The organism is Bradyrhizobium sp. 62B (genome assembly GCF_030272265.2).
Lineage (GTDB): Bacteria > Pseudomonadota > Alphaproteobacteria > Rhizobiales > Xanthobacteraceae > Bradyrhizobium.
Map to the genome: position 1 here is coordinate 3,816,919 of NZ_CP092841.2, position 897,454 is coordinate 4,714,372.

Consider the following 897,454-nt stretch of genomic DNA (forward strand, 5'->3'; position numbering starts at 1 on the left):
GCGTTCACTCTCCGACAATGCGATTGGAGGAGGAATCCATGGGACGCGGAATTCTACTGTGGCTGCTGGGCGTGCCGATCCCGGTGATCATTCTGTTGTGGCTGTTCTTCGGCCGCTGAGCACAAGGTTCGACTTTGCAATGAAAGCTCCGCCGCGTGCGGAGCTTTTTGCATGAGAGGCGCGCGGCAATCGCGCGTCGCGCGCTTCAGGAAATTCCGCTATCAACCCGCCAGCGAGAACGCCGCGGGAGACGCTTTCATGCCTGACACCAAGCTGACAATCTGGGGCCGCGCCAATTCGGTCAACGTGCAGAAAGTGCTGTGGTGCCTCACCGAGCTCGGCCTCGCTTACGAGCGCATCGACGCCGGCATGAGCTATGGCAGGACGCGCGAGGCCGACTATCTCGCCATGAACCCCAATGCGCGGATCCCGACGCTGGTCGAGGGCGACTTCGTGCTGTGGGAGTCCAATTCGATCATGCGCTATCTCTGCCTCGCGCATGGACGCGGCACGCCGCTCTATCCCGAAGCGCCGAAGCAGCGCGCCTCGGTCGACCGCTGGCTCGACTGGACGCTGTCGACCGTGCAGCCGGTCGACCGCCCGGTGTTCTGGGGCATCGTGCGCACGGCGCCCGCCGAGCGTGACATGATCCAGGTGCAGCGCGATGCCGATATCGCTGCCGAGGTCTGGGCGATCGCCGACCGCCTGCTCTCCTCGCGCCGGTTCATGGAGGGCGAGGCGTTCACGCTGGCCGACATCGCACTCGGCTCCTATGCGCGGCGCTGGCTCGGCGTCGAGGGCATCTCCCGGCCGGCGCAGCCGCACCTGACGCGCTGGCTCGCCGAGCTCGGCAAACGGCCCGGATTTGCACAACATGTCGCACCGCCGATGTCGTGAGCCGGCGGCGCGGCGTAAGCCGCTGTGACAATGCGATGAATCCGCATTTCGGTGCGTGCGAGGAGCGTCAACCCGGCACTTGACGGCTACTGTGCATGGGGTTGTTTTCGCGTTTTCGTTTTGGCCTAGCGCCAGCCGCGCTCGACCAGCAGCACGCAGGCGATCAGCACCAAGGTCACTGCCGCGATGGCCAGCCGCGCCGTCCAGCTGAAACCGCGGCCGATCCACCACAGCAGCGCGCAATACATCAGGACGGGAACGAGGATGTCGAGGCGCAGCAGATCCGCCGGCATGGCCTTAGCGCCTGACGGTGGTGTCGATGCTGATCGAGCCGCCGATCTTCACGCAGGTGCCGGTGCCCTCGACCATGACGAAGCGCGGGCCATAAGAGGCGCAGGAGCCCGCCCTCGCCTTGCCGGCCGCGCCCTTCAGCGGTGCGGTGGTCGTGCCCGCTTGGGGCCGCTCGGCAGGCGGCAGACGCAGGGCCTCCGCAGCCGCGGCGGACGTGACGAGCAGCGAGATCAGGATGAGGAGCGGCGCGCGCATGGCGGCGTTCTAACCCGACCAGGCGCGGCGCGCCATCGGGGCGGCGATGCCAGCGATCAGATGAACTTGATGCCTGCCGATTTGCCGCGGCGCCAGACCACCTGGCAGCTCCGCCCGGTGCGCGCATCGCGTGCGAAGGCGAGCCGGATCACGCCCGGGAGCTGGCTCGCATCGTCGTCCAGGGTGATCTTGGCACCCGAATCGGAAATGTCCTGGACCAGGCAATGCCGCGCGGCGAAGCCGCCGTCGAGCGTGATCCAGGCGTGCTGCGACAGCAGCTTGCGGGCTGCGCGCTTTTTCGGCGGTGGCATCGGCGAGAGATCTCCCCTTCCAGCGCTACTCACGGAACCCTAAGAAACCGTTGAAATCGCCTCCTGATCATCCCCCGGCCGAGGCTATCCACCGGAGCCAAAAGAGCGGCCCGAACGGCTTGCCCGGAGGCAGAAAGGCCACTATACGTTCGCCCGCTGCAAACTGCCGGGCCTTGTTCGGCCGGCCAGCGGCCCTGCCGGGAACAACGGCAAGGCCCTGAGTTTGCTCCCTTCGTCTATCGGTTAGGACGCCACCCTTTCACGGTGGAGAGAGCGGTTCGATTCCGCTAGGGAGCGCCATTGCGCAAGGCGGCGGCCGTTAGCCGTCGGCATTTCGCCGCTCCCCATGAACCTGTCCGCCGCTCGCCAGCGACCAATGTCCGTTTGAACCGGTCTGGCCCATGGCACAGCGCTACCCCCAGATTGAAGCTTCGTCCGGCGTGTCCGCAATGACGCCGGGCCTTCCGCCGTGGCTTAGCCATCCCCGCCCGCACCCATCGGACCGGCGCGCCAAGATGCTGGAGCACATGGCGCGCGCCAGATCGCTTCCGCAGCGCCAGGCCGGAGTCGCATCAGTGCCGCTGCCATCTGGCGATGGCATTGCGAACGTTTTCGGCGATGTCCTCGGCCATGCGATCCTGTTCGGCGTCATCGCTCTGCTCGTCCAGTCGCGCATTCCTCTTTATCTCGGGGCGTTCATCTTCCTGAACGACGATGGGCGCATCGAGCGCACGCTGGCAGCGCTCGGTATCCGGCTCGAGCCCGAAACGATCGGCGCAGACATCATCAAGCGCTTCCCATTCTGGTTCGGTTTTTTTGCGTTGCTTGGCATTTTGAAAGGCGCCGGCCCCGCCTGGCTCGCGCCATGGATGCCTCGAGCGGAGCCGTGGTCTTCCCTCGCAGCGATTGGTCTGCTGCTTGCGGTCGTCGAAGCATCTTCGGCGCTCGCGATGCGGCGTGCTTTGCCGCTTGTGGGATTGGAGATCAGCCCGAGCGGCTTGACCTGGACGACGATTCAGTTCGCCCTCGCAGTCGTCGCGCTGGCCTTGCTGGTGCAGTCGGGATTTCTGTAGTCGCCGCGCTGCGCGGTAACAACGTACTCAATGACGACGTTGTGAGCGGAGCTTGCGGCAAAACGGGTCGTTATGCCGCGCTTTCCGCTGCATGGAGCCGGCGCGCGTTAACCGGAAATTTACCCCCGCTTTTGAGCGCCGGTATCATTTGCTTAGAATTTGATCGCTACCGTGGAATTACGGAATCGATCCCGAACATCATTGGTCCCCCATGTCCGTCGCAGAGTTCCTCAGGCAGCGTGCAGTGGACGTCACCGTGAACGGCAGCTACTCGCTGCCGCGCTGGTATGATTGCGAGGGCAAGCTGCGCAGCTTCGCCTGCCGCACCAAGCGCGTCTCGCCCTTCCGCATGATCGTGGACGTGCCTGTTGTCGGCAAGGTCGGCGAGCGCCTGACCTCCTACTTCCAGGATTTCGGCGAATTCCAGTGCACGATCAGCGCGACGCTGAAATCAGGCTTCCTGATGGAGCTCGACATGACGCGGGCGCGGCGCGCCTGGATGTCGGAAAAGCTCACCTGGCTCGAGAAGAAGCAGAAGGACGAGAGCGTCCAGGAGTTGCGGCGCGACGCCCGCTTCGTCCCCCAGGTCTCCCACACCTTCCTGACGCTCGCCGACGGCAGCACCCATCCGTGCTTCATCATCGACGTCTCGACGGCGGGGGTTGCGATCTCCTGCGAGTACGACCCACCGGTCGGAACCCCGCTTGCCGTCGGCGCCTGCGTGGGCCGGGTCATCCGCAAATTCGACCACGGCTTCGCGGTCAAATTCGCCGAGAAGCAGCCGCGGGAGGACCTGGTCCGCCTCGTTGTGCGCTCGCCGCTGAAGCAATCGGCCTGAACCGGACCGGCCAATCTTAACTCTTTCTTAACTAAGCACTGGAGGCGGCGCCCCTCGCGCGATAGGGTGTGCCCCAGTACGTCCGCAATCACTGCGGGCCCTCGAGTTACCGGAAGTCCTGGAATGTCCATCGCTGACGCCGAGTTCGTCCCGGCAGAGACCACGCAGACCGCACCCACCGCGGCCAAGCCGCAGCTTCCACCGGGCGTCGTCACTGAGGGACCGCTCGTGCAAGCCAAGCTGCGCGAGAGCTATCTCCTCCTCGGCATCCTCTATGTCGGCGCCGTCGCCGGCATCGTCTGGGCCATCACGCAAGGCATCGGCAAGGTCGAGCTCTTTACGTTCGCCTGGATGTTCGCGCTGACGACGTTCGGCATCGGCGCCGGCATGCATCGCCTGTTCGTCCATCGCAGCTTCCGCACCGGCCCGATCATGCGCGTGTTCTTCTGCGCCATCGCCCAGATGGCGGTGCAGGGCTCGATCGCCAAATGGGTCGCCAACCACCGCCGCCATCATCTCTATGCCGACGATGTCGGCGATCCCCACAGCCCGCAATTCGACGGCTTCGGCAATCGCTATGTCAGCGCGCTCAAAGGCTTCCTGCACGCCCAGGGCAGCTGGGTGTTCGACCAGGCGACCACCGACAACGAATACTATGCCAAGGACATCCTCGCCGACCCGATCGCGATGTTCTTCGTGCGCACGCGCTGGGTCTGGTACGGGATGTCGGCGGTCTTCATCCCCGGCGTGATCGGCTACACCTTCGGCGGCGTGCACACCATGATCGGCTGCGTGCTGTTCTCCGGCCTGCTCCGCGCTTATCTGCTGATCCTCACCAGCCAGCTCACCGGCTCGGTCTGCCACGCCTATGGCTATCGCCGCTTCGAAGTCGACGATGCCTCGACCAACGAGTTCGTCACCACGATCCTCACCTTCGGCGAAGGCCTGCACAACAACCATCACCGCTTCCCGCGGGACGCCTACATCTCGCACGCCTGGTGGGAGATCGATCTCAACGGCCTGATCATCCTGGGCCTGGAAAAGATCGGCCTCGTCCACGACGTCTTCCACGCCTCGCATCGTCAACTGGAGCGGGCGGCGGAAGCAGAGGCGGCCTCGACGGCGCGCTGAACCGGCAGGCGGCCGGCCATCCTCTGGCCGTCCCGCCTCCGCATCGCCGCCCTATCGCGGCCCCATTGCGGGATCAGCTTTTGACGGTCCGCGCCACGCGCCGGACGTCATGTGCGGACTTGCGATCGGGGGACCGGATGGCAGTCGACAAGATCACCGTTGATAAGACCACGGTCGATAAGATCACGGTTGATAAGATCACTTGGGACAGGGTCGGCCGGGTTACCGAGCCCGGACGCTACATGTACACCTTCGGCTGGCTCACCATCACCGCCGGCGATCTGGAGATCTGGAAGCTCTACCCCCAGGCCGCGTTCACGCTGCTGGCGCAACCGGGAGGCCCGGACGCAACCCTGGGCGAGGAATTCCATCTCGGCGCCTTCGACGTCGCCCCGGGCGCGCCGCCGCCGTTCACCACCCACTGACGACGAAAAGCGCCGCTCGTTGCGGGAACGCAGGGCGTGGCCGTTGCTTTATCACCGCGATGATACACATCCCCGCCGTCGATCAGGCCTTCCTGCTGTTGCTCATCGTGCTCTGCCTCGGCACGTGCCTCGTGCGCGTCTTCTGGGAGCTGGAACAGGCGCGGACGCGCCGGATCGCCTCGCCGCCCCGCGGGGACTCACGACGCCACTAGCCGACCTGCCCGGCCATGCCCTCCTGATGACCCCTCCAGCCGGGCGCTCCACCAGGAGTGGCGGAGACAGCTGCGCAGTGAATCAAAGAATTCTGCGCATATCATTGATCCGACTTATCAATCACGCTCCATCCCGGTCGGCGAAGCCGTTGCCATGGCTGACGAACTGGTTCTGTGATGCAATTGATTACGCTTGTATTCTACAGCCCGGCGGGCGACGGCAGATGAACGGAAGCTGTCGCGCGCGTTAAGTGAGCCGACAGCGAGCGCATGACACATGGTCGCATCGGTGAATGTAGATAAGCGGACCAAGGGAACCTATTTTCGGCGCCGATGTACCTGATTGAAGCATTGCCCACCGTCATCGGAACTGCTGCCATCGCCCCGGCGCTGCTGATGCTGTGGCTTGTCATCGCGGCCGAAGAGCGCCCCGGCCCGCCCGCTCAGGTCTGGACCGCATTCCTGTTGGGTGCGGCCAGCATCTCGCTGCTGGGCCTCGCCCGCGCCCCCTTCGCCAAGATGGTCGCGGCGCCCGACGACCCCTGGGCGGCGCTCGCCATGCATTCGATCTTCGGCGTCGCGCTCCCCGAGGAAGCCGTCAAGGTGATCGCCATCGTGGTGATCTCCTCGACCAAGCGGCGGACCTTTGCCAACCCGATGGACACCGTGGTCTATGGCGCCGCGGTCGGCCTCGGCTTCGCGGCTTACGAGAACCTGGCCTATCTGGTCCAGCACGCCGAGATGTGGCGCTCGCTGGCCGCCTTGCGCAGCGTGCTGACCGTGCCGTTCCACGGCGCGCTCGGCATCATCGCGGGCGCCTACCTGACGATCGCGCGCGCCGGCACGGCGCTGGGCGCGAACCGCCATCATCGTGACTGGGCTCGCCTCTCCAGCCGCCTTCTGATGCTCGCCGGCCCGCTCGCGCTGCATTCGGCCTTCGACTTTCCGCTGCTGACCTTGCAACGAATGCCCGACCTCGATCCGACGATGCGGATGTGGCTGGGCGCCGCGAGCCTGCTGATCGGCTTCAGCTCGATCGCCTTCGCGATCCGCCTGGTCCGGCGCGTCGCCCGCCACCATGCACCTCGGACCGACATAGCGCGGGAGCGGCTCAGCCAGCTCCGCCGGATGTGGGCGCTGCTGCTGGCCGGCGGCGGCGTCGGGTTCCTCGGGCTCGCCTTCGTGCTGACCTCGATCCATCACTGGCTGATTAACCCCGAACGAAACCTGACGCTGGCCCTGATCCCGATCGGCTTCGTCTCGATCCTGCTCGGCCTCGCGCTTCTGGTTGTCACAAGCGCGATCTACATTCTCGGCCGCAACCGCATCCGCACCAGCGCGGAAGGCTTTTCGTCGGCGCCCGGGGGCGGTTGATCCACCGCATGGCGAGCGCGCCGCGCGCGTACTACATTGAGCACAGCCCATACGATCTGGAGCCTGCCGATGACATCGCCCGAGGATTTTTCACGGCTGCAATCCGCCATGAACCGGACGGTCAAGGCGCATTGGAAGGCCTTCCTGTTCGAAGGCATCCTGCTCGCCGTTCTCGGCGTCGCGGCACTGATCCTGCCGCCGCTCGCCAGCCTTGCGATCGCGATCTTCCTGGGCTGGATGTTCCTGATCAGCGGCATCGGCGGGCTGATCGTGACCTATTGGGCACGCAGCACGCCGGGCTTCTGGTGGTCGCTGATCTCCGCTGCGCTCGCCGTGCTCGCCGGCCTGCTGCTGCTGGCCCGGCCGATGCAAGCCGTGCTGACGCTCACCATCGTGCTTGGCGCCTATTTCCTCGCCGAGGGCGTCGCCACGATCATGTATGCGCTGGAGCACCGCCGCGAGCCGGGCAGCCGCTGGTCGTGGCTGCTGATCTCGGGCCTCATCGACATCGCGATCTCGTTCATGGTGATCACGGGGCTGCCGAGCTCCGCGGAATGGGCCATCGGCATCCTCGTCGGTATCAATTTGCTGTTCGGCGGCGCCAGCCTGATCGGCATGGCGATGGCGGCACGCAATAGCAACACCTGAGGCGCCTGGTCGCTTGCTGCTCCGATTGGGGGGTGACAAGGTGGCAATGACGCGCTATATGGCCCGGCATGATCACCGTCGCCACCAGCTATTTTTGGTACTTTAGCTACGACAGCTCGCTGGCGGCAGGAGGATCGCGCTCAATCTGAAATATTGCAGCAAACGTCCGAACAAGCCGCCAGACCTGGCGGCTTTTTTATTGGCCGGCAGGTTCGAAACAAACAGGAGCCCGCCGTGCTGAGCACGACCGACGATCTTCGCATCCGCGAACTGAAAGAACTGAGCACCCCGGACGAGGTGATGCGGGAGGTCCCGCGCACGCTCACCGCCACCCGTGTGGTGATGGCCGCGCGCAACGCCATCCACGCCATCCTGAGCAACCAGGACGACCGCCTTCTGGTCGTCGTCGGCCCCTGCTCGGTGCATGATCCCAGGGCCGCGCTCGATTACGCCGAGCGCCTTGCAAAGCTGCGCGAGGATCTCGCCGATCAGCTCGAGATCGTGATGCGGGTCTATTTCGAGAAGCCGCGCACCACGGTCGGCTGGAAGGGCCTGATCAACGATCCCGATCTCGACGGCAGCTTCGACATCAACAAGGGCCTGCGGCTGGCGCGCAACGTGCTGTCGGCCGTGAACAATCTCGGCCTGCCCGCCGGCGCAGAGTTTCTGGACATGACGACGCCGCAATACATCGCCGACCTCGTGTCCTGGGCCGCAATCGGCGCGCGCACGACCGAGAGCCAGATTCATCGCGAGCTGGCTTCCGGCCTGTCGTGCCCGGTCGGCTTCAAGAACGGCACCGACGGCAACGTACGGATCGCAGCGGACGCGGTGAAGTCGGCCTCGCATCCGCATCATTTCATGGCCGTGACAAAACTCGGCCGCTCCGCGATCGCCTCGACCGCGGGCAACGAGGATTGCCACATCATCCTGCGCGGCGGCAGCAAGCCGAATTACGACGCGGCAAGCGTCGCAGCGGCCGGCAACGAGCTGGCGAAATCGGGCGTCGCACCGCTGGTGATGGTGGATGCGAGCCACGCCAATTCGAGCAAGAAGCCGGAGAACCAGCCGTTGGTCATGGCCGACATTGCCGGCCAGATCGCCGGCGGTGAGAACCGCATCATGGGCGTGATGATCGAGAGCAATCTCGTTGCCGGCCGCCAGGACGTCGTGCCGGGCAAGCCGCTCGTCTACGGCCAGAGCATCACCGACGGCTGCATCGACTGGCCGACCACGGCGACTGTCCTCGAGCAACTCGCCGACGCGGTCGAGGTCCGCCGCAACACCCGCCGCGCCGGATTGCACGAGCGGTCGGCGTAAGGTCCGCGCAAATGCGGGCGGGGCGAGTCGTGGCGCCCTGCCCGCAAATATTATGGATCAGCAGCCGCGGCAGATGCTCTTGATCTTCTTGTCGAGCGCCTGGTTTTCCTTGCTGAGCGGATCGTTCGGATCGGTCACATTCTTCTCGCTCGGCACGTCCGAGACGCGCGGCTGGCGATGGCCCACGGGAGCCTGCGGCAGAGATCCGGAGCTCGCACCGCCCGACGTCGATCCCTTGGTGCCGGTCTGTGCAACCGCTGCGCCGCCGAGCAAGACCACGAGCGATGCTGCCAGCATGATCTTCTTCATGTCCGATCCTCCATTCTCAAGCCGGCGCTTCTCACCGCTCAGGCGGATAGAGATGAACGTCGCCGCAATAGTCCACGATACGATAGCGCGTTTCGGCTCCCGCTTCACCCGCGCCGGGTGCGGTATTTTGTGCCGCCGATATGTAGCTCGGCCCCACCGGCGATTTGCCGGCGCCGCCGGGAATGTCGATGACATAGTCCGGCTGACACAGTCCTGACACCCGACCACGCAACTGCCGCATCAAATCCTGTCCCGCCGCCAGCGTCGTGCGCAGATGCGCGGTGCCCGGCGCGAGATCGCCGTGATGCAGATAATAGGGCTTGATCCGGCACTCGACGAAAGCGCGCATCAAATCCGACAGGGCGGCAATGTCGTCATTGACCCCGCGCAACAGCACGGACTGGCTCACCAGCGGAATTCCGGCATCGACGAGCCGCGCGCAGGCGGCACGCGCCGGCCCCGCCAGTTCGCGCGCGTGATTGGCATGCACGGCCAGCCAGGTGGTCGCGCCGTCGACCTTGAGCGCCGCAACCAGCTCGTCGCTGATGCGGGCGGGATCGGCCACGGGCACGCGGGTGTGAAGGCGGATGACCTTGACGTGATCGATGGCCGCGAGGTCGGCCATGATCTCGCCCATCCGGCGCGGCGACAGCATCAGGGGATCGCCGCCGGTCAAGATCACTTCCCAGATCTCGCCATGAGACCGGATGTATTCGATCGCCGCGCGATAGGCGTCATCCGAGAGCGCGCTTTCCTTGCCGGGCCCCACCATCTCGCGGCGGAAGCAGAAGCGGCAATAGACCGCGCAGACGTGAACGAGCTTGAACAACACGCGATCGGGATAGCGATGCACGATGCCGGGAACCGGCGAGTGCGGATGATCGCCGATCGGATCGGCGTTTTCGCCCGGCTGCATCTCGAGTTCGGCAGCGGTCGGCACGAATTGGCGGGCGATGGGGTCGTCCGGATCGGATGTGTCGATCAGTTCGACCAGCGCCGGCGTGATCGCGACCGCATAGCGCGCGGCCACGCGCTCGAGCGCGAGCAGCTCTGCGGCCGGAGCAAGATGCTCGGCCACGAGTTCGGCCGGCTCACGCAAGGTTCGGGCAAGATTGCTGTTCGTCATCTCTCGCTTGACGTTTCATTTGCAGGCGGCGTCCAAACCACCTGATCAATTCGCGATGCGCCGCTCGCCAGCATCACCAGCCGGTCGAAGCCGAGCGCAACACCGCTCGCCTCCGGCATGGCCGCAAGCGCGGCCAGAAAGTCCTCATCCAGCGGATAGGCTTCGCCGTAGCGGCGCTGCTTCTCAATCATCGACTCCGTGAAGCGATTGCGCTGCTCCTCGGCATCGGTCAGTTCCCCAAAGCCGTTGGCGAGCTCGACACCGCACGCATAGACCTCGAAGCGCTCGGCAACCCTGGGATCCCCAGCCTTCACCCGCGCCAGCGCCGCCTCTGGAGATGGGTATTCGAACAGGATGGTCAAACGGCCCTGTCCCAGCTGCGGCTCGACATGCTCGACCAGAACCTTGCTGAAGATGTCGGACCAGGTGTCGTCCCCGGCGATTCGAACCTTCCCGGCGGCCGCCCCGGCGAGCGCGGCACGGTTACTCTCGCTGCCCGAAATTGTCGACAGCAGATCGATGCCGGCGAACCGCTCGAAGGCCCCTGCAACCGTCAGAAGCTCCGGCTCGGCGAAGGGATCGGCGGTCCTGCCCCGGAACGCGAAAGTCCCGATCCCGGTCGCCTGCGCGGCGCGGGCGATGACCACCACGGTGTCGGCCATGATGGCGTCATAGGGAGCGCCTGCCCGATACCATTCCAGCATGGTGAATTCGGGCAGATGCAGATCGCCGCGCTCGCGGTCCCGGAACACCCGGGCGAGCTCGAAGATCCGGCTCTCGCCCGCCGCCAGCAGCTTCTTGCAGGCGAATTCGGGCGAGGTCCGCAGGTAACGGGTGGCGCGGCGGCCATCCGGCCGCATCAGCTCGGTTCGGGGGGCGTGCAGATGGGTCTCATTGCCCGGAGAGACCTGGAGAACCGAGGTTTCGACCTCGACGAAGCCCTGCTCGGCGAAAAAGTCCCGTATTGCGCCGGTAATGGCCCCCCTTGCCCTCAGGAAGGGCCGCCGGTCGAGGTGACGGTCGGGCGACCAGAACGGTGAGATGGGCTTGTCCCCAGTCATTAACCGACCACCCCGCGCGCGAGCAAAACGCTGGCATCTAACGGCAAAATCAGTATGTTGCGGCCCGAAACGGGCGCTGAGGTCCGATTTGAGGCCCCAAGTCCCCCATCGATTTGACCATGTCCTGGCCGGTGCCGGGCCAAGCAAGCAGGAAATATAGCTTTGAGAGTCATCGCCAGTTCTATTCGCAAAGGCAACGTGATCGAGCAAGACGGCAAGCTCTATGTCGTCGTGAGCGCCGAAAACATCCACCCCGGCAAGGGCACCCCGGTCAGCCAGATCGAAATGCGGCGAATCTCGGACGGGGTAAAGATCTCCGAGCGCTACAAGACCACCGACCAGGTCGAAAAGGCCACCATCGAAGAGCGCAACTACACGTTCCTGTATGAAGATGGCGACGGCTACCACTTCATGAACCCGGAAACCTACGACCAGGTCCAGGTCTCCAAGGACGTCGTCGGCGACGCGGCCGCGTATCTTCAACCGGACATGACTGTCAAGCTGTCGACCCACGACGTCAACGTGGTCTCGCTCGCGCTGCCGCAGCGCGTGACGCTGGAAGTGGTCGAGACCGAGCCGGTGACCAAGGGCCAGACCGCCTCCTCTTCCTACAAGCCCGCGGTGCTCTCCAACGGCATCCGCACTGCCGTGCCGCCGCACATCTCGGTCGGCACCCGCATCGTGGTGATGACCGAAGACGGCTCCTATTCCGAGCGCGCCAAGGACTGACGGGGAACAGAAGGGTCGCAACAGGTGGCGCCGGGGGGCGAGACAGTGGTTGGGAAGGGTTTCCGCTTCGTCTCGCACCTTCTGGCGTCGCTTTCGCTCCTCATGGCCACCCCGCTCGCTGCGGATGAATTCCGCAGCCCCTCGCTCACGGCTCTGCGCGTCGACTGGCGCGCAGCGCTCGACCAACTCCGCACCGAGATCAACAGCCGCCCACGGGTCGCGGACGACTTCATCTTCGCGCCTCGCCGTTCGGTACCGCGCTACGATCCGCGCGCGACGCCCGCATTGGTGCAGCTCAACGCGGTCTCCTCGCGCTTCTTCACTGGCATCACCCGCAGTCCCGTGCCCGTGCTGCTGCCGTTCGACGCCGCCACCTACCTCGAGGCGCAGCGCAGCGGCGCGCCGGCGATGCTCGCGCTCTCGCGCTACCAGGCGGACTTCAATCCCGTCGACATGTTCGATGCAGGCCCCGCCGGCTACAGCGCGACCTTCTCGCTGGAGCCCGGCGCCGGTGACGGCATGCCGGCGCGCGTGTTCGCAAGGCCGGTCGAAGTGCAGATCACGGGCTCGGCGCTGGTCTACGACATAGCCGATCCCTCGGGCGGCAAAGGCGAGCCGGTCAAGCCGCTCGCGACGCTCTACCCGGACCTGCGCAGGTTCATCCGGGAGGGCTATTTGCGCTACGCCTTCACCCGTTTCGGCGTCGCCTATGTCGTGTCGATCCAGTGCCTCGACAGCGTGGCCAAGCCGCGGCGGCTCGCCTGCAAGGAGGCCTATCCCGTTGCCGAACGATTCCTGAAAGCCCTGCGCGTCGCCGGCGGCCAGCGGATGCGGCCATTGACGGATATTGCCTCCAACATCCTCGATCGTCCCGCGGAGCGTTCACTGGACTTCAGCTACCGGCCGAGCGGCGACATCATCCCGAACACCGGTTATCGCAAGCAGGGCGGCCACCCCGACGCGATGGCCTATGCCCAGATCCGCTTTCCCCTCGAAAAGGCGCCCGCCTTCGTGCGCTCGCAATCCTACGGCAAGCGCGACAAGAGCGATGGCCCGACCGCCTATCCCTGGCGCGACAATTTCTGCGAGTCACGCAGTTTCGAGGTGTGGCAATGTGGCGGAGGCTACGGCCATCAGGGCGAGGACATCCGCGCCGCGGACTGCCCGCCCCCCGGCGACGGCCGAGAACCCTGCGATCCCAAGCAGCGCGGCGTCGTCGCCGTGCGCGACGCCATCGTGATCCGCGCAGCCAAGGACCAGGCCGCGACGCTTCAAGTCAACAGCCGCACCGAGCACATCCGCTTCCGCTACATGCACATGAACCCGCACGCGATGAACGCCGACGGCGTGCTCAACGGCCGCATCGTCACCGAAGGCGAGAAGATCGGCGTGATCTCCAACTATCTCGACCATCCCGCCGGAACGTCGATGCATCTGCATTTCGACGTGCAGGTGTTCACACGCGACGGCTGGATCTGGGTCAGCCCCTACGTCACCCTGGTCTCCGCCTATGAACGCCTGATCCATGCCCGCGGCCGCGAGGTTGGCCCTGAGATCGCGGTCACGGCACAGCCGGTCGCCCATGCGCTGCCCGAGGATGTGCTCAAGCCGGACCTGCGCGAGGGATCGAGCGGCGAGGAGAACTGACGGCGTGCTCGTTCGTTGCCGGAGCGTGCAAGAGCATCTTGTCGCGCGCTCCGCCCGCTCGAACGAAGAAGGACAGGTTGATGAGTGTCGGACTGATCGGTCTTCTCGATGATATCGTAGCGATTGCAAAGGTTGCAGCAGCTTCGCTCGACGATGTGGCGAGCCAGGCTGCCAAGGCAGGCACCAAGGCGGCCGGCGTGGTGATCGACGACACGGCCGTCACCCCGAATTACGTGATCGGCTTCGCCTCGAAGCGCGAACTCCCGATCGTCGGCAAGATCGCGGTCGGGTCGCTGCGCAACAAGCTGCTGATCCTGCTCCCCATCGCCCTGTTGCTCGGCTATTTCCTTCCCGCCGCGGTCACGCCGCTGCTCATGCTCGGCGGAGCCTTTCTCTGCTACGAGGGCGCCGAAAAGGTGCTCGAAGCCGTGATGCCGCATCATGCGCACGACCACGAAGCCCAACTCCAGCCGATCGCGCTCAATGCCCGGTCGGTCGAGGATGAGAAGGTCGCGAGCGCCATCAAGACCGACTTCATCCTGTCGGCGGAGATCATGGCGATCACGCTGGCGGCCCTTCCGGCGGGCAACCTCTGGACGCAGGCGCTGGTCCTGGCGCTGGTCGGCTTCGCGATCACGGTCGGGGTCTACGGCGTGGTGGCCCTGATCGTGAAGGCCGACGATGCCGGCCTGGCTCTTGCGCGCTATGAGGGCGCCCCAGTGCCTGGCGGCGCGATCCGCTTGCTTGGACGCGCGCTCGTTCGCGGCATGCCCACCTTCCTGACGGTGCTGAGCACCATCGGCACGGCCGCGATGATCTGGGTCGGCGGCGGCATCATCCTGCACGGCATCGAAAAATACGGCCCGCCCGCGGTCGGCCACATGGTCCATGCCGCAACCGAGGCTGCCGCGCACACTCTTCCATCGGTCGCCGGCATCGTCGAATGGTCGGTCGAAGCCGCCATTTCAGGCGTGCTCGGACTGCTTGTGGGCGCACTTGCGATTCCGGCAGTCCAATACGCTCTCTCACCTGCTTGGAAGCGGTTGAGGCGATCGCGGCCGGCCTGACTGGTCACTCCAAGAACGTCGTGAGCTGCGCACCCTCATCCGCGACGAACACCGCGATCAATTCCGCCGGCTCGGTCAAGCTGGCATTGGCGGAGACCAGGTGCGTCGCGCCCGGCGGCTCGAAGAAGGACTGGCCGACGCCGAAGGTCTCGACCGGGCCGCCGCCGAGCTGGGAGCGGATCTCGCCCTTGGTGATGTAAGCCGTCACCGAGCCTGCGTGGCGGTGCGGCCGCGAAAACCCGCCGGGCCCGTAGGAGACGCGCACGATGGTGACGCGCTTGCCCGGAACGTTAGGCAGCGCGTATGAGCCGATCGGCTCGACCTTGTCGAGCGGCGAGCCCTCCGCGGCGCTGGCGCACAGTGGGGCCAATGCGCCCGAGACCGCGTCCATTGTCACCGGAAGCGCTTTGCCGATCGCCAGCGCACAGGCGAGCCCCGCGACGACGGCGAACATTGTTGAGCGTGACGGCGCCGGGCGTTGAACGGCAGAGAAACTCAGGGCTGTCATAATGACCTCCTCGCGTGCTGTTCAGGATGCCGCAGCATTCGCGGCCACCGGCCGCGACGCCGGCGTCCAACGGAATGCGGCACCAAAACGGTTCCAGACGTTGATCGAGGCGATTGCCGAGGTCAGGTACATCAGCTCGGTCTGTGAGAACTCACGGGCAGCATCCGTGTAGACCTCCTCGCTGACGCCCTCGGGCAGCAAGGTCAACGCCTCCGCCCAGGCCAGCGCTGCACGCTCGCGCGCGGAGAAGATCGGCGCCTCGCGCCAGACCGCGACCAGATGAAGCTTGTCGACGGGAACGCCAATCCGCTCCGACAGCAGGACGTGGTGCTGCACGCAGAAGGCGCAGCCGTTGATCTGAGAGGCGCGCAGCTTGACGAGTTCGACGAGCTGCTTGTCCAGGCCGGCCTTGGTTGCGAGCTGACCGAGCGCGAGCACCACATCGTAGACGTCGGGCGCGATCTGCTTGAAATCCTCGTATTCGCTGCGGGCATGTGACATTTGCGATTCACCTCGTCTTATTGTAAGTGTCCTTATATCTTATAAGAGCTCTGATATGTCGCGCAAGACTGCCGCCGCCACAAGATCGAAAATTGCCCGCAAGCTGCCCGAGCCCGCCGACGACGGCGCGATACGTGTCCCCGCGCCCGGCGAAGGCAAGCGCGGGGAGCAAGGCTATCTCGGCTATCTCTTGCGCCAGGCCCACGCCGCGGTTCGGCTGAAGATGGAACGGACCCTCGCCGATCTCGGCGTGACCTCGCCGCAATTCGCGGTGCTGACGATGCTGAACGCTTATCCTGGGCTGTCAGGCGCCGACGTCGCGCGCCTCACCTTCCTGACGCCGCAGACCGTCGGCGTCATCATCCGCAATCTCGAACGTGACGGCGCGATCGTGATGACGCCACATCCCGTTCACGGGCGCATCCAGCAATGGACGCTGACGCCGCGCGGTGCGACGCTTTTGAAGGCGTGCCGGGAGCGTGTGATCGAATTGGAGAAGCGTCTTGCTCGGGGCCTGGATATAAAGACGGAGACTGCAATCCGGCGCTGGCTCACCGGCATCGCGACCGAGCTGCAAGGGGATTAGGCGCCCTGAATCCCGCCGCTTGCGACCGCATGACTCTACCCGCCTTTCAGCACATCCTTCACCTCGCCGTCGGGCCAGGCTTCGCCTGCGGCGATCACCCGCACGCGGGTGTTATCGGCAGCACTGACCAGCACATGCGAACTCACCCGGTCGCCGCTCGGCTCCAGGTGCAGCTCCGTTTCGGGCTTCCAGCTCAGCGTCGTCGCGAGATCGCCGGGAAAGATCTGCCATTGCGATCCGTCGTCGAGCTCGACGACGTGGCTTTCCGCATGGGCGCGTATCTTCATTCCACCCCGAATTGCCATTGAGCGGCTAGCGTGCGGAAGGCGGGCCCCGGACCTACCGGGGCCCTGCTCCGTCAGTCGTTGTCGTGATGGATCACGGTCTTGCTGCGATTGCCGAATTCATCCTGCTTCTTGATCACCGTGGTGCGTTCAGAGGGCTCGCGCTCCCTGATGACGGTGGTGCGGTCGCGATCACGGTCTCGCTCGCGGTACTCATGGGACTGACCAACCGTCACGCCCGCGCCGACCGGGCCGACATGAACGCCGACTTCATCAGCGAACACGGGCGTCGCAACGGCGGTGACCAGGGCGGCGGCAAACAGATATTTCCTCATATTCTCCTCCTTATCTCGTGCGGAAGGAATGCGGGACTGCGACAGTTTGTTCCGACGGAACGAGCATCGAGGCGACACCGAATCGTGCATCGCTGTTCCAGGAACCGACTCACACGGGCCGTGTTTCCGGCTAGAATGTGCCAATGCAACACGCTGATTCCTCGCCCCATCAAACGCGCCGCGCGCTTCTGAAATCCACGCTGGGCGCGGCCGCCCTGCTCGCATTGCCCGCGAGCGTTCGCGCTGCGCCTCCGGGATTCGAGGAATGGCGCGAGAGCTTTCGCGCACGCGCCATGGCGAAGGGCATTTCCGCCGCGACCTGGCAGCGCGCGATGGGGCGGGTCGAGCCCGACATGAGCGTGTTCAAGCAGATGCGCAACCAGCCCGAATTCCACGAGCAGGTCTGGCAATACATCAATCGCCGCGTCTCCGATTGGCGCATCATCAACGGCAAGATCGCGCTGAAGAACAACGAGGCGCTGCTCGCCCGCGTCGAGCGCGATTTCGGCGTCGAGCGTGGCACATTGCTGGCACTGTGGGGCGTCGAGTCCGCCTATGGCGATCCCCTCGTGCAGCAGAACCACATGACCCCGGTGTTTCCCTCGCTCGCCGCGCTCGCCTGGAACGAGCCGCGCCGCAAAGCCTATTGGGAGACCGAGCTGATCAACGCGCTGCGCATCGTCGAGAAGGGCTGGAGCACGCCCGAGGAGATGAAGGGTTCATGGGCCGGCGCGATGGGGCATTCGCAATGGATGCCGGAGGTCTGGCTCAATGTCGGCATCGACTATGACGGCGATGGCAAGGTGTCGCCCTTCGGCAAGCCCGACGACGCGCTGGGCTCCACCGCAAAATATCTCGTCAATCGCGGCAAATGGCATCGCGGCGAACATTGGGGCTATGAGGTGCGCGCGGCCGGCAATATGAGCGGAAGCCGAACCTATGCGGCTTGGCAGGCGGCCGGCGTCACCCGTGCCGACGGCCAGCCTTTCCCGCAGCCGAACGCATCCGCGCAGATGTGGACGCCCGTTGCGGGCGGGCCGACGTTCCTGCTTGGACCGAATTTCTACTCGGTGAAGAGCTACAACCCTTCCATGAACTATGCGCTCGCGATCTGCCATCTCGGCGACCGCTGCCTCGGCGCGCCGCCCTTCATCCAACCCTTCCCCGGCTCCGAGCGCGCACTGACGCTTGCCGAGGTGCAGGAGATGCAGACGCGCCTGACCAAAGCCGGATTCGACACCGGCGGCACCGACGGCCGCGTCGGCAACGACACCATGAAGGCTATCAAGGATTTCCAGCAGCGCGCGGGGATCACGCCGGCGGATGGCTATGGCGGACTGAAGGTGCTCGCGAAGCTGCGGCAGGGGTCGTAGGCCGACGCCCTCTCCCGCGTCATTCCGGGCTCGGGCTTCGCGCGCCCCGGAATGACAGCTTGCCTCAATGCCGGTACTGCGGCTCCTCGGCATCCAGCTGCCGGCGGATCGCAGCGAGATGCAGCCGCGCGGATTCGCTGTCGCCCTCGCGCATCTGCCTGTAGGTTTCCGCAGCGATCGCCGGGTCCACCGGCAGCACTTTCCGTCCCGTCGACATTGCCAGCACCTGCACTTCGGCGGCGCGTTCGAGGTAGTAGAGATCGTCCCAGGCTTCCGCGATGGTCGGGGCCAGCACCATCACGCCGTGATGCTTCATGAAGACGATGTCGGCGTCACCCACGGCCGACGCGATCCGCGCACCCTCTCGCTTGTCGAGTGCCAGGCCGTTATATTCGCGGTCCACGGCCGTCCGGCCATAGAATTTCAGCGCGGTCTGGCCGGCCCAGATCAAGGGATCGCCCTCGGTCATCGACAGCGCCGTGGCATAGGGCATGTGAGTATGGAACGCGACTTTCGCGCGCGGGAGCAACCTGTGCATCTCGGCATGGATGAAGAACGCGGTCGCCTCGGGCACGCCCTCGCCATCGAGCACGTTGCCGTGAAAGTCGCAGATCAGGAGCTTCGACGCGGTCAACTCGCGAAAGGCGTAGCCATAGGGGTTGACGAGGAACAGATCATCATGACCGGGCACCACGGCCGAGAAGTGGTTGCAGATGCCCTCCTCAAAACCGTTGCGCGCCGCCATGCGGAAGCAGGCAGCCAGATCCTCGCGCGCGGTGCGGATCGCATCGGTGGCGAGGTCCGGCCGGTTGGAGCGGAACGGCGCGGGTGAGGACGCGTGAAGACTGTGCGCCATGGCGAAGGACCTCTGTCGGACGGGAGCTATCCGCGTTGTACAGCGGCCGCGCCGGCGCGTCAGCCCCTGCGCGTGCCACCCTGCCCTGCGCGGCTCAGGCTCGCCGCGGCACGCCCCCGGCGTTCATGCCGCCGTCGATCACGAGCTCGCTGCCGGTGACGTAGCGCGAGGCATCGGAGGCCAGATACAGCACGCCGGAGGCGATCTCCGCGGCCTGCCCGGCGCGGCCGAGCGGCGTTGCGACCTTGGCCCGCTCGTCTGGATCGATCGGCGCGTTCTGCCCGGCCCCGGTCGCCCCCGTCGGGATCTTGCCCCAGATCGGGGTGTCGATGATCCCTGGATGAACCGAGTTGACGCGGATGCCGTCGCCCGCCGCCGCGCATTCCATCGCGATCGACTTGGCGAACAGCCGCACGCCACCCTTGGTCGCCGAATAGGCCGACAACCCGGGCGCGCCGCGCAGGCCCGCTAGCGAAGACATCATGACGATCGAGCCGCCGCCATGCTTGCGCATGAGGGGCAGGCAGTGCTTCACCGAGAGAAAGACACCGTCGAGATTGATCGCGTTCTGCTTGCGCCAGTCGGCGAGCGTCATGTCGACGATCGAGGGCACGGCAATGCCGATGCCGGCATTGGAGACCATGATATCGAGCCGGCCGTAGCGCGTGGCGACCTCGTTGACGATTTCGATCCAGCGCTCCTCGCTGGTGACGTCCTGCTCCAGGAAGACCGCCTTGCCGCCGGCTTTCGTCACGCGCTTGGCGAGGTCGGGCCCGCGCAGCTCGTCGATGTCGGTGATAACGACGGTGGCGCCCTCGCGCGCGAACAACTCGACGATGGCTTCACCGATGCCCGAGGCCCCGCCCGTCACCAGCGCGACCTTGCCCTCAACCTGCCCTGCCATGTTCACTCCCTTTTTTGTTGTTTGAGCGATCTGGTTTTAGCGCATGATCTCGTCGGATCTTGCGTCATCTGATCACGGATGGCCCCTGGTCCGGTAGCGCGACGTCGACGACGCGGAATTGCACCCGCTCGGCACCCTGGTAGCGATCGACCGAGAGCGAGCCCGCGACATGCAGTTGCTGGCCGCGATTGGCGAGCAGCGCGTTGCCGAGCTTCTGGCCGATCGAACGGAACGCGATGCCGTTGACGATGGCGCCGTCGCCCGACTTGAAGCGCAGCCGCAGATGCGCCTGGCCGACCTCGTCGGCAAAGACGAGCTGATGTGCCGGCAGCGCCAGCACGGGTTCTGGATTGCCGCTGCCGAAGGGACCGGCGCGGTTGAGCGTCGCCGCAAGCTCGGTCGTCACGGCGCGCGCGGAGACGGCACCGTCGATATAGAGCTCGTTGACGTGCCGCGCCTCGGCGACGTCCTGCGCCAGCGCGTTCTCGAGATAGGCGCGAAATTCGGCGAGCTTCTCCTTCCGCAGCGTCACGCCCGCGGCCATCGCGTGGCCGCCGCCCTTGAGCAGGATGCCGTCGGCCACCGCCTGCCTTACCGCCTTGCCGAGATCGACCCCGGCGATCGAGCGGCCCGAGCCGGTGCCGATGCCACCGGGCTCCAAGGCAATGGCGAAGGCCGGCCGCGCAAACTTCTCCTTCAGGCGGGAGGCGACGAGGCCGACGACGCCGGGGTGCCAGCCTTCGGAGGCCGTGACGATCACGCCGAGCTTGTCCTCCAACCCGATCGAGGCCAGCGCCTCGGCTTCGGCTTGCGCTTCGGCCGCCTGCTCGATGACGCGGCGCTCGCTGTTGAGGCGGTCGAGCTCGGCGGCGATCCGCGCGGCCTCGACGCTGTCGCCTTCGAGCAGCAGCCGCACGCCGAGATCGGCGCGGCCGATCCGGCCGCCGGCGTTGACGCGCGGCCCCAGCATGAAGCCGAGATGCCAGGCCTCCGGCGGCCCGTTCAGCCGCGCCACGTCCATCAGCGCGGTATGGCCGACATGGTCGCGCCGGCGCATCGCGATCAGGCCCTTGGCGACGAAGGCCCGGTTGAGGCCGATCAGCGGCGCCACATCCGCAACCGTGCCGAGCGCGACGTGATGCAGCATGCCGAGCAGATCCGGCTCGGGCATCTCCGCGCTCCAGAAACCGCGCTGGCGCAGTTCGCGATTGACTGCGACCAGCGTCACCAGCACGAGGCCGACGGCGGCGAGATGGCCGAGCCCTGAGAGATCGTCGAGCCGGTTCGGGTTGACCAGCGCGTCGACCTCCGGCAGCTCCGTGCCGGCCTGGTGATGGTCGATCACGACCACGGACATGCCGAGGCGCTTGGCTTCGGCGAGCGGCTCGATGCTGGTGGTGCCGCAATCGACGGTCACGAGCAGCGTGGCGCCCCTCGCCGCCAGCCCGCGCACGGCCTCGACGTTGGGGCCGTAGCCCTCGAAGATGCGATCGGGAATGTGGATCAGCGGATCGAGGCCGCAATGGCGCAGATGCCAGGCGAGCAGCGCCGCCGAGGTTGCGCCGTCGACATCGTAATCGCCGAAGATCGCGACCGTTTCGCCCTTCGCTGCGGCATCCGCGATCCGCTTGGCGGCTGCCTCCATCTCCGTCACCGTGAACGGGTCCGGCATGAGCTTGCGGATGGTCGGATCGAGGAAATCTGCGACCGCATCGATATCGACTCCGCGGCCCGCCAGCACCCGGGCCAGCAGCTCCGGCAATTGATGCTGCTGCACGATGGCGAGCGCCTTGGCCGCCCCGCGCGCGTCCAGCCGGTCGCGCCAGAGCTTGTCGGTGAGCGAGCGCGCCACGCCCAGGAACGCCTGCGGCGCTTCGACGGGTAAGGCAGTGGCGGGCGGCGTCATGAGTCGCAGTCGGTTTGAGGAACCTGCAGCCGACGATGTCGCGTCGGTCCGGCTTGCAGGACGATTGGACCCGGAATCCCCAGGGATTTGCAATCTCCGCGGCGCACAAAGCGGTGGATTGCCGTTTTGCTGCGCTGACTGACTATCATTTGAGCAGCCCGCAAAACAGCAAATTAAGCAGGCGTTAGGCGGAATCTTCGAAAAAGACGTGTATTCGATCTGTAATTTCTAGTTCCGGGTTCGTTGCAGATCAGACCTCATTGCCAAGGGAAATCCCCCGATGTCTGCTGCGCTGGGTCTGAAAGCCAAGCCGCTCGCCACCGAACCCGCTGACGACGATTCCGACATTTCCGCGCTGATCAACCGCCTCACCGCGGAGGTCAACCAGATCGCGGTCGACAAGACTAAATCGATCCAGCAGATCACCAACCAGATGAAGATGCTGGCGCTGAACGCGCTGATCGAGAGCTCGCGCGCCGGCGCGCAAGGCGCAGGCTTTGCCGTGGTGGCGCAGGAGGTACGCGGCGTCGGCCAGCAGGTCGAGACCATCGCACGCGAGCTCGAGACACAGCTGACGAAACGGACGGGCGACCTCGTCTCCTCGATCGAGCGGATGAGCCAGCGATCGCGCGGCGAGCGCATGATGGATCTGTCGCTGAACGCCATCGAGCTGATCGACCGCAACCTCTATGAACGCACCTGCGACGTGCGCTGGTGGGCGACCGATTCCGCCGTGGTCGATTGTGCGGCCTCCCCCGGCGCTGCAGCCGTCTCGCATGCCTCGCAGCGCCTCGGCGTGATCCTCGGGGCCTACACGGTTTATCTCGACCTCTGGCTCTGCGACCTCGACGGCAACGTCATCGCCAACGGCCGGGCTGACCGCTTTCGCGTCGTCGGCCAGAACGTCGCCCACACCAAATGGTTTCGCGAGGCGCGAACCTTGCGCTCCGGTGACGACTACGTTGCCGGCGACGTCGAGAACCAGCCGCTGCTCGCCAACGCGCAGGTGGCGACCTATTGCGCCAGCGTCCGCGCCGGCGGCCAGGCCAATGGCGCCCCGATCGGCGTGCTCGCCATCCATTTCGACTGGGAGCCGCAGGCCCGCGCCATCGTCCAGGGCGTCCGCGTCGGCGACAGCGACAAGGCCCGCGTGCTGCTGGTCGATTCGAATCTGCGCGTCATCGCGGCGTCCGACGGACAGGGCATCCTCAGCGAGCGCATCTCGATCTCGCTGAACGGCCAGCGCTCCGGCGTCTATCTCGACCGCGGCGGCTCGCTGGTCGCCTTCCATGCGACGCCGGGCTACGAGACCTATCGGGGGCTCGGCTGGTACGGCGTGATCATCTGCGGGGCCTGAGGGGCCGCTCAATTCAAAAACGCGAAAACAACCCCATGCACAGTAGGCTGGAGGTTGTTTTCGTTGGCGTTTTCCGCTGGCCAAAATGCCTCACAAGATCGCTTTGACGCGTCGGGCAAAACAGCGGCGTTTATGGCATCGGGCATGACCATTCCCGCAACGCCATCGCGAGGCAGGCCGCTTCCAGGCAAAAGCTCGCCTTATTGCTCGGATAGGCTGCGCGCAGCATCACGCTGATCGACGGACCGTGAGTGCTCACGTCGTCCTATGCCCAGGAGATCTTCATGAAGATTGTGGTGATCGGGGGAACCGGATTGATCGGATCCAAGCTGGTGGCGAAGCTCAAGCAGCAAGGCCACGAGGCCGTGGCAGCCTCACCGAAATCAGGCGTGAATGCCGTGACCGGCGAAGGCCTCGCTGCGGCATTGGCGGGCGCGGATGTCGTCGTCGACGTCGCCAACGCGCCGTCCTGGGAGCCCGCCGCCGTGCTCGAATTCTTCGAGCGTTCGAGCAAGAACCTCGTCGCGACGGAGGCTGCCGCGGCCGTGAAGCACCACGTGGCCCTGTCGATCGTCGGAACCGAGCGGTCGCCCGACAACGCCTATTTCCGGGCCAAGCTCGCCCAGGAGACGATCATCAAGTCGGCCCGGGTCCCCTACTCGATCGTGCGCGCCACCCAGTTCTTCGAATTCCTCGGCGCCATTGCCGAAATGGGTGCGATTGACGGCAAGATCGTCGTTCCCTCGGCATTGTTTCAACCGATCGCCGCGGACGACGTCGCAGCTCGCCTCGCGGAGGTCGCAACGGACAAGCCGCTCAACGGCACGATCGACATCGCAGGGCTCGAGAAGGCCCCTTTCAACGAATTCATCGCGCGCCGCCTGAAGGCGTCCGGCGACCCCCGGACGGTGATCGGAGACCCGAAGGCGCCCTATTACGGCGGCCCTATCGACGATACATCGCTGAACCCGCTCGGCGAGGCGCGGCTGGGGAAGACGCCGCTGGCGGCGTGGCTCGCGAGCCTCTGACAGCCCTGCTGACGTTCAACCCCGGCGCTTTCCAACCGTTGCCATCTCAGCCGCGAGCAGCACCGCGGCACGGCTGGCGCCGATCGAAGCAATGCCCTGGCCTGCGATGTCGTAGGCGGTGCCGTGCGCGGGCGTGCAGATCGGGAATGGAAAGCCGCCGAGCATGGTCACGCCGCGATCGAAACCCATCAGCTTCATCGCGATCTGGCCCTGGTCGTGATACATCGTCAGCACCGCATCGAAGGCGCCGGCCTTGGCGCGCAGAAACACGGTATCGGCCGGGAACGGTCCCTCCGCGGCAATGCCCTCGGCCTGCCCGGCTGCGACGACCGGCGCGATGACGTCGATCTCCTCGCGGCCGAAATTGCCGCCGTCGCCGGCGTGAGGATTGAGGCCGGCGACCGCGATCCGCGGCCGCGCGAAGCCGGCGTTGCGCATGCAGGCATCGGTCAGCTTGAGCGCACGATGGATGCGCTCGCTGGACAGCTTTGCAGCGACGTCCCTCAGCGGGATATGGGAGGTGACCCGCGCGTTCCAGAGCCGATCGAGCACATTGAATTCGCTGGCGGGAGTCTCGAGGCCGACCACCTCCGCGGAGAATGCGATCTCGTCGTCGTACTCGGCGCGCGCCAGCCGCATCGCCTGCTTGTTGAAGGGGGTGAAGCAGACCGCGTCGACGCGGCCGTCCCGGCCGAGCTCGAGCGCGTGCTTGTAATTGGTCAGTGCGAATTTGCCGCCGGCAAGAGTGGCAGTCTTCGGCTCGACCTCGCGGGGAGCGAGATGGCCGAGATCAACGAACAGCGCTTCGCCTTCTGCCGCGTGAAGATCGGCGTCCGGCTCCGCCGTCGACAGAGCCGGCTTGACGCCGGCAATGCGCGCGCCCGCGTCGAAGATGCGGCGGTCGCCGATGACGACGAGCCGGTTTTGGGCGCGGATGTCGTCCTGCGCCACCAGCCTGGCCGTCAGCTCGGGGCTGATGCCGGCGGGATCTCCCATGGCCAGCGCAATCAGCGGCTTTGCGGTCATATGATCACTTTCTCCTGGCTCGTCGCCTCAGTGGCGGGGGATGCGGGTTTGCGCCAAAGGCGCGCCAGCTGCAGCACGAGCGGCAGCAGCAGAAGCGCGATGCCGGCCACGATCAGGCATGTCACCAGCTTGTTGGCAAAGAAGATGCCGAGGGATCCCTTGGACATCAGCATCGACTGCCGGAACGCGTCCTCGGCCTTGTCGCCGATGACGATGGCGAGCACGAGCGGTGCCAGCGGATAGAACAGCTTCTTGAAGAGATAGCCGACGATTCCGAAGCCCAGCATCATCACGACGTCGAGATAGGAGTTCGACACCGAATAGGCGCCGACGACGCAGATGATCACGATCAGCGGTGCGATCACCACGAAGGGAATCCGCATCAAGGCGGCGAACACCGGAACGGTGAGCAGCACCAGCGCGACGGCGACGATGTTGCCGACATACATCGAGGCGATCAGGCCCCAGACGAAATCCTTCTGGTCGACGAACAGCATCGGCCCGGGATTGAGGCCCCAGATCATCAGGCCGCCCATCATGACCGCCGCGGTCGCCGAGCCTGGAATGCCGAGCGAGAGCATCGGCAGCAGCGCGCTGGTGCCGGCGGCATGATCGGCGGTCTCCGGCGAGATGATGCCTTCGACCTCTCCGGTGCCGAAATAGCGGCCGCGGCGCGAGAAGCGGCGGGCGATGCCGTAGCTCATGAACGATGCGGCGGTCGGGCCGCCCGGCGTGATCCCCATCCAGCAGCCGATCGCAGCGCTGCGCAACAGCGCGACGCTGTGGCGCGGCAGCCGGCCGACCGCGCGGAACACTTCGCGCCAATCGATCTTCGAGGAGACGGCGCGGGCATGAAACTCTTCCTCGACCGCGACCAGGAGTTCGCCGATGCCGAACAGGCCCATCACCGCGACAACGAAGCTGACGCCCTTGACAAGCTCGTCGACGCCCATGGTGAGGCGCACGCTGCCGGACACCGTGTCGATGCCGATCGCGGCGATGGCAAAGCCGATCGCGAGCGCCACGACCGTCTTGACCGGCGCGGCGCCGCCCATGCCGACGAAGCTGGCAAAGGCCAGGAAATAGACCGCGAAATATTCCGCCGGCCCGAAAGCGAGCGCGACCTGCGCCACCCAGGACGCGAGGAACGTGATCAGGACGACGCCGATCAGGGCGCCGAACGCGGCCGAGCCGAAGGCGGTCGCGAGCGCCGTGGTCGGCCTTCCGTCCCGCGCCATCGGATAGCCGTCGAAGGTGGTCGCGACCGACGACGGCTCGCCCGGAATGTTGAACAGGATCGAGGTCACGGAGCCGCCGAACAGCGCGCCCCAATACATGCTGGAGAGCAGGATGATCGCCGACACCGGCTGCATGCCGAAGGTCAGCGGCAACAGCAGCGATACGCCGTTCGGTGCACCCAGTCCCGGCAGCACGCCGACGAGAATGCCGAGCAGCACGCCGACGACCATCAGCACCAGATGCGGCACGGTGACCGCGATGCTGAAGCCGTGCAGGAGCTCCGCGAGATTATCCATCGACTTCTCCGTCAGAGCCCGAACGCGGCGGCGAGCGCACCGTGCGGCAGGCTGACCTGGAACATGCGCTCGAACACGACATAGAGCGCGAGCGCAGTTGCCCCCGCCATGGCGAGCGTACGCGGCACGGATTGGTGGCGCGGGATGGCCAGCACCGTGAAGACGTAGAGCGCGGAGGCGACGTACATCCCCGCGAGCGGGATCGCGGCGACGAAGATCGCGGCCGGCACGAACAGGCCGGCAAGCCGGCGTAACTCGACCGGCGTGATGGCGATCGGAACATTGGCCAGGGATGCCACCGGCAGCACGCCCCGTGCCAGATTGTAGAGGCTGCCGAGCACGATGATGATGCCCGTCAGGAACGGGAATGTCCCGGCATCGACGCCCGCGCTCGACCAGCCGATGCCGTTGTCGAGGCTTTGGATCACGACAGCGACACCAAAGCCGCCGGTGAGGACGGCAGTCGCAAGTTCAAGCGCGCGGCGGGAGATCATGGAGGACTCCGCTTCGGCGGCGTATTGTGGCCGAGTGTGACCCAAGCAGTTTTCCAGCGCTCGGTGTCGTCCCTGCCCAGTGCGCAATTGCGCACGGAGGCGCAGGGACCCATAACCCCGGGAGCAGATTGACGAAGATACGAAGCCAAGTCGGTATGACGATCAATGCACATCGAGAGATCACGCGGTAGGGGTCCCTGCGCCACCGTGCGCAATTGCGCACTTGGCAGGGACGACAGCGGAGGTGTTGGGCAAGCCCGGCGCATATCCAAGCTGGCGCCCCGTCTCACTTCACCAGCCAGCCCTGCTCGCCCGCGACCTGCTTGACGTGCTCGAGGTCCTCCTTGATGAACTTGTCGAATTCGGCGCCGGTCAGGAACGTGTCCACCTGGGAGGTCTTCTCGATGTAATCCTTCCACTCCGGCGTCGCCTGTACCTTCTTCATGAGGTCGACATAGAACGCGGCCTGGTCCGGCGTGACCTTGCCGGGCAGCCACACGGTGCGCGGCTGCTCATATTGCTTGATGTCGAGGCCCTGCTCGACGCAGGTGGGAACGTCGCCCCAGCCTTCGGTCGCCGTGATCTTGGCACCCTGCGGCAACCGCTTCGGGCTGAACACACAAAGCGGGCGCTGCGTGCCGCCGCGCCATTGCCCGAGGCTCTCGCTGGGATTGTTGACGTGGGAGTCGAGATGTCCGCCAGCGAGCTGCACGGCGGTCTCGGCGCCGCTCTTGAAGGGGATGTAGGTCAGCTTGACCTTGCCGGCTTTCTCGATCATGCGCGTCAAGACCTCGTCGGTGTCCTTGGACTGCGCGCCGCCCATCTTGAATTCGCCGGATGCGGCGGCTTTCAAATAATCGCCCGCATTCTTGAATGGCGCGTCCTGCTTGACCCAGAGTAAAAACTCGTCCTGCGCCATCGCCGCGATCGGGGTGAGATCGGTGTAATTGAAGGCGACCTTGGAGACGAGCGGCTGCTGCCAGGCATTCGAGGTGCCGAAGATCACCTTGTAGGGATCGCCGGCCGACGCCTTGCCGTAGACATAGCCTTCGGCGCCGCTGCCGCCGCCCTTGTTGACGACGACGATCGGCTGCTCCGTCAGCTTGTGCTTGGTGATGATGTTCTGCACTGCGCGGGCGAGATTGTCGGTGCCGCCGCCGGGGCCGGCGGTCGCCACGAACTCGATCGGCTTTTGCGGTTGCCAGGCACTGAGCGCGGGCATGGTGCCGGCGAGCACTGTTAAGGCTGCGGAGAGCAGAAATATTGACGTCCGACCCATGATTTCCTCCAGCTGATTTTTGTCTTTTCTAATTTTTGTCTTTGGCCTTGTCGTATTCACGTCAAATCAGGCGACGCGTTCCGCCTGTCTTCCCGAGGCCAGGACGATTGCGCCTTCTTTTGCGAGCGCTTCGATCTGCTTGTGGTCGAACCCGTGCTCGGCCAGCACGTCTCTCGTGTGCTCACCATAGACCGGTGCGCCTGACAGCACTTTGCCTGGGGTCTCCGAAAACTTCACGGGCAGCCCGATCGTCTTCACGGGACCGAGCGTGGAATGCTCGACTTCGACCACCATCTCGCGCGCCAGCGTCTGGGGATCACTGAGCGCCTCCAGCATGTCGTGCACGGGGCCGCACGGCACGCCCTTCTCGTCCAGCGCGGCAAGCCAGTGCGCCCGCGTTCGAGTGCGGAAGCGCTCGCTGAGGACCGCCTCGAGCTCCTTGAGATTGGCCATGCGGTCGGCGCCGTTGACGAAGCGCGGATCGGCGGCGAGTTCGCTCGCACCGAGCGCCTCCAGCATCAACAGCCAGTGCTTCTTGTTGGCGCCGCCGACCACGAGCCAGCCGTCCGAGGCCTCGAACGCCTGATACGGCGCGTTGAGCGGATGCGCCGAGCCCATCGCGCGCGGCGCGGTGCCTGCGGCGAGCGCGATGGTCGACTGCCAATAGGTCTGCACCAGCGCGGCCTCGTAGAGCGAGGTCTCGACCCACTGCCCCTCCCCGGTCTTGAGACGGTGCGTGTAGGCCGCCAGGATGCCCATGCTCGCGAGCAGGCCGGCGGTGATGTCGGACAGCGGCGGGCCGCATTTCACGGGCGGACCGTCGGGGCGTTCGCCCGTAAAGCTCATGATGCCGCTCATGGCCTGCGCGACGAGATCGAAGCCGCGGCGGTGCTTATAGGGACCGGTGCGGCCGAAGCCCGACAGCGAGCAATAGATCAGCGATGGATATTGCTTGTGAAGCTCCTCGTAACCGAAGCCGAGGCGCTCCATGGCGCCGGGCGCGAAATTCTCGACCAGCACATCGGCATTCGCGATCAGCCGGCGCAGCACCTGTTTGCCGCCCTCGGTCTTGAGGTCCAGCACGATGCCGCGCTTGTTGCGGTTCATCATCAGGAACGAGGCCGCCTCATCGCCGATCTTCGGCGGTACCGAATGACGAGTGTCGTCGCCGTTCGGCGATTTCTCGATCTTGATGACGTCGGCGCCCATGTCGGCGAGCATCAGGGTGCAGGTCGGGCCGGCCATGACATGGGTGAGATCGACGACCTTGAGCCCGGCAAGCGGTCCTGATCGGCGGGAGGTAGATTGCGAACTTGGCATCGGGGCGTCCTATTGGCCGCGCCATTGCGGCGCGCGCTTGTTGAGGAAAGCATCGAGCCCTTCGCGAAAATCCTGGCTCGTGTAGCACATCAGGATGAGGTCTTCGCCCTCGTCCCGGGTCAGCCGCCTCTGCAGGCGGGCGACCGCCTGCTTGGTCGCATTGAGCGTCAGCGGCGCATGACCGGCGACCAGCCGGGCGACCTCATCGGCCCGCTTGTCCAGCGCGGCAAGATCCGCGACGACCTCGCCGAGCAGCCCGACGGTTGCGGCTTCCGCGGCATCGACCAGGCGCGCGGTGAAGATCAGGTCCTTGACGCGCGCGGCGCCAATCAGCGCGGTGAGACGGCTGACATTGGACATCGACAGGCAATTGCCGAGCGTCCGGGCGATCGGAAATCCGATCTTCGCGCTTGCCGTGCCGATGCGCAGGTCGCAGGCCGCGGCAATGCCCGCACCACCGCCCGTGCAGAAGCCGTTGATCGCCGCGATGGTCGGCACGCGGCACGCTTCCAGCGTGGTCAGCACCCGATCGATGCGGTTCTCGTAGTCGATCGCGTCCTGCGGCGTCTTGAACTCGCGGAACTGGTTGATGTCGGTGCCCGAGGCAAACGCCTTGTCGCCGGCCCCGCGCAGCACCAGCACCTTGATCGAGGGGTCGCCGTTCGCCTGCTCGCAGATCGCGGCGAGCCGTTCATACATGGCGAAGGTGAAGGCGTTACGGGCCTGCGGGCGGTTGAAGGTGATCAGCCCGATGCCGTCATTGCATTCAAAAACGAGGTCGTCCGCCTCCACAGCCCGGTTCATTTCCTCATGTCCTCTTGTTTTTTACATTTTTGAATGCAAAATCTGCGATAAGCAAGCTGAAACTTGCAGATTCCGATCGATTTCTGCATTTTTGAATTCAAATGGAGCGCAGGTGCCATGCTTCATGAAGACGTGGTCGGACGCATCCGCGCCATCCTGCTCGACGGCGAAATCCCGCCGGGCGCCCGGATTCCCGAGCGCGAGCTGTGTGAGCGGCTCGGGATCTCGCGCACACCGCTGCGCGAGGCGCTCAAGGTGCTCGCCGCCGAAGGCCTCGTGCAGCTCTTGCCGCATCGCGGCTCGCGCGCGGCAAAGCTGACCGACAAGGACATGCGCGACCTGTTCGAGGTCTGCCAGGGCCTCGAGGCCCTCGCGGGCGAGCTCGCCTGCGAGCGCATCACGGATGCCGAGATCGACGCGATCGCCGCCGCGCATGCACAGATGGTGCAGCACTATCGCGACGGCGATCTGATCCAGTACTACCGCGGCAACCGCGCCATTCACGAAGCCATCGTCAGCGCAGCCGGAAACCCCGTGCTCGCGGGGCTTTACACATCCGTGACTGCACGCATCCGCCGCGCGCGTTATGTCACGCCGATGACGCCGCAGCGCTGGGCCCTCGCCGTGAAGGAGCATGAGGCCATCCTGAACGCCTTGCAGAGGCGCGACGGCGCCGGCCTCTCCCATATCCTGCGTGCGCATCTGCGTCACAAGCGCGAAGAGGTGCTGCAGGCGGGCTTTGCCGAGACGGAAGCAAGCGAACTCGCGCTGAGAATTGCGTAAGGCGCAATTCTTGTTGTGCTGGATCGCGGACAGCGCGTCCACACGCGGCCTTCCCGCTCCGCCGCCCCTTCCCGCTCCGCGCGAATTGGCGCACTAATTCCACTTGCTAGCTTGTCGCCCCCGGCGCAGCATACTTTTCTGCCGGCCCGCGGCTACATCGCCGCTCAGGCCGGCCCCAACGCGCGAACAATCGCGCAAGACAAAAGACAAAAGCGGAGGAAACGCATGACAATCGATGTCTCACGTCGATCCCTACTTGCACTTGGAGCCAGCCTTGGAGCCGGCCTTGGTGCCAGCGCGATGCTCGGCAGCAGCGCGTTGGCGAAGGCTCCCAAGCTCGGCACCCAGACGCCGTACTGGCACCGCTTCGTTCTCGGCGATGCCGAAGTGACCGTCGTGTCCGACGGACCGCTGCCGCTCGGCGACCCCTCCGGGACCTTCACCGGCGTTCCCAAGGAAGAGGTCAAGAAGATGCTGACGGACAATTTCCTGTCGCCGGACAACGTCGTGCTCGAACAGAACTCGCCGATCGTGAACACCGGCGACAAGCTCATCCTGTTCGACACCGGCATGGGCTCATCGAAGATGTTCGGCGCCAGCACCGGTCGGCAGCAGAAGAGCATGATGGAGGCCGGCATCAAGCCTGAGGACATCGACGCCGTGGTCTGCTCGCATGCCCATATCGACCACATCGGCGGCATCGTCGATGCCAACGACAAGCCGCTGTTCCCGAATGCGCAGATCTACATCTCTCAGACCGATTTCGACTTCTGGACCGACGAGGGCAAGCTCGGCAGCCCTGCCAAGGACTTCGTCGTTCACGCCCGCAAGAACCTGCTGCCGGTCCGGGACCGGATCAAGTTCTTCAAGGACGGCGAGGAATTCCTGCCCGGCGTGCAGGCGATCTCGGCGCCCGGCCACACCGTCGGCCACACCATCTTCATGGTGTCGTCGGCCGGCAAGTCCTTCGCCTTCCTCGGCGATCTCTCGCACCATTCCGTGCTGCTGCTGGAACGCCCGCGGATGGAGTTCTCGTACGACACCGATCCGAAGCAGGCGGCGGAGTCGCGCGTCAAACTGCTGACGATGCTGGCGGCCAACAAGACGCCGGTGATGTCCTATCACTTCGCCTGGCCGGGCTACGGCCATGTCGCCAAGGCCGGTGAAGGCTTCCACTATTATCCCGAACCGATGAAGATGGCGTTGTAGCTCGTCACACCAGGTCCGGGCGGCGCGTGCGCTGCCCGGACCCGTCTGATCAAGTCGGACGCAATTTCCGCTTTTCGTAATATCTATAAATCCGATTGTAACCGTCCATATTATTCGTTTGTCAAAACCCTTCTCCTGCGTAGCGTAAGCCGCGTGGCATCGCCGGCCGGCCGCAACGGCCGCGTCGGCAGACGCCCTCACGCACCAGGAGCGACCATGACCACGACGTCACAGAGCGAAGCGTCATTCTCCCAACTGCTGCTCCGTTGGATCGCCTACCGGCTGTTACTGACGATGGCGGCGATCAGGCCGGTTTATCGCGCCGGCGACATCGCCGCCGCCGCCGCGGCGAGCAACAGTCCCTCCGGCGCGTAAAGCCGATCCTCAGCGTCGCTTGCGCCCGCGGTTCAGCGGAGTTTCCGTTGCGCGACGGGCCTGCTCGGCTGCGAGGTCACGCATGGTCGCGATCGCGCTCGAGACGTGGGCGTCCGGCTGGTCGACCGAATAGACGACATAGGCCGGCATCGAAAATTTCGGCGCGCCGCCAACGAGGTGCAGCCGCCGCGCCCTCAGCAGCGGCTCGACGATCCGCTGCGCGAAGTAGCCCGAACCGCCGTTGGCCAGGACATGCTGCAGCCCGAGCCAACCGATATTCGCCGTCAGCGCGGGGCCTGCGAAATTCGGGAAGACGGCGCTGTGGCGGGCGTAGAACTCCGGGCCCCAATCGACGTAGACGTAGCCGTCCTCCGGCTCCGGCCCGCTCCTCGGGTTGGTCGAGACGAGCACGAGCTGCTCCTCGAACAGCAGCTCGACCTTGAGGCCGGGGCGACTTTGCGGCGTGTACATGACGCCGATGTCGATACGTCCTTCGACCAGCCCTTGCATCAGCTCCGGCTCGAGCGCGCTTTCGGCGCGGATCGAGATCTGCGGATTGGCCTCCTGCATGCGCGGCACCCAGAGCAGCAGGAATTCCTCCCACAGGCCGATGCGCCCGCCGACCACGAGCGCGCCGCTAAAACCTTTGGGGATTCCGACGTCGTGCCGGGCCTGTTCGACAGTGCGCACCAGCGTGGAGGCGTGCCGCTGAAACTGGCGGCCCGCCGCCGTCAACGCAGCACCGGCCTTGTTGCGAACGAACAGCGTGCAGCCGAGCAGCTCTTCGAGGGAATGGATGCGCGTGCTGACGGTGGACTGGCTGACGTGAAGCCGCTCGGCGGCCGTGATGAAATTGCCGGTCGCAACCACGGTCAGGAATGTCCGCGCCAGCTCGGTATCCATGACCCCCTCACATCGATCTTTTCGATATGAAAGGCGCTCTCTTCAGCAATGTCAAACGGACGGCCCTGAAAGCTAACAGCCGAGCTTGTCGGCGATCCCGCCAAAATCCTTGGCAACGAGGTCCCATTTGCCGGTCGCTTCGAAATCGACCTTCTGAAGCGGACCATACTCCGTCGGACGTGCCACGAACGCGGTCTTCAGCCCGTTCTTCTGCGCGGCCGCGAGATCGCCGTTGTGAGCGGCGACCATCATCACCTCGCCCGGATCAAGGCAAAGCAGACGCGCGGCACCGAGATAGGTCTCGGGATCCGGCTTGTAATGCTCGAACAGCTCGGCCGACATGATGAGGTCCCACGGCAGGCCAGCGAACTTCGCCATGTTGGTGAGCAGCGCAACGTTGCCGTTCGAGAGCGGCGAGATCACGAATTTCGACTTCAGCCGCGTCAGGCCGGCGACGCTGTCCGGCCAGGGATTGAGGCGGTGCCAGCCCTTGGTGAGATAGTCGAGATCGGCTTCGGTGAGGCCCTTGATCGCGAACTGCGCGACCAGCTTCTCCAGCGAGCGGCGGTGCAGATCATCGAGCATGACATAGCCGCGCTCGGGATGTTGGCGCACGTCGTCCATCGAGGCCATGTACATGCCGCGCCAGCCGTCGACCAAGGCGGTCCAGTCGGCGCTGATGCCGCGCTGCTTGCTCCACCACATGAAGTCGGTGATCAGGCTGGTGCGCCAGTCCACGACCGTACCGAACACATCGAAGACCAGGGCTTTGACGGCGGAGAGATCGGACATGGCGCCTCCTGATTGTTCTTTTTGTCATTCCGGGGCGATGCGCTGCATCGAACCCGGAATCCATTGAGCGTCAGAGTCTGCCGCCCGATGGATTCCGGGCTCTCCGGGCCGCGCCTGGCGCGGTCCCGTCGCCCCGGAACGACGGCAGCTGTTATTGCCTGGCTTAGTCCAGATGGAACTTCGCCAGCTCGCGATGCTCGGCCTTGATGTAGCGCACGGTGCCGGTGACGGAGCGCATCACGACGGTCTCGGTCTCGATCACGCCGTCCTTGCGGAATTTGACGCCGGACAACAGCGACCCCGTGGTGACGCCGGTGGCGGCGAACAGGCAGTCGCCGCGCGCCATGTCCTCGATGCCGTAGATCATCTTGGGATCGTTGACGCCCATCTTGCCGGCACGCTCGATTTTCTCGGCGGAATCGAGGATCAGGCGGCACTGCATCTGGCCGCCGATGCAGCGCAGGGCTACGGCGGCGAGCACGCCTTCCGGCGCGCCGCCCGTGCCGAGATACATGTCGACGCCGGTATTGTCAGGATCGGCGCAATGGATCACGCCGGCGACGTCGCCGTCCGTGATCAGGCGCACGGCGGCGCCGGTCGAGCGCACGCTCGTGATGATGTCGGCATGGCGCGGACGGTCGAGCACGAGAACGGTGATGCCCTCCGGCTTGACGCCCTTGGCCTTGGCGAGGCGGCGGACGTTGTCGGCCGGGCTCGCATCGAGATCGACGACGCCCTTGTCGTAGCCGGGGCCGATCGCGAGCTTCTGCATGTAGACGTCGGGCGCGTGCAGCAGCGTGCCGCCGTCGGCCATCGCCATGGTGGCGATCGAGCCCGGCATGTTCTTGGCGCACAGCGTGGTGCCTTCGAGCGGATCGACCGCGATGTCGACTTCGGGACCCGCCTTGAGGCCGACCTGCTCGCCGATGTACAGCATCGGGGCCTCGTCGCGCTCGCCCTCGCCGATCACGATGGTGCCCTGGATCGGCAGCTTGTTGAGCTCGCGCCGCATCGCATCGACGGCGGCCTGGTCGGCCGCCTTCTCGTTGCCGTGCCCGCGCAGCCGCGCCGACGACACCGCCGCCCGCTCTGTCACCCGCACGATCTCCAGCGTCAGGATGCGCTCGAGCAATGCCTGCGGCGGGACTGAAATATGGGTCGACATCGGCTAACTCCTTCAAACGGTTCTGGGCAGACTCTCTCTGCCCACATCAATTCGCAACGCCCACGATTCGTTCGAACGAACCGCCTCAGTTCTTCTCGATCCGGATCACCTGCGGCCGTCCGCTGATCACCTTGTCCTTCTGCACGGCGGCGAGCGCACGGCGCACGGCGTCCTCATGCGTCGCGTAGGTGATCAGGATGACGGGCACGGGGACCGCCTTGCCGTTCTCGGGCGCAACGCCGCCATTGGGATGACGCTGCACGATCGACTCGATCGAAATCTTCTGTTCTGCGAGCCGCGTCGCGATCGCGGCCGCGGTGCCGGGGAAATCGCGCGCCAGCAAGCGGATGTAATAGCCGCCCTCGTGGCGCTCCATCGGCGCCTTCTTGGTGTCGCGCAATTGGGTAATGGGCCGGCCGAACGGATTGGCGCGGATGCCGCGCGCGACATCGGCGATGTCGGCGACCACGGCGGATGCGGTGGCCGCGCCGCCGGCGCCAGGGCCGACCAGCGTGATCGGCGGAATGCCCTCGCCGTCGATCGTGACCGCATTGGTGACACCCATCACCTGCGCGATCGAGGAGGATTTTGGAACCATGGTCGGATGCACGCGCTGCTCGATGCCCTTGGCGGTGCGCACCGCAACGCCGAGCAGCTTGACGCGATAGCCGAGATCGGACGCCGCGCGCAGATCTTCCGGCGCAATGGATGAGATGCCTTCGACATATACCGCGCTTTGAGCAACTTTCGTGCCGAAGGCGAGGCTGGCGAGGATCGCGAGCTTTTGCGCGGTGTCGTGACCATCGACGTCGAACGACGGGTTGGCCTCGGCATAGCCGAGCCGCTGCGCGTCTTTGAGGCATTCCGCGAAGGACAGGCCCTCCTGCTCCATCCGGGTCAGGATGTAATTGCAGGTGCCGTTGAGGATGCCGTAGACGCGGTTGATGCCGGTGCCGGCAAGCCCCTCGCGCAAGGTCTTGATGACGGGGATCGCGGCGCCGACGGCTGCCTCGAAATTCAGCGCACCGCCGTGCTTTTCGGCCGCCTTGGCGAGCTTGAGGCCGTGCTTGGCCAGCAGCGCCTTGTTGGCGGTGACGACCGACTTGCCGGCATTGAGGGCAGCCTCCACCGCCGACAGCGCGGGATCGCCGGCGCCGCCCATCAACTCGACGAAGCAGTCGATGCCGGGATGCGTGGCCAGCGCCAGGGGATCCCGGACCCATTCGACACCGCGCAGATCGACGCCGCGCTTCTTCGCCTTCGAGCGCGCGGTGACGGCGACGACACGGATGCCGCGGCCGCTGCGGCCCGCGAGCACGCGGGCCTGCGTTTCGATCAAACGGACCACTTCGGCGCCCACGGTGCCGAGCCCCGCTATGCCCACTTTCAGGGGTGCAACCATGATGACTTAGAAAACCTGCCGAAGAGAACTCAACGCCGATTGGCGAGCGGAACGACGTTGTGCAACGTTTCGATGCCGCTTTCAAGGAAGCGTCGCACGCCGCGCGCGGCCTGCCGGATCCGTTGCTCGTTTTCCACCATGGCGATGCGGACATATCCTTCACCATGCTCGCCGAAGCCGACGCCGGGCGAGACCGCGACGCCGGATTTCTCCACCATCAGGGTGGCGAACTGCATGCTGCCGACGCTGCGGAAGGCTTCCGGCAGCGGTACCCAGGCGAACATCGAGGCTTCCGGCGGCGGAATCTCCCAGCCGGCGCGGCCGAACGATTCCACCAGCGCATCGCGGCGCTTGCGATAGGTGTCGCGCATCTCCTTGATGCAATCGTCCGGGCCGTTCAGCGCCGCGGTCGCCGCGACCTGCACCGGTGTGAACGCACCGTAGTCCAGATAGGATTTGACGCGGGCGAGCGCGGCGATGACGCGCTCATTGCCGACCGCAAAGCCCATGCGCCAGCCGGCCATCGAATAGGTCTTCGACATCGAGGTGAACTCGACGGCGACGTCCATCGCGCCCGGCACCTGCAGCACCGAGGGCGGCGGATTGTTCTCGTCGAAATAGACCTCGGCATAGGCGAGATCGGACAGGATCAGGATCTCGTGCTTCTTCGCGAAGGCGACGAGGTCCTTGTAGAAGTCGAGGCTCGCGACATAGGCCGTCGGGTTCGACGGATAGCAGACGACGAGCGCGAGCGGCTTCGGGATCGAATGCACGATCGCCCGCTCCACCGCCTCGAAGAACTGCGGCGTCGGCTCGGAGGGCACCGAGCGGATCACGCCGCCCGCCATCAAAAAGCCGAAGGCGTGAATCGGATAGCTCGGGTTCGGGCACAGGATGACGTCGCCGGGCGCCGTGATCGCCTGCGCCACGTTGGCAAAGCCTTCCTTCGAGCCAAGCGTCGCCACGATCTGGGTGTCGGGGTTGAGCTTCACGCCGAAGCGGCGGGCGTAGTAGCCGGCCTGGGCGCGGCGCAGGCCGGGGATGCCGCGGGAGGCCGAGTAGCGGTCGGTGCGCGGCTTGCCCAGCGTCTCCTTCAGCTTCTCCAGCACATGCGCCGGGGCCGGCAGATCCGGGTTGCCCATGCCGAGGTCGATGATGTCGGCGCCGGCATTCCGCGCGGCCGCCTTGGCCCGGTTGACCTGCTCGAACACGTAGGGCGGAAGGCGGCGGATGCGGTAAAATTCTTCCATGGCTCTCTGGGCTCCGGGCAACCGGTCAGGACAGAATCGACGGAACAGGACGGCGACTCGAAAAGGGGTTCCGTCTCGTCGCGAAAATTACTCAAAATCAAATACTTAGAGCAATCATCGACGACGCGGACTGAAGTCGTTCGCCCTGACTGTCGGCTGAACCGGGGTCTTTTAGCACGGCAAGGCGGGGGCGCCAGCGATTACCTTGCAGCGCCTCACTTGGCATCCTTGCTGGCGGCGGCCTGGCGATCGCGCGCAGCGGCGAGCTCGGCCTCGATCTTGGCGCGCTGCTCTGGCGGAATGACAGCTTGATTGCGATCCGGCGGCAGGTCGTGCACCGGCAGATAGTTCCCGGGCTCCTTGGGATGCGCCTGTGCGTCCGCGGGCGTCATATCCGCGAACTGACTCGAACAACCGCCCAGCACAAATGCCACGCTCAGAAGCGCGCCACCGATCAGCAGCGACCTTTGCAGGACCCTCAACGCCAACACTTGGGAAATCCCCTACTCGTCCCAATGCAAGCTGCCGCACACTAACCCGACAACCTGCCTAAGCTCAAACCATTGCTGCCCACAAATGGTACGAGCGAGAAAAACATCAAAGGCCCACGACCGGAGGGTTGCACCGCGATTGTGACAAAACCAAGAAAAATTTGTCGCAGTGCAGCACATCTTGGAGCGTGTTTAACGTCAAACATGCGAGCTTCGCGGTGACGAATACGGAATGACTCGTTACTGTTCTGCTCATGAGTATGGCCACGACCGATACGCCCAAACCCGAGACGAAGTTCGATGCGGAAGCCTTCGCGATGAATGTCGCGCGGGCGATGGAGAGCGGCGGCAAGGCGCTCGCGGCCTATCTCAAGCCGCGCGAGAGCGGCGAGGTGCAGGATCGCCCGCCGGCCGAGCTGGCCGAGGTCGTCAGGACCTTCACATCGGTTGCCGAATACTGGTTGTCGGACACGTCCCGCTCGTCCGATCTACAGACCAAGCTGGCCAAGGATTATCTCGACCTCTGGGGCTCGGCGGTGCGCCGCATGGCCGGCCAGGACGTTCCGCCCGCGATCGCGCCCTCGCCGCGCGACAAGCGTTTTGCCGATCCGGAATGGAAGTCGAACCAGTTCTTCGAATTCGTCATGCAGCTCTATCTGCTCACGACCAAATGGGCGCAGGAGCTGGTGCGCGATGCCGAAGGGCTCGATCCGCAGACCCGCCGCAAGGCGGAGTTCTACGTCCAGCAGGTCACCAACGCGCTGTCACCGTCCAACTTCGTGCTGACCAATCCGGAGGTGCTGCGCGAGACCGTGGCGAGCAGCGGCGAGAACCTGGCGCGTGGCCTGAAGATGCTGGCGGAGGACATCGCGGCCGGCAAGGGCATGCTGAAGATCCGCCAGTCCAACCCGGACAACCTCATCGTCGGCGTCAACATGGCGACGACGCCGGGCAAGGTGATCTATCAGAACGAGATGATGCAGCTGATCCAATATTCGCCGACCACGGAGACGGTGCTGCGCACCCCGCTCCTGATCGTGCCGCCCTGGATCAACAAGTTCTACATCCTCGATCTCAAGCCGGAGAAGTCCTACATCAAGTGGTGCGTCGACCAGGGCATCACCGTGTTCGTGATCTCATGGGTCAATCCCGACAAGCGGCTCGGCAACAAGAGCTGGGAAGACTACATGAAGGAAGGCCCGCTCACGGCGATGGACGTGATCGAGAAGGTCACCGGCGAGATGAAGGTGCACACCGCCGGCTATTGCGTCGGCGGCACCATGCTCGCGACCACGCTGGCCTGGCTGGCCGAGAAGCGCCGCCAGCGCGTCTCGTCGGCGACGTTCTTCGCGGCGCAGGTCGACTTCACCCATGCCGGCGACCTCCTGGTGTTCGTCGACGAGGACCAGATCGCGGCGCTCGAGCAGGACATGAAGGCGGCGGGCGTGCTCGAAGGCTCGAAGATGGCGATGGCCTTCAACATGCTGCGCTCCAACGACCTGATCTGGTCCTACGTCGTCAGCAACTATCTGAAGGGCCAGCAGCCCAGCGCGTTCGACCTGCTGCACTGGAATTCCGACGCAACCCGCATGACCGCGTCAAACCATTCCTATTATTTGCGCAACTGCTATCTGGAGAACCGGCTCTCCACCGGCACGATGGTGCTCGACAACACGCTGCTCGATCTCTCCAAGGTCAAGGTGCCCGTCTACAACCTCGCCACCCGCGAGGATCACATCGCGCCGGCGGAATCGGTGCTGTACGGCTCGCAGTTCTTCGGCGGTCCGGTGAAATATGTGCTGTCGGGCTCGGGCCATATCGCGGGCGTCGTCAACCCGCCGGCCTCGAACAAGTATCAGTACTGGACCAACGACAACATCAAGGACGCCAACGTCGCGCAATGGATGAAGGGCGCCGTCGAGCACAAGGGTTCGTGGTGGCCGGACTGGCGGCAATGGCTCGGCGAGCTCGATCCGGAGCAGGTTCCCGCGCGCGTGCCGGGAAGCGAAGCATTCCCGGCGATCGAGGACGCGCCCGGCAGCTATGTCAGGGTCCGCGCATAGCGGAATCTTCCGCGCTTTTGTATAGACTCACTCTCAACACAGCTGCGACGACAGAGGGGATCGAACCATGACGCGCGAATTGTTCTGGCTGACACTGACGGTGATCCTGACCGGGATCCTCTGGATTCCCTACACCATCAACCGGTGTCAGGTCCGCGGTCTCAGTGGCGCGATGGCCAACCCCTCGCGCGGCGACAAGCCGCAATCGGAATGGGCCAACCGGTTGATGTTCGCGCATGACAACGCGGTCGAGAACCTCGTGCTCTTTGCGCCGCTGGTGCTGATCCTCAACGCGATCGACTATTCCACCAAATGGACCGTGCTGGCTTGCGCCGTCTATTTCTGGTCCCGCGTCGCGCATCTGATCGTCTACGCACTCGGAATCCCGGTATTCCGCACCCTCGCCTTCACCGTCGGCTTCCTCGCCCAGGCCGTGCTGGCGCTGGCGATCTTCAAGGTGCTGTGAGCGCGAGCCGCGCCTCACGTCAGGGGAACAGCGCGATCTGCTCCAGCCCGGCCGTCTCGGGCAACCCGAACATCAGGTTCATGTTCTGGATCGCCTGGCCGGCCGAGCCCTTCACGAGATTATCGAGCGTGGAGATGACGATTGCCCGGTTCTTGATGCGGTCGGCGACGACACCGATCTGCACATAGTTGGAACCGCGTACATTCTGCGTCTGCGGCAGCACGCCCTTTTTCGCGACATGCACGAAGGGCTCGTTGACATAGGCCTGCTCGAGTGCGGCCCGCAAATCGTCGGGCGTCGCGCCATTGAGTTTTACATAGGACGTGCACAGTTCGCCGCGCGCCATCGGGATCAGATGCGGCGTAAAGTTCACCGTCACCGTCGAGCCGGCGGCAAGGCCGATCTCCTGCTCGATCTCCGGCGCGTGCCGGTGGGTACCGACCGAATAGGGCGAAAGCCCCTCGCCCGCCTCGCTGAACAGCGTGTTCTGTTTCAGCCCGCGTCCGGCACCGGTAACGCCCGATTTCCCGTCGATGACAATGTCGTCGACGTCAATTAGCTTGGCCTTCGCAAGCGGTACCAGCGCGAGCAGCGCCGCCGTCGGATAGCAGCCGGGACAGGCAACCAGCCGCGCCGCCGCGATTTTCTCGCGATAGAATTCGGTAAGACCGTAGACCGCCTCGCCCTGCAGTTCGAGCGCCCGGTGCTCATGGCCGTACCATTGCGCATAGGTATTCTTGTCCCGCAGCCTGAAATCGGCGGACATGTCGAGGACCTTGATCCCGGGATTCGCCTTGAGGACCGCGGCGATGATTTCCTGCGTGGTCCCGTGGGGCAGTCCGCAGAACACCGCATCGAGCTTGCTCCAATCGACCTTTTCCCATTCCACAAGCTTGGGCAGGTCCAGCATGAAAAAATGCGGAAACACCTCGCTCATGGCTTTGCCGGCATGGGTATTGGCAGTGAGTGCGGTGATCTCGGCATTCGGATGTCGCGCCAACAGGCGCACCGCGTCGGCGCCGGTGTAGCCGGAGGCGCCGAGAATGCCGATCTTCTTCGTGCTCATCACACGCTCCTCTGACATGGATCGGTTACGCCTCTGGCAGGCCCAGCATCAGCCGCATGTTCTGGACGGCTGCGCCGGAAGCTCCCTTGCCGAGATTGTCGAGCCGGGCGACCAGCACCGCCTGGTGATATTTGTCGTTGGCGAAGACGTAGAGCTCGAGCTGATTGGTCTCGTTCAGCGCTTCCGGCTCGAGCCGGCCGCCCTTTGACGCTTCGTTCTGCAGCGGCATCACCGAGACGTATTTCGAACCGGCATAGCGCTTGGCGAGCGCGGCCTGCAGGTCGGCACCGCCAGGCTTGCCGGGCAGCGTGTCGAGTTGCAGCGGCACCGAGACCAACATGCCCTGGCGATAGTTGCCGACCGAGGGAATGAAGATCGGCCGCCGCGTCAGGTTCGAATAGAGCTGCATCTCCGGCAGATGCTTGTGCTCGAAGCCGAGACCGTAGAGCTCGAAGGACGGCGCGCTGCCGTCCTCGAAGCTCGCGATCATCGACTTGCCGCCGCCGGAATAGCCGCTCACCGCGTTGACGGTGACGGGGTAATCGGCCGGCAGCAGGCCGGCATCGACGATCGGCCGCAAGAGCGCGATCGCGCCGGTCGGATAGCAGCCGGGGTTGGAGACCTTCTTGGCGGCCTTGATCTTGCCGGCCTGGTCAGCCGTCAGCTCGGGAAAACCATAGGCCCAGTCCGGCGCGACCCGGTAGGCGGTCGAGGCGTCCAGCACCTTCGGCCCCGAGGCACCCATGCTGTCGACGAGAGCCACCGTCTCCTTGGCGGCATCGTCAGGCAGGCAGAGAATGACGAGGTCCACCTCCGCCATCAGCGCCTTCTTGGCCGCGGGGTCCTTGCGCTTGTCGTCGGCAATGGTCTTCACGACGACGTCGTTCTGGAGCTTCAGCCGCTCGTTGATGCCGAGCCCGGTGGTGCCGGAGCCGCCGTCGACGAAAACGGTGGCCGGCTTCTTGGCCGCGCTGGTGGTCGGGGCTTTGGTGGTGTCAGCGAGGCTCATGATGCGCTTCCTTCGAGCATGTTCGTGTCATCAGCGAAAACCTGCGGCCTTGCCTGCCGCATCAATTGTGAGATCTGTTTCGCGTCGGCATCGCCGGCGCCGAGCGCATTGGCGATCGCCACATAGTCGGCGTCGGATTTGTGCTGGTTGAGCTTGAAGCTGCCTTCGACCTCTTCAACATTCATGACCAGACCCACGATCGCCTTCTTCATCGCCTCGAGCCGGCCCGCCGTCATCTTGCCCGACTTCCACGGCTTCTTCGGCAGCAGCCAGGTCTCGAACTTCTCGCTGAGCGTGTCGATCTGCACCGACAGCTCGTCATCCGTCAGAAGGCGCACAGGCCCGCTCAGATGCACCGACTGGTAGAGCCAGGTCGGCACCTGGTCCGGCGAGACGTACCAGTCGGGCGATACATAGGCATCGGGACCGTTGACCGCGAGCAGCCAGGACGCATCGCCGCCCGCAAGCTTTAGCAGCGGATTGTGACGGGCGACGTGAAACGCGGCCTGCGGCGTGCCGTCGGCGGCGTAGGTCAGATAGAACGGCAACGGCGAGGCGATCGGCCTCTTGCCGTCAAAGGCGCACATGGTGCCGAAGCCGCGCTCTTCGGCGAATTTCAGGCTCGCAGCGCGGTCCTGCTTGAAAAAGGGTGGCGTGTACATCGTGGTCTCCTGCTGGGCCTTCTTGGGGGCCGCCGGATCAGATCGCGCTGACAGGAGAGAGAATGCCGCGGATCGGATCCAGCGGCAAAGACGATGATCTCAAACGCGATCGAGCGCCCAAACCGCAAGACTGCGGCGGCGGCGACGGGCGAACAGAATGGTCGCGGCGTTGATCATGGCGCGCGGCTATAGAGCGAGATCCGGTTCCCGTCAAGGTTCGGGCGTCAGATCACCCGCCAGATCCATTCCATGATCTTGGCGAGCACGTCGCCGAACACTAGGAGCACGGCGGACCACACCAGTGCCGAGACGAAATTGGCGGCCTGGAAGCTCCAATAGGGCATCTCGAAGATGCCGGCCGCGAGCGGCACCGAGGCGCGCAAGGGGCCGAAGAACCGGCCGATGAAGATGCTGGGGATGCCCCAGCTGCGCACGAAAGCCTCGCCCCGGGGCAGCAGTCCCGGATAGCGCGAGAGCGGCCACATCTCGGCGACCTTCTCCTTATAGCGATAGCCGAACCAGTAAGAGACCCAGTCCCCCAGCGCCGCCCCGAGGCCGCCGGCAATCCAGACCGGATAGAAGCTGATGCCGCTCGCCCCGATCAGCGCCCCGATCGCGACCAGCGCGCCCCAGGCCGGGATCAAGAGCGAGATGAAGGCGAGCGACTCTCCGAAGGCGAGCAGAAATACGATCGGAGCTGCCCAAGCCTGATGAACGCGCACGAAATCGGCCAGGGCGTGCGCATATTGCTCCATCAAAAATAGCCTTCCCGCCCCGTCTCAAGGTGCTGCTCGATGAAAAAGACTGGTAAGCCAAGCACTTGTGTGACATCAAGTCACAAACCTCAGCTCGCCGTAGACCGACGGGTCAAATTGCCGGGAATTGGAGCACCTGCGGCGTAAAATCGCCGGTATTGGTCCGCAACCACACCGCCCGGCCCACCCTGCGATAACCTTTCCCAGACAGAAGTGGCATAGTCCGCCCAATCGATTCGCCGCTCATGCGGCCCTCAAAGCGCATCAAGATATATGTCCAAGCAGTTGAAACCCAAAGCAAAAGACGACTTTTTCGGTGGCGACGAGCCGAAACCTCGCGCCGCCAAGGCGGCGCCGCGCGGGAGCGGCGGGGAAGCCGACTACACAGCGGCCGACATCGAGGTGCTCGAAGGCCTGGAACCGGTCCGGCGCCGGCCAGGCATGTATATCGGCGGCACCGACGAGAAGGCGCTGCATCATCTGTTCGCCGAAGTCATCGACAACTCGATGGACGAGGCGCTGGCCGGACATGCGACCTTCATCGGAGTCGAACTGACTGCGGATGGGTTCCTGACCGTCACCGACAACGGCCGCGGCATCCCGATCGATCCGCATCCGAAGTTCCCGAAGAAGTCGGCGCTCGAAGTCATCATGTGTACGCTGCATTCGGGCGGCAAGTTCGACTCCAAGGTCTACGAGACCTCCGGCGGCTTGCACGGCGTCGGCATCTCCGTGGTGAACGCTCTCTCCTCGCGGCTCGAGGTGGAGGTCGCGCGCGGCCAGAAGCTGCATCGCATGATTTTCGAGCGCGGCCACCCCAAGGGCAAGCTCGAGGACCTCGGCAAGGTCAACAACCGTCGCGGCACGCGCGTGCGCTTCAAGCCCGACACCGACATCTTCGGGCCCAAGGCCGCCTTCAAGCCGCAGCGCCTGTTCAAGATGACGCGCTCGAAGGCCTATCTGTTCGGCGGCGTCGAGATCCGCTGGAACTGCGCGCCCGAGTTGCTCAAGGGCGTCGAGGACGTGCCGGAAGAGGCCACGTTCCACTTCCCCGGCGGTCTCAAGGACTATCTGGCGGCGGCGATCCACGCCGATACGCTGGTGCATCCCGACATCTTCTCGGGCAAGTCGGGCCGCAACGGCGCGCATGGTGCCTGCGAATGGGCGGTGGCCTGGACCGCGGATGCAGACGGCTTCCTTTCGTCGTACACGAACACCGTCCCCACGCCCGATGGCGGCACGCATGAATCCGGCTTGCGCAGCGCGCTGCTGCGCGGCCTGAAGGATCACGCCGAGCGCGTCGGCCAGGGCAAGCGCGCCTCGTCCATCACCTCGGAAGACGTGATGGTGGGCGCGGCCGTGATGCTGTCGGTGTTCGTGCGCGAGCCTGAATTCCAGGGCCAGACCAAGGATCGTCTCGCCACCGCCGAAGCACAGCGCATCGTCGAGCAGGCGATGAAGGATCCGTTCGACCATTGGCTGTCGGGCAATCCGAACATGGCCAACCGGCTGCTCGACTTCGTGATCGACCGCGCCGAGGAGCGGCTGCGGCGGCGGCAGGAGAAAGAGACTGCGCGGAAAACCGCGGGCAAGAAGCTGCGCCTGCCCGGCAAGCTCGCCGACTGCACCGATGCCGGCACCGAAGGCTCCGAACTCTTCATCGTCGAGGGCGACTCGGCCGGCGGCAGCGCCAAGCAGGCGCGCGACCGCAAGACGCAAGCCGTGCTGCCGCTGCGCGGAAAAATCCTCAACGTCGCCTCCGCCGGCAAGGACAAGCTGACGGCGAACGCGCAGCTCTCGGATCTCGTGCAGGCGATCGGCTGCGGCCAGCTCCTGCACTATCGCGAAGAGGACCTGCGCTATCAGCGCATCATCATCATGACCGACGCCGACGTCGACGGCGCGCACATCGCTTCGCTTTTGATCACCTTCTTCTACCGGCAGATGCCGAAGCTGATCGACGAAGGGCATCTCTTCCTCGCGGTGCCGCCGCTCTACAAGCTGACGCACGGCCAGAAATCGGTCTACGCGCGCGACGACAAGCACAAGGAAGAGCTGATCAAGAGCGCGTTCAACGCCAATGCCAAGGTCGAGGTGAACCGCTTCAAAGGCCTCGGCGAGATGATGCCTGCGCAGCTCAAGGAGACCACCATGGATCCGCGCAAGCGGACGCTGCTCAAGGTGGTCCTGCTGCCCGACGACCGCGACACCACCGCAGATTCGGTGGAGCGGTTGATGGGCACCAAGGCCGAGGCCCGCTTTGCCTTCATCTCGGACAAGGCCGAGTTCGCCAGCGAAGAGCTGCTGGACGTCTGAGCCTCGGCGGCGCCCGCATTCCGCTCGAGAGCCCCGGCAAAGCCGGGGCTCTTTTGTTTTGCGGGGAAGCCACCCTTTGCCGCGATAGTGGCTGCCTGCAGTCCGCCCCGCATCAGGCGATTCCCGGTCCCGTTGCCGCGACTCGGCCAACGACTCACGGCGTTCGGGCGAGGCTGGACTGCCTCCATTTCGGAGACGGCCGAATTTCCTAACGAAACCCTACCAAAAACCGGGCCGGCGAAATTCTTGCAAGCTATTGAAATTGTACGCGCATTCCTGATTTTGGCGCTGCAGCCCCAAATGCGCGCGCCCCGGCGTTTTCCGGCAACTGTGCCTGCCCGGCAACAGCATTTCGGCGCGAAACGTCTATAGTCCGGGACATCAGATGACACGAACTTCAGTGCGCTCGCGCCTGCTACGACAGACCAAGGTTGGGGATTTTGAAAATGAAGAAGGTTTTGCTCGCTCTGACCGCGGTTGCCGCGATGACCGCTTCGGCCTCCGCGGCCGACCTCGGCGCCCGCCCCTATGTGAAGGCTCCGATGCCGGCGCCCGTCGCTAACTGGACCGGCTTCTACATCTTCGGTGGCGCCGGCGGCGGCATCTGGGATGCGGACTCCCACACCAACTTCGTTGGCGTTCCCGTGACGATCGATCAGCGCGTCGGCGGCGACGGCTGGTTCGGAACGGTCGGCGCCGGTTACGACTGGCAGTTCAGCGGCACCTGGGTCGCCGGCGTGTTCGCCGATGGCCAGTTCGGCAGCCTGCGCGGCAGCCTGAACGATGAGTTCGCCGCCCTGACCGGCCGCATCAAGATGGAAAGCGCTTGGGCCGCGGGCGTTCGCCTCGGCTACCTGGTTGCTCCGAATGTTCTCTCCTACGTCAATGGCGGTTACACCGGATCACATTGGTCGGGCACCGGCCTGACCAATCTGGCCGGAACGCCTGCGGGCTTCCACACCGACTCGTTCAACCGCAACGGCTGGTTCGTCGGCGGTGGCGTCGAGAACAACCTGAACATCTTCGGCATCTCGGCGCCGGGCTGGTTCATGAAGACCGAATACCGCGCTGCCTACTACGATCGCAAGGACATCGCCGTCCGCACCGACGTCGGCAACCTCGTGACCACCGACTCGATCAGCTTCAAGCCCTGGGTCCAGACCATCAGCACCTCGCTGGTCTACCGCTTCAACTGGACCGGTCCGGTCGTCGCCAAGTACTGATCCGATCTCACGATCGAACGTCAAAGCCCCGGCATCGCCCGGGGCTTTTTCGTTGCGCGGTGCGCGGCGGCAGCCACAGGCCCCGCTCTCGGTGGCGCGAAGCTGGCCGCTCAGCTGCGGCCAACCACACGCTATCGGTCATCGCCCTACCCCACGCGTCGCAGCCAGCGCTGGATTTCGCCGCGACGGCATCTGCCGGCGCTGCCATTGTATCCGACGCAGACCTACGGGTACTGTGGGCTCAAGCTTTCGCGGCCGCGGCTATGGTTCATGTCGAGGCTCGCGGCAGCAGCGGACCGATGGGAGGACATGCATGCGCAGATTTCTGCTGGTCGCAGGCCTGTTTGCGACTGCCGTCGGGCTGCTCTGGATCGGACAGGGCACCGGCACGGTCCCCTGGCCGCGATCGAGCTTCATGGTCAACCAGCTGCAATGGGCCGGCTATGGCGCCGCCATGGCCGGCTTCGGGCTGGTGCTGATCTGGCAGAGCAACCAATAGAAGAAACCAGGGAATACAAGCATGACATCCAGCCGGTTCGATCTCCGCGGCAAGGTCGCGATCGTCACGGGAGGCAATGGCGGCATCGGCCTCGGCATGGCGCGCGGACTTGCCGACGCAGGCGCCGACATCGCCGTGGTCGGACGCAACGAGGCGAAGTCCAAGGCAGCCGTCGAAGATCTCAGGCAGCGCGGCGTCAAGGCGATCGCAATTGCCACCGACGTCACCGACAGGGCCGCGATCGAAGCCATGGTCGCCCGCGTCGCGAAGGATCTCGGCCGCATCGATATCCTGATCAACAATGCCGGCATGAGCATCCGCAAGCCGCCGCACGAGCTCGAGCTCGACGAGTGGAACAAGGTGATCGACACCAACCTCACCAGCGCCTTCCTGTGCTCGAAGCTCGCTTATCCGCACCTGAAGGCCTCCGGCAACGGCAAGGTGATCAACATTGGCTCGATGATGTCGATCTTCGGTGCGAGCTTCGCCACGGCCTATGCGGCGAGCAAGGGCGGCATCGTGCAGTACACGCGCGCCTGCGCCAACGCCTGGGCGCCCGATAACATCCAGGTCAATGCCATCCTGCCGGGCTGGATCGATACCGACCTCACCCGCGGCGCGCGGCAGCAGGTGTCGGGGTTGCACGAGCGGGTGCTGGCGCGCACGCCTGCGGGACGCTGGGGCGACATCGACGACTTCGCGGGCATTGCCGTATTCCTGGCATCGCCCGCGTCGAACTTCGTCACGGGCACCGCGATCCCCGTCGACGGCGGCTTCTCAGTGATGGCCTAAGGCGCCGCACGAAAAAAGCCCCGGCATCCCTGCCGGGGCTTCTGCGTCCAAGGGGCCTGAGTCCAAGGGGCCTGGCGCGATCAGTACTTCGCCATCACGGGACCGCCGAACTTGTAGCTGATGCCGACCGTGACGGTCTGGTACTGGCTGACGACGCTGTAGGGAACATTGCCGTTGGGCGTGACCAGCGGCGCGCCGCCGCGGCGGTAGCGCTCGAAATCGTAATAGCGATACTCGACCTTGCCGAGCCAGTTCGGAGCAAACGCGTATTCCACGCCCGCACCCGCCGTCCAGCCGCTGGTGTTCGAGGAGAAGGCGTCGACGCCGACCCCGAGATTCGTGTTCACGTGGCGCTGCTCGCCATAGGCCCAGCCGCCCGTTGCAAAGAGCAGCCATTTGTCGAACGCAACACCGGCACGGCCGCGAATGGTGCCGACCCAGCGCAGCGTCGTCTCGTCCCGGGTGCCGCCCACGAAATTGTCGTCGCCCTTGATGTCGGCCCAGGCCAGATCGCCTTCGACGCCGAGCACGAAATTCCTGATCTGCCAGTTGTAGCCGGCGAGGCCGCCGGCGATGGCGCCGCTCGAGCTGTAGCTGTTCGCAAAACCGGCGTCATTGAGCCGATCGTGATCGCCCCAACCATATCCGCCGAAGCCGCCGATGTAGAAGCCGGTCCAGTTGTAGACCGCCACCGGCGGCGCGATCGGCGCGGCCTTGACTGCCATGTCGGCTGCCGTCGCAATGCCCGGCGCGCCGACGAGAAGAGACATCATTCCTGCGAAAGCCAAAGCCTTTTTCATCGGTATTGCTCCAGAAAAAGTTGCAACAAATCGAAATGGTCTATTGCCGAATTTATACGTCGCGCCGGTTGCGCCGCGAGGCTGAATCGGCCCCGCCCGTCGCTTCCCGTGCGCTATTCGGGAAAAAGTGACATTTGGACCACGCAAGGGTCTGCAATGCTGACGTTTCCCGCCACGCAAAAAAGAGCCCCGGACGAAGCCGGGGCTCTCAGAGTTGGCAGTGCTTTTTGATCGTTGGTCGCGTTGCGTCGACGTGCTCAGTAACGGGCGATGGTCGGGGCGTCGAACTTGTAGCTCGCACGCACCACGGCCCATTGGATGTCGCGCGGCTTGGTGTCGAAGGTGTAGTTACCCGAGGTGCCGCCGAGCTGATAGGTCTGGCTGCCGAAGGCAGCGTAGTTGTATTCGAGGCCCACGATCCAGTTGCGGGTGATGCCGTATTCCCAGCCGGCGCCGACGGTCCAGCCGTTGTGCCAATGGGTCTGGCCGCCCGAGCCCGTGGACGGGTTCGCAACGTTGTCGACCACCGAGAGACGGTTGTTCACGCCGGCATAGCCGCCCTTGATGTAGAACAGGTTGTTCTGCACAGCGAAGCCCGCACGGCCGACGATTGTCGCGAGCACGTTGGCGCGCCAGCTGAACTGGTCGTCGAGGCCGATGCCGAACACGTTGTTCGTGAACGAGCCCTTGTTGTCGAGGCCGGAGATCGTGCCTTCCATGCCGAACACGTAGTTGTTGGCCTGCCAGTTGTAGCCGATCTGGGCGCCGCCCATGATGCCCGATTTGCGTTGGCGGAAGCTATCACCTACCGAAAGATCGCCGAACGGCGCGCCGGTCCCGTTGTTGATGAACTGCTCGTTGGTCCATGCGCCGCCGATGTGGCCGCCGACATAGAAGCCGGTCCAGTTGAACAGCGGCTCGGCGTAAGCGGGCGCCTTGGTGTAGCGCGCGCCGAGATCGGCGGCGGAGGCCGCGCCCGTCGAAACCAGAGCGGTCGTGCAGGCGAAGGCGGCAATCAATTTGGTACGCATGGTAACACCCCGTGTCCTTTGATGGGTGCACGGTCACAGACGGGTGTTACTAAAATTGGAATCAACAGAGTTAACGCGCCGCGTGGGCACGCGCGGCTCCGCAAATCCGCCTGCGCTGTTGCACACCCGCAACGCTCTGCGCGCGGTTTAACGCGACATTATCCCTACCGATGTCCTGCGCTACGATGCCGGCGCGGCCTTCGAGTGCACATGCTCGGGCCGCACGCCGAGCGCAATCAGGCGCGCCGGAATGCCTTGGAGCCAGGGCAATGCGGTGACGAGGCGCACGATCAGCGGCACCTTCAGCGGGCGGTCGCCGCCCTGCAGGGCGCCGCTGATGATGTTGTTCTGCACCACCACCTGCATGCGTTGCGTCATCTTCACCGGGAACTCGCGGCGACGCCTGACGGCATCGAGCTCACTCTCGGAGGGGCAGCCGTGCTGCAGCTTGTCCGCCAAGAGGTTGGCGGTCGCGACCGCGTCCTGCACGGCGAGATTGACGCCGACGCCGCCGACCGGCGACATCGCATGCGCGGCATCGCCGATGCAAAGCAGGCCCGGCTGCGTCCAGCGCGGCAGGCGGTTGATCGCAACGGTCAGCAGCTTGACGTCGTCAAAGCTCTTCACGTCGGCAATGCCGGATTTGAGGATCGGCGCCATGCGCACGACGTCGTCGAGCAGCGCCTGCAGCCCCCTCGCCTTCACCGCCTCGTGCTGTCCCTTGGCGATGACATAGGCGCATTGCCAATAGTCGCCGCGATCGAAGGTGATCATCATCTTGCCGGGCTTGACGCGCGCGAACACGTTCTCCGTCTCGTCAGCCCTGCGGCCGGCGCGAAACCACAGAACGTCCATCGGCGCACCGATCTCCTCGACGGCAAGGCCCGCGCGCTCGCGCACGGTCGAATGCCGGCCGTCGCAGGCGATGGTGAGATCGGCTTCGATGTCGATGATTCCGTCAGGCGTTTTCGCCCGCACGCCGGCGATCGTCTCGCCGCGGCGGATCAGATCGACCGCCTCGGTGCTCATCATCACCTCGAGCGAGGCAAAGCGCCGGCCCGCCTCGCGCAGGAAGTTCAAAAAGTCCCATTGCGGCATGAAGGCGATGAACGGGTATTTGGTGTGAAGCCGGGAAAGATCGGCGATGCGCACCGGCGTGCCGCCGAACAGGCCATCCATCTTCTGCAGCCGCTGATGCGGCAGCTTCAGGAAGCCGTCGATCAGGCCGAGCTCATCCATCACCTGGAGCGTCGAGGGATGCACGGTGTCGCCGCGGAAGTCGCGGAAGAAATCCGCATGTTTCTCCAGCACCACGACCTCGATGCCGGCCCTCCCCAGGAGATAGCCGAGCATCATGCCGGCAGGTCCCCCGCCGACGACGCAGCAACGGACCTTTTTCGTCCGGTTTGATGGTTGGTCGGATGTCATTGCAGCCGCGATCCGCGCGTAACGAGCAAGATGTCGCAGTCAATGTAGCGCCGATTCCGGGCGTTGGCGCCTGAATCTGGATGCGGAACGCGGCCTCCAATACCGGCCGGCAGCTTGGATCAGGCTTGCGCGTCAGCCGCCGGGAATAGATCGACCTGCCGGTTGTTGTTACAAGGGAACACGACCCAAAAGGGCATCCCGAGGAAACGTTCAACGTGGCATGGTTGCTTGCAGGCGTGGCAGCCTGGCTGGCCGTCAACGTCGTGCTCGTCTATCTGCGCACGCGGCGAGCCCGTGAGGCTGAAGAGAGCGAGCCGCGGGCCTAGCTTCTTGCGTGCCGCGCGGGTTTCAGACGCTCGCGTCAAAACGGCTGCCCGCCCTTGATGCGCCGAGAAAGGGCGCGCGCGACGCAGGCCCACGATGGTGCAGCGAGATTACTTCTGATCCTCGTTGCTAGTCCCGGTGCCCGGACTACCGATCGGCAACCCGTTGGGCGCATGACCAACACCGGCGTTCCGTTCGGCTTGCGCTGCCGTCGGTGTCTTACCGTTCGCGGTCGGCGGCTGGACGTTCGGATTGTTCAGGCTGTTGTTGCTGTTGACGTTGGCCCCAGTGGTGGTGCTGTGCGTTCCCATTCCCGAGGGAGCCGACGGCCCTGAATTCGCGCTGCTGGACGAGGTGCCCATTCCGGCACCCGAGCTGGCCGCAGATCCCGCGCCTCCAGTCCCCGTCCCGGCAGCAGCCCCTGCACTGGCGCCGCCGCCCGCACCACCGCCGCCTGCCCCTCCTCCTCCTCCTCCGCCACCGCCGCCTCCCTGAGCGAGCACGGTCGTCGAAAGCGCAGCGCATGCGAAGGCTACGAGGATGGTTTTGCGGATCATGATGGTCTCCCTGGTTTGGCAGACAATCCAGCGACCTAAGAGTTGTTCCTGGGCCGAACGTCTTCGACCTCAGTCGTTGAGCGCCGAAGACCTCAGCTCTCGTCGCTCTGCCAGAAGCTCAGTGACGGTTGGACGACGACAGCAAACGCGGCAAGAGCGAGGATGGCGATGGCGACGAATGCAATTGCGAACTCTTCCATGAAGTCTCCCGGCGCCACAGCCCTCTTCCGGCATGCATGCCAGACCGTTGCGGCGGCATGGTGGCTCCAAGGTGGATTTAACATGCCTCTTGAGACGAGTTCCTCGTTACTCCAGCTCGCTCAGGCACGATCAGATCGCTCTCTTCAGCACATAAGCCTCGTCAGGACATAAGCCTCGCCATGACGATCACCGCTCTCGCGACTTGCGAGAGCGGTCCGAAACATAATCCAAAGTCAGACGGCTTTCTCCTTCAGCTCGAAATCCATCTGCCAGGTCGACTGTCCGGGCTGCTTTCGAAATATCCAAATGGTAAGCGTGGAACCGGCGGGAATTACGATGCTATCGCCTTCATGCATCGTGAATTGCCGAATATTGTTCTCGGTTGCCCAGATTGAATGAGAGTAAACGTCCTTATCGCTGGCCTTGGTGCAGCTCAGGACTCCCCCACCGATTACTGCGCGGGTGACAGTCTGGCTAATCGACGAGTCCATGTGAATGGTAGTCATCTCGGCATCTCCAAAAATATGAATAAAACGCCAGATGCTCCCTCAGGTTGCGCCGCTCTGTCAACAACTCGCTCTCGAATGTCGACTATTGTTTCAGGCGCAGGACGCAATCAACATTCGCCGCGACGCATTCGACAAAGATCAATCATCAATTGCTACCCCGGTTCGCGCTCCGAAAGCTCTTGATCTCCGACACGCTGCCGTCGCGATAGGTCAGCTCCACCGACACGGACTGCGTCGCTGGGGCGAGCTTCATGTAGAGCGGCATGCCGGCGGTGATGGCGCTGGGGTCGCGCATGTCGCAGGGCGGCATCTTGAGCACCTGGTTGGGCACGGCGGTGTCGATGCCGATGCGCACCTCGCGGATGGCGCAGCGGTAGGACACGAGGTGTGTGTAGTAGACCAGGAGCCCGTTGAACTCGCGGAACGACAGCCAGCTCGTCGACGTCATGTCGAGGATCTTGCGCTGGTCGCGGATCAGCGCGGCCTCGGGATCGAAGCGGATCGGGAACGGTCCCTGCATGTCGCCGGACTGGTCGACATAGCGGACCTCGATGGTGCCGGCCTGCGCATCCGGCGGCAGCTCGATCGACGGGTTCGGCATGCGCTTGCGCGTGCGCGGATCGAGCGTGTCGATGAATCCGGTCTCGCGGAAATCGCCCTTGCCGGCCATGCGCCAGGAAATGCCGAGCGTCGGGTCGGCGAAGGAGAACACCACGCTCCAGCCGCCATTGTGCCGCGAGAAGCTCGCGATCGGCGCATTCAGCGTCTCCTCCTTCGGCAGCTGCGGCACCGACACCGGCGGCAGCGCGGCGAGCTTCTGCGGCGGCGGGTCGGCCGGACGCGCAGCGGCATCCTTCGCCATGCCGCTCAGGAAGACGTCGTCGACCATCTGGTCGAAATAGACCGGCACCTGCCTGTGCTTGACGGTGTCGGCCATCTCGCTGACGGCGCGGCGGGTGCGCTGCGCCACTTGCACGAGGTTCTCGCCGGGCTGCAGCAGCTCCCTGGCGAAGGTGCGCGTGAACACCGAATTGGGATTGGTGTCGTCGTTGGACAGACGATCGAGCGCGGTCTGGCGAGGACCTGCCGAGAACACCGAGAACACGCCTTCAGGCAGCAGCGTCATCGGCGCGAGGCCCCCGGCACCGGCGACCGCGCGGGTGCCCTTGCGCTCGAACGGATTGTTGCGGCAGGCGTCGAAAACCAGGATCGAGGTCCGCGCCTTCTTGTTCTGCAGACGCTCGATGATGCGGTCGGCGAGGATCGAGGCGTCGCGCACCAGCTCTTCCTGGCCTTCCGTCGCCGCCGGCACGTCGGTCGGCAGAAGATAGTTCTGGCCCGCGATCTCGAAGCCGTGGCCGGCGTAGAAGAAGAACGCGGTATCGCCGGGCTCGATCGCCTTGTCGAAGGCGAGCAGCGTCTCTGAGAATTGCTGCCGGTTCTGGTTCTCGGCGACCATCACCGAGAAGCCGAGCTGCTTCAGCGTGTCGCCCATGGTGCGGGCGTCGTTGACCGCCTTGAGCAGCTTCGGCACGTTCCTGTAATCGTTGTTGCCGACGACCAGCGCAACACGCTTCTCGGCATGAGCGGGAAGCGCAAAGCCGCTGAGCCCCGCCGCAAGGCCAAGGGCCGCCAGAATTCGCAAAAGCCGACGCGTCATCGCAAGTTTCCCGTTGCAGATCGGCGCAGAGGCCGCTTCCTTCGAACAGCAGTTCATTGGACCCCCCTGCCGCTGTGTGATAGTCGGCCCAGACGTAACGACGGTTCAAGGGACGCCGCGCTCCGGTTCCCCGATCTCGCTATGGCAGATTCCCGCGGAATCTGCTCTTTCTAGGCGATTGCGTGCAAGCGGGGGCTGCCGTGTATTGCTGGTGTACCGACGAGGTCGAGCCGAATGAGCGGTTCGACTATTGGCGCGAGGTGCGCTCCAAGGGATTGTTCGGCGTCACCGCCGAGCTCGCGCGCGAACAGCGCGCGGACTTCTTCGGCGAATTCTCGCTGCGCCAGCTGGGCGGCGCCGGCCTCGTCGAGCTGAAGGCCTCCCCCTACACGGTCGAACGCAGCAGCTCCGACATCGCCCACGCGCCGGGCGACGCCATCTGCGTCTACCAGCAACTCGGCGGCGGCGGCTGGTTCGGCGGCCTGCGCGGAAGCGACTTTGCGATCGCCAACGGGCGCTTCGCGACCAGCCATACCGACCTGCCCTACCGCACCGCGCCGCTGGGCGCCGAGGGCTTCCATCTGCGGATCCTCAAGATCCCGCTCGGCACCATCCCGGTCCAGGACAAGCGCATGCGCGAGCTTGCACCCCGCACGTTCGACGATCCCACTCTGGCGCCCCTGTTAGGGGCCTGCTTTGCCGAACTCGGCGAAGCCTCTACGGAGCAAGGCGCCGACGATGCGACCTCCCTTGTCCAGGCGTTGGCCCATCTTGCGCTGATCGAGCGCGGCATCGTCAGACCCGGCAGCCGGCGCGGACAGGCCGCGCTGCGGACCGCCCGCCTCTCGCAGGCCCGGCGCCTGATCGCGCGCCATCTGCAAGATCCCAATCTCACGCCGATCATGGTGGCTGACCTGCTCGGCGTGTCCGTGCGCCACCTGCATATGCTGTTCGAGGCCGCGGAAAGGAGCTTCTCGCAGACCGTGACGGAGGAACGGCTGAAACAAAGCCGCCGCCTGATGCGTGAGGCGCCCGAACGGCTGATCGCCGACATCGCGGCCTCCTGCGGCTTCGAGAGCCTGGCGACCTACTACCGGGTCTTCAACGCCGCCTACGGCATGGCTCCCGGAGATTTCCGGGCCCACGGCTCGGATCGGCGTTAGCCGCCCGGCCCGGGAGCTCGCTCGGTCGATGCGCGGGCCGGAAAACCCCAACCGCGCCCGTGATTTGGGCAAAAACCTCAGGTTTTTTAGGGCCTTCCCGCGTCCGCTCCATTGACTTTGGCCGATTCCCGCCTATGTTCCGGGGCGACGCGGCTCAGATCGAAGAGCGATTCCTGAGCCTTGCGCTTTGTTCGCGTGAGTCAGCACCCCCAGCTTCTTTGAGAGCGCGCCGTTTCGGGGTGGAACGCGACAGCCTTATTACCCTCGATTCCGAACGGCGGTTTCGACCAGAGGCTCAATGTCCTTTACAGATCTCGGACTGTCCGAAAAAGTCCTCGCCGCAGTGGCGGCCACCGGTTACACCACCCCCACCCCCATCCAGGAACAGGCGATCCCCCACGTCCTCGCACGCAAGGACGTGCTCGGCATCGCCCAGACCGGCACCGGCAAGACCGCGGCCTTCGTGCTGCCGATGCTCACCATCCTCGAAAAGGGTCGCGCCCGGGCACGCATGCCGCGCACGCTGATCCTCGAGCCGACCCGCGAGCTCGCGGCCCAGGTCAAGGAAAACTTCGACCGCTACGGCGCCGGCCAGAAACTCAACGTCGCCCTCCTGATCGGCGGCGTCTCCTTCGGCGACCAGGATGCCAAGCTGACGCGCGGCGTCGACGTGCTGATCGCAACCCCCGGCCGACTGCTCGACCACACCGAGCGCGGCGGCCTCCTGCTCACCGGCGTCGAACTGCTCGTCATCGACGAAGCCGACCGTATGCTGGACATGGGCTTCATCCCCGACATCGAGCGCGTCTGCAAGCTCGTCCCGTTCACGCGGCAGACCCTGTTCTTCACCGCGACCATGCCGCCGGAAATCCGGCGCATCACCGAAGCCTTCCTGCACAATCCGCAGAAGGTGGAAGTCTCCAAGCCCGCCACCACCGCCGTCACCGTCACGCAGGTCCAGGTGCCCGCCGGGCGCGAGGCGCACGAGAAGCGCGAGCTGCTGCGCCGGCTGCTGCGCGAGGCCAAGGACCTCAAGAACGCGATCATCTTCTGCAATCGCAAGCGCGAAGTCGCGATCGTTCACAAGTCGCTCCAAAAGCATGGCTTCAGCGTCGGCGCCCTGCACGGCGACATGGACCAGTCGGCCCGCACGGCCGCACTCGAACAATTCCGCAAGGGTGAGCTGCCGCTCCTGGTCGCCTCCGACGTCGCCGCCCGCGGCCTCGACATTCCCGAGGTCAGCCACGTCTACAATTTCGACGTTCCCCATCACGCCGACGATTACGTCCATCGCATCGGCCGCACCGGCCGCGCCGGCCGCACCGGCACCGCGATCTCGATCGTCACGCCGCTCGACCAGAAGTCGATGGTGGCGATCGAAAAGCTGATCGGCCAGAGCATTCCGCGCGCCGAGGGCGATTACGAAATCCAGGCTGAATCCTCCGACGGGACCGAGCGTCCGCGCGAGTCGCGTGGCCGCGAGCGTTCACGCGGCGGACGCGGCAAGCCGCAGCGCGGCCGCGACCGCGAACGCAGCCACGAGCCGCGCGATGCCCGCGGCGAGGCAAGGCACGCTTCTGAGACTAGGCCTTCAGCCGAAGCACGGCCCGCTGCCGATGCACGGCCCGCACGCGAGGCAAGGCCGGCACGCGAGGCAAGGCAGCCGCGTGAAGCCAGACCGTCATCCGAGCCGCGTCATGGTGCCCGCCCGCAGGCCAATAATTCGCATGTGCCGTCGATCGGCCGTCCCGAGCCGCGCCGCCAACGCGAGGCCGACAGCGAGCCGGGCGATCACTCGCATCTGCCGGCATTCCTGCTGCGGCCGGTCCGCTCTCCCGCGGGCGCCTGAAGGGAGAGAACTGGCGATTCTGCTTGCAACCAAGCCGACGCCAGGATCGGGAATCCGCCGGTGCGTGATTACCAACACCAGCTTAAGTTTCAGGCGGCCTAGTTTGCGATGCGCCCGCGCACTACATAATAGGGATCACCGCCCGCTCTCGGCAAATATCGGTGACTGAGAGTGTTGTGCTCCCGCCAAGCGCGAGCGAGCCACGTGCCAGACTCTCAACACCGTCCAATTTGCCCAACTTGTAATCGCCCCATGACGTTGGAATTACAGCCCGGTGGCGAGCCACCGCGCACCTTTCAATGCCTGAAGTGCGACCGGCCAGATCCTTTGACCTCGACGGAAGTAGAGAAAACAATCAAGGCTCTTCGACCGCCAGATTGAGGTCGCCTCTCTTTGCAGCATCTTGCCATCGCTAAAGCCCCGGCTTCTTCAGCCCTGTGACGGGAGCGTCGGCTGTCTTGAAGGGAGTGGACGGGGATCGAGGGACGCGGGATGAGGCAGCGACCAGAGCCTTGAAGGAGCGGCTAGCCCTCAGGGGAGCGAATGAATACCGCCTCAAGTGAGCAAAATTGACCATCCCGAAAGGTGGTCATCTGCCACATTTTCCCGATGCCGCATAGGGTAAGGGAGATTGCATGCCAGAGCGCGTTCGTACCAAGTTAGTTTACACCTCAGAAGTTCGTCTCCTGGCGACTGCGCAGTCAATTCAGACGAAAAGTCTATCGGGCGATCAGCGCCAACGCCGGCTATTGCGGCGCGATACGCAGTATATGACATCTGCGGAGCTCCACGAATTGAAAGAACGCATAATGGAGGCGATTAAACGAAAGCGCACGCACTCCTAAAGCGCGCGAGCGCGCTCCAGGTTTCGGTTGCGAAAACAGGAAGTGCACGTTTTTAGACGTTTCGTGAACGTATATTTACGGGGTGTTCACGATCGTCCGTTAGCCTACGAACATAATTTAAGCATTGCTGCGGTCGTCGGCGCACCGACCGCTGTGGAGTATGTTCCGTGGTCAAGGTGCTCGACGAACACGAACGCACGATGGCGTTCGCCGAAGTAGCGCTCGGTCAGATCCGATCGCTTCGGCAGACGGCGATTCCTCGCAATTACGAGATCTGGTACGTCTACGCCACCGGCTACAACGCGCCGCTCAACAAGATCGTCAACGAGACGCTGGCGCGCAGCGGCAAGCTGACCGAAGCCGATCTCGAGCAAATCTACGAGACCTATCTCTCCCACATCAAGACCACCGACCGCATCGACAAGGTCGGCGCCCGCGTCATCGGCGAGATCGACGACGTGATGAAGGTCCTGAGCGACGCGCTCGGCATGACCGGCTCCTACGATGCCAGCCTGTCGGGCGCGGCCGCGAAACTGTCGTCGGCCAAGAGCCGCGACCAGATCAAGGCGATCGTCGAAACGCTGCTGCGCTCGACCAGCGAGATGCGCGAGACCAACAAGGCGCTGGAAGACCGCCTGACGCTGTCGAAGAACGAGATCAGCAATCTTCAGCAGAGCCTGGAGGCGATCCGCGCCGAGAGCCTGACCGATCCGCTCACCGGCCTCGGCAACCGCAAATATTTCGACCGCATGATCGGCATGGCCGTGCAGAGCGCGCTCGCCTCGGGCGAGCCGCTGTCGCTGCTGCTGTTCGACATCGATCACTTCAAGTCGTTCAACGATTCCTACGGTCATCTCACCGGCGACCAGGTGTTGCGGCTCGTCGGCCTGTCGCTGAAGCAGACCATCAAGGGCCAGGACATCACCGCGCGCTATGGCGGCGAGGAATTCGCGGTCGTGCTGCCCAACACTGCGCTGCGGCAGGCCCTCACGGTTGCCGACCACATCCGCCGCGCGGTGATGGCGAAGGAATTGAAGAAGAAGTCCACCGGCGAGATCCTCGGCCGCGTCACGATTTCGGTCGGCGTCTCCATGCTCAAGCCGGGCGACGACACCGACGCGCTGATCGAGCGCGCGGACGCCTGCCTCTACGCCGCCAAGCGCAACGGCCGCAACCGCGTGATCTGCGAAGCCGATCCGGAATACGCGGTCGAGAGCCATAGCCGGGTGGCGTGAGTTTCCGTCGACTGCCTTAGGATGGACCAAGCGGAGCGTGCCTACGGACTTTCGGTGGGCACGGCGCTATGCGGCTTTGCCCCGTCTACGCGCCGTCTTCTTGACTGCCTTCTTCGTCGTCTTCTTGGCAGCAGGCTTCTTTGGCTCGGTTTTCTTGCTGGCCGCCGTCTTCCCCTTCGGCCGCTTCTTCACCTTGGCCCGCTGGGCGGCGGCGAGTGCCGCCCTCGCCCATTGCACGAAATCCTCGGAATCATCGAACAGGCGCGCCGGCAACTCCCAATAGGAGTTGACCACCACGGTCTTGGCGCGGGTCGAATATTGGAACGGCTTCGAGCCCTCGGCCTCGAAGTCCGGAATGGTCACCTCGTCGGCGCGGAAGAACAGGCCCGCGCGCAAAGCGAGCGCGAAGTTGACGCCGTCGACGGAGATGCCGTGGCCGGAGAACATCTTGCGGATGGCGACGGGGCCGAAATCGGAAAACAGGTCGATCAGGAATTCGCGGTCCATGCTCACGCTCTCTCGCGCCGCGGACGCAGCGCGCCGTGCAACGGTGCGCTGCTGAGCCGGGGCCCATGCCCTTTGCGACAGGAAGTATAGCGTGGGTCCCGGCTCTGCGCAGCAGCGCAAGGGCGCTGCAGCGCGTCCGGGACACGAGAGCGATGCGTTGGCTGATTACCCGTCGATCTTGGCCGGCCGCAGCTCGACCGACTCGCCGCAGCCGCAGGCGGAGATCTGGTTGGGGTTGTTGAAGACGAACTGGGCCTGCATTTTGTCGGCCTTGTAGTCCATCTCGGTGCCGAGCAGGAACAGCACGGCCTTGGGGTCGACCAGGATCTTGACGCCCTTGTCCTCGACGACTTCGTCGGTCGGCCGGACGTCGTGGGCGTATTCGACCGTGTAGGACTGGCCGGCGCAGCCGCCGTTCTTCACGCCGACGCGCAGGCCCACGATCTCGGAATCGGCGCGCTGGGTCAGCTCGGTGATCCGCTGGGCGGCAGCGTCCGTCAGCCGCATCACCTGCGGGCGCGGCCGCCGGGGCTTCGGAGTGGATGCTGGTGTTGCCTGGGTCATGTTATCTATGTGGTCCGTTGCGGAGCGAATTCAATGCGAGCTGTGACCGTCACCACATGTTGAGCACGAGGCGAGCCTCGTCGCTCATGCGCTCGGGCGACCACGGTGGCTCCCAGACCACCTTGACGTCGACCACGCCGACCCCGGGAACGCTGGCGACCGCGTTCTCGACCATGGTCGGCAGTTCGCCGGCGGCCGGGCAGTTCGGCGTCGTCAGCGTCATCTGGACGTCGACGGAGCGATCGTCCTTGATCTCGACCTTGTAGATCAGGCCGAGCTCGTAAATGTCGGCCGGAATTTCCGGATCGAACACGGTCTTGAGGCCCGCGATGATCTCGGTGGTCAGACGCTCGGTTTCCTCCGGCGGCAGCGCCGAATGGGTCTCCATTGGACTAGCTTTGATTTCGGCCGTGTCACTCATGCGAACAAATCCCGCGCCTTCAACAGCGCCTGTGCCAGATGATCGACTTCTTCCCGCGTATTATACATGCCGAACGAGGCCCGGCAGGTGGCCGTCACGTTGAACCGCTCTAAAAGCGGCATCACGCAATGGGTGCCGGCGCGCACGGCGATGCCCTGGCGATCGATCACCGTCGCGACATCGTGGGCATGTGCGCCCTTCAGCTCGAACGAGATCACCGGACCCTTGCCCCGCGCCGTGCCGATCAGCCGCAGCGAGTTGATCTCGCGCAGGCGATCCTGGGCGTAAGTCGTGAGGTCGGCCTCGTGCGCGGCAATGCGTTCCTTGCCGATCGAATTGACGTAGTCGATGGCCGCGCCAAGGCCGACGGCCTCGACGATCGCCGGCGTGCCCGCTTCGAATTTGTGCGGGGGATCGCCATAGGTGACGATATCGCGCGAGACCTCGCGGATCATCTCGCCGCCGCCGTTGAAGGGGCGCATCGCGACGAGGTGGTCATATTTGGCCCAGAGCACGCCGATGCCGGTCGGACCGTACACCTTGTGACCTGTGAACACGTAGAAGTCGCAGCCGAGGTCCTGGACGTCGACCGGCAGATGCACCGCGCCCTGGCTGCCGTCGACCAGCACGGGAATGCCGCGGGCGTGGGCGATCTTCACCACGTCCTTGACCGGCACGATGGTGCCGAGCGCGTTCGACATCTGGGTGATCGCGACCAGCTTGGTCTTCGATGTCAGCAGCTTCTCGAACTCGTCGATGAGGAAATTGCCCTCGTCGTCGACCGGCGCCCATTTGATCACCGCGCCCTGACGTTCCCTCAGGAAATGCCAGGGCACGATGTTGGAGTGGTGCTCCATGATCGAGATGACGATCTCGTCGCCCTCACCGATTTTCGGCGCGCCCCAGGACGACGCGACCAGGTTGATCGCCTCCGTCGCGTTGCGGGTGAAGATCACTTCCTCGGTTCGGGCAGCGTTGATGAACTGCGCGACCTTGGTGCGACCGCCCTCATAGGCTTCGGTCGCCGCGTTGGCGAGGTAATGCAGGCCGCGATGCACGTTGGCGTATTCGCTGGTGTAGGCCTGCGTCATGCGATCGAGCACGGCGCTCGGCTTCTGCGCCGAGGCGGCGTTGTCGAGATAGACGAGGTTCTTGCCGTAGACCTGCATGGCGAGCGCCGGAAAGTCCTGGCGCACGCGCGTCACGTCATAGGTGCCGTTCTTGACCGCCGGATGCGTGCTCATTGGCGGCGCTCCAGCCAGCGCTCGGCAACGCCGATCACGTGCTCGCGCAGATCGTCAGCGGCGATCTGCTCGATCGCCTCACCGACGAAAGCCTGGATCAGCAGCGCCTGGGCCTGCTTCTCCGGCAGGCCGCGCGCCTTCAGGTAGAACAAGAGGCTGTCATCGAGCGCGCCGGCGGTGGCACCGTGGCCGCAGGAGACGTCGTCGGCGAAGATTTCCAGCTCGGGCTTGTTGTCCGCCTCGGCTTCGTCCGAGAGCAGCAGCGCGCGAGTCATCATCTTGCCGTCAGTCTTTTGCGCGTCGGGACGGACGATGATGCGGCCCTGGAACACCGAGTGGCCGCGGTCGTCGATCACGGCGCGGAAGACCTCGCGGCTGACGCAATTCGGCACGGCGTGGTCGACCACCAGCGTGGTGTCGCCATGCTCGGTCTTCTTCAACAGATTGACGCCGTTGGCCGAGAGTTCGCTGCCTTCGCCCGCCAGCGTGATGAAGCCCTGCAGACGGCTCACCGCGGCGCCGGTGGTCATGTTGAAGAAATTGAATTTTACGTTGGCACCGATGGTGACGAAGTGCGAGGTCACGTTCACCGCGTCAGGCGCATCGTCCATCAGGCGGATATGAGCCACGTCGGATTCATCGGCCGCGGTGATGATCACGGCGTCGTTGACCTGGTAGCCCTTGGCATCCGCCGCGACGAAGGTCTCGACGATGGTGGCGCGAGCGCCCTTCCCGACCGCGACCTGCGAGCGGGTGAACGCCGAGGCCGACGAAGCGGTCGCGATGTGAATGATCTGGATCGGCGCTGACAGTTTTGCGCCGTCGGCGATCTCCAACACGACGCCGTCGGTCGCCATCGCCGCGTTCAGCGCGATCATGGCGTCGGTGGACGCGGTCTTCAGCAGACCCGCGTCCTTCTCCAGCACCTCACGCAGCGTCTTGAAGCCGGCCTCGGCGACGAGCGCCTTCACGTCGGACAGATCGGCCGCAAACACGCCATCGACCAGCACCAGCTTGCGGGCGCCGCCGATCGCATTCGCCTTCACCGCGTCCGCAGCGCGCTTGAACGCGGCCGCATCGGGCGCGGCTGCCAGCGGCAGCACCTCGCCGACCAAGGCGCGCAAATCGGTGTATTTCCATTCCTCGATCCGGCGGTGCGGCAGGCCGAGACGCTCATAGGTCTCGAATGCCTCGCGGCGCACGGCGGTGATCGCGGGCGACCCCGGCAGTCGGCCTTCGGCGCTGGTGAAGAGATCGCTCACCGCGCGGCCCTTTCCGGTCTTTGCCACAGCAACGTTCATCGCAAAATTCCTTACGCGGCATCCTCGAACTGGGCGTAGCCGGACGCTTCCAGCTCCAGCGCCAGTTCCTTGCCGCCGCTCTTCACGACACGGCCCTTCGACATCACGTGCACGACGTCGGGCACGATGTAGTTGAGCAGCCGCTGATAGTGGGTGATGACGACCATCGACCGCTTGGGCGAGCGCAGCGCGTTGACGCCGTCCGCCGCGATGCGCAACGCATCGATGTCGAGACCGGAATCCATCTCGTCGAGGATGCACAGGCTCGGCTCGAACAGCGCCATCTGCAGCACCTCGTTGCGCTTCTTCTCGCCGCCGGAGAAGCCGACATTGACGCCGCGCTTGAGCATGTCCTGCGGGATGTTCAGCGACTTCGAGACCTCGCGGACCTTCTTGAGGAAGTCCGGCGTCGAGTATTCATCCTCGCCACGCGCCTTGCGCTGCGCGTTCAGCGCGGTGCGCAGGAAGTTCATGGTGGCAACGCCGGGAATCTCGACCGGGTACTGGAACGCCAGGAACACGCCCTTGGCGGCGCGCTCGTCCGGCGACATCTCCAGGAGGTCCTCGCCCTTGAACAGGATCTGGCCGTCGGTGACCTCATAGCCGGGCTTGCCGGCGATGACGTGGGAGAGCGTCGACTTGCCGGAGCCGTTCGGCCCCATGATGGCGTGGATCTCGCCTTCGTTCACGGTCAGCGTCAGCCCGTGGAGGATCTCACGCTCCTCGACACGAACCTTGAGGTCTTTCACTTCAAGCAAAGCCATCTTGGTATCCAGTCTATTCAATTGATGTTGGAGCGCCGAAGCGCGCCGCGAGGGTCGGTGCTTAGCCGACCGACCCTTCGAGCGAGATCGAGATCAGCTTCTGCGCTTCCACCGCGAATTCCATCGGCAGTTGCTGCAGCACGTCCTTGACGAAGCCGTTGACGACGAGGCCGACCGCCTCCTCCTGCGAGAGACCGCGCTGGATGCAGTAGAACAGCACGTCCTCGGAGATCTTCGAGGTCGTCGCTTCGTGCTCGAACGTCGCCGAGGAGTTCTTGGCCTCGATATACGGCACGGTGTGCGCGCCGCATTTGTCGCCGATCAGCAGCGAATCGCAGGCGGTGAAGTTGCGTGCGCCGGTCGCCTTCCGGTGAGCCGTCACAAGACCACGATAGGTGTTCTGCGATTTGCCGGCCGCGATGCCCTTCGAGATGATGCGGCTCGACGTGTTCTTGCCGAGGTGGATCATCTTGGTGCCCGAGTCGACCTGCTGGAAGCCGTTCGAGATCGCGATCGAGTAGAACTCGCCGCGCGAATTGTCGCCGCGGAGAATGCAGCTCGGATATTTCCAGGTGATCGCCGAACCCGTCTCGACCTGGGTCCAGGAGATCTTGGAATTGTTGCCGCGGCAGTCGCCACGCTTGGTGACGAAATTGTAGATGCCGCCCTTGCCTTCCGAATTGCCGGGATACCAGTTCTGCACCGTCGAATATTTGATCTCGGCATCGTCATGCGCGACGAGTTCGACCACGGCGGCGTGCAGCTGGTTCTCGTCGCGCTGCGGCGCGGTGCAGCCTTCGAGATAGGAGACGTAGGAGCCCTTGTCCGCGATGATCAGCGTGCGTTCGAACTGGCCGGTGTTGCGCTCGTTGATGCGGAAATAGGTCGACAGCTCCATCGGGCAACGCACGCCCGGCGGCACGTAGACGAACGAGCCGTCGGAGAACACCGCCGAGTTCAGCGTCGCATAGAAATTGTCCGAGGTCGGAACCACCGATCCCAGATATTTCTGCACCAGCTCGGGATGCTCGCGGATCGCTTCCGAGATCGGCATGAAGATCACGCCGGCCTTCTTCAGCTCCGCCTTGAACGTGGTCGCAACCGAGACCGAATCGAAGACCGCATCGACCGCGATCTTGCGGCGCGCCGGATCTTCCTCGCCGGGCTTGGGCTCGACGCCCTCGAGCATGGCGACTTCCCGCAAGGGAATGCCGAGCTTCTCGTAGGTCTTCAGGATCTCCGGATCGATCTCGTCGAGCGAGGTGACCGTCTTCTTCGGCTTCGGCGCGGCGTAATAATACAGGTCCTGGAAGTCGATCTTGGGATAGTCGACGCGCGCCCAGGTCGGCTCCTGCATCGTCAGCCAGCGCCGATAGGCCTCAAGCCGCCACTGGAGCATCCAGGCGGGCTCGTTCTTCTTCTCGGAGATGAACTTGACGGTCTCTTCCGACAGCCCCTTCGGGGCCTTGTCGGACTCGATCAGGGTTTCAAACCCATAACGATACTGGTCGACGTCGATGCGCTTCACGCGCTCGACCGTCTCTTGCACGGCTGGCATTCTATCCTCCGCTCGCGGTTTCAAGGACCGCGGTGGATCAAACTCGAACGAGTATTACGATGTTTCTGTGCGGAAAGCACGGCTTAGAACCGTTCAAGCCGTGTTTCATCGCTTAAGTCTTAAGTAGGCTATTACCGAGCTTTCGCCAAGCCTCTAACGCCCTCTTGATGTCCTCTGGTTCCGTGGACCAGCCCAGACTGAGACGCACCGCTCCCTGGGCCACCGCCGGGTCACATCCCATGGCCGAAAGAACGTGCGACGGCTGAACCTTGCCCGAGGAACAGGCGGAACCGGAGGAAACGGCGACGCCTTCGAGGTCAAAGCCAATCACAGCGGTCTCGGCCTTGAGGCCCGGCGCCGTGAACAAAACGGTATTTGGCAACCGCTCGACGTCCCCAGAGAAGATGGTTGCGCCCGCAACACTCCGGATGCCATTTTCCAAGCGATTTCTGAAGTTTACTATCCGCTCCGCATCCTCCGGCAGAGCCTGAAGCGCGACCTTCGCCGCTGCACCGAAGCCGGCGATGCCTGCGACGTTCTCGGTTCCCGCGCGACGGTTCAGCTCCTGTCCCCCGCCCCGCAGCACCGGCTCCAGTCCGGCGATCCCCTCGGCCACGACCAGCGCACCGACCCCCTTGGGGCCGCCGATCTTGTGTGCAGAAAAGGTCGCAAGGTCGGCGCCTATAGCTTTGATATTGAACGGGATCTTGCCGAGCGCCTGGATCGCGTCGACGTGCAGCAGGCTCCCCGCCTCGTGGACGATGCCCGCGGCGTCGGCGATCGGCTGCAGCGCGCCCGTCTCGTTGTTTGCGGCCATGATCGACACCAGCGCCGGCGGGCCGTCGTTGAGCTGCGCCCTGAGATGCTCGAGGTCGACGACGCCGGAACGCGTGACGCGGATCAGGCCGATGGCGGCCCCCGGAAACCGGCCACCTGCCAGCACCGAGGCGTGCTCAACCGCCGAGACCAGCAGCCGTTCGACGGGTCCACCGGACGGCCCCCGCAAACCCGGCGACAGGGCCAGCGAATTTGCCTCGGTTCCAGACGAGGTGAAGACGACGTTCCGCGGCAACGCGCCGACTGCCGCGGCAAGCGCAGCACGGGCGTCCTCGATCAGCCGTCGCGCTTCCCGCCCCTCGGCATGGACCGACGACGGATTGCCGACGAGGTCATAGGCCGCAACCATCGCCGCCCGCGCCTCGGGGCGCAGCGGCGTGGTCGCATTCCAGTCGAGATAGACACGGGTCGGCATCTCGCCCTCTTAGCACCTTTTGCCATCCGTCCAATCGGAGGGCGGCATGCATCAGGCCGGCTGGTGTTGCTCCATTCGGGCAACCATCCGCGGCGCCGCCCGCAGCCCGAACAGAGGCCGCAGCCAGGCGATGCGCCGGACCACTTCATAGGTCACCACACAGGTGAGCGCGGTGCCGATGATGACATTGGAGGCCTCAATCCCGACCGGCAGGCCGCTGTCGCGCAATGCGTGCGCGATCACGATGATCGCGGTCTGATGCACGATGTAGTACGGGAAGATCGCGTCGGTCAGATAGCGCCGCACGGGGCTGTCGGCCGTGAGGTGGCGCCGCGCAAAGCCCAGTACGGCGGCGATCGCGAGCCATTGGTAGCAGCCGTAGGCCGAGGCGGCGGTCCACTTCAGGGCGGGCGACGGTGCAAACAGACCGGCGCGAAGCAGGATGAAGGCCAGGAAGCAGACGGCTGCGGCCGCCAGAGCGGCCCAGCGCTGGCGCTCGACATTGCGCCAGATCCCCTCCTGCTTCGCCAGCAGGAAACCGGTCAGGAAGGCCGTCGCGTGGTCGGCGTGGTTGTACCAATCGCCGAACAGCGCATGCGTCGACGGGAAGGTCGGGAACAACACCAGGCGCCAGGCCGCGTACAGCACGCAGGGCACGATCAGGAGCCATGGCCCGGCGAGCATGACGGCCAGCTTCCGGCCCAGCCAGTCAGCGCCGGCGGGCCACAATGCGAGCACGCCGATCAAGGCCATCGTGTAGACCCACAGATAGACCACGAACCAGAGATGGTTCCAGGTCGGCAGCACGATGCAGGGATTCGGACAGAACTGCGCACCGAAGGCAAAGTAGTGCCTGGTGTAGAAATCGAAAAAGCCCGCGGGATAGCCGAGACTTTCGACGATCTGGAGATAGGATTGCGGCGGCACGATCGCGAGCATGCCGAAGATCAGGGGGATCAAGAGCCGCACAGACCGCGCCCCGGCGAGCGAAGCGAGAGTGGACTTGCCGAGCATGAAGCTGGTGGCAACCCCCGACACCAGGAACAGCAGCGACAGCCGCCAGGGGTTGAGGAACAGCATCACCGGTTCCAGCCAGGTCAGCCGGTGCACGCTCTTGATGTGAAATCCCCAGGACACGTAGAGCATGCCGACGTGGTAGAAGATCAAGAGCCCGAAGGCTAAAATCCGCACCCAATCCAGATCGATACGCCTGTCCGTGCTCGGGAATTGCTGTGGTGTTGTCATGGTTTTCTGCTCCTTGAGGGGACGACGAACGCGGTTTTCGGGCCAGGTTGACACTGAAAATGGCTGACATCGAAAATGCCCCACTGACGGAGCGCGTCGAGCCGGTTTGGGGTCAGAATCGGACGCGAGGGGATGAGCCGCCGGTGGCTGGGACGAGCGGCGGGCCGTTTGGGATCAGCGGAAGCGACCGGACGATGTTCGCTGCGATCGCAGCCGTCGCGCTCGCGACCGGAATCGTCAATGCATTCTCGGGCGCCCAGGACGCGGCCTGGCGCGGCGACAGCTACGACATCGGCCGGCGGCTGTTTTGGGAGATGTCGAGCATCGCCGTCATCCTGCTGCTGCTGCCGATCCTGGTGCTGGCGGTTCGCCGCATGCGCCGGAGCGCCGGCCTCGCCACGCGGGCCGGAATCGGGGCGATCGCCCTGCTCGGCTTCTCAGCGCTCCACATCACCGGCATGGTCTGGCTGCGGAAGCTCGCGCTCTGGCTCGCGGGAGGCACCTACGATTTCCGCTTCTCGCTTGCGACGGTCCTTTACGAATTCCGCAAGGACGCCGTCGCCGTCGTCCTGATCGCCGGCACGATCTGGCTGCTCGAAAGCCGGCGCGAACTGAAGAGCGCCGCCCTCGCTCCGTCGGCGCCCCCCGCCCCGCAGCAGCCGTCGTCCCCGAATCTGATCTGGCTGCGCGACGGGACGAGCCGCATTCGCGTGGTGCCGCACGACATCCTCTGGGTCGCTTCCGCCGGCAACTACATCGAATACAGCCTTGCCGACGGCACGCAGCACCTGATCCGGGGCACGCTGGCCGCGGCGGAAAGCGAGCTGGCGCGCTTTTCCATCGTTCGCGTTCATCGCACCAAGCTTGCCAATCTCGACCGGGTGAGCGGCGTGGACCTCAAGGCCTCCGGCGATTTCGAGCTCGTCTTCGACAACGGGCAGACGCTTGGAGGCAGCCGGCGTTACCGGCCGGCAGTCGTCTCCCTCGGCAGCCGGACCGCCGCGGCTGGAATCGCCACCACCGATCAACCGACGATCCATAAACAGCCGTGATTCCAATCGGTTGAGCGGCACTCTCCAGCACCGCGGCCCGCCTCCGTCGTGGCCCGGTTGATCCACGCGGCGACACATCACCGGCAGCCGGCCGGCGATGACGCTGCGATGACGCGCTAAGCTCTTGAGTCGATTGAGAGATGTCGAAGAAGCTTGCTTTTTGACCCTTGCCTCGTGTTAGAAGCGCGCATCAGTTCACCTGCGCGCCACTCGCGCATCATCCGAGGGCGCGCCTCTCCACCTTTCATCCGTGCTCCCGTCGGCGGCAACGCCGGAAGAGCCACAATCGGACGATTGCGCAGGGATCACCTCCAAGGGACTCAATCAGAGACATCCATGCCTGAAGTCATTTTCACCGGCCCTGCCGGCCGCCTCGAGGGTCGCTATCATCCGGCAAAGCAGAAGAACGCGCCGATCGCGATGATCCTGCATCCGCATCCGCAGTTTCACGGCACGATGAACCATCAGATCGTGTACCAGTGCTACTACGCCTTCGCGCATCGCGGCTTCTCGGTGCTGCGCTTCAACTTCCGCGGCGTCGGCCGCAGCCAGGGCTCGTTCGACCACGGCACCGGCGAATTGTCCGATGCCGCCGCAGCTCTCGACTGGGCGCAGACCATCAATCCCGAAGCGCGCGCCTGCTGGGTCGCCGGCTTCTCCTTCGGCGCCTGGATCGGGATGCAGCTCCTGATGCGCCGCCCCGAGGTCGAGGGCTTCATCTCGATCGCACCGCCCGCCAACCTCTACGACTTCTCGTTCCTCGCGCCCTGCCCGTCCTCGGGCCTGATCGTGCACGGCGAGAAGGATGCGGTGGTGCCGCCCAAGGACGTCAACACGCTGGTCGAGAAGCTGAAGACGCAGAAGGGCATCGTGATCGACCAGCAGGTCATCCCCGGCGCCAACCATTTCTTCGACGCCAAGCTCGAGCCGCTGATGGAGACCATCACGGCGTATCTGGATATGCGCCTGGCAAACGTTCGCTAAGCCAACTTCAGCGCCACGACCTTGTAGCCCGGATGGAGCGCAGCGAAATCCGGGACACCTCTCGCGATAGAAGCACTGTCCCGGATTGCGCTGCGCTCCATCCGGGCTACGGGCACCCAGCTCACGCGAGCTTCAACGCCACGATTCCCATCAAGACGAGCGCGATGCCCGCAAGCTTCATCGCGCTCAGGGTCTCGCCGAACAGCACCACGCCCATCACGAACGTGCCGGCAGCGCCGATGCCGGTCCACACCGAATAGGCGACGCCGACTTCGAGCACCTTCAAGGCGCGTCCGAGCAGGACAACGAACGCTGCGAGCAGCACGACCGAAACGATGCTCCAGCACAAGCGCGTGTAGCCTTCGGCATATTTCATCGAGATCGCCCAGCCGACGTCGAGCGCGCCGGCGACCACCAGCATCAGCCAGGCCATGGATTGCGACATCGACGTTGCGCTCAAGCCGCGAGCTTGAGCAGATGCGCGTCGTGGCGAACGAGGAAGGCGCGCAGCAATTGCAGATAGTCGGCGCCGACCGCCGTGCGCACGCTCGGGCGTTTCGCAAGCTCAGCGCGCCAGGCGCGGACCTTCGGCACATCGCGGAAGATGCCGTGCTCGGTTAGCTCGTCGAACAGGTCGAAATAGCGGAAGATGGGCGCGAACACCGCATCGACGAGGCTGAACGCGGTGCCTGCGAAGAAGGGACCCGCACCAAGTGTCGCCTCGACGCGTGCGAACTTTGCGACGAGCGCCTGCCGCTTGCTTTCGAACGTCGCAGGATCGGCTGTCGTCTCCAGCCCCCAGAGATCGCCGAGGATCGCCGAACCGAACTCCATCCAGGCGCGGTGCTCGGCACGCTTCAGCGCATCCGTCGGATGCAGCCTGGCGCCGCCTTGCGTCTCCTCGATGTACTCGCAGATCACATTGCTCTCGAACAGTGCGACCTCGCCCTTGTCAGTCGTCACAACCAGCACCGGCACCTTGCCGAGCGGCGACAGCTTCAAGAACCATTCGGGCTTGTTGGCGAGATCGATGTCGACCCGCTCGAACGGAACGCCCTTCTCCTTCAACGCGATCACGGCGCGCTGCACGTAGGGGCAAAGCTTGTGGCTGATGAGTTTTAATGAAGCAGGCATGAAGCGATCCTGGCGGTTCGATGCAACTGCATTCAATGTAGATGCATCTGCATGCATCTGTCAAGATACATGCGGCTGCATTAATCCATCGCCTCAGGGCCGCGCGATCACCCCACCCGTCATCGGCATCGGCACGCCCGTGGTGGACGGATAGGACAGCGGCAGGCCCTTCAGGCCGCGGGCGGCCAGGAAGCCGAAGGCCTGGGCCTCGATGGCGTCGGAGGCCCAGCCGAGCGTCTCGGCGACCTCGACGGTGGCCGAGCCCACGCGCTCCCGCAGCATCCGCAGCATCGTGAGGTTGCGGGCGCCGCCGCCGCAGACGATCCAGCTCCGCGGCCGCCGCGGCAGCAGCGGAATGATTCGGGTGATCGCCGCTGCGGTGAAGGCGGTCAGCGTCGCGGCGCCGTCGGCCGGCGCGACGTCGCCGAGCCGGAGCGCCGCGAAGTCGTTGCGGTCCAGCGATTTCGGCGGCGGCAACGCAAAGAAGGGCAACTCCAGCGCGCGGGCGATCCAGGCCTCGTCGGCCTTGCCGAGAGCTGCGAACTTTCCTTCCGTATCGAACGCCTGGTTCATGGTGCGGTACATGAAATCGTCCAGCAGCGCGTTGCCGGGGCCGGTATCGCAGGCGATCAGCGTGTCGTTGCCGTCGATATAGGTGATGTTGGAGACGCCGCCGATATTGACCACGACGATCGGCCCCTCGCGGTTCAGCGAGTTGGCGAGCGCCCGGTGGTAGACGGGTACGAACGGCGCGCCCTGCCCGCCGGCCTCGACATCGGCGGCGCGGAAATCGTGCATCACGGGGATATGGATCGCCCTGGCCAGTGCCGGCGCGTCGCCGATCTGCACCGTCAGCCGCCGCTCGGGGCGGTGCAGCACGGTCTGGCCGTGGAAGCCGACGATGTCGATATCCTCGGGCTTCATCCGGTTCTGGGCGACGAAGGCGGCAACCGCCTCGGCGTGAGCCTGGGTCACCGCGCGCTCGGCCTCGGCCAGGATGCCCGGCCGGGCGTCTCGTTGCGGCAGGTGCACGGCCTCGGCGAGCGCCTGCCGCAGAAGATTGCGCTCCGCCGGGCTATAGGCCCGGTAGCCGGACGGCCCGAATGCCTTCACCTGTTTTCCATCGGTTTCGATCAACGCGACATCCACCCCGTCCAGCGAGGTGCCGCTCATCAAACCGAGTGCCGTCAACATCATGGATCAGCGTCCTCGAGACCCTCTCCGGCATGCCGATCTTGTGCCAGAGGGACACATCTTATAATGCCACAGCGCCAAGTGGCGGGTGGCCATCGGGTTCCCACGCAAGACCCTTAAATTGGCCCCAAAACAGTAAACCAAGAATTGTTGGGCATGCCGACAGATGACTGCATTTAAATCGGATTTCCTCAATACCCTGCAGGAACGTGGCTTCATCCACCAGTGCTCCGATTTCGAGGGGCTGGACGCGCTCGCCGCCAAGGGCGAGGCGACCGCCTATGTCGGCTACGATTGCACCGCCCGCTCGCTGCACATCGGCAACTATCTGACCATGATGATGCTGCACTGGCTGCAGCAGTCCGGCAACAAGCCGATCACGCTGATGGGCGGCGGCACCACCATGGTGGGCGATCCCTCCGGCAAGGACGAGACGCGCGCGATGCGCACCGTCGCCGAGATCGAGGACAACAAGGCCTCGATCCGCGGCGTGTTCGCCAAGGTGCTGCGCTATGGCGATGGCAAGAGCGACGCCATCATGCTCGACAATGCGGAATGGCTGACCAAGCTGAACTGGATCGAGATGCTGCGCGACGTCGGCCGGCATTTCTCGGTCAACCGCATGCTGACGATGGACTCCGTGCGGCTGCGCCTCGAGCGCGAGCAGGAGATGAGCTTCATCGAGTTCAACTACATGGTCTGTCAGGCCTACGACTTCGTCGAGCTCGCCAAGCGCACCGGCTGCAAACTGCAGATGGGCGGTTCGGACCAGTGGGGCAACATCATCATGGGTGTCGATCTCGGCCGCCGCATGGGCACCCACCAGTTGTTCGCTCTCACCACCCCGCTGCTCACGACGGCCTCGGGCGCCAAGATGGGCAAGACCGCGCAAGGCGCGGTGTGGCTCAACGCCGACGCGTTCTCGCCCTATGATTTCTGGCAGTACTGGCGCAACACCGAGGATGCCGACGTCGGCAAATTCCTGAAACTGTTCACGACGCTGCCGATCGCCGAGATCAGGAAGCTCGAAGCGCTCGGCGGCTCGGAGATCAACGAGGCCAAGAAGGTGCTCGCCACCGAAGCAACGGCGCTGCTGCACGGCCGCGATGCCGCGAACGAAGCGGCGGAGACCGCGCGCCGCACCTTCGAGGAAGGCGCGCTCGCCGAGAGCCTGCCCACGGTGGAAATTCCGCGCGGCGAACTGGACGCCGGCCTCGGCGTGCTCAGCGCCTTCGTCAAGGCAGGCCTCGTTGCCTCCAACGGCGAGGCGCGGCGGCAGATCAAGGGCGGCGGCCTGCGTGTGAACGACGAGCCCGTCACCGACGAGAAGATGACGCTTTCTGCGGCCAATCTGACGCCGGAAGGCGTGATCAAGCTGTCCTTCGGCAAGAAGAAGCACATCCTGATCAAGCCTGCATAGGCGTATGAGCTTTTCGCTGCTTGTCAGGGTGCGCGGATGCGCGCTCCCTGACCGGTAATGGATCAGAACACGCCCGGCAGGGAAACGAGCAAGGACGGCGTCGCGGCGGCGCCGCAAGCTGCCGTGCGGATCGCGCTCACCGTGCTCGCGCTCTGCTTCACGCTGGCCGTGCTCGGCCGCGGGCTCGGCGACAGCTTCACGGTGTTCCTGAAGCCGATCTCGGAAAGTTTTGGCTGGGACCGCGCGCAGATCGTCTCGGTCTATTCCCTCACCTGGCTTGCGAGCGGCCTCACCGCGCCCTTCGTCGGACGGCTGTTCGACCATTCCGGACCGCGCATCGTCTATGCCCTCGGACTGGCGCTGCTCGGCGCGGCGTTCCTGACCGCGGCCCACGCGCAACATCTCTGGCAATTCCAGCTTACGATCGGCCTCTGCGTCGGCATCGGCGTCGCCTTCATCGGCATCGTGCCGAACTCGATCCTGCTCGGCCGCTGGTTCGGGCCTCGCCTGCCGACCGCGATGTCGGTGGTGTATTCGGCAATGGGCGGCGGCGTGCTGGCGCTGCTCCCGGCGTCGCAGCTCCTGATCGACCACATCGGTTGGCGCGGGACCTACCAGCTGTTCGGCGTCGCGGCCCTGGGCCTTCTGGTGCCGCTGATGCTGCTGCCGTGGCGGCTGTTCGCCGCGGGCTCGCCGCATGTGGTGAAGAAGACCGATCCGGACTTCGTCGACAATGGCTGGACGCTTCTCGGCGCGATGCGCCACCACGCTTTCTGGGCGCTGTTCTCGACCTTCTTCTTCACCGCCGTCGGCATGTACGCGATCGCCGCGCAGATCGTGGCCTATCTGATCGATGCCGGCTTCCCACCGCTGCAGGCCGCGACGGCCTGGGGCTTTTCCGGTGTCGTGCTGGTATTCGGAATGCTCGGCGTGTCCGCGCTCGACGGGCTGATCGGACGGCGGCCGTCGGTGCTGCTCAGCTACGCGATCTCGATCCTCGGCATCGTGCTGCTATGGCTGCTGCAATATTCGCCGAACATCCTCCTGCTCGCCGGTTTCGTCATCTGCTTCGGCAGCATGATGGGCTCGCGCGGCCCGCTGATCAGCGCTACGGCGATGCGGATCTTCCAGGGCAAGCGCGTGGGAACCATCTACGGCACGATCTCGATCGGCAGTGGCCTCGGCTCGGCGTTCGGCTCCTGGAGCGGCGGCCTGATCCATGATGCGACCCACGGCTACAACGCGCTGCTTGCCTTCGCACTTGCGAGCGTCGTGCTCGGCATGATCCCGTTCCTGATCGTGCCCGCCCTGCGACGGTAGGTGTCCCAGAGGTAACCTGCACGCATACGCGTCACCGCACAATTACGGATCGGCGCGGCGCGAACACGCACAAAAAATCGGGACCTCGCGCGGCTGAACGCCGGGCGCGCGGTGTTTTGTCCGTCATGACAAAAATGTCAGCGCAAATTGACGCGGACCCGCTTGCGAGACAGAACTGAATGCGGTCCAAGTCGCAGCATTGGATGGAGGGCAAACCAATGAACTTTCCCTATCTCACGCGCTTTCAACCGGTTCTCTTGAGCCTGTTTCGCTTCATCACCGGCCTCTTGCTGTTTCAGTACGGCATCGCCAAGATTTTCAAGTTTCCGGTGCTTCCCTACTTCGCCAACATCCCGCCGCTGATCTGGACGGCCGGTGCGCTCGAGCTCGTGCTCGGCGCGCTGCTGATGCTCGGCCTGTTCACCCGCCTCGCCGCTTTCATCCTCGCCGGTGAAATGGCCTTCGCCTACTTCATGGGCCACATGTTCAAGGGCGAGACGCCGGTGTTCCTGCCGCTGCTCAACGGCGGCACCGCGGCGATCCTGTTCTGCTTCGCCTGCCTCTATTTGTCGGCAGCGGGTGGCGGCTCGGTCAGCGCCGACGCCGCGATGGGCAAGGACTAGCGCGTCCGCGCGCGGGCGCTACGGCGTCCGTCTTCGACCCCGCAAACGGACGGCTCCGGCAGATCCGCCGGCGCCGTCTCAGCGCGCCCCCAGCACGTTCCAGATCAGAACGAGGGCCGCGACGAGCAGCACGGACATGATGATACGGTGAGCGAATCGGTTCACTGCAGTTTCAGCCGGGCTCGATCACCAGCAAAATCTGACAACGATACACTCCCGCAAGAATACGGGTGAGCGTCGATGCATGCGCTTCTGCCTGCACGCTTGCGCATATGTCGCCCGAGCGTCTTCAGCACGGTGGGCGCCCATAGCCTATGTTCATGATTGGTAAGAACTTCATGCTACCGGTGCGAGCAATAACAACCATTCCCTAGGGGCTGTGATGAAGCTGCTGAGTCATCTGACGATCCGCACCAAGCTTGCCAGCATGGTCTGCCTTGCGGCTTTCACAGTCACGGCCATTATCGGCGTGTCGTCCGTCCTCAGCAAGAGCCGCATGATGGAGGATCGCGTCCAGCAGATGCGGACCGCCGTCGAGCTGCTCTACAACTACGCGCAATCGCTGCAGGACGAAGTCACCGCCGGCAAGCTGACACTGGCCGATGCCAAGGCCCAGTTCCACCAGCGCGGACGCCGCATGAATTTCAACGGCAACCAGGGCTACCCCGTCGTCTACAACTCCGACACGTCGATCCTGGTGAACGGCGCCAATCAGCAGCTCGAAGGCAAGATCACCGGCGCCAAGGACTCCAACGGCGTCCTGATCGCCGACGCCATCCTCAAAGCGGGTGACCAGACCGCACAGGGCGGCGTCACCTCCTATCTCTACCCCCGCCCCGGTCAGACCGAACCCGTCCGCAAGACCGTCTTTGCGCGCAAATTCGCGCCCTGGAACGCGACCATCAGCTACGGCCTCTATGTCGACGACATCGATGCCGACGTGCGCGCGTTGACGCTGGAGCTCGCCGCGATCGGTATCGGCCTAATGCTGCTGATGGCGGCGCTGTCCTGGCTGATCGCCCGCGACGTGCTCAGCGCGCTCGATCGCCAGAAGAACCGCATGCAGGAGATTTCCGAAGGCGCCATCGACAAGCCGGTCGAGGAAACCGACCGCGGCGACGAGATCGGCCGCATGGCCGAGACCCTCGAAGTGCTCAGGCAGACCGCTTTGACGGCGCGCGCGCTGGAAGCCGAACAGGCCGCCACCAAGACGCGGACCGAGCAGGAAAAGCGCGACGCCCTGATCGCGCTTGCCGACCGCTTCGATGCCTCGGTCGGCCAGCTCGTCGGCCTGATGGCCTCCGGCTCCGGCGAGCTCGAGCATACCGCCAAGTCGATGTCCTCGACCGCCGAAGGCACCAACCGCCGCGCCGCCGTCGTCGGCTCGGCCGCTACCGAAGCCAGTCAGCGCGTCCAGACCGTCGCGGCGGCCGCCGAGGAGCTCTCCTCCTCCATCACCGAGATCAGCCGCCAGGTCGCCCAATCGGCGGAAGTCACCGGACGCGCGGTCGACAGCGCGCGCCGCACCGACACGATCGTGCGTGCGCTTTCGGACGGCGCCCAGCAGATCGAGCACGTCGCCGAGCTGATCTCCAGCATCGCCGCCCAGACCAATCTGCTCGCGCTCAACGCCACCATCGAGGCCGCGCGCGCCGGTGAAGCGGGCCGCGGTTTTGCCGTGGTCGCCTCCGAGGTGAAATCGCTCGCGAGCCAGACCGCAGAAGCTACCCGCGAGATCGGCGACAAGATCGCCCAGATCCAGGGCGCGACCAAGGAGGCCGTGGACGCCATCGGCGGCATCACCGCCACCATCGAGGAGGTCAGCCGCATCGCCACCTCGATCGGGGCCGCGATCGAGGAGCAAGGCGCCGCCACCGCGGAGATCGCCCGCAGCGTCTCGCAGACCGCGGAGGCGACCAAGGAAGTCACCACCAATATCAGCGGCGTCTCGACCGCGGCGAACGAGACCGGCAACGCCGCCGGCATGGTGCTCGCCGCAGCCTCGAGCCTCTCCAAGCAGGCTGAACAGCTTTCGGGCGAAGTCGGGACGTTCCTGGCCGGCGTGCGCGCGGCGTAGGCGGTGCAGAAGATATAATGCAATCGTCGTCATGCCCGGGCTTGTCCCGGGCATTCACGTTCTCCGCGCCGCGTGGCAAGGCGTGGATGGCCGGGACAAGCCCGGCATGACGACAGAGACAGTCCGTCCCGCGACTACCGCCGCGTCAGGCTGCAGCCGCTGGAGAGCTGACGCGTCGTGCCGGTCGACCCGTCGTTCGACTGCGACGGGAATTCCTCGAACGGCGAGTTCTGCTTGCCGGTGTTGAATTCGAAGATCTTGCGGAACAGGCCGGGCGCCATCGCCGAGATCGGATTGACGCGCATCACGGGCGCCGCCGGCGTACCCACCACCTCATAGGTCACGCCGATCAGCCCTTCATTGTTGCCGCCGCCGAGGAAGATGCCGAACAGCGGGATCTGGCCGAAGATGTTGTTGACGCCATACATCGGCACGAAGGTCCCGCTCATGCAGACCTGATTGCCGGGATAGTCGATCGAGCCCTCGATGGTGGCGCCGATCATGGGACCCTTGACGACGCCGTCGCGGATCGTCAGCGCACCGTTCTGCCGCGTGAACTCGGCGCGCAGCGCGCTGAAGGAGACGCCGTTGCCGGTGCCATTGGGGGCGCCCGCGGCAACGCGCTCGAGCTGCGCCTCGCCCTTCACCGTGAAGTCGCGGACGTTGATGAGACCCTCGCGCGAGGTGTTCGGCTCCGATGTCGGCGGCTCCATCGCCACCACCATCTGGCCGCCGACCGCCTTGGTGTAGGTGTCGGTGAAGCGCAGCAGCGCGCCGGCATCGTTGGTCTGGAGGTAAATGACCTCGCGGCTGCCCTGCGCGCGCCCGCCGCGCAAGTCCGCCGCCACCGGCGTGTCTTTGCCGACCTTGCCGCTCAGCGTGAACGCCTTGATGGCGCCGTTGCGCTTCGACATCTTGGCATCGACGCTGCGCATCGCCTCGCCGTTGAAACCCGCGACGGCACCGAGCTTCACGTCGATGTCGAAATCGACGTTCTTCATCTTGCTCTTGTCGTCCTTGGAATTGCCTGAGATCGCCGACTTCAGGAAGCCGCGCCCGTCGAACACGTCGCCGCGCATCGTGCCCTTGACCACGCCGTCCTGGCTGCGCTCCACCTTCAGTGAAGCCTTGTCGCCGTCGGACGGTGAGTAGACCGGGAAGTTCGCATTCATGAGGTCGCCGTTCGCGTCGACCTCGAGCGAGCCCTTGATCGAGGCGCCGCCGCCCTCGATGACGATGTCCTCGAAGCGCGTCGATTGTGCCGTCGGCACGACCTTGAAGCTGGCCTTGCCTGATTTGCCCGGCAGCTTGACCCAACCCGGCAGGATATTGTCGAGCTTGACCGATGTCAGGTCGGCCTCGACACCGAGCTTCGTCGTCTGGTCGGGGCCGCCGGCGATCTTGCCCGACAGCTTGATCGGCAGCGATCCGCTGACGGCGGGACTCAGATCGAATCCGAGGCGCGCGCGGCTGGCATCGTCCAACGTTGCCTGCAGCCTGACATCCGCATCGCCTTCGTTGGGCTTGCGATAGTCGAGCGAGGCCGCCTGCCCGTTGATCTTGACGTCGCCCTTGACCTGATAGCCCTGGTTGTTGGCGACGATCTTGAGGTTGTTGGCTTCCAGCTTCTGGTTCATCACCAGCTTGTCGGCCGAGAAGCCGTTAAGGTCGGCAGTGACGGCGTAGGTCGTGTCAGCCTTCGTCAGCTCGCCCTTGACCGGCAGGCCGAGCTGGATATTGGCCGCGAACGTCCCCTTGCTGGTGTTGGGATCGATGACTGTCGACGACAGATCGCTCAGGCGATCATTGGCGAGCATTTCGGCTGCGGCCGGCACCGGCCCCTCCACCCGAAACCTGGTCCGCGACGGCGACGGCTTGGGCGCCATGTCGGGCACCTCGAAGACGAAGTCGGAAATCGTGACCTTGCGGCCGGCGGGTGTATCGGCAATGCCCTGCCCGATATTCACGGTCGCGGTGCGCCCGGTCACGCGCGCCTTCAGATCGGCATCGTGCACGACGGGCATGCCGTCCACGGGACGGACCGCGACGCCGCTCGCGACGATGTTGACCGACAGGCCGTCGTCGGGAATGGGCGGGCCCTTGCGCGGCAGGTTCTTCGTCGGCGAATTGATGCCGATCTCGATGCGCTGGAGCGTGCCGCGCTCGATCCGCTCGATCACCCATTCGCGCAACTCGGGAACGACGAGCGTCGGCCACATCCGCTTCAGCGCGGAGGCCGACATCGGCGTTCCCGCAAAGCCCAGCGTCAGCCGCGGCTCGCCCGAATAGTCGATCGCGCCCGTGCCGGCGACGCCGATCTCGCCATTGCTGATGTCCGCCTGCGTCAGCAGGAAGCGTTTGTGGTCGGTGTCGAAGCGGAAGCCGATCGCGATGCGGTTGAAGACGAGCGGCGGCTCGTTGTCGATGCCGCCGAGCAGGATCGACCCGCCGCTGAAGCCAAGCTGCCAGTCGTTGACGGTGCCGTTGGGCGGCTCGAGATGGGCCAAAAGCGTCAGCCGGTTCGCGCCCGACAGGACCTTGAACGGCGCGACCAGCACCCGCCGATTGGCATCCCACTCGACATTGATCTCGGCTTGGTCGATCGCCATCGGATAGTCGGGCGTGTCCGTGTCGATAATACTGCCCGCGCCGACCGCGATCTTGCCGCGGAAGAAGGTCGGCACGCCGTCGCGGCCGAGCTCGCCCTTGAGCTCGCCGGTCAGCGGCAAATCGGCGGTATAGGTGAGGTCCTTGACCCGCAGCGCCAGGAGGATGTTGGAGGTCGAGACCTTGTCGGCTTTGATGTCGATCGAGCGCACGCCGTTCTCGGCCGGACCGATCGTGGCCCGCAGCATCCAGGGCCGCGCGCCCTCCTCGCCGAGGCTGAGCGTGACGCCACCGCGGCTCGGCCGGCGCAGGCTGAGCGTGATGTTCTCAAACGACCATTTGCTGCCGCGCTGCTGGTCGTCGACGATCAGATTGCCGTTCTTCAGACCAATCTCGTTGAGGTTCTGGCCGTCGAGACCTGTCATGCTCAGGCTGTCGAGCCAGTCGAGGCCCTGAAGAATGCCGCTCTGTGCGGTCGCCTGAGGGGCAGCCTGCGAGCCGGCCTGAGGATCTTGGCCGGCGGGCGCCGTGGCGAATGGCGGCGGCGGGACCCCGTTGCGCGGGAATGTCGGCGGCAGGCCCGCATCCTTCTTCGAGGCGACGCCGGTTGCCAGCGGCTTTGCGGTATCGCCGGCGGACACGGTGACCGTTCCGTCGGGCGCGATGCGGATCGCGAGCTCGGCGTCGACGAGATTGAGGCTTTCGGCGCGCAAATGCCCCATCAGGAGGCCAGCCCCCGACAGCTTCACCTCGGCCTTCGGCGCGCTGGCGACGATGGCGTGATCGCGATCGCGGACGACGATGTCGCGGATACGGACGGCGATGCGGATCCGCCCGGCCCGCTCGATCTGGGTGCCCCCGATCTCGACCGTGTTGCCGTGACCGATATTGTCCTCGATCGCGGCGGCCAGCCACGGCGTTGCGATGTCGAGATTGATGGGACCGGCACCGAGCCGCCACCACAGCGCCGCGAAACAGCCGACGAAGATGACGGCGAGCGTCCCGACGACAAGGACGAGACGCTTCAGCCAGCGATCGGCGGCCAGCCAGCGGCGCAGCGCGCCAAACCCGTCACCGAAGCGATGAAGGCCCGAGTTGGAACGCGACAACAGCCGGCGCGCGCGATGGCCCGCGGCCGCCTCCTGATCCGGATCCCAATCGGCGTCGTCCCATTCCTGCGGCTGCTCTTGACCGCCGCGCCGATCGAAGTCCCGATTGTAATCCTGGGGCGACTTATTCCTTGCCATTGCCTCTCGATACAGGCGCCCGTCACGAGATTGAGCGCCGCCGGGACCGCAGCCGCCCTCGGGAAGCGGAGCTCCCTGCGCCGGCACTGCAGCCATACCTCGAATATTCCTGCTGTTCGTCATTTCGCCCCGGGAGCGCGTTCAACGAGCAGTGGGGTGGTGCGTGGAATTCCTTGTAACCATACTCCGGCGTCGTCAGACTTGCCCAGCCGAGGGCGCGATTCCGGCACGCCGGACGAGGACTGCAATAGCGTTTCGGTTGACCCGCCGAAAGCGTCGAAAGGAAGGCGTATGTCCAAGAAATCCCGAAAGAAATCGTCCAAAGCGCCCTCCGGCAGTCCGACGGCTAAAAAGAAGACCCTGAAAACGCGGGCATCGACTCAAACTAAATCCGCGAAGACGCAGCGGGCACCGGCGAGCAAATCAGCCGGGACTTTAGCAAAAGCAGGATCACATAGGGCCGCATCGAAACAGTTAAATTCCTCCAAATCGGCATCGGCGCCCGTGACGGCGAAGTCCGGCCTGGCTGAAGGCCAAAAGGCACCCGCCTTCCGCCTGCCCCGCGACGGCGGCGACGTGGTCACATTGGCGGACTATACCGGCCAAAAGCTCGTCCTGTTCTTCTACCCCCGCGCCGACACGCCCGGCTGCACCCGGGAAGCCATCGACTTCACCCGCCTCGCTGGCGCCTTCGCGGCCGCCGGCACCGCCGTGCTGGGGATCTCCGCCGATCCGTTAAAGGCTCAGGAGAAGTTCCGCGACAAGCATAGTCTCAAGGTCCCCCTGATCTCGGACGAGCAGCACGAGATGCTGGAAGCCTATGGGGCCTGGGGCGAAAAGTCCATGTATGGCAAGAGCTTCCTCGGAATTCTTCGCACTACGGTGCTGGTCGGAGCCGACGGTAAAGTCGCCAGGGTCTGGCGCAATGTCCGGGTCGACGGGCATGCCGACGCGGTGCTCGAAGCGGCAAGAGGCCTTTAACCAATCCCTGGAATTCGCCTGTTCCTGTTTCCGGAAAATTAACCATGACCAGCCCAGATTGCTGCGGCAATTAGGGCCGTACGGACTCATCCGACCGGCGCGGGAGTGCCGATGTCGAAAAGTTCTGCCCAATATTCGCAGTGCCCCCCACATCATCCTCACGACCACGGACGGGCCTTCCAACGCCGCGCTGCCGTCGCGGCAGCCGCAGCGATCCCCCTTCCCGCGACTGACGACGCCTACACCATCGTCCATGCCGGCAAGCAGGTCCGTTTCGGGCCCGTGATGTTCTGGATCGTGGTCGGAACGGTGGTGCTGCTCGGTCTCTGGTCGGCGGCGACCGCCACCTATTTCGCTTTCCGCGACGACGTCCTGACCCGGCTGATCGCCCGCCAGGCCGAGATGCAATATGCCTATGAGGACCGCATCGCCGAGCTGCGCGCCAAGGTCGACCGCACCACCAGCCGGCAGTTGCTCGACCAGGAGCAGTTCGACCAGAAGCTCGACCAGATCATGAAGCGCCAGACGGCGCTGGAGTCCCGGGCCACGGCGCTCGGGGCCATGCCCGACGTAACAGGTTCGATTCCCCGCGCAGCCCCGCAGCGCGGCGAGGCGAGCCAGAGCACTCCGAAGCCCTCGCCGATCAGCGACACCGTGATCTTCGTGGCGCCGCCGGACCGTGAGGCACGGCTCGAATCGCGCGCGCCGACTGTGGCGGCACCTCCGACCCACCAATTCGCCAAGAACCATGGTTTCGACAACGTCCTGGTCCGGCTCACGACCTCGCTCGACCAGGTCGAGCGTCGCCAGATGGCGGCGCTCAGCGCCGTTGAGGAAGGCATGGATTCACGCATGCGCCGGATGCGCGGCGTGGTCAGTGATCTCGGCCTGAATCTCGCCAGTCTCGAAGCCGCCGTGCCGCGCACCGCGATGGGCGGGCCTTTCGTGCCCGTCAAGCTGACCGCCAATGCCGGGCCGTTCGAGAAGCAGCTCTCTCGCATCAACACCACGCGCGCCGAGATGGACCGTCTCAATCGCACGCTGGCCCTGGTGCCCTACCGCAAGCCCGTCATCGGCGAGGTCGAGTTCACGTCCGGCTTCGGCGTCCGCAGCGATCCCTTCCTCGGCCGGCCCGCGATGCATACCGGGCTCGACTTCCGCGCCGCCACCGGCGATCCGGTTCGCGTCACCGCCAATGGCAAGGTGGTTTCCGCCGGCTGGTCCGGCGGTTACGGCCGCATGGTCGAGGTCGATCACGGCAACGGGCTTTCGACCCGCTACGGCCATCTCTCCGAGATCAACGTGAAGGTCGGCGAGACCGTGAAGATCGGCCAGGTCGTCGGCCTGGTCGGCTCGACCGGTCGCTCCACCGGTCCGCATCTGCATTACGAGACCCGCATCGAGGGCGAAGCGGTCGATCCGCAGAAATTCCTGCGTGCTGGCGTGCGCCTCAGCGCGAGCTAGGCCCAGCTCCTCTGTTTCGGCCGCGCAGCCTTATCGCCGGCCACCGCCCATCCCGCCTCCGGGACCGCCGAATCCGCCGCCACCCATTCCACCACCGGGGCCCATGGGCCCGCCGGGCGAGCCCATGCCGCCCGGGCCCGACGGCCCGCCAGGTCCCGTCGGTGCGGAGCCTGGGTTGGGACCGGGGCTCGATCCAGGTGGAGATACCCCCGGTGCGCCGGGCCGACTGCCGCCCGGATGGGGCGTGCTGCGATCCGGGTGCATGATCGAGCCACCGGGCGACCGGTTCGGATTGCTGCCGCCGGGTGTGGCTGCTCCGGGTCCCTGACCGATGGCCTGCACCGAATCCACCTGGAAGCCGCGGGAACGGTCGAATGCACCATTGACCACCATGCGCGCTTCACCGGCTGCCGGCCCGAAACGCGAGCCGTCGCGGGCCACGAGGCCGGAGCCGAGCTGGAGGTTCGCGCCGGCGCGCTGCACATAGGCCTCGACCGACAGACGGCTTGCGCCGACGAGATCCGAGAAATCGTCGATCCGCGTGCGCGTCGCCTGCATCGCGCCCTGGCTCGCGCTGCCTTCGATCTGGACGCGCTGGCCGACCAGCAGCGGATCGACACCGTTCAGTTTCAGCCCGCCAATTCGCAGGCCGTCGGGTCCGCGCTCGACCAGGCCGGTCACGCGCTCGGTCGACGCGCGCCGCGGCTCGACCAGGCTTGCGACGACCACGCCGTCGGTCCGGCGCAGACCATAGACGGCCACTTGCGTGCCCGGGCGGAGCTTGCTCTCCTTGTCGCCCGCGACGATTTTCTGGCCGAGCACCGTCAGCTCGTTGCCCTTCACCCGCTCGACCGGACCTGCAACCTCGCTCGCGATCGTGATGTTGCGCGTGACGAGCGTACCATCGGCCTGACGGACCGCGACCACGCGCGCAAGCTGGCCGATGCGGAGCGCCTTGGCGCTTGCCGCCTCGCCGTCGATCCGGACCGGCACATCGCTGGCATAAGTGATCCGCTCGCCGTTGACGTAGATGCTGCCGAAGCGCTGGATGACGCCCACGATGCCGGTACCGCCGATGCCGTGGTCATCCCCGCGGGTGATCCCGGTGCCGCCGATGCCTTGATCGGTGCCGCGCTTGACCTGCGCATGGGCCATCGCGGTGCCGGCGAGCCAAAATCCTGTCAGCAGCAGACGGCGGGAGATCAGCGGCGGCCGGCTCATGCAGAACCGCCTTCCTTGCCGTCTTCCTTGCCGCTTTCCTTACTGTTTTCCTTACTGTTTTCCTTGACCCCGCTCTGCTCGTCGGCGTCCTCGCTGTAGATGTAGATGCCGAAATTCCAGCGGGCGTCACCGCCCTTGTCCTTGGCGAGCGCGCGGTTGGCCTCGCGGTTGGCGGTCTTCAGCGCGTCCATGGCGAGCTCGCGCGAGCGCGCCTCGAGCTTTCGCGCCAGCTTCGGCGAGATGTTGTTGTAGTGCACCGCGCGTTCGAGGAAGCGCGGCCCGTCGGAGACGTTCTGCGCGGCAGCCGCGATGTGGTCATGCAGATTGCGGCCGAGATAGTGCCACTTGCTGTCGTCCTCACCGCTCGGAACAAAGGCCGCCTCGACCAGCTCGATCTCGTCGTCCGCGTTGATGATGACGAGCTTTCGGTCGATCCATTCGTCGAGCACAGCGCGCGGGCGCACGTCCTTGGTGACGGACGCAACCAGCTGCTCGAACGACGGCGCATCGGCCTCCGCCGTGCGCGGCAACGGCAGCGGCTCGCCCCTGGCATCGGTGAATTCGGGCGCGGCCAGCCAGCGCGCGATCACCGCGCTGGTCAGCGACACCGCCGCCGGCGCCTCGTGCACGGGCGCACCCGCGCCGCGCAGCCGCGCCACCTCCTTGCGATGGATGCCGGTGAGCAGGCTGACGCGGCTGTCGGTCTGCTCCTTGCCCTCCAGCGCGAAATCGTGCTCGGCGACATTCACGAAAAGCTCGCGAAGCAATTGCGCCAGCGCCGGAAAAGTCATCCCGCTACGGATGCAGAGCCGCACGAGCGGGCGCAGCAGCCGCGCCAATGGCGCGTGCAGCTTCGCGGCGGCATTCGGCTGCGGAGCCGCTGCTTTGGACCCGGGCTTGGCGTTCATGTCTGAATTGTATCACGCCTCATGTGGGACACAATCCCACATTTTTCGCCTCGGCGATTGACGTGGTAAATTTTCCCACATATACGAGACGCCATTGAGGGGCGCGACGTAAAGGGACAACACCCATGGCTGACCGCTTGGTCCGCATTTCCGGTTCACCGCGTTCCGTGCCGGCTTCCGGCCGGGAGCGCGGCACGATCGACCCGATGCTGCCGGGGCTGCTGCGCGGCGTGATCTTCATCTCGGTGCTGGCCGCACCGTTCGTCGCAGCCATCCTGGCAGGCTGACCGCCATCATGCATCACACTCAAGGAACCTTGCACGACACTCCGCGCCGCCCGTCGGTGCTGCACATCTTCAAGATCTATTATCCCGACCTGTTCGGCGGCACGCTCACGGTGATCCGCGACATCTGCGCGAACCTGAAGGATGCCTTCGCCTCCGCGGTGCTGGTCTGCTCGCAAGCGCCCGAAAAGCGCCAGATCGTCGTCGACGACGTGCCGGTCGAACGCGTTCGCTCGTTCGGCAATCTGTTGTCGCTGCCCGCCGCCCCGACCTATCCCTGGCGTCTCTGGCGGAAGATCGCCGAGCACGATTTGGTCGCGCTCCACGCACCCTTCCCGCTCGCCGATCTGGTTTTCGCGTTCGGTTTCGGCCGGAAGCGGCCGCTCGTGGTGCACTGGCACGCCGACATCGTCACCCATGCCGGCCTGCGCTGGTTCATCGAACCCCTGATGCGGCGGACCTTGCGGCGCGCCAAGGCGATCATCGTCTCCGACCACGTGCTGGTCGACAACACGCCGCTGCTCCGCGAATTCGAGGACAAATGCCACGTCGTGCCATTTGGCATCGACATCTCGGGTTACGACTGGCCGAAGATCGAGCCGCACCACGTCAATGATCGCGGCCGGCTGGTGCTCGCGTGCGGCCGGCTCGTGCCTTACAAGGGCTTCGACGTGCTGATCCGCGCCGCGGCCGCATACAATTTCGAAGTCTGGATCGTTGGCGAAGGCACCGAGCGACCGCGGCTGGTGCAGCTGATCGAGGAGCTCGGGCTCGCAGAGCGCGTCCGCCTGCTCGGCTCGGTCAACGATTGCGAGCGCATCAAGCTGATGTGCCTCGCCGACGTCTTCGTGATGCCCTCCGTCACCACCGCCGAGACATTCGGCCTTGTCCAGCTGGAGGCCATGGCCGCAGGCCGCCCGGTCGTGAACACGGCGCTCGACACCGCGGTGCCGCGGGTCGCCCGCCATGGCATGGAGGCGATCACCGTGCCGCCCGGCGACGCCGAAAAGCTTGGCGAAGCCATCGACACGCTGATCCACGACCCCGAACGCCGCCGGCGCATGGGACTTGCGGCGCGCAACCGCGCCCTCACCCGATACTCGGCCACGGCTTTCAAGCAGGGCATGGAAACAATCTACCGCGACGCAATTGCCGCGCCATGCCAGCAGCGTTCGGCGAGCGCCGAGCCGGCCACGGGCTGGCTGGACAGCATCCGGATCGCGGCGACGCTGGCCTGGTCGGACATGCGCCATCGCTACGTGCGTTCGCTGCTCGGCCCGTTCTGGATGTCGCTCCAGATGGCGATCGTGGTCGCAGTGCTCGGCTCGGTGATCGGGCAGATGTCGAACGCCGACGTGCTGTCGCGTCTGCCCATGCTCGCGCTCTCGATGACGGCGTGGACCTTTCTCAACAGCGTGGTGCTCGATGCGACCACGGCGTTGCAGAACTCCGCGAGCCTGATCCGCGACCGCGCGCTGCCGCCGGTCATCTTCCTCCTGCAATGCACGTTCCGCCAGGGACTGTTCGCGCTTCATAACGCCTGCGTGCCGCTGCTGCTGTGGCTCATCCTGTCGCGCCACGACCTCTCTCACGCGCCGGCGGCGCTCCCCGGCCTGCTGCTGTTCGTGGTCTGCACCTTCGCCTTGAGCCTCGTTCTCGGCGCGATGGCAACGCGCTATCGCGACCTCAAGCCGATCGTCGAATCGACGCTGATGCTGGCATTTCTTGCCTCACCCGTGATCTGGTCGTCGGACATGATCAACCATCGCTCGACGGTGATGCGGCTCAATCCGCTGACCCATCTGTTCGCGGTGTGGCGCGAGCCGCTCGTGGGCGGCCACGTCGATCCCGTCAGCATCGTCTATGTTCTGGTCGCGCTGGCACTGCTGGTCTTTGCGAGCATGCTGACGCTGATCCACCTGCGCAAAGCCGCATTCTGGATCTGACGCATGGTCTCGATCAGCCTGCGCAACGTCTGTCTCGATTATCCGCTCTACGGCGCCTACGACTATTCGCTGAAGCGGCGGCTGCTCGGCCATCTCATCCGCGAGCCGGGCGAGACGCGGATCATCCGCGCCGTGGATAACGTCACGATCGAGGCCGAAACCGGCGCCCGCATCGGGCTTGCCGGCCCCAACGGTTCCGGCAAATCGACGCTGTTGCGATTGATCGCCGGCGTTTATCCGCCGAGCAGCGGCAGCATGACGGTTCGGGGCAATGTCGTGCCCCTGCTCGGCCTCAACGCCGGCGTCAACCTCGACTTCGTCGCCGAGGACAACATCGCCCTGCTGCTGCGGATCAGCGGCCGCAAGCCCACCCGCGCGATGATCGACGAGATCTGGGCCTTCACCGAGCTCGAGACGCGCATGCAGCGACTGCCGCTGCGGATGTTCTCCTCGGGCATGCTGATGCGGGTGCTGTTTGCGACCGCCACCGCGTTTCCGGCCGACATCCTCCTGCTCGACGAATGGCTCAGCGTGGTCGACGAGCATTTTGCGGAGAAGGCCCAGGAGCGGCTCCTGAACCTCGTGTCGCAGGCGGCGATCGTGATCATCGCCTCGCACGATCAGCCGCTGCTGCGCCGGACCTGCACCCGCATCATCAACCTCGATCACGGCCGCGTCGCCTCGACCGTCACGGTCGCCCCGCCGGCCACCCACGCCCTCGATCTCCACGAGAAACGCGCATGAAGCAGAACATCCTCGTCATATCCGAAGCGCTGGGCGAGCCCAACCACAAGCGCGGCATCTTCCACTTCACCCGCGAGCTGATGCGCTCGCTCGCGGCAGAGGGGCACGAGCTGACGCTGCTGGTGGAGACCACGCGGCGCTATCGGAAGCTGCAGCGGCGCGAGCGGCGCACCAAGCTGTTTCCGGCAGAGGCGCGCAACATCGAGCTGCTCGCCCTCTATCGCTTCCTCGACGAGGTCAACATGGCCGAGCCGGTCGTGCGTGGCGGCCTGCGCCGCACGCTCGACTGGATCCGCCACAAGGCCACCATGTCCGTGTCGTGGGACTACATCGTCTGTTTCCTGCGCGCGATCGGCCTGCGGGCCTTGCGCGCCCGGCTGATCGAGAACAGGACCGCCGCGCTCGAATACGTGCCGCCCGACCTGCGCCATCTCGAGCTGTTCCGCGAGTTTCAGCTCGAGCCCGGCTTCTACAGCTACCAGGACTCCTCGGCCTTCTTCCTGCTGCCGCCGCCGCGGGTCGATGCCCGCGGCTACGACGTCATCGTCGTGGATACCCCGACCCGGGTCGCGATCACGCGCAGGCCCGGCGCCAAGGTGATCTGCGTCGTCCACGATCTGTTGCCGCTCACCGACCTCAAGCTCAGCGATATCGCAACGCGGCTGTTCCTGTCGCGGCTCCTGACGAGCCTGCGCCAGGCCGACGAGCTCGCCTTCGTTTCAAACTACAGCATGATGCGGTTCAGGGAGCTGCTGCCGCAATTTGCGCACCTGCCGGCGCGGGTCGTGTATCCCCGCACCCGGTTCGACGCCCCGGATGTCCTGCACCTCCCAGCCCCGTCGGGGCGTCCGGGGCGGCCGAGCTTCGTCGTCATCGTCTCGAACGAGCCGCGCAAGAACGTCGCCACCGTCGTTCGCGCCTTCCGTGGCGTGCCCCAGGCCGATCTCGTCGTGATCGGCTATGCCGGTGAGATCGGGCGGATGCGCAATCTGCCGCCAAATGTCCGCTTCGCCGGCTATGTCGACGAGCACGAAAAGGCCGCCCTGATCGCTGAGGCACACGGTCTGATCATGCCGAGTTTCGCCGAAGGTTTCGGCGTGCCGATCATCGAGGCACTGGCCGCGAACACACCGGTGCTGTGCTCCGACATCGCCGTGTTTCGCGAGGTTGCGGGCGAGCTCGCCGACTATTTCGACCCGTTCTCGACCGACTCGATCGCGGCCTCCGTCACCCGTGTGCTGACCCGGCAGGAGGAGTGGCGCGGCAAGATCCGCGCAAGGCGCCACGAGCTCGCCGAGCGCTTCGGTTACGAGACACAGGCCCGCGATTTCCTTGGGCATCATGCGCCCGCGGCAAGCCTTGTCGGCGCGCAACTCGCTTCATACGGATGACCGCCGAATCCGCGTTGTGGTCCGGTCCTGCCGATCGGCAAGGCAGGACCAGCCGATGGCAGAGTTGGCGCAGCTCGGCCGCGCTGATCCGGGCCGCAGACGTCCTTGCCGCCTTGATCGCGGCGTCCCTGCCCTGGTCCACGACAGTGCCGTCGATCTTCGTCGGGCTCTGGCTCCTGGTGGTGACGCCAACCATCGATTGGCGCGACTATGGACACAAGGTCGCGCGGCCGGCGTTTGCCCTGCCCTTCGCAATCCTGCTGCTCGCACTGCTCGGCCTGCTGTGGTCGGACGGCGCGTGGGCGGATCGGCTGCATGCGATCAAGCCGGTCGCAAAGCTCGTGCTGATTCCGCCGCTGCTCTACCATTTCAGCCGGTCGGAGCGCGGTCTTTGGGTTGGCCACGCCTTCGTCGTCTCCTGCGCCTTGCTTGCCGTCTTCTCCTGGATCGTGTGGCTCGATCCCGCCTGGAAGATCACGGCGACGGCGTCATCAGGCGTGCCCGTCAAGAACTACATCGACCAGAGCCAGGAGTTCACGCTGTGCGCCTTCGCGCTTGCCCTGCCCGCGCTGACCTTCTGGCGTCGCGGAAACGCGGTCGCGACGGCGGCCTGTCTGGCGCTGATCCTGCTGTTCGCGGCCAACATGGTGTTCGTCGCCTCCGCTCGCACGGCGCTGCTCTGCATTGCGGTCCTGCTGGCTCTGTTCGCCTGGAAGCATCTCAACCGGCGCGCAACACTGGTCCTGCTCGCGGGCACGGTCGCCGTAACCGCGCTGGCCTGGGCGACGTCGCCCTATCTGCGCCAGCGTATCACCGACATTGCCGTCGAATATCGCCACGGCTATGAGGACATCAGCCGTGCCTCGACCGCGCAGCGGCTGACCTATTGGCGCAAGGCGATCCACAGCTTTGCCGAGGCGCCCTTGACCGGGCACGGCACCGGCTCGATCAGGCGGCAGTTCGAACGCGCCGCCACGGGCGGAAGCAGCCTCGATGCGGAGGTCGTCAACAATCCGCACAACCAGACCCTCAACGTCGCCATGCAATGGGGCCTCCTGGGCGTCGTTTTGCTCTACGCCATGTGGATCGTCCATCTCCGCCTGTTCCTCGGCGGAGGGCTCGCAGCCTGGATCGGGCTGGTGGTGGTCGTGCAGAACATCACGAGTTCGCTGTTGAACTCGCATCTGTTCGATTTTCACGAGGGCTGGATGTATGTGCTCGGTGTCGGGGTCGCCGGCGGCACGGTGTTGAAGGCCAAAGCCCGCAGCCAGCCGTGATTACTGGCTGCGCTCGTGGCCGACCTCGCCGGTAATGACGTCGCCGAACAGCTCCCAGGCCTGCCCGTTGAAACGCATCAGCTGCATCTGCTCGATCGGAAAATAGTCATCTGGCGACGTGTTGACCATGATGCCCGGCAGCATCAGGTCCGTGTGGAAGTCCTTCAGGCTGGACGCCTGCTTCATGACGTTCTCGCGCGTGAGGTTGTCGCCGCACTGCTTCAGCACCTGCGCCATCGCCTCGGCCTGCACGTAGCCGTAGATGTTGTTGGAGTTGGTCTTGTCGCCATCGGGGTAATATTTGTCCATGAACTCGCGCCATTTCACCACGGCCGGATCCTTGTCCCAGGTCGGATCTGTGGGGTCCTTCAGGTAGACGGTCGAGATGATGTCCTTGGCGTAGTCGAGCCCGGCGGGCTTGAGCACCGAGGCGACCGAGGTCGCGGTGTTGGCCAGGAAGAACTTCGGGTTCCAGCCGAGCTCGCCTACTTTCCGGATCGCCTGCGCCGATCCTTTCGGCGCGGCCCATGAGAAGAAGATATCGGCACCTGAATCGTGAAGGGCGACGATCTGCGAGTCGATCGAGGGATCGCTGACCTCGTAGGATTTGTCGGCGATGATCATGTTCGCCTTGTCGCCGAGCCCGTCTTTCAGGCCCTTGAACTGGTCCTTGCCGGCATCGTCATTCTGCCAGAACACCGCGATCTTGCTGTTGGGAAAATGATCGCGAATGTATTTTGCGTAGATCCGCCCCTCGCTCTGGTAGTTCGGCTGAAAGCCCATGGTCCACGGGAAATTCTTGGGGTCGCCGAACTTGGTGCCGCCGGAGGCGACGAACAGCTGCGGCACCTTCTTGGCGTTCATGTATTTCATGATCGCGGAGTTCGAGGGCGTGCCGAGCGCCTGGAAGATCAAGAGCACCTCGTCGCTCTCGACCAGCTTGCGTGCCTGCTCAATCGCCTTCGGCGGCGAATAGGCATCGTCATAACTGATGAAGTTGATCTTGCGGCCGTTGATGCCGCCCTGATCGTTGATCATCTTGAAATAGGCGGCCTCGGTCTTGCCGATCACGCCATAGGACGACGCCGGCCCGCTATAGGGCATGATGTTGCCGATCTTGATGTCGGTGTCGCTGGCGCCGGGGTCGTATTTCTTCTGCGCCAAAGCCGGTGTCGTGACGAGCACGCCGGCAACAAGCATGGCGAGGGCAAGGTTTTTGCGACGACCCGGCATCGTTCTCTCCCCTATGTTTTGTAGTCTTGTTTTGCTGGGAGTGTCGCAAGGCGGATTGCGCCTGGCAAGCGCCGCGATTTTCCGCAAGGTGAAACAGCGGATGTGGAACTACGCGCTGCGCCGCAGCAGGCGCAAAGCGCGCCCGTCAATGACCAGCAACGCGCTGCCGATGACGATGGCGCCCGCGATCTCACGCGCGGAGATCGGCTCCCCCAACACCAGCCTTCCCAGCAGAATGGCGGTGACGGGAATGAGCAGCGTCACCAGCATGACATTGCTCGCGCCCGAGCGCCGCACGATCTGAAAGAACACGATATAGGCGAGCGCTGTCGACAGCGCGGCAAGGCCTAGCACCGCGGACCACGTCGCGACGCCCGGTACTGCGAGGCGCCATGGCTGCTCGACGACGCCGGCGACAATCGCCATCATCATCGTCGACACCATCAGCTGAAACGTCGCGGTGCCGAGCGGCGGGGAGTCCTTGAGCAATCGCCGCGCTGCCAGTGCGGCGAATCCATAGCTGAGCGCGCCGCCCAGGAAGAGCAGAATGCCGACCCCCTGCCCTGGCCTCGTCTCGAGGCCCCATCCACGCAGGATGACGACGCCGACGAGGCCCAGCGCCACGCCTGCGACGCGGTGGATATGCAAGGTCTCTTCGCCTGCCGCAGCCATCACCAGCACCGTGAACAGCGGCGTCGTCGCGTTCAGGATCGATGCCAGACCGCTCGGGATGAAAGTCTGGCCGATCACGATCAGCGAGAACGGGATGACATTGTTGAGCAGCCCGATCGCAACGAACGGCGTCCACCCCCTCATGCCCCTGGGCCAGCAGATCCTCTGCATGCGCAGCAGCGGCAGCAGAATGGCCGCCCCGAGCGCGACGCGCAGGAACACCAGCGTCAACGGCGGCAATTCCCGCAACGCCGCGCCATTGAAGACGAACGAGCCGCCCCAGAGCACCGAGAGCACAGCAAGCAGCGACCAGTCTCGCGCGTCGATCCGGCTATCGTTCGGCGACATGAGTTCTCGCATCGGCGGCCAAGCCGTTGGCCTAGAGCAACGCGGCGAACAGCGCCACCCGATTTCCGATGAAAGGCCGATCGCTAGAAGCGAATGCCGAGACGAGTGGAACGATCGAAATTGCCTGTGACGATACAGCCGCCTAGGACGGCTTCTTCGACCGCGACACCAGCTCGATCATCCTGCCTTCGTCGTCATCCGGCATCGCGGCCTTGGCCTGCGCGTACGCCTCGACCGCGGCACGTGAGACCAGCGGCTTGTCGGCCAGCAGGCTCTCGGCGAGCTTCACGGCATAGGCGGCATCCTTGTGCCGCAGCGCGGCCGTGAAGGTTGCACCGGAAAAATCGCGGGCGACCATGCGCTTGGAATGACGCTGGACCTGCGGACTGGCGGCGACGCCCGCCTGGATCGACTCCAGCACCAGGTTCATGTCGAGCCCGGCCTGCTCGGCGATCGCAAGCCCCTCGGCGAGGCCGGCGATCTGGATCGCGCCCATGAGATTGTTGATGAGCTTGTAGACGGTGCCGGAGCCGACCGCGCCGAAATGGCGGATGGTCGAACCGATCGGCTCGAGGAACGGGCGTGCGCGTTCGAGATCGGCGGCGTCGGCACCGACCAGCAGCGTCAGTTTTCCGGCCGCCGCCGCGTCCGGCAAGCCAGTCACGGGGCAATCGATATAGATCAGCCCGCGTGCATTCAGCTCGCGGCCCATCTCGCGGGCGTGGTCATAGGAGACGGTCGAGCATTCGATCGCGATGGTGCCGGCCTTGGCGGTCTTGGCCGCGCCCTTCGGCCCTAGCCAGACCGCGCGCGAGGCCTCGTCGTCGGCCACCATGGTCACGACGGCGTCGGCATCGATCGCCGCATCCTCCGGCGAGGTCGCCCAATGCGCGCCGCGCGCGATCAGGTCCTCTGCCTTGGCCTTGCTGCGATTCCACAAGCTGACCGTGTAGCCGGCATCGAGATAGCGGCCAGCCATCCCGTGCCCCATCCGCCCCAATCCGATGAAGGCGACGCGGGGCATGATCAGTCCACGTCCTCGACGTCGCCGGCGGTGGTGCCGAAGGCGCGCTGCGCCAGCGTCGCGGCCATGAAGTCGTCGAGCTCGCCGTTGAGCACGCCCGATGTGTCCGAGGTCTGCACGCCCGTGCGCAAATCCTTCACCATCTGATAGGGCTGCAGCACGTAGGAGCGGATCTGGTGGCCCCAGCCGATATCGGTCTTGGCGGCCTGGTCGGCGGCGGCCTTCTCCTCGCGCTTCTTCAGCTCGATTTCATAAAGGCGCGCGCGCAGCATGTCCCAGGCCTGGGCCCGGTTCTTGTGCTGGGAGCGGCCGGCCTGGCAGACCACGGCGACGCCGGTCGGAATATGCGTGAGGCGCACCGCGGATTCGGTCTTGTTGACGTGCTGGCCGCCGGCGCCGCCCGACCGCATCGTGTCGACGCGGACGTCGGATTCCTTGATGTCGATCTTGATGCTGTCGTCGATGACGGGAAACACCTGCACGCTCGAAAACGAGGTGTGCCGCCGCGCGTTGGAATCGAACGGCGAGATGCGGACGAGGCGATGCACGCCGGCTTCCGTCTTCAACCAGCCGTAAGCATTGTGGCCGGAGACCTGGATCGTCGCCGACTTGATGCCGGCTTCTTCGCCCTCGGACTCTTCGAGATATTCGACCTTGAAGCCGTGCGTCTCGGCCCAGCGCGTGTACATGCGCAGCAGCATCTGCGCCCAGTCTTGGCTCTCGGTGCCGCCGGCGCCGGCATGGACTTCGAGATAGGAATCGAAGCGGTCGGCTTCGCCCGACAGCAGCGCCTCGAGCTCGCGCCGCGCCACTTCCTTCTTGAGGTTCTTCAGGGCAGCTTCGGCCTCGGCGACGACGCCGTCATCGCCCTCGGCTTCGCCGAGCTCGATCATGCCGATATCGTCTTCGAGCTCCTGCTCGACCTTGCCGATGCCCGAGAGCGAATCCTCCAGCGAGGTCCGCTCCTGCATCAGCTTCTGGGCCTTCTGGGGATCGTTCCAGAGATTGGGATCTTCAGCGAGCTTGTTCAGCTCAGCAAGGCGCGCCGTCGATTTCTCGACGTCAAAGATGCCTCCTCAGCAGCCCGACTGACTGCTTGATCTCTTCTACCAACCGTTCGATTTCGGCGCGCATGTCGTTCTCTGGTCTCGCGGAATCCCGCGTGCAATTGAGAGTGGGATGTAGCGGCGGCGGCTGCAAAGCGCAACCGCCGGAACCGCGATCGTCCGTGTTATCCGGCCTTAGTAGAGCCCGCCGGTGCCGGGCCGCATGAAGAAGCCCGAATCCGGCTGTTGCTGCTGCGAGGCCGGCATGCCGCCGCCGCGCCCGTCCGCGTCGGCAACACCGATGACGGAGTAATTATCCGGCGGCGCCGTGCCCGGCTTGAAGGCTTCGAGGATGGTTCCACCGGTCTCGCCGGGACCTGCGCGCATGCCGGTCTTCGAGACGACGCGCACGAGCTTGATGCCGGCCGGCACCTTGAACGGAACCGCGGGCTTGTCGGCGAGCGCGAGCTTGAGGAAATCGCGCGCGATGGGTGCCGCGAGATGACCGCCGGTCGCAGCATTGCCCTTACCCAGCGGACGCGGCTTGTCGTAGCCCATATAGATGGCGACGGCGACGTCGGGCGAGAAGCCGACGAACCAGGCGTCCTTGGCCTCGTTGGTGGTACCGGTCTTGCCGGCGACCGGCTTGCCGACCTCCTTGACCACGGTCGCGGTACCGGCCTGGACCACGCCTTCCATCAGCTCGGTGATCTGATAGGCGGTCATGGAATCCAGCACCTGTTCGCGGCGGTCGATCAGCTGCGGCTCGGCTTGGTTCTTCCAGCCGCCCGGTGCGTCACAGCCGCGGCATTCGCGCTGGTCGTGCTTGAAGATGGTGCGGCCGTAACGGTCCTGGATACGATCGATCAGCGTCGGCTTCACGCGGCGGCCGCCATTGGCCAGCATCGAGTACGCCGTGACCATGCGCATCGCCGTGGTTTCGCCGGCACCGAGCGCGTAGGACAGGTAGTTCGGCAGCTCGTCATAGACACCGAAGCGGCGGGCATATTCGCCGATCAGCGGCATGCCGATGTCCTGCGCGAGGCGCACCGTCACCGTGTTGAGCGATTGCCGCAACGCGTTGCGCAGCGTCACCGGTCCCTGGAATTTGCCGGACGAGAAGTTTTCCGGCCGCCACACGCCGGCGCCCTGCCCCTGATCGATTTCGATGGGAGCATCGAGCACGACGGTCGAGGGCGTATAGCCGTTGTCTAGCGCCGCCGAATACACGATCGGCTTGAAGGACGAGCCCGGCTGCCGATAGGCCTGCGTGGCGCGGTTGAACTGGCTCTGGTCGAACGAGAAGCCGCCGACCATCGCAAGCACGCGGCCGGTCCAGGGATCCATCGCCACCATCGCGCCCGACACTTCGGGGATTTGCCGCAGCCGGTACTGGCCTTCGACCGGATGTCCCTCTTTGCTATAGAGTGGATCGGCATAGATCACGTCGCCGGGGGCAAGCACCTGCGCCACGGACGTCGGCGTCTTGCCCTTGGCATTGCCCTGAACCGCGCGTGCCCAGCGCACGCCATCGAGCGTGACAATGCCGGTCTCGCGCTGCTTGCTGACGGCGCCGCCGAGTTCGCGGCTCGGCTGGAAGCCGATGCGCGCCGACTGGTCGCTGGTCTCCAGCACCACCGCCATGCGCCACGGCGAGATGTCGGAGAGCGATTTGATCTCGGCGAGCTTGACGCCCCAGTCGCCCGAAATATCGAGCTTGCTCATGGCGCCGCGATAGCCCTGCTGCTCGTCATAATTCACGAGGCCGGTGACCATCGCCTTGCGCGCCATGACCTGAATCTTCGGATCCAGCGTGGTGCGGACGGACAGACCACCTTCGTACAACTTCTTCTCGCCGTAGCGCTCGAAGATGTCGCGGCGAACTTCCTCGGCGAAATATTCGCCGGCGAAGGTGTGGGCCCCGTTGGAGCGGCTGGTGACGGCCAGCGGCTCCTTGCGCGCCTTGTCAGCGTCGGCCTGCTTGATCCAGCCGTTCTCCAGCAGGCGATCGACGACATAGTTGCGACGCTCGATGGCGCGGTCACGGTTGCGCACCGGATGCAGGGTCGCCGGCATCTTCGGCAGCGCCGCCAGGTAGGACGCCTCCGCCACCGTCAGCTCGTTCACCGACTTGTCGAAATAGACCAGCGAAGCGGCTGCGATGCCGTAGGCGCCGAGGCCGAGATAGATCTCGTTGAGATACAGTTCGAGGATCTTGTCCTTCGAATAGGTCTTCTCGATACGCATCGCCAGCAAGGCTTCCTTGATCTTGCGCGCGAAGGAGACCTCGTTGGTGAGAAGGAAGTTCTTGGCGACCTGCTGGGTGATGGTGGAGGCACCCTGCGGACGGCGGTTCGAGCCGTAGTTCTGGATATAGACCAGACCTGCGCGCGCCATGCCGGTGTAGTCGATGCCGCCGTGCTCGTAGAAGTTCTTGTCCTCGGCCGCGAGAAACGCGTTGATCACGAGCTTGGGTACCGCCTGGATCGGCAGGTACAGCCGCCGCTCCTTGGCGTATTCACCGACCAGCGAACCATCGACCGCGTGCACGCGGGTCATCACCGGCGGCTCGTAATCCTGAAGCTGAGAGTAGTCCGGCAAGTCCTTGGAGAAATGCCAGATCAGGCCTGCCACGGCCCCGACACCAACAAGGAACACCACTGTTCCCGCGGCGAACAGGAAGCCCATGAACCGCACCAGCAAGCGCATTATCTGTTTATCCGTTCAAACTCTGGATCAGCCCAGTATCAGCCCAGTATCGGTGCCTTGGCACCCCAAACTGGCGCCAACCTCACGTCGCGAATTCGCCGGCTTACACAATACCATCTGTGCCGGACTTAAGACGCTTGCCGAACGGGATTCTCGCCGATTCCGGAACCCCCTGCGGCGTTTTTATAAAGCGCCCGCTGTGGCCAAACTAGGGCTTTTGCGGCGGGACGCAAAAACCCTTTCAGTTTGAAGGCCTTTTGGGGCCGTCAATTGCGCGATCTCCGGATCGTCAGTTCGACGATCCCCGGGTCGTCAGTTCGACGATCCCGCCGTGGCCATCCGTTTGGTCAAAAACCCGTCGATCGCCTGCGCCATCGAGCCCACGGCCTTGGACCGCCAGCCCTCCGAGACCAGGTGCTCCAGGTCGCCCTTGTTGGAGACATAACCGATCTCGACCAGCACCGATGGCACGTCAGGGGCCTTCAGGACGCGGAAACCGGCCGACTTCAGGGGATGCTTGTGCATCCGCACCGTCGACTTCATTTCCCCCATCAAAAGGCGGGCGAAACGGTTTGAAAAGGTGCGGGTTTCTCGCTGCGTGAGGTCGATCAGGATGTCGGCGACATCGGTCGGCTCCTCCGCGAGGTTGAAGCCGGCAATCGCATCTGCCCGGTTTTCCGCATCCGCCAGCCGCTGGGCCTCGGCGTCGGACGCCTTGTCGGACAGCGTGTAGATGGTCGCGCCCTGCGCATCACCCTCGGCACGCGGCAGCGCATCGGCATGGATCGAGACGAACAAGGCGGCCTTGAGATTGCGGGCGATCTTGGTCCGGTCGTTGAGCGGAATGAAGGTGTCGTCGTCCCGCGTCATGACCACGCGGTACTTGCCAGCCTTTTCCAGTCTGTCGCGGAGCGCCACCCCGAACGCCAGCACCAGGTTCTTCTCGCTCTCGCCGCTCGACTGCGTGCCATTGTCGATGCCGCCATGGCCGGGATCGATCACCACCACCGGGCGGCCATCGGCCTTCTGCTGCGCCGTGTCGGGGGCCGCGGTCCCGGGAGTCGCTGCGGGCGGCGCCTCGGCGATCGTGGGCCGCAACTCGGGCCGATTTTCGGGCGCGAGCGCCTGCACGAAGGCGGCGCGATCGACCTCCTCGAGCTCCAGCACGAGCCGGGCGGGCTGGCCGTTGGCCGCCTCCACCACGTAGGACTTGGCGATCTTGGCCGGTCCGGTCAGGTCGAACACGATTCGCGAGCCGCCGGGCATGACCAGCCCATAGCGGAAGGCCTTGACCAATCCGCGCCCCCCGGCCCCCGTCCCCGCCGGCAGCTGAAAATTGACCTGCGGCACGTCGACGACGACCCGGTACGGGTCGGCCAGCGTGACGGCGCGGAAGGTGACGGCCTTGTCGATGTCGAGAATGAAGCGGGTCTGCTTGCCGTCGCCGGCCAGCCGGGCGGCCGAGGCGATTGGAAAATTTGCCGCTGCAGCAGCGGGTTGCGGCTGGCTCTCCGCCGCTCTCAGGCGCGAGGAATCGGCATACGGCAACGCTGCAGCGCACAGCAATGCGCATCCCAGCAAAACCCGTTGATTTGTGCGGCTCGCCACCGATTCCGTGCCTCCGAGCAGCCCTCTTTAACGCAATAGAACCACAGGGTTAATCGATCCTTAATGACAGAAACGCGAAACTCGGCGACTGTGACCGCCGTGCGACGCTCCCTTGCACGGATGGCTCATTCCTCGTATGTACGGAATGCTGACGGCCGATATTTCAGGTTGTGTCGCATTCAGCCTCCCGGTGCACCGCCGGAACTCTCAAGGTTTGGGAATTCCAGCGTTTTCCGTTTCCCTCTAAGACCAGCGCGGTGCGCGGCAGCGAGTGGAACGGGTCAAGCGCCGGCGGCGGAACGGTCCCGGGTTACCACTTTCGTTGCCGGGGCGGTTCTGACAGCGATGTAACCCATTACCCGATCCCTTGATCCCAAGGGAGCGGTTCGTGATCCCCAAGGCGAGCGCGCTCGCGCCATGCCTGGCCAGCAGCAACTGATTGAAGGGCGGCCTCGCCGCCCAGTGTTTCATACGGGCCGACGCTTGATGCGCCAGACTGTGCCGACGAATTCTGAAGGACCATTCGCGACGCTGCGGAGTGACAATCCCGCGCGCCGCCTTGGTCCTGAAGCTTCCGGTCCGGCAAGGCGCGAGAGACGGCGTTTCGGCCTTCCCCTCACCCCCGAATCAGGTGGACCGTCGCGTCACCCGGCGGCGCGATACGCGCCCACGGTGAATCGCGCCCGCCGCCGCCAAGAGTTAAGACATGCCCAACAAGATGTTGATCGATGCCACCCACCCGGAAGAGACCCGGGTCGTCGTGGTCCGCGGCAATCGCGTCGAAGAGTTTGATTTCGAGACCGCGCAACGCAAGCAACTGCGCGGGAATATCTACCTCGCCAAGGTCACAAGGGTCGAACCCTCGCTCCAAGCCGCCTTCGTCGAATATGGCGGCAACCGCCACGGTTTCCTCGCCTTCAGTGAAATCCATCCCGACTACTATCAGATCCCGGTCGCCGACCGGCAGGCGCTGATCGAGGCCGAGGAACAGGCCCATCGTGAGGCCGAAGAGGAAAGCGAGAACCGCTCCCACGGACGCCGCCGTTCGCGCCACCGCAACGCCCGCCGCCGTGGTCATGGCGAGCGCGTGCGCAGCGACATCGTCGAAGGCCTCGACGCCGGCGCTGATCCCGCCGCCCAGCCGATCGAGGGCGCGGCGCAGCCGGAGCATGCCGAGGGCGCCTTGCACGACGGCGAGCATTCGCACGCCGATGCAGAGCACCGTGGCGAGCACGAAGGCCACGATCACCACGACGACGATCAGGGCGAACCTGCTCATGGCGAGCATGATCACGACGATCATCATGCCCATGATGACCAGCACGCCCATGACCACGACCATGGCCACGACCACGACCATGGTCACGATCACGACCATGGTCACGATCACCAGCACGATCATCACGACCATGATCATGCCGGCGAGACGCCCGCGCCTGTCGCGGCCGTCGGCGCCGAGCCCGTGGTCGCGACCGAGATTGCTGCCGAGCCGCAGGAGGCCCAGACCTTCGAATCTCACGCTTCCGAGGCGCATGCGGAAGCTCTGGCCGAGGCCGTGACGTCGGCCGATGAGCCCGCTGATGCGGTGTACGGCGGCGGAGAGAATGCCGAGACGTCGCTTGCCGAGGCTGCGGAAGCAACTGGCGAAGAAGACGACGAAGATGAGGACGACGAGGAAGCCGAAGAGGAAGTCGTCGAATCCGTCGGCGGCGACGACGTGCTGGAGGAAGTGCCGGAGCGTACGTTCCGTCCGCGCCGCCAGTACAAGATCCAGGAAGTCATCAAGCGCCGCCAGGTGATGCTGGTGCAGGTGGTCAAGGAAGAGCGTGGCAACAAGGGCGCCGCGCTGACGACCTATCTGTCGCTGGCCGGCCGCTATGCCGTCTTGATGCCGAACACCGCGCGCGGCGGCGGCATCAGCCGCAAGATCACCAGTGCCCAGGACCGTTCCCGCCTGAAGGAAGTGGTGCAGGATCTCGACGTGCCGGAAGGCATGGGCATCATCCTGCGCACCGCCGGCGCCGCCCGGACCAAGCCCGAGATCAAGCGCGACTTCGAATATCTGATCCGGATGTGGGAGACGGTGCGCGACCTCACGCTGAAGTCGCAGGCCCCGACCCTCGTCTACGAGGAAGGCTCGCTGATCAAGCGTTCGCTGCGCGACCTCTACAACAAGGAGATCGATGAAATCTCGGTTGCCGGTGAATCCGGCTACCGCGAAGCGCGCGACTTCATGAAGATGCTGATGCCCGCCAATGTCAGCGCGGTGAAGCAGTATCGCGACGGCCAGCCGTTGTTCTCGCGCATGGGCGTCGAGAGCCAGCTGGATGCGATGTTCTCGCCGACCGTGCAGCTGCGCTCCGGCGGCTACATCGTGATCAACCAGACCGAGGCGCTGGTCTCGATCGACGTCAACTCCGGACGATCGACGCGCGAGCACCATATCGAGGATACCGCGCTCAAGACCAATCTGGAGGCGGCCGAAGAGGTCGCCCGCCAGCTTCGCTTGCGCGACCTCGCCGGCCTGATCGTCATCGACTTCATCGACATGGACGAGAAGCGCAACAACCGTGCGGTCGAGCGCAAGCTGTCCGACTGCCTGAGGCAGGATCGCGCGCGCATCCAGGTCGGACGCATCTCGCATTTCGGCCTGCTCGAAATGTCGCGCCAGCGCATCCGCGCCAGCGTGCTCGAGAGTTCGACCGATCCCTGCCCGCATTGCGGCGGCACCGGCCACGTCCGCTCGGTGTCCTCGGTGGCGCTGCAGCTGCTGCGCGGCCTCGAAGAAATCCTGATGAAGGGCGCGACCCACAATCTCGTGGTACGCACCCGCACCGACGTTGCGCTCTATGTGCTCAACCACAAGCGTGGCCACCTGCGCGATCTCGAGAACGGCTTCAAGGTCACCCTCTCGGTGATCGCGGATCCCAGCGTCAGCGGGCCGCAAGCCTACCTCATCGACCGCGGCGAACAGGTGCATACGCTGGAAGCCGCCAAGGCGCTGCTGGCGGCGCAGGCGGCCGCAAGCCCGCCGCCCCTGGTCGAAGAAGCTTATGACGACGAGGAGTTCGATCCGGAGACCGAATCCGAGGTCGAGACCGAGGAGACCGAAGGTCTCGCCGAGGAGCAGTCCGCGGGCGAGGCCGGGTCCGAGCAGGACGGCCAGCGCCGCAAGCGCCGCCGTCGCCGGCGCGGCCGCGGTGGCCCGCGCGAGGGCGAATTGCGCGAGGATGGCGCCCCCACCCTTCCCGAGGCGGCCGTAGCGGCCGGCGAAGGCGAGGACGATGCCGAACCCGAGCAGGACGGCGAGGAAGGCGAGGAACAGGCAGCCCGTAGCGAACAGCAGGGCAGCAGTGATCGCCGGCGCCGGCGTGGTCGCCGCGGCGGACGCCGTCGTCGCGGTGGCGGCGAGGAAGGTCTCGCCGGCTCCATCGGTGACGAACTCGGCACCAATCAGCCATCGGAAGCAGCCGAGGCGGTTGCCGATTTCGACGGCCTCGGCAGTGAGGCTGCGCCCTCGATTGCGCAAGCCGAGCACAGCGCCGCCGAGCCGAAAGTCTCGCAGCCTGAGCCGCGCGCCGAAGTGCAGACCGAGGCTCCGGCCCAGCCCGAGCCCGTCGCCGCCGAGGAAGAGCCCGCCGACGACAAGGCCGCGCGGCGCCGCTCCACGGTGCGCGAAAAGGTGAGCTTCATGTCGAGCAGCCCGAGCGAGCCGGCAGCCCCGGTTGCCCAGGCAGCCGAGCCCGTCACCCCGCCCGCACCGGCAGCTGAGCCTGCGCCGGAAGCGACGAGCGAAACGCCCGCCGCCCCGCGCCGCGCCGGCTGGTGGTCCCGCCGCTTTGGCGGCGGCGAATAAGGCCCGACAACCTATGCAAGACACGACGCCCGGCACTGCCGGGCGTTTTTGTTTCGTCGATGTCCCGATGTGCTAAGCCGTTTGCGCAATCTGAGAGGGGACCGGCATTGTCAGAGCTTTGCGATTCCAGCGCCGTCGAGTTGCGCCGCCTGTTGGCCGCCCGGGCGATCTCACCTGTCGAGTTGCTCGACGCCTGCCTGTCCCGCATCGCCGCCATCAATCCCGCCGTCAACGCCGTCGTGACGCTGGACGAGCCGGGCGCGCGTGCCGCTGCCAAGGCGGCCGAAGCCGCCATCCTGCGCGGCGAGGATCGCGGTGCCCTGCACGGGCTTCCCGTTCTCATCAAGGATACCCAGGACACCGCGGGGATGCGCTCCACCTATGGCAGCCCGCTGCTGAAGGATAACGTCCCGGCGGCCGACCAGGGCTCGGTCGCGCGCCTGCGCGCCGCCGGCGCCATCATCTTCGGCAAGACCAACACGCCGGAATGGGCGGCGGGCGGCAACACCCGCAATCCCGTGTTCGGCGCGACCGGCAATCCCTTCGATCCCATGCGCTCGGGGGCCGGCTCCTCCGGCGGCTCGGCGGTGGCGCTCGCCTGCGGCATGGCACCGCTCGCCTCGGGTTCCGACACCGGCGGCTCTCTGCGCAATCCGGCAGGCTTCGCCGGCATCGTCGGCATGCGTCCGTCCTACGGCCTCGTGGCCAGCGAAAAGCGGGCGTTCGGCTGGTCCAATCTGTCGACCGACGGGCCGATGGCGCGCAACGTCGCCGACACCGCCTTGATGCTGTCGGTGATGGCGAGCGATGATGCCCGCGATCCGCTCGCCTATACGCTGCCCGGCGAGGCCGTGCGCGCGCGCGCCGAGCGCTGGGCCGCTCCGCGCCCCGCAGAGCTCGGCAAGCTCCGCCTCGCCTTCACAGAGGATTTCGGCTTCGCTCCGACCGAGCAGGCAATCCGGCGCGTGTTCCGCGCACGCGTGAAGCGGCTCGCACCGCTGTTCGCAGAATCCCGCGAAGCAACGCCGGATTGCGCCGGCGCCGACGACGCTTTTGCAGTGCTGCGCGCAGGCATGTTCCTGGCGACCCACGGCAAGAACTACAAGGAACGTCCCGAGATGCTCGGCCCGAATGTCCGCGCCAATGTCGAGGAAGGGCTCGGCTACACGCTCGAAGACCATGCGCGGGCCTCGACGACGCAGACCAAGATTTATCGCGCCTATCAAAGCTTCTTCGAAACCTGCGACGTACTGATCAGCCCGACCATCACGCTGAGCCCGCGGCCATGGTCGGAGCCTCATCCGGCGGAGATCGATGGCGCTCCGACCAGATCCTACTTCCATTGGCTCGCGCTCGCCTACGCCGTCACGCTTGCAGGCCATCCCGCCATCAGCCTTCCGCTCGGCCTCGACGAAGCCGGACTGCCGTTCGGCCTCCAGGTCGTCGGTCCGCGCGGCGGCGACGCCATCGTGCTCTCGGTTGCCGCAGGCATTGAGGCCGCCTTTGCGAGCGACGCGCAATTGTGCCGGCCGGTCCCCGACCTCGCGAGGCTTGCCGCGACGCCGCCGCTGTCCGCCGCCCCCGGCTTCCTCACTTGGGAATGATGCGGTCCGACAGGAGAAGTCTTCCGATGCAAAGCGCAATGGTTCTCGGCGGCGGCATGATCGGCGTGAGCGCGGCGCTGCACCTGCAGCAGCGCGGCTGGGCCGTGACGCTCGTCGATCGCAGGGAGCCGGGCCGTGAGACCAGCTACGGCAATGCCGGCATGATCCAGGCCGAAGCGGTCCGCCCCTATCCGATGCCGCGCGATCTCGCGACGCTGCTCAAGATCGCGACCGGCCGCACCAACGACGTGCGCTATAGCCTGTCGTCGCTTCACCTCCATGTCGAGCCCCTGCTCCGCTACTGGTGGCACTCGGCGCCGAAACGGCATCGCGAGGCGATCGAGGCTTGGGCGCGGCTGATCGCCTACGCGACCTCGGAGCACGACATCCTCATTCGGGAAGCCCATGCCGACAATCTGATCCGCCGCGCCGGCTATCGCGCGCTGTACCGCGACGCCGCGGACCTCGATCTTTCGATCAAGGCCGCAGAACAAGACCAGCGCGAATTCGGCGTGAAGTTTCGCGTGCTGTCCGGCAGCGAGCTTGCCAAGGCCGAGCCGATCCTGCGCCACGATCTTCCCGGCGCGATCCACTGGCTCGACACCTGGACCGTGTCCGATCCCGGCGCGCTCGTCACGGCCTATGCCGAACTGTTCGAGCGTCGCGGCGGCACCATCGTGCTTGGCGATGCGCAGTCGCTGCAGCAGACCGCGACCGGATGGTCGGTCAACACGGACCAGGGCCGCCTCGACGCCGCTCACGCCGTCGTGACGCTGGGGCCGTGGTCGCCCGACCTCCTCCATAAATTCGGCTATCGCATTCCGCTGGTGCGCAAGCGCGGCTACCACATGCATTACAGCGGCGGCGCTTCGCTCGACCTGCCGCTCGTCGACAAGGGCGGCGGCTACGCCATGGGCCCGATGGCGAAGGGAATCCGCATCACCACCGGCGCGGAATTGACCGGCATGGACGCGCTCGCCACGCCCGTCCAGCTCGCCAGCGCGGAAGGCTCCGCGCGCGAGCTGATCGACCTCGGCAAGCGCGTCGAGCCGGATCCGTGGTTCGGCACCCGCCCCTGCACACCCGACATGCTGCCGGTGCTCGGGCAAGCTCCGCGGCATCCCGGCCTCTGGATGAATTTCGGCCACGGCCACCAGGGCTTTACCCTGGGACCCGCGAGCGGACGCCTGCTTGCCGAGATCATGAGCGACGAGACGCCGGCGATTGATCCGCTGCCATATCGGCCCGAGCGGTTCTAGGCCCAAACAAAAGGGCTGATCGAGGATCTCGACCAGCCCTTCCCAATTCGAAGCCCGAGGGCGCGATCAGTCCGTGGTGATCGCCGTCTCCATGTCGGTCGGGTCGATCCGCTTGGCGAGGTTGGCGTTGAGCTTGTCGCGGTCGAGCTCACCTTCCCACCAGGCGACGATCACGCAGGCGACGCCGTTGCCGCACAGATTGGTCAGCGCGCGGCACTCGCTCATGAACTTGTCGATGCCGAGCACGATCGCCATGCCCGGCACGAGGCGCGGATCGACCACGGCAAGCGTCGCCGCCAGCGTGATGAAGCCCGCGCCGGTGATGCCGGAAGCGCCCTTCGAGGTCAGCATCGCCACGACCAGGATGGTCAGCTGCTGGCTGAAGCTGAGATCGTAGCCGAGCGCCTGCGCGATGAAGAGCGTCGCCAGCGTCATGTAGATGTTGGTGCCGTCGAGATTGAACGAGTAACCCGTGGGCACCACGAGGCCGACCACCGACTTGGAGCAGCCGAGCCGCTCCAGCTTCTCCATCAGGGACGGCAGCGCGCTTTCCGAAGACGAGGTGCCGAGCACGATCAGCAGCTCGTCCTTGATGTAGGCCAGGAACTTGAAGATCGAGAACCCGGCCAGGCGCGCGATGATGCCGAGCACGACGAACACGAACAGCGCCGCGGTGACGTAGAACGTGGCGATCAGCCCGACCAGATTGAGGATCGCGCCGGTGCCGAACTTGCCGATCGTATAGGCCATGGCGCCGAACGCGCCGATCGGCGCTGCGCGCATCACGATGGAGATGACGCCGAACACGGCATGGGCGGCGTCGTCGATGAAGCTGCGGATGGTGTGGCCGCGCTCACCCAGGCTCATGATCGCGAAGCCGAACAGCACCGAGAACAGCAGCACCTGGAGGATTTCGCCTTGCGCGAAGGCCCCGACCACCGTGTCGGGAATGATGTGCAGCACGAAGTCGACGGACTTCTGGCCGGCAGCCTGCTTGGCGTAATTGGCAACGGCCGCCTCGTTGGCCGCCCCACTGCCGAAGCCCGCGCCCGGCTTCACGAGATTGCCGATGATCAGTCCGATCACCAGGGCGAAGGTCGAGACGACCTCGAAATAGACCAGCGCCTTGACGCCGATACGGCCGACCTTCTTGGCATCCTGGATGTGGGCGATGCCGGAGACGACGGTGCAGAAGATGATCGGGGCGATCACCATCTTGATCAGCTTGATGAAGCCGTCGCCGAGCGCCTTGATCCATTCGTTGGTGGCAACCGTCGGCCACAGCCAGCCGACGATGGCGCCGAGCACGATGGCGATCAGCACCTGGACGTAGAGAACCTTGTACCACGGCTTTGCTGCGGGCGGCGCGATCGGCGCCCCCGCCATCGTTGTCGTCGTCATCGTTTCACTCCCCCTCAAACGCTGGGCCAGCCAAGATCAACTTGGCCGGCCCTGTCAATTGGAACCGCGAATTTTGCGCGCTTTACCGGCGACGCTCGATCAGTCTTCGCGCAGCCGGCATCAACGTCGCGCCAAGCGCGTTCTTGACCAGCGAAGCCGCGACGAACGGCATGATGCCGACCTGCCAGGCCTTCGCAGCGCCGAGCCCGAGGCCGAACGCCAGCCAGCCGAACCCGGCGGCCAGAATGACGATATGGCCTATCGCCATCGCTGCAAACAGCAGCGCCACATTACGGTCCCAGCCGCGCTCGGCGAGCCAGCCGGTCACGAAAGCGGCCGCAATGAAACCGAACAGATAGCCCGCGGTCGGGCCAACCAGCGGCGCAATTCCACCCACCGGTCCAGCAAATACCGGCGCGCCAAGCGCACCCTCGGCGAGGTAGGCGATCATGGTTGCGCTGCCAAGACGCCAGCCATAGGCCGCGCCGATCATCAGCACCACCAGCGTCTGCAACGTCATGGGGACGTAGGGCAGCGGCAGGCTGACCTTGGCTGATAGCGCCATCAATGCGGTGCCGAGCACAACCAGCACGACGGCACGCACCGCACCGACCGTTTCACCCGGCCGGGTCGGCCACATCAATGCAGCGAGAGAAAAATGTGGCGCAGCAGCAGTCGGGACAGATCGGTGGTCAGACAAGATGAGCTCCGGATGTGGTCGAAAACTGGCGGCTATTTAAGCCAGTGAGCGATCCGGTCAACTGCCTCGCGCATTTCCCCGGGCGAGCGTGCATAGGAAAACCGAATGAACGATCGGCCATGAACGGGATCGAAATCGAGGCCCGGCGTCGCCGCAACACGTGCCTGTTCCAGCATCTGCTTGGCAAATTCGAAACTGTCCGAGGTGAAGTCCGAGACGTCGGCATAGAGATAAAATGCACCATCGGCCGGCAGGAATTTGGCGAGGCCGGCTTTCGGCAATCCCTCGATCAAGATCCGCCGGTTTTCCTGATAGCCATGCTTGATCGCCTCCATCTCCGCCGCGCCGTCGAAGGCAGCCTCTGCCGCGATCTGCGACAGCGACGGCACCGAGATCGACAGGTTCTGCTGCAGCCGCTCGATCGGCCGCACGAGGATTTCGGGCACGACCATCCAGCCGACGCGCCAGCCCGTCATGCAAAAATATTTCGAGAACGAGTTGATCACGAGGGCGTGCTCGGAGAGCGCGGCCGCGGTGACGGCCGGAAACGCATAATCGAGCCGGTGATAGATCTCGTCCGAGATGAAACGGATGCCGGCGTCTTCCGCCGCCGCGATCAGGCTGGCGAGCGCCTCGCGCGACATCATCGTCCCCGTCGGATTGGCGGGGCTGCCGACCAGCACGCCCTTCAGCGGCGCCTTGCGATGGGCGGCGAGCAACGCCTCGCCGGTGAGAGCATGGCGTGTCTCGTTCGTGGTCTCGATCAGCACCGGCTCGCAGCCGAGCGCGGTGAGGATATGACGGTAGGGCGGATAGCCCGGCACCGTCACGGCGACGCGGTCGCCCGGCTCGAACATCGACAGGAAGGCCAGGATGAACCCGCCGGAAGAGCCGGTCGTCACTACGATCCTGTCAGGGCTGACGTCGCAGCCATAGGCATCGCGGTAATGGCGCGCGATGCGCTCGCGCAAGGAGGGAATGCCGAGGGCGGAGGTATAATCGATCCGCCCGGTCTCGAGCGCGGTGTGGGCAGCCGCAATCGCGGTCCTGGGCGCCGCGGCCGCGGGCTGGCCGACCTCCATATGGATGACATGGCCCCCGGCGGCCTCGATTCGAGCCGCCGCGGCCATGACGTCCATCACCATGAACGGGGGAACATCGCTTCGGCGGGAGGGCTCGAGCCACTGCCCCAACCGGTTCCTTAAAGTCGCATCGTGCATTGATTTCTGCTATTTCGCTGGCGGGCCGGTGCGGCCGGTCCGGAAAACGGGGCGCTTGCGCCCCAGACTGGCCGCATTGTACGGCTCATAAGGGGAACGGCTGATAAGGGCATATCGCGTATCCGGCCCGCCGCCAATCGCCAAAACCAATCACGAAACTGCTGTCCAGACCGTTTGACCAAGACCGTTTGATGTCGCTCCAGATCGCATTGCGCAAGAAGGCTTCCGCCCTCACCGCCCTCGTTACGGCTGCGGCGATCGCGCTGACGCCGTTCTCCGCGGCGCACGCGCAAGCCAAAGGGCCGCCGGTCCTGCGCGACACCGAGACCGAGCAGCTGCTGCGCGAATATACGCGCCCGATCCTGCGTGCCGCGGGTCTGGAGAAGCAGAACATCCAGATGGTGATCCTCAACGACAACTCGTTCAACGCGTTCGTCGCCGATGGCCGCCGCATCTTCGTCAATTACGGCGCGATCCTTCAGTCGGAGACGCCGAACCAGATCATCGGCGTGCTCGCGCATGAGACCGGGCATCTGGCCGGCGGCCATCTGTCCAAGCTGCGTGAGCAGCTCGCCGCGGCACAGACCCAGATGATCATCGCGATGTTGCTCGGCGCCGGCGCGATCGCCGCCGGCAGCACGCGCAACAGCAGCGGCGGCAACAACGGGCTCGCCAATGCCGGCGCCGCTGCGATCTCGGCGCCGCAGGAGGTGATCCGCCGGTCGCTGCTGTCCTACCAGCGCCAGCAGGAGGAGAACGCCGACCGCGCCGGCGTGAAATTCCTGACCGCGACCCAGCAATCGCCGAAGGGCATGTACGAGACCTTCAAGCGCTTCACCAGCGAGAGCCTGTTCGCTGCGCGCGGCGCCGACCCCTATCTCCAGTCGCATCCGATGCCCGCCGAGCGCGTTGCCGCGCTGCAGGAGTTCGCGAGCTCCAGCCCCTATTGGAACAAGAAGGACGATGCCGCGCTCCAGCTCCGCCACGACATGGTGCGCGCCAAGATCTCCGCCTTCATGGAGCGGCCCGAGACGGTGTACCGCCGCTATCCCCAGACCAATGACAGCATGCCGGCGCGCTATGCCCGCGCCATCAGCACCTATCTGCACGGCGATTTGCGCAGCGCGCTCACCCAGATCGACGCGCTGATCCAGGTTCAGCCGAACAACCCGTACTTCTACGAGGTGCGCGGCCAGGCCCTCCTGGAAAGCGGCAAGCCGGCCGACGCCATCCCTGCCCTGCGCAAGGCTGTCGCACTCTCGAACAATTCACCCCTCATCGAGATGTTACTTGGGCAGGCTCTGGTTGGAACCGATAATAAGGCCTACACCGACGACGCCGTTCGGATTCTCCGCGCCGCGGTGGCGCGGGAGCCCGAGGCCATCCTCGGTTATAGCCAGCTCGCGATGGCCTATGGCCGGAAGGGAGATTATGCCGAGGCGGATCTCGCATCGGCCCAGGCCGCTTACTTGCGCGGCGACAACAAGACCGCCCGCGAGCTCGCCACGCGCGCGAAAACCCGTTTTGCCGTCGGTACGCCCGGATGGGTCAAGGCCGACGACATCGTGGCGGCCAAGCCGCCGCGCAACTGACACCACGACGCCTGACACCACGACGTCACGACCGTAGCTTTAAGTCCGCCGGGACGTATTCCGAAACCTGCTTTGGATAAGAGGATTTGCCTATGCCTTCGCTGCGCCTGCTTGCTCCCGCGTTGTTTGCGCTCGCCATGTTCGGCGCAGCCGTGCCTGCATCGGCAGACAGCTTCTCCGATACCCAGCGCACCGACATCGAGACGATCATCAAGAACTATCTCGTCAGCCATCCCGAGGTGCTCGAGGAGGCCATGGCCGAGCTCAGCAAGCGTCAGGCCGCGGCCGAGACGCAGAAGCACGAGGCCAGCATCGCGCAGAACGCCGACGCGATCTTCAACTCGCCGCGCCAGGTCGTGCTCGGCAACAAGGACGGTGACGTCACCTTCGTCGAGTTCTTCGATTACAATTGCGGCTACTGCAAGCGCGCGATGGACGACATGCTCACCATCATGAAAGGCGATTCGAAGCTGAAGGTCGTGCTGAAGGAGTTTCCGGTGCTCAGCCAGGGCTCTGTCGAAGCGGCGCAGGTCGCGGTTGCCGTGCGCATGCAGGATCCCACCGGCAAGAAATATCTCGACTTTCACCAGAAGCTGCTCGGTGGCCGCGGCGCCGCCGACAAGGCACGCGCGCTTCAAGCGGCCAAGGAAGCCGGCCTCGACACCGCGAGGATCGAGAAGGACATCGCCAGCCCCGAGGTGCGCGCCACCATCGAGGAGAATTTCAAGCTCGCTGAAGCGATGGGCATGAACGGCACGCCGAGCTACGTCATCGGCAAGCAGATCGTGATCGGCGCCGTCGGCGCCGAAGGCCTCAAGGAAAAGATCGGCATCGCCCGCTGCGGCAAGGCGACTTGTTGATCGCACGTATTGCGATCGTGAAACACGAAGAGGCCGGCTGGAAAGCCGGCCTTTTTTCTTGCGCGAAGCTTGGCGTCTTCGTGCAAGTTCATTCATCTGGCGTTCAACAAACAAATGCCGCGGAACAGCCGAAGTTCCGGAACAACTGAAACCTCCTTTCGTTGTTGGCGCGGGCAATGACGCAAAGAAACACGTGAGGAGAATTCGATGTTGAACCGCTTTATGATCTCAGTTGCCGCAGTCGCCCTCGTTGCGGGCGCCGGTCTGGCGAACGCACAGGACAAGGGTCGCGATAGCGGCGCTGGTTCGCAGCAGATGCAGCACTCCCAGCCCTCCGGCGGCGCCGCTGAGCGCGGCGGCTCGATGGGCCGCGATTCCGTGAGCCATGACAAGGGTACCGTTGGCCAGGCCGGCGGCGCCATGAAGCCCGGCGACGACAAGTCGTCCGGCGCGATGCAGAAATCCGGCGCCACGGAAAAGTCCGGCGGGATGGAAAAGTCCGGCACGATGAACAAGAACGCGGCTGACGAGAAGGCCGGCATGAAGGGCGAGCACGCCCAGGGCACGCAGGATAAGTCTGCGCAGGACAAGTCGAAGAGCATGAGCTCGGACTCGACGACCAAGTCCGATTCCACCAAGTCCGGTGCCAAGGACATGAAGGCCGAGGACAACAAGGCCGGCGACGCTGCCAAGAGCAACAATGCCGAGAACCGCCCGGCCTCCACCGACACCAAGTCGCAGACCACGACCGGCAACGCTCCGGCCACCGCCGCCGCGCCGCCGCCCGAGAAGCGGACGGAAATCTCGACCGCGATCAAGTCGACCAAGATCGAGGAGACCACGAACGTCAACTTCAACATCTCGGTCGGCACCGCGGTCCCGGCGTCCGTCCACTTCCACCCGCTGCCGCCCCGGATCGTCGAGATCTACCCGCAGTGGCGTGGCTATGAAGTGATCTTCGTCCGCGGCCAGTACGTCATCGTCCGTCCGCAGACGCGCGAGATCGTGTACATCATCGAGGGCTAAGCCGCTCGCTGACCGCCAAACGAGCCCCTGCCGAAAGATCGGCAGGGGCTTTTGGCCTATGGACCCGCGCGTCTCGGCCGCCAGCCATCCTTTGGACTGGTTAACAAGCAATTTCCGTGGTTTCCACACAGGTTTTTGCGCACTGGATGAGGTACTTGACCCCCTCCGGGAGGCCTTCAAGGCTTCCCCTCACGCGCTTTGTTACCTATAACCCCCGCCACGCCGAGCACCTCTTTGCGGGATTGGAATGGCCGAACCAGCAACCGACACGATCCTCGTCCTGAACGGGCCGAACCTCAACATGTTGGGGACGCGCGAGCCGGAGAAGTATGGCCACGCGACGCTGGCTGACGTCGAGGCGCTGTGCCGGGAGACGGCGGCGACGTTCGGTCTCAAGGCGGATTGCCGGCAGTCCAACCGCGAGGGCGAGCTGATCGACTTCATCCACGAGGCGCATCGCCGCAAGATGAAGGGCATCATCATCAATGCCGGCGGCTATTCGCACACCTCGATCGCGCTGCACGACGCATTGCTTGCGGTTCAGATCCCGACGGTCGAAGTGCACGTGACCAACATCCACGCCCGCGAGAGCTTTCGTCACCACTCCTATACGGCACGCGCGGCCTTCGCCTCGCTCTGCGGTTTCGGCATCGAGGGCTACCGCCTCGCCATCCAGGGCCTTGCCGCCGGGCTTGCCATCAAGCCCAAAGCCTGAAGCTCCCTCATCAATCAGAACATTCGGATCAAACAACATGGCGCGCCAGCCAGACGACAAAGCAGCCGCAAAGTTTTCCAGCGAGGATTCCGCGCTCGTCCGCGAGCTCGCGCTTCTGCTCGATGAGACCAGCCTCACCGAGATCGAGATCGAACGTGCCGGCCTGCGCCTGCGCGTCGCCCGTAACATCAGCGTTGCCGCGACCATGCCTGTGCCGATGGCTGCGGCTCCCGCCGCCCTGCCGGCAGCCTCCGCCTCGCCTGCTGCCGCCACCGGCCCCGACCTGTCCAAGCATCCTGGCGCGGTCAGCTCGCCGATGGTCGGCACCGCCTATTGGGCGCCGGAGCCCGGTGCCAAGCCGTTCATCGAGGTCGGCAGCAAGGTCTCGGTCGGACAGACGCTGCTGATCATCGAAGCCATGAAGACCATGAACCAGATCCCCTCGCCGCGCGCCGGCACGGTGACGCAGATCCTGGTCGAGGACGGCCAGCCGGTCGAGTACGGCGAGCCGCTCGTCATCATTGAGTGAGGGATCGGCGAACAGCGGGGGAGCGAATAGTTACTCCTGCCTGTTCGCCATTCGCTATTTCCCGTTCGCCCCCGAGGCACCATGTTCGACAAGATCCTCATAGCCAATCGCGGCGAGATCGCCCTTCGCATCCTCAGGGCCTGCAAGGAGCTCGGGATCGCAACGGTCGCCGTGCACTCCACCGCCGACGCCGATGCCATGCATGTGCGCCTGTCGGACGAGAGCGTGTGCATCGGCCCGCCCGCCTCCAAGGACAGCTATCTCAACGTCCCCGCGCTGCTCGCCGCCTGCGAGATCACCGGCGCCGACGCCGTGCATCCCGGCTACGGCTTCCTGTCGGAGAATGCGCGCTTCGCGGAAATCCTGTCCGAGCACAATCTGCATTTTATCGGCCCCAAGGCCGAGCACATCCGCCTGATGGGCGACAAGATCGAGGCGAAGAAGACCGCCAAGCGCCTCGGCATCCCCGTGGTGCCCGGCTCCGACGGTGCGGTCGGTCCCGACGACGATGCCCTGGCGATCGCAAGGAAGATCGGCTTTCCCGTGCTGGTGAAGGCGGCGGCCGGCGGCGGCGGCCGCGGCATGAAGGTCGCGCACAGCGAGGCCGATCTGCAGGTGGCGCTGTCGACGGCGGCCAACGAGGCCAAATCCGCCTTCGGCGATGCCTCCGTCTACCTGGAAAAATACCTCCAGAAGCCGCGCCACATCGAGATCCAGATTCTCGGCGACGGCCGCGGCGGCGCGATCCATCTCGGCGAGCGCGACTGCTCGCTGCAACGCCGCCACCAGAAGGTCTGGGAGGAAGGCCCCTCGCCCGTCCTTTCCGCCGCCGCGCGGGCCAAGATCGGCGAGACCTGTGCGAAGGCCATGCGCGAGATGAAATATCTCGGCGTCGGCACCATCGAATTCCTGTTCGAGGACGGCGAGTTCTACTTCATCGAGATGAACACCCGCATCCAGGTCGAGCATCCCGTCACCGAGAGCATCACCGACATCGACCTTGTGCTGGAGCAGATCCGCATCGCCGCCGGCGGCGACCTGCCCGCCAAGCAGGACGAGATCCAGGTCATCGGCCACGCCATCGAGTGCCGCATCAATGCCGAGAACCCCGAGACCTTCCGCCCCTCGCCCGGCCGCATACTGCAATACCATCCACCGGGCGGCCTCGGCGTCCGCATCGATTCCGCCGTCTACCAGGGCTACATGATCCCGCCCTATTACGATTCCCTGGTCGGCAAGCTGATCGTGCACGGCAAGACCCGCGCCGAATGCCTGATGCGGCTCCGCCGGGCGCTGGACGAGATGGTGGTGGAAGGCATCGAGACCACGCTGCCGCTGTTCCGCGCGCTGGTGCGCGAAGACGACATCATCAACGGCGACTACCACATCCACTGGCTGGAACAGTACCTGGCCGGCAAGGCGGTACCCGCCCCGCGATAATATTCGCCGCCTTCGGGAACCCTTTGGCCTCAATCGCGTTCTGGACGGTTGGGGCTAGTTCCAAGGGGGCGTTTTGAAATCCACTGCACGTAAACAGGTGAACCGTCGTGACGGCTGAAGCCCAACGACGGCGGGCGTTCTGGCAGATCCTGCTGATCGCGGCGGGTCTCGTGGTGCTGACTGTGATCAGCGCCGGCTCGGTCTACCTCGTCAACAAGGCGCGGGAAGACAGCAAATGGGTGGTCCATACCATCGAGGCGGAGAGCCAGATCAACGCCCTGCTGCTGGAGATCCGCCGTGCGGAGAGCAGCGCCCGCGGCTTTCTCCTGACGCAAGGACCGGATTTCCAGTCGGACCACGAGAAAGCCGTGGCGGCGATCATTCCGGCGCTCGACAAGCTCACGCGCCAGATCGGCGACAATCCGGCACAACGCGACAGCATCGAGAAGCTGAGCGCGGCGATCGAGACCCGGCTCGACCAGTTCTCGCGCGAGATGAAGTTCGTCAGGGAGGGCCAACCCGACCGCGCCATTGCGCTGATCCGCGAGGCCGTGGCGGCCAATACCACGACCACGATCAGCAACCAGGCCAACGCGATGATCCGCGAGGAGGAACGGCTGTTCCGGCTCCGAACGGAAAACTCCGACCGCAGTCAGACCCTCGCTGCGTCGATGACCGGCATCGGCTCCGGCCTCGTCGTCCTGCTGGCCCTGATCTCGACCTGGCTGGTGCGGCGCTCGGCGCGGGCCCGTGACGAGGCCGAAGCGCGCCTGCGCGACTCCAACGTCAATCTGGAATCCGTCGTCGACGAACGCACGGCGGATTTGCGCGAGGCCAACGACGAGATCCAGCGCTTCGCCTATATCGTCAGCCACGATCTGCGCTCGCCGCTCGTCAACATCATGGGCTTCACCAGCGAGCTCGAAGAGCTCGGCGGCGATATCTTCCGCCGCATCGGCAGCCTCGCCCAGGTTTCTGCGAACGGGGCGCCCCTCGCCCCCGCCGGACCGGGCGAGATGGTGCTCGATGGCGCCGACAAGCAGCTGTCGGAAGATTTTTCCGAAGCCCTCGGCTTCATCAAATCGTCGATCGCCAAGATGGACCGGCTGATCTCGGCAATCCTCAACCTCACCCGCGAGGGCCGGCGCGAATTCCAGCCGGTGAAGATCGACACAGGCGAGCTGATCGAGGCCATCGTGTCGACGCTGGCGCACCAGGCGGCCGAGGCGCAGGCCGAGATCCATCTCGAGCCGCTGCCTGACATCGTGAGCGACCGGCTCGCGCTCGAGCAGATCTTCTCCAACCTGATCGACAACGCGATCAAATATCTGAAGCGCGGGGTACCCGGAGACATCAGAATCCGCGGGCGAACCAAGCTCGGTTACGCTATCTTCGAGATCAGCGACAACGGCCGGGGGATCGATCCGAAGGATCACCAGCGGATATTCGACCTGTTCCGCCGCGCGGGAACCCAGGACAAGCCCGGCCAGGGCATTGGTCTTGCGCATGTGCGTGCACTTGTGCGTCGCCTCGGCGGCACCATGTCGGTATCATCGGAACTGAACGCGGGCAGCACCTTCACGATCACGCTGCCGATCGCCTGGAACGTGAACAACCGGAACAGAGATCGATGACCCAGCCTGTCACCATCATCATGATCGAGGACGACGAGGGCCACGCCCGCCTGATCGAGCGCAACATCCGCCGCTCGGGGGTCAACAACGAGATCGTCTCCTTCCAGAACGGCACGGATGCGATGCTGCATTTGTTCGGCGCCGACGGCAGCGGCCTCGTGCAGAAGGGCAATGCGCTTCTGATCCTGCTCGACCTCAACCTGCCCGACATGACCGGGATCGACATCCTCCGGCAGATCAAGGAAAACAAATATCTGAAGGCTTCGCCCGTGGTGGTGCTGACCACCACCGACGATTCCCAGGAAATCAAGCGTTGCTACGAGCTCGGCTGCAACGTCTACATCACCAAGCCCGTCAATTACGAGAATTTCGCCAATGCCATCCGGCAGCTCGGCCTGTTCTTCTCGGTCATCCAGGTCCCGCCCGCCGCCCCATGAACCAGCGCACGCCGACACTGCTCTACATCGACGACGACGGTGCGCTGGCGCGCCTGGTCGAACGCGGCCTGACGCGGCGCGGCTACAGGGTCGTCCACGCCGCGAGCGGCGAGGAAGGCCTGGAGCGCATCCGCCGCGCGGGTGTCCAAGGCAATATCGATGGCGGCATCGACGTGGTCGCGCTCGACCAGTACATGCCCGGCCTCGACGGGCTGGAGACGCTCGAGCAGATCATGGCGATCCCGGACGCGCCGCCGGTCGTGTTCGTCACGGCCTCGCAGGATTCCAGCATCGCCGTCACCGCGCTGAAGGCGGGTGCGGCCGATTATCTCGTCAAGGACGTCACCGGCGATTTCATCCCCCTGCTCCACGTCGCCGCCGAAGGCGCGCTGCGCCAGGCCGAACTGCAGCGGGCGCGCGAGGAGGCCGAAGCCGAGATCCACGCCTCGCGCGACCGCTACGCGGCCCTTGCTGCCGAGCGCGAGCTGCTGCTGCGCGAGGTCAACCACCGCGTCGGCAATTCGCTCCAGATCATCGCCTCGCTGCTGCACCTTCAGGCAAGCTCCGCCGCCCAGGACGAGGTCAAGGCGGCGCTGACCAATGCGATGGGCCGCGTCGCCGCGGTCGCGCAAGTGCACCGCCGCCTCTACACCTCGCAGGATCTGAAGAGCGTGGTGCTGAACCAGTATCTGGATTCCCTGCTCGAGGATCTGCGCCGTTCGGCCGAAGGCAACCGGATGTCGCGCCTGACGCTGAAGGCCGAGCCGATCGAGATCGATCCGGACCGCGCGGTTGCCGTCGGCATCATCGTCAACGAGCTGGTGATGAACGCAGTGAAATACGCCTATCCCGACGGCGCCGGCCCGATCCATGTCGAGCTGAACGCGAAAGGAGACGATCTCCTGCTGTCGATCACCGACAACGGCGTCGGCGACGCCGTCAAGGCCGATCCGCGCTCCACCGGCATGGGCCAGCGCATCGTCGCGGCGATGGCCGCCAAGCTCGACGCCACGGTCGAGCGCGATCCCAGCCATTCCGGAACCCGGATCGTGCTGAAGTTCGGCCGCCTGCCCGCAGTTCCCGGCAAGACCAGCACCGCCGCCGCAAGCTGAACGCGCGCCCTGCTGTGCACCCCATCGCAACGGCATCGCGATCCTGCTATGGTCGCGAACCATGACTTCGCGCGACTCCGCTCCGTCTGAAATCACCCCGGCCGTGCTGCTGCGCGCCTATGCCTGCGGCATCTTCCCGATGGCGGAAAGCGCCGACGATCCGACCCTGTTCTGGGTCGAGCCGGAATTGCGCGGCGTCATCCCCCTCGACGGATTTCGCGTCGCCTCGCGGCTCGCGCGCACCGTGCGCTCGGACGTCTTTCGCGTCACCGTCAACACCGCGTTCAAGGCGACGATCGCGGGCTGCGCCGCGCCGCAGGAAGGGCGCGAGGACACCTGGATCAACAAGCGCATCCGCGACCTCTATGGCGGCCTGTATCAGCTCGGCCATTGCCACAGCGTCGAGGCCTGGCAGGGTGAGGATCTCGTCGGCGGCCTGTACGGCGTCAGCCTGGGCCGCGCCTTCTTCGGCGAGAGCATGTTTCACACCGCGCGCGATGCCTCGAAGGTCGCGCTGGTGCATCTGGTCGCGCGGCTGATCCATGGCGGGTTCGAGCTGCTCGACACGCAATATGTCACGGAGCATTTGAAAAGCTTCGGCGCGGTCGAGATCTCGCGGCGGCGCTATACCGCCTTGCTCGACAAGGCGCTGGCGGGCGAGCCCGGCGATTTCCTCAGGCTCTCACCCGGTGACGCGATCCCGGGCGCGCGTGCGCTCGAGATCATCGCTTCGCGGCAATAATCCAGATTTACCGGCTACCAAACCCGGGGATACCGAACAGACCCGGCCGCTGCTCCGGCGGCGGGGGCGGCGGTGGTGCCGGCTGCTGCTGCTGGATCGGCGGCAGAGGCTGCGGCGGACGCTGCTGCACCTGCTTCGGCGCGGCCTTCTTCTGCGCGGGCGGCGGTGGCGGTGCCGGCTTGGTCGCGGGATCCGGCGCGGCGGTCGCGATGGTCTGCTGCGGCTCTTTGCAGTCGGTAAGCCAGATGTCGTAGATCGGGTGCTCGACGCCATGCAGGCCGGGGCTTGCCGCGTACATCCAGCCCGAGAAGATGCGCTTCACCTCGCCCTGCAAGGTGATCTCGTCGACCTCGACGAAGGCGTCGGTGTTGGTGGCCTCCGTTGCCGGCCGCGTGTAGCAGGCGTCGGTCTTGACCCTGAGCGCGCCGAACTGGACGGTCTCGCCGATCTCCTCGTCGAAATTGATGATGCGTCCGGTGATCTTGTCGAGGCCGGAGAAGGTCGCCTTCTTGTTCACGATCTTCTGCGCCGGCGGCTCGGTGACGACCTCGTCGCCCGGCTGCAGGCTTGCCGGGGTCTGCGGCACGGCGCCGGGAGCGCCCTTCTGCTGCGGCTGGCGCTGGCCGGGCGCACCTGGCTGGGCACCGCCCGGCGGCGCGACCGCCACGGGCGGCTGGTTCGGCGGAGCGACGGTGGAGCCCGGCGGCGGCGCCAGCGGCTGGCTCTCGACCGGTCCCGGCATCACATTGCCCTGCCGGCCCGGCGGCGGAGGCATCGGGCGCGACGGCAGCACGCGGCCCTGCGGCGGCAGCTCCGGCACCTCTTCGTCGTCGTCGGGAATCTGCTGCGGCTGCGGCTGGCCGCGCGGAATTGTGCCGGGCGGCCGCATCGGCGGCGGGTCGGAAAAGATCGTGCCGATTTGCGCCTGAGCCGGCGTCGCAACCGTCAGCGCGGTGGCGGCCAAAAGCGCCGCAAGACCTGTCAGGGTAATGGTTCGAAACATCTCGCGCGGCTTCAACAGCGAATCGGGCTTGTTGGACATTCTACAGGGGTTACCGCCGCTCGCAGGCCATCCGGTTAACACGGCGAATACGGCGGGGGAAGGGCGGCAACCCTGCCCTTCCCGGCCCCATCTGGCCAGACCGGCACCTGAATGGGATAGTCGCGGAGCCCCTCCCGGGGGCGCAGAGGCGGGCATCTCCCGAAAATGCAGCCAACCATAACCAGAAACCTCCCGAGGTCGCTCCCATGCCCGTCGTGCTCGATCCCGATGCCGCCGCCGTCTACAAGGCCTTCCAGGAGGCCGGCCGCCCCGCCTACGAGACCCTGACCGCACCGGAGGCCCGCGCGTATTACGCGCAGGCGCGCTTTGCCACCAATCCTGACGCGCCCGAGCTCGCCCGCGTTGAGCCGCTCTCGATCCCGGCCCCGCACGGCGCCATTCCCGCCCGCCTTTATGTTCCCAAGGAGCCGCGCCGGCACGACGGCCTGTCGCCCGCGCTGGTGTTCTTCCATGGCGGCGGCTGGGTGATCGGCGATCTCGACTCCCACGATGTCGTCTGCCGACAGCTCGCGGTCGAAGGCGCGCTGGTCGTGATCTCGGTCGATTACCGTCTCGCGCCTGAGCACAAATTTCCCGCCGCCGCCGACGACGCGATCGCCGCAACCAGATGGGTTGCCGCCAACGCGCGCGAGCTCGGCATCGACGCGTCCCGGCTGTCGATCGGGGGCGACAGCGCCGGCGGCAATCTCACCGCAGTCGTCGCGCTCGCCGCGCGCGACGCCGGCGGGCCTGCCCTCGCGGGCCAGGTGCTGATCTATCCCGCCACCGATTTCGCCCTCACCCATGGCTCCCACAGCGAGCCCGAGACCAGCGTGCTGCTGACGCATTCGGTGATCCGCTGGTTTCGCGACCATTATCTGAACGGCGCCGCCGACATCCACGATTGGCGCGCCTCGCCGGCGCGGGCGCAAAGCCTGGCGGGCCTGCCGCCGGCCTATGTGCTGACCGCGGGCGCCGATCCCTTGCGCGACGAAGGCAACGAATACGCCGCGCGCCTCAAGCAAGCCGGCGTCCCCGTGACGACCAGCCATTATCCCGGCCAATTCCATGGCTTCTTCACGATGGGCAAGCTGTTGCGAGAGGCCAATGTCGCCGTCGGCGAGATCGGCGCATGGCTGAAGGGATTGGGCTGAAACGCCGTCCCGCATGGCCTCTCCGCTCCAATCCATCTCCGCTCTCCCGCTGCGCGTCCTGACCTGGCTCGGCAGCCAGGGCACGCGCGGCGTCGCCGCCATCGTGTTCATCGCGGCCGCGGTGCCGCCGCTCGGCGCATTGCTGCGTCCCTATCTCACCGAGGCCATTCTCTGCCTGCTCTGCATCTCCTTCATGCGGGTCGACCTGGCCGCGCTGTACAGCCATCTGCGCCGGCCGGCGCTGGTTGCGACAGCGACCGCCTGGACCACGATCGGCGTGCCGCTGATCGTCGGTCTGATCGCGCACGCAACCGGCCTTACGGCGCGCGCGCCCGGACTGTCGCTCGCACTGATGCTGCAGAGCATGGCCTCGCCGATGATGGCCTCCCCAGCCCTCGCCGCACTGATGGGTCTCGATGCCACGCTCGTGCTAATCACGCTGGTGACCTCGACCGCGCTGGTGCCCTTTACCGCCTCGGTCTTCGCCGGCCTCTTCCTCGGCGACATGCTGAGCATCACCCCGCTGACGCTGGGCCTGAAGCTGCTGGGCATCCTCGCCGCGTCTTTACTGGCCGCCACGATCATCCGATGGATGTTCGGCGCGGAGGCGATCCGGCGTCACAAGACGCCGATCGACGGCCTCAACATCATCATCCTCTTCATCTTCGCCGCCGCGATCATGGGCGACGTCGTGAGCGACCTCCTCGCACAGCCGCTCTTCACCCTCAGCCTCGCAGCTCTGTCCTTCGCGATCTATTTCACCCTTCTCGCGATCACCACGCTGCTGTTCCGCCACATCGGCACCGAGCGCGCGCTGGCGCTCGGACTGATGGTGTCACAGCGCAATCTCGGCCTGATGCTGGCGGCAACCGCCGGCGCCTTGCCGCCCACCACCTGGCTCTATTTCGCGATGACGCAGTTTCCGATCCACCTTGCGCCGTACCTGCTGATGCCGATCGCGCGGCGGCTGACCGGGGGCGCGAATGCGTCCGACGGTGCGGCAGCTGACCGAAAGCTGGAGGCTCGGCCGTAACCTTGTCTCAGCGCGTGAAATAAAACAGTCCAAAAAGCACGGCTGCGAGCAATATCAGTTCGAGAGACGACAGGGCTTTATCGATCGTGGTGTAGGTTCTCGGAAACCGCCGTCGCGCGATCTGCCCGACGTAGAATGCCGTGCCTGCGAGGGTGACGAACAAGACCAAGCCGATCGATTTCGTCCACATGATCCTCTGCCCTATCCCGCCCGCGCAGCGCGCCGTAGCGCCTGCGGCGGCTGGCCGAAGGCGCGGATGAAGGCGCGTCGCATGCGCTCGGGATCACGGAAGCCCGTGGCTTCCGCAACCAGCTCGATCCCCTCGCGCGAGGACTGCACGCGCTCGCGCGCGACCTCGAGCCGGAGCCGCTCGATCGCCTTCGACGGGGTCGTGCCGGTCTCGGCGGCGAAGGCTCGGGCGAAATGCCGCGCGCTCATGCCGGCGCGATCGGCGAGGTCCTCCACCGTCAGCGGTGCGTCGAGATTTTCACGCGCCCAGGACAACAGCGCGCCGAAGCGGCCGTTCGGCGTCTTCAGCTCCAGCAGCGAGGAGAACTGCGACTGGCCGCCGCTGCGGCGATGATACAGCACGAGGTGGCGCGCCGCCTCCTGCGCGATTTCCTCGCCGAGATCTTCGGTCACCATGGCGAGCGCAAGGTCGATGCCTGCGGTGATGCCCGCCGATGTCCACACATTGCCGTCGCGGGTGAAGATCTGGTCCGGCTCGAACTTCACCTTCGGATAGCGCGCGACGAAATCGCGCGTGCGTCCCCAATGCGTGGTGGCGCGGCGGCCGTCGAGCAGGCCCGCCTCGGCGAGCACATAGGCGCCCGAGCAGACGCTCGCGACGCGCACGCCGCGCTTTGCCAGCCGCTGCAGGAAGGCGCGCGTGACCTCGCAGCGCGCAGCCTCTGTCACGCCTGCACCGCCCGCGATGACCAGCGTCGTGATGGCATTCGCCGACTTGAAATCGCGCGCCATCATCTCGACGCCGGAGGAGCTGCGCACAGGCCCCGCATTCAGCGCCAGCACCCGGAGCTCCAGCGGCTTGCCGGCGCAGCGCGCCGCGACCTCGAACACCGAGATCGGGCCGGCCGCATCGAGCAATTGGAAATCCGGGAAGATCAGAATGCCGATCATGGGCCATGTCCGAAATAGTGGGAATTATGCCATTTCGGACGCAAAGGCAGCATGCCAATCTGCGCGCGTCAAGCTCATCTTTGGAGAACTCGCCGATGTCGTCACCGCTCCAGATCGGTCTTCTGATATTTCCGCGCGTCACCCAGCTCGACTTCACCGGTCCCCTGCAGGTGTTCGCCATGGTGCCCGGCGCGAAGCTGCATTTGATCTGGAAGCGGATCGAGCCGGTGCCGAGCGATTCCGTGCTGACGCTGACGCCGACCACGACGTTCGCCGAGTGCCCGCAGCTCGACGTGATCTGCGTGCCGGGCGGCGGCGGCACCAACGACCTGCTGGGCGACGAGGAAGTGCTCGACTTCCTGCGCAAGCAGGCCGAGGGCGCGAAATATGTCACCTCCGTCTGCACGGGATCGCTGGCGCTAGGCGCCGCCGGCCTGCTCAAGGGCTACCGCGCCGCGACCCATTGGAGCGCGATGGAGATGCTCAGCCAGTTCGGTGCCACGCCGACCAAGTCGCGCGTCTGCATCGACCGCAATCGCATCACCGGCGGCGGCGTCACCGCCGGAATCGATTTCGCGCTGACGCTGGTGTCGATCCTGATCGACCGCACCACGGCGGAAGCGATCCAGCTCCAGATGGAATACAACCCGGCCCCGCCGTTCAATTCGGGCTCACCCGATACGGCACCGGCCGAAGTGATGGCCCTGCTGCGGGAGCGCGGCGCGCAAAATCAGGCGCGGCGGCTGGAGGCGGTGAAGCGCGCGGCCGAGCGCGTGACGTAGTCACGTATCCCGGACGCGATGCAGCGTGCAACGCTGCTCCGCAGAACCCAGGAGCCACACGGCGCACCGCGAGATGGGCCCCGGCTCTGCAGCGCATCACTTCGTGCTGCGCAGCGTCCGGGGGGCAGATCTGGCACAAGCCCCCAACAGAAAAAGGCCGCTCGGTTTCCCAAGCGGCCTTTCCTGTCTTACGGCGGCTGCACATTCACATCGGGCGATGTCGGAGCTTCCAGACCGGGGGCCTATCTCCCGATCGAGTCCTTCCTCGGCGGCCGCTGCATCTCGGGACAGTCGCGAACTGTTGCCCGAACCGAACGCAATGGTCTCCCATCTCCGTAAGATGGGATCATTGAGCCGCACGGCTTGCGCTGTGGCAATGTCGGCGCAGACGCCTTCCCCGCTGTTCCCGTTGTCCACAGCAAGCGGCAGCGGATGCGCATGCATCCAGTTTGACGATGGAGATCGCGCCGGCTGGGAAGCCTAGCCAGGCGTCCAGGGCTGATAGTCGCCGGTCGCCTTCGGACGCTTGCCGCTGGCGAGGGTCGATCCCGAGGGACGGTAGGCCATCGCCGTGCCGGTGAGATTCGGCTGGTGCGGCTTCTCCCACTCGCGCGGCTGATAATTGGCCTCGGTCGGCGGCACGTCGACCACGTGATGGATCCAGCCGTGCCAGGACGGTGGGATCCGGCTCGCTTCGGCATAGCCGTTATAGACCACCCAGCGCCGCTCGAAGCCAAGGGTCGGATCGACCACCCCGCCGCGGGTGCGATAGTAGAGATTGCCTTGCTCGTCCTGGCCGACCAGCTCCCCGTACCGCTTGGTCCAGAGTTGAGTGCCAAAAGTCTGGCCATTCCACCAGGTGAAGAGCTTGAGGAAGAACTGTTTCATGCGGCAAGGGCCCTGCTTCGTCGGGCCCTGATGCCATCCGGGCGGCGAAATGTCCAGTTCGACGGGCGGCGGTGCCTGCCTCAAATGCGGGGCCTCGACACCTGCGCCGCCGCAAATCGGACGCGATCCGTTCATGCCCGGTACAGCGGTCGCGAGAGAGGCTCCCATTCACGCGCAAACCGGCGTGATCCCAGGAACCCCAGCCCCTTCATAGGGTTTGCTTCCGGGAAAGGAGTTTATCATGAACAGTCTGAGAGTTTTGAGTGCCGCCGCAACGCTGGCCCTCGTTCTACCCATGAGCTCACCGAGCTTCGCGCAGAGCCCTGGCCCCCGTAGTGTCGGTGGTATCTCAGCCGGCGGTGGCGGCGGCGGCGGCGCTCACTTCGGTGGTGGCGGCGGTGCACGCATGGGCGGCGGCGCAGCGATCCACGGCGGCGGCGGCAATTTCGCGGCCGGCCCGGCGGCGCGTCCGAGCGGCGGCAATTTCATAGCGAGCCCGGGGCCCCGCACCGCCGTCTCGCCGTCGTTCGGCGGCAGCCGCAGCGTCGCGACGGCCGGCAACTGGCAAGGCGGAAGCAACTGGAGCGGTCGCCACTGGCACCATCGTCATGGCGGCGGTTTCTGGCCCGGCTTCGCGGCAGGCGCGGCGATCGGCGGCGTAGGCTCGTACGCCTATTATGGCGGCGGCTATTACGATGATCCCTACTACTATGGCGACAGCTACTACGACGAGCCATCAGTGGCAGTGGTTCCCGACAGCGGGGGTGACTCCTCGGCCTATTGCGCGCAGCGCTACAAATCGTATGACCCGGCTTCGGGCACCTATCTCGGTTATGACGGTCAACGGCATCCCTGCCCGTAACCATTCCGACCGTGCGTGAAGGAAGGCGTCGCAGCGATGCGACGCCTTTTTCGCGCAGCACGTGCATATCGACGCTGTAGCCCGCGGCGAGCCCGACGCCCGCGATGATACGTACATAAGAATCTAAATGGACCTGTATGCACCGCACCGTGCATATCTACGTTGATCCAATCCAAAATTGACCCGGCACACGATTCGCGGATATCACCAATCCCAGTGGGGACTTCGATTACTGGGAAGTGTCATGCCGCGTATTCTCGTGGTTGATGACGATCCGATGGTCGGCGCGACCATCGAGGTCCTCCTCCAACGTCAGGGCTTCGACGTCACGCTGGCCGACGGTGGTGAAACAGGACTGGCCGCGCTGGAAGCGCAGGCCTTCGAGGTGATGCTGGTTGACATCTTCATGCCGCACATGCGCGGCTTCGAGTCGATCCGCATCTTCCACGAGCGCGCACCAGCTACTCCGCTGATTGCGATGTCCGGTTACGCCTTCGCATCATCCGCCTCGCCTTCTCCCGACTTCCTCCGCATGGCGCTGGAGCTCGGCGCAACGCGCTGCCTGCGCAAGCCGTTCACGCCGGAAGCGTTGCTGACCACGATCCGGGAATGCCTCGCGGGCGAGAGCGCACAGCCGAAGGACAAGAAAGAAGCCCCTTGATTCCAACGCAGCGCGTCATTCTGGGTGCCGGACTTGCCATCCTCCTGATCATCACCGCGGCCTCGATCGCCCTCGACGTCAAGTCGCGGTCCGATGCGGCGTGGGTCCATCAGACCGTCCAGGTGCAGAAGAAGATTTCCGATCTGCGCGTGCTGCTGCGTCGCGCCGAGAGCGCCGCGCGCGGCTTTGAGCTCTATCGCAATCCAGCCTTCAGCAGCGAATTCGACTCCGTTCACGCCCAGATCGCGCCGGCCCTCGCCGAGCTCAAGCGCGGCGTGCGCGACAACCCTGATCAGGTCGCGCTGCTGGAGGGTACCGAGCCGCTGGCGCTGCGCCGCGTCGAGATCGCCGCGACCGCGATGCGTCTGCGCGCCGCGAACGACGAGGCCGGCATAGCCGCGCTCAACGGCAAGGCCGAGGGCCGCGGCCTGATGGACACGGTGATGGGCAATCTCGACCGTCTGAGCGCGGAGGAAGAACGTCTGCTCGCCGTGCGCTCCCAGGATTCGCGTCGCAACGGCATCGTGCTGCTCGGCGTCGACGTCGCCGGCGCGATGGTGATCCTTCTGCTGGTCGTGATGGTGATGCGTGAGGGCCGACGCACGGAGGTCGCGCTCAAGAGCACGCTGATGGAGACCACAGCAGCCAAGGAAGCGCTTGCCGCGGCGGTGGCCGAGCGCACCGAGCATCTGGTCACCGCGCATGACGAGCTGCGCCTGTCGGTCAACGTGCTGCAGAGCACGTTCCACAGCATGGCGGAGGCGGTGCTGGTCATCGATACCGAAGGCAATGTCCTGCTGTCCAATCCGGCCGCCGAGCGCATGCTGCTGCATCGGACCGGCATGAACCTGCGCAATCTGCGTGCGATGTCGGACGTGTTTCACGGCGACGGCGTCACGCCGATGAAGGCCGGCGAGCTGCCTTCGGTGCGCGTGCTGCGCGGCGAGAAGTTCGAGGACCTGGAGATGATCGTCCGCCCGCACAGCGGCAATCCTCCCCGCCATCTCATGGTCAGCGGCCGGCCGATGCTGGACGGGCAAGGCGAGATTTCCGGCGCGGTGCTGGTCTATCACGACGCGACCATGTCGCGCGAGACCGAGCGGCAGCTGTACCAGTCGCAGAAGCTGGACGCCATCGGCAAGCTGACAGGCGGCGTCGCGCACGACTTCAACAACATGCTGACCGTGATCTCCGGCAACACCGAGACACTGGTGCAAAGCCTGAAGCAGCAGCCCGAGCTGCAGCGCGTGGCGCGGCTGATCGACGATGCCGCCGAGCGCTGCGCCGAGCTGATCCAGCATCTGCTCGCCTTTGCGCGCCGGCAGCCGCTGCAGCCGCGCAACGTCGAGATCAACGCCGCGATCGCCGACATCGCAAAGCTCTTGCGTCCCACCCTCGGCGAGCAGATCCAGATCGAGACCGTGCTGGAACAGGGACCGATGACCGCGCATATCGACCCGTCCCGGCTCACCAATGCCGTGCTCAACATGGCGATCAACGCGCGCGACGCCATGCCGAACGGCGGCAAGCTGCTGCTGGAGACCCACCGCGTCGTGCTGGACGAGGCCTATGCGCAGGCCCATGCGGACGTGGCGGCCGGCCCCTACATCATGCTCGCCGTCAGCGACACCGGCACCGGCATGACCATCGAGACCCAGCACAAGGCGTTCGAGCCGTTCTTCACCACCAAGGAGGTCGGCAAGGGATCGGGCCTCGGCCTCTCCATGGTCTATGGCTTCGTCAAGCAGTCCGGCGGCCACATCAAGATCTACAGCGAGGAAGGCCACGGCACCACGATCAAGCTCTATCTGCCGCCGGGCGAAGGCACGACGGAGATCGCCGCCGCCGCCGCGCCGCAGGCCGAAGGCGGCGCCGAGACCATCCTCGTCGTCGAGGACGACAATCTCGTGCGCAACTTCGTCACCGGGCAGTTGCAGAGTCTCGGCTACAAGACCGTGGCCGCGCCCGACGGCAAGGCCGCGCTGGACTTGATCGCGGCCGGCCAGACGTTCGATCTGCTCTTCACCGACGTCGTCATGCCCGGCGGCATGAGCGGACGCGAGCTCGCCGACGAAGTGGTCAAGCTGCGGCCGGGCGTGAAGGTGCTCTACACCTCCGGCTACACCGACAACGCCATCGTCCATCACGGCAAGCTCGACGACGGCGTGCTGCTGCTGACCAAGCCGTACCGGAGAAACCAGCTCGCGGAGATGATCCGGAAGGCGCTGGGCCCCTAACGCGTCGCCAGCACCACCGCCGCCAGCGTGAACACCAGCGCGGCGATCTGCCCTGCCCCGAGCGGCTCGCCCAGCGCGATCGCGGAGGCGACGACGCCGATCACCGGCACCGCCATGGTGCCGATCGCGGCGACCGAGGCCGGCAGCCGGGCAAGGGCCGCGAACCAGCTGACATAGGCGATGCAGAACTGCACCACCGTCGAATAGACCAGCAACCACCATCCGGCCGGCGTCACCTTCTCGAGATGCGTGGTCTCGACCAGCAGGCCGATGATCGAGATCGGCAGGCAGCCGATGCCGATCTGCCAGGCCGCGGCCGTGATCGGCGGCAGGTGGATCGGGTACTTCTTGGAGAAGACGGTGCCGACGGCAAAGCCCAGCGCGCCGGCGAGCGCCATGACGATCCCAGGCAGCTTCTCGACGCTGGCGGCGATGCCGTTGCCGCCCATGATCGAGGCGAGGCCGACGAAGGCCATCACCAGCCCGAGCGTACGGAGCAGCGTCGGCCGCTCACCCAGCACCGGCCAGGCGATGATCGAGGCCCAGACCGGCATGGTGTAGGCGATCAGCGCCGCCTCGCTGGCCGGCAGCCAGAGCAGAGCCAGCCCCATCAGCACCATCCAGCCGGTGACGTTGAGCACGGCGGCGGTGAGCAGGCGCGGCCAGATCCCAGGGTCCACACGCAGGCTCTGCCGGCGCAGAATCGCCAGCACAGCGAGCAGGAGCGCGCCCAGCACCCCGGTCACCCCGCGCAACGTCAGCGGCGGCAGCTCCGAGAGCAGGAATTTCGTGACCGGCCAGTTGAAACCCCAGCCGATCGAGGTGATGGCGAGGAACATCAGGCCGGCCGGAGCGATGCGCGGTCGCGACACCGGCCTGGTCGAATCAAGCATTGAGGGTATCCGGCAAAATCGAGCGTCAGCTTGGCGCGGATTCGCACGCCAAACCACCACCTCGGCGGGCATGCCTGCCCTCACCTTCCGTAGGGCTACGTGAGTCCTGCTGACGCAATCCCTTTGCCCAAAAATATACCTGCCCTGTGAACAGCGGGATGAAGGTCCCGCATCACCACGGGATGCAAATTTTTTCGGTTGGGAATCTCTGAGGACTCACTGATACTTGCCTCCACAACAGGCGCGGCGCAGACCCCTGTTATCCCCCGCAATCCACCATATTTAGTATTTGATTCAGGAACCCGCACTAGTTCTTGACGGGCGCAACGGAGAGTCCTAGCTTTCGGTCCGTTCGGCGCGAGTGAGTTTGCGTCCCGCCGGCACTCCCCCAAAGGGTCTCGCAAATCTTCAACTCCGCCGGCCAGCCAAAGGCAGCGGATGAGGGCTTGTCTGCCCGCGAAAGGCAGACTCTTCGGGCGCCGAACGGGCCGGCAACAGGCTCGGATGGCAGATTTCACGCTGGTGCAAACCGGCACCTGCGTGAAGTGAGAGACGTTGTGACGGTGGGGCGTTGAACGCGTGTCGGGCTCATCCCTTGGGGGCGGATGGGTCTGGACATGCCGGCGGGTGATCGGTGCGCGCATCGAACCATCGCGTCGGGAGAACAAGGGCCGGGTCCACCGGCTGAACTGCGGTTGCCAAAGGCCGAACGGGCCGAAGGCGCCGCGAAACGAAATGTCGACCGGCAGGCCTGAACGGAGGCTCGACCGGTCAAAACTTAAGGACGGGGCAAGACGATGCGGATTGAGCGGCGCCACACCACGGTAGGACAGTCACCTTACGCCGGGATCGATTTCCGGCTGACCACGTCGGAGATCAGGAATCCCGACGGCTCGGTCGTGTTCAAATTGGACGGCGTCGAGGTCCCGACCGAGTGGTCGCAGGTCGCCTCCGACGTGCTCGCCCAGAAGTATTTCCGCAAAGCGGGCGTTGCCGCGCGCCTGAAGAAGGTCGAGGAGGAATCCGTCCCCTCCTTCCTGTGGCGCTCCGTGCCCGACACCGACGCCCTCGCAGCCCTGCCCGAGAAAGAGCGCTATGTCAGCGAGCTCTCGGCCAAGCAGGTGTTCGACCGCCTCGCCGGCTGCTGGACCTATTGGGGCTGGAAGGGCAAGTATTTCTCGACCGACGAGGACGCCCAGGCCTTCTACGACGAGCTGCGCTACATGCTCGCGATGCAGATGGTCGCGCCGAACTCGCCGCAATGGTTCAACACCGGCCTGCACTGGGCCTATGGCATCGACGGCCCCGGCCAGGGCCATTATTACGTCGACCCCTTCACCGGCAAGCTGACCAAGTCCAAGTCGGCCTATGAGCACCCGCAGCCGCACGCCTGCTTCATCCAGGGCGTCGGTGACGACCTCGTCAACGAGGGCGGCATCATGGACCTCTGGGTCCGCGAGGCCCGCCTGTTCAAATACGGCTCCGGCACCGGCTCCAACTTCTCGCGCCTGCGCGGCGAAGGCGAAAAGCTCTCCGGCGGCGGCCGCTCGAGCGGCCTGATGAGCTTCCTCAAGATCGGCGACCGCGCCGCGGGCGCGATCAAGTCGGGCGGCACCACGCGCCGCGCCGCAAAGATGGTCGTCGTCGACGTCGACCACCCCGACATCGAGACCTATATCGACTGGAAGGTGAAGGAGGAGCAGAAGGTCGCCGCCCTCGTCACGGGATCCAAGATCAACCAGAAGCACCTCAAGGCGGTGCTGAAGGCCTGCGTGAACTGCGAAGGCTCGGGCGACGACTGCTTCGACCCCGAGAAGAACCCGGCGCTCCGCCGCGAGATCAAGCTCGCGCGCCGCAGCCTCGTGCCTGACAATTACATCAAGCGCGTCATCCAGTTTGCCAAGCAGGGCTACAAGGACATCGCGTTCGACACCTACGACACCGACTGGGACAGCGAAGCCTATCTCACGGTCTCCGGCCAGAATTCCAACAACTCGGTCTCGCTGAAGGACGACTTCCTGCGCGCTGTCGAGACCGATGGCGACTGGAATCTGAACGCCCGCACCTCCAAGAAGGTGACGAAGACGCTGAAGGCGCGCGACCTCTGGGAAAAGATCGGCTACGCCGCCTGGGCCTCGGCCGACCCGGGCCTGCACTTCAACACCACCATGAACGACTGGCACACCTGCAAGGCGTCCGGCGACATCCGCGCATCGAACCCGTGCTCGGAATACATGTTCCTGGACGACACCGCCTGTAACCTGGCGTCCGCGAACCTGCTGACGTTCTACAACACCGAGACCAAGCGCTTCGACGTCGAGAGCTATGAGCATCTCTGCCGGCTCTGGACCATCGTGCTCGAAATCTCGGTGATGATGGCGCAATTCCCGTCGAAGGCGATCGCCGAGCTCTCCTACGAGTTCCGCACGCTCGGCCTCGGCTACGCCAATATCGGCGGCCTCCTGATGGCCATGGGCCTGCCCTATGACAGCAAGGAAGGCCGTGCGATCGCCGGCGCGCTGACCGCCGTGATGACCGGCATCACCTACAAGACCTCGGCTGAGATGGCGGCCGAGCTCGGCACCTTCCCGGGCTACAAGAAGAACGCCGCGCACATGCTGCGCGTCATCCGCAACCACCGCCGCGCCGCGCACGGCCAGTCCAACGGCTATGAGGCACTGTCCGTCAACCCGGTGCCGATGGACCTCGTCTCCTGCCCGCAGGCCGACCTCGTCAGCCACGCGCAGGCGGCCTGGGATGCGGCGCTCGAGCTCGGCGAGCAGCACGGCTATCGCAACGCCCAGACCACGGTGATCGCGCCCACCGGCACGATCGGCCTCGTGATGGACTGCGACACCACCGGCATCGAGCCCGACTTCGCCCTGGTGAAGTTCAAGAAGCTCGCCGGCGGCGGCTACTTCAAGATCATCAACCGCGCGGTCCCCGCGGCGCTGCGCGCGCTCGGCTATCGCGAAGCTGATATCGCGGAGATCGAGGCCTACGCCGTCGGCCACGGCTCGCTCTCCAACGCGCCCGGCATCAACGCCTCGACCCTCAAGGCCAAGGGCTTCACCGATGAAGCCATCGCCAAGGTCGAGAAGGCGCTGCCGACCGCCTTCGACATCAAGTTCGCGTTCAACAAGTGGACCTTTGGCGAGGATTTCATCCGCGACCAGCTCGGAATCGGCGCTGAAGCCATTGCGGCTCCGGGCTTCGACCTCCTCCAGGCCGTCGGCTTCACCAAGCGCGAGATCGAGGCGGCCAACGTCCACATCTGCGGCGCAATGACGGTGGAAGGTGCCCCGCACCTCAAGGCCGAGCACTATCCGGTGTTCGACTGCGCCAATCCCTGCGGCAAGATCGGCAAGCGCTATCTGTCGGTCGAGAGCCACATCCGCATGATGGCGGCGGCGCAGCCCTTCATCTCGGGTGCAATCTCCAAGACCATCAACATGCCGAACGATGCAACCGTGGAGGACTGCAAGTCCGCCTACATGCTGTCGTGGAAGCTGGCGCTGAAGGCCAACGCACTCTATCGCGACGGCTCCAAGCTCTCCCAGCCGCTCAACTCGCAGCTCATCAGCGACGATGAGGACGAGGACGATGCGGTCGAGAGCCTCTACGAGAAGCCGATGGCGGCGCGTGCCACGCAGGTCTCGGAGAAGATCGTCGAGAAGCTGGTCGAGCGCATCATCGTGATGCGCGAGCGCGAGAAGATGCCGGACCGCCGCAAGGGCTACACCCAGAAAGCGGTCGTCGGCGGCCACAAGGTGTACTTGCGCACCGGCGAATATGACGACGGCCGTCTCGGCGAGATCTTCATCGACATGCACAAGGAAGGCGCGGCGCTCCGCTCCTTCATCAACAACTTCGCCATCGCGGTGTCGCTCGGCCTGCAATACGGCGTGCCGCTGGACGAATATGTCGACGCCTTCACCTTCACCCGCTTCGAGCCGGCGGGCCCCGTGCAGGGCAACGACAGCATCAAGTACGCGACCTCGATCCTCGACTACGTCTTCCGCGAGCTCGCGGTGAGCTACATGTCGCGCTTCGACCTCGCCCATGTCGATCCCAACGAAACCGGCTTCGACGCGCTCGGCAAGGGCGTCGAGGAAGGCAAGGAGCCGGACGAGGACGGCGGCCACCACGCCACCCGCCTGGTCTCGCGCGGCCTCACCCGCTCGCGGACCGACAACCTCGTCGTGATGCGCGGCGGCTCAGCCGCGGTCACCCAAGGCAACGACAGCGCGCCCTCCGGCGGCAGCAAGGTCACGGCGATGGCGGCCCACGCCACCAGCGCCCGTGTCGGCGATGCCCTCGAAGGCGCCGTCGCCCTGAAGCAGGAAGTCCAGCACGACCTCTCCCCGACGGAGAAGCTGGAAGCCCTGCAATGGAGCAAGGCCGGCAGCGCCGCGACCGCCGTCCCCAGCAAGGCCGAGCGCCGCGCTGAGGCGAAGGCCAAGGGCTACGAGGGCGAGATGTGCAGCGAGTGCGGCAACTTCACGCTGGTGCGGAATGGGACCTGCATGAAGTGCGATACGTGCGGCAGCACAACGGGGTGTTCGTGAGGGGTGGCTTATCATAATCATAGTGTCGCCTGGGCTGTCCCAGGCACTAAGGGCGGCCGAAAGGCCGCCCTTAGTCTTTCCAGCTGCACATGTTAGGGTAGTGTCACTGACAAACATCGACCATCGATTTATTCACTTGGTATAGTTTATTCGAAGCAACGGCTGCGAACCATTGATGCCCATACACCTCACTCCAACTCCCGACCATTCCGCTCTTTCGCGTCCGAAAATTCGGCTTGAAGCAGTAAAGCTTCGCATTGGTCAAAGTCTCGAATTGTCTGACGATGAGACGCTCGTTGTCGTCGGGCCCAACAACTCAGGAAAAAGCCTGTTACTTCGAGAGATATTTGCAATGCTAATCAATGGACCAACTGCAATGACCTGGCAGTTAGTCCAAGACCTTGACATTCACACGAACTGCGACGCTGCTTCTGCAGCCAAGTGGGCAGAAGAGATAACAGGTCCGACCGATCTCGGCGCCCCAGATCCGCAATTGGTAATGCCGTTCGGAAAGATAGCCAGATCGGCGCTATTTGACTCCTGGAGAAGCGGCCTTGACGGCAGCGGCTTTCATCAAATGGCAAACTTATTCGCGACGTATCTTGGCACCGACAGCCGCCTCAATCTCGCTCAGCCAGTTGGGGCGCTAAACTTCGTAGTCGAGCCACCCACTCATCCTATTCATCACCTTCACGAAGATGACGAGATAGAAGCCCGAATTAGTGCGATGGTGCGGCGCGCCTTTGGCCAAGAGTTGATTGTCAACCGAGCGGCAGGATCGCAAATTCCAATTCACCTGGCGAACGTTAGACCACAGCCGCCTGCGGGCAAAGATAGATTCTCAAAGGAGTATAGACAGGCTGTCCACGCCATTCCGCAAGTGCAACAGCAAGGCGATGGTGTCAAAGCATTTGTCGGGCTACTGTTGAACACTCTTGTACTCAAATACGACATCACACTCGTCGATGAACCCGAGGCGTTTCTTCACCCGCCACAGGCCAAATTCTTGGGCAGCATCCTAGCCTCAGAACGTCCTCATCCGAGCCAAATGATTGTCGCAACCCACAGTAGCGATTTCCTGAAGGGGCTTCTTGATGGCGAAGCATCATCAATCCGCGTAATTCGTATACACCGAAAGAACGGCAAATCGTCAATTTCAGAGCTTCAGCCCGAGCTTGTAAAGGAAGTTTGGCGTGATCCGCTGCTGAGATATTCTGGAATCTTCGACGGTTTGTTCCATGAAGGGGTGATCGTTTGCGAGAGCGATAGCGACTGCAGGTTCTATGGCGCGATGATGGATGCAGTGTCCGGATCCAGCAAGTCACATGATCTTCTTCTAGTTCACGGAGGCGGCAAAGCTCGTACACCAAGCATCGTCCGGGCCCTTACCGCCATTCGAGTTCCTGTAAAAGCCGTTTTCGACTTCGACGTGTTATCTGATGAATTGATTTTGGAGCGTAGTGTCGAAGCGTTGGGAAGTTCTTGGAACGAGTTCAAAGGTGATTGGAATACGGTGAGAGCTTCGATTGAAGGAAAAAGACCCGAGCTTGCGACTAAGGATGTGCAAGAGAAAGTCATGAATGCACTCTCAAAGGTGAAGAGCGCCTCTCTTCCCCGAGACACATCTAAACACGACAGACCCGAATCTGGACGCCTTGAAGCAGGAGCTTGCGGCACTCCACTCGACTATGGACCAGATAGAGAAAGGGCAGTCTACCCTCGGACTGCGCCCAGTAATCAGAACAAATAATGGCGCAGTTATCACCCTCGAAGACATCTCTCCGACGAAGCTTTTGCAAATTGCGAACGGCGCCCGATTGTCGAATGACGCTACGATCAAGTTGACTGATCAACAATGGGCCTCATATCAGCAAGGTAAAGCCGTGATAACTGTGCTTTACGTTGCCAGATTTGAAGACGCAGGCCATTCAACCGACAGGTTTTGGGAGACTAGCCATTGCATGTATTTCATCGGAGCGGTGCAGTTCTGGCACCAATGCAGCGGCACTACGACTGAATTGAAGCACGGCGCTCGCAATGTTCGCGCGGTGCGATAACCTCGCAGGATCGGTAGAGCCCTTGCGAAACCCATCATTCTGCGACGGCCATTGATCGGTTTCGCTTAGCTCTACACATCTGCGAGCTATATCGGCCTTAGTCGCAGATTGGCTCCACTTCGATGCTCATCAACACTCCGCCGCCGAAATTTGCCTTTGCGGTCGAGCCCTTCCCTCCTAAACTCCCAACCCAACGGGCATGGGTTCCGACCGCCCCGGTAGAAGCGGAGTCAATTTATGCCCAAACCGGAAAGCTTCCCGATCGAGAAGATCTTCGTTCCCACGAAGCTGAAAAAGACCCTCAAGCCCGAGACCGTCGCCGAGATTGCGGAAAGCATGCTGGACATCGGGCAGCAGACCCCCATTTCCGTGCGGCAGGAGGGAGACCGCATCGTTCTGGTGGAAGGACTGCATCGGTTAGAGGCCTGCAAGGCGCTCGGCGAGACCACCATTCTCGGCGTCCTGGTCCCCGCCGAGCTTGCTCAGCCCAAGCCGCTTCTCGCCGAGCGACCCGAGGTCGAGGCCGAGCGCATCAAGATGGCGCGATTGAAGCAGCTGCGCCTGGAGAAGGAAGCCGCGGAGGCATCGGCGGCGGCCTCGAGAGGCAACGCAACGCAAGCGCCGCGCGCAGGTTCGACGAAAGGCCCGCGCGACAATCCGAAGGCATCACCCGTCCGGATGGTGAAAGCGAAACCGAAATCACTGTCGGACTGGATCACGCAGCAGAAGGGCAGCGGCAGCCGCTATTGATGGCGGGCTTCGGTTGAGGCCGTCATTCCCGGGCGCGCCCGCTTCGGCGCGAGCCCGGACTCCATCGGGCGGCTCGACGAATGGCGCAATGGATTCCGAGCTCGCGCTTCGCGCCCCGGCATGACGGTGGGCTATGCTGCGCGCTACTTTCTCCTGGCTGCCACAGCATGACGGCCGCAACCTTTTCGATCGCGGCCATCTCGCCTCACCTTCAACCCGTTCCTCTCACGCCGCCTTCGCCTGCTCCGGCGAGGCCGTCTCCATCGCGCGCATGTAGAGGTCGAGCAGGCTTTCGCGCTCGTCGCGCTCGTTCTTGTCTTCCTTGCGCAGCTTGATGATCTCCTTGAGGATCTTGACGTCAAAACCCTCGCCCTTGGCTTCCGCGAAGACTTCCTTCTTCTGTTCGCTCAACTCCTGCATCTCCGTGTCGAGGTTCTCGATCCGCTCGACGAAGGAACGGATCTTGCCGCCGGGAATGGTGATGTCGGACATGGTGCCTCCTCGCTGACTGAGGTCGCGAAAATGCCCGCAAAGAAATAACCAATGTGTTAACCTCGCGCGCCTGCGCATTGCCCTGTGGAAAAGCCGAGGGAGCCATTCCATGGCCGAGCTTCGCTTCGATGACGGTGCCGCCTATGAAGAGATGATGGGCGTCTGGAGCCGATCGGTCGGCGAGATCTTTCTCGACTGGCTAAAGCCGGGACAAGGCCTGCGCTGGATCGATGTCGGCTGCGGCAGCGGCGCCTTCACCGAGCTCATCGTGGCGCGCTACGCCCCCAGCGACGTTCAGGGCATCGATCCGTCGGAGGGACAACTGGCCTTTGCCCGCGCGCGCCCCGGCGCGCGCGGCGCCGTGTTTCAGACCGGCGATGCCATGGCGCTGCCGTTTCCGGACGCAAGCTTCGATGTCGCGGTGATGGCTTTGGTTCTGGTGTTCGTGCCGGATGCGGCGAAGAGCGTTGCGGAATTGGCGCGGGTCGTTCGTCCCGGCGGCCTCGTTGCGACCTACATGTGGGACATGCTGGGCGGCGGCTTTCCGCTCGACCCGATCCTCGACGAGATGCGCGCGATGGGGCTGCAACTGACGCGCCCGCCGCATATGGAGGTGTCTAGCCTTGCGGCGCTTCAGGGTTTTTGGAGCACGGCCGGCCTCCAGCAGATCGAGACCCGCGAGATCACAGTGCAGCGGACCTTTGCCGATTTCGACGAGTTCTGGAGCGTGGAGACCAAGGCCCCCTCCACCGCGCCTGTGATCGCGGCGATGCCCGTGGCCGATGTCACCGCGCTCAAGCAGCGCGTGCGGGCGTGCCTTCCCGCTGATGCCGAGGGCCGCATCACCTACAGCGCCCGCGCGCACGCGATCAGCGGACGCAAGCCGGGGTGACGAAGTTGCGAGCGTGCTACGAACTCAAATCAACGCATTGCGCCAACCTCGCGCTTTCGCCAACGCCCCTCCCGCCCTACACTCCCGTCAAACAAACACCGGGAGGACTGCCTGATGACCGACGCCCCGCTTTTCCAGGACGTCATTCGCAAGCGCCGCAGCGTGCGCAAGTTCGAGCCGGGCCGCAGCGTCGGGCGCGACGTGCTGGAGCGGATCGTCGATTGCGGGCGCTGGGCGCCGTCGGGGGCGAACGTGCAGTGCTGGGACTTCATCGTCGTCGACGATCCCGCGATGCGCGAGAAAGTGCTCGCGGTGTTCCTGCGCCAGGCGCAGCGGCTGGTCGACCACGCCAAGGGCTTTCCGGCCGTGAAGAAGACCTACCTCGCCAACACGGTCGCGATCATCCTCGTGCTCGGCGATCCCCGCTGGAAGGTCTGCTTTCCGCAGGCGACCTCGCCCCAATTCGACGCCGAGTATCGCGACAACAACGAGGCGATCTTCTACTGCTCGCTGGGCGCGGCCATCCAGAACATCCAGCTCGGCGTCACCGCCGAAGGGCTGACCTCGGCCTGGCTCTCCGGCGGCGGCGAGGCCGAGACCAATCGCGAGCTCGCGGAGGTCCTGGGCTATCCGTCATGGATGACGGCCTATGGAACGATCCCGATCGGCTATCCTGCAATCGACCAGGACCGCCGCTACCGCCGGCCGCTCGGCCAGCTCGTGCACTGGAACGGCTACCAGCCACAGCAGTACCGCACACATGCGCAGGTCGACTTCTACGAGAGCACGCTGCGTCCCTTTGCGATGTACCGCGACCAGGAATCCATGGACGCCTGGCCGGATCGCGACGAGATGCTGGGAGAGTGGACGAACGCCTTCACCGGCCCCGTCAGCAACCCCGCGCAAACGCTCGAAAGCGAAGCCGACTTCTCTCATCCCAGGGTGATTGGCCAGGCGACCAAGCGGCGCCGGAGCTGAAGCGCGTCAGCCGGCCCCTACCACCAATACGGCCAGCGCCATCCCTGATAGCGCACATAGGACGGCACGATCGGCGGGCCGTAGGGATCGACCTTGTCGTCCTCGGGGCGGTAGCGATAGCGCGGAACGACGTTGTAATCCCACGGCGTCGGCCGCAGCACGGGCGCGGTGACGATGAGGCGCTCTTGCGGCGCGCGGACGACGACGGCCTTGCGTGCGCGGGCCTCGGCGCCTGACGTTGCAAGGCTGCACAGCACCAGGGTGGTTCCGAGCGCGCAGGCGGCGGTTGTTCTTGTCATGCACGGGTCTCCTTCGCGCGAAGAGTGCAAAAGGATGTGGGGCAAGGCAAGCAAATTTCGCGCGAGATTTTTCGCGACCATCCTTCGAGGCGCGCGCTCAGGCGTTTCCGCGAGCCTGGCCCTACGCCTCCACCTCCTCAGGCACCGGCCCCGCAACCAGCCCGTCGAGACCGACCATCAGCAGATCGGCGATGTGCATCAGCTGGTACAACGGAATGTCAACGTCGCCCCGCTCGGCCTGAGCCACGAACGCCGGCGCGACACCCAGGTGCTCGGCGAGCTGGCTTTCCGTGTAGCCGCGGGCCTCGCGCGCGGCCTTGACGCGCGCGCCGATGCCGAGGCGGTGCCGGGACTGCTCGTCCGCGGTCATCATCGCCGCTTGCTCGGTGGCGCTCGCATAACCCGCGGTGAACGCGCCGCCGATCAGGCGTTCCCTGCGCCAGGCGAGCCGGCAGTCCTTGCGCAGGCCGCCCCTGAAGATCAGCGAGAATTGCTCCGCGATCCATGCCGAGCTGTTGAGCTGCAGCCGCGCGCCGGTCGCCGAGACGTCGCGGATCGTGCAGGGCACGCTGACGATGCTGCCGCTGCCATTGTCGAATTCGACAAGGCCGGTCCGCAAGGTGTGATGCCTGAGGGCGGCGCGAAGATCGCTCATGACAGCTCCGAAAGATCCTGCGGCGGCGTCGAAACGGATCGAGGCCGCCGTGATCGGAGCACGCTAGCGCAGAATTTTTCCGCGAGCCCTAAACTTGTCGCAGTTCGGCCGGGACAAGCTTCTATGGTAAAGGATACGTCACCTATTTCTTCAATGCGCCCACGGCATCGAGCAGCAGCATGTCGCGATTCTGCTCGCAGAAGCGGGACAGCTTGCTCGAATTCCGCTCCAATTGTTGGGTATCGAGCACCGGGTCGTTGCGCCGCCCGGCGTAGAAGCCGCTTATCCAGATGTTAACGCTGCGAGCGTGGGTGATGCGCTGGGTGATGTATTGGTCGCACGTGATCTTCGACACGTCGACCGTCACCTGGGCCTCGGCCTGCGAGACCGTCAGCATGGCAGCAAACAGTGCGGCAGCTGCCGCCTTCAACGGGATCATGAAATTTCCTCCGAACGATGCGGCCAACGTCCGATGATCGCGCGCGGGGCCGTTGATCCAGATCAACGAGCTGCCCAAGTGTCGCGGCGGCTGTCGCGGCGGCCCGCGCGGCGACGACGGAAAAGATCAGCCACCGCGTTCGCCGTTCAGCAGCTTGAGCGCCCGCGGCACCTGGTCGCCGTCCGCGACCAGCACATATTCCTGCCGCGCCAGGCTCGTGCCGCTGGCGAGCACGATCGCCTTCTTCGGGCACAGGCCGAAGCATCCGGTCATGATCAGCTTGGCCGGCTTGCTGCCGTCATACTTGCGCGCCTTCAGTCCGGACTTCAGCGCACGCCTGACGTCGCGGCCGTCATCGCTGCGCTTGAGGCATTTGCGGCAGACCAGCACCGGCGCTGCGCGGCGCGGCCGCACGATCATCGGGCTTGCGGACTTATGTTTGTTTTCGGGCATGAAGAACCTGTATGAGACCGCAGCTCATATAGGCATGGAACCGCGCCTTCGCCGCTGCGACGGGGAGCGGACGCCATGGTAAGGAAACACTGCCGGGCAACCGCTCCCGGTGCGTCGCGCTGGCGCGTTGACTTGCTGAAGGCAACAAACAGGATCCCCCATGACAACAGTCCTTCGTATCGCGGCGTTTTCCGACGGCAACATGGGCGGCAATCCCGCCGGCGTCTGGATCGGCGACGCCCTGCCGGATGCGGCCAGGATGCAGGCGATCGCCGCGGACGTCGGCTTCTCGGAAACGGCCTTTGCCGCGCCCGAGGGCGAGGCCTGGCGCGTCCGCTATTTCTCACCCGCCATGGAAGTGCCGTTCTGCGGCCATGCGACGATTGCCCTGGGCGCGGCGCTCGCCCACCAGCACGGCGACCGGCGTTTCCAGCTGCATCTGAACGAGGCCGCCATCTCGGTGTCGGGACGCCGCGACGGCAACACCATCGCGGCGGCGCTGCAATCGCCGCCGACCCGCAGCGCGCCGCTCGATCCATCGCTGCGGCATCAACTGCTGGATCTGTTCGGCTATGCGGCCTCCGATCTCGATCCCGGACTCCCGCCGGCGAAAATTCATGCGGGGGCCGATCACGCCCTCCTCGGCCTCAAATCCCGCGAGGCGCTCGCGCGCATGACCTATGATTTCGCGCGCGGCCGCGCCCTGATGGAGCAGGCCGGGCTCGTCACCATCGCGCTCGTCAATGTGGAGAGCGCGCAACTCTTTCACGTGCGCAACGCGTTCGCCGCCGGTGGCGTCGTCGAAGATCCCGCCACGGGCGCGGCGGCCGCCGCGTTTGCAGGCTATCTGCGCGACATCGGCTGGCCCCATGGCGGCGCCATCGACATCGTCCAGGGCCAAGACATGGGCGCGAGGTCGCTGATCCGCGCGGAGATCGGCGAGGCCCGCGGCAGCTCAATCCGGGTCTCGGGGACGGCACGTTTCATGGATGCGTGAACGGGAGCGCCGCGCTACTCCCGCGCGCGGCGCAACGCCTCCTGCAGCTTCATCCGCTGCTTGTCCCAGCGGGTCTGTTCGGCCTCGGCGCGGTCGTCGAGCGCGGCGCGCGCGGCCTCGATCTCCTCCGCCTTCGCCTCGTGTTCCTGTCTCGCTCTGTCCAGCGCCGCTTCGGCTGCGGCGACCGCCTTGTCGCGCCGCGCGCGCTCTTTGGCGCGGGCGGCCTCCTCCTTGCGCCGCTCGGCCTCGCGCCGCCGCTCCTGCTTCTCGAACGCCGCGGCGGCCTTGCGGGCCGCCTGGTCGTCGAGCTTGCTGGGAGGTTTCTTGGCGGTCTTGGCGCTCTTGGCCGGACGCTTACCGGATTTGCGTCTGGGTTTGTGATCATCATTGGCGAGATCGGTGGGCAGCTCGGCGCTCTCGGTGAACGCCCCGTCCGATCCGACCGGGCGCCTGAGCACGACCCCCGGCTTCGCCAGCGTGGCCGCGACAATATCAGGATCGTCAGTCTCCTTCGCGGCGCCCTGATGGAACAGGTTGGAGCTGGCGCCCCAGGCCTCGAGCGCCGCCTTCATCGAGGGCGCGGCGATGGCCTGGTCGTAGAAGCCGAGCGAGGTCTGGTAGGTCTTCAGTTTCCGTGTCGGTTTGCTTTTCGCGCGTTTCGGCATGTCGCCCCGATATTGGATTCGTAGCCCGGATGGAGCGTAGCGCAATCCGGGGTCCTGTGTCCGCGGGGCAAGCGTCCCGGATTACGCTTGCGCTCCATCCGGGCTACGGACTAGTCCGCTTGCAAAAGCGCATCGTATCCCTTCTCGCTGAACGCCAGCAGGCAGAACCCGTGCCCGAACGGATCGGCCAGCATCGCGATCCGGCCATAAGGCGCATCGCTCGCCGGCACCTCCAGGATCGCGCCGGCGCGCAGCGCGCGTTCGACCGCCGCATCGACATCGTCGACGACGACGTCGACATGCACCGGCGTCCAGTGCCGTTCGTAGCGGCGGCGATCGCCGCCGGCCCCGATCGTGCCGGCCTGCTTGGTCAAGAGATAGACCGGTGCCGGCCAGCCGAGCAGCTCGACGAAGCCGGTGCCGAAGCGGCGGCCGACTTCGAGGCCGAAGGCTTCGGTGTAGAACGTCGTGGCTTGCTCGATATCGGGGACGTCGATGTTGAGGAGAAAGCTCATCTCGGACTCGCTGCGCAGTTGCGCGGCGAGCGTAGCCCGGATGGAGCGCAGCGCAATCCGGGATGTTGCCGCACGCGGGCCCCCGGATTCCGCTCGCGCTCCATCCGGGCTACGCAGCGACCGTCTCACCCGACGGGTGGCACCATGTCATTCTGCCCCTGTTTTGCCCGACGCCGCAAACACTCTTCGCCCTTACCGAAAACATGAGGAGTTTCAAGGCCGTTCCTACTGTGCATGGGGTTGTTTTCGAAAAATCGAGTCGGCCGCCCTCATTTGGCTCGCAAGCTCAGGATATAGGCCGACAGCACATCCGCCTGCCCCTGCGCGATCACGAGGTTCGGCATGTCCTGGTGGCTGGTCCGCCAGAACACCTTGAGCGACAGCGCGGTGGTGCCGCTCCGGTCGGCGATGGACTGAAAGCTCGGCGCCTCGTCGAAGAAGCCGGCCATACCCGGCTCGACCGCGTGACAGCTCTGGCACCACGCTTGCGCCAGGCGATGGCCTTCGGCAACCGCGCGCGGGCCCGACCGCGGAGCCCCGGCAGCAGTGTGGACGACGCTGAACAGAAACAGCACCGACAATACGACCAGGAGAGCGAGACCGAGATAGATTCGGGCACTGTGCGACATGGCGCTTCCCTCGCTGTTGCTTCGCCGGCACACGAAGCGTAAGTCGGCGCAGGCCGATCAAATTGATCTGCGTCAAGGGCCTGACGCGAGGCCCGTAGCAAGAGCTGAAGCGACGTGTCCGCCGCTTCGAGAAAGCGACGCCGGCAGCACATGAAGCGAGACGAGAAGTATGACCGACACGATGAAATGCCCCGCCTGCAGCTCCGAGCATGCCTATCAGGACCGCGATCTCTGGGTCTGCCCGGAATGCGGCCATGAATGGAGCGGTGCGGCGGAGGCGGCCGCGGAGTCGGCGCAGGATGCCGGCGTGCGAGATGCCAATGGCAATGCGCTCGCTGACGGCGACAGCGTCATCGTGATCAAGGATCTCAAGATCAAGGGCTCCTCCTCGGTGGTGAAGGGCGGCACCAAGGTGCGCAACATCCGCCTGCAGGACGCAACCGATGGTCACAACATCGCCTGCAAGATCGACGGCATCGGCGCGATGAACCTGAAGTCGGAGTTCGTGAGGAAGGCGTAGCCGCGAGCTGGCTACCGCTGCCGCTGCGCCAGGTAAAACCCGCACAGCACCGTCACGAGGCCCGCGGTCTGCAACATCGTCGGCGGTTCGCCGAGCAGCAGCCAGCCGGTGAGCAGCGTCAGCGCTGGCACGCAGGCCGGAAACACCGCGGCGCGGGCAACGCCGAGGCGCTGCACCGAGACGGCGAACAGATAGAGCGCGGCGGGGCCGGCCAGCACGCCCTGCGCCAGCGCCTGGATGGCATTTTCGGCGACGCCGATCGCCGCGACGTGAGCAAGCCCGACGGTCGCGACGTAGATTGGCAACAAGAGCAGCGAAAGCACGTTGATGACCAGCGCGGCCGACACGGCGGAGACGCGCCAGTGCCGCAGCGCCGTGCCGAAGCCGGCGAACATCAGTCCGGTGAGCACGAAGATCAAATCCCCGAGCACGCCGTCGGCCCCGATATGGCCGATCGATTCCGCGCCGATCACGCCGAGACCGCCGACGATGACGAGCGCACCGACGAGGCGCGAGGCGGAGACGTGCTCTTTCAGGAACAGTGAAGCCAGCAAGAGGCCGCCGAGCGTGGCACAGGAGGGCTGGATCACGCTGCCGTGGCCGAGCGGCACGAACAGGAAGCCGGTGTAGGAGATCAGCGACATCACGGGGCCGCCAAGCACCATCAGCACGAGACCCCTGCCCCAGCCGATGCCGCAGAGATCCCCAATGCCGGCGCGCAGGACCAGCGGCAGGAATGCGATCCCCGACCAGACGTAGCGATGCACCAGCAGATCGACCGGCGTGAAGCCGACCTTGAGCCCGTGCCGTGTCCCGGCGAAGCCGAGCGCCCAGAACAGCGCCGCGGCCAGGCCGCAGGTAACGCCGAGCAGTGCCGGCGCCGCATCGTGCTTCTGAGAAAGAGCGTCGGCGCCGCTCGTCCGCTGATCCATGGATCAAGCCTTATGTCAGCGCCTCCATCGGCTCAACCCACGCAGGTGCAGGGCTGACACGCGGCGGGATTCGTGGCCCGAACGGCCCGTCACGCCCGCTCTTCGAACACCATCCGCCATCCCTTGCGCGTATCCATGTATTCGCGCACTTCGCGGATCCTGTCGCCCGCCACCGTGAACACGAAGCAATAGTCGTTCTCGTAAGGCTTGCCGCCGGGCAGCGTGGCGCGCATCCGCTCCTCCACGATCACGACGTCGCCGTCTGCATACACGCCGCGAAACGCGATATCGATGTTCGAGAACATCTTGTGCATCTCCTGGGCGATGAAGCGCGCGATCTGGCCCGCGCCGACCATGTGGTCGGTGTGATCGAGCGCGACGGCGGTGGCGTTGCCCTTCGGCGCGATCCATTCGGCGTCGTCGGTGAACAATGCGGCGATACGCAGCGCATCCCGCGACGAAAAGGTTTTCCAGGCGTTCAGGACAATCTCTCTCGGGCTGGACATGATGCGCTCCCTGGCTTGCATTGCGGCCACCTTCTAGGCCGCGGTGGGCGTTGCAACTCGCCACAATCGGACTCGGTCATCCCGCAGCCCTTCCGGCCCCATCGCCATGCGCTATGATCCGGCCATGCTGAGCTTCGAGACCTGCAACGCCGCCCGCCTGCGCCGCGATCCCCGTTACGACGGCCGCTTCTTCACCGCGGTGAGAACCACCGGCATCTATTGCCGCCCGGTCTGTCCGGCCAAGCAGCCGCTGACGCGCAACGTAACCTATCATCCGACGGCGGCGGCGGCCGAGGCCGCCGGCTTCCGGCCATGCCTGCGCTGCCGCCCCGAGACTGCGCCGTTCTGCCCGGCCTGGAACGGCACGCGCTCCACGGTGGCGCGCGCCATGAAGCTGATCGATGGCGGCGCGCTCGACGAAGGCTCGGTGGTCGATCTGGCGATGCGGCTCGGCATCTCGTCGCGTCATCTGGCGCGTCTGTTCGAGCGCCACGTTGGCGCCACGCCGCAGCAGCTCGCCAAGACGCTGCGCGTCCAGCGCGCCAAGCGCCTGCTCGATGCCGGGGAGAACAGCATGACAGATATCGCGTTCCAGTCCGGCTTCGGCAGCCTGCGCAGGTTCAACGCCGCCTTCTCCGAACTCTACGGCCGCTCGCCGTCGAGTTTGCGCGCGGTGCGCGTGCGGCGGGCTTCGCGCGGCTTGAAGACCTCTCAGAAAAATCCAGGGCTGAGATCGAGGCCGTATGTCAGGCTCAGCACGGACACGAACAACACGGCGGCGGCGAACAAGGCGGCATGCCTGACAATGAACGCACGCGGCGAGGTGGGAGCAGCAACGACTTTCTGCGCAACCGGCATGATGGCCTCCATTATGATTTCAAAAACTGGCCGCGACGATGCGGCCGCCGCATCAGGCAATGCGGTCTGCAAAACAAATGTTAAGAGGATCACGCTCGTTATGAACGGGGATACATAACCGGCATAGTCACGCGAACTTGTTCGCGGCCGGAGTCTCAATCAGCGCATCGATGTCAATTGATCGCGCCGAGACATTGCGCAACGCGCGCTGGCGCGAGATCGCGCACGGGACAGTTTCAACGATCGCTGCGCACACGATACGCAAGCAGCACCGGCGTCGAGGACGTCAAATGAAACGGCGGGCTCCGCCTCTCCGCGGAACCCGCCAATCTCTCAGCGATGAAGCTTAGCGGGCCGAGCCCGTGGTGACGTCAGCGGTCTTCAGCTTGCGGGGGCTGAGCACTTTCGTCTGGTGGGCCGAGGCGACGGTGGTCGGCGCAGCGACCTGCTGCTCGACATGCGCGGCACCGAGGACGCGAACCTGCAAGGGCGAGACCGGAAATCCATTGGTCTCGTAAGTCGGCAGCTCGGCGGCGAAAGCCGCGGTGCTGCCTGCGATCGTCAGGATGGCGGCGGCGATCGATAAAGTCTTCTTGTTCATTGGTGATGCTCCGGAAGTGGAAGAGTCGGAGCATATTTAGGTCCGCTTTGCTGCATTGCGACACGCTTTGTTGCAATGCAACAGCGCGTCCGGCGCATAGCGATATGTTTAACATGTCCAAGGCCTTGGCCGAATCACGCCGGGTCCGACATGGCGCCTTTATGGGCGGTGCTCAGCCACCGAGCACGTTGCCCCAGCCGTCAAAGATATAGGCCTTCCAGGCCACGGTTCCGTCGCCGCCCGGTCGGCTGGCCCGTCGATAATCGTCGGCCTGGTCGGCGGTCCAGGTGATGATCGTGTCCGTGAGGCGATCGTGCAGGATGGCGGGTTCGGTGGGATCGAAAGCGTCCATGGGACGAAGCGTGGCATGCGTCATGAGCGACCGAACGCGCTACCCGCAACAAGGTTGCGACGACACGGCGATCAAGACACTTTTGTGGAACCCGCGTTGCACCTCGGCAACAGTGCCGCGAAAAGCCCGTTTTCGCCGATTTGCGCCATTGCGCTGCCACATGGTCCTCCGAACAATCGACGCACTGCGTGCATTTCCGTGCAAGACTGTTTGCGTCAGACTGTTTGCATCATCACTGTCCGGGCAAGACGGGTTCGGGCAGAACCGTTTGGAGGCAGGGATCATGGACGATCGGCGGTCTCTTCTGGTGGCGGTCACATGCCCCTCGGCTGTGCTCGCCGGCTGGCTGGCGCTCTCCCTCTCCGCCTATGCCCCTGCCCTCATCGAGAACAGCGGTGCCAACGCGGCCGCCGTCTCGCGCGCCAAGGACCACGCTAAGGATCACGCCAACGACCAAGCTAAGGATCTCGGCCGGCTCGACCTCGCCGACGTGCCGCGCGCTGCGACGATCGAGGACGGCATCGCCTTGACCGCCGATATCGCCGCTGCCCTGGCTGCGGCACCGGCCCTGACAATCGTTGAAGCGGCACCCGAGACGCCCGCTCCCGCAATCAAGCTCGCCTCGGCCGATCCGGCGCTGATCCTGCCGGTGGACGCACCGCCCGCGCCGCAGATAACACCCGAACCAGAATCCATCGTCAGCGAGGCCGCCCCGGTCGCACCGCCGGAGCCAATCAAGCTCGCATCTGCCGATCCCACCGAGATCGTGACGACGGACGCGCTGTCTCCCGCGGCGATCGCCAGCGGCCCGGTCACCCCTGCGAGCAAGGCATCGCCGCCGGCCGATACCGTCGCCGTGCTCGACGAATGCTTCGTCATGGATGCCTGCATCGACCGCTATCTCTGGACGCTCTATCAGCGCACCGCAAAGGAAGACTCGATCAAGGTCCAGGAGCGCCGCGCCGTCACCATCAAGCGCAAGGGCAAGACGGTCACGGTGATGCGCAGCTTCACCAAGCTGGTCGATGAGGATTTCGGCTGGAAGGATCCGAAGGCCGCCGAGCACGCCGGCATGTCGATGATGGATTATGTCATCGGCGGCATGGACAAGAGCTTCAAGCGGAAGCTGTTCCGTACGCTGCTCGCGGCGGAAGCTGCCGGCCTTTCGCCCGGCATCACCAGCGCGTTCCGCGACGATTATAGACAGTCAATCGCGAGCGGCCTGAAGGCCGCCTCCGACCGTTCCTATCACGGCGGCAGCACGCGCGGCGGCTACGGCCACGGCATGGCGGCGGACATCGTCAGCACGCAAGGCAACAACCGCGCGCAGCGCTGGGTCTCGACCGAAATCCTGTGGAAGTGGGTCGACGCCAACGGCAAGGCCTACGGCATCGGCCGGCCGTATCTCGGCCGTGACCCGCCGCATGTCGGCCCCGTCGATGGCCCGGAATACATCTCGCGCCGCGGCACGGGAGACGGAAAGCAAGTCGCCAGCGTGAAGTCCAAGAAAGTGGTGCGCGCCGCGGCCCATGCCAAGCCGCCGAAGGCCCAGGCCGCGCGCGAGCAGAAGAGCCCGGCCAAGCCGCAAAAATCAGCGCAATCGACCGGCAAGCGCGCGACCTGACCCCCGTTACGCCTTACGCGTCGGGATCGGCAACGGCACCAGCCGCATCTCGGCCGTGCCGGCGTCCTGCGTTCGCACCAGCACGGCAAAGATGGTGTCGACCGCAAGGCGCACCGCGGCCTCAATCGCTTCGCCCTTGGCCAGATGAGCTGCGATGAGACCGGTGAGGAGATCGCCGGTGCCGTAAGGGCGGATCGGCAAACGCGGCGTTGCAAAGCGCGACACCTGCCCGTCGGCGCACAGGATCGTCTCCACCTGCCCTTCTGCCGTATCGCTGAGCGTGCAGCCGGTCGCGACGACGTCGATGCGGTCGGTCCCCGCCAGCGCCGCGCACGCCGCGCGCAGGCCCTGCGTATCCGCGATCGCGAGACCTGAGAGCAGCTCGAGCTCGAACTGGTTCGGCGTCGTCAACCTGGCCGCCGGCAGCAGCCGGTGCCGGACCACGTCCAAAATGCCGTCGGCGACATAGACGCGGCCGTCATCGCCGATCACGGGATCGCAGAGATAGACGAGCTCAGCATTCCGCGTCAGCGCCCGCTCGACGAAATCGGCGATCACGGCGGCATTGCCCGGCGAGCCGAGATAGCCGGTCACGAGCACGGCCGCCTCGTCGACGAGCCCGCGCTCCTCAACACCCTTCAGAAGATCGGCGACCAGCTCGGTCTCCAGCATCCGCCCATGCAGGCTCGGATAGCGCGGATGATTGGACAGCAGCGTCGTCGGCACCGCCGCAACGTTCACGCCCTCCGCCTGCATGGCGTAGGCCGCCGCGCTGTTGCCGACATGGCCATGGACCACCTGGCTTTGAATGGAGATGACGAGCATGAGAGAGGTCCGTAGAGTCAAACGCCGGATGTGGCAAGCGTAGCCCGGGTGGAGCGTAGCGAAATCCGGGGCCTGATGTCGCGGCAAGAGTCCCGGATTACGCTACGCTCCATCCGGGCTGCAGGCCTGCCACGCGTCAGCGCCTCGCCAGCTCACCGAGATAAGCACAAAACATGTCGGCCAGCCCGTCGGCATGACGCGCGATGTCGGCCTCGCTGCGCGGCACTTCCGAAAATCGCTTGCCGACCTCACTCAGCGTCGTCTTGATGAGTTCGCCGGCAAGCGCGCGTGGCGCAGCGGAGGCTTTGGGCAGCGCCTCCCGCATGAACGCCGCGATGATCCCCTCGCCGGCGGCCCGCGCGTCGTGGGCCTCGGGCGCGTCGCGATAGAGCGGCGCGGCATCGCTAAGCGCGATGCGGATTGCAGCCTCCTCGCACTCGGAGCGGATGAAGGCATGGACCAGCGCGCGCAGCCGCACCAATGGCGGCTTCGTCCGGTCCGCAAGGATGCCGCGCAGCAGATCGCTGGTGCGCCGCCACTCGTCGCTCTGGAGACGGAACAGGATCGCGGCCTTGTTGGGAAAATATTGATAGAGCGAGCCGACGCTCACGCCGGCCCGCTCCGCCACCCGTGCCGTGGTGAAACGCTGCGCGCCTTCCTTCGCCAGAACCTGAACAGCGGCATCCAGGATCGCCGCCACCAGCTCGTTGGAGCGGACCTGTTGCGGCTGTTTTCGTGAGGAAACTGAACGGCTTCGACGATCGGCCATGGCGCGCCCGGTGAATGCGAATAGGAAATGCGACGAATTAGTCGTATTTCACTCCGCACGCAAGCACCCAACTCATCGCCACATCTGGAGACCTCGAATGACCACCCCAACCATCACATCGCTTGCGCCGCTGCTGGATCGCCTGTTCGACGAGGCCGAGGCGGCAAACGGTGCAATGCGAGCCGCCGTCGCCGATTTGTCCGATGCGGACCGGGCGCGGATGATGCGGAGCAAGACCGATTATCGCGACCTCTACGGACGCCTGAAGGAGATACCGCTCGCGGTCTCGCGCGAGACCGGATCACTGCTCTACATGCTGGCACGCAGCTCCCGCGCGAGGACGATCGTGGAGTTCGGCACGTCGTTCGGCATCTCGACCCTGCACCTTGCCGCAGGCTTGCGCGACAATGGCGGCGGCCGCCTCATCACCAGCGAGTTCGAGCCGTCCAAGGCGGCGCGGGCGCGGGAAAACCTCATCGCCGGCGGCCTGATCGATCTCGTCGAAATCCGTGAAGGCGACGCGCTGAAGACGCTTCAGGCCGATCTGCCTGTTACGATCGATCTCGTGCTGCTCGATGGGGCCAAGGCGCTCTACCCGGAGATCCTCGACCTGCTCGAAAACCATCTCGGACCGGGTGCGATCATCGTCGCCGACAACGCCGACGACAGCCCGGACTATCTGGCGCGCGTGCGCAGGCCCGGCAGCGGCTACATGTCGACGCCGTTCGCCGAAGACGTCGAGCTCACCGTGCGGATCAACTGACGCCGCTCTGACCGCCACGAAATCCTGGAGCCGCTGCGCAACCACCGCGCGGCGGCTTCATGCCGCGTTCCGGCACCGTCGCAGGCTCGTCACTCAGACGTGATACCTGCTGCCGGGCAAAGCCAAGCGCCGCGTGCTAAACATACCTACCGCGCGGTATCTTTTTTTGCCTCGAGCTGACCATGACCCCCGCCTTCAACGCCTACGCAATGCTCGCCCTCGCCATCATGCTCGAGGTCACGGCATCGGCCTTCCTGCAGCAATCCGCGCAGTTCACCCGCCCGTGGCCGACGCTGGCCATGGTGCTGTGCTATGTCGCCTCGTTCTACGCGCTGTCGGTCGCGATCCGCGTCATCCCCTTGAGCATCGCCTATGCGATCTGGGGCGGGGTCGGCATCATCCTGACCGCCGCCGTCTCCTTCGTGCTGTTTCGTCAGATGCTGGACGCCGCGGCCTTCGTCGGCATCGCACTGATCGTCTCAGGGGTCGTGGTCATCAACCTGTTCTCGCAGACCACGGCACATTGATGCCGGAAAGCCGCTACACCCGCGCCAAGCAGCCGGAGCAGGTCCGGCGCGCCCTGCTCGACCATGCCGCTGCGATCGCCATGGACCATGGCGTCGCCGGCATCACGGTGCAGGCAGTCGCCGCAGCAGCCGGCGTCACCAAGGGCGGGCTGTTCCACCACTTCGGCAGCAAGCAGGCGTTGATCGAAGGCCTGTTCGCCGATCTGCTTGCCCGCGTCGACGCCGAGATCGACGCTGCGATCGAGAACGATCCCAAGCCGCGCGGCAGTTTTACACGCGCCTATGTGAATGCGGTATTCACCGGCAGAACCTTCGGCTTTACGACCCCATGGGCGGCGCTGAGCATGGTCGTCGTCACCGATCCGCCGCTGCGCCGGCTCTGGAACGACTGGATCAAGGCCCGCCTGAAGCGTCATCGCACCACCGACGGCTCGCCCGATCTGCAAATGGTGCGCCTGGCCGCCGATGGCGCCTGGCTTTCCTATGTCACTACGGGACAGACGCGCATGAACGCCGAGCTACGCGCCGTGCACGCACGTCTGCTCGCGCAGACCTACCGGCGCGGATAGCCGCCCCGCACGCCCTACTGGCTATGCACCGGCTTGGGCTGACGCGGGGTGGATCGTGCGGGCTTCTTCGCGGGCTTGGCCGCGGCGCGTGGCGAGGGCTCGTCGACCGATTCCAGATAGGCGGCGAGTACCTTGGCGGAGTCCGAGCTGGTCGCGTAATGGTCCTTCAGGAACCAGGACAGCGTCAGGCTGAAGCGCCCCTTGGCAAGGCCGCGCGGACTGCGATGGCAGGTCGCACAGCCGTCAGCGAAGAGCTTGGCAGGCGGCTTGCCGGCATCGAGATTTTGTGCGGCCGCAACCGTCGCCGTCACAACGGCGGCGGCTGCAAGACTCATCACGGGCACGATCCGCTCGCGCCCCAGTCCAAACAGCGATATCAAATGTCGGCCCCAGAGCGTTTTCGAGCGAAGCCCGTCGGTCACGCCGCCGACAGATGATCGAATTCGGGCGGCGCATAGGCCTTGCCGTCCTGGTCGGTGACGACGACCCGCCACCCTTCGCTCGCCCACACCTTTGCCTTCGCCACGATGAGCAACCGGCTCTCGCGGGCGAAACTGTATTTCTCGTTGTCGCGTTCTGCGATCATCTTGTAGGCCAATTCGCATCCCCTTGCGTCGCCCTGCACCCGACCTCCTCGTGGCAGCGGGCTGCGGCGGCAATTCGCCGGGAGCGTGGCAATTTGGTGCCATCCGCAGGCATGGCGCCGGCGTTCGGCATCGCGCGTGCCCACGGGAACGCGATTCCACCCGTCGCAGGCTGGCCGCCTGCGACGGCACGGCGCCGTCTTCATGTCGTGCTGAATCGGCGGCCGGAAGCCGGTCCGTCGCATCAGCGACGGAACCGATCGTCCCATGTCCGAGCTCCGCTAATGCACGCGGATGATGTGGGGGCGACCGAGATCGATCAGTCCCTGCACCGCCGAGAGGCGGTCATCGAGGGCTGCAATGGTGAGCAGCAGATTATTACGGCGCTCGTCGAGCATGCCCATCTCGGCGCCGGTGAGCTTCGCACTCGTCCGCTCCTTGTGGATCCCTTCGAGGGATTCACGCAACCCCGCAATCAGACCGGCCAGCTGCTTGGCCTCTTTGGTCATCGACCGCTTCGCGACATTCTGGCGGCGCGTCTCCGCCTGGCTCTGTCTCATCATCATCCTCCCGTGCCCCGCTGCCCCGAGTGGATGCTTACATCTTTGGGTACACATCTTACGATCGATGAAATCTGCCCGCGAAGAACTTTCTTAAATTGTACGCGCACGGAACCCGGATCAACCCAGCAGAAAGCCCGGCGCGAGAGCCGGGCTTTCCTTGGAGCTTTGTTTGACGCTTTCCTTGGGACTTCTCAGTGCTTCTGGTGACCGCCGCCGGGGCCGCCGGCCGGGGCACCGCCGCCGCGAGGCGCGGCGTTGACGTGCGGAGCGCCGCCACCGCCGTGCGGCATTGCAGGCGCAGCGGCACGGGGCGCCGGCATCTGCGCACGGGCATTCATGGGCGAGCCGTGGCTCACATTCGGCTGCGCGCCATGCGGCATCGCGGCTCGCGCAGCCGGTGCGGCGGACACACGCGGTGTTTCATGCGCGCGCGCCATCGGCTGGGCACGCACCGCAGCGCGGCTCGCGGCCCGTTCATGCATCACGCGCGCCTGGACATCGCGCGGATTGCGCGTCTGCGTCTGCTCTCGGGTCCGCTCTTGGGTCCGCGCTTGGATCCGCTCATGCGCGATGCGCTCGCTCCGTCCGGCACGCGTCCGGTCGGCGGCAACAGCGGCATCGCGTTTCGCAGCGTCGCGCGTCGCGATCGCAGCGTCAGGCCGCGCATTCGCGGCGTTACGTCCGGAGATCGCGGCGCTGCCCCTGCCCCGCACGCCTTCCCGTTCCAAAGCAACCGCCGCATCGCGTGTCGCCGCGCGGCCGATCCGGGCGGCACGCGGATCAAGCGTCATTCGCGTCGCGACACTCTGGTGCGAGCTCCAGTAATTATTCCAGTAGGCGTGGCGGTGGTACCAGGGACGCCCCGCATAGTAGCTCGACCAGTACGATGTCAGCACGAACGGGACGACGGGCACGTCGATCTCCTCGACATAGTCGGGCAGATAGACGTAGTGGTTGCGATAGAGATATTCGAGATATTGCGACGACACCCAGCCGCGATCGTCGGAGAAGCTGACGTCGCACCAGGCGTTGCCGCGCAGGCAGCCATGGATGTTGACGCGGGCGCCCTCGGGGACACGGTCGACGAGTGGAAAACCCGGCCCCGGTCCGGCGCGCAAGCCGGTCGAGACGGTGACGATGCCCGGCGCGGCCAGTGCGGCTGTTGGCGCGAGCAGCAATGCGGCAATCAAAACGCTCCTGAACTTCATGGCGTATTCCTCCTCTTTCGAGTCGGAACGCGCTGGCGGAACGGGCGTTCCGTCAGCGAGGGCCGCCCGCATAGAAAGATTGAAGCGCGGGCGGCTCGCGGTTCAATATTCATCCGTTGTTCATCGGCGCAACGCGCCATCTGCGCTGCCGGACCGTCAGTCGACCTGCAGCATGAACGCGTCGAAATACGATGCAAGCCGGGCAAAGTCGTCGAGCGGAAGCACGTTCGCGACATACTGGTCAGGCCGCACCACGACCATGCAGCCGGCCTTGCGATCGATGCCGCGCATGGCGAAGATATCGTGGCCACTCTTGAGGTCCGGGCAGAACATCTTCTCGTAGTCGACCAAGCCGTAGCGCCCTTTACGCGGGAGCAGCAGCGGCGGCATCGCCTCGACGGCGAGCTCGCGATGATCCTGCTGAAACACCGCGCGAAGATCGATCACACTGTCGATGTCGGCGCCACCTTGCGTATAGCGCGTGACCGGCGAATCCCTGGCCTCGGTGAGGAAATTGCAGAGCGCGCGAATGGCCGAGCCTGCGGCGGCAGGATCTTCCGCGGGCGAAAACGCGTAGATCCGGAAGCGGCCATCGGCCTGCCCGGCATGGCCGAGATGCACCGGCTTTGCGTCAGCCAGCCGGATCACCGGGGCGGAATGGAAGCGCTTGCCGATGACGAGGCCTTGCGCGAGGTGTTGATGCGACGCCGCACCGGTGAGGAGTGACGGCCTGTAGTGCGTCGCCGTGCCCGCGGTGTAGCGGCCGTGCCGGACGAAATAGTCCTGGGTCCTGGCGGCATCGGCGCCGCCGGCCTTGGCGGCGGAGGCAAGAATGCCCGCCCATTCGCGGTCGAAATCGATCAGCTCCTTGGCGACCGCTTGACGCTCCGCCGAATAGGAATGCAACAGCTGTGGGGCACACTGCTTCCGCAGCACGGCGGCGAGCTTCCAGCCGAGATTGAAGGCGTCCTGCATCGAGACGTTCATGCCCTGCCCCGCCTTCGGGCTGTGGGTGTGGCATGCATCGCCGGCGATGAAAATGCGCGGCAGGCGCGTTGCGATCTCCGCGTCCGGCACGTCGTCGAACTTGTCGGTCAGACGCTGACCGATCTCGTACACCGACCACCAGGCGATCTCCTTCACCTCGAGCGTGTGCGGCTTCAGGATCCGCTGCGCCTTGGCGATCACGTCGTCGGCAGTGATGTTGCGGTTCGCGACGCGCTCGCCGACCTCGAGCTTGGCGATCTCGACATAGATGCGGACCATGTAACCGCCCTCGCGCGGAATGATCAGCAGGCTGCCGTCCTTCGCCGACTGGATCAGCGACTTGAAGCGGATGTCCGGAAAATCCGTCACCGCCAGCACGTCCATCACGCCCCAGGCGTGGTTGGCGGAATCGCCGTGCAGCTCGCGCCCGATCGACCTGCGCACCGTGCTGCGCGCGCCGTCGCAGCCGACCACATAGCGCGCCTTGACCGTCTCGACGTTGCCCTCGTTCCCGGCATCGACGCGTTCGAGGCGCACGGTCACGGCATGATCGCCAGGGCCCGTGGCCGGATCGACATGGAGGTCGAGAAGACGGCGGCCGTAATGGGGCTCGAGCTTGGCCGGCGATTTGCGCATGACGTCGAGAAAGCCGTCATGGATGCGCGCCTGGTTGAGGATGACGTGCGGGAATTCAGACAGCCCGTCCTCGACGTCCTGCACCCGGCCGCTGCGGATGATGGTCTCGGGCAGCCGTTCGTCCGGCTTCCAGAACGTCGTCTCGTTGACCCAATAGGCCTCCTTCAGCACGCGCTCGCTGAAGCCGTAGGCATGAAACATCTCCATGGTGCGGCAGGCGATGCCGTCGGCCTGCCCGACCAGCAGCCGGCCCGGCTTCTGCTCGACGATGCAGGTTTTGATGTCGGGGAATTGCGCGAGCTGGGCGGCGAGCGTGAGGCCGGCCGGCCCGCAGCCGACGATGAGGACATCGACCTCGTCAGGCACGGCGCCCGCAGCACCCGACGCCTGAACACGCTCGGCGGGATCGGCGATTTCAGGGTCGCCCGGCCGGAATCCATTGAGATGGAATTGCATGAGCACCTCTCCCCGCGAACGTTCTGTTTGGATATTGCTCAGTATGCTGACTATCAGTATACTTGTCAACGATCCGACCGTCCCTGTCCGAGGAGGAGAATTCGGTGAAAGACAACAACGAGATGCCCGGGCATCTGGCGCGCCGGTTCCAGCAGATTGCGGTCGCCGTGTTCCTGGCCGAGGTCGAGGATGCGGGCTTCGACCTGACGCCGGTGCAATACGCCGCGCTCGCGACCATCAAGGCCAATCCGGGGCTCGACCAGGTGACGCTCGCAGGATTGATCGCCTATGACCGCACCACCATCACCGGCGTGATCGACCGCCTCGTGCAGAAGGGGCTTGCCGAGCGTCGCGCCTCCAGCCGCGACCGCCGCGCCCGCGAGCTCGAGATCACCGACGAGGGCCGGCGCACGCTGCGCAAGATCACTCCGGCCGTGGAATCGGCCCAGCGCATCATGCTGCGTGGCCTCAGCGCGAAAGAGGGCGAAGAGTTGATGCGGCTGCTGCGCAAGGCGATCGCCGCCGGCAACGATTTGAGCCGCGCACCGCTCCGCGATAGTCCGGTATGATACGGACCCCTATTTGCAATTGTCCGAGGTCCGCGAAACCTGGAACTAACCTTCGCCTGCTAGGGTCCGCAACATTCTGCGATTAACGCGCGATTAACTTTGCAGGGCGGGGGTTCGGATGTTCAGGTGTCTCATTGCGGCCGCGGCCATCGCGCTCTCGACCGGCCATGCGCTCGCGAACGGCCATGGCGGCGGCGAACCTCCGCCGCCGAAGCCGGAGGCGACGACTGCGCCCGCGAAGGTGGTCATCACCAAGCAGGGTCCCAAGCTCGTCGATCTCAAGGGCATGACGCTCTATTATTACGAGCGCGACACCACCGGAAAGACCTCGAACTGCAACGGCAAGTGCACCGAGAGCTGGGTGCCGCTGCCGGCAACGGCCGACGCCAAGGCCATCGGCGATTTCACCGTGATCAGCCGCAACGACGGCAGCAGGATGTGGGCGTACCGCTACCGTCCGCTCTACACCTCGCCCGCCGACAAGGCGCCGGGCGACGCCAATGGCAACGCCACGACGCTGCAATGGCGGATCGCGCGGCCTGAGAACTAGCGCGAGATCGGCCACCCACGTAACGTCGGAACGCGCGTAAGCTCTGCTTACCCGCGCCAGCTTCCGCCCGTCTCGGCCCGCGCGCTCTGTCCGGGCGGCAGCACCACGACCGTCGAATTGAGCTTCACCCGGTCGTACAGATCGATCACGTCCTCGTTGCGCATCCGGATGCAGCCGGACGAGATCGCCTGCCCGATATATTCGGGCTGGTTGGTGCCGTGGATGCGATAGAGCGTGTCCTTGTTGCCGGCATAGAGATAGATGCCGCGCGCACCCAGCGGATTGGCGGGTCCACCGGGAACGCGCGCCGGATACGGTCCGAGCCGCGCCTGGATATCCGCCGTCGGAACCCAGTCCGGCCATTCCGCCAGCCGGCCGACCCGTGCCACGCCCGAGAACGCCATGGCTTCTTCGCCGACCGCAACGCCGTAGCGGATCGCCTTGCCGTCAGGCAGCACGTAATAGAGATAGCGCGCATCGGTATCCACGAGGATGGTACCGGGCTGCTCCTTGCGGTGATAATCGACGATGTGACGGAGATATTGCTCGGGCACGTTCGCCTGCGCGTACGGCGTATGCGCGAGCAACTGCCGGTCGCGCGGCGTCATGCTCGCGTCGGTCGATGGTGAAAGTGTCGTCTGCATGCAGCCGCCCAGCAGCGGCAGCATGGCGATAGCGAATAAAGCGATGAGAGATCTTGGCACCGCCGGCCCCTGTAGCGGATAGCAGCACCCCCAGCATCGCCAGATGTTGCCAAAATCGTGCTGAAAACAAGGCAACGGGAAACACGTGCTTGTGTTCGAAAAATTGGGTTCCATCACCACAAACGGCGGAAGAGCGTCGCATCATCTCCATCCCCTCGCCTTGCTTTGGTCAAATCCGGCTGGACTCGTGGGGTCATCGGGCCGGGCGCATCGGATTGATGGGCTCACCTCAACAGATCGGCTCGCGCCAATGCGGACGACCAGGACTTAACACCCGGGCTTCAACGCCTGTGCTTCAAAGGAGCGGCGATGCTCGCGACGCTGAACCCCAAGCAAATCGTCGATGAGATCGTGAAGGACACGGTCAAGGACAACGATCCGCACGACGCGATTCAGATTTCGCCCGACATTGTACTGGCCTCGCGCCCCGTCAGCGTTGCGCCCACGCTGGCGCCTGACGTCACGCCCCGTCCGGAGCCGAAATTCGCGCCGCCGCCCAAAATCTCACTGGAGCCCAGGCTCTCGCTGGAGCCGAGGTTCGCGCCCGTCTCGGAGCCGCAGACGGCGGCACCGCCGTCGGTCGACACGGCCGTACGCGTCGCAGCGAGCGATGACCATGTTCGGCCGAAGCGATCCGCGGTGCGCAAATGGCTGCGCGGTGCGTTCGTCACGTTTCTGTTCGCGGGAGGCAGCGCGGCCGCCACCATCGCCTGGGAGCAGCACGGCGATACGGCCAAACAGATGCTCGCGGAATGGACGCCTGCCCTAGCGTCGTTGAGGTCGCTGCTGCCTTCCACGTCGCAGACCGCGCCGGTCGCGCCCGCGCAGGCCGCAGCGCCTGCGGAGCAAGCCGTGCCGCCCGCAAGCCAAGTGGCGACCGATCAAACCACCACCGATCAATCGACCGCGACGGCGCCCGTGGCACAGGTCGCCACAGCCATGCCCGCGGCAACGCCGCCCGATGCAGTGCAGTCGGTGCAATCGATGACGCGCGACCTTGCTGCAATGGCGCAGCAGATCGAGCAGCTCAAGGCCAACATCGCCGAGTTGAAGGCCGGACAGGAGCAGATGGCGCGCGAGATGGCGAAGCCGCCCGCGCCAAAACCGGTCGCTGAGGTCAAGCCGGTCGATCCGCGCGGACGCGCTGCTGCGCTGCCGCCGAAGCCTCCGGCGCCGCCGGCAGTTCATAAACCGAAACCAGTGGTGTCGCGGACCTACATGCCCGCCTATTCGCCCGCGCCGCTCGCGCCTCCCCCGCCGCCTTCGCAGGCCGCCGCAATGCCGCCGCCGGCCGCACCTGTCACTACGACGCAAGCCGTTGCCGATGACGACGGACCGGTCGTGCGTCCGCCGATGCCGCTGCGCTAGACGCGCGCAACAAACAGCACGGTGCGCAGCCGCGACATCGCATACGCTGTCCGAGTCGACGTGATGCGTTGAGTCCGGGCGATTACGGAAAGCGCTATTTTTCGCTCAAGAGAAAAGGCCGTCGGGAGCTATGCCGGCGGCCTTCTCTTGCAGCTGCCGGTTCCCGGAGCCCGGTTCTGCTGCAATTCCATGCCTTATGATTGCGCCACGTATTTAATAAACTCTTAACGGCCCCGCATGCTGCACATCATTTCTGCGCCATAAGCACAGAGATTGCGCGACCTGTTCATTCGATAGATATCGACTCAGTGGTACCATCCCGGATGTGTCGAGATTTCCATTGAAGACTTGTTTTTGAAGCTGGGTCGTCACATCGGGGAATTCGGATGCCTTACTACTCCTTCGATCTCGTGGTTGGTGAAGAATTCAGAAACCAGGGCGGAATCATTCTCGAAGATATCGAGGTTGCCTCCGATCGCGCCGATCAACTCGCATGCGAGCTGTCGCAAGTGAAGCCGGAGCTGCAGCAGAAGGGTTGCGCGGTGCGCGTCACCGATCGTGACGACAACGAGCTTTATCGCACGCCGCTCGATCCGGTGCCGGCCTGGCAGCGCTGACTATTCGTCGAATGCCGGCGGCTCGAACCAGTTGGTCAGCGACAAGCCGCCGTCGACGACAAAGGCAGCGCCGGTGACGTAGCCGGAAAGTTTGTTCGACAGCACCGCGAGCGCCATGGGTGCGAGGTCGCCGGCCTCGCCGAGACGCCCGAGCGGAATGTGCCGCGCCAGCGCGGGATCCGCCACGAACCCGCCGGCCGCGATCGCACCGGGCACCAGCGCGTTGACGCGGATGCCGTGGCGGCCGAACGTCTTGGCCAGCTCCTTCACCAGCATCGCCATCCCCGCCTTCGCCGTCGAATAATGCGGAAGGTTGCGCGGCGTGCCCGCATGCAGCGAGGTGAGAAACAGGAACGAGCCCGGCCGCTTCGCCGCGATCAGCCGCTTTGCGAGCTCGCGCGCGAGGTGAAAGCCGGCATCGAGATTGACGGCATGCATCTGCTGCCAGGTCCTGCGATCGACCGCGAGCGCATGATCGGCCTCCCGCCGCGGCGGCGATGCACTGTGGACGAAATGCGTGATCTCGCCCAAGGCAGCATGCGCGACGGCAAGCAGTGCGTCGCACGCCTCCAGCTCGGCGAGATCGCCGACCCAGGGTACCGCCAGTTCAGGCTTCTCGCTGGCGCTGATCGCGGTTCTCACCCGCTCGGCGTTCACATCGGCGAACACGGTCCGGACGCCCTCGCCGACCAAGGCCTGCGCGATCGCGCGGCCGATGCCATTGCCCGCGCCGGTCACGAGCGCCGTGTCACGAATGGGATCGAACGGCGTGCTGAACAGGCTCATGTCGCTCTCCGAGGCCGGGATACAGGCCACGATAGCGCACCGCAGCGGGAAGCCACAAATTCGCACCCGGCGCCATTGCGGAGCAGCCCGCCGGACGCTAGCCTCCCCAAAAAATGGAGGAGATACCTAGGATGCGCTACGGTTTCCTGATGGCCGGCCTGTTGCTGATCGCCGCTCCGGCCCAAGCCGAGGACCATCCACGCTCGACCTATGTGACCCTGGTGCTGCAGGCCTTCGCCGCCAAGGTCGAATGCCCGGGCACGGACGTGGTCTACCAGGACCTGGTCCAGAAGGCGGAGCAGATGCACCTGCCCGATGGCACCACCGAGAAAGTGCGCAAGGCGATCGCCTGGATGCACACCGGCGGCAAGATGGGCGAGAAGCAGGATGACGATTTGATGGCTGAGGTTGCGGTGGCGACCCAGGCGACCGATCTCAACCAGCGCCGCCTCGGCATGCCCACCTGGTGCGAGGCCCAGAAGACCAACCTCGCCGGCCTGATCCGCGCCAAGGGCGGCTAACAGGCTGGCGCTCGCAACGTTAAGCACACCGCGACGGAACCTGCGTTTCGGCCAACAATCGTCACATTCCCGGCCAGCATGCGGGCTTCTTCACACAGGAGAACCCCCATGCGGTTGACGCATCTCATTGTCGCCGGCGTGCTCGCGGTGAGCGCAGCGCTGGCCGGCCCGGCACAGGCAAGGAATTCAGACGCCCAAAAGGCCGAAGACAAAACGGCCTCGTCGTCATCGTGCAGCGCCTATCAGTAGGCGCCGGACGGATCGTGGGAACAGCTCCCGTGCAAGGAGACAGGCGAGCGCGGCCAGCCGCAAACGCAGCATCGATCCCGCTCACCGGGATCGGACCGCGAGGAACGCTGAACCGCTTCCTGTCCGGCGATCAGCTATGGTGAGGCCCGCGCATGATCTTCATGGCGTCGGCGATGTGACGCCATTCCTTGGCCTCGTCGGCCTCGCCGCGGCCCTCGCAGGCCTGGGCCTGCTCGGCGGCCTTCGCGATCGCAGCAAAACCGTGCTGTTCGAGCATCTGCCGCGCAACGGTGTGGACCTGGACCTCGGACATCATGGGCGCTCTCCGTCTGATGAGGCCGCGGGGTCTGGCTCGACGCTCCCGCGGTCTTCGACAACGATTTCGCCTCTGATGGCGTTCCGCTTACCGTCGATCACATCGGCGGCCCTGAGAATGTGAGTGGCCCAAACGACAAAGGCGGCCCGCCATGCCCGGCGGACCGCCTTCACCCACCCCAAAGCTGGGAGTCGTCGGCCGCGTGCCCCTACGCGACCGCCACTTTTTTGCGCTCGAAATCGTTGGGCACCTCGATATCGACCTCGAGGGTCGAGACCTCGTCGCCGCGCTCGAGCCGGACGATGACCTTGGTCGGGTCCAGCATCACGTGCTTGGACACGACGGCGAGAATTTCCTCACGCAGCACGCCGAGCAGATCGGGCTGGCCACGCATTCCGCGTTCATGGGCAAGCAGGATCTGCAGCCGTTCGCGAGCGACGGGTGCAGAGGCCTTGTTGCCGCGGAGAAGCCGAAGCAGACCCATGCTCATGCAGCCCTCCGTCGCAGCAGGCGATCCATGAAGCCCTTGCGCTCGGTCGGCACCTGCATCGGCACGGTGTCGCCGCACAGCCGGCGCGCCGCGTCGATATAGGCCCGCGCCGGAGCACCTTCCGCATTCGACAGCGTCACCGGCGTGCCGACGTTGGAGGCGCGCAGCACGTCCTGGCTCTCGGGGATGATGCCGAGCAAGGGTGTTGCGAGGATCTCAAGGATGTCCTCGATGGTCAGCATCTCGCCGCGCGCGGCGCGAGAGGGATCATAGCGCGTGATGAGAATATGCTTCTCGACGCGCTCGCCCTTCTCGGCCCGCACGGTCTTGGAATCGAGCATGCCGATGATGCGGTCGGAATCGCGTACCGAGGAGACTTCCGGATTGGTCACGATCACGGCCTCGTCGGCGAAGCGCATCGCCATGGAGGCGCCGCGCTCGATGCCGGCCGGGCTGTCGCAGATCACCCAGTCGAAACGGGCACGCAGATCGTCGATGACCTTGCCGACGCCCTCTTCCGTCAGCGCATCCTTGTCGCGGGTCTGCGAGGCCGGAAGCAGCCAGAGGTTCTCCAGCCGCTTGTCCTTGATCAGCGCCTGCGGGAGTTTCGCAACGCCCTGCACCACGTTGATGAGGTCGAACACGACGCGGCGTTCAGCCCCCATCACGAGGTCGAGGTTGCGCAGGCCGACGTCGAAATCGACGACGACGACCTTGTCGCCGCGTTGCGCCAGCGCCGCTCCCAGTGCGGCGGTCGTCGTAGTCTTGCCGACGCCCCCCTTGCCTGATGTCACGACCAGTACCTTGGCCATCTCTGAAATCTCCTTCTGGTCAGTTCAGCGCGGTAATTCGCATTGTGTTGCCTTGCAGGAAGGCTTGGGCAGGCCGGCCGCGGAGCGCGGCGTCGATATCGTCGGCGGTCTGATAAAATCCATCGATCGCAAGCAGTTCAGCTTCGATCTTCTGACAATAGATGCGCGCGCTGGTGTGACCGTTCACGCCCGCCATGGCGCGGCCGCGCAGCGCGCCGTAGACGTGGATCGAGCCGCCGGCGACCACCTCCGCGCCGGAGCCGACCGACCCCAGGATGGTGACGTCGCCTTCCGGGAAGATCACGGTCTGCCCCGAACGCACCGGGTTTTCCAGCAGCAGCGAGGTCGGCTTGGCCTCGGCCTTGGTCTCGGGTTTCTTCGGCGCGCTCGGCTCGACCACGCAGCTGCGTCCGCCCGACAGCAGCGGCGGCATCATCGGGGTCAGCCTTGCCTCTTCAACGCCCTCGATGCCGAGCACGCGGATGTTGCGGTCCTGCAGGCTGGTGAGCAGATGACCGATGCCGGACTGGCTGAGATCGACCGAGGACAGGTCGATCACCACGGGCCGGCCGGCAAAGAAGCCCGGCGAGCGCGCGATGGTGGTGTCGATCTCCTGCAGCCAGTCCTGGACCGGAACCGTCGGCGTAAACACGAAAGCCACGTAGGAGCGCCCGCGCAGGCGCACCATTTGGCGTTGAGGTTTGACTGCAGCCTCCATCACGGCCGACTCGTTCCCTATTATTGAATGGTTAACGATGCGGCGGATATGGTTAACGGCCGGTTAATTCTCCGTGGGAATACGTGGGGGATTGGGCAGGTTGGAGCCGCTTTCGTGTCCCGGACGCGCTGCAGCGTGCAATGCTGCTGCGCAGAGCCGCCCCCCTCCCGGATCATGCTCTCGGCAAAATGGGCCCCGGCCCTGCAGCGCACCGTCTAGGGGACGCTGCGCTGCGTCCGGAGCACGTGCGGAGAACGGGGCAAGTGCTGCTCCCTACTTCTTCACCTTGCTCGCATCCATCTTGATGTTCGGATCCAGCATCTTCGTCGTGAACACCGTGGTCACGTCGAACGGCTTCTCCATGCCGAGATAGGTCTGGACCAGCTCGTAATCCTTCTTCATCCGCTCGCCGTCGATCCAGCCGAGGCCCTTGGTGGTGGTGAACTCGTCCGTCATCAGGAATTTGATGCGCTCCCACTGGCGCTCCTGGTTCTCCTTGTCGAGACCGGAGACCTGGTCGAGCAGCGCCTTCAGGCACGGCGTAGCGTCGGCAACACAGGCGGCAAAGGCCTTCTGCGTGACGCGCACGAAGTCTTCGACGACCTTCGGGTTCTTCTGCAAATACGCGCCATTGACGATCAGCGAATTGCCGTAGGGATTGAGCCCGATGTCCTTCCAGTTGACGTAGCCGAGGTCGGGCCCGAACTCGATCACCTTCAGGTCGTGCTCGTTGTAGAAGTCGCTGATGATGTCGACGGTGTGGCTCTTCAGGGCCGCGATCTTCGCGGTCGGCCCGACATTGACGAAACCGACCGAGTCCGGCGCGAGCCCTGCGGCTTTGGCGAAGGCCGGCCACATCACGCGCGAGGCATCGCCGGGCGGATTGCCGATCTTGTGGCCGGCAAAATCCTTCACCCCGTTCACGCCATAGCTTTTCAGCCAGTAGAAGGTCTGCCCGGTATTGGCGTAGACGCTCATCACGGCAACGGTGTCGGCGCCCTTGCTCTTGGCCACCAGCATGGTGGCGAGATCGGCGACGCCGAAGGGCGAGCCGCCCGAGCCCACCTTGGCGGCGGAGACGCCGGAGCCCTTGCCGACCTCGATGGAGAGGTCGATGCCTGCTTTCTCGTACCAGCCCTGCGCCTTGGCGTAATAATACGGCGAGTGGTCGGCCGTCGGCGTCCAGTTGAGGATCAGGTTGACCGCCTCGCCAGCGCTCGCCGGCAGCGCCGGCAAACCAAGCATCAGGGCCACAACAGCCGCCTGCAAACGCTTCATCGCATCTCTCCTCATGCCAGCGACCCGGCTTGTCGCTCTCCCCTCGTGAGGATACCAATGCAACAAGCCCGCCCTCCACTTGTCAACTGTTTGGTTGGAAATGCCCGCAAAACGATCTGGCGACACCGTGCCGCAGCGCCGCGACCCCGTCGCCACCCGCAAGAAGCTGCTCACCGCGGCCCGCCTGGAATTCGCCCGGCACGGCTTTGCGGGCGCCCGCGTCGACGAGATCGCGATGCGCGCTGGCGTCAATAAGCAGCTCGTCTACCACTATTTCGGCGACAAGGACGCGCTCTACCTCGCCGTGCTCGAATGGGTATATGAAGACATCCGCGAGCAGGAGCGCAAGCTCAACCTCGAAGGCCTGCCGCCGGAAAAGGCGATCCGCAAGCTGATCGAGGCCTCGTTCGACCATCTGGCCGCAAATCCGGATTTTATCGTGCTTTTGAACGACGAGAACCGCGGCGGCGCCCGCCACGTCCGCGGCTCGACGCGGCTGGAAGCGATGCACTCCCCGCTCGTGAAGAGCGTTTCGCATATCCTCAACGAAGGGGTACGCGCGGGCGTGTTCCGCAAGGGGATCGACCCGGTCCAGCTCTATATCTCCATTGCGGGCCTTAGCTATTTCTTCTTCTCCAACACACCGACATTGTCGGCGATCTTCGGCAAGGACCTGTCGAGCCGCAGCCAGCGCAGCGCCCGCCGCCGCCATGTCGCTGATCTGGTGCTGCAGTCGCTCCGGCCCTAATCAACCAATTGGTTGAAACTTTCCCCGAAGGCGGCTAGGCTCGTGACTGCTTAGGCTGAAGATTTGCGGCATCGGCGCCGCGCCAACAGGGAGCAAGCGGTGACGGCAGACGGGGCACGTACCTCGCGCAGCTTTGCGATCATCCTGATCGTGCACCTCGCCGTGCTCGTGCTCTGGCAGGTCGCGGTCGACGCCTTCCACGTGCCGAAATTCATCCTGCCCTCGCCGCTCGCGACGGTGCAGACCCTGGGCACCACCGGCTATGCCTGGGGCGCCAACACGCTGGTGACGGCGGTCGAGATCCTCGGCGGCTTCGCGCTCGGCGCCTTCGTCGGCGTCGCGCTCGCGGTGATCTTCAGCTGGGCACCGCTGCTCAGCCTCGTGCTGCTGCCGCTGTTCGTGACGCTGAACATGATCCCGAAGGTCGCGCTCGGCCCGCTATTCATCGTCTGGTTCTCCTACGGCATCGTGCCGAACATCCTGATCGCATTCAGCATCTGCTTCTTCCCGATCCTGCTCACCACCGCGCGCGGCCTGCGCGAGGTCGAGCCGGATCTGCTCGATCTCGTCAAATCGCTGCGCGGCTCGCGCTGGACGCTATTCCGCAAGATCCAGCTGCCGGGATCGCTGCCTTACATCTTCTCCGGCATGAAGGTCGGCGCCATCCTGGCGGTGGCCGGCGCCATCGTCGGCGAGTTCATCGCCTCCGAGCGCGGGCTCGGCTACCTCATGATCCAGGTGCAGTCCTCGCTCGACACGCCCGCGATGGTGATGGCGGTCGTGCTGCTGACGCTGCTCGGCGTCGCGCTTTACGGCCTCGTCCTCGCCCTCGAACGCATGTTCGTGGTCGGCGACGCCAGGCAGACTTAGCAACGGCAGACCTAAAGGACAGAACCATGCTGCTCACCCGCCAGACGCTGCCGAAGACCATCCCCGATATCGCAGCACTCGACGATCTCTTGTGCCGGCCGACGCAGGCCCTGATCGACGACCTCAAGAAGGTCGAGGGCGACATCATGATCCTCGGTGTCGGCGGCAAGATGGGGCCGACGCTGGCGGGGCTCGCAAAAGCGGCCGCCCCAGATCGCCGCGTCATCGGCGTCGCCCGCTTCAGCGAGGCCGGCGTGAAGGACTGGCTGCACGCGCGCGGCGTCGAAACCATCAACTGCGACCTGATGGACGAGAAAGCGATCGCGGCGCTGCCGAAGGCGCCGAACATCGTCTTCATGGCCGGCCGCAAGTTCGGGGCCGAGGGCGATCTGGCGCTGACCTGGGCGATGAACGCGCATGTGCCGGCGCTGGTCGCACAGGCCTTCCCCTCCTCGCGCATCGTGGCGTTCTCGACCGGCTGCGTCTATCCGTTCGTGCCCGTCGACGGCAAAGGCTCGACCGAGGAGATGGCCCCGAACCCACCCGGCGAATACGCGCAATCCTGCGTCGGCCGCGAGCGGATGTTCGAATATTTCTCGCACAAATTCGCAACGCCCGGGCGCCTGTTCCGCCTCAATTACGCGATCGACATGCGCTACGGCGTGCTGCACGACATCGCAACGAAGGTGCTCGCGGGCACGCCGATCGACGTCAGCCTCGGTCACGTCAATTTCATCTGGCAGGGCGATGCCTCCGCGCAGGCGCTGCGCTGCCTTGCGCACTGCACCACACCGACCTCGCCGATCAATGTCAGCGGCCACGAGATCCTGGCGGTGCGCGATCTCGCGCAGAAATTCGGCGCGAGGTTCGGCCGCGCCCCGGTGCTGACGGGCAAGGAGGAGCCGACCGCATGGCTGACCGACACCTCCAAGGCGGTCGAGCTGTTCGGCCTTCCCGTCGTCGACACCGAGCAGCTGATCGCCTGGACCGCGGATTGGGTCTCGCGCGCCATGCCGAGCCTCGGCAAGCCGACCAAATACGAGGTACGCGATGGCCGTTACTGACGCCCCGCCCATCATCAAGCTCGGCATCGACGACGCGATCGCAGGCCTGGCGTTGTCGACGGAAGCGCGGTGGAACCAGACCGAGGAGGACTGGCGCATTTTCCTGCGCGACGGCATCGTCTTCGGCATTCGCGACGGCATGCGGCTGGTCGCAACCGCAGCCTTGCTGCCCTATTCCGGCAACAATGCCTGGATCAGCATGGTGCTGGTCTCAGCAACGCATCGCCGCCGCGGCCTTGCCACCCGTCTCGTCGACGCCTGCCTGGAAACGGCACGAAAGAACGGCCTGACCAGCTGGCTCGACGCGACGCCCGACGGCGCTGCCGTCTACGGACCGCTGGGGTTCATGCCGACCCTGCAATTGCGTCGCCTGAAGCTGGCGAAGCCCGCGCGGGCCGAAGCACCGCCAATATCATCCGCAACGCTCGATACGCTTCGTGCGCGGGATTGGCGCGCCACCGGTTTCGACCGGACCGCACTCCTCTCCGCCTTCGTGCAGCGCTCCGGCTCGCGTATCGTCGCCGCGAGCGGCGCCATCGCGCTGGTGCGCGACGGCCGGACCGCCCGCCATATCGGTCCCTTGCTTGCCGACAATGCCGCGGCAGCGCTGGCTCTGGTTGACGCGATCGTGCGATCCGAGACAGGCCCGCTGCTGCTCGACGCCGTCGCGTCGCAAGCCCCGTTCCTCGAAGGCTTGACGGCCACCGGCTGGAGTGTCGAGCGCCCGTTCCAGCGCATGCGGTTCGGGCCCGCCACCGTCACGGGTGAGGAAACCCCATTTGCCGTCGCCGGGCCCGAATTCGGATAGTACATCATGCACCACAGCCAGATCGACGCCGACATCCGCAAGCTGATCGCCGACGGCACCGTGCTGCCGGCGCACCCCCTCGCGCTCACCGCCGAGCGCCAGCTCGACAAGACGCATCAGCGCGCGCTGACGCGCTATTACATCGACGCAGGCTCGGGCGGCCTTGCGGTCGGCGTGCACACCACGCAATTCGCGATCCGCGATGTCGGCCTCTACCGCCCCGTGCTCGAGCTTGCCGCCGAGACAGCGGCCAACTGGACCAAGCGTCCGCTGGCGATGGTCGCGGGGCTTGCAGGTCCGACCGCGCAGGCGGTCGCCGAAGCCCGCACCGCCGGTGACATCGGCTATCACGCCGGCCTTCTCAGCCTTGCCGCGATGAAGAGCGCCTCCGAGGACGAAATCATCGCGCATTGCACGGCGGTCGCCGCGGAAATCCCGCTGGTCGGCTTCTATCTCCAACCGGCTGTCGGCGGCGTGATCCTATCGAGCCGGTTCTGGCAGCGCTTTGCCTCGATCGACAACGTCATCGCCATCAAGATCGCGCCGTTCAACCGCTACCGGACGCTCGACGTGCTGCGCGGTGTCGCAGCGGCCGGCGCGCTCGACCGCGTCGCGCTCTACACCGGCAATGACGATCACATCCTGCTCGACCTGATGCTGCCGTTCGACCTGCGCGACAAGGGCGTCACCACGCGCACCTATTTCAAGGGCGGCCTGCTCGGCCATTGGTCGGTGTGGACCGCGAGCGCCATCAAGCAGTTCGAGCGTTGCAAGGCGGCGCGGCACAGGGACAGCGTCCCGGCCGACCTGCTCGCCCTCGATGCCCGCGTCACCGATTGCAACAGCGCCTTCTTCGACGTCGCCAACAATTTTCACGGCTGCATCGCCGGCTGCCACGAAATCCTGCGCCGCCAGGGCCTATTGCAGGGCCTGTGGTGCCTCGATCCGAACGAGGGCCTCAGTCCCGGCCAGAAGGAGGAGATCGACCGCGTCACGCGCGAGCACGCCGACCTCAGCGACGATACTTTTGTCGCCGCGAACCTGAACAAATGGCTGGCATGAGTCCACCTCCCTTCATCAGCCTGCAGGGCGTCCGCAAGGTCTATCGCAGCGGCGGCGCCGAATTCCTGGCGGTGTCCGACGTCACGATGGACGTGCAGGAGGGCGAGCTCGTCTCGCTGGTCGGCCCGTCCGGCTGCGGCAAGACGACGGTGATGAAGATTCTGGCCGGCCTGCACGGCGCCGACGGCGGCGCCGTCAGGATCGGCAATGCCGGTAGCCCGTTCGATCCGAGCCGCGACATCGGCATGGTGTTCCAGCAGGCGCTGCTGCTGAAATGGCGCAACATCCTGGACAACGTGCTGCTGCCGGCCGAGATCGTCGGCCTGCCGATGAAGGCCGCGCGCGAGCGGGCGCGCGACCTGCTCAACCTCGTCGGGCTCGCCGGCTATGAGCAGAAATATCCGCGAGAGCTCTCCGGCGGCATGCAGCAGCGCACCGCGATCGCGCGCGCCTTCATCCACGATCCCAAGCTGATCCTGATGGACGAGCCGTTCGGCGCGCTCGATGCGCTGACGCGCGAGCAGATGAATCTGGAGATGCAGCGGATCTGGCGCGAGAGCGGCAAGACCATCATCTTCGTCACGCATTCGATCCAGGAGGCCGTGTTCCTGTCCTCGCATTGCGCCGTGCTGACGGCGGGACCTGCGAAGATGGCCGACTATTTCCCGATCGACCTGCCCTTCCCGCGCGATCTGCCGTTGAAGACGACGGATGCGTTCGGCGCCTATGCGCGAAGGATCTACGCGAAGCTGGGGCTGGGCGCGGCCTGACAAGCCACCTCTCCGCTGTCATTCCGGGGCGCGACGAAGTCGCGAACCCGGAAATCCATTGGGCAGCAGGACACGCGGTGACATGAATTCTCAGATGCGCAATTGCGCATCACAGCTCGCGCCCGAGAGGCGCGCCCCGGAATGATGGCGTCTATCAGCTCTTGTTGCGCATCTTGCTGAGCAAATAGTTGTCGTAAAAGTTTTCCGCGATCTGCGTATAGAACAACAGCTCCTTCATATACGCGTCGTGGCTCTCCTTGGTCCGCTTGAACAGATCGCTCTTGGCGGCGAGCTCGTTCAGATGGTCCTGGGCCGCGCTGTAGCAGGCTTCCATCACCGGCTGCGGGAACGCCTTCAGCTCCGCGCCATTGGCGATCAGCCGCTTCAGCGCCGCCGGATTCACGCTGTCGTATTTCTCGAGCATCCAGGCACCGGCCGCCGAGGCTGCCTGATTGACGATCGCCTGGTACTGCTTGGGGAGCGAGGCCCATTTCTCGTCGTTGACGACCATGTGCAGCATGGCGCCGCCTTCCCACCAGCCGGGGAAGTAATAGTACTTGGCGACCTTGTGGAAGCCGAGCTTCTCGTCGTCATAGGGACCGACGAACTCGACCGCGTCGATCGTGCCCTTCTCCAGCGCCGGATAGATGTCGCCGCCCGCGATCTGCTGCGGCACGACGCCGAGCTTGGCCAGCACATGGCCGCCCATGCCGGCGATGCGGAATTTGAGGCCCTTGAGGTCGTCGACGGTCTTGATCTCCTTGCGGAACCAGCCGCCCATCTGGGTGCCGGAATTGCCGCACAGGATCGCGTGCGCCTTGAACGGTTTCAGCGCCTCATTGGTGAGGTCGGCACCGCCGCCGAAATGCCACCACGATTCCTGATGGCGATGGTTCATGCCGAACGGCGCGCCGGTGGCATAGGCCAGCGCCGGCTCCTTGCCGATGTAGAAATAGAGCGGGGTCTGCGCGATCTCCACCGAGGCGGTGCTGACGGCGTCGAGCGCCTGCAAGCCCGGCACGATTTCGCCGGCGCCAAAGGTCTGGATCTGGAATTTGTTGTCGGTGGCCTCGGCAACATATTTCGCGAAGATCTGCGCCGTGCCGTAGATGGTGTCGAGCGACTTCGGGAAGCTCGAGGTCAGGCGCCATTTGATCTCGGGCGCGCTCTGCGCGATCGCAGGGGCAGCAACCAGCGTCGTCGCGCCGGCAACCGCGCCGCCCTTGAGGAACGTACGGCGTTTCATCATGGCAATCTCCGTTGAATTCAGTTTTCAAACATATGGGTTTTGCGGCGACGGTCTTCGCGGACCGTTTGCCCGTTCCCAAAGCAGAGTTCAAGATGCGACAGAACGGCCGGTAGCCGGGAGCTGAAAAGCCCTCAGAGCAGCTTGGCGCTGACGAACAGCGCGCGCACGGCGTTGGTCGCCTGCACCGCCAGCATCGCATTACCGGCAGCGCCTTCCAGGGCCGCGACGGCATCCTCGTGCAGGGAACGGAATTCCATCCACTCGACCGACTTGAAGTTGGTGAGGAATTGATAGGCCTGGCCGACCGTCGCAATCGCCAGCGTGTCACCGTTCAACTTGATCTTGAACGTCGTACGCAGCGGGGTCTCGGAATTTGATGGATCACTCATGGGCTGCTTCTGGACGATGACGGCTTAACGAAGGGGAAACGGCAGCCCCACAGCAAGCAGGCAAATATCAGGAGTCGGTGCTCGCGCGCTGCGAGGCAGTCGCCGATCCACTCAGGCTCGGCACCACGACAAGGCGGTTGAACTCGCCATTGTCCCAGGCCTTGAGGAAACGATCATAGTCCTTGATCGAAACGCAGCCGTTGGAATCGCCGCGCGGCCCGAGCATGTAGCTGTGGGTGAGAAGGCCGACGCGGCCGAGCGCACTGGTGCCTTCGGTCGGCGTCAAGCGCAGGGCGCGGATGCCGTGGAACAGTTTTTCGCGTGGCTTTAAATCGTAGATCGCGGGCGGGGTCGCCCCCACCATGCGCTGGTCGACATGATCGGGGTCGTCCATCAGCGCGCCCATGCCGGAATGGGCTTCCAGCGCGACGCCGCTCGGCAGGTAAAGCGCCTTGGCCTTGATGTCATAGACCGCCGTGCGCGAATCGTAGCCGAGGGCCTGGAGATCGGGCGCCTTGCCGAACAGACCGTCGCCCGGCGTCAGCGAGGCCAGCCTGATCTTGTCGGTGAATTTCTCGAAGAAGTTGCGGTTGTCGACCCTGGGGTTGGTCTCGGCATAGGCCTGGCTGGACGCGATCTGGGCGGAGAAATCCGCCTGCGTCGGGCGCGAGCGCGGCATGGGAACCGCGTCGGCGCGCTGCGTGGCGGGCCTGGTCTCGTCAACCGTCTGCCGGTCGTCTTCGGTCAGGGTCGAGCGCCACTCGTCGCCCTGGAGCTTCTGGGCCAGCATCGCCTTGGCATCGCGCAGCTTGAGCTGGACTGCGTTCAACGCGGAACGCTCCACCGTTCGCAGGCCAAGCTCGCGAGCGGACGGATTGCCCGACGCCGAGGCAAAACGGTCTTCGAAAGACGGGCCATTGGTGGCCGGCGGCAGAGCCGCAGTGACCAGCGAACGGGAATCGCCGATGTCCGCGACCCAGGCGGCCGCGCCCAGCGCCAGCGCCACGGCCGCCAGAGACAGCAAAACGCGCTCCGCCCGCCCCATACGGCGGCGCGACAACAGCCTGTCGGCGCTTGCGCGGTCGGAAACCATCAGATCCCCAAATCGACCCCCGGGGGGCCCAACCCCCGCCCGGAGACTCTATACCAGCTACCACATTGGGAGCCAAAAGTTAGGCATAATCGCGGCCGGCAAGGGCTCCACAGGGCATCCCCAAGGTATCCAATGACCGATCCTTTCGATCTAGAGCGCTTTGTCAGGGCCCAGGACCCGGTTTTTCGCGCCGTCGAAGGGGAGCTGGCGAGGGGCCGGAAGCAGACTCACTGGATGTGGTTCGTCTTCCCGCAAATCGCCGGTCTCGGCTTCAGCGCCATGTCGCAGCGCTACGCCATCGGCTCCCGTGCCGAGGCCGAGGCCTACCTCGCCCATCCGGTGCTCGGGGCGCGGCTGGTCGAATGCACCGGCCTCATCCTCGCCGTCGAGGGCCGGAGCATCAACGCGATCCTCGGCGCGCCGGATGATGCCAAATTCCGCTCGTCGATGACGCTGTTCGGCGCGGTGTCCGATCAGCCCATTTTCGGTGATGCACTCGCCCGGTATTTCGCAGGCGAACGCGACAGCGCCACGCTGGAGATCCTCGCCAGGCTCGACCGCGCATCCGGCTAGGCTGAGGGTGGACAGCGTAAACCCGAGATTAACACGGGCAAACTATCGTCCGGGCAAAATAATTCTCCGTTATTTGCCGGACAGATCATGAAAATCGGTACGCTCCTGACCACCGCCATCGTCTCGCTCTCGACCGTGGGCGGCGGCCTCGCCGTCTACGTCGCCGTGACGAAGTACCAGACGATGGACCGGATCAGCGAGGCTCAGGGCAGGCTCGCGATCGCACGCGCTGCCAGCGACATCCCGCGCTATCTCAACCCCGAGCGCGGCTTTTCGACCAACATCCTCTACGGGCCTGCGACCATCGACCCGGCGCTGCTCACTGAACAGAACAAGCTGCGCAAGCAGACCGACGGCGCCCGCGACAAGATGAATGCGCTGCGCAAGGAGCTGCCCGGCGCGTTCGACGACGGCGCGACCATCGGCAGCAATATCGACGGCATCAACGCGAAATTCACCGCGCTGCGCGAGGCCATCGACAAGGCGCTCACCGGACCGGCCGAGGCGCGCAAGGACGCCGCCAAGAAGATCGTCGCCGACAATGCCGTGCTCAACAGCGGCGTGACCGCGCTGCTGAACGAGCAGGTCCGCCGCATGGCGATCCTGAACGGCGACGCCTACCGGCAGGCGAGCTACGCCAACACGGCCATGACGTTGCGCGACGTCGGCGGCTTCAACTCCAGCCTGCACAAGAATCTCGTCGGCGGCAAGAAACCGGCGACCGACACCGAGAAGGCCGACATCGGTCGCTCGCAGGGCCGCAACGACCAGCTCGTGATGGCGCTGCTCGAACTGCGCGGCAATCCGGCAACGCCTGCGAACGTCGCCGCAGCGCTGGAGAAGTTCAATTCGATCTATGTCGAGGAGTTCGGCCGCGAGCTCAAGCTCGTCAAGGACGGCGCCGTCAGCGGCAAGTACGAACACGATATGGAGACCTATTACGCCGCCACGCAGCGCGGCCTCAGCACCATCATCGAGGTCCGCGACGCGTTCTATGACAATTCCGAGCAGATCCTCGCCGGGGCTTCCTCCGCCGCGCGCACCAGCTTCACCATCGCCCTTGCAGGCCTTGCCGCCGTGCTGATCGCAAGCGTCGGCCTGATCGTGATGGTCCGCCGCCGCGTCTGCGCTCCGATCGTCAACCTGACGGGCCGGATGTCGCGACTTGCCGAGGGCGAGGTTGCGGACGCCATCCCCGGCGCCGAGCGCTCCGACGAGATCGGGGCGATGGCCGCGGCCGTTCAGGTCTTCAAGGACAACATGATCCGGGCCGACCGGCTCGCCGCCGAGAAGCAGGCCGAGAACGACGGCAAGATGCGCCGCGCGCAGGCACTCGACGAGCTCACCCGCGCATTCGAAGCCAAGGTCACCGAGCTCGTCGGTGGCCTGTCCCGGGCCTCCTCGACCATGGAGAGCACCGCGCAGTCGATGACCTCGACGGCGGCCCAGACCAACAGCCAGGCCGCGGTCGTCGCCGCCGCCTCCGAGCAGACCTCGACCAACGTCCAGACGGTCGCGAGTGCCACCGAAGAGCTGACCTCCTCGATCTCCGAGATCGGCCGTCAGGTCGCGCAGAGCACCGAGATCGCTGCCCGCGCCGTCGACAACGCCCGCCGCACCGGCGACACCGCGCGCATGCTCGCCGAGGGCGCCCAGAAGATCGGCGACGTCGTCACGCTGATCCAGAGCATCGCCGAGCAGACCAATCTTCTCGCGCTCAACGCCACGATCGAGGCCGCCCGCGCCGGCGATGCCGGCCGCGGCTTTGCCGTGGTTGCCTCCGAGGTGAAGTCGCTGGCGGGCCAGACCGCCAAGGCGACGACCGAAATCTCCGAGCAGATCACGGCGATCCAGAGCGCGAGCGACGAGACCGTGGCCGCGATCCGCAACGTCGCCGACGTCATCGGCGAGATCGACCAGATCGGCACCGCGATTGCCGCGGCGATCGAGGAACAGGGCTCGGCCACCAAGGAGATCGCCCGCAGCGTCCAGGAGGCTGCGCGCGGCACCCAGGAGGTCAACACCAACATATCCGGTGTGCAGCGCGCCGCCGACGACACCGGCGCCGCCGCGCGGGAAGTGCTGGTCGCCGCCGAGCAGCTCTCGACCCAGTCGCGCGATCTCGCGGGACAATTCGACCGCTTCCTCGGCGAGGTCAGGGCGGCGTAAGCCGATTACGTAGCGCGGATGGAGCCAGCGGGGCTACACAGCAGGGCCTAATAAGGCGGCGCTTTCCTGGCCCGCTGCGCCTTGGCCGCCTCGATCCACCACGTCAGATCGTCGGCAAAGCGCGGGAATGAGCGCTCCAACGCCTTGCCACCCTCGCCGATTGGCTCCCCCTCGGCCGACAAGGTCTGCGCGATCGGGCCGACGCCGATGGTGCTCGACACCACCACCATGCCCATCTCCGACAGCGTGCCGTGCCAAGCGGTCGCCGCGCGCGCTCCGGACAGGCGGCCGGCCGAATAGCTCACGATCGCGGCCGGACGCCAGAACCACTCTTCGAGGAAGTGGTCGGTGAGATTCTTCAGGCCGGGCTGGATGCCCCAATTGTACTCACCGGTGACGAACACGAAGCCGTCGGCGCCGAGGATCTGTCCGGCCAGCTTTTCCAGCGCCTCGGGCGCCGTGCCGTCAGGGTATTCCTTGTACATGCGGTCGAGCATCGGCAGGCCGACCGCCTTGGCGTCGATGAATTCGACGTCCTCGCCGCGGCCACGCAGACGATTGATGACGAAATTCGCAAGGCGAATGCCCATGCGGTCGGAACGATAGGAACCGTAGAGGACGAGAATGCGATTGCTCATGGTTGGACGGTAGCACGAAACCGGCGGCCGCCCAACGCGATCTGTCAAACTATCGCCGGCGCCCGTGCTCCAACGTTTGCGACGGTGTCTCGCCAAACTGGTCGCGGTAACTTCGGGAGAAATCGCTGAGATGCCAGAAGCCGAAGGCGAGCGCCACGGCCTTGACGCTGTCGGCGCCGGCGAGCAGGCGCTGGCGCACCAGCCACAACCGGCGCAGCCGCAGGTAACGGTGCAGGCTCATGCCGCGATAGCGGCGGACGACGTCGTGCATGGTGCGGACGGACAATCCGAGCTTGTGCGCCATCTCCTCGCTGTAGATCGGTTGGGAGAGATCACCGGACAGGAGCGCGCGGATATCCTGGAATATCCTGAAATTCCGCTCGTCGTTGGGACGCTGGGTCCAGCGGGCCGAAACGACGTCTTCCAGCGCATGGTCGACCGCCCCGAGCAGGGATTCTTTCATTGCTCTTGCCTTGAGCGGAATGTCCGACGCCTCGACCGGCTCTGAAGCCGCGGTCAGCACCTCGCGCACCATGCCGCGCAACCGGTTCAGGCCAGCTGCGCTGGTCTCGAAAATCTTGAAGCTCTTGGCTGCTCGTGGCCAGCCACGATCCGTCACCTCCGGCCTGAAAATCACCGAGGCGATTTGCCGCTGCACTTCCTCGATGATGGTGTAGGCCGCGCCGCCACCGCCAATGACAACGGCCGGACGGGCACGCTGCGAGCCATTGAAGCGTATGGGCTCATCAAGATCATCCATGGTGAACCCGACCGCAGTGCAATTCTCGACGAGCTGCGCATCGACCGCGCGGGGAAATGCCGTCGTCAAATTCACGTCGCAGCCTGGCAGCGAGAGAATGATCTGCTCGGCCGAAATCCTCCGTACGAACGGCGTGAATTCGAAGTTCAGGCCTCGGATGGAATTCCGAAATTCATCGACGTCTGAAAAACGAAATATCTTGGGTGCCAACCTGGGCACGTCATCAATACTGTTCATGGTAACAGGAAATGCTGCGCCACCGACACGGGGTCCGGCAGTGCCGGGTCCATTCCCGCTTCGGTTTTTGCGTCGGACCGAGAAAATCAATCTCAACGTGTCTTGGCAAGTTGGCGACGGCAAGGCCAAAAGAACAACGCGGGACTTCATATCTCGCCGAATTTCGATAGCGTTTTTAGAGATTCGGCGATTTAGCCCGTATCGGGATACTCCTCGCTTAAAATGCCATTAACGCGCTTAAGGCGCAATGAAGCTCGTTAGATCGTCAAGTCATTTTCAAATTCAGGCTCCTGCCATGACGGCAAATTCGCCTGCCGATATTTTGGGTGAGTTGGAGGATGCGGTCGCAACCTGCCCGCTGGACCGTTGCGGTCGCATCCTCGACGGCATTGTGCAACTGCTCACCGGCAGCGGTGACCGGTCTCAGGAATTGCTCGCCGACGTGGTCGATGGCGTCCTGCTGCGATTGGCGGAGCGGGTCGAGGCCAGCGCATTGGTTCGACTCGGTGTGGCGCTCGCCGAACTCAATGTGGCTCCGCCGAAGACGTTGCGGCACCTCGCCGCGCACGACGATCCCGACGTGGCCTGCCCCGTTCTGCTCAAGTCACAGGCGCTGTCCACGTCCGATCTCGATACCATCGCGATTTCGAGCAGCGAACGGCAACAACTCGCGATCGCAGCCCGGGAGCGCATCGAGCCGGCGTTGGCCGAGACGCTCATCAGGCGCGGAGGCCGTGCCGTTCACCTTGCGCTGATTCACAATATAGGGACACGGTTCTCCGATACCGCCCATGATGCGCTTGTCGAGAAGTGCACGAGGGATGAAGAGCTAACCAAGGCCCTGGCCCTCAGGCCCGGCACGCCCGACCCCGTCTTGCGAAAGTTGCTGTCGCCCACAACGAAGCCCGGCGCTCGCGCAGAGCCAATGACTCCCTCCGTCTCGCCTGCTCAAGCGGCGATGCCGATTGTGCCCAAGCTGCCTGGACCGGCCGCTTATGCAAGCGCGCGGCCAGAGATCGTCGCGCTCAATCGCATCGGCAAGCTCAACGATTCCACCGTGAACCGCTTCGCGATCCGCGGCGAGACTGCCAATTTGGTGACGGCCTTGTCGGTGCTTTCGGGCGCTCCCATCGAGATTGTCGAACACGTCATGACCGACGGCGATTGCGAAGGCCTGGTCATGGCCTGCCGGGCTTCGCGGCTGAACTGGCAGACCACGCTTGCCATCCTGAGCAACCGGAGCGGGACCAGGCTATCCTTTGCTGAGCGCGAGCGCGCGCAGCATGTTTTCGAGACACTGCTCCTGTCGACCAGTCAGTGGACGGTCCGATGGGGGGAAATCGCCGCGGGTGCCCAGGGGAACGGTCGCGGAAGACACGGCGCGAGAGTGGGGGGCAACCGATGAAGTTCGATGGCCGCAAGGCATCTCGCGTGAAGATGGACCACCGCCAGCCCGTCAACCTGATGGGCTCGGACGGCACATGGCGGCGCAGCTGCGTTCTGCTCGACGTGTCGCAGACAGGCGCGAAGGTCGAGGTCGAGGGCACGCTGGACGTGCTCCAGGCCAAGGAATTTTTCCTGGTGTTGTCCTCGACCGGACTCGCCTATCGGCGCTGCGAGTTGGTCTGGATCGACGGCACCACCGCCGGCGTTCACTTCGTCACAGCAGATGGCAAGAAGAAGTCCGAGAGCGCACCGCCGGCAAAGACGAAAACCGCCGCAGGATGATTTAGCCGATCGTTCATACGACAATCAGAGACATCGCAGGTCACGCCGTGCAGAACGCGCGAACCATCCTCAGCTCCGCCGACCCGGGCGGTATGCGAGAAAAGGAAAGGGCCCGCACCTTCGTGCATGTGCTGGCCGACACTTCCGACAAGCTGACCGGCCTCTGCTCGATCCTGGAGGAGCGGTTCGCCGTCGCGGGCGAGCGGCTGGACGCCCAAGCCAAGCTGTCGCAGGTGCCCTCCGCCGTCGTCATCCGCGCCGACCTCCGCGACGTCGGCAATATTGCCGCGATCAAGAAACGCGCTGGCAAGCTCGCCAAGGCAAAGAAGCGGATATTTCTCCTCGAGCACAGCTCTCACGTCGGCATCTCGCAAGCCTACGCGCTCGGGGCGACGCTCGTCCTGCCCGGCACGATCAATCGTCCCAGACTGCTGGCGGCCCTGTCCGATCCGGCGGACCTGTCTTCTGTCTCATCGAGCGAGACCGCACAGTCGGACAACGCGGTCGAGACCGCGGCCACCGCGATCGCCTCGATGTTCACAGCCGTCACCCTCGGTCAGTCCCTAGACGTCGACGGCACCAAGGAGGCCGGCCGCCAGATTGCCGATCGCATCACCGAACGGGGCCTTTCGGAATGGCTCACGACGGTGCGGCGCCACCACGAGGGAACCTACCAGCACTGCCTGCTCGTGACCGGCGTCGCCATCGACTTCGGCTTGAGCCTCGGCGTCGGAAGAGCCGATCTGGAGCGCCTCTACTCCGCGGCCATGTTCCACGACATCGGCAAGGCGCAGATCCCGCCCGCCATTCTCGACAAGCCGGGCCGCCTCGACGACGAGGAACGCGCCCTGATCAAGACCCATCCGACCGCGGGCTACGAGTTTCTGCGGGGACACGACGGGATTTCCCCGGAAATTCTCGATGCCGTTCGCCATCATCACGAATATCTCGACGGCAGCGGCTATCCCGATGCGCTCTGCGCCGAGAGTATCGGCGATATCGTGAGGATTCTCACGATCTCCGACATCTTCGCAGCTCTGATCGAGCACCGGCACTACAAGCCGACCATGCCTCGTGCGGAAGCCTACGACATCCTGCGCGGGATGAGCGGAAAACTGGAGAAAGCCCTGGTGAACTCGTTCAAGCCGGTCGCGCTCACGCGTTGAGACGCCGGGCCCTGGCAATCGCGGCGCAGCAAATCCGCCTAGTGCGTGGCGCGATAACTGGCGCGGCGCGGGATGGACCGGCAGGCCAGCCCGTCGGCCAGCAGCTTCATGTCCTCATGCCGGCCGCTGCGAATCAGCCGGCCGAACTCTTCGGGAGTGAAAGGAAGACTTGGATCTTCATCGATCGGGCGCCGCAGTCGCGGGCCGAAGAACCGCCGAACCAGGCTAGCCAGCCGCCGCATGTCAATTCCCTCGCGCCAGCAACAAACCTCTCACGAGGCTTATTGTTCCTGCTAGCGCGGCGAGATTGCAAGAGCCAACTGAATGGTCGGCACCGAAATTTGCGCCCGAGCGGACTCTGCGTCCTAGCCGATCCGCTTCAACGTCTCGATGTCGTCCATCGCGCTCGTCAATGCCCCGTTGCGGTCGCGCACGAAGCTTTCGAGATCCGACAGCACCGTGTTGATCATCTGAAGATTCTTGAACATGTCCTCGATCTGGGTCACGATGCTGTTGTAGCCGTCCTGGGTCTGGATCAGCTGGCCCCGGGTTTCATTGATGTTGGCTCCAAGCGACTCGATCGAGCTTTCCATGCCTTCGATCGAGGCATGGGTGCGCGTGAGGCTGCTCTTGGTGTCATTGGCGAGCTTCTTCACTTCGGTTGCAACCACCGAGAAGCCCCGTCCCGCCTCGCCGGCGCGCGCCGATTCAATGGTCGCGTTGAGCGCGAGCAGGTTGGTCTGGCCCGCGATGGTGTCGATGATCTTCAAGATATCGCGCAATCCGTTCATGGCCTGAGTGAGGCCGGCAAACTCCTGCGACAGCGCCGTGGTGTCGGTCGCCTTCGCCGCCGATTGCGCGCTCGCCATGATGACCGAACGGATATCCTCCACGATCGCGTTGATCGACGCCGTCTGCTGCAGCGCGCCCTCCACCTTGCCGCTCAGCGTGGCACTGGCGCTCAGATACTCCGTCAGACGCTGGACGATGCCGTCCTTGATGCGGTTCAGCAGCACCATGCGGTTCAGATGGGTGCGCGTGAAATACTCGACGAAATGCGCATAGTGGATCGGGAACAGGTCGATGAACGGATCGCTCAGCGACTTCTTCGTGACGTCGAAGAACACGATCGCCGTCAGCGTCTGGTTGATGTTGATTCCGAACAGCTCGCCGAAAGTCGAAAATCCCGCAACCGGCATCGGCCACATTCCGCTCATGTTGCGGAGCTGGCTCTCGTTGTTGAGACGACGCAGGATGCAGTCGTTGAGAATCGCGCCGATCGCCGGCGGCTTGTCGCGCAGAAAGGCTTCGAGGTCGCGCCGCGTCTGGTCGACGAAATCGGTCGCCTCCAGGAGTTCGAGCCTGTCGCCCGAATTGACGTCGCAGAAGAAGGAGATGACGCCAGTCTCCGCATCGATGCCGGCGACCGAGCGCACGAACAGGTCACCGCCGACCTCGATGCCGAAGGAGTGCTTCGTCATCATCGACATCACGTTCGCCGGTGTCGTGTTCAGTGCCTTCGCCACCGCAGACGCGAACGGCTTGATCTCGCTCCCCTCCAGGACGCCCGAGGCAGTGCGCCGGTCCGGATCGGCCCCCATGACGACGAAGGACTTGCCGGTCTTCTTGAAGTTTTGGGTCTTGAAGATGCTGTAGGCCCGGCCCGGCGCCAGCTTCATGAAGGCGACGAGAGCATGGTTCTCGAGGATCTGCCTGCCGTCATAGAGATAGGTGTTCTTGAAGTCGAGCTTGCCGCCGGCGGAGCCCCCGACGAAGGCGCACGGAAACTTGCCGCTCCTGTACACCGCCTCCATGAAATAGTTCTCCGACGCGGAGACGCCGTCGACCAGCGCGAAGGCGATGGTGTCGCGTACGTCGATCACGAAGGGCGTGCGGATCGTTCCGAGTTCTCGGGCGATCGCATCGATCCGCGCGTCATGCGCCTTGGACGGTGCTCCCTTGCGGATGTCCTCGTTGTGGAGGCCAACGCTGTGGATGCTGATCGACTGAAAGAGGTCAGCGGGGAAGACCTGCACGACGACCGAGGACCAACTCGCCCCCGTCGCCTTGTAGAGCGATTGGCTTGCCGAGCACAATTCGCCGGCGGTCGAGATCGCGATCACCGGCGTCGAGCCCGCGAGCCTCTGCAACAACGACACCACGCGGGCGAAGTCGCAATGCGGCGAGATGAACGCGATGGCGAGCGACGCGCGCGCACCGGCGACGACGAAGTCGCTCTCGGAAATATTTTGCAGACGGTCGTCACTCTCCAGCACCCGGATCGCGCAAGGCTCGGGGGAAGCCGGCGTCTCATGGTGAGGGTCCGGAACGATCGACGGCGCGGCTTGCTTATGACTTGCCTGGGAAAAGAACGAGAGCATGGCAATATCCTTGTTCGACGCGAGCAGCGTCTCGAAGGAATCAATTACGGATTCGAAATTGCCATTCGGTTATGAGGCGCGCCGCACGGCTGCGTTTGTGCAACGGATTTCCACCGTAGGACTACGGCACGACGCGGTATTGCGGGCTCATGATACCGATCGCGCCAGCACATTTAATCTGAATCAAATTCGCGGGCTGCAGATAATCAACGCGATGCCGAAGCACGATTCTAAGGCCGGCTTCGATTGATGCGCGCGTGTTTGCGCATCAATCGGCGAAGCCGACGAAGCGCACGAAGTCGTCGTTCGCCTCGCGATCCGAGCGCACCGCGTTCGCGGCAAAGCCGTCATCCGGATAGCCCATCGCAACGCATGTCATGATGACCTCGTCCTCCGGAATCTCCGCGACCTCGCGCACAATATCGGAACGCATGATGCCCTGCCCGTTGATGACGGAGCCGAGACCGCGGTCCCACGCTGCGAGCACGATGCCGTAGCAGAGCGCGCCGAGGTCGAAATGGCAGACCGCGCCGGGATCGAGCACGCGGTCGTAGGTCAGGACCAGCGAGACCGGCGCGTCGAACTGCCGGAAGCCGCGCAGCACCCAGTCCTGCCGCATCGGCTTGTCGTCGCGCGCGATGCCCATCGCGCCGAACAGCTTCTTGGCGATGTCGACCTGCCGCGTGCGATGCACGCCCTGGTACTCGCCGTGACTGATGATGTCGCGCTTGACCTTGGCCCCGCCGACCATCTCCTCCATGTTGCGGCGGCGGACCTCTTCGAGCGGGCCGCCTGTGAGCACGTGCACATGCCAGGGCTGGGTGTTCATCGACGACGGCGCGCGCTTGGCACTCTCGATGATCGCCTCGATCACCGCGCGCGGTACCGGCTTGTTCTTGAAGCCGCGCACGCTGCGGCGCGACTGGACCAGCGTTTCGAATTCCACCTCGAAGAACCTCCCTGCCCATTCATCCGCCGGCCCGACATGAGGCCGGTTGCCGATGCGGCGCGCGAAATCTATGCTAACCCGCAAGCAAGACCAAGAACCCTGCAAGAAACTTGGAGGACTCGAAAATGGCTGCGCCGCTCGACCCCGTCATCGCCCAGATCATTCCGCTCATGCCGATGCGCGACCTCGCTGTCATGACGCCACAGAGCGCCCGCGATTCCTTGCGCGCACTGGCTGCCTCCCGCGCCGCCATCCCGCCCCCGCCCGTCGATCACGTCGAGGATATCAAGGTGAAGGGCGGCGCCGGCCCGCTTCCTGCGCGTGTCTACCGGGTCGGCACCACGCCCGCTCCGACCGTGGTGTTCTTCCACGGCGGCGGCTGGGTTGCGGGCGACATCGAGACTCACGACCGGCAGGCCCGCAACATCGCAATCGAGACCGGCGCCGTCGTTGTCTCCGTCGACTATCGGCGCCCGCCGGAAACGCGCTTTCCCGGCGCCTTCGAGGACGCCTTCGCCGCCGTGAGCGATGTGTTTGACCGCGTCGCGGAATTTGGCGGCGATGCGAACCGCGTCGGCGTTGCCGGCGACAGTGCCGGCGGCAATCTCGCGGCAACCACCGCAATCGCCTGCCGCGATGCCGGCCTCAAGCTCGCCGCGCAATTGCTGGTCTACCCTGTCACCGACGTCCTCGGCGGCTACGCCGACGCGCGCGAGAACGCGCGCTATCCCTCGCGCGCTGAAAATGCCGACGGTTACTTCCTGACGCGTGCCACGATGGAATGGTTTTGCGGCCATTATCTCGCCGATCCCGGCCATGCTTCGGACTGGCGCGTCTCGCCGCTGCGTGCGGCATCCCTCGCCGGTGTCGCACCGGCGGTCGTCACCACCGCCTGGTTCGATCCCCTGCGCGACGAGGGCGCGGCCTATGCGCAGGCGCTGGAAGCCGCCGGCGTGCGGGTCAAGCACCATGAGGGTCCCGGCCTGATCCACGGCTATTTCGGCATGGGCGATGCCTCGGACGTCGCGCGCGCCGAGGCGCAGCGCGCCCGGGCCGACTTCAAGGCGCTGCTGATGCGAGGCGCATAGCTTGCTACGAAGTCGGTAGCCCGTAGCCCGGATGAAGCGCAGCGTAATCCGGGGTCAGACCAACCGCATCGCTCGATCGCTCACGTGGCCACCAATCCCGGATTGCACTGCGCTCCATCCGGGCTACAGGACTCACTCAACGCTGCACGCCAGTGTGGCCCCACGTCTCGTCCCAATCCTGACCGGCGGCGTCCACGACGCGGCCGTCGGCTTCGAAGAACTTGTTCGGCACCTGGAAGATCGCGAGGATAAGCGCGCCCTCCGGACACCAGGCGGCGTGCCGGCTCCCCGCCTCGCGCCAGATGAATTCACCGGCCTTGCAGGCGATGCCCTGAGCAGGCCCCTCCTTGTCGACGAGCGCGCCCTCGATCACCCAGCTCTGCTCGATGCCGACATGCTCGTGGTCCGGCAGCACCGCCCCCGGCGCAAACCGCATCAAGGCGGTCATCAGGCCGGTGCGCCGGTCGAACAGCAGCGTCTTGGCCTCGCACCCCGGAAAGCGGGTTCTCTGCCAGTCCATGTCTTGCGGCCGAACCAGGTGAGAATGCTGATCGGCGGCGTCCTGGTGTTTCGGGATCATTGCGTCCATCACGATGCTCCGTCCGGCTCGGCTGGCCAAGCCTAGCAGGATCGCCCACCGCCGTCAGCGAGCAGTGCAGCAGGCCGGCCAACGCGCGCCAAAAATCGCGGGCTGACCGGACGACAGGGCGTCATCCAGCTTGATTGCGCCACGATTCCCGGCTCCAATCTCTCCGCCATTTCTGGTTTAGGGAGACACCCATGATGAAACGGATTTTCCTCGCTGCGATCGTTGCCACCTTTGCAGCCGGCTCGGCCCTCGCGGACGACACCTGCGAGAGCAAGGCCGTCGGCAAGGACGGCAAGGCGCTCGCCGGCGCCGCCAAGACCTCGTTCCTGAAGAAGTGCAAGCAGGAGGCCTGCACACCCAAGGCCGTCAGCGCCGACGGCAAGCCGCTCGCCGGCGCCGCCAAGAACAGCTTCATGAAAAAGTGCGAGGTCAGCGCGTAAGAGCTGTGGCACTCCGGTGCCCCGGACGCAGCGCAGCGCTACCCTGGCGATGCGAAGCATCGTCCAGTAGCGATGCGCTGCAGAGCCGGGGCCCATGCCGCCGCGAGTATCGCCCGAGAGATGGGTCCCGGCTCAGCGGAGCGGCACTGCGCGGCGCACCGCGTCCGGGACACGAGCCTGGCGATTAGCTCGCTGCTTCACTCCCGCCTGAACTGATAATCGAACGCCCCCTCCCGCGGCCTGATCCACCCCGCCGTCGGCGCCGGAAAATGCACCGGCAGGATCAGCGTGTCGGTATCCGCGACGGACGCAAAGAACTTTCGCCGCGACGCCGCCGACTGCTCGGATCCCAGTCGGGCCGCGCCGACCAGTCCGGCTCGCGGCACTGGATCTGGTGATGCATGAGGTCGCCCGCGACCACCGCGCGCTGGCCCTTCGAAAAGATGTTCACGCAGCAATGGCAAGGCGAATGGCCCGGCGTCGGCGTCAGCGTGACGGTATCGTCGAGCGCGTAGTCGTCGTCGACCAAGAGCGCCTGTCCGGCCTCGACGATCGGCAGGCAATTATCGCGAAACACGGTCCCGGGCGGATTGTTGCCCTTGGCGTGCTCGGCCTCCCATGCCGCATACTCGCCCTTGTGGAAGACGTATTTCGCATTCGGAAACGTCGGCACCCAGCGACCATCGCGCAGGGTCGTATTCCAGCCGGTGGTCGATATGCAGATGCGTGCAGAACACGTAGTCGATCTCTTCGAAAGAGATGCCGAGCGCGAACAATTCGTTGCGCCAGCGCGCCTTGCCGGGGAAATCGAACGGCGGCGGATGGCCCTTGTCCTCGCCGGTGCAGGTATCCACGAGGATCGTGTAATGCGGCGTACGCACGACAAAAGTCTGGTAGGTGATCACCATCATGCCGCGCGCGGCGTCGAACACCTCCGGCTCCATCGTCGGCAGGTGGCGCCTGAACACGCCTTCGTCATAGGCCGGGAAGAAATCCTGCGGCCGCCGCCACGGCCCCTCCCGCTAGATCACCGCATCGATGGTGATGTCGCCGATCCGGATCTGCTTCATGGCGCTCGCTCCCTGTGGCGAAAACGTAGCGAACGGAATCGGAGCATTCAAGACGCTGGGCGCTGGGGCCTCCCATGCGCGGCGCCGCAAATCGACCTCAAACACCGGAGATGTTGATCGCGGAATGAGGAAGGCGTGGTGGGCAGGACATTGAAGGTGACCGCGGCCATCGTGATGGCCGTCGCGGCTGGCATCTACATCAACAACACCAATCTGCTCGCGCAGCATCGGGGCGGCAAGCCCCTACTGCTCGCCCATCGCGGCATGGCGCAACGTTTCGATGAGCGCGATGTGAAGAATGACACCTGCACCGCCACGCGGATGCTGCCGCCGACGCACGATTATCTGGAGAATACGCTACGTTCGATGAGCGCCAGCTTCGAGGCCGGTGCCGACGTGGTCGAGCTCGACGTGCATCCGACCACCGACGGCGAGTTCGCCGTATTCCACGACTGGACGCTCGAATGCCGCACCGACGGCCAGGGCGTTACGCGCGAGCAGAGCATGGCGAAGCTGAAAATGCTCGACATCGGCTACGGCTACACCGCCGACGGCGGCAAGACCTTTCCGTTTCGCGGCAAGGCGATCGGGATGATGCCGACGCTGTCCGAGGTGTTTGCTGCCTTCCCCGACAAGAGGCTCCTCATCAATGTGAAGAGCCGCGACTCTGGCGAAGGCGAGAAACTCGCCGCGGCGCTGAACGCACTGCCCGCAGAGCGACGGCGGACCATCATGGTCTATGGCGGTGACGAGCCGATCGACACGATCCGTCGCCTGGCTCCTGATGTTCGCACCATTTCGCGCGCGACCATACGGAGCTGCGTGCTTCGTTATTTCGGCTATGGCTGGACCGGCCTGGTGCCGGCCGCCTGCCGAAGCGCGCTGGTGCTAGTGCCCATCAATGTCGCACCCTGGCTATGGGGCTGGCCCGATCGCTTCCTCAATCGAATGACCGATGCCAATAGCGGGGTCTTCGTGCTCGGCCCCTACAGCGGCGGCGAATTCTCCACCGGCATCGATACGCCCGAATTGTTCGCCCGGCTCCCGCAAGGCTATTCCGGCAGCATCTGGACCAACGAGATCGAGACCATCGCCAGGATCGCCGGCAAGAGCAAAGACTAGCTCCGCAACCCCGGCGCCTCCTGCCCGGTGCGCGCGACGTATTCCGTGTAGCCGCCGCCGAACTGGTGGATGCCCTCCGGCGTCAGCTCCAGCACGCGGTTCGACAGCGTCGCCAGGAAGTGGCGGTCATGCGAGACGAACAGCATGGTGCCCTCGAAATCCGACAGCGCATTGATCAGCATTTCCTTGGTGGCGAGGTCGAGATGGTTGGTCGGCTCGTCCAGCACCAGGAAGTTCGGCGGATCGAACAGCATCTTGGCCATCACGAGGCGCGCCTTCTCCCCGCCCGAGAGCACGCGGCAGCGCTTCTCGACGTCGTCGCCGGAGAAGCCGAAGCAGCCGGCGAGCGCGCGCAATGAGCCCTGCCCCGCGGTCGGAAACTGGTCTTCCAGCGACTGGAACACGGTGCGCTCGCCGTCGAGCAGGTCCATCGCATGCTGGGCGAAATAGCCCATCTTGACGCTGCCGCCGACCGATACCGTTCCCTCGTCCGGCTCGCTCGCGCCGGCAATGAGCTTGAGCAGCGTCGACTTGCCGGCGCCGTTGACGCCCATCACGCACCAGCGCTCCCTGCGGCGGATCATGAAATCGAGTCCGTCGTAGATCCGCTTGCTGCCATAGCCCTTGTGAACGTTCTTCAGGGCGACGACGTCTTCGCCCGAGCGCGGGGCCGGCGGAAAATCGAACGCGATGCTCTGGCGGCGCCGCGGGGGCTCGACCCGCTCGATCTTGTCGAGCTTCTTCACCCGGCTCTGCACCTGCGCGGCGTGCGAGGCGCGCGCCTTGAAGCGCTCGATGAACTTGATCTCCTTGGCGAGCATGGCCTGCTGGCGCTCGAACTGCGCCTGCTGCTGCTTCTCGTTCTGCGCGCGCTGCTGCTCATAGAACTCGTAGTCGCCGGTATAGGTCGTCAGCGAGCCGGAATCGATCTCGATCACTTTCGAGATCACGCGGTTGATGAACTCGCGGTCGTGCGAGGTCATCAGCAGCGTGCCTTCGAAATCATGCAGGAATTTTTCCAGCCAGATCAGGCTTTCGAGATCGAGATGGTTGCTCGGCTCGTCGAGCAGCATGACGTCGGGACGCATCAGCAGGATGCGCGCCAGCGCCACGCGCATCTTCCAGCCGCCCGAGAGCTTGCCGACGTCGCCGTCCATCATCTCCTGGCTGAAGCCGAGGCCCGACAGCGCCTCGCGCGCGCGGCCGTCGAGCGCGTAGCCGTCGAGCTCCTCGAACGCGTGCTGCACCTCGCCATAGCGCGCGATGATCTCGTCCATCTGATCGGCCTTGTCGGGATCGGCCATCGCGGCCTCGAGCTCGCGCAGCTCGGCCGCGACCTCGCTGACGGGACCGGCGCCATTCATCACCTCGGCCACGGCGCTGCGCCCGGACATCTCGCCGACATCCTGGCTGAAATAGCCGATGGTGATGCCGCGATCGGTGGAGACCTGCCCCTCGTCGGGCAGTTCCTCACCGGCGATCATCCGGAACAGGGTGGTTTTTCCAGCGCCGTTCGGGCCGACGAGGCCGATCTTCTCGCCCTTGTTGAGGGCGGCCGAGGCTTCGATGAACAGGATCTGGTGGCCGGCTTGCTTGCTGACGTTGTCGAGGCGGATCATGGGGTCTTTTTGGGGGATTTTTGCGTTGCAGCGTCATAGGCCATGCCGGCGCTGAGGGGAAGCCCGGCGGGGTACGGATTTCTCACCGCCAGACATGCCGGCCCCCTGCAATTGGCTCCCTCCGGTCTGATCCGTTGGCTGCGGCTCGCTGCTCGCGCCGCGCCCGAAGCGCCTCCTAGGGCATAGCGTCCACTCGGTCGAGCACGTTCGGCGCAGAGAGAGGATGGCTGTCAGCCGAAATCGGCGATGCGGACATCGAGCGTAAACACGGTTTGATAGACTTCCGGCTCGCTTGCCCCGCCGAGGACATCCGGGATCGTCGTGCGGGCCCGCTGCAGGGCGATTTGCAACGAGGTCAAGTCGAGCGCCTCGATCAACAGCAGGCCTGAGAAGAAACCCTCAGTCTTGCGCATGCCCTTTTCGGTCGTCGGCACCGATGTCCGGGCCTCGTCGGTTGCACCGATCTGTACGGCGGCGACCCCGTCGCATGCGACGAGCGCTTCGGCCAGTTCTTGCGGGCTCGAGGGCAGCTTCTCGATCCGCAGAGCCGCGATCGTGGCCCCCTCCCCGCGCCCGGCCCGCGCCACCATGGTGCCCCCGCCTCGCATGAAGTTACCGAGCTTTGGCATGATGCGCCGAGACCACGGCGTCGGGGCGTTGAGGCGCGCGAGATAGGCCTCCCCATCGAGGACCTCGGGTGCCTCAAGCTCATACAGGATGAAGAAGCGGTTGATATCGTCGCGTGCTGCGCGGAAGACCCGTGACGCCAGAAAGCCTCTGGTCGTGACGCGTTCGGTGGTATGCTCGCGGGTCAGCCAGTGCCGGTAATCAGTCAGATCCTGCGCCTCGACGTCGCTCCAAATCGCAAGAAAACCTGCTCCGCGCATTCCACTCTCCTCAAGCCTTGCCGGCAGCTGCAAGCCCGCGCAGCGCCGACGGAATCGTTTGGGGCAATTGTCCGAGCCGCTGAACAGCCGCGAGGATCGCGACGAGATAGCCGTGCGGACCCAAGCCGCAAATGACCGCCGTGCAAGCGCTGGAGGTGATGGAGTGACGATGAAGCTCATCTCGCGCGTGGATATTCGATATGTGCAGCTCGATCTTCACGCCTTCGAAGATCTTGAGCGCATCGATCAGCGCGATCGACGTGAACGAATAGGCCGCCGGGTTGATGATGATCGCGTCCGCCTTGCCATGGGCTGACTGGATCAGGTTGACGAGCTCGCCCTCCATGTTGGACTGATGGAAAGAGATGGAGACGCCGAGTTGGGCGGCCAGCATCTGGCAGCTGTCCTCGATCTCCTTCAGCGTCGTCCGGCCGTAGATGTGCGGCTCCCTGATGCCGAGAAAGTTGAGGTTGGGTCCGTTGAGGATCATGATTTTGGCGGCCATCTTCGCTCCTCGTATCCTTTGCCGACGCGGCGACTAACCGCCGAACCATTTAGCCGGAATCGTCACCAGTCCTGGGAAGAGTACCATCGCGAAAAGAACGATCAGCTGCGCGATCATGAAGGGCCAAACGCCCTTGACGATGTCCTCCATGCTGATCCTGGAGACGCCGCAGACGACGTTGAGCACGATGCCGACCGGGGGCGTGATCAGGCCGATGGAATTATTGATGATGAACAGCACGCCGAAATAGACCGGATCGATATGTGCCGCCTTGACGATCGGCATCAGGATCGGCGTCAGGATCAGGATTGTCGGCGTCATGTCGAGCGCCGTTCCAACGATCACGACAACGACCATGATCGCGAGCATCAGGATCGTATTGTTTCCCATGAATGGTTTCAGGAGATCGACGACCTGGCCGGAGATCTCGGACACCGTGATCAGCCAGGACGAGACCAGCGCCGCGGCGACGAGAAACATGACAACGCTGGTCGTCACCGCGGACGAGACCAGAACGGCGTAGACTTCGGACCATTTCAACTCGCGGTAAACGCAAGTCGCCACGAACAGCGAATAGACGGCGACGACGACGCCGGCCTCGGTCGGCGTGAAGATGCCAAAGCGCAGGCCCACGATGATGATCCCTGGCAGCATCAGCGCCCAGAAGCCGTCGATCACTGCAAATAAAACGGTGCGCAGCGTAGCGCGCGGCGGCGGTTTCAGATCTTCCTTGTGCACCACCCAGTACCAGGCAACGCAGAGGCCTAACCCCAGCAGCAGGCCGGGAACGATGCCGGCAAGAAACAGCTTCGAGATCGACACATTGGCTGCGACGCCGAAGATCACGAAACCGATGCTGGGCGGGATCACCGGGCCGATGACCCCGCCGGCGGCCACCAGGCCGGCCGCATAGGTCTTCTTGTGACCCGCCGCCACCATCATCGGCACCAGCAATGCCGCAAGCGCGGCCGCATCGGCAGCCGCGGATCCCGACAGCGATGACAGGATGCATGCAGCCAGAATCGTGACATAGCCCAGGCCGCCGCGGAAATGCCCGACCGCGACGAGCGCGACATTGACGATGCGCTTGGCCAGGCCTCCCTTGTTCATGATCTCGCCGGCGAGCATGAAGAAGGGAATGGCCATCAGCGGAAAGCTGTCGGCGCCGTTGATGACATTCTGCGCCACGATCTGGGAATCGAACATGTCGATCGTGCTCATCAGGGCGACGCCGCAGATGAGAAGCGCGAAGGCGATCGGCATTCCAAGCGCCATCGCGCCAAGCAGCGAGAACGTGAAGACCGCGATTGTCATGGCGTTATCCGGGTGACGCGAGGGGGCGGCGCGGCGACAGCAGAGGACATCACTGCTCCTCCGATTCCCTGACGGCCACCATCTCCTCCTCGCTCGCCTGCCCGCTGACCACCCGATACAAATCGTAGAGCAGGATGACTGCGGTCGACACGCCGAAGATCACACCGACGGCGTAGAAGATCGCCATTGAAAGGCCGGTGGCTGGCGCGCGGTCTTCCAGGTTGATGACGGTCTGGCGCCAGCTTCCTGACAGCAACAGCCAGTCGGCAAACAGCATCAGGCAGTAGTTGAGGACGAAGCAGATGCGCTTGCCGGAAGCCGGCAGCATCCGTACCAGAGTATCGACCCCGAGATGGGCGTGTTCGCGCATCGCGACGATGGCGCCGAGGAAGGTCAGCCAGACCAGGAGCCAGCGTGACAGCTCCTCGGAACTCGTGATGCCGGAGTTGAAACCGTAACGCAGCACGACATTGCCGAACACAAGCACCACCATGACAGCGAGGCACGCGGCAATGACGGCCTTGAGAAACCTGCAATAGAGATCGAGAGCTCGCGCCATGCGTGACGTCCGGTCAAGTGAGGGCTGAGCCGGCCCATGGCCGGCTCAGCCACCCGCGTGGTTGAGAGGTCGATTACTTCACGTCCTTGCGGATGCGCTCGACCTCGTCGTTGAACAGCTTCACCGTTTCGGAGCGAAGATTGGCGGAGATCTTCTCCACCACCGGCTGCACCGTCTTGCGCATGCGTTCGGTCTCCTCGGGGGCGATCGCGTTGTACTGCATGCCCTTGGCCTGCAATTCGGCTAGAGCCTTTTCGGTCTGAAGACGCGTCTGTTCCTTCTGATAACCGCGACTTTCTGCGTAGGCCTCGCGCATCAGACGCTGCTCGGTCGGCGACAGCTTGTCCCAGAACGCCTTGCTCACCAAGATGATGTTGAGGGTGAAGGTGTGGTTGGTGGCGGAAACGTATTTCTGCACTTCGTAGAATTTGTTGGAGAGAATGACCGTATAGGGATTCTCCTGTCCGTCGACGGTGCGGGTCTCCAGCGCCGAATAGAGCTCGCCGAACGCCATCGGGACCGGGTTGGCCTTGAAGGCGCTGAAGCTTTCGAGATAGACCGGATTCGGGATGACGCGGAGCTTGAGACCGGCAAAGTCCTCGACCTTGGTGATCGGTCGGGTGCTGTTGGTGACGTTGCGGAAGCCCAGGCCCCAATAGCCGAGACCGACAAGTCCCTTCGCCGGCAGCGTAGCGAGCATCGCATTGCCGAACTTGCCGGTCGCGAGCGCGTCGGCCTGTTCGATGGTGTTGAACAGGAACGGGAAGTCGATCAGACCGAATTCCGGGACGACGGTCGCGAGCGAGGTCGTCGAGGCCGATAACATCTCCTGCGTGCCGCCGCGCAGCGCCGATTGCTGCTGCAGTTCGTTGCCCAGTTGCGAGGCCGCGAACTCGCGGACCTTCATCTTGCCTCCGCTCTTGGCCGCCAGGATCTCGCCGAACTTCTGCACGCCGAAGCTGACGGGATGATCGGTGTTGTTCAGGTGGCCCCACCTGATCGTCCGTTCCTGGATGTCGTCGGCGGCGGATGCGCCGACTGTCAGCGCCACGCAGATCGCAGCCGCAGACAGTCCTCGTGCCAACAAGCTCATCGTGTCCTCCCTGTTCACGGGGGCACGAACCACGGCTTAAGCCACTATTTTCCGTACCCTCAGCTTATTTACACATCATACATATATTTCCATGTCAAACGTCAAAATGAATAACCTATGATATTTTACCATTCATCAGATTCCATCCATCTGCTACATTGCTGGCAACGTTGATGGGTCGGCCGATCCCTGGGGCGGCCGATGATCCGGACAAGCGGGACCAAAGCCCATGACCACACTCGAGGAACGGCCCATGTCGGCGGGCGACAGCGGCTATCAGCGCATTCGCTCCGACATTATTTTCGGAGTCCTCACGCCATCCGGACGCCTCAGGCTCGACGCGATGAAAGAGGATTACGGCTTCAGCATCTCGACCCTGCGGGAGATCCTCAATCGGCTCACGTCCGAAGGTTTTGTGGTCGCTGAAGGCCAGCGTGGATTCGAGGTGGCCCCTGTTTCGATCCAGAACCTGCGCGAACTCGCCGATCTGCGGATCCTTCTGGAGCACCATGCAATGGCCGAGTCGTTCCGGACTGGCGACGTCGAGTGGGAGGGCCGCGTGGTTTCGGCTCATCACAAGCTGGCGGCTACAGAACGCGCCATCCTCAAGGAGGGCGACGACCCGGAGCTACGCAAGCGGTACGACGGCGAATTCCACCAGGCATTGATCTCGAGCTGCGGATCCCGCGAGCTCATGCACACCCATTCGATCGTGTTCGACAAATACTTCCGCTACGCGCTGCGCTATCGGGGGGCGGAGACGATCAACCAGCACAAGGCACTCTTGGAGTGCGCGCTGAAGCGCGACATCAAGAACGCCAGGGCTGTCCTCAGCGACCATATCAACGGCTGCGTCGCGCATGCGGTGTCCTCCTGGAAGGACGCCTGACCACCCTCGCCTGCCGCAAGATCAGGTCGTCGGCGCACAAGAATGATCAATGCACGCCCATATCCCTTTCTCCACGGACAGGCTTGACGGCTTGCTCGATGCTTCCGGCATCGACGTCCTGATCGTCACCTCGAAACACAACATCCAGTACCTTCTCGGTGGGTACTATCACTTCCAATTCGACTACATGGAAGCGATCGGGATCAGCCGCTACCTGCCGATCCTGATCTATGTGAAAGGCGCGCCGGACAAGACGGCGTATGTCGCCGGCCGGAACGAGCGGGACAGCGTCCAGAACAGGATCGACGCGGGATGCTGGATGCCGCCGGTCGTTTTTGGCTCGTCAACTACGGTCGAGGCGATGACGCTTGCGCTCGAGCATGTGAAGGCCGTCGCGACCTCGTTCCGTCTCGGCATCGAGATGTCGTTTCTGCCGGTTGACGCGGCAGACGTGTTACGCCGAGAGCTTCCTGACGCCCGGATCGTCGAGGCCATGCGCCCGCTCGAGAAGCTGCGATCGATCAAGAGTGCGGCCGAGCTGGACATCCTCCGGGAGGCGTCCGAGCGCGTGGTCGCCTCGATGATGGACGCAGTCAGCCGTACCCGCGTCGGCCAGAGCAAGCGCGAGATCATCGATCATCTGCGCCGGGCCGAATTGTCGCGCGACATGATCTTCGAATATGCCCTGGTGACCGTCGGAACGAGCCTCAACCGGGCGCCCTCCGAGCAACGTCTCGCACCCGGCGGGATCGTTTCGCTGGATTCGGGCGGAAACTACCGTGGCTATATCGGGGATCTCTGCCGGATGGCCGTGCACGGCGCGCCCGACGGCGAACTCGTCGATCTGCTCGGGGAAATCGAGGTGATCCAGCAGGCAGCCCGCGTCCCGATACGGGCGGGTCTCTCCGGACGCGAGATCTTCAGCGCCGCGAATGAAGCGCTCGCGAGATCTCCTCACGGCAGCAAGATGCAGTTCGTCGCTCATGGCACCGGCATCGTCAACCACGAAGCGCCGCGCCTGACAGCGAGCGGGCCAATCCCTTATCCCGCCGACGACGCCGATGCGCCGCTCGAGGCCGGCATGGTCGTCTCAATCGAAACGACGCTGCCCCACGCGCGCGGTTTCATCAAGCTCGAGGACACAATTGCCGTCACTGCGAGCGGATATCAGGCCTTTGGTGACAGGGGGCGCGGCTGGAATCCAATTTCGTCATGAGCATCAATCTGATCTCCTCCACCAAGGTCGAGACCGCGGTCGCTGCTGCTGATATTCTCGGCGAGACGCCATTGTGGTGCGATCGGACCCGCAAGCTGTGGTGGATCGATATCGACGGCAGGCTGCATCAATCCTTCGATCCAGCGACGGGCGCGCACCAAGTAACCTCCTACGATTGTCGGTTCCTTGGCAGCCAAGCCATGACAGCAGACGGCTCGCATTTGCTCGCGCAGGATTTGAGCCTCCACCGCTTGGGCGATATCGCGGGACGGGTCATTGAAGTCGAAAGTGGTCTGGACAATCGTCTCAACGACGGCCGCGTGGATGCGCGCGGGCGCCTGTGGATCGGCACCATGGATAACGAATTGCATCGTCCGCAGGGCTCGCTCTACCGGGTGACCGGAGGCGGTGAGGTGACACGCATGTTCGGCGATGTCATCGTGACCAATGGGATCGCATTCTCGCCGGACAACCGCACGCTCTATTTCACGGACACACGGCGGTACCGCACTTGGCAGTTCGATTTCGATCTCGACGATGGCACCATCCGCAATCGGCGCCTGTTTGCCGACTATATGGCGACGAAGGAGCGACCTGACGGCGCGTGCGTTGATGTCGCAGGAGGGCTCTGGACGGCCTTTTTCTCGGGTGGCCGCCTGGTGCGCTATCGGCCGGACGGGCAGATCGATACCGTCGTGCCCTTGCCCGTGACCAATCCCACGTGCTTGTGCTTTGGCGGCAGCGATCTCAAGACGCTATACGTCACGACGGCCCGGAAATTCCTGAATCCGCGGCAGTTGCGAGATGAGCCTCAAGCCGGCCAACTTCTTGCGATCCATGGCGTCGCGGAAGGCCTCCTTGAACATCGTTTCGTGCGCAGCTCCCCCTAAAGACTGCACGTCCGCTCACGGCCAGGGCCGACATCCCACCATCACTTCAAAGTCGCCTCTTGATGGGGCGAGCAGACGTAAAGAATTACCAGCAGCTCACGCCCGCCGCATCAAGCCGGCAGCGCGCTGCATGATGATCGTCACTTCCTGAGGATGCCCGTATCCGTATTTCCAAGCTGCTGGACAGCACTATTTGCGGCTGGCGTGTTGTAGGTCGGTCGAGATCCCCCGCCGTCCTGCCCAGACGTCGCGGCGCCCTGTCTCTCACCTGTCGTGCCCTGCTTTTTCGCATTGGACGTGTTGGGTCCTGGGGAACCGCCGGTTCCGCTGAGCGTGGTCCCGTTCGAGAGCGTCGAACCACCCGTGCCGCCCGGGCCAGCTGCGCCCGCGCCGCCAGCGGATGAAGACCCGCCTGAGGCGCCCCCCGAGCTTTGCGCCATCGAGACCGAAATGGTGCTCAGCAGGATAGTCGCCGCGATCGCTAGACACCTCATCTCTGTCCCTCCATTCACCAGTAAGCTCTCAGATCGCTGCACTGTCGTAAACGCGCAAGCTCGCAGCTCCTATCGGCGGCGAGCGATCCAGGCTCCGGCGAGAAAGGCCACGAGCAACGACCGTAACGGCGCCTTCACCGCCATCTCGCGCAACTGGTCAGCCCATCGCGCCGCGGAATCAAAAGAAGGCGAATTGTGCTGCGCACTGGAAGCCGCTTTAGGCGCGGCGGAACTCGACCGCTCCTTGGCGGCTCGCGCCATGCCGCCCTGATCGTCCGTCAATCCGGAGGCTTCTGTCATCGCCTCAGCTTCCTTGATGTCCATGCGTGAACTCCAATCCCGTCGAGGTTGCGGAATAATGACTGATCCAAGTGCCTTCGGCTCCGCCGATGGGAGCAGCTCTGGCAGAGGCACTCATGCGAACTATATGTTTGTCACACGCCCCGCCGTACCCACTCCCTTGAAGAAGCCCTTGCTGATCTTTCTGTTCCTCGTCTTCGCACCGCTGGCCGTCTCAGCGGCGAGATATTTCTGGCTGGGCGATGGCCGCGAGAATTGGCAAACCGCTGATCGGTCGAGCGCTGGTCTTCTGCCCGCCGCCGCCGACCATCCCGAAGCCGTCGTACGAGTGTTCGGAGCGAGAACGGTCAGGTGGCGCAGCATCTTCGCGGTTCACACCTGGATCGTCGTCAAAGAGAACAATGCGACGACCTACACGAGGTACGACTACACGGCCTGGGGCGAGCCGATCCGCACCAACGGCTTTGCTCCGGACGGGCGATGGTTCGGCGCTGCGCCGGAAATCATCGTGGCGGTCGACGGAGCGCGCGCGGAGGCGTTGATCCCCAAAATCCGGGATGTGATCGAAAACTACAAGTTTCGATCCTATGGCGATTACAGCGTATGGCCGGGTCCCAATTCCAACACCTTCGTGCAGGCTGCCCTCGACTCCGTCCCCGAGCTTCGAGCCGTCCTGCCTCCGACCGCAATCGGCAAGGACTTCCCGTACACCGGCAGATGGGTCGGCGTCACGGCGTCCGGCACGGGCCTCTATGCGTCACTGGCCGGATATATCGGGGTTTCGATCGGCTGGGTCGAAGGCCTGGAGGTCAACTTCTTCGGTGCCGTGCTCGGTTTCGACATCCGACGCCCCGCGCTCAAACTGCCAGGCCTCGGACGCGTTGGCATGTCCACCGGCGTGTGAGAGCGGGAGCCTGACTGCGGAGCGATTGGCTCGTTCGCGCAAGACCTCGCGTGAGGTTCGCTTCATCCCGGAAAGCGGACATCCGAGATTTGTGAATGCGTTCCTAAGCCTTCCGCATCAGCTTGAGGGAGGCCGCAAGGCGCAGGCTGCGCTTGCCGGCGAGCGCGATGCCTTCGAGCTCGCCGCTGTCGGCCGTGCACGTTCCGGAAAAACCGATCCCGACTTCAAACCCGCCAAAGACGGGGTTCTCGCCCTTCGCCGGCGTGTGCTCCTGGTTCAGCATCTCGCCCTTCCAGCGGCCGTCGGCGGAGGAATAGGAGCCGAGATAGTAAAAGAACGCATCGCCGCCGAGGATGCGGCCGTCGATCAGCAGCATCACGCCGGAGAGGCCGGCATCGACGCCGTCGAGCGCGCGCAGGCTCATGCCGTAGAGCCCGTTGGCGATGCCGCCCTGCCCGATCGTGCCGCGCGACGGCAAGGCCCCGTCGTCGAGCCGGGTGAGATTGGCCCAGAAATGCGCGCCCGGCATCGTGTTCGCGCCGCCCTGAAGACGGATCTCGTTGCCGACCAGCCGGCCGCGCGCGCCGATCGAGGCGACGTCGGCGCCCATCAGCGGCTTGTAGTTGGGATCGAGATTGTGCCGCTCGGTGATCACCTCGGCGACGATCTCGCCGTCACGCTCTGAATAGGTGCCAAGATGCGCGAAGCCCGAATTGCCGCCCAGCATCTTGCCGTCATGCAGGCACATGATGCTGCGCCCGAACGCATCGTTGACGCCGTATTCTACTTTGTAGAGCCCGTCCAGCAACGCAATGAACCCGCAAAATCGGAAAAGGATTGCGGGCTACCTAGCATTGCCGCCGCATCTCGGCCATCCGGTTTTTCCGCGCAGGGGCGTTGCGGATCGCCGCGGCCCCGATGCATCGCCGCCGTTTTGCCCGGCGGGACAAGACACTTTTCGCCGAAACCTCAGGACGCGACGTCACCCGACAGTGATTTCAGCGACCGAGCGATTTCAACCACTTGGCTACTGTGCATGGGGTTGTTTTTCGACTTTTGCCTGGCCGGTGCCGAACGTCCTTGTTCACGCGTCAATGACGCTTGAAATACTGCACCTCGCGCTCGTGCTTCTCGGCCGCCGCCCGGCTCCTGAAGGTGCCGAGGTTGCGGCGCTTGCCGGTCTTCGGATCGACCTTGCGTGAATAGAGGCGATATTCGCCGGATGCCAGTTTGCGGATCATGATCGGGCCTCCCGCTTCCTCCGATTCAACGGCCGGTGCCGGAGCTGGTTCCTGATCGAGCCTCCTCGAACCCGCCGGCACGAGCGTGCGACCAAGTGGCATGAACCAGACAGAGCCATCCGCCGAAGAGCAGATCGCCGAATTCGTCGCCAGCGCGGCGAAGCAGCCGCTGCTTGATGCCGCGTTCGAACTCTGGCGCTGGCGCTACCGGTTGGATTCGATCGAAGGGCGCCCGACCGCCGAAGAGGTTCGCATCTATCGCACCCTCACGCCGCAGCAGATGGCCGAGCGATATCGCTACGATCGCGACCATGCCCATGAAGGGCCGATGTTCGGGTACGTCAAGCGCGCCACCCGCACGCCGACGACGATGCGATCCGGCAGGCGATCATCACCGCCGTCAAATTCGAGGGCGCGGCGGAAGCGCATTTCAAATGGGACGGCGATTTCTGGGCTTGCGTCGTCCGTGCCGTCGCGCAGGCCGCCGCCGAATATCCCGGCTTCCTCGATAACACCTATCGCGACGCCCGCAACAATCTCGCTTATTACATGAAGTGAGCGGCGCGAGGTCTGCGCTGCGTCCAGCCCCGGCAACTCTAGGGCTCGAGCCCCGATTGGCGCAGGATGGGCACGACCTCCGGCGAAGCCAGATAGCGTAGCAGGCGGCCAGCGGCGTCGGCATGTCTCGCGTTCGCGACACGGCCGGCCGAGAACACCGCCGGCGTTTGCAAATCATGCGGGATCGGGCCGACCACCTCGATGCCTTCGACCTGCTTTAGTTCGCTGATCTGCTGCACGGCGAGATCGGCCTCACCGCTGACGAGGCGCTCGGCGGTAAAGCCCTGCTCGACGATGGTGGCCCTGGCGTTGATCTCGGCCGCGATCCCCATCCGTACGATCAGCTGGGCGAAGTAGACGCCGCTTGCGCCCAACCGCGAATAGGCAACGGACCGTGCTGCGAGCAGCGTCTTGCGCAGTGCCGCTTCGCTTGCGATGTCGGGATGCGCCTGCCCTGCCCGCACGGCGATGCCGACATAGGAGCGCGCCAGATCGGCTGCGCCATCGGCGAGCACGCGGCCCTCCGCGATCACCTCGTCCAGTCCCTCGCGCGTGAGGATCACGAGATCGGCAGCCTCGCCGTCGCGCAGGCGCTTCAGCAGGGCCAGGGTCGGCGCGAAGTCGGCGTCGACATGGATGCCCGTTTCGGCCGCGAAGGCGGAGGACAGGCTGCGCATCGCGCCCATCAGGCCGAGCGTCGAAAGCATGCGGAGCTTTTCCATGTGCGCTTCCCGGTGCGATCAGGCGCGGTGCATCAGCTTGAGCGCGGCGGTCAGGCGCAGGCTGCGCTTGCCGGCGAGCGCGGTCGCCTCCAGCACCGCCTCCTGCGCGTCGTAGCGGCCGGAGAAACCGATGCCGACCTCGTGGCCGCCGAAGATCGGATCGTCCTTGGCCGGCGTGTGCTCCTGGTTGAGAATCTGGCCCTTCCAGCGCCCGTTCGCGGCGGCGTAGCTGCCGAGATAGTAGAACGCCGCATCGCCGCCGAGGATGCGGCCCTGGTTGAGCAGCATCACGCCGGTGAGGCCGCCGTCGAGACCGTCGAGCATCCGCAGATGGATGGAGTAGAGACCGTCGGCGATGCCGGCTTCGCCGACGCCACCGGCGATCGGCACCTCGTCGTCCGTGATCGGCGTCATCACCGACTGGAAGGGAACGCCGGGCAGCTCCTTCAGCTCGCCCCTGAAGCGATAGAGATCGCCGTCGGCCCAGCCCTTGGCGAGCAAGGTGGCGTCATCGGTGCCCGCCATGGCGCGGTAGTTCGGATCGGGGTTGTGGCGGACGGTGCTGATCACGACGTCGACGCCGCTGTCGGTCTTCTCATAGGTGCCGATATGGGCAAAGGCCGAATTGCCGCCGAGCATCTTGCCATTGCCGGCATGCATCACGCTGCGGCCGACCGCGTCGCCGAGCTGAAATTTCACCTTGTAGAAGCCCTCAAACACCAGCCGTGTCCCCGGCCCTCGCGCGCATCCTGGCGCACTCTATCCCGTTTTCCGGGGCGATGGACAAGTCTCGCGCCTCCGAGATTTGCGGGACCGCCCGAGCAACTGTCATCCAAATGCAAAAATCCGCCGGAGCCTTGCAGCTCCGGCGGATTGAGCACCAACCCGGGCCAGCCCCCCAGCCCGGGCCGGGAGGATCTTAGGCCGCGGCCTTCTTGTCGGTCGGCACGGACGCGATCGTCTTCAGGATCTGCGAAGCGATCTGGTATGGGTCGCCCTGCGAGTTCGGACGGCGGTCTTCCAGATAGCCCTTGTAGCCGTTATTGACGAAGGAGTGCGGAACGCGGATCGAGGCGCCGCGGTCGGCAACGCCGTAGCTGAACTTGTTCCACGGCGCGGTCTCGTGCTTGCCGGTCAGACGCTTGTCGTTGTCCGGGCCGTAGACGGCGATGTGGTCCATCAGGTTCTTGTCGAAGGCGGCCATCAGGGCCTCGAAGTACTCCTTGCCGCCGACCGTACGCATGTACTCGGTGGAGAAGTTGGCGTGCATGCCCGAGCCGTTCCAGTCGGTGTCGCCGAGCGGCTTGCAGTGGAATTCGATGTCGATGCCGTACTTCTCGGTGAGGCGCAGCATCAGGTAGCGGGCCATCCACATTTCGTCAGCGGCCTTCTTGGAGCCCTTGCCGAAGATCTGGAATTCCCACTGGCCCTTGGCGACTTCCGCGTTGATGCCTTCATGGTTGATGCCGGCCGCAAGGCAGAGGTCGAGATGCTCTTCGACGATCTTGCGGGCGACGTCGCCGACGTTGGAGTAGCCGACGCCGGTGTAGTACGGACCCTGCGGCGCCGGATAGCCGGACGACGGGAAGCCGAGCGGACGGCCGTCCTTGTAGAAGAAGTACTCCTGCTCGAAGCCGAACCAGGCGCCGGCGTCATCGAGAATGGTGGCGCGCTTGTTGGAGGCGTGCGGGGTCTTGCCGTCGGGCATCATGACTTCGCACATCACCAGCACGCCGTTGGTGCGCGCCGCGTCCGGGAAGACGGCGACGGGCTTCAGCACGCAATCGGAGCTGTGGCCTTCGGCCTGCTGGGTGGAGGAGCCATCGAAGCCCCAGAGCGGAAGCTGCTCGAGCGTCGGGAACGACGCGAATTCCTTGATCTGAGTTTTGCCGCGCAAATTCGGAGTCGGCGTATATCCGTCGAGCCAGATGTACTCGAGCTTATACTTGGTCATTGAGCCTCTCTGTAGATGATGCGAAAGGTTTGGGGGCCCGGGGGCCCCTGAACGTTTTGTACCCGGCCATCATCGGCCGGCCCTTTACAAGCATTTTGCGTGCCAAAAGGCCGCAGTGCAGAAGGTTTTCCACGGCCGCCGAGCTCGCCTCGCCGCCAGCAGACGGACCCCGGCGATATGCGTCATAGCCGCGCACCTTTGCGTGTAGCTGCAACGCAAAAACCCCGAAGAAATCGCTCGTTTCTCAAGCAGGCGGCGCGGTGACGGAAGCTGCCGATGAAACGCGCATCACCCGCCAGCAATTTTTGCAAAGTCGCCTGCCCCTACCGAGCAACCTTTGGAATGGCCCGGGCGTTGGTCACCGATAGGGTGCCTTAGGGGATGCAGACCTTCCGCTGCTCACAAATTAGGCGGCAACTGATTTCCTTTTCAGCACTTTCCAATTCGGGGGGCGGGGCCGATATGGGGATTCCGGTAACCACAATCGAACGAGTCGGGCGCACCATGGAGGCCAATGCGCTTCGACCCAGGAGAATCGCAATGATGAACAATGGTCTGAGTCACGGATCGGCAACGATCTACCAATTCCCGGTCGGGGGCCGCGCAGCTCTCGCCGGACGCCGCTATGGCGAGACCCGCCTTCCTGCCGATCCCGCCTCGCTCCCCGCGAACGTCTCGATCTGCAGCGACAGCTGGTATCACCAGGACGCGGTCGATGACGCCAAGCCGAAATGGGATCGCTGATGCCTGTGGTTGGTTTGAAACCGCCGCGCTCGCGCAAGCGCCTGGCGGCAGTTGAAAAAGGGTCGAAACAGCAATGTTTCGGCCCTTTTTGATTCCGGCTGCGCCTGCGGCTAGATGCCAGGCTGTTCGGCCACCGCGCAGGTCGTGACGGGCCGCCTCAGGTGCTTCACCGTGGTGGGCCCGCTCTTGGGAATCTTCAGCGTGACGCCAACTCCCGAATAGCGCGCACCCGAGACTGACAGCCGCCTGGCCAGCGTGATCGGCTCGCCGTCGATCTGGAGAAAGGCCCGCTTGTCGAGGTCATAAAACCCAACGATGAACTGCGTACCATCGGCGCATCGATAGGTCCGGAATGTCTGCGCATCAGCCTGCGGCACGCTGCCAACTCCGACCGACATCATGGTGATTCCCAAAAGAATGGTCTTGTGCCGGCTCATGATCACCCCCTGTATAGACCTCAAGGACGCCCCCTCGTGCGTCCAATGGAACCATAACCGAAGCCGATCCCATGCAAGACTCTTCTCTGAGAAACTCCCCTGCCCGCCACCTCGCCCTGCAAGGCGCCAGTAATTTTCGTGACCTCGGCGGTTATCCGACCGCCGATGGCCGCACCACGCGCTGGCGGCACATCTTCCGCTCCAACCATCTCGGTCAGCTCACCGCTGCCGATGTCGAGATCGTCCGCGCGCTGGGTGTGCGAAGCGCATTCGACTTCCGCGGGCTGGAGGAGCGCGCGGCCGGCGTCTGCGTCGTGAACGAGATCATGGTCCATTCGCTGCCGATCGAGCCCAGCGTGGTCGCCGCGCTACGGGCCGAACTCGCCAGGGGTACCCTGACAGGAGCGGTCGCGCTCGAACTGATGCGCGAGTCTTATCGCAACTATGTCCGCCACCACACGCACAGCTTTCGTGAGCTGTTCGGACATCTGCTCGAAGACCGCGCGCCGCTGGTGATCCACTGCACCGCCGGCAAGGACCGCACCGGCTTTGCCAGCGCGCTGATCCTTCATGCGCTCGGCGTGCCCGATGACATCATCGCCGAGGACTACCTCTTGACCAACCAGCACTACAAGCGCGACGCGACGGCCGCCACCGACCTGCCCGATGACGTCCGCAACGCCATCGGCAGCGTCGAGACCTCCTATCTTGCCGCAGCGTTCGAAGCGGTCGGCGAGGAATACGGTGATCTCGAAACCTACTTGCGCGATGGGCTCAAGCTCGGCACAGCAGAGCGGACCGCACTGCAGGCGCGCTATCTGCAAGCGTAAGCCACAACGCCCGGAGAGCGATGATGCAAGACAAGGTTCTGGTCGTGACAGGCGCGCGCGGCGCGCTCGGCAAGGTGGTTGCGGAGATCGCGCAGGCGCGCGGCGCGCGCGTGGCCGGTATCGATCATGCACCCTCACAAGTGCCCGCGACGCCCGACCGCATCGAGATCGGCGGCGTCGACTTGACCGACGCGGCACAGGCGAAGACGGCGGTCGAGGCAGCGGCCAAGCATTTCGGCCGGCTCGACGCGCTGATCAACATCGCCGGCGGCTTCGCTTTCGAAACCGTCGGCGACGGCGACATCAAGACCTGGCAGCGCATGCATGTGCTGAACCTGCTGACCGCGCTCAACGCCTCGCGTGCGGCGCTGCCGCACCTGGCCGCGTCCAAGGCCGGCCGCATCGTCAATATCGGCGCCATGGGCGCGCTGCAGGCAGGCTCCGGCATGGGACCCTATGCGGCATCGAAAGCGGGGGTGCATCGGCTCACCGAAGCGCTCGCCCAGGAGTGGAAAGGCAAGGTCACGGTGAACGCGGTGCTGCCGTCGATCATCGACACCGCGGCCAACCGCGCCGACATGCCGAAGGCGGACTTTTCCAAATGGGTGACGCCCCAGGAACTCGCCGAAATCATCCTGTTCCTCGCCAGCGACGCCGCGAGCGGCGTCACGGGCGCGCTGATCCCCGTGGGCGGGCGGGTGTGATCAATCTGGAACCAGCAGCCGCAGACTGCCCTTGAAACGGATGCTCTGCTTGCCGGCGAGCGCGATTCCCTCGCCATAGGCGGTCTCGTCGGTATAGGTGCCGCTGAAGCCGATGGTCACCACCTTGCGGCCCCACACGGGGCGCTCGTCGAACGAAGGCGAGTGCTCCTCGTTGGTCAGTTCGCCCTTCCACTTGCCGTTGGTCGAGGAGTAAGTGCCGTAAGCGAAGAAGAATGAATCACCGCCGCGCATCGTGCCGTCGCGCAGCACCATCACGCCCTGATTGCCCCCCTGCACGGCGTCCAGCATCTCGATGCGGATGTGATAGAGCCCGTTCCTGATCGTCATCTTCGTGAAGGCGCCCCGGTTGGTTCCGGTCGCAGGATAATCGCACCAACTGTTCCGGATCAAATGGCGCCGAGGCCGAGGTCCGATCCGGGCTAGACTTCCGCAACTGATTCTCCGATCGGACGTCCCGTGGAAACCGCGCTCTACCTGCCCGTCAAACGCTTCCTCGAAGAGCTCGGCTTCACCGTGAAGGGCGAGATCGGCGGCTGCGATCTCGTCGGCCTGAGCGCCGGCGATCCGCCGATCGTGGTGATCGGCGAACTCAAGCTCGCCTTCAATCTCGAGCTGATCCTGCAGGCGGTCGACCGCGCGCCGGCCGGTGACGAGATCTGGATCGCGGCGAAGATGTCGATCCGGGGCAAGGGACGCGAGAGCGATGCGCGCTATCGCAATCTCTGCCGTCGCCTCGGCTTCGGCATGCTCGGCGTCACCGACCGCGGACAGGTCGAGGTGCTGGTGAAGCCGCCGACGGCGGCGCCGCGCCGCGAGCCGAAGTTGCGATCGCGCCTCGTCACCGAGCATCAGCGCCGCCAGGGCGATCCCGTGCTCGGCGGCAGCACCCGCGCGCCGATCATGACGGCCTACCGGCAGCAGGCGCTGGCCTGCGCCTCGGCGCTCGCCGAGGGGCCGCAGCGCGTGCGCGACCTGCGCGAACGCTGTCCTGATGCCGGCAAGATCTTGCTTAACAATGTGTACGGCTGGTTCGAACGGGCCGACCGGGGAATCTACGGGCTTACCGAGGCCGGGCACGCCGCCCTGAAACGCTGGCCACAGCAGCGGATTGAGGTCGATACCGGTGGTGCGTCACTGCTGCGACACCCGACCGGTGCATAGCTGAGATGCCACACCAATTTCATATTGCAATGCAACATTGGTGGCACTAGGTATCCCGGCATCACAACGAGGCCGTTATGAGCGCAGACTGGAATACCAAATATGGCACGCGGCGCGTCCGCCATGATCCGCCGACCTTGGACGAGGCGATCTTCGCCGCCATCGGCATCACCGACGATCATGAGCAGCAGGCCGAGATCGCCGCAGCCTTGATGGGGATGCCGCTCGATGTCGTGCAGGCCGAGGTGAAGAAGCAGGCGCGCACCAACAGCCGCATCACTGCGACGCGCGTGATCGCCGGCGAACAGGGTGCGCAGCGCTCCGTCGTGGTTGAACGCCGCGTCGTCCGCCGCTTCGGTACGCGCACCGGCACCTGAAGCATTCGTTCCAGGACCCAAATACGAAAGCGGACCGGCGATGCCGGTCCGCTTTTTGATTCAGCCTGCGATTTAAGATCAGGCCGCGCGATTGTCGTACATGCTGGAGATGATCTTCCAGCAGGTCGAATTGAGGCTGAGAAGCGCGCGCCCGGCCGTGAACGGCGACGCCGCGAGATCGGCGAGCTCGGCTTCAGGCGACTTGGCAAGATCGATCGTGCCGGTCGATTCGCCATGCCGGAACGCCAGATGCGCTCCGAACTTCCTGGCGAGCGCCCGCATCGCATGATTCTCGGCGCCCGTCGTGATGCGCAGACGCTTGTAGCCCTTCCAGCGCGCCTCCGCGATCAAGCGGCGGAACAGAACGGTGCCGACACCCTGGCGCCGCGCAGAGGCTTCCACGCTGAAGGCGACTTCAGGCAGAGCCTCATCTTCCGGCGGATGCAGCTCGGCCGCACCGCGGACAACGCCGTCGACGATATAGGCCACGATCACGGTGCCGTCCTCGGCGCAGCGGGCGGCGTAACGCTCGATGAAGCTGTCGTCGAGAAAACCGTTGAAACGGTCGTGCCGGCTTGCGGCGTCGAGCCTCAGCAGGTGATCACGCAGGAGCGGTAGTTCTTCCTGCTGGATCAAGGTCCGCACATAGCCCGGGGCCGTGCGGACGGTCTCTTCAAGTACCACGTCAAAACTCCTCTTGGTGTCCCTCGAGGAGGCGTTCGAATCCCTAGACCCCCTATATTGTGCATCGCAACATCTTTTGCAAGACGAGGACCTGCCCAACTTAGAGGCATGGGGAACGACCAATTCGTTAATAAAATCAAAGCTCCGTAGTCTTACAGGACCAGCTGGGTCTGGGTCACCACGGCCACCAGCTTGCCGTCCTCGGTTTCCAGCCGGGTGGTCCAGACCTGGGTCCGCCTGCCACGATGGACCGGCGTCGCGGTGGCAATGACCGTTGTTCCCTCCCTGGCCCCGCCGATGAAATTGGTCTTGCTCTCCAGCGTGGTCGTGCCCTTGGCGTCCTCCGGCAAGTTGATCACGGTCGCCGCCGCGCCCACGGAATCGGCCAGCGCCATCACTGCCCCGCCATGGATGGTGTGGTGCAGCGTGCAGAGATCGGGCCGGACCGTCATCCGCGCCACCACGCGGTCCTTGCCCGCCTCGATGAACTCGACGCCCTTGAGCTCGGCGAACGGCATCTTCATTGCTTTAAGTTTCTCGAGCGGCGTCATCAGATCTCCTCCCAATTCCTTGCTGCCTCAGCGTGAATTGCTTTGGGCGGCAAGGCAATGACGTCGGAGGTCATCGTCACCGTGACATTGTCAGCCGCATGAGCGCATATGGTCTCGCCATGCGCCACTTCCCGCCCCGCCGCATCGTCTGCCTGACTGAGGAAACCGTCGAGACGCTCTATCTGCTCGGCGAGCAGGACCGCATCGTCGGCGTCTCCGGCTACGCTGTCCGCCCACCGCAGGTGCGGCGCGAGAAGCCGCGGGTGTCGGCCTTCGTCTCCGCGGACATCCCGAAGGTCCTGGCGCTGGAACCGGACCTCGTGCTGGCTTTCTCCGATCTCCAGGCCGGCATCGCCGCCGACCTCGTCCGCGCCGGCGTCGATGTCTACGTCTTCAACCAGCGCGACATCGCCGGCATCCTCGCGATGATCCGCACGCTCGGTGCGCTGGTTGGCGCGATGGAGCGCGCGCAGGCCCTCGCACAAGGTCTGGAACGGCGCCTGGCAGCGATCGCCGCAACGCCCCGCCCCTCGCCGCGACCAAAAGTCTATTTCGAGGAATGGGACGATCCGCTGATCTCCGGCATCGGCTGGGTGTCCGAGCTGATCGAGATCGCCGGCGGCGAGGATGTGTTTCCGGACCTGCGGCACCGGCAGGCAGCGAAGGATCGCATCGTCCTGCCGGAGGCGGTACGCGAGGCCGCACCGGACGTGATCCTGGCCTCCTGGTGCGGCAAGAAGGTCGTCGCCGCCCGCATCAAGCAGCGTGATGGTTGGAGCGCTATCCCGGCCGTGCGCGAGGATCGCATCGTCGAGATCAAGTCACCAATCATCCTGCAGCCGGGACCGGCAGCGTTGACGGACGGGCTCGAAGCAATCGTGACGGCGTTGTGGGGATGAACGCGGATAGAGGGGCCGCCGACACTCTCGTGTCCCGGACGCGCTACAACGCGTCAGCGTCGCTGCGCTGCGTCTGGGCGCACGACCTTCCTCACGTCACGGCATTCACGACCTGATACTCCGGCCGCCGCCACACCTCGCCTGCGACCACCTCCTCGATGATCTCCGCCGCCCGCACGATCTCGCTCTCACCGATATACAGCGGCGTGATCCCGAACCGCATGATGTCAGGCGCGCGAAAATCGCCGATGACGCCGCGGGCGATCAACGCCTGCATGGCGGCGTAGCCGCCCTCGAAGGCAAACGACACCTGCGAGCCGCGGCGCTCATGGCTGCGCGGGGTGACGAGCTTCAAGGACGGACAGCGGCGCGCGACCTCCGCAATCAGGAGATCGCCGAGCGCCAGCGATCGCGCACGAACCTCCGCGATATCGACGCGGTCCCAGATGTCGAGCGAAGCCTCCAGAGCCGCCATCGCCAGCACCGGTGGGGTGCCGACGCGCATGCGCTCGACGCCGCCGGCAGCCGCATAGGCCAGCTCGAACGCAAACGGCTTGGCGTGGCCCATCCATCCCGACAACGCAGCCCGCGCCGTATCGGCGTGGCGCGGCGCGACGTAGAGGAAGGCCGGCGCGCCGGGGCCGGCGTTGAGATATTTGTAGGTGCACCCCGCCGCAAAATCCGCGCCGCTCCCGGCAAGATCGACCGGCAGCGCACCGGCGGAATGGGCGAGATCCCAGACCGTGACGATGCCGAGTTCATGCGCTTTCGCGGTCAGATCCGCCATGTCGTGGCGGCGGCCGGTGCGATAGTCGACCTCGGTGACGTAGAGGACAGCGATCTCCTCTGACAACGACGCCTCGATCTCCTCCGGTGCCACCAGGCGCAATCGATGGCCGCGCCCGAGCGTCTCGATGAGGCCCTCGGCCATGTAGAGGTCGGTCGGGAAGTTGCCGGTGTCGGACAGGACGACCTTGCGTGATGCGTTCATGTCGAGCGCGGCCGCGAGCGCTTGGTAGACCTTGAGCGACAGCGTGTCGCCGACCATCACCGAGCCTGCTTCCGCGCCAATCAGTCGGGCGATGCGGTCACCGACATGGCGCGGCTGGGCGTACCAGCCCGCGGTGTTCCAGGCGCGGATCAGCTCATTGCCCCACTCCGTCGTGATGACGCGATTGACCCGCTCGGCAACCCCCAACGGCAGCGCACCGAGCGAATTGCCGTCGAGATAGATCACGCCGTCAGGCAGATGAAACAGGGCCTTGGTGTCGTCATAGACGCGATATCTGGTCATAGACACTTCTTTGGACATTTCTACAGGATGGTGCGGACGCGCCAGAGCTCGGGGAACAGCTCCACCTCCAGCATGCGCTTGAGATAACTGACCCCACCGGTGCCGCCGGTACCGCGCTTGAAGCCGATGACGCGCTCGACCGTGGTCACGTGGTTGAAGCGCCAGCGCCGGAAATAATCCTCGAAGTCGACCAGCTTCTCGGCGAGCTCGTAGAGCATCCAATGCGTCTCCGGCGCCTCGTAGACGACGCGCCAGGCCTGCAGCACACCTTCGTTGAAACTGTGGGTCTCGCGAACATCGCGCGCGAGCACGGCCGCCGGCATCTTCAGCCCATGGCGGTCGGCAAGCCTGAGCACCTCATCATAGAGGCTGGGCGTCGCCAGTTCGGCCTCAAGCAGTCTTGTCGTTTCCACATCGTGCGCGTGCGGCTTGAGCATGGCCTGGTTGCGGTTGCCGAGCAGGAATTCGATCAGCCGGTACTGGCGCGACTGAAAGCCCGAGGACTGTCCGAGCTGCGAGCGAAAACGCGTGTACTCGCTCGGCGTCATCGTGCGCAGCACGTCCCAGGCGTTATTCAGCTGCTCGAAGATGCGCGACATCCGCGCCAGCATCTTCATGGCGGGCGACACTTCGTCCCGGGCGATGGCGCGGCGCGCGGCACTGAGCTCGTGGATGGCGAGGCGCATCCACAGTTCCGTGGTCTGATGCTGGATGATGAACAGCATCTCGTCATGCGCTTCCGACAACGGATGCTGCGCGCCCAGGATCGCGTCCAGCGACAGATAGTCGGCATAGGACATGCGCCGCGCGAAATCGGTCTCGGCGCCTTCCCTCGTGGGATCGTAATCGCTGGAGGTCATGGGCAGGCCCTTTCGATCGATCTTCCCCGGCCTTGCTCAGTCGAGGCCGATCAGGCGCGCGGTGATCGGCGAGGCCGGATCCTTCAGTCCGTCGATCACGGTAAAATGGTTCAGCCCGGGATCGACGACAAGACGGGTCGGCACGTCGAAACCGGTCCAGACATTGGCCATCAGGTCGGACTGGCGGATGAATTCGGGCCGCTCGCCGCCGCCGACCCAGGCGGTGACAGGCGAATGTCCGCGCGGCAGATGCAGCGCAGCACTTTCGAGCGCCGCCTCTTCCACGGTCATGCGCAGCGTGTCGTTCATTTTGGTCTTCAGCAGCGGACGCAGATCGTGCAGGCCACTGATCGAGAGGGTGCCGGCGATGCGGTTGAAGACGGCGGGCTCGAGCCGGCTGTCGTCGCACAACATGCGCGTGACGAGATGACCGCCGGCGGAGTGCCCGGCAAGCCGGATCGGTCCTGCGACGAGCGAAGCCGCCTTGGCGATCGCGGCGGTGATTTCGGCAGTGATGTCGGAGATGCGCGCGGCCGGCGTCAGCGTGTAGCTCGGCAGCGCCACGGTCCAGCCGTGTTGCCGTGCGCCTTCGGCCAGATCAGTCCAGGTCGATTTGTCGAAGCGCATCCAGTAGCCGCCGTGGACGAACACCACGAGGCCTTCGCTGTCGCCGTCGGGCAGGACCAGGTCGAGCTTCTGGCGCTCACCGGCGCCGTAGGCGATATCAGCGCGAAAATTTGTCAGCCCTGCCCGGTAGGCCCCCGCCCGCTCCGCCCACAGCCCCGGCATCTTGTCCGACCCCGGGATATGGGCCGAATTGGCGTAAGCATCATCCCAATCGCGCATTGTCACTCCCGAGGACTCAGGCCTTGCGATGGGCGCCAGTCTGCCACCAGAGCAGGTGGCGTCCTAGTACTTATTTTAAGCTTAAAGGATTTTGGAGAGCCCTTGTGTCGGGCAACAGCCGCTCCAGCCGGGATATCGTGGGGTGAGCAAAGCGCAGCGTGCCCACGCATTTGGTCTTGTCAGAGAAAATTCGTGGGCACGGCGCAAGTGCGCCTTTGCCACCCCTACGAGAGCCGCGATTGAGGTGGCCGCTACGCCCTCTCCACTCCGCACCATTCCGCGATGAACAGCGCCATCGCCTTGGTCGTCTTCTTCAGCGACTCCAGCTCGACGAATTCGTTGAAGCCGTGCATCTCGCCGCCGCTGGCGCCGAAGCAGAGGCTCGGGATGCCCTCGTTGAGGCCGTAGAAGCGGGTATCGGTGAGCGCGGTGAAGACGAGGTCCTCCGGCGTGCCGCCATAGACCTTGCCGAACGCTTTGCTGAACGCGGCCTCCGGCGCGGCGGCGTCGGTCAGCTCATAGCCTTCCGACAGGAACCCCGACCACTCGATCTCGGGCGGATTGTTGGCGAGGAAGCGGTGGTTGCGCGCGGCGGCCGCGACGCAGGCCATGATCTCCTTCTGGTGATCGGCGATCGACCAGCCCGGCAACACCGCGATCCGGCAATCGACGTCGCACCATGCCGGCACGCTGGAGGCCCAGTCGCCGCCCTTGATGATGCCGGGGTTGAAATTGATGGGATGGTTCAACGTCCTAAAGTGCTTGTCGGCCTTGGCGCGCTCGTTCCACTCGATCTCGAGCTTTTGCAGCGCCTGGATCAGATGATAGGCGGCCATGATGGCGTTGGCGCCGGAGCCGGCGAATGCCACGTGCGTCGGATGCCCCTTCACGCGCAGGCGGAACCAGATCACGCCGACCTGCGAACGCACTATCTTGCCGCCGGTCGGCTCCGGGATGAAGCAGGCGTCCGCGCGGTAGCCTCGCTGCAGCGTCGAGAGCGCGCCGACGCCGGTGCTCTCCTCCTCGATGACGGACTGGAAATGGATCCGCGCCGTGGGCTTGAAGCCCGCGGCCTTGATTGCGTCCAGCGCATAGAGCGCGCCGATCGTGCCCGATTTCATGTCGCAGGCGCCGCGGCCGAACATCTTGCCGTCCTTGATGACGGGCGAGAACGGCGGCGTGTCCCACAATTCCAGCGGGCCGGCGGGCACCACATCGCAGTGCCCCTGCAGGATCAGCGACTTGCCGCCGTTCGTTTGCGGACGATAGGTCCCCACCACCGAGCGCGCCTTGGAGAAATCATGCTCGATCGGGCCGAAGCCGCGCAGATCCTTGAGATCGTCGACGTCGATGTGCCAGTCATCGACCTCATAGCCACGCTCGCGCAGGAGGTCGCCGATCATGTCCTGGCACGGCCCCTCCGCCCCGCGGGTCGAAGGGATCGCGACGAAATCGCGTGTGGTTGCAAGCTGGGCTTCGAAGCCGGCATCGACGGCGTCGAGAATCCTCTGCTGCGTTTCGGCATTCATCAGGCAACTCCAGGCATTCCAATGGTCCCAAGGAGTGCGCAGGCTAGCCGATTTCAGCCGTTCGGGTACTCCACAAAATATGCATCCCGCAATGCATCTTCGAGCAGGCGGCCTTCGGAATAACCATTTAGCGACGCAGGCCGGCTGACGCCGTCGAGCAGGCGCGGACACGGCTCGGGCGCGCCGAGCACCGTGCGAACCGGGATGCGCTCGGCATAAACAGGCAATTCATAGTCCTCCTCGTCGTCGGCAACACCCTTGGCGCGTATCTTGGCCGAGGCTTCCTCGATCTCCATCGCGATGAAGGACGTCGCCTTGATCTCCTGGGTGTTGCTGGCCCGAAGGCTCGCGGTGCGATCCGGGAAGAAGCGGTCGACCATCGCGATAACCGCGCGCTCCTTCTCCGCTGGATCGGTAACGAGATAGGCGGTGCCGAATGCCATCACCGCACGGTAGTCGGCGGAATGGTTGAAGCCGCAGCGCGCCAGCACGAGGCTGTCGAGATGGGCCACCGTGAGACACACGCGCTCGCCCCTGGTCTGATTGCGCAACATCCGGCTGGCGCTCGAGCCGTGCCAGTAGAGCTTGGTGCCCTCGCGCCAGAAGAAGGTCGGCGTGCAATAGGGCTGTCCGTCGATCACGTAGGAAACGTGGCAGAGCATCGAGGAATCCAGGATGCGATGGACCGTGTCGTGATCGTAGAAGTCGCGGTCGTGCCGGCGCTTCACCTGGTTGCGCGCGGAGGTCGGATAGGAATTGGTGGTCTCGGTCTGGCTCACGGCCGCTCCTGATCGGATTGGAAAGAACGGGAGCAGTTGTAGCGGCGCATTTGGTCTGCGATAGTTCCAATTCCATGCGAAAAATTCCGACCAATTCCATCCCCTCGCCGGTTAAGGCCGAACTGCCGCTCGACCTCACCGGTCCCCACATCACGGCCGGCGCCTCGTCGGCGCACCGGCTCTATCAGGCCCTGTGCGAGATGATCGTCGGCGGCCTGGTGAAACCCGGCGAGCCGCTGCCGCCGTCTCGCACGCTGGCGAAACAAACGGGCTTTCGGCGCAACGCCGTCGTCATCGCCTATGAGCGACTGATCGCCGATGGCTTTGCCGAGGCCACTGTCGGCTCCGGCACCTTCGTCGCCGCGCGTATCCCGGCGCGCGCGGCCGCGCCGAACAAGCCCAAGGCGATCGTCGAAATGCCCGGGCAAGGCGCATTCGCGCTCGGCTGCACGCATATCGACGAACGCGCGGTGCAGCGCTTCCGCGCCTTCGTCGGCCGGCGCATGCGCGCCTTCGGGTCGGAACATCTGCATTATGGCGACCCGCGCGGCAGCCGCGAGCTGCGCGCGGCCATCGCCGATCATCTACTGTCGGCGCGGGGGCTGCGCTGCGATCCCGATCAGATCATGCTGACGTCTGGCACCCTGCACGCGCTGCGCATCGTGCTGAGCGCGATCCTGAGGACGGGCGACCAGGTCTGGTGCGAAGACCCCGGCTATCCGGCCGCGCGAAAAACCATCGTGCATTGCGGCTATCGCGCCGTGCCCGTTTCCGTCGACGAGCACGGCATGCGGATCGCCAAGGGCCGCACCGCGGCGCCCGACGCACGCGCGGCCTATGTCACGCCCTCGCACCAGTTTCCGCTGGGCGTGCAGATGTCGATGCCGCGGCGCCTCGAGCTCTTGGACTGGGCCAGGCAGGCCGGTGCCTTCGTGCTGGAGGACGATTACGACAGCGAGTTTCGCTATGACGGCGCACCGTTGATGTCGCTCGCCGGCATCGACCGTCTCCAGCGCGTGATCTACCTCGGCACGTTCGCCAAGACGCTCTTTCCGGGCCTGCGCATCGGCTATTGCGCCCTGCCCGAACGCCTGATCGCGGACGTGACGGCGGCGCGCGCGGCGCTCGACCGCTTCCCCGCCACGCTGATGGAAGGCGCCGTGGCCGACATGCTCAATTCAGGCGCGTTCGCCGCAAACCTCAAGCGCGTGCGAAAACTCTATCGCGACGCGCGCGATGTGCTGGCCCAAACGCTGGAAGCCGCGTCCGATGGCGTGCTCTCGGTGCCGGTGCCCTCACAAGGCCTGCATCTGGTCGCTCGGTTCGATCCGTCGGTCGACCTGTCGGTGGCCGCGCGGGCCAAGCAGGCGGCCGGCGCGGAAGGCTGGCTGTTGGCCGACACCTATTCGCGCACGCGGCCTCTGCCCGGCTTCGTGCTGGGATTTTCCGGTCATCCGGTTCCACAGTTCAAGGCCTCCGCCGAACGGCTGGCGAGGGAGTCGCGCGCGGCCCTGCGCGCGAGGGCCAAGGCGGCCAGGGGCGCGTGACGAACGTTCACTATGAGAATCGCCGGCCAGTCCCTACATTGCGGCATCGTCTCCGAGACCTTTCGCCATGCCGCTACGCCGCACGATCTGCCTCTCATTCCTGATGTCCATCGCCCTTGCCGCGACGGCACATGCCGGCTCGGTGGGACGCGAGCAAGACATCGGCGATCTCAAGCTGGGTCAGCGCGTGCAGGTGGACGACGGAACCTGTCCCGCCGGACAGGTCAAGGAAGTGCGGGGGGCGAAGATGTCGGACAAGGGCGTCGTCCGCACCGCCGCTTGTGTGCCGCGCTACGGCCCGAAGACGAAATAGCTACTGCTTCGCCGGATCGAACATGCACTGCAAGGTCGGCTTGGCGATCTTGGTGAAGGTCGGGCCGATCTCGCCCTGCTTGGAAGCCGGCACCCAGTCGGTCTCGATGGTGGGTACGCCAGTTTCGCTGATGCCGCGCAACAGCGCCTCGCGAAGATCGCGATCCTCGACGGCCGCCGCGGCGTGATCGTGCAGGCAGCCGCAGACTTCCTCAGGATGTTCCCAGCGCCCAATCATCCGTGGCGCGCACTGACGCACGAACTCGGTACGGGGATCCGGCAATCTGGAGGGCGCGCGCACCTGCGCCTCGGCGGCACTGATCGTCAGGACGGACACGAACGCAGCGGCGCAAAATCGAACGAGCATGATGGCCTTTATCGGCTGATTTTCTTGTTATCGATCAGAAGCGCGCGGCAACCACGATCGGCTGCGACGTCGCGGTGGTGATCGGCGAGCCGCTGTACTGGAAGGTGCCGATACCGGGGAGATTGCCGTCCGGCGAGCCCGCGAACGAGGAACCGGCAACCACGAAAGCGAAAGCAAGGATGAAGCTGAGCGCGCGCATGGTCTTGTCTCCGAATTCCCTGGCCGGCGGTGCGCCGTCGTCGTTGTGAAGCTGATAACCATGGGCGGTTTCGCCCGTGATGCGCCAAAAACGCAAAATGGTTTCATCTGGCGTGAGAATTGTTTCGTCGCATGCGGGGCGACGAAACAATTCTCCAAAACTGCCAATCATTTCAGTCAGGTCGCGCCGGAGCTGAAAGCGGCCTGCCAGGCTCCTGATCCAGCCGCGCAACCGCCTCCGCGCCGCCGCCGTCACCGTAACGCATTGCGCGCTTCACACGCATTTTACGTTTTTCTGCTGAAGAGGATGTCAAACGAAGGCTGGGTCCGGTCGAACCGGGGGCGCGTCGGCTACGACCCAAGCCATCGAAACCAAGACGCCCGGGATCACCGGGCGCGTTCAGTTGAGGGATGGCCATCATGACGATGCAGGATCGCGCAACGCCGCGCGAGGCGGACCAGCGGACCGACGGCGGAGATCAACGACCGAGGCGCGTCGCCTCGGCCGGCGTGATGTCGCTGCAGTCCGGCCGCGGCTTTGAGGCCGCGCCGCAAGCATTCGTGCGGCTGACCGGCTCGCATCTCGTCAAACGCGTCACTGCGTGAAGAACTCGCCGCATTTCTGGACGTTTGCGTCTGCCGGTCCCCACGGCATGATCGGGACGGTCGAGGTCGAGTTCTTCGGCGAACCTTCGATCAGCCTGTCCGAATAGACCATGTAGACCAGCACGTTCCGCTTGGCGTCGCAGCCGCGCACGATCTGCATCTTCTTGAAGAAGAGCGAACGGCGCTGACGGAACATGTCGTCACCCTGCTCCATCTTGGTCTTGAACTTGATCGGGCCGACCTGGCGGCAGGCCAGCGAGATGTCAGAGACCTCCTCGGCAAGGCCCAGCCAGCCCTTGAAGCCACCTTTCTCCGGCACCGTGAAATGACAGGCGACGCCCTCGACCTCGGGATCGTCGAGACCATAGGTCGCGAGCTTGTCGTTCGGGCTCATCCATTTGAACACGGTGGAGCGACGGAAGATCAGATCGGGCTCGTCGGCAGCTTGCGCGGACGCCGCCGGCACAGCCAAGGCCAGGAGGAATAAGGCGAGGCCTTTCAAGCGGATGCCGCCAAGACCAGGGAAACGAGATGACATGAAGTTCTCCGGTAACAAGTCCCCACAATGTAGGTATGAGGCCGCCACTCAGGAAGACGACGAGCGGACGGGCACGGCCGCCGTTTACCGCTCTGTGAGGCTTTTTTGTTACGTCTTGGACAAAAGTAGCTGATGGCAGAACCGCGCTGCTGGTGAACGCGTATCCCCTTTGCGAGACTAACGTCTGATTTGGATTATGGATTCGAGGATGAACAGCGTGAACGGGTCGGGTTTCTCTGCCAAGCCGGCGCGGCTTTGGCAGGTCGCCATTGTGACGGCGGCGAGTGCGATCGGCGCGACCAGCCAGGCTGACGCAGCATATTACTATTGGACGGATTATTCCGACGGCTCCTATTACGGCCGACAGGACCGGCATCCCGAGATACCGCGCCAGAAGCCGCAGAAGCGCAGCGCGACCGGCAAGAAGGAAGTTGTCGCCCAAAAGGAAGCCGGCACCAAGCCGCAGGGGCCGCTGGTCATCGTCGTCTCGATCGACCGGCAGAAGGTGACGGTCTACGACACCAATGGCGTGTTCGCGGAATCTCCGGTGTCGACGGGCATGAAGGGCCATTCGACGCCGATGGGTGTGTTCAGCGTCATCCAGAAGCACAAGTTCCATCATTCCAACATCTATAGCGGCGCGCCGATGCCGTACATGCAGCGGATCACCTGGTCCGGCGTCGCCATGCATGCCGGCGTGTTGCCGGGATATCCGGCTTCGCATGGCTGTATCCGGATGCCGATGGCGTTCGCGGTGAAGATGTGGAATTGGACCAAGATGGGCGCACGCGTCATCGTCGCGCCCGGCGAGATGTCGCCGCACAGCTTCTCTCATCCCATGCTCGCCTCATTGCGCGTTCCGCCGCAGCCCGCCGCCAGCCTCGAGCCGCAGACCAATGTCGGCGACAAGGCAGACAAGGGCGCAGCGCAGACCAAAGCCGCCGAAGCCAAGCCCGCTGAAACTAAGCCCGCCGAGACCAAACCTGTCGAAACCAAGACCGCCAGCGCCGACGCGGTGCTCGAGCTGCGCGCCTCCGTTGGCCATACCGTGATGTCGGATGTGACCACGGGCAATGCGCCAGCGCATGAGGAAGCCGTCGCGCCCGCCGACAAGGCCGAGACGGCCGAAGCATCCGACGCGGCCAAGCCTGCGTCGGAAGAAGCCGCCAAGCCGGCGACCGAGGACAAGCCCGCCGACAAGGCCGAGCCGGTCAAGACGCAAGCCGCGGACTCCGCGAAGACGCCCGAGGCACCGGCACCTGCGGTCGCCGCCTCCCCCGAGGTGAAGAAGGACGAGACCCGCGTCGCCGATCCCGCGCCGACCGCCAAGCCCGACACACCCAAGCGGGCCGGCCAGATCGCCGTCTTCATCAGCCGCAAGGATTCCAAGCTCTACGTGCGGCAGAATTTTGCGCCGCTGTTCGAGGTCCCGGTCACCATCGCCACGAGCGACCGTCCGCTCGGCACGCACATCTTCACCGCCGAGCTCGACAAGACCGATACCAATGCGCTGCGCTGGTCGGTGGTGTCGCTGCCCGTCTCCGCCCGTTCCGCGGCACGCCAGGACGACAGCCGCCTCACCCGCCGCAAGGCTGGCGTTGCCGTGATTCCCGTCGCCGCCAAGCCCGTTGCTGCCAAGCCTGTCGTCACGCCGGACAGCCCGGCCGCGGCGCTCGACCGCATCTCGATCCCCGCCGACACCATGGCGAAGATCAACGAGATGCTGACATCAGGCGGCTCCATCATCATCTCCGACCAGGGCATCAACCAGGGCGAGACCGGCGAAGGCACCGACTTCATCGTCCGTCTGTACTGACCTGCTTCACTGTGGCCGATAACGCGGTGTTGACGAGGCCGGGCGCACCGGCGGAGTAACATGCGGCCCGGATCATTTCGGGGGATGCCGTCATGATGAACCGCAGGACCGTGCTCACCGTGGCGCTGGCGGGCGTGCTCGCGCCGGCGACGCGTGCGTTTGCCGATGGCGGCATGAGCCGGATCTCGGCCTATGCGTTTTCTTTCCCCGCTTTGTCGGGCGACGACATCCGCCTCGCCGCTTTCACCGGTAAGCCGCTGCTTGTGGTCAACACCGCCTCGCTGTGTGGCTACACACCGCAATATGCCGGCCTGCAGGAGCTCTGGAGCGAGTTTCGCGAACGCGGACTCACCGTGATCGGCGTGCCCTCCAACGATTTCGGCGGCCAGGAGCCCGGCGGCACCAGCGAGATCACGGCGACCGCGCACCACCAATATGGCGTCACCTTTCCGATCACGGCCAAGGCTGCCGTCGTCGGCGCCAAGGCGCATCCCTTCTACAAATGGGCCGCCGATGCGCGGCCTCGGGAAGTTCCGCGCTGGAACTTCCACAAATACCTGATCGGCCGCGACGGCTATATCGCCGACGTGTTTCCGTCAGCGGTCGAGCCGGCCGATACGCGGATCAAGACGGCAATTGCCAAGGCGCTGGCCGACAGCTGACCCGAGGCGCAGCCCATCCGGCTGGGCACAATTGTGGCGGGATGCCAAACAGCCGTTGCAATGGCGATGGGCCACCATCTAGGCTAGGATCGTAAGGGCAGGACGGTTTGGCCGAAGGCGAAAAGCCGCGGCGGAACAACGGGATCAATCTCGAGGACAACACCATGCGCGTGGCGGCAGGACTGATTTTGGCAAGCGCGATCTCTCTGGCCATGACGGGCGCGGCGTGGTCGCAGACCCCGGCCGCGAAGCCCGCAGCCGCGACGCAAGCCGCACCGGCGGCAACGCCGGCAGCTGCACCCGTTGCTGCTCCGCCCCCAGCGGCAGCGGCGGCGCCAGCCGGTTTCGTCAATCCGCCCCCGCCCAAGCAGGCCCCGCAGCCGGCGCGCGCGGCCTGCAACACGCAAGGCGCGCTCGGTGTTGCCCGCACCGTCGAAATCGACACCACCGGCGGTCCCGGCTTCGGCTTCGAGCATTTCAAGGAGCTCGACTTCCTGCGCGACAAGGAGGTGGTGCTGACCTTCGACGACGGTCCCTGGCCGAAGAACACGCCCGCGGTGCTGAAGGCGCTCGCCGATGAATGCACCACCGGCATCTTCTTCTCGATCGGCAAGCACGCGACCTACGAACCGGAGATCCTGAAGCAGGTCTACGCCGCCGGCCACACCGTCGGCACCCACACCTGGTCGCACGCCAACCTCAACAACAAGAAGCTCACCGAAGCGCAGCGCAAGGAAGAGATCGAGAAAGGCCTGTCCGCGGTGAAGTGGGCGCTCGGCGGCATCTCGCCTTCGCCATTCTTCCGCTTCCCGGCGCTCCAGCATCCGCCGGAGATGGTCACCTATCTCGGCAACCGCAACACCGCGATCTTCTCCTGCGACATCGACTCCTTCGACTTCAAGGCCTCCAAGCCCGAGAAGGTGGTCGAGACCGTGATGAAGAAGCTCGACACCAAGGGCAAGGGCATCATCCTGATGCATGACTTCCAGAAGCACACGGCGGAAGCCCTGCCCGAGCTGCTCAAGCGCCTCAAGGCCGGCGGCTACAAGGTGGTGGCGATGCGTGCCAAATTCCCGGCGTCGACGCTGCCCGAATACGACCAGGAGCTGCTCAAGGACGCCAAGCTGCCGACGGTGAGCCAGCGCCCGGTCAATTCCGTGGTGACGACGGTTTCCGAATAGACGGCCATTGTCTTTCCAGATTGAAGGCTACGTCATCGTCTCGGCGGACGGCATGCTCGCCGACGCCGGCCATGTCATGCCCGACAGCCTGAAGTTCGACGGCGACAAGCTGTTCTTCGAGCAGGCCCTCGATCGCGCCGCGCTGATCGTGCACGGCCGCAACTCGCATGAGCAGCAGCCGAACTCGCCGAAGCGCAAGCGGCTGATCCTGACGCGCAAGATCAAGGCCCTCACCGTCGATCCCGAGATGCCGAACGCGACGCTGTGGAATCCGGATCATGCGAGCTTCGAAGAGGCCTGCGCCTATGCAGATGTCGCCTCCGGCACGGTCGCAATCATCGGCGGCCCCGTCGTGTTCGACCTGTTCATGGACCGCTATGACACGTTCTGGCTGTCGGAAGCCCCGCATGTGCGCCTGCCCGGCGGCGAAGGCTGTTTCGTCGGCGTGCCCCAGCGGACGGCGCACGAGGTGCTGGCCTCGCACGGACTGAAGCCGGGCGCATCGTATCTCCTCGACTTCGAGCACGAAGTGACGGTGACACCGTGGCGTCGACGCCAGGCCTGAAGTTAAAAAGCGAAGATCAACCCCATGCACAGTACCGGCATCTTGTTACCGGTGACCACCCCGCGGAATGATCACATCAAACTTGGGAACTCGGGAGCTGACGTTCGGCTGCCAGCTCGCGGCTAGACGTCCCCGTAGGCGGCCTCGGCTGGACGCGTGGTGCGGCCGTAGCCCATCAGCATGAACAAGGCGCCGATGATCGAGAGGTTCTTCAGCGCGTCGACCACCATCTTGGCATTGTCGGGCGCCGCCTGGTTCCAGAAGTCATCGAGCACCACCGTCGCAACCGCGACGTAGATGATCATCAGCATCGCGAAGAATCGCGCGCCGAAATTCAGCGCGATCATCAACCCCGCGATGATCTCGAGCCCGCCGACCGCGATCGCCAGCAACTGCGGCGTGGTCATGGCGGTCGCCGTCTCGAGCTGCTTGGCGTAGGGCGCGACGATGTCGGGCACCACGACCTTGCTGGCGATGGAGTCGGCCGTCGCCTGGATGGCAAAGAGCTTGGTCGCGCCCGTGTAGATGAACAGCACGGCGAACAGAATTCGCCCGAAAGTCACGAACGCTGGCATGATCGACCTCTTGGCAAGCTCAGAGCGCGGAACGCGTGAGCAGATTATGGAGAGTCGTGCGCCGGTTTACAAACAGCGAAATGGAGAAGTGAAAGGAATTCAAAAGCAGGCGGCGCGGTGTCCCTTTTCCCCTTGCCGGAGAAGGTGGCGCGAAGCGCCGGATGAGGGGGTATCTATCCGCAAGCTCAATGTCAGAGAGGACTCGCGGACCGATACCCCTCACCCGTCTCGCCGCTCCGCGACGATCCACCCTCTCCCGCAAGGGGAGAGGGAAAGAGCAGCGCGCTTCGCCGTTACGTGAACAACGTCGGCTGTTGCCGCGCCGCGCGCTCCTGCGCTTCGACCACCGCGACCGCCGTCATGTTGAGGATGCCGCGCGCCGTCACCGACGGGGTGAGGATGTGCGCGGGGCGCGCCGGTCCGACCAGGATCGGGCCAACGGGCAGCGCGTCCGCCAGCGACTTGATCATCTGATAGGCGACGTTGGCGGTGTCCAGGGTCGGCATGATCAGGATGTTGGCCTCGCCCTCCAGCTTGGAATGCGGCAGCACCATTCTTCGCGCAGCCGAGGAGAGAGCCGTATCGCCCTGCATCTCGCCGTCGGCCTCGATCTCGGGATGCTTGTCCTTCAACAGCTGGGTCGCCAGGCGCATCTTGCGCGAGGAGTCGGTGTCGTAGCTGCCGAAATCCGAATGCGAGATGAAGGCGATCTTCGGCTTGATGTTGAAGCGTTGAACGTGGACCGCCGCGAGCGATGCGATCTCGGCCAGCTCCTCCGCGCTCGGATTGGGGCGAACTTGCGTGTCGGCGATGAAGAAGGCGCCCTTGCTCGTGATCAACAGCGCCAGCGCCGCATAGTCGCTGATGCCCGGACAGAATCCGACGATCTCGCGGACATGGCGCAGATGGCTCATATAGCGGCCCTCGACGCCGCACAGCATGGCGTCCGCCTCGCCGCGCGTGACCGCGAGCGCGGCGATCACCGTGTTGTTGGTCCGCACCACGGTGCGGGCCGCATCCGGCGTCACGCCGCGGCGGCCGGCGACCTCGACATAGGACTGTACGTAGGAACGGTAGCGCGGATCGTCTTCGGGATTGACGAGGTCGAAATCCTTGCCGGCGCGGATCGAGAGGCCGAAGCGCTTGATGCGCGCCTCCACGACCGAAGGACGGCCGACCAGGATCGGCCGCGCCAAATTCTCCTCCAGCACCACCTGCGTGGCGCGCAGCACGCGCTCGTCCTCGCCTTCGGCGTAGATCACGCGCACCGGCTGGGTCTTGGCCTTGGCGAACATCGGCTTCATGACGAGGCCGGAGCGGAACGCGAAGCGCATGAGCTGCGCGGCATATTCGTCGAAATTGGTGATGGGACGCGTCGCGACGCCGGACTCCATCGCCGCCTTCGCAACCGCCGGCGCCACGCGCAGGATCAGCCGCGGATCGAACGGGCTCGGGATCAGCGAACCCGGGCCGAAACCGCCCGCCTCGCTGGTTTCGACCCCGAGCGCCACCGCATCCGACGGCGCCTCGCGCGCGAGCTGCGCGATGGCCTCGACGGCGGCGTGCTTCATCTCCTCGTTGATCGCGGTCGCGCCGACGTCGAGCGCGCCGCGGAAGATGAAGGGAAAGCAGAGGACGTTGTTGACCTGGTTCGGATAATCGGAGCGCCCGGTGCAGATCATGGCGTCGGGCCGCGCCTTCCGCGCCTCCTCCGGCATGATCTCCGGTGTCGGATTGGCGAGCGCCATGATCAACGGCTTGTCCGCCATCGCCTTGGCCATATCAGGCGTCAGCACGCCCGGCGCCGAGAGACCGATGAAGATGTCGGCACCGCCGATGACGTCGCCGAGCGTACGCTTGTCGGTCTTCTGCGCATAGACCGCCTTCCAGCGGTCCATCGTGGTGTTGCGGCCCTCGTGCACGAGCCCGTCGATGTCGCAGACCCAGATGTTCTTGCGCTGCGCGCCCATCGACACCAGGAGATTGAGCGTCGCGATGGCCGCGGCCCCTGCCCCCGATGCCACGATCTTGACGTCGGACAGCTTCTTGCCGTTCAGCCTGAGACCATTGGTGATGGCGGCGGCGACGATGATGGCGGTGCCGTGCTGGTCGTCATGGAAGACCGGGATCTTCATGCGCTCCTTCAAGCGCGTCTCGATCTCGAAACACTCGGGTCCCCGGATGTCCTCCAGATTGATGCCGCCGAAGGTCGGCTCGAGCGCCGCGACAGTCTCGACCACGCGGTCGATCGTGTCGGCGGCGATCTCGATGTCGAACACGTCGATGCCGGCAAATTTCTTGAACAGGACCGCCTTGCCTTCCATGACGGGCTTGGAGGCCAGCGGGCCGATATTGCCGAGGCCGAGTACCGCGGTGCCGTTGGAGACCACGGCGACCAGATTGGCGCGGGTCGTCAAGGTGGCGGCTTCCGCCGGGTTCTTGGCGATCTCGGTACAGGCCGCGGCAACGCCCGGAGAATAGGCCAGCGCGAGGTCGCGCTGGTTGGCAAGCGGCTTGGTCGCCTGGATCTCGAGCTTGCCGGGGCGCGGCAGACGATGGTAGGCGAGCGCCGCCTGGTGGAGATCATCAGAATAGGACGACATGCGGTCTCTTGCCTCGCGTTACCCGCCTCAAAATGCACGATCCGGGGCCGCTGTCCAAGCGAACCGTATTTCCGGGTCATGGAAACGGGATGAAGCACGCCGGGCGCCCCGGTGGCAACATCCGATTGCGCGCCCATCAACAGGGCGTGCGGCCAAATGTTTGAAAACCATAGCTTTCCCTGGACCGCGCGGCGTTTCGCGAATATGGCAGGTTGCGCGGTGCAGAACGAGCAACTGGAGCCGGAAATGAAGCGAATCCTGATCGGCCTGATCGTGGCAGCCGGGCTCGGCGCGGGCGGATGGTTCGGCTTCAACCTCTATGTCCAGCACCGGGCGACCGGCGAGGTCGAGGCGGCGTTCGAGCGGATCCGCTCGGGCGGCGGCAAGGCGAGCCATGGCAAGGTCACGTTCGAGCTCGCGACCCGGACACTGACCATCGAGGACATCGCGGTCGAACCCGCCCAGCCACAGCTCGCCAACATCAAGGTCGCAAAGGTCACGGCCGTCGGTGTCCGCCAGCCAGACGAGACCCATTTCTCGGCCGACAACATTGACCTGTCCGGCGTCGAGGTCGCCTACACGTCCAGCGAGCAGGCGAAGCTGAAAGCGAACTACAAGATCCCGCAAATCAGCGCGCGCGACTTTTACGGCCCGACCCGTGCAGACGGCACGCCGCTGTCCGGCTCGATCATCGACATGTACCGTTTCATGCTCGCGCAATACGCGACCGTCTCGGCGTCCTCGATCACGGCGCCGACCATCGCGGTCAACGTCGATGCCGGCAGCGGCAATGCCGGCAGCGGCGATTATGTTTATTCGGGTCTGTCGGTCCAGAACCTCAACCGCGGCAAGATCGAAACCGCGAAGACGGACCGCGTCAGCTTTACACTCGACCTGGCCCAGCCGAGCAAGCCCTCGAAAATGACCGGCGAAATGTCAGGTCTCGCCATCTACGATTTCGACGCGACCGCCGTCAGGGCCGCGCTCGATCAGCAAGTGTCGAGCGATGACAATTTTCACAGGATCTATCGACGCATTTCAGTGAATTCATATGTGGTGACGACGGCGCCAGGCGTGCGCGTGCTGATCGACGGCATCACCTTCGACGACATTGCGATCCGTCCCTCGAAATTCCGCCCGGCCGAGATCATCGCGCTGGTGCCGGCTGACGGCTCGATCCCCACGCCAGCGCAATCGCGCGACATGATCGAGAAGGTGGCCGACTTCTTCGAGGGCTTTCGGATCGGCAAGGCGGAAGTCGGCAAGCAAACGGTCGAGACGCCGCAAGGAACGGGACGGCTCAACGCGGTCAAATACGATCAGGACAAGATCGCGCTGGAAGGCCTGGAGATGCCGCTGCCGCAGGGCCAGCTCAAGATGGAGCGCTTCACGCTGAAGTCCTTCAGCGCGGGAAATCTGATGCGCTGGGCAGCAAGCCTGAAGACGCCGGGACAGCCGCCCTCGCCCGATCAGATGCTCGGCCTGTTCCGCGTGCTCGAAGGCGCCGAGATCAAGGGCGTGGTCTCGCCGTACAAGACGACGCGGCAGCTCTTCACCATCGACACGATCAGCCTGAACTGGGGCCAACTGGTCGGATCGATCCCGAGCAAAGCCAATCTGGTGGTGAAGATGGTCACGCCCACCGATCCCGCCAATCCGGCGCTACAGCCGCTGATCATGGCGGGCGTGGACAAGCTCGCCATCGACCTCGATCTCGGCGCGGCCTGGACGGAATCGACGGGCGCGTTCGCGCTTGCGCCGGCCACGATCGATCTCGGCAACCTTGCCAAAGCGCAAGTCGGCTTCGCGCTCGCCAACGTGCCGCGCGGCCTGTTCACGACCGATCCGGTGCAGGCGATGGGCCAGGCGGCGCAGGTCGAGACCGGTGCGCTCGAGCTCTCGCTGCGCGACAGCGGCGTCGTCGATCTCGTCGTCGCGCAGTTCGCGCGCATGCAAAATGTCAGCCGCGACGCCGCACGCAGCGCCATCGTCGAGATGATCAGGGCGCAAGGCGAGAAGATCGCGGGGGCCAGCGCCGATGCCAAGGGCGCGGTGGATGCGCTCGCCGGCTTCGTCGAGACATCAGGCCAGACGCTGACCGTCAAGCTCGCGCCGCGCGCCAAGGTGCCGCTGATGCAATTGATGCAGCTGATCCAGACCGACCCGGAGAACGCGCTGGCGCAGTTCAGGATCGAGGCGTCGACGGGGTTGTAGTTTGATCTCGTGTCCCGGACGCGGCGCGGCATGAAATGACGCGACGCAGAGCCGGGACCCAGAAAGCTTGCGGTTCACCGCGACATGGGCCCGGGCTCGGCAGCGCATCACTGCGTGCTGCGCTGCGTCCGGGGCACGAGACCAGGCGTGCAGCCTCACTTCTGCGGCAGGTTCACCCGCACATGCAGCTCGCGCAGCTGCTTCGTCGTGGCTTCCGACGGCGCGCCCATCAGCAGGTCCATGGCCTGCTGGTTCATCGGGAACAGCGAGATCTCGCGCAGATTGGTGGTGCCGCAGAGCAGCATCACGATGCGGTCGACGCCCGCGGCCATGCCGCCATGCGGCGGCGCACCGTACTGGAAGGCGCGGTACATGCCGCCGAAGCGGTCGACCACTTCCTGCTCGCCGTAGCCCGCGATCTCGAACGCCTTCACCATCGCTTCCGGCACGTGGTTGCGGATGCCGCCCGAGGCGATCTCGTAGCCGTTGCAGGTGATGTCGTACTGGAACGCCTTGATGGTCAGCGGATCCTGGCCCTTCAGCGCCTCGAGGCCGCCCTGCGGCATCGAGAACGGGTTGTGCGAGAAGTCGACCTTCTTGTCCTCGTCGTTGTACTCGTACATCGGGAAGTCGACGATCCAGGCGAGCTCGAACCGCTCCTTGTCGGTGAGGTTCAATTCCTCGCCGACCTTGTTGCGGGCCAAACCAGAGAACTTCCAGAACTTGTCGGGATCGCCGGCGACGAAGAAGGCGGCATCGCCCTCCTTGGTGCCGATCTGCGCGCGGATCGCAGCGGTGCGCTCGGGCCCGATGTTGTTGGCGAGGGGACCGGCGCCCTCGCCGCCGTCGCGCCACATGATGTAGCCGAGGCCGGGCTGGCCTTCGCCCTGCGCCCACGAGTTCATGCGGTCGCAGAACGCACGGCTGCCGCCGCCCGGCGCGGGAATGGCCCAGACCTGGTTCTTGGGGTCTTCGAGCATGCGCGCGAACACCTTGAAGCCGCTTCCGCGGAAGTGCTCGGAGACGTCCTGCATCTCGATGGGGTTGCGCAGATCCGGCTTGTCGCTGCCGTATTTGCGCAGCGCCTCGGCGAACGGAATCCGGCGCCAGCCTTTCGTCACCGGCTTGCCCTTGGCGAACTCCTCGAACACGCCGGTGATCACGGGCTCCATCGCCGCGAACACGTCTTCCTGCGTGACAAAGCTCATCTCGACGTCGAGCTGGTAGAACTCGCCCGGCAGACGGTCGGCGCGCGGGTCCTCGTCGCGGAAGCAGGGCGCGATCTGGAAGTAGCGGTCGAAGCCCGACATCATTAGCAGCTGCTTGTACTGCTGCGGCGCCTGCGGCAGAGCGTAGAACTTGCCGGGATGGATGCGCGAGGGCACCAGGAAGTCGCGCGCGCCTTCCGGCGAGGACGCGGTCAGGATCGGGGTGTTGAACTCGAAGAAGCCCTGCCCCTCCATGCGCCGGCGCATCGACTTGATGATCTCGACGCGCGTCATGATGTTCTGGTGCAGCTTTTCGCGGCGCAGATCGAGGAAGCGGTACTTCAGGCGGATGTCTTCGGGATATTCCTGATCGCCGAACACCGGCAGCGGCAGGTCGCCAGCCGGGCCCAGCACCTCGATCTCGGTGACATAGATCTCGATCTTGCCGGTCGGCAGATCGTCATTGTCGGTCCCCTCGGGGCGGCGGCGGGCCTTGCCGTCCATCCGCACCACGAATTCCGAACGCAGCTTCTCGGCCTGCGCGAATGCCGGCGAGTCCGGGTCGACCACGCATTGGGTCAGCCCGTAATGGTCACGCAAATCGATGAACAGCACGCCGCCATGGTCGCGGACGCGATGGACCCAGCCCGAAAGGCGGACCGTCTCGCCGATGTTGCTCTCGCGGAGCGCGCCGCATGTATGTGACCGGTAGCGATGCATGGTCGTCCCAAAATCAATGTCGGAGGGGTCGAATCGGACGGCCCTGTCACGGCCGGTCCGAGATTGCGGCAGGGTTTACCCGACAGGGCCCAAGGCGGCAACCAAGGGAACGGCCTGTTTTGGACCCGGAGGGCCCATTTTTGGCTTATCGGAGCCCAAGCCTTTGCCATCAGGCGTTCCAGCCCTATCTTGAGGCCATGACAGTGCATTTCCCCTTCCAGAACTCCTATTCGGCGCTGCCGGACAGCTTCTTTGCCCGCGTCGCGCCGACCCCGGTCACGGCCCCCCGGCTGATCAAGCTGAACCGGCCTCTGGCGGTCCAGCTCGGGCTCGATCCGGACATGCTGGACACTCCGGAAGGTGCGGCGATCCTGGCCGGCAAGACGGTTCCCGACGGCGCGGACCCCATCGCCATGGCCTATGCCGGGCATCAGTTCGGCCATTTCGTGCCCCAGCTCGGCGACGGACGCGCCATCCTGCTCGGCGAGGTCATCGACCGGGAGGGCGTCCGCCGCGACATCCAGCTCAAGGGCTCGGGCCCCACCCCGTTCTCCCGCCGCGGCGACGGACGCGCGGCACTCGGGCCGGTGCTGCGCGAATACATCGTCAGCGAAGCGATGTTCGCTCTGGGCATCCCGACCACGCGCTCGCTCGCCGCCGTCGTCACCGGCGAGCACGTCATCCGCGAGACCGCGCTGCCCGGCGCCGTGCTGACGCGCATCGCCTCCAGCCATATCCGGGTCGGCACCTTCCAGTTCTTCGCCGCCCGCCGCGACACCGACGCGATCCGCGCCCTCGCCGATCATGTCATTGTCAGGCACTATCCGCAGCTGCGCGAGGCGGAGCGCCCCTATCATGCCCTGCTCGCCGGCGTCGTCGCGCGTCAGGCCGAGCTCGTCGCGCGCTGGCTGCTGGTCGGTTTCATCCATGGCGTGATGAACACCGACAACAGCTCCATCTCCGGTGAGACTATCGACTACGGCCCCTGCGCCTTCATGGACGCCTACAACCCCGCACAGGTGTTCTCCTCGATCGACGAGATGGGCCGCTACGCCTATGCCAACCAGCCACGCATCGCGTTGTGGAATCTGACGCGGCTCGCCGAATGCCTGCTGCCGCTGTTTTCCGATGACCAAGAGAAGGCGGTCGCCGAAGCCCAGGACATTCTCGGCGCCTTCTCGGACCAGTTCAGTGCCGCCTATCAGGCGGGCCTGCGCAAGAAGGTCGGCCTGTTCACGGAGCGCGACGGCGACGAGGCCCTGATCCAGGACCTGCTGGATGCCATGGCCAAGAACCAGGCCGACTTCACCCTCACCTTCCGCAAGCTTGGCGACGCCGCGGCCGACGACGCCGCCGACGTCCGCGCGCAGTTCGTGGAGCCTGCGGCCTTCGACGAATGGGCCGGCCGCTGGCGCGCGCGCATCGCGTTGGAGCAGCAAGGCGCAGCCGAGCGGCAAGCCGCGATGCACGCCGTCAATCCGGTCTTCATCCCGCGCAACCATCGCGTCGAAGCCGTGATCCAGGCTGCCGTGCACGACAACGACTACGCGCCGTTCGAGGAATTGGTGCAGGTGCTGGCAAAGCCGTTCGAGGACCAGCCGGAGTATGCGGCCTACGCCGATCCGCCGCTGCCGGACCAGCGGGTGCTGCGGACGTTCTGCGGGACGTGAGGCGGGCACGACCGCGCACTACCATCTCTAATTGGTTCACCACGTGGATTGCGCCTTGCGCGGCGCATCTTCGTCCCGCGGGCGTTGTGGACACGTCCCGTGCGCGGGAACCGCTGTCATCAAACTGAAACACACGCGCTCTAACCGCCTGTCAGGGTCGTCTTGCCGGAGGCGTCCGTCCTCCAACCATCCCGACACAGCGCGCGCATGCCCTTCAAATTCATCCACCTCACCGACACGCATCTGGCGAACCCCGGCTCGACGCTTTACGGCCTCGATCCGCGCGCCCGGCTGGATGCGGCGATCGCCGACATCAACAAGCATCAGTCCGACGCCGCGTTTGCGGTCGTGACCGGCGACCTCACCCATTGGGGCGAGGCGGAATCCTACGCCAATTTCGCCGACGCGATGGCCGCACTGAAGATTCCCTACATCGCCATGGTCGGCAATCACGACAAGCGCGTCACCTGCCTCGACGCGCTGAAAGCCGCGCCGCGCGATGCCAACGGCTTCGTGCAGGGCACGCGGACCACCGAGCACGGCCTGTTCCTCTTCCTCGACACGCTGGACGAGACCAGCCACGCTGGCGAGATGTGCGCAAGGCGCCTCGGCTGGCTTGCGAGCACGCTTGCAGCCGCGCCCGCCGACCAAGAGTTCGTCGTCTTCATGCATCATCCGCCCTTCCCGGTCGGCGTCCACGCGATGGACGAGATCGGACTGAAGCAGAGCGCCGAGTTCGCCGAAATCATCGCGCCCTATCGCGCGCGCATCCGCCACCTGTTCTTCGGCCATGTGCACCGCCCGATCTTCGGCAGCTACGGCAAGATCCCGTTCTCGACCCTGCGCGGCACCAATCACCAGGTCTGGTTCGAGCTGGACGCCAATGCCACCAACCATCTGGCGAGTCACGAGCCGCCGGCCTATGGCGTGGTGCTGATCGCCGACGACAATCTCGTCGTGCACAGCCACGACTTCCTCGACCAAAGCCTGCGCTTCCCCTTCGAGCCTCCGGCGGGAGTGGACGGCCGCGACTATGCGCTCAACTTCGCGGCGCGGTGAGATGAGCCTCGCTGAACCCGCGGCTCTCCCGGTCGCGACCTCGGCAGCGCCGCGCCTGGATGTCCTGAGGCGCCTCACCATCCGCCTCAAAGCTTCGCTGCCGGCCTATCTGCTGCTGCTGCCCTCGCTGATCTTCCTCGCGCTCTTCACCTATGGCGCGATGGGACGCGTGTTCATCGATGCGCTCTATCAGCGTGCCACGCCCAAGGCGCCCCTCCGTTTCGTCGGTCTCGACAATATCGGCGCCGTGCTGGCCGATCCCGCGTTCACCGGTGCCGTCGTCAACAATTTGATCTACGCCGTCGGCACGGCGATCCCGAGCATCGCGCTCGCGCTGCTGTTCGCACTGGCGCTTTCGCGCACCCATGCCGTCAGCAGCGCGCTGCGCGCGGCGCTGTTCCTGCCGGTGCTGATCCCGATGGTGGCGGCCTCCGCGCTGTTCATGTTCATCTTCCTGCCCAATGTCGGCCTGCTCGACTTCTACATCGGCCGCCTGCTTCCGGTGCTGCCGAACTGGCTCGGCGACCCCGATGTCGCGCTCTACGCGATCATGGTCATCACGATCTGGAAGAACGCCGGCTATTACATGCTGTTCTTCCTCGCCGGCCTGCAGGCCGTGCCGGAGGACGTGATGGAGGCCGCTCATCTCGACGGCGCCGGGCCCTACATGCGCCTGCGCCACATCATTCTGCCGGAGCTCAAGCCCACCTTCCTGTTCGTCACCGTCATCGCGATCCTCAACGCGGTGACGCAGGTCGACCACGTCTTCGTCATGACCCAGGGCGGGCCGTCCAATTCGACCAATCTCGTGCTGTTCTACATCTACCAGCAGGCGGTCGAGCATTACGACATCGGCAAGGCCTCGGCCGCGACGCTGCTGACGCTCGCCGCGCTGATGAGCCTCACCGCGCTGTCGTTCCGCACCATGGCGAACCGCGAGGGCGGGCCATGAAGCTGTTCGATCGTCTGTTCAGAGACGCCCCGCTCGCCACAAGGGGCGAGATCACCCCAAAGCTCGGCTTTCTGCTGACCGTGCTGCTCGCGATCGTCTGGCTCATCCCTTTCCTGTGGATGGTCGTGGCGACGCTGCGACCGACTTCCGACGGCATCAACGCCATGGCCGAGCTGATGCCGAGCCTGAAGCCGACTCTCGACAACATCAGGGATGCCTGGGAGATCGGCGATTTCCCGCGCTACACGCTCAACACCACGATCATCTGCGCCGGCATCCTGCTGGTGCAGTTCGTCACGATCACGCTCGCGGGCTTTGCCTTCGCGCGCCTCGCCTTCGTCGGCAAGACGCTGATCTTCTATCTGTTCCTGATGCAGCTGATGCTGGTGCCGGTGCTGCTGATCGTGCCGAACCTGTCGCTGGTGGCACGGCTCGGCCTCTACGACACGCTTACCGGCGTGATGATGCCGTTCTTCGCCTCCGCCTTCGGCACCTTCCTGATGCGCCAGGCCTTCGAGGCGATTCCGACCGAGCTGGAAGACGCGGCCCTGATCGACGGCGCCAGCCTCATCCAGCGTATCCGCCACATCTACGTGCCGCTGTCGATGCCGAGCTTCTCGGCCTTCGCCATCATCTCCGTGACCAGCCACTGGAACGACTTCCTGTGGCCGTTGATGGTGATCAACTCGCCGGACAAGCGGCCGCTCACCGTGGGCCTGTCCGTCTTCACCAAGACCGCCGAAGGCACGCAGGCCTGGGGCACCATCGCCGCCGGCACGCTGATGGTGATCGCCCCGCTGCTCGTCACCTTCCTGATTTTCCAGAAGCGCTTCATCAGCTCTTTCGTCACCTCAGGCATCAAATAGGAGATTTTCCGATGCTGTTCTCCCGCAGGCTCATGCTGGGCCTTGCCACGGCAGGTTCTTTGGCAAGCGCCCTCGCCTTTCCCGCTCTCGCCGGCGAAGGCCCGACCGAGATCGATCTGTTCTTCCCCGTCCCCGTCGACGGCAAGCTCGCCCGCGACATGGGCACCCTGATCAAGGAGTTCAACGAGACCCACCCTGAGATCAAGGCGACCGCGGTCTACACCGGCTCCTATGACGACACGCTGATCAAGACGCGTGCCGCGATCAAGGCCGGCAAGCCGCCGTCCGCGGTCATCATGTCCGCCAACTTCCTGCTCGACATGCAGATCGAGAACGAGCTCACCAATCTCGATGCGCTGATCAAGGCCGACGGCACCACCAAGGAAAAGTTTCTGGGCCAGTTCTTCCCGGCGCTGCAGGGCAACGCGGTGATCAACCGCTCGGTCTATGGCGTGCCGTTCCACAATTCGACGCCGCTGCTCTACATCAACGCCGACAAGGCCAAGGAAGCGGGCCTCGATCCGAGCCAGCCGCCGCAGACCTGGGCCGAGCTCACCGACTGGGCCAAGAAGCTCACCAAGCGCGAGGGCGACAAGGTGACCCAATGGGGCATCGAGATTCCCTGCGCCTACGACTATTGCGGCTGGATGATGGAAACGCTCACCATGAGCAATGGCGGGCGCTACTACAACGAGGAGTTCGGCGGCGAGGTCTATTACGACACGCCATCGATGCTGGGGGCGCTCTCCTGGTGGAACGACCTCGTCACCAAGCACAAGGTGCATCCGCCCGGCGCAACGCCCGGACCTGCCGTCAGCACCGCGTTCATCTCCGGCAATGCCGCGATGATGATGCTGTCGACGGGCTCGCTCACCTATGTGCGCGACAACGCCAAGTTCAACTACAAGGTCGCCTTCATCCCGCGCAACGTCCGCAACGCCGTGCCGATCGGCGGCGCCTCGCTGATCGTTCCGGCCGGTCTCGAAGCCGAGAAGCAAAAGGCCGCCTGGACGCTGATCAAGTGGATGACCTCGCCCGAGAAGAGCGGCTGGTGGAGCCGGGCCACCGGCTATTTCGCGCCCAACATGGCGGCGTACAAGACGCCTGACATGGTCGACTTCCTGAACAAGAACCCGGATGCCAGGACCGCCGTCGAGCAGCTCGACGTCGCCAAGCCGTGGTTCGCGACCTACAAGACCGTGCCGGTGCGCAAGAACCTCGAAGACGAGGTGATGCTGGTCCTCAACGGCAAGAAGCAGCCCAAGGAAGCGTTGGCTGCGGCGCAGAAGGCCGCCGACGAAACGCTGAAGCCTTACAATGCGGAGACGTCGCTAAAGCTGCCGTAGGGCCGCCGATATTGCCCCCACGTTCGGCGCTCCGCGGTGCGGGGCGCCGAAGTCGTTTCTGAAGGGACGCCAGCTCAGATCGTCACAACGATCTTGCCGAACTGCGTGTTCGACTCCAGGAAGCGATGCGCCTCGACGATCTCCTCGAACCGGAACGTCCTGGCGATAATCGGCTTCAACGTGCCGTCCGAGAGCCCACCGAGGATGAATGCCTTCGCGGGCGCAAGCCGCTTGGGATCGCGGACGATCTCGTGCACGAGATAGCCCCGCAGCGTCAGGCTCTTGCCGAGGACGTTGAACAGAGGAAACGGCGTCGGCTCAGGGCTCAGCCCGCCATACTCGATCAAAATGCCGCCCGGCGACAGGGCCGCAGTCAGCGGCTCGAAGGCGGGGCCACCAACCGCGTCAAACACGACCCGCACGCCATTTGCGCCGGCGATGTCCGCAAGCTGTGCGCGGATGTCCTCTTCCTCCGTGACGACAACCTGGGCCGCGCCGACGTCTAGCAAGGCCTGCCGTTTGGCCGAGGTCCGTGTCAGGCCAACCGGGACAGCGCCGATCCGCTTCGCGATCTGAATGGCGGCAAGTCCGACACTGCTCGACGCCGCCGTGATCGCGACGACGTCCCCTCGTCCAAGTCCGGCGATGTCGACCAGCGCTCCGTATGCCGTCAGATACTGCATCCACACCGCCGCGGCCGCCTCGAAGCCGAGCTCGGGCGGATGCCGCACGACGAGTGCGGCGGGAAAGTTCGCAAGCTCCGCATAGGCCGGCCATCGCACCATCGATATCGGCGGCACGATGCTGACGGCGCCGCCAGGCGTCAAGTTGGCCACATCCTCTCCGACGGCCTCGACGATCCCTGCAGCCTCCAGCCCGAGGCCGGACGGAAAGCTTGCGGTCTCGATATAGGTCCCCCGCCGCAACAGCGCTTCGGCGCGATTGAGACCCAGCGCCTTGACCCGGATCTGCACCTCGTTCCTTGCCGGCGGCGCAACCCCGACGGTCTCGATGCGCAGGACTTCGGGGCCACCATGCTGATGAAAGCGAACGGCGCGCGGCATGAATATACTCCAAAACAGTTGAACCGAATGGAGCTGTGCCAGTCCCAGCGAAGCCGATAAACCGTCCAACCAAACGAACAGTCGAAACCAGGAGTTTTTAATCATGGATCGCCTGACCAGCATGGCCGTGTTCGTCAAGGCCGCCGATCTCGGCTCGTTTGCAGCCGCCGCCGACGCCTTCGAGATATCCGGCCCGATGGTCGGCAAGCATGTACGTTTCCTCGAAGATCGCCTCGGCGTCCGTCTGCTCAACCGCACCACGCGTCGCCAGAGCCTGACCGAGGCGGGAGAGGCCTATTACGAGCGCTGCCGTGCCGTGCTCAGCGAGGCTGAAGCGGCCGATGCCGTTGTTGCCGACGAGCTGTCCGAGCCGCGCGGCAGGCTGCGCGTGACCATGCCGGCCCTGCTCGGACGGCACTGCGTCGCGCCCGTGCTGACGAAACTGGCGCGAAGACATCCGCATCTCGAGCTCGATCTTTCCTTCGGCGACCCGATCGCAGATATCGTGGAGGGCGGCTATGATCTTGCGATCCGAACCGGTGATCTCGATGACCAATCCGGCCTGATCACGCGGCGCATCGCAAGCCAGCGCATGGTGGTATGCAGCGCGCGTTCGTATTTGCGCGCCAACGGCAAACCGAAATCGATCGACGATCTTGCCGCGCACCAGGCGGTCATCTATCGCCGCTCCGGCCGCGTCCGGCCGTGGCTGTTTCCGCAGCAAAGCGGGCCTCCGCGCGAGATCATGCCCGCCGGCAGACTGCGGTTCGACGATCTGGAGGCGATCGCCGATGCCGCTGCGCAGGGCATGGGGCTCGCCTGGTTGCCTTACTGGCTAGTCCGCGAACGCCTGAACGCCGGCATTCTTGTCGGTTTGTTCAATGGCCAGCCGGAATTCCTGTACGACTGCCACGCGCTATGGCCACGTTCGCCCCGGATGCCGCCAAAGCTTCGCGTGGCGGTCGACGTGCTGGCAGCCGCCCTGCCGAAGCTGATGACGTGATGGCGCCCTCGCCCCCATTAACCCCCCGTCCACCATCCGGCCCGTCGCACCGCCGGTAACCATCGCAATTAACAGACCCTCAACGCGCCCCCGACCAATCTATCAATGTTTCTGGAGATTTCGCCGTGGATCTGTTGGTTTTCGAGTTCCTGGGGCTGGCGCTGGTCGGCATGTGCGTGGTCGTGGTGGCGCTGCCCTGCGCCCGCAAATCCTCGCACCGGGTCCGCTACGAATAGGAATTTCGTCGGAAAAAGACGATTCCGGACCGAATGCAAGGCTCGAATTCGCATCGAGCCCCTTGACATCACAGCACTTTCGGCAGAACGGCTGATATCAAGTGTCATGGGCCGTTCATGGATTTAATTACCACCACCGCTGACCTCGCGGCTGCCTGCAGCCGGCTGGCCAAGCACCCCGTCATTACCGTCGATACCGAGTTCCTGCGCGAGACCACCTATTACCCGCTGCTGTGCGTGGTGCAGATGGCCAGCGCCGAGGAAGCCATCGTCATCGATACCCTGGCCGCCGGCATCGACCTCAAGCCGTTCTTCGAGCTGATGGCCAATGAGAGCGTGCTGAAGGTCTTCCACGCCGCCCGTCAGGACATCGAGATCATCTGGCACCAGGCCAACATCATCCCGCACCCGGTGTTCGACACCCAGGTCGCCGCGATGGTGCTCGGGTACGGCGACAGCATCGCCTACGACGCGCTGGTCGAGAAGGTCACCGGCCACCGCCCGGACAAGACCCACCGCTTCACCGACTGGTCGCGTCGGCCGCTGACCAAGGAGCAGATGCATTACGCGGTGTCCGACGTCACCCATTTGCGCGACGTGTTCGCAGCGCTCGACGCCGATCTCAAGAAGCGCCGCCGCAGCGAATGGGTCTCCATCGAGATGGAGGTCCTCACCTCCCCCAGAACCTACGACTTCCACCCCGAGCGCGCCTGGGAGCGGCTGAAGACGCGCGTGCGCAAGCCGAAGGATCTCGCCGTCCTCATGGAGGTCGCCGCCTGGCGCGAGCAGGAGGCGCAGAGCCGTGACGTGCCGCGCGGCCGCGTGCTACGCGACGAGGCGGTCACCGACATCGCGACCCACGCGCCGACCACGCTGGAGAAGCTCGCCCATCTGCGCTCGGTGCCGAAGGGGTTCGAGAAATCCAAATGGGGCGCGGACATCGTCGCCGCGGTCGAGCGCGGCCTGGCCCGGGATTTTGCGACGCTGCCGAAGCTGGAGAAGCCGCGCAACAACAACAATGGCGCGGCCATCGTCGAGCTCCTGAAGGTGCTGCTGCGCATGACCGCCGAGAAGCATGCGGTCGCCAGCAAGGTGATCGCGACGGTCGACGACCTCGAAGAGATCGCAGCCGACGACGAGGCCGACGTCCCCGCCCTGCGCGGCTGGCGCCGCGAGCTGTTCGGTGACGCCGCGCTGAAGCTGAAGCGCGGCGAGCTGGCGCTGGCGGTCGAGAAAGGCCGCGTGATCGGAGTTCAGCGGGCGTAACGGTCAGCCGCAGCGCCTCTCCACCGTCATTGCGGGGAGGTCTTGCGACGAAGCAATCCAGACTGTTTCCGAGGAGGGATTCTGGATTGCTTCGCTGCGCTCGCAATGAGGGAATTTGACGCCGCAGCTCGGCTTACGCCGGCGTCAGCTTGGCCACTTCCGGCTTCATGTCGTTCAGCACGCCGGTAATCGCTGCGACTAGATCGTCGATGTGGGACTTGTTGACGATCAACGGCGGGCAGATCGCGATCGCATCCAGCATGTTGCGCGAGATCACGCCGCGCTCCTGGAGCATGCGGCTGGCGATGCCGCCGACCGCGCCGGGCGTGCTGGCGGCCGTCTTGCGGCCCTTGTCCAGCACGAGCTCGATCGCCGCGATCATGCCGACGCCGCGGACCTCGCCGACCAGCGGATGGCTGGTGAGCTCGCGCAGCTTGCCTTGCATATAGGCACCGAGTTCGGCGGCATGCGCGACCAGGCCGCGCTCCTCGATGATCTTCAGATTCTCCAGCGCGATCGCCGAGCCGACCGGATGGCCGCCCGCGGTGAAGCCGTGGCCGAGCACGCCGATCTTGTTGCTCTCGTCCGCGATCGGCTCGAACATGCGGTCGTTCATGATGATCGCCGAGAACGGGAAATAGCTCGAGGTGATCTGCTTGGAGACCACGAGCACGTCTGGCTTGATGCCGTAGGTCTCGCAGCCGAACATCTTACCGGTGCGGCCGAAGCCGCAGATCACTTCGTCGGCGACCAACAGGATGTCGTACTTCTTCAGGACCGCCTGGATCTTGTCCCAATAGGTCGCCGGCGGCACGATGACGCCGCCTGCCCCCATCACCGGCTCGCCGAAGAACGCCGCGATCGTATCGGGCCCTTCCTTCTGGATCAGGGCATCGAGCTCCTCCGCCCGGCGCGTCGCAAACGCCTCCTCGCTCTCGCCGGCGGCGCCGTCCTTGTAGAAATGCGGCGAGCCCGTGTGCAGGATGTTCGGCAACGGCAGGTCGAACGAGCGGTGATTGTTCGGCAGGCCCGTCAGGCTGGCCGACGCAATGGTGACGCCGTGATAGGCGCGCATCCGGCTGATCACCTTCTTGCGCTGCGGCTGGCCGAGCGCGTTGGAGCGATAGGCGATCAGCTTCAACACGGTGTCGTTGGCTTCCGAGCCGGAATTGGTGAAGAACACCTTGCTCATCGGCACAGGCGCAAGCGCCACCAGTTTCTCGGCGAGGTCGATCGAGGGCCCGTGCGATTTGGCGGAGAACGTGTGATAGAACGGCAGCGCCTGCATCTGCTTGTATGCGGCCTCGACCAGCCGCTTCTCGTTGAAGCCGAGCCCGACGCTCCACAGACCGGCCATCGCCTCGAAATAGCGCTTGCCCGATGCATCGAAGACGTAAGGACCATCGCCGCGTTCGATCACCAGGGGACCGGCTTGCTGATGCGTGCGCGCGTTGGTGTAGGGATGGAGCTGATAGGCCACATCCCGGGCCTCTTGCGAATTGGGCAGCATGGACATTGCTAGAGATCCTTGAAAGCGTCACGTCGCAGGCATAGCCGGCGTCATCACTCGGTGATCGAGTACCTTGGCTATTGCGACAGCGCAGAACTTGCAACGCCAATTCGTCGGCAGCAAGCGCTCAGCAGCGTTGCACAAAGCCGCAGATGACAAAGCCGCGCATCACGGAACGGCACGTCACAAGACCGCGGGTCGGAGAGCCGCTGGGCCAGCTCTCATGCCGCGTCGTCGTCATGCCCGTCGCCGGCGCCGGCTGCGGCTTCCCTCACCTCCACCAGCGCCATCGAAAGCAGATAGACCGTCGTCGGCAGGCCAAGCCTGCGCGCCTTCTCGGCGGCATGCGACAGGTCGCTCGCCAGCTCCTTGAGCTCGTCTCCCCGTGACAATCTCTCACCCCATCCGCCGGTCGCGGCCGCCTACACCGCAACGGCGCCGCTGGTTCTGATCAGTTCGGCGCTGGACTGGATTGTAGCAAAATTCCCGATGACATTCACTACCGCATGCTTATAGGCGGCGGCATCGCCCGTGGCCGGCTGCCGGCAAGCAACGGCGTCGGCGACGACCTGATAGCGATGGCTGCGGTGAAACCCGTCGGCGGCGGTGGCCAGGATGGTCTCGTCGAGGGAAAAACCGATCAGAATGCAGCGGACATTGCGGATATTGGACATGTAGTCCACAAACCGCGACGAGCTGTAGGCGGACGGGAGCGGATGCTCGAACGTCAGCTCGCCCGGCCGCGGCTTCATCTCCGCAATCCAATCGGTCAGCCTTGATGCCGGATTGAACCACGCGGCCTGCGCAATGCGCTTCAGATGCATCACGGGCCACAGATTGCCGCGCCATAGCATCAGCAGTTCCAGGCAGCGTGCGGTCGCGGCGTCGCCGTCGAGGATGACGTGGCGACGCCCGGGGGTCAGATATTCGACCTGAAGATCCGCACAGACCAAGAGTGGCGGATCGTCGTGGATGGAGGCCAGCATTGTCTTGCGCCAGGCTGCACCAATTTCAGCGGTCGGCGAGCGCGAGGTCCCGCAGCGGCGAGGTCACCGCCCGCCCCGCCGAGGCGTCGAGCACGCCCGGCCGGTCCCAATCGCCCTCGGGACGGATGATCACATAGGGATCGCTGTCCAGCGTGATCGCGTCCGGGCCCGGCTCGATCTCCAGCAGCATCTCCGTGTAGGAAAAATCCGAGAACGTGATCTTGCGATTATGGCCGAGCGGCTTGGCGCCGAAATGCGCCCAGAAATCGACCAGCCTGTCCTGCGCCTGACCGTAGATCTTGCGAAATCCCTTGCGCTTCACGTAGTCGACACTGGCCTGCACCAGCTTGAAAGAGACGCGCGAGCGCCGGTATTGGTGACGCACCGCGAGCCGCTCCACCTTGGCGAAATCGCCAAAGAAGCGCACCCGCAGACAGCCCGCAGGTTCGTTGCCGACGAAGCCGATGAAGTGCGCCGCGACCATGTCGTTGCCGTCGAACTCCTCCTCGAAGGGACAATCCTGCTCGGCGAGATAGACCGCGGAACGAATGGCGGTGACCAGCATGAGATCGTTTGGATCGCGCGCGAGGCGGATGGTGATGGCGCGGGAACAGGGCTTGGCGACGGGAATCCTAGTACCGTGCATCTGCAAAACTCCTTGCTTGAATGATCGGGCCCGCCATACGCATGGGTTGCCGATGCCAGGGCCGCTCGTAGCACCAGAGGTCGGGTTGGAAACTCGGGACCGGCGCGAAGCCGGTCGCCTTCATGATGTCGCGTCCTGCCACCGTTGACGGCTGCGCATAGCAATCCGCGCCGCGAAACCTTAGCTGTCGCAGGTGTGCAGCCGCCTTGCCGAGACCAGCGATGCCGCGCCCCGTCGCCGCGATCGCCCAGATGTAGATGGCGGTGACCTCTTCCTTCGCGGAAGCGAGATAGGGCGTCTCGGGCGCAGTGAGGCAGATCTCGTCGAGCAGCAGCGCATCGTGCCCGCGGTCGTTGAGGAACAGGAAGGCCATACCGCCGACGAGCTGGCCCTTTCGGCTGAATGTCAGGATGCTCTGGGGATCGAACGTGAAGTATCGCGCAAGCTCTTCTGTCCCGATCCGCACGCCCGGCACCATCCGGTGCGCCATCTGCGCAAGTGCGGAAATTTCGGAAAATTGCGCGCAGCGGACATCGACGTCCGCGCTCAGCGGCAAGGCATCGAAATCATGCCTTGCGGCAAACGAGCCCCTTTCCATACCCATGTCACGCCTCTATCGTTCGAGGCTTCGTGCCCCGCTATGCCACTGAGCTTAGCGGCTGGGGATCAGGAGTATGCAACAGTTATTGCACCGGGGTGCTGCGATGATGCAGCACCGTGAAGAAGCCCTGGATGCGTCCTGGGACGATTTGAAACTGTTTTTAGCGTGCGCAAAGTATAAAAGTTTTCGCAATGCCGCCGAGGAGCTCGGGCTCACCTCGACCACGCTGATGCGCCGGGTCGACCGGCTCGAAGAGAGCATCGGCTGCAAGCTGTTCCTGCGCGACCAGAGCGGGCTCACGCTCAGCGATGAAGGCACCGCGATGATCGCCGACGTTGCGCATATGGAGCGTCATGCCTTCAACGTCTTCCGGCGCGCGTCGCGGTCGTCGAACGACACCTCGGGCATCGTGCGCGTCGCGGTGACGGAGGGCCCCGGCAATTTCTGGATCCTGCCGCGACTGATCGACTTCCAGAAGACCTACCGCAGGATCACCGTCGACCTGCGCTGCGCGATGGAGCAGGCCGACGTCGCACGGCTTGAATCGGACATCGCGATCCAGCTCGAGCCGCCGACCAATCCCGATTTGATCGTCGCCAAGCTCGGCCGTCTCCACATCTATCCCTTCGTCTCCAAGGAATACGAAAACCTCTACGGTGTGCCCGCGACCCTTGCGGAGCTGAAGAACCACCGCATCATCAAGCAGAGCGCACCGCAGGTCGACGACGGCGCCTATGCCCGTGTGCTCGGATTGAAGTCGCTGGAAGGTATCGTCGGGATCAAGACCAATTCCTCGGTCGGCGTTCTCTACGCCGTCGAACGCGGCGCCGGCATCGGCTTCCTGCCGACGGTCTCGATCGCGCTTGGCGCGCCGCTGGTCGCCGTCGATCTCGGCGTCAGCCACCACGCCGATCTCTGGCTCACCTATCACAAGGAGTTCCGAGCCTCCGAGCGCCACAAGATCGTGGTCGACTGGCTGAAGAAGATCTTCGATCCAAAGGCCTATCCCTGCTTCCGCGACGAGTTCATCCATCCGAACACGCTGGTGCCGATGATGACGGCGGCGCGGGAGGGTTTTGGCCTGACGGGATATGTCGCGGCGACGCCGGCCTGAACAGCCAAGCGAGCTTTCCGCTCACCATTTGTATTCGAAACCGAACGTGCCCTGGTGCGACGTCAGCAAGCTGCGAAACTTGCCGTCGTAATTGACGTAAAGCCGCGCCACGTTGGTCAGGCTGAGCGAAGCCGAGGCTCCGGCATCCGCGCCGTAGCGGCTCTCGCCGATGCCGGGAACGACGATGCTCTGGGTTCCCAGGCTGACCTGGATCGATCCGAGATCCTGATGGAAATTGTCGACGAATTTGCCGTAGGCGGACAGGTCGAGGATCTTCTGGTCGATGATGAAGTAGCGGCCGATCTCGGCCCCGATCATCACGCGCGCGCGTGAGAGCGCGGTCGAGCCGACGTTCAGCGGGTCGAGGCCGCCGGTCTCCTGGAACGCCGCACTGGTGGCGCGCACATATTCCAGCGCCCCCTTCGGCACGATACGCATCTGGTCCTTGGTCCAGTAATAGCTGATCTCGGTCAGTGCGCCGTCGATCGCGGCGCGATAGCCCGCAGTCGCAAGGCCGACGCCGGTGTCGCGGCTGGAGCGGACCTTGCCGAAGCCGTGCACCACGGCAAAGGCCCAGGTCCACGGGCCCTTGTCGACCGAACCGTTGATGCCGAATTGCGTCAGGTCGAGCGTCGCCGACTGCAGCGCCAGCGGCACGTCGATGTCGGTATGGCTCTGGTCGACGGAGAAGCCGAGATTGACACCCGGTGCCACGCGCGCGCCGAAGCCGGCGACGCCGCCGGCCGTCTTGCGCTTGTCGCCGACAAAGTCGCCTTGTGCGTCGGAGCGCACAGAGATGCCGTAGCCCTCGAACCAGGTGCGATAGCGCGGATCTTCCGTGCTCGCCGACGCGCCGCCGCCGCCGGGATTGGTGCGGGACGCCCGGTTGAAACCGCCCGAAGCCTGGTTGCCGAGCCGTTCCAGGAAGTTGGAGCCGAGATTGAGCGCGCTGTTGCCGACCGACTGGTCGTAATTGGTCGCCGTCGGCGACGGCATCGGGGTCGGTGACGGCGTGGGTGTCGGGGTCGGCGTCGGCGTCGGGCTTTGCGCGAAGACCGGCGCGGTCGCCGACATCATCAGGACAAGCGCAAACGCCATCGCGATCGCGGCCGCGACCCTGCGGACGCGGTCCAGCCCGATCGTCTGCCGTGTCCCGGAGGGCTGCGATGTGCAGCACATGTCGACAAATCCCGAAGCAAAAGGCGGCGCGCAAAAATGCAACACGCACGGCGCGCGCATGTCGCGATTTGTGCCGAACTGCTCCAGAGGGTCAACCGCTGAGCACGCTGTCACCGAGGCTATTGCCTCGATTGTGGTTCCGCGGCCACAGGTCGGAAATTGCAGGGCGGCACGCCCTGCCCGCCCTTGAAATTCGCGCACTGCTTGCTAACGCGCGATTTTCATGTTGCAATATTGGACACAATCGGAATTGGCCGCTCGCTGTGCGTTTCGCGACGTTGAGACTCGAACAGACTTCGGAAGCCCGTTTGTGGCGTGGCACGCGAAACAGCGGCCGCGTCTTTTTTATACCTAGTGGAGGAGACTAGCGATGCCGCAAAAGGGCACCGTCAAATGGTTCAACCCGACCAAGGGCTATGGGTTCATCAAGCCGAATGGCGGCGACAAGGACGTATTCGTCCACATCTCCGCCGTCGAGCGTGCCGGACTCTCCACCCTCAACGAAAACCAGGTGGTTGAATACGACCTCGTGGAGAACCGCGGCAAAGCCTCCGCGGAGAACCTCAAGGTCTCCTGATTTCTCTCAAGACTGACATGTGAGAGATCATGACGTTGCCCCCGGCTCCGCCGGGGGATTTCGTTTGGAAAGACCGCCGCGAGGACAGCGCTTCAGCGCACCACCGGCGCAACCAGAAAATTCTCCGACGGCCCGCTTCCTTCCGTCCTGCACACATCGCCCTCGATCCGGACCTTGCCGGTCGCAAGCAGCCGCAGCGCCTCGGGGTAGATGCGGTGCTCGACTTCGAGGATGCGCTCGGACAGCGTATCCCCCGTGTCGTGGTCGCTGACGGGAACCGCGCCCTGCATCACGATCGGGCCGGCATCGGTCTCGGGGATCACGAAGTGCACCGTCGCGCCTGACAGCTTGACGCCGGCGCGCAAGGCCTGGCCGTGTGGATCGAGGCCGGGGAAGGACGGCAGCAGCGAGGGATGGATGTTGAGCATCCGTCCGTACCAGGCCCTGGTGAACTCGGCCGTGAACAGGCGCATGAAGCCGCCGAGGCAAATCAGCTCGATGCCGTGCTGGTCGAGGGCGGCCTGCAACACCTTCTCGAAGCCGGCGCGGTCCTTGCCGAACGGCTTGCTCTCGATCACCAGCGTATTCACGCCGGCCGCTTTGGCACGTTCGAGCCCGAGCGCATCGGCCTTGTTCGAGATGACAAGCGAGATCTCGGCCGGGAAATCCGCCGCGCTTGCGGCCTTGATCAGCGCGGCCATGTTGGAACCGCGGCCGGAGATCAGGATGGCGACGCGGCGCTTCATCACAGCGCCAGTCATCACAATGCCATGTCGAGATGGCCGTTATAAACGACGCGGTGCTCGCCGTCGGCCGGGATCACCGTGCCGAGTTGCGCCACCGTCTCGCCGGCCTCGGTGAAGACCTGCATGACCTGCTCGACCTTGTCGGGCTCGACGATCGCGATCATGCCGATGCCGCAATTGAAGGTGCGCAGCATCTCCAGCTCGGCGATGCCGGCCTGCGCTGCCAGCCATTTGAACACCGGCAGCACCGGCAGGCGCGCCAGATCAATGCCGACGCCGAGGCCGTTCGGCAGCACCCGCGGGATGTTGTCGGTGAAACCGCCGCCGGTGATGTGGGCAAGGCCCTTCACCGCGCCGGTCTCGCGGATCGCCCGCAGGCAGGATTTGACGTAGAGCTTGGTTGGCGTCAGTAGCGCACCGCCGAGGGTCATGACCGGTGCGAACGGCGCCGGTGCGGCGAAGCCGAGGCCCGATTGTTCCACGATCTTGCGGACCAGTGAGAAGCCGTTGGAGTGCACGCCCGACGAGGCGAGGCCGATCACCGCATCGCCCGCCGCGATGTCCTTGCGCGGCAACAGCGTACCGCGCTCGGCGGCACCGACGGCAAAGCCGCCGAGATCGTAATCGCCGTCCTTGTAGAGGCCTGGCATCTCGGCGGTCTCGCCGCCGATCAGCGCGCAGCCAGATTCGCGGCAGCCTTCCGCGACGCCCGCGACGATCGAGGCCGTGGCCTCGGGGTCGAGCTTGCCGCAGGCGAAATAGTCCAGGAAGAACAGCGGCTCGGCGCCCTGCACCACGAGGTCGTTGACGCTCATGGCGACGAGGTCGATGCCGATCCCGCCATGCAGCCCGGTCTCGATGGCGATCTTGACCTTCGTGCCGACACCGTCGGTCGCGGCCACCAGGACGGGGTCCTTGAAACCGGCCGCCTTGAGGTCGAACAGCCCGCCGAAGCCGCCGATCTCGGCGTCGGCGCCGGGCCGCGCCGTGGCGCGCACCATCGGCTTGATCAGATCGACCAGGCGGTTGCCCGCGTCGATGTCGACGCCTGAATCGGCGTAAGTGAGGCCGTTTTTGCGGTCGGTCATGCCCGATTTCCAGTGGGTTTGCGGCTGGTTACGTCGAATTCCGGGGACGCGCAATGGCTCGCATGGCGCACCGCCATATACTATGTAGAGATATCAACCGGTTCAGCCTCCCGAGAGGCCGGATTCGAGGTCAGACCGGGTGCCGGGAAGCGCTTTCGTGAGTATTCCGAACATCATTACCCTGGGCCGCATCATGCTGGTCCCGATCATCGTCTGGGCCATCGTGTCGAGCCAAATGGAGGTCGCGTTCGCCGTCTTCCTGATCGCCGGTATCAGCGATGCCGTGGACGGCTTCCTGGCCAAGCGCTTCAACATGACGAGCGAGCTCGGCGCCCTGCTCGATCCGCTCGCGGACAAGGCCCTGCTGGTCTCGATCTACATGGCGCTGGGGATCTGGGGGGCGATTCCGCGCTGGATCGTGATCCTGGTGGTCTCGCGCGACATCATGATCGTCGCCGCCGTGATCGTGTCCTGGCTGTTCGACCGGCCCGTCGAGATGAAGCCGTCGAAAGTGTCCAAGCTCAACACCGTTGCGCAAGTGGCGTTCGCGGCGCTGGTGCTGGCGGCGCTTGCCTTCGGCTTCAAGCCGGCTCCTTATGATATCATCCTGATGGGCCTCGTCACGGTCTTCACGCTCTCCTCGGTGTCGCTCTATCTCGTCGAGTGGCTGCGGCACATGAGCACGATCGAGGCCAAGTAAGAGTGGCCAAGTGAGAGTGGCCAAGTAAGAGCAGACCAAGTGAGAGGAGAAGCGGCCGCGCAAAAGGCCAACTCCGCTCGATCAAGTCGCATTCTTCAAACGGGCCGGCACGCCGGCATGGAGCAAAGCAAGCGTGGCAGGCCGCGTCCATCCCCGACAATTGGCGTTTTCGCTTCCGCATGCGGAGAGCCTCAGCCGGGACAATTTCCTTGAAGGCCCCGCCAACGCGGCTGGTCTGGCCCTGATCGAGCGCTGGCCGGAATGGCCGAACCGGATCATGTGGCTGGCCGGCCCGGAAGGCAGCGGCAAGAGCCACCTCGCCGCGATCTGGGCCGAAATGTCGGGGGCACGCTCGACCGTCGCCAACTCCCTGACGGCCGCAGGCGTGCCGGGCGCGCTCGCCACCGGCGCGCTGGTGGTCGAGGATATCAGGGCCAAGGACTTCGACGAACGCGCCCTCTTCCACCTGATGAACCTCGCCCGCGAGGACGGCGCCTATGTGCTGTTCACCGGACGCGAGGTGCCGGCGGCGCTGGAGATCGAGCTTCGCGACCTGCGCTCGCGCCTGCGCGCGGTGCCAGTTGTCACGCTGCTGCCACCCGACGACCAGCTCTTCCGCGGCCTGATCGTCAAATTCTGCGCCGACCGCCAGCTCAATGTGGACGAGAGCGTGGTCGGCTACCTCGCCACCCGCCTGGAGCGGTCCTCGGCCGCGGCCCGCCAGGCCGTGGAACTGCTCGACAGCGAGGCCCTGCGGCTCGGCCGCCCCGTCACCAGGGCGCTGGCCGCCGAGCTGCTCAGGGACGCCTGACCCCGGTCTACCCCGCACCACGGCCGGACGAAGCCCGCTTGACGCCGCCAAGCGGCGGAACATCAATGTCATCGAAACGTCATCGCTCTAACACATGCTCCCGCAGGTTTTGCGCATAGATCGCAAAGTGAGGCGAGACAGGATGGACCGGCTTCTGATGGACTCTGCGCAAGCTATTGAAACTAAAGAAAAAGCCCCGGAAGCCGAAGGCCCGCCGGCGATCGCGTCGAGCCCCGAACGGTTCATCAATCGCGAGCTCTCCTGGCTGCATTTCAACCGCCGCGTCCTGGAGGAATCGGTCAATCCCAGCCACCCCATGCTCGAGCGGGTGCGATTCCTGTCGATTTCCGCGAATAATCTCGACGAGTTCTTCATGGTCCGCGTCGCCGGCATCAAGGCGCAGATCCGCGAGGGCATCGCCGAACGCAGCCCCGACGGCCTGACGCCATCCGAGCAGCTCGCCCTGATCAACCGCACCGTCTCCGAACTCGCCTCCGACCAGCAGGCGATCTGGCGCGACCTGCGCGGCACGCTGGCCGATGTCGGCATCGTGCTGGTCGACGGGAAGGACGTCACCAAGGCGGAACGGACCTGGATCGAGGATTACTTCCTCAACAACGTGTTCCCGCTGCTGACGCCGCTGGCGATCGACCCGGCGCACCCCTTCCCGTTCATCCCGAGCCTCGGCTTCACCATCGCGCTCCAGCTCACGCGCGCCGCCGACGGCAGGCAGATGAACGCGCTGATCCGCATGCCCGGCAAGATCGACCGCTTCATCCGCCTGCCGTCCGAGGGCAAGACCGTTCGGCTGATCTCGCTGGAGCAGGCCACCGCCCTGTTCATCAACCGCCTGTTCCCCGGCTACAATCTGCACGGCCAGGGCGCCTTCCGGATCATCCGCGACTCCGAGCTCGAAATCGAGGAAGAGGCGGAAGACCTCGTCCGCCTGTTCGAGACCGCGCTGAAGCGCCGCCGCCGCGGATCGGTGATCCGGCTCGAGATCGACGCCAAGATGCCGGAGCAGCTGCGCAGCTTCGTCCAGCACGCACTCTCGGCCGCCGACGACGAGGTCTTCCTGGTCGACGGCGTGCAGGCGATGAACGAGCTCTCCCAGCTCACCCGCCTCGACCGCCCCGATCTCGAATTCACCCCTTACGTGCCGCGACATCCCGAGCGCGTGCGCGAGCACGGCGGCGACATCTTTGCCGCGATCCGTCAGAAGGACCTCGTCGTCCATCACCCCTACGAATCTTTCGACGTCGTGGTGCAGTTCCTGCAGCAGGCCGCGCGCGACCCCGACGTCGTCGCGATCAAGCAGACGCTCTACCGCACCTCCAACAACTCGCCGATCGTGCGCACGCTCGCCGAAGCCGCCGAGGCCGGAAAATCGGTCACGGCGCTGATCGAGCTGAAGGCGCGCTTCGACGAGGAAGCCAACATCCGCTGGGCGCGCGACCTCGAACGCGCCGGCGTGCAGGTCGTCTACGGCTTCCTCGAGCTGAAGACTCACGCCAAGCTCTCGATGGTGGTGCGCCGCGAGGGCGGCAGCCTCACCACCTATGTCCATACCGGCACCGGCAACTATCACCCGGTCACCGCGCGCATCTACACCGATCTCTCCTACTTCACCTCCGATCCGACCATCGGCCGCGATGCCGCGCGCGTGTTCAATTTCATCACCGGCTATGCCGCGCCGAGCGATCTGGAAAAGATGGCAGTGTCGCCGCTCACCCTGCGCAAGCGCATCATCGAGCACATCCAGGGCGAGACCGCGCATGCGCGGCACGGCCGGCACGGCGCGGTCTGGATGAAGATGAATGCGCTGGTCGATCCCGACATTATCGACGCGCTCTACGAGGCTTCCCAGGCCGGCGTGCAGGTCGAGCTCGTGGTGCGCGGTATCTGCTGCCTGCGCCCCGGCATTCCCGGCCTGTCCGAGAACATCCGCGTCAAGTCGATCATCGGACGCTTCCTGGAACACGGCCGAATCTACTGTTTCGGCATGGGCCAGGGTCTGCCGAGCGCCAAAGCGGCTGTGTATATCTCGTCCGCCGACATGATGCCGCGCAACCTCGACCGCCGCGTCGAGGTGCTGTGTCCGCTGCAAAATCCGACGGTGCATCAGCAGGTTCTCGAACAGATCATGGTCGCCAACCTCAAGGACAATGAGCAGAGCTGGCAATTGTTGCCGGATGGGTCTTCAACGCGTATGAAGACCGCGAAGGGCGAGGAGCCTTTCAACGTCCACAACTACTTCATGACAAATCCGAGTCTGTCTGGCCGTGGAAAGTCGCTCAAGGAATCCTCGCCGCGTCGTCTCACGCGCCGGAACGAACGCCATCAATCCTGATCGGGGATGTCCGACGTGAAGCGGCCGCGCAAGCGCGGCTCGAGCGTCGCGGTCATCGATATCGGTTCCAATTCGGTCCGTCTCGTCGTCTACGAGGGACTGACGCGGAGCCTTATCCCGATCTTCAACGAGAAGACGTTGTGCGGTCTCGGGCGCGAGGTGCAGAGCACCGGCCTGCTCGCGCCCGACGCCGTCGACAAGGCGCTGACCTCGCTCAAGCGCTTTCGCGCGTTGTGCCGCGTCATGCAGGTCGGCCGCGTCTTCGCGATCGCGACCGCGGCATGCCGCGACGCCTCCAACGGTCCCGATTTCATCGCGAAGGCCGAGCGCATCTGCGCCGTGAAGATCGAGATCCTGTCAGGCCCGCGCGAGGCGCGGCTGTCGGCGCTCGGCGTGATCTCCGGCATCCATCATCCCGACGGCATCGTCGGCGACCTCGGCGGCGGCTCGCTCGAACTGATCGACGTGCGCAAGAACAGCGTGCGCAGCGGCGTGACGCTGCCGCTCGGCGGGCTCGCGCTGCAGGATCTCGCGCACAAATCGCTCAAGCGCGCCGATCGCATCGTGCGGGAGGAGCTGGACGAGGTGCCGCAGCTCACGGCGGGCCGCGGCCGCACCTTCTACGCGGTCGGCGGCACCTGGCGCGCCCTCGCCCGGATCCACATCATCCAGAGCGGCTATCCGCTCCAGGTGATGCACGGCTATTCGCTGTCCGCGGCTGAAGCGCTCGACTTCTCCCGCAGGCTGCGGCGCCTGGCGGCCGCGGACATGCTCGCCGACATCGAGAGCGTCGCGGACGCGCGCCGCCCGCTCCTCACCTATGCTGCGCTGGTGCTCGAGCACATCATCCGGGTGGCGAAGCCGAAGACCATCGTGTTCTCGACCTTCGGCGTGCGCGAGGGCTTGCTGCACGAGAAGCTGCCCGAGGGGGAACGCAACAAGGACGGCCTGATCTGCGCCGCGGAAGAGCTGAACCGGTTGCTGTCACGCTCGGCCAAGCACGCCCACGAGTTGATCGCCTGGACCGATCGCCTCGCGCGCGTGGTCAAGCTGCGCGAGACCGAGGAGGACCGCCGGCTGCGCCACACCGCGTGCCTCTTGTCCGACATCGGCTGGCGCGTGCATCCCGATCACCGCGGCGAGCAGACGCTGAGCCTCGTCGTCAACGGCAATTTCGGCGCGATCACCCACACCGAGCGCGCCTTCGTCGGCCTGTCGGTGTTCTATCGCTATGCGGGTCTGAGCGAGGAAAACCAGCCGCCGGTCACGATGCAGGAATTGCTGACGCCGGCGCAGCTCGAACGCGCGCGCCTCTTGGGCGCTGCGTTCCGCGTCGCGCATCTGATCTCGGCAGCGCGCCCCGGCGTGCTGCCGGCCACGCACTTCCGGAGCCAGGGACGTAAACTGATGCTCGTGTTCGAGCACCGCCTCGGTGACCTCGTCGCCGACCGCGTCGGCAGCCGTTTCCGCCAGCTCGCCCGCTTGATCAATCGCGCCGGCTCGATCGTGCGGCGCTGACCAACCGAACAGCGCGGCGAGCGAACGGCTAGGTTGCCGGACCAGCAGCAGTCATCCGATCGCGGCCCTCCTCGGGCGCGACCATGGCTTTCAGTCCGCCAAGTTCGGACTCGGCAAGAACAAGCTGCCATCCATAGGCGCTGAGCACGTCTTGCACGATGGAAAGGCCGAGGCCAGCCCCTTCGCCACGCTCGTCCAGCCTTACTCCGCGTTGGAGCACGCGTGCACGTTCGGCAGGCGCGATACCCGGACCGTCGTCTTCGACCGAGATCGCCGGTTTTGCCGCATCCGCAGCAATGCGCACCCGGCTCCTGGCGTGACGGGCGGCGTTTTCCATGAGATTGCCCAGCACTTCCGCCAGATCTGCGCGATCGAGTGGCACGCTCGGCTCGCCCGTCATGCGGATCTCGAAGTCGAGCCGCTGCGCTGCAGGCGTACGCGCCAGCGTCAGAATCAGGGACTGGACGAGCGGTCTGAGCGACGTGGAAATCCCGCCGCGCAGTCGTGCCGTCCCCCTCGCCCGCGCACGTGCAAGCTCGCGGTCGACGTGACGGCTCATTGTCTCGCCGACGGCTTCGATCGCCTGCGCGACCTCCAGCTCACCGCGCTGGCGCAACAGCGCGACATCGGTCGCGAGTGCGGCAAGCGGCGTCTTCAACCCGTGCGCCAAGTCGGCGGCGCGGCTGCGCGACCGCTCGATTTCGCGTTCCTGGGCGTCAATCAGGCTGTTGACCTCTTCCACCAGCGGCTTGACCTCGGCAGGGACATCGACGGGGAGATGCTTGCATTGCCCGGAGCGGACGTCGGCGACGCCGCGACGAAGCGCGTCCAGCGGACGCAGGCCCAGTCCGACCTGGATCGAGGTAGCAGCCACCAGCACCAGACCCAGCACGCCAAGCGCCAGCGCCAGATCCCTGGCGAAATGCGAGGCGGCAGCCGATACGCGGGCGAGATCGGCCGCCACCGCGACGCGCACCGGCGCGCGGCGGTCGCCCAGGGTGAGCAGCACGCGGCGTTCACTGACCAAGAGGCGTGCGTTTGCGGGCCCGGGGATGATGTGGCGGTGCAATTCGCGAGGCGACGGCTCGTCCCGCGGGAGGTCCAACGCCGTGTCCCACAGCGAACGTGAACGCAGCACCTGACCGGCGTCGTCCGAGACCTGCCAGTACAAGCCCGAAAGCGGGTCGGCAAAACGCGGGTCGGCCGGCGGCCGGCCGACCACCAGCCTGCCCTGCGCATCGGCATCGATGCCCGCAACCAGCTGCTTCAGATAGACGTCGAGGTCGTCGCCGATGGTGCGCGCGACATGGCGTTCGAACAGCAGGGTCAGCCCGGCGCCGGCAATCGTCAGCGCGATCAGGATAGCTAGGAGTCCGCCAACGATCAGTCGCAGCCGCAGCGAGCCCCAGCTCACGGCGTCGTCTCCGGCACCAGATAGCCGAAGCCGCGCCGGGTCTCGATCAGATCGGAACCCAGCTTCTTGCGAACGCGGCCGACCAGCACCTCGAGCGCGTTGGACTCGTGATCCTCACCGTGGCCATAAACGTTTTCATCGAGCTCCTGCTGCGACACCACGCGTCCACGATGGTGCAGGAGAAACGCAATCAGGCGATATTCCAACGGCGACAACGCAACGGGTGCGCCGCGCAGCGTTACCTTCATCTGACGTTCGTCGAGCTCGACGTCGCCCGCGATAATCCGTGGGGAGGCATGCCCGGCCGAGCGGCGCACGATCGAACGCAGCCGCGCCAACAATTCCTCCATTCGGAACGGCTTCGGCAGATAATCGTCCGCGCCCGCGTCGATGCCATCGACGCGCTCGGCCCAGCTGCCGCGCGCCGTCAGGATCAGCACGGGCATAGACCGCCCGTTTGCGCGCCAGCGCTTGAGTACCGCCAGACCGTCCATGCCGGGCAAGCCTAGATCGAGCACGATCGCGCCGTAATCCTCGGTGTCTCCGCGGAACCAGGCTTCCTCGCCGCTGCGGACCGTCTCGACCACATAACCGGCCGCGCGCAGCGCCGTCTCCACGTCGGCCGCGATCCGTCGGTCATCCTCCACGAGCAGTAGGCGCATCACTTCTCCTTGATGCGTTCGATCTCGCCGCTGCGCGCGTCCACGTGCGCTTCGTAGAGCCGGCCCTTGTCGTCGATCAGGCGAAACTCATAGATCCAGCGCCCTCGCGCCCGCTCTATCTCGACCCCCGCAATTTCGCCCGGCAGCTTGCCGCGAAGCGACGCGAGAATGTCGGCCAGTGACCTGATCTCGCCCGCCTCGACTGCGCGGCGAACCGCATCGGGCGCGCCTTTATCGTGATCGCCTGCGGCCGCAGGCATCGGCGCGAGCAGAACGCCTGCCAGCAATGGCACCGCGAGGAATTCCACAAAACCACAGGATCGCATTGGCAGAGAATGCCCCAATCAAGCTGACAGATAGCTGACGTGTATCAACAGGCGCCGGTCAGGGCTGTTCTGCCAAGGTCCGCTCATCGCCTCGCCGCATGACGCGGCCGGGCGCCACAAGCCGGAGAGAACCATGCGAAAGATCACCGTCTTCACTGCCACCGCCGCCGCCTTGCTCGCAGCCGCCGCAACCTCTCATGCCGGGAGTCTCGGGCGCCCCTGCACCGCGGCGCCACAGACAGATTGGCTTCCGCTCGAGCAATTGCAGGCCAAGATCGAAGCACAAGGATACAAGGTCCAGAAGGCCAAGCTCAAGAACGCCTGTGGCGAACTCTACACGATCGACAAGTCCGGCAGCCGGGTCGAATTGTTCATCGATCCGACCAACGGCCGGATCGTCGGACAGCTGTGAGGGCTGCATCATGAGCGCCATTCACGACACGATCGTAGCTGGGGGCGCCATGCCGCCGGCTACGATCAAGGTCTGGGACCCCTTCGTGCGCGTGTTCCATTGGTCGCTGGCCGGGCTGTTTCTGCTCGCTTATGCGACCGGGGACGAGATCGAAAAGGTCCATATCGCCGCCGGCTACGCCATTGCCGGACTGCTTGCGCTACGCATCGTGTGGGGCTTCGTAGGACCGCACCATGCGCGCTTCAGCGACTTCGTGCGCTCGCCCCGCGCGGTGCTCACTTATTTGCGCGACGTGGCGCTACTCAGGGCGCCACGCTATCTCGGCCACAATCCGGCCGGCGGCATGATGGTGGTGGCGCTGATCGTCACGCTGCTCGGCACCTGCACCACCGGTTACATGATGACGACCGGCAGCTTCTGGGGAGCCAAATGGGTGGAGGAGGTCCATGAGACGTTCGCCCACATCACGATTGGCCTCGTGGTCGTCCACGTGCTCGGCGTGCTGGTCGCAAGCTTCGAGCACCGCGAGAGCCTGGTGACCGCGATGATCACCGGGAGGAAGCGTGCGTCGTGAGCGAAATGGGCCGGGCGCGAATGACTCGCGCGGCGCAACGCTCATCTGCCGACGAAGCGGCTTCCGTTCCACCACAGCGTTCGGCTCGTGCCTCTCCCGTCCACAACTTCAAGGACGGCCCGATCGTGGGAAGAGGACAGCCGAACGTCGGAAGCGTGCACGGAAAGCACGCGCCGGTAACGTCCGCTTGTCGAGACATAGACCTCGTGCAGGCATCCTGCGGATCCGCAATAGGCCGTTCTGTTGCGGCAACGAAAATCGTCGAAGTGGAGCGCCAGGAATTGAGCGCCGGGCACGGTCAGATAGAGAGCAAAGCGTTGGGCGGCAGCGATCGGGGCGCCGCACGCGGCATCCCATTTCCGCACATCGGCCCGGATTTCAGGCGGCAGCATGTCGATGTGCGCGGAGCTCCAGGGATCTTGGGCCGTTCCACTATGGGAGAGCGCCGGCTGCGAGAGCCCAACGAGCGTGACAAGGCCGATTGCCGGAATCGAAGCGAATCTTGTTGGTCTCACGGCCGCCTCTCCGAAGAATGCAAACACAGCCTAGCTCCGCGGGCCGGGACCGACTTGAGCAAGATCAACAGAGGCCTTCCGCGGACGGCAAGCAGTCTTCCCAAGCGGTTGGCCCGCTTGAGACAGATCAACCCTCCAATCCGCTGGTGCGCTAAGCGAAACCTGCAATCGAGCAGCGCTTCGCTCGCCGGTAAATCCAGGGCTTTCCTCATGCGAGTCAGTCGCGGAAATCTCCCTCTGACGTGTCCTGGGCGCGCACTCGCTCGCATGATGCTTGCTCTTGCATTGAGCTTGTCATCTTCGGCATCCATGGCGCAGGACGAACTGAAGCTGAGCGATGCGCAGGCGCGCAATCTCGGTGTCCGCGTGACCCATCCGGTCGCGAGCCGCACCGATCTGACGCTGCCCTACCCGGTCCAGATCGTGATTCCCACCCAGCAATTGTGGGTCGTCAGTGCGCCGGTGGCCGGCATGGTCGCCAACCTCCTGGTCGGGCGCGGTGACCGCGCCACGGCCGGCCAGCCGCTGGTCACGCTGGAGAGTCCGAGCTTCGTCTCCCAGCAACGCGACTATTTGCATGCGATCGCGCAGGAGCACCTCGCCAGCCAGCAGCTCAAGCGCAACGTCGATCTGTTCGAGGGTAAGGCCGTGCCGCAACGCGTGCTGGAGGCCAGTCAGGCCGAAGAGCGCCAGGCCGCTCTCGTCGTCGCCGAGCGGCGCCAGGTGCTGCGCCTGAGCGGGATGTCCGACGAAGCCATCTCTCACTTGTCCCAGGAAGCGGCGATCAGCGGCACGCTCACGGTCAACGCGCCGCAGACCGCATCCGTGGTCGAGGTCGCGGTGTCGCCAGGGCAGCGGCTCGAACAATCCGCGCCGCTCGTCAAGCTGGCGCGGCTCTCGCCGCTATGGGCGGAGATCGCGGTTCCTGCCGCCAATATCCGAGCGATCCGCACCGGGGCGAAAGTCGAGATCGAGGGCTATTCCGTCCCCGGCAAGGTCGTGCTGGTGTCCGAGACCATCGACGCTGCCACCCAGACCATTCTGGTGCGCGCCGAAGTCCCCAACGACGGCGAGCTGCATCCCGGCCAGACCACCGCCGCCCGCATCGGCTTTCTCTCCGCCGGCGAAAGCGCCTTCGAGATTCCGTATAGCGGGCTGGTCCGGCGGGGTGAGCAGACCTCGGTCTTCGTCGCCATCGACGGCGGCTTCCGCCTGGTCCCGGTGAAGCTGCTTGCGGAAGACCAGGACCACGTCGTGGTGTCGGGCCCCATCATGGACCGGGACGCGATCGCGATCGGCGGCATCTCGGCGCTTCGCGGCATTCTCTCGGGCCTGGGGCAGTAGATGCTCCGGCGCCTGGTTGCGTTCGCGTTGTCGCAGCGGCTGTTCGTCGTGTTGAGCGTGTTGCTGGTGATCGGCGCCGGCGCTGTCCTCCTGCCCGGCCTGCCGATCGACGCCTTTCCTGATGTCTCGCCGGTTCAGGTGAAGATCATCATGAAGGCGCCGGGTCTCACTCCCGAAGAGGTCGAGCAACGCATCACCGTGCCCGTCGAGCTCGAGCTGCTGGGATTGCCGAACAAGAAGGTGCTTCGCTCGACCACGAAATATGCGCTGGCCGACATCACCGTCGATTTCGAGGACGGCACCGACATCTACTGGGCGCGCAACCAGGTCTCGGAGCGCCTGTCGAACGTCGCGCGCGATTTCCCCGACGGGGTGAGCGGCGGTCTTGCGCCGATCACCAGCCCCCTCGGCGAGATGTTCATGTTCACGATCGACAGTGCCGAGCTTTCGCTCGCCGAGCGCCGGACCCTGCTCGATTGGGTGATCCGCCCCGCACTGCGAACGGTGCCGGGCGTTGCGGATGTCAACGCGCTCGGCGGCTATGTCCGAGCCTTCGAGATCGTGCCGCGCAACGACGCGCTGGCCGCGCGCGGTATTTCCTACGACCTGTTTCGCCGGGCCATCGAAGCCAACAGCCGCAATGACGGTGCCGGGCGGGTGAACCAGGGTGAAGACAGCGCGCTGGTTCGGATCGAAGGCAGCATCCGTTCGATCGAGGACATCAAGGCCATCATCGTCGACTCCCGCGACGGCGTGCCGATCCTGGTCAACGACGTCGCGACGGTCAAAGTCGGGACGCTGACGCGCTATGGCGCCGTCACGGCGGACGGCCGCGGGGAAACTGTCGAGGGCCTGGTCCTCGGCCTGCGCGGGGCCAATGCGGGCCAGCTCATCCGCGACGTGCGCGCCCGGCTCGCCGAGCTGCAGCCCTCATTGCCGAAGAGCGTGTCGATCAACGTGTTCTATGACCGCAGCCGCCTGGTCAACCGCGCCGTCGGCACTGTGGTGCGGGCCCTCGGCGAGGCCACAATCCTCGTCATCGTTCTTCTGCTGCTCTTCCTCGGCAACTGGCGCGCTTCGCTGGTGATCGCGCTCAGCCTGCCGCTCGCCATCGTGATGGCGTTGATCGTCATGCGCCTGGTGGGAATGTCGGCCAATTTGATGAGCCTCGGCGGCCTTGCGATCGCGATCGGCATGCTGATCGACGCGTTGGTCGTCGTCGTCGAGAACATCGTCGGCAATCTCGGCAAGCAGGAGCCGGACAAGTCTGCGCCGCTGATCCATTTGGTCTACCGTTCGGTGTGCGAAGTGCTCGAGCCGGTCGCCTCCGGCGTGCTGATCATCATCATCGTGTTCGTTCCCCTGCTGACGCTGCAGGGGTTGGAAGGCAAGCTGTTCATCCCGGTCGCGCTGGCCATCATTTTCGCGCTGGCCGCCTCGCTGCTGCTGGCGCTCACATGGATCCCGGTTGCGACGTCTTTCGTGCTCAAGTCCGCATCGCATCACGATCCCCTGCTGGTGCGGGCGGCCCAACGGGTCTACGCGCCGGCATTGGACTGGGCCCTGCGCAACGAACGCAAAGTGATAGCGGCAGCGCTGATCGCCCTGGTCGCGGCGGGCTTCGCCTACACCAAGCTCGGCAAGACGTTCATGCCGACGATGGACGAAGGTGACGTCATCGTCAGCGTGGAGACGCTTCCCTCGGTCAACCTCGACGAGTCGCTTGCCATGAATGCAAGGCTGCAGACCGCGCTGCTGGCCGTGCCTGATATCGCCGGGATCGTCGCCCGGACCGGATCGGACGAGCTCGGCCTCGATCCCATGGGCCCCAACCAGACCGACACGTTCCTGGTGCTCAAGCCGGCCACTGAGCGCACAACCGACAATCGCGAGGCCCTGCTGCAGAAGCTTCGCGAGGTTCTGGCCGGATTTCCCGGCATTTCGCTGAGCTTCACCCAGCCCATCGACATGCGCGTGCAGGAGATGATCAGCGGCGTGCGCGGCGACGTCGCGGTCAAGATCTTCGGCCCCGACATCGCGAAGCTGAACGAAACCGCGGCAAAGCTTTCGGCGATCCTCTCCAGCATCGACGGTGCCGAGGACGTCTACACCACGCTGAACGAAGGCGCTCAATATTACACGGTCGCGGTCAATCGCATGGAGGCCGGCCGCCTCGGCCTGACCGTGGATTCCATCGTCAACTCGCTGCGGACCCAGATCGAGGGCCGGACGATCGGCACCGCGCTCGAGGAAGGACGCCGCACGCCGATCCTGGTCCGGGGTAGCGAGACGACAAGGGAAGCGCCGACATTGCTGGCGAGCCTGCCGCTGACGCTCGCGTCCGGACAGCATGTCGCGCTGTCACAGGTCGCCCGCATCCAGCGCGTCGACGGCCCGGTGAAGATCGACCGCGAGGACGGCGCCCGCATGAGCGTGGTGCGCGCCAACATCCGCGGCCGTGACATGGTCGGCTTCGTCGAAGCGGCTCGTCAGAAGGTGGCGACCGACCTCCCGCTTCCGAACGGCTACCGGTTGACCTGGGGCGGACAGTTCGAGAACCAGCAGCGCGCCGCCGCGCGCCTGTCCGTCGTGGTGCCCGTCGCGGTCGGGCTGATCTTCGTGCTGCTGTTCACAACGTTCGGTGCCATCCGCCAGGCCTTGCTGGTGCTGGTCAACATTCCCTTTGCGCTGATCGGCGGCGTCTTCGCGCTGGTGGTGACGGGTGAGTATCTGTCGGTGCCGGCCTCGGTCGGATTCATCGCGCTGCTCGGCATCGCCGTGCTCAACGGCGTCGTCCTGGTCTCCTACTTCAACCAGCTCCGCGCCCACGGCCTTCCCGAAGATCGCATCGTCGTCGAAGGCGCCCTGCGCAGGCTGCGGCCCGTGCTGATGACCGCGAGCATCACGGCGCTGGGCCTGATCCCGCTGCTGTTCGCTTCCGGTCCTGGATCCGAAGTGCAGCGGCCGCTCGCCGTGGTCGTGATCGGAGGATTGCTGTCCTCCACCCTGCTGACCCTGATTCTCCTGCCGATCCTGTATCGCCGCTATGGCGGGACGTCGAAGGTGGCGAAATGATCGACCAGCCCGTCTGTCTCACGCTGATCGTGCCTCACCAGCTCCGTGACGAGATGTTCGACTTTCTCACTGAACAGAGCGACCTGGTTTCGGGATTCACCGCGTCACAAGGCTCGGGTCACGGCACGGAGGTCCGTTTGCATACGGCCGCCGAACGCGTGAAGGGCCGCGCCGACCAGACAATCGTGCAAGTGGTGCTGCCGGGGAAAGATGCCAGCCGCCTGCTCGACCGCGTGCGGGTTTCGTTCGCTGGAACCAAGCTGGTCTACTGGACCACGCCCGTGACGGAACGCGGCACGATCGAGTGATCCGGCTATTCGGCCGACGCTCGCGCGTGCCGCTCGGACGATTCCAGGGCGGCGGCAGTCAGCTTGCGCCGGCGCCAGATGGTGCCGACCACCAGCACGACGACGACGCCGAGTGCGGCGCAGAAATATTCGCCGCCGGACCCGCCATGGCCGAACTGCGGCGGGATGCGCAAGGCGCCGAGCATGCTGTCGAGCGAGGCACCGAACGGACCGTCGAACAGCGTGTGCAGCTTCGGCGCGACGCCCGGATCGGTCGCGATCACCTCGCCCGCGATCCAGCCGAGCAGCGCCGCACCGGCCCAGACCAGCACCGGAAGCTTTTCGAGCAGCGCCATGATCAGCGCCGCGCCGGCGACGATCAGCGGCACGCTGATGGCAAGGCCGAGGATCAGGAGCGGCACGCTGCCATTGGCGGCGGCGGCCACCGCAATGACGTTGTCGAGCGACATGACGATGTCGGCGACCACAACGATCTGCACGGCCTGCCACAGATGCGAGGCGGCATCGACGTCGTCTTCGTCCTCGTGTTCCGGCACCAGCAGCTTGGCCGCGATCACGATCAGGGCAAGGCCGCCGATCAGCTTGAGATACGGCAGCTCCATCAGCGTTGCGACGATGCCGGTGAAGATGATCCGCAGCATCACCGCTGCGCCGGCACCGAAGATCATGCCCCACAGCCGGTGTCGCGGCGAGAGGCCGCGGCACGCGAGCGCGATCACCAGCGCGTTGTCGCCGGACAAAAGGATGTTGATCCAGATGATCTTGCCGACCGCAATCCAGAAGGTCGGCTCGGCCATCTCGTTGCGAAACTGGGTGAAGAATGCCCCGATCGTTGCGGGATCGAAGATCTGCCAGAGCCAGTTCACAATACGTCCTTTCGCCCCGTCGTATTAACTTGGCGGCTGATCGATCAGCCGACGATCTCGTTGCCCGAGAAGAACTGCGCGATCTCGATCGCGGCGGTCTCCGGGGCATCCGAGCCGTGGGCGGAATTCTCGCCGATCGACTTCGCGTAGAGCTTGCGGATGGTGCCCTCCGCGGCCTTGGACGGATCGGTCGCGCCCATCGCGTCGCGATACCTGGCGACGGCATTCTCGCCTTCCAGCACCTGGACGACGACCGGACCCGAGGTCATGAACTCGACGAGCTCGCCGAAGAACGGCCGCGCCTTGTGGACGGCATAGAAGGTCTCGGCCTGCTCCTTGGTCATGCGGATGCGCTTCTGCGCGACGATGCGCAGGCCCGCCTTTTCGATCACGGCGTTGACGGCGCCGGTCAGGTTACGCGCGGTCGCGTCGGGCTTGATGATCGAGAAAGTGCGTTCGATGGCCATAATCTTGTCCTTGGAAGAAAACCGGTGGTTGGCGGGTTGCGGGGCTTATATCGGCGCCTTTGCCATCCGGCAAGCGACCGCCGGTATGACGCCACAGGCGCTTCGCCGCAGGACCGTGACCGATCTGGATTACGACAATTTCACCCAGATGAACCCAATCTGAAGACTCTGTCAGGATTTGGTTCAGCCTCGCCGGCGTAGGGTTGGTCCATCGAAACCGAAGCCTGACCATAGGGCGGACCGTTTCGGCGGCCTTTCCATCGACGCGGATTGCCCCCGCGCCGGCAGTTCTGAGGAGATCACCATGTTGAGGAAACTTTCGCTTGCCGCTGTCGCTGCGGTTGCGCTCGGTGCCGCGCTGGCGCCGACCTCGGCCTCCGCTCACTGGCATGGCGGCGGACCGGGCTGGCATGGCGGTGGCGGCTGGCACGGCGGCTACCGCTGGGGCGGCCCGCGCTTCTATGCCCCCGTCTCCTACGGCTATGGCGGCTGCTATGTGCGCCGGCTGGTCCCAACCCCCTGGGGACCCCGCTGGCGGCTGATCAACCGCTGCTACTGAGCCCGACAGCACCTTTCTGAAGACCGACAGGTATCTGCGCCCCCCACAGGTACCTTCCAAGAGGAGCCCCGGCGATCCCCCCGCCGGGGCTTCGCATTTTGGGCGGATACGGCGGGATTCCTACAATTTTGACGAGAATGGCAGCCATCCCTGGGAATCGCGAAACCATTTTGGGGGCCAATGACTTGGTACCGTGTCGATACTTTGAGAACACGGAACCTGCGTAATGGCTGGCCTTCTTGCCAATGACAGCGAACAAATCGACCGGCGCACCACCCGCTCGATTTGCGATGCCGTGGGCGAACGGCTCCAGCAGAGCCTCCGCCCCGAAACCCGGCTCCCGACACATCTTGAGCAGCTCCTCAACGAGCTGGAACGGCGCGAACGCGACCCCCATTAGGCTGCGGGCAAGCAGTTGCAGAAACGGGTTGCGTTTGATGCCGGCTGCGGTGACAAGGCCGCATGCTGTCCATTACCGACCTCTCCATCCGCCTCGCCGGACGCCTTCTGATTGACCAGAGTTCCGTGCAGATCACGCCGGGATCGCGCGTCGGTCTGGTCGGACGCAACGGTACCGGCAAGTCGACGCTGTTCAAGGTGATCCGCGGCGAGCTCGCGGCCGAGCACGGCTCGGTGATCTTGCCGCCGCGCTGGAGCATCGGCAGCCTCGCCCAGGAAGCCCCGAACGGGCCCGAAAGCCTGATCTCGGTCGTGCTCAAGGCCGATCTGGAACGCGACGCGCTCCTCACGGAAGCCGAGAGCGCGACGGATCCGCACCGCATCGCCGAGATCCAGACCCGCCTCGTCGACATCGACGCGCATTCGGCGCCGAGCCGCGCCGCCGCGATCCTCTCGGGCCTCGGCTTCTCCGCCGCCGACCAGCTCCGCCCCTGCGCCGAATTCTCCGGCGGCTGGCGCATGCGCGTCGCGCTCGCCGCCACGCTGTTCGCGGCGCCCGACCTGTTGCTGCTCGACGAGCCCACCAACTATCTCGATCTCGAGGGAACGCTGTGGCTGGAGGATCACCTCGCGCATTATCCGCGCACCGTGATCGTGATCAGCCACGACCGCGACCTCCTGGAAAGCTCGGTCGACCAGATCCTGCACCTGGAGCGCGGCAAGCTCACGCTCTACAAGGGCAGCTATTCCTCCTTCGAGGAGCAGCGCGCCGCGCGCGAGCTGCTCGATGCCAAGGCCGTCAAGCGCCAGGAGGCGGAACGGGCGCGCCTGCAGGCCTTCGTCGACCGCTTCAAGGCCAAGGCCTCGAAAGCCCGACAAGCACAGTCTCGCGTGAAGATGCTGGAGCGGCTGAAGCCGATCACGGCGCTGGTCACCGAGGACGTGCGCGAGATCAGCTTTCCCGCTCCCGAGAAAATCCTGTCGCCGCCGATCATCGCGGTCGACAACGCCTCGGTCGGCTACGATCCCACGGCGCCCGTGCTCAATCGCGTCACCTTGCGCATCGACAATGACGACCGCATCGCGCTGCTGGGCGCCAACGGCAACGGCAAGTCGACGCTGGTCAAACTGCTGGCCGGACGCCTTGCGCCATTCTCCGGCAAGGTGACTCGCGCGGACAAGCTCTCCATCGCCTATTTCGCGCAGCACCAGCTCGACGAACTGAACGAGGACGCCTCGACCTACGACCACGTCCGCAAGCTGATGGGAAGCGAGGCGCCGGAGGCCAAGGTGCGCGCCCGCGCCGGCGCGATCGGCTTCTCCGGCAAGGCCGCCGACACCAAGGCCGGCAAATTGTCGGGCGGCGAGAAGGCACGGCTGCTGTTGGGCCTTGCGACCTTCTTCGGCCCCAACATGATCATCCTGGACGAGCCGACCAACCATCTCGACATCGACAGCCGTGGCGCGCTCGCCGAAGCCATCAACGAATTTCCCGGCGCGGTGATCATGGTCTCGCACGACCGCTATCTGATCGAGGCCTGCGCCGATCGGCTCTGGATCGTCGCCGATCGCACCGTGACCAATTACGACGGCGATCTCGACGAATACCGCCGCCTGGTGCTGTCGACGCGCAACGGCGAGCCTGCCCCGCGCGAGCGCAGCGCGTCAGCCGAGAAGCCGCAGCGCGCAAGGTCGGACAATCGCGGCTCGCTGAAAAAACGCATCGCGGAAGCTGAAGCCGAGATCGCCCGCGTCAGCGAGATCATCACCAAGATCGACACGGCGCTGGCCCTGCCCGACATCTTCACGCGCGATCCCAAGCAGGCCGCGCAGTTGTCAAAGGCACGCGCCAACGCCGCCGATGCGCTGGCACGGGCGGAGGAGCAGTGGCTGGAGGCGAGCACGCAGTTCGACGAGGCGGCAGGGTAGCCGCCTCGCCCGCGAGGGCCTCAAATCAAGAACCTGCAAAACAACCCCATGCACAGTAGAGGCAATTAGACACCTCTCGCTTAGTCATTGAAGGGTATGCCTTTTGTGGGCTCGGTCGGAGCGCCTGGTTGGGCGATCCCGGCGCAATTGCTCGCCGGCTTTCGCCCTGCCAGCACCTCCCTGAAGAACGCCAGCGCATCCGGGAAGGCGGCATTCACGCCGCCATTGTGGGTCATGCCCGGATAGGTCTTCCAGACCGCGTCATTGCCGGCCGAACACAGGGCGACAACGGCCGCATATTGCCGGAGCGGCGGCAGCACGGAATCGGCAAGTCCGGTCCCAAGCAAGACGGGCACCGGCAGACGCACGGGCTTCATGTCGGTCGGAGGCGGAAAGCTCGCCTCGATCTTGGTCAGCGGCTCGACATAGGCATTGTCGGCGGTGACGCCGTCTTTCTGCGCAATGGCACGCATCTCGCCCGTGCAGCTCTTGCGCGCGGCGTGCAGCACGAGGCCTCCCTTCTCCGTCACCAGCTTGTCGACGGATGCCCCATCCGGAAGCGAACCGCCGAGCATCATCAGCGTGAGATAGATTGGCGAGCCGATCTTGAACGGCTCCGCGGGCTTGTACGGGCCATCCGGAAAGCTCGACACCAGACCTGTGGCGACGGTGGCGAGCAGCGGCACGTCGGGGGCATAGCTCGGCGCGACGGTCGTCGCGCCCAACGCGGCGCCCGAGCCCTGCGACTGCCCGGAGATGAAGACTTTCGGCGCGAGCTTGTCGGCATGCGCGGCACGCGCCGCACGGACGGCATCGAGCACGGAGCGCCCTTCGGCGGCCCAGATGAGATAGGGGTGCGGTCCGGGTCCGCCGAGCCCCTGATAGTCCGTCGCCACCACGGCGAAGCCGCTCTCCAGCCATCGCTCGATATAGGTGGCATCGCGCGGCTTGTGCCCGGTCCAGGACGGCGCGCAACTGTCCGCGACGCCCAGCGTGCCGTGCGCCCAGGCCACCAGCGGCCAACCGCCCGCCGGCGGCTCTCCGGCCGGCAGATAAAGCGTTCCGCTCACGGGGACGATGCCGGCGTGCCAGCGCAGGTCCGTCGAGCTGTAGAGAATGCGCCTCGCCAGCGCAGCCTTCGTGATCTCCGGCTGCGCCGGCAGCGCCTCCTCCCGGAGCATCACGCCGGGGCCGGACGGAAGTGCCTCCGTCCAGCGATAGAAGGGCGACAGATCCTGATCGCCCCATTGCGGGCCGACGGGCAATGTGGCGCTTCCCGCATCCGCCTGCGAGATTCCGAGCGCTGCAACGATGACGAACGCGATCGCTGATTTCAATGTCGCTCCTCCGGCCTCAGTCTGCATATTGCCCGGCGGCCTTGATGATCGGCGCCCAGCGGTCGATTTCACTCACCAGCATCGCGCCGAGCGCCTCCGGCGTCGCCTTGTCTTTCGGGGCAGGCTCGGTGTTGATGTCGTTGAGCCGGGCGATCATCGCGGGATCCTGGAGTGCGGCCTGGAGCGCCGCCGTCAGCTTCTGAATGATCGCCGGCGGCGTGCCCTTCGGCGCATAGAGGCCGTGCCAGACGCCGAGTTCAAAGCCCTTGAGGCCTGCCTCGTCTGCTGTCGGCAGGTCGGGCAAACTCTTCAACCGCTCCTTGGTCGTCACCGCATAGGCTTTGACCTGCTTGGCCGAGATCGGCCCGGTGGTGTTCGTCGCCTGATCGCAGGTGAGATCGATCTGCCTGCCGAGCAGATCGTTCATGATCGGGCCGTTGCCCTTGTACGGCACCGTGGTGAGCTGCTTCTGGATCGCCGTCATGAACAGCATGCCGCACAGATGCGACGCCGCACCGAGCCCGGCATTGGCATAGGTCAGCTTGTCGCCCTGCTGCTGGGCGTAGGCGACCAGGTCCTTGAGCGTGTCGGCCGGGAAATCCGGACGCGCGATGATGGTCATCGGCGCGTTGGTCACGAGCCCGATCGGCGCAAAGGCCGTCTTGGTGTCGTAGGTGAGGTTGCGATAGAGCGTCGCTGCAGTCGAGATGCCGACGTGATGCATCAGCAGCGTATAGCCGTCGGGCTGAGCGCGCGCGGCGCGGGTCGAGCCGATGATGCCGCCGGCGCCGGTCGCGTTCTCGACGATGACCTGCTGGCCCAGCGACTTCGCCATGCCCGCGGCCGTCAGGCGGGCGATGGTGTCGGTAGGCCCGCCGGCGGCGAACGGCACCAGCATGGTGATCGGCCTCGTCGGATAGTCCTGGGCGAAGGCCGCGCCAAGCGGCAAGAGCAGAGCCGACACGAGGGCAATGAACCGCATAATTTCCTCCAGATTGTTATTGGCGCCATCAAAGCGGATTCCTGGCCGCACGGCCATCAGGAAAGCGACTTCATCAGGAGGGTTGCGATCACGATCATGATTGCGCCGCCGACACGGGTCGCAATCTGTGCGAAGGCCATCAGGCCCATGCGATCCGCCGCGCCGAGAATGGCGACGTCGCCGGTTCCGCCGAGACCGGAATGGCACGCGGTCACGATCGCCGCCTCGACCGGATACATGTTTAGCCATTTGCCGACGAAGAAGCCCGACGCGATCATCGCCAGCACCGTGGTCGTGCAGATCATGATGTAGCCCGGATTGAACGAGGCAACGAGTTGCTGCCATGAGACCAGCAAGGTCCCCATCGCCACCAGGATCGCAAACGTCAGGTTGGTCGACATGAACTTGTTGATCTGATAGGCGCCGAGCTCCATCTCGGCTGGGAGTAACCTCGTCAGCTTCAACGCCACTGCGGCGATGATCATCATGATGGGACCCGGGATGCCGGTGAACGGCGCCAGGACCATGCCCAGCACGAACAGGCCGCATGACAGCACCATGCCGGCGCCGAGCAGCCCAAGATCGATCGGCCGGTCAGGCTGCACCTCGCCGAGAATGTCGCCGTCTCCGGTCTTCACCAGCATGCCGTTGCCGTTGAGCTCGCGGCGCGTCTCGCCGAGCCGCGCGAGCAGGCCGGCGCTGACGATGGCGACGACGTTGCCGAGCAGCGCCGCCGGCACCATCTGCGCCACCAGCTCGGCCTGCGGCCGGTGCAGCATTTCCGAATAGGCAATCGACAGCGGCAGCACGCCCTCGGCAAGGCCGCCGCCGACAATGGGAATGATGACGAAGAAGAACGTGTCCTTCGGGCTGTGGCCGAACAGAAGTCCGACCGCGATGCCCGCGGAGACGGCCGCGATCGTGCCGACAAGGAGCGGAACGAACATGCGGATGAAGCCCTGGACCAGGACCCGGTAGGGCATGCCAAGGATCGAGCCCGCGACGAGGCAGGCGATGAAGAAATATTGAAAATTGGCGGTGCGGAACGTCGTCGCGATCGCCTTCAGCGCAACCTCCGGCATCAGGCCGTAGCTCACCAGGGCCGAGGGCACGAACAGGCAGAGGATCGCCGTGCCGCCGATCTTGTTCAGACTGGGAATCGTCTGTCCGAGCTTGCCCAGGAGGAAGCCGAGCAGCGTCAGGACCAGAAGGCCGCCGATCACGTCGTTCGGCAGCTTGCCGGAATAGACGGCGGCGGCACAGACGAGCGCGGCCGCGAGGTAGATGCCGAGCGGCAAGGGGCCGATCTTGAGGCCGGCAAGCTTCGTCGCAGAAGCGGTCTCCGGCGCTTCAGCCGCGCGATAAGTCATGTCTACCAAGGGTCCCTCCGCTGTTTATCGTTCTTCGTGGCGCGGGGTCGAGCCGCGCCCGGCGCGTGCAGTCTCAGGCAATCCAGGGATTCTCCGCGCGATGCCGCGTCTCGAAGGCGCGGATGTCGTCGGCGAAGACGAGCGTGGAGGCGATGAAATCGCGGCCGGTCAGGAAGGCCTCCTTCCTGTCCGGCTCGATATCGAATGCGATGGCGCGGTGGCCGCGGTCGAAGCGGATCGTCTGCGCGGCGAGATCGATGGTGAGGTCATTGCGCGCATCGTCCGCCACGACGGTGGCAAGCTCGGAGACGACAGCGGGATCAAGCGAGATCGTCAGCAGGCCGTTGTTGGCGCAATTGTCGTTGAAGATTCCTGCGAAGGTGGTGCCGATCAGCGCGCGGATGCCGAGTTGCTGGAGTCCCCAGACGGCGTGCTCGCGGCTCGAGCCGCAGCCGAAATTCGGGCCCACCAGGAGGAAGCTGGCGTCGCGATAGCCGTCCTGGTTCAGGATGAAGTCCGGATTGGGCTTGCCGTCGCTGAACCGCAGCAGGTTGAAAGTCCCCTCGCCGAGGCCACTGCGGTCTACGCCCTTGAGGAACATCTTCGGCATGATCACGTCGGTGTCGACGTTCGGCGCCAGCATCGGCGCCGCGATGCCCGTGACCTGATGGAACGGCGTCATTGGCGTGATCCCTCCAGAAGCGAACGCACATCGGTGATGCGTCCGGTGACGGCAGCGGCCGCCACCATCGCCGGGCTCATCAGGTGCGTGCGCGCGCCCGGGCCCTGCCGCCCTTCGAAATTGCGGTTGGTCGATGACGCGCAGCGCTCGCCCGGCTTCAGCACGTCGTCGTTCATCGCAAGGCACATCGAGCAGCCCGATTGCCGCCATTCGACGCCAGCATCCGTGAACACCCTGGCGAGGCCTTCGGCCTCGGCCTGCGCCCTGACCTGGGTCGAGCCCGGCACCACGATGGCCCGCACGCCGTCCGCGACGCGGCGGCCGCGAAAGATTGCGGCGGCATCGCGCAGATCCTCGATCCGCGAATTGGTGCAGGAGCCGATGAAGGCGAAGTCGATCGGAACGGATTGAATGGGCAGTCCGGGCGCAAGGCCCATATAGCTCAGCGCGCGCAGCGCGGCCGCCTTGCGGTCGGACGCCGCCTGCCCTGCCGGGTCGGGGATGCTCTCCGTGACGGCGATCGCCTGGTCGGGGCTGGTGCCCCAGGTCACCAACGGCGCGACCTCGGACACGTCGAGCGCGATCTCGCGGTCGAACCGCGCGCCGGGATCCGAAGCCAATGCAAGCCAGCTCCGGGCGGCGCGCTCCCACATCTCGCCCTTTGGCGAACGCGGACGGCCCTTCAGATAATCCAGTACCTTCTGGTCCGGCGCGATCACGACACCGCGCGCGCCCGCCTCGACGATCATGATCGACATCACGATCCGGCCCTCGACACTCATGTCGGAGACGACGGGACCGCCGAACTCCACGGCATATCCGGTCGCACCGTCGGCACCGATCCGCCGGATCACCTCCATGACGACGTCCTTCGGTGTGACGCCGAGCGAGAGCCTCCCGGTCAGATCGATGCGCATCGTCTTGAGCCGGCGGTAGCGCACTGTGGAGGTCGCGAGATAGTGCTCGATGTCGGACGTGCCGATGCCGTAGCCGAGCGCACCGAACGCGCCATAGGCCGTGCTGTGACTATCGCCCGCCGCGATCACCATGCCGGGCATGACCAGCCCCTGCTCCGGCGCGACGACATGCTCGATGCCCTGCCGGGGATCGAGGATGTCGAAATATTCGATGCCGAAATCCCTGGCGTTATCGGCAAAATAGTCGACCTGCCGCGCCGCCGCGCCGTCCGGCATCGCGTGGGTGCGCCGGGCGGCCGTCGGGTTGACGTGGTCGACCACCATCAACGCCGCCCCGGGATTCCAGACCTTGCGTCCGGCCGCGCGCAAGCCCGCGAAGGCTTGCGGACTGGTGTATTCGTTGAGCACGGTGCGGTCGACGTAAAGCAGCACGAGCCCGGACTCATCGAGATTGCGGACGACGTGGGCGTCGACCAGTTTGTCGTACAGCGTGCGCGCTGCCATCGCGCTGTCCTCCGGAAAAACTCTTGTCCCGACCGTGCCGTCCGCCGCACTGGAAATCCAATGTCGTGTTCTGATATCGTTATGCAGATCATGCATAAGCAATGCAGGGATGTCGGGAGGCTGCGATGGAGATCAACTGGCTGCACGATTTCATCGCGGTTGCGACCACGCGCAGCTTTTCGCGGGCGGCCGAGCAACGCAATTGCTCACAGCCGGCGCTGAGCCGCAGAATCCAGGCGCTCGAGGTCTGGACCGGCGCACCGCTGCTGGAGCGCACCACGCACAGCGTCAATCTCACGCTGGCCGGCGAAGGGTTTCGCGACATCGCCGAGGACGTCCTGCGCCGGCTCGCCGCCGGCCGGCTCGATGCTCAGGAGCGGGCCCGCGGCACGTCCGACGTGCTGAAATTCGCCTCGACCAACGCGCTGTCGCTGACCTTCTTCCCGGATTGGCTGCGCGGCATCGAGACCGAGCTGTCGTTCGTGCCGAACGTGCAGCTCGTCGCCAACCACATGGAGGCCTGCGAACGGATCCTGCTGGCGGGCGATGCGCATTTCCTGCTCTGCCATTACCATCCGGCGGCAGCCACGGCGCTGACGCCGTCGCATTTCCGCTCGCTTCACGTCGGCAACGACAGGCTCATCCCTGCGTCGATGCCGCTGTCAGGCCGGAGCAGCAAGCCGCGTTTCAAGCTGCCGGGCTCGGCAGCCGCGCCGGTCCCATTCCTGAGCTTCCGTCCCGAATCGGGCATGGGGCGAATCCTCGAAGCGGTGCGCGCGACATCGCGGCAGGATGTCCATCTACGCCCGACCTTCACCTCGCATCTTGCAAAGCTATTGGTGACGATGGTGCAGAACGGCCGCGGCATGGCTTGGCTGCCCGAAAGCCTGATCAGCGATCAGCTCGCCTCCGGCGAGATCGTCGCAGCAGGCGGCGAAGAATGGCACGTGCTGATCGAGATCCACGTGTTCCGGCCAAAGCTGCGGCTGGCCAAGGCCGCCGAGGCGTTTTGGAGTCACATCGAGAAGAACGGCGCGCGGACTTAGGGATGACAGCGGCGCGAACCGTGAAGACGGCCGCGTTTATTCGCGCGGTATCGGAAGCACGAGCATTCGCTTACGCGTGCTTCTTCTTCGGCTTGGCCGCCCTCGGCACCGGCTGCGGCTCGGGATTGCCCTCGATCGAGGACAGGCGGCCGGCTGTGAAGGTATAGATGCCCGCGCGCGGGCCGGTGGTCCAGGTGACGACGGCGACGCGGCGGCCGGCGGCATCGTTGGAGAGGTTGACGTTCGAGGGCGCGCCGATGCCGCGCACCACGTCGCATTCGGTGTGGCCGAGCGCAACCGTGCCGCCCATCGGCGACGGCGCCGTCGTCGATGCGTTGGCATCGGCCGGCCCGGGCGGCGGCGTCATGCCGGCACAGGCCCCGTCGGCACTGACGAGATCCTCAGCCCCGACCGGCTTGTCGGGGGTCAGCGGCGGCGACTCGATCGAGATGTTCTTGATGAAGATGCGGCCCGGCTTCTGGAACCATTCCGCGTCTTTCGACAACAGGTCGGTCCCGCTCGAACAGCCCGCGACCAGCGGTGCTATTGCGGCCAACGCAACTATGAGCGACCTGGGAAGCTTTTGATGTCGCACGATAAACCAAATTCCCCGCGTGAAGGACCAGCCCTAAGCGATTGTCCCAACATCACTTTGCGGCACGAAGGTGACAAAAGCCAGCATCGCCCGAAAAGTCCAAATTATCATTAATTGCCAAGGACGATTGCCAAGGACGATTGCCAAGGACGATTGCCAAGGATGATTGCCAAGGATGATTGCAAAGGATGATCGCCAAGGACGCTAATTCCGACGCTGCCACCGGCCCCGTTCGTCGGCCTGCCAATAGGTGACATCAAATCCCTTCGCCTTGCAATCCATCCAGGCACTGCGGGCGAGCGCCAGCGCATCCGGATCATCACCGTTGAACAGCAGCACCATGCGCGCATAGCCCTGCGCGTCCTCCGGGAGGGCCGCATTGTCGACCAGGAAGCGGACATGGGCGCCGTTGGGATTGCCCTCCTCGATCGCCAGCACGATCGGCTGATCGGCGGCATCGTTCACGCGCCATGTCGCGTGCGGCAGGAAGGAATCGTCGCGATAGGTCCATAAATGGGCGTCGAGCGCGTCGGCCCGTTCCTCCGAGGTCGACTGCACCACGACGCGCCAGCCGCGCTCGAGCGATTTCTCGAGAAGCGGCGGCAAGACGTTCTCCACCGTCATGTTTTGCAGATGGTAGAACAGCACTTCCGTCATCGCGAGGTCACTTGCGCTCGTAGTGATCGGCGACCAGGCGGTCGAGCAGACGGACGCCGTAGCCCGCGCCCCAGCTGTGGTTGATGTCGGTCTTCGGCGCGCCCATGGCGGTGCCTGCGATGTCGAGATGGGCCCAGGGTGTGCCGTCGACGAAGCGCTGCAGGAACTGCGCCGCGGTGATCGATCCGCCATGACGGCCGCCGGTGTTCTTCATGTCGGCGAACTGGGAATCGATCAGCTTGTCGTATTCGGCACCGAGCGGCATGCGCCAGACCTTTTCCCCGCTCTCGGTGCCGGCCGCCAGCAGTCGTTCGGCAAGCTCGTCATTGTTGGAGAACATGCCGGCATGCTCGGTGCCGAGCGCGACCACGATCGCGCCCGTCAGCGTCGCCAGATCCACCATGAATTTCGGCTTCACCTTCTTGGCGACGTACCAGAGCACGTCGGCCAGCACGAGGCGGCCCTCCGCGTCGGTGTTGATGATCTCGATGGTCTGGCCCGACATCGAGGTGACGATATCGCCCGGCCGCTGCGCATTGCCGTCGGGCATGTTCTCGACGAGGCCGATGGCGCCGACCACGTTGGCTTTGGCTTTGCGCGCCGCCAGCGCGTGCATCAGGCCGACGACGCAGGCTGCGCCCCCCATGTCGCCCTTCATGTCCTCCATGCTGCCGGCCGGCTTGATCGAGATGCCGCCGGTGTCGAAACAAACGCCCTTGCCGATGAAGCTGACCGGCGCCTCGCCCTTCTTGCCGCCGTCCCAGCGCATGATCACGGTGCGGCTCGGCCGCGCCGAGCCCTGGCCGACGCCGAGCAGCGCGCCCATGCCGAGCTTCTGCATCGCCTTGACGTCGAGCACCTCGACCTTGACGCCGAGCTTGCGGAGCTGACTGGCGCGGCGCGCGAATTCTTCGGGGAAGAGCACGTTCGGCGGCTCGTTGACGAGGTCGCGCGCGATGATCACGCCGTCGACGACGTGGCCGGCCGCGACAAACGCCTTCTTCGCGGCAGCGGCATCGCCGACCGCAAGCGAGATGTCGGCGCGCGAGGCCCCCTCCTCGCCGTCCTTCTTCTTGGTCTTGTAGCGGTCAAACTTGTAGGCGCGCAGGCGCAGGCCCGAGGCGATCGCAACCGCCTGCTCGCTTCCCATCGCACCATCGGGCAGTTCCGCCATGATGGTCATGGCGGCGCTTCCTGCGGGAAGCTTGCTCGCCGCCACACCACCGAATTTGAGGAAATCGTTCGCCTTCAGGCCGGCCGCCTTGCCGGCGCCGATCACGATCAGGCGAGTGGCCTTCACCCCTTCCGGCGCCAGGACGTCCAGCGCCGCCCCGCTTTTACCCTTGAAGGCGGCAGCGGCGGCCGCGCGCTTCACGAGGTCGACGGCGCCGCCCAGCGCCTTGGCCGTCGCGGGGCCGACCTTCAGATTGTCGTCGCAGAACACGACCAGGATGCCACGGGCGGCTGATGACAGCGGGACGAAGCCGACCTTGATGGCATCGGACATGGGTAACTCCTTCAAAATTCTTGGTCTTTTTGCCGTTCACGGGTCCTGGCGGGGCGACGGACCTGAACGACGATTCAGTGAGCCTTGCGCACTATGGGCCAGCGGCCCGGCAGATGCCAAGCACCCCCGTGGCCGGCAGGCCACAACGAGGGAAATATTAACCATATATTGAGGGTGCCACGGGGCAGCCATTTTGTTGACGGATCAAAGGGATGGTAGTGAGAGAGTAAGCTGGCGGAAGAGGCGCTGGCCAACCTTGGGGATCCCCTGCTCGGGGATTGGTTGGACCGGCGGGATTTCGGCCGACATTGGGGACTTGGTGGGATTCGTGCGGTAGCGCATGGGGTCGATCGATAAGTATATCTTCCGCACGACGCTGGCGTCGTTTGCGCTGGTCCTGGTCAGCCTCACCGGCGTGATCTGGATTACGCAGGCGTTGCGCGGCATCGACCTGATGACGAGCCAGGGTCAGACCATCCTCACCTTCCTCGGCATCACCAGCCTCGTCATCCCGGCCCTGGTCCTGATCATCTCGCCGATCGCGCTGATGATCGCGATCTCGCATACGCTGAACAAGCTCGCGACCGATTCCGAGATCATCGTGATGAATGCCGCCGGCTTCTCGCCGTTCCGGCTGTTCTATCCGTTCTTCTACGCCACCTGCGTGGTGGCGCTGCTGGTTGCCTTCATCGCGGCCTATCTGGCCCCCGACGGCATGCGGCGAATCAAGCAGTGGGACGCCGAGATCACCGCGGACGTGCTCACCAACATCCTGCAGCCCGGCCGCTTTGCCCAGCTCGACAAGAACCTCACGATCCGGATTCGCGAGCGCCAGCCCGGCGGCATCCTGGCCGGCATCTTCATCGACGACCGCCGCGATCCGAACGAGCGCGTCTCGATCGTCGCCGAACGCGGCGAGGTCGTGAAGAACGAGACCGGCTCGTTCCTGGTGCTGGAGACCGGCAATCTCCAGCGCTTCGAGGCCGGCAAGCGCGATCCGGCGCTGGTGGCTTTCGGCCGCTACGGCTTCGACATGTCGAAATTCTCCAACCAGGGCCGCGACGTCACCCTGGGCATCCGCGAGCGCTATCTGTGGGAGCTGTTCTCGCCGTCCGAGGACGACCCCGTCTACAAGCAGATCCCCGGGCAATTCCGCTCGGCCCTGCATGACAGCCTGTTGGCTCCGATTTATCCGTTTGCCTTTGCCGTGCTGACCTTCGCCTTCCTCGGCGCGCCGCGCACCACCCGCCAGAGCCGCAACTTCTCGATCGGCTCGTCGATCATCGCGGTGTTCGGCCTGCGCATGGCGGGCTTTGCCTGCTCGGTGATGGCAGTGAAGTCGTCGAGCCCGGTGCTGGTGCAATATGCGATGGTCTTCGGCGCCATCGGCGTCGGACTGTGGATGATCATCAGCGGCGTCGTGGTCGAGCCGCCCCCCGGCCTGATGGAGGCCATCAACAGGTCGAATGCGCGCATCGCGCGGCTGTTCGGACGTCCGGCCACCGCATGAGCATGCTCACCAACACACTCGGGCGCTATTTCGCCGGCCGCTTCGTGGTCGCGGCGCTCGGCGTGTTCGCCAGCATTTTCCTGCTGCTGGTGCTGGTCGACTATATCGAGATGGTGCGCAAGACCTCCGGACTGGCCTCCGCCTCCGCGCTCATGGTGGCCGAGACCTCGCTGTTCCGGGTGCCGCAGCTTCTGGAGAAGCTGACGCCGTTCTGCATGCTGATCGGCGCCATGACCTGCTATCTCGCCCTCTCCCGCCGATTGGAGCTCGTGGTCGCCCGCGCTGCCGGTATCTCGGCATGGCAGTTCATCTCGCCGGCGCTCGGCAGTGCGCTGCTGATCGGCGTGATCGCCACGGTCGCCTACAATCCGATGTCGGCCAATTTGCGTGAAGCCTCCAAGCGCATGGAGGCCGAGCTGTTCGGCTCGGCGCCCGGCGGCGGCATCCAGGACGCCTCCGGCTTCTGGCTCAATCAGGTGACCAGCGACGGCCAGACCATCATCAATGCGGCGCGCAGCGAGCAGCAGGGCATCCGGCTCACGGGGCTGACGCTGTTCCGGTTCGACCCCGAGCAGCACTTCAAGGAGCGGGTCGAGGCGCGCGAGGCGACGCTCGAGGCCGGCCGCTGGCTGTTCAAGGGCGTCCGCCGCTTTTCGCTGGACGCCCCGCCGATCGACCAGGCCACGCTCGAGATTCCGACGACGCTGACCGAGGCGCAGGTCCGCAACAGCTTTTCCACCCCGGAAACTGTGTCCTTTTGGCAACTACCGAGCTACATCCGCTCGTCCGAAAGCTCGGGCTTCGCGACAGCGGGATACCGACTCCAGTATCAGAAGCTTCTGGCACAGCCATTTTTGCTGGCCGCCATGGTGATGCTCGCGGCCTCCGTGTCGTTGCGCTTCTTCCGGATGGGCGGCGTGCAAAAGATGGTTTTGAGTGGCGTGGGCGCAGGCTTTCTGCTCTACGTTCTGTCGAAAGTGACTGAAGACTTGAGCAAGGCTGAGTTGATGCATCCGATCGCTGCGGCGTGGTTGCCCGTGGTGGTGGGCGGCCTCACCGGCTTTTTGGCCTTGTTGTACCAGGAGGACGGTTAGTGACTGCCGTCCATCGAGGACCCGTGTCTCGTTTGACGCGCCGCATGGTGATGCGCGCGAACGGGTGCGGCTTGTCTCTTCGCAGGATCGTGATGGCTGTCGCGACCGCGGCCTCGCTCGGCGCGCTGATCGACGTTGCCGCCGTGGCGCCGGCCTCGGCCCAATACACCTACAATCCGCTGCCGCCGCGTCCGAAGCCGGCGAAGGCCGCCAATGACAACCAGATGCTGGTTCAGGCGACCGAGGTCGACTACGACTACAACAATTCGCGTGTTTCCGCGGTCGGTAACGTCCAGCTGTTCTACAACGGAACCAGCGTCGAGGCCGACAGGGTCATCTACGACCAGAAGACCAAGCGGCTGCATGCCGAAGGCAACATCCGCATGACGGATGCCGACGGCAAGATCACCTATGCCGAGATCATGGATCTCTCGGACGATTACCGCGACGGTTTCGTCGATTCGCTGCGCGTGGACACGGCGGACCAGACCCGCATGGCCGCCAGCCGCGCCGACCGCTCCAGCGGCAACTACACGGTGTTCGAGAACGGCGTCTACACGGCCTGCGCGCCGTGTAAGGACGATCCGAAGAAGCCGCCGCTGTGGCAGGTCAAGGGTGCGCGCATCATCCACGACCAGCAGGAGAAGATGCTGTATTTCGAGACGGCACAGCTCGAATTCTTCGGCGTGCCCCTCGCCTACATGCCCTATTTCTCGACGCCCGACCCGACCGTGAAGCGCAAGAGCGGCTTCCTGATGCCGGGCTACATTGCCGGCACGTCCAACACGGGCTACGGCGTCGAGGTTCCCTATTATTGGGCGATCGCGCCCGACATGGACGCGACCATCACCCCCCGCATCCTGTCGCGGCAGGGCGTGCTGCTGCAGGGCGAATTCCGCCAGCGCCTGATCGACGGCGCCTACCAGATCCGCGCCTATGGCATCGACCAGCTCGATCCCGGCGCGTTTAGCGGCCAGCCCGGCGACCGCCAGTTCCGCGGCGCCGTCGACACCAAGGGTCAGTTCGCGCTGAACGACAAATGGGTCTGGGGCTGGGACGGCGTCGTGATGTCCGACTACTATTTCTTCTCGGACTACCGCCTCTATCAGTACCGCGATCCGCTCGGCTCGTTCCTGCTGCTGCCGACGGAGGCGCTGTCGCAGCTCTATCTGACCGGTGTCGGCAACCGCAGCTTCTTCGACGCCCGCACGATGTACTGGCTGAGCTATTCCGGCAATCAGAGCCAGGTGCCGATCGTCTATCCGGTGATCGACTATTCCAACGTGCTCAACTATCCGGTGTTCGGCGGCGAGTTCAGCTACAAGACCAATTTCGTGAACCTGTCGCGCGAGCAGGCGGCGTTCGATCCGATCACGACGACCGCCAACACGAGCAGCCTGTGCACGACGGCATCGGCCGATCCGCTGGCGCGCCTGCCCTCGCAGTGCCTGCTGCGCGGCTTCCCCGGCACCTACACCCGCCTCACGGCGGAAGCGCAATGGCGCAAGTCCTTCACCGATCCGCTCGGCCAGATCTGGACGCCGTTCGCGAGCCTGCGCGCCGACGCGATCAATTCCTCGGTCTCCAACCAGCCGGGCGTGTCGAACTATCTTCCCGTCGGCGACACCCAGGCGTTCCGCCTGATGCCGACCGTGGGTCTCGAATATCGCTACCCCTTCATCAACATCCAGCCCTGGGGATCGACCACGCTCGAGCCGATCGCGCAGATCATCATCCGGCCGAACGAGACCTATGCCGGCAAGCTGCCGAACGAGGACGCCCAGAGCATGGTGTTCGACGCCTCGAACCTGTTCAGCGTCGACAAGTTCTCCGGCTACGACCGCGTCGAGGGCGGCGGCCGCGCCAATGTCGGCGTGCAGTCCACCACGCAGTTCGACAGGGGCGGCGCGGTCAAGGTGCTGTTCGGCCAGTCCTACCAGCTGTTCGGCATGAATTCCTTCGCGGTCCAGGACAGCATCAACACCGGCCTCAATTCCGGCCTGGACAAGCCGCGCTCCGATTACGTCGCGAGCGCCAGCTACTCGCCCAACAGCACCTATACGTTCAGCGTCCGCTCCCGCATGGATGAGCAGACCTGGAACGTGCAGCGCTTCGAGGCGGAAGGCCGCGCCAACTTCAATCGCTGGTCGGTGAGCGTGCTGTACGGCAATTACGCAGCGCAGCCGGAGCTCGGCTATCTGACCCGCCGCGAGGGTATCCTGACCTCGGGATCGCTGAAGGTCGCGAACAACTGGGTTGTGTCGGGCTCGGCGCGGTGGGACCTCGAGGCCAACAAGATCAACCAATATGTGCTCGGCGCGGGCTATGTCGACGATTGCTTCGTGCTGGCGGCGAACTATGTAACTTCGTATAGTTATTCAGCGGGCACCACGCCGCCCGTGCTGAGCCATGCGTTCATGTTCCAGATCGGCCTGCGCACGCTGGCGACCTCGACGACGGCCAGCAGTTCCTCCGGCCTCCAGTGAACGGTTTGAAGTGCCGGCCGCGCTTGCCCTCATCACAGGCTCGACGCGGCTGACATGCGAGCGACAATCATGACGACCCTATTGCCCGTCTTCCGCCTCCTCCTTGCCGTCAGCGCCGGGCTGATCCTGACCGGACTGCCCTCGGCCTCGCGCGCGCAGAACATCGTCGTCATGGTCAACGGCGATCCGATCACGGATTTCGACATCGAGCAGCGCTCCAAGCTCGACCAGCTGACGACACAAAAGACCCCGAGCCGGCAGGAGGTCATCAACGAGCTGATCGACGACAAGGTGAAGATGAAGGAGGGGCGGAAGTACGGGGTCGATCCCGGCGTCTCCGACGTCAACCAGTCCTACGAGGGCATGGCGCAGCGCATGCGCATCTCGCCGGAGCAGCTCACCAAGTCGCTCGAATCCAAAGGCGTGCGCCCCGAAACGCTGAAGGGCCGCATGAAGGCCGAGATGGTCTGGACCAGCCTCGTGCGCGGCCGCTTCAAGGAGAAGCTGCTGGTCGGCGAGCGCGACGTCGCCCAGGCCGTTCAGGCCCAGACCGGCGATAAGCTGCAGATCGAAGGCACCGAATACAAGATGCAGCCGATCGTGCTGATCGTGCCGCGCGGCTCGTCCGCCGCGTTCCTGGAGACGCGGAAGAAGGAAGCCGAGACCTATCGGTCGCGTGTCGGAAGCTGCGAGGAAGCCAATTCGCTGTTCCGCTCGACACCGAACGCCACCATCCGCGACAGCGTCACCAAGACCACAGCGGAGCTGCCGGAGGCGTTGCGCAAGGTGCTCGATGACACGCCGATCGGCCACCTCACCGCGCCCGAGCTGACCAAGAACGGCATCGAGATGGTGGTGCTGTGCTCGCGCAAGCCGACCATGATCGACACGCCGAAGAAGCGCGAGGTCCGCGAGAAGATGTATCAGGAGAAGTACGAGAAGACCCAGAAGGCCTATCTCGACGAGCTCCGCAAGGCGGCGATGATCGAATATCGCAACCATCGCTGATGGCCGCTTCCGCAGCAAAGCCGCTTCCCCTTCCTCTTGCGCTGACCTTGGGCGAGCCCGCCGGCATCGGCCCCGACATCACGATCGCGGCCTGGCTGCGGCGCCGCGAGCTGAACCTGCCCGCCTTCTATCTGCTCGGTGACGAGGCGCTGATCGCGCGCCGCGCCAGGGCGCTCGCCACCTCGCTGGGGGCCGACGTCAGGACCGCGGCGGTGAGCCCCGGCGAGGCCGCTTCGGCCTTCACCGATGCCCTGCCCGTGGTCGCCACCGGCGAGCGCGCCACCGCCGAGCCCGGCAAGCCCGACGCATCAAGCGCGCCCGCCGCACTCGCCTCGATCCGGCAGGCGGTCGCGGACGTCCGCGAGGGCCGCGCCGGCGCGGTCGTCACCAATCCGATCGCCAAGAGCGTACTCTACCGCGCGGGCTTCCGACATCCCGGCCACACCGAATTCCTCGCCGAGCTCGCCGCGGAGAACGGGCGCGTGCCGCAGCCGGTGATGATGCTGTGGTCGCCGCAACTCGCCGTGGTGCCCGTGACCATTCACGTCTCGATCCGCGACGCGCTGGCAGAGCTCAGCAGCGAGCTGATCGTCTCGACCGTGCGCATCGTCGCAACCGAGCTGAAATCCCGCTTCGGAATCGCGCGGCCGCGCATTGCGGTCTCCGGCCTCAATCCGCATGCCGGCGAGGACGGCTCGCTCGGCCACGAGGAGCAGACCGTCATCGCCCCCGCGCTCAGGACGCTGCGCGGCGAAGGCATCGAGACCAGGGGCCCGCTGCCCGCCGACACCATGTTCCACGAGGCCGCGCGCAGCACCTATGACTGCGCCGTCTGCATGTATCACGACCAGGCGCTGATCCCGATCAAGACCGTCGCCTTCGACAACGCGGTCAATGTCACGCTTGGGCTGCCTTTCGTCCGCACCTCGCCCGACCACGGCACCGCCTTCGATATCGCCGGCACGGCGAAGGCCAATCCGGCCAGCCTGATCGCGGCGCTCCGGCTCGCCAGCCGCATGGCGGCCGCGAACATCAGATGAGCGCGATCGACGACCTCCCGCCGCTGCGCGAGGTCATTCGCCGGCATGCGCTGTCGGCGCGGAAATCGCTCGGCCAGAATTTCCTGCTCGATCTCAATTTGACGGCGCGCATCGCGCGCGCCGCGGCGCCGCTCGAGGATTCCACCATCGTCGAGATCGGCCCCGGCCCGGGCGGGCTGACGCGCGCACTGCTCGCGCTCGGCGCCAAACGCGTCATCGCCATCGAGCACGACGAGCGCGCGATCCCTGCCTTGCAGGATATTTCCGCGCGCTACCCTGACAGGCTCGAGATCGTGCATGGCGATGCCATGACTTTCGATCCCCGCCCGTTGCTCAATGGCGAGCGGGCGAAAATCGTCGCCAATCTGCCCTACAACATCGCGACCCAGCTCCTGATCAACTGGCTCACCACCGAGCCCTGGCCACCCTGGTACGACATGATGGTGCTGATGTTCCAGCGCGAGGTCGGCGAGCGCATCGTGGCGCACGAGGACGAGGAGGCCTATGGCCGGCTCGGCGTGCTCGCCAACTGGCGCTGCGAGACCAAGATCCTGTTCGACATTGCGCCATCCGCCTTCGTGCCGCCGCCAAAGGTCACCTCCTCCGTCGTGCGCCTCACGCCGCGCGCAGCACCATTGCCGTGCGATCGCAAGCTGCTCGAACAGGTCGCGGCCAGCGCCTTCGGCCAGCGCCGCAAGATGCTGCGCCAAAGCCTGAAGTCGCTCGGCGTGGACCCCGCGCGGCTTGCTGCGGCCGCCGGCGTCGATGCGACGCGGCGCGCCGAGACCATTCCGATATCGGGCTTTGTTGCCATGGCCCGGGAATTGGCGGATATACGCAGCGAAACCGAGTAACGAAGAAATTCCGGAGGAAAGAAAATGGCGTTGATGCGCAGGCAGTCCCTGGTCAAGTTCGACGCGCCCTTGTGCGAGACCATCGTCGACACGCCGAAGCCGCAAGGGCGCGAGGTGCTGGTGCGCATCGAGCGCTGCGGCCTCTGCCATTCCGACCTGCACATCCAGGACGGCTATGCCGATCTCGGCGGCGGCAAGAAGCTCGACACCACGCGCGGCATGACGCTGCCCTTCACGCTGGGCCACGAGATCGCCGGCGTGGTCGACGAGGTCGGCCCTGACGTCGCGGCCAATCTCGTCGGCACGAAGAAAGCCGTCTTCCCCTGGATCGGCTGCGGCCAGTGCCGCGATTGCGCCAACGGCGATGAGAACCTCTGCGTGAAGCAGCGCTTCCTCGGCGTGTCCATCGATGGCGGATTTGCCACCCACGTGCTGGTGCCCGACGCGAAATATCTGCTCGACTACGATCCCCTGCCCGTCAACCAGGCCGCGACGCTGATGTGCTCCGGCGTCACCGCCTATGGCGCGCTCAAGCGCCTGGTCGATCGTCCGCGCCAGCGCAACCTCCTGCTGATCGGCCTCGGCGGCGTCGGCATGATGGGCCTGTCGTTCGCGCAGGCGATGTTCAAGCAGCCGATCACGGTCGCCGACCTCTCGCCCGCCGCGCGCGACACCGCGCTGAACAACGGTGCCGCGGTCGCCTACGACCCGTCCGAGCCTGACGTGATCAAGCGCATCCTGAAAGAGACCGAAGGCGGCTTCGACGAGATCGTCGATTTCGCCGGCAACGAGAAATCGATGGCCTTTGCGGTCGCGGTCGCCGCGCGCGGCGGCAAGATCGTGGTCTCCGGCCTGATGGGCGGCCAGTTCACGCTGCCGATGGTGCAATGGGTCTACAAGCGCATGACCATCGAGGGCTTCATGGTCGGCACGCTCGCCGAGGCCCAGGAGCTGATGGCGCTGGCGCGCGCCGGCAAGATCAAGCCGACGCCGATGCGCGAGGAGCCGATGGGCGACGTCCAGAAATGGATCGACGAGCTTCGTGCCGGCAAGGTCGTCGGCCGCATCGTGCTGAAGAACTGACCGATTGCTTGCTGCGGGCCTGGCGCAAGTCGGGCCCGCCGCACGGAACGCCTTCGACCCCGCCGCGTTGGCAGCGCATGTCCATTCGTTGCACGGTCGAAAGCGCATTCTTCATCGCCTGGAGCTGCCTAGAGCAGAGCGGCGAGCTCGGCCCTCCCGACGAGAGCGCGAACGTCATTCTCGACGCCATCGAAGCCCAGCTCAGGACCGGCGAACGCCGGCAGCTGATGCTCGCCAACCGGGCGATCGACGCCTATCGCGCGCATGCGGCCAAACGCCGATCCTCATGGGATCGCGAAGCGCGCTTCGGCTGACAGATCCTCGCCGCCCCTTGGGCCGCCGGCCCGGCGGCATTCAGGCGGTTTGCGGCCGGCGGTCCGTCGGGCAAGGCGCACGGGGTACGGCGCCTGGCGCTTTTACGGTACGCCAATCCGCGGGCCCGCTATGTTCACTCCTGAACAGACCTCGCGGCAATCGACGCTGAGGGCGCCGCCTGCAATCCCGCCGCGCTAGCTTTCCGGAATTCCGGAAAGCTGTCGCCTCAACTTTTCAGCTCTCGGCGAGGTCTTGTGTGCACTTTGGAACCGTTGGTTCCGCCACGGAAACGTAGGGTTCTGGGCGGCGCCGATTCCCGGCCAGACAAGAGAAGAAACTGTGACCGGTCGGCCCCAGAACGATCTGCTCCGGCAGCTTGCCCCACGAGATTTCGAGCTTCTCGCACCCTATCTCCAGCCGGTCGAAGTCGAGGCGAGCCACATCCTGCATCACGCCGGCGACGCTGTGGCGGCGGTTCATTTCCCCTGCGGCCCCACACTTGTCTCGTTCGCCGTTCCGGTCGAGGATGATCGCGAGGTCGAGAGCCTGTTGATCGGACGCGAGGGTGCGGTGGGTATTGCCGCCGGCCGCAATCCGTCACTCGCCTATTCCCGCGTCGTCGTGAAACTGGGCGGCACGCTCGTCCGGCTGCCGCTGCGCGCGCTCGAGCAGGCGCAGCAGAGATCCGCGGCGCTGCAGGAGGTGTTTTCGCGCTATGCCGACTGCCAGTTCGCGCAGTTGCTGCAAACCGCGGCCTGCAACGCTGCGCATTCGATCGAGCAGCGCGCCGCCAAGTGGATCATCTCCGCGCAGGAACGTATCGGCCAGGCCGAGATTCCCCTCACCCACGAGCAGCTCGCCGGCATGCTGGGCGTCTCCCGCTCCTATGCCAGCCGCGTCATCCAGATGTTCAAGGCGAGGCGCATCCTCGCCACCCGCCGCGGCGCCATCCTGATCCTCGACGCGGCGGCGCTCGACGCCAGAGCCTGCCGCTGCAACGACTGGGTCAAGAAGCATTTTGACGAAGTGCTGGGCGCGGCACCCGCCGATGGCTAGCGCGCCGGCGGTCTCACGCTAGCGGCGGCGACTGCCGCTTCTGGTGCAGATAGACCGGGCTGAAATCGCCGAGCCGCTGCAAGTCGCGCCATTTCAGCACGATCAGCTCGCCCTCGCGCAGGTCCATGGCGCCGCTGCGCCGAAGCTCACCGAGCGTCCGGTTCACGGTCGCGATCGCCATGCCCAGCGTCTCGCCGAGTTGCGCCAGGCTGATCGGCAAGGGGCAGCGATTGCCGCGAACGAGCTGTGCGGCGCGGGCGCGGTAGAACAGCTCGCAGAACAGATGCGCCATGCGCGCCTGCATGGGCCGAGCGCTGTTGTTGGTGATCGCCTCGCGAAAGATCGCGGCATCGAGCAGCGTCTCGCGCCAGACGGCCAAGCCAAAGTTCGGCCGCTGCCGGAACGCGGTGAACAATTCGCGATGCGGGATGAAGGCGACCGAGGCCGGCCCGAGCGCGCTCAATCCGTGGTCCATCTGGTCGATGAACAGGCCCTGCGCGTCCGGCAGGTCGCCGGTGAGGTGGAATGCGAGATATTGTCGCCCGCCGCCGGCGAGCAGATGGTAGCGCGCGACCATGCCCGAGACGACCAGCACCGAATGTTCGGGCTCGTCGCCCTGACGGATGAAATCTTCGTTCGGCTCCAAATCGCGCAGCGTGAAGGTGAGCGCGCGAATCTGGGCGAGATCCTCCCCGGCGAGCGCGGTGTGCTCGCACAGGTTCCGGATCAACACGTCGTGGGCTTTTTCCATGGTCCGCCAAAAATCACGCCGGTTCTATCAAATGATACATCCGGCTTGGGTTCAGCGGACTAGAACGCGTCTCGGAAGCACAGGTTGCTAATCGATCTGCGACCGATCCGCGTCGCGTTCAACTATCACCCTCGACTGCGAACTTAGCCGTCCTTTCATGAGCCCTACGACGATTCTTCAGCGCATCCGCAACCTGTTCACGTCGGATACCAGCGAGCACTTCGACTGCATCAAAGATGCTTTCTTCAAGGGCACGTTGAGGGAGCCGGTGGGACCGATGTCGGATCAGGAGCTCGCTCGCGCCATCCGCGAGTTCCGCTCGGCGCCGGTCTCCGACTGGAGTCTTGCAAAACTCTCGCGGCGCTTCGCCGAAGCGTCGGTCCCGCGCGACGCCTGAGCAGCACGCAAGGCTCATGCCGCACCCAACGCTCATCACACGTCTGCAGGCCATCGAAGTCCTGTCAGAGGACGAACGCCGACAGATCGCCGCCCTGCCCTCCACGCTGCGGCAAGTCGCCGACGGCGAGATCGTGCTACGCCAGGGCGAGGCCGTCTCGCGCTGCGTCTTCGTCGTCAGCGGCTTCCTGTATCAGGCCCGCATCGTCGGCGACCGCAGCCAGATCCTCGCGTTCCACGTTCCCGGCGACATGCCATGCCTGCACACCCTGCTGGTCTCGCCAATGGATGCGGACCTCGTCGGCCTCGGACCGACCATCGTCGGCACAGTCGCGCACAGCCAGCTCAGGCAGCTTCTCGACGGCTCGAGCCATTTGACGCGCGCGTTCTGGCGCGAGACGCTGATCGATGCGGCGATCTCGCGGCAATGGATCGCGCGCCTCGGCGCGCAGGCGGCCTTGCCCAAGGTCGCGCACCTCATCTGCGAGCTCGCCGCACGGCTGGAGGTCGTCGGCCTCGTCACGGACGGCTGCTTCCAGATGCCGATGACGCAGCGGCACGTCGCAGATGCCTGCGGACTCTCGATCGTCCACGTCAATCGCACCATCCAGGAGCTGAGACATCGTGGATTGATCGCCTGGGAAGGCAGCGAGATCGAGCTGCTGCATCCCGAGGAGCTGCGCAAGCTCGCCGATTTCACGCCGGACTATCTGACCTGAGCACGGCGGACGAATGCGAGGTCCGGCGCACCATCCTCTGGATCGGCGATTGGCGACGGCGCGGCGCGCGGGATCGGCTATTTCTTCTTGTCGCCTGTCCTGCGTTGTCCGGACACGCCTTTCGTTTCAGGCTGGTTTGCCCGATTGGCATTCATGCCCGTGGTGTCCATCGTCCCTTTCTCCGTGGCACCGTTGGTATTTTCCGGCCTGTCCATGCCGGTCTGCGGAGCCGGACCCTTATTCTGGGCCATGACCGGGCCAGACATGCCTGCAAATGACGTGCCTGCAAATGACATGGCTGCAAATGACATGGCTGCGAATGCGACCGCGGCAATGACCGCTTTCATGGGCATCCTCCATGTAAGGTTGCCGCATCGGGATGGTGCTCCACCAGCTTCCTGGCGAAATTTCTCCACCTGATCCTTGATCGGCATGACGTCTCCTCAGCCACAATTCAACGGCGGCGGAGATCATAAGTTTCCCAAGCTGAAGCATCTTGGCGGCGTTCTGCGCCCCGTGGCAAAACCGCAAGATCGGTCGAGCAATTGACGTCCGCGTGCGCTTTAGCTGGTGCTGCCACGGAGAACGGAACGATGACGGCGGCGCTTCAGAACTACCATGCCCGGATGCAGCGGGTGCTGGATCACATCGACCGGCACCTCGACGAGGATCTGGACCTGGATGCGCTGAGCAGCGTCGCAGCCTATTCGAAATATCATTTCCACCGGCAGTTCACGGCGACCTTCGGGCTCTCCGTGCATCGCTATATCCAGCTCGCCCGCATGAAGCGCGCTTCATACCGGCTGGCCTATAGCGAGGCCGAAAGCGTCACTGATATCGCGATGGATGCCGGCTACGACGCACCTGACGCCTTCGCCCGCGCCTTTCGGCAACGGTTCGGTCAATCGCCGTCGTCGTTCCGGAAGTCTCCCGACTGGGAGCCGTGGCTTGCGGCCTTCGGGCCTCTCGACAACGCGAGGAGCAAGTTCATGCAGAAGACCTTTACCAGCGACGACGTGACGATCCGCGACGTGCCGACGATTGCGGTGGCGATCATGGAGCATCGGGGCGACCCGGCGACGCTTCCCGCCACCATCCAGCGGTTCATCACCTGGCGCAAAGCCGCCGGCCTGCACCCGCGCAACAGTCCGACCTTCAACGTCTGGCGATCCGAGCGGCGGCCGGCCTCACCTGGGGACTACAGCGTGGACCTCTGTGTCGGAACCGACCGTCCGATCGAGACGAACGGCGCAGCGATCAAGGCCGGCGAGATCCCCGGCGGACGCTGCGCGGTGCTGCGCATCGTCGGCCACACCGACAATCTGGAGCCGGCCGCGCTCTACCTCTATCGCGACTGGCTGCCGGCCAGCGGCGAGGAAGCCCGCGACTTCCCGATCTACTGCCAGCGGCTGAGCTTCGCCCCCGACGTCGGCGAGCACGAGGCGACCGCGGATCTATTCCTGCCGTTGAAATGAACGTCTGTCCCCGCGTCCACCGTCATTCCGGGATGCGTGCGCAGGCACGCGAGCCCGGGGTCCCGGATCTGCGCAGCCGCGCAAGAGCGCCGCAGCGCGTCCGGGAGACGCGCGCGAGTTACCCCCGCCTCCCTTCCGCTTTTCGCCGGCACGCCTTGCTGCTAGACTGCCCCATTATTTTGGGGAATTTTGATGCGCGCGGGGATTTTCAATCGCGTTGTGGGGCTGGCGGCGCTGGCCTTGCTCGTCGTCACCGCAGAGCCGGCGTCGGCGGAGAAGCGCGTCGCGCTGGTGGTCGGCAACTCCGCCTACAAGAACATCACGCCGCTCGACAATCCATCCAAGGATGCGGGCCTGATGGCGGAGACGCTGGGTGCGCTCGGCTTCACCCTGATCGGCGGACGCGCCCAGCTCGATCTCGACAAGGGCGCGATGGACGTCGCGGTGCAGAGTTTCGGCCGGCAGGTCCAGGGCGCCGACGTCGCGCTGTTCTATTATGCCGGCCACGGCGTGCAGGTAGCTGGCTCCAACTACCTCGTGCCGGTTAGCGCCAATCCGACGCGCGAGGCGGATGTCGACTTCCAGATGACCGACGTCAACCTCGTGCTGCGCCAGATGCAGGGCTCCGGCACGCGGCTCAACCTCGTCATCCTCGATGCCTGCCGCAACAACCCGTTCGGCTCACGCGGCTTGCGATCATCGGATGGCGGCCTCGCGCAGATGCGTGCGCCCGAGGGCACGCTGATCTCCTATGCGACCCAGCCCGGCAACGTCGCCCAGGACGGCGCCGATGGCCACAGCCCTTACACCAAGGCGCTTGCGACCACGATCCGGGTCGCTGGCCTCGACGTGTTCCAGACCTTCAACCAGGTCGGCCTTGCGGTGAAGCGCGCCACCGCGGGCGCGCAGCAGCCCTGGGTGTCGTCCTCACCGATCGACGGCACGTTCTATTTCGTCGCTCCGACGCAGACCGCCCCGCCGCAGATCGCGGCGATGCAGCCGGATCCCCTGCCCGCGGAGCGTCTGCGCGCCGATCCCGACCGCGTCCCCTTGCGCGATGCCGCGCTGCTCAGCGAGCTCAGCGAGCGGCTCTACGAGCTCAATTTCGATCCTGACACGCCCGACGGCCTGACCCGCGCCATCACGAAATTGCAGCAGCGGATCTCGATGGCGCCGAATGGGGAGCCGACCGAAGGCCTGCTGCTGCGCATGCGCAAGATGGAGGATCTCAAGCCCTGGGGCTCGATCGTCTACGGGCCCGACAGCAGCAAATGGGGGATCTCCTGGAACCACGCCTCGCGGCGAGCCGCGGTGGCGGATGCGCGCGGCAATTGCGCCGGCGCCAAATGCCCGATCGAGCTTTCCTTCTACGGCCGAAGCTGCGGCGCCTTCGCGATCTCCGACAAATCCTGGTCGCTGGTCCAGCGAGAGGGCGTCCAACGCGCGAAGGACGCCGCGCTTGACGAATGCGGCAAGGCTGGCAAAGCTTGCCGCATTATCGGTTCCGTCTGTGCCGACGGCTCCGGCCGCTGATGCCTTTTCATTCTGGATTCTTGCTGGATTCTTGCTCATGCCCATTGCCGTTGTCCGCCCCATCGCCATCGCTTTCCTCCTCACCGTCGCCCTCGCTCCGCCTTGCGCCTTCGCCCAGTCCGGCAGCGCCGGCGGCGCGATCGGCAATGACGAGAAGTCGCTGTCCGGCTCGCGCCAGGATCGTTCCTCGGACCGCTCGGCCGAGCCCACGCCGTCGGCGCGCCGGAGCAGGCCGGCTGAAGAGCCGCGCTCGTCGTCGCGGCGCAGCGGCGGCAGAGGTAGCGGCGGTGGCTTTGACGGCGCCTGGGTGGTCACCAGCGTCGGCTGCGGCGGCACCACGTCCGGCGCGGTCGTGGTCTCCTCGGGCAAGGTCATCGGCCAGGGCGTCACCGGCACCGTCAGCCCGAGCGGCGCGGTGAGCACGGTGGGTCAAGGCGACGGCGTGACCTTCACCGGATCGGGACGCCTCGGCGCGCGCAGCGGTTCCGGCACATGGCGCCGCTCCGACGGCTGCGGCGGAACCTGGAGTTCGGCGAAACAGTAGCCGCAACACGCCCGATTTCGCCGCGGAACAACCGCCCCGCAGGCCCAATTCAAGCCACATCCTCTCCGGATTTGCGGCTCATTGCCACCCAAGTCTTTGATGACAAAGGGCTGGTAAAGAGTTGCGTCATGCGTAACCGGGAGACCAGGATGGGCAACCGCACCGCAAAATTCGTATCCGCGCTGGTCGGCAGCGTCATTGCCGGCTTGCCACTGGCCGCAATGTCGCAGAACGCGCCGAACCCACCGAGCACGGCCAACGCGGCCGCCGACTGTCTCGCCTCGCCGAAGGGCGCCGCGCCGCAGGGACAGCACTGGTACTATCGTCTCGACCGCGCGACCAAGCGGCAGTGCTGGTATCTGCGCGCCGCGGGCGGCAAGGACAACGCGAAGGCTGCGCAGACCGCCGAGGCCGCAGCCGACGCGCCACCGGATTCATCCGCACCGCCGCCGCAGACCGTGCAGGACGCGCGTGCCGAATTTGTGGGGCCGCGTGCGGCCCCCAAGGCGCCGAACGCGTCTGCGCCGGCCACACCGACCTCCCCGCCGCCGACACAACAACCAGAGAACCAGGCTGCTGATGGCAGCGCGCAGCAAGCTCCCGTCGCCACACCGTGGCCCGATGTCCCGGCAGCCTCCACCACGCCAGAGCCCCAGCCGGCAAATACCATGGGGGGAGCTGCTGCGCAGTCGAAAGCAAAACCGTCAAAATCCCCTGCTCCGCTCCCGCCCGCTGCAACAGACAGCACGACCGACAAGCCCAGCGGCTCGGTCCAGATGCTGCTGCTCGTGATCGGCGGCGCGCTGGCACTCGCGGGAATCCTCGCCAGCCTGATCTACCGCTTCGCCGGCGGACGCGTCCGCGTCCAGTCCGCCGACCGTCGCGGGCATTGGGACGATTGGACACCGCAAGATCATGACGGAAGCCGCGCGCCCTGGGTCGGTGCGACGCCGGCCGTCACGCCGCGCACGCAGCCGCGCCCGGTCGATTTCGACGAAGCACGGCCGCCGCAGACCGCGCAACTCGCCGCCTTCACCAAGGAGATCGGCAGGATCGCGGCCCAATCCGCTTCCCTTCGCAACGAGGCCGCAGCGCTCGACAAGGCCGACATCTTCAACGGCGCGTTCGAGATCGAGGCGGCGCCGCCGCGGCTCGCGGCCAAGGAGACCAACGACACAAAGCCCGTGGCCCGCGACGCGGTCGATCACGATGAAGATGTGCAGGCCGAGGAGGCCGTCGACGTCGACGTGATCACCGCGATGCTGGAACGGCTGGCGAAGCAAGGGCCGCGGCTGCCGCAGCCTAACCCTGAAGCTGACCTTGCAAAGCTCGCACGAAACCAACGAGGCCAATCCGCCGCTCGCGCTTGAGGCGTTCGGCCTTCAGGATCGACTGCACCTCGGCGAAGGCCTCATCAACATTGTGGTTGATGACGATGTAGTCGTACTCGGCCCAGTGGCTCATCTCGTGGCTGGCGCGGCTCATGCGCTTGCGGATCACCTCGTCGGAATCCTGCGCGCGCGAATGCAGCCGCTTCTCGAGATCGGCCGCCGAGGGCGGCAGGATGAAGACGCGAACGACGTCGATGCTTGCTTTCTGGTGCAGTTGCTGCGTGCCCTGCCAGTCGATGTCGAACAGCACGTCCTGCCCGGCCGATAGTGCCGCTTCGACGGGCGCACGGGGCGTCCCGTAAAGATTGTCGAAGACGGTGGCCCATTCGAGCAGCTCGTCCTGTTCCACCATCGTCTCGAACTTGGGCTTGCTGACGAAGAAATAGTCCCGCCCCTCGACCTCGCCCGGTCGCATCTGCCGCGTCGTCGCCGATACCGACATCTTCAAGCCCGGCTCGCGCTCGAGTAACATCCGCGAAAGCGTCGTCTTGCCCGCGCCCGAGGGCGAGGACAGCACGAACATCAAGCCGCGCCGTTCGACACCGTCAGTTCCGTGACCGCCTGATGTCATCGATCACTCCAGATTCTGGACTTGCTCGCGGAACTGCTCGACCACGTTCTTCATGGCGAGCCCCGTATTGGTCAGCTCGATGTCGTTCGACTTCGAGCAGCAGGTGTTGACCTCGCGGTGAAACTCCTGCGCCAGGAAGTCGAGCTTGCGGCCGACCGGGCCGCCCTTGCCGATCAATTCACGCGCCTGCGCGATGTGGGATGCGATACGGTCGAGCTCCTCGCGGATGTCGGCCTTGGTGGCGATCAGGATCGCCTCTTGCATCAGACGGTCAGAGTCGAAGCGGTCGGAGGTGTCGAGCAGCGCCGCGATCTGCTCGGCAAGCCGTGCCTTGATCGCCTCCGGCTTCCGCCCCGGCGCGCCTTCCGCCTTCTTCGCCAGTTGCTCGATCTCGTCGACCCTCTGGGTCAGGATCTGCCCCAGCGAAGTACCTTCGCGCTTGCGCATCGTGACGAGCTCATCGAGCGCCTTGTCGAAGGCCTCGGCGGCAGCAGCGCGCGCGGCCTTGTCCTCCTCTTCGTCGCCCTCGGGCTCGGCGACCTCGACGACACCCTTGATCGCAAGCAGGCCGTCGATGCTCGGGGCCACCGCGTCGACCTTGCCGGCGATCACAGCCGCCGCCTTCAGGACGGCGTTGAGCACGTCCTCGTTGACGCGCACGGAAGCTGCGGCGTTGGCGCGCTTGACGGTGAGATTGGCGTAGACGGTGCCGCGCGACAAAAGCTCGCCGGCGCGTTTCTTGGCGTGCGCCTCGAGCTCGTCGAAGCCCTGCGGCAGCCGCACCCTGAGATCAAAGCCCTTGGCGTTGACCGACTTCAATTCCCATTCGAACGTGTACGGCCCGCTTGCGCCGTGGCTTCGAGCAAAGCCGGTCATGGACGACAGCGCCATCAGGTCAATTTCTCCAGAAACGCGGGATTCGCGGGGGCATCAAGCCACGCGAATCTTAAGACTATTTTGCAGGAAAGTGGAATCCGCAAAGTCCGCAGGCAGATCTGCAACGCGCCTAGCGCTGGACCACCGGCGGCGAGGATTGCACCGCGCCCTGCCGCGCCGACGGCGGCGTTGCGGGGCGTGCCGCGGGCGGCTTTTTCTGCTGATTGGGCCGCGCCGGCGTGGTCGCCGTCGGCGTATCGACGGTCCCGGGCGCGGCGGCAGCGGGCGGCGCCGCGTCCTCGGCCGGCTCGACCGTGTCGTTCTGGATCTGCTTTTCCATCGCGCGCAGCTTGGCGACGTTCTTCTGGTGCGCGTCGTAGGTTTCGGTGAAGGCGTGCCCGCCGGTGCCGTCGGCGACGAAATAGAGGTCGCGGGTGCGGGCCGGATTGGCGGCGGCCTCCAGCGAGGCGCGGCCGGGGTTGGAGATCGGGCCCGGCGGCAGGCCCTCGATTACGTAGGTGTTGTAGGGCGAAGGCTGCGTGATCTCGCTGCGCTTGATCGGGCGGCCCAGCGTGCCCTTGCCGCCGACGAGGCCATAGATGATGGTCGGATCGGACTGCAGCTTGATGCGCTGCTTCAGGCGATTGACGAACACCGCGGCGACGCGGCTGCGCTCGTCGGGCTTGCCGGTCTCTTTCTCCACGATCGAGGCCAGCGTCACCAGCTGCTCCGGCGACTTGACCGGAATGTCCTGATTGCGACGCTCCCAGATCTCGGCGAGCACACGTTTGTGCGCCTGCTGCATGCGCTGGACCACCTGCTCGCGCGGGGTACCGCGCGGGAATTTGTAGGTCTCCGGCAGCAGCGTGCCTTCGCGCGGCAGCTCGCGCACGCTGCCGGTGAAGATGTCGTTGTCGGACAAGCGCGCCACGATCTGCTCGGAGGTCAGGCCTTCCGGAATTGTGACGGCATGCTGCACCACCTTGCCCTCGACGATGGTGGCGATGACGTCGCGGAGCGAAGCGTTCTTCTGGAACGCATATTCACCCGGCTTGAGGTCCGAGCTTGCCTTCAGCGCGGCGACGCTGGCGATGAACACCCAGGGATTGACGTCGGTCACGCCTTCCCGGTTCAGTGTCTCGGCGATGTCGCGCTTGCCCGCGCGCTGCGGGATGTTGACGATCTTGTCGTCCTTCAGCGGCCCGGGCGATTCCAGCACCTGCCGGCCGTAATAATAGACGCCGCCGGCGCCGAGCATGGCGATCAGCAGAAGGGTGATGATGGCGTTGCCGACGACCACGAAGGGATTGCGCGCACGGTCCGATCGCTTCGGCGGCGGTGGGAGCTGTTCAGGCTCGAGCGCTGCCCGCGGACTCCGGGGCGAAATGGGCGGCCTTTCACTCATCGAAACAACCTGAATCCTGCCGGTTCAATAGCGGCTCGGCAATCGCCTGCCGCGCCAAATGCACGCCCACGTCCATGACTATCGCCGAATACGGCAAAACGGTGGATTCGTCTCAAACTCAAGCTAACTGGCCAAACGCCGGACGATCACCGACGCATTGGTACCGCCAAAACCAAACGAGTTCGACAAGGCGACATTGACCTCACGCTTCTTGGCCGTGTGCGGCACGAGGTCGATTGCGGTCTCCACCGACGGATTGTCGAGGTTGATCGTCGGCGGCACGACATTATCGCGAATCGCGAGAATGGCGAAGATCGCTTCGATCGCACCCGCTGCGCCGAGCAGATGCCCCGTCGACGATTTGGTCGACGACATCGCGACCTTGGAGGCGGCATTGCCGAGCAGGCGCTCGACGGCACCGAGCTCGATCTCGTCGCCGAGCGGTGTCGAGGTGCCGTGCGCGTTGATGTAGTCGAGATCGGATGCCGTCAGGCCGGCGCGCCGGAGCGCGGCCGACATGCTGCGGAAGCCGCCATCGCCATCGGGCGACGGCGACGTAATGTGATAGGCATCACCCGACAGACCGTAGCCGATCACCTCGGCATAGATCTTCGCGCCGCGGCGCCGGGCGTGGTCGAGCTCTTCCAGCACGAGGACGCCGGCGCCCTCGCCCATGACAAAACCGTCGCGGTCCTTGTCGTAGGGACGCGAAGCCTTCTCGGGCGTCTCATTGAAGCCGGTCGAGAGCGCGCGCGCGGCGTTGAAGCCGGCGATACCGATGCGGCTGATCGGCGACTCGGCGCCGCCTGCGACCATCACGTCGGCGTCCCCCAGCGCGATCAGGCGGGCGGCATCGCCGACCGCATGCGCGCCGGTCGAGCAGGCCGTGACCACCGAATGGTTTGGGCCCTTCAGCCCGTGCTTGATCGACACATATCCGGAGGCGAGATTGATCAGGCGGCCCGGAATGAAGAACGGCGATACCTTGCGGGGTCCCCGTTCCTTCAGGAGCAGCGCGGTCTCGGCAATGCCGCTCAGGCCGCCGATGCCGGAACCGATCATGGTGCCGGTCGCGCACTTGTCCTCTTCGGTCTCGGGATGCCAGTTGGCGTCGTCGAGCGCCTGGCCGGCTGCGGCCATGCCGAAGATGATGAAGTCGTCGACCTTGCGCTGGTCCTTCGGCTCCATCCACTTGTCGGGATTGAAGGTGCCGTTGCTGCCGTCGCCGCGCACGACGGTGCAGGCGTATTTTGTCTGAAGATCGGAGACATCGAAGCTCTCGATCGGGCGCGCGCCGCTTTCGCCGTTGAGGATGCGTTTCCAGGTCGGTTCGACGCCGCAGCCGAGCGGCGACACCATGCCGAGACCAGTGACGACAACCCGCCTCATGTCAGAAAACTCCGCATCGAAAGATTCACGGCCAATAACAAGAAACCGGCTGACCGCTGCGAAGCGGCCCGTCCGGTTTCAATGTTGTCCCCGCGAAAATGAAGAGCCTTAGCTCTTCGCGTTCTTCTCGAGAAACTTCGTGGCATCGCCGACGGTGAGAATCGTTTCCGCGGCGTCGTCCGGAATCTCGCAACCGAATTCCTCTTCGAACGCCATCACCAGCTCGACGGTGTCCAGACTGTCGGCGCCGAGGTCGTCGATGAAGCTCGCAGCGTCGACAACCTTCTCGGGTTCAACACCAAGGTGTTCGACCACGATCTTCTTAACCCGCTCGCCAATGTCACTCATTGCATAACCTCGTGTTGTTCCCTGTAGACCCGACCCCCCGGGACGATACGAGCCGTCGTGGTCGTGTTACTTGCCTTCGCTTACGAACTTGATTGGCCCCATCCTAACCGATACAGGGCCCGGCGAACGACGGCCAAGGCTCCGCATCGCCAATATACAGGGTTTCAAAAACCTGCAATGGCGTTCTTTGCCCATCCGTTGAAGGTCCGGTTATCACACTTCAATTGCCTTGACTACAAGCCTCATTTCGCTCCGGAAACGGCCGTTTGCCGCATCCGCGCCGCCGATCTGGGCGGTGCGGAACGAGGGCTTCAGATCATGGCCATGCCGCCGTTGACGTGGATGGTCTGGCCGGTGACGTAGGCTGCTTCGTTCGAACTCAGGTACACGGCGGCCGCGGCGATGTCCTCGGGCGTTCCCAGACGGGCGGCCGGAACCTTGGTCAGAATCGTTTCGCGTTGCTTGTCGTTGAGCGCGTCGGTCATCGGCGTCTTGATGAAGCCGGGCGCGATGCAGTTCGCGGTCACGCCGCGCTTGGCGTATTCGGCCCCGAGCGTCTTGATCATGCCGATCAGGCCCGCCTTCGAGGCGGTGTAGTTGCCTTGTCCGGGATTGCCGGTGACGCCGACCACCGAGGTGATGGCGATGATGCGGCCGAAGCGCTTGCGCATCATCAGCTTGGTCGCGGCGCGCGCGAGGCGGAAGGTCGAGGTCAGATTGACGTTGATAACCTCCTCCCAATCCTCGTCGCGGAGCTGCACGAAGAGATTGTCACGGGTGATGCCGGCATTGGCGATGAGGATGTCGACCTGGCCCATCGCGGCTTCCGCAGCCGGCACCAGCGCCTCGACCTCGTCGGCCTTGGAGAGATTGCAGGGCAGCACGTGGGTGCGCTCGCCGAGCTTGCCGGCAAGCTCATCCAGCACTTCCTTGCGCGTCCCTGAGATCGCGACGGTGGCGCCCTGCGCGTGCAGCGCCTGCGCGATCGCGCCGCCGATGCCGCCGGTGGCGCCGGTGACGAGCGCCTTTTTGCCAGTCAGATCGAACATCGATAACTCCTCCAATGCACGATCCGGAAAAGTGTGCAGCGGTTTTCCGGAATGATCGTGCGTAAACTCAAGGCTGCTTCGCGGCGGCCAATGCATCCTTGGCGGCGGCAATGTCGTTGGGTCCGCCCACCGCAACGCCGACGGCACCGTCTGCGATGCGCTTGACGAGACCGGTCAGCACCTTGCCGGCGCCGATCTCGAAGAAGCGGGTGACGCCCTGTCCTGCCATATAGGCAACCGACTCGCGCCAACGCACCGTGCCCGTGACCTGCTCGACCAGGCGGCGGCGGATCTCGTCGGGGTCGGTGATGGCGCTTGCCAGCACGTTCGACACCAGCGGGGCGGCCGGCGCCTTGATCGTGACTTTCGAGAGCGCCTCCGCCATGGCGTCGGCGGCGGGCTGCATCAGCCTGCAATGGAACGGTGCGGACACCGGCAGCAGCATCGCGCGCTTGGCACCCTTGGTCTTGGCGATCTCGACGGCGCGATCAACCGCGGCCTTGTCGCCCGAGACGACCACCTGCCCGCCGCCATTGTCGTTGGCGGCCTGGCAGACCTGCCCCTGGGCCGCCTCATTGGCGACCTCCATAGCGGCCTCGTAGTCGAGACCGAGCAGCGCGGCCATTGCGCCGGCGCCGACCGGGACGGCCTTTTGCATTGCGAGACCGCGGGTGCGAAGCAGACGGGCGGTATCGGAAAGCGTCAGGCTGCCGGCCGCAGCCAGTGCCGAATATTCACCGAGCGAATGACCGGCGACGAAGGCCGCGTCTCGTCCCACGGAAAATCCGGCCTCGGCCTCCAGCACGCGCAGGGTGGCGACAGAGACCGCCATCAGCGCCGGCTGGGCGTTTTCGGTAAGCTGGAGGGTTTCGGCCGGGCCATCCCAGATGATCGCCGTCAGCTTCTCGGACAGCGCTGCATCGACCTCGTCGAACACGGCGCGCGCCACCGGAAAGGCGTCGGCCAGGGCCTTGCCCATGCCAACCGCCTGGGACCCCTGCCCCGGAAATGTGAATGCTGCCGTCATCGGCGCTCCCTGCTTGTGGGCACGATCCCTCGTAAGAACCAGCAGCCGATTACGCGCGGCCTTGATATCTGGTTCCCTGGCCATAGCTCCCTCGGCCATGGTTCCGGATCACGCTCCAAAGGGGGCCGTAGACACTGTCCGAGGCCGGACTGTCAAGCCGAGATGGGAACCCCGGCCGGCATTCAACTGGGGATACGCCGCGTCAAAACCCGCCGGCGGTCTGGTTGGCATCGACCTTCGCCCCCGCCTGGGCACGGCGCGCGCTGTTCACCAGCTGCCCCGGCCGGTCGTCGCCGTCGGGCTTTGCCGTCGCCAGCCGCAGTACGGCGGCATAGCCCGGCTGCACCTCCATGCGGTCCGCATGCCGGCTTGCGCTCAGCAGCCGGTGCACCTTCGGCAGATTGTAGCAGGGCACATAGAACAGCAGATGATGCTCGAGGTGATAGTTCACGTAGTACGGCGCGATGAACAGGCGCTCGAGAAGATTGGCATGCGTGGTGCGGGTGTTGCGCAAGGGATCGCTGCTGTCGGGGACGACGGCGTGCTCGGCGATGTTGCGAATGCGGGTGATGACCATCATCCAGGTCAAGAGCGGCACCAGCCAGAGCAGCGGATAGGCCCACCACACGCCGGCCGCCACGCACGCGGCGAACATCACGGCATTGACGATGCATTGCGGACCGAGCTTGTCCCAGAAATGCGAAAGGCGCTGACGCCACGGCCAATCCTTCGCACCGAGCGCGTTGAGCAGCTGCGCCTTGCGCTGCTGGTAGCCGGTCTGTCCGGTGATGTCGCGAATGAACTTGCGACGATAGCTCAGCTTAGTGATCGGAAACGGCGCCGACAGAACGAGGTCGGGATCATCCTCCTGCTGGGTGCGCGCATGATGCTGCAGGTGGTAGCGCCGGTAGCTGCGCGTCTCCGCGAACAGCGGATAGGCGCAGAACCGCTGGCTCAGGGTCAGATTGGTTTTCTCGTCGGCGGACAGGCAGCCATGTGCGCCGTCATGCATCAGGATCGCAAGGCCGAGCTGGCGCGAGCCGATGATGGCGACGGCGAGAACATAGGTGACAGGATTTGGCCACCAGGCGACCAGCGCAACCGCCCCAACGATCAGCGCCCAGGCGTGCGCGATCAGCGCAACGCCCTTCCAGGTCACGCGCTGGCGCACGTCGGCGAGCTGGTCGTCGGTCAGGAAATCGCGGGCACGCATGCGAAGCGCGGTCATGGCCTACCCCTCTTCATTCGAATGTGACGCGTCGTCGACGAGGCGCAGGCGCGCCGTGTCAGTGGATTTCGCCTGCTCACCGAGCACCCGCAGCATCTCGGCGGAGAGCGCCTCGGGCGAACGGCCCATCGCATAGCCTTCGAGAATGACGCCGATGGCGACGGCCCAGAAGCGCCGCGAGCTTTCGTCGGGCGCTCGCAGCGATCGCCAGCCGTGCCGTGCCACCTGGCTCGCATAGGCGCGCGCGCCTTCACCGTGCAGGCGCTCGATCGTGCGCTCGACCAGAGGCGCCAGATCCTGGCGCCGGCGCGTCAATGTCAGGGCTTCGGCGAAGAAGGCGACGGAATCGCTCGCCGTCACGGTCTGCGCCAGCGCATGCGTGTAGTCCCGCGGGGTGCGCGCCTGCAGCGCCGCCTGCTCGGTCTCACGCGCCAGATACAGCAAATCGCGGCAGGCGCATTCGACGAACAGCGCCTCCTTGGTGCGGAAGTAATAGGTGATCTGGCTCGGAAAGGCGTCCGCTGCGGCCGCGATGTCGGTGATCGCGGTGCCCGAGAGCCCCCGCTCCCGGAACAGCGGACTTGCCGCATCCAGCAGCAGCGAGCGCATCTTGCGGCCGGCGGAGCGCGTCGCACGGGCGGCGTGCTTGGGATCACCCGCCGCCTCAACCGCCTCATGGACCGACTTTTCCGCCATGGGATCTCTCCGCCGAGTTATTTGTATGACATACAAACAAATAAATCAAGACCCGTTGGTATTGGAGGACGCGGGAGGGCACCGTCCCTTGGGCGATCCGAGCCGAAATCCAGCCCTCAACCTTGCAAAGCCGGTCAAAATCCGTATAAGGCGCGCATCCGCAGACCCCGGCCGGGAGCTGAACGGACGGTCTCAGCAAATCATTCGTGATTTTGGTGTGGCAGGGCCAGTCGGCCCGTCGTCCCGTGTTTCCGCCTTCTGAGCTTAATCCCAGAGTCCTTTCCGAAGGCCTCTTAAGGGCTTGACGCCGGGCGATGCGCCAACATGAGGAAAGGACCACCATGGCTCTTTATGAGCATGTCTTTCTCGCGCGTCAGGACGCGAGCACGCAGCAGGTCGAAGAGCTGACTGCGCAGATGACCGGTATCGTCGAGGGTCTCGGCGGCAAGGTCACCAAGACCGAGAATTGGGGCGTGCGCTCCCTCACCTATCGCATGAACAAGAACCGCAAGGCGCACTTCGTGCTGCTCAACATCGACGCGCCGTCCGCGGCGATCGCCGAGATCGAGCGCCAGGAGCGCATCAGCGAAGACGTGATCCGCTATCTCAGCGTCCGCGTCGAGGAGCTCGAGGAAGGCCCGTCCGCGATGATGCGCAAGGCCGACCGCGACCGCGAGCGTGACGACCGTGGCGGCGGCTTCCGCGATCGTGAAGGCGGCGGTTTCCGTGGCGACCGTGAAGGCGGTTTCCGCGGTGGCGATCGCGACGGTGGTGGCTTCCGCGGTGATCGCGGCCCGCGCCGTCCGCGCGAAGACGCTGAAACCACCACGACGGATGGGGAGTAAGACCAATGGCTGAAGCTGGTGCACGCCGTCCGTTTTTCCGTCGTCGCAAGAGCTGCCCGTTCACGGGCGCCAATGCTCCGAAGATCGACTACAAGGACTCCAAGCTGCTGATGCGTTACGTCTCCGAGCGCGGCAAGATCGTGCCGAGCCGCATCACAGCGGTGTCCGCGAAGAAGCAGCGTGAGCTCGCCCGCGCCATCAAGCGCGCGCGGTTCCTGGGCCTGCTGCCCTACGTCATTCGCTAAGACGAACTCGGCCGGCGGCGACGTCGCCGCCGGCCGCGACTTTCTGAACTCATAAGGCTTCCGGGTCGTCCGGTCGCCGATGGTTGGGGCAAGTGGCCTCTAACCGCTCGAAGGGAGCGGGACAGCTGATGATGGCTTTTGCACTGATTGGCCTGATCGCCGGCGCTGCGTCGGCCCTGATGTTCGCCTCGATCATTTCGGGCGCGCTGATCTCGCTCGTCCTGTTCTATCTCGCTCCGCTGCCGCTGATGGTCGCCGCGATCGGCTGGGGACCGCTTTGCGCGAGCCTCGGCGGCATCGCTGCCGCGATCGGCCTCGGCGCCCTGTTCGGCCTGCCCTATTGCATCGCCTTCGCCGTCACCGTCGCGCTGCCCGCGTGGTGGCTCGGCCATCTCGTCCTGCTCAGCCGTCCTGTGGGACCTGTCACGCCAGACGCGACTACCGAGCCTCCCGCCGCGCCTGAGCTCGAATGGTATCCGGTCGGCCGCATCCTGCTGTGGCTTGCGGGCTTCGCCACGCTGACCACGATGGCCGCCCTGCTCACGCTCGGGACCGATGCCGAAACCATCCTCGGCACGTTGCGGCGCGGCCTGATGCGCCTCCTCCGCGCCACCGACCCGCAGAGCTCCGGCGAAGCCGGTCAGTTCGTCGACGCGCTGGTGCGCATCGCGCCGGCCGGGGCCACTGTCATCGCGATGATGACGCTGACGCTCAACCTCTGGCTCAGCGCCAAGATCACGGCGACATCGGGCCGGCTGCGGCGCCCCTGGCCGGACATGAAGACGGCGGAGCTGCCGCCGATGACGCTGGTGGGTCTCTGCATCGCGCTCGCCTTCTGCTTCACCGGCGGGCTGCTCGCGATCGCCGCCCAGATCGCCGCGGCCGCGCTGATGATGGGCTATGCGCTGACCGGCTTCGCCGTGCTGCATACGCTGACGCTGGCGCTGAAGAGCCGCACGTTCTGGCTCGGCTCGACCTACGCCGTCGTGGTCGTGTTCGGATGGCCCGTGATCGCGATGGTGATCCTCGGCCTTGCGGACGCCATGTTCGGCTTCCGCGAGCGCTTCCTGCGCAGCCGGCAGCCGCCGCCACTGCCGACCCCTTAAGTCAACCACCGGAACTGAAACCTACAAACCACTTCAAAAGGAGAACGAATATGGAAGTCATTTTGCTGGAACGCGTCAACAAGCTCGGCCAGATGGGCGAAGTCGTGAAGGTTCGCGACGGCTATGCCCGCAATTTCCTGCTCAAGCGCGGCAAGGCGCTGCGCGCCACCGCCGACAACCGTTCCAAGTATGACGGCATGAAGGCCGAGCTCGAGGCCCGCAACCTGCAGGCCAAGGGCGAGGCGTCCAAGGTCGCCGAGAAGATCAAGGACAAGAACATCATCGTGATCCGTCAGGCCTCGGAAGCCGGCCAGCTGTTCGGCTCCGTCACGGTGCGCGACATCGTCATGGCGTTCGAGGCCGACGGCGTCCACCTCGACCGTCCGCAGGTGCAGCTCGACGCGCCGATCAAGACCATCGGCAAGCATACGGTCATCGTCGCCGTTCACCCCGAGGTCGAGGTCGAGATCACCGTGACCGTCGCGCGCAGCCAGGACGAGGCCGAGCGCATCAACCGTGGCGAGGACATCTCGACCCGCAACGAGGACCGCGACGCCGCCGCCGAGGCGATCGCCGCCGCCGGCGAGTTCTTCGATCCGGAAGCCGAGCCCGACGACGTCGAGCCGGCGCCGGCCGCGGAAGAGAAGTAAGCCTCGCATTCGCGCGAGACCGCGAAGCCCGGCTGCCTCAGGCGGCCGGGCTTTTCGTTTTCGCAGCGACGTCCTCGCTCAACATCGCGATCGAGGCCAGCGCCGTTGCCGTGTGCTTCTCGACGCCGTCGCTGACGCAGAACACGTCGGCTGCGACCACCGAGACCTGACGGCCCGGCTTGATCACGCGGGCCCGGCAGATCAGCTTCTCGCCGACCGCAGGCGAGAGCAGATTGAGCTTGTATTCCGCCGTCAGCGCCGGCTGGCCGCGCGAGGTGGCGGCTGCGATCGTCGTGGCGTTGTCGACCAGGAAGGCGGTGACGCCGCCGTGGAAGAAGCCGTGCTGCTGCAGCAGCTCCGGCCGGCGATCCACGGCAATCGTGCAGGTGCCGCGCGTCAACTCCGAGAGCTCGGCGCCGACCAGGTTCATGAAGCCCTGGCGGCCGACATTGGCATGGATGTGCTCGGCAATCGGCGCAAATTCGGGATCCGCTTCGGCGCGCATGCAGTCTCTCCTTATTGCTTGTTGATGCGATCGTATGGCCGCAGCGCGCGGATGGCGCAGGCGATCAGCGTGTCGGTCTCGGCGCGCGGATCGGCGCGGTCGCGTCCCGACAGAAAGGCGCGGCAGAAAATCTGCGCCGGACCGATGAGCTGGCTGATGAACATCGCCGGCGTCATCGGCAAGAGTTCACCGCTTGCAACCAGCGGCGCGCGCCAGCGCTCGATGCCTTCGGCGAGGCGCCCATTCTGCGCGCGCTGGGCGTCGCGAATGTCCTCGCCCCACTCGCTGCGCGAAATCTCGAAGAGATAGCGCGCCTCGCGCCGGCTGGTCACCACCCAGTCGAGATGGGCCCGGATCAACCGATCGATGCCCTGTTCCGCATTGGGCACGGGATCGAGCGCGGCCAGCACCGCGGCGTGATAGTGCCGCAAGACCTCCAGGAACAGCGCACCGGCAAGCTCCTTCTTCGAGCCGAAGGCGTGAAAGAAGCTGCCATTGGAGGCCCGCGCTTTGCTGCGGATCGCGGCCACCGTCGCGGCTTCAAAGCCGACGCGGTCGAACACGACGAGACCCGCCGCCAACAAATCATCCCGCACACTCGCCGTCATCGGAGCCTCCTAGAGCATTACTCTAGAGCACTACTCTAGCGCCGGTCAATACAATGCGGAGGCCGCGACGAACGCGGCCTCCGCTGGTCGATCAAAAACGGGCTGGCTTAGCGCGAGATCGGCGGCGTCGGTGGGCCGGAGGATTCGGCCGGCGCGGCAGGCGGAGCTGCAGCGGTCGCGGGCGGTGCCGGCTCCTGCGGCTTGGCCGCCGGTTCAGAGCTGGCAGCCGGCGCGGCAGGCTTAGGAGCTGCCTCTTCCGCCGGTTTGGTGGGCTCGGCCGGCTTCGCGGCGGGCGTGACCGGAGGGACCGGATCGGACCGCAGCGCCGGCGTCTCACTGCCGCGGGGCTCGACCTTGGCGCTGTCAGGCTTGGACTCAGCCGGTTTCTCGTCGGCCTTGGTCTCAGGCTTGACGATCTCAGGCTTGGCAGTCTCCGCCTTGGGCTCGCTCTTCTTGTCTTCGGTGGCCGGCGCGGCGGCATCGACCTTCGGGGCTTCCTCATGCCCGGGCTTGGCGCGGCGCTTGCCCTTGCGTCCTTCGGGCGCAGCCTGGCCCTCGGGCTTCGCGCCTTCCTCGGCCGGACGCGCGGCACGCTTCTGGCGCGCCCCTTCCGCGGCGGGAGCAGCGGCCTCCCCCTCTGGCTTGACGGCGTCCTGGGCGCGCGGACGGCGGCCCTGATGCTCGGGATTGGTGCTCGCGTCCTTTTCCTTGGCGCCTTCCTTGGCGCCGTCCTTCTTGCCGTCCTTGGCCTGGTAGCGGGTGTCGGTGGCACCGTTGGAGACGAGATAGGAGGCGAGAATACCCGCCATGTCCGAGCTCGTGGTGTAGTGCTGACGCAGGAAGCCCGGCAGCGAACCCGGCGCGACGGACTTCAGAAGTCCGCGCGGGCTCTTGTGGCACGCAGTGCAGGTCTGCGAGAAAATCTGGGACGGGCTTTTGCCGGCCTCGAGGTTGGTCACCTGCGCAAAAACGGTATCGGCGGTGCCGAAGCCCATCAGAAGCAGTACCGTCGCGAGGCTGAGCGCTCGGCTCGACATTCCCATCATCTCCATTGAATTCCGAGAGGTGCAGCCGGCCTCCGGCACGGCGGCGGGTCACCTTTTATCCGATTGAGCCGCGAATGGAAGCAGCCTCCACGCGCAAGGATGTGATTAAGCGCTTTTGGAATATCGGCTGTGAACTCAGCGCAATAGCGCAGCCGTCCCGCCCTCCCCAGATTTGGATGCAAACGCATAGGAACCAGAGCGGGACCTGAGCGTCCGACGTGAAGGCCGGGTTAGTCGCATCTAGTCGCATCTCTTGGGGTTCGCTCGAGAGGAAGGTGGCGATGGACCGATTGTTGCGTAGATTCCTGACCCAATTCATCCGCCGCGGGTCATTGACGGTGACCGGCTCCAGCGGATCGAAATTCACCGTCGGCGACGGCGCCGGCGAGCCGGTCGCGGTGCGCTTCGTTACTGCGGAGGCGGAACGCAAGGTCCTGGTCAATCCCGAGCTCGGGCTTGGCGAGGCCTATATGGACGGCGAGTTCGTCGTCGAACGCGGCAGCATCGCCGATGCCCTCGCGATCCTGCTCGATCAACCCGACCTCTTGCCGCACTGGGCAAGACCCTGGTGGCATCTGCGCTATCTGACGCGGCACCTGAAGCAGTTCAATCCGCGCTCGCGCTCCCGCCGGAACGTCGCACATCATTATGATCTCGACGCCCGGCTCTATTCGCTCTTCCTGGACGCCGACAAGCAATACAGCTGCGCCTATTTCGAGACGCAGGACGCGACCCTCGACGACGCGCAGCTGGCCAAGAAGCGGCACATCGCTGCCAAGCTGCGCGCCAAGCCGGGTCAGCGCGTACTCGACATCGGCTCCGGCTGGGGCGGGCTCGGGCTCTATCTCGCCGAGATCGCCGGCGCCGACGTCACCGGCATCACGCTCTCCACCGAGCAGTTGCAGATCGCCAATGCGCGCGCGGCCGAAAAGGGCCTGACCGGCTCGGCCAGATTCCTGCTCCAGGACTATCGCGACATCGACGGTCCGTTCGACCGCATCGTCTCGGTCGGCATGTTCGAGCATGTCGGCGCCCATTTCTACGACACCTATTTCCAGCGCTGTGCCGGGCTGCTCAGCGAGAACGGCATCATGCTGCTGCACTCGATCGGCCGTTCGCAGGGCCCGGATTCGACCAACCCCTGGATCGACAAATACATCTTCCCCGGCGGCTACATCCCGGCCTTGTCGGAAGTGCTGCCGGCGATCGAGCGCGCCGGCCTCTTGGTCTGCGATATCGAGATCCTGCGTCTGCACTACGCAGAAACGCTCAAAGCCTGGAGGGAACGTTTCATGGCGCGGCGCGAGGAGGCGGTGCAGCTCTACGACGAGCGCTTCGCCTTGATGTGGGAATTTTATCTGGCGGCCTGCGAGATGACGTTCCGCAAGCAGGCCATGATGAATTTCCAGATCCAGCTCACGCGCCGCCAGGGCGTGGTACCGATCACCCGCGACTACTTGCCGCGCGAAGAAAGCCGGCTGCGGGCTCGCGAAGCTGCGGCCAGGCCGAGGCTTCAGCTGGCGAGTGAATAGATCCTAGTGACGCAGGGTCGAAAGCGGGGAGAACCGGGCAAGGGCCGTTAACGCCAGTTGGGCCCGCAGTTCCACCAGGATTGCGGGTGCAACGGGCTCGCGACGCACTTCGGGGCGTTCAGCGTGCTCCATGGCCGCAATCAGTCCCGACAGCCAAAGCCGGCTACCTGCCTCGCTTCGCCAAATCTGGTGCTGCCGTTCTGGCCGCATCGCTTGCCTCGTTCCCTGTTGGCGGACCGTGGGAGACAATTCCCTTCCCGTCCGCCTGTTCCGGTCATACCCCCGAAAGAATCCGGGGAGATGTGATCCACTTCACATAAGTCTGGTCGGGCCTGGCTTAGACCGTCGCCATGAGCAAAGAGACCCAAACCTCGTTTGACGTGCAGGACGACCTCCGCACCGATTACGCCCTGATCGTTACCGGCGTCGGGGCGGCTCTGGTTGCGCTGGTCTACCTCCTGCTGGTCTGAAGCCGCGCCGAAAGCGGTTCGCCGTGCGCCCATTTTCGCGCGCTTCTTGATACGTCTGCGCGCAAACCCATAAAGTTCATGGTTTCCGGATTTTTCCATGGCACGGTCGCGGCCGTTTCCGGCGCCGGAGCAGGTTCCGCAAAAATCCGTCAAGCGCGGCGCGTGCTGCGACTGCTAATCATCCACCATTTTCACTGAGCGGTTGATAGCGGTCAGCTTTCGCTTTCGCTTTGACCCGCGGCGGCGCTTTATCCCGGCCCCGCATCCGCCCAAGAAAATTGCTAAGTACGTCCGACCATGGCCCTGACTGATTCGAACGTTCTCAAACTCGCGCCCGACGCCGGAACGCCCGCCTATCGGAGCGCTCCGCATAATATCGAGGCGGAACAGAGCCTTCTGGGCGCGATCCTTGTCAACAATGACGCCTTCTACCGCGTCTCCGACTTCCTGGAAGCGAAGCATTTCTTCGAGCCGCTGCACCAGACCATCTTCGAGACCGCCGGCAGCCTGATCCGGATGGGCAAGATCGCGACGCCCGTCACGCTGAAGACGTTCCTGCCCGCCGACACCGATGTCGGCGGCATGACCATCGGGCAATATCTTGCGCGGCTCGCCGCCGAAGCGACCACCATCATCAATGCCCAGGATTACGGCCGCACCGTCTACGACCTGTCACTACGGCGCGACCTGATCGGCATCGGCGAGGACATGGTCAATGTCGCCTATGACGCGCCGGTCGACTTCCAGCCGCGGGCGCAGATCGAGGACGCCGAGCGCAAGCTCTACGAGCTCGCCGAATCCGGCCGCTATGACGGCGGCTTCCAGAAATTCTCGCAGGCACTGGCGGTCGCGGTCGATCTCGCGGCCAAGGCGTTCCAGCGCGACGGCAAGCTGTCCGGCATCTCGACGGGCATGCGCGACCTCGACACCAAGATGGGCGGCCTGCAGCACTCCGACCTCATCATCGTCGCGGGCCGTCCCGGCATGGGCAAGACCTCTCTTGCGACCAACATCGCCTACAACGTCGCACGAGCCTACGTTCCGGAGCTCCAGGCCGACGGGACCACGAAGGCCGCCAATGGCGGCGTGATCGGGTTCTTCTCCTGCGAAATGTCGGCCGACCAGCTCGCCACGCGTATCGTGGCCGAGCGCACCGGCGTCCCCTCCTCCCACATCCGCCGCGGCGGCATCTCGGAAGCCGATTTCGACAAGATCCGAGAGGTCTCGATCGAGCTGCAGTCGCTGCCCTTCTACGTGGACGCCACCGGCGGCCTGTCGATCGCGCAGCTGATGGCGCGGGCGCGCCGGCTGAAGCGCCAGAAGGGCCTCGACCTGCTCGTCATCGACTACATCCAGCTGCTCTCGGGCTCCGGCAAGCGGAGCGACAATCGCGTGCAGGAAATCACGGAGATCACGACCAGCCTGAAGGCGCTGGCCAAAGAGCTCAACGTTCCCGTGATCGCGCTGTCGCAGCTCTCGCGTCAGGTGGAATCGCGCGACGACAAGCGGCCGCAGCTCTCCGACTTGCGTGAATCCGGATCGATCGAGCAGGACGCCGACGTCGTGCTGTTCGTTTACCGCGAGGAATATTACCTCGCGATGAAGGAGCCCCGCCCGGGCACGCCTGAACACGAGAAGTGGCAGCTGGATATGAGCCTTGCGCACGGCAAGGCCGAAGTCATCATCGGCAAGCAGCGCCACGGCCCGACCGGCACCGTCGATCTGGCTTTCGAAGCCTCGGTCACGCGGTTCGGCGACCTCGCGCCTGACAGTCAGCTGCCGGTTCGTAGCGGCAACGACTACTGAGTTCCTTGAACAGCAACTTCCTCTTGCGTAAAACGGCGCCATGACAATGGCGTCCGACCCGAAAATGAACCCGCAATCCGGCCTTCTCTCCGCGGAGGCCAATCAGGCCGCCGCGCTCGCCTCCTATGGCGGCGTGCTGACCGTCGATCTCGACGCCGTCATCGCCAATTGGCGCAGGCTCGAGAAGACGGCGGTGCCCGCCGAATGCTCGGCGGTGATCAAGGCCGACGCCTATGGCTGCGGCGCTGCCGAGGTCGCGCGTGCGCTGAGCAAGGCCGGCTGCAAGACCTTCTTCGTCGCCACCATCGAGGAAGCGCGCAAGGTGCGCGCGGCCGTCCCGGAGCCCACGATCTACGTGCTCGGCGGCTATTTCCAGAACACCGGCGAGCACTACGCCAAGATCAATTGCCGCCCGGTGATCGGCGACCTCAACGAGCTCGCCGAATGGGACGTGTTCTGCCGCCGGACGGGGTGGAACGGCGGCGCCGCCATCCACATCGACACCGGCATGAACCGGCTCGGGCTGACGCTCCAGGAGGCGCAGGCCATCATCCCCCGCATCAACGCCGGCGATCACGGCATCACGCTGGTGATGAGCCATCTGGTCTCGGCCGAGCAACTGAACAGCCCTGTCAACGCCAGGCAGCTCGCCGCCTTCCGCAGCATCGCCAGCGAATTCTCCGGCGTGCCGGCAGCGCTCGCCAATTCCTCCGGCATCTTCCTCGGCGCACCGTTCCAGTTCGACCTGGTGCGGCCGGGCGCGGCCCTCTACGGCGTCAACCCGACGCCGGAGGCCGACAATCCGATGCAGCAGGTGGTCGACCTCAAGGCGCGCATCGTGCAGACCCGCACCATCGAGCGCGGCGAGAGCGTCGGCTATGGCGGCACCTGGACCGCGCGGCGGCCGACGAAGCTCGCGATCATCGCAGTCGGTTATGCCGACGGCTATTTCCGCGCCGCCAGCTCCAATGACGGCACGCGCGGCGCCGAGGTCATCGTTGCCGGCAAACGCTGCCCGGTAGCCGGACGTATTTCAATGGACCTCATCGCGATCGACATCACCGATCTGCCGCCGAATGCGGCGCGGCGTGGCCACATGGTGACGCTGCTCGGCGAGGGCATCACCGTCGACGAGCTCGCACATCATTTCGGCACCATCGGCTATGAGGTGCTGACCAGCCTCGGCCACCGCTATGCCCGCATCTACAAGGGTGGCCATGTGGAGGAGCCGCTGGCAAAGCCGGAGCCGGCGCAAGCGACCGTTCAGCCGCCCTCCCCGCCGCCGATCGAGCCACCCACAGCCCCGCCGCCGGTGCCGGGCTGAGCAACGCTCGCGTGCCCCGGACGCTGCGCAGCGCTGTCTAGGCGATGCGAAGCATCGTCCGGGAGCGGTGCGCTGCAGAGCCGGTGCCCATCTCTCCGAATTATGCTGTGCCGCCTTCCGGGTCCCGGCTCGCGCCACGCGCGTCCGGGACACGAGAGTGTCGACCTACTTCTTCTTTCTGTTGTCCAGCACCGACTTGCAGGTCGCGCTGAGCTGGTCGCGCTTCTCGGTGAGGCAGGCGACGATGCGGCCGCCGCCGGGCGCAATGCCGGCGCAGAATTTGTCGTAGTCTGCCTTGCACGCGCCGCGCGGGTCGGGCGATTGTGCCGACGCGGGCCCGGAGAGCGCGACAGCGACGACGATAGCGGCAAAGTTCAACTTGGACATTGTATCTCCGGGACGGAAGGCAGGAGCCGGTAGCTCTACATGAAGATCGCGACATTCAACATCAACAACATCAACCGCCGCCTGCCCAATCTCTTGGCATGGCTGCGCGCGGCAAAGCCCGATGTCGTCGCGCTTCAGGAATTGAAGGCAAGTGATGGCGAATTTCCGGCGACCGCGATCGAAAAGGCCGGTTATGGCGCGGTGTGGCACGGACAAAAGACCTGGAACGGGGTCGCCATCCTCGCCCGCAAGGCCGAGCCGATTCTCACGCGCGACCGTTTGCCTGGAAGACCCAGCGATCACGAAGCCCGCTACATCGAGGCCGCCGTGCGCGGCATCATTGTCACCAGCATCTATCTGCCCAACGGCAATCCGCAGCCGGGGCCGAAATTCGACTACAAGCTCGACTGGCTCGCGCGGCTCAGGCGCCACGCCAGCAGTTTCATCAAGCAGGATCTGCCCGTCGTTCTCGCCGGCGATTACAACGTCGCGCCAACGGAGATCGACATCTATCCGACGCGCTCATGGGACAAGGATGCGCTGGTGCAGCCGAAGAGCCGCGCGGCCTATGCCTCGCTCGTCTCGCAGGGCTGGTGCGATGCGATCCGCGAGCAGCATCCGGACAAACGCATCTACACGTTCTGGGACTACAAGCGGAACCGCTGGCCGCGCGATGCGGGCCTCAGGCTGGATCATCTCCTGCTCAGCCCTGCCCTCGCCCCGCGGCTGACGAAGGCCGGCGTCGACAGAGACGTCCGCGGCGAGGAAGGCGCCAGCGATCACGCGCCCGCATGGGTGGTGTTGAAAGAGCCACGATGACGGTGCCGTAGGGTGGATCAGCTGAAGGCGTAATCCACCACTTCTCTTTCCGCGGTGACCAAGTTGGTGGATTACGCTGCGCTAATCCACCCCACAAGATCGCGTCGTTGATCACCGCCCGTAATAGTCCTGCACCGTGTCCCACGCCGCCTTTTGCAGCAGCTCGACCGTCGGCGCATCCAGCCCCATCACGTACGAATTTCCGACCGGCGAGCGTCCCGTCACCGCCGCGAATGTCACGCAGGCCGCAAGATACGTGCCCGCCGGGCTCGGATGCCGCTTGTCCGGCGCATAGAGATTGAGCTCCGGCTGCAACTTGCGCACGCGCGCGAAGGCAAGACCTGCGGGAATGACCAGCGCGTCGTTGGCATTGCCGGCGGTCGTATAGGCTTCGGCCAGTTGCTCCGTCATCTCAGGCTTGTCCGCATAGGCCCAGGACATAAAAAACACCGGCCGCAGGCCGTGGGCGCGAACGATGTCGCTGTCCTTCTTCGCGAACGTGACGAAGGCATCCTTCAATTGCGGATGGATCGGGCACTGGCTGCAATCCATCATCACGACGGCGTCGTATTGCCGGCCCGGCTTGTTGAAGATGACGTTGTTCTGCTCGTCGAAGGAATAGGCGCCGAGGCCGCCCGGCCGCAGCAGATTGTCCATGTCGTGCCAGTCGAGGCCGGAGCCGCCGATCGTGGCCATGGTGTTGCGATAGGCCATCTTGTTGGCGGGATCGGCAGCCCGCTCCATGAAGGTGAGATGCCCGGGCATGCCGTTGTTGTAGTAGAAGAAGCTGTTGCCGACGAACAGCACGGCCTTAGGGAAGTCCGGCCCGAGCGAGGTGACCTTCGGCTTGGTCTGCGCCTGTGCATTGAGGCCGGCTGCAACGGCCAGACACATTGCGAGCATCACTCGCGAAAAAAGACGCATCATGGCTTCCTCCCTATTTTTCCAGGGCCGAAACCAAATCAGCTTTTCAAAACGGCCTCAAGAGCACGAACGCGCGGCGGACATGCGCGGCGATTCACCACAGATTGGTTCACCACAGATTCCTGCCGTCGATCATGTTCACCGGCACAGCGTCGAGATCGAAATCGTCAAACAGACGCGCGTTCACTGCGACCTTGGGATTGTCGAAATCGGGCTTGCCGGTCGACCAGTCCGGCGACTCCGAATAGGTGCCGCAACCGCAACTCGCGCAGAAATGGTGCTTCACCGTGCGGCTGCCCCACAGATAGGTCGCGACATTGTCCGGCGGTGACAGCAGGCGAAACTGCGCCGGCGTGTAATAGGCCCACAACGCCCCGCGCTTGGCACAGAGCGAACACGTGCAGCGCGTCACGTTCGATGGCGCCTCCGTCACCTCGAACACCGTCTCACCACAATGACAGCTTGCCTCGATCGGCATGATCCGCTCCCCGCCTTGTCAGGAGCTGGTCGTAGCCTGCCCCTGCTGCCAACATGCTGTCAGCAGCGCAGTGCATGGGCAATAAATGCGAAAACAACCCCATGCACAGTAGCCGGCTCTAGTCGAATCAATGGCTTAGCGCCTCCGAAATTCCGGCTGCAGCGGCGTCGCCCGACCGCACAAAGCGCGTCAGGCTGCCCCTTCGTCGGGAATATTGAGGACGACCCCACAAGCCTTGCAATGCACAGCGTCGGCGTCGTGCCTTTGCAGCCCGCAAGCCGGACAGGGAAATCGGACCTTGCTGGGGCTGATGAGGGCGCGTGCCAGATTGAAGAACAGGGTGACGCCGAAGATCATGATCACGACGGTGATGAGCCGGCCGAGTGTCCCCGGCAAGGTGATGTCGCCGAACCCGGTCGTCGTCAGCGCCGTGACCGTGAAATACAGCGCATCGGCATAATTGTGTATCTCGCCGTTGCGAAACTTCTGGGTCTCATAGACGACGCCCGTCATGACAAAGATGAAAACTGCGAGGTTCGTCACCGCGAAGATGACGTCCTCGTTGCGACGAAAGAACGGGAAATCTATGCGGAGCCTCACCAATACCTGATAATCCCGAAGCAGTCTCAGCGTCCGCAAAATCCGCAGGAAGCCGGCCGCTTCGCCGGCAAGCGGCGCCAGAAAGGATACGATCGCGACCATGTCGGCCCAGGTCGCGAGCTGACCGAACTTTCGAAACGGATGCCGGCTGACGAGGAGCCGGGCCGAGAAATCGGCGAGCAGCAGCACGCCGAACACGACGTCGAGCGTTTCGAAGACCTCACTGGGTGGCAGGAACGAAGTCGCGATGATGAACAGCACCGTCACGATATCGAAGGCGAGCAGCGCATAGCGGAAGCGCACGCCACTGGGCGTTTCGCCCTCATAGAGGCGACGGACGTTGCTTCTGAGGGATCTCAGGGACACTGCATCATTATCCGGTTTGCACGGATGATTGCAGTTGGGAGCGCACCCCGCAAGTTCACGCCGGTCAAGCCTGCCCCAGTCGTACGATGATGTCGCCCGGCGCGAGAATTTGTTCGTCCGCCGGCCCTGCCTGCCACAGGCATTCGCCTCTCACCAATTCCGGCATCGGCAGCGGATGATCCCCAAAGTTTGCGACAAGCTGCAACCTCTCACGCGTCTTTGTCTGCCAGCGCACGTCCACGCCGCCCCGTCGAGCATCATCGCCAAGCAATTCACGCCATGCCGAAACGAAGCCTTGTTCGATCAGCGGCACGATCCTCTCGCGCCGGATCCTTAGCAATCGCGTCGTCAAAGCGCGAAAGTGCGCGCAAGCCGGAGAACCCTCGATGCTGGCCCAGTCGAGTTTCGAGGCCTGGAAGGTACTCACGTCGCAAGGGTCCGGAATCCTGGCGCGCATTTCGGGCGTCGAGAAGGCCTTGAAGTGCGAAAACTCCTTGCGGCGCCCTTTCCGCGTCAGTTCGGCCGCTTCTCCGGTCCAGTCTGCAAAGAACAGGAACGGCGTTTCGACAGCCGCTTCCTCACCCATGAACAGCATGGGAATGTGCGGATTGAGCAGGACCAGCGCCATCGCCTGCTCCAGCTTTTCCGGGCTGACCAATGTCGACAATCGCTCACCTAGGGCGCGGTTGCCGATCTGATCGTGGTTTTGCGCGAAGAAGATCGTGGCTTCCGGCGGCAGATGGGCACTCGGCTCGCCGCGTGGCGCATCATGCAGTGCAAAGACCTCCCCCTGGTACGCAAAGCCTTCCGTGAGCGATCGCGCAAGGTGTTCGAGCGGCTTGTCCGCGAACGCGCGGTAGTACCCCTCGTCTTCTCCCGTCAGCAGGACGTGAAGCGCATTATGGAAATCGTCGCCCCATTGCGCATCGTAATATCTCGGCCGTCCGTCTCTGCGATCGAGCAGGTGCGCCTGATTGGCCTCGTTCTCCAGCATCAGATGCATGCGCCGGCCGGGCAATTCGTGCCGAATGGTCTCGGCAAGCTCCATGAGGAAATGCCGCTCGGAATGGTCTTTCAGGGCATGAACGGCATCGAAGCGCAGGCCGTCGAAGCCGTAGTCACCCAGCCACATCAGCGCATTCTCGATCAAGAACTCGCGCACGAAGGCGCCGTCGGATCCCTCCAAATTGACGGCAGGCCCCCAGCCGGTCGTGTGACGCTTGTTGAAAAAGTTGTCCGCGTAAGCGTGCAGGTAATTCAGCTGCGGGCCGAAGTGGTTATAAACCACGTCGAGATAAACCATGATGTCGAGGGCGTGTGCGGCCCGCAACAGCCGCTTGAGATCCTGCGGCCTGCCGTAGCGCGCATTGGGCGCGTTCAGCAGCACGCCGTCATAGCCCCAATTGTGCCGGCCGGGGACATCGTTGATCGGCATCAGCTCGATCGCGGTGATGCCGAGATCGCGCAGATACGGGAGCCGCTTCTCGACGCCCGCATAGGTCCCCTCCTCGCTGAAGGTGCCGACGTGCAGCTCGTAGATGACGGCCTCCGCCCAGGGACGGCCTGGATAAGGGATAGGATCCTGCAGCGCCGCCATATCGATCACCTCGCTCGGCGCGCCGACATCGTCGGGCTGGAAGAACGAGGCAGGGTCCGGCACGATCAGGTCCTCGTTGATCCTGAACTGATAGCGCGTGCCGGCATGCGCGGTTGGATTGAGCATCTGATACCAGCCATCGTCGTCGCGTGACATCCGCTGCGGCGGCCGGCCGGTCTCCAGCAACTCCACCGATCGGGCCGACGGTGCCCACAGGTTGAAGCTGACCCCATGATCGACGATCTCAGCGCCGTGGCGCCGGGCATGCCCTGCTAATCCCAGTCTTTGAATCAATCTGTTCGCCTTTCGCGCCGCATGCTCGCATTGGCATGCCTTGGGCGGAGCGCGATGCGCGCGCCGTTACGATCGCTTGAGAGATGCCTGCGGACGAGAAAGCTGACCTGCCGACATTCGTTCCTCCGGCCCCCAGCCCAGCCCGCTTGTGTACACTTTTGGACCCGTCGCCAAAAAAAGCTCAGTCGCTCGTTGAGCTTAGGAACTTTTGTTGCGCCGCAGAATTTGAGCCACAACGCTTCACTGACGAAGCGTCGTTGGAATTCAAAGATGGTTGGCAAAGACCACTATTGCCCCGGTCGGTGGGCATAGCGAATGCGGATCCTGTTCGCGACGCCCGAAGTATCAGACTTCATTCAAGTCGGCGGCCTTGCCGCCGTCTCCGCGGCTCTGCCGCGCGCCTTACGCGACCTTGCTGACGTACGCGTCATCATCCCAGGCTATCCGGCGGTTCTGCGCGGCTTGAGCGATCTCAAGACCGTGGGTCGATGCCAGCCCTACGCCGCCCTGCCCGCCTTCGAGGTCGATCTCGGGCATGCCGCGGATGGCCTGACATATTACGTCGTGCGCTGTCCCGAACTGTACGAGCGGGACGGCACGCCCTATGCCGACGGCCGCGGGGCGGATTGGTCCGACAACAATGTGCGGTTCGCCACTTTCTCCTATGCCGCCGCTCAGATAGCCAGAGGATTGGTCGACAAGGACTGGTCCGCCGACCTGGTTCACGCCAACGACTGGCAATGCGCGCTGATCCCCGGCTATCTAGAATGGCACTACGCGCACATTCCGACCGTCTTCACGATCCACAATCTGGCCTATCAGGGGGTCTTCGACCGGAGCTCGCTGGCCCCGCTCGGGATCCCCGAGGCGAGCTTCAACATCGACGGTGTCGAATTCTACAATCGCCTGTCCTTCATCAAGGCCGGTCTGGTCTATGCCTCGCACCTGACCACCGTCAGCCAGACCTATGCGCGGGAGATCACGACGGCCGAGTTCGGCTGCGGTCTCGAAGGGCTCCTGAAGCAAAGAGCTGATCGCAACCAGCTGTCCGGCATCCTCAACGGCATCGACGAGAGCTGGGACCCGAGGACGTGCTCGTCGCTGTTGCAGCCGTTCGGGGCCGGTGACTGGACCGAGCGTTCCCTCAACGCCGACGACGTCAGGGACCAGTTCGGCCTGGCAATCTCACGCGGTCCCCTGTTCGCCCTCGTGGCGCGCCTCGTTCATCAAAAGGGCGTCGACCTCGTGATCGAGAGCGCTCAAGCGATCATCGATGCGGGCGGCCAGATCGTCGTCACCGGCAAGGGCGAGCCGCGGTTCGAAGAAGCCCTGCTCCAGGCGCAGGCGCGCGCGCCGCGATCGATTGCCGTCAAGATCGGCTTCGACGACGCCGAGGCGAGGAAAATCTTCGCGGGCAGCGACTTCACGTTGATGCCGTCGCGCTTCGAGCCTTGCGGACTTAGCCAGATGTACGCCCAGCGCTTCGGCTCGCTGCCGATCGGCCACCGCACCGGCGGCCTCGCCGAGACCATCGTCGACGGCGAGACGGGATTTTTGTTCGACCGGGCATCGGCGCCCGGCTTCCTCGGGAGCCTGTGCCGGGCCTTTTCGACCTTCGGCATGAAGGATCGTCTCGATCATATGCGCAGGGCCGCCATGGCCCAGGCCTTCAGTTGGAGCCAGTCGGCCAAATCCTACGCGGCGCTCTACAAATCATCGATCTAGGGAACTGACCATGAAGATCGCTCAAATTGCTCCCCTCGCCGAGAGCTGTCCCCCGCGGCTGTACGGCGGCACCGAGCGGATCGTCTCTTACCTGACTGAAGAGCTGGTGCGCCAGGGCCACGAGGTTACGCTGTTCGCAAGCGGAGATTCAATCACGTCGGCCGAGTTGGTGCCGTGCTCGAAGATGGCCCTTCGTCTCGATCCTGACGTCAAGGACATGACGCCCCACCACGTCATGATGCTGGACCGTGTTGCGCGACGCGCGGACGAATTCGACGTCCTTCATTTCCACACCGATCAACTGCACTATCCCTTGATGCGGCCCTACGCGAACCGAATTCTCACGACGTTGCATGGCCGGCTCGACCTTCCGGATCTGATGCCGTTCTACTCAGCCTTCCCCGAGCCGCCGCTGATCTCGATTTCTAACGCGCAACGCAGTCCGATGCCGCCGGTCAACTGGCTCGGCACCGTGCTGCACGGCCTCCCCGAGAACATCCTGCCCTATCGGCAAGAACCTTCCGGCGACTATTTTGCGTTCCTCGGGCGGATCTCGCCGGAGAAAGGTCCCGACAAGGCAATCGAAATCGCGGCCAGGACTGGCGTTCCCTTGAAGATGGCGGCCAAGATCGACGCCGCCGATCAAGGCTATTGGGATCAGGTCATCGCGCCGATGGTCGCGGCGCACCCGAATGTCGAGTTCGTTGGCGAGATCAACGAATTCCAGAAGGCCGATTTTCTCGGCAACGCCCGCGCGTTGCTGTTCCCGATCTGCTGGCCGGAGCCGTTCGGTCTCGTCATGATTGAAGCCATGGCCTGCGGCACGCCGGTGATTGCCCTTGCCCACGGTTCTGTGCCTGAAGTCATCGATCACGGTGTGAGCGGATTTGTCGTGAATACGACGGAAGAGGCGATTGCGGCGGCAAGACTGGTCGGCACGCTCGAACGTCAGGCGATCCGCAAACGGTTCGAGCAACGCTTCACGGCCGAGCGGATGGCCAAAGACTATCTTGCCGCTTATCGCCGCCTGCCCGCGCTTCAGCAAATGCCTGGACTCGGCATGCTCGCAATTGCCGAAAGTGACGTGGCGATCCGGATGCCGATACCTTCCGCCAGTCTGGCGATGGGCGCGACAACCGCAAGCTGACGCGTCTCGCATTCACTGGAACGGAAACATCCGGCGACTGTTACGACCACACACAGGAGTTGCCGCCATGCGCCGTTCGACACCGAAGCCCATTCGCAACAAGCTCGACCTGACCGACCGCGCGCAGATGCGCCTCGTCAGGAAACGCTTGGGTCTGTCAGATGCCGAATTGACTGCGATCGCCGGGCGGATCGGCAATTCGATCTCCGCAATCAGCAAGGAAGCGGCCCAGCAGCGCGCCAGCGTCCTGCCCAAGCCGGCCGATGTGCCGCCGGCCGCCGTGATCGCCTCGGCAACGGCTGCTGAACAGGCCGCGACCGAACTACCGGCAACAGCGCCGACATCCTGACCTGATCGTCATTGGGGGGCAGACATGGACCAAAAGACGCAATCCGACGACGCCCTGACGCGGGCGGCGTCGAGCCTGCGCCGTTCCCGGATCACGGAAGGCAAGCCGTTTCCGCTCGGCGCGACCTGGGACGGCCTCGGCGTCAATTTCGCGCTGTTCTCGGCCTATGCCACCAAGGTCGAGCTGTGCCTGTTCGACGCCGACGGTGAAACCGAAATCGAGCGCATCGAGCTTCCGGAATATACCGATGAGGTCTGGCACGGCTATCTGCCGGCGGCCCGCCCCGGCACGGTCTATGGCTATCGCGTTCATGGCCCGTACGAGCCCGACGCCGGACATCGCTTCAACCCCAACAAGCTGCTGCTCGATCCCTACGCCAAGCAGCTGGTCGGACAATTGCGCTGGGGACCGGAGCTGTTCGGCTACCAACTCGACCACGCCGACAAGGACCTCTCCTTTGACGAGCGCGACAGCGCGCCGCTCATGCAGAAGTGCCGCGTCATCGACCCCGCGTTCACCTGGGGCGCGGCGCGCAAGCCCGAAGTGCCGTGGGAGCGGACGATCGTCTACGAGATGCACGTCAAAGGCTTCACGCAGCTGCATCCGCTGGTGCCCGAGGCAGACCGCGGGACGTTCTCCGGCCTCGCGCATTCGGAAATCCCCGCCTATCTACGCTCGCTCGGGATCACGAGCGCGGAGCTGCTGCCGATCCATGCTTTTGTTGATGATAGCTATCTGGTCGACAAAGGCCTGCGCAATTACTGGGGCTACAATTCCATTGCCTTCTTCGCGCCGGAGCCGCGTTACCTAAAGACGCCGTTCGCGAACGAGTTCAAGGAGATGGTCAACCAGTTCCACGCCCATGGCATCGAGGTCATCCTGGATGTCGTCTATAATCACACCGCCGAAGGCAACGAGCTCGGCCCGACGCTGTCGTTCAAGGGCATCGACAACGCAAGCTATTACCGCCTGCTGCCGGACCAGAAGCGCTACTACATCAACGATACCGGCACCGGAAATACGGTGAACCTGTCGCATCCGCGGGTGCTGCAGCTGGTTGCGGATTCCCTCCGCTACTGGGCAAATGAGATGCGGGTCGATGGCTTCCGCTTCGACCTCGCCACCATCCTCGCGCGCGAGCCCTATGGCTTCGACGAAGGCGGCGGCTTCCTCGACGCTTGCCGTCAGGATCCGGTGCTGTCCAGCGTGAAGCTGATCGCGGAGCCGTGGGACATCGGCCCGGGCGGCTATCAGGTCGGCCAATTTCCGCCTGGATGGGCCGAATGGAATGACAAGTTCAGGGATAGTGCGCGCGCCTTCTGGAAGGGCGACGAGGGATCAATCGCGGACTTCGCCAAGCGCGTGTCGGGGTCGGGCGATCTCTTCAACAAGCGCGGACGCCGGCCTTGGGCCAGCGTCAACTTCATCACGGCGCATGACGGCTTCAACCTCAACGATCTCGTCTCCTACAACGACAAGCACAACGAGGCGAACGGAGAGGACAACCGCGACGGGCACAGCAACAACCATTCCTGGAATTGCGGCGTCGAAGGACCGACCGACGATCCCGAGATCACTGCGCTGCGCGAACGCCAGAAGCGGAATCTGCTCGCGACGATGCTTCTGTCCCACGGCACGCCGATGCTGCTTGCCGGGGACGAGTTTGGGCACACCCAGAATGGCAACAACAACGCTTATGCCCAGGACAACGAGACGACGTGGCTCGACTGGATGGGTATCACGGCAAACGGCCGCAGCCTTCGCGAATTCGCGCGCAAGCTGATCGCCACGCGCAAGGCCTTCCCGATCCTCTATCGCAGCCGCTTCCTGGTCGGCTCGCACAACGAAGAGCTCGACGTCAAGGACGTCACATGGCTGTCGCCCTCCGGCGACGAGATGACCAGCGAGCAATGGCAGGACGGCAACGCCAAGTGCTTCGGCATGCTGCTCGACGGACGCGCCCAGGAGACCGGGATCAAGCGCCGCGGCTCGGACGCGACGATGCTTCTGATCTACAACGCCCACTATGATGTAGTGAACTTCACCTTACCGACGGTCACCGATGGAAACAGCTGGTTGGGATTGATCGATACCAATCAGCCAGAGGCCCAGATGCCCGCATTCGAGCTCGGACACGCTTACGCCGTGACCGGACGGTCGCTTGTCGTATTTGGTCTTGCCACCGAGAATGCGGCCACGCGACGCCTGCTACAAGGTCTCGGCGCGCTGCTCGATGTCGCGGAAGCGCCATTGCCGCGCTAGAGTTCCAGCCTCGCGGAAAGCACACCCAGGCTGCAGCCGGTATCGCCCTCGCCGGCCCGCGCAGCTACACTGCTCCGATTCCCGGAGCTTCTCCTCTTGGCCTTCCTCTTCGTCCTCACCGTCGGCCTCGTCGCCGGCACCATCTCAGGCATCGTCGGCACCGGCTCGTCGATCATGCTGATGCCGGTGCTGGTCTATGCCTATGGGCCGAAGGAAGCCGTGCCGATCATGGCGGTGGCGTCCGTGATGGCGAATTTCTCGCGCATCCTGGCCTGGTGGCGCGAGGTCGACTGGCGGGCTTGCGCGGCCTATTCGGTCACTGGCATTCCGGCCGCCGTGCTCGGCGCGCGGACGTTGCTGGCGCTGCCCTCGCATGCCGTCGATCTCGCCATCGGCGTGTTCCTGATTGCGATGGTGCCGGTGCGGCACTGGCTGGCGCGGCACGATTTGAAGGCCAATCTCTGGCACCTTGCGATCGGCGGCGCGGTCATCGGCTATCTCACCGGCATCGTGGTCTCGACCGGCCCGCTCAGCGTGCCACTGTTCCTGTTCTACGGCCTCTCGAAGGGCGCCTTCCTGGCCACCGAGGCCGCAAGCTCGCTCGGCCTCTATTTCGCGAAATCAGTGACCTTCGAGCGCTTCGGCGCGCTGACCGGCGATGTCTTCATGAAGGGCCTGATCGCGGGCGCCTCGCTGATGTCGGGCGCCTTCATCGCAAAACGCTTCGTGCTGCACCTGAAGCCGGACATGTTCCGCCTGCTAATGGACGCGATCATGATCGCGGCCGGGCTCTCGATGCTGTGGAACGCGGCGCAGCCCTGACCGCGCTCAGGCGGCGAATTCGGGCGCGATCGACGGGCTGTCGGCAAGGACGCGGCTTTCGACCGCCGGCCGCGTCTCGAGCCATTGTAGCACGGCGTCGAGCGGCTGCGGCCGCTGATAGAAGTAGCCCTGCCCGAATCTCACGCCCATCTCGCGCATGGCCGCGGCCTGCTCGGCGCGCTCGATGCCTTCAGCGACCAAAGTGAGCCCCAGCGTGCCGGCGAGCGATGCGATCACGCCGACGATCGCCTTGTCTTCCGCGCTATCGGGAATCTCGTTGATGAACGCCTTGTCGATCTTGACCTTGTCGAGCGGGAAACGCCGGAGATGCGCGAGCGAGCTGTAACCGGTGCCGAAATCGTCGAGCGCGATCGTGGCTCCCAGGCGGCGCAGGCGATGCAGCGTCTCGGAGGCGCTGGCGATGTTGTTGATCAGCGAGCCCTCGGTGATCTCGAGCTCCAGCAGTGAGGCCGCAACGTCGAAGCGCGCGCAGCTCGCGCGCAGCTCGGCGGCGAGCGAATGGTCGGCAAGCTCGGACGGCGGCAGATTGATCGCGATCCGGATCTGCGGCCTGCCGGCGGCGGCGAGCCGCTGCAGCGCCCAGCAGGCGTCGGTCAGCACGTAACGGGTCAGCCGCGCGTTGTTGCCGCTGCGCTCGATCAGCGGCAGGAATTCAGCCGGGCCGATCACGCCATGTTCGGGATGCCGCCAGCGGATCAGCGCTTCCAGGCCGACGACATCTTGGCTCTCGAGGTCGACCTGGCTCTGGTACCAGACCTCGAACTGTCCCTCGACAAAGCCCGTGGGGATGGCAAGCTCGAGATCCCTGCGGCGGCGATAGTCGCGCTGCAGCGCTTCGTCGAGCACGGCGACCGTGCCGGGCGCCTTGCTCTTGGCATGATAGAGCGCGATATCGGCCAGCGTCGGCAGGTGCGACAGCTCCGGATCGTCGGCGCGGCGCACGGCAAGGCCGATGCTGGCGCGCGGCACGACCTGCTTGTCGTGGAGCCGGATCGGTTCGGAAATGGCGGCCAGCACCTGCTGTGCGAAGGCGTGCGCCGACGCCTCGTTGCTCACCTCGGGGCGAATGACGACGAATTCATCGCCGCCGAGCCGGGCGACCCAATCCTCCGCCTCGACCGCACGACGAAGACGCTCGGAAATTTGCACCAGGAGCTGGTCGCCGGCCTCGTGGCCGAAGGTGTCGTTGATGCCCTTGAAGTCGTCGAGATCGATGAAGCAGAACGCGACCAGCGCGTCCGGCCTGCCGCCATCGCGGCTCGCGACGGCAAGCCGCTCGGTCAGCGAGCGCCGGTTGGGCAGCCCCGTGAGCGGATCGTGCGCGGCCATGTGTCCGAGCCGGTCGAGCGCGCCCGACGTCGTATGCTGCATAGCGTTGAAGGCGCGCGCGAGCTGGCCGAATTCGTTCGCGGATGTGACGTCCGCCGGATAGGCGCGGCCGTCCTGCTTGCTGCGCTGGATCGCCGACATCATGGCCGCCAGCGGCCTGCCGATGAAGATGTTGGCGGAAATCCGCATGGCGATCAGGGTCGCAAACGTCGCGAGCAGGCCGACGACCAGCAGCAGCACCATCCGGCTGCCGGTGTCCGCATACAACGCCTTATGGGAATAGGCGATGGCGATGCGGCCGGCCTGAACGGCCATGTTGCCGTTGCTGTACTGGATCGGACGCGAGACCTCCGCGACCGTCTGTCCTTCGGGGCGCGCCACCACGCGGGCAATCGCAGCGCCTGTGTCGTCATAGACGGCCGCCGCCGCGATGGTCTCGTCGTGCATGATCTCGTTGAGCACGCCCGTGACCTGGTCGTAGCGCATCTTCCAGAGCGGCTCGGCGATCAGCTCGGCGCGGCTCTCGGCAACACGGGCCATGCGGGCGTCGAGCTGCCTGATCTGCGACCAGAAGCTCGAAGCCTCGACACCGGCGGAGGCCAGCAATTGCACCAGCAGCAGAACGGGCACGGTGGCCCAGATCATCGCGCGAACGACCGAGCGCAGGCGCGGCGGCGCGGCCTCGTCGTTACTTTCCGGCTCGTTCATCGCCTCATCCTCGCGCATCAGTCCGCGGCGCCTTCGGGAAGCGGCAGCGACGAAATCAGCGCATCGAGCGAGAAGTCATAGTGACCGCAGCGTCCCGGCTTCGCCCTGAAGCGCGCGAAGTCGATCCGGTCGAACGCACGCGTCTTGATGAGGTCGCCGACCGAGGCGAGATTCTGGCGGGTGATTGCAGAGGTCTTGACCTCGACGCGGGGCGAGGCCGCCGCGAAATCGCAGCCGTCGGCATAATCGCGCAGCAGAACGATCGACCAGCCGCCAAGCAGGAAATGCCCGCCGTCGGTCAGCAGCAGGCGGCCTGCCCTGATCTCGCGCAGCGCGTCCTCCGACCAGTTGAGGCCGACCAGCTGAATGTCGCGGCCGGGCATGAGGCCGGCGGCGACCACCGCGCGCAGCGCGCCGAGCGCCATCGGATCGTTTCCAGCCCAGATGCCGGCGGGCCGGATCTCCTTGCGCGAGGCCCAGCTCAGATAATTCGTGGTGACCTGCTCGGCCTCCGACTGCGTCCAGTTGGCGAACAGCAGCCGGTCCACCACGACGTCAGGCGCGGCGTCCACCGCAAGCTTGAGACCGGCGTTGCGCGCGATCGAGGCGGGCGTGATCTCGTCGCCGCCGATGCCGAGAAGATGGATCTTGCCGTCCGGGCTCTGCCATTTCTCGGCACGCGCGGCCGCGATCAGGGCGTTGGCCATCCGCGCGCCCGCGGTCTGAAGATCGGTCGTGATGTCGCCGAGCCAGGTCTTGAGCTTTTGCCGGGGCGGTCCAAGTCGCGCCGCATCCTCGCCGATCAGCGTGTTCGAGAGCAGCAGGGTCTTGACGCCCGCAGCCTCGGCCGCCTCCAGGATGGGAACGGCGGCGGATTCCTCGTTCGACAGGATGAGGAAATCGGGCTTGTCACGGCGTGCGACCACGCCGAATCCGAGCTCCTGCATGGTGCGATAGTTGCGTTCGCTGGTCAGCACCTCGACATGCGCATCGAGCTTGCGGCCGGCGGCCTGCATGGTTTGCGCCACCATGTCCCAGTAGACCTCGCCGGTCTTGCCGGGATTGACGAACACGATGTCGAGGGGCTTGGCATAGCTGGGGCTGGCGGACGCGAAAACGCCGCCGGCCATGCCCACAGCGAGCAATATTCGCAGGAATCTCGTCATTTCTCTTCGCCGCCCCCGATGGTTCCGAGGTTGGACCCGCGTCCGCTAACACTTCGCAAAATCCACCCGGCCACGGCGACACAGGGCTAATGAAAGGTATATCTGGCCTGCCGAATTGAGATAATCGAAGCGCCGGCGATCACCCTGCCATTCCGTGCTATCAGCAAGCTGAAACCTCGACTCATCTGTCCCCATGGCCAAGAACACGCTTTCCTTCGTCTGCCAGAACTGCGGCGCGGCCTATAACCGCTGGCAGGGCAAATGCGAGTCCTGCGGCGAGTGGAATACGCTCGCGGAAGAAGACACCAGCGGCAGCGTGCCGGTCTCGATCCGCTCCAAGCGCAAGGGCCGGACGTTTGCGCTGGAGAGCCTCGCCGGCAAGAGCCCGGATGCGCCGCGCCTGTCCTCTGGCATGACCGAGCTCGATCGCGTCACCGGCGGCGGCTTCGTCCGTGGTTCGGTGCTGCTGGTCGGTGGCGATCCCGGCATCGGCAAGTCGACGCTGCTGACGCAGGCGACCAGCCTGCTGGCGCGTGCAGGCCACCGCGTTGTCTACATCTCCGGTGAAGAGGCGGTCGCGCAGGTGCGGCTGCGCGCCGAGCGGCTCGGCCTGTCGGACGCGCCGGTGCAGCTCGCCGCCGAGACCTCGGTCGAGGATATCGTCTCGACACTGTCGGAGGGCGCCGTTCCGCGCCTCATCGTGATCGATTCGATCCAGACCATGTGGACCGACACGGTGGAATCGGCGCCCGGCACCGTGACCCAGGTGCGCGCCTCGGCGCAGGCGCTGATCCGTTTTGCCAAGAAGACCGGCGCGGCCATCATCCTTGTCGGCCATGTCACCAAGGACGGCCAGATCGCCGGCCCCCGCGTGGTCGAGCACATGGTCGACGCGGTGATGTCGTTCGAGGGCGAAGGCTCGCAGCAATTCCGCATCCTGCGCGCCGTGAAGAACCGTTTCGGGCCGACCGACGAGATCGGCGTGTTCGAGATGACGGGCCTCGGCCTGCGCGAGGTCACCAATCCCTCGGAGCTTTTCCTGTCCGAGCGCGATCTCGGCACGCCCGGCACCGCAGTCTTCGCGGGTATCGAGGGCACGCGGCCCGTTCTGGTCGAGTTGCAGGCGCTGGTCGCGCCGACCTCGCTCGGCACGCCCAGGCGCGCGGTGGTCGGCTGGGATCCGAGCCGACTGTCGATGGTGCTGGCGGTGCTGGAGGCCCATTGCGGGGTCAAGCTGTCCGGCCACGACGTTTATCTGAACGTCGCCGGCGGCCTGCGCATCCACGAGCCGGCGGCCGACCTCGCCGCCGCGGCGGCGCTGGTGTCATCCCTGGTTAATGCGCAATTGCCGACCGATGCGGTCTATTTCGGCGAGATCTCGCTCTCCGGCGTGGTGCGGCCGGTGGCGCAGACCCCGGCTCGGCTCAAGGAAGCCGCAAAACTCGGCTTCCAGCGCGCCGTGCTGCCCGAATCGGCCCGGGGCGAGACCGGCGGCGATGCCGGATTGACGCTGAACGCGGTCAATAGCCTGACGACATTGGTGGCCGAGATCGCCGCCCGCGGCTCGCGCCGGGGCGAATCGAACGCGCCGGCCGAGAAAAATGCCACACCGGCAAGATTCCGCCGCGGAGAGGGCTAGGTGGAGGTGACGCCGGAGGCCCCCGCCGCTATACAGCCGTCACAAAAGCAGCATGGGATTGCGTGGTTGCGGCCTTGCCGGGAACGCCGTCTGCCCCTCTTTTAGGGCAGCGGCCAAACACCGATTCGCTAGAGCACCTTCGAAGTACGAGCGGACCAGACCAGCCGATGCCAGTTACACTCCTCGACCTGATCCTGCTCGGTGTGATGCTGATCTCGGGCCTGCTCGCCATGGTGCGCGGCTTCATGCGCGAAATCCTGTCGATCGCGGCCTGGGGCGCGGCGGCGATCGTGACGCTGTACTCGTTCTCAAAGCTGCTGCCGACCGCCAAGACCTATTTCAACAACGACACGGTGGCGAGCGTCGTCGTCGTCGCGGGCGTATTCGTGGGCACCCTGGTCGTGGTCTCCGTGATCACGGTCCGGATCTCCGACATGATCCTGGATTCGCGCATCGGCGCGCTGGACCGCACGCTGGGGTTCCTGTTTGGCCTGGCTCGCGGGCTTTTGATCGTCGTCGTCGCGTTCCTGTTCTTCACCTGGCTGGTGCCGGACAAGCAGCGCCCGGACTGGGTCACGGGCGCAAAGTCCCGCGTGGTGCTGCAGGGAACCGGGGATTGGCTGATGGCCCTCTTGCCTGACGACCCCGAGAACACCATCTTGAAGAGATTCAAGAAAAACAAACCAGATGATGATCAAGCTGATTCCGAGCAGCAGCCTTCGGGCAGTGGCGACGGATACAGTAAACCTGCTCGTGACAGTTTGAAGAAACTGATCGAGAAACCTGCGGCGCGTTGATTGCCCCTAAAGAGAGGCGTGGACGAGATGCGACACCCTGACCAGGACGCCCAATTCGATCTCGATCCACACGCCGGCCCGGGTCCGGCCGCGCTAGAGGTCCAGGACGATCTGGAGGGGGATACGCTGCGCGAGGAATGCGGCGTCTTCGGCATCTACGGCCACCCCGACGCCGCCGCCATCACCGCGCTCGGCCTGCATGCCCTTCAACACCGCGGCCAGGAAGCCGCCGGCATCGTCTCCTACGACGGCAGCCGTTTCCACAGTGAACGCCGGCTGGGTCTCGTCGGCGACACCTTCTCCCGCCGCGAGGTGATCGACCGCCTGCCCGGCAACATGGCCGTCGGCCATGTCCGCTATTCCACCACCGGCGCCACCATCCTGCGCAACGTGCAGCCGCTGTTCGCCGAGCTCAATGCCGGCGGCCTCGCCGTCGCCCACAACGGCAACCTCACCAACGGCCTGACGCTGCGCCGCGAGCTCGTGAAGAACGGCGCGATGATGCAATCGACCACCGACACCGAGGTGATCCTGCACCTGGTCGCGCGCTCCAAGCGCAGCCGCTTCATCGAGCGCTATATCGACGCGCTGCGCGAGATCGAGGGCGCCTACGCGCTGGTCTCGCTGACCAACAAGAAGCTGGTCGGCGCGCGCGATCCGCGCGGCATCCGCCCGCTGGTGCTCGGCGAGCTCGACGGCTGCCCGATCCTGACCTCGGAGACCTGCGCACTCGACATCATCGGCGCGCGCTTCATCCGCGACATCGAGCCGGGCGAGGTCATCGTTTTCGATGAGAACGGCCAGGACATCCACAAGCCGTTCCCGCCGATGGCTCCGCGTCCCTGCATCTTCGAATACATCTATTTCTCCCGTCCGGATTCCGTCGTGCACGGCCGCTCGGTCTACGAGGTGCGCAAGGCCTTCGGCGCCCAGCTTGCGCGCGAGAGCCACGTGCCGATCGACGTCGTCGTGCCGGTGCCGGATTCCGGCGTGCCCGCCGCGGTCGGCTACAGCCAGCATTCCGGCGTGCCGTTCGAGCTTGGCATCATCCGCAACCATTATGTCGGCCGCACCTTCATCCAGCCGACGCAGGCGATCCGCGAATCCGGCGTGCGCATGAAGCATTCGGCCAACCGGGCCGCGATCGAAGGCAAGCGCATCATCCTGATCGACGACTCCCTGGTGCGCGGCACCACCTCGAAGAAGATCGTGCGCATGATGCGCGATGCCGGCGCCAAGGAAGTGCACTTCCGCCTCGCCTCGCCGCCGATCCTGTATCCCGATTATTACGGCATCGACCTGCCGGACCGCGGCGGCCTTCTGGCCGCGACGCATTCGCTGGAGGAGATGCGCGAGATCATCGGCGCCGACTCGCTCGCCTTCCTCTCGATCGACGGCATGTACCGCGCCATGGGCGAGCCCGGCCGCGACCCCGCCAATCCGAAATTCTCGGATCACTGCTTTACCGGGGCGTATCCGACCCACCTCACCGACCAGACCCAGACCGAGCAGCAGCCGCGGCAGCTCTCGCTGCTGGCGGAGGCGAGCTGACGGCGAAGCCGTCATCCCGTGGCGGTGCCTAAGCGCCGAACCCGGGATCTCGATGTGTTGCCTCGAACTTCTAGATTTCGGGTTCGGTCCTGCGGACCGCCCCGGAATGACGACCACGCGGGGGCTTGTCCGGGCCGTCCACGCCTGTAAAACCCCGCCATGACAAAACCCCTCGCTGACCGCATCGCTCTCGTCACCGGCGCCTCGCGCGGCATCGGCTATGCCACCGCTCTCGCCCTGGCGAAGGCCGGTGCGCATATCGTGGCCACCGCCCGCACGCAAGGCGGGCTGGAGGAGCTCGACGACGAGATCCGCAAACTCGGCGGCAGCGCCACCCTGGTGCCGCTCAACCTCACCGATTCCGACGGCATCGCGCGGCTGGGCGCCGGCCTGCATGAGCGCTATGGCAAGCTCGACATCCTCGTCGGCAATGCCGGCATACTCGGCCCCTCCTCGCCGATCGGCCATATCGAGCTGAAGGCTTTCACCGACGTCATGGCGATCAACGTCTCCGCGAACTTTCAGCTGATCCGCTGCATGGAGCCGCTGCTGAAGCAGTCCGACGCGGGGCGCGCCGTGTTCATCACCTCGGGCGCCGCCAACAAGGCGACCGCCTATGTCAGCCCCTATGCGGCGTCCAAGGCCGCGCTGGAGACGCTGGCGCGCGCCTGGGCGCAGGAGACCGCGAACACGAAGCTGCGCGTCAATCTGTTCAACCCGGGGCCGGTCCGTACCCGCATGCGCGCCACACTGATGCCGGGCGAGGATCCGGCGACGCTCGACACGCCCGAGCAGGTCGCCGAACGCATCGTGCCGATGTGCGCGCCCGACTGGACCGAGACCGGCAAGTTCTACGATTACAAGACCCGCACGCTGATGAGCTTTCGCTCGCCCGCCTGATTGACTCGCATGCCTCCCCGCGATTGACTGCCGCCGCTCAAGCGGCAGCAAGCCGCAAGCCAAAAGGGAGGTCACCATGACGCAATGGCATGGTCGCGCAGGTTTTGCGCGTGCGCTCGCGAATGTCTCTCACGCCGTCTCGATCCTGATCGCCGCGGTGGCATTCGTGCTTCCGGGCACAGCGCGGGCCGGCGACGTCCCGACTTTCGCGGTCGATGCCTCCTGGCCGAAGCAGCTGCCCAACAACTGGGTCCTCGGTCAGGTCGGCGGCATCACGGTCGATTGGCAGGGCCACATCTGGGTGATCCATCGCCCGCGCTCGCTCACCGACGACGAGAAGGGCGCGAGCCTGACCCCGCCCCGCTCGAAATGCTGCGTGTCGGCGCCGCCCGTGCTCGAGTTCGACGCCGAGGGCAATCTGCTGCGGTCCTGGGGCGGGCCGGGCCAGGGCTACGAATGGGTCGGCCGCGAGCACGGCATCGAGGTCGACGAGCGCGGCTTCGTCTGGGTTGGCGGCAATGCCGACAACGACAACACCATTTTGAAGTTCACGCTCGACGGCAAATTCGTCGCCCAGATCGGCAAGTTCGCACCGAGCCTCGGCAGCAACGACACGACGCAGCTTGGCAAGCCTGCCGAGACCGCGATCGACAAGGAGGCGAACGAGATCTACATCGCCGACGGCTACGGCAACCGCCGCGTCATCGTGTTCGACGCGACGACGCTGGCCTATAAGCGTCACTGGGGCGCCTACGGCAACAAGCCCGACGACGCCAAGCAGGCACCCTACGATCCCAAGGCGCCGGCCGCGCAGCAATTCGGCAATCCGGTTCACTGTGTGAAGCTCGCCAATGACGGCCTCGTCTATGTCTGCGACCGCATCAACAACCGCATCCAGGTGTTCAAAAAGGACGGCAGCTTCGTGAAGGAGTTCTTCTTCGAGAAGAACACGCTCGGCAACGGCGCGGTGTGGGACATCGCGATCTGGCCGGATCCGAAGCAAACCTGGCTGCTCAGCGCCGACGGCGAGAACAACGAGATCAGGGTGATCAAGCGCGAGGACGGCAGCGTGGTCGGCAGCTTCGGGCATAGCGGCCGCAACGCCGGTCAATTCCACTGGGTGCACGCCATGGCGATCGACGCCAAGGGTAATGTCTATACCGCCGAGGTCGACACCGGAAAGCGCATCCAGAAATTCAAGCTGACATCGGACGCACTCAAATAGCGTCTCAACGCATTTTGTCCAAAAAGTTAACCTGCGGATGACGCTGCGACGAAAGCGTCATCCGGCTTTAGGCGCATTGCCGCCGGGCCTCGGACAGGCTAGAGCCATCAGCCGGAACGAGGCTCCGCAAGAGAGCCGTCCGCATATTTGACAATGGAGGAAACCTTTTATGACGACGACGTTCGCGCGCCGCTCTGCGGCCCTTCTGGCCTGTGCCGCCTTCGGTTTTGCAACATCCGCTTTCGCGCAGGACAAGACCGTCAAGATCGGCGTGCTCAATGACATGTCGAGCCTCTATGCCGACATCGGCGGCCCGAACTCCGTGGTCGCGATCAAGATGGCTGTCGAGGATTCCGGCCTGCTCAAGAAGGGCTGGAAGATCGACGTCATCAGCGGCGACCATCAGAACAAGCCCGACGTCGGCGTCAACATCGCCCGGCAGTGGATCGACAACGAGAAGGTCGACGCGATCGCGGACACGCCGAACTCCGGCGTTGCGCTTGCGGTCAGCAACCTCGTCAAGGAAAAGAACGCGGTGCTGCTGAATTCCGGCGCCGCCTCCGCGGACCTCACCGGCAAGGCCTGCACGCCGAACACGGTGTCCTACACCTATGACACCTACATGCTCGCCAACGGCACCGGCAAGGCGCTGACCAAGGCCGGCGGCGACAGCTGGTTCTTCCTGACCGCGGATTACGCCTTCGGCCATGCGCTCGAGCGCGACACCACGGCGGTCGTGACTGCGAACGGCGGCAAGGTGCTCGGCAGCGTCAAGCATCCGATCAACACCGCGGACTTCTCCTCCTTCCTGCTGCAGGCGCAATCGTCCAAGGCCAAGGTCGTGGGCCTCGCCAATGCCGGCGGCGACACCACGAACTCGATCAAGCAAGCGGCAGAATTCGGCATCGTCTCCGCCGGCCAGAAGCTCGCCGCGCTGCTGCTGTTCATCAACGACGTGCATTCGCTGGGCCTGAAGACCGCGCAGGGCCTGACCTTCACCGAATCGTTCTACTGGGACCTCAACGACAAGACCCGCGAATGGTCCAAGCGCTTCTCGCAGCTCGCCAGCAAGAACGCGATGCCGTCGATGACCCAGGCCGGCAATTACGCGATGGTGCTGCACTATCTCAAGGCGATGGACGCGCTCGGCGGCAATCCGCATGACGGCGCCAAGGTCGTCGCCAAGATGAAGGAGCTGCCGACCGACGATCCGCTGTTCGGCAACGGCCCGCTGCGCCAGGACGGCCGCCGCCTCATCCCGGCCTATCTGTTCGAGGTGAAGAAGCCCGAGGAGTCGAAGGGACCGTGGGACTATTACAAGCAGATCGCCACGATCTCGGCGGAAGACGCCGCCAAGCCGCTCAAGGACAGCGATTGCCCGCTGGTGAAGAAATAGGCGAGAGGTCGTAAGGGCGGGTTAGCCACAGGCGTAACCCGCCTCTATCTCTCACCTGGAAGACGGCGGATTGCGCTTCGCTAATCCGCCCTACTTTTAGTGCCCACCCTACGAGACCGTCCTCGGTCCACCCAGCGTCCGCACCGCAATCGCGACGCACACCACCATCAGCGCCGCCGCCAGCAGGAACGGCGCGCCGGGCAGATGCAGCGGCGCGCTGGCGCCGATGAAATAGGAAAAGGTCAGCGTGAACAGGAACGGGCCGACGAGCTGCGAGACGCTCTGCACGCTCGCGGTCGTGCCCTGCAGCTGACCCTGCTGCTCGGGCGCCACCAGCCGTGTCATCAACGCTTGCGACGCCGCACCCGAAATGCCCCACAATGCCAGAATGGGAATTCCGATCCAGGACAGCGGCCCGGTCGGCGCCGCGCCCAGGACCACGAAGCCGAGTGCGCCACAGCACAGGCCGAGCAGCAACGCGTTCCGCTCGCCCAGCACACGCACGATGGGACCGATCGCGAGCCCCTGCACCACCATGGCGCAGATGCCGACCATCGCCAGCGTCAATCCCACGGTCTTGGAATCCCAGCCGTAGCGATAGGTCGCATAGAGCACGAAGGTCGAGGGCAGCACGACATGCGCGACCTGCGCGATGAAATTGACGACGGACAATCCGGCCAGCGCCGCGTTTGAGCGCAGCAGGTGGAGCGCTCCGAGCGGACTGGCGGTTCGCCAGCGAAACGGCGCGCGCTTGTCGGGCGCCAGCGATTCCGGCAGGACGAACAGCCCGTAGAGCGCATTGGCGAGGCTCAACCCCGCCGAGGCCCAGAACGGCAGGCGCGGATCGATGTCGCCGAGCAGGCCGCCCAGCGCCGGACCGAGCACGAAGCCGGCGCCGAAGGCTGCGCCGATCCGGCCGAAGACCGCCGCGCGCCGCTCCGGCGGCGTGATGTCGGCGATATAGGCAAAGGCTGTCGAGATGCTGGCCGACGTAATGCCGGAGACGACCCGGCCGACGAACAGCCAGGCCAGCGACGGCGCCAGCGCCATCAGCACGTAGTCGGCGGCAAGCCCGAAATTCGACAGCAGAACCACCGGCCGCCGCCCGAAACGATCCGACAGGGCCCCTAACAGCGGCGAGAACACGAATTGCATCAGGGCCCAGGCGGTGCCGAACAGGCCGAAGATGCGGGCCGCGTGCGCGGCGTCGTTGTCGACGAAGCTCTCGATCAGCTTCGGCAGGATCGGCATGATCACGCCGAGCGCGAGCATGTCGAGCAGGATGGTCACGAAGATGAAGGCGACCGCGCCGCCCCTCGCTGGCACAGCGCCCTGCGCCGTCACCTCTCCGGCGCCATCATTCACGACGGCCGCTTGCGCTTGTGCGCGAAGGGATTGGCCTTCTCGCGCAGGGTGATGCGCACAGGCGTACCCGGCAGATCGAAGGTCTCGCGCATGGAGTTGGTGAGGTAGCGCAGATAGGACTGCGGCACCGCGTCCGCGCGCGAGCAGAACAGCACGAAGCTCGGCGGGCGCGCCTTGTTCTGCGTGATGTAGTTCAGCTTCAGCCTGCGGCCGGACACCGCCGGCGGCGGATTGGCCTGGACCGCCTGCTCGAACCAGCGATTGAGCGCCGAGGTCGGCACGCGCCTGTTCCAGACCGCATAGGCGTCCTGGACCGCCTGCATCAGGCGGTCGATGCCCTCGCCCATCAGGCCCGACACCGCGACGATCGGCACGCCCTTGACCTGCGGCAGCCAGTGATCGGCATCACGGCGCAGACCCGAGATCGCGCCGCCGCCCTTGGTCTCCATCAGGTCCCATTTGTTGACGGCGAGCACGATGGCGCGGCCCTCGCGCTCGATCAGATCGGCGATGCGCAGATCCTGCTCCTCGAAGCGGTTCTGCGTGTCCATCATCAGCACGACGACTTCGGCAAAGCGCACCGCACGCAGCGCGTCGGCGACCGAGAGCTTCTCCAGCTTCTCCTCGATGCGCGAGCGACGGCGGAGACCCGCGGTGTCGAACACGCGAAAATCACGGCCCTTCCAGTTGATCTCGACCGCGATGGAATCGCGCGTGGTGCCGGCCTCCGGGCTCGTCAGCAGGCGCTCCTCGCCGAGCAGATGGTTGATCAGCGTCGACTTGCCGGCATTGGGCCGGCCGACGATGGCGACGCGGATCGGGCGGGTCGCGGCCTCCTCCTCCGTGAGCGGCACGCCGTCGTCCTCGTCCTCATCCTCATCGACGGGCTCCGGCATCAGCTTGGCGAGCTCATCATAGAGCTCGCCCATGCCCTCGCCGTGCTCGGCCGAGATCTGGATGGGATCGCCAAGCCCGAGCGCGAAGGCCTCCATCGCGCCGGCATCGCCGTGCTTGCCCTCGCTCTTGTTGGCGACCAGCAGCACCGGCTTGTTGGCCTTGCGGGCGAAATCGGCGAAGGCCCGATCGGTGGGCGTGAGGCCGATGCGGGCATCGATGACGAAGAACAGCGCGTCCGCCTGTGCGATCGCGGCCTCGGTCTGCTCCTGCATCCGCGCGGTCAGCGAGCCCCTGGCACCCTCGTCGAGGCCGGCGGTGTCGATGATGGTGAATTCGAGATCGCCGAGCCTGGCCTCGCCCTCGCGGCGGTCGCGGGTGACCCCCGGCAAATCATCGACGAGCGCGAGCTTCTGCCCGACCAGACGGTTGAACAGCGTCGATTTGCCGACATTGGGCCTGCCGATAATGGCGATCGTGAAGGACATCGGTCATTCGTGCGCTGCCGGGGCTGCGCGTGTCAATGAAATGAATGATCAGCGCGAGAAGCTGCCGCTCGGCAGCGGCGCCGGGAAAGCTCCCTGCGATTGCTGCTGCGTGGTCTGGGTCGGTTGTGCCTGCTGGACCGGCTGATCCGGCGGCGGTGCAGTGGTGCGCTTGCGGACGATCTTGTGCTTGGGCGGCGGGGCGGCCGTGGGCGGCGCGGCCTCCGGCTGGGCCTCGCCGTCAACCTCGCCGGCAGGCGCCTCAGCCGGCGCGACGGCTGCGGCGGCCGGCTGCCTCGTCTTCTTAGCCTTGGCGCCCTTCGCCGGCTTGGCCGGCTCGGGCGGCGGCTCCGCGGGCAAGGCCGCGACGGCGGGCGCATTCGGATCGGGCTGCTGCTGAGCGCCCTTGTACAGCTCCTTCGGCACGCCCTGTTCGAGGCCCGGCACGCCTTCCGGGAAGACCGGCTTGCGGTCGCCCGGCAGCTTCTTCTTGGTGTCGAGGAAGTCGAGCATGTCGCTTGGATCGAAGCTGGAGCAGCCGCCCAGGACGCCCGTGAAGGCGATCAGGACGGCGGCTGCGATCAAGCGTGGCATACGGCGCATCGTGTGTCTCGTTTACGTCAGAGGGCCCGTCGGTGAGCTCTTGGTCAGCTTTTGGCGACGGGCGGCAGCAGGGCCTGGAGCGCCTCGGCGCGCGAGCGCAGGCCGGGCGGCGTCTCGCCATCCTCGGCGATCGCCTCGAGCCATTTGCGGGCCGCGGTCATGTCATTGTTGCGCCAGGCCGACAACGCCAGCATCTCGCGAGCACTATGGCGGAAGGTCGCTGTCGATTTGGGCGCAGCGGAGGACTCCAGGCGCTGCTGCATGTCGGCATAGCTGGCGCTATCGAGCACGAGGCCGGCGGCGCGGATCTTCGCCAGATCCTGCCACTCACCGCCCACGCTGCGGTCGGCAGCAAGGTCGTCATACATCTTCGCGGCGGCCTTGGGGTCGCGCGCGGCAGCCTCGGCCGCGGCGCGCAGCCGCGCCAGGGTGCGATAGCCCGACGGCGCCTTGGCGGCGAGCTCTGTGAAGGCCTTCTCCGCGTCGGCGTGCTTGTCCTGCTCCGACAGCTCGACGGCCTTCTCGAAGGCAGCGCCAGCCTCAGCGGCCTTCTTGGTCTCCAGATATTGGTAACCACGCCAGCCGGCGACGCCCGCGACGATCAGCACCATCAGGGCGATGAAGTAGATCGAATATTTATCCCACAGCTTTTTGAGCTGTTCGCGACGTACTTCCTCGTCGACTTCGTCAAATAATTCAGACACTTATGCTAATCCCATGCCCGTCCGGGTGCGCGCGCCGAAGCGTCCGCGTCAGGAATCCCGTCCCCCACGTGGCGGCGAGGTACCCTAACGATATGGCGCTGGCAAGGCAAAGCGAGCCCGATCAAGGCGTTAACCACCCGGGAGAGCCCGGATGGCCTGCCCGGCTCAGGCTCCCAGGAGCTCGCGCAACTGCCGTTTCAGCACCTTGCCGTTGGCATTGCGCGGCAAGGGATCGGCTGTGATCGCCAAGGTCTCGGGAACCTTGTAGTCAGACAGCCGCTCGGCGCACCAGGTCCGCAGGACCTCATGGGTGACCGGCTCTCGCGTGACCACCACGGCGTGGACGCGCTCGCCCAGCACCGGGCACGCCTTGGCGATGATCGCGCTCTCGACCACGGCGGGATGGCCGGCCAGCACGGATTCGACCTCGGCCGAATAGATCTTCAGGCCGCCGCGGTTGATCATGTCCTTCTGCCGGTCGAACACGCGGACAAATCCCTCCGCATCGACCGATCCGAGATCGCCCGAATGCCAGAATCCGCTCGTGAAGCTTTCGGCGGTGGCCTTCGGGTTGTTCCAATAGCCCTTGATGACGGAGGCGCTCTGGATCCAGAGCTCACCGATCTCGCCGCGGGGCAGCTCGCGCCCATCCGGGCCCATCGCCACGATGCGCGCGCCCGGGCAAGGCAGGCCGACGCTGTCGATATGGCTCTCGGTCAGCTCGCCCGGCATGATCGTCGAAGGTGACGTCGTCTCGGTCGCGCCGTAGCAATTCATCAGCTTGAGGCCCGGAATCTTCGCCTTGAGCTTCTCGATGGTCGCGACCGGCATCGGCGCGCCGCCAAAGCCGCCGATGCGCCAGCTCGACAGATCGTAACTGTCGAAATCGGGCTGCAGCAGGCAGAGATTATACATCGCCGGCACCATCACCGTGTAGGTGACGCGCTCGCGGGCAGCGAGCTTGAGGTAATCGGCGGCCTTGAATTCGGGCATGATGATCAGCGCGCCGCCGCAGCGGATCATGGTCGTGATGTTGGCTACGATTCCGGTGACATGGCCGAGCGGCACCGCCGCGATCGAACGATCCGCTTCCGTCAATTGCAGGCAGGACACGAACACCATCGAGGAATGCACGATGTTGCAATGGGCCAGCATCGCGCCCTTCGGCTTGCCAGTGGTGCCCGAGGTGTAGAGGATCATCGCGGTGTCCTCTTCGCTCACCTCGACCGGCGCCGAGGCCGGCGCGTTGTCGGCGAGCGCCGCGAAGCGCGATCGGGCCGGATCGTCGTCCATGGCGATGCGATGAATCAGATCAGGCACATCCTGCGCCTCGGGCAGCCGCTCGGCGAGCGAGCCCTCGTGGATCAGGATCTTGGCGCCGCAATCGGCGAGCACATAGGCGATCTCCGGCTTCTGCTGACGCGTGCTGAGCAGCACCGTCACCAGCCCCTCATGCGCGGCGGCAAACAGCAGCAGCGGAAATTCGATACGGTTGCCGAGCAAAATCGCGACACGGTCGCCACGCTGCAGGCCGAGCTTGCGCAAGCCCGCGGCGATCCGGGTCGCCTGCTCCACCGCCTGCCGCCAGCTCAGCCGGACATTGCCTGCGATCAGTGCCTCGCCATCGCCATTGCGGGCGCAGGCGTCCGCGATCATCGCCCACAGATTTGCCGGCCGGTCGCCAAAGGAAGGCACCACCCGATCGCCAAACCGCGCCTCGAGCCGCATCGGCGGGATCTGAGATTGCGACCAGTCCATCGAACGCCCTCGGCTTGTTGCTTTGTCACCTTCCGCGCACGGCTGCGCGAAACCGTCTTGCGCTGATCCGCTGCGTCAGACCCCCACGACCGGCACGCCGATCACGACCGGATGGAACGCAAACGCCAGCGCCAGATAGGCGACGATGCCGACCGCGACCGCGATCAGATCGTTGGTGACACCGCCGACCGGAATTGGCGGCCCGCCGGCATCGGTGCGACGCTTCAGCGAGATGCGGTCATAGACCGCCCAGCCCAGGAACGAGCCGAACAGGATGATGGAGCCGAGATCGCCGTTGGCCAACAGATGCGCCGCGGCCCACAGCTTGACGCCGGCCAGCATCGGGTGCTTCAGCGCGGCATAGATGCGACCGCGCAAGTACGAGGCGACCACCATAATGACCGCGGGCAGCATCAAGGCGACCGTGATGTGCTTCATCGCCTTCGGCGGATACCAGACGTCGATCCAGCCGGAGCTGCGGTAATGGGCAAAACCCCAGATGATCAGCGCGAGCCCCGCGAGCGAGACGACGGTGTAGAGGATCTTGTAGGTCCCCTCGCCCAGCCTGGCGATCGCCTGCGCGCGCGCCTCACGTTTCGTGGTGAAAACATGGGTGGCGAAGAACAGCACCAGCCCCAGGATCATGACCAGCAGACCCACGACATCCTCCCCTTTAGCCAACGCCCCAGCGTCTGAGGTATCATCGATTGGATGCGGGTCGCAACTGATGCGCTACTTGCCGAGCTCGCGATTGTCGACATAACGGATCGCGATCGGCCGGCCGGCGAGCGCGCCGCCGAGACCGCCCGTGAGTTTCAGCGGCAGGCAGGCATTCAGCGATGAATTGATCGCGTTGAGATAGGTGGTTCGCGTCTCTGCTGGCACGCCCGCAGTCGCATATGTGAGGCGCGGCGGGCCGATCAGTCCGCCCGCCTTGTTGAAGCTGAAACGCACCGCCATCTGCATGCCCGCGCGCGCATTGTCCGACGGCGGCGGCGGCGACCAGCAGCTGCGCAGCTCGGCAAAGAGATCGCCGATCGTATCGAGATCGTGATCGGGCTTTTGATATTTGGCGCGGTCGGCCTCCGATGGAACGCTCTGGATGGTGAGCTGGAGGTTCTGGCCATAGGGGTAGTCGAACTCGGGAATGCAGGGGCCGGGCTCGAGCGGGCTGCAATAGGACGGCGTGCAGGGCCTGTTGTCGAGCACGCTGCACGGCTCATGCGCGAACGGGATCGGATTGATCTGTCGGGGCCGCGCGTCGGCGGCGGCGGTCGAGACCGACAGCGGGAGAAGAAGGAGAATGCCGCGCCACATGGTGTGAACTCGCAAGGCCACGAGCAAAAATGGCATTGTCCACGAACGCGTCAAGCGGCGCGCAATCACGGACTCGCGCGCAAACGGTCCGCCCGCCCTACCCCTTCTTCTTCACGTCCTTGACGTTGGTGAACTCGATGCCCTCGGCGCGCTCCTTGGTGTAACCGAGATAGAACTCGTTCCGGGCGAGGTACACGGGATCGCCGTCGACGTCGTCGGCGATGCTCGAGGTGTTGGCGGCGATGAAGGTGTCGAGCTTCTTGCGGTCGTCCGAGGAGACCCAGCGCGCGAGCTGGAACTCGCTGACCTCGAACTCGACCGGCAAGGAATATTCAGCTTCCAGCCGCGCCTTCAGCACGTCGAGCTGCAGCGCGCCGACGACGCCGACCAGCGCCGGCGCACCGTCGCGCGGCCGGAACACCTGCACCACGCCCTCTTCCGACATCTGCTGCAGCGCTTCCTTCAGCTTCTTCGCCTTCATCGCATCGGTGAGCCGGACGCGGCGGACGATTTCCGGCGCGAAGCTCGGCACGCCCACGAAGTTGAAATCCTCGCCCTCGGTCAGCGTGTCGCCGATGCGCAGCGTGCCGTGATTGGGAATGCCGACGACGTCGCCGGCGAAGGCTTCATCCGCGACCGAGCGGTCCTGCGCGAAGAAGAATTGCGGGCTCGACAGCGGCATGCTCTTGCCGGTGCGCACCAGCTTCGCCTTCATGCCGCGGCTGAGCTTGCCCGAGCAGAGGCGCGCAAACGCGATGCGGTCGCGGTGGTTCGGATCCATGTTGGCCTGGATCTTGAACACGAAGGCGCTCATGCGGGGATCGGTGGCCTCGACCTTGCGCTGGTCGCTGTCCTGCGCGCGCGGCTCGGGCGCGAACTTGCCGAGGCCTTCCAGGAGATCGCCGACGCCAAAATTGCGCAGCGCGCTGCCGAAATAGACCGGCGTCAGATGGCCCTCGCGGAACGCTTCCAGCTCGAACGGCTTCGAGGCCTCGGTGACGAGCTCCAGCTCGTCCTTCACGGCGGAGACGTCGAGATTGGCGTTGAGCTTGGCGAGTTCCTCGATCGCGATCTGCTGTGCCGCGCCGGTCTTGGCGCCGCCGCCTTCGAGCAGGCGCACGCCGCCATTGACGACGTCGTAGGTGCCGAGGAAGTCGCGGCCGCGGCCGACCGGCCAGGTCATCGGCGTGGTGTCGAGCGCCAGGGTCTTCTCGATCTCGTCGAGCAGCTCGAAGACGTCGCGGCTCTCGCGGTCCATCTTGTTGATGAAGGTGATGATCGGGATGTCGCGCAGGCGACACACCTCGAACAGTTTCCGGGTGCGCGCCTCGATGCCCTTGGCGGCGTCGATCACCATGACGGCGGAATCGACCGCCGTCAGCGTGCGATAGGTGTCTTCCGAAAAGTCCTCGTGGCCCGGCGTGTCCAAGAGGTTGAAGACGAGTCCCTCGAACTCGAAGGTCATCACCGAGGTCACGACCGAGATGCCGCGCTCGCGCTCGATCTTCATCCAGTCCGAGCGCGTGTTGCGCCGCTCGCCCTTGGCCTTGACCTGACCTGCGAGGTTGATGGCGCCGCCGAACAGCAGCAACTTCTCGGTCAGTGTGGTCTTGCCGGCGTCAGGATGGGAGATGATCGCAAAGGTCCGCCGTCGCGCCACTTCAGCGGCAAGCGGCGAACGGGCCGGCGATTCGGCGGAGGTGATGGCGATGTCGGACATAGCGGCAGCGTTTGACAGGGAAAATGGGCCTGATCAAGCCTCAATTGGCGATTGCGGAGCCCTTCGGCCAGCCCCATATCGGCTTGACGATCAATCCTGGGGAAGGACGACCTTCCCGCTCATCAACACATCAGCCCGCGGGGACGACCCTGCCTTGAACGGAGGGTCGTCATGGCCTGGATCATCCTGTTCGTCGCCGGACTTCTCGAGATTACCTGGGCGATCGGCCTGAAATACACAGAAGGCTTCAGCAAGCTAGTTCCGTCCGTCGTCACGCTCGCGGCCATGGCCGGCAGCGTCATCCTGCTCGGCCTCGCCCTCAAATCGCTGCCCGTCGGAACCGCCTATGCGGTATGGACCGGGATCGGTGCGGTCGGCACCGCGACCCTCGGCATCATCCTGTTTGGCGAGCCCGCCACGGCCCTGCGTCTTGCCAGCATCGGGCTGATCGTCGCCGGGATCGTCGGGCTGAAGTTGGTTACTTGACGAAGATCTTGACCGCCCACCAGGTCAGCGCCGCGACGATGGCGGACGCCGGCATCGTGATGACCCAGGCATAGACGATCGAGCTGGCGACGTTCCAGCGCACCGCCGAAAGGCGGCGGGCGGCGCCGACGCCGACGATCGCGCCGGTGATGGTGTGGGTGGTCGAGACGGGAACCCCGAGGAAGGTCGCCATGAACAGGGTCGCGGCGCCCCCCGTCTCGGCGCAAAAGCCCTGCATCGGCGTCAGTTTGGTGATGCGCAGGCCCATGGTGCGGACGATGCGCCAGCCGCCCATCAAGGTGCCCATCGCCATCGCCGCCTGGCACGACAGCACCACCCAGAATGGTACGAAGAATTCGCCGCCGAGATGGCCCTGCGAATAGAGCAGCACGGCGATGATGCCCATGGTCTTCTGCGCGTCGTTGCCGCCATGGCCGAGCGAATAGAGCGAGGCCGAGGCGAATTGCAGGATGCGGAAGGCGCGATCGACCGCGAATGGCGTCGAGCGCACCGACGCCCAGGAGACGATTGCAACCAGCACCATCGCAAGGACGAAGCCGACGAGCGGAGACAGGACGATCGCAATGACCGTCTTGGACAATCCGCTCCAGACCGCCGCGGAGATCCCGGCTTTGGCCACGCCCGCACCGAATAACCCGCCGATCAGCGCATGCGACGACGAGGATGGGATGCCGAGCGCCCAGGTCACGAGGTTCCAGACGATGGCGCCGACCAGTGCCGCGAAGATCACCTGGGCGTCGACGATCGCGGGATCGATGATGCCGGTCCCGATGGTCTGGGCGACGTGCAGCCCGAACACCATGAAGGCAACGAAATTGAAGAACGCGGCCCAGAACACCGCGAATTGCGGCCGCAGCACGCGGGTCGAGACGATGGTCGCGATCGAATTGGCGGCGTCATGCAGGCCGTTCAGGAAGTCGAACAGCAGCGCGACGGCGATCAAGCCGACCAGGATGGGAAGACCCAACGCGGCGTCCACAGCAATCCTGCCCTACACTTGCTCGATGACGATGCTGTTGATCTCGTTCGCAACGTCGTCGAAACGGTCGGCGACCTTCTCCAGATGATCATAGATCTCGACGCCGACGATGAAGTCCATCGCATTGCCGTCGCGATGCTTGAGAAACAGCTCCTTCAGGCCGATGTCGTGGAGATCGTCGACACGGCCTTCCAGCTTGCCCAGCTCTTCCGTGATCGCGGTCAGCATCGCCACGTTCGGGCCGATCGATTGCATCAGCGGCAGCGCGCGGCCGACCAGATTGGCGCATTCGATCAGAAGCCCGCCGATCTCACGCATCGGCGGCTCGAAGCTGCGGACCTCGAACAGCATCACGGCCTTGGCGGTCTGCTGCATCTGGTCGATGGCGTCGTCCAGCGAGGTGATGAGGTTCTTGATGTCACCCCGGTCGAACGGGGTGATGAAGGTGCGGCGCACCGCCGTCAGCACCTCGCGGGTGATGTTGTCGGCGTCGTTCTCGAACTGGTTGACGCGCTGGCAGTAGACCGGCGTTTCCTCGCCCCCGTTGAGCATGCCCTGGAGCGCGATCGAACCTTGGATCACCGTCTGGGCATGTCGGTCGAACAGGTCGAAGAACCGTTCTTCCTTGGGCAGGAAAGCGCGAAACCATCGCATCATGGGGATAGGCTACCGGTTGGAAATGGCCCGGCCGGAGGGGCCGTCATGAAACTGTCATAGACCATTTTCGATCCGCGCGCGTGTCATCTCACGCCCGCGGAGCCGGATCATCCACCGCTTTCACGCGGCAGGTAAACTCACTTCAAATCAATGACTTAGAGCGATCGCCGGAAGTAATGCGCGATTTCACCGATCACGCCGCGGCGGAAGGTGAGCACGCAGATCACGAAGATCGAGCCCTGGATCACCGTCACCCATTGGCCGAAACCCGCCAGATATTGCTGCATGGCAATGATCACGAAGGCGCCGACCACGGGGCCGAAGATAGTGCCGAGGCCGCCGACCAGCGTCATCAGCACGACCTCACCGGACATCGACCAATGGACGTCGGTAAGCGAGGCGTTCTGCGCCACGAACACCTTCAGCGCACCGGCAAAACCGGCCAGCGTGCCTGACAGCACGAAGGCCAGGAACTTGTACTGGTCGGTCCGGTAGCCGAGCGAGATCGCCCGCGCCTCGTTCTCGCGGATCGCCTTTAGGACCTCGCCGAACGGCGAGTTGATGATGCGGAAGATCAGGAGGAAGCCGGCGAGGAACCCGACCAGCACGACGTAATACAGCACCGTCGGCTTGGACAGATCGAAGATGCCGAACATGCGCCCCTGCGGGATGCCCTGGATGCCGTCCTCACCGTGGGTGAAGGGGGCCTGGAGGTAGATGAAGTACAAGAGCTGCGACAGCGCCAGCGTGATCATCGAGAAGTAGATGCCCTGGCGGCGGATCGAGATGAAACCCGTGATGAGCGAGAGCACGAAAGCCGCGGCGATGCCGACGAGGATGCCGAGCTCGGGCGGCAACGCCCACACCTTCAGCGCATGGGCGCTGCAATAGCCGGCCGTCCCCAGGAACATCGCGTGGCCGAACGACAGCAGGCCGCCGTAGCCGATCAAGAGGTTGAAGGCGCAGGCGAGCAACGCAAAGCACAGCGCCTGCATCACGAAGAACGGGTAGACGCCCGTGAATGGCACCGATGCCAATACCAGCGCCATCACCACGAAAACGATCATCTCGTCGCGCATCGCGCGCGGGGTTGCCGGCAGCGTGTTGTCCGTCAGGGTTGTCATATCAGGCCGCCCTTCCCGTCAATCCCGTTGGCTTCACCAGGAGCACCAGCACCATCAGCACGAACACGACGGTATTGGAGGCCTCAGGGTAGAAATATTTGGTCAGCCCCTCGATCACCCCGAGCGCGAAGCCGGTGATGATGGAGCCCATGATCGATCCCATGCCGCCGATCACGACCACGGCGAACACGACGATGATGAGGTCGGCGCCCATCAGCGGCCGCACCTGGTTGATCGGCGCCGAGAGCACGCCGGCCAGCGCGGCGAGACCGACGCCGAGGCCATAAGTGAGCGTGATCATGCGCGGCACGTTGATGCCGAAGGCGCGCACCAGCGTCGGATTTTCGGTGGCGGCGCGCAGGTAAGCGCCAAGCTGCGTCTTCTCGATCAAGAACCAGGTCGCGATGCAGACCACCAGCGAGAATACGACCACCCAGCCGCGATAGATCGGCAGGAACATGAAGCCGAGATTCATGCCGCCCTTGAGCTGATCCGGAATGGCGTAAGGCAGGCCCGACGATCCAAAGTAGTTCTGGAACACGCCCTGCACGATCAGCGCGATGCCGAAGGTCAGCAGCAGGCCGTAGAGGTGGTCGAGCCCGGTCAGCCATTGCAGCATGGTCCGTTCCAGGATCATGCCGAAGATGCCGACGATGATGGGGGCCAGCAACAGCGCCCACCAATAGTTGATGCCGCCGAGGTTGAGCAGGAAATAGGCGACGAAGGCGCCCATCATGTAGAGCGCGCCATGGGCGAAATTGATGATGTTTAGCATGCCGAAGATCACGGCAAGCCCGAGACTGAGCAGCGCGTAGAACGAGCCGTTGATCAGTCCCACCAGTAGCTGAGCGTATAGAGCCTGCATCGATCCCGCACCCGGTCCCTTCGGCGTTCCCTTGAAAGTCGCCCGCAAGCCTTCAAGGCCTGCGGGCGGTCATCTTACTTCTTGAGCAGCGCGCACTTGCTCTCGGACAGCGGCGTGAACGCCTGGTCGCCCGGCACCGTGCCGACCAGCTTGTAGAAGTCCCACGGTCCCTTGGACTCCGAGGGCTTCTTCACTTCGAACAGGTAGGCGTTGTGGATGGTGCGGCCGTTGGGCTGGATCTCGCCCTTGCCGAACAGATCGTCCTCCGTCGGCATCGACTTCATCTTCTCGACGATCTTGACGCCGTCATGCGGATTGCCGCCGAGGGCTTCGAGCGCCTTGAGATAGTGGCGCACGCCCGCATAGACGCCGGCCTGCACCATGGTGGGCGGCGCGTTGTTCTTCATCTTTGCGGCGAAGCGCTTGGAGAACGCCCGGGTCTGGTCGTTCATGTCCCAGTAGAACGTCTCGGTGAAGTTGAGGCCCTGCGCCGTCTCCAGGCCGATCGCCTTGATGTCGGTGAGGAAGAGCAGGAGCGCCGCGAGCTTCTGGCCACCCTTGCCGATGCCGAACTCGGCCGCCTGCTTGATGGTGTTGGTGGTGTCGCCGCCGGCATTGGCAAGACCGATGATCTTGGCCTTGGACGACTGCGCCTGCAGCAGGAAGGACGAGAAGTCCGGCGTATTCAGCGGATGCTTGACGCCGCCGACCACCTTGCCGCCGTTGGCGGTGACGACCGCGGTGGTGTCGCGCTCGAGCGCAGCACCGAAGGCGTAGTCGGCGGTCAGGAAGAACCAGCTGTCGCCCCCCGCCTTGACCAGCGCCTGCCCGGTGGTGTGGGCCAGCATGTAGGTGTCGTAGGTCCAGTGCACGGTGTTAGGCGAGCACTGCGCGTTGCTGAGGTCGGACGTCGCCGCACCTGAGTTGATGTAGACGCCGTTCTTTTCCTTGATGACGTTGTTGACGGCGAGCGCCACGCCGGAATTCGGCACGTCGACGATGATGTCGACCTTGTCGACGTCGAACCATTGCCGCGCGATCGCGGTGCCGATGTCGGGCTTGTTCTGGTGATCACCGGAGATGATGTCGATCTTCCAGCCCTTCGCAGCGAGGCCGGAATCCTCAACGGCCATCTGCGCCGCGAGCGTCGAGCCGGGACCGCCGAGGTCGGCATAGAGCCCGGACTGATCGGACAATGCGCCGATCTTGACGGTCTTGTCCTGCGCAGAGGCGACGCCTACTGCGGCGAATGTCAGCGCGGTGGTCAGCAGCAATGACGCAATCGACCTGGTCTTCATGCAACTTTCCTTTTTGAATTCTTCTCGTTGGCTGTACTAAACACCAAGATAGGTGTGGAGCTTGTCCATGTTGGCGGCAAGCTCGGCATTGGAAAATCCGTCAATGATCTTGCCATGCTCGACCACGTAATAGCGGTCGGCGACGGTCGACGCGAAGCGGAAATTCTGCTCGACCAGGAGGATCGTGAAGCCCTCCTTCTTGAGCCGCGCAATGGTGTGGCCGATCTGCTGAATGATAACGGGCGCGAGGCCCTCGGTCGGCTCGTCCAGCATCAGGAAACTCGCGCCGGTGCGCAGGATGCGCGCGATCGCGAGCATCTGCTGCTCGCCCCCGGACAGCTTGGTGCCCTGGCTGTAGAGCCGTTCCTTCAGGTTCGGGAACAGCTCGAAGATCTGCTCGAGCGGCAATCCGCCTGCACGGACCACCGGCGGCAGCATCAGATTCTCGCGCACGTCGAGACTGGAGAATATGCCCCGCTCTTCCGGACAGAAGGCGATGCCCATGCGCGCGATCTTGTCGGAGGTCGCGCGGATGATCTCCTGGTTGTTGAACTTCACCGAGCCGGTCCGCTTGCCGATGATGCCCATGATCGACTTCAGCGTGGTCGTCTTGCCGGCGCCGTTACGCCCGAGCAGGGTGACGACCTCGCCTGCGTTCACGTCGAAGTTGATCCCGTGCAGGATGTGGGACTCGCCGTACCAGGCTTCGAGGTTGCGGATTTGAAGGACATTTCCGCCGGTCGCAGCCTTGGCCGGAGCCTCGGCGATCGCAGTGTCAGGCATGACCGGCTCCCAGATAGGCTTCCTTGACGCGCTCGTCCTTGGTGAGCTCGCTGTAATGACCTTGCGCGAGCACCTGCCCGCGCGTCAGCACGGTGATGATGTCGGAGAGGTTGGCCACGACGCTCAAGTTATGCTCGACCATCAGGATGGTATATTTCGCGGAGATGCGCTTGATCAGCGCCGCGATCTTGTCGATGTCCTCGTGGCCCATGCCGGCCATCGGCTCGTCCAGCAGCATCATCTCCGGGTCGAGCGCGAGCGTGGTTGCGATCTCCAGTGCACGCTTGCGTCCATAGGGCATCTCGACCGCGGGCGTGTTGGCGAACTCGTTGAGGCCGACATCGTTGAGCAGCTCGCGCGCGCGATCGTTGAAGCGGTTGAGGACCGACTTGGAGCGCCAGAAATCGAACGAAGAGCCGTGCTGGCGCTGAAGCGCGACACGGACGTTCTCCAGCGCGGTGAGATGCGGAAACACCGCCGAAATCTGGAATGAACGAACAAGCCCCAGACGGGCCACGTCGGCCGGCGCCATCGCGGTAATGTCCTGCCCGTTGTACAGGATTTTTCCGGCGGACGGTTTGAGGAACTTGGTCAGAAGATTGAAGCAGGTCGTCTTGCCGGCCCCGTTCGGACCGATCAACGCATGAATGCTCCCACGGCGAACCTTGAGCGCAACGTCGCGGACGGCGAAGAAGCCCGCGAACTCCTTGGTCAAGCCTTCCGTTTCGAGAATAAACTCATCGGCCAAACAGATTTCCCCCTGCCCGCGCGCCGCGCGTGGCTATCCTTGTTGCTTCGGCTTTCCGGAGGCCTTGTTGCCTATCCTTGGAGCCACTCCTTGGAGCCTATCCGGAACACCGCCTCCGGGCGCGGAATATGCCGGAGGTGACGGGGGTTAGGCAAGGCGGAAAGCTGAGCAGATCAGGTCTCCGCCTGGGATACAAATGCTCCCTTAGTCGGAGGCGAGTGACGTCGCGCCTGCCCGGCCTCCCGGTTCGCAAGGCACCGGTCGTCAAGCCGTCGTTAACGGTCTTTCGTTCCGCGCGCCAGCCTTCATCAAAAATTTTCCCGCAAGGGTGATGATGCGCGGGTTTTGACGCTCCGGGAATATTGTCTTGGATTTCACAAGCGCCGCTCCGTCCGTCGTCAAGTCGATCAGGCAGCGTGATCTCCTGAACACGTGGCTGCGACTCTATGCGCGCGAGCAGATCGCGCCGGCAGTCTGGGAGTATCAGCCTGCGCGGCTGGAAGAAGAGCTGTCCGATCTCATCTATTACACGGTGGACGCGTCGACGCCGGTGCCGCGCCTGACCATCCAGAGCGAAAACACGCGCATCTCGCGCGCTTATGGACATACCGGCAAAGGCGTTCTGCTCGACGAATATCTCGGGCCGCGCCTCGCGCCGTTCGTGATGCCGATCTATCACGAATGCGTCGCGCGTGGGCTGCCGGTCTACAGCGTTGCGGACGTCGACGACATCTACGGGCGCATCGTCGCTTATGAACGGCTGCTGCTGCCTTTCCAGTCCGACGGCAAGGTCTGTCACGTCATCGCATCGGTCAAGACCTTCTGCGAGGACGGCGGCTTCGAGATCAAGAATCTGATGCGCGGAAACGACGCACTGCCGCGTCCGAAACTGCGCGCCGTGATCGATCACGAGCTCTTCCATCGCGCGCCCGGACGCATCGCGACGGCCGACGTGGTCGAGTTCGCGGACCAGCCGGGGCCCGGCGTCCCCAACGAGATCATCGAGCTGAACTAGCGCTCAGCGCTTTCCGCCGACTTCCTTGGCATAGATGTCCGGCTTGAAGCCGACCAGCAGCTTGCCGCCGATTTCCAGCACCGGCCGCTTGATCATCGATGGTTGCGCTAGCATCAGCGCCAGCGCCTTCTTCTCGGAGAGCCCTTCCTTGTCGGACTCGGGCAGCTTCTTGAACGTCGTCCCGGCGCGATTGAGCAGCGTCTCCCAGCCGACCTTGTCGCTCCATTGCTCGAGCTTGTCTTTCTCCACGCCCGCCGACTTGTAGTCGTGAAACGCGTAAGGCACGCCGTGAGTGTCGAGCCAGGCGCGCGCCTTCTTCATGGTGTCGCAGTTCTTGATGCCGTAGATGATGTTGGGCAAGACGTTCCTCGCGCATGACGGATCGTGATGGACGTGGCGTTGTACGAAACTCCGCTTCGCGCGACAATATTGCGAACGACGCTACCGAACGGACATCCCATGCACGTCACCCACGATCCCGCAGCCGCCGCCACGCCGATCATCGACTTCAACAGCTTCCTCGCGGTCGATATCCGCGTCGGCACCATCGTCGACGCCAAACCGTTTCCCGAGGCGCGCAAGCCGGCGTTTCGGCTGTGGATCGACTTCGGACCCGCCATCGGCGTGCGCAAGAGCTCGGCCCAGATCACCGAGAACCATCCGCTCGAGACCTTGGTGGGACAACAGGTCGCGGCCGTCGTCAATTTCCCGCCGCGCCAGATCGGACCAGTCATCTCGGAGGTGCTGACGCTCGGCTTCCCAGATGCCAGCGGCAAGGTCGTGCTGGTGCAGCCCAGCCAGCCGGTGCCGAACGGCGGACGGCTATTCTAGCCGCGCCAGCCGGGGCTGCGGCACCGCGTCCGCCGCAGTCTCAAGGAAACTCCCTAGTTTGCCGCCGCCGGCCGGCCAGGACTTGACGCGATCCGCTTTCGACAATAAAAATGACTGACTGATCGTTTTTTATTTGCATCGGCCTTCATCCGGCTAAGGCGTCGTCGACCGGAAAACGACCGATCTGTCAGTTATTTGAGGCGGCTGAATGCCCAAGATCAGCGACAAGCAACGCGAAAGCCGGCGGCAGCAGATTCTCGACGCGGCCCTCGCCTGCTTCTCGGAAGACGGTTTTCACCAGACCGGGATGGCCGACATCGTGAAGCGGTCCGGATTGAGCCATGGCGCGGTCTATCTCTACTTCCAGAGCAAGGACGATTTGATCGAGGCGCTCGCCGACGACCGGCATCGCCGCGAAGCCGTGCTCAATTCGGTCGCGCAGGGATCCGGCGACCCGATCGAAGGACTTCACGCGCTGATCCGCGTCTACGCGCAATGGCTGACCGATCCCGCCGGCGAAGCCCGCCGCCGGGTCGGCATCCATGGCTGGGCCGAAGCCCTGCGCAACCGCCGCGTCCGCAGCAGCGTCATCGAAGGCATCGACATGCCACGCGCGCTGATCGTGGCGCTGGTCGAGCGCGGCCAGCATGACGGTCTCATCCGGCGCGACCTCGGCGCCGACGCGATCGCGCGCGTGCTGATCGCGATCTTCCAGGGGTTTGTGCTGCAAAAATCCTGGGGCGACGCATTTGACGTCGAAGCCTGCATGGCGGCCGTGGCCGGCGTGATCGACGGCCTGCGCACGACGAAGCCTGACGTCAGGCGGCGAGCCCGGACGTAAGCGATGTCCTGGCTTCACGACACCCTCGCCGGTGGTGGCGTCGGTCTGGTCGCAGGGCTGGCATCGGGCTTCACGGGGACGAGCCCCGGCGGCGGCCTCGTGATCTTCTCCGTGCTGCTGCTCGGGGCCGAGCAACACGTCGCCCAGGGCACCTCGCTGATCACCCAACTTCCGCCGACCGGTCTTGCCGGCATCCGCCGTTATTGGCAGAGCGGCAATCGCACCCCCTTGCGGTGGATCGCCTGGATCGGCCTCGGGTTTCTGATCGGTGGCGCCGGCGGCGGTTATGCCGCGACCGCGGTTTCGGATTCCGTCCTGCAATGGACTTATGTCGTCTATCTCCTCGCGCTGATCGCCCTGTTGATCCTGCGCCGCGACCGCAAGGACAGCCACCTTGAAGCCGGTGAGCGCGATCAACTTCACTGGTTGCCCCTGATCCTGATCGGCACGCTTGCGGGCTTTTCCTCAGGCTTCATGGGCATTGGCGGCGGTCTTGCGATCACCGTCGGCCTCGCCGCCGGATTTCGCGTGCCACAGCATCAGGCGCAGCTCGTCAGCCTCGTCTTCTCGGTGATCCCGACCAACCTCCCGGCAGCCTGGATCTACTGGAGCAAGGGGCTGATGGTCGGCTGGCCGGCCATCATCGGCATTCTCGCCGGCCTCTGGGTTGGCACCGACCTCGGCGCACGCATGGCCAACGGCGTCAGCCGATCGATGCTCCGCCAGGCCATGATCGCGCTCGTCTCGCTGATGGCGTTCTACATGACCTACAAGGCGCTGAGCTAGCCTTACGGCCGCTGCGGAATGTTCAGCCCGCGCTGCACTGCCGGACGCGCAAGCCCACGCTCGAGCCAGGCACCGACCGACTTGAACTGGGTGAACTCGACGAGATCGCCGGCGCCGTAGAAGCCGATGAGATTGCGCACCCAGCCGAGCATCGAGATGTCGGCAATGGTGTAGTCGTCATCCATGAACCATTGCCGGCCGGAAAGATGCGTGTCCATGACGCCGAGCAGGCGCCTGGCTTCGGCGACGTAGCGATCGCGCGGCCGCTTGTCCTCAAAGTCCTTGCCGGCGAATTTGTGGAAGAAGCCGACCTGGCCGAACATCGGCCCGACGCCGCCCATCTGGAAATGCAGCCATTGAAGCGTCTGGTAGCGGCGCGCCGCGTCCTGCGGCAGCAGCTTGCCGGTCTTCTCCGCGAGGTATTGCAGGATCGCGCCTGACTCGAACAGCGGCAGCGGCCTGCCGCCGGGACCGTTGGGATCGAGGATCGCCGGGATCTTGCCGTTCGGATTGAGCGAGAGGAATTCAGCCGTCTTCTGGTCGTCCTTGCCGAAATCGACGAGATGGACTTCGTAGGGAAGCCCGATCTCCTCCAGCATGATCGAGACCTTCACACCATTCGGCGTCGGCAGGGAGTAGAGTTGAAGCAGCTCGGGATGCTTGGCCGGCCAGCGCTTGGTGATGGGAAAGGCGGACAGATCAGACATCGGGACTCCGGCTGCGTTCGCGAGATGCCGCCTAATCTAGGCTGGCGGACGAACGACGCAAGGCCGGCACTTCGTCTGATTATCCCCTTGAAGCAACTAGGGTGGCAGCGTTGCGATCCTGACGACCGGGGTCAGGGTTTCATGCTGCAATCGGTACTGGATGAACCATTGACCCGTGATCAGCAGCGCGGCCGTGAAAGCAGTCGCGAGCGTCGCGGTCGCCCATTGGCAGACGTCGTACATGGCCTTTGTCCCTCAACTCCTTTGGCCTAAACGCCCGCTCACGTGCCGCGTTCCCAGTTTGCATGAATATTTTGCCGGTTTTTCCCGGTGTCGCCGGGGCATCATTTCGGAGACCATCGAGCACTTTGCGCGTTGTGACGAGATGAACATCGAGAAGCGCGCCCTGCTCGACCACGCCCAACGCTGTCGCCGCGTCGCGGACGATCTCGCCCATCGCGAAGCCGCAGGACGGCTGCGAGCAATGGCCGATGCGTACGAAGCGAGAGCGGCAAGACTGGACGACGAGGATGACTGCTCGAAGCCGGGCCATCGCGGTCATGGCCACCTTGCCGGTACATGCGATCGGCGGGATTGAGCGGTTCAATAGTTGATCTCCATCCGCAGTCCACGCGGATCGGTCTCCTCGCCGCCGACACGCAGCGTGCTGTCGCGCGCCGCCACGGCGCAGCCACAGGCATCGATGAGATCGTCGCGGCCGATGCCGGTGCCATGGCGAAGCGTCAGCCATCTCTCGATCTTGGTGAAGCCGCGGTCTTTCAGCAGCGCAATGCGCTGCTCACGCCCCCGCGGCGACGTCTTGGGTTCAAGCCGCACCCGTCCTGCCAGATTCCAGAACACCAATTCCGGATGCGCTTCGCCGATCGTCGCCTGTCGCGCTGGCGTCATGACGTCGTCGACCTCCCTGATCTTGTCCCTGATATTCCAGAGCTGCGCCGACACGCCCCTGCCCTTGCCCTCGTGCGTCCAGTAATGGCGATTGGCCGTGGCCATGTCCGGGAATGTCCAGAGGTCGCGGCGCGCACCGAGAAACACGGCTGGACCAATCAGCTCGCGCGCACGCAGATCGCAAGCGCGATAGCCGCTCGGATTCAACCCGATCGGCATGTCGATCATCGCACGCGCATGCGGCAGCGCGAGCAGGCGCGTCAGGCCCGGCGAATAATCGAAGCCGTGATCGCCGCGCTCGTCGATCCAGGCTGCGACCCAGCCAAGGCGAAATCCGTCGAGGCCGAGATAGTTCGGCACGTCATGCGTCCGTCATTTTCAATTTCACCGCGCGCGTCGCTTGACATCCGCAAGTTGCGGGCGTATGTCCCGCGCCCTCGCAAGCACTTCCGTTTGCGACAAGCACCATGAACCGAGCGATGTCGTACCGCTACGAAAGAATTGTCCGCATGCCGAATAGCCCAAAGCTATTCGACGGCGCATGCCCGGCTCATGGGAGCGATCTTGCCTGACCGCAAGATCGACAGTCCGCTTCTGGACCCTCCCGAGCCTGCCGCTCCGGAGGGTTTTTTGTTGCCCGCCGCGCGGCCCGATCGAACATCCCGGCAATCGCCGGAACGAGAGACCCGGATCTCGGGGCTCGCGCTGAGAACGCGCGTGCCCAAGCGCGCGGGGCCTGCCGGAGGGAACGAGGCGATGAGCCGGACACCGATGGCAGAGCGAACCCGAAGGGTTCGCAACATGCGGCGCGTCGACAGCGCCGCGATAGAATTTTCTTAAGATTGGTTTGCCGCTGTCATCGCGGCTCAACCGACGCTGGTGGTGAAGATGTCGGATACTTCTCCACACGGCACAGCGGGTATGCCTCCCGCCTTTGACACACGCACCGGGATGCGGCCTCGGAAAAGGTTCGCACGCGGCCCGGCGCAGGACTCGTCCGTAAGGACGGCGACTGTGTTGTCGTCACTGAAAGCCGATATCGCCCGTTCCCCAGCGTACCCATCAACGGCCGATGCGAGAGCATCGGCCTGGCGGTGGTGAAGATGCCTGTTACTTCGTGGTAAGGCGCGAAAGCGCCGAGCAGGTTCGAGCCCTGCACGCCGAAAGGCGGTTCGCCCGGAAGGGCAGCAACAGCATCGATCGTTCCCCGCCAACCCCATCACGATCCGTGGTGAAGATGTCTGTTACTTCGCCTGCCACGCGAGAGGTCGCGGGTTCGAATCCCGCCCGGTGTCCCATGCACCGGTAGCTCAGAGGATAGAGCGCTTTCCGGCAAGCTCACGCTTGTCGGGTCACAGCATCGCCTGTTCCCGGATCGTGTCCTCTCAACCACCGCCGGTGGTGAAGGGCGCTGTTACTTCGTGAATCACACTGTCGAAGGTTCGACTCCTTCCGGACGAAAGTCCGTAGCTCAGCGGTAGAGCATGTGGAGCCCCTCGTGGGCAGGACAGCCTCGCTTGTTCCCCGGCACCCGTTTCCATGTCCCCATCAACCCAAGAGGAGGCCGTCATGGTCAGGCTCAACAAGATCGTTCGCGCCTTCACGCGGGAGGGCGCACGCGCAATCCGCTTCACGCCCGAGATGGAGCTGAAGCGCGCGCTGATGAACTGCCTCCTGTGGGAGGACCAGTTCTACGAGGACGGTGTCGCGATCGCCGACCGCATCAAGACCCTGGTGCCCAAGGTCGCGCCTGCGCGCGTCGCGCAGCTCGCGATCGAGGCGCGCGAGGTTATGAAGCTGCGGCATGCGCCGCTGCTCGTCATCCGCGAGATGGCGCGCAGCGAAAAGCACCGTGCTCTCGTGGCTGACACGCTCGCTCAGGTGATCCAGCGGCCCGACGAGATGACGGAGCTGCTCGCGATCTACTGGGCGGACGCGCTTGGGCCGATGCAGCAGCGCAAGCGTCAGCCGGTCTCCGCGCAGGTCAAGAAGGGTCTTGCCCGCGCGCTGACCAAGTTCGACGCCTACCAGCTCGCCAAGTGGGACCGCGACGGCGCGGTGCGGATCAGGGACGTGCTGTTCCTGGTGCACGCCAAGCCGAAGGACGCCGACCAGGCGAAGGTCTGGAAGCAGCTCGTCGACGGCGAGCTCGCCTCCCCCGACACCTGGGAGGTCTCGCTCTCCGCCGGCAAGAGCAAGCGCGAGACCTTCGAGCGGCTGATCGCCGAGCGCAAGCTCGGCGGCCTGGCGCTGCTGCGCAATCTGCGGCTGATGCAGACTGCGCAGGTCCCGCGCGAGACCATCGCAGGCGCGATCGAGGCGATGCGGACGGATCGTATCCTCCCCTATCGCTTCATCACGGCGGCGCGCTATGCGCCGGACTTCGAGCCCGAGCTCGAGGCTGCGATGCTCAAGTCGGTCAAGGACCATGTGCGGCTGCCCGGCCGGACGCGGCTCCTGATCGACGTGTCGGGCTCGATGTTCGCGACCCTCTCCGCGCAGTCGGAAATGACACGCGCGGAGGCGGCGTGCGGTCTTGCCATCCTCGCCCGCGAGATCTGCGACGAGGTCGAGATCTTCACCTTCAGCAATGATGTCGTGAAGGTCCCGCCCCGCCGCGGCTTCGCACTGCGGGACGCGATCATCAACTCGCAGTCCCACGGCGGGACCTATCTCGGCAAGGCCGTGACGGAGATCGACCGCAAGGGCGATCGCCTCATCGTCTTCACCGACGAGCAGAGCCACGACCAGGTGCCCGAGCCCAAGGCGCGCGGCACCATCGTGAACGTGGCCTCGTATCAGCACGGTGTCGGTCACGGCGCCTGGACGCGCGTCAACGGCTTCTCCGAGGCCGTGGTCGCGTGGATCGCAGCGTCGGAGACGGCGTTGCACTGATGCGCGACGACAACGACCCCGGACGCAGGATGCTGCGCCCGGGGTCGGCAAAATCTCTGAAATGATCTGCTCGCACCTTCTATAGTGCGCGTGGAATGACAAGGACCTGTGACCATGCGACGACCCGATCCCTACACGGAACGCGCCCGCGAGCTCTGCCTCGCCGCCGGTGTCGATCCCGACTCGCGCGTCGGCGAAGGACGCGGCCAGCCGGCCTGGTGCCTGTACAAGGACGCCGCGCGCAAGGAACATCTGGCCCGCGAGGCCAATGCGACCGCGAGCTCGATCGCCGAATTCCGGATGCAGGACGCCCGCTTCCAGAATGCGCCGCTGAAGGTGTTCGGCCCGCACGAGGACGCGACGATCGCGCAGATGCGCAACTGCATGGCGGTCGGCAACGTCGTGTCCGGCGTGATCTGCGCCGACGGCCATCTCGGTTACGCCCAGCCGGTCGGCGGGGTCATCGCCTATGAGAAGCAGATCAGCATCTCCGGCGTCGGCTTCGACATCGGCTGCGGCAACATGGCGGCAAAGCTCGACACCCGCTTCGACGACATCGCGGGCCGGGTCCCCACGATCATCCGCGACGTCGCCAAGACGATCTCGTTCGGGGTCGGCCGGGCCAATGCCGAGCGGGCCGAGCACCATCTGTTCGACGACGGCGATGCCTGGCGCGAGAGCGACATGGAGGACTACCGCAAGAAAGCGGTGAGCCAACTCGGCACGGTCGGATCGGGCAACCATTATGTCGACCTCATGCGCGACGAGGAGGGCTTCGTCTGGATCGGCGTCCACTTCGGAAGCCGCGGTCTCGGGCACACTTCCGCGACGCGCTACCTCAAGGCCGCCGGCGGCAAGGACGGCATGAACGTTCCGCCCGCGGTGGTCGACGAGGACTCAGAGCTCGGCCGCCGCTACATTGCGGCGATGCAGCTCGCCGGGCGTTATGCCCATGCGGGCCGCGAGTGGGTCGTCGAGCGCGTCCGACAGATCATCGGCGGCAGCGTGACCGAGAGCGTGCACAACCACCACAACTACGCCTGGCATGAGACCCACGACGGGCGCGATCTGTGGGTGGTGCGCAAGGGCGCGACGCCGGCGTTTCCCGGCCAGAAGGGATTCGTCGGCGGCTCGATGGGAGACGACGCCGTCATCCTCGAGGGCGTCGACAGCCCGGAAGCCAAGGCCTCGCTCTATTCGACCGTGCATGGCGCCGGCCGCCTGTTCGGACGACGGGAGGCGAAGCGGCGCTTCTCGCGCGAGCAGATGGACCAGTGGCTCAACGAGCGCGGCGTGACCTTGATCGGCGCCGACCTCGACGAAAGCCCGATGGCCTATCGCCGCCTGCCGGACGTGCTGGCGCAGCACGCCGGCACCGTGCGCGTGCTGCACACGCTGCGGCCGTTCGCCGTCGCCATGGCCGGCGAAGGCGAGTTCGATCCGTGGAAGGACTGACACAAACAGGGAGTGGGAGGCACCGCCCCCACTCCCAAGATCTATTCCGCCTCGTCGCGATGGCGCTCGAACAGACGCTGCGCCAGCAGCGCATGGCCGAGCGTGCCGCCGGCGCGGACCGCCGCCGCGATCAGGGCAGCTTCCGCGACCTCCTCCCGCGAGGCGCCGGCCCTCGCCGCCTGCGCTGTATGCACGTCGAGGCAATAGGCGCATTGCGTCGTGAGGGCGACCGCGAGCGAGATCAGCTCGCGGTATTTCGGCGGGATCAATCCGTCCTTGCGCTCGACCGCATGGTTGAACGCCAGGAACGCGTTGGCCTCGACCGGGGCCAGCGCCACGAAGGCCGGAACAGATTTCAGATCGTGGGGGCTTTGATAATTGCTCATGTCTCATCTCGTCAGATATTCGCGCATCAAGGCCCGGGCGCGATGCAGGCGGGCCTTCACGGTCTGCCTGGTCGCACCGAGCGCGGCGGCAATGTCGTCGATCGTCATTTCCTTGACGTCGCGCATCAGCGCAACATCGCGATAATGCGGCGGCAGCGCCTCGAACGCCGCAGCCACGTCGAGCCGCAGATCGGCCTCGGGGCGCGACAGCAGCAGCGCCTCCGCCTCGCTCTCATCGACCGCGAGCACGAGGCCCGCCTTGCGGGCCAATCGAAGACATTCGCGGCGGACCACGCTGAACAGCCAGGCCGAAAACGCCAGCAGCGAGCGGATCGTGCCGACATGCCGGAACAGGATCCACAGCGCCTCCTGCGCCGCGTCCTCGGCATCGGCCGAGCTGCGGCAGGTCGCGCGGGCATAACGGCGGATGTCCGGCTGCGCCGTCTCGAGGAGGCGCGCGATCGCATCGGGATCGCCGAGCCGGGCGGCCTCGAACAGGTTCGGCGAGATCGCAGCCGCACTCACGACACGCCCCCTCGCCCGATCCCGGCCATCGCGCACATCGGGCAATAGCCAACGAGCCCCGTCAGCGCGAAGCCGGCGCCGGCCAGCGCAACCAGCCACGCCGTCGCACCCGCCAGATAAATGAATGCCGCGACCGCCACCGCGACGCCCAGAGCGATTCGCACCGCCTGATGCAGGCCGCCGATGTTCTTCCTGTAAAATGCCATTGCATCCTCCGAGATGAGCCGAGGCTGACTGCCTCGACTACCAAGAGGGCGCGCCCGCCAAAAAGGATTCGCGGCGGGTAACAAATTTTTCCGGAGGTCAGCCTCCGGCAGCCTGATAGGCGAGGCGCTTGAACTCGAAGAAGAACGGATTCCAGAACCCCATGTAGCGCTGGGCCATCAGCACGCCTGCGGTATTGGCCTCCGGGCAGATCCACCAATGGGTGCCGGCGAGACCGCCCCACTGGAATTCGCCGGTCGAATTCTCGGGATCGAACGGCGTCGGCGCGAAGGTGACGGCGCCGCCGAGGCCAAAGCCCTTGCCGGGGATCGGGCCGAGATTGGCAAAGCGGATGGTCTGACCTGCCGGCAGCTGGTTCGTCATCATCTGCCGCAGCGTGTCGGGCTTGAGCAGCGCGCTCGACCCCGGCAGCAGAGCGCGGACCAGCGCGAGCATGTCAGGCAAGGTCGAGACCAGACCGCCGCCGCCCGAGAGCCGCGGGAACGGCCGCCGATAGGCTTGCGGAAACGGCAGATTGTCGGCGCGTGTCAGGCCCGGCTTCATGGGATCGAGCACGTCGGCGCCATTATAGAGGGCGACCAGCCTGCCCTGCTGCGCTTCCGGAACGTAGAAGCCGGTGTCGGTCATGCCGAGGGGATCGAAGATGCGCGCCTTGAGGAAGGCATCGAGGGATTTGCCCGAGACAACCTCCACGACGCGGCCGAGCACGTCGGTGGCAACAGAATATTCCCAGGCCTCGCCGGGATGATAGGACAGCGGCAGATTGGCGAGGCTGTCGATCATGTCGGAGAGTGGCGTCAGCGGATTGAGCACGCGAGCTTCGTTGTAGCCTTTGAACAGCACCGTGCCGGGATCGAAGATGCCGTAGCTGAGGCCCGCGGTATGGGTCAGGAGCTGGCGGATCGTGATCGGGCTCTTTGCCGGCTCGACATCGGCAAGGCTCGCAGCGCCCTGCTTCAGCACCTTGCGATTGCCGAGCTGCGGCAGGAATGTCTCGATCGCGTCATCGAGGCCGATGCGCCCTTCCTCGACCAGCAGCATGATCGCACAGGTGATGAAGATCTTGGTGTTGGAAAACGCGCGGAAGATATGATCGGGCCGCAGCGCGGCGTTCGCCTCGCGGTCGGCAAAGCCGACGCATTGCTGGTCGACCACCTCCCACCCGCGCAGCACGGCCCAGGATGCGCCCGGAATGATCTCCTGATCGACGTAGCGCTGCATCGCCGTCCGTACGGCGGAAAAATCGGTCGTTCTGGCGTCCATGCGTTTCCCCAATCTTGGTTGGGTTGGATATAGCGGAAATTCGCAGGAAATGAAGGGCGCCCCGTGGAGCGCCTATCCTTCCCGCATAAACGCCGTCACGTAGAGCCGACGCCGGATCCGCATGCCCTGCCGCTGATACAGCGCGATCGCGGAGGTGTTGTTCGAAAACACGTGCAGGAACGGGATTTCGCCGCGCGCCTCGATTCGCCGCGCGACCGCCGCCAGCAGCGCCTGGGCATAGCCGCGCCCGCGATGATCCGGGTGCACGCAGACAGCCGTCATCTCGACGAACTTTCCCGGCTTCATTCGCTCGCCCGTCATTGCGACCAGTTCGCCGCCGACGCGGATGCCGAGGAACGTGCCGAGCTCATGGGTACGCAGCGCGAATGGACCCGGCTTCGTCAGCTCCACCAGCGCCACCATCGCGGGCACGTCTGCCGCTCCCAGTGTGACGATCTCGGAGTCGCGCAGCGGACTGTCGGCGGGCGATCCGATCATCTGCTCGCCTGTCTCGGCCAGCACGACCTTGAAACCGGCGGGCATCTCGACCGGCTCCGGCGTGAACAATGCGGCGACCTGCGTGCCTGACAAGAGATCGCGCAGCGCGGCAAAGCTCGCTGCGGACATGTCGGCCATGTCGGCGAACGGCGTCATGTCGACGGGATAGCGCAGCGCTCGCGGGCCGCCCTCGGCCAGATGCTTGTGGCTCGTCGTCAACGCGCTCCAGATCGGATGATCCAGCAGCGTCTCATCGCTGTCGGACACTGGCCTAGTCCTTGTCGAAGCTGACGATGACGGCGGCGTTGGCGATCAGGATGGGGTCGTTGGCCACTTCCGTGGCCGAGGGGATCTCCAGCCCGCCCTTGACCGCGGTGACGGTCACCGTGCCGTAAGGCAGCTCCTTCGCAACCGCTTCCTTGTCCACCGCCTCGGGGTTGGGCACACCGATCGTGACATCGACGAACATGTCGTTCGCGGTCTTGCCGATCATCCGGAAGAAGCCGAGGCTCGAATGCCTGATGGCATCCGACACCGCGCGCTTCGCCGCCTTGGTGGCGTCGCGGCCGTGGACGTCGACGCCCATGCCCATCTCGGTGACACAACGAACGCGGGTCATGTTGTTATTCCTGTGGTTGGTTAGGTGAGAGAGTGTCGGCGATCGGAGAGCGCGGCACAAGTTGTTGTCGTGATGTGACGAGGACGGAGCACGGGCTACCCATGACCCACATGAAGATCACCCCAACGCAGGTCTGAGCCGCGTCGGCCAACCGATCCTGACAAGTGTCTCGTCCGGCCCGTTGAGCGCGAACTCGTACATACCCCAAGGTTTATCTGTCGGCCCTTCGGGTTCGATCATCTCCCCCGCAAACGCCTTCGCAAGCTGATCGACATCTTCGCGGTAGAGGTATAGCCCGAACGGGTTTCGGCCCGGCACCAACCAGCCATCCACTGCCGCTTGGAGATGAATGTCGCCACCGCGACCGTCGCTCATCATGCGGTAGTCATCCGGGCCACCCTCGACCTTAAAGCCGAGTCGCTCAAAGAACCGTTGGGCAGCATCCAGATCGTTGCAGGGCAGGATGGCTGTAAGGCGTTGATTCATCCGATCACCAATTCCAATTGCCCCCACCTCTCCTATTTCTACCGCGCCCGCAGCTCATCGACCAGCACCCGCACGTTCTCCGAATAGTCGATGGGGATCACGACCAGGTGCACGCCGCCCTCTTTAAACGCGGCATCGAGCGTCGGAGCAAAACCGTCGATGCTCTCGATCCGATGCCCCTTGGCACCATAGGCCTTCGCATACAGGACGAAATCCGGATTGCCGAAGGTCATGCCGTAATCGGCAAAATGATCGACGGCTTGCTTCCAGCGGATCATGCCGTAGGCGTTGTCCTCCAGCACCAGCACCACCAGATTGAGCTTGAGGCGGACAGCGGTCTCCATCTCCTGGCTGTTCATCATGAAGCCGCCGTCGCCGGCGACCGCGAGCACACGCCGGTCGGGATAAAGCATGGCGGCCATCATCGCCGAGGGCAGGCCGGCGCCCATGGTCGCCAGCGCATTGTCGAGCAGCAGCGTGTTGGCGAGGCGGGTACGGTAGTTGCGCGCGAACCAGATCTTGTACATGCCGTTGTCGAGCGCAACGATGCCGTTTTCCGGGATCACCTGCCTGATGTCGTGCACGATGCGTTGCGGCGTCGGCGGCCAGCGCGCCTCGGTGGCGCGATCGGCGATGTGCCCCAGGATTTCCTCGCGTAGCGGCAGCAGCGCCGCAGCCTGCGGCAGCTTGCCTTCGAGCCGGTCGGCGAGCAGCTCCAGGCTCGGGCCGACGTCGCCGACCACCTCCGCGTCTGGAAAATAGACCTGCTCGACGCTGGCCGAGGTGTAGCTGACGTGAATGACCTTTGGTCCCGAGGGGCCCATGATGAAGGGCGGCTTCTCGATCGGATCGTGCCCGATGGCAACGATCAGGTCGGCGGCGTCGATGGCATCGTGGACATAATCGCGCTCGGACAGCGCGGCTGTGCCCATGTAGAGATTGGTGCCGCCGGGCACCGTGCCCTTGCCCATTTGCGTCGTGAAGAACGGAATGCCGGTGCGCCGCACGAAGCTCGCGATGCCGTGGGTCGATCGCGGCCGGCTGGTCGCCGCGCCCATCATCACCAGCGGATGCTTTGCGGCCAGGATCATCTCGGCCGCACGGTCGAGCGCGCCGCGATGGGCGACGGGAATCTCGATCGGATGGACTGGGATCACGGGGACGGCGGACACTTCGTCGCCGGCGATGTCTTCGGGCAGCTCGAGATGCACCGGCCCGGGCCGCTCCTCCATCGCGACGCGAAACGCATCGCGCACCACGGTCGGAATGCTGGAAGCGCTGACGATCTGCCGCGAGAGCTTCGTCAACGGTTTCATGGTCGCGACCACATCCACGATCTGGAAGCGCGCCTGCCGGCTGCTCATGATCGGCTTCTGGCCGGTGATCAGGATCATCGGCATCGCGCCGAGATGCGCATAGGCCGCGCCGGTCGACAGGTTGAGCGCACCGGGGCCGAGCGTCGACAGGCAAACGCCGGGCTTGCCGGTCAGCCGCCCATGGGTGGCGGCCATGAAGGCGGCGGCCTGCTCGTGGCGCGTCAGGACGAGCTCGATCCTGGACGTGCGCAGCGATTCCACTACATCGAGATTCTCCTCGCCGGGGACGCCGAAGATGCGATCGACGCCCTCATTCTCCAGCGCCGCGACAAACAGGTCCGATCCTTTGACTTTCCGTTCCTGTCCGCTCATGTCGCCTCCGCTTGCTGCTGATCCCTGTGGTGAGGGAGCGGAGGCATCGTAGCGGTCTGGAACGGAGTCACAACTCACAAAGAGGCGCGATCGAGGCGCAAATGTTTGTTCCGTCATCTGAGGTGCGAAGCGTGCGATGCCAAGCATCGCAAGCGGAGCCTCGAAGGATGGACGCGCCGAGATGCAGCCGGGTCGTCGCCCTTCGAGGCCTCCGGCACCGCAGGGTGACGGTCATAGATTGGCGGCAATGCAAGCTCTCGTAGCCCGGACCGCGCTACGCTCGGTCAGGGCTACGAAAGCCTCGCCTCGGCAAAGATGCCTGAGATCCAGTCGAGGAAGATGCGCAGGCGCAGCGCGAGCTGGCGGTTCTGCGGGTAGAGCGCCGAGAGCGGCGTGGGCGATGGCGGATGGTCGGCCAGCACCTCGACCAGCGCGCCGCTGGCGAGATCCTCCGCAAAGCGATAGCGAGGCGCCTGCGCCAAGCCGAAGCCAAGCCGCGCCAGATCGGCCATGGTGTCAGAATTGTTGACGCGCACCCGGCTCGGCAGCGCGATGTGGCGAAGCGCGCCGGCGACGGAAAATTCCAGCGGCAGCACATCGCCAGTGCGCGAGGAGACGAACGCGACCATCTGGTGACCGTCGAGCGCATCAGGCGTTGTGGGCACGCCGTGGCGGGAAAGATATTCCGGGCTCGCCACCGTGATCTCGGCGATGGTGCCAAGCCGGCGCTGGATCATGCCGCTGTCGCCGGGCTCGCCCGACCGGATCACGCAATCGACGCCCTCCCGAACGAGATCGACCAGCCGGTCGCCCTGCCCGATCTGCAATTCGAGCTGCGGATAGCGGGCAAGGAATTCCGGCAGATGCGGCAGGATGAAGGTGCGAGTCAGCAAAGGATGCGCATCGATACGGAGCAGACCGCGCGGCCGCGCATCACGCATCGCGCTTTCGGCGTCCTCGACCTCGGCGAGGATGGCGACGCAGCGGCGATAATAATCCTCGCCGTCGAGCGTTGGAGTGACATGTCGCGTCGTACGTTCCAGCAGGCGTGCGCCGAGGCGCGCTTCGAGGCCGCGCAAGACCTCGCTCGCCGTGGAGCGTGGAAGGCCAAGGTCCGCAGCCGCGGCCGTAAAGCTCCGCCGTTCGACGAGGCGGACGAACAGGCGCATGGCGTCAATTCGGTCCATGGGCGATTGTTCACCATATCCGACAAGTGATGGCAAGTCGCGGCTGATTATCCGGCTAAAGCGATCAGCTATGTCTCGGGTCGAAAGACATCGAGGAGACCTGCCATGACCCATCAACTTCAGCGTGCGGCCGTCGTCACGGGCGGCTCCCGCGGCATCGGCGCGGCGATCGTCCGCCGGCTGGTACGGGACGGAATTGCGGTTGCGATCAACTACGCCAGCGGCCGCAGCGCCGCCGATGCGCTCGTGGCCGAGATCGAGTCCGCGGGCGGACGCGCCATCGCCGTGCAGGCCGATCTTGCCGATCCGGCAACGCCGGCCCGGCTGTTCGATGCCGCCGAGCGCGCCTTCGGCGGCGTCGATGTCCTCGTCAACAATGCCGGTGTGATGGAGCTCGGGCCGCTCGCTGAAATGACCGACGAAGCATTCACGCGGCAAATGTCGGTCAACCTCGACAGCGTTTTCCGCTCGATGCGCGAAGCGGCGCGGCGGTTGCGCGACGGCGGCCGCATAGTCAGCTTCTCCTCCAGCGTCGTCGGCCTCTATCAGCCCGGTTATGGCGTCTACGCCGCGACCAAGGCCGCGGTCGAAGCCATGACGCATGTCCTCGCCAAGGAGCTCGGCGGCCGGCGCATCACCGTCAATGCCGTCGCGCCCGGACCGGTCGAGACCCGGCTCTTCCTCGAGGGCAAGAGCGAGCAGCAGGTGCGCGCGATCGCCGCCATGAACCCGTTCGGCCGCCTCGGCCAGCCCGACGACATCGCAGGGCTCGTCGCCTTCCTTGCCGGAAACGACAGCGCCTGGGTCAACGGCCAGGTCATCCGCGCCAATGGCGGCGTGATCTGACGCGACACGAATTCAAACCGGAGAGATCATCATGCCTTTCGCCAACATCAAGATTCCTCAAGCCGCGCTGTCGCGGGCCCAGAAGACGGAGATCGTGCATCGGCTCACCGCGCTGTTCGTCGAATATTTCGGCGAAGCGGCACGACCGCATACGATGGTGCTGATCGAGGAAGTCCCCGACGGCGGCTACGGCCGCGCCGACGAAGTGTTCGTCGTTCCCGAGGCCTGGCGGGCCAGCGACGCCGGCGTCACGCCGCCTTCAGGCTGAGGTCCTCTATCGATAGCACGCACGTTGCAAGCCGCGCGCGGCGTGCTATCGCTCCTGCAATGACACCCAGGACCTTCGAGACCCGTTGCCTGCGCCTGCCCGCCGTCACCAAGGTGGTGCAGTGGGAGGGCACCTCCGTGTTCAAGGTCGGCGGCAAGATGTTCGCGCTCGGCGGCGGCTTTGCGGCACGCTCCGGCGGCTACATGTTCAAGACCTCGAACATGGCCTATGCCATGCTGATCGAGCACGGCCTGGCGCGGCCGGCGCCCTATCTGGCACGCGCCAATGGGTGCAGCTCGTCAGCAACAACGCCCTGCCCGACGCCGAGCTCTCAACTTATCTGGTGCAGGCCCATGCATTGATCGCGGCGAAGCTGACGCGGAATATCCGCAAGGAACTCGGGCTCGACTCGCCGGACGCCCATCGGCATGACGATCACCGCGTGCAGCACATGGATCGCTCGCGGCGACATTGAGCTTTCATCCGTCCTCGATATACTGCCACTCCTGGATTCGATTTGGGACTGCGACGTGGCGATTGATCTGAAAGCGGTCGAGCAACTCGCTACCGATCAATCCTCGCTCAAGGCCGCCGCCGGCCTTGCCAAGCCTGGCAAGTGGTCCGGCGTCGGCGCAAGTGGCGACGGCGCGCTGATCTGGGGTGAGTGCGCGGGCTCCGGCGCCAATCCCTATCGCGTCATGGCCGACCTGCGCGACCTCGGCAACAAATGCACCTGCCCGTCGCGCAAATTTCCCTGCAAGCACGTGCTCGGCCTGTTGTGGCTGAATGCGGAACAGGTCGTGCCGTTCCCGCCCGCCGACACGCCGGCCTGGGTCAGCGATTGGCTGGGACGCCGACGCGGCACGCCCGCGGCAAAACCGGCAAACAATGCGCCACAAGGCGGCGAGAAGGATCTGCGTGCCGCGCGCGCCGGCGAACCTGACGTCGCCGAGGACCCGAAGGATGTCGCCCGACGCGAGGCCCAGGCGGCCAAACGCACCGAGGAGACCGAACGCGCCATCCTCGATGCGCTGGATGCGCTCGAGCAATGGATCGGCGATCAGCTCCGCATGGGATTGGCAGGCTTCATCGACGATGCCACAGCACGCTGCCGGCGGATCGCGGCGCGGCTGGTCGACGGCAAGGCCGCGGTGCTCGCCGGCCGGATCGACGAGCTGCCGTCCCGCCTCCTCGCATTGCCCGCAGGCGATCGGCCGCGCGGCGCCGTCGTCGAGCTCGGCAAGCTGGTCCTGCTCGCGCGCGCCTTCCGTGCCGCGCCGCGCGATGCCGAGACGAGGCGCGCCGTCGCTGCGTCCGAAACGCGCGAGACGGTGCTGGCCGACCCGCGAGCGCCGCGGGTCGATGCGCACTGGGAGGTGTTGGCCGAGCAGGTGCAGACGCGCCGCGACGGTCTTGTGTCGCAGACGACCTGGCTGCTCAATCTGTCTGCCGCAGGTCCGCGCTTCGCAATGCTGCTCGACTTTTTCCCGGCGAGCGCCGGACGGCGCGGTTCGGTGTTCACGCCCGGCGAGCGTTTTCACGGCGAGCTCGTGTTCTATCCGTCGCAACAGCCGCTTCGTGCTCTGCTCGTCCGGCGCGATGCCGGGGGTGAGCTGCCGCCCTCGGAATGGCCCATGGCGGATGCAACAATATCCGACGCGTTGACGCGCCCGCTGCTGGCCGAGCCATGGGCGATCGAGATTCCGTTGCTGCTGCCGCAGGGCCGGATCGCGCGCGACGATGCCGGACACAATTGGTGGCGATCGACCGATGGCATGGCGACACTGCCGATCGCCTCGGAGGTGAGTAGCCTGCTTTGCGGCACTGACCTCACGCGTACCGCTGCGATCTGGTCGGGCAACCGGCTCGCGATCCTCGCCGCGCAGACCCCTTGGGGACGGATCGGCGGTCATGACTGAAGTCATCGAAGCCGAGACGATGCTTGATGCCATGGGCGCGGTGCTGACGCGCTGGACGATGGGATCGGCGGCCGCGCCCGCGGCGTCCTTCTGGCGCGCCGAGCTCGGCGACGATCCCACTGAGGCCGAGTTGCGACTGCTCGCTCTGTCAGGCCAGTTTCTCGGCGCCGCGGTGACGATGGAGCCGGCCGCGACACTGCGCGTCCTGCCTGATGTTCCCGCGTTGACCTTGCCCACCCTGCCGGAGCCCCTGCGCCCGCTGGCGCGCCGAATCCTCGCGGCGAAGAAACAGGCGCAGTCCGGGACCGAACTCGTCCACTTTCTCGCAGCGCGCGGCTGGACCATGCATCCGGCCGACTGGATGCCCGCGGCCGACGACGACGATGCGCCGGACGCCTACGCAACTTGGCGCGACTGGGCCGCGATCGCAGCGGCCGACGGCGCCGCGCGGCGGCAGACGAACGACCGTCTCACCGCCGACAATTGGGAAGACTTCTGGCCGGCCGCGCGCAAGGCGGCACTGGCCGAGCTCAGGCGCGACGACCCGTCCGCGGCACGCGGGGTGCTCGAGGCAAGGCTCGCCGGCGAGACTGCGGACACGCGTTTGCGCCTGCTGTCGCTGCTGTCGGAGCGGCTGTCCGATGATGACGTCACCTTCCTCGAAGGCATCGCAGCGAACGATCGTGCGCCCAAGGTCAAGGCGCTTGCCACCTCACTGCTCGGGCGGCTCGGCCACGGCCCTGCGAGCGGCGAGGACATCGCCGAGCTTGCGGGCTTTTTCTCGGTGAAGACCAAGGGGCTGCTGCGCCGCTCGCGCGTGGTCCAGGCCGAACCGCCCAAGACGCCGGCGCAATGGCAACGCCGCAAGGCACTGTTCGAGGGCGCCGATCTCGCCGCCTTTTCCGGCGCACTCGGTCTTGCGCCGCAGGAGTTGATCGCCGCTTGGGATTGGAACGTGGACCACGCCGCCGATATGGCCCTGATCAATGTGATCGTCTCGACCGGGACCGATGCGCATGTCACGCAGGCAGCGGACGCCATCAGCCAAGGCGACGCGACCGGCCTCATTGCTGCGCTGGCGCCACGGCTCTCCCCCGCCGAGCGCGCAAGGCATGCCGAAACTGCGCTGCACAGTCACGGCATCAGCTTTGAACTGGCGCAACAGGTCGCAGGTCCGGCGGCACGCCTGGATGATCCGCTCTCCGCACCAGCGGGCAAGACGCTGCTTGCCGCGCTTCAGCGCGACGATGCGAAGCCCTCCGACCAATTCGCAGAGCTCCACGCTCTGGGCCTGATCGCCTCGCGCGATGGCGCGCAACGATCATTGCAACGACTGACCGGCGCAGGCCTGCTGCAAGGCGACCCGCGTCTCGACATGCTGCGGCTCAACGCCGCGTTGGACGACAACGGAGCGAATCCATGAGCGAGAAACTGCGCTTGCCCGCCGAGGACAGCTACGCCGCGGAGCTGAAGGCGCTGGCCGCGGGCGACGGACATCGGCCGCCAGGCTGGACGCTCTCGCCGCGGCAGGTCGTGACCTATCTCATGGGCGGCAAGGCGGCCGACGGGACCGTGATCACGCCGAAATATGTCGGCGACAAGCGGCTGATCGAGACCGCCGTTGCGACGCTCGCGACCGATCGCGCGCTGTTGCTGCTGGGCGTGCCCGGCACGGCCAAGTCCTGGGTGTCCGAGCATCTCGCCGCCGGCATCACCGGCAATTCGACGCTGGTGATCCAATGCACGGCGGGCACCGACGAGAACCAGATCCGTTACGGCTGGAACTATGCCCAATTGCTCGCGCACGGGCCGAGCCGCGAGGCGCTGGTGCCGACCCCGCTGATGCGTGCGATGGAGAGCGGCAAGCTCTGTCGTTTCGAGGAGCTGACGCGAATGGGCAGCGACGTGCAGGACACGCTGATCACCGTGCTGTCCGAAAAGATGATGCCGATCCCCGAGCTCAACACCGCCATCTATGCCCAGCGCGGCTTCAACATCATCGCGACCGCCAACAACCGCGACAAGGGCGTCAACGAATTGTCCTCCGCGCTCAAGCGCCGCTTCAACGTCGTCGTGCTGCCCCTGCCCGACAGCGCCGAGGAGGAAGTCGCGATCATCGTCAAGCGCGTCGGCGAGATGGCGCAGAACCTCGATCTGCCGGCGCCGAAGAACGTCGCCGACGAGGTGGCACGGGTCGTCTCGATCTTCCGCGAGCTGCGCTCGGGCTCGACGGAGGACGGCAAGGTCGCGCTGAAATCGCCCTCGGGCGGACTGTCGACGGCAGAGGCGATCGCGGTGATGATCGGCGGGATCAGCCAGGCGACTTTCTTCAACGACGGCAAGCTGACGCCGGAAACGCTCGCGAGCAACATGATCGGCGCGGTCGTGAAGGATCCGGTGCAGGACACCGCCGTGCTCGGCGAATATCTCGAGACCGTGCTGAAGAAGCGGCGCGGGTTCGAGGGCTACTACGCTTCGCTGACCGATCTGATCTGACAGCACGGCGCGCGATGGCAGGCGAAGTCTCGCTCTTCGGCATCCGGCATCACGGCCCCGGCTCGGCACGGCGGCTGGTGGAAGCACTCGATGCTCTGAGGCCGGTGGCGGTGCTAATCGAGGGCCCGGCGGATGCCTCCGAGTTGCTGCCGATGCTCGCCGACCCCGACATGGCGACGCCGGTGGCCCTGCTCACCTACGCCGAGGACAATCCGGCGAACGCCAGCTTCTTTCCCTTTGCCGACTATTCGCCGGAATATCAGGCCGCTTGTTGGGCGGTGCGTCACGGCGCGGTCCTGCGGTTCATCGATCTGCCGGCATCGGATCGGCTGGGTGCGACCGCCGGCGACATCGCGGAGGAGATCGCGGCAAGGGCCGAGGCCGACCCGGTCAGCCGCGATCCGATCGGCGCGCTCGCGAGCGCCGCCGGCTATGACGACGGCGAGTCCTGGTGGTCCGACGTCATCGAGGAAAATCCCGCGACAGGACCGATCTTCGCGGCCGTCGCCGACGCGATGACGGCGCTGCGCGCGGACGAGAAATCGCTGCCGGCCCGCGAGGCCGCGCGCGAGGCGCATATGCGCATCGAGATCGCGAAGGCCGCAAAGGACCATGACGGCGCCATCGCAGTCGTCTGCGGCGCCTGGCACGTGCCGGCGCTCGCCGAGCGCCGCAGCCTCGCTGCAGATCGCGAATTGCTGAAGGGCCGGCCGAAGACGAAGATCAAGGCGACCTGGGCGCCCTGGACCGCGCCGCGCCTGGCGCGCGAGAGCGGATATGGCGCGGGCGTGGTGGCACCGGGGTGGTGCGCTCACGTCTGGGACACCCGCGAGCGCGATCGCGCCGCCGAGTGGCTCACCAAGGTGACGCGCGTGCTGCGCGATCGCGGCCACTTCGTCTCGACCGCCTCGGTCATCGAGGCACAGCGTCTGGGCACTGCACTCGCCGCGCTGCGCGGCCGCCCTGGACCGGGTTTCGCGGAGCTGCGCGAGGCGGCGATCGCCTGCCTCTGCAATGGCGAGCGCGCCGTGTGGGACGACATTTCCGCCGAGCTCCTGATCGGCGCCGGCGTCGGCGCGATCCCGGCGGCAACCCCGCTCGCGCCCCTGCTCGAAGATCTTCAGCGCCAGCAGAAGGCGACGCGACTGAAGCCGGAGGCGCTGGAGCGGCCGCTGACGCTCGATCTGCGCAGCGACAGCGGCTTGATGCGCTCGACGCTGCTGCACCGGCTGAACGCGCTCGATGTGCCCTGGGGACGGTTGACGGACGCAGGCCGCAGCCGCGGTACATTCCGCGAGAACTGGCAGTTGCGCTGGGAGCCCGAATTCGCGGTCACACTCGTGGAAAATCTGCTCTACGGCTCGACCATCGCGGAAGCCGCCGGCGGACGACTGAGCGAAGCGATGGGCAAGGAAGCCGAGCTTGGCCCGCTGGCAAAGCTGGTGCGCAACGCCATGATCGCCGACCTGCCGCGCGCCACTGAATTCGGCATCGCCGCACTGGAGAGCAAGGCGGCGCTCACGAGCGACGGACAATCGCTGCTGGACGCGCTGCCGCCGATGGCCGACATCCTGCGCTACGGCGAGGCGCGTGCCGGAACGGTCGAACATCTGGCGGCGCTGATGCCGCGCATCGTGGTGCAGGCCGCGCTCGCTCTGCCCTATGCTGCGCGCAATCTGGACGCGGCTGCGGCGGCCAGGCTGCGCGGCGCGCTGCTCGCCGCCGACGCCGCGATCCAGCTCGCCCAGATCGAGACAAGCGTGGTGGCCGGCTGGCGCGATGCGCTGGCCGCGCTGCTCAACGACAACCAGGCCACCCGGCTGATCGCCGGCACGGCGGCGCGGCTGCTCTACGAGGCCGAGCTTTTGACCGCCGATCACGCGGCGGACCTGCTGACGCGGATGCTCTCGCCCGGCACGCCGGTCGCGGAAGCCGCCGGCTTCTTCGAGGGTTTTTTCGAAGGCGCCGGCCAGCGGCTGATCCACGACGCGACGCTTCGTGGCGCGGTCGATGCATGGTTGATGACGCTGGACGAGGAGGCCTTCACTGCGAGCCTGCCACTGTTCCGCCGCGTGTTCTCGGCGCTGGACCGTAGCGAGCGCAGGCGATTGATGGACGCGCTGTTCGCGCGCCGCGCCGATGCCGCCAGGAGATATCGGCTCCTCGCCGGCGCAAACGAGATCTGGCCCGCACATCAGGCGCGCGTGCTCGAACTCCTCACACAGAGAGCTGCCCGATGAGCGAGGCCGATGAGCGCAGCCGCCGCTGGACACTGGCCCTCGGCGTCGACACCGAGGGCGCCGAGAACGGCCCTGCTCTGTCCGCAAGTGATCGCCGCATGTCGGAAGCGCTGACGGCGCTCTACGGCGACGGCGACGAGGCGCCGAAAAAGGGGCGCGGCGGCCTCGGAGGCTCGGCACCGCGCGTCGCGAAATGGCTCGGCGACATCAGGGAGTTCTTCCCTGCCCCTGTGGTGCAGGTGATCCAGAAAGATGCCTTCGAGCGCAAGGGTCTGCGCCAGATGCTGCTCGAGCCTGAATTCCTTGCTACCGTCGAAGCGGATGTGAGCCTGATCGCCGATCTGGTCGCGCTGCGGGGCGTGATGCCGGAGAAGACCAAGGACACCGCCCGTGTCGTGATCGCCAAGGTGGTGGCCGAGCTGATGGAGCGGCTCGAGCGGCGCACCGCGGATGCGGTCCGCGGCGCCTTGAACCGATCGCTCCGTACCAATCGCCCGCGCTTTGCCGACATCGATTGGCCGCGCACCATCAAGGCCAATCTGCGCCACTACCAGGCCGAGCACCGGACCGTGGTGCCCGAACGCCTCATCGGCTTCCTGCGCCAGCAGCGTCGCATCGTCGATCTCGACGAGGTGATCCTGTGCGTCGACCAGTCGGGGTCGATGGCAACCTCGGTGGTCTATGCCTCGATCTTCGCGGCGGTGATGGCGTCGCTTCCGGTGGTCGCGACCAAGCTCGTCTGTTTCGACACCGCGATTGTCGACCTGACCGAGGAACTCGCCGATCCCGTCGAGGTGCTGTTCGGCGTCCAGCTCGGCGGCGGCACCGACATCAACCGCGCCGTCGCCTATTGCGAGGAGCGCATCGAACGGCCGGCGAAAGCGCATCTGATCCTGATCACCGACCTTTATGAAGGCGGCAACGCGAACGAGCTGGTCGACCGGCTGGCGCGACTGGCAACGCGCGGGATCAACGTGATCGTGCTGCTGGCGCTGACCGACACGGGTCACCCCTCCTACGATCCCGTGCTGTCGGCGAAGGTCGCCAATCTCGGCATTCCCGTCTTCGCCTGCACGCCGGACCAGTTCCCGGATATGATGGCAACCGCGCTGAAACGCGAGGACGTCGCCGGTTGGGCCGCCGACCAGGATATCAAGCTGATCCGGCCGGAATCCTAGAGACGAACAGCCGGGGGAATTGACGTTGACACGATACCTGACTAAAGTCAGATATCATGCTCGCCCCCGTTTCCCGCGTTCGCCGCTTCAACCGTGCCGTGACTTCCGCGGTCGGCGCGCTCGACACCTCCTTTCTGGGCCGCGGCCGGCCGCTCGGCGCGGCACGCGTGCTCAATGCGATCGGACATGGACGCTCGGACGTCGCCGAAATCCGCGACTATCTCGGCCTCGATTCCGGATTGATGAGCCGCCTCTTGCGCAGCCTGGAGGACGAGGGGCTGATCGAGACCGAAGCGCATCAGGACGATGCGCGCCGGCGCGTCGCGACATTGACGCGTTCAGGCCGCCGCGAGTTCGCGGCCTACGAGGCGCTGTCGAACGCGCAGGCCGAGGGCTTCCTCGCGCAGCATTCGCAACGCGAGGCGCTGCTGGCGGCGATGGATTTGATCGCCTCCGCCCTGACGCGCGAGCGGATCGCGCTGGACGAGATGGATCCGCAAAGCGACGAAGCGCGCTACTGCCTCGGCGAGTACTATGCCGAGCTCGGCCGCCGCTTCAGCCAGGGTTTTGACGTTTCTCTTTCGAGAGATCCTGGTGCCAAGGACATGCGCCGCCCGCGCGGCAGCTTCATCGTCGCGATGTCTGACACGCTGCCGATCGGCTGCGTCGGCTTGAAGGGAACCGATCACGGCTACGCCGAGATCAAGCGTCTGTGGGTCGCCCCCGCCGCGCGCGGCTTGCGGCTCGGCCGGCGGCTGATGGATGCGATCGAGAGTGCCGCGCGCGAGCTCGGCATCACGCTGCTGCGGCTCGATACCAACAGCGCCCTGCCCGAGGCCGGCCAGCTCTACCGCACGACGGGCTGGTGCGAGATCCCCCGGTTCAACGACGATCCCTATCCCGACCTGTTCTTCGAAAAGCGCCTCTGAGCGGGACCGGTTCGCGATGTCTTCGCGTTAGGATCGAAGCCGCAAGGAGAGCTTCGATATGACAAAAGACGACCTCGCCGAGACCTACCGCGCTTATATCGCCTGCCTGAACCGGCAGGATTGGCCGGCCCTCGGCCGGTTCGTGCATGACGATGTCGTCCACAACGCCCGGCCGCTCGGCCTGTCCGGCTATCGCGCGATGCTGGAGCGGGACTTTCGCGAGATCCCGGATCTGCATTTCGACATCGAACTGCTGGCATCCGATCCGCCCACCATCGCCGCGCGACTGAAGTTCGATTGCAGCCCAGTCGGGACATTCATGGGGCTTGCCGTGAACGGCAAGCGCGTGACCTTCTGCGAGAATGTGTTCTACGAATTCGAGAGCGGCAAGATCCGGCAGGTCTGGTCGGTGATCGACAAGGCCGCGATCGAGGCGCAGCTCTGATGCTGCGCCTCGATCGTCGTCCTCACGCCGCGGCCGGCGCTGCCTGCCCTTGCGGCTTCGCGAATGGCCTGAATGTCATTGCCATCAGGAAGGCACCCAAGCCCATCGCCCAGGAGGCGATGTAGAGCCAGGCATAGCTGGAGAAGGCGTCGTAGATCAGGCCGCCGGCGAGCGGTCCGGTGGCCATGCCGAGGCTGCCGGCCATCGCGGTGCCGCCGATCACCGTGCCCATCATCCGAAGCGGAAAGTTCTCGCGGATGATCACCGCGTAGAGCGGCATGGTGCCGGCATAGATGAAGCCGAACACCGCGCCGACCGCGTAGAAGGTCGCAAGCTGGTGCGCGAAGACGTAGGCCAGCGCGCCGAACGCCTGCAGCAACAAGCCGGACACCAGCACGCGCTTGGCGCCGAACCGATCGCCCATCAGGCCGAAGGCGATGCGGCCGCCGAGGCCGGCAAAGCCCTCGATGCTGTAGATCGTCACCGCCGCGATCAACGGGATGCCGCAGCTCACGGCATAGCTGACGGTGTGGATGATCGGGCCGGAATGGGTGGCACAACAGAAGAAATTGGTCGCGAGCAGGACCAGGAATTGCGGCGAGCGCAGCGCCTCGCTGGTCGACATCTCAGCTTGCCCGGCGCCCTCGCCTGTCGGTGCCGCCACGGCCTGCGCGAGCGCCGGCGGACGGCGCACCAGGAACGAGACCGGGATCATGATGGCGCCGACCACCAGCGCCACGATCTGCATCGAGGTCCGCCAATCGTGGCCGGAGACGAGCCAGGCCGCGAACGGCGCCATCGTCATCGGCGCCATGCCCATGCCGGCCGACACCAGCGACACCGCGAGGCTGCGATGGGTCTCGAACCAGCCGGTGACGGTCGCCATCATCGGCGCGAAGATCGCCGCACAGGATGCGCCGGTCAGAAGGCCGAACACGAACTGGAACGCCAGCAGCGAGGTCGCATGGCTCGCGGCGAACAGGCTGAGCGTCAGCACGGTCGATCCCGTCAGCACCACCGGCAGCGGTCCGAAGCGGTCCGACAGCGTGCCCCAGGCCATGCTGGTGAACGCCATCGCCAGAAAGCCGATCGTCATCGCGCTGGAGATGCCTGTCACCGACCAGCCGGTGTCCTTGGCGATCGGCTGCAGGAACACCGGCAGCGAAAACATGCCGCCGATCGCGACGCAGCCGAGCAAGCCGCCGGCGGCGACGATCACCCAGCGATAGGGGGATTGGGTCATCTTTCTTGTCTCCCGTGAGATCTGTCTTTCGTGGAAGACGAACGGGAACCACCACGACCGACACGCGCCGTCACCCAGGAGAAAGATTTTTTACTGTCACCCCGCCCCCTGGTTCTTCGCAACAAGATCGATCAGCGCCTTCAAGCTGGCAAAGACCGGCGACGTCAACGCCGGCGCCAGGATGGCGAGGATGCTGCTAACTGTTGCCGACGTTGCGAACTGGAGTTTATCCGTCTCCTTGGAACCGGCAACCGGCGCGTTCGCAGGATCACCCCGATAGCGCTTCACGTCCCAATACCAGCCGGCCAACGCGGGAACTGCCGCCGCGAGCAAGGCGATTGTCCCGGTTATGCCCAGATGGCCGGTTAGCGCATCTGCCAGCGGCTTCAGAGCCTCAGCTTGCAGCTTGACGAGCAATGCGAGCGGCCCGTCCATCACCAGCTTGCTCGCCACGGTCGCCACCACGAGGATCGCAGAGCTGAGCACGATCATCCACTGCAGATCGGTCTTCCGCTCCTCGAGATTCGGCAATGTGGGCTCGTCCGCCGGGCTGGACAACACCGCGAACGCCAGCAGAGCAATGCCCACCGCCCAAAGCCCAACGAATGTGTTGACGTCGATGATGCATTTGAGGGCCGAACTGATCTTGAACGACTTGGCACTCTCGTAATACGCGTTGACCAGCGGCTTGAAGACCTCACCATTCGCGTCGGTCTTGTTCAGCAGAAAGTCGAGGAACGTCAGCCCCGCGTTGGCGTAAGCGGTCGGCCACAGGGTGCCAAACAATGCCAGAGCACCAAAGCCGACAAGACCGGCGACCAGCAGCGCGCGGCTGCGGCGCGCGATGATGATACTACCCAGCAGCAATGTCGCCGCGCTCACGAGGTAGAGCACTCCGCTGACCGCGGCATAGTTGTACCGAGCCGTCAAAGCATCGGCGATCTGTTTTGACTGGGCAATTGTCCGGTCGGAGACCTGGCCTTGCGCCGCCCTCTTGACCTCGTCAGCGGCAATCTTTTCTTGCATATCTGCTGTCGCGACGTCATCGCTCGCCTTGTCGATCGCATCTGGGGGGCTGCCCGGCGTGGCCTTCAGTCGCTGCAAGGTGGCTTGCTTGCGGGCAAGCGCTGATTGCTTTTCCTTAAGGGTGTCGTTCTTCTTGTTTGTCGTGTCCGTGTCGGCATTGAGATCCGGGAGCACGAAATCGACGATCGGCTTTTTATCCACGGGCATCAGACGGCCGGCAACCATGTTGGGGGCACCGTAACCCAGCAACAACGGTCCGACCACACAGCAGGCCGCCAGGGCGTAGGCAGCCGGAGAGTTCTTAATCCGCTTCAAGAATTCCGAAATCCCTGTCCCGACCTTCTCCTTGGTCTCCCAGGTGCCGCTCTCCTCCTTGGGCCGGGACCCTCCAGACGTGGCCGTGCCAGCAGACCTAGTGTCGCTCATGCTGCCCCCAAAATGATTTGCGTTCACAAATGAAAGAAATCGACGGTGTCAGATCAACACAACCAGAGGTTATGTCAAGCAAGGTCGAATGCTTGCGACGAACTGGCTCAGGGGGACGCGCTCGGTCGCACCGGCTGCATCGACCTCGGACAAGAAGCGCGACTTGCGCGGCCAAGGCGCGGTTTGACACGTCGGGCACGACACCGGCATGATGTCATCATCCCGCCAATCGGACCGCATCTGCCCGGACGTCCGCCGAGTATGACGTAGACCGCCGCGTCCGTGCGTCTTCCACCGCTGGCTCTCGAACGGAACGCTCATGCCAAAGATCGACATCGCAGCCGTGCCGGCCCGCAAGGGCTCCGGCTATCCGGTCCCCTTCAACGCGCCCTGCGCCGAACGCATCCGCAAGCGGCTCGGCGATGCCGGCGGTCTCGAGGATTTCGGCGTCCACCTGATGCGCCTGCCGCCGGGCGGCTGGTCGAGCCAGCGGCACTGGCATTCGCTCGAGGACGAGTTCGTCTACATCCTCGAAGGTGAAGTGACGCTGATCGAGGATGGGGGCGAAACCCTGCTGCGCGCGGGCGATTGCGCCGCTTTCCCGAAAGGCAGCGGCAACGGCCATCACATGATCAACCGGTCGGACGCCACTGCGGTCTATCTCGAAGTCGGCTCGCGTTCGCAGGACGACCTCATCACCTGCTCCGACATCGACATGATGAGCCCGGCCTCCGACGGCCGGTTCCTGCACAAGGACGGCACGCCGTATCCGGACCCATGAACGTCCGCGGCCACACCTCACGCGGCCGCGTCACGCCGCCACGTGCTGACCGTGAGCCAGACGGCCGAGACCAGGAAGTAGAGCGCCCCGACCGCGGCATAGCCTGCGACGTTCGCGATCGACGGAGCCGCAGGCATCGCGGCCTGAAAGATGAAGAAGCCGCCTGCCAGGGCCGATTGGCCGCCGCTGAGCGCCATGGCCCATTGCGCGCCGAAGCGCTTCCAGCGCTGCACGGCCGTGCCGAGCTGGAGTAGTCCAGACAGCACTGCCCAGGCGCCGAAGATCCCGAGCACCCAGTTCATACTCACCCGCAAGGCCAGCACGACCGCGATGGTGGTCGCAAGGCTGACCAACACGTTCAGGGCCTGCGTGCGATTCTGGTTCAAGCCGCCGCTGCAGAGCGCGTCGAGATAATTGGCCGCGGCGTCCCATGCCGGATACGCGACCAGCAGCGCTGCAGCGATCACCGCCGACGGCGGCGCGATCGTGAAGGCCGCTATGACCCAGGCGAGGGAGAAGCCGGCGCGAAGGAAATAGTACTGCTTCAGCCATTGCGCATGGTCGGCGATGTCGGGGGTCATCTGGCGATATTTCATTGCTTGTTCCTTACCTACTAGTTGGTAGATTACGCTGGAGAGGTTGGCACGGAGCAGCCGCGCGCCCCGTGCCACGTCTTGTCCGTCAGTGCGTGCTGGACAGCCGGTCCAGTAGCGGCCGTGTGATGGTCCCGAACGTCCTGGAGTCGCCATAGGCGCGCGCCGACAGCATCGCGCCGTGAACGGTCGCCATGAATCCTTCAGCCTCGACCTTCGCCGAGCTGCCAAGATGCAGCCGTCCCTTTCGCTTGCCCCGCTCCAGCACCGATGTCAGCCACGACGCCAGCACACGGAAATGCGCACGGACTTCCAGCGCGACCTCCTCTGGGAGGATCGGAAGCTCGCTGGCAAGCAGCGCACAGACGCAGAAGGGCGCGGTCGCATCCGTGATGCAGGCCTCCCAATAGGCGACATAGTTTTCGAGCTGGTCGCGCGGGTCCGGGATGTTGCGCTCGATTGCCGCCAATCCGGCCTGGGCCTCCTGGCGATAGCGCGACACCAGGGTGCGGACCAGATCGACCTTGCTGGCGAAATGATGATGGATGCTCGGCTTGCGGATGCCGACGACATCGGCGATGTCGGCATAACTGAAGCCATTATAACCGCCCGCGATGATCAGCGAGCGTGCGCAGGCCAGGATGTCGTCAGCGGTCGTGGAGACGTGGCTCATGCAGTTTAGCTACCTTCCAGTTGGTAGGGCGTCAAGGAGGGATGCTTCACCGATGCGTGAGTGGTAGGAGCCTCCCATGACCATCCGCCCCATTATCCGCTACCCCGACCGCCGGCTCGCGATGCCGGCCCGCCCCGTCAGCGCGTTCGACGACGGCTTGCGTGAGCTCGCGCAGGACCTCTTGGAGACCATGCGCGCTGCGCCCCTGATTGGCATCACCGCGCCGCATATCGGTGTGCCCCTGCGTGTCGTCGTACTCGAGCTCGACGCCGGAGAAGGTCCCCTCACCTACGTCAATCCCGTCATCGAATGGGCCTCGCCCGAGATGATCATGCACCGTGAAGGCAGCGTCTCGATGCCCGGGGTCAACGACGAGGTGCAGCGCCACGCGCGCGTGCGGATCGGCTACCACGATCTCGACGGCACCATGCGAAGCGAGGAGTCGGAGGGCTTGCGCGCCGTGTGCCACCAGCACGAGATCGACCAGCTCGACGGCATGTTCTGGATCCAGCGGCTGTCGCGGCTGAAACGGGAGCGGCTGGTGAAGAAGTTCGAGAAGCTGATGCGATCGTAGGGCGGATTAGCGAAGCGTAATCCGCCATTCTTGGCAGGTCGTAACGGGAGACTGGTGGATTACGCCGACGACTGCGCTGTGCGCAGCCGACGGCTAATCCACCCTGCGCATCGCACTCACGCCCTCTTCCCGCCCCGCTTGGTGACCGGCGCGTTGCGGCGCTCGCGTTTGCCGCGCGCGATCTCGGTCGCCAGCGCGTCCAGCTTGGGCTCCCAGAAATTCCGGAACTGGCCGATCCAGTCGTCCACCGCGCGAAGTCCCGCGACGTCGACCGAATAGAGGCGCCTTTGCGCCTCCGCCCGGACGTTGGCAAAGCCGCTCTCACGCAGCACCTTGAGGTGCTGCGAGACGGCCGCCTGGGTGATGCCGAACTCGGCCCCGATGATGTCGACGACCTCGCCGGATGCCATTTCGTCCCGCGCCAGCAGCTCGAGGATGCGGCGGCGCACGGGTTCGGCGAGGACCTCGAAGATGTGCATCAGCTTCCTGTGCCGGGATGGGCGATGTCGGGCGGCATCTCGCCGCGATAGAACGCGATGGTGCGGTCCGAGCGCTGCTTTGCTTCGTCGGGAGCGACCCCGCTGGCGACGTGCGCGGCCCGCCAGAATTCGCCGCTGGTCGTCATGAAGTCCTTGCCCTCCGGCGAGCCCATCCACGCCTCGGCCGTCGCATGGTCGACCGTTGCCCCGCTCGCAAGATATCGCTCGAGCCCCGCGAGCGCGAGATCCCAGCCGATCCCCACCGCACCCGGGCCGAATTGATTCCAATGATCCTCGATGATCGCAGTGTGCTCGAGCGTCAAACGCGCCTGGTGTCGCTCCGCCGCCAGCCTGACGTCGATCCAGCTGATCGCGCCGCCGAATTCCCACGTCGCCGCAAAATGGGTCGGCGGCGCGCACCCCGTGATGGTGCCGCCCGCATTGCCCTTGAGCTGGTAGCGTCCGCCGAGCTGGAGCTCGCCCTCCACCGGCAGGAACCAGCGCGGAATGCGCTCTTTGCTGGTCACGGCGTCCCAGAGATCGTCGACGCTGGTGTCGTAGAGACGCGTCAGCGTCACGGCACTCGCGGGTTTGCCGTCCTTCTCGAAGCTGCGCACCGAGCGCGTGACAAGGCCCAGAACTCTGGCGACGTCGATCTCCATGGCATGCCTCCCTATCGTTTCATTGAAGGTGGAATATCGAGCTACACTAATATAAGTCAATACTTATATTTAGCCCACCTCGCTGCGTCAAACCGTCTCGCGAGGTCGTGCGAACCAAACACGGGGTCAAACGTCTATCGATTCCCACACACCCGCCGGGGCTGGATAACGCGGTAGGAATTCATGAAAGTTCGTAAATTCGCCATCACCGACGCTTCGTTCGAACGCTCGCCGGGACAGGACGGCGACATCTTCGCCGGCAATGTGATCGACCAGCGCCATGGCGGCCCGATCACCATCGGCTTCGGCCGCTACGCGCCGAACCAGAGCCTGGACGAAGTGCTCGCTGTCGACGACGTCATGCTGATCCTGGAAGGCAAGCTCTCGCTCACGAGCAGCGGCAGCACCGTCACGGCGGGTCCCGGCGAGATCGTCTACATGCCGAAGGGCGAGACGGTCACGATCCGCTCGCACGAGCAAGGCGCCGTCACCGCTTACGTGACCTATCCGCATTGGCAGGAGGCGTGACGGCTGGCGTGGCCGCTGACAGAGCCGCTACCCGCCCGCCATCAGCGCCTTCGCCAGCGCCATGTAAGCCGGCAGCGTCACGGGGTCGTTGGCGGCATTGCCTGCGACGGGGTGCGAGGCGTAGCGCGCGATCACCATCTCGGCCTTGGGATCGACATAGATGCCCTGGCCGTAGACGCCTCGCGCCATGTAGGCGCCGTGCGCGTTGTGCGTAACCCACCATTGATTGCGGTAGGAGGCGCCGGGCAGCGTGGTGTAGCCGGCCGGCTTGAATTTTTCGGGGTCGCCGCCGCGCGCGATGTCCTCGACCACTTGCGACGGCACGATCTGGCGGCCGTTGAAGCGGCCGTGGTTGCGCATGGTCTCGCCGAACCGGGCAAGATCGCGCAGCGTCGTGGAAAGACCGCCGCCGCCGCTCTCGGTGCCGATGCGGTCGACGTGATAATGCGCGTCCTCCTCCGCACCCATCGGCTGCCAGATCCGCTCGGACAACAGGTCCGCCAGCGCCAGGCCGCTGACTCGGCGGCAGATCCAGGCCAGCACGTCGGTGTTGACGGTCTTGTAGGCAAACGCCTTGCCGTGCTCGCCCTGCTTTGTCTGCGCGATGAGGAAATCGAAAATGTTGGTCGGCCCATCATAGCCCGGCGGGATCGGCGCCATGCCGTTGGCGCGGCGGAGCGCCCACACGTCCGAATTCTTGTCGGTATAGACCTCGGTGTAGGCGAGCCCCGTGGTCATATCCATGACCTCGTGCACCCGCGCATCGCCAAACGCGCTGGCCTTCAGCTCCGGCACATAGTCCGTCACCGGCGCCTGCGGATCGATCCTGCCCTCCGCGACCAGCATGCCGGCGAGCACGCCGGTGAACGACTTCGTCACGGACATCGCGATATGCGGCTTGTGCGGCTTCAAGGCGCCGAAATAGCGCTCATAGATCAGCCTGCCCCGATGCAGCACCGCGATGCCGTCGGCATAGGTCTCCTCCAGCATCTGCGCGAAGGTCATCGGACGGCCGTCCATCGTTGTGGAAGCGACCGCGCCGATGCCCTGCTCCGCGCGCGGCAGAGGTGATGCAGGCCCCGCCCCGCGCCAGACGTTTACGGTCGGCACGAGTTGGCGGATGTTGGACCAGGCCCAGCGGAGTTCGGGGAAATTGCGGAACGAGCCGTCTTGGAAGGTGATGAGGCGGTCGGGCGCGGGCGGGAAGCCGCGCATCCAGCCGAGGGTTTCGGGGTCGGTGGCGGTGGAGGAAGGCCGGGTGGGCGCGGCGGACATCGAGCTGGACTCCGGAAGAGCTATGCCGACGTCCTATCACGAGCGCGCGGCCCGCACATCCGATGGAAGCGCCGAGCACCTGCGCAACAATCAGGAGGGCGGTAACTTACTGAAGGGATCGAGCGCCGGCACCCCTAGTGGTTCGAAATGCCTCATATTGCGAGAGAGGATCGTCAGGGAATGCCGCCATGCCGTCGCAGCGATGATGATATCGGCAAACCCCGGCGTATGTCCCTGCCCACGAGCCCGATCCGATAGCTGCCCGGCGAGCCGCGCGACCGCTGTGTCGAACGCCAAGATTCGGTCGCCATAGAGATGCACGACGGCATCCAGCCATAGGGCCAAGTCTTTGCTTCTGCGCGTAGCCTTCTCGCGCCGAAGCTTTGCTATTCCGTCTTCGATCTCTGCAATCGTCACGGCCGACAAATACAGGGAACCGGATTGTGCATCCATCCATTCGACGAGCGCCGTCGGCACCGGCCGGTTCGGCGCCACCGCAGATATAACGTTGGTATCGGCCAGGTACACGTTTCAGAAATCGGTCTTGCGTAGCTTGGACCGATTGCGCGCCGGTAAATCGCCCGCTCTCAGGGGCGCGGCCATCAACAGACGACCGAAGCTCGGCACCTGCGACAACCGCCGCCATTCCTCGTAGCTCAGGACGACGGCTTGCTTCTTGCCGTGGCGTGTGATCACCGCTGGTTTGCCATCGAGGGCTTCATCAACAACCGCGGAGAGATTGGCCTTTGCATCACGAAGCTGAATTTCGCGCATGGGCACTCCACTATGACCATTGTAGTCATATAGGGAGACGGTCGACAATTCAAGGAGATAGATACGCAGGATGAACAATGGATGTCGCGCTCTGCCCATGCTGCCGACCGGCCCTCTTATGATGGGCTCGGCTACTGCTTGAAGCAATGCTGCCGGTGCCATTGTAAAAAATGCGGATGAGGGCGATCTGATGACCTTCTTGGCTCGATCGCACGGCCGGACTTGTTGATGACCGATCGAACTCCTTCCGGGTCGTTTGTCTGGCGCGAGATCAAAATTTCCAAATTATCGGAGAGGCTGATCAAACCACGATCGAACATCCAGTGAGCGGTACCAGATAGAGCAATCCCATTGCTCACGATGTCTGGCCCGTTCGCCTCCACGGGCCGAATATGCGCCGCCGCTACTTCTGCGCGGCCCATTCCATTAATGAGCTTCAACCCGGTAATGGCACAGCGCTCGTCGTAGGCGCGAAGGACGACCCGACGAAAAACGCGGTCGCGTAAGACTCTCGATACCGTCAGGCTGACACGATCACGCTGCTGCTCAAATATGAACGGCGCCTGCTCTCTTTCGTCAAGTTGAGACGATCGTACATCGGCATCGACACGGGGTAGCATCGGTGCGCCCTCCGCAAAACCGAGTTCGAGGATCCGATTGAAATCGTCTGCCGAGATTCGACGGACCGCCGACTGAGCACGTCCCGAAATTCGTCCCTGCTCATTCAGTACCCCGCGCTCAACGGGACCATCTGCTCCCTTGAAGGCGACCGGATTGGCAAAATCGAGATAGCTTCCGGGTTCGATCAGGGCGAGGTACATGCCTGGAGTGCCGGGATCGGGGATAACTTGCTGAACCCGGGCGATCGCAAAATAGCCGCGCGTCTCGGCGACCTTGCTTGGCTCGTAATAGATAATCCAGTTGCCAATACAGGGTTCGACGCGACTAAGATACTGGCCGGGAAACTGGTACTGTTCAGCCGGGCTGTCATCATAGATCGAGTCCGATCGATGGATGAATACCCCAAAGCTCATGATCTATGCCGCGCCGCCTCTCCGGAAAGTAACGACCTAAAGCAGTGATGCTGACTGGGAGCCCCTACTCCCACTCAATCATTTCGAACGGCATTTCGTCGTTGATTCGCAAGCATAAATCTTCAAATCTGACGGCAAATGCCGAAGGTATATCCGCCGCAATTTTTCGGTCTTGAATTCACAGGAAAATTCGAGCCGCTCGTGATGCTGGCGACCCCGGTACCTGTCGGAGTCCATCGACTGATCAGGTCGCCTACTTAGGCACGACTGCGATACTCACATCAGCGCGGGATATTTACAAATTCCGTCAAGAACAGACTAGACCGCGACGGAGGGCTATCCATCGTGCACCAGTCCGTTTTTCGCCAGGAGCTGCCTCCCCGCAAAGTCACAGTTTGACGCAAGGTGGACCTCGGAACGTACCCGGGCGCGATGGTTCTGATTCGCGCACCGTTGCGGATACCCTACGGAGCTGATCTGGTGAGTGTTCTCGTTCGTTCCTGGCGTATCGCTTCGGGGACAAGTTTGAAACAGTCAGAGGAACTTCGGAAGCTCCGCCGACTATCGCCGTCAGGCAGCACGAGGCGACCTTTCTCAGAGAAAGACCGCTGTACTTAGAACAAATGCTAACAGCCTCACAGCGCTCGCAAACCAATGCGATATATTGGCAGCATCAAAGCAGAAGAGACGGTAGAGGATGTCACGCTTTGGGCCCGTAGCTCACCTTCAAGGCGATGCCCACCAACGGCTGTTTCTGACCCAAGGGAGACCTATGAGATCTATTTCGGAAACAGCTTGTCGCGAATGTAGCGCGAGGTTGGAGTCAATTTCAGCCCGCGCGGCTTGCGCCATTCCGCTCGGTCGAGCTCCTTCTTGTCGCCGATCTTCAAGGGACCCGAGGCCTTTTTGCCCAGGAAGATCGCATCGCTCATCCTCCGGCCGGACCTGCGGTTCTTGCCGTTGACTTCCTTCCACAGCCTCAACTCGCCAAGCCTGAGCTGGGGCAGCTCCTCCATGATCTCGCGATGGAGGCACTTCCTCTCGCTCTCGCCGGCCCGCCTGCGGCCGCCCGGAAACATCCAGCGCTTGTCGCGCCGCCGCCTGACCAGGAGCACCCTGCCCTTCCTCGCGACCACAAGCTTTGATGATTTCGCCATGCTTTAGTCCGCCAGCTCGATCCCGAGAGGTTGGTGGTCCGAAGCATCTGTTTCCGCGTTGGCCTCGATGCTGCGCACGCGACTGACCAGATCCTCCGTGACGAAGATGAAGTCGCGACAGTCCGGCCCGTCGGCCCATTGCGCGCGATCAAAGATCCCGCATGTCGGCGCCCGCGGGCGACCCGGACGATTGGCGGTCCACGCATCCCGATAATTCAAGCCGGGCCTGCTGGCGCGGTCGATCAGGGCGTGCTGGGGATCGGCGACGTCGAAATTGAAATCGCCGCACATCAGGCTCGACGCTGCGACGGTCTGGCTCCCATATGGCTCATCGTGCCGGGAGCTGGCCTGCCTGGGGCTCCCCGACGCGTCTTGTTGCAGATCCAGCAGCCGCGTGATCTGCGCAAGACGCTGATCGGCCGAATGAAACTCGAGATGCGTGTTGACGATGCGAACCGCGCCAAACGAGGCCTGAACCGTCACCTCCAGGGCGTGACGGCGCATGCTGCGCACACCACCTGCGCCCGGAAACGGCAGGAGGTGATTGGCGATCTGCAACACCGGCAATCGCGACAGTGTCATGTTGCCGAAGCAGTGAAGGCGGCCCGCGCGATCTATCGTCTCGATCGCCGGCCGGAATATCGCGCAGTAGCCGGGCAGCAAGGCTGCGAGCTGGGCGCTCTGATCCGCGCTATCGCCAAATCTCGAAAAATTCACGCTCACTTCCTGGAAGCAGAACACGTCCGCATCGAGCGTCCGCCTAGCCACCGCAACGATCCTGGAGAGATCGGTGACGCCGTCGCACCCCTTGCCGCACTGTATGTTCCAGGTGAGAAGCCGCATTAACGGATACCTGCACGCATGAATGACTGAACGAACTGGCGCTGGAACAACAGGAATGCAATCAGCAACGGCGCCATCGTCATGACGGTGGCGGCTGTGATCACCGACCAGTCCACGCCAGTTTCAGGCGCGCCGAACACGGCGAGACCCACCGTGAGCGGCCGCGCTTCCACCGAATTCGTCACGATCAGCGGCCACAGGAAGTTGTTCCAGTGATAGCTGACGGAGACGAGGCCGAAGGCGACATAAGTGGGGCGTGCCAACGGCACATAGACCCGCCAAAGGATCACCAGCGGGCCTGCTCCCTCGACCCGGGCGGCTTCGACCAGCTCCTGAGGCACGCTCTTGAAAGTCTGCCGCAACAGGAAGATACCAAAGGCGCTCGCCAGATAAGGCAGCGCGATGGCAGGGATCGTATCGAGCAATCCCAGCCTGGCGATCGCGCGGTAGTTCTCGACGATGAGGACGTCGGGCATGATCATGAGCTGGAGCAGCACGAGCGCGAACGCAATGCCGCTTCCCTTGAACTTGAAGCGCGCAAAGGCATAGGCAGCCAGCGTCGACAGGATCAGCTGGCCGACCAGGACGAACGTCACAAGCACGATCGTGTTCAGATAGTAGCGGGCGAACGGCGCCTGCTTCCAGGCCCGCGCGAAATTCTCCAGCGTCCAGGGCGCGGACAGGCTGAACGAGGTGGCGTAGGCCGCCGGATGCAGCGCGCTCCAGAAGGCATAGGCCAAGGGGGCGAGCCAGATCAAAGCCAGAAGCCATGCCGCGACGGCCTCTACGGGGTGTGTCCGGCCTCTCATTGGTAGTGGATCCTGCGATCGAGATAGCCGAACTTGAGCAGAGCAATCCCGCTCAGCAGCATCAGAAGCACGACCGTCAGCGTTGCCGCGTAGGAAGAATCCTGGAACGTGAAGGCGACCTCATAGATGTAATAGAGCAGCAGCGTGCTGGCGTTGTTCGGACCGCCCTTGGTCATGATGACCAGATGGTCCACCAGCTTGAACGAGTTGATGACGGCATTGATGGCCACGAACAGCGTGGTCGGCATCAACAGCGGGAACGTGATGCGGCGGAACGTGTACCACCGGCTTGCGCCCTCGATGGAGGCGGCTTCTTCGAGGTCCGGCGAGAGCTGTTGCAGCGCTGCCAGATAGAAGATCATGAAGAAGCCGGCTTCCTTCCAGATCACCATCACGATCAGGCAGCCCATCACCGTCGAGGGATCGCCGAGCCAGTTCCAGCCGCCGAGGCCGAACAGCCCGCGCAGCTGATCGAGCGCGCCGTAATCCGGCGTGTAGAAGAACAGCCAGATGTTGGCGACGGCGATCATCGGCAGCACCGTCGGTGTGAAGTACGCCAGCCGGAGAAAGCCGCGGCCGCGCATGTTGCGATTGACCCAGACCGCCATGATCAGGGCGAGCGCGATCGACGTCGGGATCGTGCCGAGTGCGAACCAGAAATTGTTGACCAGCGCCTTCCAGAAGATCGGATCGGCCGCCAAGGCCCGGTAGCTGTCCGTCCCGACGAAGACCTCGCTGCCGTTCCGCTTGGTGATGAACAGCGAATGCCGGATCGTCGCCAGGATCGGCCAGTGCGTGAAGGCAACCAGCAGCACCGCCGCCGGCAACAGCAGCAGCCACGCATTCACGGCATTCCACCACGCCTGCGACCGGGCGCGGCGTTCGGGGATTGGCGATGAGGCGGCGAGATCGGTCATCTTGGAGCCGGCGGGATGGCGGCGAACCGCCACCCCGCCACGTCCCTTGCTTTGCGACTACTTGGCGGCGCGCAGCACGCGGTCGGACTGCGCCTGCGCGGCAGCCAGCGCTTCCTGCGGCTTCTGCGAGCCCGTGACCGCGGCCTGCACGGCATCATTCACGAACTTGTAGATGCGGCCGTTTTCGTGGACGGACAGCTCCGGCACGGCATGCTCGAGCTGATCGCGCGCGACGGTCGCCTGCGGGAAGCCCTTGGCGTAGTCTTCCATCGCCTTGGTCTTGTAGGCGGCCGGCGACACCGCGACGTAGCCGGTCTTCATGCTCCATTCCGCCGCACGCTCGGGCGCCGTCATCCACTGGATGAACTTGACGGCGGCCTTCTGCTGCTCGGCCGAAGCGTTCTTGAAGATGTAGAAACTGCCGCCGCCGGTCGGCGACCCCCGCCGCTCCTTGGCCGGCAGCATGGCCACGCCGAACTGGAATTTTGCGGCGTCCTTGACGGCCGTGAGGTTACCCGTCGTGTGCCACATCATCGCCGTCTTGCCTTCGAGGAAGTCGGTGCGGAGCGTCGCCCAGTCGATGCTGCCGGTCGGCATGACGTTGTGCTTGCGCGACAGATCGACCCAGTAGTCGAGCGCGCCGACCGTCTTCGGCGCGGTAAGGTACACCTCGGTGCCGGCCTCGTTCATCATCTTCTGGCCGTTCTCGATGGTGAGCGCCTGCAGCATCCAGTAACCGTAGCCGGTCGTCGGGATCTCGACGCCCCAACGCGTCGTGTTGGCGCCCTCCTTCTTGACCAGCTTCTTCGACATCTCGACCATTTCGTCCCAGGACGCCGGCGCCTTCTCGGGATCGAGGCCGGCTTCCTTGAAGGCGTCCTTGTTCCAGTACAGCACGATGGTCGAACGCTGGAACGGGATGCTCCAGGTCTTGCCGTCCACCTGGCCGTTGGCCATGAATGCGGGATAGAATTCCTTGAACCAGGCCTTGTCGCCGACGAGGTCGTCAAACGGCACGATCGCGTTCTCGTCCATCAACGTGAACACGTCGGTCGACAACAGCACCGACAGTTGCGGCGGCTGCCCGCCCTTCATCGCGGTCATCGCCTTGGTCATCGTGTCCGTGTAGTTGCCGGCATAGACCGCCGTCACCTTGACGTCCGGATTGTCCTTCTCGAAGCTCGAGACCATGTCGTCGATGATCTTGGTGACGGGGCCGCCAACCGCGACCGGATAGTACATGGTCAGATCCACCGCGGCAGCGGGACGTGCCCCCATCGAGAGCACGGCAAGTGCGGCTGCCATCAACATCGTTCGTCGCGCAAACATCTCTCTCTCCCTCTGTAATCCGCCGAGCGCCTGAAGCCACCGCTGCTATCCAGCAGAGGTCGCCAGCCGGCCCTCCCTGGCAGAAGTTTCCAATCGGCATTCCGTAGCCGGATCGAACCGATGCTCGTGACCGGCCTCCCAGGCCAGCCGGACATCCTCGCCGGGCTGAACCTTGCTGAACCCGTCGAGCCGCACCGAGATCGGCTGACCGTCGATGTCGCACAGCACGATGCTGTCGGCTCCGAGATGCTCGACGGCCTTGACCCGCGCGGCATGATCGCCACCGGGCACGATGCGAATGTGCTCCGGCCGGATGCCGATCAGATGATCGCCCTGACGCACCAGGTTCATCGGCGGTGTGCCGATGAAACGCGCCGTAAACGCCGTCGCCGGCCTGTTGTAGAGCTCTTCCGGCGAGCCGTTTTGCTCGATACGGCCATCGCGCATCAGGACGACGCGGTCCGCCATCGTCATGGCTTCGGTCTGATCGTGGGTCACGTAGACCATCGTCATGCCAAGGCGCTGCTGCAGCGCGCGGATTTCCGTTCGCATCTCGTGCCGCAGCTTGGCGTCCAGGTTGGACAGCGGCTCGTCCATGAGACAGACCCGCGCCTCGGCGATGATGGCGCGTCCCAGCGCGACGCGCTGGCGCTGCCCTCCCGACAATTGCGACGGCTTGCGATCGAGCAGATGCGCGAGACCAACGATGTCGGCGACGCGACGAAGCCGGGCGTCGCGTTCGGCGCGCGACACCCGCCGCACGCGCAGGCCGAAAATGATATTCTCGGCCACGCTCAAATGCGGGAACAGCGCATAGGACTGGAAGACCATGGAGATCTTCCGGTCCGCCGGCGACAGGCGGGTCACGTCCACGCCGCCGATCGCGATCGTGCCGGCATCGGCCTCCTCGAGCCCCGCGATCAGCCGCAACGTGGTCGACTTGCCGCAGCCGGACGGCCCCAGGAGCACCAGCAGCGAGCCCTCGTCCGCCGTCAGACTGATGTCATCGACGGCGCGCATCGCGCCCCACGACTTGGAGACATGATTCAGCGTAATCGCCGACATGGCCGGTTCGCTCTCAGCATGATGCAGCGACGCTGATGGCGGCTCGCTCCAACGGAGCAGCACAGTGCCGGTCAAAGACCAGTACATGCGTCCTCCCTCGAGCCACGCGCATTCATCGGCGTAGCAACTATTATGTTCATATGAACATAATGTGACACCATATGAAACAGAAAATTGCGTCTTGGCCGTTCAAATGATACTTTTGTCGCGAACGGAGGGCTCATGGCCAGGAGCGCCACGACACGTCAGGTCCACATACTGGAGATCGTGCGCGAGCAAGGCTTCGCTTCCATCGAGCAGCTTGCGGCGCGTTTCGAGGTGACCCAGCAGACCATCCGCCGCCTTGTGAATGCGCTCTGCGACCAGGGATTGCTTCGGCGCGTGCATGGTGGGGTCAGCCTCCCCGTCCAGAATCAGAACCTCGCCTACAGCAGCAGACACAGGCTGAACGCCGAAGCCAAGCGGCGGATCGCGCATGCGACCGCCAAACTCATTCCGGACGGGACGTCGCTGATGATCGGGCTCGGCACGACGCCCGAATATGTCGCGCAAGCACTTTCCCGTCGACGGGATCTGCGGGTGATCACCAACAGCCTGAACGTGGCCGCAGCCTTCTCGCATAATCCGGACGTGGAGATCACTATCGCCGGCGGCACGCTGCGGCCGCTCGACCGCGACATCATTGGCGAGGCCGCCGTGCATTTCTTCTCGGGATTTCGCGCCGACTTCGGAATCTTCGGCGTCGGCGGCGTCGATGCGGACGGCTCGCTGCTCGACTTCCATGTCGATGAAGTCAAGGCACGCCAATCCATCGCCGCCAATTCACGAACGTCCGTGCTCGTGGCCGACATCACCAAATTCGGGCGCAATGCAACGGTTCGCGGCGGCCACCTCGACGATTGCCACCATCTCGTTATCGACGACCGATTGCCGGCAGCGTTCGAGCTGAGCGCACAGCGATATAGCGGCCAGATCCATACGGCCGGCGACGCTCGCGCAGATTTCGAACTCCTCGGCGATATCTAGCCGGCAACTGCATCTCATCGCTGCTCGGCCCGATCGCGCCTCCAGGAGGCGAGGTCCGCAGTCGTTCCGCGCTCCGCGCCAAATGGCCGGAGGACACCCAATTTGTCGCGGTTGACTTGTTATAACATTTGGGCAAATGTCCTAACTAACGGGAAATATTAATCCGGATTTTCGGGAGGACCGCATGCCGTCATTCACGCCGACGCGACGAACGCTACTCAAGACCGGAACCGCAGCCGCCGCTTTCGCGACGCTTGGTCCGGCCTTTCTCCGGCAAGCTGCCGCGCAGGACGCCGACCTTGCGCCTTACAAATCCGCTCAGATCGACTGGCAGCAGGTGTCCGGCGAGTCCATCACGGTCGCCGTGATCCCGGCGAGCTATTTCGAAAACCTCATTGCACTGGCGCCGCAGTTCAAGGCGCTCACCGGCATCGACGTTCGCTTCGAGAAGATTCCGCCGGCGCAGATCCGGCAGAAGAGCGTCATCGACCTGACCTCGAAGACCGGCACCTACGCGACCCACGCCGCCGATCCCATGTATTACGCGCTCTATGCCGCGAACAAATGGGTCGAGCCGCTCGACACTTACCTTGCCGACAAATCGCTGACCGATCCGGCCTGGTTCAAGCTCGACGACATCATTCCGGCCTGGCGCAGCGCCAACGGCATCGACGGCAAGCTCTATGGCATGCCCTATGACGGCGAAGTCACCATTCAGGTCTATCGCAAGGACCTCTATGACGCGAAGGGCCTGAAGCCGGCCGACACGCTAGAGGCCTACATGTCCAATGCCGCGGCGTTGAACACACCGAACGATCGCGTCTGGGGCGCAGCGTTGCGCGGCGTCGCCGGTGCTGGCCAGAACATGTACATCTATCCGTCGATCTTCCGCGAGTTCGGCGGCGACTGGATGAAGGGCGGCAAGCTCACCGTCAATGGCCCCGAGGCCGAGGCGGCGCTCGCCTGGTACGTCGACATCATGAAGAAATACGCGCCGACCGCGGCGGCGAACTGGAACTGGCCCGATATCGCCGACGCCTTCTCGCAAGGCACCGTCGCCAGCTACATCGACGCACATTCATCGGCTTCGGTCATCAACAATCCCGAAAAATCCAAGGTGATTGGTAAGGTCGCCTATGCGCGCTGGCCCAAGGGCCCCTCGGGCAAGCGCACAACGTCGATCTGGAACTGGGGCTTCCCGATCAATTCCGCACTGCCGGAGAAGAAGCGCAAGGCGACCTGGCTGTTCATCCAATGGGCCGCGAGCGCTGAGACCCAGGCGCGCACCGCGCACAAGTTCGCCGGTCCCACCAAACGCTCGGGCGTCAACCGCACCTCGGTGTGGAAGGATCCCGACTACATCAAGCTGATGAACGGCTTTGGCGAAAACTTCGTCGAGGCTACGATGGGGGCCCTGCAGGACGACACCGACGTCGACTGGCGTCCGCGCGTGCCGCAATGGCCGGCGATCGGTGACACCATGGCGACCGCGATCCAGTCGGCCCTCTCCGGCCAGGTCACGATCAAGGCCGCGCTGGACGATGCGCAGCGCCGCATCGAACCGATGATGCGCGGCTGAGCCATGGCGACGACAGCGGTGACATCGGCCGGGATCGCGAGCGAGGCGCCTCGCAGCGATTTCGGCCACGTCCTGGCGCAGCGCGAGCGCCGGTTCGCAGCAGCCCTGCTCGCACCGGCGTTTCTTGCGCTGCTCGCCACGACGACGTTTCCGCTGCTCTTCCTAGTCTATACCAGTGCGTTCCGGATGGATCTGGCGATGCCGTTCACCAACGGCTTCGTCGGATTCGAGAACTACCAGGTGCTGCTCTCCGACGAGCGCTTCTGGACCTCGCTGCTGGTGAGCCTCGTCTATACCGGCTCGACCGTCGCGCTGCAGGTCATCATTGGCCTCGCGCTCGCCTTGCTGGTCATGGACATGAAGCGTGGCCAGGGCTGGTTCAGGGTCATCGCCATCCTACCCGTGGTGCTGTCGCCGGCCGTGGTCGGAATGATCTGGCGCACCTTCATGCTGGCGCCGGAATTCGGAATCGTGGACTTCCTCGCCATCAATGCCGGCCTCGGCAGCAAGAACTGGCTCGGCGATCCCACGCTCGCGATGGTCTCGGTGATCGCGATCCACACCTGGCAGTGGACGCCGTTCGCGTTCATGGTGCTGCTGGCATCGCTCGCCTCGCTGCCCGAAGACATCTACGAGGCGGCGCGGCTCGACCGCGCCTCCGCCTGGCAACGTTTTCGCCGCATCACCCTGCCATTGCTGCGCCCGGCGATCGTCATGGTCATCATCATGCGGACCATGGTGGCGCTGACCGCGTTCGCGGCGATCTTCACCGTCACCGCCGGCGGCCCCGGCACGGCGACCGAGATCCTCAATCTCTATGCCTATCGGAAATCCTTCACCGAGCTGTCGATCGGCTACGGTTCGGCGCTCGCGGTCGCGCTCCTGGTCGTGACCATCATCATCTCCGGCATCCTGTTCGCGATGCGGAGGGCGAAATGACCGCCAAGCGCCTCCGCATCATGGCCCTGCTGGCGATCTCCACGGTCTTCCTGCTCGCCTGGGCGTTTCCGATCGTCTGGAGCGTCATGAATTCACTCAAGACCGATTCCGACGTGCTGGCCTATCCGCCCAAGCTGGTGTTCACGCCGACGTGGGACGCCTATCGCGACGTTTTGTTCGGCTCGGGATCGATCCTGCCGAACCTGCTCTCCAGCGTCATCATCTCCGTCGGCACCACCGTGGTCACCATGCTGATGGCGGTGCCCGCGGCCTATGCGCTGGCGCGCCTGCGCTTTCGCGGCAAGAAGTTCGCGGGCTTCTACGTGCTGGCCACGCAGATGCTGCCGCCGGTCGGCATCATCATCCCCTACTTCCTGGTGCTGCGGAACATCGGCTGGATCGACACCTATCAGGGCATCATCCTGATCTATCTGTCGTTCTCCCTGCCCTTCGCGATCTGGCTGCTGGTCTCCTATTTCGAGGACATTCCTTTCGAGATGGAGGAAGCCGCCTATCTCGACGGCGCCAGCCGATTGAAGACGCTGTGGCGGATCATCATTCCGCAGGTCCGGGGCGGCATCGCCGTGACGATCGTGTTCGTGTTCCTCAATGCGTGGAACGAATTCCTGTTCGCCGTCGTGCTCAGCGGCAACACGGTGCGTCCGGTCACGGTCGCCATGTTCAATTTCGTCTCCGTCGAGCAGACGCTGTGGGCCAAGCTCGCCGCGGTCTCGGTTCTCGCCATGCTGCCTGTCGTCGTCCTCGGCGTGGTCGCGCAGAAGCATATCGTGAAGGGCCTGACGGTCGGTGCAGTCAAGGGCGGAGGACGCCGATGAGCGGCCAGGGTCAGGTCAGTTTTCGCAACATCGTCAAGATGCACGGCGAGTTCGCCGCTCTGAAGGGCGTCAATTTCGACATCAGGCCGGGCGAGTTCTTCGCGCTGCTCGGCCCGTCCGGCTCGGGCAAGAGCACGACGCTGCGCATCCTCGCAGGTTTGGATGCACCAACCGCCGGCCGCGTGCTGATCGACGACAAGGACGTCACCTCGACCGATGCGCGGGACCGCGACATCGCCATGGTATTCCAGAGCTACGCGCTCTACCCGCACATGACGGTGGCGGAGAACATCGCCTTCCCGCTGGAGATGGCCAAGCTGCCGAAGGCCGAGATCACGCCCGCAGTGAAGGACGCGGCGCGCAAGGTGAAGATCGACCATTTGCTCGACCGCAAGCCGGGCCAGCTCTCGGGCGGCCAGCAGCAGCGTTGCGCGCTGGCCCGCGCCATCGTGCGCAAGGCTCGCCTGTTCCTGCTCGACGAACCGCTCTCGAACCTCGATGCAAAGCTGCGGCTGGAAACCCGCGCCGAGTTGAAGAAGCTGCAGCGCTCGCTCGGCGTCACCGCGGTCTACGTCACCCACGACCAGGAAGAGGCCATGACCCTTGCGGACCGCATGGCGGTGTTCATGTCGGGCGAAATTCAGCAGGTCGGCACGCCCGCGGAGGTGTTCGCCCGCCCGAACTCGATCGACATTGCCGGCTTCATCGGCAATCCCCCGATGAACCTCGTCCCTGCCCGCTACGTGGATGGCGACGTCATCATCGCAGGCCATCGTCTCAAGACGACGGCCACGACCGCGGGTGAGCGCGACGTGGTGGTCGGGCTTCGGCCCGGCGCTCTCCGCATGACGGAGGGGGGCCTCGGCGCGCGCGTCGACCTGATCGAGGATCTCGGCGATACCGCCGTGCTCGACCTCGACTGCGCCGGCACCATGATCCGCATGCGCGTCGCCGACGGCAACATTCCCGGCGAGGGCGACACGATCTCGATCACGGCCCGACCGCAAGACATTCATCTGTTCGATCCAGCAACGCGCATGCGGCTCTGACACCATGGCTATTCAAACACGCAAGAAGAAGGCCGCGCCGCTCGGCAGCGATGTCGTTGCGGAAGGCTCGACGCCCCTGCATATCCAGATCCGTGAATCCATTCGCAGCCAGGTGCGCGACGGTAAGTTGATCGACGGGACCGGCCGCCTGATGACCGAGGCCGAACTCGGCCGCCATTTCGGCGTCAGCCGCATTACCATCCGCAACGCCATAGCCCCCCTCGTGAACGAAGGCATGTTCGACCGCTCGCGCGGCCGCGGCACCTTCCTGCGCTCGAACCAGCCCGAGAACTGGGTCGGCCACCTCATGGGCTTTTCGGAAACTATCCGCGATGCCGGCTACCAGGCCGGCGCCACGATCCTGCAGCAGGGCATGACCAACCGGCACGACGCCGCCGTTCGCGAGCAGCTGCGCGAGCGCGCCGTCTGGCAGCTCCGGCGCTTGCGGCTCGCGGACGACACGCCGATCGCCATCGAGCACGCCTTCTATCCCCCGGATATCGGTCTCGAGCTCGAGAAGCGCGATCTGGTCTCGATCATCATGTACCGCGTCTTCGAGGACGAGCTTGGCCTCGCCATCAAGGACGCCCAGCAGACCATCAGCGCCGACCTCGCCGACGCCGGCAGCGCCAAGCTGCTGGGGGTCAAGGTCGGCTCGCCCCTGCTCTCCATCGAGCGCGTTACTTTCGGCAAGGACGGACGGGCGCTCGAGCTGCTGCGCGCCGTGTACTTGCCGAAATATTTCCGCCTCAGCATCAGCCTGACGCGCCGCCACTAGCAACGACACACGTCGAGAACGAGGACACAAACATGCCGAATGGCGCAAAGACCCCCGATAGCCCCAACATCCTGCTCATCCTCAACGACGACATGGGCTTTTCGGACATCGGGTGTTACGGCGGCGAAATCCAGACGCCGAACCTCGACCGCCTCGCGGCGAATGGCTTGCGCTATTCGCAGTTCTACAACACCGCACGCTGCAGCCCGTCGCGCGCCTCGCTGCTCACCGGCCTGCATCCGCACCAGACCGGCATCGGCATCCTCACCTACAGCAACGGCCCGGAAGGCTATGCCGGCAATCTGAACAAGAGCTGCGTGACGATCGCCGAAGCCCTGAAGAGCAGAAACTACACGTCCTACCTCAGCGGCAAATGGCACATCGCCAGCAGCCTGACGGAGCCGACCGACGCATGGCCTATGCAGCGCGGCTTCGACCACTTCTACGGCACCATCATCGGCGCCGGCTCGTTTTACCATCCCAACACGCTCACCCGCGGCAACGACAATATCGAGGACGAGGCGGTGAAGGATCCCTCGTTCTTCTACACCGATGCGATCAGCGATCAGGCTGCCGCCTTCATCCGCCAGCACAAGGCGCAGAAGCCCGACGCGCCATTCTTCCAGTACGTCGCCTATACGGCGCCGCATTGGCCGCTTCATGCCCATGACGAGGACATCGCCAAGTACAAGGGCCGCTTCGATGCGGGCTGGGACAGGCTGCGCGAGGAGCGCCTCAAGCGCCTGGTCGACGACGGCATCATCCATCCGAACTGGCGCCTGACCGATCGCGATCCGACCCAACCGCCGTGGACCGACGCGGAGCAGCGCGAATGGACGCTGCGCTGCATGGAGGTCTACGCGGCCCAGATCGACCGCATGGACCAGGGCATCGGCCGCATCCTGAAGGCGCTGGACGAGACCGGCCAGATGGACAACACGCTGATCATCTTCCTCTCCGACAACGGCGCCTGCGCCGAGGACATTCCGGAAGGCGTCACGGCAAAGGAGCTGGTCGACCAGCTCATGATCGCGCAGGCGAAGACGCGCGACGGCAGACCGGTGCGCTTCGGCAATGACCCGACCCTGATGCCCGGCGCCGAGGACACCTACCAGAGCTACGGCACCGCCTGGGCCAACCTCTCCAACACGCCGTTCCGTCTCTACAAGCACTGGATCCACGAAGGCGGCATCGCAACCCCGTTCATCGTACACTGGCCGCGCGGCATTTCCGAGAGAGGCGGCCTGCGGCACAATCCGAGCCAGCTCACCGACGTGATGGCGACCATCCTCGACGTCACCGGCGCCACCTATCCCAAGGAGTATAACGGCAACGCCATCCTTCCCTGCGAAGGCGAGAGCCTGGTGCCGTCATTCGCCTCGGCGTATGGCAACCGTGGCCCGCTGTTCTGGGAGCACGAGGGCAACGCCGCCGTTCGCGTCGGCAAGTGGAAGCTGGTGCGGAAGTATCCCGGCCCCTGGGAGCTCTACGACATGGAGACGGACCGCACCGAGATGAACGATCTCGCCGCGCAGCATCCGGATCGCGTCCGCGAGATGACGGCGCAGTATCAGCAATGGGCCAATCGCTGCGGCGTGATCCCGCGCGAGAAGATTCTGGAGTTGATGAAGGCGGAAGGCGGCACAGCCTTCTGGGAGGAAGAGAAGCAGAAATAGGGCATGACCGGGGATCGCTCACACTGTTGCACTCGGCGCGCCGCCGGCAGCGGGCCGGCGACGGGCGAGGATGCGCAAGCGGCGATCACTCCCAGTTCAACTCCGATCCTGCGCCGCTGGAGCTCGCTGATCGGCGGAACCTTCCACATGGGATCCGCCGGCATCGGCTTCGTCGCGGACGGCGAAGGCCCGGTACGGCTGGTGACGTTGTCGCCGTTTGCCATTGCCTGCCACGCCGTGAGCAATCTGCAATTCGGCGACTTCGTCCGGGCCACGGGCTACACGACGGACGCCGAACGCTACGGCTGGAGCTTTGTCTTCGACGGGCTGTTGCCAGAAGAGACACGTGCGGCCCGCACGACGCGCGTTCAGGAAACGCCATGGTGGGTCCCGGTGACGCGCGCCTATTGGGCGCAGCCGGAAGGACCCGCGAGCAACATCCTGGACAGGCTCGATCATCCCGTCGTCCACGTCTCCTGGAACGACGCACAGGCCTATTGCCGATGGTCCGGCACGCGCATGCCGACCGAGGCGGAATGGGAGATGGCCGCGCGCGGCGGGCTGGACCGGGCCACCTACCCCTGGGGCGACGAGCTGAAGCCCGGCGGCGAGCATCGCTGCAATATCTGGCAGGGCAACTTTCCCGACCGCAACACCGTGGATGATGGCTATTTCGGTACGGCGCCGGTTCACAGTTTCTTCCCCAACGGATATGGCCTGCACAATGTCGCCGGAAACGTCTGGGAATGGTGCGAGGACTATTTTTCGCCGAGCTATCACCGCCTCACGCCATCGCGAGATCCCTTGAACCGCGAGCCTGCTCCCAACCGGTCGATGCGCGGCGGATCCTTCCTCTGCCACGAATCCTACTGCAATCGCTACCGCGTCGCGGCGCGAAGCTCCAACACGCCCGACTCCGCGTCCAGCAATATCGGCTTCCGCGTCGTGCGCACCGAACCGCTGCGGGATCCGGCCTAGGATGGCGTCGGCATCACATCCTGCGAAGCCGGCCGCGGCTCCCGGCATCCGCCTGCTGCCGTTGTTCCTGCGCAACTTCGTGCGCAATCGCGAGACCGGCCTTGTGCTGGTCGCGATCGTCGTCGGGCTGCTCAGTGGCGTGCTGGTGGCTGCGATCTCGAGCCTCAGCCAGGTTTCTCACGCCCTGCTGTTCGACATTCCTTTCGATGCACATCTCAGCGCCACCGGCGTGATTTCCTGGCAGCGCACGCTGCTCGTGCCGATGATCGGCGGCCTGGTGCTCGCGCTGATCGGACTGTATTTCGCCCGGCGCGTGAAGGGACAGCAGCTCGCCGACGCAATCGAGGCCAATGCGCTCTATGGCGGCCGGGTGTCCTTTCGCGGCAGCCTGCTGATCTCGATCCAGACGCTGCTGTCCAACGGGTTCGGCGGATCGGTCGGTCTGGAGGCCGGCTATACCCAGATTTGCTCGATGTTCGGCTCCCATGTCGGCCAGCGCCTGGCTGCCCGTCGCAACGACATGCGGCTGCTGGTGGCCTGCGGCGCCGCGGGAGCGATCAGCGCCGCATTTTCCGCACCGCTCGCGGGCGCCTTCTACGCCTTCGAGGTCGTGCTCGGCGCCTATACGTCCGCCGGTCTCGTGCCCGTCATCGCCAGCGCCGTCACCGCATGGCTCGTCGCGCGGCAATTGACGCACCAGTCCTTCCTGATGGTGCCTGGATTTCCCTCGCCGGTTTCCGTCGAAATGATCGGGCAGACGGTGCTGATCGGCATCATCTGCGCTTTCGTCAGCATCCTCGTGATGCTCGCCGTCGCATTCTCCGAGCGCTGCTTTCAGCGCATCACGGTGTTCAAGGGCTTCCTGCGCCCAATTCTCGGCGGCCTCCTCCTCGGCGGCCTCGCCTTGCTGACGCCCACTGTGCTCGGCGCCGGTCACGGCGCGATGCAGATCCTGCTGGTCAGCAATCCGACCTGGCTTCTGCTCACGACCACGATCGTGTTCAAGATCCTCGCCTCCGCCATCTCGCTCGGCTCCGGCTTCCGCGGCGGCCTGTTCTTCGCCTCGCTGTTGCTGGGCGCGCTGATCGGGCAGCTCTACAGCATCGTGCTGACCGGCCCTCTTCCCACGCTGGCGCTTCAACCCGGCACGGCCGCCATCGCGGCGCTCGCCGCACTCGGGACGGGCGTCCTTGGCGCGCCGTTCAGCATGGTGTGTCTTGCGCTTGAGATCACCGGCGATTTCTCCGTCACCGTTGGAGCGGTGGTCGCGTCGTCGGTCTGCGCGCTGATCGTGCGCGAACTATTCGGGTACAGCTTCGCCACATGGCGCTTCCATCTGCGCGGCGAGGTGATCCGCGGCCCGCAGGACATCGGCTGGATACGGCAGATGAGCGCGGCTTCGCTGATGCGCACCGACTTCGAGAACGCGCTGACGACGATGCCGATCGGCGAGGCGCAAAAGCTGTTCTCGCCGGCACAGGTTCGCCAGATCGTGCTCCGCGATCCCAGCGGCATCTATGCGGGCATCGTGCCCGCCGCGACGCTGCATTCCGTCGCCAACCAGGACGACGAGCAACTGGGGTCACTGGCCCAGCAACAGGATGAGTGCCTGCTCCCGACCACGCCGGTGCGCGAGATCCTGAAGGCCTTTGAACGCAGCGAGGCCGATGTGCTCGCGGTCGTCGATCGCACCGATCATCGCGCGACGATCGGCACCTTAAGCGAATCCCACGTCCTGCGCACCTACGGGGAGGAGCTTGAGCGCCGGAACCAGGAATTGTTCTCGCGTTGAGAGGGCTAGGGCCGCAGATCCATGTCGATCCGCACGAAGTCGCCGCGATAGGTGACTTCGCCGAGATAGATCACGGTGCGGTCCGCGGTCGTGAAGATGCGGCGGACTTCTGCCACCGGCGAATTCAGCGGCACGCGCAGCAGCCGCGCGGCTTCGATGTCCGCGGCACCTATCGTCAGCGTCTGGCGCGCGCTCGCGATGGCGGGATCCCTGAGATCGTTCAGGATCGGAATCACGGTCTCGTTGCGAAAACGCTTCGGTGACCTGCGGAAGATCTTCTCGTCGAGATAGATGGAAATGACGCAATACGGCTGCTTCTCCCGCGAATGCAGCCGACGCATGAAGACATATTTTTCGGCCGGCTTGCCGTCGCCGGGAAGCAGCGGCGCATTGGTGCGGCTTTCCGAGATATTGATGATCTCAGGCGAAGTGTCGCGATACATGTCGGCGAGATCGGACAGAGTGGTCTCGACCTTGAGCCAGCGATCCTGCCGCACGGTCCCCGTGACGAAGGTGCCGCGGCCCTGCTGCGCCTCGATTACGCCGTCGCGGGCGAGCAGCTCCACCGCCTGCCTGATCGTAACGCGCGACACGCCGAACTCGGCCGCGAGCTCCTCATTGGCCGGCAGGCGAAAGCCCTGAGTCCAGACGCCGCGCGCGATGCGCTGCCGGAAGATGTCGGCGATCTGTGCGTATTTGGGGACGTGGCTGTCGGAACTCAATTCCATCTCGTCCTCCGGAATTCCGGTCGCGCGATCAAGCCATGACCAGCGCTGCACCGCGTTCGCCAATCATTAGGCTGGTCGCATTCGTGTTGGCCGAGGTAATTTGCGGCATCACCGAGGCATCGATCACCCGCAGCCGCTCGACGCCGCGCACACGCAGCTGCGGATCAAGCACGGCCTGCGCGTCGCGGCCCATGCGGCAGGTCCCGACACAGTGAAATACCGTGCCTCCCGTGTTGCGCGCAAAGTCCCACAGCCCGGCATTATCCCTGGCCGCCTCGCCCGGCACCATCTCGACATCCCAGAGCGGTCGAAACGCCTTCTGCCGATTGATCTCGCGCAGAATCTTCAGGCCTGCAACAATGGTCTTGCGGTCGATCTCCTCGGCGAAATAGTTTGGTGCGATACGCGGCTGCTCAAACGGATCGGTCGAACTGATCGCAAGCTGTCCGCGCGACTTTCCGTGGCACTGCCAGACCGAGGCGGTAAAGCCGGAATAGCTGTGCAGAGGCTCGCCGGGCTTGTCGACCGAGAGCGGCATCACGTTGAACTGCACGTCCGGCCGTCCGCCGACGGCGTATTCCGTGCAGGCTGCGCCGCCGACCTGCCCCGCCCCCACCGTCAATGGACCGCTGCCCGCCAGCATCCATTGCAGCCCCATCTTCGTTAGCTCGACGGGATTGCGGACCTGATCGTTGAGCGAAATCCGCTCCTTCAGGCGGACGATCAGCCGGGCCTGATAATGATCCTGAAGATTGGCGCCGACGTCAGGGGAATCGGCAACGACGGAAATGCCGAGCTTGCGCAGCAGGTCGGCCGGACCAACGCCGGACAACTGGAGGATCTGCGGCGACTGCAGCGCGCCGCCCGACAGGATGATCTCTCGATCAGCCGTCGCGCTGTGGACCTGCCCTTTGCTGATCCACTCGACGCCGGTCGCGACTCGACCGTTGAAAACGACCCTGCTGACCTGCGCGTGGGTGATGATGGTGAGGTTCGGACGACCGGCGACGGGACGCAGAAACGCAGAGGCCGAACTGGTCCGCCAGTGCCGCCCGATGCCGAGCTGATAGGTGCCAACACCGAGCGTCGTAGCGCCGTTAAAGTCGGGATTGCGCGGCAAGCCGAACTGCACGCCTGCCTCGACCCAGGCCTTCGATGCCGGATTATCGTTGCGGAGATCGGAGACTTCGAACTCACCGAGCCCCCCGTGAAACTGGCTCTCGCCGCCGCGGTAGCGTTCGTAGCGCCGAAAATACGGCAGGAGCTCGCGATAGCTCCAGCCGTCGGCACCGAGGCGTTCCCAATCGTCAAAATCCTCATGCTGGCCCCGTATGAAGATCAGACCGTTGATCGACGAGGAGCCACCCAGCACGCGGCCGCGCGGCCAGACGATGGCGCGACCGCCACTCCCTTCCGAAGGCTCGGTCCTGAACAGGCGCGAGAACCGCTCGTTGTAGATGGTCCGGTAGTAGCCGACCGGAAGCTTCAGCCAGAAATTCCGATCCGACCCGCCGGCCTCCAGCAACAGCACGCGGCAGGCCGGATCCGCAGACAATCGGTTCGCGACCACGCAGCCGGCCGAGCCCGCGCCGACGATGATGTAGTCATAACCGCGTGCTGGCATCAGATCGTCCGGTAATTTTCGATTGAGGCAAAATCGGGCGTGATGCCGAGACCCGCTTCGTCGCCGAGCTCGATCATGCCGTCGCGGACATCGAGCACCGGACCGCAGAACCGGTCACGTAGCGGGTTTTCATTGCAGTCGACTTCGAGCAGTCCGTCGCCGCCGACGCCGGCGAGAAGATGCGCAGATGCCAGAAGACCGATGCCGGCGCCGAGATAATGCGGGCAGAACATCTTTCCCGACCCAAGGATATCGCGCGCGATGCCCGCGCAAGCCGACAGCCCGCCCCATTTGGCGATGTCCGGCTGGACGACACCGAGCACCGGCTCACGCAGCACCTCGGCAAAGCCGGCATGGCTCGCGATGTTCTCGCCGGCCGCGAGCGGAAAGCGGATGGCCTCGCGCAATTGCGCCCATTCCTGGCGGGGGCGATCGGCGCGAAGCGGTTCCTCGAGCCAGGCGAGCGCGAAGTGCTCGAGTTGCGGTGCAAGCTCCAGCGCCTGCGCCAGGCTCCAGCCCTGATTGACGTCGGCAGCGAGCAGACCTTCACCCACGAGACGGCGCAACGCGGCGAGATTGGCGCGGTCGCCTGCCGGATCGAAGCCGATCTTCAGCTTCAGCGCGCGGTATCCGCGGGCCAGAGCCGCTTCCGCCGTCCGCTCGGACCCGACCGGATTGATGCCGCTGGCGTAGACCCTGATCGTACGCCTCGTCCCGCCGAGCAGCTTCCACAGCGCGACGTTCCGGCGGCGCGCGTAGAGATCCCAGACGGCCAGATCGATGCCGGCGATCGATTGCGCAAACGGCCCGGCCTCTCCGGATTGCAGCGCGAGCACCGACGTTCCCTGCGTCAGGTGTTCGAACGCGTCGGACGGCTCACGCGCGTTGAACCCGACGAGGGCCGGTGCCAGCACCTCGTTGACGAGCCGAACACGATGTTCGGCTCCCGGTGCTGGAAAATTGCACCACACTTCACCCCAGCCGATATTGCCGTCGCCGTCCTCGACGCGGACGAACACGGCGGGCCGATCCTTCATCCGCCCGAAGGACGTGATGACCGGCATGGTCAGCGGGTAGCGATAGCCAAAGGCCTGGACGCTTCGGAGGGTGAAAGGCGGCGATGTCATGCGGGAATGCCTGCGACGCCTACGACCAAAGGCGCCACTTGTATGGTCATCCTATTTATAATATGACCTCTGAAAACATCAACCGCAATCTGGGTGGACGCGTCGAATGAACGGAGCCGGCCTGAGACGCCTCGGTCTCGGATTGATACCGTGGATCGGTGCAATCCTGCTCTGGTACGCCGTGCGCTGGAGTGGCTTCGTCAACGTCTCGCTGATCCCCGCGCCGCACCAGGTCGCCGTCAAATTCTTCGAGCTTCTGACCAAGGAAGGTCTGCTGATCGACATCTTTGCTTCGACTCGGCGCGTCTTTCTCGGCGTCGCGCTCGGCATCCTCGTGGCCGTGCCGGTCGGATTTCTGCTGGGCTGGTATCGCCCCGCCCGCACCTTCGCCGATCCCATGATCAACTTCTTTCGTGCATTGCCGCCGATCGCGCTGATCCCGCTGGTAATCGTCTATTTCGGCGTCGACGAGCTCGCAAAACTCGTCATCCTGTTCTACGCCTCGTTCTTCTCCGGCGTGATCGTGATGTATGAGGGCGTGTCGCAGATCACCCCGCTCTACATCCGCGTGGCGCAGACGCTCGGAGCCAACCAGGCGGAGATCTTTCGCAAGGTCATCATTCCCCTCACCGTCCCGCACATTCTCACGGCGCTGCGCGTGGCATTGGGCGTGGCCTGGGCGACGCTGGTCGCATCCGAGCTGATCGCTGCGCAGCGCGGGCTCGGCGCCATGATCCAGAATGCCTCGACCTATTTCCTGCTCGACGTCATCTATGTCGGCATCATCTGCATCGGCCTGATCGCGCTGATCATGGATTTGATCCTGCGCAAGATCACCGCGCGGCTGTTGGTCTGGCAGGATCGGGCCATCGCATGAAAAAGCGCGCGCAGTTCGACAAGGTGTCGCTGTCCTTCGAGACGCCGAAGGGCCGCCTCATGGTCGTCGAGGACGTCAGCTACGACATCAACGACGGCGACTTCATCGCGGTGATCGGGCCGTCCGGCTGCGGCAAGACCACGATGATGAGCATGCTCGCCGGCTTCCAGAAGCCGACGACCGGCAAGGTCCTGTTCGACGGCCGCCCCGTCGCCGGTCCCGGCCCCGAGCGCGGCGTCATCTTTCAGGAATATGGCGTCTTCCCCTGGTTGACGGTGAAGCAGAACATCGCTTTCGGCCTGACGCTCAAAGCCAACCATGTCGCGACCGCCGAGCGCGACGCGATCTGCGATCACTATCTCGGCCTGATGGGCCTGTCTGACTTCGCCAATTCCTATCCGAAACATCTGTCCGGCGGTATGCGGCAGCGGCTGGCGATCGCGCGGGCCTATGCCGTGAAACCGCAATTTCTGCTGATGGACGAGCCATTCGGGGCGCTCGACGCCCAGACCCGATCCAACATGCAGAACCTGCTGCTCAAGGTGCTGGAGACCGAAGGCAAGACCGTCATGCTGATTACCCATTCTGTTGAAGAAGCGATCTACCTCGCTTCCCGCATCGTGGTGGTGACGGCGCGGCCGGCGCGGATCAAGGAGATCATCGACGTTCCCTTCGCTTACCCGCGCGATGAATCGATCCAGGAACGTCCGGAATTCGCTGAGCTACGCAGTCATATCAGGCAGCTGGTCATGGACGAATATCGCGCCCAGCAGGCGCAGATGCGTCCGGTCTCATTCTCGGAATAACCAGTAACGGAGGACACATCATGGATCGGCGGCAATTTCTGACCACGACGGCAGGCTTGGCACTCGGCACTTTCACGGCCGCAGCCCCCGCAATCGCCCAGGCAAAAACCAAGGTTCGCGTTGGCTATCTCCACACCGTCGCCGTCGACGGCCAGATCTGGACCGGCATGGACCGCGGCTCCTTCGAAAAGCAGGGCCTCGATCTCGAACTGCGGCAGTTCAACACCGGCCTCGAAATCTTCCAGGCGCTGATTGGTGGCAGCCTCGACGTGCTGGCAACTGGCGCTGTCCTCTCGAACTTCCCGGCCCGCGGCCAAGGCAAGGTATTTCTGATCAACGACATCGAGGTGGCGACGGCGCAGCTCTGGGTTCGCGGCGATCAGGGCATCAAGTCGTTCGCGGATTTGAAGGGCAAGCGCATCGCAACCGCGACCGGCACGACGGCGCACGTGTTCCTCGACACCGCGCTCCGGGCCAACAAGGTCGATCCAAAGGAGGTCGAACTCGTCAACCAGACGATGCCGGCGGCCGTTACTGCCTTCATCTCTGGCGCCGTGCCTGCCGTGGCGCTCTGGGTACCGTTCAACGTCACGGTCCGCGACAAGGTTCCGGGCGCGACCATGCTTGCCGATGCGTCAGCCTATTATCCCAAGGCGGCTATTATCGGCGGCTGGGCTGCGGCGAACGACTATTACGAACCCAACAAGGAGACCCTCGCCAAGCTGATCCGCGGCTGGGCGGATGCCAACGACTACATCGTCGCGAACAGCAACGAGGCGATGGAGAAGCTGCAGAAGGGTCATTACAGCCAGACGCCATTGTCAGATATCAACGAGTCCTTCAAGGCCCAGAAGATGTTCACGTCCAAGGACTGGAAGCGGATGTACTCGGACGGGACCGTCACCAACTGGCTGCAGCAGTCGACGGACTTCTTCATGGCCAATGCGGGCATCAAGGACTTCACGCCGGCGAGCAAATACTTCGATCCGAGCCTGTATTTGAAGACAATCACCTAGATACCAAGGCACCGAGAGACTCGGAGTTCGCGCCGGACACGTCATCTGTGCGGTGCGCCCCAGTTGTCTTCACTCGGCCGATGATTTGCTGACGTACCAAGCATGTGTTGAGCACCGAAGCGAACACCCGTCCCTTCCGCACGCTCGACTACGCTGCTGCACTCCCCTGTTCAGATCGACGTAGATTGCCGCTCTAAACAGGCTAAGCTGGTCTCATGGGTCAACTGGTCGCAGTCTTTTGGAGGCGCAAGACGTTCCCAAGGCTATGCCAAGCTGCGCGATAGCTGGCATCAAGCCCCTCATTCATTCGCCTTGCGGCGCTCGTTACAACAACCGGACTTATTGAGACCAAGTAGCACAGGCACGAGCGTTGCCTCTGCGAAGCTACGACGACCGCTCGCGGTCCGGGCTGGACTACGCGACCTGCCCGCCTTCCGCAGCTCGCGCTGGCGATTCTCCTCTCGACTCACCCATTCCCTGAGCTCCTCAAGCTCCGCGAGTTCGGTGACAAGCGCTTCGAGACGATGTCGAAGCAGAGCCCGGGGATCGCCGGCTTGAACGGGGCTATTCATGACGCGCCTCCTGATCGAGCTCTTAGAACTCGCCCACTTTAGGGTGTCGGGAAAAATATGCAATCCTATTCGCACTAACAGTCGGCATGTTGCGCTCGTAAAAACCGCGGCGGTGCATCAAGAGGCCGCTTTGCTGTCGGATACGCTTGCAGCCCACGTCCGGCGCGCCGGCGCCAAGGGCTCAGCATTGCCTCGCCGTCCAGCCGCCCACCCGGAGGTGCGCATCGTCGACAAGGCTCCTACCGGCCCGATTGGGTTACACTGGAAATCCGAGTACTGGCTCCCGGGCAGTCCGCCTTGCGCCTTTCCTCGTTCTCTTCGTCGGCGCAATCGACCCCACCATCAGCGGTTGGAATTCCGGAGCTGCCGCCGGTTGCGAAAGGCCCTTTGCCTCCCCCACCGGATCCGCCTCCACCACCCGTTCCGCCGCCACCACCGGATCCGCCGCCATTGCGGGATATCCCTCCGGCGCGAGACGATCCAGTAGAGGGACCGCCCGGCGCTCCGCCACCACCTCCCGATGACCCGCCGCTGGAACTCCCCGGCCCCGCCGCGGACGGCCGACCATTATCGAAGACCGACGGCCCCCGGTCGTTCTGCGTCACTCCACGCAATCCGCCCGAACTTGCAATGGCTCTGGAAGTCAGAGATGTGGATAGAAGCAGGGTCATCACTGGGGGTGTCACGGCCGCAAATTTTCCGCAGGTCCTCAAAAACGCCCGCCGGTCGTCGTTTTCGTTGCCGTCCCGGGTCACGCTACGCACTCCTCGATTTAATATCAACCCACGTTATTATATATTAAATACGCTTTCAACCAGGAATTTTCTTTACCCGAATGGCGCTGCCGAACGTGCGCTGCCGTAGGATCGCCGGCAATTTTCGGGATCGCCACCTCCACTTTCCGACGCACCCGGTCGCTCCCGCGCGATTTTGAGTTGCTCTCGCGATTTAATATCGCTATGATAATTTTAATGCGATTAAACACAGATGCGATATTTGACTATGTTGGATCATTGCATGCCACTGCAATTCCATCGGTCCCTGGGCGACATGGAGATCTGGAGCGCGAGCAGCGACGGCTTCTCGTTCGTCATCAGCTTCGGAAGCCCCGGAGGTCCCGGCTTTCACGGCCGCACCGGCTATTTGGCGAGCTGGCGCCCGCTCTACGAGAACCAAGCCGCAATCAAGATTGGCGGCTCGCCGTTTCGAACGCTAGCCGAGGCCGAAGGGGCCTGCCGCACCGCAATTGGGCATCTGGCACTGCGATAAGCCCGCCGTTTCGCTCACGCTCCGGAACCGCAAGGCGCTCCCGTTAGTCCTCGACCGGATTCTGCTGCAACAGAGCACGAGGATTGAGCTCACCCGACGGTGCGTGCGGCTCGCTCCGCGAAATCGCCAATGCCGCGAGCAGTGTACGGTTGCTCACATCCAGCTTCTGGAAAATGTGATGGAGGTGGACCTTGATCGTCCCGTCGACAAGATTCAGCCGACGCCCAATCGCTTTATTCGATAGACCCTCCGACACGAGCCGCACGATCTGACGCTCCCGACCCGTGAGTAGCGTCAGAGCCTGATCACCGGCGCGGGGCTCCTCGCTGGCCCGCTCGGCGCCCGGCGAGACAGCTGCTTGGTTCTGCGTAGCCTCCCGCAGGGTCGCGACCAGCATCTCCGGATCCGCGTCCTTCGAAAGGACGATGCAGGCGCCGTCCAGGGCAAGCCTTTGTAAGTCACGGTCGCTCGTGGTAGCGGCGAAGAAGATGATCGGCAAGCCTGGGCTTACAGCGCTTGCGGGAGCGAGGATCTGCTGCGGACTGACGTCGGGCAGTGCAGCGTCGACAAGCGCGATGTCCGGCACAAGAACTCGGATGGCCTCGATGCAGCCCGCACCATCGCTGCAAGACGCGACGACCGTGAAATCACGGTGCATCGCAAGAACGCTCTTGATGCCTTGCAAGACGATCGGATGTCGATCCGCAATGACAATTCTGATGCGGCGCATGTTGCCCCTGCCTATTGCTGATAACCCCCCGTGCAGCCGTTTATTCCAACACTCTGTTCGAGGATAGCCAGTCCGCTCGACCGTAACGCCGCGCCGTCAGGTCTCGGTCTGCCCGGCAACATCTATGGCGCCACAGTAACTTGCGCAGCGAATGCGCGCAGCACCGTAAGAATGCGGTGCTTTCCGCAAAACGTCAGCCCCGTAAATCCCGCACGTAAGGACCGCGCCTTAGACAACTTGGGGCAGAATGGACCAGGAAATTCTCTCAGAACATGTCGTCCGTGCGCCAGTTGGTCGCCTGGCATTATTGTCAACATCCAATTAACTTCGTTGGCGTTGTTATTACGAATGATATATTGGGGCCTTCACGATTCAAATCTAACATTCGACGAAGTTTTAGCGAAAGCGAGGCCTTCGAAGGCCCCGCTTCTGAAAGGGAGAAAAGTAATACTATTCATCAAAGCAAAGCTGGGCAAGTAATTGTGAAAATGGCTGCTGCGTCTTTTTTCACGGCTCGTCGGTCGCAGGGGCATCGTCGGCAATGAGTAGGTGTTCACATGTATTCTTCGGCTGTTTTGCGTCAAACTCATCAAGCCCTGATCATTAGATTCACTGAATTGCAGAACCTACGTAGTCGCGTGTCGATGGCCGAGCAGCGGTTGCTCGCGCCCAAGCGGCGACCCCAGGTGCGGGCGCCTGGAAGGCGATTGCGCATTCGAAGGCACGGGCTCGGCCGGTAACCCCGACCGCCCAAGTTGAAATCGGCACAGGCGCGCGCGAGTTGATCGCGCTTGCCGGACCCCCGCTGGACCTGATAATCCCCCTCTGTTTCGGTTCGGGGGCATTGGGGGACGGCTTCCATGGAGAACGACGACTGGGCGTCCATGACCACAGCCGAGCTGTGGCGACTTTACGATGAGGTCACGACTGTTCTTGGGCGCAGAATGACCGCGGAGAAAGCCAAACTCGAAGAACGGCTTCGCAGGATTGAGGGGACGGCCGCTGCGGCCCAGAACGAGGAACGTTCTCGCCGCCCCTACCCCCCAGTGTTGCCGAAATACCAGAACCCGAAAAATCCCTCGGAAACCTGGTCGGGTCGCGGTAAGCAGCCCCGATGGCTGAAGGCTCAGCTTCGAGCCGGTAAGAAGCTGCATGATCTCCTGATCGACCGGTCGTCCGCACAAAGGCGCCGCCGGACCGGTTGAGCCCGGCCCCGCTGCGACGGCCTACGCACCCACGGCTGCCCGTTGCACCGCAGAATCTACCGGTCGTGATCTTCTTTCCCGTTGGGGCTGCCGTCACCGCCGCCATTGCCGAAGCCATTGTTGCCCCGCACAATGCGACCGCCTGAACTGGCTATCGCAGCCGAGGTCAGCGAGGTGGAGAGCAACAGCGTGACGGCTGGCGGGGTCACGGCGGCAAACTTGCCGCAGCTCTTCAGGAATTCACGACGATCGTCGCCTTCTGCATCGAGATGGGTCATAAGCTCGTCCTACTCCAATCCAGCCCGCCTTCAACATAGACCTCCCCTATCTTGCCTCAAGTTAAATATGTTAGTTCAATTATTTCAATTGCCGCCTTCCGCATCGGTCCACGCCACCAAGCGCTGCGTTGGCGAATAGCAACGTTGCGCCCAAATTCCCAGCGAACAGGGAATTCTACAGGGAAAATCCCATATAGCGCGCGCTATCTGGCTAAGGGAATGTACGAAATCGCCTGGACTCCAAGCTGTTGCGGCACTGGATGGGGAAATCCACAACAGGGAAAATTCTGACAGTGGATCAGGGAGTGGGGGCACGCTGAAGAGGGAAACCGTCGCCGCCGGACGTGGCCGAACGTCGGCCAAGACCGACAAAAACTAACCCTGCCTTATTATTAAAATTTAATTTCACAGAATATAATCCTCGTTTTGATGCGCCTGGGCCAGCAGCTCGTTTTCGGCTCCCAAGAGGCGCGTCAATTTTTAAGATGGATGCTCTCGGCGCAACTCCAATTGGCTAAGGCGGAAACCCCGCGTCAGAAATTGCAGCTGTAAGTCGATGTCACGCATGGGGCTAGGCCGGAAATTCCGGAACGAAGCCAATTTGCTCGTGTGCCCTCTCACTCCGCTTGGTCAAAGGGCCCGAAGCGCACGCTTGTGTTTCGCCAATGCTGCCCGCTCATAGCGCTCGAGATTGTTAAGATGTTTCAAGCGGGCCGGGACCGGACAGTTTAATAGCGTAGCTAACAGATCGTGGCGGAGGCCTACGGATGCGCAGACCGCGCCAGCGCCATCGCCGCGTCCGGTGTGACCTGATGCCCGAGCCCGGAAGCAATCGCGACGGCAAGTTGCTCCGCCTCAGCAGGATCGCTGATCGCGCTGCGCGCCAGAGCCCGTGACGCAGCGCGTTGCGGCTGGACCTCGTCTTGCCAGCCGCCGTTTGCGGCCCGGTCCCTGCGCTTGGCATTGCTGCGATTGGCTTCGATTTGTCGAACTGATGTCATCTCCGAGTCTCCTCGGTGGGGCGGGTTGCGGCCCCCGAAAGCTCGCTCCAACGTCCTGACATCTCAAGGATTTTTAGCCCAAAAGAGCAGCAAATTCGCTGCAGAAAGGACTGGCATTTCCGCGCAAAAGGAGCGTTAATCATCGGACCGGCCTGGGGCCTTCTGGCCCCGGTCTCTCCCCTCGCAGCGGCGGGGGTTTTGGCGGTGCGGCGGCAAGCCGCGTCAAGCAAGGAGAGACCGGTGACCACGATTGCATCCGACGGCGCCGAGGCGCCCCGCTCCATCGTCACGTTGAACCGCCACGACCGCCGCGCCTTCATCGGCGGCTCGGACGCGCGCATCATCATGGGCCAGGACCAGGACGCGCTCCTGCGGCTGTGGCGGGAAAAGCGCGGCGAGATCGCGCCGCAAGATTTGTCCCGTAACCTGGTGGTGCAGCTCGGCCTCGCCACCGAAGCGCTCAACCGCGCCTGGTACCAGGCCTCCACCGGCCACGCGATCACCGATGTCCAGAAGCGGGTGCGGCATTCCGTCCACGGCTGGATGGCGGCCACGCTGGACGGCATCGTCGCCCCGACCGGCGCGGTGTTCGAGGCCAAGTTCATGCTGCCCTGGGGCTTTACCGAAGAGGCGGCGGCGGAGAAACACATGGCGCAGCTGCAGCACAACATGTGGGTGGTCGCGGCGCGCTCGGCCGTGCTCTCGATCATCACCGGCGGCGGCAAATGGATCGAGATCACCGTGCATGCCGACCCGCTCTACCAACATCTGCTGCTGACGGCGGAGAAGAAGTTCTGGCGCTGCGTGCAGAGCGGCGAGCCGCCGCTGCTGTTCGGGATCGAGACCCCACGGCCGCGGCTCGCCGCCGTCAATGTAGTCGACATGAGCGCCTCCAATCTGTGGGCCGCATGCGCGGCGAGCTATTTGCGCACCCGCGAGACCCATGGCGAGCACGAACTGGCCAAGACCGAGCTCAAGAAGCTGCTGCCGGAGGATGCCAAGGAGGCGTTTGGCCACGGTGTTCGCGCCAAGCGCTCCAAGGCCGGCGCGATCAGTTTTGATCCGGTTGAGATGGAGGCCGTCCATGCACCAGGCCAGTGAGCATATCGGCGCGATCGCGGCCGCCTTGGCCCGCGCCCAAGCCGCACTGACCAACCCGGACAAGACCCTGACCGCTCAGATCCGCTCGCCGTTCCTGCGCGATGACGACCGCACCTTCCGCTACGCCTCGCTCGCGAGCGGCCTCGACATCGTACGCAAGACCTTGAGCCAGCAGGAGATCGCCACCATTCAGACCACCCGGGTCGAGCCAACCAGTGGCCACATCCACCTCACCACCCTGCTCGCCCATTCCTCCGGCGAGTGGATCTCCTCGGACTGGCCGGTCTGCGCCGCATGGGACATTGAGGCGCCGCATCGCATGGGTGCGGCGCTGACCTACGCCCGACGCTACGCCCTGTTCGCGCTGGTCGGGATTGCCGGCGAGGATGATCTCGACGCCCCGGATACGGTCGCCGGTCCCCCCGCTCCGCCCACCCTCAAGGCCGCGCCCGGCAAGGGCGCGCTCAACCATGCGCCGGTGCTGCGGCCGGGCGAGTCCGCCGCACTCCGGGAGCAGCTGTTGCGCCAGCTCGACGCCCTGCCCGCCAGCACCGATCTGCTCGGCTGGGCCAGGGCGAGCCTCCCGCTCAAGAACAGCCTGCAGGAGCCGGATGCCCGGCGCGTCGAGGCAGCCTATCAGGCCAAGCTTGAGGACGCTGCCCGGACTCAGGCCGAGCAACCCGCCGTCCTGGATGGCGCCCCACCCCTGCCAGCGGCGTCTGCTGCTGACGCCGACGCCGCGCTGCAGCCACCGCTGCCGGAAGCCGGGCTCGCCCATCCCAAGGAGCCGCCGCGCAAGCGCAGCAAGGCGCACCTGCTGTTTGTCCGGGAGCAGCCCTGCCTGGTATGCCGGCAACCCCCGTGCGATGCCCATCATCTGACATTCGCGCAAGCCCGGACGCTCGGCCGCAAGGTCAGCGATGAGTTCACGGTGCCGCTGTGCCGCGCCCATCACGAGGAGCTGCATCGCCACGGCAACGAGCGGGCGTGGTGGGCCAACCTGCAGATCACGCCGCTGCCGGTGGCGCAGGAGCTGTGGGCGGCGAGCCCGGTCCATGGTCGGGCCGCCAAGACCGCGCCGCTGTCCGCAAACCTTGGTTTGGAGGCGCCCCAATGAACGGCCCGTTCCAAACCGCACGCGAGCTGACCGCCACTGCGCTACCGGCGAAGTTTGCGGCCTTGGCGCCGCCGCCCCTGCTGCTGCCCGGCGAACGGCTCGAGCATTACCACGCGCTGCGACAGGCCATCTTTGCCGACCTTGCGCCCCGGTCCGCCATCGAGTGGCTGCTCGCGATCGATGTGGCCGAACTGCCCTGGGAAATCCAGCGCATATTGCGGCACAAATTGCTCGAGACCTATCGCCACAAGGCCGTCGAGGCGGCGCTCCGCCGCATCGACATGGTGGGGATCGATCCCGACTTCGAAAACCGGGCCGAATACTACACGCAGCAAAATGCCCTGAGCTGGCGGACCGACCCGATCGCCGCCACCGAGATCGAGGCGCGGCTTGCCGCCTATGGCTTCGATCAAGACGCCGTCACCACTGGAGCCTACGTCCAGGCGCGCGAGGTCCTGGTCCTGTTCGAAGGCCTGCTCAACGCCGCCCAAACCAAGCGCACATTGCTGCTGCGCGAGATCAGGCATCAGCGCTTCCTAGGTGGATCGATGCGCGGGCCGCGCTAGATTTGGTTCATCGTCTCCCGATCCGGTACGGGTCACGCATAAGAAACTCGCCGCCTAGGACGGCTCTCAAAAAGCGCGGGACTTGCGCGTATTACTTCAGGCTCCCGAATGGCACATAACTTGAATGCTCTACTAATCCAGCCAAAACCGGGTCGGCCGCGGCAAGCAGCCGATAACGGGAGGCGCAGTTTCGCGCCGGCAAGAAGCTAAACGACCTGTTTATCAACCGTTCATCCGGGCAAAAGCGCGCCAGACTGGCTAGCGCACGGGTGCGAGCGCTGGCCGGCGTCAACTATGGCGTCGGCGGTACCTTCAGCGGTCCTCCTTGCCGTTCGGACCACCGTCCCCCGCCGCTGCACTTGCCGTTCTTGCCTTGCACAATTTCTCTGCTCGCACCAACGTCATCACCGGCGGGCTCACGCCGGCAACTCTTCCACAGCTTTCGAGAACCAACGCCGGTCTTCACCGTCGCTATCGAGGCGACGGTGTGATCCTGCAATCATTGCCAATGAAAATTACCCACCTACCCGTGCACATTGCATTTGCGGGTGGCATATACGGAGGCACGATGCGCACCAAGGTCCGCGACCGGGTCCCATGAAGGAGAATCAATACAGCAAGGTGCGTGCACGTTTGCATTCTAAATTTAAATCTATTAGATTTTAAACTACAATATAATTAGCTTGGAATTATCTAGATCAGAACCCTTGTTCAGCGCGTCGAACCCAGGGCAGCCACACATACCGCGCACCAAAGCACCGCTCTTTCCAAATAGCGGAAGCGAAAGGGCAATTTATGACCGAGATCAAGGCTGGAGCAGCATCCAGGCAATTCCGGTCTGGCTTCGATGCGGCCCTGCGACCAGGATTCGCACTGCCGCGTCTGGGAGCCCTGATGAGCCGCGCCCTTACGGAAACTCTCCTAGACCTTTCGGAATTGACAGTTCTCACCGAGGCCGCGACCGGCGCGTACGCCGTGACGGCCGTCCTCGCAGCGATGGCCGGAGCCAGGCACGTTTATGCCTTCACGAGGCCAACGCGGCACGGCACACCCGCTGACGCCAGGCAACAGACCCTCGAGCTCGCAGATTCGGTCGGTGTGGCCGATCGCATCGACGTCCTGGAGCAGATCACCCCGGATATCCTCCATCAAACAGACATTGTAACCAACAGCGGCCATCTTCGGCCTATTACCGCAGCGCTCATTGATATGCTGCCAAAGGAGGCGGTCATCGCCTTGATGTTTGAGGCTTGGGAATTTCGCCCCAAGGACCTCGACATGGAAGCATGCTTACGGCGCGGAATTCCGATTGTGGGCGTGAACGAACGCCATCCGTCAGTCGATGTCTTCTCGTTTCTCGGTCCGCTTTGCGTGAAGCAACTCCACGATTGCGGTTTATCCGTCTACAAGAACCGTATTGCCGTGCTGTGCGACAACGACTTTGTTGGTTCGCTCCGCGCCGGTCTCGCGAGCTCTGGAGCGAGCGTGGACACCTTCGACAACGTCCAAGCCGTGTATCGCGACAAGTGGGACGCAATCATCGTCGCGCTGCGACCGGCGGCTGAGCCTCGCATCGGTTCGCCGGAAGCAATGCATCTCGCTGCTTGCGCGCCCGCTGGTGCCATCATCGTGCAATTTTGGGGCGATATAGATCGAACCGCGTTGTCAGCAAATGGATTGGGCGTTTGGCCGACAACGCCACCGGCATTGGGCCACATGGGCATTCTCCTGTCGGAGATTGGCCCCGACCCGATCGTGAGACTGCAGGCTGGCGGCCTCCGCGCGGCTGAATGGGTTCGGCGCAGTCGAATCGTCTCGGCTGACGGATTTGCGCAACTCGTTACGCGGTCCCCCGACCCAGTTTTCGCCAGCTCACACTAAAAGCGCGATGAGATTTGGATGAATCGTCATCGCGCTTTAGGCCTTTGTTTTGAGCATGAAAACCGCGTCACACTTTTCCGGATCATGCTCTAGGTCCTCGCCTCGATGAGCTCGATGAGCGTGAGCGTTGCGGAGGCGAGAAACACTATACGACGCATCTCGAACGCGACCGCGGGCGCGGGTGACGACACGGGAAGATACTGCTGCGCCCTGAAGCTGGCGATCGCATCGTCGAAGCGGCCCACCTCGTAAGCAAGATGATATAATTTGCTACCGCGCTTCAGGACACCTTGCACCGGCGATTGTGCGCTGATCGGCTCAATGAGCTCCAGGCGTGGGCCGCCGCCTGACACGAACTGAATCCGAACCTGCTGGATCGGGTCCTCGAACACAGGTCCTTCAGGCCGGTAGCCAGCAATCGCGAGCTCCGGCAGCTCCGCCGCGATCTTTCGGCACGCCATTCCCAAATGATGAAACTGCAAATCCATCTAGCATTCCTCTTTGCCTTGCCAGCGCAAGGAGACGGGTGCGTCCGGTCGAGCTAAAATACCGAGACTGTAGAGGGCCGCGCGAGCAAGTAAATATACGAACCTCTGTCGGGCGCGACGCAGACGGAAAGAAGTAAATTTCCGTGATCCACGCGCTGTCCATGAGGGGCTCTGGAGGCGCGATGCGCTGCTCCCACTGCTCTGGCGAGCTACTCGGACGGTTAACCTTCCCGCGCATCGAGGAGCAGCGCCGACCAGGCCTGCTTCAACCGCGGATAATCCTCGCGCGACATCCGAAACGTAATCACATCGTCGCCGTTCCACCAAGCCTTCGGCGCAATCTTTTCGATCTGGAAACCAAGGCGAATGTGGAAGTTCTTCGCAGGCCCGTTCCTGCTTTGCACGTTGGCTATGACGACCGAAAGCCCTAGCTGCACGAACGCGAAGGCGAAAAGCAGATCGAAGATCTCGGCCAGAAAGAGGCGCGCGGCAGGATCGACGATCAACCGGGCCACCTCGCCGCGTTTCGCCGCGAAGTCCAGATTCGCAAGGGCGATGCTGGCAGCCGGCTTTCTCGAGCGCTTGAATTCGGCAATGAAATAGTAGTCGTCCGCTTTCGCCTGATAGTTTCGGAAGAACTCTTCCTGCTGGGCCAAGGTCAGCTTTTCCCGGGTCATGAACTTGCCGAGAACGGGATCGTTCCGCCAAGCGATGATTTGCGCGGAGTCCTCCAGCCGGACCTCTCGGAGGACCAGGTTATTTCCTTCAGGGAGCCGCTTGAGGTTCTCGGCCTTGGTGGACAGCGCACCCGAACTCAGAGGCTCTAATCCCATATGCCAGCCATCTATCTATTTAGCGTTAATAAAAGGCATTTAAATATATTTAATTGACCTCAACGTTATCATTATTTAATATGAGTTACAATCAAATGATGCCGCTTTCCTCGATGGAGGCTCGCTATTCTCGCTGCTGCACCCGTCTTGCCGGACCGGCACGTCGATGATGCCGAACTCAAGTCCTTGGCGCTGGCCGGCGATGCCGCCTTCTGGGGACATCTCGCCGCCCGTTCGCGACAAGCGGCGAGTTTTTCCGAACTGTTCTTTCTGTCGACGCTTCGAAAAAAGGCGAAGCTACATACGACCGAAAGTGTCCAACCAAGCCTCCGCCTCGCCTTGATGGGCGGCTACAACCTTTATCCGTTGCACGAACTGGTTGAACATCTCCTGGCCGTTCGCGGAATCGAGTGCGAACGCTTCCTCGGCGCGTACGATAATTTCGTCTCGGAAATCCTCGACGGCTCGAGCCCACTATACGCCTTCAAGCCGGATCTCGCCTTCATTCTGCCGAACGCGAGCCACTGCCGGTTTTCCGGCTCGCTTCTCGATGCCGTGGAGCATCAGCGCGAAGCTGCAGTTGGCACCGCGGAGCAGCTCCTCAACCTCGCGCAGACTTTCACCGCCCGCTCAGGTGCGGCGGTGATTCTCGCCAATCTTGCGCTGCCCGGTGACCTCGATCTCGGCTCGTTTCGTTCACGCACGCTTGGCGCCGACTGGAGTTTCCGCAAGGCGGTAAACCTCGAGCTCGGGCTCCGAGCCCCGGCTGAGGTGCAAATCTGCGACGTCGAGTTCCTCTCGGCACGCCGCGGGATCACGGCCGCGGAGGATGCCCGAGGTTGGTATGAATCGAAGCAGCTTGGCTCACCTGATTTTCTCGTCGACATCGCGCAAGAGCTAAGTCATCTGATTGCCTCCCGCAGGCAAGGCCCCAAGAAGGTGCTGGTACTCGATCTCGATCACACGCTATGGGGGGGCGTGATCGCGGAGGACGGCGTCGAGGGGATCGAACTTGGCGACTCGTCTCCCCGCGGCGAAGCCTTCAAGGCTTTCCAGAAGTACCTCCTTGCGCTTTCCGAACGCGGCGTCCTGCTTGCGGTATGCAGCAAGAACGACCATGCGCGCGCGATCGAGGTATTCGAGAAGCATCCCGAGATGGTTCTCCGGCTGGAGCACTTCGCCGCCTTCAAAGCGAATTGGGATCCGAAGTCCGACAACCTGCAGCGAATCGCGGATGAACTCCGCCTTGGCCTGGACAGCTTCGTCTTTGCCGACGACAACCCGGCGGAGATCGAGATCGTGCGCCAGTTTCAGCCGCAGGTCGAAGGCGTGCTCCTCGGGCCGGATCCCGCCGAATTCATCGGTCGCCTCCAGGCGGGGCGCCATTTCGAGCCGCGGAACGTCACCGAGGAGGATCTCGAGCGGACGGCGCAGTACAGGCAGGAGCGGCGGCGTACGGAGCTCGCGGCGAGCGTAACCGACATGCCTGCCTACCTTGCTTCCCTTGAGATGCAAGGCACGATCAAGGAGTTCGATTCGCTCGACCTGCCCCGCATTGCCCAGCTGATCGCGCGCAGCAACCAGTTCAACCTGACGACGGCCCGTCGATCCGAAACTGAGATCCAGGGGCTCCTTAGAAGGCCGGACTACCGGTGCTTCACGATGCGGCTCGAGGATCGGTTTGGTGATTCCGGACTCATCTCCGTGGTCATCGCAAAGATCGAGGCTGGCATCTTCATTCTCGATACCTGGCTCATGAGCTGCCGCGTGCTCAAGCGCCAGGTCGAGGACGAGATCATGAATGAGATTTTTCGGCTTGCAGCGATCGCCGGCTGCGCAACAGTCCGCGGCATTTATCTTCCGACGGCCAAAAACGGGATCGTCGCCGGAATCTACGAGGAGTTCGGCTTCGTGCGCACGGAAGACTCCGCCGCCCGAAAGGAGTTCGAGCTCAAGGTGGAAGACTATCAGACGCGTTCCACGAAGATCCGCGTAACCCGGAGGGCCTATGAAGCAAGCTGAAGTACTGGCGAAGTTGCAGGAGGTATTCGACGGAATCTTCCTCGAGAAGGTCGCGGCCAAGCCAGAGCTGTCGGCGGCCGACGTCGAGGAGTGGGACTCGCTCATGCAGATCTCGCTCGTCATCGCCATCGAGCAGAAGTTTCGCGTGCGATTCCGCGTCGGCGAGGTCGAGGCGGCCCGGAACCTGGGAGAGTTCGCCGATCTGATCGCGAAACGGATGGAGCCATAAGAGCTGACGTCACGAACCTGTTCGAGGCTGCGCAAACAAAGTGCGCAGCCCGCTGCATCCGAATCTTGGGCGCCTCGCCTTCCCGGAATCACATGGCACAACCATTGAGCGAATTTACTCACGCACGCCCGTTTTTTTCAAGTTCAAGAGAAGTTGACGAGCGTTGCTTCTCCGTTTGTGAAAAAGCAGTTTTATTTAATTTATTTTATGTTATTTAACTTTATTAATGCCAACATCACGGCAGCTACATTGACGCTGCAACCCGCACAAGGCTGGGCGGCAATTTTAAGTTGTAGTCAACTAGGCTGACTAGCCCGGGAGTACAGAACGTGGCCACCACCACTCTGTTCACCACTCAGGTCCCCGTTCTGACCAACAACACCGACGGAACAGGGGCGGATTACGAGCTGGGGATGCGCTTCACCAGCGACGCGTCCGGCACGATCCAGGCAATCCGCTACTACAAGGCCTCCAACGAGACCGGCACCCATATCGGCCACATCTGGTCGGCAACGGGCCAGGAGCTGGCGACCGTCACGTTCACCAATGAAGGCGCATCGGGCTGGCAGCAGGCGACCCTTGCCACGCCGCTCACCATCGCGGCCGGCACGACCTATGTGGTCTCGGTCAATATCAACAGCTACTACGTCTCCACCACGCAGGGCTTCGCGTTCGGCATGAGCAATGAAGGCCTGAACGCGCCGGTCGGCGCCGGCGTCTTCGACTACACCGAGGGCGTCTTCCCGACCAACGTCTATCAGAATGCGAACTATTTCCGCGACGTCGTGTTCGCTGCGGGCTCGACGAATCCCAACAATCACCCCGGTACGGTGAGCGTCAGCGGGACGCCGACGCAGAACCAGACCTTGACCGCGACGGTGAGCGATGCGGACGGAGTGCCGGCCGCCGTCACCTATCAGTGGCAGCAAAGCACGAACGGCACCACGTGGACCAACATCACGGGCGCTACGGCGAGCACGCTGACGCTCGGGCAGGCCCAGGTCGGCAGCTTCATACGTGTCACTGCTGTCTACACCGACCTCTTGGGCAGCAGCGAGACCCCGGTGAGCTCCGCGACCGCCACGGCCGTGGCCAACGTCAACGACGTCGGCGTCGTCGCCATCAGCGGCACAGCGACCCAGAACCAGACGCTGACGGCCACCGTCACGGATCCTGACGGCGTCCCGGCGAGCATCACCTATCGCTGGCAAAGCAGCCCCGACGGCACCACCTGGACGAACCTCGCCGCCACGACCTCAACCCTCACCCTCGACAGCAGCCTGGTCGGCAAGCGGATCCGGGTGAATGCCACCTACACCGACCTGCTCGGCGGCAGCGAGACTCCAACCAGCACGGCCACGGCGACGGTGGCCGCCGCGAGCGCCACCACCACGCTGTTCACCACCCAGACGCCGGTCAACACCAATGCCACCGACGGAATCGGGGCTGATTACGAGCTGGGGATGCGCTTCACCAGCAATGCGTCCGGCACGATCCAGGCGATCCGCTACTACAAGGCCTCGAATGAGACCGGCACCCATATCGGCCACATCTGGTCGGCAACGGGTCAGGAGCTGGCGACCGTCACGTTCACCAATGAAGGCGCATCGGGCTGGCAGCAGGCGACCCTCGCCACGCCGCTCACCATCACGGCCGGGACGACTTACGTGGTTTCGGTCAATATCAACAGCTACTACGTCTCCACCACGCAAGGATTCGCCTCGGGCATCAGCAATGGTGGTCTCAATGCTCCGGTCGGCGCCGGCGTCTTCGACTACACCGAGGGCGTCTTCCCGGCCGCCGTCTACCAGAATGCAAACTACTTCCGCGACGTCGTGTTCGCTGCGAGCGCGACCAACCCCAACAACCACCCCGGCACGGTGAGCGTCAGCGGGACGCCGACGCAGAACCAGACCTTGACCGCGACGGTGAGCGACGCCGATGGCGTGCCGGGCAGCATCGCCTATCAGTGGCAGCGAAGCACGGACGGCACCACGTGGACCAACATCGCCGGCGCCACGGCGAGCACGCTGGCCCTCGCGCAGGCCCAGGTCGGCAGCTTCATACGTGTCTCCGCCTCTTACACGGACCCCCTGGGCAGCAGCGAGAGCCCAGTGAGCGCCGCGACTGCCACGAAAGTGGCGAATGTCAACGACGCCGGCGTCGTCACGATCAGCGGCACCGCGACCCAGAACCAGACGCTGACGGCCAGCATCACAGATCCCGACGGCGTCCCGGCGAGCATCACCTATCACTGGCAGAGCAGCCCCGACGGCACCACCTGGACGAATCTGTCCGCCACGACCTCGAGCCTCACCCTCGACAGCAGCCTGGTCGGCAAGCGGATCCGCGTGAATGCCACCTACACCGACCAGCTCGGCACCGCCGAGAACGTAACCAGCGCAGCCACGGCGACGGTCGGCGCTGCGAGTGCGACAACCACCCTGTTCACCACCCAGACGCCGGTCAACACCAATGCCACCGACGGGCCAGGGGCGGATTATGAGCTGGGGATGCGCTTCACCGCCGACGCCTCCGGCGTGATCCAGGCGATCCGGTACTACAAGGCTTCGAACGAGACCGGCACCCATATCGGCCACATCTGGTCGGCGACGGGCCAGGAGCTGGCGACCGTCACGTTCACCAATGAAGGCGCATCGGGCTGGCAGCAGGCGACCCTTGCCACGCCGCTCACCATCGCGGCCGGCACGACCTACGTGGTCTCGGTCAATATCAACAGCTACTACGTCTCCACCACGCAGGGCTTCGCGTTCGGCATGAGCAATGAAGGCCTGAACGCGCCGGTCGGCGCCGGCGTCTTCGACTACACCGAGGGCGTCTTCCCGACCAACGTCTATCAGAATGCAAACTACTTCCGCGACGTCGTGTTCGCCCCGTCCAACGTCATCGCGCTCCTCAACACTTCCACGATCTATGTTAGTGAAGCAGCCGGCACGGCCACCGTCACCGTCACACGCTCCGGCGACCTCTCATCGCAAAACACCGTCGAGTACACGACGAACGAAATCGGCACCGGCGGAAGCGCGACGGCAGGATCGGACTTCATCCAGCCCACCTTCAACGGTCGGGCGAACACCGGCCAGATCGTCTTCGCACCGGGCGAGAGCACGAAGAGCTTCACCATCCCGATCGTCAACGATCAACTCACCGAAGGCAACGAAACGTTCGCCATCGGCCTTCAGAATCCCGGCTCCGGCTCCCTCGGGGCTCCACGCACCGTGCTCGTAACCATCGTCGACGACGACTCACCCGCCTCGATCGCTATGGCGGACGTCGTGGTGAGTGTCGCGGAGAGCAGCCCGACGGCGACGATCACGCTGCTGCGCAGCGGGAACGCCAGTCAAGCAGCCACGGTCGGCTTCGCGACGAGCAGCGGCAGCGCACTCGCGGGTGCCGATTACACGACCACGTCCGGCACGGTGACCTTCGCTGCTGGCCAGGTGAGCCAGACCATCTCGGTGCCGATCATCAATGATGCGACGCCGGAGAACGACGAGACCTTCACCGTCACCTTGAGCAACCCGACGGGCGCCACGCTCGGCACTCAGGCGACAACGACAGTGAAGATCCTGGACAATGACAACCCCGCTCTCGGCAATCTGGTGGGCGAGACAGCCGTGACGGGGCTGGGCCAACCAGCGGCGATGGACTGGACTCCCGACGGCCGCTACATGCTGGTCGCGCAGAAGGACGGCGTGGTGCGCGTGGTGGACAACGGCACATTGCGATCGACTCCGCTCATCGATATCTCGAGCGAGGTGAATGATTTCGGCGATCGCGGGCTGCTGGGTATCGCGGTGAACCCGAATTTCGCAAGCAACCACTATGTCTATCTGCTCTACACCTACGATCCGCCCGAGACGGCGACCCAGAGCGGACTTGCGGCCGCCGATGGGGGCGGCAACCGGCCTAGTCGTCTGGTGAGGGTCACTGTCGACCCCAACACAATGATCGCCGATCCAGCCAGTGAAGTGGTGCTGGTCGGCAAGAACAGCGTCTGGGCCTATACCAGCCGCCCCGACACGAACAGCGGCGGCGATCCCAGCATCGTTCCTTCCGGGATTGTCAACGGCACCACGATCACGGCGCCCGCAAGTCAGATCGAGACTGGATCGCAGGACAATGATCCGGATCGGGCAGGCATCCAGAACCAGAACATCCGTGATTACATTGCGACCGACAGCGATTCGCACTCCATCGGTGCCGTTCATTTCGGCCCCGACGGCTATCTCTACCTCACGGTCGGGGATGGCACATCGTACAATTTCGTCGATCCCCGCGCAGTGCGGGTCCAGGACATCCACAATCTCTCCGGCAAGCTCCTGCGGATCGATCCTATTACGGGTGAGGGAGCGCCCGGCAATCCGTATTATCAGGCCGGCGATCCAAACAGCAATCAGTCGAAAGTGTTCTACTACGGCGTCCGCAACGCGTACCGCTTCAGCTTCGATCCCGTCACGAATCTGCCTGTGCTTGGAGACGTCGGCTGGAACAACTGGGAAGAGATTGATACCGGGCCAGCCGGCTCCAATTTCGGGTGGCCCTACTTTGAAGGTCCGAACAAGACCGCCAGCTACCAGAACCTCGCGCAGGCGATCACCTTCTACAACAATGGCAACCGCAACAATTTGTCGGATCCGCCAGCCGTGTTCCCGATCTTGCCCCTAAGCCACGGGGCTCCGGACAACGCCCATGTGATCACCGCGGGAGATTTCTACAATCAGAACACCATGTTCTTCGACGACGTCTACAATGGAACGATCTTCGCCGCGACATTGGATGCGAACCGGCAGGTCGCAAGCGTCCAGTTGGTGGACAACGTATCGGGCATTGTGGACCTGCAGAAGGGGCCCGACGGCTGGCTCTACGGTGCCGATATATATGACGGCACGATCAGACGTTGGGTCGACCCCTCGGCGGCCGCCGGGAACACGCTGGGCCTCGCTGCGTCTTGACCGAGAGTGCGTCGGCTCTCGACTATCGCCCACTTCCGGCCGTGCGGCAGGAGTCACGCTCCTGGACGGCCAGTCGTCACCCACAATCGGCTGTCGCTCGGCATCTGCATGCGGACCCAGCCATATGGCACCCGCGACCAGGGTTTGATCTCGGGCGTTAGATTGTCGAGGACCAGATCGCCAGTCCTGGCACGCACCACCAGGACAAGGTGATGGTCTCCAGACCTGGTGACTACTTCGCTCAATAGCAGAACCCGCGCCGGCCAGCCGCGTTGCAGCAGTTCGTGACGCTTGCTCACTGCGTAATCGTTGCAATCGCCGCGAGCCGGGTTAACGATCCACTCCTCACCTGCAAGACCGAGTTCATTGGGCTGCGGAGCAATGGCGCGGTTCACGGTGCGATTGACGGCTTTCAGCTCTGCCCACCGTTCCTTCGTCAACGGGATCGGACCGCCGCGGAAGGACCGCCGCGGGCGACATTCGGCCTCATAGCGCAGGCAAAACACCGTGTAAGTGAGGGGCGGAAGGGTCGGGCGTCCCAGCTCGACGTGCGCAAGGTCTGCTTGGGGCGCCCTCGGCACGGTCGACAATGCCGCACGCGCCCACTGAACGCCGCCGATCACCATCGCTATGGCTGCCGCGATGATGGGGCCCGAGGTTCGTTGCATCTGCCGATCCCCCATGTGGACGCCAAAGGGACCCGCCGCCGGCATGGCCGCGCCCGATCGCGCTAAATCACTATTTTAATATCCTATTTAATAATAATTCTATTTAATTTAATTGGCAATAATATTATCAATACTAGATTTGAAAGTTGCCCTGCGAAGGATCAGCGACGCCAGTAGCGCCTGCGAGGACGAATGAGGACGAATGGAAACGATGAAGGGAGCGAGAAGCCTCGACCGGTTCCGGTTGTTCTCGCTGGAAAGCGCTGAAGCGCGGCGCGCGCACGAACGTGCTTCGCGCCCCTGAGCCAGGCGACGATTTACCGCCCACAGGATTTTATTGTTGATTTAATTATTCACCGCGCCCAAATCGTCAGACAGAGCTTCCTCAGGCAGGACCGATTTCACATGCCAGTTGAGCTACTCGTCATTCTGGGAGCTGAAGCTGCAATACTTGGCTTCGTTGTCGCGATGACCCTGCACGCCAAACGAACGGACGTACTGAGCGGACGGTCGTTCGAGCAACCCGTAGTCCCGCCCAGTGGCAACAGGCACCTGCCACGGACGATCCGTCGAAAGGCGCGCGATTTGCTACGGTTGACCAGGAGGTGGGGCGATCTCATCACGTTCGTCCCACCGGATCTCTTGCGGCGCGCTGATCTCACCAGAATACGGCAGCGGATCCTTCAAACCAGACCGCAGATGCCGCTCCGGTTCGAGCTGCGCGCTCGTCGGCGAGGCACGTCGGCTGCCGATGCTTCCGGTCGCCCAACCTTGCCTTCAGAGGCTGGTCGCAACACCGACGTCCACGGAAAGGACGCCGGTCCCGAATGCATGCAGTCGAACGCCGCCGCTATCTTGGATCGACTCAGCGCTCCTTAAACGCGCGCTCCGCCTGATCGTGCAGAGGCTTGAGCAGGTAGGACAGCGCCGTCCGACCAGCCGTCTTGATGAAGACCTCCACCGGCATGCCGGGCAGTAGCTTGGCCGACCCGAGTTTCGCCAGCTCTTCCGGCTTCAGCAGGACGCGGCCCGTATAGTAGCTCGTGCCGGCACGCTGATCCTGCGTGATGTCTGCCGAGACCATGCTGACCTCGCCATCGATTTCGGGCGTGGTCTTCTGGTTGAACGCTGCGAACCGCATTGTCGCGGTCTGTCCGACATAGACCTGGTCGATATCGCGCGGTGCGATCTTGACCTCGACCGCAAGCGAGTCCGCATCGGGCACGATCAGCATGATCTGCTCGCCGGGAGAGATTACGCCCCCCACCGTGTGGACGCTGAGCTCGTGGACGCGGCCGGATTGTGGCGCCCTGATATCGACCCGATTCAGCTGATCGACCGCGGCAGTCTTGCGCTCGCTCAATTCGGAGAGTTTCGAGCGCGTTTCGATCAGGTCCTTGCCGACTTCCGTCCGCAGGTCCTGGTCGATCTGAATGATCTGGAGTCCGATTTCCGAGATCTTGCCCTTCGACTGAGCAATCATTCCTGCGAGCTGGCTGCGCTCGCCTTCGATGCGGGCGGAGTCGCGCTCGAGGGAATTGAGCCGCGTGATCGGCACCAGATTTTTCTGCCAGAGGCTGCGCACGCCTTCCAGCTCCTGGCGGATGAATTCGACCTCCTTCTGCTTGGCCTCGGTCTGCCCCGTATAGCCCTTGATCTCGTTTTCGAGCTGCGCGCTTTTCTCCTGCAACTGCGCCTTCTGGCCGCTCCTCGCCTGACGACGCAGGTCGAACAGCTTCCGCTCCGCGGTGATTGCACGGTTCGCCTCGGAGTTGCTCTCCTTGGCTCGATCGAGCAGCACCTTGGGAAAGATAACCTGGTCGGCGCCGTCGCGCTCGGCTTCGAGGCGAGCCTGCCGCGCAAATAGCTCATCAATGCTGTTGGTGACGATGGTCGCGTTGGCGAGCGTCTGGGTCTCGTCGAGGCGGATCAAAATATCCCCTGCCTTGACCCGGTCGCCTTGCCGCACGCGCAATTCCCCCACGATCCCGCCCGTGGCGTGCTGGACCTTCTTGACGCTCGAATCCACCACGACAACGCCTTGGGCGATGACCGCGCCCGATAGCTGGGTCGTTGTCGCCCAGCCGCCGACCCCAAAGGTCACCAGAGCGAACATGATCATTCCGACGGTCATGTAACGCTGGATGGATTGCAACGCCGGCGTTACGTGAGCGTTCACCACCTGGCCGCTGATCACCTGACCGTTCATCGGCCGCCTCCTTGAGCTTCCGCGACAACCTTGAGCGGTACTGGATTCCGCAATACTTTCCTGAGAACCTCCTCTCTCTTGCCGAAGGACTGAACCCTGCCTTCCCCGAGGCACAAGACATGATCCACACCTTCCAGCGCCTTCGGACGATGCGCGACAATCGCGACAATCCCACCCCGACGGCGCACGTTCATGATCGCCTCGGTCAGGGCCTCCTCGCCCTCGGCATCGAGATTAGAAGAGGGTTCATCAAGCACGACCAGGAAGGGCTTGCCGTAAAAGGCGCGCGCAAGCCCGATACGCTGCCGCTGCCCCGCCGACAGCGCCAGCCCTCCCTCGCCGATCTTCGTGCTGTAACCGTCCGGAAGGGAGAGGATAAGGTCGTGCGCGCCCGCGGCATGCGAAGCTTCCAGAACAGCGGCGGCGGTTGCCTGCGGGTCGAACCGTGCGATGTTCATTGCAATGCTGCCGTCGAACAATTCGACGTCCTGGGGCAGATAACCGATGTGCTTGCCGAGGGCGTCCGAAGACCAGTGATCGAGGGCGGCGTTGTCGAGCCGGATCCTGCCTCGAACGCACGGCCACACCCCAACCAACGCACGTGCCAATGTCGACTTGCCGGATCCGCTCGGACCAATGATTCCAACCGCCTGCCCGCTCCGCAGCTGGAATGACACTTCGCTGAGCGTGGGCCGCTCGGAGTTTGGGGCGCCGATATAGAGCTGCTCGGCGGTGAGGGTTTCAGCAGGCGCAGGCAATGCCAGCCGCTCCTCCTCGTGAGGCAGAAGCTTCAGCAAGTGATCGATCCGTTGCCCCGATTGTCGGGCGGCAACGAAGCCTTTCCAGTTCGCGATGGCCATTTCGACGGGCGCCAGTGCCCGCGCGGTGAGGATCGATCCGGCAATGATGATGCCCGCGGTCGATTCCTGGTTGATGACGAGGACGGCGCCAACGGCCAAAACCAGCGATTGCAAGATCGCCCGAAAAATCTTGGAGGCACCACCGAGTCCGTTTGCGACATCGCTGGCTCGCTCGTGCGCCGCGAGGTACTTCGCGTTGACATCCCGCCAACGGAAAGCTGCCTGTTGCCGCATTCCCATGGCCTGCAGGACTTCGGCATTTCGCCGCCCCTCGAGCGCAAGGGCCGTTCGTGAAACTGCCAGACGCGAGGATGCCTTTGCCGGGCCTCGGGTTCGGGTTTCGGTGAGCATCGTAATGCCGACCAGCACCAGCGCGCCGATCAGCGCAGTGACGCCAATCCAGAAGTGAAAGAGGAAGCAGACGCCGAGATAGATCGGCATCCAGGGCAGATCAAAGAGCGCCGTGGGCCCTCCGCTCGACAGGAAGCTGCGGACCTGATCAAGGTCGCGCACCGGCTGCAAGCCATCGCCATCGGCCCTGGTCTTGAGAGGCAGGCGAACAAGTGCGTCGAATATGCGAACGCCGAGCCTTTCATCGAAATACCGGCCGACCCGGGCACTGATCCTGTTCCTGACGAGGTCCAGCCCGCCCTGAAACAAGTAAAGCACCGTCGCCAGAACCATCAGGGCGATCAGCGTCGGTATGCTGCGCCCGGGCAGCACCCGATCATAAACTTGCAGCATGAAAAACGAGCCGGTGAGCATGAGGAGATTGCTCATCCCGCTGAAGGCCGCGAGAGCCCAGAAGATCCGGCGGCAAGACCGCAGGAAAGTCGACAGCTCTGACTGCGACTCGTCATAGTCCTCCGCCGGCCGGGGGCGACCAGCGAATATCCGTTGCCGCAGGACTTCGACCTGGCGCTTTGCCCAGCCGATCAGCTGCGGTGTCTGCAGTTCGGCGTCTTCCGCCCACTGCCGTGCAGCCGACCATAGTCCTGACAATTGAATAAGTGGGAGTCGATAAAGATTTGTAGGCGGGGGGATCACCCCCCGCCGTCTGAAGTCCATCATGGCAGCCGCCCTCAGATAATGCCTTTGTCGGAGGATCCCCCAAGAGATCCTCCGAGGCAGTTGTTGAGTACTAGTGTGGTTGGCTCGTCCCCTACGCGAAGTGGAAGTCGTGGCTGGTCAACGAATCGAGCTTGATGTTCTTCAGCGTGAGCGTGTCACCCCCCGTCGCGATCACGACGTCGCCGCCTGACTGGGAGGCGTGGGAGAGAACGCTCGCAAAACTGTCGAACACACTCTTGCTGAACTCGATCGTGTCGTGAGCAGGTCCGCGAGCAACGAAGCCCTTGACGACGTCGTTGCCGAAGTTCGCGCCAAACACGAAAGTATCAGCTTGGCTGCTGCCAACGAAGGTGTCGTTGCCGGAAGTGCCCTTCAGGGTCGTGTTGCCCGTCGAGGCGGTGAACGTACTGCCCGTGGCGACCTGACTGGTGGTAGCGGATAAGGTCGACGACGCAGCTGTGCTGGAAGTACCGACCTGCCCGTCACCGTTGAGATCCTGATGGAAGCTCGTCTCGAGCGACTTAAGGCCGGAGTCCGTACCCGACACCGAGCCGCCCGACGTGGAGCCGGTCAGGCTGCTGACATGGGAGACGTAGTTGCCGTTGGCGTCGGTGTTCCAGGCCGTGTACTGACCGGTGCTCGTCTCCTTCCAGACGACCTGATAGCCCGTCGCGGTCTTCTCCGCACCAATCGGTGTCCAGGTGCCGTCCGACCCGTCCACAAACGCCACACCGTTATCCTTCAGCGTAGGGCCCGTTCCGGTGCTGCTGTTGAGGTAATATTTGCCGCCGTTCTCAACGAGGGTGGTCACACCATCCGACTCGACCTGTGTACCTGTCGTCGGCGAGGTGGGCGACGTCGGCGAGGTGGGCGAGGTCGGTGTGCCCGCACTGGACGTACCGATCTGGCCGTCACCGTTCAGATCCTGATGGAACGTCGTCTCGAGCGATTTGAGGCCAGAGTCCGAACCCGACACCGAGCCGCCCCAAGTGGAGCCCGTCAGGGTGCTCACGTGGGAGACGTAGTTGCCGTTGTTGTCGGTGTTCCAGGCCGTGTACTGACCGGTGCTGGCCTCCTTCCAGACAACCTCATAGCCAGTCGCGGTCTTCTCCGCAGCGATCGGTGCCCAGGTGTGATCAGACCCGTCCACGAAATCCACGCCCTTATTCTTCAGCGTGGGGCCGGAACCGCTGCTGCCGTTGAGGTAATATTTGCCGCCGTTCTCAACGAGAGTTGTCGCACCAACCGACTCGATTACCTTGCCGGCAGTCGGAGGCGTCGGCGACGACGGCGATGTCGGTGAGGTCGGGGCCGTCGAGGTGCTGATGCTGGCCGTGAACGCGGTGGACGCCGCGCCGGTGTTGCCAGCCGCGTCCGTTGCGTTCGCGGTGAGGCTGTGCGAACCGGCAGCAAGGGCGGCGCTGGTGTAGCCCCACGCACCACTGCTGTTGGCCGTCGCGGTCCCGATCTGGGTCGTGCCGTCGAGCACCTTTACAATGCTGCCCGCCTCCGCCGTGCCCGACAACACCGCCTGATTGGCACTGTTCACCGTATGGCTCGCAATGGTCGGCGCAGTCGGCGCCTTGGTATCGACGGTGACTGCCAACGCAGACGACGCCGCGCTGGTCTGCCCCGACGAGTTCGTCGCCGTTGCGGTGAGCGTGTGCTTGGCGTCGGTCAGGACCTTTGTGATGTAGTCCCAGCTGCCGCTTGAGTCCGCTGTCGTCGAACCGATCTGGGTCGTACCGTCGTAGAACTTGACCGTGCTGCCGGCAGCAGCGGAGCCCTTGAGCTCGATGGTATTGTCGTTGGTGATCTTGTCGCCGGCGGTGCCGCTATCGGTCGAGAACGACGCGATGACGGGAGCGGCTGGTGCGGCTGGTGCAGTCCCGCCCGTGTTGGTACCGCTGTTCGCCGATGTGTTGAGCGTGGCGGCCAGAGCGACTCCGTCACTAACATTCCCACTAATCACGGGCACATGACCGAGTTCAGTCCTCAGATCCATGTCACCCCAATAGCCGCCACCAACGTGATTGTTCGTATAGGACACATTGGTCACTGCGCCGCCGCCGGGCTGGCCGTTGGCCACCTCATTGAGGTAAGCAGTGTAGCCACCGCCAACCAGCAGATTGTTGTCGATTTTGACGTTATCGATGGGCCCCCAATAATTGTCGAGCATGATCACCCCTGTCTGGGTGTGCTCGTTGATGATCGTGTTGTGGCTGATGGTCAGATTAGAAAAGCCGCCATCGGCCTGGATCCCATCGAAATGCGAATCGGAAGTGCCCTGCATGTCGTGGATGTAGTTATTCTGAATAACAGTATTATCGCCTGAGACGCCGATACCGTCAGCAGTCCCATGGATGTTGTTGTTCAGGAACGTTCCTTGTCCAGTGATACCTTGGCCACCGGATCCCATCCCGTTGATATCGCAATTCTCGATAACGGCTCCTGTGATGCCGTCCGCGACCCGGACGACCGTCCATCCATCGCCCGATATCTTACAGTCTTTCAAGGTCACGTTCGGCGCATTGATGACCACCATACCAGTGATTTCGAGTCCCGAGATCACCGCCCCCGGTGTGTTGATCGTCATGCCACTTGATGGAGTTAGGGTGACGCCCGCCGACACCCCCGTATTCGTCGCATCAGGCCAAGCAGTAGTAGTTGCCAAGAGAATTCTCCTTCGCAGTTTAGATATGCAGTGAGTTTCGGGCTGCGATTATCCCCACGCGTGCCCATGCGTTGTCTCATGCCCCGTCGGCGAGGACTTTTTTTGGACCAGATGGCGGCGTGACTAGGGTCATTTTTTGGGTGACCCGAACTACACAGATCGCACGATATTCAAAAAATGCGAAATAACACCGCCGGATAGCCAGCAGCAGGCTGTGCGGCGAAGGTGTTTATTGCAAGAGCACACCGAAAGTTATTCACGCCCTTATCGTGCGCCCGAGTGTAGCAGCGCCACCAAGTACCGAATTACTGAAGTGGCGATCGACCCGCGAAAATTAAATGAATCACCATTATACATTAAACACCAACGCACGGCGCGACGTTGTGTCACCAAAAGGAGAACTCGTTTTCCTTTGGAGGTGATCGCCCCAGACAACGAGGGCCACGCGACCATAATTCAGCCCAGGCCAACTGAAAGAACGCACCGCAATATTGGTCAGGACGACTCAAGGGACAGGGCATGATTCAAAGCTCACCTCTAAATGTTGGCGAACCGGCACCGTGGTTCTCTGCATCCACCGGCACACAGCCTTGCAACACCGTTGCCTTCGACGAACTTGCCGGTCGCGTCATCGTGCTGTTTTTCTTTGGCACCGCTGCTCGCCACAGTGTCGCAGAAGCGCTCAGCGCCTTCGGGAGGCACGACGATTTATTTGACGGGAAACGCGCCCTTTTCGTTGGGGTGAGCAATGATCCGGATGACTTCCGTCTGGAGCGAGTCCGCCATGATCGTGCCGGTCAGCTTTTTCTATTTGATTCAACCGGGGCCATTCTGCGACGATACGTTGCGCCAGGAGAACCGACGGCGCCGCTCGCAACAATCGAGCCGGCTGCTTTCATATTAAGTCCGGCACTACAGATTATTGAAATTGTGCACCTGACCCAACCGACTGACTTTGTCAGGCGAATCGTTTCCAGGTTGACAGACCACCTGGCTAGCCCACCAAGTGGTCAAACCGCACCAGTGCTCATCATACCTCAAGTGTTCGATCCTCTGTTTTGTCGCAAGCTTGTCGACCTTCACGAGGCGAACGGGGGGCGCGAAATTGGACTGGTAGAAAACGAAGGAAAAATCGTCAGGCGTTTCGATCCGACATTTAGGAAACGCTCAGATCACTACATTGTTGATGAGGATGCACTTCGACAAGCCAGAGAATCATTGGCACGGCGACTTCTGCCCATGGTTTATCGCGCATTCCAATTCTCTGCGACGCGCATCGAGCGATATCTGGTTGCGTGCTACGACGCGACGACTGGAGGACATTTCAAGCCACACCGCGACAATACGTCACCAATGGTCGCTCATCGTCGCTTCGCCGTCACAATCAACTTGAACGAGACGTTCGAAGGCGGTTACCTCAGTTTCCCCGAATTCAACTCTCAAACCTATCGCACTCGACCGGGGGACGCGATCGTGTTTTCGTGCTCTCTTTTGCACGAAGTCACACCAGTCACGCGTCATCGACGTTACGCGTTCGTATCTTTTCTCTATGATGAGATCTCTCAACAGATCCGTGAGAAGAACAGCGCGCCCTTGTCCACCAGCGATGGTACGGCTCGCGGAGCCCCGCAATGAGGATTACGCCTTAAGCTCTTCGGGATTGCGATCGGCTGCAATGAGTGCTTCGCCCCGATCTATTACAATCCTTCTAGCTCATCGACCAGCACTCTCGCACTCGCTGTTCGATTCGATTTCCCTAGATCGCGGTCACTTTTTTAAAGCTGGTTTTCTCGGCCCGCGAACAGGTCGACCAGTGAGTCTGTCAATGTTGCCCGAAATAATCGGCACGTTGCCCAACTCGGTTCTAAGATCAAGTGGGCCCCAATATCCCCCGGCAAGCTGGTTGTTCGTGAAGACTACGTTCGTCACCGGTCCACCGCCAGGTTGGCCCTTCGCAACTTCATTTATGTAGACGGTATATCCGCCGCCGAGCAGCAAATTGCTGTCGATCATCACGTCATCGATCGGCCCCGTATAATTGTCGATCATGACTGCCGACGTTTGCGTGTTCTCGTTGATGATGGTGTTCTGCCGAATGTTCAGATGTGAAAATCTGCCATCGGCTTGGATCCCATCAAAGTGAGAATCGGAAGGCCCCGTTATTTGATGGATATAGTTGCCCTCAATTAGCGTGTTGTCGCCGCGGACATCAATTCCATCGGCACAATCATGGATATTGTTTCTGAGAAACGTTCCTTGGCCGGCTATGCACTGACCACCATATCCTCGATTATCGATCTCGCAATTTTGGATGATTGTCCCTGAAATTCCACCCCTAATCACAATGACGTTGTGGCCCGCATGGGTAACCTTGCAATCCTGCAATCTGACATCCGGAGCCTCGACTACCACTGCACCGGTAATATCCAGACCTTCAATCACCGCACCTGGGGTAGTAATCACGAACCCAGGAGAAGCGGTCAGAATCTTGCCGGGAGGAACGCCGGTAGTGGTCGCATTTGGGAATCCGGTCAAATCGATCGTTTTGTCGCGAAACCTAATTGTCTCTGCGTCAGCCGCCGACGAAACAAGAATCTGAAAAATGGCCGAGCAGACCCCTGCTTGGCGCCTAGTGGATCGATAGTGCTGAAGCAAACACCACAACTTCCTCACCTTCACGCTCCTAGCCTAAGCCGCTGGCCGCATTAAGCAAAAGCTGCGGCCGGAACGGCCGCGACATGCTCCAACATCTGTCGCCTTCGCTTGGCAGCAACTTCATCCCAACCAAATGCGCGCGCGCGTTCCGCAGCTGCCGCGCCCAAACGCCTTCGACGATCACCATCCTCTGCAAGAGCCCGAATTGCCACTACCCATCCATCACGGTCATAGGCATCCACGATGAGTCCTTCCTGACCATCGCGCACAATCCTTCCCATTCCCATTGGAGTCGTAATGGCCGGTAAGCCACACCCGCACGCTTCGTAGGTCACTTGTGGCCCCCCTTCCTCCAACGAAGCGAAGACGAAAATGTCAGCAGAGCGATAGAGGCTGCCAATGTCGTCCACGTAGTCGAGCACAACAACATCAGGCCTTGCCAGAAGAGCGGCGCACTGTTCCTTTATGGCGGTCTCGAGCGCGCCCGCCAGCACGAGTCGTCCACGAACGTTGCTCCGCGCCCAATAATCCAGGAGCAGATGACAGCCCTTCCTGACGCAAATGGAGCCAGCGAATACCGCAGTAATGCCGTCGCACGGGGGTAGGAGTCTGTTGGTCCCGCTAAACCGCTGCGGGTCCCACCCATAACTCGTACTCACCAATTTCGACGCAGGCAGGCCGGAGCGCAGAAGCGACGCCTCGACCATAGCATTTGGACAAAAGATAAAGTCTACAGCATCCAGAGCGGCCTGCTCGGCATCGACAGATTCGTCCGTAATTCCGTGACGAGGAGAGATGCCCAACTGTTTGTACGCCTCATCGAGAATGACTTTGGCTGAGCCTCGATGGCAATTAATCATCTCTCGGAAAACAGGTATGTTGCGGCGCTTAAGTTCAAGGATAGTGTTCAACGATGCATCTGGCCAAATATAGGCGATGCGATCTTCGGATGTTTCCTTGGTCATCTGTTTAAGAAATATACCTTCAATCGTTCTCGAGGATCTCGATCGCACCCACTTGTACGGCACATATCGAGCCCATATCGGAAGGACCTGCACAACCTTTGCGGGGGATACTAGATCCATTGCTGCACGAGGCGAAACGATCGTGACCGCAAAATCAGAACCTGTCATCCCGCGGGCCAGCATTCCGCAAGTATAAGCGGGCCCCTTCGGACTCACCGGCAGAGGCATGAACACACCCACATGCGCACTCATACGACAGCCCCCTAGCCGCTTACTTGTTCAGTATGCCATTTCGGCCGGCCCATCTCGCCCTTCAATCCAGCGACAAGTCCTTCGATCGCTGCGCGACTGTTGTTTGGCGCTCCCTGCAGCAAGAACCTGAGCGCATACATGAGGGAAACCGCGACTCTAAGGGGCACCGACCAGGGAAAATGTCGTCGCACAAAACGAACGCAATTGCGGTGCTGGAGATAGACGGAGAGCACCGGTATGGACGATGACGCCCTGCCCGATCCCGTCGTCGTACCTCGCTTGTGAACGACGATCGACTCGGCCGCATAACCGAGCCCCAGATGCCTCGCGCGAAGCCCCCAATCCATATCCTCGTAGAACAGGAAATAGCTTTCATCCATGAGGCCGATCTGCTCGATGCACCAGCGGGTCACGTACATCGATGCCCCCGAAGGGCTATCCATCGCGTCTTCAACCGCGGCGATGTTGCAGGACACGTTGAGAAGTTCTCCCAAGCCGATGGCGACGTCTCTCGCCGCCAACTTTTGCCAGGAAAGCCCGCCGCGAAATCTCACATGGTCTGCGTCCGGGCTGTCGAGAATAGTGCTGCCCACCATCGCCTTCCGACCGGACTCCGCCCGTTCGTGTAGGGCCGCCAACGCAGACTCGGTCGGCTGAGTGTCTGGATTCAAGATCCAGATGGCCCGCCAAGTGGGTATCGCGGAGAGAGGGCGCAGCCACGCGTTAATCCCGCCGGCATAGCCCAGGTTGTCGGAGGCGCAGGCAACCCAAACATTTGACGACCTTGCTCGCAGAACCAGGCGCTGAATGTTGGTAAACCGGCCAGCAATGCCATCTATTTGGATTCCAAGAGATTGGCCTGGCAGGCAAGGGCCTGCTTCGCTGATCAGAGCGTCAAGAAGGCGGCGATAAGCATCATCACCGCCATTTTCGCAAATGAAGACGTCGAAACCAGGCGAAGTCGTCGCGCGCGATAACGCTGTCAGGCAATCAACGATGTCCTCTGAGTTCCGATAACCGACAATGAGAACCGCAACCTCGGAAACGAGGTCTTCCGCCAGCCCATAAGAAGCATCCGTTTCGCTAGCCTTCAACCCGGCCGCCATGGGAACTTTCGCTCCGACGATTTAATAAATTATATATATCCTCGTAGCTTTAAATGCTCGATATTGCAATCTCATTTATTTTGTTTAATTTGAAGCGGCTGAAACGACCGCTCGACACCTCTGCCTCGGCAAGGCCCTACCGTCATGAATTTGAAGCCTTTTGCCCGTTTCGCATATGCGAACATCCCCGGCGTTGCCGCTGCGCGATTTGCATTCAAGGACGCGGCGGCCTCATACCTTGCGAAACCCGAGTACAGGGGGGCTACCTGGACCGCTAGCGCCGATGGTTTGATCATCGACATCGGAGCGAACCGCGGTCAAAGCATCCGGGCCTTCAAGAGGTTCAGGCCGCAATCGACCATCGTCGCCTTCGAACCGGAACCTCTCTCGGCGGAGCGGCTTAAACTCCGCTTCTCCGGAGATCCGTCCGTCTCGATCAACGCCTACGCGCTAGGAGCCAAGCCGGGCACCATTACGTTCTTCGTTCCCTCCTACGGATGGTGGGCTTGCGACGGCATGGCGGCGACCTCCCGCGAGGCGGCGACCGAGTGGCTGAGTAATTCCGGCCGCATGTACCGTTTCGATCAGTCCAAATTAACCGTGGGCGAACACAAGATCGAATGCCGCACGCTCGATTCCTTTGCCATGTCGCCCTCCCTGATCAAGGTGCATGCCCAGGGTGCCGAGTTGGAGATCCTGCAAGGGTCTGAGCACACGCTGAGGCGGCACAAGCCAGCACTGATGTGCGCCTTTGCATCGGACGAGATTTCAGAATTCGTTTCCGACATCGGCTATCGGCCGTACGTCTTTCAGGACGGACGTTTCGCGACGGGGCTGGCGCCGCGTTCAGTTACTTTCACATGGTATTTGACTGACGATCACAGCCGCCGCGTTCAGATCGAAACGGGGTCACCGGGCAAGGCAGTTCTCTCATGAGCATCACGACCGCAGGGGACGAATTCGGCCTGACAAGTACGGCATTGCCGAGAGCCTCCGAGCGATGCAGTACGCTGCCAGCTTGGCTGCTACTAATGGGGCTCATTCTACCGGCAGCGCAAGTCCAACTTTACCTCGCCGATGCGAAATTGACGGTAGGGCGGATCGGTATCTTGCTCCTCATAGTACCTGCGATTGCAAGACTAGCCAGGGCCCGCCGCCACACCCTCGCCTCGGATTATCTTGCTTGTGCCGTAGCAGCATGGATGTTCGCAGCCGCCAACTACACGGGCGGGCCGGGTGCGATCTCATCGACCGGCGCCGAGGCCCTCGAGTTCCTGGGCGGGTACATTGTAGCGCGCGGATTTTTCTTCGGCCCGGCGGCAATCTACAGCTTCATTCAACCATTGAAGCTTGTGACTGCTTACATCGTCGTGCTGGCGCTTTTCGATAACTTGTCGGGTCGGCTCATTGTTCAAGAAATGTTTTCTGCCGCTTTCGGCAGCTATGCGCCGCTCTCGCCCGACTTCAGGCTGTATTGGGTAAGAGCCGCCTCGACGTTTGACCACCCAATTCTGTTGGGCACCTACTGCACCGTCGCTTGCGGTATCTTCCTGTTTTCGAAGCAACGCCCATTGTCAAAGATGCTCTGGGCGGGTCTTTGCGTTTTCGGCTGCCTCTTGTCGTTGTCCTCCGCGCCTCTGTTGTCGTGTCTCATTGTCCTGATGCTCTACCTTTATGATACGGCACTGAAAGAATATTCCGGACGATGGCGCGCGTTCCAGATGTGTCTTGTTACGATCGTTGTCGTGATCCTGGCCGTGGCCAATCACCCGCTTGGCTGGATCATCTCCCACCTGACCTTTGATCCAGTGTCGGGATACTTTCGAATGTTGATCTGGGACGCCGCTACACAAAAGATCATGGAGTCCCCTTTCACCGGATACGCGTTCGGCCCGCTCAATCACGACATTCTCGATACCACCGTCGACTCGGTGTGGCTGGTGTTTGCGCTTCGGTTCGGACTTCCTATGGTTTTCTTGCTTGTCCTGACAAATATCGCGAGCGTCCTACCGGCAAAAGGGCGCTTCAAGGGCATAGTGGAAGATCCTAGCGCGGCAGATCTGCGCATCGCATTCACCGTCGCCGTAGTGATGCTGATGTTCACCGGGCTGACGGTCCACTACTGGAATTACCTCTGGATATTTTGGGGAGTATGCATCGGCATTAGGGCGTCGCTGCGGGAGTTCTCGATGTACCAGGCTTAGCCCTGCCAACCGGTCCGAACGCGAGGAATTTTTTAGCCGCGGCGCCACAAGCCATTCGCGGTCGGGGCCGAAACGCCAGTTGTAGGCCAGCCTGGGAGCCTCAGAGCTGATCACATCGTCCTTAGCCGCTCGATAGCAGGCCGCAGCAGCTGCCACCCGCGCGATCCCAACTGCCGTTTGCAGGCGAGAAGCCACCACCGACGCGATTTCGTGACGCTAGGGTCCAGCTTTGACGCAATCGCCGAAAGGCGATCAGATAGTTCAACGTCTCCCTCGTTGAAGGCACGGCTCGCACAACTGATCGCGTCGAGCGCCAAATGACCCATTAACCAGGACCGAAGATCATTGACGTCTGGAAGCACCGCAGCACAGCTGTCCAGGAAATACTCAAACGCCAGTTTACGTTGCTGGAAGTCCTGCTCAGCCGAATATCCGCCCGACATATTGGTTGAATGTCGTCGATACACCGCCTGAATCGCATCGATGAAACCGACCGAACCATGGGCCGAGAACCGCAACCACATCTCCATGTCGCCGCTGTGCGTCAAATCCGGTAAGTATCCGCCCACCTTCTTCTGCAGGCTCGTTCGCACTATCACGCTCGGTGCGACCACAATATTTCTGGCGCCCCCGATTTTGATGAAGTCTCGACCGGACAGTATCTTCGTACCAGACCCGAGCTCCGGCGGCGACGCCACGATCTCCTCGCGACCTTGATAAAGCGCGACCGCACCGCCAAACGTGAGGCCGACTGAGGGATGATCATCCATCAGTCTCGTCGCTCTCTCGATCGCACCGGGCATCAGATAATCGTCCGCGGAGAGCAGAATCATGTAGTCCGCAGCGGCCCAGGCGATCCCCTCATTGAAGGTGGCGATGTGGCCGTGATTGACAGAATGTCTGCGGAACTCGACCCGAGGATCGGCACGAACCAGCTCCTGCGCGACTTGGGGTGTGCCGTCCGTCGATGCATCATCGATGATCAGCAGCCGCAACTCGGGTCCGCACTGCTTCAGTATGCTTTCAGCGCATTCCTTGAGGAAATGCCCATACTGATAACAGGGAATGATCGCATCGACGGTGCTCACGGCGCATCCATTCCCGCCAAATCGCTCGGGAACAGGCCTTCTGAGGTTCCTGAGCTCAGCATCGCAACGTGGCTTCCCCGCAATGTGGATCGACTATTCATCAGGTCACAAAGCGACATATTTGGCGTATCCCTCAAATAGGACGGCAAAGAATAATGCCACCCATTTAATTGGATTTTAAGTTCAGCGCAATATATGCTTATGATTTAATTACCAGCTAATATCAGGACCAGGAAATCCAGATGAGCGGCATTTGAACCCATGACGGGTCTCAGTCAGAACGATCTTTCTTTACGAGGACGCGCGACACTTTGGGCGCAACGAAACTCCTGGCGGCTGCCGGCCAGTGTGAGACGTATCGGGAAGAAACTGTTCATTGGCAGTCAGTTGACTTCCGGAAGCGACGGTATTGTTGACGACTGGTCGAAGCCGCTCGTGCCATTCGACGCGATGGGTGCACCGGATGCACCGACGGCGCCCGCCTCGATTCCGACCAGCAGCACGTCGAACCCGGACGACTTTCTCGTGTCGCCAGGAAGTGTGCATTGCCTGATCGTCACCCCGGTGCTCGACGCCGGAGGGCTCGATGAATTTGTCGCTTTTCTTGCACGGCGCCTCCCCCACTTTGGATTTCGCGTGACGGTTATGTGCGCACATTCGTCGTCGGAGCCCGTCGGACAATTGTTCACGGCCCTGCAGAGGGAGGGTACAGCAGTCGTTGCCGCCTCGCCGAGCGAGGCTTGCCTGTGGATCGAAGCAAACCGTCCTGACGTCGTCAGCGCGCACGATCCGCCCGGGTGGCTCTTGCAGACGGCCAGTGACGTCCGCATTCCAGTCGTGGAGACGCTGCACGGCATTCCAACGCCCGTCAGCACGGATTGGAGGGAAGAGCGTCAGAGATCGAAATTCGTGACCTGCTTTGTCGCGGTAAGCGAGCTCGTGAGGCGTCAGTACCTATCAGGCAATCCCTCCTATTCCGATTCCGCGGTCATCACGATCCCCAATGCGTTCAACCAGACCCACCGCCCATTGGTGAACCGGCCGAGAGCCCGCGCCTGGCTGGGCCTCAACGACGAATTTCTCTTTCTCTGCCTCGGTCGTCATACGGTTCAGAAGAATGCATACGGCCTGATACAGGCATTCTCCGAAGTCGCAGGGGATGACCCGAAGGTACATCTGCTGATCGCCGGCCGCCTGGATGATGCTGTGTACACCCGTCAAGTGCGTACTCTTCGCGACAAGATGCCTTGCAAGGAACGGATTCACCTCCGGCAGTCGTTTTCGGATCCGTCCATCCTGCTAGCCGCCGCTGACTGCTTTGTTCTGAATTCATTTTTCGAGGGATGGTCACTGGCCTCCATGGAAGCCTTGAGCGCGGGGTTACCCACAATTGTGAGTGACGTCGGCGGCGCGCGTGAGCAACTTGGTTTGGACGGCAGCCGGGGATTCGTTGTGGCGAACCCGGTTGGCGATCCCGAAAGCGCAAATTGGCATAGCTCGAGTCTTATGCGATTTCAGCCTCAAAAGAATAAGGACGAACTCGTCTCCGCCATGAAGTCAGTCGTCGCACACCGAGATTATTGGTCAGGGGTACGCGGACAATTGTCGGCGGATTCAAAAAGCCGCTTCGATCCTGCCGTATGCTCCAAACGGCACGCGGAGGTTCTTCTTTGGGCGATTTCACGATCTATGACCAAGAGTGAATTCGCAGATTGTGCACGCCCGTAGTTGATGCCCCAGCGAGTGTTGCGCACCTTCGGGAACTACAGCGGTCCGTCCCCGCGGTCAACGCCCCGCTAAGCTGATTAGCCGGTTCTTCTTCCAATTGATCTTCGGCTGCGCAGCAAGTTCACCAGTCAGATCACCAGCCATGACGTATTGTTTCGCCAGATGATGGGTCAGGACTCCGAGGGTAAGCCAATCCAACATCTTTGATTTCTGACCTTCAATACCCGTGACCAGACCATCCTCGACGACCAAATTTGAATCATTGAGAAGCTTGACGGCAGTGTCTTCGACGAAGAACTTCAAATGGGTGCGGTCCAGAATTCCCGAATCTGCATAGGTAAATCGATGTTGGAATAGCAGGGGGAGGGTTACGCTCAAATGCGCGATGTTCGGAACAGAAACAATCACGCGCCCACCATCCATGAGGAGGTTTCTGGTGATGGCCTGAAGCGTACGAGTTGGATCCGGGACATGCTCAAGGACATCAAGCAACAAGATCAGGTCAAATTTGCTACCCAATCGTGACATCAAATCGTCGATGTCTCCGATAATCGCGACATCGGCATGCTTTTGCAGGTCGGCTTCGAGTGCTTGATTCAGTTCGACCCCGACTGTCGTGGCGGCAGGGTAGATCGACTTGAGCCAGATCAGGGTGAAGCCTGCGCCTGGTCCCACTTCGAGTATCCGAGAGGCGCGGCTGGGCAGCAACGGCCGTATCTCGCGGCGAGAGCGGCTATAGTAGTCGTCCGCTACCGAGTCCTGCGCAGCACAAGCGTGTCCGTGCATGTCGCCGATTTCTATTCTTCTGGCGGCCTCCAAGCTCATTGAACGACGCTCCTTCTGGAAACCTCCATTTGCTCCATTCCGCGATCCTCGCACAAGGAGGGCTTTCGCGATTCACGTCTCGTGGCGGTTACAACAAGGTCGGGCGCGAGGACGTGAGACAGGAAGTTCAACTTCGGACTGGCTCGATGCGGAGCGCGCCTTTCAATCTTCTCGATCGCAAGACCCGCCCGCGCGCACCACCTTTGAATTTTTCCGGTTGTTGTGTCGTGGATCCCTGCAGCTTCGAAGCTCCCCCAGCGCCGGAGGACGTTGCTAGTCCTCGCGCATTCCCAGACGTAACGAAGAGACGGTCGATTTGGCGCGCTTATGATCACCTTTCCGTTTGGAGCGAGGAGATCGGCAAATAGCCTGAGCAGATGTGCCGGATCACGGACAAATTGCAAAACATCGAGAAAAAGCAGCCGGTCAAATCGCTCCGCTGCAATTTTCGTTCTTGCCGTCATCACGTCCCCTAGCACCACCTCAGCCCCGAGCTGGGCCAAGCCGCTGCCGACGACGGGATCGATCGGCACGACTACGACGCGGTTTCCTCTCTCCAGCAGTCGCCGCTCGCTTGCAGCCGAGCAGGATCCGATCGAGAGTACGGCGGCGGTTTTGGGTACGCCGGACAACACTTCATCCCTGGCGGGTGCGTAGTAATCCTTCGAATACATGCCATGCCAGAGCCTGGTCTCGGCACTGAATAGCGGAACGGCGTTGTGTTCGTCACGCGCAATCTGCATCAGGACAGAAATTTGGGCGTCCAATTGCCGGCGATCGACGCCGAGCCGGTTGATATATTTGTTCGGCAGATGGTGGGCCGAAAAATCATCGATATTGGAAATCGGTATCAGCTTCTTGAAGCCACACTGGGTGTACGGATCAGTCGCGGCCGTGCAAGGCAGGTCGTACTTACCTTCGTGCGGTCCGACCACAAAACCGCCGGACGCAATTGCTTTCGCAAGCTGCTGCTGCGTGAGCACGTAGCTGGCGGCATGCTCATTGGTAAAATGAGCAAGACAGTAGTTGCCCCTGATCCTTACCGACGTGCAATCCCAGTGGAAAGAACCATGCGCCTGCGGATAATTCAGTTCGCCGTTTGGCGCCTTCTCGACGAGCATCAATCCGGCGACCTCGTCCTCATTCAACACTGAAGTCACGTCAAGAAACGCTCTAATATTCCTTTCGGTGATCAAGATGTCGTCTTCGGAATAAATGAACAGATCATACCGATCAACTCGCGTTGCAAATAGCTCCTTGTGCGCGAAGGGAAGCGACCAGGGATTCCTATTGGGAAGGCCAACGATGCACTCGATGCCCGGAGCCGGCCTCTTGTCAATGTTGGAGATGATTGCGATATCCACGTCGAACGACATGGACCGGTATTCCTTGATCACTCGATCGAGGTAGGCGTTATTGGCAGTCCCAAAGCTCGCGATCACGACCAAAAGTCGCAATGCCTTTCGATCGGCTATCCCCGAGCTCATCGTTCCAGCTCTGCCCGCACCGCAGCACTCACCCTCAAGGTATCCTCCGCACTCATCTGGGCGTAGATGGGCAGCAAGATCGACCGGTCCTGGGCAAGTTCAGATTGACGCAGCTCCTGCCCCTGGACGAGGCCCGAATAAGGCTGCTCACGGTGGGCGCACATGATACCGCGGCGGGTCGCGATGCCCTTATCGAGGAGATGTTGCATGACGAGGCGTTGGTCGAGGCGGTCTGGGAGACGGACGCAGTAGCTCTGCCAGTTGGATCTGGCCCAGGCCGGTTCGGTTGGTAGCCGCAGCCCTTCCAGATTGCCGAGCTGTTCGGCATATTGGGCGGCGACGGCGCGCCGGCGTGCTACCAGTTCTGGAAGTCGCTCGAGCTGTCTGCGCCCGATTGCGGCTTGCATATCCGTCATTCGGTAATTGTAGCCCAGAACGACGTACTCCTCGAAGATCACGGATGACGAGTTGTGTCGCACCGTGTCCGGAACGCTCATACCGTGCTGGCGCAGTAGCTGGAACTTACGATCAAGCTCGGCATCCGCGGTGGTGAGCATTCCGCCCTCACCCGTGGTGATTACCTTTCGCGGATGAAAGGAAAAGCACGCAATGTCTCCATGCGGCCTGCCGATCGGCTCCCATTCCCCGTTCATCCGGATCTGCGATCCGGCAGCACAAGCCGCGTCCTCGATCACGGCGATCCCGTGGCGGCGCGCTATAGCCATGAGCGCGGCCATATCACAGGGCATGCCCATCTGATGGACCGCGATGATCGCGCGCGTACGCTCGGTGATGGCTTCGGCCAGCCGAGCGCAATCCAAATTGTATGTCTCCGGATCGATATCGACAAAAACCGGAGTCGCGCCCTGATGTCGGATGACGTTGGCGGTCGCAATGAAGGAGTGGCTGACCGTGATCACCTCGTCGCCGGTGCCGATATCCAACGCTGCCAGGGCGAGCTGCAGGGCAGTCGTACAATTGGAGACGGCACAGGCGTGCGGTGCGCCAACAAGCGCAGCGAACTCGCGCTCGAACGCAGCCACCTGCGGACCTTGCGATACCCAGCCCGACAGCACGACTGCGCGTGCAGCGTCGGCCTCTTCGTCCGCAAGCAGCGGCGCGGCGATCGGAATCACGATGCCGCCGCCTGACGCTGATGGTCCGAAGCGAGCTCGCGTTCGGATCGCCACCATTTCACGAGATCGGCGAGCCCCTGCTCCAGCGAAATCGTGGTGCGGAAACCCAGCAAACGCTCTGCCTTGCCCGTCGATGCCAATCGTCGCGGCACCGGATTGACCGAGCGCTCCGGCGCGAATTCGGGTGTCAGGCCGCGGCGTCCCATCACCGACGCAAGCGCCGTGGCCAGCTCAGTCAGGCTGGTTTCAGTGCCGCTCCCCACGTTAAAGACCTCATCTGTAACCTTTGCCCTGGCCGCAAGGATGTTGGCGCGCGCGATGTCGCGGACGTGTACGAAATCCATGGTCTGACGGCCGTCACCAAAGATAATGGGAGGCAATCCGGCTTCCAGCCGCTCCATCCAGCGGATCAAGACCTCGGTGTACCGTCCGTGGATATCCATCCGGCTGCCATAGACGTTGAAATACCGGAATGCCACATAGTCGAGGCCGCAAGTATCGTTGAAAGACCGCAGAAGCCCTTCGTTAAACGCCTTGGCGGCGCCATAGAGAGTACGGTTATTGTACGGATTCTGCCGCTCCGTCGTCGGAAACTCCTCGGCCATGCCATATACGGATGCCGAAGACGCAGCGATGATCTTCTCAATATCGTGCTTGATGCACAGCTCCAGCAGGTCGTAGGTGGCATCCACCATGACCTCCTTGGCGAGGCGTGGCTCGGCCGCACAATGAGTGATGCGGAGCGCGGCCTGGTGAAAGACGATGTCGGCCGCCTTGACCAATGCTTCCATCAGCTTGCGATCGCGAATGTCGCCGTGAACCAGTCTCACCGGGCCACGCCCGAGCGCGCGCCGGAGATTTTCCGGCCGGCCTCTGATCATGTTGTCGAGGGCAACAATTTCGATGCAGCCCTCGTCGCAGAGCAGATCAACGATGTGGGAGCCGATGAATCCCGCCCCGCCGGTGACCAGAACGCGTTTACCCTTGAGATCAATCAAGACGCTCTCCTGTTGTGGGACTATGTCATGACACTTTGTGGATGCTCCGCCCGGGCGCCGACCGCTACGCTGGGCTGCAGTGCCGGCGCGCCCCTCAATATGGCGACAACGTCGGCCGCCCGTTCCGGCAGCAACTCCGGATAGATCGGAAGGGAGAGGAAGTCGTTCGCAAGCATCTCGGTGACGGGGAGATCACCGGCGCGATAGCCGAGTTCTGCATAGGCTCTTTGCAGATGCACCGGAACGGGATAGTGAATTCCGGCGCCAATACCGGCATCACGCAACAGGGTCAGCGCGTCGTCGCGCCGCTCCAATCTGACTGCATAGACGTGATACACGTGACGGGCATACAGGGGCGGCTGGGGACGTGCGAATGGGAGATCAGACAGCAGCGCATTGTATCGCTCAGCCAGCGACCGACGTGCTTCCGTCCAGCGCTCGATGTAGTCCATTTTGACGTTCAGGACCGCACTCTGAATTTCGTCCATGCGATAGTTGTATCCGGGGATGGCGTGGTCGTACTTCGCCTCCTGCCCCCAATCCCGCAGCAGTGACACGCGGCGCGCGAATTCAGGCCGGTCGGTGACAACCGCCCCACCCTCGCCAAACGCTCCAAGATTCTTGCCCGGGTAAAAGCTGAAGCATCCCAGATCGCCGATCGAGCCTGCGCGACGTCCGCGGTATTCCGCGCCGTGCGCCTGCGCGGCGTCCTCAATCACGAGCAACCCGTGACGACGCGCGATGGCCATGATCGGATCCATATCGGCCATCAGCCCATGGAGATGAACTGGCAGAATCGCCTTGGTTCGCGGTGTTATCGCGGCTTCGATCAAACCGGGATCCATCGTCCATGTTACCGGATCAACGTCGACAAACACCGGCCTGGCGCCGCTATAGAGAATGGCCGCAGTGGTCGCGACGAATGTCATGGATACCGTGATGACTTCGTCGCCGGGTCCGACGCCCGCCGCCAGCAAGGCGAGATGAAGTGCCGAAGTGCCGCTGTTCACCGCGCGGCAATGGGAGGTCCTGCAATAATCTGCAAATCGTTCCTCGAAGGCTGTGACCTCGGGCCCGAGCACGAAGTGCCCGCTACTGACGACCCTTGCCACGGCGGCGTCGATTTCCGGCTTGATCTGGCTGTATTGCGCTTTGAGATCCAGGAAGGGTATCAAGATTCAGAACCTTGGATTGGACTGACATTATATCCGGTCATTTAAATATAAATATTAGATTTAATCAAGCATTAAATTCGGACGGAATATAAATTAACGGTAATGCTATTTCCGGAGCACCTCCAACGAGCCGCGACCGCCCTGGACCTTGTTGTCGGCCGCGGACAGAACCCGAGCGGGCACACCGGCGACGATGGCCCCCGGCGGAACGTCCTTCGTCACCACCGCACCCGCGCCTACGGAGGCACCCGCACCGATCGTCACACCGCACAGAATGGTGGCGTTCGTGCCGATGGAAGCTCCCCTGCCGACGAGAGTGCGCTGCAGTGTCCAGTCCGAAGCTTGCTGAGGACGACCATCCGCGGTTGTTGCCCTCGGATATTTGTCGTTCGTGAACATCACGCCGTGGCCGACGAACACTTCGTCCTCGATCGTGACGCCCTCGCAGATGAAGCTGTGCGACGATATCTTGCAACGCGCGCCTATCTTTGCCCCCGCCTGGATCTCGACGAAGGTTCCGATCCTGCTCTCGTCACCAACGGTGCAACCATACAGGTTGACCAGGTCCGGATGCAGGATGCGGACGTCGCGGCCAAGCTGGGTATCCTTTATTGGCATGTCAGTTTCCCCGTCTCTCCAGTCGAGCGAAACCTTACAGAACCGGGCGTGGCGGGAGCAGCCTGGGCGCCATCCCGGCGAGATCCGCTGCCGCCTGGCGAAGGTGCTCCAGCAGAGGATGCCCTGTCACGAACAGTCCCCACAACCAGCAGAAGGCGGCAACCACCAATGCTGATCCGAGGCCTACAACGAAATTAAGAGTTCCTGCCTCGATCAGCACCGCACAGGCGGCTGCGCCCGCGGCGGTCGCCATCGTGACGACACCACTCTTCAGAAGGGCACGGCCAAATTCGCCCGGCCGCAGTGCCAGATGCGGACTGAGATAGTATATCGCCACCGCGGCCTGGAACGGCAGCGTCAGCAACGCGCACGCTGCGACTGCCTCCACGCCGAAAAAGGACGCACCCAGGAGGGCAAGGAGCGATGGTGGCAACGAGATGAAGGACGAGACCAGCGCGTCGCGCACGCGCCCAACTGCCAAGAATACAGGATACGTCAGGCACGCAGCGAACAGCGCCAGATTTGCAACGCAAAGAATGCGCACCAACGGCACGACTTCCAGCCAGGCTTGACCGAGCCAGAGCAAAACGATCGGTTTTGCCATAATCGCAACGAACATGAGGAATGGCCACTGCACGGCGGAAAGCAATTGGACCGCGTCCAGATACACGCCTTTTAACTCAGCCCCCGCTGCACGCCGATTCACGATTGCCGGCATGATGATCGGGTTCAGCACCTGCGTGACGAGCCTGTCAAATACCTGGGTCAGGTTGCTCGCCCGGCTGTAGAGACCTACAGCCGTAAAATCGAGAATCTTCGCAAGGAAGAGCTGAGGTGCGAGGTTGTAGAAGACATTGATAACGGCGACGCCGCTGGAATAGAAACCGAATTCGAGGACGTCACGATATTCGGATAGCGAAGGACGTAACACCCTGAAATCCCGATACGAACTCAGCAGCATGGCCGTGAGAACCACGCTCCCTGCCACACTACCCCAGATCGGCGCCATGTAGCTGAAGTTCAGTACTGCCAGTCCGATCGAAACCAGCGCGACCGCCAAATTGCTTGCAAGATTGCAGACCGCGAGCGTCCCGAACTGCATGTCACGACGAAATAAGGCAATCAACGTTCCGGAGACCGGTAAAAGGAGAAGGTTCAGCGCAGAAACCTCGATACCTCGCCGTACACCGTCCTGCGCAAAGAGTCGCGATACGAGGTCGGCCGAGACCAACAGGATCAGCGCAACCGCCAGTGAGATCGCACAGGTGACAGTGAACGCCGTGCGTATAGTCCCGCGCGACAGCTCATGTTTCTGAAGCAGGTAATTAGCCCCTCCAAATTCCTGAAAAGCGGCTGCGATCACGGCAATAAGCGCATTGACAACCGCGAAGACTCCAAACTCGCCCGGCGTCAGCAAACGCGAAAGCACTGCGGTCGAGACCAGGAACAGGAAAAGACTCGCATAGCGGTCGACTGCAGAAAACAAGACTGAACGCTGCACTGAATTCATCGCGGCTCCGTCGCTGGGCGCGGCTGGTGAACAGGCACGACCAAACCGCCCATCAAGCCGTGGCCCGAGCCCGCTCCGGTAGCATGCCCGGCAGCTGCCTGATTGCGACTGGTTTGCCCTGTTCGGCGATCGATCGCGAAGCTGCCTCAAGTACCTCGATCACTCGCAGCCCAGACATTCCGCTGGAAATCGGCTGCGTCCCGGTGCGCACGCAATCGATAAAATGCTCAATCTCGGTCTGCAGTGCCTCCTTAGGCGAGATATGCGGAGCCCACATGTCGCCGGCGCGATAACCGATCCGGAACTGATGTGCACTCTCGGGCGGCCTGTCGAGCGTGATTCCCTTGTCATAGATCTTGATCTTTTCGGTCGGCTCGAGATCGTCATAGACGATCATCTTCTTACTGCCGCCAATGAACGTCTGGCGCACCTTGACAGGCGAGAGCCAGTTGACGCTGACGTGGGCCACACATGCGTTAGCAAAGAACAAAGTGATGTGGGCCATGTTTTCCGGCGAGCCGACGACATGGCACGACCCCGTTGCCGAAACCGCAACTGGCTCCTCATCGAGGATATGATGAATGATCGAGATGTCGTGCACTGCCAGATCCCAGATCACATTCACGTCTTTCTGGAACAACCCGAGGCTCGAGCGTGTGCTATCGTAATAATAGACGTCTCCGAGCTCTCTCTTCAGCAACAGCTCGCGAATCTTCTGAACCGCCGGCGTGTAGAGAAAGGTGTGATCGACCATCAAGGTCAGTCCGCGCCGGTCCGCTTCGTCGATCAGGCGCATCACCTGCTCTGAGCTCGGCGCAAGAGGTTTCTCGACCAAAACGTGCTTGCCCGCTCTCAACGCCGCCATTGCCAGCTCGTAATGCGTGTTTACCGGCGTAGCGACGGCGATTGCATCGATCGAGGAGTCATTCAGCAGATCGCCATAACGCGTGGTCGTTGCCACCGCGGGGTAAAGCTGCGCTATGGCCCCGAGCCGCCCTGGATCGAGGTCGCTCACGCTGACGACGCGGGCGGCGGGATTCATCGAGAAATTGCGAACGAGATTTGGCCCCCAATAGCCGTAGCCCACGACCCCGATTCCCAGCTGACTATCTCGCATGCTAACCTCGATCCATTCGGGGAACTACTATTCCGTACGTTATGTCCGCGCAGGCATATCCTGCCATATGCCTCGCGTGTCGATGACGTCGAGGTGCCGGCGCTCGGCCAACGGCACCATTTTGAATTCGTCATGATCGACGAGCAGAACCGCAATTTCGCAGCTGCGGAGGGCTTCATCGATGGTCACGAACGCGACGCGATAATCGGCCAACTGCGGCGGCAGACGGCGCAGATTCGGTTCGACGACCTTGATCCGTTCGCCGTATTTGGCCGCGAGATGCGTGGCAATCTCCAAGGCTGGGCTTTCACGCACGTCGTCGACATTCGCCTTGAACGTCAATCCGCAACAGGCAACGTTCGCGTAGGGATGATCGTCGATCAGCGCCTCTGCGTGCTCGATGATCTTCCGCGTCTTGGCGTTGTTCACCTCGCGGCTCGTCCGCATCACACGCGCGAGGTCGGGCGCGGAGTCGATGATGAACCAGGGATCGACCGCAATACAGTGCCCGCCCACGCCAGGTCCCGGCCGCAGTACGTTGACGCGAGGATGACGGTTGGCGATATCGATCACCTCCCAGACGTTGATGTCGAACCTGTCGCAAATCAACGAGAGCTCGTTGGCAAATGCTATGTTGGTGTCACGGAACGCGTTTTCCGTCAGCTTGACCAACTCGGCCGCGCGCGCCGTCGTGCCGACGCAAGCGCCGCGAACGAACATCTTGTAGAAACGTTGGGCGCGCCGCGTGCAGGTCGGCGTGATCCCGCCGATACACCTGTCATTGTTGATGAGCTCGGTCAGGATCCGTCCCGGCAACACGCGTTCGGGACAGTAGGCGACGTAGATCGCTCCGTCCTCCTTGCCGTTGACGCCAATGTGCAAATCCGGCCTGCGTTCGACGATCCGTTTCGCGATGGCTTCAGTCGTTCCGATTGGCGATGTCGATTCAAGAATGACAAGATTGCCTGGCGCGAGAAGATCCACGATATTGTCGACCGCGGCATAGACGCTTGCCAGGTCTGGACGGTTCTCGTGGTCGATCGGGGTCGGCACCGCGATGATGAACACGTCCGCCGGTTGCGGTTTTCTGGACGTCGTGAGCGCCCCACTCGAGACGACCTTGGAGACGAGACCGTCCAGATCGGGCTCGGCGATGTGAATTTTGCCAGATGCAACGGTGTCGACGATGCGTTCGTTTGTATCGATGCCGACCACCTGCAGTCCCCGGCTCGCGATCAACGCCGCGGTCGGAAGCCCGATATAACCAAGCCCAATAACGTTTATCTTTTGGAATTCAGGCATCAAGAAGCACCTTCACGATCCGCTCGCTCGCGTGTCCGTCACCAAACGGATTGTGCGAACGCGCCATGGCAGCATAGGTCTCGTCATCGTCGAGCAGGCGAAACGTCTCGCCAACGATCCTGTCGTAGTTGGCGCCGACCAGGCGTGCCGTTCCGGCTTCCACCCCTTCGGGACGCTCGGTCGTATCGCGCATCACCAGGACTGGCTTCCCGAAAGTGGGGGCCTCCTCCTGGACGCCGCCTGAATCCGTCAGGACCAGATATGACATCGAGAGCAGGCTCACGAAATCCGTGTATTCCTGAGGAGAGATGAGGACGACCCGCGGGTGATCCGACAAGCGCGACGCGAACAGGTCTCGGACATTCGGATTCGGATGCACGGGAAGCACCACGGCAACGTCCTCCCGTTGCAGGATGGTCTCCAACGCGTTGACGATGTTGACGACGCCGCCGCCGAAATTTTCCCTGCGATGGCATGTCACCAGGATAATGCGCCGATTGCCGTGATGCTTCTTGATGCCGTCCCAGCGGCACGCCAGTCCCGGATCGGATTCGACCATGGCTTTCGCGAGGATGAGAGCGTCCACCACCGTGTTTCCGGTCACGTGAATGCAGTCGTCGGACACGTTTTCGGACCGCAACGCACGGGCCGCGCGCTCTGTCGGGGCAAAATGTTGATCGGCGATAGAGCCGACGATCTTGCGGTTCACCTCCTCGGGCCACGGAGCGAAGATGTCGCCGCTGCGCAGCCCGGCCTCGATGTGCGAGACCGGGATACGGTGATAATAGGATGCCAACGCACCCGTCATGGCAGTTGCCGTGTCGCCCTGGACAATAACCCTGGTGGGCTTCACCTTTTCGAGGAGGTCGCCGATTTGTCCGACCAGCCGGGCGGTCAGATGATCCAGTGTCTGATTTGCCGTCATGACATTCAGATCAAAATCCGGGACCACGTTGGCCAGCTTGAGGACTTGATCAAGCAGCTGTCGATGCTGTGCAGTCGCACATATCGTTACGGCGATGTCCTTGTGTTTCTCGGCCTTGAGCTGGTTGATGACCGGAAAGAGCTTGATTGCTTCAGGCCGCGTGCCCAGAAGGATGAAAAAATGCTTGCGCACGCCTCAGCCTCCGATCCGGCTCGGACCCGGCGGAACCGCGCCGGGCGCACCTAGGGGGTGTCGAAGCGCCTGTCGGACGAGGGCTTGCGCCAGGACGCCTGCGAACAGGGTGTTCGTCTTGGCGTATCGCCACCACATCCGCCCGGGCTCCTGATAGATGCGATACAGCCATTCGAGACCGAGCCTCTGAATCTGTACCGGCGCGCGCCGGACGGTGCCTGCCAGAACATCGAACGCACCGCCTACGCCCATGATGAAGGGGACGCCGAGATCATCTCGGTGAGCAGCCAGAAAGCGCTCCTTACGGGGCGTCGGCATGCCGATGAAGAGACAATCGGCCGCGCTGGATTGGATGTCCCCGACGATGTCATTCTCCTGCTCGCGCTTGAAGTAGCCGTCGTGCCAGCCCGCAAAGACGAGTGAAGGATGCCTCTCGCGTGCAGCTTGCAAGGCCTGCTGCAGAACCTCGGGAGTGGCTCCCAGGAAATAGGGCTTGAAGCCTTCCTGGGCGCATGCCGCGAGCAACTCGGCAAGGAGATCCACGCCCGCGACCCGCGACGTCGCCGGAAGCCCCAGCGCTCGAGCGCCCCAAAGAATTCCCATGCCGTCGATGCCGACAACGTCGCTGTTGGCGACGTCGGCCGCGAGTACGGGGTCGGATCGCATATTGACGAATTTGGCGACGTTCAGCGCCACATGCTGCAACCGCTTGCGGCTGCTCATGGCCCTGCGCGCCAGCTCGACGGTTTCCGCCATTGTCAGCAGGTCGATCGGGCACCCCAGAAATGCTGCGCGCATTGGAACCTACCTCCCGGAACAATCGACCATATTTAAGTTTGCATTTAAGATTATTATTGAAATAATACGCTTACAACATTTAATTGCAAGTTTTAAATCGACTTTGCCGCACGTCGCAGAAAATGAGGGGCGCCACGCCCGTGAGCGGGCAGCACATCTGACGGGAATTAAATAAGGGATTTAACAGATGATTTCGGTCATTATTCCCCACCTCAACCAGCCTGACGCGCTGGAAGCCTGTCTGCGCAGCCTGGACGCACAGACCCTGAGCCGGCACGCGTTCGAGGTCATCGTGGTGGACAACGGCTCGGCAACGCCGCCAACGGACATCGTTGCCCGCCATCCTGGCGTGCGGCTGCGGCACGAACCGCAACCAGGTCCCGGCCCGGCCCGAAACGCAGGCGTCGCTGCGGCCAACGGCGAGATCCTCGCTTTTATCGATGCCGATTGCAGGGCCCATCAGGATTGGCTGAGCAGCGTGATGAAATGGTTCAACTTGTCGCCGGCCGGCACAGTTCTCGGGGGCGACGTTCGTATTTGGTGCCCGGAAAATGCGGAGCTCGACGCCATTGCGGCTTACGAGAGCGTCTTCGCCTATCGCTTCAAGCTCTATATCGAGCGCCACGGCTATTCCGGCACTGGCAACATGGCGGTCTTTCGCCGCGACTTCGATCGCGTCGGCCCTTTCGCCGGCATTGATGTCGCCGAGGATATGGAGTGGGGAGAGCGTGCGTTGCGCGCGCGACTTCGATTTCGATACACCCCGGAGATGATCGTCTTCCATCCGGCCCGGAGCTCTCTCCAGGAGCTCTACGCCAAATGGGACCGACACATCGCGCACTATCGCAACATGGCGGAAGGCAAACCCGTTTGGCGATTGCGCTGGCTCGCGCAAGCGTTGCTGGTCTTCGCATCTTTCGCGCCAAACGCTGTGACTGTGCTGACCAGCGACCGCCTGCATGGTAGCGGCGTCCGCCTCAAGGCCATTGCCGTGTTGTGTGCCGTGCGGGCGCACCGCGCCATGACGATGCTCTCGCACCTGCGGGGCCGGCGAGCAGTCGCTTGGAATCGTTAGTGCAACGGCAATTCTGTCAGGCGCCGAAGGCACAGTTATTGGTCAGCTCCGGCAAGTCGGTACGCCGGCCGAATGACCACAATATCCAGCCCAGTTCGTAGCTACGGCACTCGAGCCGAACGTCCACGTCAGTGCCGTCGATCAGCTGGCCGCCTTTTCCGAGCCAGGCGTTCTTGAGTGCGCGCAAGACCCGCGGCGCCTTCGTTGTCAACTCACCTTTGCGAACCTGCGAGCGAAGGGACAGGCTCAGTTCGGGCACGAGCATGGCCCGGCCCAGCTGGTTCTGGCCAAGGACCCAGTTGAATCCCTTGACCAAGGCGTCCCGCGATCCCCTCTGCCCAAAGCGCTCCGCCCATTCCAGCACAGCCGGAGCCATTCCATACTGATGGACCGAATAGACTTCGTAGAAATCAAGGACGCGGCCGCTCATCGCGTCGAAAAACCAAGGCCATTCACCTTGTGGGCCTTGAGACGCAATCAGACCGCGCACACAAGTATCCGCCATGACAAGGGCGGACGCATCGCCGGCGAATTCGCCATATTGATAGCAGGCGATCGAGAGATAGGTCTGTGTCGCAAATGACGAGAACCGGCGACGAAGGCCGGACGGTGCGTCGAAGAACAATCCCGATTCGCTGTGGAAGCGTTCCTTCAAGAAGCGATAAAGCGGCCTGGCGTAGCGCCACCACTCGTTCTCGCCTGCCCTCGCCTGCGCCACGACTCCCGTGAGCAGCATGCCGAGATCCTGCGCATGGAAAGTCCTCCACGCGGATTCGTCGGAAAGGACGGCTCTCAGCTCGCATTTGACCGGCTCCGGTATCTCGAGGCCGAGCTCGGCGGCGCTCCATAGGGCCATGCCGAAGGCGTACTTCCGCACCGGGAGCTGCGTGAGTTGCAGAACATTGCGACGGAATGTTTCGGGCAGATCAATGCCAGCTGGAATTCCGGCGACGCGCGACATCCCGAGCAGAACGTTGAGGGTATAAAATACGTCGCTGCCTGGTACGGACTCGTTTGGTGAAGCACGTCCATCGAGATGGTAGATGTGCGACCACCGACGATGTTCAGGCAGCCAACAACGTTCCAGCCCATTGAGCGCATAGTTCACCAGCGGTGAATTCCGCGAGAGCTTACTCGCCGCCGTGGGCACTACGAGCTTCACCCCAAAATTCGGACTAATGATCATGGTCAATCGCCATCCCAAGCCAACTTAATATTCACGGATGCTTTCATCCAATCCGCGCAGCAACGGATAGAGGAAATAGGAGATCACGGTGCGCTTGCCGACTTTCAGTTCGGCCGTCACCGCCATACCCGGAATCAGTTGAATGCGCTCAGCCGGCAGCCGAAGGTGCGTGTCCGACAAATCGACCAGTACGCGGTAATAGGGAGCTGGCGCGCGGCGCGCACCTTCGGCCTTCGTGTCCGGCGAGAACGTGTCCTGACTGATGACGCGGACTTCTCCCGTCGCAGTTCCATACTTCTGGAAAGGAAACGCTTCGAACTTGATCCGGACCGGTTGTCCAAGCGCCACCTGACCGATATCCCGCCCCTCGACGTTGACCTCCGCCTGAAGCGGCACGTCACGTGGCACCAGGACAAACAGCGTTTCCGCTTCGCGAACCACCGAGCCGACCGTCCGGTTTGCGATATCCAGCACCACGGCATCAGCCGGCGCCTGCAGGACGATCAACTGTCGACGAAGCTCGGCCTTCTTCAATTCCTCTGCGGCGCTATTTCGCTTCGGCACCGTCTCCACCAGCTCCTGATAAGTGGTGCGACGAAATTCCTCGGCGAACACCTTCTGGTCAGCGCGCGCCTTGTCCAGCCGATGGGTACTATCGGCGATACTGCCACGAACGCGCGCCAGATTGCTCTCGACTTCGAGCCGTGCATCGCGAGACAGCAGGAAGTTCAGCCTCGAGCCGACCTCCTTGTCCATCAGCGTGGTGCGCATGGCTTCGATTGAACGCATCGTGTCGAGTCGCTGAAGGAGAACCGCCTCTTCGTTCTGCGCTGTCTTGAGAATGGCTTGAGCGGAAGCGATCTGTGCATCGTAATTCTGGATCTGCGCCTCGTACGCGGCTCTCCTCTGCAAGAACAACTTGCCCTGCAGGATCTGATCCGCATTCGTCCGCTCCTTGACGGCATACTCGATTCCATTCAATTCGGCGCCCAGGCGATCGATCGACGCATCGAAGCCGGCCACTCGGCCGCGCAGTTGGTCGAAATCCGCCTGAGAGAACGTCGGATCGAGCGTCGCCAGAACGTCGCCGCGGTTGACGCGATCACCGGCCTTGACGTGGATCGCGCGTATGACTGACGTTTCCAATGGCTGCACGACCAGGTTGGGACGTGTCGTGGTCAATTTTCCCTGCGCCGTGACGATCATCTCCACTTGCGAAACGGATGCCCAGACGACCGCGAAGGCGATCAGTGCAAGTACGCCGTAAAGGGTGAGACGCGCGAGCCGCGGCGGCGCCTGCTGCTCGACCTCGGTGGCATCGGACTGGAACTCGGCGATGACTGGCGCTCGCCTCGGCTCCGGCCTGAACAGCTTTCGCCGGCGCTCGACCGGTCTGGCCGGGACCAGACCGATCGGCTTCGCATCCGCGCGTGATGGCCTTGTCTCCTTCATGCGATCTGCTTCATCTGTTGGTTCCACAAATGCCTGTAGATGGTGCATTTCGACAGGAGATGGTCGTGGCGATCCACGTCGACGATTCGGCCGCGGTCCATCACCAGGATCTGGCTTGCTTCGGTCAACATCGACAGCCGATGCGAGACGATGATGACGGTACGCCCAGCCGCCAAACGGCGGAGATTGCGCCGGATGATCATTTCGCTTTCGGAATCGAGGGCACTTGTCGCTTCATCGAAAATCAAGATCCGTGGATTGACGATCAGAGCCCTCGCGATCGCGAGCCGCTGCTTCTGCCCGCCGGACAGGTTGGAGGCATCTTCCTCGAGCATGGTGTCGAAGCCACGGGGCAACCGCTCGATGAACTCGTCGGCGCCTGCGAGCTGCGCTGCAGCGACGACCTCGGCAAAGGTCGCGTCACGTTTCACGCAGGCGATATTGTCGCGAACCGTCCCGCGAAACAGGAAATTGTCCTGCAGGACGATTCCGAGGTTTCGGCGCAGATGTGCGAGGTCGAACTCCCTCGAATCATATCCGTCGATACGCAGCAGCCCCTGCTGGACCGGATACATGCCCGAGATCAGCCTTGTGAGCGTCGTCTTGCCGGAGCCGCTCCGGCCCACGATCCCGAAGATCGAACCTGGCTCGATGGTGAAGGAGACATCGTCAAGCGCCGGCGATCCCTCGGATCCGTAGCGGAAAGAGACACTGTCGAACTCGATCTTGCCGGCAAGATCGGGCCGCAGCCCATCTTTCCGGCCATCACGCTCGGGCTTCTGATTCATGACCTCGCCGAGCATTTTCACGGCAAGCGCGACTTCCTGATATTCGTGCACCATGGTCACGAGCTGGACCAGCGGTCCGGAGACCCTGCCGGCCAACATGTTGAAGGCGACCAGCGCGCCGATTGTCATTTCTCCAGCGAAGACATCGAGTGCTCCGACAGAAATGATTCCAAGCGTCATGATCTTCTCGAGAAATCCGGTGAGCGCCTGGGCGCCTGCGGAGATCTTCTCGACGCCGAATCGCATGGTCACGGACTGCGCACAGCGGCTATCCCAAACCCTGCTCTGCGCTGGCTCCATCCCCAGCGTCTTCACCGTGCGCATACCGTGGACGGTTTCGACGAGGAGAGCCTGCCGCGCACCTTCCGCCTGGTAAAGATCGTAAAGACGTCGCCGGAAAGGGCCCATGAGCAGGCCGACAACAGCGCCACTCGCGGCAGTAAAGGCCAGGACCATCAAAGTCAATTTGACGCTGTAGAGCGCAAGGACCGGTAGGAAGACGAACAACGAAAGCGCATCGAGGGTCGTCAAAAATAGTCGCCCGGTCAGAAATTCCCGGATCCGCGCCGCTTGCTGCATGTGCTTGACCAGCACCCCCGCGGCCATGTGCTCGAAGAAAGTGACCGGCAGCGCGAGGAGATGACCGAACGTTTTTGTAGCGACGCGAATGTCGACCCTATTGGTCGCATAAAGCAGCAGGTAGCGCCGCAGAAAGCCGAATATGGCGTCGAAGACGAGTGCTACGGCCGCTCCTGCCGCGAGGACGTAGAGCGTGGTGAAGCTCTCGTGAACCAGAACCTTGTCAATGACGAGCTGGAAGAAGATCGGGACGACGAGGCCCAACGCATAGAGCAGGATGGCAGCAATGGCGACGTCCCTGAACAGCCGCCATTGGAGCAGCAGTTCCGGTACGAACCACCGGAGGCCGAAACTCCTCCGACCATCCTGTGTCAACTGCTCGCGCTTGATCAGGATCGTGTCGCCGGCCCACTGGGCACAGAAGCGGTCGCGGTCGACAACCAAGACCTCATGCTTGCGGTCGGCGAGCGGGTCGAAGATGCTGACGACCTCGATGCCGTCAGCTCGCCGTCCCGCACCAAGGACGACGATCCAGTTGCCATTGGCCAGCCTCGCCAGCGCCGGATAGGCCTCTCCGAGACGAATCAGCGCGCCCCAATCCAGTTTCGTGCTTCTCGCGCGCAGGCCCGCATCCTTCGCCATGCGCAACAGGAGATTCAACGAGACCGGGCCGGCTACCGCATAGGCATGCTTCAAGCGCTCGACCGGCAGATCTATGCCATGGTGACCGGAAACCTTGGACAGGCATTCCAATGCCGTCTGCGTTGCCAATCCGGGCGCGTCCACGTCAGCGGCGTCGATTTCAGCGGAAATTCGAAGAGACATTCAGAGACCGTGTGTTGGGCGCGACCGCATCATGTATTCCCGACGCACCGTTGTGCGACTGAACTGACGGATTCCTCCGGACCACGCCCGCGTCAACCAAGCCCTGAAGCGCCTTCTGCATCACATCGACCGAATTGGCGAAGGATTCGACCGAAAAGATCAGCCGCTGAGAAAACACGCGTTTCGGGACATTGTTGGCGTCACGCTCCGTCGGTGAAAGACTGACCAGATCGACGCGGACGATAGTGCCGCTGACGGTAATTTCTTCGATTCCATCGGTATAGAGTTCGGCGTGCATCTTTACTTCTCCTATGCTGCCAGCTGCGGCCTGAAAACTACGTCAACGCCATAGCTCGTTGAGTTGTAGGTGTTGGTCGGGAATAGGCTATCCGTCCCGTACGCAAACACACCGTTGCCGCCGATCGATGACGACGATGGGGCCGTGAGCGGTCCGTTGGTAATCGCGTTGGCGAGCAGGCCGGGATCGGCCGCGTAATTGCCGGGGGTGTGATAGGAGGCGACGTAGGTCGTTCCCGGCATGATCGTCACGGGCGTGGCGAAATTGACCTGTTGCCAGCCGTTGGCCGTTTCGTTGGTAAAGGTCGCCGTTGCCAGCAAAGTCCCGGTGCTGCTCCAAAGATCCGCGACGTGGGTGCCCGTGTTGGATGGGCCCTTGTAGAAGCGAATGCCGACAATATCGCCTGGGGTGGACGTTTGAAACTTGACGCCAAGTTCCACCGACTGTGGATCATTGGCCGCCACAATGCTGGGCTCATCACTTGCGCTGAACAGGCGCACAGTCGTCGAAGACGCAGCGTTTACATCGAGAGAGACGAGTGCGCTGGCGGTGCCACCCTGGCCGTCGGAGATGCTGTAGTTGAAGGACGCCGCTCCCGTGTAGCCTGTCGTGGGAGTGAAGACCACGCTGTTGCTTTGGGCGTTGAAGGTGGCGGTACCATTCATGCCGCCACTCGCGCCCGTGATCATGAGCGTATTGCCGTCCGGATCGGTGTCATTGGCAAGCAGTGCCGAGGCCGGAATCGCGAAGGGGACGTTCTGCGTGGCATCTAAGCCGCTATCGTTCGCAGCGACGGGTGAGTGGTTAGTGCCGCCGCTCGAGCCGTTGAACACGACATCGACCCAGTAGTTGCTTGCGTTATAACTACTGGTCGGAATCGAATTGCCCGTTCCGTAGGTGTAGAGGCCGTTGATGTTCGCAGCAGCCGTGAGCGGACCATTGGTGCGAGCGGTGGTGAAGTAGCTGGTGGTGGAGGCATAGTGGCCGTTGCTGTGATAGCTCGCGACATAGGTGGTGCCGGCCGTGATGGACACGGGACTGCTGAACGTGACGGTCTGCCAGCCGCTGCTGCTCTCGTTCGTGAAAGTCGCGGTCGCCAACAGCGCGCCGGTGCTGCTCCACAACGAGCCCGTATGAGTGCCGAGGTCATTTGCACTCTTGAAATACTTGATGCCGGTAATCGTGCCCGCCACGGAGGATGTGAACTGCATTCCGAGATTGACTTGAGACGTATCCGAATTCGACCGCAGTGCGGGGGTATCCGAACTCGAGAACAGGCTCACCGTTGAAGGAACTGCCGACACGGCGATGTTGAATGTCTCACTTTTGGTGAGATTACCGAGATCAGCAGCAGAGACCGTAACGCTGAGCGTGCCAACGTCCGCAGACGTCGGCGTGCCGCTAAAGGTGCGGGTCTGAGCATTGAACGAGAGCCAGGCGGGAAGCGTTGAAGTTGCGGTGTAGGTGAGTGAGTCGCCGGCATCGACGTCAGTGAAGGTGCCGGCGGGCAACGTCAGCGAGAACGCGGAGCCCACGGTCGCAGCCTGGCTGCCGGTCTGGATCGCCAGCACCGGCGCGTCGTTGGCGCCGTGAATGGTGACAGTAAGGGTGGTCGACGATGCGGCGCCGGCGGCGTCCCGCATCGTATAGTTGAAGACATCGCTCAGCGTATTGGTCGACTGGCGCAAGGCCTGCACGGCTGCATCGTTCTCGTTCACCGTATAGGTGAAAGCACCTGAGGCACTGAGCAAGAGCGTGCCGTGTGCGCCCGCGAGAGGCGTATCGAACGTCCCGTTGGTCGAGCCGAAGCTAAATGTAGTGACGGTCTTGGTGTCGCCGGAATCGGGATCCGTATCATTGGCCAGCACGTTGCCGATGGCGGGCGAACCGCCAGTGCTGTTGTTCGCGCCGCCCTTCTCGGTGGCATCCGCGCCGTCGGCAACCGCGGTTGGCTGCGTATTATTGGCGGCGGAGGATCCGTTGAAAACGACATCGACCCAGTAGTTGGAGGATTTGAAGCTATTCGTCGGGAACGCGCTTCCGGATCCGTAAGCATAGACTCCGTTGCTGCCGGCCGGGGCCGTTAACTGGCCGTTGGCAAGCGATGAGGCGAAATAGTTCTGGGTACCGGAATAATTGCCGTTGGTGTGGTAGGACGCGACGTAGGTGGTGCCTGCCGTGATAGCGACGGGATTGGAGAAGTTGACCTGCTGCCAGCCGCTGGCGGTCTCGTTCGTGAACGTGGCGGTCGCGAGCAGGGCTCCGGTCGAGCTCCAGAGATCCGCAATATGGGGACCGGTATTCAACGATCCCTTGTAGAAGCGCAGGCCCGTGATCGTCCCGTTCACCGATGCGGTAAACTTGACGCCGACTTCGACCGGGCTAGTATCCCCGGAGTTGGGGGCGGTTGGCGCATCAGTGGTGCCGAACAAGCTCTGCGCAAAGGCCGGATAGTTGACCTTGAGCGACACCTGGCCGGACCCGGTTTGGCCGCTCGTGTCCGTGATCGTGTAGCTGAAACTCGCCGCCCCGGCATAGCCGGCGGTGGGCGTAAAGGTCACGGTCTGGTTCTGCGAATTGTAGCTTACGCTTCCATTGGCCGCGTTACTGACGTTGGTGAGCGAGAAAGCCAATCCGGACGCGTTGGTATCGTTCGCGAGCAGCGTCGATGCCGCAATGTTCAGCACGCCATTTTGGCTGACCGTGAAGCCGCTGTCGGCGTTCGCTTGCGGCGCGCTGGTCGCGGCGGAGCCGTTGAAGACGACATCGACCCAGTAGTTGGAGGATTTGAAGGTATTCGTCGGGAACGCGCTTCCGGATCCGTAGGCATAGACTCCGTTGCTGCCGGCCGGAGCCGTTAGCTGGCCGTTGGCAAGCGATGTCGTGAAATAGTTCTGGGTACCGGAATAATTACCGTTGGTGTGATAGGACGCGACGTAGGTGGTGCCCGCGGTAATCGCGACAGGGGTGGAGAAGTTGACCTGCTGCCAGCCGCTGGCCGTTTCGCCCGTGAACGTGGCGGTTGCAAGCAGGGCTCCGGTCGAGCTCCAGAGATCCGCAATATGGGGACCGGTATTCAACGACCCCTTGTAGAAGCGCAGACCCGTGATCGTCCCGCTCACGGATGCGGTAAACTTGACGCCGACTTCGATGGGACTGGTATCGCCGCCATTGGGGACGCTCGGCGCATCATTGGTGCCGAACAGGCTCTGCGCCGAGGCCGGATAATTGACCTTGAGCGACACCTGGCCGGTCCCGGTTTGGCCGCTCGTGTCCGTGATCGTGTAGGTGAAACTCGCCGCCCCGGCATAGCCAGCGATGGGCGTGAAGGTCACGGTCTGGTTCTGCGAATTGTAGCTTACGCTTCCATCGGCCGCGTTAGCGACGCTGGTAATCGAGAAAGTCAGCCCGGACGGGTTGGTGTCGTTCGCGAGCAGCGTCGATGCCGGAATGTTCAGCACACCATTTTGGCTGACCGTGAAGCCACCGTCGTCGTGAGCTTGCGGCGACGTCTGGCCGGAATCGCTGAAGACGACATCTACCCAGTAGTTCGCGGCGTCGACAGAGGACACGTTGTTGGGGAAAGTCGGATTACTGCCGTACGCATAGACGCCGTTGAGGCTGCTACCGGGCGCGGTGAGCGCGCCTTTCGTAATGCCGTCATAGTCGATGAAATAGAAGTCCGTCGAAGAATAGTGGCCGGTGTTGGTGTGATAGGAGGCGACATACGTGACGCCCGCCTGGACATTGACAGGCGTCGCGAAATCAACCTGCTGCCAGCCGCTCGCTGTTTCGTTGCTAAAGGTGGCGCTTGCGAGCAGCGTGCCGTTGGCGGTCCAGAGATCGCCGATGTGGGTGCCGGTATTATCAGACGCCTTGTAGAAGCGAATGCCAGTGATCTTGCCCGACGCGGTTGGGACGAATTTGAGGCCGACTTCAACTGCGCCGGAATCGCCGTTTGAAATCACCGCAGGCGTGTCGGTCGGACTGAAGAGCGTCAGGCTGGAAGACGGCGTGATGGTGTAGCTAGTGCCCGTACCAGGTGTTTGCAGATTCAGGCTGTCGTCGACCGCCCTGGTCTTGAGACTATATGTCCCCTGGGCGCCTGTGACGAACGTATATGACCACGTCACGTTCGCCGCGCCGACGTTGCTGTTGGTTGGATGCCAGGTTGTTCCACCATCCGTGGAGATTTCGACGCCGGCAATCTTTCCAGCCGTGTCAGCGGCCGTTCCCGTCACCGTAATCGATTGCCCCTCGACGACGCTGGCAGCCGAGAGATTGGTGATAGCAGAGGTCGGCGCCGTAGTGTCGGTGGACTGGATCGCGGCCACCAGGTTCGCCTGCAGCGTCGCCGGCTGAACGCCCATGTCGGCGAAAAGGTTGACCATCGCCTGCTGGACATTGGGGTCCACCGGAGTCGCGGGTCCGTCGTGGTCGCTGGCAAGAGCCCACGGCCAGTTGATTGAGCCGGCCGAGAATATCAGTGCGCCACTGACGGGATCCCGATGCAGCACAAGATTGTGGGTCGCCGTGCCTGCTCCGAACGTGTTACCGTAATCAAGCAGATACTTTCCATCCACATTGACTGTCGAAGACGAGACACTGACCAACCCAGCCGGACGGAATCCGTTGTCCGGCGCGACGTCCCATTCAACGCCCAATAGGCCAGGTACGAGCGAGGCGGTCTGTCCGGATGCCGTTTGCGCAACGGCCGTATTGCGCCAGAAGCGCAACTGGGTCATCGAGTACGGTATCGTGATCGTATCGTATCGAAATGCGTTGACCGCGAACAATGTACCGGTCAGCTGATTCGAAGGAAGAGGCGTCGAACCGAACCGCGGGTCAGAGTAGTTGCCGGTCGCCTGTCCTGTTGGATCAAGCAGCGCATTCGCATGCGTATCTTTGTAGCTGATGAGTGTGCGGTTGGCTGTTCCGCTGCCATCGATGCTGGGCGCCAACCTTGTTTTCCAGAAGATCTCGTTGCCCGTGAGAAACGCAAGGTTCACGCCGGCATGCGCTGCGGCCTCTACGTTGGCGCGCTGAGCTTCGGTCCAATACTCGTCATGCCCCGCGTCCATGAAGACTTTGTGATTGAGCAACAACGAGCCGTTTGTCGCAGCATCGATGCCGGAAATGTAAGAGACATCGTAACCGTTCTGCTCGAGCCAATAGATGGCCGCGATCTCGGCCGTGAACGGAGAGTCTCCCCCCTCGGAGAAGGTTCCGGTGCCGTCACGTGTCACAAGGGGGCGATTATAACTGACCGCGTAGGCCGCTCCGTTGATGCCCGGGCCGTTTCCGAAATAAAGGTTGGCGCCTCCCCAACCGTTGTAGGCTTGCCAGTCCTCATCACTCGTCTGCAGGACGATGTCGCTGTGCGAAGCGTCGTTCCTTATGATGAACGGGATCTGGAAAATCTCGGTGCCGTTGATGACGTTGGCGATGTAGACGCCCGAGGCCGCATCGGTTGGCACGCTCCAGGAATCGGTTACGCTCCAGTTGCCGGCATCGACGAGACCGGTCGACGTGTCACGTAGTGCAGCGGGTTGGACGACCGCAGCTCCGGCCTGATGCTGCAGGCTCGTAACCAGCCTGGCACCATCACCACCGTAATAGCCTAGCCGGTAAACATCGACGCGATAATTCGGGTTTCCGGTCAGATTGTTGATCTTGAATTGGACCGTCCCGCCGACATTGGTGCTGATTGCCGTCGCAAATCCCTGGGTCAGGGTCGAATTGTCGCCCGGCTGGATCTCCCAGACACTTCTCGGCGTGCCCGGCTTCTGGTTTTCCAGTACGGTGGGATTCGTGGGTGGATCGAAGACAATGGTGCCTCCCTGCCCATTGCTCTTCAAATTCCAGTTCAGGTCCATCCCCGAAAACAGCAAGGTGACATTGGCCGTGCCATTGCTGAAATCGACCGTGCTGATGTTCGAGCTATTGTCGTAATGGACGGTCGCCGACATCGACGATGTGAAGGGGAGATCCTTCAAGTCGATGAGGTTGCCCGGCGAAAGCGTAGCCCCCGGCGACGAACCTGTGATCAAACCCTGGAACTTGGCCGACTGATCGAGCACGAGCGTGCCAACTCCCGTGTCGAACGACACGGTTATGCCGGAGAACGATCCATTCGAGAAATGGCCGGAAACCGAGCCTTCGACCTCCAGGATCGCCTTGTCTGAAATTTCGAAAGATCCCGTCCCGCTGACGTCACCCTTGAAGTCCGCTGTCGCAATGCGATCGCCAAGGATCGCCCCGACTGCCACAGTCCCATTGTTCAGTGCGTCGCCTTCGACCATAAAGGGCGTCCCCGCACCAAACGAAAGCGTCGCGCCCGCATTGAGGACCAGGCTCCCGATATCAACGCTGGCCGTGCTCGTGACGCTATACGTTCCGGCAGCATCGAGAAACGCAGAGTCGGTGATCCCCGGTACGCCGGCGCTCCAGTTCGCAGCGACGTTCCAGACTCCGTCGCTCGGATGACTCCAATGAGTGGTGCCCGGAGTCGAGATCGATGATGATGTCGGCGACGTCCCTTCATTCGCCCACGGGAACGTCAGGCCCCAGCCTTTATGTCCGCTCGTCAAAGAGGTCGAAGACAGCAGAGCAGACAATCGCGACCGGAAAGATGCGGAGAAGAGACCGGGCAGAAAGCCGTGCAGGTCCGACGGATCGCCCGCACCGGCCCGCGATGAAGGTTGAACTAACGAGGCGTCACCAATCAGAGGCGGTAGGGTGGATGCCCAGCTTGCCAGCGGATCAACAAGCGGCGGAACCCAGAGGCCGGGCGGTTCTAGGCCCGTGAATGCATTCCAATAGATCGATTCGTGTGAAATGGAGGGGATATCTTCCCCCGGGAAAACGGCCCGAGCTCCCCGGCCGAAGACGCTCGCCTTTTGCACCAGCATGGCCATACCGATTAAATAAAGCCCCTATATGTATTTTAATTCCATTTTAACTGCCAGTCAATTTTAAATGCAAATATATTTAACATATCTTAGTTGTCGACTGGGTGGCGCAATCGTGAAGCGAATTGCGGCAGACGCGCGATTTCATTCAGATATTTGCCATAGCCGCTTTTCTCCAACGGCTGCGCTAGCGCGAGAAGTTGATCACGATTGATAAAGCCGAGCCGGAAGGCGACCTCCTCGAGACAGGCAATCTTCATTCCCTGCCGCTTTTCCAGGGTCTGAACGAACGTCCCGGCATCGATGAGAGACTCGACCGTGCCGGTGTCCAGCCAGGCAAACCCTCGCCCCATGCGCTCAACGTGGAGCGCGTTGGCCGAAAGGTAACGCATCTGAAGATCGGTAATCTCGAGCTCGCCGCGCGGCGACGGCTCCACGCGACGAGCATAGCGGACAACGCGATTGTCGAAAAAATATAGGCCCGTGATTGCCCAGTTCGAAGCCGGCCGTTTGGGCTTCTCCTCGATCGATACCGGGCGGTCTGCCTCATCAAAAGCGACGACGCCATATCGTTCCGGGTCCCGCACATGGTAAGCAAAGACCGTTGCGCCTTCCTCACGTCCGGCTGCCCTGGCGAGTAGTTCGCTCAGGCCATCGCCGAAGAAAATATTGTCTCCAAGCACCATCGCCACACGATCGCTTCCGATGAAATCGGCGCCGACAATGAAGGCGTCCGCGAGACCGGCGGGACGGGTTTGTTCCGCGTAGCTGAGTCGGATGCCCCATTGGCTGCCGTCTCCCAGCAACAGTTCGAACTGGCACCGGTCTGAAGGAGTGGTAATGATCAGAATTTCGCGGATCCCTGCCAACATCAACGTCGACAGGGGATAATAGATCATCGGCTTGTCATAGATCGGGAGCAATTGCTTGCTGACCACCCGCGTGATCGGATAGAGGCGCGTTCCGCTGCCGCCAGCCAGCACGATTCCCTTTAGCATCGGTTTCTCCTTCTCCGACCAACTGGTCCAGACAAGCTTGGAGTGAATGGCGCCAAGGTGCCAGGCGAATCCCGAACACGCGTTCGGCCTTGGATGAGTCCAGGCGCGAGTTCCGAGGCCGACGCGCAGCGGTCGGAAACTCCTCAGTCGTGATCGCCTCAAGCGCCCGAATACGCGCTCCACGGCGCGAACACTCGTGGAAGATTGCCTGCGCAAAATCGTGCCAGCTTGCCTCGCCTTGGCCGCCGAGATGAAAGATGCCGGCCGTGGCCCTGCGATCGTCCGTTACCGACCGTTGTGCGATCCGCAGGACTGCGTCCGCGAGGTCGTACGCGTAAGTCGGGTTACCATGTTGGTCGTTGACAACCCTTACGACCTGCTGCGTCTCGCATAGCCGCAGCATCGTTCGGACGAAGTTGCCGCCGTAGGGACTGTAAAGCCAGGAGCATCTTATCACGGTCGCGAGCGGGTGCGCTGCCAAAACAGCAGCCTCCCCGGCAAGCTTGGATGCGCCGTAGACGTTCAACGGCGCCGGAATGTCGCTTTCGTCGTACGCGTGGGGTTTCGCACCGTCGAATACATAGTCGGTCGAGAGATGGATAAGCGGAATGTTCATTTGCCACGCGACATCCGCCAGCGCGGCCGCGCCATCGCGATTGATGCTGAAGGCCCTCGCCGCTTCAGATTCGGCCTGATCTACCGCCGTATAGGCGGCCGTGTTGATGATCGCAGACGGCCCGATCGACGCAATGAGCTTGTCGATACCTTCCCGATTCTCCAGATCGAGTTCTGGGCGTCCGAGAGCCACCGCAGGCAAACCGCGCGTTGTGGCAAGATCACGAAGGCACATTGCCAGCTGACCATTCCGTCCGGCAACGAGGATTGGTTGATCTGTCATCTCCACCTCAGTTTTGGGCGGCCAGGAGACCCAGACGTGAACCGTCATAGACGCCGCTGCGAGCACGCTCCCACCAGGCGCGGTTCTTGAGATACCAGCCGACGGTTTCGAACAGGCCGTGTTCGAAGGTTCTGATCGGTTTCCAGCCGAGCTCGCGATGTGCTTTCGATGCGTCTATTGCATAGCGGGTATCATGCCCGGGACGATCCGGCACGAACGTAATGAGAGAACGTCTGCACCCCGCGCCCGGAGATAAGCGATCCACAACGTCACAGATGCGGGTGACGACCTCCAGGTTGGATCGCTGGGCATCTCCGCCGAAGTTGTACTTCTCGCCGGGCCTTCCTTCGTGCAAAAGTCGTATCAAGCCCGCGGCATGATCATCGACGTGAAGCCAGTCGCGGATATTCCTTCCGTCGCCATAGACCGGCAGAGGCTTCCGGTCGATCGCATTGAGGATCGTCAGCGGGATGAGCTTTTCCGGAAACTGATACGGCCCGTAATTGTTCGAGCAGTTCGACACGATCACCGGCAGACCGTAGGTCCGAAACCACGCGAGTGCGAGGTGGTCCGCGGCGGCCTTGCTCGCCGAATAGGGCGAGCTCGGCCTGTAGGGCGTATCCTCGCGAAATAGATCATCTGGCCCCAACGAGCCGTAGACTTCGTCTGTCGACACATGGATGAATCGGAACTGCTTCCGCCTCGAAGCCGGTAGACGTTCGTAGTAGGCTCTGGCCGTCTCCAGGAGCGTGTAGGTGCCAACCACATTGGTATTGACGAAGGCGTCGGGTCCGTTGATGGACCGGTCAACGTGGCTTTCGGCGGCCAGATGTATGATCGCGTCAGGCTCATAGTCGGCGAACGCAAGATCCATGGCCGCGCGATGGCAGATGTCGGACTGTAGGAACGCATAAGTCTCCAGCTTCTCGATGCTCGCGAGCGAAGCCAGATTGGCTGCGTACGTCAACTTGTCGATGTTGATCACTGCGGCACCAGTCTGTAGGGCCAAACGGCGACAGACCGCAGAACCGATAAAGCCCGCTCCGCCGGTCACCAAGATACGCATTCTACTCGTCTCCACTAGTCGAAAACGCAACCGAGCTGGCTGAGCGTAGGAAGAGTGTGATCCTTTGGCGACACGTGGGCTTCTGAGGGCGTCACGGGCCACTCGATCGCTAACGTTGAATCAGCCCAGTAAACGCCGCCGTCATGACTTGGGGCATAGACCTGGTCGACTTTGTATAAGACGACGGTTTTGGGCTGCAGCGTACAGAAGCCGTGCGCGAACCCCTTCGGAATGAACACCTGCTCCCCGCTTTCACTATCCAACTGTATCGCGATGTGCTTGCCGAAGCTGGCCGATGAACGCCGAAGGTCAACTGCAATATCGAGAATCGCCCCGCTCAACACCCGTATCAACTTCGCCTGGGCGAAGGGCGGCCGCTGGAAGTGCAGGCCGCGCACGGTGCCGATCCGATCCGAGCTGGACTGATTGTCTTGAACGAAGTCATGGAGAATTCCCTTCTCTGCGAACGCTGATCGCTGGAAGGTCTCAGAGAAGTAGCCGCGGGCGTCGGGAAACCGATCTGTGCGAATGACTTTGACATCAGGAATCGCCAAGGATCGCAGCTCCAACATTGGGTACCCTTCTGCCCGCTCTCAATTCGATGAGGCGGACCATAATCCCCGTCGAGATTAATCTTTCACGCTCATAATCCACCACGAAACGGTCGCACGATTTCGGCGCAAGCCATTAGATCAGCCTGCAAGTCACGGAACTCTCTCGACATTTGCAAACTCCCGTTGAGCAATATCGCCAAACCTGCATTTTTCATCTTCGCCTCGATTAATATATTGTCTATTTAATTTGGCAAGCATGTTTTTATAAGGTATATAATTTCATACCATCTCGCTGATCGCTTTAAATGTCGCCCGCGGGCGGGCGGGCGCAACGCGACCAATCGTCGGACAGGTACGTGATGCTTCAGAACAATCTTCAACTTGCGGATAGAATGCGACTGCCGGTGAACGGGCCGGCTCAACCCGCGCAGGCAGACGGCGCAGGGATCACCGAAGTCATCAATTTCGGTATCGGGCTTCTACGGCGCCAGTATCTCGTAATTCTTGTTACCGCCGTACTCGCCACCGCGGCGAGCCTGCTCTATCTCCGTCTGGCCTCGCCAACCTATACCGCGCAGGTTCAGATCCTGTTGGCCAATCCGAGGCCTCAATTCGTCCAGCAGCAATCACTCCTCGCCGAGCCGGCTTTCGATCTCAGTCAAATCGAGACCCAGCTTCAGCTCCTGAGATCAAAGGCGGCTGCGGTTGCCGTAATCGACCACTTGAAGCTGGCAGACGATCCGGATTTCAATGCGTCCGACCTATCTTTGCAGGCGCTCTGGCAACGAATTCAGTCATGGGCATCGGGTGGATCGAAGAAGGAGACGCCATCCGGCACGCACGGCGAACCATCCGACACTCTCGTAGACGCATTTCTCAATAGGCTGTCCGCTGGACGTGTCGGGTACAGCAACGTCATTGAGATCAGTTTCAGCTCGAGCAACGCAACCCGAGCCGCGGAGATTGTCAATGCGGTAGCGAATACCTATGTTGCAGGCGAGCTCAATGCAAAATTTGACGCCAATCGCAAGGCAACGAGCTGGCTGCAGGAAAGATTGCGCGATCTCGGCGACCAGGCCCTCGCCGCGCAGCGCGCGGTCGACGTCTACAAGGCTCAAAATAACATCGTTTCCCTGGACGGAAAGCCCATCGACGAGCAGCAGATTACGGAGATCAACAACCGATTGGCCGCCGCACGTGCTCAAACATCTGAGGCCACGGCCAAGTTGTCCCGCTATGAAACTCTCCTTGCCGTCGATCCTAAAAGGCCGTCCGCGATGGACAATCTGGATGCTATCGGGGCCGACGCGCTGAACAGCCAGATCATTACGGGGCTGCGCCAGCAATATCTGGAGCTCACCAGACGTGAGGCCGAGTTGGCGGCAAGGGTCGGTCGCGACCACTTGGCGGTCGTCAATGTCCGGAACCGCGCGCGAGAGTTCCGCGTCTCAATTTTCGACGAGGTCAGGAGGCTTGCCGAAGTCAGCCGAAGCGAATTCGAGCTCGCCAAGCAGCGCCAGGAAGAAATCGAAAAACAATTGTCCAAAGCCGTCTCGCAATCTCGTTCGGTCAATTCTGCTGAGCTGACCATCAAGGACTTGGAAAGCAGGGCAAAGGGCCTGCGCAGCTTGTACGAGACCTTCCTCCAGCGTTACATGGGCTCCGCACAGCAGGAGACGTTTCCCACCTCTGACACGCGGGTACTTTTTCCTGCTTCGCCGCCGACGAGCAAGAGCAAGCCAAAGACAAGGCTGATCCTGGCGTTTGGCATTCTCGGCGGTCTCGCGATGGGCATCGGCCTGGCGCTCCTAAGAGACCTCATGGACCGCGTCTTTCGGACCTCTTCACAGGTGGAAACCGTACTGGAGTTGCCATGTCTATCTTTGGTCCCGTTGTTGCCGGCCCGCAAATCTCCCAAGCCACCAATCCGCCTCCAGAAAACCGATGATGATGTTCAGCGACGGATCCCTTCGTCTCCAACCGCAATTCATCAGACGGTGGTCGGGATGCCACTATCTCGATACACGGAGGCCATTCGTTCCATCAAGCTAGCCATCGACCACAATCCGGCGAAAATCTCTTCCCAGATCATCGGTATTACCTCTGCGTTACCGAATGAGGGGAAGACCACGATTGCAGCCTCGCTCGCGCAATTGATCGGGCACACCGGCAAAAGAGCTATCATCGTGGACTGCGACCTCAGGAATCCCTCACTAACCGGCGTCTTTGCGCCTAAGGCGACCTGGGGAATCATCGAAGTTGCAAACGGTAGCCGGTCGCTCGCCGACGCTATCTGGAGGGACCCGACGACCAATCTTGCATTTCTGCCCGCCGTACGTCGCGGACCTTTGCTCCACACCAGCGAAATTCTTTGCGCGGACTCGATAAGCAAACTGTTCGACCGTTTACGAGCCGAGTACGACTACGTCATCGTCGACCTTCCGCCCTTGACTCCGTTGGTGGATGTTCGAGCCACTTCATCTCTGATTGACTGCTACATTCTCGTTGTCGAATGGGGCCGGACCAAAATCGATGTCGTGCAACACGCATTGCACACGGCACCGAACATTCACGAATCTCTGATTGGAGCAGTTCTCAGCAAGACCGACACCAAGGCGATGGCTCGATATGACGGTCATCGGAGCTACTATTACCATGATAGCCATTACATCCGTTATGGTCTTTCTGGCTCTTGAGGCTGGTCATAGCGGCCTACACGTTATCTGGCTTGCGAGACCAGCGGAGCGGCCGAACCAGATGAGGGTGTTTACATGATGGTCCGGCTTGTCATATTGGCCGAGTTGATGGCGGTTGCCGCGGCGTTCGCAATGCCGGAAAGCCTGCAAGTCCGGGTGTTGATATCGTTGGTACTCGCAACAGCGGCGCTAATGGTCGCGATCTTTCTACCGTCCTCCTCGCTCGGGCTTGCCAAACTGCTCCGTCCTAGTCTCGTCGTTGTACTCGCGGCTCCGGCGCTCTGGATGGCTTTGCAGGCAGTGCCGATGCCGTTTGGCAACCTCGGCAATCCCATTTGGGCAACTGCATCGGCGGCTTTAAACGAGCCCCTCGCCGAAAGAATCACAGTCGACACCACGGCGACCATGTTCTCGCTCTTGCAGTATTGCGCTGTGCTCGCTACAGCTCTCATTGCTGCAGTCACCGCGCTTGACCGATATCGCGCGGCGCAACTGCTACATATTCTGCTGTCGATAGCCACAATCGTTACCGCCATGTGGTTGGGCAAAGAAATAACCGGTGTGGCTGGACCCGATGGCTCAACCGTCGCGGTGCTCGGGGTGTTGCTCTCCTGCGCAACGGCAATTCGTGCGGTCGATCAGGTACTCCGACGCAGTCGACCCGGAACAATTGCACTAGACCCGCTCCCTGCGCTGTCCGCCGCGATCATCGCAATGATTGTCTGTATGGCCGCGCTGCTCATTCGGGCCAACTCAACTGCAGTCGTCGCGGCTCTCCTCGGTTCAGAGATCTTGTTCTCGGTGTTCGCAGTTCGCAGGTGGTTCCCGGGATTGTGGGGTACTGCAGGCGTCCTTGCAACTGCCACGATCGTCTTCATTGCCACGGCTACGGTCATTCCCTTCAGAACGAACACCGATCTGACGATCGTCTTGTCAACGAGCAGTCAGGCCGCAACAGAACGGATGCTGCAGGACGCCGCGCCGGCAGGATCCGGTGCGGGTGCTTCGACGGTACTTTTGCCGATTTACCAGGACCCCGGAGTTGGCGACTCGCCAGAAAGGCCCACCGCCGCCGCCACGATCGTTATAGACATGGGGTGGGCTTTTCTCTTCGCGCTCGTGGTTGCTGCATTACTCTGCGCTTCTATTCTGATCAGACGTGCTTTGTCACGTGCTTACGATTACGTCTTCCCAGCGCTGGGCGCTGGCGCTTTGATTGCAGTGACGATACTCGCATTTTCCGATGATGGAATTCTAGGTTTAGGAGCATCGCTTCTGCTCGCTGCACTTTTGGGGCTGGCGTTCGGTCAAAGCCTTTCCAGCGCTGGACGTGACGCCATATCCTCGGAGCCGGAAGCGACGTCCGATCAAATTGCAGTTCAAACACCTGCCCCTCTCCGAAGGTTGACGTCAGGGTCAGTCGCCATTTGGCCCCGCGTTAGCCTGATGGTGCTTGGTATTGTGTTGATCGTGCAGGCAGCATGGGTGGCGCTCCCCGAGCGGTACTTTGGTGCAAGATCGTCTTTGCCGTCGGTTCTTTCGACTGCAGCAGCAGGGCCGAACGCCATGTCGACGCGTGAAGACTTATGGATCCAGGGAGGATCAAGCTTCACCCGGGATTCCGCTCTGGTTGTCGACGAGCAAAGGGTGGCGCCTTTTATGACTTCGGATCAGTTTGCTCGTGCATTGCGCTCTTCGCCGCTCCGCGGTGACATTTGGCTCTTGCTCGCGGCGTCGAAGCGCAGTTCACCCCAACCCCGCACGGCAGCAATGCTCAGAATGTCATACTATACTGCGCCGAATGAATTCAACCTGCTTCCGTTGCGCGTATCGGTCGCGCTCGCCGCAGATGCCATGGTGCGGGACGCTGACCTGCGTGAATTGATCAAACGGGACGTCAGCCTCGTCGTCAGACATCGGCCTGCCCTCAAACCAGCCCTTGTGACCGCCTACCGGTCAACCTCGGCTGATGGGAAGACCTATCTCGAGGGCCTGATTTCGGAACTGGATCCGCCGTTCCTCGACCAAGTGCACGCGCGGAGTTCCCGAATGGGTTCTCCATAACCTCAAGAGCCGCGACCTCCACTCAAGCCGCGATCTCGGATCGGCGACAAAGGGCGCACGCCATTAAATGGGGCAGAGCCGCGGTTTTTTACTTGATAAACGCGTTTAATTAATAAATAATTAATATTAATTCGCAGAGTTCCGGCCATGAATTTCGTAAACCGACATTTTCCCGATCGGGAGGTTACGGATAGTATCAGTCCCGAACCGAGAATATCCCGCGAGCCCAAATGGCCCCTCCGTTATGACGCGGTAGAGCACGTGGTGCTCGGTGCTGATATTGCTACCATCCTCTTTGCGAGCATCGTCTCCACATTGCTGTACCAAGCTCAGAATGGACATGCCGCGGCCAACTTTGGCAACGCGCTGGGCTTGGCGCTGGTTGGCGCAGTTTGTCTCGTTTGCCTGCTGAAGGCCTACGGGCTTTATCAGCCGGTTGAGCTCCTCGTCCTCCGAAATCAGATCCGGGCGGTCTGTTTGGCTTGGATGTCTTCGGTGCTTTTCATGTTGGCGGTCTTCGGCTTCGCAATCGACCCGGAAATCTCTCAGCACCGAGGCCTGCTCTTCGCCGTCTTGGCCCTGGGGTTACTTTTGGGCGAGCGGTGGGGAGTTAAGGTGCTTCTCGGAAGGGCCCTGAGCGGCAGGAAGTTCGCCAGTACAAATATTGTCCTGATCAGCGATCAACCCTTGTCGAAGAACGTGGGATTGTCCGAAACCTTGTCGATGCACGGGTATCTCGTCAAAGAAAGGTTCAGCTTGCCTCCGTTCGGCTTCGGTCCTGCCTGCCGAAGGCGGCTCACGACGCGCGTCATCGACTACATCCGCAACTGCCAACTCGACCAGGTGGTGGTGGAAGCTGAACCGGAGCGATGGCCCGAACTGCGAGCCTTTGTTGCCGATTTGCGCGTTTTGCCGTTCCCGATCATATTCGTGCCGGTTGGCACGACATCCGAGTTGCTTCGACACCCCAGGCGGAGTCTTGGAGGCGCCGTTTGTCTAGAACTCCAGCAAGGACCCCTTACACCGCTGGAGTACGCGATCAAGCGCACGATTGATGTTATCGGCGCCGGCCTGGCCTTGGTGATGCTCGCACCACTGCTTGCGCTCGCCGCTATCGCAATCAAGCTAGAATCCCCCGGCCCTGTATTTTTCCGGCAGCAACGCTGTGGCTTCAATGGCCGGACTTTCTTGATCAGCAAGTTTCGGACCATGCATGTTCTCGAGGACGGGCACGTGATTGCTCAGGCCACCCCTCAGGACCGACGCGTCACTCGCGTGGGCAGACTGCTGCGCCGGACGAGCTTCGATGAACTGCCGCAACTGCTGAATGTTCTCGAGGGCAGTATGTCGCTGGTAGGCCCGCGCCCCCATGCCTTGGCCCACGACGGCCAGTTTGACAAGCTCGTGCGAAACTACGCCTTTCGCCGCAGGGTCAGACCGGGACTGACCGGATGGGCCCAAGTCCACGGCTGCCGCGGCGCAACGCCCACGGCGTCTATGATCGAAGCACGTGTCCAGTACGACCTCTGGTACATCGACAATTGGAGTATTCGGCTGGATCTCGCAATCCTGTTGCGAACTCCTATGGAAGTATTGCGAGGGCGCAACGCCTATTAGGCTCGATCTCGACGTAAGGCGGCGAGCTGCACCAGTTCGTGGCGCAGTAAGTTCTCACGCCCGCTGCCGAAGTTTCGGAGCCGCTTCCCCGATGCGAAACTCCTCGATTCGACGACCGGATTTCACCGCAGCAACCAGCCAACGAGGCCGCTTGCCACGTCCCGACCAAGTTTCGGAAGTTTGCGGGTTACGGTATTTCGGCAGTACACGCGGATATTTGCGCCTCTGCTTGCCGTTGGGAGAGACGCCCAACCCGCTTGTTTCGGCCAATGCAGCCATTCCGCCGCCGAGAACCGCCAAGCGCTTCTCCAGTTCCTGCTTTTCCGCTTTGATCCGGTCCGACAAAATGCCGCTAATTTCCTCATGAAGGGACCATAGATCATCGAGGGACATCGCTTCTAGTTCGAGCTTCTTGGTCGACATGTTAGCATCCTGTAGTTGCGCCCATTTAATATGTCCCAGCAGAGTAATCAAGCACCCAATGTCGGGCTTAGCGAAAACTGTTCGGAACTCAACAGCATTTTTATGCTCCACATAACTGCGTCGCCGGTTCCAATCAAGACTGAAAAATGCATTATTCGCTGAATTCAATAGCCGCCCGCACATAACACGCGCCCTACGTGCGCCGGCGCCGCGATTCAATCTGATTATGATTGATTAGAGCGTCGCGAGGTAGATCTTCCGCGCCGCCGCCCTCGTGAGGAACATGACTGCGGGAGGCCGCATCCCGGCATTCGTCCTGAAATGCGGATGTCAGCCCGCTGCAGCCGCGAGGTTATGATTGCGATATCTCTCAGCGCGAGCTTTCGCAGCTGGATTTGGAGCTGCAGATCCTTGAGGTCGGTCAACGGTTCCGCAGGCGCGATAAACTGCCTGATCGCAACTCGAAGACGTACCAACGGGCACCCAATAATATCCAATGTTTCTCTTCGAGAGCGCAGCAAGCCTTCCTCGCCCAACAATAAAAGAAAAATAATCCTCGCAATATACATTTAATAATATATTATTTATTTATTATCACGTCAATTGAAAGACCGACCCTGATTCCCAGTCTTTTGTTCGCCAGGCGAAAAACCTCTATTCGGCGTCAGATATGACTGTTGGGCAGGTTGGTCGCTGACGAGAATGCTATGCGCCGGCAAGATCTCGAAGCCATGGATTTTGAGGAACTTTGGCTCCTCCACGAGGAGCTCACGAAGATTCTTGCTGAGAAGATAACAGCCGAAAAGCGCGAGTTGGAAAAACGCCTGGCGCAGCTCAATCAGCCGGACCAATTCGGCGAGGCGGAGGGCGAGGCAACAGAGATGGGCCCAGGCCAGTCCCCTCGCCGCAAATACCCAAAGGTCGTGCCGAAATACTTCAACCCCCTCAAGCCGACAGAGACTTGGTCTGGGCGAGGCAAACAGCCGCGCTGGCTGGTCGCAGCGCTTCAATCAGGACACACGCTCGAGGAGTTCAGGATTCTCGAAAACGGCGAAGCGTCCAGCCGGAATGCTGGTAGTCACGAGCATTGATGGCTTCATCGACGCAGACACCCGCGGGCGCGAATCGTCTGCGAACGGATGGGAGTTACCGGTCGCTCTGCTCGCAGCGCGCTTGCGCGCCTACACCTTCCCTGTGCGCACAGCGACGGCCGCCTTCAACAAAAACTGCAAGGTGTCCACTTTTGGGAGGGACCACGATCTACGCGGATGGGCGGCGGCTTGCCAGGCGCCATTTGCCGCGTTCCGGTAGTTTCCGAGATCCAGCGCCGTCATCGCGAGGAACAGCAAACGCGTGGACGGAAAACGTGCCTGCATCAACTGTCGCATGAACTGCAGGCGGGGAATCAGGCGGGAGCGCATCGTCTGCGGAATATCGACGCCAAGCAGCCCGGCAAGAGCGACCAGTTGGGTTTCAACCGCGTTCTTCATCAATTCGCCCGAGACTAGCGAGGCAAGCTTCTCCCAATCAAGGCCTTCGGCGGAATCGTTTAGATCTCGCAATTCAACAAGGTGCCGCAGGTCGAGGTCGCCGAGCCAATAACCGTAGTCTTGAAATTGATCATGGATGATCAGCGTGAGCGCTCGGTAGACAGGCGTGGGGATATACACGCGCCCGCTTCCCAGCGGCGCGATAACGCAATGGTTCAGCGCCTGCCCGATGCTTTGGTAGAGGTACGCGGGACCCGGAGCGGCCTGCTGCAGGTCGATGGTCCCGACATCCTGTGACCGGTTCAACTCGACGTGCCATCTCTGGCTTCCGGCGGGGGTCTGGTAATCAATATCGTAGCCAATTGCACATAGAGCGGCGATTGCCATTCTGGCCTCGTCCGGCATGACGATGATGTCCAGGTCGGACATTATCCGAACGCCTCGGCGCTCCCCGGGTGCGGTCGCCAGTGTCGATGTGCCCTTGAGCATGATCGGGGTAATTCCCAAGCGGTTCATCGCAACGACGGCTTCTTCCAGCTGAGCGAGTAGGCGATTATTGCGCAGCTCGTTTCGGCGGTGGATATTGCGGATATATGCGCAGACGTCCTCCGGCAGCATCGATGCATATTTGCCCACAAAGTCGATGAGCGCCGGCGTCGTCAGAGTCCGATTTGCGAGCCCGATTACGGACGTCCACTCCACGTCGACGGGCGGCATACCTCGCAAGCAATTGCAGAGGCTCGAGAGCGCGCTGCTATACCTCACCATCGCACAATTCCATCAGCAAGCGCCGAGCTCCCACCGACTCGCAGTAGGTGAGCTGAAATGATCGCGCGCCGGCGACAATCCGCTTCAAAGCGAAAAAGCCGGCCTGCGATAGCCTTCCGTCAGCGGCAAATGCGTTTTCGATAAGCCGCTTCATCGCATCCAACTGGTCTATCGCGGTCAGTTCTTCCGGACCGCTCGCGACCCGTTTCAAGAAGACGATCCAGCTCGCGGAAACGCATTGGTTCTGCGCATTTGGAATGGGGATGTACCGCACCCGAACCCCGTCGGAGCGGCAATGCGTCGCGTCATACCTGTCGCCATGCAGCCGGGAGAGCAAGTCCCACGATCCCTCCTTGACTGTGAGCGCAAAGGGAATTCCGCAGATGGTCCCGTCGGCTCCAACCAGCGCAACATCATCGCCAGCGTAGCTAAAGCCGGCGTCCACGAGCTGCAGTGTCAGGGTCGACTTTCCAGCCCCCGGCTGACCGCACAACAGCAGGCCCGCACCGTTTCTCACGAGAGTAGCTGCATGAAGGGAAAAGACCCAGCGATCGCTTCGAATAAGCCGCTCGCTGATGTGCGCCTTGATCGTCGGCGCCAGTGCTTCGACTTCACATCTGGAGATTCTCGAATCCTCTCCGCGGAAGAACACTTGCTCGTCCAGCATCGTTGCCTCGATCACCAGGTCGTTGTCGCCCGCGCCCTGGTCCGCGACGCAGAATACCGACAGCAGCCGTCTCAAGAGGTCTCGATCTGCAGTCCGGACGCCTATTTTGTGCCGACCCAGAATCACTGAGAAGGAACAGTCAATTGGCACTTGCCAGTCCGCTTGGAGTAGCGCTTGATCGGCCCAGACATTTACAACCTGGCGGGTGAACTGGCGTGACGCATCCTCGTCAATGCCTAGCGCCCCAAGCCCCTGATAGACATCTTCCAGAGAGGCACCTTGCGCCAGCTTGCACCAGATGAATGCCGCTACCTGGTCCAGCTCGAAGATCTTCTGCCCTGCTTCGCTGAAGAGCATTGATCGACCATCCAGCAGCACGAACACTGCATCTGGAGCCGGTCTCAACACCATCTCTGCCGACGATCTTTTCAGCACGGCTCCAGCCAATGTACGAAGGTTCGTCTCGCCCGACGAAGGCCAACGCTATGTCGCGGCGACAGAGAGAGGCCTCGACTACGAGTTTCGATCTACCCCGGCCTGCGGCGCTGCAATTCCCGTTCAGCCGAGCACAAACCCGATCGGGCTCGTTTCGAAATGACAATCCGGCCCGTCATGCCGCCAGCTGCCCGTCCTCGCCTCCCTCCTGTGGCGCAACGTTCAAAAGCAGCTCGTCAAAAAAGCACTCTCTCGCGGTCAACCGATGAGCTTCCAAAAGGTAACGATAAGCTTCGCGATCGGCTCTCCGTTCTTTTAGAATGCGCTCCTTCTCGCCGATGCTGGCCAGCTCCGCGCGCATCTGGGCCAACAGCGGTGCGTGCGAGACGAGGTAATTATTGTGATTTAATTCCCACATCGTTTCCTCCAGCCGAATGAAACTTCAATAGGCCAGAGATTACGTGATCGGCAGAATTTAACAACGCCATTTATGCAATTAACCGTAAATCACAATTTGTTTCATATTTGAACCTGATGCGGCCGCCGAACACAGCTCGCAACCGCTGCAAGTGGATCGCAAATACGGAGCAGTTACAGCCTTACCGCGTATCCCGCGTACATATTTGATTGTGGCGCGCTTCGCGTAGGCTCGCGTAAAAAATATATCCACGAGAGTCGCAAATCGCACCGACAATGCGCTTTTCTATTTACAAATTAAATCTCAGCAGTGAATGTTCAGAAGCTGAGCGAATAGGAGCCGAACTTGGTGACTGTCAAAAATGATAATAGTTGCGCTGCCGGCGGGGCATTTCGCTCGAAGCCTGAAGAATTGAGCCCTTATATTTTTTTGCGGCTTACCCGCGACTTTACGTTGTGTCTTGAACATCATTCAGAACTGCCGAGCCAAAGCCCGGCGGTATCCCACAATCCACGAAACTAGGAATCCGGTCGGTTGGAGAAACGCCGTCACGAGCAAGCTGCCCTAGCTCGACAGCGACCCAGGTGCGATGCCCCCCAAGTGAACCCGCATCGACGAGAGCGCACTCCAGCCGACCGGCCCCCTTATTCGACCACACATCCAGGGAGGTTGGCGTGGGTATGATTATGGTCAAGTGTCCGCAATCCGGCCGCGCGATTCCTACCGGCCTCAAATCCGATCGTGAGACTTTCCTGCGAAGCATCGTGTTTTTCGGCAATACGCTTTGTCCGGTCTGTCAGGCCAATCACAACTGGTTTGCCCGCGAGGCCTGGGTCGAGGAGCCGGTCATCAGAACGATAGAGGTCGCTCGTACGGCGCCGACGTACTGACGCAAATAACGAGGGGCTTCCGCGACTGCGCCAGCTTCCCTTTCCGATGCAGTCGTTGTTTTTGCAGCGCTGGCCGCTTTGAGAAATATTTCGCGCATCGTCGTAGAGCGAACCGACGCCTCCGGCAGTCACCGGTTAGACATTATTGGCACGTCGTCACAAATCCGAGCTTCCCGTCACGACTTCGTAACGGAGTTTGCAGCCTGGCTGTTCTGCGTGACACCAAGCATCGAGCTCGTTCGCCGCCGCTGCCCATTGCGCACGATGGTAGATTCAGCGTGTCGGCGCACGCAGATCGCGCTGGTCTTCGGGTGAGCTCGGCGCGCGCCATGGTGACCACAAGCGCGCTGGTGGCTCGAAGCTGCGCATTGAGCGTCGAGGATGAGCACGACGGGTTGGACAATTGGATTGCAACGTACCGCACACGTCGGGCGCCGGGTGGCGCCCCAGTCACGATACCAGCGCGTCAACAGCCGCTTACCACTTAGGAACGATCCCCTCGAACTCTCGGTTGCACTTATGCTGGTCCACGTTGGACCCGCGGGGCGGCCCCGGGCAATGTCCCCCTCCAGTGCCGTACCGGGGCCGCACTCCCGCCATCGGCATCGCACTGATCATTTTCTGGGTAAGAACCCCAAACTATGTGAGGTGCGGCTCGGATCGATGCCACATGTCTTCCTAGCTTCTTGGCTATTTCTGCCGAGTTAGCGGGGTCGCTCTCCGATTCGAATTCCAATCATGCAAAGCGGAAGCACGATTTCGCGTGCCGCAGATTTGCGGATCCCGCACAACGTTTGCGATAGGAAATGGCAAATGAGCGACCTCAGCTTCGACGGCTCAGGCCGCCGGGTGTGCTGCCGCCTCAGGCGCAGGTCGACGTGGCGCACAGAAACAATCGCCAAAATTGCCGATTATTCCCGATTTCCAGGCGCGGGAAGAAAAATGATCTTCGCCCCGCGTTTGGCGTACGAGCGCTGCTTGGCTGTCCCAGCCAGCGAAGAATCGGCAGAAGCGCTCGAAGAAATTAGGTAACGAGTGCTGACCGTTGGAGTTAATCGCGATTTAATCTCGATCAGAGCACAATTTGATGAAGGTATAAGCGGTTCATTTTTTACTAGCTTTTCCCGCCCGAACGATTCAGACTTGCTTTCATTGAGAATCTTTTTTCGGGGAAATTCAGATGGGAAAACCTGCTGTTTCCCGTGATGCCTTCCGTGGGCTATTCGCTTTCTATGCGGCAAGGGCCCATCACGACCACGACTCCAAGGGCGAACATTGCCTCTTAAGGCTGTTCAGATCTGCAGAAGATATACCAGAAACTCTACTGCTGCAGTGGTCGGACAGAACTGAGCTACTCGGCTCCGAAACCGTCGGTCGGTTAATGGACCCGCTCGTTCGTCAAATCGCAAGAGGCAACGCTCAATACGACCATGCCAGCGACTTTCTCCACACGCTGCTGAGAGACCTCGGGCAAAAAGTGCAGTAATCGAGATTCGCTTCGCTATCGTCGTTGCAATCGTCAGGCGCGCGAGTTCTCCGCGCAAGGTACCTGCGCCCTCTTCGCGTTGCCGCGAAATCTTCGTTTTAGGATTATCGAAGTAAGGATAATTCAGTTGCTTGCTGCGAAAGTCTTCACGGACGATTTTTACTGAGTATTCGATGCCTTAGCCGCGGATCACTCGAAGGCAATTGCGGATCACAGCTGATCACTGAGCTCAGGCTGGGGCTCGTCCTGAACTTCAACATACCTGTGACTATTGCGAGCCGGAGTCTGACGTCCGTCTACGACCAGCACGGAAGGAGTTGCAGCGTCGCATGGATGCGCGAACGATCCGGCTTACCTTCTCAGAAGTCGAAGAATTCTCCGTGGACACTTCCGCCATTAGCCGACGAGTTCAGTGCCTGGTGGATGAGGCCTCATCAATGCGAAAGGATCAAGGCGCACCCCCTCAACGAGTTATTCGATAAGGCACAACGTAAGGCCGTGAGGATTGACAAGAGCGTCAAGCAATTCCCGTCATTTTAGCCTCTTTTCAGCCTAAATAAGTTCGTTGTTTGGCGCGGGGCAGGATCTCAGCTCGGAGTTCCTGCAATGTTCAAGCAAGTATTTTCTGCGTGTTTCCTCGTTGTCATCGGTCCAATCTGTTCAGAAGCAAGACCTTATCGCATCGTCCACGCGCCCGAATGCAATGTCATCATGCCATGTGACTTCTCGGCCACCCAGGCGCGCCGCGAACGAACTTCGCACTACTCACTGCTGGCGTATCGCCCCAAGCAACTCGCGTTAGCCACGCCCAACAGCGTAGCGGCGGTGAGTGACCGTACTCAGGGCCGGATTGTCGGCGGTCGGCCGCCCGGTTGCCCGTCTTCATTCTGTGGTTGTGGCGCAGCCTTGCGAGTGTTTGGTCGTGTCGTGCCTGAATTGAACCTTGCGGCCAACTGGCTACGCTTCCCGCGGACTTCGCCTGCGCCGGGAATGGTCGCAGCGCGGCGCGGGCATGTCTTCGTTCTGGAACAGCACCTCGAAGGCGACATGTGGATGGCGTATGACGCCAACTCAGGCGGACACGCGACGCGGATGCACCCGCGATCATTGCGTGGCTACACGGTTGTCAATCCTCGCGGTGCGGGTTGAACGGTCCCAACGACCGTTGGCCTAACGGTTGGTCGCCGCTCTAACGCCAGCCAGCAGCCATGAACGTGGGCCAGATGTTCAATATCTGGCCCCCGAGCCAGCCGGGGACCCGTTGCGGTCCTGGGCCGCTGCCGCTGCTTGGGTCGCTAGGACTCTGACAAGCAGCTCAATTGCGAGCGTGTCGAAGGTGAAGCAGAACTTCGCCTTCGGCCTGACGCTCAACGCCAACCATGTCTCGACCGCAGAGCGCGACACGATCCGCGGCCGTTACATCAAGGGCTGGGCCGAAGGCGAACGACTCAATCATGGCAAGAGCGCGGGAAGCGATGGAGACTCTTCAGAAAGGGTCACTACAAACAGACGCCGATGGCCGACATCAATGAGTCGTTCAAGGCTCAGAAGATGCTTCACGTCCAAGGACTGGAAACGCATGTATTCAGGTGGGACCGTCACGAACTGAACTGGCTACAACAATTGACAGATTTCTTTGGCCAACGCAGGCATCAAGGACTTCACGCTGGCGAGCAGTACTTTGATCCAGGCCTCCATTCAATGCCAATGACCTAGATATCACGAGCCTGAGGGGATGTTCGCGCCAAGCACCAGTTGTGCGGCGCGCCCCAATTTCCTGGACTCTGCTGTCGTATCCGGCATGTGTTGCGCCCGCCGCTGAACACGCTGTCCCTTCTGCACCCTCGACCGCGCTGCCGCACTCTGTTGTCCAGATAGCAATGGCTTGCCAATCTCAGGTGGGCTACGCCAATCTAACTTCTCGGTCAGAGCATCTGGAATGCGAGAGAAGCTCCCAAGACTACGCCAAACTACGCGATAACTGCCCGCAGCCCTACTCCCACTCAATCGTCCCAGGCGGCTTGCTCGTCACGTCGTACACCACCCGGTTCACGCCCTTCACTTCGTTGATGATGCGCGTCGCGGTCTCGCCGAGAAACTTCATGTCGAACTGGTAGAAGTCCGCGGTCATGCCGTCGGTCGACGTCACGGCGCGAAGGCCTACGACGTAGTCATACGTGCGGCCGTCGCCCATGACGCCGACGGTCTTCACCGGGAGCAGCACGGCAAAGGCCTGCCAGATTTCGTCGTAGAGGCCGTGCTTGCGGATCTGGTCGATATAGACGGCATCGGCCTTGCGCAGGATGTCGAGCTTGTCTTTCGTGATGTCCCCGGGGCAGCGGATGGCAAGGCCGGGGCCCGGGAACGGGTGACGGCCGACGAAGATTTCGGGCAGGCCGAGCTCGCGCCCGAGCTTGCGCACCTCGTCCTTGAACAGCTCGCGCAAGGGCTCGACGAGCTTCATGTTCATGCGCTCGGGCAGGCCACCGACATTGTGGTGCGACTTGATGGTGACGGAGGGGCCGCCGGTGAAGGAGACGCTCTCGATCACGTCGGGGTAGAGCGTGCCTTGCGCGAGGAAGTCGGCGCCGCCGATCTTCTTGGCCTCGGCCTCGAACACCTCGATGAAGAGGCGGCCGATGGTCTTGCGCTTGGCTTCGGGGTCGGTGACGCCTTCGAGCTCGCCCAAAAACTGTTTCGAGGCATCCACGTGCACCAGCGGGATGTTGTAGTGGTGGCGGAACAGGTCGACCACCGTCTTGGCCTCGTCGAGGCGGAGCAGGCCGTGATCGACGAACACGCAGGTGAGCTGGTCGCCGATGGCCTCGTGGATCAAGACGGCCGCGACGGCGGAATCGACGCCGCCGGACAGGCCGCAGATCACCTTGCCCTTGCCGACCTGCTGGCGGATTTTTGCGATTTCCTCCTCGCGGAAGGCGCGCATGGTCCAGTCGCCGCTGAGGCCTGCGATCTTGCGCACGAAGTTGCGGATGAGTTTCGCACCGTCGGGCGTGTGCACCACTTCCGGGTGGAACATCAGGCCGTAATATTTGCGCTTCTCGTCCTGGATGATCGCGAACGGTGCATTCGGCGAGGTGCCGGCGACGGAGAAGCCCGGCGGCATCTTGGTGATGCGGTCGCCATGGCTCATCCAGACCTGGTTCTTGCTGCCTGACGACCAGACGTCCGCGAACAGCTGGCTCTCGGCCTTGACCTCGACATCGGCGCGGCCGAACTCGCGGTGATGGCCGCCCTCGACGGTGCCGCCAAGCTGCTCCGCCATGGTCATCTGACCGTAGCAGATGCCCATCACGGGCACGCCGGAATCGAAGATGGCTTGCGGGGCGCGCGGCGAGCCGGCCTCGTGCACCGATTCGGGACCGCCCGAGAGGATCACCGCTTTCGGCTTCATCTCGTTGAAGGCGGCTTCGGCCTTGTTGAACGGGACGATCTCGCAATAGACGCCGTCCTCGCGCACGCGACGCGCGATCAGCTGCGTCACCTGGCTGCCGAAGTCGACGATGAGAATCTTGTCGTGCGCCGAGGCCACGGAGGGCGTCGACGCGGAGCGGTCGTTCTGTGCTGCTGTCATGGCCAGCAAATACGCTGGCGCGGCCCTGCCCGCAACCGCGCCTGTCGCGCGCCCACATGCTTCTTTGGGCATGGACAAACCCATATAGGTAAGTATTATTGACCTATTATGCCCCGCTCTTGAACAGGGGCGATCAGGGAGAACGCCATGTCTTCGCAACACATGTCCTCGCATCACATGTCTTCGCATCACCAGCCATCGACGCTGGCCGCGCTCGGCCGGATCTGGGTCGAGGCCTGGAACGCGCGCGATCTCGAGCGCGTGCTCACGCTCTACGACGAGGCGGCATTGATGACCTCGGACCGCATCCCGATGCTGGGTTTCGACGCCAGCGGCACCGTGCGCGGCAAGGATGCCTTGCGCACCTATTGGGGCAAGGCGCTCGGGCTGGTGCCGGAGCTGCATTTCACGCTGATCGACCTCTTCGTCAGCCCGGACAGCGTCGTGGTGTTTTACGCCAACGAGCGGGGCAAGAAGATCTGCGAATATCTGCGGGTGAACGAGGCGGGGCTGATCGTGCAGGGCTCGGCGAACCATTTGGTGGGGTGATCGTGCTCTCTCCTCGTCATTGCGAGCGCAGCAAAGCAATCCAGACTGTCGCCGCGGATGCATTTCTGGATTGCTTCGCTGCGCTCGCAATGACGGAGACTGGCGCGACGGCGTGCGCTAACGACAACGCTGCCGGCTCTCAAGACAGGACTCCCCCATGAAACTCCCCACCTCCCCCTTCACCGTCACCGACTGGAGCAAGGTCGAGCCGACCACGCATCCCGGTGAGACCGGGCAGGCCACGTGGCGCACGCTCAATATCGGCGATCTCCGGGTCCGGATGGTGGAATATTCACCCGGCTACCTGGCCGACCATTGGTGCGTTCGCGGCCACGTGCTCTACGTGCTGGAGGGCGAGCTCCGTTCCGAGCTGCGCGATGGCCGCGCCTTCAAGCTGACGGCGGGCATGAGCTACCAGGTCTCGGATTTCGGCGACGCCGCACACCGGTCCTCGACCGCAACCGGGGCGACGCTTTTCATCGTGGATTGAGGTTCATCCGGACCGTTACTTTGCACCGCAAAATAGAAAAGTCGGACGACGTTTCGGACCACGGGTGGTGGCTTGAACTGGCCCCAAATTCTCGCTATATTGTGATCATCGATACTTGGCCGAACGACTGGGCCGCTTCGCCTCGTTGCTAACGGGCGCGCACGCTTCAGATGACTTCTCCAAACATCGACTGAACAGGGCTATGGGCGCAATGCTGCGTACCGGTCCACGTGCGTACTCTCTCTAACTAACTAACTAAAGGAAATTCCCATGGCTATGGGCACCGTGAAGTGGTTCAACACCCAAAAGGGTTATGGTTTCATCCAGCCGGACGACGGCCAGAAGGACGTGTTCGTGCACATCAGCGCCGTCGAGCGCGCCGGCCTCTCCTCCCTCAACGAGGGTCAGAAGGTCTCGTTCGACATCGTCGCCGACCGCCGCAGCGGCAAGTCGTCGGCTGACAATCTCCGCGTCGGCTAACGCCGGCGCAGCGTTCTGACCACGGACGTACCGGCAGAACGCCAGAGTTAAAAGGCCCCGCGACCGGGATCCGGTTCGCGGGGCTTTTGTTTTCGGGGTGTCCGACACGGTGCCGTAGGGCGGAGTCACCGGGGATCGCAAGGTCATCGTGGGCACGGCGCAAGAGCGCCTTTGCCCGGGACTGGCACGGGCATGACGACTTCTCTTGAGAGCGACACCTACACCGTGGGCAGCACCGAAAACGCTTCCCCTGCCCTGCGCAGGTTCAATTCGTCCGCTCCGGCGGTCTCGCTGGTCACACTGTCGACGCGCGAGGATGGCGGACCGTGGCGGCACAGCGCGACCATGTCGGCGACGTGCTTCGGCGTGCCGGCAAACAGTGCTTCCACGCTGCCGTCGCGGCGGTTGCGAACCCACCCCTCGAGGCCGCTCGCCGTCGCCTGATACTCCACCCAGGCCCGATAGCCGACGCCCTGCACGCGCCCGCGGATCATCACCTGGAGGATCGCCCGGCTCATTTTTTCAATCCGAGGAATTCGGCGCTGCGCGCCTTGACGTCGGCTTCGCGCATGACGCCGGCCGTCAGTTCCAACGATGCGAGCCCTTGGAGGTCTTTCGGCGATGCACCGTCGCGGAGCGCCTTCTGGGTCGCGTACACGGCCTGCGTCGCGGCGGCGATCGGTGCGTGGCCCTGCAGCGCGATACGCACGCGGTGGCTGGCGAGGTAATCGAGCGCGCTCAAGTCCTCGGGCGCCCCGCCGAGCACGATCGGCAGGCGCGTCGCAGCGCTCACCGCCTCGAGTTCGGCCCGCGACTTGATGCCGGTGAAGAACAGCGCATCGACACCGGCGGCCTCATAAGCCTTGGCGCGGCGGATCGCGTCCTCGATCGAGGTGATCGAAGCAGCACCGGTGCGCCCCATGATGACCAGGGAGGCATCGCCGCGGCCGCTCAGCGCGGCCTTCATCTTGCCGACACCTTCCTCGAGCGAGATCAGCTGCGCCTTCGCTTCGCCAAAGGCCGCCGGCAGCAGGGTGTCCTCGATGGTGAGGCCGGCGGCGCCAGCCGTCTCCAGTTCCTGCACGGTGCGGCGGACATTGAGCGCGTTGCCATAGCCGTGATCGGCATCGACCAGCACGGGCAGCGCGGAGGCGCGCGACATCCGCCGCATCTGCTCGGCAAGCTCGGTGAGCGTGATCAGCGTGACGTCGGGATCGCCAAGCACGGCAAGCGAGGCGACCGAACCGCCGAACATGCCGAGCGGAAAGCCGAGGTCCTCGGCGATGCGGATCGAGATGGCGTCGTAGACCGAGCCGGGATGGACGCAGGTGGCGTCCGACAGAACGGAGCGAAGTTTCTCGCGGCGGGAACGAAAGGCCATGGGTGCCTCACTCTCAATTCCTCATCCTGAGGAGCGCGCTCTTGGCGCGCATCTCGAAGGATGAAAGGCCCGGCTGGTGGCCTCGCCCTTCGAGACGCCGCGAAGGCGGGACTCCTCAGGGTGAGGGTCTCCTGTTGTGCCCGAAGCGCTCTTACGCAAACTCCAGGATCAGCGCGTCCACCGCCAGCGTCGCGCCGGCGCTGGCGTGGACCTTCTTCACCGTGCCGTCCTGCTCGGCGCGCAGCACGTTCTGCATCTTCATGGCTTCGACCACCGCCAGCGTCTCGCCGGCCTTGACCTCCTGCCCCTCGGTCACCGCGATCGAGACCACGAGGCCGGGCATCGGGCAGAGCAGCTTCTTGCCGCTGTCGGAGGCCGTCGTCACTGGCATCAGCCGCGCGGATGCAGCTTCCGCTTCGGTCCAGACATAGACCGGCACCTCGACGCCCTGATGCGCGAGGCGGATACCGTTCGGGATCGGCCGCGCCTGCAGCGCGACGAACTGGCCATCGATGGTGCCCTGCCAGACCGCATCGCCCGGCTTCCATGGCGAGGCCAGCAGATGCGCGTTGCCGGCCTTGCCCTCGGCATCGATGAAGCGGATCGCGATCGCCTCGCCCTCGCGCGCGACCTCGAGCTGGATCTCCTGGCGGTCGAGCCAGACCGCGCGGCGCCGCTCGCGCTGCACGATGCGGCCGCCCATCTGGCCCGAGATCTGCCGCTTGCGCTCTCCCAGCACGTGATCTATGGCGGCGCCGACCGCGGCGATGCGCCGCGCGACCTCGCCTTCCGGCACGCGCACCGCAAAGCCCTTGGGGAATTCCTCGGCGATGAAGCCGGTCGAGAGCCGGCCCTCGCGCCAGCGCGGATGATGCATCAAGGCCGACAGGAACGGGATGTTGTGGCGGATGCCGTCGACATAGAACGAATCCAGCGCGGTCGCCTGCGCCTCGATCGCGGCCGCACGCGAGGGCGCGTGGGTGACGAGCTTGGCGATCATCGGATCATAATGGATCGAGATCTCGCCGCCCTCCTGCACGCCGGTGTCGTTGCGGATGGTGATGCCGTCGTGGCTGGCTTCCGCCGGCGGGCGATATTTCACCAGACGCCCGATCGAGGGCAGGAAGTTGCGGAACGGGTCTTCGGCGTAGAGACGCGATTCCACCGCCCAGCCCGTCAGCGTGACGTCCTTCTGCGCGATGGCGAGCTTCTCGCCCGCGGCAACGCGGATCATCTGCTCGACGAGGTCGACGCCGGTGACGAGCTCGGTGACGGGATGCTCGACCTGCAGGCGGGTGTTCATCTCCAGGAAGTAGAAGCTCTTGTCCTGCCCCGCGACGAACTCGACGGTGCCGGCGGAATCGTAGTTCACGGCTTTGGCCAGCGCGACCGCCTGCTCGCCCATCTTGCGGCGCGTGGCCTCGTCGAGCAACGGCGACGGCGCCTCCTCGATGACCTTCTGGTTGCGGCGCTGGATCGAGCATTCGCGCTCGCCGAGATAGATGACGTTGCCGTGCTTGTCGCCCAGCACCTGGATCTCGATGTGGCGGGGATCGACGATGAACTTCTCGACGAAGACACGGTCGTCGCCGAACGAGGCCTTCGCCTCGGCCTTGGCGAGATTGAAGCCTTCGGCGACCTCGGACTTCGAATGCGCGATGCGCATGCCCTTGCCGCCGCCACCCGCGGAGGCCTTGATCATCACGGGGTAGCCGATCTCGTCGGCGATCCTGACCGCGTGCTTGTCGTCCTCGATGACGCCGAGATGGCCCGGCACGGTCGAGACCTTGGCCTTGGCGGCCGCCTTCTTCGATTCGATCTTGTCGCCCATCGCAGCGATCGCGCCCGGGTTCGGGCCGATGAAGACGATACCGGCCGCCTCCAGCGCGCGCGGAAATGCCTCGCGCTCGGACAGGAAGCCGTAACCGGGATGCACGGCCTCGGCGCCGGTCTTGCGGCAGGCCTCGACGATCTTCTCGATCACCAGGTAGCTCTCGGCGGCCGCGGGCGGGCCGATCAGCACGGCCTCGTCGGCCATCTCGACATGGAGGGCGTCGCGATCGGCCTCGGAATAGACCGCAACCGTCTGAATTCCCATCTTGCGGGCAGTCTTGATGACCCGGCAGGCGATTTCGCCGCGATTGGCGATCAGGATGCGTTTGAACATGCTTTTCTTGAGTCTCGACCTTGGGCGGGACCCTTCCCTGGCCGTTGGGGCCTATGGGACGGGCCGTGTGGCTTCCGTGGTACATCAAAATGGGCCGGAGGCAACGGTCTAAATCCGGCCCGTTCTGGCGTACCAGCGCAAGACCAAAGGGGGCTCGACACGCCTCTAGCGACGGCCCGGGACGTCCTGGGCCTTGCTGGCCTCCCTGGCTTCCTTGGCGTCCTTGGCCACGTCCCTGACCAGGCCGTGAATGAAGCCGAGCTTGCTGACCACCGCGGGCGACAGGATGAAGGGATAGAGGTCGCGCAGGCCCATGGCGCGGTTGACGCTGTTCATGGCGAAGGTGAAGGGCAGCCATGCGCTCAGCAGCGCATCGACGTCGCGGGCCTCGTAGGGATTGAACCGGATCCGCGCCGTCAACTCCCCGTCACGGTCGACCTTGGGGCGCACCTCCATGCCGAACTCGCCGGCCATCTCCAGGGCATCCACAATGTGGAGATAGTGCGCCCAGGTCTCCGCGAAGTCTTCCCAGGGATGGGTGGTGGCATAGGCCGAAACGTAGCTCTGCTGCCAGTCGGGTGGCGGCCCCTCGGCATAGTGACGCTGTAGCGCCTGGCCGTAATCGACAGAATCGTCGCCGAAGACCGCGCGGCATTCTTCGAGCTTGCCGCCGTCCCGCACCAGCACATCCCAGAAATAGTGCCCGACCTCGTGGCGAAAATGCCCGAGCAGCGTCCGGTACGGCTCGCCCATTTCGAGCCTGCGCCGCTCGCGCTCGATGGTGTCGGCCTCAGTCAGCGCAATCGTGATCAAGCCGTTGTCGTGGCCCGTCAGGATCCTCTCGCCGCTGTTCGGATCGTCGGCCAGGAAATTGAAGATCAGACCATGTTCGGGGTCGTCCTGCCGAGTCCGGAGCGGCAGCTTCCAGCGGATCAGGGAATAGAACAGACGGTGCTTCGCCACCTCCAGCTCGCGCCAGCCGGCGAGCTGCGCCGGATCCGAGAGGTTCGGCACCATCCCATTGTGGCGGCAGGCGCGGCAATAGCCGGTGGTATCGCCCGCGTCCGTGAGCCAGTTGCAGGCATCGTACCCAGCGTTCCGGCATAGCATCCGGCTTTGGCCCTTGTCGGCCAGCATTCTCCAGGCCTCTCCGTCTGGCTCGATCGCCGACATCGTCTCCTGCTCCGGCAGGAAAGCGACCCGATGACCGCATCGTTCACAGGCGCGGTTCTCGAAATAGAGGACGTTGCCGCAGGCCTGGCAGAGAAAGAGTTTCAAGATTTAGCCTCTTCGGAAAGAGCTTCATGGCAGCCCGTCATGGCGCCTCGCGAAGACGCATCCGCAGGCTGATCGTTCCAGTCTCTGGAACAAATAGCCAGACCAGGAATTGAAGAGACGTATCTTTTCCCGGTCCACGCAAGCCCGCATTTCCCGCCAGGCGCTCCCTTGTAGGCAATGGCCATCACGCTCCGTCTGTGTGAATATCGATCCGGCACGTGCGCTCCCGCATGACAACGGCCGATGCCTTGAACGATCCCTTGAACGATCATTTGCCCGAGACCATCGCTGCCGAAAGGCTGCGTCAGCATCTCGAAGACGTCGCGCGCGAGCGCGACAACGCCTATCGTGCGCTCCAGGAGCGCGAGACCGAGCTGGCGCGCATCCAGCGCATCGGCAAGGTCGGCGGCGTCGAGGTCGACTTCCGCGAGGGCTTCAAGAACCGGCGTTCGCCCGAATATCTGATGCTCCACGGCCTGCCGCCGGAGGCGGCCGAGGAATCGCACGAGGATTGGGTCAATCGTATCCATCCCGACGACCGCGACGCCACCGTCAAGCACTTCATCGATGCACTCGCCGACACCAGCGAAGACTACACCGCCGAATACCGCATCATCCGTCCCAATGACGGCGAGACCCGCTGGATCCGGGTCGTCGCCAAGATCGAGCGCGACAAGGACGGCCGCGCCATCCGCCTGGTCGGCGCCCATATCGACGTCACCGACCAGATGCTCGCGCGCGAGACCCTGCGCGAGAGCGAGGAACGCTTCCGCCTGATCGCCGACAGTGCCCCGGTGCCGATCTGGGTGACCAAGCTCGACCGCACGCGGTCCTTTGCCAACCAGGCCTATGTCGACTTCGTCGGCCTGCCCTACGATCAGGCGATCGCCTTCGACTGGCGCAAGGTGCTGCATCCGGACGACCTGCCGCATGTGCTGCAGCAATCGGTGCAGGGCGAAGCCTCGCTGAAACCCTTCGTGCTGGAAGCGCGCTACAAGAATGCCAGCGGCGAATGGCGCTGGCTGCGCTCGGAATCGCAGCCGCGCTGGGATCCGACCGGCAAGCATATCGGCTTCATCGGGGTCGCCCACGACATCACCGTCGCCAAGCAGGCCGAGATCGAGCTCCGGCGGCTCAACGAGACGCTGGAAGAGCGCATCGCCGAGCGCACGGCCGAGCTCGAATCCAACGAGGCGCGGCTGCGCGCGATCCTGGAGACCAGCAACCAGTATCAGGGCCTCGTCAATCTCAGCGGCGAGTTGCTCTACGCCAACAAGACCGCACTCGACGGCATGGGGGCTCCTTCCTCGGAGGTGATCGGAAAGCCGCTGTGGGAGACGCCCTGGTTCAGCGCGACGGAGGGCATGAGTGCGCTGGTGCGCGAAGCGTTCCACACCGTGCTCAAGGGCGAAGCCGTGCGGCTCGAGATGCGCCTGCGCCTTCCCATCGGCGAGCGTGATTTCGACTTCGGCATGCGCCCCGTGCTCGACCGCCACGGCAACATCACCGGCGCGGTCCCAGAAGCCGTCGACATCACCGAACGGCGCCGCGGCGAGGAAGCATTGCGGCAGTCGCAGAAGATGGAGGCGATCGGCCAGCTCACCGGCGGCGTCGCCCACGACTTCAACAACCTCCTCACCATCATCCGCTCGGCCACCGATTTCCTGCGCCGCCGCGAGCTGCCGGAAGAGCGCCGCCGCCGCTATGTCGATGCCATCTCCGACACGGTCGAGCGCGCCTCCAAGCTGACCGCTCAGCTTCTGGCGTTCGCGCGCCGGCAGCCGCTGAAGCCGCAGATCTTCAACGTCGGCAGCCAGGTCGAGGGTGTCGCGCAACTGGTCCGGCCGCTGGTCGGCGGCCGCATCGAAATCGCGGTGGAGATTCATGACGCCGACTGCTTCACCATCGCCGACATCGCCCAGTTCGAGACCGCGCTGATCAACCTCGCCATCAACGCCCGGGACGCCATGGAGGGCGAAGGCAGCCTTACCATCGCGGTGCGCCAGGTTTCCGGCATCCCCAGCTTGCGCGCGCAGTCTGCACGCAGCGGCGACTATGTCGCGATCTCGGTCACCGATACCGGCAGCGGCATCGCGCCGGAACATCTCGATTCGATCTTCGAGCCGTTCTTCACCACCAAGGAGGTCGGCAAGGGCACCGGCCTCGGTCTCAGCCAGGCGTTCGGCTTCGCCAAGCAGTCCGAGGGTGACGTCGCGGTGACGAGCACGCAGGGCAAAGGCGCGACCTTCACGATCTACCTGCCGCAGGCCCAGAGCCCTGTCGCCGAGAAGGAAGCCGCGGCGCTGATCCACGAGGCCGCCACCACCGGGCGCGGCTACCGCGTGCTCGTGGTCGAGGACAATGACGATGTCGGTCAGTTCTCCACCGAGCTGCTGGAGGATCTCGGCTATGTCGTCCGCCGCGTCGCCAACGCCAACGCGGCGCTGGCGATCCTTGGCGAGAACGAATTCGCCGTAGACCTCGTGTTCTCCGACGTCATCATGCCCGGCATGAACGGCGTCGAGCTCGCCGGCATCATCCGCGAGCGCTATCCGGGCCTGCCCGTGGTGCTCACCTCCGGCTACAGCAACGTGCTCGCCGAAAACGCCCATCGCGGTTTCGAGCTGATCCAGAAGCCATATTCGGTGGAATCGCTATCGCGCATCCTGCGCAAGGCGATCACGGAGAAGTTGTCAGTGACGCGGTGAATGTGAGCCAAGCTTACCGCTGTCGTCCCGGACAAGCGCGCAAAAAGCGCGCGCCGATCCGGGACCCATACTCCGAGACGGACGTTGTAGCGTGAGCTCGTAGCCGACAATCCTCGCCGAACTTCATCCTGTGGTTATGGGTCCCGGATTTGCGCTTACGCTTGCCCGGGACGACAGCGAAGTGCTTGGCGCGCGCTGATAGACGCAACGACGATCGAGAAACCGATGTCCAGCGAAACTCCCGATCGAGCAAGGCAAGCCGGCCGGGCGCTGGATGCGGCCAATTTCTTCCTCGCCGACGTCCGCGACGGTCTCGGACCTTACCTCGCCGTCTATCTTCTCACCGAGCAGCATTGGGACGAGGCGCGCATCGGCCTCGTAATGTCGGTCGCGACCATCGCCGGCATCGTGGCGCAGACGCCGGCCGGAGCGCTGGTCGATGCGACGCGCGCGAAGCGGCTGGTGATGGTGATTGCCGCCATCATGGTGACACTGGCCTCGCTGTCGCTGCCGCTGTTTCCGAGCTTCTTGCCCGTCGCGATCTCGCAAGGGATCGCGCAGGCCGCCGCCGTGATCTTTCCACCCGCGATTGCCGCTGTTTCGCTCGGCATTTTCGGCCACGCCGCCTTCACCCGGAGGATCGGCCGCAACGAAACCTTCAACCACGCCGGCAATGCGGTCGCGGCCGCATTGGCGGGCGTCTCCGCCTATTGGTTCGGCCCGACCGTCGTCTTCTATCTTCTGGGCGCGATGGCGATCGCGAGCCTTCTCAGCATCCTCGCGATCCCCGCCCGCGCCATCGATCACGACCTCGCCCGCGGGCTGCACGATGCGGGTACGGATTCGCAACAGGACACGCCGTCAGGCATCGCCGTGCTTCTGACCTGCCGCCCCCTCCTCGTCTTTGCCATCTGCGTGCTGCTATTTCACCTCGCCAATGCGGCGATGCTGCCACTGGTCGGGCAGAAACTGGCGCTGCAGGACAAGAACATGGGCACCAGCCTGATGTCGGCCTGCATCGTCGCGGCGCAAGTCGTGATGGTGCCGTTTGCCATGCTGGTCGGTGCCAGGGCCGACCGCTGGGGCCACAAGCGATTCTTCCTCGCTGCCCTGCTGATCCTCCCGATCCGCGGCGCACTCTACACGCTCTCCGACAATCCGTTCTGGCTGGTCGGCGTGCAGCTGCTCGACGGCGTCGGCGCCGGCATTTTTGGCGCGATCTTTCCCGTCATCGTTGCCGATCTCATGCGCAACACCGGCCGCTTCAACGTCGCGCAAGGCGCGGTCATCACCGCCCAGAGCATCGGCGCGGCGCTGTCGACGACGCTGGCCGGCTTCGTCGTGGTCGGCGCGGGCTACAGCGCGGCGTTCATCAGCCTCGGCCTCGTCGCTGCGATCGGCGCCGCCATCTGCATTTGCGCCCTGCCCGAGACGCGACATGGGGCAGCCCGCCGCCAGGGGGAGACAGCGGCACCGGCATCCGCTATCGCTGCCGAATGAACTCATTTCACGTCAAGGACTGAACGTGCCGTCTGACGCCATCTGGGCCTGGAGCATCATCGTCGTCGCGACCGCAGGCGTCATCATCCGCCCGTTTCGCCTGCCCGAAGCGGTCTGGGCCGTGATCGGCGCGAGCGCGCTGGTGCTATCAGGCCTGCTGCCGTGGCAGGACGCCCTCGCCGGCATCGCAAAAGGCCTCGACGTCTACCTGTTCCTGATCGGCATGATGCTGATCGCCGAGCTCGCGCGGCTCGAGGGCCTGTTCGATTATCTCGCCGCGCTCGCGGTGGAATATGCCGCCGGCTCGCCGCAGCGGCTGTTCCTGCTGATCTATCTCGTCGGCACGCTGGTGACGGTGCTGCTGTCCAACGACGCCACCGCGATCGTGCTGACGCCCGCCGTCTATGCCGCGACGCGCGCAGCCGGCGCGAAACCGCTGCCCTATCTCTTCGTCTGCGCCTTCATCGCCAATGCCGCGAGCTTCGTGCTGCCGATCTCCAATCCAGCCAATCTCGTCGTGTTCGGCGCGCGGATGCCGCATCTGACGGAATGGCTGCGCCTGTTCGCCCTGCCATCGGCGGCCTCGATCCTGCTGACCTACATCGTGCTGCGCCTGACTCAGCACCGCGCGCTGAAGGAGGAGACGATTGCCCACCGCGTGCCGCATCCCAAGCTCGGCCGCGGCGGCAAGCTGACGGCGATCGGCATCGTCGCGATCGGCATCGTGCTGGTCACGGCGTCGGCGCTGGACAAGCAACTCGGCCTGCCGACCTTCATCTGCGGCGGCGTGACGGCCGCGATCGTGCTGCTGCTCAGCCGGCAGTCGCCCATACCGGTGCTGCGCGGCGTGTCGTGGAGCGTGCTGCCGCTGGTCGGCGGGCTGTTCGTCATGGTGGAGGCGCTGATCAAGACCGGCGTGATCGCGCAGCTCAGCGCGCTGCTGCACCAGGCGGTGGCCCAATCCGTGCCGCAGGCCGCCTGGAGCGTCGGCATCGCGACCGCCCTCGCCGACAACATCGCCAACAACCTGCCGGTCGGTCTCGTCGCCGGCTCGGTCGCCGCCAGCGGTCATTTGCCCGCACCTGTCGTCAGCGCCATCCTGATCGGCGTAGACCTCGGCCCCAATCTGTCGGTGACCGGCTCGCTCGCCACCATCCTCTGGCTGGTCGCGCTCCGCCGGGAAAAGATCGAGGTCGGCGCCTGGCCGTTCCTCAAGCTCGGCCTGCTGGTGACGCCGCCTGCCCTGATCGCGGCCTTGGCGGCGGCGATCCGATAAACGTACGATCTTTGCGGCGCATCAATGTCGCCGCTGAGGCCGGAGCTATACTTCAACTTGTCGCGCAGCCTGATAGGGCGCGGCAAGGAGATCCATCATGCAGATCCAGTCAAAGGCATTGCCGCAGAGCTTTTCCCTGCGTCGTTCGTTTCAGAGCTTCACCGCGCCACGCCAGGGCCAGGCGGAAACGTCCCACCCATTGCTGCTCCTCGCGGTGGTGGTGCTGGTGACCCTGTTCGCGATCGTGGAGGTCGACCTGCACAGCGCCCAGTTGCAGGCGCTCGGCCTGCTCGGCCATGGCGCCGGGATTGATCCGGTCTTCCTGAGCCCGTAGCCTTGGGAATGGAGCCCGATCGCGGCCATGGCCGCGACCGGGCAACGTGTCGTCAGTCGTTCTCGTAGCCGTAGACTTCCGGCAGGATGAAGATCGCGGCGAGCAATCCGATCAGCGGGAAGATCGCGACCATCAGCGTGGCGTTCGCCTGCCCGATCGCGGCAAACACCGTCGGGAACAGGAAGATTGCCAGGAACGACGGCAGCTTCACGAACATGTAGGCGAAGCCGCTGGCGGTGCCGCGATATTTCGGCTTGGCGACCATGGTCGGGATCGTCATGCAGTTCGACGCGTCCCAGTAATGGCCCCACAGCATGGCGGCGGCCGCGAACGGCAGCAGGATCTTGTTGTCGGTATAGAGCGCGAAGGCCGCGACCAGCAGCGCGGCCAGCACGATCGAGAAGCCCGCGATCGAGATGCCGCGGTGGCCGATCTTCGGCGTCAGGAGCGGGCCGACCCAGCCCGACAGAGCGGCGAAGGAGAACAGCGCCATCGTCACCAGATTGATGCCGAGCACGCTCGACACGCCGACCATGACGAAGAGCACCGGCAGATAGAACGCGAAGGTCGAGAATTCGCTGGCTTGCACGAAACAGGCGATCCAGCCGTAGAGCGTGGCGCGCCAGCGGATCGGATCTTTCTTTAGGTCGGCGAGGAAGGCGCGGGTCGAGACCTTCGGCACTTCGACGTCCTGGTCCGGCAGCATGTCGAGATTGTCGTTGAACATCTCGCGCGCGACCTGCTTGGCCTCGCGGTAGCGGCCCTTCTGCACCAGCCACACCGCCGTCTCCGGCACGTCGTGCCGCATGATCAGGATGATCAGCGCCGGCAGCGCGCCGAGGCCGAGCGTCACGCGCCACAGCGTCTCGTGGTTCATGTCGATCAGGAGGAAGATCACAATGACGCCGATGGTGAGCACCTCGCCGACCGCGAACATGAACTGCCAGCGGTTGCCCATGACCTCGCGCTCACCCTTGGCCATGGATTCCATGATGTAGGTGTAGCCGGTCGAGATGTCCGAGCCGAGCGGAATGCCGAGCAGGAAGCGGATCACGATGAGCCAGGTGATATCGGGCACGAAGGCCTGCGCCAGCGCCAGCACGATGAACAGCACCATCGTGGCCAGGAACATGACGCGGCGGCCGATCTTGTCGGAGAGCCAGCCGCCGAGCAGCGCACCGATCAGGGCGCCGCCCTGCGTGCCGGCCGCGGCAAGGCCCAGCATTAGCGGATCAGGATTGAACTGCTCCTTGATGAAGATCAGCACGAAGGCGATCGAATAGAGATCCCAGGCCTCGACCAGGATCGAGGCCATCATCAGCCAGCCGACCTTGTTGCCCTTGGGACTGTAGTTCGTGATGAGGTAGCGGACCGCGGCTTCGCTCGCGGTCGGTTGTGGCATCGCCGTCGTTGACATGTCTGGTCCTCTCTTCAAGACTTTCAAAGCATGGTCCGGATCCGAAGGGCCGCGCTGGCGCAAAGTGCGCAGCGGTTTTCCGAGCGGATCATGCTCAAACAACAAGCTAAAGCGCGATGACGATCCATCCTGATCTCATCGCGCTTTACGTGCCGAGCAGCGGCTCGATGCTGCAATCGAGCAAGCGCGGGTCGATCCCCACCTCCATGCCGTTGAACATCTCGCCCATGTAGTCGATCAGTGCATCGCTCGCCTTGACCGCGTCCTCGACGCGGCGGTTGGCGACTGCGTTGAGAATGCCGAGATGATGGTCGATTGTGCCGGATAGATCGGCCTGTCCGGGCATGAAGCGGTGGTGGATGTAGCCGATGCGCCGGTACAGCGTGTGCAGCGGCCGTAGCGTGTGCACCAGGAACGGCTCGCCGGCCGCCTCCAGCACCAGCGCGTCGATGCGGCGGTCGATGCTGTTGAATTCGTCGAGGGTCAGGCTGGCGCGGCGCTCACGCAGGAGCCGCTCGATATGTAGCGCCTGATTGCGATGCGAGAGGCTGGCGCGATCGGCCGCGAGGCGAACCACGAAACGCTCCATGTCGCGGCGCAAGGCCAGCAGCATGCGCTCGCGCGCCAGATCGATCGGCGCAATGTGCAGGCCGTGGCGCGGACGAATGACGATGAGCGTGTCGGCGGAGAGACGGTTGACGGCGTGATGCACCGGCGTGCGGCCGAAGCCGGTGATCTCCTGCAATTCCAGCATGGTCATGAACTGACCGGGCTTGAGCTCGCAATGGACGAGCAGCTCCTCGATCTTCTGGTAGGCCAGCTCGAAGAAATTGACGCGGTTGCGCCGGGAGGGCCTGCCCTCGCCGTCGTCGCTCCTCACTACTTCGAGCGCGCGTTTGCGCCGTGCCATGTCGTCCTCCCGTCCACCCGCGTTCTCGGGCGGGGCGCCTCGCTCCGAGGCGTCGTGTTTGTGACATCCTTAAAACATGTTGTGATATATTACAAGCGGGCGTAAGACTGCCCTCGCCCCGCCGCCAAGCGCGGCCCGAAAATGACAAACAACAGGGCGCTAAGCGCCCGACGGGAGGATTGTGACCGTGAAGATCACGTCGATCGAGACGCTGCGTACCGAGGAATTCTCCAACGTCATCTGGGTGCGCGTTCACACCGACACCGGCGTGATCGGTCTCGGCGAGACCTTCTACGGCGCGGGCGCCGTCGAAGCGCAGATCCACGACACCTTTGCCGGCCGCCTGCTCGGCCGCAATCCCCTGCATATCGAAGCGATTCACCGCGATATGCTCAACCTGCCGATGGCGCAGTCCTCCACCGGCGTCGAATATCGCGCGGCGTCCGCGATCGACATCGCGCTGTGGGACCTGTTCGGCAAGGTCTGCGGCCAGCCGGTGCACCAGATGCTCGGCGGCCTCTGCCGTGACAAGCAGCGCATCTACAACACCTGCGCCGGCACGCAATATGTCCGGTCCACCAATATCAGCCCGGTCTCGAACTGGAATCTCGGTGCTGCCAAGGGACCCTACGAAGACCTCGACGGCTTCATGAACCGTGCCGATGCGCTGGCCGAAAGCCTGCTCGAAAGCGGCATCTCGGCGATGAAGATCTGGCCGTTCGATCCGGCGGCGCAGGAGAACAAGGGCCTCTACATCACGGCCGCGCAGATGAAGCAGGCGATCGAGCCGTTCGAGAAGATCCGCAAAGCGGTGGGCGACAAGATGGAGATCATGGTCGAGCTCCATTCGCTGTGGAATCTGCCGACCGCCAAGCAGATCGCGCGCGCGCTCGAGCCCTACAAACCGACCTGGTACGAGGACCCGATCCGGATGAACTCGCCGCAGGCGCTGGCTGAATACGCCCGCTCCACCGACGTCTGGGTCTGCGCCAGCGAGACGCTGGGCTCGCGCTTCCCCTACAAGGACATGCTCGACCGCGACGCCATGCATGTGGTGATGGCGGACCTGTGCTGGACCGGCGGCCTCACCGAAGGGCGCAAGATCGCGGCCATGGCCGAGACCTATCACCGCCCCTTTGCTCCTCATGACTGCATCGGCCCGATCGGCTTCATCGCCGCCATCCACATGTCGTTCAGCCAGCCCAACACCTTGATCCAGGAATCGGTGCGCGCCTTCTACAAGGGCTGGTACAATGAGCTCGTCACCACGATGCCCGTGATCAAGGATGGCTATGTCTTCCCGATGGAAGGCCCTGGCCTTGGCGTCGACCTTCTGCCCGCCGTATTCGAGCGCTCCGATCTCATCGTGCGTCGCTCCAACGTCTAAGGACCTTCCGACATGAGCACTTCCCTGTTCGATCTCTCCGGCCGCACCGCGCTCGTCACCGGCTCGTCCCGCGGCCTCGGCCGCGCCATCGCCGAGGGCATGGCGAAGGCCGGCGCGAAGATCATCATCAACGGCGTCGATCCCAAACGCGTCGAGCAGGCCGTCGCCGAGTTTCGCGCCGCCGGCCACCAGGCCGAGGGCGCCGCGTTCAACGTCACCGACGAGCCCGCGATCGTCGCCGCCTTCAACGATTTCGACAAAAAGGGCATTGCAGTCGACATCGTCGTCAACAATGCCGGCATCCAGCACCGCAAGCCGCTGGTCGAGTTCACCACCGACGAATGGCGCAAGGTGATCGAGACCAACCTCACCAGCGCCTTCGTGATCGGCCGGGAAGCTGCCAAGCGCATGATCCCGCGCAAGCACGGCAAGATCATTAATATCGGCTCGCTCGGCAGCGAGCTCGCCCGCCCCACCATCGCGCCCTACACCGCGGCCAAGGGCGGCATCAAGAACCTGACCCGCTCGATGGCGGTGGAATGGGCCCAGCACGGCATCACGGCCAATGCGATCGGCCCCGGCTACATGCTGACCGACATGAACGAGGCGCTGGTCAACAACACCGACTTCAACAACTGGCTGATGGGCCGCATTCCCTCCAAGCGCTGGGGCAAGCCGGACGAGCTGGTGGGCGCCGCGATCTTCCTGGCGTCGGATGCCTCTACCTACGTCAACGGCCAGATCATCTATGTCGATGGCGGCATGATCGCCGCGATGTGACCTGCGAACAGGAGCAAGCCATGCGCGCCGTCGTCATCCACGCCCCCAAGGATCTGCGGATCGACAGCTATCCCGATACGGCGCCCCGCCCGGGCGAGGTCCGCGTCAAGATCGCCAATGGCGGCATCTGCGGCTCCGACCTGCATTACTATCATCACGGCGGTTTCGGCGTCGTGCGCATCCAGCAGCCGATGGCGCTGGGCCACGAGATCGCCGGCGTGGTCGCTGCGGTCGGTGATGGCGTCACGGCGGTAAAGCCGGGCACGCGCGTCGCGGTCAATCCAAGCAAGCCGTGCGGGATGTGCCTGCATTGCCAGGAGGGCATGCGCAACCAGTGCCTCGACATGCGCTTCCTCGGCAGCGCGATGCGCTTTCCCCATGTGCAGGGCGGCTTCCGCGAATTCATCACGGTCGACGCCACGCAGGCCGTGCCGATCGCGGACAAGCTCTCGCTTGCGGAAGCCGCGGTCGCCGAGCCGCTCGCGGTGTGCCTGCACGCCGGCAAGCAGGCCGGCGCCCTGCTCGGCAAGCGCGTGCTGATCACCGGGTGCGGCCCGATCGGCGCGCTGATGATTTTGGTGTCGCGCTTCGGCGGCGCATCCGAGATCATGGTCACCGATGTCGCCGAGGCGCCGCTCGCGGTTGCGCGAAAACTCGGCGCGACGCACGCCATCAACGTCGCGGCCGATGCCACGGCGCTCGATCCCTGGCGCGCCGGCAAGGGCGTGTTCGACACGCTGTTCGAGGCCTCCGGCAATCAGGCGGCGCTGCGTGCAGCGCTCGACGTGCTGCGTCCAGGCGCGACGTTGGTGCAGCTCGGCCTCGGCGGCGAGATGACGCTGCCGATCAATTCCATCGTCGCCAAGGAATTGCAGCTGCGCGGCACCTTCCGCTTCGACCCCGAGTTCGAGCTCGCGGTGCGGCTGATGGGCGAAGGCCTCATCGACGTCAACCCGCTGATCACGGCCACCATGCCGTTCGAGAACGCGGTCGCCGCCTTCGAGCTCGCCAGCGACCGCTCGCAGTCGATGAAGGTGCAGCTTACTTTCTAGCTCCCTCGGCGGCCTGCTGGCTTTCGATCAGCCGGTCGCTGACCAGCCGAACCGCACCGCGTTTCCAGGAATAGTCCGCGCCGAGGCGCAAGCCACTGTCGCCGCGCGCTAAAACCGCGCCGGTGCCGGCATCGCGCAGCTGGAAGCCGAGCGTGTATTCGGTGCGGCTGACCCGCCGCACCACGCCGATCAGCGATTGATCCGCACCGAGCTGTTTCGCAATTACGGCCTCGCAACCACCGCAGTCGCGCAAGGCGCGCGCCTTCACTGCCTCGCCGCCCGCGCCGCCGACGTCGACGATGCGGTAGCGGCCGGACTGGCCGAGGACGTCGCGCACGCCGCCGGTGACGTCGGCCAGGTTCGATACATCTGAAGCGGCCAAGGCACCGACTGACGCGGCCGTCATGTCCTCGAGCTCGAAATCGAACACGGCCAGCGCAACCGGCGCGGGCGTTGCAAGCGCCGCCATGACCTCGCGGGAGACGAAGATCTCGGCGCGCTCCCATGATTCGTCATTGTCGCCGCGGAAGGTGTAGAGCTTGTCCATCACGAGCTTCCTGGCGCCGACGTCGATCACCGCGATCTTGGCCCATTGCACCAGCGTGCTCGTCTTCTGGATGCCGCCGATCACCTTGAACGTGGCCCCGTCCTGGGCGGAGGCCACCAGCCGGTAGCGCCCGCCTTCGCCGATGTCCCGCCTGAGCGCGGCCATGAACGCAGACAGCCGCCGCTCGTGGGCCGCGGTCTGGTTGGCCGGCTCGGCCGACGTGTCGGTGTAGCTGAAATCGTCCATGGCAACGCCGATGGTGGCCTCGGCGGCAGCCGGCGCACACGGCAGGACGAAGAGGAGCAGAGCAGGAAGGATCGATCGGGAGAGGTGCATGAGCGGGGCCTCGCGAGAACAGGCGGCTAGCAAAATCTCCGCGGCAGACCGGGGCCCTGCAACGGCCGGCGTCCCGGCGAGCCCCGGGAAAATTTCACGACGTTGCACTGCGGTAACGCGTGGTGCTTTGCGTGGCTGGCGTTCTGCCGTTTAATGCCGAGGCGACAAAACCGTTCGCGCAAGGTGCTCCCCGATGTGGAACCGCCCGAGATTCGATCTCAAGGTCCGTCTGACGCTGCGCGTGGCGGCCATAACGGCCGCCTGCTTCGCCGCGATCTCCGCCTATTTCCTGATCGCCGCCGACCGCGACGCCCATGCGCGCATCGACAGCATCGCCGCGATCGTGGCGAAATCGCTGGAGCTGCAGCAAGGCAAGATCCAGTGGGTGGCCGGTCCGCGCGACTTCCCCAACCTCGACCCCGTCGCCGCCTATGTGATGACCCCCGGCCTCTGCCTGGCCTTTCGCGGCGCGAGCGGCGAGATGCTGCAGCGGTTCTGCAGCGGTGCGCCGGCTCCGGCGAGCCCGCCGCCGCAGGCCTTTACCGCCTTCTATCGCAGCCTGTTCGACCCAGGCCGCGAGGCGGCGCGGCCCGTGATCGTGCGCGGCGCCAAGCTCGGTGAGACCGTGGTGTCGGTCGATCCCGCGGTGCAGACGGCGGAGGCCTGGCACGAGGCCGGCCGTCTGATGATTGCGCTGGCGATCGCGTTGCCGCTGTTGTGCCTCCTGGTCTACGCGGCGCTGGCGCGCGCGCTGCGCCCCACCCGCCTGATCTGCACCGGCCTCGAGCGGATCGCGGCCAACGACCTCGCGGCGCGGCTGCCGCCGTTCGATCTCGCCGAGCTTTCCGCGATCCGCGACGGCTTCAACCATCTCGCCGAAAGCCTCGACAATGCGCTGGCCGAGCGCAGCGAGCTGACGCGCAAGCTGATCGCGCTTCAGGACGACGAGCGCCGCCATCTCGCCCGCGAGCTGCATGACGAGTTCGGTCAGTCGCTGGCCGCGATCCGCGCGCTGGCCTCGTCTGCCCGCCAGACCGCCGCGCAGGACTGCCCCGCTTTGCTGTCCGAATGCGACGGTATCGCGCGGACCGCGGCCGGCATGATGGAGACGCTGCGCGGCGCGCTGTTCCGGCTTCGGCCTCCCGATGTCGAGGAGCTCGGACTCGTTGCCAGCCTCGAGGGGCTCGTCGCGGGCTGGAACGGACGCAGCCGCGGCGAGACGCGCTTCACGATCCAGTTCGAGGGGGCGTTCGAGACCCTGCCCGCCGCGATCAGCGCCAATCTCTATCGCATCGTGCAAGAGGCACTCACCAACGCCGCCAAGCATGCCGGCGCCACCAAGGTCGGCCTGCATCTGACGATGGCGGCAGACGAGATCGCCCTTGCCATCGACGACGACGGCCGGCCCAGCGATGCCTCGAGCAAGTCAGGCATGGGCCTGCTCGGCATGCGCGAGCGCGTTGCCGCCCTGCGCGGCCGCATGACCTTTGAAGTCGGCCAGAACGGGGGCTCGGCGCTGCGCGTCGTCATTCCGCTCGCCGCCGGCGAGCCGCAGGTGCTGGAGCATGCGGCATGAGCGCTGCCGATGCGTCGATCCTGCTGGTGGACGACCATTCCGTGGTCCGTGAAGGCTATCGCTCCGTGCTGCAGAAGCAGCCGGGCCTGCGCGTCATTGCCGAAGCGGCCGACGGCGCGGAGGCTTACCGGCTGTACAAATCCGAGACGCCCGATCTCGTCATCATGGATTTGAGCATGCCCGGCATCGGCGGAATCGAGGCGATCAGGCGGATCAGGCAGTGGGACAAGGGCGCAAGGATCCTCATCTTCACCATGCACCAGAATGCCGGCTTCGCCGTGCAGGCGATCCGCGCCGGCGCGAGGGGCTACGTCACCAAGACCAGTCCGCCGGAAACGCTGGTGCGCGCCGTGATGGACGTGCTCGCCGGCAAGATCGCCATCAGCCCCGACATCGACCACGAGCTGGCGCTGAGCCGGCTCGGCGGCGAAAGCTCGGCCGCCGACGTCCTCACCGCACGCGAGTTCGAGGTGCTGCGGCTGCTGCTCGCCGAGAAGACGACCGACGAGATCGCCGAGACGCTCCATGTCAGCCCGAAGACGGTGGCGAACCTGCATTCGCTGATCAAGGACAAGCTCGGCGTCGGCTCCGACATCGAGCTGGTCCGCCTCGCGCTGCGCCAGGGCCTGTTGACGGAGCCCGATCTCGGCGAAGCCTGAGCGGTCACCTGCCTAAGGCGCAAGCCGCGTTCCATCGGGTGCAAATGCCTCGACCGTGTCGCCGATCGCGAACGACATCATGTCGCGCCCGACGAGCAGAGGTCCCTTGTAGCTTGTACGGGTGCGCAGGATCAGCGGCTCCTCCGGAATGTCGGCGACGGGCTTCACCGTGCCGAACACAATGTGGGAGTATACGGCGAGCTTTGGCCTGGCGGACGCAAAGATCAGGCCCGCCTCCTCGGGCGAAGTGTGGTGCGCCTGAATGTCCTTGTAGACCGGACTCTTGACCAGCAGCTCCGGCTCGATCACGGCGACCTCGTGGATCAGCAGATCGGCGCCCTCCGCCGCCTTCGCGATCCGCTGATCGTACTTGGTGTCGCCTGACAAAACCACTTTATGGCCGCCATACTCAACGACGTAGCCGAAGGACGGCTTGATCTTCTCGCCGTGATTGACCTCGATCGCGGAGACCCTGACACCGTTGCTGTCGTAAACGGGCCCGGCTTCTATGTCCTTTGCGGCAAATCTGATTGCTTCGGGATCGAGGTGCTCATCATCGATACGAATGCGGATGTCGTCGGCAAAAGCCTTTGTCAGGTTCTCCGCCATCGCGACGGAGCCCTTGGGCCCATAGAGCTTCATCGGTCCCTTGCGGGACGCCCAGGGCGTGGCGAGCCAGCCGGTCAGCCACATATCGGGAAGGCCGACGAGGTGGTCGGAATGCAGATGGGTGATGAAACTCGCCGTGATCGCGCCGAGCGGGATCTTCAGCTTGTAGAGCTGCATGGTCGAGCCGCGGCCGAGATCGAACAGCAGCTTCTCGTTGCCTGCCTCCACCAGCGTCGAAGCGCTGAAGCTGGTCGGACGCGGCGTCGGCACCCCGGTGCCGAGCAGCGTCACCTTGATCGGTTCGGCCGAGGCGGCGGTCGTCATCGCGAGCAGCACGACGCCTGCCCGCAAAATAGTCTTGAGCATAGTTTTGTTCCCCGAGAGTCAGATTATCGCAGTGTCGCCACGTTCATTCGCGCGCGACCACCTGGTCCAGCCACGCGCAGTTCAGCGGCGGCACGCGCGGGTCGGCGACGCGGACGCCGCGGGCCGCTGCATCCAGCCGCATGTCGCGCAGGCGCTTGCGCTGCTCTTCCGGCATATGGAGCCGCTCGTGGCCCCACAGGGACGGGCCGTCAAAGGTCTCGTGCGGCTGCCAGGTGTCGGGATCGATGACGCGCGCGCCCCAGCCATATTCGATGAAGAAGCCGGACGGCGTGCTCACATAGAATGAGGTCATGTGGTCGTTGGTGTGCCGTCCCAGCGTGTAGGCGACGCGGCCCTCTTCGAGCTGTGCCAGGTCGTAGCCCTGCCCGACATCGTCGAGACTTCCGAGCTCGACCATGAAGTGATGCAGTGCCTTCCGCCCGGAGCCGACCATCGCAAAGCTGTGGTGGCGGCCGTTGACGTGGAAGAAGTACAACCCATACGGCTTCAGTCCGAAATCCGAGACGTGGAAGCCGAGCACGTCGCGATAGAACGGCAGCAGCGGCTCGACATCCTCCACGTTCAGTACGACGTGCCCCATGCCAAGCGCAGCAGTGCGAAACCCCGAGATCGGCCTGCCCGGCTTGAAGGGCTCGGTCGCAAGCTCAGGCTTGCAGAAAGCCTCGAGCCGATTGCCCGCGGGGTCAGTGAACCAGATCAGCTCGGTGACATGCCGCTCGTCGGCGAGCGCGCGCGCACCGCGCGTCACCTTGACGCCCTGGCTTTCGAGCCGTCCCGCCAACTGATCAAGCTCTGCCGTGGACGGAACTTCCCACCCCATCACCGCAAGGCCTGCGTCACTGCTGCCGTCGACGATGAGCCGCTGCTTGCGGTCGTCCATGCGGAAAGCGCGCATCTTGCCGCCGCGATCGACCTGCTGCATGCCGAGCAGCCCCGTTGCCATCCGGCCCCACTGGTCGAGCTGCGATGAGTTGATGCCGATATAGCCGAGCGCGGTGATTTCCATCGAAGTCCTCCAGAAGGCATCGCGTGCGCCGCAAGACGGCGAACTTGATACCGGCAGCGCGCGATCTTAACGTGGTGTTCCGCAATCGCTTCGCGTTCGCAACGATAATCGCGGGACCGTGCACCACAAGGGAGGAAATGCGAAGTGTCCAAGGAGCGGACGGGGCCGGGCGCGCCGCGACAGTCGGAAGGCGTCCGCGCCTTCAAGCGCGGGCTTGACGTGCTGCGCGAGGTCAACCGCTCCGGCGGCATCCGCGCAGGCGACGTCGCCCGTGCGCTCGACCTTCCCCGTCCCACCGTCTACCGCCTGCTCGAGACATTGGAGGAACTGGGATATATCGCGCGCAGCGCCAGCGATGACCGCTTTCGGGTGACCCGGCGAGCCCTGAGCCTCGGCGACGGCTACGATCCCGGCGTGGTGATTTGCCAGGGGGCGGCGCCCTACCTCGCCGAGCTCAGCAAGACCCTGGTCTGGCCGGTCGATCTCTCCACGTATGAGAACGCTGCGATGGTCGTCCAGGAGACCACCCACGCGCGCAGCCCGCTCTCGATCGACCGCGGCATGATCGGCAAGCGCCTGCCGATGCTGCGCACCTCCGCCGGCCGGGCCTATCTCGCCGCCTGCCCGCCGCGCGAACGGGACCTCATCATCAATCATCTGCGCCGCATCGACGAGGCCGACGACCGTCCGTTCCTCGATGCAGCGCGGCTCGATCGCATGATCGCCGAGACGCAGGCGCGCCGCTACGCGATCCGAAGCGAGGGCGAGTTCAACCCCAAGACGGCGTCGATCGCGGTGCCGATCGTGCGGGATGGAGCCGTCTTCGGCTGCATCTCCATCATCTGGATTCGCTCGGCGCTGCGCATCGACGCGGCAATTGCGCAATTTGCAGCGCAGCTTCAGGAGACGGCTGCGGCCATTCCGGTCGATGTCTAGGCCGATCCGTCCGCTGGGCGGACACTTCGGCCAGCGGCGTTGATGCTGCGACGCGGCTTGGGGAAGAGATGGCCCCATGCAAAATAGATCCGCCCCCGAAGAGTTCGATGTCGTGATCGTCGGCCGTGGTCCGGTCGGCGCCACCCTCGCCAACCTGCTGGGCCTGTGCGGCATCCGGACCTTGGTGCTGGAGCGCGAGGGGCAGACCTATCATTTGCCGCGCGCGGTCCATTTCGACGACGAATGCATGCGCGTGTTCCAGACCATCGGACTCGCCGACGCCATCCTGCCCCAAGTGATCCTCAGCCCCGGCATGCGGTTTCTGGACGCGGGCGGCAAGATGCTGTTGGACTGGTCGCGGCCGCAGAATTTGACGCCGATGGGCTGGCATCTCAGCTATCGCTTTCACCAGCCGGATCTGGAGGATGTCCTGATCGGCGGTCTTGCCCGCTTTCCCCGCGTCATCTTGCGCAGCCGCTGCGATGTGTTCGCACTCGATCAGGATGAGCATGGCGTGCGCGTCCGCTACGAAGACCTCACGAACGGACAACTCACCGAGGTCCGCGCCCGCTATGTGATCGGCTGCGATGGCGCCCGGTCTCTGGTCCGCCGCTTCATCGGCTCCGGCATGGACGATCTCGGCTTCCACGAGCGATGGCTGGTGATCGACGTGCTCCTCAAGCGAGCGCGTGACGATCTAGGCGATTACAGCTTGCAGCATTGCGATCCCAGACGGCCCGCGACCTATGTCCGCGGCACCGGAACGCGGCGGCGCTGGGAGATCACGGTTCTCGCGGACGAGGATTCTCACGAGATCGCGCAACCGGCAAAGGTCTGGGAATTGCTGTCGCGCTGGGTCACGCCAGACGATGCCGAGATCGAGCGCGCCGCGGTCTACACCTTTCATTCCGTGATCGCAAAGCAATGGCGGCATGGAAGATTGCTGCTCGCGGGCGATTCCGCGCACCAAACCCCGCCCTTCCTCGGCCAGGGCATGTGCGCGGGCATCCGCGATGCCGCCAACCTCGCCTGGAAGCTCGACGCCATTATCCGGGGCGCCGCCACGGCCGATCTGCTCGACACCTATCAGAGCGAGCGCCTCCCGCATGTGCGCGAGTTCATCGAACTCGCCATCCGTCTCGGTGGCGTGATCAACACCAAGGCGATCGAAGCGGGTCTCGCTGCGGGCGAGGCTCGCGAGAACGCCCCAGTGAAGCTCGAGGTGAGGAAGCCCCTGCTCGGACCTGGACTAGCGCCCCACGATATGCCGCTCGCAGGAGATCTGGCGCCGCAATTCGAGCTTCGGGACGGCAGCCGCAGCGATGATCGGGTGGGCTACGGCCATGCGCTGCTCGTCGCAGACGCCGCTGGCCTTTCCTCGCGGCCGGCGCTTGTACAGGCGGAACTCAAGATCCTGGCCAGCGACGATTCCGCCGGCATCGGCGAGTGGCTGAGTCGGCACGGCATCATCGCCGCACTGGTTCGTCCCGACCGCTATGTGCGCGGCGCCGCGCGGAACGAAATCGAACTCGACCAGCTCATCGGCGCCATCACGCCTCTCACCCACGTGCCGTCCGCGGCCTGACCAAGCATTTCTCAAGGACATCTCATGAAGCTCCTCTCTTTCACCGCCAACGGCCGCGCCTCGTTCGGCGCCGTCAAGGACAACGGAATCGTCGATCTCGGCGCGCGCATGGCGCCCTGCTCCACGCTGCGGCAGTTGCTTGAATCTGACGGCCTCACCGAAGCGGCAAAGCTCGTCACCTCGACGGCACCCGATCATCCGCTCGACAAGGTCAGCTTCGCCCCAGTGATCCCCGATCCCGGCAAAATCATCTGCGTCGGCCTGAACTACCGCGACCACGTCGCGGAGACTGGCCGCACGGTGACTGAGAAGCCTGCGCTGTTCGCACGCTTCGCCTGCAGCCAGGTCGGCCATCTCCAGCCGATCGTGAAGCCGAAGGTGAGCGACGATTTCGACTACGAAGGCGAGCTCGCATTGGTCATCGGCAAGGCGGGCCGCCACATTCCGGCGAACCGCGCGCTCGATCACGTCGCCGGCTATTCCTGCTACAACGAAGGCAGCGTCCGCGACTGGCAGCGCCACACCAGCCAGTTCCTCTCCGGCAAGACCTTTGCCGAGAGCGGCAGCTTCGGCCCGTGGCTGGTGACGGCGGATGAAATTCCGGATCCATCCAGGCTCAGCTTGCAGACGCGCCTCAACGGCAACGTGGTGCAGAACACCACGACCGACCTCCTGATCACCGCGATCCCCGAGTTGATCGCCTACATCTCCACGATCTGCCCGCTCGTCGCCGGCGATGTCATCGTGACGGGCACGCCGGGCGGCGTGGGCGCCAAGCGCACGCCGCCGCTGTGGATGCGGCCGGGCGACACCGTCGAGGTCGAGATTTCCGGCATCGGCACCTTGCGCAACACGGTGATCGCCGAACCGGCCTGAGCTTCGTGACCGACCAACCAACGATAAAATCAGGAAACGCCATGAACGCTTCTCGCTCGCTGTCTACCGCCATCATGCTGACGACGCTGGTGCTCGCATGCCCTGCCGTGCGCGCCGAAATCAAGGGCGAGACCATCCGCATCGGCGTGCTGACCGACATGAACGGCGTCTTCGCCACCGCGATGGGCCCGGGCTCGGTCGAGGCGGCGCGGATGGCCGCGGAGGAGTTCGGCGGCAAGATCAACGACAAGCCGATCGAGATCCTGCAGGCCGATCACCAGAACAAGCCGGATCTGGCGGCATCGCTCGCCCGCAAATGGTTCAGCGACGGCGTCCAGGCGATCGCCGACGGCGGCAGCTCCGGCGCCGCCCTCGCCGTGCAGGAGCTGGTCCGCGGCAACGGAAAGATCTTCCTCGTCTCCGGTGCCGGTGCCAACCAGCTCACCGATGAGGCCTGTGCACCAACCAGCGTGCAATGGACCCAGGACGCCTATTCCACCGCGACCGCCGTGGTTTCAGGCATCATGCAGACCAGCAAGGAGCCGTGGTTCTTCATCACCGGCGACTACGCCTTCGGCCATTCGATCGAGGCGACGGCACGAGCCCGCATCGGCGAGCTCGGCGGCAAGGTCGCCGGCGGCGTCAAGGCGCAGCTCGGCACGCCCGATTTCAGCTCGTTCCTGCTGCAGGCCCAGTCCTCGGGCGCGAAGATCCTCGCCATCAACGTGGCCGGAGACAATGCCACCGCGATCAAGCAGGCCGAGGAATTCGGCCTCGCCGATCAGGGCATCAAGATCGTGCCGATGTCGTTCCAGAACGTCGACATCGAGGCGGTCGGGTTGAAGGCAACCCGTGGCGACCTCATCGTCACCTCGTTCTTCGAGGACGTCTCGCCGGCAGCCAGGAAATTCTCCGATGCGTTCTTTGCGCGCCGAAAGGCGATGCCGTCGCAGATCCAGGCCGGCGTCTATTCCGCCGTGCGCCATTATCTGCAGGCGATCAAGGACACCGATTCCGACGACAGCGCAACCGTGATGGCCAAGATGAAGGCGACCCCGGTGTCGGACGCCTACACGCCCAACGGCCGCATCCGCGAAGACCAGCGCATGGTGCATGATCTCTATCTGGTCCAGGTCAAGACGCCGCAGGAGTCCAAAGGCCCCTGGGATTTCGTCAAGCTGGTCGCGACCATCCCGCCCGACCAGGCCTTCCGCCCGCTCGACCGCAGCAAATGCGGCTTGGTCGGCAAGTAGCAGCTTACGCCAGATAACGCACCAGCTGGCCTTCCATCGCATAGAGCGCGCAGAGCGCCAGGCTCGACCACACCGCGGCGCTGAAATACAGGAACATCCAGGTCAGCTCGCCTTTCCAGTGCGCGATGTCGTGGGTCACCACCCAGCGCGTCGAAACGTCGTGCAGGCCTTCGAGGAAGCCGAGAAACCTGTTGCCCTCGGCGTGCCCTGCCCGCCAGCGGCTGAGATACATGGGAACGTCGACGGTGACGAGAAAGGCGAGGAAGCAGGCGATGCCGACGATGCCCGACATCAGAGCCCAGCGCACCACGCCCTGGAATTCCGGCATCAGGCGGCACAACGCGATGCCGGCGAGGAAGAAGGTCACCGCCCACAGCGAATTCTCGATCGCGTTGAAGAGGAAGTTGGTCGTCACCACCGCGTACCAGGAGAAGCACTCCGCGATGATGATGATGGGCACGATCACGAGCGCGATGTTCCCCGCAGTCTCGGCGCCCGTCATCTTGCCGAGCTGATGCAGGATGATGGCCCATTGCGCGACAAAGCAGAGCTCGGCCACGGTCGCGACGGTGCGGCCGACCACGACGCTCGACAGCCAGGTGTCGAACAGGCAGATGCGCTGCACGTCCGCGCGCGGCAGGAACGAGCGGAACGCGCAGCCGAACACATAGCCGGCGCAGAGCAGGAACATCAGCCCGATGTCCGAGCCGCCGCCCGCACTTCCTGCGACCGTCGGGTAGAACTCGCGATACAGCATGAACCAGACCAGGATATTGGCCGCGCTCACGAGCGTGAGAGATCCCCACCACCACGCGAGGGGATTTGACCGCGCCTGCCACTGCAACATGAGCCGCTCCAGAAATTATCGATGAATTATCGATCTGACATGTCGACGTAATAATCCTGTCACAAGACGGCATGCAATCACGACAAAAATCCGTGTGGTCGCCTCGCTCGCGCGCTTTCTTCAGTGAAATTTCGAAGCAATTCTTATGTCCACATATCGGACAATTTCTGTACTTCCGTCGAATCTATTGGACAGAAGCGACGCTTCCGTTCGATAGTCAGGAATGGCCCCGAAAGACTCATCCAAGCCGCGACATGCGCCCTCCTCCGCTGCCGCCGTGCTGGCGGAGAGCGTCGATGACGCCGCCTTCGCCACGACGTTGGCGAAGGGGCTGGTCGTGCTCGAAGCGTTCAAGGCCGGCAGCACACTGCTCGGCAACATGGAGCTGTCGACGCTGACGGGCATTCCGCGGCCGACGGTTGCGCGGCTCACCCACACGCTGGCCGAACTCGGCTACCTCCGTTACGACGCCGAGCGGGCCAAGTACCGCGTCGCTGCGCGGGCGCTACGGATCGCGCATCCGCTGCTTGCGGGCATGCAATTCCGCCAGGTGGCGCGGCCCATGATGCAGGAGCTGGCGCTCAGCGTCCGCGGCACGGTCTCGATCGGCCTGCTCGACGCCACCTCGATGATCTATGTCGAGACCGCGCGCTCCGGCGATGTCGGGCCGCACGCGCCCGACATCGGCATGCCAATTCCCGTGGTGATGACCGCGATGGGACGCGCCGCGGCAGCGACCTTGCCGCCGGCCGATGCCGAGCGACTCGAACGGAACATCGCCGCCGAAGACGCCGAGTTATGGTCGGCCTTCCGTGACAAGTACCGCGCCGGGATCACGCAATGCAAAAGCCGCGGCTTCTGCACCTGCTGGGGCGAGTACATGGCTTCGATCCATGCCGTCGCCGCGCCGCTGTTCCACGTCAGCGAATCCAGGCAGTCGTTCTCGATCAATTGCGGCATCCCGGCGTTCCGCCTCCAGCCGGGCCAGCTGGAAGGCGAGATCGGTCCGCGCATCGCAGCGCTCGCCGACAGCATCCGCGCCATCGTCGGACAGGCGGCCCCCGCGCCGCCGGCGCGCAAGACCAAGAAAACCAACACCGGGACGTGAGATGGCTGGGCCGCTCGAAGGTTTGAGAGTTCTCGACATCGCGACCATCATCGCAGCGCCCTTTGCCGCGACGCTGCTGGCCGATTACGGCGCCGAGGTGCTCAAGATCGAGATGCCCGGCCAAGGCGACGGCGTGCGGGCGTTTCCGCCATTCAAGGACGGCAAGCCGCTGTGGTGGAAAGCGGCCAACCGCAACAAGAAGTTCGCCACGCTCGACCTGCGCACACCGGATGGGCTTGCGCTATTCAAGCAGCTGCTGCCGCGCTTCGACGTGCTGATCGAGAATTTCCGTCCGGGAACGCTCGACCGCTGGGGCTTGCCTAAGGAGGTGCTGTGGTCGATCCAGCCGCGCCTCGTGATCCTGCGCGCCACCGCTTTCGGGCAAGATGGCCCCTATCGCGAGCGGCCCGGCTTTGCCCGCATCTTCGAGGCCATGGGCGGGCTCACCTACATCACCGGGGAGAGCGAGGGCGAACCGACCCACCCCGGTTATCCGATCGGGGATTCGATCGGCGGCCTGTTCGGCGCCGTCGGCGTGCTGGCGGCGCTGTGGAAACGGGCGCGTGACCCGAATGCGCCTGGCGAGGAGATCGATCTTTCGCTGACGGAGGCGACCTTCCGCCTGCTCGACGTCCTCGCTATCGAACACGACCAGCTCGGCGCCGTTCGCAGCCGGATCGGCAATGCCAACGGCTATTCGGCGCCAGCCGCCGTGTTTCGCACCCAAGACGATCATTGGGTCACGCTCGCAGGTTCGACCAACGCACTGTTCGCGGCGAACTGCCGGGCGATCGAACGGCCCGACCTCATCGACGATCCGCGCTTCGCCAGCAACGACCGGCGCGTCAAGCACGCTTCCGAGCTCAACGACATCTTCGCCGGCTGGTGTGCCGCCCATCCCCTCGATGACGTCCTCGCAAGGTTCAACTCAGCGCAGGGAACGCTCGCCCCGATCTATTCGATCGACCAGATCGCCGACGACCCGCAAATGAAAGCGCGCGAGGTGATCACGCGCGTGGCTGACCGAGATTTCGGCACGGTTGCCATGACCAATGTCGTTCCGCGCTTCACCAATGATCCCGCGCAAATGCGTCACGCCGCCGGCGACGTCGGCCAGGACAATGACGAGGTCTTTCGCAATTGGCTCGGCTTGAGCGAGCAGGAGATCGAACGGCTCACCGAGCGAAAGGTGATCTGAAACTAACAAGAAGACTGACAATAAGGGAGGAAGAGATCGTGGCATCGCACGACGTCACACGACGAACCCTGCTGGGCACAATCGCAGGCGGCCTTCTTGCCGGCTCAAGCCTGACGGCACGGGCCGAGGATGCATGGCCCTCGCGCATGGTGCGGCTGATTTCGCCCTACGGACCCGGCGGCTCCAACGACATTTCGCTGCGCCTGCTCGCCGAAGAGTTCGGCCGCAATCTCCGTCAGCAATTCATCGTCGAGAACAAGCCGGGTGCCGGCACCCGCATCGCGAACGACATGGTCGCCCATGCCCCGGCCGACGGCTACACCCTGCTCTACGTCGCGGCGCCCTACGCGACCGCCGAGGCGTTGTTCGGCAAGCTGACCTATGACCGCAAGGATCTGCAGCCGGTCGCGATGGTCGTGGTCGCGCCGCTGTTTCTCATCATCAGCGCCGACGCACCATTCAAGACGCTTCCCGAATTGATCGCCTACGGCAAGTCGAAGCCGGATGGGCTGACCTTTGCTTCGCCCGGCGCCGGCTCGCAGCCGCACCTCGCAGGTGAGCTCCTGTTCCGCGACGCCGGCGTCAAAGGTCTCAACATCCCGTTCCGGGGTGATGCGGCCTCCTACACGGAGCTGCTCGCCGGACGCGTCGATGCCACGCTGACGGCGCTGCCGACCGCCCTGCCCTACATCCAGAGCGGAAAGTTCATCGTGCTCGGCGTCGCCTCGCCCGAGCGCAGCGCACTCTATCCGCAGGCACCCACGCTGCGCGAGCAGGGCTTTCCCAACGTCGCCGCCGCCGGCTGGTACGGCTTCATGGCGCCCGCCACGACGCCGCCCGCGATCGTCGACAAGTTCCAGGCCGAAGTCCTGCGCGCGCTGGCAGAGCCAGCGATCAAGGACAAGCTGACCGCTCAAGGTCTGGAGGTGCGCGCAGGCACTGCCACCGAGTTCGGCCAGTTCATCGATGCCGAGACCCAAAAGTGGACCAAGCTGATCCGCGACGCCGGGCTCAAGGGCGAATGATCGCAGGCAACAGGGAACGAAAATGAAGAACCGTCTTCTCTATCGCGTCGCGGTCACCGCGCTTGCCCTGGTGATGTCGCTCGCACAGGCTCATGCGCAGAAGAAATACGATCCCGGTGCCTCCGACACTGCGATCAAGGTCGGTCAGACCGTGCCGCTCAGTGGCCCGGCCTCGGCCTACGCCGTGATCGGCAAGACCCAGGCGGCCTATATGAGGATGATCAACGACCAGGGCGGCGTGAACGGCCGCAAGGTCGAGCTGATCCAGTATGACGATGCCTATTCGCCGCCGAAGACAGTCGAGCAGGTTCGCAAGCTGGTCGAGAGCGACGAGGTGCTGCTGACGTTCCAGATCATCGGCACGGCGCCGAACGTCGCCGTGCAGAAATATCTCAACGCCAGGAAGATCCCGCAGCTATTCGCTGCCACCGGCGCGGCACGCTTCACCGATCCGAAATCCTTTCCCTGGACCATGGGCTTCAACCCCTCCTACCTCGTCGAGGGCCGGATCTACGCGCAGTACCTTCTGAAGAACCATCCGAACGCCAAGATCGGCGTGCTCTACCAGAATGACGACCTCGGCAAGGACTATCTTGCCGGCCTCAAGGCGGGCCTCGGTGACAAGGCAAAGATGGTGGTGGCCGAGACCTCCTACGAAATCTCCGAACCGACCATCGACTCGCAGATCCTGCGCTTGAAGGACGCCGGCGCCGACGTGCTGTTCAGCGCCACGACGCCGAAACAGGCGGCGCAGGCGATCAAGAAGGTCGCCGAGATCGGCTGGAAGCCGCTGCACATCATCGACATCAACGCTTCCTCGCTCAGCGCCGTGCTGAAGCCGGCGGGTCTGGACAATTCCAAGGGCGTCGTCAGCGTCGGATACGTCAAGGATGCCGCCGACCCCGACTGGAAGGACGATCCCGGCATGAAGCGCTACCTCGCCTTCATGGCAAAGTACTATCCCGACGGCGACAAGGATTCGAACCTGAACGTGTACGGATACATCACGGCCCAGCTGCTGGGGCAGGTGCTGCAGCAATGCGGCGACGATCTGACCCGCGAGAACGTGATGCGGCAGGCGACCAGCCTCAAGCACGTCGTGCTCGATCTGACGCTCCCGGGAATCTCGGTCACGACCACACCGACCGATTATCGCGTCAACAAGCAGTTCCAGATGGTGCAGTTCGACGGCCAGCGCTGGCAGAAGCTCGGCGACATCGTGACGGACGAGGCGAAGGAGTGAGAAGAGCCAGGCTTCGAGACGGCGCTCAACGCTCGCCGGCTCGCCGGCCGCCGCTGCGGATCAAATGGTCGCGCTCCCGGACATGGTGCTGATATTGGAAGATGGCGCGATTGGCCATGCGGATCCGGTTGGTTTGCCCCTCCTCGACCATCCCGGTGATGCGCTGTGCCAGGAATACGCAGGCTTCGAATTCATCACGGATCGCGCCCGTGCGGTCGAGAAAATCCCAGGCAATCTCGTAGGCCTGCTCCGCGGCGGGATTGCGATAGTCGCTGAAGACAATGTGCGTCATCACCGGCAAAGCCGGAGGAGCGCGATCGTTCCTGCGGCCGCCCGCGTGCGGCAGAAAGCCCGCTAATCCCGATAATGTTCCGGTCGCGGGAACGACGCCCCCCGCCGCAAGTCATCGCACGTCGGCACCACGCCTTGCCAATTCAGCGAAAACGGTCCCGGCGGCTCTGCGCCGGGACCTCATGTCTTCACCGCTTCATGCCTGCGACATAGGCTGCGAGCTTGTCCAGCGTCTGATAGCCGTACTCGACGGCGCCGAAGCCGATCATGCCGTCGCGCTGCTCGGTGCTCGAGGCGAGCTGGCGCATCATCAGCACGGTCTTGCCGTTGCTCTGCTCGGCAAAGGTGACGGTGAAGCGGAACATGCCGGGATCCTCGTCCTGGTCTGTGCCGTGATCCATCTCCATCAGCGACGGCCGCTCGATGCGACGGAAGCGCATCCGGTTCGGATAGACCGTGCCGTCGGGGCCGATCATGTTGAAGCGCCAGACGCCGCCGACCCGCACGTCGATCTCGAAGGTCTCGACCTTGAAACCCTTCGGCCCGAACCATTGCGGCAGATGCTTGGGGTCGGACCAGGCCTCGAACACCAGATCGCGGGGCGCGTCGATCACGCGCGACATCACGATCTCGCGGTCGAGCGACCATTGCGACAGAGCGGGGTTGGCAGAATTCGTCATCGTCAAGAACCTTTCTTCTTGGTTGTGCGGGACGGCCGTTTGGCGACCGCCTGCTCCTTCTCTTTCTTGAGCTTCATCACATAGACTTCGAACCGGTCGAGCCGCGCCTCCCAGATCGCGCGCTGCTGCTGGAACCAGTCCTCCGCCCCGAGCAGCGCATCCGGGCTGAGCCGGCAGGTCCGCACGCGGCCGGATTTCTCCGATTGCACGAGCCCGCTCGTCTCCAGCACATGGATGTGTTTCATGAGGCTCGGCAGCGCCATGTCGAAGGGATCGGCGAGCTCGCCGACCGACGCCTCCCCCGCGCACAGCCGCATCACGATCGCGCGCCGCGTCGGATCGGCAAGCGCTGCGAAAACCTGGTCGAGGCGGGACAGTTGGTTAGCCATGCAGCTAACTATAGGCGACGTGGACGCCCGCGTCAACAATTGTTATCCGACTGGCTTAGTTTTGTACCGCCGGCCTCGATGCGGAACCTGCGACGCGCAATTGTGAATTGGGCCGCGGGACGCTTCCGGCTAAAGCAGATCGGGGGCGCGTCAGAATCGTTCATCAGAGCCCGTGCCGCCTATTGTCGCCTCATCCCCCATTACCCGGCGGACTTTCGCCCGGGCCGTCTTCATTCCGGCTGCGCTCGCGCTTTGCTCGCAACGCGCCTCGGCGGATTCCGACATGATCGCGCAGATGCGCGACATCGTCGCGAGCGAGCTGGCACCGACCGCGACGCCGGACCATGCGGGCGGCCTCGCCGCCGCCCTCTATGCCGGGCGCCATGTCGAGTTCTTCAGTTATGGTTTTGCCGATGATGCGACCGGCCGGAAGATGACGCCGGATACCTTGTTTAACCTCGCCTCCTTGAGAAAACCGTTCGAGGCGGCTGTTGTGGCGCTCGGCGTGCTGCGTGGCGAGCTGCGGCTCGACGACCGCCTGCCGAAATACCTGCCCGAGCTGGACGGCACCTACATCCGCAACGTCACCGTCGGCCAGTTGGTGACGCACACATCGGGACTATTGCTGCCGACCGACCATCCGCCCTGGCCGAACGATGAGTACACGCGCGCGCAGTTCATCGCCATGCTGAACGCCTTCGCGCCGGCGGCGAGCGTCGCGCCCGGTCGGCAACGCATCTACACCCATGCCGGCTATGTGCTGCTTCAGCTCGTGCTCGAGCGCTGCTACGACATGCCGATCCGCACGCTGATCGAGGGGCGCATCCTCAAGCCGCTCGGCATGCACTCAACGTTCATTCCTGAGCGCGGCGCAGACAATCGCGCCGTCATGGATGCCGCCTGGATGCAGCGCGCGGTCCAGGGCTATTCCGACCAGGGCGCGGCCGTCGGCCCGATCGGCGATCAGCAGAGCTATTTTGCCTTTTCCGGCACCGGCCAGATGTTCGCCTCGGTGAGAGATTTTTCCACGTTCGCGGCGGCCTGCGTCGATGGCCGGGCCATCGATCCGCATTTGCGCGAGGCGCTGCGGATGACGCAGCGCGAGGCCTTCCGCGTCGACGAGAAATTCGGACAGGGCATGGCCTGGGAGACCGTGCGTCTTCCGGGCGTCACTATCGTCGACAAGCCCGGCGGCCTCAACAACGCCTCCGGCTATATCGGCCTGGTGCCGGCGCGGCGGATCGGCATCGTCCTGCTGGCCAATCGCGGCGAGTATCCGCACGAGATCGCCCGCTACAAGATTCTGCCCGCGCTGGCACATCTGCTGGCATCGCACGCAGGCTGAACTTCAAAACAGAAAGCCCCGGCCGAGCCGGGGCTTTCCACGCCAGGATGGGACCGGGACAGATCAATACCTGGCGACGACCGGTCCGCCGAACTTGTAGTTCACGCCGACGCGCACGATGTTCGACTTGAGGTCGACCGAATGGGTGAAGGTCTGCGCCGGCAACGCCACACCGACGCTGAAATTGTTGCTGGTCATGCTGCTGCGGCCGAGATCGACATAGAGATATTCGGCCTTTAACGACCAGCCATTGCCCACGGCGTATTCACCGCCGAGGCCCGCGGTCCACCCGACGCGGGTGTCGCGGATGGTTCCGGATTCGGTCGCGCCTGCGAAGGTATCGGTGAAGTTGAAATTGCCCCTGACCTCTGCGATGGCGGCACCGCCGGTGGCGTAGATCAGCCAGCTCGGCGTCGCGAGGAAGCCGATGCGGCCGCGAATGGTGGCGAGCCAATCGGCGGAAACCGACGAGTTGACGGTGAAGGTGGTCGGCGCGCAGCAGGGATAGACGGCCGTGCTGCTCGCGCTGCCCTTGAAGCCGAAATAGTTGATGTCGCCCTCGAGGCCGAGCACGGCGTTGTTGACCTGCCAATTGTAGCCGGCGGTGAAGCCGCCAGTCACCCCGGAGCTGTTGATGTGCTGGGCGCCGACCGTTCCGATGGCGGTCACGCTCGAATCCGCGAAATAGGCGGCCACCGGAAACAGCGTGGTGGTGGCCGGGTTCGCGCTGCCCCACTGCCCGCCGACATTGCCGCCGACATAGAAGCCGGTCCAGTTATAGACGGGCGCCATTGCCGGCGCCTTGGTGTAATGCGCCGCGAGGTCGGCGGCCTGAACGGACGCGGTCCCCAAGACAACCGACGCGATCGCCAGCAACAACTTGTTCATTCCAGTCTCCTTGCCCCACGCGATGAACTCGCGTTTCGATTGCCCGCCGATAAAAACCGGCGCAGTGAGGGCATACGGCGCGCGCCGCGGCTCGTCTTGGGCTGCGGCGAAGTTCATCGGGACTGTGACGTAGTCTGCATCGGAGATCGTACAAACGGATGAGGAGTGTGACTGGAGGGCCACAGATCACCCCCTCATCAGCGGCGTGCAGCGCAAGCCGCTGTCGCATGACGACAAGGCAGTCACAGCGCGATTAGACTCTTCGCGCTTCAGACCGAGCGCGTCAGTCCGCCGTCGACGCGGATGTTCTGGCCGGTGATGTAGGCGGCGCCGTCGGAGGCCAGGAACGAGATCGTCGCCGCGATCTCCTCGACCTTGCCATAGCGCTTCATCGGCACGCTGTCGCGGCGCGCATCCTGTTGCGGCAGGCTGTCGATCCAGCCCGGCAGAACGTTGTTCATGCGGATGTTGTCGGCGGCATGGGCATCGGTGAAGATTTTTGTGAAGGCGGCGAGCCCTGCGCGGAACACCGCCGAGGTCGGGAACATCGCGCTGGGCTCGAATGCCCAGGCCGTCGAGATGTTGATGATGGTCCCGCCCTTCTGCGCCTGCATGATCGGCGTCACCAGCCGCGTCGGGCGGATCACGTTCAACAGATAAGTGTCGAGGCCGGTGTGCCACTGCTCGTCGGTGATCTCGGTGATCGGCGCGCGCGGGCCGTGGCCGGCGCTGTTGACGAGGACGTCGATCCGTCCCCATTTTGCCATCGCACCGTCGACGAAACGCTTTAAATCGTCGTTCGACTTGTTCGAGCCGGTGACACCGAGCCCGCCGAGCTCGGCCGCCAGGGCCTCGCCCTTGCCCGAGGACGACAGGATCGCGACACGAAACCCGTCCGCCGCCAGCCGCCGCGCAGCCCCTGCCCCCATGCCGCTGCCGCCGGCGGTAACGAGCGCAACCTTCTCTGCTGCCATGACCGATCATCCCTTCGAGTTGAGGCGAACCACAGGCTCGGCCTATCATGAGGCCTTCTACAGCCAGACCTGTCGGCAGGTCCATGGTCGAAGGTCACAGTCATGAGCAACGCGAGATGAGCGACCTGTTGATCCGCAATTTGCGCCCCGAGGAAATCTCGCTTGCCATCGGCTGGGCCGCGGCCGAGGGCTGGAATCCGGGCCTCTCCGATGCCGCCTGCTTTGCCATCCCCGACGCGCAAGGCTTCTTCGTCGGCGAGATCGATGGCGAGCCGGTCGCGACCGTCTCCTGCGTCAATTTCGACGATCGCTTCGCCTTCCTCGGCTTCTACATCGTGCGTGCGGATCTTCGCGGCTCCGGCCACGGCCTGCGCATCTGGAACGCAGCGATCGCGCATGCGGGCACGCGCGTGATCGGGCTCGATGGCGTGGTGGCGCAGCAGGGCAACTACAGAAAGTCAGGCTTCCAGCTTGCCTACGCCAATATCCGCTATGGCGGCATCGTCACTGCGCCCGCGAGGCCGCCCGCCGATGTCGTCGCGCTCGACACGATCCCGTTTACGCTTGTGGAAGCCGATGACGCCACGGTCTTCCCGGCCCGGCGCAGCGCTTTCCTGCGTGCCTGGATCAGCACTTCGGGCCATGTCGGCCGCGCGCTTATGCGTGACGGCGAGCTCGCCGCATGGGGCGTGATCCGGCCGTGCCGGACCGGCTACAAGATCGGCCCGCTGGTCGCCGACGATCGCAGGGCGGCGGAGGCGATCGTGCAGGCCCTGCTGGCAAGCGCGGATGGCGAGGTCTTCCTCGACGTCCCCGCCGTCAACCGTGACGCCATCGCGCTCGCGGAGGCGCTCGGGCTGAAGCCGGTGTTCGAGACGGCGCGGATGTACACGGGCGCGATCCCGCCGCTGCGGATCGACCGCGTCTTCGGCGTGACGAGCTTCGAGCTGGGCTAGAACTTAGTAGCAGCGCGTGATGTTGACGGTGTGCTCGCTGCCGCCGCGGCCGGGCACCGTCACCTGCTCCGTCGGGCAACTCGGTACATAGGGCCGGTCGGAGGGCACGACGTTCGGCGGGAAACGATGCGACCAGTCCCAGGGGACGTCATAGGTGTAGGTGTAGCGCACGTCAGTGGAGACCGGCTGCGCCGCATCGAGGAAGGGCTGGCTGTAGCCGGCGCTGTCGTAGAAGAAGCCGCCGCCTCCCGGCCAATACACGAAGGGGTTATTGCGCCGGTGGAACCGGGCCCCCGGCGCGATGGGCGGACGCGCCGCGACGCCGGACGGCGCAGCAGTCATGCCATGCGGCGCCGCGCCGCCGGGTCGTGCAAAACTGTCGCTGAGGCTAAGGAGCAGCGCGGCGGCGCTGAGCGAGGCGAGCATCGCCCCATATGATCTGGACATCATGATACGCACCAACTCGTTTGGCTTCGGCGGCTCCCCGCAGCTACGCTAGGCCGGGCTGTCGCCCAGCCGCAAACGTATAATTAATATTTGGTTAAAGCACGCGATTAGCCGGGGAACCGGTGCGGCAAGAGCGCCCGGGATTGCCGCCTCTGTCGTTTCGTTCCGGGACAGGCGATTCATAACCAGTTGATCGGAGTTGATCGCTTTTCCGGACCGGTTCCGGAACGCTCCCGCAGTGCATCCGTTGGCTCCCGACACAAGCAAGGAGCATCTCAAATGCAGAACAAGTCGAAACTCCTCTGCCTGATCACGGCATCGCTCGTCGCCGGCACCGCGGCCGCCTCGGCGCAGGGCTACGACTGGAACGGATCGCGCATGGGCTGGGACCGCAGCGCCCCCGCCTACGAGCCGGTTCAGCCGCGCGCCTACTATCCTGATGTCGCGGGCCCCTATGGTGCAATCAATGGCACCAACCATCCGACGCCGAGCTCGACGCAGGGTGACGTCGGCCCTGACGGCAACAACAACGGCACGCTGACCGGCGGCTATCGCTGGTAAGATCCGCGAACGGCGAGGCCCACCGTCCAGAGCGGACGGTGGGCCTTCGTGCGTCACCGGCCCTGCTGCTTGCGCAGCCAGTCGAGCATGTCCTGCGCGTTGCCGGTGCCTTGTCCGGTGCTTTGCGTCACGATGGCGGTGTTGCCACCGCTGCGGCGATAGACCGTCGTACGGCCAGGTTCCTTCTCGATGCGAACCTCGGCCTGCGCGGGATCACCGCTCTGTGTGATGACCGACGTGCCGTTCTCGTCCTGGACCGTCGTGGTGTAACCATCGCCGGCTTCAGCCGGCGCCATCGCAACCACGCCCATGAGTCCTATTCCGGATGCGAGCAGGAGCAACCTCATGTCACACCTCCATCATCGGCTGAACTGAAAGATCGCCAACCAGTTGAAACGCCCGAATTGCCTCACCGCTCCTGAGTTCATGTCGCCGACCTGAAGCAGAAGCGTGTTGGTGGAATTGCCGATCTGGGTGATCTCGGCGGTGTTACTCACCCCGGATTGACCGATGACGGCATTGGTGGTGCCGCCCACCTGAATCACGTTGGCATAGTTGCGCGTGCCGTTCTGGATGATGGTCGCGTCCACCGTCCCGGTCCCGCCGATCTGGATCACCCGCGCGATATTGATCGGGCTGTTCTCCTCGATCGTGACCGGCTGAACATTGTCGCCGAACTGCACGACCGTTTCAATGCTCACCTTCCCTTTCGTCACGCTGTGCTGCACCGACCCGGCGCTCGCCTGCGTCGCCGTGCCGACGGCGGTGAGCAACACCGCCAGCGCCAAAGTGTGCCTCAAGATCTGCCTGCCTCGCATCGTCTTCCCCCGTTGCTTGCCGACGCCGATGAGTTCGCGCGCGTTTTAGGGGCCGGCCTGGACGACGGTGGAAGTGTTGACCGCGCCGAACTGCGCCACCGTGCCCGCATTCATCGTGCCGAGCTGCGATATCAGGCTGCTCGCCGATTGGCCGGTCTGACCGACGAAGGCGAGATTGTTCGCGCCCGCCTGCCCGACCGATGCGGAATTGGTCCCGCCGAATTGCAGGACGCCCGTGGCATTGTTGGTGCCGTTCTGGGTCACGGTCGCGCTGGTGCTGCCGCTGATCATGAACACGCCCGCCAGGTTGAGCTGACTGTTCTGGTTCAGCACGACGGGCGGCCCGCCGACCGAGACGATGGTCTTGATGTCGGCGGTCTGGGCGCGGGCTGGCCCCGCGCCGACCGGGCCCAGAGCGAGCAGGACGGCGCCCGCGCATCCCAAATGATGTTTCATGACATGCCTCGCACTTCAGATCCGCTCACGGAGCCTGCTGGATGATCGTCGAGCCGTTCAGGATTCCGAGCTGACCGACGCCGGCCGTGTTGTTGGCGCCGATCTGGCCGATCAGGCTCGTATTGCTGCCGCCGAACTGGCCGGCCAGCGCGGTGTTGGTCGCAGTCGGGGTGGTGCCGCCCTGCCCGATCACCGAATTGTTGACGGTCAGGAGCGAGCCCGTCTGCAAGGTGGTCGCGGTGTTGGTGGCGCCGAACTGCAGCGTCGTGGCGCTGTTGCTGGTGCCGCCGCTCTGCGAAATGAACGAGGTGTTGGTGTTTCCGAATTGCAGCACGCTGGCCGTGTTGCCGGCCTGTGCATCGGCGGCCGTCAGCGCGGCGAACGCCGCAAAAGTTGCAATGAAATAGGTGGTCCGCATGTCAATTCCTCCGCGAGAATGAGCGAGCCGTCGCAATTGATCGGCCGGCCGGTAAGCGGTGTATTCGAGATTGGCGCGGACGCACCGCAACTGGATGCGTCCGGCCGAACGGTTGCGTGGTTCAGTGCGCCGTCTGCGAGACGGTGCTGCCGTTGACGCCGAACACGCTGAGCTGGCCGACGGCGGCGGCGTTGTTCTGCAGCGCGGGCGGCCCGAACGAGTTCTGGGTGATCGCGCTGCCGTTGTTGCCGAACGCCACCTGGCCGGTGGTCGCCGAGTTCTGCACTCCGATCTGGTTCACCGTGCTCGCGTTGTTGAGCGAGGCCGAACCGGTGCCCTGCATCGTGGACGCAGTATTCACGATGCCGAGCTGGCTGGTCGACGAGCTGTCGTTGGTGAGGCCGTTCTGCGTGACGGACGAGCCGTTCACGACGCCGACCTGCACCGTGGTCGAGGTGTTGGCGGCCTGCGCTGCGGAGGACAGGGCGAACAATGCAACGGAAGCAAAAAACAATTTGCGCATGGAATATCCCTTTCTGGACAAGTTGTCTGACTTGAGTACGGATGCCGTCTTGAAAGAGGCCGACATCGTAGGGATACTTTGAACCGATCGCGGCCTGCGCGACAGACTGCCATTCATGCTAATCGGTACGGACTAGACGCCTGCCGTGAAATGCGGCACGTAAAGCTCGCGAGCCGCGCTATCCCGCGCCGGCCCGCGGCGTCTCCGCTTCACGCCCCATGCTGTCGATCAGCCGCACCACCTCGATCGGCGTACGCAGCTCCAGCTTTCGCATCATCCTGGCGCGATGCACTTTCGCCGTCACCTCGCTCACGCCGAGCCGCGCGGCGATCTGCTTGACGATGAGCCCCTCGGCCATCAGCAGCATGATCTCGCGCTCTCGCGCCGTCAGCGTCTCGACGCGCTGGCGCGCTTCACGCACGACGTCCTCGCGCTCGAGGCGCCTGCGATCGCGCTCGATGCCATGCCTGATCGCGTCGAGGATCTCCTGCTCCCGAAAAGGTTTCGGCAGAAACTCGACCGCGCCACGCTTCATGGCCTCGACCGAGACGCGGACGTCGGAATGGCCGCTGATGAAGACGATCGGAATTGGCACGCCCGTCTCGGCGAGCCGGCGCTGCAGCTCGAGTCCGGTCGGCGAGGTGCCGGGAAAGCGGACATCGAGCACGAGGCACGAAGGACCGGGCGAAATACTCTCGGCGAGAAACGCCTCCGTCGTGGCGAACAGCTTCACCTGGTGTCCGGTCTCCTCGCAGAGATTTCCGATCGCAGTTCGAATCTGAATTTCGTCGTCAACGACATAAACTGTGGCTTGACCTGAATTCATGAGCAACGGGCTCCCCGGCTTGCGGCTCGATGAAAAAACCGAGCCGTCCATTCTTCTTGCAAGCGTGATCAAGGTGCTTGGATAGAATCGCAGCGATCGAACGAGGCGCATCGCTCCGCCGGTTCGACCTCTTAGAGCCAACTCGCGCCTGAGACGAGTGAAGGCGTTCACATATCGGGCTTCGTGATTGAAGTGATTCGACCTCGCCGCCGCCGGCATCGAGGCGGGCTGATCTCGAAATTGCGACGTTCCTGCGTCGTGGTATCGCCAGTTGCGTCATGCATCGCCACTCATGGGCCGGCTTGAACGCCCTGCACCGGCCGCTTCGGCCAGAGCAAACGGGACGTTCAGTCAGCTTGTCGAGTTCGATACCGCGCGCCTCATATCGATACGCTTCGTATGCATCCGCAGCAAATCACGAAAATTCGCGGCTTACGACTTTACGTCTGGATCATCAGCCGCGCCCGACCGTCGCCCCATCAGCGGCGACATACTGACGATCGATATCGCTTCGGAAGATTTACAACCATAGCGCGATCTTTATCCGTGCCGCCAGCCATTATTCGAGAGGCGGGTTTTTGATATGCGATTTGTACCAATCATTGCCTTGCTTGGAACTGCCTGCAGCCTCGCCGCGGTCTATGCCGCAGGGCCCGCCGTCATCGGCGCGGCCGGCAGCGCTGCGGACAAGGCCTCGCACGCGCTGGAATCGACCCGGCGCCTGCTCGTGCCCGCCGGACGCAATGCCGCGTCATTCGGGCCCGATTCGCCCGTATTCCGCTACGCGTCGATCCAGCGCGGCAGCATCGAGCAGACGGTCACCGTCACGGGCGCCCTGCAGCCCGTCAAGACGATCGAGGTGGGTTCCCAATTGTCCGGGCAGCTCGCCCGGGTCTATGTCGATTTCAACGACACCGTCGCCAGGGATCAGCCGCTCGCCTTGATCGATCCGCGCAGCTTTGCCGCCAAGGTCGACGAAGCCAAGGCTTCGCTCGCGGTCGCCAATTCCCTGGTCGACATCGCCAGGGCCAAGCTCGATCGCGCCAAAATCGACCTGCAAAACGCCAGAGGCAGCCGGGACGTGCTCGCCGCCAAGCTCGAGAGCGCCCAGGCGGTGAAGAGTTCGGCGCAGAAGACCCTGCAGCGCAAGCTGGCGCTGCAGTCGCAAAACGTGGTGGCGACGACGGCGGTCGACGACGCGCAGACGGAGTTCACCGCGCGCCTCGCGCAGGAACGCGAGGCCGAGATCCTGATGTCTCTCAACTCCTTTTCGGTGGAGGGTGCGCAGGCCGACGTCCGCCGCATCGAGGCAGAGCTGCAACAAGCACGAATGGCCGTGCCGGAGAAGGCGGCGGTGCTCGCCGCGGCGCAGGCCGATCTCGACCGCACCGTGATCCGCTCGCCGATCGACGGCGTCGTCGTCGGCCGGTTCGTCAACGAGGGCCAGACCCTCGCGGTTGGGTTGGAATCGCGCACCACCTTCGTGGTGGCCCATCGCCTGGAAGACATGGAGATCCATGCACAGGTCGACGAGGCCGATATCGGCCGCATCGCCCCCGGCCAGCGCGCGCATTTTACCGTCGACGCCTACCCCGACCGCCGCTTCGAGGCGGTGGTGCGACAGGTGCGCAAGGCCCCGCAGACCCAGCAACACGTCGTCACCTACACCGTCGTTCTTGCGACCTCCAATCTCGACGGCGCGCTGCTGCCCGGGATGACCGCTTTGGTGAAGATCGTGATCGAACGGCAGGACGATGTTCTGAAGGTGCCGCTGGCGGCGCTGCGCTTCCAGCCCTCCGGCACACGGCCCGATCCGGCCGGCACGCACAGCGGCGTGTGGGTGCGCACCGCGAGCGGCGCGCTCCAGCGCATTGCCGTGACGGTCGGCGCGGCCGGCACCGAGCAAGTTGCACTCAAGGGCGGAGGTCTCGACGAGGGCAGCCAGGTCGCAATCGGCCAGGCGATCCGTCCAGCGGGCTTCGAATTCCTCGGAATCAGGTTTGGATCATGACCTCGTCCCCGCCCCTTATCAGCCTCCGCTCGGTCAGCCGGACCTACCGCACCGACGGGATCGCGGTGACTGCGGTGCGCAATGTCAGCTTCGACATCGCGCAAGGCGAGATCGCGGCCGTGATGGGGCCGTCCGGCTCCGGCAAATCGACACTGATGAACATGATCGGGCTGCTCGACCTGCCGAACGAGGGCACCGTCTATCTCGAGGGCGCCGACGTCGCCGGTCTGTCGGAAGACCGCCGGTCGGCCTTGCGGGCGCGCAGCATCGGCTTCGTGTTCCAGTCCTACAATCTCCTGGCCCGCCACAACGCGCTCGAGAACGTCGCACTGCCGCTGGTCTATTGCGGCATCAACCGCAGGGAACGCCTGGCGCGTGCGGAGCAAAGCCTCCAGGCCGTCGGCATGCTGCACCGGGCCAGTCATTTCCCGCGGCAGCTCTCGGGCGGCGAGCAGCAGCGCGTCGCGATTGCGCGCGCGCTGATCGCCTCCCCGCTGATCGTGCTTGCGGACGAGCCGACCGGCGCGCTCGACAGCCGCACCGGCGCCGAGATCCTGGCCTTGTTCGCCGCGCTCAACCGGAGCGGCCAGACCATCGTGATGATCACGCATGATCCGGGCATCGCGACGCAGTGCCGCCGCACCATTCGCCTGCATGATGGCGAGCTCGTCAGCGACGAAACGCTGGCTCCGATCCTGCCGAAACGGAGCGCTCTGTCATGACGATGCTCCAGGCCTTTCAAATCGCCCTGCACGCCTTGCGGCTCAATCCGCTGCGCAGCTTCCTCACCATGCTCGGCATCGTGATCGGCGTCGCCTCCATCGTGACGGTGTTCGCGATCGGGGCCGGCGCGCAACTGCGTCTGCAGGAGCAGATCCGCTCGATCGGGGCCAACGTGCTGATGATCACCCCCGGTGCGGTCTACCAGGGCGGCGTGCGTCTCAAGGACGGCAGCAAGCTGACGATGACCGAGGGCGACGTGCAGGCCATCCTCGAACAGATTCCGGAAATCCAGGCCGCCGCCGGCTCGCTCGCCGGAACGGCGCAGGTCATCCACGAGGGCAAGAACTGGAATACGACCATCAACGGCACCACGACGGGGCATTTCATGGTCCGCGACTGGCAGCTCGCGAGCGGTCGCTATTTTTCCGGTTCCGAGGAGGCCGGCGCCGGCAAGGTCGTGATCCTCGGAAGCACGGTCGCACGCGAGCTGTTCGCCGACGGCGACGACCCGATCGGCGCGCAGATTCGGATCATGAAGGTGCCGCTCGAGGTGGTCGGCGTTCTCGACCGCAAGGGCCCCGCGCAGGACGACGTCGCCTTCGTGCCGCTCGCCACCGCCAAGCTGCGTTTCCTCGGCAGTGCCAGCAACATCAACAGGGATTCGGTCGCCTACATCATCGCCAAGGTGGCCGGTGACGGACAGATGGCGGGTGCGCGAGCGGAGATCGAGAATTTGCTGCGGCAGCGTCACCGTATCCCCGCCGGCCAGGAGGACGATTTCAAGGTCCAGGATCCGGCCGCCGCGATGGAGGCGCAGCAGGGCGCGATCCGCACTGTCGCGCTGCTGCTCGTCGCCATCGCCTCGGTCTCGTTGCTCGTCGGCGGCATCAGCATCATGAATGTCATGATCGTGTCGGTCACCGAGCGCACGCGGGAGATCGGAATCCGCCGTGCGCTGGGCGGGCGGATGCGGGACATCCGTCTGCAGTTCCTGTGCGAGGCACTCGTGCTCTGCCTGCTCGGCGGAGCCATCGGGGTTGCCGGCGGCGTCACGCTCTCGATGACGGTCGCCCGTATGGCGGGATGGGTCACCTCGATCGACGGTCAGGCGATCGGCCTTGCCCTCGTGTTCTCGATCGCCACCGGCCTCATCTTCGGTTTCTATCCCGCCCACAAGGCATCCAAGCTCAGCCCCATCGAGGCGCTCAAAACGGAGTGAGAAGATGCTGGAAGCGGACCATTCAGCGCGTAGCCCAGGGAGGAGCCCATCATGAGCCCGGATCCGAAGGATTCGATAGCACCGACGCCGCGCGAGCGTGAGCTGATGATGTTGATCGCGCGGGGGCTGCAGAACAAGAACATCGCCTACGAGCTCAAGATCTCCGAGAACACGGTGCGGGCGCATATCGGCAACATCATGCGCAAATACCGGCTTCAGAACAGGACGCAGATCGCGATCGCGTTTGCCCTGCACGCGGCCCCGTTGTCGCTACGCCGCGATCTCGCCAGACCCGACCGCCATCCGCAGGCGCCAAAGCCCGCTTAGGCCGCTGCACAAAGTCCGGCGGTGCTTCTTGCTCCGTCATTGCGAGCGCAGCGATTTGCCCGCCGAAGCCTAGGCGAAGGCGGAAGCAATTCAGAGTCTTTTCCGCGGAAGAATTCTGGATTGCTTCCTGCGCTCGCAATGACGAAGTTGAAGCAGTGATGCGCCAAACACCGCTCTCGTGCCCCAGACGCAGCGCAGCGCCTCCCGGCGATGCGAAGCATCGTCCGGTTCAGCGGTGCGCTGCCGAGCCGTTGTAGCGAGCCGTGCAGCCTGCTGGGTCCCGGCTCCGCGCAGCAGCGCGAAGGGCGCTGCAGCGCGTCCGGGACACGAGACCAAGCCCCCTCCCCAGCCCTCTTGCATGGCTCTCAGCTCTTGTAACACAACCGTCATGCAGCGAAACTAAACGAAGCCGGGGCCGCGGGGTGCGGCCGTGCCGCCTCACCGCAGGGAGAGATTTGATGCGCCGTTCACTGCTGTTGCTGTCCGCTGGATTGACAATCTTGTCCACTGGATTTGCCTCCGCCCAGAACAACACGCCCCGCAATCTGATCCTGTTCATTCCGGACGGTCTGCGCGCGCTGAAGGTCAACCCCGACACGGCGCCCGCGATGGCCGCGGTCCGTGACAAGGGCGTCAATTTCAAGAATTCGCACTCGCTGTTCCCGACCTTCACCATGGCCAACGGCTCGGCGATGTCGACCGGCCATTATCTCGGCGACACCGGCGTGTTCTCCAACACGATCTGGACCAATTACACCTCCGTTCCGGCAGGCAATACGGTTGTCCCCTTCATCGAGAACGACGCCGTGCTCGGCGATATCGACGAGCATTTTAGCGGCAATTACCTCAACGAGGACACCCTCCTGAAGCTGGCGCGCGACAAGGGCTACAGCACCGCCGCGCTGGGCAAGCATGGTCCGACCTATCAGTTCGACCACACCGACAAGCCCGAAAAGCCCGGCCTGCATTCGATCGTGTTCGACGACGCCACCGGCGGCAAGAACGGCGTGGCGCTGTCCGACGAGGTGAAGGACGCCCTCACCAAGGCGGGCCTGCCCACCACCACGCCGCCGCGTGGCGACAATGCCAAGGCGGGCGATGCCAAGACGCCCGGCACCACGTCCGCCAACGTCGCGCAGCAGGCTTATTTCGCCGACGTCGCCGCCAAGGTGGTGCTGCCGATGTTCAAGGCGCGCAACAAGCCGTTCGTACTGGTGTTCTGGTCGCGCGATCCCGACGGCAGCCAGCACAACACCGGCGACAGCCTCAACCAGATCAAGCCCGGCATCAACGGTCCGACCTCGATGGCCGGCATCAAGAACGCCGACACCAACCTCGCCCAGCTCCGCAAGGCGCTCGACGAGCTCGGGCTCACCGCCTCGACCAACATCATCGTGTCGGCCGACCATGGCTTCTCCACCATCTCCAAGGAGAGCAAGACCAGCGCCTCGGCCAAGGTCAGCTATGACGACACGCCGGCAGACTTCCTGCCGATGGGCTTCCTGGCGCTCGATCTTGCTAAGGCACTCGATCTCCCCTTGTTCGACCCCAACGACAAGAACGCTAAGATCGAGGGCAACAAGCATCCGAAGGCCGGCAACGGCGTGCTCGGCAAGGATCCGGAGAAGCCCGATCTCGTCGTCGCCACCAATGGCGGCTCCGACCTCGTCTATCTCCCGAACAAGGACAAGAAGCTGGCGGAGAAGACCATCAAGGCGCTGCTCGCGCAGGACTACGTCTCCGGCCTGTTCGTCGACGATTCGCTCGGCCGCTTCCCCGGCACGCTGCCGCTGTCGAGCCTCAATCTGCGCGGCAAGGCCGCGACGCCGACCCCGTCGATCGTCGTCAACTTCCGCTCCTATGCCAGCGATTGCGGCGAGGCGCCGACCAATTGCTCGGTGCAGGTCGCCGACACCGTGCTGCGCCAGGGCCAGGGCATGCATGGCAGTTTCAGCCGCGGCGACACCATGAACTTCATGGCCGCGATCGGTCCGGATTTCAAAGCCGGCTTCGTCGACGAGCTGCCGGTCAGCAATGCGGATGTCGGCATGACGGCCGCCCGGCTGATGGGCCTTCGCGCGACGCAAAAGGGAGAGCTGGTCGGCCGCGTGATGTCGGAAGCCATGCCCAACGGTCCCGTGCCGAAGGCCTATGCGGGCACGCTGAAGTCCAAGCCGGCCGAGGGCGGCCTGACCACCGTCTTGAACTTCCAGCGCGTCGGCAGCCAGCGCTATTTCGACGCCGCCGGCTTCCCGGGCCGCACGCTCGGCCTCGAGCCGGACGCCGGCAAACAAAAAACGGCGGGGAAATAACCCCGCCGTTCGATCCCGTCAGAGACGCTGAGACGTTACATCCCGATGTCGAACACGTTCGGCAATTGGCCGGCCAGAGGCAGCGCGGTGGCGCCGAGGAACGTCGCCACCATCGCCATGAGGCGACGGTTGTTGTGGCGCTTGCCACGCATCTGGGCGGCGATCCACTCCAGCATCTCGCTGTTGACCTTGGAGGCATAGGACGGCGCCCAGCTCTCGATCTCGGTATCGGCCGCCAGCGCGACGCTGCGCGGCGGCACCTTCAGGCCCGATGCGCTTGCAGCATAATGGGCCACGGCCTTGGCGAGCAAATCGTCGAACCGGCCGGCATCGGTGCGCTCGGTCGCGGCCTCGTTGATCTCGAACAGGATCTCGGCCTCGGCGCGGCTGACCGGCTGATCGTTGACGGCGGTGGCGGTCAGGATCCGCGTGCACCAAGCGGTGTCATCGGCATCCAGCGAACGGGAGAAATGCACCCTTCCCTTGGTGGTCGGGCCTTCGCCGGTGATCACGCCGTCGCGCACGATGGAGAGTGCGTGGGCCGCGGTATCGCGGCAGGACGGTTCGAGGGACGGCGACTCGACAGATTTAGGCGCAGCGGCAGACATAGTTCACTTCCAGACTTCTTCTGATCGGCCAGCATTTTCATGCCGGCGTAAAGGGGTGGTTAACGATTCGATACGGGGATCGCGACTTTTCTAGATGGTTGCCAATTGGTCGCTGTCAGGACCGTTTTGGTTCTAGGACGCGCCGGGCGAGCGTGATGGAAGTCATAAAAGGCATAATCGGGGCGAGCGAGACCGTGTGACCCCGGGTGGGGATGTTTCGCCGCAGGTGCCGCTGTAACAATAAGTTGCTAGAAAATCGGGCCTTCAGGCAAGGAATTCACATTTTACTTGAGCGGGTTCAGTTGCCGTTCACTTGGCACTGCAAGGCCCTTATACTGAGCAGGACGACCTGCGAGAATTCGCCAGTTAATTCAATACGATGAGGTAAGATCATGACACTTCCGATCGGCGCCACCGCACCCGACTTCGAAGCCGAGACCACCGAAGGGAAGATCAAGTTCCACGACTGGATCGGCAACAGCTGGGCGCTGTTGTTCTCGCACCCCAAGGACTTCACGCCGGTTTGCACGACCGAGCTCGGCGCCCTCGCCAAGCTGAAGCCGGAGTTCGACAGGCGCGGCGTCAAGCTGATGGGCCTGTCGGTCGATCCGGTCGACCGCCATGCCAAATGGTCGGAAGACATCAAGGAGACGCAGGGGGCAGCTCCGAACTATCCGATGATCGGCGACACCGATTACAACGTCTCGAAGCTCTACGGCATGCTGCCGGCCGCCATCTCGGGCGATCCCCTCACCCGCACCGCCGCCGACAACCAGACCGTCCGCAACGTCTTCATCATCGGGCCGGACAAGAAGATCAAGCTGGTGCTGGTCTATCCGATGACCACGGGCCGGAACTTCCAGGAGATCCTGCGCGTCGTCGACTCGCTCCAGCTCACCGCCAAGCATCGCGTCGCCACCCCGGCCGACTGGTCGCAGGGCGACGACGTCATCATCGCGGGCTCGGTCTCCAACGACGAGGCCAAGACGATCTATCCGCAGGGCTGGAAGGAGCCGAAGCCCTACATCCGCATCGTGCCGCAGCCGAAATAGTCGACAGTCATTCCGGGGCGGTCCGAAGGATCGAGCCCGGAATCTCGGGATCCTCTGGTGCGCAATGCGCACCAGAGTTCGGTGCTTCGCACCGCCCCGGGATGACAACGCTGGATTACGCCGCCCGCACGCGATCGAGGAAACCGTCGACCTCTGCCTTCAGATGCAGGCTTTCGCCCGACAGCGCCTGGGCCGAGGCAAACATCCGGCTCGACGTCTCGCCGGTGTCGCTGGCGCCCTTGGCCGCATGCCGGACATTGACGGCGACATCGGCCGTGCCTGAGACCGCCGCGCGAACGCTCGCCACGATGTTGTGGGTTGCGCTTTTCTGCTGCTCGACCGCAGCCGAGATCGAGCCGGCAATCCCGCTGATGCGCTCGATGGTCTGGCTGATCGCCTTGATGGCGGCGACAGATTCCTCGGTCGCGAGCTGCATGCTGGCGATCTGGTTCGAGATCTCGTCAGTCGCCTTGGCGGTCTGGCCAGCCAGCGTCTTGACCTCCTGAGCCACCACCGCGAAGCCGCGGCCGGCATCGCCCGCGCGCGCGGCCTCGATGGTGGCGTTCAGCGCCAGCAAATTGGTCTGCTCGGCGATCGAGGTGATCAGCTTGACGACGTCGCCGATCCGCGCGCCGGCCTCCGACAGCTGTGCGATGCGCTGGTCGGTCGCCTCGGCCTGTTGCACCGCCTCGGCCGAAATCTGGTTGGATTCCTGCACGCGCCGGGCGATCTCGGAGATCGATTGAGACAGCTCGTCCGAGGCCGATGCGGCCGAACGCACGTGTTCGGAAGCATTTTCGGAAGCCCCGGCGGACTGCGCTGACAGATCGGCGGTGGAGCGGGCGACGTCGGTCAGCTGACGCGCCGCGCGCTCGAATTCGCTGGAGGAGGTCAGCACCTTGTCGAGGATGCCGCCGACGCTGCCGCGGAACTCCTCGACGAAATTGCGCAGGTCGGATTTGCGCTGCTCGACCGCCGCGGCCGAGGCCGCCGCCTGCTCGTTGCGCATGCGCGCGCGCTCCAGTGAATTGCTCTTGAACACCGCGACCGTGCGGGCGATCTCTCCGATCTCGTCGGCGCGATCCTCGCATTCGATCGCGACGTCGCTCTGGCCGTTGGCAAGCGCCGTGAGCGAGCGCGTGACCGAGGTGAGCGGCCGGGTGACGCGGCGCACGACCAGCAGGGTCAGGACCAGCACCAGAAGCGCGGCAAGACCGGCGGCCGCGGCCATGCTCTCGATGGCGTGGGCCAGCATGCTCTCGTACTGGATCATGGGGATGCCGACATAGAGAATGCCGACGACCTTGCCGGCCCCGTCCGCGATCGGGAAATAGGCGGTCATGAATGTCTTGCCGAACAGCGTCGCCGGCCCCTTATAGGCCTCGCCCCGGCGCAGTGGCGCCTGCCCCGGATGGTCGGCGGCCAGCTGGGTGCCGACGGCGCGGTCGCCATTTTCCTTTTTCACGTTGGTGGAGCGGCGGACGAACTGCCCGCTGGCATCATCGTACACGAACAGGGTCGCATTGCCGCCGACATACGACACCGCGCGGTCGACGATGGCGTGGTCCGTAAAGCTGGGCATCGCAGGGATTTCGGCGCGCACCACCGCGCCATCGCGCATCGTGATCTTGGCGGCCGGAACGATCTCGGTGAAGGCCAGCGCCAGCGTGCGCAGATTGACCTCGATGTCGCGCAATGCGCGATCGTTGAAGGCGGAGGTCAGCGACCAATAGCCGGCGCCGACCACGAGCGCCGTGTTCACGGCGATCAGCAGCACGGCGCACAGAACCGCCTTGGTGCCAAGCTTGAACTGCGGCAACAACTTCCCGGTCAAAACGTTGGACATGAATGGAACTACCCCCGTAATTCCTGCATATTCGTGCAACGCCCTTACGGTCCCATTAACGACGGTTCATACCGCCGGGGGCCGGCATGCTTTCCAAATCGTAAACGAGGACACTCCTGACCCCGCCCAGCGTGCCGCCCATCATCGTCTGGTTTCGCGACGATCTTCGCCTGTCCGACCATCCCGCCCTGCACGCCGCCGCTAAAGCCGGCGCACCGGTGGTCTGCCTTTATGTCCTCGACGACAGCGTCGCGCGCCCACCCGGCGCGGCAACGCGCTGGTGGCTGGCGCAGTCGCTGCGGGCGCTCGGCGCAGCGATCGCTGCGCGCGGCGGATCGCTGGTGCTGCGCCGGGGACCGGCGGCCAGGGTGATCCCGGAATTGGTCCGCGAAAGCGGCTCCCGCGCCGTCTACTGGAATGGGATTGCGCAAGCGCCTTATCAGGCCGTCGAGCGCCAGCTCGAGGCGGTACTGACAAGGCTCGGCGTAGACTCGCAGAGCTTCTCTGGCGATCTCCTCGTCCCGCCCTCGGCCATCCGCACCAAGGAGGGCCGCGGCTTGCGCGTGTTCACGCCGTTCTGGCGGCGCGTGCTGTCGCTCGGCGATCCGCCCAAGCCCTTGCCGGCACCGAAGGAGCTTCGCCCGGCTGCGATGGTTGCGAGCGACAGGCTGGAGAGCTGGAAGCTGGAGCCGGCCAAGCCGGATTGGGCGGGCGGCCTGCGCGAGACATGGACACCGGGCGAAGCGTCCGCCCGTGCGCGCCTGCGCGACTTCCTTGGGCATACCGTGCGCGGCTATGTCGGCGACCGCGATCGACCGGATCGCGAAGGCACCTCGGGCCTGTCGCCGCATTTGAGGTTCGGCGAGTTCAGCCCGCGCCAGGTCTGGCATGCCGCGCGGTTTGCCGCGGACGAAGATCCGGCACTCGGCCCCGGCATCGAAAAGTTCCTGAGCGAGCTCGGTTGGCGCGAGTTCTGCCGCCACCTCCTCCACGACCATCCCGACCTCGCCAGCGCAAACCTGCAGACGAATTTCGACGGCTTCCCCTGGAAACGCGACGCCAAGGCGCTCGCCGCCTGGCAGCGCGGCCGCACCGGCTATCCGATCGTCGATGCCGGCCTGCGCGAGCTCTGGCACACCGGGGTGATGCACAACCGGGTGCGGATGGTGGTGGCGTCCTTCCTGGTCAAGCACCTCCTGATCGACTGGCGCGAGGGCGAAGCCTGGTTCTGGGACACGCTGGTCGATGCGGATGCCGGCAGCAATCCCGCCAATTGGCAATGGGTCGCCGGCTGCGGCGCCGACGCCGCGCCCTATTTCCGCGTATTCAATCCGCAGCTGCAGGGCGAGAAGTTCGATCCGGATGGAACCTATGTCCGGCGCTGGGTGCCGGAGCTGCAAGAGATGCCGGCCAAGCTGATCCATCAGCCTTGGCAGGCCACGCCGATCGAGCTTGCGAGCGCAGGCATCACGCTCGGCAAGTCCTATCCGCACCCGATCATCGATCACGCGAGAGGACGCGAACGTGCGCTCGCCGCCTACGCAAAGATCCGCAAAGGTTGAGCGTTGCTTTGACACAAATATGAAACGCGCTATCGTCATCGCTCCATACAACCGTGGGGGACGACATGGACGACGTCAAGCCGATCACCGAACAGGCGATGGAGACGATCACCACAGCCGTGGAAGCGACCAAGGAAGCGGCGGTCACCGCCGTCAAGAAGGTCAGGAAAGCCGCCAAGAAGGTCGCGAAGAAAGTAGCGCCGAAGAAGGCTTCCAAGAAGAAGGCCAAGAAGGCCCCGAAGAAGAGTTCGAAGAAGGCCGCCAAAAAGGCCACCAAGAAATCCGCGAAGAAGGCGGCCAAAAAGACCGCCAAGAAAGCTGCAAAGAAAGCTCCAAAGACAAAGAAGAAGGCCAAGAAGGGCAAGCGCTGATCGCGGCGCTCAGACCGGGTCTCCGGATGCGAGCGCGTCCGGAGACCTGTCCTCACCGCGCTAGACGCGCCGGTTGACCACGAACACCGCAGCGGCGCACATCGCCATGCCGGCGATCGCCAGCGCATCGAGCTTCTCGCCGAACAGCATGTAGGCCATCAGCGCCGTCACGGCAGGCACCAGATAGAACAGGCTCGCGACCGAAGTCGCCGCGGCGTGGCGGATCAGCCAATAGAGCAGCCCGATCGATCCGATCGAGAGCGCCACCGCGAGCCAGGCGAGCGCGAGCACGAACTCCTGCGTCCAGTGCACCACGCGGTCTTCGAACAGAAAGGCCCCGATCGCGAAGAAAATGGTGACGGCGACATATTGCACGAGATTGCCGGCGCGCCAGTCGATCTGGTTGCAGTAGCGGCGCTGATAGAGCGTGCCGAGCGTGATGCTGATCAGCGAAACCACCGAGGCGAGCCAGCCCAGCCCGGCCTCCCCCGTCATGGGACGGTTGTGCAGGATCATCACCACGCCGCCGAGGCCGAGGACGAGCCCGGCCCATTGCATCGGCGTCACCCGCTCGCCGAGCCAGCGATTGGCAATCGTCGAGGTCAGGATCGGCTGGAGGCCGGGGATCAGCGCGGAGAGCCCGGCGGGAATCGAATGCGCGATCGCGATCGCGGTGCCGCCGAGATAAAAGCCATGGACCAGGATGCCGGCGACCGCGCTGTGCGCAATGCCGGCGCGATCGGGCCATTTCGGCCGCGCGAGGCCGGCGATGATCGCCATCAAGCCGACCACGATCGCCATGCGGATGGCGAGATAGGTCAAGGGATCGGCGTTGTTGACGACGTATTTGGTGCCGATGAAGCCCGTGCTCCAGAGCAGGACGAACAGGATCGGCGCGGCGCGGGCGGTCAGGGCTTCTTGATTATGGTTCATTGCCGCCCTCATTGCCCCAGCGGGGGCCATGCGGCAATGCGAATTTGGTCCTGATGATGCTGCGCTGCGACGGACGGTGGCGGCTCAGCCTAGCGGCTCACCACTCTTCCGGACAGGGGTCGATGATCTTCCAGAGCTCGACGCCGTTCTTGATCTTTTTCATGTCGGTGGTGAGCCCGCCATTGCGACGGATCCAGTCCTTCACCGTGTCGGGGTAGTAGGACATCAGGTCGGACGTCCCCTCGGAGCTGGTGACCTTGATGCCGAAGGTGAAGGCCTTGTCGTAATAGGCCTGATGGAAACCAAGGCTTGCGCGCGGTGTCACGCAGATCTTGTTCATCGGCACGATGCCGAGCACCAGCGTGCAGGCCGAATTGCAGATGCCGTCGATGATGACGCGCTCGCCCTTCTCGCGGACGCGCTTGTACTTGGCCTTGTATTCCTCGACATAGCCGCCATGGTCGCGGGTGATATGCAGCTCGGCCCGCGCCGGCGTGGCGGCGGCGAGGCAGAGCAACAGCAGGCTCAGAAGCGTGATGCGCATGGCGAGGTGACGGCGAAAGCCTTCAGGAATGTACCGGCCTCGAAGGAGCCCCGAGGGCCGGCGACAGGATTCTTAACCGAATAGTCTTTGGTCATACTTGTGTGGGGAATTCGTTAAGCATCCCGAAAAGGCCAAAAATGGGCAGGCTTGGCGGCCATACCCGGCAATTCTGTCACACCGGCCCGGGAATCTGCGGGATCAGCCCCGATTTCCGGTGGTCGGACGGGTGCCCTGGCGGTTCGAAATGGCTATAGATGACGGACCTATTCGTGCGGGTCGGGAGAAACGAGATGAGCAAGTTGACGCTAGTCGCCGCAATTGCTGCCCTGTCGGCCGCCATTCTAGCCCCTGGCCTGGCCGAGGCGCGGGGCCATCACCGGCACTACCGCGCCTACGCCAACCCGCTGCCCTACCCGATCAGCTATATCCACAATTACGGGCCCGGCATCACCCCCGGCACATTCGCCTTTTACGACGGGCCCTCGACCAACCATTGCTACCAGAGCGCGGCCGCCTATGTCGGCCAGGACCGCCGCCGGCACCCCTGCTACTGAGGGACGCCGGCGCCGGCCAATGTCGGGACGCCCCTATTTGGCGGCCCCCGACAGCAGCAATTGCTTCTCGATCTCGTAGACCGGCAGCTTGACGAGATCCTTGCCGACCTCATCCTGGATCGCCTTGCGCACGACGTCCGAATAATCGGCGCGGATCATGCCGAGCGCGCGCGGTGAGGCCACCATGGTCAGCGCCGTGGTCTCGCCGGAACTGACGGCGGCATCGAGCCGGCCCGCCAGGTTTCGCAGGAAGGTGCGCTCGGCCTCGTCGTGCCAATCGGTCTGCTCGGCGGAGCTGCGGACGCCGCCGGCCGCGGCATGCAGGCGCCCCGGCGCATCGGTCCCCTGCGCACTGGTCGAGGGATTGGGCTGCTCGTGCACCTCCTTGGTGTGAAGGTTAGGAAACATCTCGTCGCCGAGGTTTTCCAGAATCAGCGCCTTGCGCCCGTCGCACACCACCAGCCAATCGCCCTTGTCTATTCTCATTTTATCCATTGCAACTCTCCTTGAAACTTACGGACGCCGCGTCCGGCATCAGAGATGCTCTTCGAATTCCTCGAAGGACTTGCCGAACTGCACCATCGCCTCCTCCAGATAATCGGCGAGCATTGGCGTGCCGATCAGGTAGGAAGCGGTGCGCTGGTTGTGGGCCTGCGCCGCCTGGGTATGCAATTCGCGCCAATTGGAGAGATCACCGTCGCCGCGACCAAGCCAGGTCAGCGCCACGAGGTCGATCTGCTCGTCGACATTGAGATCGCGGATGAAGCCCGCGAGCTCCGCACGGTCGGTGGTGTCGCCGCGCCCGCCGCGGCCATAGCTCATGTCGTCGTCGCCGAACTCCAGGATGACGCCACCTCCGGCCGCCTCGACGTCGGACCGGCGCGATTTCGAGATGACGAAGAAGACTTTCTCCGGCGAGATCGACAGATTTGGAATGACTCGCATCGAGTTCACCTTGCCCGGCAGCACGCACCATGCTGCTGCCACGCAACAACACTATGAGCCGAGGCAGAGTTGCGAATTGCGCAGGATCAAGGTCTACGGCCTGGTGATGCGGCCTACGCCGGCTCGCCGGGCGAATTCGCTGAAGATCTGTTCATCAGCATTACATTTCCGCTCCGCCACAATTTGATCAGAACAACTTCGATATCCTGTCTTGCGTAAGCGGAGGAAGACATCATGACTCTCAAGATCGGCCTCGTCGCCGCAGCCCTCTCTGGTGCCGTGTTGGGTACCCTGGCGGCGTCGCCGGCGGCGTCCGCCATGCCCATCGCGCCCGCGCCTGCGACGTCGCAGGTCTCCGGCGTCGAGCAGGTCCGCATGGTCTGCGATGCCTGGGGACGCTGCTGGTGGCGCCCAAACTATTATGGGTATTACGGTCCGCGGCCGTATTACGGCCCGCGGTATTATGCGCCGCGCTATTACGGTCCACGTTATTACGGCTATCGCGGCTATCGCCGCTGGTAACATCTGAAGGGGCCCTCGGGGCCCCTTCGCTTTTGCGAGATCACGTCTCGCACGGTCGTCGCCCGGTCTGGAGCGATTCCAAAACTGATCTAGATCAAAGCTGAAAACCGCCCGCACCGTCATTCTACGGGAATGGTCGAGCTGATCGTTTTTCGATGCCCGCAGACGGGCATGAACGTGCAGACGCATCTGGAGAAGCAGCAGAGCCAGGAGGGACGGAGCCTTTCGTCCTTTGCCTGTCCCGCCTGCACCCGGCTGCATTTCATCGACCTCGCGTCCGGAAAGCCGATGAGCCGAGAACGTTGACGGTGACATTGATCAGACAGGCATCATGGCATGATGTCCGCAATACTACGGCCTGGAATTCGATTTACTGGAACGCGATGTTTCGCCATTGATGGCGATGCATCGACGTTCATTTGATTGTCACATTTCAGCAGCCGGCCAGATCATGTTGTTCGACGCCCTCGTTCCATCCTCAGCGCTTCAGCTGATCGGCTTTGCCAATGTCGATGCGTTTCGGCCGGTCGAGACGATGGAGGATGCCAGAAGCATCCCGCTCGACGTCTCGAACTTCGCGGCAGCCCGCGCCGTCGTCTCTCTGCCCGCGTGCCGCATCATCATGATGAGATCGTTCGCGCGCATCCTGGACACCGCCTATCGGGTGCCGGGCGGGATGGTGATCCTGTCCATGACCGACGACCTGCAGGTCAACCTCAAGGGCCTGGACCTCGATGCGCGCTTCTTCGTTACGCTCTGCGGCAACGACGAATGCCATTTCGTCGAGCCGCAAACCAATCATTATGCAATGATCATCTTCTCGCCCGAGCTGAAGGACCGGGGCTGGTTCGATCACGCCGACGATTTGCGGGCCCATGGTGCCAACCGGCCTGCCCTGCTCCACACGCGGCAACTCCTGCTCGACATCCTGCGAACCGCCTCAGTGCAGCCTCTCCTGTTTGGGACCACCGAGGTGGCGGCCCATCTCCAGGAAGGCCTGCTGCTCGCGCTCGACGATTTGTTTCAGAACAATTCGACGCCGGATCGCGCTGCCTCGCTCCAGGGCGAGCGTTCGATCAAGCTTGTGCAGCGGATCGACGATTACGTAGCGGCCCATCCGACCGCGCCGATCTATACCGCCGATCTCGCCGGCGAGTTCGGCGTCTCGATCCGGACGCTCGGCGGCGCGGTGAGCAAGGTGCGGGGCATGAGCCTGCATCAGTACATCCGCCTCAAGAGGCTGTGGGCGACCCGCGCCCGCCTCCTCAGGGGTGGCGGCGCCACCGTCGCCACCTGCGCGCGCGCCCAAGGCTTCCATCATCTCGGTGAATTTGCCGCGGCCTACCGCGCGACGTTCCACGAGACCCCCTCCGACACGCTCGCCCGCGGGCGGCAAGGCAATCTCCGTCAGGCTGACTGACGCGGCCCTCCCGGCCCAGCGCCGGTTCGGAACAGATCTGGAACGCGGGGAAAGACTGGCGCGCTCGGAAGGATTCGAACCTCCGACCCTCGGAATCGAAATCCGATGCTCTATCCAGCTGAGCTACGAGCGCCCTGGCCTCGTTTGACCAGAACCGAGAAACACCGCAGGACGGCTGGCAAGCAAGCGCGCCGACGGGCGTTCGGATGGGGTGGAATTAGCAGAGAGGCTCACCAATAAAAAGCCCTCCCCGCCTTGTTTCCAGGCGGGGCGCGGCCGTTCCTACCAGGTGTTGCCGAAGAAGCCGAACTGCGGGCGCTGCGCCACCATCATCGGCCGGTCCTGCTGTTGCGGCACCGAATGCGCCCTGGCGGTCTTGCGCTTCGGCGGCTGGGCTTGCGCCTGAACCTGCGGCTTGGCGTCCTTCTTCCCCGCGGCAGCGTCGGCCTTCGGTTCCGGTGTGAACTGGGCGAAGGTCTCGCGCACCCGCGCCTTGGCCGACATCTCGGCGAGCGCAGCCGCCGAGGCGGTATCGGCGGGCTGAGGCGCGACGACGGCCGCGGTCTTCATCGCAGGCGGGACAATCGTAGGCTGGGTGGTGTCGAGCACGACACGCTCGGGCAGATGGCGGTCGGAGCGGATCCGGATCAACGGCTGATCATTGCTGACCGTGGCGACGGCCTGGGCGACCGGCTGCGATGGCAGAGCGAAGTTCGCTGCGAACAGCAGTGCGAGCAAAGCTCCACCGACAAAGACGAAATATCGAAAGATGGGCATTGGCCGAGCTCCGCCCCCCGCATCCCCGCGTGGGCTCTCCGCCCTCAACAGGCGATCTCTTAATTGGTTCCTGGCCCAGCCGTTCGGTTCAAATGGCGACGCGAGGTTTTTTGGCCAAGGGGTCGCGGAGTGCCGCGGAGGGTAACTTTTCCGCTACCGGAACATGCCGCCTCTACGCGCGGCTCGCCGCAACCAGAGAACATTTCGCCTGATCGGCATTTACGTTGACGAAGCCGACGGGAATCCGCGCAAAGGTCTTGCGGCTCTTCATGCTGACCTGATCTGCCAGCACGCGATTGCGATCGGTGAGATGGCTGCCATCCCGCCGCGCAAAGGCGCAGACGATCTCGACATCCTTTACGGCATAGTCATTGTCGTTTCGCAGCGTGAACGTCACCAGGGCTTTTGAGCCAAGACCGCCGCGGCGCCAGGTTTGGGACGAGATCCTGAGACGACCAAGATCTGCCAGAGCCGGGACCTGAGCTTCGGACGCCGGGGACGCGGACGCTGCAGGATCGCTCGAAGGCGCTGCCTCGACGGCGGCCACCTCGGACGTCACCTGCTCAGCGCTGTTGCCTTTGGACAGAGGCAGCAGCATCCAGACGCCGCAGCCGACGATGATGGCAGCCAGCAGCCACAAAAGGCTGCGGCCAAATGAGACGCTGGCGATCGTGACGGCCCGCGCCAGCCGCTCGCCGGTCCCGGCAAAGCGCCTCAATCCGATCCGATCGAGTCTGGCGTTCATGGTTACACACCGATCGCGGCCGAACCTCGTCGAACGACGGAATAGGCCACTGCTTACTTAAATCGGGAAGACGACATAAGGTTCCCGCACAGTTGCGAATCGGCGAGGACGGTGGCGATCACCGATCACGGCCGCTAACATGCGCTGCAACATCGCGAACGACCATCGGGAGACATCGAAATGCCAGTCGTCACTTGGGATCACGTCCATCTGCGCAGCCCCGATCCGGAGGCGACCGCAGCCTGGTTGCGGGACATCCTCGGTGGCGAGATCGTGCGCGCGCCAGGACGCATCGACGTGAACCTTGGCGGTGCCAGGATCTTCATCGCGCCGCTCGAGGGCGACGGCGCGGTCAACCCGCCGCCTCCGCACCCGCATCAGGGCCTCGACCATTTCGGGTTGACGGTGAAGGACATCGATGCCGTCGCGGCCGAGATCAAGGCCAAGGGCGTCACCTTCACGCGCGAGCCGACCACGATCCGGCCCGGCGTGCGCATCTGCTTCATCCGCGGCCCCGAAGGCATCTCGATCGAGCTGCTCGAGCGCGACCAGAAATATACCTGACGCCGCGCGCCGGACCCGACGAGTTGCCGGCGGCGTGGCTAGGTCATGCTGCCGGGCATGAAGCAGCGGATGGAGACGCCCATATAGCCGTAGATCGGCCAGACCATGGTGCGCCCCACCCGGTTCGGCTCGGAGATCACGGCCTCCGTGGGAACGTCGACCCAGACGAGCTCCTGCGGCTGCCCTTCGAGGCCGGAGGCATAGCGCGGGAGGCGGACACGATAGTGTCCGTCCTTGCTGTCCCAGTCGGTATCGGAGAGCGCCGAACCGTCGGCATCGGAGCAGCACGGCCCCTTTCCGCTGCGCAGGCCGTCGAACCAGGATTTCAGATCCGCATTGGTGTTGGCGAACTGGCCGCGATCGCGCGCATGGCCGATGGGGGCGGCGAGCGCAATCAAGGCCAAAACGCAAGCCAGCCTTGCTGTCGTGCTTCGCCAGCGTGTTGCGCTGCCGGAGCGCCGTCGTTCGCTTTTGCAATTGGTGGGACGCGCACTGTACAGACGCGGCTCATCGCCGCCGGAATCGATCCAGTTGCTCATCGTCTTGCTCCAGCACCCCGCGGCCAGTGCAACAAATGTTATGCATTTCGCGGGCCAAACCTGATTCGCAACGACCGGCCTCGCCCCATCATCAGGCCGTCATGAGGGCGTCACCCACAAGCCGGGACAAATACGGCTCGCGGCGGCGGCCGGCCGGCAAACTGCCGCGTTGCGCCAGGCGACACGCTTTGGCATAAAAGCCGGACCGGTTGCGCCATTGGGCGATTGGCGGCCGACTGCGGGACGTTATGAAGAACGGCCTCTATTCGATTCACGTGACCCTGCTCGATGGTCGAGTCGGCAAGGGCAGCGGCGTGATTCTTTTTCGCGACGGCAAGATTCTTGGCGGCGATGCCTACCTCTATTACACCGGCAGCTACGTGGTGAAGGACGACACCACCTTCAAAGGCGAGGTCTTGGTGCAACGGCACACCTCGCCGCGGGGCGACGACAATCCGCTGTTCGGCGGCCCCGCTCCGGTCGGCATCGGTGTCAGCGGGACCTACACTGATACCCGTGCGGAGATGACGGGCACGGCACTGGTCGGCAAGGCCAGCCTGATTTTCGGCGCAACGCTGCACAAGCTCGCCGAGGCCGATTAGAGCATCATCCGGAAAACTGTGCTGCGGTTTTGCCTCGCGACGAACGCGGAACGCGTTTGAGCGGAGATCATGCTTGGACAACAGAAGCTATTCCGCAGCCTGCTCGAGCGGCGCCACGCGCGGCAGGATGATCTGGATGCGCGTGCCACTGCCCGGTTCGGAATCGAGATCGAGCCGCCCGCCGAGCCGGTTGGTGACGATGCTGTAGACGATGTGCAGGCCGAGGCCTGTGCCGCCCTGGTCGCGCCGCGTCGTGAAGAACGGATCGAAGGCTCGGCGGCGGACGTCGAGCGACATGCCGCAGCCGTTGTCGGAGAAGATGATCTCGACATTGTCCTTGCCGGACTCCCGCACCTGGATGTCGATCGTGCCCGGCCGGCCGTCCGGGAAGGCGTGCGCCACCGAGTTGAGAAACAGATTGGTCAGCACCTGGCCGTACGGGCCAGGATAGCTGTTCATGGTCAGATCAGGCTGGCACTCGACATTGAGCGTGAGGTTGTGCTTGCGCAGGCCCGGCCGCAGGCTCATCACCACCTGCTCGGTGAGGTCGCCGAGATCGAACATGCGCTGGTCCGAATAGTTGCGGTCGGCCGCGACCTGCTTGAACGACTGGATCAGCTCGGCCGCGCGGTTGAGGTTGGAGACGAGCTGCGCGGACGCATCGCGGCTGGTGCTGAGGAAATCGTTGAGCGTGGAGCGGCGGAGCTCGCCGCGCTCGACCTCAGCGGTGAAGATCGCGGTCTTGCGCTCCAGCGCGGATGCGACCGTGAGGCTGATGCCGACGGGATTGTTGACCTCGTGCGCGACGCCAGCAACGAGGCGCCCGAGCGCGGCGAGCTTCTCGGCCTCGATCAGCGAGGCCTGCGTCTCGCGCAGATTGCGCAGCGCCGTCTCGGCGGCTTCCTTGGCCTTGCGCATCTCCTGCTCGCCGCGCTTGCGCTCGCCGATGTCGAGCGCGACGGTGACGATCCGTTCGATCTCGCCCTCGGCATCGAGCAGCGGCAGCTTGTTGACCAGCCATTGCCGCATGTTGCCGGAGGCGTCCTTGTACTCCTCCTCGTAGAAACCGAGCCCCTTGCGGATGCTGAGCACGCGCTTGTCGTTCTCGTCGGTCTTGGCCGCGCCATAGCGCGACATCAGGTCCGCCGTGGTGCGGCCGAGCGCGTCGCCGGGCTCGATGCCGAAGATGCCCGCCATGTAGCGGTTCATCAGCACGTAGCGCAGGTCGCGGTCCTTGACGTTGATCACCGCCGGCACGGTGTCGATGACCTGCTGGAGCAGGCGCCGGCCTTCGGCAATGGCGTCTTCCGCCCGCTTCTGGTCGGTGATGTCGCGCAGCGTGCCCTCGTAGCGGACGATGTGGCCCGCTTCGTCCCGCACGCCGGTGGCGCTGTCGGAGAGCCACAGGATGTCGCCGCTGCGCTGGCGCACCTGATACTCGAACTCCCGTACCATGCCGTCGCGCGCCATCAGCCGCTGGTATTCGACGCGCGCGTCGGGATGGACGTAGATAGTGTGGGCGATGTCGCTGATGCTGGCGATGAGTTGCTGCGGGCTGTCGTAGCCCATCATCCGCGCGAGCGCGGGATTGGCGTTGAGCAGATCGCCGGCCGGCGTCGTCACGTAGATGCCGTCGATCGAGCCCTCGAACAGTTTGCGGTAGCTCTCTTCGGCGAGGCGCTGCTCGGTCAGCGCGCGCACCGCCGCCTCGCGTGCCGTGTCGGCCTCCTCCAGCGCGCGGCGGAACACTTCGGCGGCACGTGCGATGTCGCCGATCTCGTTGTCGAGGTCGGCGGACGGAATGGAGGTGTCCTTGCGGCCGGCAGCGAGCGCGCGGATCGAGCGTGCGATCTGGGCGAGCGGACGGACCGTCCTGCGCACAACGAACAGGGCAGCCCCGATGCCGATCAGGACGCCGATGGTGCCGAGCACGATGCTCTGCCAGCGCGCCTCCGTCAGCGTCCGGGCAAAGTCGCGCGACAGCACGTGGCCGCGCCGGTCGCTGACTTCGCGCAGCAATTCGGTGACGCGGCCGATCAGCCGGCCCTCGGTTCCCAGCACCTCGCGGTCGATGTCGGCAATCTGCCGCTCGCGCACGGCCACCGCCATGATGGCCTCGGCATAATCGTTCACCGCCGAGCTCAGCCTGGCATCGGCGATGTTCAGTGCCCGCATGCTCTGGGCGGCCTGCTCCGCCGCGGACGGGTTGCGGGCAAGCAACCCGAGCGCGATGCGGCTCTGCGCCTCCGACAGGCGCGAGGCGAGCTCACGGTCGGCCGTGCCGGAGACGGCGACATCGAACCGGTCGCGCAGCGGCGGCAGGCCGGCGAGCAGCTGGGCGCGGCGGTCGATCAGGGTCGAGATCCGCTCGAGGCCGGTCCGGTAGGTCGCGAGGCGTTCCGTGACCCCGTCGATCATGTCCTGCTGCTCGGGCGCGAGCTCGATGCGGGTCTTCTTCAGGATGTCGCTGAGGGTCGAGGCCGCCTCACCCACCTGCTTGAACTGGATGCCGGCGCCGGGATCGGTGACGAAGTCGCGCGCGGCGAGGCGCAATTCGTTCATGCGGCGATCGATGTCCTCGGCGAGGTCGCCGACGCTCTGGAGCCGCTGCAGCTCGGCGAAGGTCGAGTCGATGTGCCGGATCGCGATCACGCTCGCGGTCGAGGTGACGATGATCACCGCCAGCACGAGCAGGAAGCTGCCGAAGGTGAGCTGGCCGATGGAGAGCGAGAAGGTACGCTTTTTCTCAGGGATCGGCGTCAATTCGGCGGACATTGGTGATGAGAGGACCGGGCTACTGGGGGTCCAATATACGACGTATTGCCGCCCGGGGGGAACATGCCTCCGGGCGCCGTTTATCCCAAATATCGCGGTCCCGGAGCCCTCTTCCCCGGCCTAGGACGGTTTGACGCTCGCCAGCCGCCGGGCCGGAATGGTCATGGCGGCGACGCCGAGGACCACGCAGGCCAGCCCCACCCAGGCGGTCCGACTCAGGTTCTCGCCGAGGAAGGCGACGCTGATGGCGACGCCGATGGGCACCCGGAGATAGGCCTGCGCGGTGGTGCCGACCGAGCCCAGGGTCTGGATCAGGCGGAAGTAGATCACGAAGGCCGCGGCGGTCGAGAACAATGCGAGCGCAAGCAACGCCAGCACGGAGCTCAGCGACGGCGACAGCGTCCAGGGCTGCTCGACCGCGAGCGAGGCCGGAAGCAGGACCGCGGCCCCGGCCAGCAGCGAGCCGGCGGCCGGCGCCATCGGATCGAGGCCCTTGAAGCTGCGGCCGAAGATCGCGGCGCAGGCGTAGCAGATGGTGGCGGCGACGATGGCGGCCTCCGCGAGGAGGCCGCTGCCGATGTCGTGAAAGGCGTCGACGCCGACGATCAGCAGGATCCCGGCCATTCCGGCGACCACGCCGAACAGTTTCCGCGGGCTCGTCGCCTCGTGGCGGGTGACGACGGCCGTGAGCAGGAAGGTGAAGATCGGTCCGGCCGAGTTGAGGATGGTGGCGAGCGCTGCGTCGACATGGCGCTCGCCCCAGGCGATCAACGTCCAGGGAATCACGCTGTTGAGCACGGCCTGGAAGGCGAAGCGCCGCCAGGTCGCGGCATCCGTCGGCATCTTGATGCCGCGCACCCACATGACGAGGAGGAGCAGCAGGCCCGCGATCGTGGTTCGCGCCGCGATCAGCGTGATCGGCGGGATGGTGGCAACGCCGAGCTTGATGAAGGTGTAGGAGCCGCCCCAGAGCGTTGCGAGCGCCAACAGGAGCGCCAGCTCGACCGCGATGTTGGTGTCCTGCCGGTTGTCCATTCGGTGCGTCCCGTCCATTCCACGATGGACGGAACCTAGCGCGCCCGCAGGCGAAAATACTTCGTTGCTTGTCGAAGTGTATTAGCCGAGCGCCCCGACCTCGAACACCTCGCCGTCATAGCCGGCCTCGCGGGGGATGCGGAGCTGGCGGCCGGTTTCGGTCTTGGTCATGACCGGCATTACCGTAACGATCGACATGCCGCGGGCATGGTCGAGTGCAGCGCTCACGTTCGGCTGCTTGGCGAGCCGGATCAGATTGCGCGTGGTCGGGAACGGCAGCTTGAAGCGGCCGCTCTCGCCGCCCTCCACCGCCTCGCGCGCTGACAGCCAGATCGAGTCGGTGGACTCCCTACCGTCATGGGCTCCGAGCTGGTCGGGCGGCGCGGCGGCGAGGAAGAACCAGGTGTCGAAACGCTTTGGCATGCCCTCCGGCGTGATCCAGTGCGCGTAAGGCACCAGCGTGTCGAGCGCCAGTTGGAGGTTGTTGTCAGCCAATATACTGAGGAAGCTGACCTTGTGCTCGTTGAGCGCGACGCGATGCGCATCGGCGATCTCGCCGGCACGCCGGGCATCGACAGGCGCGCCCGTGTCTTTCGCGCGCGCCAGCAGAATGCCGCTCTCCTCGAACGTCTCGCGGATCGCGGCGATACGAAAACCGCGGTCTGCTTCGCTGAGACCCTCACCGCCGGAATAAAGGTCGGCGCGGGCGACGATCTCCTTGTCGCCGGCATCGACGCTGCCGCCGGGAAACACCAGCGCGCCCGAGTTGAACTCGATCTGATGATGGCGGACCATCATGAAGATTTCGATGTCCTTCTCGCCGTCGCGCAGCAGGAGGATCGTCGAGGCCGGGCGTGATGCTGATGCTTCGGCCATGCGACTAGCCCGCGGCGCTGGATTGCGGGCCGAGATTGGCGCGCTTGTCGACCCGGGCAACACGCGACAAGAGGTACTCGACCTCCGCCTTCGCTGTCGCCGTGATCGTCGCGCCCGGCTTGCGCTGCGCGCTGGAGGCGATGATGCCGCGCTTCTGCAGCACGTATTTGCGGATGGTCAGGCCGACGCCGGGCTGCTGCTCATAGCGGATCAGCGGCAGATGCGCGTCGAACAGATCATGCGCGGCATCGCGCTTGCCGGCCTTGGAGAGATTCACGACGTCGATCAGAAGCTCCGGGAAGGCGTAACCGGTCATGGCGCCGTCGGCGCCGCGCTCCATCTCGAAGTCCAGGAAGGTGCCGCCATTGCCGCAGAGGATCGAAAGCGGACGGAGCGAGCCGTCCTTCTGGAAGCCGCGCAGGGTCGTGATCTTCTCCAGGCCCGGCCAGTCCTCGTGCTTGAGCATCACGCAGTTCGGATTGTCCATGACGATCTTGCGGATCACGGCCGGCGTGAACACCACCGAGAGCGTCAGCGGATAGTCCTGCAGGACCCAGGGCACATCCGGGCCGATCGCCTCGGCCGCCTGCTTGAAATAGGTGACGATCTGGTCGTCGGTGCGCAAGGACGGCGGCGGCGCGATCATGACGCCCGCCGCGCCCGCCTCCATCGAGGCCTTCGCCAGCGAGCGCATGGTGGCAAAGCCCGGCGCGGAGACGCCGACGATCACCTGCATTTTCTTCGCGCGCTTGACGAAGCGCAACGCCACCTGCTCGGCCTCGGCGGCATCGAGCTTGGGGGCCTCGCCGAGGATGCCCAGCACCGTGACGCCGTCGCAGCCGACCTCCTCGTAAAAATCGGTCAGGCGGTCGATCGAGCGCTCGTCGATGCGGCCGTCGTCGTGGAACGGCGTCGGCGCGATTGCGAAAGTGCCCTTGGCGTCGGCGGTGAGTTTCATCAGTCCATTATCCCTTGTTCGTCATTGCCGGGCGGCTCGCAGAGCGGAACCCTGGTGCGCAATTGCGCACCTGAGAATCTCGAGGTTCCGGGTTCGCTTCATCGAAGCGCCCCGGAACGACAACAACGGCTAAAACCGTCGCGCGCCCATCTTGATCTGCTCCTCGGAGAAGAAGATCTCCTTGGCATGATCGGCGATGTCCTGGGCCTTCCAGCCCGTGTGCGGCGGTTTCCAGCCTTCCATCTCCATCATCCGCATCTCGCGCACGCCGCGGGGCCCGGACACGCCCAGCACCTTGCCGGTCTGGTCGCCCGACAAGTCGCTGACCATGTATAGCACGGCCGGCGCGATGCCGTCCGGCCCCAGCGCCGCCCCCGGGTTCTCCTTATAGCGGGGCAGGTCTGCGGTCATGCGGGTCAGCGCGCCCGGAGCGAGCGTCCAGATCCGGATGTTGTATTTGCGGCCCTCGATCGCCAGCACGTTGGACAGGCCCCAGATGCCCCCCTTGGCCGCGCCGTAATTGGTCTGGCCGAAATTGCCGATCAGGCCTGAGGTCGAGGAGGTGTTGACGATCACGCCGCCGCCGTTTTCCCGCATCCAGCGAAACACCGGCATAGTGCAACAAAAGGTGCCCTTCAGGTGGACCTTGATGACCTTGTCCCAGTCGGATTCGGACGCCTTGTGAAAGGTCTGGTCGCGCAAAATGCCGGCATTGTTGACCAGGATGTCGGCACGGCCGAAATGCTTGATGGCGTCGTCGAAGACGGACTGGCCGCCCTCCATGGTGGAGATGTCGGCGCCGTTGGCGACCGCCTTGCCGCCCTCGGCCTTGATCGCGTCCACGACCTGCTGCGCCATGGAGGTGTCGGCGCCGGAGCCGTCACGGGGCCCGCCGAGGTCGTTGACCACGACCGAGGCCCCTTCCCGCGCGAACAGCTTTGCGTAGGCCTCACCGAGCCCGCCGCCCGCGCCGGTGATCAGCGCAACCTTGCCGTCGAGTAGTCCCATGGTGGCGTCTCCCTGTTTGTTTCTTTCGGGTCCCGGCTCTTCCTTCGCCTGGGCACTCTGGGCCCCGGCTCTGCAGCGCACCGCTGAAGAAGCGCTGCGCTGCGTCCGGGGCACGAGAGAGCCCTAACCCAGCACCGTCCTGCCGTTCTTGATCACCGTGACGCCCCTCGCCTTCACCTTGGCTTCGAACGAGATCGTGTTGCCGTCCTTCCAGAGGTCCATGGTCACGGTCTCGCCGGGATAGACCGGCGAGGAGAACCGAGCGACGTGCTGGCGGAAGGCGCTGGCGTCGTAGTCGGCATAGGTCTGGAGCACGCCGCGGCAGGTGATGCCGTAGGTGCACATGCCGTGCAGGATCGGGCGCGGGAAGCCGGCCTTCTTGGCGAACTCGGGATCCGAGTGCAGCGGGTTGCGGTCGCCGCAGAGGCGGTAGACCAGGGCCTGGTCGGGGCGCGTCGTGATGTCGATGGTCTTGTCAGGCTCGCGCGATGGGATCTTGTGCGGATCGGGCTGGGTCAGGTTCGGCCCGCCGAAGCCGCCATCGCCGCGGGCGAAGCGCGAGGCGACCAGCGTTGCCAGCTTCTCGCCCTTCTCGTTCTTCAGCACGGTCTGGTGCACGATCACGACGCCCTTGTCCTTGCCCTTGTCGTAGACCTCGAGCACGGAGGAATCGGCGGTGATGTTGGCGGCCACTGGCAGCGGCTGGTGGAAGGTGATGTCGCGTTCGCCGTCGACCACCATGACGCGGTTGAGGTTCATCTCGCCCGGGCCCGAGCCCCACGCCGCGACGGAGGCAAAAGTCGGCACCACCTTCAGCGGCCGCGGCGTAAACGTGCCCTCGTTGACGAAGGCGAGCTCGTTCTCGTCCATCGGGTCAGCGCCGAGCCCGATGCCGTAGGCGTAGAGCATCACCTCGCGATCGCTGTAGGCGTATTTTTGGCCGAGGTTCTTGAGGGATTTGAGCTCTTCGTATCGGGCGGACATTTTTCTGGTTTCCTCTCCGGATTCTTATGCGCCGCTGCCAGTCGAAGTGCCCTCTCCCCTTGTGGGAGAGGGCTGCGAGAGCCGTGCGGCAAACTCGTTTGGGTGAGGGGTTGCTTCCGCAGGGAAAGTCTTTCCGCGGAGCGATACCCCTCATCCGACGCCAAAGCCGAAGCTTCGCTTCGGCGTCCTTGTCAGAACGGCCGCCGGAGGCGGCCTACGCCACCTTCTCCCACAGGGGAGAAGGGAAGAAGTCAGGCCACCGTGAAGAACGGCAGCGGGGCGCCGTCCGTCGGCTTGAACACCACCTTCACCTTCTGGCCGATCTTCAGCGTCGTCAGATCGCAGTCGACGAAATTGGTCTGCACCGACGGCCCCTCCTTCAGCGTGACGTAGCCGATGGCGTAAGGACCGGTCGGCGACTTCCGCATCAGGCTGTAGGTGTAGATCGTGCCTTCACCCGACGCCTCTTCCCACACCGTCTTGTCGGAGTAGCAGAACGGACAGATCGAGCGCGGGAAGTAATGCGCCTCGCCGCACGCCGTGCAGCGCTTGATCATGAATTTGCCCTCTTTCGCCGCGTCCCAGAACGCAGCGGTCTCGGGGTTGGTCACCGGGGCCGGATACTTTTTCGTCTCGCTCATCACACGCGCTCCAGAATGGCCGTCGAGGCGGCGTGGCGAACACCCAAGAGGCCGCCGGTGCCGTGGGCGATGGCGAGATCGCAATTCGGAACCTGCACCTTGGGATGCGCCTCGCCGCGCAGCTGGCGTACAGCCTCGAGGATCTTGGTCATGCCGCCGCGGTTGACCGGATGGTTGCTGCAGAGGCCACCGCCGTCGGTGTTGAACGGCAGCTTGCCGACGCCCGAGATCAGATTGCCGTCGGCGACGAACTTGCCGCCCTCGCCTTTCTTGCAGAACCCGAGGTCCTCGAGCTGCATCAGCACGGTGATGGTGAAGCTGTCATAGATCGAGGCGTATTTGATGTCCTTCGGCGTGATGCCGGCTTCCTCGAACGCGCGCGGGCCGGACCAGATTCCGGCGGAGTACGTGAGGTCGAGATCCTTGCCGCCGCGCGGGCCCTTCATCGCTTCGCCATGGCCGATCAGGCGCACCAGCGGCTTCTTCAAGCTCTTGGCGATCTCCGGCGTCGTCACGATCAGCGCGCCGCCGCCGTCGGAGACGACGCAGCAATCCATGCGATGCAGAGGGTCGGAGATCATCGGCGAGTTCAGCACGTCCTCGACGGTCACGACGTCCTTGAGCATCGCATGCGGATTGTATTGCGCGTGATGCGAGGCCGCGACTTTGATCCAGGCGAGCTGCTCCGAGGTGGTGCCATAGTCGTGCATGTGGCGCATGGCACACATGCCGTAGGCATTGTGCGTGGTCGCCCCGTAAGCCGACTCGAAATCAGCTTCCGCGCCGGCCGCGCGCGGCGGCATCACACCGGTGCGCGGCTTGCCGGCCAGCGTGATCAGCGCGATCGAGCATTTGCCCGCCGCGATCGCCTCGGCGGCATGGCCGAGATGGATGATGTAGGAACAGCCGCCGGTTTCGGTGGAATCGACGTGCCGCAGCTTCTTGGTGTTGAGGCCGAGATAGTCGACCATGGGCCAGGCGCCGCCGGGCGCATCGCCCGCGCAGAAATAGCCGTCGACATCGTCCTTGCTGAGCCCGGCATCCTCGATCGCCCCCTTGGCGACCTCGGCGTGGAGCTGGGCGGTGGATTTGTCCGGCGCATGCCGGGTCGGGTGTTCAAAAATCCCGGCAATGTAGGCCTTGCCCTTGATGGTCAAAACAGAAGTCTCCGCTCGCGTTTCTTATTGCCCCGTTTTTCTGAACCGCGGTGGGCGGATTGGCAAGCGCGGAAATATTCCGCCCAGCGAGAGAGCAGCGGGTTGGCGCAAGTGGGACGAACAGGACCGACTTCACACCGGCTGCGGCTTCCCCATTTCTTGAAAACAACCCCATGCACAGTAGAACGGGGATTGATTCCACTTGAGAATTCGCAAGGCGGAAAAGCGACTTTGCGAGCTCATCATGGTGACGCGGTGTAGAGCGGCTTAGCCAACGGCGTAACCCGCCACGTCGATCTCGACCCTTATGGTCGTGGCGGATTACGCTTCGCCAATCCGCCCGACGAGACCGCCCTACTCCGCCGCGATCTGCCTCGGGGCCGGCGGCGGGCTCGCCAAATCCGCCGCGAGCTGCGCGTAACGCACCTTGGCATCCGCCACGGCCTTCTCCTTCACCGGACCGTAGCCGCGGATGCGGTCGGGCAGCGACAACAGCTCGACGGCGGTGTCGATCGTAACAGGCGACAACAGGCCGAGCACGGTGGCGACGTCCTTCTCGTACCCAGCGATCAGGTCGCGCTCGAGCTTGCGATCGGCGCTGCGGCCGAAGATGTCGAGTGCCGTGCCGCGCAGGAACTTGAACTTCGCCAGCACGCGGAAGACGTTCAGCATCCACGGGCCGAAGGCGCGCTTCTTCGGGCGGCCGAGCGCGTCGAGGCCGCCGCCGAGGATTGGCGGGGCAAGATTGAAGTTGAACTTGAAGTCGCCCTCAAACTGGTCGCGGAGCTGCTGCTCGAAGGCGCCGTCGGTGTAGAGGCGCGCGACCTCGTACTCGTCCTTGTAGGCCAGCAGCTTGGCATAGTTCACGGCGACCGCGCGCGGCAGCGCATCGCCGTAGCCACCCTTCACCGCGGCATCGCGAACTTGCTCGACCAGCTTGCGATAACGTTTGGCGAGGCGGCTGTTCTGATAGGCGGTCAGGTGCTTGGCGCGATGCTCGATGACTTCATCCAGCGTCATCGCGTCCAGCGTCTTGGGCGCAACGACCTCTTCGGTGCCCTTCAGCATGTCGGCAAGACGCCGGGGATCGGCGACCGCGAGGCGGCCGAGCCGGAAGGCTTCCTTGTTCATCTTGATCGAGACGCCGTTGACCTCGATCGCCTGCTCGATCGCTTCAGCCGACAGCGGGAACAGTCCCTTCTGATAGGCATAGCCCATCATCATCATGTTGGTGGCGATGGCATCGCCGAGCAGCTGCTCGGCGGGCTTGGTGAAGTCGAAGAAGACGGAGTCCTTGTGCAGCGCCGTCTCCAAGAGCCCGTTCAGCTTGCGGGTCTGGAAGTTGAAGTCGCGGTTGAGGACGAAATCGGCGGTGGGAATGACGTGGCTGTTGATGACGCCGCGGGTGCGGCTGGAGTCACAGAGCGAGATCGTGTCCTTGGCGACGGCAACGACTTCGTCGGCGGCGAGCACCAGGTCGGCCGTGCCGGTGACGATGCGCGAGCACGTCACCTCCGCCGGATGATCGGACAGGCGGACATGGCTGAGCACCGCGCCACCTTTCTGCGCAAGACCCGACATGTCGAGGATCATCGAGGCCTTGCCCTCGATATGCGCGGCCATGCCGAGCAGCGCGCCGATGGTGAGCACGCCGGTGCCGCCGACACCGCCGACCGCGATGTTATAGGGCTTGTCGAGCGTCGGCCGCGACGCCGGCTCGGGCAATTCGCCGATATCGGCGAGCTCCGCCGGCGCGCGATGGCGCGGCTTGCCGCCGTCCACGGTGACGAAGGACGGGCAGAAACCCTTGAGGCAGGAATAATCCTTGTTGCAGGACGACTGGTTGATGGCGCGCTTGCGGCCGAACTCGGTCTCCAGCGGCTCGACGGAGATGCAGTTCGATTGCACCGAGCAGTCGCCACAGCCTTCGCAGACGGCCGGGTTGATCATGACGCGGCGCGCCGGATCCTCCATCAGGCCGCGCTTGCGGCGGCGGCGCTTTTCGGCCGCGCAGGTCTGCACGAACACGATCGCCGATGTGCCCTTGAACTCGCGGCACATCTTCATGACGTTCTGCAGCTCGTCGCGGTGATACAGCTTCACGCCCGGGGCGATGGTGTCGGCCGGATAGGCGTCGGGCGCCTCCGAGACCAGATAGATCTCGCGAATGCCTTCGGCATGGAGCTGGAAGGTGATCTGCTGCGGCGAGAGATCGCCGTCATGGCGCTGGCCGCCGGTCATGGCCACGGCGTCGTTGTAGAGGATCTTGTAGGTGATGTTGGTCTTGGAGGCGACTGCCTGCCGGATCGCCAGCAGCCCGGAATGGAAATAGGTGCCGTCGCCGAGGTTCGCAAAAATGTGGTTCTCGTTGGTGAACGGCGCGATGCCGACCCAAGGCACGCCCTCGCCGCCCATATGCGTGAAGGTCTCGGTGGAGCGGTCCATCCACAGCGCCATGAAGTGGCAGCCGATGCCGGCGAGCGCGCGGCTGCCTTCAGGGACCTTCGTCGAAGTGTTGTGGGGACAGCCGGAGCAGAAGTAAGGCGTGCGGGAGACGGGCGCGACCGCCTGCATCTGCGAGGCCTGACGGCCATTGAACCAGTCGGCCTTGACGCGGAGCATCTCCGCGATCTCAGGGTTGAGATCGAGCTTGAGAAGTCGCTCGGTGAGCGAGGTCGCGAGCGAGGCGACGCTGAGCTCGGCGGCGAAGGTCAGGAAGCGCTTGTCGTGCTCGTCCATCTTGCCGACGATGCGCGGACGGACGTCGTCGCGCCAGTTGAACAGCACCTGCTTGACCTGGTTCTCGACGATCTCGCGGCGCTCCTCGACGATGAAGATCTCCTCCAGGCCGACCGCGAATTCATGCACGCCTTCCGGCTCCAGCGGCCAGGGCATGCCGATCTTGTAGAGGCGAAGGCCGATCTTGGCCGCCACCTGCTCGGTGATGCCGAGTTCGCGCAACGCCTGGCGCACGTCCTCATAGCTCTTGCCGGAGGCCATGATGCCGAAGCGAGCATTCGGCGAATCCATGGTGACGCGGTTGACCTTGTTGGCGCGCGCAAAGGCGATCGCGGCAAAGCCCTTGTAGTCCTGCAGGCGGCGGTCCTGCTCGAAGCGGTCGTCGGGCCAGCGCAGGTTGAGGCCACCGGGTGGCAGCTCGAAATCGGCGGGGATGATGAACGGCTTCATCTCGTCGGTGAGGTCGATCTCGGCGGTGGTCTCCACCGTCTCCGTGATCACCTTCATGCCGACCCAGCAGCCCGAGTAGCGCGACATCGCGATGCCGAGCAGGCCCATCTCGATCATCTCGTGGATGCTCGAGGGATAAAGATACGGCATCAGCGCGGACATGAAGGCATGGTCGGACTGATGCGGGACGGTCGAGGATTTGGCGCCGTGGTCGTCACCGGCAAGGCACAGCACGCCGCCGTTCTTGGCCGAGCCTGCCGCATTGCCGTGGCGGAACACGTCGCCGCAGCGGTCGACGCCAGGGCCCTTGCCGTACCAGACGCCGACCACGCCGTCATATTTGGCGCCGGGCGAGAGGTTGAGCTGCTGCGAGCCCCAGACGGCTGTCGCCGCGAGGTCCTCGTTCACGCCGGGCTGGAACTTGATGTTGTACTGCTCGAGATGTTTTCGCGCGGCGAACAGCTGCTGGTCGTAGCCGCCCAGCGGCGAGCCGCGATAGCCGGAGATGAAACCCGCGGTGTTGAGGCCGCTGGCGCGGTCGCGCCGGATCTGGGCCATGGGCAGGCGGACCAGGGCCTGGATGCCCGTGGTGAAGACATGTCCGGTTTCCTGGGTGTATTTTTGATCGAGACTGATCGGACCCTGGTTGATGCCCATGCTGTCCTCTTTTGCCGCCCTGTTCAGGTCTTTGTCACTTCGCGTCGCTTAAGCCGTTGCCGTCCCGTTGTTTTTAGCTAGGGCGCGCCGACCAGTTTCGCCACTCTATGTCGGATAATTCACGATCCGCATCACAAATCTGGAGCAAAGGGAGGCCCGGGTAAAAATCGCAATTTCGTGGCCTGAAACACGCATGCCATTTTCAATTTGTGTCACCATACCCCCGCCATCGCGAAATGAATTGATGGCGCGCTTGCGTCGGTGCGGTCGATTGGTCGCAGGAGAAGCTTGGGATGCGGACGATTCTGACGGGCTTGGCTGTTGCGGGCCTGGCGTTGTGCAGTGCGGTTGCAGGCATGGCCCTCGCCGCCGAGCCGTCGCCGGAGCTGATCGCCTACGGCAAGACGCTGGTCGAGGCCGGCGACTGCGCGGGCTGTCACACCGCCGATCCCGCAAGACCGTTCGCGGGCGGCAAGCGCATCGACACCCCCTTCGGCGCGATCTATGCGCCGAACCTGACCCCGGACCGCGACACCGGGATCGGCGCCTGGACGGACGCCGACTTCGTGCGCGCCGTGCGCACCGGCATCGCGCCCGACGGCTCGAACTATTACCCGGCCTTTCCCTATCCCTTCTTCACGAAGATGACGAAGGACGACACGCTGGCGATCCGCGCCTATCTCGGCACGCTCGCGCCTGTCGTGAGCCGCAACAAGCCGCCGGAGCTGCGCTGGCCATTCGGCTATCGCGGCCTGATGCGGATCTGGAACGCGATGTATTTCAAGCCCGGCCTGTTCGAGCCGGACCAAGGCAAGAGCGCGGCCTGGAACAGGGGCGGCTACCTCGTCACCGGGCTCGGCCATTGCGGCGCCTGCCACACCCCCAAGAGTTATTTTGGCGCGGACAAGAGCGCGCAAGCCTTGTCGGGCAGCGAGGTCGGCGGATGGTACGCACCCCGGCTCGATGGCGCGGCCCGCACGGGATTGCAGTCGTGGAGGGCGCAGGACATCGCCGAATATCTGCAGAGCGGGCGCAATGCCAAAAGCCATGCCGGCGGACCGATGGCGGAAGTCATCGTCAACTCGACCTCCAAGATGAGCGAGGCCGATGTGCGCGCGATCGCGGTTTACTTGAAGAGCCTGCCGCCGGCGCGACGCGAGACCATCGTCACGCCGCCGGATGAGGCCGAGATGAAGGCGGGCCAGGTGGTCTATGCCAAGCTCTGCATCGCCTGCCACGAAGCGGACGGCTCGGGCGCCCCGCGCATCTATCCGCCGCTGCCGGGCAATGCGCTGCTGCAATCCAACAATCCCTCCTCGACCTTGCGTATCATCCTCGACGGCGCCCACACCCTGACCACGCCGCGCGCGCCCAACACCGGTGAGATGCCGGGCTATGCCAAGCAATTGTCCGATGCGGAGATCGCGGCCGTGACGAACTACATCCGCAATTCCTGGGGCAATGCCGGGCTGCTGGTCACGCCGGCGCAGGTCGCGAAGGCGAGGATGCGAGAGGCGGATGGCGAGTAGGTGATTGGCGAATGGCCAGTTCTATTCGCAATTCGCCATTCGTGAGCGACAGCGCTCACCTCTCCTCATCTCCCGTGAACACGAATTTCGGCATCTCCCATTGGTAGCGCACCGCAAGCAGACGGAAGCTGATGCCGAGCACGAAGGTCAGGATGGTCGAGAGCTCGGCGTTGAGCTTGAGGCCGAACGCGGTCGCATAGAACAGGCCGGTCACCACCGAGACGCTGGCGTAGAGCTCGGATCGGAACAAGAGCGGCACGTCGTTGCAGAGCACGTCGCGGAGCACGCCGCCGGCGCAGCCGGTCACCATGCCCGAGACGATGACGATCGGCAGCGAGGCATCCATCTGCCAGGCGACGTCACAGCCCGCCATGGTGAAGACGACGAGGCCGATGGCGTCGAGCACGATGAAGGCGACCTTCAGCCGGTGCACGAGACGCGCGAACAGGATGGTGAGGAAGGCCGCGGCGCCGGCGAGCGCGAGATAGGTCGGGTTTTGCACCCAGACCAGCGGATAATGTCCGAGGAAGAGATCGCGCAGCGTTCCGCCGCCAAGCGCGGTGATGCAACCGAGGAAGCAGACCCCGAGCCAGTCCATGCTGCGCCGCCCCGCGGCAAGCGCGGCCGTCATGCCTTGGGCGGCGATCGCGACCAGGGACAGGAAATGCAGCACGCTATCTGTCGGCGGCAGACTCCACATCGGCGTTTCCCCCGGCTTGTTCCCTCGTCGCGACCCTGGAACTCACGCTCGGTTCCCGGAAATGACAGGTTCCCGATTCCCGGTGGCGGAGCAACATGCGACGAAAGCATAAGGAGGGGCGGAACGGAATCTCGCATCCACGGGTTGTCGAGGCGTCTTAACCGAGGAGACCCAATCGATGGCTGACGACCGTTTTCCCAACGATCCGTACCGCCCGAACCTCGCCGACGATGAGTATCTTCGCGCGGCGCGCCGGGATGCCGACCTACAGGCCGATCCCGAGCTTGGCGAAGGCCCCGCCTCCAGCGGCAAGGTTGCGTTATTCGCAGTTGCGATCGCACTGGTGCTGGGTGCCGTGTTCTACGGCCTGAACAATACCAGCACCGGAAATCAGGCGAGCACCACGCCGGCAACGCAAACCGCCCAGCAGGCGCCCGCGACCAATCCCGCGGCACCTCCCGGCATGCGCGACGTGACGCCGCGCACCAACACCTCGCCGGGCGTGACCACCGGTGCGGCGCCGAGCAAGCCGGCCCCGGATGCGCAGACGCCGTCTGACGGCGCGAAGTAGGAGATCACGACGAAATGCGAAGGCGGCGGGACGCAAAGTCCCGCCGCCTGTTCGTTGTGCCGCTAGCTGAACATCTTGTTGAGCTCGCCGCCGGGATAGCCGCTGCCGAGCTCGGTGAACGTGCCCTTCTCCGCCATCTCTTTGGCCGCGCGCATGAAGCCGCCCCAGGCGGCGCGGGCGAGCGAGCCGCCGACGCTGATCCGGCGCACGCCGAGATCCTCGGCCTCCTTCAGTGACAGGCCGGACGCGCCGATCAACAGGTTGAACGGCTTTGGCGCGACAGCCTTCACCACGGCGCTGATGTCCTCGCGGGTCTTCAGGCCTGGTGCATAAAGGCAGTCGGCCCCGGCGTCGGCATAAGCGGTGAGCCGGTCGATCACCAGCTTGAGATCGGTCACGCCCCACAAATAGGCTTCGCAGCGGCCGACCAGCAACGTGCCGCTGTCGCCGATCGCCTTGCGCGAGGCCTTGATGCGGTCGACCGCGAGTGCGCGCTCGTAGATCGGCTTGTCCTTGTCGCCGGTGGAATCCTCGATCGAGAGGCCGGCAACGCCGGTGCGCACGCAGCGCTCGACATTGTCAGCGACCCTGTCCGGCTCGACCGCGAAGCCGCCCTCGAAATCGGCGTTCACGGGAATATCGACCGCCGAGCTCAATGCTGCCAGATGCTGACAGATGTCCTCGACGCTGACGTGGTTGTCGGCCTTGCCGATGGTCCAGGCAAAGCCCGCGCTGGACGAGGCGATCGCCTTGAAACCGAGATGCTGCAACGCCTTGGCGCTGCCGACGTCGACCGGATTGGGCAGGATGAAGCACCCGCTCTCGTGCATCTTCTTGAAGGTCGCGCGCTTGTCCGCCGTCGTGACGTGCATTGTTGTTCTCCGTTGTTGGCCGCGCACAGATAGGCGCGGATGAAAGCCTGCGCTAGTGCGCGTCGTGCACGGCGCGACTGTCCTTGGGCGCTTCGTCCCGATCGGTCATGCTGTAGTCCCTGACGACGCTCGCAATGCGCAGATGATAGTCGGCAAAGATCTGCGCCCTGCCCTTGGCCTGGGTGCGGCGATGCTCCATCGTGTTGCGCCAGGCCGCAACCGCCGCCTCGTCCCGCCAGAACGACACCGACAGGATCTTGCCCTTGTCGGTCAGGCTCTCGAAACGCTCGACCGAGATGAAGCCGTCGATGGTTTGCAGGATCGGCTTCAGATCGGCGGCGAGGTCGAAATAATCCTGGCGATGTTCGGGCTTGGGCCAGACCTCGAAGATCACGGCGATCATGGGCGTCTCCTTTTGTTTGAGCATGATCCGGAAAACCGCGCTGCAATTTGCGCGAACGCGGCCCTTCGGGTCCGGATCATGCTGGCGTGGCCTACAATACCACCTGACGCAGGAAGGTGCGCTCTTCGGCGAGGATGAATTTGTGCTCCTCGGCGAAATGGAAATTGGCCATGCCCTCAGTGTCCTGTCGCAACCGGGCGCGATAGGCCTCATAGGCGGCCAGACTCTCGAAGGTGATCAGCCCAAAGGCGATGTTGTTGGTGCCCTCGTGCGGCATGAAATAGCCGATCAGGTCGCCACCGCATTTCGGGATGATGGTGAGCCAGCGCTTCGAGTACTCCTCGAATTGCGCGCGCTTGAAGGGATCGAGCTGGTAGCGGATGAAGACGGTGACGGACATGGTGGGCTCCTTGTTTCCACGCCGTCATTGCGAGCGCAGCGAAGCGATCCAGGAACCTCACCGCGGAGACAGCCTGGATTGCTTCGTCGCCAGTGCAAATTGCTTCGCAATTTGTCACGTGCTCCTCGCAATGACGAACTGGTGACACGCTACGGCCTTGCCCGACCACAATGCTTCGGCTACCATCGAAGCATGAAATCAGGACCCGACATCGCCATGGTCGCCTCGCTGGTCGGCGACCCCGCTCGCGCCAACATGCTCACGGCGCTGATGAATGGCCGCGCGCTGACGGCGAGCGAGCTGGCGCAGGAGGCCGGCATCACGCCGCAGACCGCGAGCTCGCATCTGGCCAAGCTCGAGGCCGGCGGGCTGGTCGAGCCGGAGAAGCAGGGCCGCCACCGCTATTATCGCCTCACCGACGACGACGTCGCGGGCGTGCTCGAAGGTCTCGCAGGGCTCGCCGCGCGCACCGGCCATATGCGGGTGCGCACCGGGCCGAAAGACCCGGCACTGCGGCGCGCGCGGATCTGCTACGACCATCTCGCCGGCGATCTCGGCGTGCAGATGCTCGATTCCTTGCGCGAGCGGAATCTGGTCAGGCAGAAGAAGCAGGACATCGAGCTGACCGCCGAGGGCGAGCGTTTTCTCGCCAGGCATCTGCAGATCTCGCCCGACATGCTCACCCATCCACGGCGCCCGGTGTGCAAGGCGTGCCTCGACTGGAGCGAGCGGCGGCATCACCTCGCCGGCACGCTGGGGGCTGCCATGATGCAGCGCTTCGCAGAGTTGAAATGGGCGGCGCGCGACGCCACGCCGGGCAGCCGCGTCGTGAACTTCACCCGCACCGGCGAGAAGCAGTTTGCCGCGCTGTTCGGCAACGTAAAGGACTGACCGGCGCGCGCTCCCATTGCATCCTGGAGTGCTCCGGCGGCACGGCAGCTTGGAGGCTCCCGGCCGCCGGCGCCATTTCTGTCGCCTCAGGCCCTGTGCGAGGGAACGTTCATGCCGCATTCAGGTCATGATTGGCAGGTTTGGATCGCGCTGTGCCGATATGTTGCAAGATTTGACATGTCGAATCGCGTCTTTTGATTCATTGTGCGCCGCGAGCGCCGCCCCCCAAAGACTTTCCCCCAAGGACGAGAAGGAAGATCAAATGAAATACCTGTTCGCCGCCGCCGTGCTTGCCACCGCTGTCGTCGGTTTCGGTGAGGCGGCCAGCGCCGCTGAGGGCTGCGGCCGCGGCTTCTATCGCGGTCCCTATGGCAATTGCCGCCCGATGCGCGGCGCGGTCGTGGTACGCCCCGCCCCGGTGGTGGTCGCCCCGCCGGTCGTGGTCGTGCCCCGCGCGCGCGTATGCCCCTACGGCTTCCGCTGGTACGCCGGCCGCTGCCGCCCGTTCTGATCTCCTCGCATCGCAAGATGGCCGCGCGGCGAAAGCCTGCGCGGCCATTTTCGTTTCGCGGCTCACCTGACGATTCGCATCGAAATTGAAGCACCTCCGAATCGAAACGGGGACCGCTGCCTGCGATCCCCGTCCAATTCACGCGCTCTGACGAGCTTACCAGTAATGGCGGCGGTGCCAGCGCCGGTGGTGCCGGCGCCAATGACGGCGGCGCCAGCCCCAGTGGCGATGATGGCCATGCCAGTGCACCTGCTCGGGCGTCAGCTTGGCGGCCTCCTCACTGGAGGTGACGGCGGGATGAGCGTCGGCATTGCCTTGCGGCGCACGTGCGGGATCAATGACGGGCTGCGGTGACAGCGGCGCGGCCCGCGCGGTCGCGGCGAAGGCGGCGGCGCCAGCCGTCACCCCCAATGCAAGTTTCAAAAAGTTCCGGCGCTCCATGGCTTCTTCCTCTTGGATCTTCGTGCAAGTGATGCAGAGGAAGTGTCGCGGCCACGACATGAACCGAAGCTGAATCGCATGTTCAGACTCGTTGCGAAGCGGACATTCGCTGTGCCTTACGTGGAAACTTCCTGCGCCAGCACCAGCGTCTCGCGCGAGCGCTTCACGTCGGGCCAGTCGCGGTTGAAATCGGCGACGAGCTTCTGCAACGCGTCACCTTCCAGCATGGCCGCGAGTCTGGCCTCGTCGTCGAACTGATACATCGCCACGTGCAGCGAGGGATCATCGAGGCTCCAGAACCGCGACGCTCGGCTCACGCCGAAGGCCTCCACCGCGTCGGGCAGATGTTCCGTCTCGTACCATTTGTCGAAGGCAGCGCGCTTGCCGGCGTCGGGGACGATGGCGCGGACGACGAAGAAGGCGGCGGGCATCGGGTTCCTCCTGGTGTTGGCGCGAGCCTAACCGGTCAAATCGCCGGCGGCAAAAAGAGTTGGCACCGGTGTCGGAACGGGCGCCCCTCGCTCGTCCTTTGTTCGAACCAGGACACGGAGACAGCAAATGGCCGACCTCACCCTCACCACCTTCAATTGGGTTCCGGAACCGCCGCGTGGCCTCGTGCGCGATCTCAGAGTGCGCTGGGCGCTGGAAGAAGCCGCCCTGCCCTATCGCGTCGCCAGCACGCCGTTCGACGATCGCAGGCCTGCGCACCTCGCGCACCAGCCGTTCGGCCAGGTGCCGTGGCTGACCGACGGCGGCATCTCGATCTTCGAGACCGGCGCAATCCTGCTTCATCTCGGCGAACGCAGCGAGAAGCTGATGCCCACAGATCCGCGCGGCCGCGCCGAGGCGACGGCTTGGGTGTTCGCGGCGCTCAATTCGGTGGAGATGGCCAGCCTGCCCTGGGGAATGTCGAAGTTCATGGGACATCCGACCGACACGGCAGCCTGGAAATTCGTCGACGACTTCCTCAAGCTTCGGCTGAAGCATCTCGAGCCGGTGCTGGCGGGGCGCGAATGGCTGGTGGGCTCCTTCTCGGTCGCCGACATCCTGATGGCGGACGTGCTGCGCCTCGTCGACATGTTCGGCGGGCTGGCGGACAGCCCCGCCTGCCGCGCCTACGTCGCGCGCGCCACCGGCCGCCCGGCGTTCATCAAGGCGCACGCCGACCAGATGGCGCATTTCGCGGCGGCGGACGCTGACCACAAGCATTAGGTGAAGGCAGCAATTTGCCGTTCCATCACCTCGACGAGCGCGGGTCGCGTCGGCACATGCCCGCGCTCCAGGGATGACTGCTCTAGGTCGCCAGGCCGGCGAACGCCAGGCGATCGGTCTCCTCGCGGCTCCCGGACGTGTAGTACGGGTCCGTCCAGCTATCATCCTTCTTCAATCCCGCGATGCGCGCCTCGACGCTCTTTTTCTTCTTGCCGCCTTTGGTCTTTCCCTCCACATGCGCGCGAAACCAATAGTGCTCGAACATGCGCATGAATTCCGTGATGTAGATGTCCATCACGGCGGTATCGCCACGAATGATCAGGCTGTTCTCGTCGTTGGTTTTCGTCGAGTTGTTGGAGAAATTGGCTGACCCCGTGACCAGGATCGGGTCCTGCCCAAACGGATCGATCGCGATGATCTTGGAGTGGATGTGAACTCCGGAATGGTGGAAGCTCTCCTCATGCTCGAGCAGCCGCCCCTGGAAATCGTGCAGCGCCGAGCTCAGCGTGGTTGCAACCGAGACCTGGTTGGCGGCGTCGTGCTCGAGCAGCTTCACGGCTCCCGCCTTGCCGAACGAACTGCCCTTGTCCGCCATCAGAAAGCGCAGCGTGCCCTTCGGCGTCTTCTTGAAGGTTGCGAGAATCTTCGGATGCAGGACGAAGGGCGCACTGACCATCACGATCTTCCCGGTCCGGCAAAGCTCCGCGTAGAGATCGATCATCTCCAGCTTCGACTGGGGAGAGAAGATCGGCGTGACCCCGTGTGGAATGCTGTCGCGATCCTTCGGCACCGGCGTCAAGAACTGGGTGTGCTTCTTGATGTCCCTGGCTGAATCGTTGTTGTACAGCGACTGGAAATAGTCGTTGTACGCCGTGGCGATCTTCACATTGTAGCTGGCGTGTCCCAGGTTGAGCTGGCCGTAGATCGCACCGTCGGTCCAGTTTGTCGATCCGGTCCACACCGCGATCGGCTGCATCGATCCATTCGCCCCCTTCTTCAGCAGAACGACGAATTTGTTGTGCATGATCGCGCCTTGTGGATCCGCATCGCGAGGTTTGGCGAAGGTGATCCCTGCCGCCGCGATGGCCGCGCGATTCCTGGCCGCCGTCTTGTCCGCTGGATCAGGCTTGCCCTGCTTGCTCTTCTGTCGCGCGTGGTAGGCGACCTTGACGTCCACGCCACGGCCCGCCGCACGCGTCAACGCTTCGAGCAGCTTGGGCTTCTGAAATTCGTAGATCGCGGCATGAACGGCATAGCTGGAATCGACCGCCTGGCCGATAAACCCGATCAGCGCTTCCTCGAGTCCGCGCGAGAGCCACCATAGAGCGTCGGGGATCCTGGCGGGGTCGTTGTCGCCATAGCGGCTATTATAGGCGCGGCTCGCGGCAGCTCCGCGATTGAAGAACACCGAAGCATCATGGCCGTGGTTGTTTTCCGTTTTGACCTCGACCGTTACGCCGCCCTGAATGGTGTCGAATTCGCGGCGCCGCTCGGCTTCCTTGCCATCCTGGACGATCTTCGCCGCCGGATCGTAGCGCGGAACGACGCGGTAGCGATAAGACTTTCCGGGATCGACCGTGTAGTCGCCCCAGCGGAATTTCTGCAACGGAGCGCGAGCGGTCGACACCATCGGAGCGTCCTGATCCGGCGCCCGCGGCGGAGCGTTCTTGGCTGCTCCCCTTTTCTTGGCGGCCTTCTTGGCGGCCGGCACTGGCTTCGGATCTGCCTCGACCGCTGGAATGGCGGCCTGCGCGATGTCGGCTGCGTCGAGCGGATCGACGTCGAACCGAAGCATGTTGGGCAGCCAGCGCCGCGCGCCGGTGTCGACATCCGTCCGCTCAATGGTGAAGCCGAGGCAGCCCTTTCGCTTCGACTCCTCCAGATCCATCGCCAGCAACACGTTGTTTGAGCCAGCAATGACACGCAGTGTCAGTCCATCCTTCGATGCCCGCGCTCGCATGGGAAAATTCCTTATGAAAAACTCAAAATCTACCCCTAGGTTATACCATTTATCATGTGTCGCAATACGTGCATTCCTCCGCCGCGGCGGACAAGGCCCGCGGAGCGTGATCCGCCTCACAGAATCAATCCAGCACCCGGCCTACAGTCGCCAGCACCGGACGGAAGCAATTGAAAGGTGACCCATGGTCCGCATCGAATATCTCAAGCGACAGATCGCCCGCGCCGAGCGGCTGGCCAAAGCCATCCTCGACCGCCAGACCGCCGACCGGCTGCAAGCCTTCGCCGCCGAATGCCGCACGGAATTGTCGGAGCTGACGCTCAAGACCGCCGCGTAAGGCGTGGTGGGGCCGGCTGCGCGAGATATGTAGGGCGGATTAGCGAAGCGTAATCCGCCACTTCCCCATCCAATAACGCAAACCTTGGCGGATTACGCTGGCGCTAATCCGTCCTACACCTCACACCAGCTTCAACGGCGCATCGGCAACGACGCGCAGGTCAATACTGCCGATCAGGGCCGCACGACGCGCCTCCGCCGCGCTGATGGCCTCGTCCGTCTGCCGCAGCGTCGAGACGTTCGAGCCGAGCGAGACGATCCCGCCGAGCACCAGCGCGATCGATCCGAGTGCGGCGGTCTGACCGAACCCGAACACGCCGAGGATCGTCACCACCAGCAGCGCCGCCCCGCCCCCGATCGCGATCTTCGACGCGAGGATGTACTTGCGGCAACGCTCGGCGATCTCGGCGAGAGCCTCGATGCGATCTTCAATGTCGGAGATTTCGTCGGTCGGATCGTCTTCGGTCATTGGATCGAGGATGCCGATTGTAGGGCGGATTAGGCGTAGCCGTAATCCGCCGCGTTCGGATGAGTGGCAGGTTACGCTTCGCTAACCCGCCCTACGCGGTCCTCACAACGGCAGATTGTCGTGCTTCTTCGCCGGCGCTTCGACCTTCTTGTCCTTCAGCATCGCCAGCGCCCGCGCGATGCGCTTCCTCGTCGAATGCGGCATGATGACGTCGTCGATGTAGCCGCGCTCGGCGGCGATGAAGGGGGACAGGAAGCGGTCTTCGTATTCCTTGGTGCGCGCGGCGATCTTGTCGGGGTCGCCGATGTCACTGCGGAAGATGATCTCCACCGCGCCCTTGGCGCCCATCACCGCGATCTGGGCGGTCGGCCAGGCGTAGTTCATGTCGGCGCCGATCTCCTTGGAGGCCATGACGTCGAACGCGCCGCCATAGGCCTTGCGGGTGATGATGGTGACCAGCGGCACGGTGCACTGCGAATAGGCGAACAGCAGCTTGGCGCCGTGCTTGATCAGGCCGCCATATTCCTGCGCGGTGCCCGGCAGGAAGCCCGGCACGTCGACGAAGGTGACGATCGGGATGTTGAAGGCATCGCAGAAGCGCACGAAACGCGCGGCCTTGCGCGAGGCGTCCGAGTCGAGCACGCCGGCCAACACCATCGGCTGGTTGGCGACGAAGCCGACGGTGCGGCCCGCAATGCGGCCGAAGCCGGTGACGATGTTCTTGGCAAAGCTCTCCGCGATCTCGAAGAAGTCGCCCTCGTCAACGACTTTCAGGATCAGCTCCTTCATGTCGTAAGGCTTGTTCGGATTGTCGGGGATCAGCGTGTCCAAGGACATGTCGACCCGGCCGATGTCGTCGAAGCTCGGCCATTCCGGCACGCCGTCGGTGTTGTTGGACGGCAAGAAGTCGATCAGGCGGCGCATCTGCAGCAGCGTCTCGACGTCGTTCTCGAAGGCGCCATCAGCGATCGAGGAGCGCGTGGCGTGCACCGAGGCGCCGCCGAGCTCTTCGGCGGTGACGACCTCGTTGGTCACGGTCTTCACGACGTCGGGGCCGGTGACGAACATGTAGCTGGTGTTCTTCACCATGAAGATGAAGTCGGTCATCGCGGGCGAATAGACGTCGCCGCCGGCGCAGGGGCCCATGATGACTGAGATCTGCGGGATCACGCCCGAGGCCAGCACGTTGCGGCGGAACACGTAGGAATAACCGGCGAGCGCGGCGACACCTTCCTGGATGCGGGCGCCGCCGGCATCATAGAGGCCGATGATGGGCGCCCTCGCCTTCATCGCCATGTCCTGGAGTTTCGTGATCTTCAGCGCGTGCGTTTCCGACAGCGAGCCGCCGAACACCGTGAAGTCTTTGGCGAAGACAAACGTCTTGCGGCCGTTGACGGTGCCCCACCCCGTGACGACGCCGTCGCCGGGGATCTTGTTCTTCTCCATGCCGAACTCGGTGGAGCGGTGCTCGACGAACATGTCGAACTCCTCGAACGATCCCTTGTCGAGGAGCAGCTCGATCCGCTCGCGCGCGGTCAGCTTGCCGCGGGCGTGCTGCGCCTCGATGCGCTTCTCCCCGCCGCCGAGCTTGGCGCCGGCGCGACGATCTTCAAGGGCGTCCAGGATGTGCTTCATTTGCTCCCGCCAGTTCTTAAGCCTAAATGCGATTGCCGGGGGTTCTAACACGGCATTTTGCAAGCCGGAAAGCGCCTTTCGGCGCCGCAGGGCTGCCTTGAAGCAGCGGGAAAGCGCCAGGAATTCCAAAGTTTTGCCGGCTAGGCGATAGCGGGCGCGGGAATGGCCGGACGGCCCGGCTTTCCCATTCACCCGGCCCGGCCGGGGCGGCTCGCAGAGGCGCGCCTGATCCCGGCCGGGGCCTCGCAAATTGGTGTCCCCGCCCGGTTGACCGGGCCTGCCGATTCAGGCTTGCTCCGCATTCGCGATCAGGCGCCGAATGTTGCGTGAGCCCAGTCGGTACGGCGGCGGTCACCACAGCCTGGCTCAAGCGTCACACATGTCCGCGACGGTCGTCCCCCTGCCGCCGAACTCATCGTCAGATACCGTCGACTTCCTGCGGCGCATGGCCAGCATGGTGTCGGGGCGGAATGGCGAGATGCTGCTGCGCGCCGCGAGCCTGATCGAGCAGCTCGGCCAGCGGGCGATGTCGGCCGAGCGGCTGTATCACCAGCAGCAGAACGAGAGCACGCGCAACGCCGAGCTGCGCGAGGCGGCCGAGCTCGCCTCCGACGCCATGGTCGGGCAGATCGACGTGCTGCGGGCGCAGCTTGCCGAGGTCACCGCGGCAGCCGCCGCCGAACGAGCCGCCTTCGATGCCGAGCGCGGCAAGCTGATCGGCCTGATGCAGAATGCCGAGAGCCATATCGTCAAGCTCACGACCGAGCTGGATGCCTTGCGCGCCTCCGTCGACAGTTTCAACGAGACCGCGGTCTCGGTGCCGATCGAGGTGCTGCGGCTGGCGCGGACGCAGTTCGATTTCCTCTCCGCCGGCTTTGCCCGCAAGGACGACGTGATCTCGCAAGCGATGAGCGAGATCGGCGGCTTTGCGATCGACCAGGCGCTGACGGCGAAGAAGACGGCCGACAAGGGCTGAGGTCGACCCGCGGCAAATTGACAGCGTGCAAGTCCGTTGGTCTACTCCCTGAAAATCACACGGGAGGATCCGATGCCGACGGCATTCCGCGCCGCCATGGCGCTCATTGCGCTCTGCGCTGCCACCGGGCTCGCTTATGCGCAGTCGCTGCCCAAGGAAGTCGCCACCCGCGCCGAGATCTACCCGATCCCCTCTCTGACTCTCTCCGACCAGCAATTCCTCAGCGGCGATGCGGCGGCCGGCAAGCCGGTGACGGTGGCCGGCGAATTCCGCGTGGCGCAGGGTACCGGCAAGCTCCCCGTCGTGGTGCTGATGCACGGCTCGAGCGGCGTCGGCGCCACCACGGAAGCCTGGGTGCACGCCTTCAACGCCATGGGCATCTCGACCTTCGTGATCGACGGCTTCACCGGCCGCGGGCTGACGGTGGTCGGGCCGAACCAGGCCCTGCTCGGCCGGCTCAACCTGATCATCGACATCTACCGTTCGCTGGAGATCCTGGCGAAACACCCGCGCGTCGATCCTGACCGCATCGTGCTGATGGGCTTTTCCCGCGGCGGACAGGCAACGCTCTATGCAAGCCTCGACCGCTTCAACAAGCTCTGGAACAAGTCGGGCATCCAGTTTGCGGCGTACGTCCCGTTCTATCCGGACTGCTCGACGACGTATGTTGGCGACAGCGAGGTCGCCGCGCGCCCGATCCGCATCTTTCACGGCACGCCCGACGACTACAATCCCGTGAAGAGCTGCAAGGCGTTCGTCGAACGGCTCAAGGCAGCGGGCCGTGATGTCGTGCTGACCGAATATCCCGACAGCGCGCACGGATTTGACAGCGGCCTGCTCGGCGTCAGCACCGTTGCGGTGTCAGCCAATGCGCAAACCGTGCGCAACTGCCGGATCAAGGAAGGCGACGGCGGCGTGCTGATGAACGGCGAGACCAACGCGCCCTTTACCTACAAGGATTCCTGTGTCGAGTTGAACCCGCATGTCGGCGGCAATCCGAAGACGGCCGCCGAGGCGCGCAAGGCGGTGGAGGAGTTCTTGCAGGTTTTGTTCAAGCTGGGGTGAATGCGCAGAGAAAAATCGTGGGCACGGCGCTACGCGCCATTGCCCACCCTACGGCAGCTGCGCATGGTGCGCCACATACTCCGTCATTGCGAGCGCAGCGAAGCAATCCAGACTTCCTCAACGTAAAAACCGAACTTCTTCGTCGCATCAGCGAGTTCCTCGCAATGATGGGCCGAGAGAGTGAGACCTACGGCTCGCCCGGCTTGAACGGCTCCTCCTTGCCCGGCGGCACGGTTTCCTCCGCCATGGCCAGCAGCATTGCGACCATCACGTAATTGCCGGCGAGTGCGGTGAGGTCGACGATTTGCTGATCATTGAACGCCTTCTTCGCCCGCGCGTAAGTCTCGTCGGTGACCTTCTTGGTCGTGGTAAGCTCAGTGACGAAATCGTAGACCACGGTCTCGTCCTCGGCCATCTTCGACGGGCGCTTGTTGGCCTTCAGCTCCGCGATGATATCGGAGGAGAGGCCCGCCTTGGCTGCCAGCGGCGCATGCGCGAACCATTCCACCTGCGAACGCCATTGCCGCCCGATGATCAGGATCGCGAACTCGTTGAGCTTCAGCGGGACCGAGGTCTCCCAGCGCAGATAATGGAACAGGTCGAACAGGCGCTGGCCCAGCACGGGGCTGCGGATCATAGGATTGTAGGGACCGCCGATGCCGACGCTCGACACCTTCATGATTTGCTCGCCAAGCGGCTTCTGCTTGGCGTCGAGCTGGTCCATGGTGAGCTGCGGAAAGCGAGGCTCCTTGCTGGTGGCGGGGCCGGCAAACATGGTGGCGGCGAGCCAGCCGCCGGCTGCAGCGAGCGTAAGCGACGACAGCCATAGCGGTGTTGAGTTCATTGTTGTCCTCCCGGTTTTCTTTTTTGGCCGGAAGGATGCTAGTCGAGCGGCGCTGGCGCGACAGCGCTAGATCGCGCCGATCTCGGCAAGGCAGGCCTGCGTCAGGCTCATGCGCTCGCCGACGAGGCGCGGCTCCTTGCAATCCATGTTGAGCGCGAACACCGTGTGCGCCTCGCCCTTCTCGGCCCAGCCAACCATCCAGCCGAGCGACGGCTCGCCGCGCTCGGCTCCGAGCAGACCGGACTTGGCGCGGATGACGGCCTCGCCCACCTTGGTCACCGGCAGGATGTCGGCGACCAGATCCTGACTGCGCTTCGAGATCGGCAGCGCGCAGCGGCGCAGCCGGTCAACGAAATCGATCTGCTCGACCGGATCGACGCGCAAGGCTCCGGTGAGCCAGAACTGGTCGATGCCGCCGCCGATGTCGCGATTGCCGTAGTCGAACTCATCGACATATTTCTGCATGCGCTCCTGGCCGATGCGGCGCGCGATCTCCTGATAGACCGGCACCGCGCTGACCGCGATCGCGCTGCGCAGCGTGTGATCCTTGTTCCAGGCTTCGATCGGCCGCTTCACACCATCCCACGGGAAGACGTCCTTGTCGGGATCGGTGACGACGCCGGTCTCGAGCGCGATCAGCGAGTTCGGGATCTTGAAGGTCGAGGCCGGCAGCTTGCCCTCGCCCGAGCGCTCCTTGTCGCTGGCGACGATCAGATAATCCTCGACCTTGTAGCCGACGAAGGTGCCCGATGTGCCGAGGTCGGTGAAGCGCTTTGCGAGACTGTCACGGATCTCGTTGCGCGGCGGCGCGACGTGGGCGAGCGCGCGCTGCGGCAGGATGGCAGATGCGGCAAGAAGGCTGAGAGTGGAGCGGCGGGTGAGCAAGAGCGATGTCCATTGACTGATGAAAGCGGCCGCGACCATGCAGACGCTCCATGGTGAAACGATGACAGGTAGGACCTACCGCCCCCGGCCCGACAGCCGCAGCACGAACACCAGGACCTCGGCGACGGCCTTGTAGAGGTCCGGCGGGATCTCCTCGCCGAGCTCGACCTTGGAGAGTGCGCCGGCCAAGACCTCGTTTTCCTCGATCGGGATGTCGTGCGCCTTGGCGATCTCGACGATCTTCTCGCCGATCGTGCCTTTGCCCTTGGCGACGACGACGGGCGCGCCAGAGCCCTTCTCGTAATGCAGCGCGATCGCGAGCTTGGATGGATCGCTCATGTGGCGCGATCCAGGAAGTGGCCGGCGCGGGCCGGTGCCGGCTGCGGCGGCGTGCCGTCGCGGACCAGGATGTCGCCGGGGTTGAGCTCGGCCCTCACCAGGGCCTGGTTGAGCTCACCGATGCCGGCGCGAAGCTGCTGCGCGGTCGCCGTCCGCTCCGCCCACATCCGCACGAAAGTCTTGTCGCCATTCAGTGTGATCAGTGCATGCACCGGGCCGGCGGGCTCGACATTGAGCGTGAAGCGCGCGCGCCAGGCCTGCTTGGCGGGATCGGCGGATTCGCCAGCACCATCGCGCGAGATCTCGAACTGCGCCATCGCGGTGCCTTGCGGCGTCGCAAACGGGATCTCGAAATTCCACTGCGGCACGCTGGGATCAACGCGGTGACCGCTGGCGTCGGTGCGATCGGGGAGCGAAGCGACCTGGAGCAGGGTCTGCCGCGCGATCGCGGCATCGGTCTCGTCGAGCAGGCGATGCACGGTCGCGGAGAGCGGCGCATCCGGCGCGAGCGATGGCGAGGCGATCGATTGCGCAGATGGCAGCGCGCCACGGAACGGGGGCGGTATCGCGCGGGCCGCGGCTTCAAAGAGGTAGCCGTCGGGCACGGCCTTGTTGGAGCCGGGCACGTTACCGGTAAGGCGCGGCAGGTTTTGCGTGACCTCCTGCAGCAGGCTTGCGGCAAGGCCGGCGGACATGCGCGGCATCGCCATTTGCGGCGCGTCGGCCGCCATATCGGCCAGCACCGCGGCCGCGGGATTGGCGTTGCGCGGCGTTTGCGGCTGCTGGGCAATGTCGGGGGCGATCGACGGCGAGACGGTCTGCGCGACCTCACCCGCTGGCTGCGCCGGCGCGGCGGCGACCTGCGGTGTCGCCGTGGTGCCGGCCGGAATCGTGGCGCCCTGGCTTTGCGGTGCGGCCGTCTGGATCGTCGCCAAGGTCTGGCGCAGCACCAGCAGCGCTGCCTTCAAATCCGGAACGCTACCCGAGGACGGGGTCGTGCCTGCAGCCAGTGATGCCTCGAGGAATAGTCCTGACTTCTGGAAGGCGGATTCGATGTCGCCGCCATCGAGGGCGCCGTTGAGCTGTGTCTGCTGTGCCAGCACGTCCAGCACCGCCTGCTTCAACCCCGCCGGAAAATCGCTGCCGGTGACGACGGCCGCCAGATCAGCGAACAGCGGCGCCTGGCTGCCCTGCTTCGTCACGGCTTCGGCCGATGCCGCGGTGACGGCGACCTGCTCCAACGGCGTCAGCGTATTTCGCGGCACGCTCGCCGACGGCGCCAGCGGCGGGCTTTCCACCAGCGAGGCGGCGCGGGGCGTCAGCGTGATCTGATCAGTGGCGGCCTCGCCTGCCCCGCTCATGATCGCAAGGCGGATAGTGCCGTCGTTCTGCGACACTGCGAGCTGCAGATTCTGCCCCGGCGTCAGCGCCACCTCCGACATCACGTCCATCGAGAGGTTGGCGATCGCGATCCTCACCAGATTGTCGGCCATCACGCTGACGACCCTGGCATCGACGACGCTGCCGGCCTGAAGCACGAGGTCGGGCGTCGTCGCATCAGCCGCGGGGCTGGGCGCACTGACGGGAAGGATGGACGTGACGGGCGTCGGCATCTCAGGGGGCCCAAGGAAGCACTGGAGCGAGCACGGGAGCGAGCACTCCCCCCACCCTAGCGTCTACGTCGTAAACCTCTCGTTAAGGACCTTTGACCACGGCCGCCCTGACCGCCGCCAAGACCGTCACGGCGGCCTCGAAATCCCGGAAGCGCGTGGCGCGGCGGCTAGCTGCCTCCTCGTCCACGCCCCATTGCTCGGCGTTCCAGTCCTCGTCGACATGGGCGGCGGCCCAGACCTGGTCGGCATCGTGCACGTCATGGGCCAGCGCCAAGGCCAGCAGCGCCGAACCGGTCAAGGTGGTCACCACGTGGAGCGCGGCGACCGACCAGGCATCCTCGGGCAGCGCGGTGCGTGCCGCCTTCAGCGCTTCGTCCGGCTGCCTCACATGCATGACGCCCTCGGACAGGATGAAATGCGCCCCCAGCGTCTCCGCGGCCCAGAACAGCACGGGATCCCAATGCGCGGCCTCGCGGGCCACGAGCCCTTCCGGGTGGCCGGCGCGATAGAACACCAGGTCGGACTCGAAGTATTTTGCAAGGTCGTCGCTGACGACCTGGACGCGGTCGACGACGCCTTCGACCACGCTGTTGGCGATCCGCGTCAGCGGCATGGTCACGGGATCGATGCTCGCACCCTGGGCCGCCCATTCCGCGGCGACGCGATCTGCGAGCGACCGCGCAGGGATCACGACCTGGCGGCCAGACGGCGTGCGGATCGGCTTGCCATCGAGCGTGATGGCAAAACCGCCCTCGGCCTCGGTGACGCCGGCCTCCTTGTAGAAGCGCTTGCGCAGCGGCGTGCGCGCAGACGCGCGCGCCGATTCCCGCGGATCGGGCGGAGGCTGGCCTGCGGCTTCTTCGAACAATTCGCGCATGTAAGTTTTCGGTCCCGGTCCTTGGATGTTAGGCTTTTAAGATAAGATCGGGGGCCGATAAAGCGAGCGGAGGGCATGAGGGAACTTGCGGGCATTGCGGCCCTGTTCACCGGGCTTTCGCTGGCCGCGGCGGAGGCCGGCTTCCGCACCCCGGAATCGCTGGTCCGCAACATCTATGCCCATTACGGCGATGGCGCGCCGGAGCTGTCCAAAGGACTGCCAAGGGATACCGCCACCGCCCGGCAATTCTTCGATCCGGCTATGCGCAAGGCCTGGTCCGCGCCGCGGGCCGAGCCGTACGACTTCCTGGTGCAGAGCCAGAGCTGGAAGCTCGGCCAGGTCGCCATCGCGGTCGTTCGCAGGCAATACGACAAGACCTATGTCGCGGCGAATTTCGACAATCGCGGCAAGCCCGTGACGCTGAACTTCATCGTCGTCAACGGACCGGAGGGCTGGCTGATCACGGATGTCGAGAGCCCGCATGACAGTTTACGGATGTTTCTGGAGCAGTTTCGGAAGTGAGGGGTGAACCGATCGCTGCTTCCCCAACGTCATTGCGAGCGCAGCGAAGCAATCCAGACTGCTGCCGCGGCGGCAGTCTGGATTGCTTCGTCGCCAGGGCTCCTCGCAACGACGGGGTGGAGGCGAGCCGTGCGCCCCCTACTCCTCCGGCGCGTTCTCGATCGGATCGAACCGGCTGGCATCGAGTCCGAGCAGATTCCACGACTGCTGCATGTGGGGCGGCAGCGGCGCGGTGGCGTCGATCACGCCGCCGCGCGGATGCGGAATGACGATGCGGCGCGCGAGCAGATGCAGCCGGTTCTGCAGGCCGCCCGGCAATTGCCAGTTCTCGATGTTGAAATATTTGGGATCGCCGACGATGGGATGGCCGATATGGGCCATGTGGGCGCGCAGCTGGTGGGTGCGGCCCGTCACCGGCTTCAGCGACACCCAGGTGAGCTTGTTGCCGGCGGTCTCGACCATCGCGTAATAGGTCACCGCGTGGCTCGCGCCCTCGTCACCGTGCTGGGCAACGCGCATAATGGTGTCGTCCTCGCTCTCCTCCTTGGCGAGGAAAGTCGAGATGCGGCCCTGCTTCGGTTTCGGCAGGCCCGGCACCAGCGCCCAATAGGTTTTTCGCGCTGACCGCGAACGGAACGCGCCGGTCAGATGCGAAGCGGCAAAGCGCGTCTTGGCGATCAACAGACAGCCCGACGTCTCGCGATCGATGCGGTGCACGAGGCGCGGCTTCTGGCCCTTGGCATCGCGCATCACCTCAAGCATCTGGTCGATGTGCCGCGTCATGCCCGAGCCGCCCTGCACGGCAAGGCCGGCCGGCTTGTTGAGGACGAGGACGTCGTCATCCTCGAAGATCGTCATCTCCTTCAGCGCCTTGAGCGTCTTCTGCGCAGCTTCCGAGAGCTCGCCGACGACCTTCGGCGCATCGAGCTTCAGCGGCGGGATGCGAACGCTCTGGCCCTCCTCCAGGCGATCCTTGCTGTCGACGCGCTTGCCGTCGACGCGCAGCTCGCCTTTGCGGACGACGCGCTGGATGTGGGAGAACGACAGGCCGGGAAAGCGCGCTTCGAGGAAACGGTCGACGCGCATGTTGTTCTCGTCGGCCGTCACCTTGACGGTCTGCACCTTGGTCGGCAGCAGCGGCTCGACGGGTTTTGCCGGCACAGCCCTCTCCGGCTCAGCCTTGGGCGGACGCCGCTCGGCACGCTCGCCGGCAAAGCGCGGCGGCTTGCCGCCGGGCTTGCTGCTCGGACGCGGGCCAGCTTTCTTTGCGCCCCGCGCCTGATGCGGACGTGAGTCTTCGCGCTCGTCACGCGAGCGCGGCTTCGGGTTCATTCTCTTGATGCGGCGGCTCATGGTTGCCTGCCTACCCTAAAAGGCGGCTCCCGTCACGGCGAAATGGCCGTTTCTAGCCCGAGCCGCCCCGCTCCTTACGCAGCTTGGCCCAGTAATCCAGCCGCTTCCGAATCTCGCGCTCGAAGCCGCGCTCGGGTGGGTCATAGAAGGTCTGGCGGCCCAGGGCTTCGGGGAAGTAGTCCTGGCCGGAAAAGGCGTCGGGGGCGTCGTGGTCGTATTCGTAGGCCGCGCCGTAGCCTTCCGACTTCATCAGCTTGGTCGGGGAATTGAGAATGTGCTTAGGCGGCAGCAGCGAGCCGGCTTGCTTGGCGACCTGCATCGCCGTGCCGAAGGCGGTGTAGACCGCGTTCGATTTCGGCGCGGTGGCGAGATAGACCACGGCCTGCGCGATGGCGAGCTCGCCCTCGGGATGGCCGAGGAAGTCGAAGGCGTCCTTGGCGGCATTGGCGATGACGAGCGCCTGCGGATCGGCCAGGCCGATGTCCTCGACCGCCATGCGCACGACGCGGCGGGCCAGGAACAGCGGGTCCTCGCCGGCGTCCAGCATCCGCGCAAGGTAATACAGCGCTGCATCGGGATCTGAGCCGCGCACCGACTTATGCAGCGCCGAGATCAAGTTGTAATGACCGTCGGCCGATTTGTCGTAGATCGGCGCGCGGCGCTGCAGGATGTCCTGCAACTGCGCGGCGTTGAAGATCTCGTCCGCCCGTGCCGAGCGCCAGACCTCTTCGGCGAGCGTCAGCGATGCCCTACCGTCGCCGTCGGCCATGCGCACCAGCACCGCGCGCGCCTCGTCATCGAGCGGCAGCTTCCTGCCCTCGACCTCCTCGGCATGCGCGAACAGCTTTTCGATCGCGGCTGCGTCGAGCGAACGAAACACCAAGACGCGCGCACGAGACAAAAGCGCCGCGTTGAGCTCGAAGGACGGGTTCTCGGTGGTGGCGCCGACCATCACCACCGTGCCGTCTTCCATCACGGGCAGAAACGAATCCTGCTGGGCACGGTTGAACCTGTGCACTTCGTCGACGAACAAGAGCGTGCCCTTGCCCATCTCGCGGCGGGCGCGGGCGGCGTCGAACGCCTTCTTCAGGTCGGCGACGCCGGAGAACACTGCGGAGATCTGCTCGAAATGCAGGTCGGTCGCATCCGCCAAGAGCCGCGCCACCGTGGTCTTGCCGGTGCCGGGAGGCCCCCAGAACACCAGCGATCCCAGCGTGCGGGTCTCCAGCATGCGTGTCAGAGCGCCGTCGGGGCCGAGGATATGCTCCTGGCCGACGACCTCCGACAGCGTGCGCGGGCGCAGCCGGTCCGGCAGCGGATGCGGAGCTTCCTGGTCGAGCCCCGCCGCCGCGAAGAGCGTTGGCGTCTGCTGTGGTCGCTTCGGACTCATCCGCCCAGCGTGACGTTGATCTGCTGGCCGCCGCGCACCACCGTGATGCGCCAGAGCCGCGGACGTTCTGCGGCAGCCTTCTCGAGGTCTCCGGTCTTGCTGATCTTCTGGTTGTTGACGGCCAGGATGATGTCGCCCTTCTGGAAGCCGACATTCGCAGCCGCGCTGTCGCCGCCGAGATCGGTGATCACGACGCCTTCGGTGTCGGCGTCAAGATGCAGCTCGTCGGCGACCGCCGGCGTGATGGTCGAGACCTTGGCGCCCTGGAACGGCGAACGCGCCGTGACGACGAGCTCGTTACGTCCCGCATCGGGCGCGGTCTCCAGCGCCACCGTCAGCTTCAGCGGCTTGCCGCCGCGCTGCACGTCGATCTGCGCGGTGCCGCCGAGCGGACGGGTGGCGAAGCGGTAATCGAAAGCGTTGGGATCATCCACGCTCTGGCCGTCAATGCCGATGATGAGATCGGAGGATTTCAGGCCGGCCTTCGCCGCTGGGCCGTTCGACACCACGCTCGCGACCAGCGCGCCAGTCGGCGAGCGCAGGCCGAGGCTCTCGGCGATTTCCGGCGTCACCGCCTGCAGTTTCGCACCGAGCCATGGCCGCTTCACAGCCTTGCCGCCGCTCTTGGCGGAAGCGACGACGACGCGCACCATGTTGGCGGGAATCGCAAAGCCGATGCCTTGCGAGCCGCCGGAGCGCGAGTAGATCGCGGTGTTGATGCCGGCGAGCCGGCCGTTCATGTCGACCAGCGCGCCGCCGGAATTGCCGGGATTGATCGCCGCATCGGTCTGGATGAAGAACTGGTAGTCGGTAATGCCGACCTGCGTGCGGGCCAGCGCCGAGATGATGCCGTGGGTCACGGTCTGGCCGACGCCGAAGGGATTGCCGATCGCCAGCACGACGTCACCGACCAGCAGCTCATCGGAGTTGGTGAATTCGAGCGCTGGAAACTTCTCCTTCGAATCCTTCAGGCGCAGCACCGCAAGATCGCTGCGCGAATCCTTCAGCACGATCTCGGCCTCGAACTCGCGCTTGTCCGACAGCGACACCTTCACCTGGTCGGCGCCTTCGATGACATGGACGTTGGTGACGACGAGGCCGGACGTATCGACGATGACACCGGAGCCGAGCGAGCGCTGCACCTGCTCCTGCTGCTGGCCCGGCACACCGAAGAAGCGGCGGAAGATTGGGTCGTCCAGCAGCGGGTTGCGGTTCTGCACCACCTTGGCCGCGTAGACGTTCACCACGGCCGGCTGAACCCGCTGCACGATCGGCGCATAGGACAGCCGCAGCTCGGCCGGCGAGGACGGGACCCGACGGTCCTGCGCCGCAGCCGGATTGAATTGGGCGGAAAAGGCTATGCACGAGGCCGTGACGGCGGCGGTCCAGATCGATCGAAACATTCCTACCTCTTGGAAAAGACGCCGGAATATAGGCGCGTTCGCCTCCCAATAGAAGGGCGCAGGGCGGCTATATTCGGCCCTCCTCTGACGTCGGAAGCATGCAAGCCTGGCGTGCGGACCGGCCATTTGCCTCGTGCCAAATGATGACCGCGCATCCATTGTCGCGCGACAGATGTTCCCGACCTAGGCTGCGCGCTTACGCTTCTTGACCGGCTCCATTTCGGTCGCAGGCCCGCAGGACAGGAGCCGTTGATGGTTCTCGCCCCAGGCCTTCAGAATATCGATCACCGGCTTGAGGCTCTCGCCGAGTTCGGAAAGACAATACTCTACGCGCGGCGGCACCTCCGCATAGACCTTGCGGATGACGAGCTTGTCCTCCTCCAGCGCACGAAGCTGTTTCGTCAGCATGCGCTGGGTGATCCCGGGCATCCGGCGGCGCAATTCGCCGAAGCGCTGGGTGCCGCCCTGCAGATGATAGAGGATTACGCCCTTCCACTTGCCGTCGATCAGATCCAGCGTCGCCTCGACCGAGCAGCCCGGGCGCCGGGCAAAGTCGCGCCTTTTCATGCGTGTTTTCCTAATAGTATCCAAACAGGGACCATATCCCCGAATTTACAGTACTTGCCAAATTGTTGCCAGAGCGACAGTTAGGACGGCAGGCGAGCACGCCATCTGATGGAGACAAGCCATGAAGGCCGTCGGCTACACAAGATCGCTTCCGATCGAGGACGCGAATTCGCTGATCGATTTCGAGACTGCAAAACCCGAACCCCGGGGGCGCGACATCCGCGTCGCCGTGAAAGCGATCTCGGCCAATCCGGTCGATTACAAGGTGCGCAAGCGCGCAGCGCCGCCCGAGGGCGAGACCAAGATCCTGGGCTATGACGCAGCCGGCGTGGTCGATGCCGTCGGGCCGGAGGTCACACTGTTCAAGCCGGGCGACGAGGTGTTTTACGCGGGCTCGATCCTGCGCCAGGGCACCAATTCCGAATTTCATCTGGTCGACGAACGTATCGTCGGCAACAAGCCGAAGAGCCTGTCCTTCGCACAAGCGGCCGCCCTTCCCCTCACCTCCATCACCGCCTGGGAATTGCTGTTCGACCGGCTCGGCGCGGTGCCCGGCAAGAGCGTCGATCCGCGGACGCTTCTGATCACGGGCGGCGCCGGCGGCGTCGGCTCGATCCTGATCCAGCTCGCGCGCCGCCTCACCGGCCTCACGGTGCTCGCGACGGCGACGCGGCCGGAATCGCAAAAATGGTGCTTCGATCTCGGCGCGCACGCCGTGATCGACCACGGCAAGCCGATGAAGGAGCAGATCGAGGCATTGAAGCTGCCGCCGGTCGCGCTGGTGGCGAGCCTCACCTTCACCGACCAGCACTACAAGGCGATCGCGGACGTCATGGCGCCGCAGGGCAGGTTCGGCCTGATCGACGATCCGCCGGAGTTCACCATGAGCACCTTCAAGGGCAAGGCGATCTCGGTGCACTGGGAATCGATGTTCACGCGCTCCTCGTTCCAGACGCCGGACATGATTGCGCAGCATCATCTGCTGAACGACGTCTCCGACCTCATCGACAAGGGCGTGCTGCGCACCACGCTCGACCAGACCTTCGGCACGATCAACGCTGCCAACCTCAAGCGCGCGCATGCTCTCCTGGAGAGCGGAAAATCGCGCGGCAAGATCGTGCTGGAGGGGTGGTAGCAGCTGCAACATCGGTGCATAGGGTGGGCAAAGCGAAGCGTGCCCACCATTGTCGCGATGAGAGAGAGATGGTGGGCACGGCGCAGCTGCGCCTTTGCCCACCTTACGGCATCTTGTCCAGTGCGGGGCGCGTCGCCCGTTCGACAAAGCCTTTAGCCAGTGCGTGATAGATGCCCTCCTCGCAGATCATTCGCGAGGTCACATGCGCGATCAGCGCGGCCCCCATCAAGGGCACGACCATGCCGTGATTATCCGTCATCTCGGTCACGATCACGAACGCGGTGATCGGCGCCTGCACCACGCCGGCGAAGTACGAGACCATGCCGAGCAGCATGATGGCGCCGAGCGGCGCATCGTGGAAGAACGCGGCGATGTTGCTGCCGATGCCGGCACCAACGGCCAGCGACGGCGAGAAAATGCCGCCCGGTATGCCGCTGATCGCGGCAAAGGTCGTCGCCAGGAGCTTGAGCACGCCGAAATCCCGCGGCAACGGCGCGCCGTACTCCAGCGCCGTCTTTACCTGGTCATAGCCGGTCCCGTAAATCGTATCGCCGGAGACCAAGCCGCAGATCGCGACAGCGATGCCGCACGCGAATGCGAACCAGAGCGGATGGCCCTTGATCGCGCGTCCGAGTGGATTGCTGAATCCGCGCGCCATCGCGATGACGATGCGGCTGAACAGGCCGCCTGCGAGGCCGCCAATCACGCCACAGAGCGGAACGGCCAGCCAGTCCGTGCCGCGCCCCAGCGACATCGCGCTGCTGCCGAAATAGGCGTAATTGCCCGCCAGCGCCAGCGAGGTCAGGCCGGCCGCGATCACGGCCGCAATGATGAGCGTGGAGGTGCGGGTCTCAAATGCGCGGCTCATCTCCTCGATGCCGAACACGATTCCGGCCATCGGCGTGTTGAACGCCGCGGCAACGCCCGCAGCGGCGCCTGCCAGGATCAACCCCGGCTGGCGGCGCGGCGAGACGCGGCCAAGCGCGAACATGATGGAGGCACCGACTTGCACCGTGGGTCCTTCCCGGCCAACGGAGCCGCCACACAGCAGACCGAACAGAGTGAGGATCACCTTTCCGATCGCGATCCGCATCGAAACCAGACTTTCGCGTGCCGTCTGGTCGGTCAGATGGCGTGCGGCGATCGCCTGCGGAATCCCGCTGCCCTGCGCGTTGGGAAACAGCCGGATGGTCAGATAGGCCGAGAGCATGAAACCGAGCGGGGTCACGGCCAGCACGGCGTAGCGAGACTGCGCCAGCAGCAGCGCGAACGCCTGCTGCGCCAGATCGGCGAGCTGCGCCAGCGCCACCGCCGCTGCGCCAACCCCGATGCCACCGAGCAGGAAGATCGCCTGCCGCTGCCATCGCGCGGAGGTCAATCTGAAGAGGCGTTTATGGCGGGTCGACAGAGGCCTGAGCATGAGCGCCCATCCTACCCGACGGCGCGCCAATTGGAACCCGCAGGGGCGGCAGACCAGCTAGGCTTCGACGACTCCCTCGACGAACAGCAGCCGCCGCTCCAGCGCCGTCTGCCGCAGCTTCAGCGCCTCGGCATATTCCGGCGAGGCGTACCATTCCTTCAATCGCACCATCGATTCGAATTCGACGATGATGACGGCCTTCGGCGGGAGGTTGCCTTCGACAAGCTCGGCCTTGCCGCCACGGACGAGGTAATGTCCGCCGTACTGCGCGATCGTCTTCGCGGCGAGCGCGCGATAGGCTTCAAAGTCGTCCGCGTCGCGCATCTCGACTTCGGAGATCACATAGGCTGTCATGCACGACCTCAGGCAATGGTGTTGACGATGCCGCCTTCCGCGCGAAGCGCCGCGCCGTTGGTGGCAGATGCCTGCTTCGAGGCGACATACACCACCATGTTGGCGATCTCGTCGACGCCGGCGAAACGCTGGAGCAGAGAGCTCGGGCGATGCTGCTTGACGAAGTTGGCGGCGGCCTCGTCCACCGACTGTCCGTTCTGCTTGGCGAGATCCTTCACGAAAGTCTCGACGCCCTCCGACATGGTCGGGCCCGGCAGCACGGAGTTGACGGTGACACCGGTGCCGCGCGTGAGCTGCGCCAGACCGCGGGCGACCGAGAGCTGGGCCGTCTTGGTCATGCCGTAATGGATCATCTCGACGGGAATGTTGAGGCCGGACTCCGAGGAGATGAAGACGATGCGGCCCCAATTGCGCTTGAGCATGCCCTTCAGGTAGGCGCGCGACAGCCGCACGCCGCTCATCACGTTGACCTCGAAGAAGCGGCTCCAGTCCTCGTCGGGAATGTCGAAGAAGTCCTTCGGCTCGAAAATGCCGGCATTGTTGACGAGGATGTCGACGTCCGGCAGCGCCGAAACGAGCGCCTTGCAGCCCGAAGCGGTCGAGACGTCGGCGGCGATGCCGCGGACCTTGGCGCCCGCCCCTTCCAGCTTGCGCACGGCCGCATCGACCTTGTCCTGGCCGCGCCCGTTGATCACGACGCTGGCGCCGGAGGCTGCAAGGCCCTTGGCAATGGCATGGCCGATGCCGGCGGTCGAGCCAGTCACCAGCGCGGTTTTTCCGGAAAGGTCGATGTTCATGTAGTATCTCCATCAAATCGATGAGGGGAATATTGGACGCTATGGACCGCGCCGCAATTGGCGCTCACCAATCGGTGAGACGGTCACGAGCTGTTCCGGGTGCAGCGAGGGAGGCATACAACCAGTCTCGATCGCAGATGGAACGATTATTGCTAGCCACACCCGGGCATCTTTGCTCATGCGAACACGGAAGGACCAAGCGATGAAGAGAACCGCCCTCACTGTTGCGCTCGGGTTGCTCGGCCTGATCGGCGGCAACTCGCCCGCGCCGGCTCAAGCGGTCTATCCGGACAAACCGCTGCAATTGATCGTGCCCTTCCCGCCCGGCGGCGCCTCCGACGTGGTGGCGCGCATCATCGGCGGCGAACTGGAGACGCGGCTCGGCAAGCCCGTGATCATCATGAACCGCCCCGGCGGCGGCACCACGATTGCCGCCAAGGAGGTCGCGCGAGCGGCGCCTGACGGATACACCCTGTTCTTCAGCTCGAACTCGAGCTTCACGCTGCCGGCGGCCGTCAAGGAAAGCGTGCCCTACGACGCCGCCAAGGACTTCGAGCCGATCGGCCAGACCGGCAAGATCACGCTGGCGCTGGTCACCTACCAGGACAATCCGGTCAAGGACGTGGCCGCGCTCGTCGCTGAAGCCAAGGCCAATCCCGACAAGCTCTCGCTGGCGTCCTTTGGCGTCGCGACCGTCTCGCATTTTGCCGGCGAATTGTTCAAGTCGGCGGCGGGGATCAAGATGGTCCACCTGCCCTACAAGGGCAGCGCGCCGGCGATGAACGACCTCATCGGCAAGCACATCCAGTACCACGTCGACACGGTGATCGCGGTCAAGCCGCAGATCGAGGCCGGCACCGTCAAGGTGCTCGCCGTGTTCTCGGGCAAGCGCACGCCGTACCTGCCCGACGTGCCGACGCTGGCCGAGCTCGGCTATGGCAACATCGATTTCGCGTCCTGGGGAGCGGTGGTCGCGTCGAAGGGGCTGCCGCCATCCGTTCGCGACAAGCTATCGGCGACGCTGGAGGAGATCATCGGCAGCCCGTCCGTCATCGAGCGCTTCACCAAGGTCGGCTTCGAGCCCGGCTTCGCGCGTTACAGCGATTGGGCGGGCGCCATCGGCAAGGAGACCGCCGAAATGAAAGACATCGCGCAAAAAGCGGGGATCAAGGAGGAATAGTCCCGGCGAATCTGCGCCAGTCCCAACAACAAAAACGGCGCCCGAGGGCGCCGTTTTCAATCCGTATCCGCTGAGTGGCTTACGCCGCCTCGGCTTCCTTCTCCTGCACCGGGCCGGAATCCTGGCCCTTGGCATCGACGTCGCGATCGACGAACTCAATCACCGCCATCGCGGCGTTGTCGCCGTAGCGGAAGCCGGCCTTGATGATGCGGGTGTAGCCACCCTGGCGGTCCTTGTAGCGGGTCGCCAGGACGTCGAACAGCTTCTTGACCTGATCCTTGTCGCGCATCTCGGAGATGGCCTGGCGGCGCATGGCCAGCCCGCCCTTCTTGCCGAGGGTCACGAGCTTCTCGACGATCGGGCGAAGCTCCTTGGCCTTGGGCAGCGTGGTGACGATCTGCTCGTGCTTGATCAGCGCGGCCGCCATGTTGGCGAACATCGCGCGGCGATGCTCGGCCGTGCGGTTGAGCTTCCGATGAACCTTGCCGTGACGCATGTAACTATTCCTTACGTTAGAACTGCCGCGACGGTTCGTCGGACCAGTTGCTCAGGTGGGCTTCCTGCGTTCGCCCTTAAAAATGACGGCCGGGGACGCCGGCCGTCACGGTGAAGTCAGATCAGTAATGATCTTCGAAGCGCTTGGCGAGCTCGTCGATGTTCTCCGGCGGCCAGCCCGGCACTTCCATGCCGAGATGCAGACCCATCTGGGCCAGCACTTCCTTGATCTCGTTCAGCGACTTGCGGCCGAAGTTCGGGGTGCGGAGCATTTCCGCTTCGCTCTTCTGCACGAGGTCGCCGATGTAGACGATGTTGTCGTTCTTCAAGCAGTTGGCCGAACGCACCGACAGCTCGAGCTCGTCCACCTTCTTGAGGAAGGCCGGGTTGAAGGCGAGGTCCGGGATGATCTCCTGGGCGACTTCCTTGCGCGGCTCTTCGAAGTTGACGAACACGTTGAGCTGATCCTGCAGGATGCGGGCGGCATAAGCCACCGAGTCATCCGGCGAGATCGCGCCGTTGGTCTCGATCGTCATGGTCAGCTTGTCGTAGTCGAGGATCTGGCCCTCGCGGGTGTTCTCGACCTTGTAGGAGACCTTGCGGACCGGCGAGTACAGGCTGTCGACCGGGATCAGGCCGATCGGCGCATCCTCGGGACGGTTGCGCTCGGCGGGCACGTAGCCCTTGCCGGTCGCGACCGTGAACTCCATGCGGATCTCCGCGCCCTCGTCGAGGGTGCAGATCTGCAGGTCCGGGTTGAGCACGACGACATCGCCGACGGTCTGGATGTCACCGGCGGTGACAACGCCGGGGCCCTGCTTCTTCACGACCATGCGCTTGGGGCCTTCGCCCTGCATCTTGATCGAGATGTCCTTGATGTTGAGCACGATGTCGGTGACGTCCTCACGGACGCCCGCGATCGAGGAGAACTCGTGCAGCACGCCGTCGATGTGCACCGACTGCACCGCCGCGCCCTGGAGCGAGGAGAGCAGGATGCGGCGCAGCGCGTTGCCGAGGGTCTGGCCGAAGCCGCGCTCGAGCGGCTCGGCGACGATGGTTGCGAAACGCGAGGAATCGCTGCCAGGCATCACCTGGAGCTTGTTCGGCCGAATCAGTTCTTGCCAATTTTTCTGGATCGTCACTGTTTCACCCATACAGGCCAGCCAATTTGAGGCATCAAATACTGGCGTTGGAGAAAGGCCGCAGGTCGCACCCGCGGCTTCTTGCAAAGTCATTGCGGGCGCGATGCGCCCGCAACTCGTAAAAAATCAAACGCGACGACGCTTGCGCGGACGGCAACCGTTGTGCGGGATCGTTGTCACGTCGCGGATCGAGGTGACGGTGAAGCCGGCGGCCTGAAGCGCGCGGAGCGCCGATTCGCGACCCGAACCGGGACCGGCGACTTCGACTTCCAGCGTGCGCATGCCGTGCTCCTGCGCCTTCTTCGACACGTCCTCGGCGGCAACCTGCGCGGCGTACGGGGTCGACTTGCGCGAGCCCTTGAAGCCCATCGTGCCGGCGGAAGACCAGGCAATCGTGTTGCCCTGCGCGTCGGTGATGGTGATGGTCGTGTTGTTGAACGACGAGTTCACATGCGCGACGCCGGAGGCGATGTTCTTGCGCTCACGACGACGAACGCGGGTGGCTTCCTTACCCATTGAGTACCTTTCCTGGAGATCTCAAACGCCGCCGTAATGCCAGCGGCTACACCTGTGGAACGAAAAGCGCGTGGCGAACGGGTCATGCCCGTGTTCGCCACACGCCGTGATTGGATTCGAAAACTTACTTCTTCTTGCCGGCGATGGCCTTCGCCGGACCCTTGCGCGTACGCGCATTGGTGTGGGTACGCTGGCCGCGCACCGGCAGACCGCGACGATGACGCAGACCGCGATAGCAGCCGAGGTCCATCAGACGCTTGATGTTGATGCCGACTTCACGGCGCAGGTCGCCCTCGACGAGATAGTCGCGGTCGATCACTTCGCGGATCTGGAGCACTTCAGCGTCGCTGAGCTGATTGACGCGACGATCCACGGGGATCTTCACCTTTTCCAGGATCTCACCGGCGATCTTCTGACCGATGCCATGGATGTACTGGAGCGCGATCAGCACGCGCTTGTTGGTGGGAATGTTCACGCCGGCAATACGGGCCACGGCCTTCTCTCCTGTTGCCGATCCTCGTCAGGACCGGGCTTTAAGTGCTTGTGTTCTCGGGCAGGTGTTCACAAACGCGAACACGACGCCCTCCCCCGGTCTTCCTGGGGCCCGGCATCGTCTGAAACTATCCGACTTGGATGCGGGGCTTATTAGGGGATTCCAGGGGCTTTCGTCAACCGCTGCTAGCGCTTGGCTCGCTTTTTCGTGACCTTTTTTGCAGCCTTCCTGGCACCCTTTTTGACGGCCTTCTTCGCGGTCTTTTTGGCGGCCTTTTTCGCTGCTTTCCTACCGGCTTTCTTGCCGGCCTTCTTGGCGGCTTTCTTGACAGTCTTCTTGGCTGTCTTCGGGCCCTTTACCGCCTTGGCGGCCTTTTTCGCCGATTTGGCGGGCTTTTTGGCCGTTTTCGCCGGCTTTTTGGCCGCCTTTGGGGTCGCTGCCTTGGCCGCCCTCGCCTTTTTGGCCGGCGCCGCCTTGGCTACGCTCTTGGCGAGGGTCGCGGGCTCGACCGTCCCCAGAGCCTGCAGCTGGCGGTCGATGGCGCGGGTGACCTCGTCGATGGCCATCATACCGTCGATGGTCGAGAGCTTCCGCCGCTCGGAATAGTAGTGAATCAGCGGTTCCGTCTGGCTGCGGTAGCTGGCCAGCCGCTTGGTCAGGACCTCCGGGGTGTCATCGAGTCGGACTTCCTCCCCGCGCTCCCGCATCTGGGCGACGCGGGTCTCGACGCGGTTCAGAAGCGCGCTTTCGTTGACGCGAAGCTCGATCACGGCGTCGAGCTTGAGGCGCTTGTTCCTCAGCAACTCGTCCAGAGCTTCGGCCTGCGGCACGGTGCGCGGGAAGCCGTCGAGGATGAAGCCGTTCCGGGCGTCCGGCTGGTCGATCCGGTCGGAGATGATTCCGACCACGACCTCGTCGGGCACGAGGCCGCCGCTGGCCATGATCTCCTTGGCCTTCAGCCCGACCGGCGTTCCGGCCGCAACCGCGGCACGCAGCATCTCGCCGGTCGAGAGCTGGACGATGCCATAACGCTGCACCAAGAGCTGCGCCTGGGTCCCCTTGCCCGACCCCGGCGGTCCCAGAAGTATAATTCTCATCGGCGTACGCCCCCCGGATTGGTGAGCGATACGTCGCGCACCTGTGTTTTGATATCAAGAGCAGTGCAAACCACTACCACCGCCGCACCACCATTGACGACCATACTATAAGGCAGTCCGATCCCGTAAAGCTCGAACACCTCCGGAATCAGCTGCAACGCAGTCAGGTAGACGGCTCCGACGACCGTCGTCAATGACACGACGCGATCGAGATGGGCAGCCGTTTCCTCGCCGGGCGCGACCCCGGGAATGATACCGTCACGCTGCGCCAGAGATTTCGCCGTGTACTCGGGATCGACGACATAGGCCGTGTAGATGAAGGCGAGCGCGAACACTGCGATCGACACCAGAATCATGTGCACCGGCTGGCCCAGCTGAAGATGCTGATACGCCGCCGCGACCAGCGGATGATCGCTGCCCAGAACGACGCCGGCAAAGGCAAGCGGCAGAAAGAAGATCCAGGGCGCCACGGTGGCCGGAAGCAAGAACCCGGCGCTGTTGAGCTTGATCGACAGCGTCGCATCCCGTCCCGGCAGTTGCCGCGAGCCGACGTTGCGTGCGGCGAACCGGACCTGGATATTTCGCCGCGCCCCTTCGACGAGCACGATCACGACAACGGCCGCGACCCAGAACACGGCATGGCCGAGGACGAGGCTACCCGAGATCATGCCCTGCCGGAAAGCATCCATGATGCCGGCGATGTTTTGCGGAATCGCGACGAGAAAGCCGGCGCTCAGGATCAGCGCCAGGCCGTTCCCGATGCCGTGGCGGGTGATCTGCTCGCTCAGCCAGACCAGCACGAAGACGCCGCCGACCAACGAGGCCGAGGCCGCCGCGACGAACCAGCCGTCGGGATTCCTGACGAGGCCCGGGATCGACGTGAGCGCCGAGGCGAAGCCGTAGGCCTGAAAGGCCGTAAGTCCGAGCGTCAGGCCAAGCGTGGCACGCGCAATCTTGCGCCGTCCGCGCTCGCCTGATCGCTCGAGGGAATTCAGGCGACGCCACACCACGGACAGCAGCCGGATCAGGATTGCTGCCGTCAGATAAGGAATGAGGCCCAGCGCAAAGATCGAGAGCCGGCCGACGAGATCCAGCGTCGGCGGGACATCGAAGACATCAACCCCGGGAATCGGGATCTGCGTGCCGAGCCTGAAAACGAGAAGCGCGCCGATCGTGATAGCGATGCGGCGCGCGAGCTCGATGGTCATTTGCGGGCGGGCTTACCTGCGGCGGCCGCGCAGCTTCGACTTGCGGATCAGGCCTTCATACTGGTGCGCCAGAAGATAGCCCTGCACCTGTGCCACCGTATCCATGGTGACGCTGACGACGATCAGCAGCGAGGTGCCGCCGAAATAGAACGGCACCGAGGCGTAGGAGATCAGGATCTCCGGGATCAAGCAGACGATCGCGAGATAAATCGCGCCCAGCACGGTGATGCGCGAGAGCACGTAGTCGATATATTCCGCGGTACGCTCGCCGGGACGGATGCCCGGAATGAAGCCGCCATGCTTCTTCAGATTGTCCGCGGTCTCGGTCGGGTTGAACACGATCGCGGTGTAGAAGAAGGCGAAGAACACGATCAGCGCCAGATACATGATCAGGAACAGCGGACGGCCGTGGCCGAGCTGGGTGGTGATCCACTGGAACCATTCCGGCCCACTGCCCGCGTTGAAATTCGCGACCGTGGTCGGCAGCAGCAGCAGCGAGGACGCGAAGATCGGCGGGATCACGCCGGAGGTGTTCAGCTTGAGCGGCAGATGCGAGGACTGGCCCTCGAACATCTTGTTGCCGACCTGGCGCTTCGGATACTGGATCAGGAGGCGGCGCTGGGCACGCTCCATGAACACGATGAAGGCGATCACGGCGACCGCCATGACGATGACGACCAGGATCAGGCCGGTCGACATCGCGCCCTGACGGCCGAGCTCGAGCATGTTCGCGAGCGCGGCGGGCAGCTCGGCGACGATACCGGCGAGAATGATCAGCGAGATACCGTTGCCGATGCCGCGCGAGGTGATCTGCTCGCCCAGCCACATCAGGAACATGGTGCCGCCGGTCAGCGTGATCGCCGTGGACAGGCGGAAGAACAGGCCGGGGTCGCTGACGACGTTGCCGGCGCCCTCTAGACCCACCGCGATGCCGTAGGACTGGAACGCGGCCAGGATCACGGTGAGATAGCGGGTGTACTGGTTCAGCAGCTTGCGGCCCGACTCGCCCTCCTTCTTCAGCGCCTCGAGCTGCGGCGAGACGGTGGTGAGGAGCTGGATGATGATCGAGGCCGAGATATACGGCATGATGTTCAGCGCGAAGATCGCCATGCGGTGGATGCCGCCGCCGGCGAACATGTTGAACATGCCGAGGATGCCGCCCGCCTGGGAGCGGAACACCTGCTCCCAGATATTGGGATCGATGCCGGGAAGCGGGATGTAGGTCCCGAGCCGATAAACGAGCAGCGCACCCAGTGTGAACCAGATGCGCTTCTTCAGTTCGTCAGCCTTGGCAAACGCACCGAAATTGAGATTGGCTGCCAGTTGTTCCGCTGCAGAGGCCATCTTGGACTTTCTCCCGCCGCCTATTGCGCCGTCATGCCCGCGGCCGGGCTACTAAAGCGCGATGATATCGCGCTTCAGGCTATCGTTTGAGCATGATCTTTCCGGAAAACCGCGTCACACTTTTCCGGACCATGCTCTCGCGGACGCCGGACATTATCTGGGGCTCGGCTTCGATAAGTCCACGTCCCGCATGCGTAAAGGCCCGCGAGCCGCGGGCCAATGACGCAGTTGTTACGCCGCCTCGCCTTCTTCCTTGGCAGGGGCGAGGATCTTCACCGAGCCGCCGGCCTTCTCGACCGCTTCGATCGCGGTCTTGGTGGCGCCGTGCACTTCGATGTTGAGCTTGGACTTGAGCTCGCCACGGCCGAGCAGCCGCAGGCCGGCCTTGGCGCGGCGCAGCACGCCGCCCTTCACCAGGGCCTCGACGTTCACGACGCTGCCGGCGTCGATCTTCTTGGCATCGACCGCTTCCTGGAGCCGGTCGAGATTGATCTCGGCGAACTCGACGCGGAAGATGTTGTTGAAGCCGCGCTTGGGTAGGCGGCGATGCATCGGCATCTGGCCGCCTTCGAAACCCTTGATGCGCACGCCCGAACGCGCGGTCTGGCCCTTGCCGCCGCGGCCGGACTGCTTGCCCTTGCCCGAACCGATGCCGCGGCCGACGCGCATACGCTTCTTGCGCGAGCCGGCGTTGTCGGCGATATCGCTGAGCTTCATCGCCCTTCTCCTTGTTTCTTGCGCCTGATCTTCGCCGAGAACGGATAGCCCGCTCTCGGGATCACGCGCCTTTGCTTACTTCTCGTCGACGATGCGGACGAGATGGTGAACCTTCTCGATCATGCCGCGGACCGCCGGGGTATCCGGCAGTTCGCTGGTGCGGCCGATCTTGTTGAGCTTGAGCCCGATCAGCGTCGAGCGCTGCGAGTGATGGCGGCGGATCGCGCTGCCGGTCTGCTCGAGCTTGATCGTCTTTGCGGCCTTGGCCATGGGAGTCTGCTCCAAAGCTGTCGTTAGTCGGCAGCCGCCTCGGCATCGCCACCGATACGGCGCGACTGCAGAGTGGACACCTTGATGTTGCGGCGGGCTGCGACCGAACGCGGCGAATCCTGATGCTTCAGCGCGTCGAAGGTTGCGCGAACCATGTTGTAGGGGTTCGACGAGCCGATCGACTTGGCCACCACGTCCTGGACGCCGAGCGTCTCGAACACGGCGCGCATCGGACCGCCGGCGATGATGCCGGTACCGGCCGGAGCTGCACGCAGGTAGACACGGCCCGCGCCATGACGGCCGGCGATGTCGTGATGCAGCGTGCGGCCCTCGCGCAGCGACACGCGGGTCAGGTTGCGCTTGGCGGACTCGGTGGCCTTGCGGATCGCCTCCGGCACTTCGCGCGCCTTGCCGTGACCGAAGCCGGCACGGCCCTTCTGATCGCCGATCACGACCAGCGCTGCGAAACCGAAGCGCTTGCCGCCCTTGACGACCTTGGCCACGCGGTTGATGTGGACGAGCTTGTCGACGAACTCGCTGTCGCGCTCCTCGCGCTCCCTGCGTTCACGTCCGCCGCCGCGTTGATCGCGTCCACCACGCTGTTCGCGTTCTGCCATGGTTTTTCCAATCCTTCAGAGGCTTACGCCTCAATCCTCAAATTCCGTTAGAAGCTCAGCCCGCTCTCACGCGCGGCGTCGGCGAGAGCCTTGACGCGCCCGTGATAGAGATAGCTGCCGCGATCGAACACAACTTCCTTGACGCCCTTCTCGGCGGCCCGCTCGGCCAGCAGCTTGCCGACCGCCTTCGCCGCATCGATGTCGGCGCCGGTCTTGCCGCCGTCGCGCATCGACTTCTCGAGCGACGAGGCAGAGGCCAGCGTTTCGCCCTTCAGGTCGTCGATAACCTGGGCGTAGATGTGCTTCGACGAGCGGAACACCGACAGACGCGGACGGCCACCACCGGAGCGGCGCAGCTTCAGCCGCACACTCCGCTTGCGCCGGGCATTCGTAACCTTGGCTTTGGACATGACCGGCTCCGTTACTTCTTCTTGCCTTCCTTGCGGAAGATGAATTCGCCAACATACTTCACGCCCTTGCCCTTGTAGGGCTCCGGCGGGCGATAGCTGCGGATCTCGGCCGCGACCTGGCCGACGCGCTGGATGTCGCTGCCGGTCACCGTGATCTCGGTCGGCTTCGGCACCGTGATCGTGATCCCTTCCGGGATCGCATAGACCACATCGTGGCTGTAACCGAGCGCGAGCTGCAGGTTCTTGCCCTGCATCGCGGCGCGGTAACCGACGCCGGTGATCTCGAGCTTCTTCTCGAAGCCCTTGGTGACGCCTTCGACCAGATTCGCGACCTGGGCGCGAGCGGTGCCGTACAGCGCCCGCGCGCGATTGGTCTCGACCCGCGGGTTCACCTTCACCTGGCCGTTCTCAAGCTTCACCTCGACGTCGTCATGGACGACGAACTGAAGCTGGCCCTTCGGGCCCTTCATCTTGACGGTCTGCCCATCAACGGTCGCGGTCACACCCGACGGAACCGCCACAGGCCTTTTGCCAACACGTGACATGGATCAAAAATCCTTCTCAGAACACCGTGAAGAGGACTTCACCGCCCACATTCGCGTCGCGCGCGCTGTGGTCGGCCATGATCCCCTTCGGCGTCGACAACACCGAAATGCCGAGCCCATTGTTGACCCGCGGCAGGTTCTTCACCGAGGCGTACACGCGACGCCCGGGCTTGGAGACACGTTCGATCTCGCGGATGACGGGCTCGCCGTCGAAATACTTCAGCTCGATCTCGATCTCGCTGCGGCCCGAGGAATGCTCGAGCGTGGCGTAGCCGCGGATGTAGCCCTCGGTCTTGAGGACCTCGAGAACGTTCTCGCGCATCTTCGAGCCGGGCGTGGAGACCTTGGTCTTCGCGCGCATCTGCGCGTTGCGGATACGGGTGATCAGATCGCTGATTGGATCGTGCGTAGACATCTAAACGACCCTCCTTACCAGCTGGACTTCACGAGGCCCGGGACCATGCCCTTGGAGCCAAGTTCGCGCAGCGCGATACGGGACAACTTGTTCTTGCGGTAGTTCGAGCGCGGGCGGCCCGACAGCTCGCAACGCAGGCGGATGCGGGTCGCCGACGAGTTGCGCGGCATTTCGGCCAGCTTCAACGTCGCAGCGAAACGCTCCTCCATCGGCAGCTTCTTGTCGGCGATGATCGCCTTCAACCGCTCGCGCTTGGCGGCGGCGTTCTTCACCATCCGCTTGCGCCGGTTGTTCTTCTCGACTGAACTCTTCTTTGCCATGCTTGGCTCCTGGGTATCCGCGTTTGAGAGGCTCTAGGTCAGCGTCTCACTGCCGGAACGGGAAATTGAAAGCGGTCAACAAGGCCCTCGCCTCTTCGTCGGTCTTGGCCGTGGTGCAGACGGTGATGTCCATGCCGCGGGCTTCCGTGACCTTGTCGAAGTCGATCTCGGGGAAAATGATGTGCTCCTTGATGCCGAGCGAGTAGTTGCCGCGGCCGTCGAAGCTCTTCGGGTTCAGGCCGCGGAAGTCGCGGACGCGCGGCAGCGCGACCGTCACCAGGCGATCGATGAACTCGTACATGTGGGCCTTGCGCAGCGTGACCTTGCAGCCGATCGGCTGGTTCTCACGCAGCTTGAAGGTCGCGATCGCGATCCGCGAATAGGTCACGATCGCCTTCTGGCCGGCGATCTGGGTCAGCTCGGCAGCGGCGGTCTCGGCCTTCTTGCGGTCGTTGACGCTGTCGCCAACGCCCATGTTCAGCACGACCTTGTCCAGGCGCGGAACCTGCATGACGTTCTCATAACCGAACTTCTCGGTCATGGCCGTGCGGATCTTCGCATCGTATTCCGCGCGCAGGCGCGGCGTGTAAGCGGCCTCAGCCATCGATCTCAGCTCCCGAGCTCTTGGCGATGCGGACCTTCTTGCCGTCCGCCAGAATCTTGAATCCGACGCGGGTCGGCTTTCCGTCCTTGCCGACATACGCGATGTTGGACAGTTGGATCGGCGACTCCTTCGAGATGATGCCGCCCTCCTGGGCCTGCGTCTGCTTCTGGTGACGCTTGACCATGTTGATGCCGCGCACCAGCGCCGTACCGGCGTCGGGACGCACTTCGAACACTTCGCCGGTGCGGCCCTTGTCGCGACCGGTCAGCACGACGACCTTGTCGCCCTTGCGGATTTTCGCAGCCATCACAGCACCTCCGGCGCGAGCGAGATGATCTTCATGTGGTTCTTGGCGCGCAGCTCGCGCGGCACGGGCCCGAAGATACGGGTGCCGACCGGCTCGGACTGGTTGTTGATCAGAACGGCGGCGTTGCGGTCGAAGCGGATGACCGAACCGTCGGCGCGGCGGATGTCCTTGCGGACGCGCACCACGACGGCCTTCATCACGTCGCCCTTCTTCACCTTGCCACGCGGAATTGCTTCCTTGATCGAGACGACGATGATGTCGCCGATCGTGGCGTAGCGGCGCTTGGAGCCCCCGAGCACCTTGATACACATGACACGGCGTGCGCCAGAATTGTCGGCCACGTCGAGGTTGGTCTGCATCTGAATCATTGATGCACCTCGTCCTCTTCTATTTGCGCCAGCCCAGCCGGCGCTCAACATTTCCCTGAAGTCAGTCGGCTAAAGCCAACAGATCAGGCGCTTTTCTTGTGTTCGCCCCGGATCACGACCCAGCGCTTCAACTTCGAAATCGGCTTCGATTCCTCGATCCACACCATGTCGCCCGGCTTGAACTGGTTGCTCTCGTCGTGCGCGTGGTAGTTCTTCGAACGGCGGATCGTCTTCTTGTAGATCGGATGCGTGAAGCGGCGATCAACGCGCACCACGATGGTCTTGGCTTGCTTGTCGCTGACGACCACGCCCTGCAAAGTACGTTTCGGCATCTTCGTAAGCCTCTTACTTCTTCTTCGCGCGCGTCTGCGCGGCGACGGTCTTGATCCGGGCGATGTCACGGCGAGCCTCGCGCAGGCGCGAGGTGTTCTCGAGCTGCCCGGTGGCACGCTGGAAGCGCAGGTTGAAGCGCTCCTTCTTCAGGTTCAGGATGGCGTCATCCTGCTGGTCGGGGCTCATCGCGCGGATGTCTTCGATCTTCATCTGGGCCATGGCCATTACTCCGCAATGCGCTCGACGAAGCGCGTCTTGATCGGCAGCTTGGCGGCCGCCAGGGTCAGCGCCTCACGCGCCGTCTGGGTGTTGACGCCGTCGATCTCGAACAGCACCCGGCCCGGCTTGACGCGCGCCACCCACAATTCCGGCGAACCCTTGCCGGAGCCCATGCGGACTTCGGCCGGCTTCTTCGACACCGGAACGTCGGGGAATACGCGGATCCAGACGCGGCCGGCGCGCTTCATGTGGCGGGTCAGCGCGCGGCGAGCGGCTTCGATCTGACGCGCGGTGACGCGCTCAGGCTCGGTCGCCTTCAGGCCGAACTGGCCGAACGCCAACGTCGCGCCCGAAGACGCGACGCCGTGGATGCGGCCCTTATGCGCCTTCCGGAACTTCGTTTTCTTAGGTTGCATCATGGCTTTGAGCCCTCAAATTCCTGTGCGGCTTTAGGCTGCAGCCGTATCGCGGCGCTGACGGCCACCACGATCGCTGCTACCACCCGTCTCGCCTTCGGCCATTCTCTTGTCCTGGGCCATCGGATCGTGCTCGAGGATCTCGCCCTTGAAGATCCAGACCTTGACGCCGCAGGTGCCGAAGGTCGTGAACGCGGTCGCAACGCCGTAGTCGATGTCGGCGCGCAGCGTGTGCAGCGGCACGCGACCTTCGCGGTACCACTCCATGCGCGCGATTTCCGCACCGCCCAGACGACCCGAGCAGTTGATGCGGATGCCTTCCGCGCCGAGACGCATCGCCGACTGCACGGCGCGCTTCATGGCGCGGCGGAACGCCACGCGGCGCTCCAGCTGCTGCGCGATCGACTCGGCCACCAGCGTCGCGTCGAGCTCCGGCTTGCGGATTTCGACGATGTTGATGACGACGTCGGACGAGGTGATGTCCGCAACCTTCTTGCGAAGCTTGTCGATGTCGGCGCCCTTCTTGCCGATCACCACGCCCGGACGGGCCGAGTGGATGGTGACGCGGCACTTCTTGTGCGGACGCTCGATCACGATGCGGGCGACGGCCGCCTGCTTGAGCTCCTTGTGCAGGATCTCACGGATCTTGACGTCCTCGTGCAGCAGCTTGCCGTATTCCTGCTTGCCGGCGAACCAGCGGGAATCCCAGGTACGGTTGATGCCGAGGCGCAGACCGATCGGATTGATCTTTTGACCCATCGTGTTCTCCTGCGCCCTTAAGCGGCGGCTTCAGCTTCGACCTGACGAACGATGATCGTCAGCTGCGAAAATGGTTTGTACACCCGGCCCGAACGGCCGCGGCCGCGAGCGGCGAAGCGCTTCATCACGAGGCCGTTGCCGACGAAGGCCTGCGCCACGACGAGATCGTCGACGTCGAGGTCGTGGTTGTTCTCGGCGTTGGCGATAGCCGATTCCAGGCACTTCTTCACGTCGACCGCGATCCGCTTGCGCGAAAACTGCAGGTCGGCGAGCGCAGCAGCCGCCTTCCGGCCGCGAATGAGCTGGGCGACCAGGTTGAGCTTCTGCGGGCTCACCCGCAGCATCCGGGCGACCGCCTTGGCCTCGTTCTCGGCGAGGCTCCGTTCGCGCTTAGGTTTGCTCATCGTTTAATCCTCAAGCCTTCTTGGCTTTCTTGTCGCCGGAGTGGCCATGGAAGGTCCGGGTCGGCGAGAACTCGCCGAACTTGTGACCCACCATTTCCTCGTTGACGGCGACCGGTACGTGCTTCTGACCGTTGTAGACGCCGAAGGTCAGGCCGACGAACTGCGGCAGGATCGTCGAGCGACGGCTCCAGATCTTGATGACGTCGTGACGGCCGGACGCGCGCGCGGCATCTGCCTTCTTGAGCAGAGAACCCTCGACGAACGGGCCTTTCCAGACTGAACGAACCATGTCCGGCGTTCCTTACTTCTTCCGCTTGTGGCGGCTTAGGAGAATGAATTTGTTGGTCGACTTGTTGGTGCGGGTCTTCTTGCCCTTGGTCGGCTTGCCCCACGGAGTGACCGGGTGGCGACCGCCCGAGGTACGACCTTCACCACCGCCGTGCGGATGGTCGATCGGGTTCATCGCGACGCCGCGGTTGTGCGGCTTGCGGCCCATCCAGCGCTTGCGGCCGGCCTTGCCGATCGAGGTGTTCATGTGATCCGGGTTCGACACCGCGCCGATGGTGCCGCGGCAACGGCCGTGCACCAGGCGCTGCTCGCCCGAATTCAGGCGGATGATCACGTAGTCCTGGTCGCGGCCGACGAGCTGGGCATAGGTGCCCGCGGAACGGGCGAGCTGGCCGCCCTTCCCGATCTTGACCTCGATATTGTGGATGATCGTGCCGACCGGCATGTTGCCGAGCGGCATGACGTTGCCCGGCTTCACGTCGACGTAATTGCCGGCGACGATGGTGTCACCCACGGCCAGGCGCTGCGGCGCCAGGATGTAGGCCTGCTCGCCGTCCTGATACTTGATCAGCGCGATGAAGCCGGTGCGGTTCGGATCGTATTCCAGCCGCTCGACGGTCGCGGGAACGTCGATCTTCTCACGCTTGAAATCGACGGTACGCAGCGTCCGCTTGTGACCGCCGCCGCGGAAGCGCACGGTGATGCGACCGGTGTTGTTGCGGCCGCCTGAGGAGTGCTTGCCCTCGGTGAGCGCCTTCACCGGCTTGCCCTTGTACAGGGCCGAACGATCGACCATGACCAGCTGGCGCTGGCCCGGCGTCGTGGGATTGAATGTCTTCAGTGCCATCGTCGTACGACCTTACAGACCGGTGGTGACGTCGATCCGGTGGCCCTCTTCGAGGGTCACGATCGCGCGCTTGGTGTTCGACTGCGAGCCGAGATTGCCGCGGAAGATCTTGGTCTTGCCCTTGCGGACCAGCGTGTTGACGCTCTTGACCTTGACGTCGAACAGCTTCTCGATCGCTTCCTTGATCTGCGGCTTGGTGGCCTTGGCGGCCACCTTGAACAGCACCTTGTTGTGCTCGGAAGCGATCGTCGCCTTTTCGGTCACGACCGGCGACACGATCACGTCGTAGTGGCGAGCCTCGATGTTCTTCGTCATTTGAAGCGCGCCTCCAGCGCATCGATGGCGGCCTTGGTCAGAACGAGCTTCTGACGGCGCAGGATGTCGTAGACGTTGATGCCCTGGATCGGCAGCACGTCCATGTTCGGGATGTTGCGGGCCGCAGCGGCAAAGCCGTTGTTGAGCTCGGCACCGTCGATGATCAGCGCGTTGGTGAGCCCCAGGCCCGAGAAGTGGCCGAGCAGCGCCTTGGTCTTGGCGGCTTCCAGCGCGGCCTTCTCGATCACGACGAGATCGCCGTCCTTGGCCTTGGCCGAGAGCGCATGCTTGAGCGCCAGCGCGCGGACCTTCTTCGGCAGGTCGGTGGCGTGCGAACGCACCACCGGACCGAAGGCACGACCGCCGCCGCGGAACTGCGGCACGCGGGCCGAGCCGTGACGAGCACCGCCGGTGCCCTTCTGCTTGTACATCTTCTTGCCGGTGCGCCAGATCTCGGCGCGGCCCTTGGCCTTGTGCGTACCGGCCTGGCGCTTGTTGAGCTGCCACTGCACGCAACGTGCAATGATGTCCTGGCGCGGCTCGAGGCCGAAAATGGTGTCGGACAGCTGGACCGAGCCGGCTTCCTTACCTTCGAGGGTGGTGACCTTCAATTCCATCTCACGCACCCTCCTGCTGGGCCGCAGCCTCGGCTTCGCCACCCGTAACCTTGAACTTGCCGGGCTTCGGAGCTTCCTTCGGCAGCGGCTTCTTGACGGCGTCGCGCACGCGAATCCAGCCGCCCTTGGAGCCGGGAACGGCGCCTTCGACGAGGATCAGGCCGCGCTCGACATCGAGCTGAACGACGCGAAGGTTGAGCGTGGTGATGCGGTCGACACCCATGTGGCCAGGCATCTTCTTGTTCTTCCAGGTCTTGCCGGGGTCCTGACGACCACCGGTCGAACCGATCGAGCGGTGCGAGACCGAGACGCCGTGGGTGGCGCGCAGACCGCCGAAGTTCCAGCGCTTCATGCCGCCGGCGAAGCCCTTACCGACCGAGGTGCCGGTGACGTCGACGAACTGGCCGACGACGAAATGATCGGCCTGGATCTCGGCGCCGACCGGGATCATCGCATCCGCGGTGACGCGGAATTCCTCGACGCGGCGCTTCGGCTCGACCTTGGCGACCGCGAACTGGCCGCGCTCAGCCTTCGGCATGTAAACGGTCTTGCGGGCGCCAGAACCGAGCTGGAGCGCGACGTAACCGTTCTTCTCTTCGGTGCGGTGGCCTACGACCTGGCAATTGCCGAGCTTCAGCACGGTCACGGGGATATGTTCGCCGGCCTCCGTGAAGACCCGCGTCATCCCGACCTTTTGTGCGATCACTCCGGAGCGCATCGGCTTGCTTCCTGTTCTTTCTGTCCGCTTGCGCGAACGGGATCCAAAAATCTTAGAGCTTGATCTCGACGTCGACACCGGCGGCCAGGTCGAGCTTCATCAAAGCATCGACGGTCTGCGGGGTCGGATCGACGATGTCGAGCAGGCGCTTGTGAGTGCGCATCTCGAACTGCTCGCGGCTCTTCTTGTCGACGTGGGGCGAACGGTTGACGGTGAACTTCTCGATGCGGGTGGGCAGCGGAATGGGTCCGCGGACCTGCGCGCCGGTGCGCTTCGCCGTGTTCACGATCTCGCGGGTCGACGTATCGAGGATACGATGGTCGAACGCCTTGAGACGGATACGAATATTTTGGCCGTTCATTGCCGTGCTTTCTCTAGTGAGTGGCGAGTAGCGAGTAGCGAATAGAATTCCCTATTCGCCACTCACCATTCCCTATTCGCTTGTTACTCGATGATCGAGGCGACGACGCCGGCGCCGACGGTGCGGCCGCCTTCGCGGATCGCGAAGCGGAGCTTCTCTTCCATCGCGATCGGCACGATCAGGTGCACTTCCATCGCGATGTTGTCGCCCGGCATCACCATCTCGGTGCCTTCCGGCAGATGCACGACACCGGTCACGTCGGTGGTGCGGAAGTAGAACTGCGGACGGTAGTTGGTGAAGAACGGGGTGTGGCGACCGCCCTCTTCCTTGGTGAGGATGTAAGCCTCAGCCTTGAACTTGGTGTGCGGCTTGACCGAACCCGGCTTGCACAGCACCTGGCCGCGCTCGACGTCTTCACGCTTGGTGCCGCGGAGCAACGCACCGATGTTGTCGCCGGCCTGGCCCTGATCGAGCAGCTTGCGGAACATTTCGACGCCGGTGACCGTAGTCTTCTGCGTGGCGCGCAGACCGACGATCTCGATTTCCTCGCCGACCTTGACGATGCCGCGCTCGACACGGCCGGTCACGACGGTGCCGCGGCCCGAGATCGAGAACACGTCTTCGACCGGCATCAGGAACGGCTGGTCGATCGGACGCTCCGGCTGCGGGATGTACTCGTCGACGTTCTTCATCAGCTCGAGAATGGCGTCGTGGCCGAGCTTCTTGTCGGAATCTTCGAGAGCGGCGAGCGCCGAACCCTTGATGATCGGGATCTTGTCGCCCGGGAAGTCGTACTTCGACAGCAGCTCGCGGACTTCGAGCTCGACGAGCTCGAGCAGCTCCGGATCGTCGACCATGTCGCACTTGTTGAGGAACACGACGAGCGCGGGCACGCCGACCTGGCGGGCGAGCAGGATGTGCTCGCGGGTCTGCGGCATCGGGCCGTCAGCGGCCGACACGACCAGGATCGCACCGTCCATCTGGGCGGCGCCGGTGATCATGTTCTTCACGTAGTCGGCGTGGCCGGGGCAGTCGACGTGGGCGTAGTGGCGATTCGGCGTCTCGTACTCGACGTGCGCGGTCGAGATGGTGATGCCGCGCGCCTTCTCTTCCGGCGCCTTGTCGATCTGGTCGTACGCGGTGAACGTCGCACCGCCGGCTTCGGCGAGGATCTTGGTGATCGCCGCGGTCAGCGACGTCTTGCCATGGTCGACGTGACCGATGGTGCCGATGTTGCAGTGCGGCTTGTTACGTTCAAACTTTGCTTTGGCCATTTGACTCTCCGTTCAATCGTCAGCTCTAGACCGACGACAATCAGGCAAACTTCTTCTGGACTTCTGCCGACACGTTGGCCGGCGCTTCTGCGTAGTGGTCGAACTGCATGGTGAAGGTCGCGCGACCCTGGCTCATCGAGCGCAGGTTATTCACGTAACCGAACATGTTCATGAGCGGCACCATCGCGTTGATGACGTTGGCGTTGCCGCGCATGTCCTGACCCTGGATCTGACCGCGCCGGGAATTCAGGTCGCCGATGACCGAGCCGGTGTAGTCTTCCGGGGTCACCACTTCGACCTTCATGATCGGCTCGAGCAGGACGGACTTGCCCTTCTGCAGCGCTTCGCGGAAAGCCGCGCGCGATGCGATTTCGAAGGCCAGCGCCGACGAGTCGACGTCGTGATACTTGCCGTCGACGAGCTGAACCTTGACATCGACGACGGGGAAGCCCGCCACGACACCAGAGCTCATCACGCTGTTGAGGCCCTTTTCGACGCCGGGGATGTATTCCTTCGGAACCGCACCGCCGACGATCTTGGACTCGAACTCGTAGCCCTTGCCGGGCTCGTTCGGCTCGACCACGATCGACACTTCCGCGAACTGACCGGTACCGCCGGTCTGCTTCTTGTGGGTGTACTTGACCTCGGCCTTCTTGGTGACGCGCTCGCGGAACGCAACCTGCGGCGCGCCGATGTTGGCGTCGACCTTGTAGGTACGCTTGAGGATGTCGACCTTGATGTCGAGATGGAGTTCGCCCATGCCCTTGAGGATGGTCTGGCCGGACTCCTGGTCGGTCGACACGCGGAAGGACGGATCCTCCGCGGCGAGCTTGGCCAGCGCCACGCCCAGCTTTTCCTGGTCGGCCTTGGACTTCGGCTCGATCGCGATCTCGATGACCGGCTCGGGGAATTCCATCTTCTCCAGGATCACCTGCTTGTCGGGATCGCACAGCGTGTCACCGGTGCGCGCTTCCTTCAGGCCTGCCAGCGCGACGATGTCGCCGGCATAGGCTTCCTTGATGTCTTCGCGGTTGTTCGCATGCATCAACAGCATGCGCCCGATGCGCTCCTTCTTCTCGCGGGTCGAGTTCACGACGCCGGTGCCGCTCTGCAGAACGCCGGAGTAGATGCGGCAGAAGGTGATGGTGCCGACGAACGGGTCGTCCATGATCTTGAACGCGAGCAGCGCGAGCGGCTCCTTGTCGTCCGCCTTGCGCACGACCTCGTTGCCGCGGTCGTCGGTGCCCTTGATCGCGGGCACGTCGATCGGCGACGGCAGATAGTCGACGACGGCGTCGAGCAGCGGCTGAACGCCCTTGTTCTTGAAGGCCGAGCCGCACAGCACGGGATAGAACGCGCCGGTCAGAACCGCCTTGCGGATTAGCCGCTTCAGCGTCTCTTCGTCCGGCTCCTTGCCGTCGAGATAGGCGGCCATGGCGTCGTCGTCGAGCTCGACGGCGGCTTCCACCATCTTCTCGCGGTATTCCTTGGCCTGCTCGACGAGATCCTCGGGAATGTCGACATAGTCGAACTTCGCGCCGAGCGATTCATCGTTCCAGATAATGCCCTGCATCTTCACGAGGTCGACGAGACCCTTGAAGTTGTTCTCGGCACCGATCGGAAGCTGGATCGCGATCGGCTTGGCACCGAGGCGGTCGACGATGTCGGCCAGGCATTTGAAGAAGTCGGCGCCGGTCTTGTCCATCTTGTTGGCGAAGACGATGCGCGGAACCTTGTACTTGTCGCCCTGGCGCCAGACGGTCTCGGTCTGGGGCTCGACGCCCTGGTTGGAGTCGAGCACGCAGACGGCGCCGTCGAGCACGCGCAGCGAACGCTCGACTTCGATGGTGAAGTCGACGTGGCCGGGGGTGTCGATGATGTTCAGGCGCTTGCCGGCCCAGAACGCGGTGGTCGCAGCCGAGGTGATCGTGATGCCACGCTCCTGCTCCTGCTCCATCCAGTCCATCGTCGCGGCACCTTCGTGCACTTCGCCGATCTTGTGGCTCTTGCCGGTGTAATAGAGGATGCGCTCGGTCGTCGTCGTCTTGCCGGCATCGATATGCGCCATGATACCGAAGTTGCGGTAATTCTCTATGGCATGAACGCGGGGCATAGGGTGTTCCTCAGATTCCGTGTGTCGCCGTTACCAGCGATAGTGCGAGAAGGCGCGGTTGGCTTCCGCCATCCGGTGCACGTCTTCACGCTTCTTGACGGCGTTGCCGCGGTTGTTCGAGGCGTCCAGCAGTTCGGCCGAGAGCCGCTCGGTCATGGTCTTCTCGTTGCGCTCACGCGCAGCCGAGATCAGCCAGCGGATGCCCAGCGCCTGCCGGCGGGTCGAACGAACCTCGACCGGGACCTGGTAGGTCGCGCCGCCGACGCGGCGGGAGCGAACCTCGATCGTCGGCATGACGTTCTCGAGCGCCTGCTCGAACACGCCGAGCGGGTTCTGCTTGGTCTTGCTTTCGATGATACCGAACGCACCATAGACAATGCCTTCGGCGACCGACTTCTTGCCGGCGTACATCACCGAGTTCATGAACTTCGTGACGATGATGTTCCCGAACTTCGGATCGGGAAGGACTTCGCGCTTTTCCGCTGAGTGGCGACGAGACATGGACCTGGTTCCCGCTTACTTCGGACGCTTCGCGCCGTACTTCGAACGACGCTGCTTACGGTTCTTGACGCCCTGGGTATCCAGAACGCCGCGGAGGATGTGGTAGCGCACGCCGGGCAAGTCCTTGACGCGGCCGCCGCGGATCATGACCACCGAGTGCTCCTGGAGGTTATGGCCCTCGCCGGGGATGTAGCCGATCACCTCGAAGCCGTTGGTCAGGCGCACCTTGGCGACCTTACGAAGCGCCGAGTTCGGCTTCTTCGGAGTCGTGGTGTAGACGCGGGTGCAAACACCACGCTTCTGCGGCGACTGCTGCAGCGCCGGCACCTTCTTGCGCGACTTCTGCACTTCACGCGGTTGAGCGATCAGCTGGTTGATCGTCGGCATCCTGGCCTTACCCTTTGTTCTGTCGCGAACCCTTTTCGGATCCGCTGTCTTGCCGCAGCCCGTTGCCGGGACTGCAAATTCTTTCGAGCTACCCGCCCGACGAGGTCGCCTTCTGCGGAACAATCCGCACAAAGCGAAATTGCGCCAACCGCCCCATCAACGGGCGGAAAGCGCTTCGACGCCACAGAGGACCGCAGTATTGAGGCCGATCAGCATAAAGCCGCGGCCCGCGCACTGAGGTCATGCATCCGAATTCGATCTCAAGAGAATAAGCTCAAGAGAACTAGAATCGCACTGGCATTGCCTAGCTATGATCGACAGCGTTTGAGCGGCATTCGTCGAGGTTGGTGCCCGTCTCGCGACCCTTCTGGATCTAGTCCTTGCGGCTCTAGTCTTTGGGGGTCTGACGGGTGGCCCGTTCCGACGCTGGCGATGCTCACCGCCTGTCGTTAAGTGAGGCGCTTTCTATAAGTGGGAATCGGTCAAGTCAAGGCGAAACGACAGTCACAACGCGCTCAGGAGCCTGTCAAAATCGCTGTTTGCCGCCCTCGCCGCCTCACCCGGATATGGGTGCACGGTTGGCATTTCGCCAGCCCGCCGAACATTTATACCCGGAATTAAAGTAATTTTATAACGACCGGAACGGGTTTTTCGGGCCTCGCAGGCGTTAAGGGGCGTTAATCTCTCCTGGCTTCGGCAACCATCGGCCCAGGACGTCACTGAGATCGGAGCAAGATCGCCCGCGCAACAACGTCCGTGATATCCGGCCCGACCGATTCACACGAGAGCGAACCGGCCGAATTTTCGAAGCGAAGAACTGATCGTCGCCTGAGAATCGAGCGAACATTGATGGCCGACTCACAGAATCGGTCCAGCTCCGGTCACTCCTCCTCCTCGTCCTCATCCTCGTCTTCCTCGAGGTCGTCTTCATCGTCATCGTCTCTGCCGTCGTCGGCGGGGACGGCGCCATGCGGCTGGTGGATCTGGTCGTTCCACAGCTTGCGATAGGTCCCGTTCTTGGCGAGCAGCTGGGCATGCGAGCCGCGTTCGATCGCCCTGCCCCCGGAAATCACGATGATCTCATCCATCTCGACCACCGATGTCAGCCGGTGGGTCGACCAGATCATGGTGCGGCCCTTGGCGACCTTGAGCAGTGTGCGGTTGATCGCAGCTTCCGTGGTCTGGTCCAGTGCCGAGGTGGCTTCGTCCAGCAGCAGCACCGAGGGATTGCGGATGATCGCGCGCGCGATCGCGATGCGCTGGCGCTGGCCGCCCGACAGGGTGTCGCCGCGTTCGCCGACCGGCGTGTCGTAGCGCTGCGGCAGGCTCATGATGTAGCGGTGGATCTCGGCCTTCTTGGCGGCCTCCTCCACCTCCTCGTCGCTCGCGCCCTCCTTGCCGAGCCGGATGTTCTCGCGGATCGACATGTTGAACAGCATGTTCTCCTGGAACACCACCGCCATGCTCCGGCGCAGCGAATCCAGCGTCACCTTGCGGACGTCGACGCCGTCGATGGTGACGCGCCCCTCGTCAGGCACGTAGAGCCGCAGGATCAGGTTGAGCAACGTGCTCTTGCCGGAGCCGCTCGGGCCGACGATCGCGATGCGCTTGCCCGCGTCGAGCCTGAGACTGAGATTGTCCAGCACCGGCGTCTGACTGCCCTCGTACTGGAAGGTGACGTGGTCGAAGGTGATGTCGTTGGTGATGCGCGGCAGATCTGGCGCGCCGGCACGGTCGGCGCCGCGGGTCGGCTCGTCCAGCAGCTCCTGGATGTGGCGGATCGCTGCGGCCGAGGAGATCGACACCGGGATGAAATGCATCACATGGGCGATGTTGTAGGAGACCTCCCAGAACGCGCTCTCGAAGGTCACGAAGGTGCCGATGGTGATCTGGCCCTTGGTCGCCAGATACGCGCCGATCGCGAGCACCACGAGGTGCAGCAACAGCACCGAGATGGTCACCGTCCGCTCCACCATGGTCGACAGGAACGCGGCGGAGGCGATCTTGTCGCGGGTCGCGTCGTTGCGGAAGGTGAAGAAGCCGAACATCTTACGCTGCAGGCTGAACGCCTTGATCACGGCCTGCGCCGCCACGTTCTCCTGCACCATGCCGAGCAGCGCGCTCTCGTTGAGTTTCTGCTCGTAATTGGCCTGCACCGCCTTGGGGGTGAGGATGCGCGGGCCGATCAGCGTGATCGGGAACACGAGCAGCGCAATCACCGCGAGCTGCCAGTTCAGGAACACCATCAGGATGATGCCCGCGATCAATTCCAGGAACGGCAGCGCGGCGCTGTTGGCGAAGGTCTTCACCGAGCCTTCGAACGCCGAGAGGTCGACCGAGAAGCGCGACAGGATCTCGCCTCGCTTGGTGCGGCCGAAATAGGCCGCCGGCAGGTCCTGGACATGCTCGAACAGGCGCTTGCGGACGTCCGAGATGATGCAGGCCGCCAGCCGCGCGTCCCAGCGCTCGTACCAGACTGCGACGACCGAGGTGAAGATGCCGGCGACGGCGAGCACGCCGAGGATCTTGTACAGCGCCTGGAAGTCCTCCTCGCCGAGCGCGTCGTCGATCAGGAACTTGAGGCTGAGCGGCATGATGACGTTGAACAGCGTCTCGACGAAGACGCCGAACGCCACGAACGACAGCATCCGCTTGTAGTTCGTCAGATGGGGCTTGACGAACCCGACGATGGTCGCGAGCGCACCGGCGGCCTCGCGGGCGGTAAAGACGACGAGATCCTCGTCCTCATCGTCGTCGTCGAGTTCCAGTTCGTCATCCGCCTCGTCTTCGTCGTCCTCGTCGTCTTCGAGGTCCGGCTTGGCGGCGGCGGCGAGCTTGTCGTCGAGCTCGGCCGCCTCTTCCGCGGCGAGCTTCTGTTTGTCGGGCGGGAGGGGCTTGGACGCCATGAAACCAATCGATGCTGACGGCCGGCATGACCGCAGAGAAGCAGGACATAGCGGAGAGCGCTATCGTGCCGATTCTATGCGATCAGGATCAATTCGGCAAAACAATTGGCGAATGCGACGCGCGTCCCGCGGCTAGTCTTCGTCCTCGTCCTCGACCTTGTCGAAGAAGGAATAGCGCAAGCTGTCCGCGTCGGCGTACCACTGCCCCGGCCCCTTGTTGGCGGCGAGCGTCGCCTCCCAGAGCGCATCGGTGCAATCCTTGCGGTGCATCGAGAGGTCGAACCCGTTGCCGAAGAACAGTTCGGACCACTCCCACCAGGTGCCGAGCTTCTTGACCCCGCGCAGCAGGTCGTAGCGGTCGATCAGAGCCGGCGCCATGTCCGAGGTGATCGAGCCGAACACGAGGCCGGTCTTGACCACGCGGTTGAGCTCGCGGATCGCGCGGACCACCTGCTTCGGCGAAACGTGGCACAGGCTGGTCTCGAACACGAAGTCGAACGCGCCGTCCTTGAACGGCATGTCGGTGATCGAGCCGAGCTTGTTGTACTTCTTCAGCGCCTTCGGCGTCTTGGCGTGGATGGCACGGTTGTTTTCGATACCGTAGGCATCGATGCCGCGTTCGCGCAGCGCGCCGACCAGCTCACCGCTGGCGGAGCCCGCGACGAGCAGCTTGGCGCCCTTGGTCCTGCCCCAGACGATGCCGAGCAGCCTGGTGAGATAATCGGGGTCGGTAAAGTGGCGCCATGCCTCGTGATAGGGACCGAGGCCGCGATAGTTTTCGAAATAATCGCGATCGATCTTGTCGGAGAGCGGCTTGTCCTCCTGCGCGCGTTCCCGGCGCAGGCGCATCATCTCGGTCAGGATGATGTCGGTCGCCGCGTCCGAGGAATCGAGCAGGCCGTTCAGCGTCGAGTCGAACAGATAGTCGCCGACCACCACGATGCCGGGATGCTCCTTCGGCTCCGGCCGGTGATTGGTCATGACGTCGCGCACAGGCAGACCGCCCGGTATGGCGTTCACCGACGACAGCCAGCGATGGATCTTGCCTTCCACGAAATGCGAACGCGCATCGCCGAGCGCAGCCGGCAGCGACTTCAGCGCGGCGTCGATCAGCTCCTGGTCCGACAGATTGGCGAAAGCCAGCGCGTCGGAGCCGGGAATCAGCCAGTTCAGCACGCCGTGCTTGCCGACGTCGTGGCGCGCACCCTCGTTGTAGACGCAGCAGCCGCCGAACGCTTCCGACATGAACCAGGCGCCGGGAATCTTCTCGCCCCAGAACGGGGTGTCGAACAGGATCGAGACGCGCAGGTAATGTGCAGGACGGTCGAAATAGGAGACGTGCTTGACCATCGACTTGCGCAGCTGCTCGCCTTCCCACCCCATGGTGGCGAGCCAGGAATGCGGCAGGCAGACCAGCACCAGATCGAAGTCGCGGGTCTCCGGTCCCTTGCCATTCATCATCTTGAGCTGGTAGCGGCCGGTCGGCGCCTTGCCCACGGTGAGCACGCGATGATTGAGCTGGATGTCGGCGTTGACCTCCGACTGCAGGCACTCGATCAGCTGCTCATTGCCGTTCTGGATGGAATAGAGGCCGATATAGCCGTCGACATCCATCAGATAGTTCTTGAGCGCGTTGAGGCCGTTGGTGTTGTGGCTCTCGGTCGCGATGTCGGAGCGCGCCATCACCTTGAAGAAGCGCTTGGCCGTTTCGTCCTCGACCTCCTCGTCGAGCACCTGCTCGGCGGTCTTGTAGGCCCAGGGATTCTCGTTGTCGTGCGCGCCGACGCCCTCGTAATATTCGATCGGAGACATCACCTCGCTGCAACGCTTGCGGAAGGCCTCGATCGCGGCCGCGGTCTTGGCGCCGTATCGGCGGCGCATGCCGGGCACGTCGTTCAGCAGCTCGCCGCCGAGATGCACCTGCTCGGCGTCCATCGGAATGGTCTGCAGCCCGAAATGCTGGATCAGCTCGCGCAGCGGGTCCGGGCCCGTCATCGAGTAATCATAGATCTCGGCCACGCCGGCCTCGTACATCGCGGGCGCGGAATCGAACTTGCGCGTGACGACCTTGCCGCCGAGCCGGTCGGAGGCCTCGTAGATGGTGACGCGGCAGAGATCGCCAAGCTTGCGCTTCAGATACCAGGCGCTCATCAGCCCCCCGGGGCCGCCGCCTACGATTGCCAGATCAAGCATGCGAGTTCCGTGGTCTCCGGCCCTGCCCCCGTCACGGGATCCACCGGGCTAAACTCCCCTAGCAGAAGCGCTTTTGCGCCTGAAGGAAAGATGAACAAAGGTTGATCCTGCATCGCAGCAAGCAAAGAAAGCAGCAAAAAGGCCGGCTTGCGCCGGCCTTTCCATTATCCTCGGTATTCCTACGGATGAACGATCATTCCGCGGGCGGCAGCGCAGGAAGCTCGGCTTCGGGCGCGGGCGACACGACGGCCGCCTGCTTCTCGCGCTCGTCCAGGATCAGCTTGTCGCGCTTCATGGCGACTTCGCGGATCTTGGCCATGGAGGCGCCGGTGCCCGCCGGAATCAGACGGCCGACGATGACGTTCTCCTTGAGGCCTTCGAGCGGATCGACCTTGCCGTTGACCGCCGCTTCCGTGAGGACGCGGGTGGTCTCCTGGAACGAGGCCGCCGAGAAGAACGAACGGGTCTGGAGGCTCGCCTTGGTGATGCCGAGCAGAACCGGCGTTCCCGTGGCGGGCTTCTTGCCCTCTTCCTTGGCCTTCTCGTTCAGCGCGTCGAACTCGATCTTGTCGACCTGCTCGCCCGAGATCATGTCCGTATCGCCCTGGTCGGTGACTTCCACCTTCTGGAGCATCTGACGGACAATCACCTCGATGTGCTTGTCGTTGATGAGCACGCCCTGGAGCCGGTAGACCTCCTGGATCTCGTTGACCAGATAGGCCGCGAGCTCCTCGATGCCCTTGACCGCAAGAATGTCGTGCGGTGCCGGGTTGCCTTCGACGATGAAGTCGCCCTTTTCGACGACATCGCCGTCCTGAAGGTGGATGTGCTTGCCCTTCGGGATCAGGTACTCGCGCGGCTCGTCGGTCTTGTCCATCGGCTCGATCGAGATGCGACGCTTGTTCTTGTAGTCGCGCCCGAACCGGATGGTGCCCGCGATCTCGGCGATGATCGCCGCATCCTTCGGACGCCGAGCCTCGAACAGTTCCGCCACCCGCGGCAGACCGCCGGTGATGTCACGCGTCTTGGCGCTTTCGGTCGAGACACGGGCGAGAATGTCGCCCGGATTGACCTTGGCTCCGACGTCGACCGAGAGAATGGCGTCGACCGACAGCATGTAGCGGGCATCGCCGCCACGGGCGAGCTTGAGCACCTTGCCGTCCTTGCCCTTGACCACGATGGCCGGACGCAGGTCCGAGCCGCCGCGGGTCGAGCGCCAGTCGATGACCACGCGCTTGGCGATACCGGTCGCTTCGTCGAGCGTTTCCGAGATCGACTGCCCCTCGACCAGATCCTCGAAGCCGATGGTACCTTCGACTTCGGTGAGGAGCGGACGGGTGTAGGGATCCCACTCGACGATGCGCTGGCCGCGCTTGACCATGTCCCCCTCGTCGACGTGCAGGCGCGAGCCGTACTGGACGCGGTGCGTCGCGCGCTCGGTGCCGTCGGCATCGACGATCGCCACCACCATGTTGCGCACCATCGCGATCAGGTGACCTTCGCTGTTGCGGGCGATGGCCTTGTTCCGGATCACGATCTTGCCGTCGAAATTGGCTTCGACGAAGGACTGCTCGTTGAGCTGCGCCGCACCGCCGATGTGGAAGGTGCGCATGGTGAGCTGGGTGCCCGGCTCGCCGATCGACTGCGCCGCGATGACGCCGACGGCTTCACCGTGGTTGACCGGCGTGCCGCGGGCGAGGTCGCGGCCGTAGCACTTGCCGCAGATGCCGTTGACGAGTTCGCAGGTCAGCGCCGAGCGGATCTTCACCTCCTGCACACCACCCTGCTGGATGGCGTCCAGATGGCTCTCTTCCATCAGCGTGTCGCGCTTGATGATCACCTTGCCGGAGCTGTCGCGGATGTCCTCGCAGGCCGTGCGTCCGAGGATGCGCGAGCCGAGCGAAGCCACCACGGTGCCGGCATCGACGATGGCGCGCATCTTGATGCCGAGCTTGGTGCCGCAGTCGCTCTGCGTGATGATGCAGTCCTGCGCGACGTCGACCAGACGGCGGGTCAGGTAGCCCGAGTTCGCGGTCTTCAACGCGGTGTCCGCGAGGCCCTTACGGGCACCGTGGGTCGAGTTGAAGTACTCGAGAACCGAGAGGCCTTCCTTGAAGTTCGAGATGATCGGCGTCTCGATGATCTCGCCCGACGGCTTGGCCATCAGGCCGCGCATGCCGGCGAGCTGGCGCATCTGGGCCGGCGAACCGCGGGCACCGGAGTGAGCCATCATGTAGATCGAGTTGATGTCGGCATCCGCCCCGCTCGCCGTCTTCTTGGTCGAGGAGATCTCCTTCATCATCGCCTTGGCGATTTCTTCCGTGGCCTTCGACCAGGCGTCGACGACCTTGTTGTACTTCTCGCCATGGGTGATCAGACCGTCGTTGTACTGCTGTTCGAAATCCTTCGCCAGCGTACGGGTGGTGTCGACGATCTTCCACTTGCCGTGCGGCACGACCATGTCGTCCTTGCCGAACGAGATGCCGGCCTTGAACGCGTTGTAGAAGCCGAGCGCCATGATGCGGTCGCAGAAGATCACCGTCTCCTTCTGACCGCAGTGACGGTAGACCTGGTCGATCACGCCCGAGATCTCGCGCTTGGTCATCAGCTTGTTGATGATCTCGTACGAAATCCGCGGGTTCTTCGGCAGGAGATTGCCGAGCATGACGCGGCCGGCGGTGGTCTCGATCCAGCGCGTCGAGACCTTGCCGGTCTCGTCCATGCCCTGCCACCGGTACTTGATCTTGGTGTGGAGGTGGATGACCTTCGCATGCAGCGCGTGCTCGAGCTCGGCCATGTCGCCGAAGATCTTGCCCTCGCCGGGCAGGCCTTCGCGCATGATCGAGACGTAGTAGAGGCCGAGCACGATGTCCTGCGACGGCACGATGATCGGCTGACCGTTGGCCGGATGCAGGATGTTGTTGGTCGACATCATCAGGACGCGCGCTTCCAGCTGCGCTTCGAGCGACAGCGGGACGTGCACGGCCATCTGGTCGCCGTCGAAGTCGGCGTTGAACGCCGAGCAGACCAGCGGGTGAAGCTGGATCGCCTTGCCTTCGATCAGCACGGGCTCGAACGCCTGGATGCCGAGGCGATGCAGCGTCGGTGCGCGGTTCAGCAGCACCGGATGCTCGCGGATCACCTCATCCAGGATGTCCCAGACCTCGGGCCGCTCCTTCTCGACCAGCTTCTTGGCCTGCTTCACGGTGGTGGACAGGCCCTTGGCGTCGAGCCGCGAATAGATGAACGGCTTGAAGAGCTCGAGCGCCATCTTCTTCGGCAGGCCGCACTGATGCAGGCGCAGCTCGGGACCGACCACGATCACCGAACGGCCCGAATAGTCGACGCGCTTGCCGAGCAGGTTCTGGCGGAAGCGGCCCTGCTTGCCCTTGAGCATGTCGGCGAGCGACTTCAGCGGGCGCTTGTTGGCACCCGTGATGACGCGGCCGCGGCGGCCGTTGTCAAACAGCGCATCGACCGCTTCCTGAAGCATGCGCTTCTCGTTGCGGATGATGATGTCGGGCGCGCGCAGCTCCATCAGCCGCTTCAAGCGGTTGTTGCGGTTGATGACGCGGCGGTAGAGGTCGTTGAGGTCCGAGGTCGCGAAGCGGCCGCCGTCCAGCGGCACCAGCGGACGCAGGTCCGGCGGGATCACCGGGACCACGGTCATGATCATCCATTCCGGCTTGTTGCCGGAGTGGCGGAACGCTTCCACGATCTTCAGGCGCTTGGCGAGCTTCTTGTGCTTGATGTCGGAGTCGGTCTCCTGCATCTCGACGCGAAGCGAGGCCTCGAGCTTCTCGAGGTCCATGCCCTTGAGCAGCTCGCGGATCGCTTCGGCGCCGATCATGGCGGTGAAGGAATCCTGGCCATACTCGTCCTGCGCCTTCAGATACTCGTCCTCCGACAGCAGCTGACGGTCCTTGAGCGCGGTGAGACCCGGCTCGAGCACGACGTAGTATTCGAAGTAGAGGATCCGCTCGAGATCCTTCAGCGTCATGTCCAGCAGAAGGCCGATGCGCGAGGGCAGCGACTTCAGGAACCAGATGTGGGCGACGGGGGCGGCGAGCTCGATATGGCCCATGCGCTCGCGCCGGACGCGCGACAGCGTGACCTCGACCGAGCACTTCTCGCAGATGATGCCCTTGTACTTCATGCGCTTGTACTTGCCGCACAAGCACTCGTAATCCTTGATCGGCCCGAAGATGCGGGCGCAGAACAGGCCGTCGCGCTCGGGCTTGAAGGTGCGGTAGTTGATGGTCTCCGGCTTCTTGATCTCGCCGTAGGACCAGGACAGAATCTTCTCTGGAGACGCGATCGAGATCCGGATCTGGTCGAAGACCTGAGCCGGCGTCGTCGGGTTGAAGAGATTCATAATTTCTTGGTTCATCGTCTTCTCCTCGCGTGCCGGTCGCCTCCGGCCGCAAATTCGAAAATCACTTCAAGCAGGGCGCCCTGCCCTCAAGGCATCGGGAGGGGCGCCGATGCCCGGCCGTGAAGGCCGGGCATGAAAGGTCGTGTTACTCGGCCGCTTCCGACGTCGGCGCCGGTCCAACCTTGGAGTTGTGCAGGTCGACGTTGAGGCCGAGCGAGCGCATTTCCTTGACCAGCACGTTGAACGATTCCGGAATACCGGCCTCGAACGTGTCGTCGCCGCGCACGATCGCCTCGTACACCTTGGTACGGCCGGCGACGTCGTCCGACTTCACCGTCAGCATCTCCTGGAGCGTGTACGCCGCGCCGTAAGCCTCGAGCGCCCAAACCTCCATTTCGCCGAAGCGCTGGCCGCCGAACTGCGCCTTGCCGCCCAGCGGCTGCTGGGTGACGAGCGAGTACGGACCGATCGAACGCGCGTGGATCTTGTCGTCGACCAGATGGTGCAGCTTGAGCATGTAGATGTAGCCCACGGTCACCTTGCGATCGAACGGATCGCCGGTGCGCCCGTCATAGACGGTCGACTGACCGGAAGCGTCGAGACCGGCAAGCTTCAGCATCTCCTCGATGTCGGCTTCCTTGGCGCCGTCGAACACCGGCGTCGCGATCGGAACACCGCGGCTGAGGTTATGGCCGAGCTCGATCAGTTCGTTGTCGTTGAGCGACTTGATCGTCTCGTCCTCGCCGTAGACCTTCTTCAAGGTCTCCTTCAGCGGCTTGATGTCCTGCTTCGACAGGTACGCATCGACCGTCTGGCCGATACGCTTGCCGAGGCCGGCGCAGGCCCAGCCCAGATGGGTCTCGAGGATCTGTCCGACGTTCATGCGCGAGGGCACGCCGAGCGGATTGAGCACGATGTCGGCATGCGTGCCGTCTTCGAGGAACGGCATGTCCTCGATCGGCACGATCTTCGACACCACGCCCTTGTTGCCGTGGCGGCCGGCCATCTTGTCGCCGGGCTGGATCTTGCGCTTCACCGCGACGAAGACCTTGACCATCTTCATCACGCCGGGCGGCAATTCGTCACCGCGCTGCAGCTTCTCGACCTTGTCGAGGAAGCGCTGCTCGAGCCCCTTCTTCGACTCGTCGTACTGCTTCCGCATGGCCTCGATCTCGGCCATCAGCTTGTCGTTCGGCGAGGCGAACAGCCACCACTGCGACTTCGGGTACTCCTCGAGCACCGCACGGGTGATCTTGGTGTCCTTCTTGAAGCCCTTGGGACCGGCGATGCCCTGCCGCCCTTCGAGCAGCTCGGCAAGACGGTTGTAGACGTTGCGGTCCAGGATCGCCTGCTCGTCGTCGCGGTCCTTGGCCAGACGCTCGATCTCTTCCCGCTCGATCGCCAGCGCACGCTCGTCCTTGTCGACGCCGTGACGGTTGAACACGCGCACTTCCACGATCGTGCCCTGCACGCCCGGAGGAACGCGCAGCGAGGTGTCGCGAACGTCGGACGCCTTCTCGCCGAAGATGGCGCGCAGCAGCTTCTCTTCCGGCGTCATCGGGCTCTCGCCCTTCGGCGTGATCTTGCCGACCAGGATGTCGCCGGCGCGCACTTCCGCACCGATGTAGACGATACCGGCTTCGTCGAGGTTCTTCAGCGCTTCTTCCGAGACGTTCGGAATGTCGCGGGTGATTTCCTCAGGCCCAAGCTTGGTGTCGCGGGCCATCACCTCGAACTCCTCGATGTGAATCGAGGTGAAGACGTCTTCCTTCACGATCCGCTCGGAGAGCAGGATCGAGTCTTCGAAGTTGTAGCCGTTCCACGGCATGAACGCGACGAGCACGTTGCGGCCGAGAGCGAGCTCACCGAGATCGGTCGACGGACCGTCGGCGATGATGTCGCCCTTCTTGACGATGTCGCCGACCTTCACCAGCGGACGCTGGTTGATGCAGGTCGACTGGTTGGAGCGCTGGTACTTCATCAGGCGGTAGATATCGACGCCCGATTTGGTCGGATCGAGATCTTCCGTGGCGCGGATGACGACGCGGGTAGCGTCGATCTGGTCGATCACGCCCGAACGGCGCGCCGCGATCGCAGCACCCGAGTCACGCGCAACCACGCCTTCCATGCCGGTGCCGACGAACGGCGCCTCGGCGCGAACCAGCGGCACCGCCTGGCGCTGCATGTTCGAGCCCATCAGCGCGCGGTTGGCGTCGTCGTTCTCGAGGAACGGGATCAGCGCCGCGGCGACCGAGACGAGCTGCTTCGGCGAGACGTCCATGTAGTCGACCTTGTCCGGCGTCACCGGCAAGACTTCGCCGGCGTGACGGCAGACCACGAGGTCTTCGGTGAAGCGGCCCTTCGGGTCGAGCGGCACGTTGGCCTGCGCGACCGTGTAGCGGCCCTCTTCCATCGCCGAGAGGTACACGACCTCGTCGGTGACGCGGCCATCCTTGACCTTGCGGTACGGCGTCTCGACGAAGCCGTACTTGTTCACGCGCGCGAAGGTCGCGAGCGAGTTGATCAGGCCGATGTTCGGACCTTCCGGCGTCTCGATCGGGCAGATGCGGCCGTAATGCGTCGGATGCACGTCGCGCACCTCGAAGCCGGCGCGCTCGCGGGTCAGACCGCCCGGTCCAAGGGCCGACAGGCGGCGCTTGTGGGTGATCTCGCTGAGCGGGTTGGTCTGGTCCATGAACTGCGAGAGCTGCGAGGAGCCGAAGAACTCGCGCACGGAGGCAGCCGCCGGCTTGGCGTTGATCAGGTCCTGCGGCATGACCGTGTCGATGTCGACCGAGGACATGCGCTCCTTGATCGCGCGCTCCATGCGCAGCAGGCCGATGCGGTACTGGTTCTCCATGAGCTCGCCGACCGAGCGCACACGGCGGTTGCCGAGATGGTCGATGTCGTCGATCTCGCCCTTGCCGTCGCGCAAATCCACCAGCGTCTTGATGACGGAGAGGATGTCTTCCTTGCGCAGCGTGCGCTGGGTGTCGGGCGCATCGAGGTCGAGGCGCATGTTCATCTTGACGCGGCCGACCGCGGAGAGGTCGTAGCGTTCGGCGTCGAAGAACAGCGACTGGAACATGGCCTGCGCCGAATCCAGCGTCGGCGGCTCGCCCGGGCGCATCACGCGGTAGATGTCGAACAGCGCGTCTTCACGCGTCATGTTCTTGTCCGCCGAGAGCGTGTTGCGGATGTAGGGGCCGACATTGACGTGGTCGATGTCGAGCAGCGGCAATTCCTTGTAGCCGTGCTCGTTGAGCACCTTCATCGACTTGTCGGTGATTTCCTCGCCGGCCTCGGCGTGGATCTCGCCGGTCTTCGGGTTGACGAGGTCCTCGGCGATATAGTTGCCGACCAGCTCCTCATCGGACATGCGCAGCGCCTTCAGCCCCTTCTCCTGGAGCTGGCGGGCGGCACGGACGGTGAGCTTCTTGCCGGCCTCGAGCACGACCTTGCCGGTGTCGGCATCGATCAGGTCGTTGACGGTCGAGTAGCCGCGGAAACGGTTGGCGTCGAACGGAACGCGCCAGCCTTCCTTGGTCCGCTTGTAGAGGATCTTCTTGTAGAACGTCGACAGGATCGCTTCGCCGTCGAGGCCGAGGGCGAACATCAGCGAGGTCACCGGAATCTTGCGGCGACGGTCGATACGCGCATAGACGATGTCCTTGGCATCGAACTCGATGTCGAGCCAGGAGCCGCGATACGGGATCACGCGGGCGGCGAACAGCAGCTTGCCCGAGGAATGGGTCTTGCCCTTGTCGTGGTCGAAGAACACGCCGGGCGAGCGGTGCATCTGCGAGACGATGACGCGCTCGGTGCCGTTGACGATGAAGGTGCCGTTCATCGTCATGAGCGGGATGTCGCCCATGTAGACGTCCTGCTCCTTGATGTCCTTCACCGACTTCGCGCCGGTTTCCTCGTCGATATCGAACACGATGAGGCGCAGCGTCACCTTGAGGGGAGCCGCGAAGGTCATGCCGCGCTGGCGACACTCGTCGACATCGTATTTCGGCTGCTCGAACTCGTAGCGGACGAATTCCAGCATCGAGGTGCCCGAGAAGTCGGAGATCGGAAACACCGAGCGGAACACCGCCTGCAGACCCTCGTCGAGACGGCCACCCTGGGGTTCGTCGACCATCAGGAACTGGTCATAGGACGCCTTCTGAACCTCGATGAGGTTCGGCATCTCGGCCACTTCCTTGATGTGTCCGAAGAACTTGCGAACGCGTTTGCGACCGGTGAATGTCTGCTGCGCCATCGTGGCCTCTCATTTTCGTCGCCCCATCTGGGCGCGCCGTCCAGGACGCGGCTGCCACCGCTCCCCGGGTTGAATTTTTCGAACCCGTTTTGGGGGCCGCAGACTCAGTTTCAGGCGAGAATGTCCTGAATCTGTTCTTCAGACCTTCAAAACGCAAAACGACGTGCGGGGCGCTGGTGCGCGCCCGCCCGTCACAACGATCCTCTTCACGGACTGCAAAAGCCCGAAATAGCCTGCTCTCCCAACGGCTTACAGGGGGTCCGGCACCCCTGCCACCGCGCTTTCGTGCTGCCGACCCGATATGGGGCGACAATAGTGCAGATTCGAGGGGTAAACCTCGAAATCCCCACACTTTTTCGTGTTCAGCCCACGTCGGGACGTTCCGTCGCACGCCTTTTGCATCACGCCCACCCTTGGTCGAGGGGCAGGCCAAGGTCCCGGGCTCGCTGACGCGCGCCCGGGACCTCGCGAGTAAGCTGCGCTTACTTGAGCTCGACCTTCGCGCCAGCCTTCTCGAGCTGGGCCTTGATCTTGTCGGCTTCTTCCTTGTTCACGCCTTCCTTCAGCGGCTTCGGAGCACCCTCGACGAGGTCCTTTGCTTCCTTCAGGCCGAGACCGGTGATGGCGCGGACTTCCTTGATGACCTCGATCTTCTTGTCGCCGGCCGAGGCCAGGACAACCGTGAACTCGGTCTTCTCTTCAGCCGGAGCGGCGGCAGCGCCACCACCAGCCGGGCCGGCCACGGCGACGGCCGCGGCAGCCGAAACGCCCCACTTCTCTTCGAGGAGCTTCGCAAGTTCAGCGGCTTCGAGCACGGTGAGGCTCGAGAGGTCGTCAACGATCTTCTGCAAGTCAGCCATTGTTCAGTTTCCTTAGGTGTAAGTCTGGTTCGGGTTTGAGTTTTGCGAAGGGCGTCAGGCCGCTTCGCCCTTTGAGGCATGAGCCTGGATGACGCGCGCGAGCTTGCCCGCGGGCGCGTTGGCGAGCTGGGCCAGCTTGGTCGCCGGGGCCACGATGAGGCCGACGATCTTGCCGCGCAGTTCGTCAAGCGACGGCAGTGAGGCAAGCGCCTTCACGCTGTCGACATTCAGGACGGTCTTTCCCATCGAGCCGCCAATGATGACGAACTTTTCGTTCGCCTTGGCGAATTCGACGGCGACCTTTGGCGCCGCTACCGGATCGTTCGAAGTGGCGATCACGGTCGGTCCCTTCAGCATGGGGCCGATGGCAACGACGTCAGTGCCTTCAAGAGCAATTTTGGCGAGACGGTTCTTCGAGACCTTCACCGAGGCACCAGCCTGCTTCATCTGCATGCGCAGCTTCTGCATCTGGGCAACGGTCAGGCCGGAATATTGAGCAACGATCGCGACGCTCGTGGTCTTGAAGACCCCATTGAGCTGTTCGACCGCGTCCTTTTTTGCCGCTCGTTCCACAGCAAGCTCTTTCCGGTTGGCAGCCTTCGCGAAAAGCGGGACCGCCGGGTTGCACCCATCGTCCCACCCAAAACCTGAACCTCCGGGCCAAAACCCATCGGACACGCGCCGGGCGAGACGACAATTCAAAGCCTGCCCTCCGGGAGCCCGCTAAGGCCCACGGCGTGTCGAGGTCCGAACCAGACCCGTTCCGCAACCACCGTTAAGATGGAAGGCGAAGTGAAATCCGGTCTTCACCCGTCTATGCAGGCCATGCGATTAAGCCGTTGAGAAATCGAAATTTCCCGCGAGCGCCTGCAGTCTTGGACAGGACAGGGTCAGCCGGCGAGCCGTCCAACCCCTGCCCGCATCCCACCAACAGACGGGTTTTCCCTCCTTTTCGGGCAAATCCTCACGGACGTCCTGAAAAGGAATGATCTCCTGTCGTGTCGGGTTTTCGGAATGCGTGCACGAACGCGCCAGCCGAAGCCGGCACGTCCGGAAGCGGTTCTTTAACTGCTCTCTGCCTGCTTGCCAAGAGCAAAATTCACACCAGTTCCAATCCGTTGCCGATGGGGCTTGACCCAGGCCGATAAGGGCCGATTCAGGTCGATTTCACCCCATAAGGCAGCGGCTTGCCCTCGAAGAACGCGGTCAGGTTCGCCAGCACGCAGCCCTGCATGGCGACATGCGATTCGAGGGTGTGGCCGCCGATATGGGGGGCGAACACCACGTTGGGGAGCGCGGTCAGGGCGTCCGGCGCGTGCGGTTCCTTCTCGAACACGTCGAGTCCGGCCCCCGCGATGGTCCTGTCGGTCAGCGCCGCGACCAGGGCCTTCTGGTCGATCACGGAGCCGCGGGAGATATTAACGACATAGCCGTCCGCCCCGAGGCGCCTCAGGATGTCGGCATTGACGACGTGCTGGGTGTCGGCCCCTGCCCGCACCGCGATCATCAGGACGCTGCACCAGTCGGCCAGCGCTTCGAGCGTCGGGAAATATTGATACGGCAGATCGTATTTGGTCCGGCTGAAATAACCGATTTCGCTCTCGAAGGCGGCGCAGCGGGCGGCGATCTTGCGGCCGATCTCGCCCATGCCGTAGACGCCGATGCGGCGTCCGGGCATGCCGGCCTGGGGACGCATCATCGGCGATTGCTTGGAGGCGGCCCAATCGCCGCTGCGGACATATTGGTCGGCAACCAGGATCCGGCGCGTGGTCGCCAGCATCAGGGTCAGCGCGATGTCGGCGACCGAGGCCGCGTTGGCGCCCGGGCTGTGGCCGACGGCGATATTGCGGCTGGCGGCCGCCTTCAGGTCGACGCCGTCATAACCGGTGCCGTAGCAGACGATGGCGCCGAGCTTCGGAAACAGATCCATCGCTTCTGCTCCCAGCGGTGAGCCGCCCGCGGTGAGCAGCGCACGGATGCCACCGAGCTCTTCGGGCGGAAACACCTCCGTTGCCTTCTTGCCACCGGTGTCGAGCAGCTCGAACCGCTCGGCGAAACGCGCCATCATCGTCTTGGGAAAGCGCGAATAGATCAGGACCTTGTCAGCCATTTTTCTTGTTTCCGGTGAGCGCCGCCACAAACGACGAGGGGCGGAATCGGTTGCCCAATTCCGCCCCTCGCCTCATGCAATTTTCAAACCTTAGCCGAGAATGGTGCCCGGCTCGACCTTCACACCGGGGCCCATCGTCGAGGACACCGCAACGCGCTGGATGTAGGTGCCCTTGGAGCCAGCCGGCTTCGCCTTCGAGACAGCATCGGCGAGAGCCTTGATGTTCTCGACCAGCTTCTCCTCGGAGAACGAGGCCTTGCCGACGCCGGCCTGCAGGATGCCGGCCTTCTCGACGCGGAACTCGACCGAGCCGCCCTTGGCACCCTTCACCGCACCGGTGACGTCCATGGTCACGGTGCCGATCTTCGGGTTCGGCATCAGGCCGCGCGGGCCGAGCACCTTACCGAGACGACCGACCAGCGGCATCATGTCGGGGGTGGCGATGCAGCGGTCGAAATCGATCGCGCCGTTCTGCACCTTCTCGACCAGGTCTTCGGCGCCGACGACGTCGGCACCTGCGGCCTTGGCTTCATCGGCCTTGGCGCCGCGGGCGAACACGCCGACGCGGAGAGTACGGCCGGTGCCGTTCGGCAGGGTCACGACGCCGCGGACCATCTGGTCGGCGTGACGCGGATCGACGCCGAGATTGATCGCGACCTCGATGGTCTCGTCGAACTTCGCTTTCGCGCGTTCCTTGACCATCTTGATGGCGTCCGCGAGCGGGTAAAGCTTTTCGCGGTCAACACCTTCGCGGGCTTTGTTCAAACGCTTTCCGATTGCCATGACCGCTTACCCCGCAACTTCCAGACCCATCGAACGGGCGGAGCCCTCGACCATCTTCATGGCCGATTCGATGGAATCGCAATTGAGATCCTTCATCTTCTTCTCGGCGATCTCGCGCACCTGCGCCTTGGTCACCTTGCCGGCCTTGTCACGGCCCGGCGCCTTCGAGCCGGACTGGATCTTGGCAGCCTGCTTGAGGAAGAACGACATCGGGGGCGTCTTCATCTCGAAGGTGAACGAACGATCGGCGTAGATCGTGATCACCACGGGAATCGGGGTGTTCTTCTCTTCCTTCTGGGTCTGCGCGTTGAATGCCTTGCAGAACTCCATGATGTTGAGACCGCGCTGACCAAGCGCGGGACCGATCGGGGGCGAAGGATTCGCCGCACCGGCCGGGACCTGAAGCTTCAGGTATCCGGTCACTTTCTTTGCCATGTATCACTCCTGTTGTGCCGGCCAGGCCGGCGGTTTCAGGTTCGTGGTCTGGGTCGGATGCGGCTGGCAACCGCCCTCTCCCTCCCACGGCCTCTTCATGCGTGAGGCTGAAGCCTCCCGCGTTACCCGGTCAGACCTTCTCGACCTGTCCGAATTCCAGCTCGACCGGCGTTGCGCGACCGAAGATCGACACCGCGACCTTCACGCGCGAGCGCGCCTCGTCGATTTCCTCGACAACGCCCGAGAACGAAGCGAACGGGCCGTCGGCCACGCGCACGTTCTCGCCGATCTCGAACGACACCGACGCCTTCGGCCGTTCCACGCCCTCCTGCACCTGATGCAGGATGCGCATGGCCTCGGCTTCCGAGATCGGCATCGGCTTGTTTTCGGCGCCGAGGAATCCCGTGACCTTCGGCGTGTTCTTGATCAGATGAAACGCTTCGTCGGTCAGCTTCATCTTCACCAGCACGTAGCCGGGGAAGAACTTGCGCTCGGCGTCGATCTTGCGGCCGCGGCGCACTTCCGTGACCTTCTCGGTCGGCACCAGCACCAGCTCGAACAGCTCCTCGAGCCCGCGCTGCTTGGCCTGCTCGCGGATCGATTCGGCGACCTTCTTCTCGAAGTTCGAATAGGCGTGGACGATGTACCAGCGCTTGTCGGACAGTTGAGCGGTTGCTGTTGCCATCAGTGAATGCCCAGAAGGAAGGTGATGAGGTAACGGATGATCTGGTCGGCGGCGAAAAAGAAGATCGAGGCGACGGCGACCATGACGAACACCATGATGGTGGTGATCGTGGTCTCACGCCGGGTCGGCCAGGTGACCTTGGCGGTCTCCGAGCGCACTTCCTGCAAGAACTTGAACGGGCTGACTGCCATCGTTTTGAGGTCCAGCGTCCGTCGACAGACGCACATGAATTTCAGGGATCCGAACAGCCGCCGTTGGCCCAGCCCTCTGTTTCGAAGGATGAGCCGGAAACCGGGCTCGATTGTTCGGGGATTTCAAAGCCGCGCCGGAGATCCGCGTCTAACGGGCCGGCTGCGAGTGCGGGGTATCTACTGCGGATGGGACCAAAGGTCAAGATAGAGAGGGCTCGCCCGGGCGAGCCGACCTCCTGGGGCGGGAGAGCAGAGCCAAGGCGGATCAAAGGCTTATACGACCAACCCTGGCACGGCGTGACCGCTGCGTCCCATCGCCTCCTTCGGAGCGCCCCGCCGGGGGGCCCGCCGCCTCGGCCGCCGCGCGATCAGTCGGCCCGGTCGACCATCGAAATGCCCGGCAGCGGCACCACGAACTTGCCGCCTTCGGCGAAATAGCGGGCGTGCTTGGCCCGGATCGGGTCGACATAACGCCAGGCGAAGACGACCACGAACGCCGGCTTGCGCTCGTAAAGGGCGGCAGGCGGCAGGATCGGGATGTCATAGCCCGGGCCTGCCATCACGTTGCCCTTCTTGGAGTCGTCATCCACCAGGAAGTCGATCTTGTTCTCCAGGCCGAACTGCGGCAGCAGCGTCGTGGTGCCGACCGAGACGCCGTAGCCGGCGACCGGCTGACCGCGCGCATGGGCGGCGTCGGCCATCGCAATCAGCTCGTCGCGGATGGCCGCGATCCGCTTCACGTACGGCGCATAATAAGCCGGCTGATCGACGCCGAGACGGTCTTCCTCGGCAACGAAGCGCGCGACTTCGGCCGACGGCTTCTTGGCACCACCGGCGCGCTGCACGGTCACGCGGATCGAGCCGCCCTTGGTCCAGATGTGCTGGACGTCGATCAGCTCCATGCCGAGCCGGGCAAAGAAACGGATCAGCGGCTTGATGTTAAAATAGGACAGATGCTCGTGATAGACGGTGTCGAGCAGGTTCTTCTCGGTGACGTCGACGCCGTATTGGGTTTCGAACACGAACAGCCCGTCCGGCGCGAGCACGTCGCGAACGCCGATCACCAGCGGATCGAGATTGTCGACATTGGCGATCATGTTGTTGGCGATCACGACGCTCGCCGCGCCGTGGCTCTGCAGGATACGGTGACCGATCGCATCGGTGAAGAAATCGCCGATGGTCTCGATCCCCGCCTCGGTCGCGCGCTTCGCGATGTCGACGGCGGGATCGACACCGAGCACCCGCATTCCGCGCTCCTTGAAGAAGCCGAGCAGCGATCCGTCGTTGCTGCCGAGCTCGACGACCAGGGAGCCCGGAGCAATGCCGAAGCGGCTGACCACGTCGTTGGCATAGCCGGCGAAGTGCTCGCGCAGGCCGAGCGAGAGCGAGGTGGTGTAGACGTAGTTGCGGTACTGGATCTCGGGATTACCGACATGGAGAATCTGGAGGTGACCGCAATCCCTGCACAGATGCAGCGCCATCGGCACCGCCGCGCGGAAGACCGGATCGTCGACGCTGGCATCCGGCACTTGGAAATTCGGCGTGCCGATGGGCATGCCGGCCATCGGGACGACCAGCTCTTGCTTGTCCGAATGACAGAGGCGGCAGGTGTGGCGGACGTAGAACAGATTTTTCATCGAGGAACCGGAAAAGGGAGTCATGCGCGCAGGTGAGGCAATCCCACCCTGTGAAAATCAGATCGAGAGTCGCGGTCCAAGCGAATCAAGGGTGGCTCGATACCTCCTCGGCCGCCGGCCCGTAGTTCGGGAATTCGTCCGTAGCCTTCGTAGCTTTCGCCGCCCTGTCCGCTGAATACAAGCCGCGCTCCGGACTTGCCAGCCAGATCGCGCCGCCGACGAGTCCGATGATCACGCTGATGGCGCCCAGCAGGAGCGAAACCGACAGCGCTTGCTCGGAAGGAACACCCGCCAGACCGAGACAGGCGACCATCGCCCCCTCGCGGACGCCCCAGCCGCTGATCGAGATCGGGACCGCCGTCAACAGCACCACCGGCGGAATCAGGATGCCGGCGTCCACCATCGAGAGCTGCGCTCCGACACCGCGCGCCAGGGCGTAGCAGGCCGCCGCGGTCACGAGATGGATCAGCAGCGCCGACCCGAACAGCAATACGCGGCGCTCGGATTGCAGGAGAAGAAACCTGACCAGCGTTCCGAACCGGACGAAGCTTGCGATCGCCGGATGCGCGATGAGGCGCCTGGGCAGCCGGTCGAGCGTCAACAGAACCGCAGTGCCCGCGATGCCGGCCAGCGTCAGCCCGCCGATGGCCAGGATCGCGGCCTGATTGGACACGCGTGACATGAGGAACGGCAATCCGGCGACCATCAGCACGATCAGCCCGATCAAGGCGGTGAAACGATCAGCCGCGACGCCCTTGACCGCCTCCGGCCACTGCACGCCACGCTGGCGCAGCAGCCACATCCGCACAGCGTCCCCGCCGACCGACGACGGCAACACTTGATTGAACCAGAGGCTGATCATGAGAATGCGCCAGCCCGCGAGCCAATCCAGCGAGACGCCGAGCGCACGCATGATCAGCGCCCACCGGCCGTTGAGCACGAAGGTCTGGAAGAAGATCAGCGTCAGCGCGAGGACGAACAGGAGAGGATCGACCGAGACGAGATGGCTGCGCAATTGTCGCAGGTCGAGACCACGCACGATGTAGACCAGCACCGCGATCGACAGCAGGAGCTTTACTGAAAACAGGGCCGCCTGCTTGAACCGCGACTGCATCGGGTGCCCGCCTCAGGATGCCGGATATTCCGCACGACCGATGACGAGGTCGATCGCGGCCATCATCCAGAACTGGTGCGTCGTCTCGACAATGTTGTAGCTGCGGCTGTCGACGAAGAAATTGACGTCGCCGAGATTGCGCAGAGGATTGTCCGCATTCATCCCCGACAGCGTGATGACGTCGAGCTTCATGGTCCGCGCCTGCGCAACCGCATTGAGGATGTTCTTCGAGCGTCCCGACGAGCTGATCGCGACCAGGCAGTCGCCGGCACGGGCGTTCAAACGCACGGCGTGCGCGATCCAATCCTCGAAGCCGTAATCGTTGGCAAGGCACGACATCATGCTCGCGTCGCTGAAGCAGAGCGCGGGCACCGCAGCGTTCTTCGAAAGATCGATCGCCAGATGCGAAGCGATTCCGGCGGAGCCGCCATTGCCGATGAAGATGACGCGGCCACCCTGCTCGCGCGTGCGCAACCAGACGGCGCGGGTGGCGGAGATCCGAGCAAAGACGCCGTCGTCGATCGCCGTCGCGCGATGCAGGCGCCCCACATAATCGTCGAGGAAAGCCTTGTGATCGGGATCGACGGACTCGACAGGCATGGGCTGGCGGCTCGGCTGCAACATGACGTCCTGATACCGGCTATCACCAGGGATTGCAAAGGCATAATGCTTGCAAAGTCGGCGAGCGGCTGATAGTCGGCTTTCGGGTTTCACTCAACATTGGCCGGCCTGTTTCGCTGGGCATTCGCGTCACGGATGTTCCCCATGAAATGCATTGTCACTGGCGGCGCAGGTTTCATCGGAAGTCACCTCGTCGATCGACTCATCGACGATGGCCATGAGGTCATCGCGCTCGACAATTTCGTCATCGGCCGCCCCGAAAATCTGGCCTCGCGCGCCAAATCGAGCCAGCTGAAGGTGGTGCGGGCTGACGTCACCGACCTCGAATCGATCAAGCCGTACTTTCACGGTATCGACTGGGTCTTTCACCTCGCGGCGCTGGCCGATATCGTTCCCTCGATTGAGTCGCCGCTCCCGTATCATCGCGCCAATGTCGACGGCACCGTCAACGTCCTCGAGGCGGCAAGGCACGCGGGCGTCAAGCGTTTCGTCTACGCCGCCTCATCGTCCTGCTACGGCATTCCCGACGTCTACCCGACGCCGGAGAGCGCCGAGATCCGGCCGATGTACCCTTATGCACTGACCAAGAATCTCGGCGAGCAGTGCGTCATGCATTGGTGCCAGGTCTACAAGCTGCCCGCGGTCGCGCTGCGCCTGTTCAACGTGTACGGGCCGCGCCATCGCACCACCGGCACCTATGGTGCCGTGTTCGGCGTGTTCATGGCGCAGAAGCTTGCCGGCAAGCCCTTCACGGTGGTCGGCGACGGCGAGCAGACGCGCGACTTCACCTTCGTCAGCGACGTCGCGGATGCCTTCGTGACCGCCGCGCGCTCCGATATCTCGCAGGAGATATTCAACGTCGGCTCGGACAACACCTACAGCGTCAACCGCCTCGTCGAGCTTCTCGGCGGCGACAAGGTCCACATCCCCAAACGTCCGGGCGAGCCCGATTGCACCTACGCCGACATCACCAAGATCAAGCGTGTCCTGAACTGGGCGCCGAAGGTGAAATTCGAGGACGGCGTCGCGACCATGCTGAGATCGATGGATCAGTACAAGGACGCGCCGCTGTGGACGGTCGACAAGATCGCCGACGCCACCAAGGACTGGTTCAAATATCTCGGTGACGACAAGGGCTCACCGAAGGCAAGCTAGTGAACAGGTTCGCGGGATATCCTTGCCGCGATTCGATCATTTCCGGGCGGCCATTCGAGACCTACCGGCGCTTTGGGTGATTCACATGGCTAATGCACGCACAGACAGGCCGGCCGTCCATCCGGCACCGCACGACAAGATCAAGACGGTCGAGCAGCTTGGCGAGGTGGCGCGCGCCGCGCAGGCCAAGGGCTTGACCGTCGCGCTCTGCCACGGCGTGTTCGATCTGGTGCATCTCGGCCACGTCCGGCACATCCTGGCTGCGCGCAACGAGGCCGACGTGGTCATCGTGACCATCACTGCCGACCGATTCGTCAACAAGGGCCCGGGACGGCCGATCTTTCCGGAGAACATGCGCGCCGAGATGCTGGCCGCGCTCGGCACGGTCGACTGGGTCGGCATCAACCAGACCTCCAGCGCCGAGCCGGTCCTCGATACCGTGCGCCCCGATATCTATGTGAAGGGTTCGGACTACGAGAACCCCGAGGATGACGTCACGGGCAAGATCGCGGTCGAGCGCGAGGCCGTCGAGCGTCACGGCGGGCGAATCGTCTTCACGCGCGACGTGACCTTCAGCTCCTCGTCGCTGCTGAACCGCTACTTCGACATCTACGATCCCCCGCTGCGGGACTACCTGCAGAAGGTCCGCGAAGGCGGCGGCGCCGAGCGGTTGCTGAAGATGATAGACAAGATCCAGGACATGCATGTCGTGCTGGTCGGCGATACCATCATCGACGAATACCAGTACGTCACGGCGCTCGGGAAGGCGTCGAAGGAGAACATCGTCGCCACCCTGTTCAAGAATGGCGAGCAGTTTGCCGGCGGTGTCATCGCCGCGGCCAACCACGTCGCGAGCTTCTGCAAGTCGGTCGAGATCGTCACGACGCTGGGCGGCAGCGATTACCCCGAAGAGTTCATTCGCGCGCATGTCCGCCCGAATGTCACGGTGACGCCGATCCGCATTCAGGGCCGCCCGACGACCCGCAAATTGCGCTACGTCGAGATGGGCTATCTGCACAAGCTCTTCGAAGTCTACACCATGGACGACACGCCGCTCGACGAGACCACGCGCAAGGAGATCGACCGCGTCACCGCCGAGCGCGTGCGCGGCGCGGACGTGGTCATCGTCACCGATTTCGGTCATGGCATGATCGCATCCAGCACGATCGGGGCGTTGATCGCGAACTCCAAGTTCCTGGCGGTCAACGCCCAGAGCAACAGCGGCAACCACGGCTACAATCTGATCACGAAGTATCCGCGGGCCGACTACATCTGCATCGACGCGCCGGAAGCGCGGCTCGCCGCCACCGACAAGTTCAACGACATCGCGTCGGTGATCGAGAACGGCCTGCACCGCGAGATCGATTGCGACAACATGATCATCACGCACGGCTCCTTCGGCTGCTACCCCTTCTCGTCGAAGACCGGCGTCGCGCGCGTGCCCGCTTTCACCAAGACCGTCGTCGACACGGTCGGCGCCGGCGATGCCTTCCTGACGATTACGGCGCCGCTGGTGGCGGCCGGCGGCAACATCGAGGACGTCGCTTTCATCGGCAATGCGGCGGGCGCGATCAAGGTCGGTATCGTCGGCCATCGCAGCTCGGTCGAAAAGGCACCGCTGGTCAAGTTCGTCACCGCGTTGTTGAAGTAGCGCGATCGGAAAATCTGGAGAACGACAGTGATTGATCAGAAATGGAACGTGATGGTCACCGGTGGCGCCGGCTATGTCGGCAGCGTGCTGGTTCCCCAGTTGCTGGCGGCCGGCCACAAGGTCACCGTGCTCGACCTGTTCATGTACGGCGACGACGTCTTCAGCGCCGTTCGCGACAATCCTAACCTTCGCCTGATCAAGGGCGACATTCGCGACGAGGCCGCGATCAACGAGGCCCTGCGCGGCAACAATGCGGTGATCCACCTCGCCTGCATCTCCAACGACCCCTCGTTCGAGCTGGATCCGGCGCTCGGCAAGTCCATCAACTACGACTGCTTCCGACCCATGGTGCGGGCCGCGAAGAAGGCCGGCATCAAGCGCTTCATCTACGCCTCCTCGTCGAGCGTCTACGGCATCAAGGACGAAGCCGAGGTGACCGAGGAACTGTCCTGCGAGCCGCTCACGGACTACTCCAAGTTCAAGGCGATGTGCGAGACCGACCTCGCCGAAGAGGCGGCGTCCGGCTTCGTCACCTGCACGGTTCGTCCCGCGACCGTCTGCGGCTACGCTCCGCGGCAGCGGCTCGACGTCGTCGTCAACATCCTGACCAACCTCGCGGTCAACACCGGCCGCATCCGCGTGTTCGGCGGAACGCAGAAGCGGCCCAATCTGCACATCCAGGACATGTCCGCGGCCTATCTGTTCCTGCTGCAGCAGGATGACGCGAAGATCGACGGCAAGACCTACAACATCGGCTACGAGAACCACTCGCTGATGAAGATCGCCGACATCGTCAAATCGGTGGTCGGAGACAACGTCGAGGTGGCCGTCGAGCCGACCGACGATCTGCGCTCCTACCACGTCTCCTCGGAGAAGATCCGCCGCGAGCTCGGATTTGCGCCGACCCACACGATCGAGCAGGCCGTGTCCGGCCTCGTGGACGCCTTCAGGGGCGGCCGCCTGCCGAACTCGCTGAACGATCCCCGATATTTCAACATCAAGATGATGCAGAACATCAGCCTGAAGTGAGCGGCGTGCGGATCGGCATCGATTTCGACAACACGATCATCTGCTACGACAAGGTCTTTGCCGCCGTCGCGCGGCAGCGTGGGCTGGTGCCGGAGGGCTGGGTCGGCCTGAAGACCGAGGTGCGGGATCACTTGCGGTCCCGCGCCGGCGGCGAGCTGGCCTGGCAAGGGCTGCAGGGCTTCGTCTACGGCAAAGGCATCGGCGGCGCCACGATCTATCCGGGCGTGCGCGAATTCCTCGCGAGCTGCCGCAAGGCCGGTGCGCGCGTCTACATCGTCAGCCACAAGACGCAGTTCGGCCATCAGGACCCCGACCGCGTCGATTTGCGCGAGGCCGCGCGGGGCTGGCTGAAGAGCGCGGGCCTCATCGACGCCGCCGATGCGGCGCTGGCGGCGGGCGATGTCTATTTCGAGGACACGCTGGCGGCCAAGGTCGAGCGGCTTGCGAGCCTGAACCTCGACATCTTCATCGACGATCTCGTCGACGTGTTCGAGCAGCCGCATTATCCCAAGGCGACGCGAGCGATCCTGTTCACGCAGTCGCAGCCGCCTCATCCCGGCCATTGCGAGCCGATCGCGAGCTGGGCGGAGATAAGCCGCGGAGTGTTCGCGCAATGAGCGGGCCGGAGCTGAGCGCGCAGGATGCAATTTCGATCGGCAGCCGCCTGGCCGGGGCGCAGGTCGTCGCCGCCCAACCGGCGCGGTCCGGCGGCAACAACCGGGTGTTCCGGCTGGAGATGGCGAAGGCACCGCCCCTCGCCCTCAAGCATTATCCGTCCGACGGGCGTGATCGCCTCGGACAGGAATACGACGCGCTCACGTTTCTCTCGCGACACGGCATGACCACGACGCCGCGGCCGATCGCAAAGGACACAGATGCGTTCTGCGCGCTGTATCAATGGTTCGACGGAGACGCGGCGGTGCTGCGTCCCCAGGAGAACGATGCCGACCAGCTGGCCGATTTCCTGATCGAGTTGCAGAAGCTGCGCGACGCCGAGGGTGCTCGGGCTCTGCGCAACGCCTCGGCCAGCATCTTTTCGCCCGAGGAAGCCATCGCCCAGTACGAGCAGCGCCTCGACGGGCTGAGGCGGGCCTCGGACCATCATCCGGAGCTGCGCGCGTTCATCGACGGCAGCCTGGTTCCCAGCACGACCACCGCCATTCGACGGCTTCGCCAGCGCTATGCGGAACTGGGCCGGGATCCCGCAGCGGAGCTTGCGCCTGCGCATCGCGTGCTCAGCCCGTCCGACTTCGGGCTGCACAACGCCCTGCGCGGCGACGACGGCCGCCTGCGCTTCATCGACTTCGAATATTTCGGCTGGGACGATCCCGTCAAACTCCTGTCCGACACCGCGATCCACCCGGGCAGCGATCTGCCGGCGGCAAATGCGAATCGCCTGATCGAACGCCTCACGCAAGCCTTCTCGGCTAGGGATGACGCGTTTGCGGTCCGCCGTGACGTGCTGTATCCTCTGTTCGGGGCGATTTGGTGCCTGATTGTCCTGAATGCCTATTTGCCCGAAAGCCGCTCCCGGCGCGCCTTGGTTGCGCAAGGTGGCGATCTGACGGTCCGCCTTGCCGGTCAGCTCGACAAAGCCCGCCGGCTTCATCAGACGATTTGCCAACGTGATCCAGATCTCACCCCACGCTGAAGCTGCCCTCACCTGCACGCTGGACGAGCGCAGCCTCTATCTGCGCCGTCTGGTCCTCGGTTCTGTACGTTCAGCCGGACGCGGCCATGTCGGTCCGGCCCTGTCGCTGATCGAAATGGTCCGCGTGCTCTACGACGACGTGCTGCGGATCGACCCGACGAACCCACGCGACCCCGATCGCGACCGCGCGATCCTCAGCAAGGGGCACGGTTGCCTCGCGCTCTACGCGCTGCTCGCCGATCGCGGTTTCTTCCCGCTGTCGGAGCTGGCCGGCTTCTGCGGTCCCGACAGTATTTTGGGCGGACATCCCGAATACGGCATGGTGCCGGGCGTCGAGGCATCGACCGGCGCGCTCGGCCACGGCCTGTCGATCGGCGTCGGCCTTGCGCTCGCCGCCCGAATGCGCGAGCGCAACTACCGGACCTTCGTCCTGCTCGGCGACGGCGAGATCAACGAGGGATCGGTGTGGGAAGCCGCCATGGGCGCGGCCAAGCACGGGCTCGATAATCTGGTCGCTATGATCGACTACAACAAGCTCCAGAGCTATGGGCCCACCGACTATGTGCTGCCGCTGGAGCCGCTCGCCGACAAGTGGCGCAGCTTTGGCTTTGCCGTGCAGGAGGTCAACGGCCACGACGTCGGCGCCTTGCGCACGGTCCTGAAGCAGATTCCGGCCGTCCCGGGAAAACCCACCGCGATCATCTGCCATACCGTCAAGGGCAAAGGTCTGCCGGCCGCGGAATCCAACGCCGACTGGCATCACAAGAACAAGCTGACCGACAGCGAGCTCGACGCCATTCGCGTCGCCGTCGGCGATTTTTGATCGGCTCCCCATGCGCAACACCGCGATGAACATGGTCCACAAGCTCGCTGCGCGAGACGAGCGTGTGCTTTACATCGGCTCCGATCCCGGCGCCGGCACGCTGCGCGCGATGAGCAAGGAGTTTCCCAAGCGCCATCTGATCGAGGGCATTTCGGAAGCGCACATCATCGGCATGTCGGCCGGTCTCGCGATGGAAGGTTTTGTTCCTTACGTGAACACCATCGCGACCTTCCTGACCCGGCGCTGCTATGAACAGGTGGCCGTGGATCTGTGCCTGCACAATCTGCCGGTGCGGCTGATCGCCAATGGCGGCGGCCTCGTCTACGCGCCGCTCGGCCCCACCCATCAGGCGATCGAGGACATCGCCATCATGCGGGCGCTGCCGAACATGACGGTGATCTGCCCGTGCGACGCCGACGAGGCCGCGCGTATGATGGAGCAGACACTGGACTGGAAGGGCCCGATCTACATTCGGCTCGGGAAAGGCGGCGACGCCATCGTCTCGAAGGCCGAGCACGGCTTCGAGATCGGCAAGGCCATCCTGATGCGGCCGCCCGGCGACGTCGTGATAATCACCACGGGCATCATGCTCCAGCGTGCCCTCGCTGCGGCCGACCTGTTGGGCGCGCAAGGCATTCGCGCCGGCATCCTGCACATGCATACGGTCAAGCCGCTCGACACCGAAGCGCTGCTGCAGGCGGTGCGCGCGACGCGCCTGCTGGTGACGCTCGAGGAGCACGTCCCCTCCGGCGGCCTCGGCAGCGCGGTCGCCGAGACGTTGATCGACAAGCTCGGTTCGGGCCTGCCTGCGATGCTGCGGCTGTCGCTGCCGGACCGCTTCATGCACAATTACGGCTCGCAGGATTCGCTGCTGAAGAAGCATGGACTCTCCGCTAGCGCCATCGCGACCTCGATCGAGCGCACGCTTGCCGCCTCGCACCCCTCCTCTCCTCAACTCCATTCCACCTGACGGGTCACATGTACGACGTTCGATATTCCTATCTGCTCGAGCAATTCTCCGACCCCGCCCCGATCCTCGCCGAGATCGGCCGGCTGGTGGCGACCGGGGACTTCACCCTTGGCAAGCCCGTTGCCGAATTCGAGAAGCGCTTTGCCGAACTGATCGGCGTGCGCCACGCCATCGGCGTCGGATCGGGCACCGACGCGCTCAAGCTGCCGCTCAAGGCGCTCGGCATCGGTCATGGCGACGAGGTCATCACCGCCGCCAACACCTTCATCGCCACCGTCGGTGCCATCGCGGAAACCGGCGCGACGCCGGTGCTGGTCGATTGCGACGATTCCTTCTGCATGAATGTCGACCAGGTCGAGGCCGCGATCACTGCGAAGACCAAGGCGATCATGCCGGTGCAGTTGACCGGCGAAGTCACCGACATGGGCAAGCTGATGCCGATCGCGCAGCGTCACAATTTGCCCGTGGTCGAGGACGCCTGCCAGGGCATCCTGTCGGAGTTCGCGGGCAAGCGCTCCGGCACCCACGGCATCGCCGCCGGCTTCTCGCTGCATCCGCTGAAGAACCTCAACGTCTGGGGCGATGCCGGCGTCGTCGTCACCAACGATGACGGCATGAACGAGAAGCTTCGTCTCATCCGCAACCACGGCATGAAGAACCGCGACGAGATCGCGATCCTCGGCTGCAATTCGCGGCTCGATTCCTTGCAGGCCGTCGTCGGCAATTGGCTGATCGGCCAGACCAGCGAGATCACGCGGCGCCGGATCGAGAACGCCGCCTATTACGACGCGGGCCTTGCCGGCCTGCCTGGCCTGCGCGTTCCCGCGCGCCGGCCCAACGTGAAGCACGTCTATCACCTCTACATGGTGTTCGCCGAGCGCCGCGACGAGCTCTACAAATACTGCCTGGACAATGGCATCGAGGCCAAGATCCACTACCCGATCCCGCTGTATCAGCAGGAAGGCCTGAGGCATCTCGGCTACGCGCCCGGCACCTTCCCGGTCACCGACCGCCACGCCAAGGAGGTCATCAGCTTCCCCGTCGACCAGCACCTGACGCGTGCCCAGCAGGACCGCGTCATCGAGACCGTCAGGAAGTTCTGCCATGGACGCTGACACCGGCCGCCGGCGCATCGGTTACGTCAATCTTCCCGCGCAATTCGAGGAAGAGCGCGCCGAGATCATGCAGGCGGTCGAAGGCGTATTCCAGCGCGGCGACTTCATCGGCGGCGCGGCAGTCGGAAAGCTCGAAGAGGAATTGTCGGCCTATCTCGGCTCGCCCCATGTGGTGACGCTGAATTCCGGCACCGACGCACTGATCCTCGCCTTGCGCGCGCTCAACATCGGCCCTGGCGACGAGGTGATCACCCCGCCGAATTCGTTCGTGGCATCGACCGCCGCAATCATCGCGGTCGGCGCCACGCCTATCTTTGCGGATGTGCTGCCGGACCAGAACATCGATCCGGCTGCGGTCGAGGCAGCCGTCACGGCGCGCACCAAGGCGATCATGCCGGTGCATCTGACCGGGCGCATGGCCGACATGAACCCGCTGATGGCGATCGCGGACAAGCACGCGCTCGCCGTGATCGAGGACAGCGCGCAAGCCGTCGGCTCGACCTATGACGGCCGCATGAGCGGCACCATCGGAACGTTCGGCTGCTTCTCCGCCCATCCGCTGAAGAATCTCAACGCTGCCGGCGATGCCGGATTCCTCGTCACTGCCGACGCCGACCTGGCCGCCAGGATCCGCCGGCTGCGCAATCACGGCCTGATCAACCGCAGCGACGTCCAGGAATGGGGCATCGTGTCACGGCTCGACACGGTGCAGGCCGAAGTGCTGCGCATCCGCCTGCGTCATCTGCCCTCGGTGATCGACCGCCGGCGGCGCAACGCCGCGCAATATCGCGCCGAGCTCGAAGGGCTTCCTCTGTTCATCCCGCCCTGCCGCAACATCGAGTTCAACACCTTCCATACCTTCGTGGTGCAGACCGACCGCCGCAACGACTTCCAGAAATATCTCGCCGACAAGGGCATCGAGACCGCGATCCACTATCCGGTCCCGATCCACCTGCAGCCGGCGGCGGCGCATCTGGGGCACGGCCGCGGCGCGTTCCCCGTAACCGAGCGGCAGGCGAACCAGATCCTCACGCTTCCCATCAACCAGTTCCTGTCGGCCGCCGACATCAGTTACATCTGCGCGACCGCCCGGGAGTACTTCGCATGACGGATACGGACTTCCTTCAGGCCGATGAGCAGGCGCTGGCGCAGCGCTTCATCGACAACGGCTTCGTCACCACGCCGGCCGACGATCGCGCTGGGCTCGACCGCATCCAGCGGCGCGCCGCCGAGCTCGCGGCGGACTATCTGAAACTGCCGCACAGCAACGATCCCTACGCGATGCTGGACAGCATCCACACGCGCGTGAGCGTCGACGATCTCAATGGCCTGCGGCTGCACGTCTTCAACGGCCTGAACGCCGAACCATGGTTCCGGCCGACCTATTTCCGCCTCGCGCGCTCGACCATCGAGACCATCGTCGGCAACGAGCTCTGCATGCAGCGCCGCGTCAATCTCAGCATCCAGATGCCTGGCGACGATTCCTCGCTGCTCGCCACCCATTCCGATGTCTGGTCGGGCGACTCGCCGTTCGAGGTCGTGGTATGGGTGCCGCTGGTGGACGTCCACCGCACCAAAGCGATGTATCTGCTGCCGCCGTCGCTGAACGGCGACATGCAGGACCGAATGGCAAGTCTGCGCAGCGCCGAGGAGCTGTACAAGACCATCAAGCCGCACGCGACCTTCATCGAGATTCCCTACGGTCACGTGATGCTGTTCAACCAGACCCTGATGCACGGCAACCGCGTCAACGAAGAGCCCGGCACGCGGTGGAGCATGAACTGCCGCTTCAAGAGCATCATGTCGCCTTACGCGGACAAGCGCTTCGGCGAGTTCTTCGAACCGATCCTGCTGCGCCCGGCGACACGGGTCGGCATGCAATACAAGCTACCGGGAGGCTTCCATGGCTGAGCGAGCCGGCCATCGCGGCTATATCGGTGCCCGGCCGCTGAACGGCAGCCGCACCCCGCAGCACGTCCAGAACATCGTGATCCGCGACTACGCGCGGCGCAAGAACCTGCAGTTTCTGCTCAGCGCCGTCGAGCACATCATGCCCGGCAGCTACATGGTGCTCGAGGACATCCTGGACGAGCTGCCCCGCCTGAACGGCATGATCCTCTACAGCATCTTCATGCTGCCACCCGACGAGGCTCGCCGGCGGGAAATCTACGACCGCGTGCTGCGCGAAGGCTGCGACCTCCACGCCGCCGTCGAGGAGATCACGTTGTCGTCGCGGAAGGACATCCAGGCCGTCGAGGACATCCTGCTGGTCAATCAATACGCGACCATCCTGTGACGATGCCGCGAACCGGTTGACGATCATGGCCGAGGTCAACCTGCTCCAGCCGATGCACGCTTCGACCAGGCGGAACTACGTTCAGCGCGTGGTCGAGCACGACAAGGGGGAATCCGCCGCCGTGGCACGGCAATGGGGCCGCGACTATTGGGACGGCGATCGGCGCTACGGCTATGGCGGCTATCGCTATGACGGACGCTGGCGCCCGCTGGCCCAGACCCTGATCGATCGCTACGGCATCAAGCCCGGCATGAGCGTGCTCGACGTCGGCTGCGGCAAGGGCTATTTGCTCTACGAGTTCACCCAGCTCGTCCCCGACCTCACCATTGCCGGCATCGACATCTCCGACTACGGCATCGCCAATGCCAAGGAGGAGGTCCGGCCGCTTCTACAGGTCGGCAGCGCCGTCGAGCTCCCCTACCCCGATCACAGCTTCGATCTCGTGGTGTCGCTCGGCGTGCTGCACAACCTTCCGCTCGAGGACGTGTTCCGCGCGGTGCCCGAGATCGAACGCGTCGGACGCGGCACCTCGAAATATCTGATGGTGGAATCCTTCCGCAACGAGCGTGAGAAGGCCAATCTGCTCTACTGGCAGCTCACCTGCCTGAGCTTCCACGGCCCAGAGACCTGGGCGTGGATCTACGACAAATGCGGCTATCGGGGCGACCATGGGTTCATCTTCTTCGAATGAGGCGACGGGCCGGCGCCGGCCGACCTCGCTGCGCGCGCAAAATCCCGAAGTCTATTATTCGGACGACACCATCGTCACGGCGGATGACGCCACGATCGCCGAGCTCAAACGCATCGCCGCCGGCAACCCGCGTCTACGCAGCCGGCTGTGCACGCACCCCGACCCCTCGTCCGGCCTGCACGAGATGCTGATCGTGCATCATCGCGAGGCTTATGTGCGGCCCCACAAGCATTTTGGCAAACCTGAATCGTTTCACGTGATCGAGGGCACCGCACAGGTCGTGATCTTCGAGGACGACGGCCGCATTCGCGACGTGCTCGAGATGGCGCCCTACGGCCAGGGCAAGCGCTGCTACTACCGGATGCCTGAACAGGTCTTCCATTCGATCCTGATCACATCGGAATGGCTGGTGTTCCACGAAACCACCGCCGGGCCGTTCGATCCCTCCCGCACGGCATTTCCCGATTGGGCGCCCGACGGCAGTGACGCTGCCGCGGTGCAGGACTACTTCACAAGGATTGGTGCCCTAGCCGCGGAGCAGCTGGCGAGGCAAGGTTGAGAGCCGTGACCGCTCCGCTGGTCCCGATCATCTTCACATGACGGCGAGCTCGACTGGTGGAACGGGCTGACGATGCGACCTGGGAAGAAGACAATCATTGTCCCGACCAAATTCATGGTCTCCGCCGGCATCATCGTTCTGGTCGCGCGCGACCTGGATCTTTCGTCGCTCGAGGCGGACCTTCTCGCTGTCAAATTGCACATGCTCGCGCTGGCGATGGCGCTGCTGTTCGCGCAGACGTTCGTCCTGTGCAACTGCTGGATTCTGATCCTCCGCGCGATCGGCGTGTCTCTGGATTGGGTGGCCGGATGGCGCATCGTTCTTGCCAGCGCCTGGTTCAATCAGGTGTTGCCCTCCGGCGGCGAAGCGGTCCGCATATGGATGTTGCGGCGGCACGGAATAAAGTGGTCGCAGACGTTGAGCAGCATTGTCGCAGATCGGTTCATCGGACTTCTGACCCTCGGCTTGCTCATCTTGCTGGGAATGCCGTTCTTGATTTCGCGCATCCATGACACCGTCTTGCTGTTCGCCGTCGCAGCGATCGTCGCTGCCGCATATTTCGGCGCAATTGTCCTCATGACGTTGGGTAGGTTGCCGGGCCGCATGACTGCCGTTCTTCCCGTCCGAATCATGCAGTTTGCGGCGCTTCTCGAAGCGCCGCTACTTGCCAGAGCCGGACGCAAAGCCTTGTTCAATTCAGCCATTGTTGTTCACCTTCTGACCGTTACGGCTTCTTATACGCTCGCGATTGGCGTGGACGCCGGGTTGTCCGCACTCGACGCGTTCGTCCTCGTGCCGCTGGTCATCATGGCGGCCGCCGTTCCGCTCTCGATCGGAGGATGGGGCATTCGCGAGGGGGCGATGGTCGGTGCGCTCGGGCTCGTCGGCATCGCATCCGACAAGGCGCTCGCGATATCGATCTTGCTCGGGCTCTGCAATCTCGTCGTCGGTTTCATCGGGGGCGCGGTGTGGCTGCTTGCACCGGAGCGTGCGACTTACGGCGCCGAACCGGATGACACTGCAACATCGCTCCGCCAGCGGTAATTGCGCGAATCTTGGGGGACGTGCACCGCATGGAACTGCCGCGGTAGCCGGAGAAGCCGGATGCCATTGATCAAAGACGACCGTGCTGCGGCGCGGAGCTGTTCCGACGCTGGTGGCGCGGGAGGACAGGGTAAGTTAGGAATTGTGGCGCAGGCGGCGCCATTATATAGGCTTGAACCAGTTTGAGTCTCGCCCGGGGGCTATGTCCCCCTGTTCTTCCTGCAAAGAGCCAGACCATTGACCGACCATTGCCGCCTTTGCCATTCGACCAACCTGCGTCCGGTCATCGACCTCGGACTGATGCCGATTGCGCATCGGCTTCGGCATAGCCGAAACGAGCAGGACGAACGCTTCCCGTTCGAGGTGCTGGCCTGCGGCGATTGCGGCCTGCCCCAGATCGTCAAGCCGATCGATCCCGAGATTTTGTACCGCCAATTCAACTACAATTTCAGCAGCTGGAAGCCGGAGCCGCATCAGGCGGACGAGCTCGACACCATCGCGAAATTCTCCAAGCATCAATCCGTGTTCGAGATCGGCTGCAATGACGGCCTGTTCATGGACAAGCTGCGCGAACGCGGCACCAAGGTCATGGTCGGCGTCGAGCCCAATCCGGTGTCGGGCAAGATCGCCCGCGAGCGCGGCATCAAGGTCTATGCCGACATGCTCAGTCCGGAGATGGCCCACGACGCAGTCGCTCAGTCCGGAAAGTTCGACCTCGTCATATCGCGTCAGGTGCTGGAGCACATTGTCGATTTCGAGAACTTCTTCGACTGCGTCAAGATCGCCCTCAGCGACGACGGGCTGCTGTTCATCGACGTGCCCGATTTCGCCCCCGGCTCGGCGGCGGGAGACCTCTCCGTCCTCTGGGAGGAGCACGTCAGCTATTTCACCGAACCGACCCTGCTCGCGCTGCTGGCGCGCCACGGCTTCGAGGCGGTGTCCGTGAAAAAATACAATTTCAGCGGCGGCAGCCTTGCGATCGCAGCCCGCCGTGCCGCGGGCACGGTGACGGTGCCGCCTGCGCCGTCCGGCGTCGGCGAGAAATTCGGCCAACGCGCGAGAGAGTATGGCGCACGTCTTCGCCCGGTTCTCGCCAAAGCCCGCGCCAACGGCGCCGGGATCGTCATCTACGGCGCCGGCTGCCGTGCCTGCACTTTCACGAACGCGCACGAGCTGGCGGATCTCGTCGACCTCTCGGTCGACGATCAGAAGGAGCGTCAAGGGCTGTTCCTGCCCGGCACCGGCATCCCGATCCGTTCGCCGGATGATCTCGCCGGCAAGTCGGGGCCACTCGTCTGTCTTCTCGCCGTGAACGAAGAAAACGAAGCCAAGGTCAGCAAGCGGCTGCGCGAAAATGTGAAGCGTCCGCTGCAGATCGTTTCGATCTTCGCGCCCTCCGACATCTGGAGTGAGCTCGATCGTCTCGAGGCGGCGCTAAGGTCGTAGCATGGCTGAGGACAAGCTCTTCAACTATTACGAACGTCAGGACGTCTTGCCGACGTTCGGGAACTTCAAGTCCTCCACCGAGCTCGAAGCCTACGCGAGCCAGCGGCGCGAACTGTTCTCGGACAAGCTGGTGCTGCCGCCGCGGCTGTTCCGCAATGCCGAGGTGCTCGAGTTCGGCCCCGATTCCGGCGAGAATGCGCTGGTGTTTGCCGGCTGGGGCGCGAACATGACGCTCGCCGAGCCGAACCGGCACGCCCACCCCAAGATCGAGGCCTACTTCGCGCATTTCGGCCTGACCGAACGTCTCCGCGAGCTCGCCCTGGCCGATGTCGAAGGCTTCCGCAGTGATCGCCGCTTCGACATCATCGATGCCGAAGGCTTTATCTACACCGTGCAGCCGAGCGGAAAATGGCTCGGCATCTTCCACCGCCTGCTCAATCCCGACGGTTACGCCGTCGTGTCCTATTACGAGCGCTACGGCGGCTTCTTCGAGCTCGCGCTCAAGGCGATCCACGCGGCCGGCAAGGCATTGACCGGTCGCCCCGCGCTGGAGACGGCGAAGATGCTGTTCGAGGCGAAGTGGAACAGCATCCCGCACACCCGCAGCTTCGAATCCTGGCTGATGGACGTGCTGGAAAATCCGTTCGTCAGGTATCGCTACTTCCTCGACGCGGCCGCACTGTGCGCGGCGGCGCATGAACAAGGTTTCGACATCCATTCGGCATGGCCCGCCTACCGCGACAGCCTGGACATCTATTGGCACAAGAAGGTCTTGTCCGGTGACGAGAAGCTGCATCGCGCGAGGCGCCATCTCGACCGCAGCCGCCTGAGTTTCCTCGGCGGGCGAAAGCTGTATCTGGTCGGCACGTCCGATGCCGTGCAGGCAATCTCCGCGTCGATCGAGGCGCTGGTGCTCGACGTCGATGGGATGATCGACGATCCCTTCGGCGAGAGCCTGCCGCGCGTGGTCGCGGGCCTCGCGTCCCTGCGCGAGACGATCCGCACCGCAGACGTACTCGCCGACGACGCTGCGAACATCGAAGCCATCACGGCAACGCTCGACAGTTTCCATCGCATCTTTGGCGCGATCGGGCGACGCGATGCGTCCGCGGTCACCGCCCTCACCCAGTCGGATCCGGCCTTCATCAACACATGGGGACAGCCGGCGCATTTTCTCGTCGTCCGGAAGCGTCTCGAGGGATCGTAGCCAGTGAAGCCAGGCATTGGCATCATCGGAACGGGCATGGTCGGCCAGATGTGCCACCTCGCCAATTTCGCTGCCAATCCCGCCTGCCGCGTCGTCGCGATCGCCGATCTTCGGCCGGACCTCGCTGCCGCCGCAGCGCAGAAGTTCGGCATCCCCAAGCTTTACGGCACGCACCGGGAGCTGCTCGCGGACAGCGCGGTGTCCGCCGTCGTCGTCGTGACCAAGCGTCGTGCCACGGGCCCGATCGTGCTGGAGGCGTTGAACAGCGGCCGGCATGTGCTGTCGGAGAAGCCGATGGCCTACACGACGGCCCAGGCCATTTCGCTGGTCGAAGCCGCGCGGCGGCAAGACCTCGTCTACAGCATCGGCTACATGAAGCGTCACGATGCCGGTGTGGCACGGGCGCGGCAAGTGCTGGCACGCCTGCGTAGCGACCAGTCACTCGGACGCATCGTCCGGGCCACAGGCTGGTGCTTCGGCGGCGACACCGGCCGGTCGCAGGACAATTTCGTGATGACCGGCGAAGCGCGGCCGGACGGGCTCGAGCTCTGGCAGGATGGCCCCGACTGGATGCCGAGCACGATGCGTCCCGGCTACGACAATTTTCTGAACGTCTTCAGCCATGTCATCAATCTCTCGCGCGACCTGCTCGGATCGTCGCCGACGGTCGGCGAAAGCACGATCGAGACTTCGGGAGCCGCGCGCATCACGCTCGACTTCGACGGCATCGCCTGCGCGCTGGATCTCGTGAACGGCTCTGAAGGAGCCTGGCGCGAGGGACTGACGATCAATTTCGAGCGCGGCGCGGTGACCTTGGCGTTGCCCCCACCCTTTGCCGAGCAAGAGGCAGAGGTCATTATCGACCATGATGGTCAAAGCACGCGCTTGACGGGTGAAACCAGCTGGGCATTTCGGCGCCAGGCCGACGCCTTCGTTTCCGACGTCGCCGCGCGGAGCACCCCGCTCGCTTCCGGCGAGGATTCGGTGATCGATATCGCGCTCGCGGAAACAGTCTGGAAGCGGCTGGCTAGCGGCTAGGCTCAGCACTCTTGCTTGCACCATCGAGCGGCAGGATGCCGGGGATCGGACCCGCCTTGATCGTGACCTGCGCAAGTCGAGACAGGAACTCTGCAACATCGCAGCGCGCCAGCAACCGGCATGCATAGTACTTCCGCACCAAAGCCTGGTTTGGCGCGGCGCCGCTCCGTCAACCGCTCGCTGCAGTCGCATTCGCTGCGGTTCATCCTGAATTACCTGTTCGGCTTCTGGCTGTCCGACTACCACAGCATGATCGTCTATCCCGTGAAATGGCTGCGCCAGATCGCGGTGAAGGCCGACGGCTACGGTTATCAGATCTCTGCGCTGGTCTCGCTGCTCCAGCTCGGCCTCACCTACGTGCAGGTGCCTGTCAGCCTAAACGCGGAACTGAAGGGGTCATCCCGTGCCCTGCGGCTGCGCACCTATTTCGAGCTCGGCGGCACCATCGTCTCGCTGCTGCGCCGCGACCCATCCGGAACGTCGATCTCAGCCAGGTTTCCAGCGACGCAGAGCGTGTTCAGGCGCGCTAGGCGAGCCTCCTTGGGGCCTGGCACTGGACATCAGGGGGTCGCAGCGCATGGCGATTCGCCTCAGGGACGCGCTCGTCCCTATCCCGCCAGCATCTGATCTAAGTCGTTGATTTAACTGGCAGGAGTGGCAGGGCTCGAACCTGCGACCCCCGGTTTTGGAGACCGGTGCTAGCCTGGAACAGGCCCTAACCTGAGATAACCTGGCTCCCTCGATAAGCCATTGAGATGGTTGCTATTTACTTCTAAGTTCCCTCTAGATATAACCTAGGGTAACACTACTTAACTAGTAGTTCTGTTTACCCCGAGGTTACCCCGAGATGAGGATGCTCCTTATCCTGCTGGCGGCGGCAACCATCGCCCCGCTGCCCGTTCCTAAGCCCCCCGTCCCCTCCTCCTGCCCGTCAGGCTTCTACGCTGCGGGAAACTACTGCAGCCCGACCAGCCCTCGCTCCCGAGCGGCGATCCCGCGCACCGGCAACTCCTGCCCCTCCGGCTGGACCCGAAGCGGCGCGTTCTGCCAGAGCAACTAGAGGAGGCCCGAGCATGACGAAGCAACTGACAGCCGCCGCCGTTGCGAAGCTCAAGGCCGGCAAGACCCGGCGGGAGGTACGGGACGCAGCCAGCGGGCTCTCCCTGTTGATCCAGCCATCCGGCCACAAGAGCTTCATCATGAGGTTCAGGAGACCAGACGGCCGGAGTGCCAAGCTGACGTTGGGAGAGTTCGATCCGGAGGCGCCGGAGCTGGAGGGGGCGCCGCAGGTCGGCATGAGGCTGACCCTCGCCTCTGCTCGCTGGCTTGCTGCGGAGGTCAACCGACAGCGGGCGATGGGCAATGATGTGATCGCTGACCTCTCGGCAGCGAAGGCTAGGCGGCGGATCGATCTCGATGCCCGCGCTCTCACCTTTCCCATCGCCGTGCGGCAGTTCGTCGACGAGTATCTGAGGAATCCCCGAAAGAAGCGCGGGATCAACAGGGGCTGGGCCGACGTCGCGAGAGTCCTCGGCCTCGCGCGTCACGAGGAGAAGGACGAGCTCTCGATCATCAAGGGCTCTCTGTCCGCGCGCTGGTCCGATCGCCCGGTCAGCGAGATCACCGAGGCGGACATTCACGCCGCGGTCGAGGAGGCCCGGAGGAAGGGCATCCCCGGACTCGAGCGGCGAGCCAAGGGCGTGTCGGATGCTCGGGGCAGACACCTCGGCCGAGCACTGGGCAAGCTATTTGGTTGGCTCAAGCAGCAGCGCAAGATCGCGGTCGATCCGACCGACGACGCCTTCGTCCCCGCCCCGCCTCAGGAGCGCAGCCGCGTCCTGACCGACGCCGAGATCAGAGCACTGTGGAAGAGCGCAGGACGCCTCGGCTATCCCTTCGGTCACGTCCTCAGGCTCCTGCTCCTCACCGGCTGCAGGCGCGACGAGGTCGCTGGAATTCAGAAGAGCGAGATCAGCGAGAACGGAAATCGCTGGATCATCCCCGACGCCAGGACGAAGAACAAGCTGCCCCACCTGGTCGCTCTGACCGACATTGCCAGGGACCTCCTCGTCGAGGCCGCCACGTTCAACGGCAGCTCCGGACTCATCTTCACCACTACCGGAGAGACCGCCGTCTCCGGCTTCTCCAAGCTGAAGCCCAGGCTGGACGAGATGATGAGGGAGGAGCTGGGCGACGCCTTCCGGCCCTGGCGCATTCACGACATCAGACGAACCGTCGGCACCGGCATGGCCTCGATCAGGGTGCCTCCGCACGTCGTCGAGGCTGTCCTTAACCACGTCAGCGGCTTTCGCTCTGGCGTCGCCGGCGTCTACAACGTCTACGAGTACGAGGACGAGAAGCGCGAGGCACTGGAGAGGTGGGCCTCCCACCTCGACCGGCTCGTCGGCACCGACTCGGCGAGCAACGTCGTCTCGATCTGGGAGGCGAAGCGATGAGTGCGAGGCCCCCCTACGACATGGACTCGTTCTACAAGTTCCGGAATGCGGACCCGGATGAGGAGGCCCCCGAGGGCAGCGTGCTCGCTGCCGACGTCGATCTAGTCGTCGCCGAGCTCTGCCCGTCGCCGGATAAGTTGGAGGAGCATCACTGCAGCATAGAGGAGTGTCGCCGCAGCATCGCCCTCGCCATATGGAAGATCAGGCAGGTCGATCTGAGCAGGACGGCCAAGCCGGGACTCGTCAAGAAGCAGCTGAACAGGATCGAGACTGCGGCGAGGAAGCTGCGCGTCGAGATCAGCAGGCTGCCCGATGACGTTGCGCGCAAGCTGAGGCCGGCCAACTTTGGTCGACTGATCGAGAAGTCGGCAGTGCTGGCGAGCAAGATCACCGTAAGGGCTAGTGGCGGTGCCAAGCCCGCCAGGCTCGCCCGCGCCAGAAAGATGGTCGCGGCTCGGCACGCCTTCTCGCTCTGCTACTTCTGTGAGGGGATTCAGTCGCGAACGAAGGACGGACCGTACGTCAGACTCACCGAGCTACTCTTCAAGACAGCGACCGGCAAGCAGGGCAGCTGCGCCAATGCGTGCTCCGAGCAATTTAAGGAACTGCACGAGTACGGCCTCTTCGATGAGACGAAGTGGCGGCAAGAGGTGGCGACGGAGAGAAAGCTTCGAGCCGCGAGGACCTAGCCTCACAACAGCGAAAAAATAGTCACTGTCGTGAGGTTTTTTATCTGTTAGGTCAGGTTCTAACCTTTGGGCCTTCCTTCTAACAGGAGCCCTCGATGTCCCTAAGACCAGCTAAGCAGCAGGAGCCGGCGGACCAATATGAAGCTGCGGCGACCGACCGCCCGAAGTGGGTGCGCAATAGCCGGCTCGCCGAGTACTTCACCGTCTCTGCGATGTGCTTGTGGAGATGGAAGCGCGACCCTTCGCTGAAGTGCCCACCGTCGTACGTCGTGAATGGGATCGAGTACAACGATCTCGACGCGTGGGACCGGTGGATGCGCAACCGGATCATCTCGCACCTTAACCGTAGCAGGCCGGGTAAGGGCAAGGCGCAGTCTAATGCCAAGACCTAAGAGGTCGAGGCCCTCGGTAGGCCAGGTTCGCTGGGTCTACTTCGCCCCCGACGGAAGCGAGCTCGACTACAAGTCAGAGCCGATGAACACGAGGACGCTGCGGGTCGAGATCACGGCCGTCGGTCCCTACTACGTCGACGAGGAGACCTGGACCCACAATAAGAAGTTCGCCGCCAGGCCGTCGCTTGATCGCGCCTGGCAAGCAGTCCTGCCGGAGCACGTCAGAAATTCTGGCTGGGTGATCGCGGACCACCACGACGGGGCGGGCTCGACCAGGTGGGTCAGGAGGAGGACGAGGAAGCCGGAGGAGAACTGATGGCAATCAACATCCACGACGAGAAAATCAAGGAACTAGAGAGCAAGGTGGCCAGGCTCCTGGCCAAGCTGAAAGCAGCTAAGGCCGAGAGGGATAGGTGGACCGAGGGCTTAGTACCCATTGAGGATCCCACCGAAGAGATCAAGAGCCGGCTCGACTCCGTCGCCGACGTCGTCCGGCGGTTGAGGCCCGAAACGAGATGACGCGGACGAGAGAGAAGCCTCTGGCCGTCTGCGACACTCGCCGGGTCAGGCGGCGGCCACGCTAGGTGACTTCCGCCCCGCCCCGGCCAGACGGCAACGCCTCTTGATCGCAGGGAGATTCGAGAAATGCGAAGCGGAAATGGAGACCCCCGCGTTTGCGGCGCGGGGGTATTGGTCCGTCATGGTTTAGCTATCCGTCAGGCCCTCTCTTCAAGGGGGGCCTGATGAGGAGAACTTATCAAAACCAGAAGGGCATATCCAGCGACGCCGAAGAGACCCCACCCAGGGGCCGGAAGGCCAGGAAGGGTCGCATCAATGACACCGCCCATGAATTCTCCCACCGGTTCGGCGGCGAGCCGGAGGACTGGGTGGACGAGGCCGAGCGGCTGGAGCCACATCAGCCTAAACAGTATCGCGACGACGACCTCACTGGCGCCGGTTTCGCAGAGAAGAAGGCTTACGACTACACCGACAAGGCAGGCAAGCTGCTCTACCAGGTCGTCCGCTATGAGCACCCCGGCATCGCCGGTGCTAAGCACTTCAGGCAGCGGCGCCCCAACTTGAGATCTGATTTGTTCGGCAACGTGCGGTGGCTTGCCGATGCCGGGCTGGTCAAGGTCCCATATAACTGGAAGGCGATCAGCGAGCGGCCGAGCGAGCCGGTCTACTACGTCGAGGGCGAAAAGGACGCCGACACGCTGTCGAGCATCGGGCTGCTGGCAACAACGCTCGCCTCCCAGAGCTGGTCGGCGGCGGCGGCCAAGGCGCTCACCGGCAGGGACGTCATCATCATCCCGGATAAGGACGATAAGGGCAGTGACAATGCCGACAAGGCAATCCGAAACCTCACCGGCTTCGCCGCCTCGATCCGGCTGCTCCGGCTGCCCGGCCTCGGCAGAAGAGAGGATGTCTCGGACTGGCTCACTGCCGGTCACGACAAGGAGGAGCTTCTTAAGCTCGTCGAGGCAACGCCGTCGCTCAGCCTAAAGCTAAGGCCGCTCGACTTCTCCGAGCTATCGCCGGACATTATCCCCGCCAGGGACTGGCTCTACGGCCGTAGCTACATCCGCCAGTATCTCTCTCTGCTGCTCTCCCTCGGCGGCAGCGGAAAGTCATCTAAGGTCGTCGTCGAGTCGCTGGCCATGGTTTCCGGGAAGGCACTGCTCGGCCTCAACCCGAGTGGCAGGTTGAGGGTCTGGTACCACAACGGCGAGGATCCGATGGACGAGCTTCACCGGAGGTTCGCGGCAGCAGTGCGTCACCACAAGCTCTCTGCCGAAGATATCGGCAACCGTCTGTTCATCACGTCAGGCCGGACCTGGCCGATCATACTGGCCGAGCAGGACGAGCGGCGGCGTGCCATCTCCAACAAGCAAGTGGTCGACGACCTGATCTCCCAGCTTAGGGAGAGGAAGATCGACGTCATGATCCTCGACCCGTTCGCCAGCTGCCACAGGGTCAGCGAGAACTCGAACGACGACGTTCAGGTGGTCGCCGAGGCCATGGCTGCGATAGCAGAGCGGGCGGGCTGCGCAGTCATGGTGGTCCACCACACCAGGAAGGGCGGCGGCGACGAGAGGACGGCGGAGGATGGCAGAGGTGCCGTGGCACTGATCAACGCCGCCCGCTCCTGCCAGGTCATCAACACCATGACGAAGCATGAGGCAGAGAAGGCCGAGATAGAGGAGTCAGAGCGGCGGCTCTACTTCCGCGCTGATGACGGTAAGCCGAACCTTGCTAGGCCGAGTGAGTGGGCAGACTGGTACAGGCTCATCAGTCACGACCTGGGGAATGGCAAGGGTCGAGACTTCGACCAGGGCGACAGCGTCGGCGTCGTCGAGTCATGGAGCTTCCCGAGAACTGCAGAAATCCGGTTGATAGAAATCTTAAGAGTGATGGCCGTCATCCGATCCGGCGGACCGTGGCGGCTCTCCTCTCAGGCATCCAGCGAGCCCTGGGTGGGCATCCCGATAGCCGAGACGCTGGACCGCGACCTGGGGAAGCCCGCGCACAAGAAGGAGATCAACGGTCTGATCAAGGCATGGATCAACCAGAAATGGCTGAAGGTCGTCCTTCGAGAAGACCGAAAGAGAATCGAGAGGGAGTACGTCGAGGTCGGCAAACCACCTTCTGCCCCAGGTTCAGAAGGCGGGGAGGAGAAGGAAGAAGCGGATCGGCTGTAAGCCCTTGTACTGGCTAAGTTTCTACAGGTTCTTGAGGTGGGGCAAACCCACCTGGGGAAGTGAGGCATCCCCTACTGCCTCACCACCTTCTCACCCCTTTAGGGGTGAAGGTGGGGGCATAGGGGTGCCGGTAGGTTTTCAAACCCCTTCCCTGCCTTCCCCCGGCTTTCAAGGGGGGTTCTATGTCGACCCGGACCCCTGACGCCGGGCCAGCGAAGGTCACTGAAGGGCCGAAGTCCATCGCCTGATGAAGAGGCTTTCAGGCCGCTGAGCGCCTCACGCTGAAACCTGGGAATATAGGAAAAAAGCCCTGCCCTCCCTGCTGCCCTCAACCCGTCATTTTAGAAAATTCCTCTCCGGCCAAGGGCCGAGGGCGGAGGCCCCCGACCTGGGATTTCCGGTCTAGTAGTCCGTGGCTTATCTTCAAGAACTGTAACTTCATCAAGTATTTATACCTGCTTTGCCTCGTCCATCCCCTGCCAGGGTTCCTTGGGGGTAACGCCATGACCCATTTCCCCTGGCACATTGCCCCGCGCTCTGACCTAATTGAGGGAGAAGATTATTCCCTTCAGGTAGGTCGAGGAATGCCCCCAAGAAACCGAAGGTCAGTTAGGCGAAAGCCGGAGGCTCAGAGTCGGGTGACGAACGGGAAGGAGGTCCTGCCGGGCGTCGATGGCCGGAGCCTGATCGCCCGCAGGTTCCGGGACGTGGCCGATGCCGTCGCCGCCGACCAGGGAGGGCCCGATCACCTTAGCGAGACACGGCTTCAGCTAATCCGCCGTTTCGCCGCCAGCGCCGTTGTCGCCGAGCAGATGGAAGCGCAGCTCGCGCTGGGCCATCCCATCGACGTTGCTACTCACTCAACGCTGACGTCGACGATGGTCCGCGTGGCCTCCCGGATCGGAATCAACCGCAGGGCGCGGGAGGTCCTGCCTTCGTTAGAGAGCTATCTCAAGGGCAAGTTGGTCGATGACGACGAGGACGAGACGTGATCTCCATCCTCGACGCAGCCTGCGACCCACACCTCTTCGCGCCTTGGTTTAAGAACCGCAAATCGTGGGCCGCGTGGTTTGCCTTTCTTGCTACGCTGTTCGCGCTCGATATGACCGAGGAGCAAGCCTCAATCTATCGAGCCTGCACCGGGCGCGGCGCGCTGCCCACCACAGCGGCAATCGAGGCCTGGCTGGCAGTCGGAAGAAGGGGCGGCAAATCGTTTGTTTTGGCAATGCTCGCCGTATTCATTGCCTGCTTTCGCGACTACCGACAATTCCTGGCGCCCGGCGAGCGCGGCACGATCATGGTCATCGCCCGCGACCGGATGCAGGCTCGCATAATCGTCCGGTACATCAGAGCACTGCTGCACGTTCCACTCCTCGCCCAGATGATCGAGCGCGAGACGGCGGAGGCGTTCGACCTCGACAAACAGATCACCATCGAGGTTCACGTCGCCTCGTTCCGGAGCACATTGCCGCGCTCTGCGACGAGATTGCATTCTGGCCGACCGACGACGCGGCAGAGCCAGACTTCGAGATCATCAATGCTCTGCGGCCCGGCATGGCGCAATTCCCAAACTCGCTGCTCCTCTGCGCCTCCAGTCCCTATGCCCGACGCGGAGCGCTGTGGGACGCTCACCGCAGACACTTCGGCCGCGATGCTGATCCGGTACTGGTTTGGCAAGCACCAACCAGGGTGATGAACCCGACGATCCCGCAGTGCCTGATTGACCAGGCGTATGAGCGCGATCCCGCCTCTGCGAGCGCCGAGTTCGGCGCGGAGTTCAGATCCGACGTCGAGTCCTTCATCAACCTCGAAGCCGTGCAGGCGTGCATTAGCAGGGGCACGTTGGAGCGCCACCCCAGATCAGGCTTACGCTACCTCGCCTTCACTGACCCGAGTGGCGGATCGTCTGACAGCTTCACGCTCGCCGTAGCTCATCGAGAGGACGATAGCCTGATCCTGGACTGCCTTCGCGAGATCAGGCCACCGTTCTCACCGGAAGCCGCAATTGCGGAGTTCGCCTCTACCTGCAGGTCCTACCGGATCTCGCGGATCATAGGTGACAGGTACGCAGGCGAGTTTCCACGAGAGCAGTTTCGCAAGCAAGGCATCGGCTACGATGTCTCGAACAAGTCGAAAAGCGATCTGTATCTGGACTTGCTACCTCTCCTAAATAGCTGCCGGGTTGAACTGCTCGACAACCCGAAACTCACCACACAGCTGATCGCCCTCGAGCGGCGCACCGCCAGGAGCGGTAAGGAGTCAATCGACCATCCTCCCGGGGCTCACGACGACCTGGCCAACGCTGTCGCTGGCGTCCTCGCCTCCAACCTCGTGCTTCGTCCGCGGCTCCGGATTTTTACCTATCCGGTGGTGGGCAGCACGCCGGGGTGCGAGCTCGATCCAAAGACCATGCGCCCGATTGAGCGCGAGCGAATCAGGTGGAGAAAGGTGAACCAATCGCCACGATAGAATTGTTACAACACACAAGGAGACCGCAATGAGGCACTTGAGCCAAAACGAGATAGCCATACGTATCGTACCAACACACCTGCGCTGGCCTGATGCTTCCACGAGCGTTGTCTGGAGGCAACTGCACGAATGCGTCCTGCAATTTTATGAATTCGCGCGAGCCTTTGACGACGACTGTCTGGAGATCGAACAAAGCAAAGTTTTCAGCTCTAACGAGATCGTGCGGCGCCGCGCTGAGGCCGGCCGCGAGGCGATCAGGCAGTTGGCTGGGTTCAGGCCTTTCGAGAGTGCAAGCTCGGCGGTCACGAGGGAAGTCGAGCGGCTGCATCGACGTGAGGACTTGACACCGCAAGAGTCAGAAGCAAAACAGAAGTTGATCAAAGCGCTAGATGATCTACGAGGTGGACTCGCAGCTGTGGAGCGACTTCTGCTGGAGAGGAGTAAACTACGGCAGATCTCTCCGGCTTAACCAACAATCTTATTGAAGTACGTGATATGTCCGATCTCGTCCACATTCGCGCGACCATCCATGTGATGAGCGGGCCTAGCGTCCCTGGCCCTTAGTCTTCGTAGGAAGGCTCGGCCTCCAACTTCGAGTGCTAGGCAGTATACTCATTAAGCAGCTGGCCGCCTGATGTCCGCTCAGCCCCTAACAGCGGCGGGAAAGCGGAAGTCTCCGGTGGTCGCTGAAGGGCCACCAGCAGACAATACGCAATGGCCCACCGATCGCCGTTGAATTATCACGAATCTCCTTGCAGCCAGCGCAGCCTCTTGTCGACGCGATGAAGCGCAAGTCCGGGTCCTGCAATCCTCTCCCGCGCATCTGCACGCGCCCATAGTATTGCACCCGTCAATAACACTGCGGAACGCTTAACCCCAAAGCATTCGCCCAATTCCCATCGCCATTTTAGGACCTGAGGAGCCCAAAGGCAGCTCAGTACGAGCGCTTCCCTTCGCACACTTACGATGATTGCCAGTTCCTCTAAAGCTTTCGCTAACCAGACAGTCCTTTTGAGAGCAAACAAGGAGTTGCACAACCGACTTCCTATGCAATCTTAAGGTAACACTCGTATAGGTTGATCACAAAATAAAAGAGCGATCGCGTGACAAAAGAGACCATTGGGATTGGCACGTTGTGCAGGTCCGGCCAGTGCATCAGTTCAGACAAGACGTTGCCCACGAACTCCTCGCTTGCGATTGCTCTAACGATCGCGTGCGGTTCTGTAGGCCTAGCGCTCCGTTACTTCAACCGGGAACACGCCACCAGCGACGCTTTTCAGTTCCTGATCCCTTGGTATATCTTTGCTCGAGATCACGGCTCTGACGCGCTGGCCGAAGCTTTCACAAACTACACCCCGTTTTACAGCTACCTTCTGCTGATCGCCGCCCGTTTTGATTGGCTAGGGCAGCCGCTTTCCCTCGTGAAGATGATCTCGGCAATATTCGAGTTCGGTTGTGCGATTACTGTCGCCTGGATGGTCTGGCGAACCACAAAGCTGCCATTGCGGGCGTGCCTGGCCTTCTCCGCGGTTTGGCTTGCACCGACGGTGATCTTCAATGGTGCAATGTGGGGACAGGCCGATTCGATCTGGACTTTCTTCGCATTGATTTCCGTAGCGATGTTCATGTGGGACCGAAACGGCATTCTGTCATTCGCAGTCGCTTTTGCGGTGAAGGCCCAGGGCGCATTCCTGGGTCCCTTCGTGTTGGGTATGATTCTGCGGCGCAGGATCCACATTGCATGGCTCGCCGCTGTTCCCGTAGTCTACATTATCTTCGCCATTCCGGTTCTCGTCGCGGGTAGATCCTTGGCCTCCGTGCTCTGGGTTTATATGGACCAAGCCAATACCTTTCACCGATTATTCATAAGTGCAGCGAACATCTGGATATTCGCGGCGGACACGCCGTACATAATCGGAGTTGCCATCGGCTTGGTGCTCGCGGCGGCGAGCGGACTTGCCTTATCGATCTTCATCGCGAGCTCCAAACGCTCGGGGCCGGAGTTCATTCTGCTCGTCGCGTGTGTATCGCTCATGCTCATGCCGTACCTACTGCCGAAGATGCACGAGCGCTACTTCTACGCGTTCGAACTTGCGTCCATCGCGCTGTCCTGCATTAATCTGCGCTATCTGCCGTTCGCGGTCATTGCCCAAGTCGACGGTGTATTATCCTATCTCGCATACGATCGCGGAATCGCCATGGGGCTGCCGCCGGCAGCGATCTGCAACACCTTTCTCGCATTTTACCTCGTGCTTGATCTTTGGCGCGGCGAAGCAAGTGAAATTCGCTTTCCGAAGCTTGCCTGGCTTAGCTTCGCCGTCTCGACTGCGGGATTGGTGTGCTATTTAGTGCTCGCAGGAAGCGGGTGGAACATGTCGCCCGTCTACTTGATCGCCACAGGCCTTGCCACGGCCACGACGGTGCGGCTTCTCAAAGAGACGCAGCGCGCCTCGGTCAGCGGTTCGGAAAGGTTGCTTTGAGTCATTCTCGGCAATTGGCGCGTCTTCCATCGAATGCGAAAAGCGGGTGATAGCCCCGCCGTAAAGTTCGATGATCCCACGCGCGTATTGGCGTTGCGTATCCTGGAGTTGCCAGTCGGCGCCTAGCAACGCGTCGTCTGCTCAGGGTCATTCACGTCGGTTTGGCGCCCGGATGCAAATGTCCGGTCTCCCCCCTGTGAGGCGATACATAACTGCACCACGCCAACGGAAGCTAGGGCCAATTGCAGAAGTGAGGATGCAGGTAGTGAAGAGCCGCCCGCCGAGGCGGCCTTACTTCGAGGATCAGTTTTTGATCGCAGCCGCGAGACGGGCAATAACAATGCCCTCTACGTCGCGCACAGTGACGGTAAGGCCAGTACGTTCAGCGATCTTTTGGGCGAGTGCTAGCGCGGCTTGGTTGTTGGGCAAATCTAGACTGATCAACGAGTATTCTTTGGCCTGATTTGTCCAAGTCATTTCGGCGGCTGCAAACCCGGTGACGTGAGCCACTGGTTCATGTGGGAGCCGGTATCGCATTGGCGAGCCTGCCGCAACAGATGGTCGCGTTCGATACCTGGTGCGGCCTCTTCAGCTTTTGCCCGCAAGCGAAGGGCCTCTGCCGCTAGTCGTTCTTCTAACGATTGAGTCTGTTTGAAACGGCGCCGATGCTTGATCATGGGCGCTCCTATCCTGTTTGAGGAAGGCGGGAGCGCAAGAGGCGTTCTCATCACCGATATGTGCCACGGGCCGATCGGTGGTGGAGACAGCATGCGCTTCGCGATGCCGAAACGCCAGTCATTTATTAACCCCAAAGCCGTTTCCAAAATCAAACTAGGCCGCTGGGCTGTCCGCTCAGGGTCAAAAGCGCCGGTTCGAGCCTCGGCCGATGACTTCCGGTCTGCCCCCGACTTCGGACATGTCGCTGCGCCGCGCAAACTGTCGCGAAGGGCCACAAACGGACTCATGGAAACGCAACTATAGTTATTCGATCACTTCGTCAGCACGTGCCAATAGAGTAGATGGCAGAGCCAAGCCAAGCCGCCTGGCTGCCTTCTGGTTGACAATTAGTTCAAATTCGGTTGGAGCCTGCACCGGCAGCTCTGCCGGCTTGGCACCGCGCAGAACCCGATCAACATAGGATGCCGCGCCCATGTACATCTTTTGAATGTTGACTCCGTAGGACATGAGGCCACCAGCCGCACAGTACAAGCGAAGCGGATAGATGGCGGGAAGCCGAGCGTCGGCTACCAGTGCAGTAAAATGATTGCTTTGTTCGGACGTCAAAGCGTCAGGCAAGAAGATCAGCCCGCTCTTGGGCTCGTCCTTGAACGAGCGAATTAGGCGGTGAATATCCGAGGCATCACCGACCGGCGTCTCAATCGAAATAATTCCCACGCGTTTCGCGACATTGCCGATCGCCTCGTGAAAAGCCGCCGAGTTGTTTCCCGGTTCGGGGTTGTAGATCAGGCCGATGTGTTCAACGTTCGGAGCAACTTCCTTCAGCAGCGATACCCACTTGCCGCCCAAGGAGGGTTCAAATGGGGTAAACCCAGTGACGTTGCCGCCCGGTCTTGAGAAGCGCTCGACGTAGTGCATCCCAATTGGATCACTGACCATGGCAAAAACAGTCGGAACGCTGGAATGCTCGGCGTGCAACGCAGCCATCGATGTGTTGGTTGTCGCGAATAGCGCGTCGGGATGCAAAGCGAGCAACTCGCGCGCGTATCTCTGCGACAGATCGGTATCGCCGCCGGTTATCCGATACTCAATCTGAAGATCACCCCCGATCGTCCACCCCCGCGCTTTAAGAACCTCCTCCAATGTGTTCTTGCTTACAGGGCTGCTGATTAGCGCCCCCAGGCGACGAACTCGCTCGCGACCTGCCGCGCGGCGAACGCTCGACAATGTAGCAAGAACCACTATGAAGTCCCGTCGCCTCATTGGATGCCCCAACCTCAAAGAGGCTCTATGCTATCGCTTTCCGAAAGGACCAAATAGAGCTTAATTCGTACTCCGATCAGGATCAAAGTCGAGTAGCGCGCTCCGAAGTTCGCTGTTGGTCAAAACGGCCCTGGCGGTGCTTGGCCGTGAAGGTCAGCTTCGGGTCAGAAGCGGGCTTCAGCTGGGAGCGCCGTGAAGGTCGGCAATGGCCAACAACGGACATCAGCCGGTTGGTATGCCTCAAAAACGCGTTTGGGCTGTCGTTCGATCCATCGTACAATATCCAGTGTGTTGGACTTACGTGCCATGCCGCAAAAGCCGCCAAGCCGGATCGAACGCAGGTTGTCGGCCATACTGGCCGCTGACGTGGCTGGCTATTCGCGGCTCATGCATAGCGACGAAGAGCCTACCCACACCAAACTGGCCGCACTCCTAACTGATGCCGTCAACCCGGCAATCGCCGAACACGGCGGCCGCATCGTGAAGAACACCGGCGACGGGTTCTTGGCGGAGTTTCCGAGCGCGGTTGAGGCTGTACGCGCCGCCATACAGTTTCAGGCCCGCGTCAAGGAACTTACCATCGGTGATGTGGAAGGCACACGTATTGCTTTCCGCGTGGGCGTTAATATTGGCGACGTAATCGTCGAGCCTCGCGACATCTTTGGAGACGGCGTCAACATTGCGGCGCGACTTGAGAGCATCGCGGAACCCGGCGGCATCTGCATCTCGGCTTCAGCCTACGATCATATCCGAGGCAAGGTCGGGGTTGAGTTCGCCGATCTGGGCGAGCAGAACCTAAAAAACATCGACCGGCCGGTCCGAGCTTACGCCGCGATTTTCGCGACCCAAGAGGGAAGCGCGAGGCCGAACCCGCTTTCGCCGCCTCATCTTTCCATCGTGGTGTTGCCTTTCACCAACCTCAGCGGTGATCCGGCGCAAGATTACTTCGTCGATGGTGTGACCGAGAGCTTGACCACGGACTTGTCGCGCATCAGGGGCTCGTTCGTGATCGGCCGCCACACCGCGTTTACCTACAAAGGCAAGGCGGCCGAGCTCAAGAAGATCGGGCGCGAGTTGAACGTCCGCTATGTGCTCGAAGGTTCTGTGCAGCGTAGTAGCAACCGCCTTCGAGTGAACGTGCAGCTTATCGATGCCGAAAGCGGCAATTACCTTTGGGCCGAGCGTTTCGACAAGCCTGTCGCCGATCTATTCGACATGCAGGACGAAATCGTATCCAGGCTTGCAAACACTTTAAATGCGCAACTCATTGCGGCTGAGGCGAGGCGGGCTGAGCGCTCATTGCAGCCCAGCTCTTTAGACCTGTACTTCCGTGGGATGGCGCGTTGGAACAAGAGCTGGACCCCCGAGCAAATGGGGCAAGCGCGAGTCTATTTCGAACGCGCGCTGGAACTCGATACCGAAAATGTAGATGCTTTAGTGGGCATCGCGGCAATCGACACGGCAAGCGCCGTCCATATGATTGTCGATGATGCGGATGTCCGGCTCAAGAGCGCCGAAACAGCGCTTATGAAGGCTTTATCTCTGGCTCCGGAACACGCGCTGGCTCACATGTTTCTGGGCTCGGTCCAATTCTGCACAGGGCGCACAGCACAGGGCATGGCGGAATGCGAACATGCCTTGGCTTTAAACTGGAATTTAGCTGAAGCGCACGTTTGTGTGGGAGCCGCCAAGATATTCGTTGGCCGGGCTCTAGAAACCGAGGCGCATGTACAGGAAGCGCTTCGATTATCCCCGCGTGATGAGGCCATGAATCGCTGGTTGAGTTATGTGGGTAATGCTAAATTGCACCTCGAAGACGATACCGGGGCAATTATGTGGTTACGCCGCTCTCTGAAGGCAAACGCAAATTATCCTTGGGCTCATTTCCAACTCGCCGCTGCGCATGCGCTGTCCGGTGAGCTAGATGAGGCGCGAGCCGCCACGAAAACCGGGCTTGCTCTTGATCCAGTTTTCACGATACGCCGCCTAAAAGCCTTTCCATTCTCCAGCAATGTGCAGTTCCGGACCGGAGCTAAGCGCTTGGTTCGAGGCCTGCGCATGGCCGGGGTGCCGGAGGGGTAATGTCGGAGTCGGGCCACGTGTGGACGGCTCCGGGTTGGCAAGGAGAATCTTCACGTCGCAGTATTGGTCGGAGCAGCCATGTGTTCGGCCTGATAGCGCGTTTCACGTGACCGCTGGCCATAATGCCCTCCGCGGATCAGGTCCCAGTCAAAAGCACGCATTCGATGATGCTGTGGCCCATGTGGGTTGTCCTGATCGCCGGATCGACCGGCGCTGCATTACGTACTGTTCGCCCTCCCAACCGTTACGTCACGCCGGCATGTCCGCGTAATCTCGTTTACGCCATGAGAGCGGCGGGTTCCTTGTAGCGTTCGTTCCTCGCCATCATCGCCCAGGCTATCCTGGCGAGTTTGTTGGCGAGCGCGATGGCAGCGACCTTGGTAGCTCGCCGCGCCAGCAATGCGGTGAGCTAAGGCCAATGCCCCGTTCCATGGATCTTGGCATAGCGGATCACGGCGAGTGCGCCGGCCCTGAACAGGCTGCGCAAATAGCGATCGCCCTGCTTGCTGATACTGCCAAGCTTGTCCTTGCCTCCGCTTGAGTTCTGCTTCGGCACGAGGCCAACCCAGGCCGAGAAGTCCCGGCCTGATCGGAACGCCTTGGCATCAGCAACGCTCGCGACCAGCGCCGTTGCCAGCGCCGGACCGACACCAGGATTCGCGTCCAGCCGTTTGCTCGTCGCGCTCGATCGATGCCAGGCGACAATGCGCCTGTCGAACTCCAGGATTTGGGCCTTCAGCGCCCGCAACTGACTGCCGAGAGCCTCAAGACACGCGCGGGCCACCACCGGGAGCCGGCGGTCAGCTGTATCGGCGACTACTTCCAGCAACTGCTCGACGCCCCGGCGCCCGACCGGGGCGACAATCCCGAACTCGGCAAGATAGGCGCGGATTGAATTGATGACGGCAGTCTGCTGGCGGATGAAGAGTTGGCGCGCTCGATGAAGCATCAGACAGCTCTGTTGCTCGACCGTCTTGGTCGGCACGAACCGCATGGTGGGTCTCGTGACCGCTTCACAAATGGCCTCCGCGTCGGTGCTGTCGTTCTTTTGCCGCTTGACGTACGGCTTCACATAGGCCGGAGGCATCAATCGCACCGTATGTCCCAACGCCTGCAACTCACGGGACCAATAATGAGATGATGCGCAAGCCTCGATCCCCACCAGGCACGGCGGCAACTTCTCAAAGAAGGACAGCACGAAACGGCGCTTGAGCTGACGCCGTATGACCACTTGCCCGGCTGCATCGACGCCGTGCACTTGAAAGACCGACTTCGCAATATCCAGACCGATCGTCGAAATTGACTGCATAGGCCGCTCCTCCGAATCGTGGGAGCTTCAAAAACGGGAGCGACCCTCTGAGCCGGTCCCGCAAGTCGGCTTGGGGTCAAAACGAAGAACTCAGGTTGAGCAAATCTGGTCCGCTCTGGCTCAACGAGCGGACTTCCGACCGCCGAGGCGCAACTTCGCAGATGGGCCAACAGCGGAAGTAGGAGCGGATCATTCGATCACCTCGTCGGCGCGCGCAAGCAGAGAAAGTGGGATGACGGTCCCCAATGCCTTCGCGGTCTTTAGATTGATGGCCAGCACGAACTTGATCGGTTGTTCGATGGGGAGGTCGCTCGGTCTCGCGCCTTTCAGGATCTTGTCGACATAGCTCGCGGCGCGACGGAACAGATCGTCGGTATCGGCGCCGTAGGAGATCAGCCCGCCCTTTTCCAGAAAGGATCGGAATGGATACATCCCGGGCAACTGCTGTTCGAGTGCATGATCGGCGATGGCGGCTTTCAAGTTGACGGTCATTGGATCGCCGAGGATCAGAATGGCGTCGGGCCGGTCTGCCTTCAACTCCGCGAAAACACCGTCGAGATCAGCCGGCCCTCGCATTCCCTTTGACTGGAGCTGAATGCCCAGAGCTTGCGCGGCGGCTGTCAATTCAGCCCAGTCCTTGAGCTTCTGAGCAACATTTGCATTCCACAGGACGGCGACGCGTGCGACGGCGGGAACGCACTCCTTCAGCAGTTCGAGCTGCTTGCGGGCGAGTTCGGGATGCATCTGGGACAGGCCGGTTATCATCCCCCCCGGCTTTGCCAGGCTGCTGACGTCACCCATGCCGACGGGATCGCCGTGGACGCCGAAGACGATGGGAATCTGCCCCTTCGCTGCGGCGTTTGCCGCCCTCGTCTCCGGTCCTGAGATAGCGAGGATAACGTCAGGCTTTTGCTTGCATAGCTCCACGGCGAGGCCCGAAAGGCGGTCAAGATATCCGTCTGCCGCGAAATAGAGGATCTCGATGTTTTGGCCGGGCTTCCAGCCCAGATCGCCCAGGCCCTCTTCGAATGGCGCCAGCCGGGTCATCGAGAGGCCAGACAAGACTCCTACCTTGCGTTTGGGCTTCTTTTCGTCGGCGAGAACCGACCCAAGGCTCCAAGCAAACGCGGTGCCGCCGAGCACAGCGATTAAGGCGCGCCGCTCCATCCGATCACCTGGCCGTGCTACGTTCAAGTCACATCTGAGCACACAGCGCACCATTTTGGCTAGTCAAGCAAAGGTCCGCAACGGGTCAAAATCGGCTGTCGGCGGACGCCGCCGCGCAGGTCAGCTACGGGCCAGAAGGAGACATCGCGCGACCTACGTCAGTCCCGCTAGTCACACAGCCTTTATGCATCTTGCTGCGCTTGGCTCGTCTTCGATAGCCAGCAACAAACTGCGGTTGGAACTGCTCCAACCAATCCGATGAGTACCGGGTCGTTTCTAACTTCCGCTCTCAAGCCAAAGACATAAGCTGTCACCAATGAAAGAATAAACCCTGTTGTCGCTGTGACCGTGATGCTTACAAAGGTTGGTTTTTGCGACAAATACCAGTCCATTGCAGACAAAAGGCACGCGGGTACTATCGCAACGAAGTAGGCGATCCCAAGCATTCCATATAGTGCCCGGAACGTCGGAAGCTCCGGTCTCGCAACCAGGCCGGGGACCAAGAAAGCAAGCAGCGCCAATGGAGGTAAAAGACCCGGAAATATTAGAAGTCGCTTCATGGCCACTACTGTAGCCTGAAAATCTGTATGTCTTTGTGCAAATTCTCAGGAGATTTCCTGCATTGCCGAAGCGAGCCGCCAGTTCTGCAATGGGTCAATCGCGTCGATTTGGCGCTGGATGCAAACCTTCCGGTCTACCCCTGTGAGCCGACATACAGCTGCACCGCGCCAACGGAAGCGATGGGCCATGTGTGGACGGCTCCGGGTTGGCAAGGAGAATCTTCACGTCGCAGTATTGGTCGGAGCAGCCATGTGTTCGGCCTGATAGCGCGTTTCACGTGACCGCTGGCCATAATGCCCTCCGCGGATCAGGTCCCAGTCAAAAGCACGCATTCGATGATGCTGTGGCCCATGTGGGTTGTCCTGATCGCCGGATCGACCGGCGCTGCATTACGTACTGTTCGCCCTCCCAACCGTTACGTCACGCCGGCGATGTCGACGCAATCTCGTTTAGCCCGCCAGCGCGGCCGGCTCGTGGTAGCGTTCGTTCCTCGCAATCATCGCCCAGGCCATCCTGCCAAAAACGCCTCTCGCACATCAATTGCCATTTTGCCAAACGTAGGAATGCCGCCGTCGCGTTTGCGCTGGTCAATAGGATTGAGACCTTGGGCAATCTTACGGCGGGCGCTTGCCGCCTTCTCGCGACCATCGGCCAGGGGCACGCTGGCGGCGCTCGCCAGCCTATCTCCTTGGCCCTACCGCGCCAGGTGAAACGCAGGACCCAGTTACGAGAGCCGGTGTCGGAAACGATCAGATACAGGTTGCCGCCATTAATTGCTTCTGCGTGCCATCTCGCGCGGTGGCCGCCCCGCCGCATGTTGCGAAGCAACGTAAGCCTGCGGTGACGACGACGCGAGGCACGGCTGTGACTTGAAGCAGCCTTCAGCTCCCCCAGGGGCTGGACGGCGCGGTGGCCGCCTTCGACAGTATGGTTCGATGAAGCCGGACGGACGTCGCACGATCAAGGCAGGAGGATAAGGCAGCCAGGTCGATTGTGACCCGAGACCCTAAGGTGTTAAAAGCATTGAGATGGCCTCGATGTTGACGCGTCGTTCCAAGCGTAGATCACGTGAGGGGCTGATCCCGCCGCATCCTGGATACCACAGAACCCCAATTCGGAGTGCGCACAAGCAGAAGTTCTGGACTCAGACTTCTATTGCGCTAGAATTTTTCACGTTAGAGATGCATGGCAAAGTTTCATGAAGACTGATCGGACAGCTAAACAGCGCGCTCGGTACTCGTTGATGCGGGGTGTTGCGCAATGTGCTAGCTTAGTAATGCTGATCGCCGCCACTACCGGCCCCGACGCTTTTGCGCAAAAACGGGGCCTTGGCCATTTGTTGGATGATGTGGCACCCATACAGCTACCCCGCAAGCGCGACATTGAGATGCCTTCCACATCTCGATACATCGAAGCACCAAATTCCACGATGCGCGGCGCATCCAGCATTAATCCTAGGACAGACGCGCTTCTTAAGAATTTGCATGAGATTGAAACGGAACCTCGACTTCGCCTGTCTACGGCCGGAGAACCGACCATACGTGCTAGTCGTAGTTCGTCTTCTCTGTCACTTGATGAATATAGTGCATTACACGCAGCCGTGCCGCACTGGGATCGACCCAGCATACTAGTTGATCGCGAGGACTTGTATCATCCAATCGAGCTGAAAGGCATTATTGATAAGGGATACTCGCTTCATGTGCGCGACGTATTGGAAAAAAAATCTGTTCGTGTAGAGAAAGACCGGAACGGAGACCTCGAAGTACTTATTGATCTTCGCCCAAATCTCTCCGTCTCCAATGATGTATTCATCAACCGCTCCTCCCTCTCGCAAGTGTCTGCAAGAGACATGGTTGAAAATATGCGTGTGGTGCTGTTGGCAGACGGACGAGACGTTGCTCAGATTGCTGAATTTAAGAGCGTTGTTGGGTCTAGCTTATTCGTTCCCAAATCGGCGGATGAACTGTTCGAATATATTCGTCTAAATCCGCGCGAGTTCTACGTTGTAGTCGGTCATTCCGAAGGTGCGGCTTTTCACGTGAACAACACGTCGGGCAGCATGCTTTTCAAGGTAGATTTCGACAAACTTGGCACTCAAGTACACGCCTCTGATAGCGCCCTTCTCAATCTGAGTTGCTCCGCGGCTTGCAATGCATCCATTTCGGGGGCCACGGCTCAACTGACGTCAAGAGACGTCGTCGATATGCTTCGTCATCGTAAGGACAAGGATTTATTGTCTCTGCTTGACGACCTCGGTAGCCAAAGCGGCACACCAATGGTGGTTCGGAGGGACCTATTACACGGCGCCACTTTGTTGGCCGAACCTGATAGAACAAAGTTGGTGCGACCGGGTCCCATCAATTCAGTGCATTTTGAAACCAAGACCCACTCCGCTTCGAGTCTTGTGCCGTTGTTGTTAAAAACGGAATCGATTAGCCAAACGAAAGAAGGGTCGCACGAAGGTCACTTAGTGGGCACCATATTTGTCACGATTATATTGGTTTGCTTTAGTCCGTTTATCATTTGGGGTGGCGCAGCCCTGCTTATGTTGCTCGCATTTCAAAATCCTTTTGGACTGATGGAGCTTGCGCGGGTGCTCGCAGGTAGAACCAGCTGGGAGGATCATGATGAAGAATCTAAATCATTCCTAACAAGTACGATTGGCGTTTTTATTGTTGGCTCATATGCCTTGGTATGGACTGCTCTTATCTTTTTCAACGCTTGGTTCGGCGCCATAGCAATTTTATTCTTGGCATTTCCAGGCGTGCTTCTGGTTGTCGGATTTGCGCTTGTCTTTGGACTCCTCGACAGCACACACCCCCGACTATATTTCACGGGTAAAGCCAGTCTGGGGGAGTTGGCCGTCAATACCGGTTTTCGAGCGTTTGCCTGGTTTGTACCCGGCTGCTTAATGTTCACCGGATTTGCAACAATGGACAAATACAGCAAGTATGGACTGGGCATGAGTGATATCAATTTTGTCTTCCCGCGTAACGAAGAGATCGCGTGGCTGGGTGTCTACATCGCGATTGCGTTGGGCTTGGCAGAGTTTTTGCGTCGCATTCGTTGGAAGCGGCCGGACTTGGTCACTTTAACTATTGCAATTGGGACTTTGCCTTGGTCGGCGATGAGATCGTTCGACCGGCTTTTGGAGTTGAGGACAAGATGAGCAGCGACCTTGGTGAGTGGGGGCCGATTTTTCGGCTCGCCGCGCGTCGAGAACCTGATCTGCTTAAGGCGCTGGAAGTACAGTTTCCCGAATTCAAGAATTCTATTCGAGGCGTTCGAGTTTATGGTTCTGAAAATGCGAACGCTGATCGGAAGTCACAGGACACCGACCGGAAGTCCCAGCTCGCCGACAGTGTCGTGGACACTGCTTTGGAAGCGGCTCTTTCGGAGACCAGAAATGTATTTGATCTGGTTGAGCGACGAAGCACGCTCTTGCGTCGGCTAAAGTTTGTGGGCGGTGTATTGGCTGCGCTTGCGGGAGGCGGAACAGTGGGTGCCCTTGTTCAAGGAGCACCCAATATTAGCTCCATGACCGCTGCCATTGTCGCTCTAGGAGGCACTATTGTTAGTCTTTATGCCATTTATGTGGATGAGGGCGCGGGCGGTGAAGGAGCGATCTTTCGGATACGGGAAAACCTGGCGACGCACCGTCGAACGGTCATTTTGCTGCGAGGCGAACTGCAGCTCGCGCGGCTGACCGGCGATGGTCCGAAATTGCTCGATGTTGTCAATCAATTGAATATGGTTGCCGCCGACGCTGAATTTGCGCGTGCCAGGCTCGGTGCGTGAAGCAAGATTGAACGGTGCCTCACGTCCTGCGTCCGTTTAGCATCGGGGCGGAGCACCACCTCTCTGCCCGAGAGCACGCCGATGCTGTCATTCTGTAGCCTAGCCCGATGTTATATGCCGAGCACAACGCATCGTGGAATTGGCGGCCACGAACTGGGACCGGTAATCCCCGCGAATTTCCTGTTGTGGGCCGACGATTTAATTGAATGAACGGCGGGATGTCTATTCATGGCCCGTGGCTGCCCTTCTGCAGACAACTGAGGTGTCAGCTTTCAGGTGGCGAGCCGAACAGCGCATTCGGCCTGGCTTGAGGCAGCGTTTGACCATTGCGGGCTCCCAGCTTATCGAACCGCCCATAAACGGCGGGCATCATAAATCAAAGGCGGCCTAATCACGATCCTTTATGGTGTCTAGGCAAAAACAAAATGAAGTGCCGCGCTGCTGAAGCAATATTGCGGAACACAGGCAGGTGGTCCTCGAAGGGTCAATTTCTCAACGAAGATCAGGCGCCAAGAAACCACAAAAACGTTCCAATGACGGAACCTAATGTTCCGGTTTCCTCTTTGAGGAGCAAAATATGAAACCGTCTAGGGACGTCTTGGCGCAGATGTCCATCGACCAGCTTTGGGATCTTTACCGCCAGACCGAGGCCATTCTCCCAGGAAAACTTGCGGTGAAACAAGAGGCGCTAGAGGAGCGGTTGGCCAAGCTCCGCCGCGCGGTTGGGTCTCTTGCGCGGCAAACAGTTGGCACCCGACGGCGCTATCCCCAGGTCCTTCCAAAGTATCGAAACCCGTTAAATGGATCGGAGACTTGGGCCGGACGCGGTAAGCAGCCTCGCTGGGTAACAAACCTATTGAAGTCCGGAAAACGGATCGATGACTTACGTATTGATCGGACCGCGACGTAGCCCGTTCAGTGCCGGCGTCGGATTTCGGCTTTCCTAACTTGCTCTCGGAGTGCTTGCACCTCATCCCATAGCTTGCCGATGTCGGCGATGGATGCGCGCCTCCGATTTAGCTTCTGAAGCTCGACAGCCAGCACAAGCAGGTCTGGCTTAATACGCTTCTGCCTTTTTGAAGCCCGGACCTTTCGTCCCATTTGGGAACAGCTCCGCACGCCCCGATCGACCTCCCCGCTGCGTAGCAAATATTGTGCCGTGACGGATGTATCGTTGATGAACGAGAATTTGTTCCAGCCCTAAGTCGCGTTGGCTAACTGCAATTCGTCCAGCATCGTATAGCCGAACTCCTCCACGGTCAGAAAGTCGGCCAGCATCTGGACGTGAAAAGGATAATGCGCCGTTGTCTCTCTGACCGAGTGCGTGATCATCGGCTGAAAAATGAGAAGCTGATCTTGCTCGGCGGACAATCGCTCGTACTCGTAAGGATCGCCGACAACGTAGAGAGCGTCATTCATTCGCCGCGTCAGGTCGTTGTAGGCATCGACATTTCTTGTCGGGACGCCGCCCGGAGGAATGTACAGCGGAATTCTATGCGCAAGCGCATCCCGGTACTCTATGACGTGCTCAAACCACTCGTCGCGGCTCTTTAGGTAGTTTTGAAACGTAGTGCTCAACGTGGCCCGCACTTCTGTGTTCTGAACGCGCAAGCCTACGCGACTTTTCGGTATCGCCTGCAAACCTCGTTCGTGAACCCAAATCCACGCCAAGTTGTCGACACTGCCATAGACGTTAGCAAAGAATGCTTGCACGTTGATCTGCGCGTCGTACAACACCGGCCGACCGGGGATCGTCTCAGTGGATGGTGGGATCAACTCGAATACGTTCTCTAAGCACCGGCGCAGCGTACCAAACCGCCTCATAAACCCATGTTGCGCATACTCGCGTGCGTTCTCTTGCCTTAATGGCGCGCGCATGAACCGAAGCAGCAGCCGATCGTGTCGTGCTTGCAGTGTTGCCAGCTTCTCTTCGAAGTCAGTCAAATGCGTTGCTTGGAAGAACGGCATATAGGACTTGCAGAAAAGGCTTAGCATATAACGTCATCAGGGAGCGAAGGAGTGATCTGCATGATCACGGCCTTAGTCATCGCGGAATACGCTCCAGACGGCCCGGCCTCCTTCTGAGCGAGATCGCCGAAAAGGGCCCGCCTGACGGCAATTGGAAGGTCGTTTCGCATGATCGTCCCTACGATGCTCATAATTTTCTCGAGGTGCTCTTTGCGTCTTTCCGCGAGTTCCCCCCTATTTAAGTCGAGCAACGTGCGAGTACTCTCCCCTTCCACGGTGCCGCGCGGAAAAATGAGCGATCCAGTAAATAAGAGATGTTGCGCAGGATCGACATTGTATGGATCGATGACGTGCTTCAAAAATGGATCGTGGTCTGACTTATTTTGATTGCATACCTCGCACGCAAGCGTGAGGTTTTCCCACTCTAGCGTTCGAGCAGGGTCAAGCGATTTGGGATAGATGTGCTCCACATCTCCGTGATGAATGTGAAGCAGCTTGCTTTCGCAGTAAGCACACTTGCCGTGGGTCTCATTGACAAGTACGGCCTTGATTTGAGGATGCCGATAGCGGGACTTTTCTGTTTTGGTCGGCTGATCACCCGCAGCAATTTTTGACACGATTGCATGCGTCCAAGCGACCTCGTTGTCCGCCAACACTTGCGGCTTAGGAAGTTTGTGCAGTGCTATCATGCTGCGCCCGCAATCTGGCGGAGAGCATCAGGGTAGTACTCACCCAAACCCGCATCATCGAGCCGTTGCCTCAAGCGCGCAATCTCATCAGAGGTGAGCATCTGTATTTTAAATTCGCTCGCAATTTGGCGAAGGTCACTCTCGGCCCACTCAGGCAGAGTGACTGGCACCCCCAAAACATCTCTCAAAATTTCGCTGGCGGTACCCGCCTTGTTTGCGGCGTCGAGCTTCAAGGAGCTAACGCGACTATTGATGCCGCTTTCGTTCACCACGTCATTAGGATTGTAGCCGAGCACATATACGAACGAGTCGCGGACCGATGACACCATGAACGGACTATGCGTCGCGATAATAAACTGCGCGTTCGGGAATGCTTCGAGCAGCCTTCCCATCAACGCCCTTTGCATTGATGGGTGAAGGTGATTTTCGGGTTCATCGATCGTCACAACAAATTCAGACTTATCGTGAGCATACAGATAGATCTGCCAAGCTAAATCGAAGAGCGACAGAAGCCCACCTGACGCGGCATCTAGGATGAAGTCTCCCGTTTCCGTAACGATGACAACGTCCGGTATCCGGACGTTGATATCCTTGAAGCCGATACTTGGAGGAAGCATCTTCTTCAGAACGCCCTTGAAGCCGTCGAATAGCTCGGCAATCGTCGAATTCCTCTGAACGTACTGATTGCCAGGACCAAAGGTCGCCATCGAGATGATGGCTTCTTTCATCCGGTAGGTCGGGCTGAACTGAGTGTACGAATTCTGAAAGCGCTGGAACGTCTCGTTTCGGTAGATGTCGAATGCTTGTTGGGCGCCGATCGCGTTCGTGGGAATGCTTGCTACTTGCTGGTACTGTGCGCTCGGCCGATGGGATGGGACGTGCAAGCCCAGCACATGAGGTCTATGCTCGATGCTTACATTATAGGTAATCGCGTTAACGTCATTGGGCACATAGATGGAGGATGCCGTTCCGTCGCTGTACTTGAACCCACCTACCTGCGAGCGTGGGGGCAATTCGGGCTGCGTCCACCAACTAAAAATGCCCGGCAAGTAGCTTAAGATACCGGCCTTGGAATAAGCCGGTGTTGCCAAAAGGGGGTATGACCATCCGTAGTGGTCTGAAATCAACCGAAGTAAGGTACTCTTACCTGCGCCATTAGCCCCGGTAATAACCGTGAGACGTGGGTGGAAGTCGATATGGACGTCTTGAAATTGTCGCCAACCGTTAAGCGAGAGACTCTGAAATCGCATTCATGCACACGAGCGGAAAGAGGAAACGCGCGAAATATATCGAAGATACAACTGGAGGAAAAGCCCCCTCCTTGTCAACCGCCTACATCTCAGGACGTAGAACGATACGTCTAGGGAAGATCCCCACCCAGAACCGCTCCGCCGGGCGGCAATCGATGTCCTAGCACCCGGGGAGGACGCGACGGCTCGGCACCTATGGCGTGACATCGGGCGGCAAGTGCTACGATACCCATCCCTCGACAATTAGACCGAGGGACAATGCCAAATGCTCAATCAGAATAACGACTAGTCATCCGCAGGCCCGGACTTCGACAGGCGGCAGCGAGAACGACTGACGTTGACGGAAATCCCGCACAAGAAGAAGCGACGAAATAAGCCGTACTTGGAAAGGCCCAAATCCGCAGAAGAAAGTGAAGAAAAGGGACACAATCGACATCTCGCCCAAGGAACTGCGTGTGCGTGTTCAACGTCTCCCCCAGAGGACGCCGCTTCTCTGATCTCGTCCTCCGATACGTCGAAGACTGCGGAGGCGACGAGAAGATATCCGAGGCAAGGCGCAATCTGATCCGTCGCATTGCCCTCCTGCAGTGTGTCCTAGAAGACTGCGAAGCCGCATATGTGAAGACCGGCGAAACGACGTTGGACGAGCGGTTGAAATATCAGCGCCTGTCCAACACCCAATCACGTCTTATGCGCAAGATTGGTTTGCTCGATGCAAGGCGGGATCAGGACGAAGACGAGGACGATCTAGACCCCCTCACCTATGCGCAAAATACCGGCATCCGTCGATCGCGCAGACAACGGCTAGACGGGGATTGAGGCGATGGGTCAGGTATTTGAGCGGTTACGCGTTCAGCAGGCAGGCTTGAGCGCTGACCTGCTGCTTGCCCAAATACAAAATGGTGACACCAAACGGGCAAAGGCAAGCGAAAATTCGCTAGGTTTTTCAGAGCTGAAGCCGGATTGTTGGCAGTACCCACCCAACTGTACCAACAAAATAACGGCTTAGCAGTGCACTATTTGTTCGAGACTTGTTTAGGTAGCGAATTGGGTAGCGGCCGGTCAACTCGACATCGACATTCCAAGATCGGTGTACACGGGCGAAAGTTCGTTCGGAGTGAGCGGCCACTTTGCTGCGGCCGTTCGCGATCCTTCAGCGACTGCTCTGTAGACGAGGAGAATGCTGGGCTGCTTGAAGAGAATTTTGGTCTTCGCACGCTCCGCGATGCGTTCTGCGACGTAGCTCTTCGAGTCCAGAAATTCTTGCAATCCATCCAACGGAGTATCACCTGATCCATACGCCTCGAGTAAAAGACCATCCACCTTCGTAGGCTCGGCTGCCACTCCTACCCGTTCTCGGTAGAGATGGATCAATTCCTCCGTCAGCTTACGGCTCGGCGAGGTGAGGCCCTCGATCAGCCTCGCAACGTCTTCGAAGTAGTCGCTCGTGGCCTCAATCAGCGCCATTGCCTTGGAGACCGCTCTCTCCATCTGCGGAGTCTTCTCGACGCTAGGCTTGTAGATAGTGTCATGGGTCAATTCGCTATGTGCATGTTGGAGCAGCGTCCGTATTTGCACCTCGCAAGGCGTGCCTTTCCGAACCATCGTGCCATCAACGTCAACGTCGTTCTTGGCTCTGACGACGTAGTGTACCGACTGATATTCGAACACGTAGGGCCTCTCGGCAATCTCCTGCTCGTAATCCCTGTCTTTGGAAAACTCCCATAGATCGCAGTGTTCGAGCGCAGACTGAACTTTCGATATCTGCGTTGGAAGAAGTACGACGAGCCGAACACCGACCTTGTCGGTGATCTCCTCATATGGATTTTGATACGGCGTCTTGCGCTTCGTGTTGTAAAATGCCTTCGTGATAAACGACCCGCCTGTCTTCAGTCGCGGCGCGATGGGCAATTTTACGAACAATTCCGTGGAAGCCGGCGCGATCAGAGGTCCGAGGTCCTTGACGAGGCATGTGGCGACGTATGCGCCCCACTTCTCGTACATGGGTCGCTCGCTATCCCAAAGCGCGAGAAATTCCTCCTCGGTCATGACTCTTCACGGATGTGATCGCGGATTGTGATCCTTGTCCATTCCTGTCCAGCACCAGCCGGCCCTTCGCCCTTAATAGTTTCGACGGTGATCATGTCCTTAAAAGCTTCGGGCGGTGCCGTGAATTTTATGCTATTTGAAAACACCATCTTGCGTAAGCGAAGCTGGCCTTGAAGATCGGTAATGTCCTTATTAATGGCGTTCGTAGGAAACTTCTTCGCCTTCATGAACGTTTCAAAGCTGTCGGCCACTTCGTCCTCGAAATAGTTTTTCGCGAACGAGCTCACGCTCAGCGTTGGCGTGTTGTCGACCTTTAGATATGTGTAAAGACCAGTCATCAAATCAGCGCGCTTCTCCTGCGGAACATCCAGCGCCTTGATGAAAGCCTTCGTATGATCAAAGAACGCTTTGGTTAAAAAAGAGCTGTCCTGGGGGATCACGCAGCAAAGAAAACCTTCGTAGAAATACTGTGCCGCCCCGTCGCGTTTCGCGCTGCTCATGTGGCTGTCGAAAACGAAGGCCTTCCATCCGATTGGAAATTTCTTCGTATCGGCAGCAAGATCGACGTGCACAAATATGCCGATTTTGTAGAGCTTGGTGGCAGGTGTTAGGAACAAGTCCTTCAGATACGCCGCGTCCAATGCTCCTCTTTTGACCTCACGCAAGAAACCTGACTGAGTTTCGGCCTTGATAATGCCGAGGAACGGGCGCGCGGGACTGCCGATGGTCCCTGAAAACACGACGATGACACCGCCGGGTAGCGTACGAGAGATTTGCTTTGCGGTCAGCTGGTCGGCAATGGCCTGCGATTGCATAATGAACTGCGCATCATTCGCTTTGATCAACTTCGCCGCGATCTCCGGCACGGAGCCGGGCGTCCCGTCATTGATTGTCATCTCCATACTCTTGGAATTGTTTCCGAGCGCCTCGATGACACGCGACTTAAAATCGTCCATTGCCTCTGCAGGCAACACACATAGCTGATTGCCGTAACGAGGCGGGATAGGAAGCTTGTCGTCCTTACGCTGAAAAACGTCGTGCAAAATGATCCGCTTAACGGACATATTCTCGTAGAACATAATCAGAAATCCCCCTCAGCCGTCGGCATACTACGTTCGCCGCTGAAGATTGCAAAAGGAGATGTTGGTGCATTGCACTATTTGTGCGTGTAGTCACCGGGTGGCCAGCTCGGCCAACAACCGTCTTCCTCGTGACGGCCTGTTCGATTGGTGCAGGTCTGGTCGAGAAGGCGTTGACCAACATCCTTCAAGATCGCCCGCTCTCCGTAAAACCTGAGCTGACACTCGACGCGGAGTACGTTGATGTCTGCAGGGGCATGCTGCTGGATGGGGTATCTGGGTCTGACATCACACGTGGATCAGCGAGCAAAGCATTCCACATTGGTCCGGCATAGTATCATCGGGGATACCGGGGACGTGGCGCCGCCGCGCCGGAGTGCGGCCTCCCGGGCCAATTTCTCCATCTCTTTCGGTTTGGGCATGCGCCAACTTGCCGGTCGATTACTCATATCCCATTAGAACAAAACAAGAACTGAGAGTCCAGCGCTAGGGATAGTGGTTGAGAGTGAAGAGGCCCCGACATGACGTGCTGACCCTGCCCGCCGTCTCTCTGGGCTCCGGGGTTAGGGAGAGAGACGGCGGGCTTTCCGATCGCGGTTGATACCCGCGATCGGAACGCTTGCCGCGCCAGGAGAATTCGCTTCGGCCGCAGGCTGTCGGTGCCGCTTTATGAAGACGGACACTCACCGACTTGCCCGTTCAGCAGCCTTGCTCTCGCGCGTTTCCACGAAGCACTGCTTCCGCATTTCGCTGTCGCTCTCCGACGACATGCCTGCGAAAAACCGGTTGAAGACGCTGCAATGTCTCGACTGAAATCAGAGCGCGGCTGCAATCGCGCATTTGCAGGTATTTGACGAAGTAGCGCGGCTCCGAGGGGCGCTCTTTAATTCCCTCAGCCTCATTCAGTCGCGCCAGATGCAGTCGCTGATCGAGCGCGCTAGGCGCAAGCAATTCATAGAAGGTGGCAAAGTCCTCGCCTACCCATGCTATTTTCCTGCCCACTAATCCCTACCCACCAGCTCTTCCCTGCGCAGTTCCGAGAAGAATTTTATAAGCTCTGGCAACTCGGCGTCGCCGTGAGTGAGATAGAAGAGACGGGCGATCTCTTTGCGATCGAGTTCTACTTGGACAAGATAAGAGCCATTGAGATTAAGTTCTGCGTGTCCTGAAATTCGAGCGGTACAGGACACTCGTCTCCTGCCACTTGGAAGGGTGATCACTTCCCGATCGATTTCCAGATAGGTCTTGCCCCTTTCGAAGCGCCCAATTTCGTCGGATACATCCTCAGTCGTAAGACTGGAGCTAAGAAGTGGCTTCGGACCGTGGTCACGAGCCCATCCGCGCGTGGTAACTTGCACAACAACCTCCTGACACCCCTTACCCTAGATAAGAAGATGTATTCTTAGCTAAGGTTCGTCAAGGAGGATCTAAATAAGAATTCTCTCCAGCCTCGACTCCTTGTTCCTGATATGTTCTATTGGTCGCCATGGGCAGGGATGGGATGGCGAGCTGGCGAATGTATTCAAGGAAGCAGATTGAAGAGCTGGCTGACCGCGGCTCGCAGCAGCGGAGGCCGTCGGCGCCCGATCCGGCTCCTTCCGCCCCAATCCCAGATGACCTCTGGCTATCCCTGCTGGACGACCCGCGCGCGGCGCGCAAGCCTGAGGTACCGATCCATCAATGCCGCCTCGCCGACATCCAGCGCCATATGCTCCGCGTCGAATGCTCGCGCTGCTCTCGCATCATCGAGATGCAGAAGGCTGAAGCCATCCGCTATTTCGGCGCCGATACGATCTGGAAGAATGTCGGCCAGCGCTTGCTAGACCAAACCTGCACCAACCGCACCGGCCGACATGAAGAAGATGGCTGCTGGCCGAATTGGTCTGCCTAGTGCTTCCAGTCATGCGGAAGCGCACGCCCCCAAACTTCGTAAATGGGCGCGAACATATAGTGCTGACCGCCCTTCACCGTCTGAGTATCGCCTAATTTGACTTGGTCGCCTTGCCGCCGGAAGTCGGCAAAGAGTTCGATGGGATCACCCTCGCGTCGGACGAGCACCGCATGCAACATTTCGATCCTATCCGGCGCGTCCTCAGCACGCATGAAGGGCTTATTTGGGTCGGCAACCGCCCGCCAGCCCTCCCCTATCAAAATAGCGCCATCGGCGGCGAGCTTCGCAACATCGTTCGCTATATCGCGCATGACCAGGTATTTAGAACCTTGGTCAGCGAACTCGACTTGAGCGAGGCGCACCGGCTTATTGCCTCTCAAGAGTGCAACCATCGTTACGTGGTTTCCATCGTTCTCAGTCATCTTGCGTGCTGTGCGAAACAGCGAATTCAGCACCGCCTCTTGGTCCCCCCCGGCATCCCATACCTCGTCTGGCTGCAGGCCATATTTCGCCGCGCTCTTTTTGCCTTCCTCTGCATCGTATGGCACGGACAGATGAGTAAGTTCGAAGCGCTGCCCGTCCGAGAGAGAAATGTTAGTTGTTCGCGCGTCACCATGGCCGATCATACAAGGCAACCTTCCCCCGCGCCCCGACCCATATTGTTCTCCCGTCTCCAAATCGGTCGTTATTGGAGGATCGCGGCCGATGGCCCGATGAGCATCATGCACGACCTCGGCAATCTTGCCGTAAGCGATGGCAACTGCATCCAATAATTCGAAGTCGGGCAAGGTGTTCTCGACCCATCGCCGCTGAATTCGCAAAGTGCCGGATTTAAAGAAATGCTCACCGAGAGCGGACTTCTTCGGAATTCCTTTCAGGATTACGCGCGGCCCCTCAAAGAGCTTTGCGGGCACTTCCAAAACAGGACCATTGTTAAGATAGGAAGCGACGATCTCGGCTCGCACAAAGCTGTACGTCTCTAGGTCTCCCTGCTTTTCGATCTTGTTCCGAGCACCCACCATCCAGCGCATCAGCGCGTCAGCCTTCAGCTTCTCCTGCCAAGGTGCGTACCAAGCATCAAAATCGGGGATCAAGCCCTTATTGCTTTGGAGAATAAACGTAACGGTGCGAAGCGTCTGAATTGCCGTCTGAATAGCTACGCGAAAAGCTTGCGGTTCAAAATAGGACTGCTCCGCGGCATGCCAATGCCGATGAACGTCATCTAGGCGCCGATCAATGGCAGCAAGCGGGCAGGCGTTACCGTGCTCCTCGTGTCGTTCTGCTGGCGACATCTCGCGGCGTCCTATTCAGCGGCCTCAAGCGCGGCGATTTTTGCCTTGACCTCTTCACTGAGATACTTGGGATTGATCGTCTTCAGGTACTTCAGAGCTTCCACGTCGTTCGCTTGATACTGCAACCGGCGGCGATAGAATGTCAGCCGGCCTTCTGCTTCCTGAATGATCTGTCCCCAAGTCTTCGCCCAAACGCGGATTTTCGCGTGCGGCTCATCGTATTCGGCGATCAGCCCCCGCGGTTTGTTTGCCTGCCTTGCATCCATCTCCGCATCGCGGGTGAACTTGTTTGAGACGGCTAGGAAATCCCACTCTACGCCAGTTTCCAACTTACCCGAAATTTCTCTGCCATCGGCAGATCTCGCAACGATCGGGTACGGCTTCACGCTTTGATCGCTTCGCCGTCATAGATGATTTCAAAATCGGGTGCCTCGTAAAGCTGGAGGGCGAACACGTCCCTGATTTGCTCTCCAAAGCCGTCGTCACCTCTGATTTGATAGTCCTTCTGAACGTCGGTGATCTCGACGGTGCAACCCTTCGAGGTAGTTGCAACGACGTCGGAGACTGTGAACTTTTTAAGATTAGATTTTTGTCCGGTCAGAACAAATCGCTTGCCGCTCGCGCTAGAAATCCAAGCGACGGTGTCACCTAGAGCAAACGCTTTAAATCGCCCCTGACCTTTTTCGCCGTGCAGGAAGCGCCCATGCTTTGTCTTTGCCCCGGCGCGCTTCCACGATCCCCCTAGAAAAAACCTTCAGCCTCTTCGAAGGGAATTCCATCACCGTCGTCTTGTACGCGGATGACCGCCAACTTAGTCAGGTCGCCTTCTTCAAATTCCACCCTGACGACATGGGCGTCTGCATCGTAAGCATTCCAAATCAGCTCCGAGAGAGCCAGAATTGGCTTCGCGGCCGTCAGCCGTTCGATGTGATCGTTGTCGACCTTAACTTCGATCTCTTGCACTGGTCACACTCATATGCAGACGGCTCGGGGTGCAACTCTTAGTCGTCCCATACTGCAATTCCAATTTCAATTGCGGCGACGCGTCACAAACTACGCAGCCTCCGCTAAGTTTAATCCGCCAGTTCAACGGTTTTGGCTATCTGATTGAATTTGCTGGTACAGTTGGGTGGGCTCGAACCACCGACCTCCTGTTCCACAGACAGGGAGTTACCATCGATGGATGGCCGAAATGGCTTTGGCTTAGGTGGCAGCCCAGCGGTACGAGATTGGCATCGCGGGCATGGTAATGATCGTCCTTAGATTTCTTGAAGCAGCATGTTTAGCTTCGAGAACCAGTATTTCGGCCCAGAAGCCTCCGTCGCCCCGCAGCACGCGAGGTGAACTGATGGCTAGCTTCGGAAATATGTTTACCCCGCCGTATACCCTACTTACTTCGCTCGTAAACTTCCCATCACAAAAAACAAGGTAAGCAATTGATTTTGCTGGCAGGAGTGGCAGGGCTCGAACCTGCGACCCCCGGTTTTGGAGACCGGTGCTCTACCAATTGAGCTACACTCCTACAGACCCTGCGTCGCCGCTTCGGATCAGGCCGCTTTCAAGCACAGGGGGCGGCCGGATTGCAAGGGTGAACCGCGCCCGCTTCGCTTGTTTGTGCTGGGGTTTCTGGGCCACAGTTGCTTTCCGACAATGAAAAACAATTGGGAGCGCCCATGACCGCCACAGCGACCGCTACAGCCGGCCCACAGGCCTCGATCGGGCCCCACACCCCGCCCCTTCCGGAGGCCCGCCCGGAGACGCTCGGGCTGTCGCGGCCGCGCCTGCAGACCATGTCGGATGCCTTCAAGCGCGAGATCGACAAGGGGACCGTTCCCGGGGTCACCGTGCTGGTGGCCCGTCGCGGCCAAATCGGCTGGTTCGAGGCGCTCGGCAGGCAGAGCCCGGCGGCCGCCGTGCCGATGGCCCGTGATTCGATCTTCCGGATCTTCTCGATGACCAAGCCGATCGTGTCGGTCGCAATCATGGCGCTGGTCGAGGACGGCCACCTGCTGCTCGGCGATCCCGTCGCAAAGTTCATCCCGGAATTTGGCGGTCAGCAGGTCGGCATCGTCAAGGACGGCAAGCTGGAGCTGGTGCCGCCGGCTCGGCCGATGACCGTGCAGGACCTGCTCCGCCACACCTCGGGCCTCACTTATGAGCACCAGGGCGACGGCCCCGTGCACAAGCTCTATCAGGAGTCCCGCGTCCGCAGCCGCAAGATCAGCAACGCCGAGCATGCCGCCTTGGTGGCGAGCTTCCCGCTGGTCTGCCAGCCCGGCGCGGAATTCAACTACAGCCGCTCCACCGACATCCTCGGCCGCATCATCGAAATCGTCAGCGGCAAGTCGCTCGGCGCATTCCTGAGCGAGCGCGTGCTTGCCCCGCTGCAGATGGCCGAGACCGGTTTCTCGACCTCCGAGGCCAATGCGGGCCGGCTCGCCGAGCCGTTCGCGGCCGATCCCTGGACCGGCGACAAGGTCGCGCTGTTCAACATGCTCGAGCAGCCGGTGATGGAGTCCGGCGGCGGCGGCCTGGTCTCGACCACGATGGACTATGCCCGCTTCTGCCTGATGCTACGCAACGGCGGCACGCTCGACGGCAACAGGATCATCGGCCGCAAGACGCTGGAGCTGATGGCGTCGGATCATCTCGGGCCGCACGTTCAGACCAACGGCACTTTGCTCTCGCCCGGCCACGGTTTCGGCCTCGGCTTCGCCGTGCGACGCGAGGCCGGCATCGCGCCCTTCCCCGGCAGCGTCGGCAACTATTTCTGGAGCGGCATCGCCGGCACCTTCTTCTGGATCGACCCGAAGGAGGATTTGTTCGCGGTGTTCATGAGCCAGGCGCCGGGCCAGCGCGACTACACGCGGACGCTGGTGCGTGATCTGGTGTACGCGGCTGTGGAGTGAGATCTCGTGCCCCGGACGCGACGCAGCGCGCAGCGGTGCGTCGCAGAGCCGGGGCCCATGCATCGGCGATCTCTTTCTCAGCCTTCTGGGTCCCGGCTCTGCGGAGCGGCACTGCGTGCCGCACCGCGTCCGGGACACGAGACCATCAACTGATCGTCGCGCCGCCGTCGATCACCATGGTCTGGCCGGTCATGAAGTCGCCGGCCTTCGATCCCAGGAACACCGCGGCGCCCGCGATCTCGTCGGGGATGCCGATGCGCAGCAGCGGCGAGCGCGCGGTCGAGGCTTTCAGGTTCTCCGGATTGTCCCACAGCGCCTTGGCAAAGTCGGTCTTGATCAGGCCGGGCGCGACGCAGTTCACGCGGATGTTGTGCTTGCCGTATTCGCAGGCGAGGTTGCGCGCAAGCTGCATGTCTGCGGCTTTCGAGATCGCGTAGGCGCCGAGGATGGTCGAGCCTTTCAATCCGCCGATCGAGGAGACGATGATGACGGAGCCGTCCTTGCGCTCGATCATCTGCGGCACCACCATCGAGATCAGCCAGTTGTTGGCGACGATGTTGTTGTCGAGAATCTTGCGGAACTGATCGTCGGAGATGCCGGCGAGCGGACCGTAATACGGGTTCGAGGCGGCATTGCAGACCAGCACGTCGATCTTGCCGAAAGCGCGGTTGCTCTCGTCGACGAGGTTTTGCAAATTCTCCTTCGACGAGATGTTGGCGGCGATCGCGACGGCAGTGCCCTTGCCGAACTTGTCGTTGATGCCCTTCGCCACCTGCTCGCAGACGTCGGCTTTGCGCGAGGAGATCACGACCTTGGCGCCGTGCTCGGCCATGCGCTCGGCGATCGCGAGCCCGATGCCGCGCGTCGATCCCGTGATGACGGCGACTTTCCCCTTCATGTCGAACAAGGTCATGTGTTCCTCCGAGATTGATGTTCTTGTCACATCGAGATTTCGGGGTCGATGCTTCGCATCGCCCCGGAATGACAGCTTGGCTTACGCCAGCTTCTTGACTTCCGGCCCTGCCGGCTGATGCATCGCCGCGTGCGCGTCATCGGCGATCCAGGGCTGCTGGTTCACCATCGGAAGCCGCCAGACCGTGCGCTCGGGACTTGCGAAATGATCGAGCCGGGTCACGGAGCAATTGTCGATGTCGAACGACAGTCCCCGCTCCGGCTGGCCGTCGAGCGCGAGCCCCAGCGCCGCCTTGATGGTGCCGCCATGGGCGACCGCGACGACGTCCTGACCGGCCGCCTCGTTGTTGATGCGATCGACGGTGCGGCGCGTGCGGTTGTAGAGATCCATGAAGCTTTCGCCGCCGGGCGCGGGCTCGTTGATGTCCGCGAACCAGCTGGCGCCGACGGGACGGCTGGCGATGAACTCGGCCCGGTTCATGCCCTGCCAGCGGCCGAGATTCTGTTCGGCAAGGTCCGTCTCCCATTTCATCGACGCAGGCCGCGGGAAGCCCGCCTCCCAGATCGCTTCGGCGGTCTGGTGCGTACGCTTCAGATTGCTCGAATACCACACCGCCTTGCGTGGCAGCACCTTGGCAACAGCATTGAACACATAGGCATCGCTGGTGTCGCAGGCGATGTCGCTCTGTCCGTAGATGTTGCCGCCGTCATTGCGCACCGGTGCGTGGCGGACCCACCACCATCGCGTGACGACCACATTGGGCTTGTCTGCATCCGCCATCGAAACCCTTCCATCCCGTTTGATGTCGCTGTACGTCAGGTGTGAACGTGTCTCAAGACACTTTACCGTTTGAAATCTTGTTTGAAATTCCGTCGTGCGGCAAGCGTCGCGCGAGGCACCACAGGGAGAAACGCATGGGCCGCCTGCAAGGCAAATCCGTCATCATCACCGGCGCCGGCAGCGGCATCGGTCGTGCCGCCGCACTGCTGTTCACCCGCGAGAGCGCCAAGCTCATTGCGGTCGATCGCACCGAGGCGGTGAAGGAGACCGTCGACGAGATCAAGAAGGCCGGCGGCGTCGCGGAGGCCATGATCGCCGACGCGGGTTCCGAGACTGACGTCATCGCCGTCATCGACAAGGCGGTGAAGGCCCACGGCCGGCTCGACGTGATCTGGGCCAATGCCGGCGTCTCCGGCGGGCTCATTCCACTCGGCGAGCAGACCGTGGAGCATTGGCAGGAGGTGTTGCGCGTCAATCTGATCGGGCCGTTCCTCGCCGTGAAGCATGCGATGCCGCACATGGTGAAGCAGAAGTCCGGCGCGATCGTGCTGACCGCATCCGTCGCGGGCCTCAAGGCCGGCGCCAGCGGACATCCGTATGCGGCGAGCAAGGCGGGCGTAATCAGCCTGGTGCAGACCACGGCGTATTCACTCACCGGCACCGGCGTGCGCATCAACGCGGTGTGCCCGGGCCTGATCGAGACCGGCATGACCAAGCCGATCTTCGACCGCGCCAAGGAGCGCGGCACGCAGGGCAAGATCGGCCAGCTCAACCCGCTTCAGCGCCCCGGCCAACCGCACGAGCTCGCGGCGATGGGCTTGTTTTTGGCGAGCGATGAGGCGTCGTATGTCAACGGTCAGGCATTCCCGGTGGACGGCGGGCTGACGGCGTCGATGCCGTATACGGGCAAGCCGGTTTGACCCTGCCGTGTCCCGGACGCGACGCAGCGCGCAAGCGTTGCGGCGCAGAGCCGGGACCCAGCAGGCTGCACGGCCCGCTGCCACCTAGGCCCCGGCTCTGCAGCGCATCGTCGAAGGGACGCTGCGCTGCGTCCGGGCGCGAGAGCGGTGGTGAATGACTGACATGAGACGACTGACATGGGACCGCGTCCTCGCGGCGCATCTCGCCCGAGCTTTGCTTCGTTGCCTTGCCCTCGAATGAACAAGGGCGCAGGGAAGGCCGGGAGCCGGTTGGCTCCCGTGGACCGCCATGCCAAAAGCAGACTGCGTGTGCTGCGCATAGCGGAGAACAGGGCAACCGGAGACATCCCGGCCTTCCCTGCGCAGTGGTTGGAACGGCTTATGTCGCGCTCTCCTCGGGAGCGTTGCACTATTGCCCCGTCGCCTTGCGGATGGCTGATGTGTGGCCCGGTCGGGCCGCCACATCACCACAAGACTTGACGCCAGACTGCGGGCGCCAGGACCACACGATTTTGCCGTACGCTGATTACACCGGTCGTGTGCGCGACGGCTCTGCTCACGGTTGCCCGCCCTGCAAAAGCCCTTCGCGCCGGTATCATCGGCGCCCACCGCCGCCCGGCCCGCGTTCGTGACGATCGCGATACGCCCCTTGTCCTTGGGCCGGGTTGCCGCGATAGATACGCCATTACCGAATTTCGGTAAACCGGAATATTTTTGCCAGCGCGGATTGACCGATGGCTTGGGTGTTTTGCCCGACGGGCAACGCAAGGGATTGTGGTTCTCCCTCGTCACTCCGGGGCGCGACGAAGGCGCGAGCCCGGAATCCATTTTCGCAGCGTGTGATGTGGGCCGATGGATTCCGGGCTCGATGCTGCGCATCGCCCCGGAATGGCGGTGTGCGATGTTGATTTGCCCCATCGGGCCTCACGTTGGTATGGTTCCTGCAGGCAACCTCAGCCTCCATCCTCTGAAGAAACGTGCCAATGCCAAGCTCAAGACCCGACCGTATTCGCAAACTCCTCGCCGACCTCGTCGGCTTCGACACCGTCAGTGACCGCACCAACTTGCCGCTGATCGCCCATATCGATAACTACCTCGCCGCGTTCGGCGTCAAGAGCGAGCGCTTCGTCGACACGACCGGGCAAAAGGCCTCGCTGTGGGTCACGATCGGCCCCGACGACCGCTCCGGCTTCGTGCTATCGGGCCACACCGACGTCGTGCCTGTCGTAGGCCAGGACTGGAGCCACGATCCGTTCAGGCTGATCGAGCGCGACGGCAAGCTCTATGGCCGCGGCACCACCGACATGAAAGGGTTTGTCGCGGTATGCCTTGCCATGGTGCCGGAGATGGTGGAGGCGAAGCTTGCAACGCCGATTCACCTCGCGATCTCCTATGACGAGGAGATCGGCTGCGTCGGCGTACGGCCGATGCTCGGTGAGGTCGCCAAGAAGAAGGTTCGGCCGCTCGGCGCCTTCATCGGCGAGCCGACCGAGATGAAGGTGATCATCGGCCACAAGGGCAAGCACGGCGTGCGCGCGACCTTTCGCGGGCTCGCCCGCCATTCGTCGATCGCGCCCGACGGCGTCAACGCGATCGAATATGCGGCCGAGCTGATCGTCGAAATCCGCCGCCGCGCCGTAGCACTCGCGGCCGCGCGCGCAACGAACAGTCTCTACGACGTACCGCACTCGACGCTGCTCACCAGCATCGTGCATGGCGGCGCGGCGCTGAACATCGTGCCCGACACCTGCACGGTGGATTTCGAATGCCGCGGCATCGGCATCACCGAGTCACGCGAGGTCACCGATGCGATCGTCGCCTGGGCCAAGGCCGAGCTCGAGCCGGCGATGAAGGCGAGAAGCCCGGAGTGCGGCATCGACTTCGAGGAGATCCTCGATTATCCCGCGCTCGACACGGCGGCCGATGCCGCCATCGTCACGCTCGCCAAGAGCCTCGCCGGACGCAACGACCACGCCAAGGTCGCCTTCGGCACCGAGGCGAGCCTGTTCGCCAGCATGGCCGACATCCCGTCGGTGGTGATCGGCCCCGGCGCGATCGCGCAGGCGCATACGCCGGATGAGTTCGTGGAAATGGCCGAGCTGGAGAAATGCGCGGGCTTCGTGGAGAGGCTGATCGCGCATTGTGCGAAGAATTGAATTCGTAGGGCGGATTAGCGGAGCGTAATCCGCCACGGTGCTTCGTGCGGAGAGAATGGCGGATTACGCTCCGCTAATCCGCCCTACGACGCCGACGTGAGTTGTCACGGAAGCGCCGCCCGCTTTCTCCCTACACCGCGCCCGCCTTCTGCGCGTACTCCCACGACGCCTTCGACAGCGGCACGGTGCGCTTGGCGGATTCCAGCGCCTTGGCGTTGGCGGCGGTGCCGTCGCGGACGCGGCCGGCGATGCCTTGGGTGATGCCGGCGAGACGGAACAGATTGTAGGAGAAGTACCAGTTGAGATCCGGCACCGTCATCTTGGTGACGTTGCAATAGATCTGCGCCGCCTCTTCCAGGCTCGGGATGTTGAGCGCCTTGAGATCGGCGCCCTCGAGGCCCGGCATGATCCACTGCATCAAGAGATAGGTGAAGTCGGCCATGGGATCGCCGAGCGTCGACAGCTCCCAGTCGAGGACGGCTTGCACGCGCGGTTCCGTCGCGTGGAAAATCATGTTGTCGAGGCGATAGTCGCCGTGGACGATCGAGACGCGCGCCTGTTCCGGTACGGTCTTCGGCAGCCATTCGGCGACCTTCTCGAACTCGGGAATATGCTGGGTCTCGGATGCGCGATACTGCTTGGTCCAGCGATCGATCTGGCGCGCGAAATAATTGCCGGGCTTGCCGAAGTCGCCGAGGCCGATCGTAACAGGGTCGTACATGTGGAGCTTCGCCAGCGTCTCGATCTTGCTGGTGAAGATCTTGCGGCGCGACTCGGCATCCTGGCTCGGCAGCGTCGGATCCCAGAACACCCGCCCCTCCTCCATCGACATGATGTAGAAGGCAGCGCCAATGACGCCATCGTCCTGGCAGAGGGCATAGGCGCGCGCGACCGGAAAGCCCTGTTTTCCAAGGGCCGCAATGACGCGGTATTCGCGGTCGACCGCGTGCGCCGACGGCAGCAATTTGCCGAACGGCTTTCTGCGCATCACGTAGGAACGGTTCGGCGTGTTCAGCCGATAGGTCGGATTGGACTGGCCGCCCTTGAATTGCAGCACGACCAGCGGCCCCTCAAAACCTTCGACGTGCTCGCGCATCCAGGCTTCGAGGCGCAGCTCGTCGAAACGATGCCGCTCCTCGACCGGCTTGGTGCCCGAAAACTCTTCGTCTCTCCTGACGCCGTCGGCCATGACGCTCCCTCTTCAGTCCTGACCTTTTTCAGGTCGAGCATGATCCTAATCGGTAACCGCTGACGCACTTGCGTCAAGCGGTCATTGCGAATGGGACCATGCCCTGTCGTTTCTTCAAGTCGGGAGCGCCGCCTGGCGCTCCCTCTTAATCAATGACTGGGAGAGTTGGCATACTTCCGAACCTCAAGCCTGGCAATGGCGCGATTGTGCACCTCGTCCGGACCGTCGGCGAGACGGAGCGTGCGGATGTGGGCGTAGTCCTTGGCAAGACCCGCCTCGTCCGACACCCCAGCGCCGCCGAAGGCCTGGATCGCCTCGTCGATGATCTTGAGCGCCATGTTGGGGGCTGCGACCTTGATCATCGCGATCTCCGCCTGCGCGGTCTTGTTGCCGACCTTGTCCATCATGTCGGCGGCCTTGAGGCACAGAAGACGCGTCATCTCGATGTTGGTGCGGGCCTCGCCGATGCGCTGCTCCCATACCGAGTGCTCGACGATCTTCTTGCCAAAGGCGGTGCGCGAGGTGAGCCGCTTCACCATCTTCTCCAGCGCCTCCTCGGCCTTGCCGATGGTGCGCATGCAGTGATGGATGCGGCCCGGGCCGAGGCGGCCCTGCGCGATCTCGAAGCCGCGGCCTTCGCCGAGCAGGATGTTCTCCTTCGGGACCCGGACGTTGTCGAGCAGCACCTGGGCGTGGCCGTGCGGCGCGTCGTCGAAGCCGAACACAGGGAGCATCTTCTCGACCTTGATGCCTGGCGTGTCGAGCGGAACCAGGATCTGCGACTGCTGCTGGTGCTTGGCCGCCTTGAAATCGGTCTTGCCCATCAGGATCGCGATCTTGCATCTGGGATCGCCGACGCCGGACGACCACCATTTGCGGCCGTTGATGACGTAATGGTCACCGTCCTTCTCGATACGGGTCTCGATGTTGGTGGCGTCGGACGAGGCGACCGCCGGTTCCGTCATCAGGAAGGCGGAGCGGATCTCGCCGTCCATTAGCGGACGCAGCCATTTGCGCTTCTGCTCGTTGGTGCCGTAGCGGATGAACACTTCCATGTTGCCGGTGTCGGGCGCGGAACAGTTGAACACTTCCGAGGCCCAGGTGATGCGGCCCATCTCTTCCGACAGCAGCGCGTATTCGAGATTGGTCAGTCCCGCGCCGCGGAATTCGTCGTCCTCATGCTCGCTCGGCGGCATGAACATGTTCCAGAGGCCTTCAGCCTTCGCCTTCTTCTTGAGGTCCTCCAGGATCGGAATCACCTTCCAGCGCTCGCCGGCGTGATCCTGCTGGTCGTAGATCGGCACCGCCGGGCGCACGTGCTTGGCCATGAAGGACCGCACGCGGTCGAGCCATTCCTTCTGCTTGGGGGACAGATCGAAATCCATGGGACGCTCCTCGTATCTCTTTTGCAAACCTGTTTTGTGCCGGACTGTCCTCCCGCATTGCGTAGCCCGCAAGCGCGACTTCGCGCGCCTTGCGAGGCTTTCCGAGCCGGCCGCGAATTGCGAACGAGTCTCGAATGCGGATTGACATCTCCGACCTTCAAACGATAGTTTCATACAACTGTTTGAATTGCAACTCCCTCGCCCACGACGTCATTCCGGGGCCGCCCGCAGGGCTGAACCCGGAATCTCGAAATGTGGCGCGAGATTCCGGTTCGGCGCTTCGCGTCGTCCCGGAATGACGGGAAAAGAGCCATGGCCAGCGATCATACGAGGTCTGCCATTCTGACCGCCGCCGAACGGCTCTATGCCGATCGCGGCTTCAGCGACGTGACGCTACGCGACATCGTCGCAGAGGCGGGCGTGAACCTCGCCGCAGTGAACTATCATTTCGGCTCGAAGGACGAGCTGATCGCGGAATTATTCGTCACGCGCTCGATCGCCACCAACCGGGAACGCCTGCGCGAATTGAAGGCGGCGGAAGAGCAAGGCGGCGGCCGCGCGCCGATCGAGGTGATCCTGCGCGCCCTCGTCGGTCCGACGCTGCGCGGCTGCCTCGGGCCTGAGAACCAGCGCTCGACCGCGGCGCGCTTCATGATCCGCGCCTCGATCGAATCCGTGCCGCCGATCCGCCGCATCAAGAACCGCGAGATCGACCATTTGAGGAAATTCGCAGGCGCCATGCGCCGCGCCCTGCCCGAGCGCAGCGACGTCGACATCTACTGGGGCCTCAACTTCGCGCTCGCGATGGCGCACCACACCATCCGCGAAAGCGAGCGGCTGACCAAACTGTCGGAAGGCAAATGCGACCTCGACGACGTCGAGGATGTCGTCGCGCGCGTGGTCAGCGTGGCAACAATGGCGCTGACGGCGGGCAAGGCGGAGACGAAGCCGGCGGCGAAGGTCGCGGCGCGCTGACCTCACATCATCGCGATGCAGTCGATCTCGACGTCGAACGGGCCGAACCATTCCGGCGTGCAGACGAAAATCCGCGCCGGCGGATCATCAGGGAAATAGCGGGCATAGACCGCGTTGAACGCGGCGAAGTGTCTTGTCGAGGTGCAGTAGACGTTGCACTTCATGACGTTGTCGAGCGAGGCGCCGGCCGCCGCGAGGCACAGCTTCATCTGCTCCATGATGATCTCGCTCTGCCGCTCGATGGCCATTGCTCCGATCGCGCCCGTCTCGGGGTCGAACGGCGGCAGGCCGGCGACGAAGATCATGTTTCCGGCGCGCGTCACCGGCGAGGTCGGCGCTTTCGCGCGATCGAGAAAGGTCGAGATCGGCTCGACACGGAGCGCTTCGCGTTTCATGGCCGGCCACCTTCGGTTCGAGCGAGAGTGACGGCTGATTACACTATTCGTCCGCCGACATGCTTCGCTTCCGATCGAAGTGTGGTGGAGCGGCGGTGTCAGGCCCGCTGCGGCATTTCCTCGGCCTCTTCCTTGGCGAGCAGCAGCAGCATCTCGATACCCATCTCGCCTTCCTGCGGCGAGCGGATGAACTTGATCTCGTCGGCACTCTGCCGCAGCGCGGCGACGATGGCGACGGCCTGATTGGCGGTGGCCGCCTCGGTCGCCAGAATGGACTTCTGGTTCTTCGCCTGGAACCCGATCGTGTAGGACATTCAATTCCCTCCCCGAACTCAAGTGGAGAGATCGAATCAGAGTCGCGCGCAAAGCGGAAGCCTGTGCGACTACGGACCGGACTTATCTGGGGATGGCCCGCAAGTCTCAGGCAAGGCCGAGCGTCGCTCCCCTTTCGGCTTACAGGAGAAGGGGAGAAATGCGCTAGATGATCCCCTGCTTCTTCAATTCCTCGATCTTCCCGGCATCATAGCCGAGCTTGCCGCCGAGCACCTCCTGCGTGTGCTCGCCGAGCAGCGGCGGGGCGCGGTATTCGGTGATGGGGGTGCCCGAGAGGGTCAGCGCGTTGCGGATCAGGGAGAGCTCGGGCTCGAACTTGTGCTGCGTCTTGACCCGCATGCCGCGCGACTGCACGTGCGGATCGGAGAACACCTGCTCGAAATTGTTGATCGGACCCGAGGGCACGCCGGCCTCCTCCAGCTTCTCCAGCCAGTAGGCCACCGGCTGCTTCAGGAACAGGCCGGCGAAGATCGCCATGATCTCCTTGCCGTGCACGACACGGTCGTTGTTCTTGACGAAGCGCGGATCGTTCGCGAGCTCCGGCTCGCCGAGCACGGCGCAGGTCTTTCGGAACTGGCCGTCATTGCCGACCACCAGCATCAATTCGCCATCAGTGCAGCGGAACACGCCGGCCGGCATGCCGCCATTGCCCCAGGTGCCGCGGCGCGGCGGGGTCTTGCCGTTGACGAGGTAGATCTGCAGCCAGTGTGACAGCGACGCGATCACGGTGTCGAACAGGCAGACGTCGATGTGCTGGCCCTGCCCGTCATTGGCGTCACGGTGATAGAGCGCGGAGAGAATGCCGATCGAGGTGTTCATGCCGGTCATGTAGTCGACGATGGAGGGGCCGACCTTCATCGGGCCCTCGCCCGGCTCGCCGTCCATGTGGCCGGTGACGCTCATCAGCCCGCCCATCGCCTGCAGGATGGCGTCATAGCCGGCGCGCGGCGCGTAAGGTCCGGTCTGGCCGAAGCCGGTCACCGAGCAATAGATGATGCCGGGGTTGATCGCCTTGATGGTCTCGTAGTCGAGGCCGTAGCGCTTGAGATCGCCGACCTTGTAATTCTCCATGAAGACGTCGACGTCTTTGGCGAGTTCGCGGATGATCGCCTGCCCTTCGGGCGTGGCGATGTTGACGGTCACCGACTTCTTGTTGCGGTTGGCGCAGAGGTAGAAGGAATTGTTGTTGTTGGCCTTTCCTTCCGGGTCGGTCAGGTAGGGCGGCCCGAATGCGCGCGCGTCGTCGCCGGTGCCCGGCCGCTCGATCTTGATCACCTCCGCGCCGAGATCGCCCAGCATCTGGGCCGACAGGGGCCCGGCAAGGACGCGCGTGAGGTCAAGGATCTTGATGCCTGAGAGCGGCAGGGCCGACATGTAAGCTTCCTCCGGGGAACTGGATCTTGGTGCGGCGGCTCGAAGCGGCCGTATCCCTTGCGGATACACCATTTTGGCGCGCTGAGCCCTGCACTGGCGGCATACGGCTATCTCATGCCGGGTACGGGGAGCATTCCATCAGCACTTTCCGCGCCACGATATTGGCTCAGGTTACCGCCGCAACCACCCGCGGCCGGCGCCGTGCGAGCAGCACCAGGATCAGCACCGTCGCGCAGGAGAATACCAGCGTGAGACCGAGCGCGCCGCGGCTACCGAATTCGGTCAGCAGGCCGACGAGGAGCGGCGGCGAGATCGCAGACGCCAGATTGAGCGGCAGCGCGATCATCGACATCGCCTTGGCGAACTCGGCCTGGTCGTAGAACACGAGGGGGATGGTGGCCCGCGCCACCGCCATCGCGCCGCTGCCGGCGCCGTAGAGCAGGATGAAGGCCGCGACCGCCCAGGTCGCGCCCTCGCTCAGCATCAAGAGCAACATGGCCATTGGCAGCGCCGTGCCGGCCACGAGCCCGGTCGTGATCCCGTCCCACCGCCCGCCGCCGAGAAGATCCAGCCCGCGGGCGCTGACCTGGATCACGCCCAGCATCGAGCCGAACAGAAGTGCCTGAGCCGGCGCCAGCCCTTCCGTCCGCAACAATTCGATCATGATGGCACTGATGCCGAAATTGACGAAGGCGTTCAGCGTGATCGCGGCGACGACGAGGCCGAAGGTGCTCCTGGGAATGGTGGGCGGCAGCGCCGACTTGACCGGCTCGCCGGCACCATCCCCCACGATCTTCCGGCGCGGTGCGAGTGCGTAGAGCGGCAGGCTGACGAGGAGCATCATCGCGGCATAGACGAGGCACGTCCCCCGCCAGCCGAGGTGACCGCTCAGGAACGAGGTCGTCGGCCAGAAGATGCTGCTGGACAGGCCCGTCACCAGCATCAGGGCGCCGATCGCGTTCTTGGCCTGCCGCCCGGCGATCTCGTTCAGCATGATATAGGCGCCGGTCGACAGCGTGGCGCTGCCGGCAACGCCGAGCACGATCCAGGCGGCGAAATAGAGCATCGGCTCGCGCGCGAGGGACAGCAGCACGAAGCCCGGCGCGGTGACGACCGTGCCGACCATCATGACGATCCGCGCGCCATGCCGTGTGAACGATTTGGCGAGCCAGGGCGCGCACAGGCCCATCGCGACATAGAGAACGGATGTCCCGGCGAACACCGCCGGCAGGCTCATGCCGAGATCGGCGGCGAGATCGCGCCCGACGATGGCAGGAAGCCCGATCGTGCCCCATCCGATCAGCTGCGTGATGGCGAGCACCAGCAGGACGCCGATCAGCCTGCTGTCAGATTTCAAGAAACGCATTCCAAACGTTCGCCTGCCCGGCAGGCGCGATCGCGCCCGTGACACCTCTCTTAGCCGGAGACTCAGGGCGCGGGAACGCCGGCCGCCGAATGGCAGAAGGCAGCCGGGAGCATGTCAGGCGGAGGAGCGCCGTCCCTTACGCCGCGATTCCGAGCAAGGATCGCGCCTCGGCCGCGGTTGCGACGCGCCGGCCGTGGCGCGTGACGGCCTCACAAGCGATGGTCACGAGCTCGGCGTTGCTACCGGCCAGGCGCGTCTTGTCGACCCTGATATTGTCCTCGAGCCCGGTCCGGACCGCGTCGGCGCCCCGCGCCAGCGCCCAGCCCATGACCTCGGCCTGATGACGTCCGATCCCGGCCGCGGTCCATGTCGCTTTCGGAATCAGCCGCTTCAGCTCCTGGAGGAGAATGTCGAGGACATGCTCATCCGCCGGCATCGCATTCTTGACGCCCATGACGAACTGCACATGCGGACGCGGATTGATCAGCCCCGCCTCGATCAGGCGGCGCGCACCATGCAGATGCGACAGGTCGAAGATCTCGATCTCCGGCAAGACGCCATTCGCCTTCATGCCGGTCGCGAGAGTCTCGACCAGAGCGGCGCTGTTCTCGTAGACGATCGTCGGAAAGTTCACCGAGCCGGTGGATAGCGATGCCATGTCCGGCTCGAGGTAAAGCGAGGATCCACGTGCCGAAGGATCGCGGCCGCGCCCGCCAGTCGAGAACTGGACGATCATGCCAGGACAATGCTTCCTGATCCCCTCCTGCACCAGGGCAAAGCGCTCGGGATCCGAGGACGGCGTCTCGTCGTCGTTGCGAACATGGATGTGGGCAAGCGTGGCCCCGGCCTCGAAGGCTTGGTGCGTCGATTCGACCTGCTCGGACGGCAGGATGGGCACCGCCGGATTGTCCTTCTTGCGCGGAACGGAGCCGGTGATGGCAACAGCAACGACGACGGGGTTCATCCCTGGACCTCATGATGATCGCGCTCGCGCGCACAAAGTCGAATAGATTGTTAAGTAGCGCATGAAGCCCTGCCGCTGCAAACATCATGGCTCGCAGCGGCTGCCTCGTCACGTCTCCATCAGGTCGGAATTGCGGCCGCCCCGCTCGCCGCTTCCGCGCGCTGCCGCTCATAGTCCGCCCGCGGCATCGGAACGGCCTTGGGATTGCCGAGATCGTCGATGCTGATCCGATAGGTTTCCCGCGCCGAGACCGCCGCCAGCGCGGCGATCACCGTGATGCCGAAGGCGATCGCGCCCACCGTCAAGGGGATGTTGGCCGAGCCGGGAGGCGCCACGGTGGCGAACAGGGCCGGAAGCAACGCGGTGATGGTGGTCCCGATGTTCTGCGAGATCGCCATCGCCGACACCCGGGTGCGCGTCGGAAACAGCTCCGGGTAGAAGCTCGGGAAGATCGCGTTGTAGCCCTGGTAGACGACGCCCCACATCAGCAGCGAGAGCGTGATCGCCAGCGGCACGTTCCTGATGCTGATGGCGTAGAGATAGCCGAAGGCAAGCAGGCCCGAGAGCAACGCGCCCACGATGATCGGAGGCTTGCGGCCGACCTTGTCGGAGAGATGGCCGACGAACGGAATGACGAACACGGCCAGCATGTTTCCGAGCACCGGGATCCAGAGATAGACGTCCTTGGCGAAGCCGATGCCATAGGCCGGCTGCACCGCGTAGGCTGCGCCGAAGATGGTCGCCACCACCGGAATGACGTTCATCAGTGCCATGCAGATGACCCTGAGCATGTCCCGCCAGCTCAGCTTGATGGCCTGGACGATGGGCGCGCGCGGCGTTTCTCCCCGCTCGCCCTCACGGGCAAAGGCGGGGGTCTCATCGACTTCGCGGCGAATGATATAGCCAGCGACGATGACGAAGAAGCTGAGCAGGAAGGGAATCCGCCAACCCCAGCTGTTGAAGGCATCGGTGGGCATATAGGCGGCCAGCGGCAGGAAGACGGCTGCTGCGAGAATCTGTCCCGCCTGCACTCCCTGAAGCGCGAAGCTTGCATAGAAGCCGCGCCGGCCAAACGGCGCGTGCTCCAGGATCATCGAGCTCGCGCCGGAGATTTCACCGGCGACGGCAAATCCCTGCACCAGGCGCAGGATGACGAGGAGGATCGGCGCCAGCATGCCGACTTGCTGATAGGTGGGCAGAAGTCCAACGGCCATGGTCGAGATGCCCATCAGGAACATGCAGACGATGAGCACCGTCTTGCGGCCATGGGTGTCGCCCCAATGACCGAGCACGAAGGCACCGATCGGCCGGGCCACGTAGCCGACGCCATAAGTCGCCAGCGACGCGACGATCGCGACGGTGGGATTGTCCGACGGGAAGAAGATTTGCGGGAAGATCAGCGACGCCGCGGTCGCATAGATGAAGAAGTCATAATATTCGAGGGCTGATCCGATCCAGCCGCTGGCAGCAGCCTTCCTGGACTGACTCATATCGTGGGTCGCGCGAGCGGTCGTCATCTCGGAAAATTCCTCCCGGGTTTGCTGATGTCCCGTTGGCGGGCTTCACTGGAAAATTGGGCAGCACTCTCCCGGCGCTCCGCGAGACTTTCGCGAGCGCTTGTCACTGCCGATGGATGTTTGATTGGTTGCGACAATAGGCTATCGCCCGGGTAACACAATTACCCTGTTATGCGATAAACCTAACATGATGTTATCTAGGCCGGAGCGCTGCCCCGCGCCGCGGTTGCGCTCGCCGAATGGCAGCCCAGCATGTCGCGGCGAGATCATTCCGGCGGATTGAACGTCCGCACGAAATACACGGGCTCGCTATCCTTCTTCAGGCGATAGAGCTGCGCCGGGCGGTTGGCGCCGCGCCGCATCCTGGCCACCGGCTCGATCATGTCGGCTGACAGGATGCGGGTCCGGAAGGCGCTCTTCTCGAGCGGGCGATCGAGCACGATCTCGTAGACGCGCTGCAGATCCGGCAGGGTGAATTCCGCCGGCATCAGATAGGCCGGCAGCGAGGTGTATTCCACCTTGTTGCGCAGGCGCTGGATTGCGGTTGCCAGGATCTCGCCGTGATCGAAGGCGAGCCTGTCCTTGAGCTTGCCCCCACGAATTGGAAACCAGCGCGCATCCGGCGGAAGCGCGCGCGCCGCCTCCGGGATCAGCGCGAAATAGGCGTGCGTCGCCGACCAGCCCCGCGGATCGCGCGTCGCGCTCCCCCAGCTTCCGAGTTGTTCGAGATAGGGGCTGGTGACACCTGTCTTCTCCCTCAGCTTGCGGGCCGCGCAGGCCGCGAGGTCGCTGTCCTTAGCGACATCGACGAAGCCGCCCGGCAAGGCCCAGGCCGACGGAAACGGCTCGCCCTCGTCCGTCGGTCGCTGCACCAGCAACACCTGAAGACTGTCATCCAGGATCACGAAGATCACGACGTCGACTGTCGTCAGGGGACGCGGAAAGTCCAATTGCCGCGACTTTCCAATGTCCTTGCCAACGCCTTTGCCAAAATCCTTGCCAAGACCCCTGCCAAGCGCCTCGCCTGCCATCGCCAAACTCCGCTGCCAGGACTTGACACTAGCATAGTTAGTTGTACAGTCCAACTTACTTAGTTGTTCAGACACACTTATAACGTTTACCGGAGACAGGCCATGTTCGGCGTCAGATACATCAAGGCTCAGCCCACCACCTATCTGATGAAGTATCGCGGCGGCGCCATCGTCGCCGAGGGCCCCGGTCTTTCCACGCTGTATTACGCGCCGGCGACCATGCTGGTCGCGGTGCCGATCGGCAGCCGCGACGCCTCCTTCATCTTCGAGCAGACCGCGCGCGACTTCCAGACGCTGACCGTCCAGGGTCAGGTGACTTATCGCATCAGCGACCCGAAGAAGGCTGTCTCGATGCTCGACTTCACCCTGAAGGCGGACGGCAAGACCTATGAGAGCGACGATCCGGAAAAGCTGCCGGAACGCATCCTCGGCACGGTCGAGGTCCTCGCCCAGCAAGCGGTGAAGGAACTGACGCTGAGGGACGCGTTGCAGGCGTCCGACCGCATCGCCGATATCATCGCGGGCGGATTGAGGCAGCGCGCCGATATCGCCTCCCTCGGGCTCGAAATCCTTGGCGTGTCGGTTCGCGGCATCAAGCCGACGCCGGACACCGCGAAGGCGCTGGAGGCGCAAGCCCGCGAAGCGATCCTCAAGACCGCGGACGAGGCCATCTTCGCCCGGCGCAACTTCGCCGTCGAGCAGGAGCGCGCCATTCGCGAGAGCGAGCTCGACACCGAGATCGCGGTCGAGCAGAAGAAGCGGTCGATCCGCGAGACCCAGATGGACGCCGAGGCGAGCGTGGCCGCCAAGCGCAACGAGCTGCGCGAGGCCGGCATGGCGGCGGACATCGTGCTGGAAGGCAAGCGCAAGGATTTCGTCGGCCTCAACGCCGAAAGCACCAGGACGCTGGCTGACGCCGAAGCCTATCGCGTCGGTGCCTTGATGAAGATCTTCGAGGGTGTCGACACCCGCGTGATCCAGGCGCTCCGCCGCCGGCATGCAACCGGGTCAGCCTCGCGCAAGCCTTCTCCGGCATCGCTGAGAAGGCCGAGAAGATCGGCCAGCTCAACGTCTCTCCGGACCTGCTCAGCCAGTTGATGGAGAAGCCGAAGCCGACGGAGGCCGCCAATGCCCGCCGCCAATGACCGCAAGGTCGTGCTGGTGACGCGCAAGACCAGGCTGGAGGACCTGATCGCGCGCCACTGACGGCGGCGCAGGCGCGCTTCTATGTCGAGCATCTCGGCGCCGACTTCTCCGACTATGAGCGGGAGCACGAAGTCTATCGGGCGCAGCACCGCACCACGCTGCAGGTGCTGGAGCAATGGGGGCGCTATCAGATCATCGATCGCAGCTTCCTGCCGAATTTCATCTTCGGGCCCGACGACATCGTGGCCGTGCTCGGCCAGGACGGCCTCGTCGCCAACACGATGAAATATCTCAACGACCATCCCCTGATCGGGCTCAACCCCGACCCCGCGCGCCACGACGGCATTCTGCTTCCCTTCGCGCCGCGCGACCTCGCGAAATTCCTGCCGGAGGTTGCCGCCGACAAGCGCGGCAGCCAGGCCGTGACGATGGCGGAAGCACGGCTCGGCGACGGCCAGATGCTCTACGCCGTCAACGACCTCTTCATCGGCGCCCGTACGCATGTCTCGGCGATCTACGAGCTCACCGCCGGCGGTGCCATGGAGCGGCAGTCTTCCAGCGGCCTGATTGTTTCGACCGGGCTCGGATCGACCGCCTGGTTCAAGAGCATCGTCACCGGCTCGCTTGCCATTGCCGGCAGCTTTGGCCAGCCTCCCCTGCTCAGCGGCTACGAGGCGCTGCCCTGGGACGCGGCCGAGCTGCGCTTCGCGGTACGCGAGCCCTTCCCCAGCCGCCATTCCAAGACCAATCTCGTCTGCGGCCGGCTCGCTCCCGCAGAGCAATTGCGCATCCGTTCCTTGATGCCGGAAAACGGCGTGATCTTCAGTGACGGCGTCGAAGCCGACCGCCTCGATTTCAATGCCGGCGCCGAGGTTGCAATCGGAATTGCCGCGCGGCGCGGCCGATTGATCGTGTGATGGCTAACTGCCCAGCGCGTTCTCGCCGGCTTCGCGGCCGGGCACGCTGACATGCACCTCATGCCCCTCACGAAGCGCGAGGGATGCGGCGGCAACCGCCGATTCAAAGGCAGCCTCCTTGGTGGCGTATTTGCTCCTGACGTCGCCGTCGTGCAGCACGCCCCATTCGTCCTGCACCGGCACGATGGCATATTGAGCGAGGCCCATTGTCCAACTCCTGGGTTTCAGAATCCATCTGCCGGATAACGCGCCCGCGCGTCTAACGTTGCGTCAGTTGCGGATGCGCGGCGGTGACGCGCCACACCGTGTTGCCGCTGTCGTCGGCGACCAGCAGCGCGCCTGATTTGTCGATGGCAACGCCAACGGGCCTGCCGCGTGCCTTGTTGTCGCTGTTGAGGAAGCCGGTCACCACGTCCTGCGCCGGTCCGCTCGGCTTGCCGTCCGTGAACGGCACGAACACAACCTTGTAGCCGTTCAGCACCTGCCTGTTCCAGCTGCCGTGCTCGCCGACGAAGGCGCCGCCGCGATAAGCGGCCGGCAGAGCGGAGCCGGTGTTGAAGGCCATCCCGAGCGGTGCGACATGCGAGCTCAGGGCGTAATCCGGAGCGATCGCCTTGGCGACGAGATCCGGCCGCTGCGGCTTGACGCGGGGATCGACGTGCTGGCCGTAATAGCTGTAGGGCCAGCCATAGAAGCCGCCGTCCTTCACCGAGGTCATGTAGTCGGGGACGAGATCGGGACCGAGCTCGTCGCGCTCGTTCACCACCGTCCACAGCGCGCCGGTCTGCGGCTCGAAGCTGAGCCCGTTCGGATTGCGCAGGCCGCTTGCGAAGATACGCCAGCGCCCGCTGGCACGGTCGACCTCGAGGATGGCGGCGCGATTGTGCTCGGCCTCCATGCCGTTCTCGGTGATGTTGCTGTTGGAGCCGACGCCGGCATAGAGTTTCGAGCCGTCGGGGCTGGCGACCAGGCTCTTGGTCCAGTGATGGTTGATCGGCCCGCCCGGCAGCGGCGTCAGCACCGTGCCCGGCGCGGTGATCTTGGTGTCGCCTTCCGTATAGGGATATCTGACGATCGCATCGGCATTGGCGACATAAAGCTCGTTGCCGACCAGCGCGATCCCGAACGGCGAGTTGAGCTGCTCGAGGAAGACGCTTTGCGTATCCGGCACGCCGTCGCCATTGCTGTCGCGCAGCAGTGTGATGCGGTTGCCCGGCCCGGTGTCGTTGCCGCCCGAGGTCGCCCAGGACTCGATATATCCCATGACGATCTCCTTGGGCCGCTTGATCCCGGCCCCCTTCGGCGCCTTGGATTCGGCCACCAGCACGTCACCATTGGGCAGCACGTAAAGAAAACGCGGATGCTGCAGGCCGGTCGCGAAGGCCTTGATCTGCAAGCCCTCCGCCACGGAAGGCGTCTCGTCCTTCTTCCAGCCGACGATGCGCGCGATGTGCATGGGCGGCAGCAGATATTGCTGGATGTCGGGCAGCTTAGGGTTGGCGCCAATTTGCGCCTTGGGATCGCCGCTGCCGTCATCGCAACCAGCCAGGAGCAGCAGCGAGGAGCACAGCAGCGCGCGGGCAAGCTTCGATCTCATCGCGCAACTCCTACGCCGTGGCGGTAGACCAGGGCCCAGCCGAGCCAGCCGGTGACGGGCAGGATCAGGACGGTGAGCACCGACAGAACGAGCCCCGTCGGCCACACCGAGGTCCAGGCATCGCGGGTGTGGATCAGCGCGTTGACGATGGCGAGGGTCAGCGCCAGCGCGTTTCCGATCAGATGCGGCCAGGCCGGCGTCTGCGCCCGCACCAGGCGGTTGCCGAGGAAATCGGTCAGGCCCGCGATCGCCGCCAGCACGCCGAAGACGACGCCGACGAGCAGAAGCCATGCAGAAAAATCCGCCCACATGATCTCGGCGCTGGCGACATAGGCGATGTCGGTCAGGAGCGCGCCGACGAAGCACGCGATCGGGATCGGCACGAGCATCGGATGAATGGGATGACCCGCGATCTGCGCGGTGGTGCGCACGCGCACGTCTTGCTGCACGGTCGGCCTCGTGTGAGTTTCGGTCCTGCCCGACCGGCCAACTCGTGCGCGGGGTGATGGTTCCTAGCTGCGCGGCAGGCCCAGCCTTGCGCGGACCTCATCATCCTCGATCACCTGATCCAGGCGCGAATCCTTGCCGGCTTCCTTGCTTACTTCCTTGCCGGCTTCGAAATCTTCCGCGATCGTCTCGAGCACCCGAAATGCGTCCCCGGCGCTCGGTGCCGTCGCGATGTGCGCGATCGACTGGCCGTTGACGGTGAGATCGGCCTCACCCCAGGGCGTGTGTCAATCTCCAGGCGGTCGCCGCCGGCATTTGCGATGAAGTGCTGGACGGTGGATTTGGAGGTCGGCAGAGAAAGGTCCGGCGTCCAGTCGATCGGCTTGTCGGTCATGTCGTGGTCGTCCCGAAGTTGCGACCAACGGATAGACCATCCGGCACGCGGGACATTGACCTGGATCAGGCCTGAATGCGCTCAGAAGCTTGGAGCGGGTGAAGGGAATCGAACCCTCGTATTCAGCTTGGAAGGCTGCTGCTCTACCATTGAGCTACACCCGCGCTACGGGGCTCCCTAACACGGCCGGGCGGCGGTCTCAACTACCAGGACGCCGCTTTCGGGTGCGTTCTCAGCCTTGCGAATTCCCCTGGTTCCTTCCCGGACCATCGCCCCTTAACAGCGGCGGCAATGCCGCCTATATTGAAATCTTCCGCAACCAACGAAAGGAGGTGATCCAGTGTCTTTTACCAAGCGCTGTCACCTCGCTGGGATCGCCCGCTAAGCTCTGAATAAGGCTTGGCATCGGGGCGCTCTCAGCCCTGGACCAGCGAGCACGAAATCGGGCGCGACGGGGCTTCCCCGCCGCGCCTTTTTCGTCGCCGGCCTTTCTGTCGGTCGCGCGGCTCAGGCCGGCGGCTCGCCCGCAAGCACCTCGCGAATCCTCTGCGACAGCTCAGACTTCCGGTAGGGCTTTCCGAGCAACGTCACGCCGGGATCCAGATGCCCTTCGTGGACGATGGCATCGTCGGTGTAGCCGGAGGTGTAGAGCACCTTCACGCCCGGCCGGCGGAGCCGGACGGCGTCGGCCAATTCCCGCCCGTTCATGCCGCCGGGCATGATGATATCCGTGAACAGGAGATCGAATTTGGCGCCCTGGTCGACCAGCGCCAGCGCCGATGCGCCGTCGCCGGCCACGAGCGTGCGATAGCCGAGGCTGCCGAGCTGGGCGATGACATAACCCTGCACCAGCGGATCGTCCTCGACCACGAGGATCGTCTCCTGCCCGCGTGCCGTGACGGGCGCCTGAACCGGCGTCGCCCTGGCCGGCGCCTCGCCCTTCGACCGCGGCAGGAACAGCCGCATCACCGTGCCGGCCCCCTCCTCGCTCTCGACGGCGACGGTGCCGCCGGTCTGGCGGGCAAAGCCGTAGACCATGCTGAGCCCGAGCCCGGTGCCGCGACCGACGCCCTTGGTGGTGAAGAACGGCTCGAACACCCGGTCGCGAATGTCGGCCGGGATGCCGTGGCCGGTGTCGCCGACTGCGACCATCACGAAGGCGCCGCGCACGGCGTCGCCGTCGGCGGCGCTGCCGGCGCCCTCGAACTCCCGGTTCGCGGTCTCGAGGGTGAGCCTGCCGCCCCCCGGCATCGCGTCACGTGCATTGACCGCGAGGTTGACGATTGCGGAGGAGAGCTGCGAGGGATCCGCCATCGCAGACCAGGCGTCGTCGGCGAGCCGGATGTCGATCTCGATATGCTCGCCGAGGATCGGCTTGAGCAGCTTCGCGGTCTCGACCACGAGCGCGTTGACGTCGATCTCGCGCGGCGCCAGCGGCTGGCGGCGCGCGAAGGTCAGGAGCTGCGAGGTGATCTCGGCGCCGCGCGCGGCCGCATCGTCGATCAGCTGCGCGATCGCGGCCAGCTCGGGCTTGTCCGCAAGCCCGTCCCGGATGATCTCGATGGTGCCGGTGATGACCGTGAGCACATTGTTGAAATCGTGCGCGACGCCGCCGGTGAGCTGGCCGATCGCATCCATCTTCTGGGATTGACGCAAGCGCTCCTCGGTTTCGTGCTGCGCGGTGAGGTCGGTCGCGGAGCCGCGGTAGCCCGTGAAGCGTCCGTCGGCATCGAAGACCGGCTTGCCGTTGACGCTGAAATGATGAATCCGGCCCTTGGTGTCATGCCCGCGATATTCGAACTTTCGAAACGGTTCGTGACGGTCCAGCGTCGCCAGGTGCGCGCGCCATTTCTCGGGCTCGGTCTCGCGGTCGAGCGCGGTATCGATGCGGCGCGTGCCGACCCGAACCTTGGGATCCATGCCGAAGGCGACCACCCGGTCCGACAGGTAGGTGAACCGATGATCCGGGCCGGTCTCCCAGAACCAGTCCGATGCGGTCTCGGCATAGTCGCGGAAACGTTCTTCGCTCGCCCGCGCGTCCTCCTCGGCGCGCCGGCGGATTTTCAGATCGCGCTCGAGATTTGCATTGGCCTCGCGCAGCTCGCCATAGGCGTGCTCGAGGTTCGCGCACATTGCGTTGAAGGCGTCGATCACCTTGTCGAGCTCGTCGGCTTCGTAGGGCGGCCGGCGCTCCAGGCGCAAAGGCGGCGGCGGCCGCGCCAGGCTGTATTTGCTGACGAACTCGGCGATGGCGGCCAGATGCCGCGTCACCAGCAGATGGAACATGTAGATGATGAACAGCGAGACCAGGAATGTCTTTGCCGCCTGGCTGGCCAGGATGACCAGCGCCCGGTTGAGCAGATGCTGATAGATGTCGGTCAGCGTCGCCTCGACGTGGAGCAGGCCGATCTCGCGCGCGGTCCCCTGCACTGTCGTGTTCAAGGGATAGTCGCGCGTCACCACCGAGCGGGTGCTGGGCTCGCCGACCGCAAGGCGGATCGGATCGGGACGATCGGCGATCTCGCGCACTTCGGCGGCCCGGATGTCAGGCAGCCGCAGGATGCCGTCGAGCTGGAGCTTGAGCTGGTTCTGGTCGAGATTCCACAGGCTCTCGCCGAGGCTGCCGGTCGTGCTGCGGCCGATCTCGTCGAGCCGCGTCTCGATGAGGGCGACCTCGCGATCGTAATCGAGATAGAGCTGAAGCGCAGTCAGCGTCAGCGTCACGACCGAAGAGAACAGCAGCACGGCGGCGAGGAGCCGTGGTCCGACGCCGCTGCGCGACCAGTTGAAGAGCCGTGACAGCAGCGACGGGAACGTCGGAGCTGCGAGCGTGGTCCCGACGCCGGTCAGACCCGGCTTCGCAGCCGCCGGCGCGACGGCGCGGCTGCGCTTGGGGTCCTCGTCGCCTGCGTTGGCCATGCACCACATCCTCGGAAATGGCGGCTCCCTGCTCCGGCCAGCCGGCTGCAGTCTCGAGCAATCCAAAAGTAGCAATCCAGGAGTTGAGACGCCCGCCTCGTCACCCCGCGCGCAATCATCCTGTCGGCCCGTGGGCGGCTTGAGGTCGACAAGTCATGTCTTGCGCCCAGCAGCAGGATACCCGCGCAAACTACCACTGCGCGTGCTAGAATGACATCGGTGAAAGTGCGGAGTCGCTCGCAGGGCAAGCGGTAACGGTTGCCGGCCCCCAGGTGCCCACTTCCGGTAGATCGCGCGGGCGTCCGAATCCAGTGGTAGCAACCGAAGGAGGCGCCTCATGTGGCGGCTGATGGTCGCCTGCCTGTCGTTGCTCGCAGCCGGTCCCTCCCAGGCGCAGGACGTGATCCGGCTGGCGCGCATCGCCGACATCCCCGATCAATATGTCGGCGGCGAGATGCTGCGGGTTGTCTATGCGAAGCTGAACATCAGGCTGGAGTTCGAGGACGTCCCCGGCAAGCGCGCGCTCGCACTGTCGAGCGCCGGCGAGGTCGACGGCGAGATCCAGCGGATCGGAACGCTCTCGCGCGACTACCCGACGCTGGTCCAGGTCACGCCGGCGATCAACTACATCGAGCCCGCAGTGTTCGCGACCAAGCTCCGGTTCGACGTCGCCGGCTGGGATTCAATCAAGGACTACAGCATCGGCATCGTCCGCGGCGTCGGCTCCTCGGAAGCCGGCACGCGCGGCATGGCCCGCGTCACGGCGACCACCGGCCTCGACAACATGGTCAAGATGCTCGACGCCGACCGCTTTGACGTGATGGTCACCGACCTCTTCAGCGGCCTTGCCGCGGTGAGGAAACTCAATCTGCAGGCCAGGATCTACCCGCTCTCGCCACCGCTCGAGCGCATCCACATCTACCACTATTTGCACGAACGCCATCGCGATCTGGTGCCGAAAGTGGGCAAGGTGATCGCTGAGATGGAGGCGAGCGGCGAACTGGCGGCGCTGCGCGAGGTTCTGGTCAAGCAGGTCCTGAGCGGGCCGTGAGAGCCGTCAGTCAGCTCATCCGAAGCCGCTCGCGCAATGCGACGGCTGCGATCAATATGCCGACACACCAGGCCACGACTGCGCGGTGAGGCTCCCCGCCGAGCAGCACGGTGAAGATGCTCGCGAGCAGGCACGGCGCGATGGCCTTGCCGTTGCGGCTCACGAGCGAGACGAGAAACGGCATCGCCGCGATCGATATTTGCAGAAGGTCCATGCAGGAAACGGTGTCGTGAGGCTTCAGACGCCGCAGCCGCCGGGTGCACGCGGGCGCTTGCCGCGCCGGCTTTCCACGATGCGCTCGCCGCCATTCTCGGCCGAGCTGCCGTAATAGCGGTGATGACCGCTTTGGTCGTGTAGATCGGCCGTCTCCGATCGTCCGGCCCGACGCGCGTCGCAGATGATCTTGATGATGTGACCCGACATTGCCGCCTCCAGCAGAAATCTTGTTGTTTGTGGTCATCAGTCGCGACCGCTTCCGGGGGCGTTCACGCGGCCGGGCCGCAATCGGGTTTCAGGACGGTTTCGTCGCTTGCGGCCCGCGCAATATTTTGCTTCGGGAATGTCGGCACCGCCTGCGGTGGGACGTCCTTGGGATCTGTGCAGAAAACAACGAGGTGACGATGCTTTACGCCATTCTGGCCTACCATGTGGAAGACGAGGTCATGTCCTGGACGCCGGAGCATGACGCCGCGGTCGTGGCCAAGGTCATCGCGGTTCAGGAGCCCTTGCGGGCAAGCGGACAGTTTGGGCCGGCCGCCCGTCTGGATGGGACCCGAAAGGCGCGCACCTTGCGTGGCCCGGGTGCAGGCATGGTGCTGGACGGGCCGTTTGCCGAGACCAAGGAGCAGCTCCTAGGCTTCCATCTGATGGAATGCGCCACGGAGGACGAGGCTATCGCGGCGGCGCGGAAGCTGCGTGCGGTCAATCCGACCGCGGTCTACGAAATCCGCCCGGTCAAGCTTTACGTGCCGGCCGATGGGTTCGGCGCGACGTCCGGGTGAGGCGCAGCCTTAGCCGCCCGGCCCGGTCCGCGCACCATAGAAGCGCTGGATCAGGAGCCCGCCGAAGGCGATGAACCAGACGAAAGGCGCGACGTGCGGCGCAAATGCCGCCACGATCGTGCCGGGGATGAACACCAGAAGCGGAAACAGCGAGGCCATGATCTCGTGGCGCCAGCTGCCGAGGATCGTCCACCACAGCCAGGCATTGAGCCCGGCAATCGCGGTGAGGTGCAGGCCGTAGAGCACCGCAACCGCATTGCTCATGCCGTAATTGGTGTAGAGGCCGTTGGTGACAGGCAGCAGCACGATCGAGAGCAAGAAGAACAGGTTTAGGATCACCCCGCCGCGGCTGCCGACCGGCTGGCGCGCCAGCCGCCGGTGATGGCTGATCCAGAACACGCCGGCGATGATGAAGCTGAGCGCGAAGCCGGCGAGCTTGCCGGAATAGACATGGGCGAGGTCGCTCCAGTCGGGGGCGCTGGTGAACACCGCGGCCTTGGGCAGGTCGTAGGCCAAAAGCGTCATGGCGACACCGAAAATGGTGTTGCTGAGCGATTCCAGCCGCCGCATCTCGAACTGGTCGGGCTTGAGCTCGGTCATGTCGGGTGTGCGCAGCTGGAACTTCGGGCCGTCCTCCCCTAAATCCTAATTCCGGTTCCGTCCAGCCGCATTGCGATTCGCGATGGGATCGCCGACTCTCGGCCTTTCACCGGGGCGATTCGTGGCAACATATCTGGACACGCTCAATGCGGAGCAGCGCCGCGCCGTCGAGCATGGCGTGGCCGACGGCGCGACCGTGGGCGCCCCCCTGCTCGTCATCGCAGGCGCCGGCTCCGGCAAGACCAACACGCTGGCCCACCGCGTCGCGCATCTGATCGTCGCAGGTAGCGATCCGCGCCGCATCCTGCTGATGACATTCTCCCGACGCGCGGCGGCCGAGATGGCCGGCCGGGTCGAGCGCATCGCCCGCAAGGTGCTGGGCGAGAACAACGCCGCGATCATGCGCGATGCCCTCACCTGGGCCGGCACCTTCCACGGCATCGGCGCGCGGCTGCTGCGCGAATATGCCGAGCGGATCGGCGTCGACCCTGCCTTCACGATCCACGACCGCGAGGACTCCGCCGACCTGATGAACCTGGTCCGGCACGAGCGCGGGCTGTCGAAGACCGAGAGCCGCTTTCCGGCCAAGGGCACGTGTCTGTCGATCTACTCGCGCTGCGTCAATGCCGAGATGGAGATCGAGAAGGTGCTCGGCCAGCATTATCCCTGGTGTGCGGGATGGGCCGCCGAGCTGAAGGGCCTGTTCGCAGCCTATGTCGAGGCCAAGCAGGCCCAGCATGTGCTCGATTACGACGATCTGCTGCTCTATTGGTCGCAGATGATGAGCGATGCGCTGATCGCGGAAGAAATCGGCGGCCGCTTCGACCACGTGCTGGTCGACGAATATCAGGACACCAACCGCCTGCAATCCTCGATCCTCCTGGCGCTCAAGCCCGACGGACGCGGGCTCACCGTGGTCGGCGACGACGCACAGTCGATCTACTCGTTCCGCGCCGCCACCGTGCGCAACATCCTGGATTTTCCGCAGAGCTTCTCGCCCCGCGCGGAGATGATCACGCTCGACCGCAACTACCGCTCGACCCAGGCCGTGCTCGCCGCGGCCAATGGCGTCATTGGACTCGCACGCGAGCGTTTCACCAAGAACCTCTGGACCGACCGCACCGCCTCGCACAAGCCGCAGCTCGTCACCGTGCATGACGAGGCCGACCAGGCCCGCTACATCGTCGAGGAGGTCCTGGCGAACCGCGAGCAAGGCGCGCTGCTCAAGCACCAGGCGGTGCTGTTCCGGACGTCCTCGCATTCCGGCCCGCTCGAGATCGAGCTGACCCGCCGCAACATTCCCTTTGTGAAATTCGGCGGGCTGAAATTCCTCGACGCCGCGCACGTCAAGGACGTGCTGGCCTTGCTGCGCTTCGCCGAGAATCCGCGCGACCGCGTCGCAGGTTTCCGCATCCTGCATCTGTTGCCGGGTATCGGCCCCGCGACCGCGCAGCGCGTGCTCGACCAGATGGCGGAAAGCATGGACCCGCTGCACGCGCTCGCCCATCTCCCGGTGCCGGCACGCACCGGCGACGACTGGATCGCCTTCGTCCGCACGGTCGAGAACTTGCGCTGTTCGGAATGGCCCGTCGATCTCGAACGCGTCCGGCTGTGGTACGAGCCGCATCTCGATCGCCTCCACGAGGATTCCGAGACGCGCCGCGCCGATTTGATGCAGCTCGAACAGATCGCGAGCGGCTATCCCTCGCGCGAGAAATTCCTGACCGAGCTCACGCTCGATCCGCCGGACGCGACCAGCGACAAATCGGGTCCGCCCTTGCGCGACGAGGATTATCTGATCCTCTCCACTATCCACTCGGCCAAAGGCCAGGAGTGGAAGTCCGTGTTCGTGCTCAACGTCGTCGACGGCTGCATGCCCTCCGACCTCGGCGCCGGCACCAGCGCCGAGCTCGAGGAGGAGCGCCGCCTGCTCTACGTCGCGATGACGCGGGCCAAGGACGATTTGCACCTCGTCGTGCCCCAGCGCTTCTTCGTCCATGGCCAGGCCGCCAAGGGCGACCGCCACGTCTACGCCTCGCGCACCCGCTTCATCCCGGAGCAGCTGGTCTATCTGTTCGAGCGCACCGCCTGGCCGAAGTCCGCCGCAGGTGCAGCCCGCACCGCGGCGCAGGGGCCCAAGATCGACATCGGGGCGCGGATGCGGGGGATGTGGCGGTAGACGCAAGAGGCCGGTCGCGAGACCTGTCAGGATCAGTGGAACACAGAGGTCTGACATGAAAGCCGTCGTCGTCGAGCAATACGCCCCCATCGATCAGATCGAGCTGAAGGACGTTCCGTCCCCGCGCATCGAGCCTGGACAGCTGCGTGTCCGGGTGGAGGCCGCCGGGATCGGCTTCGTCGACGGTTTGAAGATCGAGGGACGCTATCAGACCAAGGATCCCCTGCCCTTCATTCCGGGAACGGAGTTCGCAGGCGTTGTGACCGAGGCTCCCGGCGCACCCGGCGGTTTCGAGCCGGGCATGCGTGTGATGGGCATGACGCGGTCTGGTGCGCTCGCCGAGGAGATCGTCGTCAAGCCCGAAGCGGTCTACCCGCTGCCGGACGGTGTTGCGGCCGAGGTCGCCGCCTCGTTTCGCGCCAATTATCTGACCGCGCTCTATGCGCTCAGTGCACGCGCCTCGCTCTGCGCAGGCGAACAGCTGCTGGTGCTGGGCGCGGCCGGCGGCACGGGAATCGCGGCGGTCCAGATCGGCAGACTGCTCGGCGCCCGCGTGATCGCAGCGGCCTCGACGCCAGACAAGCGCGCGTTCGCGCAACAACACGGCGCCGACGCTGTGATTGACTACACGCAGACCGGCTGGCGGGACATGTTGAAGGAATTGACTGGGGGACACGGCGCGGACGTGATCTTCGATCCCGTCGGCGGCGAGATCTCGGTGCAAGCGTTTCGCTCCATCGCCTGGCGCGGGCGCCACCTCGTGGTCGGTTTTGCGGCCGGTGCGATTCCGGCATTGCCATTCAACCTGCCATTGCTGAAAGGCGGCGCCCTGCTCGGCGTCGACCTCCGCAGATTCCGGTGCGCGAGCCCGAGGTGCAGAAGCACCTGATGTCGCAGTTGACGGGCTGGCTCGCCGACGGCCAGCTGAAGCCCGTGGTCGGCCGCGTCTTCGCGCTCGAGGATTTCCGGGACGCGTTCAGGACCATGCAGACGCGCGGGGCGCTCGGCAAGATGGTCGTGCGGATCTCGAAATAGGACGCATCGCCGCGCGGGATGTGGCGGTAGCACCGGCTACGCGCTCAACCTGTCGAACTGGACCTTGCCCGCCTTCATCACCATCGGGATGTGCTCGCCCTGGCCGAGCAGGCAGGTGACATCGCGCAGCGGATTGCCGTCGACCACCAGCAGGTCGGCGATGGCCTCGGGTACGATCCGGCCGAGCCTGCCTTCCATGCCGAGCACCTCGGCGCCAATCACTGTCGCGCTGGCGATCACCGCTTGGGGACCGAGGATCTCGGCGCGAATGCGGAATTCGTCGCTCTGCAGGCGTTGCGAGGGGCCAAGCAGGTCGCTGCCGAACCCCATCTTGACGCCGGCGTCGCGATAGATCGCAAGCGAGCGCAGCCCGGCGTCGCGGACATCGGCGATCTTGGCGACGCTTTCCGGCGGCAGGCCGTATGGGGCGCCTTCGTTCGCCAGCGCCTCGTAGGTGACGAGCGTCGGCACCACATAGGCACCCTTCTCGGCCATCAGGCGCGCGGTCGGCGCATCGACCAGGTTGCCGTGCTCGATGGTGCGCACGCCGCAGCGAACCGCGCGCTCGATGGCAGCGGCGGTGTAGGCATGGGCGAGCACATAGGTCTGACGCCCGCGCGCCTCCTCGACGATGGCGCGGATCTCGTCCTCGGAGTAACCGAAGGCGCCGACCGGATCGGTCGGCGAGGCAACGCCGCCGGAGGCCATGATCTTGATCTGGTCGGCGCCCATCTGCAGCTCTTCGCGCGCGGCCTTGCGCACGCCGTCGACACCGTCGGCCACGCGCGCCAGCGCGCCGACCCGCACGCAGCACGGACATGGCGCGTCGCTGGCGAGGTAATCCGAGCGCGCCCGCATGTCGCCGTGGCCGCCGGTCTGGCTGAGCGCGCGGCCGGAGACGAACAGCCGTGGGCCGTCGGTGAGGCCGGTCTCGATCGCCTGCTTCAGCGCGTGGCCGGCGCCGCCGGCATCGCGCACCGTGGTGAAGCCCCGCCTGAGCATGCCGCGCAGCAGCAGGGTCGAGCGCAGCGTCACCAGCACGTTCGGCATGTGCACCTGCTGCGCCAGATTGAGCTCGACCGCGATCGCATGCACATGCAGATCGATCAGCCCGGGCATCAGCGTCTTGCCCTTCAGGTCGATGGTGCGATCGACGGTGACATTGAGCGGCCGGTCCGAGACCTCCCTGATCACGTCGTCCTCGACCAGCACGTGACGGCCTTCCAGCAGATCCGGCTGAAGCGGATCGAGCAGAGCGGCATTCTTGAAGAGGGTGCTGGGCATGGTCGTTTCCTGTCTGGTCAGGACTGTTTGAGCAGCGCGGGCAAGGCGAGCTGGGCGAACGGAAGGCACGCGGCGGCATCGTCCTCGCCGTACCAGCCCGCTTCATGGAGCAGGTTGAGCGAGCCGAGCGTGCGCCCGCGCCAGCGCACGGGCATGTTGAGCACGCTCTCGCAGCCGAGCGAAGCGATCAGTTCGTGATCGGCGAAGACGTGGCGCAGATCGTCGATCGTGTAGCCGACATAGGCCTCGCCGCGATCGAGCACGGCCTCGGTCCACGGGCCGGGCGCCAGGCGCTTGCGTCCGCCCGTCGGATAAGGCCCAGGAAGATTGGAATAGATCCGCGCCGCTTCCCCGCTGCCGTCGTCATAAGTGAGGATCGTGAAAAGCTTGTGCCCGATCGCCGACTTCAAGGCCTGGTCCAGCGCCGAGAACAGCGCATCGGGCTGATCCACCCTGCCCTGCGCAGCCGCTACAGCGCAGAGCAGCGGATCGGCCCGGAATGTCGTCTGCCTCATGCGACTTCGCCCGCGGCGATGTCTTCCAGCGAACGGCCGCGGGTAGGCACGCCCATCACCACGACGGTGAGCGCGCCGATCAGCAGGACGCTGGTGGTGATGCCGAACACGCCGGCGAAGCCGAAATTGGGATAGAGGTAGCCGACCAGGATCGGCGAGACGATCGCGCCGATGCGGCCGATCGCCGAGGCGAGGCCGGCGCCGGTGGTCCGCACCGGCGTCGGGAACACCTCGGCCGTATAGGCGTAGACGCCGGCATAGGTCCCGTTCATGAAAAACGACAGCAAGATCCCGGCGACCATGATGTGCTGGTCGGTCTGCGCGAAGGCGAGCCCGAGCGCGCTGATGCCGCCGAGCACCATGTAGGAGGCGATCGTCGCCTGCCGGCCGATGCGCTCGTTGAACCAGGCGGCGCTGAAGTAGCCGGGGATCTGCGCGCAATAGATCGCGATCGAATAGGCAAAGCTCTTGGTGATGCTCATGCCGTTCTGCACCAAGAGGCCAGGAATCCAGACGAAGAAGGAATAATAGCTGAAGGTGATCGCAAGCCACATGATCCAGGTCATGATGGTGATGCGCGCCTGCCGGCCCGCCAGCAATGCGGCGAAATTGGCGAGCAGCGTCCCGCCGGTCCCGGCGGGCGCTGCGGCTTCGACGAGCGGTTGCGGCAGGACAACGCCCTGGCGCGCGAAGCCGGCCTCGATCTTGTCCAGCACCGCTTCGGCTTCCTTCACCCTGCCCCGGCTTTCCAGCCAGCGCGGCGATTCCGGCAGCGCCCTGCGCCACCACAGCAGCATGACGACCGGCACCGCGGTGATCACCAGCACGATGCGCCAGCCATTGTCATAGGCGGGAACGATGAAATAGCCGAGCAAGGCGGCCGCGACGAAGCCGAAGGAGAAGAAGCCCGCCAGCGCGCCGGTGAAGCTGCCGCGGAAGCGCCGCGCCACGAACTCGGCGAGATAAGGCGCGATGATCGCGCTTTCCGCGCCGGTGCCCATGCCCGCGACGACCCGGGCGGCGAAGAACGACGACCAGCTGTCCACTGCGGCGCTGACGATCGATGCGGCACAATACAGCGCCAGCGCCGACATCATGACCGCGCGGCGGCCGATCAGATCACCGAGCGTGCCCGCCAGCAGCGCGCCGAACAGGAAGCCGATATAAGTGCTGCTGCCGAGCACGCCGATCTGCACGCTCGTCAGATTCCAGGCGGTGCGCAGCACCGGCAGGATGAACGCCAGCACGGCCGCGTCCATCGCGTCGAACATGTAGCCGAGCCCGCCCATCAACAGCAGGTGCGTGTGGAAGCGCGCGTATGGCAGGCGCTCGATGCGCGCCGAGATCATCGACATGTCAGTCCCCTCTGTCCGGCGGCCCGGCCTCCGCAACTCCCTGGGGAAACCATAGACAAAGAGATATTATCGTCATAATTTATAATCATGATCTAGTACATCACTGTGGTGAATGTTCTGTCGTTTCGATCGCTCGACCTCAACCTGCTGAAAGTGTTCGAAGCCCTGATGACCGAGGGCAGCGTCACGCGCGCCGCAAACGCGCTGACGATGACCCAGCCTGCGGTCAGCAACGCGTTGGCGCGGCTGCGCGAGGCGCTCGGCGATCCCCTGTTCGTCAGGTCCGGCACCGGAATCCGTCCGACCCAACGCGCCGTGGTGCTGTGGGAGCCGATCGGCGAGGCGCTCGAGCGCGTTCGCGGCGCGCTCGACGAGCAGGTGTTCGATCCGAGCCGTGCGCAGACCGAATTCAGCCTCTCGATGTCGGACTACGTCGCCTCGCTGGTGATGCCAGACCTGCTCGGCCATTTCGGCAAGGTCGCACCCAAGGCGCGCGTCCACACCGTCCCCAATACCATCCTGGAGATCGCCGATCAGCTCGAAGACAATCGCGTCGATTGCGTGCTCAGCGTCTACGTCAACGAGGCGCAGCAGCCGGCCGCCATCCGCTCGCGCTCGCTGTGGACGGTCGATTACGCCTGCTTCATGCGGCGCGGACATCCGCTCGCCGCACAGAAGCGGCTGAGCACACGCAGCTTCCTCAACGCCAGACATGTCGACGTGAGTCTTGCCGGCAAGACCTTGCCGTCCTACGACCTCTTCCTTGCCTCGCGCGGACTGTCGCGTAACCTGGTCGCGACGGTCAATCACTACAGCGCCGCCTACGAGGTCGTGCGCCAGTCCGACCTGATCGCGGTGCTGCCGAGCGATCTGCGCTCGCAATCAAGGCACGCGCCGTTCCTGCACGCCATGCCGCTTCCGCTTCGCGCGCCGGCGCGCATCGTCAGCCTGTTCTGGCACCAGCGCAACGACACCGTGCCGGCGCAGCGCTGGCTGCGCGAGACCCTGGTCGGGATGTTCGCCAAAACCGACTGACGACGCGGGCCGAAACCCGACACGATCCAAAAAGGAAACGGTGGGTTTCTCGAACCAGCATTGTTGCACCGGTCGCCGCGGCCTAGCTCCACCGCAACGATCCCCTCCCCACAGTGACCGGCGCAAGCTGCGCCCGCAGAGACTGATCAATGACCGCCCCCCTTCAATTCGGACTGGACACCTTTGGCGACGTCACCAAGGACGCCTCGGGCGCGATGCTCCCGCATGCGCAGGTGATCCGCAACGTCGTCGACGAAGCCGTGCTGGCTGACGAGCTCGGCCTCGATTTCATCGGCCTCGGCGAGCATCACCGCGCCGACTTCGCGATCTCCTCGCCGGAGACCGTGCTGGCGGCGATCGCCTCGCGCACCAAGCGCATTCACCTCGGCTCGGCCGTGACGGTGTTGTCGTCGGACGATCCGATCCGCGTGTTCCAGCGCTTTGCGACGCTCGATGCGCTCTCGAACGGACGCGCCGAGGTGATCCTCGGCCGCGGCTCGTTCACCGAATCCTTTCCGCTGTTCGGCTTCGACCTGCGCAAATATGAAGAGCTGTTCGAGGAGAAGCTCGATCTGTTCGCGGCGCTGCTGTCGCAGAAGCCGGTGACCTGGGACGGCAAGCTGCGTCCACCGCTGCGGGACCAGTTGGTCTATCCCCCGGTCGAGAACGGCACGCTGAAAACCTGGATCGGTGTCGGCGGCAGCCCGCAGTCGGTCGTGCGCGCCGCGCATTACGACCTGCCGTTGATGCTCGCGATCATCGGCGGCGATCCCGCGCGGTTTGCGCCCTTCGTCGATCTCCATCACCGCGCCGCCAAGGAGTTCGGCCGCACCGCCCAGCCGATCGGCGTGCATTCGCCCGGCTATGTCGCGGAGACGGACGAGCAGGCGCGCGCAGAGCTATGGCCCGACTACAAGGCGATGCGCGACCGCATCGGCAAGGAGCGCGGCTGGCCGCCGATGGGCCGCGACGAATTCGTCAGCGAAGCCGAGCACGGCTCGCTCTATGTCGGCTCGCCGGAGACGGTCGCGCGCAAGATCGCGAAGACCGCAAAGGCGCTCGGCATTTCGCGCTTTCAGCTGAAGTATTCGGCAGGGCCGTTGCCGCACGAGAAGCTGATGAAGAGCATCGAGCTCTATGGGCGGAAGGTGGTGCCGATGGTGCGGGAGATGATGGGGTAAGAAACTCGCGTCAGTCCGTCTGCGCCCTTCGGGCTTCGCCGGACACCACGCCTCGCCCTTCAGGCATCGCGTGGCTGCGCCACGCGTAGCCCGAAGGGCGAAGCGTGGTGGGGGAGGCAGGACTCGAACCTGCGAAGCCATGAGGCGGCTGATTTACAGTCAGCTCCCTTTGCCACTCGGGACACTCCCCCGCTCGACGGCAGCACAATCGGGCCGGACCTTGCCGGCGGACCGAAGACGGCCATGGAACGTGAGGCCGCGACAGCCCGGATGGGGGCGCGACCGGGCGCGGTTATGGGCGAAGCGGTGGGGTAAAGTCAACCGAGGCGTTCGGGGAAAATGGTCCATAATGGCCTCAGGAGATGGCCAAATTGCCATATTCCGGAACCCGTGACACAAGCGCAGCCATGAACGATCGAAAATTCGCACCCAAGGGCCGTCGCCGGGACGGTAAGCCCTTCAAGAAGGCCGAGAAATCGGCCGGTCGCCCGGCCCGGCGCGACCGCGATTCGGCAACCGACGGGCCGGTCATCCTCTATGGCTGGCACTCCGTTTCCATGGCGCTGGCCAACCCCCAGCGGCGGATTCGCAAACTGACGTTGACCGAGAACGCGGCCAAGCGATTGGCGGACGAAAACATCGCGACCCGAGTCACGCCCGAGATCGCCCGGCCTCAGGAGATCGACCGCCTGCTGTCACCCGATGCCGTGCACCAGGGCCTACTCGCCGAAGCCGATCCCCTGCCCTCGCCCGATATCGAGACCTTGAAGCAGGAAGGCATGGTGCTGGTCCTCGACCAGATCACCGACCCCCACAATGTCGGCGCCATCCTGCGCTCGGCCGCAGCGTTCGCGGTCAAGGCGATCGTCACCACCGCACGCCACAGTCCGGAAGCGACCGGCGTGCTGGCGAAGGCCGCCTCCGGCGCGCTCGAGCTGGTGCCGATCATCACCGTGCAGAACCTCGCCCGCGCGCTCACCGCGCTGAACGAACGCGGCTTCCAGACCGTCGGGCTCGACAGCGAAGGCAGCGAGGACCTCTCGGACGTCGCGCTGCGCGAGCCGCTCGCGCTCGTGCTAGGGGCCGAAGGAAAGGGTCTGCGGCAATTGACGCGCGAGACCTGCAGCGTGGTGGCGCGGCTCGACATGCCCGGCGAGATCAAGAGTCTCAACGTGTCGAATGCCGCCGTGCTTTCGCTCTATGTCGGCGCAAGCCGGCTGGGGCTGATGAAGCGCTAGAAAAGCAAAACGCCCGTCCGCATCGCGCGAACGGGCGTCTCGTCACTCGACCGATCAGAGATCAGTAATAGCGGCGCAGCACGCGGTGACCGCCGTAGTACGGCATCGGCGCGTGGCGGTGGGCGTAGCCGTAGCGCGGACCGTGGCCGTAGTGCACGCGCGGCAGATAGCCGTAGCGCGGACCATAGCCGTAGCGATACGGACGGTAGTGCGGACGGTGATAGGGCGCCACGGCGGCGCGATAGCCGTAACCGTAATTGGCGGGCGCGACGACCGCGTCTTCACGATAGGTCGGATACGGCGCGAAGGCGCCCGGGCCGGTGTAGGTCGGGCCCTGGTTGACGTGGTAATATTGCGTGGTCGGCTCGGCGAGACGTTCATAGGCGCCGTAGCCATAGCCGCCGCAGCCGGTGTCGCAGCCGGAATAGACCGGCGCGACCGGCTGGCACGGGTTAAAGCCGCACGCCGCGGCGGGTGCCGTGGCGACGAACATCACGGCGGCTGCCGCGACCAGTCCCGAAATCATCTGACGCATTACTCTCTCCTGTTGATTTCCGTTTTTGTTGGATCTTGACGTTTCTTAACCCGGCGGCCTGCCGGGGACTTGGACGTGCGGCCGCGGTCGCGGTGGCCGCGGACGATCGTTGATCTCGGGCGCGTAGATCACCGGCGGCGGATCGACGGGCGGATCCATCTGCGCCGGAAGCGGCGCCGATTGCGCACCCCAGCTCTGGTGATAGCTCTCGGCGGGCTTGGGCAATTTGCGGTTCGCGGGCGGCTCGACCTCGAGCCGGCCGTAGCCGGGCCGCAAGCCCAGCGTCGGATAATAATGGCCGACGTCCTCGGGCTGCCGCTCGGCGACATAGCGCCCGCCATAGATCGTGGGCTGCACCTGCTGGTTCTTGCCGAGGCCCCAGACACCCTCGACGACGGCGTAGGACGCATCGATGTTGTTGATGATGATCGGCACGCCGGGACGGCCAGGCACGACGACATCGAAGCCGCCGGCAAAAGCCGTCGCAGGCAGTCCGATCAGAAGGGCGGCGAGCGCCACAGCGCGCATGAGGAAACCCCGGTTATCCGGCTGCAACCTACCCGATCACCACGCAGAGAGGGTTAAGGCCTGCTCACCAACTTCCGGTAAGCCTAATGCGTAAGGATCGCGCGCCGCTCAAATGCTGCAAAGCGGGCTAGCGAAGCGTTAACGGCGCATGGCGTCGCCGCCGCGGAACCGTGCCGTGTGCTCACATCCGTTTGACCTTCGTGTAACGAAAATCCACCGGTTTCATCGGAACGTCCGGCGCCGCAAGCGTTTAGCTCTCGTCAACAAAATGGGAGCCAACAACCATGAACATCAAGCTACTCGGAGCGACGGCGATTGCGGCGACCATGCTGGCAGGCTCTGCCATGGCGCAGGCGGTCGTCAACGAACCCGGCCGCTGCGCGGCGCAATTCCCCAATGCCAACTGCAAGAACCTCGGCCCCGGCAATCCCTACACCGATCGTGGATCCCGCCATCACCGCATGTCCTACCGTCAGACCAACACCTATCGTCAGGCCAATGGCGATTGGAATAACGATTGGAACAGGAGCCGCACCGGCTTCTGGCCGACCGACGTCGCGGCCGGCGTAGCCGGCGCCGCGATCGGCACCGCCGGCGCGATTGCCTCGGCGCCGTTCCGCGCCTGGGACAATTCCTATGCCTACGACAATTCGTGGGACAACCGCGGTTGGGACAATCGCGGCTGGGACACCCGCACCTACGCCCAGCGTAACGGCTTCGTCTGTACGCCCGGCACCTGGTTCAAGGGACAAGACGGCCGCCAGCACATCTGCCAGTAAGGCGATTCAGCTCTAGCGCGAAACGTCAGGCGGCCGTCAAGGCCGCCTGATTCATGTCCGCCAGGACGCGCCTTCGGGTTCTGGCACTTTCCGATCAAGTCTGGTATTGCGGCGCGCACGGGCAGACAGCCCCGGCTCAGCCGGGCCTGCCCGCGTCTTTCAGGCGTCGCCGGCTTAGCTCAGCGGTAGAGCAGCGGTTTTGTAAACCGAAGGTCGGGGGTTCAATCCCCTCAGCCGGCACCATACATTATGCACCGGTTGCTCCTCAGTGAATGCCACGATGCTTTCGGCTTAAGTTTCAAAGCCTTATCGTAGCAATTTCCACCGCATTCAGCCCTAAGCAAGCAGTTCAATTAGACGAATCTACGGTAACTGAGGTAAGAATTGCGGTAACAAGTTTCACCCGCCCCAAAGTTACCTCACCCACGTTCGACTATGGCCCGAAACCTGCTCAACGATGCCGACGTGCGCGCGGCCACATGTCCAGACGGCAAGGCCCTGGGGAAGCTCAGTGACGGTGAAGGTCTTGAGCTATGGGTCACACCGGTCAAGGTTCGTCCGGGCAGGCCGAAGATAGGCACACGAGCTGTCACCTACGCAAAGCGATGGCGGTTCACGTACACTCGACCGGCAGGACCGAAGCGCGGGAAGCGCAACACGGTGTCGCTCGGTACCTTCCCGCCCGTGGGACTCGCCGCGGCCCGGAAGCTGGCGAACGGCATGCGCGAACGGATCGCCGCCGGCAAAGACCCCTCTACAGAGCGGCAGGCGGCCAAGCGCGCCGACGCCAACTCGCATCTGACGATATTCGACCGGGTTGCCGATGCGTGGCTAAGCACCGTGAAGGACCCGCCCAAGAATGCCAAGCGCCGGAAGGACGTGACAGTCGATAAGCTGGTCTGGCTGGTGTCGCTTGTCCGGCCGGTGCTCGGTACCATGCAAATCAACGCCATCACGACGCCAGACGTCGGGAACGCACTAGCCCCTATCGTCGCAAGCGGTCGGCTCGACACCGCCCGGCGTTGCCGTGCCAACGTGTCGCGCATCTTCAACTTCGCTCGCAAGAAGGGCCTCTGCACGTCAGATCCAGCCGAACCATTCGCGCGAGACGCCGAGGAGCTACCGGCGCCAAAGGTCGAGCACCATGCGGCCATTACCGACAAGCGGGAGGGTGACCGAGACGGCGACGCAGCCAGGCGCTTCGGCAACCTGCTTCGCGCGTGCTGGGGCTACGAGGGCTCGCCCATCGTCCGCAACGCCTTAAAGCTGATTGCGCTGGTCGCGTGCCGGCCGGGCGAATTGCGGGCGCTGCGCTGGTCGTGGGTCCATCTCGACGGCGACTGCCCACGTATCGATTTTCCGGCCGGCGTGATGAAGATGGGCGAGGATTTCGAAGTACCGCTATCAGCGCAGGCGGTGGCAGTCCTAACCGAAATGCAGACGATTACGGGCGCACACGAGCTTATTTTCCCCGCCGTCGCGCCGCAGCGGGCTCGCAAAGACGGTCAACCGGTCAAGCGTCCTGCCGTGCGGCCGATATCGGAAACGACGATGAACGCCGCACTCCGTCGCATGGGTTTCGAGCACGACGACCACGTGGCGCACGGCTTCCGAACCTGTTTCTCGACGCTGGCGAATGAGAGCAAGCGGTTCGATGCCGACACCATCGAGGCGGCATTAGCGCATGAAATCCCCGGCGTCCGCGGCGACTACCTGCGCTCTGCTTTCACGCCCGAACGCCGCGCGCTGGCGCAATGGTGGGGCAAGAACTGCGATGACCTGCGGGAAGAGCACTTGACCGGCGGGAATGTCATTTCCTTGACTCGAGCTTACCGCGACAACGCGGAGACTGCATCATGAGCAACAGCACGCAGTCCCAAGACGAAAGGGACAGAGAACTCATAGCGCGCGTTCAAGCCGTGATGGAAGCGGCCGAGCGTTTTGAGCGCGAACGTGCAATCAAAGTTCTTGCCCGTCAGTTCGGGTGGGGTGCGGACACTACTTCGAAGGTTGTGGGGCTGGCTGGCGTTGCTCATCATCGCGGGGAGGAGTTGCGCGGCAAGCGAGGAAGGCGACCGAAGGTCGAGTTGGAAGTGGCCGGCGGCGCTGCGGGTGCGGACATCATCAAGTCTTACTACTGGATTGGCCTGCGTGGCTTCAAAAAGAACGGAAGGCCGTGGTTAACGATCGAGCAGGCCATCGAGGAACTCCAGATTCGAAAGAGGCGCCGGCTCAAGAGCAACGGCTACGGCGACGATGGAGCCCGAAGTGACAATAGCGCCCGTGGTCGTGCTCGGGAGCACCTGCGCGGGTGGCTCGAGGCCACGCTTCCGTGGTTGCCGGCGAGACACCTGAGCCGAAGTACGCTTGACCGGGATGGAGAAGTGGACGCCCACCAATCAAGTGCTACCTCTCAACCTGACGCAGGCAGTTGAAATTAACCACGCCTCGAACGCGGCATAGCCTAGGCTTGCCAGTATCGCTCGTCTTTGTCGCGAACCACTTTGCCCCCATCATCTCAGCAGCGGCGTTCTTGGTGTTGGTTACGCCGGCGCTGCGTGAAAAAGAAGAATGGAGAGAGTCGTCGCCCTTTTGCAGTTGGCGCTCACCTGCAAATATCGACATGCTCTAGGTCCGCGCCCCCTTTGTGGTCCGGTGGCGCGAACACCACAACTCCACGGTTCCAGAATGCAAACCCCTTTGCGACAGCGGGACCGTCTCCATCGGAGACCGTGAACTCGGTTACCTCAGGATCTTTCTGTTGGCGGAAAACGTAAATGCGCATCCCCGGCGCCCCCTCAGCCGTTTCCACGACATTATACGCGAGGCGGCGGATACCCGTGTGTACGCCATCTGTGACGCAATCGACGTTACCAAACCTTAGGAAGTCTGACACACCGCTGGGATGGTGTGCTTGGGTCACCGGTTTGGCTCGCTCAGCATCCATCCCCGTGCAACGGCCTTCGGAGCTGGCCATGAATACGACGAAGCGATTCACCGCCATAATATTCACAAGGCCGTCGGTGGATGCGTACCCTGCGAATGCAGTTGGCGTGCCGTCGGAAGCAGGAACTCCCCCTGCTCGTATCTGCAACGTGTTTCCAGTATCGATGTGAGCCACCGTAATACGAGCCGGCGCCGCGCCACCGCGGAAGTACATGTTGCCGTCGTGCACTCCCTCGATCGGGCCATTCGAGAACGTGCAGTCAAGACCGCCTGCGCTCGCCGCTGAAACTGTCCAAAGAAGCGGAAAAGCCGCTAATATCGCTTTCATCCTAAAATGCCCTTAAAAATAGTACTTCGATCGGCGCACCACCAACGAGCGCTTGCGATACATTCCCTGAAAACGAATGGCCGCCCGACAGGCAGCGTCTTAACACCCTTAAGAGGGTGATTTATACCCTTATAGTGGCGAAATTGCCAGCCGCGTCGATGGTGGTCTTCATGATCACCCCTCGACAGATTCGGGCCGCTCGGGCGCTTCTCGGCTGGAGTCAGCAGCAGCTAGCAGATAAGGCTATCGTCTCGCTCAATGCACTTGCCCGTTTGGAGAAGGGCGTCGTGGATTCCCGCTTAAGCACGGTGCAGGCAATACAGAAGGCTCTGACTAAGGCTGGGGTGGACTTTTTGCCTGCTGATCAAAAGGGAGAGGGTGTGAGGCTTAGAAGACCAAGAGGTAAGACCGAATAGCCCGTTGCAACCCCGGCTACGCGCGCTTCAGATCTAAGTCGGCACTTTCAATAAGCGGAAAAGCTGGTGGCGCTTCGCAATTTTACGACGCTTGGAGAGAACCCGTTAGCAAGGCCCAAGGGCACAACGGCAGAGAAAGGATCTCCTCCTTGTTTAAGCTTTCAGCAGCAATCATCCGGTCTCGCTGTAGGCAAGTTGCCCGCACTCCGGATCAATACGATTTTGGAGGTAGACTACAAACATGCGAGCAGCACTCGGCCCTTTGCAACCTATTCTCTCGCCTTTCTCCCAATGACGAAAAGGACCTGCTCGTGGGGGCGCTGGCGGTGTACGGTTGGATGCCTAGAATGTTTAGAGATCTTGCCGCACGAGACATGCTTAAGAAGCTGTTGGCTGATCTGTCATTAGTTAAATTGGATGGAGTTGCTGCCACCTTGACGAAACACGTCGAAACGGGCGCACTCCGGGCCGTCAACAACAGTACGGTTGGCACCTCCAAGCTGCTACACTTCTTCTTCCCGGAAAAAGTCCCAATCTGGGATTCTGTTTTGGGCAAATCGTTCGGTCTCGTTCACGACTATGAATGGTCGCGAGAAGATCGCTTCATTAAGTATGTGCAGGAGGTACATGCGGCAGTGCAGCTCGAACGAATGCCTTGGGCAGCTATGAACTTCGCAGATTGTCCTGGTTTTGAAGCCAGCAAGGTTCGCAAGATTGAATTTACGCTGTACGCATTCGCTCGAAGAAACCGTCATGCTCTCGCAGCACGAGCTTGAGGAGCTATACCGTTCTCGAGGATACATCGCCCTTCGGGATTCCTCCCTTATTTAAGGCCCCCCTTTCGAATCTCGATGTGGAACGCTTCACGATCTAAGGGGGGCACCAGGATTCGAACAATCGATTGGTTCTTTTTCTGAAGCTCTTTTAACGTAAGCGCAAACCGCGATCGATCCTTGATGCTCGACACCCCAATGTCGAACACAAAATTTGCGCTAGATACGTGCATCAGTTCAGTTCGCCGTTCTCCTTGTGCTTCGAGGGCTGCAATTTGGGTCAGGGCTTCCGTTTTCATCAATGGAAGAACCTTCTTCTCCGGATCACCTTTGTGCTCTGCATAGATATCAATAATCTTGTCACCCGCCGGACCGTAGAGCGCGTAGGCTGCTTCTATGCCATTTTTCTTAGCATACTCATAGATGACCTCGGCTTGCTTGCCGGGGGTCCTGCTTACACTGGTGATTAAAGCAATTGGCTCTCCAGTGGCGGTCAATGCTTCCATGACAATAGACTTAGCCTCGTCTGTTACCTGAATTCCAAGTAGCTTGGGTATGGCTTTAGCAGGTGGAGCGACTGGTGCGGAGATGCTCTTGCCGAAGAGGCGCGAAAGCGCCGAGAAAATATCATTCATCTCGGTTTGAAGCGATTTTTGAGCGGTCCAGCCTGAACTCTCAATGTCGGTTAGAACCTTCCTCGTGAAGTCCGCAAACGCCTTCGTCTCTGCCACGGTTTTATTGTACTGACTTTCGAGAGCGGCTCTCGCCTCTGCTTGTTGCTTCTCCTTGAGCTGATTTTGCAGCTTGGAGAATTCAGCAGCGAGCGACGGCTCCATGCCTGCTTGGATCTCGCCAGGTTTTGGAAGGTCGCCAAATTCATAATTTATGTCCGGCTTCACCCCCTCGTTTTTTCCATCGGACGGAGCACATCCCAGCAAATTTGCACCGCAGGTCTGAGGAGGAGTAGATGACGGCAGGTCAGCCTTTGGGGATTTAGCAGCCTCTGGCGGCGGGATATCGCAAACCGGTGGCCCAACTTCCTGCACTCTAATGCAAGTTTTGGTCTTGCCGTACATTACGCTAATCACTCCGGCGTAAGATTGACTCACGACGATCGCGCTTAGCGACATACCTATTAGGGCGCTTGCAAGTATCCGCACTGAGTGAGCCCCAGGTCCGAATTTGATACGAAAACCCTTTGCAGAGTGCTCTCGATACGAACGCCTTGTGCACTTTTGCGATTCTTGAGAGCGGCAGGCCTCCACATCGCAAGTTTCCCCACGAAGTCTGCATAGGCGCTTCGCGCTTCGTCGCAAGTCTTGGAGTTCTTTACCGAAGAGAGAGACGCTCTCAATGACGCTGCCGCCGTCGATTTGACGGGTATTTCCGATAGGGGACTGGTTCGAATTCCTTCAAATATCGTCTTCGACTTCAATCGCTCTATCCGCCAACTTAGGTTGGCCATGATTTGGTCAAGCGCGACCATAGTAGAGGAAAGAGGAGGAACCATCCCGAGTAGGACCGCGTGCTCCTGCGAGCAAATACTCTGGGATTCTCCAAATAGCTCCTCATCAGTAAGTACTCTTATGCACTTGCCGCCGAAATACATGCAGGTTGAAGCCGCCAGTGAGAACTGATCGAAAACTTTCCTGTCCGAGCAGATCTTTTTCTGATCAAAATTAGATAGGGACTGCTTAAATTCGTCCATTCGCTTAGCGAGTTCAACGATTTCTGGCTTCAATGATTCTGCACGTTCGTCCGAGAACTCGGAGGTCTTTTGTGTCAGCGCCGGAGCAGCTTCCAACGTGCTGTACGCCGTCTTGAGGTTGATCAACCGGCCGACGATTGCAGCGTACTCCGTTTGAAGCGCTTTGATCCAGATCGGTTTCGCCGTAAGACGAAATTCTGCCCGCGTATGTTCTTCGAGCGCTGGATTAGGGCGAGGAGCCCAATGGATGTCTTGGGCCACAGAAGGTTGAACGACGAACGTAAAGACCGTCACCAGGGCGAGGCCGAGCCAAGAGCCCCTCACCCGATCGTTAGCTAGAGTGCGATGCTGCAATCGCCTCTCCATCGGCCCTCAACTTGATTCGCAATTTATTGAATCATGCCTAAATCCGATATGGACGCAACATTTGCAAATTCGATGACCACGCCCATGCCGCTCACTATATCTCAACGAATGGCGCGCATCCGCAAGACTGATACCAAGCCGGAATTGCTGGTGCGCAGAATGTTGTACGCACTCAAAGGCATCAACGGCGGCGCACAGACATGGGAAGCCAAGTATGGCACCCACGTCCCCACCTGCAGAAGACCTATCGACGACTTGGCTTAGAACCACCGCCAGGCGGCGATGATAAAAATTACCAAGAAGCATGCGACGTAGATGCCGGAGTTTCCTTCGGCGCTGACATCGAAGCCTAACACTTTGATATGGAATCGGGGCGGCGACTGTGGCGAACGCCGGATCGACGGTGGCTTAGTCATAACGGTCCTCTTGTTTCGGACCGTTCTCCAGTGTCTTTGAGTTACCGGCGTAGGGCGACTTAAAGTAACGAGAGAACGGTGCACCAAAGTCGGTGCGTGATCCCTTGTGGGACCCGGTTGCCGTTCGTCGTTGCTTCAAGTCGCGTCACCTGTTGAGCACAGGCTTCGTCGGTTCGCCTCCGACTGTCAGCTCCAGCCCGAAGGCTTGGTTACGAGGGTAGATTTTCCGGCCTCTTATCCGGATACTACCTGCTGACACACGACCACAGGCACGTGCGAATGATTCGAAAAATATTTGCTCGGAGCGCAAGAGTCAACAAGGGCAAAGCAAAAGGCCCCCAGGGTCGTCGTCACTGGAGGCCTTGCAAAACCAGGTGGGGTACATCCGCCCTAGACTGGGTTTGAATAACCAAAATGCGGGTAAGCCGTTCCTAATGCCTCTTCACGTGCGGGTCTCGAACGAAGCAGCTGACATCCGGCTCTTCAATTCCGGCGTCGATGTCAGGTGACCTATTGCAGGCGCACAGCTCACCGGCACCACACTGGCAGCCGAATTCCTGACTCCACGCCCGGTCAGGATGGTTCTCACAAACGAAGCCGATGCCTTGGCAGATTGGGCAATCGGGATTGGTCATGGCATGAAAAAAAGCCTGGGCCTCGCTCCAAAGATCGCAAGCATACCGCGCGCCTCGGTTACGCTGCTAACTGTTTGCGAACGGCGGCGGCCGAATTGCCTACCTTATCGACCGCTTTCTGCAACTCCTCCTTCGAGACACCAAGCTCCTTGGTCCAGTACTTGACCTCGAAATCTTCATGCATGTTGATCTTGCTACGGTCGCGCTGGTCCCGTTTGGTGAGATTGTCGCTCATCTTCCTCCTCCATTGCTCTTACAAACCGCTCATCGTCAAAGACGCTCAGCAGGTCGTTTATTGTCTTGTCGCAGTCCCGTGTGCCGGGCTCGACATGGCGAGCCAGGATGGCCTGGGCTTCTCGAACGGCCTGGTTTACGCGATCCGGCATGCCGGTACCCCACTCACCGGGAGAGGAAACGCGTTTAGGAACGACGTGTTCCTTTGCTCAGCCCCTTGAACGAGCTGGCACGCAGCAGCCCTTCGGACGTGATGTCCCGGTATTCAATGTCGGCATAGAACTTCGGCTCGACCCATGTGGCTTTCGGCTTCCTGATGGGCTTTGTGAGCTTCTGCTTAGGGCTGACGACAGTATCCAGAGCCTTGCGGATCTCCGCCGATTTAGTCCGGCTCCAGCCCGTCCCGACCTTCCCCATGTAACGAAGCTCCTTGCCCTCCTGTTTGCCGAGGTACAGGGCGGCGACGCCACCGGGGTCCTTGATAAACCCGATGACCGGGAATTTCTCGCGCTGGACCGCCTTCACCTTGAGCCAAGCTTCCACCCGCTCCGACCGATAAATTGCGTCCACCCGCTTGGAGACGATGCCCTCATAGTTCAGGCGACTTGCCGCCTCGAACAGCGCCTGCCCGTCCCCTTCGTGGTGCTCGCTGTAGAGGATGGGTGGTTCGAGCATGTCGATCAGCTCTTTCAGCAGCTCCTTGCGCTTAAGCTGTGGCGTGCTTCTTAGGTCCTGACCGTTGTGGAAGAGGATGTCGAATGAATAGAACAGCATCCGGTCCTGACGACCTTTCGCTAGGTCAGCCTGCAGCTCGGAGAAGTTGGGACGGTTCTCATGAATGACGACAACCTCACCATCGAAGATGGTTTGGCTCTTCAGCTTGAAGGAGTCGGCGATGTGCTTGAACCGATTTGTCCAGTCATGGCCGTTGCGGGTGAAGATTTTGGTGGCACCCCGGTCTACGTGAACCTGTGCCCGGTAGCCGTCGTATTTGATTTCGTGAATCCATTGAGCACCTGAGGGAGCCTTGTCCTTCAGGGTCGCCAGCTGGGGTTTAATGAACCCCGGCATCCCGATACGCTTCCCCACTCTACGCAACTCACAAAAAGCCCGCCGTCAGGTTGGGCCAACGGCGGGCAGATTACCTACCTTCTTCACGACTCACGAACGCTAATGCGGCCGAGCGGTTCCTAGTTGTCGCACTTTCCGGGGTTGGCGCTGCACCACCGGCTCACGGCGGCGCTGTCCCAGCCTCTCGCCTTGTTGACCGAAACGCATTCATCATACGTACAGGTCTTCTTGGCCTGCGATTTCTTCTCTGAGCCAGGGCCGGCCGATAAAACAATTGCTGCGATCAGAATGTATTTCATGAACCCTCCAATTGCAAAAACGTGGAGATACCGCACCCTGTCAGTGCTAGGTCATCATGCGTGAACATCTGAAATTCAATACTGCGGCCGCTTCAACAACTCAGGTAGCCGGGAGATAGCCTTGGCAATCCGCCTCGCCTCCTCCCGCGAAAGGAAGTCGTTGGCGTACTGGTAGCTTCGTTGGTGCAGGTCCTCACGATGAGGGACCGCGCAGATGAAGAAGCCACTGGCGTCGAACACCTGGAAGCCGTCCCTGTCCTCCTTCATCACCCAAGGAGCCGGGAAGCGGCGGAGGTTGTCCATCAGGCCGTTCGGCGCGCTGGAGTACCTTTCAAGGGTTTGCCGGAGGCGTAGGTCAGCTTCTTGGCCTTCTCCTCCTCAGCCAGGCGGTCCCGCCCGGCACATAGACCTTCCACCTTCGCTTGCATGCGGGTCAGAAGCGCTTCTGCGGATGCGGTCGAAATACCAGCCCGCTGGAGCTGAAGGATTTCCCTACGCTGACGGCTGATCTGCGCGCGCATGTGCTCGATTTCCGAGCGGAGATATTCGAGGGTGGGCATAGGGCACCTGGGATTTCCCCCAGTAGAACGAAGCAAGAACCTAGAGTCAAGCCTTACCCCCTGACATCCATTGCCAGACCCGCTGGAACTGTGACTTTGCGTCGGTACCCTGGAGCATGTTGTCCATGCACCGGACAAACACGTAAACCGAAGCCATGAACGGCAATAGCGAGGGCATGGCCAAGAACAATGAAGTCTTGGGCTGATCGAAAGCATCGATCACAAGTCCGGTCGAGAACAACATCATCACCACCGCGACACTTGCCTCTATGGCGCCATAGGCGAAGCGATGTTCAGTCCTCATTGCGAACATGCCGAGGCCGATTGAAATGAGAGTAAGCGTTATCAACAAAATCGCGATTATGGACGCTGCAATCGTCGGCGCCCCTCCCCGATTCCAGACCACCCAAAACATAGCCGCGATGATTGTTATGAACAGGAGAGGAAACCCGATGAGGTAAGCCCAAATCATCAGCTTTCGTCTTTTCCTCACTTCCACCGTGCCACTCCACATCAACCAGCGGTAGTCTAATTTTGCCGGTTTCAAGTAGATGGTTTACATCGTCCAGGCAACTGACCGGAACACGGATGGACACGGTGCGCTCACCGTACCTGCCGGAGCCGCGGGGGCGACCAGCACCAATGCGGCTCATACGAGAAGCTTTCGAAGGTTGCGCTGGCGCTCCAGCACATTCCCACCCATCGCCAGTCTCACATCGTCGATGAAGGCTGACAGGCCGGTCAGCTTCTCCCTTCCCGTCGCCGCCCACTTCGCCGCCCTCCTGATGGCGAACAGCGGATACTCGCCCAGATCCTCACACCACCCCGCCACCTGAAGCTTCAGCTTGGCATCGCCGCCGGTGAACACGTTCATCACGGCGAACATGGAGCCGATGGCGACCTCTAGCTCGGGACCGCGCTCTCTCGCCTAGCCTTGCATTCGGCCTCTCACTTACGCTTGCGCATCTCGTCTCCGCTGTCGCGGCTTTTATTCGTACAGGCGATAGCCACTGGTGCGGTCCCGTTCACCCCGGCGATGCGCTCCGCCGCGAACGTCTTGCCCGCTCCCCTCAAAGCCCTGCACCCGAGCTGCGGCAGAGCAGTCCAGAATTCACTTCGACCGCAAGGTCATTATGTCTTGGAATGGTGCGAAACGGTTATTGTGGCGCATCCGTCCGTACTCGACTTCTTGGGCAGCAAGTCCAGCAGCGTCGAGCAATTCATTCATCCTCTCATCGAGGTACGCAACTTCGAGCGTGGGGCAATCTAAGGTCCTTACATAGCATCCAAGTTCGTATTCATAGTCGAATCCGTTAGGTGCGCCGTAATCCTTGAGCTCCTGCTGGATTTCTTTAGTTAATAGATGACACGACACCAGGGCCAGCCCGTCTGACTTAAGCACGCGCCTTACTTCTCGAAAATAGTGCTCAACAGTTTGTGGGAGCATATGAGTAAGCGTAGCCCAAATAAGAACCCGGTCTACCGAGTTGCTAGGGAACTCGATGTGTACCTCGGGGGCCGAAAGTTTTCCGTTTGGGTTATGAAGTGCGTCCAGAACGTCGTAGTGAATAAACGAGAAATTGGGGTATCGAGTTGTTATATTTGTTTGGCACCAAGTCACCGCTGGGTGGACCAAGTCGATGCCAACATACGATCCTGTGGCGAGAACGTGAGCTAGAGCCATCGCGCAGCGGCCGATCCCGCTTCCAATCTCCAGAACGGCATGATGTGGCTGAAGCCCTATCGCTTGTAGTCGCTGTACCGCCGTCCGACCCAGCCCGAAATTACCCTGAGTACAGCCGGTCTTCTTCATAAGCTCGACCGGGATGGAGAATGAGTCGAATTCAAAATGCATCCAGACACCCTCAGGAATTTTGCTTTCAAACTATAAGTAACGCGACGCATGGACATTGGGGCGGGGTCGTTCACAGCGACCGCTACCATCCCTTGCGGTTGTTTTACATCGTGCCCTACTTCACATGCCCCGTGGCGCAGATATCTGGCCGGACTTCGCTTCGGGCGGCGGTCTTTGGCGCTCAGGTAGTGCTGATCTGTATGCGCTGTCCAGCTCCGACCATAAGCACGCTTAGCAATGCCCCTCATCACGCCTTCAGCTTCCGCCGCTTACGAGGCAACCCTGTCCCGTCGCGGTTCCTGCCCCTCCGTCAAAGGGGTCGCTTACACTCCTTTGGTCGGTTTAGGCCTTCGCGTATCGCGGTCGTGTCGCTCTGCGGCCTCAGCCAAAGCCACTGAACTATACCTTGTAAACCCGCTCTCCTGCGCACGACTAAAAAGATCATTAAGAGAGCCGACGTACGGGATATGGACAGTCATTCGCACACAGAAGAATTTGTTCTTCCAGCGAAGCTTCATCGGACCTGTCATTTTGATCTTAGCCATCTCCTCTCTTAGTTCGTCTTCCGAAATCGGCTCATCTTCTGCTTCGCTCCTCATTGTAAGCGAAACCTTCCGTATCGCACTTCCCACGTCGTTGGCGTAACGAGCGGATTCAATCATGGTGCAGGCTGTCATAACCATCAGGCCCCCCACGCAAAACAACAGCGCTTGAAACCCCGTTACGCGCAACTCATCGCGGGGTGTTAGAACGACGAGAACGAATAGGACGACGATGAACGCCTTCGTGAACCTGAATAGTCGAAGCCACCAAGAACTATAGCTGGCGATCTCTCTAAGCACATTGCCGACCTTTTCTTGCAGGAAGGCTTGAAATTCGAAGAAGCTAAAGTTTTTGTGGTAAAATCTCCATGCGCCCGCGATTGAGGATTGATACTTTAAGGTCGAGTAAGTCGCATCATAGTTCATACCGATCGGTATGAGCCGCCCGAGAAATAAAATTACCCGATACAGAATGTCCAATAAACTCAGCGCAACAACTAGCGCTGCGCCAAAGAGCGCATTCTTTACGTTCTTGTCGTCGAAATGAGCGCTGGCTTTCGCTATCGGTGAGCTGAGATCTAAGGCAAGGACGCCGCTGCTGGCAACCGCGCTTTCAATGAGGTGGAAATAGTAATCGCCAGAAACAAGACGAACAAATAGGGCGAGAAGAATTGCCAACACGATTCGCCCGGCGAAGAAATTCACGAAAGCCAGAACAGATTTCTCTATCTTGTCGACTTCAAGCATTTTTGCCCTTAGTGCGTTTGGATTTCTTGCCTATCCTTGAAAGCGCGCCTCACATTACTTTCTAGAATCCGCTGAGCCGCTCTCTTTTTGCTCGACTCCTAGCAATGACAGCATGTCTTGAATTCTCCGACTAACTCGGTGCCTCGCTGATTCACCCGTACGGGAAAATGCTCGTCTGTGTAGCCCGAGGGGCTCAACGTCCGAGGAATTGAATCGATGGTAGAGACTGCAGCAAAAGCTTTTGGTTGTTGAAAGATGCGGCAGCCGCGCCGCCACCGGACGTCGGTGCGAAGACCGTTTTCTTTTGGCCGTCGGGTGTCGTGACCACAACTTTCCTGAGAGGTGCACCGGGAGCAAAGGAAACAATGAGCTTGTGAGTGTCAATCCGCTCGGCGCCAGCCAATGGTCCCGGACCGATAAAATGAGTCAGCGTCCAAGTTGGACCACCGGACACATTTTTTGTAAGAACAAACTGCAACGTTTGACCCACTGCTTCCTTGTCAGCAAATGCAACGTTGTCTTCCTTGTCGAAGGACTGAGACGCGATGCTGAGCGTCTCTTCAATTCCCAAAACACCGGTGAGATCGTAGTCAACGAGCACCTTGTTGCACGTTTTGCCGTCGAGCTTCGCCAGTTCCAGCCTCAGAGACTCGTTGTACACTCTCTGACGCGCTCGCTTGAGAGTTCCGGATGCTCCAACTACTAGCTGCACAGCCGGATCAACATAGGCAAGCGATGGGCTAAGACCCGCGCTGTCATCGACCTGAAGGTAAAGATCGGCAACGCCAACCCAGCGGTCGCGCTTCAACTGAGGATACCTTTGTGTAGCGCGGTAGGCTTCGCATTGAATCCGATCGACAATGTTGGCAACGGTCACTGGGCTTTGGATGTCTAGCTGAGGAATAACCGCACATCCGGACAAGGTAACCGCCATTGCAGCGGCGAAAAGGCCGTCAGCAAACTTTTTCGACATGAAATTCCCCTAAGGTTCAATAGTTGCAATTCTGGCGACAATCAACCGAGAGACAATTGCAAAAATGACACACTGCAGCTGAAATGCGCCGCTCCCCGCCAGTTGCCAACGACCTCGTCTATGCGAGTTCTCCCGCGCGGGGCGTCTGCGAGGAAGTCAGGCCGAACTTCCTGAGCGGCAGCCCTCCTCCCTGCTCACTCCGTTTATGAAGGATTTTACGCCGATATCGACTCCGCTATCGGCCGTAAAACCGCCTACTCTTATGATGACAAGATCGTGTGCAGCAGATCGACGTCGGACTGGAAAATTCGGAACACCACCGGCGCAAGCGCCACGTTGTCTAGAAAATGGCGCTCCTGAATAGAACTTCACGAGTCATTGGCCCCAGATCATTTAGCTGCCAAGTCCGTGTGGCGGTAATCTGTACCCGGCGAAATTGACGAGTAATCTGGTTGGAGAGGAAGTAATGAGCGGTTCATCGTGGCTCGATCCGCCCGAGGCAGCGCGAGCCTTTCAAGTCGTGATCACCGACCTGCTCTCCGAATCTGATCGCGGAGCTACACTGATTGCGGCCGACATGGTTTCCCACCATCTCGACATGATGTTCGAGCGGCGCGCTCCTGAATTTCTGAAATCACGAGTCAAGCAGATGATTGCCTATCCAGGCGTCGCAGCCACACTTTCAGCGAAAGCAGACATTGCGGCTCTAAACGGGTGGATTGGTGAGATGCCGTATCGATCGATCGGCCACCTGCGTCGCATCCGAAATAAGGCTGCCCATTCAGACCGCACGTTTTCGCTCAAGGACGAAAAAGACCGTTTAAAGGAAATGCTCAACTTAGGTGAGAACGTTCCGGCGGCAATACATGACATGGCCCTTAAGATTTTGACCTATAATTTGTTCGAACGGCTGCGGCTCACTGGAGAAAATTTAGTTGAGCAGCTAGGAGAGAACCCATTTGGGTCGATCGAGAAGATCGCTGAGGAACTACAGAAGCGGCCTGACTGGTCATCTCCACTGGAAGAGCGGTTGCCGCGTTTAAAACTTGGCCTGGGAGTCTGTCTCACCATTTCGCTGATGGCATTGACCGAACGGTAACTAGCTTACACGCACGCACCTGCTGGGTAACAGCACCACCTTGCCGACTTCACCGTCATTTAGCAGAGGCTGCGTCATTAGGCGGCTCCTGAATCGCGGGCATACGAGGTATTGTTGGTGGCAATCCACCGGCTGAAACATGCTCCCCCGCCTAAGCGCTCGGAGTCACAAAGCCACTTCCAAAGACTAGTTGCCAACTCTCACTGGCTCGCCCTATGGTGGCGCGTTGATGGAGGGGCAGATCGAGCTTTTTAAACAAAAAGAAATGGGGAGCGCACTTTTCGGCTCAAAGCCACTATGGCGAATCAAAGGAACCCACTTGCGATTTTCACTGTCGTTCCACTCCGCCACGCTGTTCGGGCTTACTGCAATATTGGAGTCGGGACATCGGCCTATCTGACAGCGACCTGCCTCGTATGGACCGGCGGCATGGTTGCGTTTGGCGTTGGCGCGCCACTCGCTAACACAGATTTAGATGGTGAGCGGCCGATGGCAGATGGCTACGGCGACGTTCGGTTGAGTAGTTAAGTCACCAGCGAACCCTTCAAGCAAAGCCGCAAAACATCATCAGCTAGCAAGCAATTCCGCCTCAACAGAACCGCCTGATCAGAGATCGCGATGTCAGAATCCAAAAATCAGCACTTACTGGACTACCTCGGTTACTACCTCTCGCTTACTCACCCGCCACGTTACGCGGTTTTGGTTTCAGGTCCATGGGGTGTTGGAAAAACCTATCAAGTAAAACGGTTTCTCCAGCGCCATCAACCCCAACCCCAAAGGCTCCTATACGTGAGTCTCTATGGTCTATCGACGCTCGATGAAATTCGAGACGCGCTTTTTCAAGCGGCTTATCCTCTTCTCACAGGAAAACCAGCCAAGATCTTTGGAAGCCTGCTTACTGCAGGTTTGAAATACGCCAAGGTGGACACGGGCGGTATTGGCGTCGGCGACGTTATCGGCTTCAGTGCGGACGTTTACGTTTTCGATGACCTTGAACGATACGAAGGCAATAAGAGCACCGCACTCGGCTACATCAACCAATTCGTCGAGCACGAGGGCGCCAAGGTAATAATCATTGCCAATGATAAGGAGATTAAGGCTGGCGAAGATTATGAGCGCCGCAAAGAAAAGCTGATTGGGAAGGTTCTGGAAGTGCAATCATCTTTTGATGAGGCCTTCTCCGCCTTTGTCGATCTAATCGACGATAAGTTCACGCAAACTCTTTTCAATGAGAACGCGGAGGAAGTCTCCTCGCTCTATAAGCAGTCGACAAAAGACAATCTCCGCATCCTACAGCAAACCATGTGGGACTTTGAGCGGGTTTGTAAGGCGCTGACTGACGAGCACCGAGGAAATTCCGATGCTATGTTGATGCTGCTACGCTTGTTCTTCGTACTTTCGTTCGAATTCAAGTCCAATCAGATTAGTGCCGACGATCTTGAAACGGGTCGAAGACTCTCAGCTATGGTTCGAGCGCACGTCGAAAAGGATAAAGAACCTTCCCCCATGAGGCGAGTTGCCAATCGCTATCCGAATGTCGATGTCGATGACTCAATTCTCTCCAGTTCAGTCCTCGTGAACTGCTTAGTCCGAGGCATTGTCGACACCAACGAAATTCGAGCTTCCCTCGATGCGAGCAGTTTTTTTGTCAAAGTCGTGGACGAAGCTCCCTGGCGCACGGTCTGGCATTGGGCAGAACGCGCCGAGAGCGATGTCATGGCTGCCATTGACAAGCTTGGTGAACAATTCGAGCAACGCGCATTCACAATCGAAGGCGAAATACTTCACGTGTTGGGCCTTCATTTATTTCTTTCCGATATCGGAGTGATCAAGTCTTCAAAGCGGCAGATTGTCGACGGCGGCAAGCAATACATCGATGATCTATACAAGACAAAGAAACTCGAAGCGACTCAACATGATGATTATTCGCTTCGCTTTGACGGCTATGGTGGGCTGGGCATACAGAGTGCTGACACCCCGGAATATCGAGAGCTGTTCGACTATCTGAAGGACACAAGTGGAAAGGCCCTCCGCGACACGTATCCAGAAAAGGCGTCTGAACTGATGAAAATTATGAAAGCAGATGTCCAGCTATTCTATCGTCGCCTGTGTCTGACCAATAGCGACGATAACATCTATCACAGCACACCTCTGCTCGCGTTCATTGATCCGGAGGAGTTTGTCCAGGCTGTGCTAGATCTTCCCACCGGAGAACAGCATATTGTGTTTATGATGTTCAAATCTCGCTATGACCACGGCCAATTGGATGGTGATTTGTCTGGTGAGCGAGCGTGGGCAGAAACCGCGAAGGGAAAGTTTCTAGACGCCAGTAAAACAGCTGGCCCCATCACCGCTACCCGGATCAAGCTGCGTGTCGATCACTATATGAAGGCAGTTGCCGACGCTGTCGCCAAGGGTTGAAAGTCAAAACAGGTGGGCCGTGGCAACCATCGATGTCACACCCGCGCGATATGCATAGAAAGGTTCAAACTGCATGCGCCAACTGGATTGATAGTTTTCTCGTACGTTACTGCGATGCAATTTCCAAAGGCCGTGAGCCATGCTTACCGGAGTTGGCAGATCAGGCTTACGCCGCTAGCTGGGAGACCGATATTTTCGACTTTATGGAAGACAAGCGATCAGTTACGAAGGTGAGACAGGAAGGCTAATGATGGATTGCTTTCTGTCCATCAACCACCCCGGGGGGGCCGATCAAGTTGGGCTTGTCGGTCGGCCTTGACGCCTGTGGGGGGGGCGATTGCTGCTGCCCCCCTCAAGCGAGCGTACCTACCGGAGCGGTCGTAGCAAGTAGACCGCCCGCATTCACGCGAACAAGAATGTTGCCGATTTTGCGGAGCCAGTATCCTAGCCTATGCTGGCGGTGTGCATGTTTGAACACGCGCGCAGCCGTTCCCGGCTGGCACCCAGTCGCCATTAGTCACGCTCCAAGCGCGTAGGATCGGCTCTTCTCCTTCCGATCCTGCGGCGAGCTGCTGTTCTTCTGCTCCGCTTGCTAGAGCATGAATATGGAAAGAGGGCTTTCTGTGCTGCTCCGCAAGCTTTTCATCAACATGAAGATCAATGATTTGCCTTACTATAGCACCCGTCGTTAAGCGCCGAACTTTACCGGTCTCGTCTACGATACGAGCGAGCCAGCGCCCTTCATCGAAATCTGGTCCTTCAACGAAATCCAGATGATTGTAAAAAGTACCTGAGCTCAAAAAACCCCATTGGGGAGGTGGGGAGCCAGCAATCGTAAATTTGTGGGTCATTATCCCATCGATGAGGGCCATTCCAATTGCATTTGTGGGGAATACCGCCGGTACGTATTCTATTTCTCCCCGTCCCAAAGTCACTTTAACCCGGCCCTCCTGATAGAATTGAGTTGATTTTGCCACTTGAAGAATGTCATTGCCGTTTTTGAGCCCTGCGCGATGCCCCTCAAGTATCAAGTCCACTCGACCAGTTTGCCTCCTCGCTAAGCCGGAGCCGCTGCGCAGAGGGTCATTATGTTGGCTAAAAGCAGCGGTCGTGGTGGTACCTAGTATCGCGGACGTTGCTAACGTGGTCAAAAAATCTCGACGCTTCATATCGGTCTCCTTTGATGGAGTTGTGGAGAAGAGAGTCCACATGCAGTCTCAGCGGCAATTCCCGTGAAGGCGGCAATTCCCGTGAAGAATGCATCAGAGCTAGATTACACCTTATTTTCGAACGAAAAAGGTCAGACGCTCTGGCCTTAGTTTCCACAGCTCAGTTTCCCAGGATTGCATTATCGAACGGTGACTTGCGCCAATTCATCTCGACCCTCGCGCAGTTCGATCAGAACCCAAGCGCTTGATGTCCGGTGCAAGAGCAGGCGAACAGCTAAGGGATCGCCAAGGAGATCGCACTCGGCAATCGAAGTTGGACGGTGTTCGTGGCTTCAGACCGCACCGATGTACCGAAGCGAGCATGGTTGCGATCACGGAAGGCCTTCACTGATACATCAGCATTTTTCAAGTGCACACTTGATTGACGACGTGGAGTGCTGCTGATACCCGTCAGGAATGCCGATCAGAATAAAACGTGTGGCGGTCACGCTGCCGCCCAGACTTGCCGCATCGTTCCGGAGGCGGGCGAAAATATCAGGTCGGTCCATCGGCGCAGAAATCGTAGCAGCACTGCTGGAAATCGCTGAGACCCATGAAAAGCCGCCGCAGCATGGCGGGGCGCGAAAGCACGCTGGCCGCAAATCGCGGAGAGGCGATGAATGACGCAGCACAAGACGAACACTTCCAAGGACGCTCGTACTCGGCGGATTGAGGGGCTGGCGGCGGTTGAGCGACCCTCAGTACCGGCTCCTTGCGTAGGTAGCTATCGACGGGCCGGTCAGTTAACGGTCGACGACGCAGCCGCGGACGGTTTCGCAGGTGCTGCCGCCACCGGCCAACTGCCCACGACCGCATGCATCGTTTGTCCGCCTACGGCCCCTGGCTTGGAGCTTGAGGTGCCGAGCGATGTGGCGGACCGGATAAAGAAGCTGGCGCGCGACGCGCTGGGACCAACTATGGTCGGCGTCCCTACGCTGCCCTTCTTCGAGGAGCTGCCCACAGTCACGACGTTCGGACCTTCGGCGGACCGGCTGAGAGAGGGAGGGCTAGACGCAGCAACTGCGGCGGCGCTGGCTCGGTGCGGTGGAGCAGTCTTCCATGTCGCCAACGCCCTCACTGACGCCCGCGCGGTCGCCGAGTGGCACGCTGGGAAGACAGGGCGCAGCGCTGAGCGCCACAAGGCAGCCGGTCGCGTGGACGATGAAATTGTGAAGCGGCATCGGACCGGGTTCGGGGCTTGGAATGTCAAGACGGCGATGGCGGTCCGCGACGCGAGGCTGAGCGAACCGGACGATCCCAAGCCGGTGCCGGACGTGGACGCCCGCAGTGCCCGGCTGGCAGTTGCGGCGTTGGAAGGGCGACTGATCAGCCTGCTCTCGTCCGGAGGCCTGCCGGCGCGCTTCGCTGTCGGTCTGGCGGCCCTTATGGACCCGGTGGGCTGGGGCGAACTGGCAATGCTGGTCCTTACGACAGGGGCTGTGCTGCCGGGCATGAAGGCGGCTGCCAAAACCAGCCCCCGCGGTCCAGTGGACGCGCTCGCTTATGATGCCACTGCCCACATCGGGCAGGCTTGGCGACCAGTCCCCCAGCTCGGCTTCAGGCGGGCGCCTACGCCCTCACGCACCGGGTAGTTGACCGGCGGGGCGCGCCGTCGCGCCGCGCGCGCCACCGTTCTCCGGCCGGGCAAAATAGGCTCTTTTCGTATACCGTTTTGATTTTGAAGAAGGGCAGAGAGGGTACATACCTATGGCGCGCGTGGCGCGCTCTACTGAAGATCACTTCTTTTATAGACTTTCCTAGTGCGCCACGCCTGGCGGTCCCGTGGCGCAGCATAACGCGGGTATGGCGCACCCAAGCGCGTGCTCGCGGAGAGCTGCGCCCGAAAAAAAAACGCCCGGCTGGCGGTCCTCCGGGCGGCGTGGCGAAGTGGACGCAGCCCCTATTCAGCAGCGCGTTGCCAGGGTAAGACGGCCTTACTGTGCACCATCACGCCGTAGTGGTCGCGTTCCTTGCGCTGCTTAGGGTCGCGCATCTTGCGGCACACCACCGCGTAGGACATTCCCTGTTCGTCCGGGGCGGTGCGACGGTCTTTGTGCTGGCGGAGCCAAGCCAGCACCCTGCGTTCCAGCGCCGGCCCCGTGTCACCGTCGAAGACGTGGCGGAGGTCCTGGATGTAGTCCGGCACGGCCGCCGCCGGGAGCGCGAAGCTTGGCCCGCCCGCCCCGGTCCCTGAGATGCGGGCGGCAATGTCGCGAGCCAGCATGAACCCGCCTGCGTTCTTGTAGGTGCCGTGTGGGGTTCGCACATCTGCCGCCTCCCCGATAAGCTCAAGCAAGGCAGCCACAACTTCGGCATGCTCGATGGCCTTCTCGTCGTTCGCCCTCAGCCGCGCCTGCGTCGCCACGGGGTCAGCGCCCATAACCAGCGCGGCCACTTCGCGGGGCAGCGCCGACCAACCTGCGAAGTTGGACAGCGGCGGCAGCGTCGCGCCGACTTGGCGGACGTGCTGGAGCAGCGTCAGGATCGCGGAGACGACCTCAGCGCAGGCCTTCGGATCATCCTTGATGCGGTCGAGCGCTACCCGCGCCTTGGCCTCTCCGGCCCAGCCGCGCGCCTCTGCCTTGTCGCGGTCAAGCCGAGCGTGAACCGAGCGGCGCACCATATCTTCGCTGACTTTCATGTTGTTGCCGGTCGCCACCCAAGTGAACTTGGCAGGGCTTGCGACGACTGAACGGTTCTCGCCGAGAACGCGAATAGTGCACTTCGCACTGTTGGCCGACAGCATCGTACGGAAGCTCTCGACGTTCGGCAGTTCGCCACCCGGCACATCGTCCAGAATTTTGATGCCGGCCTGCCCCGTGATGCATTCGGTTTCGATACGCTTGCGCATCTCGTCCCCGCTGTCGCGGCTTTTATTCGTGCAGGCGATAGCCACTGGTGCCGTCCCGTTCAGCCCGGCGATGCGCTCCGCCGCGAATGTCTTGCCGGCTCCGAAGATCGGGGCATCAATGAGCGTCAGGGGCGAAAGAGTAAAGGCCAGCCGGCAGAACACCGACGCCGTCATTGCGGCCAACACGGCGCCGTCCTCGGGCTCTGCGTAGGGAAAAAGGTCAATGAAGCGTCTGACCACTTCTTTTGCGCGGTCTACCGGCATCACTTCCAGCATGCCGGCCAAGTCTCCGACTTCGACGAAAGCGACTTCATGGCCCACCGTGCCTGTAGCCCCGCGCGCGGTGTGCAGCCCGGTTTCGGCAACGATAGCGCCGTTCGGGAACATCTGAGGGCCGCGGAATACGCCGAGCAGATCTTGCATTACCAAGCCGCCGCGCAGCGCCATGATGCGCTCTACCGCCAGCTTGACCGCAGTGGCGTCCATTTTCTCGACAGGCAGCCAGACGGTAGTTTCCGGGTCGTGCGCCGGCTTTCCCGCTGCGTCGGTCGTCAGCACCGCCTTAGCGTTGAACGCGTCTGCTACGCCTTCGCAGGTCCACGCCATTACGGCTTTTTGCTCGCCCTTCGACCTGCCCACTACGGTCTTGATGAGCGCCACTTTGCGCGGGACCTTCTCCGAAGCGGTAGCACCTTCCTCGCCATGAGCAGGAATGTAGAGGACTGGCTCGAGAAAAAGGCAGCTACGCAGCAGGCGGTCCCTCACGTCATCAGCGGTAAGGAACACTTCCTCCGTGTCGCGGCCGTTCACGATGTCCACCGCGGATAGGCTGCCCGATACGGACGACGCAAAAACGCGGTCTCTCATCGTCACCGCGAACGCAAAGCCCGCGTGCAGCAGCGTGTGGTGCGCATCGAAGTCCCAAAGCACCTTCACCTTGTTCGTCTTCTCCATGTCCCTCTCCATGATCAGTTGCATCGCAGTCTTGCTTGCGACACTGGCCTGAGCCGAACCTGCCCCCGCTGGATCCATTGGCGCTGCCATACTGGTGGCCATCGCCACCGCAGCCGTGGTGTTGCGAATTTTTGTCAGCTCGCGGAGAGAGAAATTGTTCGATGTGTCCGTGGCCGCGCGGAGCCCGTTGCGGATGCCCGCCTCCGCCTCGCGAACATTCCAGCCGCTATTGTGGGCGCGGCCGACGAACATCTTCACGAGCTCTTCAAGCTCGGCATCAGTGAATACGCCTTCAGCAGCAAAGGCAGGCCCGTAGCGGAGCGCGGTCAAGTAGCACCACTTGTTCCACGGCGTCCCGTTTAACTCCGCGAGCGTTGTACTCGCGCGTTTACTAGCATCAGCTAAGATCGCATCGCGCAACCCCGCGCGCTCGCTAGTGGTTAGCGGACCGATGGTGTCGACAATCTCCGACAGGTCGGTCTCATTGCGCTCCGGCACCGCGATGACCGCGGGCGGGCTAGCAGCGGTCGGAAGGTTAGGCCAACTCGTAACGAAGATACGACGCCCGGCGAACGGATCGGTCATAGTTATTGCTGCGATCATGGACGGTATCCCGCATCAATCACCGGGGCCGCCGTGAAGTGGATCCCGACGGGTGTGAGCATTGACACATCGATCCCGGGATAAATCCCCAGCCATGCGCGGCAGTCAGCCGATGATAGGGCGCGGTCTAGCATGAACCACGCATGCATCTTGAACTTTCCATTCAGTGTCGGATGACCAGCGCTTGCGCTGATCTGGCCTACGTAGTTCGCGCCCCGCAACTCACGGGGCAGGCGATTCTGCAGCTCGTCAACATTCGAGAGTGGTGGGTCGTCGATATCGACCATGATCCATTTGCGCGGTACGTCTTCGACGGTCGCGGGATCTCCAGTCTTGGGGCACGGCAAGCGCAGGCGACGGTGCCATCCGTTCGGATCAAATCCCTGTTTGAGTCTGCCACGAATGACGGCTTTGAGCGGATCGGCCTCAACTTCGCGCAGGATCGCGGCCAGCTCATCCAATCCGTCGAACTCCCATTCATCAAAACGAAAGCGGTAAGGAAGCTTCACCGGTGCAGGCTTCTCAGCTGGCGACAGCCAGGTCTTAGTTAGCACCGGTCCCTCAGATACGATGATGGTTAGCCTGTTCGAGACCCCCTCAGCCCGCCTTGTCATCTCGGCCTGTGCGATTTGAATGACAGCGGCGCGCGTGGCGGCGTCGTACGTATCAGGCGCGTTCGTGGCATAGCGGTGAAGTTGATCGTCCGGCATCATCCGTACGATCTCAGGCATCCTCGACTTCCACGCTGCGAAGGTGTCCGGTCGGTTGGTTGTGGGGTTTGACATTCTAAATCTGGCTATAGCGTTGTTGCTTTCCCCTCGCCCCGGTCAGGGCCTTTAACCTTGCCCGGGGCGTCGTCGTTCTTTGCTGTTGATGCGGGCTGGATTGGCCTGGCGTCGCGCAGCTTCGTGGCGCTGCGTCGTTACCGGGTACTGCGGTGGACTTCGATCTCACCAAATGCCCGCGTCACGCGGTGCACGTCCAACGTCCATTCGCCATCGTTGCCCCGCACGATAGGGATTGCGCGACGCTCCTTGATCTCGATGCGCCCATGCCCTTGTGAACCGCCGTCCGATTCGAGCAGGCCGAGGCGCCAGTGCTCGATCGTGAGGTCGAAAGTCAGCCCCGCTCCCGGTCTTCGCGATGTGGCGAAGACCGCGACATTGCGGCGCCTGGCAAACTCGGTCAGGCTGCCTCCAAAGAGCCCACCATTAATGGCCACCGATGGATAGTCGAAGACAAGCAGCTCGGTTCCCTCTGGTGTCTTGGCGTCCAGCTCGGCAACGCTGTCGCTAAACAGCTCCCCGTTGACGAACAAGACGGCGCTTTCATGCGTTCGAAAGCCGAAGAAGGGCTGACCACTTGCAACTGAGTATGCCAGCGACCGCGCGATATTTGACTTGCCAGAGCTAACCGGACCAACCAGCACGTAGACGCGCCCGGTCTGAATCAGTCCGTGCACAAGCTCTTTATGCAACGAGTGAACTTCGGTGATTTTTCCGCGTGCGAGTGCGGCGAATGAATGAGGTTTAACGCGCATTGTCCGCCTCTGCCGGATTCCAAGAAAAGCTACCACTCAGAGCACCACCCCGCGGCGGTGTCAGATAGTCGTCAATGCTGTTCGCGGGCGCCTCGTCGGTCGGAGGGGTAGTGACGGCCAAGCTAGTTGCGATGCATTCCAGTGCGATAGCGATGCGTTCAAGATGGCTCTTGCTCATCACGCCACCTCAGCAGTCAGGTCGCCATTGACGAAGGCGAGAACGACGGACGGGGCAAACCTCAGCGCGGCGCCCATGCCCTTGATGTTCGGCAAATCGCCCCGGGCGTTGATGGTATAGATGTGCCGGTCACTGCATCCGAGCAGCGCGGCAACCTCTTTCACATAGAGAGCGCGCGGGAAGCTCGCCAGTGTGGCGATGCTGACCGGGGGCTCGATACAGCCGAACGTGGTGGTAGTGGTGGCAGGTTGTGGGGCCGCGAGCGCCGTGCTCGACTTGATCTTATGCTTGATAGACATTCAGTCGCTCCGATGTGTTGTTCGGTGAAGCGACCACATTCATATGTGCGCGGCTGAGCGCATTGTGTCTCGAAAACCCCCCGAATTCGCGACGCGGTAACATCTGCAGTAACTCGCTCAAGTTACGCGGCAAATCGCGCGGAAAATATCCAATAAAATCAATTAATTAGTAGTATAACAACAACAACTGTTCAATCCCCTCAGCCGGCACCAGCTTCTGACCCCCTCATCCTGCGCGCTTTGCCGCGCTGCTCTGCTGGAAGTGCTCGGCGCCTGCAATCTCCACCCAGCCGTGTTTCGATTGCTCGAACACCGACCTGACCGGCGCCGGGAAGTCCGGATCTGCGATGGCGCCGACGGCGACAGCGATCATTCCCGGCAGATTGTCGGCTTGCCAATAGACCGTTGCGCCGCAGTCGGGACAAAAATGGCTGCGGACCTTGCCGCCACTCGCGGCGGTCCGATTGTAGGGCTTTGATGCTCCAGAGATCGTGACGGTCTCTGCGGCGTAGAAAGCGCCGACACCGAACGGCGCGCCGGTTCGTCGCTGACAGTCGAGGCAGTGACAGGCGACGACGAGGCGCGAGGGTTCCGGAAGCGACAACGAAAGCGCGCCGCAGCTGCATCTGGCATCGATCATGGAATCTGCTCTCCTTGACGGCAGATAGAGTTGAAGAGGCAGCGGTGCCCGTCTCAAATGACACGTTGCAGCGCGCTCCGCACACCGCAGAGCCTCACTCCGTGCCGACCTCGAACGCCAGCAGCACGTTGCCGGCGACGCCGCTCCATTGGCCGTAGCCGGAATTGGTGTAGAGCATGCCGCCGGCGATGACGGGCCCGGGGCCATCGATCGCGCCGCCATGGGCGGGGACGCCGTTCACCGCCTTGAAATCCTGCGCGGTGTCGAACTCCCACACGAGCTTGCCGTCGGGAGCGTAGGCGCGCAGGAAGCCGCTGACGCCGCCGGAGAACACCACGCCCGGGATCAGGCTCACCGCCGCCGAGAGCGCGGGGCTGCATTGCGGGCGTTCGCCGCAGGCGACCGGCGGCACTTCCATCACGACTTTTCCGCTGGCGAGGTCGAGGCCGAACAGGCCGCCGCCCTGCGTGGCATCGAGCTGCCGCGTGCCGTCGCGTTTGAAGCGCAGGTCGGAATTGGCGACATAGATGCGCTCGCCGTCCGCGGCCGAACCCCATTCGCTGCCGCCGAGCGAACCGCCCTTCCCGATCCGGGTCTGCCACAGGATCTTGCCGCCGTCGTCGGGATCGAGCGCGTGCACGACGCCGGATTTCTGCGCGATGGCGAGCACGCGCCTGCCGTCGTGCAAGGTCACGAGGATCGGCGACTGGCCGAAATCGTGATCGGGCCCGTGATCCTCGGGACAATTGGTCTTGTCTGCATTGTAGCAGGCGACGACGAAGGCGTCCTTGGGCGTCGCCTGTTGCTTCCACAGCAGCTTCCCGGTCGCGAGCTCGAAAGCGAGGATCGCATCGGCGGTCGCGGCCGGCGGATTCGAATAGGAATTGCTCGTCGCGACATAGACCGCGCCCCGCTTCGCATCGATCGTCGGCGCCGACCAGATCGCGGCGCCGGACGGACCGAAGAGCTGCGTGCCCCTGGCATTCTTGCCGGTCGGATGCGGCACTTCCGGAATCGTATAGGCCTGCCAGATCGTCTTGCCGGTCGCGGCGTCCAGCGCCACGACGCTGCCGCGGAAGGTGCAGCATTCGTAACCGGCTTGCGAGCCCGCCGCTTCCTCGATCGAGGACACCGGCACGTAGAGCACGCCGGCATGCAGCGTCGGAGCGCCGGTGATGCGCGCGGCGGCATGCTCCTCGACTTTGGTCTTCCAGATCAGCGCGCCGGTCAGCGCGTTAACGGCATAGGCGTTGGCACGCAAATCCCCGAAGAAGATCGCGTACTGATCGGAGCCCGGAAGCTGAGCAAAACTGATCGCGGCGCGCACCGCCGCATCGATCGCCAACGTCCACAGCGTGCAGCCGCTTCGCGCGTCGAGCGCGTGCATCTTGCGATCCGTGCCGCCGATGAACAGCATCCCGCCGACGATGGTGGGCGGCGCAAACGACACCGATGCGCCGGGAAAGGCATATGCCCATTTCAACCGCAAACGCGGCACCTGCGCCGCGGTCAGCCCCGCCATGTCGGCCGGCTGGAAGCGGCTGTTGCCGGCATCGACGCCCCATCCGTTCCAGCGCGGGCCGTCGAGGGCTTGCGGAAAGCCGCTTCCCGGCTGCGCGCAGCGGCCGTCCGCGTCGGCGGTGGCGCCGCTCGTCGGCATCTTGCCCGTGACAAAGGACGCTATGGCGCGGCGTTCGGCATCGCTGCGATCCTTCGTCATCGCCGCCATGCTGCCGGAGGTCAACGTTCCCAGCACGTGGTCGAACGACATCGCCTGCATGGCGCTCCGAGCCGGCACGCGGGTCTGCGCCTCGCTGTCGTGGCATTGCGCGCAATGCGCTGCATAGAGCGCGGCCCCTTCCTGCTGTGCCAATGCCGGCGCACTGCACCAGATCAGCAACGCGGCGGAGATGGCACGTGCGCTCATGGTGGGCTCCGGCATGCGATCGCATCACACAACCCGAAGTCTATCGCCGCCGCGATCGCGGGCGCAATGGACGTTGTGCCTGCTTCTGTCACGCACCCGTGCGATCGGGATCCGGCAGCTCGTCGAGCCGCCAGAGCCCGAGGCTCTTGTCGCGCCAGCCGCCGTCGCCCTCCTCGCAGCGCTCGTCGATCAGCTCGCGCGGTGCGGGCCAGTCGAACGGCGCCTTCGTCATGTTGAGCGCGCGCCAGTCGCCGTCCTCGCAATCGCGATTGTCCTCGATCTCCGGAAACGTCGTGACGAGCAGGAATTGCGCGCCGCTCTCGCGAAAGCGGGCGGTGACGCGGGCGATGTTCTGAAAGCTCAGATGCACCAGGCAATCCCGGCACAGGATCAGGTCGGCGCGCGGCAGTGCATCGCGCGTGAGATCGGCAACCAGGAATCGGCCGGCCAGTTCGCCATCCGCCACGCGCTTGTTGTTGGCCTCGACCAGCGACGGCACGATGTCGATGCCGATGTAGTCGATATCGAGCTTGATGCGACCGATCCAGCCGGCATCGCCACAGGGCGCATCGAGCAGCGAGCGCGCGCCGAACCGTTGCAGCAGCGCAGGAAGCGCCTCCCGAACCGCGGCGGTCGCCATGTCCTCCGACCCGAGCCCGGAGACCGAGCTGGCAGCGCCCCAGAGGTTCGTCCGCTCGATCCGCTCGAACCGTGCGGCGAGATCGAGGCCCGCGAAATTGTCGCGGTCGGCGACGAAGCGTTCGTGGGCCAGCACGGGGGGACGATTTGCGATCATCGTATCAGACACAGGTCGAAATTTCGTCGCCAGCACCATACATCACGTGCATCCCATTCGAAATTGCCTGACCGGGCGTCAGCCAACATCCGGACCCGATGCGCTCCACGACCACCAAAGAGAAGGCCAGGATCGCCGCAGGTGCGGTGACGGCCATGGTGATGACCGCGGTGCTGTTTGCAATCGCCATCGCATTTTTGCTGGCGCCATAGGCGGCATGAGCACCCCGAACATGGGGCCAAATCGGAACCAAAGGCGCACCTGGTTCGTTCTCGACCCATGCGAATCCGCGAAGAAAACCGAAACATGTTTCTGCTGGTGACAGTGACACTGTGCTGTACCGCAGTAGCCGGCACATTGACCCTGCTCGAGCCGACGCTTAGGCCGACCCCCGAAAGGCAGGTCGCCGAGCGAACGGTTGTCGACGTCACCCGGGTATCGGATCAAACTCCGGTTCGGGTGGTGGGCGCGCCGTTCGAGCCCAACGTCAATCCGCGCGCGCGGTAGCCCTCACCTCGGCGATGCCTCCGTGCCCTCCTGGGGCCGGCTTTGGGCACGCGCCAATTCCTCCACGAACGCGATCACCTCCGCCCGATTGTGGGGCGGGAGCGACAGGAACGCGCGGATGAGCCTCAGGCCCTCCACCTCGTGCGACCGTTCTTTGCCGGAATCCATCCGCCTAATGTCGTGCGACCGGGAAAAATATGCAATCCCTTGCGAACGACCTTGATTCGGCGCAGTCGCTTTGCTGGAATAGGGCCCGGCTGAGGTGAAGCATGAAGTGGATCAGGGAGCGCGACGCGCTCATCGCGCAGACGATGGCCTTCGTCCAATCGGTGACCGGCAAGAAGGACGACCTCCTTCAGCCGGATGCGCCGTCGGATTGTTCGGCGGCAACCGTCGAGGCCGTCCCGGTCGAGGCCGTCATGGTCGAGATCAAGCCGCCCCCACCCCCTCCGCAGCCTCAGCCCCCCCGGCATTCGCTGCCGCGGGCGGTCGGTGATTTCCGTACCGAGATGCAGGCCCGCATTGCCAATTTCCGCAAGCATCAGGAGCGGTTCGAGCGCGAGCGCGAGGAATATTGTGCCGAAACCCTGACCAAGTTGCGCGCCGCCATCCGCGACGTCCCGGGCCCACTGGCCAAAAAGTAAGGTCCCCCCTCCCGCGGGAGGACCTACAGCCAAGACCACACCAGCCACAGATTGGCCGCGCAGGCGCCGAATAGCGCCAGCGTCAACGGCAGGAGCATGTGCCCGCAGGAGGTCTTCAGGTCGCTCGTCATGGCGGAAAACATCCGCTGATTCCGTCAAACGAGTCCCGGGGATTCTTTTTTTCGCGATTCAGGACTCGTTAAGGACTCACGGCCCGGCACGCGCGATCACGGCCCCGTGATCATCCCTCGCCCGGAACCTGCCGGCCGGCCCGACCGTTAACGGGCTTTCCTGGAGCGGGAAGAGATGCCCTACGCCCTGTTCTGCAACGACGCCCAGATCAGCAAGGCCTATCCGAGCGAATCCGACATCTGGCAGCTCGCGGAGCGGAGCGGCCTGGTCGTCGATGTCAGCCCTGACGAGGACCGTCCGGGGCCACGCCGGGTGCTCGACAATGATTACGAGATCAGGCCCTGCCGAGCCGCCCAGGGGGAGGACCCTGCCAAGAACAAGGCCGAGGCCGAGCGCCAGTCCAAGATCGAGCTCGAGCTGAATTCGTGAGGTGCCGCTGGCGGACGCCGCAGGGATCAGGGCGTTGCTGTCGCCAGCGAGGCCTGCTCACCCGGCATCACCACGCAGGCCTTGCGGCGGTGCAGCCCGCGGATCGCCCCGGTGACCTTCAGCACCTTGCCCGACGGGCAGGACGCGTCCTTGACGAAGGCCACCTCGTAAGGTGCCAACATCAGAGGCTCGGATTTGAGGATTGTCTGTGCAGAGCACGGCAGACAGAAGAAGCACGAGAGCACCGCTGCCGACACCAAGATACGCATGTCCGTCGTCCCACCAGCCCGGTAATTCTCATATAACGCGTTCCGGAGCGCGAGTTCCGTAAGCGGCAAAAATTATTTTTGCTTTACCCGAGCCCCACGACACGCGTGAGAAGGCGCGCGCCGGAATGTTTGTCTGCAAATGACGCGCCAGATGGTTCACGCATTGCAAATACTGGGCTGGCCGGCGGGCGGGCGGACAAGCGAAAGGCCGGCGGAGCCGGCCTTGCCTGGATGCGTGGTCGTCTGGGTGCGGGTCAGTAGCGCGAGGCTGCCGGACCGCCCCAGCCGAAACGGTAGTTCACACCGACCTTGACGGTATGCTCATCCTCCCGGCCGCGGACGCCGACGACGTCGGCCGGACCGGAGGTGAAGGTGGTGCTGCCGAAATTATAGTATTGGTACTCGGCCTTGGCGGACCAGTTCGGCGCGAACATGTATTCGAGGCCGGCGCCGACGGTGTAGCCGTCCTTGCTGTTGCCGGTCGCGGTGAAGGCCTGCGGCACCCCGGCGATGTTGACGCCGAGATTGTTATTGCGCCAGGCGTAACCGCCCTTGGCGTACAGCAGGGTCGGTCCCCAGGTGTAGCCGATACGGCCGGTCACCGACCCGAGCTGGTCGGTGTTGGAGGTCACCTGCGTGCCCAGCGGGAATGTGACGCCGTTGTTATTGGTCGGCAGCCAGGAATACTGGGCCTCGATACCCACCACCCAATTTGGCGCGAACTGGTAGTCGAAGCCGCCCTGCACGCCGCCCAGGAAGCGGGCGTCGCTGGACTGGAAGCTGCTGTCGCCGGCAAACGTGCCGCCGACATGGCCGCCGATGTAGAAGCCGGTCCAGTTGTAGATCGCCTGTGGCGGCGTATAGGCCGGCGCCTTGGTGTAGGTGCGCGGCTGCATGTCCGCGGCTGCAGCCGGCGCGGCCAGCGCAAGCACAGCGGCTGCACCCAGCAAAATCGATCTCATGATCATCCCCGTTCTTTCATTTGCGACACTCAGGAAACAACGTGGCGTGAATTGGGTTGCTTCGCGGCGATGCCGGAACGTTGATCGTTCGTTACTGTGACGGGCTGGCAACATCGCGATTTTGTTCCGTCACGTCGCCCTGCGCCAACTGTTTTTGTCGCCCGCGCAAGGCCTGCCGTAACAATTTGTCGCAACACGAAACCGCCCCGTTCAAAGCTCCCCGAAATGTGATCCAGTGAGCTCCGGCACCAGCTCTTACTAGCACCGACCGATGAAAGCGGGCTTTGCGCTACCGCGTCATCTTTTCGAGTTCCGGAAAGGGTACGTAAACCGCGCCGGCACAGAGATCGCTGGTGCGGTCGACGACACGGTCCGCGCGTCCGTTGACGAAGATCACGGCGCGTTCCCGCATGGCCTTGTAGCTGCCATCGGTCTCGCGCGGGGTGAAGTGCAGACAGCTCACATAGAACTGCCGGCCGCCGACTTCGCGCTGGACCGGCTCCGCCATGCTGGCCTCGCGCACGCCGACCGGGTTGTTCAGGTAGGTGCGCATCAGGGCCAGCGTGTCGCTGCGGAAATTGTCCGGAAACGGCTGCGGCCCTCCGGCCTGGGTCCCGCCGATGAAGGTTGGACGGTCACCATCACTGCCGAAACATGCCGCAAGCGCCAACGGCAAGGCCAGGACGGATGCCAAGCGCACCGCAAATTTCGCCAATCGCCCCACAGATTCCGCTCTCCACGCGAACAGACTTACGGGGATGTTCTAGCCCCAAGGGCGCGCAAAGGGAATTCAGTCCTGCGCGAGAGGCCCTGTCAGCAACGCGCCGCACCGCCGCCGGCACTTGCGCTTTCGCGCAGGTGCCGGGACGGGCCTGAAATCCGTACGCGGCGGCGGGCAATGCACGGTGCCGCCGCGCGGGATCAGACGTTAGCTGCGCTTCTCGGTGGTCAGCGGCTTGGTCGCCTCCGGCTGCGCCTTCAGCTTCTTCGCCGACAGGTGCTTGTGGTGATGACGATGGGTGCGCACCGTCTTGTGCTCGTCCGGCGTCACGGCCGCGTTGGCGTTCATCGCCTTCGACTTGGTATCCACCTTGGCGTCCGCCTTGACGTCGGTCGCCTTGGTGTCGGCCTTGAGGCCGGCCTCGGGTTTCGCGACGGTGGTCGAAGCCTTGGTCTGGCTCTGGTCCGCCTTGATCACCGGGGCGGTCGTGGTGGTCTTGCCGGCCTCGGCGGCGAAGGCCGGGGCTGCGATCACGGAAGCTGCGAGCAAGGCTGCGGAAATGGTCTTCAGCATGGGGGTCTCCTCTTGGAAGGATCTCGAGGCGGCGCCCTCTCGCCTACCCTTCGATCGTAGGTGGAGCCTAGGGACGGCGCACTGAACCCAATCTGAAGCCCCTTGCAGGCTTCCGTTCATCTCGATGACTAGTTTGTCATCTGCCCTGGGCGACCAGATCGTGCGATGCGGGAATGTTTTTGGCTGACGGGTGTTTCGGTCTTCGGGCAATCGTGTAGGATCGCCACGTTCCATACGGGAGAATTTAGATGCGCAAACTCTCAATGCTTGTCGTGCCGGGACTTGTCGCCATGTCGCTGGCGGCCGCACCGGTGCTGTCGAGCGCCTATGCCGCCGGCAGCGACGAGCCCTCCTCGCCGCCGAAGTCGGACTCGTCCTCGTCCAAGAAGGGCAAGAAGAAGAGCTCTTCCGTCAGCGATCCCAAATTCCTCTCCGCCTATCGCACCGCCTACACCGCCATCTACGACAACCACGATTACTCCGGCGCGATCGGCCAGCTGAAGTCGCTGAAGCGCGACGACGTCGCCGACGTCGCCAATCTGATCGGCTACTCCTATCGCAAGCTCGGCGACTATCAGTCGTCGAAGGCCTATTACGAGCTGGCGCTGAAGGACGATCCGAACCACGTCCGCACCTGGCAATATTACGGCCTCTGGCAACTCGAACAGGGCAACCGCGAACAGGCGCAGTATCATCTGAACAAGATCGCCTCGCTCGCCGGCACCGACAGCTCCGAATATCGCTCGCTTGCGGCAGCCCTCGACAAGCCGACCGGCGCGACGCTCGTCTACTGAACCTCGCATCGTCGCATGACGCGAACGGGCACAACCTTCCCGGTTGTGCCCGTTCCGCTTTCTCGGCTAGCCTCCCGCACCAATCCTCCCCGCAAAAATTGGTGTGCAATGGACAATTGGCTGCGATCCGCGATCGACTACATCGGCTCCTGGATCGAATTCCAACTGACGACAATCCAGCAGCCAGGCGTCATCGTCGCAATCGCGCATCGCGGCGAGATCGTCGCCGAGCATGCATTCGGCCTCGCCAATCTCGACACCTGCGAGAAGCTGACCCCGCGCCATCGCTTCCGGATCGCTTCCCACTCGAAGAGTTTTACGTCGGCCGGCATCATGAAGCTGCGCGAGCAGCGCAAGCTTGGGCTCGATGACACCGTCGGCCAATATGTCGGCGGCCTGCATCCGCGCGTCGCCGAGACGACGATCGCGCAGGTGCTCTCACACAGCGCGGGGCTGACGCGCGACGGCGTCGATTCCGGCCAGTTCATCGACCGCCGCCCCTATCTCGACGCCAAGGAGCTGCTCGCGGAATTGAAGCTGCCGACCGCGATCGAGGCCGGCACCCGCTTCAAATATTCCAATCACGGCTTTGGTCTGCTCGGCCTCGTCATCGAAGCCGTGACGAAGGAGCCCTACTCCGTCTGGATCAAGCGCGAGATCGTCGAGGCCGCGGGCCTGCGCGAGACCGAGCCGGACGCACCGGTTCCCAAGGGCGCGCCGTTCGCGCGCGGCCATACGCGAAAGGTTCCGCTCGGCGAGCGTTGTGTGATCCCCGGCGACAACCCCGCGCACGCGATGGCGTCGGCCGCAGGCTTCGTGGCGACCGCCGGCGACACCGCGCGCTTCTTCGCGCAGCTTGCGCCGAATGCCAGAAGAAGCGTGCTGTCGGCCGCAAGCCGCCGCGAGATGACGCGTCATCATTGGCGCATCCCCCAGAGCTTCGAGGGCTATTACGGCCTCGGCGTCAATGCCGGCAAGACCGACGGCTGGGACTGGTTCGGCCATGGCGGCGGCTTCCAGGGCTATATCTCGCGAACCTGCGCCATCCCGGCCTGCGAGCTTTCGATCAGCATCCTCAGCAATTCAATCGACGGCGCGGCGCCGTTCTGGATGGACGGCGCGATGCAGATATTGCGCGTCTTCCAGACCCGCGGCGCACCTGACCGCCGTCTGCGCGACTGGACCGGCCGTTGGTGGACCATCTGGGGCGCGAATGATCTCGTGCCCACCGGCAACCGCGTGCTCGTCGCCAATCCGCAATTCAACAATCCCTTCATGGATGCCGCCGAGATCGAGGTCACTGGCCGTGACACCGGCAAGCTCTCCTGGGCTGCCGGCTATTCCAGCCATGGCGAGCCGGTGCGCCGGATCCGCGACAAACGCGGCAAGATCAGCGAGATCTGGATCGCGGGCGCCAACGTGAAGCCGGAGCGCGTCGTCGCGAAGGAGATCGTGCGAAGATATAAGCCGCGCAAACGGCGGCCTACTCCCTGATCAATCGCTCGACCTCACTGCGAAACGCCTGCCGCGAGCCGCCTTGCGAATAGAACATGTGGCCACCGGGATAGACGACGAACTTCACGCGCTGCGTCACGAAAGCGGGCAATTGATCTAGCACACGCTTCGTTCCGAAATAGGGCGTGGCGAGATCGAACAGGCCGTGCGCGACCAGCACGTTCAGCTTGGCGTCGGTGGCGAGGATCTGGCGCAGCTCGGACACCGATTGCGGCGGGTTGATGCCCCGTCCGAAATCCCAATGACCTTCCACGGTGCCGTTCAGGACCTCGTAGGAGCCGTCGGGCTTCCAGTTGAGCTTGCGCGAGAGCACGTCGACGGCCGCGCTCGTCAGCGGCGCCTGAAGCGCATCGCCCGAGGGATCGCCGAACCGCGAGCTGCTCGAATCCGGATAGGGATCGAAGCCGCGCACGGAGGCGTCGTAGCGTCCCGTCACCTTGCCGTTCTTGCGATCGAATTCGCGGCGGAATTCGCCGACGTCGAAGCGCCCGGCGAGGCGGCGGCTCACCGCTTGGTCGATGCCGGTAAGCGCGGCGACCTTGTCGGCCAGGCGATTGGTGGCCTCCTTGTCCGCCTCGCCCTTGACGAGGTCGGCCAGGAATTCGCCGCGCGCATAAGCCTCGACATCGGCGAGGTCGGCGCGCTTGACCGGCCCTTTGGCTTCGCGCGCCACCGCGACATAGCTCGGCAAGGTCGCGACATATTGCAGGAGGCTGGTCCCGGTGAACTCGCGGAAGTCCAAGAGCGGCGACACCAGGATCAAGCCCTTGACGCCGACGCCATGCTGGAGCTGCATCTGGCGCACCACCTTGGGCCCGCGAATGCCGCCATAGCTCTCGCCCGCCACGTATTTCGGTGAGGTCAGGCGGTCGTGCTTCTCGAGCCAGCGGCGGATCACGAGCGCGATCGCGTTGACGTCGCCGTCGACGGAATAGAACGATTTTCGCGCATCGTCGCCGCTCGCGACGAAGCGACTGTAGCCGGTGCTGACGGGATCGATGAAGACGAGGTCGGTGAAATCGAGCCAGGTCTCGGCGTTCGGCTTCACCTCGGGCGATGCCGACGGCGACAGCGCATCGCCATCGAGCGGCAGCCGCCATGGACCGGCCGCGCCGAACTGCAGCCACGCCGAGGATGCACCGGGTCCGCCGTTGAACAGGAACGTGACCGGGCGCGTGGCGCGGTCGGCGCCGTCGAGCTGGTAGGACGTGTAGGCGATGTCGGCCGCCGGCTCACCCTTGCCGTCGAACACGCGGATGGAGCCGGCGGTCGCGGCGAAGTTGAGGGTACGGCCGGGCAGCTCCAGCGTCTGCTTCGTGGTCGTATCGGGCGGCAGGCGATGAGGCTCGCCCGCCGACGGTGCAGCCTGCGTCGCACCTTGCGCATTGCCGGCGCGCCCGCCCTTCTGTCCGGCGGGCGCTGCCGTCTCGGAGCGCGGCTGCGGCGGATCCTCCGCACGCGCAACGCTTGCGAATGCGACCACGGACGCGGCCAGCACCAGCCCGGTTCGTCGCAGCCTCGGCAAGATCGCGCGCATGATCGTTCTCCCTGCCCGGCTGTTACAGCCGGTGCGCCGCGAGGTTAGCGAGGAATTGCGACGGTTTGCAGGATCGAGGGTCGGCGGTGCGTCCCAAGCCGGCTCAAATCAACCTGTTTTGTTCTCCGGATCGACAATCGCCCATTTGCCCTAAGCGGCGGTCATCCTCGACAATACAGGGCCACCTCGTATAGACGAGCCCGGCGGAACTTTCTCAAGCCAGCGGGCCTGCCCGACAAGCCATGACCAAATCCCCGCGATACGACCGGATCGCCTTCGTCGCCAGCCCGAGCAGCGAGGCGCAGGCCGCCTATGTCCAGCTCACCAGGGACTATGGCAATTGCGACCCCAAGGAGGCCGATATCGTGGTCGCGCTCGGCGGCGACGGCCTGATGCTGCAGACGCTGCACCAGAACATGCACACGGGAAAGCCGATCTACGGCATGCATCGCGGCACCGTTGGCTTCCTGATGAACGAATACTCGACGCACGATTTGCGCGCGCGGCTCGAGGCGGCGCATGAAACCGAGATTAATCCGCTTCTGATGCGCGCGACCGACGGCAACGACCGCGTCCACCTGCATCACGCCATCAACGAGGTCTATCTGTTCCGGCAGACCTCCCAGGCGGCGCGCTTGAGGATCATGATCGACGAGCGCGAGCGCATGCCCGAGCTGATCGCCGACGGGATCATCGTGGCGACGCCGGCCGGTTCGACCGCCTATAATTTGTCGGCGCAGGGACCGATCCTGCCGATCAACGCCGCCCTGCTGGCGCTGACCCCGATCAGCGCCTTCCGGCCGCGGCGCTGGCGCGGCGCGCTGCTGCCCAACACCGCCTATGTCGTGATCGAGGTGCTGGAGGACGACAAGCGTCCGGTTGCGGCCGTCGCCGACCATGAGGAGGTACGCAGGGTCCGGCGCGTCGAGGTCCTCTCCGACAAGAGCATCTCGATGCGCATGCTGTTCGACCCCGGCCACAGCCTGGAAGAGCGCATCCTGCGCGAGCAGTTCGGGTACTAGAACCCCCTCCGTCCGCCGATGCGGCTTCGGTCGCAACCCTTCGTTAACCCTCGCCACGATATGGTTAACGAAGGTTGACCCTTTGGCCCGGGCGTCATGTTTCGTATCGACTTCAACAAGCTGCGCTTCCTCGTCTGCGACGACAATCCGCACATGCGCCGCATCCTGCGGACGCTGTTGCATTCCTTCGGCGCACGCGAAGTCTATGAAGCCGAGGACGGCGCCACCGCGCTCGAGATGTACAGCCATTACGTGCCCGACATCGTCATCACCGACTGGGCGATGCCGATCTTCGACGGACTCGAGCTTGCGCAGATGATCCGGCAGCCAGAATCCAAGGGCAACCCCTACGCGCCGATCATCATGCTGACCGGCCATTCCGAGAAGCGCCGCGTCACCGTCGCGCGCGATGCCGGCGTCACCGAATTCCTGGCCAAGCCGATCTCGGCCAAGGGGCTCTATCAGCGCATCCTCAACGTGGTCGCCAATCCCCGCCCCTTCATCAAGACCAAGACCTATTTCGGGCCGGACCGGCGCCGCAACACCAACTCCGCCTATATGGGTCCCGAGCGCCGCGTCGGCGAAAAGCACGAGGTGCTGCAACAGCCCTCGCTGCTCGACAAGGCCCGCTCCTCCATCTAGCGCAGGCGTCTTCAGACGAGGCAGGCATCATGGCGAAGAACAGTGCAAAGGATATCGAGGTCAAGGCCTTCGCCACGCATCAGGTCATCACGCAGCCCAACCCGCTGCGCAAGGTCCTGCGCCGCGTCGAGGAAAAGGACCTGGACGATCCGGTCGGCCGCGCCGAACAGGCGCTCGCGGGCCTTTCCGGCGAGTTCAAGGACTGGATGACGACCGAGGTCAACCGTCTGTCGGCCGCCTATGTCGCCGTTCGCAACGACGGCTTCACCAAGGAGCGGCGCGACGAGCTGTTTCACGCCGCTCACGACATCAAGGGCGACGCCGTGACATTCGGCTATCCGGCCGCGGCGGGAGTAGCCGAGAGCCTGTGCCGCGTCATCGAGCACGCGCCGGATCTGGAAAAGGTCCCGGCCGAACTGTTCACGCACCACATCAACGCCATCCTCGCCATCGTGCACGAGAATACCCGGCTCGACCGCATCAGCGTCTCCGCCGAGCTCAGCCGTCGCCTGCGCAAGGTCGCCGACGACTATCTCGCGCAGGTCAACCGCGATCGCCCCGAACATCTCGAGGTGATCCTGGCGCCGAGCATCGCGCCGGCGGAGTAAGGCTCGGCTCCGTCCCCGTCATTGCGAGCGCATCGAAGCAATCCGGAATCCCTCCGCGGGGAGATTCTGGATTGCTTCGTCGCTTCGCTCGCACCCTACGGCATCACGCCGCGATCAGATCGTCGTACACCGGGTCGACCGCATCATCCGCGGCCAGCTCGTCGCAGAACAGCCGCGCCTCTTCCCGCGCCGATTCCGTGGCGAAGCGGCGCAGCAGGACCATCAACGGCTCGGCGGCGCCGCGGTCGGTCTCACAATGGGTGAGCACACGCTCGACCATGCGACGGCGCAGCCGGACCGCACCATCGTCGCTGTCGACGAAGCCCTGCTCGTGGCAGGCATCGAGCGCGACCTGGAATGCCGCAAACGTCGTCTCCGGAAGCCCGGCGCGCCGGAGCAGCGCGTGCAGGCTGTTGCCGCCGCGGTCATGCAGCAGCGCGGAGACGCGCGCCAGCGGCAGATCGGCAAGCTCGGCGAGTGCCGCGTCGAACAGGTCGAGATTGCTCGACAACAGCGCGCGCAGGATCAGGCCGGCCGTCAGCTGGCCCGTGACGCGCAGATGATGCACCAGGCCCTGCATGTCCTCGCCGCGCGAGCGCGCCGCGATGTTGATGGTGGAGCGGTCACGCGCCTCGATCGTGATGCGGTCGGCACGGTCGGCGCTCAACCAGTTCCGCGCCACGACGAATTGCGCGAGCGTCTCGGAGAGTTTTGCCACCAGCGCGGCGCGGGTTGCGGACGGCAGGTCATCCAGCACCAGCATCGCCTCGCGGATCGCGGCGAGATGGCCATGGCGCTCGACGATGCGATTCCAGGAGAACGGCGCCATTTCGCCATGGGGATTTTCGATCAGCTCGAGCGCTGCCGCCGCGCAGCCGACTTCGGCGATGGCAGCGCAGACCGAGACCGGCAGCGCGATGCGGCGGGCGACCGCGCATTGCACCTCGTCATTGCCGGTGGCGACGATATCGACGAGATCGGCGTCGATCAGCAGCGGAGAATGTTCGAGCACGGGCAGCGCGACGGTCGGCTGGTCCGCCGACAGCGCCCGCACGATCGACGCCGGAGCATCGAGGCTGCGCGCAAAGGCCTCGGCCATCGCCTGCCGCACCAGGGGCGAGGGATCGTCGAGCTGCATCAACAGCGCGCCTTCGGCGGCGATGCGGTCGTCTGTCGAAAGGTCTGAGATCAGCCAGGCCCGGGCCAACGCCCGTGTTGCCTCGGCCCGCTCGCCGGCGGGCGCCGTTCTGATCCAATTGATGAACTGCCGAACAATCATGCTGCTTCCGGCTTACACAACAAACGAAAAGGGTGACGGCTCGTCACCTGCAACACAAAATAAACCACGACGCTTAACAAAGCGTTCACCATAACTGGCTGGTTTTGTTGAGGATTTGTTAAGGGAACAAAGCCGCTCGGGATGGGAGCCCCGGACGCAGCGCTTCGCGCTGCTGCGCGTAAGCGACGCGACCTAGCTCGAGAACGTGCCGTTGCGATCGCTGAAGAGATCGAGCGGCTGCGGCGGCCGCACGTCAGGCGCAGCTGACGCGACCGAGGTGAGCGAGGCATTGTTGCCCCACAATTTCTGCACGGTGGTCGAGACCGGCTGCGTGGTATCGCCGGGCTGATAGATCGAGCGGAATGCCGGCGTGGTCGGCGTATTGTCCGCGACCGTCGTCGGCGATGTCGCGCTGACGGGCGTCACGGCGTTTGTGTTGGGAAAGGTCTGGAGATAAGCGGCGTTGTCGACCATCGGCGCGGTCGGCTGCACCCCATTCGCGCTCGCAACCTGTGTCGTCGACGGCGTGCCGCCATACATCGCCATCGCGCTGCGGGTCACTTTCGAATTGGCCGCGCTGGCATAGCGCGCGTCCAGCACCGAATAGACTTCGGAGACGCTGCGGGCGCGGCCGTCCTTGGCGTAGAAGATCGAGCGGTTGGCGGAGGCGGCGTTGGGAAACAGCCGCGCACCGACCGCTTGCGGATTGTCCTCGGCATTCGCGATCAGTTTTGCGGCGCCGCCGACGCCCATGAAATGCGCCATGTAGAGTTCGCTGTCGCTCGGCCTGCGCCCGAGCAGGCCGGTGAGCTTGAAGCTGTTCGACTGCGTCAGCGCCGCCGCCATGCTGGAGGCGGCTTCCGGATCGTCACGCAGCTTCATGATCGACCGCTTCATCGCGGGATCATCCACGCTGTAGCCGCCCGACGACGTCCTGGTGATGGCGTCGGAATAGTTGCCATAGCCGAGCTGGGTGCCGGCCTCCTTCACGGTGCCGAGCCACGTCTGGTCGATGAACTGGTAGAGCCCATGCGCGGACGAGGTGGTGGCCCCTGCCGTGGGATCGAAATCCGATTCCATCTTGGCGGTGGTCAGCATGTACTGGAAGCTGACGCCGCTGACGTTCGAGGCCTGCTTGATCGCACCGGCGACGCGCGCCCGCGTCGGATCGAGACCGACCGTCTGCGTGGCACTGGAATTGTCGACCGACATGATGAAGTGCCCGCCCCGTGCGGCGTTGAGCGGCGCCGGCAATTCGGACGCCTGTCGTCTCACCGTGGGACAGGTATGGTTAATGCGGGGTTAATTCAGCCCTCACCCTCATCCCGGGCTCGCGCTTCGCGTGCCCCGGAATGCAGCGAGCTACTTCTTGTAGACCGCATCCGGATCGAACAGCCGCTCCGCATCGGTGAAGACCAGCTTGGCGCCCCCGCCCTCACCCTCGACCTTGCGATAGAAGCACGAGCGTCGCCCGGTGTGGCAGGCAGCCCCGATCTGCTCGACACGGATCCAGACTGCGTCCTGGTCGCAATCGGTGCGCATCTCGATCACGCGCTGGGTCTGACCCGAGGTCTCACCTTTTCGCCACAAGGCATTGCGCGAGCGGCTGAAGTACCAGGCCTCGCCGGTCGCGATCGTCTTGCGCAGCGCCTCGTCGTTCATGTGCGCGACCATCAGGACGTCGCCGGTGGCGACGTCGGTCGCGACGACAGTCACGAGGCCGCTGGTGTCGAAGCGCGGCTGGAAGGACAGGCCTTCCTCGGTCTCATGGGAGTGGGCGGACACGACCTTGCCGATCTATTCGCGAGGTCAGCGCGTGCCTCGCACCAGGGACAGGAAGCGGGCCTGCTCCGCCGGATTGTCGCGGAACATGCCGGTGAAGCGGCTGGTGAAGGTGGAGGCGCCATGCTTGGCGACGCCGCGCACCGACATGCAGGTATGCTCGGCCTCGATCAGCACAGCAACGCCGCGAGGTTTGAGGACCTCGTCGATGGCGGCGGCGATCTGCGCCGTCAGATGCTCCTGTGTCTGCAGCCTGCGGGCGAAGATGTCGGTGAGACGGGCGAGCTTCGACAGTCCGACGACGCGCTCCACCGGCGTGTAGGCGATGTGCGCCTTGCCGTAGAAGGGCATCATGTGATGCTCGCACTGCGAGGTGAACTCGATGTCGCGCACCAGCACGAAATCGTCGTAGCCGGCGGTCTCGCCGAAGGTGCGGTCGAGCACCTCGGCCGGACACTGGTGATAGCCCTGATACAGCTCGTCGAAGGCTTCGACGACGCGGCGCGGCGTGTCGAGCAGGCCCTCACGCTCGGTGTTCTCGCCGATATAGGCGAGCAGCGTCTTCACCGCCGCTTCCGCCTCGGCGCGCGCCGGGCGCGGCTGGTCAGCACGGACGGCGGCCGCGAGGAATTCGGCGGGATCAAGCTCGGCCGGACGGCTCTCCGGCAGCTTGTTGGGGCGGATCGGCTTGATTGTCGCGTCCATATCGACTCCGTTCGACGGCCTTAACGGCCGGAGTGTCACCGGCAGACGGGGCGGCCAAGCCGCCGGACGCCTGAAGAGAACAGTTTTGGCGCAAAAGGTCCTGAGCTGACAACGCTGGCGGCGCAGATCCGGATCACCGCCTTGCACCGCTGGACTGTTTTTCCACCAGTTCCGCCCCTATATAGGACCCTGAATGGCGCCCGCCAAGGCCGATCGGGCGCGGAAGTGCTGGACTCCATCACATGCTGAACGACATCTACAACAAGCGGATTATCGAACTCGCCGGGAATATTCCGCGCCTCGGACGGCTGCCGGACCCCGATGCCTCCGCCACCGCTCACTCCAAGCTGTGCGGCTCGACCGTCAAGGTCGACCTCAAGATGACCGGAGATACCGTCACCGACTTCGCCCATGACGTGAAGGCGTGCGCACTCGGACAAGCCTCCTCATCCATCATGGCAAGTCGGGTTGTCGGCTCGACTGCGAGCGAACTCCGTGAGTTACGCGAAACTGTTCGCAAGATGCTGAAGGAGAACGGCGCGCCGCCGGAAGGCAAATGGGAGGAGATCAAATTCCTCGAGCCTGTCCGCGACTACAAGGCCCGCCATGCCTCGACGCTGCTGACCTTCGATGCCGTGGTCGATGCCATCGGCCAGATCGAGGCCAAAGCCAAGCAGCCGGCCGCGGCGCAGGGGTAAGCGCCGCGTCGTTTCGGAGCGTCGCAAAGCGACGAACCTGGATCCCCGAGATTGCAGCGCGAGATTCTCAGGCGCGCAATTGCGCACCATAGTTCGCGCTACGCGCGCCCCGGAATGACAAGCCAGATCGAAGAGCTTACTTCGGCGTCGCCGCAGCGGCCGGCGCGGCAGCCACGCCGCCCGTCGGCACCACCGCTTCCGCCGTCTTGGTCGACTTGGCTGGCTGCTCCGGTTCCACGCCAAACCTTGCCTGCGTCTTCGGAGCAAGCTCCGCCATCGCCGGCGCGGAAATGTCCACATGCGGCAGCACGTCGGCCACGAGATCGGTCGTCACGAGATTGGTGAGCTTGAGCTCGCCGGCGTCCAGCTCATGCAGGTCTTCCCAGGGCGGAACGCTGAGCGCGAGCGACAGCAAATCGCCCGCTCCGCCCATGTCGAACGTGTATTTGGCGAGACGGCCGATGTCCCGCTCCACGATCATCAGGTCCTGTGCGCTGTAGCTCGCCGCCTTGGCATCATCGGCGCGGTCGCCCATCCAGATCTGGTGGACCCGGACATGGGCAGCTTCCGGCACGTACCGCTTCTTGCCGGCCAGCAGCAGGAACACGCACATGGATTCGCAATAGGCCTCGGGCGCGACCGCCGGACGAGCCGATTGCCCGCCGCGGAGGCTGACGCCGACGGTGGTCAGGAGGCTGAGATTGCGGAAGCGACGGCCGAGCGTGATCGCGTCATTGACCGAGCCGCCGCTGGAATCGAGCACCACGGTGGCGCCGCCGAGTTGGCGGCCGCGAGAAAACTCCTCGAAATCCTTCGGGGTATCGGCGGTGATGATGCCGACCGCGCTGACCCAGCCGCGGCAATTCGGCTCGCAGGCGATCCAGTTGAACTTCATCGGCAGCTTGCGCTCTTCGAGCACAGCACCGGCGCGGGCCGACGACCCGAGTGTCGCGACGGCGCCAGCCAGCACGACTCCACAGACGGCGGTTCCCACCAGCAACCAGCCGCGAAGATTGAGCGACGTCAGAACTTTCAAACTGGTCCCTTCCCCAAGCCCCAAAGCGATTCAGGCAAGCCCCGTTTAGCGTCCGATGAGTCTACACACGGACGTCACAAAAATGGTATCCGGGCGAATACAGATCGTCCATAGGCACTTGCTGCACTGCTCCCAAAAAGCACGCAAAATATGGCGTGGAAACAACAGCTTACAGTTCCCTGCCGCGGAACCGCGCAATCCTTCGCTCAACATCGCATCACGGCGCACATGAAGCATTCAGCCTGCGGGCATTGTTCCAGTTCGGTCGAAGGGGCGCTTCGGCTCCCACGCAGATTCGGCCGGGCACTGATCTGGCTCTACCGACATACGCTCTCGCCCCTGGTCGGTTACAATTGCCGGCATCTGCCGACCTGCTCCGTCTATGGCGACGAGGCGATCGAACGGTTCGGGCTCTGGGCCGGCGGCTGGATGACGCTCGCGCGGCTGCTCCGCTGCAATCCCTTCGGCACCTCGGGCATCGACAACGTGCCGCTCACCGCGCCGCAAGGTGCGCGCTGGTATCTGCCATGGCGCTACGGCCGCTGGCGCGGGGTCAATGCATCCTGAGATTGCTGCGATGCTTTGTGCATCGGTAGCCTGCGCGGAACCTGAGACATTCTTCCCGCGTTGTTTCGATGCTCCCCCGGGAGGAAACCAACAATGCGCTGGAAAATCAGCCCTCATCTTCACGCCAAGCTTGGGCTCACCCCCGGCTCCAGGCGGCATCACGATCCCAGAACTATGGACCTGCTCGCGATCGTCGCCTTGCTGGCGCTCGTGCTCGGCTCCGGCTGGTATCTGGCATCGAGCCTTGCGAGGCCGGCGAGCACGACGGCGTTCATCGTGCCGAGCCAGAACGTGCACTGGTAATCAGCGAAACCAGTAGAAGCGCCCGGGCGGCGGCGGAATCGGCTCGGGCGGCCGCAGCCGTTTCGGACGCGGCGGCTTCGGCGTCGGATCGGCCGACGATGTGGCCTCCCCGCCCGGCGGCGTTTCGCTGCCCGGCACCCTCACCGCCAGCAACAAGTTCGACTCATGCATCCGCCAGCGGTAGCCGACGCCAAAGTCGATCGGCTGGGCGCGTGTGAACAGCTCGGCGTAGCGCTCCTGGTAGCGGCCGGGGAATTCGCCGATCGGCCCGAGATAGCGGCCGAACGGGAAGAACCGCCACTGCCGGGCGCCGTAGTTCGCGAGCGGAATGCCGGAATCGTCCTGGATGATGGTGGCGCTGTTGGCGAGCAGCCAGTCGCGGACCACCGCGAAATCGCTCTTGTGCAGAAGATAGGATGCACTCTTGAGCAGGCTGTTGCCGGGCCCCAGCGTCTCGCAGAACTTCAGGAAGCCGGTGTTGCGCGCACCGGCATTGGAAAGGTCGGTCGCGAAATAATACAGCGTGCGCGCTTCGCCATCGGGTCCTGCAAAGGTGATGCGGGCGCCGCGCGTCGCGTTACGCCCGGGATTGTCGTCGCCGACATGCACTGCCCCCTTGTCGTCGAGCGCGATCATCTCGACGTTGCGGATGGTCTTGCCCGAGCGCGCGAGGAAGACATAGAGGATCGGCAAGGTGCCGTTGACCTGGTTGGCGTGCAGGTCGACCTTCATCTGCTTGGTGATGAAAAAGGAAAAGCTCAGGATCGAGCCGAGCGAACGCTCGACATTGTAGAGCGCGGCACCGACCGAGCCGCGGGGCAGCCGCGTCAGATCGGGCACGGCGCCGACCGGCTCCAGCGCGCCGAGCACGTAGGTGCTGGCCTTGGAATAGAAGGCGTTGGCGTAAAGGAAATCGGGGCCGCTGAACATGTAGAACATGGTCGGCCGGGGCGCGGCGAGATTAACGTCTGCCCAATCGCGGATCTTCGAGAGCTGGCGCTGTTCGAGCTGGGCGAAGGCGCCGTCGAAGAATTTTGCGTGGCGCTGCCAGCCTGGATCCCTCGTGAGCGGCTGCAGCGGCGAGTCCGCCGAAGGCTGCATGCCCGCAAGGAAGCGCGCGGTGTCATCGAAAGTGACATCGGCGGCACGGGCGGACGAGACGGCCGCAGCCAGCAAGGCAAGAGCGACGGCCACGATTCTGAGGGGTCGAAACATATCTATTCGCGATGATGTGAATGGCCAGCAGCGACCGGCCGCCTGCGGAAAACAGCATAAATCAACAGGCCCGAGAGCATGACGAGCATCCCCGAGAGCGACTGCACAGGCCGCTCGGTCAACAGGTAGTACATCATGAACCCGGTCACGAGCAGGAAAACCAGCGGCGTGAACGGGTATCCCCAGGCGCGATAGGGCCTCGGCAAGTCGGGATCGGTGATGCGCAGCTTGATGACGCCGGCGACGGTGAAGAACGAGCAGAACAGCAGCGCGAACTGGATGAAGTCGAGCACCGCCTCGAAGCTGCGCGTGAACAGCAGCAGGTTGGCGACGGCGAGCTGAAACAGGATGGCATAGGCCGGCGCGCCGCTCGTCGATCGCTTCGAGAACACGCGCAGGGCCGGAATGTCCTCCCCCATCGTCATCATCACGCGCGGGCCGATCCACATCATCGCGGAGATCGAGGAGATCAGGCCGAAACAGATCATCGCCCCGACGATCCTGCCGCCGAGACCGCCGAAGATGGCACTGCCGGCGACGCTGGCGACATCGAGCTGGCCGGCGAGCGCGCCAACCGGCGTCGAGTAGAGAAACACTGCGTTCAGCGCGACGTACAGGACGAGCACGATCAGCGTGCCCGCGAGCAGCGCACGCGGCAGGTCCCGCTGCGGCATGTTCATCTCGCCGATGATGTAGGTCGCGGCATTCCAGCCCGAGAACGAATACATCACGAAGACGAGCCCGATCGCGAAGGGCGCGCTGACGATGTGGGTGAGATCGCCGGCCTGCGGTGTGAAGGCGATCGGCTGCGGCACGCCGATGACGAAGCCGGCGACAAGGAAGGCGACGATCAGGGCGACCTTGATGATGGTCGAGATCAGCTGGAAGGTCGAGGAGTGCCTGACGCCGGTCAGCTGCACCAGCGAGACCAGCCACACCACGGCGATGGCAAGCGGGATCGGCGGCAGGTCTGGCACGACCGACTTGGCGTATTCGCCGAACGCCATCGCGGCAAGCGCGACCGGCGCTGCGAAGCCCACCGTCGCCGACACCCAGCCGGCGAGAAAGCCGAAAGCCGGATGATAGGCACGGCCGAGGAAATTGTACTCGCCGCTCGAGCGCGGAAACATCGCCCCGAGCTCGCTGTAGGCGAACACGCCGCAGAGCGCGACGATGCCGCCGACGGTCCACAGCAGCAGGATCGAGAAGCCGGACGGGATATCCTTGACCTGGAAGCCGAGGCTGGTGAAGACGCCGACCCCGATCATGTCGGCCACCACGATGGCGGTTGCGACCAGAACCGAGACCCCTGTCCCGCCTCCGGTCAGCCGGCCAGTCCAGGGTGCCGTTCCCGCATCTGATGCCGTCATCGGGGTCCTTAAGCCGAGGCGTCTTGCCTCGCGGGCGCATCGTGCAGTTTGGCCCAGTCAATTCAAGCAGGGTTAACAAGGGTTAAATGAGGCAGCGGCAGCGGGTATTTCAGCACCGCTTATCCCCGCTGTCAGACGAAAGGCCGCCGAGCCCCGGAAAGTCCCGCTCCTTCTCCCCACAATCAGGACACGATTGCGTGGTCCCTTTGAGCGTTCCGGATGTGGGGAAGTTTCTCCGGACGCTTAACGTCGCCTAAACGCCGGTCGGCTCAATTGTCTCAATAATGCCGATGGACGTGACTTTGGGGTCATGGGTGGATGGTCGGGGCCGTTCCGAAACCGAGAGCTGATGATCGTGCTGATCGGACACCGTCCGGTCGGCGCGGTCGTGCGCTCCGGGCCGGCCTGATCTCAGCCTTGGTGCCGCTGTCGCTGACGCTGGTTCAATGCGGCAAGGCGCCGAACCCAACGGCGCTCGCGGCGAACTCGCAGGCCAATGTGCAGGTGGTCGCCAAGACCAACACCCAAGTCGCGAGTGGCGACACGTTCGAGGACCGCTTCCCGGCCCCCCAGTTCAGGGAGCGCTTCCCCTCGGCGAGCGAAAGTCTCCTGCAACGGCAGATGTCGGACTTCTCGCCCAAGCGCGCCGTTCAGCACCAGCCGCCGGAGCAGGCGCCCTACAAGGTCGCATCGCTCGAGCCGCAGGTCCCCTATAAGCGTTCGCCACGCGACGATTTGACGACCCTCGTCAGCATGAAGTCGTCGGCCTTCCCCTATTTCGGCAACAACCCCGCCTCCGACGCGCCGTTCCTCAACATCTCCAAGGGCGACCGCCGCGGTCATCGCAGCTATTCCGGTCGCGTGTTCTGGCAGGACGAGACCTACAATGACAGCCGCGTGCTGGTGCACGTGCCCGAGCATTTCGACGTGCGCAAGCCGGGCGTGATCGTGGTGTTCTTCCACGGCAACGGCGCAACGCTCGAACGCGACGTGCGCGATCGCCAGCTGGTGCCCAAGCAGATCACCGATTCCGGCGCCAATGCCGTGCTGCTTGCACCACAGATGGCCGTCGATGCCGCCGATTCCAGCGCCGGCAAGTTCTGGCAACCGGGCGGCTTCAAGCGCTTCATGGCGGAATCGGCCGACCACCTCGCCCGCGTCACCGGCGATCCCAACAGTGCGCGCGCCTTTGCCAACATGCCGATCGTGATCGTCGGCTATAGCGGCGGCTTCCTGCCGACGGCCTGGAGCCTGGAGGTCGGCGGCATCAGCGACCGCGTCCGCGGCGTCGTGCTGCTCGACGCCGTCTATGGCGAAATGGACAAGTTCGCATCCTGGATCGAGAGCCACCGTTCCGGCTTCTTCGTCAGCGCCTACACTCGCGGCACGGCGCGGCGCGACCGCGAGCTGATGAGCACGCTCCGCCAGAAAGGCATCAGCGTCGCCGAGGACATGGATGGGCCGCTCCGTCCAGGCAGCGTCGTGTTCGTCGAGACCGCCGACGGCATCACCCATCGCGACTATGTCACCCGCGCCTGGACGCGGGATCCGCTCAAGGACGTGCTGGTGAAGATGGCTGCGACGCCAGCGCTGGCGGTGACGCGGGTGGCCTCCACCAATCCGTCGGCGGCGAGCCGCTAACCGATTTTGCGCGCGGCGGTATTCGGCTGCGTTGCCTGCAATTCTCGCAGGCTCTGATCAAAAGGTGATGTTGATGGCCGAAATCCCCGGAAGCCGCCGGATTGCTTCCGCCGGCAAGGCTCATACTTTGCCGGCCGGTTTGTGATTGGAATTCTGCGGGGGCGGCAGAGCGTCAGGGATTGTACAAGGTCGACTTCCACACCGTGCACGGAACGGGCTGCGGCGTCGTCTATGTGATGGATGGCAGGATGCGCGGGGGCAATTCCGCCTTCGCCTTCATCGGCACCTATACGGGCGAAGGCGACAGCATCAAGGTCAAGATCTCGACCCATCGCTACAATGACGACCCGTCCTTCAAGGCGCTGTTTGGCATCGACCGGATCACGCTGGCGCTCGCCGGCCGGGAGGACGGCGACACCGCGGAATTCGAGGGCAACGCACTGCAGGCGCCGGGCGTTGCGTTCCGGGCCGTGCTCAGTCGGATCAGCGACTGAGCCTCAGCCGATCCAGCCTCAGCTCTTGCAGCCTCAGCTCTTGCAGCCTCAGCTCTTGGGCAGCTTCGGGATGCTCTCGGCGAAGCCGTTGTAGCAGGCGAGCCGCTCGTCCTCTTCCTTGAAGAACTTGCAATCGGCATAGCCCTTGGCCTTCGCCGGTTTCGGCTTCGGCGCCGGCGGAATAATGGCGTCGTAGCAGTTCAGCCGGTCCTTGGTGCCGTCATCGAGCTCCAGGCAGGCCTGGAGCCGCACCGCGATCGACTGCGGCTTGCCCTTCGGCGCCGCGGCCGGCTTCGCCGCCGCTTCCTTGGTCCCCGCCTTGGTACCCTTGGGCTTGACCTGCACCAAGGGCTTGTCCCCGACCATCGGTGGCTTGTCGGCTTGCGCAAACGCGGAGGCTGAATAGAGCACCGCGGCAACCGCCAGAATCATCCTCATTTCAGTCAACTCTCTTTGGTCCCCATGACCGGCCTTCTAGCGCTCCCGCGCGCGGTTTGCCAAGCACCTTGCGCACAGGAAACGCGGCAGTCAGGCCGCGGCGGCAACCCGATGGGGCCGGGTCAGGACGATCAGGATCAGCGCCAGCACGACGAAACCGACTGCAACGAAGCCGAGCGTATGCAGGAGCTCGCGGGCGAACAACAATCCTCCGATGGCGGAGCCGACGGCCTGGCCGATATAGAGGACCGACGTGTTGAGCGCGACGGTCGCCGATGCCAGGGGCGGCGCGGCGGCAACCAGCCGCACCTGCTGCATCGAATTGGTCGAGGCAAAGCCAAGGCCCCAGACCGCGACCCCGGCCGCCATGGAGGCAAGCGCGCCTGCGCCGATCGCCCAGCCGGCGATCCCGGTCAGCAGCAGGCAGGCGAACAGCAGCGACGTGCGATAAGGCCCCCAGCTATCGACGATGCGGGTGGCGATGACGACGCCGAGGAACCCGCAGACACCGTAGAGCGCGAACACCATGCCGATCGCATCGGGGCCGGCGCCGGTGAGCTTGCCCAGCAGCGGACCCATGAAGGTGAACACCACGAACTGCCCCGACATCTGCAGCATGGTGATCGCGAGCAGCAGCAGAATTGTCTTGTCGCGGCCGACCTCGCGCCAGGTTTTCAAATCCACCGGCACCCCCTTCAAGCCCGCCGGCAAGCGCAGCAGCAACAGCAGAACGCTGAGACAACCGAGCGCGCCGATCCCGCCATAGGCCGCCTGCCAGCCGTAACGGCTGGCGATGAAGGTGATCAGCGGCAAGCCGACGGCGGCAGCCAGCGACCAGCCGAGAAAGATATAGGCGATGGTGCTGCCGCGCCGCTCAGTCGGCACGATCATCGCCGCGGTGCCGGCGGCCTGCGGCGTATAGAGCGCACCGATCGCGAGCATCACGAGACGGATGACGAGGAGGCTGGTGTACCCGGGCGCAAGGGCCGAGGCGAGATTGCCGAGCGCGAGCACCGCGAGCGTCGTCGTCAGCAGCGCGCGCCGTTCGATGCGGCTGGTCAGCCAGGCCGTCAGCGGCGAGCCGATGCACAGCGTCACCGCGCCGAAGGTGATCAGCAGCCCGGCGGCATGAATGCTGATGTCGAGCCCCCTCGCCAACTCCGGCAGCATGCCCGCCGGGGCCAGCACGGAGCAGCCGGTGACGAGATTGCCAAGCATGAGGGCAGTTGGCGCGAAACGGCCGGCGGCAGGGGATTTTTCCATGCAAATGCATGTAGAGCAGGCCCGCTGCCCGTTAAAGGCCCGTTGCTCGAAATAGTTGGTGCCAGGCCCAGGCTTTTGCGCGCCGATTTCTTGGAATTGCCGGATTGCGCAGGCCGAATCGCCTGATATATCGCTCGTTCCCGCTTACCTGCGCTCGTTCGCAGGAGTGAGCCTCAGGAGAAAAGCAATGACCGAACAGCCCCCCAAATCCGAGTCCGGCTTCCAGTACAGCCTCTCCAATCTCAAGCCCGTGACCCCAGCCGCCAAAATCACCCTCACCTTCCCCGACGGCGCCAAGCGCGAATACGAGAAGAGCATCACGGGCCTCGATATCGCCAAGGGCATCTCGCCGTCGCTGGCCAAGCGCACGGTTGCGATGGCGCTTGACGGGGTGCTCACCGACCTCAGCGACCCCATCGAGGACGACGCCAAGATCGAGCTCGTCAACCGCGACGATCCGCGCGCGCTGGAATTGATCCGCCACGATTGCGCCCACGTGCTCGCCGAAGCCGTGCAGACGCTGTGGCCGGGCACGCAGGTCACCATCGGTCCGGTGATCGAGAACGGCTTCTACTACGATTTCTTCCGCAACGAGCCGTTCACGCCGGAAGACTTTGCCGCGATCGAGAAAAAGATGCGCGAGCTCATCGCGCGCGACAAGCCTTTCACCAAGGAAGTCTGGGACCGCGAGAAAACCAAACAGGTGTTCCGCGACAAGGGCGAGGCCTTCAAGGTCGAGCTGGTCGATGCCATTCCCGGCACCGAGCCGATCAAAATCTACTACCAGGGCGACTGGTTCGATTTGTGCCGCGGCCCGCACATGACCTCGACCGGCAAGGTCGGTAACGCGTTCAAGCTGATGAAGGTTGCCGGCGCCTATTGGCGCGGCGACAGCAACAACCCGATGCTGACCCGCATCTACGGCACCGCCTTCGCCAAGCAGGAGGACCTCGACGCTTATCTCAAGCAGATCGAGGAAGCCGAGAAACGTGACCATCGCAAGCTCGGGCGCGAGCTGGACCTCTTCCACTTCCAGGAGGAAGGTCCGGGCGTCGTGTTCTGGCACCCGAAGGGCTGGACCATCTTCCAGCAGCTCATCGCCTATATGCGCCGCCGCCTGACCGGCGATTACAGCGAGGTCAACGCGCCGCAGATCCTCGACAAGGTGTTGTGGGAGACCTCGGGCCATTGGGGCTGGTACCGCGAGAACATGTTCGCGGCGCAATCGGCCGGCGACGAGGCCGAGGACAAGCGCTGGTTTGCGCTCAAGCCGATGAACTGCCCCGGTCACGTGCAGATCTTCAAGCACGGCCTGAAGAGCTACCGCGACCTGCCCTTGCGCCTCGCCGAGTTCGGCGTGGTGCATCGCTACGAGCCGTCCGGCGCCATGCACGGGTTGATGCGCGTGCGCGGCTTCACCCAGGACGACGCGCACATCTTCTGCACCGAGGACCAGCTTGCCGAGGAATGCCTGAAGATCAACGACCTGATCCTGTCGACCTATGCCGATTTCGGCTTCACCGGCGATCTCACCGTGAAGCTGTCGACCCGGCCGGAAAAGCGCGTCGGCACGGACGAGATGTGGGATCACGCCGAGCGCGTGATGGCGACGGTGCTGCGCGAGATCCAGACGCAGAACAACCACATCAAGACCGAGATCAACCCGGGCGAAGGCGCCTTCTACGGGCCGAAATTCGAATACGTGCTGCGCGACGCCATCGGCCGCGACTGGCAGTGCGGCACCACGCAAGTCGACTTCAACCTGCCGGAGCGGTTCGGTGCGTTCTACATCGACCATGACGGCGGCAAGAAACCGCCCGTGATGGTGCACCGCGCGATCTGCGGCTCGATGGAGCGTTATATCGGCATCCTGATCGAGCACTATGCCGGCAACTTCCCGCTCTGGCTGTCGCCGGTGCAGGCGGTGGTCACCACCATCACCTCGGAAGGCGACGAGTACGCCAAGGTGGTGATGGAGCAGGCCCGGCGCGCCGGGCTTCGGGTCGAGATCGACCTGCGCAACGAAAAGATCAACTACAAGGTCCGCGAGCACTCGCTGGCCAAGATCCCGGCGCTGCTCGTGGTCGGCAAAAAGGAGGCCGAGACGCATTCGGTCTCGGTCCGCCGGCTCGGCAGCGACGGCCAGAAGGTGATGACGACCGAGGAGGCGATTGCCGCGCTGGTCGACGAGGCAACGCCGCCGGATGTGAAGCGAGCGCGCGGGACCGCCTGACGTCGTTCAAGCGGCCCTGTCTTGCCCAACTTTAATGAGGGACTCGGCCGGAATGCCGAGCCCCTCATGCAGGCGTCGGATCATGCTGAGCGTCAATTCGCGCCGCCGGTTGAGCACCTCGTGAACCCGATTGCGGCTGCCGATAAAGGGAATCAAGTCCCTTGGCTGCAGGCCGCTCTGCTCCATATGATACTTAATGGCTTCTACCGGATCCGGCAGATCGAGCCGGTAATGCTTACGCTCCCACGCCTCCACGAGCGTCACAAGCACATCAAGCCGATCGCCCTCAGGCGAGTTTCGGCGCGCACTCATCAACGTCTCGATCTCTTTGAGGGCGCGACGATAATCCCGGTTAGACTTGATTGGCGCGATTTCCATCATCGACCTTCTAAATGGTTTGCGCATCGATTGCGTCGTATTGCCGATGCGTTCCGACAAAGCGGACATAGACTACGCGGTATGGGTAATTGATCCAGACCACGACACGATATTTGTTGCCGGCGACGTTGAAGACGACGCGGCCATCCCTGAGGATGCTAGCGGTTCTGATATCTCGCTTGACGTCCGCGGGCTTCGCCCAATCGGCCCGCTTGACCTGCCGAAACCAAGCCATCAGAGGTTCGCGAGCGTCGGAAGGCTCGCTCGCCCGATCGAGAAATGCCTTGATCGTGCTGAGCGCTATGATCCTCATTCTATTCATCTTAGCATAGTCCCAAATTGGGACCACAACTTTCTGGCCGGGCCAGTAGACTCATAATCCCTCTAAAATCTCTTCCATTCGTCGTCTGCCATGCCTATCTCCGGGCGGAAGTAGCAAGCCATAAGGACGCCCCGTGCCCGACGCCATCGAACTCCTGAAGACCCGCCGCTCGGTCAAGCCGCGCGAGATGACCGGGCCCGGCCCCTCTGCGGCCGAGCTCGAGACCATCCTCACCATTGGCGCGCGCGTGCCCGATCATGGCAAGCTCGCCCCCTGGCGCTTCATCATCTTCGAGGGTGACGCCCGCCAGCGTGCCGGCGAGGTGATCGCAAACGTCTTTGCGCGGAAGAATCCCGGCGCGCCGGCGCCCGACGTCGAGATCGAGCGCAAGCGCCTCATGGATGCGCCGCTGGTGATCGGCATCGTCAGCTTCACCAAGCCGCATCCGAAAGTGCCGGCGTTCGAGCAGGAATTGTCGGCGGGCGCCAGCGCCATGAACATCGTCACGGCCGCGACCGCGCTCGGCTACGGCGCCTGCTGGCTGACCGGCTGGTTCTCGTTCGATCGCGACGTGCTCGACGGCCTCGGCCTCAAGCCGGAGGAGAAGCTCGCCGGCTTCATTCACGTGGGCAATCCGACCAAGCCGAGCGAAGACCGTCCGCGGCCGTTCCTTTCGGAAATCGTGACGCGTTTTTAAGCGATGTCGTGTTGACGCCTCTCGCGTCTTGCGGCTTTGATCGCGCCGAGGGAGGAAGGTCGGATGAGACGCCGTGAATTTCTGGTCGGGGCCGCGATGCTCGCCGGCACGATGGCGCAAAGCCGCGCTGCCGACATCCCCGCCCCGTCGCCGGACGGGCTCGACCGCATCACGGCGTATTTCAACGACGAGGTCACGAGCGGCCGGCTGCCGGGCGCCGTGATCCTGGTGCAGCAGCACGGCAAGCCGGTCTATCTCAAGACCTTCGGCGTGCGCGACACCCGCACGGGCCTCGCCATGACGCCCGATACGGTCTTCGCCATCCACTCGATGACCAAGCCGATCACCTGCCTCGGCGCGATGATGCTGATCGACGAGGGCAAGCTCGCGCTCACCGATCCTGTGTCGAAATACGTCCCGCTGTTCGCGGGCACCAAGGTCGGCCTCGAGGTCACCCTGCCCGACGGCAAGCTGGAGCTCGACCTCGTGCCGCCGGTCCGCCCCGTCAACATCGAGGACCTGCTGCGGCACACCTCGGGCATCAGCTACGATTACATCGGTGGCAAATGGGTCGAGCAGGCCTACAAGGCCGCCAACATTTTCGAAGGCCAATTCAACAACAGGGAGTTCGCCGACCGCATCGCCAAGCTGCCGCTGGCGCGGCAGCCGGGAACCCTGTGGCGCTACGGCCATTCCACCGACGTGCTCGGCGCTGTCATCGAGATCATCTCGGGCCAGACGCTGTACGAATTCCTGAAGGCACGCATCTTCGATCCGCTCGGCATGACCAGCACCAAGTTCGCTCTGGCGACGGAGGACGAGCTGGCGCGGATGGCGCGGCCGCTGCCGAACGATTTCATCCTGCTCGCCGCCGAGCGCGAGCGTCTCGACCATCCCGAATGGCAGTCCGGCGGCGGCGGCCTGCTCTCGACCATCACCGACTATCAGCGCTTCTCGCAGATGCTGCTCAATGGCGGCGAGTTCGAGGGCAAGCGCTATCTGAGCCCGGCCGCCTTCAAGGCGATGACGACCGATCATATCGGCCCCGGCTCCGGCGTCGGACGCGACTACTTCTATTTTCCGGGCGACGGCTTCGGCTATGGCTATGGCCTTGCGGTACGGACCGATCCCGGCAACGCGAAACCGCCGCCGCCGGGCTCGCTCGGCGAATTGAAATGGGACTCAGGGAGCGGCACCTATTTCGGCGTCGATCCCAAGCTCGACATGGTCTACCTCATGATGCAGCAGACCCAGAACGAGCGCAGCCGCATCACGCCCGCCTTCAAGGCGCTGGTGTACGACTGCTACCCCGAGGGGCTACGCCGCCCGTGAGGCGCGCTGACCGAAATCGGCGAGCAGCTTGGCGATCTCGGCCGCGGGCCGCGCCGCGCTGAACAGAAAACCCTGCACCTCGTTGCAGCCTTCGACGCGAAGCCAGTCGAGTTGATCCTCGGTCTCGACGCCCTCGGCCGTCGTCGTGATGTTGAGGCTGCGGCCGAGGCCGGAGATCGCGCGCACGATCGCGCTGCAATCGGGCCGCTGCGCCAGGTCCTTCACGAACGAACGGTCGATCTTGATCTTGTCGAACGGGAAGCTGCGCAAATAGCTGAGGCTGGAATAGCCCGTGCCGAAATCATCCATGGAAATGCCGACGCCGAGCTCGCGCAATTGATGCAGGATTGCGAGATTGGCGTCGGTCTCTGCCAGGAAGATCGACTCGGTGATTTCGAGCTCGAGCCGTCGCGGCGACAGGCCGGACTGCGCCAGAGCCGAGATCACGACCTGCACCAAATTGCGGCTGCGGAATTGCGCCGGCGACAGATTGACCGCGACCTTGACATCGGCAGGCCATTTCACCGCCTCGGCGCAGGCCTCGCGCAGCACCCACTCCCCCAACTGGGTGATGAGGCCGATGTCCTCGGCGACGGGAATGAACTCAGCCGGCGAGATCATGCCCTTGTCGGGATGACGCCAGCGCAGCAGCGATTCGAAGCCGGAGATGCGGTCGGATGCGATCGTCACCAGCGGCTGGTAGTGCAGCTCGAACTCGCCATTGGCGAAGGCGCGGCGCAGATCGAGCTCCAGATCGCGGCGCTTCTGCGCCTGCAGATCCATCTCGCGTTCGAAGAAATGGTGCACGCCGCCGCCATCGGACTTTGCCCGGTACAGGGCCATGTCGGCATTGCGCATCAGCTCCTCCGGCGTCGTGCCGTCGCCGGGCGACAGCGCGATGCCGATGCTGGCGCCGATCACCATCTCCTGGCCGTCGAGATCATAGGGCGCCTTCAGCATGTCGATCAGCAGGCCAGCGCAGGCGCTGGCCTCGTTCGGCGAGACGTCGGCACTGAGGATCACCGCGAACTCGTCGCCGCCGAGCCGGGCCGCGAGATTGGCGCCGCGGACCGCCTTGGTCAGGCGCCCGGCGACGTCCTTGAGCAGGCGATCGCCGACGGGATGACCGAAGGAATCGTTGATGTTCTTGAAGAGGTCGAGGTCGATGTAGAGCACGCCGACGCGCTTGTCCCCGGCCTGGTCCAGGGCCTGCTTCAGCCGCTCCTGGAAATATTCGCGGTTCGGCAGGTCGGTGAGCCCGTCATGGTGCGCCATGTGCGCGATGCGCGCCTCGGCCTTGCGCCGCTCGGTGATGTCGACCACCGCGACCAGATAACCGTCGCGATCATCGAAGGCGACGCGGCGGCCGAAGGTGAGCACTTCGATCTCGCTGCCGTCGGCGCGCAGGTGCCGCCAGTTGCGCGAGGAATGATAGGCTTCGCCGACGCGCTCCAGCGCCTCGGCGTGGCTTTCCCACTCGTCCTCCGGCCAGATCTCGTGCAACTTCATGCGCAGGAAGGTGGCGCGGCTGTAGCCGTAATGCTGGACAGCGGCGTCGTTGACGCCAAGGAACTGCTTGGTCTGCGCCTCGAACACCCACATCGGCATCGGGTTGTTGTCGAACAGCAGGCGGAACGAGGCGTCGCGCCGTTTCAACGCGGTGACATCGGAGATCGTCAGCGAGACCACGTCGGCGAAGCCCGTGGCACTGAGACGGAGATGCCGCCCCTCGCTCTCGATCTCAAGCTGCTCGCCGCGGCCGCCCGCGACGGCCTTGAGCAGAAAGTCCATGACCTCGGGCAGAGCCAGCAGCGTAGTGCCCTCGCCGATCCGCCGCCACAACAGGCTTCCGTTCGCAACCTTCAGCAGCGCGCCTGCACTGTTGTTGTGATGCACGATCTGGAGATCGGACGGCTTGCCGCCGGCGTCGCGCAAGGTCGTTAGCGAGATCACCGCGTCGTCAGTCGAGGCGAAGATCGCGTCCAGCAGATTGTACTGCATGCCGCGCTCGTTGATATAGGCGCCGACCAGCGTGGCGCCCCAGCGCGAGGCTGTCGGCAGCGCCAGCAAGTCGTAAGTCCTGACCATGCCGTCGCGCACGCAATACGCGCTGGCGTGATGCGGCTGTCCCGTCGTCAGCGCAATGGTGGCGGCTTCCGTCAGCGCCGTGGCGCAATCGGGCGACAGATCCGAAACCGGAATGTCCCAGCTCTCCTCACCGAGCCATTTCTGCACGTAACGTCCGCTGCGCGACAGTTCGAGCGCGCCATCGTTCCTCAGGAGCGCGATGTGATCGGCAAGCCGTCCGAGACTGCCGAGCATGACGTCCTCGTAGCGCGGCAGCCGGTCACCCGGCTTCAACGCGGCACGCCATTTGCGCTGCAGCACCGGGATGTCTTCGAACATTTCGGCGGCCGGTTTTCCCGACATCTTCTTCGCAGCATTCATGGCAGTCCCCAACGCACTTTCCGGGCGCATCCAATGCAGGCGCACTTAACGACGTGTAAAGAGCGCGCGAGCGTGGGTTCCGTTCGGCGATTATGACAGTTTTAAGTCAGGTGTTGGTTAGTGCGGATTAGAGACTATGACGGTCGCGCGAAGGCCACCCTCTCGTATCGCGGACGCGCTGCGCGTAGCACTTTTCAACGACAGACACACCTTCGCATCCTCGCGGCTCATTTGCCCGAGCTTTGCCTGGTCGCATCACGCCCATTGAAAGAGGGCGCAGGGAAGACCGGGTGCCGGCCGGGCACCCACGGTCCACTGTGCGAAAGGTGGCAACAAGAATTTGCACAGCGGCATACAGGTGGAGCCGAGCATCCGGCCTTCCCTGCGCAGTGGTTTTACGGCTTATGTCGCGCTCTCCTCGGGGAGCGATGCACTATTGCCCCCGTCGCCTTGCGGATGGCTGATGCACGTGCCCGGTCGGGCCGCCGCATCACCACAAGACTTGACGCACAGACTGCGGGCGCCAGGACCACACGATTTTTGCCGTACGCCGATCACACCGGTCGTATGCGCGAGGTGCCTTGCTCACGGTGCCCGCCCTGCAAGACTCTTTCGCGCCGATGCAATCAGCGTTCACCGCCGCCCGGCCCGCATTCGTGACGATCGCGATACGCCCCTCTTCCTTGGGCCGGGTTGCCGCGACACATACGCGCTTTCCGAATTTCGGTAAAGTGGAATGTTTTCGGTACGAGCGTTGACCCATAGCTCGGGTGTTTCGCCCGTCGGCCAACGCAAGGGATTGTGGCCGCAGGGTGCCTGCCTACGGAGCCTTGGCAGCCAACCTCTCGATCACGAGGTCAAGCAGCGCGCGCAGGCGGGCAAGACGCCTGAGATCGCGGTGATAACCGACATAGGTGTCGCGGCCGGGCGGCGTCGTGCCGATGTCGAGCGCGACGAGGCGGCGGTCGCGATCGCCGAGCAGACGCGGCAGCACCGCCAGTCCACCGCCGCTCGCACATAGCTCGGCCTGCGCCTGCCTGTTGTTGCTGCGCGAGGCGATCTGCGCATTCGGCAGCGTGCGCTTCAGCCAGACCGCGTCCGGCATGTCGGCGAACTCCGTATTCATGGTGACGACGCGGACAGCGCTGCCGTCGCCGGCGCGCGGCGGCTTGCTGCCCTTCTTGCCATAGAGCGCGTAGGGAATGTGCAGTAGCTTTCTGGAGATCACCTCGGGCTCGCTGAACGGCTTGATGCGGAAGACAAGATCGGCCTCGCGCCGCGGCAGGCTGTAGAGCCGCGCATCGGTCAGAAGCTCCACCGTCACCTTGGGGTGGCGCTTGCCGAACGCGGCGATCACCGGCGACAGCATCACCGTCCCGAACCAGTCCGACGACGACAGGCGCAACAGGCCGTCGAGTTGCGTCTCCGCACCCGACACATGTCGCTCCAGCGCGAGCGCCTCGTCCTCGATCCGCTCGGCGTGGCGGAGCACGGCGGTGCCCTCGTCGGTCAGCACGAAACCATCCGCCGTGCGCTGGAACAATTTCTGTCCCAGCGCTGTCTCGAGCGCGCGAAGCCGCCGGCCCATCGTCGGTTGGGTCTGGCCGATCTTGCGCGCAGCGGCGCCGAGGGTGCCTTCGCGGGCAATCGCCAGGAAGATGCGCAGATCGCTCCAGTCCATCAAATCCCCCGCCATACAAAACTGTATGAGAACCGTACAGCCTTGTTCCTTCCCATGCAAAATTTCATGAGCATATTGGAGGCCGACAATGGAGCAAGACGGTCATGTCGACACAATTGACGATGCGCGCTGGCCTCCTGGAGGCTCACAACACCCCCTTACACCTCGCGACGATTTCCAGGCCCGAGATCGGGCCGCGCGAGGTGCTGGTGCGGGTGCGCGCGAGCGGGGTCAATCCGCTCGACACCAAGATCCATGCCGGCACGGCCGCGCATGCGCGCCATCCGCTGCCGGCGATCCCCGGGATCGATCTCGCCGGCGTGGTCGAACGCACGGGGCGCGAGGTGACCCGGTTCAAGGTCGACGATGAGGTCTACGGCATGACCGGTGGCGTCGGCGGCGTGCCGGGATCGCTGGCCGAATTCGCCGCTGTCGATGCCGACCTCCTGGCCTTGAAGCCCGCCAATCTCAGCATGCGGGAAGCTGCCGCCCTGCCCTTGATCGTCATCACGGCCTGGGAAGGCCTGATCGACCGCGCGGCGTTGAAGGCCGGCCAGAAGGTCTTGATCCACGGCGGCGCGGGCGGCGTCGGCCATGTCGCGATCCAGATCGCGCGCGCATTCGGAGCGGACGTGTTCGCAACCGGCTCGGCGACGCAGCGCGCCACGATCGAAGGCTTCGGAGCCGTGTTCATCGATCGCGACAGTCCGGTCGAAGCCTACCTTGCGCAGCATACCGGCGGCCGCGGCTTCGACATCGTCTACGACACCGTCGGCGGCAAGGTGCTCGACGCCTCCTTTGAAGCGGTGCGCCGCTTCGGCCATGTGGTGAGCGCACTCGGCTGGGGGACGCATGCGCTCGCGCCGCTGTCGTTCCGCGCCGCCACCTATTCCGGCGTGTTCACTCTGCTGCCGCTGCTGTCGGGCGAAGGCCGCGCCCATCACGGGGAGATCACGACGGAGGCCACGCGCCTCGTCGAGGCCGGCAAGCTCGTGCCGCTGCTCGACCCCAGGCGTTTTACGATGGAGAGCGTCGGCGAGGCCTATGCACTGATCCGAGACCACGCCGCCAAGGGCAAGCTGGTCGTCGAGATCTGAGTGAGCTTGTGGCACGGATGGACCTGCGCTCCGCCGCTAATCCTCGCTGGACGCGGCCGAGCGGTTGCGCAAGTAAGCCTGCGACAACAGGAAGAACAACGCGCGCTCGCCATGATATTTGGCCGACGGCCGGGTGCGCTCGAAGCCGTCGGCAAAGATCTTGCCGGACTGGTCGCATACCTGCCATCGCCAGCCAAACCGCTTGCGCCTGGTGAGGATCACTTCGAACATGTCGACGAGCTTGGTCCCCTGCTCCCCGCCGGTCTCGCAGACCCACAAGCCTGCTCCGGCCTCCCCCATTTGACGGATGTCCGACATATAGCCCAGCGGAGTGGAAAGAGAATAAAATTGATGATCGGAAATACGTATCTTTCACCGGCTGTGATGAACGCGCGAGGCGCGGAATAAGCCGGCGGCGCCGGTGTTCATCGATCTCGCAGCATCGCCTTGTCGCGCTGGCGCGTATTCAAATCGGTAACACAGGGGCAAAGGTCGGGGAGCACCGGACTTCCGTGGAACGAAATTGGCGGTCGAGCAGCGCCTTGGCTGGATGGGCGTCCGGCCGGATTTGCGTGCGCTGGATGAGAAGTGCGGTACGATATTGCGGACGCTGTTCGATGATGAAGAGCCGGGAGCCCATCGACCGGATCGGCGCCGCGCCTTCTGGGCCCCCTGCGGGGCGGCATGTCGTGCCGCATCGCGTCCGGGACACGAAAACTACCGCGCGACGACTTCGACTTCGCCGTCGACGCCGTTCACGACGTTGAAGCCGCGCTCGTAGACCTTGCCCTCGTTCTTGGCGATGGCGCGGTATTCGCCTTCGGAGAGCACGACGCGCGGAAAGGCGCCGATCGATTCCTTGATGACGTCGCCGCCGGGGGTCAGCACCGACCAGGCGGTGTTGGCGAGCGCCTCGCCGCCCTTGTCGCTGACGAGCTTGAGCGTGATCACGGCGGCGCGGTGGGTGATGGTGACGTCGGTGAGCTTGCCGGCCTGGACGCGAATGTCCGAACGCACCACCGAGTTGGCGTCGCCATAGTTGGAGATGATGTAGTAGGTGCCTTCCGGGATCAGCACGACGTCGCCGGCGGCGACGTTCGGCACCAGCGAGGCGCGCTCGCCGGATTCGAACTGGCTGCCCTTGTAGATCGCGAACGAGATCTGGTTCTGCGGAATGCGGCTGGTGCCAACCCGACCCTCGATGCGCAGGCCGCCGGCCGGCAGCACGAAGGATTCGCGGTCGGTCTCGGCCTTCAGGCTGACGGTGCGCACCGCGCTGACGAGGCCAAAGGCGACGTGCACGACGTAGTTGCCGGGCGGCAGCACGATGTTGGGCGAGGCGTTGCGGTCCTCGCGGATCAGCTTGAAGGTGCCGTTCTCATCCGGACGGTCGGCGAAGACACGCCAGACCAGGCCGCTGGTGATCGCCGGCGTGTCCTTGCCGTATTTCGCGGTCAGCGACAGCACGCCCTGTCCGGGCACGGCCGCATTGAGCGGCGCGGCCGGCGGCACGGTGGTGACCGCGGGAGGCGGCATGCTGGGCGTGTTCGGCTGCATCAGGGTCGATGGCAGGCTCGGGGGACCGGCGCCAAGCCCGGAGGGCGGCGCCAGGTTGACGGCGCCGCCGGGGTCCGGCACCGAAGCCGGCGGCACCGGTGGTGGGCGATCGGAGAAAAGCTGCGCCTGCGCAACGTTTTGGCCTGAGGTAACGAGGCACGCGGCGAGGATCAGCGCCGGCAGCAGCCTGCCGCTGCGCCGCCATCCGATGATGCCGTCACCCCCGCGTGTCATGCTCCTGCTTTTCACCGAAAACGCGGCAAATTCAAGCCTCTGAAACCCCAGGAAATACGGTGCCGGTTCGCTCTGTGGAACCCGGTTGACGCCTACGTGATTAGTCCTGAGGCAATCGCCCCTCGCCATACTCCTGCCCGGTGCCCTCTCCAAAGCGGCATAAACCATGCTTCGCGCCCGGGATGGCGGAGTGCGAGTGGGGTGCCTAGTCTGATGATACGGGCTTGGCCGCAGCCTTGAGCCGCAGCCTTGGCCCCGGCGTAGGAGAGTTTCGGTGCTGGACATCTTGAAGGGGCGCGGCGCAAACGGCTCGAACGGCGAGAAGATTGGCCTTGGCCCCACCCGCCGTCCCGTCATCGGCCTTGCCCTCGGCGGCGGCGCGGCGCGCGGCTTTGCCCATATCGGAATCCTCAGGACCCTGCTTGCCAACGGCATCGTGCCCGACGTCGTGGTCGGCACCTCCATCGGCGCCGTGGTCGGCGGCCTGCATGCGGCCGGGCGGCTCGAGACGTTCGAAGATTGGGGGCGCAGCCTGCAAGGCATGCGCAACATCCTCGGCTATCTCGACATCCGCCTCAACGGATCCGGCCTGCTCGGCGGCGAGAAGCTCGCGGGCCGCCTTGAGGACGCGGTTGGGCAGACCTTGATCGAGGATTTACCGGTGAAATTCGCGAGCGTCGCGACCGAAGTCCGCACCGGCCATGAGATCTGGCTGACGCGTGGCCGCCTGGTCGATGCGATGCGCGCATCCTACGCGCTGCCCGGGATCTTCCAGCCCATGCTGATCGGCGACCGCTGGCTGGTCGACGGCGCGCTGGTCAATCCCGTGCCGGTCTCGGCCGCCCGCGCGCTCGGCGCCGAAATCGTCATCGCCGCAAATCTTTCCAGCGATATCTTCACCCATTCCACGACGATCCATTCGCATGGCGCACCGCCCACCCCGGTGGTGCCGGAGGCAGAAGAACCGGCGGCCAAGCGGCGCTTCCCGCGGCTATTCTCTCCCGAGAGGACCATGAAGCGCGAGTTCTTCGGCGGCAACGGACGGCCCGGCATCTCCTCGGTGATGGTCGATGCCTTCAACATCATGCAGGACCGCATCACGCGCGCCCGCCTCGCCGGCGATCCCCCGGATCTGCTGATCTCGCCACGGATCGGCCAGTTCGGCTGGTTCGACTTCCATCGCTCCGAGGACCTGATCGCCCACGGTGCGCGCGCCGCCGAGCGCGCGCTGGACTCGATCCAGGAGGCGATCGACGTGCTGGCGCCGGCGCCCGCGGGGCACGCGCCGAAAGCGGACGATGGCGCCTGATCAGGCGGTCTTGATGTAGTCGCGCAGGGCTTCCTGCTCGGACTCGTATTCCTGGACCCGGCGCTTGACGATGTCGCCGATCGAGATCAGGCCGACCACCTTGCCGTTGTCGATCACGGGCAGATGGCGGAACTTGCCCGACGTCATCATCTCCATGAGCTCGGCGACCGTGTCGGTCTCCTTGCAGGTGACGACCTTGCGGGTCATGACCTGAGCCACCGGCTCTTCCAGGACGGCGGCGCCGCGCTCGCCGAGCACGCGCACGATGTCGCGCTCCGACAGGATGCCTTCGAGCCGGCCCTGGTTCATCACCAGCACCGCACCGATCTTCTTCTCGCCGAGCAGCTTGACCGCGGTCGCCAGCTTGGCGTCGGGCTCGACGCTCATGATCTGGTGGCCCTTCGTGTTGAGAATGGAACGTACCGTCATTGTCGCCTCCCTGAATCCGAGCCGTCCGCCTTGGCGGTCAGGACTTGTTCTTCGAGTCTTCAACTAACAGTTTCGGCGCGGGTTGCATGCTCGCGCGCTTGTCGAAGCGTTGCCTCTATGGGCTTGTCGCTTCGGAACATTCTTCGCGCAAATGATGGATGAATTCGGGCCGCGCCGCAAGCGCCGCTTCAAATACGGTCTGAAACGTCCTGTGATGACGCATCCGCAGCATCGTTTCGCGCGCGCGGCACGGGATCGAACAGGGTGAACAGCAACAGGCCGGCAAAGAAGCCGCCGATATGCGCCTGCCAGGCGACGCTCGTGGTTTCGGAATCGACGCCGATCGCGCCGACGCCGAAGATGATGTTGACGCCGAACCACACCGCGAGGAAGCCGACCACCCGTCCGTCGCGCAGCGCGCGCGACAGCGGCAGCGCCGGAACCCTTGCCGCGGTATCCGCGTCCGAACGGTTGAACGACAGGAAGCTGCCGCGGACGAACGCGAAGCGGATGGCGGCGGCCATCGCGCCGGACACCGAGGCCGAGGCCCCGATCATCGGCGCCACCGCATGCTCATGGGTGACGAGATGGGCGAGCGCGCCGGCCGCCGCCGTCACCGCCAGAAACAGGAAGAACCTGACGGCGCCGAAGCGCCGCGCCAGCGCGCTGCCGAACGGCAACAGCCACAGCACGTTGAAGCCGAGATGGGTCAGGTTGGCATGCAGCAGCGAATAGGTGACGAAGCTCCAGACTTTGGCCCCGGTGCCGCCGGGGATCTGCAAATTGAGCAGGGAGGAATCGTAGCGCTTCGGGATGAAGCCGAAGACGTCGATGGTCCAGTTCTCGAGTTCCGGCGGCAGCAGCACCCGCAGATGGATCACCGCCAGCAGCAGGATATAGGCCGTCAGCGCGAACGGCAGCGTCAGGATCGGCTCGCGCGGAGCCTCCTCATGAACCACCTGGACCGCCGGCAGGCCGGGCTGAGGATCTTGCGACGAATCGTGCGGCGGGGAATCCAAGGCAGCTTCGCTTTCAGGCGCGATCGGAGCGATCCCCTTGCAGATAGTCGCCTTTGCCAGCCTTGCGCAAGTGCGCAAAAGGAAAAGGCAGGGCCCTGGGAAGCCCTGCCTATCCGTGTCGGCCTTCCGGTGCCCCAGGGAATGAAGGTGAATCCCCACCCCTCCCCGGCCCGTGACCAAACTGTTTGACGCCCTGTGTACAGACCCCGCCGAGAACCTGGAGAAAGCGGCGGAGATAACTGCGATCACCATAGCAGCGCGGCGCGAGGGGCAAAGCGCATAGTTAACTTAACGTTAACGACGCAAAGACCGGCTTAACGGAGCCGAAAACGCCGCCGCGGCATGGACGCTGCAAATCCCCTCCTGCACAACAAACAAGGGATCGTGGCTGCACTGAAGCGGGACAGGTTTGTCCCCTGGAGATTGCGGCCCGGGGTAAGCGTTCAGACATGAAACATCCGTCGAGCCGCGCGTTCTTCGCGTATTGGGACGAAAAGCGTGGCGCCGCACGGGCCCCTGACCGGGCCGACATCGATCCGGCCGCGGTCCGTGGCCTGCTCGGCGACATCTTCGTGCTCTCCTGCGAGCCGAAGCTCGGCTTCCCGTTCCGCGTCGCCGGCACACGCGTCTGCGCACTGGCGGGGCGTGACCTCAAGGACCAGAGCTTCGCGGCCCTGTTCGACGAGGAAAGCCGCAGCGAGATCGAGGAGATCACGACCATCGTCACCGACGAGGCGCTAGGCGCGATCGCCGGCGTCACGGCCATGCGCGAGGACGGCAGCAAAGCCTATATCGAGCTGTTGCTGCTGCCCTTCAACGCCCGCCCGCACACGCCGGTGAGCGTGACGGGTGTGCTCGCGCCGTTCGACGACGAATGCGGCACGCTGTCCACCTTCACCCTCACCTCCTGGCGCTATCTGCACCAGCCGGAGAAACTGCTGCCGCGCGCGATCCGGAAATTGCAGATCGCACGTGGGCTGATGGTGTACGAGGGACTGCGATAGCCTTTCGTCCCGCGTGCGGATGGCCGTTTTTGCCGGATCTGCGTCATTCCTGATGTCGCTCGGAGCGACTAGCTTCCGCCTCGCGTGAAGCAACAAGGGTGACGAGAGCATGACATGGCGCATTCTGGCGTTGAGCGGCGTCGGCTGCGTGGCGCTGCTTGCAGCGTTCGGCGGGATCTGGCTGTTGATGCTGCCTGGCGCGCCGGCTCAGGGAACCGCGTCCGCGATCTCCCAGGACGAGACCGTGGCAACGCTTGCGGCGTTGCAGCCGCCAAAGCGTAAACGCCCGCTGATCGCCATCGTCGGCATCAACGACATGAGCGAGACCACCGACTATCTGATGCCCTACGGCATTCTCGCGCGCGCCGACGTCGCCGACGTGCAGACATTGGCGACCCGGCCCGGACCCGTCACGCTCTATCCGCGCTGAAAGTGCAGCCGCATGCGACCATCGCCGAGTTCGACGCTGCGCATCCCGACGGCGCCGATTACGTCATCGTGCCCGCGATGAGCCGCGAGGACGATGCCGTCGTCTTGCAGTGGATCAGGAGCCAGGCCGGCAAGGGCGCGATCATCATTGGCGTCTGCGTCGGTGCCAAGGTCGTCGCCAACAGCGGGCTGCTCGACGGCCGGCAGGCCACTACGCACTGGTATTCCGTGCGCGATCTGCAGAAGCATTCCGCGATCCGCTATGTCGCGGATCGCAGGCTGGTGGTCGACCGCGGCGTTGCGACGACGACCGGCATCACCGCATCCATGCCGATGGCGCTGACCCTGGTCGAGGCCATCGCCGGCCGCGCCAAGGCGGAGGCGGTCGCCCGCGAGATCGGTCTTGCGCATTGGGATGCGCGCCACCGCAGCCAGGCGTTCCAGTTCACCCGCCCCTTCGCGCTGACGGCGATCGCCAACACGCTGGCATTCTGGAATCGCGAGCAGCTCGGAATCGCACTGACATCAGGCATCGACGAAGTCTCGCTCGCGCTCGTGGCCGATGCGTGGTCGCGCACCTATCGCTCGCGGGCCCTCACCTTCGCAGGCACGGCGGAGCCGCAGACGAGCCGCGGCGGTCTGCGCATCCTGCCCGACGAGGTCACGGCCGACTGGCCGGCAAAACAGATGCCGCCGGCTACCGCCGACCTGCCGCCGGCGCAAGCATTGGACCAGACGTTGCGCGCCATCGATGCACGCTACGGGCCGCGCACGGCGGACTTCGTCGCGATCCAGCTGGAATATCCGCGATGACGACACGGCAGCGCACCGGCTGTCGCCGATGCACTGTGTCTGCGTAATGGCCGTTACGGCATCGCCAGATGCCAGGCGCCGTTCAGAAAGCCGTCGCCGGTGACATCGCCGGGCTTCTGGTCCTTGGCGAAGGTGTAGAGCGGCTTGCCCTTGTAGGACCATTGCTTCGAGCCGTCGTCGCGGGTGATGATCGTGTAGCCGTCGCCGGCAGCGTCGCTCGCCTCGGCTTTCAGCACCGGCCAGTTCGTCGCGCATGGACCGTTGCAGGCGGACTTGCCGTCCATGTCCTTGTCGAAGGTGTAGAGCGTCATGCCCTTGGCATCGGTGAGCACGTTGCCCTTGTCGGTCTTGCCGGTCTTGGTCGGCGGCGCGGCGAAGGCTGTGGGAACGATCGCGAGCGACATTGCGAGCGCGAGCGCGAGGCGGATCGAAGACGTCATGAGTTCTCCTGTCATGCAATTGGCTTGCATGGGTAGGACGCCGCGCGTGGCCTGATATTCCTGAGATGGCGGCCATGATATTTTTCGCTGCGCGCACCAAGGCAGCGGAATAAACTGAACCAACCGAGACGGAACGACGGAAAGACATGAGCAAGCCGCATTGGCGCCCCGCCCACGCATCCGACCTGCCCGCGATCAGCGCCATCGCGGCGCGGGTTCATCCTGGTCTTCCTGAAAGGCCAGAAGTGTTCGACGAGAAGACGCGGCTCTGTCCCGATGGCTGCCGCGTGCTCATTGCCGACGACGAGATCGCCGGCTACGGCCTCGCGCATCCCTGGAAGCTGCATCAGATCCCGCCGCTCGACGGCTTGCTCGAACGCCTGCCCGAAGACGCGGACTGTCTCTATGTCCACGACGTCGCCGTGATGCCCGAGTTTCGCGGCGGCGTTCTGCGCGCCTATATCGCCGATATCGAGCAACTCGCGCGCGCATCACGCATCGCAACGCTCGCATTGGTCTCGGTCTACGCCACGCGGCCGATGTGGCAGCGTCTCGGCTTTCGGCCCGTCGCCGTGGACGCCGCACTGCGCGCAAAGCTCGCATCCTATGGCGAAGACGCGACGTATATGCTGCGCGACCTCGCCGCGGCGTAGGGTCCCTGCCCGGCCGGCCAGCTCACGCGGGCGTGAACCGGCGCCCTCGAACCGGATCAGATCAGGCCCCGTCGAAGGTGTGTGCGAGCCGTTCCGGTCTCGCCAAACCGAGGCTGGAGAACATCCATGAAGCTCACCCTGTCGAAAGTTGCTTTGATTGCATGCGTTGCGACGAGCGCGTTCGCAACGACCAGCGCCAACGCGGCGCCCCACCGAACCGACGGTTGCCAGTTCGGCTTCTTCGAAAGCTGTGGCATCGTCACGGAGTCGACGACCCCGGGCCGCGCACGCCGCCCCGTCGCTCGTCTCGCCAACGATACCTCGCCGACCTATATGAAGCAGACCGATCCCCGCTACAGCTCGTCCATGCGTGATGCCGGCGGCGGCGGAGGTGGTGGTGGTGGCGGAGGTGGTGGTGGCGGCGGTGGCGGCGGCCGCTGAACTCACACCTGACCTTTCAGATGATGCCGCCGGTGCAATCCGGCGGCATCATTGCCGTTCGTTCTGAGCGGTGGCTCAGCCGCGGTGCTTTTTCTTCTTCGCCTTCTTTCCAGGCGCGCCCTGCGCGGGCCACGGTGTGACCGACGGCTCTGCGCGACCCGGCTTGTTCTTGTGCTTCTTTTTCTGAGCGAAAGACGGAGCATCGTCGAATTTCGGCCCGCGCTCGCCGTGAGGCTTGCTGCGTGGCTTGAATTCACCCTTGTCGCGCGGACGATCGTCGCGACGTTCACGATGATCGCTGTCGCGGCCCTCGCGCCGAGGCGCGTGGGACCGCTCTTCCGCAGCCTCTTGTCGCTGCGGCGCCTCCGTCATCGGCTCGATGCGGATGCTGTCTTCCTTGTCCGGACGCTTGATCTTGGCGGCAAAGGATTCGGCGGCCCGCACGGAAATCTCGAACTCGGTGGTGGTGTCCATGATCTTGATGGCGCCGATGTCGCGCTTGTCGATGCCGCCGCGGCGGCAGATCATCGGCAGCAGCCAGCGCGCTTCCGCATTCTTGCGCCGTCCGATCGCGGCGCGGAACCAGACGCTGCCCTCCGCCATGGCGTGCTTCGAGGACGCCTTTCCGGACTTCGATCGCGGCTTGGCGGCGCGATCCTCGCCGCCTTCAAACCTGTCGCGGCCGCGATCGTCGCGCGGCCGGCCGCTGCGCTCGCCGGGATCGATGATGTCCTCGGGCGACGGCAGCCGCGCGCGATAGAGCCGCGCCAGTGCGGCGGCGATGTCCTCGGCCGACCGCTCGGCCAGCAAGGCCTGCGCCAGAGCCTGGTCGTCGGGGGTCGTCTCCTCGGTGAACAGAACGTCCTTCATGCGCTCGTGATCGAGCTTGCGGATCTCGTCCGCCTGCGGCGCCGTGCCCCAGGCGGCGTCCACCGCTGCGAGATTGAGCAGCAGCTCGGCGCGCCGCCGTCGCGCCGGCGGCACCAGCAGGACGCTCGTTCCCTTGCGGCCCGCGCGACCGGTGCGGCCCGAGCGATGCTGCATCACCTCGGCGTCGTTGGGCAGGTCGGCGTGAATGACGAGGTCGAGGCTCGGCAGATCGATGCCGCGGGCGGCGACGTCGGTCGCAACGCAAACGCGGGCGCGGCCATCGCGCAGCGACTGCAGCGCCAGGGTTCGCTCGTTCTGCGTCAATTCGCCCGAGAGAGCGACGACGGAAAAGCCGCGCTCCAGCAGCGCTGCCTGCAAATGCCTGACGTGATCACGCGTGCTGCAGAACACCAGCGCGCTCGGCGCCTCGAAGAAGCGCAGCACGTTGACGACGGCATGCTCGGCATCGGCGGGCGCGATCCGGATGGCGCGGTACTCGATGTCGGCGTGACCGCCTTCATCGCCGGCGACCTCGATCCGGAATGCCTGCCGCTGATATTGCTTGGCCAGCGCGACGATGCCGCGCGGGAACGTCGCCGAGAACAGCAAGGTGCGGCGCGTCTCCGGCGTGGTCTCCAGGATGAATTCCATGTCCTCGCGGAAGCCGAGATTGAGCATCTCGTCGGCCTCGTCGAGGACGACCGCCTTCAATTCGGAGATATCGAGACGGCCGCGGCGCAAATGGTCGCAGAGCCGGCCAGGCGTGCCGACGACGATATGGGCGCCGGCCGCAAGCTCGCGCTGCTCGCGACGCGGATCCATGCCGCCGACGCAGGAGACGACGCGTCCGCCCGTATGCCCATAGAGCCAGGCGAGCTCGCGCTGGACCTGCATCGCAAGTTCGCGGGTCGGCGCCACGATCAGGGCGAGCGGTGCGGCCGCGGCGGCAAACTGCTCGGCATCGCCGAGCAGATCCCTGGCCATGGCGAGGCCATAAGCGAGGGTCTTGCCGGAGCCGGTCTGGGCCGAAACCAGGAGGTCACGATCGGCGGCTTCCTCCGCCAGCACGGCGAGCTGAACGGGGGTCGGAGAATCATAGTTCCGCTCGGCCAAAGCGCGGGCGAGCGGCGGGGTCAGGGCCGGAAAAGACACGGGATGGAGAACCTTGGTTAATTCAGGCGCGGCGACAACGAGCCGAGAGGCCTGAGGCTGGCGTGCGGGGCAATCGGCCCGGCCGCACGCTGGCGATTTGATCTGGCCGCTCTTTACGCCAAGCGCGCGGAAATCACCATGCCTATGTTGCATGGCTTCGCAAGGAGAACCGCGCCTGAGGGTTGCAGCGGACACCCTATCCGACGATGCTAAACATATCCGGTGACTGAGATGGGTTCGGGCGAAATAGCGGGTGGAGCGCAACGATGCGATTGGCAGTCATTTCCGATATCCACGGCAACCTTATTGCGTTGGAGGCCGTGCTCGCGGACATCAAGGCGCGCGGCGCCGATCGCACGGTGAACCTTGGCGATTGCGTTACCAGCCCGCTGTGGCCGAAGGAGACTTTCGAGGCCCTGCAACAGCTGTCGTTGCCGACGGTGCGTGGAAACCATGACCGTTGGATCGAGGAATTTCCGGACGACAAGCTCTCGCCGGCAGGTCTCTTTGCGCGCAATGCATTGACCGCGGAGCAGCGTCGGATGCTCCACAGCCTGCCCTCCCAACTGCGCCTGGACGAGGGAATTCTGGCCTGCCACGGCACGCCAGATAACGACACGACCTGTCTGCTGGAGGAATCGCTCGACGACGGCCGCTACGTGCCGGCACGCCGCGAGGTGCTGGCCACGCGTCTCGCGAGCGAGCCGACGGCCCGCGCAGTGCTGTGTGGCCATAGCCATCGCCAGGCGGTCGTGCAGGGTCCCGGCGAGTGTCTCGTCCTCAATCCGGGGAGCGTCGGCTGTCCGGTCTTCGGCGACATTCCGTTTGCCGCAAACCTGGAATATCGCTCACCTCACGCCCGCTACGCGATACTCACAAAGAAGAAGCGGGGCTGGCAGGTCGAACTGCTGGCACTCGAATATGATTGGGAAGCCGCATCGGCACGTGCACTCGCAAATAACCGTCCGGACTGGGCGCAGGCGATGTTGACCGGGCATGTCAAATAGCCGGCTGGGGCGAGATCCCGGAGACCACATCGGCCGGAAAGATCGCCGCCGAACGACGCTCTTGTCGCGCCTGCGACGCGATCTCAAATCGTGCATCAAGAGACATCAAGAGGAAACATGACCGACAGCATATCACTTGCCGACAAGCTCGCGACTTTTCAGGAGCACTGGTCGCCCCGCACGATCACGACCTTCAACGATTGCGACGTGATGGTGGTGAAGGTCAAGGGCGAGTTCACCTGGCACAAGCACGACGACACCGATGATTTCTTTCTGGTCCTGAAGGGCAAGCTCGATATCGAGTTGCGGGACCGCACGGTGACGCTCGGCCCGGGCGAGCTCTATGTCGTGCCCAAAGGTGTCGAGCATCGGCCGGTGGCGCGCGAGGAGGTTCACCTCATGCTGATCGAGCCGACCGGCACGCCGAACACGGGCGACAAGGCGACAGCCGCGGCGCGCAAGCTCGCCTAGCGGCCGCGCGCCCGGACGCCGCCTAGTCCCTGGAGGTTGCCGGCCGGCTGAAGCTGCCGGCCAGCCTCGCTTTTGCGCGCGCAACACTGTCCTTGACCGCACGGGCCAGCGCTCGGACGGCGCGCCAGGCTTCCGTCTCCTGCAGCCACGCCTTGGCCGCGGCGTATTTTCCGTAGGCCCAGGCAAAGGCGGGAATTCGCATCAGCTTGTCGCGCGTAAGATGAAACAGGCGCTCGACCAGCACCAGCTTGAGCAATTCGCCGACAATGAACGTCACCGCACCGCTCAGGACCTGACCGGTTGCGGTGAGGTACGCAGCAACTGGCTTGACCGGCTCGAGCATAATGACGGGCACCGAGAACAGAGCCAGCGACGGATAAGGCCGCAGGGACCTGATCCAGGCGCGCAAACGCCTGAACTGGACGTGCCGCCCGATCCAGCGCGCGATCGGCCGCGCCACGGCCATGAAGACCGCGTCCACCAGGAAGTAGATCGCGGCCAGGACGTAAGTGACCGGTTTCAGGATTCGCTTCACGGCATTTCTCCCGCGAAGTGAAAGCCGGAACCTGGGCGTAAGTTTCACCTCGATGCTGATAGTCCCGGGAAATCAGATGGAACTTTTGGCCATTCGCCGCGCTCAGATTTCCGCATAGACCTCCAGCAAATTGCCGTCGGGGTCGCGGAAGAACAGCGTGCGGTGGCCGAAGGACTGGTTCGTCGGCGGCGACACCAACGCAACACCCTGCCGCACCAGTTCATCGGCGCATTGGTCGACCTCCGTGGCCGACACCTTGAACGCCAGTTGCAGCGCCGCGCTGCCCGCCGGCGTCGGCGCATCAGCGGCCGTACGGCTCGGCCGTGCCAGCGCCAGCGTGTTGCTGCCGAGGCCGTACTCGATCCAGTTCGGCGACAACTCACGCAGCAGCGCGAAGGCGAGCACGTCCTCATAGAACCGCCGCATCGCGGCCATGTCGCGCACGAAGATGACGGTGTAGTCGATCGCGCGGATGGCGTGGAAGGGGGAGCGGTTGCGTTGGGCTGGTGTTTGTTCGTTTGTCATCGTGGCCCTTATTCCAAACTCCGGTTCGTAGCCCGCATGGAGCAAAGCGGAATGCGGGAGCGGCGGTCCCGGATTGCGCTGCGCTCCATCCGGGCTACGAAGCCCGAGACAACGCCGCGAGATCGTGCGGGACGGACGGCATCTTCTAGTCCACCAGCTCAGGCCACGGCACGATGGTCGACTTCACCGTCTTCATCGCCATCGCATCCCTCACCGCCTGCGCGACGCCCTGTTCCGTGAACGGATAGATCGTCTGCATCTTCAGCCACGGATATTTGCTCGCCGTGCGGTAGAGCATGTCGACGCCGAGCGGCAGGTCGTTGCCGGTAAAACCCCAGGAGCCCAGCACGTTGAGGTCCTTGGTGCAGATGCGGTGCCAGGAGGTGTCGATCGAGCCGGCGTCGGTGAACTGGCCCATCTCGACATAGGTGCCGCCGTCGCGCAGCATCTCGATGCCCTCAGGGCCGGCCGTGGGGTGGCCTGAGCAGTCCATTACGAGGTCAGCACCAAAGCCGCCAACGATCTCGCGGACGCGCGCGATGCGCTCCTGCGGCGACTTCAGCTCCTCGATGTTCACAGTCGCCTCCGCGCCGAACTCGCGGGCGAGCTTGAGCCGCGGCTCCTCCGGCGCGCCGACGCAAATGACGCGCCCTGCCCCCATCTCCCTGGCCGCTGCGACCGCCAGAATGCCGATCGGACCCGAGCCCTGGATCACCACCGTATCACCCCAAGTGAAGCCGCCGGCGCGGCCGGCACGGTTGAAGGCGCGGATGCAGGAGGTCAGCGGCTCGGACAGCGCCCCGAGGCGCAGCGACATGTCGTCGGGCAGCTTGTAGATCTTGGTGCCCGGCAGCATCTCGAGATCGACATAGACATATTCGGCCCAGCCGCCCCACATGTGCGGCGCCTTGTCGAAGCCGAGATAGCGGCCGTAATAGACCGGCGTCAGGCACTTGTTGGCGGTCTGGGGATAGTGGATGCAGTAATAGCAATGGCCGCACGGCATCAGCGGCGGGATCATCACCTTCGAGCCGGCGGTCAGCGGCTTGCTCATGAAGTCCTCGGTGAACTCGTCGCCGCATTCGACGATGACGCCGCCGAGCTCGTGACCGAGCGTGAACGGCCAGGGCAGCGGCTTCGGCCAGTGGCCTTTGAGGATATGCAAATCGGTGCCGCAGACACCGCAGGCGCCGACCTTGATCAGCGCCGCCTTGCGGCCGACCTTGGGCCACGGCACGGTCTTGATCACGGGCTCCGAGCCGGGACCGGCGTGGGTGCAGACGCGGATCTGTTGCATGGCAGTTTCCTCATTGCCCGTCTGTTCTGATTGGTTGGTGCGGGCGTAAGGCGAAGCGTATGTGAGATGCGCAGCCGTGCCAAGCCGAAGTCTCGTAGCCCGCATGGAGCGTGCGGCAGCGGTGCATGGCGACCATCCAATCCAAGTGTCTTGAGCGTTCAGCACTGAACGTGTAAGGCCGCAAGCATCCCTTCCAGGCAGCCCCCCTTGAACCCCTTGCCCCAAAATCCCATCGCCGTGTCCGGCTCGTTCGCGGCGATGAAGTCGGTGCCGTATCGGCTCCAGTTCATCGCCTACGTGCTGGCGATGATGGCCGACAATATCGAGCATGTGATCAGCTATTGGGTGGTGTTCCAAAAATTCCATTCGCCGACGCTGGGGGGATTTGCCGTGCTGTCGCACTGGCTGCCGTTCCTCTTGTTCTCGGTCGCGGTCGGCGGGCTCGCAGACCGCATCGATCCACGGCGCATCATCCAGTGCGGCATGCTGCTGTTCATCACGGCCTCCGCCGGCTGGGGCTTCTTCTTCATCACCGACACGATCCAGATGTGGCACGCGATGCTGCTGCTGGTGATCCATGGCTGCGCCGGCGTGCTGTGGCAGACGCCGAACCAGCTCCTGCTCTACGACCTCGTGGGACCTGCGGACCTGCCGAGCGCGGTGCGGCTGAACGCGATGGCGCGCTATCTCGGCATCCTGGTCGGGCCCGCCGTCGGCGGCGTGATCATGCTGACGCTCGGCACCTCGCACGGCATCATCTTCAACACGCTGTTCTATTTGCCGATGCTGCTCTGGCTGTTCTGGGCACCCGTGCGCGACAAGAGCGTCGCGGCGCGGCGCTTTGCCGTGCGCGGCCTTGCCGACATCGTGCTGACCATCCGCGCCATCGGCACCCAGCCGGTGCTGACGGCGATGACGTGGCTTGCCGGCCTCACCTCCTTCATGATCGGCAATGCCTACCACGCGCAGATGCCGGGCTATGCCGGCGATCTCGGCCATGGCGATCCCGGCGTCTCCTACAGCGTGCTGCTCGCGGCCGACGCGGCCGGCGCGCTGCTTGCCGGCATCGCGCTGGAATCCTGGGGACGCCTCAAGGGCACGCCGCGCACCGCGATCACGCTCGCGATGCTCTGGAGCGTGGCGCTGCTCGGCTTCGCGTCGGTGCCGGTCTATCCGATCGCGATCGCGCTCTTGTTCTGTGCCGGCTTCTTCGAGCTGTCGTTCAACACCATGGCGCAGGCCCTGGTGCAGTTGAACGCGCCGCACGACATCCGCGGCCGCGTCGTCGGTCTTTATAATATGGCCGGCCTCGGCATGCGGGCCTTCAGCGGCATCACGGTCGGGCTCGCAGGCGCGGCGATCGGAATCCACTGGTCGCTCGGACTATCGGCTGCGGTGCTGCTGGCGCTGCTGTGCCTGCTCTATCAGCGAGCATCGAAGAAGGCGGCCGGTTGACTCTCACCGCGCTCGACCGCACCTTCGACCGAGGGCATAGGGGAGATCAGGCGTTGCGCAATCGCTGGGGCATTCTTGCGATCCTGTTCGTCGTACGTCTCACCATCGCATTCCAGTTCCAGAGCGTGGCCGCGGTCGCGCCGCTGCTGCAACAGAGCTTTGGCGTCGGGCTTGCCGATATCGGCATCCTGATCGGGCTCTACTTCACACCCGGCGTGGTGCTGGCGCTGCCGGGCGGCGCCATCGGCCGAAAACTCGGCGACAAGCCGACCACGATCGTGGCGCTGCTGCTGATGACGGCGGGCAGCCTCGCCATGGCGACGACCGATGTGTGGGGCTGGCAGATGGCGGGCCGGCTCGCCTCCGGCGCCGGCGGCGTGCTGCTAACGGTGCAGCTCACCAAGATGGGCACCGACTGGTTCGCCGGCAAAGAGATCGCGACCGCAATGGCGATCTTCGTCAACTCCTGGCCGGCCGGCGTTGCGATCTCGTTGCTTGCACTGCCGCCGATCGGCACGGCGTATGGCGCGGGCGCGGTGTTCCTGTCGACGGGCGCGCTGACCGCGATCGGCATTGTGCTGATCCTGATCTATCAGCCGCCGCCGGGCGCAACCGCGAGCGCCGCCGGCTCAGGCCGGCTCGATCCCCTGGCGCTGCTGGCGGTGATCGTCGCAGGCGCGATCTGGGGTCTCTATAATGTCGGCTTCGCCATGATCTTCTCGTTCGGCCCCTCCCTGCTGGTCGAGCGCGGCTGGAGCATCGCCGCGGCGGGCTCGGCGATCAGCGTCGTGATGTGGCTGTCGGTGATCTCGGTCCCATCAGGCGGCTATCTAGCCGATCGCGGCAAGCCGCTTGTCCTGACGATCGCTGCCAGCCTCGCCGTGGCCGGGTTGCTGGCCTGGCTGACCCGGTCAGACGCCGTGATCACGATCCTCGTCCTGATTGGCCTGGTCGGAGGCTTCCCGGCCGGTCCGATCATGAGTCTGGCCTCCCGCGTGCTCGCCCCAGAGACCAGGGCGATCGGAATGGGCGTGTTCTATACTCTCTTCTATGCCGCGATGATGCTGGGACCGGCCATTGCGGGCCGGCTGGCCAAGTCGGCCGGGACCGCAGCCGCCGCGCTCGACCTCGGCGCGCTGACGGTGCTGGCCTGCCCGCTGCTGATGTGGCTTTTCGAACGCATTGTGTCTGTCCGTTGCCGCCGCACCCAATCCTAACGCGGCATTAACCCTATGCACCTTAGGGTCGTCCCGGACTCCGCCCGGGCGGGGGGTCGGGTGTTGAAAATGGCGTTGGCGAACAAAAAATTTCTTCCGGCCGCCGAGGAGCGTCGGCGCTTCCAGCGGGTGAAAGTGCACCTGCTCGGCCGCTACATGCTGCCCGACCGCCGGGAATTCCCCTGCCAGGTGATCAACATGTCGCCCGGCGGGCTGGCGCTGCTCGCTCCCGGCATCGGCAATGTCGGCGACCGCGTGGTCGCCTATCTCGACCATATCGGCCGCGTCGAGGGCAAGATCACCCGCATCATCGACAACGGCTTCGCCATGACGATCGGTGCGACGCCCCGCAAGCGCGACAAGCTCGCGGCCCAGCTGACCTGGCTCGCCAACCGCGACATCCTCAACCTGCCGGAGGACCGCCGTCACGACCGTATCGTGCCGCGCAACCCGATCGCGGTGCTGACGCTCGAGGACGGCACCAAGATGACCTGCCGCATCATCGACCTTTCGCTGTCGGGCGCCGCCATCGCCGCGGAGAACCGCCCGCCGCTGAAATCGACGGTCCTGCTCGGCCGGGTCCAGGGCCGCGTGGTCCGAAACCTCGAAGACGGCTTCGCGCTGGAGTTCTTGCACGCGCAGCCAATCGAGACACTCGAAGAGAGCGTTACCGCGCGGTAAAGCGCGAGAGCGCTAAAACCCCCGTATTTCCAGCCCTGAAGGCGGCCTCCGCGATGCGGACGCCGCCTTTTTCTTGGCGCGCGACGGCTCCAGCGCGGGTTAACGCGCGGCGCGTTTGCATGTGGAAATGGCGGTTCCGCCAGCGTTTCCGCGTTAATCGATAAAATTTGAGTCAATTGCAGTTGTTTCAAATTTTATGAGAATTTGATTCAAGTATAGATCGAATTCGCCGCAGGTTTTACTTGTATTCGTCTCGACTTGACTTGGTCGACTTAGCGGCAACTCAAAAGCTCCGTGCGAAATGTGGTCCCAACAAGAAACGGGGGCCGCAATGTTTGACTTCAGGGGACAGGGGAAGAAGCTGGCGCTCGCCGCCATGCTCTTCGGGATCAGCGCGGCAGCGCAGGCCGGCGAAGGCCGTCTGCTCTACGCGAGCCTCGGTGACACCACACGTGCACCGATCGGCTGGGTCGAATTCTGTGCAGACAATGCCGCTCAGTGCCAGGGCGCAGCGACGCAGCCGCGCGACATCGTGATGTCGCAGGGTGCATGGCGCGACCTCGTCAAGGTCAATCGCTGGGTCAACGAGACCGTCAAGCCTTTGACCGACCAGGAGCACTGGGGCGTGATCGAGAAATGGTCGCTGCCGACCGACGGTTACGGCGACTGTGAGGACTACGTGCTGTTGAAGCGCAAGATGCTGATCGATGCCGGATGGCCGCGCGAGGCCCTGCTCATCACCGTCGTGCGTGACAAGAAGGGCGAAGGGCACGCGGTGCTGACGGTGAAGACCGACAAGGGCGAGTTCGTTCTCGACAATCAGAACGAGAACGTCGTGGCCTGGACGGAGACCGGCTACCGCTTCGTCAAGCGCCAGTCGCAGAGCGATCCCAACGTCTGGGTCTCGCTCGGCGATACCAAGCCGGCGGTCTCCACCGCCAGCGCCAGAGACTAACAGGAACGAGACAACAGGTTACGCGACCCGGTCACATCCCCACCCCTCCCCGTCCCAGACCGGTTCGCGCGCGGCCAGGCTTCCCCCAAAGCCTGGCCGCAACTTTTTTGGGGACTTGCGATCAGTCCTGCGACGACCACGGCACGCGCGCGGCGGTGAAATCGCGCCAGGTGCCTTGCAGGGACGGCTGCACACCGAGCGATGCACGCGCCTGCCAGCCGGCGATTGCCGCAGCCGCAATGGCACCGTCCGGCTCGGCGCCGAGCCCATCGAGCAGCGATGCCGTGACCGCCATGTCGTTGAACGCGCCGAGCTCCTCCTGCAGATCGGCAAGCCTGTGGGCGAATTTCTTCGCGGACTTGCGATCGGCGAACAGCGGCAGCAGGAATTCGCCGAGATAGCGCAGCCGCTTGGTCGCGAGCCTGACCCTGTGCAAGTCCTCGACCGTGCGCGACTTGAAGCGGCGGCCGCGCTTGAGCACTTTCGCATATTGCTCCGATAGAACGCGCTGCGCGAAGCTGACGGCGGGCTCGGCGAGCTGGCCGAGATCCTCGGCGGCCACATCGTTGCGCCATCCCCGCGTCTCGATCCAGTGACCAAGGCCGATCAGGAACACGACGCAGCGGCGATCGTCGAGCGCGTGCTGCGCCTTGCGATAGGCATCGGACCGGCGCTTGGCCGCAGCCCGACCCAGCGCATCGAAGCCGGCGACCGAAGGACAGGCCTTTGCGATCATGGGCAAGGTCCCGAGCCGGAAGACATCCCAGTCGCGCGCGGCGGATAGCTCCTGCGCCAGCCATCTTGCTTCCGACCCCAGTGCGTCGAGATTGCTGAGCGTGCCGGCCGATTGCATCAGGTCGAGCGCAGATCGCAGCCGGCGCAGCGAGACGCGGAGCTGATGCACGCCCTCCGGGTTGCGGCCGTCCTCGGCCGCCGGCAGCGACTGCAGCAGATGGAGGAAACACGAGCGCAGGATCGTCGCGAAGGCTTCATCGAGCGTCACCGACGGATCGAGGCGAAGTTTTCGCGGCCGTCGGGCCGCCGGCGGCCGGTCGGCGGCAAGATCGAAGCCGCGCGCCGACTTGCTGCGGATCGACGGCTTCACCGTCCCCTGCTCCGCAAGCAGCAAGGCGAGCTCGTAGATCGTGCTGGCGCTGCCGCTCTTGAGTTCGAGCTCGATCTCGCTCACCGGCAGCGAACGGTCGCGGGCCGCCAGCTCGCCCCGGTCGAATGCAACTTCGACGGTGCCCGTCGGCAGGTCGATCATGCGCGCATGGCGATGGACGTCGGCGGTGAAGACGGCTTCGAGCGGATGCGCTTCGAGAGAGCTGCGCAGCTTCTCCGGAATGAACGGCATCGCCAGCGCGAGATCGGGCACGAACGAGGCCACGTTCGCCTCCCATTCGCCGCGGCGCAGCGGATCATCCGCAACCTCGGTCTTCACGGTCTGCACGAAGCGCGCACCGCTCTGGCGCACGCGCAGGCTGAGGCCATTGCGCCGAAGCAGACGCTCCGACGTGTCGTAGTAGACCGACTTGAGATGTCTTCGCGAGCCCTTGTTGCGCGCATTGGCCGCGATGACGGGCGCGGCGTTGAAATCCGCCATGCGATCAGCATCGACGAGAAGCTTGAGCTCGATCTCGCCGGCGGCAGGCGCGGCAATGTTCGACTGAGCGGGACCCTGGGTGGGCGTCGTGCTTTGCGACGGCGTCTGATCGATCACAGCGACCTCGACGACCGCAGGTTCCGCGCCGGGTCCGGCCGGTTCAATTTGCCTGAGGAAGCCGGCGATGACTTGCGTTCTCTTGTTGTGCTTTGGGACACGATTCCCGTCCGCCGCGCTCACAGGTTTGCGCGCCGACGTGGCATCTGATTTCAGCATTTCCGGTGACATGACAGTTCGATGACAGAGCGCCAGCATATAGCCGGTCAGGCCCACGAGATAGTCACTTACGTCGCGCGACGACTGTCACAATTCGCCGCCACGTCGTGCACTAAATTGCTGCGGGGATTCGCGAGTCATCGAATTGGTAGCGAATCTCGTCACTCCCGAAACCGAGATGAACGCATCCGCGGGCTCGACCTCCTGCTGGCCGAGAAGTTCTTTCTGGTTTTGGAGACGCTTAGAAGTCACGCGTCCGACGAACGGCCCCGGATTGTGACAAGCTCAATTGCGACAAGAAGCCCGTGCCGCCTTCCGGGATTACGGAGAGTGAGACTGGTCCCTGGAGCAAGACGCCGGTTCCCGGCGATCCGACGTAGCAGCAAAGGCGGTCCGTGCGTCGTATCTTGCCGTCCCGCGCGATCACGCACCCAGCACGTCGGCAAGCCGCAGCTCGTCGGCCGCCGGATCCTTCAGGAACAGTTCGGCTTCGATCTCGTCCAGATGCGACAGCATCTGCGCGCGCGCGGTTTGCTTGTCGCGGTTGCGGATCGCGGCAACGATGCCGGCGTGATAATCGGTGCCGCAGGCCGGCGTGTCGTGGCGGCGATAGAGCAGAATGATGAGCGAGGAGCGCGCGATCAGCTCCTTGAGGAAGCCGAGATAGATGCTGTGGCCGCTCATCTCGGCAACGAGCCGGTGAAACTCGCCGGAGAGCCGGACCGAGGCGCGGGCATCGCCGCGCAGCTCGGCCTCGCGTTCCTCGGCAAGGTGCTGCTGGAGGCGGTCGAGCCAGGCCTGCGAGACCGCATCGATGGCGTGATCGACGATGGTGGGCTCGATCAGGCGGCGCGCCTCGAACACTTCGCGGGCATCGGCCGGCGTCGGCCGCGCGACGAAGGCGCCGCGGTTCTTCTCGATGTTGACGATGCCCTCATGCGCGAGCTGCTGCAGCGCGGTGCGGACCAGCGTGCGGCTTGCGCCGTAGATCTCGCCGATCTCGTCCTCGCCGAGCTTGGTGCCCGGCAACAGGCGATGCTCGAGGATCGCGGCGGTCACACCCTCCCGGATGCGGCTGACGCGATCACTCGCATCGGGCGCGTCGGATTTGGGACGGGGCTTGGCGGCCATGGTTCGAGGGTTGAGCTTGAGAGGTGATGGGCGACATTCGCTTTTCGATGTTAGTCGACGACCTGTATCCAATCACAGGCGGAAGTTTATACAATCTTCGCCTGTTTTGTGTGCAGATGACTGGGCACAGGGCGGGCAGGCCAGAGGCGCAGGATTCGATCTAACGATCTGACACCGCTGCACAGTTTCGGGATTCGGCCGGCAAAGCGGCGGTTGGCACGGACCTTGCGGAGAGAGGGCCGCAAGCACCGCCCTCCCTGGACATGCCATGGCCACTCCCGCCGCCCTCGAACTGGTCGCCGTCACCAAGCGCTACGACACGACGCTGGCGGTCGACACCGTCAATCTGAATATCCCGGCCGGCACCTATTGCTGCCTGCTCGGCCCGTCCGGCTGCGGCAAGACCTCGACCCTGCGGATGATCGCGGGCCACGAGGCGGTCAGCGAGGGCGACATCATCCTGGGCAGCCAGAACGTCACCGACCTGCCGCCGGCCGAGCGCGGCACCGCCATGATGTTCCAGTCCTACGCGCTGTTTCCGCATCTGAGCGTAATCGACAACGTCGCCTTCGCCCTGAAGATGCGCGGCGTCGACAAGCCGACGCGCCACAAGCGCGCCGGCGAATTGCTGGAGCTGGTGGCGATGAGCCAATATGCGGGCCGCCTCCCCGCGCAGCTGTCCGGCGGCCAGCAGCAGCGCGTCGCGCTCGCCCGCGCACTGATCACCGAGCCGCAGATCCTGCTGCTCGACGAGCCACTGTCCGCGCTCGATCCGTTCCTGCGGGTGAAAATGCGCGGTGAATTGAAGCGGCTGCAGCGCGAGCTGGGCATCAGCTTCATCCAGGTCACCCACGGCCAGGAAGAGGCGATGGCGCTCGCCGACCACATCGTGGTGATGAACCATGGCCGGATCGAGCAGCAGGGCACGGCCCGCGACATCTTCCACCGTCCCCGCACCGAATTCGTGGCGCGCTTCATCGGCGGCCACAACGTGCTCAGCGACGCCGGCAAGCTCATCGCCGTGCGCGCCGATCAGCTCGGCATCGCGCCGTTCGCCGACGGCGCCTTCGGCGCGCCGGCGCTGCTGACCCAGACCGAGTACCAGGGCTCCTACATCGCCGTCTCGCTCACGCTCGACGACGGCACCGCCCTGTTCTCCCACGTTCCCGAAGCCACTTTCGACGTCCATCCGTTCCGTCCGGGCGATCGCGTGTTGGCCACCTGGGATCCCGCCAAGGCGCAACGCCTGCAATAGCGCCGTTCATCAAAGAAAATGCGCAACACAGAGGAGTGAGTGAAATGACCGAGACGACCAGGACAACCGGCGTCAGCCGCCGCACGCTGCTCAAAGGGACCGCGGGTCTCGCCGGCCTTGCCGCCGGCTCCGGCGCCATCACCGGCTTTCCCTATGTGAAGTCGGCCGAGACCAAGGTGCTGCGCTATCTCGGCACCGCCGTGAACGAGGGCGACGACATCTCCAAGCAGTGCCTGAAGGACACCGGCATCAAGATCGAATACATCACCGCGACCACCGACGACGTCACCAAGCGCGTGATGACCCAGCCGAACTCCTTCGACGTGCTGGACACCGAATATTTCTCGCTGAGGAAGATCGTGCCGTCGGGCAACATCCTTGCGCTCGACGCCAGGAAGATCAAGGAATTCGACAACATCACGCCCGTCTTCACCAAGGGCGAGACGCCCGGCGGCAAGAAGATCGGCGGCCAGGGCACCGCGCCCTGGAAGGTGCTGTATCTCGAGGGCAAAGACTCCAAGAAGTTCGCGACGTCGGCGACCGAATTCGTCACGCTGATCCCGACCGTGTACAACGCCGACACGCTCGGCATCCGTCCCGACCTGATCAAGCGGCCGATCAGCTCCTGGTCGGAGCTGCTCAACCCCGAATTCAAGGGCAAGGCCTCGATCCTCAACATCCCCTCGATCGGCATCATGGACGCGGCGATGGTCGTGGAAGCCACCGGCAAGTACAAATATGCCGACAAGGGCAACATGACCAAGGAAGAGATCGATCTCACCATGAAGGTGATGACCGAAGCCAAGAAGGCCGGCCAGTTCCGCGCCTTCTGGAAGGATTTCAATGAGAGCGTCAACCTGATGGCGTCAGGTGAAACTGTCATTCAATCGATGTGGTCGCCGGCCGTGACCAAGGTGCGCTCGATGGGCATTGCCTGCACCTTCCAGCCGCTGAAGGAAGGCTACCGCTCCTGGGCGTCCGGCTTCTGCGTCTCGAAGGGCGTGTCGGGTCCCAAGCTCGAATGGGCCTATGAGTTCGTCAACTGGTTCCTGTCGGGCTATGCCGGAGCCTATCTCAATCGCCAAGGCTACTACTCCGCCGTGCTCTCCACCGCGAAGGCGCATATGGAGCCCTACGAGTGGGCGTACTGGATGGAAGGCAAGCCGGCCGAGAAGGACATCAAGGCGCCCGACGGCTCGCTGCTGGAGAAGGCCGGCGCCGTGCGCGACGGCGGCTCTTATGAGGACCGCATGGGCGGCGTTGCCTGCTGGAACGCCGTGATGGACGAGAACGACTATATGGTCCGCAAGTGGACCGAGTTCATCGCGGCGTAACGGACATGTCGGAAGAAGTCCTGCAACAGGCGTCCCCGGGCTTGATCCCGGGGTCAGGCACAGCGCGCGCCGCGAAACCGACGCGCCTGTCGCCGTCCTTCATCTCCTGGCTTCAGGCCGGGCCGATGATGCTGGTGTTTCTCGCCTTCTTCCTCATTATGCTGGTGTTCGTCGTCATCGTCTCGTTCTGGGACTACAACGAATACCAGTTGCTGCCGGCCTTCTCGGGCCGCGGCTACACCGACACGTTCGAAGGCTGCATCGCGCAGCTCCCCGATCTCTGCACGATCGGCAAGACCTATCTAAAGACGCTGAAGCTCTGTTTCATGGTCTGGGCGATCACGCTTTTCATCGGCTTCTGGGTCGCCTACTTCCTCGCCTTCCACGTCAAGTCCAAGACGTGGCAGATGGGATTGTCACTGCTCTGCACGATCCCGTTCTGGACCTCCAACGTGATCCGCATGATCGCCTGGATTCCGCTGCTCGGGCGCAACGGCCTCGTCAATTCCGGCCTGGTCAAGACCGGTCTGATCAACCATCCGCTGGAATGGCTGCTGTTCTCCGAATTCTCCGTGGTGCTGGCGCTGGTGCACCTCTTCACCTTCTTCATGGTGGTGCCGATCTTCAACTCGATGATCCGCATCGACAAGTCGCTGATCGAGGCCGCCTATGACGCCGGTGCCACCGGCTTCCAGACGCTGGTCAACGTCATCATCCCGCTCGCCAAGCCTGGCATCGTGATCGGCTCGATCTTCGTCATCACCATCGTGATGGGTGATTTCATCACCATCGGCGTCATGGGGGGCCAGCAGATCGCGGCGGCCGGCAAGATCATCGAGACGCGGGTGAACGCGCTGCAGTTCCCCGCGGCAGCGGCCAATGCCGTGATCCTGCTCGTCATCACCTTCCTGATCATCACCATGATGTCGCGGATCGTCGACATCAAGAAGGAGCTCTAGAGCATGAAGGAAGGACGCCCGCGCTCGTTCTACGTGCTCGCGATCTTCTTCGCGGGCTATGTGCTGTTCCTCTACGGCCCGATGATCGCGATCTACGTGCTGTCGTTCCAGGGACCGCAGGGCGGCCTCACCTTCCCGATGAACGGCGTGTCGACCTTCTGGATCGCAAAATTGTTCCAGGGCACCGGCATCGTCGATCTCGGCGCGGCCTTCCGCCGCTCGCTGCTGCTCGGCATCGTCGTGATGATCGTCACCGTCGTGCTGTCGGTCGCCGCCGGCATGGCCTTCCGCCGCAGATTCAAAGCGCAGAGCCTCCTGTTCTATTCGGCGATCGCGAGCCTGATCGTTCCCTCGATCATCACCTCGCTCGGCATCTCCCTCGAATTCCGCATCATCGACGATCTGATCAAGGCGCATTGGAACGAGAACTTCGAGACGTCGATGGGCCTGCTGACCTCAGGGCTCGGCGCGCATCTGACCTGGACGCTGCCGTTCGGCCTGCTCATCATGTTCGCGATCTTCAACCGCTTCGACCCGCGCCTCGAGGAAGCCGCGCGCGATCTCGGCGCGACGCCGTGGCAGACGTTCCGCCACGTCGTGCTGCCGATCATCCTGCCGTCGGTGATCGGCATCGGCCTGTTCGGCTTCACGCTGTCCTGGGACGAGCTCGCCCGCTCCAGTCAGGCGATCGGGGCAGTGAATACATTGCCGCTCGATCTGCAAGGCCTCACCACCACGGTGACCAACCCCGACATCTATGCGCTCGGCACCGTGATCTCGGCGGTGTCGTTCACCGTGATCACGCTTGCGCTCGGCACCATCCACATGCTCAACAAGCGCCAGGCGGCCAAGGGTTCGGACGCCGGCAAAGGGCTTGTTTGACAAGGGACTTGTCTGATCCGATGCGGCTGCACGTCGTCAATCCCAACACCACTGCATCGATGACGGCGAAGATCGCCGCCGCGGCGCGTGCGGTCGCGTTATCCGGCACGGTGATCGATGCGCGCCAGCCGGCGATGGGCCCGGTCTCGATCGAGGGATTTTACGACGAAGCCTTCGCCGTGCCCGGCATGCTCGGCTGCATCCGCGAGGCCGACCGCGACGGTGCCGAGGCCCATATCATCGCCTGCTTCGACGACACCGGCCTGGATGCCGCCCGCGCCGTTGCCAAGGCGCCGGTGATCGGCATCGGCGAAGCCGGCTTCCACATGGCGGGCCTGATCGCGGCACGCTTTGCCGTGGTGACGACGCTCAGTGTTTCCATTGTGCCGATCGAGCACAATTTGCGGAAATACGGCCTCGCCGATCGCTGCGCCCGCGTCCGCGCCGCCGAAGTCCCGGTGCTTGCATTGGAGGAGCGCAACACCGATGCGCTCGCAAAGATCTCCGCCGAGATCGCGGCTGCGATCCGCGACGACCGCGCTGAGGCGATCGTGCTCGGCTGCGCCGGCATGGCCGATCTCGCCGCCGAGCTTGCCGCCACCCACGGCCTGCCCGTGATTGACGGCGTCGCCGCCGCAGTTACGCTGGCGGAATCATTGGTGCGGCTGGGGCTGAAGACCTCCCGGCTCGGCCCCTATGCGGCGCCGCGGCCGAAGACCTATTCCGGGCCGTTTTCGCCGTTCCAGCCGGAAGGCTAACGCACGACCGTTCGCTCCGTCTAAAATGGTTCGGCGGCCCGCTCTCAACGATCGCGGGCCGCCGATGGTCGATTGCGCGAGATCACATCGCCCTACTCGGTCTGCTCCACCGCCGCGGGCATCTTCGCGACCGACATCAGGGATCGCGCGACCTGGTTGAGCAGCTGATCCGCGTTCTCCTCTTCGGCCAGCGACTTCGACAGCAAAGCGACGATGGCGCTGTGGCGAAGCTGTTGGGCGAGGTTGCGCGCGGTGGTGTAGCCGGCGATCTCGTAATGCTCGACTCGCTGCGCCGCGCCGATCAAGGCGAGGTCGGCGGCTGCATCCTCCTTCTTTTCGCCCTCGTCGATGATCTCCTGCCCTTCTTCGACGAGGCCCATCATGCCCTTGCAAGGCTTGGCCCGCGGCGTCTTGCCGAGCAGCTCAAAGCATTCGTTAATGCGCTCGATCTGGGTCTCGGTCTCGCCGAGATGCATCTCGAACAGCTCGCGCAATTGATCGAAACGCGCAGCTTCCACCATTTTCGGCAGCGCCTTGGTCAGTTGCTTCTCGGCATGAAGGATATCGCGCAGCTCGTCGAGCAGGAGGTCGCCGAGCCCGGCTTCGTCCACCGCCGGCGAACTCTCGGTCACGATGGCGGTCGCAGGTCCAGGCTCGCCGGCCTGGATCGCGGGAGATTCCGTGAAGACCCAGTCGCCGCCCTCGTTCCAGGGGCCGCGGGTGTCGATCTCGCCGTGATCGCCGGCTCCCGTCGAATCGTTGAAGAACTGGTTGACCAGGCCCGGCGTCGGCGCAATGCGGCCTATGCTGAAGGCGGGCTTGCCCATGCTTTCGAGCGCCAGTGCAAACGCCTTCATATGGGTGATTTCGCGGGTCATCAGGAATTGCAGGGCATCCTTGGTGCCGGCATCGTCACAGAAATTGATCAGCCGCTCGTAGACGATCTTGGCACGCGCCTCCGCCGCGATGTTGCTGCGCAGATCGACATCCAGCTCCCCGGTGATCTTCAGATAGTCGGCAGTCCAGGCGTTGCCTTGCGAATTGAACAGATTGACGCCGCCGCCTCCGGCGATCGCGATCAGCGGATCGGCTTCCGCCGCCTGACGGTCGAATTTCGACGGCTTCAGATGCATGCGCGCTAATGTGCCGACGACTTCGAGATGGCTCAACTCCTCCGTTCCGATGTCCATCAACAGATCCTTGCGGTCAGGATCTTCGCAGTTGAGGCCCTGAATGGAGTATTGCATGGCGGCGGCCAGCTCGCCGTTGGCGCCGCCGAACTGTTCTAGCAGCATGTTGCCGAAGCGAGGGTCCGGCTCGTCGACGCGAACGGTGAACATCAGTTTCTTGACGTGGTGATACATAGGGGAAAGGCCTCGGGCTTGGGGACAGATCGATTCCCGAACGGATGCATGTCGCGGTTGTTCCTATCGCGATGGCTAGGCCTCATCGCCGCGGCGACGCACGCCGAGCTGCCTTGCCAGCATGGAGGAAGGCAGACCGGATCAAGGATGTTGCGACGGTCGCGCGCGAAGGTGCGCGACTTGTTCGGCTCGGCTTGCAGGAAAGCGAGGCGTCGCTTCCATCGCTGCCCGCTCGACCGCCGATCCGCCCGCGCGGCCGCGCGGCGCGGCTTGCCGGCGTAGCTGGCCAAAACCTCGCCGGGACGCCTGCCCGTATTTTTACGGAGCCTACCATCGGTGGACGCGGCCGTCCGGCCGAACGGACTGGATCGGTTACCTTTTTCGCCTTTAGCCTCTTTTTGGTCCCATTCGTTGCCGAAACGTAACGCTTTCGGGACGCCCCGGCGGCCTCAGGGCTGCCGGTCTTCGCCACTCACCAAGTTTCAATTTGGGTTTTGTCAGCGATGATCGATCTCGCACAGGACACACCGTCCAACCCCCTTCTTCGTCTCGGCGCCCAGCCCATCGCGCTGACCGCCGCAGCGCTCCTGCTCCTGATCGCCGGGGTCACCTCGATCGCGATCTGGCGCGCCTATACCGGCGCCGCACCCGAGACCGACCGGGTGGTGGCATCACGGCAGCTCCAGGCCCGGGCCGCACAGGCCTCCGAGCAGCTCGTCGAGAAGACCAAGGGGCTGGAGGCGACCCAGCAGGAATCGATCGATCAGCTCCAGGTGGTGCAGGATCAGCTCCAGACCATGAAGCGGCTGATGGCGGCGCAGCAGGCCGACACCAAGCGCCTGTCCGAGCAGGTCGCGACGCTGAACGAGTCCATCGACGGCCTGCGGCAGTCGTTCGCCAGCGCACGCTCAACCGACGTCGAAGCACCGACGGTTACCCGCAGGAAACCGGTGCGGCACCGCGTCCATGCCAGCGCGCGCAAGCGCTCGCGCGGCTAAGCAATTCACGACGAGGACTAATTTTTTCGACTTGTGAACTGGATCACATTCGCCCGTGTGATTCCGCGCGATGCTCGCGGTTACCGGATGGCGTGAGCCGATTTCAATGTCCGGGGCTGGCAAGGTCGTTGACGGTATACTGCGTCAACGGCCTTGTTTTTTTGTCGGTTGGCCTCTCGTCGAGGAGGCTATTCGCAGACATCCACGCGGCGGTAGCGCCATCCAGCCGGCGTCATGACACGCTTCCGGACGACGTAGCAGCCACCATAACCACCATTGTAGTCGTCGTAGCCGGTATCATAATAGTAGGAGCCGCCGTAGGGATAGCCGTAGCCGTAATAGCCTCCGTAGTAGCCGGCGCCGGCAATGCCCGCCCCGATCGCGACTCCCGGCCAGAAGCCGCCGCCATGCCAATGGCCGCCATGACCCCAGCCACCATGGCCCCAGCCACCACCGCCATGACCCCAGCCGCCATGTCCGAATCCCCGTGCCTCAGCCGCATGCGGCATCGACAGCCCGACCGCCGCGACGGTCAGCGCCGCCATCATCATCCTGCGTAACATCACTCGATCCTCCGCGTGGACACGCTCCACGCTTCAAAAGCGGGACCAAGCTAACGTCACTTGGGCATTCCGGACAGCCACACTGCCTCACTTCCGCGCGAGCATTCAGCAGCCGCGGCAGATGCTCTTCAGCTTCTTGTCGAGCATGCGATTCTCGGCGTTGACGGCGGCATCAGCCGAGCCGCCCGTGCCGCTGCCGGTGGTGACTCCGGCGCCCGCGCCGGACGATTGAGCCGTGCCCAGGCTGTTGGTGCCGGGCGGTGGCGCCGGCGCGTTGGCAACACCTCCGGTCGCCCCCGCAGAGCCACCCGTCGATCCGGCAGACCCGCCGGCCGCCTGCGCGAAGGCGACCGCCGGCATCGCCGCGAGCGCGAAGATCAGGATCGTGATTTTGCGTGAAACGGCGAAGGGCGATGCGGCCATCGAAACTCTCCTTTAGCAGTCAACCGCCGCGGCAGAGTCCAGTTCCGGAACAAATGCCGTCACATCAGCTTGAAAGCCGGGAGGCAAGACTGACGATGACCGATCGCGATCCCTTTGCAGAGGGCGAACGCGCCGCGCGCGAGAACATTCCGGCCGAGGCCAATCCCTACCTCGACGGCAGCGACGAGCATGCGCTGTGGGCCGCCGGCCACGAGAAGGCCGCGGGCGCAATCGAAGCAGGCGAATCCGAAGGGCGCTGACGCGCCGCTCGCATTTGCTGCCGGCGGCTATGCCGCGGCCGCCGCCTTCTCGGTGCGGTCCTCGACCATGGTCACGAACATGTGGGACTCTTCGCTGGCGCCGCCCACCTGGATCCGGCGAGCGCAGATGACGCGGCGCCCGCGCGCGGGATTGTCGATGGTGTCGACGATCGGCTCGAGCTGCTGCTTCTGCGCGAGGAGCTGCTGGTCGCGCCGCTCGATCAGTTCAGCCGCCTCTGCGGAGAACAATTCCCGCCCGGTCTTGCCGATGATCTCGCCGCGCGTCATGCCGATCATCTTCTCGGCGGCCTTGTTGACGAAGACGTAGCGCAAATTGCGCGCATCCTTGGCGATGATGCCCTCGGCGACGTTCTCGATGATGGTGGCGAGGAAGCGCTCCATCCGTTCCAGAATGCGCTCGTGCTGGCGCTGTGCGGTGACGTCCTCCTGCACCGAAACCCAGCCGCCGCCATCCATCGGACGCTCGTAGATCTTGATGGTGCGGCCGTCGTTGAGGGAAATCTCGTAGGCTGCCGGCTCGCGCCTGGCGATCCGGCCGAGAACCGCCGCGACGTATTTCGCGACGTCGCCGTTGAACAGCCTGCTCTTGACCCGGTGCTGGAGGATTTCCTCGAGGGTGGATCCGGCCTGGATCGTCTCGGGCAGATTGTAGATCTGCCGGTAGTTCGAGTTCATCGCCACCACGTTAGCCTTGCCGTCGAGCATGATCAGGCCCTGCGGCATGCTGTTGATCGCCGCCGAGAGCTGCCACTTCTTGGCCTGGTACTTGTCGTTGAAACTATCGCGCTCGGTCCTCGCGGCGTCGCGCGCCTGGGCGGTACCGAGCTCGAGCTCCTCGAGCTGGAAGATGCGTGCGACGGCATCGCGGAAGTTCTGCACGGCGCGCGCCAGACGTCCGATCTCGTCGTGACGGCCGAGATGCGGCACCTCGCTCTTGACGTCACCGGCCGCGATCCGGTCGGTCGCCTGCGTGATATCGGCCAGCGCGCCGACCACGGAGCCCCGCATGACGACCACGCTCAGGCCTGCGAACATCAGTGCCGCGAGCCCGAGCGCGAACAGATAGGCCGCCGCGTAACGGTTTTCGTTGGCGAGTGCATCCGCCTCACGGGCGCGCTGCTGATAGATGCGCTCGAGCGCCTCGACATCGCTGTTGAGCTGACTGCGCACCTTCCGGTTGGCGTTGTTGTCGCTCCATTCGCGCGCCGCGGTTCTCCACGCCACGCCGCACCAGCTCCTGGCGGAACTCGATGAACTGCGTGATGCGCTGGCGGAAGCTCGCGAACAGCTCGGCATCATCATTGCCGACGGTGCGCTCCATGCTCTTCACGGCCTCGGCGAGCTCGCGGTTGCGCCGGGTCAGCCCGTCCGCGTAGGGTATCATCGCACGACGATCGGTGGACATGTAGATGCCGCGTGAATCAGCGCATTGATGCGCCCGACACTGATCGCCGCCTCGGCGGACGAGGCGTGCATGTGACGATAGGTCGTCTGCAACCGCACCGACTGGACCGACATCACCAGGAGGAAAGTGGTGACGATCGCGAGGAAGGCGGCAATGCTGCAGACCTTCTCCGCAACGGTCAGCGTGTCGGTGCCGCGCGCGAACCTCACGAATTTCTTCACTAGATTGGTTCCGGCACCAAAGCCGGATTCCAGCGCCGTCGCATTCATGGCGCCGCTCCTCCTGGTTGAAAACGCTCAATGATAAGCGTGATCGCGCTAGCGGAGGATTAAAGTACCTAGCTGTATTTTTACGGTACGGAACCGGTGCCCGCGCCGGGTCCCGGCCGGCAGCGCGGGCTACTCAACCGATCCGCTTCAGGCCCTTCTTGAAGCGCGGACCGTTGGCGACGTAGAACCTCGCCGCGCTTCCCATCTTCTGCACCTGGGCGTCGTCGAGCGTGCGGATCGCGCGCGCCGGCGAGCCGATGATCAGGGAACGTTCGGGAAATTCCTTGCCCTCGGTGATGACGGAACCGGCACCGACGATGCTGTTGCGGCCGATCCTGGCGCCGTTCATCACGATCGAGCCCATGCCGATCAGTGCGCCCTCCTCGACGGTGCAGCCGTGCAGGATGACGTTGTGGCCGACCGTGCAGTTCCGGCCGATGTGAAGCGGAAAGCCGAGATCGGTGTGGCAGGTCGAGCCGTCCTGCACATTGGCGCCCTCGCCGATCTCGATCCACTCATTGTCGCCGCGCAGCACGGCGCCGAACCAGACGCTCGCGCCCGGTTTCAGGCGCACCCGGCCGATCACGGTCGCGGTCTCCGCGATGAAATAATTGCCGTCGGCGGGAAGGTCGGGCGCCTGCCCGTCAAGCTCGTAGATCGCCATGGAGGTCTCCTGTCACGTCGACTTCAGCCATAGCGAAACGGCGGCGAAGAGGCAAAGGAACCGGGCAGCTCGCCAATCCGGCCGGGCCTCAGCCCAGAACGCCGGCGGCGCGCAGCGTCATCAGGAAGAAGGTGCCGCTCATCATGCTCCAGAAGCCGGCGATGAGGGTTGCCATCATCACGAACTCGGCACGGCGGCTTTCCACCCGCATGCCGCGCAGCGTGTTGCGCATGATGATGAAGGGCGCGGCGAACACCAGGAACGGCACGGCCGCAAAGGTCTTGGGCGCCACGCCGTCCTGCAACAGGCCGAAGCCGGCGGGCCGCTGCGCGAGCACCTGGTATCCGTTCACGAGCGCGCCCGCGAGCGCGAAACCAATGCAGATCGAGAACAAGGTATTGAAAGCTTCAGGTGTCATCGGAACGGTCCGCCCTTACGCAACGCCACCGCCTTCCTGTGACAAATAGGGCTGGTTAACGCTACATTATCCTTAAGGGAAGGTTAACACCGCTGTCCCGCAGACGCAGGGGCCGTCCCGTTCCCCGCGGCCGCGAACGCTGCGCGAAATCGCCGCCGCATGGCATATTCGCCGCTGATTCGTCGGCCACCGGCCGACATCCGGCTCTCTTGCGCTAGCTCATGACGGTGTTTTCCGAAGCTCCCCTCAGGTCCCCCCGCACGCATGCCAGGACGCATGTCGTCCCGATCGTGCTCGGCGGCATTGCCGCGGCATGCGCGGTCGCGCTCGTCGCCTATCTGCTGTGGCCGACCTGGGGCGCGGGCGGCGCGAACGCCCCGGACAAATTGCCGGTGAGCATCGGCGGCACGCTGTTCAACCTGCCGACGACGGCGATCCGCATGAAGATCCAGCGGCACTCCGGACCGCAGGAGCGCATCGATCTCGACTTCCTCTATCCCTCGCTGGAGCCGCCCGGCGCGCCCAAGCACGTCACCGCCGACACGGTGGAAGCGGCGGTGCATTCGATCGATCGCATCTTCCTGTCGATCGCAGCCCATCACGACGCGCTCTCGCCCGAGCAGCGGACCGCAACGATCTATCCGCGCTATCTCGACCAGGCCGCGGCCCAGCCCGTGGACGGCCTGACCATGCGGATGTTCCGCGCCGATACGCCTTACGGCAGCGAGGATCTCTATTCCGCGGCAAGCCCGGCACTGACCGCGCGCTGCACCCGAGATGCGGCGACGCCGGGCATGTGCCTGTCCGAACGCCGCGTCGGCGGCGCCGACCTCACCTTCCGCTTTCCGCGCAGCTGGCTCTCGCAGTGGCATGACGTGGCGGAGGCGATGGAGAGGCTGACCGCGCAGCTGCGCGGGCCGAAGGGGTAAGCGGTCCGCCCAAAACAAAAAACACGAAAACAACCCCATGCACAGTAGCAAGTGCTTGGCGCTCTTCGTATTTTTCGAAGGCGATTTGGGGTTATGACGGCGCGGAAGGAGCGCGCCTCAATCTCGATGCGTGCCCCAGGCGCAGCGCAGCGTCGCAACAACGGTGCGCTGCTGAGCCGGGGCCCATGGGCACGCAATGACGGCGTTGAAAACTATTCCTGATCGACCAGATCGTCCTCGAGGATCGCCATCTGGAACTGGAAAGAGCGATCATCGTCCTCGTCGTCGACGAAGAGGACGCCGATGAATTCCTCGCCGATATAGACTTCGGCGGAATCGTCCTTCTTGGGCCGCGGCACGACGCGGATCTTGGGATTGCCGAATACGCGTTTCAGATACGCGTCGAGCTTTCTGACTTCTTTGACGTCCACGGCAAGTCTCCGATCGAAAATGGCTGGCCGCGTTTTAGGACGAGACGCGACGAACCGCCAGCATGATTTGCCAAAGAATTTGGGAAGGGAAAGGGCCGGAAAACCGGCCCTTACATCAAGGGCCCTCTCAAAGCCCCATGGCGTTGATCATCTGATCCATCGTGCGCGACGGCTCGGCGCAGCCGGCTTCACCGACGATCTTGGCCGGCACGCCCGCGACCGTGACGTTGTGCGGCACCGGCTTGACCACGACCGAGCCGGCGGCGATGCGCGCGCAATGGCCGATCTCGATGTTGCCGAGGATTTTTGCGCCGGCGCCGATCAGCACGCCGTGGCGGATCTTCGGATGTCGGTCCTCGTTCTCCTTGCCGGTGCCGCCGAGCGTGACGCCGTGCAGGATCGAGACGTCGTCCTCGATGATCGCGGTCTCGCCGCAGACGAAGCCGGTGGCGTGGTCGAGGAAGATGCCGCGGCCGATGCGCGCGGCAGGATTGATGTCGGTCTGGAACACCGCGGAGGCGCGGCTCTGCAGATAATACGAGAAGTCCTTGCGGCCCTTCAGGTAGAGCCAATGCGCGAGGCGATGGGTCTGGATCGCGTGAAAGCCCTTGAAGTAGAGCAAGGGATCGATGAAGCGGGAGGTCGCGGGATCGCGGTCGTAGACGGCAACGAGATCAGCGCGGAAGGCGTTGCCAAGATCGGGATCGTCGCGCAGGGCATCCATATAGGCCTGCCGCACCAGATCGCCCGACAGCGCGGAATGATCGAGCCGTTCGGCGACGCGGTGGACCACCGAATCTTCCAGGCGGCTGTGATGCAGCACCGACGAATAAATGAAGGTCGCAAGCTCCGGCTCGCGACGGACGATGTCCTCCGCTTCGCCCCGGATCCGGTCCCAGATCGGATCGAGCGATGCGAGCTTTCCTCCCGGATTGACCTGATGCACTGCCATGGATTTGCTCTCTGGGATGCGCTTTCGAATGGGCCCGTTTGACCGGCTCTATAGCATAGTCTAGGCGGCAAAGTCCTGACCGGCTTGCCTGAGAGTGAACAGCACCTTGCCCCGCGAAAGCAGACCAAGACGTTGAAACACAACGGCTTCTTCTGACGCCCCCAAGCGGCGAGGTCGGCTCAAGGTGGTCAGAGTTTTGCCAAATTCAAGCCGGGCGGCGTCAAACTATTGGTGAATTCTCTGCCAACCGCTATTGCGGGCATGGTCGGCAAGCGAGGACGGGGCCGGATTTGAGCATCACCACTGATCAATTGCGCGCGCGCGCCGCAGGTGCGCTTTGGCTGCGCCTGGCGGCGGTGGGCCTGCCCCTGCTGATGATCGCGCCGGCGTTCTGGAACGGCTATCCGCTGTTGCAATGGGATACCGGCGGCTATCTGGCGCGCTGGTACGAGGGCTATCTCGTCCCCAGCCGCTCCACGGTGTTCGGGCTCTATCTGCACTATGGCGAGAGCTTTGGTTTCTGGATCAACCTCGCGGTCCAGTCGCTGGCGACGCTGTGGCTGCTGCAGCTCACACTGCGCGTGCTCTCGATGATGCAGACCTTCCGCTTCGTCGCGATCAGCCTCGGGCTGATCGTGTCGACCGCACTGCCCTGGCTTGCGAGCATGCTGCTCACCGACATCTTTGCCGGGCTCTCGGTGCTCTCGCTGTTTCTGCTGATTGTGGGCGCAAGCCGCACCTCGGCGCTGGAAAAGATCGCGCTGTTCATCTTCACCGCCTTTGCCGCTGCGACCCACAGCGCCACGCTCGGCGTGCTGCTCGGGCTTTGCGTCGCGGGCTGGATGGCACGGCCGTTTCTGAAGGAGCGCCTTCCGCTCGCTGGCCTGACGCAGGCGAGCCTCACCATCGTCGCGGGCGCGGTGATGCTGGTCTCGGCGAATTATGCATTGTCCGGCAAGGTCGCTTGGACGCCCGGCGGCTACGGCGTCGCCTTCGGCCGCATGATGCAGGACGGCATCGTCGCGCGTTACCTGAACGACCATTGCCCGCGCGAACGCTACAAGCTCTGCCCGTATCGCAATGAGCTGCCGGCGACCGCCGACGAATTCCTGTGGGGCAAGAGCATGTTCAACACGCTCGGTCGCTTCGAAGGCATGAACGACGAGATGGGTTACATCGTCGTGCAGTCGCTCAAGGAGTATCCGGCCTGGCAGGCCGGCGCGGCGCTGCGGGCGATGGGCCAGCAATTGCTGCATGTCGCGACGGGCGAAGGCACCAATGGCTGGATCCCGCACACCCGCGGCATCATCGAGCGCTATATTCCCGCGCAAACCGCGCCGATGCGCGCGGCGCGGCAGCAGAACTGGCAGCTCGACTTCACCGCGATCAACTGGCTGCACGTGCCGGTGGCGCTGGCCTCGATGCTGGCGCTGCTCGCGCTGCTCGGCCATGCGCTCGCGAACCGCCGGCTCGACGACCTGACGCTGCTGGCAGCCACCGTGACACTAGCCCTGCTCGGCAACGCCTTCATCTGCGCCGTCATCTCCGGCCCCCACGACCGCTACGGCGCGCGGATGGTGTGGGTTGCGACGTTCGTGGTGCTGACGGCGGTGGCGCGACGGTTTGGGGAGGACGGCAAGGCGGATTAGGCTGTTAGTTTTTGTTTACGCCGCGCCCGGCCTGCATGCATTAGGCTCGACTGATTGTTGATCCCAGCTATGCATTTGGCTCGCGACTTTTCGCTGACATCGCCGCTTGTTCGCTTTCCTGAGCGGAGTGGACGCTACGCAGGCGTCCGTCGAAGGTGCCTAAATTTTGGCCCAGACAACGTCTTCGGCGCAGTGCTAGGCTTCAGTATCACCGCACCGTCCCTGGCTTCGATCGGTGACTGAGAGCCGAAATGCTCCCGCCTCCTCAGGAATGGGGGACGGCAAAAATGGCAAAGGACGACAATTTTTCGAAGACCGGTCTGACGCTCGTGGAGCGCCTTAGGCAAGCCGCGCTTGAGGACATGGATGGTGCCGAAATCCTGAAGCTCCTCAAACAAATCCAGAAAGAGATCAAACGGCGGGGCCGTTGAGTGTTTGGCCCAGTAGTTTGGCCGCGCCGCTTCCTTGAAGGGAGTGAGCCACCATCCCTGATGGAGTCGACGTTATAGAGCTTGTAGGCTCTCTGCCCGGGGCGCGCCAAATGATGATGAAATCGATAGTTTGGATAATTCTAGCACTGCCGTTTGTGGCGCTTAACGGCCTCCGCGATCTGCTGGCAGACGTATTCCTTCAACAAAAAGTCTGAGCGCGTAGGATGGGTAGAGCGCTAACGAGACCCATCAATCCGTTCGCCGCTGACGAAGCATGATGGGTTTCGTAAGGGCTCAACCCATCCTACAAGCTTCACGTAATTGCTAACTTCTCACATCGCCTTTGCGAGCGCGATCAGCCGGAAATCTTCCAGCGCCGCGTGCCGGTGCGGGGCGACTTCGCGCTGGTAAGTCTCGGAGTCGACGATGGAGCGGAAGGTGGCGAAATCGCCGTATTCATTGATCGCGGCTTCGTCCCAGCGCTCGCTTGGCGAGCCGACGAGGCTCGCCAGGACCGGGACGGAAAACATCCGCACGAGCGGCTTGCCGACCGCAAGACGGCGGAATGCCGGCCTATAGCGTTCATTGAAGGCTTCGCGGCCCGAGCAGGGCGCGGCGTCGAATCCGTCCTCGTAATGCGCCTGCGCGCGATAGCGCAGCAGATTGAGCATGTAGAACGGCTGGCCGGGTGGAATCGCGCGCTGCGCGGCGTCGAGGGCTTGCAGGGTGATTTCGATGAGGTTCATGGGACTTCCCGCGTTTCCAGCGCCGCAGAATGCGCGCTGACGCTCCCGATTTAGCTGTCCGGAAACGGCCCTTGTAGTGACGGCGTTGCCATGACTATGTGGACTGTATGTCCACAACAACTTTGCCTCCCGATCTCTCGCGCCTCCTCGCCTTCGTCCGCGTCGTCGAGGCGGGCTCCTTCGCCGAAGCTGCGCGGCGGGCGGGGACGACCACTTCGGCAATGTCCAAGGCGGTCGCCCGCTTCGAAAAGGCCCACGGGTTGCGGCTCTTGCATCGCTCCACCCATTCGTTGGCGCTGACCGAAGAGGGCGACAGGCTGATGACGGCAGGACGCGCGTTGGTCGAAAGTCTCGCCCGCGTCCAATCCGCGCTCGGCGAAGTCGCGCGCGGCGATGGCGGACGGGTGCGCGTGACCGCCCCCGCCTCGTTCGCGCGCGCCTGCATCCTGCCACGACTGCCCGCGTTCCTGCGGGAACGCCCGGAAATCGAGATCGAGGTCAAATTCCGCAACGAGATTCTCGATCTCGCGGCGGAAGGCGTCGACGTCGCGATCCGCTCGGGGCCGCTCGACCGCGCGCCCGGCCATCAGGCGCGGCGGCTTTGCACATTCTCCTGGATCGCTTGCGCCTCGCCTGCCTATCTGAAGGCGCGCGGCGCGCCGGCGACGCCATACGAGCTTTCCGCGCATGACCACGTCGGCTTCCGCAATCCCGCGAGCGGTCAGATCCTGACCTGGCGCTTCGCCGACCCGCGCGGCAAAGCACCCATTCGCGTCACGCCCAAGCCCAAGCACATTTGCGACGACGCGCACGCTTCGCTCGCTTTGGTCGCGAATGGGTTCGGGGTCGGCTGGGGGCCGGCGTGGCTCGTCAACGAAGACCTTCGCTCCGGCCGACTGGTCGAAGTGCTGGCGCCCTGGCGCGCGCCTGGGGAACCGCTATGGATGCTGCGCGCCTCCGGCCGCCGCCCGCCCCTGCGCACACAGCGCGTCATGTCCTTCCTCACCACACTTCCCGCCGCGTTCAGCGACAAGGCGGGGTGAAGCATCGGCCTTCACCGAAATCCGGGCGCCAGGCAACCGAGTTCCAGGTCCCACGGACTTGTCGGCGAAGACCTTCCTGGCCCTTTGCCGGCTCAGCCGCGGCGCGAGAGAAAATCCAGCACGCCCGTCTTGTAGACCTTGTCGCCGACCGCGCGCATATGGTCGCGATTGGGAATGTCCAGCACTTCAGAGCCGGGGATGATGGCACCGAGCGCGCTGGCACTTCCTGCGACGTCGTCGGTCGAGCCGACCGCGATCAGCACGGGCACGTCGATACGCGCGGCTTCTTGCCTCGTCATGAGATCCCGCGTGCCGCGCAGGCAGGCGGCGAGCGCGCGGCGGTCGGAACGGGTCTGGTCGGCAAAGGCGCGAAAGGTACGGCCGACAGGATCGGTGACGTCGTCGAGCCCTGGTGCTTCCAGTGCCTTGGCGACGTTCTCGCCGGGACCGGTGCCCTCGATCAGGCCGCCGATGCCGATGCCGCCGAGGATCGCCGAGCGCAGGCGCTGCGGTTCGTTGAGACCGAGCCAGGCCGCCATCCGCCCGCCCATCGAATAGCCCATGATGTCGGCCTGCGGGATGGCGAGATGATCCATCAGCGCGAGCACGTCGCCGGCCATCACGGGTATGGAATATTGCGCGGGCTCGTAGAGCTTGGCGCTGTCGCCATGGCCGCGATTGTCGAGCGCGATGACGCGGCGGCCGTTCTTGCGCAGCTCGGAGACCCAGGTCGGATAGACCCAGTTGACGTTCTTGCTCGAGGCAAAGCCGTGCACCAGGATGATCGGATCGCCCTCGCCTTCGTCGAGATAGGCAATTTCAACGGCGCCGTTGTGAAAGCTCGGCATCATCAGTTCCGCAGGTCGTTGTGGGGAGTGATCGGTCTTAGAGCACGATCCCGAAAACTGTGCAGCGGTTTTCCGGCAACATCATGCTCAAACAATAATCGAAAGCTTCAGGCCGTCGCGGCCGCACCGGCCAGAGCGGCCTCCACGGCGACCCGGGCCCGGCGGAGCCGCCGGGCACGTCTGCGATCGCACCAGGCCTGGGTCAGGCGCTCGGTGGTCGCCTTGATCGAGGACAACAGGCCGAACAGCGTCAGCGCCGCGCCGAGCAGCCACATCGTCAGATCGAACGCGCCGCCGATCAGCAGCAGCGCGCCGCGGCCGAGCAGCTTCATGATCGCGCGCGTCTTTCCGCCCTGCGCCTCCGCAAGCCGCGCCGCGCGCGCGACGTCCTTCGGGCCTTCGGCGATGCGCAGAGTATCCATGGCGCCGCGCGTCCCGGTCTTCCCGGCGACGCGCGTGACGTCCTTGCCGAGCCGGACCAGCGCGCCGGCCTTCTCGGCCCGGAACGCAGCCTTGATTGCACTGACGGTCTCGCCGGGGCGGAACACGGAACCCTTGGCGACTGCGTTCTGCAGCATCGGCGTGTCGACAACCTCACGCGCGGAACGACCGGCCCAGACGGCGAGCCCCTCGCCGAGCCGCCCGACCTTCCGTGCATCCTTCACCAGGGTCAGTCCGGCGCGCACGGGCGCAGCGCCACCGACGGACACATAGGTTGCCGCCGTCACCGCAAGGCCGGCGGCCGCGAGGCCGAGCACCAGACGATCGGTATCCTCGCCCATGGCGAGGTGCTTGCCCTCACGGACGACATCCCTGATGTCACCGATGACGAAGAGGTCGCCGGCCACTGTTCCGGACAGGCTCGCCACGTCGTCGGCATTGCCGGTGACGAGGCCGGTCGCGAAGCGCTTCGCAAAATGCGAGGTGGAATTCTCGGCTTTGACCGCATCGCCGACACGGCTCAGGAGATCGTCCGGCAGCGCGATGTTGCGGTCGCGCGCGAGCGTGACGAAACTGTCGGCGAGATCGGCATCCCCTGCCGCGAGCGCGGCCTCGATGTTGTCCTGAACCAGACGGTCGTTCTGCCGCAGCACTTGATCGAGCTTCAGCTCGGACAGCACGGCCGGGTCATCCTGGGCTGCGAGGATCGCGCCGGCCTCACGCGCGTGCGGCGCTACCTGTACGAGCATGAAGCCGCAGGCCGCAATACCGGTCAACGCTGTCGTGATTCGCAGCCACTTCATGTGGAAAGTCCGGACGGTCCCTGAAATCGTTTGCGCCTGATGATTCGTCTTTGGTCGCAATTGCGCTCGTCCACAGACATAGTATGCCAAAATTGCGACACAACGTCCCCGACGAAAGAAGGGCTTCTCTCAGGCCCCAAGATTGTGTCGAATTTGCATGAGCAAATGAGCATGGGGCAATTGCGGACCTTTCGGTTCCGCTGGACTAGCAATCATCTGCACCCGCCAGTATGGTCCGCGGCGCCTTAAAGATGCCGCGTCAGTTCTTGATTGTGTCTGCCGCCATTGCTACTCCAGGATGAACTACGATGTCCGACCATGTCGTCCCGCACTTCCACAACGATGCCGGTGTCCCCGTCATCGAGATCGGCTCGAAAGAGTTCATGTGCGTGGGCGCCAATCCTCCGTTCGACCATCCGCACGTCTTCCTCGACCTCGGCAACGACAACGAGATCATCTGCCCCTATTGCTCGACGCTGTACCGCTTCGCGGCCGACCTGAAGGCGGGTGAAGCCCGCCCGCCGGAATGCGTGCTGAAGGACAAGGTGGCCTGACCGTCTTCATCGGTCAGGGGTGGCGCTCTCCCGAACGATTGTCATCGCCGGTGCCGGCATCGGTGGACTGACGGCCGCGCTTGCGCTCGCGGCCCGCGGCTTCCGCATCGTCGTGCTGGAAAAGGCCGAGCGCCTCGAGGAAGTCGGCGCCGGCCTGCAGCTCTCTCCCAATGCCAGCCGCGTGCTGGTCGAGCTCGGCCTCACCGAACGTCTCAAGCTGCGCGCCGTCACCCCGGAAGCGGTCTCGATCATGAGCGCGCGGGCCGGCGGCGAGCTGCTGCGCATGCCGCTCGGCGAAACAGCCTCGCTGCGGGCCGGCGCTCCCTATTGGGTGGTGCACCGCGCCGACCTGCAATCGGCGCTATCCGGCGCCGTTGCCGATCATCCCGATATCGACCTGAAGCTGGGCGCGACCTTCGAGGACGTCGCGCCTCACGCCAAGGGACTGACGGTGGTCCATCGCAGCGGCACGATCCGCCGCAGCGATCTCGCCAGCGCGCTGATCGGCGCCGACGGCATCTGGTCGACGGTCCGCCAGCATCTGTTTCCCGAGGTGCAGCCGCGCTTCTCCGGGCTTATCGCCTGGCGCGGCACGCTCGATGCCACGCAGCTGCCGAAGGACTACACCGCGCGCCGGGTGCAGCTCTGGATGGGCCCGAACGCCCATCTCGTCGCCTATCCGATCGCCGGCGGACAGCAGATCAACGTGGTCGCGGTGCTGCCGGGCACCTGGAACAGGCCGGGCTGGAGCACAGCCGGGGATCCCCTGGAGGTGATGGACGCCTTTGCCGGCCCACGCTGGCCGCCGGCGGCGCGCATGATGCTCGCCACGGTCGACAGCTGGCGGAAATGGGCGCTGTTCGCCGTGCCCGACGGCTGCCCCTGGAGCAAAGGGCCGGTAGCCCTGCTCGGCGATTCCGTGCATGCGATGCTGCCGTTCGCAGCGCAAGGAGCGGGCATGGCGATCGAGGATGCCGCGGTGCTCGCCCGCCATCTGAGCCTTCAGGCCGCCGAGAGCACCGCGGGCATCAGCGCTGCGCTGAAGCAATACGGCCGCGCGCGCGAGGCGCGGGTGCGCCGGGTGCAGCGGACCGCGCGGCAGCAGGGCCGCATCTATCATTTCAGTGGACCGCTTGCGGCCGCGCGCGATCTCGCGATCCGCGCGCTCGGCCCGGACCGTATGCTGGCTCGGCAGGACTGGATCTACAACTGGCGGCCCTGATGCGAAGCGCCGCCGGCGGCATCGCCTCAGCGGGCCGCTTTGCCGGATCTCGACGCGGGCTTGGCCGGGGCCGCGGGCGACGACGAGGCGGCAGCCGGCAGCTCCTCAGGCGTCTCCCGGCACCTGTTGCGGCGCCAGCCGTCCTCGGCCAATTGTGCCTGCCCGCGCACCGCGATGTAGTCGTTGCGATAAGCGAGCTCGGACACGACGGCGCCTCCGGCTCCGGTCTGGGCCTTGTCCATCAGCCTCTGCAACTCGTCAGTCCGCTTGGCGAGCGCCTTGCGCTCCCCCTCCAGCTGCTTGCAGTCGTACAGATCATATTTGGCGGGATCGGCAAAGGCCGGTGCGACTGTCTCGCTCATGCTGGCGCAGCCGGACAGCGCGGCGGCGGCCGCAAGCAGCGCGAGGAGCGCGCCGGAGCCGCGCAGGGAAGAGGAAAACGAAGCAGCCATGCCGGATGAATAGTCCCCGTGGATTGAGAATGCCTAAAGCAGCACCAGATGTCCGGATTGAGGCTTTGCCTTGTGCGCCCGGCTCGCTTAAGGAAGAACCGTCCCCCGGTCACGCAAAGCGCCAATTCCAGACGGCCGGAGCTGGACTTAAGTGTTTGATCTCGTTGGATCAAGCGGGCATGGCGGAATTGGTAGACGCAAGGGACTTAAAATCCCTCGGTGCGCAAGCGCTGTGCCGGTTCGACCCCGGCTGCCCGCACCAGCGAGATGCTCGCACCGCCGCCTCCGCAAGCGGGACTGTAGCCATGACGCGCGCCGCGCACGCAATCGTTCGTTTACCAAGCATCCCTTCCGCGTGGGAAACCCGAGCGGCGCCCCTGGCCTTTACTCCACTTTAGATCGTCTTCCCCTAAAGCGGGCGATGTCTGCCCCGTCGATGCAGACCCAGGGACAAAGGCCTGGAGCGGCTGGCTTCGATGGTGAGAGCTCCGATGGACGCGCGCGAGGATTGGTCCCGGTCCAGGATGAGCGGATCGCAAGCGGCGTCCGCGCCTTCCCTGCACGGGGTCGAGGTCTACGTCTTCCTGATCGCCTTCCTCTCGGTATTTTACCTGTCGAACGGACCGCTGCTGCTCGGCCATTATGATCTCGGCTGGCACCTCGCCGCCGGAGACCTGATCAGGCAACGCGGCGAAGTGCCCTTCCAGGATCCGTGGTCGTTCACCGCCGGCGACAAGCAATGGTACAATCTGTCCTGGCTCTGGGACGTGATGGCCAGCGCGCTGTATCAGCAGGCCGGCTTCGCCGGCATCGTCCTCATGGTCGTCGCCTGCGGCGCGGTCATTGCCGGCTACCTCGCCTTTTGCGGCTTGAGCAGCGGCGCGTCCGCGCCGGCGGTTTGCATCGCTGTGTTCGCCGCGTGCCTGCTCTACCCCTGCTACGAAGCCTCGCCCAACATGTATCTGGCGGCATCGCCGAACATCGCGACCATGTTGTTCGCCGTGGTCTTTTACGGCGAATGCATGCGGCGGCGTTGGTTCCTGTTGCCGCCGATGATGATCGCCTGGGTCAATCTGCATGGCGGCTTCGTGCTCGCCTTTCCGATTCTCGGGGTCTTCTGTGGCGCCGCCTTGCTGCGGCGGGACTGGACAGGCCTTCGCAACTATTGCCTGGCGGGCGTCGGGTGCCTCATCGCGATCTTCGTCAATCCCCTGGGATGGCATGTCTATGACGGCGTGACGGCGACGCTCGGGCATTTCGTCCAGGCCGATATCAGCGAATGGCGATCCTATTTTCACAATGTGGAGCTGCCGGGCAGCCTTCCCGGCATCGCCTATGCGCTGACATTCGTTGCCCTGGAGCTGCGAGACCGCAGCGCCACGCGCGTTCCCCTCGAGGCCCGCGTGCTGGCGTGGCTCTTCCTGTTTCTGGGTCTCTATCAGTTCAGATACACCGCGTTCTTCTTCATCTTCTCGAGCGTGCCGATGGCGCTTCACATCGACCGGCTGCTGCCGAAGCGCCGCAGCTTCGAGATCCGACGCGCGATGCTGGCGGCCGGCCTCGTCGGCGTCTTGTTGCTGCCATTCACGTTCATGCAGGTGAGACCGGCGCTGGCATTGCCCGACATGCTCTCGGACGCGGATGCCCGCTATCTCCAGGCGCACACCTCGCGCGGGCATCTGCTGAACCACTGGAACGTCGGCGGGCTCCTGATCTTCAGAACGCAGGGCTCAGTGCCCCTCTTCGTCGACGGCCGGGCGGCGACCGCCTATCCCGACGAGCTGCTGCGGGACTATCTCAAGCTGGTCCGGCGGGACATCGACGCGGCGACCTGGGACAAGGTGCTCAGCAAGTACAAGATCGACGCGGTGCTCTGGATCAGGGCACATGACCAGCTGCGGCACTTCCTGGTCGGCGAGCGGGGCTGGAAAGAGGAATATACCGGCGGGTATGTCAGCCTCTACACAAGGCAAGACGCCGCTTCCCGGTAAGATCAGGGTGCGACGGGCATGGGCGGCAGTTTCTGGTGGGCCGCGCTCCGTCCGGCACGGGGAGCCGGCGCCTCACCAATTCTTGTTCGCCTCCGCCCCGCCTGCCAGCCATCCCGAAACATGGGTTGTGCAACGCAGCATGAAAGACCGATAAAGCCGCTCGATTTCAGAGGTGAGCTGCTTGTCCGACGTCAATGCTGATTCTTGGGTGTCCACGGGACACCGTCCGATGGGTTTTCCGGAATTCGTCATCGTGATCGCGTCCATCATGGCGCTGAATCCGCTTGCGATGGACATGATGCTGCCGGCGCTGCCCAATATCGGGTCGGCGTTCAATATTCCCGTCGCCAACCATCTCCAACTGGTGCTGTCGACCTTCCTGATCGGATTCGGCGCCGGCCAGTTCGTCATGGGGCCGCTGTCGGACCGCTTCGGCCGCCGGCCGGTGCTGCTCGGCGGCATGGCGGTCTACGCGGTGGCGAGCGTGCTGGCGGTCGCAGCGCCCTCGTTCGAGACGCTGCTGCTGGCGCGTGCGCTGCAGGGCCTCGGCACCTCGGCGACGCGCGTGATCGCGACCTCGATCGTGCGCGACTGCTATGTCGGCCGCCGCATGGCGAGCGTGATGTCGCTCGCCATGATGGTGTTCATCGCGGTGCCCGTGATCGCGCCCTCGTTCGGACAGGCGGTGCTGCTGGTGACGGCGTGGCGCGGCATCTTCGTGGTGCTGATGCTTTACGGCCTGCTCGCGCTCGCATGGTGCGTGCTGCGGCTGCCTGAAACCCTCCCCGAATCAGGACGCCGGTCGCTGGCGCCTGCCGACGTGCTCGCAGCGTTCCGGCAGACCGTGACCAATCGCCAGACCATCGGCTATGCCACCGCGGCCGGCAGCGTCATCGGCGCGCTGTTCGCCTATGTGTTCTGCGCCCAGCAGGTCTTCACCGGCATCTATCACCTCGGCCATTACTTCCCGCTCGCTTTCGCCGCGATTGCCGCCGGCACCGCCGTCGCCGGCTTCCTCAATGCGCGGCTGGTCGGGCGGCTCGGGATGCGCGTGATCTCGCACGGCGCGCTGACGCTCTACACGGTCGTGGCCGGCGTGATGCTGCTGACGGAAATGCTCGGCGTGCTGCCGCTGAGCCTGTTCATGGTGCTCTCCGCCCTGATGATGTTCTCGTTCGGCATGATGGTGGCGAACTTCACGGCGCTCGCCATGGAGCCGCAGGGCCACATCGCCGGCACCGCCTCCTCGCTCTATGGCTCGATCACGACGCTGATCGGAATCGTGGTCGGCATGGCGATCGGACAGAGCTTCGACGGCACGCTGCTGCCGTTCTCGGTCGGCTTCTTCCTGTCGACCCTCGCCGCGCTCGCGATCGTGCTGGTGGTCGAGAAGGGTCGGCTGTTCAAGCCGCATCATCGCCCGATCGGATAAGGAACATCCCGGCGCCCTCGATGTTGTCGTGCAGCAATTTCGAAAGGCCGCTGCGATGGAACTGGAACCCCGCGAAGATCACGCCGATGCCGAACCGCAAACGGCGGAGGGTTCCGAGCCTGGCACCGGCCAGACTGCGCTGACGACGCCCTTTGCGAGCGAGGGCCTCGAGCAGTTGCGCGACAGCCATTGCTGAGCGCGACGTCTACTCGGTCGCGCGCCGGCTGGCGCTGAAATCATCCGCAGTGCTCTTGGGAATCGTCCGCATTCCCCGCGGCCGCACCATCATCACAACCACGTCCCGCGAAAGACCGGGCCGCCCCCACAGCGTGGCCTGCACGGTGAACTCACGCCTGGCGAAATGTCCGATTTGGGGGGACACCCATTCCATCCATCGGATGCAAGGCTCCTGATCGCGGAAACACAGCGCGGCCCAGCCACGATCGAGCGTCCTGCGCGGCAAGCCCCACCCGGGTTCGTACTCGAACGGACTCGCATGATACGGATGGTCCGGGCCGTAAAACGCCGTGGCGAAAGCCAGCGAACCATCGCCGCTCACGGCGCTCAGAGGCTGGCCCGTGAGGTCCCACCACGCGCTCGTCACTTCGCCGGCCGCCTGGGCGTAGAGATTGCGGCCCTCCTCGTAGCCGTGATCGTGCGGTAGACGGCATGGATCGGCGCGGCAATCAAGACCGCCGCGAGCCCGACGCCGGCCACGATCACCGTAAGGTTGACGGTGTAGAAGCGCTCGATCGAATAGCTGGTACCGCAGACCACGAGAACCGCGAACAGGAACAGCCCCTGCAACGCCCAGAGCGAGGGCAGATCAGTGCCCATCACGAGCGACGTCGTGGCCGGCAGCACGATCGTGCCGATCGTGACGTAGAACAGAAGCCGCAGGCCCGGGCTCATCGCCGCGAAGTCGGCCGGAAAATGCCGCAAGCGCGTTCCTGCGACGAGCACCCAGAGCGCGGCCGAGATGCTCATCGCGGCCACCAGCCCCAGCAGGAAGCTTCTCACCTCACCGAGCGAGGTCGCAGCGTTTCCGCCTGCGTGCGCCAGCGCGTAGGTGAAGGTCGACGCACCCGTGGTCGCAAGCCAATAGATGTGAGGCGACAGCGCCGCGAGCCCGACGACGACCGAGATCCAGGGCGAAGCGGAGGTGAAATAGGCCCGCCGCGCCGGGTGCGCCAGCGCGGCAAACGCGAAGCTCGTGACGAGAAAGATCGAATAATATTTGCCGACCATCGCCAGGGCTGTCGTGCACCCCACCGCGACCGCCCACAGCACCGCGCGCGTCTCGAATGCGCGCAGGAAGCACCAGGTCGCCAGCGGCCAGGTCGCGAGTAGCACGGCATTGGCGTTGAAACGCTGGGCGTGGAATTGATAGGCGGGCGTCAGCATCAGGAGCAGTAGCACCAGGACGCGCTTGTGCCCGGTGACGAACTGCCGCGAGATCCGGTCGACGAAGAGCAGCGCAAGCCCGGCATTGGCCATCGCCATCAATTGCATTGACCAGTCGCTGGGTGGAAAGACCGAGGTCCATGCCGCCGCGACCCACCCCATCAGCGGTGGATGCTTTGGATAGCCCCAGGCAAAATGTCGCCCCAGCGTCCAGGCCTCGAGCGTGTCAGGGTGCACGCCGCCGCCGGCATAGGCGATCGCCAGATAGAGCGTCCAGACCGCGACGAAGCAGCCGACGAGAAGCGGAACGGCCCAGCCCGCCTCGACGCCATCGAGCCAATGCAGGAAAGGCCGTCGCCAGCGCGAAGGCGCGCGATCGGACCGTTCGGCCATCGCCTGGAGTGCAAAATCAATCGGCACGGGAATCAAATGGGACAAGGAAAGTGATGCGGGAGGACGGCGCATCTATTTCAGGATTGAAACAAATAGCAATGATTGAAAACTGGAAGAGTTAAAAGCCTCACGCCTTACCGGCCGGCGCAGGAGCGGCACAAGACAACGGCGCCGCTGATGACAGCGGCGCCGTTTGGCTAAGACAGCGAAGGCGGGAGAATCGCCTCCCCTCACTCCGATTTGTCGATATTCCAGAACACCGGCGTAGCCGGGCCGTCGAGCACGCCGGTCAGCGACTTGCGCCAGGCGCTTGGCGCCTGATACTGGCCGAGCGGCATGTAGAGCACTTGATCGTAGGCCTCTTTCTGGATCTCGGCCGCGATCTTCTTGCGCTCGTCGAGCGAGGCGGCACGAACGAAGGCGTCCTTGAGCTGCTCGATCTTGGCATCCTCCGCCCAGCCGAACCAGCCGCCCTTCTTGCCCTGCCCGCCGACCGCGACGTTGGTGATCGGATTGTCCACGTCGGCGCTGACCCAATTGGTGATGAACATGTTCCAGCCGCCCTCCTTCGGCGGCTTCTGGCTGGCGCGCCGGCTCACCACCGTCTGCCAGTCGGTGGCCTGCAGGTCGATATTGAAGCCGGCCGCGCGCAGTTGCTGGGCCACAACGATCGGCTGGGCCTTCAACAACAGCACGTCGCCCGGAGCCATGAGGACGACGGGCGTGCCGTCATAGCCGGACTCGGCGAGCGCCTTTTTGGCCGCGGCGATGTCGCCGCCCTTCGCCAGGGTCTCACCGCCAACCTCGGTCGCAAACGGCGTGTCGCAGATGAAGGCCGCGGCGCAGGTCTTGTAGTACTTGGAATTGCCGATCAGCGCGTCGAGCACGTCCTTCTGCTTGATCGCCAGGAATGCCGCGCGGCGGATCTTGACGTTGTCGAATGGCGGATGAAGGAAGTTCATCCGCGCGCCCGTCTGGAAGCCGAACTTGTTGAGGATCTCGAGCTTGAGCTCCTTGTCGGCTTCGATGACGGGCAACATGTCGATTGCGGGGTATTCCATGAAATCGATGTCGCCAGACTGCAGCGCGTTCAGCGCCGTCTGCGAGTCCGGCATCGTGATCCATTCGACGCGGTCGACCTTCACCACCTTGCCGCCGGCGGTCCAGCTCGCCGGCTCCTTGCGCGGCACGTAGTCGGTATTCTTGACATAGACCGACTTCACCCCCGGCTGGAATTCGCTCTGCACGAACTTGAAGGGGCCGGAGCCGATCTGTTCGGGGATCTGCTTGTCCACCGTCGTCTCGGCGAGACGCTTCGGCATCATGAAAGCGACCCGCGAGGACGGCTTACCGATCGATTCCAGAACGAGCGCGTAAGGCTCCTTCAGCTTCAGCGTGATGGTCTTGGCGTCGGTCGCCTCGATGCTCGCGGTGAACAGCATCATCTGCTGCCCCATCCCGTCGACTTGAGCCCAACGCTTCAGCGAGGCGACGCAGTCTTCGGCCGTCACCGGCGTCCCGTCATGCCACTTCAGGCCGTCGCGCAGCGTGAAGGTGTAGGTCAGCTTGTCGTCGGAGATCTTCCAGTCCGCCATCTGCGGCTGGATCTTGAAATTCGAATCCGTCGCGATGAGCGTGTCGTAGACCATGTAGCCATGGTCACGCGAGATATAGGCGCTGGTGAAGATCGGATCGAGGATACGCAGATCCGAATGCATCACCGCGGTGATGGTCTTGCCCGCGGCAAGCACCGGAGAGGCCAATGCCGAAAGTGCCAAGACTGAGAGCGATAAGACCGACAGCGCAAGTTTGGAGGCGAACGAAAGACGCCCCCGACGCATGAGTTGGAACATTGACGTTCTCCTGGCGAGCGGTTGGCGCGCGGCGCCGCTGATGTCAGCGGCGCCGCGTAACGTTCGGCGTGAAAGGCGCGCGAGGCGCCTTCCTCACTGGACTAGGCCCTACTCCGACTTGTCGACGTTCCAGAACAGCGGCGTTGCGGGACCGTCGAGCACGCCGGTCAGCGATTTGCGCCAGCCGCTCGGCAGCAGGTATTGCCCGAGCGGGATGTAGATCACCTGCTCGTAGGCTTCCTTCTGGATGTCGGCAGCGATCTTCTTCTGCTCGTCAAGCGAGGGCGCGCGGACGAAGGCGTCCTTGAGCTGCTCGATCTTGGGGTCTTCCGCCCAGCCGAACCAGCCGCCCTTCTTGCCCTGGCCGCCGATCGAGAGATTGGCGATCGGGTTGGAGACGTCGGCCGCGACCCAGTTGGTGAAGAACATGTTCCAGCCGCCTTCCTTCGGCGGCTTCTGGCTGGCTCTGCGGCTCACCACGGTCTGCCAGTCGGTCGCCTGCAGGTCGACCTTGAAGCCGGCCTCACGCAGCAGCTGGGCCGCGACGATCGGCTGGGCCTTCAGGGTCGTGACGTCGCCGGGTGCCATGATCACGACGGGAGTGCCGTCGTAGCCAGACTCGGCGAGCGCCTTCTTGGCTTCGGCCATGCCGTTACCCTTCACCAGGGTTTCGCCGCCGACCTCGGTTGCCAGCGGCGTGTCGCACACGAAGAAGGCACCGCAGATCTTCTGGTACTTGGCGTTGCCGATCAGCGCGTCGAGCACGTCCTTCTGGTTCATCGCCAGAAGAGCGGCGCGGCGCACCTTCACGTTGTCGAACGGCGGATAGAGGAAGTTCATGCGGCCGAGGGTCTGGAAGCCGAACTTGTTTGAGACCTCGATCGTGATCTCCTTGTTCGCTTCAAGCACCGGCAGCATGTCGTAGGGCAGGTTCTCCATGAAATCGATGTCGCCCGACTGCAGCGCGTTCACCGCCGTCTGCGAGTCCGGCATGGTGATCCATTCGACGCGGTCGACCTTCGCCACCTTGCCGCCGGAGGTCCAGCTCGCCGGCTCCTTGCGCGGCACGTAGTCGGTGTTCTTGACGTAGACGGCCTTCACGCCGGGCTGGAATTCCGACGCCACGAACTTGAAGGGACCCGATCCGATCTGCTCGGGGATCTGCTTGTCCGCCGGCGTCTCGGCGAGACGCTTCGGCATCATGAAGGCGACGCGGGAGGACGGCTTGCCGATGGAGTCTAGCACGAGGCCGTAGGGCTCCTTCAGCTTCAACGTGATGGTCTTGGCGTCGGTCGCCTCGATGCTCGCGGTGAAGTCCATGAGCTTCTGGCCCATGCCGTCGACCGCGGCCCAGCGCTTCAGCGAAGCGACGCAGTCTTCCGCCGTCACCGGTGCGCCGTCATGCCATTTCAGGCCGTCGCGCAGCGTGAAGGTGTAGGTGAGCTTGTCGTCGGAGATCTTCCAATCCGCCATCTGCGGCTGGATCTTGAAGGTCGAATCAGGAGCCACCAGCGTGTCGTAGACCATGTAGCCGTGGTCACGCGTGATGTAGGCCGTGGTGAAGATCGGGTCGATGATGCGCAGATCGGAATGCATCACCGCCGTGATGGTCTTGCCGGCTGCGAGCACCGGCGAAGCCAGCGCCGTCGAAAGCGCGACGACAGACAGCGCAAGTTTGGAGGCGAACGCGCGAGGCCCCCGGCGCATGAAGTGCAACATAAAAAGTTTCTCCTGACGTGAAACTGTTCAAAGGCGGGTTATTGATTGAGCATGTGGTTCGTTCTTTGGGCGAACTAACCCCATACAATGCCTTTATCTTTCGAGACTTGCAGACAGTGCCCAGCGCGTCAATCCGGTTTCGCTGCAAGCCATGGCGGCGCGGCCACGGGCTCTACAAGGATCGGTTTGGCTCTACAACACTGTCCGCTCGTCTCGTCCCCGCGGCGATGCAATGCGCGTTCCATCTTTCGAAGCCTGAGAGACATTCAGATGAATCCAGCCAATCTTCCCTTCGATTCCGAGGCCATGCTCGAAGGCCTGCGCACCTGGGTGGAATGCGAGAGCCCGACCTGGGATGCAGATGCCGTCAACCGGATGCTCGATATCGCAGCGCGGGATATGGCGATCATGGGTGCGACGATCGAGCGCATCGCCGGCCGGCAGGGCTTCGGCGGCGTGATCCGCGCGCGCTTTCCGCATCCGAAGCAGGGCGAGCCCGGCATCCTGATCGCCGGCCATATGGATACCGTCCACCCGGTCGGCACCATCGAGAAGCTGAAATGGCGGCGCGAGGGCAACAGATGCTACGGTCCCGGCATCTACGACATGAAGGGCGGCAACTACCTCTCGCTGGAAGCGATCCGGCAGCTGGCGCGCGCATCCTTCACCACGCCGCTGCCGATCACCGTGCTGTTCACGCCGGACGAGGAAGTCGGCACGCCCTCGACACGCGACATCATCGAAGCGGAGGCCGCACGCAACAAATACGTGCTGGTGCCCGAGCCCGGCCGTGCCGACAACGGCGTCACCACCGGACGTTATGCCATCGCACGTTTCAATCTCGAGGCGACGGGCCGGCCGAGTCATGCCGGCGCGACGTTGTCGGCGGGACGCTCGGCGATCCGCGAGATGGCGCGGCAGATCCTCGCAATCGATGCGATGACGAGCGAGGACTGCACCTTCTCGGTCGGCGTCGTGCATGGCGGGCAATGGGTCAATTGCGTTGCCACGACCGCCACCGGCGAAGCGCTCTCCATGGCCAAGCGGCAGGCCGATCTCGACCGCGGCGTCGAGCGGATGCTGGCGCTGTCGGGCACGACCAACGACGTCGCCTTCAAGGTGACGCGCGGCGTGACGCGTCCTGTGTGGGAGCCGGACGCGGGCACGATGGCGCTGTATGAGAAGGCGCGCGGCATCGCCAAATCTCTCGGCGCGGAATTACCGCATGCGAGCTCCGGCGGCGGCTCCGACGGCAACTTCACCGGAGCGATGGGAATTCCCACCCTCGACGGCCTGGGCGTGCGCGGAGCCAACGGCCACACGCTGGAGGAGTATATCGAAGTCGAGAGTCTCGTTGAGCGCGGCCGCCTGATGGCGGGGCTGCTGGCGACGCTGGAGTGATTTTTGAGCCGGTCATTCCGGGGCGGCGCGACGCGTCGACCTATGGTGCGCGCTTGTGCAGCCGGAATCTCGAGATTCCGGGTTCGCGCCTTCGACGCGCCCCGGAATGACAGCTCGCCATAGGGAAAGACGCCCCTCCCGAAACGATTGACCGCACTGCAATAACTGTGGCCCTGATGGCACGGGAATTGCTGAAATGTTAGGCTGGTGGCAGAACACCGTAATCGCTGCCGCGATTTGACTCTAATCAGACGGATCCAACTTGCTCGGATATCTCCTTCGCCGAATCTTCGCCGCCGTGCCCGTGATGGGCGTCGTCGCGCTGTTCGTCTTCCTTCTGCTCCGCCTCACGCCGGGCGATCCCGCCGCAATTCTGGCCGGCGACAATGCGACGCCCGAGCGGCTGGAGCGCATCCGCACGTCGCTGGGCCTCAACGAGCCCCTGATCGTGCAGTTCATCACCTGGGTGAACAAGCTGCTGCACGGCGATCTCGGGACTTCGCTGATCTCCAACCTGCCCGTCATGAAGATGATCGGCCAGCGCGTCGAGCCGTCGATCTCGATCGCGCTGTCGACCATCATCCTCGCCGTGATCGTCGCGGTTCCCCTGGGCGTGATCGCGGCGTGGAAGCACGGCACCTGGATCGACCGCTTCGTGATGGGGCTGTCGGTGCTCGGCTTTTCGGTGCCGGTGTTCGTGGTCGGCTACATCCTGATCCAGGTCTTCGCGATCGAGCTGCGCTGGGTTCCGGTGCAGGGGTTCAAGAGCATCAGTGCCGGATTCGGACCTTTCTTCGAGCGCATGATCCTGCCGACCTGCGCGCTCTCCTTCATCTACATCGCGCTGATTGCGCGCATGACGCGCGCGGCGATGCTCGACGTTCTGGGTGAGGATTACGTGCGAACGGCGCGTGCGAAAGGCATCAACGAGGTCGCCGTGATGATGCGGCATGCGCTGCGCAACGCTGCCGTTCCCGTGATCACGGTGATCGGTACCGGCTTTGCGCTGCTGATCTCGGGCGTCGTCGTCACCGAGAGCGTGTTCAACATCCCCGGCATCGGCCGCCTCACCGTGGATGCGGTGCTGGCGCGCGACTATCCCGTGATCCAGGCGATGATCCTGTTGACTTCGCTGATCTACGTCGTCGTCAATCTTCTCATCGACGTCGCCTACACCCTGCTCGATCCCCGGATCCGGTACTGAGGCAAGGACAAGGACAAACATGTCGGTCGATACCCTTCCCCAGTCGTCCATTCCGATCACGTCGCCGCTGCGGCCGCGCTTCGGCTTCCTCACCTCGACGCCCATCATCGCCACCGCAACGGTCCTGCTCGCGCTGATCATCCTGATCTCGATCCTCGCGCCGCTGATCGCGCCGCATGATCCGATCCAGCTCGCGCCGTCGCAGCGGCTCAAGCCGTCATCCGCACAATTCCTGCTCGGCACCGACGCCTATGGCCGTGACCTGGCGTCGCGCGTGCTCTATGGCGGCCGCATCTCGCTGCTGATCGGCATCGGCTCAGCCATCCTGTCGATCGTCATCGGGCTCGCGATCGGTCTCGTCTCCGGCTTCTTCAAGCTGGTCGATGCCGTGCTGATGCGCGTCATGGACGGCCTGATGGCGATGCCGAGCATCCTGCTCGCGATCGCCGTGGTGTCGCTGTCCGGGGCCAGCCTCTGGACCGTGCTGATCGCGATCACCATCCCCGAGATTCCGCGCGTGGCGCGCCTGGTACGCTCCGTCGTGCTGTCGGCGCGCGAGGAGCCTTATGTCGAGGCGGCGATCTCGGTCGGCTCGTCCCTGCCGAAGATCATGTTGCGGCACCTGATGCCGAACACGGTGGCGCCGCTGATTGTCCAGGGCACCTATATCTGCGCCAGCGCCATCCTCACCGAGGCCATCCTATCCTTCCTCGGCGCCGGCATCTCGCCGGAGACGCCGACCTGGGGCAACATCATGGCCGAGGGCCGCCAGTACTTCCAGATCAAGCCGTCGCTGATCTTCTGGCCCGGCCTGCTGCTCTCGATCGCCATCCTCAGCATCAACCTCATCGGCGACGCCGCCCGCGACGCCCTCGATCCGCGCATGAAGCAGCGGGAGGGGAAGTGAAGCAATTGACGTTGTCATTCCGGGCCGCGGCTCTTGGCGCGAACCCGGAATCCATTTCACCACATGTGCTGCGGCCCGATGGATTCCCAGGTGCGCAATTGCGCACCAGGGCTGGCGACCTTGTCGCGCCCCGGAATGACGGAGAGATTTGACGTGACCGACACCATCCTCGACATCAACAACCTCGTCGTCTCCATCGGCAAGAAGCCGAATGGGCCGAAGATCATCGACGGCATCTCGATCCAGGTCCGCGAGCGCGAGACGCTGTGTCTCGTCGGCGAAAGCGGCTCAGGCAAGTCGGTGACCTCGCTCACCACGATGGGCCTGTTGCCGAAGGGCACGCTGGTTCCTACCGCCGGCAGCGTCAAGCTGGTCGGCGAGGAGATCCTCACGGCGACCGACCGCCGCCTCCGCCAATTGCGCGCGACCAAGATGGCGATGATCTTCCAGGAGCCGATGACTGCGCTCAACCCGGTGGTTCCGGTCGGACGCCAGATCGACGAAGTCTTGCGCGCGCATACCAGCCTCGACGCCCGGGCGCGCAAGAAGCGCATCCTCGACATGATGGAGCAGGTCCACCTGCCCCAGGTCGAGCGCATCTTCGCCTCCTACCCGCACCGGCTCTCCGGCGGCCAGCGCCAGCGCATCATGATCGCGATGGCCCTCGTGCTGGAGCCGAAGCTGCTGATCGCGGACGAACCGACCACCGCGCTCGACGTCACCACACAGAAGCAGATCCTGTTGCTGATCCGCGAGCTGCAGCGCGATCACGGCACAGCCGTGCTGTTCATCACCCACGACATGGGCGTGGTGGCCGAGATCGCCGACCGCGTGGCGGTGATGCGGCAGGGCCGGCTGGTCGAAACCGGCCCGCTCGAAACCGTGCTGCGCAATCCCACCATGGACTATACCCGCAACCTGCTGGCCTCGGTCCCGAGCCTGGTGCCGCGGGCGCCGCGCGAGGAAAGCCGCGAGCCGATCGTGCTCGAGGCCAACGAGCTCAGCAAGGTCTACAAGGAGCGCGCCTTCTTCGGCAAAGGCCGCGAGGTCGTCGCCGCCGACAAGGTGACGCTGACGCTGCGCAAAGGCCGCACGCTCGGCATCGTCGGCGAAAGCGGCTCCGGCAAGTCGACTGTGGCGCGCTGCATCGTGCGCCTGATCGATCCGACCTCCGGCGGCGTGCGCCTTGCCGGGCGCGAGATCGCCGACATCTCGCGGCGTCTGCTGCAGCCGCACCGACAGAAGATCCAGATCGTGTTCCAGGATCCCTACCGCTCGCTCAATCCGCGCGTCACCGTCGGCGAGAGTATTGCGGAAGGCCCGATCAATTACGGCGTCGCGCACGCTGAGGCGATAAAACGCGCTCGCGAGTTGCTCGAACTGGTCGGCCTGCCCGCCGACGCGGTGTCGCGCTATCCGCACCAGTTCTCGGGCGGCCAGCGTCAGCGCATCGCCATTGCGCGCGCGCTCGCGCTCGATCCGGACGTGCTGGTCGCGGACGAGGCGGTCTCCGCGCTCGACGTCTCCGTGCAGGCGCAGGTGCTGGAACTGCTCGACGAGATCCAGCAGCGGCTCGGCATCGCCATCCTGTTCATCACCCACGATCTGCGCGTCGCGGCGCAAATCTGCGACGAGGTCGTGGTGATGCAGCACGGCCGCGTCGTCGAACAGGGCCCCGCCGCCGAGGTGCTGACGCATCCGAAGCAGGCCTACACCAAGGCGCTGCTGGACGCCGCGCCGGGGCGTAACTGGGACTTTGCGAACTTCCGGCCGGTGTCGGAAGGCGTCGGGGCAAGCGCCTAAGTCAACTCTCCCCTGGTCATTTCCGGGGCATCGCGAAGCGACGAGTTATGGTGCGTAATGGCGCACCAGAGAATCCATCGGGCCTCAGACTCTGTCGCAAGATGGATTCCGGGCTCGCGCCAGGTGGCGCGCTCCGGAATGACGGCGAAGTGTGAGACGCAGCATTCCCAAAACAGCTTGAGGCCATGCGCGGCGCGATGGCCTCTCACCTTGCTCTCCGCGCAAAGCCAAGGCTAATTTCGCGCACTTTCCAATGCTGGACTTGAATTGATGACACGTATCGCCGTCGGCGGCTTCCTGCACGAAACCAACACCTTTGCTCCCACCAAGGCGACCTTCGCCGATTTCCAGCATGGCGGGGGCTGGCCGGCGATGACGGAAGGCGCCGACGTGCTGAAGGTGATGCGGGGCATCAATGTCGGCCTTGCCGGCTTCGTCGACAGCGCCGAAGCCAACGGCTGGGAACTCATCCCGACGATTGCTGCCGCTGCGAGCCCCTCCGCGCATGTCACCAAGGACGCCTTCGAGCGCATCGTGAAGGTGATGATCGACGGCATCAAGGCCGCCGGCCCGATCGACGCGGTCTATCTCGATCTGCACGGCGCGATGGTGACCGAGCATCTCGACGACGGCGAAGGCGAGATCCTGGCGCGCGTGCGCCGTGTCATCGGCAAGGACGTTCCGCTGGTCGCCAGCCTCGACCTGCACGCCAACGTCACGCCCGAGATGATGGAACACGCGGACGCGCTGATCGCCTATCGCACCTATCCGCACATCGACATGGCCGACACCGGCCGCGCCTGCGCGCGGCATCTGGCGCTGCTGCTGAAGACCAGGCAGCGCTTTGCAAAGTCGTTCCGGCAATTGCCGTTCCTGATTGCGATCAGCTGGCAATGCACCAATGACTTCCCTACCAAGGGCATCTACGAAAGGCTCGCCGCCTTGGAGACCGATGCGGTTCCGACGCTCTCCTTCGCGCCCGGCTTTCCAGCCGCCGACTTCCGCGATTGCGGGCCGAGCGTGTTTGCCTATGGCAGGACGCAGGGCGACGCCGACCGCGCGGCGGACGCGCTTCTGAAGCTGGTCGAAAGCCACGAGGACGATTTCGACGGCAAGATCTGGTCGCCCGACGACGGCGTGCGCCACGCCATGGAGCTTGCGAAGAGCGCGAGCAAGCCGATCATCATCGCCGACACCCAGGACAATCCCGGCGCCGGCGGCGATTCCGACACCACAGGCATGCTGCGCGCACTGGTGCGCAACAGAGCGAGCGCGGCGACCGGGGCGATCTACGATCCGGAATCCGCGAAGGCCGCGCATGCGGCCGGCGTCGGCGCCACCGTCACGCTTTCGCTCGGCGGCAAGTCCGGCATTCCCGGTGACGCGCCCTACACCGAGACCTTCGTCGTCGAGCAATTGTCCGACGGCCGCTTTATCGCGCCCGGCCCCTATTATGGCGGCCGCGAGATGGAGATGGGCCCCTCAGCAGCCTTGCGCATCGGCGACGTCCGCGTCGTCGTCTCCTCGCATAAGGCCCAGCTCGCCGACCAGGCGATGTATCGCTATGTCGGCATCGAGCCGACGCAGGAGAAGATCCTGGTCAACAAGAGCTCGGTGCACTTCCGTGCCGATTTCGAGCCGATCGCTGCGAGCCTGATGATCTGCGCCGCCCCCGGCGCGATGCCGGCCGACACCGCTTCCCTGCCCTGGACGCGCCTGCGGCCGGGCATCCGCATCAAGCCGAACGGCCCCGTTTTCAATCCTCCCTCACGCTAACCGGACAGGACCCATGCCCACACTTGAGCGCATCGACGGCTATGCCGACGAACTCACCGCTATCAGACGCGACCTCCACGCCCATCCCGAGATCGGCTTCGAGGAAGTGCGCACCTCCGGCATCGTCGCCGACAAGTTGAAGAGCTGGGGCATCGAGGTGCATCGCGGTCTCGGCGGCACCGGCGTGATCGGCGTCATCAAGGGCAAGGGCACGGGCAGCAAGCGCATCGGCCTGCGCGCCGACATGGACGCGCTGCCGATGGAAGAGAACACCAATCTGAAATGGAGCTCGAAGATCCCCGGCCGCTTCCACGGCTGCGGCCATGACGGCCACACCACCATGCTGCTCGGCACCGCCCGCTATCTCGCCGAGACCCGGAATTTCGACGGCACCGTGCACCTGATCTTCCAGCCGGCCGAGGAAGGGCTCGGCGGCGCCCGCGCGATGATCAAGGACGGCCTGTTCGAGAAGTTTCCCTGCGACGAGCTCTACGGCCTGCACAACGCGCCGGATCTCGATCACGGCGAGATCGCGATCCTGCCCGGCCCCGCGATGGCCAGCGCCGACTTCTTCGACCTGCGCATCACCGGCTACGGCGCGCATGGCGCGATGCCCGAGCGCTCCAAGGACGCGGTGATTATCGCGACCACGCTGGCGCAGGCGATCCAGACCATCGTCAGCCGCAACGTCGAGCCGCTGCAGGCCGCGGTGGTGTCGATTACCCAGATCCACGCGGGCTCAGCCTACAACGTCATTCCGGGCGATGCGCATCTCTGCGGCACCATCCGCACCTTCTCGAAGGAGGTCCGCAGCCTGGTCAGCGAACGCATCCGCACGATCTGCGCCGGCATCGCAAGCGCCTACCAATGCGTGATCGACGTCGACATCCGCGACACCTTCGGCGTGCTGGTCAACCAGGTCGAACAGTCCAAGGTGGTCGAGGAGGTCGCACGCACCATCGTCGACCCCGCCAAGGTGATCACCCGCGCCCAGCCCAAGATGGGCAGCGAGGATTTCGCCGACATGCTGGAGACGATTCCCGGTGCCTATTTCTGGGTCGGCCATGACGGCTCGGTGCCGGTGCACAATCCCGGCTTCGTGCTCGACGACAAGATCCTGCCGATCGGCGCCAGCATGTTCGCCCGCATCATCGAGACCCGCATGCCGGTAGGTGCTCATGCATAAAAAGAGCGTCGAGGATGCGGTCACCTCGCTGCACGATCTGTCCGCGGTCGATCTGATCGCGGGCTATCGCGCCAAGCAATTCTCGCCGAGCGAGGTGCTGGAGGATCTGCTCGCGCATGTCGCGGCATGGGAACCGCATCTGAAGGCGCTCTATGCGTTCGATCCCGACAGCGCGCGCGAAGCCGCCAAGGCCTCGACCGCGCGCTGGAGCGGCGGCGAGCCATCCGGCGCGCTCGACGGCGTGCCCGTCACGGTGAAGGACAACATCGCGACCAAGGGCGTGCCGGTGCCGCTGGGCGCGGCCAGCGTCAAGCTCGTTCCGGCCGAGAAGGACGCCCCGCCCGCCGCGCGGCTGCGCGAGGCCGGCGCGATCATTTTCGCCAAGACCACCATGCCCGATTACGGCATGCTGTCCTCCGGACTCTCCAGCTTCCACGCGCTGGCGCGCAACCCGTGGGACCTCACCAAGAATCCCGGCGGCTCCAGCGCGGGCGCAGGGGCTGCAGCGGCGGCCGGCTATGGCCCGTTGCATCTCGGCACCGATATCGGCGGCTCAGTGCGCCTGCCCGCGGGCTGGTGCGGGCTCGTCGGCCTGAAGCCGAGCTTCGGCCGCGTGCCGATCGATCCCACCTATGTCGGGCGCGTCGCCGGGCCCATGACCCGCACGGTCGACGATTGCGCGCTGATGATGAGCGTGATCGCAAAGCCCGACCGGCGCGACGGGATGAGCCTGCCCGCCGAGCCGCTCAACTGGAAGGGTCTCGAAAAATCTCCGCGAAAACTGCGCATCGGATTGATGCTCGATGCCGGCGTCGGCCTGCCGGCAGAACGAGCGGTCCGCGACGTCGCGGTGAAGGCCGCAAAGGCGTTCGAATCCGCAGGCAGCGTCGTCACCGAGGTCGACGGCATCCTCACGCCCGAGATGCTCGACGGTCTCGACAATTTCTGGCGTGCAAGGATGTGGGACGATCTGGCGAAGCTGACGCCGGCCGAGCAGGCCAAGGTGCTGCCCTACATCTTCAGATGGGGCGAGTCCGGTGCGAAGCTCTCGGGCGTCGACGTGATCCGCGGCTTCAATCAGACCATGGCGATCCGGGCCGCGGCCGGAAAACTGTTCTGCGAGCTCGACTATGTGATCTCGCCGACCGCGCCGAACGTGAACTATGCGGCGGAATGGGCTTCGCCGACCAACGATCCGATGAGGCCATTCGAGCACATCTGCTATACCGTGCCGTGGAATATGTCGGAGAACCCTGCGATCTCCGTCAACGGTGGCTTCGACGCCCAGGGCTTTCCCATCGGCGTGCAGATCGTCGGCCGGCGCTTCGACGATATCGGCGTGCTCGGCATGGCCAAGGCGTTCGAGGCCCTGCGCGGCCCGCAGCGGCCGTGGCCCAAGCCGCCGGCGAAGTAGCCGCACTCTGTCATTTCGGGTTGCGCCCACTTGGCGCAAGCCCGGAATCCATTCATCGGCACTACTGGTGCCGATTGATGGATTCTGACGTGCGCAATTGCGCCGTAGCTCGCGCTTCGCGCGCCGCGAAATGGCGTGCTAGAGAGACCGATAAAGAAACCGGGAAGGAAACCACCATGGCGTATGAGACGATCAAATACGAGGTCGCCGAGCAGATCCTCACCATCACGCTGAACCGGCCCGACAAGCTCAACGCCTTCAACGCGCAGATGCAAGCCGAGTTGATCGACGCGTTCGACGCCGCCGACAAGGACGACAACGTCCGCGCCATCATCGTCACAGGCGCCGGCCGCGGCTTTTGCGCGGGCGCCGATCTCTCTTCCGGCGCCGACACCTTCGATCGCGACGCGCGGCGCGGGCCCGTGAAGCGCTTCGCCGACGGCGAGGTCGACTACAGCGATCCGCAGGTGCGCGACGGCGGCGGCCAGGTGACCTTGCGCATCTTCAAATGCCTGAAACCGGTGATCGCCGCGGTGAATGGTCCCGCGGTCGGCATCGGCGTCACCATGCAGCTCGCGATGGACATCCGTATTGCCTCCGACGCTGCGCGGTTCGGCTTCGTGTTCTCCCAGCGCGGCATCGTGCCGGAGGCGGCTTCGAGCTGGTTCCTGCCGCGCATCGTCGGGATCTCCCAGGCGCTGGAATGGTGCTATTCGGGCCGCGTCTTCCCGGCCCAGGAAGCCCTCGCCGGCCGTCTCGTCAGCAAGGTCGTCGCGCCAGATGATCTGCTGCCGACGGCTCGCGCGCTCGCCAAGGAATTTGCCGCGAAGACAGCGCCGGTCTCGGTGGCGCTGATCCGCCAGATGATGTGGCGCATGATGGGCGCCGACGATCCCATGGAAGCCCACAAGGTCGACAGCCGGGGCATCTATGCCCGCGGCCGCTCGGACGACGTGAAGGAAGGCGTGGTGTCGTTTTTGGAGAAGCGTCCGGCGCAGTTCAAGAACAAGGTCTCGACCGACATGCCGGACTATTTCCCGTGGTGGACCGAGCGGGAGTACAAATAAGTTCGTAGGCGGGTTAGCCGAAGGCGTAACCCGCCTCTTCTCTTGAGGCAGAACGGCGGGTTACGCTTCGCTAACCCGCCCTACGGGTTCATCGGCACCGAACAGTCCATCGTCAGCGCCACTCGCCCGATCGCCTTGCGGTCGATCAGGAGCCGCATTGCCTTCGCATAGTCCTGCAGCGGCACGCGGTGTGAGATGTTGGGGCGCAGCTTGCCCTGCTCCGCCCATTGCAGCAGCGCCTTCAGGCGCACCTGCCCGAGCGCAGGGTTCTTTCGGACCGCTTCGCCGGCGCGCACGCCGAGCACGCTGGCGCCTTTGATCAGCAGGAGGTTGGTCCTGGCCGAACCGATGCCGCCGGTGAAGCCAATCACCAGCAGTCGCGCGCCCCAGGCGATGCAGCGCATCGAATCTTCAAACACCTGGCCGCCGACGGGATCGAACACGACGTCCGCGCCGCGACCATCTGTGATGCGCTTGACGGCATCGCGAAACGGTTCGCGGTCGTAGCGGACGAGATGATCGGCGCCGCGCGATTGCGCTATGGCGAGCTTCTCGTCGCTGGACGCGGTCGCGATCACGATGGCGCCCAGCATCTTGCCGATCTCGACGGCGGCCAATCCCGTGCCGCCGCCTGCGCCGTGCACCAGCAGCACCTCGCCCGGTTCGACCCGGCCGCGATCGATCAGCGCATGATAGGCCGTGCCATGACCGGCGAGGTAGGTCGCGGCCTCCGCGTAGTCGAATGTCGACGGCATCGGCGTCAGTTGCGCAGGTGTCACCACCGCTTCATCAGTAAACGCGCCGTGGCGCATCTTCACGATGACCTTGTCGCCGATGACAACGCCTTTCACCTCGGCGCCGATCTCGGTCACGTCGCCGGCGGCTTCCATGCCGGGCGTGAACGGCAGCTCCGGCTTGAGCTGGTACTCACCGGCCGCCATCAGCACGTCAGGGAAATTCAGCCCGGCGGCGCGGATCGCAACGCGCACCTCGCCCGGATTCAGGGGGCGCGACGGAAACTCCTCGAGCCGCAATTTTTCGGGCTCGCCGAGCGAGCGGCAGACGACGGCGCGCACCATCAGGCCGCGCTCGCCTTGCTGCGCAGAAGCGCCTCGCGGATCAGCGGCAGGCGGTCATTGCCGAAATACATGTCGGTCTTATTCACGAAGATCGTCGGTGAGCCGAAGCCGCCGCGGGCGACGACCTCTTCCGTATTCGCCTTGAGCTGATCCTTGATCCCCTGCTCCGAGATGCCCGCGAAGAATTTTGACTCGTCAACGCCAACCTTTTTGCAGATGTCGGCAAGCACCGCGTCCTGCGAGATGTCTTGGTCGTCACCCCAATAGGTCTCGAACAAGGCGGTTGCGAACGGCACCATGTCCTTGCCGAGCCAGATGCAGCCGCGCATCGCTTTGACGCTGTTCACCGGAAACACCGTCGGCGGCATCTTGATCGCAAGGCCGGCGGAACGTGCCCAGTCGGCCAGATCCTTCTTCATGTAGCGCGCCTTCAGCGGCACCGGCGTCTCGCGCTGGGCGTAGACGCTGGGATTGACCGTGTTGAAGATGCCGCCGACGAGGATCGGCCGCCAGACAATCTCGGCCCCGAGCTCTTTCGCGAGCGGCTGGATGTTGTGGAAGGCGAGATAGGTCCAGGGGCTGGAGCAGTCGAAGAAGAATTCGATCATGGTGGTTCCTCATGTCTGTCATTCCGGGATGCGCCAAAGGCGCAGGCCCGGAATCCATTTCGCCTCTCGTTCCGCGGCCCGATGAATTCCGGGCTCGCGACTGCGTCGCGCCCCGGAATGACGGTGCCTACTTCCGTCCCAGCACTTCCTTAGCCTTCTGCCCGAACATGATCTTGCGTGATTCCTCGTCGAACGGCTCTTTCACGAATTTGCCGATCGCAAGCCCTGCCTGCACCTGCGGCCTCGCGCGGACCTCGGCATACCAGCGTTTCACGTTCGGATAGTCGTCGAGCGTGAAGCCCTGCGCCTTGTGGGTCATGGTCCAGGGGAAACAGGCAATGTCGGCGATGGAATAATCGCCGGCGACAGAGGCGCCGGTCTTCTCCAGTTGCCGGTCGAGCACGCCATAGAGCCGGGCCGCCTCGTCGCGGTAGCGCTCGATCGCGTAAGGAATCTTCTCCGCCGCATAGAGCGCGAAATGCCCATGCTGGCCGAGCATCGGACCGAGGCCGGCCATCTGCCACATCACCCACTGGATCGCTGTAGAGCGGCCGCGCAGGTCGGCCGGCAGAAAGCGGCCGGTCTTTTCCGCGAGATAGATCAGGATCGCGCCGGTCTCGAAGGCCGAGAACGGCTCGCCGCCGTCGGCGGGTGCGTGGTCGACGATCGCGGGGATGCGGTTGTTCGGAGAGATCGCCAGAAACTCAGGGCTGAACTGCTCACCTGCGCGGATATTGATGGGCTTCACCGTATAGGGAAGCCCGAGCTCCTCCAGCATGATCGAGATTTTCCAGCCGTTCGGCGTCGGCGCGTAATAGAGGTCGATCATGACCTTTCCCTTGGCGTTCCCTTGACATTCCCTTGGCATTTCTCGTCGTCGCGACCGGAATAGAGAGCGACTTTCGTTGTTCTGTACCTCGACGTTAGGACATGGCAGGAAGGGGCGCAACATAACCTGCCGGGAGGGCCGCCATGCTGTTTCCATCCACGATCGCCGGCTCCTTGCCGAAGCCGGAATGGCTCGCCGAGCCCAACATGCTCTGGGCGCCCTGGAAATCGCAAGGCGAGGAGTTGCTCCGCGCCAAGCGCGACGCGACGCTGATCTGGCTGAAAATCCAGGAGGACGCCGGCGTCGACATCCTCACCGAGGGCGAGCAGGCCCGTCAGCATTTCGTCCACGGTTTCCTGGAGAAGATCGACGGCATCGATTTCGCCCACAAGGTCGAGATGGGCATCCGGAAAGATCGCTACAAGGCGATGGTCCCGCAGGTGGTCGCGCCGCTTCGTCTTAAGGATCGCGTCCATGCCTTCGAGGCGCGCGTGGCGCGCACGCACACCAAGAAGAAACTGAAGTTCACGCTGCCCGGCCCTATGACCATCATCGACACCATCGCCGATCGCTATTATGGCGATCGCGTCAAGATGGCGTTTGCTTTCGCCGAGCTGCTCAACGAGGAAGCCAAGGCCTTGCAGGCCGACGGCGTCGATCTCGTGCAGTTCGACGAGCCCGCCTTCAACGTCTACATGGACGAGGTCAATGATTGGGGCATCAAGGCGCTGGAGCGCGCCGCGCAGGGACTGACCTGCACCACCGCCGTGCACATTTGCTACGGCTACGGCATCAAGGCCAATACCGACTGGAAAGAAACGCTCGGCACGCAGTGGCGGCAATACGAGCAGATCTTTCCGGCGATCGATGCGAGCCCGATCCAGCAGGTCGCGATCGAATGCCGCAACTCGAAGGTCCCGCTCGACCTGCTCGCGCTCCTGAAGAACAAGATCGTGCAGGCCGGCGTGATCGATGTCGCCAGCGACACAGTGGAGACCGCCGAGGACGTCGTGAAGGTGATCGAGGCCGTGTCGAAATTCGTGCCGAAGAGCAACCTCATCGCCACCACCAATTGCGGCATGGCGCCGATGCGGCGCGAGATCGCCGAAGCCAAGCTGATGGCGCTCGGCGCCGGCGCGGCGCTGGCACGCGAGAAGCTGGGGTGATGGCCGTGATCCGGACGCTCTGCTAATCCAGAGCCGTCGGATGCAGCGCCGGCCGATATCCGGCGCTCAGCGCTCGCAATGTGGACGGGGGCGTCAGCAGCATCGCGCTCTCCAGCGCTTGCTCGGCGCGGGCATAGCCAGCTGGCGACCATAGCAGCGACCGGCCTTTTGTTATCAGAAAGCTCTGCTCGCCCTGCTGCAGCATCGCGCCGTCGGGCAATTCTGCGAGCGGCACCGGCAGCGGGTGCAGGCGCTTGCGGCCATGGTCCAGACGCTCCAGGTGCAGTTGGGCGTCCATCGCCTTCGCGCTCACCTTGCTTGCACCATTGCCCTTCTCCCAGGCCGCGCGGAAGCTGTTGGCATCGTTACGGCGGCAGAAGAAGCAGGGGCGGTGCCCTGCGGCAAAGGCGGTGGCTTCGTCGAGAAAGAACAGCTCGGTCCAGCTCCGCCGCGCCATCACCGGCCGCCGCCAACCCCGGAATTCGCACAGGCATGTGATCCAGGCCGGCGACGACCAGCGCTTGTTGAGCAGCGTCTTCGTTGCGGGATCATGGATGATGCCGCGATTGCCGGTGAAGAGGCCGCGATGCGGGGTGGCGATGATGTCGCCAGTGGGCGCGACGCGGTTTTGCAGGGGGCGAGTAGCGAATGGCGAATTGCGGGTGGAGGGGCTGCGACTCGCCATTCGCTACTCGCCATTCGCCTTTGGTCACGCCGCGCCGTCGCGCAGCGGCGGGTGGTAGGACAGCGCAGTGTCCCAGGGGAAGAATATCCAGGTGTCCTGGGAGACTTCGGTGATGAAGGTGTCGACCAGCGGGCGGCCCTTCGGCTTGGCGTAGACGGTGGCGAAATGCGCATCGGGCAGCATCTCGCGCACCAGCCTGCCGGTCTTGCCGGTGTCGACGAGGTCGTCGACGATCAAGAGGCCCTTGCCGGTGCCTCCACCGAGCTTCATGGCCTGCTCCGAAATGCCCTTGAGGACCTGCAGCTCGCCCTGCTTGTCGTGATCGTAGCTCGCGATACACACCGTATCGATCACGCGCACGCCGAGCTCGCGCGCCACGATTGCGGCCGGCACGAGGCCGCCGCGCGTGATCGCGATCACCGCGTGGAACGGACCGACCTCGTTGAGCCGCCAGGTCAGCGCCCGGCAATCCCGGTGGAATTGGTCCCACGAGACCGGAAAGGCCCTGCCCGCCCGCTCCTGTGCGCTCAGTTCCGGTGCTTCACCAGCCATCATCGTCTCCTGCATCGTAAAACGTCCGGCAAGCCGGGGCTTAGCGGCTGACGTTCAATCCTGTCAGCATCTCCTTCACCGCAGCCATCGCTGCCGCCAGCTTCTCGGGATCGCGCGAACGCACCACCAGATTGGTGTTGGGCTTCTGCTCCTCGTCCATGAAGGGATAGCTGCCGATAATGGTGTCGGGATGGGCGGCGGCGATCGCCCGCAGCGGGCTGCCGATGTCGCCCTCGCGCGCGTTGGCGCGCACCGTGTCGGAGAGCATGCGCACGCCGGATTTCAGCTTGGGCGCCACGATGTCCATCATCGCCTGCATGATCGAGGGCACGCCGGCCATGACGATGACATTGCCGATCTTGAAGCCGGGCGCGAGGATGGTCGCGCTCTGGATCAGCTCGGCGCCATCCGGGATGCGGGCCATGCGCAAGCGAGCCTCGTTGAGGTCCTGCTCGCTCCAGCGCTCGCGGAAACGGGCGACGACCTCCGGATGGTGGTCGATGCCGACGCCGAACGCCTTGGCGACGCTGTCGGCGGTGATGTCGTCATGGGTCGGCCCGATGCCGCCGGTTGTGAAGACGTAGGTGTAGCGATGCCGCAGTGAATCCAGGGCCGCGATGATGTCAGGCTCGTCGTCGGAGACAACCCGGACTTCCTTCAGGTCGATGCCGATGTTGGTCAGGTATTCGGCGATGAAGCCGATATTCTTGTCCTTGGTTCGGCCGGACAGGATTTCGTCCCCAATGACCAGAATGCCCGCCGTGACGATCTCGCTCATAACTTCAGTCCCTCACCTATGGCGCCGACTTTGCCGAGGTAACGCGTTGAAGTCACGCGGTTTTGCTGCCGAAATAAGCAGTCCTCAGCCATTTTTTCAGGCATGCCGCCGGCCATATCAGGCAAATGCCGTCCGTCCATGCTTATCGCGCTGGCCCGGCCCTTGCTACCGCATGAAAGTCATGCACTCTTGCCGCATGGCCAGGACGACGCGGCTTCACCGGGGCCTTGCGGCCTGAGCAGCGGCGCAACGCCTTGCGGAGACAAGTCGGGATCTATGGCAGTCGCGTTTGATGAAATGAACATCCCGGGCGGGGAGCTTCGCCCCGCCTATCAGGAGCTGGCGCGCTGGCTCAAGGAGACGCCCCCCGAGGCGCTCGAATATCGCCGCCAGGAGGCCGAGCTCCTGTTCCGCCGCATCGGCATCACCTTCGCGGTCTATGGCGAGGCCGAGTCCACCGAGCGCCTGATCCCGTTCGACGTGATCCCACGGATCATGTCCGGCAAGGAATGGACGCTGCTGGAGAAGGGCCTGAAGCAGCGCGTGCGCGCGCTCAACATGTTCCTGCGCGACATCTATCACGGCCGCGACATCCTGCGCGCCGAGATCGTGCCCGACGACCTCATCTTCCAGAATCCGGTGTTCCGACCTGAGATGAACGGCCAGCAGGTGCCGCACGACGTGTATGTGCACATCGCGGGCATCGACATCGTCCGGGTCGACGCCGAGGACTTCATCGTGCTGGAAGACAACGCCCGCACCCCCTCGGGCGTCTCCTACATGCTGGAAAACCGCGAGATCATGATGCGGCTGTTCCCGGATCTGTTCGCCCGCCACAGGGTGGCGCCGGTCGAACGCTATCCGGACGAGTTGCTCGCAGCGCTCCGCTCGGTGGCGCCGCAAAGCGCCTCGGGCGAGCCGACGGTGGCCCTGCTCACCCCCGGCGTCTACAACTCGGCCTATTACGAGCACTCATTCCTGGCCGACAAACTCGGCATCGAACTGGTCGAGGGCCGCGACCTCATCGTCAAGAACAACGAAGTGTTCATGCGGACGACGGAAGGGCTGAAGCGGGTCGACGTGATCTATCGCCGCGTCGACGACGATTTCCTCGATCCCCTCACCTTCCGTCCCGATTCCGTGCTGGGCGTGCCCGGGCTGATGTCGGCCTATGCGGCCGGCAACATCACGCTCGCCAACGCCGTCGGCACCGGCATCGCCGACGACAAGGCGATCTACTCCTACATGCCTGACATCGTGAAATTCTATCTCGGCGAGGAGCCGATCCTAAAGAACGTGCCGACCTGGCGCTGCCGCGAGCCGAAGGATCTCGCCTATGTGCTGGACAATCTCGGCGAGCTCGTCGTCAAGGAAGTTCACGGCTCCGGCGGCTACGGCATGCTGATCGGCCCCGCCGCGACGAAAGCCACGATCGAAGCGTTCCGCGAGAAGCTCAAGCGCGAGCCGGAAGGTTTCATCGCGCAGCCGACACTGGCGCTCTCGACCTGCCCGACCTGCACGGCGTCAGGCCTTGCGCCGCGCCACGTCGACCTCAGGCCCTTCGTGCTCACCGGCAGCAAGCGCACCACCATCGTGCCGGGCGGCCTGACACGGGTCGCGCTGAAGGAAGGCTCCCTGGTGGTGAATTCGAGCCAGGGCGGCGGCACCAAAGACACCTGGATCCTGGACGAGTAGATCGATGCTGTCGCGTACCGCCGAAAACCTCTACTGGCTCGCCCGCTACGTCGAACGGGCCGAATATCTCGCGCGCACCATCGATGCGACCTTGCGCGTCACCGCGCTTCCCGCCGCCTATATCGGCAAGACCAATGAATGGGACTCGGCGCTGCTCACCGCCGGCGTCGCCGCCAGCTTCTATCAGACCTATGAGGAAGCCAACGAGCACAACGTCGTCGACTACCTCTCCTTCTCGGCGGACAACCCGTCCTCGATCAGGAACTGCATCGAGGCGGCGCGGCTGAACTCGCGTTCGGTGCGCACCGCGCTGACCAGCGAGATGTGGGACACCATCAACTCGGCCTGGATCGAGCTTCAGGCGGTCTGGAGCAAGGGCACCTCGACGCGCGAGGACCTCGCAAAGTTCCTGCGCTTCGTGCAGGAGACCTCGCTGCGCTTCGACGGCTCGGCCTACCGCACCATGCTGCGCAACGACGCCTATTGGTTCTCGCGGATGGGCGTGCATCTGGAGCGCGCCGACAACACCGCGCGCATTCTCGACGTGAAGTATCACGTGCTGCTGCCCGAGGAGGAGCATGTCGGTGGCCCTCTCGACTTCTATCAGTGGAGCTCGATCCTGCGCTCGGTCTCGGCGCTGACGGCCTATCACTGGGTCTATCGCGAGACGCTGAAACCCTGGCTGATCGCGGACCTGCTCATCCTCAACGACACGCTGCCGCGCTCGCTGGCCAGTTGCTACGGCAATCTCGTGCGCAACCTCGACCAGATCGGCGTCGCCTATGGCCGCCAGGGCGCGGCCCAGCGCCACGCCCGCGGCATCCGCAACCGGCTGGAACACAGCAACATGAACGACATTTTCCAGCACGGCGTCCATGAATTCATTCAGGAATTCATCACGGACAATTCCAGGCTGGGCGAAATCATCACGAAGCAGTATTTGATCTGACCCACGCTGTCGTTCGGGGATGGTCCGAAAGACCAGACCCGGAACCTCGAGATTTCGGGTCTGGCGCTTCGCGCCATCCCGGAATAACGGAAATCAAACACCATGCGCCTGCGAATCCTGCACACCACGACCTATCGCTACGAGCCGCCGGCGACGAGCGTGATCCAGATCCTGCGCATGACGCCCGGCAGCCATGACGGCCAATATGTGGCGGAATGGCAGATCGACGTCTCCACGGATACCAAGCTCGACACGCATGAGGATGCGTTCGGCAACGTCACCCATGTGCTGTCCTGCGGTCCCGTCGGCGACATCCAGATCACCGCCGAAGGGCTGATCGAGACCCACGACACCGGCGGCGTGCTGCGCGGCACCGACGAACGCTTTCCGGCGGGCATGTTCCTGCGCTCGACCGACCTCACCTCCGTCAATCCGGCGATGATGGCGGTGGCGCGTCAGTTGCGCAGCGAGGCCGAGAGCGACACGCTCGGCTTCCTGCATGCGCTGATGACCCAAATTGGCGATCACATGACGTTCGACGAGGACCCGACCCATAGCGGCACCTCGGCGGCGGAGGCGTTCACGCTCAAACGAGGCGTCTGCCAGGACTACGCGCACATCTTCATTGCCTGCGCCCGCGCCGGCGGCGTGCCGGCACGCTTCGTCTCCGGCCACTTCCTGCGCGCGGACGGTCTCTCGCATCAGGACGCCGGGCACGCCTGGGCGGAAGCCTTCGTGCCGGATCTCGGCTGGGTCGGCTTCGATCCCGCCAACAGCATCTGCGCCACCGACGCCCATGTCCGCGTCGCGATCGGGCTCGACTATCTCGGCGCGGCGCCCGTGCGCGGCACCCGCTATGGCGGCGGCACGGAGACGCTGACGGTGGCCGTGAAGGTCGAGCAGGCCGGCCGCGGCGGGCCTTCGCAATCGCAATCGCAGCGGCAGAGCTAGGCGCCGCCGTCGGATCGCATCGGCCATGCTACACTCGCGGGATCAGCCCCCGCGAGGTCCCCATGGCCACTGTCAAACTGCTCTCCGACGATGAACTCTCCCCTGAAGCGCGCGCCGTCTTCGACGATATCCGGAAAGTGCGGAAGTCGGACTTCGTCAACAATTTCTGGCGCGCGCTGGCGCATGATCCGAAGACGCTGCGGCGGACCTGGGAGAGCATCAAGGAGGTGATGGCGCCCGGCGCGCTGGACCCCAAGGTCAAGGAGATGCTCTATGTCGCGGTGTCGATCGCGCATGGCTGCAGCTATTGCATCCACTCCCACACCGCCGCCGCACGGGCCAAGGGCATGACCGAGGCCGAATATGCCGAGATGCTCGCCATCGTCGGCATGGCCGCGGAGACGAACCGGCTGGTCACGGCGCTCGGCGTTCCCGTCGACGAGGCGTTTCTGGTCGATGCGGCGGACTGAGGTCCCGCCCCGGGCAATCGGGGGTTTCATGCCTCCTTGAAATTGGCTAGTAATTCCGCGCAAACGCGTTCGGGGACTGGAAATGACCTATTGCTGCGGAATCCTGGTTCGGGACGGTCTGGTGATGATCGCCGACACCCGCACCAATGCCGGCCTCGACAACGTCTCGACCTTCCGCAAGCTGCACATCTTCTCAAAACCCGGCGAGCGCATCATGGCGATCGCCAGCGCCGGCAACCTCGCCATCAGCCAGTCGGTGCTCTCCACGCTGACCGAAGGCCTGGAGGACCCCAACACGGGCGAGCTCGAGACGCTGATGAACGCGCCGACCATGTTCCAGGCCGCCCAGCGCATCGGCCGGGCGATCCGGGCGGTGCACGCGACCGAAGGTCCGGCGCTGCGATCCGAGGACGTGTCCTTCGACGTCTCCTTCCTGTTCGGCGGCCAGATCAAGGGCTCCCGGATGCGCCTGTTCATGATCTACACCGCCGGCAACTTCATCGAGTGCACCACCGACACGCCCTATTTGCAGATCGGCGAGCACAAATACGGCAAGCCGGTGCTCGACCGCGCCATGCATTACGACGTCGAGCTCTACGAGGCGCTGAAGACCGGCCTGATCTCGATGGATTCGACCATGCGCTCGAATCTCGGCGTCGGCCTGCCGATCGACGTGCTGGTGGTGCGCGCCGACGCCTGCGAGGCCGACCTCAACCACCGTATCGAGGCAGGCGAGCCCTATTTCCACGACCTGCGCTCGCGCTGGTCGGCGGCGCTGCGCGCCGCGCATCAGAACATTCCACGCCCGCCCTACAAGAACGAAAAAGAACCCAAAACCTGACAGCTCCAGAGAAAAGGCAGGAAACGATGAGTGAAGCAAAGAAGATCGCCCTGGTGACGGGCGCGGGCACCGGCGTCGGCCGCGCGGCCTCGCTGGCATTGATGAACACCGGCTTCACCGTGGTGCTGGTCGGCCGCCGCCTCGACATGCTCGAGGAGACCGCGAAGCTCGGCCCCGCGGGAAAGAGCCTGTGCGTCACCGCCGACATGACCAAGCCGGATTCGATCGCCGCGCTGTTCGACAAGGTGAAGGCCACCTATGGCCGCCTCGACGTGCTCTTCAACAATGCCGGCATGGGCGCGCCCGCAGTGCCGTTCGAGGACCTCAGCCTCGAGCAGTGGCAGGCGGTGGTGAACACCAACCTCACCGGCCCGTTCCTGTGCACCCAGCACGCCTTCCGCATCATGAAGGACCAGAGCCCGCGCGGCGGCCGCATCATCAACAACGGCTCGATCTCGGCGCATGCGCCGCGGCCGTTCTCGGCGGCCTATACTTCGACCAAGCACGCCATCACGGGCCTGACCAAGGCCTCGAACCTCGACGGCCGCATGTACGACATCGCCGTCGGCCAGGTCGACATCGGCAATGCCGCGACCCCGATGACCGACCGCATGGTCAACGGCCCCGGCGTGCTGCAGCCTGATGGCACGACCAAGCACGAGCCGCGCATGGACGCCAAGGCGGTCGGCGATGCCGTCGCCTACATGGCCGGCCTGCCGCTCGATGCCAATGTGCTGACCATGACGGTGATGGCGACCAAGATGCCGTTCGTCGGACGGGGCTAAATCAAAAAACGCGAAAACAACCCCATGCACGGTAGGGATCTCATTGATTCCTCTGTGCTTCGCGGACGCAGCTTTCGGGGGCATCCAGCTCTTTCGGCTCGTGCCCCGGACGCTGCGCGGCATGCAATGACGCGCTGCTGAGCCGGGGCCCATGCCTCCGCGATCTCGGTTCTGGCGCTCTGGGTCCCTGTGTATCGAAATCCTGTCATGGTGGAGTGGGCGGGAAGCCGTTGGGTCCTTGGCGCTTGACGCCGTGAGCCGGCTCGGTCTCCCGCCCGTTCCATCTATCAACCTGAACAGTTGCACGAGGCTGCGCCAACAGACCACGCATCACAGGGACAGGCACCATGATCATACGCCCTCGTTACGTCGGAATCGACGTCTCCAAACGATATCTCGATATCTTCGATGAGAGCCTGGGCGTGCCGGAGCGCATCGCCAACGCGCCGCAGGCCATCACACAGATCGCGGCGCGTTGGCGATGCGATGTGCTGGTCGTCTTTGAAGCCACGGGCGTCTATGACCTTGAGCTTCGTGAGGCGCTCAACCAGGCTGGCATCCGCTTTGCCCGGATCAACCCGGCCCGGGCCCGGGACTTTGCGCGCGCCAGCGGCCAGCTCGCTAAGACCGACCCGATCGATGCCCGGATGCTGGCGAGCTTTGCCCGGGCCATGCAGCCTGCCGCTGAGCAGGCTGCCAATCCTGCCCGCAATGCCCTGGCGGGGCTTGCAAAACGGCGGGATCAACTGGTTCTCATGCGTGCCCAGGAGAAGAACAGGCGCAGCGAGGCCGAGGACCGCGCCATGGCCGATCGCATCGGTCGGCTCATTGAAGTCCTCGACAATGAGATCGCCGAAATCGAGGCCGATATTAGCGCGCTGATCAAGACTGAGCCGGAGGTCTCCGATGATGCGCAGTTGATGCGGTCACTTCCCGGCGTGGGCCCCGTAACCTGCATGCAGCTGATCGCGCAGATGCCGGAACTCGGAAAAGTGGGACCGAAGCAGGTGGCCGCGCTCGCCGGCCTGGCTCCCTTCAACGTCGACAGCGGCGCTTACCGCGGCAAGCGGAAGATCGTCGGGGGCCGAAAGCGCGTCCGCGATGCCCTCTACATGGCCGCTCTCAATGCGGTCCGCCGGGCCGATCCATTCAAGGCCTTCTACGCTCGACTGCGACAGGCCGGTAAACCTGCCAAGCTCGCTCTCATTGCCGTTGCCAGGAAGCTGTTGACGGTCCTCAACGCCATCATGCGCGATCGAAAGCCGTACCTGTACACTAGACCAACATAACAGTTGCCGGCTCTGCGCCGCAACGCTGGCGCGTTGCGACTTGTCCGGGACACAAGACTGCCTCTACTCCAAACTCTCCACTTTCCGCAGGCTCGGAAACAGCTTCATCCAGAGCAGCGCCACGGCGACCGTGGCGACGCCGCCGAGCACGGCGGCGGGCATGGCGCCGAGCAGCGCGGCGGCCACCCCGCTTTCGAACTGGCCGAGCTGGTTGGAGGCGTTGATGAAGAGGAAGTTCACCGCGCCGACCCGGCCGCGCATCTCGTCGGGCGTTGCGAGCTGCACCAGCGAGAAGCGGATCACGACGCTGATCGTGTCGGCGGCACCAAGCACGGCGAGCGCCAACACCGACAGCCACATCCAGGACGACAGCGCGAACACGATCGTGGCGAGGCCGAACACGATGACGGCCTGGAACATGCGCAGCCCCACATGGCGCGAGATGGCGTGACGTGCCAGCACCATGGTCATCAGCAGCGCACCGACCGCGGGCGCCGCGCGCAGCACCCCTAGCCCGACCGGGCCGGTCTGCAGGATGTCGCGGGCATAAATCGGCAGCAGCGCGGTGACGCCGCCGAACAGCACGGCGAACAGATCGAGCGAGATGGTGCCGAGGATCGCCGGATTGCTGCGGATGAAGCGGACGCCGGCGAAGATGTTGTCCGTCTCCGTCCCTTCCTTTGCGATGGCCTGCGGGCGCGGCCGGATGAAGCCGGTCAGGATCATTCCGAAGATCCAGAACAGCACCATCATGGCATAGGCGAGATGCGGGGCGATCGCATAGGCGAAGCCACCCAGTGCCGGCCCGGTGATGGTCGCGACCTGCGCCGCGCCGCTGGAGACGGCGGTGGCGCGCTGCAGCGATCCCTGCGGCGCGATCGCCGGCAGCAGCGCCGCCGTGGTCGGGCTCTCGAATGCGCCGGCGATGCCAAGCACGAAGGTCGCGACGAAGATCTGAACCTCGCCGACGGCGCCGAGATAGGTGATGATTGCGAGATAGAGCGCGGTCGCGGCCTCCACGGCCTGACAGAGCTGGACCACGCGCTTGCGCTCGAAGCGGTCGGCGGCGTGACCGGCAACGAACACGAGCAGCGCGGTCGGCAGGAACTGGACGAGGCCGACCATGCCGAGATCGAAGGCCGACCCTGTCAGATCGTAGATCTGCCAGCCGATCGCGACCGCCGCGATCTGGCTGGAAAAGCGCGACAGGCTGCGCGAGAGCAGGAAGAACAGGAAGGCGCGGTGGGCGAGAAGCGCGCGGGCGCTGACCTGTGGATGTCCGGATATTGGCTGCTCTGGCATCGCCTGCTGGGTCACCCTCGGACCGCTCTTCCCCTCGATGTCGAAGGGCTCCGCGTGACCGAGGCGGACCCGCTTGTCAACAGCGGGACGCATCCCGGATGTCCCGGCATTGCCTTTGCAGCGCAGGCGCGGCCATAATCATTGAGGGTTTGGGGACATCATGCTGCGCTTGCAATCGGCACTCGGCATTTTCGCATTGCTGTTGATCGCCTTCGCATTGACGGAGAACCGGCGCGCCGTGTCGCTGCGACAGGCGACGATCGGCCTCGTCGTCACCTTCGTCACCGCGATCATGCTGCTGAAGCTGCCGGCCGTCGCGCATGCCTTCGGCGCCATCAACGATGCGGTCGGCGCGATCTCCGCGGCCTCGCGCGCCGGCTCCGCCTTCGTGTTCGGCTATATCGGCGGCGGCCCCCTGCCCTTCGATCTCAAAGTGCCGGGCGCCGATTTCGTCCTCGCGTTCCAGGCGCTGCCGATCGTGCTGGTCATGAGCGTGCTGACGACGCTGCTGTTCTATTGGCGCGTGCTGCCGCCTGTTGTTCGCGGCATGGCCTGGCTGCTGGAGCGGACGTTGGGGGTCGGCGGCGCGGTGGGCCTGTCGACCGCCGCGAACATCTTTCTCGGCATGGTCGAGGCCCCGCTGTTCGTGCGGCCTTATCTGGCGCAGATGACCCGCAGCGAATTGTTCCTGGTGATGACCGGCGGCATGGCGGGCATCGCCGGCACGGTGCTGGTGCTCTATGCGACGCTGCTTGCTCCCCTCATCCCCGACGCCGCCGCACATTTCGTGATCGCGTCCGTGCTCGGCGCGCCGGCCGCGATCCTGATCAGCCTGATCATGGTGCCCGAAACCTCCGACAAGCGCACCGGCGGCACGCTGGAAGATCCCGAGATGGAGGTTGCCAGCACGATGGATGCGATCGTAAAGGGCACCAGCGCGGGGATTGAGCTGCTGATCAACATCGTCGCCATGCTGCTGGTGCTGGTGGCGCTGGTCTATCTCGTCAACGCGATCCTCGGCCTGCTGCCTCAAATCGGCGGTGCCGCCATCTCCCTGCAGCGCCTGCTCGGCCTCGTGATGGCGCCGGTATGCTGGCTGATGGGGTTGCCGTGGGATCAGGCCGTCACCGCCGGCAGCCTGATGGGCACCAAAACCGTGCTCAACGAATTGATCGCCTATGTCGACTTCTCGAAGCTGCCGGAAGGCGCGCTCGATCCGCGCTCGCGCCTGATCATGCTTTACGCGATGTGCGGCTTCGCCAATTTCGCCAGCCTCGGCATCATGATCGGCGGCGTGGGCGTGATGGCGCCGGAGCGGCGCGAGGAGATCAACGCGCTCGGGCTGAAGTCGATCGTGTCGGGGACGCTGACGACGTGCTTGATGGGGGCGGTGGTGGGGGTGTTGGCGTAGGTTTCTCCGCCGTAATTCCGGGGCCCGCGTAGCGGCGAGCCCGGAATCTATTCATCCACCGTCTCCGCCGCTCAATGGATTCCGGGTTCGCGCTACGCGCGCCCCGGAATGACGTCAGGCCTTCAACTCCACCGTCCTGAACTCCGCCGGCAGGATCACCTCCAAGAGCTCGACGTCGTCGGAGTAATCCAGGATCATGTGCTTGATCTTCGGCGGCTGGGTCCAGGCGCTGCCCTCTTTCATCAGCGTCTCGCCCTGCCCGTCCATGTAGGTCTTCACCCAGCCCTTGAGTACGTAGACCATCTGGAATTCGACGTCGTGGAAGTGCAGCTTCGAGACCTCGGCGGGATTGCAGGGGCCCTGCAGGCGGATCACATGCGCTTGCGCGAGACCGTGGGTGGCGTCGGCAATGCCGAGGTCGCGGTATTTGGCGTAGGCACGCAGGCCGTCGGCCTTGAAGTCTTCCTCACGGTGATGGCTGATCGCGATGCGTTGCCGCGGGCGCGCGGGCTTTTTCGCAGCCACAATGCGTGCCTTCGCCTTCACCGCCTTGCGCGCCGACGATCGCGCCGCGACCTTTGCGCCGCTGCGCTTCTTCACCGCGGCCTTCGTTGCGGGTCTTGATGCCTTTTGCTTGGCCATTGTCTGCCTCCCTGATCTGAGCCCCGCCCGCCGGACGGGCGGGGCCCGCAGGCAGATTATCCAGTCTTGGACGATGCGGCAATTGCGGGGCTCGAGGCTGGACGCGCCGAAGCACGACCAGAGTCGTAGCTTGTCCGAAGCTGTCGTCGTGAGCGGCCGTCGCCTCGTATTCGTTTCCCCGCTGAATTAATCTCGCCCGTGAGATTCTGGGGGACTTGATTCATGGGCAGCAGCGTAGGTCAGCGAGCATTTCAGAATGCCCGGCTTCAGAAACGGCAAAAAGCCGAAGTATTGCCGATGCTCAGCCATGCACTCCAGCTGCACAAGATGGGACTTTTGCCGGAAGCCCAGGCTGCCTACCGCAAAGCCCTGCAACTCGCGCCCAACCAAATCGTCGCGCTGCACATGCTCGGCATTCTGGAATCCGATGCCAAGAACTATCAGCAAGCCGAAATCCTGCTGAGCCGCGCGGTTGCCGCGGATCCGCGATCCGCCGATGCGCATATGAGCCTGGGCGTCGCTCTCAACGGATTGCGGCGTCACGACGAGGCCCGCGCGAGCTATCGAAGAGCCCTCGCCTTGCGGCCCAACCACGCGGTAACGCTCTCCAATTTCGGCAACGCGAGCGCGGCCCTCGACCTTCACGACGAGGCGCTGCACAGCTACGACAAGGCGCTCGCACTCGACCCGAACCTTGCGGAAGCCCATAACGGCCGCGGTTGGGCGCTCTGCCGTCAGCGCAACTATGACGAGGCGATCACAAGCTTGAACCGCGCGCTGTCGATCAAGCCCGACTATGCGGCGGCGCTCGCGAACCGCGCCGTTGTGTTACGGGAGCTTCAGCGTTTTGACGAAGCCCTGGCGGACGGCAATCAGGCCATCGCGCTGGCTCCCGACGACGCGAATGGGTGGCTCGCGCGGGCCGGTGTCCTGCTCCAGGTCCAGCAAATTGCCGAGGCATCGCGCGATTGCGAACAGGCGCTGGCGATCGCTCCCGATTCCATTCAAGGTCATTTGGTGCTGGGCCTTTGCCTCGCCGGACTTGGCCGGGTCGACGAGGCCCTCGCGAGTTTCGACAGGGCTCTCGACATCCAGCCTGACCTGCAGAGCGCGATCTCCAACAAGATATTCACGCTCGACTTTGCCGGCGACGCCACCGTCGAGCGGCATCAGCAGGCGCGTCAGATGTGGTGGGAACGCGTCGGCGCGAAGATCGCCCTGGAGACGCCGAGACCGCATGACAACAATCGCGATCCGGATCGCCGCCTGGTGCTCGGCTATGTCTCGTCGGACTTCAACGCGCATTCGGCCGCGTTGATCTTCATGCCGGTCCTTCAGCACCATGACCGGGCGCAGTTCGAGATCGTGTGCTACGCCTGCTCGTCGAAAGTGGATGCGACGACCAGCCAATTCCGGGAGATCGCCGATCGCTGGCGCGACGCTTCGCAATGGACCGAAGATCGCCTCGCCGACGAGATCCGCGCCGACGGCATCGACATCCTGATCGATCTGTCCGGCCACACCAGAGGGAACCGCCTCGGCGTGTTTGCGCGCAAACCGGCGCCGATCCAGGTCCACGGCTGGGGCCACGGCACGGGCACCGGGCTGCCGACGATCGACTATTTGATTTCGGACCCGGTCGCGATTCCGCACGAGGTTCGGCATCTGTTTGCGGAGACGGTCGTCGACCTGCCGTGCTTCGTGACGCTGACGCCACTGCCGGCCGAGATTGCGCGGGCGCCAACCCCGGCGATCTCGAACGGCTTCGTCACCTTCGGCGTCTTCAACCGCATCAGCAAGATTTCGGACGAGGCGGCGGACGTCTGGTCCAGGATTCTCGAACGCGTGCCGGGTTCGCGACTGCTGATCAAGGATGTCGCGCTGGACGACCGGCTGATCCGCGAAAATCTGCTGGCGCGGTTCGAGGCTTGCGGAATTCCGGCCGAACGCGTCGAGCTGCTCGGCGCCACCTTGCGAAGCGAACATCTGGCATCGTTCAATCGTGTCGATATCTGTCTCGACCCGTTCCCGCAGAACGGCGGCGTCAGCACATGGGAAGCCTTGCAGATGGGCGTGCCTGTGGTCGCGAAGCTCGGCAACAGCCTGCCCAGCCGTGCCGCCGGCTCCATCCTCACGGCGCTCGGCCTGCCCGACTGGGTCACCGACAGCAATGAGGCCTATATCGACATCGCAACGAGCCGCGCCCTGGAGATCGGCGAGCTCGACAAGTTGCGCCTCGCATTGCCCGACAAGATCCGGACTGCCGCCGCCGGCAACCCCGTCTCCTACGGGCGAGCGGTGGACGAGGCCTATCGCGCGATGTGGCAGCGCTATTGCAGCAGTGGCGCCTGATCGCGCCTCGGGCGACGACAGCGCGTTCGCACGGCGCAGCTCCAACCGAGATATCGTAGGGCGGGCAAAGCGAAGCGTGCCCACGCATCTCTAACCTGATCGGAAAAAGCGCGGGCACGGCGCGCGAAGAGCGCGCATTTGCCCGCCCTACGAGACCGGTGTCCTCAATGCAGCCGGAACACGCCGTCCACGGCGCGCAGCTCGGCCGGCTTGATCAGCTTGGAATGCGCCACGGTGACCGAATGGAGGGGGCCGTCAAGCTTCTCCTGCCAGAATGCCAGGAAATCCTTCAGCGCCGGGAATTTCGGAAACATGTCGTAGTTCTGCCAGACATAGGTCTGGAGCAGCGAGGGATGATCCGGCATCCGGTAGAGAATTTGCGCCGTCGTCAGCCCGTAACCCAGCATCTGTTTCCGGAAATCCTCGGAAACGACCCCACTCCGCAAGCCCATGCCAACCTCCTTTGCAGGAGCGCATTCAAGGGGCGGCTTGGTCGGTGTGCGCCTTACGAGCCACCCGGTACTGATGCGCTCACATGAGAGAAATGTGACGCAAACTGACAATCCATCTCAAGCCCAAAAGTTTAACAAGCTGTTGAAATTCAATGCGTTAGCAGCAGATGCGGCACCGTGCTAATACGGTCCCTAAACCCGGTTAACGATGGAAAGACATTCTGGCAGCCCAGCCTTCAGAGCGCCAAATTTTCTGCTAGAAGCCCTTGCCCCCGCAAAATTCCTGTCCTATTTCAGCCTTGCTCGTGCTAGCACTCGCGGGCACCGATTGCTAACAATCTCAAAACCTCAACCCGAGCAAATGCTTAGGAGGACTGCATGAAATTCCGTCCGCTTCACGACCGCGTCGTGGTCAAGCGCATCGACGCAGAAGAGAAGACCGCTGGCGGCATCATCATTCCCGACACTGCCAAGGAAAAGCCCTCCCAGGGCGAAGTCGTCGCCGTCGGCCCCGGTGGCCGCGACGAAGCCGGCAAGCTGGTCCCGCTCGACCTGAAGGTCGGCGACCGCGTGCTGTTCGGCAAGTGGTCCGGCACCGAGGTCAAGATCGACAACGTCGACCTGCTGATCATGAAGGAAAGCGACATCATGGGCGTCCTCGACGTCCCCGCTTCCAAGAAGAAGGCGGCCTAAGAGCCCCTCTTTCCCTCCAATCAATACCTCAAGGAAAAATCCAGATGGCAGCCAAAGAAGTCAAATTCTCGGTTGATGCGCGCGACAAGATGCTGCGCGGCGTCGACATCCTTGCCAACGCAGTGAAGGTCACGCTCGGTCCGAAGGGCCGCAACGTCGTCCTCGACAAGTCGTTCGGCGCTCCCCGCATCACCAAGGACGGCGTCACCGTCGCCAAGGAGATCGAGCTCGAGGACAAGTTCGAGAACATGGGCGCGCAGATGGTGCGCGAAGTCGCCTCCAAGTCCGCTGACGCGGCCGGCGACGGCACCACCACCGCCACCGTGCTGGCCCAGGCAATCGTGCGCGAAGGCGCCAAGTCGGTTGCCGCCGGCATGAACCCGATGGACCTCAAGCGTGGTATCGACCTGGCCGTGGAAGCCGTGGTCGCCGACCTCGTCAAGAACTCCAAGAAGGTCACCTCGAACGACGAGATCGCCCAGGTCGGCACCATCTCGGCGAACGGCGACCAGGAGATCGGCAAGTTCCTCTCCGACGCCATGAAGAAGGTCGGCAACGAGGGTGTCATCACCGTCGAGGAAGCCAAGTCGCTCGAGACCGAACTCGACGTCGTCGAGGGCATGCAGTTCGACCGCGGCTACATCTCGCCCTACTTCGTCACCAACGCCGACAAGATGCGCGTTGAGATGGACGATGCCTACATCCTCATCAACGAGAAGAAGCTCTCCTCGCTGAACGAGCTGCTCCCGCTGCTCGAGGCCGTGGTGCAGACCGGCAAGCCGCTGGTCATCGTCGCCGAAGACGTCGAAGGCGAAGCGCTCGCGACCCTGGTCGTGAACCGTCTGCGCGGCGGCCTCAAGGTCGCGGCCGTCAAGGCTCCGGGCTTCGGCGATCGCCGCAAGGCCATGCTGCAGGACATCGCGATCCTGACCGGCGGCCAGGCGATCTCGGAAGACCTCGGCATCAAGCTCGAGAACGTCACGCTCAACATGCTCGGTCGCGCCAAGAAGGTGATGATCGACAAGGAGAACACCACGATCGTCAACGGCGCCGGCAAGAAGGCCGACATCGAGGCGCGCGTGGCCCAGATCAAGGCGCAGATCGAGGAAACCACCTCGGACTACGACCGTGAGAAGCTCCAGGAGCGTCTGGCCAAGCTCGCCGGCGGCGTCGCGGTGATCCGCGTCGGCGGCGCGACCGAGGTCGAGGTGAAGGAGCGCAAGGATCGCGTTGATGACGCGATGCATGCGACCCGCGCGGCTGTGGAAGAAGGCATCGTCCCGGGCGGCGGCGTCGCCCTGCTCCGTGCCTCCGAGCAGCTCAAGGGCCTGCGCACCAAGAACGACGACCAAAAGACCGGCGTCGAGATCGTGCGCAAGGCGCTGTCGGCTCCCGCTCGCCAGATCGCGATCAACGCCGGTGAAGACGGCTCGGTGATCGTCGGCAAGATCCTGGAGAACAAGACCTACAATTACGGCTTCGACTCCCAGACCGGCGAATATGCCGACCTCGTCAAGAAGGGCATCATCGACCCGACCAAGGTGGTCCGTACCGCGATCCAGAACGCAGCCTCGGTTGCGGCCCTGCTGATCACCACGGAAGCCATGGTCGCCGAGCTGCCCAAGAAGGGCGGCGCCGGCCCGGCAATGCCCCCCGGCGGCGGCATGGGCGGCATGGACTTCTAAGTCCAACGACCTCTCAAGAACGACGAAACCCCGGCAGCGATGCCGGGGTTTTTGTTTAGCACGTCACACGTAAAAGCAACAGGATCGGTCATTCCGGGGCGCGACGAAGTCGCGAGCCCGGAATGACAGCCCCTCACCTCACCTTGCCCAGCCGCTCCATGTGGGGCTCGCCGTCTTCGTCGAGAGACCAGAAGATCCGCGTCACCTTGCCGATCAGATTGTCCATCGGCACGAAGCCGAAGCTCGACATCATGCGGCTGTCGGTGGAATTGTCGCGGTTGTCGCCGAGCACGAAGACATGGCCCGGTGGCACCGTGACAACGTTGGTGTTGTCGAGGAAGCCGTTGTCGATGCAGTCGTTGGTGATGTACGAGGCGCCGTTCGGCAGCGTCTCGCGCCAGCGATGGACCTTGACGCCGCCATCCACTCCGCAGGCGTTGTCGGCGAGCGCGTCCGCGAGCCCGACGCGCGTCACCGGGTGGTCGTTGAGAATGAGCGCCCCTCCCCGCATCTGGATGCGGTCGCCGGGCAGGCCGACCACGCGCTTGACGTAGTCGACCGAACCGTCCTTCGCCGTCCGGAACACGATGATGTCGCCGTGTTCGGGGTCGGCGGCGAGGATGCGGCCCGAGATCCAGGACGGCGCGAACGGGATGGAATAGCGGCCGTAGCCGTAGGCATATTTCACGGCGAAGACGTAGTCGCCGACCATGAGCGTTGGCGCCATCGAGCTGGAGGGGATGCTGAACGGCTGGTACAGGACGAAGCGAAACAGGATCAGCGGCGACCACAGCACCGGGACCAGCAGGATCAGGATGAGAATGGCCTTCCATTCCCGCGATTGCGCCCTCGAGGACCGGATCGTTTCGGAAAGAGTGGTCATGCGCTTGCCCCGGTCAGGTCTCATCACGAGATTACGCAACCTTGGCGCGCGCGCAATCCCGGCTCCGTGATTTTGGTCGCACATCGCGCGGACTGCGTTCAATGCGAAGGCCATGAACGCCGCCCATGATCAGACCTGCGGGACGTCCTTGAAGCAGTGCCTGACCCAGTCGATCGTCACGCGCGTCGCCGCGTCGCGCTTCAGGTGATTCTGCACCAACAGCCAGACATCGCGCCGTTTCGGCAGCAGCGTGACTCGCAGGCCGCGGTCGGCGAGCAGATCCCCACAACTATATTCGGGCAGCACGCCGGCGGCTTGGTGGGCGCGGATCAAATTGCGGATGACGCGAACGTTGTCGGTGACGCAGCGCACGCGGATTTTCCTGGTCCGCAGGAACTGCATCTCGGGAATGGCACCCAACTCATCCGGATAGGTGCAGAGCATCGGCTCGCCATCGCTCGCAACAGGTTCGAAATAGTAAAGCTTGATGTCGCCGAGCCTCGAGATTGCGAAGTCGCCCTTGTCGGGCTTGCGCAGGCGGATCGCGAGATCGGCTTCCCACCGCGAGAACTTGACGTTCTCACTTGAGGTGAGGAACTGCAGCATCAGACCGGGATTGGCGCGCAGGAAATCGCTCGCACGCGGCGACAGCACCTGCTCGGCGACCGTGTTGGTGGATGCGATGCGCAGGCGTCCCACGGGACCCTCCACGCCCTCGCTGAGGCGATCGATCTCGGCCGCATGCGCGGCCATCGCCTCGACATGCGCCAGCACCGCCTCGCATTGCCGTGTCGGCCTGCGAACGCCGTCGGCAGCCTCGAACAGGCGCAAACCCAACGCACGCTCGATGCGCGACAACCGCCGCCCGACCGTGGTCTCGTCGATGCGCAGGCGTGCGCTGGCGCTGGCATAGGTGCCCTCGTCCCTGACGGCGGCGATGATGCGGAGATCGTCCCAGTTCATCGGGTGAAGCTATATCGATCGCGACAGGCCTGCAATATCGCAGCCATCCGCTGCAATATCCCTGCATATCGGCAGGCCGCCCAGGGGCTATGTTGAACCTGCCTTTCGCTTTCCGGAGATTCCAGAGATCATGACGACTGCAAAGACCCTGCTGCAGCTCGCCGGCGCCGACCTAACCCCGCCGCGCCTTGCCGATGCTGCGCTGGTGCTCATCGACATCCAGAACGAATATCTCGCAGGCCCTCTCGCCCTGCCCGACGCCAGGCCCGCGATTGCGCGCGCGGCTGCCCTGCTGGCCAAGGCGCGCGCGGCCAAGGCCGCGATCATTCATATCGCCCATCGCGGCAAGGCGGGCAGCCTGTTCGATCGCAGCGCCGACCGCGGCGCCATTGTCGCCGAACTGACGCCGCATGCCGGCGAGCTCGTGATCGAAAAGGAGCTGCCCAACTCCTTTGCCGGCACCGATCTGAAGGCGCGTCTTGACGCGATCGACAGGAAGAACATCGTGCTGGCCGGCTTCATGACGCATATGTGCGTCAGCTCCACCGCGCGGGCCGCGCTCGACCTCGGCTTTCGCACGACGATCGATGCCGATGCCTGCGCCACGCGCGACCTGCCCGACGGACGCGGCGGCACGCTGGACGCCCGGAGCATTCACGAGGTTGCGCTCGCCGAACTGTCCGACCGCTTCGCGATCATCGCGCGCGGCGATGCACTGATGTGATGGAGTAAGACGATGCTGCAACTCTACTTCTCGCCGATGGCCTGCTCGCTTTCGAGCCGCATCGCGCTGATGGAAGCAGGTCTCGATGCGACCTATCATCAGGTGCATCTCTGGACCAAGAAACTCGCGGATGACGGTGATTTTCACGGCGTCGCCCCGAAGGGCGCGGTTCCGGTGCTGGTGCTGGAGAACGGCGAACGCCTGACGGAAAGCGCGGCGGTGCTGCAATACATCGCCGATCTGAAGCCCGCCAGCGGCCTCGCGCCGCGTCCGGGCGACATCGATCGCTACCGCTTGCAGGAATGGCTGAGCTTCATCGGCGCCGAGATTCACAAGGCGTTCCTGTTTCCGACCTTCTGGTACAAGGACGACGGCTCGCTCGCCAAGCCGCGTGCAAGGATCGCCCAGACCCTGTCGATACCGTCTGCGCATCTGGCCGAGCGCGAATTCCTCGTCGGCAACAGCTTCACGGTGGCGGATGCGCACCTCACCTGGGCCTTGCTGCTGCTCCGTCCCGCCGGCGTCGACGTCGCGCAATGGCCGTCCTTGTCGGCCTACCTCGCGCGCATGCAGATGCGACCGGCCGTGCGGGACGCGATTGCGACGGAAATGGCCCTGCGCAAGGCAATGGCAGCGTGACGGAACGTCACGGTCGCGAAATCCGAGCGTTCCCCCGGCAGGGGCATTGAAGTCGGCGTGGCATGCGCTAATCTGGAGAGATATTTTCGATATTTCCTCGGAAGGCATTCATGAGTGCTCTTTCCAGATTTTGCTTCGCCGGATTTTGCCTGCCCGGTCTGTGTCTGGCGCTCTTCGCCTCGCTCTGCGTCGGACCTGCGTCGGCGGATACGCGGGTGGCACTGGTGATCGGCAACGGCGCCTATGCCTCTACGGCGCAACTCCCCAACCCCTCACACGATGCCGAGGACGTGGCAGCCTCGCTCAAGCGCAGCGGCTTCGAGGTGATCCAGGGCGTCGACCTGCGCCAGGCCGACATGCAGGACCTGACCATCCGCTTCGCGCGCGCAGCGAGCAGAGCCGACGTCGCCCTGTTTTACTACAGCGGCCATGCGATGCAGTACAACGGCGTGAACTATCTGATGCCCGTCGACGCCACGCTGACCGATGAAGCCGACCTCAAGCGTTTCGTGCGGGTCGACGACATCGTGAACGACCTGCAGCAGGCCAAGAACCTGCGCATCCTGGTGCTGGATTCCTGCCGCGACAATCCACTGGCGGAAATGCTCAAACGCTCCGCCGGCTCGACGCGAGCCGCATCGATCGGGCGCGGCCTGTCGAAGGTCGAGGCGCCGCGCGGCACGATCGTGTCGTTCTCGACGCAGTCCGGCCAGGTCGCCGCCGACGGCGTTGGCCGCAACAGCCCCTACACGACGGCGTTCCTGAAACACATCGAGGAGCCGCAGGAGATCGGCGAAGTCTTTCGCGACATCAGCAGCGACGTCTATGATTCCAGCGGCAAGACCCAGCTGCCGGAGCTGTCGCTGTCGATCATCGGCAAGTTCTATCTGAACGGCCCGGTCACGGTCACGGTCGCTCCCGGGGCGCCGCAGGCCGCGCCGCGGGCCGACCCGTGCGCGGCCGCGGAGGCCCATTGGAAGGCCGCGGACGGCATCGGCACCGTCAGCGCCTTCGAGGATCACCTGGCGCGATTTTCGAGCTGCAGCTTCGCCAGTCTCGCCAAGGCGCGGATCGACAGCCTGAAGCAGAAGGTGGCGGTTGCGCCGAGCGGCAGCGCCAGAACCACCGGCAGCATGGATTTCGACGGCAGCTGGGACGTCACCCTGCACTGCCCGCCGACCGGCAAGGCGCAGGGTTTCACCAGACCGCTGGCCGGCACCGTGACCAACGGCGTGTTTCATGCCGAGGTTCAGGGCAAGGACGGCGGCAACCGCCTGGAGATCGACGGCCAGATTCCGGCGGACGGCAAGACGACGCTGAGCGCGCGCGGCACGACGGGAGCAAGCGCCTACACGCTCAACAACCTCGCGCCGGGCTCGCCTTACGCCTTTACCGTCGACGCGCAATTCGATCGCACCCGCGGCACCGGCAAACGCAACGAGGCCCGCGCGTGCAACTTGGTCTTCGTCAAGCGATAGCGGCGGTCATACGCCGGTCTGGCTGATGAATTTGGTGTTGAAATAGCCGTCCATGGCCTCGGTGCCGCCTTCCGAGCCGTAACCGGAATCCTTGATGCCGCCGAACGGCACCTCTGGCAGCGCGAGACCAAAGCTGTTGATCGACATCATGCCGGCCTCGACAGCGGCACCCACCGCGGCCGCAGTCTTGGCCGAACTGGTGAAGGCATAGGAGGCCAGACCGAAGGGCAGACGGTTGGCTTCCTCGACGACCTCGTCGAATGACTGGAAGCGCGAGATCAGCGCGAGCGGGCCGAATGGCTCCTCGTTCATGGCGCGCGCATCCTTCGGCACGTCGCTGACCACGGTCGGCTCGAAGAAATAGCCCTTGTTGCCGATGCGCTTGCCCCCGGTCTCGAGCTTGGCGCCCTTGCCGACGGCATCCTGCACCATGCCTTCGATGGCGCTGACGCGGCGCGGATTGGCGAGCGAACCCATCCTGGACTCGGGATCGAGGCCGTTGCCGACCTTGAATGCCCTGGCGCCGTCCACGAACTTGTCGACGAACTCCCTGAACACCTCGTCCTGGACCAGCATGCGGGTCGGCGAGATGCAGACCTGGCCGGCGTTGCGATACTTGGCGGCCGCCAGGATTTTCGCAGCCGAGGTGACGTCGGCGTCCTTGAACACGATCGCGGGCGCGTGGCCGCCGAGCTCCATGGTGGCGCGCTTCATGTGCAGGCCCGCAAGCGCGTTGAGCTGCTTGCCGACACTGGTCGAGCCGGTGAAGGAGATCTTGCGGATCACCGGATGCGGGATGAGATATTCGGAGATCTCCGCCGGCACGCCATAGACGAGGTTGATCACACCGTCGGGCACGCCCGCGTCGGCAAAGGCGCGGATGAGCTGCGCGGGAGAAGCCGGCGTCTCCTCCGGCGCCTTGACGATGATCGAGCAGCCGGCCGCGAGCGCGGCGGAGAGCTTGCGGACCACCTGGTTGATCGGAAAATTCCAGGGCGTGAACGCCGCGACCGGGCCGACCGGCTCCTTGATCGCGAGCTGGTAGATGCCCGGCCCGCGCGCCGGGATCAGCCGGCCATAGGCGCGCTTGGCCTCCTCCGCGAACCACTCGATCACGTCGGCCGCGGCCATCGCCTCCATCTTCGCCTCGCCGAGCGTCTTGCCTTGCTCCATGGTCAGCAGCGGCGCGATCTCGTCATTGCGCTCGCGCATGATGGCGGCGGCCTTGCGCATGATGCGGCAGCGCTCGAACGGAGCGACGTTGCGCCAGGTCTTGAAACCCGCAGCGGCAGCGGCCAGCGCCTCGTCGAGATCGGCCTTGCCGGCATGCGCGACGGTGCCGATCACCTCCTCGGTCGCGGGATTGAGGACTTCGATCATCTTGCCCGAATGAGCCGGGCGCCATGTGCCGCCAATGAAAAGCTGGATGTTCGAATAAGCCAAGGGAAGTCTCCTTTACATCGATCTGCGGCAGATAGCGTCCGCGGCGCGCGTCATCTCCGGTCCGAGATAGGCGCGAAAGCGCGGCTCGGCGCTGAGGCTGCGGAAGTCCGCCAGCCGCGTCACGCCGCCGCCGGCCACGAACAGGAATTGCTCGGCGATCTCGGCGAGGATATCGAGGTGCCAGCTCGCCGTCGGGTGCATGCAGAGGATGACCAGCCTGCCCTCGTCGCGCAGCTTGCGGAAGAAATCCAGCATGAAGCCGATATAACCGTCCTGCAGGTTGAACTGCGGCTCGTCGAACAGGTGCACGAGCGGCGTCCGGGTCGGCGATGGCGCGAGGAACGCCGAAGGAATCCGCTTGCGAAAGCGCCTGACCTGGTAGGATTGGTGATAATGGATCGCGAGACGATCGCGCTCGCGATACTTGACCCCATGGATATCCGTGCCCGCGACCAGCACGCGTCCCGAGGTCGGCGCATTGGAGCCGGTCATCATCTCGAACAGGGTCGTCTTGCCGGCACCGTTCGGCCCGACGACGCCGACAATACCCGGCTCGTCCAGCGCCAGGCTTGCCTGAAGCGTGAACGTCGGACGGCGAACGATGCGGCCCGTCGTATAGACCTTGCTGACATCATCGAGCACGAGCAGCGGTGCGGGCACTTATTGTACTCCCAGCAAGCGCTGCCGAAGGGAACGATCATCGCGCAACACAGCGGCCTCCCCGGTCCAGACGATCCGGCCGCGGTCGATGACCGCGGCATGGTCCGCGACCGACAGCGCGATCTCGGCATTCTGCTCGACGACCAGCGAGGCGATGCCCTCGTCCTTCATCCGCAAAATCGTCGCGAGCACGTCGCCGACGATCTTTGGCGCCAGGCCCTGGCTCGGCTCGTCGAACAACACAAGCCCGGGCGAGCCGATCAGCGCACGCGCAATGGCCACCATCTGCATTTCGCCGCCCGACAGATTTTCGCAATCCCGCTCCATCAAATATTCGAGGGGCGAGAAGATCGCGCAGGCCTCCTTGACGCTCCATCGACGGAAACGCGTGCGCTTCTGCGCGATCGACAGATTACGCGCCACCGACAGGGTCGGGCACAGCCGCCGGTCGTCTGGCACCCAGCCGATGCCGGCACGCGCGACCTCATGGGTCGGATTGTGCGTGACGTCGCGCCCGTCGAAGCGCACCGCGCCGCGCCGCGGCCGCGTCAGCCCGAGGATCGAACGGAGCATGGTGGTCTTGCCGGCGCCATTGGGCCCGAGCAGCGCAAAGACCTTCGCCTGCTCGATCGCGAGCGAGGCGCCGAACAGCGCCTGGGTCTCGCCGTAGAACGTATCCAACCCGTCGACTTCGAGGATCATGCGAACCTCCCCAGATTGGAGCGCCGGACCCACTCGTTCTGCTGCAATTCGTGCGGCGTGCCGCGCGCCACCACCTGGCCCCAATGAATGACCGAGATGCGGTCGGCGAGCGAGAACAGGAACTCCATGTCGTGTTCGATCGCGACGATGGTGAGCTTGCCTTTGAGGCGAGCGACCAGGCTTGCGAGCCGCTGCACGCCGTCGGAGCCGAGGCCGGATGTCGGCTCGTCCAGGCACAGCACCCGCGGCGCCTGCGCCAGCGCGACGGCGATCTCCAGCGCGCGGCGGTCGCCGTAGGACAGGTCCTTGGCGCGAACATCGCCCTTCTCCGCAAGCCCGACTGTCGCAAGCGCTTCGGAAGCCTGCTCGGCGAACTTGCGCTCACCGGCCGCCGCGCGGGCGAAATCGAGGCCGCGCGCGCGAAACGCGGGCAAGCCCATCATGACGTTGTCGCGCGCGGAGAATTCGTCGAACAACGTCATGATCTGGAACGAGCGGGCGATGCCCTTGGCGGCGATACGGTGCGGGCTCAAGCCGGTGACATCCTCGCCGCCGAGACGGATTTTGCCGCGATTTGGTTTCACCCGGCCGGTGAGGACGTTGAAGAAAGTGGTCTTCCCGGCACCGTTCGGGCCCATCACGCCGTGAAACTCGCCCTCGCCGACTGCGAGGTCGACGCTTTCCAATACGACGCGATCGCCGAAGCGGACATGCACACCTGCGGCCTCGATCATGCTCATCGCCCGCTCCCGACCAGCAACCGCATCGCGGACGTACCGCGCCGCCTCAAGGCGTCGAGAGAATGCTGCCGCACCAGGGCTGAGAGCGCGCCGGCGATGCCCTCGGGACGGAACAGCACGATCGCCATGAAGAGAAGACCGAAATAGAGCATCCAGGCATTGGTCAGCGCGCCGATCACGTCGCGTGCAGTGAGGAAGAGGACCACACCGATCACCGGGCCCCAGAAGCTGACAAGCCCGCCGCCGACCAGCGTCATCATCACGACGTAGCCGGACTGGTGCAGGCTCATCACATCGGGAAACGCGGCAAGCTGCGCCATCGCGAACAGGCCGCCGGCAAAGCCTGACAGCGCGGCCGAGAGGGTGAAGACCGACACCTTGTAGAGCCACACATTGTAGCCGAGATGGGCGGCACGGATCTCGCTCTGCCTGATCGCGGCGACGACGCGGCCATAGGGCGAATGCACCAGCCGCCACAAGGCGGCGACGCCAATTGCGAACGCCGCGAGTACGAAATAGTAGAACGCGACATTGTCGGTCAGGTCAAACGACACCAGGCCGAAATCCGCAGGCAGCCGCCTGATCTTGAGCAGGCCATCCTCGCCGCCGGTGATGCCGTGCGACTTGATCGCGAGCGTCCAGAATATCTGGCCGAACGCGATCGTCATGAAGGCGTAGTAGATGCCGCGCCGGTGCGAGATGAAGAGTGCCACCAGCGCGCCGGCGAGGCCGGCCGCGAGCGTCGCCAGGGCAAGGCATATCCAGAGATTGGCGACGATGTCGAACTGGCACAGCCCGAAGGCATAGGCGCCGATGCCGAAATAGGCGCCGTGGCCGAACGACGGCAGGCCGGCGGTGCCGAGCACCAGGTTGAAGGCCAGCGCATAGAGCGACCAGATCAGGATCTCGATTCCGAGATAGGGATAAAGCCCGACCCGCGTGATCCAGAGCGGCACTGTCGCGAGCACCAGCCAGAGCACCAGCATGGACGGCGTGACAAGCCGCGAAGCGTCGGATGAGGTCGTCGAACCCACGATCATATCCCCTAGACCTCGAGCACGCTCTTCTTGCCCCAGAGGCCGCGCGCGCGGAACGTCACGACGGCAACGAGCAGGATGTACATGGATAGCAGCGACCATTCGGACGCGTAGGCACCGGCGAGGCCGACGCACAGACCGACCAGCAGGCCGGCGACGACCGCGCCCCAGAAACTTCCGACGCCGCCGAGCACGATCACCAGGAATGCCGGGATGACGGCATCGACGCCCATATGCGGGCGGATGCCCCAGATCGGTGCGACGATGATGCCGGCGATGGCCGCCAGCATGGTGCCGAACACGAACACCAGGAGCCGCAGCCGCGACAGATTGATGCCGAGCGCGCGGACGATCTCGCTGTCATGCGCGCCGGCCTTCACGGTCGCACCGAACGAGGTCTTCTCGATCAAAAGCCAGACGAGGCCAATGATCCCGGCCGCGATGCCGGCTGCATAGAAGCGATAGGTTGACCAGATGAGGTCGCCGAACAGGAAGCCGCCATTGACGGCTGACGGCACCTGCAGCACATAGTCGCGCGTGCCCCAGACCAGGCGGATCAGCTCTTCGATCACCATCGCCGCGCCGAAGGTCAGCAGCAGTCCGTAGAGCGGGTCCTTGCCGTAGGTGCGTCGCATGCAGAACTCGATCAGCATGCCGACCAGGCTCACGATGACGGGCGCGATGACCAGCGTCGCGGCGTAGCGCCAGCCGAGCGGCAGTGCGAGCCACAGCTTTGCAAGCTCGGCCGGCAATGGCGGACGCGGACCGGTGAGTTGCATCGCGACATAGGCACCGAGCGCGAACAACGACCCGTGCGCCAGATTGATCTGCTCCATCAGCCCGACGATGAGCATGAAGCCGAGCGCGATCAGCGCGAATAGCAGGCCAAGCGTCAGGCCGTTCACAAGATGCGGAAGGATGTCGAACAAGGGTTAAGTCTCGCAAACTGGCATTCCAGGAGCAGGCAGACGGCGCGACGAGCGCGCCGCCGTTATCGCGATGGGGCGAACCGTCGTCAGGAGTCGACGGTCGGCACTTGCTCGTAGGGCGCGAGCTTGCACTTGCCGGGTGCGGCGTCATCGGCCGCGGATTTCGGCTCGGTCCAACTGATGATCTCATAGAGATCGGTGTTGTCGGCCGGTTTGGCGTTGCGGCGCGCCAGGTAGATCGTCTGCTGCATCTGATGCGTCATTGGATCCATGTAGGCGTCGAAGTGCTGCATCCGGTCGGTCGCCGAGACCTTGAGATTCTCGAGCTCCTTGATGATCTTGACGTTGTTGGTCGACCCTGCCCGCTCGATCGCGCGGAGCAATTCGCGCGTCGACATGTAGCCGTTGTAGGAGACGTTGCCCGGCACCGGGATCGGGCCATCCTTGTTGGCGGCCTGCCATTTCTTGACGAAGTCGGCGACCCCAGGCAATTGCAGCTTATGATACCAGGTGGTGCCGAACACGCCGAACAGGCTGTCGGGCGCGCCCCAGACGTCGGGCCAGTCCTGCTGGTTGTTGATCCAGGCCGGCTTGCCGTCGAGCTTGAGCTGCGCCACCTGCTCGCGCAGCGCCTTGATGTCGTCGCCGCCGATCGCGGTCGCGACGACGTCGGGCTTTGCCTGCTGGATCTTGAGCAAATAGGCGGTGAAGTCGCGGGTGTTCTGCGGCACCAGGAGATTGTCGACGATCTTGCCGCCGGCGGCCTCGACCTGCGCCTTGGTCGCGGCGGATGTCGTGTGGCCCCAGACATAGTCGTTGGTCAGCAGCATCCAGGTCTTGCCGATGGAGTCGACCGCGTTCTTGACCGATGCCTTGGAGAAATTGGTGCCGTTGCCGTCCCAGACGAATTTCACGCGCGAGCAGTTCTCCCCGGCCTCGCTCGGCGCGGAAGAATTGGTGTTCATGTAGATCACGCCATATTTGCTGGCGACCTGCGTGATGGCGTTGGCGACGCCGGAGTGCAGCGCGCCGATCAGGATGGTGCAGTCCTCGCGCGTGATGAAGCGTTCGGCGACACGGCTGCCGGTCGCCGGCGTGGTCTCGGTATCCGCGGTGATGAAGGTGACTTGGCGCCCGAGCACGCCGCCTTTGGCGTTGAACTCGTCGATCGCCATCTTGATGCCGCGGAAATCATCCTGTCCGCTGTTGCCATATTGACCGCTGGCATCGCAGGTCAGGCCGAGCTTGATCGGCTTTGCGCCCTGCGCCCACGCGTGATTCTCCTTCCACGGCCCGAAGAAGCTGCCGGTGCCGCCGATGACGCTCGCCATCAAGCTGCCCTTCAAAACGCTTCGCCGTGAGATCTGACGCCCTCTCATCGTTTCCTCCCGTTTTCGAAGTCTTTTGCTTTTTTGTGCGATTAGAATATTCATTCCATTTGTCATGTAAAGTGGAATATTTGGTCCAAACGGTGAAATGCCGTTAAACAGGCGACCGATCCGGAGACCCGAGACGATGAACAAGGCACAGGGAGCCATGAGCTACGACGAGCTGCGCGGCGCCATTGCGCAGCGGCACCGCGCTTTGTCGGGCCGGCTGCAGCAGATCGCGGAGTTCGTGCTCGATCACCCGACGGATGTCGCACTGGGCACGGTCGCCGAGGTGGCGCAGCGCTCGGGCGTGCCGCCGTCGGCGATCGTTCGCTTCGCCCATGCGCTGGGCTTCGGCGGCTTCACCGAAATGCAGCAGGTGTTCCGCTCACGCCTCGTTGCCGGCGTGGCGCCGAGCTACAAGGCGCGGCTCGCCCGAATGAAAAGCGAGGAGAAATCGGTGCTCGGCCGCCAGCCGGCCGCGGTGCTGTCGCGCTTCGTCTCGGAAGCGCAATCGTCGCTGGTCACACTGAGCCAGTCCGTCCATGCGCGCGAGCTCGACGCCGCGACCGCGATCCTTGCGAAAGCGCGCGACATCTATCTGCTCGGCCTCGGCGGCTCGTTTCCGGTTGCGACCCACCTCGCCTATGTGCTGCGCAAGCTCGGACGGCGCGTCGTCCTGCTCGATGGCACCGGTGGCAGCATCCACGAGCAGTCGCATGCCGCAACCGTGGAGGACGCACTGGTCGCGATCAGCTTCCGGAATTATTACCCCGACACGGCGCGGCTGTTTCCCGAACTGGTCGCGCGCGGCGTCCCCACGATCTCCATCACCGACAGCCTGCTGAGCCCGATCGTCGAGGGAGCGCGCGTCGTGTTCGAAATCCAGGACATGCCGGAGCCGGCGCTGCGCACGCTGGTCGCACCGATGTGCCTCGTGCAGGCGATGGCGATCGGCCTCGACCTCGCGGCTGACTAAGTTTCAAAACAGGAGAAAGATCATGGTTGCACATGACGGGAGAGTATTGGTAGGCCAAGTCGCGCTGGTGACCGGCGCGGGCCGCGGACTCGGGCGCGCCTTCGCGGAGAAGCTCGCCGCCCTCGCCGCCGATATCGCCGTCCACGGCATGCGCGAGAACGGCCCAGCCGAATATGGCGAGGGCACCACCCTCACCGCCGTCGCCGAAGAGATCGGTCGGCAGTTCAGTGTTCGCACCACGCGTGTGCTTGGCGATCTCACCAGGGGCGAGGACATCGCGCGCGTGATCGCCGAGACGGAAAGCGCGCTCGGCCCGATCGACATCCTCGTGCACAACGCGGGGGGCGACATCGCGGCCGCCGGCGGCAAGCCGGACCCGAATGACGCAGTCCACATCAAGGAGGCCGATGTCCGCGCGGTGCTGGAGCGCAATCTGCTCTCGACCGTCCTGACCTGCCAAGCGGTCGCCAAAGGCATGATGGAGCGGCGGCGCGGCCGCATCGTCACGCTCGGCTCGGTCGCCGCTTTCAAGGGACGCACCCAGGGCTCGATCTACGCGGTGGCGAAGGCCGGCGTGACGCATTACACACGATGCCTGGCCGACCAGCTCCGCCCTTACGACATCGCCGTCAACTGCATCGCGCCGGGCGACACCCGCACCGGCCGCTTCCTCGGCACACGGGCGGTGGCCCCTGACAGGATGGTCGAGACCGGCACGCTCGACCGGATCGCGACCGTCGACGAGGTCGCACGCGTCGTCGAGTTCTTCGCAGGTCCCATGGGAGCGTTCGTCTCAGGCCAGGTGCTGAGGATCGACGGCGGCGGACAGTGCTGGCCGGGCTGAGTGCATCCGGCAAGCCGCCAAGAAAAAGGGCCGCTGAGAAGCGGCCCTTTGGACATCCGAATGAACCAGGATCACTCCACCCGCGCCAGCACCGCGAGCTTGCGGATGCCCTTGTTGCGGTAGGCGTCGAGGAACGCGTAATAGTCCTTGAACGACACGCAGCCGTTGGAATCGCCGTTCGGTCCGAGCATGTAGGTGTGCGCGAGCAAGCCGTCGCGGCCGTAGATCGCGCTTTCGCCGCCGATCGGGGTCAGACGCAGTGCGGGCACGCCGTGGAACAGCGCCTCGCGCGGCTTCAGCGTGTAGATGTGCGGCGGCGTCACGCCGCGCATGCGGGTGCGCTGCGAGCGCGGATCGTCGAGACTGGAGCCGAGGCCGGAATGCGCCTCGAGCTTGGTGCCATCGGGCAGATAAACCGTCTTGGCGGTGATGTCGTAGACGGCGGTATCGCGCTCATAGGGCGGCGCGCCGCCTAACATCGGGTTCTGCTCCTTCGGCGCGATCGCCGCCGTGATGCTGGCGTCGGCCGAGGCATAGGCCAGGAGCCCACCGGAGGGCTCACGCTTGCCCCAGAGTTTTTCGACCATCGACTGGCGCGGACCGGTGATCGACATCACCGCGGCTTTGGCGCGCTCGGCGATCGACTTCTTGGCTTCGGGCGCCGGCACGATCTGGGCCGGATCGGCCGAGGCGAGCTGGATCTGCGCATCCGGCGCACGCTTGGCCTTGTCCGCGGTCTTGTCGGTCGTCTTTTCAGCAAGTTTGGCCGGGGCCGCCGGCTTCAGCGCTTCCGCCACCTTGGCGATCACGCTTTGCTTCGGCGGGTCTTTCACCACCGCAACCTGTGTCGCCGGCGCCGCGCTGGCCGCGTTCGAGGCCACGCCTTGCGTCGCAGCTGCGGCAAAGCGCTCGTTGAACATCTCACGCGAGATCGGGGCTGCGACCTGCAACCGGTCCGGCAGCAGCGCAAAAGCTTCCTTGATGGCGTCGCCGGCCTCGCGCAGCGCCACTTTGGGCGCACGCTTCACCACCGGCTCGTCGTAGCCGATGCTGCCGACGGTGGGATAGACGCTCGCGCCCAGGACGTTGTTGTAGATGGTCCAGCCGGCGCCCATCACGACGCAGCCGATCGCCGCGGCGCCCAGCCAATTGGTCGTGGTCATTTTCCGGGAAGATTTCCGCGAGTGGCTTTGCGAGAAATTTTTCGACTTCCGTGCCGCGTTACTCTGCGCAGCGATACTCGTACTCATACGCCTTGCGTCCAGGACGGTGTCACTCAGTCCCCCTTCAAAGTGCCGCTGGTCACGATCCGGGAACAGCATCTCGCAGAGGGTCGGAGCGTCATTAAGGCGACTTTTAGTTAAATGCGGATTAAGTTCGGGCGGATCTAGGGCGGCTCGTTAACGCTGTCTCATTCTGAGAAAAAAGCCCGCAGAACTACGGACTTAGGCGCGTCTGTTAACCATAACTCTCGGCCGGATTTGGCGCATTCAGCGGACCTCTTCGGCCGCCTCTCTAGACCCACCAACCGAGTCCTTTTCGTGGCTTCAAGGCCCCGCACGATAACGGGGAAGCATTGCGCGAGGCTGGTGCGCGAGGCGCCCCCTCCGCGTCACGCGATGCAGCCCTGACCGAAAGTTGATCGCGCTGGGCTGGAAAATGCCGCGGCCAGAAAATAGTTGCGAGACCGGCACTTTTCAGCAGCCTCTGCGTGTGATACGGTACCGTATCAACATCGCCTTGAACTGTGCCAAGCACGCAAAGGGAGGCTGGCATGAGTTGTGGGTTCGCGCGCGCCCGGTTTTTCGCCCTGGCGGGGTGGTTTTTGTTGATCGGCTCCGCACATGCGCAGCCTGCTCCCAATGCGGGCTGCACGGCATCGCCATCCACCGCAGGCACGCAAATTTGGCGCTGCGACAACGGCATCACCATTGTCGCGGAAAACGGCGCCAGATTTGAACTAAAAGACGCCAACCGCGACGGACATATAGACTCCGTCGAGTTGAGCAGCAGAGCGCTGCTGGTCGAAGTGCCCAAAAAGCCCGGCGGCAATTCCTTCAAGGTGCTGACGCCGCAGGCGATCGCCGCGGTGCGCGGTACCCGATGGGCCGTCGACGTCGCCGAGGCCAAGACCTCCGTCTTCGTCGCTGACGGCCGTGTCGGCGTCAGCCGCAGGAGCCGCGGACGCGGCGTCGTTCTGGGCCCCGGCGAAGGCGTCGACGTGGAAGCGACCGGCCCGTTGACCGTCAAGACATGGGGCCAGCCGCGCGTCGAGGCACTGATGAGACGGCTCGGCCAATGAGGCTTGGTCAATAAGGCTTGGTCAACAAGGCTTGTTCAACAAGGCTCGGCCAATAAGGCTTGGTCAACAAGGCTTGGCCGATAGGACTTAGAACAAAGAAGATTGCAGTACGTGGTGACGAGACGCGTTCAGATCCTGGTGGCCCTTGCCCTCACCGCGCTGTGGGGTGCGGGCATCTATGCTGCGCACGCCTACGGCCATCTGCGCTTTCTCGACCGCCTCGAGGCAACGCTGACCGATTGGCGGACCCAGGTCCGCGGCGTGCAGCGTCCGCCCGATCTCGTCACCATCGTTGCGATCGACGACACCGTGGTGAAGCGCGGCGGCAGCTATCCGCTGCCGCGTGCCGATCTCGCCCGTGTCGTCGACACCATCGTGTCGTTCAAGCCGAAGGTCGTTGCGATCGATCTGCTGCTGGTCGACCGCAGCGCCGCGATCGGCGACGCCACGCTGGCCAACACGCTTGCCACCGGCCCCATGGTGCTCGCCGCCGCCGCGATCTTTCCCAGCGACAGCGAAACCGTGGAGCCGAGCAGCCAGGGCCCCCTCGCCGTGCTGCCGCAGGCGGAACGCTTCCTGCTGCCGCTGCCGGCGTTCGCCGATCACGCCGAGGTCGGCGTCGTCAATGTCGCGACGGGACAGTCGGGCTCGCCGCTCTCGGTGCCGATGCTGTTCCGGACGCACGACAAGGTCGAGCTGTCGTTCCCCCTGCGCGTCGCGAGCCGCGCGCTCGACAAGCCGCTGACGATCGCGCCGGATCAACTCATGCTCGGTGAGCGCGCGGTGCCGACCGACACCGATTTCGCGCTGCCGATCACCTATTACGGTCCGCGGCGCACCATCCGCACCGTCAGCGCGCAGAGCATCTTCGACGGCACGCTCGATCGCGCGGCGATCGAGAACCGGATCGTCGTGATCGGTGCCTCGGTCGCCGGCGGCGGCGACTTCTATCCCACGCCGTTCGATTCCCTGATGCCCGGCGTCGAGGTGGTCTCGACTGCGATCACGCATCTGGTTGCCGGCGACGGCATCGTGCGCGACCGCAGGGTTCGTATCGCCGACGCGCTCGCGGCGATCCTGCTGCCGATGCTGCTGGTCGGCCTGCTCGCCTGGCGGCGCAGCGCGCCCGGCATCGTGGCGGCGGCCGCTTTGATGATCGCCTGGGCCGGCCTCAACGCGGTCGCGTTCACACATGGCGTCTGGCTGAATGCCGCAACCACGCTCGCCGCTGCCGTGCCTCCGGTTGCGATCTTTGCCGGCGTGCAGCTCTGGGCCGGAGGCCGCCGCACGCAATATCTTGCCGCCAAGAGCAGTTCGCTCGCCCAGTTCCAGGCACCTGCGGTGCAGGAATGGCTGGCGCGCGATCCCAATTTCCTGTCAAAACCCGTCCGGCAGAACGCAGCCGTGGTCTTCATCGATCTCTCCGGCTTCACGGCCTTGAGCGAGCGGACCGATCCGGACGCGATCCAGGAGATCCTGAAGGCGTTTCACGCGCTGATCGACAGGACCGCGGTCGATTGCGGCGGCACGATCACCGGCTTTCTCGGTGACGGCGCCATGATCCTGTTCGGGCTTCCGGCCGCGATGCCCGATGATTCCGCGCGTGCACTGAAATGTGCCATCGACCTGCATCGCAGCGTCGAGCGCTGGATCGGCTCGCTACCGCCGGCCATCGGCGACCGGCTCGGATTCAAGATCGGCGCGCATTTCGGCGAGATCGTTGCCTCGCGTCTCGGCGGAAGTCACCAGCACATCACCGCGACAGGCGATACCGTCAACATCGCGAGCCGGCTGATGGAAGTGGCCGTCCAGAACGGCGCGCGGCTCGCGATGAGCGAGACGCTGCTGGATGCCGCCGACTTCCACGGGGCTCCCGACGGCGTTCTGTCAGGCCCCCTGCTCGCGCAGGTTCGGGGCCGCTCAGGCATCGTGACCGTGTGGTTCTGGCGTGATCAGGACAGGCCGGGCCAGGCTGCGGCCAGGGCCGAGATGATCGACTGAGGTGCTTACCTCGCTTCCGGCGGCGGCGAGCGGTCGAGCACGTCGCCCTTGGCACCTTCGAGCAGATCGATGCCGTAGGTCTCGACCACGAGCGGCCCGCGCTTGCGCTGCAATTGCGCGACCTGCGTGACCTTCGCGAAGAGATCGTTGAGGACGGGGTGACCGCCCTCACGCAGCTCGTCGACATAGAGCAGCTTGCCGGCAAGCAGCTTCGGATCGGGCTCGCCCATGTTGACCCAGCGGATGCGCTGGGTCCGCTGCAGCACGCAGGTGCCACGCGGCAAATAGAACGCGAGCCAGCCCGTGGTGCCGTAGTCCTGCGCGAGCACGCAGGTCGCGCCATGGCGCGCGCGCTCGGCTTCGATCCCGGCAGCGAGCTCGCGCCAGCCGACGCCGACGCTGCGCACGGTGGCATCGCGGCGATAGCCGGACAGCCAGCCGGTGTTGGCCTGCACGATCAGCGCGGCAAACATCACGATGCCGGCGGGCGCGGCCCAGCGCAGGCAGAAATCGACGAGGCGCCGCGCACGCGGCCCCCAGGGCGCGAGGCTGGCGGCGGCCGCGGCGACAACGAAAGGCGGATAGACCGGCGCGAACCAGTTGGCCTCGACGCGGGCATGCAGCGAATGCCAGACGAAATAAGCGACGATGGTCCAGAACATCGCCGCGATCAGCACGCGCGAGGCCAGCGCGCCGACGCGCTGCCAGGTCAGCGCGTGCAATCCCATCGCGCCGAGGATGAAGACCAGCGGGGTTGCGAACGCGATCTGGGTCGGGATCAGCTCGGCAATGAAGACCGGACGGAAATCCTCGATCTTGGCCCGGCCGAGCTGCTTTGCGAACGAGACCCATTGATGGTCCGCATTCCAGAGGATCACGGGCGCGAACAGCGCGAGCGCAACGAGGCCGCCGAGATAGGGCCATGGCGAGAGAAACCAGCGCCTGAGTTCCGGCACGCAAGCGAGCCAGATCAGGATCGCAGCGCCAAAGAACATCGCGGTGTATTTCGACAGCAGCGCCGCACCGACGGCCGCGCCGACTGCGAGCCACCAGACGCCTCGGCCGGTCTCGAGCACCTTGGCGAGGAAAAACAGCACGAAGCTGGAGGCGACCAGCAGCGGCGCGTCGGGCGTCACGATCAATGTGCCGACGGAAGCCAGCAGCGTCACATTGAGCAGGACGGCGCTGGTCGCAGCAATCCGCACCCCGCCGAACAGGATCGCCGCGGAGCGATAGATCGCATAGCTCATCGGCAGCGCGAGCAGGATCGAGACGAGGCGGACGCCGAGCTCGGTATCGCCCGCGATCATGGTGCCGGCGCGGATCACGTAGGCGACCATCGGCGGGTGATCGTAATAACCTCCCGCGAGGTTCTTCGACCACATCCAGTAATAGGCTTCGTCGAAGGTGATCGGCGTGAACGCGGCCGCGACGAGCCGTAAGCCGACCAGCGCCAGAATCAGCAGCGCGGTGTTGCGGACGATCCGCGCGTCAGCGTCGGCCATCTCGCGCTATTTCTTGCGCCAGACGAACAGGCCTGACATCGCGTA

The 897,454-nt window shown here is 63.9% G+C and carries 881 protein-coding genes, 7 tRNA genes and 8 pseudogenes (1 of these 896 cut by a window edge); 403 read left to right on the plus strand and 493 right to left on the minus strand.

Features of this window, described 5'->3' with window-relative positions:
• Window positions 1-258 precede the first annotated feature (258 nt).
• Window positions 259-897 carry a glutathione S-transferase family protein gene (locus ML401_RS17955; protein WP_285812606.1) on the plus strand — a complete coding sequence of 213 codons (639 nt, stop codon included), beginning with the start codon at window positions 259-261 and terminating at the stop codon, window positions 895-897.
• Window positions 898-1,022: 125 nt separating this feature from the next.
• Here the strand turns inward: ML401_RS17955 and ML401_RS17960 are convergent, their stop codons facing one another.
• The 3 genes from ML401_RS17960 to ML401_RS17970 are packed head-to-tail and all read right to left on the minus strand — an operon-like array spanning window position 1,023 to window position 1,754.
• Window positions 1,023-1,190, minus strand: a complete 168-nt coding sequence (locus tag ML401_RS17960) for a hypothetical protein (RefSeq protein WP_194402198.1) — start codon at window positions 1,188-1,190, stop codon at window positions 1,023-1,025.
• 4 nt (window positions 1,191-1,194) lie between these two features.
• On the minus strand, window positions 1,195-1,443 hold the full coding sequence (locus tag ML401_RS17965) for a hypothetical protein (protein WP_212066427.1): 249 nt from the start codon (window positions 1,441-1,443) through the stop codon (window positions 1,195-1,197).
• 56 nt (window positions 1,444-1,499) lie between these two features.
• Window positions 1,500-1,754 (minus strand): PilZ domain-containing protein, encoded by a 255-nt coding sequence (locus ML401_RS17970; protein ID WP_194402200.1) that lies wholly within the window; start codon window positions 1,752-1,754, stop codon window positions 1,500-1,502.
• A 225-nt stretch (window positions 1,755-1,979) separates the two neighbouring features.
• On the opposite strand from ML401_RS17970, the gene ML401_RS17975 reads away from it, so the two are divergent.
• The 8 genes from ML401_RS17975 to ML401_RS18010 all read left to right on the plus strand — a co-directional run bounded on the left by ML401_RS17975 (window position 1,980) and on the right by ML401_RS18010 (window position 8,775).
• Window positions 1,980-2,054 (plus strand) — tRNA-Glu (locus ML401_RS17975).
• Between the two features lie 215 nt (window positions 2,055-2,269).
• Window positions 2,270-2,827 (plus strand): hypothetical protein, encoded by a 558-nt coding sequence (locus ML401_RS17980; protein WP_285812607.1) that lies wholly within the window; start codon window positions 2,270-2,272, stop codon window positions 2,825-2,827.
• 211 nt (window positions 2,828-3,038) lie between these two features.
• Window positions 3,039-3,665 (plus strand): PilZ domain-containing protein, encoded by a 627-nt coding sequence (locus ML401_RS17985; RefSeq protein WP_194402201.1) that lies wholly within the window; start codon window positions 3,039-3,041, stop codon window positions 3,663-3,665.
• A gap of 123 nt (window positions 3,666-3,788) precedes the next feature.
• Window positions 3,789-4,796, plus strand: a complete 1,008-nt coding sequence (locus ML401_RS17990) for an acyl-CoA desaturase (protein ID WP_211417142.1) — start codon at window positions 3,789-3,791, stop codon at window positions 4,794-4,796.
• A gap of 137 nt (window positions 4,797-4,933) precedes the next feature.
• On the plus strand, window positions 4,934-5,221 hold the full coding sequence (locus ML401_RS17995; RefSeq protein WP_194402203.1) for a hypothetical protein: 288 nt from the start codon (window positions 4,934-4,936) through the stop codon (window positions 5,219-5,221).
• Between the two features lie 545 nt (window positions 5,222-5,766).
• Window positions 5,767-6,807 carry a PrsW family glutamic-type intramembrane protease gene (locus ML401_RS18000; protein WP_211417144.1) on the plus strand — a complete coding sequence of 347 codons (1,041 nt, stop codon included), beginning with the start codon at window positions 5,767-5,769 and terminating at the stop codon, window positions 6,805-6,807.
• A 69-nt stretch (window positions 6,808-6,876) separates the two neighbouring features.
• Window positions 6,877-7,455, plus strand: a complete 579-nt coding sequence (locus ML401_RS18005; RefSeq protein ID WP_285812608.1) for an HdeD family acid-resistance protein — start codon at window positions 6,877-6,879, stop codon at window positions 7,453-7,455.
• Between the two features lie 234 nt (window positions 7,456-7,689).
• A complete protein-coding gene (locus tag ML401_RS18010; RefSeq protein ID WP_285812609.1) occupies window positions 7,690-8,775 on the plus strand; it encodes a 3-deoxy-7-phosphoheptulonate synthase in 1,086 nt (361 codons plus the stop codon).
• Window positions 8,776-8,832: 57 nt separating this feature from the next.
• Here the strand turns inward: ML401_RS18010 and ML401_RS18015 are convergent, their stop codons facing one another.
• From ML401_RS18015 to epmA, 3 genes are read right to left on the minus strand one after another with little or no spacing between them, the layout of a single operon-like run.
• Complete coding sequence (locus tag ML401_RS18015; RefSeq protein WP_285812610.1) at window positions 8,833-9,084, minus strand: hypothetical protein; 252 nt, start codon at window positions 9,082-9,084, stop codon at window positions 8,833-8,835.
• Between the two features lie 31 nt (window positions 9,085-9,115).
• Window positions 9,116-10,210: a lysine-2,3-aminomutase-like protein gene (locus ML401_RS18020; protein ID WP_285812611.1), complete on the minus strand. Its 1,095-nt coding sequence runs from the start codon at window positions 10,208-10,210 to the stop codon at window positions 9,116-9,118.
• Window positions 10,207-11,271, minus strand: a complete 1,065-nt coding sequence (gene epmA / locus ML401_RS18025) for an EF-P lysine aminoacylase EpmA (RefSeq protein ID WP_285812612.1) — start codon at window positions 11,269-11,271, stop codon at window positions 10,207-10,209. The genes ML401_RS18020 and epmA overlap by 4 nt, the downstream gene beginning before the upstream one ends.
• A 162-nt stretch (window positions 11,272-11,433) precedes the next feature.
• On the opposite strand from epmA, the gene efp reads away from it, so the two are divergent.
• From efp to ML401_RS18040, 3 genes are all read left to right on the plus strand, one after another.
• Window positions 11,434-12,000: an elongation factor P gene (efp, locus tag ML401_RS18030; RefSeq protein WP_194402209.1), complete on the plus strand. Its 567-nt coding sequence runs from the start codon at window positions 11,434-11,436 to the stop codon at window positions 11,998-12,000.
• Window positions 12,001-12,024: 24 nt separating this feature from the next.
• On the plus strand, window positions 12,025-13,647 hold the full coding sequence (locus tag ML401_RS18035; protein WP_259210437.1) for a M23 family peptidase: 1,623 nt from the start codon (window positions 12,025-12,027) through the stop codon (window positions 13,645-13,647).
• Window positions 13,648-13,727: 80 nt separating this feature from the next.
• Window positions 13,728-14,714, plus strand: coding sequence for a DUF808 domain-containing protein (locus ML401_RS18040; protein WP_285812613.1), 987 nt, complete (start codon window positions 13,728-13,730; stop codon window positions 14,712-14,714).
• 4 nt (window positions 14,715-14,718) lie between these two features.
• Here the strand turns inward: ML401_RS18040 and ML401_RS18045 are convergent, their stop codons facing one another.
• Together ML401_RS18045 and ML401_RS18050 are read right to left on the minus strand one after the other, a co-directional pair.
• Complete coding sequence (locus ML401_RS18045) at window positions 14,719-15,222, minus strand: cupin domain-containing protein (RefSeq protein WP_285812614.1); 504 nt, start codon at window positions 15,220-15,222, stop codon at window positions 14,719-14,721.
• 21 nt (window positions 15,223-15,243) lie between these two features.
• Window positions 15,244-15,723: a carboxymuconolactone decarboxylase family protein gene (locus ML401_RS18050; protein WP_285812615.1), complete on the minus strand. Its 480-nt coding sequence runs from the start codon at window positions 15,721-15,723 to the stop codon at window positions 15,244-15,246.
• Window positions 15,724-15,778: 55 nt separating this feature from the next.
• On the opposite strand from ML401_RS18050, the gene ML401_RS18055 reads away from it, so the two are divergent.
• Window positions 15,779-16,309 carry a MarR family winged helix-turn-helix transcriptional regulator gene (locus ML401_RS18055; protein WP_285812616.1) on the plus strand — a complete coding sequence of 177 codons (531 nt, stop codon included), beginning with the start codon at window positions 15,779-15,781 and terminating at the stop codon, window positions 16,307-16,309.
• Between the two features lie 35 nt (window positions 16,310-16,344).
• Here ML401_RS18055 and ML401_RS18060 read toward each other — a convergent pair whose 3' ends face one another.
• Entirely contained in the window at window positions 16,345-16,596 is a 252-nt protein-coding gene (locus ML401_RS18060; RefSeq protein ID WP_212066408.1) for a hypothetical protein, read from the minus strand.
• A 71-nt stretch (window positions 16,597-16,667) separates the two neighbouring features.
• The gene (locus ML401_RS18065; RefSeq protein ID WP_194402216.1) at window positions 16,668-16,928 is read right to left on the minus strand and encodes a hypothetical protein; all 261 of its coding nucleotides are present in this window, start codon (window positions 16,926-16,928) and stop codon (window positions 16,668-16,670) included.
• Window positions 16,929-17,071: 143 nt separating this feature from the next.
• Here ML401_RS18065 and ML401_RS18070 point away from each other — a divergent pair, with 143 nt between their 5' ends.
• Window positions 17,072-18,301, plus strand: coding sequence for a lytic murein transglycosylase (locus ML401_RS18070; RefSeq protein WP_285812618.1), 1,230 nt, complete (start codon window positions 17,072-17,074; stop codon window positions 18,299-18,301).
• A gap of 64 nt (window positions 18,302-18,365) precedes the next feature.
• On the opposite strand, the gene ML401_RS18075 is transcribed toward ML401_RS18070, so the two are convergent.
• The 3 genes from ML401_RS18075 to recJ all read right to left on the minus strand — a co-directional run bounded on the left by ML401_RS18075 (window position 18,366) and on the right by recJ (window position 21,967).
• On the minus strand, window positions 18,366-19,157 hold the full coding sequence (locus ML401_RS18075; protein ID WP_211417156.1) for an aldolase: 792 nt from the start codon (window positions 19,155-19,157) through the stop codon (window positions 18,366-18,368).
• A gap of 94 nt (window positions 19,158-19,251) precedes the next feature.
• Complete coding sequence (locus tag ML401_RS18080) at window positions 19,252-20,061, minus strand: SDR family NAD(P)-dependent oxidoreductase (RefSeq protein WP_211417157.1); 810 nt, start codon at window positions 20,059-20,061, stop codon at window positions 19,252-19,254.
• Window positions 20,062-20,125: 64 nt separating this feature from the next.
• Window positions 20,126-21,967 (minus strand): single-stranded-DNA-specific exonuclease RecJ, encoded by a 1,842-nt coding sequence (recJ, locus tag ML401_RS18085; RefSeq protein ID WP_285812619.1) that lies wholly within the window; start codon window positions 21,965-21,967, stop codon window positions 20,126-20,128.
• 280 nt (window positions 21,968-22,247) lie between these two features.
• Between recJ and ML401_RS18090 the strand changes: the two genes are divergently transcribed.
• A complete protein-coding gene (locus tag ML401_RS18090) occupies window positions 22,248-23,324 on the plus strand; it encodes a methyl-accepting chemotaxis protein (protein ID WP_285812620.1) in 1,077 nt (358 codons plus the stop codon).
• A gap of 284 nt (window positions 23,325-23,608) precedes the next feature.
• Window positions 23,609-24,352: an SDR family oxidoreductase gene (locus ML401_RS18095; protein WP_285812621.1), complete on the plus strand. Its 744-nt coding sequence runs from the start codon at window positions 23,609-23,611 to the stop codon at window positions 24,350-24,352.
• A gap of 15 nt (window positions 24,353-24,367) precedes the next feature.
• On the opposite strand, the gene ML401_RS18100 is transcribed toward ML401_RS18095, so the two are convergent.
• The 6 genes from ML401_RS18100 to ML401_RS18125 form a co-directional block, all read right to left on the minus strand.
• Window positions 24,368-25,378 carry a 4-hydroxythreonine-4-phosphate dehydrogenase PdxA gene (locus tag ML401_RS18100; RefSeq protein ID WP_285812622.1) on the minus strand — a complete coding sequence of 337 codons (1,011 nt, stop codon included), beginning with the start codon at window positions 25,376-25,378 and terminating at the stop codon, window positions 24,368-24,370.
• Entirely contained in the window at window positions 25,375-26,913 is a 1,539-nt protein-coding gene (locus tag ML401_RS18105; RefSeq protein ID WP_194402224.1) for a tripartite tricarboxylate transporter permease, read from the minus strand. The genes ML401_RS18100 and ML401_RS18105 overlap by 4 nt, the downstream gene beginning before the upstream one ends.
• 11 nt (window positions 26,914-26,924) lie before the next feature.
• Window positions 26,925-27,407 (minus strand): tripartite tricarboxylate transporter TctB family protein, encoded by a 483-nt coding sequence (locus ML401_RS18110; RefSeq protein WP_285812623.1) that lies wholly within the window; start codon window positions 27,405-27,407, stop codon window positions 26,925-26,927.
• 286 nt (window positions 27,408-27,693) lie between these two features.
• Window positions 27,694-28,686 (minus strand): tripartite tricarboxylate transporter substrate binding protein, encoded by a 993-nt coding sequence (locus ML401_RS18115; protein WP_212066392.1) that lies wholly within the window; start codon window positions 28,684-28,686, stop codon window positions 27,694-27,696.
• 66 nt (window positions 28,687-28,752) lie between these two features.
• Window positions 28,753-30,006, minus strand: coding sequence for a CaiB/BaiF CoA-transferase family protein (locus ML401_RS18120; protein ID WP_285812624.1), 1,254 nt, complete (start codon window positions 30,004-30,006; stop codon window positions 28,753-28,755).
• A 9-nt stretch (window positions 30,007-30,015) separates the two neighbouring features.
• Window positions 30,016-30,810, minus strand: coding sequence for an enoyl-CoA hydratase/isomerase family protein (locus tag ML401_RS18125; protein WP_285812625.1), 795 nt, complete (start codon window positions 30,808-30,810; stop codon window positions 30,016-30,018).
• 117 nt (window positions 30,811-30,927) lie between these two features.
• Between ML401_RS18125 and ML401_RS18130 the strand changes: the two genes are divergently transcribed.
• The 3 genes from ML401_RS18130 to ML401_RS18140 all read left to right on the plus strand — a co-directional run bounded on the left by ML401_RS18130 (window position 30,928) and on the right by ML401_RS18140 (window position 33,177).
• Window positions 30,928-31,593 carry a GntR family transcriptional regulator gene (locus ML401_RS18130; RefSeq protein WP_194402229.1) on the plus strand — a complete coding sequence of 222 codons (666 nt, stop codon included), beginning with the start codon at window positions 30,928-30,930 and terminating at the stop codon, window positions 31,591-31,593.
• Window positions 31,594-31,818: 225 nt separating this feature from the next.
• Window positions 31,819-32,802, plus strand: a complete 984-nt coding sequence (locus ML401_RS18135) for an MBL fold metallo-hydrolase (RefSeq protein WP_285812626.1) — start codon at window positions 31,819-31,821, stop codon at window positions 32,800-32,802.
• Between the two features lie 216 nt (window positions 32,803-33,018).
• A complete protein-coding gene (locus ML401_RS18140) occupies window positions 33,019-33,177 on the plus strand; it encodes a hypothetical protein (protein WP_285812627.1) in 159 nt (52 codons plus the stop codon).
• A gap of 9 nt (window positions 33,178-33,186) precedes the next feature.
• On the opposite strand, the gene ML401_RS18145 is transcribed toward ML401_RS18140, so the two are convergent.
• From ML401_RS18145 to ML401_RS18170, 6 genes are all read right to left on the minus strand, one after another.
• A complete protein-coding gene (locus tag ML401_RS18145) occupies window positions 33,187-34,080 on the minus strand; it encodes a LysR family transcriptional regulator (protein ID WP_285812628.1) in 894 nt (297 codons plus the stop codon).
• Window positions 34,081-34,152: 72 nt separating this feature from the next.
• Complete coding sequence (locus ML401_RS18150) at window positions 34,153-34,872, minus strand: haloacid dehalogenase type II (RefSeq protein WP_285806481.1); 720 nt, start codon at window positions 34,870-34,872, stop codon at window positions 34,153-34,155.
• 163 nt (window positions 34,873-35,035) lie between these two features.
• Window positions 35,036-36,037, minus strand: a complete 1,002-nt coding sequence (gene glpX / locus ML401_RS18155) for a class II fructose-bisphosphatase (RefSeq protein ID WP_194402234.1) — start codon at window positions 36,035-36,037, stop codon at window positions 35,036-35,038.
• Between the two features lie 85 nt (window positions 36,038-36,122).
• Entirely contained in the window at window positions 36,123-37,439 is a 1,317-nt protein-coding gene (locus ML401_RS18160) for a homoserine dehydrogenase (RefSeq protein ID WP_211417177.1), read from the minus strand.
• Window positions 37,440-37,468: 29 nt separating this feature from the next.
• On the minus strand, window positions 37,469-38,689 hold the full coding sequence (locus ML401_RS18165) for an LL-diaminopimelate aminotransferase (RefSeq protein ID WP_194402236.1): 1,221 nt from the start codon (window positions 38,687-38,689) through the stop codon (window positions 37,469-37,471).
• Between the two features lie 215 nt (window positions 38,690-38,904).
• A complete protein-coding gene (locus ML401_RS18170; RefSeq protein ID WP_211417178.1) occupies window positions 38,905-39,180 on the minus strand; it encodes a hypothetical protein in 276 nt (91 codons plus the stop codon).
• A 254-nt stretch (window positions 39,181-39,434) separates the two neighbouring features.
• Here ML401_RS18170 and ML401_RS18175 point away from each other — a divergent pair, with 254 nt between their 5' ends.
• Together ML401_RS18175 and ML401_RS18180 are read left to right on the plus strand one after the other, a co-directional pair.
• Window positions 39,435-41,243 carry an alpha/beta hydrolase gene (locus ML401_RS18175; RefSeq protein ID WP_285806482.1) on the plus strand — a complete coding sequence of 603 codons (1,809 nt, stop codon included), beginning with the start codon at window positions 39,435-39,437 and terminating at the stop codon, window positions 41,241-41,243.
• Window positions 41,244-41,310: 67 nt separating this feature from the next.
• Window positions 41,311-41,709 carry an MAPEG family protein gene (locus tag ML401_RS18180; protein WP_063194325.1) on the plus strand — a complete coding sequence of 133 codons (399 nt, stop codon included), beginning with the start codon at window positions 41,311-41,313 and terminating at the stop codon, window positions 41,707-41,709.
• 19 nt (window positions 41,710-41,728) lie between these two features.
• On the opposite strand, the gene argC (ML401_RS18185) is transcribed toward ML401_RS18180, so the two are convergent.
• The 4 genes from argC (ML401_RS18185) to ML401_RS18200 form a co-directional block, all read right to left on the minus strand.
• Window positions 41,729-42,775, minus strand: coding sequence for an N-acetyl-gamma-glutamyl-phosphate reductase (gene argC / locus ML401_RS18185; protein ID WP_285806483.1), 1,047 nt, complete (start codon window positions 42,773-42,775; stop codon window positions 41,729-41,731).
• A gap of 25 nt (window positions 42,776-42,800) precedes the next feature.
• Entirely contained in the window at window positions 42,801-43,784 is a 984-nt protein-coding gene (gene argC / locus ML401_RS18190) for an N-acetyl-gamma-glutamyl-phosphate reductase (RefSeq protein ID WP_285806484.1), read from the minus strand.
• Window positions 43,781-44,446, minus strand: a complete 666-nt coding sequence (locus ML401_RS18195) for an FMN-binding negative transcriptional regulator (RefSeq protein WP_285806485.1) — start codon at window positions 44,444-44,446, stop codon at window positions 43,781-43,783. The genes argC (ML401_RS18190) and ML401_RS18195 overlap by 4 nt, the downstream gene beginning before the upstream one ends.
• A gap of 224 nt (window positions 44,447-44,670) precedes the next feature.
• Entirely contained in the window at window positions 44,671-45,201 is a 531-nt protein-coding gene (locus ML401_RS18200; RefSeq protein WP_285806486.1) for a DedA family protein, read from the minus strand.
• A gap of 273 nt (window positions 45,202-45,474) precedes the next feature.
• On the opposite strand from ML401_RS18200, the gene parE reads away from it, so the two are divergent.
• From parE to ML401_RS18220, 4 genes are all read left to right on the plus strand, one after another.
• Window positions 45,475-47,517 (plus strand): DNA topoisomerase IV subunit B, encoded by a 2,043-nt coding sequence (parE, locus tag ML401_RS18205; protein ID WP_211417183.1) that lies wholly within the window; start codon window positions 45,475-45,477, stop codon window positions 47,515-47,517.
• Between the two features lie 446 nt (window positions 47,518-47,963).
• Window positions 47,964-48,740, plus strand: coding sequence for an outer membrane protein (locus ML401_RS18210; RefSeq protein ID WP_211417184.1), 777 nt, complete (start codon window positions 47,964-47,966; stop codon window positions 48,738-48,740).
• A gap of 313 nt (window positions 48,741-49,053) precedes the next feature.
• Window positions 49,054-49,239, plus strand: a complete 186-nt coding sequence (locus ML401_RS18215) for a hypothetical protein (RefSeq protein ID WP_018641722.1) — start codon at window positions 49,054-49,056, stop codon at window positions 49,237-49,239.
• Between the two features lie 21 nt (window positions 49,240-49,260).
• Window positions 49,261-50,031: an SDR family NAD(P)-dependent oxidoreductase gene (locus ML401_RS18220; RefSeq protein ID WP_212066365.1), complete on the plus strand. Its 771-nt coding sequence runs from the start codon at window positions 49,261-49,263 to the stop codon at window positions 50,029-50,031.
• An 80-nt stretch (window positions 50,032-50,111) separates the two neighbouring features.
• On the opposite strand, the gene ML401_RS18225 is transcribed toward ML401_RS18220, so the two are convergent.
• From ML401_RS18225 to ML401_RS18245, 5 genes are all read right to left on the minus strand, one after another.
• Window positions 50,112-50,831: an outer membrane protein gene (locus ML401_RS18225; protein WP_285806487.1), complete on the minus strand. Its 720-nt coding sequence runs from the start codon at window positions 50,829-50,831 to the stop codon at window positions 50,112-50,114.
• A 257-nt stretch (window positions 50,832-51,088) separates the two neighbouring features.
• The gene (locus tag ML401_RS18230; RefSeq protein WP_259210541.1) at window positions 51,089-51,862 is read right to left on the minus strand and encodes an outer membrane protein; all 774 of its coding nucleotides are present in this window, start codon (window positions 51,860-51,862) and stop codon (window positions 51,089-51,091) included.
• A 180-nt stretch (window positions 51,863-52,042) separates the two neighbouring features.
• Complete coding sequence (locus tag ML401_RS18235; protein ID WP_285806488.1) at window positions 52,043-53,290, minus strand: FAD-dependent oxidoreductase; 1,248 nt, start codon at window positions 53,288-53,290, stop codon at window positions 52,043-52,045.
• A gap of 1,315 nt (window positions 53,291-54,605) precedes the next feature.
• Window positions 54,606-54,878: a hypothetical protein gene (locus ML401_RS18240; protein ID WP_285806489.1), complete on the minus strand. Its 273-nt coding sequence runs from the start codon at window positions 54,876-54,878 to the stop codon at window positions 54,606-54,608.
• Window positions 54,879-55,026: 148 nt separating this feature from the next.
• Window positions 55,027-56,541 carry a caspase family protein gene (locus tag ML401_RS18245; protein ID WP_285806490.1) on the minus strand — a complete coding sequence of 505 codons (1,515 nt, stop codon included), beginning with the start codon at window positions 56,539-56,541 and terminating at the stop codon, window positions 55,027-55,029.
• A 200-nt stretch (window positions 56,542-56,741) separates the two neighbouring features.
• Between ML401_RS18245 and ML401_RS18250 the strand changes: the two genes are divergently transcribed.
• The 3 genes from ML401_RS18250 to ML401_RS18260 all read left to right on the plus strand — a co-directional run bounded on the left by ML401_RS18250 (window position 56,742) and on the right by ML401_RS18260 (window position 61,633).
• The gene (locus ML401_RS18250) at window positions 56,742-57,704 is read left to right on the plus strand and encodes a helix-turn-helix domain-containing protein (RefSeq protein ID WP_285812698.1); all 963 of its coding nucleotides are present in this window, start codon (window positions 56,742-56,744) and stop codon (window positions 57,702-57,704) included.
• 298 nt (window positions 57,705-58,002) lie between these two features.
• The gene (locus ML401_RS18255; protein ID WP_211417191.1) at window positions 58,003-59,553 is read left to right on the plus strand and encodes a DEAD/DEAH box helicase; all 1,551 of its coding nucleotides are present in this window, start codon (window positions 58,003-58,005) and stop codon (window positions 59,551-59,553) included.
• A 1,012-nt stretch (window positions 59,554-60,565) separates the two neighbouring features.
• Window positions 60,566-61,633, plus strand: coding sequence for a GGDEF domain-containing protein (locus ML401_RS18260; protein WP_212066354.1), 1,068 nt, complete (start codon window positions 60,566-60,568; stop codon window positions 61,631-61,633).
• Window positions 61,634-61,699: 66 nt separating this feature from the next.
• Here the strand turns inward: ML401_RS18260 and ML401_RS18265 are convergent, their stop codons facing one another.
• The 9 genes from ML401_RS18265 to ML401_RS18305 form a co-directional block, all read right to left on the minus strand.
• Entirely contained in the window at window positions 61,700-62,140 is a 441-nt protein-coding gene (locus ML401_RS18265) for a TfoX/Sxy family protein (protein WP_259210570.1), read from the minus strand.
• A gap of 165 nt (window positions 62,141-62,305) precedes the next feature.
• A complete protein-coding gene (locus ML401_RS18270) occupies window positions 62,306-62,704 on the minus strand; it encodes an iron-sulfur cluster assembly accessory protein (protein WP_018323036.1) in 399 nt (132 codons plus the stop codon).
• A 49-nt stretch (window positions 62,705-62,753) separates the two neighbouring features.
• Complete coding sequence (locus ML401_RS18275) at window positions 62,754-63,125, minus strand: SUF system Fe-S cluster assembly protein (protein WP_018323035.1); 372 nt, start codon at window positions 63,123-63,125, stop codon at window positions 62,754-62,756.
• Window positions 63,122-64,369, minus strand: coding sequence for a cysteine desulfurase (locus ML401_RS18280; RefSeq protein ID WP_285806491.1), 1,248 nt, complete (start codon window positions 64,367-64,369; stop codon window positions 63,122-63,124). Before ML401_RS18280 ends, ML401_RS18275 begins: the two co-directional genes overlap by 4 nt.
• Window positions 64,366-65,670, minus strand: a complete 1,305-nt coding sequence (gene sufD, locus ML401_RS18285) for a Fe-S cluster assembly protein SufD (protein WP_285806492.1) — start codon at window positions 65,668-65,670, stop codon at window positions 64,366-64,368. The genes ML401_RS18280 and sufD overlap by 4 nt, the downstream gene beginning before the upstream one ends.
• A gap of 11 nt (window positions 65,671-65,681) precedes the next feature.
• On the minus strand, window positions 65,682-66,434 hold the full coding sequence (sufC, locus tag ML401_RS18290; RefSeq protein ID WP_194402257.1) for a Fe-S cluster assembly ATPase SufC: 753 nt from the start codon (window positions 66,432-66,434) through the stop codon (window positions 65,682-65,684).
• Between the two features lie 61 nt (window positions 66,435-66,495).
• Window positions 66,496-67,992: a Fe-S cluster assembly protein SufB gene (gene sufB / locus ML401_RS18295; protein ID WP_194402258.1), complete on the minus strand. Its 1,497-nt coding sequence runs from the start codon at window positions 67,990-67,992 to the stop codon at window positions 66,496-66,498.
• A 112-nt stretch (window positions 67,993-68,104) separates the two neighbouring features.
• Complete coding sequence (locus ML401_RS18300; RefSeq protein ID WP_285806493.1) at window positions 68,105-69,244, minus strand: cysteine desulfurase family protein; 1,140 nt, start codon at window positions 69,242-69,244, stop codon at window positions 68,105-68,107.
• A gap of 51 nt (window positions 69,245-69,295) precedes the next feature.
• Window positions 69,296-70,489: an acyltransferase family protein gene (locus ML401_RS18305; RefSeq protein ID WP_285806494.1), complete on the minus strand. Its 1,194-nt coding sequence runs from the start codon at window positions 70,487-70,489 to the stop codon at window positions 69,296-69,298.
• A 194-nt stretch (window positions 70,490-70,683) separates the two neighbouring features.
• On the opposite strand from ML401_RS18305, the gene ML401_RS18310 reads away from it, so the two are divergent.
• Together ML401_RS18310 and ML401_RS18315 are read left to right on the plus strand one after the other, a co-directional pair.
• Window positions 70,684-71,541: a LytTR family DNA-binding domain-containing protein gene (locus ML401_RS18310; RefSeq protein WP_285806495.1), complete on the plus strand. Its 858-nt coding sequence runs from the start codon at window positions 70,684-70,686 to the stop codon at window positions 71,539-71,541.
• Between the two features lie 336 nt (window positions 71,542-71,877).
• Window positions 71,878-72,525 (plus strand): alpha/beta hydrolase, encoded by a 648-nt coding sequence (locus ML401_RS18315; protein ID WP_014495555.1) that lies wholly within the window; start codon window positions 71,878-71,880, stop codon window positions 72,523-72,525.
• A gap of 121 nt (window positions 72,526-72,646) precedes the next feature.
• On the opposite strand, the gene ML401_RS18320 is transcribed toward ML401_RS18315, so the two are convergent.
• The 3 genes from ML401_RS18320 to ML401_RS18330 form a co-directional block, all read right to left on the minus strand.
• The gene (locus tag ML401_RS18320; RefSeq protein ID WP_259210595.1) at window positions 72,647-72,970 is read right to left on the minus strand and encodes a multidrug efflux SMR transporter; all 324 of its coding nucleotides are present in this window, start codon (window positions 72,968-72,970) and stop codon (window positions 72,647-72,649) included.
• Between the two features lie 11 nt (window positions 72,971-72,981).
• Window positions 72,982-73,659 (minus strand): glutathione S-transferase family protein, encoded by a 678-nt coding sequence (locus tag ML401_RS18325; protein ID WP_285806496.1) that lies wholly within the window; start codon window positions 73,657-73,659, stop codon window positions 72,982-72,984.
• A gap of 93 nt (window positions 73,660-73,752) precedes the next feature.
• Window positions 73,753-74,856, minus strand: coding sequence for an anhydro-N-acetylmuramic acid kinase (locus tag ML401_RS18330; RefSeq protein WP_211417202.1), 1,104 nt, complete (start codon window positions 74,854-74,856; stop codon window positions 73,753-73,755).
• A 163-nt stretch (window positions 74,857-75,019) separates the two neighbouring features.
• Here ML401_RS18330 and tyrS point away from each other — a divergent pair, with 163 nt between their 5' ends.
• The 4 genes from tyrS (at window position 75,020) to ML401_RS18350 (ending at window position 80,293) form a co-directional block, all read left to right on the plus strand.
• Window positions 75,020-76,273, plus strand: coding sequence for a tyrosine--tRNA ligase (tyrS, locus tag ML401_RS18335; RefSeq protein ID WP_211417203.1), 1,254 nt, complete (start codon window positions 75,020-75,022; stop codon window positions 76,271-76,273).
• A gap of 57 nt (window positions 76,274-76,330) precedes the next feature.
• Window positions 76,331-77,593, plus strand: coding sequence for an MFS transporter (locus ML401_RS18340; protein WP_212066331.1), 1,263 nt, complete (start codon window positions 76,331-76,333; stop codon window positions 77,591-77,593).
• Between the two features lie 218 nt (window positions 77,594-77,811).
• Window positions 77,812-78,216, plus strand: a complete 405-nt coding sequence (locus ML401_RS18345) for a DoxX family protein (RefSeq protein WP_194402268.1) — start codon at window positions 77,812-77,814, stop codon at window positions 78,214-78,216.
• A 382-nt stretch (window positions 78,217-78,598) separates the two neighbouring features.
• Window positions 78,599-80,293: a methyl-accepting chemotaxis protein gene (locus tag ML401_RS18350; RefSeq protein WP_285806497.1), complete on the plus strand. Its 1,695-nt coding sequence runs from the start codon at window positions 78,599-78,601 to the stop codon at window positions 80,291-80,293.
• A 134-nt stretch (window positions 80,294-80,427) separates the two neighbouring features.
• On the opposite strand, the gene ML401_RS18355 is transcribed toward ML401_RS18350, so the two are convergent.
• Window positions 80,428-84,243 (minus strand): DUF3971 domain-containing protein, encoded by a 3,816-nt coding sequence (locus ML401_RS18355; RefSeq protein WP_194402270.1) that lies wholly within the window; start codon window positions 84,241-84,243, stop codon window positions 80,428-80,430.
• Between the two features lie 195 nt (window positions 84,244-84,438).
• Between ML401_RS18355 and ML401_RS18360 the strand changes: the two genes are divergently transcribed.
• Together ML401_RS18360 and ML401_RS18365 are read left to right on the plus strand one after the other, a co-directional pair.
• Entirely contained in the window at window positions 84,439-85,128 is a 690-nt protein-coding gene (locus tag ML401_RS18360) for a peroxiredoxin (RefSeq protein ID WP_212066327.1), read from the plus strand.
• A 111-nt stretch (window positions 85,129-85,239) separates the two neighbouring features.
• Entirely contained in the window at window positions 85,240-86,592 is a 1,353-nt protein-coding gene (locus tag ML401_RS18365) for a M23 family metallopeptidase (RefSeq protein WP_212066325.1), read from the plus strand.
• A gap of 30 nt (window positions 86,593-86,622) precedes the next feature.
• Here ML401_RS18365 and ML401_RS18370 read toward each other — a convergent pair whose 3' ends face one another.
• A complete protein-coding gene (locus ML401_RS18370) occupies window positions 86,623-87,813 on the minus strand; it encodes a DUF5666 domain-containing protein (RefSeq protein WP_285806498.1) in 1,191 nt (396 codons plus the stop codon).
• A complete protein-coding gene (locus tag ML401_RS18375; protein WP_285806499.1) occupies window positions 87,810-88,721 on the minus strand; it encodes a DUF6502 family protein in 912 nt (303 codons plus the stop codon). The genes ML401_RS18370 and ML401_RS18375 overlap by 4 nt, the downstream gene beginning before the upstream one ends.
• Window positions 88,722-88,846: 125 nt before the next feature.
• Here ML401_RS18375 and ML401_RS18380 point away from each other — a divergent pair, with 125 nt between their 5' ends.
• Genes ML401_RS18380 through ML401_RS18400 form a run of 5 tightly spaced genes read left to right on the plus strand, consistent with a single transcriptional unit; the run spans window position 88,847 to window position 94,363 of the window.
• Window positions 88,847-89,008, plus strand: a complete 162-nt coding sequence (locus ML401_RS18380; RefSeq protein WP_285806500.1) for a hypothetical protein — start codon at window positions 88,847-88,849, stop codon at window positions 89,006-89,008.
• An 8-nt stretch (window positions 89,009-89,016) separates the two neighbouring features.
• On the plus strand, window positions 89,017-90,951 hold the full coding sequence (locus tag ML401_RS18385) for a glycosyltransferase (RefSeq protein WP_285806501.1): 1,935 nt from the start codon (window positions 89,017-89,019) through the stop codon (window positions 90,949-90,951).
• A 3-nt stretch (window positions 90,952-90,954) separates the two neighbouring features.
• Entirely contained in the window at window positions 90,955-91,695 is a 741-nt protein-coding gene (locus tag ML401_RS18390; protein ID WP_259210623.1) for an ABC transporter ATP-binding protein, read from the plus strand.
• Window positions 91,692-93,086: a glycosyltransferase family 1 protein gene (locus tag ML401_RS18395; RefSeq protein WP_285806502.1), complete on the plus strand. Its 1,395-nt coding sequence runs from the start codon at window positions 91,692-91,694 to the stop codon at window positions 93,084-93,086. The genes ML401_RS18390 and ML401_RS18395 overlap by 4 nt, the downstream gene beginning before the upstream one ends.
• Complete coding sequence (locus ML401_RS18400; RefSeq protein ID WP_212066313.1) at window positions 93,083-94,363, plus strand: O-antigen ligase; 1,281 nt, start codon at window positions 93,083-93,085, stop codon at window positions 94,361-94,363. Before ML401_RS18395 ends, ML401_RS18400 begins: the two co-directional genes overlap by 4 nt.
• On the opposite strand, the gene ML401_RS18405 is transcribed toward ML401_RS18400, so the two are convergent.
• The 6 genes from ML401_RS18405 to ML401_RS18430 all read right to left on the minus strand — a co-directional run bounded on the left by ML401_RS18405 (window position 94,364) and on the right by ML401_RS18430 (window position 103,003).
• Window positions 94,364-95,596, minus strand: a complete 1,233-nt coding sequence (locus ML401_RS18405) for an ABC transporter substrate-binding protein (protein ID WP_285806503.1) — start codon at window positions 95,594-95,596, stop codon at window positions 94,364-94,366. It abuts the gene before it with no gap.
• Between the two features lie 108 nt (window positions 95,597-95,704).
• On the minus strand, window positions 95,705-96,616 hold the full coding sequence (locus ML401_RS18410; RefSeq protein ID WP_285806504.1) for a DMT family transporter: 912 nt from the start codon (window positions 96,614-96,616) through the stop codon (window positions 95,705-95,707).
• 142 nt (window positions 96,617-96,758) lie between these two features.
• Window positions 96,759-97,640: an NAD(P)-dependent oxidoreductase gene (locus tag ML401_RS18415; protein WP_285806505.1), complete on the minus strand. Its 882-nt coding sequence runs from the start codon at window positions 97,638-97,640 to the stop codon at window positions 96,759-96,761.
• Window positions 97,641-97,642: 2 nt separating this feature from the next.
• Window positions 97,643-98,774, minus strand: a protein-coding gene (gene prfB, locus ML401_RS18420; RefSeq protein ID WP_145659441.1) for a peptide chain release factor 2 whose coding sequence is annotated in 2 segments (ribosomal slippage) — window positions 97,643-98,704 and window positions 98,706-98,774 — 1,131 coding nt in all. Because the reading frame shifts where the segments join, the coding sequence is not laid out codon by codon here.
• 107 nt (window positions 98,775-98,881) lie between these two features.
• Entirely contained in the window at window positions 98,882-101,395 is a 2,514-nt protein-coding gene (locus ML401_RS18425) for a penicillin-binding protein 1A (RefSeq protein ID WP_211417218.1), read from the minus strand.
• A 312-nt stretch (window positions 101,396-101,707) separates the two neighbouring features.
• Window positions 101,708-103,003 (minus strand): N-acetylmuramoyl-L-alanine amidase, encoded by a 1,296-nt coding sequence (locus ML401_RS18430; protein ID WP_285806506.1) that lies wholly within the window; start codon window positions 103,001-103,003, stop codon window positions 101,708-101,710.
• 706 nt (window positions 103,004-103,709) lie between these two features.
• Between ML401_RS18430 and ML401_RS18435 the strand changes: the two genes are divergently transcribed.
• The 3 genes from ML401_RS18435 (at window position 103,710) to ML401_RS18445 (ending at window position 109,722) form a co-directional block, all read left to right on the plus strand.
• Window positions 103,710-106,859: an Rne/Rng family ribonuclease gene (locus tag ML401_RS18435; RefSeq protein ID WP_376717281.1), complete on the plus strand. Its 3,150-nt coding sequence runs from the start codon at window positions 103,710-103,712 to the stop codon at window positions 106,857-106,859.
• Between the two features lie 107 nt (window positions 106,860-106,966).
• Entirely contained in the window at window positions 106,967-108,463 is a 1,497-nt protein-coding gene (locus tag ML401_RS18440) for an amidase (RefSeq protein ID WP_285806509.1), read from the plus strand.
• 26 nt (window positions 108,464-108,489) lie between these two features.
• Window positions 108,490-109,722 carry an FAD-binding oxidoreductase gene (locus ML401_RS18445; RefSeq protein WP_285806510.1) on the plus strand — a complete coding sequence of 411 codons (1,233 nt, stop codon included), beginning with the start codon at window positions 108,490-108,492 and terminating at the stop codon, window positions 109,720-109,722.
• 66 nt (window positions 109,723-109,788) lie between these two features.
• Here ML401_RS18445 and ML401_RS18450 read toward each other — a convergent pair whose 3' ends face one another.
• The 3 genes from ML401_RS18450 to ML401_RS18460 form a co-directional block, all read right to left on the minus strand.
• Entirely contained in the window at window positions 109,789-111,123 is a 1,335-nt protein-coding gene (locus ML401_RS18450; protein WP_211417223.1) for a dicarboxylate/amino acid:cation symporter, read from the minus strand.
• Between the two features lie 82 nt (window positions 111,124-111,205).
• Window positions 111,206-111,763 (minus strand): biotin transporter BioY, encoded by a 558-nt coding sequence (locus ML401_RS18455; protein ID WP_285806511.1) that lies wholly within the window; start codon window positions 111,761-111,763, stop codon window positions 111,206-111,208.
• Between the two features lie 92 nt (window positions 111,764-111,855).
• Window positions 111,856-113,043 carry a pyridoxal phosphate-dependent aminotransferase gene (locus tag ML401_RS18460; protein WP_285806512.1) on the minus strand — a complete coding sequence of 396 codons (1,188 nt, stop codon included), beginning with the start codon at window positions 113,041-113,043 and terminating at the stop codon, window positions 111,856-111,858.
• A 191-nt stretch (window positions 113,044-113,234) separates the two neighbouring features.
• Between ML401_RS18460 and ML401_RS18465 the strand changes: the two genes are divergently transcribed.
• The 10 genes from ML401_RS18465 to aat all read left to right on the plus strand — a co-directional run bounded on the left by ML401_RS18465 (window position 113,235) and on the right by aat (window position 123,130).
• On the plus strand, window positions 113,235-114,635 hold the full coding sequence (locus tag ML401_RS18465; RefSeq protein WP_194402291.1) for a M48 family metalloprotease: 1,401 nt from the start codon (window positions 113,235-113,237) through the stop codon (window positions 114,633-114,635).
• A 92-nt stretch (window positions 114,636-114,727) separates the two neighbouring features.
• Window positions 114,728-115,495 (plus strand): DsbA family protein, encoded by a 768-nt coding sequence (locus ML401_RS18470; RefSeq protein ID WP_285806513.1) that lies wholly within the window; start codon window positions 114,728-114,730, stop codon window positions 115,493-115,495.
• 207 nt (window positions 115,496-115,702) lie between these two features.
• Window positions 115,703-116,521: a DUF1236 domain-containing protein gene (locus ML401_RS18475; protein WP_211417225.1), complete on the plus strand. Its 819-nt coding sequence runs from the start codon at window positions 115,703-115,705 to the stop codon at window positions 116,519-116,521.
• A 247-nt stretch (window positions 116,522-116,768) separates the two neighbouring features.
• Complete coding sequence (gene aroQ, locus ML401_RS18480; RefSeq protein WP_285806514.1) at window positions 116,769-117,236, plus strand: type II 3-dehydroquinate dehydratase; 468 nt, start codon at window positions 116,769-116,771, stop codon at window positions 117,234-117,236.
• 37 nt (window positions 117,237-117,273) lie between these two features.
• Window positions 117,274-117,765, plus strand: coding sequence for an acetyl-CoA carboxylase biotin carboxyl carrier protein (gene accB / locus ML401_RS18485; RefSeq protein ID WP_211417227.1), 492 nt, complete (start codon window positions 117,274-117,276; stop codon window positions 117,763-117,765).
• Between the two features lie 81 nt (window positions 117,766-117,846).
• Complete coding sequence (gene accC / locus ML401_RS18490) at window positions 117,847-119,205, plus strand: acetyl-CoA carboxylase biotin carboxylase subunit (RefSeq protein WP_285806515.1); 1,359 nt, start codon at window positions 117,847-117,849, stop codon at window positions 119,203-119,205.
• Window positions 119,206-119,312: 107 nt separating this feature from the next.
• On the plus strand, window positions 119,313-120,839 hold the full coding sequence (locus ML401_RS18495) for a CHASE3 domain-containing protein (RefSeq protein WP_211417229.1): 1,527 nt from the start codon (window positions 119,313-119,315) through the stop codon (window positions 120,837-120,839).
• Window positions 120,836-121,276, plus strand: a complete 441-nt coding sequence (locus ML401_RS18500) for a response regulator (protein WP_194402298.1) — start codon at window positions 120,836-120,838, stop codon at window positions 121,274-121,276. Before ML401_RS18495 ends, ML401_RS18500 begins: the two co-directional genes overlap by 4 nt.
• Complete coding sequence (locus ML401_RS18505; RefSeq protein WP_285806516.1) at window positions 121,273-122,388, plus strand: sensor histidine kinase; 1,116 nt, start codon at window positions 121,273-121,275, stop codon at window positions 122,386-122,388. Before ML401_RS18500 ends, ML401_RS18505 begins: the two co-directional genes overlap by 4 nt.
• A gap of 61 nt (window positions 122,389-122,449) precedes the next feature.
• Window positions 122,450-123,130 carry a leucyl/phenylalanyl-tRNA--protein transferase gene (gene aat / locus ML401_RS18510; RefSeq protein ID WP_194402300.1) on the plus strand — a complete coding sequence of 227 codons (681 nt, stop codon included), beginning with the start codon at window positions 122,450-122,452 and terminating at the stop codon, window positions 123,128-123,130.
• A 7-nt stretch (window positions 123,131-123,137) separates the two neighbouring features.
• On the opposite strand, the gene ML401_RS18515 is transcribed toward aat, so the two are convergent.
• Entirely contained in the window at window positions 123,138-124,172 is a 1,035-nt protein-coding gene (locus ML401_RS18515) for a DUF2155 domain-containing protein (protein ID WP_212066293.1), read from the minus strand.
• Between the two features lie 206 nt (window positions 124,173-124,378).
• Here ML401_RS18515 and ML401_RS18520 point away from each other — a divergent pair, with 206 nt between their 5' ends.
• Window positions 124,379-125,326 (plus strand): alpha/beta hydrolase, encoded by a 948-nt coding sequence (locus ML401_RS18520; RefSeq protein WP_211417232.1) that lies wholly within the window; start codon window positions 124,379-124,381, stop codon window positions 125,324-125,326.
• Window positions 125,327-125,339: 13 nt separating this feature from the next.
• The gene (locus ML401_RS18525; protein WP_285806517.1) at window positions 125,340-126,359 is read left to right on the plus strand and encodes a Na+-dependent transporter; all 1,020 of its coding nucleotides are present in this window, start codon (window positions 125,340-125,342) and stop codon (window positions 126,357-126,359) included.
• A gap of 7 nt (window positions 126,360-126,366) precedes the next feature.
• Here ML401_RS18525 and ML401_RS18530 read toward each other — a convergent pair whose 3' ends face one another.
• Window positions 126,367-126,549, minus strand: coding sequence for a hypothetical protein (locus ML401_RS18530; protein WP_259210694.1), 183 nt, complete (start codon window positions 126,547-126,549; stop codon window positions 126,367-126,369).
• An 11-nt stretch (window positions 126,550-126,560) separates the two neighbouring features.
• Window positions 126,561-127,499 (minus strand): GlxA family transcriptional regulator, encoded by a 939-nt coding sequence (locus ML401_RS18535; protein ID WP_259210697.1) that lies wholly within the window; start codon window positions 127,497-127,499, stop codon window positions 126,561-126,563.
• Between the two features lie 95 nt (window positions 127,500-127,594).
• Here ML401_RS18535 and ML401_RS18540 point away from each other — a divergent pair, with 95 nt between their 5' ends.
• Window positions 127,595-128,281 (plus strand): DJ-1/PfpI family protein, encoded by a 687-nt coding sequence (locus ML401_RS18540; protein ID WP_285806518.1) that lies wholly within the window; start codon window positions 127,595-127,597, stop codon window positions 128,279-128,281.
• A gap of 480 nt (window positions 128,282-128,761) precedes the next feature.
• On the opposite strand, the gene ML401_RS18545 is transcribed toward ML401_RS18540, so the two are convergent.
• Complete coding sequence (locus tag ML401_RS18545) at window positions 128,762-129,169, minus strand: NADH:ubiquinone oxidoreductase subunit NDUFA12 (RefSeq protein WP_194402306.1); 408 nt, start codon at window positions 129,167-129,169, stop codon at window positions 128,762-128,764.
• A 241-nt stretch (window positions 129,170-129,410) separates the two neighbouring features.
• Between ML401_RS18545 and ML401_RS18550 the strand changes: the two genes are divergently transcribed.
• The 3 genes from ML401_RS18550 to ML401_RS18560 all read left to right on the plus strand — a co-directional run bounded on the left by ML401_RS18550 (window position 129,411) and on the right by ML401_RS18560 (window position 132,929).
• Window positions 129,411-130,031: a BA14K family protein gene (locus tag ML401_RS18550; RefSeq protein ID WP_211417236.1), complete on the plus strand. Its 621-nt coding sequence runs from the start codon at window positions 129,411-129,413 to the stop codon at window positions 130,029-130,031.
• Between the two features lie 244 nt (window positions 130,032-130,275).
• Window positions 130,276-130,692: a response regulator gene (locus tag ML401_RS18555; protein WP_194402308.1), complete on the plus strand. Its 417-nt coding sequence runs from the start codon at window positions 130,276-130,278 to the stop codon at window positions 130,690-130,692.
• Window positions 130,689-132,929, plus strand: coding sequence for a CHASE3 domain-containing protein (locus tag ML401_RS18560; protein WP_285806519.1), 2,241 nt, complete (start codon window positions 130,689-130,691; stop codon window positions 132,927-132,929). Before ML401_RS18555 ends, ML401_RS18560 begins: the two co-directional genes overlap by 4 nt.
• Here ML401_RS18560 and ML401_RS18565 read toward each other — a convergent pair.
• Window positions 132,926-133,822: a DMT family transporter gene (locus tag ML401_RS18565; protein ID WP_285806520.1), complete on the minus strand. Its 897-nt coding sequence runs from the start codon at window positions 133,820-133,822 to the stop codon at window positions 132,926-132,928. The two genes, ML401_RS18560 and ML401_RS18565, sit on opposite strands and share 4 nt — an antisense overlap.
• A 797-nt stretch (window positions 133,823-134,619) precedes the next feature.
• On the opposite strand from ML401_RS18565, the gene ML401_RS18570 reads away from it, so the two are divergent.
• From ML401_RS18570 to ML401_RS18580, 3 genes are all read left to right on the plus strand, one after another.
• Window positions 134,620-138,390: a vitamin B12-dependent ribonucleotide reductase gene (locus tag ML401_RS18570; protein ID WP_285806521.1), complete on the plus strand. Its 3,771-nt coding sequence runs from the start codon at window positions 134,620-134,622 to the stop codon at window positions 138,388-138,390.
• A 175-nt stretch (window positions 138,391-138,565) separates the two neighbouring features.
• On the plus strand, window positions 138,566-140,140 hold the full coding sequence (locus ML401_RS18575) for an ATP-dependent endonuclease (protein WP_285806522.1): 1,575 nt from the start codon (window positions 138,566-138,568) through the stop codon (window positions 140,138-140,140).
• 544 nt (window positions 140,141-140,684) lie between these two features.
• On the plus strand, window positions 140,685-141,197 hold the full coding sequence (locus ML401_RS18580) for a ParB N-terminal domain-containing protein (protein ID WP_285806523.1): 513 nt from the start codon (window positions 140,685-140,687) through the stop codon (window positions 141,195-141,197).
• A 225-nt stretch (window positions 141,198-141,422) separates the two neighbouring features.
• Here the strand turns inward: ML401_RS18580 and ML401_RS18585 are convergent, their stop codons facing one another.
• The gene (locus ML401_RS18585) at window positions 141,423-141,689 is read right to left on the minus strand and encodes a DUF2312 domain-containing protein (RefSeq protein ID WP_061848285.1); all 267 of its coding nucleotides are present in this window, start codon (window positions 141,687-141,689) and stop codon (window positions 141,423-141,425) included.
• 109 nt (window positions 141,690-141,798) lie between these two features.
• On the opposite strand from ML401_RS18585, the gene ML401_RS18590 reads away from it, so the two are divergent.
• Both ML401_RS18590 and ML401_RS18595 read left to right on the plus strand, forming a co-directional pair.
• Window positions 141,799-142,581, plus strand: a complete 783-nt coding sequence (locus tag ML401_RS18590; RefSeq protein WP_285806524.1) for a class I SAM-dependent methyltransferase — start codon at window positions 141,799-141,801, stop codon at window positions 142,579-142,581.
• 114 nt (window positions 142,582-142,695) lie between these two features.
• Complete coding sequence (locus tag ML401_RS18595) at window positions 142,696-143,559, plus strand: nitroreductase family protein (RefSeq protein ID WP_285806525.1); 864 nt, start codon at window positions 142,696-142,698, stop codon at window positions 143,557-143,559.
• A 17-nt stretch (window positions 143,560-143,576) separates the two neighbouring features.
• On the opposite strand, the gene ML401_RS18600 is transcribed toward ML401_RS18595, so the two are convergent.
• The 4 genes from ML401_RS18600 to ML401_RS18615 all read right to left on the minus strand — a co-directional run bounded on the left by ML401_RS18600 (window position 143,577) and on the right by ML401_RS18615 (window position 145,405).
• Complete coding sequence (locus tag ML401_RS18600) at window positions 143,577-143,858, minus strand: hypothetical protein (RefSeq protein WP_285806526.1); 282 nt, start codon at window positions 143,856-143,858, stop codon at window positions 143,577-143,579.
• A gap of 121 nt (window positions 143,859-143,979) precedes the next feature.
• The gene (locus ML401_RS18605; protein ID WP_285806527.1) at window positions 143,980-144,513 is read right to left on the minus strand and encodes a helix-turn-helix domain-containing protein; all 534 of its coding nucleotides are present in this window, start codon (window positions 144,511-144,513) and stop codon (window positions 143,980-143,982) included.
• Window positions 144,514-144,655: 142 nt separating this feature from the next.
• Window positions 144,656-145,018, minus strand: coding sequence for an HdeA/HdeB family chaperone (locus ML401_RS18610; RefSeq protein ID WP_285806528.1), 363 nt, complete (start codon window positions 145,016-145,018; stop codon window positions 144,656-144,658).
• A gap of 60 nt (window positions 145,019-145,078) precedes the next feature.
• A complete protein-coding gene (locus ML401_RS18615; RefSeq protein WP_285806529.1) occupies window positions 145,079-145,405 on the minus strand; it encodes a hypothetical protein in 327 nt (108 codons plus the stop codon).
• Window positions 145,406-145,565: 160 nt separating this feature from the next.
• Here ML401_RS18615 and ML401_RS18620 point away from each other — a divergent pair, with 160 nt between their 5' ends.
• On the plus strand, window positions 145,566-146,402 hold the full coding sequence (locus ML401_RS18620) for a PhzF family phenazine biosynthesis protein (protein ID WP_285806530.1): 837 nt from the start codon (window positions 145,566-145,568) through the stop codon (window positions 146,400-146,402).
• Window positions 146,403-146,416: 14 nt separating this feature from the next.
• On the opposite strand, the gene ML401_RS18625 is transcribed toward ML401_RS18620, so the two are convergent.
• From ML401_RS18625 to ML401_RS18635, 3 genes are all read right to left on the minus strand, one after another.
• A complete protein-coding gene (locus ML401_RS18625) occupies window positions 146,417-147,067 on the minus strand; it encodes a cell envelope biogenesis protein TolA (protein ID WP_259210736.1) in 651 nt (216 codons plus the stop codon).
• A gap of 110 nt (window positions 147,068-147,177) precedes the next feature.
• The gene (locus ML401_RS18630) at window positions 147,178-147,582 is read right to left on the minus strand and encodes a VOC family protein (protein ID WP_259210737.1); all 405 of its coding nucleotides are present in this window, start codon (window positions 147,580-147,582) and stop codon (window positions 147,178-147,180) included.
• Between the two features lie 269 nt (window positions 147,583-147,851).
• A complete protein-coding gene (locus ML401_RS18635; protein ID WP_285806531.1) occupies window positions 147,852-148,211 on the minus strand; it encodes a cytochrome c in 360 nt (119 codons plus the stop codon).
• 169 nt (window positions 148,212-148,380) lie between these two features.
• On the opposite strand from ML401_RS18635, the gene ML401_RS18640 reads away from it, so the two are divergent.
• Entirely contained in the window at window positions 148,381-148,731 is a 351-nt protein-coding gene (locus ML401_RS18640; protein WP_212066270.1) for a zinc ribbon domain-containing protein YjdM, read from the plus strand.
• 11 nt (window positions 148,732-148,742) lie between these two features.
• On the opposite strand, the gene ML401_RS18645 is transcribed toward ML401_RS18640, so the two are convergent.
• Together ML401_RS18645 and ML401_RS18650 are read right to left on the minus strand one after the other, a co-directional pair.
• Window positions 148,743-149,663 carry a DMT family transporter gene (locus tag ML401_RS18645; protein WP_285806532.1) on the minus strand — a complete coding sequence of 307 codons (921 nt, stop codon included), beginning with the start codon at window positions 149,661-149,663 and terminating at the stop codon, window positions 148,743-148,745.
• A gap of 89 nt (window positions 149,664-149,752) precedes the next feature.
• Entirely contained in the window at window positions 149,753-150,169 is a 417-nt protein-coding gene (locus ML401_RS18650; RefSeq protein WP_285806533.1) for a nuclear transport factor 2 family protein, read from the minus strand.
• Window positions 150,170-150,293: 124 nt separating this feature from the next.
• Between ML401_RS18650 and ML401_RS18655 the strand changes: the two are divergent.
• A pseudogene (locus ML401_RS18655) lies at window positions 150,294-150,842 on the plus strand (bifunctional transcriptional activator/DNA repair enzyme AdaA); the annotation flags it as partial.
• 531 nt (window positions 150,843-151,373) lie between these two features.
• Here the strand turns inward: ML401_RS18655 and ML401_RS18660 are convergent.
• Together ML401_RS18660 and ML401_RS18665 are read right to left on the minus strand one after the other, a co-directional pair.
• Window positions 151,374-151,628: a hypothetical protein gene (locus tag ML401_RS18660; RefSeq protein WP_259210744.1), complete on the minus strand. Its 255-nt coding sequence runs from the start codon at window positions 151,626-151,628 to the stop codon at window positions 151,374-151,376.
• A gap of 172 nt (window positions 151,629-151,800) precedes the next feature.
• Entirely contained in the window at window positions 151,801-152,004 is a 204-nt protein-coding gene (locus ML401_RS18665) for a hypothetical protein (protein ID WP_211417257.1), read from the minus strand.
• Between the two features lie 259 nt (window positions 152,005-152,263).
• Between ML401_RS18665 and ML401_RS18670 the strand changes: the two genes are divergently transcribed.
• Window positions 152,264-153,604 (plus strand): hypothetical protein, encoded by a 1,341-nt coding sequence (locus tag ML401_RS18670; protein WP_285806534.1) that lies wholly within the window; start codon window positions 152,264-152,266, stop codon window positions 153,602-153,604.
• A 6-nt stretch (window positions 153,605-153,610) separates the two neighbouring features.
• Here ML401_RS18670 and pdxY read toward each other — a convergent pair whose 3' ends face one another.
• Together pdxY and ML401_RS18680 are read right to left on the minus strand one after the other, a co-directional pair.
• Window positions 153,611-154,429, minus strand: a complete 819-nt coding sequence (gene pdxY, locus ML401_RS18675; protein ID WP_259210749.1) for a pyridoxal kinase — start codon at window positions 154,427-154,429, stop codon at window positions 153,611-153,613.
• 136 nt (window positions 154,430-154,565) lie between these two features.
• Window positions 154,566-155,198 carry a TetR family transcriptional regulator gene (locus tag ML401_RS18680; RefSeq protein WP_212066259.1) on the minus strand — a complete coding sequence of 211 codons (633 nt, stop codon included), beginning with the start codon at window positions 155,196-155,198 and terminating at the stop codon, window positions 154,566-154,568.
• Between the two features lie 97 nt (window positions 155,199-155,295).
• Here ML401_RS18680 and ML401_RS18685 point away from each other — a divergent pair, with 97 nt between their 5' ends.
• The 3 genes from ML401_RS18685 to ML401_RS18695 all read left to right on the plus strand — a co-directional run bounded on the left by ML401_RS18685 (window position 155,296) and on the right by ML401_RS18695 (window position 157,057).
• Window positions 155,296-155,961 (plus strand): O-methyltransferase, encoded by a 666-nt coding sequence (locus tag ML401_RS18685; protein ID WP_211417261.1) that lies wholly within the window; start codon window positions 155,296-155,298, stop codon window positions 155,959-155,961.
• Window positions 155,962-156,143: 182 nt separating this feature from the next.
• On the plus strand, window positions 156,144-156,488 hold the full coding sequence (locus ML401_RS18690) for a multidrug efflux SMR transporter (RefSeq protein WP_285806535.1): 345 nt from the start codon (window positions 156,144-156,146) through the stop codon (window positions 156,486-156,488).
• Window positions 156,488-157,057 (plus strand): TetR/AcrR family transcriptional regulator, encoded by a 570-nt coding sequence (locus tag ML401_RS18695; RefSeq protein WP_211417262.1) that lies wholly within the window; start codon window positions 156,488-156,490, stop codon window positions 157,055-157,057. The genes ML401_RS18690 and ML401_RS18695 overlap by 1 nt, the downstream gene beginning before the upstream one ends.
• Window positions 157,058-157,071: 14 nt before the next feature.
• On the opposite strand, the gene ML401_RS18700 is transcribed toward ML401_RS18695, so the two are convergent.
• The 5 genes from ML401_RS18700 to ML401_RS18720 form a co-directional block, all read right to left on the minus strand.
• Window positions 157,072-157,392, minus strand: a complete 321-nt coding sequence (locus ML401_RS18700; RefSeq protein WP_285812699.1) for a hypothetical protein — start codon at window positions 157,390-157,392, stop codon at window positions 157,072-157,074.
• 83 nt (window positions 157,393-157,475) lie between these two features.
• On the minus strand, window positions 157,476-157,682 hold the full coding sequence (locus ML401_RS18705) for a hypothetical protein (protein WP_211417263.1): 207 nt from the start codon (window positions 157,680-157,682) through the stop codon (window positions 157,476-157,478).
• A 240-nt stretch (window positions 157,683-157,922) separates the two neighbouring features.
• Complete coding sequence (locus ML401_RS18710) at window positions 157,923-158,201, minus strand: hypothetical protein (protein ID WP_194402340.1); 279 nt, start codon at window positions 158,199-158,201, stop codon at window positions 157,923-157,925.
• A gap of 194 nt (window positions 158,202-158,395) precedes the next feature.
• Window positions 158,396-159,412 carry an SH3 domain-containing protein gene (locus ML401_RS18715; RefSeq protein WP_285806536.1) on the minus strand — a complete coding sequence of 339 codons (1,017 nt, stop codon included), beginning with the start codon at window positions 159,410-159,412 and terminating at the stop codon, window positions 158,396-158,398.
• A 156-nt stretch (window positions 159,413-159,568) separates the two neighbouring features.
• Window positions 159,569-161,491: an FAD-binding monooxygenase gene (locus ML401_RS18720; protein WP_285806537.1), complete on the minus strand. Its 1,923-nt coding sequence runs from the start codon at window positions 161,489-161,491 to the stop codon at window positions 159,569-159,571.
• Window positions 161,492-161,595: 104 nt separating this feature from the next.
• Here ML401_RS18720 and ML401_RS18725 point away from each other — a divergent pair, with 104 nt between their 5' ends.
• Together ML401_RS18725 and ML401_RS18730 are read left to right on the plus strand one after the other, a co-directional pair.
• Window positions 161,596-162,060 (plus strand): MarR family winged helix-turn-helix transcriptional regulator, encoded by a 465-nt coding sequence (locus ML401_RS18725; RefSeq protein ID WP_194402343.1) that lies wholly within the window; start codon window positions 161,596-161,598, stop codon window positions 162,058-162,060.
• A 118-nt stretch (window positions 162,061-162,178) separates the two neighbouring features.
• Window positions 162,179-162,610, plus strand: a complete 432-nt coding sequence (locus tag ML401_RS18730; RefSeq protein ID WP_194402344.1) for a hypothetical protein — start codon at window positions 162,179-162,181, stop codon at window positions 162,608-162,610.
• Between the two features lie 47 nt (window positions 162,611-162,657).
• Here ML401_RS18730 and ML401_RS18735 read toward each other — a convergent pair whose 3' ends face one another.
• Window positions 162,658-163,278 carry a L,D-transpeptidase gene (locus tag ML401_RS18735; RefSeq protein WP_249131663.1) on the minus strand — a complete coding sequence of 207 codons (621 nt, stop codon included), beginning with the start codon at window positions 163,276-163,278 and terminating at the stop codon, window positions 162,658-162,660.
• A 345-nt stretch (window positions 163,279-163,623) separates the two neighbouring features.
• Between ML401_RS18735 and ML401_RS18740 the strand changes: the two genes are divergently transcribed.
• Window positions 163,624-164,682: a hypothetical protein gene (locus ML401_RS18740; RefSeq protein WP_285806538.1), complete on the plus strand. Its 1,059-nt coding sequence runs from the start codon at window positions 163,624-163,626 to the stop codon at window positions 164,680-164,682.
• Window positions 164,683-165,068: 386 nt separating this feature from the next.
• Entirely contained in the window at window positions 165,069-165,299 is a 231-nt protein-coding gene (locus ML401_RS18745) for a DUF6894 family protein (protein ID WP_194402346.1), read from the plus strand.
• Here the strand turns inward: ML401_RS18745 and ML401_RS18750 are convergent, their stop codons facing one another.
• Window positions 165,300-166,085 (minus strand): SDR family NAD(P)-dependent oxidoreductase, encoded by a 786-nt coding sequence (locus ML401_RS18750; RefSeq protein WP_285806539.1) that lies wholly within the window; start codon window positions 166,083-166,085, stop codon window positions 165,300-165,302.
• A 131-nt stretch (window positions 166,086-166,216) separates the two neighbouring features.
• On the opposite strand from ML401_RS18750, the gene ML401_RS18755 reads away from it, so the two are divergent.
• Window positions 166,217-166,606: a hypothetical protein gene (locus ML401_RS18755; RefSeq protein WP_194402348.1), complete on the plus strand. Its 390-nt coding sequence runs from the start codon at window positions 166,217-166,219 to the stop codon at window positions 166,604-166,606.
• Window positions 166,607-166,714: 108 nt separating this feature from the next.
• Entirely contained in the window at window positions 166,715-166,855 is a 141-nt protein-coding gene (locus ML401_RS18760; protein ID WP_376717282.1) for a hypothetical protein, read from the plus strand.
• Window positions 166,856-166,985: 130 nt separating this feature from the next.
• Here the strand turns inward: ML401_RS18760 and ML401_RS18765 are convergent, their stop codons facing one another.
• The 5 genes from ML401_RS18765 to ML401_RS18785 all read right to left on the minus strand — a co-directional run bounded on the left by ML401_RS18765 (window position 166,986) and on the right by ML401_RS18785 (window position 170,469).
• Complete coding sequence (locus ML401_RS18765; RefSeq protein ID WP_194402350.1) at window positions 166,986-167,171, minus strand: hypothetical protein; 186 nt, start codon at window positions 167,169-167,171, stop codon at window positions 166,986-166,988.
• A 208-nt stretch (window positions 167,172-167,379) separates the two neighbouring features.
• Window positions 167,380-167,661: a cell division topological specificity factor MinE gene (gene minE, locus ML401_RS18770; protein ID WP_097660833.1), complete on the minus strand. Its 282-nt coding sequence runs from the start codon at window positions 167,659-167,661 to the stop codon at window positions 167,380-167,382.
• Window positions 167,658-168,473 carry a septum site-determining protein MinD gene (gene minD / locus ML401_RS18775; protein WP_194402351.1) on the minus strand — a complete coding sequence of 272 codons (816 nt, stop codon included), beginning with the start codon at window positions 168,471-168,473 and terminating at the stop codon, window positions 167,658-167,660. Before minD ends, minE begins: the two co-directional genes overlap by 4 nt.
• Before the next feature lie 19 nt (window positions 168,474-168,492).
• Entirely contained in the window at window positions 168,493-169,191 is a 699-nt protein-coding gene (gene minC, locus ML401_RS18780) for a septum site-determining protein MinC (protein WP_194408315.1), read from the minus strand.
• Between the two features lie 273 nt (window positions 169,192-169,464).
• Complete coding sequence (locus ML401_RS18785; RefSeq protein WP_212066241.1) at window positions 169,465-170,469, minus strand: ABC transporter substrate-binding protein; 1,005 nt, start codon at window positions 170,467-170,469, stop codon at window positions 169,465-169,467.
• Between the two features lie 100 nt (window positions 170,470-170,569).
• On the opposite strand from ML401_RS18785, the gene ML401_RS18790 reads away from it, so the two are divergent.
• The 6 genes from ML401_RS18790 to ML401_RS18815 all read left to right on the plus strand — a co-directional run bounded on the left by ML401_RS18790 (window position 170,570) and on the right by ML401_RS18815 (window position 175,791).
• Window positions 170,570-171,217, plus strand: a complete 648-nt coding sequence (locus ML401_RS18790; protein WP_212066239.1) for a TetR/AcrR family transcriptional regulator — start codon at window positions 170,570-170,572, stop codon at window positions 171,215-171,217.
• Window positions 171,218-171,316: 99 nt separating this feature from the next.
• The gene (locus ML401_RS18795; protein WP_211417270.1) at window positions 171,317-172,087 is read left to right on the plus strand and encodes an ABC transporter permease; all 771 of its coding nucleotides are present in this window, start codon (window positions 171,317-171,319) and stop codon (window positions 172,085-172,087) included.
• Window positions 172,088-172,113: 26 nt separating this feature from the next.
• Complete coding sequence (locus ML401_RS18800; protein ID WP_211417271.1) at window positions 172,114-173,151, plus strand: NAD(P)-dependent oxidoreductase; 1,038 nt, start codon at window positions 172,114-172,116, stop codon at window positions 173,149-173,151.
• Window positions 173,138-173,959, plus strand: a complete 822-nt coding sequence (locus tag ML401_RS18805; protein ID WP_285806540.1) for a GNAT family N-acetyltransferase — start codon at window positions 173,138-173,140, stop codon at window positions 173,957-173,959. Before ML401_RS18800 ends, ML401_RS18805 begins: the two co-directional genes overlap by 14 nt.
• A 6-nt stretch (window positions 173,960-173,965) precedes the next feature.
• Window positions 173,966-175,021 (plus strand): dihydrodipicolinate synthase family protein, encoded by a 1,056-nt coding sequence (locus ML401_RS18810; protein ID WP_285806541.1) that lies wholly within the window; start codon window positions 173,966-173,968, stop codon window positions 175,019-175,021.
• A complete protein-coding gene (locus ML401_RS18815) occupies window positions 175,009-175,791 on the plus strand; it encodes an ABC transporter ATP-binding protein (RefSeq protein ID WP_285806542.1) in 783 nt (260 codons plus the stop codon). The genes ML401_RS18810 and ML401_RS18815 overlap by 13 nt, the downstream gene beginning before the upstream one ends.
• A gap of 154 nt (window positions 175,792-175,945) precedes the next feature.
• Here the strand turns inward: ML401_RS18815 and ML401_RS18820 are convergent, their stop codons facing one another.
• The 3 genes from ML401_RS18820 to ML401_RS18830 all read right to left on the minus strand — a co-directional run bounded on the left by ML401_RS18820 (window position 175,946) and on the right by ML401_RS18830 (window position 178,474).
• Window positions 175,946-177,037: a TRAP transporter substrate-binding protein gene (locus tag ML401_RS18820; RefSeq protein ID WP_194408317.1), complete on the minus strand. Its 1,092-nt coding sequence runs from the start codon at window positions 177,035-177,037 to the stop codon at window positions 175,946-175,948.
• 134 nt (window positions 177,038-177,171) lie between these two features.
• Window positions 177,172-177,429 (minus strand): hypothetical protein, encoded by a 258-nt coding sequence (locus ML401_RS18825; protein ID WP_036000273.1) that lies wholly within the window; start codon window positions 177,427-177,429, stop codon window positions 177,172-177,174.
• Between the two features lie 67 nt (window positions 177,430-177,496).
• Window positions 177,497-178,474, minus strand: a complete 978-nt coding sequence (locus ML401_RS18830; protein WP_285812700.1) for a DUF2778 domain-containing protein — start codon at window positions 178,472-178,474, stop codon at window positions 177,497-177,499.
• 180 nt (window positions 178,475-178,654) lie between these two features.
• On the opposite strand from ML401_RS18830, the gene ML401_RS18835 reads away from it, so the two are divergent.
• Window positions 178,655-179,095, plus strand: coding sequence for a DUF1810 domain-containing protein (locus tag ML401_RS18835; RefSeq protein ID WP_285806543.1), 441 nt, complete (start codon window positions 178,655-178,657; stop codon window positions 179,093-179,095).
• A gap of 87 nt (window positions 179,096-179,182) precedes the next feature.
• Window positions 179,183-181,264 (plus strand): methyl-accepting chemotaxis protein, encoded by a 2,082-nt coding sequence (locus tag ML401_RS18840; RefSeq protein WP_285806544.1) that lies wholly within the window; start codon window positions 179,183-179,185, stop codon window positions 181,262-181,264.
• 47 nt (window positions 181,265-181,311) lie between these two features.
• Here ML401_RS18840 and ML401_RS18845 read toward each other — a convergent pair whose 3' ends face one another.
• Both ML401_RS18845 and ML401_RS18850 read right to left on the minus strand, forming a co-directional pair.
• Window positions 181,312-181,902 (minus strand): NADPH-dependent FMN reductase, encoded by a 591-nt coding sequence (locus ML401_RS18845; RefSeq protein WP_285806545.1) that lies wholly within the window; start codon window positions 181,900-181,902, stop codon window positions 181,312-181,314.
• Between the two features lie 49 nt (window positions 181,903-181,951).
• Complete coding sequence (locus ML401_RS18850; RefSeq protein ID WP_211417277.1) at window positions 181,952-182,899, minus strand: AraC family transcriptional regulator; 948 nt, start codon at window positions 182,897-182,899, stop codon at window positions 181,952-181,954.
• A 295-nt stretch (window positions 182,900-183,194) separates the two neighbouring features.
• On the opposite strand from ML401_RS18850, the gene ML401_RS18855 reads away from it, so the two are divergent.
• The 3 genes from ML401_RS18855 to ML401_RS18865 are packed head-to-tail and all read left to right on the plus strand — an operon-like array spanning window position 183,195 to window position 185,793.
• Complete coding sequence (locus tag ML401_RS18855; protein WP_259210882.1) at window positions 183,195-184,304, plus strand: DUF2336 domain-containing protein; 1,110 nt, start codon at window positions 183,195-183,197, stop codon at window positions 184,302-184,304.
• Window positions 184,301-184,627 (plus strand): PilZ domain-containing protein, encoded by a 327-nt coding sequence (locus ML401_RS18860; RefSeq protein WP_194402362.1) that lies wholly within the window; start codon window positions 184,301-184,303, stop codon window positions 184,625-184,627. Before ML401_RS18855 ends, ML401_RS18860 begins: the two co-directional genes overlap by 4 nt.
• A gap of 47 nt (window positions 184,628-184,674) precedes the next feature.
• Window positions 184,675-185,793: an HD-GYP domain-containing protein gene (locus tag ML401_RS18865; RefSeq protein WP_374762318.1), complete on the plus strand. Its 1,119-nt coding sequence runs from the start codon at window positions 184,675-184,677 to the stop codon at window positions 185,791-185,793.
• A 38-nt stretch (window positions 185,794-185,831) separates the two neighbouring features.
• Here ML401_RS18865 and ML401_RS18870 read toward each other — a convergent pair whose 3' ends face one another.
• On the minus strand, window positions 185,832-186,035 hold the full coding sequence (locus ML401_RS18870; RefSeq protein WP_080672188.1) for a hypothetical protein: 204 nt from the start codon (window positions 186,033-186,035) through the stop codon (window positions 185,832-185,834).
• 123 nt (window positions 186,036-186,158) lie between these two features.
• Window positions 186,159-188,174, minus strand: coding sequence for an FIST N-terminal domain-containing protein (locus ML401_RS18875; RefSeq protein ID WP_285806546.1), 2,016 nt, complete (start codon window positions 188,172-188,174; stop codon window positions 186,159-186,161).
• Between ML401_RS18875 and ML401_RS18880 the strand changes: the two genes are divergently transcribed.
• A complete protein-coding gene (locus ML401_RS18880) occupies window positions 188,173-188,424 on the plus strand; it encodes a hypothetical protein (RefSeq protein ID WP_285806547.1) in 252 nt (83 codons plus the stop codon). The genes ML401_RS18875 and ML401_RS18880 overlap by 2 nt on opposite strands.
• 18 nt (window positions 188,425-188,442) lie before the next feature.
• Here ML401_RS18880 and ML401_RS18885 read toward each other — a convergent pair whose 3' ends face one another.
• Window positions 188,443-189,120 (minus strand): nitroreductase, encoded by a 678-nt coding sequence (locus ML401_RS18885; RefSeq protein ID WP_212066213.1) that lies wholly within the window; start codon window positions 189,118-189,120, stop codon window positions 188,443-188,445.
• A 128-nt stretch (window positions 189,121-189,248) separates the two neighbouring features.
• Here ML401_RS18885 and ML401_RS18890 point away from each other — a divergent pair, with 128 nt between their 5' ends.
• Window positions 189,249-190,211 carry an alpha/beta hydrolase gene (locus ML401_RS18890; protein WP_285806548.1) on the plus strand — a complete coding sequence of 321 codons (963 nt, stop codon included), beginning with the start codon at window positions 189,249-189,251 and terminating at the stop codon, window positions 190,209-190,211.
• 136 nt (window positions 190,212-190,347) lie between these two features.
• On the opposite strand, the gene ML401_RS18895 is transcribed toward ML401_RS18890, so the two are convergent.
• The gene (locus tag ML401_RS18895) at window positions 190,348-190,800 is read right to left on the minus strand and encodes a cupin domain-containing protein (protein ID WP_211417284.1); all 453 of its coding nucleotides are present in this window, start codon (window positions 190,798-190,800) and stop codon (window positions 190,348-190,350) included.
• Between the two features lie 191 nt (window positions 190,801-190,991).
• Between ML401_RS18895 and ML401_RS18900 the strand changes: the two genes are divergently transcribed.
• A complete protein-coding gene (locus ML401_RS18900) occupies window positions 190,992-191,240 on the plus strand; it encodes a hypothetical protein (RefSeq protein WP_063194211.1) in 249 nt (82 codons plus the stop codon).
• Between the two features lie 197 nt (window positions 191,241-191,437).
• Here ML401_RS18900 and ML401_RS18905 read toward each other — a convergent pair.
• Window positions 191,438-192,310 (minus strand): annotated as a pseudogene (locus tag ML401_RS18905) (MBL fold metallo-hydrolase).
• 138 nt (window positions 192,311-192,448) lie between these two features.
• Here ML401_RS18905 and ML401_RS18910 point away from each other — a divergent pair.
• The gene (locus ML401_RS18910; protein WP_376717283.1) at window positions 192,449-193,432 is read left to right on the plus strand and encodes a glycerophosphodiester phosphodiesterase family protein; all 984 of its coding nucleotides are present in this window, start codon (window positions 192,449-192,451) and stop codon (window positions 193,430-193,432) included.
• On the opposite strand, the gene ML401_RS18915 is transcribed toward ML401_RS18910, so the two are convergent.
• From ML401_RS18915 to ML401_RS18940, 6 genes are all read right to left on the minus strand, one after another.
• Window positions 193,429-195,051 (minus strand): ABC-F family ATP-binding cassette domain-containing protein, encoded by a 1,623-nt coding sequence (locus tag ML401_RS18915; RefSeq protein ID WP_194402369.1) that lies wholly within the window; start codon window positions 195,049-195,051, stop codon window positions 193,429-193,431. The genes ML401_RS18910 and ML401_RS18915 overlap by 4 nt on opposite strands.
• A gap of 230 nt (window positions 195,052-195,281) precedes the next feature.
• A complete protein-coding gene (locus ML401_RS18920) occupies window positions 195,282-195,938 on the minus strand; it encodes a hypothetical protein (RefSeq protein ID WP_285806551.1) in 657 nt (218 codons plus the stop codon).
• A 10-nt stretch (window positions 195,939-195,948) separates the two neighbouring features.
• Window positions 195,949-196,443 (minus strand): type II 3-dehydroquinate dehydratase, encoded by a 495-nt coding sequence (locus ML401_RS18925; protein ID WP_285806552.1) that lies wholly within the window; start codon window positions 196,441-196,443, stop codon window positions 195,949-195,951.
• A 33-nt stretch (window positions 196,444-196,476) separates the two neighbouring features.
• The gene (locus ML401_RS18930) at window positions 196,477-197,757 is read right to left on the minus strand and encodes a TRAP transporter large permease (protein WP_211417287.1); all 1,281 of its coding nucleotides are present in this window, start codon (window positions 197,755-197,757) and stop codon (window positions 196,477-196,479) included.
• Window positions 197,758-197,806: 49 nt separating this feature from the next.
• Window positions 197,807-198,316, minus strand: a complete 510-nt coding sequence (locus ML401_RS18935) for a TRAP transporter small permease (protein ID WP_285806553.1) — start codon at window positions 198,314-198,316, stop codon at window positions 197,807-197,809.
• A gap of 73 nt (window positions 198,317-198,389) precedes the next feature.
• Window positions 198,390-199,409: a TRAP transporter substrate-binding protein gene (locus ML401_RS18940; RefSeq protein WP_285806554.1), complete on the minus strand. Its 1,020-nt coding sequence runs from the start codon at window positions 199,407-199,409 to the stop codon at window positions 198,390-198,392.
• Between the two features lie 229 nt (window positions 199,410-199,638).
• Here ML401_RS18940 and ML401_RS18945 point away from each other — a divergent pair, with 229 nt between their 5' ends.
• The 3 genes from ML401_RS18945 to ML401_RS18955 are packed head-to-tail and all read left to right on the plus strand — an operon-like array spanning window position 199,639 to window position 202,404.
• Window positions 199,639-200,298 carry a GntR family transcriptional regulator gene (locus tag ML401_RS18945; RefSeq protein ID WP_211417289.1) on the plus strand — a complete coding sequence of 220 codons (660 nt, stop codon included), beginning with the start codon at window positions 199,639-199,641 and terminating at the stop codon, window positions 200,296-200,298.
• A gap of 49 nt (window positions 200,299-200,347) precedes the next feature.
• On the plus strand, window positions 200,348-201,514 hold the full coding sequence (locus tag ML401_RS18950) for a Xaa-Pro peptidase family protein (RefSeq protein WP_285806555.1): 1,167 nt from the start codon (window positions 200,348-200,350) through the stop codon (window positions 201,512-201,514).
• Entirely contained in the window at window positions 201,511-202,404 is an 894-nt protein-coding gene (locus ML401_RS18955) for an SMP-30/gluconolactonase/LRE family protein (RefSeq protein ID WP_285806556.1), read from the plus strand. The genes ML401_RS18950 and ML401_RS18955 overlap by 4 nt, the downstream gene beginning before the upstream one ends.
• Window positions 202,405-202,967: 563 nt before the next feature.
• On the opposite strand, the gene ML401_RS18960 is transcribed toward ML401_RS18955, so the two are convergent.
• Window positions 202,968-203,222 carry a hypothetical protein gene (locus ML401_RS18960; RefSeq protein ID WP_212066202.1) on the minus strand — a complete coding sequence of 85 codons (255 nt, stop codon included), beginning with the start codon at window positions 203,220-203,222 and terminating at the stop codon, window positions 202,968-202,970.
• Between the two features lie 148 nt (window positions 203,223-203,370).
• On the opposite strand from ML401_RS18960, the gene ML401_RS18965 reads away from it, so the two are divergent.
• Window positions 203,371-204,102, plus strand: coding sequence for a DUF3750 domain-containing protein (locus ML401_RS18965; RefSeq protein WP_285806557.1), 732 nt, complete (start codon window positions 203,371-203,373; stop codon window positions 204,100-204,102).
• Window positions 204,103-204,205: 103 nt separating this feature from the next.
• Here the strand turns inward: ML401_RS18965 and ML401_RS18970 are convergent, their stop codons facing one another.
• The gene (locus ML401_RS18970) at window positions 204,206-204,910 is read right to left on the minus strand and encodes a hypothetical protein (protein ID WP_285806558.1); all 705 of its coding nucleotides are present in this window, start codon (window positions 204,908-204,910) and stop codon (window positions 204,206-204,208) included.
• Between the two features lie 283 nt (window positions 204,911-205,193).
• On the minus strand, window positions 205,194-205,343 hold the full coding sequence (locus ML401_RS18975; protein ID WP_194402381.1) for a hypothetical protein: 150 nt from the start codon (window positions 205,341-205,343) through the stop codon (window positions 205,194-205,196).
• Between the two features lie 100 nt (window positions 205,344-205,443).
• On the opposite strand from ML401_RS18975, the gene ML401_RS18980 reads away from it, so the two are divergent.
• Entirely contained in the window at window positions 205,444-205,896 is a 453-nt protein-coding gene (locus ML401_RS18980) for a hypothetical protein (RefSeq protein WP_285806559.1), read from the plus strand.
• A 43-nt stretch (window positions 205,897-205,939) separates the two neighbouring features.
• Here the strand turns inward: ML401_RS18980 and ML401_RS18985 are convergent, their stop codons facing one another.
• The 3 genes from ML401_RS18985 to ML401_RS18995 all read right to left on the minus strand — a co-directional run bounded on the left by ML401_RS18985 (window position 205,940) and on the right by ML401_RS18995 (window position 208,577).
• On the minus strand, window positions 205,940-206,623 hold the full coding sequence (locus tag ML401_RS18985) for a substrate-binding domain-containing protein (protein ID WP_285806560.1): 684 nt from the start codon (window positions 206,621-206,623) through the stop codon (window positions 205,940-205,942).
• An 18-nt stretch (window positions 206,624-206,641) separates the two neighbouring features.
• Complete coding sequence (locus ML401_RS18990) at window positions 206,642-207,343, minus strand: GrlR family regulatory protein (protein WP_259210986.1); 702 nt, start codon at window positions 207,341-207,343, stop codon at window positions 206,642-206,644.
• A gap of 199 nt (window positions 207,344-207,542) precedes the next feature.
• Window positions 207,543-208,577: a glutamine synthetase beta-grasp domain-containing protein gene (locus ML401_RS18995; RefSeq protein WP_211417298.1), complete on the minus strand. Its 1,035-nt coding sequence runs from the start codon at window positions 208,575-208,577 to the stop codon at window positions 207,543-207,545.
• Between the two features lie 540 nt (window positions 208,578-209,117).
• On the opposite strand from ML401_RS18995, the gene ML401_RS19000 reads away from it, so the two are divergent.
• The gene (locus tag ML401_RS19000; protein WP_211417299.1) at window positions 209,118-209,321 is read left to right on the plus strand and encodes a DUF2735 domain-containing protein; all 204 of its coding nucleotides are present in this window, start codon (window positions 209,118-209,120) and stop codon (window positions 209,319-209,321) included.
• Between the two features lie 110 nt (window positions 209,322-209,431).
• Here ML401_RS19000 and ML401_RS19005 read toward each other — a convergent pair whose 3' ends face one another.
• Complete coding sequence (locus ML401_RS19005) at window positions 209,432-209,758, minus strand: MliC family protein (RefSeq protein ID WP_285806561.1); 327 nt, start codon at window positions 209,756-209,758, stop codon at window positions 209,432-209,434.
• 86 nt (window positions 209,759-209,844) lie between these two features.
• On the opposite strand from ML401_RS19005, the gene ML401_RS19010 reads away from it, so the two are divergent.
• Both ML401_RS19010 and ML401_RS19015 read left to right on the plus strand, forming a co-directional pair.
• Window positions 209,845-210,588, plus strand: a complete 744-nt coding sequence (locus ML401_RS19010) for a tyrosine-protein phosphatase (protein ID WP_285812702.1) — start codon at window positions 209,845-209,847, stop codon at window positions 210,586-210,588.
• A gap of 23 nt (window positions 210,589-210,611) precedes the next feature.
• The gene (locus ML401_RS19015) at window positions 210,612-211,292 is read left to right on the plus strand and encodes an SDR family oxidoreductase (RefSeq protein WP_285812703.1); all 681 of its coding nucleotides are present in this window, start codon (window positions 210,612-210,614) and stop codon (window positions 211,290-211,292) included.
• Here the strand turns inward: ML401_RS19015 and ML401_RS19020 are convergent, their stop codons facing one another.
• On the minus strand, window positions 211,293-211,640 hold the full coding sequence (locus tag ML401_RS19020; RefSeq protein WP_285806562.1) for a GrlR family regulatory protein: 348 nt from the start codon (window positions 211,638-211,640) through the stop codon (window positions 211,293-211,295).
• Between the two features lie 129 nt (window positions 211,641-211,769).
• On the opposite strand from ML401_RS19020, the gene ML401_RS19025 reads away from it, so the two are divergent.
• Together ML401_RS19025 and ML401_RS19030 are read left to right on the plus strand one after the other, a co-directional pair.
• Complete coding sequence (locus ML401_RS19025) at window positions 211,770-212,474, plus strand: DUF2161 domain-containing phosphodiesterase (protein WP_285806563.1); 705 nt, start codon at window positions 211,770-211,772, stop codon at window positions 212,472-212,474.
• Window positions 212,475-212,551: 77 nt separating this feature from the next.
• Window positions 212,552-212,851, plus strand: a complete 300-nt coding sequence (locus ML401_RS19030) for a hypothetical protein (RefSeq protein WP_063194198.1) — start codon at window positions 212,552-212,554, stop codon at window positions 212,849-212,851.
• A 78-nt stretch (window positions 212,852-212,929) separates the two neighbouring features.
• Here ML401_RS19030 and ML401_RS19035 read toward each other — a convergent pair whose 3' ends face one another.
• Both ML401_RS19035 and ML401_RS19040 read right to left on the minus strand, forming a co-directional pair.
• Window positions 212,930-213,535, minus strand: a complete 606-nt coding sequence (locus tag ML401_RS19035) for a GNAT family N-acetyltransferase (protein ID WP_285806564.1) — start codon at window positions 213,533-213,535, stop codon at window positions 212,930-212,932.
• Window positions 213,536-213,687: 152 nt separating this feature from the next.
• Entirely contained in the window at window positions 213,688-214,086 is a 399-nt protein-coding gene (locus ML401_RS19040) for a PaaI family thioesterase (protein ID WP_194402392.1), read from the minus strand.
• A 119-nt stretch (window positions 214,087-214,205) separates the two neighbouring features.
• On the opposite strand from ML401_RS19040, the gene ML401_RS19045 reads away from it, so the two are divergent.
• A complete protein-coding gene (locus tag ML401_RS19045; RefSeq protein ID WP_285812704.1) occupies window positions 214,206-214,985 on the plus strand; it encodes a cobalamin-binding protein in 780 nt (259 codons plus the stop codon).
• Between the two features lie 91 nt (window positions 214,986-215,076).
• Here the strand turns inward: ML401_RS19045 and kynU are convergent, their stop codons facing one another.
• The 5 genes from kynU to ML401_RS19070 form a co-directional block, all read right to left on the minus strand.
• Window positions 215,077-216,279: a kynureninase gene (gene kynU, locus ML401_RS19050; RefSeq protein WP_285806565.1), complete on the minus strand. Its 1,203-nt coding sequence runs from the start codon at window positions 216,277-216,279 to the stop codon at window positions 215,077-215,079.
• 20 nt (window positions 216,280-216,299) lie between these two features.
• On the minus strand, window positions 216,300-217,139 hold the full coding sequence (gene kynA, locus ML401_RS19055; protein ID WP_285806566.1) for a tryptophan 2,3-dioxygenase: 840 nt from the start codon (window positions 217,137-217,139) through the stop codon (window positions 216,300-216,302).
• A gap of 36 nt (window positions 217,140-217,175) precedes the next feature.
• Complete coding sequence (locus ML401_RS19060; protein WP_211417307.1) at window positions 217,176-217,985, minus strand: alpha/beta hydrolase; 810 nt, start codon at window positions 217,983-217,985, stop codon at window positions 217,176-217,178.
• Between the two features lie 251 nt (window positions 217,986-218,236).
• Window positions 218,237-219,514, minus strand: coding sequence for an ArgE/DapE family deacylase (locus ML401_RS19065; RefSeq protein WP_285806567.1), 1,278 nt, complete (start codon window positions 219,512-219,514; stop codon window positions 218,237-218,239).
• Window positions 219,515-219,567: 53 nt separating this feature from the next.
• Window positions 219,568-220,293, minus strand: coding sequence for a pyridoxamine 5'-phosphate oxidase family protein (locus tag ML401_RS19070; protein WP_285806568.1), 726 nt, complete (start codon window positions 220,291-220,293; stop codon window positions 219,568-219,570).
• Window positions 220,294-220,367: 74 nt separating this feature from the next.
• Here ML401_RS19070 and ML401_RS19075 point away from each other — a divergent pair, with 74 nt between their 5' ends.
• Window positions 220,368-221,840, plus strand: a complete 1,473-nt coding sequence (locus ML401_RS19075) for a PLP-dependent aminotransferase family protein (RefSeq protein ID WP_285806569.1) — start codon at window positions 220,368-220,370, stop codon at window positions 221,838-221,840.
• 67 nt (window positions 221,841-221,907) lie between these two features.
• Complete coding sequence (locus tag ML401_RS19080) at window positions 221,908-222,153, plus strand: DUF6719 family protein (RefSeq protein WP_211417311.1); 246 nt, start codon at window positions 221,908-221,910, stop codon at window positions 222,151-222,153.
• Here the strand turns inward: ML401_RS19080 and ML401_RS19085 are convergent, their stop codons facing one another.
• Window positions 222,154-222,519 carry a hypothetical protein gene (locus tag ML401_RS19085; protein WP_194402400.1) on the minus strand — a complete coding sequence of 122 codons (366 nt, stop codon included), beginning with the start codon at window positions 222,517-222,519 and terminating at the stop codon, window positions 222,154-222,156.
• Between the two features lie 34 nt (window positions 222,520-222,553).
• Window positions 222,554-222,949, minus strand: coding sequence for a hypothetical protein (locus ML401_RS19090; protein WP_259211060.1), 396 nt, complete (start codon window positions 222,947-222,949; stop codon window positions 222,554-222,556).
• Between the two features lie 188 nt (window positions 222,950-223,137).
• On the opposite strand from ML401_RS19090, the gene ML401_RS19095 reads away from it, so the two are divergent.
• Window positions 223,138-223,323 (plus strand): hypothetical protein, encoded by a 186-nt coding sequence (locus tag ML401_RS19095; RefSeq protein ID WP_211417312.1) that lies wholly within the window; start codon window positions 223,138-223,140, stop codon window positions 223,321-223,323.
• Here ML401_RS19095 and ML401_RS19100 read toward each other — a convergent pair.
• Window positions 223,313-223,861, minus strand: a complete 549-nt coding sequence (locus ML401_RS19100; RefSeq protein ID WP_211417313.1) for a CreA family protein — start codon at window positions 223,859-223,861, stop codon at window positions 223,313-223,315. The genes ML401_RS19095 and ML401_RS19100 overlap by 11 nt on opposite strands.
• A 208-nt stretch (window positions 223,862-224,069) precedes the next feature.
• On the opposite strand from ML401_RS19100, the gene ML401_RS19105 reads away from it, so the two are divergent.
• From ML401_RS19105 to ML401_RS19120, 4 genes are all read left to right on the plus strand, one after another.
• A complete protein-coding gene (locus tag ML401_RS19105) occupies window positions 224,070-225,677 on the plus strand; it encodes a L,D-transpeptidase (RefSeq protein WP_285806570.1) in 1,608 nt (535 codons plus the stop codon).
• Window positions 225,678-225,769: 92 nt separating this feature from the next.
• Window positions 225,770-226,339: a glutathione peroxidase gene (locus ML401_RS19110; RefSeq protein ID WP_194402404.1), complete on the plus strand. Its 570-nt coding sequence runs from the start codon at window positions 225,770-225,772 to the stop codon at window positions 226,337-226,339.
• A gap of 164 nt (window positions 226,340-226,503) precedes the next feature.
• Window positions 226,504-227,520: a polysaccharide deacetylase family protein gene (locus ML401_RS19115; protein WP_285812705.1), complete on the plus strand. Its 1,017-nt coding sequence runs from the start codon at window positions 226,504-226,506 to the stop codon at window positions 227,518-227,520.
• Between the two features lie 7 nt (window positions 227,521-227,527).
• Window positions 227,528-228,085 carry a dihydrofolate reductase gene (locus ML401_RS19120; RefSeq protein ID WP_285806571.1) on the plus strand — a complete coding sequence of 186 codons (558 nt, stop codon included), beginning with the start codon at window positions 227,528-227,530 and terminating at the stop codon, window positions 228,083-228,085.
• A gap of 122 nt (window positions 228,086-228,207) precedes the next feature.
• On the opposite strand, the gene ML401_RS19125 is transcribed toward ML401_RS19120, so the two are convergent.
• Window positions 228,208-228,660, minus strand: a complete 453-nt coding sequence (locus ML401_RS19125) for a DoxX family protein (RefSeq protein WP_259211074.1) — start codon at window positions 228,658-228,660, stop codon at window positions 228,208-228,210.
• 293 nt (window positions 228,661-228,953) lie between these two features.
• Window positions 228,954-231,263 carry an NADP-dependent malic enzyme gene (locus ML401_RS19130; protein WP_259211089.1) on the minus strand — a complete coding sequence of 770 codons (2,310 nt, stop codon included), beginning with the start codon at window positions 231,261-231,263 and terminating at the stop codon, window positions 228,954-228,956.
• 246 nt (window positions 231,264-231,509) lie between these two features.
• Between ML401_RS19130 and ML401_RS19135 the strand changes: the two genes are divergently transcribed.
• Window positions 231,510-233,477 carry a hypothetical protein gene (locus tag ML401_RS19135; protein WP_285806572.1) on the plus strand — a complete coding sequence of 656 codons (1,968 nt, stop codon included), beginning with the start codon at window positions 231,510-231,512 and terminating at the stop codon, window positions 233,475-233,477.
• 155 nt (window positions 233,478-233,632) lie between these two features.
• Here ML401_RS19135 and aspS read toward each other — a convergent pair whose 3' ends face one another.
• On the minus strand, window positions 233,633-235,405 hold the full coding sequence (gene aspS / locus ML401_RS19140; protein WP_285806573.1) for an aspartate--tRNA ligase: 1,773 nt from the start codon (window positions 235,403-235,405) through the stop codon (window positions 233,633-233,635).
• Window positions 235,406-235,602: 197 nt separating this feature from the next.
• On the opposite strand from aspS, the gene ML401_RS19145 reads away from it, so the two are divergent.
• From ML401_RS19145 to ML401_RS19165, 5 genes are all read left to right on the plus strand, one after another.
• The gene (locus tag ML401_RS19145) at window positions 235,603-237,075 is read left to right on the plus strand and encodes a YdiU family protein (RefSeq protein ID WP_285806574.1); all 1,473 of its coding nucleotides are present in this window, start codon (window positions 235,603-235,605) and stop codon (window positions 237,073-237,075) included.
• 207 nt (window positions 237,076-237,282) lie between these two features.
• Window positions 237,283-238,134: a phosphodiesterase gene (locus ML401_RS19150; RefSeq protein WP_285806575.1), complete on the plus strand. Its 852-nt coding sequence runs from the start codon at window positions 237,283-237,285 to the stop codon at window positions 238,132-238,134.
• Window position 238,135: 1 nt separating this feature from the next.
• A complete protein-coding gene (locus ML401_RS19155; RefSeq protein ID WP_285806576.1) occupies window positions 238,136-239,086 on the plus strand; it encodes a carbohydrate ABC transporter permease in 951 nt (316 codons plus the stop codon).
• Window positions 239,083-239,952, plus strand: a complete 870-nt coding sequence (locus ML401_RS19160; RefSeq protein ID WP_285806577.1) for a carbohydrate ABC transporter permease — start codon at window positions 239,083-239,085, stop codon at window positions 239,950-239,952. Before ML401_RS19155 ends, ML401_RS19160 begins: the two co-directional genes overlap by 4 nt.
• Window positions 239,953-239,963: 11 nt before the next feature.
• On the plus strand, window positions 239,964-241,298 hold the full coding sequence (locus ML401_RS19165) for an ABC transporter substrate-binding protein (protein ID WP_285806578.1): 1,335 nt from the start codon (window positions 239,964-239,966) through the stop codon (window positions 241,296-241,298).
• A 74-nt stretch (window positions 241,299-241,372) separates the two neighbouring features.
• Here ML401_RS19165 and ML401_RS19170 read toward each other — a convergent pair whose 3' ends face one another.
• A complete protein-coding gene (locus ML401_RS19170) occupies window positions 241,373-242,362 on the minus strand; it encodes a zinc-dependent alcohol dehydrogenase family protein (protein ID WP_285806579.1) in 990 nt (329 codons plus the stop codon).
• A gap of 103 nt (window positions 242,363-242,465) precedes the next feature.
• On the opposite strand from ML401_RS19170, the gene ML401_RS19175 reads away from it, so the two are divergent.
• Window positions 242,466-243,365, plus strand: coding sequence for a LysR family transcriptional regulator (locus ML401_RS19175; protein ID WP_285806580.1), 900 nt, complete (start codon window positions 242,466-242,468; stop codon window positions 243,363-243,365).
• 353 nt (window positions 243,366-243,718) lie between these two features.
• A complete protein-coding gene (gene rnd / locus ML401_RS19180) occupies window positions 243,719-244,867 on the plus strand; it encodes a ribonuclease D (protein ID WP_211417328.1) in 1,149 nt (382 codons plus the stop codon).
• 133 nt (window positions 244,868-245,000) lie between these two features.
• Here the strand turns inward: rnd and ML401_RS19185 are convergent, their stop codons facing one another.
• From ML401_RS19185 to ML401_RS19205, 5 genes are all read right to left on the minus strand, one after another.
• A complete protein-coding gene (locus ML401_RS19185) occupies window positions 245,001-246,383 on the minus strand; it encodes an aspartate aminotransferase family protein (protein WP_194402419.1) in 1,383 nt (460 codons plus the stop codon).
• Window positions 246,384-246,598: 215 nt separating this feature from the next.
• A complete protein-coding gene (locus tag ML401_RS19190) occupies window positions 246,599-246,769 on the minus strand; it encodes a hypothetical protein (RefSeq protein WP_194402420.1) in 171 nt (56 codons plus the stop codon).
• A gap of 30 nt (window positions 246,770-246,799) precedes the next feature.
• A complete protein-coding gene (locus ML401_RS19195) occupies window positions 246,800-247,363 on the minus strand; it encodes an isochorismatase family protein (RefSeq protein WP_211417330.1) in 564 nt (187 codons plus the stop codon).
• Between the two features lie 25 nt (window positions 247,364-247,388).
• The gene (locus tag ML401_RS19200) at window positions 247,389-248,009 is read right to left on the minus strand and encodes a GNAT family N-acetyltransferase (protein WP_024338084.1); all 621 of its coding nucleotides are present in this window, start codon (window positions 248,007-248,009) and stop codon (window positions 247,389-247,391) included.
• Window positions 247,996-248,613, minus strand: coding sequence for a hypothetical protein (locus ML401_RS19205; RefSeq protein ID WP_285806581.1), 618 nt, complete (start codon window positions 248,611-248,613; stop codon window positions 247,996-247,998). Before ML401_RS19205 ends, ML401_RS19200 begins: the two co-directional genes overlap by 14 nt.
• 70 nt (window positions 248,614-248,683) lie before the next feature.
• Between ML401_RS19205 and ML401_RS19210 the strand changes: the two genes are divergently transcribed.
• Window positions 248,684-249,724, plus strand: a complete 1,041-nt coding sequence (locus ML401_RS19210; RefSeq protein ID WP_211417333.1) for a LysR family transcriptional regulator — start codon at window positions 248,684-248,686, stop codon at window positions 249,722-249,724.
• Between the two features lie 21 nt (window positions 249,725-249,745).
• Here ML401_RS19210 and ML401_RS19215 read toward each other — a convergent pair whose 3' ends face one another.
• Window positions 249,746-250,903 (minus strand): autotransporter outer membrane beta-barrel domain-containing protein, encoded by a 1,158-nt coding sequence (locus ML401_RS19215; protein ID WP_285806582.1) that lies wholly within the window; start codon window positions 250,901-250,903, stop codon window positions 249,746-249,748.
• 370 nt (window positions 250,904-251,273) lie between these two features.
• Here ML401_RS19215 and ML401_RS19220 point away from each other — a divergent pair, with 370 nt between their 5' ends.
• Window positions 251,274-251,480, plus strand: coding sequence for a cold-shock protein (locus tag ML401_RS19220; RefSeq protein WP_018645416.1), 207 nt, complete (start codon window positions 251,274-251,276; stop codon window positions 251,478-251,480).
• Window positions 251,481-251,572: 92 nt separating this feature from the next.
• Here the strand turns inward: ML401_RS19220 and purN are convergent, their stop codons facing one another.
• The gene (gene purN / locus ML401_RS19225) at window positions 251,573-252,226 is read right to left on the minus strand and encodes a phosphoribosylglycinamide formyltransferase (RefSeq protein WP_194402425.1); all 654 of its coding nucleotides are present in this window, start codon (window positions 252,224-252,226) and stop codon (window positions 251,573-251,575) included.
• Between the two features lie 14 nt (window positions 252,227-252,240).
• On the minus strand, window positions 252,241-253,314 hold the full coding sequence (gene purM / locus ML401_RS19230; protein WP_211417335.1) for a phosphoribosylformylglycinamidine cyclo-ligase: 1,074 nt from the start codon (window positions 253,312-253,314) through the stop codon (window positions 252,241-252,243).
• Between the two features lie 157 nt (window positions 253,315-253,471).
• Between purM and ML401_RS19235 the strand changes: the two genes are divergently transcribed.
• The 4 genes from ML401_RS19235 (at window position 253,472) to ppx (ending at window position 258,693) form a co-directional block, all read left to right on the plus strand.
• Entirely contained in the window at window positions 253,472-254,014 is a 543-nt protein-coding gene (locus tag ML401_RS19235) for a CDP-alcohol phosphatidyltransferase family protein (protein WP_025035876.1), read from the plus strand.
• Between the two features lie 133 nt (window positions 254,015-254,147).
• Entirely contained in the window at window positions 254,148-254,825 is a 678-nt protein-coding gene (locus ML401_RS19240; RefSeq protein WP_285806583.1) for a DnaA ATPase domain-containing protein, read from the plus strand.
• A gap of 157 nt (window positions 254,826-254,982) precedes the next feature.
• Window positions 254,983-257,175, plus strand: coding sequence for an RNA degradosome polyphosphate kinase (locus ML401_RS19245; RefSeq protein WP_194408325.1), 2,193 nt, complete (start codon window positions 254,983-254,985; stop codon window positions 257,173-257,175).
• A gap of 15 nt (window positions 257,176-257,190) precedes the next feature.
• Entirely contained in the window at window positions 257,191-258,693 is a 1,503-nt protein-coding gene (ppx, locus tag ML401_RS19250) for an exopolyphosphatase (RefSeq protein WP_194408326.1), read from the plus strand.
• 28 nt (window positions 258,694-258,721) lie between these two features.
• Here the strand turns inward: ppx and ML401_RS19255 are convergent, their stop codons facing one another.
• From ML401_RS19255 to ML401_RS19265, 3 genes are read right to left on the minus strand one after another with little or no spacing between them, the layout of a single operon-like run.
• Complete coding sequence (locus ML401_RS19255) at window positions 258,722-260,107, minus strand: sensor histidine kinase (RefSeq protein ID WP_285806584.1); 1,386 nt, start codon at window positions 260,105-260,107, stop codon at window positions 258,722-258,724.
• Window positions 260,104-260,769 (minus strand): response regulator transcription factor, encoded by a 666-nt coding sequence (locus tag ML401_RS19260; RefSeq protein ID WP_259211177.1) that lies wholly within the window; start codon window positions 260,767-260,769, stop codon window positions 260,104-260,106. Before ML401_RS19260 ends, ML401_RS19255 begins: the two co-directional genes overlap by 4 nt.
• Window positions 260,769-261,029 carry a PepSY domain-containing protein gene (locus tag ML401_RS19265; RefSeq protein WP_249156928.1) on the minus strand — a complete coding sequence of 87 codons (261 nt, stop codon included), beginning with the start codon at window positions 261,027-261,029 and terminating at the stop codon, window positions 260,769-260,771. Before ML401_RS19265 ends, ML401_RS19260 begins: the two co-directional genes overlap by 1 nt.
• A gap of 199 nt (window positions 261,030-261,228) precedes the next feature.
• Between ML401_RS19265 and ML401_RS19270 the strand changes: the two genes are divergently transcribed.
• Together ML401_RS19270 and ML401_RS19275 are read left to right on the plus strand one after the other, a co-directional pair.
• A complete protein-coding gene (locus ML401_RS19270; protein ID WP_211417342.1) occupies window positions 261,229-261,507 on the plus strand; it encodes a PepSY domain-containing protein in 279 nt (92 codons plus the stop codon).
• Between the two features lie 10 nt (window positions 261,508-261,517).
• A complete protein-coding gene (locus ML401_RS19275) occupies window positions 261,518-262,081 on the plus strand; it encodes a cytochrome b/b6 domain-containing protein (protein ID WP_285806585.1) in 564 nt (187 codons plus the stop codon).
• Between the two features lie 41 nt (window positions 262,082-262,122).
• Here the strand turns inward: ML401_RS19275 and ML401_RS19280 are convergent, their stop codons facing one another.
• Entirely contained in the window at window positions 262,123-262,473 is a 351-nt protein-coding gene (locus ML401_RS19280) for a hypothetical protein (protein ID WP_211417344.1), read from the minus strand.
• A gap of 390 nt (window positions 262,474-262,863) precedes the next feature.
• On the opposite strand from ML401_RS19280, the gene ML401_RS19285 reads away from it, so the two are divergent.
• The 3 genes from ML401_RS19285 to ML401_RS19295 are packed head-to-tail and all read left to right on the plus strand — an operon-like array spanning window position 262,864 to window position 267,323.
• The gene (locus ML401_RS19285; RefSeq protein ID WP_376717284.1) at window positions 262,864-263,940 is read left to right on the plus strand and encodes an efflux RND transporter periplasmic adaptor subunit; all 1,077 of its coding nucleotides are present in this window, start codon (window positions 262,864-262,866) and stop codon (window positions 263,938-263,940) included.
• Window positions 263,941-267,015 carry an efflux RND transporter permease subunit gene (locus ML401_RS19290; protein WP_285806587.1) on the plus strand — a complete coding sequence of 1,025 codons (3,075 nt, stop codon included), beginning with the start codon at window positions 263,941-263,943 and terminating at the stop codon, window positions 267,013-267,015. It begins immediately after the preceding gene.
• Window positions 267,012-267,323 (plus strand): DUF3240 family protein, encoded by a 312-nt coding sequence (locus ML401_RS19295; protein ID WP_285806588.1) that lies wholly within the window; start codon window positions 267,012-267,014, stop codon window positions 267,321-267,323. The genes ML401_RS19290 and ML401_RS19295 overlap by 4 nt, the downstream gene beginning before the upstream one ends.
• Before the next feature lie 5 nt (window positions 267,324-267,328).
• Here the strand turns inward: ML401_RS19295 and ML401_RS19300 are convergent, their stop codons facing one another.
• Both ML401_RS19300 and ndk read right to left on the minus strand, forming a co-directional pair.
• The gene (locus ML401_RS19300) at window positions 267,329-268,189 is read right to left on the minus strand and encodes a TerC family protein (RefSeq protein ID WP_194402435.1); all 861 of its coding nucleotides are present in this window, start codon (window positions 268,187-268,189) and stop codon (window positions 267,329-267,331) included.
• 44 nt (window positions 268,190-268,233) lie between these two features.
• Window positions 268,234-268,656 (minus strand): nucleoside-diphosphate kinase, encoded by a 423-nt coding sequence (gene ndk, locus ML401_RS19305; protein WP_194402436.1) that lies wholly within the window; start codon window positions 268,654-268,656, stop codon window positions 268,234-268,236.
• On the opposite strand from ndk, the gene ML401_RS19310 reads away from it, so the two are divergent.
• The 4 genes from ML401_RS19310 (at window position 268,649) to ML401_RS19325 (ending at window position 271,543) form a co-directional block, all read left to right on the plus strand.
• Complete coding sequence (locus ML401_RS19310) at window positions 268,649-268,819, plus strand: hypothetical protein (protein WP_211417349.1); 171 nt, start codon at window positions 268,649-268,651, stop codon at window positions 268,817-268,819. The genes ndk and ML401_RS19310 overlap by 8 nt on opposite strands.
• 141 nt (window positions 268,820-268,960) lie before the next feature.
• Entirely contained in the window at window positions 268,961-269,215 is a 255-nt protein-coding gene (locus ML401_RS19315; RefSeq protein WP_135165369.1) for a sulfur globule protein precursor, read from the plus strand.
• Window positions 269,216-269,441: 226 nt separating this feature from the next.
• Window positions 269,442-269,615, plus strand: a complete 174-nt coding sequence (locus tag ML401_RS19320; RefSeq protein ID WP_194402438.1) for a hypothetical protein — start codon at window positions 269,442-269,444, stop codon at window positions 269,613-269,615.
• Window positions 269,616-269,677: 62 nt separating this feature from the next.
• Window positions 269,678-271,543 carry an ABC-F family ATP-binding cassette domain-containing protein gene (locus ML401_RS19325; RefSeq protein WP_285806589.1) on the plus strand — a complete coding sequence of 622 codons (1,866 nt, stop codon included), beginning with the start codon at window positions 269,678-269,680 and terminating at the stop codon, window positions 271,541-271,543.
• 80 nt (window positions 271,544-271,623) lie between these two features.
• On the opposite strand, the gene ML401_RS19330 is transcribed toward ML401_RS19325, so the two are convergent.
• From ML401_RS19330 to leuC, 5 genes are all read right to left on the minus strand, one after another.
• Window positions 271,624-272,880 carry a lipase family protein gene (locus ML401_RS19330; RefSeq protein WP_285806590.1) on the minus strand — a complete coding sequence of 419 codons (1,257 nt, stop codon included), beginning with the start codon at window positions 272,878-272,880 and terminating at the stop codon, window positions 271,624-271,626.
• A gap of 16 nt (window positions 272,881-272,896) precedes the next feature.
• Window positions 272,897-273,862, minus strand: coding sequence for a tripartite tricarboxylate transporter substrate-binding protein (locus tag ML401_RS19335; RefSeq protein ID WP_285806591.1), 966 nt, complete (start codon window positions 273,860-273,862; stop codon window positions 272,897-272,899).
• Window positions 273,863-273,918: 56 nt separating this feature from the next.
• A complete protein-coding gene (locus ML401_RS19340) occupies window positions 273,919-275,232 on the minus strand; it encodes a 2-hydroxycarboxylate transporter family protein (RefSeq protein ID WP_285812706.1) in 1,314 nt (437 codons plus the stop codon).
• 73 nt (window positions 275,233-275,305) lie between these two features.
• Window positions 275,306-275,914 (minus strand): 3-isopropylmalate dehydratase small subunit, encoded by a 609-nt coding sequence (leuD, locus tag ML401_RS19345; protein ID WP_285806592.1) that lies wholly within the window; start codon window positions 275,912-275,914, stop codon window positions 275,306-275,308.
• Window positions 275,911-277,335 (minus strand): 3-isopropylmalate dehydratase large subunit, encoded by a 1,425-nt coding sequence (gene leuC / locus ML401_RS19350; protein WP_285806593.1) that lies wholly within the window; start codon window positions 277,333-277,335, stop codon window positions 275,911-275,913. The genes leuD and leuC overlap by 4 nt, the downstream gene beginning before the upstream one ends.
• Before the next feature lie 125 nt (window positions 277,336-277,460).
• On the opposite strand from leuC, the gene ML401_RS19355 reads away from it, so the two are divergent.
• Window positions 277,461-278,381, plus strand: coding sequence for a LysR family transcriptional regulator (locus tag ML401_RS19355; RefSeq protein ID WP_285806594.1), 921 nt, complete (start codon window positions 277,461-277,463; stop codon window positions 278,379-278,381).
• A 70-nt stretch (window positions 278,382-278,451) separates the two neighbouring features.
• Here ML401_RS19355 and ML401_RS19360 read toward each other — a convergent pair whose 3' ends face one another.
• From ML401_RS19360 to ML401_RS19370, 3 genes are all read right to left on the minus strand, one after another.
• Window positions 278,452-278,937, minus strand: a complete 486-nt coding sequence (locus tag ML401_RS19360; protein WP_194402445.1) for a hypothetical protein — start codon at window positions 278,935-278,937, stop codon at window positions 278,452-278,454.
• Window positions 278,938-279,180: 243 nt separating this feature from the next.
• The gene (locus tag ML401_RS19365; RefSeq protein ID WP_285806595.1) at window positions 279,181-279,633 is read right to left on the minus strand and encodes a DNA polymerase III subunit chi; all 453 of its coding nucleotides are present in this window, start codon (window positions 279,631-279,633) and stop codon (window positions 279,181-279,183) included.
• Between the two features lie 7 nt (window positions 279,634-279,640).
• On the minus strand, window positions 279,641-281,140 hold the full coding sequence (locus ML401_RS19370; RefSeq protein WP_285806596.1) for a leucyl aminopeptidase: 1,500 nt from the start codon (window positions 281,138-281,140) through the stop codon (window positions 279,641-279,643).
• Window positions 281,141-281,480: 340 nt separating this feature from the next.
• Between ML401_RS19370 and lptF the strand changes: the two genes are divergently transcribed.
• The 9 genes from lptF (at window position 281,481) to ML401_RS19415 (ending at window position 291,586) form a co-directional block, all read left to right on the plus strand.
• The gene (lptF, locus tag ML401_RS19375) at window positions 281,481-282,650 is read left to right on the plus strand and encodes an LPS export ABC transporter permease LptF (RefSeq protein WP_194402448.1); all 1,170 of its coding nucleotides are present in this window, start codon (window positions 281,481-281,483) and stop codon (window positions 282,648-282,650) included.
• Window positions 282,647-283,744 carry an LPS export ABC transporter permease LptG gene (gene lptG, locus ML401_RS19380; protein WP_194402449.1) on the plus strand — a complete coding sequence of 366 codons (1,098 nt, stop codon included), beginning with the start codon at window positions 282,647-282,649 and terminating at the stop codon, window positions 283,742-283,744. The genes lptF and lptG overlap by 4 nt, the downstream gene beginning before the upstream one ends.
• The gene (locus tag ML401_RS19385; RefSeq protein WP_194402450.1) at window positions 283,744-286,230 is read left to right on the plus strand and encodes an LPS-assembly protein LptD; all 2,487 of its coding nucleotides are present in this window, start codon (window positions 283,744-283,746) and stop codon (window positions 286,228-286,230) included. Before lptG ends, ML401_RS19385 begins: the two co-directional genes overlap by 1 nt.
• 69 nt (window positions 286,231-286,299) lie before the next feature.
• Window positions 286,300-287,238: a peptidylprolyl isomerase gene (locus ML401_RS19390; protein ID WP_285806597.1), complete on the plus strand. Its 939-nt coding sequence runs from the start codon at window positions 286,300-286,302 to the stop codon at window positions 287,236-287,238.
• Complete coding sequence (gene pdxA, locus ML401_RS19395; RefSeq protein ID WP_285806598.1) at window positions 287,238-288,278, plus strand: 4-hydroxythreonine-4-phosphate dehydrogenase PdxA; 1,041 nt, start codon at window positions 287,238-287,240, stop codon at window positions 288,276-288,278. The genes ML401_RS19390 and pdxA overlap by 1 nt, the downstream gene beginning before the upstream one ends.
• On the plus strand, window positions 288,275-289,132 hold the full coding sequence (rsmA, locus tag ML401_RS19400) for a 16S rRNA (adenine(1518)-N(6)/adenine(1519)-N(6))-dimethyltransferase RsmA (protein WP_212066112.1): 858 nt from the start codon (window positions 288,275-288,277) through the stop codon (window positions 289,130-289,132). The genes pdxA and rsmA overlap by 4 nt, the downstream gene beginning before the upstream one ends.
• A gap of 24 nt (window positions 289,133-289,156) precedes the next feature.
• Window positions 289,157-290,215, plus strand: a complete 1,059-nt coding sequence (locus tag ML401_RS19405; RefSeq protein ID WP_211417362.1) for an alcohol dehydrogenase — start codon at window positions 289,157-289,159, stop codon at window positions 290,213-290,215.
• A 77-nt stretch (window positions 290,216-290,292) separates the two neighbouring features.
• Window positions 290,293-290,529 carry a hypothetical protein gene (locus ML401_RS19410; RefSeq protein WP_211417363.1) on the plus strand — a complete coding sequence of 79 codons (237 nt, stop codon included), beginning with the start codon at window positions 290,293-290,295 and terminating at the stop codon, window positions 290,527-290,529.
• A gap of 340 nt (window positions 290,530-290,869) precedes the next feature.
• Entirely contained in the window at window positions 290,870-291,586 is a 717-nt protein-coding gene (locus ML401_RS19415; RefSeq protein WP_259211251.1) for a Crp/Fnr family transcriptional regulator, read from the plus strand.
• A 13-nt stretch (window positions 291,587-291,599) separates the two neighbouring features.
• Here ML401_RS19415 and ML401_RS19420 read toward each other — a convergent pair whose 3' ends face one another.
• Window positions 291,600-292,337 (minus strand): Crp/Fnr family transcriptional regulator, encoded by a 738-nt coding sequence (locus tag ML401_RS19420; protein ID WP_259211252.1) that lies wholly within the window; start codon window positions 292,335-292,337, stop codon window positions 291,600-291,602.
• A 157-nt stretch (window positions 292,338-292,494) separates the two neighbouring features.
• On the opposite strand from ML401_RS19420, the gene ML401_RS19425 reads away from it, so the two are divergent.
• A complete protein-coding gene (locus tag ML401_RS19425; protein ID WP_211417366.1) occupies window positions 292,495-292,734 on the plus strand; it encodes a hypothetical protein in 240 nt (79 codons plus the stop codon).
• A gap of 16 nt (window positions 292,735-292,750) precedes the next feature.
• Window positions 292,751-293,452 (plus strand): Crp/Fnr family transcriptional regulator, encoded by a 702-nt coding sequence (locus ML401_RS19430; RefSeq protein WP_194402459.1) that lies wholly within the window; start codon window positions 292,751-292,753, stop codon window positions 293,450-293,452.
• A 77-nt stretch (window positions 293,453-293,529) separates the two neighbouring features.
• Here ML401_RS19430 and ML401_RS19435 read toward each other — a convergent pair whose 3' ends face one another.
• A complete protein-coding gene (locus ML401_RS19435) occupies window positions 293,530-293,886 on the minus strand; it encodes a hypothetical protein (RefSeq protein ID WP_285806600.1) in 357 nt (118 codons plus the stop codon).
• Window positions 293,887-294,045: 159 nt separating this feature from the next.
• On the opposite strand from ML401_RS19435, the gene ML401_RS19440 reads away from it, so the two are divergent.
• The 4 genes from ML401_RS19440 to ML401_RS19455 all read left to right on the plus strand — a co-directional run bounded on the left by ML401_RS19440 (window position 294,046) and on the right by ML401_RS19455 (window position 298,374).
• Window positions 294,046-294,927: a GyrI-like domain-containing protein gene (locus ML401_RS19440; protein ID WP_259211266.1), complete on the plus strand. Its 882-nt coding sequence runs from the start codon at window positions 294,046-294,048 to the stop codon at window positions 294,925-294,927.
• A 192-nt stretch (window positions 294,928-295,119) separates the two neighbouring features.
• The gene (locus ML401_RS19445; RefSeq protein WP_212066096.1) at window positions 295,120-296,460 is read left to right on the plus strand and encodes a caspase family protein; all 1,341 of its coding nucleotides are present in this window, start codon (window positions 295,120-295,122) and stop codon (window positions 296,458-296,460) included.
• Window positions 296,461-296,497: 37 nt separating this feature from the next.
• On the plus strand, window positions 296,498-297,004 hold the full coding sequence (locus ML401_RS19450; RefSeq protein ID WP_285806601.1) for a hypothetical protein: 507 nt from the start codon (window positions 296,498-296,500) through the stop codon (window positions 297,002-297,004).
• Window positions 297,005-297,132: 128 nt separating this feature from the next.
• Window positions 297,133-298,374: a hypothetical protein gene (locus ML401_RS19455; RefSeq protein ID WP_376717285.1), complete on the plus strand. Its 1,242-nt coding sequence runs from the start codon at window positions 297,133-297,135 to the stop codon at window positions 298,372-298,374.
• Here ML401_RS19455 and gmk read toward each other — a convergent pair.
• The 9 genes from gmk to ML401_RS19500 all read right to left on the minus strand — a co-directional run bounded on the left by gmk (window position 298,307) and on the right by ML401_RS19500 (window position 306,984).
• Entirely contained in the window at window positions 298,307-298,966 is a 660-nt protein-coding gene (gene gmk / locus ML401_RS19460) for a guanylate kinase (protein ID WP_211417371.1), read from the minus strand. The two genes, ML401_RS19455 and gmk, sit on opposite strands and share 68 nt — an antisense overlap.
• A gap of 3 nt (window positions 298,967-298,969) precedes the next feature.
• Window positions 298,970-299,857 (minus strand): YicC/YloC family endoribonuclease, encoded by an 888-nt coding sequence (locus tag ML401_RS19465; RefSeq protein WP_285806603.1) that lies wholly within the window; start codon window positions 299,855-299,857, stop codon window positions 298,970-298,972.
• A gap of 115 nt (window positions 299,858-299,972) precedes the next feature.
• Window positions 299,973-301,247, minus strand: coding sequence for an endolytic transglycosylase MltG (mltG, locus tag ML401_RS19470; RefSeq protein ID WP_259211273.1), 1,275 nt, complete (start codon window positions 301,245-301,247; stop codon window positions 299,973-299,975).
• A gap of 123 nt (window positions 301,248-301,370) precedes the next feature.
• Window positions 301,371-302,636 carry a beta-ketoacyl-ACP synthase II gene (gene fabF / locus ML401_RS19475; RefSeq protein WP_212066089.1) on the minus strand — a complete coding sequence of 422 codons (1,266 nt, stop codon included), beginning with the start codon at window positions 302,634-302,636 and terminating at the stop codon, window positions 301,371-301,373.
• A gap of 108 nt (window positions 302,637-302,744) precedes the next feature.
• The gene (locus ML401_RS19480; protein ID WP_008130699.1) at window positions 302,745-302,984 is read right to left on the minus strand and encodes an acyl carrier protein; all 240 of its coding nucleotides are present in this window, start codon (window positions 302,982-302,984) and stop codon (window positions 302,745-302,747) included.
• Between the two features lie 311 nt (window positions 302,985-303,295).
• Window positions 303,296-304,033 (minus strand): 3-oxoacyl-[acyl-carrier-protein] reductase, encoded by a 738-nt coding sequence (gene fabG, locus ML401_RS19485; protein WP_211417375.1) that lies wholly within the window; start codon window positions 304,031-304,033, stop codon window positions 303,296-303,298.
• Window positions 304,034-304,100: 67 nt separating this feature from the next.
• Complete coding sequence (gene fabD / locus ML401_RS19490) at window positions 304,101-305,060, minus strand: ACP S-malonyltransferase (RefSeq protein ID WP_285806604.1); 960 nt, start codon at window positions 305,058-305,060, stop codon at window positions 304,101-304,103.
• A 202-nt stretch (window positions 305,061-305,262) separates the two neighbouring features.
• The gene (locus ML401_RS19495) at window positions 305,263-306,288 is read right to left on the minus strand and encodes a fatty acid desaturase family protein (RefSeq protein WP_285806605.1); all 1,026 of its coding nucleotides are present in this window, start codon (window positions 306,286-306,288) and stop codon (window positions 305,263-305,265) included.
• A gap of 3 nt (window positions 306,289-306,291) precedes the next feature.
• Window positions 306,292-306,984: a TetR/AcrR family transcriptional regulator C-terminal domain-containing protein gene (locus ML401_RS19500; RefSeq protein WP_285806606.1), complete on the minus strand. Its 693-nt coding sequence runs from the start codon at window positions 306,982-306,984 to the stop codon at window positions 306,292-306,294.
• 341 nt (window positions 306,985-307,325) lie between these two features.
• Here ML401_RS19500 and rpsF point away from each other — a divergent pair, with 341 nt between their 5' ends.
• The 4 genes from rpsF to rplI all read left to right on the plus strand — a co-directional run bounded on the left by rpsF (window position 307,326) and on the right by rplI (window position 309,830).
• Window positions 307,326-307,829: a 30S ribosomal protein S6 gene (gene rpsF / locus ML401_RS19505; protein ID WP_008133548.1), complete on the plus strand. Its 504-nt coding sequence runs from the start codon at window positions 307,326-307,328 to the stop codon at window positions 307,827-307,829.
• Between the two features lie 5 nt (window positions 307,830-307,834).
• Window positions 307,835-308,074 carry a 30S ribosomal protein S18 gene (gene rpsR / locus ML401_RS19510; RefSeq protein ID WP_007592020.1) on the plus strand — a complete coding sequence of 80 codons (240 nt, stop codon included), beginning with the start codon at window positions 307,835-307,837 and terminating at the stop codon, window positions 308,072-308,074.
• Between the two features lie 128 nt (window positions 308,075-308,202).
• On the plus strand, window positions 308,203-309,180 hold the full coding sequence (locus ML401_RS19515; RefSeq protein ID WP_211417379.1) for a DUF2232 domain-containing protein: 978 nt from the start codon (window positions 308,203-308,205) through the stop codon (window positions 309,178-309,180).
• A 50-nt stretch (window positions 309,181-309,230) separates the two neighbouring features.
• A complete protein-coding gene (rplI, locus tag ML401_RS19520; protein ID WP_211417380.1) occupies window positions 309,231-309,830 on the plus strand; it encodes a 50S ribosomal protein L9 in 600 nt (199 codons plus the stop codon).
• Between the two features lie 37 nt (window positions 309,831-309,867).
• On the opposite strand, the gene ML401_RS19525 is transcribed toward rplI, so the two are convergent.
• The 3 genes from ML401_RS19525 to ML401_RS19535 all read right to left on the minus strand — a co-directional run bounded on the left by ML401_RS19525 (window position 309,868) and on the right by ML401_RS19535 (window position 311,980).
• Window positions 309,868-310,335 (minus strand): PaaI family thioesterase, encoded by a 468-nt coding sequence (locus ML401_RS19525; protein WP_126258268.1) that lies wholly within the window; start codon window positions 310,333-310,335, stop codon window positions 309,868-309,870.
• 11 nt (window positions 310,336-310,346) lie between these two features.
• On the minus strand, window positions 310,347-310,943 hold the full coding sequence (locus ML401_RS19530) for a TetR/AcrR family transcriptional regulator (protein WP_285806607.1): 597 nt from the start codon (window positions 310,941-310,943) through the stop codon (window positions 310,347-310,349).
• Window positions 310,944-311,050: 107 nt separating this feature from the next.
• The gene (locus ML401_RS19535; RefSeq protein WP_285806608.1) at window positions 311,051-311,980 is read right to left on the minus strand and encodes a hypothetical protein; all 930 of its coding nucleotides are present in this window, start codon (window positions 311,978-311,980) and stop codon (window positions 311,051-311,053) included.
• A gap of 290 nt (window positions 311,981-312,270) precedes the next feature.
• Between ML401_RS19535 and ML401_RS19540 the strand changes: the two genes are divergently transcribed.
• The 3 genes from ML401_RS19540 to alr all read left to right on the plus strand — a co-directional run bounded on the left by ML401_RS19540 (window position 312,271) and on the right by alr (window position 317,121).
• The gene (locus ML401_RS19540) at window positions 312,271-313,521 is read left to right on the plus strand and encodes a cyclopropane-fatty-acyl-phospholipid synthase family protein (protein ID WP_285806609.1); all 1,251 of its coding nucleotides are present in this window, start codon (window positions 312,271-312,273) and stop codon (window positions 313,519-313,521) included.
• Between the two features lie 767 nt (window positions 313,522-314,288).
• The gene (locus ML401_RS19545; protein ID WP_194402477.1) at window positions 314,289-315,797 is read left to right on the plus strand and encodes a replicative DNA helicase; all 1,509 of its coding nucleotides are present in this window, start codon (window positions 314,289-314,291) and stop codon (window positions 315,795-315,797) included.
• Window positions 315,798-315,843: 46 nt separating this feature from the next.
• The gene (gene alr, locus ML401_RS19550) at window positions 315,844-317,121 is read left to right on the plus strand and encodes an alanine racemase (RefSeq protein WP_211417514.1); all 1,278 of its coding nucleotides are present in this window, start codon (window positions 315,844-315,846) and stop codon (window positions 317,119-317,121) included.
• A gap of 165 nt (window positions 317,122-317,286) precedes the next feature.
• On the opposite strand, the gene ML401_RS19555 is transcribed toward alr, so the two are convergent.
• Window positions 317,287-317,508, minus strand: a complete 222-nt coding sequence (locus tag ML401_RS19555; protein ID WP_194402478.1) for a cysteine rich repeat-containing protein — start codon at window positions 317,506-317,508, stop codon at window positions 317,287-317,289.
• A gap of 39 nt (window positions 317,509-317,547) precedes the next feature.
• Between ML401_RS19555 and ML401_RS19560 the strand changes: the two genes are divergently transcribed.
• Entirely contained in the window at window positions 317,548-318,327 is a 780-nt protein-coding gene (locus ML401_RS19560) for an exodeoxyribonuclease III (protein ID WP_285806610.1), read from the plus strand.
• Between the two features lie 111 nt (window positions 318,328-318,438).
• On the opposite strand, the gene ML401_RS19565 is transcribed toward ML401_RS19560, so the two are convergent.
• The 4 genes from ML401_RS19565 to treZ form a co-directional block, all read right to left on the minus strand.
• Window positions 318,439-319,254, minus strand: coding sequence for a DUF4886 domain-containing protein (locus tag ML401_RS19565; RefSeq protein WP_285806611.1), 816 nt, complete (start codon window positions 319,252-319,254; stop codon window positions 318,439-318,441).
• 106 nt (window positions 319,255-319,360) lie between these two features.
• A complete protein-coding gene (locus ML401_RS19570) occupies window positions 319,361-319,729 on the minus strand; it encodes a GFA family protein (protein ID WP_194402481.1) in 369 nt (122 codons plus the stop codon).
• 189 nt (window positions 319,730-319,918) lie between these two features.
• Window positions 319,919-320,695 carry a potassium channel family protein gene (locus ML401_RS19575; protein ID WP_285806612.1) on the minus strand — a complete coding sequence of 259 codons (777 nt, stop codon included), beginning with the start codon at window positions 320,693-320,695 and terminating at the stop codon, window positions 319,919-319,921.
• 64 nt (window positions 320,696-320,759) lie between these two features.
• On the minus strand, window positions 320,760-322,535 hold the full coding sequence (gene treZ / locus ML401_RS19580; protein WP_376717374.1) for a malto-oligosyltrehalose trehalohydrolase: 1,776 nt from the start codon (window positions 322,533-322,535) through the stop codon (window positions 320,760-320,762).
• Window positions 322,536-322,901: 366 nt separating this feature from the next.
• Between treZ and glgA the strand changes: the two genes are divergently transcribed.
• From glgA to ML401_RS19605, 5 genes are all read left to right on the plus strand, one after another.
• Window positions 322,902-324,311: a glycogen synthase GlgA gene (gene glgA / locus ML401_RS19585; protein WP_259211337.1), complete on the plus strand. Its 1,410-nt coding sequence runs from the start codon at window positions 322,902-322,904 to the stop codon at window positions 324,309-324,311.
• 10 nt (window positions 324,312-324,321) lie between these two features.
• A complete protein-coding gene (locus tag ML401_RS19590) occupies window positions 324,322-325,458 on the plus strand; it encodes a glycosyltransferase family 4 protein (RefSeq protein WP_259211341.1) in 1,137 nt (378 codons plus the stop codon).
• A 67-nt stretch (window positions 325,459-325,525) separates the two neighbouring features.
• Window positions 325,526-325,807, plus strand: a complete 282-nt coding sequence (locus ML401_RS19595; RefSeq protein ID WP_194402483.1) for a hypothetical protein — start codon at window positions 325,526-325,528, stop codon at window positions 325,805-325,807.
• A gap of 24 nt (window positions 325,808-325,831) precedes the next feature.
• Window positions 325,832-328,069 (plus strand): glycogen debranching protein GlgX, encoded by a 2,238-nt coding sequence (glgX, locus tag ML401_RS19600; RefSeq protein WP_259211360.1) that lies wholly within the window; start codon window positions 325,832-325,834, stop codon window positions 328,067-328,069.
• A 96-nt stretch (window positions 328,070-328,165) separates the two neighbouring features.
• A complete protein-coding gene (locus ML401_RS19605; protein WP_259211362.1) occupies window positions 328,166-328,891 on the plus strand; it encodes a sulfite exporter TauE/SafE family protein in 726 nt (241 codons plus the stop codon).
• 6 nt (window positions 328,892-328,897) lie between these two features.
• Here ML401_RS19605 and ML401_RS19610 read toward each other — a convergent pair whose 3' ends face one another.
• Both ML401_RS19610 and ML401_RS19615 read right to left on the minus strand, forming a co-directional pair.
• A complete protein-coding gene (locus ML401_RS19610; RefSeq protein WP_259211364.1) occupies window positions 328,898-330,949 on the minus strand; it encodes a bifunctional diguanylate cyclase/phosphodiesterase in 2,052 nt (683 codons plus the stop codon).
• A gap of 17 nt (window positions 330,950-330,966) precedes the next feature.
• Entirely contained in the window at window positions 330,967-332,115 is a 1,149-nt protein-coding gene (locus ML401_RS19615) for an ABC transporter substrate-binding protein (RefSeq protein ID WP_259211371.1), read from the minus strand.
• A 193-nt stretch (window positions 332,116-332,308) separates the two neighbouring features.
• On the opposite strand from ML401_RS19615, the gene radA reads away from it, so the two are divergent.
• From radA to ML401_RS19645, 6 genes are all read left to right on the plus strand, one after another.
• Window positions 332,309-333,754: a DNA repair protein RadA gene (gene radA / locus ML401_RS19620; RefSeq protein WP_211417396.1), complete on the plus strand. Its 1,446-nt coding sequence runs from the start codon at window positions 332,309-332,311 to the stop codon at window positions 333,752-333,754.
• 167 nt (window positions 333,755-333,921) lie between these two features.
• Window positions 333,922-334,551 carry a CvpA family protein gene (locus tag ML401_RS19625; RefSeq protein ID WP_011086837.1) on the plus strand — a complete coding sequence of 210 codons (630 nt, stop codon included), beginning with the start codon at window positions 333,922-333,924 and terminating at the stop codon, window positions 334,549-334,551.
• Between the two features lie 27 nt (window positions 334,552-334,578).
• Window positions 334,579-336,102, plus strand: coding sequence for an amidophosphoribosyltransferase (gene purF, locus ML401_RS19630; protein ID WP_194402489.1), 1,524 nt, complete (start codon window positions 334,579-334,581; stop codon window positions 336,100-336,102).
• Window positions 336,103-336,261: 159 nt separating this feature from the next.
• Complete coding sequence (locus ML401_RS19635) at window positions 336,262-337,002, plus strand: SDR family NAD(P)-dependent oxidoreductase (RefSeq protein ID WP_211417397.1); 741 nt, start codon at window positions 336,262-336,264, stop codon at window positions 337,000-337,002.
• Window positions 337,003-337,078: 76 nt separating this feature from the next.
• Window positions 337,079-338,227, plus strand: a complete 1,149-nt coding sequence (locus tag ML401_RS19640) for a hypothetical protein (protein WP_259211413.1) — start codon at window positions 337,079-337,081, stop codon at window positions 338,225-338,227.
• Between the two features lie 169 nt (window positions 338,228-338,396).
• Window positions 338,397-339,623: an ABC transporter substrate-binding protein gene (locus ML401_RS19645; RefSeq protein ID WP_212066060.1), complete on the plus strand. Its 1,227-nt coding sequence runs from the start codon at window positions 338,397-338,399 to the stop codon at window positions 339,621-339,623.
• A 108-nt stretch (window positions 339,624-339,731) separates the two neighbouring features.
• Here the strand turns inward: ML401_RS19645 and ML401_RS19650 are convergent, their stop codons facing one another.
• From ML401_RS19650 to ML401_RS19685, 8 genes are all read right to left on the minus strand, one after another.
• The gene (locus ML401_RS19650) at window positions 339,732-340,988 is read right to left on the minus strand and encodes a TCR/Tet family MFS transporter (protein WP_285806613.1); all 1,257 of its coding nucleotides are present in this window, start codon (window positions 340,986-340,988) and stop codon (window positions 339,732-339,734) included.
• Window positions 340,985-342,370, minus strand: coding sequence for a ribosome biogenesis GTPase Der (der, locus tag ML401_RS19655; protein WP_212066058.1), 1,386 nt, complete (start codon window positions 342,368-342,370; stop codon window positions 340,985-340,987). Before der ends, ML401_RS19650 begins: the two co-directional genes overlap by 4 nt.
• A 48-nt stretch (window positions 342,371-342,418) precedes the next feature.
• Window positions 342,419-342,970: a hypothetical protein gene (locus tag ML401_RS19660; RefSeq protein WP_194402495.1), complete on the minus strand. Its 552-nt coding sequence runs from the start codon at window positions 342,968-342,970 to the stop codon at window positions 342,419-342,421.
• Between the two features lie 44 nt (window positions 342,971-343,014).
• The gene (locus ML401_RS19665) at window positions 343,015-343,674 is read right to left on the minus strand and encodes a tetratricopeptide repeat protein (protein WP_194402496.1); all 660 of its coding nucleotides are present in this window, start codon (window positions 343,672-343,674) and stop codon (window positions 343,015-343,017) included.
• A 165-nt stretch (window positions 343,675-343,839) separates the two neighbouring features.
• Window positions 343,840-345,432: a class I adenylate-forming enzyme family protein gene (locus tag ML401_RS19670; RefSeq protein ID WP_285806614.1), complete on the minus strand. Its 1,593-nt coding sequence runs from the start codon at window positions 345,430-345,432 to the stop codon at window positions 343,840-343,842.
• A gap of 75 nt (window positions 345,433-345,507) precedes the next feature.
• On the minus strand, window positions 345,508-346,092 hold the full coding sequence (locus ML401_RS19675) for an NnrU family protein (protein WP_211417403.1): 585 nt from the start codon (window positions 346,090-346,092) through the stop codon (window positions 345,508-345,510).
• 72 nt (window positions 346,093-346,164) lie between these two features.
• Window positions 346,165-346,749 carry a hypothetical protein gene (locus tag ML401_RS19680; RefSeq protein ID WP_285806615.1) on the minus strand — a complete coding sequence of 195 codons (585 nt, stop codon included), beginning with the start codon at window positions 346,747-346,749 and terminating at the stop codon, window positions 346,165-346,167.
• A 97-nt stretch (window positions 346,750-346,846) separates the two neighbouring features.
• A complete protein-coding gene (locus ML401_RS19685) occupies window positions 346,847-348,469 on the minus strand; it encodes a peptide chain release factor 3 (protein ID WP_285806616.1) in 1,623 nt (540 codons plus the stop codon).
• Window positions 348,470-348,640: 171 nt separating this feature from the next.
• Here ML401_RS19685 and sugE point away from each other — a divergent pair, with 171 nt between their 5' ends.
• Window positions 348,641-348,955 (plus strand): quaternary ammonium compound efflux SMR transporter SugE, encoded by a 315-nt coding sequence (sugE, locus tag ML401_RS19690; protein ID WP_285806617.1) that lies wholly within the window; start codon window positions 348,641-348,643, stop codon window positions 348,953-348,955.
• Here sugE and ML401_RS19695 read toward each other — a convergent pair.
• From ML401_RS19695 to ML401_RS19725, 7 genes are all read right to left on the minus strand, one after another.
• Window positions 348,948-349,955, minus strand: coding sequence for an inorganic phosphate transporter (locus tag ML401_RS19695; protein ID WP_194402502.1), 1,008 nt, complete (start codon window positions 349,953-349,955; stop codon window positions 348,948-348,950). The genes sugE and ML401_RS19695 overlap by 8 nt on opposite strands.
• Window positions 349,956-349,967: 12 nt before the next feature.
• Complete coding sequence (locus ML401_RS19700; RefSeq protein ID WP_128917587.1) at window positions 349,968-350,612, minus strand: DUF47 domain-containing protein; 645 nt, start codon at window positions 350,610-350,612, stop codon at window positions 349,968-349,970.
• Between the two features lie 155 nt (window positions 350,613-350,767).
• Window positions 350,768-351,736 carry a branched-chain amino acid ABC transporter permease gene (locus tag ML401_RS19705; RefSeq protein WP_285806618.1) on the minus strand — a complete coding sequence of 323 codons (969 nt, stop codon included), beginning with the start codon at window positions 351,734-351,736 and terminating at the stop codon, window positions 350,768-350,770.
• Between the two features lies 1 nt (window position 351,737).
• A complete protein-coding gene (locus ML401_RS19710; protein WP_285806619.1) occupies window positions 351,738-352,601 on the minus strand; it encodes a branched-chain amino acid ABC transporter permease in 864 nt (287 codons plus the stop codon).
• Between the two features lie 74 nt (window positions 352,602-352,675).
• Window positions 352,676-353,899, minus strand: coding sequence for an ABC transporter substrate-binding protein (locus ML401_RS19715; protein WP_194402505.1), 1,224 nt, complete (start codon window positions 353,897-353,899; stop codon window positions 352,676-352,678).
• A 36-nt stretch (window positions 353,900-353,935) separates the two neighbouring features.
• Window positions 353,936-354,682, minus strand: a complete 747-nt coding sequence (locus ML401_RS19720) for an ABC transporter ATP-binding protein (protein WP_211417409.1) — start codon at window positions 354,680-354,682, stop codon at window positions 353,936-353,938.
• On the minus strand, window positions 354,675-355,430 hold the full coding sequence (locus ML401_RS19725) for an ABC transporter ATP-binding protein (protein ID WP_285806620.1): 756 nt from the start codon (window positions 355,428-355,430) through the stop codon (window positions 354,675-354,677). The genes ML401_RS19720 and ML401_RS19725 overlap by 8 nt, the downstream gene beginning before the upstream one ends.
• 367 nt (window positions 355,431-355,797) lie before the next feature.
• On the opposite strand from ML401_RS19725, the gene ML401_RS19730 reads away from it, so the two are divergent.
• On the plus strand, window positions 355,798-356,445 hold the full coding sequence (locus ML401_RS19730) for a hypothetical protein (protein WP_285806621.1): 648 nt from the start codon (window positions 355,798-355,800) through the stop codon (window positions 356,443-356,445).
• A gap of 3 nt (window positions 356,446-356,448) precedes the next feature.
• Here the strand turns inward: ML401_RS19730 and ML401_RS19735 are convergent, their stop codons facing one another.
• The gene (locus ML401_RS19735) at window positions 356,449-356,805 is read right to left on the minus strand and encodes an ArsC family reductase (RefSeq protein ID WP_285806622.1); all 357 of its coding nucleotides are present in this window, start codon (window positions 356,803-356,805) and stop codon (window positions 356,449-356,451) included.
• 99 nt (window positions 356,806-356,904) lie between these two features.
• On the opposite strand from ML401_RS19735, the gene ML401_RS19740 reads away from it, so the two are divergent.
• The 3 genes from ML401_RS19740 (at window position 356,905) to ML401_RS19750 (ending at window position 358,903) form a co-directional block, all read left to right on the plus strand.
• Window positions 356,905-357,276 carry a tRNA-binding protein gene (locus ML401_RS19740; protein WP_259211476.1) on the plus strand — a complete coding sequence of 124 codons (372 nt, stop codon included), beginning with the start codon at window positions 356,905-356,907 and terminating at the stop codon, window positions 357,274-357,276.
• A gap of 208 nt (window positions 357,277-357,484) precedes the next feature.
• Window positions 357,485-358,117, plus strand: a complete 633-nt coding sequence (locus ML401_RS19745; RefSeq protein WP_211417413.1) for a TetR/AcrR family transcriptional regulator — start codon at window positions 357,485-357,487, stop codon at window positions 358,115-358,117.
• Between the two features lie 3 nt (window positions 358,118-358,120).
• On the plus strand, window positions 358,121-358,903 hold the full coding sequence (locus tag ML401_RS19750; protein ID WP_285806623.1) for a sulfite exporter TauE/SafE family protein: 783 nt from the start codon (window positions 358,121-358,123) through the stop codon (window positions 358,901-358,903).
• Window positions 358,904-358,905: 2 nt separating this feature from the next.
• Here the strand turns inward: ML401_RS19750 and ML401_RS19755 are convergent, their stop codons facing one another.
• Together ML401_RS19755 and ML401_RS19760 are read right to left on the minus strand one after the other, a co-directional pair.
• Window positions 358,906-359,610, minus strand: a complete 705-nt coding sequence (locus ML401_RS19755) for a glutathione S-transferase family protein (RefSeq protein WP_285806624.1) — start codon at window positions 359,608-359,610, stop codon at window positions 358,906-358,908.
• Window positions 359,611-359,706: 96 nt separating this feature from the next.
• Complete coding sequence (locus ML401_RS19760; RefSeq protein WP_211417416.1) at window positions 359,707-359,853, minus strand: hypothetical protein; 147 nt, start codon at window positions 359,851-359,853, stop codon at window positions 359,707-359,709.
• Window positions 359,854-359,995: 142 nt separating this feature from the next.
• On the opposite strand from ML401_RS19760, the gene ML401_RS19765 reads away from it, so the two are divergent.
• Window positions 359,996-360,208 carry a hypothetical protein gene (locus tag ML401_RS19765; RefSeq protein ID WP_211417417.1) on the plus strand — a complete coding sequence of 71 codons (213 nt, stop codon included), beginning with the start codon at window positions 359,996-359,998 and terminating at the stop codon, window positions 360,206-360,208.
• A gap of 5 nt (window positions 360,209-360,213) precedes the next feature.
• Here the strand turns inward: ML401_RS19765 and ML401_RS19770 are convergent, their stop codons facing one another.
• Complete coding sequence (locus tag ML401_RS19770; RefSeq protein ID WP_285806625.1) at window positions 360,214-360,879, minus strand: DUF429 domain-containing protein; 666 nt, start codon at window positions 360,877-360,879, stop codon at window positions 360,214-360,216.
• A 1,209-nt stretch (window positions 360,880-362,088) separates the two neighbouring features.
• On the opposite strand from ML401_RS19770, the gene ML401_RS19775 reads away from it, so the two are divergent.
• Window positions 362,089-363,414 (plus strand): TROVE domain-containing protein, encoded by a 1,326-nt coding sequence (locus tag ML401_RS19775; RefSeq protein ID WP_285806626.1) that lies wholly within the window; start codon window positions 362,089-362,091, stop codon window positions 363,412-363,414.
• Window positions 363,415-363,528: 114 nt separating this feature from the next.
• Complete coding sequence (locus tag ML401_RS19780) at window positions 363,529-364,869, plus strand: RtcB family protein (protein ID WP_285806627.1); 1,341 nt, start codon at window positions 363,529-363,531, stop codon at window positions 364,867-364,869.
• 41 nt (window positions 364,870-364,910) lie between these two features.
• Here ML401_RS19780 and ML401_RS19785 read toward each other — a convergent pair whose 3' ends face one another.
• The 9 genes from ML401_RS19785 to ML401_RS19825 form a co-directional block, all read right to left on the minus strand.
• A complete protein-coding gene (locus tag ML401_RS19785) occupies window positions 364,911-365,255 on the minus strand; it encodes a carboxymuconolactone decarboxylase family protein (RefSeq protein WP_285806628.1) in 345 nt (114 codons plus the stop codon).
• 3 nt (window positions 365,256-365,258) lie between these two features.
• On the minus strand, window positions 365,259-365,780 hold the full coding sequence (locus tag ML401_RS19790; RefSeq protein WP_194402519.1) for an RNA polymerase sigma factor: 522 nt from the start codon (window positions 365,778-365,780) through the stop codon (window positions 365,259-365,261).
• Entirely contained in the window at window positions 365,777-365,986 is a 210-nt protein-coding gene (locus ML401_RS19795; RefSeq protein WP_194402520.1) for a DUF2892 domain-containing protein, read from the minus strand. Before ML401_RS19795 ends, ML401_RS19790 begins: the two co-directional genes overlap by 4 nt.
• Before the next feature lie 97 nt (window positions 365,987-366,083).
• Window positions 366,084-367,268 (minus strand): serine hydrolase, encoded by a 1,185-nt coding sequence (locus ML401_RS19800; RefSeq protein WP_285806629.1) that lies wholly within the window; start codon window positions 367,266-367,268, stop codon window positions 366,084-366,086.
• 72 nt (window positions 367,269-367,340) lie between these two features.
• Window positions 367,341-368,033 carry a GNAT family N-acetyltransferase gene (locus ML401_RS19805; protein ID WP_285806630.1) on the minus strand — a complete coding sequence of 231 codons (693 nt, stop codon included), beginning with the start codon at window positions 368,031-368,033 and terminating at the stop codon, window positions 367,341-367,343.
• Between the two features lie 4 nt (window positions 368,034-368,037).
• Window positions 368,038-368,385, minus strand: coding sequence for a Lin0512 family protein (locus tag ML401_RS19810; RefSeq protein WP_018646107.1), 348 nt, complete (start codon window positions 368,383-368,385; stop codon window positions 368,038-368,040).
• 117 nt (window positions 368,386-368,502) lie between these two features.
• Window positions 368,503-368,871 (minus strand): glyoxalase, encoded by a 369-nt coding sequence (locus ML401_RS19815; protein WP_211417425.1) that lies wholly within the window; start codon window positions 368,869-368,871, stop codon window positions 368,503-368,505.
• A gap of 38 nt (window positions 368,872-368,909) precedes the next feature.
• Window positions 368,910-370,559, minus strand: coding sequence for an acetolactate synthase large subunit (locus ML401_RS19820; protein WP_285806631.1), 1,650 nt, complete (start codon window positions 370,557-370,559; stop codon window positions 368,910-368,912).
• A gap of 290 nt (window positions 370,560-370,849) precedes the next feature.
• Window positions 370,850-371,746 (minus strand): LysR family transcriptional regulator, encoded by an 897-nt coding sequence (locus ML401_RS19825; protein WP_285806632.1) that lies wholly within the window; start codon window positions 371,744-371,746, stop codon window positions 370,850-370,852.
• Between the two features lie 105 nt (window positions 371,747-371,851).
• Between ML401_RS19825 and ML401_RS19830 the strand changes: the two genes are divergently transcribed.
• From ML401_RS19830 to ML401_RS19875, 10 genes and pseudogenes are all read left to right on the plus strand, one after another.
• Window positions 371,852-372,592 (plus strand): SDR family oxidoreductase, encoded by a 741-nt coding sequence (locus ML401_RS19830; RefSeq protein WP_212066031.1) that lies wholly within the window; start codon window positions 371,852-371,854, stop codon window positions 372,590-372,592.
• Between the two features lie 31 nt (window positions 372,593-372,623).
• The gene (locus ML401_RS19835) at window positions 372,624-372,860 is read left to right on the plus strand and encodes a 4-oxalocrotonate tautomerase family protein (protein ID WP_194402526.1); all 237 of its coding nucleotides are present in this window, start codon (window positions 372,624-372,626) and stop codon (window positions 372,858-372,860) included.
• 59 nt (window positions 372,861-372,919) lie between these two features.
• Window positions 372,920-373,335: pseudogene (locus ML401_RS19840) on the plus strand (MmcQ/YjbR family DNA-binding protein).
• 55 nt (window positions 373,336-373,390) lie between these two features.
• Entirely contained in the window at window positions 373,391-374,779 is a 1,389-nt protein-coding gene (locus tag ML401_RS19845; protein WP_285806634.1) for an SWIM zinc finger family protein, read from the plus strand.
• Entirely contained in the window at window positions 374,772-376,202 is a 1,431-nt protein-coding gene (locus ML401_RS19850) for a DUF5691 domain-containing protein (protein WP_285806635.1), read from the plus strand. The genes ML401_RS19845 and ML401_RS19850 overlap by 8 nt, the downstream gene beginning before the upstream one ends.
• Window positions 376,199-377,275, plus strand: a complete 1,077-nt coding sequence (locus ML401_RS19855) for an AAA family ATPase (RefSeq protein ID WP_212066026.1) — start codon at window positions 376,199-376,201, stop codon at window positions 377,273-377,275. Before ML401_RS19850 ends, ML401_RS19855 begins: the two co-directional genes overlap by 4 nt.
• Before the next feature lie 14 nt (window positions 377,276-377,289).
• Window positions 377,290-379,515, plus strand: a complete 2,226-nt coding sequence (locus ML401_RS19860) for a DUF5682 family protein (protein ID WP_285806636.1) — start codon at window positions 377,290-377,292, stop codon at window positions 379,513-379,515.
• Window positions 379,512-380,693: a VWA domain-containing protein gene (locus ML401_RS19865; RefSeq protein WP_285806637.1), complete on the plus strand. Its 1,182-nt coding sequence runs from the start codon at window positions 379,512-379,514 to the stop codon at window positions 380,691-380,693. The genes ML401_RS19860 and ML401_RS19865 overlap by 4 nt, the downstream gene beginning before the upstream one ends.
• Before the next feature lie 56 nt (window positions 380,694-380,749).
• The gene (locus tag ML401_RS19870) at window positions 380,750-381,622 is read left to right on the plus strand and encodes a helix-turn-helix domain-containing GNAT family N-acetyltransferase (protein ID WP_285806638.1); all 873 of its coding nucleotides are present in this window, start codon (window positions 380,750-380,752) and stop codon (window positions 381,620-381,622) included.
• 58 nt (window positions 381,623-381,680) lie between these two features.
• A complete protein-coding gene (locus ML401_RS19875) occupies window positions 381,681-382,067 on the plus strand; it encodes an ester cyclase (RefSeq protein WP_211417435.1) in 387 nt (128 codons plus the stop codon).
• A 22-nt stretch (window positions 382,068-382,089) separates the two neighbouring features.
• On the opposite strand, the gene ML401_RS19880 is transcribed toward ML401_RS19875, so the two are convergent.
• Together ML401_RS19880 and ML401_RS19885 are read right to left on the minus strand one after the other, a co-directional pair.
• Window positions 382,090-383,310, minus strand: coding sequence for an MFS transporter (locus ML401_RS19880; protein WP_212066022.1), 1,221 nt, complete (start codon window positions 383,308-383,310; stop codon window positions 382,090-382,092).
• Between the two features lie 96 nt (window positions 383,311-383,406).
• The gene (locus ML401_RS19885) at window positions 383,407-384,762 is read right to left on the minus strand and encodes a hypothetical protein (protein WP_285806639.1); all 1,356 of its coding nucleotides are present in this window, start codon (window positions 384,760-384,762) and stop codon (window positions 383,407-383,409) included.
• 319 nt (window positions 384,763-385,081) lie between these two features.
• On the opposite strand from ML401_RS19885, the gene ML401_RS19890 reads away from it, so the two are divergent.
• Window positions 385,082-385,543, plus strand: a complete 462-nt coding sequence (locus ML401_RS19890; RefSeq protein WP_285806640.1) for a cupin domain-containing protein — start codon at window positions 385,082-385,084, stop codon at window positions 385,541-385,543.
• 17 nt (window positions 385,544-385,560) lie between these two features.
• On the opposite strand, the gene ML401_RS19895 is transcribed toward ML401_RS19890, so the two are convergent.
• Together ML401_RS19895 and ML401_RS19900 are read right to left on the minus strand one after the other, a co-directional pair.
• Window positions 385,561-386,139: a DUF308 domain-containing protein gene (locus ML401_RS19895; RefSeq protein WP_285806641.1), complete on the minus strand. Its 579-nt coding sequence runs from the start codon at window positions 386,137-386,139 to the stop codon at window positions 385,561-385,563.
• Between the two features lie 85 nt (window positions 386,140-386,224).
• Window positions 386,225-386,809 (minus strand): TetR/AcrR family transcriptional regulator, encoded by a 585-nt coding sequence (locus ML401_RS19900; RefSeq protein ID WP_285806642.1) that lies wholly within the window; start codon window positions 386,807-386,809, stop codon window positions 386,225-386,227.
• A gap of 76 nt (window positions 386,810-386,885) precedes the next feature.
• On the opposite strand from ML401_RS19900, the gene ML401_RS19905 reads away from it, so the two are divergent.
• Window positions 386,886-387,383 (plus strand): peptide deformylase, encoded by a 498-nt coding sequence (locus ML401_RS19905; RefSeq protein WP_285806643.1) that lies wholly within the window; start codon window positions 386,886-386,888, stop codon window positions 387,381-387,383.
• Window positions 387,384-387,499: 116 nt separating this feature from the next.
• On the opposite strand, the gene ML401_RS19910 is transcribed toward ML401_RS19905, so the two are convergent.
• A complete protein-coding gene (locus ML401_RS19910; protein ID WP_212066017.1) occupies window positions 387,500-387,862 on the minus strand; it encodes a helix-turn-helix transcriptional regulator in 363 nt (120 codons plus the stop codon).
• The gene (locus ML401_RS19915; RefSeq protein ID WP_194402542.1) at window positions 387,862-388,524 is read right to left on the minus strand and encodes an SRPBCC family protein; all 663 of its coding nucleotides are present in this window, start codon (window positions 388,522-388,524) and stop codon (window positions 387,862-387,864) included. The genes ML401_RS19910 and ML401_RS19915 overlap by 1 nt, the downstream gene beginning before the upstream one ends.
• Before the next feature lie 183 nt (window positions 388,525-388,707).
• On the opposite strand from ML401_RS19915, the gene ML401_RS19920 reads away from it, so the two are divergent.
• Window positions 388,708-389,052, plus strand: a complete 345-nt coding sequence (locus ML401_RS19920; RefSeq protein WP_212066016.1) for a cupin domain-containing protein — start codon at window positions 388,708-388,710, stop codon at window positions 389,050-389,052.
• 27 nt (window positions 389,053-389,079) lie between these two features.
• Here ML401_RS19920 and ML401_RS19925 read toward each other — a convergent pair whose 3' ends face one another.
• The 10 genes from ML401_RS19925 to ML401_RS19970 form a co-directional block, all read right to left on the minus strand.
• Complete coding sequence (locus ML401_RS19925; RefSeq protein ID WP_285806644.1) at window positions 389,080-390,327, minus strand: serine hydrolase; 1,248 nt, start codon at window positions 390,325-390,327, stop codon at window positions 389,080-389,082.
• Between the two features lie 90 nt (window positions 390,328-390,417).
• Window positions 390,418-390,855, minus strand: coding sequence for a type II toxin-antitoxin system VapC family toxin (locus ML401_RS19930; protein WP_285806645.1), 438 nt, complete (start codon window positions 390,853-390,855; stop codon window positions 390,418-390,420).
• 3 nt (window positions 390,856-390,858) lie between these two features.
• Complete coding sequence (locus ML401_RS19935) at window positions 390,859-391,101, minus strand: type II toxin-antitoxin system Phd/YefM family antitoxin (RefSeq protein ID WP_211417447.1); 243 nt, start codon at window positions 391,099-391,101, stop codon at window positions 390,859-390,861.
• A 131-nt stretch (window positions 391,102-391,232) separates the two neighbouring features.
• Entirely contained in the window at window positions 391,233-392,135 is a 903-nt protein-coding gene (locus ML401_RS19940; RefSeq protein WP_285806647.1) for an HNH endonuclease, read from the minus strand.
• A gap of 779 nt (window positions 392,136-392,914) precedes the next feature.
• Window positions 392,915-393,292, minus strand: coding sequence for an NUDIX hydrolase (locus ML401_RS19945; RefSeq protein ID WP_285806648.1), 378 nt, complete (start codon window positions 393,290-393,292; stop codon window positions 392,915-392,917).
• 3 nt (window positions 393,293-393,295) lie between these two features.
• A complete protein-coding gene (locus ML401_RS19950) occupies window positions 393,296-394,135 on the minus strand; it encodes an endonuclease/exonuclease/phosphatase family protein (RefSeq protein ID WP_285806649.1) in 840 nt (279 codons plus the stop codon).
• On the minus strand, window positions 394,135-394,944 hold the full coding sequence (locus ML401_RS19955; protein WP_285806650.1) for a carbohydrate ABC transporter permease: 810 nt from the start codon (window positions 394,942-394,944) through the stop codon (window positions 394,135-394,137). Before ML401_RS19955 ends, ML401_RS19950 begins: the two co-directional genes overlap by 1 nt.
• A complete protein-coding gene (locus ML401_RS19960; RefSeq protein ID WP_285812708.1) occupies window positions 394,941-395,861 on the minus strand; it encodes a carbohydrate ABC transporter permease in 921 nt (306 codons plus the stop codon). Before ML401_RS19960 ends, ML401_RS19955 begins: the two co-directional genes overlap by 4 nt.
• Before the next feature lie 57 nt (window positions 395,862-395,918).
• Window positions 395,919-397,172, minus strand: coding sequence for an ABC transporter substrate-binding protein (locus ML401_RS19965; protein WP_285812709.1), 1,254 nt, complete (start codon window positions 397,170-397,172; stop codon window positions 395,919-395,921).
• Between the two features lie 63 nt (window positions 397,173-397,235).
• Window positions 397,236-398,255, minus strand: coding sequence for an ABC transporter ATP-binding protein (locus ML401_RS19970; protein ID WP_259211620.1), 1,020 nt, complete (start codon window positions 398,253-398,255; stop codon window positions 397,236-397,238).
• 222 nt (window positions 398,256-398,477) lie between these two features.
• Between ML401_RS19970 and ML401_RS19975 the strand changes: the two genes are divergently transcribed.
• From ML401_RS19975 to ML401_RS20015, 9 genes are all read left to right on the plus strand, one after another.
• Window positions 398,478-399,281: a DeoR/GlpR family DNA-binding transcription regulator gene (locus ML401_RS19975; protein WP_211417453.1), complete on the plus strand. Its 804-nt coding sequence runs from the start codon at window positions 398,478-398,480 to the stop codon at window positions 399,279-399,281.
• 184 nt (window positions 399,282-399,465) lie between these two features.
• Window positions 399,466-400,860: a sugar ABC transporter substrate-binding protein gene (locus tag ML401_RS19980; RefSeq protein ID WP_212066011.1), complete on the plus strand. Its 1,395-nt coding sequence runs from the start codon at window positions 399,466-399,468 to the stop codon at window positions 400,858-400,860.
• Window positions 400,861-400,863: 3 nt separating this feature from the next.
• Window positions 400,864-401,799, plus strand: a complete 936-nt coding sequence (locus ML401_RS19985) for a carbohydrate ABC transporter permease (protein WP_211417455.1) — start codon at window positions 400,864-400,866, stop codon at window positions 401,797-401,799.
• Window positions 401,796-402,635, plus strand: coding sequence for a carbohydrate ABC transporter permease (locus tag ML401_RS19990; RefSeq protein ID WP_212066010.1), 840 nt, complete (start codon window positions 401,796-401,798; stop codon window positions 402,633-402,635). Before ML401_RS19985 ends, ML401_RS19990 begins: the two co-directional genes overlap by 4 nt.
• Window positions 402,632-403,684, plus strand: a complete 1,053-nt coding sequence (locus ML401_RS19995; protein WP_211417457.1) for an ABC transporter ATP-binding protein — start codon at window positions 402,632-402,634, stop codon at window positions 403,682-403,684. The genes ML401_RS19990 and ML401_RS19995 overlap by 4 nt, the downstream gene beginning before the upstream one ends.
• A gap of 4 nt (window positions 403,685-403,688) precedes the next feature.
• Window positions 403,689-404,462 (plus strand): GntR family transcriptional regulator, encoded by a 774-nt coding sequence (locus ML401_RS20000; protein WP_211417458.1) that lies wholly within the window; start codon window positions 403,689-403,691, stop codon window positions 404,460-404,462.
• Window positions 404,463-404,494: 32 nt separating this feature from the next.
• Window positions 404,495-406,138, plus strand: a complete 1,644-nt coding sequence (locus ML401_RS20005) for an arylsulfatase (protein WP_212066007.1) — start codon at window positions 404,495-404,497, stop codon at window positions 406,136-406,138.
• A 147-nt stretch (window positions 406,139-406,285) separates the two neighbouring features.
• On the plus strand, window positions 406,286-407,116 hold the full coding sequence (locus ML401_RS20010; protein WP_376717286.1) for a formylglycine-generating enzyme family protein: 831 nt from the start codon (window positions 406,286-406,288) through the stop codon (window positions 407,114-407,116).
• Window position 407,117: 1 nt separating this feature from the next.
• Entirely contained in the window at window positions 407,118-408,908 is a 1,791-nt protein-coding gene (locus tag ML401_RS20015; RefSeq protein WP_285806652.1) for a chloride channel protein, read from the plus strand.
• A gap of 5 nt (window positions 408,909-408,913) precedes the next feature.
• On the opposite strand, the gene ML401_RS20020 is transcribed toward ML401_RS20015, so the two are convergent.
• The 3 genes from ML401_RS20020 to ML401_RS20030 are packed head-to-tail and all read right to left on the minus strand — an operon-like array spanning window position 408,914 to window position 412,387.
• The gene (locus ML401_RS20020; protein WP_063684293.1) at window positions 408,914-409,636 is read right to left on the minus strand and encodes a GntR family transcriptional regulator; all 723 of its coding nucleotides are present in this window, start codon (window positions 409,634-409,636) and stop codon (window positions 408,914-408,916) included.
• Window positions 409,637-409,664: 28 nt separating this feature from the next.
• Complete coding sequence (locus ML401_RS20025; protein ID WP_285806653.1) at window positions 409,665-411,260, minus strand: GMC family oxidoreductase; 1,596 nt, start codon at window positions 411,258-411,260, stop codon at window positions 409,665-409,667.
• Window positions 411,260-412,387 carry a mandelate racemase/muconate lactonizing enzyme family protein gene (locus ML401_RS20030; RefSeq protein WP_285806654.1) on the minus strand — a complete coding sequence of 376 codons (1,128 nt, stop codon included), beginning with the start codon at window positions 412,385-412,387 and terminating at the stop codon, window positions 411,260-411,262. Before ML401_RS20030 ends, ML401_RS20025 begins: the two co-directional genes overlap by 1 nt.
• A gap of 106 nt (window positions 412,388-412,493) precedes the next feature.
• Between ML401_RS20030 and ML401_RS20035 the strand changes: the two genes are divergently transcribed.
• From ML401_RS20035 to ML401_RS20045, 3 genes are read left to right on the plus strand one after another with little or no spacing between them, the layout of a single operon-like run.
• Window positions 412,494-413,264: an ABC transporter permease gene (locus ML401_RS20035; protein WP_285806655.1), complete on the plus strand. Its 771-nt coding sequence runs from the start codon at window positions 412,494-412,496 to the stop codon at window positions 413,262-413,264.
• Window positions 413,261-414,070, plus strand: a complete 810-nt coding sequence (locus ML401_RS20040) for an ABC transporter ATP-binding protein (RefSeq protein ID WP_211417465.1) — start codon at window positions 413,261-413,263, stop codon at window positions 414,068-414,070. Before ML401_RS20035 ends, ML401_RS20040 begins: the two co-directional genes overlap by 4 nt.
• Window positions 414,071-414,090: 20 nt before the next feature.
• Window positions 414,091-415,086, plus strand: a complete 996-nt coding sequence (locus ML401_RS20045) for an ABC transporter substrate-binding protein (RefSeq protein ID WP_285806656.1) — start codon at window positions 414,091-414,093, stop codon at window positions 415,084-415,086.
• A gap of 1,024 nt (window positions 415,087-416,110) precedes the next feature.
• On the opposite strand, the pseudogene ML401_RS20050 reads toward ML401_RS20045, so the two are convergent.
• A pseudogene (locus ML401_RS20050) lies at window positions 416,111-416,422 on the minus strand (hypothetical protein); the annotation flags it as partial.
• A 253-nt stretch (window positions 416,423-416,675) separates the two neighbouring features.
• Here ML401_RS20050 and ML401_RS20055 point away from each other — a divergent pair.
• Window positions 416,676-416,927, plus strand: coding sequence for a hypothetical protein (locus ML401_RS20055; protein ID WP_285806657.1), 252 nt, complete (start codon window positions 416,676-416,678; stop codon window positions 416,925-416,927).
• 43 nt (window positions 416,928-416,970) lie between these two features.
• On the opposite strand, the gene ML401_RS20060 is transcribed toward ML401_RS20055, so the two are convergent.
• Window positions 416,971-417,657: a response regulator transcription factor gene (locus ML401_RS20060; protein ID WP_285806658.1), complete on the minus strand. Its 687-nt coding sequence runs from the start codon at window positions 417,655-417,657 to the stop codon at window positions 416,971-416,973.
• Between the two features lie 860 nt (window positions 417,658-418,517).
• Between ML401_RS20060 and ML401_RS20065 the strand changes: the two genes are divergently transcribed.
• On the plus strand, window positions 418,518-418,862 hold the full coding sequence (locus tag ML401_RS20065; RefSeq protein ID WP_211417469.1) for an H-NS family nucleoid-associated regulatory protein: 345 nt from the start codon (window positions 418,518-418,520) through the stop codon (window positions 418,860-418,862).
• Between the two features lie 56 nt (window positions 418,863-418,918).
• On the opposite strand, the gene ML401_RS20070 is transcribed toward ML401_RS20065, so the two are convergent.
• Complete coding sequence (locus ML401_RS20070; RefSeq protein ID WP_211417470.1) at window positions 418,919-419,140, minus strand: hypothetical protein; 222 nt, start codon at window positions 419,138-419,140, stop codon at window positions 418,919-418,921.
• A gap of 761 nt (window positions 419,141-419,901) precedes the next feature.
• Window positions 419,902-420,141, minus strand: a complete 240-nt coding sequence (locus tag ML401_RS20075; RefSeq protein ID WP_259211669.1) for a hypothetical protein — start codon at window positions 420,139-420,141, stop codon at window positions 419,902-419,904.
• Window positions 420,142-420,390: 249 nt separating this feature from the next.
• Here ML401_RS20075 and ML401_RS20080 point away from each other — a divergent pair, with 249 nt between their 5' ends.
• The 4 genes from ML401_RS20080 (at window position 420,391) to ML401_RS20095 (ending at window position 424,806) form a co-directional block, all read left to right on the plus strand.
• Window positions 420,391-421,242, plus strand: coding sequence for a YqaJ viral recombinase family protein (locus ML401_RS20080; protein WP_376717375.1), 852 nt, complete (start codon window positions 420,391-420,393; stop codon window positions 421,240-421,242).
• Window positions 421,226-422,359 carry an ERF family protein gene (locus ML401_RS20085; protein ID WP_285806660.1) on the plus strand — a complete coding sequence of 378 codons (1,134 nt, stop codon included), beginning with the start codon at window positions 421,226-421,228 and terminating at the stop codon, window positions 422,357-422,359. Before ML401_RS20080 ends, ML401_RS20085 begins: the two co-directional genes overlap by 17 nt.
• Window positions 422,360-422,421: 62 nt before the next feature.
• Entirely contained in the window at window positions 422,422-422,925 is a 504-nt protein-coding gene (locus ML401_RS20090) for a hypothetical protein (protein ID WP_285806661.1), read from the plus strand.
• A 795-nt stretch (window positions 422,926-423,720) separates the two neighbouring features.
• Entirely contained in the window at window positions 423,721-424,806 is a 1,086-nt protein-coding gene (locus ML401_RS20095) for a hypothetical protein (protein WP_259211675.1), read from the plus strand.
• Window positions 424,807-424,895: 89 nt separating this feature from the next.
• Here the strand turns inward: ML401_RS20095 and ML401_RS20100 are convergent, their stop codons facing one another.
• Window positions 424,896-425,294, minus strand: coding sequence for a VOC family protein (locus tag ML401_RS20100; protein WP_285806662.1), 399 nt, complete (start codon window positions 425,292-425,294; stop codon window positions 424,896-424,898).
• 221 nt (window positions 425,295-425,515) lie between these two features.
• Window positions 425,516-426,127: a GNAT family N-acetyltransferase gene (locus tag ML401_RS20105; protein ID WP_259211692.1), complete on the minus strand. Its 612-nt coding sequence runs from the start codon at window positions 426,125-426,127 to the stop codon at window positions 425,516-425,518.
• Window positions 426,128-426,274: 147 nt separating this feature from the next.
• On the opposite strand from ML401_RS20105, the gene ML401_RS20110 reads away from it, so the two are divergent.
• From ML401_RS20110 to ML401_RS20120, 3 genes are all read left to right on the plus strand, one after another.
• The gene (locus tag ML401_RS20110; RefSeq protein ID WP_285806663.1) at window positions 426,275-428,149 is read left to right on the plus strand and encodes an HAD family hydrolase; all 1,875 of its coding nucleotides are present in this window, start codon (window positions 426,275-426,277) and stop codon (window positions 428,147-428,149) included.
• A complete protein-coding gene (locus ML401_RS20115) occupies window positions 428,136-428,378 on the plus strand; it encodes an acyl carrier protein (protein ID WP_259211703.1) in 243 nt (80 codons plus the stop codon). The genes ML401_RS20110 and ML401_RS20115 overlap by 14 nt, the downstream gene beginning before the upstream one ends.
• 329 nt (window positions 428,379-428,707) lie before the next feature.
• The gene (locus tag ML401_RS20120; RefSeq protein ID WP_285806664.1) at window positions 428,708-433,354 is read left to right on the plus strand and encodes a DUF4082 domain-containing protein; all 4,647 of its coding nucleotides are present in this window, start codon (window positions 428,708-428,710) and stop codon (window positions 433,352-433,354) included.
• A 53-nt stretch (window positions 433,355-433,407) separates the two neighbouring features.
• Here the strand turns inward: ML401_RS20120 and ML401_RS20125 are convergent, their stop codons facing one another.
• The 4 genes from ML401_RS20125 to ML401_RS20140 all read right to left on the minus strand — a co-directional run bounded on the left by ML401_RS20125 (window position 433,408) and on the right by ML401_RS20140 (window position 440,758).
• Window positions 433,408-434,022, minus strand: coding sequence for a transglutaminase-like cysteine peptidase (locus ML401_RS20125; protein WP_285806665.1), 615 nt, complete (start codon window positions 434,020-434,022; stop codon window positions 433,408-433,410).
• 865 nt (window positions 434,023-434,887) lie between these two features.
• Window positions 434,888-436,231, minus strand: a complete 1,344-nt coding sequence (locus ML401_RS20130) for an HlyD family type I secretion periplasmic adaptor subunit (protein ID WP_259211709.1) — start codon at window positions 436,229-436,231, stop codon at window positions 434,888-434,890.
• Window positions 436,228-438,162: a type I secretion system permease/ATPase gene (locus ML401_RS20135; RefSeq protein ID WP_259211711.1), complete on the minus strand. Its 1,935-nt coding sequence runs from the start codon at window positions 438,160-438,162 to the stop codon at window positions 436,228-436,230. The genes ML401_RS20130 and ML401_RS20135 overlap by 4 nt, the downstream gene beginning before the upstream one ends.
• A 91-nt stretch (window positions 438,163-438,253) precedes the next feature.
• Complete coding sequence (locus ML401_RS20140) at window positions 438,254-440,758, minus strand: Ig-like domain-containing protein (RefSeq protein WP_285806666.1); 2,505 nt, start codon at window positions 440,756-440,758, stop codon at window positions 438,254-438,256.
• 597 nt (window positions 440,759-441,355) lie between these two features.
• On the opposite strand from ML401_RS20140, the gene ML401_RS20145 reads away from it, so the two are divergent.
• On the plus strand, window positions 441,356-442,471 hold the full coding sequence (locus ML401_RS20145; RefSeq protein WP_285806667.1) for a 2OG-Fe(II) oxygenase: 1,116 nt from the start codon (window positions 441,356-441,358) through the stop codon (window positions 442,469-442,471).
• Window positions 442,472-442,603: 132 nt separating this feature from the next.
• Here ML401_RS20145 and ML401_RS20150 read toward each other — a convergent pair whose 3' ends face one another.
• From ML401_RS20150 to ML401_RS20160, 3 genes are all read right to left on the minus strand, one after another.
• The gene (locus ML401_RS20150) at window positions 442,604-443,509 is read right to left on the minus strand and encodes a right-handed parallel beta-helix repeat-containing protein (protein WP_285806668.1); all 906 of its coding nucleotides are present in this window, start codon (window positions 443,507-443,509) and stop codon (window positions 442,604-442,606) included.
• Window positions 443,510-443,541: 32 nt separating this feature from the next.
• Window positions 443,542-444,456 (minus strand): glycosyltransferase family 4 protein, encoded by a 915-nt coding sequence (locus ML401_RS20155; protein WP_259211722.1) that lies wholly within the window; start codon window positions 444,454-444,456, stop codon window positions 443,542-443,544.
• 263 nt (window positions 444,457-444,719) lie between these two features.
• Window positions 444,720-445,814 (minus strand): glycosyltransferase family 2 protein, encoded by a 1,095-nt coding sequence (locus ML401_RS20160; RefSeq protein ID WP_285806669.1) that lies wholly within the window; start codon window positions 445,812-445,814, stop codon window positions 444,720-444,722.
• A 144-nt stretch (window positions 445,815-445,958) separates the two neighbouring features.
• On the opposite strand from ML401_RS20160, the gene ML401_RS20165 reads away from it, so the two are divergent.
• Window positions 445,959-446,750 carry an FkbM family methyltransferase gene (locus ML401_RS20165; RefSeq protein ID WP_285806670.1) on the plus strand — a complete coding sequence of 264 codons (792 nt, stop codon included), beginning with the start codon at window positions 445,959-445,961 and terminating at the stop codon, window positions 446,748-446,750.
• Complete coding sequence (locus ML401_RS20170; RefSeq protein WP_285806671.1) at window positions 446,747-448,018, plus strand: hypothetical protein; 1,272 nt, start codon at window positions 446,747-446,749, stop codon at window positions 448,016-448,018. The genes ML401_RS20165 and ML401_RS20170 overlap by 4 nt, the downstream gene beginning before the upstream one ends.
• Before the next feature lie 110 nt (window positions 448,019-448,128).
• On the opposite strand, the gene ML401_RS20175 is transcribed toward ML401_RS20170, so the two are convergent.
• Window positions 448,129-449,106 (minus strand): glycosyltransferase family 2 protein, encoded by a 978-nt coding sequence (locus ML401_RS20175; protein WP_285806672.1) that lies wholly within the window; start codon window positions 449,104-449,106, stop codon window positions 448,129-448,131.
• Between the two features lie 261 nt (window positions 449,107-449,367).
• Between ML401_RS20175 and ML401_RS20180 the strand changes: the two genes are divergently transcribed.
• Complete coding sequence (locus ML401_RS20180; protein ID WP_285806673.1) at window positions 449,368-450,834, plus strand: glycosyltransferase family 4 protein; 1,467 nt, start codon at window positions 449,368-449,370, stop codon at window positions 450,832-450,834.
• A gap of 57 nt (window positions 450,835-450,891) precedes the next feature.
• Here the strand turns inward: ML401_RS20180 and ML401_RS20185 are convergent, their stop codons facing one another.
• The 11 genes from ML401_RS20185 to ML401_RS20235 all read right to left on the minus strand — a co-directional run bounded on the left by ML401_RS20185 (window position 450,892) and on the right by ML401_RS20235 (window position 462,917).
• Window positions 450,892-451,659 carry a bifunctional 2-polyprenyl-6-hydroxyphenol methylase/3-demethylubiquinol 3-O-methyltransferase UbiG gene (locus ML401_RS20185; RefSeq protein ID WP_285806674.1) on the minus strand — a complete coding sequence of 256 codons (768 nt, stop codon included), beginning with the start codon at window positions 451,657-451,659 and terminating at the stop codon, window positions 450,892-450,894.
• Entirely contained in the window at window positions 451,656-453,146 is a 1,491-nt protein-coding gene (locus ML401_RS20190; RefSeq protein ID WP_285806675.1) for a methyltransferase domain-containing protein, read from the minus strand. Before ML401_RS20190 ends, ML401_RS20185 begins: the two co-directional genes overlap by 4 nt.
• The gene (locus ML401_RS20195; protein WP_285806676.1) at window positions 453,143-454,339 is read right to left on the minus strand and encodes a DegT/DnrJ/EryC1/StrS aminotransferase family protein; all 1,197 of its coding nucleotides are present in this window, start codon (window positions 454,337-454,339) and stop codon (window positions 453,143-453,145) included. The genes ML401_RS20190 and ML401_RS20195 overlap by 4 nt, the downstream gene beginning before the upstream one ends.
• Window positions 454,279-455,280, minus strand: a complete 1,002-nt coding sequence (locus ML401_RS20200) for an NAD-dependent epimerase/dehydratase family protein (RefSeq protein ID WP_259211743.1) — start codon at window positions 455,278-455,280, stop codon at window positions 454,279-454,281. The genes ML401_RS20195 and ML401_RS20200 overlap by 61 nt, the downstream gene beginning before the upstream one ends.
• Window positions 455,281-455,300: 20 nt before the next feature.
• On the minus strand, window positions 455,301-456,455 hold the full coding sequence (locus ML401_RS20205; protein ID WP_285806677.1) for a DegT/DnrJ/EryC1/StrS aminotransferase family protein: 1,155 nt from the start codon (window positions 456,453-456,455) through the stop codon (window positions 455,301-455,303).
• 105 nt (window positions 456,456-456,560) lie between these two features.
• Complete coding sequence (locus ML401_RS20210; protein WP_285806678.1) at window positions 456,561-457,073, minus strand: acyltransferase; 513 nt, start codon at window positions 457,071-457,073, stop codon at window positions 456,561-456,563.
• A 34-nt stretch (window positions 457,074-457,107) separates the two neighbouring features.
• Window positions 457,108-458,583, minus strand: coding sequence for an oligosaccharide flippase family protein (locus ML401_RS20215; protein WP_285806679.1), 1,476 nt, complete (start codon window positions 458,581-458,583; stop codon window positions 457,108-457,110).
• Between the two features lie 52 nt (window positions 458,584-458,635).
• Window positions 458,636-459,700 (minus strand): Gfo/Idh/MocA family protein, encoded by a 1,065-nt coding sequence (locus ML401_RS20220; RefSeq protein WP_259211752.1) that lies wholly within the window; start codon window positions 459,698-459,700, stop codon window positions 458,636-458,638.
• 39 nt (window positions 459,701-459,739) lie between these two features.
• On the minus strand, window positions 459,740-461,002 hold the full coding sequence (gene wecC / locus ML401_RS20225; RefSeq protein WP_285806680.1) for a UDP-N-acetyl-D-mannosamine dehydrogenase: 1,263 nt from the start codon (window positions 461,000-461,002) through the stop codon (window positions 459,740-459,742).
• On the minus strand, window positions 460,995-462,119 hold the full coding sequence (wecB, locus tag ML401_RS20230) for a non-hydrolyzing UDP-N-acetylglucosamine 2-epimerase (RefSeq protein WP_259211758.1): 1,125 nt from the start codon (window positions 462,117-462,119) through the stop codon (window positions 460,995-460,997). The genes wecC and wecB overlap by 8 nt, the downstream gene beginning before the upstream one ends.
• 3 nt (window positions 462,120-462,122) lie before the next feature.
• On the minus strand, window positions 462,123-462,917 hold the full coding sequence (locus ML401_RS20235) for a WecB/TagA/CpsF family glycosyltransferase (protein WP_259211771.1): 795 nt from the start codon (window positions 462,915-462,917) through the stop codon (window positions 462,123-462,125).
• Window positions 462,918-463,104: 187 nt separating this feature from the next.
• Between ML401_RS20235 and ML401_RS20240 the strand changes: the two genes are divergently transcribed.
• On the plus strand, window positions 463,105-463,992 hold the full coding sequence (locus ML401_RS20240; protein WP_259211773.1) for a glycosyltransferase family 2 protein: 888 nt from the start codon (window positions 463,105-463,107) through the stop codon (window positions 463,990-463,992).
• Between the two features lie 16 nt (window positions 463,993-464,008).
• On the opposite strand, the gene ML401_RS20245 is transcribed toward ML401_RS20240, so the two are convergent.
• From ML401_RS20245 to rfbC, 9 genes are all read right to left on the minus strand, one after another.
• Window positions 464,009-465,178 (minus strand): hypothetical protein, encoded by a 1,170-nt coding sequence (locus tag ML401_RS20245; RefSeq protein ID WP_259215012.1) that lies wholly within the window; start codon window positions 465,176-465,178, stop codon window positions 464,009-464,011.
• Window positions 465,179-465,202: 24 nt separating this feature from the next.
• The gene (locus tag ML401_RS20250; protein WP_259211776.1) at window positions 465,203-466,630 is read right to left on the minus strand and encodes an HlyD family type I secretion periplasmic adaptor subunit; all 1,428 of its coding nucleotides are present in this window, start codon (window positions 466,628-466,630) and stop codon (window positions 465,203-465,205) included.
• Window positions 466,627-468,822 carry a peptidase domain-containing ABC transporter gene (locus ML401_RS20255; RefSeq protein WP_285806681.1) on the minus strand — a complete coding sequence of 732 codons (2,196 nt, stop codon included), beginning with the start codon at window positions 468,820-468,822 and terminating at the stop codon, window positions 466,627-466,629. Before ML401_RS20255 ends, ML401_RS20250 begins: the two co-directional genes overlap by 4 nt.
• Window positions 468,800-469,120 (minus strand): hypothetical protein, encoded by a 321-nt coding sequence (locus ML401_RS20260; RefSeq protein WP_259211780.1) that lies wholly within the window; start codon window positions 469,118-469,120, stop codon window positions 468,800-468,802. The genes ML401_RS20255 and ML401_RS20260 overlap by 23 nt, the downstream gene beginning before the upstream one ends.
• A gap of 11 nt (window positions 469,121-469,131) precedes the next feature.
• On the minus strand, window positions 469,132-476,031 hold the full coding sequence (locus ML401_RS20265; protein ID WP_376717287.1) for a DUF4082 domain-containing protein: 6,900 nt from the start codon (window positions 476,029-476,031) through the stop codon (window positions 469,132-469,134).
• Window positions 476,032-476,120: 89 nt separating this feature from the next.
• Window positions 476,121-477,029, minus strand: coding sequence for a glucose-1-phosphate thymidylyltransferase RfbA (gene rfbA, locus ML401_RS20270; RefSeq protein WP_259211805.1), 909 nt, complete (start codon window positions 477,027-477,029; stop codon window positions 476,121-476,123).
• Window positions 476,938-477,927, minus strand: coding sequence for a dTDP-4-dehydrorhamnose reductase (gene rfbD, locus ML401_RS20275; RefSeq protein ID WP_285806683.1), 990 nt, complete (start codon window positions 477,925-477,927; stop codon window positions 476,938-476,940). Before rfbD ends, rfbA begins: the two co-directional genes overlap by 92 nt.
• Before the next feature lie 7 nt (window positions 477,928-477,934).
• Window positions 477,935-478,993, minus strand: a complete 1,059-nt coding sequence (gene rfbB, locus ML401_RS20280) for a dTDP-glucose 4,6-dehydratase (protein WP_285806684.1) — start codon at window positions 478,991-478,993, stop codon at window positions 477,935-477,937.
• A 14-nt stretch (window positions 478,994-479,007) separates the two neighbouring features.
• The gene (rfbC, locus tag ML401_RS20285; protein WP_259211821.1) at window positions 479,008-479,565 is read right to left on the minus strand and encodes a dTDP-4-dehydrorhamnose 3,5-epimerase; all 558 of its coding nucleotides are present in this window, start codon (window positions 479,563-479,565) and stop codon (window positions 479,008-479,010) included.
• Between the two features lie 341 nt (window positions 479,566-479,906).
• Here rfbC and ML401_RS20290 point away from each other — a divergent pair, with 341 nt between their 5' ends.
• From ML401_RS20290 to ML401_RS20300, 3 genes are all read left to right on the plus strand, one after another.
• Window positions 479,907-482,243 (plus strand): AAA family ATPase, encoded by a 2,337-nt coding sequence (locus ML401_RS20290; RefSeq protein ID WP_285812710.1) that lies wholly within the window; start codon window positions 479,907-479,909, stop codon window positions 482,241-482,243.
• A gap of 75 nt (window positions 482,244-482,318) precedes the next feature.
• Window positions 482,319-484,307, plus strand: coding sequence for a hypothetical protein (locus ML401_RS20295; protein ID WP_285806685.1), 1,989 nt, complete (start codon window positions 482,319-482,321; stop codon window positions 484,305-484,307).
• Window positions 484,308-484,571: 264 nt separating this feature from the next.
• Window positions 484,572-485,924, plus strand: a complete 1,353-nt coding sequence (locus ML401_RS20300; RefSeq protein WP_285806686.1) for an exopolysaccharide biosynthesis polyprenyl glycosylphosphotransferase — start codon at window positions 484,572-484,574, stop codon at window positions 485,922-485,924.
• Between the two features lie 54 nt (window positions 485,925-485,978).
• Here ML401_RS20300 and ML401_RS20305 read toward each other — a convergent pair whose 3' ends face one another.
• The gene (locus tag ML401_RS20305) at window positions 485,979-486,347 is read right to left on the minus strand and encodes an H-NS histone family protein (protein WP_259211855.1); all 369 of its coding nucleotides are present in this window, start codon (window positions 486,345-486,347) and stop codon (window positions 485,979-485,981) included.
• A gap of 707 nt (window positions 486,348-487,054) precedes the next feature.
• Between ML401_RS20305 and ML401_RS20310 the strand changes: the two genes are divergently transcribed.
• The gene (locus ML401_RS20310) at window positions 487,055-487,438 is read left to right on the plus strand and encodes an H-NS histone family protein (RefSeq protein ID WP_285806687.1); all 384 of its coding nucleotides are present in this window, start codon (window positions 487,055-487,057) and stop codon (window positions 487,436-487,438) included.
• A 90-nt stretch (window positions 487,439-487,528) separates the two neighbouring features.
• On the opposite strand, the gene ML401_RS20315 is transcribed toward ML401_RS20310, so the two are convergent.
• From ML401_RS20315 to ML401_RS20325, 3 genes are all read right to left on the minus strand, one after another.
• Window positions 487,529-488,554, minus strand: a complete 1,026-nt coding sequence (locus ML401_RS20315; protein ID WP_285806688.1) for a nucleotidyltransferase family protein — start codon at window positions 488,552-488,554, stop codon at window positions 487,529-487,531.
• A 37-nt stretch (window positions 488,555-488,591) separates the two neighbouring features.
• Window positions 488,592-489,707 (minus strand): serine/threonine protein kinase, encoded by a 1,116-nt coding sequence (locus tag ML401_RS20320; RefSeq protein WP_285806689.1) that lies wholly within the window; start codon window positions 489,705-489,707, stop codon window positions 488,592-488,594.
• Between the two features lie 175 nt (window positions 489,708-489,882).
• On the minus strand, window positions 489,883-490,125 hold the full coding sequence (locus tag ML401_RS20325; protein ID WP_285806690.1) for a hypothetical protein: 243 nt from the start codon (window positions 490,123-490,125) through the stop codon (window positions 489,883-489,885).
• A gap of 674 nt (window positions 490,126-490,799) precedes the next feature.
• Between ML401_RS20325 and ML401_RS20330 the strand changes: the two genes are divergently transcribed.
• The 5 genes from ML401_RS20330 to ML401_RS20350 all read left to right on the plus strand — a co-directional run bounded on the left by ML401_RS20330 (window position 490,800) and on the right by ML401_RS20350 (window position 494,217).
• Complete coding sequence (locus tag ML401_RS20330) at window positions 490,800-491,015, plus strand: hypothetical protein (RefSeq protein ID WP_194402602.1); 216 nt, start codon at window positions 490,800-490,802, stop codon at window positions 491,013-491,015.
• Between the two features lie 813 nt (window positions 491,016-491,828).
• The gene (locus tag ML401_RS20335; protein ID WP_285806691.1) at window positions 491,829-492,047 is read left to right on the plus strand and encodes a hypothetical protein; all 219 of its coding nucleotides are present in this window, start codon (window positions 491,829-491,831) and stop codon (window positions 492,045-492,047) included.
• A gap of 148 nt (window positions 492,048-492,195) precedes the next feature.
• A complete protein-coding gene (locus tag ML401_RS20340; RefSeq protein ID WP_285806692.1) occupies window positions 492,196-492,501 on the plus strand; it encodes a hypothetical protein in 306 nt (101 codons plus the stop codon).
• A 606-nt stretch (window positions 492,502-493,107) separates the two neighbouring features.
• A complete protein-coding gene (locus ML401_RS20345; protein ID WP_285806693.1) occupies window positions 493,108-493,650 on the plus strand; it encodes a hypothetical protein in 543 nt (180 codons plus the stop codon).
• 366 nt (window positions 493,651-494,016) lie between these two features.
• A complete protein-coding gene (locus ML401_RS20350; protein ID WP_285806694.1) occupies window positions 494,017-494,217 on the plus strand; it encodes a hypothetical protein in 201 nt (66 codons plus the stop codon).
• A gap of 277 nt (window positions 494,218-494,494) precedes the next feature.
• Here the strand turns inward: ML401_RS20350 and guaA are convergent, their stop codons facing one another.
• Entirely contained in the window at window positions 494,495-496,093 is a 1,599-nt protein-coding gene (gene guaA / locus ML401_RS20355) for a glutamine-hydrolyzing GMP synthase (RefSeq protein ID WP_285806695.1), read from the minus strand.
• A 177-nt stretch (window positions 496,094-496,270) separates the two neighbouring features.
• On the opposite strand from guaA, the gene ML401_RS20360 reads away from it, so the two are divergent.
• The 3 genes from ML401_RS20360 to ML401_RS20370 all read left to right on the plus strand — a co-directional run bounded on the left by ML401_RS20360 (window position 496,271) and on the right by ML401_RS20370 (window position 497,612).
• Entirely contained in the window at window positions 496,271-496,642 is a 372-nt protein-coding gene (locus ML401_RS20360; protein ID WP_285812711.1) for a nuclear transport factor 2 family protein, read from the plus strand.
• Window positions 496,643-496,799: 157 nt separating this feature from the next.
• On the plus strand, window positions 496,800-497,132 hold the full coding sequence (locus ML401_RS20365) for a DHCW motif cupin fold protein (protein ID WP_285806696.1): 333 nt from the start codon (window positions 496,800-496,802) through the stop codon (window positions 497,130-497,132).
• 270 nt (window positions 497,133-497,402) lie between these two features.
• Window positions 497,403-497,612 (plus strand): cold-shock protein, encoded by a 210-nt coding sequence (locus tag ML401_RS20370; RefSeq protein ID WP_008141931.1) that lies wholly within the window; start codon window positions 497,403-497,405, stop codon window positions 497,610-497,612.
• Window positions 497,613-497,830: 218 nt separating this feature from the next.
• On the opposite strand, the gene ML401_RS20375 is transcribed toward ML401_RS20370, so the two are convergent.
• The 4 genes from ML401_RS20375 to ML401_RS20390 all read right to left on the minus strand — a co-directional run bounded on the left by ML401_RS20375 (window position 497,831) and on the right by ML401_RS20390 (window position 502,438).
• Window positions 497,831-498,130 carry an acylphosphatase gene (locus tag ML401_RS20375; RefSeq protein ID WP_128918091.1) on the minus strand — a complete coding sequence of 100 codons (300 nt, stop codon included), beginning with the start codon at window positions 498,128-498,130 and terminating at the stop codon, window positions 497,831-497,833.
• A complete protein-coding gene (locus ML401_RS20380) occupies window positions 498,127-498,993 on the minus strand; it encodes an oxaloacetate decarboxylase (protein WP_285806697.1) in 867 nt (288 codons plus the stop codon). The genes ML401_RS20375 and ML401_RS20380 overlap by 4 nt, the downstream gene beginning before the upstream one ends.
• Window positions 498,994-499,144: 151 nt before the next feature.
• Window positions 499,145-501,160: an acetyl/propionyl/methylcrotonyl-CoA carboxylase subunit alpha gene (locus ML401_RS20385; protein ID WP_285806698.1), complete on the minus strand. Its 2,016-nt coding sequence runs from the start codon at window positions 501,158-501,160 to the stop codon at window positions 499,145-499,147.
• 165 nt (window positions 501,161-501,325) lie between these two features.
• On the minus strand, window positions 501,326-502,438 hold the full coding sequence (locus ML401_RS20390) for a putative zinc-binding metallopeptidase (RefSeq protein WP_212068530.1): 1,113 nt from the start codon (window positions 502,436-502,438) through the stop codon (window positions 501,326-501,328).
• Window positions 502,439-502,656: 218 nt separating this feature from the next.
• On the opposite strand from ML401_RS20390, the gene ML401_RS20395 reads away from it, so the two are divergent.
• The 4 genes from ML401_RS20395 (at window position 502,657) to ML401_RS20410 (ending at window position 508,256) form a co-directional block, all read left to right on the plus strand.
• Window positions 502,657-505,146 (plus strand): PAS domain-containing sensor histidine kinase, encoded by a 2,490-nt coding sequence (locus tag ML401_RS20395; protein WP_285806699.1) that lies wholly within the window; start codon window positions 502,657-502,659, stop codon window positions 505,144-505,146.
• Window positions 505,147-505,371: 225 nt separating this feature from the next.
• Window positions 505,372-506,646 (plus strand): MFS transporter, encoded by a 1,275-nt coding sequence (locus ML401_RS20400; RefSeq protein WP_285806700.1) that lies wholly within the window; start codon window positions 505,372-505,374, stop codon window positions 506,644-506,646.
• 25 nt (window positions 506,647-506,671) lie between these two features.
• Complete coding sequence (locus tag ML401_RS20405) at window positions 506,672-507,922, plus strand: arsenic transporter (protein WP_211419260.1); 1,251 nt, start codon at window positions 506,672-506,674, stop codon at window positions 507,920-507,922.
• A gap of 97 nt (window positions 507,923-508,019) precedes the next feature.
• Window positions 508,020-508,256: a hypothetical protein gene (locus ML401_RS20410; protein ID WP_211419259.1), complete on the plus strand. Its 237-nt coding sequence runs from the start codon at window positions 508,020-508,022 to the stop codon at window positions 508,254-508,256.
• 52 nt (window positions 508,257-508,308) lie between these two features.
• Here the strand turns inward: ML401_RS20410 and ML401_RS20415 are convergent, their stop codons facing one another.
• Both ML401_RS20415 and ML401_RS20420 read right to left on the minus strand, forming a co-directional pair.
• Entirely contained in the window at window positions 508,309-509,673 is a 1,365-nt protein-coding gene (locus ML401_RS20415) for an MFS transporter (RefSeq protein WP_211419258.1), read from the minus strand.
• A 145-nt stretch (window positions 509,674-509,818) separates the two neighbouring features.
• Window positions 509,819-510,583 carry a GntR family transcriptional regulator gene (locus tag ML401_RS20420; RefSeq protein WP_194402696.1) on the minus strand — a complete coding sequence of 255 codons (765 nt, stop codon included), beginning with the start codon at window positions 510,581-510,583 and terminating at the stop codon, window positions 509,819-509,821.
• A 187-nt stretch (window positions 510,584-510,770) separates the two neighbouring features.
• Between ML401_RS20420 and ML401_RS20425 the strand changes: the two genes are divergently transcribed.
• Genes ML401_RS20425 through ML401_RS20435 form a run of 3 tightly spaced genes read left to right on the plus strand, consistent with a single transcriptional unit; the run spans window position 510,771 to window position 513,802 of the window.
• The gene (locus ML401_RS20425) at window positions 510,771-511,970 is read left to right on the plus strand and encodes a mandelate racemase/muconate lactonizing enzyme family protein (RefSeq protein ID WP_194402697.1); all 1,200 of its coding nucleotides are present in this window, start codon (window positions 510,771-510,773) and stop codon (window positions 511,968-511,970) included.
• A gap of 12 nt (window positions 511,971-511,982) precedes the next feature.
• Window positions 511,983-512,750 carry an SDR family oxidoreductase gene (locus ML401_RS20430; protein WP_211419256.1) on the plus strand — a complete coding sequence of 256 codons (768 nt, stop codon included), beginning with the start codon at window positions 511,983-511,985 and terminating at the stop codon, window positions 512,748-512,750.
• 20 nt (window positions 512,751-512,770) lie between these two features.
• Window positions 512,771-513,802, plus strand: coding sequence for an L-idonate 5-dehydrogenase (locus tag ML401_RS20435; protein WP_285806701.1), 1,032 nt, complete (start codon window positions 512,771-512,773; stop codon window positions 513,800-513,802).
• On the opposite strand, the gene ML401_RS20440 is transcribed toward ML401_RS20435, so the two are convergent.
• Window positions 513,792-514,685: a DUF3280 domain-containing protein gene (locus tag ML401_RS20440; RefSeq protein WP_285806702.1), complete on the minus strand. Its 894-nt coding sequence runs from the start codon at window positions 514,683-514,685 to the stop codon at window positions 513,792-513,794. The genes ML401_RS20435 and ML401_RS20440 overlap by 11 nt on opposite strands.
• A gap of 193 nt (window positions 514,686-514,878) precedes the next feature.
• On the opposite strand from ML401_RS20440, the gene ML401_RS20445 reads away from it, so the two are divergent.
• Window positions 514,879-516,261 (plus strand): HAMP domain-containing sensor histidine kinase, encoded by a 1,383-nt coding sequence (locus ML401_RS20445; RefSeq protein WP_285806703.1) that lies wholly within the window; start codon window positions 514,879-514,881, stop codon window positions 516,259-516,261.
• Window positions 516,258-516,920, plus strand: a complete 663-nt coding sequence (locus ML401_RS20450; protein ID WP_194402702.1) for a response regulator transcription factor — start codon at window positions 516,258-516,260, stop codon at window positions 516,918-516,920. The genes ML401_RS20445 and ML401_RS20450 overlap by 4 nt, the downstream gene beginning before the upstream one ends.
• Window positions 516,921-516,932: 12 nt before the next feature.
• Here ML401_RS20450 and ML401_RS20455 read toward each other — a convergent pair whose 3' ends face one another.
• Entirely contained in the window at window positions 516,933-517,895 is a 963-nt protein-coding gene (locus ML401_RS20455; RefSeq protein WP_285806704.1) for an MBL fold metallo-hydrolase, read from the minus strand.
• A gap of 43 nt (window positions 517,896-517,938) precedes the next feature.
• Window positions 517,939-518,922 (minus strand): VOC family protein, encoded by a 984-nt coding sequence (locus tag ML401_RS20460; protein ID WP_285806705.1) that lies wholly within the window; start codon window positions 518,920-518,922, stop codon window positions 517,939-517,941.
• Window positions 518,923-519,066: 144 nt separating this feature from the next.
• Here ML401_RS20460 and ML401_RS20465 point away from each other — a divergent pair, with 144 nt between their 5' ends.
• The 4 genes from ML401_RS20465 (at window position 519,067) to ML401_RS20480 (ending at window position 523,572) form a co-directional block, all read left to right on the plus strand.
• Window positions 519,067-519,858, plus strand: coding sequence for a DNA-binding transcriptional regulator (locus ML401_RS20465; RefSeq protein ID WP_285806706.1), 792 nt, complete (start codon window positions 519,067-519,069; stop codon window positions 519,856-519,858).
• Between the two features lie 76 nt (window positions 519,859-519,934).
• Complete coding sequence (locus ML401_RS20470) at window positions 519,935-521,443, plus strand: bifunctional 3-(3-hydroxy-phenyl)propionate/3-hydroxycinnamic acid hydroxylase (protein ID WP_285806707.1); 1,509 nt, start codon at window positions 519,935-519,937, stop codon at window positions 521,441-521,443.
• A 24-nt stretch (window positions 521,444-521,467) separates the two neighbouring features.
• On the plus strand, window positions 521,468-522,319 hold the full coding sequence (locus tag ML401_RS20475) for a fumarylacetoacetate hydrolase family protein (protein ID WP_285806708.1): 852 nt from the start codon (window positions 521,468-521,470) through the stop codon (window positions 522,317-522,319).
• A 41-nt stretch (window positions 522,320-522,360) separates the two neighbouring features.
• Entirely contained in the window at window positions 522,361-523,572 is a 1,212-nt protein-coding gene (locus ML401_RS20480) for an ABC transporter substrate-binding protein (RefSeq protein ID WP_285806709.1), read from the plus strand.
• 4 nt (window positions 523,573-523,576) lie between these two features.
• Here ML401_RS20480 and ML401_RS20485 read toward each other — a convergent pair whose 3' ends face one another.
• Window positions 523,577-524,419, minus strand: a complete 843-nt coding sequence (locus tag ML401_RS20485; protein WP_285806710.1) for a hypothetical protein — start codon at window positions 524,417-524,419, stop codon at window positions 523,577-523,579.
• 223 nt (window positions 524,420-524,642) lie between these two features.
• On the opposite strand from ML401_RS20485, the gene ML401_RS20490 reads away from it, so the two are divergent.
• Genes ML401_RS20490 through ML401_RS20505 form a run of 4 tightly spaced genes read left to right on the plus strand, consistent with a single transcriptional unit; the run spans window position 524,643 to window position 528,993 of the window.
• Complete coding sequence (locus tag ML401_RS20490; protein WP_285806711.1) at window positions 524,643-525,527, plus strand: IclR family transcriptional regulator; 885 nt, start codon at window positions 524,643-524,645, stop codon at window positions 525,525-525,527.
• Window position 525,528: 1 nt separating this feature from the next.
• A complete protein-coding gene (locus tag ML401_RS20495) occupies window positions 525,529-526,725 on the plus strand; it encodes a CaiB/BaiF CoA-transferase family protein (RefSeq protein ID WP_285806712.1) in 1,197 nt (398 codons plus the stop codon).
• 38 nt (window positions 526,726-526,763) lie between these two features.
• Window positions 526,764-527,750: a tripartite tricarboxylate transporter substrate binding protein gene (locus ML401_RS20500; protein ID WP_285806713.1), complete on the plus strand. Its 987-nt coding sequence runs from the start codon at window positions 526,764-526,766 to the stop codon at window positions 527,748-527,750.
• Window positions 527,751-527,772: 22 nt separating this feature from the next.
• Window positions 527,773-528,993: an ABC transporter substrate-binding protein gene (locus ML401_RS20505; RefSeq protein WP_285806714.1), complete on the plus strand. Its 1,221-nt coding sequence runs from the start codon at window positions 527,773-527,775 to the stop codon at window positions 528,991-528,993.
• A 25-nt stretch (window positions 528,994-529,018) separates the two neighbouring features.
• On the opposite strand, the gene ML401_RS20510 is transcribed toward ML401_RS20505, so the two are convergent.
• The 3 genes from ML401_RS20510 to ML401_RS20520 form a co-directional block, all read right to left on the minus strand.
• Window positions 529,019-529,285: a hypothetical protein gene (locus tag ML401_RS20510; RefSeq protein ID WP_285812712.1), complete on the minus strand. Its 267-nt coding sequence runs from the start codon at window positions 529,283-529,285 to the stop codon at window positions 529,019-529,021.
• Window positions 529,286-529,472: 187 nt separating this feature from the next.
• Window positions 529,473-529,964, minus strand: a complete 492-nt coding sequence (locus ML401_RS20515) for an SRPBCC family protein (protein ID WP_194402713.1) — start codon at window positions 529,962-529,964, stop codon at window positions 529,473-529,475.
• A 2-nt stretch (window positions 529,965-529,966) separates the two neighbouring features.
• The gene (locus tag ML401_RS20520) at window positions 529,967-530,353 is read right to left on the minus strand and encodes a helix-turn-helix transcriptional regulator (protein WP_259212072.1); all 387 of its coding nucleotides are present in this window, start codon (window positions 530,351-530,353) and stop codon (window positions 529,967-529,969) included.
• 283 nt (window positions 530,354-530,636) lie between these two features.
• Here ML401_RS20520 and ML401_RS20525 point away from each other — a divergent pair, with 283 nt between their 5' ends.
• Complete coding sequence (locus tag ML401_RS20525; protein WP_285806715.1) at window positions 530,637-531,698, plus strand: serine hydrolase; 1,062 nt, start codon at window positions 530,637-530,639, stop codon at window positions 531,696-531,698.
• A gap of 63 nt (window positions 531,699-531,761) precedes the next feature.
• Here ML401_RS20525 and ML401_RS20530 read toward each other — a convergent pair whose 3' ends face one another.
• Together ML401_RS20530 and ML401_RS20535 are read right to left on the minus strand one after the other, a co-directional pair.
• The gene (locus ML401_RS20530; RefSeq protein WP_259212120.1) at window positions 531,762-532,586 is read right to left on the minus strand and encodes an outer membrane protein; all 825 of its coding nucleotides are present in this window, start codon (window positions 532,584-532,586) and stop codon (window positions 531,762-531,764) included.
• Window positions 532,587-532,855: 269 nt separating this feature from the next.
• Window positions 532,856-533,560 (minus strand): SDR family oxidoreductase, encoded by a 705-nt coding sequence (locus ML401_RS20535; protein ID WP_194402717.1) that lies wholly within the window; start codon window positions 533,558-533,560, stop codon window positions 532,856-532,858.
• A gap of 116 nt (window positions 533,561-533,676) precedes the next feature.
• Here ML401_RS20535 and ML401_RS20540 point away from each other — a divergent pair, with 116 nt between their 5' ends.
• On the plus strand, window positions 533,677-534,516 hold the full coding sequence (locus ML401_RS20540) for a GNAT family N-acetyltransferase (RefSeq protein ID WP_259212139.1): 840 nt from the start codon (window positions 533,677-533,679) through the stop codon (window positions 534,514-534,516).
• Window positions 534,517-534,519: 3 nt separating this feature from the next.
• Here ML401_RS20540 and ML401_RS20545 read toward each other — a convergent pair whose 3' ends face one another.
• Window positions 534,520-534,966, minus strand: coding sequence for a hypothetical protein (locus ML401_RS20545; RefSeq protein ID WP_194402719.1), 447 nt, complete (start codon window positions 534,964-534,966; stop codon window positions 534,520-534,522).
• 276 nt (window positions 534,967-535,242) lie between these two features.
• Between ML401_RS20545 and ML401_RS20550 the strand changes: the two genes are divergently transcribed.
• Window positions 535,243-535,524, plus strand: a complete 282-nt coding sequence (locus tag ML401_RS20550) for a hypothetical protein (protein ID WP_194402720.1) — start codon at window positions 535,243-535,245, stop codon at window positions 535,522-535,524.
• Window positions 535,525-535,577: 53 nt separating this feature from the next.
• Here ML401_RS20550 and ML401_RS20555 read toward each other — a convergent pair whose 3' ends face one another.
• The 6 genes from ML401_RS20555 to ML401_RS20580 all read right to left on the minus strand — a co-directional run bounded on the left by ML401_RS20555 (window position 535,578) and on the right by ML401_RS20580 (window position 538,565).
• Window positions 535,578-535,871: a hypothetical protein gene (locus ML401_RS20555; RefSeq protein WP_285806716.1), complete on the minus strand. Its 294-nt coding sequence runs from the start codon at window positions 535,869-535,871 to the stop codon at window positions 535,578-535,580.
• Window positions 535,872-535,883: 12 nt separating this feature from the next.
• Entirely contained in the window at window positions 535,884-536,312 is a 429-nt protein-coding gene (locus ML401_RS20560; RefSeq protein ID WP_259212152.1) for a curlin, read from the minus strand.
• Between the two features lie 75 nt (window positions 536,313-536,387).
• Window positions 536,388-536,798, minus strand: a complete 411-nt coding sequence (locus tag ML401_RS20565) for a curlin (RefSeq protein WP_285806717.1) — start codon at window positions 536,796-536,798, stop codon at window positions 536,388-536,390.
• A gap of 25 nt (window positions 536,799-536,823) precedes the next feature.
• On the minus strand, window positions 536,824-537,216 hold the full coding sequence (locus ML401_RS20570; RefSeq protein ID WP_259212157.1) for a curlin: 393 nt from the start codon (window positions 537,214-537,216) through the stop codon (window positions 536,824-536,826).
• Between the two features lie 121 nt (window positions 537,217-537,337).
• Complete coding sequence (locus ML401_RS20575; RefSeq protein WP_194402725.1) at window positions 537,338-537,739, minus strand: curlin subunit CsgB; 402 nt, start codon at window positions 537,737-537,739, stop codon at window positions 537,338-537,340.
• Window positions 537,740-537,917: 178 nt separating this feature from the next.
• Entirely contained in the window at window positions 537,918-538,565 is a 648-nt protein-coding gene (locus ML401_RS20580; protein WP_285806718.1) for a response regulator transcription factor, read from the minus strand.
• Window positions 538,566-539,148: 583 nt separating this feature from the next.
• On the opposite strand from ML401_RS20580, the gene ML401_RS20585 reads away from it, so the two are divergent.
• The 5 genes from ML401_RS20585 (at window position 539,149) to ML401_RS20605 (ending at window position 545,157) form a co-directional block, all read left to right on the plus strand.
• Window positions 539,149-540,576, plus strand: coding sequence for an efflux RND transporter periplasmic adaptor subunit (locus ML401_RS20585; protein WP_285806719.1), 1,428 nt, complete (start codon window positions 539,149-539,151; stop codon window positions 540,574-540,576).
• Window positions 540,573-541,298, plus strand: coding sequence for an ABC transporter ATP-binding protein (locus ML401_RS20590; protein ID WP_285806720.1), 726 nt, complete (start codon window positions 540,573-540,575; stop codon window positions 541,296-541,298). Before ML401_RS20585 ends, ML401_RS20590 begins: the two co-directional genes overlap by 4 nt.
• Entirely contained in the window at window positions 541,295-542,518 is a 1,224-nt protein-coding gene (locus tag ML401_RS20595; protein ID WP_194402729.1) for an ABC transporter permease, read from the plus strand. Before ML401_RS20590 ends, ML401_RS20595 begins: the two co-directional genes overlap by 4 nt.
• Window positions 542,519-542,569: 51 nt before the next feature.
• Window positions 542,570-542,845: a response regulator transcription factor gene (locus ML401_RS20600; RefSeq protein WP_194402730.1), complete on the plus strand. Its 276-nt coding sequence runs from the start codon at window positions 542,570-542,572 to the stop codon at window positions 542,843-542,845.
• A gap of 458 nt (window positions 542,846-543,303) precedes the next feature.
• Window positions 543,304-545,157: a nucleotide pyrophosphatase/phosphodiesterase family protein gene (locus tag ML401_RS20605; RefSeq protein ID WP_285806721.1), complete on the plus strand. Its 1,854-nt coding sequence runs from the start codon at window positions 543,304-543,306 to the stop codon at window positions 545,155-545,157.
• Between the two features lie 35 nt (window positions 545,158-545,192).
• On the opposite strand, the gene ML401_RS20610 is transcribed toward ML401_RS20605, so the two are convergent.
• Window positions 545,193-545,765 (minus strand): hypothetical protein, encoded by a 573-nt coding sequence (locus ML401_RS20610; RefSeq protein ID WP_211419230.1) that lies wholly within the window; start codon window positions 545,763-545,765, stop codon window positions 545,193-545,195.
• 392 nt (window positions 545,766-546,157) lie between these two features.
• Here ML401_RS20610 and ML401_RS20615 point away from each other — a divergent pair, with 392 nt between their 5' ends.
• A complete protein-coding gene (locus ML401_RS20615) occupies window positions 546,158-546,817 on the plus strand; it encodes a peroxiredoxin (protein WP_211419229.1) in 660 nt (219 codons plus the stop codon).
• Between the two features lie 115 nt (window positions 546,818-546,932).
• On the opposite strand, the gene ML401_RS20620 is transcribed toward ML401_RS20615, so the two are convergent.
• A complete protein-coding gene (locus ML401_RS20620; protein WP_285806722.1) occupies window positions 546,933-548,663 on the minus strand; it encodes a methyl-accepting chemotaxis protein in 1,731 nt (576 codons plus the stop codon).
• 170 nt (window positions 548,664-548,833) lie between these two features.
• On the opposite strand from ML401_RS20620, the gene ML401_RS20625 reads away from it, so the two are divergent.
• Window positions 548,834-550,225 (plus strand): deoxyribodipyrimidine photo-lyase, encoded by a 1,392-nt coding sequence (locus tag ML401_RS20625; RefSeq protein ID WP_285812713.1) that lies wholly within the window; start codon window positions 548,834-548,836, stop codon window positions 550,223-550,225.
• 65 nt (window positions 550,226-550,290) lie between these two features.
• A complete protein-coding gene (locus ML401_RS20630; RefSeq protein ID WP_285806723.1) occupies window positions 550,291-550,596 on the plus strand; it encodes a histone in 306 nt (101 codons plus the stop codon).
• Window positions 550,597-550,656: 60 nt separating this feature from the next.
• Here ML401_RS20630 and ML401_RS20635 read toward each other — a convergent pair whose 3' ends face one another.
• Both ML401_RS20635 and ML401_RS20640 read right to left on the minus strand, forming a co-directional pair.
• The gene (locus ML401_RS20635; protein WP_212068493.1) at window positions 550,657-551,529 is read right to left on the minus strand and encodes a DMT family transporter; all 873 of its coding nucleotides are present in this window, start codon (window positions 551,527-551,529) and stop codon (window positions 550,657-550,659) included.
• Window positions 551,530-551,626: 97 nt separating this feature from the next.
• The gene (locus ML401_RS20640) at window positions 551,627-552,073 is read right to left on the minus strand and encodes a hypothetical protein (protein WP_011088070.1); all 447 of its coding nucleotides are present in this window, start codon (window positions 552,071-552,073) and stop codon (window positions 551,627-551,629) included.
• A gap of 290 nt (window positions 552,074-552,363) precedes the next feature.
• On the opposite strand from ML401_RS20640, the gene ML401_RS20645 reads away from it, so the two are divergent.
• On the plus strand, window positions 552,364-552,627 hold the full coding sequence (locus tag ML401_RS20645; RefSeq protein WP_194402737.1) for a hypothetical protein: 264 nt from the start codon (window positions 552,364-552,366) through the stop codon (window positions 552,625-552,627).
• A gap of 33 nt (window positions 552,628-552,660) precedes the next feature.
• On the opposite strand, the gene ML401_RS20650 is transcribed toward ML401_RS20645, so the two are convergent.
• Both ML401_RS20650 and ML401_RS20655 read right to left on the minus strand, forming a co-directional pair.
• Window positions 552,661-553,122 carry a host attachment protein gene (locus ML401_RS20650; protein ID WP_285806724.1) on the minus strand — a complete coding sequence of 154 codons (462 nt, stop codon included), beginning with the start codon at window positions 553,120-553,122 and terminating at the stop codon, window positions 552,661-552,663.
• A 39-nt stretch (window positions 553,123-553,161) separates the two neighbouring features.
• Window positions 553,162-553,572 carry a DUF3775 domain-containing protein gene (locus tag ML401_RS20655; RefSeq protein WP_285806725.1) on the minus strand — a complete coding sequence of 137 codons (411 nt, stop codon included), beginning with the start codon at window positions 553,570-553,572 and terminating at the stop codon, window positions 553,162-553,164.
• Between the two features lie 234 nt (window positions 553,573-553,806).
• Between ML401_RS20655 and ML401_RS20660 the strand changes: the two genes are divergently transcribed.
• From ML401_RS20660 to ML401_RS20670, 3 genes are all read left to right on the plus strand, one after another.
• Window positions 553,807-554,094 carry a hypothetical protein gene (locus ML401_RS20660; protein ID WP_194402740.1) on the plus strand — a complete coding sequence of 96 codons (288 nt, stop codon included), beginning with the start codon at window positions 553,807-553,809 and terminating at the stop codon, window positions 554,092-554,094.
• 171 nt (window positions 554,095-554,265) lie between these two features.
• Window positions 554,266-554,400: a hypothetical protein gene (locus ML401_RS20665; RefSeq protein WP_285812812.1), complete on the plus strand. Its 135-nt coding sequence runs from the start codon at window positions 554,266-554,268 to the stop codon at window positions 554,398-554,400.
• A 145-nt stretch (window positions 554,401-554,545) separates the two neighbouring features.
• The gene (locus tag ML401_RS20670; protein WP_285806726.1) at window positions 554,546-555,514 is read left to right on the plus strand and encodes an AraC family transcriptional regulator; all 969 of its coding nucleotides are present in this window, start codon (window positions 554,546-554,548) and stop codon (window positions 555,512-555,514) included.
• Between the two features lie 56 nt (window positions 555,515-555,570).
• Here ML401_RS20670 and ML401_RS20675 read toward each other — a convergent pair.
• From ML401_RS20675 to ML401_RS20685, 3 genes are all read right to left on the minus strand, one after another.
• Window positions 555,571-555,647, minus strand: a tRNA-Arg gene (locus tag ML401_RS20675).
• Window positions 555,648-555,796: 149 nt separating this feature from the next.
• On the minus strand, window positions 555,797-556,291 hold the full coding sequence (locus ML401_RS20680; RefSeq protein ID WP_285806727.1) for a hypothetical protein: 495 nt from the start codon (window positions 556,289-556,291) through the stop codon (window positions 555,797-555,799).
• A 172-nt stretch (window positions 556,292-556,463) separates the two neighbouring features.
• Window positions 556,464-557,036 (minus strand): hypothetical protein, encoded by a 573-nt coding sequence (locus ML401_RS20685; protein ID WP_285806728.1) that lies wholly within the window; start codon window positions 557,034-557,036, stop codon window positions 556,464-556,466.
• A 180-nt stretch (window positions 557,037-557,216) separates the two neighbouring features.
• Between ML401_RS20685 and ML401_RS20690 the strand changes: the two genes are divergently transcribed.
• Window positions 557,217-557,600 (plus strand): VOC family protein, encoded by a 384-nt coding sequence (locus tag ML401_RS20690; protein ID WP_194402744.1) that lies wholly within the window; start codon window positions 557,217-557,219, stop codon window positions 557,598-557,600.
• Window positions 557,601-557,638: 38 nt separating this feature from the next.
• On the opposite strand, the gene ML401_RS20695 is transcribed toward ML401_RS20690, so the two are convergent.
• Window positions 557,639-558,139 carry a hypothetical protein gene (locus ML401_RS20695; RefSeq protein ID WP_285806729.1) on the minus strand — a complete coding sequence of 167 codons (501 nt, stop codon included), beginning with the start codon at window positions 558,137-558,139 and terminating at the stop codon, window positions 557,639-557,641.
• Between the two features lie 248 nt (window positions 558,140-558,387).
• On the opposite strand from ML401_RS20695, the gene ML401_RS20700 reads away from it, so the two are divergent.
• A complete protein-coding gene (locus ML401_RS20700; protein WP_174719379.1) occupies window positions 558,388-558,741 on the plus strand; it encodes a GrlR family regulatory protein in 354 nt (117 codons plus the stop codon).
• An 87-nt stretch (window positions 558,742-558,828) separates the two neighbouring features.
• Here the strand turns inward: ML401_RS20700 and ML401_RS20705 are convergent, their stop codons facing one another.
• The 9 genes from ML401_RS20705 to ML401_RS20745 all read right to left on the minus strand — a co-directional run bounded on the left by ML401_RS20705 (window position 558,829) and on the right by ML401_RS20745 (window position 572,021).
• Window positions 558,829-561,516, minus strand: a complete 2,688-nt coding sequence (locus ML401_RS20705) for a PAS domain S-box protein (RefSeq protein ID WP_285806730.1) — start codon at window positions 561,514-561,516, stop codon at window positions 558,829-558,831.
• A gap of 120 nt (window positions 561,517-561,636) precedes the next feature.
• A complete protein-coding gene (locus tag ML401_RS20710) occupies window positions 561,637-562,551 on the minus strand; it encodes a DMT family transporter (protein WP_285806731.1) in 915 nt (304 codons plus the stop codon).
• 81 nt (window positions 562,552-562,632) lie between these two features.
• The gene (locus tag ML401_RS20715; protein ID WP_211419214.1) at window positions 562,633-563,427 is read right to left on the minus strand and encodes an NUDIX domain-containing protein; all 795 of its coding nucleotides are present in this window, start codon (window positions 563,425-563,427) and stop codon (window positions 562,633-562,635) included.
• Between the two features lie 4 nt (window positions 563,428-563,431).
• Window positions 563,432-564,385 carry a dihydrodipicolinate synthase family protein gene (locus tag ML401_RS20720; protein ID WP_285806732.1) on the minus strand — a complete coding sequence of 318 codons (954 nt, stop codon included), beginning with the start codon at window positions 564,383-564,385 and terminating at the stop codon, window positions 563,432-563,434.
• Window positions 564,386-564,514: 129 nt separating this feature from the next.
• A complete protein-coding gene (locus ML401_RS20725; RefSeq protein ID WP_194402750.1) occupies window positions 564,515-565,393 on the minus strand; it encodes an SDR family oxidoreductase in 879 nt (292 codons plus the stop codon).
• A 123-nt stretch (window positions 565,394-565,516) separates the two neighbouring features.
• On the minus strand, window positions 565,517-566,377 hold the full coding sequence (locus ML401_RS20730) for a MaoC family dehydratase (RefSeq protein ID WP_285806733.1): 861 nt from the start codon (window positions 566,375-566,377) through the stop codon (window positions 565,517-565,519).
• A gap of 251 nt (window positions 566,378-566,628) precedes the next feature.
• Window positions 566,629-567,018, minus strand: a complete 390-nt coding sequence (locus ML401_RS20735) for a Zn-ribbon domain-containing OB-fold protein (RefSeq protein WP_063195061.1) — start codon at window positions 567,016-567,018, stop codon at window positions 566,629-566,631.
• Window positions 567,018-568,175, minus strand: a complete 1,158-nt coding sequence (locus ML401_RS20740) for a thiolase domain-containing protein (protein ID WP_285806734.1) — start codon at window positions 568,173-568,175, stop codon at window positions 567,018-567,020. The genes ML401_RS20735 and ML401_RS20740 overlap by 1 nt, the downstream gene beginning before the upstream one ends.
• 354 nt (window positions 568,176-568,529) lie before the next feature.
• Window positions 568,530-572,021, minus strand: coding sequence for an indolepyruvate ferredoxin oxidoreductase family protein (locus ML401_RS20745; RefSeq protein ID WP_285806735.1), 3,492 nt, complete (start codon window positions 572,019-572,021; stop codon window positions 568,530-568,532).
• 293 nt (window positions 572,022-572,314) lie between these two features.
• Here ML401_RS20745 and ML401_RS20750 point away from each other — a divergent pair, with 293 nt between their 5' ends.
• Complete coding sequence (locus tag ML401_RS20750; protein ID WP_285806736.1) at window positions 572,315-573,550, plus strand: cytochrome c; 1,236 nt, start codon at window positions 572,315-572,317, stop codon at window positions 573,548-573,550.
• Between the two features lie 55 nt (window positions 573,551-573,605).
• Here ML401_RS20750 and ML401_RS20755 read toward each other — a convergent pair whose 3' ends face one another.
• Complete coding sequence (locus ML401_RS20755; protein ID WP_285806737.1) at window positions 573,606-574,250, minus strand: trimeric intracellular cation channel family protein; 645 nt, start codon at window positions 574,248-574,250, stop codon at window positions 573,606-573,608.
• A 178-nt stretch (window positions 574,251-574,428) separates the two neighbouring features.
• Here ML401_RS20755 and ML401_RS20760 point away from each other — a divergent pair, with 178 nt between their 5' ends.
• The gene (locus tag ML401_RS20760) at window positions 574,429-574,821 is read left to right on the plus strand and encodes a hypothetical protein (RefSeq protein ID WP_211419207.1); all 393 of its coding nucleotides are present in this window, start codon (window positions 574,429-574,431) and stop codon (window positions 574,819-574,821) included.
• A 62-nt stretch (window positions 574,822-574,883) separates the two neighbouring features.
• Here the strand turns inward: ML401_RS20760 and ML401_RS20765 are convergent, their stop codons facing one another.
• From ML401_RS20765 to ML401_RS20775, 3 genes are all read right to left on the minus strand, one after another.
• A complete protein-coding gene (locus ML401_RS20765) occupies window positions 574,884-575,693 on the minus strand; it encodes an oxaloacetate decarboxylase (RefSeq protein ID WP_194402757.1) in 810 nt (269 codons plus the stop codon).
• 52 nt (window positions 575,694-575,745) lie between these two features.
• A complete protein-coding gene (locus tag ML401_RS20770) occupies window positions 575,746-576,096 on the minus strand; it encodes an antibiotic biosynthesis monooxygenase (protein ID WP_211419206.1) in 351 nt (116 codons plus the stop codon).
• Between the two features lie 91 nt (window positions 576,097-576,187).
• Window positions 576,188-576,496, minus strand: a complete 309-nt coding sequence (locus tag ML401_RS20775) for an NIPSNAP family protein (RefSeq protein ID WP_194402759.1) — start codon at window positions 576,494-576,496, stop codon at window positions 576,188-576,190.
• A 192-nt stretch (window positions 576,497-576,688) separates the two neighbouring features.
• Between ML401_RS20775 and ML401_RS20780 the strand changes: the two genes are divergently transcribed.
• On the plus strand, window positions 576,689-577,387 hold the full coding sequence (locus ML401_RS20780) for a winged helix-turn-helix domain-containing protein (protein ID WP_212068479.1): 699 nt from the start codon (window positions 576,689-576,691) through the stop codon (window positions 577,385-577,387).
• A 262-nt stretch (window positions 577,388-577,649) separates the two neighbouring features.
• Window positions 577,650-577,898: a GCG_CRPN prefix-to-repeats domain-containing protein gene (locus ML401_RS20785; protein ID WP_194402761.1), complete on the plus strand. Its 249-nt coding sequence runs from the start codon at window positions 577,650-577,652 to the stop codon at window positions 577,896-577,898.
• Between the two features lie 156 nt (window positions 577,899-578,054).
• Here the strand turns inward: ML401_RS20785 and ML401_RS20790 are convergent, their stop codons facing one another.
• Together ML401_RS20790 and ML401_RS20795 are read right to left on the minus strand one after the other, a co-directional pair.
• A complete protein-coding gene (locus ML401_RS20790) occupies window positions 578,055-578,339 on the minus strand; it encodes a twin-arginine translocation signal domain-containing protein (protein ID WP_285806738.1) in 285 nt (94 codons plus the stop codon).
• 116 nt (window positions 578,340-578,455) lie between these two features.
• Window positions 578,456-578,770 (minus strand): hypothetical protein, encoded by a 315-nt coding sequence (locus ML401_RS20795; RefSeq protein ID WP_212068477.1) that lies wholly within the window; start codon window positions 578,768-578,770, stop codon window positions 578,456-578,458.
• A 127-nt stretch (window positions 578,771-578,897) separates the two neighbouring features.
• On the opposite strand from ML401_RS20795, the gene ML401_RS20800 reads away from it, so the two are divergent.
• Window positions 578,898-579,551, plus strand: coding sequence for a glutathione S-transferase family protein (locus ML401_RS20800; RefSeq protein ID WP_285806739.1), 654 nt, complete (start codon window positions 578,898-578,900; stop codon window positions 579,549-579,551).
• An 82-nt stretch (window positions 579,552-579,633) separates the two neighbouring features.
• On the opposite strand, the gene ML401_RS20805 is transcribed toward ML401_RS20800, so the two are convergent.
• On the minus strand, window positions 579,634-581,511 hold the full coding sequence (locus ML401_RS20805; RefSeq protein ID WP_212068475.1) for a phospholipase D-like domain-containing protein: 1,878 nt from the start codon (window positions 581,509-581,511) through the stop codon (window positions 579,634-579,636).
• A 184-nt stretch (window positions 581,512-581,695) separates the two neighbouring features.
• Here ML401_RS20805 and ML401_RS20810 point away from each other — a divergent pair, with 184 nt between their 5' ends.
• A complete protein-coding gene (locus tag ML401_RS20810; RefSeq protein WP_194402766.1) occupies window positions 581,696-581,848 on the plus strand; it encodes a hypothetical protein in 153 nt (50 codons plus the stop codon).
• 120 nt (window positions 581,849-581,968) lie between these two features.
• Here the strand turns inward: ML401_RS20810 and ML401_RS20815 are convergent, their stop codons facing one another.
• Window positions 581,969-582,316: a hypothetical protein gene (locus ML401_RS20815; RefSeq protein ID WP_211419200.1), complete on the minus strand. Its 348-nt coding sequence runs from the start codon at window positions 582,314-582,316 to the stop codon at window positions 581,969-581,971.
• 102 nt (window positions 582,317-582,418) lie between these two features.
• Window positions 582,419-583,951, minus strand: coding sequence for an acyl-CoA carboxylase subunit beta (locus tag ML401_RS20820; RefSeq protein ID WP_027549225.1), 1,533 nt, complete (start codon window positions 583,949-583,951; stop codon window positions 582,419-582,421).
• Window positions 583,952-584,330: 379 nt separating this feature from the next.
• Between ML401_RS20820 and ML401_RS20825 the strand changes: the two genes are divergently transcribed.
• Window positions 584,331-584,927, plus strand: coding sequence for a hypothetical protein (locus ML401_RS20825; protein WP_285806740.1), 597 nt, complete (start codon window positions 584,331-584,333; stop codon window positions 584,925-584,927).
• A 72-nt stretch (window positions 584,928-584,999) separates the two neighbouring features.
• Window positions 585,000-585,992, plus strand: a complete 993-nt coding sequence (locus tag ML401_RS20830) for a dienelactone hydrolase family protein (protein ID WP_259212467.1) — start codon at window positions 585,000-585,002, stop codon at window positions 585,990-585,992.
• A gap of 187 nt (window positions 585,993-586,179) precedes the next feature.
• Here ML401_RS20830 and ML401_RS20835 read toward each other — a convergent pair whose 3' ends face one another.
• The 5 genes from ML401_RS20835 to ML401_RS20855 all read right to left on the minus strand — a co-directional run bounded on the left by ML401_RS20835 (window position 586,180) and on the right by ML401_RS20855 (window position 590,550).
• Window positions 586,180-586,836 carry a carboxymuconolactone decarboxylase family protein gene (locus ML401_RS20835; protein WP_285806741.1) on the minus strand — a complete coding sequence of 219 codons (657 nt, stop codon included), beginning with the start codon at window positions 586,834-586,836 and terminating at the stop codon, window positions 586,180-586,182.
• A 66-nt stretch (window positions 586,837-586,902) separates the two neighbouring features.
• A complete protein-coding gene (gene blaOXA, locus ML401_RS20840) occupies window positions 586,903-587,760 on the minus strand; it encodes a class D beta-lactamase (protein ID WP_376717288.1) in 858 nt (285 codons plus the stop codon).
• A 36-nt stretch (window positions 587,761-587,796) separates the two neighbouring features.
• Window positions 587,797-588,060: an EscU/YscU/HrcU family type III secretion system export apparatus switch protein gene (locus tag ML401_RS20845; protein WP_063195078.1), complete on the minus strand. Its 264-nt coding sequence runs from the start codon at window positions 588,058-588,060 to the stop codon at window positions 587,797-587,799.
• On the minus strand, window positions 588,057-589,673 hold the full coding sequence (locus ML401_RS20850) for a flagellar hook-length control protein FliK (protein ID WP_285806742.1): 1,617 nt from the start codon (window positions 589,671-589,673) through the stop codon (window positions 588,057-588,059). Before ML401_RS20850 ends, ML401_RS20845 begins: the two co-directional genes overlap by 4 nt.
• Before the next feature lie 82 nt (window positions 589,674-589,755).
• Entirely contained in the window at window positions 589,756-590,550 is a 795-nt protein-coding gene (locus ML401_RS20855; protein WP_285806743.1) for an ATP12 family chaperone protein, read from the minus strand.
• Window positions 590,551-590,625: 75 nt separating this feature from the next.
• On the opposite strand from ML401_RS20855, the gene ML401_RS20860 reads away from it, so the two are divergent.
• Window positions 590,626-591,072, plus strand: a complete 447-nt coding sequence (locus tag ML401_RS20860; protein WP_285806744.1) for a hypothetical protein — start codon at window positions 590,626-590,628, stop codon at window positions 591,070-591,072.
• A gap of 138 nt (window positions 591,073-591,210) precedes the next feature.
• On the opposite strand, the gene ML401_RS20865 is transcribed toward ML401_RS20860, so the two are convergent.
• The 4 genes from ML401_RS20865 to ML401_RS20880 all read right to left on the minus strand — a co-directional run bounded on the left by ML401_RS20865 (window position 591,211) and on the right by ML401_RS20880 (window position 595,785).
• Window positions 591,211-592,425 (minus strand): RluA family pseudouridine synthase, encoded by a 1,215-nt coding sequence (locus ML401_RS20865; RefSeq protein WP_285806745.1) that lies wholly within the window; start codon window positions 592,423-592,425, stop codon window positions 591,211-591,213.
• A 52-nt stretch (window positions 592,426-592,477) separates the two neighbouring features.
• Entirely contained in the window at window positions 592,478-593,815 is a 1,338-nt protein-coding gene (locus ML401_RS20870) for a replication-associated recombination protein A (protein ID WP_211419192.1), read from the minus strand.
• Window positions 593,812-595,218: a DegQ family serine endoprotease gene (locus ML401_RS20875; protein ID WP_194402777.1), complete on the minus strand. Its 1,407-nt coding sequence runs from the start codon at window positions 595,216-595,218 to the stop codon at window positions 593,812-593,814. Before ML401_RS20875 ends, ML401_RS20870 begins: the two co-directional genes overlap by 4 nt.
• A gap of 183 nt (window positions 595,219-595,401) precedes the next feature.
• Entirely contained in the window at window positions 595,402-595,785 is a 384-nt protein-coding gene (locus ML401_RS20880; protein ID WP_211419191.1) for a helix-turn-helix domain-containing protein, read from the minus strand.
• A 121-nt stretch (window positions 595,786-595,906) separates the two neighbouring features.
• Between ML401_RS20880 and ML401_RS20885 the strand changes: the two genes are divergently transcribed.
• Window positions 595,907-596,920: a zinc-binding alcohol dehydrogenase family protein gene (locus tag ML401_RS20885; protein WP_285806746.1), complete on the plus strand. Its 1,014-nt coding sequence runs from the start codon at window positions 595,907-595,909 to the stop codon at window positions 596,918-596,920.
• A gap of 103 nt (window positions 596,921-597,023) precedes the next feature.
• Here ML401_RS20885 and ML401_RS20890 read toward each other — a convergent pair whose 3' ends face one another.
• The 3 genes from ML401_RS20890 to ML401_RS20900 are packed head-to-tail and all read right to left on the minus strand — an operon-like array spanning window position 597,024 to window position 599,491.
• Window positions 597,024-598,340: a chloride channel protein gene (locus ML401_RS20890; protein WP_211419189.1), complete on the minus strand. Its 1,317-nt coding sequence runs from the start codon at window positions 598,338-598,340 to the stop codon at window positions 597,024-597,026.
• A 57-nt stretch (window positions 598,341-598,397) separates the two neighbouring features.
• A complete protein-coding gene (locus ML401_RS20895) occupies window positions 598,398-598,694 on the minus strand; it encodes a DUF1330 domain-containing protein (RefSeq protein WP_211419188.1) in 297 nt (98 codons plus the stop codon).
• 8 nt (window positions 598,695-598,702) lie between these two features.
• A complete protein-coding gene (locus tag ML401_RS20900) occupies window positions 598,703-599,491 on the minus strand; it encodes an SDR family NAD(P)-dependent oxidoreductase (protein ID WP_212068465.1) in 789 nt (262 codons plus the stop codon).
• A gap of 202 nt (window positions 599,492-599,693) precedes the next feature.
• Between ML401_RS20900 and ML401_RS20905 the strand changes: the two genes are divergently transcribed.
• Window positions 599,694-600,671: a tripartite tricarboxylate transporter substrate binding protein gene (locus ML401_RS20905; RefSeq protein WP_285806747.1), complete on the plus strand. Its 978-nt coding sequence runs from the start codon at window positions 599,694-599,696 to the stop codon at window positions 600,669-600,671.
• Between the two features lie 79 nt (window positions 600,672-600,750).
• Here the strand turns inward: ML401_RS20905 and rplQ are convergent, their stop codons facing one another.
• From rplQ to ML401_RS21135, 46 genes are all read right to left on the minus strand, one after another.
• A complete protein-coding gene (gene rplQ, locus ML401_RS20910; protein WP_011088131.1) occupies window positions 600,751-601,167 on the minus strand; it encodes a 50S ribosomal protein L17 in 417 nt (138 codons plus the stop codon).
• A 121-nt stretch (window positions 601,168-601,288) separates the two neighbouring features.
• The gene (locus ML401_RS20915; RefSeq protein WP_194402784.1) at window positions 601,289-602,320 is read right to left on the minus strand and encodes a DNA-directed RNA polymerase subunit alpha; all 1,032 of its coding nucleotides are present in this window, start codon (window positions 602,318-602,320) and stop codon (window positions 601,289-601,291) included.
• A gap of 114 nt (window positions 602,321-602,434) precedes the next feature.
• Window positions 602,435-602,824: a 30S ribosomal protein S11 gene (gene rpsK, locus ML401_RS20920; RefSeq protein WP_007603045.1), complete on the minus strand. Its 390-nt coding sequence runs from the start codon at window positions 602,822-602,824 to the stop codon at window positions 602,435-602,437.
• 124 nt (window positions 602,825-602,948) lie between these two features.
• Window positions 602,949-603,317, minus strand: coding sequence for a 30S ribosomal protein S13 (rpsM, locus tag ML401_RS20925; RefSeq protein WP_008549231.1), 369 nt, complete (start codon window positions 603,315-603,317; stop codon window positions 602,949-602,951).
• A 185-nt stretch (window positions 603,318-603,502) separates the two neighbouring features.
• Window positions 603,503-604,414: an adenylate kinase gene (locus ML401_RS20930; RefSeq protein WP_285806749.1), complete on the minus strand. Its 912-nt coding sequence runs from the start codon at window positions 604,412-604,414 to the stop codon at window positions 603,503-603,505.
• Entirely contained in the window at window positions 604,411-605,622 is a 1,212-nt protein-coding gene (locus ML401_RS20935; protein ID WP_285806750.1) for a preprotein translocase subunit SecY, read from the minus strand. Before ML401_RS20935 ends, ML401_RS20930 begins: the two co-directional genes overlap by 4 nt.
• Before the next feature lie 12 nt (window positions 605,623-605,634).
• On the minus strand, window positions 605,635-606,966 hold the full coding sequence (secY, locus tag ML401_RS20940) for a preprotein translocase subunit SecY (RefSeq protein WP_211419183.1): 1,332 nt from the start codon (window positions 606,964-606,966) through the stop codon (window positions 605,635-605,637).
• A gap of 231 nt (window positions 606,967-607,197) precedes the next feature.
• Window positions 607,198-607,683, minus strand: coding sequence for a 50S ribosomal protein L15 (gene rplO / locus ML401_RS20945; RefSeq protein WP_194402787.1), 486 nt, complete (start codon window positions 607,681-607,683; stop codon window positions 607,198-607,200).
• A 75-nt stretch (window positions 607,684-607,758) separates the two neighbouring features.
• A complete protein-coding gene (rpmD, locus tag ML401_RS20950) occupies window positions 607,759-607,953 on the minus strand; it encodes a 50S ribosomal protein L30 (RefSeq protein ID WP_011088137.1) in 195 nt (64 codons plus the stop codon).
• A gap of 23 nt (window positions 607,954-607,976) precedes the next feature.
• On the minus strand, window positions 607,977-608,570 hold the full coding sequence (rpsE, locus tag ML401_RS20955) for a 30S ribosomal protein S5 (protein ID WP_025036985.1): 594 nt from the start codon (window positions 608,568-608,570) through the stop codon (window positions 607,977-607,979).
• Window positions 608,571-608,617: 47 nt separating this feature from the next.
• Window positions 608,618-608,980: a 50S ribosomal protein L18 gene (rplR, locus tag ML401_RS20960; RefSeq protein ID WP_007603036.1), complete on the minus strand. Its 363-nt coding sequence runs from the start codon at window positions 608,978-608,980 to the stop codon at window positions 608,618-608,620.
• Between the two features lie 11 nt (window positions 608,981-608,991).
• Entirely contained in the window at window positions 608,992-609,525 is a 534-nt protein-coding gene (gene rplF / locus ML401_RS20965) for a 50S ribosomal protein L6 (RefSeq protein WP_027549201.1), read from the minus strand.
• A 16-nt stretch (window positions 609,526-609,541) separates the two neighbouring features.
• The gene (gene rpsH, locus ML401_RS20970; RefSeq protein WP_194402788.1) at window positions 609,542-609,940 is read right to left on the minus strand and encodes a 30S ribosomal protein S8; all 399 of its coding nucleotides are present in this window, start codon (window positions 609,938-609,940) and stop codon (window positions 609,542-609,544) included.
• 14 nt (window positions 609,941-609,954) lie between these two features.
• Window positions 609,955-610,260: a 30S ribosomal protein S14 gene (gene rpsN / locus ML401_RS20975; RefSeq protein ID WP_018322268.1), complete on the minus strand. Its 306-nt coding sequence runs from the start codon at window positions 610,258-610,260 to the stop codon at window positions 609,955-609,957.
• Window positions 610,261-610,306: 46 nt separating this feature from the next.
• The gene (gene rplE, locus ML401_RS20980) at window positions 610,307-610,864 is read right to left on the minus strand and encodes a 50S ribosomal protein L5 (protein ID WP_018322267.1); all 558 of its coding nucleotides are present in this window, start codon (window positions 610,862-610,864) and stop codon (window positions 610,307-610,309) included.
• A complete protein-coding gene (gene rplX, locus ML401_RS20985) occupies window positions 610,857-611,171 on the minus strand; it encodes a 50S ribosomal protein L24 (RefSeq protein ID WP_007603031.1) in 315 nt (104 codons plus the stop codon). Before rplX ends, rplE begins: the two co-directional genes overlap by 8 nt.
• Entirely contained in the window at window positions 611,171-611,539 is a 369-nt protein-coding gene (gene rplN, locus ML401_RS20990; protein WP_007603030.1) for a 50S ribosomal protein L14, read from the minus strand. The genes rplX and rplN overlap by 1 nt, the downstream gene beginning before the upstream one ends.
• 83 nt (window positions 611,540-611,622) lie before the next feature.
• Window positions 611,623-611,871 carry a 30S ribosomal protein S17 gene (gene rpsQ / locus ML401_RS20995; RefSeq protein WP_097658742.1) on the minus strand — a complete coding sequence of 83 codons (249 nt, stop codon included), beginning with the start codon at window positions 611,869-611,871 and terminating at the stop codon, window positions 611,623-611,625.
• 13 nt (window positions 611,872-611,884) lie between these two features.
• Window positions 611,885-612,091, minus strand: coding sequence for a 50S ribosomal protein L29 (gene rpmC, locus ML401_RS21000; protein WP_011088144.1), 207 nt, complete (start codon window positions 612,089-612,091; stop codon window positions 611,885-611,887).
• 5 nt (window positions 612,092-612,096) lie between these two features.
• A complete protein-coding gene (rplP, locus tag ML401_RS21005) occupies window positions 612,097-612,510 on the minus strand; it encodes a 50S ribosomal protein L16 (RefSeq protein ID WP_008136349.1) in 414 nt (137 codons plus the stop codon).
• Between the two features lie 30 nt (window positions 612,511-612,540).
• Window positions 612,541-613,266 (minus strand): 30S ribosomal protein S3, encoded by a 726-nt coding sequence (rpsC, locus tag ML401_RS21010; RefSeq protein WP_092294149.1) that lies wholly within the window; start codon window positions 613,264-613,266, stop codon window positions 612,541-612,543.
• A gap of 17 nt (window positions 613,267-613,283) precedes the next feature.
• A complete protein-coding gene (gene rplV, locus ML401_RS21015) occupies window positions 613,284-613,670 on the minus strand; it encodes a 50S ribosomal protein L22 (RefSeq protein ID WP_008136353.1) in 387 nt (128 codons plus the stop codon).
• 10 nt (window positions 613,671-613,680) lie between these two features.
• The gene (gene rpsS, locus ML401_RS21020; protein WP_008136357.1) at window positions 613,681-613,959 is read right to left on the minus strand and encodes a 30S ribosomal protein S19; all 279 of its coding nucleotides are present in this window, start codon (window positions 613,957-613,959) and stop codon (window positions 613,681-613,683) included.
• Between the two features lie 12 nt (window positions 613,960-613,971).
• Window positions 613,972-614,805 (minus strand): 50S ribosomal protein L2, encoded by an 834-nt coding sequence (gene rplB, locus ML401_RS21025; protein WP_194402790.1) that lies wholly within the window; start codon window positions 614,803-614,805, stop codon window positions 613,972-613,974.
• Window positions 614,806-614,817: 12 nt separating this feature from the next.
• A complete protein-coding gene (locus ML401_RS21030; protein WP_194402791.1) occupies window positions 614,818-615,120 on the minus strand; it encodes a 50S ribosomal protein L23 in 303 nt (100 codons plus the stop codon).
• Window positions 615,117-615,737: a 50S ribosomal protein L4 gene (gene rplD / locus ML401_RS21035; protein ID WP_020508797.1), complete on the minus strand. Its 621-nt coding sequence runs from the start codon at window positions 615,735-615,737 to the stop codon at window positions 615,117-615,119. The genes ML401_RS21030 and rplD overlap by 4 nt, the downstream gene beginning before the upstream one ends.
• A 1-nt stretch (window position 615,738) precedes the next feature.
• Window positions 615,739-616,455 carry a 50S ribosomal protein L3 gene (gene rplC, locus ML401_RS21040; RefSeq protein ID WP_194402792.1) on the minus strand — a complete coding sequence of 239 codons (717 nt, stop codon included), beginning with the start codon at window positions 616,453-616,455 and terminating at the stop codon, window positions 615,739-615,741.
• A gap of 52 nt (window positions 616,456-616,507) precedes the next feature.
• Entirely contained in the window at window positions 616,508-616,816 is a 309-nt protein-coding gene (rpsJ, locus tag ML401_RS21045; protein ID WP_002712302.1) for a 30S ribosomal protein S10, read from the minus strand.
• A gap of 83 nt (window positions 616,817-616,899) precedes the next feature.
• The gene (gene tuf / locus ML401_RS21050) at window positions 616,900-618,090 is read right to left on the minus strand and encodes an elongation factor Tu (RefSeq protein WP_194402793.1); all 1,191 of its coding nucleotides are present in this window, start codon (window positions 618,088-618,090) and stop codon (window positions 616,900-616,902) included.
• A gap of 40 nt (window positions 618,091-618,130) precedes the next feature.
• Window positions 618,131-620,203 carry an elongation factor G gene (gene fusA, locus ML401_RS21055; RefSeq protein ID WP_018322261.1) on the minus strand — a complete coding sequence of 691 codons (2,073 nt, stop codon included), beginning with the start codon at window positions 620,201-620,203 and terminating at the stop codon, window positions 618,131-618,133.
• Window positions 620,204-620,233: 30 nt separating this feature from the next.
• On the minus strand, window positions 620,234-620,704 hold the full coding sequence (rpsG, locus tag ML401_RS21060) for a 30S ribosomal protein S7 (protein ID WP_008136420.1): 471 nt from the start codon (window positions 620,702-620,704) through the stop codon (window positions 620,234-620,236).
• Between the two features lie 15 nt (window positions 620,705-620,719).
• On the minus strand, window positions 620,720-621,091 hold the full coding sequence (gene rpsL, locus ML401_RS21065) for a 30S ribosomal protein S12 (RefSeq protein ID WP_007603006.1): 372 nt from the start codon (window positions 621,089-621,091) through the stop codon (window positions 620,720-620,722).
• Between the two features lie 881 nt (window positions 621,092-621,972).
• Complete coding sequence (locus tag ML401_RS21070; RefSeq protein ID WP_285806759.1) at window positions 621,973-623,997, minus strand: ABC transporter ATP-binding protein; 2,025 nt, start codon at window positions 623,995-623,997, stop codon at window positions 621,973-621,975.
• A gap of 132 nt (window positions 623,998-624,129) precedes the next feature.
• On the minus strand, window positions 624,130-626,190 hold the full coding sequence (locus ML401_RS21075) for an FAD-dependent oxidoreductase (protein ID WP_285806760.1): 2,061 nt from the start codon (window positions 626,188-626,190) through the stop codon (window positions 624,130-624,132).
• 193 nt (window positions 626,191-626,383) lie between these two features.
• A complete protein-coding gene (gene rpoC / locus ML401_RS21080; protein ID WP_126258100.1) occupies window positions 626,384-630,580 on the minus strand; it encodes a DNA-directed RNA polymerase subunit beta' in 4,197 nt (1,398 codons plus the stop codon).
• 130 nt (window positions 630,581-630,710) lie between these two features.
• Window positions 630,711-634,829 carry a DNA-directed RNA polymerase subunit beta gene (gene rpoB, locus ML401_RS21085; RefSeq protein WP_285806761.1) on the minus strand — a complete coding sequence of 1,373 codons (4,119 nt, stop codon included), beginning with the start codon at window positions 634,827-634,829 and terminating at the stop codon, window positions 630,711-630,713.
• Window positions 634,830-635,311: 482 nt separating this feature from the next.
• Entirely contained in the window at window positions 635,312-635,689 is a 378-nt protein-coding gene (gene rplL, locus ML401_RS21090; RefSeq protein WP_100177007.1) for a 50S ribosomal protein L7/L12, read from the minus strand.
• A gap of 54 nt (window positions 635,690-635,743) precedes the next feature.
• Window positions 635,744-636,262 (minus strand): 50S ribosomal protein L10, encoded by a 519-nt coding sequence (gene rplJ, locus ML401_RS21095; RefSeq protein WP_194402797.1) that lies wholly within the window; start codon window positions 636,260-636,262, stop codon window positions 635,744-635,746.
• Between the two features lie 583 nt (window positions 636,263-636,845).
• The gene (locus ML401_RS21100; RefSeq protein WP_285806762.1) at window positions 636,846-637,799 is read right to left on the minus strand and encodes a 2-hydroxyacid dehydrogenase; all 954 of its coding nucleotides are present in this window, start codon (window positions 637,797-637,799) and stop codon (window positions 636,846-636,848) included.
• Between the two features lie 90 nt (window positions 637,800-637,889).
• On the minus strand, window positions 637,890-638,582 hold the full coding sequence (rplA, locus tag ML401_RS21105; protein ID WP_063682741.1) for a 50S ribosomal protein L1: 693 nt from the start codon (window positions 638,580-638,582) through the stop codon (window positions 637,890-637,892).
• Window positions 638,583-638,588: 6 nt separating this feature from the next.
• Window positions 638,589-639,017, minus strand: coding sequence for a 50S ribosomal protein L11 (gene rplK / locus ML401_RS21110; protein WP_006611824.1), 429 nt, complete (start codon window positions 639,015-639,017; stop codon window positions 638,589-638,591).
• A 130-nt stretch (window positions 639,018-639,147) separates the two neighbouring features.
• Complete coding sequence (nusG, locus tag ML401_RS21115) at window positions 639,148-639,702, minus strand: transcription termination/antitermination protein NusG (RefSeq protein ID WP_007602985.1); 555 nt, start codon at window positions 639,700-639,702, stop codon at window positions 639,148-639,150.
• Window positions 639,702-639,893: a preprotein translocase subunit SecE gene (gene secE, locus ML401_RS21120; protein ID WP_007611620.1), complete on the minus strand. Its 192-nt coding sequence runs from the start codon at window positions 639,891-639,893 to the stop codon at window positions 639,702-639,704. Before secE ends, nusG begins: the two co-directional genes overlap by 1 nt.
• Before the next feature lie 368 nt (window positions 639,894-640,261).
• The gene (locus ML401_RS21125; protein WP_259212640.1) at window positions 640,262-641,530 is read right to left on the minus strand and encodes a class I SAM-dependent methyltransferase; all 1,269 of its coding nucleotides are present in this window, start codon (window positions 641,528-641,530) and stop codon (window positions 640,262-640,264) included.
• An 85-nt stretch (window positions 641,531-641,615) separates the two neighbouring features.
• A complete protein-coding gene (locus tag ML401_RS21130; RefSeq protein ID WP_212068458.1) occupies window positions 641,616-642,644 on the minus strand; it encodes a lysylphosphatidylglycerol synthase transmembrane domain-containing protein in 1,029 nt (342 codons plus the stop codon).
• A 12-nt stretch (window positions 642,645-642,656) separates the two neighbouring features.
• A complete protein-coding gene (locus tag ML401_RS21135; protein WP_249132241.1) occupies window positions 642,657-643,244 on the minus strand; it encodes an SIS domain-containing protein in 588 nt (195 codons plus the stop codon).
• Between the two features lie 165 nt (window positions 643,245-643,409).
• On the opposite strand from ML401_RS21135, the gene ML401_RS21140 reads away from it, so the two are divergent.
• The 29 genes from ML401_RS21140 to ML401_RS21280 all read left to right on the plus strand — a co-directional run bounded on the left by ML401_RS21140 (window position 643,410) and on the right by ML401_RS21280 (window position 671,128).
• Window positions 643,410-644,420 carry an SDR family oxidoreductase gene (locus ML401_RS21140; protein WP_285806763.1) on the plus strand — a complete coding sequence of 337 codons (1,011 nt, stop codon included), beginning with the start codon at window positions 643,410-643,412 and terminating at the stop codon, window positions 644,418-644,420.
• Window positions 644,421-644,505: 85 nt separating this feature from the next.
• Window positions 644,506-646,071: a PfkB family carbohydrate kinase gene (locus tag ML401_RS21145; RefSeq protein ID WP_285806764.1), complete on the plus strand. Its 1,566-nt coding sequence runs from the start codon at window positions 644,506-644,508 to the stop codon at window positions 646,069-646,071.
• Window positions 646,072-646,098: 27 nt separating this feature from the next.
• Window positions 646,099-647,100: an NAD(P)-dependent oxidoreductase gene (locus ML401_RS21150; RefSeq protein ID WP_211419174.1), complete on the plus strand. Its 1,002-nt coding sequence runs from the start codon at window positions 646,099-646,101 to the stop codon at window positions 647,098-647,100.
• Between the two features lie 5 nt (window positions 647,101-647,105).
• Entirely contained in the window at window positions 647,106-647,717 is a 612-nt protein-coding gene (locus ML401_RS21155; RefSeq protein WP_285806765.1) for a hypothetical protein, read from the plus strand.
• Window positions 647,714-648,751 carry an aminoglycoside phosphotransferase family protein gene (locus ML401_RS21160; RefSeq protein WP_285806766.1) on the plus strand — a complete coding sequence of 346 codons (1,038 nt, stop codon included), beginning with the start codon at window positions 647,714-647,716 and terminating at the stop codon, window positions 648,749-648,751. The genes ML401_RS21155 and ML401_RS21160 overlap by 4 nt, the downstream gene beginning before the upstream one ends.
• Window positions 648,726-649,574, plus strand: a complete 849-nt coding sequence (locus ML401_RS21165; RefSeq protein ID WP_285806767.1) for a transketolase — start codon at window positions 648,726-648,728, stop codon at window positions 649,572-649,574. Before ML401_RS21160 ends, ML401_RS21165 begins: the two co-directional genes overlap by 26 nt.
• A 10-nt stretch (window positions 649,575-649,584) precedes the next feature.
• On the plus strand, window positions 649,585-650,544 hold the full coding sequence (locus tag ML401_RS21170) for a transketolase family protein (protein WP_285806768.1): 960 nt from the start codon (window positions 649,585-649,587) through the stop codon (window positions 650,542-650,544).
• An 8-nt stretch (window positions 650,545-650,552) separates the two neighbouring features.
• On the plus strand, window positions 650,553-651,659 hold the full coding sequence (locus ML401_RS21175; RefSeq protein WP_194402808.1) for a DegT/DnrJ/EryC1/StrS aminotransferase family protein: 1,107 nt from the start codon (window positions 650,553-650,555) through the stop codon (window positions 651,657-651,659).
• The gene (locus ML401_RS21180) at window positions 651,649-652,767 is read left to right on the plus strand and encodes a DegT/DnrJ/EryC1/StrS aminotransferase family protein (RefSeq protein ID WP_285806769.1); all 1,119 of its coding nucleotides are present in this window, start codon (window positions 651,649-651,651) and stop codon (window positions 652,765-652,767) included. Before ML401_RS21175 ends, ML401_RS21180 begins: the two co-directional genes overlap by 11 nt.
• Window positions 652,764-653,570: a sporadic carbohydrate cluster 2OG-Fe(II) oxygenase gene (locus ML401_RS21185; RefSeq protein ID WP_211419168.1), complete on the plus strand. Its 807-nt coding sequence runs from the start codon at window positions 652,764-652,766 to the stop codon at window positions 653,568-653,570. Before ML401_RS21180 ends, ML401_RS21185 begins: the two co-directional genes overlap by 4 nt.
• Complete coding sequence (locus ML401_RS21190) at window positions 653,563-653,955, plus strand: LIC12192 family sporadic carbohydrate cluster protein (protein ID WP_194402811.1); 393 nt, start codon at window positions 653,563-653,565, stop codon at window positions 653,953-653,955. Before ML401_RS21185 ends, ML401_RS21190 begins: the two co-directional genes overlap by 8 nt.
• Window positions 653,956-653,980: 25 nt before the next feature.
• Window positions 653,981-654,646, plus strand: coding sequence for a class I SAM-dependent methyltransferase (locus ML401_RS21195; RefSeq protein WP_285806770.1), 666 nt, complete (start codon window positions 653,981-653,983; stop codon window positions 654,644-654,646).
• Window positions 654,624-655,205, plus strand: a complete 582-nt coding sequence (locus ML401_RS21200) for a WbuC family cupin fold metalloprotein (protein WP_285806771.1) — start codon at window positions 654,624-654,626, stop codon at window positions 655,203-655,205. Before ML401_RS21195 ends, ML401_RS21200 begins: the two co-directional genes overlap by 23 nt.
• Window positions 655,206-655,319: 114 nt before the next feature.
• The gene (locus tag ML401_RS21205) at window positions 655,320-656,249 is read left to right on the plus strand and encodes a lysylphosphatidylglycerol synthase transmembrane domain-containing protein (protein ID WP_285806772.1); all 930 of its coding nucleotides are present in this window, start codon (window positions 655,320-655,322) and stop codon (window positions 656,247-656,249) included.
• 237 nt (window positions 656,250-656,486) lie between these two features.
• Entirely contained in the window at window positions 656,487-657,695 is a 1,209-nt protein-coding gene (locus tag ML401_RS21210; protein ID WP_285806773.1) for a class I SAM-dependent methyltransferase, read from the plus strand.
• Window position 657,696: 1 nt separating this feature from the next.
• Window positions 657,697-658,902, plus strand: coding sequence for a class I SAM-dependent methyltransferase (locus ML401_RS21215; RefSeq protein ID WP_285806774.1), 1,206 nt, complete (start codon window positions 657,697-657,699; stop codon window positions 658,900-658,902).
• Between the two features lie 3 nt (window positions 658,903-658,905).
• Complete coding sequence (locus ML401_RS21220; RefSeq protein WP_285806775.1) at window positions 658,906-659,940, plus strand: Gfo/Idh/MocA family protein; 1,035 nt, start codon at window positions 658,906-658,908, stop codon at window positions 659,938-659,940.
• Between the two features lie 120 nt (window positions 659,941-660,060).
• Entirely contained in the window at window positions 660,061-660,567 is a 507-nt protein-coding gene (locus ML401_RS21225) for a hypothetical protein (RefSeq protein ID WP_285806776.1), read from the plus strand.
• Between the two features lie 446 nt (window positions 660,568-661,013).
• Window positions 661,014-662,396 carry a site-specific integrase gene (locus tag ML401_RS21230; RefSeq protein WP_285806777.1) on the plus strand — a complete coding sequence of 461 codons (1,383 nt, stop codon included), beginning with the start codon at window positions 661,014-661,016 and terminating at the stop codon, window positions 662,394-662,396.
• Window positions 662,393-663,085, plus strand: a complete 693-nt coding sequence (locus ML401_RS21235; protein ID WP_285806778.1) for a hypothetical protein — start codon at window positions 662,393-662,395, stop codon at window positions 663,083-663,085. The genes ML401_RS21230 and ML401_RS21235 overlap by 4 nt, the downstream gene beginning before the upstream one ends.
• 95 nt (window positions 663,086-663,180) lie before the next feature.
• Window positions 663,181-663,477, plus strand: coding sequence for a hypothetical protein (locus ML401_RS21240; protein WP_285806779.1), 297 nt, complete (start codon window positions 663,181-663,183; stop codon window positions 663,475-663,477).
• Entirely contained in the window at window positions 663,464-663,793 is a 330-nt protein-coding gene (locus ML401_RS21245; RefSeq protein WP_285806780.1) for a hypothetical protein, read from the plus strand. Before ML401_RS21240 ends, ML401_RS21245 begins: the two co-directional genes overlap by 14 nt.
• The gene (locus ML401_RS21250) at window positions 663,793-663,996 is read left to right on the plus strand and encodes a hypothetical protein (protein WP_285806781.1); all 204 of its coding nucleotides are present in this window, start codon (window positions 663,793-663,795) and stop codon (window positions 663,994-663,996) included. Before ML401_RS21245 ends, ML401_RS21250 begins: the two co-directional genes overlap by 1 nt.
• Before the next feature lie 224 nt (window positions 663,997-664,220).
• Window positions 664,221-666,179, plus strand: a complete 1,959-nt coding sequence (locus tag ML401_RS21255; RefSeq protein ID WP_285806782.1) for an AAA family ATPase — start codon at window positions 664,221-664,223, stop codon at window positions 666,177-666,179.
• 638 nt (window positions 666,180-666,817) lie between these two features.
• A complete protein-coding gene (locus ML401_RS21260; RefSeq protein ID WP_285806783.1) occupies window positions 666,818-667,171 on the plus strand; it encodes a hypothetical protein in 354 nt (117 codons plus the stop codon).
• On the plus strand, window positions 667,168-667,872 hold the full coding sequence (locus ML401_RS21265) for a hypothetical protein (protein WP_376717289.1): 705 nt from the start codon (window positions 667,168-667,170) through the stop codon (window positions 667,870-667,872). The genes ML401_RS21260 and ML401_RS21265 overlap by 4 nt, the downstream gene beginning before the upstream one ends.
• The gene (locus ML401_RS21270; protein WP_376717290.1) at window positions 667,872-668,648 is read left to right on the plus strand and encodes a hypothetical protein; all 777 of its coding nucleotides are present in this window, start codon (window positions 667,872-667,874) and stop codon (window positions 668,646-668,648) included. The genes ML401_RS21265 and ML401_RS21270 overlap by 1 nt, the downstream gene beginning before the upstream one ends.
• Window positions 668,649-668,676: 28 nt before the next feature.
• The gene (locus ML401_RS21275; protein WP_285806784.1) at window positions 668,677-669,117 is read left to right on the plus strand and encodes a hypothetical protein; all 441 of its coding nucleotides are present in this window, start codon (window positions 668,677-668,679) and stop codon (window positions 669,115-669,117) included.
• Between the two features lie 634 nt (window positions 669,118-669,751).
• A complete protein-coding gene (locus tag ML401_RS21280) occupies window positions 669,752-671,128 on the plus strand; it encodes a hypothetical protein (protein WP_285806785.1) in 1,377 nt (458 codons plus the stop codon).
• A 473-nt stretch (window positions 671,129-671,601) separates the two neighbouring features.
• Here the strand turns inward: ML401_RS21280 and ML401_RS21285 are convergent, their stop codons facing one another.
• Both ML401_RS21285 and ML401_RS21290 read right to left on the minus strand, forming a co-directional pair.
• Entirely contained in the window at window positions 671,602-671,805 is a 204-nt protein-coding gene (locus ML401_RS21285) for a hypothetical protein (protein ID WP_376717291.1), read from the minus strand.
• Window positions 671,806-672,109: 304 nt separating this feature from the next.
• A complete protein-coding gene (locus tag ML401_RS21290; RefSeq protein ID WP_285806786.1) occupies window positions 672,110-672,949 on the minus strand; it encodes an ABC transporter substrate-binding protein in 840 nt (279 codons plus the stop codon).
• A gap of 426 nt (window positions 672,950-673,375) precedes the next feature.
• Between ML401_RS21290 and ML401_RS21295 the strand changes: the two genes are divergently transcribed.
• The gene (locus ML401_RS21295; RefSeq protein WP_285806787.1) at window positions 673,376-675,151 is read left to right on the plus strand and encodes an adenylate/guanylate cyclase domain-containing protein; all 1,776 of its coding nucleotides are present in this window, start codon (window positions 673,376-673,378) and stop codon (window positions 675,149-675,151) included.
• A gap of 277 nt (window positions 675,152-675,428) precedes the next feature.
• Here ML401_RS21295 and ML401_RS21300 read toward each other — a convergent pair.
• Together ML401_RS21300 and ML401_RS21305 are read right to left on the minus strand one after the other, a co-directional pair.
• Window positions 675,429-676,460, minus strand: a pseudogene (locus tag ML401_RS21300) (IS110 family transposase).
• 189 nt (window positions 676,461-676,649) lie between these two features.
• Window positions 676,650-677,627 carry an ABC transporter substrate-binding protein gene (locus ML401_RS21305; RefSeq protein ID WP_285806788.1) on the minus strand — a complete coding sequence of 326 codons (978 nt, stop codon included), beginning with the start codon at window positions 677,625-677,627 and terminating at the stop codon, window positions 676,650-676,652.
• Window positions 677,628-679,464: 1,837 nt separating this feature from the next.
• Between ML401_RS21305 and ML401_RS21310 the strand changes: the two genes are divergently transcribed.
• The 3 genes from ML401_RS21310 to ML401_RS21320 all read left to right on the plus strand — a co-directional run bounded on the left by ML401_RS21310 (window position 679,465) and on the right by ML401_RS21320 (window position 682,896).
• Window positions 679,465-681,357: a hypothetical protein gene (locus ML401_RS21310; RefSeq protein WP_285806789.1), complete on the plus strand. Its 1,893-nt coding sequence runs from the start codon at window positions 679,465-679,467 to the stop codon at window positions 681,355-681,357.
• Window positions 681,354-681,986 carry a hypothetical protein gene (locus ML401_RS21315; protein ID WP_285806790.1) on the plus strand — a complete coding sequence of 211 codons (633 nt, stop codon included), beginning with the start codon at window positions 681,354-681,356 and terminating at the stop codon, window positions 681,984-681,986. The genes ML401_RS21310 and ML401_RS21315 overlap by 4 nt, the downstream gene beginning before the upstream one ends.
• Window positions 681,987-682,593: 607 nt before the next feature.
• On the plus strand, window positions 682,594-682,896 hold the full coding sequence (locus tag ML401_RS21320; RefSeq protein WP_285806791.1) for an H-NS histone family protein: 303 nt from the start codon (window positions 682,594-682,596) through the stop codon (window positions 682,894-682,896).
• Between the two features lie 290 nt (window positions 682,897-683,186).
• Here ML401_RS21320 and ML401_RS21325 read toward each other — a convergent pair whose 3' ends face one another.
• Genes ML401_RS21325 through ML401_RS21335 form a run of 3 tightly spaced genes read right to left on the minus strand, consistent with a single transcriptional unit; the run spans window position 683,187 to window position 685,893 of the window.
• On the minus strand, window positions 683,187-683,954 hold the full coding sequence (locus tag ML401_RS21325; protein ID WP_285806792.1) for a hypothetical protein: 768 nt from the start codon (window positions 683,952-683,954) through the stop codon (window positions 683,187-683,189).
• A gap of 20 nt (window positions 683,955-683,974) precedes the next feature.
• Window positions 683,975-684,643 (minus strand): HNH endonuclease, encoded by a 669-nt coding sequence (locus ML401_RS21330; RefSeq protein ID WP_285806793.1) that lies wholly within the window; start codon window positions 684,641-684,643, stop codon window positions 683,975-683,977.
• The gene (locus ML401_RS21335) at window positions 684,640-685,893 is read right to left on the minus strand and encodes an AAA family ATPase (protein ID WP_285806794.1); all 1,254 of its coding nucleotides are present in this window, start codon (window positions 685,891-685,893) and stop codon (window positions 684,640-684,642) included. Before ML401_RS21335 ends, ML401_RS21330 begins: the two co-directional genes overlap by 4 nt.
• A gap of 459 nt (window positions 685,894-686,352) precedes the next feature.
• Here ML401_RS21335 and ML401_RS21340 point away from each other — a divergent pair, with 459 nt between their 5' ends.
• Window positions 686,353-686,712, plus strand: coding sequence for a hypothetical protein (locus tag ML401_RS21340; protein WP_285806795.1), 360 nt, complete (start codon window positions 686,353-686,355; stop codon window positions 686,710-686,712).
• 243 nt (window positions 686,713-686,955) lie between these two features.
• On the opposite strand, the gene ML401_RS21345 is transcribed toward ML401_RS21340, so the two are convergent.
• The 3 genes from ML401_RS21345 to ML401_RS21355 form a co-directional block, all read right to left on the minus strand.
• Window positions 686,956-687,942, minus strand: coding sequence for a GTP pyrophosphokinase family protein (locus tag ML401_RS21345; protein WP_285806796.1), 987 nt, complete (start codon window positions 687,940-687,942; stop codon window positions 686,956-686,958).
• Entirely contained in the window at window positions 687,939-689,021 is a 1,083-nt protein-coding gene (locus ML401_RS21350; RefSeq protein WP_285806797.1) for a nucleoid-associated protein, read from the minus strand. The genes ML401_RS21345 and ML401_RS21350 overlap by 4 nt, the downstream gene beginning before the upstream one ends.
• A gap of 1,001 nt (window positions 689,022-690,022) precedes the next feature.
• Window positions 690,023-690,379, minus strand: a complete 357-nt coding sequence (locus tag ML401_RS21355; RefSeq protein ID WP_285806798.1) for a hypothetical protein — start codon at window positions 690,377-690,379, stop codon at window positions 690,023-690,025.
• 143 nt (window positions 690,380-690,522) lie between these two features.
• On the opposite strand from ML401_RS21355, the gene ML401_RS21360 reads away from it, so the two are divergent.
• Complete coding sequence (locus tag ML401_RS21360) at window positions 690,523-690,912, plus strand: hypothetical protein (RefSeq protein WP_285806799.1); 390 nt, start codon at window positions 690,523-690,525, stop codon at window positions 690,910-690,912.
• Here ML401_RS21360 and ML401_RS21365 read toward each other — a convergent pair.
• From ML401_RS21365 to ML401_RS21380, 4 genes are all read right to left on the minus strand, one after another.
• Window positions 690,909-692,204 (minus strand): hypothetical protein, encoded by a 1,296-nt coding sequence (locus ML401_RS21365; protein ID WP_285806800.1) that lies wholly within the window; start codon window positions 692,202-692,204, stop codon window positions 690,909-690,911. The two genes, ML401_RS21360 and ML401_RS21365, sit on opposite strands and share 4 nt — an antisense overlap.
• An 11-nt stretch (window positions 692,205-692,215) precedes the next feature.
• Window positions 692,216-692,590 (minus strand): hypothetical protein, encoded by a 375-nt coding sequence (locus ML401_RS21370; RefSeq protein ID WP_285806801.1) that lies wholly within the window; start codon window positions 692,588-692,590, stop codon window positions 692,216-692,218.
• Between the two features lie 355 nt (window positions 692,591-692,945).
• Window positions 692,946-693,167 (minus strand): ATP-binding protein, encoded by a 222-nt coding sequence (locus ML401_RS21375; RefSeq protein WP_285806802.1) that lies wholly within the window; start codon window positions 693,165-693,167, stop codon window positions 692,946-692,948.
• Window positions 693,168-693,650: 483 nt separating this feature from the next.
• Window positions 693,651-693,726: transfer RNA gene (locus tag ML401_RS21380), tRNA-Trp, on the minus strand.
• A gap of 151 nt (window positions 693,727-693,877) precedes the next feature.
• Here ML401_RS21380 and ML401_RS21385 point away from each other — a divergent pair.
• Window positions 693,878-695,113, plus strand: coding sequence for a serine hydrolase (locus tag ML401_RS21385; RefSeq protein WP_285806803.1), 1,236 nt, complete (start codon window positions 693,878-693,880; stop codon window positions 695,111-695,113).
• Between the two features lie 145 nt (window positions 695,114-695,258).
• Here the strand turns inward: ML401_RS21385 and ML401_RS21390 are convergent, their stop codons facing one another.
• Together ML401_RS21390 and ML401_RS21395 are read right to left on the minus strand one after the other, a co-directional pair.
• Window positions 695,259-696,026: an SDR family NAD(P)-dependent oxidoreductase gene (locus tag ML401_RS21390; protein ID WP_285806804.1), complete on the minus strand. Its 768-nt coding sequence runs from the start codon at window positions 696,024-696,026 to the stop codon at window positions 695,259-695,261.
• A gap of 81 nt (window positions 696,027-696,107) precedes the next feature.
• Window positions 696,108-696,806 carry a histidine phosphatase family protein gene (locus ML401_RS21395; RefSeq protein ID WP_285806805.1) on the minus strand — a complete coding sequence of 233 codons (699 nt, stop codon included), beginning with the start codon at window positions 696,804-696,806 and terminating at the stop codon, window positions 696,108-696,110.
• Window positions 696,807-696,940: 134 nt separating this feature from the next.
• Here ML401_RS21395 and ML401_RS21400 point away from each other — a divergent pair, with 134 nt between their 5' ends.
• Complete coding sequence (locus ML401_RS21400; RefSeq protein ID WP_285806806.1) at window positions 696,941-697,726, plus strand: SDR family NAD(P)-dependent oxidoreductase; 786 nt, start codon at window positions 696,941-696,943, stop codon at window positions 697,724-697,726.
• Between the two features lie 983 nt (window positions 697,727-698,709).
• Window positions 698,710-699,882 (plus strand): acetylornithine deacetylase, encoded by a 1,173-nt coding sequence (gene argE / locus ML401_RS21405; protein ID WP_285806807.1) that lies wholly within the window; start codon window positions 698,710-698,712, stop codon window positions 699,880-699,882.
• 130 nt (window positions 699,883-700,012) lie between these two features.
• Here argE and ML401_RS21410 read toward each other — a convergent pair whose 3' ends face one another.
• Together ML401_RS21410 and ML401_RS21415 are read right to left on the minus strand one after the other, a co-directional pair.
• Window positions 700,013-701,071 (minus strand): phosphotransferase family protein, encoded by a 1,059-nt coding sequence (locus ML401_RS21410; RefSeq protein WP_285806808.1) that lies wholly within the window; start codon window positions 701,069-701,071, stop codon window positions 700,013-700,015.
• Window positions 701,072-701,220: 149 nt separating this feature from the next.
• Window positions 701,221-702,456 (minus strand): acyl-CoA dehydrogenase family protein, encoded by a 1,236-nt coding sequence (locus ML401_RS21415; protein ID WP_285806809.1) that lies wholly within the window; start codon window positions 702,454-702,456, stop codon window positions 701,221-701,223.
• 312 nt (window positions 702,457-702,768) lie between these two features.
• On the opposite strand from ML401_RS21415, the gene ML401_RS21420 reads away from it, so the two are divergent.
• Window positions 702,769-703,431: a TetR/AcrR family transcriptional regulator gene (locus ML401_RS21420; RefSeq protein ID WP_212068132.1), complete on the plus strand. Its 663-nt coding sequence runs from the start codon at window positions 702,769-702,771 to the stop codon at window positions 703,429-703,431.
• A gap of 2 nt (window positions 703,432-703,433) precedes the next feature.
• Here the strand turns inward: ML401_RS21420 and ML401_RS21425 are convergent, their stop codons facing one another.
• The 7 genes from ML401_RS21425 to ML401_RS21455 form a co-directional block, all read right to left on the minus strand.
• Window positions 703,434-703,826 carry a RidA family protein gene (locus ML401_RS21425; RefSeq protein ID WP_285806810.1) on the minus strand — a complete coding sequence of 131 codons (393 nt, stop codon included), beginning with the start codon at window positions 703,824-703,826 and terminating at the stop codon, window positions 703,434-703,436.
• A gap of 98 nt (window positions 703,827-703,924) precedes the next feature.
• Window positions 703,925-704,140, minus strand: coding sequence for a hypothetical protein (locus ML401_RS21430; RefSeq protein WP_194402831.1), 216 nt, complete (start codon window positions 704,138-704,140; stop codon window positions 703,925-703,927).
• A 163-nt stretch (window positions 704,141-704,303) separates the two neighbouring features.
• Complete coding sequence (locus ML401_RS21435; RefSeq protein WP_285806811.1) at window positions 704,304-705,533, minus strand: CaiB/BaiF CoA-transferase family protein; 1,230 nt, start codon at window positions 705,531-705,533, stop codon at window positions 704,304-704,306.
• A gap of 166 nt (window positions 705,534-705,699) precedes the next feature.
• The gene (locus ML401_RS21440) at window positions 705,700-706,899 is read right to left on the minus strand and encodes an MFS transporter (protein ID WP_285806812.1); all 1,200 of its coding nucleotides are present in this window, start codon (window positions 706,897-706,899) and stop codon (window positions 705,700-705,702) included.
• A gap of 136 nt (window positions 706,900-707,035) precedes the next feature.
• Window positions 707,036-707,863, minus strand: a complete 828-nt coding sequence (locus ML401_RS21445; RefSeq protein ID WP_285806813.1) for a 3-keto-5-aminohexanoate cleavage protein — start codon at window positions 707,861-707,863, stop codon at window positions 707,036-707,038.
• A gap of 119 nt (window positions 707,864-707,982) precedes the next feature.
• Window positions 707,983-709,380, minus strand: a complete 1,398-nt coding sequence (locus ML401_RS21450) for an MFS transporter (RefSeq protein WP_285806814.1) — start codon at window positions 709,378-709,380, stop codon at window positions 707,983-707,985.
• Between the two features lie 266 nt (window positions 709,381-709,646).
• The gene (locus ML401_RS21455) at window positions 709,647-710,411 is read right to left on the minus strand and encodes an NUDIX domain-containing protein (protein ID WP_285806815.1); all 765 of its coding nucleotides are present in this window, start codon (window positions 710,409-710,411) and stop codon (window positions 709,647-709,649) included.
• Window positions 710,412-710,513: 102 nt separating this feature from the next.
• Here ML401_RS21455 and ML401_RS21460 point away from each other — a divergent pair, with 102 nt between their 5' ends.
• Both ML401_RS21460 and ML401_RS21465 read left to right on the plus strand, forming a co-directional pair.
• A complete protein-coding gene (locus ML401_RS21460; protein ID WP_285806816.1) occupies window positions 710,514-711,509 on the plus strand; it encodes an SPFH domain-containing protein in 996 nt (331 codons plus the stop codon).
• A gap of 30 nt (window positions 711,510-711,539) precedes the next feature.
• Window positions 711,540-712,474, plus strand: a pseudogene (locus ML401_RS21465) (sugar kinase).
• A 3-nt stretch (window positions 712,475-712,477) separates the two neighbouring features.
• Here the strand turns inward: ML401_RS21465 and ML401_RS21470 are convergent.
• The 6 genes from ML401_RS21470 to ML401_RS21495 all read right to left on the minus strand — a co-directional run bounded on the left by ML401_RS21470 (window position 712,478) and on the right by ML401_RS21495 (window position 717,831).
• Window positions 712,478-712,681, minus strand: a complete 204-nt coding sequence (locus ML401_RS21470) for a hypothetical protein (RefSeq protein ID WP_194402839.1) — start codon at window positions 712,679-712,681, stop codon at window positions 712,478-712,480.
• Between the two features lie 52 nt (window positions 712,682-712,733).
• Window positions 712,734-714,071 (minus strand): sorbosone dehydrogenase family protein, encoded by a 1,338-nt coding sequence (locus tag ML401_RS21475; RefSeq protein WP_211419129.1) that lies wholly within the window; start codon window positions 714,069-714,071, stop codon window positions 712,734-712,736.
• Window positions 714,068-714,520 carry a DUF2231 domain-containing protein gene (locus ML401_RS21480; protein ID WP_259212773.1) on the minus strand — a complete coding sequence of 151 codons (453 nt, stop codon included), beginning with the start codon at window positions 714,518-714,520 and terminating at the stop codon, window positions 714,068-714,070. The genes ML401_RS21475 and ML401_RS21480 overlap by 4 nt, the downstream gene beginning before the upstream one ends.
• 63 nt (window positions 714,521-714,583) lie before the next feature.
• Entirely contained in the window at window positions 714,584-714,715 is a 132-nt protein-coding gene (locus tag ML401_RS21485; RefSeq protein ID WP_285806817.1) for a hypothetical protein, read from the minus strand.
• Window positions 714,716-715,002: 287 nt separating this feature from the next.
• Window positions 715,003-715,076: transfer RNA gene (locus ML401_RS21490), tRNA-Gly, on the minus strand.
• 343 nt (window positions 715,077-715,419) lie between these two features.
• Entirely contained in the window at window positions 715,420-717,831 is a 2,412-nt protein-coding gene (locus ML401_RS21495) for an ATP-binding protein (protein ID WP_285806818.1), read from the minus strand.
• A 337-nt stretch (window positions 717,832-718,168) separates the two neighbouring features.
• Between ML401_RS21495 and ML401_RS21500 the strand changes: the two genes are divergently transcribed.
• Window positions 718,169-718,882 carry an ABC transporter substrate-binding protein gene (locus ML401_RS21500; RefSeq protein WP_285806819.1) on the plus strand — a complete coding sequence of 238 codons (714 nt, stop codon included), beginning with the start codon at window positions 718,169-718,171 and terminating at the stop codon, window positions 718,880-718,882.
• A 10-nt stretch (window positions 718,883-718,892) separates the two neighbouring features.
• Here ML401_RS21500 and ML401_RS21505 read toward each other — a convergent pair whose 3' ends face one another.
• Window positions 718,893-719,096 carry a hypothetical protein gene (locus tag ML401_RS21505; RefSeq protein ID WP_194402934.1) on the minus strand — a complete coding sequence of 68 codons (204 nt, stop codon included), beginning with the start codon at window positions 719,094-719,096 and terminating at the stop codon, window positions 718,893-718,895.
• 23 nt (window positions 719,097-719,119) lie between these two features.
• Window positions 719,120-719,305: a hypothetical protein gene (locus ML401_RS21510; RefSeq protein WP_194402935.1), complete on the minus strand. Its 186-nt coding sequence runs from the start codon at window positions 719,303-719,305 to the stop codon at window positions 719,120-719,122.
• A 197-nt stretch (window positions 719,306-719,502) separates the two neighbouring features.
• Between ML401_RS21510 and ML401_RS21515 the strand changes: the two genes are divergently transcribed.
• A complete protein-coding gene (locus ML401_RS21515) occupies window positions 719,503-719,883 on the plus strand; it encodes a YciI family protein (protein ID WP_285812716.1) in 381 nt (126 codons plus the stop codon).
• Between the two features lie 9 nt (window positions 719,884-719,892).
• On the opposite strand, the gene ML401_RS21520 is transcribed toward ML401_RS21515, so the two are convergent.
• Window positions 719,893-720,483 (minus strand): TMEM175 family protein, encoded by a 591-nt coding sequence (locus tag ML401_RS21520; RefSeq protein ID WP_211419123.1) that lies wholly within the window; start codon window positions 720,481-720,483, stop codon window positions 719,893-719,895.
• 121 nt (window positions 720,484-720,604) lie between these two features.
• Here ML401_RS21520 and ML401_RS21525 point away from each other — a divergent pair, with 121 nt between their 5' ends.
• The 3 genes from ML401_RS21525 to ML401_RS21535 are packed head-to-tail and all read left to right on the plus strand — an operon-like array spanning window position 720,605 to window position 723,697.
• The gene (locus tag ML401_RS21525) at window positions 720,605-722,662 is read left to right on the plus strand and encodes an ATP-dependent helicase (RefSeq protein WP_285806821.1); all 2,058 of its coding nucleotides are present in this window, start codon (window positions 720,605-720,607) and stop codon (window positions 722,660-722,662) included.
• 55 nt (window positions 722,663-722,717) lie between these two features.
• Complete coding sequence (locus tag ML401_RS21530) at window positions 722,718-723,551, plus strand: NADPH:quinone oxidoreductase family protein (RefSeq protein ID WP_285806822.1); 834 nt, start codon at window positions 722,718-722,720, stop codon at window positions 723,549-723,551.
• Window positions 723,461-723,697, plus strand: coding sequence for a zinc-binding dehydrogenase (locus ML401_RS21535; RefSeq protein WP_285812717.1), 237 nt, complete (start codon window positions 723,461-723,463; stop codon window positions 723,695-723,697). Before ML401_RS21530 ends, ML401_RS21535 begins: the two co-directional genes overlap by 91 nt.
• 36 nt (window positions 723,698-723,733) lie before the next feature.
• Here ML401_RS21535 and ML401_RS21540 read toward each other — a convergent pair whose 3' ends face one another.
• Genes ML401_RS21540 through ML401_RS21550 form a run of 3 tightly spaced genes read right to left on the minus strand, consistent with a single transcriptional unit; the run spans window position 723,734 to window position 726,851 of the window.
• Complete coding sequence (locus tag ML401_RS21540) at window positions 723,734-724,981, minus strand: amidohydrolase family protein (protein ID WP_285806823.1); 1,248 nt, start codon at window positions 724,979-724,981, stop codon at window positions 723,734-723,736.
• A gap of 17 nt (window positions 724,982-724,998) precedes the next feature.
• Complete coding sequence (locus tag ML401_RS21545) at window positions 724,999-725,496, minus strand: GAF domain-containing protein (RefSeq protein WP_285806824.1); 498 nt, start codon at window positions 725,494-725,496, stop codon at window positions 724,999-725,001.
• On the minus strand, window positions 725,493-726,851 hold the full coding sequence (locus ML401_RS21550; protein WP_285806825.1) for an MFS transporter: 1,359 nt from the start codon (window positions 726,849-726,851) through the stop codon (window positions 725,493-725,495). The genes ML401_RS21545 and ML401_RS21550 overlap by 4 nt, the downstream gene beginning before the upstream one ends.
• 168 nt (window positions 726,852-727,019) lie before the next feature.
• On the opposite strand from ML401_RS21550, the gene ML401_RS21555 reads away from it, so the two are divergent.
• Both ML401_RS21555 and ML401_RS21560 read left to right on the plus strand, forming a co-directional pair.
• Window positions 727,020-727,886 carry a LysR family transcriptional regulator gene (locus tag ML401_RS21555; protein WP_376717376.1) on the plus strand — a complete coding sequence of 289 codons (867 nt, stop codon included), beginning with the start codon at window positions 727,020-727,022 and terminating at the stop codon, window positions 727,884-727,886.
• 149 nt (window positions 727,887-728,035) lie between these two features.
• Window positions 728,036-729,067, plus strand: a complete 1,032-nt coding sequence (locus ML401_RS21560) for an LLM class flavin-dependent oxidoreductase (RefSeq protein WP_212068154.1) — start codon at window positions 728,036-728,038, stop codon at window positions 729,065-729,067.
• A 105-nt stretch (window positions 729,068-729,172) separates the two neighbouring features.
• Here ML401_RS21560 and ML401_RS21565 read toward each other — a convergent pair.
• Window positions 729,173-729,258 (minus strand) — tRNA-Tyr (locus ML401_RS21565).
• A gap of 216 nt (window positions 729,259-729,474) precedes the next feature.
• Between ML401_RS21565 and rlmB the strand changes: the two genes are divergently transcribed.
• On the plus strand, window positions 729,475-730,305 hold the full coding sequence (gene rlmB / locus ML401_RS21570; RefSeq protein ID WP_285806827.1) for a 23S rRNA (guanosine(2251)-2'-O)-methyltransferase RlmB: 831 nt from the start codon (window positions 729,475-729,477) through the stop codon (window positions 730,303-730,305).
• A gap of 61 nt (window positions 730,306-730,366) precedes the next feature.
• Here rlmB and ML401_RS21575 read toward each other — a convergent pair whose 3' ends face one another.
• Entirely contained in the window at window positions 730,367-730,840 is a 474-nt protein-coding gene (locus tag ML401_RS21575) for a hypothetical protein (RefSeq protein WP_285806828.1), read from the minus strand.
• A 45-nt stretch (window positions 730,841-730,885) separates the two neighbouring features.
• The gene (locus ML401_RS21580) at window positions 730,886-731,368 is read right to left on the minus strand and encodes a hypothetical protein (protein WP_285806829.1); all 483 of its coding nucleotides are present in this window, start codon (window positions 731,366-731,368) and stop codon (window positions 730,886-730,888) included.
• Between the two features lie 284 nt (window positions 731,369-731,652).
• On the opposite strand from ML401_RS21580, the gene ML401_RS21585 reads away from it, so the two are divergent.
• The 4 genes from ML401_RS21585 to ML401_RS21600 all read left to right on the plus strand — a co-directional run bounded on the left by ML401_RS21585 (window position 731,653) and on the right by ML401_RS21600 (window position 734,582).
• Entirely contained in the window at window positions 731,653-732,147 is a 495-nt protein-coding gene (locus tag ML401_RS21585; protein ID WP_285806830.1) for a hypothetical protein, read from the plus strand.
• A gap of 168 nt (window positions 732,148-732,315) precedes the next feature.
• A tRNA-Thr gene (locus ML401_RS21590) sits at window positions 732,316-732,390 on the plus strand.
• A 192-nt stretch (window positions 732,391-732,582) separates the two neighbouring features.
• Window positions 732,583-734,007 carry a site-specific integrase gene (locus tag ML401_RS21595; RefSeq protein ID WP_285806831.1) on the plus strand — a complete coding sequence of 475 codons (1,425 nt, stop codon included), beginning with the start codon at window positions 732,583-732,585 and terminating at the stop codon, window positions 734,005-734,007.
• A complete protein-coding gene (locus ML401_RS21600) occupies window positions 734,004-734,582 on the plus strand; it encodes a hypothetical protein (RefSeq protein WP_285806832.1) in 579 nt (192 codons plus the stop codon). The genes ML401_RS21595 and ML401_RS21600 overlap by 4 nt, the downstream gene beginning before the upstream one ends.
• A 170-nt stretch (window positions 734,583-734,752) precedes the next feature.
• Here ML401_RS21600 and ML401_RS21605 read toward each other — a convergent pair whose 3' ends face one another.
• Entirely contained in the window at window positions 734,753-735,421 is a 669-nt protein-coding gene (locus ML401_RS21605; protein WP_285806833.1) for a hypothetical protein, read from the minus strand.
• A gap of 170 nt (window positions 735,422-735,591) precedes the next feature.
• Here ML401_RS21605 and ML401_RS21610 point away from each other — a divergent pair, with 170 nt between their 5' ends.
• Entirely contained in the window at window positions 735,592-735,837 is a 246-nt protein-coding gene (locus ML401_RS21610; RefSeq protein ID WP_285812718.1) for a helix-turn-helix domain-containing protein, read from the plus strand.
• Between the two features lie 347 nt (window positions 735,838-736,184).
• The gene (locus tag ML401_RS21615) at window positions 736,185-736,613 is read left to right on the plus strand and encodes a hypothetical protein (RefSeq protein WP_285806834.1); all 429 of its coding nucleotides are present in this window, start codon (window positions 736,185-736,187) and stop codon (window positions 736,611-736,613) included.
• A gap of 47 nt (window positions 736,614-736,660) precedes the next feature.
• Here ML401_RS21615 and ML401_RS21620 read toward each other — a convergent pair whose 3' ends face one another.
• Window positions 736,661-737,686 carry a hypothetical protein gene (locus tag ML401_RS21620; RefSeq protein WP_285806835.1) on the minus strand — a complete coding sequence of 342 codons (1,026 nt, stop codon included), beginning with the start codon at window positions 737,684-737,686 and terminating at the stop codon, window positions 736,661-736,663.
• A gap of 59 nt (window positions 737,687-737,745) precedes the next feature.
• A complete protein-coding gene (locus ML401_RS21625; protein ID WP_285806836.1) occupies window positions 737,746-738,672 on the minus strand; it encodes a hypothetical protein in 927 nt (308 codons plus the stop codon).
• An 84-nt stretch (window positions 738,673-738,756) separates the two neighbouring features.
• Between ML401_RS21625 and ML401_RS21630 the strand changes: the two genes are divergently transcribed.
• Window positions 738,757-738,948, plus strand: coding sequence for a hypothetical protein (locus ML401_RS21630; protein WP_285806837.1), 192 nt, complete (start codon window positions 738,757-738,759; stop codon window positions 738,946-738,948).
• Window positions 738,949-739,793: 845 nt separating this feature from the next.
• On the opposite strand, the gene ML401_RS21635 is transcribed toward ML401_RS21630, so the two are convergent.
• From ML401_RS21635 to ML401_RS21680, 10 genes are all read right to left on the minus strand, one after another.
• Window positions 739,794-739,970, minus strand: coding sequence for a DUF3606 domain-containing protein (locus ML401_RS21635; protein WP_285806838.1), 177 nt, complete (start codon window positions 739,968-739,970; stop codon window positions 739,794-739,796).
• Window positions 739,971-740,155: 185 nt separating this feature from the next.
• A complete protein-coding gene (gene ligD / locus ML401_RS21640; protein WP_285806839.1) occupies window positions 740,156-741,040 on the minus strand; it encodes a non-homologous end-joining DNA ligase in 885 nt (294 codons plus the stop codon).
• Between the two features lie 119 nt (window positions 741,041-741,159).
• On the minus strand, window positions 741,160-741,339 hold the full coding sequence (locus tag ML401_RS21645) for a hypothetical protein (RefSeq protein WP_285806840.1): 180 nt from the start codon (window positions 741,337-741,339) through the stop codon (window positions 741,160-741,162).
• Between the two features lie 75 nt (window positions 741,340-741,414).
• Window positions 741,415-741,642 (minus strand): hypothetical protein, encoded by a 228-nt coding sequence (locus ML401_RS21650; protein ID WP_285806841.1) that lies wholly within the window; start codon window positions 741,640-741,642, stop codon window positions 741,415-741,417.
• Window positions 741,642-741,899 (minus strand): hypothetical protein, encoded by a 258-nt coding sequence (locus ML401_RS21655; RefSeq protein WP_285806842.1) that lies wholly within the window; start codon window positions 741,897-741,899, stop codon window positions 741,642-741,644. Before ML401_RS21655 ends, ML401_RS21650 begins: the two co-directional genes overlap by 1 nt.
• Window positions 741,900-741,945: 46 nt before the next feature.
• Window positions 741,946-742,398, minus strand: a complete 453-nt coding sequence (locus ML401_RS21660; protein WP_285806843.1) for a hypothetical protein — start codon at window positions 742,396-742,398, stop codon at window positions 741,946-741,948.
• A 150-nt stretch (window positions 742,399-742,548) separates the two neighbouring features.
• On the minus strand, window positions 742,549-742,785 hold the full coding sequence (locus ML401_RS21665) for a hypothetical protein (protein WP_285806844.1): 237 nt from the start codon (window positions 742,783-742,785) through the stop codon (window positions 742,549-742,551).
• A 225-nt stretch (window positions 742,786-743,010) separates the two neighbouring features.
• A complete protein-coding gene (locus ML401_RS21670; protein ID WP_285806845.1) occupies window positions 743,011-743,754 on the minus strand; it encodes a class I SAM-dependent methyltransferase in 744 nt (247 codons plus the stop codon).
• Window positions 743,755-744,077: 323 nt separating this feature from the next.
• Window positions 744,078-745,043 carry a hypothetical protein gene (locus ML401_RS21675; protein ID WP_285806846.1) on the minus strand — a complete coding sequence of 322 codons (966 nt, stop codon included), beginning with the start codon at window positions 745,041-745,043 and terminating at the stop codon, window positions 744,078-744,080.
• Window positions 745,044-745,236: 193 nt separating this feature from the next.
• A complete protein-coding gene (locus ML401_RS21680) occupies window positions 745,237-746,016 on the minus strand; it encodes a hypothetical protein (RefSeq protein ID WP_285806847.1) in 780 nt (259 codons plus the stop codon).
• Window positions 746,017-746,482: 466 nt separating this feature from the next.
• Between ML401_RS21680 and ML401_RS21685 the strand changes: the two genes are divergently transcribed.
• A complete protein-coding gene (locus ML401_RS21685; protein ID WP_285806849.1) occupies window positions 746,483-747,115 on the plus strand; it encodes a hypothetical protein in 633 nt (210 codons plus the stop codon).
• A 618-nt stretch (window positions 747,116-747,733) separates the two neighbouring features.
• Entirely contained in the window at window positions 747,734-749,536 is a 1,803-nt protein-coding gene (locus tag ML401_RS21690; RefSeq protein ID WP_285806850.1) for a P-loop NTPase fold protein, read from the plus strand.
• A 449-nt stretch (window positions 749,537-749,985) separates the two neighbouring features.
• On the opposite strand, the gene ML401_RS21695 is transcribed toward ML401_RS21690, so the two are convergent.
• The gene (locus ML401_RS21695) at window positions 749,986-750,705 is read right to left on the minus strand and encodes a hypothetical protein (protein ID WP_285806851.1); all 720 of its coding nucleotides are present in this window, start codon (window positions 750,703-750,705) and stop codon (window positions 749,986-749,988) included.
• 884 nt (window positions 750,706-751,589) lie between these two features.
• On the opposite strand from ML401_RS21695, the gene ML401_RS21700 reads away from it, so the two are divergent.
• Window positions 751,590-752,336: a hypothetical protein gene (locus tag ML401_RS21700; RefSeq protein WP_285806852.1), complete on the plus strand. Its 747-nt coding sequence runs from the start codon at window positions 751,590-751,592 to the stop codon at window positions 752,334-752,336.
• 308 nt (window positions 752,337-752,644) lie between these two features.
• Here the strand turns inward: ML401_RS21700 and ML401_RS21705 are convergent, their stop codons facing one another.
• From ML401_RS21705 to ML401_RS21740, 8 genes are all read right to left on the minus strand, one after another.
• Window positions 752,645-755,152, minus strand: a complete 2,508-nt coding sequence (locus ML401_RS21705) for a hypothetical protein (protein WP_285806853.1) — start codon at window positions 755,150-755,152, stop codon at window positions 752,645-752,647.
• Window positions 755,149-755,883 (minus strand): hypothetical protein, encoded by a 735-nt coding sequence (locus tag ML401_RS21710; RefSeq protein ID WP_285806855.1) that lies wholly within the window; start codon window positions 755,881-755,883, stop codon window positions 755,149-755,151. The genes ML401_RS21705 and ML401_RS21710 overlap by 4 nt, the downstream gene beginning before the upstream one ends.
• A gap of 191 nt (window positions 755,884-756,074) precedes the next feature.
• On the minus strand, window positions 756,075-756,692 hold the full coding sequence (locus tag ML401_RS21715; protein ID WP_285806856.1) for an AAA family ATPase: 618 nt from the start codon (window positions 756,690-756,692) through the stop codon (window positions 756,075-756,077).
• 177 nt (window positions 756,693-756,869) lie between these two features.
• Window positions 756,870-757,169 carry a helix-turn-helix domain-containing protein gene (locus ML401_RS21720; RefSeq protein ID WP_285806857.1) on the minus strand — a complete coding sequence of 100 codons (300 nt, stop codon included), beginning with the start codon at window positions 757,167-757,169 and terminating at the stop codon, window positions 756,870-756,872.
• Window positions 757,170-757,395: 226 nt separating this feature from the next.
• Window positions 757,396-757,809, minus strand: coding sequence for a GFA family protein (locus ML401_RS21725; protein ID WP_285806858.1), 414 nt, complete (start codon window positions 757,807-757,809; stop codon window positions 757,396-757,398).
• Window positions 757,810-757,903: 94 nt separating this feature from the next.
• Window positions 757,904-759,736 carry a PQQ-binding-like beta-propeller repeat protein gene (locus ML401_RS21730; protein ID WP_285806859.1) on the minus strand — a complete coding sequence of 611 codons (1,833 nt, stop codon included), beginning with the start codon at window positions 759,734-759,736 and terminating at the stop codon, window positions 757,904-757,906.
• A gap of 88 nt (window positions 759,737-759,824) precedes the next feature.
• The gene (locus tag ML401_RS21735) at window positions 759,825-760,532 is read right to left on the minus strand and encodes a class I SAM-dependent methyltransferase (RefSeq protein WP_285812719.1); all 708 of its coding nucleotides are present in this window, start codon (window positions 760,530-760,532) and stop codon (window positions 759,825-759,827) included.
• A 4-nt stretch (window positions 760,533-760,536) separates the two neighbouring features.
• A complete protein-coding gene (locus ML401_RS21740; RefSeq protein ID WP_285806860.1) occupies window positions 760,537-760,722 on the minus strand; it encodes a hypothetical protein in 186 nt (61 codons plus the stop codon).
• A 116-nt stretch (window positions 760,723-760,838) separates the two neighbouring features.
• Between ML401_RS21740 and ML401_RS21745 the strand changes: the two genes are divergently transcribed.
• The 3 genes from ML401_RS21745 (at window position 760,839) to ML401_RS21755 (ending at window position 762,244) form a co-directional block, all read left to right on the plus strand.
• A complete protein-coding gene (locus ML401_RS21745) occupies window positions 760,839-761,039 on the plus strand; it encodes a hypothetical protein (RefSeq protein WP_259213168.1) in 201 nt (66 codons plus the stop codon).
• A gap of 269 nt (window positions 761,040-761,308) precedes the next feature.
• On the plus strand, window positions 761,309-761,683 hold the full coding sequence (locus ML401_RS21750) for a hypothetical protein (protein WP_285806862.1): 375 nt from the start codon (window positions 761,309-761,311) through the stop codon (window positions 761,681-761,683).
• Window positions 761,684-761,989: 306 nt separating this feature from the next.
• Window positions 761,990-762,244, plus strand: a complete 255-nt coding sequence (locus ML401_RS21755) for a hypothetical protein (protein ID WP_194402951.1) — start codon at window positions 761,990-761,992, stop codon at window positions 762,242-762,244.
• 26 nt (window positions 762,245-762,270) lie between these two features.
• On the opposite strand, the gene ML401_RS21760 is transcribed toward ML401_RS21755, so the two are convergent.
• The 4 genes from ML401_RS21760 to ML401_RS21775 form a co-directional block, all read right to left on the minus strand.
• Window positions 762,271-762,513, minus strand: a complete 243-nt coding sequence (locus ML401_RS21760; protein ID WP_211419107.1) for a DUF6719 family protein — start codon at window positions 762,511-762,513, stop codon at window positions 762,271-762,273.
• A gap of 254 nt (window positions 762,514-762,767) precedes the next feature.
• Window positions 762,768-763,475, minus strand: coding sequence for an outer membrane protein (locus tag ML401_RS21765; RefSeq protein WP_211419106.1), 708 nt, complete (start codon window positions 763,473-763,475; stop codon window positions 762,768-762,770).
• A 289-nt stretch (window positions 763,476-763,764) separates the two neighbouring features.
• On the minus strand, window positions 763,765-764,199 hold the full coding sequence (locus ML401_RS21770; protein WP_285806863.1) for a hypothetical protein: 435 nt from the start codon (window positions 764,197-764,199) through the stop codon (window positions 763,765-763,767).
• A 204-nt stretch (window positions 764,200-764,403) separates the two neighbouring features.
• Window positions 764,404-764,769 carry a His-rich protein BRANT gene (locus ML401_RS21775; RefSeq protein ID WP_211419105.1) on the minus strand — a complete coding sequence of 122 codons (366 nt, stop codon included), beginning with the start codon at window positions 764,767-764,769 and terminating at the stop codon, window positions 764,404-764,406.
• Window positions 764,770-765,017: 248 nt separating this feature from the next.
• Between ML401_RS21775 and ML401_RS21780 the strand changes: the two genes are divergently transcribed.
• Window positions 765,018-765,563, plus strand: coding sequence for a tetratricopeptide repeat protein (locus tag ML401_RS21780; protein WP_285806864.1), 546 nt, complete (start codon window positions 765,018-765,020; stop codon window positions 765,561-765,563).
• A gap of 108 nt (window positions 765,564-765,671) precedes the next feature.
• On the plus strand, window positions 765,672-767,057 hold the full coding sequence (locus tag ML401_RS21785; RefSeq protein WP_285806865.1) for a serine hydrolase: 1,386 nt from the start codon (window positions 765,672-765,674) through the stop codon (window positions 767,055-767,057).
• On the opposite strand, the gene ML401_RS21790 is transcribed toward ML401_RS21785, so the two are convergent.
• Window positions 767,047-768,615, minus strand: a complete 1,569-nt coding sequence (locus ML401_RS21790) for a S10 family peptidase (RefSeq protein ID WP_285806866.1) — start codon at window positions 768,613-768,615, stop codon at window positions 767,047-767,049. The genes ML401_RS21785 and ML401_RS21790 overlap by 11 nt on opposite strands.
• Before the next feature lie 242 nt (window positions 768,616-768,857).
• Between ML401_RS21790 and ML401_RS21795 the strand changes: the two genes are divergently transcribed.
• The 3 genes from ML401_RS21795 (at window position 768,858) to ML401_RS21805 (ending at window position 770,887) form a co-directional block, all read left to right on the plus strand.
• Window positions 768,858-769,637 (plus strand): NAD kinase, encoded by a 780-nt coding sequence (locus ML401_RS21795; RefSeq protein WP_211419102.1) that lies wholly within the window; start codon window positions 768,858-768,860, stop codon window positions 769,635-769,637.
• A gap of 96 nt (window positions 769,638-769,733) precedes the next feature.
• Window positions 769,734-770,279, plus strand: a complete 546-nt coding sequence (locus ML401_RS21800; protein WP_008549760.1) for a response regulator — start codon at window positions 769,734-769,736, stop codon at window positions 770,277-770,279.
• Between the two features lie 29 nt (window positions 770,280-770,308).
• Window positions 770,309-770,887, plus strand: coding sequence for an Hpt domain-containing protein (locus tag ML401_RS21805; RefSeq protein ID WP_194402960.1), 579 nt, complete (start codon window positions 770,309-770,311; stop codon window positions 770,885-770,887).
• A gap of 103 nt (window positions 770,888-770,990) precedes the next feature.
• Here ML401_RS21805 and ML401_RS21810 read toward each other — a convergent pair whose 3' ends face one another.
• The 4 genes from ML401_RS21810 to folE form a co-directional block, all read right to left on the minus strand.
• Window positions 770,991-772,166, minus strand: a complete 1,176-nt coding sequence (locus ML401_RS21810; RefSeq protein WP_285806869.1) for a DUF2336 domain-containing protein — start codon at window positions 772,164-772,166, stop codon at window positions 770,991-770,993.
• A 192-nt stretch (window positions 772,167-772,358) separates the two neighbouring features.
• Entirely contained in the window at window positions 772,359-773,420 is a 1,062-nt protein-coding gene (locus tag ML401_RS21815) for a lytic transglycosylase domain-containing protein (protein WP_194402962.1), read from the minus strand.
• A 108-nt stretch (window positions 773,421-773,528) separates the two neighbouring features.
• The gene (hisI, locus tag ML401_RS21820; RefSeq protein ID WP_259213211.1) at window positions 773,529-773,951 is read right to left on the minus strand and encodes a phosphoribosyl-AMP cyclohydrolase; all 423 of its coding nucleotides are present in this window, start codon (window positions 773,949-773,951) and stop codon (window positions 773,529-773,531) included.
• 24 nt (window positions 773,952-773,975) lie between these two features.
• Entirely contained in the window at window positions 773,976-774,653 is a 678-nt protein-coding gene (gene folE, locus ML401_RS21825; RefSeq protein WP_194402964.1) for a GTP cyclohydrolase I FolE, read from the minus strand.
• Between the two features lie 242 nt (window positions 774,654-774,895).
• On the opposite strand from folE, the gene ML401_RS21830 reads away from it, so the two are divergent.
• Complete coding sequence (locus ML401_RS21830; RefSeq protein ID WP_126257965.1) at window positions 774,896-775,351, plus strand: iron-sulfur cluster assembly scaffold protein; 456 nt, start codon at window positions 774,896-774,898, stop codon at window positions 775,349-775,351.
• A 136-nt stretch (window positions 775,352-775,487) separates the two neighbouring features.
• On the opposite strand, the gene ML401_RS21835 is transcribed toward ML401_RS21830, so the two are convergent.
• Entirely contained in the window at window positions 775,488-776,387 is a 900-nt protein-coding gene (locus tag ML401_RS21835; RefSeq protein ID WP_285806871.1) for a hypothetical protein, read from the minus strand.
• A 228-nt stretch (window positions 776,388-776,615) separates the two neighbouring features.
• Here ML401_RS21835 and yidD point away from each other — a divergent pair, with 228 nt between their 5' ends.
• Window positions 776,616-776,954, plus strand: a complete 339-nt coding sequence (yidD, locus tag ML401_RS21840; protein WP_194402966.1) for a membrane protein insertion efficiency factor YidD — start codon at window positions 776,616-776,618, stop codon at window positions 776,952-776,954.
• 93 nt (window positions 776,955-777,047) lie between these two features.
• On the plus strand, window positions 777,048-777,257 hold the full coding sequence (locus ML401_RS21845) for a hypothetical protein (protein WP_285806872.1): 210 nt from the start codon (window positions 777,048-777,050) through the stop codon (window positions 777,255-777,257).
• Here ML401_RS21845 and ML401_RS21850 read toward each other — a convergent pair whose 3' ends face one another.
• Window positions 777,258-778,472 carry a hypothetical protein gene (locus tag ML401_RS21850; protein ID WP_285806874.1) on the minus strand — a complete coding sequence of 405 codons (1,215 nt, stop codon included), beginning with the start codon at window positions 778,470-778,472 and terminating at the stop codon, window positions 777,258-777,260.
• Window positions 778,473-778,474: 2 nt separating this feature from the next.
• Window positions 778,475-779,842, minus strand: a complete 1,368-nt coding sequence (locus tag ML401_RS21855; RefSeq protein ID WP_285806876.1) for an APC family permease — start codon at window positions 779,840-779,842, stop codon at window positions 778,475-778,477.
• Between the two features lie 318 nt (window positions 779,843-780,160).
• Between ML401_RS21855 and ML401_RS21860 the strand changes: the two genes are divergently transcribed.
• The gene (locus ML401_RS21860; RefSeq protein WP_285806877.1) at window positions 780,161-781,483 is read left to right on the plus strand and encodes an alpha/beta hydrolase; all 1,323 of its coding nucleotides are present in this window, start codon (window positions 780,161-780,163) and stop codon (window positions 781,481-781,483) included.
• Window positions 781,484-781,662: 179 nt separating this feature from the next.
• Entirely contained in the window at window positions 781,663-781,977 is a 315-nt protein-coding gene (locus ML401_RS21865; protein WP_285806878.1) for a GrlR family regulatory protein, read from the plus strand.
• Between the two features lie 48 nt (window positions 781,978-782,025).
• Here the strand turns inward: ML401_RS21865 and ML401_RS21870 are convergent, their stop codons facing one another.
• Window positions 782,026-782,415 (minus strand): hypothetical protein, encoded by a 390-nt coding sequence (locus tag ML401_RS21870; protein WP_194402972.1) that lies wholly within the window; start codon window positions 782,413-782,415, stop codon window positions 782,026-782,028.
• Between the two features lie 90 nt (window positions 782,416-782,505).
• Entirely contained in the window at window positions 782,506-783,678 is a 1,173-nt protein-coding gene (locus tag ML401_RS21875; protein WP_285806879.1) for an MFS transporter, read from the minus strand.
• Window positions 783,679-783,865: 187 nt separating this feature from the next.
• On the opposite strand from ML401_RS21875, the gene thrS reads away from it, so the two are divergent.
• A complete protein-coding gene (thrS, locus tag ML401_RS21880) occupies window positions 783,866-785,911 on the plus strand; it encodes a threonine--tRNA ligase (protein WP_285806880.1) in 2,046 nt (681 codons plus the stop codon).
• A gap of 6 nt (window positions 785,912-785,917) precedes the next feature.
• Here thrS and ML401_RS21885 read toward each other — a convergent pair whose 3' ends face one another.
• Window positions 785,918-786,289 (minus strand): type II toxin-antitoxin system HigA family antitoxin, encoded by a 372-nt coding sequence (locus ML401_RS21885; RefSeq protein WP_194408370.1) that lies wholly within the window; start codon window positions 786,287-786,289, stop codon window positions 785,918-785,920.
• A gap of 10 nt (window positions 786,290-786,299) precedes the next feature.
• On the minus strand, window positions 786,300-786,602 hold the full coding sequence (locus tag ML401_RS21890) for a type II toxin-antitoxin system HigB family toxin (RefSeq protein ID WP_194402975.1): 303 nt from the start codon (window positions 786,600-786,602) through the stop codon (window positions 786,300-786,302).
• Between the two features lie 142 nt (window positions 786,603-786,744).
• Between ML401_RS21890 and ML401_RS21895 the strand changes: the two genes are divergently transcribed.
• Both ML401_RS21895 and ML401_RS21900 read left to right on the plus strand, forming a co-directional pair.
• Window positions 786,745-787,308, plus strand: a complete 564-nt coding sequence (locus tag ML401_RS21895) for a nitroreductase (protein WP_285806881.1) — start codon at window positions 786,745-786,747, stop codon at window positions 787,306-787,308.
• Window positions 787,309-787,371: 63 nt separating this feature from the next.
• Window positions 787,372-788,640 (plus strand): serine hydrolase, encoded by a 1,269-nt coding sequence (locus tag ML401_RS21900; RefSeq protein WP_194402977.1) that lies wholly within the window; start codon window positions 787,372-787,374, stop codon window positions 788,638-788,640.
• Here the strand turns inward: ML401_RS21900 and ML401_RS21905 are convergent.
• Together ML401_RS21905 and ML401_RS21910 are read right to left on the minus strand one after the other, a co-directional pair.
• Entirely contained in the window at window positions 788,626-791,088 is a 2,463-nt protein-coding gene (locus ML401_RS21905) for a bifunctional diguanylate cyclase/phosphodiesterase (protein ID WP_285806882.1), read from the minus strand. The two genes, ML401_RS21900 and ML401_RS21905, sit on opposite strands and share 15 nt — an antisense overlap.
• A gap of 820 nt (window positions 791,089-791,908) precedes the next feature.
• Window positions 791,909-792,769 (minus strand): LysR family transcriptional regulator, encoded by an 861-nt coding sequence (locus ML401_RS21910; RefSeq protein WP_285806883.1) that lies wholly within the window; start codon window positions 792,767-792,769, stop codon window positions 791,909-791,911.
• A 104-nt stretch (window positions 792,770-792,873) separates the two neighbouring features.
• Between ML401_RS21910 and ML401_RS21915 the strand changes: the two genes are divergently transcribed.
• On the plus strand, window positions 792,874-793,866 hold the full coding sequence (locus tag ML401_RS21915; RefSeq protein WP_285806884.1) for a zinc-dependent alcohol dehydrogenase family protein: 993 nt from the start codon (window positions 792,874-792,876) through the stop codon (window positions 793,864-793,866).
• Window positions 793,867-793,902: 36 nt separating this feature from the next.
• Here the strand turns inward: ML401_RS21915 and ML401_RS21920 are convergent, their stop codons facing one another.
• Together ML401_RS21920 and ML401_RS21925 are read right to left on the minus strand one after the other, a co-directional pair.
• A complete protein-coding gene (locus ML401_RS21920; protein ID WP_249157277.1) occupies window positions 793,903-794,166 on the minus strand; it encodes a hypothetical protein in 264 nt (87 codons plus the stop codon).
• A 417-nt stretch (window positions 794,167-794,583) separates the two neighbouring features.
• Window positions 794,584-795,657, minus strand: coding sequence for a hypothetical protein (locus tag ML401_RS21925; RefSeq protein ID WP_285806886.1), 1,074 nt, complete (start codon window positions 795,655-795,657; stop codon window positions 794,584-794,586).
• Between the two features lie 274 nt (window positions 795,658-795,931).
• Here ML401_RS21925 and ML401_RS21930 point away from each other — a divergent pair, with 274 nt between their 5' ends.
• Complete coding sequence (locus ML401_RS21930) at window positions 795,932-796,966, plus strand: patatin-like phospholipase family protein (protein WP_194402981.1); 1,035 nt, start codon at window positions 795,932-795,934, stop codon at window positions 796,964-796,966.
• On the opposite strand, the gene ML401_RS21935 is transcribed toward ML401_RS21930, so the two are convergent.
• The gene (locus ML401_RS21935) at window positions 796,967-797,395 is read right to left on the minus strand and encodes a CBS domain-containing protein (RefSeq protein WP_285806887.1); all 429 of its coding nucleotides are present in this window, start codon (window positions 797,393-797,395) and stop codon (window positions 796,967-796,969) included. It abuts the gene before it with no gap.
• Window positions 797,396-797,583: 188 nt separating this feature from the next.
• The gene (locus tag ML401_RS21940) at window positions 797,584-798,414 is read right to left on the minus strand and encodes a rhomboid family intramembrane serine protease (RefSeq protein WP_249157276.1); all 831 of its coding nucleotides are present in this window, start codon (window positions 798,412-798,414) and stop codon (window positions 797,584-797,586) included.
• Between the two features lie 449 nt (window positions 798,415-798,863).
• On the opposite strand from ML401_RS21940, the gene ML401_RS21945 reads away from it, so the two are divergent.
• Together ML401_RS21945 and ML401_RS21950 are read left to right on the plus strand one after the other, a co-directional pair.
• Complete coding sequence (locus ML401_RS21945; RefSeq protein WP_285806888.1) at window positions 798,864-799,418, plus strand: PAS domain-containing protein; 555 nt, start codon at window positions 798,864-798,866, stop codon at window positions 799,416-799,418.
• 109 nt (window positions 799,419-799,527) lie between these two features.
• Window positions 799,528-800,660 (plus strand): annotated as a pseudogene (locus ML401_RS21950) (DJ-1/PfpI family protein).
• Window positions 800,661-800,713: 53 nt separating this feature from the next.
• On the opposite strand, the gene ML401_RS21955 reads toward ML401_RS21950, so the two are convergent.
• Window positions 800,714-801,100 (minus strand): hypothetical protein, encoded by a 387-nt coding sequence (locus ML401_RS21955; protein ID WP_285806889.1) that lies wholly within the window; start codon window positions 801,098-801,100, stop codon window positions 800,714-800,716.
• 146 nt (window positions 801,101-801,246) lie between these two features.
• Here ML401_RS21955 and ML401_RS21960 point away from each other — a divergent pair, with 146 nt between their 5' ends.
• Both ML401_RS21960 and ML401_RS21965 read left to right on the plus strand, forming a co-directional pair.
• A complete protein-coding gene (locus ML401_RS21960) occupies window positions 801,247-801,753 on the plus strand; it encodes a GNAT family N-acetyltransferase (protein ID WP_285806890.1) in 507 nt (168 codons plus the stop codon).
• A gap of 126 nt (window positions 801,754-801,879) precedes the next feature.
• Window positions 801,880-802,194: a hypothetical protein gene (locus ML401_RS21965; protein ID WP_285806891.1), complete on the plus strand. Its 315-nt coding sequence runs from the start codon at window positions 801,880-801,882 to the stop codon at window positions 802,192-802,194.
• A 75-nt stretch (window positions 802,195-802,269) separates the two neighbouring features.
• Here the strand turns inward: ML401_RS21965 and ML401_RS21970 are convergent, their stop codons facing one another.
• Window positions 802,270-804,216, minus strand: a complete 1,947-nt coding sequence (locus ML401_RS21970) for a DEAD/DEAH box helicase (RefSeq protein ID WP_285806892.1) — start codon at window positions 804,214-804,216, stop codon at window positions 802,270-802,272.
• A 266-nt stretch (window positions 804,217-804,482) separates the two neighbouring features.
• Between ML401_RS21970 and ML401_RS21975 the strand changes: the two genes are divergently transcribed.
• Both ML401_RS21975 and ML401_RS21980 read left to right on the plus strand, forming a co-directional pair.
• Window positions 804,483-805,223 (plus strand): metallophosphoesterase, encoded by a 741-nt coding sequence (locus tag ML401_RS21975; RefSeq protein WP_285806893.1) that lies wholly within the window; start codon window positions 804,483-804,485, stop codon window positions 805,221-805,223.
• A gap of 117 nt (window positions 805,224-805,340) precedes the next feature.
• On the plus strand, window positions 805,341-805,694 hold the full coding sequence (locus ML401_RS21980; RefSeq protein WP_259213273.1) for a cupin domain-containing protein: 354 nt from the start codon (window positions 805,341-805,343) through the stop codon (window positions 805,692-805,694).
• A gap of 22 nt (window positions 805,695-805,716) precedes the next feature.
• Here ML401_RS21980 and ML401_RS21985 read toward each other — a convergent pair whose 3' ends face one another.
• The 3 genes from ML401_RS21985 to ML401_RS21995 form a co-directional block, all read right to left on the minus strand.
• A complete protein-coding gene (locus ML401_RS21985; protein ID WP_285806894.1) occupies window positions 805,717-806,229 on the minus strand; it encodes a hypothetical protein in 513 nt (170 codons plus the stop codon).
• A gap of 102 nt (window positions 806,230-806,331) precedes the next feature.
• On the minus strand, window positions 806,332-806,754 hold the full coding sequence (locus tag ML401_RS21990) for a VOC family protein (protein WP_285806895.1): 423 nt from the start codon (window positions 806,752-806,754) through the stop codon (window positions 806,332-806,334).
• 145 nt (window positions 806,755-806,899) lie between these two features.
• Window positions 806,900-808,051, minus strand: a complete 1,152-nt coding sequence (locus ML401_RS21995) for a zinc-binding dehydrogenase (RefSeq protein ID WP_285806896.1) — start codon at window positions 808,049-808,051, stop codon at window positions 806,900-806,902.
• A gap of 258 nt (window positions 808,052-808,309) precedes the next feature.
• Between ML401_RS21995 and ML401_RS22000 the strand changes: the two genes are divergently transcribed.
• From ML401_RS22000 to ML401_RS22015, 4 genes are all read left to right on the plus strand, one after another.
• Window positions 808,310-809,506: an MFS transporter gene (locus tag ML401_RS22000; protein WP_376717377.1), complete on the plus strand. Its 1,197-nt coding sequence runs from the start codon at window positions 808,310-808,312 to the stop codon at window positions 809,504-809,506.
• A gap of 53 nt (window positions 809,507-809,559) precedes the next feature.
• Window positions 809,560-810,723 (plus strand): CynX/NimT family MFS transporter, encoded by a 1,164-nt coding sequence (locus ML401_RS22005; RefSeq protein ID WP_285806898.1) that lies wholly within the window; start codon window positions 809,560-809,562, stop codon window positions 810,721-810,723.
• A 69-nt stretch (window positions 810,724-810,792) separates the two neighbouring features.
• Window positions 810,793-811,404 (plus strand): PilZ domain-containing protein, encoded by a 612-nt coding sequence (locus ML401_RS22010; protein ID WP_194402994.1) that lies wholly within the window; start codon window positions 810,793-810,795, stop codon window positions 811,402-811,404.
• A 331-nt stretch (window positions 811,405-811,735) separates the two neighbouring features.
• Window positions 811,736-812,359, plus strand: a complete 624-nt coding sequence (locus tag ML401_RS22015; RefSeq protein WP_211419069.1) for a transglutaminase-like cysteine peptidase — start codon at window positions 811,736-811,738, stop codon at window positions 812,357-812,359.
• Window positions 812,360-812,480: 121 nt separating this feature from the next.
• On the opposite strand, the gene ML401_RS22020 is transcribed toward ML401_RS22015, so the two are convergent.
• A complete protein-coding gene (locus ML401_RS22020) occupies window positions 812,481-814,241 on the minus strand; it encodes a CYTH and CHAD domain-containing protein (RefSeq protein WP_285812720.1) in 1,761 nt (586 codons plus the stop codon).
• Between the two features lie 423 nt (window positions 814,242-814,664).
• Window positions 814,665-815,372 (minus strand): GntR family transcriptional regulator, encoded by a 708-nt coding sequence (locus ML401_RS22025; RefSeq protein WP_285806899.1) that lies wholly within the window; start codon window positions 815,370-815,372, stop codon window positions 814,665-814,667.
• A 268-nt stretch (window positions 815,373-815,640) separates the two neighbouring features.
• On the opposite strand from ML401_RS22025, the gene ML401_RS22030 reads away from it, so the two are divergent.
• Genes ML401_RS22030 through ML401_RS22050 form a run of 5 tightly spaced genes read left to right on the plus strand, consistent with a single transcriptional unit; the run spans window position 815,641 to window position 820,560 of the window.
• Window positions 815,641-816,627, plus strand: coding sequence for an ABC transporter ATP-binding protein (locus tag ML401_RS22030; RefSeq protein WP_285806900.1), 987 nt, complete (start codon window positions 815,641-815,643; stop codon window positions 816,625-816,627).
• Window positions 816,628-816,671: 44 nt separating this feature from the next.
• Window positions 816,672-817,961: a PotD/PotF family extracellular solute-binding protein gene (locus ML401_RS22035; protein WP_285806901.1), complete on the plus strand. Its 1,290-nt coding sequence runs from the start codon at window positions 816,672-816,674 to the stop codon at window positions 817,959-817,961.
• A gap of 5 nt (window positions 817,962-817,966) precedes the next feature.
• On the plus strand, window positions 817,967-818,920 hold the full coding sequence (locus tag ML401_RS22040; protein WP_285806902.1) for an ABC transporter permease: 954 nt from the start codon (window positions 817,967-817,969) through the stop codon (window positions 818,918-818,920).
• A gap of 3 nt (window positions 818,921-818,923) precedes the next feature.
• Window positions 818,924-819,802 carry an ABC transporter permease gene (locus ML401_RS22045; protein ID WP_285806903.1) on the plus strand — a complete coding sequence of 293 codons (879 nt, stop codon included), beginning with the start codon at window positions 818,924-818,926 and terminating at the stop codon, window positions 819,800-819,802.
• Window positions 819,803-819,822: 20 nt separating this feature from the next.
• Window positions 819,823-820,560, plus strand: coding sequence for an aspartate/glutamate racemase family protein (locus tag ML401_RS22050; protein WP_211419311.1), 738 nt, complete (start codon window positions 819,823-819,825; stop codon window positions 820,558-820,560).
• Window positions 820,561-820,652: 92 nt separating this feature from the next.
• Here ML401_RS22050 and ML401_RS22055 read toward each other — a convergent pair whose 3' ends face one another.
• Complete coding sequence (locus ML401_RS22055; RefSeq protein WP_285806904.1) at window positions 820,653-821,924, minus strand: DUF892 family protein; 1,272 nt, start codon at window positions 821,922-821,924, stop codon at window positions 820,653-820,655.
• A gap of 503 nt (window positions 821,925-822,427) precedes the next feature.
• On the opposite strand from ML401_RS22055, the gene ML401_RS22060 reads away from it, so the two are divergent.
• Window positions 822,428-822,922 (plus strand): hypothetical protein, encoded by a 495-nt coding sequence (locus ML401_RS22060; RefSeq protein WP_285806905.1) that lies wholly within the window; start codon window positions 822,428-822,430, stop codon window positions 822,920-822,922.
• A 188-nt stretch (window positions 822,923-823,110) separates the two neighbouring features.
• Here the strand turns inward: ML401_RS22060 and ML401_RS22065 are convergent, their stop codons facing one another.
• The gene (locus tag ML401_RS22065; RefSeq protein ID WP_212068192.1) at window positions 823,111-823,485 is read right to left on the minus strand and encodes a hypothetical protein; all 375 of its coding nucleotides are present in this window, start codon (window positions 823,483-823,485) and stop codon (window positions 823,111-823,113) included.
• 105 nt (window positions 823,486-823,590) lie between these two features.
• Complete coding sequence (locus tag ML401_RS22070; RefSeq protein WP_212068193.1) at window positions 823,591-823,908, minus strand: hypothetical protein; 318 nt, start codon at window positions 823,906-823,908, stop codon at window positions 823,591-823,593.
• Window positions 823,909-824,003: 95 nt separating this feature from the next.
• On the opposite strand from ML401_RS22070, the gene ML401_RS22075 reads away from it, so the two are divergent.
• Window positions 824,004-824,168, plus strand: a complete 165-nt coding sequence (locus ML401_RS22075) for a hypothetical protein (protein ID WP_194403006.1) — start codon at window positions 824,004-824,006, stop codon at window positions 824,166-824,168.
• Window positions 824,169-824,195: 27 nt separating this feature from the next.
• On the opposite strand, the gene ML401_RS22080 is transcribed toward ML401_RS22075, so the two are convergent.
• The 4 genes from ML401_RS22080 to ML401_RS22095 all read right to left on the minus strand — a co-directional run bounded on the left by ML401_RS22080 (window position 824,196) and on the right by ML401_RS22095 (window position 826,945).
• Window positions 824,196-825,413, minus strand: a complete 1,218-nt coding sequence (locus ML401_RS22080) for a PAS-domain containing protein (RefSeq protein WP_285806906.1) — start codon at window positions 825,411-825,413, stop codon at window positions 824,196-824,198.
• Between the two features lie 156 nt (window positions 825,414-825,569).
• Window positions 825,570-825,863, minus strand: a complete 294-nt coding sequence (locus ML401_RS22085; protein WP_285806907.1) for a hypothetical protein — start codon at window positions 825,861-825,863, stop codon at window positions 825,570-825,572.
• Window positions 825,864-825,996: 133 nt separating this feature from the next.
• Window positions 825,997-826,527 carry a gamma carbonic anhydrase family protein gene (locus ML401_RS22090; protein WP_285806908.1) on the minus strand — a complete coding sequence of 177 codons (531 nt, stop codon included), beginning with the start codon at window positions 826,525-826,527 and terminating at the stop codon, window positions 825,997-825,999.
• A gap of 88 nt (window positions 826,528-826,615) precedes the next feature.
• Window positions 826,616-826,945, minus strand: a complete 330-nt coding sequence (locus tag ML401_RS22095) for a DUF6949 family protein (protein WP_285806909.1) — start codon at window positions 826,943-826,945, stop codon at window positions 826,616-826,618.
• Between the two features lie 221 nt (window positions 826,946-827,166).
• On the opposite strand from ML401_RS22095, the gene ML401_RS22100 reads away from it, so the two are divergent.
• Window positions 827,167-827,874: a hypothetical protein gene (locus ML401_RS22100; RefSeq protein ID WP_285806910.1), complete on the plus strand. Its 708-nt coding sequence runs from the start codon at window positions 827,167-827,169 to the stop codon at window positions 827,872-827,874.
• Between the two features lie 212 nt (window positions 827,875-828,086).
• On the opposite strand, the gene ML401_RS22105 is transcribed toward ML401_RS22100, so the two are convergent.
• Both ML401_RS22105 and cysE read right to left on the minus strand, forming a co-directional pair.
• A complete protein-coding gene (locus ML401_RS22105; protein ID WP_007602550.1) occupies window positions 828,087-828,305 on the minus strand; it encodes a DUF3126 family protein in 219 nt (72 codons plus the stop codon).
• A 127-nt stretch (window positions 828,306-828,432) separates the two neighbouring features.
• Window positions 828,433-829,257, minus strand: coding sequence for a serine O-acetyltransferase (gene cysE / locus ML401_RS22110; protein WP_194403010.1), 825 nt, complete (start codon window positions 829,255-829,257; stop codon window positions 828,433-828,435).
• Between the two features lie 290 nt (window positions 829,258-829,547).
• Between cysE and ML401_RS22115 the strand changes: the two genes are divergently transcribed.
• The gene (locus ML401_RS22115; protein WP_285806911.1) at window positions 829,548-830,906 is read left to right on the plus strand and encodes a hypothetical protein; all 1,359 of its coding nucleotides are present in this window, start codon (window positions 829,548-829,550) and stop codon (window positions 830,904-830,906) included.
• Window positions 830,907-831,193: 287 nt separating this feature from the next.
• On the plus strand, window positions 831,194-831,337 hold the full coding sequence (locus ML401_RS22120) for a hypothetical protein (protein ID WP_211419055.1): 144 nt from the start codon (window positions 831,194-831,196) through the stop codon (window positions 831,335-831,337).
• 332 nt (window positions 831,338-831,669) lie between these two features.
• Here ML401_RS22120 and ML401_RS22125 read toward each other — a convergent pair whose 3' ends face one another.
• Window positions 831,670-832,083, minus strand: coding sequence for a hypothetical protein (locus ML401_RS22125; RefSeq protein ID WP_285806912.1), 414 nt, complete (start codon window positions 832,081-832,083; stop codon window positions 831,670-831,672).
• A gap of 107 nt (window positions 832,084-832,190) precedes the next feature.
• Between ML401_RS22125 and ML401_RS22130 the strand changes: the two genes are divergently transcribed.
• On the plus strand, window positions 832,191-833,126 hold the full coding sequence (locus ML401_RS22130; protein ID WP_285806913.1) for a LysR family transcriptional regulator: 936 nt from the start codon (window positions 832,191-832,193) through the stop codon (window positions 833,124-833,126).
• 92 nt (window positions 833,127-833,218) lie between these two features.
• Here the strand turns inward: ML401_RS22130 and ML401_RS22135 are convergent, their stop codons facing one another.
• Both ML401_RS22135 and ML401_RS22140 read right to left on the minus strand, forming a co-directional pair.
• A complete protein-coding gene (locus tag ML401_RS22135) occupies window positions 833,219-833,974 on the minus strand; it encodes an alpha/beta fold hydrolase (RefSeq protein WP_194403015.1) in 756 nt (251 codons plus the stop codon).
• 107 nt (window positions 833,975-834,081) lie between these two features.
• Window positions 834,082-835,218, minus strand: coding sequence for a hypothetical protein (locus ML401_RS22140; RefSeq protein WP_285806914.1), 1,137 nt, complete (start codon window positions 835,216-835,218; stop codon window positions 834,082-834,084).
• 308 nt (window positions 835,219-835,526) lie between these two features.
• Between ML401_RS22140 and ML401_RS22145 the strand changes: the two genes are divergently transcribed.
• Both ML401_RS22145 and ML401_RS22150 read left to right on the plus strand, forming a co-directional pair.
• Complete coding sequence (locus ML401_RS22145; protein ID WP_194403017.1) at window positions 835,527-835,772, plus strand: zinc-finger domain-containing protein; 246 nt, start codon at window positions 835,527-835,529, stop codon at window positions 835,770-835,772.
• Window positions 835,773-835,791: 19 nt separating this feature from the next.
• Entirely contained in the window at window positions 835,792-836,994 is a 1,203-nt protein-coding gene (locus ML401_RS22150) for an FAD-dependent monooxygenase (RefSeq protein WP_285806915.1), read from the plus strand.
• Between the two features lie 26 nt (window positions 836,995-837,020).
• On the opposite strand, the gene ML401_RS22155 is transcribed toward ML401_RS22150, so the two are convergent.
• On the minus strand, window positions 837,021-837,446 hold the full coding sequence (locus ML401_RS22155) for a twin-arginine translocation pathway signal (protein ID WP_194403019.1): 426 nt from the start codon (window positions 837,444-837,446) through the stop codon (window positions 837,021-837,023).
• A 173-nt stretch (window positions 837,447-837,619) separates the two neighbouring features.
• Here ML401_RS22155 and ML401_RS22160 point away from each other — a divergent pair.
• The 3 genes from ML401_RS22160 (at window position 837,620) to ML401_RS22170 (ending at window position 840,869) form a co-directional block, all read left to right on the plus strand.
• A tRNA-Leu gene (locus ML401_RS22160) sits at window positions 837,620-837,708 on the plus strand.
• 262 nt (window positions 837,709-837,970) lie between these two features.
• Entirely contained in the window at window positions 837,971-839,437 is a 1,467-nt protein-coding gene (locus ML401_RS22165) for a hypothetical protein (protein WP_285806916.1), read from the plus strand.
• A 181-nt stretch (window positions 839,438-839,618) separates the two neighbouring features.
• On the plus strand, window positions 839,619-840,869 hold the full coding sequence (locus tag ML401_RS22170; protein WP_285806917.1) for a multidrug effflux MFS transporter: 1,251 nt from the start codon (window positions 839,619-839,621) through the stop codon (window positions 840,867-840,869).
• On the opposite strand, the gene ML401_RS22175 is transcribed toward ML401_RS22170, so the two are convergent.
• The 4 genes and pseudogenes from ML401_RS22175 to ML401_RS22190 all read right to left on the minus strand — a co-directional run bounded on the left by ML401_RS22175 (window position 840,841) and on the right by ML401_RS22190 (window position 846,238).
• On the minus strand, window positions 840,841-841,059 hold the full coding sequence (locus tag ML401_RS22175; RefSeq protein WP_285806918.1) for a hypothetical protein: 219 nt from the start codon (window positions 841,057-841,059) through the stop codon (window positions 840,841-840,843). The genes ML401_RS22170 and ML401_RS22175 overlap by 29 nt on opposite strands.
• Window positions 841,060-841,074: 15 nt before the next feature.
• A pseudogene (locus ML401_RS22180) lies at window positions 841,075-842,666 on the minus strand (glycosyltransferase family 39 protein).
• 230 nt (window positions 842,667-842,896) lie between these two features.
• Window positions 842,897-844,519 carry an ABC transporter substrate-binding protein gene (locus ML401_RS22185; RefSeq protein WP_285806919.1) on the minus strand — a complete coding sequence of 541 codons (1,623 nt, stop codon included), beginning with the start codon at window positions 844,517-844,519 and terminating at the stop codon, window positions 842,897-842,899.
• A gap of 108 nt (window positions 844,520-844,627) precedes the next feature.
• Window positions 844,628-846,238, minus strand: a complete 1,611-nt coding sequence (locus tag ML401_RS22190; RefSeq protein ID WP_194403025.1) for an ABC transporter substrate-binding protein — start codon at window positions 846,236-846,238, stop codon at window positions 844,628-844,630.
• 270 nt (window positions 846,239-846,508) lie between these two features.
• Here ML401_RS22190 and ML401_RS22195 point away from each other — a divergent pair, with 270 nt between their 5' ends.
• The 8 genes from ML401_RS22195 to ML401_RS22230 all read left to right on the plus strand — a co-directional run bounded on the left by ML401_RS22195 (window position 846,509) and on the right by ML401_RS22230 (window position 856,996).
• Entirely contained in the window at window positions 846,509-847,639 is a 1,131-nt protein-coding gene (locus ML401_RS22195) for a M20/M25/M40 family metallo-hydrolase (RefSeq protein WP_194403026.1), read from the plus strand.
• 262 nt (window positions 847,640-847,901) lie between these two features.
• On the plus strand, window positions 847,902-848,843 hold the full coding sequence (locus tag ML401_RS22200; RefSeq protein ID WP_194403027.1) for an ABC transporter permease: 942 nt from the start codon (window positions 847,902-847,904) through the stop codon (window positions 848,841-848,843).
• Window positions 848,844-848,862: 19 nt separating this feature from the next.
• A complete protein-coding gene (locus ML401_RS22205; protein WP_194403028.1) occupies window positions 848,863-849,750 on the plus strand; it encodes an ABC transporter permease in 888 nt (295 codons plus the stop codon).
• Window positions 849,751-849,903: 153 nt separating this feature from the next.
• Window positions 849,904-851,553 carry an ABC transporter ATP-binding protein gene (locus ML401_RS22210; protein ID WP_285806920.1) on the plus strand — a complete coding sequence of 550 codons (1,650 nt, stop codon included), beginning with the start codon at window positions 849,904-849,906 and terminating at the stop codon, window positions 851,551-851,553.
• A 270-nt stretch (window positions 851,554-851,823) separates the two neighbouring features.
• Window positions 851,824-853,329 (plus strand): M81 family metallopeptidase, encoded by a 1,506-nt coding sequence (locus ML401_RS22215; protein ID WP_285806921.1) that lies wholly within the window; start codon window positions 851,824-851,826, stop codon window positions 853,327-853,329.
• Between the two features lie 13 nt (window positions 853,330-853,342).
• Window positions 853,343-854,515 carry a M20 aminoacylase family protein gene (locus tag ML401_RS22220; protein ID WP_211419042.1) on the plus strand — a complete coding sequence of 391 codons (1,173 nt, stop codon included), beginning with the start codon at window positions 853,343-853,345 and terminating at the stop codon, window positions 854,513-854,515.
• The gene (locus ML401_RS22225; protein ID WP_285806922.1) at window positions 854,508-855,929 is read left to right on the plus strand and encodes an amidase; all 1,422 of its coding nucleotides are present in this window, start codon (window positions 854,508-854,510) and stop codon (window positions 855,927-855,929) included. The genes ML401_RS22220 and ML401_RS22225 overlap by 8 nt, the downstream gene beginning before the upstream one ends.
• 176 nt (window positions 855,930-856,105) lie before the next feature.
• A complete protein-coding gene (locus tag ML401_RS22230) occupies window positions 856,106-856,996 on the plus strand; it encodes a crotonase/enoyl-CoA hydratase family protein (RefSeq protein WP_285806923.1) in 891 nt (296 codons plus the stop codon).
• 80 nt (window positions 856,997-857,076) lie between these two features.
• Here the strand turns inward: ML401_RS22230 and ML401_RS22235 are convergent, their stop codons facing one another.
• The 3 genes from ML401_RS22235 to ML401_RS22245 form a co-directional block, all read right to left on the minus strand.
• Window positions 857,077-858,075: an NADPH:quinone oxidoreductase family protein gene (locus ML401_RS22235; protein ID WP_285806924.1), complete on the minus strand. Its 999-nt coding sequence runs from the start codon at window positions 858,073-858,075 to the stop codon at window positions 857,077-857,079.
• The gene (locus ML401_RS22240; RefSeq protein WP_211419038.1) at window positions 858,075-858,683 is read right to left on the minus strand and encodes a 2-hydroxychromene-2-carboxylate isomerase; all 609 of its coding nucleotides are present in this window, start codon (window positions 858,681-858,683) and stop codon (window positions 858,075-858,077) included. The genes ML401_RS22235 and ML401_RS22240 overlap by 1 nt, the downstream gene beginning before the upstream one ends.
• A 127-nt stretch (window positions 858,684-858,810) precedes the next feature.
• The gene (locus ML401_RS22245) at window positions 858,811-859,512 is read right to left on the minus strand and encodes a glutathione S-transferase N-terminal domain-containing protein (RefSeq protein ID WP_285806925.1); all 702 of its coding nucleotides are present in this window, start codon (window positions 859,510-859,512) and stop codon (window positions 858,811-858,813) included.
• Between the two features lie 143 nt (window positions 859,513-859,655).
• Between ML401_RS22245 and ML401_RS22250 the strand changes: the two genes are divergently transcribed.
• The gene (locus ML401_RS22250; protein ID WP_285806926.1) at window positions 859,656-860,678 is read left to right on the plus strand and encodes a methionine synthase; all 1,023 of its coding nucleotides are present in this window, start codon (window positions 859,656-859,658) and stop codon (window positions 860,676-860,678) included.
• A 22-nt stretch (window positions 860,679-860,700) separates the two neighbouring features.
• Here the strand turns inward: ML401_RS22250 and ML401_RS22255 are convergent, their stop codons facing one another.
• From ML401_RS22255 to ML401_RS22265, 3 genes are read right to left on the minus strand one after another with little or no spacing between them, the layout of a single operon-like run.
• A complete protein-coding gene (locus ML401_RS22255; protein WP_285806927.1) occupies window positions 860,701-861,363 on the minus strand; it encodes a hypothetical protein in 663 nt (220 codons plus the stop codon).
• A 24-nt stretch (window positions 861,364-861,387) separates the two neighbouring features.
• Complete coding sequence (gene gpt, locus ML401_RS22260; RefSeq protein WP_063195254.1) at window positions 861,388-861,915, minus strand: xanthine phosphoribosyltransferase; 528 nt, start codon at window positions 861,913-861,915, stop codon at window positions 861,388-861,390.
• Between the two features lie 40 nt (window positions 861,916-861,955).
• Window positions 861,956-862,693: a molybdopterin-binding protein gene (locus ML401_RS22265; RefSeq protein WP_285806928.1), complete on the minus strand. Its 738-nt coding sequence runs from the start codon at window positions 862,691-862,693 to the stop codon at window positions 861,956-861,958.
• Between the two features lie 276 nt (window positions 862,694-862,969).
• On the opposite strand from ML401_RS22265, the gene ML401_RS22270 reads away from it, so the two are divergent.
• The 7 genes from ML401_RS22270 to ML401_RS22300 all read left to right on the plus strand — a co-directional run bounded on the left by ML401_RS22270 (window position 862,970) and on the right by ML401_RS22300 (window position 869,673).
• Entirely contained in the window at window positions 862,970-864,388 is a 1,419-nt protein-coding gene (locus tag ML401_RS22270) for a circularly permuted type 2 ATP-grasp protein (RefSeq protein ID WP_285806929.1), read from the plus strand.
• A 4-nt stretch (window positions 864,389-864,392) separates the two neighbouring features.
• Window positions 864,393-865,337, plus strand: coding sequence for an alpha-E domain-containing protein (locus tag ML401_RS22275; RefSeq protein WP_194403041.1), 945 nt, complete (start codon window positions 864,393-864,395; stop codon window positions 865,335-865,337).
• Window positions 865,338-865,439: 102 nt separating this feature from the next.
• A complete protein-coding gene (locus ML401_RS22280; RefSeq protein WP_211419033.1) occupies window positions 865,440-866,288 on the plus strand; it encodes a transglutaminase family protein in 849 nt (282 codons plus the stop codon).
• A 62-nt stretch (window positions 866,289-866,350) separates the two neighbouring features.
• Complete coding sequence (locus ML401_RS22285; RefSeq protein WP_211419032.1) at window positions 866,351-866,758, plus strand: carboxymuconolactone decarboxylase family protein; 408 nt, start codon at window positions 866,351-866,353, stop codon at window positions 866,756-866,758.
• A gap of 82 nt (window positions 866,759-866,840) precedes the next feature.
• Window positions 866,841-867,599, plus strand: a complete 759-nt coding sequence (locus ML401_RS22290; RefSeq protein WP_194403044.1) for a proteasome-type protease — start codon at window positions 866,841-866,843, stop codon at window positions 867,597-867,599.
• 26 nt (window positions 867,600-867,625) lie between these two features.
• The gene (locus ML401_RS22295) at window positions 867,626-868,384 is read left to right on the plus strand and encodes an SDR family oxidoreductase (RefSeq protein WP_259213459.1); all 759 of its coding nucleotides are present in this window, start codon (window positions 867,626-867,628) and stop codon (window positions 868,382-868,384) included.
• 347 nt (window positions 868,385-868,731) lie between these two features.
• Window positions 868,732-869,673: an IS110 family transposase gene (locus ML401_RS22300; RefSeq protein WP_285806930.1), complete on the plus strand. Its 942-nt coding sequence runs from the start codon at window positions 868,732-868,734 to the stop codon at window positions 869,671-869,673.
• Between the two features lie 63 nt (window positions 869,674-869,736).
• On the opposite strand, the gene ML401_RS22305 is transcribed toward ML401_RS22300, so the two are convergent.
• Complete coding sequence (locus ML401_RS22305; protein WP_285812721.1) at window positions 869,737-870,975, minus strand: MFS transporter; 1,239 nt, start codon at window positions 870,973-870,975, stop codon at window positions 869,737-869,739.
• 160 nt (window positions 870,976-871,135) lie between these two features.
• Between ML401_RS22305 and ML401_RS22310 the strand changes: the two genes are divergently transcribed.
• Window positions 871,136-872,386, plus strand: coding sequence for a NupC/NupG family nucleoside CNT transporter (locus tag ML401_RS22310; protein ID WP_285806931.1), 1,251 nt, complete (start codon window positions 871,136-871,138; stop codon window positions 872,384-872,386).
• Window positions 872,387-872,500: 114 nt separating this feature from the next.
• Here ML401_RS22310 and ML401_RS22315 read toward each other — a convergent pair whose 3' ends face one another.
• Window positions 872,501-873,028 (minus strand): cupin domain-containing protein, encoded by a 528-nt coding sequence (locus ML401_RS22315; RefSeq protein ID WP_285806932.1) that lies wholly within the window; start codon window positions 873,026-873,028, stop codon window positions 872,501-872,503.
• A gap of 222 nt (window positions 873,029-873,250) precedes the next feature.
• Here ML401_RS22315 and ML401_RS22320 point away from each other — a divergent pair, with 222 nt between their 5' ends.
• Window positions 873,251-875,380 carry a glycosyltransferase family 41 protein gene (locus tag ML401_RS22320; RefSeq protein WP_285806933.1) on the plus strand — a complete coding sequence of 710 codons (2,130 nt, stop codon included), beginning with the start codon at window positions 873,251-873,253 and terminating at the stop codon, window positions 875,378-875,380.
• Window positions 875,381-875,544: 164 nt separating this feature from the next.
• On the opposite strand, the gene ML401_RS22325 is transcribed toward ML401_RS22320, so the two are convergent.
• Window positions 875,545-875,832, minus strand: a complete 288-nt coding sequence (locus ML401_RS22325; protein ID WP_194403049.1) for an usg protein — start codon at window positions 875,830-875,832, stop codon at window positions 875,545-875,547.
• A 378-nt stretch (window positions 875,833-876,210) separates the two neighbouring features.
• Between ML401_RS22325 and ML401_RS22330 the strand changes: the two genes are divergently transcribed.
• Window positions 876,211-876,525, plus strand: coding sequence for a co-chaperone GroES (locus ML401_RS22330; protein ID WP_211419027.1), 315 nt, complete (start codon window positions 876,211-876,213; stop codon window positions 876,523-876,525).
• 44 nt (window positions 876,526-876,569) lie between these two features.
• Window positions 876,570-878,210 carry a chaperonin GroEL gene (gene groL, locus ML401_RS22335; protein ID WP_194403051.1) on the plus strand — a complete coding sequence of 547 codons (1,641 nt, stop codon included), beginning with the start codon at window positions 876,570-876,572 and terminating at the stop codon, window positions 878,208-878,210.
• 133 nt (window positions 878,211-878,343) lie between these two features.
• Here groL and lepB read toward each other — a convergent pair whose 3' ends face one another.
• Together lepB and ML401_RS22345 are read right to left on the minus strand one after the other, a co-directional pair.
• Window positions 878,344-879,093, minus strand: coding sequence for a signal peptidase I (gene lepB / locus ML401_RS22340; protein WP_285806934.1), 750 nt, complete (start codon window positions 879,091-879,093; stop codon window positions 878,344-878,346).
• Window positions 879,094-879,222: 129 nt separating this feature from the next.
• The gene (locus ML401_RS22345; protein WP_211419025.1) at window positions 879,223-880,056 is read right to left on the minus strand and encodes a LysR family transcriptional regulator; all 834 of its coding nucleotides are present in this window, start codon (window positions 880,054-880,056) and stop codon (window positions 879,223-879,225) included.
• A gap of 130 nt (window positions 880,057-880,186) precedes the next feature.
• On the opposite strand from ML401_RS22345, the gene ML401_RS22350 reads away from it, so the two are divergent.
• From ML401_RS22350 to ML401_RS22360, 3 genes are all read left to right on the plus strand, one after another.
• Complete coding sequence (locus tag ML401_RS22350) at window positions 880,187-880,780, plus strand: isochorismatase family protein (protein ID WP_285806935.1); 594 nt, start codon at window positions 880,187-880,189, stop codon at window positions 880,778-880,780.
• A 12-nt stretch (window positions 880,781-880,792) separates the two neighbouring features.
• A complete protein-coding gene (locus tag ML401_RS22355) occupies window positions 880,793-881,419 on the plus strand; it encodes a glutathione binding-like protein (protein ID WP_285806936.1) in 627 nt (208 codons plus the stop codon).
• A 110-nt stretch (window positions 881,420-881,529) separates the two neighbouring features.
• Window positions 881,530-882,897 (plus strand): caspase family protein, encoded by a 1,368-nt coding sequence (locus ML401_RS22360; protein ID WP_259213503.1) that lies wholly within the window; start codon window positions 881,530-881,532, stop codon window positions 882,895-882,897.
• A 6-nt stretch (window positions 882,898-882,903) separates the two neighbouring features.
• Here ML401_RS22360 and ML401_RS22365 read toward each other — a convergent pair whose 3' ends face one another.
• The 7 genes from ML401_RS22365 to ML401_RS22395 form a co-directional block, all read right to left on the minus strand.
• The gene (locus ML401_RS22365) at window positions 882,904-884,340 is read right to left on the minus strand and encodes an NAD-dependent succinate-semialdehyde dehydrogenase (protein ID WP_285806937.1); all 1,437 of its coding nucleotides are present in this window, start codon (window positions 884,338-884,340) and stop codon (window positions 882,904-882,906) included.
• Window positions 884,341-884,352: 12 nt separating this feature from the next.
• Entirely contained in the window at window positions 884,353-885,000 is a 648-nt protein-coding gene (locus ML401_RS22370; RefSeq protein ID WP_285806938.1) for an ATP-binding cassette domain-containing protein, read from the minus strand.
• A complete protein-coding gene (locus ML401_RS22375; protein WP_285806939.1) occupies window positions 885,001-885,702 on the minus strand; it encodes an ABC transporter ATP-binding protein in 702 nt (233 codons plus the stop codon).
• Window positions 885,699-886,442, minus strand: a complete 744-nt coding sequence (locus tag ML401_RS22380) for an ABC transporter ATP-binding protein (protein WP_285806940.1) — start codon at window positions 886,440-886,442, stop codon at window positions 885,699-885,701. Before ML401_RS22380 ends, ML401_RS22375 begins: the two co-directional genes overlap by 4 nt.
• Window positions 886,439-887,482: a branched-chain amino acid ABC transporter permease gene (locus ML401_RS22385; protein ID WP_194403062.1), complete on the minus strand. Its 1,044-nt coding sequence runs from the start codon at window positions 887,480-887,482 to the stop codon at window positions 886,439-886,441. Before ML401_RS22385 ends, ML401_RS22380 begins: the two co-directional genes overlap by 4 nt.
• 5 nt (window positions 887,483-887,487) lie before the next feature.
• Window positions 887,488-888,408, minus strand: coding sequence for a branched-chain amino acid ABC transporter permease (locus ML401_RS22390; protein WP_211419016.1), 921 nt, complete (start codon window positions 888,406-888,408; stop codon window positions 887,488-887,490).
• A gap of 86 nt (window positions 888,409-888,494) precedes the next feature.
• Window positions 888,495-889,739 (minus strand): ABC transporter substrate-binding protein, encoded by a 1,245-nt coding sequence (locus tag ML401_RS22395; protein WP_285806941.1) that lies wholly within the window; start codon window positions 889,737-889,739, stop codon window positions 888,495-888,497.
• A 184-nt stretch (window positions 889,740-889,923) separates the two neighbouring features.
• Here ML401_RS22395 and ML401_RS22400 point away from each other — a divergent pair, with 184 nt between their 5' ends.
• Window positions 889,924-890,757 carry a MurR/RpiR family transcriptional regulator gene (locus ML401_RS22400; RefSeq protein ID WP_194403065.1) on the plus strand — a complete coding sequence of 278 codons (834 nt, stop codon included), beginning with the start codon at window positions 889,924-889,926 and terminating at the stop codon, window positions 890,755-890,757.
• 22 nt (window positions 890,758-890,779) lie between these two features.
• Window positions 890,780-891,601 carry an SDR family NAD(P)-dependent oxidoreductase gene (locus ML401_RS22405; RefSeq protein WP_285806942.1) on the plus strand — a complete coding sequence of 274 codons (822 nt, stop codon included), beginning with the start codon at window positions 890,780-890,782 and terminating at the stop codon, window positions 891,599-891,601.
• Window positions 891,602-891,672: 71 nt separating this feature from the next.
• On the opposite strand, the gene ML401_RS22410 is transcribed toward ML401_RS22405, so the two are convergent.
• Window positions 891,673-892,764: a DUF2778 domain-containing protein gene (locus tag ML401_RS22410; RefSeq protein WP_285806943.1), complete on the minus strand. Its 1,092-nt coding sequence runs from the start codon at window positions 892,762-892,764 to the stop codon at window positions 891,673-891,675.
• A gap of 611 nt (window positions 892,765-893,375) precedes the next feature.
• Between ML401_RS22410 and ML401_RS22415 the strand changes: the two genes are divergently transcribed.
• Entirely contained in the window at window positions 893,376-893,903 is a 528-nt protein-coding gene (locus tag ML401_RS22415) for a FecR domain-containing protein (RefSeq protein ID WP_285812722.1), read from the plus strand.
• Window positions 893,904-894,017: 114 nt separating this feature from the next.
• On the plus strand, window positions 894,018-895,904 hold the full coding sequence (locus tag ML401_RS22420; protein ID WP_285806944.1) for a CHASE2 domain-containing protein: 1,887 nt from the start codon (window positions 894,018-894,020) through the stop codon (window positions 895,902-895,904).
• 5 nt (window positions 895,905-895,909) lie between these two features.
• On the opposite strand, the gene ML401_RS22425 is transcribed toward ML401_RS22420, so the two are convergent.
• Together ML401_RS22425 and ML401_RS22430 are read right to left on the minus strand one after the other, a co-directional pair.
• Window positions 895,910-897,409: a glycosyltransferase family 39 protein gene (locus tag ML401_RS22425; RefSeq protein WP_259213550.1), complete on the minus strand. Its 1,500-nt coding sequence runs from the start codon at window positions 897,407-897,409 to the stop codon at window positions 895,910-895,912.
• Between the two features lie 6 nt (window positions 897,410-897,415).
• Window positions 897,416-897,454, minus strand: partial view of a glycosyltransferase family 2 protein gene (locus tag ML401_RS22430; protein WP_211419009.1) — the 3' portion only. Its footprint extends 1,095 nt past the window's final position; 39 of the gene's 1,134 nt are visible here — the last part of the coding sequence; its start codon lies off the right edge, out of view; its stop codon occupies window positions 897,416-897,418.

Bases quoted from the DNA above. Each gene is read 5' to 3' on its own strand.
- ML401_RS20510 (WP_285812712.1), bottom strand. From the start codon at position 529,285: ATGACGCACATTGTCTTCAGCGACTATCGCAATCCCGCCGCGGAGCAG.
- ML401_RS21420 (WP_212068132.1), top strand. From the start codon at position 702,769: ATGGCCAGCGATCATACGAGGTCTGCCATTCTGACCGCCGCCGAACGG.
- rfbD (WP_285806683.1), bottom strand. From the start codon at position 477,927: ATGACAGATCAACCAATCCTCGTTGCCGGACGGAATGGTCAGCTGGCA.
- ML401_RS22380 (WP_285806940.1), bottom strand. From the start codon at position 886,442: ATGAGCATGATCGAGGCCGCAGGTGTGCATGTCCGCTTCGGCGATCGC.
- ML401_RS19825 (WP_285806632.1), bottom strand. From the start codon at position 371,746: ATGGACCGAATTGACGCCATGCGCCTGTTCGTCCGCCTCGTCGAACGG.
- ML401_RS20640 (WP_011088070.1), bottom strand. From the start codon at position 552,073: ATGCGCATCACGCTTCTGAGCCTGCTGTTGCTCTGCCTCGCCGCCGCC.
- ML401_RS21600 (WP_285806832.1), top strand. From the start codon at position 734,004: ATGAGCAACAGCACGCAGTCCCAAGACGAAAGGGACAGAGAACTCATA.
- ML401_RS19425 (WP_211417366.1), top strand. From the start codon at position 292,495: ATGAGCCCTACGACGATTCTTCAGCGCATCCGCAACCTGTTCACGTCG.
- ML401_RS19195 (WP_211417330.1), bottom strand. From the start codon at position 247,363: ATGCTGGCCTCCATCCACGACGATCCGCCACTCTTGGTCTGTGCGGAT.
- ML401_RS19145 (WP_285806574.1), top strand. From the start codon at position 235,603: ATGACAGTGCATTTCCCCTTCCAGAACTCCTATTCGGCGCTGCCGGAC.
- ML401_RS21245 (WP_285806780.1), top strand. From the start codon at position 663,464: ATGCCAAGACCTAAGAGGTCGAGGCCCTCGGTAGGCCAGGTTCGCTGG.
- ML401_RS19865 (WP_285806637.1), top strand. From the start codon at position 379,512: ATGAGCGAGGCCGATGAGCGCAGCCGCCGCTGGACACTGGCCCTCGGC.
- ML401_RS21655 (WP_285806842.1), bottom strand. From the start codon at position 741,899: ATGCCCACCCTCGAATATCTCCGCTCGGAAATCGAGCACATGCGCGCG.
- ML401_RS22300 (WP_285806930.1), top strand. From the start codon at position 868,732: ATGATCATACGCCCTCGTTACGTCGGAATCGACGTCTCCAAACGATAT.
- ML401_RS21620 (WP_285806835.1), bottom strand. From the start codon at position 737,686: ATGTACGGCAAGACCAAAACTTGCATTAGAGTGCAGGAAGTTGGGCCA.
- ML401_RS19780 (WP_285806627.1), top strand. From the start codon at position 363,529: ATGCGACGACCCGATCCCTACACGGAACGCGCCCGCGAGCTCTGCCTC.
- ML401_RS18850 (WP_211417277.1), bottom strand. From the start codon at position 182,899: ATGAACAGTATTGATGACGTGCCCAGGTTGGCACCCAAGATATTTCGT.
- ML401_RS21360 (WP_285806799.1), top strand. From the start codon at position 690,523: ATGGCGAGCTGGCGAATGTATTCAAGGAAGCAGATTGAAGAGCTGGCT.
- ML401_RS18040 (WP_285812613.1), top strand. From the start codon at position 13,728: ATGAGTGTCGGACTGATCGGTCTTCTCGATGATATCGTAGCGATTGCA.
- ML401_RS20040 (WP_211417465.1), top strand. From the start codon at position 413,261: ATGAAAAAGCGCGCGCAGTTCGACAAGGTGTCGCTGTCCTTCGAGACG.
- ML401_RS20580 (WP_285806718.1), bottom strand. From the start codon at position 538,565: ATGAATTCAGGTCAAGCCACAGTTTATGTCGTTGACGACGAAATTCAG.
- ML401_RS18100 (WP_285812622.1), bottom strand. From the start codon at position 25,378: ATGACCGCAAAGCCGCTGATTGCGCTGGCCATGGGAGATCCCGCCGGC.
- ML401_RS18380 (WP_285806500.1), top strand. From the start codon at position 88,847: ATGGCTGACCGCTTGGTCCGCATTTCCGGTTCACCGCGTTCCGTGCCG.
- ML401_RS19015 (WP_285812703.1), top strand. From the start codon at position 210,612: ATGCAAGACAAGGTTCTGGTCGTGACAGGCGCGCGCGGCGCGCTCGGC.
- ML401_RS17955 (WP_285812606.1), top strand. From the start codon at position 259: ATGCCTGACACCAAGCTGACAATCTGGGGCCGCGCCAATTCGGTCAAC.
- ML401_RS18730 (WP_194402344.1), top strand. From the start codon at position 162,179: ATGTTCAGGTGTCTCATTGCGGCCGCGGCCATCGCGCTCTCGACCGGC.
- ML401_RS19205 (WP_285806581.1), bottom strand. From the start codon at position 248,613: ATGGGTATGGAAAGGGGCTCGTTTGCCGCAAGGCATGATTTCGATGCC.
- ML401_RS20140 (WP_285806666.1), bottom strand. From the start codon at position 440,758: ATGACGATCAACACACCGGGGGCGGTGATCTCGGGACTCGAAATCACT.
- ML401_RS20620 (WP_285806722.1), bottom strand. From the start codon at position 548,663: ATGTCCAACGTTTTGACCGGGAAGTTGTTGCCGCAGTTCAAGCTTGGC.
- ML401_RS19530 (WP_285806607.1), bottom strand. From the start codon at position 310,943: ATGACGGCGAGTGTGCGGGATGATTTGTTGGCGGCGGGTCTCGTCGTG.
- ML401_RS19570 (WP_194402481.1), bottom strand. From the start codon at position 319,729: ATGCCGATCGAGGCAAGCTGTCATTGTGGTGAGACGGTGTTCGAGGTG.
- ML401_RS18975 (WP_194402381.1), bottom strand. From the start codon at position 205,343: ATGATCCGCAAACTGGCATCCGGCGAATATCGCCTCTATTCACGCAAG.
- ML401_RS20745 (WP_285806735.1), bottom strand. From the start codon at position 572,021: ATGGGCATCAACCAGGGTCCGATCAGTCTCGATCAAAAATACACCCAG.
- ML401_RS21630 (WP_285806837.1), top strand. From the start codon at position 738,757: ATGACCACGCCCATGCCGCTCACTATATCTCAACGAATGGCGCGCATC.
- ML401_RS19265 (WP_249156928.1), bottom strand. From the start codon at position 261,029: ATGCCTGCGGCCGCAGGCGATCACGATAAAGGCGCGCCCGATGCGGTT.
- ML401_RS19915 (WP_194402542.1), bottom strand. From the start codon at position 388,524: ATGGAGATCGACGTCGCCAGAGTTCTGGGCCTTGTCACGCGCTCGGTG.
- ML401_RS22135 (WP_194403015.1), bottom strand. From the start codon at position 833,974: ATGCCGAGCTTTCACAACGGCGCCGTTGAAATTGCCTATCTCGACGAA.
- ML401_RS20170 (WP_285806671.1), top strand. From the start codon at position 446,747: ATGAGCATCACGACCGCAGGGGACGAATTCGGCCTGACAAGTACGGCA.
- groL (WP_194403051.1), top strand. From the start codon at position 876,570: ATGGCAGCCAAAGAAGTCAAATTCTCGGTTGATGCGCGCGACAAGATG.
- ML401_RS20125 (WP_285806665.1), bottom strand. From the start codon at position 434,022: ATGCAACGAACCTCGGGCCCCATCATCGCGGCAGCCATAGCGATGGTG.
- ML401_RS21170 (WP_285806768.1), top strand. From the start codon at position 649,585: ATGCGCAACACCGCGATGAACATGGTCCACAAGCTCGCTGCGCGAGAC.
- ML401_RS21805 (WP_194402960.1), top strand. From the start codon at position 770,309: ATGGCGAAGAACAGTGCAAAGGATATCGAGGTCAAGGCCTTCGCCACG.
- ML401_RS20800 (WP_285806739.1), top strand. From the start codon at position 578,898: ATGGCCGACCTCACCCTCACCACCTTCAATTGGGTTCCGGAACCGCCG.
- ML401_RS18505 (WP_285806516.1), top strand. From the start codon at position 121,273: ATGAACCAGCGCACGCCGACACTGCTCTACATCGACGACGACGGTGCG.
- ML401_RS21900 (WP_194402977.1), top strand. From the start codon at position 787,372: ATGAGACGCCGTGAATTTCTGGTCGGGGCCGCGATGCTCGCCGGCACG.
- rsmA (WP_212066112.1), top strand. From the start codon at position 288,275: ATGAGCGCGATCGACGACCTCCCGCCGCTGCGCGAGGTCATTCGCCGG.
- ML401_RS20610 (WP_211419230.1), bottom strand. From the start codon at position 545,765: ATGTCTGCCGCTGCGCCTAAATCTGTCGAGTCGCCGTCCCTCGAACCG.
- ML401_RS18160 (WP_211417177.1), bottom strand. From the start codon at position 37,439: ATGGTTGCACCCCTGAAAGTGGGCATAGCGGGGCTCGGCACCGTGGGC.
- ML401_RS22415 (WP_285812722.1), top strand. From the start codon at position 893,376: ATGAGTTGTGGGTTCGCGCGCGCCCGGTTTTTCGCCCTGGCGGGGTGG.
- ML401_RS19555 (WP_194402478.1), bottom strand. From the start codon at position 317,508: ATGTCCAAGTTGAACTTTGCCGCTATCGTCGTCGCTGTCGCGCTCTCC.
- ML401_RS18600 (WP_285806526.1), bottom strand. From the start codon at position 143,858: ATGACAAGAACAACCGCCGCCTGCGCGCTCGGAACCACCCTGGTGCTG.
- ML401_RS21235 (WP_285806778.1), top strand. From the start codon at position 662,393: ATGAGTGCGAGGCCCCCCTACGACATGGACTCGTTCTACAAGTTCCGG.
- ML401_RS18935 (WP_285806553.1), bottom strand. From the start codon at position 198,316: ATGGCGCGAGCTCTCGATCTCTATTGCAGGTTTCTCAAGGCCGTCATT.
- ML401_RS21955 (WP_285806889.1), bottom strand. From the start codon at position 801,100: ATGACGTCTTCGATCCGCCTCGCGCTCGCGCTCGCAATGTCGCTCGCG.
- ML401_RS21765 (WP_211419106.1), bottom strand. From the start codon at position 763,475: ATGAGATCGATTTTGCTGGGTGCAGCCGCTGTGCTTGCGCTGGCCGCG.
- ML401_RS22130 (WP_285806913.1), top strand. From the start codon at position 832,191: ATGTCCACAACAACTTTGCCTCCCGATCTCTCGCGCCTCCTCGCCTTC.
- ML401_RS19270 (WP_211417342.1), top strand. From the start codon at position 261,229: ATGCGAAAGATCACCGTCTTCACTGCCACCGCCGCCGCCTTGCTCGCA.
- ML401_RS18895 (WP_211417284.1), bottom strand. From the start codon at position 190,800: ATGGACGCAATGATCCCGAAACACCAGGACGCCGCCGATCAGCATTCT.
- ML401_RS21745 (WP_259213168.1), top strand. From the start codon at position 760,839: ATGTTTCTGCTGGTGACAGTGACACTGTGCTGTACCGCAGTAGCCGGC.
- ML401_RS18145 (WP_285812628.1), bottom strand. From the start codon at position 34,080: ATGGATACCGAGCTGGCGCGGACATTCCTGACCGTGGTTGCGACCGGC.
- ML401_RS21810 (WP_285806869.1), bottom strand. From the start codon at position 772,166: ATGATTGTTCGGCAGTTCATCAATTGGATCAGAACGGCGCCCGCCGGC.
- ML401_RS19135 (WP_285806572.1), top strand. From the start codon at position 231,510: ATGAAGCGAATCCTGATCGGCCTGATCGTGGCAGCCGGGCTCGGCGCG.
- ML401_RS20855 (WP_285806743.1), bottom strand. From the start codon at position 590,550: ATGCGCGAATTGTTCGAAGAAGCCGCAGGCCAGCCTCCGCCCGATCCG.
- ML401_RS20725 (WP_194402750.1), bottom strand. From the start codon at position 565,393: ATGGGACTACTCGACGGCAAGGTTGCGCTGATCACCGGCGCGGGCGGC.
- ML401_RS20710 (WP_285806731.1), bottom strand. From the start codon at position 562,551: ATGGACAACCGGCAGGACACCAACATCGCGGTCGAGCTGGCGCTCCTG.
- ML401_RS21945 (WP_285806888.1), top strand. From the start codon at position 798,864: ATGAAACATCCGTCGAGCCGCGCGTTCTTCGCGTATTGGGACGAAAAG.
- ML401_RS20790 (WP_285806738.1), bottom strand. From the start codon at position 578,339: ATGGAGCGCCGGAACTTTTTGAAACTTGCATTGGGGGTGACGGCTGGC.
- ML401_RS18845 (WP_285806545.1), bottom strand. From the start codon at position 181,902: ATGAGCAATCGCATTCTCGTCCTCTACGGTTCCTATCGTTCCGACCGC.
- rplE (WP_018322267.1), bottom strand. From the start codon at position 610,864: ATGGCTGAGGCCGCTTACACGCCGCGCCTGCGCGCGGAATACGATGCG.
- ML401_RS21720 (WP_285806857.1), bottom strand. From the start codon at position 757,169: ATGTCTATCAAGCATAAGATCAAGTCGAGCACGGCGCTCGCGGCCCCA.
- ML401_RS21995 (WP_285806896.1), bottom strand. From the start codon at position 808,051: ATGCAACAGATCCGCGTCTGCACCCACGCCGGTCCCGGCTCGGAGCCC.
- ML401_RS19110 (WP_194402404.1), top strand. From the start codon at position 225,770: ATGATGAACCGCAGGACCGTGCTCACCGTGGCGCTGGCGGGCGTGCTC.
- ML401_RS19875 (WP_211417435.1), top strand. From the start codon at position 381,681: ATGACAAAAGACGACCTCGCCGAGACCTACCGCGCTTATATCGCCTGC.
- ML401_RS18065 (WP_194402216.1), bottom strand. From the start codon at position 16,928: ATGAGGAAATATCTGTTTGCCGCCGCCCTGGTCACCGCCGTTGCGACG.
- ML401_RS19000 (WP_211417299.1), top strand. From the start codon at position 209,118: ATGATGAACAATGGTCTGAGTCACGGATCGGCAACGATCTACCAATTC.
- ML401_RS18900 (WP_063194211.1), top strand. From the start codon at position 190,992: ATGATGAAACGGATTTTCCTCGCTGCGATCGTTGCCACCTTTGCAGCC.
- ML401_RS18015 (WP_285812610.1), bottom strand. From the start codon at position 9,084: ATGAAGAAGATCATGCTGGCAGCATCGCTCGTGGTCTTGCTCGGCGGC.
- ML401_RS19320 (WP_194402438.1), top strand. From the start codon at position 269,442: ATGGCTGGCCTTCTTGCCAATGACAGCGAACAAATCGACCGGCGCACC.
- ML401_RS17995 (WP_194402203.1), top strand. From the start codon at position 4,934: ATGGCAGTCGACAAGATCACCGTTGATAAGACCACGGTCGATAAGATC.
- ML401_RS22350 (WP_285806935.1), top strand. From the start codon at position 880,187: ATGACGACTGCAAAGACCCTGCTGCAGCTCGCCGGCGCCGACCTAACC.
- ML401_RS21650 (WP_285806841.1), bottom strand. From the start codon at position 741,642: ATGGACAACCTCCGCCGCTTCCCGGCTCCTTGGGTGATGAAGGAGGAC.
- ML401_RS18385 (WP_285806501.1), top strand. From the start codon at position 89,017: ATGCATCACACTCAAGGAACCTTGCACGACACTCCGCGCCGCCCGTCG.
- ML401_RS20350 (WP_285806694.1), top strand. From the start codon at position 494,017: ATGGCCGACATCAATGAGTCGTTCAAGGCTCAGAAGATGCTTCACGTC.
- ML401_RS18750 (WP_285806539.1), bottom strand. From the start codon at position 166,085: ATGAGCCTGTTCAGCACGCCGTTCGATCCCATTCGTGACACGGCGCTC.
- ML401_RS20180 (WP_285806673.1), top strand. From the start codon at position 449,368: ATGACGGGTCTCAGTCAGAACGATCTTTCTTTACGAGGACGCGCGACA.
- ML401_RS22270 (WP_285806929.1), top strand. From the start codon at position 862,970: ATGGCAGTCGCGTTTGATGAAATGAACATCCCGGGCGGGGAGCTTCGC.
- ML401_RS21430 (WP_194402831.1), bottom strand. From the start codon at position 704,140: ATGTCCTACACGATCGGGTTCCAGGCGAAGAACCAGAAGTCCATTCTG.
- ML401_RS18320 (WP_259210595.1), bottom strand. From the start codon at position 72,970: ATGTCGCAATCCATGGCCTGGCTGATGCTGGTGGTCGCCGGCGCGCTC.
- ML401_RS22185 (WP_285806919.1), bottom strand. From the start codon at position 844,519: ATGTTCCAACTCATGCGTCGGGGGCGTCTTTCGTTCGCCTCCAAACTT.
- aspS (WP_285806573.1), bottom strand. From the start codon at position 235,405: ATGCATCGCTACCGGTCACATACATGCGGCGCGCTCCGCGAGAGCAAC.
- ML401_RS22255 (WP_285806927.1), bottom strand. From the start codon at position 861,363: ATGGCGAGTCGCAGCCCCTCCACCCGCAATTCGCCATTCGCTACTCGC.
- glgA (WP_259211337.1), top strand. From the start codon at position 322,902: ATGCGGATCCTGTTCGCGACGCCCGAAGTATCAGACTTCATTCAAGTC.
- wecC (WP_285806680.1), bottom strand. From the start codon at position 461,002: ATGCCTGAATTCCAAAAGATAAACGTTATTGGGCTTGGTTATATCGGG.
- ML401_RS18240 (WP_285806489.1), bottom strand. From the start codon at position 54,878: ATGACTACCATTCACATGGACTCGTCGATTAGCCAGACTGTCACCCGC.
- ML401_RS18550 (WP_211417236.1), top strand. From the start codon at position 129,411: ATGAACAGTCTGAGAGTTTTGAGTGCCGCCGCAACGCTGGCCCTCGTT.
- ML401_RS19315 (WP_135165369.1), top strand. From the start codon at position 268,961: ATGTTGAGGAAACTTTCGCTTGCCGCTGTCGCTGCGGTTGCGCTCGGT.
- ML401_RS21130 (WP_212068458.1), bottom strand. From the start codon at position 642,644: ATGCAGTCGCGGTTCAAGCAGGCGGCCCTGTTTTCAGTAAAGCTCCTG.
- ML401_RS19755 (WP_285806624.1), bottom strand. From the start codon at position 359,610: ATGTCTGATCTGTCCGCCTTTCCCATCACCAAGCGCTGGCCGGCCAAG.
- ML401_RS18605 (WP_285806527.1), bottom strand. From the start codon at position 144,513: ATGAGCGATCTTCGCGCCGCCCTCAGGCATCACACCTTGCGGACCGGC.
- minE (WP_097660833.1), bottom strand. From the start codon at position 167,661: ATGAGCATGGGTCTGCTTCGGCTTCTCCGCGGCAACAAGGCCTCTGCA.
- ML401_RS20545 (WP_194402719.1), bottom strand. From the start codon at position 534,966: ATGATGTCCAGATCATATGGGGCGATGCTCGCCTCGCTCAGCGCCGCC.
- ML401_RS22165 (WP_285806916.1), top strand. From the start codon at position 837,971: ATGAGCGGATCGCAAGCGGCGTCCGCGCCTTCCCTGCACGGGGTCGAG.
- ML401_RS18475 (WP_211417225.1), top strand. From the start codon at position 115,703: ATGTTGAACCGCTTTATGATCTCAGTTGCCGCAGTCGCCCTCGTTGCG.
- ML401_RS21890 (WP_194402975.1), bottom strand. From the start codon at position 786,602: ATGAGGATCATAGCGCTCAGCACGATCAAGGCATTTCTCGATCGGGCG.
- ML401_RS18555 (WP_194402308.1), top strand. From the start codon at position 130,276: ATGCCGCGTATTCTCGTGGTTGATGACGATCCGATGGTCGGCGCGACC.
- ML401_RS18445 (WP_285806510.1), top strand. From the start codon at position 108,490: ATGCAAAGCGCAATGGTTCTCGGCGGCGGCATGATCGGCGTGAGCGCG.
- ML401_RS18315 (WP_014495555.1), top strand. From the start codon at position 71,878: ATGCCTGAAGTCATTTTCACCGGCCCTGCCGGCCGCCTCGAGGGTCGC.
- ML401_RS21925 (WP_285806886.1), bottom strand. From the start codon at position 795,657: ATGACACGCGGGGGTGACGGCATCATCGGATGGCGGCGCAGCGGCAGG.
- ML401_RS18350 (WP_285806497.1), top strand. From the start codon at position 78,599: ATGAAGCTGCTGAGTCATCTGACGATCCGCACCAAGCTTGCCAGCATG.
- lptF (WP_194402448.1), top strand. From the start codon at position 281,481: ATGGGGTCGATCGATAAGTATATCTTCCGCACGACGCTGGCGTCGTTT.
- ML401_RS18365 (WP_212066325.1), top strand. From the start codon at position 85,240: ATGTCGAAAAGTTCTGCCCAATATTCGCAGTGCCCCCCACATCATCCT.
- ML401_RS18235 (WP_285806488.1), bottom strand. From the start codon at position 53,290: ATGACATCCGACCAACCATCAAACCGGACGAAAAAGGTCCGTTGCTGC.
- ML401_RS18195 (WP_285806485.1), bottom strand. From the start codon at position 44,446: ATGTACACGCCACCCTTTTTCAAGCAGGACCGCGCTGCGAGCCTGAAA.
- ML401_RS20860 (WP_285806744.1), top strand. From the start codon at position 590,626: ATGAGGGAACTTGCGGGCATTGCGGCCCTGTTCACCGGGCTTTCGCTG.
- ML401_RS17960 (WP_194402198.1), bottom strand. From the start codon at position 1,190: ATGCCGGCGGATCTGCTGCGCCTCGACATCCTCGTTCCCGTCCTGATG.
- ML401_RS21915 (WP_285806884.1), top strand. From the start codon at position 792,874: ATGTCGACACAATTGACGATGCGCGCTGGCCTCCTGGAGGCTCACAAC.
- ML401_RS21400 (WP_285806806.1), top strand. From the start codon at position 696,941: ATGGGCCGCCTGCAAGGCAAATCCGTCATCATCACCGGCGCCGGCAGC.
- ML401_RS21885 (WP_194408370.1), bottom strand. From the start codon at position 786,289: ATGGAAATCGCGCCAATCAAGTCTAACCGGGATTATCGTCGCGCCCTC.
- glgX (WP_259211360.1), top strand. From the start codon at position 325,832: ATGGACCAAAAGACGCAATCCGACGACGCCCTGACGCGGGCGGCGTCG.
- ML401_RS20010 (WP_376717286.1), top strand. From the start codon at position 406,286: ATGGGATCCGCCGGCATCGGCTTCGTCGCGGACGGCGAAGGCCCGGTA.
- ML401_RS20775 (WP_194402759.1), bottom strand. From the start codon at position 576,496: ATGTCCGTCACCGTCTTCATCCGCTACCAGCTCGATCCCTTCAAGCGC.
- ML401_RS19560 (WP_285806610.1), top strand. From the start codon at position 317,548: ATGAAGATCGCGACATTCAACATCAACAACATCAACCGCCGCCTGCCC.
- ML401_RS21450 (WP_285806814.1), bottom strand. From the start codon at position 709,380: ATGACGACCGCTCGCGCGACCCACGATATGAGTCAGTCCAGGAAGGCT.
- ML401_RS20650 (WP_285806724.1), bottom strand. From the start codon at position 553,122: ATGGATAAAATGAGAATAGACAAGGGCGATTGGCTGGTGGTGTGCGAC.
- ML401_RS22360 (WP_259213503.1), top strand. From the start codon at position 881,530: ATGAGTGCTCTTTCCAGATTTTGCTTCGCCGGATTTTGCCTGCCCGGT.
- rplC (WP_194402792.1), bottom strand. From the start codon at position 616,455: ATGCGCTCCGGAGTGATCGCACAAAAGGTCGGGATGACGCGGGTCTTC.
- ML401_RS22290 (WP_194403044.1), top strand. From the start codon at position 866,841: ATGACCTATTGCTGCGGAATCCTGGTTCGGGACGGTCTGGTGATGATC.
- ML401_RS20875 (WP_194402777.1), bottom strand. From the start codon at position 595,218: ATGTTTCGATCGATCTGGACCGCCGCCGTCACGGCCTCGTGCATAGCC.
- ML401_RS21185 (WP_211419168.1), top strand. From the start codon at position 652,764: ATGACGGATACGGACTTCCTTCAGGCCGATGAGCAGGCGCTGGCGCAG.
- ML401_RS19480 (WP_008130699.1), bottom strand. From the start codon at position 302,984: ATGAGTGACATTGGCGAGCGGGTTAAGAAGATCGTGGTCGAACACCTT.
- ML401_RS18665 (WP_211417257.1), bottom strand. From the start codon at position 152,004: ATGACGCATGCCACGCTTCGTCCCATGGACGCTTTCGATCCCACCGAA.
- ML401_RS18325 (WP_285806496.1), bottom strand. From the start codon at position 73,659: ATGCCTGCTTCATTAAAACTCATCAGCCACAAGCTTTGCCCCTACGTG.
- ML401_RS20105 (WP_259211692.1), bottom strand. From the start codon at position 426,127: ATGGGATTAGAGCCTCTGAGTTCGGGTGCGCTGTCCACCAAGGCCGAG.
- ML401_RS18635 (WP_285806531.1), bottom strand. From the start codon at position 148,211: ATGTCGCACAGTGCCCGAATCTATCTCGGTCTCGCTCTCCTGGTCGTA.
- ML401_RS19175 (WP_285806580.1), top strand. From the start codon at position 242,466: ATGGATCGCCTGACCAGCATGGCCGTGTTCGTCAAGGCCGCCGATCTC.
- rfbC (WP_259211821.1), bottom strand. From the start codon at position 479,565: ATGTTGGAGCTGCGATCCTTGGCGATTCCTGATGTCAAAGTCATTCGC.
- ndk (WP_194402436.1), bottom strand. From the start codon at position 268,656: ATGGCCATCGAACGCACTTTCTCGATCATCAAGCCCGACGCGACCGCG.
- ML401_RS20565 (WP_285806717.1), bottom strand. From the start codon at position 536,798: ATGAAACATCATTTGGGATGCGCGGGCGCCGTCCTGCTCGCTCTGGGC.
- ML401_RS22410 (WP_285806943.1), bottom strand. From the start codon at position 892,764: ATGACCACGACCAATTGGCTGGGCGCCGCGGCGATCGGCTGCGTCGTG.
- kynA (WP_285806566.1), bottom strand. From the start codon at position 217,139: ATGACCTCCAGCGATTACGATCCCACGAGGGAAGGCGCCGAGACCGAT.
- ML401_RS22045 (WP_285806903.1), top strand. From the start codon at position 818,924: ATGAAGGAAGGACGCCCGCGCTCGTTCTACGTGCTCGCGATCTTCTTC.
- ML401_RS19160 (WP_285806577.1), top strand. From the start codon at position 239,083: ATGAAGCTGTTCGATCGTCTGTTCAGAGACGCCCCGCTCGCCACAAGG.
- ML401_RS22090 (WP_285806908.1), bottom strand. From the start codon at position 826,527: ATGGCGATCTACGAGCTTGACGGGCAGGCGCCCGACCTTCCCGCCGAC.
- ML401_RS20045 (WP_285806656.1), top strand. From the start codon at position 414,091: ATGGATCGGCGGCAATTTCTGACCACGACGGCAGGCTTGGCACTCGGC.
- ML401_RS21775 (WP_211419105.1), bottom strand. From the start codon at position 764,769: ATGCTGAAGACCATTTCCGCAGCCTTGCTCGCAGCTTCCGTGATCGCA.
- rpsQ (WP_097658742.1), bottom strand. From the start codon at position 611,871: ATGCCGAAACGTACTTTGCAGGGCGTGGTCGTCAGCGACAAGCAAGCC.
- ML401_RS20570 (WP_259212157.1), bottom strand. From the start codon at position 537,216: ATGCGGACCACCTATTTCATTGCAACTTTTGCGGCGTTCGCCGCGCTG.
- ML401_RS20730 (WP_285806733.1), bottom strand. From the start codon at position 566,377: ATGTCCGCCCGATACGAAGAGCTCAAATCCCTCAAGAACCTCGGCCAA.
- ML401_RS18715 (WP_285806536.1), bottom strand. From the start codon at position 159,412: ATGAAGTTCAGGAGCGTTTTGATTGCCGCATTGCTGCTCGCGCCAACA.
- ML401_RS19880 (WP_212066022.1), bottom strand. From the start codon at position 383,310: ATGACCCAATCCCCCTATCGCTGGGTGATCGTCGCCGCCGGCGGCTTG.
- rlmB (WP_285806827.1), top strand. From the start codon at position 729,475: ATGAACGATCGAAAATTCGCACCCAAGGGCCGTCGCCGGGACGGTAAG.
- ML401_RS18105 (WP_194402224.1), bottom strand. From the start codon at position 26,913: ATGGATAATCTCGCGGAGCTCCTGCACGGCTTCAGCATCGCGGTCACC.
- ML401_RS20235 (WP_259211771.1), bottom strand. From the start codon at position 462,917: ATGCGCGCAGCATTTCTGGGGTGCCCGATCGACCTGCTGACAATGGCG.
- ML401_RS20030 (WP_285806654.1), bottom strand. From the start codon at position 412,387: ATGACATCGCCGCCTTTCACCCTCCGAAGCGTCCAGGCCTTTGGCTAT.
- ML401_RS22035 (WP_285806901.1), top strand. From the start codon at position 816,672: ATGACCGAGACGACCAGGACAACCGGCGTCAGCCGCCGCACGCTGCTC.
- sufD (WP_285806492.1), bottom strand. From the start codon at position 65,670: ATGAACGTTGCTGTGGCAAAGACCGGAAAGGGCCGCGCGGTGAGCGAT.
- ML401_RS18640 (WP_212066270.1), top strand. From the start codon at position 148,381: ATGACCGACACGATGAAATGCCCCGCCTGCAGCTCCGAGCATGCCTAT.
- ML401_RS20520 (WP_259212072.1), bottom strand. From the start codon at position 530,353: ATGGCTAACCAACTGTCCCGCCTCGACCAGGTTTTCGCAGCGCTTGCC.
- ML401_RS21350 (WP_285806797.1), bottom strand. From the start codon at position 689,021: ATGTTCTACGAGAATATGTCCGTTAAGCGGATCATTTTGCACGACGTT.
- ML401_RS21070 (WP_285806759.1), bottom strand. From the start codon at position 623,997: ATGGCGTCCAAGCCCCTCCCGCCCGACAAACAGAAGCTCGCCGCGGAA.
- ML401_RS20085 (WP_285806660.1), top strand. From the start codon at position 421,226: ATGCACCAGGCCAGTGAGCATATCGGCGCGATCGCGGCCGCCTTGGCC.
- ML401_RS18110 (WP_285812623.1), bottom strand. From the start codon at position 27,407: ATGATCTCCCGCCGCGCGCTTGAACTTGCGACTGCCGTCCTCACCGGC.
- ML401_RS19065 (WP_285806567.1), bottom strand. From the start codon at position 219,514: ATGAATGCCGAAACGCAGCAGAGGATTCTCGACGCCGTCGATGCCGGC.
- ML401_RS20250 (WP_259211776.1), bottom strand. From the start codon at position 466,630: ATGAAGGAGACAAGGCCATCACGCGCGGATGCGAAGCCGATCGGTCTG.
- ML401_RS18400 (WP_212066313.1), top strand. From the start codon at position 93,083: ATGACCGCCGAATCCGCGTTGTGGTCCGGTCCTGCCGATCGGCAAGGC.
- ML401_RS22070 (WP_212068193.1), bottom strand. From the start codon at position 823,908: ATGGCCGCATCGCCCTTCGCCGTTTCACGCAAAATCACGATCCTGATC.
- ML401_RS20310 (WP_285806687.1), top strand. From the start codon at position 487,055: ATGCGCCGGCAAGATCTCGAAGCCATGGATTTTGAGGAACTTTGGCTC.
- ML401_RS21190 (WP_194402811.1), top strand. From the start codon at position 653,563: ATGGCTGAGCGAGCCGGCCATCGCGGCTATATCGGTGCCCGGCCGCTG.
- parE (WP_211417183.1), top strand. From the start codon at position 45,475: ATGTCCAAGCAGTTGAAACCCAAAGCAAAAGACGACTTTTTCGGTGGC.
- glpX (WP_194402234.1), bottom strand. From the start codon at position 36,037: ATGTCGACCCATATTTCAGTCCCGCCGCAGGCATTGCTCGAGCGCATC.
- ML401_RS21685 (WP_285806849.1), top strand. From the start codon at position 746,483: ATGAGCGGTTCATCGTGGCTCGATCCGCCCGAGGCAGCGCGAGCCTTT.
- ML401_RS20515 (WP_194402713.1), bottom strand. From the start codon at position 529,964: ATGACGAATTCTGCCAACCCCGCTCTGTCGCAATGGTCGCTCGACCGC.
- ML401_RS18680 (WP_212066259.1), bottom strand. From the start codon at position 155,198: ATGGCCGATCGTCGAAGCCGTTCAGTTTCCTCACGAAAACAGCCGCAA.
- ML401_RS21670 (WP_285806845.1), bottom strand. From the start codon at position 743,754: ATGCATTTTGAATTCGACTCATTCTCCATCCCGGTCGAGCTTATGAAG.
- rplI (WP_211417380.1), top strand. From the start codon at position 309,231: ATGGAAGTCATTTTGCTGGAACGCGTCAACAAGCTCGGCCAGATGGGC.
- ML401_RS21850 (WP_285806874.1), bottom strand. From the start codon at position 778,472: ATGTTTCGACCCCTCAGAATCGTGGCCGTCGCTCTTGCCTTGCTGGCT.
- ML401_RS19060 (WP_211417307.1), bottom strand. From the start codon at position 217,985: ATGCGCGATTGGGATGATGCTTACGCCAATTCGGCCCATATCCCGGGG.
- ML401_RS20825 (WP_285806740.1), top strand. From the start codon at position 584,331: ATGTCCGCGACGGTCGTCCCCCTGCCGCCGAACTCATCGTCAGATACC.
- ML401_RS20830 (WP_259212467.1), top strand. From the start codon at position 585,000: ATGCCGACGGCATTCCGCGCCGCCATGGCGCTCATTGCGCTCTGCGCT.
- ML401_RS19335 (WP_285806591.1), bottom strand. From the start codon at position 273,862: ATGCGGTTCATTGCCCTCGTGTCGGCTCTGCTCTTGCCGCTTGGCGCG.
- ML401_RS18135 (WP_285812626.1), top strand. From the start codon at position 31,819: ATGACAATCGATGTCTCACGTCGATCCCTACTTGCACTTGGAGCCAGC.
- ML401_RS20645 (WP_194402737.1), top strand. From the start codon at position 552,364: ATGAGCAAGTTGACGCTAGTCGCCGCAATTGCTGCCCTGTCGGCCGCC.
- epmA (WP_285812612.1), bottom strand. From the start codon at position 11,271: ATGACTGGGGACAAGCCCATCTCACCGTTCTGGTCGCCCGACCGTCAC.
- ML401_RS19285 (WP_376717284.1), top strand. From the start codon at position 262,864: ATGATGCTTGCTCTTGCATTGAGCTTGTCATCTTCGGCATCCATGGCG.
- ML401_RS21710 (WP_285806855.1), bottom strand. From the start codon at position 755,883: ATGCCTGAGATCGTACGGATGATGCCGGACGATCAACTTCACCGCTAT.
- ML401_RS22075 (WP_194403006.1), top strand. From the start codon at position 824,004: ATGACCGATCGCGATCCCTTTGCAGAGGGCGAACGCGCCGCGCGCGAG.
- ML401_RS18330 (WP_211417202.1), bottom strand. From the start codon at position 74,856: ATGATGTTGACGGCACTCGGTTTGATGAGCGGCACCTCGCTGGACGGG.
- ML401_RS21505 (WP_194402934.1), bottom strand. From the start codon at position 719,096: ATGGACCTTCTGCAAATATCGATCGCGGCGATGCCGTTTCTCGTCTCG.
- rplB (WP_194402790.1), bottom strand. From the start codon at position 614,805: ATGGCACTGAAGACATTCAATCCCACGACGCCGGGCCAGCGCCAGCTG.
- ML401_RS21075 (WP_285806760.1), bottom strand. From the start codon at position 626,190: ATGCTTGATCTGGCAATCGTAGGCGGCGGCCCCGGGGGGCTGATGAGC.
- ML401_RS21295 (WP_285806787.1), top strand. From the start codon at position 673,376: ATGCCGCAAAAGCCGCCAAGCCGGATCGAACGCAGGTTGTCGGCCATA.
- ML401_RS21415 (WP_285806809.1), bottom strand. From the start codon at position 702,456: ATGGATTTCGATCTGTCCCCCAAGCAGAAGGAATGGCTCGACCGCGTG.
- ML401_RS18375 (WP_285806499.1), bottom strand. From the start codon at position 88,721: ATGAACGCCAAGCCCGGGTCCAAAGCAGCGGCTCCGCAGCCGAATGCC.
- ML401_RS20440 (WP_285806702.1), bottom strand. From the start codon at position 514,685: ATGCACCTCTCCCGATCGATCCTTCCTGCTCTGCTCCTCTTCGTCCTG.
- ML401_RS21960 (WP_285806890.1), top strand. From the start codon at position 801,247: ATGAGCAAGCCGCATTGGCGCCCCGCCCACGCATCCGACCTGCCCGCG.
- ML401_RS18585 (WP_061848285.1), bottom strand. From the start codon at position 141,689: ATGTCCGACATCACCATTCCCGGCGGCAAGATCCGTTCCTTCGTCGAG.
- ML401_RS19045 (WP_285812704.1), top strand. From the start codon at position 214,206: ATGCGCCACTTCCCGCCCCGCCGCATCGTCTGCCTGACTGAGGAAACC.
- ML401_RS18925 (WP_285806552.1), bottom strand. From the start codon at position 196,443: ATGGCCGCCAAAATCATGATCCTCAACGGACCCAACCTCAACTTTCTC.
- ML401_RS20630 (WP_285806723.1), top strand. From the start codon at position 550,291: ATGGACGACGTCAAGCCGATCACCGAACAGGCGATGGAGACGATCACC.
- ML401_RS21305 (WP_285806788.1), bottom strand. From the start codon at position 677,627: ATGGAGCGGCGCGCCTTAATCGCTGTGCTCGGCGGCACCGCGTTTGCT.
- ML401_RS18200 (WP_285806486.1), bottom strand. From the start codon at position 45,201: ATGGAGCAATATGCGCACGCCCTGGCCGATTTCGTGCGCGTTCATCAG.
- ML401_RS18230 (WP_259210541.1), bottom strand. From the start codon at position 51,862: ATGCGTACCAAATTGATTGCCGCCTTCGCCTGCACGACCGCTCTGGTT.
- ML401_RS19905 (WP_285806643.1), top strand. From the start codon at position 386,886: ATGACCATCCGCCCCATTATCCGCTACCCCGACCGCCGGCTCGCGATG.
- ML401_RS20020 (WP_063684293.1), bottom strand. From the start codon at position 409,636: ATGGAATTGAGTTCCGACAGCCACGTCCCCAAATACGCACAGATCGCC.
- ML401_RS20815 (WP_211419200.1), bottom strand. From the start codon at position 582,316: ATGACCGAAGACGATCCGACCGACGAAATCTCCGACATTGAAGATCGC.
- ML401_RS18455 (WP_285806511.1), bottom strand. From the start codon at position 111,763: ATGTGGCCGACCCGGCCGGGTGAAACGGTCGGTGCGGTGCGTGCCGTC.
- ML401_RS18790 (WP_212066239.1), top strand. From the start codon at position 170,570: ATGCCCGCAAAACGATCTGGCGACACCGTGCCGCAGCGCCGCGACCCC.
- ML401_RS20615 (WP_211419229.1), top strand. From the start codon at position 546,158: ATGACACTTCCGATCGGCGCCACCGCACCCGACTTCGAAGCCGAGACC.
- gpt (WP_063195254.1), bottom strand. From the start codon at position 861,915: ATGGCTGGTGAAGCACCGGAACTGAGCGCACAGGAGCGGGCGGGCAGG.
- ML401_RS19995 (WP_211417457.1), top strand. From the start codon at position 402,632: ATGAGCGGCCAGGGTCAGGTCAGTTTTCGCAACATCGTCAAGATGCAC.
- ML401_RS18535 (WP_259210697.1), bottom strand. From the start codon at position 127,499: ATGATCGGCATTCTGATCTTCCCGGATTTCCAATTGCTCGATGCGGCC.
- ML401_RS20935 (WP_285806750.1), bottom strand. From the start codon at position 605,622: ATGACCATCGAGCTCGCGCGCCGCATCGCTATCACGATCGGCGCGCTT.
- ML401_RS21665 (WP_285806844.1), bottom strand. From the start codon at position 742,785: ATGTTCGCCGTGATGAACGTGTTCACCGGCGGCGATGCCAAGCTGAAG.
- rpsH (WP_194402788.1), bottom strand. From the start codon at position 609,940: ATGTCTACGCACGATCCAATCAGCGATCTGATCACCCGTATCCGCAAC.
- ML401_RS19030 (WP_063194198.1), top strand. From the start codon at position 212,552: ATGAGCGCAGACTGGAATACCAAATATGGCACGCGGCGCGTCCGCCAT.
- ML401_RS21790 (WP_285806866.1), bottom strand. From the start codon at position 768,615: ATGCGCGCGATCTTGCCGAGGCTGCGACGAACCGGGCTGGTGCTGGCC.
- cysE (WP_194403010.1), bottom strand. From the start codon at position 829,257: ATGGCAGTGCATCAGGTCAATCCGGGAGGAAAGCTCGCATCGCTCGAT.
- ML401_RS19295 (WP_285806588.1), top strand. From the start codon at position 267,012: ATGATCGACCAGCCCGTCTGTCTCACGCTGATCGTGCCTCACCAGCTC.
- ML401_RS21725 (WP_285806858.1), bottom strand. From the start codon at position 757,809: ATGATCGATGCCAGATGCAGCTGCGGCGCGCTTTCGTTGTCGCTTCCG.
- ML401_RS22325 (WP_194403049.1), bottom strand. From the start codon at position 875,832: ATGGGCTTGCGGAGTGGGGTCGTTTCCGAGGATTTCCGGAAACAGATG.
- ML401_RS18305 (WP_285806494.1), bottom strand. From the start codon at position 70,489: ATGACAACACCACAGCAATTCCCGAGCACGGACAGGCGTATCGATCTG.
- ML401_RS19095 (WP_211417312.1), top strand. From the start codon at position 223,138: ATGACGATGCAGGATCGCGCAACGCCGCGCGAGGCGGACCAGCGGACC.
- ML401_RS19525 (WP_126258268.1), bottom strand. From the start codon at position 310,335: ATGCGCGCCGAAGCGGATCCCGAATTTGCGCCGATTGCCGAGCACATC.
- ML401_RS21335 (WP_285806794.1), bottom strand. From the start codon at position 685,893: ATGCGATTTCAGAGTCTCTCGCTTAACGGTTGGCGACAATTTCAAGAC.
- ML401_RS21325 (WP_285806792.1), bottom strand. From the start codon at position 683,954: ATGCCGTTCTTCCAAGCAACGCATTTGACTGACTTCGAAGAGAAGCTG.
- ML401_RS21580 (WP_285806829.1), bottom strand. From the start codon at position 731,368: ATGCGCGCTGTGGCGCTCGCCGCCCTTCTGATCGGACTGCCTGCGACG.
- ML401_RS20340 (WP_285806692.1), top strand. From the start codon at position 492,196: ATGGGAAAACCTGCTGTTTCCCGTGATGCCTTCCGTGGGCTATTCGCT.
- ML401_RS20015 (WP_285806652.1), top strand. From the start codon at position 407,118: ATGGCGTCGGCATCACATCCTGCGAAGCCGGCCGCGGCTCCCGGCATC.
- ML401_RS22375 (WP_285806939.1), bottom strand. From the start codon at position 885,702: ATGATCCTCGAAGTCGACGGGTTGGATACGTTCTACGGCGAGACCCAG.
- ML401_RS21515 (WP_285812716.1), top strand. From the start codon at position 719,503: ATGCTTTACGCCATTCTGGCCTACCATGTGGAAGACGAGGTCATGTCC.
- ML401_RS18540 (WP_285806518.1), top strand. From the start codon at position 127,595: ATGTCGTCACCGCTCCAGATCGGTCTTCTGATATTTCCGCGCGTCACC.
- ML401_RS22000 (WP_376717377.1), top strand. From the start codon at position 808,310: ATGAAGTCGGTGCCGTATCGGCTCCAGTTCATCGCCTACGTGCTGGCG.
- ML401_RS20075 (WP_259211669.1), bottom strand. From the start codon at position 420,141: ATGACATCAGTTCGACAAATCGAAGCCAATCGCAGCAATGCCAAGCGC.
- ML401_RS19455 (WP_376717285.1), top strand. From the start codon at position 297,133: ATGCGTAACCGGGAGACCAGGATGGGCAACCGCACCGCAAAATTCGTA.
- ML401_RS22310 (WP_285806931.1), top strand. From the start codon at position 871,136: ATGCTGCGCTTGCAATCGGCACTCGGCATTTTCGCATTGCTGTTGATC.
- ML401_RS20215 (WP_285806679.1), bottom strand. From the start codon at position 458,583: ATGAATTCAGTGCAGCGTTCAGTCTTGTTTTCTGCAGTCGACCGCTAT.
- ML401_RS19040 (WP_194402392.1), bottom strand. From the start codon at position 214,086: ATGACGCCGCTCGAGAAACTTAAAGCAATGAAGATGCCGTTCGCCGAG.
- ML401_RS21560 (WP_212068154.1), top strand. From the start codon at position 728,036: ATGACCGCCCCCCTTCAATTCGGACTGGACACCTTTGGCGACGTCACC.
- ML401_RS19920 (WP_212066016.1), top strand. From the start codon at position 388,708: ATGAAAGTTCGTAAATTCGCCATCACCGACGCTTCGTTCGAACGCTCG.
- ML401_RS20605 (WP_285806721.1), top strand. From the start codon at position 543,304: ATGCGCCGTTCACTGCTGTTGCTGTCCGCTGGATTGACAATCTTGTCC.
- ML401_RS19245 (WP_194408325.1), top strand. From the start codon at position 254,983: ATGGACTCTGCGCAAGCTATTGAAACTAAAGAAAAAGCCCCGGAAGCC.
- ML401_RS20420 (WP_194402696.1), bottom strand. From the start codon at position 510,583: ATGGCACGGCGCAAACGCGCGCTCGAAGTAGTGAGGAGCGACGACGGC.
- ML401_RS22195 (WP_194403026.1), top strand. From the start codon at position 846,509: ATGAATCCAGCCAATCTTCCCTTCGATTCCGAGGCCATGCTCGAAGGC.
- ML401_RS20060 (WP_285806658.1), bottom strand. From the start codon at position 417,657: ATGCGCCGCATCAGAATTGTCATTGCGGATCGACATCCGATCGTCTTG.
- ML401_RS18695 (WP_211417262.1), top strand. From the start codon at position 156,488: ATGCCGGAAAGCCGCTACACCCGCGCCAAGCAGCCGGAGCAGGTCCGG.
- lepB (WP_285806934.1), bottom strand. From the start codon at position 879,093: ATGACCACTCTTTCCGAAACGATCCGGTCCTCGAGGGCGCAATCGCGG.
- rplO (WP_194402787.1), bottom strand. From the start codon at position 607,683: ATGAAGCTCAGCGATATCGCCGACAACGCCGGCTCGCGCAAGAAGCGT.
- ML401_RS20850 (WP_285806742.1), bottom strand. From the start codon at position 589,673: ATGCCGACGCCCGTCACGTCCATCCTTCCCGTCAGTGCGCCCAGCCCC.
- ML401_RS20400 (WP_285806700.1), top strand. From the start codon at position 505,372: ATGTCCAGCGAAACTCCCGATCGAGCAAGGCAAGCCGGCCGGGCGCTG.
- ML401_RS21830 (WP_126257965.1), top strand. From the start codon at position 774,896: ATGCTGAACGACATCTACAACAAGCGGATTATCGAACTCGCCGGGAAT.
- ML401_RS19310 (WP_211417349.1), top strand. From the start codon at position 268,649: ATGGCCATAATCTTGTCCTTGGAAGAAAACCGGTGGTTGGCGGGTTGC.
- ML401_RS18215 (WP_018641722.1), top strand. From the start codon at position 49,054: ATGCGCAGATTTCTGCTGGTCGCAGGCCTGTTTGCGACTGCCGTCGGG.
- ML401_RS18395 (WP_285806502.1), top strand. From the start codon at position 91,692: ATGAAGCAGAACATCCTCGTCATATCCGAAGCGCTGGGCGAGCCCAAC.
- alr (WP_211417514.1), top strand. From the start codon at position 315,844: ATGGCGTCCGACCCGAAAATGAACCCGCAATCCGGCCTTCTCTCCGCG.
- ML401_RS19165 (WP_285806578.1), top strand. From the start codon at position 239,964: ATGCTGTTCTCCCGCAGGCTCATGCTGGGCCTTGCCACGGCAGGTTCT.
- ML401_RS19955 (WP_285806650.1), bottom strand. From the start codon at position 394,944: ATGAGAGGCCGGACACACCCCGTAGAGGCCGTCGCGGCATGGCTTCTG.
- ML401_RS20365 (WP_285806696.1), top strand. From the start codon at position 496,800: ATGAAACTCCCCACCTCCCCCTTCACCGTCACCGACTGGAGCAAGGTC.
- ML401_RS18520 (WP_211417232.1), top strand. From the start codon at position 124,379: ATGCCCGTCGTGCTCGATCCCGATGCCGCCGCCGTCTACAAGGCCTTC.
- ML401_RS22065 (WP_212068192.1), bottom strand. From the start codon at position 823,485: ATGTTACGCAGGATGATGATGGCGGCGCTGACCGTCGCGGCGGTCGGG.
- argC (WP_285806484.1), bottom strand. From the start codon at position 43,784: ATGAGCCTCGCTGACACCACCAAAGCCCCGACCACCAGCGCGGCCAAG.
- ML401_RS22145 (WP_194403017.1), top strand. From the start codon at position 835,527: ATGTCCGACCATGTCGTCCCGCACTTCCACAACGATGCCGGTGTCCCC.
- ML401_RS19610 (WP_259211364.1), bottom strand. From the start codon at position 330,949: ATGAACGAGCCGGAAAGTAACGACGAGGCCGCGCCGCCGCGCCTGCGC.
- rplL (WP_100177007.1), bottom strand. From the start codon at position 635,689: ATGGCTGACTTGCAGAAGATCGTTGACGACCTCTCGAGCCTCACCGTG.
- ML401_RS21750 (WP_285806862.1), top strand. From the start codon at position 761,309: ATGAAGTGGATCAGGGAGCGCGACGCGCTCATCGCGCAGACGATGGCC.
- ML401_RS18220 (WP_212066365.1), top strand. From the start codon at position 49,261: ATGACATCCAGCCGGTTCGATCTCCGCGGCAAGGTCGCGATCGTCACG.
- rplQ (WP_011088131.1), bottom strand. From the start codon at position 601,167: ATGCGTCACGGCAAGGTTCATCGGAAGCTCAACCGCACGGCCGAGCAT.
- ML401_RS18310 (WP_285806495.1), top strand. From the start codon at position 70,684: ATGTTCGCTGCGATCGCAGCCGTCGCGCTCGCGACCGGAATCGTCAAT.
- blaOXA (WP_376717288.1), bottom strand. From the start codon at position 587,760: ATGGTCGCGGCCGCTTTCATCAGTCAATGGACATCGCTCTTGCTCACC.
- ligD (WP_285806839.1), bottom strand. From the start codon at position 741,040: ATGCCGGGGTTCATTAAACCCCAGCTGGCGACCCTGAAGGACAAGGCT.
- ML401_RS21175 (WP_194402808.1), top strand. From the start codon at position 650,553: ATGTACGACGTTCGATATTCCTATCTGCTCGAGCAATTCTCCGACCCC.
- ML401_RS21735 (WP_285812719.1), bottom strand. From the start codon at position 760,532: ATGATCGCAAATCGTCCCCCCGTGCTGGCCCACGAACGCTTCGTCGCC.
- ML401_RS20530 (WP_259212120.1), bottom strand. From the start codon at position 532,586: ATGAACAAGTTGTTGCTGGCGATCGCGTCGGTTGTCTTGGGGACCGCG.
- ML401_RS21760 (WP_211419107.1), bottom strand. From the start codon at position 762,513: ATGCGTATCTTGGTGTCGGCAGCGGTGCTCTCGTGCTTCTTCTGTCTG.
- ML401_RS22235 (WP_285806924.1), bottom strand. From the start codon at position 858,075: ATGGTGCGCGCCGTCGTCTGCCGCTCGCTCGGCGAGCCCGAAAAATTG.
- ML401_RS19410 (WP_211417363.1), top strand. From the start codon at position 290,293: ATGTCCATTCGTTGCACGGTCGAAAGCGCATTCTTCATCGCCTGGAGC.
- ML401_RS17985 (WP_194402201.1), top strand. From the start codon at position 3,039: ATGTCCGTCGCAGAGTTCCTCAGGCAGCGTGCAGTGGACGTCACCGTG.
- ML401_RS22120 (WP_211419055.1), top strand. From the start codon at position 831,194: ATGGCAAAGGACGACAATTTTTCGAAGACCGGTCTGACGCTCGTGGAG.
- ML401_RS20070 (WP_211417470.1), bottom strand. From the start codon at position 419,140: ATGACCCATCTCGATGCAGAAGGCGACGATCGTCGTGAATTCCTGAAG.
- ML401_RS17980 (WP_285812607.1), top strand. From the start codon at position 2,270: ATGCTGGAGCACATGGCGCGCGCCAGATCGCTTCCGCAGCGCCAGGCC.
- ML401_RS18125 (WP_285812625.1), bottom strand. From the start codon at position 30,810: ATGAACCGGGCTGTGGAGGCGGACGACCTCGTTTTTGAATGCAATGAC.
- ML401_RS21875 (WP_285806879.1), bottom strand. From the start codon at position 783,678: ATGGAAAAATCCCCTGCCGCCGGCCGTTTCGCGCCAACTGCCCTCATG.
- ML401_RS20155 (WP_259211722.1), bottom strand. From the start codon at position 444,456: ATGACCAAGGAAACATCCGAAGATCGCATCGCCTATATTTGGCCAGAT.
- ML401_RS20475 (WP_285806708.1), top strand. From the start codon at position 521,468: ATGAAGCTCCTCTCTTTCACCGCCAACGGCCGCGCCTCGTTCGGCGCC.
- ML401_RS21140 (WP_285806763.1), top strand. From the start codon at position 643,410: ATGAAATGCATTGTCACTGGCGGCGCAGGTTTCATCGGAAGTCACCTC.
- ML401_RS20220 (WP_259211752.1), bottom strand. From the start codon at position 459,700: ATGCGAGATAGTCAGCTGGGAATCGGGGTCGTGGGCTACGGCTATTGG.
- ML401_RS21345 (WP_285806796.1), bottom strand. From the start codon at position 687,942: ATGACCGAGGAGGAATTTCTCGCGCTTTGGGATAGCGAGCGACCCATG.
- ML401_RS20665 (WP_285812812.1), top strand. From the start codon at position 554,266: ATGAACGTGCAGACGCATCTGGAGAAGCAGCAGAGCCAGGAGGGACGG.
- ML401_RS19465 (WP_285806603.1), bottom strand. From the start codon at position 299,857: ATGGCGCTGTCGTCCATGACCGGCTTTGCTCGAAGCCACGGCGCAAGC.
- ML401_RS19290 (WP_285806587.1), top strand. From the start codon at position 263,941: ATGCTCCGGCGCCTGGTTGCGTTCGCGTTGTCGCAGCGGCTGTTCGTC.
- sugE (WP_285806617.1), top strand. From the start codon at position 348,641: ATGGCCTGGATCATCCTGTTCGTCGCCGGACTTCTCGAGATTACCTGG.
- ML401_RS22385 (WP_194403062.1), bottom strand. From the start codon at position 887,482: ATGATCGTGGGTTCGACGACCTCATCCGACGCTTCGCGGCTTGTCACG.
- folE (WP_194402964.1), bottom strand. From the start codon at position 774,653: ATGGACGCGACAATCAAGCCGATCCGCCCCAACAAGCTGCCGGAGAGC.
- ML401_RS20305 (WP_259211855.1), bottom strand. From the start codon at position 486,347: ATGTCGACCAAGAAGCTCGAACTAGAAGCGATGTCCCTCGATGATCTA.
- ML401_RS19565 (WP_285806611.1), bottom strand. From the start codon at position 319,254: ATGATGCGTCTTTTTTCGCGAGTGATGCTCGCAATGTGTCTGGCCGTT.
- ML401_RS19535 (WP_285806608.1), bottom strand. From the start codon at position 311,980: ATGTCGAGCCGAGCGCTCAGCCTCGCGACGGTACTGCTTCTGATGGGC.
- ML401_RS19935 (WP_211417447.1), bottom strand. From the start codon at position 391,101: ATGCGCGAAATTCAGCTTCGTGATGCAAAGGCCAATCTCTCCGCGGTT.
- ML401_RS20295 (WP_285806685.1), top strand. From the start codon at position 482,319: ATGATGGTCCGGCTTGTCATATTGGCCGAGTTGATGGCGGTTGCCGCG.
- ML401_RS21860 (WP_285806877.1), top strand. From the start codon at position 780,161: ATGGTCGGGGCCGTTCCGAAACCGAGAGCTGATGATCGTGCTGATCGG.
- ML401_RS21785 (WP_285806865.1), top strand. From the start codon at position 765,672: ATGGACAATTGGCTGCGATCCGCGATCGACTACATCGGCTCCTGGATC.
- ML401_RS21780 (WP_285806864.1), top strand. From the start codon at position 765,018: ATGCGCAAACTCTCAATGCTTGTCGTGCCGGGACTTGTCGCCATGTCG.
- ML401_RS20835 (WP_285806741.1), bottom strand. From the start codon at position 586,836: ATGAACTCAACACCGCTATGGCTGTCGTCGCTTACGCTCGCTGCAGCC.
- ML401_RS21255 (WP_285806782.1), top strand. From the start codon at position 664,221: ATGAGGAGAACTTATCAAAACCAGAAGGGCATATCCAGCGACGCCGAA.
- ML401_RS19900 (WP_285806642.1), bottom strand. From the start codon at position 386,809: ATGAGCCACGTCTCCACGACCGCTGACGACATCCTGGCCTGCGCACGC.
- ML401_RS19750 (WP_285806623.1), top strand. From the start codon at position 358,121: ATGTCCTGGCTTCACGACACCCTCGCCGGTGGTGGCGTCGGTCTGGTC.
- ML401_RS20370 (WP_008141931.1), top strand. From the start codon at position 497,403: ATGGCTATGGGCACCGTGAAGTGGTTCAACACCCAAAAGGGTTATGGT.
- ML401_RS18645 (WP_285806532.1), bottom strand. From the start codon at position 149,663: ATGGATCAGCGGACGAGCGGCGCCGACGCTCTTTCTCAGAAGCACGAT.
- ML401_RS19130 (WP_259211089.1), bottom strand. From the start codon at position 231,263: ATGTCGTCCTATTCTGATGATCTCCACCAGGCGGCGCTCGCCTACCAT.
- ML401_RS20315 (WP_285806688.1), bottom strand. From the start codon at position 488,554: ATGCCGCCCGTCGACGTGGAGTGGACGTCCGTAATCGGGCTCGCAAAT.
- ML401_RS20025 (WP_285806653.1), bottom strand. From the start codon at position 411,260: ATGCCAGCACGCGGTTATGACTACATCATCGTCGGCGCGGGCTCGGCC.
- fusA (WP_018322261.1), bottom strand. From the start codon at position 620,203: ATGCCCCGCGTTCATGCCATAGAGAATTACCGCAACTTCGGTATCATG.
- ML401_RS18855 (WP_259210882.1), top strand. From the start codon at position 183,195: ATGACGGCAAATTCGCCTGCCGATATTTTGGGTGAGTTGGAGGATGCG.
- ML401_RS19715 (WP_194402505.1), bottom strand. From the start codon at position 353,899: ATGAAGACCAGGTCGATTGCGTCATTGCTGCTGACCACCGCGCTGACA.
- ML401_RS22100 (WP_285806910.1), top strand. From the start codon at position 827,167: ATGACGGTGTTTTCCGAAGCTCCCCTCAGGTCCCCCCGCACGCATGCC.
- ML401_RS18575 (WP_285806522.1), top strand. From the start codon at position 138,566: ATGCCCATACACCTCACTCCAACTCCCGACCATTCCGCTCTTTCGCGT.
- ML401_RS21390 (WP_285806804.1), bottom strand. From the start codon at position 696,026: ATGACCTTGTTCGACATGAAGGGGAAAGTCGCCGTCATCACGGGATCG.
- ML401_RS20695 (WP_285806729.1), bottom strand. From the start codon at position 558,139: ATGAGCAACTGGATCGATTCCGGCGGCGATGAGCCGCGTCTGTACAGT.
- ML401_RS19970 (WP_259211620.1), bottom strand. From the start codon at position 398,255: ATGTCGGCGATTACGCTGAATCATGTCTCCAAGTCGTGGGGCGCGATG.
- ML401_RS19080 (WP_211417311.1), top strand. From the start codon at position 221,908: ATGCCGCTACGCCGCACGATCTGCCTCTCATTCCTGATGTCCATCGCC.
- ML401_RS21990 (WP_285806895.1), bottom strand. From the start codon at position 806,754: ATGACAAACGAACAAACACCAGCCCAACGCAACCGCTCCCCCTTCCAC.
- ML401_RS21365 (WP_285806800.1), bottom strand. From the start codon at position 692,204: ATGTCGCCAGCAGAACGACACGAGGAGCACGGTAACGCCTGCCCGCTT.
- purM (WP_211417335.1), bottom strand. From the start codon at position 253,314: ATGACCGACCGCAAAAACGGCCTCACTTACGCCGATTCAGGCGTCGAC.
- minC (WP_194408315.1), bottom strand. From the start codon at position 169,191: ATGGAGGCTGCAGTCAAACCTCAACGCCAAATGGTGCGCCTGCGCGGG.
- ML401_RS21540 (WP_285806823.1), bottom strand. From the start codon at position 724,981: ATGCCCAGCACCCTCTTCAAGAATGCCGCTCTGCTCGATCCGCTTCAG.
- argE (WP_285806807.1), top strand. From the start codon at position 698,710: ATGCCAAGCTCAAGACCCGACCGTATTCGCAAACTCCTCGCCGACCTC.
- ML401_RS18860 (WP_194402362.1), top strand. From the start codon at position 184,301: ATGAAGTTCGATGGCCGCAAGGCATCTCGCGTGAAGATGGACCACCGC.
- leuD (WP_285806592.1), bottom strand. From the start codon at position 275,914: ATGACGCCGTTCCATCAGGTCACGGGCATCGCGGCGCCGATGCTGGCG.
- ML401_RS22285 (WP_211419032.1), top strand. From the start codon at position 866,351: ATGGCCACTGTCAAACTGCTCTCCGACGATGAACTCTCCCCTGAAGCG.
- ML401_RS20095 (WP_259211675.1), top strand. From the start codon at position 423,721: ATGACCGAGATCAAGGCTGGAGCAGCATCCAGGCAATTCCGGTCTGGC.
- ML401_RS18530 (WP_259210694.1), bottom strand. From the start codon at position 126,549: ATGTGGACGAAATCGATCGGCTTGGTCTTGTTCGTCACCCTCGCAGGC.
- ML401_RS19595 (WP_194402483.1), top strand. From the start codon at position 325,526: ATGCGCCGTTCGACACCGAAGCCCATTCGCAACAAGCTCGACCTGACC.
- fabG (WP_211417375.1), bottom strand. From the start codon at position 304,033: ATGTTCGATCTGACTGGCAAAAAGGCGCTCGTCACCGGCGCCACCGGC.
- ML401_RS22250 (WP_285806926.1), top strand. From the start codon at position 859,656: ATGCTGTTTCCATCCACGATCGCCGGCTCCTTGCCGAAGCCGGAATGG.
- ML401_RS19775 (WP_285806626.1), top strand. From the start codon at position 362,089: ATGGTCAGGCTCAACAAGATCGTTCGCGCCTTCACGCGGGAGGGCGCA.
- ML401_RS19950 (WP_285806649.1), bottom strand. From the start codon at position 394,135: ATGCGGCTTCTCACCTGGAACATACAGTGCGGCAAGGGGTGCGACGGC.
- ML401_RS20035 (WP_285806655.1), top strand. From the start codon at position 412,494: ATGAACGGAGCCGGCCTGAGACGCCTCGGTCTCGGATTGATACCGTGG.
- ML401_RS21550 (WP_285806825.1), bottom strand. From the start codon at position 726,851: ATGTCGATGATCTCGGCGCGCATCGAGCGCCTGCCATACGCGCGCTTC.
- ML401_RS21100 (WP_285806762.1), bottom strand. From the start codon at position 637,799: ATGGCTGACAAGGTCCTGATCTATTCGCGCTTTCCCAAGACGATGATG.
- ML401_RS18870 (WP_080672188.1), bottom strand. From the start codon at position 186,035: ATGCGGCGGCTGGCTAGCCTGGTTCGGCGGTTCTTCGGCCCGCGACTG.
- ML401_RS22355 (WP_285806936.1), top strand. From the start codon at position 880,793: ATGCTGCAACTCTACTTCTCGCCGATGGCCTGCTCGCTTTCGAGCCGC.
- ML401_RS22085 (WP_285806907.1), bottom strand. From the start codon at position 825,863: ATGAATGCGACGGCGCTGGAATCCGGCTTTGGTGCCGGAACCAATCTA.
- ML401_RS22175 (WP_285806918.1), bottom strand. From the start codon at position 841,059: ATGGCTGTCGCGCAACTGCTCGAGGCCCTCGCTCGCAAAGGGCGTCGT.
- ML401_RS19670 (WP_285806614.1), bottom strand. From the start codon at position 345,432: ATGGACTGGTCGCAATCTCAGATCCCGCCGATGCGGCTCGAGGCGCGG.
- ML401_RS21680 (WP_285806847.1), bottom strand. From the start codon at position 746,016: ATGTCGAAAAAGTTTGCTGACGGCCTTTTCGCCGCTGCAATGGCGGTT.
- ML401_RS18630 (WP_259210737.1), bottom strand. From the start codon at position 147,582: ATGAGCTTTCTCCTCAACATCGACGTCCCCGATATCGAGCAAGCCACG.
- ML401_RS22240 (WP_211419038.1), bottom strand. From the start codon at position 858,683: ATGATCGAATTCTTCTTCGACTGCTCCAGCCCCTGGACCTATCTCGCC.
- ML401_RS18345 (WP_194402268.1), top strand. From the start codon at position 77,812: ATGAACTTTCCCTATCTCACGCGCTTTCAACCGGTTCTCTTGAGCCTG.
- ML401_RS21755 (WP_194402951.1), top strand. From the start codon at position 761,990: ATGCCCTACGCCCTGTTCTGCAACGACGCCCAGATCAGCAAGGCCTAT.
- ML401_RS22190 (WP_194403025.1), bottom strand. From the start codon at position 846,238: ATGTTGCACTTCATGCGCCGGGGGCCTCGCGCGTTCGCCTCCAAACTT.
- ML401_RS18570 (WP_285806521.1), top strand. From the start codon at position 134,620: ATGCGGATTGAGCGGCGCCACACCACGGTAGGACAGTCACCTTACGCC.
- ML401_RS20005 (WP_212066007.1), top strand. From the start codon at position 404,495: ATGCCGAATGGCGCAAAGACCCCCGATAGCCCCAACATCCTGCTCATC.
- ML401_RS18930 (WP_211417287.1), bottom strand. From the start codon at position 197,757: ATGACAATCGCGGTCTTCACGTTCTCGCTGCTTGGCGCGATGGCGCTT.
- ML401_RS22015 (WP_211419069.1), top strand. From the start codon at position 811,736: ATGTTTGACTTCAGGGGACAGGGGAAGAAGCTGGCGCTCGCCGCCATG.
- ML401_RS18075 (WP_211417156.1), bottom strand. From the start codon at position 19,157: ATGGCGCACAGTCTTCACGCGTCCTCACCCGCGCCGTTCCGCTCCAAC.
- ML401_RS20490 (WP_285806711.1), top strand. From the start codon at position 524,643: ATGGCCCCGAAAGACTCATCCAAGCCGCGACATGCGCCCTCCTCCGCT.
- ML401_RS20845 (WP_063195078.1), bottom strand. From the start codon at position 588,060: ATGAGCGATCCATCCAAGCTCGCGATCGCGCTGCATTACGAGAAGGGC.
- ML401_RS20055 (WP_285806657.1), top strand. From the start codon at position 416,676: ATGCCACTGCAATTCCATCGGTCCCTGGGCGACATGGAGATCTGGAGC.
- ML401_RS22330 (WP_211419027.1), top strand. From the start codon at position 876,211: ATGAAATTCCGTCCGCTTCACGACCGCGTCGTGGTCAAGCGCATCGAC.
- ML401_RS22245 (WP_285806925.1), bottom strand. From the start codon at position 859,512: ATGATCGACCTCTATTACGCGCCGACGCCGAACGGCTGGAAAATCTCG.
- ML401_RS22275 (WP_194403041.1), top strand. From the start codon at position 864,393: ATGCTGTCGCGTACCGCCGAAAACCTCTACTGGCTCGCCCGCTACGTC.
- thrS (WP_285806880.1), top strand. From the start codon at position 783,866: ATGACCGAACAGCCCCCCAAATCCGAGTCCGGCTTCCAGTACAGCCTC.
- ML401_RS20435 (WP_285806701.1), top strand. From the start codon at position 512,771: ATGCGCGCCGTCGTCATCCACGCCCCCAAGGATCTGCGGATCGACAGC.
- ML401_RS19405 (WP_211417362.1), top strand. From the start codon at position 289,157: ATGGCGTTGATGCGCAGGCAGTCCCTGGTCAAGTTCGACGCGCCCTTG.
- ML401_RS18210 (WP_211417184.1), top strand. From the start codon at position 47,964: ATGAAGAAGGTTTTGCTCGCTCTGACCGCGGTTGCCGCGATGACCGCT.
- ML401_RS21695 (WP_285806851.1), bottom strand. From the start codon at position 750,705: ATGAAGCGTCGAGATTTTTTGACCACGTTAGCAACGTCCGCGATACTA.
- ML401_RS20575 (WP_194402725.1), bottom strand. From the start codon at position 537,739: ATGCGCAAATTGTTTTTTGCTTCCGTTGCATTGTTCGCCCTGTCCTCC.
- ML401_RS19800 (WP_285806629.1), bottom strand. From the start codon at position 367,268: ATGGACGCCAGAACGACCGATTTTTCCGCCGTACGGACGGCGATGCAG.
- ML401_RS18810 (WP_285806541.1), top strand. From the start codon at position 173,966: ATGCACCACAGCCAGATCGACGCCGACATCCGCAAGCTGATCGCCGAC.
- ML401_RS20185 (WP_285806674.1), bottom strand. From the start codon at position 451,659: ATGAGCTTGGAGGCCGCCAGAAGAATAGAAATCGGCGACATGCACGGA.
- ML401_RS18050 (WP_285812615.1), bottom strand. From the start codon at position 15,723: ATGTCACATGCCCGCAGCGAATACGAGGATTTCAAGCAGATCGCGCCC.
- ML401_RS19445 (WP_212066096.1), top strand. From the start codon at position 295,120: ATGCGCGCGGGGATTTTCAATCGCGTTGTGGGGCTGGCGGCGCTGGCC.
- ML401_RS18735 (WP_249131663.1), bottom strand. From the start codon at position 163,278: ATGCTGCCGCTGCTGGGCGGCTGCATGCAGACGACACTTTCACCATCG.
- ML401_RS20555 (WP_285806716.1), bottom strand. From the start codon at position 535,871: ATGAGGTTGCTCCTGCTCGCATCCGGAATAGGACTCATGGGCGTGGTT.
- rplF (WP_027549201.1), bottom strand. From the start codon at position 609,525: ATGTCACGTGTTGGCAAAAGGCCTGTGGCGGTTCCGTCGGGTGTGACC.
- ML401_RS19515 (WP_211417379.1), top strand. From the start codon at position 308,203: ATGATGGCTTTTGCACTGATTGGCCTGATCGCCGGCGCTGCGTCGGCC.
- ML401_RS18650 (WP_285806533.1), bottom strand. From the start codon at position 150,169: ATGTCCAGCCCGAGAGAGATTGTCCTGAACGCCTGGAAAACCTTTTCG.
- ML401_RS20760 (WP_211419207.1), top strand. From the start codon at position 574,429: ATGGCTGACGACCGTTTTCCCAACGATCCGTACCGCCCGAACCTCGCC.
- ML401_RS18280 (WP_285806491.1), bottom strand. From the start codon at position 64,369: ATGAGCACGCATCCGGCGGTCAAGAACGGCACCTATGACGTGACGCGC.
- ML401_RS20705 (WP_285806730.1), bottom strand. From the start codon at position 561,516: ATGTCCGCCGAATTGACGCCGATCCCTGAGAAAAAGCGTACCTTCTCG.
- ML401_RS18255 (WP_211417191.1), top strand. From the start codon at position 58,003: ATGTCCTTTACAGATCTCGGACTGTCCGAAAAAGTCCTCGCCGCAGTG.
- ML401_RS18070 (WP_285812618.1), top strand. From the start codon at position 17,072: ATGCAACACGCTGATTCCTCGCCCCATCAAACGCGCCGCGCGCTTCTG.
- ML401_RS20805 (WP_212068475.1), bottom strand. From the start codon at position 581,511: ATGCGAGCGCGGGCATCGAAGGATGGACTGACACTGCGTGTCATTGCT.
- rnd (WP_211417328.1), top strand. From the start codon at position 243,719: ATGGATTTAATTACCACCACCGCTGACCTCGCGGCTGCCTGCAGCCGG.
- ML401_RS19745 (WP_211417413.1), top strand. From the start codon at position 357,485: ATGCCCAAGATCAGCGACAAGCAACGCGAAAGCCGGCGGCAGCAGATT.
- ML401_RS18580 (WP_285806523.1), top strand. From the start codon at position 140,685: ATGCCCAAACCGGAAAGCTTCCCGATCGAGAAGATCTTCGTTCCCACG.
- ML401_RS21615 (WP_285806834.1), top strand. From the start codon at position 736,185: ATGTTTAGAGATCTTGCCGCACGAGACATGCTTAAGAAGCTGTTGGCT.
- ML401_RS21435 (WP_285806811.1), bottom strand. From the start codon at position 705,533: ATGTCGGCCCTGCCGCTCTCAGGCATCAAGATCCTTGACCTCACGCGC.
- ML401_RS18265 (WP_259210570.1), bottom strand. From the start codon at position 62,140: ATGGACCGCGAATTCCTGATCGACCTGTTTTCCGATTTCGGCCCCGTC.
- sufC (WP_194402257.1), bottom strand. From the start codon at position 66,434: ATGGCTTTGCTTGAAGTGAAAGACCTCAAGGTTCGTGTCGAGGAGCGT.
- ML401_RS19960 (WP_285812708.1), bottom strand. From the start codon at position 395,861: ATGACCGATCTCGCCGCCTCATCGCCAATCCCCGAACGCCGCGCCCGG.
- ML401_RS20550 (WP_194402720.1), top strand. From the start codon at position 535,243: ATGCAGAACAAGTCGAAACTCCTCTGCCTGATCACGGCATCGCTCGTC.
- ML401_RS19450 (WP_285806601.1), top strand. From the start codon at position 296,498: ATGCCCATTGCCGTTGTCCGCCCCATCGCCATCGCTTTCCTCCTCACC.
- ML401_RS19740 (WP_259211476.1), top strand. From the start codon at position 356,905: ATGCACGTCACCCACGATCCCGCAGCCGCCGCCACGCCGATCATCGAC.
- der (WP_212066058.1), bottom strand. From the start codon at position 342,370: ATGTCCTTCACGATCGCCATTATCGGCAGGCCCAATGTCGGCAAATCG.
- ML401_RS20765 (WP_194402757.1), bottom strand. From the start codon at position 575,693: ATGCACGTCACGACGGCGGACAAGCGCGCGACCTTCAAGAAGATGCAC.
- ML401_RS19420 (WP_259211252.1), bottom strand. From the start codon at position 292,337: ATGGAAAAAGCCCACGACGTGTTGATCCGGAACCTGTGCGAGCACACC.
- ML401_RS18625 (WP_259210736.1), bottom strand. From the start codon at position 147,067: ATGCCGAAACGCGCGAAAAGCAAACCGACACGGAAACTGAAGACCTAC.
- ML401_RS19495 (WP_285806605.1), bottom strand. From the start codon at position 306,288: ATGACCGCGCTTCGCATGCGTGCCCGCGATTTCCTGACCGACGACCAG.
- ML401_RS19280 (WP_211417344.1), bottom strand. From the start codon at position 262,473: ATGCTGCCGCCTGAAATCCGGGCCGATGTGCGGAAATGGGATGCCGCG.
- ML401_RS22020 (WP_285812720.1), bottom strand. From the start codon at position 814,241: ATGCTGAAATCAGATGCCACGTCGGCGCGCAAACCTGTGAGCGCGGCG.
- rpsJ (WP_002712302.1), bottom strand. From the start codon at position 616,816: ATGAACGGCCAAAATATTCGTATCCGTCTCAAGGCGTTCGACCATCGT.
- ML401_RS21270 (WP_376717290.1), top strand. From the start codon at position 667,872: ATGAACCCGACGATCCCGCAGTGCCTGATTGACCAGGCGTATGAGCGC.
- ML401_RS21200 (WP_285806771.1), top strand. From the start codon at position 654,624: ATGGGTTCATCTTCTTCGAATGAGGCGACGGGCCGGCGCCGGCCGACC.
- rpsK (WP_007603045.1), bottom strand. From the start codon at position 602,824: ATGGGTAAGGAAGCCACCCGCGTTCGTCGTCGTGAGCGCAAGAACATC.
- ML401_RS22055 (WP_285806904.1), bottom strand. From the start codon at position 821,924: ATGTATCACCACGTCAAGAAACTGATGTTCACCGTTCGCGTCGACGAG.
- ML401_RS20750 (WP_285806736.1), top strand. From the start codon at position 572,315: ATGCGGACGATTCTGACGGGCTTGGCTGTTGCGGGCCTGGCGTTGTGC.
- ML401_RS20525 (WP_285806715.1), top strand. From the start codon at position 530,637: ATGATCGCGCAGATGCGCGACATCGTCGCGAGCGAGCTGGCACCGACC.
- rpsC (WP_092294149.1), bottom strand. From the start codon at position 613,266: ATGGGTCAAAAGATCAATCCGATCGGTCTGCGCCTCGGCATCAACCGT.
- ML401_RS18565 (WP_285806520.1), bottom strand. From the start codon at position 133,822: ATGCTTGATTCGACCAGGCCGGTGTCGCGACCGCGCATCGCTCCGGCC.
- ML401_RS19390 (WP_285806597.1), top strand. From the start codon at position 286,300: ATGACGACCCTATTGCCCGTCTTCCGCCTCCTCCTTGCCGTCAGCGCC.
- ML401_RS21510 (WP_194402935.1), bottom strand. From the start codon at position 719,305: ATGTCGGGTCACATCATCAAGATCATCTGCGACGCGCGTCGGGCCGGA.
- ML401_RS19835 (WP_194402526.1), top strand. From the start codon at position 372,624: ATGCCTTTCGCCAACATCAAGATTCCTCAAGCCGCGCTGTCGCGGGCC.
- ML401_RS20680 (WP_285806727.1), bottom strand. From the start codon at position 556,291: ATGCCCATCTTTCGATATTTCGTCTTTGTCGGTGGAGCTTTGCTCGCA.
- ML401_RS19075 (WP_285806569.1), top strand. From the start codon at position 220,368: ATGCGAAAAATTCCGACCAATTCCATCCCCTCGCCGGTTAAGGCCGAA.
- ML401_RS20715 (WP_211419214.1), bottom strand. From the start codon at position 563,427: ATGGCCGAAGCATCAGCATCACGCCCGGCCTCGACGATCCTCCTGCTG.
- ML401_RS20160 (WP_285806669.1), bottom strand. From the start codon at position 445,814: ATGGCGGCCGGGTTGAAGGCTAGCGAAACGGATGCTTCTTATGGGCTG.
- ML401_RS18760 (WP_376717282.1), top strand. From the start codon at position 166,715: ATGCGGTTGACGCATCTCATTGTCGCCGGCGTGCTCGCGGTGAGCGCA.
- ML401_RS20375 (WP_128918091.1), bottom strand. From the start codon at position 498,130: ATGAGCCGGGCGATCCTCCAGGTGATGATCCGCGGGCGCGTGCAGGGC.
- ML401_RS21595 (WP_285806831.1), top strand. From the start codon at position 732,583: ATGGCCCGAAACCTGCTCAACGATGCCGACGTGCGCGCGGCCACATGT.
- ML401_RS19085 (WP_194402400.1), bottom strand. From the start codon at position 222,519: ATGCTCGTTCGATTTTGCGCCGCTGCGTTCGTGTCCGTCCTGACGATC.
- ML401_RS22155 (WP_194403019.1), bottom strand. From the start codon at position 837,446: ATGGCTGCTTCGTTTTCCTCTTCCCTGCGCGGCTCCGGCGCGCTCCTC.
- ML401_RS17965 (WP_212066427.1), bottom strand. From the start codon at position 1,443: ATGCGCGCGCCGCTCCTCATCCTGATCTCGCTGCTCGTCACGTCCGCC.
- ML401_RS18470 (WP_285806513.1), top strand. From the start codon at position 114,728: ATGCCTTCGCTGCGCCTGCTTGCTCCCGCGTTGTTTGCGCTCGCCATG.
- ML401_RS21645 (WP_285806840.1), bottom strand. From the start codon at position 741,339: ATGAAATACATTCTGATCGCAGCAATTGTTTTATCGGCCGGCCCTGGC.
- ML401_RS20635 (WP_212068493.1), bottom strand. From the start codon at position 551,529: ATGAACCATAATCAAGAAGCCCTGACCGCCCGCGCCGCGCCGATCCTG.
- rpmD (WP_011088137.1), bottom strand. From the start codon at position 607,953: ATGGCCAAGGCCGCAAAGACGATCAAGCTCGAGCAGACCGGCAGCGCG.
- ML401_RS20585 (WP_285806719.1), top strand. From the start codon at position 539,149: ATGCGATTTGTACCAATCATTGCCTTGCTTGGAACTGCCTGCAGCCTC.
- ML401_RS17970 (WP_194402200.1), bottom strand. From the start codon at position 1,754: ATGCCACCGCCGAAAAAGCGCGCAGCCCGCAAGCTGCTGTCGCAGCAC.
- ML401_RS18500 (WP_194402298.1), top strand. From the start codon at position 120,836: ATGACCCAGCCTGTCACCATCATCATGATCGAGGACGACGAGGGCCAC.
- ML401_RS20265 (WP_376717287.1), bottom strand. From the start codon at position 476,031: ATGCTGGTGCAAAAGGCGAGCGTCTTCGGCCGGGGAGCTCGGGCCGTT.
- ML401_RS18020 (WP_285812611.1), bottom strand. From the start codon at position 10,210: ATGACGAACAGCAATCTTGCCCGAACCTTGCGTGAGCCGGCCGAACTC.
- ML401_RS21795 (WP_211419102.1), top strand. From the start codon at position 768,858: ATGACCAAATCCCCGCGATACGACCGGATCGCCTTCGTCGCCAGCCCG.
- ML401_RS19890 (WP_285806640.1), top strand. From the start codon at position 385,082: ATGCCAAAGATCGACATCGCAGCCGTGCCGGCCCGCAAGGGCTCCGGC.
- rplX (WP_007603031.1), bottom strand. From the start codon at position 611,171: ATGGCTGCGAAAATCCGCAAGGGCGACAAGGTCGTCGTGCTGACCGGT.
- ML401_RS21530 (WP_285806822.1), top strand. From the start codon at position 722,718: ATGAAAGCCGTCGTCGTCGAGCAATACGCCCCCATCGATCAGATCGAG.
- ML401_RS19325 (WP_285806589.1), top strand. From the start codon at position 269,678: ATGCTGTCCATTACCGACCTCTCCATCCGCCTCGCCGGACGCCTTCTG.
- ML401_RS18700 (WP_285812699.1), bottom strand. From the start codon at position 157,392: ATGAGTCTTGCAGCCGCCGCCGTTGTGACGGCGACGGTTGCGGCCGCA.
- ML401_RS19885 (WP_285806639.1), bottom strand. From the start codon at position 384,762: ATGAGCGACACTAGGTCTGCTGGCACGGCCACGTCTGGAGGGTCCCGG.
- ML401_RS19925 (WP_285806644.1), bottom strand. From the start codon at position 390,327: ATGTCCGCCGCGCCCACCCGGCCTTCCTCCACCGCCACCGACCCCGAA.
- ML401_RS19215 (WP_285806582.1), bottom strand. From the start codon at position 250,903: ATGTGCTGCACATCGCAGCCCTCCGGGACACGGCAGACGATCGGGCTG.
- ML401_RS19200 (WP_024338084.1), bottom strand. From the start codon at position 248,009: ATGCACGGTACTAGGATTCCCGTCGCCAAGCCCTGTTCCCGCGCCATC.
- ML401_RS19005 (WP_285806561.1), bottom strand. From the start codon at position 209,758: ATGAGCCGGCACAAGACCATTCTTTTGGGAATCACCATGATGTCGGTC.
- ML401_RS21145 (WP_285806764.1), top strand. From the start codon at position 644,506: ATGGCTAATGCACGCACAGACAGGCCGGCCGTCCATCCGGCACCGCAC.
- ML401_RS18765 (WP_194402350.1), bottom strand. From the start codon at position 167,171: ATGATGTCCGAGGTCCAGGTCCACACCGTTGCGCGGCAGATGCTCGAA.
- ML401_RS21410 (WP_285806808.1), bottom strand. From the start codon at position 701,071: ATGGCCGACGGCGTCAGGAGAGACGAAGAGTTTTCGGGCACCAAGCCG.
- ML401_RS21870 (WP_194402972.1), bottom strand. From the start codon at position 782,415: ATGAGGATGATTCTGGCGGTTGCCGCGGTGCTCTATTCAGCCTCCGCG.
- pdxA (WP_285806598.1), top strand. From the start codon at position 287,238: ATGGCCGCTTCCGCAGCAAAGCCGCTTCCCCTTCCTCTTGCGCTGACC.
- ML401_RS20480 (WP_285806709.1), top strand. From the start codon at position 522,361: ATGAACGCTTCTCGCTCGCTGTCTACCGCCATCATGCTGACGACGCTG.
- ML401_RS20905 (WP_285806747.1), top strand. From the start codon at position 599,694: ATGAAGAGAACCGCCCTCACTGTTGCGCTCGGGTTGCTCGGCCTGATC.
- ML401_RS20735 (WP_063195061.1), bottom strand. From the start codon at position 567,018: ATGAGCGAGACGAAAAAGTATCCGGCCCCGGTGACCAACCCCGAGACC.
- ML401_RS19440 (WP_259211266.1), top strand. From the start codon at position 294,046: ATGACGGCGGCGCTTCAGAACTACCATGCCCGGATGCAGCGGGTGCTG.
- ML401_RS20780 (WP_212068479.1), top strand. From the start codon at position 576,689: ATGAAATCAGGACCCGACATCGCCATGGTCGCCTCGCTGGTCGGCGAC.
- ML401_RS21225 (WP_285806776.1), top strand. From the start codon at position 660,061: ATGCATAGTACTTCCGCACCAAAGCCTGGTTTGGCGCGGCGCCGCTCC.
- ML401_RS22400 (WP_194403065.1), top strand. From the start codon at position 889,924: ATGAACAAGGCACAGGGAGCCATGAGCTACGACGAGCTGCGCGGCGCC.
- ML401_RS18840 (WP_285806544.1), top strand. From the start codon at position 179,183: ATGAAAATCGGTACGCTCCTGACCACCGCCATCGTCTCGCTCTCGACC.
- ML401_RS21425 (WP_285806810.1), bottom strand. From the start codon at position 703,826: ATGAAACGCGAAGCGCTCCGTGTCGAGCCGATCTCGACCTTTCTCGAT.
- recJ (WP_285812619.1), bottom strand. From the start codon at position 21,967: ATGACGCCGCCCGCCACTGCCTTACCCGTCGAAGCGCCGCAGGCGTTC.
- ML401_RS19635 (WP_211417397.1), top strand. From the start codon at position 336,262: ATGACAAAACCCCTCGCTGACCGCATCGCTCTCGTCACCGGCGCCTCG.
- ML401_RS21240 (WP_285806779.1), top strand. From the start codon at position 663,181: ATGTCCCTAAGACCAGCTAAGCAGCAGGAGCCGGCGGACCAATATGAA.
- ML401_RS18120 (WP_285812624.1), bottom strand. From the start codon at position 30,006: ATGCCAAGTTCGCAATCTACCTCCCGCCGATCAGGACCGCTTGCCGGG.
- ML401_RS19170 (WP_285806579.1), bottom strand. From the start codon at position 242,362: ATGCCGCGCGCCGTTCGCTTTCATCAGCATGGTGGCCCCGAAGTCCTG.
- ML401_RS20260 (WP_259211780.1), bottom strand. From the start codon at position 469,120: ATGCACGCCGAACTCTATACCGATGGAATCGAAGAAATTACCGTCAGC.
- ML401_RS19540 (WP_285806609.1), top strand. From the start codon at position 312,271: ATGGACCGATTGTTGCGTAGATTCCTGACCCAATTCATCCGCCGCGGG.
- ML401_RS20755 (WP_285806737.1), bottom strand. From the start codon at position 574,250: ATGTGGAGTCTGCCGCCGACAGATAGCGTGCTGCATTTCCTGTCCCTG.
- ML401_RS19430 (WP_194402459.1), top strand. From the start codon at position 292,751: ATGCCGCACCCAACGCTCATCACACGTCTGCAGGCCATCGAAGTCCTG.
- ML401_RS19645 (WP_212066060.1), top strand. From the start codon at position 338,397: ATGACGACGACGTTCGCGCGCCGCTCTGCGGCCCTTCTGGCCTGTGCC.
- ML401_RS20915 (WP_194402784.1), bottom strand. From the start codon at position 602,320: ATGGGTGAAACAGTGACGATCCAGAAAAATTGGCAAGAACTGATTCGG.
- ML401_RS19365 (WP_285806595.1), bottom strand. From the start codon at position 279,633: ATGACGGAAGTGCTGTTCTACCATCTGCAAAACATGACGGTGGAGAAC.
- ML401_RS18920 (WP_285806551.1), bottom strand. From the start codon at position 195,938: ATGCGCGGAGCAGGTTTTCTTGCGATTTGGAGCGACGTCGAGGCGCAG.
- ML401_RS20865 (WP_285806745.1), bottom strand. From the start codon at position 592,425: ATGAGCCGCCGCATCAAGAGAATGAACCCGAAGCCGCGCTCGCGTGAC.
- ML401_RS20900 (WP_212068465.1), bottom strand. From the start codon at position 599,491: ATGAACATCGACCTTTCCGGAAAAACCGCGCTGGTGACTGGCTCGACC.
- ML401_RS20810 (WP_194402766.1), top strand. From the start codon at position 581,696: ATGGTCCGCATCGAATATCTCAAGCGACAGATCGCCCGCGCCGAGCGG.
- ML401_RS22140 (WP_285806914.1), bottom strand. From the start codon at position 835,218: ATGAAGTGGCTGCGAATCACGACAGCGTTGACCGGTATTGCGGCCTGC.
- ML401_RS19700 (WP_128917587.1), bottom strand. From the start codon at position 350,612: ATGATGCGATGGTTTCGCGCTTTCCTGCCCAAGGAAGAACGGTTCTTC.
- ML401_RS19710 (WP_285806619.1), bottom strand. From the start codon at position 352,601: ATGCAGGCTCTATACGCTCAGCTACTGGTGGGACTGATCAACGGCTCG.
- ML401_RS19720 (WP_211417409.1), bottom strand. From the start codon at position 354,682: ATGCCTGACACTGCGATCGCCGAGGCTCCGGCCAAGGCTGCGACCGGC.
- ML401_RS19435 (WP_285806600.1), bottom strand. From the start codon at position 293,886: ATGCCGATCAAGGATCAGGTGGAGAAATTTCGCCAGGAAGCTGGTGGA.
- ML401_RS21855 (WP_285806876.1), bottom strand. From the start codon at position 779,842: ATGACGGCATCAGATGCGGGAACGGCACCCTGGACTGGCCGGCTGACC.
- ML401_RS22265 (WP_285806928.1), bottom strand. From the start codon at position 862,693: ATGAGCGAGATCGTCACGGCGGGCATTCTGGTCATTGGGGACGAAATC.
- ML401_RS22405 (WP_285806942.1), top strand. From the start codon at position 890,780: ATGGTTGCACATGACGGGAGAGTATTGGTAGGCCAAGTCGCGCTGGTG.
- ML401_RS22395 (WP_285806941.1), bottom strand. From the start codon at position 889,739: ATGGCGAGCGTCATCGGCGGCACCGGCAGCTTCTTCGGGCCGTGGAAG.
- ML401_RS18165 (WP_194402236.1), bottom strand. From the start codon at position 38,689: ATGGAAGAATTTTACCGCATCCGCCGCCTTCCGCCCTACGTGTTCGAG.
- ML401_RS19820 (WP_285806631.1), bottom strand. From the start codon at position 370,559: ATGAGCGGACAGGAACGGAAAGTCAAAGGATCGGACCTGTTTGTCGCG.
- ML401_RS18175 (WP_285806482.1), top strand. From the start codon at position 39,435: ATGAGTATGGCCACGACCGATACGCCCAAACCCGAGACGAAGTTCGAT.
- ML401_RS20495 (WP_285806712.1), top strand. From the start codon at position 525,529: ATGGCTGGGCCGCTCGAAGGTTTGAGAGTTCTCGACATCGCGACCATC.
- ML401_RS19545 (WP_194402477.1), top strand. From the start codon at position 314,289: ATGGCCCTGACTGATTCGAACGTTCTCAAACTCGCGCCCGACGCCGGA.
- ML401_RS19830 (WP_212066031.1), top strand. From the start codon at position 371,852: ATGACCCATCAACTTCAGCGTGCGGCCGTCGTCACGGGCGGCTCCCGC.
- fabD (WP_285806604.1), bottom strand. From the start codon at position 305,060: ATGACGGCAGCATTCACATTTCCGGGGCAGGGGTCCCAGGCGGTTGGC.
- ML401_RS21845 (WP_285806872.1), top strand. From the start codon at position 777,048: ATGCGCTGGAAAATCAGCCCTCATCTTCACGCCAAGCTTGGGCTCACC.
- purF (WP_194402489.1), top strand. From the start codon at position 334,579: ATGCGACACCCTGACCAGGACGCCCAATTCGATCTCGATCCACACGCC.
- ML401_RS20360 (WP_285812711.1), top strand. From the start codon at position 496,271: ATGTCTTCGCATCACCAGCCATCGACGCTGGCCGCGCTCGGCCGGATC.
- ML401_RS18995 (WP_211417298.1), bottom strand. From the start codon at position 208,577: ATGACCAAGTATAAGCTCGAGTACATCTGGCTCGACGGATATACGCCG.
- ML401_RS18275 (WP_018323035.1), bottom strand. From the start codon at position 63,125: ATGAGTGACACGGCCGAAATCAAAGCTAGTCCAATGGAGACCCATTCG.
- ML401_RS19125 (WP_259211074.1), bottom strand. From the start codon at position 228,660: ATGCCAGCGTTCGTGACTTTCGGGCGAATTCTGTTCGCCGTGCTGTTC.
- ML401_RS21730 (WP_285806859.1), bottom strand. From the start codon at position 759,736: ATGAGCGCACGTGCCATCTCCGCCGCGTTGCTGATCTGGTGCAGTGCG.
- ML401_RS18140 (WP_285812627.1), top strand. From the start codon at position 33,019: ATGACCACGACGTCACAGAGCGAAGCGTCATTCTCCCAACTGCTGCTC.
- ML401_RS20880 (WP_211419191.1), bottom strand. From the start codon at position 595,785: ATGAAAAGGCGCGACTTTGCCCGGCGCCCGGGCTGCTCGGTCGAGGCG.
- rpsL (WP_007603006.1), bottom strand. From the start codon at position 621,091: ATGCCGACGATCAACCAGCTGATCGCTCAACCGCGTGAAGTGCAGAAG.
- radA (WP_211417396.1), top strand. From the start codon at position 332,309: ATGGCCAAGAACACGCTTTCCTTCGTCTGCCAGAACTGCGGCGCGGCC.
- ML401_RS18595 (WP_285806525.1), top strand. From the start codon at position 142,696: ATGACCGACGCCCCGCTTTTCCAGGACGTCATTCGCAAGCGCCGCAGC.
- lptG (WP_194402449.1), top strand. From the start codon at position 282,647: ATGAGCATGCTCACCAACACACTCGGGCGCTATTTCGCCGGCCGCTTC.
- ML401_RS19870 (WP_285806638.1), top strand. From the start codon at position 380,750: ATGCTCGCCCCCGTTTCCCGCGTTCGCCGCTTCAACCGTGCCGTGACT.
- ML401_RS21475 (WP_211419129.1), bottom strand. From the start codon at position 714,071: ATGAGATCGAAGCTTGCCCGCGCGCTGCTGTGCTCCTCGCTGCTGCTC.
- ML401_RS18115 (WP_212066392.1), bottom strand. From the start codon at position 28,686: ATGGGTCGGACGTCAATATTTCTGCTCTCCGCAGCCTTAACAGTGCTC.
- ML401_RS19975 (WP_211417453.1), top strand. From the start codon at position 398,478: ATGGCCAGGAGCGCCACGACACGTCAGGTCCACATACTGGAGATCGTG.
- ML401_RS19680 (WP_285806615.1), bottom strand. From the start codon at position 346,749: ATGTGGCGCGGCATTCTCCTTCTTCTCCCGCTGTCGGTCTCGACCGCC.
- ML401_RS22040 (WP_285806902.1), top strand. From the start codon at position 817,967: ATGTCGGAAGAAGTCCTGCAACAGGCGTCCCCGGGCTTGATCCCGGGG.
- ML401_RS20245 (WP_259215012.1), bottom strand. From the start codon at position 465,178: ATGATCATTAGTCCGAATTTTGGGGTGAAGCTCGTAGTGCCCACGGCG.
- ML401_RS21975 (WP_285806893.1), top strand. From the start codon at position 804,483: ATGCGATTGGCAGTCATTTCCGATATCCACGGCAACCTTATTGCGTTG.
- ML401_RS19100 (WP_211417313.1), bottom strand. From the start codon at position 223,861: ATGTCATCTCGTTTCCCTGGTCTTGGCGGCATCCGCTTGAAAGGCCTC.
- ML401_RS20600 (WP_194402730.1), top strand. From the start codon at position 542,570: ATGAGCCCGGATCCGAAGGATTCGATAGCACCGACGCCGCGCGAGCGT.
- ML401_RS18460 (WP_285806512.1), bottom strand. From the start codon at position 113,043: ATGCACGATGCGACTTTAAGGAACCGGTTGGGGCAGTGGCTCGAGCCC.
- ML401_RS19185 (WP_194402419.1), bottom strand. From the start codon at position 246,383: ATGTCCATGCTGCCCAATTCGCAAGAGGCCCGGGATGTGGCCTATCAG.
- ML401_RS21905 (WP_285806882.1), bottom strand. From the start codon at position 791,088: ATGAATGCTGCGAAGAAGATGTCGGGAAAACCGGCCGCCGAAATGTTC.
- ML401_RS19220 (WP_018645416.1), top strand. From the start codon at position 251,274: ATGCCGCAAAAGGGCACCGTCAAATGGTTCAACCCGACCAAGGGCTAT.
- ML401_RS21460 (WP_285806816.1), top strand. From the start codon at position 710,514: ATGTTCGGCGTCAGATACATCAAGGCTCAGCCCACCACCTATCTGATG.
- ML401_RS19640 (WP_259211413.1), top strand. From the start codon at position 337,079: ATGACGCAATGGCATGGTCGCGCAGGTTTTGCGCGTGCGCTCGCGAAT.
- ML401_RS21575 (WP_285806828.1), bottom strand. From the start codon at position 730,840: ATGCGTCAGATGATTTCGGGACTGGTCGCGGCAGCCGCCGTGATGTTC.
- ML401_RS20505 (WP_285806714.1), top strand. From the start codon at position 527,773: ATGAAGAACCGTCTTCTCTATCGCGTCGCGGTCACCGCGCTTGCCCTG.
- ML401_RS18985 (WP_285806560.1), bottom strand. From the start codon at position 206,623: ATGGAAAAGCTCCGCATGCTTTCGACGCTCGGCCTGATGGGCGCGATG.
- sufB (WP_194402258.1), bottom strand. From the start codon at position 67,992: ATGCCAGCCGTGCAAGAGACGGTCGAGCGCGTGAAGCGCATCGACGTC.
- ML401_RS21135 (WP_249132241.1), bottom strand. From the start codon at position 643,244: ATGCCTGTCGAGTCCGTCGATCCCGATCACAAGGCTTTCCTCGACGAT.
- ML401_RS17990 (WP_211417142.1), top strand. From the start codon at position 3,789: ATGTCCATCGCTGACGCCGAGTTCGTCCCGGCAGAGACCACGCAGACC.
- ML401_RS21910 (WP_285806883.1), bottom strand. From the start codon at position 792,769: ATGGACTGGAGCGATCTGCGCATCTTCCTGGCGATTGCCCGCGAAGGC.
- ML401_RS18950 (WP_285806555.1), top strand. From the start codon at position 200,348: ATGCACGCCCATATCCCTTTCTCCACGGACAGGCTTGACGGCTTGCTC.
- ML401_RS20870 (WP_211419192.1), bottom strand. From the start codon at position 593,815: ATGAGTCCGAAGCGACCACAGCAGACGCCAACGCTCTTCGCGGCGGCG.
- ML401_RS21635 (WP_285806838.1), bottom strand. From the start codon at position 739,970: ATGAGCGACAATCTCACCAAACGGGACCAGCGCGACCGTAGCAAGATC.
- ML401_RS20325 (WP_285806690.1), bottom strand. From the start codon at position 490,125: ATGTGGGAATTAAATCACAATAATTACCTCGTCTCGCACGCACCGCTG.
- ML401_RS20685 (WP_285806728.1), bottom strand. From the start codon at position 557,036: ATGAACGCCAGACTCGATCGGATCGGATTGAGGCGCTTTGCCGGGACC.
- ML401_RS20690 (WP_194402744.1), top strand. From the start codon at position 557,217: ATGCCAGTCGTCACTTGGGATCACGTCCATCTGCGCAGCCCCGATCCG.
- ML401_RS19590 (WP_259211341.1), top strand. From the start codon at position 324,322: ATGAAGATCGCTCAAATTGCTCCCCTCGCCGAGAGCTGTCCCCCGCGG.
- ML401_RS20100 (WP_285806662.1), bottom strand. From the start codon at position 425,294: ATGGATTTGCAGTTTCATCATTTGGGAATGGCGTGCCGAAAGATCGCG.
- ML401_RS20385 (WP_285806698.1), bottom strand. From the start codon at position 501,160: ATGTTCAAACGCATCCTGATCGCCAATCGCGGCGAAATCGCCTGCCGG.
- ML401_RS18670 (WP_285806534.1), top strand. From the start codon at position 152,264: ATGGACGATCGGCGGTCTCTTCTGGTGGCGGTCACATGCCCCTCGGCT.
- ML401_RS20115 (WP_259211703.1), top strand. From the start codon at position 428,136: ATGAAGCAAGCTGAAGTACTGGCGAAGTTGCAGGAGGTATTCGACGGA.
- ML401_RS18805 (WP_285806540.1), top strand. From the start codon at position 173,138: ATGGCCGTTACTGACGCCCCGCCCATCATCAAGCTCGGCATCGACGAC.
- rpsN (WP_018322268.1), bottom strand. From the start codon at position 610,260: ATGGCAAAGAAGAGTTCAGTCGAGAAGAACAACCGGCGCAAGCGGATG.
- rfbA (WP_259211805.1), bottom strand. From the start codon at position 477,029: ATGCTAAAGGGAATCGTGCTGGCTGGCGGCAGCGGAACGCGCCTCTAT.
- guaA (WP_285806695.1), bottom strand. From the start codon at position 496,093: ATGACAGCAGCACAGAACGACCGCTCCGCGTCGACGCCCTCCGTGGCC.
- ML401_RS18370 (WP_285806498.1), bottom strand. From the start codon at position 87,813: ATGAGCCGGCCGCCGCTGATCTCCCGCCGTCTGCTGCTGACAGGATTT.
- ML401_RS21690 (WP_285806850.1), top strand. From the start codon at position 747,734: ATGTCAGAATCCAAAAATCAGCACTTACTGGACTACCTCGGTTACTAC.
- ML401_RS21470 (WP_194402839.1), bottom strand. From the start codon at position 712,681: ATGGGCCTCGCTCAATATGCCATCGTGCCGGTGCAGGACGAATGGGGC.
- ML401_RS21125 (WP_259212640.1), bottom strand. From the start codon at position 641,530: ATGAAAAATCTGTTCTACGTCCGCCACACCTGCCGCCTCTGTCATTCG.
- ML401_RS21385 (WP_285806803.1), top strand. From the start codon at position 693,878: ATGACCGCCACAGCGACCGCTACAGCCGGCCCACAGGCCTCGATCGGG.
- ML401_RS22030 (WP_285806900.1), top strand. From the start codon at position 815,641: ATGGCCACTCCCGCCGCCCTCGAACTGGTCGCCGTCACCAAGCGCTAC.
- ML401_RS20890 (WP_211419189.1), bottom strand. From the start codon at position 598,340: ATGCTCAGGCCTCTGTCGACCCGCCATAAACGCCTCTTCAGATTGACC.
- rplA (WP_063682741.1), bottom strand. From the start codon at position 638,582: ATGGCAATCGGAAAGCGTTTGAACAAAGCCCGCGAAGGTGTTGACCGC.
- ML401_RS21215 (WP_285806774.1), top strand. From the start codon at position 657,697: ATGGCTGAGGACAAGCTCTTCAACTATTACGAACGTCAGGACGTCTTG.
- ML401_RS21205 (WP_285806772.1), top strand. From the start codon at position 655,320: ATGGTCTCCGCCGGCATCATCGTTCTGGTCGCGCGCGACCTGGATCTT.
- ML401_RS22060 (WP_285806905.1), top strand. From the start codon at position 822,428: ATGATCGATCTCGCACAGGACACACCGTCCAACCCCCTTCTTCGTCTC.
- ML401_RS18340 (WP_212066331.1), top strand. From the start codon at position 76,331: ATGGATCAGAACACGCCCGGCAGGGAAACGAGCAAGGACGGCGTCGCG.
- ML401_RS18890 (WP_285806548.1), top strand. From the start codon at position 189,249: ATGGCTGCGCCGCTCGACCCCGTCATCGCCCAGATCATTCCGCTCATG.
- ML401_RS20670 (WP_285806726.1), top strand. From the start codon at position 554,546: ATGTTGTTCGACGCCCTCGTTCCATCCTCAGCGCTTCAGCTGATCGGC.
- ML401_RS19785 (WP_285806628.1), bottom strand. From the start codon at position 365,255: ATGAGCAATTATCAAAGCCCCCACGATCTGAAATCTGTTCCGGCCTTC.
- ML401_RS20335 (WP_285806691.1), top strand. From the start codon at position 491,829: ATGAGCGACCTCAGCTTCGACGGCTCAGGCCGCCGGGTGTGCTGCCGC.
- ML401_RS22280 (WP_211419033.1), top strand. From the start codon at position 865,440: ATGCGCCTGCGAATCCTGCACACCACGACCTATCGCTACGAGCCGCCG.
- ML401_RS18515 (WP_212066293.1), bottom strand. From the start codon at position 124,172: ATGTCCAACAAGCCCGATTCGCTGTTGAAGCCGCGCGAGATGTTTCGA.
- accC (WP_285806515.1), top strand. From the start codon at position 117,847: ATGTTCGACAAGATCCTCATAGCCAATCGCGGCGAGATCGCCCTTCGC.
- ML401_RS21605 (WP_285806833.1), bottom strand. From the start codon at position 735,421: ATGAAAGCGATATTAGCGGCTTTTCCGCTTCTTTGGACAGTTTCAGCG.
- ML401_RS21285 (WP_376717291.1), bottom strand. From the start codon at position 671,805: ATGATCAAGCATCGGCGCCGTTTCAAACAGACTCAATCGTTAGAAGAA.
- ML401_RS19990 (WP_212066010.1), top strand. From the start codon at position 401,796: ATGACCGCCAAGCGCCTCCGCATCATGGCCCTGCTGGCGATCTCCACG.
- ML401_RS19945 (WP_285806648.1), bottom strand. From the start codon at position 393,292: ATGGCGAAATCATCAAAGCTTGTGGTCGCGAGGAAGGGCAGGGTGCTC.
- ML401_RS19625 (WP_011086837.1), top strand. From the start codon at position 333,922: ATGCCAGTTACACTCCTCGACCTGATCCTGCTCGGTGTGATGCTGATC.
- ML401_RS18180 (WP_063194325.1), top strand. From the start codon at position 41,311: ATGACGCGCGAATTGTTCTGGCTGACACTGACGGTGATCCTGACCGGG.
- ML401_RS19895 (WP_285806641.1), bottom strand. From the start codon at position 386,139: ATGAAATATCGCCAGATGACCCCCGACATCGCCGACCATGCGCAATGG.
- ML401_RS19795 (WP_194402520.1), bottom strand. From the start codon at position 365,986: ATGGCATTTTACAGGAAGAACATCGGCGGCCTGCATCAGGCGGTGCGA.
- ML401_RS22095 (WP_285806909.1), bottom strand. From the start codon at position 826,945: ATGACACCTGAAGCTTTCAATACCTTGTTCTCGATCTGCATTGGTTTC.
- ML401_RS18435 (WP_376717281.1), top strand. From the start codon at position 103,710: ATGCCCAACAAGATGTTGATCGATGCCACCCACCCGGAAGAGACCCGG.
- ML401_RS20595 (WP_194402729.1), top strand. From the start codon at position 541,295: ATGACGATGCTCCAGGCCTTTCAAATCGCCCTGCACGCCTTGCGGCTC.
- ML401_RS21740 (WP_285806860.1), bottom strand. From the start codon at position 760,722: ATGGCGATTGCAAACAGCACCGCGGTCATCACCATGGCCGTCACCGCA.
- ML401_RS19340 (WP_285812706.1), bottom strand. From the start codon at position 275,232: ATGACTTATCGCGCGGCTGAAGCGCCGGAGACCGCTTCTGCGACGAAG.
- ML401_RS20240 (WP_259211773.1), top strand. From the start codon at position 463,105: ATGATTTCGGTCATTATTCCCCACCTCAACCAGCCTGACGCGCTGGAA.
- ML401_RS21440 (WP_285806812.1), bottom strand. From the start codon at position 706,899: ATGCGTTTCTTGAAATCTGACAGCAGGCTGATCGGCGTCCTGCTGGTG.
- argC (WP_285806483.1), bottom strand. From the start codon at position 42,775: ATGAGCACGAAGAAGATCGGCATTCTCGGCGCCTCCGGCTACACCGGC.
- tyrS (WP_211417203.1), top strand. From the start codon at position 75,020: ATGACTGCATTTAAATCGGATTTCCTCAATACCCTGCAGGAACGTGGC.
- ML401_RS18785 (WP_212066241.1), bottom strand. From the start codon at position 170,469: ATGAAGCGTTTGCAGGCGGCTGTTGTGGCCCTGATGCTTGGTTTGCCG.
- ML401_RS20345 (WP_285806693.1), top strand. From the start codon at position 493,108: ATGTTCAAGCAAGTATTTTCTGCGTGTTTCCTCGTTGTCATCGGTCCA.
- ML401_RS18685 (WP_211417261.1), top strand. From the start codon at position 155,296: ATGACCACCCCAACCATCACATCGCTTGCGCCGCTGCTGGATCGCCTG.
- ML401_RS19985 (WP_211417455.1), top strand. From the start codon at position 400,864: ATGGCGACGACAGCGGTGACATCGGCCGGGATCGCGAGCGAGGCGCCT.
- ML401_RS18945 (WP_211417289.1), top strand. From the start codon at position 199,639: ATGACCACACTCGAGGAACGGCCCATGTCGGCGGGCGACAGCGGCTAT.
- ML401_RS21520 (WP_211419123.1), bottom strand. From the start codon at position 720,483: ATGACCGAGCTCAAGCCCGACCAGTTCGAGATGCGGCGGCTGGAATCG.
- ML401_RS19815 (WP_211417425.1), bottom strand. From the start codon at position 368,871: ATGAATCAACGCCTTACAGCCATCCTGCCCTGCAACGATCTGGATGCT.
- ML401_RS19260 (WP_259211177.1), bottom strand. From the start codon at position 260,769: ATGCGCCTACTGCTCGTGGAGGATGACCGACGGATCGCGGCCGACGTG.
- ML401_RS21610 (WP_285812718.1), top strand. From the start codon at position 735,592: ATGATCACCCCTCGACAGATTCGGGCCGCTCGGGCGCTTCTCGGCTGG.
- ML401_RS19685 (WP_285806616.1), bottom strand. From the start codon at position 348,469: ATGTCCGACATCGCCATCACCTCCGCCGAATCGCCGGCCCGTTCGCCG.
- ML401_RS21675 (WP_285806846.1), bottom strand. From the start codon at position 745,043: ATGCTTGAAGTCGACAAGATAGAGAAATCTGTTCTGGCTTTCGTGAAT.
- ML401_RS19965 (WP_285812709.1), bottom strand. From the start codon at position 397,172: ATGTTGATGGCAGCCGCACTTGCCGTGCTCTCGATGGGGGCACGTCCC.
- aat (WP_194402300.1), top strand. From the start codon at position 122,450: ATGACTTCGCGCGACTCCGCTCCGTCTGAAATCACCCCGGCCGTGCTG.
- ML401_RS18225 (WP_285806487.1), bottom strand. From the start codon at position 50,831: ATGAAAAAGGCTTTGGCTTTCGCAGGAATGATGTCTCTTCTCGTCGGC.
- ML401_RS18425 (WP_211417218.1), bottom strand. From the start codon at position 101,395: ATGCGCTTGCTGGTGCGGTTCATGGGCTTCCTGTTCGCCGCGGGAACA.
- ML401_RS18300 (WP_285806493.1), bottom strand. From the start codon at position 69,244: ATGCCGACCCGTGTCTATCTCGACTGGAATGCGACCACGCCGCTGCGC.
- ML401_RS21715 (WP_285806856.1), bottom strand. From the start codon at position 756,692: ATGCGCGTTAAACCTCATTCATTCGCCGCACTCGCACGCGGAAAAATC.
- ML401_RS22025 (WP_285806899.1), bottom strand. From the start codon at position 815,372: ATGGCCGCCAAGCCCCGTCCCAAATCCGACGCGCCCGATGCGAGTGAT.
- ML401_RS21320 (WP_285806791.1), top strand. From the start codon at position 682,594: ATGTCCATCGACCAGCTTTGGGATCTTTACCGCCAGACCGAGGCCATT.
- ML401_RS20820 (WP_027549225.1), bottom strand. From the start codon at position 583,951: ATGAAGCACATCCTGGACGCCCTTGAAGATCGTCGCGCCGGCGCCAAG.
- ML401_RS19355 (WP_285806594.1), top strand. From the start codon at position 277,461: ATGGAGATCAACTGGCTGCACGATTTCATCGCGGTTGCGACCACGCGC.
- aroQ (WP_285806514.1), top strand. From the start codon at position 116,769: ATGGCCGAACCAGCAACCGACACGATCCTCGTCCTGAACGGGCCGAAC.
- ML401_RS18815 (WP_285806542.1), top strand. From the start codon at position 175,009: ATGGCTGGCATGAGTCCACCTCCCTTCATCAGCCTGCAGGGCGTCCGC.
- ML401_RS21455 (WP_285806815.1), bottom strand. From the start codon at position 710,411: ATGGCAGGCGAGGCGCTTGGCAGGGGTCTTGGCAAGGATTTTGGCAAA.
- ML401_RS18245 (WP_285806490.1), bottom strand. From the start codon at position 56,541: ATGACGCGTCGGCTTTTGCGAATTCTGGCGGCCCTTGGCCTTGCGGCG.
- ML401_RS20415 (WP_211419258.1), bottom strand. From the start codon at position 509,673: ATGTCAACGACGGCGATGCCACAACCGACCGCGAGCGAAGCCGCGGTC.
- ML401_RS20380 (WP_285806697.1), bottom strand. From the start codon at position 498,993: ATGGCCTTTCGTTCCCGCCGCGAGAAACTTCGCTCCGTTCTGTCGGAC.
- rplN (WP_007603030.1), bottom strand. From the start codon at position 611,539: ATGATTCAGATGCAGACCAACCTCGACGTGGCCGACAATTCTGGCGCA.
- rplV (WP_008136353.1), bottom strand. From the start codon at position 613,670: ATGAGCAAACCTAAGCGCGAACGGAGCCTCGCCGAGAACGAGGCCAAG.
- rpsE (WP_025036985.1), bottom strand. From the start codon at position 608,570: ATGGCAGAACGCGAACAGCGTGGTGGACGCGATCAACGCGGCGGCGGA.
- ML401_RS20430 (WP_211419256.1), top strand. From the start codon at position 511,983: ATGAGCACTTCCCTGTTCGATCTCTCCGGCCGCACCGCGCTCGTCACC.
- ML401_RS18080 (WP_211417157.1), bottom strand. From the start codon at position 20,061: ATGGCAGGGCAGGTTGAGGGCAAGGTCGCGCTGGTGACGGGCGGGGCC.
- ML401_RS21980 (WP_259213273.1), top strand. From the start codon at position 805,341: ATGACCGACAGCATATCACTTGCCGACAAGCTCGCGACTTTTCAGGAG.
- ML401_RS19855 (WP_212066026.1), top strand. From the start codon at position 376,199: ATGAGCGAGAAACTGCGCTTGCCCGCCGAGGACAGCTACGCCGCGGAG.
- ML401_RS18525 (WP_285806517.1), top strand. From the start codon at position 125,340: ATGGCCTCTCCGCTCCAATCCATCTCCGCTCTCCCGCTGCGCGTCCTG.
- ML401_RS21920 (WP_249157277.1), bottom strand. From the start codon at position 794,166: ATGGGGGAGGCCGGAGCAGGCTTGTGGGTCTGCGAGACCGGCGGGGAG.
- ML401_RS20795 (WP_212068477.1), bottom strand. From the start codon at position 578,770: ATGCCCGCCGCCTTCTTCGTCGTCCGCGCCATCGTCCCCGACGCCGGC.
- ML401_RS20535 (WP_194402717.1), bottom strand. From the start codon at position 533,560: ATGGCAGCAGAGAAGGTTGCGCTCGTTACCGCCGGCGGCAGCGGCATG.
- ML401_RS18835 (WP_285806543.1), top strand. From the start codon at position 178,655: ATGACCGATCCTTTCGATCTAGAGCGCTTTGTCAGGGCCCAGGACCCG.
- ML401_RS20700 (WP_174719379.1), top strand. From the start codon at position 558,388: ATGAAGAACGGCCTCTATTCGATTCACGTGACCCTGCTCGATGGTCGA.
- ML401_RS20130 (WP_259211709.1), bottom strand. From the start codon at position 436,231: ATGAACGGTCAGGTGATCAGCGGCCAGGTGGTGAACGCTCACGTAACG.
- ML401_RS18270 (WP_018323036.1), bottom strand. From the start codon at position 62,704: ATGACCCAGGCAACACCAGCATCCACTCCGAAGCCCCGGCGGCCGCGC.
- ML401_RS20655 (WP_285806725.1), bottom strand. From the start codon at position 553,572: ATGCGAGTCATTCCAAATCTGTCGATCTCGCCGGAGAAAGTCTTCTTC.
- ML401_RS19020 (WP_285806562.1), bottom strand. From the start codon at position 211,640: ATGACGATCAGGAACGGGCTCTATCACATCCGCATCGAGATGCTGGAC.
- fabF (WP_212066089.1), bottom strand. From the start codon at position 302,636: ATGAGGCGGGTTGTCGTCACTGGTCTCGGCATGGTGTCGCCGCTCGGC.
- ML401_RS21445 (WP_285806813.1), bottom strand. From the start codon at position 707,863: ATGAACCCCGTCGTCGTTGCTGTTGCCATCACCGGCTCCGTTCCGCGC.
- accB (WP_211417227.1), top strand. From the start codon at position 117,274: ATGGCGCGCCAGCCAGACGACAAAGCAGCCGCAAAGTTTTCCAGCGAG.
- ML401_RS18740 (WP_285806538.1), top strand. From the start codon at position 163,624: ATGCTCGCGACGCTGAACCCCAAGCAAATCGTCGATGAGATCGTGAAG.
- ML401_RS18960 (WP_212066202.1), bottom strand. From the start codon at position 203,222: ATGGACATCAAGGAAGCTGAGGCGATGACAGAAGCCTCCGGATTGACG.
- rpsF (WP_008133548.1), top strand. From the start codon at position 307,326: ATGGCTCTTTATGAGCATGTCTTTCTCGCGCGTCAGGACGCGAGCACG.
- ML401_RS22345 (WP_211419025.1), bottom strand. From the start codon at position 880,056: ATGAACTGGGACGATCTCCGCATCATCGCCGCCGTCAGGGACGAGGGC.
- ML401_RS18000 (WP_211417144.1), top strand. From the start codon at position 5,767: ATGTACCTGATTGAAGCATTGCCCACCGTCATCGGAACTGCTGCCATC.
- ML401_RS18915 (WP_194402369.1), bottom strand. From the start codon at position 195,051: ATGATCCGCCTCGACAACGTCAGCAAGCAAGCCGGCCACCAGATCCTG.
- ML401_RS21800 (WP_008549760.1), top strand. From the start codon at position 769,734: ATGTTTCGTATCGACTTCAACAAGCTGCGCTTCCTCGTCTGCGACGAC.
- ML401_RS18390 (WP_259210623.1), top strand. From the start codon at position 90,955: ATGGTCTCGATCAGCCTGCGCAACGTCTGTCTCGATTATCCGCTCTAC.
- ML401_RS20540 (WP_259212139.1), top strand. From the start codon at position 533,677: ATGAGCGACCTGTTGATCCGCAATTTGCGCCCCGAGGAAATCTCGCTT.
- ML401_RS22320 (WP_285806933.1), top strand. From the start codon at position 873,251: ATGGGCAGCAGCGTAGGTCAGCGAGCATTTCAGAATGCCCGGCTTCAG.
- ML401_RS20930 (WP_285806749.1), bottom strand. From the start codon at position 604,414: ATGAGAATTATACTTCTGGGACCGCCGGGGTCGGGCAAGGGGACCCAG.
- ML401_RS22315 (WP_285806932.1), bottom strand. From the start codon at position 873,028: ATGGCCAAGCAAAAGGCATCAAGACCCGCAACGAAGGCCGCGGTGAAG.
- ML401_RS22010 (WP_194402994.1), top strand. From the start codon at position 810,793: ATGGCGTTGGCGAACAAAAAATTTCTTCCGGCCGCCGAGGAGCGTCGG.
- ML401_RS18355 (WP_194402270.1), bottom strand. From the start codon at position 84,243: ATGGCTGCAGTGCCGGCGCAGGGAGCTCCGCTTCCCGAGGGCGGCTGC.
- ML401_RS19760 (WP_211417416.1), bottom strand. From the start codon at position 359,853: ATGTACGACGTCTGCCAATGGGCGACCGCGACGCTCGCGACTGCTTTC.
- ML401_RS18150 (WP_285806481.1), bottom strand. From the start codon at position 34,872: ATGTCCGATCTCTCCGCCGTCAAAGCCCTGGTCTTCGATGTGTTCGGT.
- ML401_RS21395 (WP_285806805.1), bottom strand. From the start codon at position 696,806: ATGGCGGATGCAGACAAGCCCAATGTGGTCGTCACGCGATGGTGGTGG.
- ML401_RS18005 (WP_285812608.1), top strand. From the start codon at position 6,877: ATGACATCGCCCGAGGATTTTTCACGGCTGCAATCCGCCATGAACCGG.
- ML401_RS19500 (WP_285806606.1), bottom strand. From the start codon at position 306,984: ATGGCGGAAAAGTCGGTCCATGAGGCGGTTGAGGCGGCGGGTGATCCC.
- ML401_RS19705 (WP_285806618.1), bottom strand. From the start codon at position 351,736: ATGACAACCCTGACGGACAACACGCTGCCGGCAACCCCGCGCGCGATG.
- minD (WP_194402351.1), bottom strand. From the start codon at position 168,473: ATGGCCAAGGTACTGGTCGTGACATCAGGCAAGGGGGGCGTCGGCAAG.
- ML401_RS19765 (WP_211417417.1), top strand. From the start codon at position 359,996: ATGAACATCGAGAAGCGCGCCCTGCTCGACCACGCCCAACGCTGTCGC.
- ML401_RS21705 (WP_285806853.1), bottom strand. From the start codon at position 755,152: ATGATCGCAGCAATAACTATGACCGATCCGTTCGCCGGGCGTCGTATC.
- ML401_RS20450 (WP_194402702.1), top strand. From the start codon at position 516,258: ATGAGCGCTGCCGATGCGTCGATCCTGCTGGTGGACGACCATTCCGTG.
- ML401_RS18825 (WP_036000273.1), bottom strand. From the start codon at position 177,429: ATGAGTGATCCATCAAATTCCGAGACCCCGCTGCGTACGACGTTCAAG.
- ML401_RS18880 (WP_285806547.1), top strand. From the start codon at position 188,173: ATGGCAATATCCTTGTTCGACGCGAGCAGCGTCTCGAAGGAATCAATT.
- ML401_RS21585 (WP_285806830.1), top strand. From the start codon at position 731,653: ATGAACATCAAGCTACTCGGAGCGACGGCGATTGCGGCGACCATGCTG.
- ML401_RS22205 (WP_194403028.1), top strand. From the start codon at position 848,863: ATGTCGGTCGATACCCTTCCCCAGTCGTCCATTCCGATCACGTCGCCG.
- secY (WP_211419183.1), bottom strand. From the start codon at position 606,966: ATGGCCTCTGCAGCGGAACAACTGGCAGCCAATCTCAATTTCGGTGCG.
- ML401_RS20410 (WP_211419259.1), top strand. From the start codon at position 508,020: ATGCAGATCCAGTCAAAGGCATTGCCGCAGAGCTTTTCCCTGCGTCGT.
- ML401_RS18940 (WP_285806554.1), bottom strand. From the start codon at position 199,409: ATGAGCTTGTTGGCACGAGGACTGTCTGCGGCTGCGATCTGCGTGGCG.
- ML401_RS19615 (WP_259211371.1), bottom strand. From the start codon at position 332,115: ATGACGAGATTCCTGCGAATATTGCTCGCTGTGGGCATGGCCGGCGGC.
- ML401_RS18465 (WP_194402291.1), top strand. From the start codon at position 113,235: ATGTCGCTCCAGATCGCATTGCGCAAGAAGGCTTCCGCCCTCACCGCC.
- ML401_RS19105 (WP_285806570.1), top strand. From the start codon at position 224,070: ATGAACAGCGTGAACGGGTCGGGTTTCTCTGCCAAGCCGGCGCGGCTT.
- ML401_RS20895 (WP_211419188.1), bottom strand. From the start codon at position 598,694: ATGACAGCCTATGTGATCTCCGAAGTCGAGATGCGCGACGCGGACGAC.
- ML401_RS21180 (WP_285806769.1), top strand. From the start codon at position 651,649: ATGGACGCTGACACCGGCCGCCGGCGCATCGGTTACGTCAATCTTCCC.
- ML401_RS18800 (WP_211417271.1), top strand. From the start codon at position 172,114: ATGCTGCTCACCCGCCAGACGCTGCCGAAGACCATCCCCGATATCGCA.
- secE (WP_007611620.1), bottom strand. From the start codon at position 639,893: ATGGCAGTCAGCCCGTTCAAGTTCTTGCAGGAAGTGCGCTCGGAGACC.
- ML401_RS18620 (WP_285806530.1), top strand. From the start codon at position 145,566: ATGACAACAGTCCTTCGTATCGCGGCGTTTTCCGACGGCAACATGGGC.
- ML401_RS18955 (WP_285806556.1), top strand. From the start codon at position 201,511: ATGAGCATCAATCTGATCTCCTCCACCAAGGTCGAGACCGCGGTCGCT.
- ML401_RS19370 (WP_285806596.1), bottom strand. From the start codon at position 281,140: ATGTCCGATGCCATCAAGGTCGGCTTCGTCCCGCTGTCATCAGCCGCC.
- ML401_RS19810 (WP_018646107.1), bottom strand. From the start codon at position 368,385: ATGACCCGCGTTCGTTGTGTCACCGAGATGGGCATGGGCGTCGACGTC.
- ML401_RS20145 (WP_285806667.1), top strand. From the start codon at position 441,356: ATGATTCAAAGCTCACCTCTAAATGTTGGCGAACCGGCACCGTGGTTC.
- rpoB (WP_285806761.1), bottom strand. From the start codon at position 634,829: ATGGCGCAGCAGACATTCACCGGTCGCAAACGCGTTCGCAAGTTCTTC.
- ML401_RS20660 (WP_194402740.1), top strand. From the start codon at position 553,807: ATGACTCTCAAGATCGGCCTCGTCGCCGCAGCCCTCTCTGGTGCCGTG.
- ML401_RS18405 (WP_285806503.1), bottom strand. From the start codon at position 95,596: ATGCCGGGTCGTCGCAAAAACCTTGCCCTCGCCATGCTTGTTGCCGGC.
- ML401_RS21935 (WP_285806887.1), bottom strand. From the start codon at position 797,395: ATGACGGTACGTTCCATTCTCAACACGAAGGGCCACCAGATCATGAGC.
- ML401_RS21330 (WP_285806793.1), bottom strand. From the start codon at position 684,643: ATGATAGCACTGCACAAACTTCCTAAGCCGCAAGTGTTGGCGGACAAC.
- ML401_RS18055 (WP_285812616.1), top strand. From the start codon at position 15,779: ATGTCGCGCAAGACTGCCGCCGCCACAAGATCGAAAATTGCCCGCAAG.
- ML401_RS20290 (WP_285812710.1), top strand. From the start codon at position 479,907: ATGCTTCAGAACAATCTTCAACTTGCGGATAGAATGCGACTGCCGGTG.
- leuC (WP_285806593.1), bottom strand. From the start codon at position 277,335: ATGGCAGCGCGCACGCTGTACGACAAACTGGTCGACGCCCACGTCGTC.
- ML401_RS18090 (WP_285812620.1), top strand. From the start codon at position 22,248: ATGTCTGCTGCGCTGGGTCTGAAAGCCAAGCCGCTCGCCACCGAACCC.
- ML401_RS19860 (WP_285806636.1), top strand. From the start codon at position 377,290: ATGGCAGGCGAAGTCTCGCTCTTCGGCATCCGGCATCACGGCCCCGGC.
- ML401_RS19660 (WP_194402495.1), bottom strand. From the start codon at position 342,970: ATGCGCCGTATGCCACGCTTGATCGCAGCCGCCGTCCTGATCGCCTTC.
- ML401_RS20485 (WP_285806710.1), bottom strand. From the start codon at position 524,419: ATGTTGCAGTGGCAGGCGCGGTCAAATCCCCTCGCGTGGTGGTGGGGA.
- ML401_RS21555 (WP_376717376.1), top strand. From the start codon at position 727,020: ATGACCGAGGGCAGCGTCACGCGCGCCGCAAACGCGCTGACGATGACC.
- rpoC (WP_126258100.1), bottom strand. From the start codon at position 630,580: ATGAACCAAGAAATTATGAATCTCTTCAACCCGACGACGCCGGCTCAG.
- ML401_RS18660 (WP_259210744.1), bottom strand. From the start codon at position 151,628: ATGAACAAGAAGACTTTATCGATCGCCGCCGCCATCCTGACGATCGCA.
- ML401_RS18830 (WP_285812700.1), bottom strand. From the start codon at position 178,474: ATGGGGCGGGCGGAGCGCGTTTTGCTGTCTCTGGCGGCCGTGGCGCTG.
- ML401_RS19155 (WP_285806576.1), top strand. From the start codon at position 238,136: ATGAGCCTCGCTGAACCCGCGGCTCTCCCGGTCGCGACCTCGGCAGCG.
- ML401_RS22305 (WP_285812721.1), bottom strand. From the start codon at position 870,975: ATGCCAGAGCAGCCAATATCCGGACATCCACAGGTCAGCGCCCGCGCG.
- ML401_RS21030 (WP_194402791.1), bottom strand. From the start codon at position 615,120: ATGACGAAGAACATCGAGGCTCGCCACTACGACGTGATCGTGTCGCCG.
- ML401_RS18690 (WP_285806535.1), top strand. From the start codon at position 156,144: ATGACCCCCGCCTTCAACGCCTACGCAATGCTCGCCCTCGCCATCATG.
- kynU (WP_285806565.1), bottom strand. From the start codon at position 216,279: ATGACCAGATATCGCGTCTATGACGACACCAAGGCCCTGTTTCATCTG.
- mltG (WP_259211273.1), bottom strand. From the start codon at position 301,247: ATGAGTGAAAGGCCGCCCATTTCGCCCCGGAGTCCGCGGGCAGCGCTC.
- ML401_RS18045 (WP_285812614.1), bottom strand. From the start codon at position 15,222: ATGACAGCCCTGAGTTTCTCTGCCGTTCAACGCCCGGCGCCGTCACGC.
- ML401_RS22425 (WP_259213550.1), bottom strand. From the start codon at position 897,409: ATGGCCGACGCTGACGCGCGGATCGTCCGCAACACCGCGCTGCTGATT.
- nusG (WP_007602985.1), bottom strand. From the start codon at position 639,702: ATGGCAACAGCAACCGCTCAACTGTCCGACAAGCGCTGGTACATCGTC.
- ML401_RS20455 (WP_285806704.1), bottom strand. From the start codon at position 517,895: ATGCTCAAGACTATTTTGCGGGCAGGCGTCGTGCTGCTCGCGATGACG.
- ML401_RS18875 (WP_285806546.1), bottom strand. From the start codon at position 188,174: ATGCTCTCGTTCTTTTCCCAGGCAAGTCATAAGCAAGCCGCGCCGTCG.
- ML401_RS18095 (WP_285812621.1), top strand. From the start codon at position 23,609: ATGAAGATTGTGGTGATCGGGGGAACCGGATTGATCGGATCCAAGCTG.
- yidD (WP_194402966.1), top strand. From the start codon at position 776,616: ATGAAGCATTCAGCCTGCGGGCATTGTTCCAGTTCGGTCGAAGGGGCG.
- ML401_RS18755 (WP_194402348.1), top strand. From the start codon at position 166,217: ATGCGCTACGGTTTCCTGATGGCCGGCCTGTTGCTGATCGCCGCTCCG.
- ML401_RS20770 (WP_211419206.1), bottom strand. From the start codon at position 576,096: ATGATCGCCGTGATCTTCGAGGTCTGGCCCAAGCCCGAACATCGCCAG.
- rplD (WP_020508797.1), bottom strand. From the start codon at position 615,737: ATGGAATTGAAGGTCACCACCCTCGAAGGTAAGGAAGCCGGCTCGGTC.
- ML401_RS19910 (WP_212066017.1), bottom strand. From the start codon at position 387,862: ATGCACATCTTCGAGGTCCTCGCCGAACCCGTGCGCCGCCGCATCCTC.
- ML401_RS22295 (WP_259213459.1), top strand. From the start codon at position 867,626: ATGAGTGAAGCAAAGAAGATCGCCCTGGTGACGGGCGCGGGCACCGGC.
- ML401_RS21275 (WP_285806784.1), top strand. From the start codon at position 668,677: ATGAGGCACTTGAGCCAAAACGAGATAGCCATACGTATCGTACCAACA.
- pdxY (WP_259210749.1), bottom strand. From the start codon at position 154,429: ATGCTCGTCATCTCCATTCAAAGCCAGGTGGTCCATGGCCATGTCGGC.
- ML401_RS18980 (WP_285806559.1), top strand. From the start codon at position 205,444: ATGAACCAGACAGAGCCATCCGCCGAAGAGCAGATCGCCGAATTCGTC.
- ML401_RS21500 (WP_285806819.1), top strand. From the start codon at position 718,169: ATGTGGCGGCTGATGGTCGCCTGCCTGTCGTTGCTCGCAGCCGGTCCC.
- ML401_RS21965 (WP_285806891.1), top strand. From the start codon at position 801,880: ATGAAGCTCACCCTGTCGAAAGTTGCTTTGATTGCATGCGTTGCGACG.
- ML401_RS21315 (WP_285806790.1), top strand. From the start codon at position 681,354: ATGAGCAGCGACCTTGGTGAGTGGGGGCCGATTTTTCGGCTCGCCGCG.
- rfbB (WP_285806684.1), bottom strand. From the start codon at position 478,993: ATGCGTATCTTGGTGACCGGCGGAGCGGGCTTTATCGGTTCTGCGGTC.
- ML401_RS22125 (WP_285806912.1), bottom strand. From the start codon at position 832,083: ATGAACCTCATCGAAATCACCCTGCAAGCCCTCGACGCCGCGCAGCGC.
- ML401_RS18410 (WP_285806504.1), bottom strand. From the start codon at position 96,616: ATGTCGCCGAACGATAGCCGGATCGACGCGCGAGACTGGTCGCTGCTT.
- ML401_RS18710 (WP_194402340.1), bottom strand. From the start codon at position 158,201: ATGAGACAGAGCCAGGCGGAGACGCGCCGCCAGAATGTCGCGAAGCGG.
- rpsG (WP_008136420.1), bottom strand. From the start codon at position 620,704: ATGTCTCGTCGCCACTCAGCGGAAAAGCGCGAAGTCCTTCCCGATCCG.
- rpsR (WP_007592020.1), top strand. From the start codon at position 307,835: ATGGCTGAAGCTGGTGCACGCCGTCCGTTTTTCCGTCGTCGCAAGAGC.
- ML401_RS20000 (WP_211417458.1), top strand. From the start codon at position 403,689: ATGGCTATTCAAACACGCAAGAAGAAGGCCGCGCCGCTCGGCAGCGAT.
- ML401_RS22220 (WP_211419042.1), top strand. From the start codon at position 853,343: ATGCCCACACTTGAGCGCATCGACGGCTATGCCGACGAACTCACCGCT.
- ML401_RS22230 (WP_285806923.1), top strand. From the start codon at position 856,106: ATGGCGTATGAGACGATCAAATACGAGGTCGCCGAGCAGATCCTCACC.
- ML401_RS19115 (WP_285812705.1), top strand. From the start codon at position 226,504: ATGCGCGTGGCGGCAGGACTGATTTTGGCAAGCGCGATCTCTCTGGCC.
- ML401_RS18060 (WP_212066408.1), bottom strand. From the start codon at position 16,596: ATGAAGATACGCGCCCATGCGGAAAGCCACGTCGTCGAGCTCGACGAC.
- rpsS (WP_008136357.1), bottom strand. From the start codon at position 613,959: ATGGTTCGTTCAGTCTGGAAAGGCCCGTTCGTCGAGGGTTCTCTGCTC.
- ML401_RS18130 (WP_194402229.1), top strand. From the start codon at position 30,928: ATGCTTCATGAAGACGTGGTCGGACGCATCCGCGCCATCCTGCTCGAC.
- ML401_RS19850 (WP_285806635.1), top strand. From the start codon at position 374,772: ATGACTGAAGTCATCGAAGCCGAGACGATGCTTGATGCCATGGGCGCG.
- rplP (WP_008136349.1), bottom strand. From the start codon at position 612,510: ATGATGCAACCTAAGAAAACGAAGTTCCGGAAGGCGCATAAGGGCCGC.
- ML401_RS20445 (WP_285806703.1), top strand. From the start codon at position 514,879: ATGTGGAACCGCCCGAGATTCGATCTCAAGGTCCGTCTGACGCTGCGC.
- ML401_RS18615 (WP_285806529.1), bottom strand. From the start codon at position 145,405: ATGCCCGAAAACAAACATAAGTCCGCAAGCCCGATGATCGTGCGGCCG.
- ML401_RS20165 (WP_285806670.1), top strand. From the start codon at position 445,959: ATGAATTTGAAGCCTTTTGCCCGTTTCGCATATGCGAACATCCCCGGC.
- ML401_RS21310 (WP_285806789.1), top strand. From the start codon at position 679,465: ATGCTGATCGCCGCCACTACCGGCCCCGACGCTTTTGCGCAAAAACGG.
- ML401_RS20135 (WP_259211711.1), bottom strand. From the start codon at position 438,162: ATGATGGACTTCAGACGGCGGGGGGTGATCCCCCCGCCTACAAATCTT.
- tuf (WP_194402793.1), bottom strand. From the start codon at position 618,090: ATGGCCAAAGCAAAGTTTGAACGTAACAAGCCGCACTGCAACATCGGC.
- gmk (WP_211417371.1), bottom strand. From the start codon at position 298,966: ATGACATCAGGCGGTCACGGAACTGACGGTGTCGAACGGCGCGGCTTG.
- ML401_RS19940 (WP_285806647.1), bottom strand. From the start codon at position 392,135: ATGAGCTTTGGGGTATTCATCCATCGATCGGACTCGATCTATGATGAC.
- ML401_RS18720 (WP_285806537.1), bottom strand. From the start codon at position 161,491: ATGCAATTCCATCTCAATGGATTCCGGCCGGGCGACCCTGAAATCGCC.
- ML401_RS20460 (WP_285806705.1), bottom strand. From the start codon at position 518,922: ATGGAAATCACCGCGCTCGGCTATATCGGCATCAACTCATCGCAGCTC.
- ML401_RS20470 (WP_285806707.1), top strand. From the start codon at position 519,935: ATGCAAAATAGATCCGCCCCCGAAGAGTTCGATGTCGTGATCGTCGGC.
- ML401_RS21230 (WP_285806777.1), top strand. From the start codon at position 661,014: ATGACGAAGCAACTGACAGCCGCCGCCGTTGCGAAGCTCAAGGCCGGC.
- rpmC (WP_011088144.1), bottom strand. From the start codon at position 612,091: ATGGCCCAGATGAAGATCGAAGACATCCGCGCGATGAGCCCCGACCAG.
- ML401_RS19275 (WP_285806585.1), top strand. From the start codon at position 261,518: ATGAGCGCCATTCACGACACGATCGTAGCTGGGGGCGCCATGCCGCCG.
- ML401_RS20590 (WP_285806720.1), top strand. From the start codon at position 540,573: ATGACCTCGTCCCCGCCCCTTATCAGCCTCCGCTCGGTCAGCCGGACC.
- ML401_RS18450 (WP_211417223.1), bottom strand. From the start codon at position 111,123: ATGACGACGACAACGATGGCGGGGGCGCCGATCGCGCCGCCCGCAGCA.
- ML401_RS20785 (WP_194402761.1), top strand. From the start codon at position 577,650: ATGAAATACCTGTTCGCCGCCGCCGTGCTTGCCACCGCTGTCGTCGGT.
- rplR (WP_007603036.1), bottom strand. From the start codon at position 608,980: ATGTCCAAAGCCAAGGTTACGAATGCCCGGCGCAAGCGGAGTGTGCGG.
- ML401_RS21160 (WP_285806766.1), top strand. From the start codon at position 647,714: ATGAGCGGGCCGGAGCTGAGCGCGCAGGATGCAATTTCGATCGGCAGC.
- ML401_RS22215 (WP_285806921.1), top strand. From the start codon at position 851,824: ATGACACGTATCGCCGTCGGCGGCTTCCTGCACGAAACCAACACCTTT.
- ML401_RS18415 (WP_285806505.1), bottom strand. From the start codon at position 97,640: ATGCCCCGCGTCGCCTTCATCGGATTGGGGCGGATGGGGCACGGGATG.
- ML401_RS21250 (WP_285806781.1), top strand. From the start codon at position 663,793: ATGGCAATCAACATCCACGACGAGAAAATCAAGGAACTAGAGAGCAAG.
- ML401_RS22225 (WP_285806922.1), top strand. From the start codon at position 854,508: ATGCATAAAAAGAGCGTCGAGGATGCGGTCACCTCGCTGCACGATCTG.
- ML401_RS18820 (WP_194408317.1), bottom strand. From the start codon at position 177,037: ATGAAACGCCGTACGTTCCTCAAGGGCGGCGCGGTTGCCGGCGCGACG.
- ML401_RS18745 (WP_194402346.1), top strand. From the start codon at position 165,069: ATGCCTTACTACTCCTTCGATCTCGTGGTTGGTGAAGAATTCAGAAAC.
- ML401_RS20190 (WP_285806675.1), bottom strand. From the start codon at position 453,146: ATGAGCTCGGGGATAGCCGATCGAAAGGCATTGCGACTTTTGGTCGTG.
- ML401_RS20885 (WP_285806746.1), top strand. From the start codon at position 595,907: ATGAAGGCCGTCGGCTACACAAGATCGCTTCCGATCGAGGACGCGAAT.
- ML401_RS20255 (WP_285806681.1), bottom strand. From the start codon at position 468,822: ATGTCTCTTCGAATTTCCGCTGAAATCGACGCCGCTGACGTGGACGCG.
- ML401_RS19210 (WP_211417333.1), top strand. From the start codon at position 248,684: ATGCAACAGTTATTGCACCGGGGTGCTGCGATGATGCAGCACCGTGAA.
- ML401_RS21495 (WP_285806818.1), bottom strand. From the start codon at position 717,831: ATGGCCAACGCAGGCGACGAGGACCCCAAGCGCAGCCGCGCCGTCGCG.
- ML401_RS21545 (WP_285806824.1), bottom strand. From the start codon at position 725,496: ATGAGGCAGACGACATTCCGGGCCGATCCGCTGCTCTGCGCTGTAGCG.
- ML401_RS20065 (WP_211417469.1), top strand. From the start codon at position 418,518: ATGGAGAACGACGACTGGGCGTCCATGACCACAGCCGAGCTGTGGCGA.
- ML401_RS19980 (WP_212066011.1), top strand. From the start codon at position 399,466: ATGCCGTCATTCACGCCGACGCGACGAACGCTACTCAAGACCGGAACC.
- ML401_RS18545 (WP_194402306.1), bottom strand. From the start codon at position 129,169: ATGAAACAGTTCTTCCTCAAGCTCTTCACCTGGTGGAATGGCCAGACT.
- purN (WP_194402425.1), bottom strand. From the start codon at position 252,226: ATGAAGCGCCGCGTCGCCATCCTGATCTCCGGCCGCGGTTCCAACATG.
- ML401_RS21195 (WP_285806770.1), top strand. From the start codon at position 653,981: ATGGCCGAGGTCAACCTGCTCCAGCCGATGCACGCTTCGACCAGGCGG.
- ML401_RS20210 (WP_285806678.1), bottom strand. From the start codon at position 457,073: ATGCCAATAAAGGATACCCAGCTTGGCCGCGACGTCCGCATCCTGCAT.
- ML401_RS19150 (WP_285806575.1), top strand. From the start codon at position 237,283: ATGCCCTTCAAATTCATCCACCTCACCGACACGCATCTGGCGAACCCC.
- ML401_RS22050 (WP_211419311.1), top strand. From the start codon at position 819,823: ATGCGGCTGCACGTCGTCAATCCCAACACCACTGCATCGATGACGGCG.
- ML401_RS18590 (WP_285806524.1), top strand. From the start codon at position 141,799: ATGGCCGAGCTTCGCTTCGATGACGGTGCCGCCTATGAAGAGATGATG.
- ML401_RS20195 (WP_285806676.1), bottom strand. From the start codon at position 454,339: ATGGTGGCGATCCGAACGCGAGCTCGCTTCGGACCATCAGCGTCAGGC.
- rplK (WP_006611824.1), bottom strand. From the start codon at position 639,017: ATGGCAAAGAAAGTGACCGGATACCTGAAGCTTCAGGTCCCGGCCGGT.
- ML401_RS18360 (WP_212066327.1), top strand. From the start codon at position 84,439: ATGTCCAAGAAATCCCGAAAGAAATCGTCCAAAGCGCCCTCCGGCAGT.
- ML401_RS20720 (WP_285806732.1), bottom strand. From the start codon at position 564,385: ATGAAACTCACCGCCGACGCCAAGGGCACTTTCGCAATCGCGCCGACG.